This window comes from Arthrobacter sp. T572 (genome assembly GCF_056780115.1).
The window spans coordinates 1,644,572-2,567,317 of sequence record NZ_JBRAZQ010000002.1 but is presented as its reverse complement, the minus strand read 5'-3'; the positions used below and the strand labels follow the sequence as shown (position 1 = coordinate 2,567,317).

At 64.0% G+C, this 922,746-nt stretch carries 819 protein-coding genes, 22 tRNA genes, 3 rRNA genes, 1 other RNA gene, 7 pseudogenes and 4 riboswitches (2 of these 856 only partly in view); of the genes and pseudogenes, 415 read left to right on the top strand and 437 right to left on the bottom strand.

The genetic code is table 11. The annotated features are described in order from the left end of the window. Positions 1-534 carry the 3' portion of a transglutaminase-like domain-containing protein gene (locus ACUYMZ_RS13070; protein WP_442423608.1) on the top strand. 273 nt of this gene lie to the left of the window's left edge, so only the last 534 of its 807 coding nucleotides appear in the window; its start codon lies beyond the left edge, outside the window; the stop codon is at positions 532-534. Positions 535-549: 15 nt separating this feature from the next. Here ACUYMZ_RS13070 and ACUYMZ_RS13065 read toward each other — a convergent pair whose 3' ends face one another. The 7 genes from ACUYMZ_RS13065 to bcp form a co-directional block, all read right to left on the bottom strand. Beyond that, complete coding sequence (locus tag ACUYMZ_RS13065) at positions 550-1,011, bottom strand: MarR family winged helix-turn-helix transcriptional regulator (RefSeq protein WP_426003117.1); 462 nt, start codon at positions 1,009-1,011, stop codon at positions 550-552. Then, the gene (locus ACUYMZ_RS13060; RefSeq protein WP_426003115.1) at positions 1,011-2,135 is read right to left on the bottom strand and encodes an LLM class flavin-dependent oxidoreductase; all 1,125 of its coding nucleotides are present in this window, start codon (positions 2,133-2,135) and stop codon (positions 1,011-1,013) included. Before ACUYMZ_RS13060 ends, ACUYMZ_RS13065 begins: the two co-directional genes overlap by 1 nt. Positions 2,136-2,280: 145 nt before the next feature. Then, complete coding sequence (locus ACUYMZ_RS13055) at positions 2,281-5,502, bottom strand: efflux RND transporter permease subunit (protein WP_481605887.1); 3,222 nt, start codon at positions 5,500-5,502, stop codon at positions 2,281-2,283. 69 nt (positions 5,503-5,571) lie between these two features. Continuing rightward, positions 5,572-7,077: a malate:quinone oxidoreductase gene (locus ACUYMZ_RS13050; RefSeq protein WP_426003114.1), complete on the bottom strand. Its 1,506-nt coding sequence runs from the start codon at positions 7,075-7,077 to the stop codon at positions 5,572-5,574. Between the two features lie 79 nt (positions 7,078-7,156). Further along, positions 7,157-8,821, bottom strand: a complete 1,665-nt coding sequence (locus ACUYMZ_RS13045; RefSeq protein ID WP_481603734.1) for an ABC transporter substrate-binding protein — start codon at positions 8,819-8,821, stop codon at positions 7,157-7,159. A gap of 182 nt (positions 8,822-9,003) precedes the next feature. After that, a tRNA-Leu gene (locus tag ACUYMZ_RS13040) sits at positions 9,004-9,085 on the bottom strand. A 58-nt stretch (positions 9,086-9,143) separates the two neighbouring features. After that, complete coding sequence (gene bcp, locus ACUYMZ_RS13035) at positions 9,144-9,617, bottom strand: thioredoxin-dependent thiol peroxidase (RefSeq protein WP_442423611.1); 474 nt, start codon at positions 9,615-9,617, stop codon at positions 9,144-9,146. Positions 9,618-9,702: 85 nt separating this feature from the next. Between bcp and ACUYMZ_RS13030 the strand changes: the two genes are divergently transcribed. Beyond that, positions 9,703-10,179, top strand: a complete 477-nt coding sequence (locus ACUYMZ_RS13030) for a MarR family winged helix-turn-helix transcriptional regulator (RefSeq protein ID WP_426003110.1) — start codon at positions 9,703-9,705, stop codon at positions 10,177-10,179. Between the two features lie 105 nt (positions 10,180-10,284). Here the strand turns inward: ACUYMZ_RS13030 and ACUYMZ_RS13025 are convergent. From ACUYMZ_RS13025 to ACUYMZ_RS13010, 4 genes are all read right to left on the bottom strand, one after another. After that, positions 10,285-10,360, bottom strand: a tRNA-Lys gene (locus ACUYMZ_RS13025). Between the two features lie 200 nt (positions 10,361-10,560). Then, positions 10,561-10,636: transfer RNA gene (locus ACUYMZ_RS13020), tRNA-Lys, on the bottom strand. 104 nt (positions 10,637-10,740) lie between these two features. Then, complete coding sequence (locus ACUYMZ_RS13015) at positions 10,741-11,853, bottom strand: PQQ-dependent sugar dehydrogenase (RefSeq protein ID WP_481605885.1); 1,113 nt, start codon at positions 11,851-11,853, stop codon at positions 10,741-10,743. 108 nt (positions 11,854-11,961) lie between these two features. After that, positions 11,962-12,840 carry a sunset domain-containing protein gene (locus tag ACUYMZ_RS13010; protein ID WP_481603732.1) on the bottom strand — a complete coding sequence of 293 codons (879 nt, stop codon included), beginning with the start codon at positions 12,838-12,840 and terminating at the stop codon, positions 11,962-11,964. Positions 12,841-13,074: 234 nt separating this feature from the next. Here ACUYMZ_RS13010 and ilvD point away from each other — a divergent pair, with 234 nt between their 5' ends. The 8 genes from ilvD to metG all read left to right on the top strand — a co-directional run bounded on the left by ilvD (position 13,075) and on the right by metG (position 25,881). Then, a complete protein-coding gene (ilvD, locus tag ACUYMZ_RS13005) occupies positions 13,075-14,796 on the top strand; it encodes a dihydroxy-acid dehydratase (protein WP_481603730.1) in 1,722 nt (573 codons plus the stop codon). Between the two features lie 287 nt (positions 14,797-15,083). Beyond that, complete coding sequence (locus ACUYMZ_RS13000; protein ID WP_442424420.1) at positions 15,084-16,988, top strand: acetolactate synthase large subunit; 1,905 nt, start codon at positions 15,084-15,086, stop codon at positions 16,986-16,988. A gap of 3 nt (positions 16,989-16,991) precedes the next feature. Next, the gene (ilvN, locus tag ACUYMZ_RS12995) at positions 16,992-17,504 is read left to right on the top strand and encodes an acetolactate synthase small subunit (RefSeq protein ID WP_011775174.1); all 513 of its coding nucleotides are present in this window, start codon (positions 16,992-16,994) and stop codon (positions 17,502-17,504) included. Positions 17,505-17,572: 68 nt separating this feature from the next. Next, a complete protein-coding gene (gene ilvC, locus ACUYMZ_RS12990) occupies positions 17,573-18,598 on the top strand; it encodes a ketol-acid reductoisomerase (protein WP_426003105.1) in 1,026 nt (341 codons plus the stop codon). A 253-nt stretch (positions 18,599-18,851) separates the two neighbouring features. Further along, positions 18,852-20,447 carry a phosphoglycerate dehydrogenase gene (serA, locus tag ACUYMZ_RS12985; RefSeq protein WP_426003103.1) on the top strand — a complete coding sequence of 532 codons (1,596 nt, stop codon included), beginning with the start codon at positions 18,852-18,854 and terminating at the stop codon, positions 20,445-20,447. A gap of 209 nt (positions 20,448-20,656) precedes the next feature. After that, a complete protein-coding gene (locus ACUYMZ_RS12980; protein ID WP_481603726.1) occupies positions 20,657-23,467 on the top strand; it encodes an FtsX-like permease family protein in 2,811 nt (936 codons plus the stop codon). After that, positions 23,464-24,219: an ABC transporter ATP-binding protein gene (locus tag ACUYMZ_RS12975; protein WP_426003100.1), complete on the top strand. Its 756-nt coding sequence runs from the start codon at positions 23,464-23,466 to the stop codon at positions 24,217-24,219. The genes ACUYMZ_RS12980 and ACUYMZ_RS12975 overlap by 4 nt, the downstream gene beginning before the upstream one ends. 102 nt (positions 24,220-24,321) lie before the next feature. Further along, complete coding sequence (metG, locus tag ACUYMZ_RS12970; RefSeq protein WP_481603724.1) at positions 24,322-25,881, top strand: methionine--tRNA ligase; 1,560 nt, start codon at positions 24,322-24,324, stop codon at positions 25,879-25,881. A gap of 114 nt (positions 25,882-25,995) precedes the next feature. Here the strand turns inward: metG and ACUYMZ_RS12965 are convergent, their stop codons facing one another. From ACUYMZ_RS12965 to ACUYMZ_RS12950, 4 genes are all read right to left on the bottom strand, one after another. After that, positions 25,996-28,455, bottom strand: coding sequence for an ABC transporter permease (locus ACUYMZ_RS12965; RefSeq protein ID WP_481603722.1), 2,460 nt, complete (start codon positions 28,453-28,455; stop codon positions 25,996-25,998). Positions 28,456-28,458: 3 nt separating this feature from the next. Beyond that, positions 28,459-29,253, bottom strand: coding sequence for an ABC transporter ATP-binding protein (locus ACUYMZ_RS12960; protein WP_481603721.1), 795 nt, complete (start codon positions 29,251-29,253; stop codon positions 28,459-28,461). Positions 29,254-29,340: 87 nt separating this feature from the next. Continuing rightward, complete coding sequence (locus ACUYMZ_RS12955) at positions 29,341-30,054, bottom strand: response regulator (RefSeq protein WP_481603719.1); 714 nt, start codon at positions 30,052-30,054, stop codon at positions 29,341-29,343. Positions 30,055-30,058: 4 nt separating this feature from the next. Then, the gene (locus tag ACUYMZ_RS12950) at positions 30,059-31,243 is read right to left on the bottom strand and encodes a sensor histidine kinase (protein ID WP_481603717.1); all 1,185 of its coding nucleotides are present in this window, start codon (positions 31,241-31,243) and stop codon (positions 30,059-30,061) included. 120 nt (positions 31,244-31,363) lie between these two features. Between ACUYMZ_RS12950 and ACUYMZ_RS12945 the strand changes: the two genes are divergently transcribed. The 10 genes from ACUYMZ_RS12945 (at position 31,364) to ACUYMZ_RS12900 (ending at position 41,823) form a co-directional block, all read left to right on the top strand. Next, entirely contained in the window at positions 31,364-32,416 is a 1,053-nt protein-coding gene (locus ACUYMZ_RS12945; RefSeq protein WP_481603715.1) for a 3-isopropylmalate dehydrogenase, read from the top strand. Between the two features lie 123 nt (positions 32,417-32,539). After that, on the top strand, positions 32,540-33,652 hold the full coding sequence (locus ACUYMZ_RS12940) for a branched-chain amino acid aminotransferase (RefSeq protein ID WP_426003088.1): 1,113 nt from the start codon (positions 32,540-32,542) through the stop codon (positions 33,650-33,652). A gap of 288 nt (positions 33,653-33,940) precedes the next feature. Next, entirely contained in the window at positions 33,941-34,750 is an 810-nt protein-coding gene (locus ACUYMZ_RS12935) for an MBL fold metallo-hydrolase (protein ID WP_481603713.1), read from the top strand. 31 nt (positions 34,751-34,781) lie between these two features. Beyond that, positions 34,782-35,558 carry a fumarylacetoacetate hydrolase family protein gene (locus ACUYMZ_RS12930; protein WP_426003084.1) on the top strand — a complete coding sequence of 259 codons (777 nt, stop codon included), beginning with the start codon at positions 34,782-34,784 and terminating at the stop codon, positions 35,556-35,558. Between the two features lie 120 nt (positions 35,559-35,678). Further along, the gene (gene gltX, locus ACUYMZ_RS12925) at positions 35,679-37,199 is read left to right on the top strand and encodes a glutamate--tRNA ligase (protein WP_481603711.1); all 1,521 of its coding nucleotides are present in this window, start codon (positions 35,679-35,681) and stop codon (positions 37,197-37,199) included. Positions 37,200-37,210: 11 nt separating this feature from the next. Next, entirely contained in the window at positions 37,211-37,951 is a 741-nt protein-coding gene (locus ACUYMZ_RS12920) for an HAD family hydrolase (RefSeq protein ID WP_481603709.1), read from the top strand. Between the two features lie 126 nt (positions 37,952-38,077). Next, positions 38,078-38,149 (top strand) — tRNA-Gln (locus ACUYMZ_RS12915). A 126-nt stretch (positions 38,150-38,275) separates the two neighbouring features. Further along, a tRNA-Glu gene (locus tag ACUYMZ_RS12910) sits at positions 38,276-38,351 on the top strand. Positions 38,352-38,437: 86 nt separating this feature from the next. Further along, positions 38,438-40,210, top strand: coding sequence for a dynamin family protein (locus ACUYMZ_RS12905; protein WP_481605883.1), 1,773 nt, complete (start codon positions 38,438-38,440; stop codon positions 40,208-40,210). Beyond that, complete coding sequence (locus ACUYMZ_RS12900) at positions 40,207-41,823, top strand: GTPase (protein WP_481603707.1); 1,617 nt, start codon at positions 40,207-40,209, stop codon at positions 41,821-41,823. Before ACUYMZ_RS12905 ends, ACUYMZ_RS12900 begins: the two co-directional genes overlap by 4 nt. A gap of 42 nt (positions 41,824-41,865) precedes the next feature. On the opposite strand, the gene ACUYMZ_RS12895 is transcribed toward ACUYMZ_RS12900, so the two are convergent. Both ACUYMZ_RS12895 and ACUYMZ_RS12890 read right to left on the bottom strand, forming a co-directional pair. Beyond that, the gene (locus ACUYMZ_RS12895) at positions 41,866-42,402 is read right to left on the bottom strand and encodes a DUF1697 domain-containing protein (protein WP_426003079.1); all 537 of its coding nucleotides are present in this window, start codon (positions 42,400-42,402) and stop codon (positions 41,866-41,868) included. A 13-nt stretch (positions 42,403-42,415) separates the two neighbouring features. Continuing rightward, on the bottom strand, positions 42,416-43,135 hold the full coding sequence (locus ACUYMZ_RS12890) for an IclR family transcriptional regulator (RefSeq protein ID WP_014922101.1): 720 nt from the start codon (positions 43,133-43,135) through the stop codon (positions 42,416-42,418). A gap of 132 nt (positions 43,136-43,267) precedes the next feature. Between ACUYMZ_RS12890 and leuC the strand changes: the two genes are divergently transcribed. The 6 genes from leuC (at position 43,268) to ACUYMZ_RS12860 (ending at position 49,850) form a co-directional block, all read left to right on the top strand. Next, positions 43,268-44,719 (top strand): 3-isopropylmalate dehydratase large subunit, encoded by a 1,452-nt coding sequence (gene leuC, locus ACUYMZ_RS12885; protein WP_426003076.1) that lies wholly within the window; start codon positions 43,268-43,270, stop codon positions 44,717-44,719. Between the two features lie 10 nt (positions 44,720-44,729). Further along, positions 44,730-45,329, top strand: a complete 600-nt coding sequence (gene leuD / locus ACUYMZ_RS12880; protein WP_426003075.1) for a 3-isopropylmalate dehydratase small subunit — start codon at positions 44,730-44,732, stop codon at positions 45,327-45,329. A gap of 205 nt (positions 45,330-45,534) precedes the next feature. Beyond that, positions 45,535-46,857 (top strand): UDP-N-acetylglucosamine 1-carboxyvinyltransferase, encoded by a 1,323-nt coding sequence (murA, locus tag ACUYMZ_RS12875; protein WP_426003073.1) that lies wholly within the window; start codon positions 45,535-45,537, stop codon positions 46,855-46,857. A gap of 12 nt (positions 46,858-46,869) precedes the next feature. Further along, entirely contained in the window at positions 46,870-47,664 is a 795-nt protein-coding gene (locus ACUYMZ_RS12870) for a lysophospholipid acyltransferase family protein (RefSeq protein ID WP_442424429.1), read from the top strand. Further along, positions 47,661-48,713 carry an NAD(P)H-dependent glycerol-3-phosphate dehydrogenase gene (locus ACUYMZ_RS12865; RefSeq protein WP_481603703.1) on the top strand — a complete coding sequence of 351 codons (1,053 nt, stop codon included), beginning with the start codon at positions 47,661-47,663 and terminating at the stop codon, positions 48,711-48,713. Before ACUYMZ_RS12870 ends, ACUYMZ_RS12865 begins: the two co-directional genes overlap by 4 nt. After that, positions 48,714-49,850 carry a D-alanine--D-alanine ligase family protein gene (locus tag ACUYMZ_RS12860; RefSeq protein WP_481603701.1) on the top strand — a complete coding sequence of 379 codons (1,137 nt, stop codon included), beginning with the start codon at positions 48,714-48,716 and terminating at the stop codon, positions 49,848-49,850. A gap of 48 nt (positions 49,851-49,898) precedes the next feature. Here ACUYMZ_RS12860 and ACUYMZ_RS12855 read toward each other — a convergent pair whose 3' ends face one another. Beyond that, the gene (locus ACUYMZ_RS12855) at positions 49,899-50,408 is read right to left on the bottom strand and encodes a DUF3515 family protein (RefSeq protein ID WP_426003067.1); all 510 of its coding nucleotides are present in this window, start codon (positions 50,406-50,408) and stop codon (positions 49,899-49,901) included. Between the two features lie 134 nt (positions 50,409-50,542). On the opposite strand from ACUYMZ_RS12855, the gene thiL reads away from it, so the two are divergent. Genes thiL through rsmD form a run of 4 tightly spaced genes read left to right on the top strand, consistent with a single transcriptional unit; the run spans position 50,543 to position 55,434 of the window. Continuing rightward, a complete protein-coding gene (thiL, locus tag ACUYMZ_RS12850) occupies positions 50,543-51,556 on the top strand; it encodes a thiamine-phosphate kinase (RefSeq protein ID WP_481603699.1) in 1,014 nt (337 codons plus the stop codon). Positions 51,557-51,578: 22 nt separating this feature from the next. Next, entirely contained in the window at positions 51,579-52,610 is a 1,032-nt protein-coding gene (locus tag ACUYMZ_RS12845; protein WP_442424433.1) for a DAK2 domain-containing protein, read from the top strand. After that, positions 52,600-54,855: an ATP-dependent DNA helicase RecG gene (locus ACUYMZ_RS12840; RefSeq protein ID WP_481603697.1), complete on the top strand. Its 2,256-nt coding sequence runs from the start codon at positions 52,600-52,602 to the stop codon at positions 54,853-54,855. The genes ACUYMZ_RS12845 and ACUYMZ_RS12840 overlap by 11 nt, the downstream gene beginning before the upstream one ends. Positions 54,856-54,867: 12 nt before the next feature. After that, positions 54,868-55,434, top strand: coding sequence for a 16S rRNA (guanine(966)-N(2))-methyltransferase RsmD (gene rsmD / locus ACUYMZ_RS12835; RefSeq protein ID WP_426003060.1), 567 nt, complete (start codon positions 54,868-54,870; stop codon positions 55,432-55,434). Here the strand turns inward: rsmD and ACUYMZ_RS12830 are convergent. Together ACUYMZ_RS12830 and ACUYMZ_RS12825 are read right to left on the bottom strand one after the other, a co-directional pair. Then, positions 55,431-56,223 (bottom strand): annotated as a pseudogene (locus ACUYMZ_RS12830) (spermidine synthase). The gene rsmD and the pseudogene ACUYMZ_RS12830 sit on opposite strands and share 4 nt — an antisense overlap. Continuing rightward, positions 56,220-57,470, bottom strand: coding sequence for an aminotransferase class I/II-fold pyridoxal phosphate-dependent enzyme (locus ACUYMZ_RS12825; RefSeq protein WP_481603695.1), 1,251 nt, complete (start codon positions 57,468-57,470; stop codon positions 56,220-56,222). Before ACUYMZ_RS12825 ends, ACUYMZ_RS12830 begins: the two are co-directional and overlap by 4 nt. 35 nt (positions 57,471-57,505) lie before the next feature. On the opposite strand from ACUYMZ_RS12825, the gene coaD reads away from it, so the two are divergent. From coaD to ACUYMZ_RS12790, 7 genes are all read left to right on the top strand, one after another. Next, positions 57,506-58,006, top strand: a complete 501-nt coding sequence (gene coaD, locus ACUYMZ_RS12820) for a pantetheine-phosphate adenylyltransferase (RefSeq protein WP_426003056.1) — start codon at positions 57,506-57,508, stop codon at positions 58,004-58,006. A gap of 167 nt (positions 58,007-58,173) precedes the next feature. Continuing rightward, the gene (locus ACUYMZ_RS12815; RefSeq protein ID WP_426003054.1) at positions 58,174-58,701 is read left to right on the top strand and encodes a YceD family protein; all 528 of its coding nucleotides are present in this window, start codon (positions 58,174-58,176) and stop codon (positions 58,699-58,701) included. A gap of 33 nt (positions 58,702-58,734) precedes the next feature. After that, a complete protein-coding gene (gene rpmF, locus ACUYMZ_RS12810) occupies positions 58,735-58,938 on the top strand; it encodes a 50S ribosomal protein L32 (RefSeq protein WP_426003053.1) in 204 nt (67 codons plus the stop codon). Positions 58,939-58,962: 24 nt separating this feature from the next. Continuing rightward, entirely contained in the window at positions 58,963-59,673 is a 711-nt protein-coding gene (rnc, locus tag ACUYMZ_RS12805) for a ribonuclease III (protein WP_426003051.1), read from the top strand. Positions 59,674-59,676: 3 nt separating this feature from the next. Beyond that, the gene (gene mutM, locus ACUYMZ_RS12800; protein WP_426003050.1) at positions 59,677-60,633 is read left to right on the top strand and encodes a bifunctional DNA-formamidopyrimidine glycosylase/DNA-(apurinic or apyrimidinic site) lyase; all 957 of its coding nucleotides are present in this window, start codon (positions 59,677-59,679) and stop codon (positions 60,631-60,633) included. A 132-nt stretch (positions 60,634-60,765) separates the two neighbouring features. Next, the gene (locus ACUYMZ_RS12795) at positions 60,766-61,446 is read left to right on the top strand and encodes a hypothetical protein (RefSeq protein WP_481603692.1); all 681 of its coding nucleotides are present in this window, start codon (positions 60,766-60,768) and stop codon (positions 61,444-61,446) included. Positions 61,447-61,454: 8 nt separating this feature from the next. Then, a complete protein-coding gene (locus ACUYMZ_RS12790; protein ID WP_481603690.1) occupies positions 61,455-62,771 on the top strand; it encodes an MFS transporter in 1,317 nt (438 codons plus the stop codon). 1,099 nt (positions 62,772-63,870) lie between these two features. Here the strand turns inward: ACUYMZ_RS12790 and ACUYMZ_RS12785 are convergent. After that, positions 63,871-68,745 carry a DUF4082 domain-containing protein gene (locus tag ACUYMZ_RS12785; protein WP_481603688.1) on the bottom strand — a complete coding sequence of 1,625 codons (4,875 nt, stop codon included), beginning with the start codon at positions 68,743-68,745 and terminating at the stop codon, positions 63,871-63,873. A gap of 336 nt (positions 68,746-69,081) precedes the next feature. Between ACUYMZ_RS12785 and smc the strand changes: the two genes are divergently transcribed. After that, positions 69,082-72,660 carry a chromosome segregation protein SMC gene (gene smc / locus ACUYMZ_RS12780; RefSeq protein ID WP_481603686.1) on the top strand — a complete coding sequence of 1,193 codons (3,579 nt, stop codon included), beginning with the start codon at positions 69,082-69,084 and terminating at the stop codon, positions 72,658-72,660. Positions 72,661-72,680: 20 nt separating this feature from the next. Further along, complete coding sequence (gene ftsY / locus ACUYMZ_RS12775; RefSeq protein ID WP_426003041.1) at positions 72,681-73,883, top strand: signal recognition particle-docking protein FtsY; 1,203 nt, start codon at positions 72,681-72,683, stop codon at positions 73,881-73,883. Here ftsY and ACUYMZ_RS12770 read toward each other — a convergent pair. Continuing rightward, positions 73,880-75,259 (bottom strand): MFS transporter, encoded by a 1,380-nt coding sequence (locus ACUYMZ_RS12770; protein ID WP_481603684.1) that lies wholly within the window; start codon positions 75,257-75,259, stop codon positions 73,880-73,882. The two genes, ftsY and ACUYMZ_RS12770, sit on opposite strands and share 4 nt — an antisense overlap. A 77-nt stretch (positions 75,260-75,336) precedes the next feature. Between ACUYMZ_RS12770 and ACUYMZ_RS12765 the strand changes: the two genes are divergently transcribed. Continuing rightward, positions 75,337-76,686: an ammonium transporter gene (locus ACUYMZ_RS12765; protein WP_426003037.1), complete on the top strand. Its 1,350-nt coding sequence runs from the start codon at positions 75,337-75,339 to the stop codon at positions 76,684-76,686. Beyond that, positions 76,683-77,021 carry a P-II family nitrogen regulator gene (locus ACUYMZ_RS12760; protein ID WP_426003035.1) on the top strand — a complete coding sequence of 113 codons (339 nt, stop codon included), beginning with the start codon at positions 76,683-76,685 and terminating at the stop codon, positions 77,019-77,021. The genes ACUYMZ_RS12765 and ACUYMZ_RS12760 overlap by 4 nt, the downstream gene beginning before the upstream one ends. A 105-nt stretch (positions 77,022-77,126) precedes the next feature. On the opposite strand, the gene ACUYMZ_RS12755 is transcribed toward ACUYMZ_RS12760, so the two are convergent. After that, positions 77,127-78,527, bottom strand: a complete 1,401-nt coding sequence (locus ACUYMZ_RS12755; RefSeq protein ID WP_481603681.1) for a glucose-6-phosphate dehydrogenase — start codon at positions 78,525-78,527, stop codon at positions 77,127-77,129. 110 nt (positions 78,528-78,637) lie between these two features. Between ACUYMZ_RS12755 and ffh the strand changes: the two genes are divergently transcribed. Together ffh and ACUYMZ_RS12745 are read left to right on the top strand one after the other, a co-directional pair. Beyond that, complete coding sequence (gene ffh, locus ACUYMZ_RS12750) at positions 78,638-80,215, top strand: signal recognition particle protein (RefSeq protein ID WP_481603679.1); 1,578 nt, start codon at positions 78,638-78,640, stop codon at positions 80,213-80,215. Positions 80,216-80,264: 49 nt separating this feature from the next. Further along, positions 80,265-80,987, top strand: coding sequence for an alpha/beta fold hydrolase (locus ACUYMZ_RS12745; protein WP_481603677.1), 723 nt, complete (start codon positions 80,265-80,267; stop codon positions 80,985-80,987). Here the strand turns inward: ACUYMZ_RS12745 and thiC are convergent. After that, positions 80,970-82,793 (bottom strand): phosphomethylpyrimidine synthase ThiC, encoded by a 1,824-nt coding sequence (gene thiC / locus ACUYMZ_RS12740; protein WP_481603675.1) that lies wholly within the window; start codon positions 82,791-82,793, stop codon positions 80,970-80,972. The two genes, ACUYMZ_RS12745 and thiC, sit on opposite strands and share 18 nt — an antisense overlap. Beyond that, a riboswitch (TPP riboswitch) is annotated at positions 82,788-82,895 on the bottom strand. Its footprint overlaps the gene before it by 6 nt. An 86-nt stretch (positions 82,896-82,981) precedes the next feature. Here thiC and ACUYMZ_RS12735 point away from each other — a divergent pair. The 17 genes from ACUYMZ_RS12735 (at position 82,982) to ACUYMZ_RS12655 (ending at position 96,254) form a co-directional block, all read left to right on the top strand. After that, the gene (locus tag ACUYMZ_RS12735; protein WP_481603673.1) at positions 82,982-84,070 is read left to right on the top strand and encodes an amidohydrolase family protein; all 1,089 of its coding nucleotides are present in this window, start codon (positions 82,982-82,984) and stop codon (positions 84,068-84,070) included. A 72-nt stretch (positions 84,071-84,142) separates the two neighbouring features. Then, complete coding sequence (locus tag ACUYMZ_RS12730; protein WP_481603671.1) at positions 84,143-85,030, top strand: VOC family protein; 888 nt, start codon at positions 84,143-84,145, stop codon at positions 85,028-85,030. Between the two features lie 77 nt (positions 85,031-85,107). Continuing rightward, entirely contained in the window at positions 85,108-85,548 is a 441-nt protein-coding gene (locus ACUYMZ_RS12725; RefSeq protein ID WP_426003025.1) for a hypothetical protein, read from the top strand. 215 nt (positions 85,549-85,763) lie between these two features. Continuing rightward, positions 85,764-86,180 (top strand): 30S ribosomal protein S16, encoded by a 417-nt coding sequence (gene rpsP, locus ACUYMZ_RS12720; protein ID WP_426003024.1) that lies wholly within the window; start codon positions 85,764-85,766, stop codon positions 86,178-86,180. A 1-nt stretch (position 86,181) separates the two neighbouring features. Beyond that, entirely contained in the window at positions 86,182-86,424 is a 243-nt protein-coding gene (locus ACUYMZ_RS12715; protein ID WP_207614856.1) for an RNA-binding protein, read from the top strand. A gap of 151 nt (positions 86,425-86,575) precedes the next feature. Next, positions 86,576-87,118 (top strand): ribosome maturation factor RimM, encoded by a 543-nt coding sequence (gene rimM / locus ACUYMZ_RS12710; RefSeq protein WP_426003023.1) that lies wholly within the window; start codon positions 86,576-86,578, stop codon positions 87,116-87,118. Continuing rightward, entirely contained in the window at positions 87,119-87,916 is a 798-nt protein-coding gene (gene trmD, locus ACUYMZ_RS12705; RefSeq protein ID WP_481603668.1) for a tRNA (guanosine(37)-N1)-methyltransferase TrmD, read from the top strand. Positions 87,917-88,196: 280 nt separating this feature from the next. After that, positions 88,197-88,550, top strand: coding sequence for a 50S ribosomal protein L19 (gene rplS, locus ACUYMZ_RS12700; RefSeq protein WP_426003020.1), 354 nt, complete (start codon positions 88,197-88,199; stop codon positions 88,548-88,550). An 80-nt stretch (positions 88,551-88,630) separates the two neighbouring features. After that, positions 88,631-89,305: a signal peptidase I gene (gene lepB, locus ACUYMZ_RS12695; RefSeq protein WP_481603666.1), complete on the top strand. Its 675-nt coding sequence runs from the start codon at positions 88,631-88,633 to the stop codon at positions 89,303-89,305. Continuing rightward, complete coding sequence (gene lepB, locus ACUYMZ_RS12690) at positions 89,306-90,127, top strand: signal peptidase I (protein WP_426003017.1); 822 nt, start codon at positions 89,306-89,308, stop codon at positions 90,125-90,127. A 56-nt stretch (positions 90,128-90,183) separates the two neighbouring features. After that, positions 90,184-90,897 (top strand): ribonuclease HII, encoded by a 714-nt coding sequence (locus ACUYMZ_RS12685; RefSeq protein WP_481605881.1) that lies wholly within the window; start codon positions 90,184-90,186, stop codon positions 90,895-90,897. A gap of 41 nt (positions 90,898-90,938) precedes the next feature. Beyond that, on the top strand, positions 90,939-91,274 hold the full coding sequence (locus tag ACUYMZ_RS12680; RefSeq protein WP_021470793.1) for a DUF2469 domain-containing protein: 336 nt from the start codon (positions 90,939-90,941) through the stop codon (positions 91,272-91,274). 100 nt (positions 91,275-91,374) lie between these two features. Beyond that, complete coding sequence (locus ACUYMZ_RS12675) at positions 91,375-91,740, top strand: YraN family protein (RefSeq protein ID WP_426003015.1); 366 nt, start codon at positions 91,375-91,377, stop codon at positions 91,738-91,740. Then, entirely contained in the window at positions 91,740-93,281 is a 1,542-nt protein-coding gene (locus ACUYMZ_RS12670; protein WP_426007555.1) for a YifB family Mg chelatase-like AAA ATPase, read from the top strand. Before ACUYMZ_RS12675 ends, ACUYMZ_RS12670 begins: the two co-directional genes overlap by 1 nt. Positions 93,282-93,334: 53 nt before the next feature. Further along, positions 93,335-94,507: a DNA-processing protein DprA gene (gene dprA, locus ACUYMZ_RS12665; RefSeq protein ID WP_481603663.1), complete on the top strand. Its 1,173-nt coding sequence runs from the start codon at positions 93,335-93,337 to the stop codon at positions 94,505-94,507. A gap of 65 nt (positions 94,508-94,572) precedes the next feature. Then, positions 94,573-95,499 (top strand): tyrosine recombinase XerC, encoded by a 927-nt coding sequence (locus tag ACUYMZ_RS12660; protein WP_481603661.1) that lies wholly within the window; start codon positions 94,573-94,575, stop codon positions 95,497-95,499. Between the two features lie 251 nt (positions 95,500-95,750). Next, on the top strand, positions 95,751-96,254 hold the full coding sequence (locus tag ACUYMZ_RS12655) for a DUF3145 domain-containing protein (RefSeq protein WP_426003010.1): 504 nt from the start codon (positions 95,751-95,753) through the stop codon (positions 96,252-96,254). 87 nt (positions 96,255-96,341) lie between these two features. On the opposite strand, the gene ACUYMZ_RS12650 is transcribed toward ACUYMZ_RS12655, so the two are convergent. From ACUYMZ_RS12650 to aceE, 6 genes are all read right to left on the bottom strand, one after another. After that, positions 96,342-97,577 carry a beta-ketoacyl-[acyl-carrier-protein] synthase family protein gene (locus ACUYMZ_RS12650; RefSeq protein WP_426003009.1) on the bottom strand — a complete coding sequence of 412 codons (1,236 nt, stop codon included), beginning with the start codon at positions 97,575-97,577 and terminating at the stop codon, positions 96,342-96,344. Positions 97,578-97,709: 132 nt separating this feature from the next. Continuing rightward, positions 97,710-97,955, bottom strand: coding sequence for an acyl carrier protein (locus tag ACUYMZ_RS12645; protein WP_011692310.1), 246 nt, complete (start codon positions 97,953-97,955; stop codon positions 97,710-97,712). Between the two features lie 135 nt (positions 97,956-98,090). After that, the gene (locus ACUYMZ_RS12640; RefSeq protein ID WP_442424453.1) at positions 98,091-99,152 is read right to left on the bottom strand and encodes a beta-ketoacyl-ACP synthase III; all 1,062 of its coding nucleotides are present in this window, start codon (positions 99,150-99,152) and stop codon (positions 98,091-98,093) included. Beyond that, positions 99,149-100,078 carry an ACP S-malonyltransferase gene (locus ACUYMZ_RS12635; protein WP_426007554.1) on the bottom strand — a complete coding sequence of 310 codons (930 nt, stop codon included), beginning with the start codon at positions 100,076-100,078 and terminating at the stop codon, positions 99,149-99,151. Before ACUYMZ_RS12635 ends, ACUYMZ_RS12640 begins: the two co-directional genes overlap by 4 nt. Before the next feature lie 88 nt (positions 100,079-100,166). Next, the gene (locus ACUYMZ_RS12630) at positions 100,167-101,411 is read right to left on the bottom strand and encodes a PucR family transcriptional regulator (RefSeq protein WP_426003004.1); all 1,245 of its coding nucleotides are present in this window, start codon (positions 101,409-101,411) and stop codon (positions 100,167-100,169) included. 158 nt (positions 101,412-101,569) lie between these two features. After that, complete coding sequence (gene aceE / locus ACUYMZ_RS12625) at positions 101,570-104,368, bottom strand: pyruvate dehydrogenase (acetyl-transferring), homodimeric type (protein ID WP_481603657.1); 2,799 nt, start codon at positions 104,366-104,368, stop codon at positions 101,570-101,572. Positions 104,369-104,748: 380 nt separating this feature from the next. Here aceE and ACUYMZ_RS12620 point away from each other — a divergent pair, with 380 nt between their 5' ends. The 7 genes from ACUYMZ_RS12620 to ACUYMZ_RS12590 all read left to right on the top strand — a co-directional run bounded on the left by ACUYMZ_RS12620 (position 104,749) and on the right by ACUYMZ_RS12590 (position 109,718). After that, entirely contained in the window at positions 104,749-105,168 is a 420-nt protein-coding gene (locus ACUYMZ_RS12620; RefSeq protein WP_364157971.1) for a DUF3052 domain-containing protein, read from the top strand. Next, complete coding sequence (locus ACUYMZ_RS12615; protein ID WP_426003001.1) at positions 105,165-105,668, top strand: peroxiredoxin; 504 nt, start codon at positions 105,165-105,167, stop codon at positions 105,666-105,668. Before ACUYMZ_RS12620 ends, ACUYMZ_RS12615 begins: the two co-directional genes overlap by 4 nt. Then, entirely contained in the window at positions 105,665-106,627 is a 963-nt protein-coding gene (locus ACUYMZ_RS12610; RefSeq protein WP_481603656.1) for an NAD-dependent protein deacetylase, read from the top strand. The genes ACUYMZ_RS12615 and ACUYMZ_RS12610 overlap by 4 nt, the downstream gene beginning before the upstream one ends. A 77-nt stretch (positions 106,628-106,704) precedes the next feature. Beyond that, a tRNA-Val gene (locus tag ACUYMZ_RS12605) sits at positions 106,705-106,780 on the top strand. Between the two features lie 113 nt (positions 106,781-106,893). Continuing rightward, positions 106,894-107,184, top strand: a complete 291-nt coding sequence (locus ACUYMZ_RS12600; RefSeq protein ID WP_481603655.1) for a hypothetical protein — start codon at positions 106,894-106,896, stop codon at positions 107,182-107,184. 245 nt (positions 107,185-107,429) lie between these two features. Next, positions 107,430-108,224, top strand: a complete 795-nt coding sequence (locus tag ACUYMZ_RS12595) for an IclR family transcriptional regulator (RefSeq protein ID WP_426002998.1) — start codon at positions 107,430-107,432, stop codon at positions 108,222-108,224. 135 nt (positions 108,225-108,359) lie between these two features. Then, a complete protein-coding gene (locus tag ACUYMZ_RS12590; RefSeq protein WP_481603654.1) occupies positions 108,360-109,718 on the top strand; it encodes an MFS transporter in 1,359 nt (452 codons plus the stop codon). Positions 109,719-109,787: 69 nt separating this feature from the next. Here the strand turns inward: ACUYMZ_RS12590 and ACUYMZ_RS12585 are convergent, their stop codons facing one another. Next, complete coding sequence (locus ACUYMZ_RS12585; protein WP_426002995.1) at positions 109,788-110,855, bottom strand: D-2-hydroxyacid dehydrogenase; 1,068 nt, start codon at positions 110,853-110,855, stop codon at positions 109,788-109,790. A gap of 71 nt (positions 110,856-110,926) precedes the next feature. On the opposite strand from ACUYMZ_RS12585, the gene ACUYMZ_RS12580 reads away from it, so the two are divergent. Genes ACUYMZ_RS12580 through ACUYMZ_RS12570 form a run of 3 tightly spaced genes read left to right on the top strand, consistent with a single transcriptional unit; the run spans position 110,927 to position 113,687 of the window. Next, on the top strand, positions 110,927-111,832 hold the full coding sequence (locus tag ACUYMZ_RS12580; RefSeq protein ID WP_481603652.1) for an NAD(P)-dependent oxidoreductase: 906 nt from the start codon (positions 110,927-110,929) through the stop codon (positions 111,830-111,832). 35 nt (positions 111,833-111,867) lie between these two features. Beyond that, positions 111,868-112,638, top strand: coding sequence for an SDR family oxidoreductase (locus tag ACUYMZ_RS12575; RefSeq protein WP_426002993.1), 771 nt, complete (start codon positions 111,868-111,870; stop codon positions 112,636-112,638). Beyond that, the gene (locus ACUYMZ_RS12570) at positions 112,638-113,687 is read left to right on the top strand and encodes an L-idonate 5-dehydrogenase (RefSeq protein ID WP_442423619.1); all 1,050 of its coding nucleotides are present in this window, start codon (positions 112,638-112,640) and stop codon (positions 113,685-113,687) included. Before ACUYMZ_RS12575 ends, ACUYMZ_RS12570 begins: the two co-directional genes overlap by 1 nt. On the opposite strand, the gene ACUYMZ_RS12565 is transcribed toward ACUYMZ_RS12570, so the two are convergent. Then, a complete protein-coding gene (locus ACUYMZ_RS12565; RefSeq protein WP_481603650.1) occupies positions 113,684-114,412 on the bottom strand; it encodes a FadR/GntR family transcriptional regulator in 729 nt (242 codons plus the stop codon). The genes ACUYMZ_RS12570 and ACUYMZ_RS12565 overlap by 4 nt on opposite strands. A gap of 228 nt (positions 114,413-114,640) precedes the next feature. On the opposite strand from ACUYMZ_RS12565, the gene gndA reads away from it, so the two are divergent. Together gndA and ACUYMZ_RS12555 are read left to right on the top strand one after the other, a co-directional pair. Beyond that, positions 114,641-116,077: an NADP-dependent phosphogluconate dehydrogenase gene (gndA, locus tag ACUYMZ_RS12560; RefSeq protein WP_481603648.1), complete on the top strand. Its 1,437-nt coding sequence runs from the start codon at positions 114,641-114,643 to the stop codon at positions 116,075-116,077. 77 nt (positions 116,078-116,154) lie between these two features. Further along, entirely contained in the window at positions 116,155-116,988 is an 834-nt protein-coding gene (locus tag ACUYMZ_RS12555; RefSeq protein ID WP_481603646.1) for an oxidoreductase, read from the top strand. Here the strand turns inward: ACUYMZ_RS12555 and epsC are convergent. From epsC to msrA, 3 genes are all read right to left on the bottom strand, one after another. Further along, on the bottom strand, positions 116,985-117,569 hold the full coding sequence (gene epsC, locus ACUYMZ_RS12550; protein ID WP_426002986.1) for a serine O-acetyltransferase EpsC: 585 nt from the start codon (positions 117,567-117,569) through the stop codon (positions 116,985-116,987). The two genes, ACUYMZ_RS12555 and epsC, sit on opposite strands and share 4 nt — an antisense overlap. A 41-nt stretch (positions 117,570-117,610) precedes the next feature. Next, positions 117,611-118,546, bottom strand: a complete 936-nt coding sequence (gene cysK, locus ACUYMZ_RS12545) for a cysteine synthase A (protein ID WP_442423623.1) — start codon at positions 118,544-118,546, stop codon at positions 117,611-117,613. A gap of 65 nt (positions 118,547-118,611) precedes the next feature. Next, a complete protein-coding gene (msrA, locus tag ACUYMZ_RS12540) occupies positions 118,612-119,136 on the bottom strand; it encodes a peptide-methionine (S)-S-oxide reductase MsrA (protein ID WP_481603644.1) in 525 nt (174 codons plus the stop codon). Positions 119,137-119,271: 135 nt separating this feature from the next. On the opposite strand from msrA, the gene ACUYMZ_RS12535 reads away from it, so the two are divergent. Continuing rightward, positions 119,272-120,183 carry a Nif3-like dinuclear metal center hexameric protein gene (locus ACUYMZ_RS12535; protein WP_426002982.1) on the top strand — a complete coding sequence of 304 codons (912 nt, stop codon included), beginning with the start codon at positions 119,272-119,274 and terminating at the stop codon, positions 120,181-120,183. Positions 120,184-120,255: 72 nt separating this feature from the next. Continuing rightward, a complete protein-coding gene (locus ACUYMZ_RS12530; protein WP_426002980.1) occupies positions 120,256-120,993 on the top strand; it encodes a zinc ribbon domain-containing protein in 738 nt (245 codons plus the stop codon). On the opposite strand, the gene ACUYMZ_RS12525 is transcribed toward ACUYMZ_RS12530, so the two are convergent. Continuing rightward, the gene (locus tag ACUYMZ_RS12525; RefSeq protein WP_481603641.1) at positions 120,990-121,754 is read right to left on the bottom strand and encodes a YaaA family protein; all 765 of its coding nucleotides are present in this window, start codon (positions 121,752-121,754) and stop codon (positions 120,990-120,992) included. The genes ACUYMZ_RS12530 and ACUYMZ_RS12525 overlap by 4 nt on opposite strands. 57 nt (positions 121,755-121,811) lie before the next feature. Here ACUYMZ_RS12525 and rnpB point away from each other — a divergent pair. The 4 genes from rnpB (at position 121,812) to ACUYMZ_RS12505 (ending at position 125,593) form a co-directional block, all read left to right on the top strand. After that, an RNA gene (rnpB, locus tag ACUYMZ_RS12520) (RNase P RNA component class A) lies at positions 121,812-122,201 on the top strand. Between the two features lie 702 nt (positions 122,202-122,903). After that, a complete protein-coding gene (locus ACUYMZ_RS12515) occupies positions 122,904-124,391 on the top strand; it encodes a glyceraldehyde-3-phosphate dehydrogenase (RefSeq protein WP_442423626.1) in 1,488 nt (495 codons plus the stop codon). 72 nt (positions 124,392-124,463) lie between these two features. Further along, entirely contained in the window at positions 124,464-124,673 is a 210-nt protein-coding gene (locus ACUYMZ_RS12510; RefSeq protein WP_426002977.1) for a hypothetical protein, read from the top strand. 119 nt (positions 124,674-124,792) lie between these two features. Then, positions 124,793-125,593: an HNH endonuclease family protein gene (locus ACUYMZ_RS12505; RefSeq protein ID WP_481603639.1), complete on the top strand. Its 801-nt coding sequence runs from the start codon at positions 124,793-124,795 to the stop codon at positions 125,591-125,593. On the opposite strand, the gene ACUYMZ_RS12500 is transcribed toward ACUYMZ_RS12505, so the two are convergent. The 4 genes from ACUYMZ_RS12500 to orn form a co-directional block, all read right to left on the bottom strand. After that, entirely contained in the window at positions 125,578-126,399 is an 822-nt protein-coding gene (locus ACUYMZ_RS12500) for an acyltransferase domain-containing protein (RefSeq protein WP_481603637.1), read from the bottom strand. The genes ACUYMZ_RS12505 and ACUYMZ_RS12500 overlap by 16 nt on opposite strands. Positions 126,400-126,434: 35 nt before the next feature. Next, complete coding sequence (def, locus tag ACUYMZ_RS12495) at positions 126,435-127,007, bottom strand: peptide deformylase (protein ID WP_426002972.1); 573 nt, start codon at positions 127,005-127,007, stop codon at positions 126,435-126,437. A gap of 103 nt (positions 127,008-127,110) precedes the next feature. Next, positions 127,111-127,186: transfer RNA gene (locus ACUYMZ_RS12490), tRNA-His, on the bottom strand. 132 nt (positions 127,187-127,318) lie between these two features. Then, positions 127,319-127,954, bottom strand: coding sequence for an oligoribonuclease (orn, locus tag ACUYMZ_RS12485; RefSeq protein WP_442423628.1), 636 nt, complete (start codon positions 127,952-127,954; stop codon positions 127,319-127,321). Between the two features lie 148 nt (positions 127,955-128,102). Between orn and mptB the strand changes: the two genes are divergently transcribed. Continuing rightward, positions 128,103-129,659: a polyprenol phosphomannose-dependent alpha 1,6 mannosyltransferase MptB gene (gene mptB, locus ACUYMZ_RS12480; protein WP_481603631.1), complete on the top strand. Its 1,557-nt coding sequence runs from the start codon at positions 128,103-128,105 to the stop codon at positions 129,657-129,659. Here mptB and ACUYMZ_RS12475 read toward each other — a convergent pair. Both ACUYMZ_RS12475 and ssb read right to left on the bottom strand, forming a co-directional pair. Further along, on the bottom strand, positions 129,652-130,365 hold the full coding sequence (locus ACUYMZ_RS12475; protein ID WP_481603629.1) for a DNA alkylation repair protein: 714 nt from the start codon (positions 130,363-130,365) through the stop codon (positions 129,652-129,654). The two genes, mptB and ACUYMZ_RS12475, sit on opposite strands and share 8 nt — an antisense overlap. Positions 130,366-130,422: 57 nt before the next feature. Next, positions 130,423-131,022: a single-stranded DNA-binding protein gene (gene ssb, locus ACUYMZ_RS12470; protein ID WP_426002968.1), complete on the bottom strand. Its 600-nt coding sequence runs from the start codon at positions 131,020-131,022 to the stop codon at positions 130,423-130,425. Positions 131,023-131,218: 196 nt separating this feature from the next. On the opposite strand from ssb, the gene ACUYMZ_RS12465 reads away from it, so the two are divergent. The 3 genes from ACUYMZ_RS12465 to ettA all read left to right on the top strand — a co-directional run bounded on the left by ACUYMZ_RS12465 (position 131,219) and on the right by ettA (position 133,646). Beyond that, positions 131,219-131,291: transfer RNA gene (locus ACUYMZ_RS12465), tRNA-Arg, on the top strand. Between the two features lie 94 nt (positions 131,292-131,385). Continuing rightward, positions 131,386-131,877: a DUF6993 domain-containing protein gene (locus ACUYMZ_RS12460; protein WP_481603627.1), complete on the top strand. Its 492-nt coding sequence runs from the start codon at positions 131,386-131,388 to the stop codon at positions 131,875-131,877. 86 nt (positions 131,878-131,963) lie between these two features. Next, complete coding sequence (ettA, locus tag ACUYMZ_RS12455) at positions 131,964-133,646, top strand: energy-dependent translational throttle protein EttA (RefSeq protein WP_426002964.1); 1,683 nt, start codon at positions 131,964-131,966, stop codon at positions 133,644-133,646. A gap of 67 nt (positions 133,647-133,713) precedes the next feature. Here the strand turns inward: ettA and ACUYMZ_RS12450 are convergent, their stop codons facing one another. Continuing rightward, positions 133,714-134,619 carry an acyl-CoA thioesterase gene (locus tag ACUYMZ_RS12450; protein ID WP_426002962.1) on the bottom strand — a complete coding sequence of 302 codons (906 nt, stop codon included), beginning with the start codon at positions 134,617-134,619 and terminating at the stop codon, positions 133,714-133,716. Between the two features lie 63 nt (positions 134,620-134,682). Between ACUYMZ_RS12450 and ACUYMZ_RS12445 the strand changes: the two genes are divergently transcribed. Then, on the top strand, positions 134,683-135,369 hold the full coding sequence (locus tag ACUYMZ_RS12445; protein WP_481603624.1) for a DUF8185 domain-containing protein: 687 nt from the start codon (positions 134,683-134,685) through the stop codon (positions 135,367-135,369). Here the strand turns inward: ACUYMZ_RS12445 and ACUYMZ_RS12440 are convergent. Both ACUYMZ_RS12440 and ACUYMZ_RS12435 read right to left on the bottom strand, forming a co-directional pair. Continuing rightward, positions 135,358-135,831: a globin gene (locus ACUYMZ_RS12440; protein WP_426007551.1), complete on the bottom strand. Its 474-nt coding sequence runs from the start codon at positions 135,829-135,831 to the stop codon at positions 135,358-135,360. The two genes, ACUYMZ_RS12445 and ACUYMZ_RS12440, sit on opposite strands and share 12 nt — an antisense overlap. 1 nt (position 135,832) lies before the next feature. Then, positions 135,833-136,519, bottom strand: coding sequence for a mechanosensitive ion channel family protein (locus ACUYMZ_RS12435; protein ID WP_426007550.1), 687 nt, complete (start codon positions 136,517-136,519; stop codon positions 135,833-135,835). 105 nt (positions 136,520-136,624) lie between these two features. On the opposite strand from ACUYMZ_RS12435, the gene ACUYMZ_RS12430 reads away from it, so the two are divergent. Continuing rightward, positions 136,625-137,617 (top strand): Rossmann-fold NAD(P)-binding domain-containing protein, encoded by a 993-nt coding sequence (locus ACUYMZ_RS12430; RefSeq protein WP_442423632.1) that lies wholly within the window; start codon positions 136,625-136,627, stop codon positions 137,615-137,617. A gap of 5 nt (positions 137,618-137,622) precedes the next feature. On the opposite strand, the gene ACUYMZ_RS12425 is transcribed toward ACUYMZ_RS12430, so the two are convergent. Next, positions 137,623-138,102 carry an OsmC family protein gene (locus ACUYMZ_RS12425; protein ID WP_481603622.1) on the bottom strand — a complete coding sequence of 160 codons (480 nt, stop codon included), beginning with the start codon at positions 138,100-138,102 and terminating at the stop codon, positions 137,623-137,625. Positions 138,103-138,150: 48 nt separating this feature from the next. After that, positions 138,151-140,712 carry an aminopeptidase N gene (pepN, locus tag ACUYMZ_RS12420; RefSeq protein WP_481603620.1) on the bottom strand — a complete coding sequence of 854 codons (2,562 nt, stop codon included), beginning with the start codon at positions 140,710-140,712 and terminating at the stop codon, positions 138,151-138,153. A gap of 130 nt (positions 140,713-140,842) precedes the next feature. Between pepN (ACUYMZ_RS12420) and ACUYMZ_RS12415 the strand changes: the two genes are divergently transcribed. The 3 genes from ACUYMZ_RS12415 (at position 140,843) to ACUYMZ_RS12405 (ending at position 143,298) form a co-directional block, all read left to right on the top strand. Further along, complete coding sequence (locus ACUYMZ_RS12415) at positions 140,843-141,853, top strand: hypothetical protein (protein WP_426002956.1); 1,011 nt, start codon at positions 140,843-140,845, stop codon at positions 141,851-141,853. Positions 141,854-141,928: 75 nt separating this feature from the next. Further along, a complete protein-coding gene (locus ACUYMZ_RS12410) occupies positions 141,929-142,411 on the top strand; it encodes a ribose-5-phosphate isomerase (RefSeq protein ID WP_442423636.1) in 483 nt (160 codons plus the stop codon). Continuing rightward, positions 142,411-143,298, top strand: coding sequence for an Fpg/Nei family DNA glycosylase (locus tag ACUYMZ_RS12405; RefSeq protein WP_481603618.1), 888 nt, complete (start codon positions 142,411-142,413; stop codon positions 143,296-143,298). The genes ACUYMZ_RS12410 and ACUYMZ_RS12405 overlap by 1 nt, the downstream gene beginning before the upstream one ends. 67 nt (positions 143,299-143,365) lie before the next feature. Here ACUYMZ_RS12405 and ACUYMZ_RS12400 read toward each other — a convergent pair. Then, positions 143,366-143,439 (bottom strand) — tRNA-Gly (locus ACUYMZ_RS12400). A 127-nt stretch (positions 143,440-143,566) separates the two neighbouring features. Here ACUYMZ_RS12400 and ACUYMZ_RS12395 point away from each other — a divergent pair. From ACUYMZ_RS12395 to ACUYMZ_RS12370, 6 genes are all read left to right on the top strand, one after another. Then, positions 143,567-143,641, top strand: a tRNA-Pro gene (locus ACUYMZ_RS12395). A gap of 70 nt (positions 143,642-143,711) precedes the next feature. After that, positions 143,712-145,091 (top strand): trigger factor, encoded by a 1,380-nt coding sequence (tig, locus tag ACUYMZ_RS12390; RefSeq protein ID WP_481603615.1) that lies wholly within the window; start codon positions 143,712-143,714, stop codon positions 145,089-145,091. 245 nt (positions 145,092-145,336) lie between these two features. Further along, entirely contained in the window at positions 145,337-145,951 is a 615-nt protein-coding gene (locus tag ACUYMZ_RS12385; RefSeq protein ID WP_426007548.1) for an ATP-dependent Clp protease proteolytic subunit, read from the top strand. A gap of 38 nt (positions 145,952-145,989) precedes the next feature. Next, entirely contained in the window at positions 145,990-146,649 is a 660-nt protein-coding gene (locus ACUYMZ_RS12380) for an ATP-dependent Clp protease proteolytic subunit (protein ID WP_426002951.1), read from the top strand. 182 nt (positions 146,650-146,831) lie between these two features. Beyond that, positions 146,832-148,121 (top strand): ATP-dependent Clp protease ATP-binding subunit ClpX, encoded by a 1,290-nt coding sequence (gene clpX / locus ACUYMZ_RS12375; protein ID WP_481603613.1) that lies wholly within the window; start codon positions 146,832-146,834, stop codon positions 148,119-148,121. An 81-nt stretch (positions 148,122-148,202) separates the two neighbouring features. After that, on the top strand, positions 148,203-148,832 hold the full coding sequence (locus ACUYMZ_RS12370; RefSeq protein WP_426002948.1) for a mycothiol-dependent nitroreductase Rv2466c family protein: 630 nt from the start codon (positions 148,203-148,205) through the stop codon (positions 148,830-148,832). Between the two features lie 3 nt (positions 148,833-148,835). Here the strand turns inward: ACUYMZ_RS12370 and ACUYMZ_RS12365 are convergent, their stop codons facing one another. Together ACUYMZ_RS12365 and valS are read right to left on the bottom strand one after the other, a co-directional pair. Next, positions 148,836-149,711 (bottom strand): Fpg/Nei family DNA glycosylase, encoded by an 876-nt coding sequence (locus ACUYMZ_RS12365; RefSeq protein ID WP_481603610.1) that lies wholly within the window; start codon positions 149,709-149,711, stop codon positions 148,836-148,838. 331 nt (positions 149,712-150,042) lie between these two features. Further along, entirely contained in the window at positions 150,043-152,664 is a 2,622-nt protein-coding gene (gene valS / locus ACUYMZ_RS12360; RefSeq protein WP_481603608.1) for a valine--tRNA ligase, read from the bottom strand. Between the two features lie 73 nt (positions 152,665-152,737). Here valS and ACUYMZ_RS12355 point away from each other — a divergent pair, with 73 nt between their 5' ends. Next, positions 152,738-153,505: an SDR family oxidoreductase gene (locus tag ACUYMZ_RS12355; protein WP_481603606.1), complete on the top strand. Its 768-nt coding sequence runs from the start codon at positions 152,738-152,740 to the stop codon at positions 153,503-153,505. A gap of 25 nt (positions 153,506-153,530) precedes the next feature. Here the strand turns inward: ACUYMZ_RS12355 and ACUYMZ_RS12350 are convergent, their stop codons facing one another. Then, on the bottom strand, positions 153,531-154,577 hold the full coding sequence (locus ACUYMZ_RS12350) for an endonuclease/exonuclease/phosphatase family protein (protein WP_481603604.1): 1,047 nt from the start codon (positions 154,575-154,577) through the stop codon (positions 153,531-153,533). A 324-nt stretch (positions 154,578-154,901) separates the two neighbouring features. Between ACUYMZ_RS12350 and ileS the strand changes: the two genes are divergently transcribed. Genes ileS through ndk form a run of 4 tightly spaced genes read left to right on the top strand, consistent with a single transcriptional unit; the run spans position 154,902 to position 160,470 of the window. Next, on the top strand, positions 154,902-158,189 hold the full coding sequence (ileS, locus tag ACUYMZ_RS12345) for an isoleucine--tRNA ligase (protein ID WP_481603602.1): 3,288 nt from the start codon (positions 154,902-154,904) through the stop codon (positions 158,187-158,189). Between the two features lie 3 nt (positions 158,190-158,192). Beyond that, positions 158,193-159,554, top strand: coding sequence for a bifunctional folylpolyglutamate synthase/dihydrofolate synthase (locus ACUYMZ_RS12340; RefSeq protein WP_481603600.1), 1,362 nt, complete (start codon positions 158,193-158,195; stop codon positions 159,552-159,554). 2 nt (positions 159,555-159,556) lie between these two features. After that, the gene (locus tag ACUYMZ_RS12335) at positions 159,557-160,009 is read left to right on the top strand and encodes a DUF4233 domain-containing protein (protein WP_481603597.1); all 453 of its coding nucleotides are present in this window, start codon (positions 159,557-159,559) and stop codon (positions 160,007-160,009) included. Between the two features lie 41 nt (positions 160,010-160,050). Then, the gene (gene ndk / locus ACUYMZ_RS12330) at positions 160,051-160,470 is read left to right on the top strand and encodes a nucleoside-diphosphate kinase (protein ID WP_426002934.1); all 420 of its coding nucleotides are present in this window, start codon (positions 160,051-160,053) and stop codon (positions 160,468-160,470) included. Positions 160,471-160,555: 85 nt separating this feature from the next. Here ndk and ACUYMZ_RS12325 read toward each other — a convergent pair whose 3' ends face one another. Continuing rightward, the gene (locus ACUYMZ_RS12325; protein WP_426002933.1) at positions 160,556-161,227 is read right to left on the bottom strand and encodes a vitamin K epoxide reductase family protein; all 672 of its coding nucleotides are present in this window, start codon (positions 161,225-161,227) and stop codon (positions 160,556-160,558) included. Positions 161,228-161,699: 472 nt separating this feature from the next. Here ACUYMZ_RS12325 and ACUYMZ_RS12320 point away from each other — a divergent pair, with 472 nt between their 5' ends. The 15 genes from ACUYMZ_RS12320 to ACUYMZ_RS12250 all read left to right on the top strand — a co-directional run bounded on the left by ACUYMZ_RS12320 (position 161,700) and on the right by ACUYMZ_RS12250 (position 177,799). After that, a complete protein-coding gene (locus tag ACUYMZ_RS12320) occupies positions 161,700-165,050 on the top strand; it encodes an Rne/Rng family ribonuclease (RefSeq protein ID WP_481603595.1) in 3,351 nt (1,116 codons plus the stop codon). Between the two features lie 159 nt (positions 165,051-165,209). Further along, positions 165,210-165,308, top strand: a riboswitch (TPP riboswitch). Continuing rightward, complete coding sequence (gene thiD, locus ACUYMZ_RS12315) at positions 165,299-166,837, top strand: bifunctional hydroxymethylpyrimidine kinase/phosphomethylpyrimidine kinase (RefSeq protein WP_481603593.1); 1,539 nt, start codon at positions 165,299-165,301, stop codon at positions 166,835-166,837. Its footprint overlaps the riboswitch before it by 10 nt. Before the next feature lie 332 nt (positions 166,838-167,169). After that, entirely contained in the window at positions 167,170-167,478 is a 309-nt protein-coding gene (gene rplU / locus ACUYMZ_RS12310; protein WP_021470684.1) for a 50S ribosomal protein L21, read from the top strand. Between the two features lie 58 nt (positions 167,479-167,536). Then, positions 167,537-167,800 (top strand): 50S ribosomal protein L27, encoded by a 264-nt coding sequence (gene rpmA / locus ACUYMZ_RS12305; protein ID WP_070347479.1) that lies wholly within the window; start codon positions 167,537-167,539, stop codon positions 167,798-167,800. Positions 167,801-167,936: 136 nt separating this feature from the next. After that, positions 167,937-169,523 (top strand): GTPase ObgE, encoded by a 1,587-nt coding sequence (gene obgE, locus ACUYMZ_RS12300; RefSeq protein WP_442423645.1) that lies wholly within the window; start codon positions 167,937-167,939, stop codon positions 169,521-169,523. Beyond that, positions 169,513-170,691: a glutamate 5-kinase gene (gene proB / locus ACUYMZ_RS12295; RefSeq protein ID WP_426002927.1), complete on the top strand. Its 1,179-nt coding sequence runs from the start codon at positions 169,513-169,515 to the stop codon at positions 170,689-170,691. The genes obgE and proB overlap by 11 nt, the downstream gene beginning before the upstream one ends. Continuing rightward, positions 170,688-172,052, top strand: coding sequence for a glutamate-5-semialdehyde dehydrogenase (locus tag ACUYMZ_RS12290; RefSeq protein ID WP_442423647.1), 1,365 nt, complete (start codon positions 170,688-170,690; stop codon positions 172,050-172,052). Before proB ends, ACUYMZ_RS12290 begins: the two co-directional genes overlap by 4 nt. Positions 172,053-172,135: 83 nt before the next feature. Continuing rightward, entirely contained in the window at positions 172,136-172,372 is a 237-nt protein-coding gene (locus tag ACUYMZ_RS12285) for a hypothetical protein (RefSeq protein WP_426002923.1), read from the top strand. 4 nt (positions 172,373-172,376) lie between these two features. Next, complete coding sequence (gene nadD, locus ACUYMZ_RS12280; RefSeq protein WP_481605878.1) at positions 172,377-173,051, top strand: nicotinate-nucleotide adenylyltransferase; 675 nt, start codon at positions 172,377-172,379, stop codon at positions 173,049-173,051. Positions 173,052-173,058: 7 nt separating this feature from the next. Next, positions 173,059-174,306, top strand: a complete 1,248-nt coding sequence (locus ACUYMZ_RS12275; RefSeq protein WP_481603590.1) for a hypothetical protein — start codon at positions 173,059-173,061, stop codon at positions 174,304-174,306. A 52-nt stretch (positions 174,307-174,358) separates the two neighbouring features. After that, positions 174,359-174,763, top strand: coding sequence for a ribosome silencing factor (gene rsfS, locus ACUYMZ_RS12270; RefSeq protein WP_426002920.1), 405 nt, complete (start codon positions 174,359-174,361; stop codon positions 174,761-174,763). A 110-nt stretch (positions 174,764-174,873) separates the two neighbouring features. Further along, positions 174,874-174,949: transfer RNA gene (locus tag ACUYMZ_RS12265), tRNA-Ala, on the top strand. Between the two features lie 181 nt (positions 174,950-175,130). Next, positions 175,131-175,203, top strand: a tRNA-Ala gene (locus ACUYMZ_RS12260). Positions 175,204-175,301: 98 nt separating this feature from the next. Next, positions 175,302-176,441, top strand: a complete 1,140-nt coding sequence (locus tag ACUYMZ_RS12255; RefSeq protein WP_481603588.1) for a class I SAM-dependent methyltransferase — start codon at positions 175,302-175,304, stop codon at positions 176,439-176,441. Between the two features lie 107 nt (positions 176,442-176,548). Then, a complete protein-coding gene (locus tag ACUYMZ_RS12250) occupies positions 176,549-177,799 on the top strand; it encodes an ROK family transcriptional regulator (protein ID WP_481603586.1) in 1,251 nt (416 codons plus the stop codon). A 31-nt stretch (positions 177,800-177,830) separates the two neighbouring features. Here ACUYMZ_RS12250 and ACUYMZ_RS12245 read toward each other — a convergent pair whose 3' ends face one another. After that, entirely contained in the window at positions 177,831-178,034 is a 204-nt protein-coding gene (locus ACUYMZ_RS12245) for a hypothetical protein (RefSeq protein ID WP_426002916.1), read from the bottom strand. A 129-nt stretch (positions 178,035-178,163) separates the two neighbouring features. On the opposite strand from ACUYMZ_RS12245, the gene ACUYMZ_RS12240 reads away from it, so the two are divergent. From ACUYMZ_RS12240 to ACUYMZ_RS12215, 6 genes are read left to right on the top strand one after another with little or no spacing between them, the layout of a single operon-like run. Continuing rightward, complete coding sequence (locus ACUYMZ_RS12240; protein WP_442423651.1) at positions 178,164-179,171, top strand: AAA family ATPase; 1,008 nt, start codon at positions 178,164-178,166, stop codon at positions 179,169-179,171. A gap of 10 nt (positions 179,172-179,181) precedes the next feature. Then, the gene (locus ACUYMZ_RS12235; RefSeq protein WP_442423652.1) at positions 179,182-180,090 is read left to right on the top strand and encodes a DUF58 domain-containing protein; all 909 of its coding nucleotides are present in this window, start codon (positions 179,182-179,184) and stop codon (positions 180,088-180,090) included. Next, positions 180,083-180,553: a hypothetical protein gene (locus ACUYMZ_RS12230; protein WP_481603583.1), complete on the top strand. Its 471-nt coding sequence runs from the start codon at positions 180,083-180,085 to the stop codon at positions 180,551-180,553. The genes ACUYMZ_RS12235 and ACUYMZ_RS12230 overlap by 8 nt, the downstream gene beginning before the upstream one ends. Then, complete coding sequence (locus ACUYMZ_RS12225) at positions 180,544-181,524, top strand: vWA domain-containing protein (protein ID WP_426002912.1); 981 nt, start codon at positions 180,544-180,546, stop codon at positions 181,522-181,524. The genes ACUYMZ_RS12230 and ACUYMZ_RS12225 overlap by 10 nt, the downstream gene beginning before the upstream one ends. Continuing rightward, positions 181,521-182,543, top strand: coding sequence for a vWA domain-containing protein (locus ACUYMZ_RS12220; protein WP_481603581.1), 1,023 nt, complete (start codon positions 181,521-181,523; stop codon positions 182,541-182,543). The genes ACUYMZ_RS12225 and ACUYMZ_RS12220 overlap by 4 nt, the downstream gene beginning before the upstream one ends. Further along, positions 182,543-183,253: a hypothetical protein gene (locus ACUYMZ_RS12215; protein WP_481605876.1), complete on the top strand. Its 711-nt coding sequence runs from the start codon at positions 182,543-182,545 to the stop codon at positions 183,251-183,253. Before ACUYMZ_RS12220 ends, ACUYMZ_RS12215 begins: the two co-directional genes overlap by 1 nt. A gap of 48 nt (positions 183,254-183,301) precedes the next feature. On the opposite strand, the gene ACUYMZ_RS12210 is transcribed toward ACUYMZ_RS12215, so the two are convergent. Together ACUYMZ_RS12210 and ACUYMZ_RS12205 are read right to left on the bottom strand one after the other, a co-directional pair. Continuing rightward, complete coding sequence (locus tag ACUYMZ_RS12210) at positions 183,302-183,805, bottom strand: DUF2004 domain-containing protein (protein WP_426002909.1); 504 nt, start codon at positions 183,803-183,805, stop codon at positions 183,302-183,304. A 51-nt stretch (positions 183,806-183,856) separates the two neighbouring features. Beyond that, a complete protein-coding gene (locus tag ACUYMZ_RS12205) occupies positions 183,857-184,822 on the bottom strand; it encodes a LysR family transcriptional regulator (RefSeq protein ID WP_426002908.1) in 966 nt (321 codons plus the stop codon). Between the two features lie 390 nt (positions 184,823-185,212). On the opposite strand from ACUYMZ_RS12205, the gene nrdH reads away from it, so the two are divergent. From nrdH to ACUYMZ_RS12175, 6 genes are all read left to right on the top strand, one after another. Continuing rightward, positions 185,213-185,458, top strand: coding sequence for a glutaredoxin-like protein NrdH (nrdH, locus tag ACUYMZ_RS12200; protein WP_387437143.1), 246 nt, complete (start codon positions 185,213-185,215; stop codon positions 185,456-185,458). 57 nt (positions 185,459-185,515) lie between these two features. Next, positions 185,516-185,986, top strand: a complete 471-nt coding sequence (gene nrdI, locus ACUYMZ_RS12195; protein ID WP_481603578.1) for a class Ib ribonucleoside-diphosphate reductase assembly flavoprotein NrdI — start codon at positions 185,516-185,518, stop codon at positions 185,984-185,986. A gap of 11 nt (positions 185,987-185,997) precedes the next feature. Beyond that, the gene (nrdE, locus tag ACUYMZ_RS12190) at positions 185,998-188,139 is read left to right on the top strand and encodes a class 1b ribonucleoside-diphosphate reductase subunit alpha (protein WP_481605874.1); all 2,142 of its coding nucleotides are present in this window, start codon (positions 185,998-186,000) and stop codon (positions 188,137-188,139) included. Positions 188,140-188,383: 244 nt separating this feature from the next. Further along, positions 188,384-188,593, top strand: a complete 210-nt coding sequence (locus ACUYMZ_RS12185; RefSeq protein ID WP_481603576.1) for an ABC transporter ATP-binding protein — start codon at positions 188,384-188,386, stop codon at positions 188,591-188,593. Between the two features lie 110 nt (positions 188,594-188,703). Next, entirely contained in the window at positions 188,704-189,678 is a 975-nt protein-coding gene (gene nrdF / locus ACUYMZ_RS12180) for a class 1b ribonucleoside-diphosphate reductase subunit beta (protein WP_397321585.1), read from the top strand. Between the two features lie 79 nt (positions 189,679-189,757). Beyond that, a complete protein-coding gene (locus ACUYMZ_RS12175; RefSeq protein WP_481603574.1) occupies positions 189,758-190,099 on the top strand; it encodes a YciI family protein in 342 nt (113 codons plus the stop codon). Here ACUYMZ_RS12175 and ACUYMZ_RS12170 read toward each other — a convergent pair. Beyond that, positions 190,096-191,403: an HNH endonuclease gene (locus tag ACUYMZ_RS12170; RefSeq protein WP_481603572.1), complete on the bottom strand. Its 1,308-nt coding sequence runs from the start codon at positions 191,401-191,403 to the stop codon at positions 190,096-190,098. The genes ACUYMZ_RS12175 and ACUYMZ_RS12170 overlap by 4 nt on opposite strands. Before the next feature lie 145 nt (positions 191,404-191,548). Between ACUYMZ_RS12170 and ACUYMZ_RS12165 the strand changes: the two genes are divergently transcribed. Genes ACUYMZ_RS12165 through ACUYMZ_RS12155 form a run of 3 tightly spaced genes read left to right on the top strand, consistent with a single transcriptional unit; the run spans position 191,549 to position 192,519 of the window. Then, on the top strand, positions 191,549-192,037 hold the full coding sequence (locus tag ACUYMZ_RS12165) for a hypothetical protein (protein WP_481603571.1): 489 nt from the start codon (positions 191,549-191,551) through the stop codon (positions 192,035-192,037). Next, positions 191,967-192,284: a dienelactone hydrolase family protein gene (locus ACUYMZ_RS12160; protein ID WP_481605872.1), complete on the top strand. Its 318-nt coding sequence runs from the start codon at positions 191,967-191,969 to the stop codon at positions 192,282-192,284. The genes ACUYMZ_RS12165 and ACUYMZ_RS12160 overlap by 71 nt, the downstream gene beginning before the upstream one ends. Next, complete coding sequence (locus ACUYMZ_RS12155; protein ID WP_481605871.1) at positions 192,178-192,519, top strand: dienelactone hydrolase family protein; 342 nt, start codon at positions 192,178-192,180, stop codon at positions 192,517-192,519. Before ACUYMZ_RS12160 ends, ACUYMZ_RS12155 begins: the two co-directional genes overlap by 107 nt. A gap of 2 nt (positions 192,520-192,521) precedes the next feature. On the opposite strand, the gene ACUYMZ_RS12150 is transcribed toward ACUYMZ_RS12155, so the two are convergent. Continuing rightward, entirely contained in the window at positions 192,522-193,619 is a 1,098-nt protein-coding gene (locus ACUYMZ_RS12150) for a PDDEXK nuclease domain-containing protein (protein WP_481603569.1), read from the bottom strand. 61 nt (positions 193,620-193,680) lie between these two features. Here ACUYMZ_RS12150 and ACUYMZ_RS12145 point away from each other — a divergent pair, with 61 nt between their 5' ends. Beyond that, a complete protein-coding gene (locus tag ACUYMZ_RS12145; protein ID WP_426002897.1) occupies positions 193,681-194,172 on the top strand; it encodes a DNA alkylation repair protein in 492 nt (163 codons plus the stop codon). An 80-nt stretch (positions 194,173-194,252) separates the two neighbouring features. Beyond that, on the top strand, positions 194,253-195,761 hold the full coding sequence (locus ACUYMZ_RS12140) for an FAD-dependent oxidoreductase (RefSeq protein WP_481603567.1): 1,509 nt from the start codon (positions 194,253-194,255) through the stop codon (positions 195,759-195,761). Here ACUYMZ_RS12140 and ACUYMZ_RS12135 read toward each other — a convergent pair. Then, positions 195,758-196,717, bottom strand: coding sequence for a hypothetical protein (locus tag ACUYMZ_RS12135; RefSeq protein WP_481603565.1), 960 nt, complete (start codon positions 196,715-196,717; stop codon positions 195,758-195,760). The two genes, ACUYMZ_RS12140 and ACUYMZ_RS12135, sit on opposite strands and share 4 nt — an antisense overlap. A 70-nt stretch (positions 196,718-196,787) precedes the next feature. On the opposite strand from ACUYMZ_RS12135, the gene ACUYMZ_RS12130 reads away from it, so the two are divergent. Genes ACUYMZ_RS12130 through ACUYMZ_RS12120 form a run of 3 tightly spaced genes read left to right on the top strand, consistent with a single transcriptional unit; the run spans position 196,788 to position 198,869 of the window. Continuing rightward, a complete protein-coding gene (locus tag ACUYMZ_RS12130) occupies positions 196,788-197,276 on the top strand; it encodes a DedA family protein (protein ID WP_481603563.1) in 489 nt (162 codons plus the stop codon). Positions 197,277-197,307: 31 nt separating this feature from the next. After that, positions 197,308-198,111, top strand: a complete 804-nt coding sequence (locus tag ACUYMZ_RS12125) for a thioesterase family protein (RefSeq protein ID WP_426002890.1) — start codon at positions 197,308-197,310, stop codon at positions 198,109-198,111. Then, on the top strand, positions 198,111-198,869 hold the full coding sequence (locus tag ACUYMZ_RS12120) for a lipoate--protein ligase family protein (protein WP_481603561.1): 759 nt from the start codon (positions 198,111-198,113) through the stop codon (positions 198,867-198,869). The genes ACUYMZ_RS12125 and ACUYMZ_RS12120 overlap by 1 nt, the downstream gene beginning before the upstream one ends. Positions 198,870-198,880: 11 nt before the next feature. On the opposite strand, the gene ACUYMZ_RS12115 is transcribed toward ACUYMZ_RS12120, so the two are convergent. The 3 genes from ACUYMZ_RS12115 to ACUYMZ_RS12105 all read right to left on the bottom strand — a co-directional run bounded on the left by ACUYMZ_RS12115 (position 198,881) and on the right by ACUYMZ_RS12105 (position 200,975). Further along, positions 198,881-199,519, bottom strand: a complete 639-nt coding sequence (locus ACUYMZ_RS12115; protein ID WP_481603559.1) for an MBL fold metallo-hydrolase — start codon at positions 199,517-199,519, stop codon at positions 198,881-198,883. Next, positions 199,516-200,601, bottom strand: coding sequence for an S-(hydroxymethyl)mycothiol dehydrogenase (locus ACUYMZ_RS12110; RefSeq protein ID WP_426002885.1), 1,086 nt, complete (start codon positions 200,599-200,601; stop codon positions 199,516-199,518). Before ACUYMZ_RS12110 ends, ACUYMZ_RS12115 begins: the two co-directional genes overlap by 4 nt. Before the next feature lie 116 nt (positions 200,602-200,717). Continuing rightward, the gene (locus ACUYMZ_RS12105; protein ID WP_426002883.1) at positions 200,718-200,975 is read right to left on the bottom strand and encodes a mycoredoxin; all 258 of its coding nucleotides are present in this window, start codon (positions 200,973-200,975) and stop codon (positions 200,718-200,720) included. A gap of 150 nt (positions 200,976-201,125) precedes the next feature. Here ACUYMZ_RS12105 and ACUYMZ_RS12100 point away from each other — a divergent pair, with 150 nt between their 5' ends. Beyond that, positions 201,126-201,872 carry an SOS response-associated peptidase gene (locus tag ACUYMZ_RS12100; RefSeq protein ID WP_481605869.1) on the top strand — a complete coding sequence of 249 codons (747 nt, stop codon included), beginning with the start codon at positions 201,126-201,128 and terminating at the stop codon, positions 201,870-201,872. Between the two features lie 4 nt (positions 201,873-201,876). Here the strand turns inward: ACUYMZ_RS12100 and ACUYMZ_RS12095 are convergent, their stop codons facing one another. Then, positions 201,877-202,266 carry a hypothetical protein gene (locus ACUYMZ_RS12095; protein ID WP_426002882.1) on the bottom strand — a complete coding sequence of 130 codons (390 nt, stop codon included), beginning with the start codon at positions 202,264-202,266 and terminating at the stop codon, positions 201,877-201,879. 60 nt (positions 202,267-202,326) lie between these two features. Next, complete coding sequence (locus tag ACUYMZ_RS12090) at positions 202,327-202,680, bottom strand: hypothetical protein (RefSeq protein WP_481603556.1); 354 nt, start codon at positions 202,678-202,680, stop codon at positions 202,327-202,329. On the opposite strand from ACUYMZ_RS12090, the gene ACUYMZ_RS12085 reads away from it, so the two are divergent. The 8 genes from ACUYMZ_RS12085 (at position 202,663) to ACUYMZ_RS12050 (ending at position 213,708) form a co-directional block, all read left to right on the top strand. Then, complete coding sequence (locus ACUYMZ_RS12085; protein ID WP_481603554.1) at positions 202,663-203,799, top strand: FAD-dependent monooxygenase; 1,137 nt, start codon at positions 202,663-202,665, stop codon at positions 203,797-203,799. The genes ACUYMZ_RS12090 and ACUYMZ_RS12085 overlap by 18 nt on opposite strands. Positions 203,800-203,878: 79 nt before the next feature. Then, the gene (locus ACUYMZ_RS12080) at positions 203,879-204,211 is read left to right on the top strand and encodes a DUF6504 family protein (RefSeq protein ID WP_481603552.1); all 333 of its coding nucleotides are present in this window, start codon (positions 203,879-203,881) and stop codon (positions 204,209-204,211) included. An 11-nt stretch (positions 204,212-204,222) separates the two neighbouring features. Continuing rightward, a complete protein-coding gene (locus ACUYMZ_RS12075; RefSeq protein ID WP_481603550.1) occupies positions 204,223-207,774 on the top strand; it encodes a DNA polymerase III subunit alpha in 3,552 nt (1,183 codons plus the stop codon). 120 nt (positions 207,775-207,894) lie between these two features. Then, positions 207,895-209,904, top strand: a complete 2,010-nt coding sequence (gene thrS / locus ACUYMZ_RS12070) for a threonine--tRNA ligase (RefSeq protein WP_481603548.1) — start codon at positions 207,895-207,897, stop codon at positions 209,902-209,904. A gap of 19 nt (positions 209,905-209,923) precedes the next feature. Then, the gene (locus ACUYMZ_RS12065; RefSeq protein ID WP_426002874.1) at positions 209,924-210,514 is read left to right on the top strand and encodes an HIT family protein; all 591 of its coding nucleotides are present in this window, start codon (positions 209,924-209,926) and stop codon (positions 210,512-210,514) included. Then, positions 210,504-211,142 carry a phosphatidylinositol phosphate synthase gene (pgsA, locus tag ACUYMZ_RS12060; RefSeq protein ID WP_481603546.1) on the top strand — a complete coding sequence of 213 codons (639 nt, stop codon included), beginning with the start codon at positions 210,504-210,506 and terminating at the stop codon, positions 211,140-211,142. The genes ACUYMZ_RS12065 and pgsA (ACUYMZ_RS12060) overlap by 11 nt, the downstream gene beginning before the upstream one ends. 246 nt (positions 211,143-211,388) lie before the next feature. Further along, positions 211,389-212,315, top strand: a complete 927-nt coding sequence (gene pdxS / locus ACUYMZ_RS12055) for a pyridoxal 5'-phosphate synthase lyase subunit PdxS (protein WP_481603544.1) — start codon at positions 211,389-211,391, stop codon at positions 212,313-212,315. Positions 212,316-212,454: 139 nt separating this feature from the next. Continuing rightward, on the top strand, positions 212,455-213,708 hold the full coding sequence (locus ACUYMZ_RS12050; RefSeq protein WP_481603542.1) for a CapA family protein: 1,254 nt from the start codon (positions 212,455-212,457) through the stop codon (positions 213,706-213,708). A gap of 8 nt (positions 213,709-213,716) precedes the next feature. Here the strand turns inward: ACUYMZ_RS12050 and ACUYMZ_RS12045 are convergent, their stop codons facing one another. Together ACUYMZ_RS12045 and ACUYMZ_RS12040 are read right to left on the bottom strand one after the other, a co-directional pair. Then, positions 213,717-214,457 carry a type 1 glutamine amidotransferase gene (locus ACUYMZ_RS12045; RefSeq protein ID WP_481603540.1) on the bottom strand — a complete coding sequence of 247 codons (741 nt, stop codon included), beginning with the start codon at positions 214,455-214,457 and terminating at the stop codon, positions 213,717-213,719. Next, positions 214,454-215,782 carry a MurT ligase domain-containing protein gene (locus ACUYMZ_RS12040; protein WP_481603538.1) on the bottom strand — a complete coding sequence of 443 codons (1,329 nt, stop codon included), beginning with the start codon at positions 215,780-215,782 and terminating at the stop codon, positions 214,454-214,456. Before ACUYMZ_RS12040 ends, ACUYMZ_RS12045 begins: the two co-directional genes overlap by 4 nt. Positions 215,783-215,870: 88 nt before the next feature. On the opposite strand from ACUYMZ_RS12040, the gene pdxT reads away from it, so the two are divergent. The 10 genes from pdxT to ACUYMZ_RS11990 all read left to right on the top strand — a co-directional run bounded on the left by pdxT (position 215,871) and on the right by ACUYMZ_RS11990 (position 225,694). Then, positions 215,871-216,575: a pyridoxal 5'-phosphate synthase glutaminase subunit PdxT gene (gene pdxT / locus ACUYMZ_RS12035; RefSeq protein ID WP_426002867.1), complete on the top strand. Its 705-nt coding sequence runs from the start codon at positions 215,871-215,873 to the stop codon at positions 216,573-216,575. Between the two features lie 3 nt (positions 216,576-216,578). Further along, on the top strand, positions 216,579-217,334 hold the full coding sequence (locus ACUYMZ_RS12030; protein ID WP_426002865.1) for a YebC/PmpR family DNA-binding transcriptional regulator: 756 nt from the start codon (positions 216,579-216,581) through the stop codon (positions 217,332-217,334). A gap of 39 nt (positions 217,335-217,373) precedes the next feature. Further along, positions 217,374-217,946, top strand: a complete 573-nt coding sequence (ruvC, locus tag ACUYMZ_RS12025) for a crossover junction endodeoxyribonuclease RuvC (protein WP_426002864.1) — start codon at positions 217,374-217,376, stop codon at positions 217,944-217,946. Positions 217,947-218,042: 96 nt separating this feature from the next. Next, positions 218,043-218,687: a Holliday junction branch migration protein RuvA gene (gene ruvA, locus ACUYMZ_RS12020; RefSeq protein ID WP_481603535.1), complete on the top strand. Its 645-nt coding sequence runs from the start codon at positions 218,043-218,045 to the stop codon at positions 218,685-218,687. Next, positions 218,680-219,741, top strand: coding sequence for a Holliday junction branch migration DNA helicase RuvB (gene ruvB, locus ACUYMZ_RS12015; protein ID WP_481603533.1), 1,062 nt, complete (start codon positions 218,680-218,682; stop codon positions 219,739-219,741). Before ruvA ends, ruvB begins: the two co-directional genes overlap by 8 nt. Positions 219,742-219,897: 156 nt before the next feature. Continuing rightward, positions 219,898-220,281, top strand: a complete 384-nt coding sequence (yajC, locus tag ACUYMZ_RS12010; RefSeq protein WP_442423668.1) for a preprotein translocase subunit YajC — start codon at positions 219,898-219,900, stop codon at positions 220,279-220,281. A gap of 114 nt (positions 220,282-220,395) precedes the next feature. Then, complete coding sequence (gene secD / locus ACUYMZ_RS12005) at positions 220,396-222,147, top strand: protein translocase subunit SecD (protein WP_481603531.1); 1,752 nt, start codon at positions 220,396-220,398, stop codon at positions 222,145-222,147. Next, a complete protein-coding gene (gene secF, locus ACUYMZ_RS12000; protein ID WP_426002856.1) occupies positions 222,147-223,136 on the top strand; it encodes a protein translocase subunit SecF in 990 nt (329 codons plus the stop codon). The genes secD and secF overlap by 1 nt, the downstream gene beginning before the upstream one ends. A gap of 147 nt (positions 223,137-223,283) precedes the next feature. Continuing rightward, positions 223,284-223,481 (top strand): hypothetical protein, encoded by a 198-nt coding sequence (locus ACUYMZ_RS11995; protein WP_481603528.1) that lies wholly within the window; start codon positions 223,284-223,286, stop codon positions 223,479-223,481. A 44-nt stretch (positions 223,482-223,525) separates the two neighbouring features. Beyond that, the gene (locus ACUYMZ_RS11990) at positions 223,526-225,694 is read left to right on the top strand and encodes a RelA/SpoT family protein (protein ID WP_481605867.1); all 2,169 of its coding nucleotides are present in this window, start codon (positions 223,526-223,528) and stop codon (positions 225,692-225,694) included. 17 nt (positions 225,695-225,711) lie between these two features. On the opposite strand, the gene ACUYMZ_RS11985 is transcribed toward ACUYMZ_RS11990, so the two are convergent. The 3 genes from ACUYMZ_RS11985 to ACUYMZ_RS11975 all read right to left on the bottom strand — a co-directional run bounded on the left by ACUYMZ_RS11985 (position 225,712) and on the right by ACUYMZ_RS11975 (position 228,793). Beyond that, positions 225,712-226,368, bottom strand: a complete 657-nt coding sequence (locus ACUYMZ_RS11985) for a hypothetical protein (RefSeq protein WP_481603525.1) — start codon at positions 226,366-226,368, stop codon at positions 225,712-225,714. Positions 226,369-226,468: 100 nt separating this feature from the next. Further along, positions 226,469-227,932, bottom strand: coding sequence for a DUF349 domain-containing protein (locus ACUYMZ_RS11980; protein ID WP_481603523.1), 1,464 nt, complete (start codon positions 227,930-227,932; stop codon positions 226,469-226,471). Positions 227,933-227,998: 66 nt separating this feature from the next. Next, entirely contained in the window at positions 227,999-228,793 is a 795-nt protein-coding gene (locus tag ACUYMZ_RS11975) for a peptidylprolyl isomerase (RefSeq protein ID WP_481603521.1), read from the bottom strand. A gap of 200 nt (positions 228,794-228,993) precedes the next feature. Between ACUYMZ_RS11975 and hisS the strand changes: the two genes are divergently transcribed. The 3 genes from hisS (at position 228,994) to ACUYMZ_RS11960 (ending at position 233,055) form a co-directional block, all read left to right on the top strand. Further along, a complete protein-coding gene (gene hisS, locus ACUYMZ_RS11970; protein ID WP_481603520.1) occupies positions 228,994-230,337 on the top strand; it encodes a histidine--tRNA ligase in 1,344 nt (447 codons plus the stop codon). A gap of 93 nt (positions 230,338-230,430) precedes the next feature. Then, positions 230,431-232,218 carry an aspartate--tRNA ligase gene (gene aspS / locus ACUYMZ_RS11965; protein ID WP_426002848.1) on the top strand — a complete coding sequence of 596 codons (1,788 nt, stop codon included), beginning with the start codon at positions 230,431-230,433 and terminating at the stop codon, positions 232,216-232,218. Positions 232,219-232,311: 93 nt separating this feature from the next. Continuing rightward, positions 232,312-233,055 carry a GNAT family N-acetyltransferase gene (locus ACUYMZ_RS11960; protein ID WP_481605865.1) on the top strand — a complete coding sequence of 248 codons (744 nt, stop codon included), beginning with the start codon at positions 232,312-232,314 and terminating at the stop codon, positions 233,053-233,055. Between the two features lie 14 nt (positions 233,056-233,069). Here the strand turns inward: ACUYMZ_RS11960 and ACUYMZ_RS11955 are convergent, their stop codons facing one another. Further along, positions 233,070-233,756, bottom strand: coding sequence for an acVLRF1 family peptidyl-tRNA hydrolase (locus tag ACUYMZ_RS11955; RefSeq protein ID WP_442423672.1), 687 nt, complete (start codon positions 233,754-233,756; stop codon positions 233,070-233,072). A 41-nt stretch (positions 233,757-233,797) separates the two neighbouring features. Here ACUYMZ_RS11955 and ACUYMZ_RS11950 point away from each other — a divergent pair, with 41 nt between their 5' ends. The 14 genes from ACUYMZ_RS11950 (at position 233,798) to nusB (ending at position 247,318) form a co-directional block, all read left to right on the top strand. Further along, on the top strand, positions 233,798-235,264 hold the full coding sequence (locus tag ACUYMZ_RS11950; protein WP_481603518.1) for a replication-associated recombination protein A: 1,467 nt from the start codon (positions 233,798-233,800) through the stop codon (positions 235,262-235,264). Between the two features lie 204 nt (positions 235,265-235,468). Beyond that, positions 235,469-236,089 carry a 30S ribosomal protein S4 gene (gene rpsD / locus ACUYMZ_RS11945; RefSeq protein WP_426002844.1) on the top strand — a complete coding sequence of 207 codons (621 nt, stop codon included), beginning with the start codon at positions 235,469-235,471 and terminating at the stop codon, positions 236,087-236,089. Positions 236,090-236,228: 139 nt separating this feature from the next. Continuing rightward, the gene (locus tag ACUYMZ_RS11940; RefSeq protein ID WP_426007542.1) at positions 236,229-236,603 is read left to right on the top strand and encodes a DUF948 domain-containing protein; all 375 of its coding nucleotides are present in this window, start codon (positions 236,229-236,231) and stop codon (positions 236,601-236,603) included. 19 nt (positions 236,604-236,622) lie between these two features. Continuing rightward, positions 236,623-236,853, top strand: coding sequence for a DUF6167 family protein (locus tag ACUYMZ_RS11935; protein ID WP_426002842.1), 231 nt, complete (start codon positions 236,623-236,625; stop codon positions 236,851-236,853). A 114-nt stretch (positions 236,854-236,967) separates the two neighbouring features. Then, a complete protein-coding gene (gene alaS, locus ACUYMZ_RS11930; protein ID WP_426002841.1) occupies positions 236,968-239,646 on the top strand; it encodes an alanine--tRNA ligase in 2,679 nt (892 codons plus the stop codon). A 2-nt stretch (positions 239,647-239,648) separates the two neighbouring features. After that, positions 239,649-240,239 (top strand): Holliday junction resolvase RuvX, encoded by a 591-nt coding sequence (gene ruvX, locus ACUYMZ_RS11925; RefSeq protein WP_426002840.1) that lies wholly within the window; start codon positions 239,649-239,651, stop codon positions 240,237-240,239. Then, the gene (gene mltG, locus ACUYMZ_RS11920) at positions 240,236-241,939 is read left to right on the top strand and encodes an endolytic transglycosylase MltG (RefSeq protein WP_481603514.1); all 1,704 of its coding nucleotides are present in this window, start codon (positions 240,236-240,238) and stop codon (positions 241,937-241,939) included. Before ruvX ends, mltG begins: the two co-directional genes overlap by 4 nt. After that, positions 241,936-242,793 carry a shikimate dehydrogenase family protein gene (locus ACUYMZ_RS11915; protein ID WP_426002837.1) on the top strand — a complete coding sequence of 286 codons (858 nt, stop codon included), beginning with the start codon at positions 241,936-241,938 and terminating at the stop codon, positions 242,791-242,793. The genes mltG and ACUYMZ_RS11915 overlap by 4 nt, the downstream gene beginning before the upstream one ends. A gap of 26 nt (positions 242,794-242,819) precedes the next feature. Then, positions 242,820-244,019 (top strand): chorismate synthase, encoded by a 1,200-nt coding sequence (gene aroC, locus ACUYMZ_RS11910; protein WP_426002835.1) that lies wholly within the window; start codon positions 242,820-242,822, stop codon positions 244,017-244,019. Between the two features lie 14 nt (positions 244,020-244,033). Continuing rightward, complete coding sequence (locus tag ACUYMZ_RS11905; RefSeq protein WP_426007541.1) at positions 244,034-244,585, top strand: shikimate kinase; 552 nt, start codon at positions 244,034-244,036, stop codon at positions 244,583-244,585. Then, positions 244,582-245,673 (top strand): 3-dehydroquinate synthase, encoded by a 1,092-nt coding sequence (aroB, locus tag ACUYMZ_RS11900; protein WP_426002833.1) that lies wholly within the window; start codon positions 244,582-244,584, stop codon positions 245,671-245,673. Before ACUYMZ_RS11905 ends, aroB begins: the two co-directional genes overlap by 4 nt. Continuing rightward, positions 245,670-246,191: a tetratricopeptide repeat protein gene (locus ACUYMZ_RS11895; RefSeq protein WP_442423677.1), complete on the top strand. Its 522-nt coding sequence runs from the start codon at positions 245,670-245,672 to the stop codon at positions 246,189-246,191. Before aroB ends, ACUYMZ_RS11895 begins: the two co-directional genes overlap by 4 nt. A 153-nt stretch (positions 246,192-246,344) precedes the next feature. Further along, positions 246,345-246,908, top strand: a complete 564-nt coding sequence (gene efp, locus ACUYMZ_RS11890) for an elongation factor P (protein ID WP_364157627.1) — start codon at positions 246,345-246,347, stop codon at positions 246,906-246,908. Continuing rightward, positions 246,908-247,318 (top strand): transcription antitermination factor NusB, encoded by a 411-nt coding sequence (nusB, locus tag ACUYMZ_RS11885; protein WP_426002830.1) that lies wholly within the window; start codon positions 246,908-246,910, stop codon positions 247,316-247,318. The genes efp and nusB overlap by 1 nt, the downstream gene beginning before the upstream one ends. Before the next feature lie 73 nt (positions 247,319-247,391). Here nusB and ACUYMZ_RS11880 read toward each other — a convergent pair whose 3' ends face one another. Then, the gene (locus ACUYMZ_RS11880) at positions 247,392-248,645 is read right to left on the bottom strand and encodes a PrsW family intramembrane metalloprotease (RefSeq protein ID WP_481603510.1); all 1,254 of its coding nucleotides are present in this window, start codon (positions 248,643-248,645) and stop codon (positions 247,392-247,394) included. A 156-nt stretch (positions 248,646-248,801) separates the two neighbouring features. Here ACUYMZ_RS11880 and pyrR point away from each other — a divergent pair, with 156 nt between their 5' ends. The 13 genes and pseudogenes from pyrR (at position 248,802) to ACUYMZ_RS11815 (ending at position 263,810) form a co-directional block, all read left to right on the top strand. Continuing rightward, entirely contained in the window at positions 248,802-249,386 is a 585-nt protein-coding gene (gene pyrR, locus ACUYMZ_RS11875; protein ID WP_426002827.1) for a bifunctional pyr operon transcriptional regulator/uracil phosphoribosyltransferase PyrR, read from the top strand. Beyond that, positions 249,383-250,393 carry an aspartate carbamoyltransferase catalytic subunit gene (locus tag ACUYMZ_RS11870; RefSeq protein ID WP_426002826.1) on the top strand — a complete coding sequence of 337 codons (1,011 nt, stop codon included), beginning with the start codon at positions 249,383-249,385 and terminating at the stop codon, positions 250,391-250,393. Before pyrR ends, ACUYMZ_RS11870 begins: the two co-directional genes overlap by 4 nt. Further along, positions 250,393-251,742: a dihydroorotase gene (locus ACUYMZ_RS11865; protein WP_481603507.1), complete on the top strand. Its 1,350-nt coding sequence runs from the start codon at positions 250,393-250,395 to the stop codon at positions 251,740-251,742. The genes ACUYMZ_RS11870 and ACUYMZ_RS11865 overlap by 1 nt, the downstream gene beginning before the upstream one ends. Beyond that, positions 251,742-252,269 carry a PH-like domain-containing protein gene (locus ACUYMZ_RS11860; protein WP_426002824.1) on the top strand — a complete coding sequence of 176 codons (528 nt, stop codon included), beginning with the start codon at positions 251,742-251,744 and terminating at the stop codon, positions 252,267-252,269. Before ACUYMZ_RS11865 ends, ACUYMZ_RS11860 begins: the two co-directional genes overlap by 1 nt. Continuing rightward, positions 252,247-253,488, top strand: coding sequence for a glutamine-hydrolyzing carbamoyl-phosphate synthase small subunit (carA, locus tag ACUYMZ_RS11855; protein ID WP_426002822.1), 1,242 nt, complete (start codon positions 252,247-252,249; stop codon positions 253,486-253,488). Before ACUYMZ_RS11860 ends, carA begins: the two co-directional genes overlap by 23 nt. Next, a pseudogene (gene carB / locus ACUYMZ_RS11850) lies at positions 253,488-256,797 on the top strand (carbamoyl-phosphate synthase large subunit). Before carA ends, carB begins: the two are co-directional and overlap by 1 nt. Beyond that, positions 256,790-257,656, top strand: coding sequence for an orotidine-5'-phosphate decarboxylase (pyrF, locus tag ACUYMZ_RS11845; RefSeq protein ID WP_481603504.1), 867 nt, complete (start codon positions 256,790-256,792; stop codon positions 257,654-257,656). Before carB ends, pyrF begins: the two are co-directional and overlap by 8 nt. A 98-nt stretch (positions 257,657-257,754) precedes the next feature. Then, positions 257,755-258,081, top strand: coding sequence for an integration host factor, actinobacterial type (gene mihF / locus ACUYMZ_RS11840; protein WP_426002819.1), 327 nt, complete (start codon positions 257,755-257,757; stop codon positions 258,079-258,081). Positions 258,082-258,103: 22 nt separating this feature from the next. Further along, positions 258,104-258,676 (top strand): guanylate kinase, encoded by a 573-nt coding sequence (gmk, locus tag ACUYMZ_RS11835; RefSeq protein ID WP_426002817.1) that lies wholly within the window; start codon positions 258,104-258,106, stop codon positions 258,674-258,676. A 38-nt stretch (positions 258,677-258,714) separates the two neighbouring features. Further along, a complete protein-coding gene (gene rpoZ / locus ACUYMZ_RS11830; protein WP_017197559.1) occupies positions 258,715-258,975 on the top strand; it encodes a DNA-directed RNA polymerase subunit omega in 261 nt (86 codons plus the stop codon). 28 nt (positions 258,976-259,003) lie between these two features. After that, positions 259,004-260,233 (top strand): bifunctional phosphopantothenoylcysteine decarboxylase/phosphopantothenate--cysteine ligase CoaBC, encoded by a 1,230-nt coding sequence (coaBC, locus tag ACUYMZ_RS11825; RefSeq protein ID WP_481603500.1) that lies wholly within the window; start codon positions 259,004-259,006, stop codon positions 260,231-260,233. A 76-nt stretch (positions 260,234-260,309) separates the two neighbouring features. Beyond that, the gene (metK, locus tag ACUYMZ_RS11820) at positions 260,310-261,539 is read left to right on the top strand and encodes a methionine adenosyltransferase (RefSeq protein WP_481603498.1); all 1,230 of its coding nucleotides are present in this window, start codon (positions 260,310-260,312) and stop codon (positions 261,537-261,539) included. Between the two features lie 153 nt (positions 261,540-261,692). Then, entirely contained in the window at positions 261,693-263,810 is a 2,118-nt protein-coding gene (locus ACUYMZ_RS11815; RefSeq protein ID WP_481603494.1) for a primosomal protein N', read from the top strand. On the opposite strand, the gene ACUYMZ_RS11810 is transcribed toward ACUYMZ_RS11815, so the two are convergent. From ACUYMZ_RS11810 to ACUYMZ_RS11795, 4 genes are read right to left on the bottom strand one after another with little or no spacing between them, the layout of a single operon-like run. Further along, the gene (locus tag ACUYMZ_RS11810; RefSeq protein ID WP_481603492.1) at positions 263,807-264,889 is read right to left on the bottom strand and encodes a glycosyltransferase family 4 protein; all 1,083 of its coding nucleotides are present in this window, start codon (positions 264,887-264,889) and stop codon (positions 263,807-263,809) included. The genes ACUYMZ_RS11815 and ACUYMZ_RS11810 overlap by 4 nt on opposite strands. Beyond that, positions 264,886-265,827, bottom strand: a complete 942-nt coding sequence (locus ACUYMZ_RS11805; RefSeq protein WP_481603490.1) for an alpha/beta fold hydrolase — start codon at positions 265,825-265,827, stop codon at positions 264,886-264,888. The genes ACUYMZ_RS11810 and ACUYMZ_RS11805 overlap by 4 nt, the downstream gene beginning before the upstream one ends. 9 nt (positions 265,828-265,836) lie before the next feature. After that, positions 265,837-266,718 (bottom strand): aldo/keto reductase, encoded by an 882-nt coding sequence (locus ACUYMZ_RS11800; protein WP_426002807.1) that lies wholly within the window; start codon positions 266,716-266,718, stop codon positions 265,837-265,839. A gap of 34 nt (positions 266,719-266,752) precedes the next feature. Continuing rightward, positions 266,753-267,715: a sugar-binding transcriptional regulator gene (locus tag ACUYMZ_RS11795; RefSeq protein WP_481603488.1), complete on the bottom strand. Its 963-nt coding sequence runs from the start codon at positions 267,713-267,715 to the stop codon at positions 266,753-266,755. A 123-nt stretch (positions 267,716-267,838) separates the two neighbouring features. Between ACUYMZ_RS11795 and ACUYMZ_RS11790 the strand changes: the two genes are divergently transcribed. The 8 genes from ACUYMZ_RS11790 to holA all read left to right on the top strand — a co-directional run bounded on the left by ACUYMZ_RS11790 (position 267,839) and on the right by holA (position 279,558). Further along, positions 267,839-269,623, top strand: coding sequence for a glycerol-3-phosphate dehydrogenase/oxidase (locus ACUYMZ_RS11790; protein ID WP_481603486.1), 1,785 nt, complete (start codon positions 267,839-267,841; stop codon positions 269,621-269,623). Positions 269,624-269,780: 157 nt separating this feature from the next. Further along, positions 269,781-270,533 (top strand): MIP/aquaporin family protein, encoded by a 753-nt coding sequence (locus ACUYMZ_RS11785; protein WP_426002802.1) that lies wholly within the window; start codon positions 269,781-269,783, stop codon positions 270,531-270,533. 69 nt (positions 270,534-270,602) lie between these two features. After that, entirely contained in the window at positions 270,603-272,117 is a 1,515-nt protein-coding gene (gene glpK, locus ACUYMZ_RS11780; RefSeq protein ID WP_426002801.1) for a glycerol kinase GlpK, read from the top strand. A 305-nt stretch (positions 272,118-272,422) separates the two neighbouring features. Beyond that, positions 272,423-274,951: a leucine--tRNA ligase gene (gene leuS / locus ACUYMZ_RS11775; protein WP_426002799.1), complete on the top strand. Its 2,529-nt coding sequence runs from the start codon at positions 272,423-272,425 to the stop codon at positions 274,949-274,951. Positions 274,952-275,010: 59 nt separating this feature from the next. Continuing rightward, positions 275,011-275,997, top strand: coding sequence for a DegV family protein (locus ACUYMZ_RS11770; RefSeq protein WP_481603483.1), 987 nt, complete (start codon positions 275,011-275,013; stop codon positions 275,995-275,997). 66 nt (positions 275,998-276,063) lie between these two features. After that, positions 276,064-276,867, top strand: a complete 804-nt coding sequence (locus ACUYMZ_RS11765; protein WP_481603481.1) for a helix-hairpin-helix domain-containing protein — start codon at positions 276,064-276,066, stop codon at positions 276,865-276,867. A gap of 4 nt (positions 276,868-276,871) precedes the next feature. Beyond that, complete coding sequence (locus tag ACUYMZ_RS11760; RefSeq protein ID WP_481603479.1) at positions 276,872-278,623, top strand: ComEC/Rec2 family competence protein; 1,752 nt, start codon at positions 276,872-276,874, stop codon at positions 278,621-278,623. Further along, positions 278,545-279,558: a DNA polymerase III subunit delta gene (gene holA / locus ACUYMZ_RS11755; RefSeq protein ID WP_426002792.1), complete on the top strand. Its 1,014-nt coding sequence runs from the start codon at positions 278,545-278,547 to the stop codon at positions 279,556-279,558. Before ACUYMZ_RS11760 ends, holA begins: the two co-directional genes overlap by 79 nt. Positions 279,559-279,672: 114 nt before the next feature. On the opposite strand, the gene rpsT is transcribed toward holA, so the two are convergent. Together rpsT and ACUYMZ_RS11745 are read right to left on the bottom strand one after the other, a co-directional pair. After that, positions 279,673-279,933 carry a 30S ribosomal protein S20 gene (rpsT, locus tag ACUYMZ_RS11750; RefSeq protein WP_021470575.1) on the bottom strand — a complete coding sequence of 87 codons (261 nt, stop codon included), beginning with the start codon at positions 279,931-279,933 and terminating at the stop codon, positions 279,673-279,675. A 167-nt stretch (positions 279,934-280,100) separates the two neighbouring features. Then, positions 280,101-280,634 carry a type II toxin-antitoxin system PemK/MazF family toxin gene (locus ACUYMZ_RS11745; RefSeq protein ID WP_481603476.1) on the bottom strand — a complete coding sequence of 178 codons (534 nt, stop codon included), beginning with the start codon at positions 280,632-280,634 and terminating at the stop codon, positions 280,101-280,103. A 156-nt stretch (positions 280,635-280,790) separates the two neighbouring features. Between ACUYMZ_RS11745 and lepA the strand changes: the two genes are divergently transcribed. Beyond that, positions 280,791-282,644 carry a translation elongation factor 4 gene (gene lepA / locus ACUYMZ_RS11740; protein WP_426002788.1) on the top strand — a complete coding sequence of 618 codons (1,854 nt, stop codon included), beginning with the start codon at positions 280,791-280,793 and terminating at the stop codon, positions 282,642-282,644. 2 nt (positions 282,645-282,646) lie between these two features. After that, complete coding sequence (hemW, locus tag ACUYMZ_RS11735) at positions 282,647-283,876, top strand: radical SAM family heme chaperone HemW (RefSeq protein WP_426002786.1); 1,230 nt, start codon at positions 282,647-282,649, stop codon at positions 283,874-283,876. Position 283,877: 1 nt separating this feature from the next. Here hemW and ACUYMZ_RS11730 read toward each other — a convergent pair whose 3' ends face one another. Together ACUYMZ_RS11730 and ACUYMZ_RS11725 are read right to left on the bottom strand one after the other, a co-directional pair. After that, positions 283,878-284,291, bottom strand: a complete 414-nt coding sequence (locus ACUYMZ_RS11730; RefSeq protein WP_426002785.1) for a DUF4870 domain-containing protein — start codon at positions 284,289-284,291, stop codon at positions 283,878-283,880. Positions 284,292-284,397: 106 nt separating this feature from the next. After that, entirely contained in the window at positions 284,398-285,246 is an 849-nt protein-coding gene (locus ACUYMZ_RS11725) for a DUF3097 domain-containing protein (protein ID WP_426002783.1), read from the bottom strand. 213 nt (positions 285,247-285,459) lie between these two features. On the opposite strand from ACUYMZ_RS11725, the gene hrcA reads away from it, so the two are divergent. From hrcA to ACUYMZ_RS11710, 3 genes are read left to right on the top strand one after another with little or no spacing between them, the layout of a single operon-like run. Beyond that, positions 285,460-286,467: a heat-inducible transcriptional repressor HrcA gene (gene hrcA, locus ACUYMZ_RS11720; protein WP_426002781.1), complete on the top strand. Its 1,008-nt coding sequence runs from the start codon at positions 285,460-285,462 to the stop codon at positions 286,465-286,467. A 50-nt stretch (positions 286,468-286,517) separates the two neighbouring features. Beyond that, entirely contained in the window at positions 286,518-287,648 is a 1,131-nt protein-coding gene (gene dnaJ / locus ACUYMZ_RS11715; RefSeq protein WP_426002779.1) for a molecular chaperone DnaJ, read from the top strand. 2 nt (positions 287,649-287,650) lie between these two features. Further along, positions 287,651-288,421: a 16S rRNA (uracil(1498)-N(3))-methyltransferase gene (locus tag ACUYMZ_RS11710; RefSeq protein ID WP_426002778.1), complete on the top strand. Its 771-nt coding sequence runs from the start codon at positions 287,651-287,653 to the stop codon at positions 288,419-288,421. A gap of 39 nt (positions 288,422-288,460) precedes the next feature. Here the strand turns inward: ACUYMZ_RS11710 and ACUYMZ_RS11705 are convergent, their stop codons facing one another. Continuing rightward, positions 288,461-289,333, bottom strand: a complete 873-nt coding sequence (locus tag ACUYMZ_RS11705) for a GerMN domain-containing protein (RefSeq protein ID WP_442423716.1) — start codon at positions 289,331-289,333, stop codon at positions 288,461-288,463. Positions 289,334-289,695: 362 nt separating this feature from the next. Between ACUYMZ_RS11705 and ACUYMZ_RS11700 the strand changes: the two genes are divergently transcribed. The 5 genes from ACUYMZ_RS11700 (at position 289,696) to ACUYMZ_RS11680 (ending at position 295,192) form a co-directional block, all read left to right on the top strand. After that, positions 289,696-290,772, top strand: coding sequence for a PhoH family protein (locus tag ACUYMZ_RS11700; protein ID WP_426002776.1), 1,077 nt, complete (start codon positions 289,696-289,698; stop codon positions 290,770-290,772). Further along, positions 290,769-291,242, top strand: coding sequence for an rRNA maturation RNase YbeY (ybeY, locus tag ACUYMZ_RS11695; RefSeq protein WP_426002774.1), 474 nt, complete (start codon positions 290,769-290,771; stop codon positions 291,240-291,242). The genes ACUYMZ_RS11700 and ybeY overlap by 4 nt, the downstream gene beginning before the upstream one ends. Then, entirely contained in the window at positions 291,239-292,570 is a 1,332-nt protein-coding gene (locus ACUYMZ_RS11690) for a hemolysin family protein (protein ID WP_426002773.1), read from the top strand. Before ybeY ends, ACUYMZ_RS11690 begins: the two co-directional genes overlap by 4 nt. Next, positions 292,554-293,516, top strand: coding sequence for a GTPase Era (gene era / locus ACUYMZ_RS11685; protein ID WP_442423697.1), 963 nt, complete (start codon positions 292,554-292,556; stop codon positions 293,514-293,516). The genes ACUYMZ_RS11690 and era overlap by 17 nt, the downstream gene beginning before the upstream one ends. 104 nt (positions 293,517-293,620) lie before the next feature. Continuing rightward, positions 293,621-295,192, top strand: coding sequence for an LCP family protein (locus ACUYMZ_RS11680; protein WP_481603471.1), 1,572 nt, complete (start codon positions 293,621-293,623; stop codon positions 295,190-295,192). An 88-nt stretch (positions 295,193-295,280) separates the two neighbouring features. Here ACUYMZ_RS11680 and ACUYMZ_RS11675 read toward each other — a convergent pair whose 3' ends face one another. Next, positions 295,281-297,233 (bottom strand): M13 family metallopeptidase, encoded by a 1,953-nt coding sequence (locus tag ACUYMZ_RS11675; protein ID WP_481603469.1) that lies wholly within the window; start codon positions 297,231-297,233, stop codon positions 295,281-295,283. A 249-nt stretch (positions 297,234-297,482) separates the two neighbouring features. On the opposite strand from ACUYMZ_RS11675, the gene leuA reads away from it, so the two are divergent. The 3 genes from leuA (at position 297,483) to ACUYMZ_RS11660 (ending at position 300,891) form a co-directional block, all read left to right on the top strand. Next, on the top strand, positions 297,483-299,222 hold the full coding sequence (gene leuA / locus ACUYMZ_RS11670) for a 2-isopropylmalate synthase (RefSeq protein ID WP_426002767.1): 1,740 nt from the start codon (positions 297,483-297,485) through the stop codon (positions 299,220-299,222). Between the two features lie 71 nt (positions 299,223-299,293). Beyond that, positions 299,294-300,064, top strand: a complete 771-nt coding sequence (recO, locus tag ACUYMZ_RS11665; RefSeq protein WP_481603466.1) for a DNA repair protein RecO — start codon at positions 299,294-299,296, stop codon at positions 300,062-300,064. 2 nt (positions 300,065-300,066) lie between these two features. Beyond that, positions 300,067-300,891, top strand: a complete 825-nt coding sequence (locus tag ACUYMZ_RS11660) for an isoprenyl transferase (protein WP_426002765.1) — start codon at positions 300,067-300,069, stop codon at positions 300,889-300,891. Positions 300,892-300,905: 14 nt separating this feature from the next. On the opposite strand, the gene ACUYMZ_RS11655 is transcribed toward ACUYMZ_RS11660, so the two are convergent. Both ACUYMZ_RS11655 and ACUYMZ_RS11650 read right to left on the bottom strand, forming a co-directional pair. After that, complete coding sequence (locus tag ACUYMZ_RS11655; protein ID WP_481603464.1) at positions 300,906-301,976, bottom strand: alpha/beta hydrolase; 1,071 nt, start codon at positions 301,974-301,976, stop codon at positions 300,906-300,908. After that, positions 301,960-303,003: an alpha/beta hydrolase gene (locus ACUYMZ_RS11650; protein WP_481603462.1), complete on the bottom strand. Its 1,044-nt coding sequence runs from the start codon at positions 303,001-303,003 to the stop codon at positions 301,960-301,962. Before ACUYMZ_RS11650 ends, ACUYMZ_RS11655 begins: the two co-directional genes overlap by 17 nt. A gap of 131 nt (positions 303,004-303,134) precedes the next feature. Here ACUYMZ_RS11650 and ACUYMZ_RS11645 point away from each other — a divergent pair, with 131 nt between their 5' ends. Continuing rightward, positions 303,135-304,214, top strand: a complete 1,080-nt coding sequence (locus ACUYMZ_RS11645; protein WP_481603460.1) for a quinone-dependent dihydroorotate dehydrogenase — start codon at positions 303,135-303,137, stop codon at positions 304,212-304,214. Between the two features lie 77 nt (positions 304,215-304,291). Here ACUYMZ_RS11645 and ACUYMZ_RS11640 read toward each other — a convergent pair. Both ACUYMZ_RS11640 and ACUYMZ_RS11635 read right to left on the bottom strand, forming a co-directional pair. Then, a pseudogene (locus ACUYMZ_RS11640) lies at positions 304,292-304,878 on the bottom strand (DUF3043 domain-containing protein). Positions 304,879-304,921: 43 nt separating this feature from the next. Then, positions 304,922-305,206, bottom strand: coding sequence for a helix-turn-helix domain-containing protein (locus tag ACUYMZ_RS11635; RefSeq protein ID WP_426002756.1), 285 nt, complete (start codon positions 305,204-305,206; stop codon positions 304,922-304,924). A 67-nt stretch (positions 305,207-305,273) separates the two neighbouring features. Here ACUYMZ_RS11635 and map (ACUYMZ_RS11630) point away from each other — a divergent pair, with 67 nt between their 5' ends. From map (ACUYMZ_RS11630) to ACUYMZ_RS11605, 6 genes are all read left to right on the top strand, one after another. Further along, on the top strand, positions 305,274-306,044 hold the full coding sequence (map, locus tag ACUYMZ_RS11630) for a type I methionyl aminopeptidase (RefSeq protein WP_426002755.1): 771 nt from the start codon (positions 305,274-305,276) through the stop codon (positions 306,042-306,044). A gap of 67 nt (positions 306,045-306,111) precedes the next feature. Continuing rightward, on the top strand, positions 306,112-307,572 hold the full coding sequence (locus ACUYMZ_RS11625; protein ID WP_481603458.1) for a M20/M25/M40 family metallo-hydrolase: 1,461 nt from the start codon (positions 306,112-306,114) through the stop codon (positions 307,570-307,572). A gap of 195 nt (positions 307,573-307,767) precedes the next feature. Continuing rightward, positions 307,768-308,157, top strand: a complete 390-nt coding sequence (locus ACUYMZ_RS11620; RefSeq protein ID WP_347107546.1) for a HesB/IscA family protein — start codon at positions 307,768-307,770, stop codon at positions 308,155-308,157. Between the two features lie 184 nt (positions 308,158-308,341). Further along, positions 308,342-309,214 carry an aa3-type cytochrome oxidase subunit II gene (ctaC, locus tag ACUYMZ_RS11615; RefSeq protein ID WP_426002753.1) on the top strand — a complete coding sequence of 291 codons (873 nt, stop codon included), beginning with the start codon at positions 308,342-308,344 and terminating at the stop codon, positions 309,212-309,214. 10 nt (positions 309,215-309,224) lie between these two features. Next, positions 309,225-310,946: an aa3-type cytochrome oxidase subunit I gene (ctaD, locus tag ACUYMZ_RS11610; RefSeq protein ID WP_426002752.1), complete on the top strand. Its 1,722-nt coding sequence runs from the start codon at positions 309,225-309,227 to the stop codon at positions 310,944-310,946. Beyond that, complete coding sequence (locus tag ACUYMZ_RS11605; protein ID WP_426002751.1) at positions 310,943-311,344, top strand: cytochrome c oxidase subunit 4; 402 nt, start codon at positions 310,943-310,945, stop codon at positions 311,342-311,344. Before ctaD ends, ACUYMZ_RS11605 begins: the two co-directional genes overlap by 4 nt. Before the next feature lie 76 nt (positions 311,345-311,420). Here the strand turns inward: ACUYMZ_RS11605 and ACUYMZ_RS11600 are convergent, their stop codons facing one another. Next, positions 311,421-311,714: an HPr family phosphocarrier protein gene (locus ACUYMZ_RS11600; RefSeq protein WP_426002750.1), complete on the bottom strand. Its 294-nt coding sequence runs from the start codon at positions 311,712-311,714 to the stop codon at positions 311,421-311,423. 163 nt (positions 311,715-311,877) lie between these two features. Here ACUYMZ_RS11600 and ACUYMZ_RS11595 point away from each other — a divergent pair, with 163 nt between their 5' ends. Further along, the gene (locus tag ACUYMZ_RS11595; protein WP_426002748.1) at positions 311,878-312,666 is read left to right on the top strand and encodes a GntR family transcriptional regulator; all 789 of its coding nucleotides are present in this window, start codon (positions 311,878-311,880) and stop codon (positions 312,664-312,666) included. A gap of 110 nt (positions 312,667-312,776) precedes the next feature. Here ACUYMZ_RS11595 and qcrB read toward each other — a convergent pair whose 3' ends face one another. The 4 genes from qcrB to ctaE all read right to left on the bottom strand — a co-directional run bounded on the left by qcrB (position 312,777) and on the right by ctaE (position 317,116). Beyond that, the gene (qcrB, locus tag ACUYMZ_RS11590) at positions 312,777-314,456 is read right to left on the bottom strand and encodes a cytochrome bc1 complex cytochrome b subunit (protein WP_426002747.1); all 1,680 of its coding nucleotides are present in this window, start codon (positions 314,454-314,456) and stop codon (positions 312,777-312,779) included. After that, positions 314,434-315,504, bottom strand: coding sequence for a cytochrome bc1 complex Rieske iron-sulfur subunit (gene qcrA, locus ACUYMZ_RS11585; RefSeq protein ID WP_426002746.1), 1,071 nt, complete (start codon positions 315,502-315,504; stop codon positions 314,434-314,436). The genes qcrB and qcrA overlap by 23 nt, the downstream gene beginning before the upstream one ends. A 97-nt stretch (positions 315,505-315,601) precedes the next feature. Continuing rightward, positions 315,602-316,390, bottom strand: a complete 789-nt coding sequence (qcrC, locus tag ACUYMZ_RS11580; RefSeq protein ID WP_426002745.1) for a cytochrome bc1 complex diheme cytochrome c subunit — start codon at positions 316,388-316,390, stop codon at positions 315,602-315,604. An 87-nt stretch (positions 316,391-316,477) separates the two neighbouring features. After that, entirely contained in the window at positions 316,478-317,116 is a 639-nt protein-coding gene (gene ctaE / locus ACUYMZ_RS11575; RefSeq protein WP_442423705.1) for an aa3-type cytochrome oxidase subunit III, read from the bottom strand. Between the two features lie 148 nt (positions 317,117-317,264). On the opposite strand from ctaE, the gene trpD reads away from it, so the two are divergent. Next, positions 317,265-318,323, top strand: coding sequence for an anthranilate phosphoribosyltransferase (gene trpD, locus ACUYMZ_RS11570; protein WP_481603452.1), 1,059 nt, complete (start codon positions 317,265-317,267; stop codon positions 318,321-318,323). A gap of 78 nt (positions 318,324-318,401) precedes the next feature. Here the strand turns inward: trpD and ACUYMZ_RS11565 are convergent, their stop codons facing one another. Both ACUYMZ_RS11565 and ACUYMZ_RS11560 read right to left on the bottom strand, forming a co-directional pair. Next, positions 318,402-318,680 carry an Lrp/AsnC family transcriptional regulator gene (locus ACUYMZ_RS11565; protein ID WP_426007537.1) on the bottom strand — a complete coding sequence of 93 codons (279 nt, stop codon included), beginning with the start codon at positions 318,678-318,680 and terminating at the stop codon, positions 318,402-318,404. A gap of 73 nt (positions 318,681-318,753) precedes the next feature. After that, a complete protein-coding gene (locus ACUYMZ_RS11560) occupies positions 318,754-319,143 on the bottom strand; it encodes a DUF3054 domain-containing protein (protein ID WP_481603450.1) in 390 nt (129 codons plus the stop codon). 150 nt (positions 319,144-319,293) lie between these two features. Between ACUYMZ_RS11560 and ACUYMZ_RS11555 the strand changes: the two genes are divergently transcribed. Both ACUYMZ_RS11555 and ACUYMZ_RS11550 read left to right on the top strand, forming a co-directional pair. Then, positions 319,294-319,752, top strand: a complete 459-nt coding sequence (locus ACUYMZ_RS11555; RefSeq protein ID WP_426002741.1) for a VOC family protein — start codon at positions 319,294-319,296, stop codon at positions 319,750-319,752. Positions 319,753-319,831: 79 nt separating this feature from the next. After that, positions 319,832-320,263, top strand: coding sequence for a VOC family protein (locus tag ACUYMZ_RS11550; protein WP_481603446.1), 432 nt, complete (start codon positions 319,832-319,834; stop codon positions 320,261-320,263). A 53-nt stretch (positions 320,264-320,316) separates the two neighbouring features. On the opposite strand, the gene ACUYMZ_RS11545 is transcribed toward ACUYMZ_RS11550, so the two are convergent. The 4 genes from ACUYMZ_RS11545 to ACUYMZ_RS11530 all read right to left on the bottom strand — a co-directional run bounded on the left by ACUYMZ_RS11545 (position 320,317) and on the right by ACUYMZ_RS11530 (position 324,582). Next, complete coding sequence (locus ACUYMZ_RS11545) at positions 320,317-321,153, bottom strand: hypothetical protein (RefSeq protein WP_481603444.1); 837 nt, start codon at positions 321,151-321,153, stop codon at positions 320,317-320,319. Positions 321,154-321,643: 490 nt separating this feature from the next. Next, complete coding sequence (locus ACUYMZ_RS11540) at positions 321,644-323,158, bottom strand: hypothetical protein (protein ID WP_481603442.1); 1,515 nt, start codon at positions 323,156-323,158, stop codon at positions 321,644-321,646. Then, the gene (locus ACUYMZ_RS11535; protein WP_481603440.1) at positions 323,148-323,480 is read right to left on the bottom strand and encodes a helix-turn-helix domain-containing protein; all 333 of its coding nucleotides are present in this window, start codon (positions 323,478-323,480) and stop codon (positions 323,148-323,150) included. The genes ACUYMZ_RS11540 and ACUYMZ_RS11535 overlap by 11 nt, the downstream gene beginning before the upstream one ends. Before the next feature lie 4 nt (positions 323,481-323,484). Beyond that, positions 323,485-324,582: a tyrosine-type recombinase/integrase gene (locus ACUYMZ_RS11530; protein WP_481603438.1), complete on the bottom strand. Its 1,098-nt coding sequence runs from the start codon at positions 324,580-324,582 to the stop codon at positions 323,485-323,487. Between the two features lie 475 nt (positions 324,583-325,057). Here ACUYMZ_RS11530 and ACUYMZ_RS11525 point away from each other — a divergent pair, with 475 nt between their 5' ends. The 3 genes from ACUYMZ_RS11525 (at position 325,058) to ACUYMZ_RS11515 (ending at position 328,032) form a co-directional block, all read left to right on the top strand. Continuing rightward, entirely contained in the window at positions 325,058-326,191 is a 1,134-nt protein-coding gene (locus ACUYMZ_RS11525) for a tyrosine-type recombinase/integrase (protein WP_481601664.1), read from the top strand. Continuing rightward, on the top strand, positions 326,184-326,537 hold the full coding sequence (locus ACUYMZ_RS11520; RefSeq protein WP_144648897.1) for a helix-turn-helix domain-containing protein: 354 nt from the start codon (positions 326,184-326,186) through the stop codon (positions 326,535-326,537). The genes ACUYMZ_RS11525 and ACUYMZ_RS11520 overlap by 8 nt, the downstream gene beginning before the upstream one ends. A gap of 379 nt (positions 326,538-326,916) precedes the next feature. After that, entirely contained in the window at positions 326,917-328,032 is a 1,116-nt protein-coding gene (locus ACUYMZ_RS11515) for a Fis family transcriptional regulator (RefSeq protein WP_481601663.1), read from the top strand. 750 nt (positions 328,033-328,782) lie between these two features. Here ACUYMZ_RS11515 and ACUYMZ_RS11510 read toward each other — a convergent pair. Continuing rightward, on the bottom strand, positions 328,783-331,176 hold the full coding sequence (locus ACUYMZ_RS11510) for an ATP-binding cassette domain-containing protein (RefSeq protein ID WP_481603435.1): 2,394 nt from the start codon (positions 331,174-331,176) through the stop codon (positions 328,783-328,785). Positions 331,177-331,405: 229 nt separating this feature from the next. Here ACUYMZ_RS11510 and ACUYMZ_RS11505 point away from each other — a divergent pair, with 229 nt between their 5' ends. The 3 genes from ACUYMZ_RS11505 to ACUYMZ_RS11495 are packed head-to-tail and all read left to right on the top strand — an operon-like array spanning position 331,406 to position 334,429. Continuing rightward, positions 331,406-332,542, top strand: a complete 1,137-nt coding sequence (locus tag ACUYMZ_RS11505; protein ID WP_481603433.1) for a type III polyketide synthase — start codon at positions 331,406-331,408, stop codon at positions 332,540-332,542. Next, on the top strand, positions 332,539-333,261 hold the full coding sequence (locus ACUYMZ_RS11500; protein ID WP_481603431.1) for a class I SAM-dependent methyltransferase: 723 nt from the start codon (positions 332,539-332,541) through the stop codon (positions 333,259-333,261). Before ACUYMZ_RS11505 ends, ACUYMZ_RS11500 begins: the two co-directional genes overlap by 4 nt. Continuing rightward, on the top strand, positions 333,248-334,429 hold the full coding sequence (locus ACUYMZ_RS11495; RefSeq protein ID WP_481603429.1) for an FAD-dependent oxidoreductase: 1,182 nt from the start codon (positions 333,248-333,250) through the stop codon (positions 334,427-334,429). Before ACUYMZ_RS11500 ends, ACUYMZ_RS11495 begins: the two co-directional genes overlap by 14 nt. On the opposite strand, the gene ACUYMZ_RS11490 is transcribed toward ACUYMZ_RS11495, so the two are convergent. Further along, entirely contained in the window at positions 334,411-334,815 is a 405-nt protein-coding gene (locus tag ACUYMZ_RS11490; protein ID WP_481603427.1) for a nuclear transport factor 2 family protein, read from the bottom strand. The two genes, ACUYMZ_RS11495 and ACUYMZ_RS11490, sit on opposite strands and share 19 nt — an antisense overlap. 72 nt (positions 334,816-334,887) lie before the next feature. Between ACUYMZ_RS11490 and ACUYMZ_RS11485 the strand changes: the two genes are divergently transcribed. Next, a complete protein-coding gene (locus ACUYMZ_RS11485) occupies positions 334,888-335,565 on the top strand; it encodes a peptide deformylase (protein WP_481603425.1) in 678 nt (225 codons plus the stop codon). On the opposite strand, the gene ACUYMZ_RS11480 is transcribed toward ACUYMZ_RS11485, so the two are convergent. Then, complete coding sequence (locus tag ACUYMZ_RS11480; protein WP_481603423.1) at positions 335,562-337,595, bottom strand: S9 family peptidase; 2,034 nt, start codon at positions 337,593-337,595, stop codon at positions 335,562-335,564. The genes ACUYMZ_RS11485 and ACUYMZ_RS11480 overlap by 4 nt on opposite strands. Before the next feature lie 69 nt (positions 337,596-337,664). On the opposite strand from ACUYMZ_RS11480, the gene ACUYMZ_RS11475 reads away from it, so the two are divergent. From ACUYMZ_RS11475 to ACUYMZ_RS11460, 4 genes are all read left to right on the top strand, one after another. Continuing rightward, entirely contained in the window at positions 337,665-338,522 is an 858-nt protein-coding gene (locus tag ACUYMZ_RS11475; protein WP_481603421.1) for a methyltransferase domain-containing protein, read from the top strand. Positions 338,523-338,603: 81 nt separating this feature from the next. Continuing rightward, a complete protein-coding gene (locus ACUYMZ_RS11470) occupies positions 338,604-339,068 on the top strand; it encodes an NfeD family protein (protein WP_481605862.1) in 465 nt (154 codons plus the stop codon). A gap of 86 nt (positions 339,069-339,154) precedes the next feature. Further along, entirely contained in the window at positions 339,155-340,123 is a 969-nt protein-coding gene (locus ACUYMZ_RS11465) for an SPFH domain-containing protein (RefSeq protein WP_426002720.1), read from the top strand. A 252-nt stretch (positions 340,124-340,375) separates the two neighbouring features. After that, complete coding sequence (locus tag ACUYMZ_RS11460) at positions 340,376-340,723, top strand: RNA polymerase-binding protein RbpA (RefSeq protein ID WP_397321881.1); 348 nt, start codon at positions 340,376-340,378, stop codon at positions 340,721-340,723. Positions 340,724-340,797: 74 nt separating this feature from the next. On the opposite strand, the gene ACUYMZ_RS11455 is transcribed toward ACUYMZ_RS11460, so the two are convergent. The 18 genes from ACUYMZ_RS11455 to ACUYMZ_RS11370 all read right to left on the bottom strand — a co-directional run bounded on the left by ACUYMZ_RS11455 (position 340,798) and on the right by ACUYMZ_RS11370 (position 361,501). Further along, the gene (locus ACUYMZ_RS11455; RefSeq protein ID WP_481603418.1) at positions 340,798-341,541 is read right to left on the bottom strand and encodes a polyprenol monophosphomannose synthase; all 744 of its coding nucleotides are present in this window, start codon (positions 341,539-341,541) and stop codon (positions 340,798-340,800) included. A gap of 213 nt (positions 341,542-341,754) precedes the next feature. Then, positions 341,755-343,404, bottom strand: coding sequence for an amidohydrolase (locus tag ACUYMZ_RS11450; RefSeq protein WP_481603416.1), 1,650 nt, complete (start codon positions 343,402-343,404; stop codon positions 341,755-341,757). 42 nt (positions 343,405-343,446) lie between these two features. Next, positions 343,447-346,416 carry a DEAD/DEAH box helicase gene (locus ACUYMZ_RS11445; protein ID WP_481603414.1) on the bottom strand — a complete coding sequence of 990 codons (2,970 nt, stop codon included), beginning with the start codon at positions 346,414-346,416 and terminating at the stop codon, positions 343,447-343,449. Between the two features lie 24 nt (positions 346,417-346,440). Further along, on the bottom strand, positions 346,441-347,277 hold the full coding sequence (gene tatC, locus ACUYMZ_RS11440) for a twin-arginine translocase subunit TatC (protein WP_481603412.1): 837 nt from the start codon (positions 347,275-347,277) through the stop codon (positions 346,441-346,443). A gap of 6 nt (positions 347,278-347,283) precedes the next feature. Then, positions 347,284-347,553, bottom strand: coding sequence for a Sec-independent protein translocase subunit TatA (tatA, locus tag ACUYMZ_RS11435; protein ID WP_442422652.1), 270 nt, complete (start codon positions 347,551-347,553; stop codon positions 347,284-347,286). A gap of 36 nt (positions 347,554-347,589) precedes the next feature. Continuing rightward, complete coding sequence (locus ACUYMZ_RS11430; protein ID WP_442422653.1) at positions 347,590-347,940, bottom strand: hypothetical protein; 351 nt, start codon at positions 347,938-347,940, stop codon at positions 347,590-347,592. Positions 347,941-347,949: 9 nt separating this feature from the next. Beyond that, entirely contained in the window at positions 347,950-349,971 is a 2,022-nt protein-coding gene (locus tag ACUYMZ_RS11425; RefSeq protein WP_481603409.1) for a helix-turn-helix transcriptional regulator, read from the bottom strand. Positions 349,972-350,065: 94 nt separating this feature from the next. Next, complete coding sequence (locus ACUYMZ_RS11420; RefSeq protein WP_426002709.1) at positions 350,066-350,461, bottom strand: FKBP-type peptidyl-prolyl cis-trans isomerase; 396 nt, start codon at positions 350,459-350,461, stop codon at positions 350,066-350,068. A gap of 61 nt (positions 350,462-350,522) precedes the next feature. Next, positions 350,523-351,449, bottom strand: a complete 927-nt coding sequence (locus ACUYMZ_RS11415) for an FKBP-type peptidyl-prolyl cis-trans isomerase (RefSeq protein WP_426002707.1) — start codon at positions 351,447-351,449, stop codon at positions 350,523-350,525. A gap of 111 nt (positions 351,450-351,560) precedes the next feature. Next, positions 351,561-352,925 carry a Pup--protein ligase gene (pafA, locus tag ACUYMZ_RS11410; RefSeq protein WP_426002706.1) on the bottom strand — a complete coding sequence of 455 codons (1,365 nt, stop codon included), beginning with the start codon at positions 352,923-352,925 and terminating at the stop codon, positions 351,561-351,563. Between the two features lies 1 nt (position 352,926). Further along, entirely contained in the window at positions 352,927-353,634 is a 708-nt protein-coding gene (prcA, locus tag ACUYMZ_RS11405) for a proteasome subunit alpha (RefSeq protein WP_426002705.1), read from the bottom strand. A 1-nt stretch (position 353,635) separates the two neighbouring features. After that, on the bottom strand, positions 353,636-354,445 hold the full coding sequence (prcB, locus tag ACUYMZ_RS11400) for a proteasome subunit beta (protein ID WP_426002704.1): 810 nt from the start codon (positions 354,443-354,445) through the stop codon (positions 353,636-353,638). Positions 354,446-354,521: 76 nt separating this feature from the next. Continuing rightward, a complete protein-coding gene (locus ACUYMZ_RS11395; RefSeq protein WP_426002702.1) occupies positions 354,522-354,722 on the bottom strand; it encodes a ubiquitin-like protein Pup in 201 nt (66 codons plus the stop codon). Positions 354,723-354,831: 109 nt separating this feature from the next. Continuing rightward, complete coding sequence (dop, locus tag ACUYMZ_RS11390; protein WP_481605860.1) at positions 354,832-356,457, bottom strand: depupylase/deamidase Dop; 1,626 nt, start codon at positions 356,455-356,457, stop codon at positions 354,832-354,834. Between the two features lie 50 nt (positions 356,458-356,507). After that, positions 356,508-358,313, bottom strand: coding sequence for a proteasome ATPase (gene arc, locus ACUYMZ_RS11385; RefSeq protein WP_426002701.1), 1,806 nt, complete (start codon positions 358,311-358,313; stop codon positions 356,508-356,510). Between the two features lie 97 nt (positions 358,314-358,410). Then, positions 358,411-359,475 (bottom strand): tRNA (adenine-N1)-methyltransferase, encoded by a 1,065-nt coding sequence (locus ACUYMZ_RS11380; protein ID WP_481603404.1) that lies wholly within the window; start codon positions 359,473-359,475, stop codon positions 358,411-358,413. A gap of 115 nt (positions 359,476-359,590) precedes the next feature. Beyond that, a complete protein-coding gene (locus ACUYMZ_RS11375; RefSeq protein WP_442422656.1) occupies positions 359,591-360,754 on the bottom strand; it encodes a site-2 protease family protein in 1,164 nt (387 codons plus the stop codon). Beyond that, complete coding sequence (locus ACUYMZ_RS11370; RefSeq protein ID WP_442422657.1) at positions 360,755-361,501, bottom strand: HAD family hydrolase; 747 nt, start codon at positions 361,499-361,501, stop codon at positions 360,755-360,757. A 121-nt stretch (positions 361,502-361,622) separates the two neighbouring features. Here ACUYMZ_RS11370 and ACUYMZ_RS11365 point away from each other — a divergent pair, with 121 nt between their 5' ends. Then, entirely contained in the window at positions 361,623-362,528 is a 906-nt protein-coding gene (locus ACUYMZ_RS11365) for a PAC2 family protein (protein WP_481603401.1), read from the top strand. 91 nt (positions 362,529-362,619) lie between these two features. On the opposite strand, the gene mshC is transcribed toward ACUYMZ_RS11365, so the two are convergent. Continuing rightward, on the bottom strand, positions 362,620-363,897 hold the full coding sequence (mshC, locus tag ACUYMZ_RS11360) for a cysteine--1-D-myo-inosityl 2-amino-2-deoxy-alpha-D-glucopyranoside ligase (protein ID WP_481603399.1): 1,278 nt from the start codon (positions 363,895-363,897) through the stop codon (positions 362,620-362,622). A 15-nt stretch (positions 363,898-363,912) separates the two neighbouring features. Continuing rightward, positions 363,913-364,746, bottom strand: a complete 834-nt coding sequence (locus ACUYMZ_RS11355; RefSeq protein WP_426002692.1) for an undecaprenyl-diphosphate phosphatase — start codon at positions 364,744-364,746, stop codon at positions 363,913-363,915. Positions 364,747-364,797: 51 nt separating this feature from the next. On the opposite strand from ACUYMZ_RS11355, the gene ACUYMZ_RS11350 reads away from it, so the two are divergent. Further along, on the top strand, positions 364,798-365,727 hold the full coding sequence (locus ACUYMZ_RS11350) for an aldo/keto reductase (RefSeq protein WP_426002691.1): 930 nt from the start codon (positions 364,798-364,800) through the stop codon (positions 365,725-365,727). A 10-nt stretch (positions 365,728-365,737) separates the two neighbouring features. Here ACUYMZ_RS11350 and rfbA read toward each other — a convergent pair whose 3' ends face one another. Beyond that, positions 365,738-366,604 carry a glucose-1-phosphate thymidylyltransferase RfbA gene (gene rfbA, locus ACUYMZ_RS11345; protein WP_481603396.1) on the bottom strand — a complete coding sequence of 289 codons (867 nt, stop codon included), beginning with the start codon at positions 366,602-366,604 and terminating at the stop codon, positions 365,738-365,740. A gap of 55 nt (positions 366,605-366,659) precedes the next feature. On the opposite strand from rfbA, the gene rfbB reads away from it, so the two are divergent. The 3 genes from rfbB (at position 366,660) to ACUYMZ_RS11330 (ending at position 371,980) form a co-directional block, all read left to right on the top strand. Beyond that, entirely contained in the window at positions 366,660-367,658 is a 999-nt protein-coding gene (gene rfbB, locus ACUYMZ_RS11340) for a dTDP-glucose 4,6-dehydratase (RefSeq protein ID WP_481603394.1), read from the top strand. Between the two features lie 5 nt (positions 367,659-367,663). After that, entirely contained in the window at positions 367,664-369,085 is a 1,422-nt protein-coding gene (locus ACUYMZ_RS11335) for a sugar nucleotide-binding protein (protein ID WP_481603392.1), read from the top strand. Positions 369,086-369,256: 171 nt separating this feature from the next. After that, positions 369,257-371,980 carry a WecB/TagA/CpsF family glycosyltransferase gene (locus ACUYMZ_RS11330; protein ID WP_481603390.1) on the top strand — a complete coding sequence of 908 codons (2,724 nt, stop codon included), beginning with the start codon at positions 369,257-369,259 and terminating at the stop codon, positions 371,978-371,980. Here ACUYMZ_RS11330 and ACUYMZ_RS11325 read toward each other — a convergent pair whose 3' ends face one another. The 14 genes from ACUYMZ_RS11325 to ACUYMZ_RS11260 form a co-directional block, all read right to left on the bottom strand. Beyond that, complete coding sequence (locus ACUYMZ_RS11325; RefSeq protein WP_481603388.1) at positions 371,981-373,321, bottom strand: hypothetical protein; 1,341 nt, start codon at positions 373,319-373,321, stop codon at positions 371,981-371,983. Positions 373,322-373,340: 19 nt separating this feature from the next. Further along, positions 373,341-374,561 (bottom strand): exopolysaccharide biosynthesis GT4 family glycosyltransferase EpsE, encoded by a 1,221-nt coding sequence (gene epsE / locus ACUYMZ_RS11320; RefSeq protein WP_481603385.1) that lies wholly within the window; start codon positions 374,559-374,561, stop codon positions 373,341-373,343. A gap of 22 nt (positions 374,562-374,583) precedes the next feature. Continuing rightward, a complete protein-coding gene (locus ACUYMZ_RS11315; protein ID WP_442422661.1) occupies positions 374,584-375,414 on the bottom strand; it encodes a YveK family protein in 831 nt (276 codons plus the stop codon). Continuing rightward, on the bottom strand, positions 375,402-376,844 hold the full coding sequence (locus ACUYMZ_RS11310; protein ID WP_481603383.1) for an O-antigen ligase family protein: 1,443 nt from the start codon (positions 376,842-376,844) through the stop codon (positions 375,402-375,404). Before ACUYMZ_RS11310 ends, ACUYMZ_RS11315 begins: the two co-directional genes overlap by 13 nt. Continuing rightward, positions 376,841-378,079 (bottom strand): glycosyltransferase family protein, encoded by a 1,239-nt coding sequence (locus tag ACUYMZ_RS11305; protein WP_481603381.1) that lies wholly within the window; start codon positions 378,077-378,079, stop codon positions 376,841-376,843. Before ACUYMZ_RS11305 ends, ACUYMZ_RS11310 begins: the two co-directional genes overlap by 4 nt. Next, positions 378,076-379,014, bottom strand: coding sequence for a DUF6492 family protein (locus ACUYMZ_RS11300; RefSeq protein WP_481603380.1), 939 nt, complete (start codon positions 379,012-379,014; stop codon positions 378,076-378,078). The genes ACUYMZ_RS11305 and ACUYMZ_RS11300 overlap by 4 nt, the downstream gene beginning before the upstream one ends. Further along, complete coding sequence (locus tag ACUYMZ_RS11295) at positions 379,011-380,498, bottom strand: oligosaccharide flippase family protein (RefSeq protein WP_481603378.1); 1,488 nt, start codon at positions 380,496-380,498, stop codon at positions 379,011-379,013. Before ACUYMZ_RS11295 ends, ACUYMZ_RS11300 begins: the two co-directional genes overlap by 4 nt. After that, positions 380,495-381,559 (bottom strand): glycosyltransferase family 2 protein, encoded by a 1,065-nt coding sequence (locus ACUYMZ_RS11290; RefSeq protein WP_481605858.1) that lies wholly within the window; start codon positions 381,557-381,559, stop codon positions 380,495-380,497. The genes ACUYMZ_RS11295 and ACUYMZ_RS11290 overlap by 4 nt, the downstream gene beginning before the upstream one ends. 5 nt (positions 381,560-381,564) lie before the next feature. Further along, a complete protein-coding gene (locus ACUYMZ_RS11285; RefSeq protein ID WP_426002674.1) occupies positions 381,565-382,227 on the bottom strand; it encodes an acetyltransferase in 663 nt (220 codons plus the stop codon). Then, positions 382,224-383,384, bottom strand: a complete 1,161-nt coding sequence (locus ACUYMZ_RS11280; RefSeq protein ID WP_481603375.1) for a DegT/DnrJ/EryC1/StrS family aminotransferase — start codon at positions 383,382-383,384, stop codon at positions 382,224-382,226. The genes ACUYMZ_RS11285 and ACUYMZ_RS11280 overlap by 4 nt, the downstream gene beginning before the upstream one ends. Then, positions 383,381-384,400, bottom strand: coding sequence for an NAD-dependent epimerase/dehydratase family protein (locus ACUYMZ_RS11275; RefSeq protein ID WP_481603373.1), 1,020 nt, complete (start codon positions 384,398-384,400; stop codon positions 383,381-383,383). Before ACUYMZ_RS11275 ends, ACUYMZ_RS11280 begins: the two co-directional genes overlap by 4 nt. Beyond that, positions 384,397-385,506 carry a Gfo/Idh/MocA family protein gene (locus ACUYMZ_RS11270; RefSeq protein WP_426002671.1) on the bottom strand — a complete coding sequence of 370 codons (1,110 nt, stop codon included), beginning with the start codon at positions 385,504-385,506 and terminating at the stop codon, positions 384,397-384,399. Before ACUYMZ_RS11270 ends, ACUYMZ_RS11275 begins: the two co-directional genes overlap by 4 nt. Positions 385,507-385,564: 58 nt before the next feature. Next, on the bottom strand, positions 385,565-387,256 hold the full coding sequence (locus tag ACUYMZ_RS11265; protein ID WP_481603371.1) for a sugar transferase: 1,692 nt from the start codon (positions 387,254-387,256) through the stop codon (positions 385,565-385,567). Positions 387,257-387,499: 243 nt separating this feature from the next. Continuing rightward, entirely contained in the window at positions 387,500-387,757 is a 258-nt protein-coding gene (locus ACUYMZ_RS11260) for a hypothetical protein (protein WP_426002668.1), read from the bottom strand. A 39-nt stretch (positions 387,758-387,796) separates the two neighbouring features. Here ACUYMZ_RS11260 and ACUYMZ_RS11255 point away from each other — a divergent pair, with 39 nt between their 5' ends. Next, complete coding sequence (locus tag ACUYMZ_RS11255) at positions 387,797-388,030, top strand: DUF5703 family protein (RefSeq protein ID WP_426002667.1); 234 nt, start codon at positions 387,797-387,799, stop codon at positions 388,028-388,030. Here the strand turns inward: ACUYMZ_RS11255 and ACUYMZ_RS11250 are convergent. Beyond that, on the bottom strand, positions 388,027-389,199 hold the full coding sequence (locus ACUYMZ_RS11250; protein ID WP_481603370.1) for an acyl-CoA dehydrogenase family protein: 1,173 nt from the start codon (positions 389,197-389,199) through the stop codon (positions 388,027-388,029). The genes ACUYMZ_RS11255 and ACUYMZ_RS11250 overlap by 4 nt on opposite strands. A 23-nt stretch (positions 389,200-389,222) precedes the next feature. Continuing rightward, positions 389,223-390,527, bottom strand: a complete 1,305-nt coding sequence (locus tag ACUYMZ_RS11245; RefSeq protein WP_481603369.1) for a M20/M25/M40 family metallo-hydrolase — start codon at positions 390,525-390,527, stop codon at positions 389,223-389,225. Positions 390,528-390,794: 267 nt separating this feature from the next. On the opposite strand from ACUYMZ_RS11245, the gene ACUYMZ_RS11240 reads away from it, so the two are divergent. Beyond that, a tRNA-Leu gene (locus tag ACUYMZ_RS11240) sits at positions 390,795-390,880 on the top strand. A 73-nt stretch (positions 390,881-390,953) separates the two neighbouring features. Here the strand turns inward: ACUYMZ_RS11240 and ACUYMZ_RS11235 are convergent. Genes ACUYMZ_RS11235 through ACUYMZ_RS11225 form a run of 3 tightly spaced genes read right to left on the bottom strand, consistent with a single transcriptional unit; the run spans position 390,954 to position 394,575 of the window. Continuing rightward, the gene (locus ACUYMZ_RS11235; RefSeq protein ID WP_426002663.1) at positions 390,954-391,880 is read right to left on the bottom strand and encodes a MaoC/PaaZ C-terminal domain-containing protein; all 927 of its coding nucleotides are present in this window, start codon (positions 391,878-391,880) and stop codon (positions 390,954-390,956) included. Next, a complete protein-coding gene (locus tag ACUYMZ_RS11230; RefSeq protein ID WP_481603368.1) occupies positions 391,877-393,217 on the bottom strand; it encodes a 3-oxoacyl-ACP reductase in 1,341 nt (446 codons plus the stop codon). The genes ACUYMZ_RS11235 and ACUYMZ_RS11230 overlap by 4 nt, the downstream gene beginning before the upstream one ends. Before the next feature lie 8 nt (positions 393,218-393,225). Further along, positions 393,226-394,575 carry an acetyl-CoA C-acetyltransferase gene (locus ACUYMZ_RS11225; protein WP_481603366.1) on the bottom strand — a complete coding sequence of 450 codons (1,350 nt, stop codon included), beginning with the start codon at positions 394,573-394,575 and terminating at the stop codon, positions 393,226-393,228. A gap of 99 nt (positions 394,576-394,674) precedes the next feature. Between ACUYMZ_RS11225 and ACUYMZ_RS11220 the strand changes: the two genes are divergently transcribed. Then, positions 394,675-395,418, top strand: a complete 744-nt coding sequence (locus tag ACUYMZ_RS11220; RefSeq protein ID WP_481605856.1) for a TetR family transcriptional regulator — start codon at positions 394,675-394,677, stop codon at positions 395,416-395,418. After that, on the top strand, positions 395,415-397,523 hold the full coding sequence (locus ACUYMZ_RS11215) for an acyl-CoA dehydrogenase family protein (RefSeq protein WP_481603364.1): 2,109 nt from the start codon (positions 395,415-395,417) through the stop codon (positions 397,521-397,523). Before ACUYMZ_RS11220 ends, ACUYMZ_RS11215 begins: the two co-directional genes overlap by 4 nt. A gap of 128 nt (positions 397,524-397,651) precedes the next feature. Here ACUYMZ_RS11215 and glgA read toward each other — a convergent pair whose 3' ends face one another. After that, the gene (gene glgA / locus ACUYMZ_RS11210; RefSeq protein WP_481603362.1) at positions 397,652-398,866 is read right to left on the bottom strand and encodes a glycogen synthase; all 1,215 of its coding nucleotides are present in this window, start codon (positions 398,864-398,866) and stop codon (positions 397,652-397,654) included. 92 nt (positions 398,867-398,958) lie between these two features. On the opposite strand from glgA, the gene glgC reads away from it, so the two are divergent. Both glgC and ACUYMZ_RS11200 read left to right on the top strand, forming a co-directional pair. Further along, the gene (gene glgC / locus ACUYMZ_RS11205) at positions 398,959-400,371 is read left to right on the top strand and encodes a glucose-1-phosphate adenylyltransferase (protein ID WP_481603360.1); all 1,413 of its coding nucleotides are present in this window, start codon (positions 398,959-398,961) and stop codon (positions 400,369-400,371) included. Between the two features lie 49 nt (positions 400,372-400,420). Beyond that, a complete protein-coding gene (locus ACUYMZ_RS11200) occupies positions 400,421-401,872 on the top strand; it encodes an SDR family NAD(P)-dependent oxidoreductase (protein ID WP_426002655.1) in 1,452 nt (483 codons plus the stop codon). A gap of 68 nt (positions 401,873-401,940) precedes the next feature. Here the strand turns inward: ACUYMZ_RS11200 and ACUYMZ_RS11195 are convergent, their stop codons facing one another. The 3 genes from ACUYMZ_RS11195 to ACUYMZ_RS11185 form a co-directional block, all read right to left on the bottom strand. After that, complete coding sequence (locus ACUYMZ_RS11195; RefSeq protein WP_426002654.1) at positions 401,941-402,792, bottom strand: transglutaminase family protein; 852 nt, start codon at positions 402,790-402,792, stop codon at positions 401,941-401,943. Next, positions 402,789-403,715, bottom strand: a complete 927-nt coding sequence (locus ACUYMZ_RS11190) for an alpha-E domain-containing protein (RefSeq protein ID WP_481603357.1) — start codon at positions 403,713-403,715, stop codon at positions 402,789-402,791. The genes ACUYMZ_RS11195 and ACUYMZ_RS11190 overlap by 4 nt, the downstream gene beginning before the upstream one ends. Before the next feature lie 82 nt (positions 403,716-403,797). Next, the gene (locus ACUYMZ_RS11185; RefSeq protein ID WP_426002652.1) at positions 403,798-405,354 is read right to left on the bottom strand and encodes a circularly permuted type 2 ATP-grasp protein; all 1,557 of its coding nucleotides are present in this window, start codon (positions 405,352-405,354) and stop codon (positions 403,798-403,800) included. 115 nt (positions 405,355-405,469) lie between these two features. Here ACUYMZ_RS11185 and pepN (ACUYMZ_RS11180) point away from each other — a divergent pair, with 115 nt between their 5' ends. After that, complete coding sequence (gene pepN, locus ACUYMZ_RS11180) at positions 405,470-408,073, top strand: aminopeptidase N (RefSeq protein WP_481603355.1); 2,604 nt, start codon at positions 405,470-405,472, stop codon at positions 408,071-408,073. A gap of 24 nt (positions 408,074-408,097) precedes the next feature. On the opposite strand, the gene lplAB is transcribed toward pepN (ACUYMZ_RS11180), so the two are convergent. Together lplAB and ACUYMZ_RS11170 are read right to left on the bottom strand one after the other, a co-directional pair. Continuing rightward, positions 408,098-409,192: a lipoate-protein ligase LplAB gene (gene lplAB, locus ACUYMZ_RS11175; protein WP_481603353.1), complete on the bottom strand. Its 1,095-nt coding sequence runs from the start codon at positions 409,190-409,192 to the stop codon at positions 408,098-408,100. An 86-nt stretch (positions 409,193-409,278) separates the two neighbouring features. After that, a complete protein-coding gene (locus ACUYMZ_RS11170; protein WP_009358283.1) occupies positions 409,279-409,536 on the bottom strand; it encodes a type B 50S ribosomal protein L31 in 258 nt (85 codons plus the stop codon). Between the two features lie 230 nt (positions 409,537-409,766). On the opposite strand from ACUYMZ_RS11170, the gene ACUYMZ_RS11165 reads away from it, so the two are divergent. Together ACUYMZ_RS11165 and ACUYMZ_RS11160 are read left to right on the top strand one after the other, a co-directional pair. Beyond that, positions 409,767-411,152, top strand: coding sequence for an NAD(P)-binding protein (locus tag ACUYMZ_RS11165; RefSeq protein ID WP_481603349.1), 1,386 nt, complete (start codon positions 409,767-409,769; stop codon positions 411,150-411,152). Between the two features lie 166 nt (positions 411,153-411,318). After that, positions 411,319-411,603, top strand: a complete 285-nt coding sequence (locus ACUYMZ_RS11160) for a hypothetical protein (protein WP_481603347.1) — start codon at positions 411,319-411,321, stop codon at positions 411,601-411,603. Between the two features lie 50 nt (positions 411,604-411,653). On the opposite strand, the gene ACUYMZ_RS11155 is transcribed toward ACUYMZ_RS11160, so the two are convergent. Genes ACUYMZ_RS11155 through ACUYMZ_RS11145 form a run of 3 tightly spaced genes read right to left on the bottom strand, consistent with a single transcriptional unit; the run spans position 411,654 to position 414,150 of the window. Next, positions 411,654-412,547, bottom strand: coding sequence for a TrmH family RNA methyltransferase (locus ACUYMZ_RS11155; protein ID WP_481603345.1), 894 nt, complete (start codon positions 412,545-412,547; stop codon positions 411,654-411,656). Positions 412,548-412,557: 10 nt separating this feature from the next. Further along, on the bottom strand, positions 412,558-413,343 hold the full coding sequence (locus ACUYMZ_RS11150; RefSeq protein ID WP_442422676.1) for a sulfite exporter TauE/SafE family protein: 786 nt from the start codon (positions 413,341-413,343) through the stop codon (positions 412,558-412,560). 21 nt (positions 413,344-413,364) lie between these two features. Next, a complete protein-coding gene (locus ACUYMZ_RS11145) occupies positions 413,365-414,150 on the bottom strand; it encodes an ABC transporter ATP-binding protein (RefSeq protein ID WP_426002641.1) in 786 nt (261 codons plus the stop codon). Between the two features lie 110 nt (positions 414,151-414,260). Between ACUYMZ_RS11145 and serB the strand changes: the two genes are divergently transcribed. Together serB and ACUYMZ_RS11135 are read left to right on the top strand one after the other, a co-directional pair. Further along, positions 414,261-415,154: a phosphoserine phosphatase SerB gene (gene serB / locus ACUYMZ_RS11140; RefSeq protein ID WP_426002640.1), complete on the top strand. Its 894-nt coding sequence runs from the start codon at positions 414,261-414,263 to the stop codon at positions 415,152-415,154. Between the two features lie 151 nt (positions 415,155-415,305). Beyond that, positions 415,306-415,893, top strand: a complete 588-nt coding sequence (locus tag ACUYMZ_RS11135; RefSeq protein ID WP_442422678.1) for a roadblock/LC7 domain-containing protein — start codon at positions 415,306-415,308, stop codon at positions 415,891-415,893. A gap of 66 nt (positions 415,894-415,959) precedes the next feature. Here ACUYMZ_RS11135 and ACUYMZ_RS11130 read toward each other — a convergent pair whose 3' ends face one another. The 3 genes from ACUYMZ_RS11130 to ACUYMZ_RS11120 all read right to left on the bottom strand — a co-directional run bounded on the left by ACUYMZ_RS11130 (position 415,960) and on the right by ACUYMZ_RS11120 (position 419,342). Next, positions 415,960-417,525 (bottom strand): sugar ABC transporter ATP-binding protein, encoded by a 1,566-nt coding sequence (locus ACUYMZ_RS11130; RefSeq protein WP_481603343.1) that lies wholly within the window; start codon positions 417,523-417,525, stop codon positions 415,960-415,962. A gap of 216 nt (positions 417,526-417,741) precedes the next feature. Continuing rightward, positions 417,742-418,494, bottom strand: a complete 753-nt coding sequence (locus tag ACUYMZ_RS11125; protein WP_481603342.1) for an SDR family oxidoreductase — start codon at positions 418,492-418,494, stop codon at positions 417,742-417,744. A 122-nt stretch (positions 418,495-418,616) separates the two neighbouring features. Next, entirely contained in the window at positions 418,617-419,342 is a 726-nt protein-coding gene (locus ACUYMZ_RS11120; protein ID WP_426002634.1) for a beta-ketoacyl-ACP reductase, read from the bottom strand. 155 nt (positions 419,343-419,497) lie between these two features. Between ACUYMZ_RS11120 and ACUYMZ_RS11115 the strand changes: the two genes are divergently transcribed. Genes ACUYMZ_RS11115 through ACUYMZ_RS11100 form a run of 4 tightly spaced genes read left to right on the top strand, consistent with a single transcriptional unit; the run spans position 419,498 to position 421,603 of the window. Then, on the top strand, positions 419,498-419,998 hold the full coding sequence (locus tag ACUYMZ_RS11115; RefSeq protein WP_481603341.1) for a DUF3099 domain-containing protein: 501 nt from the start codon (positions 419,498-419,500) through the stop codon (positions 419,996-419,998). Beyond that, positions 419,995-420,270 (top strand): hypothetical protein, encoded by a 276-nt coding sequence (locus ACUYMZ_RS11110; protein ID WP_426002631.1) that lies wholly within the window; start codon positions 419,995-419,997, stop codon positions 420,268-420,270. Before ACUYMZ_RS11115 ends, ACUYMZ_RS11110 begins: the two co-directional genes overlap by 4 nt. Beyond that, entirely contained in the window at positions 420,271-421,137 is an 867-nt protein-coding gene (locus tag ACUYMZ_RS11105; protein WP_481603339.1) for an SURF1 family cytochrome oxidase biogenesis protein, read from the top strand. Next, positions 421,121-421,603, top strand: a complete 483-nt coding sequence (locus ACUYMZ_RS11100; RefSeq protein ID WP_481603338.1) for a YbaK/EbsC family protein — start codon at positions 421,121-421,123, stop codon at positions 421,601-421,603. Before ACUYMZ_RS11105 ends, ACUYMZ_RS11100 begins: the two co-directional genes overlap by 17 nt. Before the next feature lie 5 nt (positions 421,604-421,608). Here ACUYMZ_RS11100 and ACUYMZ_RS11095 read toward each other — a convergent pair whose 3' ends face one another. Further along, on the bottom strand, positions 421,609-423,207 hold the full coding sequence (locus tag ACUYMZ_RS11095; RefSeq protein WP_481603337.1) for an ABC-F family ATP-binding cassette domain-containing protein: 1,599 nt from the start codon (positions 423,205-423,207) through the stop codon (positions 421,609-421,611). Between the two features lie 272 nt (positions 423,208-423,479). Between ACUYMZ_RS11095 and ACUYMZ_RS11090 the strand changes: the two genes are divergently transcribed. From ACUYMZ_RS11090 to ACUYMZ_RS11080, 3 genes are read left to right on the top strand one after another with little or no spacing between them, the layout of a single operon-like run. Then, positions 423,480-424,094 (top strand): biotin transporter BioY, encoded by a 615-nt coding sequence (locus tag ACUYMZ_RS11090; protein ID WP_481603336.1) that lies wholly within the window; start codon positions 423,480-423,482, stop codon positions 424,092-424,094. A gap of 11 nt (positions 424,095-424,105) precedes the next feature. After that, on the top strand, positions 424,106-424,819 hold the full coding sequence (locus ACUYMZ_RS11085; RefSeq protein WP_426002624.1) for an energy-coupling factor ABC transporter ATP-binding protein: 714 nt from the start codon (positions 424,106-424,108) through the stop codon (positions 424,817-424,819). Then, complete coding sequence (locus tag ACUYMZ_RS11080) at positions 424,816-425,448, top strand: energy-coupling factor transporter transmembrane component T family protein (RefSeq protein WP_426002623.1); 633 nt, start codon at positions 424,816-424,818, stop codon at positions 425,446-425,448. The genes ACUYMZ_RS11085 and ACUYMZ_RS11080 overlap by 4 nt, the downstream gene beginning before the upstream one ends. Before the next feature lies 1 nt (position 425,449). Here the strand turns inward: ACUYMZ_RS11080 and ACUYMZ_RS11075 are convergent, their stop codons facing one another. Further along, positions 425,450-426,652 (bottom strand): thiolase family protein, encoded by a 1,203-nt coding sequence (locus tag ACUYMZ_RS11075; RefSeq protein WP_481603332.1) that lies wholly within the window; start codon positions 426,650-426,652, stop codon positions 425,450-425,452. Beyond that, positions 426,645-428,036, bottom strand: coding sequence for a class I adenylate-forming enzyme family protein (locus ACUYMZ_RS11070; protein ID WP_481603330.1), 1,392 nt, complete (start codon positions 428,034-428,036; stop codon positions 426,645-426,647). The genes ACUYMZ_RS11075 and ACUYMZ_RS11070 overlap by 8 nt, the downstream gene beginning before the upstream one ends. 61 nt (positions 428,037-428,097) lie before the next feature. Here ACUYMZ_RS11070 and ypfJ point away from each other — a divergent pair, with 61 nt between their 5' ends. Further along, positions 428,098-429,000 carry a KPN_02809 family neutral zinc metallopeptidase gene (ypfJ, locus tag ACUYMZ_RS11065; RefSeq protein WP_481603328.1) on the top strand — a complete coding sequence of 301 codons (903 nt, stop codon included), beginning with the start codon at positions 428,098-428,100 and terminating at the stop codon, positions 428,998-429,000. A gap of 62 nt (positions 429,001-429,062) precedes the next feature. Here the strand turns inward: ypfJ and ACUYMZ_RS11060 are convergent, their stop codons facing one another. The 7 genes from ACUYMZ_RS11060 to ACUYMZ_RS11030 form a co-directional block, all read right to left on the bottom strand. Then, entirely contained in the window at positions 429,063-429,944 is an 882-nt protein-coding gene (locus tag ACUYMZ_RS11060) for a hypothetical protein (protein ID WP_481603326.1), read from the bottom strand. A gap of 259 nt (positions 429,945-430,203) precedes the next feature. After that, on the bottom strand, positions 430,204-430,536 hold the full coding sequence (locus ACUYMZ_RS11055) for a metal-sulfur cluster assembly factor (RefSeq protein ID WP_021470428.1): 333 nt from the start codon (positions 430,534-430,536) through the stop codon (positions 430,204-430,206). A 13-nt stretch (positions 430,537-430,549) separates the two neighbouring features. Further along, entirely contained in the window at positions 430,550-431,335 is a 786-nt protein-coding gene (sufC, locus tag ACUYMZ_RS11050) for a Fe-S cluster assembly ATPase SufC (RefSeq protein ID WP_426002616.1), read from the bottom strand. Positions 431,336-431,377: 42 nt separating this feature from the next. After that, entirely contained in the window at positions 431,378-431,734 is a 357-nt protein-coding gene (locus tag ACUYMZ_RS11045; RefSeq protein WP_426002614.1) for a non-heme iron oxygenase ferredoxin subunit, read from the bottom strand. Between the two features lie 21 nt (positions 431,735-431,755). Next, the gene (gene sufD / locus ACUYMZ_RS11040; RefSeq protein ID WP_481603323.1) at positions 431,756-433,060 is read right to left on the bottom strand and encodes a Fe-S cluster assembly protein SufD; all 1,305 of its coding nucleotides are present in this window, start codon (positions 433,058-433,060) and stop codon (positions 431,756-431,758) included. Positions 433,061-433,062: 2 nt separating this feature from the next. Continuing rightward, the gene (sufB, locus tag ACUYMZ_RS11035) at positions 433,063-434,538 is read right to left on the bottom strand and encodes a Fe-S cluster assembly protein SufB (protein ID WP_426002611.1); all 1,476 of its coding nucleotides are present in this window, start codon (positions 434,536-434,538) and stop codon (positions 433,063-433,065) included. Beyond that, the gene (locus ACUYMZ_RS11030; protein ID WP_426002609.1) at positions 434,538-435,359 is read right to left on the bottom strand and encodes a helix-turn-helix transcriptional regulator; all 822 of its coding nucleotides are present in this window, start codon (positions 435,357-435,359) and stop codon (positions 434,538-434,540) included. Before ACUYMZ_RS11030 ends, sufB begins: the two co-directional genes overlap by 1 nt. Before the next feature lie 109 nt (positions 435,360-435,468). On the opposite strand from ACUYMZ_RS11030, the gene ACUYMZ_RS11025 reads away from it, so the two are divergent. From ACUYMZ_RS11025 to ACUYMZ_RS11015, 3 genes are read left to right on the top strand one after another with little or no spacing between them, the layout of a single operon-like run. Beyond that, a complete protein-coding gene (locus tag ACUYMZ_RS11025) occupies positions 435,469-436,428 on the top strand; it encodes an ABC transporter ATP-binding protein (RefSeq protein WP_426002608.1) in 960 nt (319 codons plus the stop codon). Next, the gene (locus tag ACUYMZ_RS11020) at positions 436,425-437,189 is read left to right on the top strand and encodes an ABC transporter permease (protein WP_442422690.1); all 765 of its coding nucleotides are present in this window, start codon (positions 436,425-436,427) and stop codon (positions 437,187-437,189) included. Before ACUYMZ_RS11025 ends, ACUYMZ_RS11020 begins: the two co-directional genes overlap by 4 nt. A 31-nt stretch (positions 437,190-437,220) precedes the next feature. Continuing rightward, a complete protein-coding gene (locus ACUYMZ_RS11015) occupies positions 437,221-438,165 on the top strand; it encodes a COX15/CtaA family protein (protein WP_481603320.1) in 945 nt (314 codons plus the stop codon). A gap of 177 nt (positions 438,166-438,342) precedes the next feature. On the opposite strand, the gene ACUYMZ_RS11010 is transcribed toward ACUYMZ_RS11015, so the two are convergent. Beyond that, positions 438,343-439,305 (bottom strand): heme o synthase, encoded by a 963-nt coding sequence (locus ACUYMZ_RS11010; RefSeq protein ID WP_426002603.1) that lies wholly within the window; start codon positions 439,303-439,305, stop codon positions 438,343-438,345. 437 nt (positions 439,306-439,742) lie between these two features. On the opposite strand from ACUYMZ_RS11010, the gene tkt reads away from it, so the two are divergent. From tkt to pgl, 6 genes are read left to right on the top strand one after another with little or no spacing between them, the layout of a single operon-like run. After that, positions 439,743-441,860, top strand: coding sequence for a transketolase (gene tkt, locus ACUYMZ_RS11005; RefSeq protein WP_481605854.1), 2,118 nt, complete (start codon positions 439,743-439,745; stop codon positions 441,858-441,860). 31 nt (positions 441,861-441,891) lie between these two features. Next, complete coding sequence (gene tal, locus ACUYMZ_RS11000; protein WP_481603318.1) at positions 441,892-443,007, top strand: transaldolase; 1,116 nt, start codon at positions 441,892-441,894, stop codon at positions 443,005-443,007. Between the two features lie 6 nt (positions 443,008-443,013). After that, a complete protein-coding gene (locus ACUYMZ_RS10995) occupies positions 443,014-444,645 on the top strand; it encodes a glucose-6-phosphate isomerase (protein WP_426002601.1) in 1,632 nt (543 codons plus the stop codon). Positions 444,646-444,660: 15 nt separating this feature from the next. Beyond that, entirely contained in the window at positions 444,661-446,217 is a 1,557-nt protein-coding gene (gene zwf / locus ACUYMZ_RS10990) for a glucose-6-phosphate dehydrogenase (RefSeq protein WP_481603316.1), read from the top strand. Continuing rightward, positions 446,214-447,155, top strand: coding sequence for a glucose-6-phosphate dehydrogenase assembly protein OpcA (locus ACUYMZ_RS10985; RefSeq protein ID WP_481603314.1), 942 nt, complete (start codon positions 446,214-446,216; stop codon positions 447,153-447,155). The genes zwf and ACUYMZ_RS10985 overlap by 4 nt, the downstream gene beginning before the upstream one ends. After that, the gene (gene pgl, locus ACUYMZ_RS10980; protein WP_442422693.1) at positions 447,145-447,963 is read left to right on the top strand and encodes a 6-phosphogluconolactonase; all 819 of its coding nucleotides are present in this window, start codon (positions 447,145-447,147) and stop codon (positions 447,961-447,963) included. Before ACUYMZ_RS10985 ends, pgl begins: the two co-directional genes overlap by 11 nt. Here pgl and ACUYMZ_RS10975 read toward each other — a convergent pair. From ACUYMZ_RS10975 to ACUYMZ_RS10905, 15 genes are all read right to left on the bottom strand, one after another. After that, positions 447,916-448,311 carry an RNA polymerase-binding protein RbpA gene (locus ACUYMZ_RS10975; protein WP_426002596.1) on the bottom strand — a complete coding sequence of 132 codons (396 nt, stop codon included), beginning with the start codon at positions 448,309-448,311 and terminating at the stop codon, positions 447,916-447,918. The genes pgl and ACUYMZ_RS10975 overlap by 48 nt on opposite strands. A 149-nt stretch (positions 448,312-448,460) precedes the next feature. Then, positions 448,461-448,718 (bottom strand): preprotein translocase subunit SecG, encoded by a 258-nt coding sequence (secG, locus tag ACUYMZ_RS10970; RefSeq protein WP_426002595.1) that lies wholly within the window; start codon positions 448,716-448,718, stop codon positions 448,461-448,463. A 36-nt stretch (positions 448,719-448,754) separates the two neighbouring features. Beyond that, entirely contained in the window at positions 448,755-449,570 is an 816-nt protein-coding gene (gene tpiA / locus ACUYMZ_RS10965; protein WP_481603311.1) for a triose-phosphate isomerase, read from the bottom strand. Positions 449,571-449,648: 78 nt separating this feature from the next. Continuing rightward, positions 449,649-450,875 (bottom strand): phosphoglycerate kinase, encoded by a 1,227-nt coding sequence (locus tag ACUYMZ_RS10960; protein ID WP_481603309.1) that lies wholly within the window; start codon positions 450,873-450,875, stop codon positions 449,649-449,651. Positions 450,876-450,884: 9 nt separating this feature from the next. Beyond that, positions 450,885-451,895 carry a type I glyceraldehyde-3-phosphate dehydrogenase gene (gene gap, locus ACUYMZ_RS10955; RefSeq protein WP_426002591.1) on the bottom strand — a complete coding sequence of 337 codons (1,011 nt, stop codon included), beginning with the start codon at positions 451,893-451,895 and terminating at the stop codon, positions 450,885-450,887. Between the two features lie 269 nt (positions 451,896-452,164). Beyond that, on the bottom strand, positions 452,165-452,788 hold the full coding sequence (locus tag ACUYMZ_RS10950; RefSeq protein WP_426002590.1) for a superoxide dismutase: 624 nt from the start codon (positions 452,786-452,788) through the stop codon (positions 452,165-452,167). Between the two features lie 175 nt (positions 452,789-452,963). After that, entirely contained in the window at positions 452,964-453,944 is a 981-nt protein-coding gene (gene whiA, locus ACUYMZ_RS10945; RefSeq protein WP_018777554.1) for a DNA-binding protein WhiA, read from the bottom strand. Positions 453,945-453,957: 13 nt separating this feature from the next. Then, positions 453,958-454,974 carry a gluconeogenesis factor YvcK family protein gene (locus ACUYMZ_RS10940; protein ID WP_481603305.1) on the bottom strand — a complete coding sequence of 339 codons (1,017 nt, stop codon included), beginning with the start codon at positions 454,972-454,974 and terminating at the stop codon, positions 453,958-453,960. Continuing rightward, entirely contained in the window at positions 454,974-455,897 is a 924-nt protein-coding gene (gene rapZ, locus ACUYMZ_RS10935) for an RNase adapter RapZ (protein ID WP_426002587.1), read from the bottom strand. Before rapZ ends, ACUYMZ_RS10940 begins: the two co-directional genes overlap by 1 nt. 110 nt (positions 455,898-456,007) lie before the next feature. Further along, on the bottom strand, positions 456,008-458,020 hold the full coding sequence (gene uvrC / locus ACUYMZ_RS10930; protein ID WP_481603303.1) for an excinuclease ABC subunit UvrC: 2,013 nt from the start codon (positions 458,018-458,020) through the stop codon (positions 456,008-456,010). A gap of 54 nt (positions 458,021-458,074) precedes the next feature. Continuing rightward, positions 458,075-458,743 carry a lysophospholipid acyltransferase family protein gene (locus ACUYMZ_RS10925; protein WP_426002584.1) on the bottom strand — a complete coding sequence of 223 codons (669 nt, stop codon included), beginning with the start codon at positions 458,741-458,743 and terminating at the stop codon, positions 458,075-458,077. Continuing rightward, positions 458,730-459,446, bottom strand: a complete 717-nt coding sequence (locus tag ACUYMZ_RS10920) for an HAD hydrolase-like protein (protein WP_481603301.1) — start codon at positions 459,444-459,446, stop codon at positions 458,730-458,732. Before ACUYMZ_RS10920 ends, ACUYMZ_RS10925 begins: the two co-directional genes overlap by 14 nt. Before the next feature lie 81 nt (positions 459,447-459,527). Beyond that, positions 459,528-462,485, bottom strand: a complete 2,958-nt coding sequence (uvrA, locus tag ACUYMZ_RS10915) for an excinuclease ABC subunit UvrA (RefSeq protein ID WP_481603299.1) — start codon at positions 462,483-462,485, stop codon at positions 459,528-459,530. Between the two features lie 66 nt (positions 462,486-462,551). Further along, complete coding sequence (locus ACUYMZ_RS10910; protein WP_442422701.1) at positions 462,552-462,932, bottom strand: GntR family transcriptional regulator; 381 nt, start codon at positions 462,930-462,932, stop codon at positions 462,552-462,554. Positions 462,933-463,068: 136 nt separating this feature from the next. Continuing rightward, positions 463,069-463,848, bottom strand: a complete 780-nt coding sequence (locus ACUYMZ_RS10905; protein ID WP_481603297.1) for a trans-aconitate 2-methyltransferase — start codon at positions 463,846-463,848, stop codon at positions 463,069-463,071. Between the two features lie 68 nt (positions 463,849-463,916). Between ACUYMZ_RS10905 and ACUYMZ_RS10900 the strand changes: the two genes are divergently transcribed. The 4 genes from ACUYMZ_RS10900 to ACUYMZ_RS10885 are packed head-to-tail and all read left to right on the top strand — an operon-like array spanning position 463,917 to position 469,683. Beyond that, complete coding sequence (locus ACUYMZ_RS10900; RefSeq protein WP_481603295.1) at positions 463,917-466,451, top strand: DEAD/DEAH box helicase; 2,535 nt, start codon at positions 463,917-463,919, stop codon at positions 466,449-466,451. 11 nt (positions 466,452-466,462) lie between these two features. Then, positions 466,463-467,839 (top strand): CoA transferase, encoded by a 1,377-nt coding sequence (locus ACUYMZ_RS10895; protein WP_481603293.1) that lies wholly within the window; start codon positions 466,463-466,465, stop codon positions 467,837-467,839. A 13-nt stretch (positions 467,840-467,852) separates the two neighbouring features. Next, the gene (locus tag ACUYMZ_RS10890; RefSeq protein WP_426002571.1) at positions 467,853-468,362 is read left to right on the top strand and encodes a GNAT family N-acetyltransferase; all 510 of its coding nucleotides are present in this window, start codon (positions 467,853-467,855) and stop codon (positions 468,360-468,362) included. Next, complete coding sequence (locus ACUYMZ_RS10885) at positions 468,355-469,683, top strand: alpha/beta fold hydrolase (protein WP_426002570.1); 1,329 nt, start codon at positions 468,355-468,357, stop codon at positions 469,681-469,683. Before ACUYMZ_RS10890 ends, ACUYMZ_RS10885 begins: the two co-directional genes overlap by 8 nt. A gap of 18 nt (positions 469,684-469,701) precedes the next feature. Here the strand turns inward: ACUYMZ_RS10885 and ACUYMZ_RS10880 are convergent, their stop codons facing one another. The 4 genes from ACUYMZ_RS10880 to coaE all read right to left on the bottom strand — a co-directional run bounded on the left by ACUYMZ_RS10880 (position 469,702) and on the right by coaE (position 475,644). Continuing rightward, entirely contained in the window at positions 469,702-471,054 is a 1,353-nt protein-coding gene (locus ACUYMZ_RS10880) for an MFS transporter (protein ID WP_481603291.1), read from the bottom strand. A 29-nt stretch (positions 471,055-471,083) separates the two neighbouring features. Further along, a complete protein-coding gene (locus ACUYMZ_RS10875; protein ID WP_442422705.1) occupies positions 471,084-472,109 on the bottom strand; it encodes a TerC family protein in 1,026 nt (341 codons plus the stop codon). Between the two features lie 164 nt (positions 472,110-472,273). Beyond that, the gene (gene uvrB, locus ACUYMZ_RS10870; RefSeq protein WP_426002565.1) at positions 472,274-474,373 is read right to left on the bottom strand and encodes an excinuclease ABC subunit UvrB; all 2,100 of its coding nucleotides are present in this window, start codon (positions 474,371-474,373) and stop codon (positions 472,274-472,276) included. A gap of 29 nt (positions 474,374-474,402) precedes the next feature. Further along, the gene (coaE, locus tag ACUYMZ_RS10865; RefSeq protein ID WP_481603289.1) at positions 474,403-475,644 is read right to left on the bottom strand and encodes a dephospho-CoA kinase; all 1,242 of its coding nucleotides are present in this window, start codon (positions 475,642-475,644) and stop codon (positions 474,403-474,405) included. Positions 475,645-475,666: 22 nt separating this feature from the next. Here coaE and ACUYMZ_RS10860 point away from each other — a divergent pair, with 22 nt between their 5' ends. Beyond that, entirely contained in the window at positions 475,667-476,356 is a 690-nt protein-coding gene (locus tag ACUYMZ_RS10860; protein ID WP_481603287.1) for an IMPACT family protein, read from the top strand. Between the two features lie 165 nt (positions 476,357-476,521). On the opposite strand, the gene rpsA is transcribed toward ACUYMZ_RS10860, so the two are convergent. From rpsA to polA, 3 genes are all read right to left on the bottom strand, one after another. Beyond that, entirely contained in the window at positions 476,522-477,997 is a 1,476-nt protein-coding gene (gene rpsA, locus ACUYMZ_RS10855; protein ID WP_021470388.1) for a 30S ribosomal protein S1, read from the bottom strand. 245 nt (positions 477,998-478,242) lie between these two features. Then, positions 478,243-479,553: a GNAT family N-acetyltransferase gene (locus ACUYMZ_RS10850; protein ID WP_481603284.1), complete on the bottom strand. Its 1,311-nt coding sequence runs from the start codon at positions 479,551-479,553 to the stop codon at positions 478,243-478,245. Between the two features lie 75 nt (positions 479,554-479,628). Then, on the bottom strand, positions 479,629-482,271 hold the full coding sequence (polA, locus tag ACUYMZ_RS10845) for a DNA polymerase I (RefSeq protein WP_426007530.1): 2,643 nt from the start codon (positions 482,269-482,271) through the stop codon (positions 479,629-479,631). A gap of 160 nt (positions 482,272-482,431) precedes the next feature. Here polA and ACUYMZ_RS10840 point away from each other — a divergent pair, with 160 nt between their 5' ends. Next, entirely contained in the window at positions 482,432-482,896 is a 465-nt protein-coding gene (locus tag ACUYMZ_RS10840) for a hotdog fold thioesterase (protein WP_426002559.1), read from the top strand. 25 nt (positions 482,897-482,921) lie between these two features. On the opposite strand, the gene ACUYMZ_RS10835 is transcribed toward ACUYMZ_RS10840, so the two are convergent. From ACUYMZ_RS10835 to ACUYMZ_RS10810, 6 genes are all read right to left on the bottom strand, one after another. Beyond that, positions 482,922-483,473, bottom strand: coding sequence for a dihydrofolate reductase family protein (locus ACUYMZ_RS10835; protein ID WP_481603282.1), 552 nt, complete (start codon positions 483,471-483,473; stop codon positions 482,922-482,924). A gap of 13 nt (positions 483,474-483,486) precedes the next feature. Further along, complete coding sequence (locus tag ACUYMZ_RS10830) at positions 483,487-484,365, bottom strand: hypothetical protein (RefSeq protein ID WP_481603280.1); 879 nt, start codon at positions 484,363-484,365, stop codon at positions 483,487-483,489. Next, a complete protein-coding gene (locus tag ACUYMZ_RS10825; protein WP_426002555.1) occupies positions 484,362-485,348 on the bottom strand; it encodes a hypothetical protein in 987 nt (328 codons plus the stop codon). Before ACUYMZ_RS10825 ends, ACUYMZ_RS10830 begins: the two co-directional genes overlap by 4 nt. Positions 485,349-485,456: 108 nt before the next feature. After that, the gene (locus tag ACUYMZ_RS10820) at positions 485,457-485,678 is read right to left on the bottom strand and encodes a hypothetical protein (RefSeq protein WP_426002554.1); all 222 of its coding nucleotides are present in this window, start codon (positions 485,676-485,678) and stop codon (positions 485,457-485,459) included. Beyond that, entirely contained in the window at positions 485,675-486,880 is a 1,206-nt protein-coding gene (locus ACUYMZ_RS10815) for an inorganic phosphate transporter (RefSeq protein WP_426002552.1), read from the bottom strand. The genes ACUYMZ_RS10820 and ACUYMZ_RS10815 overlap by 4 nt, the downstream gene beginning before the upstream one ends. Before the next feature lie 177 nt (positions 486,881-487,057). Next, complete coding sequence (locus ACUYMZ_RS10810) at positions 487,058-487,564, bottom strand: HAD domain-containing protein (RefSeq protein WP_481603277.1); 507 nt, start codon at positions 487,562-487,564, stop codon at positions 487,058-487,060. Between the two features lie 106 nt (positions 487,565-487,670). On the opposite strand from ACUYMZ_RS10810, the gene kynA reads away from it, so the two are divergent. From kynA to ACUYMZ_RS10795, 3 genes are read left to right on the top strand one after another with little or no spacing between them, the layout of a single operon-like run. Next, positions 487,671-488,543 (top strand): tryptophan 2,3-dioxygenase, encoded by an 873-nt coding sequence (gene kynA, locus ACUYMZ_RS10805; protein WP_481603275.1) that lies wholly within the window; start codon positions 487,671-487,673, stop codon positions 488,541-488,543. A 32-nt stretch (positions 488,544-488,575) separates the two neighbouring features. Beyond that, positions 488,576-489,814: a kynureninase gene (gene kynU / locus ACUYMZ_RS10800; RefSeq protein WP_481603273.1), complete on the top strand. Its 1,239-nt coding sequence runs from the start codon at positions 488,576-488,578 to the stop codon at positions 489,812-489,814. Continuing rightward, entirely contained in the window at positions 489,811-490,668 is an 858-nt protein-coding gene (locus ACUYMZ_RS10795) for a PaaX family transcriptional regulator (protein WP_481603271.1), read from the top strand. The genes kynU and ACUYMZ_RS10795 overlap by 4 nt, the downstream gene beginning before the upstream one ends. On the opposite strand, the gene ACUYMZ_RS10790 is transcribed toward ACUYMZ_RS10795, so the two are convergent. Continuing rightward, the gene (locus ACUYMZ_RS10790; protein ID WP_481605852.1) at positions 490,665-491,324 is read right to left on the bottom strand and encodes a GntR family transcriptional regulator; all 660 of its coding nucleotides are present in this window, start codon (positions 491,322-491,324) and stop codon (positions 490,665-490,667) included. The two genes, ACUYMZ_RS10795 and ACUYMZ_RS10790, sit on opposite strands and share 4 nt — an antisense overlap. 185 nt (positions 491,325-491,509) lie before the next feature. Here ACUYMZ_RS10790 and ACUYMZ_RS10785 point away from each other — a divergent pair, with 185 nt between their 5' ends. The 5 genes from ACUYMZ_RS10785 to ACUYMZ_RS10765 all read left to right on the top strand — a co-directional run bounded on the left by ACUYMZ_RS10785 (position 491,510) and on the right by ACUYMZ_RS10765 (position 496,125). Then, on the top strand, positions 491,510-492,421 hold the full coding sequence (locus tag ACUYMZ_RS10785; RefSeq protein WP_481603270.1) for an N-acetylglucosamine kinase: 912 nt from the start codon (positions 491,510-491,512) through the stop codon (positions 492,419-492,421). 87 nt (positions 492,422-492,508) lie between these two features. Further along, entirely contained in the window at positions 492,509-493,651 is a 1,143-nt protein-coding gene (locus ACUYMZ_RS10780) for a LolA family protein (protein ID WP_481603268.1), read from the top strand. 10 nt (positions 493,652-493,661) lie between these two features. Then, positions 493,662-494,642: an ABC transporter ATP-binding protein gene (locus ACUYMZ_RS10775; RefSeq protein ID WP_481603266.1), complete on the top strand. Its 981-nt coding sequence runs from the start codon at positions 493,662-493,664 to the stop codon at positions 494,640-494,642. Further along, positions 494,626-495,483, top strand: coding sequence for an ABC transporter permease (locus ACUYMZ_RS10770; RefSeq protein WP_481603264.1), 858 nt, complete (start codon positions 494,626-494,628; stop codon positions 495,481-495,483). The genes ACUYMZ_RS10775 and ACUYMZ_RS10770 overlap by 17 nt, the downstream gene beginning before the upstream one ends. A gap of 21 nt (positions 495,484-495,504) precedes the next feature. Further along, positions 495,505-496,125: an L-threonylcarbamoyladenylate synthase gene (locus ACUYMZ_RS10765; RefSeq protein ID WP_426002537.1), complete on the top strand. Its 621-nt coding sequence runs from the start codon at positions 495,505-495,507 to the stop codon at positions 496,123-496,125. Positions 496,126-496,158: 33 nt separating this feature from the next. Here ACUYMZ_RS10765 and ACUYMZ_RS10760 read toward each other — a convergent pair whose 3' ends face one another. After that, complete coding sequence (locus ACUYMZ_RS10760) at positions 496,159-497,166, bottom strand: serine hydrolase (RefSeq protein WP_481603262.1); 1,008 nt, start codon at positions 497,164-497,166, stop codon at positions 496,159-496,161. Between the two features lie 160 nt (positions 497,167-497,326). After that, complete coding sequence (gene ligD, locus ACUYMZ_RS10755) at positions 497,327-498,361, bottom strand: non-homologous end-joining DNA ligase (protein ID WP_426002534.1); 1,035 nt, start codon at positions 498,359-498,361, stop codon at positions 497,327-497,329. A gap of 97 nt (positions 498,362-498,458) precedes the next feature. On the opposite strand from ligD (ACUYMZ_RS10755), the gene ACUYMZ_RS10750 reads away from it, so the two are divergent. Beyond that, positions 498,459-499,124, top strand: coding sequence for an alpha/beta hydrolase family protein (locus ACUYMZ_RS10750; RefSeq protein WP_481603260.1), 666 nt, complete (start codon positions 498,459-498,461; stop codon positions 499,122-499,124). Positions 499,125-499,151: 27 nt separating this feature from the next. Here ACUYMZ_RS10750 and ACUYMZ_RS10745 read toward each other — a convergent pair whose 3' ends face one another. The 3 genes from ACUYMZ_RS10745 to ACUYMZ_RS10735 form a co-directional block, all read right to left on the bottom strand. After that, entirely contained in the window at positions 499,152-501,245 is a 2,094-nt protein-coding gene (locus ACUYMZ_RS10745) for an elongation factor G-like protein EF-G2 (RefSeq protein ID WP_426002532.1), read from the bottom strand. A 163-nt stretch (positions 501,246-501,408) separates the two neighbouring features. Continuing rightward, positions 501,409-502,182, bottom strand: a complete 774-nt coding sequence (locus ACUYMZ_RS10740) for a M50 family metallopeptidase (RefSeq protein WP_481603258.1) — start codon at positions 502,180-502,182, stop codon at positions 501,409-501,411. Positions 502,183-502,211: 29 nt separating this feature from the next. Further along, a complete protein-coding gene (locus tag ACUYMZ_RS10735) occupies positions 502,212-502,829 on the bottom strand; it encodes a TetR/AcrR family transcriptional regulator C-terminal domain-containing protein (RefSeq protein ID WP_426002529.1) in 618 nt (205 codons plus the stop codon). Between the two features lie 150 nt (positions 502,830-502,979). On the opposite strand from ACUYMZ_RS10735, the gene ACUYMZ_RS10730 reads away from it, so the two are divergent. Then, positions 502,980-504,437 carry an APC family permease gene (locus ACUYMZ_RS10730; RefSeq protein WP_481603256.1) on the top strand — a complete coding sequence of 486 codons (1,458 nt, stop codon included), beginning with the start codon at positions 502,980-502,982 and terminating at the stop codon, positions 504,435-504,437. Next, the gene (locus ACUYMZ_RS10725) at positions 504,427-506,046 is read left to right on the top strand and encodes an amidohydrolase (RefSeq protein ID WP_481603254.1); all 1,620 of its coding nucleotides are present in this window, start codon (positions 504,427-504,429) and stop codon (positions 506,044-506,046) included. The genes ACUYMZ_RS10730 and ACUYMZ_RS10725 overlap by 11 nt, the downstream gene beginning before the upstream one ends. Positions 506,047-506,050: 4 nt before the next feature. On the opposite strand, the gene hrpB is transcribed toward ACUYMZ_RS10725, so the two are convergent. The 4 genes from hrpB to ACUYMZ_RS10705 all read right to left on the bottom strand — a co-directional run bounded on the left by hrpB (position 506,051) and on the right by ACUYMZ_RS10705 (position 511,585). Further along, entirely contained in the window at positions 506,051-508,681 is a 2,631-nt protein-coding gene (gene hrpB / locus ACUYMZ_RS10720; protein ID WP_481603252.1) for an ATP-dependent helicase HrpB, read from the bottom strand. A gap of 35 nt (positions 508,682-508,716) precedes the next feature. After that, the gene (locus ACUYMZ_RS10715) at positions 508,717-509,760 is read right to left on the bottom strand and encodes an NAD(P)-dependent alcohol dehydrogenase (RefSeq protein WP_481603250.1); all 1,044 of its coding nucleotides are present in this window, start codon (positions 509,758-509,760) and stop codon (positions 508,717-508,719) included. A gap of 191 nt (positions 509,761-509,951) precedes the next feature. Next, complete coding sequence (locus ACUYMZ_RS10710) at positions 509,952-510,497, bottom strand: Clp protease N-terminal domain-containing protein (protein WP_426002522.1); 546 nt, start codon at positions 510,495-510,497, stop codon at positions 509,952-509,954. Positions 510,498-510,649: 152 nt separating this feature from the next. Further along, positions 510,650-511,585 (bottom strand): 5'-3' exonuclease, encoded by a 936-nt coding sequence (locus ACUYMZ_RS10705; protein WP_481603248.1) that lies wholly within the window; start codon positions 511,583-511,585, stop codon positions 510,650-510,652. Between the two features lie 182 nt (positions 511,586-511,767). On the opposite strand from ACUYMZ_RS10705, the gene ACUYMZ_RS10700 reads away from it, so the two are divergent. The 3 genes from ACUYMZ_RS10700 to ACUYMZ_RS10690 all read left to right on the top strand — a co-directional run bounded on the left by ACUYMZ_RS10700 (position 511,768) and on the right by ACUYMZ_RS10690 (position 516,414). Continuing rightward, positions 511,768-513,696, top strand: a complete 1,929-nt coding sequence (locus ACUYMZ_RS10700) for an FAD-binding monooxygenase (protein WP_481603246.1) — start codon at positions 511,768-511,770, stop codon at positions 513,694-513,696. A gap of 98 nt (positions 513,697-513,794) precedes the next feature. Then, positions 513,795-515,018, top strand: a complete 1,224-nt coding sequence (locus ACUYMZ_RS10695; protein ID WP_481603244.1) for a glycoside hydrolase family 26 protein — start codon at positions 513,795-513,797, stop codon at positions 515,016-515,018. Positions 515,019-515,142: 124 nt separating this feature from the next. Further along, the gene (locus tag ACUYMZ_RS10690; protein ID WP_481605850.1) at positions 515,143-516,414 is read left to right on the top strand and encodes an MFS transporter; all 1,272 of its coding nucleotides are present in this window, start codon (positions 515,143-515,145) and stop codon (positions 516,412-516,414) included. Between the two features lie 10 nt (positions 516,415-516,424). On the opposite strand, the gene ACUYMZ_RS10685 is transcribed toward ACUYMZ_RS10690, so the two are convergent. The 6 genes from ACUYMZ_RS10685 to ACUYMZ_RS10660 all read right to left on the bottom strand — a co-directional run bounded on the left by ACUYMZ_RS10685 (position 516,425) and on the right by ACUYMZ_RS10660 (position 519,898). Further along, entirely contained in the window at positions 516,425-516,778 is a 354-nt protein-coding gene (locus ACUYMZ_RS10685) for a TraR/DksA family transcriptional regulator (RefSeq protein WP_481603242.1), read from the bottom strand. A 50-nt stretch (positions 516,779-516,828) separates the two neighbouring features. Further along, on the bottom strand, positions 516,829-517,455 hold the full coding sequence (locus ACUYMZ_RS10680; RefSeq protein WP_426002516.1) for a dihydrofolate reductase family protein: 627 nt from the start codon (positions 517,453-517,455) through the stop codon (positions 516,829-516,831). Between the two features lie 37 nt (positions 517,456-517,492). After that, positions 517,493-517,714, bottom strand: coding sequence for a nuclear transport factor 2 family protein (locus tag ACUYMZ_RS10675; RefSeq protein ID WP_481605848.1), 222 nt, complete (start codon positions 517,712-517,714; stop codon positions 517,493-517,495). Further along, the gene (locus tag ACUYMZ_RS10670; RefSeq protein WP_481603240.1) at positions 517,659-517,940 is read right to left on the bottom strand and encodes a hypothetical protein; all 282 of its coding nucleotides are present in this window, start codon (positions 517,938-517,940) and stop codon (positions 517,659-517,661) included. Before ACUYMZ_RS10670 ends, ACUYMZ_RS10675 begins: the two co-directional genes overlap by 56 nt. 99 nt (positions 517,941-518,039) lie before the next feature. After that, positions 518,040-519,509: an MFS transporter gene (locus ACUYMZ_RS10665; RefSeq protein WP_426002513.1), complete on the bottom strand. Its 1,470-nt coding sequence runs from the start codon at positions 519,507-519,509 to the stop codon at positions 518,040-518,042. A 53-nt stretch (positions 519,510-519,562) separates the two neighbouring features. After that, a complete protein-coding gene (locus tag ACUYMZ_RS10660; RefSeq protein ID WP_426002512.1) occupies positions 519,563-519,898 on the bottom strand; it encodes a hypothetical protein in 336 nt (111 codons plus the stop codon). A gap of 149 nt (positions 519,899-520,047) precedes the next feature. On the opposite strand from ACUYMZ_RS10660, the gene ACUYMZ_RS10655 reads away from it, so the two are divergent. Then, complete coding sequence (locus tag ACUYMZ_RS10655) at positions 520,048-520,824, top strand: histidine phosphatase family protein (RefSeq protein ID WP_442422726.1); 777 nt, start codon at positions 520,048-520,050, stop codon at positions 520,822-520,824. After that, positions 520,808-521,731: an NAD(P)H-hydrate dehydratase gene (locus ACUYMZ_RS10650; protein WP_481603237.1), complete on the top strand. Its 924-nt coding sequence runs from the start codon at positions 520,808-520,810 to the stop codon at positions 521,729-521,731. The genes ACUYMZ_RS10655 and ACUYMZ_RS10650 overlap by 17 nt, the downstream gene beginning before the upstream one ends. A 26-nt stretch (positions 521,732-521,757) precedes the next feature. Here the strand turns inward: ACUYMZ_RS10650 and ACUYMZ_RS10645 are convergent, their stop codons facing one another. Continuing rightward, positions 521,758-522,900, bottom strand: a complete 1,143-nt coding sequence (locus tag ACUYMZ_RS10645) for an App1 family protein (RefSeq protein WP_481603235.1) — start codon at positions 522,898-522,900, stop codon at positions 521,758-521,760. Between the two features lie 106 nt (positions 522,901-523,006). On the opposite strand from ACUYMZ_RS10645, the gene ligD (ACUYMZ_RS10640) reads away from it, so the two are divergent. From ligD (ACUYMZ_RS10640) to ACUYMZ_RS10630, 3 genes are all read left to right on the top strand, one after another. Next, a complete protein-coding gene (ligD, locus tag ACUYMZ_RS10640) occupies positions 523,007-524,242 on the top strand; it encodes a non-homologous end-joining DNA ligase (RefSeq protein ID WP_481603233.1) in 1,236 nt (411 codons plus the stop codon). A 99-nt stretch (positions 524,243-524,341) separates the two neighbouring features. Continuing rightward, positions 524,342-524,809, top strand: coding sequence for a transporter substrate-binding domain-containing protein (locus ACUYMZ_RS10635; RefSeq protein WP_481603231.1), 468 nt, complete (start codon positions 524,342-524,344; stop codon positions 524,807-524,809). Then, a complete protein-coding gene (locus tag ACUYMZ_RS10630) occupies positions 524,806-525,822 on the top strand; it encodes a cation efflux transmembrane domain-containing protein (RefSeq protein ID WP_481603229.1) in 1,017 nt (338 codons plus the stop codon). Before ACUYMZ_RS10635 ends, ACUYMZ_RS10630 begins: the two co-directional genes overlap by 4 nt. A gap of 31 nt (positions 525,823-525,853) precedes the next feature. Here ACUYMZ_RS10630 and ACUYMZ_RS10625 read toward each other — a convergent pair whose 3' ends face one another. Together ACUYMZ_RS10625 and ACUYMZ_RS10620 are read right to left on the bottom strand one after the other, a co-directional pair. Further along, positions 525,854-527,050: an NAD(P)/FAD-dependent oxidoreductase gene (locus ACUYMZ_RS10625; protein ID WP_481603227.1), complete on the bottom strand. Its 1,197-nt coding sequence runs from the start codon at positions 527,048-527,050 to the stop codon at positions 525,854-525,856. A 3-nt stretch (positions 527,051-527,053) separates the two neighbouring features. Continuing rightward, entirely contained in the window at positions 527,054-527,260 is a 207-nt protein-coding gene (locus ACUYMZ_RS10620) for a hypervirulence associated TUDOR domain-containing protein (protein ID WP_481603225.1), read from the bottom strand. Between the two features lie 133 nt (positions 527,261-527,393). On the opposite strand from ACUYMZ_RS10620, the gene ACUYMZ_RS10615 reads away from it, so the two are divergent. The 8 genes from ACUYMZ_RS10615 to ACUYMZ_RS10580 all read left to right on the top strand — a co-directional run bounded on the left by ACUYMZ_RS10615 (position 527,394) and on the right by ACUYMZ_RS10580 (position 535,392). Next, positions 527,394-528,047, top strand: coding sequence for a DedA family protein (locus ACUYMZ_RS10615; protein ID WP_426002497.1), 654 nt, complete (start codon positions 527,394-527,396; stop codon positions 528,045-528,047). A 200-nt stretch (positions 528,048-528,247) separates the two neighbouring features. Continuing rightward, complete coding sequence (locus ACUYMZ_RS10610) at positions 528,248-529,732, top strand: NAD-dependent succinate-semialdehyde dehydrogenase (protein ID WP_481603222.1); 1,485 nt, start codon at positions 528,248-528,250, stop codon at positions 529,730-529,732. Between the two features lie 268 nt (positions 529,733-530,000). Beyond that, a complete protein-coding gene (locus ACUYMZ_RS10605; RefSeq protein WP_481603220.1) occupies positions 530,001-530,687 on the top strand; it encodes a haloacid dehalogenase type II in 687 nt (228 codons plus the stop codon). A 43-nt stretch (positions 530,688-530,730) separates the two neighbouring features. Further along, entirely contained in the window at positions 530,731-531,219 is a 489-nt protein-coding gene (locus ACUYMZ_RS10600; RefSeq protein ID WP_481603218.1) for a RidA family protein, read from the top strand. A 110-nt stretch (positions 531,220-531,329) separates the two neighbouring features. Continuing rightward, positions 531,330-532,433: an alanine racemase gene (locus ACUYMZ_RS10595; protein ID WP_481603216.1), complete on the top strand. Its 1,104-nt coding sequence runs from the start codon at positions 531,330-531,332 to the stop codon at positions 532,431-532,433. A gap of 61 nt (positions 532,434-532,494) precedes the next feature. Beyond that, entirely contained in the window at positions 532,495-533,229 is a 735-nt protein-coding gene (locus ACUYMZ_RS10590) for an SDR family NAD(P)-dependent oxidoreductase (RefSeq protein ID WP_481603214.1), read from the top strand. A 29-nt stretch (positions 533,230-533,258) separates the two neighbouring features. Then, positions 533,259-534,665: an NAD(P)/FAD-dependent oxidoreductase gene (locus tag ACUYMZ_RS10585; protein WP_426007461.1), complete on the top strand. Its 1,407-nt coding sequence runs from the start codon at positions 533,259-533,261 to the stop codon at positions 534,663-534,665. A gap of 61 nt (positions 534,666-534,726) precedes the next feature. Continuing rightward, complete coding sequence (locus ACUYMZ_RS10580) at positions 534,727-535,392, top strand: GntR family transcriptional regulator (RefSeq protein ID WP_426007459.1); 666 nt, start codon at positions 534,727-534,729, stop codon at positions 535,390-535,392. 295 nt (positions 535,393-535,687) lie between these two features. Here ACUYMZ_RS10580 and ACUYMZ_RS10575 read toward each other — a convergent pair whose 3' ends face one another. The 6 genes from ACUYMZ_RS10575 to ACUYMZ_RS10550 are packed head-to-tail and all read right to left on the bottom strand — an operon-like array spanning position 535,688 to position 542,903. Beyond that, complete coding sequence (locus tag ACUYMZ_RS10575; protein ID WP_481603211.1) at positions 535,688-537,196, bottom strand: CoA-acylating methylmalonate-semialdehyde dehydrogenase; 1,509 nt, start codon at positions 537,194-537,196, stop codon at positions 535,688-535,690. Between the two features lie 34 nt (positions 537,197-537,230). After that, entirely contained in the window at positions 537,231-538,211 is a 981-nt protein-coding gene (locus ACUYMZ_RS10570) for a D-2-hydroxyacid dehydrogenase (protein ID WP_481603209.1), read from the bottom strand. Next, complete coding sequence (locus ACUYMZ_RS10565; protein ID WP_481603207.1) at positions 538,208-539,332, bottom strand: tartrate dehydrogenase; 1,125 nt, start codon at positions 539,330-539,332, stop codon at positions 538,208-538,210. Before ACUYMZ_RS10565 ends, ACUYMZ_RS10570 begins: the two co-directional genes overlap by 4 nt. Further along, complete coding sequence (locus tag ACUYMZ_RS10560; protein WP_426007455.1) at positions 539,329-540,876, bottom strand: aldehyde dehydrogenase family protein; 1,548 nt, start codon at positions 540,874-540,876, stop codon at positions 539,329-539,331. Before ACUYMZ_RS10560 ends, ACUYMZ_RS10565 begins: the two co-directional genes overlap by 4 nt. 44 nt (positions 540,877-540,920) lie before the next feature. Further along, entirely contained in the window at positions 540,921-542,198 is a 1,278-nt protein-coding gene (locus ACUYMZ_RS10555; RefSeq protein ID WP_481603204.1) for an NAD(P)/FAD-dependent oxidoreductase, read from the bottom strand. Between the two features lie 30 nt (positions 542,199-542,228). Beyond that, on the bottom strand, positions 542,229-542,903 hold the full coding sequence (locus ACUYMZ_RS10550) for a haloacid dehalogenase type II (protein WP_426007453.1): 675 nt from the start codon (positions 542,901-542,903) through the stop codon (positions 542,229-542,231). 363 nt (positions 542,904-543,266) lie between these two features. On the opposite strand from ACUYMZ_RS10550, the gene ACUYMZ_RS10545 reads away from it, so the two are divergent. The 9 genes from ACUYMZ_RS10545 (at position 543,267) to ACUYMZ_RS10505 (ending at position 552,573) form a co-directional block, all read left to right on the top strand. Further along, on the top strand, positions 543,267-544,187 hold the full coding sequence (locus tag ACUYMZ_RS10545; RefSeq protein WP_426007452.1) for an ABC transporter substrate-binding protein: 921 nt from the start codon (positions 543,267-543,269) through the stop codon (positions 544,185-544,187). Between the two features lie 55 nt (positions 544,188-544,242). After that, complete coding sequence (locus ACUYMZ_RS10540; protein WP_426007451.1) at positions 544,243-545,130, top strand: amino acid ABC transporter permease; 888 nt, start codon at positions 544,243-544,245, stop codon at positions 545,128-545,130. After that, entirely contained in the window at positions 545,127-545,894 is a 768-nt protein-coding gene (locus ACUYMZ_RS10535; protein WP_426007450.1) for an amino acid ABC transporter ATP-binding protein, read from the top strand. Before ACUYMZ_RS10540 ends, ACUYMZ_RS10535 begins: the two co-directional genes overlap by 4 nt. Positions 545,895-545,896: 2 nt before the next feature. Further along, positions 545,897-547,033 (top strand): N-methyl-L-tryptophan oxidase, encoded by a 1,137-nt coding sequence (gene solA, locus ACUYMZ_RS10530; RefSeq protein WP_481603198.1) that lies wholly within the window; start codon positions 545,897-545,899, stop codon positions 547,031-547,033. A 79-nt stretch (positions 547,034-547,112) separates the two neighbouring features. Next, complete coding sequence (locus tag ACUYMZ_RS10525; RefSeq protein WP_481603196.1) at positions 547,113-548,366, top strand: aspartate aminotransferase family protein; 1,254 nt, start codon at positions 547,113-547,115, stop codon at positions 548,364-548,366. A 25-nt stretch (positions 548,367-548,391) separates the two neighbouring features. Then, positions 548,392-549,846: an NAD-dependent succinate-semialdehyde dehydrogenase gene (locus ACUYMZ_RS10520; protein ID WP_481603194.1), complete on the top strand. Its 1,455-nt coding sequence runs from the start codon at positions 548,392-548,394 to the stop codon at positions 549,844-549,846. 38 nt (positions 549,847-549,884) lie between these two features. Continuing rightward, a complete protein-coding gene (locus ACUYMZ_RS10515; RefSeq protein ID WP_426007445.1) occupies positions 549,885-550,577 on the top strand; it encodes a GntR family transcriptional regulator in 693 nt (230 codons plus the stop codon). A 332-nt stretch (positions 550,578-550,909) separates the two neighbouring features. Then, entirely contained in the window at positions 550,910-551,836 is a 927-nt protein-coding gene (locus ACUYMZ_RS10510) for an ABC transporter substrate-binding protein (protein ID WP_426007444.1), read from the top strand. A 62-nt stretch (positions 551,837-551,898) separates the two neighbouring features. Then, positions 551,899-552,573 (top strand): GntR family transcriptional regulator, encoded by a 675-nt coding sequence (locus ACUYMZ_RS10505; protein ID WP_426007443.1) that lies wholly within the window; start codon positions 551,899-551,901, stop codon positions 552,571-552,573. A gap of 80 nt (positions 552,574-552,653) precedes the next feature. Here the strand turns inward: ACUYMZ_RS10505 and ACUYMZ_RS10500 are convergent, their stop codons facing one another. Continuing rightward, a complete protein-coding gene (locus tag ACUYMZ_RS10500) occupies positions 552,654-553,328 on the bottom strand; it encodes a haloacid dehalogenase type II (protein WP_426007442.1) in 675 nt (224 codons plus the stop codon). Positions 553,329-553,639: 311 nt separating this feature from the next. On the opposite strand from ACUYMZ_RS10500, the gene ACUYMZ_RS10495 reads away from it, so the two are divergent. Together ACUYMZ_RS10495 and ACUYMZ_RS10490 are read left to right on the top strand one after the other, a co-directional pair. Next, positions 553,640-554,632 carry a phosphotransferase gene (locus ACUYMZ_RS10495; RefSeq protein WP_481603191.1) on the top strand — a complete coding sequence of 331 codons (993 nt, stop codon included), beginning with the start codon at positions 553,640-553,642 and terminating at the stop codon, positions 554,630-554,632. A gap of 32 nt (positions 554,633-554,664) precedes the next feature. Then, positions 554,665-556,026 carry an aspartate aminotransferase family protein gene (locus tag ACUYMZ_RS10490; protein WP_481603189.1) on the top strand — a complete coding sequence of 454 codons (1,362 nt, stop codon included), beginning with the start codon at positions 554,665-554,667 and terminating at the stop codon, positions 556,024-556,026. A gap of 98 nt (positions 556,027-556,124) precedes the next feature. Here the strand turns inward: ACUYMZ_RS10490 and ACUYMZ_RS10485 are convergent, their stop codons facing one another. After that, positions 556,125-556,478 carry a cupin domain-containing protein gene (locus ACUYMZ_RS10485; RefSeq protein WP_426007439.1) on the bottom strand — a complete coding sequence of 118 codons (354 nt, stop codon included), beginning with the start codon at positions 556,476-556,478 and terminating at the stop codon, positions 556,125-556,127. A gap of 446 nt (positions 556,479-556,924) precedes the next feature. Here ACUYMZ_RS10485 and ACUYMZ_RS10480 point away from each other — a divergent pair, with 446 nt between their 5' ends. Next, positions 556,925-559,099 (top strand): amylo-alpha-1,6-glucosidase, encoded by a 2,175-nt coding sequence (locus ACUYMZ_RS10480; protein ID WP_481603187.1) that lies wholly within the window; start codon positions 556,925-556,927, stop codon positions 559,097-559,099. Between the two features lie 371 nt (positions 559,100-559,470). On the opposite strand, the gene ACUYMZ_RS10475 is transcribed toward ACUYMZ_RS10480, so the two are convergent. The 6 genes from ACUYMZ_RS10475 to ACUYMZ_RS10450 form a co-directional block, all read right to left on the bottom strand. Beyond that, a complete protein-coding gene (locus ACUYMZ_RS10475) occupies positions 559,471-561,186 on the bottom strand; it encodes a thiamine pyrophosphate-binding protein (RefSeq protein WP_481603185.1) in 1,716 nt (571 codons plus the stop codon). Between the two features lie 112 nt (positions 561,187-561,298). After that, positions 561,299-562,261 carry a LysR family transcriptional regulator gene (locus ACUYMZ_RS10470; RefSeq protein WP_481603183.1) on the bottom strand — a complete coding sequence of 321 codons (963 nt, stop codon included), beginning with the start codon at positions 562,259-562,261 and terminating at the stop codon, positions 561,299-561,301. A 9-nt stretch (positions 562,262-562,270) separates the two neighbouring features. Next, a complete protein-coding gene (locus ACUYMZ_RS10465; protein ID WP_481603180.1) occupies positions 562,271-563,869 on the bottom strand; it encodes an ATP-dependent acyl-CoA ligase in 1,599 nt (532 codons plus the stop codon). Further along, a complete protein-coding gene (locus tag ACUYMZ_RS10460) occupies positions 563,866-564,183 on the bottom strand; it encodes a Zn-ribbon domain-containing OB-fold protein (protein WP_426007431.1) in 318 nt (105 codons plus the stop codon). Before ACUYMZ_RS10460 ends, ACUYMZ_RS10465 begins: the two co-directional genes overlap by 4 nt. Continuing rightward, positions 564,180-565,319 (bottom strand): thiolase family protein, encoded by a 1,140-nt coding sequence (locus ACUYMZ_RS10455; protein WP_481603178.1) that lies wholly within the window; start codon positions 565,317-565,319, stop codon positions 564,180-564,182. The genes ACUYMZ_RS10460 and ACUYMZ_RS10455 overlap by 4 nt, the downstream gene beginning before the upstream one ends. A gap of 43 nt (positions 565,320-565,362) precedes the next feature. Further along, positions 565,363-566,697 (bottom strand): MFS transporter, encoded by a 1,335-nt coding sequence (locus ACUYMZ_RS10450; protein WP_481603176.1) that lies wholly within the window; start codon positions 566,695-566,697, stop codon positions 565,363-565,365. 336 nt (positions 566,698-567,033) lie between these two features. Between ACUYMZ_RS10450 and ACUYMZ_RS10445 the strand changes: the two genes are divergently transcribed. Together ACUYMZ_RS10445 and ACUYMZ_RS10440 are read left to right on the top strand one after the other, a co-directional pair. Next, positions 567,034-567,849, top strand: coding sequence for a cyclase family protein (locus ACUYMZ_RS10445; protein WP_481603174.1), 816 nt, complete (start codon positions 567,034-567,036; stop codon positions 567,847-567,849). A 28-nt stretch (positions 567,850-567,877) separates the two neighbouring features. Beyond that, positions 567,878-568,690 (top strand): MBL fold metallo-hydrolase, encoded by an 813-nt coding sequence (locus tag ACUYMZ_RS10440; protein WP_442422749.1) that lies wholly within the window; start codon positions 567,878-567,880, stop codon positions 568,688-568,690. 109 nt (positions 568,691-568,799) lie between these two features. Here ACUYMZ_RS10440 and ACUYMZ_RS10435 read toward each other — a convergent pair whose 3' ends face one another. Next, the gene (locus ACUYMZ_RS10435; RefSeq protein WP_426007427.1) at positions 568,800-569,642 is read right to left on the bottom strand and encodes a pyruvate, water dikinase regulatory protein; all 843 of its coding nucleotides are present in this window, start codon (positions 569,640-569,642) and stop codon (positions 568,800-568,802) included. Continuing rightward, positions 569,643-572,045 carry a phosphoenolpyruvate synthase gene (gene ppsA, locus ACUYMZ_RS10430; RefSeq protein WP_426007426.1) on the bottom strand — a complete coding sequence of 801 codons (2,403 nt, stop codon included), beginning with the start codon at positions 572,043-572,045 and terminating at the stop codon, positions 569,643-569,645. A gap of 232 nt (positions 572,046-572,277) precedes the next feature. Here ppsA and ACUYMZ_RS10425 point away from each other — a divergent pair, with 232 nt between their 5' ends. The 3 genes from ACUYMZ_RS10425 (at position 572,278) to ACUYMZ_RS10415 (ending at position 575,739) form a co-directional block, all read left to right on the top strand. Beyond that, the gene (locus ACUYMZ_RS10425) at positions 572,278-573,318 is read left to right on the top strand and encodes a TIGR03885 family FMN-dependent LLM class oxidoreductase (RefSeq protein ID WP_481603171.1); all 1,041 of its coding nucleotides are present in this window, start codon (positions 572,278-572,280) and stop codon (positions 573,316-573,318) included. Then, positions 573,315-575,009 carry an alpha-amylase family protein gene (locus ACUYMZ_RS10420; protein WP_481603169.1) on the top strand — a complete coding sequence of 565 codons (1,695 nt, stop codon included), beginning with the start codon at positions 573,315-573,317 and terminating at the stop codon, positions 575,007-575,009. The genes ACUYMZ_RS10425 and ACUYMZ_RS10420 overlap by 4 nt, the downstream gene beginning before the upstream one ends. A gap of 97 nt (positions 575,010-575,106) precedes the next feature. Next, positions 575,107-575,739: a nucleoside/nucleotide kinase family protein gene (locus ACUYMZ_RS10415; RefSeq protein ID WP_481603167.1), complete on the top strand. Its 633-nt coding sequence runs from the start codon at positions 575,107-575,109 to the stop codon at positions 575,737-575,739. 38 nt (positions 575,740-575,777) lie between these two features. On the opposite strand, the gene ACUYMZ_RS10410 is transcribed toward ACUYMZ_RS10415, so the two are convergent. Both ACUYMZ_RS10410 and ACUYMZ_RS10405 read right to left on the bottom strand, forming a co-directional pair. Next, positions 575,778-576,812, bottom strand: a complete 1,035-nt coding sequence (locus ACUYMZ_RS10410) for an AAA family ATPase (RefSeq protein WP_481603165.1) — start codon at positions 576,810-576,812, stop codon at positions 575,778-575,780. Between the two features lie 57 nt (positions 576,813-576,869). Next, a complete protein-coding gene (locus ACUYMZ_RS10405) occupies positions 576,870-577,031 on the bottom strand; it encodes a hypothetical protein (RefSeq protein WP_481603163.1) in 162 nt (53 codons plus the stop codon). A gap of 64 nt (positions 577,032-577,095) precedes the next feature. Between ACUYMZ_RS10405 and mtr the strand changes: the two genes are divergently transcribed. The 4 genes from mtr to ACUYMZ_RS10385 all read left to right on the top strand — a co-directional run bounded on the left by mtr (position 577,096) and on the right by ACUYMZ_RS10385 (position 580,665). Continuing rightward, a complete protein-coding gene (mtr, locus tag ACUYMZ_RS10400; RefSeq protein WP_481603161.1) occupies positions 577,096-578,547 on the top strand; it encodes a mycothione reductase in 1,452 nt (483 codons plus the stop codon). A 100-nt stretch (positions 578,548-578,647) separates the two neighbouring features. Beyond that, positions 578,648-579,340: a histidine phosphatase family protein gene (locus tag ACUYMZ_RS10395; RefSeq protein ID WP_426007418.1), complete on the top strand. Its 693-nt coding sequence runs from the start codon at positions 578,648-578,650 to the stop codon at positions 579,338-579,340. A 24-nt stretch (positions 579,341-579,364) separates the two neighbouring features. Then, positions 579,365-579,898, top strand: coding sequence for a DUF3090 domain-containing protein (locus ACUYMZ_RS10390; protein ID WP_481603159.1), 534 nt, complete (start codon positions 579,365-579,367; stop codon positions 579,896-579,898). Beyond that, on the top strand, positions 579,898-580,665 hold the full coding sequence (locus tag ACUYMZ_RS10385; protein ID WP_481603157.1) for an SCO1664 family protein: 768 nt from the start codon (positions 579,898-579,900) through the stop codon (positions 580,663-580,665). Before ACUYMZ_RS10390 ends, ACUYMZ_RS10385 begins: the two co-directional genes overlap by 1 nt. Positions 580,666-580,747: 82 nt before the next feature. Here the strand turns inward: ACUYMZ_RS10385 and ACUYMZ_RS10380 are convergent, their stop codons facing one another. The 8 genes from ACUYMZ_RS10380 to ACUYMZ_RS10345 all read right to left on the bottom strand — a co-directional run bounded on the left by ACUYMZ_RS10380 (position 580,748) and on the right by ACUYMZ_RS10345 (position 589,741). Next, the gene (locus tag ACUYMZ_RS10380) at positions 580,748-581,011 is read right to left on the bottom strand and encodes a hypothetical protein (RefSeq protein WP_481603155.1); all 264 of its coding nucleotides are present in this window, start codon (positions 581,009-581,011) and stop codon (positions 580,748-580,750) included. Positions 581,012-581,253: 242 nt separating this feature from the next. After that, positions 581,254-581,883 carry a DUF1345 domain-containing protein gene (locus ACUYMZ_RS10375; protein WP_481603154.1) on the bottom strand — a complete coding sequence of 210 codons (630 nt, stop codon included), beginning with the start codon at positions 581,881-581,883 and terminating at the stop codon, positions 581,254-581,256. A gap of 75 nt (positions 581,884-581,958) precedes the next feature. Then, complete coding sequence (locus ACUYMZ_RS10370) at positions 581,959-583,632, bottom strand: dipeptide ABC transporter ATP-binding protein (protein WP_481603152.1); 1,674 nt, start codon at positions 583,630-583,632, stop codon at positions 581,959-581,961. Further along, complete coding sequence (locus ACUYMZ_RS10365; RefSeq protein WP_481603150.1) at positions 583,629-584,603, bottom strand: ABC transporter permease; 975 nt, start codon at positions 584,601-584,603, stop codon at positions 583,629-583,631. Before ACUYMZ_RS10365 ends, ACUYMZ_RS10370 begins: the two co-directional genes overlap by 4 nt. Positions 584,604-584,612: 9 nt before the next feature. Next, positions 584,613-585,560, bottom strand: coding sequence for an ABC transporter permease (locus tag ACUYMZ_RS10360; RefSeq protein ID WP_481603148.1), 948 nt, complete (start codon positions 585,558-585,560; stop codon positions 584,613-584,615). A gap of 7 nt (positions 585,561-585,567) precedes the next feature. Beyond that, the gene (locus ACUYMZ_RS10355; RefSeq protein WP_481603146.1) at positions 585,568-587,205 is read right to left on the bottom strand and encodes an ABC transporter substrate-binding protein; all 1,638 of its coding nucleotides are present in this window, start codon (positions 587,203-587,205) and stop codon (positions 585,568-585,570) included. Continuing rightward, positions 587,202-588,617: an NtaA/DmoA family FMN-dependent monooxygenase gene (locus ACUYMZ_RS10350; protein WP_481603144.1), complete on the bottom strand. Its 1,416-nt coding sequence runs from the start codon at positions 588,615-588,617 to the stop codon at positions 587,202-587,204. The genes ACUYMZ_RS10355 and ACUYMZ_RS10350 overlap by 4 nt, the downstream gene beginning before the upstream one ends. A gap of 32 nt (positions 588,618-588,649) precedes the next feature. After that, positions 588,650-589,741: an LLM class flavin-dependent oxidoreductase gene (locus ACUYMZ_RS10345; RefSeq protein ID WP_481603142.1), complete on the bottom strand. Its 1,092-nt coding sequence runs from the start codon at positions 589,739-589,741 to the stop codon at positions 588,650-588,652. 36 nt (positions 589,742-589,777) lie between these two features. Continuing rightward, positions 589,778-589,887, bottom strand: a riboswitch (SAM riboswitch). Positions 589,888-590,196: 309 nt separating this feature from the next. Between ACUYMZ_RS10345 and ACUYMZ_RS10340 the strand changes: the two genes are divergently transcribed. The 6 genes from ACUYMZ_RS10340 (at position 590,197) to ACUYMZ_RS10315 (ending at position 597,203) form a co-directional block, all read left to right on the top strand. Next, a complete protein-coding gene (locus ACUYMZ_RS10340) occupies positions 590,197-591,552 on the top strand; it encodes a PLP-dependent cysteine synthase family protein (protein ID WP_481603140.1) in 1,356 nt (451 codons plus the stop codon). Beyond that, positions 591,549-592,655 carry an NADH:flavin oxidoreductase/NADH oxidase gene (locus ACUYMZ_RS10335; RefSeq protein ID WP_481603138.1) on the top strand — a complete coding sequence of 369 codons (1,107 nt, stop codon included), beginning with the start codon at positions 591,549-591,551 and terminating at the stop codon, positions 592,653-592,655. Before ACUYMZ_RS10340 ends, ACUYMZ_RS10335 begins: the two co-directional genes overlap by 4 nt. Before the next feature lie 9 nt (positions 592,656-592,664). Beyond that, the gene (locus ACUYMZ_RS10330; RefSeq protein WP_481603136.1) at positions 592,665-593,756 is read left to right on the top strand and encodes an LLM class flavin-dependent oxidoreductase; all 1,092 of its coding nucleotides are present in this window, start codon (positions 592,665-592,667) and stop codon (positions 593,754-593,756) included. Further along, positions 593,753-595,150 (top strand): NtaA/DmoA family FMN-dependent monooxygenase, encoded by a 1,398-nt coding sequence (locus ACUYMZ_RS10325; protein WP_481603134.1) that lies wholly within the window; start codon positions 593,753-593,755, stop codon positions 595,148-595,150. The genes ACUYMZ_RS10330 and ACUYMZ_RS10325 overlap by 4 nt, the downstream gene beginning before the upstream one ends. Beyond that, the gene (locus ACUYMZ_RS10320; RefSeq protein WP_481603132.1) at positions 595,147-596,187 is read left to right on the top strand and encodes an LLM class flavin-dependent oxidoreductase; all 1,041 of its coding nucleotides are present in this window, start codon (positions 595,147-595,149) and stop codon (positions 596,185-596,187) included. Before ACUYMZ_RS10325 ends, ACUYMZ_RS10320 begins: the two co-directional genes overlap by 4 nt. A gap of 140 nt (positions 596,188-596,327) precedes the next feature. Next, positions 596,328-597,203: an NmrA/HSCARG family protein gene (locus ACUYMZ_RS10315; protein ID WP_481603130.1), complete on the top strand. Its 876-nt coding sequence runs from the start codon at positions 596,328-596,330 to the stop codon at positions 597,201-597,203. A gap of 56 nt (positions 597,204-597,259) precedes the next feature. On the opposite strand, the gene ACUYMZ_RS10310 is transcribed toward ACUYMZ_RS10315, so the two are convergent. Beyond that, positions 597,260-598,201, bottom strand: a complete 942-nt coding sequence (locus tag ACUYMZ_RS10310; RefSeq protein ID WP_481603128.1) for a LysR family transcriptional regulator — start codon at positions 598,199-598,201, stop codon at positions 597,260-597,262. 123 nt (positions 598,202-598,324) lie between these two features. On the opposite strand from ACUYMZ_RS10310, the gene ACUYMZ_RS10305 reads away from it, so the two are divergent. The 7 genes from ACUYMZ_RS10305 to ACUYMZ_RS10275 all read left to right on the top strand — a co-directional run bounded on the left by ACUYMZ_RS10305 (position 598,325) and on the right by ACUYMZ_RS10275 (position 604,149). Further along, positions 598,325-599,317 (top strand): DUF1852 domain-containing protein, encoded by a 993-nt coding sequence (locus tag ACUYMZ_RS10305; RefSeq protein ID WP_426007398.1) that lies wholly within the window; start codon positions 598,325-598,327, stop codon positions 599,315-599,317. A gap of 20 nt (positions 599,318-599,337) precedes the next feature. Continuing rightward, a complete protein-coding gene (locus ACUYMZ_RS10300) occupies positions 599,338-600,384 on the top strand; it encodes a methionine synthase (RefSeq protein ID WP_481603126.1) in 1,047 nt (348 codons plus the stop codon). Positions 600,385-600,386: 2 nt separating this feature from the next. Beyond that, the gene (locus tag ACUYMZ_RS10295; RefSeq protein WP_481603123.1) at positions 600,387-600,959 is read left to right on the top strand and encodes a flavin reductase family protein; all 573 of its coding nucleotides are present in this window, start codon (positions 600,387-600,389) and stop codon (positions 600,957-600,959) included. Between the two features lie 199 nt (positions 600,960-601,158). Further along, positions 601,159-601,779: a helix-turn-helix domain-containing protein gene (locus ACUYMZ_RS10290; protein ID WP_442422766.1), complete on the top strand. Its 621-nt coding sequence runs from the start codon at positions 601,159-601,161 to the stop codon at positions 601,777-601,779. Continuing rightward, positions 601,776-602,336 carry a DUF6036 family nucleotidyltransferase gene (locus ACUYMZ_RS10285; RefSeq protein WP_481603121.1) on the top strand — a complete coding sequence of 187 codons (561 nt, stop codon included), beginning with the start codon at positions 601,776-601,778 and terminating at the stop codon, positions 602,334-602,336. Before ACUYMZ_RS10290 ends, ACUYMZ_RS10285 begins: the two co-directional genes overlap by 4 nt. A gap of 137 nt (positions 602,337-602,473) precedes the next feature. Further along, positions 602,474-602,815 carry a DUF3375 family protein gene (locus ACUYMZ_RS10280; RefSeq protein ID WP_442422768.1) on the top strand — a complete coding sequence of 114 codons (342 nt, stop codon included), beginning with the start codon at positions 602,474-602,476 and terminating at the stop codon, positions 602,813-602,815. A 797-nt stretch (positions 602,816-603,612) separates the two neighbouring features. Beyond that, positions 603,613-604,149, top strand: coding sequence for a DUF4192 family protein (locus ACUYMZ_RS10275; protein ID WP_426007390.1), 537 nt, complete (start codon positions 603,613-603,615; stop codon positions 604,147-604,149). 379 nt (positions 604,150-604,528) lie between these two features. Here the strand turns inward: ACUYMZ_RS10275 and ACUYMZ_RS10270 are convergent, their stop codons facing one another. The 6 genes from ACUYMZ_RS10270 to ACUYMZ_RS10245 all read right to left on the bottom strand — a co-directional run bounded on the left by ACUYMZ_RS10270 (position 604,529) and on the right by ACUYMZ_RS10245 (position 609,215). Next, on the bottom strand, positions 604,529-605,248 hold the full coding sequence (locus ACUYMZ_RS10270; RefSeq protein WP_442422773.1) for an ABC transporter ATP-binding protein: 720 nt from the start codon (positions 605,246-605,248) through the stop codon (positions 604,529-604,531). Continuing rightward, positions 605,200-607,164, bottom strand: a complete 1,965-nt coding sequence (locus tag ACUYMZ_RS10265; protein ID WP_481603118.1) for a hypothetical protein — start codon at positions 607,162-607,164, stop codon at positions 605,200-605,202. The genes ACUYMZ_RS10270 and ACUYMZ_RS10265 overlap by 49 nt, the downstream gene beginning before the upstream one ends. A 57-nt stretch (positions 607,165-607,221) precedes the next feature. Further along, complete coding sequence (locus ACUYMZ_RS10260; RefSeq protein WP_481603116.1) at positions 607,222-607,527, bottom strand: lactococcin 972 family bacteriocin; 306 nt, start codon at positions 607,525-607,527, stop codon at positions 607,222-607,224. 646 nt (positions 607,528-608,173) lie between these two features. Then, positions 608,174-608,314 carry a hypothetical protein gene (locus tag ACUYMZ_RS10255; protein WP_426007384.1) on the bottom strand — a complete coding sequence of 47 codons (141 nt, stop codon included), beginning with the start codon at positions 608,312-608,314 and terminating at the stop codon, positions 608,174-608,176. A 344-nt stretch (positions 608,315-608,658) separates the two neighbouring features. After that, positions 608,659-609,048, bottom strand: coding sequence for a hypothetical protein (locus ACUYMZ_RS10250; RefSeq protein ID WP_481603114.1), 390 nt, complete (start codon positions 609,046-609,048; stop codon positions 608,659-608,661). A gap of 85 nt (positions 609,049-609,133) precedes the next feature. Then, a tRNA-Leu gene (locus ACUYMZ_RS10245) sits at positions 609,134-609,215 on the bottom strand. Between the two features lie 187 nt (positions 609,216-609,402). Between ACUYMZ_RS10245 and ACUYMZ_RS10240 the strand changes: the two genes are divergently transcribed. Next, a complete protein-coding gene (locus ACUYMZ_RS10240; RefSeq protein ID WP_426007187.1) occupies positions 609,403-610,008 on the top strand; it encodes an ANTAR domain-containing response regulator in 606 nt (201 codons plus the stop codon). 171 nt (positions 610,009-610,179) lie between these two features. On the opposite strand, the gene pyk is transcribed toward ACUYMZ_RS10240, so the two are convergent. From pyk to hisI, 11 genes are all read right to left on the bottom strand, one after another. Continuing rightward, positions 610,180-611,673: a pyruvate kinase gene (gene pyk / locus ACUYMZ_RS10235; RefSeq protein ID WP_426007186.1), complete on the bottom strand. Its 1,494-nt coding sequence runs from the start codon at positions 611,671-611,673 to the stop codon at positions 610,180-610,182. Positions 611,674-611,728: 55 nt separating this feature from the next. Beyond that, a complete protein-coding gene (locus tag ACUYMZ_RS10230) occupies positions 611,729-613,186 on the bottom strand; it encodes a glutamate synthase subunit beta (protein ID WP_481603112.1) in 1,458 nt (485 codons plus the stop codon). Further along, the gene (gene gltB / locus ACUYMZ_RS10225; protein WP_481603110.1) at positions 613,179-617,792 is read right to left on the bottom strand and encodes a glutamate synthase large subunit; all 4,614 of its coding nucleotides are present in this window, start codon (positions 617,790-617,792) and stop codon (positions 613,179-613,181) included. Before gltB ends, ACUYMZ_RS10230 begins: the two co-directional genes overlap by 8 nt. A gap of 261 nt (positions 617,793-618,053) precedes the next feature. Continuing rightward, positions 618,054-619,208, bottom strand: coding sequence for a prolipoprotein diacylglyceryl transferase (lgt, locus tag ACUYMZ_RS10220; RefSeq protein WP_481603108.1), 1,155 nt, complete (start codon positions 619,206-619,208; stop codon positions 618,054-618,056). Between the two features lie 21 nt (positions 619,209-619,229). Then, positions 619,230-620,042 carry a tryptophan synthase subunit alpha gene (trpA, locus tag ACUYMZ_RS10215; protein WP_481603106.1) on the bottom strand — a complete coding sequence of 271 codons (813 nt, stop codon included), beginning with the start codon at positions 620,040-620,042 and terminating at the stop codon, positions 619,230-619,232. Next, positions 620,042-621,418, bottom strand: a complete 1,377-nt coding sequence (gene trpB / locus ACUYMZ_RS10210) for a tryptophan synthase subunit beta (protein ID WP_442422816.1) — start codon at positions 621,416-621,418, stop codon at positions 620,042-620,044. The genes trpA and trpB overlap by 1 nt, the downstream gene beginning before the upstream one ends. A gap of 116 nt (positions 621,419-621,534) precedes the next feature. After that, positions 621,535-622,353, bottom strand: a complete 819-nt coding sequence (trpC, locus tag ACUYMZ_RS10205; protein WP_481603104.1) for an indole-3-glycerol phosphate synthase TrpC — start codon at positions 622,351-622,353, stop codon at positions 621,535-621,537. A 2-nt stretch (positions 622,354-622,355) separates the two neighbouring features. After that, positions 622,356-622,628: an HGxxPAAW family protein gene (locus tag ACUYMZ_RS10200; protein ID WP_426007179.1), complete on the bottom strand. Its 273-nt coding sequence runs from the start codon at positions 622,626-622,628 to the stop codon at positions 622,356-622,358. 131 nt (positions 622,629-622,759) lie between these two features. Continuing rightward, a complete protein-coding gene (locus tag ACUYMZ_RS10195) occupies positions 622,760-623,362 on the bottom strand; it encodes a Trp biosynthesis-associated membrane protein (RefSeq protein ID WP_481603102.1) in 603 nt (200 codons plus the stop codon). Further along, complete coding sequence (locus ACUYMZ_RS10190; RefSeq protein WP_481603100.1) at positions 623,362-624,942, bottom strand: anthranilate synthase component I; 1,581 nt, start codon at positions 624,940-624,942, stop codon at positions 623,362-623,364. Before ACUYMZ_RS10190 ends, ACUYMZ_RS10195 begins: the two co-directional genes overlap by 1 nt. 38 nt (positions 624,943-624,980) lie before the next feature. After that, positions 624,981-625,418: a phosphoribosyl-AMP cyclohydrolase gene (hisI, locus tag ACUYMZ_RS10185; RefSeq protein WP_442422819.1), complete on the bottom strand. Its 438-nt coding sequence runs from the start codon at positions 625,416-625,418 to the stop codon at positions 624,981-624,983. A gap of 89 nt (positions 625,419-625,507) precedes the next feature. Between hisI and ACUYMZ_RS10180 the strand changes: the two genes are divergently transcribed. Further along, entirely contained in the window at positions 625,508-626,152 is a 645-nt protein-coding gene (locus tag ACUYMZ_RS10180) for a TIGR03085 family metal-binding protein (protein ID WP_442422902.1), read from the top strand. Between the two features lie 63 nt (positions 626,153-626,215). On the opposite strand, the gene hisF is transcribed toward ACUYMZ_RS10180, so the two are convergent. From hisF to ACUYMZ_RS10100, 16 genes are all read right to left on the bottom strand, one after another. Continuing rightward, on the bottom strand, positions 626,216-626,992 hold the full coding sequence (gene hisF, locus ACUYMZ_RS10175) for an imidazole glycerol phosphate synthase subunit HisF (RefSeq protein ID WP_426007173.1): 777 nt from the start codon (positions 626,990-626,992) through the stop codon (positions 626,216-626,218). A 42-nt stretch (positions 626,993-627,034) separates the two neighbouring features. Next, positions 627,035-627,895 (bottom strand): ATP phosphoribosyltransferase, encoded by an 861-nt coding sequence (hisG, locus tag ACUYMZ_RS10170; RefSeq protein ID WP_426007172.1) that lies wholly within the window; start codon positions 627,893-627,895, stop codon positions 627,035-627,037. A 126-nt stretch (positions 627,896-628,021) separates the two neighbouring features. After that, on the bottom strand, positions 628,022-628,285 hold the full coding sequence (locus tag ACUYMZ_RS10165; RefSeq protein ID WP_018778638.1) for a phosphoribosyl-ATP diphosphatase: 264 nt from the start codon (positions 628,283-628,285) through the stop codon (positions 628,022-628,024). A gap of 109 nt (positions 628,286-628,394) precedes the next feature. After that, positions 628,395-628,880 carry a 6,7-dimethyl-8-ribityllumazine synthase gene (gene ribH, locus ACUYMZ_RS10160; RefSeq protein ID WP_426007170.1) on the bottom strand — a complete coding sequence of 162 codons (486 nt, stop codon included), beginning with the start codon at positions 628,878-628,880 and terminating at the stop codon, positions 628,395-628,397. A 20-nt stretch (positions 628,881-628,900) separates the two neighbouring features. After that, entirely contained in the window at positions 628,901-629,602 is a 702-nt protein-coding gene (ribA, locus tag ACUYMZ_RS10155) for a GTP cyclohydrolase II (protein ID WP_426007168.1), read from the bottom strand. Then, complete coding sequence (gene ribB / locus ACUYMZ_RS10150) at positions 629,599-630,294, bottom strand: 3,4-dihydroxy-2-butanone-4-phosphate synthase (protein ID WP_481603094.1); 696 nt, start codon at positions 630,292-630,294, stop codon at positions 629,599-629,601. The genes ribA and ribB overlap by 4 nt, the downstream gene beginning before the upstream one ends. Then, on the bottom strand, positions 630,291-630,947 hold the full coding sequence (locus ACUYMZ_RS10145; RefSeq protein ID WP_481603090.1) for a riboflavin synthase: 657 nt from the start codon (positions 630,945-630,947) through the stop codon (positions 630,291-630,293). Before ACUYMZ_RS10145 ends, ribB begins: the two co-directional genes overlap by 4 nt. After that, positions 630,947-632,023: a bifunctional diaminohydroxyphosphoribosylaminopyrimidine deaminase/5-amino-6-(5-phosphoribosylamino)uracil reductase RibD gene (gene ribD / locus ACUYMZ_RS10140; protein ID WP_481605846.1), complete on the bottom strand. Its 1,077-nt coding sequence runs from the start codon at positions 632,021-632,023 to the stop codon at positions 630,947-630,949. The genes ACUYMZ_RS10145 and ribD overlap by 1 nt, the downstream gene beginning before the upstream one ends. Positions 632,024-632,073: 50 nt before the next feature. Further along, positions 632,074-632,766, bottom strand: a complete 693-nt coding sequence (pnuC, locus tag ACUYMZ_RS10135) for a nicotinamide riboside transporter PnuC (protein WP_481603088.1) — start codon at positions 632,764-632,766, stop codon at positions 632,074-632,076. 88 nt (positions 632,767-632,854) lie between these two features. Next, positions 632,855-633,005: riboswitch (FMN riboswitch) on the bottom strand. Between the two features lie 91 nt (positions 633,006-633,096). Then, a complete protein-coding gene (gene rpe / locus ACUYMZ_RS10130) occupies positions 633,097-633,780 on the bottom strand; it encodes a ribulose-phosphate 3-epimerase (RefSeq protein WP_481603085.1) in 684 nt (227 codons plus the stop codon). 63 nt (positions 633,781-633,843) lie between these two features. After that, positions 633,844-635,397 (bottom strand): RsmB/NOP family class I SAM-dependent RNA methyltransferase, encoded by a 1,554-nt coding sequence (locus ACUYMZ_RS10125; protein WP_481603083.1) that lies wholly within the window; start codon positions 635,395-635,397, stop codon positions 633,844-633,846. Continuing rightward, entirely contained in the window at positions 635,394-636,314 is a 921-nt protein-coding gene (gene fmt / locus ACUYMZ_RS10120; RefSeq protein WP_481603081.1) for a methionyl-tRNA formyltransferase, read from the bottom strand. The genes ACUYMZ_RS10125 and fmt overlap by 4 nt, the downstream gene beginning before the upstream one ends. Continuing rightward, on the bottom strand, positions 636,311-636,883 hold the full coding sequence (gene def / locus ACUYMZ_RS10115; protein WP_442422824.1) for a peptide deformylase: 573 nt from the start codon (positions 636,881-636,883) through the stop codon (positions 636,311-636,313). Before def (ACUYMZ_RS10115) ends, fmt begins: the two co-directional genes overlap by 4 nt. A 50-nt stretch (positions 636,884-636,933) precedes the next feature. Continuing rightward, positions 636,934-637,836 (bottom strand): cytochrome, encoded by a 903-nt coding sequence (locus ACUYMZ_RS10110; protein WP_481603079.1) that lies wholly within the window; start codon positions 637,834-637,836, stop codon positions 636,934-636,936. 48 nt (positions 637,837-637,884) lie between these two features. After that, positions 637,885-638,037, bottom strand: a complete 153-nt coding sequence (locus ACUYMZ_RS10105) for a hypothetical protein (protein WP_481603077.1) — start codon at positions 638,035-638,037, stop codon at positions 637,885-637,887. Between the two features lie 197 nt (positions 638,038-638,234). Continuing rightward, positions 638,235-638,306, bottom strand: a tRNA-Val gene (locus ACUYMZ_RS10100). Between the two features lie 259 nt (positions 638,307-638,565). Here ACUYMZ_RS10100 and ACUYMZ_RS10095 point away from each other — a divergent pair. From ACUYMZ_RS10095 to ACUYMZ_RS10055, 9 genes are all read left to right on the top strand, one after another. Beyond that, positions 638,566-638,638: transfer RNA gene (locus tag ACUYMZ_RS10095), tRNA-Gly, on the top strand. Positions 638,639-638,684: 46 nt separating this feature from the next. Beyond that, positions 638,685-638,755: transfer RNA gene (locus ACUYMZ_RS10090), tRNA-Cys, on the top strand. A 38-nt stretch (positions 638,756-638,793) separates the two neighbouring features. Next, positions 638,794-638,868, top strand: a tRNA-Val gene (locus ACUYMZ_RS10085). 56 nt (positions 638,869-638,924) lie between these two features. Continuing rightward, positions 638,925-638,997 (top strand) — tRNA-Gly (locus tag ACUYMZ_RS10080). An 18-nt stretch (positions 638,998-639,015) separates the two neighbouring features. Next, a tRNA-Val gene (locus ACUYMZ_RS10075) sits at positions 639,016-639,090 on the top strand. A 56-nt stretch (positions 639,091-639,146) separates the two neighbouring features. Further along, positions 639,147-639,222: transfer RNA gene (locus tag ACUYMZ_RS10070), tRNA-Gly, on the top strand. Positions 639,223-639,406: 184 nt separating this feature from the next. Next, positions 639,407-640,861, top strand: coding sequence for an amino acid permease (locus tag ACUYMZ_RS10065; RefSeq protein WP_481603075.1), 1,455 nt, complete (start codon positions 639,407-639,409; stop codon positions 640,859-640,861). Between the two features lie 84 nt (positions 640,862-640,945). After that, positions 640,946-641,179: an antitoxin gene (locus ACUYMZ_RS10060; RefSeq protein ID WP_426007146.1), complete on the top strand. Its 234-nt coding sequence runs from the start codon at positions 640,946-640,948 to the stop codon at positions 641,177-641,179. Positions 641,180-641,309: 130 nt separating this feature from the next. Next, a complete protein-coding gene (locus ACUYMZ_RS10055; RefSeq protein WP_481603073.1) occupies positions 641,310-642,533 on the top strand; it encodes a benzoate/H(+) symporter BenE family transporter in 1,224 nt (407 codons plus the stop codon). A 15-nt stretch (positions 642,534-642,548) separates the two neighbouring features. Here ACUYMZ_RS10055 and zapE read toward each other — a convergent pair whose 3' ends face one another. After that, positions 642,549-643,586, bottom strand: coding sequence for a cell division protein ZapE (gene zapE / locus ACUYMZ_RS10050; RefSeq protein WP_426007142.1), 1,038 nt, complete (start codon positions 643,584-643,586; stop codon positions 642,549-642,551). A 209-nt stretch (positions 643,587-643,795) separates the two neighbouring features. On the opposite strand from zapE, the gene ACUYMZ_RS10045 reads away from it, so the two are divergent. The 3 genes from ACUYMZ_RS10045 to ybaK are packed head-to-tail and all read left to right on the top strand — an operon-like array spanning position 643,796 to position 645,772. Further along, positions 643,796-644,722 (top strand): sulfurtransferase, encoded by a 927-nt coding sequence (locus ACUYMZ_RS10045; RefSeq protein ID WP_426007140.1) that lies wholly within the window; start codon positions 643,796-643,798, stop codon positions 644,720-644,722. Positions 644,723-644,758: 36 nt separating this feature from the next. Next, positions 644,759-645,226 carry a SufE family protein gene (locus tag ACUYMZ_RS10040; RefSeq protein WP_426007138.1) on the top strand — a complete coding sequence of 156 codons (468 nt, stop codon included), beginning with the start codon at positions 644,759-644,761 and terminating at the stop codon, positions 645,224-645,226. A 48-nt stretch (positions 645,227-645,274) separates the two neighbouring features. Then, a complete protein-coding gene (ybaK, locus tag ACUYMZ_RS10035) occupies positions 645,275-645,772 on the top strand; it encodes a Cys-tRNA(Pro) deacylase (RefSeq protein ID WP_426007136.1) in 498 nt (165 codons plus the stop codon). A gap of 3 nt (positions 645,773-645,775) precedes the next feature. Here ybaK and ACUYMZ_RS10030 read toward each other — a convergent pair whose 3' ends face one another. Next, entirely contained in the window at positions 645,776-647,035 is a 1,260-nt protein-coding gene (locus ACUYMZ_RS10030; RefSeq protein ID WP_481603069.1) for an alpha/beta hydrolase family protein, read from the bottom strand. A gap of 122 nt (positions 647,036-647,157) precedes the next feature. Here ACUYMZ_RS10030 and ACUYMZ_RS10025 point away from each other — a divergent pair, with 122 nt between their 5' ends. From ACUYMZ_RS10025 to ACUYMZ_RS09985, 9 genes and pseudogenes are all read left to right on the top strand, one after another. Beyond that, a complete protein-coding gene (locus tag ACUYMZ_RS10025; protein WP_426007132.1) occupies positions 647,158-647,649 on the top strand; it encodes a hypothetical protein in 492 nt (163 codons plus the stop codon). Positions 647,650-647,663: 14 nt separating this feature from the next. Continuing rightward, positions 647,664-648,104 carry a peptide-methionine (R)-S-oxide reductase MsrB gene (gene msrB, locus ACUYMZ_RS10020; protein WP_426007130.1) on the top strand — a complete coding sequence of 147 codons (441 nt, stop codon included), beginning with the start codon at positions 647,664-647,666 and terminating at the stop codon, positions 648,102-648,104. Between the two features lie 182 nt (positions 648,105-648,286). Beyond that, positions 648,287-649,654, top strand: coding sequence for a DUF6421 family protein (locus ACUYMZ_RS10015; protein WP_481603066.1), 1,368 nt, complete (start codon positions 648,287-648,289; stop codon positions 649,652-649,654). Further along, positions 649,654-650,384, top strand: a pseudogene (locus ACUYMZ_RS10010) (SDR family oxidoreductase). The gene ACUYMZ_RS10015 and the pseudogene ACUYMZ_RS10010 overlap by 1 nt, the downstream one beginning before the upstream one ends. 22 nt (positions 650,385-650,406) lie before the next feature. Next, positions 650,407-651,507: a threonine aldolase family protein gene (locus tag ACUYMZ_RS10005; protein WP_481603064.1), complete on the top strand. Its 1,101-nt coding sequence runs from the start codon at positions 650,407-650,409 to the stop codon at positions 651,505-651,507. A 60-nt stretch (positions 651,508-651,567) separates the two neighbouring features. After that, positions 651,568-652,230, top strand: a complete 663-nt coding sequence (locus ACUYMZ_RS10000; protein ID WP_426007122.1) for a DUF3000 domain-containing protein — start codon at positions 651,568-651,570, stop codon at positions 652,228-652,230. A 59-nt stretch (positions 652,231-652,289) separates the two neighbouring features. Continuing rightward, positions 652,290-653,633: an HRDC domain-containing protein gene (locus tag ACUYMZ_RS09995; RefSeq protein ID WP_481603062.1), complete on the top strand. Its 1,344-nt coding sequence runs from the start codon at positions 652,290-652,292 to the stop codon at positions 653,631-653,633. A gap of 182 nt (positions 653,634-653,815) precedes the next feature. Continuing rightward, positions 653,816-655,081, top strand: coding sequence for a thiolase family protein (locus ACUYMZ_RS09990; protein WP_481603060.1), 1,266 nt, complete (start codon positions 653,816-653,818; stop codon positions 655,079-655,081). Then, on the top strand, positions 655,078-657,222 hold the full coding sequence (locus ACUYMZ_RS09985) for a 3-hydroxyacyl-CoA dehydrogenase NAD-binding domain-containing protein (RefSeq protein WP_481603058.1): 2,145 nt from the start codon (positions 655,078-655,080) through the stop codon (positions 657,220-657,222). The genes ACUYMZ_RS09990 and ACUYMZ_RS09985 overlap by 4 nt, the downstream gene beginning before the upstream one ends. A gap of 83 nt (positions 657,223-657,305) precedes the next feature. On the opposite strand, the gene ACUYMZ_RS09980 is transcribed toward ACUYMZ_RS09985, so the two are convergent. From ACUYMZ_RS09980 to ACUYMZ_RS09945, 8 genes are all read right to left on the bottom strand, one after another. Next, positions 657,306-658,283 (bottom strand): aldo/keto reductase, encoded by a 978-nt coding sequence (locus tag ACUYMZ_RS09980; protein WP_481603055.1) that lies wholly within the window; start codon positions 658,281-658,283, stop codon positions 657,306-657,308. Between the two features lie 59 nt (positions 658,284-658,342). Further along, on the bottom strand, positions 658,343-658,561 hold the full coding sequence (locus ACUYMZ_RS09975) for a helix-hairpin-helix domain-containing protein (protein WP_426007112.1): 219 nt from the start codon (positions 658,559-658,561) through the stop codon (positions 658,343-658,345). A 32-nt stretch (positions 658,562-658,593) separates the two neighbouring features. After that, entirely contained in the window at positions 658,594-659,154 is a 561-nt protein-coding gene (locus ACUYMZ_RS09970) for a hypothetical protein (protein ID WP_481603052.1), read from the bottom strand. Then, positions 659,151-659,717: a DUF402 domain-containing protein gene (locus ACUYMZ_RS09965; RefSeq protein ID WP_481603050.1), complete on the bottom strand. Its 567-nt coding sequence runs from the start codon at positions 659,715-659,717 to the stop codon at positions 659,151-659,153. Before ACUYMZ_RS09965 ends, ACUYMZ_RS09970 begins: the two co-directional genes overlap by 4 nt. Further along, positions 659,714-661,687: a 1-deoxy-D-xylulose-5-phosphate synthase gene (dxs, locus tag ACUYMZ_RS09960; protein WP_481603048.1), complete on the bottom strand. Its 1,974-nt coding sequence runs from the start codon at positions 661,685-661,687 to the stop codon at positions 659,714-659,716. The genes ACUYMZ_RS09965 and dxs overlap by 4 nt, the downstream gene beginning before the upstream one ends. A gap of 172 nt (positions 661,688-661,859) precedes the next feature. Continuing rightward, positions 661,860-664,667, bottom strand: coding sequence for an aconitate hydratase (locus tag ACUYMZ_RS09955; RefSeq protein ID WP_481603045.1), 2,808 nt, complete (start codon positions 664,665-664,667; stop codon positions 661,860-661,862). A gap of 220 nt (positions 664,668-664,887) precedes the next feature. Beyond that, a complete protein-coding gene (locus tag ACUYMZ_RS09950; RefSeq protein WP_481603043.1) occupies positions 664,888-666,249 on the bottom strand; it encodes a class I SAM-dependent RNA methyltransferase in 1,362 nt (453 codons plus the stop codon). Further along, entirely contained in the window at positions 666,246-668,222 is a 1,977-nt protein-coding gene (locus tag ACUYMZ_RS09945; RefSeq protein ID WP_481603041.1) for an APC family permease, read from the bottom strand. Before ACUYMZ_RS09945 ends, ACUYMZ_RS09950 begins: the two co-directional genes overlap by 4 nt. Before the next feature lie 114 nt (positions 668,223-668,336). Here ACUYMZ_RS09945 and ACUYMZ_RS09940 point away from each other — a divergent pair, with 114 nt between their 5' ends. Both ACUYMZ_RS09940 and ACUYMZ_RS09935 read left to right on the top strand, forming a co-directional pair. Beyond that, positions 668,337-669,008 carry a potassium channel family protein gene (locus tag ACUYMZ_RS09940; protein ID WP_426007105.1) on the top strand — a complete coding sequence of 224 codons (672 nt, stop codon included), beginning with the start codon at positions 668,337-668,339 and terminating at the stop codon, positions 669,006-669,008. Next, entirely contained in the window at positions 669,008-669,745 is a 738-nt protein-coding gene (locus tag ACUYMZ_RS09935; RefSeq protein WP_426007104.1) for a potassium channel family protein, read from the top strand. The genes ACUYMZ_RS09940 and ACUYMZ_RS09935 overlap by 1 nt, the downstream gene beginning before the upstream one ends. Here ACUYMZ_RS09935 and ACUYMZ_RS09930 read toward each other — a convergent pair. The 4 genes from ACUYMZ_RS09930 to dut form a co-directional block, all read right to left on the bottom strand. Continuing rightward, positions 669,712-670,497: a DUF3159 domain-containing protein gene (locus ACUYMZ_RS09930; RefSeq protein ID WP_481603039.1), complete on the bottom strand. Its 786-nt coding sequence runs from the start codon at positions 670,495-670,497 to the stop codon at positions 669,712-669,714. The genes ACUYMZ_RS09935 and ACUYMZ_RS09930 overlap by 34 nt on opposite strands. Next, positions 670,494-670,868: a hypothetical protein gene (locus ACUYMZ_RS09925; protein WP_481603037.1), complete on the bottom strand. Its 375-nt coding sequence runs from the start codon at positions 670,866-670,868 to the stop codon at positions 670,494-670,496. Before ACUYMZ_RS09925 ends, ACUYMZ_RS09930 begins: the two co-directional genes overlap by 4 nt. Continuing rightward, positions 670,861-671,628 (bottom strand): DUF3710 domain-containing protein, encoded by a 768-nt coding sequence (locus tag ACUYMZ_RS09920; protein ID WP_426007100.1) that lies wholly within the window; start codon positions 671,626-671,628, stop codon positions 670,861-670,863. The genes ACUYMZ_RS09925 and ACUYMZ_RS09920 overlap by 8 nt, the downstream gene beginning before the upstream one ends. 108 nt (positions 671,629-671,736) lie before the next feature. Continuing rightward, a complete protein-coding gene (dut, locus tag ACUYMZ_RS09915) occupies positions 671,737-672,261 on the bottom strand; it encodes a dUTP diphosphatase (protein WP_426007099.1) in 525 nt (174 codons plus the stop codon). Between the two features lie 73 nt (positions 672,262-672,334). On the opposite strand from dut, the gene ACUYMZ_RS09910 reads away from it, so the two are divergent. Continuing rightward, on the top strand, positions 672,335-672,832 hold the full coding sequence (locus tag ACUYMZ_RS09910) for a DUF3093 domain-containing protein (RefSeq protein WP_481603034.1): 498 nt from the start codon (positions 672,335-672,337) through the stop codon (positions 672,830-672,832). On the opposite strand, the gene ACUYMZ_RS09905 is transcribed toward ACUYMZ_RS09910, so the two are convergent. Further along, complete coding sequence (locus tag ACUYMZ_RS09905; protein WP_426007097.1) at positions 672,829-673,128, bottom strand: DUF4193 domain-containing protein; 300 nt, start codon at positions 673,126-673,128, stop codon at positions 672,829-672,831. The genes ACUYMZ_RS09910 and ACUYMZ_RS09905 overlap by 4 nt on opposite strands. 289 nt (positions 673,129-673,417) lie before the next feature. Here ACUYMZ_RS09905 and sepH point away from each other — a divergent pair, with 289 nt between their 5' ends. Further along, on the top strand, positions 673,418-674,791 hold the full coding sequence (sepH, locus tag ACUYMZ_RS09900; protein WP_481603031.1) for a septation protein SepH: 1,374 nt from the start codon (positions 673,418-673,420) through the stop codon (positions 674,789-674,791). Here the strand turns inward: sepH and ACUYMZ_RS09895 are convergent. The 4 genes from ACUYMZ_RS09895 to ACUYMZ_RS09880 all read right to left on the bottom strand — a co-directional run bounded on the left by ACUYMZ_RS09895 (position 674,788) and on the right by ACUYMZ_RS09880 (position 680,205). Continuing rightward, a complete protein-coding gene (locus ACUYMZ_RS09895; protein WP_442422838.1) occupies positions 674,788-675,519 on the bottom strand; it encodes a thymidine kinase in 732 nt (243 codons plus the stop codon). The genes sepH and ACUYMZ_RS09895 overlap by 4 nt on opposite strands. After that, entirely contained in the window at positions 675,512-676,726 is a 1,215-nt protein-coding gene (locus tag ACUYMZ_RS09890) for an alkaline phosphatase family protein (protein ID WP_481603028.1), read from the bottom strand. Before ACUYMZ_RS09890 ends, ACUYMZ_RS09895 begins: the two co-directional genes overlap by 8 nt. Further along, positions 676,723-677,448 carry a DUF5998 family protein gene (locus ACUYMZ_RS09885; protein WP_426007091.1) on the bottom strand — a complete coding sequence of 242 codons (726 nt, stop codon included), beginning with the start codon at positions 677,446-677,448 and terminating at the stop codon, positions 676,723-676,725. Before ACUYMZ_RS09885 ends, ACUYMZ_RS09890 begins: the two co-directional genes overlap by 4 nt. Before the next feature lie 69 nt (positions 677,449-677,517). Beyond that, a complete protein-coding gene (locus tag ACUYMZ_RS09880; RefSeq protein WP_481603025.1) occupies positions 677,518-680,205 on the bottom strand; it encodes a bifunctional acetate--CoA ligase family protein/GNAT family N-acetyltransferase in 2,688 nt (895 codons plus the stop codon). A 54-nt stretch (positions 680,206-680,259) separates the two neighbouring features. Between ACUYMZ_RS09880 and ACUYMZ_RS09875 the strand changes: the two genes are divergently transcribed. Then, positions 680,260-682,776, top strand: coding sequence for a DNA gyrase/topoisomerase IV subunit A (locus ACUYMZ_RS09875; RefSeq protein ID WP_481603023.1), 2,517 nt, complete (start codon positions 680,260-680,262; stop codon positions 682,774-682,776). Positions 682,777-682,853: 77 nt separating this feature from the next. Here ACUYMZ_RS09875 and ACUYMZ_RS09870 read toward each other — a convergent pair whose 3' ends face one another. Continuing rightward, the gene (locus ACUYMZ_RS09870) at positions 682,854-683,237 is read right to left on the bottom strand and encodes a VOC family protein (protein ID WP_426007087.1); all 384 of its coding nucleotides are present in this window, start codon (positions 683,235-683,237) and stop codon (positions 682,854-682,856) included. A gap of 128 nt (positions 683,238-683,365) precedes the next feature. Between ACUYMZ_RS09870 and ACUYMZ_RS09865 the strand changes: the two genes are divergently transcribed. Continuing rightward, positions 683,366-683,884, top strand: coding sequence for a DinB family protein (locus tag ACUYMZ_RS09865; RefSeq protein ID WP_426007085.1), 519 nt, complete (start codon positions 683,366-683,368; stop codon positions 683,882-683,884). On the opposite strand, the gene ACUYMZ_RS09860 is transcribed toward ACUYMZ_RS09865, so the two are convergent. The 4 genes from ACUYMZ_RS09860 to ACUYMZ_RS09845 are packed head-to-tail and all read right to left on the bottom strand — an operon-like array spanning position 683,881 to position 691,024. Then, positions 683,881-684,891 carry a GNAT family N-acetyltransferase gene (locus ACUYMZ_RS09860; RefSeq protein ID WP_481603020.1) on the bottom strand — a complete coding sequence of 337 codons (1,011 nt, stop codon included), beginning with the start codon at positions 684,889-684,891 and terminating at the stop codon, positions 683,881-683,883. The two genes, ACUYMZ_RS09865 and ACUYMZ_RS09860, sit on opposite strands and share 4 nt — an antisense overlap. A gap of 9 nt (positions 684,892-684,900) precedes the next feature. Next, complete coding sequence (cydD, locus tag ACUYMZ_RS09855) at positions 684,901-688,320, bottom strand: thiol reductant ABC exporter subunit CydD (protein ID WP_481603018.1); 3,420 nt, start codon at positions 688,318-688,320, stop codon at positions 684,901-684,903. A gap of 7 nt (positions 688,321-688,327) precedes the next feature. Next, positions 688,328-689,413 carry a cytochrome d ubiquinol oxidase subunit II gene (cydB, locus tag ACUYMZ_RS09850; protein WP_481603017.1) on the bottom strand — a complete coding sequence of 362 codons (1,086 nt, stop codon included), beginning with the start codon at positions 689,411-689,413 and terminating at the stop codon, positions 688,328-688,330. A gap of 18 nt (positions 689,414-689,431) precedes the next feature. Beyond that, complete coding sequence (locus ACUYMZ_RS09845) at positions 689,432-691,024, bottom strand: cytochrome ubiquinol oxidase subunit I (protein ID WP_481603015.1); 1,593 nt, start codon at positions 691,022-691,024, stop codon at positions 689,432-689,434. A gap of 279 nt (positions 691,025-691,303) precedes the next feature. On the opposite strand from ACUYMZ_RS09845, the gene ACUYMZ_RS09840 reads away from it, so the two are divergent. Both ACUYMZ_RS09840 and ACUYMZ_RS09835 read left to right on the top strand, forming a co-directional pair. Beyond that, complete coding sequence (locus ACUYMZ_RS09840; RefSeq protein WP_426007073.1) at positions 691,304-691,690, top strand: BlaI/MecI/CopY family transcriptional regulator; 387 nt, start codon at positions 691,304-691,306, stop codon at positions 691,688-691,690. A gap of 5 nt (positions 691,691-691,695) precedes the next feature. Then, positions 691,696-692,721, top strand: a complete 1,026-nt coding sequence (locus ACUYMZ_RS09835; protein ID WP_426007071.1) for a M56 family metallopeptidase — start codon at positions 691,696-691,698, stop codon at positions 692,719-692,721. A 1-nt stretch (position 692,722) separates the two neighbouring features. Here ACUYMZ_RS09835 and ACUYMZ_RS09830 read toward each other — a convergent pair whose 3' ends face one another. Continuing rightward, positions 692,723-693,259, bottom strand: a complete 537-nt coding sequence (locus tag ACUYMZ_RS09830) for a Chromate resistance protein ChrB (protein WP_426007070.1) — start codon at positions 693,257-693,259, stop codon at positions 692,723-692,725. A 34-nt stretch (positions 693,260-693,293) separates the two neighbouring features. Here ACUYMZ_RS09830 and ACUYMZ_RS09825 point away from each other — a divergent pair, with 34 nt between their 5' ends. After that, positions 693,294-694,493, top strand: a complete 1,200-nt coding sequence (locus ACUYMZ_RS09825) for an MFS transporter (RefSeq protein WP_481603012.1) — start codon at positions 693,294-693,296, stop codon at positions 694,491-694,493. Between the two features lie 9 nt (positions 694,494-694,502). Here the strand turns inward: ACUYMZ_RS09825 and ACUYMZ_RS09820 are convergent, their stop codons facing one another. After that, complete coding sequence (locus tag ACUYMZ_RS09820) at positions 694,503-696,611, bottom strand: DNA gyrase/topoisomerase IV subunit B (RefSeq protein ID WP_481603010.1); 2,109 nt, start codon at positions 696,609-696,611, stop codon at positions 694,503-694,505. A gap of 265 nt (positions 696,612-696,876) precedes the next feature. Here ACUYMZ_RS09820 and ACUYMZ_RS09815 point away from each other — a divergent pair, with 265 nt between their 5' ends. After that, positions 696,877-697,098 carry a DUF7455 domain-containing protein gene (locus ACUYMZ_RS09815; RefSeq protein ID WP_426007065.1) on the top strand — a complete coding sequence of 74 codons (222 nt, stop codon included), beginning with the start codon at positions 696,877-696,879 and terminating at the stop codon, positions 697,096-697,098. Positions 697,099-697,328: 230 nt separating this feature from the next. Here ACUYMZ_RS09815 and ACUYMZ_RS09810 read toward each other — a convergent pair whose 3' ends face one another. The 4 genes from ACUYMZ_RS09810 to ACUYMZ_RS09795 all read right to left on the bottom strand — a co-directional run bounded on the left by ACUYMZ_RS09810 (position 697,329) and on the right by ACUYMZ_RS09795 (position 702,593). Further along, positions 697,329-698,648, bottom strand: a complete 1,320-nt coding sequence (locus ACUYMZ_RS09810; RefSeq protein WP_426007063.1) for an RNA polymerase sigma factor — start codon at positions 698,646-698,648, stop codon at positions 697,329-697,331. A gap of 256 nt (positions 698,649-698,904) precedes the next feature. Beyond that, entirely contained in the window at positions 698,905-700,188 is a 1,284-nt protein-coding gene (locus ACUYMZ_RS09805) for a DUF4192 domain-containing protein (RefSeq protein ID WP_481603008.1), read from the bottom strand. Between the two features lie 69 nt (positions 700,189-700,257). Next, the gene (locus ACUYMZ_RS09800) at positions 700,258-701,619 is read right to left on the bottom strand and encodes an MFS transporter (protein WP_481603005.1); all 1,362 of its coding nucleotides are present in this window, start codon (positions 701,617-701,619) and stop codon (positions 700,258-700,260) included. 35 nt (positions 701,620-701,654) lie between these two features. Then, positions 701,655-702,593 carry a proteasome assembly chaperone family protein gene (locus ACUYMZ_RS09795; protein WP_426007057.1) on the bottom strand — a complete coding sequence of 313 codons (939 nt, stop codon included), beginning with the start codon at positions 702,591-702,593 and terminating at the stop codon, positions 701,655-701,657. A gap of 313 nt (positions 702,594-702,906) precedes the next feature. Between ACUYMZ_RS09795 and ACUYMZ_RS09790 the strand changes: the two genes are divergently transcribed. From ACUYMZ_RS09790 to ACUYMZ_RS09770, 5 genes are all read left to right on the top strand, one after another. Continuing rightward, positions 702,907-704,427, top strand: coding sequence for a leucyl aminopeptidase (locus tag ACUYMZ_RS09790; protein WP_481603003.1), 1,521 nt, complete (start codon positions 702,907-702,909; stop codon positions 704,425-704,427). 286 nt (positions 704,428-704,713) lie between these two features. Further along, entirely contained in the window at positions 704,714-706,096 is a 1,383-nt protein-coding gene (lpdA, locus tag ACUYMZ_RS09785; RefSeq protein WP_426007053.1) for a dihydrolipoyl dehydrogenase, read from the top strand. Positions 706,097-706,210: 114 nt separating this feature from the next. Further along, positions 706,211-707,980, top strand: coding sequence for a 2-oxoglutarate dehydrogenase, E2 component, dihydrolipoamide succinyltransferase (sucB, locus tag ACUYMZ_RS09780; RefSeq protein WP_481602999.1), 1,770 nt, complete (start codon positions 706,211-706,213; stop codon positions 707,978-707,980). Positions 707,981-708,102: 122 nt separating this feature from the next. Continuing rightward, on the top strand, positions 708,103-708,456 hold the full coding sequence (locus ACUYMZ_RS09775; RefSeq protein ID WP_426007049.1) for a hypothetical protein: 354 nt from the start codon (positions 708,103-708,105) through the stop codon (positions 708,454-708,456). A 141-nt stretch (positions 708,457-708,597) separates the two neighbouring features. After that, on the top strand, positions 708,598-709,026 hold the full coding sequence (locus ACUYMZ_RS09770; protein ID WP_442422848.1) for an OsmC family protein: 429 nt from the start codon (positions 708,598-708,600) through the stop codon (positions 709,024-709,026). A 72-nt stretch (positions 709,027-709,098) separates the two neighbouring features. On the opposite strand, the gene ACUYMZ_RS09765 is transcribed toward ACUYMZ_RS09770, so the two are convergent. After that, positions 709,099-712,608, bottom strand: coding sequence for a S41 family peptidase (locus ACUYMZ_RS09765; RefSeq protein WP_481602996.1), 3,510 nt, complete (start codon positions 712,606-712,608; stop codon positions 709,099-709,101). Between the two features lie 86 nt (positions 712,609-712,694). Between ACUYMZ_RS09765 and ACUYMZ_RS09760 the strand changes: the two genes are divergently transcribed. Then, positions 712,695-713,582 carry a TIGR01777 family oxidoreductase gene (locus ACUYMZ_RS09760; protein WP_481602994.1) on the top strand — a complete coding sequence of 296 codons (888 nt, stop codon included), beginning with the start codon at positions 712,695-712,697 and terminating at the stop codon, positions 713,580-713,582. Here ACUYMZ_RS09760 and ACUYMZ_RS09755 read toward each other — a convergent pair. Beyond that, the gene (locus ACUYMZ_RS09755; protein ID WP_481602992.1) at positions 713,579-715,216 is read right to left on the bottom strand and encodes a serine/threonine protein kinase; all 1,638 of its coding nucleotides are present in this window, start codon (positions 715,214-715,216) and stop codon (positions 713,579-713,581) included. The genes ACUYMZ_RS09760 and ACUYMZ_RS09755 overlap by 4 nt on opposite strands. Before the next feature lie 150 nt (positions 715,217-715,366). Here ACUYMZ_RS09755 and lipB point away from each other — a divergent pair, with 150 nt between their 5' ends. The 3 genes from lipB (at position 715,367) to ACUYMZ_RS09740 (ending at position 717,891) form a co-directional block, all read left to right on the top strand. Further along, the gene (lipB, locus tag ACUYMZ_RS09750; RefSeq protein ID WP_426007039.1) at positions 715,367-716,035 is read left to right on the top strand and encodes a lipoyl(octanoyl) transferase LipB; all 669 of its coding nucleotides are present in this window, start codon (positions 715,367-715,369) and stop codon (positions 716,033-716,035) included. Next, positions 716,032-717,039: a lipoyl synthase gene (gene lipA, locus ACUYMZ_RS09745; protein ID WP_426007037.1), complete on the top strand. Its 1,008-nt coding sequence runs from the start codon at positions 716,032-716,034 to the stop codon at positions 717,037-717,039. The genes lipB and lipA overlap by 4 nt, the downstream gene beginning before the upstream one ends. 90 nt (positions 717,040-717,129) lie before the next feature. Then, positions 717,130-717,891 (top strand): DUF4191 domain-containing protein, encoded by a 762-nt coding sequence (locus tag ACUYMZ_RS09740; protein ID WP_426007035.1) that lies wholly within the window; start codon positions 717,130-717,132, stop codon positions 717,889-717,891. A 106-nt stretch (positions 717,892-717,997) separates the two neighbouring features. Here the strand turns inward: ACUYMZ_RS09740 and ACUYMZ_RS09735 are convergent, their stop codons facing one another. Further along, positions 717,998-718,435: an RDD family protein gene (locus ACUYMZ_RS09735; protein WP_426007033.1), complete on the bottom strand. Its 438-nt coding sequence runs from the start codon at positions 718,433-718,435 to the stop codon at positions 717,998-718,000. 302 nt (positions 718,436-718,737) lie between these two features. Here ACUYMZ_RS09735 and glnA (ACUYMZ_RS09730) point away from each other — a divergent pair, with 302 nt between their 5' ends. After that, complete coding sequence (glnA, locus tag ACUYMZ_RS09730) at positions 718,738-720,162, top strand: type I glutamate--ammonia ligase (protein ID WP_426007031.1); 1,425 nt, start codon at positions 718,738-718,740, stop codon at positions 720,160-720,162. Positions 720,163-720,299: 137 nt separating this feature from the next. Here glnA (ACUYMZ_RS09730) and ACUYMZ_RS09725 read toward each other — a convergent pair whose 3' ends face one another. From ACUYMZ_RS09725 to ACUYMZ_RS09715, 3 genes are all read right to left on the bottom strand, one after another. After that, positions 720,300-720,653, bottom strand: coding sequence for a hypothetical protein (locus ACUYMZ_RS09725; RefSeq protein WP_426007030.1), 354 nt, complete (start codon positions 720,651-720,653; stop codon positions 720,300-720,302). A gap of 566 nt (positions 720,654-721,219) precedes the next feature. After that, complete coding sequence (locus tag ACUYMZ_RS09720) at positions 721,220-721,435, bottom strand: AsnC family protein (protein WP_442422854.1); 216 nt, start codon at positions 721,433-721,435, stop codon at positions 721,220-721,222. Between the two features lie 32 nt (positions 721,436-721,467). Then, on the bottom strand, positions 721,468-722,004 hold the full coding sequence (locus ACUYMZ_RS09715; RefSeq protein WP_442422855.1) for a GNAT family N-acetyltransferase: 537 nt from the start codon (positions 722,002-722,004) through the stop codon (positions 721,468-721,470). Positions 722,005-722,119: 115 nt separating this feature from the next. On the opposite strand from ACUYMZ_RS09715, the gene ACUYMZ_RS09710 reads away from it, so the two are divergent. Then, on the top strand, positions 722,120-723,616 hold the full coding sequence (locus tag ACUYMZ_RS09710; RefSeq protein ID WP_481602986.1) for an arylsulfatase: 1,497 nt from the start codon (positions 722,120-722,122) through the stop codon (positions 723,614-723,616). Positions 723,617-723,626: 10 nt separating this feature from the next. Here ACUYMZ_RS09710 and ACUYMZ_RS09705 read toward each other — a convergent pair whose 3' ends face one another. Both ACUYMZ_RS09705 and glnA (ACUYMZ_RS09700) read right to left on the bottom strand, forming a co-directional pair. After that, positions 723,627-726,638 carry a bifunctional [glutamine synthetase] adenylyltransferase/[glutamine synthetase]-adenylyl-L-tyrosine phosphorylase gene (locus ACUYMZ_RS09705; protein WP_481602984.1) on the bottom strand — a complete coding sequence of 1,004 codons (3,012 nt, stop codon included), beginning with the start codon at positions 726,636-726,638 and terminating at the stop codon, positions 723,627-723,629. Positions 726,639-726,646: 8 nt separating this feature from the next. Further along, positions 726,647-727,987 carry a type I glutamate--ammonia ligase gene (gene glnA / locus ACUYMZ_RS09700; protein WP_426007021.1) on the bottom strand — a complete coding sequence of 447 codons (1,341 nt, stop codon included), beginning with the start codon at positions 727,985-727,987 and terminating at the stop codon, positions 726,647-726,649. A 188-nt stretch (positions 727,988-728,175) separates the two neighbouring features. On the opposite strand from glnA (ACUYMZ_RS09700), the gene panB reads away from it, so the two are divergent. Then, complete coding sequence (gene panB, locus ACUYMZ_RS09695; RefSeq protein WP_481602981.1) at positions 728,176-729,081, top strand: 3-methyl-2-oxobutanoate hydroxymethyltransferase; 906 nt, start codon at positions 728,176-728,178, stop codon at positions 729,079-729,081. On the opposite strand, the gene ACUYMZ_RS09690 is transcribed toward panB, so the two are convergent. Continuing rightward, positions 729,078-729,242: an SPOR domain-containing protein gene (locus tag ACUYMZ_RS09690; protein WP_426007017.1), complete on the bottom strand. Its 165-nt coding sequence runs from the start codon at positions 729,240-729,242 to the stop codon at positions 729,078-729,080. The genes panB and ACUYMZ_RS09690 overlap by 4 nt on opposite strands. A 106-nt stretch (positions 729,243-729,348) precedes the next feature. Here ACUYMZ_RS09690 and map (ACUYMZ_RS09685) point away from each other — a divergent pair, with 106 nt between their 5' ends. Both map (ACUYMZ_RS09685) and ppgK read left to right on the top strand, forming a co-directional pair. Beyond that, complete coding sequence (gene map / locus ACUYMZ_RS09685; RefSeq protein ID WP_426007015.1) at positions 729,349-730,227, top strand: type I methionyl aminopeptidase; 879 nt, start codon at positions 729,349-729,351, stop codon at positions 730,225-730,227. 73 nt (positions 730,228-730,300) lie between these two features. After that, positions 730,301-731,104: a polyphosphate--glucose phosphotransferase gene (gene ppgK, locus ACUYMZ_RS09680; protein WP_442422859.1), complete on the top strand. Its 804-nt coding sequence runs from the start codon at positions 730,301-730,303 to the stop codon at positions 731,102-731,104. A 61-nt stretch (positions 731,105-731,165) separates the two neighbouring features. Here the strand turns inward: ppgK and nrdR are convergent, their stop codons facing one another. From nrdR to ACUYMZ_RS09665, 3 genes are all read right to left on the bottom strand, one after another. Then, positions 731,166-731,669, bottom strand: coding sequence for a transcriptional regulator NrdR (gene nrdR / locus ACUYMZ_RS09675; RefSeq protein WP_481602977.1), 504 nt, complete (start codon positions 731,667-731,669; stop codon positions 731,166-731,168). Positions 731,670-731,849: 180 nt separating this feature from the next. Further along, on the bottom strand, positions 731,850-733,214 hold the full coding sequence (gene hisD, locus ACUYMZ_RS09670) for a histidinol dehydrogenase (RefSeq protein ID WP_481602975.1): 1,365 nt from the start codon (positions 733,212-733,214) through the stop codon (positions 731,850-731,852). A gap of 4 nt (positions 733,215-733,218) precedes the next feature. Then, positions 733,219-733,752, bottom strand: a complete 534-nt coding sequence (locus ACUYMZ_RS09665; protein WP_481602973.1) for a hypothetical protein — start codon at positions 733,750-733,752, stop codon at positions 733,219-733,221. Positions 733,753-733,867: 115 nt separating this feature from the next. On the opposite strand from ACUYMZ_RS09665, the gene ACUYMZ_RS09660 reads away from it, so the two are divergent. Continuing rightward, on the top strand, positions 733,868-734,368 hold the full coding sequence (locus ACUYMZ_RS09660; RefSeq protein WP_426007008.1) for a flavin reductase family protein: 501 nt from the start codon (positions 733,868-733,870) through the stop codon (positions 734,366-734,368). A 34-nt stretch (positions 734,369-734,402) separates the two neighbouring features. Here the strand turns inward: ACUYMZ_RS09660 and dnaE are convergent, their stop codons facing one another. From dnaE to dinB, 23 genes and pseudogenes are all read right to left on the bottom strand, one after another. After that, positions 734,403-737,960: a DNA polymerase III subunit alpha gene (dnaE, locus tag ACUYMZ_RS09655; RefSeq protein ID WP_426007007.1), complete on the bottom strand. Its 3,558-nt coding sequence runs from the start codon at positions 737,958-737,960 to the stop codon at positions 734,403-734,405. 58 nt (positions 737,961-738,018) lie between these two features. Next, positions 738,019-738,944 (bottom strand): annotated as a pseudogene (locus ACUYMZ_RS09650) (RluA family pseudouridine synthase). Next, positions 738,937-739,527 carry a signal peptidase II gene (lspA, locus tag ACUYMZ_RS09645; protein ID WP_481602970.1) on the bottom strand — a complete coding sequence of 197 codons (591 nt, stop codon included), beginning with the start codon at positions 739,525-739,527 and terminating at the stop codon, positions 738,937-738,939. Before lspA ends, ACUYMZ_RS09650 begins: the two are co-directional and overlap by 8 nt. 98 nt (positions 739,528-739,625) lie before the next feature. After that, the gene (locus ACUYMZ_RS09640; protein WP_426007004.1) at positions 739,626-740,324 is read right to left on the bottom strand and encodes a DivIVA domain-containing protein; all 699 of its coding nucleotides are present in this window, start codon (positions 740,322-740,324) and stop codon (positions 739,626-739,628) included. Between the two features lie 158 nt (positions 740,325-740,482). Beyond that, entirely contained in the window at positions 740,483-740,770 is a 288-nt protein-coding gene (locus ACUYMZ_RS09635) for a YggT family protein (RefSeq protein WP_481602967.1), read from the bottom strand. Between the two features lie 105 nt (positions 740,771-740,875). Next, a complete protein-coding gene (locus ACUYMZ_RS09630; RefSeq protein ID WP_481602965.1) occupies positions 740,876-741,409 on the bottom strand; it encodes a cell division protein SepF in 534 nt (177 codons plus the stop codon). Between the two features lie 85 nt (positions 741,410-741,494). Next, a complete protein-coding gene (locus ACUYMZ_RS09625; RefSeq protein WP_481602962.1) occupies positions 741,495-742,256 on the bottom strand; it encodes a YggS family pyridoxal phosphate-dependent enzyme in 762 nt (253 codons plus the stop codon). Next, positions 742,240-742,962, bottom strand: coding sequence for a purine nucleoside phosphorylase YfiH/LACC1 family protein (locus ACUYMZ_RS09620; RefSeq protein ID WP_481602960.1), 723 nt, complete (start codon positions 742,960-742,962; stop codon positions 742,240-742,242). The genes ACUYMZ_RS09625 and ACUYMZ_RS09620 overlap by 17 nt, the downstream gene beginning before the upstream one ends. A gap of 26 nt (positions 742,963-742,988) precedes the next feature. Next, the gene (gene ftsZ / locus ACUYMZ_RS09615) at positions 742,989-744,212 is read right to left on the bottom strand and encodes a cell division protein FtsZ (RefSeq protein WP_426006997.1); all 1,224 of its coding nucleotides are present in this window, start codon (positions 744,210-744,212) and stop codon (positions 742,989-742,991) included. A gap of 214 nt (positions 744,213-744,426) precedes the next feature. Beyond that, positions 744,427-745,395 carry a cell division protein FtsQ/DivIB gene (locus ACUYMZ_RS09610; protein ID WP_481602958.1) on the bottom strand — a complete coding sequence of 323 codons (969 nt, stop codon included), beginning with the start codon at positions 745,393-745,395 and terminating at the stop codon, positions 744,427-744,429. Then, on the bottom strand, positions 745,388-746,761 hold the full coding sequence (murC, locus tag ACUYMZ_RS09605) for a UDP-N-acetylmuramate--L-alanine ligase (RefSeq protein ID WP_442422866.1): 1,374 nt from the start codon (positions 746,759-746,761) through the stop codon (positions 745,388-745,390). The genes ACUYMZ_RS09610 and murC overlap by 8 nt, the downstream gene beginning before the upstream one ends. Continuing rightward, positions 746,758-747,876, bottom strand: a complete 1,119-nt coding sequence (gene murG, locus ACUYMZ_RS09600; RefSeq protein ID WP_481602955.1) for an undecaprenyldiphospho-muramoylpentapeptide beta-N-acetylglucosaminyltransferase — start codon at positions 747,874-747,876, stop codon at positions 746,758-746,760. The genes murC and murG overlap by 4 nt, the downstream gene beginning before the upstream one ends. Before the next feature lie 9 nt (positions 747,877-747,885). Further along, positions 747,886-749,184, bottom strand: coding sequence for a putative lipid II flippase FtsW (gene ftsW / locus ACUYMZ_RS09595; RefSeq protein WP_481602953.1), 1,299 nt, complete (start codon positions 749,182-749,184; stop codon positions 747,886-747,888). A 2-nt stretch (positions 749,185-749,186) separates the two neighbouring features. Further along, complete coding sequence (murD, locus tag ACUYMZ_RS09590) at positions 749,187-750,776, bottom strand: UDP-N-acetylmuramoyl-L-alanine--D-glutamate ligase (RefSeq protein WP_481602951.1); 1,590 nt, start codon at positions 750,774-750,776, stop codon at positions 749,187-749,189. Then, on the bottom strand, positions 750,758-751,867 hold the full coding sequence (mraY, locus tag ACUYMZ_RS09585; protein ID WP_426006991.1) for a phospho-N-acetylmuramoyl-pentapeptide-transferase: 1,110 nt from the start codon (positions 751,865-751,867) through the stop codon (positions 750,758-750,760). Before mraY ends, murD begins: the two co-directional genes overlap by 19 nt. After that, positions 751,864-753,354, bottom strand: coding sequence for a UDP-N-acetylmuramoyl-tripeptide--D-alanyl-D-alanine ligase (locus ACUYMZ_RS09580; protein ID WP_481602949.1), 1,491 nt, complete (start codon positions 753,352-753,354; stop codon positions 751,864-751,866). The genes mraY and ACUYMZ_RS09580 overlap by 4 nt, the downstream gene beginning before the upstream one ends. Positions 753,355-753,360: 6 nt before the next feature. Further along, entirely contained in the window at positions 753,361-754,995 is a 1,635-nt protein-coding gene (locus ACUYMZ_RS09575; protein ID WP_481602947.1) for a UDP-N-acetylmuramoyl-L-alanyl-D-glutamate--2,6-diaminopimelate ligase, read from the bottom strand. Positions 754,996-755,097: 102 nt separating this feature from the next. After that, a complete protein-coding gene (locus ACUYMZ_RS09570) occupies positions 755,098-756,894 on the bottom strand; it encodes a peptidoglycan D,D-transpeptidase FtsI family protein (protein ID WP_481602945.1) in 1,797 nt (598 codons plus the stop codon). A gap of 42 nt (positions 756,895-756,936) precedes the next feature. Further along, positions 756,937-757,587, bottom strand: coding sequence for a cell division protein FtsL (ftsL, locus tag ACUYMZ_RS09565; protein ID WP_426006987.1), 651 nt, complete (start codon positions 757,585-757,587; stop codon positions 756,937-756,939). Then, the gene (gene rsmH, locus ACUYMZ_RS09560) at positions 757,584-758,612 is read right to left on the bottom strand and encodes a 16S rRNA (cytosine(1402)-N(4))-methyltransferase RsmH (RefSeq protein WP_481605845.1); all 1,029 of its coding nucleotides are present in this window, start codon (positions 758,610-758,612) and stop codon (positions 757,584-757,586) included. Before rsmH ends, ftsL begins: the two co-directional genes overlap by 4 nt. Before the next feature lie 134 nt (positions 758,613-758,746). Then, the gene (gene mraZ / locus ACUYMZ_RS09555; RefSeq protein WP_481602943.1) at positions 758,747-759,178 is read right to left on the bottom strand and encodes a division/cell wall cluster transcriptional repressor MraZ; all 432 of its coding nucleotides are present in this window, start codon (positions 759,176-759,178) and stop codon (positions 758,747-758,749) included. A gap of 785 nt (positions 759,179-759,963) precedes the next feature. Further along, positions 759,964-760,335 carry a DUF3040 domain-containing protein gene (locus ACUYMZ_RS09550; RefSeq protein ID WP_426006984.1) on the bottom strand — a complete coding sequence of 124 codons (372 nt, stop codon included), beginning with the start codon at positions 760,333-760,335 and terminating at the stop codon, positions 759,964-759,966. Between the two features lie 240 nt (positions 760,336-760,575). Continuing rightward, positions 760,576-761,793 carry a DNA polymerase IV gene (gene dinB, locus ACUYMZ_RS09545; RefSeq protein WP_481605843.1) on the bottom strand — a complete coding sequence of 406 codons (1,218 nt, stop codon included), beginning with the start codon at positions 761,791-761,793 and terminating at the stop codon, positions 760,576-760,578. 119 nt (positions 761,794-761,912) lie between these two features. Here dinB and ACUYMZ_RS09540 point away from each other — a divergent pair, with 119 nt between their 5' ends. Both ACUYMZ_RS09540 and ACUYMZ_RS09535 read left to right on the top strand, forming a co-directional pair. Beyond that, positions 761,913-762,479 (top strand): hypothetical protein, encoded by a 567-nt coding sequence (locus tag ACUYMZ_RS09540; RefSeq protein ID WP_481602941.1) that lies wholly within the window; start codon positions 761,913-761,915, stop codon positions 762,477-762,479. Next, positions 762,476-763,570, top strand: a complete 1,095-nt coding sequence (locus ACUYMZ_RS09535; RefSeq protein ID WP_426006982.1) for a polyprenyl synthetase family protein — start codon at positions 762,476-762,478, stop codon at positions 763,568-763,570. Before ACUYMZ_RS09540 ends, ACUYMZ_RS09535 begins: the two co-directional genes overlap by 4 nt. A 79-nt stretch (positions 763,571-763,649) precedes the next feature. On the opposite strand, the gene ACUYMZ_RS09530 is transcribed toward ACUYMZ_RS09535, so the two are convergent. After that, the gene (locus tag ACUYMZ_RS09530) at positions 763,650-764,003 is read right to left on the bottom strand and encodes an Rv2175c family DNA-binding protein (protein ID WP_426006980.1); all 354 of its coding nucleotides are present in this window, start codon (positions 764,001-764,003) and stop codon (positions 763,650-763,652) included. A gap of 262 nt (positions 764,004-764,265) precedes the next feature. Between ACUYMZ_RS09530 and ACUYMZ_RS09525 the strand changes: the two genes are divergently transcribed. Together ACUYMZ_RS09525 and pknB are read left to right on the top strand one after the other, a co-directional pair. Next, positions 764,266-765,609, top strand: a complete 1,344-nt coding sequence (locus ACUYMZ_RS09525; RefSeq protein WP_481602938.1) for a lytic transglycosylase — start codon at positions 764,266-764,268, stop codon at positions 765,607-765,609. A 79-nt stretch (positions 765,610-765,688) separates the two neighbouring features. Continuing rightward, complete coding sequence (pknB, locus tag ACUYMZ_RS09520) at positions 765,689-767,785, top strand: Stk1 family PASTA domain-containing Ser/Thr kinase (RefSeq protein WP_481602936.1); 2,097 nt, start codon at positions 765,689-765,691, stop codon at positions 767,783-767,785. Between the two features lie 56 nt (positions 767,786-767,841). Here the strand turns inward: pknB and ACUYMZ_RS09515 are convergent, their stop codons facing one another. Together ACUYMZ_RS09515 and ACUYMZ_RS09510 are read right to left on the bottom strand one after the other, a co-directional pair. Continuing rightward, positions 767,842-769,245 (bottom strand): class II 3-deoxy-7-phosphoheptulonate synthase, encoded by a 1,404-nt coding sequence (locus tag ACUYMZ_RS09515; protein WP_442422875.1) that lies wholly within the window; start codon positions 769,243-769,245, stop codon positions 767,842-767,844. Positions 769,246-769,317: 72 nt separating this feature from the next. Further along, entirely contained in the window at positions 769,318-770,100 is a 783-nt protein-coding gene (locus ACUYMZ_RS09510) for a lysophospholipid acyltransferase family protein (RefSeq protein WP_442422876.1), read from the bottom strand. A gap of 106 nt (positions 770,101-770,206) precedes the next feature. Between ACUYMZ_RS09510 and ACUYMZ_RS09505 the strand changes: the two are divergent. The 3 genes and pseudogenes from ACUYMZ_RS09505 to ACUYMZ_RS09495 all read left to right on the top strand — a co-directional run bounded on the left by ACUYMZ_RS09505 (position 770,207) and on the right by ACUYMZ_RS09495 (position 772,358). After that, positions 770,207-770,996, top strand: a pseudogene (locus ACUYMZ_RS09505) (alpha/beta hydrolase). Further along, the gene (locus ACUYMZ_RS09500) at positions 770,993-771,796 is read left to right on the top strand and encodes an alpha/beta hydrolase (protein WP_426006972.1); all 804 of its coding nucleotides are present in this window, start codon (positions 770,993-770,995) and stop codon (positions 771,794-771,796) included. The pseudogene ACUYMZ_RS09505 and the gene ACUYMZ_RS09500 overlap by 4 nt, the downstream one beginning before the upstream one ends. Continuing rightward, positions 771,783-772,358 (top strand): hypothetical protein, encoded by a 576-nt coding sequence (locus ACUYMZ_RS09495; RefSeq protein WP_481602933.1) that lies wholly within the window; start codon positions 771,783-771,785, stop codon positions 772,356-772,358. The genes ACUYMZ_RS09500 and ACUYMZ_RS09495 overlap by 14 nt, the downstream gene beginning before the upstream one ends. Before the next feature lie 105 nt (positions 772,359-772,463). Here the strand turns inward: ACUYMZ_RS09495 and ACUYMZ_RS09490 are convergent, their stop codons facing one another. Further along, entirely contained in the window at positions 772,464-773,522 is a 1,059-nt protein-coding gene (locus ACUYMZ_RS09490; RefSeq protein WP_426006969.1) for an ROK family protein, read from the bottom strand. A gap of 187 nt (positions 773,523-773,709) precedes the next feature. On the opposite strand from ACUYMZ_RS09490, the gene ACUYMZ_RS09485 reads away from it, so the two are divergent. Further along, the gene (locus ACUYMZ_RS09485) at positions 773,710-775,521 is read left to right on the top strand and encodes an AMP-dependent synthetase/ligase (RefSeq protein ID WP_442422877.1); all 1,812 of its coding nucleotides are present in this window, start codon (positions 773,710-773,712) and stop codon (positions 775,519-775,521) included. A gap of 78 nt (positions 775,522-775,599) precedes the next feature. Here ACUYMZ_RS09485 and ACUYMZ_RS09480 read toward each other — a convergent pair whose 3' ends face one another. Then, positions 775,600-778,995: a pyruvate carboxylase gene (locus tag ACUYMZ_RS09480; RefSeq protein WP_481602930.1), complete on the bottom strand. Its 3,396-nt coding sequence runs from the start codon at positions 778,993-778,995 to the stop codon at positions 775,600-775,602. Positions 778,996-779,298: 303 nt separating this feature from the next. Here ACUYMZ_RS09480 and ACUYMZ_RS09475 point away from each other — a divergent pair, with 303 nt between their 5' ends. Then, a complete protein-coding gene (locus ACUYMZ_RS09475; RefSeq protein WP_442422878.1) occupies positions 779,299-780,108 on the top strand; it encodes a ParA family protein in 810 nt (269 codons plus the stop codon). Between the two features lie 94 nt (positions 780,109-780,202). On the opposite strand, the gene ACUYMZ_RS09470 is transcribed toward ACUYMZ_RS09475, so the two are convergent. The 6 genes from ACUYMZ_RS09470 to ACUYMZ_RS09445 form a co-directional block, all read right to left on the bottom strand. Continuing rightward, positions 780,203-780,796, bottom strand: coding sequence for a MerR family transcriptional regulator (locus ACUYMZ_RS09470; protein ID WP_426006965.1), 594 nt, complete (start codon positions 780,794-780,796; stop codon positions 780,203-780,205). 238 nt (positions 780,797-781,034) lie between these two features. Continuing rightward, positions 781,035-781,538: a bifunctional nuclease family protein gene (locus ACUYMZ_RS09465; protein ID WP_442422879.1), complete on the bottom strand. Its 504-nt coding sequence runs from the start codon at positions 781,536-781,538 to the stop codon at positions 781,035-781,037. After that, the gene (gene ftsR / locus ACUYMZ_RS09460) at positions 781,538-782,254 is read right to left on the bottom strand and encodes a transcriptional regulator FtsR (RefSeq protein WP_481602927.1); all 717 of its coding nucleotides are present in this window, start codon (positions 782,252-782,254) and stop codon (positions 781,538-781,540) included. The genes ACUYMZ_RS09465 and ftsR overlap by 1 nt, the downstream gene beginning before the upstream one ends. A gap of 23 nt (positions 782,255-782,277) precedes the next feature. After that, positions 782,278-782,754 (bottom strand): FHA domain-containing protein, encoded by a 477-nt coding sequence (locus ACUYMZ_RS09455; protein ID WP_426006960.1) that lies wholly within the window; start codon positions 782,752-782,754, stop codon positions 782,278-782,280. Between the two features lie 141 nt (positions 782,755-782,895). Continuing rightward, positions 782,896-783,282: a glycine cleavage system protein GcvH gene (gcvH, locus tag ACUYMZ_RS09450; RefSeq protein ID WP_426006959.1), complete on the bottom strand. Its 387-nt coding sequence runs from the start codon at positions 783,280-783,282 to the stop codon at positions 782,896-782,898. 294 nt (positions 783,283-783,576) lie between these two features. Further along, positions 783,577-784,776 (bottom strand): MFS transporter, encoded by a 1,200-nt coding sequence (locus tag ACUYMZ_RS09445; RefSeq protein ID WP_481602925.1) that lies wholly within the window; start codon positions 784,774-784,776, stop codon positions 783,577-783,579. A gap of 170 nt (positions 784,777-784,946) precedes the next feature. On the opposite strand from ACUYMZ_RS09445, the gene ACUYMZ_RS09440 reads away from it, so the two are divergent. Beyond that, positions 784,947-785,393, top strand: coding sequence for a MarR family winged helix-turn-helix transcriptional regulator (locus ACUYMZ_RS09440; protein WP_426006955.1), 447 nt, complete (start codon positions 784,947-784,949; stop codon positions 785,391-785,393). Between the two features lie 64 nt (positions 785,394-785,457). Here the strand turns inward: ACUYMZ_RS09440 and ACUYMZ_RS09435 are convergent. From ACUYMZ_RS09435 to ACUYMZ_RS09390, 10 genes are all read right to left on the bottom strand, one after another. Beyond that, a tRNA-Pro gene (locus ACUYMZ_RS09435) sits at positions 785,458-785,534 on the bottom strand. A 129-nt stretch (positions 785,535-785,663) separates the two neighbouring features. Continuing rightward, complete coding sequence (gene der / locus ACUYMZ_RS09430; protein WP_426006954.1) at positions 785,664-787,214, bottom strand: ribosome biogenesis GTPase Der; 1,551 nt, start codon at positions 787,212-787,214, stop codon at positions 785,664-785,666. A gap of 10 nt (positions 787,215-787,224) precedes the next feature. Further along, positions 787,225-787,986 carry a lysophospholipid acyltransferase family protein gene (locus ACUYMZ_RS09425; RefSeq protein ID WP_442422881.1) on the bottom strand — a complete coding sequence of 254 codons (762 nt, stop codon included), beginning with the start codon at positions 787,984-787,986 and terminating at the stop codon, positions 787,225-787,227. Beyond that, positions 787,976-788,689, bottom strand: a complete 714-nt coding sequence (cmk, locus tag ACUYMZ_RS09420) for a (d)CMP kinase (RefSeq protein ID WP_481602922.1) — start codon at positions 788,687-788,689, stop codon at positions 787,976-787,978. Before cmk ends, ACUYMZ_RS09425 begins: the two co-directional genes overlap by 11 nt. Then, positions 788,689-789,795, bottom strand: a complete 1,107-nt coding sequence (locus tag ACUYMZ_RS09415) for a prephenate dehydrogenase (RefSeq protein ID WP_426006951.1) — start codon at positions 789,793-789,795, stop codon at positions 788,689-788,691. The genes cmk and ACUYMZ_RS09415 overlap by 1 nt, the downstream gene beginning before the upstream one ends. Positions 789,796-789,798: 3 nt before the next feature. Continuing rightward, on the bottom strand, positions 789,799-791,010 hold the full coding sequence (locus tag ACUYMZ_RS09410) for a pseudouridine synthase (protein ID WP_481602921.1): 1,212 nt from the start codon (positions 791,008-791,010) through the stop codon (positions 789,799-789,801). A 159-nt stretch (positions 791,011-791,169) separates the two neighbouring features. Next, positions 791,170-791,826: an SMC-Scp complex subunit ScpB gene (gene scpB / locus ACUYMZ_RS09405; RefSeq protein ID WP_481602919.1), complete on the bottom strand. Its 657-nt coding sequence runs from the start codon at positions 791,824-791,826 to the stop codon at positions 791,170-791,172. Next, entirely contained in the window at positions 791,819-792,730 is a 912-nt protein-coding gene (locus tag ACUYMZ_RS09400) for a segregation and condensation protein A (RefSeq protein ID WP_481602916.1), read from the bottom strand. Before ACUYMZ_RS09400 ends, scpB begins: the two co-directional genes overlap by 8 nt. Positions 792,731-792,739: 9 nt before the next feature. Continuing rightward, positions 792,740-793,639 carry a ParA family protein gene (locus tag ACUYMZ_RS09395; RefSeq protein ID WP_481602914.1) on the bottom strand — a complete coding sequence of 300 codons (900 nt, stop codon included), beginning with the start codon at positions 793,637-793,639 and terminating at the stop codon, positions 792,740-792,742. Positions 793,640-793,889: 250 nt separating this feature from the next. Next, positions 793,890-795,233, bottom strand: a complete 1,344-nt coding sequence (locus ACUYMZ_RS09390) for a cation:dicarboxylate symporter family transporter (protein WP_426006946.1) — start codon at positions 795,231-795,233, stop codon at positions 793,890-793,892. 137 nt (positions 795,234-795,370) lie between these two features. On the opposite strand from ACUYMZ_RS09390, the gene ACUYMZ_RS09385 reads away from it, so the two are divergent. The 8 genes from ACUYMZ_RS09385 (at position 795,371) to ACUYMZ_RS09350 (ending at position 805,132) form a co-directional block, all read left to right on the top strand. Next, the gene (locus ACUYMZ_RS09385; RefSeq protein ID WP_481605841.1) at positions 795,371-797,086 is read left to right on the top strand and encodes a sensor histidine kinase; all 1,716 of its coding nucleotides are present in this window, start codon (positions 795,371-795,373) and stop codon (positions 797,084-797,086) included. Next, a complete protein-coding gene (locus ACUYMZ_RS09380; RefSeq protein WP_426006945.1) occupies positions 797,083-797,796 on the top strand; it encodes a response regulator in 714 nt (237 codons plus the stop codon). The genes ACUYMZ_RS09385 and ACUYMZ_RS09380 overlap by 4 nt, the downstream gene beginning before the upstream one ends. 88 nt (positions 797,797-797,884) lie before the next feature. Beyond that, positions 797,885-799,528, top strand: coding sequence for a LuxR C-terminal-related transcriptional regulator (locus ACUYMZ_RS09375; RefSeq protein WP_481602910.1), 1,644 nt, complete (start codon positions 797,885-797,887; stop codon positions 799,526-799,528). 124 nt (positions 799,529-799,652) lie between these two features. Next, positions 799,653-800,765, top strand: a complete 1,113-nt coding sequence (locus tag ACUYMZ_RS09370) for a class I SAM-dependent methyltransferase (RefSeq protein ID WP_481602908.1) — start codon at positions 799,653-799,655, stop codon at positions 800,763-800,765. A 71-nt stretch (positions 800,766-800,836) separates the two neighbouring features. Continuing rightward, entirely contained in the window at positions 800,837-801,490 is a 654-nt protein-coding gene (locus ACUYMZ_RS09365; RefSeq protein WP_442422887.1) for a GntR family transcriptional regulator, read from the top strand. 10 nt (positions 801,491-801,500) lie between these two features. Continuing rightward, complete coding sequence (locus tag ACUYMZ_RS09360; protein ID WP_481602906.1) at positions 801,501-803,021, top strand: MmgE/PrpD family protein; 1,521 nt, start codon at positions 801,501-801,503, stop codon at positions 803,019-803,021. Further along, positions 803,022-803,930, top strand: a complete 909-nt coding sequence (gene prpB, locus ACUYMZ_RS09355; protein WP_481602903.1) for a methylisocitrate lyase — start codon at positions 803,022-803,024, stop codon at positions 803,928-803,930. It begins immediately after the preceding gene. A 62-nt stretch (positions 803,931-803,992) separates the two neighbouring features. Continuing rightward, entirely contained in the window at positions 803,993-805,132 is a 1,140-nt protein-coding gene (locus ACUYMZ_RS09350) for a bifunctional 2-methylcitrate synthase/citrate synthase (RefSeq protein ID WP_481602901.1), read from the top strand. Positions 805,133-805,229: 97 nt separating this feature from the next. On the opposite strand, the gene ACUYMZ_RS09345 is transcribed toward ACUYMZ_RS09350, so the two are convergent. Beyond that, a complete protein-coding gene (locus ACUYMZ_RS09345) occupies positions 805,230-805,724 on the bottom strand; it encodes an 8-oxo-dGTP diphosphatase (RefSeq protein WP_426006936.1) in 495 nt (164 codons plus the stop codon). Between the two features lie 56 nt (positions 805,725-805,780). Between ACUYMZ_RS09345 and ACUYMZ_RS09340 the strand changes: the two genes are divergently transcribed. Next, entirely contained in the window at positions 805,781-806,494 is a 714-nt protein-coding gene (locus ACUYMZ_RS09340) for a hypothetical protein (protein ID WP_481602899.1), read from the top strand. Positions 806,495-806,518: 24 nt separating this feature from the next. Here ACUYMZ_RS09340 and xerD read toward each other — a convergent pair whose 3' ends face one another. The 9 genes from xerD to ACUYMZ_RS09295 form a co-directional block, all read right to left on the bottom strand. Continuing rightward, the gene (gene xerD, locus ACUYMZ_RS09335; RefSeq protein ID WP_426006933.1) at positions 806,519-807,478 is read right to left on the bottom strand and encodes a site-specific tyrosine recombinase XerD; all 960 of its coding nucleotides are present in this window, start codon (positions 807,476-807,478) and stop codon (positions 806,519-806,521) included. A 2-nt stretch (positions 807,479-807,480) separates the two neighbouring features. Then, positions 807,481-808,143 (bottom strand): NUDIX domain-containing protein, encoded by a 663-nt coding sequence (locus ACUYMZ_RS09330; RefSeq protein ID WP_426006932.1) that lies wholly within the window; start codon positions 808,141-808,143, stop codon positions 807,481-807,483. Positions 808,144-808,171: 28 nt separating this feature from the next. Beyond that, positions 808,172-809,917 carry a CTP synthase gene (locus tag ACUYMZ_RS09325; RefSeq protein WP_481602897.1) on the bottom strand — a complete coding sequence of 582 codons (1,746 nt, stop codon included), beginning with the start codon at positions 809,915-809,917 and terminating at the stop codon, positions 808,172-808,174. Positions 809,918-810,058: 141 nt separating this feature from the next. Then, on the bottom strand, positions 810,059-811,798 hold the full coding sequence (recN, locus tag ACUYMZ_RS09320) for a DNA repair protein RecN (protein ID WP_481602895.1): 1,740 nt from the start codon (positions 811,796-811,798) through the stop codon (positions 810,059-810,061). Between the two features lie 3 nt (positions 811,799-811,801). Continuing rightward, complete coding sequence (locus ACUYMZ_RS09315; protein WP_426006929.1) at positions 811,802-812,872, bottom strand: NAD kinase; 1,071 nt, start codon at positions 812,870-812,872, stop codon at positions 811,802-811,804. 13 nt (positions 812,873-812,885) lie between these two features. After that, entirely contained in the window at positions 812,886-813,698 is an 813-nt protein-coding gene (locus ACUYMZ_RS09310; RefSeq protein ID WP_481602893.1) for a TlyA family RNA methyltransferase, read from the bottom strand. Positions 813,699-813,701: 3 nt separating this feature from the next. Continuing rightward, positions 813,702-813,962: a hypothetical protein gene (locus ACUYMZ_RS09305; protein ID WP_426006927.1), complete on the bottom strand. Its 261-nt coding sequence runs from the start codon at positions 813,960-813,962 to the stop codon at positions 813,702-813,704. Between the two features lie 9 nt (positions 813,963-813,971). Then, a complete protein-coding gene (locus ACUYMZ_RS09300) occupies positions 813,972-814,958 on the bottom strand; it encodes an HAD-IIA family hydrolase (RefSeq protein WP_481602891.1) in 987 nt (328 codons plus the stop codon). After that, the gene (locus ACUYMZ_RS09295) at positions 814,951-815,574 is read right to left on the bottom strand and encodes a hypothetical protein (RefSeq protein ID WP_481602889.1); all 624 of its coding nucleotides are present in this window, start codon (positions 815,572-815,574) and stop codon (positions 814,951-814,953) included. Before ACUYMZ_RS09295 ends, ACUYMZ_RS09300 begins: the two co-directional genes overlap by 8 nt. Positions 815,575-815,583: 9 nt before the next feature. Here ACUYMZ_RS09295 and ACUYMZ_RS09290 point away from each other — a divergent pair, with 9 nt between their 5' ends. Next, positions 815,584-816,876 (top strand): hypothetical protein, encoded by a 1,293-nt coding sequence (locus ACUYMZ_RS09290; protein ID WP_481602887.1) that lies wholly within the window; start codon positions 815,584-815,586, stop codon positions 816,874-816,876. A 211-nt stretch (positions 816,877-817,087) separates the two neighbouring features. Here the strand turns inward: ACUYMZ_RS09290 and rrf are convergent. From rrf to ACUYMZ_RS09260, 6 genes are all read right to left on the bottom strand, one after another. Beyond that, a 5S ribosomal RNA gene (gene rrf / locus ACUYMZ_RS09285) occupies positions 817,088-817,204 on the bottom strand. Between the two features lie 142 nt (positions 817,205-817,346). Then, a 23S ribosomal RNA gene (locus ACUYMZ_RS09280) occupies positions 817,347-820,494 on the bottom strand. 586 nt (positions 820,495-821,080) lie between these two features. Then, a 16S ribosomal RNA gene (locus ACUYMZ_RS09275) occupies positions 821,081-822,606 on the bottom strand. Together the 16S, 23S and 5S rRNA genes form the textbook arrangement of a ribosomal RNA operon. Positions 822,607-823,340: 734 nt before the next feature. Continuing rightward, positions 823,341-824,651, bottom strand: a complete 1,311-nt coding sequence (tyrS, locus tag ACUYMZ_RS09270) for a tyrosine--tRNA ligase (RefSeq protein ID WP_442425136.1) — start codon at positions 824,649-824,651, stop codon at positions 823,341-823,343. Between the two features lie 37 nt (positions 824,652-824,688). Then, complete coding sequence (locus tag ACUYMZ_RS09265) at positions 824,689-826,917, bottom strand: HelD family protein (protein ID WP_481602885.1); 2,229 nt, start codon at positions 826,915-826,917, stop codon at positions 824,689-824,691. 114 nt (positions 826,918-827,031) lie between these two features. After that, positions 827,032-827,691, bottom strand: a complete 660-nt coding sequence (locus ACUYMZ_RS09260) for a DNA-3-methyladenine glycosylase (RefSeq protein WP_481602883.1) — start codon at positions 827,689-827,691, stop codon at positions 827,032-827,034. 80 nt (positions 827,692-827,771) lie between these two features. Here ACUYMZ_RS09260 and ACUYMZ_RS09255 point away from each other — a divergent pair, with 80 nt between their 5' ends. After that, positions 827,772-829,247 carry a DNA-3-methyladenine glycosylase 2 family protein gene (locus ACUYMZ_RS09255; protein WP_481602881.1) on the top strand — a complete coding sequence of 492 codons (1,476 nt, stop codon included), beginning with the start codon at positions 827,772-827,774 and terminating at the stop codon, positions 829,245-829,247. Positions 829,248-829,583: 336 nt separating this feature from the next. Here ACUYMZ_RS09255 and ACUYMZ_RS09250 read toward each other — a convergent pair whose 3' ends face one another. The 9 genes from ACUYMZ_RS09250 to argC form a co-directional block, all read right to left on the bottom strand. Further along, positions 829,584-830,327, bottom strand: coding sequence for a maleylpyruvate isomerase family mycothiol-dependent enzyme (locus tag ACUYMZ_RS09250; RefSeq protein WP_481602879.1), 744 nt, complete (start codon positions 830,325-830,327; stop codon positions 829,584-829,586). An 80-nt stretch (positions 830,328-830,407) separates the two neighbouring features. Further along, positions 830,408-831,823 (bottom strand): argininosuccinate lyase, encoded by a 1,416-nt coding sequence (argH, locus tag ACUYMZ_RS09245; RefSeq protein WP_481602877.1) that lies wholly within the window; start codon positions 831,821-831,823, stop codon positions 830,408-830,410. Then, positions 831,823-833,028 (bottom strand): argininosuccinate synthase, encoded by a 1,206-nt coding sequence (locus ACUYMZ_RS09240; RefSeq protein ID WP_144663087.1) that lies wholly within the window; start codon positions 833,026-833,028, stop codon positions 831,823-831,825. The genes argH and ACUYMZ_RS09240 overlap by 1 nt, the downstream gene beginning before the upstream one ends. A gap of 51 nt (positions 833,029-833,079) precedes the next feature. Next, positions 833,080-833,619: an arginine repressor gene (locus ACUYMZ_RS09235; protein WP_426006913.1), complete on the bottom strand. Its 540-nt coding sequence runs from the start codon at positions 833,617-833,619 to the stop codon at positions 833,080-833,082. Beyond that, positions 833,619-834,620 (bottom strand): ornithine carbamoyltransferase, encoded by a 1,002-nt coding sequence (gene argF / locus ACUYMZ_RS09230; RefSeq protein ID WP_481602875.1) that lies wholly within the window; start codon positions 834,618-834,620, stop codon positions 833,619-833,621. Before argF ends, ACUYMZ_RS09235 begins: the two co-directional genes overlap by 1 nt. Then, on the bottom strand, positions 834,617-835,885 hold the full coding sequence (locus tag ACUYMZ_RS09225; RefSeq protein WP_481602873.1) for an acetylornithine transaminase: 1,269 nt from the start codon (positions 835,883-835,885) through the stop codon (positions 834,617-834,619). Before ACUYMZ_RS09225 ends, argF begins: the two co-directional genes overlap by 4 nt. Further along, positions 835,882-836,823, bottom strand: coding sequence for an acetylglutamate kinase (gene argB, locus ACUYMZ_RS09220; protein WP_481602869.1), 942 nt, complete (start codon positions 836,821-836,823; stop codon positions 835,882-835,884). Before argB ends, ACUYMZ_RS09225 begins: the two co-directional genes overlap by 4 nt. Positions 836,824-836,834: 11 nt before the next feature. Then, positions 836,835-838,001, bottom strand: coding sequence for a bifunctional glutamate N-acetyltransferase/amino-acid acetyltransferase ArgJ (gene argJ, locus ACUYMZ_RS09215; RefSeq protein WP_481602866.1), 1,167 nt, complete (start codon positions 837,999-838,001; stop codon positions 836,835-836,837). After that, on the bottom strand, positions 837,998-839,029 hold the full coding sequence (gene argC / locus ACUYMZ_RS09210) for an N-acetyl-gamma-glutamyl-phosphate reductase (protein ID WP_481602864.1): 1,032 nt from the start codon (positions 839,027-839,029) through the stop codon (positions 837,998-838,000). The genes argJ and argC overlap by 4 nt, the downstream gene beginning before the upstream one ends. A gap of 164 nt (positions 839,030-839,193) precedes the next feature. On the opposite strand from argC, the gene ACUYMZ_RS09205 reads away from it, so the two are divergent. The 4 genes from ACUYMZ_RS09205 (at position 839,194) to ACUYMZ_RS09190 (ending at position 846,826) form a co-directional block, all read left to right on the top strand. Further along, positions 839,194-840,282, top strand: coding sequence for a fatty acid desaturase family protein (locus tag ACUYMZ_RS09205; protein ID WP_426006907.1), 1,089 nt, complete (start codon positions 839,194-839,196; stop codon positions 840,280-840,282). Positions 840,283-840,367: 85 nt separating this feature from the next. Then, a complete protein-coding gene (locus ACUYMZ_RS09200; RefSeq protein WP_481602861.1) occupies positions 840,368-841,333 on the top strand; it encodes a quinone oxidoreductase family protein in 966 nt (321 codons plus the stop codon). A gap of 131 nt (positions 841,334-841,464) precedes the next feature. Beyond that, positions 841,465-845,430: a Pls/PosA family non-ribosomal peptide synthetase gene (locus ACUYMZ_RS09195; protein WP_481602859.1), complete on the top strand. Its 3,966-nt coding sequence runs from the start codon at positions 841,465-841,467 to the stop codon at positions 845,428-845,430. A 64-nt stretch (positions 845,431-845,494) separates the two neighbouring features. Further along, positions 845,495-846,826 carry a M1 family metallopeptidase gene (locus tag ACUYMZ_RS09190; RefSeq protein WP_481602857.1) on the top strand — a complete coding sequence of 444 codons (1,332 nt, stop codon included), beginning with the start codon at positions 845,495-845,497 and terminating at the stop codon, positions 846,824-846,826. On the opposite strand, the gene ACUYMZ_RS09185 is transcribed toward ACUYMZ_RS09190, so the two are convergent. Continuing rightward, entirely contained in the window at positions 846,765-847,496 is a 732-nt protein-coding gene (locus ACUYMZ_RS09185) for a 4'-phosphopantetheinyl transferase family protein (protein WP_481602855.1), read from the bottom strand. The two genes, ACUYMZ_RS09190 and ACUYMZ_RS09185, sit on opposite strands and share 62 nt — an antisense overlap. Positions 847,497-847,710: 214 nt before the next feature. Between ACUYMZ_RS09185 and ACUYMZ_RS09180 the strand changes: the two genes are divergently transcribed. The 3 genes from ACUYMZ_RS09180 to ACUYMZ_RS09170 all read left to right on the top strand — a co-directional run bounded on the left by ACUYMZ_RS09180 (position 847,711) and on the right by ACUYMZ_RS09170 (position 852,252). Then, entirely contained in the window at positions 847,711-849,735 is a 2,025-nt protein-coding gene (locus ACUYMZ_RS09180; protein WP_481602853.1) for a CDP-glycerol glycerophosphotransferase family protein, read from the top strand. Between the two features lie 143 nt (positions 849,736-849,878). Then, complete coding sequence (locus ACUYMZ_RS09175; protein ID WP_481602851.1) at positions 849,879-851,630, top strand: hypothetical protein; 1,752 nt, start codon at positions 849,879-849,881, stop codon at positions 851,628-851,630. Beyond that, positions 851,620-852,252 carry an LbetaH domain-containing protein gene (locus tag ACUYMZ_RS09170; protein WP_481602848.1) on the top strand — a complete coding sequence of 211 codons (633 nt, stop codon included), beginning with the start codon at positions 851,620-851,622 and terminating at the stop codon, positions 852,250-852,252. Before ACUYMZ_RS09175 ends, ACUYMZ_RS09170 begins: the two co-directional genes overlap by 11 nt. 292 nt (positions 852,253-852,544) lie before the next feature. Here ACUYMZ_RS09170 and pheT read toward each other — a convergent pair whose 3' ends face one another. Then, positions 852,545-855,088, bottom strand: a complete 2,544-nt coding sequence (pheT, locus tag ACUYMZ_RS09165) for a phenylalanine--tRNA ligase subunit beta (protein WP_426006896.1) — start codon at positions 855,086-855,088, stop codon at positions 852,545-852,547. Positions 855,089-855,090: 2 nt separating this feature from the next. Continuing rightward, positions 855,091-856,152, bottom strand: a complete 1,062-nt coding sequence (gene pheS / locus ACUYMZ_RS09160; protein WP_481602846.1) for a phenylalanine--tRNA ligase subunit alpha — start codon at positions 856,150-856,152, stop codon at positions 855,091-855,093. A 185-nt stretch (positions 856,153-856,337) separates the two neighbouring features. Here pheS and ACUYMZ_RS09155 point away from each other — a divergent pair, with 185 nt between their 5' ends. Together ACUYMZ_RS09155 and ACUYMZ_RS09150 are read left to right on the top strand one after the other, a co-directional pair. Next, a complete protein-coding gene (locus ACUYMZ_RS09155; protein WP_426006894.1) occupies positions 856,338-856,781 on the top strand; it encodes a hypothetical protein in 444 nt (147 codons plus the stop codon). Beyond that, positions 856,778-857,410 carry an SIMPL domain-containing protein gene (locus ACUYMZ_RS09150; RefSeq protein WP_481602844.1) on the top strand — a complete coding sequence of 211 codons (633 nt, stop codon included), beginning with the start codon at positions 856,778-856,780 and terminating at the stop codon, positions 857,408-857,410. The genes ACUYMZ_RS09155 and ACUYMZ_RS09150 overlap by 4 nt, the downstream gene beginning before the upstream one ends. Positions 857,411-857,440: 30 nt before the next feature. Here ACUYMZ_RS09150 and pcp read toward each other — a convergent pair whose 3' ends face one another. Further along, complete coding sequence (pcp, locus tag ACUYMZ_RS09145; protein ID WP_481602842.1) at positions 857,441-858,079, bottom strand: pyroglutamyl-peptidase I; 639 nt, start codon at positions 858,077-858,079, stop codon at positions 857,441-857,443. A 78-nt stretch (positions 858,080-858,157) separates the two neighbouring features. Here pcp and ACUYMZ_RS09140 point away from each other — a divergent pair, with 78 nt between their 5' ends. After that, entirely contained in the window at positions 858,158-859,261 is a 1,104-nt protein-coding gene (locus ACUYMZ_RS09140) for an Rv2578c family radical SAM protein (protein WP_481602838.1), read from the top strand. Here the strand turns inward: ACUYMZ_RS09140 and ACUYMZ_RS09135 are convergent. Further along, complete coding sequence (locus tag ACUYMZ_RS09135) at positions 859,232-859,705, bottom strand: (deoxy)nucleoside triphosphate pyrophosphohydrolase (RefSeq protein WP_481602834.1); 474 nt, start codon at positions 859,703-859,705, stop codon at positions 859,232-859,234. The two genes, ACUYMZ_RS09140 and ACUYMZ_RS09135, sit on opposite strands and share 30 nt — an antisense overlap. Before the next feature lie 129 nt (positions 859,706-859,834). Between ACUYMZ_RS09135 and ACUYMZ_RS09130 the strand changes: the two genes are divergently transcribed. Next, the gene (locus ACUYMZ_RS09130; RefSeq protein ID WP_481602831.1) at positions 859,835-861,043 is read left to right on the top strand and encodes an MFS transporter; all 1,209 of its coding nucleotides are present in this window, start codon (positions 859,835-859,837) and stop codon (positions 861,041-861,043) included. A gap of 122 nt (positions 861,044-861,165) precedes the next feature. Here the strand turns inward: ACUYMZ_RS09130 and ACUYMZ_RS09125 are convergent, their stop codons facing one another. From ACUYMZ_RS09125 to infC, 5 genes are all read right to left on the bottom strand, one after another. Further along, on the bottom strand, positions 861,166-862,083 hold the full coding sequence (locus ACUYMZ_RS09125; RefSeq protein WP_426006885.1) for a cation diffusion facilitator family transporter: 918 nt from the start codon (positions 862,081-862,083) through the stop codon (positions 861,166-861,168). 100 nt (positions 862,084-862,183) lie between these two features. Then, entirely contained in the window at positions 862,184-863,095 is a 912-nt protein-coding gene (locus ACUYMZ_RS09120; protein WP_481602828.1) for a TrmH family RNA methyltransferase, read from the bottom strand. 26 nt (positions 863,096-863,121) lie between these two features. Then, complete coding sequence (rplT, locus tag ACUYMZ_RS09115) at positions 863,122-863,802, bottom strand: 50S ribosomal protein L20, sunset domain variant (RefSeq protein ID WP_481602826.1); 681 nt, start codon at positions 863,800-863,802, stop codon at positions 863,122-863,124. A 119-nt stretch (positions 863,803-863,921) separates the two neighbouring features. Further along, the gene (rpmI, locus tag ACUYMZ_RS09110; protein WP_347110628.1) at positions 863,922-864,116 is read right to left on the bottom strand and encodes a 50S ribosomal protein L35; all 195 of its coding nucleotides are present in this window, start codon (positions 864,114-864,116) and stop codon (positions 863,922-863,924) included. 117 nt (positions 864,117-864,233) lie between these two features. Then, on the bottom strand, positions 864,234-865,259 hold the full coding sequence (gene infC, locus ACUYMZ_RS09105; protein ID WP_481602823.1) for a translation initiation factor IF-3: 1,026 nt from the start codon (positions 865,257-865,259) through the stop codon (positions 864,234-864,236). Between the two features lie 384 nt (positions 865,260-865,643). On the opposite strand from infC, the gene ACUYMZ_RS09100 reads away from it, so the two are divergent. Continuing rightward, positions 865,644-866,036: a DUF1844 domain-containing protein gene (locus ACUYMZ_RS09100; protein ID WP_426006877.1), complete on the top strand. Its 393-nt coding sequence runs from the start codon at positions 865,644-865,646 to the stop codon at positions 866,034-866,036. A gap of 143 nt (positions 866,037-866,179) precedes the next feature. Here the strand turns inward: ACUYMZ_RS09100 and ACUYMZ_RS09095 are convergent, their stop codons facing one another. The 8 genes from ACUYMZ_RS09095 to ACUYMZ_RS09060 form a co-directional block, all read right to left on the bottom strand. Further along, the gene (locus tag ACUYMZ_RS09095) at positions 866,180-867,484 is read right to left on the bottom strand and encodes an MFS transporter (RefSeq protein WP_442424150.1); all 1,305 of its coding nucleotides are present in this window, start codon (positions 867,482-867,484) and stop codon (positions 866,180-866,182) included. Positions 867,485-867,538: 54 nt separating this feature from the next. Further along, positions 867,539-868,435 (bottom strand): SseB family protein, encoded by an 897-nt coding sequence (locus ACUYMZ_RS09090; protein ID WP_481602819.1) that lies wholly within the window; start codon positions 868,433-868,435, stop codon positions 867,539-867,541. After that, positions 868,435-869,178, bottom strand: coding sequence for a bifunctional 1-(5-phosphoribosyl)-5-((5-phosphoribosylamino)methylideneamino)imidazole-4-carboxamide isomerase/phosphoribosylanthranilate isomerase PriA (gene priA, locus ACUYMZ_RS09085; RefSeq protein ID WP_426006873.1), 744 nt, complete (start codon positions 869,176-869,178; stop codon positions 868,435-868,437). Before priA ends, ACUYMZ_RS09090 begins: the two co-directional genes overlap by 1 nt. A 34-nt stretch (positions 869,179-869,212) precedes the next feature. Next, positions 869,213-869,353 (bottom strand): hypothetical protein, encoded by a 141-nt coding sequence (locus ACUYMZ_RS09080; protein WP_426007642.1) that lies wholly within the window; start codon positions 869,351-869,353, stop codon positions 869,213-869,215. Between the two features lie 19 nt (positions 869,354-869,372). After that, positions 869,373-870,125 (bottom strand): imidazole glycerol phosphate synthase subunit HisH, encoded by a 753-nt coding sequence (gene hisH, locus ACUYMZ_RS09075; protein WP_481602817.1) that lies wholly within the window; start codon positions 870,123-870,125, stop codon positions 869,373-869,375. Then, positions 870,122-870,748, bottom strand: a complete 627-nt coding sequence (hisB, locus tag ACUYMZ_RS09070; RefSeq protein ID WP_089594411.1) for an imidazoleglycerol-phosphate dehydratase HisB — start codon at positions 870,746-870,748, stop codon at positions 870,122-870,124. Before hisB ends, hisH begins: the two co-directional genes overlap by 4 nt. A 68-nt stretch (positions 870,749-870,816) precedes the next feature. After that, positions 870,817-871,914 (bottom strand): histidinol-phosphate transaminase, encoded by a 1,098-nt coding sequence (locus ACUYMZ_RS09065; RefSeq protein ID WP_481602816.1) that lies wholly within the window; start codon positions 871,912-871,914, stop codon positions 870,817-870,819. Positions 871,915-871,971: 57 nt separating this feature from the next. After that, positions 871,972-872,331 (bottom strand): LysM peptidoglycan-binding domain-containing protein, encoded by a 360-nt coding sequence (locus ACUYMZ_RS09060; protein WP_481602815.1) that lies wholly within the window; start codon positions 872,329-872,331, stop codon positions 871,972-871,974. Positions 872,332-872,681: 350 nt separating this feature from the next. Between ACUYMZ_RS09060 and lexA the strand changes: the two genes are divergently transcribed. Beyond that, a complete protein-coding gene (lexA, locus tag ACUYMZ_RS09055) occupies positions 872,682-873,428 on the top strand; it encodes a transcriptional repressor LexA (RefSeq protein ID WP_426007512.1) in 747 nt (248 codons plus the stop codon). Positions 873,429-873,479: 51 nt separating this feature from the next. Here the strand turns inward: lexA and ACUYMZ_RS09050 are convergent, their stop codons facing one another. Both ACUYMZ_RS09050 and hflX read right to left on the bottom strand, forming a co-directional pair. Beyond that, positions 873,480-875,543: an ATP-dependent DNA helicase gene (locus ACUYMZ_RS09050; protein WP_481602814.1), complete on the bottom strand. Its 2,064-nt coding sequence runs from the start codon at positions 875,541-875,543 to the stop codon at positions 873,480-873,482. Continuing rightward, positions 875,536-877,098, bottom strand: a complete 1,563-nt coding sequence (gene hflX, locus ACUYMZ_RS09045; RefSeq protein ID WP_426006864.1) for a GTPase HflX — start codon at positions 877,096-877,098, stop codon at positions 875,536-875,538. Before hflX ends, ACUYMZ_RS09050 begins: the two co-directional genes overlap by 8 nt. 566 nt (positions 877,099-877,664) lie before the next feature. Between hflX and ACUYMZ_RS09040 the strand changes: the two genes are divergently transcribed. Then, positions 877,665-878,279, top strand: coding sequence for a class I SAM-dependent methyltransferase (locus ACUYMZ_RS09040; RefSeq protein WP_481602813.1), 615 nt, complete (start codon positions 877,665-877,667; stop codon positions 878,277-878,279). Here ACUYMZ_RS09040 and dapF read toward each other — a convergent pair. The 6 genes from dapF to ACUYMZ_RS09010 form a co-directional block, all read right to left on the bottom strand. After that, positions 878,260-879,228: a diaminopimelate epimerase gene (gene dapF, locus ACUYMZ_RS09035; RefSeq protein WP_481602812.1), complete on the bottom strand. Its 969-nt coding sequence runs from the start codon at positions 879,226-879,228 to the stop codon at positions 878,260-878,262. The genes ACUYMZ_RS09040 and dapF overlap by 20 nt on opposite strands. 37 nt (positions 879,229-879,265) lie before the next feature. Continuing rightward, the gene (gene miaA / locus ACUYMZ_RS09030) at positions 879,266-880,189 is read right to left on the bottom strand and encodes a tRNA (adenosine(37)-N6)-dimethylallyltransferase MiaA (RefSeq protein WP_481602811.1); all 924 of its coding nucleotides are present in this window, start codon (positions 880,187-880,189) and stop codon (positions 879,266-879,268) included. 19 nt (positions 880,190-880,208) lie between these two features. Further along, complete coding sequence (miaB, locus tag ACUYMZ_RS09025; protein ID WP_481602810.1) at positions 880,209-881,744, bottom strand: tRNA (N6-isopentenyl adenosine(37)-C2)-methylthiotransferase MiaB; 1,536 nt, start codon at positions 881,742-881,744, stop codon at positions 880,209-880,211. Continuing rightward, positions 881,744-882,286: a regulatory protein RecX gene (locus ACUYMZ_RS09020; protein WP_481602809.1), complete on the bottom strand. Its 543-nt coding sequence runs from the start codon at positions 882,284-882,286 to the stop codon at positions 881,744-881,746. The genes miaB and ACUYMZ_RS09020 overlap by 1 nt, the downstream gene beginning before the upstream one ends. Further along, positions 882,276-883,316, bottom strand: a complete 1,041-nt coding sequence (recA, locus tag ACUYMZ_RS09015; protein ID WP_426006852.1) for a recombinase RecA — start codon at positions 883,314-883,316, stop codon at positions 882,276-882,278. Before recA ends, ACUYMZ_RS09020 begins: the two co-directional genes overlap by 11 nt. Positions 883,317-883,621: 305 nt before the next feature. Beyond that, positions 883,622-883,846, bottom strand: coding sequence for a DUF3046 domain-containing protein (locus tag ACUYMZ_RS09010; protein WP_426006850.1), 225 nt, complete (start codon positions 883,844-883,846; stop codon positions 883,622-883,624). Between the two features lie 42 nt (positions 883,847-883,888). Here ACUYMZ_RS09010 and ACUYMZ_RS09005 point away from each other — a divergent pair, with 42 nt between their 5' ends. Continuing rightward, a complete protein-coding gene (locus tag ACUYMZ_RS09005) occupies positions 883,889-884,434 on the top strand; it encodes a MarR family winged helix-turn-helix transcriptional regulator (protein ID WP_481602808.1) in 546 nt (181 codons plus the stop codon). A 131-nt stretch (positions 884,435-884,565) separates the two neighbouring features. Here ACUYMZ_RS09005 and ACUYMZ_RS09000 read toward each other — a convergent pair whose 3' ends face one another. The 7 genes and pseudogenes from ACUYMZ_RS09000 to ACUYMZ_RS08970 all read right to left on the bottom strand — a co-directional run bounded on the left by ACUYMZ_RS09000 (position 884,566) and on the right by ACUYMZ_RS08970 (position 892,243). Next, the gene (locus tag ACUYMZ_RS09000; RefSeq protein ID WP_223936578.1) at positions 884,566-885,000 is read right to left on the bottom strand and encodes a helix-turn-helix domain-containing protein; all 435 of its coding nucleotides are present in this window, start codon (positions 884,998-885,000) and stop codon (positions 884,566-884,568) included. 139 nt (positions 885,001-885,139) lie between these two features. Then, complete coding sequence (locus ACUYMZ_RS08995; RefSeq protein WP_426006848.1) at positions 885,140-885,655, bottom strand: CinA family protein; 516 nt, start codon at positions 885,653-885,655, stop codon at positions 885,140-885,142. After that, a complete protein-coding gene (gene pgsA / locus ACUYMZ_RS08990; RefSeq protein ID WP_426006846.1) occupies positions 885,652-886,254 on the bottom strand; it encodes a CDP-diacylglycerol--glycerol-3-phosphate 3-phosphatidyltransferase in 603 nt (200 codons plus the stop codon). Before pgsA (ACUYMZ_RS08990) ends, ACUYMZ_RS08995 begins: the two co-directional genes overlap by 4 nt. 38 nt (positions 886,255-886,292) lie before the next feature. After that, positions 886,293-889,140, bottom strand: a pseudogene (locus ACUYMZ_RS08985) (FtsK/SpoIIIE family DNA translocase). A gap of 76 nt (positions 889,141-889,216) precedes the next feature. Then, positions 889,217-890,908, bottom strand: a complete 1,692-nt coding sequence (locus tag ACUYMZ_RS08980; RefSeq protein ID WP_426006842.1) for a ribonuclease J — start codon at positions 890,906-890,908, stop codon at positions 889,217-889,219. A gap of 26 nt (positions 890,909-890,934) precedes the next feature. Next, entirely contained in the window at positions 890,935-891,846 is a 912-nt protein-coding gene (dapA, locus tag ACUYMZ_RS08975) for a 4-hydroxy-tetrahydrodipicolinate synthase (RefSeq protein ID WP_442424161.1), read from the bottom strand. A gap of 61 nt (positions 891,847-891,907) precedes the next feature. Continuing rightward, positions 891,908-892,243, bottom strand: coding sequence for a hypothetical protein (locus ACUYMZ_RS08970; RefSeq protein ID WP_426006838.1), 336 nt, complete (start codon positions 892,241-892,243; stop codon positions 891,908-891,910). Positions 892,244-892,359: 116 nt separating this feature from the next. On the opposite strand from ACUYMZ_RS08970, the gene ACUYMZ_RS08965 reads away from it, so the two are divergent. Continuing rightward, positions 892,360-893,595, top strand: coding sequence for a heparan-alpha-glucosaminide N-acetyltransferase domain-containing protein (locus ACUYMZ_RS08965; protein WP_481602807.1), 1,236 nt, complete (start codon positions 892,360-892,362; stop codon positions 893,593-893,595). Here ACUYMZ_RS08965 and ACUYMZ_RS08960 read toward each other — a convergent pair. From ACUYMZ_RS08960 to ACUYMZ_RS08920, 9 genes are read right to left on the bottom strand one after another with little or no spacing between them, the layout of a single operon-like run. Further along, complete coding sequence (locus tag ACUYMZ_RS08960) at positions 893,574-894,059, bottom strand: hypothetical protein (RefSeq protein ID WP_426006835.1); 486 nt, start codon at positions 894,057-894,059, stop codon at positions 893,574-893,576. The two genes, ACUYMZ_RS08965 and ACUYMZ_RS08960, sit on opposite strands and share 22 nt — an antisense overlap. Position 894,060: 1 nt before the next feature. Beyond that, on the bottom strand, positions 894,061-894,819 hold the full coding sequence (dapB, locus tag ACUYMZ_RS08955) for a 4-hydroxy-tetrahydrodipicolinate reductase (protein ID WP_426006833.1): 759 nt from the start codon (positions 894,817-894,819) through the stop codon (positions 894,061-894,063). A gap of 41 nt (positions 894,820-894,860) precedes the next feature. Continuing rightward, the gene (locus tag ACUYMZ_RS08950; protein WP_426006832.1) at positions 894,861-895,316 is read right to left on the bottom strand and encodes a molybdenum cofactor biosynthesis protein MoaE; all 456 of its coding nucleotides are present in this window, start codon (positions 895,314-895,316) and stop codon (positions 894,861-894,863) included. Further along, positions 895,306-895,809 (bottom strand): MogA/MoaB family molybdenum cofactor biosynthesis protein, encoded by a 504-nt coding sequence (locus ACUYMZ_RS08945; protein ID WP_426006830.1) that lies wholly within the window; start codon positions 895,807-895,809, stop codon positions 895,306-895,308. Before ACUYMZ_RS08945 ends, ACUYMZ_RS08950 begins: the two co-directional genes overlap by 11 nt. Further along, complete coding sequence (gene moaC, locus ACUYMZ_RS08940; RefSeq protein WP_481602806.1) at positions 895,806-896,333, bottom strand: cyclic pyranopterin monophosphate synthase MoaC; 528 nt, start codon at positions 896,331-896,333, stop codon at positions 895,806-895,808. Before moaC ends, ACUYMZ_RS08945 begins: the two co-directional genes overlap by 4 nt. Further along, on the bottom strand, positions 896,321-897,535 hold the full coding sequence (locus tag ACUYMZ_RS08935; RefSeq protein ID WP_426006826.1) for a molybdopterin molybdotransferase MoeA: 1,215 nt from the start codon (positions 897,533-897,535) through the stop codon (positions 896,321-896,323). The genes moaC and ACUYMZ_RS08935 overlap by 13 nt, the downstream gene beginning before the upstream one ends. Before the next feature lie 56 nt (positions 897,536-897,591). Further along, positions 897,592-899,154 (bottom strand): molybdopterin-dependent oxidoreductase, encoded by a 1,563-nt coding sequence (locus tag ACUYMZ_RS08930; protein WP_481602805.1) that lies wholly within the window; start codon positions 899,152-899,154, stop codon positions 897,592-897,594. Continuing rightward, on the bottom strand, positions 899,151-900,410 hold the full coding sequence (locus tag ACUYMZ_RS08925; RefSeq protein WP_481602804.1) for a sensor histidine kinase: 1,260 nt from the start codon (positions 900,408-900,410) through the stop codon (positions 899,151-899,153). The genes ACUYMZ_RS08930 and ACUYMZ_RS08925 overlap by 4 nt, the downstream gene beginning before the upstream one ends. Beyond that, positions 900,397-901,134, bottom strand: coding sequence for a response regulator transcription factor (locus ACUYMZ_RS08920; RefSeq protein WP_481602803.1), 738 nt, complete (start codon positions 901,132-901,134; stop codon positions 900,397-900,399). The genes ACUYMZ_RS08925 and ACUYMZ_RS08920 overlap by 14 nt, the downstream gene beginning before the upstream one ends. 152 nt (positions 901,135-901,286) lie before the next feature. On the opposite strand from ACUYMZ_RS08920, the gene moaA reads away from it, so the two are divergent. After that, a complete protein-coding gene (moaA, locus tag ACUYMZ_RS08915; RefSeq protein WP_481602802.1) occupies positions 901,287-902,426 on the top strand; it encodes a GTP 3',8-cyclase MoaA in 1,140 nt (379 codons plus the stop codon). Between the two features lie 4 nt (positions 902,427-902,430). Further along, complete coding sequence (locus ACUYMZ_RS08910; RefSeq protein ID WP_481602801.1) at positions 902,431-902,697, top strand: MoaD/ThiS family protein; 267 nt, start codon at positions 902,431-902,433, stop codon at positions 902,695-902,697. 3 nt (positions 902,698-902,700) lie between these two features. Here ACUYMZ_RS08910 and ACUYMZ_RS08905 read toward each other — a convergent pair whose 3' ends face one another. The 8 genes from ACUYMZ_RS08905 to truB all read right to left on the bottom strand — a co-directional run bounded on the left by ACUYMZ_RS08905 (position 902,701) and on the right by truB (position 910,458). Then, positions 902,701-903,162: a DUF1579 domain-containing protein gene (locus tag ACUYMZ_RS08905; RefSeq protein ID WP_481602800.1), complete on the bottom strand. Its 462-nt coding sequence runs from the start codon at positions 903,160-903,162 to the stop codon at positions 902,701-902,703. A 99-nt stretch (positions 903,163-903,261) separates the two neighbouring features. Further along, on the bottom strand, positions 903,262-904,605 hold the full coding sequence (locus ACUYMZ_RS08900) for a M16 family metallopeptidase (protein ID WP_481602799.1): 1,344 nt from the start codon (positions 904,603-904,605) through the stop codon (positions 903,262-903,264). A 76-nt stretch (positions 904,606-904,681) separates the two neighbouring features. Further along, positions 904,682-906,931, bottom strand: coding sequence for a polyribonucleotide nucleotidyltransferase (locus ACUYMZ_RS08895; RefSeq protein WP_426006815.1), 2,250 nt, complete (start codon positions 906,929-906,931; stop codon positions 904,682-904,684). A 236-nt stretch (positions 906,932-907,167) separates the two neighbouring features. Continuing rightward, complete coding sequence (gene rpsO, locus ACUYMZ_RS08890) at positions 907,168-907,437, bottom strand: 30S ribosomal protein S15 (protein ID WP_021472634.1); 270 nt, start codon at positions 907,435-907,437, stop codon at positions 907,168-907,170. 212 nt (positions 907,438-907,649) lie between these two features. Continuing rightward, positions 907,650-908,636, bottom strand: coding sequence for a bifunctional riboflavin kinase/FAD synthetase (locus tag ACUYMZ_RS08885; RefSeq protein WP_426006814.1), 987 nt, complete (start codon positions 908,634-908,636; stop codon positions 907,650-907,652). Between the two features lie 88 nt (positions 908,637-908,724). Further along, positions 908,725-909,165 carry a hypothetical protein gene (locus ACUYMZ_RS08880; protein WP_426006812.1) on the bottom strand — a complete coding sequence of 147 codons (441 nt, stop codon included), beginning with the start codon at positions 909,163-909,165 and terminating at the stop codon, positions 908,725-908,727. A 19-nt stretch (positions 909,166-909,184) separates the two neighbouring features. Then, positions 909,185-909,538 carry a hypothetical protein gene (locus tag ACUYMZ_RS08875; RefSeq protein ID WP_481602798.1) on the bottom strand — a complete coding sequence of 118 codons (354 nt, stop codon included), beginning with the start codon at positions 909,536-909,538 and terminating at the stop codon, positions 909,185-909,187. Between the two features lie 2 nt (positions 909,539-909,540). Then, a complete protein-coding gene (truB, locus tag ACUYMZ_RS08870) occupies positions 909,541-910,458 on the bottom strand; it encodes a tRNA pseudouridine(55) synthase TruB (RefSeq protein WP_481602797.1) in 918 nt (305 codons plus the stop codon). A gap of 34 nt (positions 910,459-910,492) precedes the next feature. Between truB and ACUYMZ_RS08865 the strand changes: the two genes are divergently transcribed. Continuing rightward, positions 910,493-911,647: a pyridoxal phosphate-dependent aminotransferase gene (locus ACUYMZ_RS08865; protein ID WP_481602796.1), complete on the top strand. Its 1,155-nt coding sequence runs from the start codon at positions 910,493-910,495 to the stop codon at positions 911,645-911,647. Positions 911,648-911,687: 40 nt separating this feature from the next. On the opposite strand, the gene ACUYMZ_RS08860 is transcribed toward ACUYMZ_RS08865, so the two are convergent. From ACUYMZ_RS08860 to ACUYMZ_RS08835, 6 genes are all read right to left on the bottom strand, one after another. Beyond that, entirely contained in the window at positions 911,688-912,170 is a 483-nt protein-coding gene (locus ACUYMZ_RS08860; protein WP_481602795.1) for a nucleoside deaminase, read from the bottom strand. 84 nt (positions 912,171-912,254) lie between these two features. Continuing rightward, the gene (rbfA, locus tag ACUYMZ_RS08855; RefSeq protein WP_426006807.1) at positions 912,255-912,761 is read right to left on the bottom strand and encodes a 30S ribosome-binding factor RbfA; all 507 of its coding nucleotides are present in this window, start codon (positions 912,759-912,761) and stop codon (positions 912,255-912,257) included. Positions 912,762-912,838: 77 nt separating this feature from the next. Continuing rightward, on the bottom strand, positions 912,839-915,700 hold the full coding sequence (gene infB, locus ACUYMZ_RS08850) for a translation initiation factor IF-2 (RefSeq protein WP_426006806.1): 2,862 nt from the start codon (positions 915,698-915,700) through the stop codon (positions 912,839-912,841). Positions 915,701-915,852: 152 nt separating this feature from the next. Then, a complete protein-coding gene (locus ACUYMZ_RS08845) occupies positions 915,853-916,194 on the bottom strand; it encodes a YlxR family protein (protein WP_426006805.1) in 342 nt (113 codons plus the stop codon). A gap of 189 nt (positions 916,195-916,383) precedes the next feature. Further along, entirely contained in the window at positions 916,384-917,370 is a 987-nt protein-coding gene (nusA, locus tag ACUYMZ_RS08840) for a transcription termination factor NusA (RefSeq protein WP_481602794.1), read from the bottom strand. Then, positions 917,370-917,981, bottom strand: a complete 612-nt coding sequence (locus ACUYMZ_RS08835; RefSeq protein WP_426006803.1) for a ribosome maturation factor RimP — start codon at positions 917,979-917,981, stop codon at positions 917,370-917,372. Before ACUYMZ_RS08835 ends, nusA begins: the two co-directional genes overlap by 1 nt. A gap of 105 nt (positions 917,982-918,086) precedes the next feature. On the opposite strand from ACUYMZ_RS08835, the gene ACUYMZ_RS08830 reads away from it, so the two are divergent. Both ACUYMZ_RS08830 and ACUYMZ_RS08825 read left to right on the top strand, forming a co-directional pair. Beyond that, positions 918,087-919,136: a DUF4439 domain-containing protein gene (locus ACUYMZ_RS08830; protein WP_481602793.1), complete on the top strand. Its 1,050-nt coding sequence runs from the start codon at positions 918,087-918,089 to the stop codon at positions 919,134-919,136. A gap of 93 nt (positions 919,137-919,229) precedes the next feature. After that, entirely contained in the window at positions 919,230-920,252 is a 1,023-nt protein-coding gene (locus ACUYMZ_RS08825; RefSeq protein ID WP_481602792.1) for an aminoglycoside phosphotransferase family protein, read from the top strand. Positions 920,253-920,282: 30 nt separating this feature from the next. Here ACUYMZ_RS08825 and ACUYMZ_RS08820 read toward each other — a convergent pair whose 3' ends face one another. Together ACUYMZ_RS08820 and ACUYMZ_RS08815 are read right to left on the bottom strand one after the other, a co-directional pair. Further along, on the bottom strand, positions 920,283-921,077 hold the full coding sequence (locus tag ACUYMZ_RS08820; RefSeq protein WP_481602791.1) for a sulfite exporter TauE/SafE family protein: 795 nt from the start codon (positions 921,075-921,077) through the stop codon (positions 920,283-920,285). Further along, a protein-coding gene (locus tag ACUYMZ_RS08815) for a proline--tRNA ligase (protein ID WP_481602790.1) crosses the window boundary here: on the bottom strand, positions 921,074-922,746 show its 3' portion. Its footprint extends 139 nt past the window's final position; the window shows 1,673 of its 1,812 coding nt (coding positions 140-1,812); its start codon lies off the right edge, out of view — the gene reads right to left on this strand; its stop codon occupies positions 921,074-921,076. The genes ACUYMZ_RS08820 and ACUYMZ_RS08815 overlap by 4 nt, the downstream gene beginning before the upstream one ends.

Genomic DNA, 922,746 nt, shown 5'->3' with positions numbered 1-922,746 from the left:
GAACTCATCCGTTACGTCCGGCCCAGCCGGTATGCCGAGTCGGACAGGCTGCTTCCCACGTCCTACGCCGAGTTCGGGAACCTGCAGGGAGCCGAACTCCTGGCAGCAGTGCGGAACTGGGTCCATGGCGAGCTCCGCTACGTCAGCGGATCCTCCAGGGGGACGGACGGTGCCGTGGAGACCCTCCTTCACCGGCGGGGTGTATGCCGTGACTTCGCGCATCTTGCCATCGCCCTGCTGCGGTCCAAGGACGTCCCCGCCCGCTTGGCTGCGGTGTATGCCCCTGGCCTGAGCCCCATGGATTTCCACGCCGTGGCCGAGGCCTACATCGATGGTGGCTGGCATGTCATCGATCCCACGGGCCTGGCCCCGCGCCGGTCCATGCTCCGGATCACTGCCGGCAGGGATTCCTCCGACACCGCGTTCCTCTCCACCGTAGGGGGAAGCCTCACGCTGAAAACCCTGAAGGTCAACGCCGGCGTTAACGGCGAGTTGCCCGGGGAAGACCCCGGGCAACTCATCACCTTGCGCTAGGCGCAGTGCAGCCGGCTAGTGGCCCGCGACGGACGCGCGGAGCTTCTCCGTCAGGCGAAGCAACTCGCGCTGTTCGTCGGCGGTCAAGGCCGGAGCGACCAGGTGCGCGATGTCACGGACGTGCTCGCGTCCAATCGTCTTCTGCAACTCATGTCCGGCTTCGGTGAGGGACAGCAGGACTCCACGGCCGTCGTCGGGAGCTGTTGTCCGCTCCACCAGGCCGCGCTTCTCCAGCCGGTCAACCAACCGGCTCAAACTTGACTGGCTCAGCAGGACTTTGTCGTTGATTTCGTTCAAGCGCAGCTGGCCGGAAGGGCAGCGGGAGAGCGTAAACAGGACGTCGTACTCCTTGACCGGAAGGGTCTTGAAGGCAGGGCCGGACTGCAGTTTCCGCATCACCGCCACCTGGGAGCGGAAAAGCGACTCCCAGGTTTCAGCGGCGAGACGGACGGCGGATGAGGCCGACGGGCTGGACATCAGGACTCCTGACCTGCAGTCCCCGCCGGAGCCGACTCGCCGACGCTGGCCTCCAGGGCGGTGGCAACACGTGAAGCGTGGGTCGGGGCGTCAGGAACGTGGGCGGGCTTCCGGGCCGCGTACTCCTTGCGCAGGACCGGCAGGACTTCCTCGCCGAAGAGGTCCAACTGCTCCAGGACGGTCTTCAGCGGGAGTCCGGCGTGGTCGATCAGGAACAGCTGACGCTGGTAGTCGCCGAAGAACTCACGGAAGGTCAGGGTCTTCTCGATGACCTCCTGGGGGCTGCCCACTGTCAGCGGCGTCTGCGACGTGAAGTCCTCCAGGGACGGTCCGTGGCCGTACACGGGTGCGTTGTCGAAGTACGGACGGAACTCCTTGACGGCGTCCTGGGAGTTCTTGCGCATGAAGAACTGACCGCCCAGGCCAACGATTGCCTGGTCTGCCTTACCGTGTCCGTAGTGCTCGAAGCGCTCCCGGTAGAGGCCGATGAGCTGCTGGTAGTGTTCCTTCGGCCAGAAGATGTTGTTGGCAAAGAACCCGTCACCGTAGTACGCAGCAACCTCGGCGATCTGCGGGGTGCGGATGGAACCGTGCCACACAAAGGGGGCCACGCCGTCGAGCGGCCGCGGGGTGGAGGTGAAGTTCTGCAGCGGGGTGCGGAACTTGCCCGACCAATTGACGGTGTCTTCATCCCAGAGCTTGCGGAGCAGGCTGTAGTTCTCGATGGCAAGCTCAATGCCGTCCTGGATGTTCTTGCCGAACCAAGGGTAGACGGGGGCGGTGTTGCCGCGGCCCAGAACCAGATCCACGCGTCCGTCGGAGAGGTGCTGCAGCATCGCAAAGTCCTCGGCGATCTTCACCGGATCATTGGTGGTGATCAACGTGGTGGCCGTTGAGAGCGTGATGCGCTCAGTCTGTGCCGCGATGTAGGCCAGCGTGGTGGTGGGGGACGAGGAGAAGAACGGGCGGTTGTGGTGCTCACCGAGGGCGTAGACATCCATGCCGATTTCTTCGACCTTCTTGGCAATGGCTACCGACGCCTTGATGCGCTCGTGCTCGGTGGGAGTACGTCCGGTAGTGGGGTCCGTGGTGATGTCGCTGACGCTGAAGACGCCGATCTGCATGATGTGCCTTTCTCCCTGCCCGTGGTTCCGGGCGATGAATCCAGTGTACCTGAAAATAGATGCATTTGCATGTATCAGTTCCTGCAACAGGGAAGGGCCGGGAATCATTCCCGGCCCTTCTGGTACTGCAAGTGGCGCCGTGCGGCTATTCCGCAGGGTTGGCTGCGGCGCGACGTCCGCTGACCCGGGGCACCATCCCGGTGGTCCAGTCGAGGAATTCGTCAGAGCCGTTGCCGTTGCCGTTGCCCTGGCGGACGGCGGGTCGGTTCTGCAGATCCTTCAGGAGCTGCTTCTTCTCGCGGCGGCCTTCAACCAGCTTGTAGAGCACGGGAACAAGCACCAGGGTCAGGGCGGTCGAGGACACCAGGCCGCCGATCACGACGATCGCCAACGGCTGGGAAATGAAACCCCCGCCGCCGGTCAGTCCCAAAGCCATGGGAGTCAGTGCGAAGACGGTGGCCAGGGCGGTCATGAGGATGGGCCGAAGGCGTTGCCGTGCACCATGCGTAATGGCGTCCGCTACGCTCATGCCCGCGCTGCCGTCGTGCGGCTTGCGGTACTGGTTGATAAGGTCGATCAGCACAATGGCATTGGTCACCACAATGCCCACCAACATCAACATCCCGATCAGGGACGGCAGGCCAAGTGGTACGCCGGTCAGCAGGAGGAGGCCCACCGCTCCGGTGGCGGCAAAGGGCACGGACACCAGCAGGATGAGCGGTTGGATGAGCGACTTGAAAGCGGCCACCATGATGACGTAGACGATCGCGATCGCTGCCAACAGGGCCAGGCCCAGCTGCTGGAACGACTCTGCCTGCTGCGTGGTGGCACCGCCGACAGTTGCCGTGACGCCCGCCGGCAGCTGGACGTCCGCGAGCCGCTCCTGGACAGCGGCGCTGACGCTGCCAAGGTTGGAGCCCGACGGCGTGACGCTCACCCTTGCGGTGCGCTGGCCGTTGCTGCTGGTAATTGAAACCGGCGTTTCCACCTGCTCCACCGAGGCAATCGACTCCAGGGTGATGCTGCCGCGGGGTGTGGGCAGCGGGAGGGCGCGGACGGCGGCGATGCTGGTGAAACGCGTACCCTTTCCGATCAGTACCGGGTAATCGTTCGTCCCGATCCGGACCGTACCCGCCGGGATGGGGCTGACCGTGGTGGCCAGGACCGCTCCCACCTGCTGCTCCGTCAGTCCCGCCGCCACGGCTTTCGCCCTGTCGACCCGGACCTGGACAACGGCCTGGCTGGCGGCCAGGTTGGTGGCAACTTCCGTGCTGCCCGGTACCCCTTCCATGGCCTTCACCATGGTGTCGCTGGCGCTTTGCAGGTCCGCGGAATTGGAGGCCCGGATGGTGATGTCCACCGTGGACGAGGTTCCGAATCCGCCCTGCTGGGATCCCACGGTGATCTTTCCGGGCAGGCCTTCGAGTTTTGCCCTGACATCGTCCTGCAGCTGTTTCTGATTTACTTTCTCATCCGTCACGATCGTGAAGGTCGAGTTCGAGGCGCCGGTGGAGGTCAGGGCAGCGAAGCCGGTCTGCGCATTCCCGGAGGTCACCTGGATATCCTTGATGCCTTCCAGGTCCCGCAGGGCTTCTTCGACCTTGGCGGCCTCGTTGCTGGTCGCTTCCAGGCTGGTGCCGGCAGGGAGTACCTGGCGGACTGTCATGCTGTTCTCACCGGACCGGCCCAGCAGGTCCGTCGCCAGGAGGGGAGTGGCGGCCACCGTCGCCACCAGGATGAGCGCAGCTGCCGAAAGGGTGGCCACAGGATGTTTCTGCGTTGAGGCAAGGATGGGCAAGTACCCTCGCTGCAGGCGGGACTTCTGCTCAGCTTCCCGGGCCCTGTCCGCGACGGTCCTGGCGTCCTCGGGGCCGGCCGCAGCCTGCCCGCCCCGGCGCGGTGAGGCGAGGAACCAGTAGGCAAGGACCGGGACGATCGTCAGGGATACCAGCAGCGACGACAGGAGGGCGATGGTCACGGTCAAGGCGAACGGACGGAACAGCTCACCTGCCAGGTCGCCCACGAATGCGATGGGGAGGAAGACCGCGACTGTCGTCAAGGTGGAGGCCGTGATGGCCCCCGCTACCTCACGGATGGAGGTCAGGATCGCCGTGAGTTTGTCTTCCCCGTAGCTGAGGTGGCGCTTGATGTTCTCGATCACCACGATCGAGTCATCCACCACACGCCCGATCGCGATGGTCAGGGCTCCGAGGGTGAGGATATTCAGCGAGTACCCCGTGGCGGAGATCCCGATGAACGTGATCAACAAGGAAAGCGGAATGGACACCGCAGTCACCAGCGTGGACCGTACGGACATCAGGAACACGAGGATGACGGCGACGGCGAAGCCCAGGCCCAGCAGGCCCTCGGTGGTGAGGTCCTTGATGGACTTTTCGATGAAGGGTGCCTGGTCGAACACGGGCGTGAACGAGGCATTGTTGCCCAACTCGGCTTCCATCGGGCCGATTGCGTCACGCACGGCATGGGAAATCGCCACCGTGTCGCCTTCCGGCTTCTTGGTCACTGACAGGGCCAGCGTGGGTTTGCCGTTGGTGCGGGTGATCGAGGTTGGCGCATCATCCTCGATGCTGACGTCGGCCACGGAGCCGATCGTTGCGGAGCTCCCGCCGCCCGCCAAGGGAAGGCCCTTGATGACGTCCACGGAATCCACCGGGCTGCCGAGTTGCAGGGACAGGGTTTTGCCCTGGTCCTCGATGGTGCCCACCGGAACCAGTGCCCCGTTGTTTTTCAGGGCGTCGCTGATGGCCTGGACGGAGGCGCCGGCTGCCGCGAGCTCCGCGGGGCGGGGCTGGACCAGGATGTGCTGGCTGGCGCCGCCCGTCACCTCGGCTCCGCGGACGCCGTCGAGTTTCTGCAAGCGGGGGACACTCAGGCGTTGCAGGTCCGCGTTGAGCTCACTGAGCGGCTTGTCGGATGATACCGCGAGGAAAACGATCGGGAAGTCGCTGATGTTGCCCGCAATGGACTGCGGTTCCACATCTGCAGGCAGGACCCGCTTGGCATTCGAGATGGCGCGGTCGATCTGGTTCCGCGCGCGGTCGAGGTTGGAACCATAGGCGAACACCATGGTGATCTGCGAAACGCCGTTGCGGGACGTGGAGGTGGTGGACTCCAGGCCCTCCACACTGTTCAGCGCCGTTTCCAGCGGCTGGCTCAACTGCTTGTCCACGACTTCCGGAGAAGCCCCCGGCATGGACGTCACCACGGTGATCTGGGGGAACTCGATCGACGGGATGAGTTCCTGCTTCAACGACCCCATGGTGATCACGCCGAACACCGCCGCAAAGACGGTGATCAGCGCGATCAATGCACGGTTACCCAGGGACAATCTGGCCAAGCGGAACATGTCAGTCATCGTCTCCTGGAGTACGGATTCCTTCGGCTGACGGGAACCGGCCGCAGCCTCTTCAGTTGCCTAGCTCTTGAGGGCGTTGGCCCCGTCGAGTTGCAGGGAGCGCGCCGTGCTCGCCTCGAGCTCGGCAGCGAGCTCGGGGTTCTCGTTGAGCTTGACGCCGTAGCCGGGCATCATGTCCTTGAGCTTGGACTGCCAGCCCTTGAAGTTCTTGGGGAAGGACTTCTGGAGCAGCTCGATCATGATGGGAACGGCTGTGGACGCTCCAGGGGAGGCGCCGAGCAAGGCACCGATGGAACCGTCGCGCGATGCGATGACCTCGGTGCCGAACTGCAGGACACCACCCTTCTGCGGGTGTTTCTTGATGATCTGTACACGCTGCCCGGCGGTGATGAGTTCCCAGTCTCCGCCTTTTGCTTCCGGGTAGTACTCCCGGAGCGACTCCACCTTTGCCTCGTGGCGCTTGGCCACTTCCTTGATGAGGTAGGCCGTGAGGTCCATGTTGTCCTTGGCGACCGCCAGCATGGGAATGATGTTTCCCGGGCGGATCGACAGGGGCAGGTCCCAGTAGCTGGAGGATTTGAGGAAGTTGGTGGAGAAACCGGCGTACGGTCCAAAGAGCAGCGAACGCTTGCCGTTGACGAAGCGGGTGTCCAGGTGGGGCACGGACATCGGAGGCGCGCCTACCGAAGCCTGGCCGTACACCTTGGCGCTGTGCTGGGAAGTGATCGAATCATCCGTGCAGCGGAAGAACTGGCCGGATACCGGGAACCCGCCGTAGCCCTTGCTTTCCGGAATGCCCGATGCCTGCAGGAGGTGCAGCGCGCCGCCGCCAGCTCCGACAAAGACGAACTTGGCGTGGATCCGGCCGTGCTCACCGGACTTGCGGTGCTTGATGGAGAGGTTCCAGCCGCCTCCGGACGCCCGCTCGACGTCGGTGACGTCGTGGCCGTAGTTGACCTCCGCGCCGCTGCTTTGCAGATAGGTGGTCAACTCACGCGTCAAGGCGCCGAAGTCGACGTCGGTGCCTTCCGCCGCGCGGGTAGCGGCAACGCGCTGCTTGGCGTCGCGGCCCTTGACGATCAGGGGAGCCCACTGGGCGATACGGGCCTGGTCTTCGGAGTACTCCATGCTGCGGAAGAGCGTGTTCGGCTTGAGGGCCTCGTAACGTGTCTTCAGGAAGTTCGCGTGGTCGTCGCCAATGACGAAACTCATGTGCGGAACGGTGTTGATGAAACCTTTGGGGGAGCCGATGACCTTGGTGTCCACCAGGTGGGACCAAAATTGCCGGGAGAGCTGGAATTGCTCGTTGATGTGGATTGCCTTTGACGGATCCACTGAACCGTCCTTGGCAGCAGGTGAGTAGTTGAGCTCACACAGCGCAGCGTGTCCCGTGCCGGCATTGTTCCAGGGGCCGGAGCTTTCGAGTCCCGCTTCGTCGAGGCGTTCGAACAGGGAGATGGTCCAGGTGGGTTCAAGCTGCTTGATGAACGCACCCAGGGTGGCACTCATGATTCCGCCGCCTATGAGGACGACGTCGGCATGTTGAGTCTTGGAAATGAAGGTCACAATCAATCTCCGATAGGGGCGGCACTGGCTGTCACAGAATATCCCCGCGCGGACCCAATACTGAAATTGCCGGGAATCGTCAAGGCTTTAGGCGGACGTTTGTGAAAACTTCGTTGAGGACAGGGGATGCGGGGTAGCTTTCCACCTTGTCGGACAGTGCCAGGGCAGAGATCGGGAAGGCGATGGGAACAGCCGGGACGGAGGCCGCAATCTCGGCGTTGATGGCCTGGTACTGGGTGTTCCGGTCGTCGCCGTTGGGAAGGGCCCGCGCCCTCTCGATCTTGTGGAAGACCTCGGAATCCGTGTAGCCGAATTCGCCGCGGGACTCGCCGAACAGGGGTCCCAGGAAGTTGTCGGCATCTGCGTAGGAACCGTTCCATCCCAGCAGGTGCAGAGCGTGGTCACCCGGGGACTGGACCTTCTGCAGGTAGCCCGACTCCCAGGGCACCGGAACCGGTTTGATGTTCAGGCCCACGGCCACCAGCTGCCTGCTGATTTCGGCGTAAATCTTTTCCGGCGTGGGCAGGTAGGCGCGGGTGGCGTTCTGCGGGTAGTAGAACTTCAGTTCCTCGCCCTTGTAGCCGGCCTTTGCCAGGAGTTCCTTGGCCTTGTCCGGGTTGTATCCCAGCGACGGGGCGTTGTTGTTGAAGCCACTGAGCTTGGGCGGCACAAACTGCGATGCCTGCGCGGTGTTGTCGATAAAGAACCTGCGGATCAGGGTTTCCTTATCGATGGCCATCTCGATCGCCTGGCGCACTTCCAGCTTTTCCAGCGGTGCCACGGCCTGGTTCATGCCCAGGTACATCACGGAGAAGGGGTCGCGCTGGATGATCTGGACGCCCCGTTTGACCAGCTCATCGAAGGTCCCCGGGGTGACGAGGTCGTAGGCATCGATCTTGCCGTCCAGCAATGCCTGCTGGCGGGTTTCGGCACGGTCGTAGGGGATGAAATTGATGGTGGCAATCTGGCCCTTGTTGCCCCAATAGCCCTTGTTCGTGGCCAGCGTGATCTTCTGCTCATCCCAGGTGCTGAACTGGTAGGGGCCGGTTCCTACGGGATGGCCGGAATATGCCGATACGGCCTGCCCGTTGCGGGTCTGGTCCAGCACGTTGGCGGTCCCGGTCTCCAATGCCTTGGGCGAGGAGATCGCAAATGCCGGGAGTGTCAGGGCCTGCAGGAAACCGGTGAAGGGCCGCGTGAGGTTGATTTGCACGTTGCCCGGTGAAACAACTTCGCAGTCCTTGAAGATCGAGAACACCGGCTCATCCGAGTAGGCCTTGAAAACCCCTTGGAAGGAGATGCCTGGAACCTGCTTCCGCAGTTCGGCGGGGAACGTGAACCACCGGTTGAAGTTGGCGCAGACTGCGGCCGCGTCAAAGACGGTGCCGTCGTGGAACGTGACGTTGGGCCGCAGGGTGAAGTCGTAGGTGAGGCCGTTGTTGCTGTCTTTCCATTCGGTGGCCAGCAGTGCGGTGGTCTGTCCGGTCCCGCCGTCCACTCCCACCAGTCCTTCGAGGACCTGGCGGGTCACGCGGTAGGACTCCGAGTCTGCCGTCATCGCCGGGTCCAATCCCAGGGGCATGGAGGCTGTCCCGAAATTGAAGGTGGCGGTTGGTTCGGCTGCCGGGCTGCTGGTGGAGGAAGAAGGGGAGGGCCCCGGTGTTCCCGTGCAAGCCGCAAGGGCCAGTGCCATGGAAATGGCCCCAAGCTGTTTCGTCAGCCGCCGCATTGTGCTGCTTGCCACTCTTGTCCCCTCAAGCCGGTCGGAAGTGCTGTGGCCGGCTTCGGCCAGACCGCATTCCAGTCTAGATGAACCTCATGGTTGCGCTGCGTGGCTTGGTGCTGCACGCACCGCGTCAGGGCAGTCCCCGTCTGCTTGAGGAAAAAACACCCCCGGCCCGTGGGCCAGGGGTGCCTCGACAACTGTGCGCAAGGGGGGACTTGAACCCCCACGCCCGAAGGCACAGGAACCTAAATCCTGCGTGTCTGCCAATTTCACCACTCGCGCGGATGGTGGCCGGCTGTCCGGGGGACAGTCGGGCTTCCACCGGCCTCCAGTGTACCCGTTAGCTGTCCAGTTTCAGGTCCCGCCGGAGCTTGGCAACATGCCCGGTGGCGCGGACGTTGTACTGGGCCAGTTGGATGTGCCCCGCGGGATCAACCACCACGGTCGAACGGATAAGCCCCATGTAGGTCTTGCCGTAGTTCTTCTTCTCGCCCCAGGCGCCGTAGGCCTCGGCTACTGCGTGATCCTCGTCGGACAACAGGGGGAAGGTCAGGCTTTCGGCTTCGGCAAAGGCGGCCAGGGACTTGACGGGATCAGGGGAAATCCCCACCACTTGGTAGCCGGCTGCCTGCAGGGAAGCCAGGGAGTCGCGGAAATCGCAGGCTTGTTTGGTGCAGCCCGGCGTGGATGCGGCCGGGTAGAAATAGACAATCGTTTTCCTGCCCCGGAAATCCGAAAGGCTGACTGAATTGCCTGCCGCGTCCGGGAGGGTGAACTCCGGGGCAGTGGTGCCTGGGGTGAGTCGTTCGGCCAAAATTTACTCCTTGCATACGTGGGCGACTCCCCAGCTTAGTGGGGAGAAGCCACGGCTTCACCCTCTCCGCGCATATACTGTCGGCATGCCGGATATGGAGAGATGGCCCACTACGCGATTGCTTTCGACGGCGGCGCGGCTTGTGGAAATCTCGTGGAATGAAAAATTGAAGAACATCGGATTGACCCACGCCGGGGTGATTGCCATGCAGGTCCTTGCGGCGAAAGGGCCCATTACACAGGCTGCCTTGGCTGAAGTCGCGCGGGTCAAGGCGCAGACAATGGGCACTACGCTCGCCAGGCTGGAGTTGCACGGGCACGTCAGCCGCCAGCGCAGCGACTCGGACAGACGCAGCCATGTGGTGACACTCACAGAGGCGGGTTCGGCGGCGTTGGCCGAGGCGGTCAGGCTTGAGCAGGACGTTCTGGCTCCGGTGGCTGTGGACACATCCCGCCTCCGCGAGGAACTGAGGCTCGTGGTGCGGGGCCTTGCGGGCGCGCCGGTCCTCGACCGTCCAGCCGGAGAGCCGTTCCCCGGGGCGCCCCAGGACGGCAGTTTGTAGGAATTGCAGGAGGGCCGGCCCCCGGGCCGGCCCTCCTGCGCATCACGTACCAGGACGAAAACAAAAAGGCTCCGGACCGCATCAGTGGTCCGGAGCCTTTTCTCGTGGTGCACCCCCCGGGACTCGAACCCGGAACCCATTGATTAAGAGTCAATTGCTCTGCCAGTTGAGCTAGAGGTGCAGCTGTTGTGTTGGTGTCCAGGGCTTTTTCTTTCCCTGTTGACCTCCGCAACGACAGATAACACTACACCACCTTGTGGGTGGTTATGACCAAAAACGGCTCAGAGTGACGCATCACACTTTCGATGCCTGGGGTGGCCGCATTAAGAAGGTTCTGGAACGAAAAAAGGCTCCGGAGTGAATCACTCCGGAGCCTTGTTGTGGTGCACCCCCCGGGACTCGAACCCGGAACCCATTGATTAAGAGTCAATTGCTCTGCCAGTTGAGCTAGAGGTGCAGCTGTTTATTGGTAATCCCCGGGCAGTTTCTGCCTCAGCGATCTCCGCAACGACAAGTAACTCTACACGAGAACGCCGGATGTGTGAAATCGGCTGGAAGGCGTTAGCGGGACGACCGCAATACCAGCGCGAAATCGGGATTTCTGTTGTTACTCAGCACCCACAGAGCACCCCCCGGCGCGGCAGCGACGTCCCTGAGCCGGCCGTACTCACCCGTGAACCAAGCCACCGGGGCGCCGGCTGTCTCCCCATCAAGCGGCACAGCCCAGAGGCGTTGACCACGCAGGGCGCCGGTGTAGGCGACTCCGTCCACGATTTCCAGTCCGCTGGGCGATGCTTCCGAGGTGGACGGCCAGACGACCTTGGCGTCCAGGAAGCCGCTGCGGCCCGGGGCGCCGGTAACAGCAGGCCAGCCATAATTGCCGCCGGGAATGATGAGGTTGAGCTCGTCATCAACGTCAGGACCGAATTCACTGGCCCAGAGGCGGCCCTCACTGTCCCAGGCCAGGCCTTGCACGTTCCGGTGCCCGTAGCTGTAGACGGGGTTGTCGCCGAACGGGTTGCCCGGAGCGGCCTTTCCTTCCGCGGTCAGCCGGAGGATCTTGCCGCCCAGGGCGTTCGTGTCCTGGGGTTGTTCCCGGCGCTGTGAGTCGCCCGTTCCCACGTACAGATAACCATCGGGACCGAACCGGATCCGTCCGCCGTTATGGGTGGAAGCTTTGGACATGCCGGAGAAAATGACGTCGGGAGTGCCCAGTGCCAGGTTCCCGGAGGCATCTTCTGTCAGTTTCATCCGGGCTATCCGGTTATCGCTCGCAGCCGTGAAATACGCGTAGAGCCAGCGGTCGCTGGCAAAGGTAGGGGACAGGGCCAGTCCCAGCAGGCCCCCTTCGCCGCCAGGGTCGACGCCGGGAACCTCGCCGACCGTGGTGGTGCGGCCGTCCCGGATGCTCTTGACCAGCGCCGAGTCGCGCTCGGAGACTACCGCCGTGGCGTCCGGCAGGAAGACGACGGACCATGGCAGCTGCAGGCCGGCGTCGAGCTTTTGCTCCACCACCAGGGTGGGCGGTGTGGCAGCGGCTGGCGGTGCTGAGGTCCTGCCCGCCGTCGGGGCGGTTGCACCGGGCGACCCGGATCCGGGCGTGGCTCCGGAGCCCGGGGTCGCGGCGGTGCCCGGCTGGGAGGGGGTGCCTGTGCATCCGGCGATCAGCAGCATCCCCGCCGCCAGTGCGACGGCGGACCGTGCACGCAGAGCTTTAGCCCTGCCGCGGTGATGTTTGACGCCGGTCACGCTGGTCCCTCCGGTTCCCTTGCCGCAGTCTCCTCAATAACGGGTGCGGCGCGGTGGCCGGAAGCCGGCAGCCTCGGCATGGGCCGGCGATTCGAACCACACATCAGCTCCGGCCTCTGCGTACCCGGTTGAATCTTCGTCGTAGTAGGTCATGGAAGCGGCTTCTGCCTTGACGGGGTATCCCTCCGGGCCTGAACCGTCCTGGGCCGGCGCGGCCGAACCGACACCATAGGGGTGGTCCGCGGCGAGATGCCCTGATGCTGCGGCGGTGTCGGGCGCCACCGTACCTTCTTCTTCTGCGGCGGCCGTTTCCGCGCCCGGAAGGGTAGGGGCGTGTGGATCGGTGTATTCGTGGTGGTGGACGGGGGTTCCCTGGGCGTCAGTCCACGACGATTCCCACTCCGCCCGGTCGGCAGAGGTGTTTGCGGACGCGTCTGCAGGGGAGTCCTCCCAGTCATCCACGTCGCCGCCCGTGGCGGCCCCGGCGGGGGAAGCTGGATCCGCGGCCGGTGAATCGACAGCGGCCGTATCCACCACGGGCTCGTCCAACGCAGGTTCGGCCACTTCAGGCTTGTCGAGCACTGGCTCCTGGACGGCCGGCGAATCAGCAGGTGGATGTACTCCGGTGGGTTCTTCATCGACGGGGCCGCTGCCCTCCGAAGCGGCCTTGCCCAGGTTGGTAACGCCTGCCAGTCCTGCCACGCCTGCGGCTGCGGCAGCTGTCTCGGGGACGGAACGCGTATTGGCCGGTTCCGTAGCGGCCGGCGAACTGTTACCGGGCCGGCCCGGTGCGCCCGCGCGGGCTTCTCCCGAGGACGCCGCTACCTGGTTTTTGCCGGTGTTGCGGCTCATCAGCCACCAGACGACGGCTACCACGACAACAATGACGATGACCCAGATCAACCAATCCATGGTGTAGCCCTTCTGCTCACAGGGTGCAGTTAGTGGTGTTCCCGACGTTACGTCGCCGGAATTGGGCTGTCCAGCATCCCGCCGCCGGAGAGGCGGTATGGTTGTGCGCCGGGATTCCTTCAGTGCGCGGCGCATTCAGGGGCCGCTCAGGCAGCGCCTGAAATATTCGCAGGTTTCCCACTTAATCCGGGTTTCCCGTCGCCGGGGGAGGGCCGGACACATAGACTTTGGCTCATGAGTGACGCCACCCCTACTCCCACAGCCACCAAGCCGGACATCAAGCCCCGGAGCCGGGCAGTCACGGACGGCATCCATGCCGCGCCCGCCCGCGGCATGTTCCGTGCCGTCGGAATGGGCGACGACGACTTCGCCAAGCCCCAAATCGGTGTGGCGAGCTCCTGGAACGAGATCACGCCCTGCAACCTTTCCCTCAACCGACTCGCCCAGGGCGCCAAGGAAGGCGTCCATGCAGGCGGCGGGTTCCCGATGCAGTTCGGGACGATCTCCGTATCGGACGGCATCTCCATGGGCCACGAGGGCATGCACTTCTCGCTGGTTTCCCGCGAGGTCATCGCCGACTCGGTGGAAACCGTCATGCAGGCGGAGCGTATTGACGGCTCGGTTCTCCTGGCAGGGTGCGACAAATCCCTGCCAGGCATGCTCATGGCGGCCGCGCGACTGGACCTTGCCAGCGTCTTCCTTTATGCCGGGTCGATCATGCCCGGCTGGGTCAAGCTTGAGGACGGTTCGGAGAAGGAAGTCACCCTGATCGATGCCTTCGAAGCCGTGGGGGCCTGCGCAGCGGGGAAAATGAGCCGCGAAGACCTGGATCGGATTGAGAAAGCCATTTGCCCGGGCGAAGGTGCGTGCGGCGGCATGTACACGGCGAACACCATGGCCTGCATCGGAGAGGCGCTGGGCATGTCGCTGCCGGGGTCCGCGGCGCCTCCTTCGGCAGACCGCCGTCGTGACGAATTTGCCCGCAAGTCGGGCGAGGCTGTCGTCAACCTGCTGCGCCTGGGAATCACCGCGCGCGACATCATGACCAAGAAGGCCTTTGAAAACGCCATCGCCGTCACCATGGCGTTCGGCGGTTCCACCAATGCGGTCCTGCACCTGCTGGCGATCGCCCGCGAGGCCCAGGTGGAGCTGTCGTTGGATGACTTCAACAGGATCGGCGACAAGATCCCGCACCTGGGCGACCTCAAGCCTTTTGGGCGCTATGTCATGACGGACGTGGACAGGATCGGTGGCGTGCCGGTCATCATGAAGGCACTGCTCGACGCCGGTCTGCTGCACGGCGACTGCCTCACCGTCACGGGCAAGACGCTCGCGGAGAACCTCGCCTCCATCAATCCGCCGGACCTGGACGGGAAGATCCTGCGCGCCCTGGACAACCCCATCCACAAGACCGGTGGCATCACCATCCTCCACGGCTCCATGGCTCCTGAAGGGGCCGTCGTGAAGACCGCCGGCTTCGACGCCGACATTTTCGAGGGCACCGCGCGTGTCTTCGAGCGGGAACAGGGTGCCCTGGATGCCTTGGACCATGGCGAAATCCACAAGGGCGACGTCGTGGTGATCCGCTATGAAGGCCCCAAGGGTGGTCCCGGCATGCGTGAAATGCTTGCCATTACCGGTGCCATCAAGGGGGCTGGTTTGGGCAAGGATGTCCTGCTGCTCACGGACGGCCGCTTCTCCGGCGGCACCACCGGTTTGTGCATCGGGCACGTTGCGCCGGAAGCCGTCGACGGCGGTCCGATCGCCTTCGTGCGGGACGGCGACCGAATCCGGGTGGATATCGCGGCCCGTTCCTTCGACCTGCTCGTCGATGCCGCGGAGCTCGAAGCCCGCAGGGCCGGCTGGGAACCCTTGCCGGCGAAGTTCACCAAGGGTGTCCTGGCGAAGTACGCCAAGCTCGTCCACAGCGCCTCCACCGGCGCCTACTGCGGCTGAATACCTGGCCTGGGCTCCGCCTTCTCCACGGGGCGGAGTCCGGCACTTGGACACCGTTGTCCAAATAGTGGGATACGATGGTGCTCGATTGACACGTATCTCACTTAGAGGGAACACTGAACGCATGATCTCATTCGTTACCGTCGGCGTCGTCGTCCTTACCAAGCGCGTGGCATAGCCCGACTGGTAACGAACTGTCACGCGCAAACCCCTCGAAGAGCCGCAAGGCTGAGGGGTTTTTTTATTTGCAAGACCCATTCAACAGAAGATCCACAAGGAAGAGTCCGATGAGCAAAGGATCGCCGATCAGCCCCTCGCTGATGGCTGCAAAGTCCGCTGGAGCCACTAAAGCTCCGGAAAAGTTCGACCGTTCGGCCGAGGCCGTCGTCGTCGACGCTGCTGCACCTCTCTCTCCTGTCCTTGGGCCGAACAACGTTGTACCCCCAACGGTGATGACCGGCTCGCAAGCAATTGTCCGTTCGCTCGAAGAACTCGGCGTGGACGATATTTTCGGTTTGCCCGGTGGCGCGATCCTGCCCACCTACGACCCCTTGATGGCCTCCCGGATGAATCACATCCTGGTCCGTCACGAACAGGGAGCCGGCCACGCCGCGCAAGGCTACGCCATGGTTACCGGACGGGTTGGCGTTTGCATCGCCACCTCGGGCCCCGGTGCCACCAACCTCGTTACCGCCATCATGGATGCCCACATGGACTCCGTGCCGATGGTGGCCATCACCGGCCAGGTCTCCAGTGGCGTCATTGGTACGGACGCCTTCCAGGAAGCCGACATCGTGGGCATCACCATGCCCATCACCAAGCATTCGTTCCTGGTGACGGACCCCAACGACATCCCGCATGTCATGGCCGAGGCCTTCCATCTGGCCTCCACCGGCCGTCCGGGCCCCGTCCTCGTGGACATTGCCAAGGATGCCCAGGTGGGCCAGATGACCTTCTCCTGGCCCCCCAAGGTGGACCTGCCCGGCTACCGGCCTGTGGTCCGCGGCCACAACAAGCAGGTCCGCGAGGCGGCCAAGCTCATTGCCGCCGCCAGCAAGCCGGTCCTGTACGTGGGCGGCGGCGTCGTCAAGGGCCACGCCTCCGCTGAACTCATGGAGTTGGCCCAAGCCACCGGTGCGCCCGTGGTCACCACGCTGATGGCCCGCGGTTCATTCCCCGATTCCCACCCGCAGCATGTGGGCATGCCGGGCATGCACGGAGCGGTATCCGCTGTGACGGCGCTCCAGCAGGCCGACCTCCTCATCACCCTCGGTGCGAGGTTCGATGACCGGGTCACGGGCGTGCTGAAGACCTTCGCCCCCTTTGCCAAGGTCATCCACGCGGACATCGACCCCGCCGAAATCTCGAAGAACCGTACGGCCGATGTGCCGATCGTGGGCTCGGTCAAGGAAATCATTCCGGAACTGACTGAGGCCGTGAAGGCACAGTTCGAGCAGACCGGCACCCCGGACCTCGACACGTGGTGGGCGTTCCTGAACAACCTGCGGGACACCTATCCGCTCGGCTGGACCGAACCGGAAGATGGCCTGAGCGCCCCGCAGCGGGTCATCAAGCGCATTGGTGAGCTGACCGGCCCCGAAGGCGTCTACGTCGCGGGCGTGGGGCAGCACCAGATGTGGGCTGCCCAGTTCATCAACTACGAGCGTCCGCACGCCTGGCTGAACTCCGGGGGAGCGGGCACCATGGGCTACTCGGTCCCTGCCGCCATGGGTGCCAAAGTGGGTGAACCCGACCGCGTGGTCTGGGCCATTGACGGTGACGGCTGTTTCCAGATGACCAACCAGGAACTGGCAACCTGTGCCATCAACAACATCCCGATCAAGGTCGCGATCATCAATAACTCCTCGCTGGGAATGGTCCGCCAGTGGCAGACCCTCTTCTATGAGGGCCGATACTCGAACACCGACCTCAACACCGGGCACGACACCATCCGCATCCCGGACTTCGTCAAGCTGGCAGAGGCCTACGGCTGCGCCGCCCTGCGTTGCGAGCGGGACGAGGACATCGACGCCACCATCCGGAAGGCCCTTGAAATCAACGACCGCCCCGTGGTGGTCGACTTCGTGGTGAGCCCCAACTCGATGGTGTGGCCGATGGTCCCCGCCGGCGTCAGCAATGACCAGATCCAGGTTGCCCGCAACATGACCCCGGAATGGGAAGAAGAGGACTAAACCATGAGCCGCCACACATTGTCCGTCCTGGTTGAAGACAAGCCGGGTGTGTTGACGCGCGTTGCCAGCCTCTTCGCCCGCCGCGCCTTCAATATCAACTCCCTGGCAGTGGGACCCACCGAAGTTCCAGGCATGTCCCGCATGACGGTTGTCGTCGATGCCGACGGCGACCTCATCGAACAGGTCACCAAGCAGCTCAACAAACTGGTCAACGTGATCAAGATTGTGGAACTGACTTCCGAATCTTCCGTACAACGCGACCACATCCTGGTCAAGGTACGTGCGGATGCCGCAACACGTCTGCAGGTCACCCAGGCTGCAGACCTGTTCCGTGCCGCTGTCGTCGACGTCTCTACAGACTCGTTGGTGATCGAGGCCACCGGTACTCCGGAGAAGCTCGCAGCATTGCTTTCAGTGCTGGAGCCCTTCGGCATCCGCGAAATTGTGCAGTCCGGCACCTTGGCCGTTGGACGGGGATCCCGCTCCATGAGTGACAGGGCGCTTCGCTCCGCCTAGCGGACCGTCGTGTCCCGAACCGCAGCACCACATCAATATCCAGAAAACACTCAAGAGGAGTTACGCAAGTGACTGAAATGTTCTACGACGACGACGCCGACCTGTCGATCATCCAGGGTCGCAAGGTTGCCATCGTCGGCTATGGCTCGCAGGGCCACGCCCACGCGCTCAACCTGCGCGATTCCGGCGTCGAGGTTGTCATTGCGCTCAAGGACGGTTCCAAGTCCGCACCCAAGGCACAGGATGCCGGCTTTACCGTCAAGAACGTTGCCGACGCCGCCGAGTGGGCCGATGTCATCATGATCCTCGCGCCGGACCAGCACCAGCGCTCGATCTACAACGACTCCATCAAGGACAAGCTGACTGAAGGCAAGGCCCTCGCCTTCGCCCACGGCTTCAACATCCGCTTCGGATACATCGAGGCTCCGGCCGGCGTCGACGTGATCCTGGTTGCCCCGAAGGCTCCGGGCCACACCGTGCGCCGCGAATTCGAAGCCGGTCGTGGCATCCCGGACATCATCGCCGTCGAGCAGGACGCTTCCGGTTCCGCCTGGGACCTCGCCAAGTCCTACGCGAAGGCCATCGGCGGCACCCGCGCCGGCGTCATCAAGACCACCTTCACCGAAGAGACCGAAACCGACCTGTTCGGCGAGCAGTCCGTCCTCTGCGGTGGCGTTTCCCAGCTGGTCCAGTACGGCTTCGAAACCCTGACCGAAGCCGGCTACCAGCCGCAGATCGCCTACTTCGAGGTGCTCCACGAGCTCAAGCTCATTGTCGACCTCATGTGGGAGGGTGGCATCGCCAAGCAGCGTTGGAGCGTCTCCGACACCGCTGAGTACGGCGACTACGTCTCCGGCCCGCGCGTCATCACCCCCGAGGTGAAGGAAAACATGAAGGCCGTCCTGGCCGACATCCAGTCCGGTGCGTTTGCCAAGCGTTTCATCGACGACCAGGACAACGGTGCCGTCGAGTTCAAGGAACTGCGCGCCAAGGCAGAGCAGCACCCGATCGAAGGCGTTGGCCGCGAGCTGCGTTCCCTCTTCTCATGGCAGCAGCAGGACGAGGACTACGTTGAAGGCTCGGCTGCACGCTGATCCGTTCACCAGCAATGCCCGTCCGGCGTTCCACAGCCGGACGGGCATTGCTGTTTTCACGGTGGTCCGTCTCCCAGCGGAGGACTGTGAACTTCTTCACAACACAGCCTGCCCAGGCCGTAACATCACCCCCCGGCAGCGGATTCACAGCGCCGATTCGATATTCTGGGCTGGTCCCGGCGTCGTGCCCGGGCCACGCATCCGCTCCTTGTCCAGTACTGTTCCCAAGTTGTCCAAAGTAAGGTGCCACCCCGTGTCAGCCACCAAACCCGTCGTCCTCCTTGCCGAGGAACTTTCGCCCGCCACCATCGAGGCATTGGGCCCGGATTTCGAGATCCGCCAGACCGACGGCGCCGACCGCTCCCAGTTGCTGTCCGCCATTGCCGACGTCGACGCTATCCTGGTCCGTTCGGCCACCCAGGTTGATGCCGAAGCCATCGCCGCCGCGAAGAACCTCAAGGTCATCGCCCGTGCAGGCGTGGGGCTGGACAACGTGGACATCAAGTCCGCTACCCAGGCCGGCGTCATGGTGGTCAACGCGCCCACCTCCAATATCGTCTCCGCGGCCGAACTCACGGTGGGCCACATCCTGAGTCTCGCGCGCCACATTCCCCAGGCCAGCAGCGCCCTCAAGAACGGCGAGTGGAAGCGCTCCAAGTACACCGGCATCGAGCTGTTCGAAAAGAAGATCGGCATTATCGGACTTGGCCGCATCGGCGCGCTCGTGGCTGCCCGCCTGCAGGGTTTCGACACGGAAATCCTGGCCTACGATCCCTACATCACGGCTGCCCGCGCTGCCCAGCTTGGCGTCAAGCTCGTCACCCTTGATGAACTTTTGGAAAACTCCGACTTCATCACCATCCACATGCCCAAGACGCCTGAGACCGTCGGCATGCTGGGCGCAGACGCCTTCCGCAAGATGAAGGAAACGGCCTACGTGATCAACGTTGCCCGTGGCGGTCTGGTGGACGAGGAAGCACTTTACATTGCCCTCAAGGAAGGCCAGATTGCCGGTGCTGGCGTCGATGTCTTCGTCAAGGAGCCCAGCACGGACCTGCCCTTCTTCGAGCTGGACAACGTCGTGGTCACCCCGCACCTGGGTGCATCCACGGACGAGGCCCAGGAAAAGGCCGGCGTATCGGTAGCCAAGTCCGTCCGGCTGGCCCTGGCCGGGGAACTCGTTCCGGATGCAGTCAACGTCGCCGGCGGCGTGATCGCACCGGACATCCGTCCAGGCATCCCGCTGATCGAAAAGCTTGGACGCATCTTCACCGCACTGACCCACGCCTCCCTGACCCAGATCGACGTCGAGGTCGCCGGCGAAATCGCTGCCCTGGATGTCAAGGTCCTCGAGCTGGCCGCCCTGAAAGGCGTCTTCGCGGACGTCGTAACGGAGCAGGTTTCCTACGTCAACGCTCCGGTGATTGCGGAGCAGCGCGGCATCAACACCCGCCTGATCACCACCCCGGATGCCGAGGACTACCGCAACGTCCTGACCATCCGCGGTGCCCTCAGCGATGGCTCCCAGATCTCCGTGGCGGGCACCCTGACCGGTCCCAAGCAGGTGGAGAAGCTGGTGGGCGTCAACGGCTACGACGTTGAAATCCCCATCAGCGAGCACCTCGTCGTGGTGGCCTACGCCGACCGTCCGGGTGTCATCGGAACCATCGGCCACATCCTTGGCATGAACAACATCAACATCGGTGGCATGCAGGTGGCGCGCCAGACCGAAGGTGGGCAGGTTCTGGCCCTCCTGACCATCGACAGCTCCGTTCCCCAGCAGGTTCTGGAAGCCATTAAGGCCGGTATTGGGGCAGAAATGGTCCGCGAAGTGGACCTCGAAGACTAAGCCTGCTTACTACCGCCAGGTTGACGTGCCGGGGACACACCCCTGACACGTAAGGGTGGCCGGTCTGCTTACAATGGCTGGGTCCGGGATTCGGACCCGGCAGCAGGCCGGCCACTACTTTTTGCACACCAGGCCCGGGATACCTTTGTGTTTTTCGAGGAATCACGGACTACGTGTGCGCGCCCGCAATCAAGGTCACAGGGAGCCCAATGAACGCCGTCCAAAGGTTCATCAGAAGCCGTGTGCTGCTGCTGACCGCGGCCATTCTGATCGTCGCGATGTGCTTGTCCGTCCTCGTCCAGAGCCAGTCGCAGGCAGCACTGAACAGGACCGTGGACGAGAACTCGCGGGGTCTGTACGACATCCTGGTCCAGGCCAAGCCGGACCAGTCCAAGGACGGCGACGGTGGTTCCCTCATCCAGCCGGAGATCGCCAATGGCCAGGGCGGCATCAGCTTCGAACAACTTGATGCCATCCGTGAAATGGGCCAGACCGCGGTGGCGGCGCCCATCAGCCTCGTCTCCCGCGTCTCACAAAACCTTGAAGCGCCCCGGCTCAACGCCATGGACTACCTCGGCTACAACGCGGCCCTCGCCGGGGCCGTCACGGCGGGCGATCCGTCCGCCCTGGACTCCAGCAAGTGGCCTGCTGCCGAGTCCGTGTTGTCCGATACCGCGAAGAAGTACCGCCTGACCGCCTCGGCCACCAGCTCTGACGGCGTCAACGAACAGACTCTGTTCAAGACCAGCGCCGAAGGCAGCCTTGGCAAGGGCAGGCTGGTCCAGGAGAAGACTGCCGGTGGCTCCAACGTCCGCATCGCTGGTCCGGAAGGCGAGACGGGCATCAAGTTCCCGGCCCCCGCACTGGGCTCGGAGCACAACCTCTTCAATCTCTCGGTTGCCCTTCCCCTGGCGCCCGAGGTGACCGAGTCCGTCGTCGCCGTCGACCCTGCCGCCGAGCGCGCCCTGCTGGGGTCTGCAGGCGACTTCCTGTCACCGCTGGAGAAGGCCCCTCCGGCCGACGCCCGCAATGCCGGAGCCATCGGCCGCCACTTCGAAAGCCTCTTCACCACAGGCCTCAGCATGGAGCAGTTGGAAGAGGGCCCGGATTTCCTGGGCGTGAAACTGAAGTACTGGGCTCCGCTGATGACGCAGTACCAGCAGGCCAAGCGTGATGGCCTGCTGACAGACGACTCCCAGGCCATCCCGCTGATCGTCCGCACCGGGACCTCGCTGGACCTTAAGTACTCGGTCAAGATCGAGGAAATCGACGACTCAGGCAAGGTGGTCAACGAGGTCGGCACCGTGACCAAGTCCCTGGACAAGGATTACCTGCCCTTCGTATCCAAGGCGCCGTTCGACCTTGAATGGCCCGGTTCCAAGGACCACAGCGAACTCCTGGGCAGCACGGCCTCCTTCAGCCAGGGCCTGTACAACCCGGCAACGTGGAGCACCGACTTTGCCGCGGCCCCCACGTACCAGGATGGCGACGAGGCTTCCAACGGTGCCTCCGACAAGACGGCCACCCCTGGAGAATGGGTAACCGTCAACCGCCTCCCGGAGAAATCGTCCTTCGGCGCGGCCGTGGACCAGACCCAGCGCAAGCCGGTGGACGAGCGTTCCTACCGCGAGGACCTGGAAACCGGCAAGAAGCCGGCGGCCCCCATGCCCATGGTGTACGGAACTTTCGATCCCGCCGCCGTGCAGGAAGCCGCGGGCGACGTCAACAAGCTGCCCTTGGGCGGCTACGATCCCGCTCCCATGACCCTCACCAAGGATGCCGAAGGCAAGGACGTCACGGAAACCGGCCTCAAGCCCTCCCTGAGCGCTACGGGCCTGGTCAGCCAGTCCGCCGGAGCCATTACCGACTACTACGGTCTGGCGGCAGCCCGCGGATACGATTCCAACGCCAACGTCATCGATGCCGTGCGGGTTCGTGCCACGGCAACCGGCAACTGGAAGCAAGCCCAGCCCGAGGTCGAGAAGCTCGCTGCCCAGATCCGCGACATGGGCCTGGAAGCCACTGTCGTGGCAGGTTCCGCCCGTGAAGACGCCAACATCTTCGTCCCCGGTTACAGCAAGGACGACGCCGGCAAGGAATCCGCGCTGGGCACCGTCCAGCAGTCGTGGGTGCGGCAGGACGCCGCCGATGCCGTCTCCGGCTCCCTGACGGGCACCAACATCACACTGCTCTTCCTGACGCTGCTCGGTGCCACGCTCCTCACTGCCGCGTCAACGGTCAGCTACATCCGCCAACGGCGGAGCGAGGCCGGGATCCTCCGGGCCATGGGCTGGACCCAGAAGCGCATCAGGACCTGGGTGCTGGAAGAGTTCGCCGTGGGCGCTGCTGCCCTCGCGGCTGCAGGCATCATCCTGAGCCTGCTCAGCTGGAACCTCGCCACGGTGATCGTCTCGGTGACCATGCTGCTGATCTACAGCGGTGCAGCCTTGCTTGCCTCCCAGCAGTTGCGGCACCGCGTGGTGGTGGACCAGGAACCGCAGCATGACGACCGTCTGGTGACCGTAGATTCGCCGTTGACCTTTGCCAACAGGCAGCTCACCACCAACCGCTTCAACTCTGTGTCACTGGCCGTCGCTGTGGGTGTCTTCGGCGCGGCCGTCGGTGCGCTCATCGCGCTGCTGATTGATATTCCCCGTGCCGCCGGCGCCAGTGCCCTCAGCGGTCTGGCTGCTGCGAGCATCGCGCTGCCCAGCGTGATCCTTGCTGTGTTCGGTGTGGTGGTGGGCCTGCTGCTGACCCTGGTGACCGGTCGCTTCGAGCTTCACGCAAAGCGCGAGTACCTTGGCACGCTGCGTGCCATGGGATGGAATCCGGACATGCTGGGGCAGGTCCGGTTCTTCGAAAACGCACTGGTGGGCACGGTAGCCCTTCCCCTGGGCGTTCTGGGCGCCCTGGGGCTGGGCCTGCTCCTTGCTCCATATGCGGCGCTGTGGGCTGGCCTGGCTGGCCTGCTCGCCGTGATCTGCTGGATTCCGATTGCAACGAAAGTAGTCAAATGACGGACAATCACAACCCCGAACTGGCGGCGACCCCGGAATCCACGGAAGAGTCGCTGCAGACCAGGGCCAACACGATCGTGAAGGCCGCCGACCACGCAACGCCTCTGGAGCTGAGCCGCGTCACCATCCACTACGGCGGGGACAAGGGCGGCGCAGAGGAAGTTGACGTCGTCGACGACTTCAACCTGACGCTCCACGCAGGCGAAATGCACTGCATCGCCGGTCGAAGCGGTTCCGGCAAGACGAGTATCCTGACCGTCAGCGCGGGCCTGACCCTGCCGACGTCGGGCAAGGTGTTTTGGGAAGGCCAGTCCCTGGAGGCCATGGGCGATGACGAAATTGCCGACCGCCGCCGGGCGCTGATCGGCTACGTGGATCAGGGCGGGGCCCTCATTGACGGCATGAGCGCACTGGAAAACGTGCTGCTCCCGGCGGTTCCCGACGGCGAAGTCGAGCAGCGCACGGAGATGGCCAAGGACCTCCTGGACCTGGTGGGCCTGGGTCGTCGCATGCGGCACCGTCCCGCCCAGTTGTCCGGTGGTGAGCGCCAGCGCGTGGCCATCGCCCGTGCCCTCATCCTGGGCACGCGTGTCCTGGTTGTTGACGAGCCAACGGCCAGCCTCGACCGGGCAGCGGCCAACCGCATCATCGGTATCCTGAAGGACACCACCAGCGACGGCATCGCCGTGTTGGTGGCGTCCCACGACCACGAGTTGGTCCGCTTGAGCGATACGCTCACCGAACTGAACTAGTCCAGGCAGGCATATGTCGCCGGGTGCGCCGGCACCAGCCGGACCGGCCGTCATATGCGGCCGGTCCGGCCATTCCATTCGAAAAAAAGGTAACTTCTTAGAGTGACGTCTGCAGAGAAACCCCCGTTTTACATCACCACGGCCATCAGCTACCCCAACGGTGTGCCCCACATCGGCCACGCCTACGAGGTCATCGCCACTGATGCCATGGCGCGTTTCAAGCGCCTGGACGGTCATGAAGTGTTCTTCATGACCGGAACGGACGAGCACGGACTCAAGATGCAGCAGTCGGCTGAAAAGGAAGGCCTGACCGCCAAGGAGTTGGCCGATCGGAACTCCGCCGCGTTCAAGCAGATGAGCAAGGATCTGGGGATCTCCCACGACCGCTTCATCCGCACCACGGACCCCGACCACTACACCGCGTCCCAGGCCATCTGGAAGAAGATGGAAGCCAACGGGGACATCTACCTGTCCAAGTACGAGGGCTGGTACTCGGTGCGCGACGAGGCCTACTACGTCGAGGACGACACCGTGGTCAAGGAGGACGGCCTCCGCTACTCCAAGGAGACGGATACCTTGGTCACCTGGACGGCGGAGGAGAGCTACTTCTTCCGGCTGTCCGCCTACCAGGAGCGGTTGCTCGCCCTGTACGAAGAGCAGCCCGATTTCGGTGCGCCGCAGTCGCGCTTCAACGAAGTCATCAGCTTCGTCAAGCGTGGCCTTGAAGACCTGTCCATCAGCCGCACCACTTTCGACTGGGGCGTTCCGGTCCCGGGCGATGAAAAGCATGTCATGTATGTTTGGGTGGACGCCCTGACCAACTACCTGACCGGCGCCGGATACCCGGACATCGAATCGGAGTCCTTCAGGAAGTTCTGGCCTGCCGACGTTCACGTTATTGGCAAGGACATCTCCCGCTTCCATGCCATCTACTGGCCGGCGTTCCTCATGAGTGCCGGGCTGGACTTGCCCAAGCGCGTGATGATCCACGGCTTCCTGACCAACAACGGCGTGAAGATGTCCAAGTCCCTGGGCAACGTAGTGGCACCGCAGGACTTCGTGAACCAGTATGGCCTGGACCAGTGCCGGTTCTTCTTCCTGCGCGAAGTGCCCTTCGGCGCGGACGGCAGCTACAACCACGAGGCCATCGTGGGCCGCATGAACTCCGACCTCGCCAACAACTTCGGCAACCTGGCCCAGCGTTCGCTGTCCATGGTGGCCAAGAACTGCGAGGGCAAGGTCCCCGTCCCCGGCGAATTCACGTCCGAGGACAAAGCGTTGCTGGCAAAGGCGGGAGAACTGCTGGAAACAGCCCGAGGGGCTTTCGACAAGCAGGAGTTCAGCCGCGCGTTGGAGGCCATTTGGTCCGTGCTCGGGGATACCAACGCCTACTTCGCCGAGCAAGCACCATGGGTCCTGCGCAAGACCGACGTCGAACGAATGAACACGGTTCTCTACGTCACCCTCGAAGTGGTGCGCATTGTGGCGATCCTTGCCCAACCCGTCATGCCGTCGTCGTCCGCGAAGCTCCTTGAGGTGCTCGGCCAGCCTGAGGGCGAAGCCCGACAGTTCTCCGCGATCGCCACCCCCATCGTGGCCGGGACACAACTGCCCGCCCCGGCACCGGTCTTCCCCCGCTACGAGGAACCGGCCGAAGCCTAGCCAACGCTCTCTCACCTATTACCCCTTTCACACCAACGCTCTCTCACTTCCCGCCCGTCAGGCTGACGGAAGTGAGAGAGCGTTTGGCGTTGGGGCCGTTTTGGTGAGAGAGCGTCAGGCGGTAGCGAGGCCCTCAACCGGTGACAAGCGGGCTGCCCGCCGCGCGGGAAGCACCGATGCCAGGAGGCCGGCTACCACTGCCACTCCGAAGACGGCCGCCAGTTGCAGCCACGGCACTGACGGGACGACGTCGGCCACCCCGCCCAGCGTTGACTGGGCGCCCAGCCAGCCGTACACGATGCCCAGGGCTGCGCCCAGCACGGCAGCTACGCCGGCCACGAGCACGGCCTCGAGGGCCAGCATCCCCCTCAACTGTCCCTTGGTCAGGCCGAGGGCGCGGAGCAGGGAGTTCTCCCGCGTCCGCTCCAGGACCGATAGGGAGAGGGTATTGGCCACACCGATCAGGGCGATAACCACGGCCACGCCCAGCAACCCGGTGACCACCAGCAGCAGGACATCGATGATGCTGTTGAACGTTGCGCGTTCAATCGCGGCACCACTGACGCTCCGCTCGGGGACTCCCAAGGCTGCGGCGATGTCCTTCTGGATGGCCAGGACCTGGTCGGCGCCTACCGTGTCGGCCACTTTCACCCACACCATCCCGGCAGTACCCGGAAGGGGCGCGGACTTGATCGTGGAACTGTCCACGAAAGCAGGGACATGCCGGGTCCGGAGCACGGTGGCGTCCAAAGCGACAGGCCCCGCCCCGGTTGACACCGTGGCCTTGCCCGCGGGCGAGTCCTCCGGAAGGTAAATGACGCCCGGACGCAGTTGCTGCAAGGTGATGTCCCGCATGACGGAAGCGGCATCGGCGGCGTCAAGGGCATGGACGGGAGAGTCAGCCAGGGTTCCGACGGCGGGCAACAGGACTGCTTTTTCCACGCCCTCCAGGGCAGAGATGCGGGTAAGGGCCTGGTCCGTATCCAACGGCCCGGTCTTGCCGTCCACGGCGGTCTGTGCAGCCAGATCCACGGGGTAGTTCTCCGCCAGCGTCGAATTGAACGCCTGCCGTGCCGTGGCCGCACCGGTCATCATCAGCGACACGAGGGTCACTCCGATCAGCAGGGCAGCAGCCGTGGCCGATGTCCGGGCCGGGTTCCTGATGGCGTTGAGTGCGGCGAGCCGTCCAGGAACACCTGCCGGCGATGCCAGCCGTCCGGCGAGGGCAACCACGGGAGGAATGAAGAGCGATGCGCAGAGCAGGATGCCGATGAACGACGCCGCTCCGCCGAGCAGGGCCATGGGCAGCGAAACATTCATGCTTCCCCATGCCAGCAGCGACGCACCGCCGGCTGCGCTGAGCAACCCCAGTGCCAACCGGAGCCGTCCGCGCCGGTTGCTCACCGAAGCTTCGTCCGCAGGCCTCAGGGCTGCCAGGGGTGCGACGGCGGTTGCGGCCTTGGCCGGAACCAGTGCGGCCAGGATGGTCAACACGGTTCCTGCGGCGAGCCCCGCGATGACGGCCGAGGGCGGTACGGCCAGTGTCGCGAAGGACTGCTCCGGCTGCGTTCGTGCCCAGGCGATCAGGCCGGACATCAGGCCCACAGCAGCCGCCACTCCCAGCACCGAGGACAGGAAGCCGACCACCAGGGCCTCAAGTATCACGGAGTTCCGGATCTGCGACCGGCCCGCACCGAGGCACCTCAGCAAGGCCAGTTCCCTGGTCCGTTGGGCAATAAGTACCGAGAAGGTATTCGCGACCACCAGCGTGGATACCAGGATGGCCACCCCGGCAAAGGCCAGCAGGACCAGAGTCAATTGGTCCTGCCCCGCGCTCAGCATGGCGACGGTCGATGTGACCTTTTCCTGGGCCGTTTCCACGGTGGTGTCCCCGGCTCCTGCGGCTTTCATCCGATGGGTGATGTAGTCCTTGGCGGCCGCCGTGTCTTCCCCGGGCTTAATGGTGAACTGCAGCCCCGAGTAGCCGGTACCGGCGTCCTGCACTGCGTTCAGCACAGGTGCAGAGGCTACAAGCTGGGCAGCGGAGGATGAAAACGGGTCGTTCGTCGGCTGGATCAAGCCGGAAACGGTCACTTTGGCGTTCTTGACCGGTCCTGGGCCGTGCAGCTCGAGGGTGCTGCCGGTCTCGAGGCCCAGATGCCGGGCTGTCTTGGAGTCGATAACGACGTCGAAGGGGCCGGACGGCATGGACCCGGAGGTCAGGACGGCTGGTTCCAACGCGGGCGGCGCGGCAGTCCGCACCTTGCCGTACTGTTCGCCGTCGCCGGCCTGGAAGGTCACGTAGGCCGAACGTTCGGCGTAGCTTTCCTCCACGGCAGGGGAGGACGCGGCAGCATCAACGGCGGCCTGTGTGAAGGGAACGCCTTCAGCGGACGTGGCCACGAGGTCTGCCTTCCGGTAGGCCTCGCCGATGCTGGCGCCAAGGGAAGCGGTAGTGCTTGCCCCCACCATGAGGGTGGCAGCGAGGAACATGACGGACAGCATCACCGCCAGGCCGATGGCGATGAACCGCCGGAAGTGAGTCGTCACTTGGGACATGGCAACACGAAGCACGGCTCATGCCCCCAGTTTGCCGAGGGCTGCCAGGACCGAGTCGGCTGATGGCTGGTGGATCTCGCCCACCAGTCCGCCGTCGCTCATCAGCACCACCCGGTCTGCGTAACTGGCGGCCACGGGGTCGTGCGTGACCATGATGATGGTCTGGCCCATCTCAATGCTGCTGCGGCGCAGCAGCGACAGGACCTCGCCGCCGGACTTGGAATCCAGGTTTCCCGTGGGCTCGTCACCGAACACGACGTCCGGACGTGTCAGCAGTGCCCTGGCCACGGCGACCCTCTGCTGCTGGCCTCCAGATAGTTCGTGCGGCCGGTGCTTTAACCTGTCCCTCAAGCCCAGGGTACTGACAACGGTATCCAGCCACCCGGCGTCGGCTGTTGTGCCCGCCAGCGCCAGCGGCAGGGTGATGTTCTGCTCGGCGGTGAGCGTGGGCACCAGGTTGAAGGCCTGGAACACAAACCCGATCCGCTCCCGACGAAGGGCTGTCAGTTGGCGGTCGTCGAGTCCGGTGATGTCTGTTCCACCCAGGACGATGCGGCCCGAGTCTGCGGTGTCCAGCCCGGCCAGGCAATGCATCAGGGTGGACTTGCCGGAGCCCGAAGGGCCCATGATGGCGGTGAACTTTCCGGCCTCGAAGCTCACCGAGACCTCGTTGAGGGCCATGACCCGGGTGGCGCTGCGGCCATAGCTTTTGGTCAACGCGAAAGCTTCGACGGCGGGCCGTGCGGTGGGCTGGCCGGTGGCGGGTTCGCGGTCCGGACCGGACGGGTGGGGTATGGACGTGAAAGTTGTCATGGTTTCACGCTATTTTCCGGACCCGCCCTGCCGGATCGGGCAGAAGTACCATCCTTCCGGCGGTCCACTCATACCCAGGTCTGAGGGCTACGTTCCCGGCGACACGACTCCGGTCTCATAGGCAACGACCACAACCTGCACGCGGTCGCGGGCGCCCAGCTTGGCCAGGATGTGCCCCACGTGGGTCTTGACGGTGGCCTCGGAGAGGAAGAGCCCGGCTGCAATCTCCGGATTGGACCGGCCTTGTGCGATGAGCTTGAACACTTCGTGCTCGCGGGCGGTGAGGCTTTCCACGGCGGCAGCGTGCTTGCTTCGTTCCGGTGTCTGCGCCTGCAGCAAGGGGGCGACGTGGTCCAGCAGCCGGCGGGTCGTGGACGGCGCGATGACAGCATCCCCGCGGTAAACCGTACGGATGGCATCAAGGAGTTCCTCCGGGGGAGCATCCTTGAGGAGGAATCCGCTGGCCCCCGCCTGGATGGCCGCGAGGGCATATTCGTCAAGGTCGAAGGTGGTGAGCACCACGATCTTTACGTCGGCACGCCGGGAACCTGCAGGCTGGGCGGCGGCCTGCTCCAGCAGGCGTCGGGTGGCTTCGATGCCGTCCATGCCCGGCATCCTCACATCCATCAGTACGACGTCGGCCGCAGTAGCATTCAAAGCGTGCACGGCTTCGATTCCGTTGCCGGCCTCGGCAACAACCTCCAGGTCCGGCTGCGAGTTGATCAGCATGCCGAAACCCGAGCGGACCAGGTGCTGGTCGTCAACGAGTGCCACCCTGATGGGCGGGAGAACATCCGGCATGGGGTCAAGCCTCCGAGTAGGGAATGAATGCGGACACACGGAAACCGCCGCCCTGTTCCGGGCCTGCGGTCAAGGAACCATCGTAAAGGGAGATCCGCTCGCCCATGCCACGCAGTCCGTTGCCGCCCCCGGGGGGCGGCGGATCAGCAGCGGCTCCGCGGCCGTCGTCGAGGATGTCCAGCTGCAGGCCGCGGCCCTGCCACGCGAGCGAGACCTTTGCGGTCGCCGTCGGACCGGCGTGCTTCATAACGTTGGTGAGGGCTTCCTGGATGATCCGGTAGGCGGTCAGTTCAGCACCGGCCGGAAGGTTGCGGCGGGGGAGGCCGCTCTGTTCGAAGGTGACCTGGAGGGTGGCCGCGCGGAAGCCCAGGAGGAGTTCGTCCAGGTCGGCCAGCCGCGGCTGCGGCCTGGTGGGGGAGTCGTCGTCGGAGCGCAGGACCCCCAAAAGGCGGCGCATCTCGGCCAGGGAGTCCCGTCCTGTGGCAGCGATGGTCGCCAAGGCGTCGGTGGCGAGTTCGGGCTTCGCCGCGGCAGCATAACGTGCGCCGTCGGCCTGGGTGATGATCACGGACAGGGAATGGGCCACGATATCGTGCATTTCACGGGCGATGTGGGAGCGTTCATCGGCGGCAGCCAACTGGCGTTCCTGCTGCTGCTCGACTTCCATCCGCCGCGTCCTGTCCTCGAGGGCCTGCAGTTGCAGCCGCCGGACCCGGGTGAGGTCGCCCAGCGTCCAACTGACCAGTACCAGCATCCAGATCAGTACGGTGTAGAGGGCACCGATGGTGAGACCCATGATGCCGGACTCGGCCGAACCGGAGTATTCCCGCGTGGTAAGCATGACGCCACCCAGCAGTCCCAGCAGCAGGACAGTGCGGCTGGCCCATGCGGGACCATAGGCGGCTGTCGCATAGATGATGAGCGGGACGGCGATTTGGCCGGCTACCGGTTCTGCGCCCACCGCCCATTGGACGAGGCACACAAGGACCACGACGCCGGCCGCCACCACCGGGCGGGTGCGTCGCCAGGCGAGCGGCAACAGGAGGCCGCAGGAGAAGAGGAACAGGAGGGGGCGGTCGGCCAGCAGGTAGACAGGGCCAAACAACAGAAGCAGGAGGATGGTGGCCGTCAGGTCCACCGTAAAGCGGTTTAAGCGGAACCATTCATATAACGCGTGCCTTCTGTCCACCCCACGACTCTATGTGCCGGGACCGCTCCGGGCATCATGCCAGGGTCTGAGGTTCAGGGCGGCTGTTCACAGGATGAGACGATTTTGACCAGCATGTGGATGACACGGCTAGATGGAGTCATGAGTGCATCGTCCATCAATCTTGCTGTCATCCCCGGCGACGGCATTGGCCCCGAGGTCATTGCAGAAGCCGTGAAGGTCCTGGAAAAGGCTGTGGCCGCCGAAGGCGTCACCCTTGAGCAGACCCACTACAAGCTCGGTGCCCAGCACTGGCTTGAGACCGGCGAGACACTTCCGGACGAGGTACTCGAGGACCTCCGCACGCGCGATGCCATCCTTTTCGGCGCGGTGGGGGCAGCCCCGGGTGACACCCGGATTCCCTCCGGGATCATCGAACGCGAGATGCTGCTCAAGCTCCGCTTCAGCCTGGACCACTACGTCAACCTGCGCCCCTCACGGCTGTACGGCACGGTGGGAAGTCCGCTGGCAAACCCGGGCGAGATCGACTTCATCGTGGTCCGCGAAGGCACCGAAGGACCCTACGTTGGAAACGGCGGCACCCTCCGCGGCGGAACTCCGCATGAAGTTGCCACCGAAGTCTCCCTGAACACGGCGCACGGTGTGGAGCGGGTGGTCCGCGATGCCTTCCGCCGCGCCAACGAGCGTCCGCGCAGGCACGTCACCCTCGTGCACAAACACAACGTCCTCGTCTTTGCCGGACACCTGTGGAAGCGCACCGTCGAGGCCGTGGCCAAGGATTTCCCCGAGGTCACCCATGACTACCTGCACATCGATGCCGCCACCATCTTCCTGGTGACCGACCCCGCCCGATTCGATGTCATCGTCACCGACAACCTCTTCGGCGACATCCTGACCGACCTTGCAGCTGCCGTCACCGGGGGCATCGGACTCGCCGCGTCAGGCAACATCAACATGGACCGCACCGCACCGTCCATGTTCGAACCCGTCCATGGCTCCGCCCCGGACATCGCAGGCCAGCAGAAGGCAGACCCCACTGCTGCGATCCTGTCAGCAGTGCTGTTGCTGGACCACCTTGGCTACACCTCGGCGGCCCGCAAGATCGAAGCGGCAGTCATTGCCGACGTCGAAAGCCGCACCGGCGAGCCGCGCAGCACCGCTGCGATCGGCGACGCCATTGCGGCCGCACTTTAGGCCCATTACCCAGGCGTAAGCTTGTCTTGAATTATTTACCTGCTTCCTTGGTCCATCGCTGAACCACACCCTCTTTAAGGGGGCCGCGGTTCGCACTGCCAGGTAGCTGACTGTGGAGGAAACATGACTCAGACTGCCCATGGCGTCGAATTCAGCCAGCAGCTTTCGGCCAACCCGAAGTCTGTTGAGGAGCGTGCAGCCGTCCTGGCGAACCCGGGGTTCGGCGACTACTTCACCGACCACACCGCCGTCGTCGACTACAAGGTCGACGCCGAAGGCAAGGGAGGTTGGCACAATGCCCGCATCGAACCCTACGGACCGATCGCCCTGGATCCTTCGGCTGCGGTTCTGCACTACGGCCAGGAAATCTTCGAAGGCCTCAAGGCCTACCGCCACGCCGACGGTTCGGTCTGGACGTTCCGTCCAGAGGCCAACGCGGCGCGCCTGAACAAATCCGCCCGTCGCCTGGCGCTGCCGGAACTGCCCGAGGAGTATTTCCTGGGTGCTATCCGTGAGCTGGTCCAAGCCGACAGGGAATGGGTACCCTCCGGTGACGGCGAGGCCCTGTACCTGCGTCCGTTCATGATCGCCACCGAGGCGTTCCTTGGCGTCCGGGCAGCCCGTGAAGTTTCCTTCCGCGTCATCGCCTCGCCGGCGGGCAACTACTTTGGCGGTGAGCTCAAGCCCGTTTCCATCTGGATTTCCCGCGAGTACGCCCGCGCAGGCCGCGGTGGCACGGGTGCGGCGAAGTGCGGCGGCAACTACGCCGCGTCCCTGATCGCCCAGCAGGAAGCCGAAGCCAACGGCTGCAAGCAGGTGCTTTTCCTTGACCACTTCAACGATGACGCCGTGGAAGAGCTCGGCGGCATGAACGTGTTCTTCGTGTTCAAGGACGGCTCGCTCGCCACTCCGGCGCTGAGCGGCACCATCCTCGAAGGTGTCACCCGGTCCTCCGTCATCCAGGTGGCCAAGGACATGGGCCGTGAAGTTTCCGAGCGCAAGATCACTCTGGACGAATGGCGTGAGGGCGTAGCGTCCGGCGAGATCACCGAGGTCTTTGCCTGCGGTACCGCCGCGGTTATCACACCGATCGGGGTGCTCAAGGACGCCACCGAGTTCATCGGCTCCGAGGACGCCAAGGCCGGCGAGACCACCATGGCCATCCGTGAACAGCTTCTCGGCATCCAGACCGGAACGGTCGAGGACCGCCACGGTTGGCTGACCCGCCTGGTCTAGCAGCAGAATCCACGACGGCGGCCGGTTACCTTGGGCTTTCAAGGTGACCGGCCGCCGTCGTACTCCCCGACCCTCTCTCACCGAAGTCCCACTTCCCGCGGACCCTCTCTCACCAAAGTCCCACTTCCCGCGGACCCTCTCTCACCGATGCCAGTCGGGTGAGAGAGGGCTGGCTGTAAGGGGGCCTTCGGTGAGAGAGCGTCCAGTGGAGGGGGTGATTAGGTGATAGAGGGATGGCAGGAAGGTGGCGATAGGTGAGAGAGGGTCGAAGGGTGCCAAGATAGGACGGTGACTTCCAGCGACGCATTCCATCAGCCCGAGAGCCGGCCCGACAGCTCGCTCCAGCAAAGCAGCGGGCTGACCCGCTTCCGGCTGGCCCCCAATCCCGGGCCCATGAGCCTGGATGGCACCAACTCCTACGTCATCGGTGCGCCGGGATCGGACCACGTGGCCATCGTCGATCCTGGGCCGGAGGACGGGCCGCACCTGGCCGCACTGGCTGCGGCCGGAAAGGTCGACGTCGTCCTGATTACGCATCGCCACGCCGACCACACCGAGGCCTCCGCCCGGTTCCATGAGTTGACCGGAGCGCCTGTCCGGGCCGCCCTCGCAGAACATTGCCATGGTGGGGAGCCACTCACTGATGGCGAGGTGATCCATGCAGCCGGCGTCGAAATCCGCGTTCTTGCAACCCCTGGCCATACCTCGGATTCTGTTTGCTTCCACCTGCCTGCTGACGGTCCCACGGGGTCGGTGCTGACCGGCGACACTATCCTCGGCCGCGGCACAACGGTCCTTGACTACCCGGACGGACGCCTGGGTGACTACCTGTCCAGCCTCGACCGGCTCGAAGCACTCGGACCTGCGACCCTGCTCCCGGCCCATGGCCCCGTGCTGCCGGCTCTTGACGCCAAATGCAGGGAATACCGTGCGCACCGCGAGCAACGGCTGGACCAGATCCGTGCCGCACTCGCCCAGGTGGGGGAGGACGCTTCCATCGCGCAGGTCACCGACGTTGTCTATGCCGACGTCGATCCTTCCGTCCGCTGGGCAGCTGAAACGTCGGTGGCGGCCCAGTTGGACTACCTGCGCAGCTGAACGCCTCCAGCCTGACGGTAGGCTTGAGCCCATGCGTATCGCCCGGTTTGTAGTTGATTCTGATCCCCTTTACGGCATTGTCGAAGGCGAGCCCGGCAGTGAGGACATCACTGTCATCAACGGCGACCCTTTCTTCAACGGTGTTGAGCGAACCCACACCAAGCACAAGCTTGAGGACGTCAGGCTGCTGGCTCCGATCATCCCGCGCAGCAAGGTCATCGGCGTGGGCCGGAACTTTGCCGAGCACGCCGCCGAACTTGGCAACGAAGTTCCCCAGCAGCCGCTGTTGTTCCTCAAGCCCAATACGGCCGTGATCGGTCCCAACGATCCAATCGTGTTGCCGGAGTTCTCCGAGGAGATCTCGTTCGAGGCAGAGCTGTGCGTGGTGATTGGCCGGATCTGCAAGGACGTTCCCGAGGACCGCGTTGATGACGTCATCTTTGGCTACACGTGCGGCAACGACCTCACTGCCCGCGATGTCCAGAAAACCGACCTGCAGTGGGCCCGCGCCAAGGGATTCGACACCTCCGCGCCGTTGGGGCCCTGGATCGAGACTGAACTCGACCCCGATGACCTGGACATCCGTGCGCGCCTCAACGGCGACCTCCGCCAGGACGGTAACACCACGCAGATGATCCGCGGTGTCCGCGAACTGGTCTCGATCGTCTCCCACGCCTTTACCCTTCTCCCGGGCGATGTGATCATGACAGGCACGCCGGCCGGGGTAGGCCTGATCTCCGAAGGCGACCGCATCGAGGTGGAGATCGAAGGCATCGGCCGCCTTTCCAACCCGGCCGTCCGCCGCTGACGCACCCGGCCCCGCCCAAAGCACGACGGCGGCACCCGCCTTCCGTACGGAAGGCGAGTGCCGCCGTCGTGCGGTTAAGCGGGAAAACGAAAGGAAGCCAAGCGGTAAAGTTGAAGCACTATGACTACTGCTTCTGCGTCGAACGCTGCCTGCAGCGACATCCCTGCCGTCAACGCCGAGACTCCGGTCCGCGTCCGCTTCTGCCCGTCTCCCACAGGTACGCCGCACGTTGGACTGATCCGCACCGCCCTGTTCAACTGGGCCTACGCCCGCCACACCGGCGGCAAGCTGATCTTCCGGATCGAAGATACGGACTCCGCCCGGGACAGCGAGGAGAGCTACCACCAGTTGCTGGACGCGCTCAAGTGGCTTGGCATCAACTGGGACGAGGGCGTGGAGGTCGGCGGGCCGCATGAGCCCTACCGCCAGTCGCAGCGGGGCGACATCTACCAGGACGTCATCGCGAAGCTGAAGGCCGGCGGACACGTCTACGAGTCGTACTCCACTCCGGACGAAATCGAAGCACGGCACAAGGCTGCAGGCCGCGACCCCAAGCTCGGCTACGACGGCTTCGACCGCCACCTGACCGAGGAGCAGCTCGCGCAGTTCAAGGCCGAAGGCCGTGAAGCAGTCCTTCGCCTGCGGATGCCGGATGAAGACATTACCTTTAATGACCTTGTCCGCGGTGAGATCACCTTCAAAGCAGGTTCCGTTCCGGACTTCGCGGTGGTCCGGGCCAACGGCGCACCCCTGTACACGCTGGTCAACCCCGTGGATGACGCCCTCATGGGCATCACCCATGTCCTCCGCGGCGAGGACCTGCTAAGCTCCACGCCCCGCCAGATCGCTTTGTACCGCGCGCTGTACGCCATCGGTGTGGCCGAGTACATGCCGGAGTTCGGCCACCTGCCCTATGTCATGGGCCAGGGGAACAAGAAGCTCTCCAAGCGCGACCCCGAGTCCAGCCTGTTCCTGCACCGCGAGCGTGGCTTCATTCCTGAGGGCCTGCTGAACTACCTTTCCCTTCTGGGCTGGTCGCTCAGCGCGGACGAGGACATCTTCACGGTGGAGCAGCTGGTGGCCAACTTCGACATCCACGATGTCCTCGGCAATCCTGCACGGTTCGACCTGAAAAAGGCCGAAGCCATCAATGGTACCCACGTCCGCATGCTCTCGCCCGAGGTATTCGAGGAACGGCTCGTTCCCTACCTTCGTGCTGCAGGTTTCGTGGGGGAGATCCTCACGCCGCGCCAGGAGGAGATTCTGCGGGAGGCAGCTCCACTGGTCCAGGAGCGCATCGCCCTGCTCGGCGAAGCACCGGAAATGCTGGCCTTCCTGTTCAAGGCAGACGACGCGATCGACGTTGCCGACGACGCCCGCAAGGGACTCCCGGCGAATCTCGATGAAGTCCTTGATGCGGCCCTCGCAGCGCTTGAGCCGATCGGGGAGTGGACCGCGGAGAACATCCAGGCCGCGCTGAAGCAGGCCCTGGTGGAAGACCTGGGCATCAAGCCCCGAGCGGCCTTTGGCCCCGTTCGCACGGCAATTTCCGGCCGCCGGATCTCGCCGCCGCTCTTTGAATCCATGGTCATTCTGGGCAAGGAGTCTTCCTTGGCCCGAGTCCGCGCCTTCCGCGGCTAGGAGGAACCGGCATGGCGATCGCAAGTTCCTTTGGCACCATCAGCGGTGTGCTTTTCGACATCGACGACACCTTGGTAGACCTTGAGTACGCCATGACCACTGCGTTGCGGGACGTCAGCGAACATCTCCTGCCCGGCCTGGACCAGGCCGGGTGGGTGAAGTTCGGACGCATCTTCACCCATGAAACGACGCACTTCTACGACCGTTACCTTGCGGGCGAACTGACCTTCAATGAGCAGCGGCTGCTGCGTGGCCGGGCGGCGCTGGGTCACTTCGGTGTGGAACTTGCCGATGGTGAAGAGTCCCAGGCCTGGGTAGCCGACTACCACGAGCGGCAGACGGCGTATGTCCGCGCCTTCGAAGATGTTGCCGGGGTGCTCGACGCCCTGGACGCAGCCCGTGTCCCTTACGGGGCCGTCAGCAACAATGTCCATGATTACCAGCGGGCCAAGCTGGATGGCGCCGGACTCTCCAGGATCCGGACCTTGGTCGGTACGGATACCGTGGGTGTCCCCAAACCTGATCCGGCGATCTACCTGGAGGGCGTCCGCCTGTTGGGCACTGCCCCCGGGGAGACCCTCTACGTGGGGGACAACAGACTGCTGGATGCGGACGGCGCCACCGCGGCGGGGCTGGTGGGAGTGTGGCTGAACCGAACCGGAGAGTTCGTGGAGGGATTCAGCGGGCGGCAGGTCAGCACCCTGTCTGAACTGCTGGCCAGTGGAGTCCTGACGGGCCCCGCGTCGGTGTGATGCAGGTAACGGCCTGACGATTTGTGCAGGTCAAAAGTGTCGGGTAGAGTAATTACTCGTGCTGAGGGGCACGGAGGGAAAAACCAAGGGAAACCGCGGTAAGGAACTCCGGTCCAAAAAGTGCTTTGGGATATGGTGTAATTGGCAACACTACGGTTTCTGGTACCGTCATTCTAGGTTCGAGTCCTGGTATCCCAGCTCTGAATATCACCGTTTGGAACGGTGAAATTCGGAAATTCAAATCGCTGAGTCGATTTGGATGAGAGCTGAAAGTGTGAAATACTCGTTCAGCTTGATCAGCGGAAACGATGATCAAAAGTGCAAGGCCCCATCGTATAGCGGCCTAGTACGCCGCCCTCTCACGGCGGTAACGCGGGTTCGAATCCCGCTGGGGTCACCAGCAAATCCCCCGGAACATCACGTTCCGGGGGATTTCTTGTTTGCTGCTTGTGCGAATGCAAAGCACCGGGGCCAGTGGCTGGCATGATGATCCTTGTGACACATCACGAACCGGATCCGAACCGCGAGGACTTGACCCCTGCTGTCCGGACCCTGGAGGACGCACGCGAAGCACTTGCCGCCACCACCCTTCCGCTGGAACTGCCGGGAGCCGACGCCGACCGGCGCCGGATCAAGGAGACGTTGGCCCAACTCGACGACTACATTCTTCCCCGGTACCGCAGCCTCGACGCTCCGCTGCTGGCCGTCGTCGGAGGTTCCACTGGGGCCGGCAAATCGACGCTGGTCAACGCGCTGGTGGGGTGGCCTGTCACCCGCGCCGGTGCAATCCGCCCCACAACCCGCCAGCCGATCCTCCTGCACCATCCTGAAGATGCCGAGTGGTTCCGCGGGCAGCGGATCCTCCCCGGCCTGGGCAGGATCCACGCGACTGTTTCCCAGGAACGCATGCCCGCCAGCCGGGCCGGTGCCGCGCCTGATGCCCAGGCCGTATCGTCCTTGGTGTTGGTGGGCCACCCCAACGTTCCCCGGGGGATTGCCTTGCTGGATGCCCCGGACGTTGACTCCATATCCGACGACAACCGCAGGCTCGCAGGCCAACTGCTTGCCGCCGCCGATCTTTGGGTCTTCGTGACCACTGCCAACCGGTACGCCGACGCCGTCCCATGGCGCCTTTTGCTCGACGCAGCTTCCCGGGACATTACGGTTGCCGTAGTGCTGGACAGGGTGCCCGCCGAGGCGGAAGAGGAGGTCCGGACGGACCTGCAGGCAATGCTGCACCGGCAGGGACTCGGAGCGGCACAACTCTTCGTGGTCCGCGAAACCACTTTGGACGCCATGGGCATGCTGCCCGCCGACGCCGCTTCGGAGCTGCAGGCCTGGCTGTCGGAGCTGGCAGCCGACGCGGCCGCCAGGTCCGGCGTCGCGCGGCGGACGCTCAATGGTGCGGTGAAGGCGATCAGCAGCCGCTTCGAGGAGATCGCAGCCGCAGCCGCAGAACAAGAGGCTGCTGACCGGCAACTTCGCACCGCCTGCACGGACGAATACGGGGCGGCACTCTCGCGGATTCTCGAGGCGACCAAGGATGGTGCCCTGCTGCGGGGTGAGGTGCTCGCCCGGTGGCAGGACTTTGTAGGAACCGGCGAGTTCTTCCGGGCCGTTGAACAGAACATCGGTCGCTTCCGGGACAGGGTCAGCGCCTTCTTTCGAGGTGAGCCGGCGCCCGCGATCAAGGTGGAAACCGCCATCGAAACCGGTCTTCAGGCCGTCATCATGGACGAGGCCGCCAACGCGGCAGAAAATGTTGACCGGCGGTGGCGGGCCGATCCTGCGGGACGGCAGTTGTTGGGCACGGACGATCTGGCGGGAACAAGTCCGGGATTCGATGCCCGTGCTGCGGCGGCCATCCGGGCCTGGCAAGAAGGCCTGATGGACCTTATCCGGACGCAGGGCCAGGGAAAGAGAACCCAGGCGCGGTGGCTTTCGTTCGGCGTGAACGGCCTGGGAGCCGCGCTCATGGTGGTGGTGTTCTCCATGACCGCGGGCCTCACCGGACTGGAGATCGGCATCGCAGGAGGCACCGCCGTGGTAGGGCAGCGGTTGCTGGAAGCCGTTTTTGGTGAGGACGCCGTCCGCCGGCTGGCGCATCAGGCGAGGGAGGACCTGCACACCACTTGCCAGCGGCTGCTGGACGGGGAGCGCGGGCGCTTCCTGGACAAGTTGGATGGCATGCAGTCCGGAGACGGCGTGGACCTCCACCCGCACGCAACTTCCCTCCGGCGCCTGGCAGGAGCCGCATGAGCCGACACAGCCAGGTCAGGCAAGCGTCCCGCCTCCAGCAACGGTTGGAGGCATTGAACACTGCGCGGGAACTCGCGGAGGGCATTCTTCCCGGGCCGGAGCTTCAGGCAGTCTACGAGGTATTGGAACGAGCCTCCTCGCGCCGTTCCCTGTCCGCAGGCCACACGGTAGTGGGTTTCTTCGGTGCCACCGGTAGTGGCAAATCGTCCCTCTTCAACGCTGTAAGCAACACTTCGCTGGCAACCGCGGCTGCCCGCCGTCCCACGACGTCGGCTCCGCTGGCCGGCATTTGGGGCGAACAGGACAGCGGACCCCTGCTCGACTGGCTCGATGTCCAGGAGCGCCACGTGCTTCCGGCTGTGCCCGGGCTGGCGTCGGAGGACTCAGGCCTGATTTTGCTGGACCTGCCGGACTTTGATTCCACCGCGGTGGCAAACCGGGAAATCGTCCAGCGGCTCGCGGGAATGGTGGACGTGTTGGTATGGGTCCTTGACCCGCAAAAGTACGCCGACGCAGCAGTTCATCACGGGTTCCTCCGCCCCATGGCCTCGCACGGGGCAGTCACCCTTGTGGTACTCAACCAGATCGACAAGCTCAATGATGTGGACGCTGCTGCGGTCATGGCATCCCTTGAAGGCATCCTGGACCGCGACGGGCTCGGCGGTGTCACCGTGCTGGGCGCCTCAGCGGTGACCGGGGCCGGCGTCGGGGAGGTCAGGGGCGCCATAGAGCGGGTGGTGACGCAGCGGGACGCTGTCACCAGAAGGCTGTCCGCCGATGTCGACCGGGTTGCCGCCGGTCTCACCGCAGCCTCCGGTACCGGGGAAGCCCGGGGCGTCAAGGGCAGTGCCACGGCAAGACTGGCCGCGGAATTGGCGACGGCGGCGAATGTTCCCGTGGTGGTCGATGCGGTGGCGCGCTCCTACCGGCTCGAGTCAGCCCGGCGGACCGGATGGCCCGCTGTCCGCTGGCTGCTTCGGTTCCGTGCAGACCCCCTCCGAAGGCTGAACCTTGGCAGGAAGGACGTACGGCCGGACCTCAACCGGACTTCCCTTCCGGCAGCGGGAGCGCCTGAGCGGGCCCGGACGGATGCTGCTGTCCGGGAATTTGCAGACACGGCATCGGAAGGGGCTCCGGGCCCTTGGCGGGCCAGCATCCGCATCGCCGCCAGGGAAGGGCGGGAGCAACTGCCGGACGCCTTGGACCAGGCCATCGCCGGCACGGACCTGAAGGCGTCCAGGCGCCCGGCTTGGTGGATGCTGTTCAATGTCCTGCAATGGACTGCCCTGCTGCTTGCCGCGGGAGGCTTGGGCTGGCTGGGTATCCTTGCCCTGCTTGCCTACTTCCAGATGCCGGTGCCGGACGTTCCCAGGACTGAGGGCTGGCCGTGGCCGACTCTCATGGTGGCAGGAGGGGTCGGGCTGGGCATCGCCCTGGGCCTTCTGGGCAGGATCATCTCAGGATGGGCCGCCAGGGTCAGGGCAAGGGGAGCCGGAAGGCGACTGCGGGCGGCCGTGGCTGCGGTGGCAGACCAGCGGATCGTTGCGCCCGTGGACGCCGGTATCAAGCGGCTGAGGGACTTCAACGCGGCGCTGAAGGACGCCCGCAGCTGAGAGTCCCCGCCCCAAGGGACAGGCGCCCCCGCTCATTTAGCCCTACAGTGCAGCGGCTGCGTCCCGGACCTTGACCAGGGTCCGCAGGTTCCGTGTGGTGGTTGATGCCTTGTAGCGGGCTTTGGCGGACAGTTTGCTGAAGGGGCTGTCCAAGGTTCCGCCTGCCGGCGCCAACCAGGCAGAGGCCTCCGGACCCAGCCGTACCTGTTCCACTCCGCCAAGCTCCTGGCCTGCCTGGAAGAGTTCATCGAGCATCGAAGTGTCCGAGGCGAGCGTGATGTAGCTATGGGTTGCCTTGTCGTCCGCCGGGTAGGGGCAAGCGTCCACCAGTTCAGCAACGCGGGCAGCGGTCAGGACGACCACCCATGCGTCGTATCCGAAAGCCTTCCGCAGGCAAGCCTCGAATTCCGCCTTCACGTCCTTGGCGGCGAGGTCGCTTTGCAGGACCACATTGCCGCTGGCCAGGAGCGTTTTGACCTTGCTGAAGGGGTAGTCCGCCAGCGCGGCCTTGAGGTCGGCCATCTTGATGTTGATGCCGCCAACGTTGATGCCCCGGAGGAAAACCGCGTAGCTTTCCATGCCACTCCTGGAGTTAGTCGTTGTTCTTGCGCAGTGCTTCGGTGAGGACCCGTGCGGCGTTGCAGACAACTTCCGCGTGCAGGCGACCGGGCTGGCGGGTGAGGCGCTCGATCGGACCCGAAATCGAAACGGCGGCGATGACGCGGCCGGACGGTCCACGGACCGGAGCCGACACCGAGGCGACCCCGGGCTCGCGTTCGCCAAGGCTCTGACCCCAGCCCCGCCGTCGTACTCCTGCCAGGACAGTGGGGGTGAATCGCGCGTTTTGCAGTCCTTCCAAGAGGCGGTCGTGATCTTCCCAGGCGAGCAGGACTTGGGCAGCTGAGCCGGCCTTCATGGACAATTGGGTTCCGACGGGAATGGTGTCCCGAAGGCCGATAGGCCGTTCGGCGGATGCGACGCAAACCCGCCAGTCGCCCTGGCGCCGGAAGATCTGCGCGCTCTCGCCGGTGGCGTCGCGCAATTGGATGAGGACCGGTCCTGCCGAAGCGATGAGCCGGTCTTCGCCGGCCGCGGAGGCGAGCTCCACGAGGCGGCTGCCCAGGACGAAGCGGCCCTGGATGTCACGGCTGACCAGGCGATGGTGCACCAAGGCCAGCGCCAGGCGGTGGACGGTGGGGCGGGCCAATCCCGTGGCGGCTACAAGCTGGGCAAGAGTCGTTGGTCCGGCCTCAAGTGCATCGAGTACCTGGGCCGCTTTATCAATGACACCGACTCCACTAGAATTGTCCATGTAATGATATTGCCGTCTCAATATCTGAGATGCAAGTTGTTTCGCTGGCTTGTTCGCCGGAGGTGCTGCTTCAGTGGATGAAGAACATTCCGGTGAACTGGAACAACCAACCGCAGTGAAGGGAGCAAGGCCGTGGGAAAGACACTGGCCGAGAAAGTCTGGGACGCGCACGTGGTGCGCAAGGGTGAAGGCGAAGGAGCCAATGCCCAGCCCGACCTTCTTTTCATCGACCTTCACCTGGTCCACGAGGTAACCTCCCCGCAGGCGTTCGAGGGCCTGCGGCTGGCCGGCCGCAAGCTGCGCCGCGTGGACCTCACCATTGCCACCGAAGACCACAACACGCCGACGCTGGACATCGACAAGCCGATCGCCGACCTGACCAGCCGGACGCAGATCGAAACCCTGCGCGCCAACTGCAAGGAGTTTGGCGTCCGCCTGCACTCCCTGGGCGACAAGGAACAGGGCATCGTGCATGTGGTCGGTCCCCAGCTGGGACTGACGCAGCCGGGCATGACAGTTGTCTGTGGTGACTCGCACACCTCCACCCACGGAGCGTTCGGAGCCCTGGCCATGGGCATTGGCACGTCCGAGGTGGAGCACGTCATGGCCACCCAGACGCTGTCCCTGAAGCCGTTCAAGACCATGGCCATCAACGTCGAGGGTACCTTGCGTCCCGGCGTGACGGCCAAGGACATCATCCTGGCGGTCATCGCCAAGATCGGCACCGGCGGGGGGCAGGGTTACGTGCTGGAATACCGTGGCTCGGCGATCCGCTCGCTGTCCATGGACGCCCGCATGACCATCTGCAACATGTCCATCGAAGCCGGCGCCCGCGCAGGCATGGTCGCTCCGGACCAGACGACGTACGACTACATGAAGGGCCGCCCGCATGCGCCCGAAGGCGCGGACTGGGATGCCGCCGTCGAGTACTGGAACACGCTGCACACCGACGAAGACGCGACGTTCGACGTCGAGGTTGACCTGGACGCCAACACGCTGGAGCCGTTCGTGACCTGGGGAACCAACCCGGGCCAGGGCGTCTCCCTCTCTGCCAAGGTGCCTTCGCCGGAAGACTTCGGTGATGAGAACGCCAAGCTCGCGGCAGAGCGTGCCCTGCACTATATGGGCCTGGAAGCGGGAACCCCCATGAAGGACATCCGCGTGGACACCGTCTTCCTGGGCTCCTGCACCAACTCCCGCATTGAGGACCTGAGCGCCGCCGCGGACATCATCCGTGGCCGGGAGAAGGACCCGAACGTGCGCATGCTGGTGGTTCCCGGTTCTGCCCGCGTCAGGCTGGAAGCCGAAGCAATGGGGCTGGACAAGGTGTTCAAGGACTTCGGCGCCGAATGGCGTTTTGCCGGCTGCTCCATGTGCCTGGGCATGAACCCGGACCAGCTCGAACCGGGTGAGCGCTGCGCATCAACGTCCAACCGTAACTTCGAAGGCCGCCAGGGCAAGGGTGGACGGACCCACCTGGTCTCACCCGTGGTCGCTGCAGCCACTGCCATCCGGGGGACGCTGAGCTCGCCGTCGGACCTTGAGCCCGCAACGGCCGGAACGCTGACCGGAACCGCAGTCTAGGAGGATCCCCATGGAAAAGTTCACCACCCACACCGGTATCGGGGTCCCACTGCGCCAGAGCAATGTGGACACGGACCAGATCATCCCCGCTGTCTACCTTAAGCGGATCACCCGCACGGGCTTCGAAGACGCCCTGTTCGCAGCGTGGCGCAAGGACGAGTCGTTCATCCTCAACCAGGCTCCGTTCAACGCCGGCTCCGTGCTGGTGGCCGGACCGGACTTCGGTACCGGCTCCTCGCGTGAACACGCGGTCTGGGCCCTGAAGGACTACGGCTTCAAGGCCGTCCTCTCCTCCCGTTTTGCCGACATCTTCCGGGGCAACTCCGGCAAGCAGGGCCTCCTGGCGGCGCAAGTGGCCCAGGACGACATCGAGCTCATCTGGAAGGTCCTGGAGAACAACCCGGGCGCCGAAGTCAAAGTGGATCTGGTCTCCAAGACTGTCGAATGCGGCAACGTCGTGGCTCCGTTCGATATCGACGACTACACCCGCTGGCGCCTCCTGGAAGGCCTCGACGACATTGGCCTGACCCTGCAGCACGAGGAAGACATTACGGCGTACGAGGCCACCCGGCCTGCCTTCAAACCGACCACGCTGCCGGCGAAAAGCTGATAAACAACGGCACTGAATTGCTGCCGGCCATGGGCCGGCGGGCTCCTTTCCTGGAGCCCGCCGGCCCATTTCCGTTTCCGCTGCCGGGGCTGGAGATCTGCCCGGCACGGCGCGGATGCATTTCGGTTCGGTAACGCGAGCTTCTATGCTTAGCTGGAGCCTTTGTTAGTTTGGGGGGCGAGTAGTCGTGAGGAAACCGGTATAGATGAGTAGTGTTCTGACAATCCGCGGTGGCGTGCCTTTGACTGGGCGAGTGACCGTTCGCGGTGCCAAGAACCTCGTACCCAAGGCCATGGTTGCGGCCTTGCTGGGCAATGAACCATCAGTGCTGAGGAACGTCCCGGAGATCAAGGACGTCGAGGTCGTCACCAGCCTTCTGCAGCTCCACGGGGTCACTGTGGCAAAGGACCCGGCCACGGGGGACCTGACCCTTGACCCCAAAGAGGCCAAGACGGCTTCCAGTACCGCCATCGACGCCCATGCGGGCGACTCCCGGATCCCGATCCTGTTGTGTGGTCCCCTGATTCACGCGATCGGTGAAGCCTTCATCCCCGATCTCGGCGGATGCAAAATCGGCGACCGTCCCATCGACTACCACCTGAATGTGCTGCGCCAGTTCGGTGCGGTGGTGGAGAAGCGCCCCGGCGGCATCCACATCTCCGCCCCGAACGGCCTCCACGGGGCCAAGATTTCCCTGCCGTATCCGTCGGTGGGGGCCACGGAACAGGTCCTGCTCAGTGCCACCCGGGCAGAGGGCATCACTGAACTCAGCGGTGCCGCCACCGAGCCGGAAGTCATTGACCTGATCGCCGTGCTCCAGAAGATGGGCGCCATCATCAGCGTCCAAACGGACCGCACCATCAGGATCGAAGGCGTCAAGGACCTTGGCGGCTACAACCACCGTGCCCTTCCGGACCGCAACGAGACCGCGTCCTGGGCCTCGGCCGCCCTGGTGACCCGTGGAGATATCTTCGTCGAGGGCGCCTCTCAGCGCGACATGATGACGTTCCTGAACACCTACCGCAAGGTCGGCGGAGGCATGGACATCGGGGATGACGGCATCCGCTTCTACCACCCCGGCGGCAAGCTCACGCCGCTGGTGCTTGAGACAGACGTCCACCCCGGGTTCATGACGGACTGGCAGCAGCCGCTGGTGGTTGCCCTGAGCCAGGCCGAAGGGGTGTCCATTGTCCACGAGACGGTCTATGAGAACCGATTCGGCTTCACGGACGCCCTGGCCCGGATGGGAGCCAACATCCAGGTGCACCGTGAGTGCCTTGGCAGTGTCCCGTGCCGGTTCGGCCAGCGCAATTTCCTGCATTCGGCCGTCATTTCCGGGCCCACGCCGCTCAGGGGTACCGAGATCGATATCCCGGACCTCCGCGGCGGGTTCAGCCACCTCATCGCTGCGCTGGCCGCAACCGGCACCTCCCGGGTGACGGGCATTGACATCATCAACCGTGGCTACGAACGGTTCACGGAAAAGCTCGCCGCCTTGGGCGCCGATTTCGACCTCACCACCAACTAGCGGGGGACTCCTTTGAAGGAATCGGCCAAGAGCCGTGCCACGTTCGTGTTCCTGGCGGGCATTGCCCGTCCGCTCATGAATATCCTGATGGCCAAGAAGTGGGAGGGAACGGAGAAGCTTCCCGCCGGAGGTTTCATCGCTGCACCCAACCACTGCACGGAGATCGACCCCATCGTGGTCGGCCACATGCTGTACAACCAAAACCGCCCGCCGCACTTCCTGGCCAAGTCCGGGCTGTTCAAGGCTCCCGTGCTTGGTTCCTTGTTGCGGGCAACCCGCCAGATCCCCGTTGAACGTTCGACGGCGGGTGCCAACCGCTCGCTGCAAGTGGCCCGTGAGGTGGTGGACGCCGGAGGCGCCATCATCATCTACCCCGAAGGGACACTGACCCGCGATCCCGACATGTGGCCCATGAAGGGGCACACCGGAGCTGCGCGGCTGGCGTTGAAGACCGGGGCGCCTGTGGTACCGATCGCCCATTGGGGCGCCCAGGAAGTTTTTCCGCGCTACGCGAAGCGGTTCCATATCTTCCCCAGGAAGACCGTCCGGGTCCTGGTGGGTGATCCCGTTGATTTGAGCGCTTTCGCCGACCGGCCGCTTGACCGCACGACGCTGCAGGAAGCGACCGACGTGATCATGGACGCCATCACCGCGCTCCTGGCCGAACTCAGGGGCAGCCAGCCGCCCGCCGAGAGGTGGGACCCGGCCAGCAACAACCAGTCCAAGCACGGCAGGTTCGTGGAGCGGGGTACCGAACCGGCCCGCGACCAAGCTGAACCCGGCGCCCCGGAAGGGGACACGAAATGACGATTGCCCCGGGCAGCACGGGAACACCGGAGACAATCGCGGTCCTGGGTGCAGGCTCGTGGGGAACCACGTTTGCCAAAGTCCTTGCAGACTCTGCTGCCGCTACGGGCGCCGTGCGCGACATCCGCATTTGGGGACGCCGCGCTGAAGTCGTTGAGCAGATCAACAAGGAACACCGCAACGGGCAATACCTCAAGGACATCGAGCTGCCCGGCGGTATCACGGCGTCCACGGATGTCGCCGAAGTCCTGAAGGATGCGCAGCTGGTGGTGCTCGCAGTGCCGGCCCAATCCCTCAGGCCACAGCTGGGCGAGTGGAAGCCGCTGATCGCGCAGGACGCCATTGTCGTTTCGCTGATGAAGGGCCTGGAACTCACTACGGATGCCCGTATGAGCGAGGTCATCGCGCAGGAGCTGGGCATTCCCGCGTCGCGCGTTGTGGTGGTTTCAGGTCCCAACCTGGCGATGGAAATCGCCAGGGAACAGCCAACGGCGTCCGTGGTCGCCTGCAGTGATGCCGAAACCGCTGCTTCTGTGGCGTTGTGCTGCACGGCGCCATACTTCCGCCCATACACGAGCACTGATGTCGTGGGCGTGGAAATCGGGGGCATCGTGAAGAATGTGATTGCCCTTGCCGTAGGTATCTGCGAAGGACGCCAGATGGGTGACAACACCAAGGCGTCGGTGATCACCAAGGGCCTGGCCGAAACCTCGCGGCTGGCCTTGGCCCTCGGCGGAGAAGCCCACACCATGGCCGGCCTGGCGGGCCTTGGGGACCTCGTGGCTACCTGCTCTTCTGCGCTGTCGCGGAATCACACGGCCGGCCGGTTGCTGGGTGAAGGCCTCAGCCTGGAGCAGGTGGGTGAACGCATGACGCAGACCGCCGAAGGCATCAAATCAGGGCCTGCAGTGCACGAACTCGCAGGCAAGCTTGACGTGGAAATGCCGATCACTGCAGCAGTGGTGGCCGTCCTTGAAGGCAAAATGTCCGTTGACGACCTGGGGCCACGATTGCTGGCCCGGGCGCTGAAGTCCGAAGGCGACTACTGAATGGTGACTGAACAAAATCTTCCCGCTGGACGCCGCCCCCGCGTGGCGGTCCTCTTTGGCGGACGTTCGAGTGAGCATGCCGTCAGCTGTGTCACAGCGGCAGGCGTCATGGGCGCCATGGACAAGAGCAAGTACGATGTCGTCCCGATCGGCATCGCCAAGTCGGGACAATGGGTCCTGGCGGCGGGCGACACCAGCCAGTGGTCCCTGAGCGCCGCAGCGCTGCCGGAAGTCCCGCCGTCGGACAAGACTGTCACCCTGGCCGAGATCGGAGGCGAGCACCAGCTGATCGTCAACGCCCCCAACGCTGTTCCGCAGGAGCTCGGCTCCGTGGATGTGGTTTTCCCTTTGCTGCACGGCCCCTTTGGCGAGGACGGAACCATCCAGGGACTGCTGGAACTGTCCGACACGCGGTATGTGGGAGCCGGTGTCCTGGCTTCCGCAGTGGGCATGGACAAGCACTACATGAAGGTGGTCTTCGAAGCCGCGGGATTGACGGTGGGACCATACATCGCGGTGACGGACCGCGAATGGCTGACCGATGCCGACGGTGTCCGGAAACGGGTGGACAAGCTTGGTTTCCCTGTTTTCGTCAAGCCCGCCCGGGCAGGCTCCTCCATGGGCATTTCCAAGGTGGACTCCCTGGACGGCCTGGATTCGGCCATTGAAGAGGCACGCCGCCACGACCTCAAGCTGGTCATTGAAGCCGGTATCAGCGGCCGGGAAATTGAATGCGCCGTGCTCCAGGGACGCGGCACCGATGCTCCGCGGACGTCCATGCCAGGGGAAATCGCCGTCTCTGCCGGCGAGCACCAGTTCTACGATTTTGCCGCCAAGTATGTCGAGGACGGCGCAGCGGCGTTGAGCTGCCCGGCAGACATGCCGGAGGAGGCCATTGCCAGGGTCCGTGAGCTGGCCGCTGTGGCCTTCGATGCCGTGGGCGCCGAGGGACTCAGCAGGGTGGACTTCTTCTACACGCCGTCCGGTGAGCTGATCATCAATGAGATCAACACCATGCCCGGGTTCACTCCCAAGAGCATGTACCCGCAGATGTGGGCTGCGTCCGGGCTTTCCTACAGCGAACTCATCGACGAACTGATCCACTTGGCGCTGACCCGGAAGACCGGCCTGCGCTAGAACCGGACAACAATCAGCGGGCAGGCAGTGCCGCTCGGCCGGGGCCGGCTACTGGCTCGAGGGCAGGTCCTGCAGTTCTTCCTGGCCAACACAGCCCTTGGTTGCCTTGATCTTGCCGGCGGCGTTGGCCAGTTCGGTCAGGACGGTCGCAGAGCTGATATTGGCCGATTCGAGCTTGGCGGGGTCGATCAGGATTTCAGTGGCGGGCTCGCGGCCGAACGTGGTCAGCGTCCACACGGGGTTGCCTTCCTTGATGACCCAGTCGACGTCGTTAACGCTGACGCAGCGGTCGGTGGTGGGTCCGGGTACGTTGACCCCGCACCGGAGGATCACCTGGGAAGGGTCACCCCAGGCTGCCGTTGCCTGGCTGTTGGTTTTCCGGAGCGTTGCATCGCCGATTGAATCCGGCAGCGCGACCATCATGGGGGCGCAGGCGGGGTTGGCCGCGTCGGCAGCGGCCGGGACGTCCACAGCGGGGGCGCACGCCGACAAAGCCAGCGCGGAAGCCGCACCCAGCGAAAGGACAAGGCTGGTACGGCGAACGAAATCCTGGTGCATCAGTCCAGACTATCCCGGCCCGCCGGACCCGCCGGCTTTACGTTGCGCTGGTCACATAGCCTCCGGGAAGGCGGTATTCCGGCGCTGGCAATGGCCACGGCTATTCTGTCGGCCGGTCGCGATAGCGTAGATGCGTGCACGAAGATCACCTCACCGTCGGCCAGTTGTCGGAGCCACAGCTCCTTGCCCGGATTTTTCCGCGGCTTCATCAGGGCCCCGCGGTCCTCCTGGGCCCGGGCGATGATGCTGCGCTGGTGGCTGCACCGGACGGCAGGACACTCATCTCCATTGATACCCAGACCCAGGACCAGGATTTCCGTGTCGAGTGGAACAACGGGTACCGGACCACGGGCTTCGACGTCGGTTGGAAGTCCGCCGCACAAAACCTGAGCGACATCAATGCCATGGGCGGAACCGCCACGTCCCTCGTCGTGAGCCTCAGCATGCCGCCGGCCACTCCCGTCTCATGGGTGGAGGAGTTTGCCGACGGGCTCACAGCGGGCATCTCAGGTTTAGGGGCAGCGGAATGTTCCGTGGCGGGGGGCGATTTGGGCCGGGGGCGTGAACTGTCCGTGACCGTGGCCGTCATGGGCACGTTGGCGGGCAAGCCGCCGGTGCTCCGCTCAGGTGCCCGGCCCGGGGATTCCGTGGCCGTGGCCGGAACCGTGGGTCGCGCTGCCGCCGGCCTGGCCCTGCTGGAAAGCGGCATGGCGGTCACTGGCCTCACGCCTGAACAGCGGGACCTCATGGACAGCCAGTGCAGGCCCTGGCCACCTCTGGCCGCGGGCCCCCTGGCGGCGGCCTCCGGAGTGTCCGCCATGATGGACATTTCCGACGGGCTCATCCGTGACGCCGCCCGGCTCGCCGCAGCCAGCAACGTGCTGATCGACCTCGACCCTGGCGTCCTCAAAAGCTATGCCACGCCGCTCGAACCTGCCGCTGCCCTGCTGGTCGCCGATGCCATGGAGTGGGTGTTGGGCGGGGGAGAGGACCACGGGTTGCTGGCCACTTTCCCAGCCGGAATTCAGCTGCCGGAGGGGTTCACTGCGATAGGCTCAGTGCATGCCGTTGCACCGCAGGGAGACAACGGGGTCCGGATTGCCGGGCAAGCTGCCGACACCGTGGGATGGGATCATTTTGCAGACTAAGATCGCCGCGAATGCGCACGCCATGAGACGTTGGCTAGGCAAAACGGAGGTGGTCCTGGGCAACCACAGCGACCGCCTCAACGCGATCAACATTTTTCCCGTCGCTGATGGCGACACCGGTACGAACCTCTATCTGACGGCCCGTGCAGCCTTTGGCGCCCTCGACGACTCTCCGGCCGGGAATACCGAAGCCGGTGCCGACGTCGGAGCGGTCCTTGCACACGCCGGCCAGGCTGCCATCGAACAAGCCCGTGGCAACTCCGGGACGTTGCTGGCCGTCTTCCTGTGCGCGGCCGCCGAACCGCTGGCCGGAAAAACCCGGCTGAGTGCCCCTTTGCTTGCCGCCGCGCTGCACCGGGCCCAAATCAGGGCCTGGTCCGCACTGAGCGAGCCCGTTTCCGGAACCATGCTCTCCGTCCTGGAAGCAGCAGCCCACGCTGCCCAGGCGGTAGACGCCACCCAGAACGGAGACGACTCCAACCATGCGCTCGGCCTTGCGCTGGATGCCGTGGTGGAGGCAGCGTTCCAGGCTGTGGTGCGCACCGAAGACCAACTGGCACCGCTCCACGATGCCCATGTAGTGGATGCCGGCGGGGTGGGCATGCTGTTGGTTCTCGATTGCCTCCGGTCCGCAGTGCTGGGAGAGGAGCTGCAGGACGAGCTCCTGGACGGCCTGCACGGTTACCAGCTGCAGGACCCGCACATCCACCAGCACATGCCGGCAGATGACGGCGTTGAAGTGATGTGCACCATCGACCTCCTGCCCCTGGATGCGGCGATCCTCCGCCAGCGGCTTGATGAGATGGGGGATTCGGTGATCATGAGCCAGGTGGGCAGCTCGGCAAACCATCACCAAGACGACGACTCCGCGGCGGAGGTGCGGTACCGCTGGCGCGTCCATGTCCACGTCCCCGACCCTGAGCCCGCAGTGGCCTTGATCCGCTCCCTGGGGGAGCCCACGGACCTTGCCGTGAGCCAACTTGCAGTTCCCCGGGAGCCCGCGGCAGTGCAGGATGCCGGGCCCGCAGCGCACCCTTCGCCGCATGAACACTGAGCTCGAACTGCCCCTGGAACGCCGGATCGGCAAACGCTCGGCAGGGGTGCTGGAGAAACACCTGGGCATTAAAACCACGGGTGCGTTGCTCAACTACTTTCCCAGGCGCTACCTCAGCCGCGGCGAGCTGACTCATATCTCCAAGCTGCCGCTGGACGAAGAAGTAACCCTGATCGCACGCGTCATCTCCAACAGCACGCGTCAGATGCGTGCCCGCCGCGGTTCGATTACCGACGTCGTGGTCACGGACGAAGCCGGCGGCAGCACCGTGGCCGGGACGCTGAAAGTGAGCTTCTTCAACGGATTCCGGGCCAAGGCTGAACTCCTGCCGGGCCGGCGTGCGATGTTCTCCGGCAAAGTGACCCGTTACGGAGGGGCACTTGGCTTGACCAATCCCGACTTCCTGCTGCTGGACGAGGACCCGGATGTCGAAGGCGCCATGGATCCGGAGAAGCTGGCAGCCATGCCCATTCCCGTGTATCCGGCCACTGCCAAGCTGACCAGTTGGTCGATCCACAAGGTCATCACCACCCTGCTGCAGACGCTGGACCTGCAGTCACTCCCTGACCCCTTGCCGCAGCCGGTGGTCCACCGGGACAAGCTCCTGGGCGTGGCTGAGGCCTACCGCCTGATCCACACGCCGGAAACAGCCAGGGACTGGCAACGTGCCCAGGAACGCTTCCGGTACCAGGAGGCGTTGGTCCTCCAGGCCGCGCTTGCCCGGCGCCGTGCACAGCTTGCGGCGGAGGAAGCCACCGCACGCCGTCCCGTGGCCGGGGGCATCCTGGGTGTGTTCGACCGAAACCTTCCCTTCACCCTCACAGCGGGGCAGGCGGCCGTGGGAAAGACCCTGTCCGAAGAACTCGCACGGGACACACCCATGAACCGCCTCCTGCAAGGGGAAGTGGGGTCCGGCAAGACGATTGTGGCGCTCCGGGCCATGCTGCAGGTGGTGGATGCCGGCGGCCAGGCCGCCCTCCTTGCCCCGACGGAAGTACTCGCGGCCCAGCACTACGATTCCATCCGCCGGACCCTCGGCCCCTTGGCCCGCGATACGCTGTTCGGCGGTTCCGGGATGCTGGGCGGTGATGCCGCAGAGGAAGGCGTCCAGGTGGTGCTCCTGACCGGATCCATGCCCACGGCCGCCCGCAAGCAGGCCATGCTCGATGCCGCGTCGGGCAATGCGGGCATCGTGATCGGCACCCATGCCCTGTTGAGCGACAAGACCAGTTTCCAGGACCTTGGCTTGATCGTGGTGGATGAACAGCACCGCTTTGGGGTGGAGCAGCGTGATGCGCTGCGGGCCAAAGCGCAGCGGCCGCCGCACCTGCTGGTCATGACCGCCACCCCCATTCCCCGTACGGTAGCCATGACGGTGTTCGGTGATCTGGAGACCTCCGTCCTGGATGAACTGCCGGCAGGCCGGGCGCCGATCTCCACCCACGTGGTAGGCCTGGCGGAAAACCCGGGCTGGGTGGACCGGATCTGGAAGCGCTCCCGTGAGGAAATTGACGCCGGGCACCAGGTGTACGTGGTCTGCCCCAAGATCGGAACGGACGACGACGGCGATTTCAGTCCGGGGGAGGCTGAACCGGGCGATACCGAACTGTCGGCTGAAGGACCGTCCCGCGAGCTCGCGTCCGTCACGGCCGTGGTCGAAAGCCTCCTCCAGGAGCCTTCGCTGGCGGGAGTTCCCTTGGCCCCGCTTCACGGGCGGCAGGACCCGGTGGTCAAGTCAGAGACCATGGCGTCGTTCGCCGGGAACCAGACCAAGCTGTTGGTTTCCACCACCGTCATCGAGGTCGGTGTGGATGTCCACAACGCCACGCTCATGGTGATTTTGGATGCGGACAGGTTCGGCATTTCGCAGCTCCATCAGCTGCGTGGCCGGGTGGGCCGTGGCGGACTGCCCGGAACCTGCCTCCTGGTCACCACGCTGGAACCTGGCCATCCGAGCCGGCGCAGGCTTGATGCGGTCGCTTCGACCACGGACGGTTTCGAACTGTCCCAGGAGGACTTGAAGCTCCGCCGCGAAGGCGACATCCTGGGTGCCTCACAGTCAGGTGGGCGGTCAACGTTGAAGCTTCTGCGGGTCCTTGAGCACGAAGACCTCATTGCGCGCGCGCGATCGGACGCCCAGGACCTGGTGGCCGTCGATCCCACCCTGCGGGGCCAGCCTTCGCTGGCTGCTGCCATTGATGAGTACCTGAACCCTGAGAAGGAGGCGTTCCTTGAACGCGGTTAAAGGAGCACGTGCATGAGCCGCGTTATCGCCGGCGTTGCAGGCGGGAACCCGCTGACGAGCGTTCCGGGAACGGCCACCAGGCCCACCACCGACAGGGTCAAGGAGGCTTTGTTTTCCCGTCTGGAATCACTGGACGTTGTGGACGACGCCCGTGTCCTGGATTTATACGCCGGGTCCGGTTCCCTGGGCATAGAGAGCGCCAGCCGCGGTGCACGCAGCGTTGACCTGGTGGAATTCGATGCCCGCGCCAGCGATGTGTGCCAGCGCAACGCAGACATGGTCAACCAGGTCCTTGGCGGCAGGAAAGTTTCGGTCCACCGTTCCAAAGTGGAGTCGTATCTGGACCGGACAGGGCCGGGCGACTTGTGGGATCTGGTGTTCCTGGACCCGCCCTACCCGCTGGCCGAACCGGCACTGGGTGCGGTGCTCGGCAAGCTTGCGCCGCACCTGGACGAAGGCGCCGTTGTGGTGGTGGAAAGATCCGCCCGCAGTGCGGAGCCCCAGTGGCCGGAAAGCCTGGAGTGCTTTGCGGAGAAGAAGTACGGCGAAACCAGGTTGTGGTTTGCTGAACCGGCCTAGCCGGTGATCTCGTCGAGGTCCACGCCCGTCAGCACGGCGGCGGGGTGCGGGCCGCGGGCCAGCAGTTGCGTCGTCCAGTCCTGTGGCCAGGGCGCCAGTGTGCCGGCCAGCACGATGTTTCCCGGGTAGCGGCCGTCAAACATGCCGCTTTCGGCGAACGCAGCAACGTCCGCCATGCTTTCCCTGAGCGCGGCCACCTGGCTTCGGACCAAGGTCAAAGCTGCTTCATCGCCGACGTTGACGATCAGGACTCCGGAGGGCTGCAAACGGGCCGCCGCTTCCTCGTAGAATTCCCGGCACGCAATATGCGCCGGGGCTTCGGGACCGGAAAAGATATCGAGAATGACGACGTCGAAGCGCAGCTTGGCGGGAAGCTCTGCCAGTGCGTCGCGGGCGTCGCCGATGTGCGTGTGAAGGCGGGTGCCCTCCGGCATGGGCAGGTGATGCAGGACGAAGTCCAGCAGTTCGCGTTCCAGTTCCACGGCGTACTGTTCCGAGCCTGGCCTGGTCGCCTGGATGTACCGGGCCAGCGTCAGGGCGCCGGCGCCGAGGTGCAGCGCGGTGACGGGGACGCCTGGGCGGGCGGCCAGGTCGTACAAGATGTCCGATCCTGCGGAGGTATTCGTAGAAGATGTCCTCGGGGTGGGCCAGGTTGACGTGGGACTGCTCAGCCCCGCCGATGCTGAGGATGCAGGCGCCCTCCACCAAGGTGTCGGCCTCGATGGTGGCATGTTGTCCCGTGGCACGCAGGAAGCGGCTTGCAGCGTGGGGACCTCCGGTGCCTTTCAGAGCCGGTCCCTCAGGGTTGCGAGCCGTTCGGCAGCAGCTTCCAGGACTTCGCGTTTCTTGCAGAATGCGAACCGCAGGAGGGTCCGCGTCCGTTCAGCACCTTCGGCATGGCAAAACACCGGAACTGGTATGGCCGCCACTCCTGCCAGTTCCGGCAGGCGCCGGGCCAGGTCCACGGAATCCGCTATTCCCAGCGGGGCAGTATCTACGTTAACGAAGTATGTCCCGCTGGGGGTGTAGACGCCGAACCCCGCCGCGCGGAGTCCCTCGGAAAGGATGTCCCGTTTCTGCTCAAGTTCCCTGGCGATGCCGGTGTAGAAGTCGTCGGGAAGGGCAAGGCCCACGGCAATGGCGCTTTGGAACGGTGTCCCGGAACTGTAGGTCAGGAACTGCTTGACCGTACGGATCGCCGCCACGAGGTCTGCCGGCCCCGTGAGCCAGCCGACCTTCCAACCGGTGAAGGAGAAGGTTTTGCCCGCCGAGGAAATCGTGATGGTCCGTCCGGCGGCGCCGGGCACCGTAGCTACCGGTATGTGCGGCACGCCGAAGGTCAGGTGCTCGTAGACCTCGTCGCTGACAATGATGGCGTCGTGCTTGACGGCCAGCTCCACGATTTTGGACAGGACTTCCCGGGGGAAGACGGCGCCTGTGGGATTGTGCGGGTTGTTGAGGAGAACCACCTTGGTGCGGTCGGTGAAGGCGGTCTCGAGGGCCTGGAGATCGGGGAGGAAATCCGGGGCCTGCAGGGGAGCGGTCACGTGGCGGGCGCCGGCCATCCCGATGATGGCCCCATAGGAGTCGTAGAAAGGCTCGAAGGTGAGAACGTCGTCTCCGGGCTGTACAAAAGCCAGCAGCGATGCAGCAATGGCTTCCGTGGCTCCGGTGGTGACCACGACTTCAGCTTGCGGGTCAACATCCAGCCCGTAGAAGCGGTGCTGGTGGGCGGCTACGGCCTCACGGAGTTCGAGGACGCCCTTGCCGGGCGCATATTGGTTGGCGCCGGCGGCGATAGCCGCCTGCGCCGCTGCCTTGATGTCGGCCGGTCCGTCCTCGTCGGGGAAACCCTGGCCGAGGTTGATGGCACCTGTGGAGTTGGCCAGCGTGGTCATCTCTTCGAAGATCGTCATGCCCAGCGTTCCGTCCGCGGACAACAGGTTGGCTCCGCTGGCTGCGCGTTGCCACGGGCTGGCGGAACTGCCGGGAGCGGCCAAGGGGACGGTGCTGCCTGCGGATGACATGTCAGCCATGGTATCCCGGCGAAGCTTTGGGGTAGGTTCGTCTCATGAGACGCGCGGTATGCCCCGGATCCTTTGACCCCATCCACAACGGCCATCTCGAGGTCATTGCCCGCGCGGCCGGCTTGTTCGACGAAGTCATCGTGGCTGTGTCCACCAACTACGCCAAGAAGTACCGTTTCAGTCTGGAGGACCGGATGGAAATGGCGCGGGAGACCCTGGCCTCGCTGCGTGGCATCATCGTAGAGCCCATGGGGGAGGGGCTTCTGGCGGAGTATTGCCGTCACCGTGGAGTGTCGGCGATCGTCAAGGGTCTGCGCTCGTCTTCCGACTTCGACTACGAACTGCCCATGGCCACGATGAACAGGCAATTGTCCGGTGTCGAAACCGTGTTCCTTCCGGCGGAAGCGCATTATGTCCATCTGTCCTCCACACTGATCAAAGAGGTCAACGTCCTCGGTGGTGACATCTCGGACTTCGTGCCCAAATCGGTGCTCAAGCGCCTCCTGGCTGGCGAGCCTCCGTCGGACAGTCCGCGCAAGGGGTAGGCTTGTCAGGTGCCTCGATGGCTTGATGCCCCGGGGATCCAAACGGAAACCGCCGTGCTTTTGCGCGCCCCGGCGCCGGTTTGAGTCCTCACTCGCGATCAGGCTAAGATGGTACGTCGGTCATATGTTCTACAGGAGTTCTCATTAAGAGCGATGCAAGTTCGCCCTTGGCGCTGTCAGTCAAGGACCTCGGGCGCAGCCCGGGCACAATGCGGACACTCAACGAGCATGTACCTGCACCAAGTGACCTTGGTGTGGCACTCATTGGCGTGGAGGAAGGCTCGGATGTCGAGCTGGACCTTCGTCTGGAGGCCGTACACGAAGGAATTCTGGTATCCGGATCCGCGATCGTCGAAGTTACCGGCGAATGCGGGCGATGCCTGGATCCCCTTGCGTATGACCTTGAGGTCAATGTGCAAGAACTTTTCTTCTATGAAGGTGTTGAGCTTTCAGAAGGAGAAGACGATGAAGAGCAACGTCGAGTCGAGCACGATCTGATCGATCTTGAGCCGGTGTTGCGGGACGCAGTGGTAACCACGCTGCCGTTCCAGCCGGTGTGCCGGGAAGACTGCCAGGGCCTTTGTTCCGAATGTGGAATACGCCTGGAAGACGAGCCGGGGCACCACCACGAGGTCATTGACCCTCGCTGGGCTGCCCTAGCTGATCTGGCTAAGAATGACCGGCAAACTGATTAGTAAGTGTTGGACTAAGAGAGAAATGAGATAGCCGTGGCTGTTCCCAAGCGGAAAATGTCTCGCGCAAACACGCGCGCACGCCGTGCCCAGTGGAAGGCAACTGCCCCCAACCTGGTCAAGACCGTCGAAAACGGTCGCGTTACCTACAGCCTGCCGCACCAGGCAAAGGTCGTCACCGACTCCGCCGGTACCGCGCTGTTCCTTGAATACAAGGGCCGCAAGGTCGCAGACGCCTGATCTGCCGTCAAAGGCTGACCAAGGATGTCTTCAACTGAAGAGCTTCTGAAGCGTCTCGGTGTCTCCATTGACACCGAGACGCTTCGTCTTGCTCTGACACACCGCTCCTACGCGTACGAGAACGGCGGGATCCCCACCAACGAGCGCCTTGAGTTCCTCGGCGACTCCATTTTGGGTTTCTCTGTCACAGATTCCCTGTACCGGGAGAACCCCGAGCTGCCCGAAGGCGAGCTCGCAAAGCGGCGCTCCGCCGTCGTGAGTACGCGGGCCTTGGCCGGTATCGGCCGTCAGCTTGGCCTTGGGGAGTTCATCTATCTCGGCCAGGGCGAAAAACTGACCGATGGCAAGAACAAGGCCTCAATCCTCGCGGACACCATGGAGGCGCTGATCGGCGCAACCTACCTGTCCAATGACATTGAGACCGCCCGCCAGCTGGTCATGCGCCTGGTGGGGCCGCTGCTGAAGGACGCCGGTGCCTTGGGCGCGGGAACCGACTGGAAAACCAGCATCCAGGAGCTGACCGCCAGCCGACAGCTTGGCACTATCCACTACGCCGTGGAAGGCTCCGGCCCCGACCACGCACGCACCTTCGAGGCCGTACTGAACATCGGCGGTACGCCCTACGGCCGCGGGTCCGGACACTCGAAGAAGGAAGCCGAGCAGGAAGCCGCAGCCGATGCCTGGCGTGCCCTGACGGCGATGGACCAGGCGCCCGCCGGACCGGCTTCCGCCTGAACCATGCCTGAACTTCCCGAAGTCGAGGTTGTCCGCCGCGGACTGGCCCGCTGGGTCAGGGGCCGCACGATCACCGCCGTGGAGGTCCTGGACCCACGTTCCATCCGCAGGCATGCCCTGGGTGTGGAAGACTTCGTCGGCAACCTGGAACACACGAGGGTGGTGGACGTGGTCCGCCGTGGCAAGTTCCTGTGGATGCCCCTGGCCATGGACGACGGCCCGGCAATGACAGCGCCGATGCCCAAGGTGGCCTTGATGGCGCATCTTGGCATGAGCGGGCAACTGCTCATGCAGGACCCGGATGTTCCGGATGAAAAACACCTCAAGGTCAGGATCCGGCTCAGCGAGTCGGCCGGCATGCCGGAGCAACTGCGGTTCGTCGACCAGCGCATCTTTGGCGGATTGTTCGTGACGTCCATGGTGCCCACCCCGGACCACGGCCCCGGCGGTCTCGGTGAGACCCCGCTGCCGGAGATTGCCGAAGAAGCCTCGCACATTGCCAGGGACCCCCTGGATCCCCTGTTCTCCCTGGATGCGTTCCACCGCAGGCTCAAGGCCAGGAAAACAGGCTTGAAGCGCGCGCTCCTGGACCAGTCCCTCATTTCCGGGATCGGCAACATCTACGCCGATGAGGCCCTATGGCGGGCACGGCTCCACTATGCACGGCCCACGGACAGGCTGCGGCGCGCGGACACGGAACGGCTCCTGCAGGCGGTCAAGGACGTCATGGATGAAGCTCTCGCTGCCGGGGGAACGAGCTTCGATTCGCTGTACGTCAACGTCAACGGCGACTCCGGGTACTTCGCGCGGTCCCTCAATGCCTACGGGCGGGAAGGCCAGGCCTGCAGCCGGTGTGAAGCCGCCGGGCTGCACAGCATCATAAAGCGGGAACAGTTCATGAACCGTTCCTCCTACACGTGCCCTGTCTGCCAGCCGCGTCCCAGGAACGGGCGCTGGTAAAAGCCTGCCGGCAAGCGCGCGGACCGCTCAATTTTCCGCACCGTTCAAACTGTTCCGCATCAGGGGTGGCAACTGGCAGACTGTCCCCATGAAAAGCTTGGCGCAGGGTGATGCGACAGGGCTGGACCGGCCATGACGGCGCGGCGGCTGGTGATCGTGGGGCTGTGTCTTGCCTTGGTGATTGCCGTGGCTGCCGTGGTTTTCGATCAGCTGGCCCGGCAGGGGAGTACCGCCTCCCCGGCCCCCTCCACCAGTACAAGCAGTGCTTCCGGTGCAGACCCTTCCGCCAGTGCCGCGGCACCCGGCTCCGGCAGCCCGACGTCGAACGCTTCCGAACCCAATCCGACCTACGGCGCCGCAGAGCAACCTTCCGGCACCAAGCCCCTGGAGGTCCTTCCGCCGGTCACGGCCACGCCGACGGGACTTCCTGCTCCGTCAGAGCCCGCCCCGCTGCTCACAGGAGCGCCACCGGCGCCGGGCACGGCCCAGGGAGAAGTGGTGGACGGCTGGCCGGCAGACATCCTCACCCTGCCCAAAGGGACCACCGTAGGCTCCACCAGCATTTCGACGTCGGGGGATATCCTGCAGCTGACCGCAGACGGGATCGTCGGCGCCTCCCAGTCTGACGTCCTGGCCAACTTCCGGCAGACCCTTGTGGGCCGGGGTTTCTGGTTCGAGGACGCGCCCGCCCCCGACGGTTCCCTGGCGCAGAGGTTTGTCCGGGGCGGGGACACGGTCACGGTATCGGTTTCGACGACAGGAACAGGGAGCTCACGCTTCCAGTTGCTGGGCAGCATCCGTACGGCAGGGTAGGGGCATGGATGTATATTTCTCTTTCTGACCGCAGCGGAGGTAAGCGGGACAAGCCGAAGGGCGCCGGTCCGGCGCCGGTGGACGGAATGTCAGCGGTCGACGTTCCGTTTCGTTTGTCTCCGGTCATTCTGTGGTTGGGCATCGTCAGCATGGTCACGGATGTTTCCTCCGAATCCGTGGCCGCTGTCCTGCCGCTGTACATCACCGGGTTCCTGGGACTTGGGACGATCGCCTTCGGATTTATCGATGCGATCAACCAGGGTGCCAGCGCGATCGTGCGGATTGCAGCGGGTTGGGCCGCCGACCGCACGGGCCATCCCAAACGCGTGGCCTTGGCCGGATACGGGCTTTCCATGCTGGCCCGCATCGGTTTCCTGTTTGCCGGCGGTTTCTGGGCCATAGCGGCGATCGTCACGGGCGACCGGATCGGCAAGGGCATCCGCACCGCCCCCCGGGACGCACTCATTACGGTTTCTGCCCAACCGGAACACCTGGCGAGGTCTTTTGGTGTCCACAGGATGCTGGACAACATCGGTGCCGCTGCCGGACCCATGATTGCCTTCCTTGTCCTGCTGATGATCCCCAACGGCTTCAGCACGGTTTTCGTCGTCTCGCTTGCGTTTGCCGTCATCGGCGTGGCCGTGCTGGCCCTGGTGGTGCCGGACCTCAAGGCGCCCGGACTGCGGGACGCGCAGAGCGCCAAAACAGGGCCGGGCACCGAACGCCGCCTCTTCGCTCTCTCGTGGGGGCATTTCAAAGAACCGGGACTTGGCAGGTTGCTCATCGCAGCCGGACTCCTGGGCATCCTCACGATCGGCGATGCGTTCATCTACCTTGTCCTGCAGGCGCGCGATTCCTTTGCGGTCCAGTGGTTCCCCCTGCTGTTCGTGGGGACGAACGTGGTCTTCCTGGCATTCGCGATTCCCTTGGGACGGTTGGCTGACAGGGTTGGCAGGGTTCCCGTGTTCATCGGCGGCCACGTCGCTCTGCTCGCCTGCTACTTCCTGGCTGCGTTGCCATGGGGCGGCTTGTGGAGTACCGCGGGCTGCCTCATCCTCCTCGGCGCTTTCTATGCGGCCACCGACGGCGTGCTGGCCGCCCTGGCGGCCCAACTGACGCCGCACGGCAAGCTGGCCATGGGCATTGCGTCGGCGCAGACCGTGGTGGCGCTGAGCAGAATGGCCGCTTCAGCAGGATTCGGTGTGCTGTGGTTCGCCGTGGGTGCGACCACTGCCATGGTCATTGCCGGCGCTTTGCTGGCATGCGCCGTGGTGGCTGTGCTCTTCATCCTGCCCGGCGCCAAAGGCGCGAAGGCAAGTGCGTGAGCGGGACGATCGTCACGGGGCGGCTGCGCTGGGGCATCCTGCTGGCCGTGACGGCAGTGGTGCTGGCGGCGGCGGGAATCTATGCTGCCAGTGCCTATCAGCGCTTCCAGGAGAGCCTCACGGCGGCCCCTTCCGTTGGCGTGACTGCAGGCGGTCAGCTTCCTTCGGTTCCCTTTGTCCTGTTCAGGAACACGGCTGCGGGCCAAGGCTACGGCAACGCCGCAACAGTTCCCTTGTCCGAGCCTGACGGCACCCGGGCCGTCAGCGGCCAAGCCTGTGACAGGGTGTACGGGACCAGGTCGAGCGTGGTCTGCCTGAAGACAAACCGCGGACTCGTCACAGCTTTCCAAGCCGAGGTGCTGGACAAGGACTGGAACCGCGAACGCACGTGGCCTTTGCCTGGAATTCCCAGCCGGACCCGGACCAGTCCCGACGGCTCCATGATTGCCACCACCGTCTTCGTCACAGGACACTCGTACGCCACGGCCGGATTCTCCACGGCCACCGAAATCGCCCTGCCATCGGGCACCACCGGCAATCTTGAGGACTTTGCCCTGATGGTCAACGGCCAGCAACTGACGGCGGCGGACAGGAATATCTGGGGAGTCACCTTCGTGCCCGGTCAGGAGGATGCTTTTTATGCAACGGCAGCATCGTCCGGCCGCATCTGGCTGGTTCGGGGAAGCCTGTCGGCTAAGACCCTGACCGCCGTCCACGACAACGTCGAGTGCCCGTCCATCTCTCCGGACGGCACCAGGATTGCCTATAAGAAGAACGACGGCGGGACGCTGACCGCCCACTGGAACGTCGCAGTTCTTGACCTCGCTTCAGGACGGGAAACAGCCTGGCTGAGAAGCGCAGCGTGGATGACCAGATTGAGTGGCTGGACAACGACAACCTGCTCTATGGCCTCGCGGACGAGTCGCTGGAGGGCGACAGCAATATCTGGAAGCTGGGTACCGATCCGGCGTCCCAACCGTCCGTCTTCATCAAGCACGCGTGGTCGCCCAGCGTGGTTCGGTAATCTTCCACAACGATGCCGGCGTCCGCTCCTGGAGTTCGGGGGAACGGGCGCCGGCAGCTTAGGGGCGGTTGGGTTTCAGCAGGTCCGCAACAGCGTGCAGAGCAGTCCCCCGGATTGCGTTGTGGTGGGTGAGGGTGTTGGCGTGGGGCTCGGGGAAGCCGTTGCCGTACTGGTGGCTGTTGGGGTTGCCGTAGCCGTCTGTGTCTGGGCTGGTGCTGCTTGGGAGGTTCCGGTGGTCGCGAAGACAACGTCAACAAAGTAGTTTGTTGCATTCCACGAGTTGCCCGGCATCACACTGCCCGAGCCGTACCGGTAGAGGCCGTTGTTGGGTCCGGACGCCGTGAAGACTCCACTGGTCCAGGTTTGGTTGAAGAAGCCCGAGGTGTAGGAGTAGCGGCCGTTGGGTGCGCGGTAGGAAACCACGTACCGCTGGCCCGCCGTGAGCGCTACCGGCGTGGACAAGGTGGCTGTCTGCCAGCCCGTCGCCGTCTCGTTGGTGAACGTCACCTGGGCTATCCGTGTTCCCGCGGAATTCCAGAGCGAGCCCACATGCGTTCCGGAATTGCCCGTCCCCTTGTAGAAGCGGATCGCTGTTAAGTTGCCGGGCTGGGACACAGTGAAGGCCGTTCCCAGTTCAACGGGCTGCGGATCGGACGCTGCTGCCACCTGGGGAGCCAGAGACCCGAACATCGAGGACTGCTGGATAGTGGCAGCAGCAGTAGTGAACTGCCACGTGGTGGTGGGCAGGGTCTGGCCCTGTTGGGACACCACATTTGAAACAGTCGCCGTGACTGTTGCGCTCGCGGGGAGGGCCGTGGCGGGGGTGAAGACCAGCGTACGGGCGTCGGCCGACAATGCCGCGGTTCCGGCGATGGAGGACCCGTTGGTGCCCAGCGTGAACGTGGCGCCGGGACGGATTGCGCTGGAGAAGGTGATGGACGGCTTCACGTCGCCGGGTATGCCCGTGGCACCGGGTGCCGGAACCTGCTCACTGATGGTGAACGGAGGCGGGGTTACCGCGAACACCAGATCCACCAGGTAGCTCGAACTGGAGGAGGCGTTGGGGAAGTCGCTGCCGTAGGCGAAAGCGCCGGAGTCGGACGCGGTCCGGAGGGGTCCGCTGGTGAAACCCGGGCCGAAACCATTGGCCGTGTAGGAGTAGTTGCCCGTGGGTGACTTGTACGCCACCACGTACTCGACATCCGCCTGGATGGTGACGGGCTGGTTGAGCATTGCCGTTTGCCAGCCCATGGTCGATTCGTTGGCGAAAGCAACGCTGGCCAGCAGTTGGCCCGTTGCCGTGTACAGGAAGCCGGTGTGGGCTCCGGTGTTTCCGGACGACTTGTAGAACCGGATGCCGGTGACCTGGCCTTCGGTGTCGCTGGCGAACCTGACGCCGAGGGTCAGGGGAACGCCATCGTTGGCGTCCGGCGTTGCCGGTGTCACCGTGTCCTGATAGAGCGTGCAGGGGCAGGCGCCGGGTGTCCGCGGCGCAGGAACCGTGGTGAACGTCCACGTGGCATCGCTCAGTACCTGCCGCGACACAGCTGTTGCCGTGACGGTGGCCGTGTAGCTGGTAGCCGCGGCCAGTGGTGCGCTCGGCGTAAAGGTCACTTTCCTGGTGTCCGTGTTGTAGGTCGAAGTGCCGGCCACCGTGGCGCCGGCCGCCGTCTTGACGGAGAGGCTGACTCCCGTGGCTGCCTCGGACAGCACCGCGCTGACGGCGGTGTCCAACGGAACACTGGATGATCCTGGCAACGGTGTCTTGTTGGTCGGCGTGAAGGCGGGCGGCGGCACGTTGACGATCACATCCACCAGGTAGCTCGTAGAGGACCGTGAACCGGGGAAGTCGCCGCTGTAGGTGTAGGCCCCGGCGTCGGAGCCCGTCCGCAGTGGTCCTACGCTCATGCCTTGGCCGAATCCGTTGGGCGTGGCCGAATAGGTCCCGGTCAGTGACTTGTAGGACACGATGTACTCGGTGTTGGCTGCCATCTGGACCGGTTGGCTGAACATGGCGGACTGCCATCCGGAGGCAGATTCGTTGGTGAAGCTCACCGTGGCAAGCTGCTGCCCGGATGCTGTGTAAAGGGCGCCGTTGTGCGTGCCGGTGTTGCCCGCCGACTTATAGAAGCGCATACCCAGCACTTCACCGGCAGAAACGCTTGAGAACCGTACGCCGAGGGTCAGCGGAACACCTTCCCTCAGTTCCTCGATCCCGGGGGTGACGGAGTCGTTGAACAGGCTGCACGGGCACGAACCGGGAACGGGGATCGTGGCACCGGTGGTGAAGGACCACGTGCCGCCGGCCGTCACCCCGCCACCGCTGGTGTCGGTCCCGGACAGCGTTGCCGTGTACTGGGTGCTGAAGGCGAGCGCTGCTGACGGTGTGAAGGTTGCCCTGCGGGTGGCGGAGTCGTATGAGGTGGTTCCCGCCACTGGTCCGGAGCTGGAGGCGAGGTTGAGCTTCACGGACGCAGCTGCGACGGGCTTGGAGAATACCGCGCTGACGGAGGTGTTGACCGAGACACTGGAGGATGACGGCAGCGGGTTGTGCCCGGAGACGGTCATGGGACTGGTGTCCACTGTGCTGAACACCGCGTCAACGAAGTAGTTGCCGCCGTTGAAGCTGGAGGTGGGGAAGCCCTGCCCGCCTGCATAGACACCGGCGGGTTCGGCGCCGAAGCCTCCGGCCACCGTGAGGGGCGCGGCGGTGGAGCCGAAACTTGCCCATTGGAATTCCTTGACGGCGTAGTGGCCGTTGGGTGCGGTGTAGGAGACGGTGTACTTTTGTCCGGCTGCTACGGCCACGGCCTGGCTGAAGAGGACGGTTTGCCAGCCGGTGGATGTCTCGTTGGTGAAGGTGGCGGTGGCCAGGCGGCTTCCGCTGGAGTTCCACAGGGAGCCGGTGTGGGTTCCTGTGTTGGCTGCACTCTTGTAGAAACGGACTCCTGTGATGAATCCGTCCACTGTCGGGGTGAACCGCAGTCCCATCTCGTAGGATCCACCGTCGCCGGAATCCGGTTTGGCAGGAATCGTTTGTCCGAAGACGCTGTAGGGACCGTTCACTGTGAGGCTTCGGGATGTTGCGGCACCGATGTTTGCGCTGTCGTCGATCGCGCGGGCCTGGATGGCGGCGGTTGCAAATCCCTGCTGAACGTAGCTGTAGGTCCAGTTCTGTTTGCCTTGGGCTGGATGCCAGGTGGCACCGTTGTCGGTGGAAACCTCGACGCCGGCCACCACGCCGCCGGTGTCCGCTGCGGTTCCCGTGACGGTCACCTTGGCGCCATGGGCGATCGCAGTGCCGTTGGCAGGGGCCGTTATTGCGGCGGTCGGCGCAGTTTTGTCGCTGCTCGCGGTGGCTGCGACCAGGCCTGCGGCCCGGGTGGCGGGTTGTGCACCCATGTCGGCCAGGAGGTTCACCTGGGCCTGCCGCATCCGGATGTCGGCGGCCGCGCCGTCTCCGTCATGCTCCTGGTCCAGGCCCCAGGTCCATTGGACGCTGCCGGCGGAGAAGACCAGTGCGCCACTGGCCGCCCTGTAGAGGGTCACGTTGTGGGTGGTCGTGCCGGGCGCCACGGTGTTGCCGAAGTCCTGCAAATACTGGGGTACGTTGCCCGTGGTGGTGGAGAGCCGGATCAACCCGGCGGGCCTGAAGCCGTTGTCCAGGTCCTCGTTGGATTCGTACCCCACCGTATGGGGTGCCAGCGCTGCGGATGTTCCCGCCGGAAGGGACGCGAGTGAAGTGTTGCGCCACAGCCGGGTCTTGCCTTCTTCCGCGGAGACCGTTACCGGCAGGTCGGAGAAGTTGGACATGTAGAGCGTGCCGGTCAAACCGTTTTCGGGAAGTCCGCCTCCATTGCTCTGGGAGGCGAACCGTGGATCGCGCCAGGTGCCCGTCCACTGCGCCGTTGGGTCGATCTTTTCATTGGCCCAGGTTTCCTTGTAGCAGGTCAACGTCCGGCCCGCCGCGCCGTCCACGCTGGAGGGCTCGAACCGGGTCCGCCAGTACATCTCATTTCCGGAGAGGAACTGCAGGTTGACGCCGGCGTCGCGTGCCGCCGTGACATTGGCGCGCTGGGGGCCTGACCAATACTCATCGTGGCCCACAGACAGGAACACCTTGTGGTTCAGCAGTTCGGCGCCGTTGCGGTCCGCGTCCAGCCCGCTGATGTAGCTGACGTTGTAACCGTTCTGTTCCAGGAAGCGGACCATGGGGTACTCATTGGCAAAGTAGAAATCACGGCCGCCAGGGCCGCCGCGCGTTGCCATGGGCCGGTTGTAGCTGACCTTGTAGGCCCGCCCGTTGGCCCCTTGGTAGTAATCGGCGCCGCCGTAGGAGTTGTAGGCCTGCCAGGTCTGGTCCGCCGTTTGGAAGACGATGTCCGAGCGGTTGCCGTCATTGCGGACAATGAACGTGATGTGGCTCTGGCCCCCGGTGTCGGGACGCGTCAGCAAGGCAATGTAGATGCCGGAGACGGCCGTGGACGGCACCTGCCAGGTGGCTGAGACGGCCCATGTGCCGCAGTCGTACAGCTCGGTGGTGAGGTCATGGCGGCACGCCGGCTGGTTCTGCCGGAAAGCAGACGGAGTCACATCGGCAATCTTGCGGGCACCGTTGCCCCCGTACCAGCCGGTGCGGTAGATCGCGATCGTGTACGTGGAAGCGTTGGTATCGACCTTGAACTGGATGGGCTGGCCCGCGTTGACACTGATGGCCGTGGAGAAGCCCTGGATGGAGTCGTCACCGGCCCCTGAAATGTCCCATTCCGACGGCGGGCTGCCGGGTTTCGAGTTCTCGCACACCACGGGATTCACCACGGGGTCGCAGGGCCCGGCCGCCATGGCCGCAGGTGCCGTCAGGGGGAGCAAAGCGGCAACCATCGCAAGGACAAGGGGCACGAGGAAGCCCTTGAAGAGTGGTTGGGGCCGGGTGGCTGAAAGTCCGGGCATCGGAACTCCTGGGGGTATGCCATTGCAGTACGGGTCCGCGCAAACCGCCCGGTCCCTGCTTGCCGCTCCCCAGCCAGGGTCAAACCAAGATCTTCAGTTATCGCAACACGAGGGCCACAACGCCTGCGGTGCTCCAAAACCACCCCGCTTGCCCTGAAGACCATGCAAGCGAAGGCGGGATCACCGGAGTAAACCGACAAGTAACCCTTGGCAGGAGTGTAGGGGCGGGGGAAGCCACCCGCAAGGCTTTTTCGGCTCCGGATCCAAGGTTTCATTCCAAACCGCAGTAGATTTAGGGGATACAGCACCCGGGCCACCCAGGAGAACCGAAGCGCCTTGCATTTGAAAAGTTTGACCGTCCGCGGATTCAAGTCGTTTGCGTCTGCCACGACGTTCGACTTCGAACCCGGCGTCACCGCAGTGGTGGGTCCCAACGGTTCGGGCAAGTCCAACGTGGTGGACGCGCTCGCCTGGGTCATGGGGGAGCAGGGCGCCAAGACGCTCCGTGGCGGCAAAATGGAGGACGTCATCTTCGCCGGCACTTCAGGCCGGCCACCCCTGGGACGGGCCCATGTCTCGCTGACCATCGACAACACGGACAACGCCCTCCCCATCGAGTACAGCGAAGTCACCATCTCGCGGACACTGTTCCGCACAGGTGGTTCCGAGTATGCCATCAACGGCGCCCCCTGCCGGTTGCTGGACATCCAGGAGCTCCTGTCGGATTCGGGACTGGGGCGCGAGATGCACGTCATCGTCGGCCAAGGCCAGCTTGACCGCGTCCTGCATGCCACCCCGGAAGACCGCCGTGGCTTCATCGAAGAAGCTGCGGGCATCCTCAAACACCGCCGCCGCAAGGAAAAGACGGTGCGGAAGCTCGAGGCCATGCAAGCAAACCTTGCACGGCTGGGGGACCTCACGGCCGAGATCCGGAGGCAGTTGACGCCGTTGGGCAAGCAGGCCGAAATTGCCCGCCGCGCCCAGACCGTCCAGTTCGACGTCAGGGACGCCCGTGCCCGTCTCCTTGCCGATGACCTCGTCCAACTGACCACCGCCCTGGAACAGGACGTCGCAGACGAAGAGGCCCTCAGGGAACGCCGGCAGATCGTTGAGGCGGAACTGGGCAACGGGCGCAGGCGACAGGCGGAACTGGAACAGCGTGCAGCCCACGCCACGCCCCGGCTCAATGCCGCACGCGACAACTGGTACCAACTCTCCGCAGCCAGGGAACGCTTCCGCTCCCTGGGATCACTGGCCGCCGAACGGCGCCGGCTCCTTGGCTCCTCGGAGCTCCCACCGGATACCGGCCGCGACCCTGACCAGCTGGAGCGCCAGGCCGCCAGGGTCCGGGACGAGGAAGCTGCTTTGGAACACGACATCCTGGCCAAGCAGGCTGCCTTGCTTGAAGCCACGGTGGCCAAGGATTCAGCCGAAGCCCTCGCAGCGGCGGAAGACAAACGGCTTACGGCCATGCTCCGGGCGGCAGCGGACCGTCGCGAGGGGTTGGCCCGCCTGGCAGGGCAGGTCGCGGCCGCCCGGTCACGGGCAGAGGCCGCAGAAGCCGAACGTGGGCGCCTCCGCGAATCACTCACCGCCGGCAACGAACGGCGTCGCCAGGCCCAGAGTGAATTCACCGCCCTGGAAACACAGGTAGCGGGTGTTGAAGACGGCGAAGAAGGCCTGGATGCAGAATACGAGTCAGCCATGGAAGCCCTTGAAGCAGTCGTCGCGGAGATCGAAGAACTCACCGCGGCCGAACGCGATGCCCTGCGCGAGCGGGATGCCCTGACCGCCCGGAAGGATGCGCTGCAACTGGGCCTCAACCGCAAGGACGGATCCGGACGCCTGTTGTCAGCCGGCATCGACGGCCTTGTCGGTCCGCTTGCCGGCATGCTGGCCATCGAACCCGGTTTCGAGGCTGCCGTCGCAGCCGCCCTTGGCCAGGCCTCGGATGCCCTTGTCGTCTCGGACACAGCCGGCGCAGTGACAGCCCTGAACCTCCTGAAAGATGAAGACGCCGGGCGGGCAGCCTTGTTGCTCGCCCCGGAGACGGACCACCCCCGCCCGCAGGACCTGAACTTGCCTGGCGGCTGCCGCTGGACATCCGACGTCGTCAAAGTCACCGAACCGTCGGCCCAAGCCGCATTGGCGCTCCTGGCCGCCACCGCCGTCGTCGATGACCTGCAGGCCGCCGCGGCTCTGGTGGCTGAACGGCCCGAGCTCACGGCGGTCACCCGCGGCGGTGACGTCCTGACCTCCCTCACCGCCCACGGCGGGTCCGCCACCGCGCCGTCGCTGTTGGAGATCCAGGCGGAAGTTGACGACGCCGCTGCCCGTCTTCAAGAGGTAACCGGAGCACTGGAACGCGGACGTTTTGCGCTCGCAGGTGCGCGGGCACGTCGTGTGGAAGCGCAGGAGCGTGCCGATGCTGCCCTGGACCGGCTCCACGAATCGGATGCCCGGCTTGCCGCCGTCGCGGAACGGCTGGGCCACCTGAACTCGCTCCTGCGCAGCGCCGTGGGCGAAAGTGAGCGCCTTGAAGCCTCGCTCGCCCGGGCCGAAGCCAACATCGCCGAGGCGCAACTGGATCTGGAAGTAGCTGCCGAGCGCTTGGCTGCCGCCCAGGAAGCACCGGACGATGAGCCCTCCACGGACATCCGGGATGAACTGGCCGCAGAAGCGAGGTCGGCCCGGGCTGCCGAGATGGAGGCCCGCCTGGCCCTGCGGACCGCCGAGGAGCAGTTGGGGGCTGTCAGCAACAGGGCGGCCTCCCTGGAACGGGCAGCTGCCACCGAACGCCGGGCACGCGAAGAAGCTGCACGGCGGGCGCGGCGGCGGCAGGCCCAGGCGCAACGGGCGGCTGCGGTGGCAGCAGTTGTTGAACAGGCCCTGCAGTTCATCGATGTTTCGGTGGACCTGGCCGGGAGGGAGCGCGACCTCGCCGAACAGGTCCGTGAACAATTGGAGCGGGACCTGTCCGAAGTACGCTCCGGCAACGACGCGTTCGCCCGGGAGCTGGCCGATCTTACCGATTCAGTCCACAAGGATGAGTTGGCGCGGGCACAGCAGAGGCTCCGGATCGAAGCACTCGAACAGCGCGCTGTGGAAGAGCTCGGGCTTTCTGCGGAGCAACTGGTGGCCGGGTATGGACCTGACCAGCCGGTGCCCGTACCGGCGGGGCCGGGTGCGGACAAGTGGGCCGAGCTGCGCGCACCCGTGGACGAGGACGGGAACCCCATCGTCGAGGGCATCCCGTTCGTCCGTGCGGAGCAGGAGAAACGGCTGAAGAAAGCCGAACGGGAACTTGCAGCGCTGGGCAAGGTGAACCCGCTGGCTTTGGAAGAGTTCGCTGCCCTCGAGGAACGCCACCAGTTCCTCAACACCCAACTGGAAGACCTGAAGGCCAGCCGGAAGGACTTGCTGGACATCATCAAGGAAGTGGACAACCGGGTCCAGCAAGTATTCACGGAGGCCTTCGCGGACACCTCCAGGCAGTTCGACCACGTCTTTGCGCGGCTCTTCCCGGGCGGCGAAGGCAGGCTGGTCCTGACCGACCCCGAGGACATGCTGACCACAGGCATCGAGGTCGAAGCACGTCCGGCCGGAAAGAAGATCAAGCGGCTTTCGCTGCTTTCCGGCGGAGAACGTTCGCTGACGGCGGTGGCGTTGCTGGTGGCGATCTTCAAAGCCAGGCCTTCGCCCTTCTATGTCATGGACGAGGTCGAAGCCGCACTGGACGACACCAACCTGGGCCGCCTCATCACCATCTTCGAGGAGCTCCGGGAGTCCAGCCAGCTCATCGTTATTACGCACCAGAAGCGCACCATGGAAGTGGCGGATGCCCTGTACGGCGTGACGATGCGGGGAGACGGGGTGTCCACGGTCATCAGCCAACGGCTCGGTGACGGGGCATAGCTTTGTGAGAAGGTAGGGGAGTGAATGATTTCCTACCCATAATTCTGTCCATTGTGGCTGCGCTCGTCGTGGTCGGCGGGCTGGTACCGGTGCTGATGAAAGCCCGGAAAACCGGGTCACGGTACACGGGAACCCGCGATGCCAACGACCCCGTCCAGACCCCGGCGGCAGGCGGCGGAACCTTGGTGGAGGACCGGCCGGCTCCCACGCCGCCGGCCCCTCCCTTCGATGGAACTGTAGAAGAGACCGACGTCCCGGACGACGCCGCCGGCCTGGAAACCATCTCCGTTGAGACTCCCGCGCCGGTGGAAGGCCGCCTGAACCGGCTTCGCGCACGCCTGGTGAAGTCGAACAACATCCTGGGCAAGGGGCTGCTGGCCCTGCTGTCCGGCGACAAAATCGACGAAAACGTGTGGGACGAGGTCGAGGAAACCTTGCTCCTGGCGGACCTCGGCACCGAACCCACCATGCAGTTGGTCGAGTCGCTGCGTGAACGGGTCAAGGTCCTGGGGACCCGTGATCCGGAGCATGTCAAGGCCATGCTCCGTGAAGAACTCATCAAGCTCGTGGACCCCTCCATGGACCGCTCCCTGAACGTCGCCCGCCAAGGTGACCGGCCCGCCGTCGTGCTTGTTGTCGGCGTCAACGGCGTGGGCAAGACCACCACGGTGGGCAAGCTGGCGCGCGTGCTGGTGGCTGAAGACAAGGACGTGCTGCTGGGGGCGGCCGACACGTTCCGCGCCGCCGCCGCCGAGCAGTTGGCCACGTGGGGCCAGCGTGTCGGGGTCCCCACGGTCAAGTCGGACATTGACGGCGCCGACCCCGCTTCGGTGGCGTATGAAGCCGTCAAGGCGGGCATCGACCAGGAAGTGGATGTGGTCATGGTGGACACCGCCGGCCGCCTCCAGAACAAGACGGGCCTCATGGACGAGCTCGGCAAGGTCAAGCGCGTCATCGAGAAACTGGCGGAAGTGGACGAGGTCCTGCTGGTCCTGGATGCCACCACGGGGCAGAACGGCCTGAACCAGGCCCGGGTCTTCGCAGAGGTGGTCAACATCAGCGGCATCGTGCTGACCAAACTGGACGGCACCGCCAAGGGTGGCATCGTGGTGGCCATCCAGAAGAGCCTGGGCGTCCCCGTGAAGCTCATCGGTTTGGGCGAAGGTCCGGATGACCTTGCGCCGTTCGACGCCGAAGGATTCGTGGACGCCCTGCTGAACTAGCGCCGTCCGCCCGTGGACCCCAGGGGTTCACGGGCGGGCAGCCAGGCAGCTGCCGCCAGCAGGAGGATCCCGCCGGTGGCTGCGAAGGCCGGACCGTACCCCCAAAGGTCGGCAATGAGCCCGGCTACCACGGGACCAACAATGGCCCCGGTGTCGGCAGCCATCTGGAAGACAGCCAGGACCTTGCCGCCGGAGCGGCCCCTGCCGATCACATCGGCGACGGCCGCCTGCTGGGCAGGGCCCAGGAGGCCCGACCCGAAGCCCGCCACGGCGGAGGCTGCCAGCAAGGCCACGAGGTCCGTGGTGAACCCGATGAATCCGGTGGCCAGACCCGTCACCACCAGGCCAGGCAGCAGCAGCGGTTTGCGGCCCCACGCGTCGGCCAGCCGCCCGGAGAACGTCAAGGCGGCTGCGTTCCCTACAGCGAAGACGGCCAGTGCCCACGCTGCGGTTTCCGGCCGGGACTGCAGGACAGCCACCGCGAACAGTGGAATGGTGGCCATGCGGACGCCGAAGGTGGCCCAGCCATTGCTGAAGCTGGAGAAGACGGCCGCGCGGTAAGCCGAATCGGCCAGGGCCTCCTTGAGCGGCATGGGAGGGGCTGCGGCATCGTCCTGGCGTGTCACGCCCGAGCCGCTGAGCATGGTCCGCACCACCAGGGCTGCCAGCAACAGGGCAGCAGCATAGACAAGGAACGGAATCCTGAGCCCGAAGCCCGCCAACAGCCCGCCCACCACAGGACCCAGGACGCTGCCGATCAGGAACGCCGAAGCGTAGGCGCCGGACACCCTGCCGCGCCGTTCCGGCGGAGCCAGCCTGATCAGCAGGCCCATGGCAGCAACTGTAAACATCACCGAACCCGCCCCGCCCAGGCCGCGGAAGACCAACAGTTGCCAGTAATCCTGCGCAAAGGCGCACGCAGCGGTGGAGACGGCCACGATCAACAGGCCGGAGACGTAGACGTTCCGCTCCCCGAAGCGTCCGATCAATGATCCGCCGGCTGGGGCGAAGACCAACCGCATGAAAGCGAAGATGCTCACGATCACGGCAGCGGCGGTGGCGCCGACATCGAAGGTCGCGGCAAACTGCGGCAACACGGGTGCCACCAGGCCGAAGCCCAGGGCGATCAGGAAGGCAGCGGCCAACATCACCTTGATGTCGCGGGGAAGTGGTTCCTTTTCCGGCTCCACCCTCGTCGATTCAAGGGATCCGGGGGACTTGGCCATGCAGTGCTTGTCCTTCTTTTTCTGGTGGCTCGGGGCATATGTAACGCCTGAAACATACCCGTAACAACCACGATATCCACCATTTACGTTGGGGAGGTTGTTGTAACGGGCCCGCAATGTAAAACCTGCGCAGGTGAAACACAGCGGCACAAAACTCTTTAAGCAGGACGCACAAAGCGTCAGGTCAGCGGACGAACCGCAGAACTAGCAAGAGAGGAACGTGCACCATGGAACTTACCGCAGGTCACGTATGGGTCATGGTGGCGGCGGCGCTCGTGCTGTTGATGACTCCCGGTTTGGCATTCTTCTACGGCGGCATGACACGCGCCAAGGCAGCCCTGAACATGATGATGATGAGCTTCATCTCCATTGGCATCGTGGGCGTCGTCTGGGTGCTGTGGGGCGCTTCCATGAGCTCGGGCGAGGGCTTCCTGCAGATTGTCGGCAACCCCTTCGCCACGTTCGGACTTGAGGGCATTACCACCCCGGACGGCCTGATCAAGGTCGGCTACGCCGCAACGTTCGCCATCATCACCGTGGCGCTGATCAGCGGTGCCATTGCAGACCGCGCCAAGTTCGGCGCCTGGAGCCTCTTCGTGCCGGTGTGGGTCACCCTGGTGTACTGCCCCTTGGCCTACATGGTCTGGGGTGGCGGCCTGTTTGGTCCCGAAGGCGCCATCGGCCAGGCACTCGGCCCGGCCATCGACTTTGCCGGCGGAACCGTCGTGCACATCAACGCCGGCGTAGCGGCCCTCGTCCTGGTGCTCATCATCGGCAACCGCCGCGGCTTCGGCAAGGACCCCAACCACCGTCCGCACAACATTCCGTTCGTCATGCTGGGTGCAGCAGTGCTGTGGTTCGGCTGGTTCGGCTTCAACGGCGGCGCAGCAACTACTGCTGAGCAGGGCGGCCTGATCTGGATCAACACCCTCGCAGCACCGGCTGCAGCAATGCTCGGCTGGCTCATCACCGAACGTATCCGCGACGGACACCCGACCTCCCTGGGTGCCGCATCCGGTGTCGTCGCCGGCCTCGTGGCCATCACTCCGGCCTGTGCCAACGTCAGCCCTGTCGGTGCGTTGGGACTCGGCCTGGTGGCAGGCGTGGCTTCCGCCCTGGCGGTCGGCCTGAAGTTCCGCTGGGGCTTCGATGACTCCCTGGATGTTGTGGGCGTTCACCTGGTCTCCGGCGTCATCGGCACGGTGGCCCTGGGCTTCATCGCCCTTCCCACGGACGGCGTTGGTGGCGGCCTCTTCTACGGCGGCGGCTGGGCCCAGATGTGGGCACAGCTTGCAGCAGCAGGCATCGCGATCGCTTTCTCGGCCATCCTGACCGCCATCATCGCGTTCGCCATCCACAAGACCATGGGCTTCCGGGTCTCCACCGAACAGGAGAACGTGGGTGTTGACCTCAGCCTCCACGCGGAGACTGCTTACGAGTTCGGTGTGGGTGGCCACGGTGGAAGCTTCCAGCCGCTGCATGACGCGGTGACCGGCAAGGGCGACGCCCCGGCAGAAGGCAAGGCTCCGGCACAGGCCAAGGTTCCCGCAGAAGGCAAGGAGAGTGTCCAGGCATGAAACTCATCACAGCGATCGTCCGTCCCGAGAAGCTTGACGCAGTCCGGGAGGGCCTGGAGGCCTACGGAGTCCAGGGACTGACGGTCAGCGCAGCAAGCGGCTACGGCAGGCAGCGCGGCTACACCGAGGTGTACCGCGGCGCCGAGTACAACGTGGACCTGCTGCCCAAGATCCGGATCGAGGTTCTCGCTACGGACGAACAGGCCGACGACATCCTGGATGTCTTGATCGCCAGTTCCAACACCGGCCGCGCCGGTGACGGGAAAGTCTGGACCGTGGACGTATACGAGGCCGTCCGGGTCAGGACGGGGGAGCGCGGCGCAGCCGCCATCTGATCCCGGGCACGATGAACGGGCCGGGTACCGCACAGGTACCCGGCCCGTTCTGTCTTTTGGCTTACGCCCCGGGCAGGACGACGGCGGCAGGCGGCAGCGGCTTGCCTAACCCCCGAAGGCGGTCGGCCAGGACGCCGGACCCGCGCTGCCGGCGTCGTACTCCTCCAACGGGACGGCGCCCCGGGACCAGGCGTGCAGCACCGGTTCGATGATCCGCCAGCAGTCTTCCGCGGTGTCGCCGCGGACAGACAGCAGGGGGTCCCCGCCAAGGATGCCCTCCAGCACTTCGCCGTAGGGAAGCATGCCCGGGGCGTTCAGTTCGGCAAGGAGGCTCGCGCGGTCCAAGGTGAAGATGTCGCCCGGGCCGTTGACGTCCACATCCAGCTGCAGCACATCCGGCCCGAATCCAATCCGGAGCTGGTTGGGCGAATCCACGCCGGAGAACCCGACCGGCAGGTGCGGCACCGGCCGGAACGTGACGATTGCCTCCTTGCGTTTGCGGCCCATCGCCTTGCCCGAGCGCAGGATGAAAGGCACCCCTTTCCAGCGCCAGTTGTCGATGTCCACGCGGACTTCGGCGAGCGTCTCGGTCTCCTTGGCCGGATCCACGCCGGCCTCGTCGGTGTAATCGGGAACATGCCGCTCGCCAAGGGTGCCGGCCGTATAACGGGCCCGGCGGGTGGAGTCGCGGTAGGGCGCTTTGATGCTGCTGGCCCTCAGTACGGTGGCGACGGCATCCCGGAGGTCGCGTTCGTCGATGCTGGCGGGAGCGTCAATGGCCAGGAAAGCCATGATGTGCAGCAGGTGGCTCTGGATCATGTCGCGCAGGGCGCCGGCGTTGTCGTAATAGCGCGCCCGGCCTTCCAGGGCGAGATCTTCATCGAAGATGATCTCGACCTTTTCAATGTGTTCGCGGTCCCACACCGGCTCCAGGAAGCGGTTGGCGAAGCGCAGGCCCAGGATGTTCAGCACCGTCGCCTTGCCCAGGAAATGATCCACGCGGTGGATATGGTCCTCCGGCACCAATTTCACCAGTGTCCGGTTCAGGTCGCTGGCCGACGCCGTGCCCGAACCGAAGGGCTTCTCCAGGACCAGCCGGGTTCCGGGTGGAACCTGCTCCGGCCGGAGGATCTCGCACGCTTTCTGGCTGACCTGCGGGGGCAGTGCGAAGTAGACGGCCACGGGACCTTCCAACGAGGCCAGCAGTCCGGCCAGGGGGCCGTCGGCGGTCACGTCCACCTGATGGTAGACCGTGGTCGCGGCGACCGCGGCAAGGTCCCGTATTCCCTCCGGCCCCGCGGACTTCAGGGCAGCTGCGAAGGCTCCGTCAACCCGTTCCTTCCACTGGCCCGGGGTCCAGGGGTCGGACCCGGCGCCGACCAGTTTCAGGCCTGACGCCCTGCCTGTCGCCAGCAGCCCGGCCAGCCCCGGCAGCAGCAACCGTCCCGTCAGGTCTCCCGAAGCACCGAGGATGAGCAAGGTTTTCGCAGTTGTTTTGCTGGTCACTGTGCCAGCATGCCATCTTGTAGGCTCGACTTGGTACCCTAGATAGTCGTCAAGACTCCGGCGGGCCGCAGTGGCCCCATTCGCAGACCATCGAAAGAAGTGCACGGCGCGTGTTCAATTCACTCTCTGACCGCTTGACAGCAACCTTCAAGAACCTCCGCGGCAAGGGCCGCCTCACGGAGGCCGATGTCGACGCCACAGTCCGGGAGATCCGTCGTGCCCTTTTGGACGCCGACGTTGCCGTGCCGGTGGTCCGCGGGTTCACGTCCCGGATCCGCGAACGTGCCCTCGGTGCGGAAGTATCCGCTGCGCTGAACCCCAGCCAGCAGATCGTCAAGATCGTCAACGAGGAACTCGTGGAGATTCTTGGCGGCGAAACGCGGCGCATCCGCCTGGCCAAGAACGGCCCCACCATCATCATGCTGGCCGGCCTCCAGGGTGCGGGCAAGACCACCCTCGCCGGCAAGCTGTCCAAGTGGCTCAAGGCCCAGGGCCACAGCCCCCTGCTGGTCGCCTGTGACCTCCAGCGCCCCAACGCCGTAACGCAGCTCCAGGTCGTGGGCCAGCGTGCCGGCGTTCCCGTCTTCGCGCCTCATCCCGGTGCCACGTCCGAGGTGGAACACCCTGCAGGCGACCCCGTCGCCGTTGCGCAGGCCGGTGTTGCCGAGGCCCGTCAGAAGCTCCACGACGTTGTGATCGTGGACACCGCAGGACGTCTTGGCGTGGATGCCGAGATGATGGACCAGGCCCGACGCATCCGCCAGGCGATCATCCCCAACGAGGTCCTGTTCGTCATTGACGCCATGATCGGCCAGGATGCCGTGAACACGGCCATGGCTTTCGATGAGGGCGTCAACTTCACGGGTATTGTCCTGTCCAAGCTCGACGGCGATGCCCGCGGCGGTGCCGCGCTGTCTGTTGCGTCGGTTACCGGCAAGCCTGTCATGTTTGCCTCCACCGGTGAAGGGCTCGACGACTTCGAGCTGTTCCACCCGGACCGCATGGCTTCCCGCATCCTGGACATGGGCGATGTCCTCACCTTGATCGAGCAGGCGGAGAAGGCCTGGGACAAGGAAGAAGCCGCCCGGATGGCAAAGAAATTTGCCGACCAGGAAGACTTCACCCTGGACGACTTCCTGGCCCAGATGCAGCAGATCCGCAACATGGGCTCCATGAAGAAGATGCTCATGATGATGCCGGGAGCCCAGAACATCCGGCAGCAACTGGAGAACTTTGACGAGCGGGAGATCGACCGCGTCGAGGCAATCGTGCGTTCCATGACACCGCATGAGCGCGTGGCTCCCAAGATCATCAATGGTTCCCGGCGTGCCCGTATCGCCAAGGGCTCGGGCGTTCATGTTTCTGAAGTCAACGGCCTCCTGGAGCGGTTCGCCCAGGCACAGAAGATGATGAAGAAGCTCGCCCAGGGCGGCGGCATGCCGGGGATGCCGGGAATGCCTGGCCTGGGTGGCCCTGGTGGCGGGCGCAAGGGCGGCAAGAGCGCGCCGAAGAAGAAGGCGCGTTCGGGCAACCCTGCCAAAGCCGCCCAGGAACTGCGCGAGGCCGAGGCCAAGCGGGCTGCGGCCGCATCGGCGCCCACGGGGGCTGCGTTCGGCCAGGGTGCCCAGGACTTCGATCCGTCCATGCTTAACCTCCCCAAGGGCTTCGACAAGTTCCTGGGCAAGTAGGCAGCCAACCCCCGGTTGGGATGTCAGTGCCGTGGAATACGCTTGGTCAATGCAGAAGCAGCGCGTTGTTTTTGTCCACGGCCTGGGCAGCTTCGGCGCTGCGGCCTGGCCCAAGCAACATGGCATGGCTTTGGACTATGACGCCTTGTTCCTCCGGCGCCATGGTTTCCATCCGGTGGAGGAGCCGTTGTCATCGGATGTGGCAGCGGACGTTGAAATCCTCGTCGGTGCGCTGGCAGACGTCGGCGGAGGCCATGTCGTAGCCCATGAACAAGGGGCGATCGCTGCCATGTTGGCAGCCCTGGACCGGCCGGAACTGGTATTTTCCCTCTCCCTGGTGGAGCCGGCGTGCCTGTCCCTGACCGCTGAACTGCCCGCGACGGCAGCGCACCGGGCGCTGATGGAACCGCTTTTTGACGTGCGGAACCAGCTCAACGACGCCGACTATGAACGCGAGTTCTACCGCCGTGCGTTTTCATCCGTGGCAGGCGTGCCCGATACACCCCAGGCCAGGCGCTCTGCCCGGCGGCTCAGGTTGCAGGCTCCGCCCTGGGAAGCCCCCTTGCACATCGTTCCGGGGGTCCCCACGCTGGTGCTGACCGGCGGTTGGGAGCCCCTTTACGAAGAGATCGCCGCGTACCTCCAGGAAACCGGTGCCCTCCGGCGCGTGGCCGCGGGAGGGCACCGGCCCCAGGACTCGGTGGAAGGTGACCGGATCATCCGATCGTTCATCGCCGAGGTCGGGCGGACTATGTCAGTTCGCGCGTCCTGAGGCTGCCGGTACCTGGAGTTCCGGCAGGTAGACCTTGCCTCCAGCTGCGAGGAATTCCTCGCTTTTCTCCCGCATGCCGCTGTACATGTCGGCGATCGCGGCCTGCGCTTCGGCCGAACCGTATTCGTCGCGGATGTCCTGGCTGATGCGCATGGAGCAGAACTTGGGGCCACACATGGAGCAGAAGTGCGCCGTCTTGGCCGGTTCGGCCGGAAGCGTCTCGTCGTGGAACGACTCCGCGGTCACCGGATCCAGGGACAGGGCGAACTGGTCCCGCCACCGGAATTCGAAACGCGCCTTGGAGAGGGCATCGTCACGTTCGTTCGCCCCAGGGTGTCCCTTGGCCAGGTCCGCGGCGTGGGCGGCGATCTTGTAGGTGATGACGCCGGTCTTGACGTCGTCCTTGTTCGGCAGGCCAAGGTGCTCCTTGGGTGTCACGTAGCAGAGCATGGCCGTGCCGTAGCGGGCGATCTCCGTGGCACCGATGGCGGAGGTGATGTGGTCATAACCCGGGGCAACGTCTGTCACGAGCGGCCCGAGGGTGTAGAACGGAGCCCCCTTGCACAGTTCCTGCTGGCGTTCCACATTCTCCCGCACCAGGTGGAAAGGGATGTGGCCCGGTCCTTCGACCATGACCTGGACGTCGTATTCCCAGGCTCGCTGGGTCAGCTCGGCAAGGGTGTCCAGTTCGGCGAACTGCGCGGCATCGTTGGCGTCGGCTGTGGCTCCGGGGCGGAGGCCGTCACCGAGTGAGAAGGCAACGTCGTACTTTGCGAAGATTTCGCACAGCTCATCGAAGTGCGTGTAAAGGAAGTTCTCCTTGTGGTGGGCCAGGCACCAGCCGGCCATGATGGAGCCACCGCGGGACACGATGCCCGTGACCCGGTTGGCGGTGAGGGGCACGTACCGCAGGAGGACGCCGGCATGGATGGTCATGTAGTCCACACCTTGCTCGCACTGTTCGATCACCGTGTCACGGAAGATTTCCCACGTGAGGTTATTGGCCTCACCATTGACCTTTTCCAAAGCCTGGTAGATCGGAACCGTGCCGATGGGCACGGGTGAGTTCCGGATGATCCATTCGCGGGTCGTGTGGATGTCATCTCCCGTGGACAAATCCATGACGGTGTCTGCGCCCCACTGCGTGGCCCACTGCAGTTTGTCGACTTCCTCGGCAATGGAGCTGGTGACAGCCGAGTTGCCGATGTTGGCGTTGATCTTCACCAGGAAGGCCTTGCCGATGATCATCGGTTCCGATTCCGGGTGGTTGATATTGTTCGGGATGATGGCCCGCCCTGCAGCGACTTCGCTGCGGACCAGCTCCACGTCGCAGTTCTCCCGCAGGGCCACGAACCGCATTTCCGGGGTGACGATGCCCTGCCTGGCGTAATGCATCTGGGTGACGGTCTTGCCTTCGACGGCGCGGCGGGGCACCGGTTGTGCACCCTTCCACTCCGCAGACGCTGCTCCGCGCCGCACGGCCGACTTGCCGTCGTCGAGCAGGTTGCGTTCCCGGCCCGTGTAGCTTTCCGTATCGCCGCGTTCCTCGATCCAGGCCTTCCTGAACGGTTCCAGACCGACTACCGGATCACTTCCCGGGCCGGCCGTGCGGTACACCCGCAAAGGATCGTTGGCCTGCCCGTTGGGGGAGGGTTCCAGGGCGATCTCGGTCACCGGTACGCGGATGCCGTGGCCCGGATCCTCCACCCAAGCCAGCGAATGGGACTTCAGCGACTGCGTGACGGCTTCCCCGGCTGGCGCAGTCTGGTTCCGGGCAGGGCTGTGCTGTGTTTCTGTGGTGCTCAAGGATTACTCACTTCCTTCGCCGGCATTACCCGGACAGGTTCGACGGTCGCAGACTGCTTCAGCCCGATCTCAGCCCCTGCAAGGGCTCCCGTGTGGTCAGGGAAGAAGCTACCACAGGGGCAGCGGGTGCTCCCAGTCACAAGCTTTCGAAAGGGGCGGGGCGGGGTTCGTCGCACTAGGCTTCTGCCATGGCCAACATCATTGAATTCAGCGGTCCGGTGCTGGTTGCAGCCGATGACGAACGCCGGGGATTGTGGTCAGTTGACGGAAAGCTGACTTTTGAACGTCCCGCAACGCCGCCGGACAGAGTGCTTGCCGGATGGGTGCTGCCGGGCTTCGTCGACGCGCATTGCCACATCGGGCTGGGGCCCGGTGGTGCGGTGGATGAGGAGACCACGCTCGCCCAGGCCATGGCGGACCGGAACGCCGGAACGCTGCTGATCCGCGACGCCGGTTCGCCCGGCAATACCCGCTGGGTCCAGCAAAGGGAGGACCTTCCGCGCCTCATCCGGGCCGGCCGGCACATTGCCCGCAGCAAGCGGTACCTGCGGGGTCTGGGCCACGAAGTGGAGCCGGATGAACTGGTGGAGACCGTCCGGAAAGAAGCGCGCGACGGCGATGGCTGGGTCAAGCTGGTGGGCGACTGGATTGACAGGGGAGTGGGGGACTTGACCGCGTCATTTCCGGCCGGGGTCGTCAAGGAAGCCATAGCTGCCGCGCATGACGAAGGCGCCCGGGTTACCGCGCATTGCTTCGCGGAACAGACCATCGACCACATGCTGGACGGCGGAATCGACTGCATAGAGCATGCCACCGGGTTGCTGCCGCGGCACATCCCGCGCCTCGTGGAACAGGATGTTCCGATCGTTCCCACCCTGGTCAACATTGCCACCTTTCCCGACATCGCGGCGCAGGCCAAGCCAAAGTTTCCCGACTACGCGCAGCACATGACCAGCCTGTGGGAACGCCGGCGCGAGCGGGTTTTTGAAGCCTATGAGGCCGGCGTTTCCATTTATGCCGGCACTGACGCCGGCAGCGTCATCAAGCATGGCCGGATCGCCGACGAGATGCAGGAACTGCACGACGCCGGCCTGCCGCCTGCCGCGGTGCTGAATGCCGCCACGTGGGGTGCCAGGGCATGGTTGGGGACGGAAGGAATCAGCGAGGGGGCACCTGCCGATGTGGTGGTGTGCCGCGCGGATCCCCGTCAGGAGCTTGCCACCGTCCACCGGTTGAGCCACGTGGTCCTAAGGGGCAACGTCCTCCGCTGGGAATAAATTGAAGCTTCAAGTAATTTAGAGAGGTAGAACGAGCCGAAAAGCGGCCAGCTTGATCACCGGGAGCTTCACATGACCACTTCATCCAGCCAGGACCTGCTGCCTGCCGATCTCTCCATGGGCACTGTCATGCTCAAAGTGGGCGACATGAAGCTCATGAGCGACTACTACCAGCGCGCCTTGGGGTTGGAGGTGGTCGCGGAACAGGACGGCGGGCTGTACCTGGGCCGCCTCGGCAAGCCCGTAGTCCACCTGGCTCCGGCCGCAGGCCTGCAGATTCCCGGCAGGGGCGAGGCCGGCCTCTTCCATACTGCGATCCTGTTCGAAGACCAGCCCGCCCTGGCCGCGACCATTGCCACTGCCGCGCAATACGAGCCCCGTGCCTTCGTCGGCAGTGCCGACCACCTGGTCAGCGAGGCGTTCTACTTCACCGATCCCGAAGGCAATGGCATCGAGTTGTACTACGACAAGCCCCGGAGCGTGTGGCAGTGGGACGGAAAGAACGTGGTCATGGACAACGTTGCCCTGCCGCCGCAGGCCTACCTTCAGCAGTACCTGAGCGAAGAGGCGGTGACGGGCCAGGCCCGGGCCGGTGCCGGCGTCGGGCATGTCCACCTTCAGGTAGGCGACGTTGCGACGGCGCAAAAGTTCTACGTGGACACCCTGGGGTTCGAGCGGACCGCCGGCTGGCACGGCCAGGCCTTGTTCGTCTCGGCGGGTGGCTACCACCACCACATGGCCATGAATGTCTGGAACAGCCGCGGTGCCGGGCCGCGCCGGGACACGCTGGGCCTGGGTGAAGTCCTGATTGAAGTCCCTGGCGACGACCACGTCCTGGCGTTGGCGGACCGGCTGAAGGTTGCGGGCCTGTCCAGCCACCACACAGGCAGGGAGCTTCGTTTTGAGGACCCGTGGCGCAACCAGTTGCGGGTGGCGGTCGCGGGGCCCGGCCTGCACTAGGCTGGGCAATGTTGGAGCAGGGGCCGGCATGTCCTGCGCCCCTGCCGTGTCAGCACGACGGAATGGGATGACTTTCCATGGGCTTTGCCGAAATTTTTGTAGCCACCCACGATGAAGCACTCAAACGGGCCGCCGCCCTCGACGGCGGAGCCGGCGTTGCCGGATCTGCTGTCCGGATTGACGGCATCAGTGACTTTGAGGTTGAACAACTCGGCGACCTCGCCGGGCAGGCGGTCCACGCAGCCGGAGCCGACTATGAGCTGGCCCTGGTGGATGTCACCAGCGATGCCCTGCTTGGGGTCCCCGAAGCGATGGTTCGCGCGTTGGCTGAATTGCTGACGTATGAAAGCGAAGGTGACGGCAATGTCCTTGATGACGTCGCCGAGGCCTGGGCAGGGCAGGAAGACATGCCTTTCGGGGCGGCCGAGTCCAAAGGGTACGTCCAGCAACTGGCAGCCCTTGCCTCCGATGTGGAGAAAGCGGACCGCGCCGGGCTTTACGTCTGGTCGGTGTCCTGACCCTCGCATGAAGGTGGACGTGACCAAGTCCACAGGGGTGGAGTCCGGCCAAGTCGTAATTGTGCGGCCCATCTGGCACAATGGACAGGTACTCGATCGGTGCGGCCCCTCTCTCCGTGCTCGTATCTTGTCCTTCGAACCCCCAAGTATGGCCCGCCCCACGGGTGCAGAACGTCGGGTTCAACCCCGTTTCAGAAACAGGAGTGACCACAAAAGTGGCCGTAAAGATTCGCCTTAAGCGCCTCGGTAAGATGCGCGCACCGTACTACCGCATTGTTGTCATGGACTCCCGCGCCAAGCGCGACGGCCGTGCCATCGAGGAAATCGGCAAGTACCACCCGACCGAGGAGCCCTCGTACATCGAGGTCGCTTCCGAGCGTGCCCAGTACTGGCTGTCCGTTGGCGCCCAGCCCACCGAGCAGGTTGCTGCGATCCTCAAGATCACCGGTGACTGGCAGAAGTTCAAGGGCCTGCCTGGCCAGGAAGGCACCCTGAAGACCAAGGCTCCGAAGGAAGCTTTCGTGGCTCCGGAGAAGGGTTCCGTCATCATTCCGGAAGCCATCACCAAGAAGGCCAAGAAGGACGACGCCGAGGCCGAAGCTGCTGAAGCAGAGACCACCGAGGCTGAGTAAGTTGCTGGCAGAAGCGCTCGAGCATCTGGTCCGTGGGATCGTTGACAGCCCTGAGGATGTCAAGGTCAGTGCCAAGAACAACCGCCGTGGGGAATCCCTCGAAGTGCGGGTTCACCAGGACGACCTCGGCCGGGTAATCGGCCGCCAGGGACGCACCGCCCGTGCCTTGCGCACTGTGGTTGCAGCCTTGGCTGGAGGCGAGCAGGTCAGGGTCGACGTCGTCGACACCGACCGTCGCCGGTAACGCGCTCAGCAACATTTGCCTTAGGTCCGGCCCCTTCACCGAATATGGTGGAGGGGCCGGACTGCTTTCCCGACAATCAGTTCCAGTAAGAATCCCATCAGCGCCCACCCGCCGGCACGGCACGGGGCACAACAAGAATCCAGAGGAATCCATGCAGCTCCAGGTGGCCCGGGTCGGCAAACCACACGGTATCCGCGGCGAGGTGACAGTCCAGGTGCTCACCGATGCTCCGTCCGAGCGGTTCGTTGCCGGGACAGAGTTTTTGGTGGAGCCGGCCACGGCAGGTCCCCTGACCATCCGCAGCGCCCGGTGGAACAAGGACATCCTCCTGCTGGGCTTCGAGGAAGTGCCGGACCGCAATGGCGCCGAACTGATCCGCGGGGCCAAGCTGTTCATCGAAACCGACGACCTCGACGAGGTGGACGACGAAGGCTGGTATGAGCACGAGCTGGTCGGCCTTGAGGCGCGGGTAGGAAACCAGGCGGTAGGCAGGATTGCCGCCCTGAACACCATGCCGGCCCAGGACCTGCTGGTAGTCGAAACCCCCGGCGGCAAGGAGATCCTGATCCCGTTCGTGGACGAAATCGTCCCCGAGGTCAATGTGGACGGCGGCTACGTCCTCATTACTCCCCCCGCGGGGCTCTTCGAGCTTAACGATGACGACGCCGGCACGTCCGATGGAGACGATGCCTGAATGAGGATCGACGTCATCAGCATCTTCCCGGAGTACCTGGCTCCGCTGGAGCTCTCACTTATCGGCAAGGCACGCCAGGACGGAATCCTGGACCTGAAGGTGCACGATCTCCGCACTTTCACCACTGACAGGCACCGGACCGTGGACGACACTCCTTATGGCGGCGGCGCGGGCATGGTCATGAAACCTGAGCCATGGGCGCAGGCGCTGGAGTCCGTGATGAGGGATACCGATGCCAAGCCCGTCCTCATTGTTCCCTCGCCGGCGGGGGAGCGGTTCAACCAGGCGCTGGCCTATGAGCTCGCAGAGGAGGAGCAGTTGGTGTTCGCCTGCGGGCGCTACGAAGGCATTGACGAACGAGTCATTGATTGGGCCCACGAACATTTCACCGTCCGCCCCGTGAGTCTGGGAGATTATGTGCTCAACGGCGGGGAAGTGGCGGTGCTCGCTATGGTTGAAGCGATCGGACGTCTTCTCCCGGGGGTTGTTGGAAATCCCGAGTCGCTCATCGAAGAGTCCCACTCCGACGGGCTGCTTGAGTATCCGGTCTACACCAAACCGTCCTCCTGGCGGGACCACGAGGTTCCGCCGGTCCTGCTCAGTGGCAACCACGGGAAAATCGCCCAGTGGCGCCGCCACGAACAGTTCCGCAGGACCGCCGAGCGCCGGCCGGACCTGCTCACCGGCTTCGATGCCACCGGCTTGAGCCGCGCCGACCGCAACGCTTTCGCGGACCTGGGGTACGACGTCGTTGATGGCCGCCTTCGCGCCCGTCCCGGCGGCGACGGAAAGCAGTAGCTGAGCACCGCCGTCGTACTGGTGCGGCTGACTGGTGCGGCTGAGCGGGAAATTGGCCTGAAGGCAGGGGCCTGTGGCAGAATTAACCCTTGTGTCTGCTGGGCTGGCACCTGCCACAGGGGGAGTTCAGCCAACAGCCAGGCAACCCGGCCACGCCAACCACGGCGGCGCCGGTCACCTTGAATCTTCGGCGGAGATTTCCGGTCGGCCTTCATGGCCGGCGGGCTTGTCCGCCGTAACCCAAAGTGAATGACCTGTGGCGTTCACCAGGAGTGGATTAATGCATATCCTCGATAGCGTAGATGCAGCTTCGCTGCGCACCGATGTTCCTGAGTTCCGCGCGGGTGACACCCTCAAGGTCCACGTGAACATCATCGAAGGCAAGAACTCCCGCGTCCAGGTATTCCAGGGCTTCGTCCTGGGCCGCCAGGGTGACGGCGTTCGCGAAACCTTCACCGTGCGCAAGGTTTCCTTCGGTGTCGGCGTTGAGCGTACCTTCCCGGTGCACTCCCCGATCATCGACAAGATCGAGGTCGTTACCAAGGGTGACGTCCGCCGCGCCAAGCTTTACTACATGCGTGCACTGCGCGGTAAGGCTGCGAAGATCAAGGAAAAGCGCGACTTCGGCAACTAAGCGCCAGCTTTAGCAACGGGTCCAGGATTCGTGCCCGGCCAGTTCCGGAGCAATCCGCAACGCAACACAGGATACGAACCATGGACACTGCAGAACGCCAGCCCCGGAAACAGGGCTGGCGTTTTGTTGTACTGGCGCTTGTCCTGGCCATAGCCATCAGCGGGCTGGTGAGATCGCTCTGGGTTGACGTGTACTACATCCCCTCGGAGTCCATGGAGCCCCTGCTCGGCACGGGCGACCGTATCCTCGTCTCGCGCACCGCTTTCAGCAGTGAACCCATCCGCCGCGGCGATGTTGTGGTGTTTGACGGTCGCGGCTCCTTTGCATCACTCAACAGTGGCAAAGGACCGTTCGTTGATGCAGTCTCGGCAGCAGGACAGTGGTTCGGGCTGACAGGCAGCGATACGACCTATGTCAAAAGAGTCATCGGGGTGGCCGGCGACCACGTGGCGTGCTGCGAACCATCGGGGCACCTTACAGTCAACGGCCAGGTGTTGGTGGAAGCCTATATCTACCCGGGGGACGAGCCGAGCAAGCAGAAGTTCGACGTCGTGGTTCCGGCAGGCCGGTTGTGGCTGATGGGCGACCACCGCTCCCGATCCGCGGATTCCCGTGGCCTGCTGGGTGCGCCCGGCGGGGGCATGGTCCCGGTTGAGCGTGTCATCGGAAGACCGGTCCAGATCATCTGGCCGCTTGATAGATTTGCAGAGATGCCTCACGCAGTGCAGGCCGAACCATCAAAGAACGGACACTAAATGCCGGACAGAGCTCCCGGGAATCCCGAGCGGCGCGATGACGACGCCCTGCTCTCGGACGGAACGGACAGCGCGGCCGATGGCAACGGAGCCAAGGGCCACGACGCCGGTTCCGAAGCCACCGGGACGGACGGCAAACCGCGCCAGAACCTGGCGCTCGTTTGGCTGAAGGAGATTGCCACCGTGGTGGCGATTGCGCTGGTGCTGTCATTCCTGCTGAAGACCTTTCTCTTCCGCGCCTTCTACATCCCGTCCGAATCCATGGAAAACACCCTGGACGTATACGACCGGATTTTCATCAACCTGCTGGTACCGGGACCCTTCGAACTGCAACGCGGCGACGTGGTGGTCTTCAAGGACAGCCAGGGTTGGCTTGAACCGGTGGAGAAGAAGCCCGCCGGGCCCATGGACTGGGTTGGCGACACGTTGGAATTCGTCGGACTCATGGCTGACGACAATGAGCAGCATTTGGTCAAGCGCATCATCGGGCTGCCCGGCGACAGGGTGTCCTGCTGCGATGCCGGCGGCAGGGTCAGCATCAACGGTGTGCCTTTGAACGAGACTTATATCAACCCTGCGGAAGTACCGCAGCCCAGCCCTTTCGACATCGTGGTCCCTGAAGGGAAGGTCTGGGTGATGGGCGACAACCGGAACCACTCCGCCGATTCCCGCGCGCACCAAGAGGTCAACGGTGGTTTCATTAACATTGAAGACGTCGAAGGCAAAGCCACCGTCATCGCCTGGCCCATCAACCGTTGGACGGTCCTGGACAACTACCCGGATGTCTTCAAGGACGTCCCCGCTGGTACATCAGGAAAATAATGGCCCGCGCATCCGGCATCACCAAAACACCAGCAGCCACGGCTGCTGAAACGGGCATGTCCCGCGGCAAGGGGAAAACCAAGGCCAAGCCCCAGGCGAAGACTGGTCCGGCTTTCCCGACCTTGGACGTTGAACGCTCCTTCCTGTCCTCCGGCGTCCGGCTGCTCGCCGGTGTGGATGAGGTGGGCAGGGGAGCCCTCGCCGGACCGGTAACGGTGGGAATTACAGTAGTGGACCTCGCGGACCACGGCCTGCTGGCCGACGTCCGCGACAGCAAGCTGCTCAAACCCGAGGACCGCGACAGGCTGGAACCTTTGGTCCGGGACTGGGCAATAGCCAGCGCCGTCGGTCACGCCTCGTCCCAGGAAATCGACCGGATCGGCATCATTGCCGCGCTGCGCCTGGCAGGTACCCGGGCGTGGGTGGACATTCTGGCGGGCGGCGTAACGCCGGACGCCGTGTTGCTGGACGGAAGCCATAACTGGCTCTCACCCGAGGTCCAGGCATCGCTCTTTGATACTGCTTCCGGCGAGCCTGCCTGCGACGCTCCGGTGCACACCCGGGTCAAGGCGGACATGAGCTGCCTGAGTGTCGCTGCAGCCAGCGTACTGGCAAAAGTAGCGCGGGACAGGATCATGGTGGAGCTCCATGCGGAGGCTCCGCACTACGGATGGAACGAGAACAAAGGCTACGCCACCGCGGCCCATCGTGAGGTCCTCCGGCTGCAGGGGCCAAGCCCGTATCACCGCACCAGCTGGCATCTCATGTAGTCCTGCCCACGGGGCGGGTCCCGATGGTGCAAGATGGAACCATGAGCGCCGAGGACCTTGAGAACTATGAAACCGACATGGAGCTGCAGCTCTACCGCGAATACCGGGACGTCGTTGGTCTCTTCAGCTACGTGGTGGAAACCGAGAGGCGTTTCTATCTTGCCAACCACGTTGATCTCCAGGCCCGCAGTGCCGACGGAGAGGTGTATTTCGACCTCACGCTCCAGGATGCCTGGGTTTGGGATGTCTACCGTTCCGCGCGGTTCGTGAAAAACGTCCGGGTCATCACCTTCAAGGACGTCAACGTGGAGGAACTGCCCCGTAACGAGGACCTTGCCCTCCCCAAGGACGGCGATCTCGGGGACCTGGGCAACTAGCCCTCCTTAGGGTTGACTCCTCCTCCACAAACAGGGTTGCCCACATAGCCCACCTGCTCCCTGCCGGTTCCAGCCTCCACCGTGAAGGCTGGAACCGGAGGTGGTGCTCATGCGAGCCAAAGACATTCTGGGCCGTGCCGGGGAGGCAGCGGCGGCCGGATTCCTTGAAGACCAGGGAATGCTCATCGTGGACCGTAACTGGCGGTGCCCTGACGGTGAGATAGACATCGTTGCACTTGATGGCGGAACCGTGGTCATCGTGGAGGTGAAGACCCGCCGCACCCTTGACTACGGTCATCCTTTCGAAGCCGTGGGGCCGGACAAACTGGCCCGGTTGCTGAGGCTGGCCTTCGCCTGGTGCAGGGACCACGGCCCCATCGATCCGGCCATCAGGGTAGATGTCGTTAGTGTCGTCCACGATGGCGTTGGTGAACCCCGGCTTGAACACCTGCGGGCGGTGGCGTGATGGCCGTCGGACGGAGCTACTGTGTGGCGCTGGTGGGCCTCAACGGCTACATCGTCGAAGTCGAAGCAGACATCGGGCAAACCCTGCCCGCCTTCGTCATCCTGGGCCTGCCGGATGCTGCCTTGAACGAAGCCAAGGAACGGATCCGGTCGGCCGCCCTGAACTCGGGCATACCGCTGAGCCGCCGGAAGATCACGGCCAACCTCATACCTGCGTCGCTGCCCAAACGAGGGTCGGGCTTTGACCTGGCCATCACCATGGCGGTCCTCCGGGCCGCCGGGGATATCCGCTCCATCAGCGGCACGGTGTTCATCGCCGAACTGGGCCTGGACGGAAGGCTGCGGCCGGTCCGGGGCATCCTTCCAGCGGTGATGGCTGCCGTCCAGGCCGGCCACGAGGACATCGTCGTCGCCGAGGCAAACGTTGCCGAGGCGGCCCTCGTCCCGGGGGCCAACGTTCGGGGCTACAAGACTCTTGCCCGGCTTGTCTTTGAGTTTGGCGCCGATCCCAGGGATCTTGCACTGGACTACAACCCGGGACCCGAGCCGGTTCCCGGGGATGACGGCCCCTCCACGGGTACTGCACCGGACCTGTGCGATGTTGCCGGCCAAGCTGAGGCCAGGCGTGCCCTGGAGGTCGCCGCTGCCGGCGGCCACCACATGTTGTTGACGGGTCCTCCCGGAGCCGGCAAAACGATGCTTGCCGAACGTCTGCCTGGCCTGCTTCCGGACCTGGGGGACAAGGCATCCATGGAAGTGACAGCCATCCATTCCCTGGCGTCGGTCCGGGGTTCTGCCGCACAGCTGATCCGCCGGCCACCCTTTGAGAGTCCCCACCACAGTGCCACGGCTGCGGCCATCATCGGAGGCGGCTCAGGTCTGCCCCGTCCTGGTGCGGCGTCCAGGGCACACCGCGGTGTCCTCTTCCTGGACGAGGCTCCGGAGTACGAGCGCCGGGTCCTGGATGCCCTGCGGCAGCCATTGGAAAGCGGGGAGTTGGTCATCCACCGCTCCGCCGGCACCGCTGCCTACCCGGCGCGCTTTCAGCTGGTTCTTGCCGCCAACCCGTGTCCGTGCGGGAAGGCTGCCGGCAAGGGAATGGACTGCACTTGTACGCCCGTCATGCGGAGGCGCTACTTTGGCAGGATGTCCGGGCCCTTGCTGGACCGGGTGGATATCCAGCTCCAGGTCCACCGCGTGGCCCTGGCCGGCTTCGGGCAGGCAGGGGACGGGGAAGACACTGCCACGGTCGCCGCCAGGGTGCGGGTAGCCAGGGGCAGGCAAAGGGAGCGGTTGCAGGACTTGGGGCTGGAGGCCAACAGCCAGATCCCCGGGCGCATCCTTCGCGGCACGTTGAGGCTTCCCCCTGCCACAACCCGCATCCTTGACACTGCCCTGGAACGGGGCATCCTCACGGCCAGGGGTTACGACCGCGTCCTCCGGCTCGCGTGGACGCTTGCGGACCTTGAAAAGTGCGACACCCCCTCTCCCGATCACATCGGACAAGCACTTGGCCTCCGGCAAGCCACGGCTGCGGCATGACAGGCATGATGAAAGGAGCACCGGCATTGGGATCGTTGGGAACACAGGAAAAGATGAGGCTTGCCAGAGCGGCGTTGGCGCGGCTGATGGAACCCCAGGACATGGCGGGACTGGCTCTCGTCCGTGCCGTGGGTCCTGTTGATGCCCTGGGGGTTGCCTCGGGGGAGTTGGATGCCGGAGCTGCCCTGGAACAGGAGATCAGTACCCTGCTTGCGGAGGAGGGTGGCGTGGTGTCGTGGCCCGGGCTGGCAGCGAGCAAGCGCCGCTGGTCCCCGCGCGTCCCTGATCTTGCACCGGAACGTGACCTGGACACGATGAAGCGCCTTGGCGGTCGGGTGGTGGTGCCGGGAGATGAGCTATGGCCCAAGCAACTGCAGGATCTCGGGCTCCAGGAACCGCTGTGTCTTTGGTGGCGCGGCCATGCCGAGCCCCTTCCGGTACTCCGGAACTGCGTGTCCCTGGTCGGCTCCAGGGACAGCACAAGCTACGGTGCAGCCGTGACCGGTGACCTCGCCTACGGCCTGGCGCAGCGGGGGTTCACCGTGGTGTCCGGTGGGGCATACGGCATAGATGCGCACGCCCACCGCGGGGCACTCAGCGGCGCTGCGACCGCCACCCCCACCATTGCTGTCATGGCGGGGGGAGTGGATCGCTTCTATCCCTCCGGGAACGAAGACCTCCTGCGCGCCGTTGCCCAGCAGGGCGCAGTGATCTCGGAGGTGCCGCCCGGGTCGGCGCCAACGCGTTACCGGTTCCTGCAACGGAACCGGATCATCGCGGCAATGGCGTCCGTGACGGTGGTGGTGGAAGCCCGATGGAGGTCCGGCGCCCTCAACACCGCCCACCATGCTGAAACCATCGGGCGGATCGTGGGCGCAGTCCCTGGATCCGTGCACAGTGCCAACTCGGCAGGATGCCACAGGTTGTTGCGGGATGGCGGTGCCGTTTGCGTCACGGACGTTGGCGAGATCGCTGAACTTGCCGGTCGCAACGGGGAGGCCCCTGCCGCGGACCGGGCGGCCAGTGCGCAGGAACACGACGGCCTGTCCCTGGAGGACCTGATCCTGCTGGATGCGCTCCCACTCCGTTCCGCCAGCTCTGTGGAGAAGCTGGCAGCGGTGGCCGGATTAAGCCCCGATGCCGTTCGTGCCGGCTTGGGCCGCATGGGACTCCTGGGCTTGGCGGCCTCGGAGCGGGGTGCCTGGAAAAGAACCAGGAAGGCCTAGGCAACTGACCTCGCCATGCATGTTGATTCAGCACAGGGGGAGCCATTGCTGGCACAGTTGGGAGTATGGACGGAGAATCCACCCAAGACCCATTCGAGGCAAACCTGGACGGGTTCCGACGCTACCTTGCCGGGGAACGTGCCCGGTCGGAACACACCATCCGGGCCTACCTCGCGGACGTCCGGAGCCTGCTTGAATTCGCTGCCCTGGAGGGCGCCAAGGAGTTGCCGGACCTTGAACTTGGCACGCTCCGCCGGTGGTTGGGTGCACAAAGCGAAGCGGGGGTGTCGCGGTCCACGTTGGCGCGGCGCGCAGCTACGGCACGCTCGTTCACCAAGTGGGCCCTGAGGGAGGAACTGATCTCCGTGGACCCCGCAATCCGCTTACAGGCCCCCAAGCGGGATAAAGCGCTGCCTGGCGTGCTGCAGCAGCAACAGGTCAACCGGGCCGTCAGCAGTCTCGAGGACGCCGCCGAGGACGGGAACCCGCTCGCCGTGCGGAACCGGGCCATGGTGGAACTGTTGTATGCCACGGGCATCCGTGTTGGAGAGTTGGCCGGACTGGACATCGATGACCTTGATCCCGACCGGCGCACCCTCCGCGTCATCGGCAAAGGCAACAAGGAACGAACCGTGCCTTTCGGCGTCCCGGCCGCGGTCGCCGTCGACGACTGGCTTAGGAGGGGACGCCCCGCGGTGGTGACAGCCGGCAGCGGTCCTGCATTGTTCCTCGGAGCCCGTGGCAAGAGGGTGGATCAGCGCCAGGTGCGCAGTGTGGTGGAAGAGGTCCTCCACGCGCTCGGTGACACTGCTGCGACGGGGCCGCACGCCCTGCGGCACAGTGCCGCCACGCACTTGTTGGACGGTGGCGCGGACCTGCGTGCCGTGCAGGAGATTCTGGGGCACAGCAGTCTTGCCACCACGCAGATCTACACCCATGTCTCCGTGGAGCGGCTACGGAAGAGCTACCAGCAGGCCCATCCAAGGGCGTGAACATGACGTCCGGTGGCCCGCACTGGCGGAAAGGTTACTGGTACGGCACAATGTAAGCACCAAGGCCGAACCTTCAATGTATGGTTGAGGGTTCGTTCTGTGTAACAATCAAAGCACCATGCTTCGCGTGCGGAGCAGCCGGTGTCCATAACTTCATAGTTTGCAGGAGCCACGTCGCATGGCAGGGGGCAGCAAACAACCATCCAGTGGAGGTCGTTGGGGAAGACGTACCTACAGCTATGGAGGATGGAATGTCTGTTGCAACAACCCGCGGTGTCCTGTTCGTGCACTCGGCCCCAACGGCCCTGTGCCCCCACGTGGAGTGGGCCATTGGATCGGTCGTTGACAAGCGGACCGATCTTGAGTGGACCCCGCAACCTGCCGCGCCGGGAATGTTCCGCGCCGAGTTGTCCTGGACCGGCGCCCCAGGCACCGGCGCCCTTTTGGCGTCTGCTCTGCGTGGGTGGGCCCATTTGCGCTATGAGGTAACTGAAGAACCAAGCCAGGGCGTGGACGGTGCCCGGTGGTCACACACCCCGGAGCTCGGAATCTTCCACGCGGTCACGGATGTCCACGGGAACATCATGGTCAGTGAAGACCGGATCCGTTACGCCTACGAGTCAGGAGCGGGCGATCCTTCGGCTGTCTACCACGAATTGTCCCTTGCCTTGGGCGAAGCCTGGGATGAAGAGCTGGAGCCTTTCCGCCACGCTGCAGAGGGCGCCCCGGTCCGGTGGCTGCATCAGGTCGGGTAACCGGCGAACCTTTCCCTTTCCATAGCAAAAAAGCAGGGCCCCACCCGTGAACAGCGGTGGGGCCCTGCTTTGCGTGAGCTGGTGTTTCTAGATGCTGCGGACAGCGATGACCGCGTTGTGGCCACCGAAGCCGAAGGAGTTGCTCAACGCCACAATGTCGCCGGCCGGGAGGTCGCGGACCGACGTAACGACGTCGAGGGGGATCTCCGGGTCCTGGTTCTCCAGGTTGATGGTGACCGGTGCCTTCCGCTCGTGAACTGCAAGCACCGTCAGCACTGCTTCCACAGCCCCGGAGGCACCAAGCAGGTGGCCCATCTGCGACTTGGTGGCAGACACGGCCACGTTGTCCACGTGCGAGCCGAGGGCAGCACGGAGGGCCGTGTACTCGGGTTTGTCGCCCACGGGGGTGGACGTGGCGTGCGCGTTGACGTGGACCACGTCGGCTGCCTGGATGCGGCCGTCGAACATCGCCGCCTTAAGGGCGCGGGTAGCGCCGAGGCCTTCGGGATCCGGTGCCGTGATGTGGTAGGCGTCGGCCGTGACCGAAGTACCTGCAAGCTCGGCATAGATGCGGGCACCGCGGGCAATGGCGTGTTCCTCGGCCTCGAGTACCAGCGCACCCGCACCTTCGCCCATCACGAAGCCGTCACGATCGGTGTCGTACGGACGGGAAGCGCGCTCGGGTTCGTCGTTGCGGCGCGAGAGTGCCTGCATGGAGGAGAACGCTGCCAGGGGCATCGGGTGGATGGCTGCCTCTGCACCGCCGCACATGACAACGTCTGCCTTACCGGAACGAATCAGGTCCAGGCCTAGGTGCATGGCTTCGGTGCCGGATGCACAGGCGGAAACAGGGGTGTGCGCGCCGGCGCGGGCGCCGAGGTCGAGGCTGACTGCGGCCGCCACGCCGTTGGGCATGAGCATGGGCACGGTCATGGGAAGGACCCGTCGGGGACCTTTTTCCTTGAGCGTGTCCCAGGCGTCCAGGAGGGTCCAGACGCCGCCGATGCCGGTGGCGAAAGCTACGGCAAGGCGGTCGTGGTCGATGTTGTCGATGCCGGCGTCGGCCCAGGCTTCGCGGGCAGCGATAACGCCAAACTGCGTGGAAGGGTCCATGCGCTTGGCTTCAACACGGCTCAGGACATCAAGAGCCGGCGTCGAGCACCGTGCAGCAAAGTGGACGGGGAGGTCGTACTTGGTTACCCACTCGTCGTGGAGTGTGTGGGCACCTGAGACCCCTTTCAGCGCGTTCTGCCACATGGTGGGTACGTCGCCGCCGATGGGAGTGGTGGCCCCCAGACCGGTTATGACTACTTTGCGTGCCATTCGATCACTCTCTGTCGGATCAGCCGTCCATCCTGCGGGTAAAGCCAGGACGCGGCCGGAAAATCTTTGGGCTGTGGTGCGGCTGTGCCGGGCGCAGGGTCAGTACCCTGGCCCGGCACAGGAAATCAGGCCTTAGGCCTGGGCGTTGGCGATGAAGCTCACTGCGTCACCGACGGTCTTGAGGTTCTTGACCTCTTCGTCCGGGATGCGCACGCCGAACTTCTCTTCGGCGTTGACCACGATGGTCATCATCGAGATGGAGTCGATGTCCAGGTCCTCGGTGAAAGACTTGTCCAGCTCGACGGCTTCGGTGGCCAGGCCGGTCTCTTCGTTGACGATTTCAGCCAGGCCGGCCAGGATCTCTTCGTTGCTAGCCATGATCGGCTCCTTTTCTTGTTGGACCGGCTGCTGCCGGAAAGGGGGACAAACCGTGGATTACGGCTTGGGTTTGTAAGTCATATTCAGTTGACTGGTGGCCCGCCAGGGTCTACCAGGTCTGTTGCGGTGCCGATCCTAGGGAAGGACGACTACCTGGGCGCCGAAGACCAGTCCGGCGCCGAAACCGATTTGCAGGGCGAGTCCACCGCTGAGCCCGGGGTTCTCCTGGAGCAGCCGGTGGGTTGCCAGCGGAATGGATGCTGCCGAGGTATTTCCCGCCTGGGCGATGTCGCGGCCGATCACCACGGACTCGGGAAGCTGGAGCTTCTTGACCATCTCATCGATGATGCGCATGTTCGCCTGATGGGGAACGAAGGCTGCCAGGTCCGTGGGCTGGATGCCTGCTGCGTCCAGTGCCTGCTGGGCAACCTTTGCCATTTCCCAGACCGCCCACCGGAACACGGTCTGGCCGTCTTGCCGCAGGGTAGGCCAGACGTCCTGGGCGGCGGAAAGGATGGCGGGGTCGTCGGTTTCGTCCGAGTGGCGGGCGGACTCTCCGAGGTTCTTCACGTCCACCAGGGAGTGGGTCATGCCGATGGCGTCCCACTTGCTGCCGTCGGATCCCCACACGGACGGGCCGATGCCTGGAGTATCGGAAGGCCCGACCACCACTGCGCCGGCGCCGTCTCCCAGGAGGAAGGAGATGGTGCGTTCGTGGTTGTCGATGACATCGGAGAGTTTCTCCGCGCCGACAACAAGGACGTATTCAGCAGCACCTGAGCGCACCAGGGCATCTGCCTGGGCAACTCCGTAGCAGTACCCGGCGCAGGCGGCCGAGATGTCAAAGGCCGGAGCCGGCGTCGCACCCAGACGATCGGTAAGCGCCGCGGCAGCGGACGGTGTTGCGTACGGGTGGGTCACCGTGGAGACGATGACGCCGCCCAGTTGCGACGGCTCGATGCCGGCCTGCTGGAGGGCTTCGCGCGCTGCGCCCTCGGCCATGTCGATCACGCTGACGTCGGCGGCAGCACGGTGCCGCGTGATGATGCCGGTGCGCTGGCGGATCCATTCATCGGAGGAGTCGATCCACTGGCAGACGTCCTCGTTCGTTACGGTGATGTCCGGACGGTAGGCACCGATGCCGTGGATCCGCGAGTACGCGTTGACGGGGGCCTGCTTCAGAACCGGGGTGCTCATGCCTGTCCCTCCAGTTCGGCAAACAGTGCCAGTGCGGCGGTGAGGTCTTCGGGTGTCTTGACGGCAACCGTCTTGACTCCAGGCATCCCCCGTTTGGCCAGTCCCGCGAGGGTTCCTGCGGGAGCGAGTTCAATGACACCGGTCACGCCGCGGGCAACCAGGGTCTCCATGCACTGGTCCCAGCGGACCGGGCGTGAGACCTGGGCGATCAGGCTGTCGACGGCGGCCGTTCCCGTGGTTACTTCCTTGCCGTCGAAGTTGGACAGCAGCGGAACGGTGGGGTCCTGCGGGGAAAGTGAGGGCTTGAGGGCCTCGAGCGCGCTGACGGCCGGTGCCATGTGTTCGGTGTGGAAGGCGCCCGCAACTTTCAGGGGAATGACCCGTGCCTTGGCCGGCGGGTTTTCCGCGAGGCTCTTGAGCTGTTCGAACGTCCCGGCGGCAACGGTCTGTCCTGCGCCGTTAACGTTTGCCGGGGTGGCGCCGGAGGCCTTGATGGCGTCCAGGACCTCAGTGGGGTCCCCGCCTACCACGGCGCTCATACCGGTGGGAGTGACGGCGGCTGCTTTGGCCATGCTGTTGGCGCGTTCACGCACGAACGTCATGGCTTCCTTGTCCGTCAGCACACCGGCCAGGGCCGAGGCCGTGATCTCGCCAACGGAATGGCCGGCAAGGACCACCGGAAGCGTGTTGAGTTCGACGTCGAACAGCGACGAGGCGGCCACGAGGCCTGCGGCAACGATCAGTGGTTGGGCCACTGCGGTGTCCTTGATGGTTTCCTCGTCGGAGGTGGTGCCGTGGGCCTTGAGGTCGATGCCTGCGATCTCGCTCAAGCCAGCCAATTGTTCTTCGACGGAGGGGAGTTCCAGCCATGGGGCCAAAAATCCAGGGGTCTGGGAGCCCTGTCCAGGGCAGACGATTGCAAGCACGTATCCAGCTTTCCAAATTGCCACGTGATCCTCTGGTGTTTTGGTGCACCAAGCTCACTGGGTCAGTTTGTAGGAAGTCTACAACGGTTCAGTTCTGTGAACGCGATCCGTGACGCTCCGGAGAGGTCTTCGGAGGAGCCGACAAGCGACCCACCACAAGGGCTGTCTGGAGGACGAAAGCTTCCCGCGGAAGCAGGGGATCCCACCCTGTCACGTCGCAAACACGCTTCAAACGGTAGCGCACGGTGTTGGCGTGGACGAATAATTCACGTGCCGTGGCTTCAAGTGAATGCCCTAGTTCCAAGTAGGTTCCCAAGGTTTCCACCAGCCCGTTGGAGGCTGCGAGAAGGGGCCGGTAGATGTTCTTGATGAGTGACCTGCGGGCCGCGTCGTCGCCGGATACGACACGCTCGGGCAGCAGATCGTCGGCAGCGACCGGCCGGGGAGCAGACGGCCATGCCCGCGCGGCGGTGAGCCCGGCAAAAGCGGCCTGGGCGGAACTGCTGGCCTCAAGAAGCGATCCGGCCTCCGGCCCGTAGACAACGGCTCCCGGTGCGAAAAGTTCGCTGAGTTTGACGTAGGCCGTGTCACGGTCCTGGACGCCGCCGAGGATCAGGATGAGCCGGTCGCCCTGGATGCCCACGAGGGCGTCTTCGGCGAACCGTCCTGCGGTCCGGCGGAGTTCGCTGACGTAGCTGGCGCTTGGCTCCGACGGGGAGTTGCCCACCATGACGGTGAACCGTTCCTGTGCCTTCCACCCGAGCGCGGCAATCCTCGACCGGAGGGCATCGGTATTTTCCCCGCGCAGGATGGCGTCGACGATCAGGGCCTCCAGGCGGGTATCCCACGACCCCCGGGATTCGGCAGCGCGGGCGTACACGTCAGCGGCGGCGAAGGCGACTTCCCGCGAGTACCGGAGAACTGCTTCCCGCAGCGACGGCTGGTCTGGTTCCGGGGCAATCACCGGCACCTGGTCTTCGACCACTTCCACCACGATCCGGATCAGCTGGAGGGCCTTTTGCAGGCTGATGGACCGGGTCAGCTCCGTGGGTGCGTTGCCAAAGACGTCGGTGAGGATCCACGACGGTGAGCTGGGGCGCTCGTACCAGGTGACGAAGGCTGCGATGCCGTTCTGGGCGACCAGCCCCAGGGCAGACCTTTCATCGGAGCTCAACCGGCTGTACCAGGGGAGGGATTTTTCCAATTGCCGCATGGTGGTGGTGGACAGCTGGCCGACGTTGGCGCGGAGCTGGCGCAGGGTTTCGGCTTTCTCGGGAGACAATGCCGGGGTTGCTGTCTTGCGCTTGACGGGGGTCTTGGTCGACTCAGCCATGAGACGAGCATACGGCGCTTCGTTGGCAAGCTCCATTTGTGCGAAGGCTACAACTGGTGATGTCGCCGGACACCCCCTGGCGGCAGGCTTCCAGACCCCTTTAAAGCCCGACGGCGGCCCCCACCTTCCGGTGGAAGCCGCCGCTGGGTCGGGGGAGGCTAGGCGTCGCCGCCTGCTCCGCCGGTGGTGCCGGCATTCACGTCCAGGAGCCGGTACTTGTCGATGGCCTTTTCCACCGCATCTGCGTCAACTTCGCCCTTCGCGGCGAGCAGTTGCAGGGTTTTGGTGACGATGGAGTGGGTGTCGTTTTTGAAGTAGCGGCGGGCGGCGGCGCGGGTGTCGGAGAAGCCGAAGCCGTCGGCGCCGAGGGTGGCGAAGTCGTTGGGGATGAATTGGCGGATTTGGTCGGGGATGGCTTTCATGTAGTCGGTGACGGCGATGACGGGTCCGGTGTGGCCGGCGAGTTGTTCGGTGATGAATGGTGTGGGTGCTGGTTGGCCGGGGTTGAGGAAGGCGTGTTCTTCGGCGGCGAGTCCGTCGCGTCGGAGTTCGTTCCAGGAGGTCACGGACCAGATGGTGGCGGCGACGTTCCAGTCTTCGGCGAGGATCCGTTGGGCTTCGAGGGCCCAGGGGACGGAGACGCCGGAGGCGAGGATGTTCGCGGTGGGCCGGTTGGGGTCGCCTTCGGGGGCGTCGGCGAGTTTGTAGATGCCTTTGAGGAGCCCGTTGATGTCGAGGTTGTCGGGTTCGGCGGGTTGGGTGATGGGTTCGTTGTAGACGGTGAGGTAGAACATCACGTTTTTATCCGACGCTGTTCTTGTTCCTTGCGCGTCAGCGTCGCCGTACATGGTTTCGAGGCCGTGGCGGATGATGTGGCCGATTTCGTAGCCGTAGGCGGGGTCGTAGGTGCGCACGGCGGGGTTGGTGGAGGCGAGCAGGGGTGAGTGTCCGTCGGCGTGTTGGAGGCCTTCGCCGGTGAGGGTGGTTCGTCCTGCGGTGGCGCCGATGATGAAGCCGCGGGTCATTTGGTCGGCTGCGGCCCAGAAGGAATCGCCGGTGCGTTGGAAGCCGAACATGGAGTAGAACACGTAGATCGGGACCAGGGGTTCGCCGTGGGTGGCGTAGGAGGTTCCGGCGGCGGTGAACGCTGCGACGGCTCCGGCTTCGTTGATGCCGGGGTGGATCAGTTGCCCGGCGGGGGATTCTTTGTAGGCCAGGACGAGGTCGCGGTCCACGGAGAGGTAGTTCTGGCCTTTGGGGTTGTAGATTTTCGCGGTCGGGAAGAACGCGTCCATGCCGAAGGTGCGGGATTCGTCCGGGACGACCGGGACGAGGCGGTGGCCGAAGTTCTTGTCCCGCATGAGGTCCTTGAGCAAACGCACGAAGGCCATGGTGGTCGCGGCTTGTTGTTTCCCGGACCCGCGTTTGGCGACGTCGTAGGACTTGGCCTCTGGCAGGGTGACGGGGGTGTGGGTGCTGCGGCGTTCGGGTACGAACCCGCCCAGGGCGGCGCGGCGTTCCATGAGGTACTGGATTTCCGGGGCGTCCATGCCGGGGTGGTAGTACGGGGGCCGGTAGAGGTCCGCGTCGAGTTGTTCGTCCGTGATGGGGATGCGCAGGTGGTCACGGAAGGCTTTGAGGTCTTCCATGGTGAGTTTTTTCATCTGGTGGGTGGCGTTGCGGCCCTCGAAGTGCGGGCCCAGGCCGTAGCCCTTGACGGTTTTGGCCAGGATGACGGTGGGTTTGCCCTTGAACTCGGTGGCTGCCTTGTACGCGGCGTAGACCTTGCGGTAGTCATGGCCGCCGCGTTTGAGGTTCCAGATCTGCTCATCGCTCAGGTCCGCGACCATGTCCTTGGTCTGCGGGGACTTGCCGAAGAAGTGTTCCCGGACGAACCCGCCGGATTCGGCCTTGTAGGTCTGGTAATCGCCATCGGGGGTTTCGTTCATGATTTTCACCAACGCCCCGTCCTGGTCCGCTTCGAGCAGCGAGTCCCATTCCCGGCCCCAGACGACCTTGATCACGTTCCAGCCCGCGCCGCGGAAGAACGCCTCGAGTTCCTGCATGATCTTGCCGTTGCCCCGCACCGGCCCGTCCAGGCGCTGGAGGTTGCAGTTGATCACGAAGTTCAGGTTGTCCAGGTTCTCGTTCGCGGCCAGCTGCAACAGGCCACGGGACTCGGGCTCGTCCATTTCTCCGTCACCGAGGAACGCCCAGACCTGCTGGTCGGAGGTGTCCTTGATCCCGCGGTGGTGCAGGTACCGGTTGGACTGGGCCTGGTAGATCGCGTTCATCGGGCCGATACCCATCGACACGGTCGGGAACTCCCAGAACCCCGGCATCAGGCGCGGATGCGGGTAGGACGAGAGGGCATGGCCTTCCCGGGACTTCTCCTGCCGGAACCCGTCCAAATCCTCCTCGGACAGGCGCCCTTCCATGAACGCCCGCGCGTACATGCCCGGAGACGCGTGGCCCTGGAAGAACACCTGGTCCCCGCCCGAAGGATGGTCCTTGCCACGGAAGAAATGATTGAACCCGACCTCGTACAACGTCGCCGCACCGGCATAGGTGGAAATATGCCCGCCCACCCCAATATCGGACCGCTGCGCACGATGAACCATCACCGCAGCGTTCCACCGCATATACGCCCGGTACCGGCGCTCGAACTCCTCGTTCCCCGGGAACTCCGCTTCCTGGTCCACCGGGATCGTGTTCACATAATCAGTGGTCGTCACCATCGGAACACCCACGCTCCGGGCACCGGCACGCTGCAACAACGAACGCATAATGAACTGCGCCCGCTCCGTACCCTGCTCCGCGATCAACGCATCCAGGGACTCAATCCACTCCGCCGTCTCTTCCGGATCACGATCAGGCAACTGGGCAGTCAACCCACTAAGGATGTGTGAGGTCTCTTCTCCTGCAGCCACGTCCAACCTTCCTTTTGGCGCATCCATCGGCGCCTCAGGTCCGGCAGGGTAACTGCCCGGCATGAACGCGTCGTGTGCGACATCTCAGTTCAACAGCCCGGTCGGATGCGCCGGGCGGGTCATGTGAGCGCATGGCTGCCCAGTAGAATTCCTCGGGGCGATCGCCCTGCAGCCATTGCGCTCATGGCCACTCTAGCTTTGACGGCCCTGCGATGCGTAGCCGCGGCGCCTCAAGGGCGTTGTATGTCACACCCCGGCAGGCTGCATGACGCCGGACACCGGATTGTCACAGCTTTGAAACCACGCAGGTGATGCGGATTATGGCGGATCGCGGGGACAATGGCTTGAAGCACAAGCCCAAAGGGTGTTGGCTGTTAGTAATGGAAGTCACTTCAAAAGGAGGAAACGTGAGCGAGGCCGACGCCGCCACATCGGTAAATGTGGCGGAAAGATTGGGTTTCAAGGATGGGGATCTGATTCAGGAACGCGGCTACGACGACGACGTCGATTTCGACTTGCGTGATGACATTGAAGATGTCACGGGCTCCGAGCTGCTTGATGAAGACGACCACGATGTTGTCGACGCGGTGATTTTCTGGTGGCGCGACGGCGACGGCGACCTGGTCGATGCCTTGATGGATTCGCTCACTACCCTGAAAGAAGGCGGAGTGGTCTGGGTGCTGACACCCAAGTCGGGCCGCGACAACTATGTTTCCCCCGCTGACATCCAGGACGCAGCCCCGACATCCGGCCTGCACCTGACGACGTCTGCCGGTGTCTCCAAAGACTGGAGTGCCACGCGGCTGGTGGCAAAGAAAAACAAGTGACTGACGGAGACCAATCGCGGGAAGATCCGCAGGTTCCCCGTCCGGGGCAGCAGGCGCCCGACTTTGAGCTGTCCAACCAGTACGGAGAGCCGGTCCGGCTGTCGGCTTTCCGCGGACGCAACGTGGTGATGATCTTTTACCCCTTTGCGTTCTCCGGTATCTGCACCAGCGAATTGCAGGCGGTCAGGGACCATCTCCCGGCATTCGAGGAACTGGACGCCGTGGTGCTGGCGTTGTCAGTCGACAGCAAGTTCGCCCTGCGGGCTTTTGCCGCGCAGGAGATTTTCGACTTCGATCTCTTGGCCGATTTCTGGCCGCACGGAGCCGTAGCCCGGGAGTATGGCGTTTTCGATGAGGCCACTGGGATGGCCCGCCGGGGATCCTTCGTCATCGATGCCCACGGCATCGTCCGGTTTGCCGTGGTGAATCCCCGTGGCCAGGCGCGGGAGCATACAGACTACTTGCGTGCCCTCTCCAATCTGGCGGGAATCCAGGCATGAGCGGCCAGCGGCCCGGCGTCGGTATGACTGGTTTCGCCAGTATGGCACCGGCCGGGCTTTTGCCCGCCTTGGGGCCTGCAGAGCAAAAGGCCATGGACCAGGCAGTGGAGATTCTCCGCGGCAAGCCCTTGGCCGTCCTCACGGGTGCCGGACTCAGTACGGATTCCGGGATTCCGGATTACCGGGGTCCCGGGTCGGCACCGAGGAATCCGATGACATACCAGGAGTTCATCAGCAGTGCGGCGAACCGTCGCCGGTACTGGGCCCGCAACCACCTGGGTTGGTCGCATTTGCGGCATGCGGATCCAAATGCCGGTCACGCGGCCATTGCCGCGATGGAGCAACGGGGCCTCCTGACGGGGCTTATCACCCAGAATGTGGACCGCCTGCATGAGGACGCCGGGAGTAGGAACGTCGTGGACCTCCATGGCCGTTTCGACCAGGTGATCTGCCTGGAGAACGGGCACGTCATGTCGCGCAAGCTGCTGGCCGCAATCCTGGAGGAGTTCAACCCCGGCTTCGTTGATGCCGCGTTGGAGGCCGGCATTGTGGAGATGGCTCCGGATGCTGACGCGACCGTCGAGGATCCCGCTCTGATCAAGTCCTTTGTTGTTGCGGTATGTCCTGCCTGCGGAGGCACGCTTAAACCGGACTTCGTGTACTTCGGGGAAAACGTACCCAAGCCGCGGGTGGAGCGGTCCTATGCCATGGTGGACCAAGCCGGAGCACTCCTGGTGGCCGGTTCATCCCTGACCGTCATGAGTGGTCTCCGGTTCGTCCGCCATGCAGCCAAGGCCCGCAAACCGGTGGTCATCATCAACAGAGGGACAACGCGCGGGGACGGTTTGGCCGACTTGAAACTCGAGCTGGGCGTCAGTGCTGCCCTCGATTACCTGGCGCGGCATTTGCCCGATCTTCAAGGCGTCGTGAACCCGATTGGTGTTTCAGCCGACGCATGATGTAAAGTCATTGTTCGTTGGTTGAGCCGCCAAGGTAAACAACCCCGGTAGCACCAACGCCCTGCACTGCAGGAATTGGGTCTTTAGCTCAGCTGGTAGAGCGCCACGTTTACACCGTGGATGTCATCGGTTCGATCCCGGTAGGACCCACCAACCAAGCCCCGCCCTTCCGCTCCTGTTGCGGAAAGGCGGGGCTTTTTGTGTGGGGAAGCGGGCCCTGCCGGCCGCCGGCATCAATGTCGGTGCCACCGCCTACCGTTCCATGCATGGAACACGTATTTCTCCGCAACGGACCTGGGAACGTGCCGGCGGCTGTTGTCAGGGGCGGCAGGGAATGGCAGATTGCAGTGACTCCGGTCCGTTGGTTCGAGCGGATTCCGTGGTGGGAACAGTCGAGGCGCATGCCGGCTGGCCAGGGCCGGGTGGATGTTGAGGTTCTGCAAGTGCAGGTGCGGCTGGGAAATAACCAGCGCTCCACCCTGGCCACCTGGGAGCTGGTGGGGGATGGCATGGGTGGCGGCTGGCAACTGCGGGCAGAGGAAGCCGTGGCCGCCTGACCGTCGCCGGTTCGATGCCGGTCGGAAACTGGATGAGCTCTCCACCACGACTATTGGGGGATGCCGCGGTGGAGAGCTCGAAAATGAATATACAGCGAACTTTTGGATTTTGAAAAGCGCGGCGCCTGATGCGCTGCAGTGTGTCGTGCGGGAGACGCAGCAGCGCTGACTGGCCCGGTGAAATGCCACTATGATGGTTTGTGTTCAGCTGAATGAACAGCCGGTTTCAATGACGAAGGAGAATCATGGCAGATTCCCGAACAACCCGGGCCGAAGGGCTTGGGACATCATCGCCGGCTCCGGCTGTGACCCGGGCCGCCGCGGTCCTCGAAGCATTGGCGGAGTCGCCAACAGGCCGCTTGACGCTCAGCGACTTGTCGCGGGAGCTCGGAATTCCCAAGTCGTCCACCTCCAATCTTTTGCTCGCCCTCGAGGAAGCGCGCCTGATTACACGGCAGGGTGCGGACTTTGCCCTGGGCCGAAAGCTTGTGGAACTCGGTGCGGCCTACCTGAGCAGGCTGGACGAGGTCCAGGAGTTCTATAAATACTGTGAACAAGCTCCGACCCTCTCCGGGGAAACAGTCCGGATCGCGATGCTCGACGGCGACCACGTCATTTATCTGGCCCGCTATGAGGGTCACCCGGCTGTTCGCCTGACCTCCAATATCGGCGACAAAATGCCGGTATCTCTCTGCAGTGTCGGCAAGGCCTTGGTCGCGCAGCTCCATGACCACGACATCGAGGCGATGTTCCCGGACGGCATGCAGCTGCCGGTCATGACAGCCAACTCGCTGAGAACCGCAGAAGAGCTGAAAGCCCAGATCACTGCCATCCGCAAGCAGGGCTTCGCTTTCGAAGATGAAGAGTCCACGGTGGGCGTGGTCTGCCTTGCGGTGCCTGTCCCTACGCACGGTGCGCACGGTCCGAGTCTTGGCCTGTCGGTCACAGCGCTCAAGGCTACGTACTCCGAGGAGCAAGGGGCGCTCATGGTCAAGGAACTCAAGGAGCTCGCCAGATCTCTCGGCAACCCCATGGGTTAATTACTGAAGGCAATAAATCTGATTACAACCTTGGCAGTGCGTTCATCAGACTGTACGCTGTTCACCATAGTGATTGTGCAGTAATGCCGTCGCTATCTCGCCGGGCCAACGGGGGCCTGTCGTGATTTTGAGGGAGTGCCAGTGACAACTCGAACCAATACCCAGCCTGCAGCGGAGGCGGATGACGCAGTCGTCGAGCCGGACCAGCTGAGAAGGGCAACCCTTGCCAGTTCCGTAGGTTCCGCCCTGGAGTACTACGACTTCTACATCTACGGACTGGCCTCGGCCCTGATCTTCGGGCCGTTGTTTTTCGCTCCATTGGGTCCGGACGGTGCCTTGATCGCTTCGTTCGCCACGTACGGAGTGGGCTTTGCGGCCAGGCCCTTCGGCGGCCTGCTCTTTGGCTACATAGGGGACCGCTTCGGGCGGAAGATGGTCCTGATCCTGACCATTGCGCTCATGGGAACCGCAAGCTTCGCGATTGGGCTTTTGCCCACGTTTGACCAGGCAGGAATGCTCGGCGCCATCCTGTTGGTCACTTTGCGCATCGTCCAGGGCCTCGGTGCCGGAGCCGAGCAGGCAGGAGCTACGACCCTGATCTCGGAAGTGGCCCCGCGCCGCCGTCGTGGTTTCTTCGCTTCACTGCCGTTCGTCGGCATTCAGCTGGGCACGCTGCTGGGCGCCGGTACCTTCGCCCTCATCGCCTTGGCGGACAAGTCCGTCCTCCAGGGCTGGCTGTGGCGCGTTCCGTTCCTCGCCAGCTTCGTCCTGATCGTGGTGGCAGTGTTCATCCGGCTCAAGCTGAAGGAAACGCCGGCTTTCCAGGAGCTGGAGAAGCACAAGAACGTGGTCAAGAATCCGATCGGCGCTCTCTGGAAGCACTCCAGGAAGAACGTGCTGGTGGGCATCGGCCTGCGCATGGGCGAGAACGGCAACTCCTCCATCTACTCCGCCCTGCTCGTGTCGTTCATGAGCATGCCGGCGGGCGTCTTTGCCGGCAACAACTCCATTGGTCCGGTAGGCCTGCTCATCGCTGCGGGCTTCGCCGCAGTGCTGGTGGTCACGTTCGGTGCCTTGTCCGACAAGTTCGGCCGCGTACCCGTCTACCGTTACGGTGCCTTGTTCCAGGCGCTCATCGCCATTCCTGCTTTCTATCTGGTGACGCTGGGCAACGTGACCCTCGTGTGGGTTGTCATGGCGGTCGGCATCGCGATTGGTGTCCAGTCAATGCTTGGCCCGCAGTGCCCGCTCCTGCCGGAGCTCTTCGGCTCCCAGTACCGTTTCACCGGTGTTGCCATGAGCCGCGAAATCTCGGCCGTCATTGCCGGTGGCGTGGCGCCGCTCCTGGGTGCCGTGCTGCTCGCAGCCACCAACCACTCGTGGTGGGTCCTGGCCATCTACTCGCTGGTGCTTGCCTTGATCTCCTTCGTGACCACGTTCTTCACTCCGGAGACCGTGGGCCGCGACCTTGTCAGTACCGAAGACGCCAAGTAGCCGGCACGGAACAAGCAGAAAAGGCTCCGACCCCCGCGGGGGTCGGAGCCTTTCGGTGGCCCGGAGAACTCAGTAGAAGTGGACCGGATCAACCAGGTGCGGAAGTTCGCCGCCGTCCAGGAAGGTGCGGAGATTGGAACAGAACCGCTCCGCAATAAGCCGGTTCTCCGCCGAGCTCAGCGCGGAAGTATGCGGGGAAACAAGCACCTTGGGGTGGCTCCAGAGCGGGCTGTCCTGCGGAAGGGGTTCCACCGCGAAGACGTCCAGGCAGGCATAGGAGACCTGACCGCTGTTCAGGGCGTCCAGGAGGGCTTCCTCGTCAACCACCGTGCCGCGTCCGACGTTGACGAAGACGGCGCCGGGCTTCATGGCGGAGAAGATATCCGCGTTGAACAGCTTTTCCGTGTACGGCGTCCCGGGGAGGGTGTTGACCACGGCGTCGGCGGTTGCCACAAGATCCGCAAGCCCGTCGTTGGTGGTGACCTGCTCAATTCCGTCGATGTCCCCGACGTTGCGTTTGGTTCCGCTGACCTTCATTCCCAGGGCACGGGCAATCCGGGCGGTTTCGAGTCCAATTTCGCCCAGTCCGGCGATCACCAGGCGGGACCCGTTGACCAGCTTGGTGGGCGTGCGCAGTTCGGGCCACACTTTGTTGGCCTGGTCCTGCGCCATCTCGGCGCTGCGCTTGAAACCGTTGAGGATGCCGAACGCGGAGAATTCGGCCAGCGGCAGGGCGTGCACACCAGCGGACGTGGTGACGTGGAACTTTTGGAGGGTTTCGGTATCCAGGCCGGAGGCCTTGACCGCTCCGCCGGCACCGGCGGCCATGGCGTGGATCCACTGGAGGTGCGGGTTGCTGCCGGCGATGCGCGCCAGACCCGCCGGGCTTTCATTGGGGAACCCGTAGAGGATGCTGGCGCGGTTGAGCATGGCCCAGTAGCGCTCTTCCTGTTCCGGGGTGCGTTTGAACGCAGGATCGCCTGCGTGGTCCGCGGGGAACCGTTCCGGCGGCAGGAGGTCCGGTTCGTACAGGACGGTTACGGCGGGGTCTACGGCGCGGATGCGCTCCACATGCTCGGCTTCGAGTGGGACGGCGATCGCGACGATAAGTTCATTAGTCGTCATAGTGTTCATCATACTGAATGGAGGCTAGGATATTGAACAGATTTCCTTCCTGTGACCACGACGAAGTGAGGTGCCACCCCCAAATGAACGACAAGCGAGTGGGTTTCGCCGGGCTCGGCCTCATGGGTGCTCCCATGGCCGCAAACATCGCCCGGGCAGGATGGGATGTCAGCGCCTGGAACCGTTCGGACGCAGCCTTCCATAGCCTTCCCGCGGTCCAGCGGGCACCGGACCTGGCATCCCTGCGGGACGAACCCGTCATCATCTTCATGCTGCCGGACCTTCCCGTGATCGAGGACGTTGCTGCCGGCCTGCTCGAATCCTGGGTGGTCCGGCCACCACAGCCGGGTACCGCCGTCGTCGTCATGAGCAGTGTCTCCCCGGCGGGAGTGAAGGCGTTCGGCGAGAAGGTGCGCCAAGCCAGCCACGGCAATGCCGTGGTGGTGGACGCCCCTGTCAGCGGTGGCACAGTGGGAGCCCGGCAGGGCACACTCGCCATTATGGTCGGTGCCTCCGGGCCCGACTTCGATCGCTTGCAGCCACTGTTGGCCACCATGGGTACCACGGTGCGCCGGATGGGACCGCTCGGGTCAGGCTCGCTTGCCAAGGCGTGCAACCAACTGATCGTAGGAACCACGACGGCGGCACTCGCCGAGGCGGCCGAAGTCGCCGAACGCGCGGGCATGGACGTTCAGGCGCTCTACGAAGTCCTTGCCGGAGGGCTGGCCGCCAGCCGGGTCCTCGAGGTGGTGGGACCCCGCCTTGCAGCCAAGGAATACGCTCCCACGGGACCGGCCAAGTTCATGCACAAAGACCTGGGCTTCGTGCTGGACGCCGCCGGCGAGGTGGGATCGGCAACGCCCATGGCGGCGGCAGCCATCGACCTGTACGCGGAACTCAAACGCCAAGGCCTGGGAGACCTCGACCTCGCCGTGGTCCGCCAGGCGATCGCCAACCTTCCCGCCGGCGCCACCGGTTCCGGCAACTGACCACATCACCAACCACAAGGAAAGCAAACAACGACATGAGTGGACTCTTCGACCTGTCCGGGCGCGTTGCCCTGGTCACCGGCTCCAGCCGGGGGATCGGCAATGCCCTGGCCCGAGGCCTGGCCGATGCCGGGGCAACGGTGGTGCTCAACGGCATCAGCACCGAGCGGCTGGAAGCCGCCCAGCATGCCATGGCCGCCGACTATCCCGAAGGGCGCGTCCACAGCCGTGCGTTCGACGTGACTGATGCCGCCTCAGCCGCAGCGGGGGTGGAGTGGATTGAAAAGAACGTCGGTCCACTGGACATCCTGGTCAACAATGCCGGCATCCAGCACCGCGTCCCCATGCTGGAGTTGGACGTCAAGGACTGGGAGCGGGTCATCACCACGGATCTCACCAGTGCGTTCCTGGTAGGACGCGAAGCAGCGCGGCATATGATCCCCCGGGGGCACGGCAAAATCATCAACATCTGTTCGGTCCAAACGGACCTTGCCCGCCCCACCATCGCTCCGTACGTTGCTGCGAAGGGTGGCCTGCGCAACCTGACGCGGGCCATGACCGCGGAATGGGCGTCCTCGGGTCTGCAGATCAACGGGGTCGCTCCGGGCTACATCCACACCGAGATGACGCAGAACCTGGTGGACGACCCGGACTTCAACTCCTGGATCCTTGGCCGCACGCCGGCCAACCGCTGGGGCACCGTGGCCGACCTCGCAGGACCCACGGTATGGCTGGCGTCCCAGGCATCCAACTTTGTCAACGGCCAGACAATTTTTGTCGATGGCGGAATGACGGTGGTGGTCTGATGGGTATCACGCTTCCTGCATCCGGATCCGCGGTTGTGGCCCACGGCAAGGGCGATCTGCGCATTGAGGACATCCCGCTGAAGCCACCCGCAGCGGATGAGTCGGTGGTGGAGATCGCCTACGGCGGCATCTGCGGCTCGGACCTCCACTATTGGCTTCATGGGGCGGCCGGAGAATCAATCCTCAAGGCTCCCATGGTCCTTGGCCACGAGATCGTGGGCGTCGTGGTCCAGCAGGCCGCGGACGGCAGCGGTCCCGGCGTCGGAACACCCGTCGCCGTGCATCCAGCCACTCCCGCTCCTGGAGACGTCCGTTATCCCGAAGACCGCCCCAACCTGTCTCCGGGTTGCACGTACCTGGGCAGCGCCGCGCGGTACCCCCACACCGATGGTGCTTTCAGCCGCTACGCGAACCTGCCGGCCAGGATGCTGCGCGAACTCCCGGCGTCCTTGGAACTTCGGACGGCAGCGCTTGTGGAACCTGCGAGTGTTGCCTGGCACGCGGTGGCCCGTGCCGGCGACGTCGCGGGCAAGAGCGCACTGGTCATCGGCAGCGGACCCATCGGCGCCTTGACTGTCGCCGTCCTGAAACGGGCCGGGGCGTCCCGGATCACCGCCGTCGACATGCATGACAAGCCACTGGAAATTGCCCGCGCCGTGGGTGCCGATGCGGTCCTGAAGGGCGACGATGCCGAGGCGATCGCGGCAGTGGACGCGGACGTCGTCATTGAGTCCTCGGGCAGCCATTTCGGTCTCGCTTCAGCCATCAAGGGCGCCACCCGGGGTGGCAAAGTGGTGATGGTGGGGCTGCTTCCCTCCGGACCACAGCCGGTGTTCATTTCGCTGGCCATCACCAGGGAGCTGGAGCTGCTCGGGTCGTTCCGCTTCAATGACGAAATCGACGAGGTCATCGCTGCGCTGGCTGACGGTTCACTCCAGGTGGATCCCGTGGTGACGCACGAGTTCGACCTCGCCCATGGCCTTGAAGCGTTCGAAGTGGCCAGGAACTCAGCCGAATCCGGGAAGGTCCTGCTGAACTTCCAGGGCTAGGACTTGGCGACGGGCACGAAAACGCGGGGCTGGTCGTCCCAGCTGGGGGCCAGCTCCGCGATGGTCTGGCGCATGATCTGCGCAGACGCGTCCCGCGCCTTCCGGCCGTCGCCCGAACCGATCGCCGCCGCTACGTCGATATGCCACTGCAAGGCCTGCGGCTGCGGGTGCTCGGGCATCAGGCCGTGCACTGTACGGCCGGTCAGGGTCTCGGTGACCTGGCCGATCAGGTTGGCGAACATCTCGTTCCCCGAACCGGAAAGGACCAGTGCATGGAAGCGGATGTCCAGGTCAAGGAACCGGGACATGTCGCCGGCGTCGCCGGCTTCCTTCATGGCCAGGGAGATCCCCGCCAGTTCCTTGCGGAGTTCTTCCGGTGCGTTTGCGGCCGCCAGTTCAGCGGCCACGGGTTCGACGGCGGAACGCAGCTCGGCGAGCGACCTCAATTGGGCGCCCCGGCCTTCGCCCGCCAGCCTCCACCGTATGACCAGGGGATCGAAGGGATTCCAGCGGTGTGCGGGAAGGACGCGGATGCCGACGCGTTTGATCGTCTCCACGAGTCCCAGCGACTGCAACACACGGACGGCTTCGCGGACTACGGACCGGGAGACCTTGAGTTCGTCTTCCAGATGCTCGGCCAGCATGACATGTCCGGTGGGAAGGGAACCACCCACGATCCGGCTTCCGAGGTGCTCAACGGCGCGGTGGTGGAGGCTGGTCGACATAGTGGTAAGCATAGTGGCGCGGGCTCCGGAGGTGCGCAACGCCCGCATCACGGCCGCAGGAAGAACGTGGCCGCATCATAGACTGTTTGTGACGCGGCACCGTTCCACAAAGTGGGCGTGGCTTTCCCGCCCGCCGCTTAAATACGTATGGTTTATTACAGCCCCTGGTTATGAAATCGCTTCCTGCGTGCCCGCAGGATTTTTTCACACGATCGAATTGGAGTTTTGATGTCAGCACACATCGGTGTCACCGGCCTTGCGGTGATGGGCGCCAACCTGGCCCGCAACCTTGCCCGCAACGGCTTCACGGTGGCACTCCACAACCGCTCCGTGGAAAAGACTGACGCCCTGCTGGAAAAGCACGGCTCCGAGGGTGATTTCATCCGCACCGAGACCCTGCAGGAACTGGTGGACTCCCTGGAGAAGCCCCGCCGTGTCCTGATCATGGTGAAGGCCGGCGCTCCGGTGGACAACGTCATCGAGCAGCTCGAGCCGCTGCTTGAAGCCGGCGACATCATCATCGACGCCGGCAACTCCCACTACGAAGACACCCGCCGCCGGGAAGCGGCCCTGGCCAAGAAGGACCTCCACTTCGTGGGTGTCGGCGTATCCGGCGGCGAAGAGGGTGCCCTCAACGGCCCGTCCATCATGCCCGGTGGTTCCCGTGAGTCCTACGACGCCCTCGGCCCGCTGCTGGAGAAGATCTCCGCCAAGGTCGACGGCGAGCCCTGCTGCGCGTGGATCGGTACGGACGGTGCGGGCCATTTCGTGAAGATGGTCCACAACGGCATCGAATACGCCGACATGCAGGTCATCGGTGAAGCTTTCGACCTGCTCCGCTCCGGTGCAGGCATTGAGCCGGCCGAGCAGGCCAAGATCTTCGCTGAATGGAACAAGGGTGACCTGTCCTCCTTCCTGATCGAAATTTCTGCCGAGGTCCTGGGCCACGTCGATGCAAAGACAGGCAAGCCGTTCGTGGACGTCGTGGTAGACGCTGCAGGCCAGAAGGGTACCGGCCGTTGGACGGTTATTTCCGCCCTGGAACTCGGTTCCCCGGTCTCCGGTATCGCCGAGTCCGTCTTCGCACGCGCCCTGTCTTCCCAGACAGAGCAGCGCAAGCTGGGCCAGGAACTGCTCGCCGGTGAGGAAGCCGCCGTCGAAATTCCCGAAACCTTCGTCGAGGACGTCCGCCAGGCGCTGTACGCCTCCAAGCTGGTTTCCTACGCCCAGGGCCTGGACATGCTGACCTCTGCCGCCAAGGAATACGGCTGGGACCTCAAGCTGGACGAGATCGCATCCCTGTGGCGGGCCGGTTGCATCATCCGCGCGGAACTGCTCAAGGACATCACCAAGGCCTACGCCGCGGATGAAAAGCCTGCCAACCTGCTGTTCGCACCGGCCTTCACCAAGGCGATCGCCGAGGCACTGCCGGCCTGGCGCCGCGTGGTGGCCACCGCTGTCCAGCTGGGCATCCCCGTTCCGGTGTTCTCTTCTTCGCTGGCCTACTACGATGGCCTGCGCCGCAAGCGCGTAGCCGCCGCCCTGATCCAGGGCCAGCGCGACCTCTTCGGTGCACACACCTACGGCCGCGTTGACGCCGAAGGCACCTTCCACACCCTCTGGGGCGAAGACAAGTCGGAGATCTCCGCCGTCGACACCCACTAGGCGCCAGGATGCAAGGCCGGTTCCTCCCGTAGGCTGGGAGGGACCGGCCTTTGCCGTCCCATCGAAGGAGTATGTCCATGCCTGACCGCGTCGCTCTGGTAACCGGGGCATCCTCCGGCATTGGCTTTGAAACTGCACGTGACCTAGCTGCGCAAGGCTTCGTGGTCTATGCAGGGGCCCGTCGCGTGGAGCGGATGGAGCCGCTTAAAGGGATCGGGGTCAACGTGATGTCCCTGGACGTCACGGTTGATGAATCCATGACGGCTGCCGTGGCTGCTGTCGAGGCGGCCCATGGCCACGTGGATGTCCTCATCAATAATGCAGGCTACGGGTCCTACGGTTCCCTGGAGGACGTTCCGTTGGAGGAGGGCCGGAGGCAGTTCGAGGTCAACGTGATGGGCCTGGCGAGGATGTGCCAGCTCGTCATTCCCGGGATGCGGCGGGCGGGGTCCGGCCGGATCATCAACGTGTCGTCCATTGGCGGGAAAATGTATGAGCCATTGGGTGCCTGGTACCACGGAACCAAGTTCGCGGTGGAAGGCATGAGCGATTCGTTGCGCTTGGAGCTCGGGCCACATGGCATCGACGTTGTGATCATCGAACCCGCCGGAACTGATACCGAGTGGGGGACCATAGCGGGGGAGTCATTGCTCTCACGGTCCGGGGACGGCCCCTACGGCGCCCAGGCGCATACGGTAGCTGCTGCTCTGGCATCGACGTCCGGTCACGTGCTGGCCACCCCACCCGGTGCGGTGTCGCGCTCCATTGTCCGCGCGGCAACAGCACGACGCCCCAGGACCCGCTACCCGGTGGGCAGGGGTGCCTGGAGCATCCTGGCGTTGCGGCGGGCGCTGCCCGACCGCGTATTCGATATCTTCCTTGAGAACCTCTACAAGAGGCTGGGCAGCTAAATCCGGTACTCGATGTAGTACTCGGCCGGATCCACCGCCGGTTTTGTTTCCAACCTGGCGTCGCGATGCCGCCAGGTGGCCGGGATGCCCGTGATGATCGATTCGGGCGGTGCGTTCTTGACCACGACGGCGTTGGCGCCGATCGCGCTGTCGTCACCGATCGTGATGGGGCCAAGGACTTTGGCTCCGGCGCCGATGGTCACGCGGTTCCCGATGGTGGGGTGCCGTTTGACCTTGGCCAGGGACCGTCCGCCCAGGGTCACCCCGTGGTAGATCATCACGTCGTCGCCGATCTCGGAAGTCTCGCCGATGACGACGCCCATTCCATGATCGATGAAGAAGCGGCGCCCGATGGTTGCGCCCGGGTGGATTTCAATGCCGGTCATGAAGCGCGCCAGCTGGGAAATCAGCCGTGCCGGAAAGCGGAGGGCCGGGTTCTGCCACAGCTTATGGGTCAGGCGGTGCGCCCAAATGGCATGAAGGCCCGAGTAGGCGAAAAAGTTCTCAAAAGAACCTCGAGCCGCCGGGTCGTGGGACCGGGCGGCATCGAGGTCTTCCTTAAGCCTTGCGAAGAAGCTCACAAAGACCTTTCTACAGGAAACGGATGACTGCGGGCCAAGTGTTAGCCGCGGATGTCATCAAAGAGGACAGTGGAGATGTAACGTTCACCGAAGTCACACACCACAGCCACAATCAGCTTGCCCTTGTTCTCGGGACGCTTGGCCAGCTCCAGGGCGCCCCAGACGATCGCACCGGAGGAGATGCCGCCCAGGATGCCTTCGCGCGCACCGAGGTCGCGGGCCACGCGGACGGAGTCCTCGAGGGTTGCGTCCAGGACTTCGTCGTAGACGTTGGTGTCCAGGATTTCGGGCACGAAGTTGGCGCCGATGCCCTGGATCTTGTGGGGGCCGGGGGCGCCGCCGTTGAGGATCGGGGAGTCCTTCGGTTCGACGGCCACGATCTGGACGCCGGGCTTGCGTTCCTTGAGGACCTGGCCCACGCCGGTGACTGTTCCACCAGTGCCGACGCCGGCCACGAAGATGTCTACCTCGCCGTCGGTGTCTTCCCAGATTTCTTCTGCCGTGGTTGCACGGTGGATTGCCGGGTTGGCCTCGTTGGCGAACTGCTGTGCCCAGATCGAGTTCTCCGTGTTGGCGACGATTTCCTGTGCCTTCTCCACGGCACCGCGCATGCCTTCGGAACCGGGGGTCAGGACGATCTCCGCGCCGAAAGCACGCAGCATGACGCGGCGTTCAGTGGACATGGTCTCGGGCATGGTCAGGATGACCTTGTAGCCGCGGGCAGCGCCCACGAGGGCAAGGGCGATTCCGGTGTTGCCGGACGTACCTTCAACGATGGTTCCGCCCGGTTTCAGGGCACCGGACTTTTCTGCAGCATCAACGATTGCCACGCCAATGCGGTCCTTGACGCTGTTGGCCGGGTTGTAGAACTCAAGCTTCACCGCGACGGTGGCCTCAAGCCCCTCGGAGAGCCGGTTCAAGCGGACCAGCGGGGTGCGGCCGATCAGCTGTGTGACGTCGTCGTAGATCCTTGCCATGAAATATTTGCCTATCTCTCAAGAGGAATGCTGAGGTCAGCCTAACCAGCGGCGGCGAAACCCTGCTAAGCACTAAGCCATGCAGAGTAATATTTCCTGGCCTTGGCAAGCTTCGGGTTAATAATCACCTGGCAGTAGCCCTGGTAGGGGAACTTTGCGTAGTAATTCTGGTGGACTTCCTCTGCTTCATAAAAGTCGGGCAGCCGCGTCACCTCAGTGACGATCGGATCGGACCACAGGGACTGGGCACGCTCAATGGCGTCCTCGAACAGGATCTTCTCTTCCGTGGTCGAGTAGAACATGGACGAGCGGTACTGGGTGCCCACGTCATAGCCCTGTCGATTCAAGGTGGTGGGATCGTGCAGGGCGAAGAACATGTCGAGGATGACTTCTTCCGGAACCACTGTTTCGTCGAAGGTCACGGCAACCACCTCGGCGTGCCCGGTGGTACCGGAGCACACCTCGTAGTAGTCGGGATTTGGAAGATGGCCACCTGTGTAGCCGGATACAACCGAGCTGACGCCACGGGTCTTCTGGTAAACGGCATCGAGGCACCAGAAGCAGCCGCCGCCAAGTACGAAAGTTTTCATGATCTCTTCAATGGCTCGGAGGGGGTGATGATTCCCGCAACACCTTACGGGACCATGACGGACTCATCAGCCCGCGCCGTGCTTTGCCCGTAGTCGGACCCTGACCGAATCGGTCCAGTAGGTAAGAATAAAGGTATGGAAGCAGTAGACACCGCCCTTTCCAACGGGGACTCCGGCGATGAGGCCGGGACGATCGAAGCGAATGCCGAACCGACCCTGGGCCAGGTCCTGCTGGCAGTGGAGGAACTCTGGCCCGAATCCCTCGCAGAGGACTGGGACGAAGTAGGCCTTGTTGTGGGGCGTCCGAACACTCCCGTCACCAAGGTCATGTTCGCCGTCGACCCCACACTGGCCGTGATCGATGAAGCGTTGGAATGGGGTGCAGAACTGCTCATTACCCACCACCCGCTGCTGTTGAGGGGTGTGAACTCCGTGGCTGCCACGTCGGCCAAGGGCCTTGCGGTTCACCGGCTCATCGAGGGCGGAACGGGCCTCCTCACCGTCCACACCAACGGCGACTCCGCCGTGGGCGGCGTCTCGGATGTGTTGGCGGACGCGTTCGGGCTGGAAAACGTCACCCCGTTGACGGTCGCTGCGAACGGACTTCCGGAAGAAGGAATCGGCAGGGTGGGCGACCTCCCGGAACTGCAGACGCTCGGTGACTTCGCGGCCCGGGTCTTCGAGATGTTGCCCGCTGTTGCAGGAGGAGTCCGGGTGGCCGGGGACAAGGACGCCCTGGTGCGGAGGGTGGCTGTCTGCGGCGGTGCCGGAGACAGCCTCTTCGATGCTGTGCGGACCCATAACGCGGACGTCTACGTGACCGCGGACATGCGTCACCACCCGGCGTCGGAGGCCCGGGAGGGGGCGGTCAATGGCCGCCCCTACCTGATTGACGTTTCGCACTTTGCCAGCGAATGGCTGTGGCTCCCCGTGGCGGCCGAAGCGCTCGGCAACGTGCTCACGGACCAGGGCTACGACGTCGAGATCCGCGTCAGCACCACCAACAGCGACCCTTGGGACTTCATCCTTACTCCCGGCGGCGACTAGCATCTACAGGACAGGGGCCGGAAGGCCCGCCGGCCTGATCCCCAGTGTCGGCGACTACAGGCGGAGGTAAGCGTGGCGAAAGCAGCACCGGCAGAACAACTGAAATTGCTTGACCTGCAGGGACTGGACGCCAAGCTCAAATCCTTGGCCGGCCGGCGGAAGGTGCTGGAAAACGATCCCCGGATCGTGGACCTCGAAGATGCCCTGCGGGTGGCCCAGGGCGAACTGGGTGCCGCAAAACTTGCCGTGCACGACGCCGAGGCGGAACTTCGACGGTCCGAGGCGGACGTGGAGCAGGTTGCCACGCGCATTGAACGCGACGAGGCAAGGCTGAACAGCGGGACCGGCCTGTCCAAGGACCTGGTGGCCCTGCAGAACGACATCGCTTCACTGACCAAAAGGCGGTCGGATCTTGAGGATATTGAACTCGAAATCCTGGAACGCCTGGACACCCTGCGGGAACGGGAAGCAGCCCAGCAGGCAATCGTGGACGACATCCGGAACTCGTTTGGAAGCATCCGCGCCGAACTCGACCAGGCCATAGCGGAGATTGCGGCAGAGGAAACCACAGTCCGCGGGCAACGGGCGGCCTTCGCCGGATCGCTGGACCAGTCAATGCTGGCCGTCTACGAAAAAACCCTTGCCAAGCGCGGAGTTGGGGCGGCCCGGCTGTTCCATGGCAAGTCCGAGGGTTCCGGGATGACGCTCAGTCCCGGCGACCTCGCGGAAGTGAAGGCTGCTGCCGAAGATGACATCGTCTTCTGCCCGGATTCAGGATGCATCCTGGTCCGTTCCGCGGAGTGGAACTAGCCCTTCAGAATGATGTTGAGGGCATGCGGCTTCCTGGCCGTACCGTCAACAAGCTCTGACGGCCACACTTCACGGGCGGCTTTGAGGAGCTGACCCGGCGTCGCAGGTGCCTTGCCCCTGCGCGTCAGAAGGTGACGGGCGAGCTCGCCCCGCGTGTGCTTGGCGAAGTGGCTCACCACCGTGCGCTTGCCGTTTGATTCGCTGAAGACGTTGACGGCAACCGTCTGCTGAGCCGGCGGCATCCACGCGGCCGCGTAGGTGCTCGAACGGCAGTCAACCACGAGCTCACCTTCCGCCCTCCCGGCGAGGGCGGCACCCAGTTGGGGCTTCCAGTAAGAGGCGAGGCGTCCGACGTCGGGCAGTGCCGTTCCCATGGACAGCCGATAGGCAGGCACGTGGTCGCCAAAGCCGATGGCACCCCAGAGGGCGGAGACGACCAGGATCGTTTCGGTCGCCTTGCGGCGCTGCGTCGGAGTCATTGAGTCATAGCCCAGAGCGTCATAGAGCACGCCGGAGTAGACCTGGTGCGCCGGTGCGGCCGGTTCCGCATGCAGCCGTGTATTGCGCTCGACGTCCTCACGCAGCGAAGCGCCGACGCCGAGGAGGGCGAGTGCGTCCTCATGCGCACTGACCGTACCCAGCGCCTCCAGGACTTTGGCCCGGGAAGGGTTCAATTCCGGAAAGCTCAGGCTTTCCCATTCGACGGCGGGGCCTGGGGCGGCGGGCGTCTTGCCTTCGGAAGGCGGGAGGAGAATCAGCACCCGTCGATATTACCGGTGACAGGACGGCCGGCTGACGCCGGTAGACTGTAGGGCGGATGGGTTGACCAGGCGGTCGCGCGCCACGCAAGTGGCTCGAGGAACGTCCGGGCTCCGCAGAGCAGGGTGGTGGGTAACGCCCACTCGGGGCAACCCGCAGGCCAGTGCCACAGAAAACAGACCGCCTGCGCGGTCCGATGCCAGCATCGGCGCAGCAGGTAAGGGTGAAACGGCGGTGTAAGAGACCACCAGCTCCCCGGGTGACCGGGGAGGCTAGGTAAACCCCACCCGGAGCAAGGCCAGACAGGACACGTTCGAGGGCTGCTCGCCCGAGTGTCCGGGTAGGCCGCTGGAGGGCGTCGGCAACGGCGTTCGTAGATGGATGGCCGCCACTCCCGTGCCGGTAACGGCACGGGATGACAGAACCCGGCGTATCGGTCAACCCATCCACTACAAGGGGTCGTTTCTCCCGCGAATCCGGGGGTTTGAGTATTTGTCATACTGCGTTAGCCTTTGTCGGGCGTCGGGCCCTATACGACAGAAGCTGTCACGTTACAAGTCAAGTTAATCGAAACGATTGAGTTGCAGATAGCCTGCACCTCATGGGGCCATTTGGTACAGCTGCAGACAGCGACGAAACATCTCAATCCACCCACGACGGCGCGCAGGAACTCCCTGCCACGTGCCCCGTGTGCGGCGCAATGCGCTGGCTGTGTGAATGCACGGGTTTTGAAGAACCGGACATGGAGAACATCCTGATCCGGGGACGCGTGTCCTGCGTAACGTGCGGAAGGAACACCACAGAACAGCCGTGCGTGGACCACCAGCCGCGCGCGTGGGTGGCTTACCTGGCGGAAAACCATCCGGGCGCCGGGTAGCCGTTCTTGTGCCGGGAGTGTCCGCCTGAAGGGCCGTGTGAGTGACTTCACGCTTCGCGACGGCCCATCTACCTTCCGCCCAGCCTAGAATGGTTACTGAACGTAGATGTTCTGCCGCCTGGCCTGCGTTCGCAGCCGGCGGTTTTTCTCTGCAATCGTTCACAGCGTTCCGGGCAGACCGAAGCCCGTGATGCTTGTGCCGCAGGATTACTCCCGGCGGCCATCGCCATCTGCATACGAGGACGTATGTGGTTGACCCAAGGAAGGTAGTTCTGTGAGCCAGACGTCAGATTCTTGTCTTGATAAGTGGATGGGCCGGGAGGCTCTCGCTGAGGCGATGATTCCGGTTATCGGCCGGCTGTACCGGGAAAACAACGTGGTCACCAGCATCCACGGCCGGAGCCTGATCAACAAGTCGACCATGAACATCCTCAAGGCCCACCGCTTTGCGCGCCGGATGAGCAACACCGAGCTTCAGTTGGAGGAGACAGCTCCCTTGCTCAATGCCCTTGCCGGGCTTGACCTTGGCGCGGCAGCGATCGATATTGCACGGCTCACGGAGAAGTTCCGTGCAGAAGGCGAAGGCACCTCGCTGGATGCCTTCCTTCGCGCCGAACTCGCGGAAATCGTCGGCAAACGCGGCGCCGACGACCGCACGAGCACCGATGTCGTCCTCTACGGTTTCGGCCGTATCGGCCGCCTCCTTGCCCGGCTGCTGATCGAAAAGGCCGGTGGCGGTCATGGTCTCCGTCTTCGGGCAATCGTGGTCCGCAAGGGCGCGGACAATGACCTCGTCAAGCGTGCAAGCCTGCTGCGCCGCGACTCGGTACACGGATCCTTCGAAGGAACCATCCGAGTGGATGAAGAAGCCAACACGATCACGGCCAACGGTGTACAGATCCAGGTCATCTACTCGGACAACCCCGCCACGGTCGATTACACTGCATACGGCATCAAGGACGCCCTGGTGGTGGACAACACCGGACGTTGGCGTGACGCTGCCGGCCTGTCCCAGCACCTGCAGAGCAAGGGCGTCGCCCGCGTTCTCCTGACAGCGCCGGGCAAGGGCGAGCTGAAGAACATCGTTCACGGCATCAACCAGGGTGACATCACCAATGACGACAAGATCGTGACCGCTGCCTCGTGCACGACCAATGCGATCACTCCGGTCCTGAAGGCGATCAACGACAAGTTCGGCATCATCCACGGCCACGTCGAGACCGTCCACTCCTTCACCAACGACCAAAACCTGATCGACAACTTCCACAAGGGTGACCGACGGGGCCGTTCCGCGGCGCTGAACATGGTGATCACCGAGACCGGTGCTGCCAAGGCCGTGGCCAAGGCGCTGCCGGAACTCCAGGGCAAGCTGACCGGCAATGCCATCCGCGTCCCCACGCCCGACGTTTCCATGGCTATCCTCAACCTCAATCTTGAGAACGGCACCACCCGCGAGGAAGTCAATGACTACCTCCGTGAGATGTCGTTGCACTCATCGCTGCGCAAGCAGATCGATTACATCGACTCCCCGGATGTCGTCTCCACCGACTTTGTGGGCTCCCGTCGGGCGGGCATCGTCGACGGCCTGGCCACCATTTCCAACGACAAGAACCTGGTTCTCTACGTTTGGTACGACAACGAGTTCGGTTACTCCTGCCAGGTTGTCCGGGTCATGGAAGAGATGGCTGGCGTGAACCCGCCGTCCTTCCCGGCCCGCGACGTCGTGGCACCCATCGCCGTGCTCGAAGGCGTCAACGCTTAGACACGCAAGTCCATGATCGGTTTCCCGGCTGGGTCTCTGGCCTCAGCCGGGAAACCTGATCACAATTGGTTCATGGAAAATGAATCAACACTCGAGCACGAAACCACCCTGGAGCACGCCCTCGACGTCGCCAAGGCCAACCAGAAGCAAGCGCAGAAGCTTCTTGACCAGGCCATCAAGGCTAACGCCAGCGGGGACGTCACGGACGAACGCGTGGAACAACTTCGAGGCTTGCTTGCCGTAGCCAACGAAGACCTCCAGCGGGTCATGCGCGAGCAATAACCCGAGGTGTGCCCCGATCTGCAGGGTGACTTCTCCTGCACACTGTGGATACCGGCTCCGGCTGTCAGTGCCTTGTCCTAGTCTCAAAGGACATCGCCACACTGACAGGACGGAGCCCTTTGAGTATCACCTGGTCTGCCTATCGCCGGGCACGCCGCCGCTCGCGGCAAGCATGGACCATCCTCGTACTGCTCGCCGGCGGCATGGTCGGGAGCCTTGGCTGGTTCTTCACAACGGGCCAGTTCACTGTTGCGGACCCATGGGTAAGCGGACCCCGGGAGGCTCCGGTCTTCAACCCGGAATGGATGAAACCGTTGCCGGGTGCAGCAACCATCCCTCCTGGCAGTGCCATGGCCGCGTTGGACAGCCTTGAAGTAAAGGGTCGCGCACAGGGCAATGATTATGACCGCGCGGCTTTTGGGCAGGCCTGGTTCGATGCCGACCGGAATGGCTGCGATACCAGGAACGACATCCTGCGCAGGGACCTGACCGGTGTGGAGTTCGCCGCTGATTCCTCCTGCCTGGTAGCTGGTGGTGCGTTCCAGGAGCCGTATACGGGAGAACATGTGACGTTTCGCCGCGGTCAAAACACCAGTGCTGCGGTCCAGATTGACCACATTGTGGCGTTGGCTGACGCCTGGCAGAAGGGCGCCCGGCGGTTGAGCGTCCAAGAGCGGCAACAGCTTGCCAACGACCCCCTTAACCTTGTGGCTGCCGACGGCCCGGAGAATGTCAAAAAGGGTGCCGGCGATGCCGCCACATGGCTGCCGCCCAACAAGAACTTCCGTTGCCACTACGTTGCCCGGCAGATATCTGTAAAGGCGGCCTACAAATTGTGGGTTACGCAGGCCGAAAAAGACGCCATGAAGCGTGTGCTGGCCAGTTGCCCGGAGCAGCAGACACTTCACAGGCAGAGGTGACCGTGCCCCAGTTGCCAGGTGCCGCCGTCGTCGATCCGCTCCAGCACTACGCGCTGAAGGGACGTGTCCCGGGGGAGTTGTTCGAGGTTGTCGAGGCCCCGTTGCCTGAACGTGAAGTACACCGCATCCGTCGGGGCATCAGTGCAACGATCCACGGTGAAGCGGCGTGCGAAGGAGGCGATATTGCTTCCCGGCAGGTGCCCGGCCAGATAGGGATCGAGCATCCAGGAATCACAGGTTGCAACCGGAGCGGGCTTGTCGGGAAAGTAGCGGGGAAAGAAAGCCCGCGCCTCGGCAAAGCTGGCATCCACCAAGGCGGGGGAGAGGCTGCCGTCTTCGGGAATGTGCACGCCCAACTCCCAGCCGGAGGCTCCGACAGCCGTGTCACGTTGCAGGGGCACCAGATGGAACTGCAGCCGGCCAAGCCGGAACAGGTTGCCCGCCATGTGAAGGGTCATCCAGCCCCACGTATCCAGCCCAAACCGGCCATGGACCCTGCGGTTGATACGAAGCTGGAGTCCCAGGTCCGCCAGGGTGGCAGCTGAGATGTCAGGGGGGATTCCCAAGCTGCTGTGATACCTGTGCACCTCCGGGGCGAACCGCAGGAGCGCTTCGATCCACTCCGTCTCGTCCGCCCCGCTGCCGGGCGCATCGCCTTGGGGAAAGGTTCCCAAGCGTTCACGCAGGGTTGTGAGTGCGCACAGAACGCCGGTGCTTGGTTCCCCGGACAGGAGTTTGCTGCACTCCGTGGCATCAGGCCCGACGATATCCAGGAGATCGAAGAGCTCTTTCTGCGAATCGGTCATGCTTGCCCCGGCCTTCCCATCCTCGTCGCCATGGATCAGTGACCGAACGGATCCGGATCCACCCCGGGCATCCACGTCAGGCCCGGAACGCCCCATCCGTTTCTCTTGGCCTGCTTCAGCGCCTTCCTGGCGTAGCGGTCCACCAGCCGGTTGATGTAGAGCTTGCCGTCAAGGTGGTCGTATTCATGCTGCATGACACGGGCGAACCAGCCCGTGGCTTCGAAGTCCACGGGATTGCCGTGGCCGTCAAAACCCTGTACCCGGGCCCACTCGGCGCGTTGCACTGGATAGTGCTCGCCGGGAAAGGACAGGCAGCCTTCCACGTGGTCGTCCGGATCGGGCATCGCGCCGGATACTTTGGACAGGGTCAGCACGGGATTGACCAGCACCCCCTGCTCGGGAGCGTTGTCGTCGTTGGCGTACTTGTAAACAAAGATGCGCTTGCCGACGCCCACCTGGGGCGCTGCCAAGCCGACGCCGTTGGCTGCGTCGTTGGTTTCGAACATGTCATTGATGAAGCTGCGCAGCTCATCATCGAAGACTTCGACTTCGCTCGCCCGACGGTGCAGTACGGGTTCTCCCCAAATGGTGACCGGCAGGACTGTCATGTCAGTACATCCTCATTCGTTCGAAAGTAGCCCAAACAACACAAAGGCCGCACCGGATTACCGGTGCGGCCTTTGGGGAAACCGGCTTATCAGCCAATTCCGGTGGGGTGAGCGACGGGGGTTGAACCCGCGACCTCCTGGACCACAACCAGGCGCTCTGCCAACTGAGCTACGCCCACCATGTGCCTGTGACGGCTAGTCCGTTTGACTGGCTCTCCGTGAAGGCAACGACAAATAGCTTACCTGCTGTTTTGGGGTGCAATGTCCACTTTTGCCCGTTTCGACGAAAAAAACTTCGAAAATGGTGCAGATCACATCTGTTTCGGAGCCCCGAGGGTTGCCGCGGTGGCAGTGATGCCCTGCGAAATGCGCTGCGCGGTAGCCGTGTCCGGTCCGGGGGCCGGGACAAAAACGGCTTCCCGGTAATAACGGAGCTCATCGATCGAGTCCTTGATGTCCCCGAGTGCGCGATGGCCGCCGTGTTTGGCCGGTGATTGGAAGTAGGCGCGGGGGAACCAGCGGCGGGACAGTTCCTTGATGGTGCTGACATCAATGACGCGGTAGTGCAGGTGCTCCACGACGTTCGGCATGTCCCGGGCCAGGAACATACGGTCCGTGCCGACGGAGTTACCGCCCAGGGGTGCCTTGCGGGGATCCGGAACCCACTTCTCGATGTACTCCAGCACGAGCGCCTCGGCCTCCGCCATCGTCTTGCCCTGGGGAAGCTCATCGAGGAGCTTTGACCGGGTGTGCATATCCCGGACGAAGTCGTTCATCTGCTCAAGGGCTGCGTCATCGGGCTTGATGACCACGTCCACACCATCGCCGAGGATGTTGAGTTCTGAATCCGTGACGAGGGCTGCGACCTCGATGAGGGCGTCATTCTTAAGGTCAAGGCCGGTCATTTCGCAGTCGATCCACACGATGCGTTCATTAGTAATAGGCACGCGCCTAGCCTATCGTTCGGCAGGTTCCAAGTGCTCCGATGGTACGATTTTTGAGCGCGGCAGTGTCGTTTCTACCTGCTGTAAAAAAGCCCCCAGCCCTTCAGATTCCTGTCCCGAAGCATTCGGGCCAACGATTGGATAAAACCACATGACGGTGCCTGTACCCGCCGACCACAAGGCAGGGTTGGAAGCGCCGCCCGCGGAAGCAGCAGCGGCCGAGGTGGACAACGCCCGGTCCCCGCTGATTGCCGGATTCGTTGGTTCCATGTTCCTGGTGTTCGGGTCGCTGGGTGTGGGCTGGCTTGCGCCGGTGTCGGAACTGCGCCGCCTGCCGCTGTTTATCTGGATGCGGACAGAGGGCGTCGGGGTAGGCCTCTCCATCGTCCTGCTTGCCGTTGGCGGCATGCTGTTGGTCCGGGCCTGGTTGCGCTTGGGCCAGCGTGTTCGGGTCTGGGGCCTGGAAGCCCGCAAAGCGACGCTCCAGGCCGTGGTCGCGTGGGGTCTGCCCATGATGTTCACGGTTCCGCTGTTCAGTCGTGACGTCTACGCCTACATCGGCCAGGGCCGGCTGATGGTGGAAGGCATGAATCCCTACGAGAACGGGATTTCTGCCCTGCCCAACTACTTCCAACTGGGTGCAGACAAGATGTGGACCGAAGCGCCGGTTCCCTACGGGCAGTTCTTCCTGTGGATCGAGCAATTCGTGGTCTGGGTGACCAATGTGCACCCCGAGGCTTCCATCATGCTGTTTCGTCTGGTGGCCCTGGCGGGCGTGGTGCTGTGCATCATCTACGTACCCAAACTGGCTGAGCTCCACGGGGTGAACCCGCACCGGGCGCTGTGGCTCACTGCAGCGAATCCGCTCTTCCTGACGAACTTCATCGCCAGTGTCCATAATGATGCCCTGATGATCGGGCTGGCCTTGGCCGGCCTGTACTACTGCGCCACCCGCAGGGTCATCCTCGGCATTGTCCTGGTGACACTTTCCATCTCGGTGAAGCCGATTACTGTGGTCTTCCTGCCCTTCATCGGACTCTTGTGGGCAGGCAAAGGAGCATCCTGGCCCCGCAAGTTCCTGTACTGGTTCCTCACTGCTGCCCTCACATTCGGCCTCCTCTACGCCATGAGCCTGGTCAACGGCTTCGGCTTTGGCTGGATCAAGGGCCTCTCGGCTCCGGGCAGCGTTTGGATCTGGTATGCGCCTGTCGGGTTGATCGGCCTGATTGTGGCGTCCATTTTCAATGTCTTCGGCCTGGACGGCTGGGGCATGGCCAAGTGGGTCTACGATGCCGGCAAGCTGCTGATGGTGGCGGCCATCGCCTGGCAGGTCTTCAGGGGCGACCACGACAGGCTGATGCGCCGCCTCACACTTGCTTTCGCCGCGATCGTGCTGCTCGCACCCATGATCCAGTCCTGGTATGTGGTCTGGCTGATACCCCTGTTCGCCGTGACGGGGATTCGAAACGACTGGCAGGTCAAGGCGGTGTACTTCGTGGTCTCCTTCTTTATGGTCTATGCCATCTCGGACCAGCTGGACGTCTTCCCGTACCTCCAAAGCGAAGACCTTGGGTTGGCCCTCACGCTGGCGCGCAATGCAGCCGCCATCATCGCGCTCCTCTTCGCTGTCTACTTGATCTTTGTGGATCCCAAGACGAAGAGCCTGTTCCGCAAACGGGACGAGCCCGGACTGCGCCCCATTATCTGAGCCTGGTGGCCGAAACCGCGGTCCCTGAGGAAAGCAGGCGGAGGGCTTCCCGGCGGGACAGGGGGCTGAGGGCTGCCATGTGGGTGTCGGCAAATGCCCGCACCCAGCCGGGATCCGTCTTACTGTATTCGCGCAGCGCCCAACCAATGGCCTTGCGGATGAAGAACTCCTTGTCCTGGAGGTTTGGCTCAATGACTGCAGACAGCAAGCGCGTATCCGTAGCAGATTTGGCAGCCAGCTGGGACGTGATGGAGGACCTCCGGATCCACATGTCCGGGTCTTTGGACCACTGAAGCAACAGGGGAGTCATGGTCTCCTTGTTGGCCTGGAGCAGGGCACAGATCCTGGGTGCCACACCGTCCACCAAGTCCCACCATGCACCGGTCCTGATGATCTCCTCATACACCGGCACCATTCCCGGATCCCCGCTGACCAGCCGCGCTCCGGTGAGGTCGATGGCCGCATAGCGTTCTTCCCTTGCTTCGGCTGTGCGCCACAACTCGAGGACTGCCTGGCGAAGGTCGTCAGGAGTCTTCACCGGATGATGTTTGAGGGCTGCCTTGGTGATTCTTCTAACGTCAGGTACGCGGACGCCCCAAGAGGGCATTTCCGACTTCATGTACGCTTGCGCACCCCTTGCGCGCTCTGCATCCCCGGCGGCCTTCAAGGTGGTTCGGATGTCCTCGACCAATCTTCCGGTGTCCATGGCTACACTCTAGGACCCGTTCCGCAGGGGACCTGCCACGTGGCCACAGCATCCACCTCAACCCATGGCGTCCACCAGTTCACCTGTGGTTGTGTCCAGTATGAGGCCGGCCGGTACGTCGTCGGGGTCCGTGTTCCCGGTGGATTCGTCTTCAAGCGGGAGGCTGCTTCCTCCAGTGTGCTGATCGTCCGGAGCTGCGCCGTCCGGGTTTTCCGCATCCCATGGCACGTCTTCCCTGGGTTGGTCAGACGCCGCTCCACTGGGAGTTTCCGACGGTGTGCCTTGTGCGGGTCCTGCAGCGCCGTTCATCCGCGTGAAGTTTGCCGAACCCCACATGAGGTCATGGCCCACGGATTCGGCGTCTACCTCCGCCACGTGGTAGATGCGGCCCTCATGCTCCCACTGCCGCAACCGGAGCCTGCCTGTGACCATGACGCGTTGTCCCTTCTTGATGCTGCACCCCACGTGTCCGGCCAGGTACCGGAACGCCTGGATCGTGTACCAGTTGGTGTGTCCGTCCACCCAGGAATTGCTCGCCCGGTCATACCTCCGTTCAGTTGTTCCGAGCCGAAAGGAGGCAGTGGATGTTCCGTGGGTGGTCGTGGAGCTCCTGACGTCAGAGGCAACAAATCCCCGGAGTGTAATGGTGTCGTTCATGATGGTCCTTCCTTTTGTAGGCGAGTGCCGGCTGGCTATTTCAGCTTCCGGCACGCCGGATAGTCCGGGCAGGGGCCAGATGGTGTATGTGTAAAAAGCGCGTTGTGGAGGACGGGTGGCGGTGGCCCGGCACGGAGCGATTGCACTGTAAACTCTTTGTGGCGCCAGCGGCCGCGACACCGTTGCGGCACCGGATGCCCCAGTAGCTCAGGGGATAGAGCAGCGGCCTTCTAATCCGCCGGTCGGGGGTTCGATTCCCTCCTGGGGCGCCGAGTCCCCCGGATCCACCTGGATCCGGGGGATCACTTTTCAGGAGTCATTGCCGAGTGACATTGGGGGAAGCGCGTGTGGCATAAGCACAGCATGGGCGGCAGGGCCAAGAAGCCGGCCCTGATTTCCATCCTTCTTGCCGGTGCGGTGACGCTGGCAGCGTGCTCCGGCACGGTGCAAAGCAGCGCGTCCACAGGCCCGGACGGCGTGCCTGCGGTGCAGCCACCGGCTTCCGCGGAGGTCCCGGTGACCGCCGAGGTCCCGGCACGCTCCCTGGAAAGCACCTCGACGGACGTGGCAGCAACCGCCACGGCGATGGAAAGAACCCTCAAGGACCTGGTGTCCGCCAACCCGAAACCGGACCGGCAGGCCGTTCGCACCGCGTTGGCGGCCGCAGGCGTGCCCAATGATGCCATCGAGGTATCTGCAAGCCGGACCCCTACAGGGCTTGATGTTGACGCCATGGAAGCCGCCGCCTTGTCCGGTGAAGAGTGCGTCGTTGGCCAGATCCGCGATGGAGCCGTGACCGTCACGGTCCTGCCGGTCCTTTCCACAGGGAAGTGCTTCATCGGCGACTCGCGGTAGCCGCTGGCAACCCGGAGCGCACGACGACCGTCCCGCCGCAGTGGCCGAATGTGAGTTCCAGCCGCCTAGCCACTAGATTTAAGGGCATGGCGGAATTCATTTACACGATGACCAAGGCCCGAAAGGCCGTTGGCGACAAACTTATTCTGGACGATGTCAGCATGTCGTTCTATCCAGGCGCGAAGATCGGCGTCGTTGGCCCGAACGGTGCCGGCAAGTCCACCATCCTGAAGATCATGGCAGGACTGGACACCCCTTCAAACGGCGAGGCCCGCCTGAGCCCCGGTTACACCGTGGGCATCCTCTTGCAGGAACCGCCGCTCAATGAGGAAAAGACGGTCCTCGGCAACGTCCAGGAGGGCGTCGGCGAGATCTACGGCAAGATCCAGCGGTTTAACGAAATCTCCGAGGAGATGGCCAACCCGGATGCCGATTACGACACCCTGCTCGAAGAAATGGGCAAGTTGCAGGAAGCCATCGACGCGGCCGACGCCTGGGACATCGACTCCCAGCTCGAGCAGGCCATGGACGCACTGCGCTGCCCGCCGGCCGACGCCGATGTCACTGTGCTCTCCGGTGGTGAACGCCGCCGTGTGGCACTGTGCAAGCTGCTCCTGCAGAAGCCGGATCTCCTCCTCCTGGACGAGCCGACCAACCACCTGGATGCCGAAAGCGTGCTCTGGCTTGAGCAGCACCTCTCCAAGTACCCGGGCGCCGTCCTTGCCGTGACCCACGACCGCTACTTCCTGGACCACGTTGCCGAGTGGATCGCGGAGGTCGACCGTGGCCACCTCTACCCGTACGAGGGCAACTACTCCACGTACCTGGAGAAGAAGAAGGCCCGCCTGGAGGTCCAGGGCAAGAAGGACGCCAAGCTTGCCAAGCGCCTCACCGAGGAACTCGAGTGGGTGCGTTCCAACGCCAAGGGCCGCCAGACCAAGTCCAAGGCCCGTCTGGCACGGTACGAGGAAATGGCCGCAGAAGCAGAGCGGACCCGCAAGCTGGACTTCGAGGAGATCCAGATCCCGCCGGGACCCCGCCTGGGCAACCTGGTCATCGAGGCAAAGGATCTCAAGAAGGGCTTTGACGACCGTGTCCTCATCGAGGATCTGTCCTTCTCTTTGCCCCGCAACGGCATCGTTGGCGTGATCGGTCCCAACGGTGTGGGCAAGTCCACGCTGTTCAAGACGATCGTCGGGATGGAACCGCTCGACGGCGGCGACCTCAAGATCGGTGACTCGGTCAAGATCTCCTACGTCGACCAGTCCCGCGGCGGCATCGACCCGAACAAGACGCTGTGGGAGGTCGTGTCCGACGGACTTGACCACATCCAGGTCGGCCAGGTGGAAATGCCCTCCCGCGCCTACGTCTCTGCCTTCGGGTTCAAGGGCCCGGACCAGCAGAAGAAGGCCGGAGTGCTGTCCGGTGGTGAACGCAACCGCCTCAACCTGGCCCTGACCCTTAAACAGGGCGGAAACCTCCTGCTCCTTGACGAACCAACCAACGACCTCGATGTCGAAACCCTGAGCAGCCTCGAGAACGCACTTCTTGACTTCCCCGGCTGTGCAGTTGTGGTCTCGCACGACCGGTGGTTCCTGGACCGGGTGGCAACCCACATCCTGGCTTACGAGGGCGATGACGAGAACCCCTCCAAGTGGTACTGGTTCGAGGGCAACTTCGAATCGTACGAGGAAAACAAGGTGGAGCGCCTCGGCCCGGATGCGGCCAAGCCGCACCGCGTCACGCACCGCCGCCTGACCCGCGACTAAGCACCAAAAGCGATGAAAATGGCCGCCCCGCAAGGGGCGGCCATTTTCGGGTTTCAAGCGAACTGCGTCAGGGAATCCTGACCATGCCTTCCTGCGCCACGGTTGCCACGTGGTGGCCCTCCCGGTCGAAGATCCGGCCGGTGGCCAGCCCCCGGGCGCCCTGTGCGCTGGGTGACTCCTGGACATAGAGCATCCATTCATCCACCCGAACGGGCCGGTGCCACCACATGGCATGGTCCAAGCTGGCCACGCTCATTCCGGGGGTCATCCAGGACAGCCCGTGTTTGCGGAGGATGGGTTCCAACAGGGTGTAGTCGCTGGCAAAGGCCAGTGCTGCGCGGTGAAGGTTGGGGTCATCCGGCAGGGGTCCCATGGTCTTCATCCACACTGCGTTGGTCGCAACGTGTTCGCGCGGCGGGTTGACGTAGAGGGCGGGGTCCACGTGCCGGACATCGAACGGACGCTCCGAGGACATATGCCGGGCCATGGGATGGTCAAAATGGGACAGCAACTCGGCGGTGCTGGGCAGGGACTCGGGGTCCGGGATGCCTTGGGGCATGGCCGCCTGATGGTCGAGGCCTTCGTCCTCCACCTGGAACGAGGCAATCATGGAGAGGATCGGGACCCCGTCCTGGTACGCGTGGACGCGGCGTGCAGAGAACGACCTGCCGTCACGGAGCCTTTCGACGCCAAAGGTGATGGGCTTGTTGGCATCGCCCGGCCGGAGAAAGTAGCCGTGCATGGAATGCGCCACGCGGTCATTGTCCACGGTACGCATGCCGGCCATCATGGACTGCGCCAGGACCTGCCCGCCGAAGACCCTGTGGCGGGGTTGTTTCTGTGAGGGCCCAAGGAAGATGTCCTCGTTGGTCCGGGCTCCATCGAAGTCGCCCAGGTCCAGCAATCCAATCAGTATCTCCATGGGATCGCCGGTGGAGGTGTCCACCTCGACGCCGGCGTTTGTGTCAGTCATGGTTCGACTCTAGACGGCGCCCTGAGCCCTCTCAACCGAGGACATGCCGGTAGAGTCGATGATGTGACCGACGTTTTGACCCAGTCTTTCCGCTTTACCGATCCACGCGACCTGACCGATCTCCGGACGTATATCATGCGGGCCAAGAGCATCGATGACGGCGCGATCCGGCTTCAGGCATCCGGACAGGTGCTGGCAGCCTACGTCTGCGTTTTGCGGCCGCGGATTCTCGGTGAGTCCACGCCCACCATCCTCGGCCTGCGCACCATGGCCTTGGCCGAGCCCGCGCAGGCCGACGCCACCGTCAGCCTCGCCTCGGTGATGGACCGGTTGGCCCGGTCCGGTGAGGGAGACGTTGAGTTGCCGGTTCCACCTGCAACGGTCTCCGAATCGTGGGCGGGCGTCAGTGCCCCGCGCAGCGGCTGGGAGGCACTCGGCACGCTCTCCGACGATTTCCTCCGGACCGCTGCCGAGTCGGGGATGGCCGAAGTGGCAGGCGTGGTGCCCGCCATGGCGGGGGCCGCCGTCGTGAATACTGCCCGTGCCGCGGTTTGGGGGCGGGAACTCGAGGGGCAGCCCGGGCTGCCGGCCGGCGCCGCTTTCGCGGCGTTCGCCTTGGGCTTCCTGGGCGGGGGCAGCCATCAGGTGTTCCGGAACGGCCGCTGGTTCCGCCTCAGCGGATCCCGCGGGCACGTCCTGGTCCGCACCGGCACCGGCCTTGGCTTGACGGGCCGGGAGTCAGCCCGCTGAGGGACTGTTCACCATGGTCAGCGCTGCGCGTTCCATGTAATCCCACAGGGTGCCCTCGTGCAGGGGCGAGAGCCCCAGGGAATCCACGGCGGTCCTCATGTGGAAGAGCCAGCGGTCTTTGGCCTCGGGGGTGACCCGGAACGGCATGTGCCGCATGCGCAGGCGCGGGTGCCCGCGTTCCTCGCCATAGGTGGTGGGGCCACCCCAGTACTGTTCCAGGAACATGAGGAATCGCCGCTTGGCCGGTTCGAGGTCTTCTTCCGGGTACATGGGCCGCAGCAGCGGGTCCTGCGCAACGCCGTCGTAGAAGACATCGATCAGTTTCACGAACGTGTCGTGGCCACCGACGGCTGCGTAGAAACTGTCCGTGTAGGCCGGTTGGCTGAAGGGGTCGTTCTGCATCAACTGGCGTCGGGGTCCCGCCGCCGGTCCTGCCGCTGCCGGTTGCCGGCCCGCAGTCATGTCACTCATTTGCCTTCTCCTCGGGCTTCTTGGCGGATCCGGTGGCTGCCCCGGCTCCGGCGGGAACAGCGGTTGCGTGGCCGTCGTCGCCGGATTCCGGTGTTTCCAGGGGAACGTAGTCGCCTTGGGACCTGTTGCCGACGCGGAGGATTTCGCCGTTCCGGAGGTACCAGATGGCGCCGTCCTCGGCCCGGACACGCGTAATCCGCAGGCCTACGGATTCAACGGTACCAATGACTTCGCTGGTGACGATCACGTCGCCGATTCCGTATTGGTCTTCGATGGTGATGAAGATTCCGGCGAGGAAGTCGCGGATCAGCTGTTGCGCGCCGAAACCGATGGCTACACCGAGGATGCCGACGCTGGTGAGCAGGGGAGCGACGTCCACGTTCATGAATTTGAGGACGTAGATGATCACGATGACCACCACGATCACGCTGACCAGGCTGGTCAGCAGCGAACCGATGGTTTGCGCCCGCTGCGACCGGCGTTCATGGTCCAGTGCCCTGATGGCGGGCTGCACCCATTTGAAATGCGGTTTCTTGAAGAACGAGCTGCCGGAGGCAACCCTCCGTGTGATGCGCAGGATGATGAAGCGTGCCACGGTCCACACCAGCAGGCCAACGCCCACTGTGATGAGGATCGAGACTACATCGATCTTTTCCGGTTCAATCGTGAGGGTTTCCATGGGAGGGAAGAAGGTCAAGGTGTGCAAGCTCCTTGTCGTCGGCCCGTGTTCGCCTGGCGCGGAACACTCTGTCCACCATTAACCCTATCGCCGTAGCGTAGCCGCATGCGCATCCTCGTCCTGGGCGGTACCGCCTTCCTGTCCGCCGAAATCGCCCGGCAGGCCGTGGCCGCCGGGCACGAGGTCACCTGCCTGGCCCGGGGTACTTCGGCACAAGCGCCCGACGGCGTAGCCTGGGTCCGCGCGGACCGCGCCTTGGGTTCCGCCGTCTTTGACGGGCTCGCAGGCCGCCGTTGGGACGAAGTGGTGGAGGTGTCACGGGACCCTGTTCAGGCAAGGGTGGCCCTTCAGGCCCTGGGCGCGGATGCCGGCCACTGGACCTTCGTCTCCAGTTGCTCTGTTTATGCTGACCATTCGGTTCCGGGCGCTGCCGAAGACTCGGCGCTGCTCAAGCCCCTGCCGGAGGATCAGGCCGGGACGCCGGAGACCTATGGCGAATCAAAGTCCGCGATTGAGCGAATGACCCGGGACCTGGTGGGGGAGAAGGCCCACATTGTCCGGTCAGGGTTGATCGGGGGACCGGGTGACGCTTCCGACCGCTACGGCTACTGGCCTGCACGGTGCGCCCAGGGTGCGGAACGTCCTGTGCTGGTGCCCGACATTGCCGGTGATCCCACCCAGATCATCGATGTGCGCGACCTCGCCTTCTGGGTCATTGACGCTGCCGTGCGCGGGCTGGCGGGCTCCTTTAACGCCCTTGGGGACGTGGTGCCTTTTGGCGACTACCTGGAGGCTTGCCTGCGTTTGGCCGAGGACCGGCCCCACGTGGTGACGGCGCCGGAAGAATGGCTTGCTGACCAGGGTGTCGGGTACTGGTCGGGTCACGATTCGTTGCCGCTGTGGCTGCCGCCGGGGCATGAGGGATTCCAGGCCCGCAGCAACGACGCTGCGCGGGAACAGGGCATGGTGTTGCGGCCCTGGCGGGAAACCCTGCGGGACACCCTCGCCGATGAGCGGCTGCGGGGACTCGGCCGGGACAGGAAAGCCGGGCTGTCACCGGGTACGGAAAAAAGGCTCGTGGCACTGATGCCCGCCTGACAGCGTCAGGCAACTGCCGCCGTCGTCACGGGCTCGTGGCGGACCGGGAAGTTGACGCTGCGCGCTATGAAGCAGACCTGGTTGGCTTCGTGGTGCAACTGCGCCATGAGCTCGGCATGGGCGGGATCCACGACTGCCACGTGCGGCTTCAGCGTGACGCTTTCGAACTGGCCGCTGCCGTCGCGGTTGAGTTTCATGAGCCCTTCGGCGTGGTCCTCATAGGCCGTGACCACAACGCCGTGCTTGACCGCCACATGAAGGAAGGACAGCATGTGGCACTGCGACAACGCCGCCAACAGGAGTTGCTCCGGGTTGTAGCGTGACCGGTCGCCATGGAAGGTGGGGTCCGAAGAACCCTGCAACGTGGGCAATCCCGGGATTTCGACGTCGTGGTCGCGTGAGTACCCGCGATAGCTGGACGTTCCCCCGCCGAGGTTTCCGGTCCAGCGGACGGTCAGCGCGTAGTGGTGTTCGTTCAGGCCCATGCGGACAGTCTGCCACTTATTGGAGACTGTCCGCAGGACCTCAACGTCTCAGGCGTCGGCAGCCCTGGCCCGCAGGGCGCGTGCCACCGCATCGCGGTTCTCCAACATCATGCGGCGCAGTGCCGCACTCTCCTCCGGCAGGCCGGCAAGGAACCGGTCGGTACGGTCCACGGTGGCCTGCGTGGTGAGCTGCGCCGGGTAGAGCCCCACCACGATCTGCTGTGCCAGCGCATGGGTACGTTCCTTGACGATTCCCGGCACGGCGTCGAAATACTTCCCGGCATACGGCTCCAGCAGCGCGGTATCGGCAACCCTCATGAAACCTGCGACGGCGGATGCCTGGAACGCGTTGGACAGCTCGCCCTTGACCACGATCGAGTCCCAGGCTGCGGCTTTGGCTTCCGGGGTGGGGATGGCTGCCTTGGCCTGGGCTGCAGCGTTCTGTCCGTTGGAGGTGTTGTCCCGGGCCAGTTCCTCGTCGATGCGCTCCTGTCCTTGCCGTCCGCCGGCAACCAGGGCAGTCAGGAGCTCCCAGCGCATGTCCTGGTCCACGGTCAGCCCGGCCAGGGTATCGGTGCCGTCAAGGAGTTCCTGGATCCGGTCGAGCTGGTCCCCGCTGCGGGCCAGTTGCGCAAAGGACTTGGCAAACTGTAGCTGGGCATCCGAGCCCGGTTCAACCTGCGACGCCAGGTCCCAAAGCTTTCCGGCCGCCTCCGTGGTGGAGTGGAGCTTATGCTCTTCGGCGACGAAGTATGTCAGTGCCGTGGCCAGTTGGCGCAGCTGGACCAGGATCACGGAGGAGTCCGTTTCGTGCGCAATGTTGGCCAGGATCAGGTCAACGTACCCACGGGCCGGTGTTTCGCCGTCGCGCGCGGCGTCCCACGCCGAGCCCCATACGAGTGTGCGGGGAAGGCTGGCGGCGAAGTCCTTCAGGTGTTCCTTGGCCGTGGCCCACGAGTCCGGGTCCAGCCGCACCTTGGCATAGGCGAGGTCGTCGTCATTAAGCAGCACCAGGTCCGGACGCTTGAGGCCCACCAGTTCCGGCACCTCGGTCCGGGGACCGTCAACGTCGAGTTCTTCACGGTGGGTGCGTTCGAGTTTTCCTTCAGGAGTCCTGCTGTAGAACCCCACTGCGAGGCGGTGGGGGCGCAGGGTGGGGTGCTCGTCGATGGCGGTCTGGTTGATCGCGAAGCCGGTAATGGTGCCCTCAGCATCTGCATCGATGGCGGGAGAGAGCGTGTTCACCCCCGCTGTTTCCAGCCATAGCCTGCCCCACCGGTCAAGGTCGCGGCCGCTGGCTGCTTCCAGTTCCACCATGAGGTCTGCCAGTTCGGTGTTGCTCCACGCGTGCTTGCCGAAGTAGGCCCGCACTCCGGACATGAACTGTTCAGGACCAACCCAGGCCACCAGTTGGCGCAGGACGGATGCTCCCTTGGCATAGGTGATGCCGTCGAAGTTGACCTCAACGTCCTGGAGGTCGTTGATCTCGGCAAAGATCGGGTGGGTGGTGGGAAGCTGGTCCTGCCGGTACGCCCAGGACTTCTCCACCGAGGCGAACGTCGTCCAGGCCCGGTCGAATTCGGTGTTCTCCACGGCTGCCAGGTGCGACATGTACTCGGCGAAGGATTCGTTCAACCAGAGATCGTTCCACCAGCGCATGGTCACCAGGTCACCGAACCACATGTGGGCCAGTTCGTGCAGGACCGTGATGGCGCGGCGTTCAACCTGTGCCTCCGTGACTTTCCCGCGGAAGACATAGCCCTCAAGGATGGTGACGGCGCCGGCGTTCTCCATGGCTCCGGCGTTGAATTCGGGGACGAAGAGCTGGTCGTACTTCTCGAACGGGTACGGACACCCGAACTGCGCTTCGAAGAACTCGAAACCCTGACGCGTCAGTTCGAAAATGTTGTCGGCATCCAGGTACTGCATCAGGGACTTGCGTGCGAAGACGCCCAACGGGACAGTGCGGCCGTCGCTGCTGGTCACTTCGGAGCGGACGGACTGGTAGGGCCCGGCGATGAGCGCGGTGACATAGGACGACAGCCGCGGTGTCGGAGCGAACTTCCACACGGAACGGGCTGATCCGTCTTCCCCCGCGTCTGCGGGTTCCGGTGCAGGTGTCGGGGAATTTGAGATGACATCCCAGTGGGCCGGTGCAGTGATGGTGAAGGTGAAGGAGGCCTTCAGGTCCGGCTGCTCGAAGACGGCGAACATGCGCCGGGAGTCGGGAACCTCGAACTGCGTGTAGAGGTATACCTCGTTGTCCACCGGGTCGACGAACCGGTGGAGTCCTTCGCCGGTGTTCATATACGGGGCATCGCTGACAATCGTCAGTTCATTGTCCGCCTCCAGGGCGGGCAGGCTGATCCGGACGCCATCGGATACCTCGGCAGGGTCCAGTTGCCGGCCGTTGAGCGTCACGCTGTGGACAGTTTCGGTAATGGCATCAATAAACGTTGAGGATCCCGCGGTGGCGGAGAACCGCACCACGGTTGTCGATCCGAAGACGGTGGCACCTTTGGTGAGGTCCAAAGTGACGTTGTAGGACTCGACGTTGAGTATCGCAGCGCGCTGCGCAGCTTCTTCGCGCGTCAAATTCAGGCCTGGCAAGATGCCTCCAGAGTGGTCGGGGTGGCAGGCCGGGCTGTTCCGGCCTCAGTGTGAAGCCATTCTTTCACTCCACGCGGTGATGGCAAGGAGGCGGCGTCCCGGTGTCGCTGGTTCGGAGTAGCGTTGGATCATGGGAACGTTCCGCGATTCATTGGATATCCGGGCCCTGCGGTTTGCAGTGGTCTTTCCGTTGTTGCTGGCCGGCGGCTTTGTTGTCTGCGCCCAACTGCTGCGGAACAGCTTGCCGGAGCCCGTTGCGGTCATGTGGAATTCCGACGGCGGAAGCTCGTTTGCGCCTTTCGGCGCCTACGTTTCAGGAGGCGCAGCCCTGATCACCCTCGTCGGCTGGATCGCGTTTTTCCAGGCTGTTCCCGTTTCCCGTCCGGTCATCATGCGGCGGGTCATGATGGGGATGGGCCTGCTGGTGAGCTTGTTCGTGACAGCTGTCCTTGCCGCCGGGCTGGTGGGGCAGTCGGGTGCCGTCGACGCCCGGTCCACGCACGTTGACCCCGTCATCCTTGCCATGGGCAGTGGTGCCGCCGTGGCACTCAGCGTCGTCATGATGATGGCCTTCAAGCCCGACCCGCGATGGACGAGGGAGGACGACCAGGCGCTGGAAACTGCAGCCTTGCTGGCTGCCGACCCGGACCTTGCACGGGACAGCCTGAGGATGTGGGTCCATGCCCGGAGCTCGGTCTTCATCATGATCATCGTTGCAGCGGTCTTTCCTGCCGTCCTCATTGCGGTTGCCCTTCCCTGGCTGGGTGCCCTCCTGGTGGTTGCCGCGCTGGTCGGGGCCGGCTTCCTCTTTGCCCGGGTACGGGCGGACAGGGGAGGCCTGCAGGTCTTCGCCGGGGGAGTCGTACGCGTCCTGACCGTTCCCGCCGTCGACATCGCTGCTGCCGCCCCTACCGACGTGAAGGCTGCGGACTACGGCGGTTGGGGCTGGCGCCACCATGACGATGCCACTGCCATGCTGGTCAGCAGCGGGCCCGCTGTGGTGGTGCGGAAGCTGAACGGGCGGCGGGTCGCGCTCAGTGCCGGCACGGCGGCAGCGGCCGACAACATCGCCGGAATACTCAACCGGGCCGCGGAGAGGGCCCACCGCGGAGGAGAACCCGGGCAGCCGGGGTCGCGGTAACCTAGGTAGCGCATCCCTCCCCACCGCGCCCCGGCAAGGATCCGGACCAGCGCACTCGAAAGAAACGGACTTCCTGTGACTAAACCCCGCGTCCACATCGCCACGGACCACGCAGGCATGGAACTCAGCGCCCACCTGGTCAGCCACCTCACCGCCCAGGGCTACGACGTGGTGGACCACGGTCCCAAGGAATACGACGCGCTGGATGACTACCCCTCGTTCTGCATCAATGCAGGTGAGGCAGTGGTAGCGGACCAGCAGCAGGGGATCCACGCGCTCGGAATCGTCCTGGGCGGCTCCGGCAACGGCGAACAGATCGCCGCCAACAAGGTCAAGGGCGTACGCGCTGCCTTGGCGTGGAACCTCTCCACGGCAAAGCTGGCCCGCGAACACAACGACGCCAACGTCATCGCCGTCGGCGGCCGTCAGCACAGTGTCGAGGAAGCCACCGGGCTTATTGAGGCGTTCCTCCAGGAACCGTTCAGCAATGACGAGCGCCACGTCCGCCGCATCGGCAAGATTGCCGTCTACGAAACCACCGGCGAGATCGTCCAGTAGTGCCCGAAGGTCATTCCGTCCACCGGCTGGCCCGGCAGTTCCAGGACGTGTTCGCCGGAGAGCGCCTCCAGGTCAGCAGCCCCCAGGGGCGGTTTGCCGAAGGCGCTGCCCTCCTGGACGGGCACGTCCTTGAGGAAGCCATGGCGCACGGCAAGCAGTTGTTTCTGCAGTTCGGGAACGGCCTGTCCCTGCACGTGCATCTGGGGCTTTACGGTGCATGGAGCTTCGGCGGCGACAGTTCGTTCACGGGCGCCTCAAGCATCGGTGCGCCCCGCCGGATCGGAGAACGCGAGACCGGTCCGGCGGGGTACGAGCCTGTCTACACGGGGCCGCCGCCACCGGTTGGTGCCGTGCGTGTCCGGCTGGTATCCGGCCATGGATGGGCGGACCTTCGAGGAGCCACCACGTGCGCTGCCATCACGGCGGACGACGTCCGGTCTGTCCTTGACCGCCTGGGGCCGGATCCGCTGCGGAATCTGCCAGGTGACCGGGAGGAGTTCGTCCGCAGGCTCCGACGGCGCAAAACGGCGGTCGGCCTGCTGATGATGGACCAGTCGGTGCTGGCCGGCGTCGGCAACATCTACCGTGCGGAAGTGCTGTTCCGGCAGGCTGTTGATCCCTGGACCCCGGGCACGGCGATCGACGCCGAAACGGCCGGCAGGCTGTGGGATGACACTGTCTCCACCATGTCCGACGGTGTCCGTGACGGCAGGATCGTCACCACGCCTCCGAGGCTCTGGACCGGGGGCCACGGCAGCGCGCCCGACGCCGATGCCCACTTTGTCTACAAGCGGCAGGGTCTGCCCTGCCGGGCATGCGGAACGCTGGTGGGCATGACTGAGATTGGTGCGCGGAAACTCTATTGGTGTCCCGGCTGCCAGGTTTGAGCCGCAACGGGTGGTAGTTAACGCAGAAGGAGCCCCGATCCTGGTGGATCGGGGCTCCTTCTTGTCCTGGAGGGGACGACGGGAATCGAACCCGCGTAATCAGTTTGGAAGACTGAGGCTTTACCATTAAGCTACGTCCCCGGGTAAAGATCTCCATTCCGGACATCTTCCCGGTGGCTGTTCGAGCCGGGTACAACTAAACCTAATTACGGCGGCGGTGTCAAATGTGCATTCCCGGCCCGCTTGCCCGTAGACTGTCCTGTGCATTCGGGGTGTAGCTCAGCTTGGCTAGAGCGCCTGCTTTGGGAGCAGGAAGTCGCAGGTTCAAATCCTGTCACCCCGACTCTGTGTTTGTGCCCGCTCCGAGGGGCGCGGCAGAACCCCATACCCACAAAACCAGGAGTACTTAGACTGTGAAGAGCGCTGTCGAGAACCTCACCGCCACGCGGGTCAAGCTCAATGTTGAGGTTCCGTTTGAAGAACTGAAGCCGAGCATCGATGCCGCTTACAAGACCGTTGCTTCGCAGATCCAGGTACCGGGATTCCGCAAGGGCAAGGTTCCCTCCCGGATCATTGACCAGCGCGTCGGTCGCGGTTACGTCCTGGAGACGGCCATCAACGACGGCCTCAATGGCTGGTACCAGGCTGCAGTCCAGGAAACCGGTGTGCGTCCGCTGAGCCGTCCTGAGGTCGAGATCACCGAGGTTCCGGACCCGTCCGCTACCGAGGGTGAGCTCAAGTTCCAGGTAGAGGTCGATGTCCGACCGGAGATCGAACTTCCCGACTACGCCGGCATCAAGGTTGAGGTTGCCGCCGCAGAGTCCTCCGAAGCCGACGTCGACAAGGCCCTGGACGAGCTCCGTGGCCGTTTCGGCACGCTGAGGTCCGTTGACCGTCCTGCGCAGAACGACGACTTCCTCACCATCGACATCACTGCCACGATCGACGGCGAAGACATCGATTCCGCAGCCGGTCTGTCCTACCAGGTTGGCGCCGGGACCATGCTCGAAGGCCTTGATGAGGCCGTCACCGGTCTTTCCGTTGACGAGGAAGCAATCTTCGACACCACCCTCGTTGGCGGTGACCACGCCGGCGAAGCCGCCCAGGTGAAGGTCGTCGTCAAGGCCGTCAAGGAGCGCGAGCTTCCCGAGGCCAATGACGATTTCGCCCAGCTCGCTTCCGAATTCGACACCCTTGCTGAGCTCCGCCAGGACCTCGCCAAGCAGGCGGCCGACTCCAAGGTCGTCGGACAGGGCGTCGAAGCCCGCGACAAGGTACTCGACAAGCTCGTTGAACTTGTTGAGGTTCCCGTCCCCGCTTCAGTTGTTGACGAGCAGGTTGAGGCCCACTTCAACCCGGAGAACTCGCACGGCGAAGGTGACCACGACACCGAAGAACACCGCGCCGAGGTTAAGGCCAACACCGAGCGCGCCTTCCAGAACGAGGTCATCCTCGACGCCATTGCGGACAAGGAAGAAGTCGAAGTCAGCCAGAACGAGCTGATCGACTACATCGTCACCACGGCCAGCCAGTACGGCATGGACCCGAACCAGTTCGCCCAGATCATTGATCAGAGCGGCCAGGTTCCCATGATGGTTTCCGAGGTTCGCCGCCGCAAGGCCCTGGCTGTCGTGCTGGGCCAGGCCGAGGTTGTTGACTCCGAGGGCAACAAGGTCGACCTCACCGACTTCGTGCGCCCCGCCGGGGAAGTTGAGGCCGGCGAGGCCGCTGCCGAGGCCTCCGAAGAAGCCGAAGTTGCTGCAAGCGACGACCCCGCAGCAGTGAAGTTCTAACCAGCTGTAAAGGACGGCCCTGGATTCCAGTAATCCAGGGCCGTCCTGTTTAACCCCTCCGCACCATCGCCCCGGCGCCGGAAGACGTCACCCGCCGGCCAATGGTGCGCCGTCAGCGAACAGCGCGATTCCGGCGAACAAAACGCCTGTCAAAACGGTTAGTGTCCAAGTAGTGAAGTTCAGTGAGGTCACTGGCACAGAGCGAGAGGTAAGCACTTATGTCACAGCAATCAGCGGCTCCCCGGATGGCAACTGTCGATCCCGCAGCCCAGGACAACTACATCTACAACCGCCTGCTGAAAGAGCGCATCATCTGGCTCGGCTCTGAAGTCCGTGACGAGAACGCGAACGCGATCTGCTCACAGCTGCTGCTGCTCTCGGCTGAGGACCCCGAGAAAGACATCTACCTCTACATCAACTCGCCCGGCGGTTCCGTCACGGCAGGCATGGCCATCTACGACACCATGCAGTTCATCCCGAACGATGTTGTCACCGTCGCCACCGGCCTTGCCGCTTCAATGGGCCAGTTCCTGTTGTCCTCCGGCACGAAGGGCAAGCGCTATGCCACCCCGAACGCCCGTATCCTGATGCACCAGCCGTCCGGCGGCATCGGCGGCACGGCCTCGGACATCAAGATCCAGGCCGAACTGATCCTCCACATGAAGAAGGTCATGGCCGAACTGACGGCGGAGCAGACGGGCCAGACCGTCGAAACCATCCTCAAGGACAACGACCGCGACAAGTGGTTCACTGCCACCGAGGCACTGGAATACGGCTTCTTCGACAAGATCTCGGCGCATGCCGGCTCCGTGGCCGGTGGCGGCGGAACGGCCAACCAGTCGGATGCCAACAACAACTAGCCGGCATAGAGAACCACTGAAAACCAGGAGCAATTGACATGAACTACAACTTCGGATGGTCCGCCGGCAACCTCCCCACCAGCCGCTACGTCCTGCCCCAGTTCGAAGAGCGCACGCCCTACGGCTTCAAGCGCCAGGACCCGTACACCAAGCTGTTTGAGGACCGCATCATCTTCCTCGGTGTGCAGGTGGACGACGCCTCGGCGGACGACATCATGGCCCAGCTGCTGGTCCTGGAATCCACCGACCCGGACCGCGACATCACCCTGTACATCAACTCGCCGGGTGGATCCTTCACGGCCATGACAGCCATCTACGACACCATGCAGTACATCCGGCCCGAGATCCAGACGGTTTGCCTGGGCCAGGCTGCCAGCGCTGCGGCAGTACTCCTGGCGGCAGGCACGCCGGGCAAGCGCCTCGCCCTTCCGAACGCCCGCGTGCTGATCCATCAGCCCGCGCTGTCCGGAGGCCAGGGCGGGCAAGCCTCGGACCTGGAAATCCAGGCGGCTGAAGTCATGCGCATGCGGACCTGGCTCGAAGACACGCTGGCCCAGCACTCCGGCCGGACGTCCGATCAAGTCAACAACGACATTGAGCGCGACAAGATCCTCACCGCGGAAGAGGCCCGGGCTTACGGTCTGATCGACCAGGTCCTGGACTCCCGCAAGATCAAGCCCCAGGCAATCGCCCGGTAGCACTCGGAAATTCACGCCGGTGCGGTTCGCGAAACATGGACCGCACCGGCGTTCTGTTTCCACCCAAGCAGCCCATTGTGACCTAGAGTGGATGTTGTCACGGTGGTGCCAACCGCGGCGAAGCCGCACACTTGAGTACGGCGCGGAGCCGCATCACCCGCATGCAACGAAGGGATTCCCACATGGCTCGGATTGGCGAGAGCACGGACCTGTTGAAGTGTTCTTTTTGCGGAAAGAGCCAGAAGCAGGTACGCAAGCTAATAGCCGGTCCCGGTGTGTACATCTGCGATGAGTGCATCGAGTTGTGCAACGAGATCATCGAGGAAGAGCTCGCCGAAGTTTCCGATCTCGGCAGTTTTGAGTTGCCCAAACCGCGGGAGATCTTCGACTTCCTGCAGGAGTACGTGATCGGGCAGGAGCCCGCCAAACGATCCCTCGCCGTTGCCGTCTACAACCATTACAAGCGCATCCAGGCCGGCCACGCGCCCAAGAGCGGAAGCCTCGGAGAGGGCGGCCACCACGAGGACGTGGAGATCGCCAAATCCAATATCCTGCTGATCGGTCCTACCGGCTGCGGAAAGACCTACTTGGCCCAGACCCTGGCCCGGCGCCTCAATGTTCCGTTTGCCGTGGCAGATGCCACGGCCCTCACGGAGGCAGGCTACGTCGGTGAGGACGTGGAGAACATCCTGCTCAAGCTGATCCAGGCCGCGGATTATGACGTCAAGAAGGCCGAACAGGGCATTATCTACATCGACGAGATCGACAAAATCTCCCGCAAGAGCGAGAACCCGTCCATCACCAGGGATGTTTCCGGTGAGGGCGTCCAGCAGGCCTTGCTCAAGATCCTCGAAGGGACGGTTGCCTCCGTTCCGCCGCAAGGCGGACGCAAGCACCCGCACCAGGAATTCATCCAGATTGATACCACCAACGTGCTGTTCATCGTTGCCGGTGCTTTTGCAGGGCTCGAAGACATCATTGGTTCGCGTTCGGGCCGCAAGGGGATCGGCTTCGGTGCCCAGCTCAACGAAGTCCGGGACAACGTGGACACTTACGGTGAAGTCATGCCGGAGGACCTGCTCAAGTTCGGGCTTATTCCCGAATTCATCGGCCGCCTCCCGGTCATTACGACGGTATCCAACCTGGACCGGCCCGCCTTGATCCAGATCCTGTCCACGCCCAAGAACGCGCTCGTCAAGCAGTACCAAAAAATGTTCCAGCTGGACGGCGTGGAGCTTCAGTTCGACGACGACGCGCTCAATGCCATCGCCGACCAGGCCCTGGAGCGCGGAACGGGAGCCCGTGGACTGCGCGCCATCATGGAGGAAATCCTGCTTCCCGTCATGTTCGACCTTCCCAGCCGGGACGATATTGCTACGGTTGTGATTACGGCCGATGTGGTGGCCAAGAAGGCCCAACCGACCATGATCGCCCACGACGTCGTCGCCAAGCGGCGGAATAAGTCCGCCTGACGCCCGGTTGCAGCAAAGAGCGGGGCTTGCCGCTTTACCACGCCCCTAGCGTCCTATTCCGTCCTTCAGAGGAGTTTTGCTGTGCCTGAACAGAACACGCCCGATCAGACCGTCACCAAGGCCGATTTCTGGTTCGACCCCGCGTGCCCGTTCGCGTGGATTACCTCGCGCTGGATCGGTGAGGTGGAGCAAGTGCGCGGCATCGAAACGGAATGGCACGTGATGAGCCTCTCCGTGCTTAACGAGGGCCGTGACCTTCCGGAAGAGTACCGGGCCCTGATGGACCAGAGCTGGGGGCCGGTGCGCGTCATCATCGCAGCCCAGGAGTTGCACGGCAGCCAGTACGTCAAGCCGCTGTATGACGCCATGGGCGAGGAGATCCACCACGAGGGCAACAAGGACCGCCCGTCGGTCATCCGCAAGGCCCTGGCTGAGGTGGGACTTCCCGCGGAACTGGCGCGCTTTGCCGAGTCGGAAGAATATGATGCCCAGTTGCGTGCCAGCCACGAGGCGGGCATTTCCCTGGTCGGCCAGGATGTGGGGACGCCCGTGGTGGCATTCAACGGCACTGCCTTCTTTGGCCCCGTGCTGACCCGTATCCCGCGCGGCGAGGACGCAGGCAGGATCTGGGACGCCAGCGTTGCGTTGGCCGGCTACCCGCACTTCTTCGAACTCAAGCGCAGCCGCACCGAGAGCCCTGAATTCAACTGACCCCTACTTCAGGAAACGGGACGTCCGTCTGTCCGCCAGGATCTTTCCGTCGGTCTGGCAGGTAGCACAGTATTGCAGGGAGGTGTCCGCAAAGGACACCTCCCTCACAGTGTCACCGCACACAGGGCAGGGTTGTCCCGTCCTGGCGTGAACCCTGAAATTGCTCCGCTTGGTGTCCTTCAATTCGCTGGAAGGCTTACCGGAAGCCGCATTCACGGCGCCTACCAGGATCTCCTGCATTGCGGCGTACAACTGTTCAATGGTTTCCCTGTCCAGTGATTTGGCGATGGCGAAGGGTGAGATCCGGGCAGCATGCAGGATCTCGTCGCTGTAGGCGTTGCCGATTCCGGCGATCACGCCCTGGCTCCGCAGCAGCCCCTTGATCTGCTGCGGGCTGTTCCCGACGATCGCCGCGAGGGCCTCGACGTCGAAATCCGGGCTGAGTGGTTCCTGCCCCAGGCCCGCGATGCCGGGGACGTCCTGGGGATCCCGAACCACGTAGATGGCCAGGCTCTTCTTGGTTCCGGCTTCGGTCAGGTCCAGGCCCAGGTGGGCTTCGTCACTGGAGCGGTGCAACAGCAGACGCGCTGCTATGTTGCTTTTGCCCATGCGGAGGCCGGCAGAGGACGGATGCTCGGTGTACCGGACCCAGCCTGCCTTGGCCAGATGGAACACGAAGAACACACCGTCAGTATCGACGCAGATGAATTTGCCGTAGCGCCGCACGCCACTGATGGTCCGTCCCTCCAATGCGGTGTAGGGCGGATCTGCCGTCTTGAGCGCGGCGATGGAGTTGATACGGACACTCGTCAGCACCGCTCCGTTGAGTTGCGTGTCCAGGTAGGTGCACAGGCCGTGCACTTCGGGCAGTTCCGGCATGGAATTACTCTGCCACAAGCTGCCCCAAAAGACTCCGGAAACTACAGGATTGTAGTTTTCCCGGAGGCCTTGTGGAACGCTCCGGGCAGGACAACAATGGTTCTTACCCACTTCGAAAGAAGAGGGACACGGAAACCGAAGATTCAGTGATATGCAGTCAACGCAGCCTTTGGCAAAGTTGGCAGCAAGCTACCAGTGACGAGGTAGGAAGACCTGAAATTCCAAGGATTCCGCCAGACTGTCAAGCCGTCACCGGACAGCCGAAAAAGTCGAAGCCCCACCAACGGCAAAACGCTGATGGGGCTTCCCCTTTGCCCAAAAACCGGGCCGGCTAGGAGGCGGGTGTCTCCTCTGCCGGAGCCAGGACCACATCGCTGACGGTCAGGTCGCCTTCCCCGGAGAGCAGGGTGATGTCCTTGGCGTTGGCGGCGGCCTTCAGGTCGGACAGACCTGCCTTGAGCTGCGCAACCAGGACCTCCGTAGCGGTGATGGTGGCTGACAGGACCTCGGTGCGCTGCTTCACCTTCGCTTCGGACTTGGCCTTGCGGATGCCGCTGAGGGCAATGCCCACGGTTCCCAGCATGGTGGTATCCCCGTCTGCGACTTCCAGGGTGGAGGGCCACTCTGCACGGTGGACGGATCCGGCGCGCCACCAGCTCCAGACCTCTTCGGTGGCGAAGGGCAGGAACGGTGCGAACAAGCGCAGCAAGGAGTCAAGGGTCGTGGCCAGGGCGGCAAGGACCGAAGCCTGCTCGGCTTCTCCGGCGGCACCGTAGGCACGGTCCTTGATGAGCTCTACGTAGTCGTCCGTGAACTGCCAGAAGAAGGATTCGGTGATCTGGAGCGCACGGGCGTAGTCGTAGTTGTCGAACGCCTTGGTGGCTTGGGCAACGACGTCGGAGAGCTGGGCCAGGAGCGCACGATCCAACGGGTTGGTCAGCACCGAGAGGTCATGTGAAACCACGGAGTTCTCGGTCGCACCCAGGTTCAGGACGAACTTGGAGGCATTGAGCAGCTTGATGGCCAGGCGCCGGCCGATCTTCATCTGCGCGATCTCGTAGGCAGTGTCCGCTCCGAGCTTGGCCGAGGCTGCCCAGTACCGTACAGCGTCCGAGCCGTACTCGTTCAGGACATCCGTGGGGACAACCACGTTGCCCTTGGACTTTGACATCTTCTTACGGTCCGGGTCGAGGATCCAACCGGAGATGGCAGCGTGCTTCCAGGGCGCACTGTTCTGCAGGGCGTCGGCGCGGACGGCGGAGGAGAACAGCCAGGTGCGGATGATGTCGTGGCCTTGGGGGCGGAGATCGAACGGGAAGACCTTGGCGAACAGGTCCTCGTCGCGGCTCCACCCGCCCACAATCTGCGGGGTCAGCGAGGACGTTGCCCAGGTGTCCAGGACATCCGCATCACCGGTGAAGCCATTGGCCTGGTCGCGCTGTGACTCCTCGAAGCCCGGTGCGGCGTCGGCGGCGGGGTCCACCGGAAGCATCTCGTCGGACGGCAGGATCGGGTGGTCGTAGTCCGGGTTGCCCTGGGCATCCAACGGATACCACACAGGGATCGGGACGCCGAAGAAGCGCTGGCGGGAGACGAGCCAGTCACCGTTCAGGCCAGCGATCCAGTTCTCATAGCGGGAACGCATGAAGGACGGGTGGAAGGTGATTTCGTGGCCACGTCCGATCAGCCGCTCACGCCGGTCTTCGTCCCGGCCGCCGTTGCGGATGTACCACTGGCGCGATGTCACGACCTCGAGGGGCTTGTCACCCTTTTCGAAGAAGTTCACCGGGTGGGTGATCTTCTTGGGCTCCCCATCCAAGAGGCCGGCCGCGGTGAGCAACTCCACCACGGCTTCCTTGGCGGAGAAGGCGGTTTTGCCTGCGATGGCTGCGTAGGCTTCCTTGCCGGCTTCGGTGGTGATCCACTCCGGGGTTTCGGCGATGATCCTGCCGTCGCGGCCCATGATGGCACGCGTAGGCAACTGCAGTTCTCGCCACCAGGTGACGTCGGTAAGGTCGCCGAAGGTACAGACCATGGCGATACCGGACCCCTTGTCGGCCTTGGCCAACGGGTGTGCCTTGACCTCAAGTTCGACATCGAACAGGGGCGATTTCACGGTCTTGCCGAAGTACGGCTGGTAGCGCTCGTCGTCGGGGTTTGCCACCAGGGCGGCGCAAGCGGCCAGCAGTTCGGGGCGGGTGGTTTCGATGAAGAGCTTCTGGCCGTCTTCCGTGAAGAACGGGTAGCGGTAGTACGCGCCTGGAACTTCGCGGTCCTCAAGCTCAGCCTGTGCCACGGCGGTGCGGAACGTGACATCCCAGAGCGTGGGGGCTTCTGCCATGTAAGCGTCGCCGGCAGCGAGGTTGGCGAGGAACGCACGCTGGGAAACCGCACGGGAGGTGTCGTCAATCGTGCGGTACGTCAGGTTCCAGTCCACGGACAGGCCGAGCGTCTGGAAGAGGTTCTCGAAGACCTTTTCGTCCTCAACGGCGAGTTCCTCGCACAGTTCGATGAAGTTCTGGCGCGAAACGACGTCGAAATCGCGCTGGTTCTTGGCCGGCTGTGCAGGCGGACGGTAGTCGGCGTTGTACGGGATGGCGGGATCGCAACGCACACCGTAGTAGTTCTGGACCCGGCGCTCTGTGGGCAGGCCGTTATCGTCCCAGCCCATGGGGTAGAAGACGTTCTTGCCGGTCATGCGCATGTAACGGGCCTGGACGTCGGTCTGCGTGAAGGAGAACATGTGTCCCACGTGCAGCGAGCCGGAGGCAGTCGGCGGGGGAGTGTCGATCGAGTAGACCTGCTCCCGGGTGGTGTCCGGGTTGAACTTGTAGGTTCCTTCCTGCAGCCAGCGCTGCGTCAGGGCAGCCTCAAGGCCTTCAAGGGCCGGCTTGTCGGGAACGTTAATGGGGGCGGTGGCGGGCGTGTCTGTACCCTGCGTTGATTCAGCCATGGATCAATTGTTTCATGGCCTGCCGTTACAGCCTGCCTTCGGCAGCAGCCCGGGCCGTCGATAGGCTGGTGCCATGACTTTGGCAGCGCAAACACAGAACAAAACGGCGGTCGTGACAGGTGCAAGCACCGGCATCGGCGAAGCAACGGTCCGGACCTTGACGGCGGGTGGCTGGAAGGTCTTCGCAGTGGCCCGCCGTGCGGAGCGGCTGGAAGCCCTCGCCGGGGAAACCGGCGCCACGGCTTTTCCGGCGGATATCACCAACGACGACGACGTCGCGGCCCTGCTGGGGGCCGTCACCGCGGCCGGGGGAGCCGATACGCTCATCAACATTGCCGGCGGCGCCCGCGGCGCCGATACGATCGCCAACGCCGACACGGACGACTGGGACTGGATGTACCAGGTCAACGTGCTGGGAACCATGAAGATCACCCGCGCCTTCCTGCCCATGTTGCGGGCCAATGGGGAAGGTACCGTCCTGAACCTGACGTCGACCGCAGGCCTGGCGGCGTATGAAGGCGGAGCCGGCTACAACGCCGCGAAATTCGCCCAGCATGCCATGACAAATGCCCTCCGGTTGGAGGAAGTCGGCAACAACCTGCGCGTCATCGAGGTAGCGCCCGGCCTGGTCCACACAGAGGAATTCGCCCTCAACCGGCTCGGTGATCAGGAAGCGGCTGCCAAGGTCTACGCCGGAGTGGAAAAGCCGTTGACGGCCGCGGACGTCGCCGACGTCGTGGGCTACGCCGTCTCCCTGCCACACCACATCAACCTGGACCACATCACCGTCCGGCCCGTCGCTCAGGCAGCAAACCATAAGCTCATCCGCAAGGAAGAGTGACTGTGGGGTCGCCCTGGAGGAAAGGTCAGGACGCCGGAACCTCCAGCGCGGCCAGCACGGCTGCGTGGTCCGTGCCCGGGACCCGGTGGACCGAGTAACCGCTGTGCCGGATGTCGGATGAGGTCACCACGTGGTCAATGACGATGCCCGGCAGCGCCAGGTTCTCCATCGGCCACGTGGGCGTGAACCGACCGCCGGATGCCATGCCGATATCCACCAGCCTTGAGCCGTCCGCGCCCTTCTCCTGCAGGGGTCCGTCCAGGAACTGCCGGAATTCCAGGTGGTCGTACGTGGCGTTGAAGTCGCCCAGGAGCACCTGGCGCCCAGGGCGTGATGCCTGCCGGGACAGGGCCATGAGGTCGCTCCGCCACTGGCCGATGCGTTCATCAACAGGCGGCAGGGTGTGGACGCTGGTCATCGTCACCACAGCCGTGGCCTCCCCGGACACTGCCGTGACCCGCACCACCGGCATCTGGAACGGTGTGTCCGGAAGCTGGCCCACGGCCTCCAGCGGGAACCGTGAATACACGGCACTGCCGGAAGCATCATCGGTCGGGCTGCTCAAGAGGTGGGGAAGAACTTCCCGCAGGCGTGCCGCATCCAGGCGGTCTTCCAACGCCTGGGTATGTTCCTGCACCGTGAGGACATCCACATGCTTGTCGCGAACCAGCTGCGCGATCGCCCCGGCATCGGCTTGGCCGAATTCCGAATTGATGGTCATCACCGTCAAACTGACCGGCGCCGGGGCACCGGCCTGAGGGGGAACGGGCCGGCCAATGTCAAACGGAAAGAGCCAGAAGAGCTGGGCGGCGAGCAAAACCGCCGTCGTCATCACTACCCAGGTACGACGGCCCGCAAGGGCCAGCCCCAATGCCAGGCCGGCCGGGACCGCCAGCCAGGGCGTAAAGGACAACAGTTGGATTACCGGCAGCGGCCATTCCGCCGGTACCGCGCGGAACAACGAAACACCGGCGACAGGGAGAGCGACAACGGCGGCAAACACGGACCAGGCGAGGGATGCCGGGCGCCGGCCACGATGGACAACCGGGAGGGTGGCGGCAGGTTCACTCATGCGTCGAGTCTATGCAGCCATGCCGGGCAGACCTGTCCACCTGCGGGATGATCCGGGTGGAAGGGTGCGCTGATCAGCCGCTAGACTGGGGAGAGCAGCTTTGACCCGGCCATCACCGGCGAGCTTCCGGAAGAACGGCACTGAGAGCCCAGCAGTAATCAGAGCCAAGTAGAACCGGACGGGTAAGCCCGTCACAGCAGTAATGAGCGGCCGGGAAATCAATTCCGGTAAGTGAGGTGGTACCGCGGTACCTGCGTTGTTGAAAAGCAGCATGGGAGCCGTCCTCGCATCCTGACAGTCAACCAGCTATCACCAGGATTCGAGATGACCCACTACCCCAAGGCCTCAGCATCGCCTTCCGGCACGCAGGGCGTGTCCGCTTCCGTGAAGTTCCCGGAAATCGAAGAGCGCATCCTCAAGTACTGGGATGAAGACGGAACGTTCCAGGCAAGCATCGACCAGCGCGAGGCCGGACAAGACGGCAGCAATGAGTTCGTCTTCTACGACGGTCCTCCCTTTGCCAACGGCCTTCCGCACTACGGTCACCTCCTCACCGGCTACGCCAAGGACCTGGTGGGCCGCTACCAGACCCAGCGCGGCAAGCGAGTGGAGCGCCGCTTCGGCTGGGACACGCACGGCCTCCCCGCAGAGCTCGAAGCCATGAAGCAGCTGGGCATGACGGACAAAACCCAGATCGAAGCCATGGGCATCGACAAATTCAACGACGCCTGCCGTGCCTCGGTCATGAAGTACGCCAACGAATGGAAGGCCTACGTCACCCGCCAGGCCCGCTGGGTGGACTTCGACAACGACTACAAGACGCTCAACGTCGAATATATGGAGTCCGTGCTCTGGGCCTTCAAGCAGCTGCACGAAAAAGGCCTGACCTACAACGGTTACCGGGTCCTCCCGTATTGCTGGAAGGACGAGACGCCGCTCTCCAACCACGAGCTGCGCATGGACGACGACGTCTACAAGAACCGCCAGGACCAGACCGTCACGGTCACTTTCCCCATCAAGGCAGGGGAGTCCGAGGTGTCCAAGGCGCTTGCAGGTGTCCAGGCGCTCGCCTGGACCACCACCCCCTGGACGCTTCCCACCAACCTGGCGCTCGCCGTCGGGCCTGACATCTCCTACGCCGTCCTGCCCGCTGGCCCCAACGGCGTCAAGGCCGCCTCTCCTGAAGCTCCGATAACGGGGAGCTTCCTCCTGGCAACTGACCTCCTTGGTGCCTATGCGAAGGATCTCGGTTACGACGACGCCGCTGCCGCAACGGCCGCCGTCACCGCAACGTATACGGGCTCCCAGTTGGAGGGCCTCGAATACGAACCGCTGTGGAACGACTTCGCCGACACCGAGAAGTACGGCACGCAGAACGCCTGGCGCATCCTCGTGGCTGAGTACGTCACCACCACAGACGGTACGGGAATCGTGCACCAGGCCCCGGCCTACGGTGAGGATGACCAGAAGGTCTGTGAAGAAGCCGGCATCCCGGTGGTTCTGTCCGTGGACGAAGGCGCCAAGTTCCTGCCCCTGTTTGCGCACGGAGAACTCGCCGGCATTGTTGGGCTCCAGGTCTTTGAAGCCAACAAGCCCATCACCCAGGTCCTGCGCGCCGATGGCCGACTGGTCCGCCAGGCCAGCTATGAGCACAGCTACCCGCACTGCTGGCGTTGCCGGAACCCGCTGATCTACCGCGCCGTGTCCTCCTGGTACGTGGAGGTCACCAAGTTCAAGGACCGTATGTCCGAGTTGAACCAGGAGATCAACTGGATCCCGGGCAACGTCAAGGACGGCCAGTTCGGCAAGTGGCTCGAGAACGCCCGTGACTGGTCCATCAGCCGCAACCGCTACTGGGGTTCGCCCATCCCCGTGTGGCAGTCCGACGATCCCGAGTACCCCCGGACGGACGTCTACGGGTCCCTGGCCGACCTTGAGGCCGATTTCGGCCGCCTTCCTGTCAACAAGGAAGGCCAAGTCGACCTGCACCGCCCGTTCATCGATGAACTGACCCGCCCCAACCCGGACGATCCCACGGGCAAATCCACTATGCGCCGTGTGGAAGATGTCCTGGATGTCTGGTTCGACTCCGGGTCGATGCCCTACGGCCAGGTGCACTACCCCTTCCAGAACGAGGAGTGGTTCGACACCCACAACCCCGCCGACTTCATCGTGGAGTACATCGGCCAGACCCGTGGCTGGTTCTACATGCTCCACATCCTGTCCACGGCGCTGTTCGACCGTCCCGCGTTCCGCAATGTGATCAGCCACGGCATCGTGTTGGGTTCGGACGGGCAGAAGATGTCCAAGAGCCTGCGCAACTACCCGGACGTCTCCGAGGTCCTGGACCGCGACGGCTCCGACGCCATGCGCTGGTTCCTCATGTCCAGCCCCATCCTCCGCGGTGGCAACCTGATCGTCACCGAGCAGGGCATCCGCGACGGCGTCCGCCAGGTCATCCTGCCGCTGTGGAACGTGTACAGCTTCTTCACGCTGTACACCAACGCTGCCAACGGGGGCGACGGTTACGATGCCAAGCTGCGATACGACGGCTACGCGGACATCCTGGACCAGTACCTCATGGCCAACACCGGCGACCTCGTCCGGAAGGTTACGGAAAGCCTGGACAGCTACGACATCTCGGGTGCCTGCGATGAACTCCGCGGCTACCTGGACATGCTGACCAACTGGTACGTCCGCCGCAGCCGCCAGCGCTTCTTCGACGAGAACGTGGACGCTTTCGATGCCCTGTACACGGCATTGGAGGCCGTGTGCCGGGTGTCCGCATCCTTGCTGCCGCTGGTTAGCGAGGAGATCTGGCGTGGCTTGACCGGCGGCCGTTCGGTACATCTGGCCGATTGGCCGGAGGCCTCGCTGTTCCCGGCCAACCCGGAACTCGTGGAAGCCATGGACCGCGTCCAGCAAATCTGTTCCACCGGTTCCAGCCTGCGCAAGGCAGCGAATCTGCGGGTGCGCCTGCCCCTGCAGGAACTGGCTGTGGTGGCTCCTGGCGCGGATGCGCTGGAAGGGTTCGCCGCCGTCGTCGCTGATGAACTCAACCTGCGGTCCGTGCGGCTGCTGGACGCCGCGACGGCTTCGCCTGAGGAATTCGGCATCGAGCAGAAGCTGGTGGTCAACGCCCGCGCCGCCGGGCCGCGCTTGGGCAAGAACGTCCAGCAAGCCATCAAGGGCTCCAAATCCGGCGACTGGTCCATCAATGACGCCGGTGTGGTGGTGGCCGGCGGCCTGGAACTTGAGCCGCAGGAGTACACGCTGGAGACGGTCGTGGCCGAAACGCCCGACGGCGGAGCTGCCGCGGCTGCCGTACTGCCAGGTGGCGGATTCGTGGTCCTCAACACCGAAGTCACGCCTGAGCTTGCCGCCGAAGGCCTGGCCCGTGACATGGTCCGTGCCATCCAGCAGGCACGCAAGGACGCAGGATTGAACGTGAGCGACCGGATCACCACCACGGTAGAGGCACAGCAGGACGTTGCAGACGCCCTCAAGGCCAACGCGGACCTCGTCAAGACCGAAACCTTGACCCTGGAACTCGAGGTGCTGCTGTCCAGCGCCGACGAACCGCAGATCACCGTAGCGAAGGCAGGGGCCTGATCCATGACTGATGAATTCTCGGTCGAAAGCGTTTATGCCGAACTCCTCGGCAGGGCACCGGAGAACAAGATGGAACCGCGCCTTGCTCCGCTGTTCCGTGCCATGGATGTCCTTGGCGAGCCCAACAAGGCCTTCCCGATCATCCACATCACTGGAACCAACGGCAAGACATCCACGGCCCGGATGATCGAGGCCGGGCTGCGTGCCCACGGACTCAGCACTGGCCGCTACACCAGCCCGCACCTGTCCAAGGTCACCGAACGGATCAGCATCAACGGCGAACCCGTATCGGATGAGACCTTCGTCCGGATTTGGGACGAGATCCGGCCCTACCTGGAGATCGTGGACAACGAACTCCTCGCCGACGGCCAGCCGCGCCTGACCTACTTTGAGTGCGTCACCATCCTGGGCTTCGCGATCTTCGCCGATGAGCCGGTGGACGTAGCAGTGTTCGAAGTGGGACTTGGCGGCATCACCGATGCCACCAACGTGGGCGACGGCCAGGTATCGGTCATCACGCCCATCTCGCTGGACCACACAGACCTCCTGGGTGACACCACCGAGGACATCGCCTACGAGAAAGCCGGCATCATCAAGCCCGGCGGATTCCTGGTCAGCGCCGCCCAGCCCGTGGATGCGGCACAGGTCCTGTTGGACAAAGCCCGCGAGGTAGACGTGCCGTTCCGCTTTGAGGGCGTTGAATTCGGCGTGGAGTCGCGCAGCGTGGCTGTCGGCGGGCAGGCCCTGACAATCCAGGGCCTCGCCGGCCGCTACGAGGACCTCTTGCTTCCTTTGCACGGAGCCCACCAAGCGGAGAACGCAGCGGTCGCGGTCGCCGCGCTTGAGGCTTTCTTCGGCGGCGGAGAGAAAGAGCTCGACGCCGATGTCCTCCGTGAGGCGTTCGGAAACGTCACCTCCCCGGGCCGCCTGGAAGTAGTGCGTACCGCTCCGACAATCGTGGTGGATGCGGCCCACAACCCGGATGGCATCCGGGTTTCTGCCGAGGCCATCCACGAGGCCTTCAGCTTCAGCAAGCTCGTGGTGGTGGTCGGAATCCTCCAGGAAAAGGACGCAGAGGAAATCCTCAAGACCCTCAAGGAGCAGTTGGGAGACCTGGCCGAGGAATTCTGCTTCACCCAGTCCAATTCGCCGCGGGCCATCCCTGCCGCGGAACTGGCGGAGCTTGCTGTTGACCTGGGCTTCGGCGAGGAGAACGTGCATATTGCCGAGAAGCTGGACGATGCCCTGGAATGGGCAGTGGAGCGTTCGGAATCCAATGACGACCTCGCAGGAGGGGTCCTTGTGACCGGCTCGATCACGCTGGTGGCCGAGGCACGCATCCTGCTCGGAAAGGCCGGTGCCTGAGCATGGCAAAGCTGACCAAAGCGCAGCGGGAATGGCGTCCGGGCATGCCCAGGAAGCGCCGGTCAACCAAGGTGATGTTTGGATCCACCGTCCTCCTGTTGGAGGCATTTGTGGCCTTTTTCGGCACGCTGGTGGTCTTCGGCCTGAAGCGGGGAGAGGTTCCGCCCGCCATCATCCTTAGTGTTGGGATCGGACTGAGCATTGTGCTGGTCCTGACCTGCGCAGTGCTCTCCAAGCCGTGGGGCGTCGGGCTTGGCTGGGCCCTCCAGGTAGTGCTGATCCTTACCGGCCTGGCAGAGCCCACCATGTTCATTGTCGGCATCTTGTTCGCGGTCTGTTGGTGGTACGGAATCCGGACCGGCATGCGGATCGACCGTGAAGTAGCCCAGCGCGACCGCGAGCAGGCCGAATGGGACGCAGCCCACGGTGACGAGGCAGGCTCCCAGACCCCGTAAACTGGCTGGGAAACCCACAAAGCAACCCCATTGGAGCAACTGTGAGCATTGAACGGACCCTTGTCCTGATCAAGCCCGACGGCGTCGCACGCAACCTCAGCGGCAGCATCCTCGCCAGGATCGAAGCCAAGGGCTACACCCTGTCCGAACTGAAGAAGGTCAACGCGACGCGCGAACTGCTGGAACAGCACTACGAGGAACACGTCGGGAAGCCGTTTTACGAGCCGCTGGTGGAATTCATGCTCAGCGGCCCGGTCATCGCTGCTGTCTTCGAAGGCCACCGCGTGATCGAGGGCTTCCGTTCGCTCGCAGGAACCACCGATCCCACCACGGCAGCACCCGGAACGATCCGCGGTGACTTTGGCCGGGACTGGGGCCTGGCAGTGCAGCAGAACCTTGTTCACGGCTCGGATTCTGTTGACTCCGCCGAGCGTGAGATCAAGATCTGGTTCGCCGCATAGCGCACCTTCACCGAAATGACAGTTAAGGCCAATGTTCATCACGAACATTGGCCTTAACTGTCATCTCGCGGTGTCTGTGGAAGTGCTAGTAGCCCGACGTCCCGGCAAAGACGTGGATGAAGGCGAAGAAGATAGTCGCGATGACCGCTACGTACAGCAGCGCCACGATCGCCCAGCCGGAACCGGCCAGCAGCCTGGTCAGCGCTGGTGGAGCCTTGATGACCCCGTGGGTGATGTTCCGGATGGTCACGAACACGAACATGGGGATCATGGCCGCCCACACCACCATGCAGAAGGGGCAGAGGACGTGGATGACATACAGGGCCTGCGACCACAGCCAGACCACAAAGGCGAAGCCAAGGGTCACGCCGGCCTGGAGACCCAGCCAATAGCCGCGCGAGTATTTGGCTCCGGCGAGGATGCCCATGGCCGTGGTGATGATGACAGCGAATGCGACGATCCCAATGAACATGTTGGGAAACCCGAAGACCGAACTCTGGGGCGTCTGCATGACCGTGCCGCAGGAAACCCACGGGTTAACATCGCACACGGTCACGTGGTTCGGGTCCTTGAGGACCTCCAGCTTTTCGAGCACCAATGCACCTGATGCCAACCAGCCAATGATGCCCGTGACCAGGAGCAACCATGCGAAGGGCTTGTCCCGCAGGATTTTCGGCAGCAGGGACTGGTCGACAGTGGCGTCGTCCCCGGAAATGGTGGATGGGTTGGCCAGGTTTCCCCTGGCGGTGCTTGTCATCGCGGATGTGATCCTTTTCGACAGGTGGCCCGGCTGCACCGGGAAAGGCTCTTGGGAGGATTGTAACTCCGGAGGCTGGAGGTGGCGCCCAGACTCTTCCACCTGCCGTACGACACACGCTCCCTCCCCTCGAAATGGCAAGCGTATGAGAGAATGAACATGGCCGGACGCCGATCCACATTCGGAATCCGGTCCGGTGACTTGTTCCCAAGACCGCCAGCATGAGCAGGGCATGCCCCGGATCAGAGGATCCTCGGTAGGCCCGCCATGACAATGGACGGCACCTGGTTGTGGCAGCAGAACAACGGGTTCCAGAACCAAGCCACTGGCCTTCCCGGGCTGCCGCACCCCAAGGATGGTGCGAACCGGAAGGAACACTGACGACTTCTGTCAACGCCTGAGGGTTTTGACAATAAATGCCCCACTGGGCGCCGGATGTGGCGGCGTCGCTGGGGCAGGAGTGTTGCCACATATGGATAATGACCAGGTTGTAGCCGTTAATGATGAGGCCGCTGCCGCGGAGACTGCGGAAGCGCCCAAGAAGACCACCCGGGCCAGAACCACCCGGACGCCACGGAAGGCCGCAGCCAAAACTGCTGAGCCCGCCGCGGAAGACAGCGCCGCGGCCGTTGCTGAAGTAGACAGCGCCGCGGCCGACGCTGAAGTGGACGGTGCTGCGGCCGGCGCCGACGTCCCCACACAGCCGGAAGAAGAGCCGGCCAAGACCCCCGCCCGCCGCAGCAGGGCACGCAAGAAGGCAGAGCCTGCCGAGCCCCTGCCCGGATTTGACCACGCCGCCGCAGAGTCACCTGCCGCCGCCGGAGAGCCGCAAACTGACGCCGTGGCTGAACCCCTTCCCGAAGCCGTTGCCGAACCGGCCCCCGAAAAGCCGGTCCGCCGTCGTCGTACCGCGAAGCCCGTGACCGTGGAAGCTGCGGAGGCTGCTGAGCCGCCGGCCGCTGAAGCAGCGGTGGAATCCACGACGCCGGTCCCGGCCTCACAGCCTGAAGGTGCAGTTGCCGCAGCCGGCTCAGATGCTCCGGCCGGATCGGTCGAGGCCGGGACGGCCGAGGTGGAGAAGGCTGAGGTGGAGAAGGCTGAGCCGGAGACGGCTGAGGACGGAACCGAGGAGGAAGCCGCCGCGCCGGGCTCCTCGGCGCTGTTCCTGGAGCCGGTTTCCATCACCTCCATGATTTTCCAGGCACCGGACCTCAGCACCGTGTCGCGTCCCGCTGCGGAGGCGGCCGACGAAGCAGAGGGCGAAGACTCCGACGGTACAGGCGACGGGGAACTGGAGGAAGCGGGTGGCCGGCGCCGTCGCCGGAGCCGTGGCCGCCGCGGACGCCGTGGCACCGAGCGTGAAGACAACGACGCCGAGGACACCGCGGGCGATGACGACGAAACCCAGGCCGCCGAGGCCCCTGAAGAGGGGGTTACCTCACGCCGCCGTCGGCGCCGGCGTCGTGGGGACCAGGACCTTGAACTGACTGGTGGTTCGGACGACGATCCGCCCAACACCGTGACCCGGGTGCGCGCTCCCCGCGCCCTGTCGGAGTCCACCAGTTCCAACCGTGTGGCCAGCGTCAAGGGTTCCACGCGGCTTGAAGCCAAGAAACAGCGCCGCCGCGAATCGCGGGAGACAGGCCGCCGCCGTCAGGTGATTACCGAGGCGGAGTTCCTGGCGCGCCGTGAATCCGTGGACCGCCAGATGATCGTGCGCCAGCGCGATGACAGAATCCAGATCGGCGTCCTGGAGGACGGCGTGCTGGCCGAGCACTTTGTTTCCAAGACCCAGCAGGATTCGCTGATCGGCAACGTCTACCTGGGCAAGGTCCAGAACGTCCTGCCGTCCATGGAAGCGGCGTTCGTGGACATTGGGCGGGGACGTAACGCAGTCCTGTACGCCGGTGAGGTCAACTGGGACGCCGTCAACCTCGAAGGCCAGCCGCGCAGGATCGAGAACGCGCTCAAGTCCGGCGACTCGGTACTCGTGCAGGTCACCAAGGATCCCGTGGGCCACAAGGGCGCCCGGCTGACCAGCCAGATATCCCTGCCCGGACGTTACCTGGTGTACGTCCCCGGTGGTTCCATGACCGGTATCTCCCGCAAGCTGCCCGACGTCGAACGCAACCGCCTCAAGCGGATCCTCAAGGACCGCTTGCCGGAGAACGCAGGCGTCATTGTGCGCACGGCCGCCGAGGGTGCGTCCGAGGAAGAGCTGACCCACGACATCAACCGGCTGCGGGCACAGTGGGAAGGCATCGAGGGACAAGCATCGTCCACCAAGGTTCTGGCACCCGAGCTGCTGTACGGCGAACCTGACCTCACCATCAAGGTGGTCCGCGACGTCTTCAATGAGGACTTCTCCAAGCTGATCGTCTCCGGCGACGACGCGTGGGACACCATCGAGGCCTACGTGACCTACGTGGCCCCGGACCTGGTGGGCCGCCTGGAAAAGTGGAGCAAGGACCAAGACATCTTCGCCGCGTGGCGCATTGACGAGCAGATCCACAAGGCCCTGGAACGCAAGGTCTTCCTGCCCTCCGGCGGCTCGCTGGTGATTGACCGGACAGAAGCCATGACCGTGGTTGACGTCAATACCGGCAAGTTCACCGGCAGCGGTGGAAACCTTGAGGAGACCGTCACCAAGAACAACCTCGAGGCCGCTGAGGAAGTCGTCCGCCAACTTCGCCTCCGGGACATTGGTGGCATCATCGTCATCGACTTCATCGACATGGTCCTCGAATCCAACCGCGACCTCGTGCTACGTCGCCTGGTGGAGTGCCTTGGCCGCGACCGGACCAAGCATCAGGTAGCTGAAGTGACATCGCTGGGCCTGGTCCAGATGACGCGCAAGCGCATGGGTACCGGACTGCTTGAAGTCTTCGGCGAGCAGTGTGAACACTGCGCCGGACGCGGTGTTGTCACGCATGACGAACCCGTGGAGCACCGCCGAGCCAATGCGGTTGCCGTCGAGCAGCACCGCCCCCACTCCGAGCCGCAGCAGCCGGCGCCCCGCACGGAGCGCAAGCGCCGCCGTGGCAAGGGTGGTGGACAGGGGAACGGTGAAGCGTCCGTTGCCCACGCCCCGTCCCCGGCAGCGCCGGCACCAGCCGCCGCCACCGAAGCCATGGACCCGGTTCGCCAGGCCAAGGCCGAGGCGACCCGCGCCGCCCTGGCCACGATCGCTGCCGCCGCCCATGCCGCACACCTGCACGACGACGAGGTCCACCGTGCCGAGGAAGCGGCCCGCGCAGCGGCGCAGGCCGGAGATGCAGCTGAAGCCAAGGAAGCACCTGCCGGGCAGGCTCCCACGGAGGATTCGTCCGCCAGGGAATCGGCCTCTGCGTCCAAGGAAGGCCGGACCGCGCCTGTCCTGCGGTTCGGCGGCGAGGAAGTTGCACTGCCGTTCGTTGAACACCAGGAGGAACCGCAGCCGGCCAAGCCGACCATGAGCCTGGATCTGTTGGCGGAAGCGTTCTCGCACCTGGGCGCCGCTCCAGAGCCCGAACCCCAGGCACCCGCTTCCGGTGGCGGTTCCGCCGAGGCCACGGACGCAGTGGCAACCGGCCAGGATTCGGATACCGGACATGCCGTGGCGGAGGCCGGGGCACGGGCCCGCGGCCGCCGCGGACGCCGGAACCGCAGCGCAAGCAGGGCCCAGGGTGCTGCCAACGAGACCAACATCGAGCAGCATGAGACGGGTACTTCGGCGGGCGGTGGTTCCTCGCACGAAGCCAAGGCCCCGGCAAAACCTGCCGAAAAGACCGCAGGCGAAGAGCCCATCATCCTCGGTGTCGGTGTCCCGGCCTCCGAGCTGTAGCTCTTCGGCGCTGATTGGCGCTCCAACCCGATAGGGATTGACGCGGCCCGCGGATTTTCCTGCACAGGCACACTGCAGCAGGATTCCGGGGGCCGTAGTCATATCCGTGGAGCAACTGCGCGTGGGTTTCGGAGGGCCGGTGTTTCCCGGCTAGTCTTGGGGATTGACACGGGGTGCCGGGCGTCGGGCCCGGCTGAGATCCAGACCCGTTGAACCTGTCCGGTTAGCACCGGCGAAGGGATGTCCCCATGACTTCTTTGTCGTCTTCTTCCGCCTACCCTGATTCTGCCGTCTACCCGGCAGTCCCCGGCTCTGCCAGGCCACCGCGTGTTCTGAGCATTGCAGGCTCGGATCCGTCCGGGGGAGCGGGAATCCAGGCAGACCTGAAGGCAATTTCTGCCCTCGGGGGTTACGGCATGGCCGCCGTCACCGCCCTCACCGCCCAAAATACCCTTGGCGTCAGCAGTGTCCATGTGCCGCCGGTGGAATTCCTGCGCCAGCAGTTGGAAGCGGTCGGCAGCGACATCACGATCGATGCCGTCAAGATCGGGATGTTGGGCGACGCGGAGGTCATTGACGAGGTCCGCAGCTGGCTCGGAACGGTGCGTCCCGCCGTCGTGGTCCTTGATCCCGTGATGGTAGCCACCAGCGGCGACCGCCTCCTGAGGGAAACCGCTGAGGAAGCATTGCGTCATCTTCTGCCCCTGGCGGACCTGGTCACCCCCAACCTCCCCGAACTTGCCATGCTGCTCGGAGAACCTGAGGCCGCGGACTGGGCATCGGCACTCGACCAGGGAAAGCGCCTGGCCGCGGCTTGCGGAAATACCGTGCTGGTCAAAGGCGGGCACCTTGCCGGTGACGATTGCCCCGACGCCTTGGTCAACACGGGCGGTTTGCTGCGCCAGGACATCATCGAGGTTGGCGGACCGCGTGTCTACACCGGCAACAGCCACGGAACGGGTTGCTCGCTTTCATCGGCATTGGCCACCGTGCAGGCCCGGACCGGTGATTGGGAAGCTTCCCTTCGGGAAGTGAAGCCGTGGTTGCTGCAGGCACTCCGGGACGCTGACAGGCTGGAGGTCGGCCAGGGCAGCGGCCCCATCCATCATTTCCACCACCTTGAGGCCTCCGCGGCGCCAGGTACCTTCGCGGCGCGGTTATGGGCAGTCGCGTCCAAGGAGCTCGGGGCCATCAACGCGTTGCCGTTTATCGAGGGGCTGGAATCGGGTGCGCTGCCAGAGTCCTGGTTCAACTACTACCTCGCCCAGGACGCGCTTTACCTCAACGGATACTCGCGGGTCCTGGCCAGGGCGGGGGCACTGGCTCCCAGCGAGGAAGAGCAGCTGTTCTGGGCCAAAGCCTCGCAGGTGTGCCTGGAGGTGGAATCGGAGTTGCACCGGAACTGGCTGGCCGCGCGCCGCACCAGCCAGGCGACCGGGCCGGTTACCAAGTCCTATGTGGACCATCTCCTGGCGGCCTCGGCATCAGGCAGCTATGGTGTGCTGCTCGCGGCGATCCTGCCCTGCTACTGGCTTTACGCCGAGGTGGGACACCGCCTGCATGCTTCCTATGTCCGGAACGGCGAACCGGGCAGCCACCCTTATGCGGACTGGCTCCGGACCTACGCAGACGAAGAATTCGCCGAAGCGACCAGGACCGCCATCAGGTTCACCGACCTGGCAGCGGCTTCTGCCTCAGGGCAAGAGCGGGCGGCGATGGTGGAAGCCTTTGCCCACTCCTGCCGCTACGAGACAGCCTTCTTCGACGCTCCACGCTTGTTCGCGTAATGGCCTTCCAGCGCGTCGAACCAGCAAAGCCGCCCGTCCGCGGTAGGCTGTATGGGCACGGTGCCGGGCGAGTCCGTTCCAGTGGTGACAAGCGTCACCTCCAGGGCTCCGGGCCCGGCCTCATTTGCGACTGAAGGTCAAACTAGCGTAATCTTGATCTTCGGTGCTTACGCCAACACTTGGGTTATGCCCCTTGGAATTGTTCATGGGATGACTCGCGGGCTTCGATCTGAAGTCCACGGCGTTGAGGCACAGCGCGAACCGGGCCCTGCGTTGGATCAAGGTTCCGCACGCAAATTTAGTAAGAAACGTCGAGAGAAGTGAGTACCCAAGTGGTGTACGCGATTGTCCGCGCAGGCGGCCGCCAAGAAAAGGTTTCCGTTGGAGACTACGTAACGCTGAACCGCGTCCCCGGTGGAGCCGGCAGCACGCTTGAGCTGCCCGCCTTGCTCCTGGTTGACGGCGACAAGGTCACCTCCGCAGCTGCGGACCTGGCCAAGGTCAAGGTTACGGCTGAGATCCTTGAAGACCTCCGCGGTCCCAAGATCGTCATCCAGAAGTTCAAGAACAAGACCGGCTACAAGAAGCGCCAGGGTCACCGTCAGGAACTGACCAAGATCAAGATCACGAGCATCGCGTAACTTCCGTTACCGGTTCACGTTTTTCAGTTTCCCAGAATTTTAGAGGCAGGCATTTCACATGGCACACAAAAAAGGCGCGAGCTCCACTCGCAACGGTCGTGACTCCAACGCACAGCGCCTCGGCGTCAAGCGCTTCGGTGGTCAGGTAGTTTCCGCAGGCGAGATCATCGTCCGCCAGCGTGGCACCCACTTCCACCCCGGTGCAGGCGTCGGCCGCGGTGGCGACGACACCCTGTTCGCACTGCAGGCAGGTGCGGTTGAGTTCGGCACCCGCCGCGGTCGCCGCGTAGTGAACATCGTTGCTGCTGCAGCTGCAGAGTAACACCACGTTCTGAACCGGTGGAGCGGGCCAACAGGCCCGCTCCACCGTTCTTTTAACCGCATTACAATCGACTGGGACGCCCTGGGCGTGCCGGTTCCGGCAATCATGCCGGCAACAGCAACAAGAGGAGATTCACGTGGCGAGCTTTGTTGACCGGGTAGTCCTGCACGTATCCGGCGGAACCGGCGGCCACGGCTGTGTCTCTGTCAAACGGGAAAAATTCAAGCCCCTTGGCGGCCCGGACGGCGGCAACGGCGGCAACGGGGGAGATGTCATCCTTCGGGTGTCGTCACAAACAACCACGCTGCTGGACTACCACCACGCACCGCACCGCCACGCCACCAACGGTGGCCCGGGCATGGGTGACTGGCGTGGCGGCAAGAATGGCGAAACCCTGATCCTGCCCGTTCCGGACGGCACCGTGGTAAAAACCAAGGACGGCGAAGTCCTTGCCGACCTCGTGGGCGAGGGTACCGAGTACGTCGCCGCGGCCGGTGGCCAGGGCGGCCTCGGCAATGCCGCGCTTTCGTCGCAGAAGCGCCGCGCTCCCGGTTTCGCCCTGTTGGGAATCGAGGGTGAGTCCGCGGACATCGTCCTCGAACTGAAATCCATCGCTGACATCGCACTGGTTGGCTTTCCGTCAGCCGGCAAGTCGAGCCTGATCGCTGCCATGTCCGCCGCCCGTCCCAAGATTGCCGACTACCCCTTCACCACCCTTGTTCCCAACCTGGGCGTTGTGCAGGCCGGAGACGTCCGCTTCACCATTGCCGACGTTCCGGGCCTGATCGAAGGCGCCAGCGAGGGCCGCGGCCTGGGCCACAACTTCCTCCGCCACGTGGAGCGCTGCGCCGCCCTGGTGCACGTTCTGGACTGCGGAACCCTTGAATCGGACCGCGACCCCCTCTCCGACCTGGCCATCATCGAGGCGGAGCTGGAAAAGTACGCGGTGGACATGAGCTACGCCGGCACGGACGGCGAGGTTGTACCACTGAATGAGCGGCCCAAACTGGTGGTGCTGAACAAGGTGGACCTTCCGGACGGCCGGGACATGGCGGAATTTGTCCGGCCGGACCTTGAGGCACGTGGATACCGGGTCTTTGAGGTATCCGCCACCAGCCACGAGGGGCTTCGCCCGCTCAGCTTCGCCATGGCGGAGATCGTGAAGTCCGCCCGTGACGCGGTCGAGGCGGCCCCGCCCAAGGTGGCGCCCCAGATCCTCCGTCCGCGCGCCGTCAATGAGACCGGCTTCCGGATCCGCCGTGAGGAGAAGAACCTCGAGCCGCTGTTCCGCGTCCTGGGCGAAAAGCCCGAGCGTTGGGTCAAGCAGACCGATTTCACCAACGAGGAAGCCATTGGCTACCTCGCCGACCGCCTGGCCAAGCTGGGCGTGGAGACCGAACTCTTCAAGGTCGGTGCCAAGCCGGGCGACACCGTGGTGATCGGCGGGGACGACGGTGTGGTCTTTGACTGGGAACCCACCATGATGGCAGGTGCCGAACTGCTCGCCACGCCGCGAGGCACGGATATCCGGGTTGCGGATATCGGAGATCGACCTACCCGTTCCCAGAAGCGCGAGGAACAGATCGAGCGCCGCGAGGCCAAGGCCGCCGCACGTGCCGAATTGGAAGCCGAGCGCAAGGCGGGCATCTGGACGGAGTCCGTCAGCCGCCGTCGTTCGCAGCCTGTCAAGGAAAGCAACCTGGACGCCGGTGATGACGACTAAGACCCTCGACGTCCCCGGAACGGAAGCGGCCGAACGCCAGGCGCTGGCCGGCGCCAAGAGGATAGTAGTCAAAGTTGGTTCGTCCTCGCTGACCAGCATCAAGGGCGGCATCTCCGAGAAGTCGCTCACCGCGCTGGTCAACGCGCTGGCAGAGAAGCGCAACGCCGGGACGGAAATAATCCTCGTATCGTCAGGCGCCATTGCCGCGGGGCTTGCTCCGCTGGGCCTGGCCAAGCGGCCGAAGGACCTTGCTACCCAGCAAGCGGCGGCGAGTGTGGGGCAGGGGCTGCTCATGGCCCGCTACACCCAGGCCTTCAACGCCCACGGTGTCACGGTCAGCCAGGTGCTCCTGACGGCAGACGACCTCATGCGCCGTACCCAGCACACCAACGCCTTCCGTGCTTTGGACCGCCTGCTGAACCTCGGGGTTGTTCCCGTGGTCAATGAGAACGACACCGTCGCCACGCACGAGATCCGGTTCGGTGACAACGACCGCCTCGCAGCCTTGGTAGCCCACCTGGTGCGCGCCGACGCGCTGGTTCTCCTGTCCGACGTCGACGCCCTCTACGATGGCCCGCCATCACAGGGAGCCAAGCGCATTCCACTGGTCCGGGGTCCGCAGGACCTGGACGGCGTGACCATCGGAAAGGCCGGAAAGGCCGGTGTAGGCACCGGCGGAATGATGACCAAGGTCGAGGCCGCCTCCATTGCGGCAGGATCCGGCATCCATGCCCTGGTGACATCCACCGCGAACGCGGCCGCAGCCCTGGACGGCGGGGACGTCGGCACATGGTTCGCCGTTAACGGCAACCGGAAGCCGGTGCGGCTTTTGTGGCTTGCGCACCTGGCCACGGTCCACGGCCGTTTGGTGCTCGACGACGGCGCAGTGAAAGCCGTGCGGGACCGGCACAGGTCACTCCTGCCTGCGGGGATTTCCCGCATTACGGGTGATTTCGAGGCCGGTGACGCAATCGAAATGGTCTCCCTTGACGGAACGGTGGTTGCCAGGGGGTTGGTGAACTACTCCTCCGACGAACTCCCGCGCATGCTCGGCCGCTCCACGCAGGAACTGGGACAGGCGATGGGCCGCGGCTACGACCGCGAAGTTGTTCATGTTGACGACCTCGTACTCCTTCGGGCTCCCCGCTCATCTAAACTTGGAGCATGACTGAAGCGCTGACTCCCGACGCCCCTGTGATTTCCGACGCTCCCGGTACTGCCGGGCAGGCGCCGGAGCGTCCCGTGGCCGGTAGCGTTCCACTCTCGCAGGAGGATCTCCAAGCCGCCGTGTACGCAATTGCCGACCGCTCACGGAAGGCCGCCCGCCGCATGGGCCAGGCCAATCGTGCCTGGAAGGACCGCGCCCTGCGAACCATCGGTACATCACTCCTCGACAACCGTGACCACATCCTCGCGGCGAACGCCAAGGACGTTGCCGAAGGCCGTGCCAACGGGACATCAGCTGCCCTGCTGGACCGCCTGACCCTCACGCCTGCCCGCATCGATGGTTTGGTTGCGGCCCTTGAGAACCTGGCCGGCCTCCCTGATCCCGTGGGCAATGTGGTCCGCGGGCAGACCTTGCCGAACGGGTTGCGTCTTCGGCAGGTCAACGTGCCCATGGGCGTCGTGGCTGCCATTTACGAGGCCCGCCCCAACGTCACGGTAGATATTGCCGGGCTGGCCCTTAAGAGTGGCAACGCCGTCATCCTGCGCGGTGGGTCAGCTGCTGCGAAGACGAACGAGGCCCTGGTCAGGATTCTTCGCGAAGCGCTCGACTCCGTGGGGCTGCCGGCTGACGCCGTGCAGACCGTAGACCAGTACGGCCGCGAAGGCGCCAATGTTCTGATGCGCGCACGCGGACGCGTGGATGTCCTGATTCCGAGGGGTGGGCGGGACCTGATCCAGACAGTGGTCAACAACTCGTCGGTGCCCGTTATCGAAACCGGCGAAGGCAACGTCCACATCTTCATTGACGAGTCCGCCAGCGAAGAAATGGCAGTGGAGATCCTGCTGAATGCCAAGACCCAACGCCCGAGTGTCTGCAACACCGTGGAGACCCTCCTGGTTCATTCGGGGTCCACGGTGCTCCCCGCGGTAGCGTCCGCGCTCCGCTCTGCCGGTGTCACCCTCCATGTTGACGAAAGGATCGCTTCGGCCCTGGGCCCGGCGGTGGAAACCGTCCCCGCGGACGACGACGATTGGGCGACCGAATACATGGACCTGGACCTCGCCGTGGCCATGGTGGACAGCCTGGATGACGCCGTCAAGCACATCCGCACCTGGACCACTGGCCACACCGAGGCAATCCTGACCAACAACCTGGCCAACGCCGAGAAGTTCATCGCCGAGATCGACTCCGCGGCCGTGATCGTGAACGCGTCCACGCGGTTCACCGACGGCGGGGAACTCGGGTTGGGAGCGGAAGTGGGCATCTCCACCCAGAAGCTCCATGCCCGTGGCCCCATGGGTTTGACCGAGCTCACCACCACCAAGTGGATCGTCCAGGGCGAGGGCCAGGTCCGCAGCTAGCAACGCTGTAACATAGAACAGAAGTCCGGGACGGCGGGGAGGCCCGCCGTCAAGAATCCTTTGAAAACCAACTAGGGGAGAAGATGCTGTTTCAGCAGATCGCCACGTCCATTGCCGCGCAAACCGAAGGCGGTCACGAAGCTGCTCCGCTGTGGGCTGAGCCGTGGGTCTTCGGCATTGTGATGTTCGCCATCCTGCTGGTCCTCATGTTTGTCACCCTCTCCTACACCAACCTTGGCAACCGCCACGAGGCCGTCGAAGAGCACGCGGATCCGCACCGCCAGCACCCGAACAAGCACCAGCACCACGAGGGCCACTAAGATCATCGCCGCAACACCGCGCGGGGAGTCGGAGCGCAGGCTCCGCCTGGGCGTCATGGGTGGTACGTTCGACCCCATCCATCACGGCCACCTTGTGGCTGCCAGCGAGGTAGCTGCCAAGTTCGATCTCGATGAGGTCGTGTTCGTGCCCACGGGCCAGCCTTGGCAGAAATCCAGCAAAAAGGTCAGCAGGGCCGAGCACCGTTACTTGATGACGGTGATCGCTACGGCCTCCAACCCGAGGTTTACCGTGAGCCGGGTCGACGTTGACCGGCCCGGCCCCACGTACACCATAGACACCCTGCGTGACCTGCGCGCGCAGCGGCCCGATGCGGATCTTTTCTTCATCACGGGCGCCGACGCCTTGGCCCAGATCCTGTCCTGGAAGGACGTGGACGAGCTCTGGTCGCTGGCGCACTTCGTGGGCGTTACGCGACCGGGGCACGAGCTGAACGACCTCGGTCGGACGGATGATGTGAGCCTGTTGGAAGTTCCTGCGATGGCCATCTCCTCCACCGATTGCCGCAACCGCGTCAACGAGGGCAATCCTGTCTGGTACTTGGTTCCGGACGGGGTGGTCCAGTACATCGCCAAGTACGGCCTGTACGCGCCGCGGCCCCCAGCGGGGGAGTTGGCCCCCGCATTGTCCGGATCAGACGAGCCAGCACGTACTGAATGAGTTTTGAATGAGCAGCCAGGAACAGCGTCCCATCCGCAGCAGGCGGGAACTTCGCCGCGCCCGGGAAGAGCAGCAGCTCGCTGAGCAGCAGTCTTCCGCGGCTGGTTCCGGCGCGGCAGCACCTGGTCCTGAAGGCGCGGCAGCACCTGGCCCGGAACGCGCCGCAGCATCTGGTCCGGAACCCGTGGCCCCCGCAGGTAAGGCCGACTCCGTTCCGGCGCAAAAGGCCGCCGCTGCGGCGCCACGCAACCGCCGCGCGGCGGATGTTCCCGTCGACGCCGTGGGGGAGCGATCCTCCCAGATCCGCGCGCGGGACCGTGCGGCTTTGCGCACCATTAAGGAACTGGCAGACAAGGAAGAACAGCTGTCCGGCGGTGGCCCGCCCACGCGCCGCCAGTTGCGTTTGCAGCAGTTGCAGGCCGAGATGGCCACGTCCGCCAACCCCATTGTTCCGGCGCCGGCCGATAAGACCGCGGCTGCAGATGAGGGGACTGCGCAGGAGCCGGCCGGCGGGAAACCAAAGCCCCCGGCTTCGCCCACAGCAGGTGAAGCTCCGGGTCCGGCCGGAGCCGGGATGTCGGTGGAGCAAGCACTTGCAGTCCGTGAGTTGATTGCGGCGCAGGTCCAGAACCAGACGGCCAAACTCGAGCATATTGCGGACCAGGATCCGCTGGCAGTGGATCCCGAGGTCCTCGCCCAGCAGATCGCTTTGGCAGAACGTGCAGCGGTGCTGAACAAGCGCGCCGCTGCCAAGCAGAAGCTTGCGGAGCAGGCCCAAGGGGATTCCAAGCAAGGGGGCAGCGGGAAGGCCCCGACGCCCGCGTCCGGACCGTCCACAGCGAACAACCTGGCCATGGTCACTCCATTGGAGTTCGTCAAGGTCCCCGGTGTCGAGCGGCCTGTGATGAAGAGGCCAAGCACCACCTTCGTACCCGTGGTCACCTCGCCGGGACCTGCGCTGGATGCTGCGGCCAAGCCTTCCACCGGGAAGGCCGCCCGAGGCCGGGCGGGGGTGCTTGCCCGTGCGGAGGCTGTGGCAAGGAACGCCCGCAAGCGGGCTGCCACCGCTGACCTGCCGGCAGAACAGGAGCAGCGTCCACCGGTGTCTGCAAGCACCGCCTATGGCCTTGACCCGCTCGATGCCAGTACGGCGGGCCTGGCGCGCGCCCAGCGCAACCGGATTCTCCAGATCGCGGTGCTCGCGCTGGGGCTGGTTGCACTCATCGTCGGCATCATCATGATGACCAGCGGATAAGTCCGCACAAGAAGTCTTATATCCCGGCCTTTGGCCACAACAAGGAGTCCCCGTGTCTGCACATGAACAATCCATCACTCTCGCCCGCCATGCTGCGCGGGCGGCGGCCGACAAGCTTGCCGAGGACGTCGTCGCGCTCGATGTCAGCGAGCGGCTGGCGTTGACTGACGTTTTCCTGATCGCATCGGCGCCCACTGAACGCCAGGTGAATGCCATTGTTGACGCCATTGAGGAAGAACTGCTGAAGCAGGACCTGCGTCCGGTGCGCCGCGAGGGCCGCTCGGAGGGACGTTGGGTCCTGCTCGATTACGCCGATGTGGTGATCCATGTCCAGCATGCCGAGGACCGGGTGTTCTACGCTTTGGAGCGCCTGTGGAAGGACTGCCCGGTGGTGGACCTGGAGCTTGGTGATGACGCATCGGCCAAGGCGATCGCTGCCGAGGATGCCGAGCAGTAGCTGGAATCCCGAATATGCCCGATTTGGAATTTTCCTGAAGGCTGTTCTAAGATATTTGAGTTGCTTCGGCGGGAATGGAAGATAAACGTTCCGCTGGGCAGCACGAATATGGGGCTGTGGCGCAGCTGGTAGCGCACCTGCATGGCATGCAGGGGGTCAGGGGTTCGAGTCCCCTCAGCTCCACCATCACAAATCCCGTCCTTAGCGGAACACCGCGAAAGGGCGGGATTTTTTGTTGATTGATTGGCTGTCCTGGACGTGATGCAGCTCATACTCCGCGGATTTCGCTTCTCAGGCGATTGTGGTTAGTATTGACGAGTTGCTTCGGCAGGAAGGGAAATCTTCCTCCGGGAATCAGCAAAAATCCGGGGCTGTGGCGCAGCTGGTAGCGCACCTGCATGGCATGCAGGGGGTCAGGGGTTCGAGTCCCCTCAGCTCCACTTCGGATTGGGACCCCGCTCTCTCGAGCGGGGTCCTTTTTGTTGGCGATGGCACCCTTGGCGGGTTCCAGCGACTCTAAGAAAGCGGGGCAGCTGCCGTGCCAGTCCAGGATCTGGAAACCCTGTTCAGCCAGTTGAGCCGGCACCCCGACGTCGACGCTGAAAACCTGCAGGCGTATGACGCAACGGATCGGCTGTTGCTCGACGAAGTCCGGCACCGTGCCGGTGCCGAGCCCAATATCACCGTCATCGGTGACCGGTACGGCGCCTTGACCCTCGGCGCGTTGGCCGTCACCGCCGTCGAGCATGTCCGCGTTCACCAGGACCTGTACACCGGAAGGCTCGCGTTGGCGCGCAACGCCGCTGCCGCAGGCTTGGACCGGCGCTATAGGGCGCATGACCTCGGCCCGGGGCTCTTGCAGGATGCCGGCCTTGTGGTGCTGCAGTTGCCTAAGTCTCTTGCCGAGTTGGAGGAAATCGCCGACGCCGTTGCGCGCTTTGCTGCGCCCGGTGCCATCCTGCTTGCCGGTGGGCGTGTAAAACACATGTCCCTGGGCATGAACGATGTCCTGCGAAAATACTTCGGATCTGTACAGCCCCAACTGGCGAGGCAAAAATCACGGACACTGGTGGCCCGGGACGCGAGGCATGTCCCGGTGGAGCCCCCCTTTCCCGTGCTGGAGGACATTGCCGAACTCGGCATCAAGGTGGCAGCCCGCGGAGCAGTGTTTTCCGGAGCCCGGCTGGACATCGGCACCCGTTTCCTGCTCGGGTTCCTGGACCGGATGCCTGAAGTCCCGCGGGCGGTCGACCTCGGATGTGGGACCGGCATTCTGGCCACCATGTACGCGAAGCTGCATCCAGGTGCTGCGGTTCTGGCGACGGACCAATCGGCAGCCGCTGTTGCCTCCGCCAAAGGTACGGCTGAGGCAAACGGGCTGGCGGACCGGATTTCCGTGCTTCACGACGACGCCATGTCCACGCTGCCGGGGGACAGTGCCGAACTGATCCTGCTGAATCCGCCGTTCCATGTGGGAGCAACCGTTCACGCGGGCGCGGCTCTGAAGATGTTCCAGGCTGCTGCCCGCGTGCTGGCTCCGGGCGGAGAGCTCTGGACCGTGTACAACAGCCACCTGCAGTACAAACCCGCGCTGGAACGCTTGGTTGGTCCAACAGAGATCGAGGGGCGCAACCCCAAATTCACGGTAGCGCGGACCCGGAGAGCAGCCCGGACGTGATCCGGAGCCTCGCCCGATGTGTCACGCCGTCCGTGGGGCGGGCTTGTCGCATACAATTCAGGGGCATGACCGTTCCACCATGCTCCAGCGAATGACGAGGGGATTCAGTGACTGAGATCCGGCAGCCGACACCGAGGCGCGGAACCAACCTGCCACGCATGGGGGACTTCAACCTGACGGTTATCCTGGAGGCCATCCGGCGTTCGTCGGGTGGGCTCAGCCGGGTTGAGCTTGCCCAGTTCGTGGGACTTTCTCCCCAGACCATCTCCAACATCTCGCGGCGGCTGCTCGACCAGCAGTTGATTGTGGAGGCCGGAAAAGAAGGCACCGGTCCCGGCAAGCCGCGGACCATCCTGCGGCTCAATCCTTCGGGGATGTACGCCGTGGGTGTCCATCTGGATCCGGCCGTGATGACTTTCGTGATCCTCGATCTTGTGGGGGATGTGGTCCTGCACTCGCGCATGGCGACGCCCAGCGGTGATCCGGCCGATGTGATCACCAGCATCGCCGACCAGATCCAGGTCCTGATTGCGGATTCGGGCGTTGATGCCTCCAAGATTGCCGGCTTGGGCGTTGCGGTGCCTGGTCCCATCGACCTCGATGAAGGTTCGGTAGTGGAACCGCCGTTGCTGACGCGATGGAACCGGGTGCGCATCCGCGAGGCTCTCACCGAAGCGACGGGCCTGGAGACTCTGGTGGACAAGGACGTTACCAGCGCGGCCGTGGCTGAAACCTGGGTTGGCGGGGCCAGCGGCGCGGGCAGCTTCGTTTTCATGTATATGGGCACCGGCATCGGGTGCGGGATCGTGCTCAACGACGAAGTGGTCCGTGGTACGTCCGGAAATGCAGGCGAGATCGGGCACATCATCGTCGACCCTGATGGTCCGCCGTGTGACTGCGGGCTCCGAGGCTGCGTCAAGTCATCCTGCATTCCCCAGGTCCTGGTGGCGGAGGCCGAGGCAGCCGGCGTCCTTGACGGCCACGGCAACGATGCCGACGGGCCGGAAGTCCAGGAACGCTATGCCATGTTGTGCGACAAAGCCGATGCCGGCGATCCGAAAGCAATCGCAATCCTGGACAAGTCCGCGACCCTGGTAGCCCGGGCAGTGTCCGTGGTTACCAACACACTGGACGTGGAGCGCGTAGTGTTCGGAGGTCCGTTCTGGGGTCGGATGTCCAGGTATTTCCTGGACCGCGTCCCTGCCCAAATAGCAGCCAACAGCGCCGCAGGCATGATCCATGGAATCGACGTCGTAGGCTCAGGCGTTGGCGAGGACGTGGGAGCGATCGGCGCTGCGTGCCTCGTGCTGGAGCACACGCTTGCTCCCCGGGCCCAGCGGCTGCTGCTGGAAGGCTGACCAGGACACCATCCGGGGCGGTGGCGATCGATCAGTCGATGTCTTCCACGATTTCGCCGTAGGGAACCGACTCGTCCAAGTGGGCCTGGTGCCCCGTGGGACCGGGGTTGTAGGTGATCCGGACGCCGTGCCGCTGTTCGGCGGCGGACTGCAGCAAAACGGGCCGGACGGCCAAGGCAACGTGTTCCGTCTGGCCGGCGAGATACTCCTGGTAGCGGGCTGGTAGCTGATGCATGGGAAAAGGATAGACCCCGGGCGTCTTCATGGGGAGAGCTCCCCATTGCACAGTTAATTGGCTGCCGCTTGGATAGAGTGGCCGTTGCAGGACCGCAACGACCAACTGATGCCATCGAGGGGACAACGAGTGCTTCAAAACACCGCCACGGCCGGAATCGACGCGCCGGACATGGCCCGTGCGCAGCAGTTGGTGGCCAGCATCATGCGGAGTTTTGAAGCCAAGGTCGTGGGACAATCCCGGCTTCGTGAAACCTTGGTGATCGGGTTGCTGACGGGCGGGCACGTCCTGCTGGAGAGTGTTCCGGGGCTGGCCAAGACCACCGCGGCCCACGCGCTTGCTGAATCAGTCAGTGCCGATTTCCGGAGGATCCAGTGCACTCCAGACCTGCTTCCCAGTGACATAGCAGGCACCCAGATTTTCGACGCGGCCAAAGGCACGTTCATTACCCAGCTTGGGCCGGTCCACGCGAATATTGTCCTGCTCGACGAGATCAACCGGTCCAGCGCCAAAACCCAGAGCGCCATGCTGGAGGCCATGCAGGAGCGCCAGACATCCATCGGGGGAGAGTCGTATCCGTTGCCGGCGCCTTTTTTGGTGCTCGCCACGCAGAACCCGATCGAGCAGGAGGGAACCTACCGGCTTCCCGAGGCACAGATGGACCGCTTCATGCTCAAGGATGTCCTGGATTACCCCACTCCGGCCGAAGAAGCCGAGATCATCCGCAGGTTCGACGCCGGTGTTTTCGACCCGGCCTCCAAGCCACCGGCGGCAGCGTCGCTTGACGCCGTGGTCCAGGCACAGGAACTGGTCCGTCGCGTCTACATCGATCCAGCCATTGTCCGGTACATCGTGGGCCTGGCGTACGTCACCCGCAATGCAGCGCAATACCTGGAACCTCACCTCGCTGCCCTGGTGGAATTCGGTGCGAGTCCCCGGGCGGGCATCGCTTTCAGCCAGGCAGCCCGCGCCCTTGCCCTGATCAACGGCCGGGACCACGTCATCCCCGAGGACGTCAAGAATCTGGCCCATCGCATTCTCAGGCATCGGATCGTTCTGGGCTTCGATGCCGTGGTTGAAGGCATCGCCGTGGAAACCGTGATCGACGCCGTGCTTGCGTCGGTCCAAACGCCGTAGCCGGGGCGTCATGCCAAGCCTCCTCCGACGCGTCAAGTCGAAGATGTTCATTTTCGCGCACCGTAAGACCCTGACGTTGCTGGACGGTGAATATGGCTCGGTCTTCAAGGGCCGCAGCCTGGACTTCGACGAGCTCCGGGCCTATGTTCCCGGCGACGAAGTCCGGGATATTGACTGGAAAGCGACGGCACGGCATGGTTCGCCGTTGGTCAAACGATACGTGGCCGTACGCCGCCATTCGGTGCTCCTGGTGGTCGATACCGGCCGCGGCATGGCAGCTGATGCCGCTTCGGGGGAGCCAAAGAAAGCCATCGCCGTGGATGCCGCCGGGGTCCTGGGGTACTTGGCTGCCCGCCATGGAGACGACGTGGGCCTCCTGCATGGCTCTGCTGCTGCGTCCTATTACCTGCCGCCACGCAGCGGCGAGGACCACCTTGAGCGGTTGCTCCGCGAGGTCGATTCCCGTACTTCCCTGGACGGGCCTGCGAGCGCCCTGGCGGAACAGTTGGATTATGCGCTGCGGTACCTGAAAGGGCGACTGCTGATGGTAGTCATTGCCGATGAGGTGGTTCCTGACGAGCGGACGGTGGGCCTGTTGCGCCGTTTGCGGTCCCGTCACGAGATTCTGTGGCTGACGGTCCGCGACGCCGACCTCGCCACCGGCCAAACCAGCACCGAGGTGCGGGACGGGTCGATGCTTCCGTCCGCCGTCGCAGGTAACCACCGGGTACGGAAGGCCTATGAGGTTGCCCAAAGGCGGCGCGAGGAGGCACGCCGGACCGTCTTCAGGCAGCTGGATATCGCCGAGGAGCAAGCAGCAGGCAGCGCCGACGTGGTCCAGTCGGTGTTTGCTCTTCTGGAGAAGCATCGATCCCGCGCTGGGACAACCAGGGTGGCCAAAGGCGGATACCGTGCCTGACGGTTCGAGCTTTTATGGGCCGCTTTCCTACCAGCCGCTGTGGTTGTGGTTGGGCCTGCTGCTGGCAGTGACGGTCGCAGCTTGGTACGAATGGCTGCTGTGGCCGGCAAAGCCGCGGCGGTTGGGTGGGCACGAAACGGTTGTTTCTCCGGCCCGGGATGTGGAAGCCCTGCGGGCAGCTTGCCTTGCGGGGATTGCCGCTGTTGAAAAGGACGCCGACGACGGCACGTTGCCCATGCGCGAAGCCCACCAGCGGCTGAGCTTCCTGGTGCGGGAGTTCGCCGCTGCCGCTACCGGGGTGCCGGCAACGTCGATGACCCTCCAGGAACTGCGCGGGAACGGGCTTGGACACTTCGCGGCCGGTATCGCTGCCATCTATCCGGGGGAGTTTGCACCGGCAGCAGGGAGCCCGGTCAGCGCGGCCGCTGACACTGCACGGAGGGCGGTCCTCGGATGGAACTGACCTATTGGTGGCTTCTTCCCTTGGCTGCAGCCGCCGTGGCAGCCGCATGGCTGGTCCTCCGGAGGGCACCGCGACCGTACCGGCCCGTGGCACATTCCGATCGGATGACCCACCTTCCTGAGTACAAGAAGGCCCTGGCCAGGTACAGGTTCACGTTGGTCCTTGGTGCACTGCTGGGTGCGGTCTTTCTTGCTGCCAGCGTGACAGCCGCGGCCAGGCCGGTGCAGCGTTCCACCCACCAGCCGGAAGTGCGTAACCGGGACATCGTGTTGTGCCTGGATGTCTCCGGCTCCATGGCCGGCACTGACGCTGCGATTGCCGGGGTTTTCAAGGAATTGGCGAAGGAGTTCGACGGCGAGCGCATCGGCATGGTCATCTTCGACAGCAGCAGCGTGCAGTTGTTTCCCCTGACCGATGATTATGACTATGTTGCCGGCCAATTGAGCGAAGCGCAGGAAGCTTTCGAAAGCGGGGCCGGTTCGTTCTTTGACGGCACGTGGCAGCGGGGCGGGTCGTCCTTGATCGGTGATGGACTGGCGTCCTGTGTACAGAGTTTCCCGGAGGACCACACCGAAGGCGGAGGAACCAGGCGAACACGGTCGGTGGTTCTGGCAACGGACAACTTCCTCTCCGGGAACCCCGTATTCACCCTTGAAGAGGCAGCGGCACTGGCCAGGAGCAGGGATGTTGCCGTCCATGCCCTGAATCCGGGGGACCTGGACTACGGCGACGATCCCGTGCAACCGGGCGCGCAACTGCGGGCCGCCGTTGAAGGCACCGGTGGCAGCTATCACGCCCTGGACAGTCCGGGTGCCGTGCCCGGCATCGTGCAGCAGGTACAGGACAGCGAAGCCTCGGCGTACCTGGCCGCACCCCAGGCAGTGGTCTCCGATGATCCCGCGTGGCCTTTGGGTATCGCCGTGGTATCCGGGATGGGCCTTCTCGTGGTGGGATGGCGGCTGCAGGCATGACCTTCGCTCCCATCAGCGCCTGGCCGTTCATCGCCGTATCCGTCGTTGCCACACTGCTCTTTACCGTGTGGGTTCTTGCCCGGGGCGGGCAACCCCGCCAGGCGGTGAGGTCCACGGCGGTCCGCTGCGCCGCCGTCGTGCTTTTGCTTTTGGCTGCACTTCGTCCCGGCTGGCCCGGCGGTGAAGCGACCACGGCGTCGACGGATCTTGATGTTTTCTTCGTGGTTGACACGAGCACCAGCATGGCCGCCGAGGACTTCAACGGCTCAGCGACGCGCCTGAGCGGCGTCAGCGCAGACGTCATGGCCATTGCGAAAGAACTGGCCGGGGCCAAATTCTCTTTGATCACGTTCGACAGCAAAGCATCGGTCAGGATGCCCTTGACCCGGGACACCACAGCCCTGCAGACCGCCATGGCTACCCTCCAACCCCCGAGCCCCCGCTATGCGAGCGGCAGCAGTGTCACCGGAGCGGGGCCGCTGCTGAAGGAACGGCTCCACAAGGCCCGGGAGCAGCATCCGGGGCGTCCTGCCCTGGTGTTCTACGCCGGCGATGGTGAGAACACCAGTGCGGGCCCGCCCGATGCGCTGCCGCTCGGTCCGTCGGAAACCGCCGGGGGAGCGGTCCTGGGGTACGGCACCGACCAAGGCGGACGGATGAGGGATCCCAGCGGGTCCGGCGCAGGTTACCTGCAGGACCGCAGCGGTGACGGTCCCCGCGACGCAGTGTCCCGGATCGACGAAACACAACTGCAGGACATAGCCGGGCAGTTGAACGTACCCTACGTACACCGCGACGGAACGGGACCGGCCAGCGACCTGTTCACCAAAGCGGAGCCCGGAACGCTGGTGCCCGGAGGAGAGGACCGTTCTCCCGGCCGGACCGAACTCTACTGGCTGCTCGCGCTGGCGGCCTTCCTGCTGGCCATGCAGGAGCCACTGCGCCATGTCGCCGGACTGCGTCAATTGAGCCGGCCTGGTTCCGCTGCACCGCAGCCCGGGGACAGGGAGGCACTGTGATGAAGGCCCGACGGCGGCAACTCGCCTTGTGGTCGCTGCTGCCGGCATTGCTGGCGCTGGCGTGGGCGGCCAAACTCCTCAGCGTCGGCTGGCTGGGAGGCTACGCTTCGGAGGCCTTCTCGTCCAGCGACCGGGAGGCGCTCGCGGTGGCTGCACGGTGGCTGGGAGTGGCCAACGTCGTGGAACCTTACAAGGCATCCTTTGCTGCCGGTGACGCGAAGGTGCTGGCCGGCGACTTTGCGGCGGCGAGGCGGGACTTCGAAGAGGCACTGGAGGCAGGAGCGGGCGATGACGAATGCAAGGTCCGGGTCAACCTGGTGCTGACCCTCGAGCGGCTGGGCGACGCCGCCTCCGCGGCCAGTGTCCAGGCAGGCGGGAGCCGGAGCGGGGCTGAGCAGTTCTTCCGCGACGCGTTGGAGGTGGCAGCCGGGGCACCGGCAACGTGCCACCAGGACGGGCCGGGCAATTCCGCAGGCGAGGGAGGCCGTCTGGATTCGGCGAAGGACCGGATTGACGGCAAGCTCCTGGCCAGTGAGATGCCCCCGGATGCCGGCGGAGACAACCAGGAGTCGTCGGCTCCGCAGGACGAACAGTTGAAGCAGCTTCAGGACAGCGCCCGAAAAGCGCAGCAGGAGCGCGCCGAGGGGCAACAACGCGAGGAGTACCTGCGCGGACCGGATCAGGGTCCGGGCGTGGACAAGCCATGGTGAGGTCCGCGTCCACCGGAAGGTGGGCGGCCGGGGTCGTGCTTTAAGGTCCTATTCCCAGAGGATCTCGTCGTCCACCACGCCGTCCTCGTCCGCCGCCACCACCAGTGTCTCGTCGGTGAAGTGCGAGCCCAGGGTGAAATCAAGCACAAAGTAGCGTTCCGGCTGGCCCGGGTAGATGGCTACATGTCCAAGCTTCAGCGCCTTGAGGAAAACGTCGTTGGTGAGTTGGGACTTGTCCCGTACGCCAAACACCGATTCCAGTTGCTCTTCCTTGAGCTGGGAACTGTGGAAGTGGAGGAACTGTTGCGGGTTGGTGCCGTCCTGGTCCAGTTCATCAGCGATCATCTCCCTGACCTGGTCAACAAGCTCAGGGAGGAAGCGCAAACGATAGTCCACCTTGTGCATGGCTGCCTCGTCAAAGTGGTCATGCGCTGCGACGTTGAGGTCCAATTCAAGCTGGTTGCCGCCGAGTTCGTGTTTGGCCACAAAACAGTGTTCACGCCCGTGGTTGAGCTCAATCTCCCCAAAATGTTTGCTCGCTACCTTGCCCATGTGATCAATCTAACGCCATCACCGGGCGGGTTCCAGCACATGGTGCCAATTTCAGCGGCGCCGTTGCTGCACCTTGGCAGGGGTGGGCTTCAACGGGTGCAGGCCGCTCTTTTGGTGGATGCCGCGGAGCGTGTCTGCCAGCAACTGCGTGAACAGCTGGACCTGCGCGGTGCGCTTCTCATTGATCTGCAGGGCGAAGATGTTCCGGGCCAGCCGGATGTCCGGAACGTCAAGGACCACGACGCCGGGTGGCCGGTTCCGCAGGGCAAGTTCCGGTACCAGCGAGGCCCCCAGTCCGGCGGCGGTCATCTCAAGGCTCGCGTGGAAGTCGTCGCTGTAGGCGACCACCCGCGGATGCAGATTGCAGCTGGCAAAGAGCCGTTCGATCACCAGGGCGTCGCTGGTGCCGGGGTGGTGGATGATCCAGGGCATGTCGGAGAGGTGTGCGGCTTCGATCTCGGCGTCCTCACGGATCTTCCACGACGCCGGCAGCACAACGCGGAAGTCGTCATCGCCGATCCATTGCCGTTCCAGGGAATGGGGCCAGGCCAGGCCCGACTGTCCTACCTGGTAGACGAGGGCAAGGTCCAGTTCGCCGCCGGTGCGCAGCCCCTGGATGGTCTGCGCCGGTTCGGCCACGGACACGCGCAGTTCGATGCCCAGTCCATTCCACCGCTCGTTCTTCAGGATGTCGGGGAGGACGTAGGTAGCCAGGCTGGGGAAGATGCCAAGTCTGAGTTCCTGCGCCGGAGAGTCGTTGGTCCGTGACGCGGCTGCCATGAGGGCCTCAACGTCGGTCAGCACCTTGGATGCATGCCGTGTCATGGTGACCGCAGCCTCGGTGGGAACCACGCTCCTGGCCGAACGCTGGAAGAGCTCCACTCCGGTGTCGCGTTCAAGGGCCGCCATCTGCTGTGACACAGCCGACGCCGTGTAACCGAGTTGTGCCGCGGCTGCTGCGAAGGAACCCAACCGGGTGACCTCAAGGAGGGTCCGAAGGTGGAGGAGATTGACCATCAGCTGTCCTTTTGCTCGGTTGATGGCGTGATGCCGGGGTTGCGGGACGCCGGAAAGCGTCTAGGACACCGTACTCCGGGCTGCACCAACAGCAAATCTTGTGTTCGCCACGCCACACTTTCAAACTGTCACGACACGCCGGTTTCAGGCGACACGCGGAAGATTAAATGTGGCTAAGTAGTCCACAGGGTGTGGATTTCATCTCTCACTTCGGCGTATTTACGGACATTTTGAGGCCCCCCTCCTGTGGACGGCCGGTGGATTGAATGACATACTTGTAATACATCATCTTGGGGTCCCGGCGGGGCGCTTGCACTACATGTAGTATCGATTACGGATTGAGCGGGACGCCCGCCCCATCCAGCAGACTTCAACTAAGGGGACAGGGATATGACCGTAACGGTTTACACGAAGCCGGCCTGTGTTCAGTGCAACGCTACCTACCGGGCACTCGACAAGAAGGGCATTGCCTACCAGAGTGTCGACATCTCCCAGGACGCAGAGGCACTCGAGCGCCTCAAGGCGCTGGGCTACATGCAGGCTCCCGTGGTTGTCACCGAGCAGGACCACTGGTCAGGATTCCGCCCGGACAAGATCGAGGAACTGGCGCAGACGGTTTCCTCCTCCGTGGCCTAGCCCAGGGCTATTACCACCACACCAAGCAAGAATTCCTATGTAGTCGAGGTGACTCCCATGGCACCGCTGGCAGCGGCGACCGCACGCAATGCGACGGAAGCTGTCACCACCAGGAGTCACCTCATCTACTTTTCCTCGACATCAGAGAACACCAAGCGTTTCATCCAGAAGCTGGGCAGGGACGCTGCACGCATTCCGCTTTATGCACAGGATGCCCCTCTCCAGGCGCTGGAACCTTTCGTCCTTGTGCTGCCCACCTACGGCGGGACCAATGGGGAAGGTTCCGTGCCCAAGCAGGTCATCAGGTTTCTCAACAATCCCGGGAACAGGTCACTGATCCGGGGAGTCATCGGTGCAGGGAACACCAACTTCGCGGACAACTACTGCGCAGCCGGCGACATCATCGCCGCCAAGTGCAAGGTGCCGCATCTCTACAGGTTTGAACTCATGGGGACGCCGGAAGACGTCGATCGGGTCAATCAAGGATTGGAAAAGTTTTGGACACTACTGTCGCAGAAACAGAAGTAACCGGGGGCGCTGTGGATACGGCCAAGAAGCCACTGCCGGAGGCCTATAAGGGCTTGGGTTACCACGAGCTCAACGCCATGCTGAACCTGTATGGCGCCAACGGCGAGATCCAGTTCGAGGCCGACCGCGAAGCCGCCCACCAGTACTTCCTGCAGCACGTGAACAACAACACGGTGTTCTTCCATGACCTGGAAGAGAAGCTGGACTACCTGGTGAAGAACCAGTACTACGAGCGCGAAACGCTCGACCAGTACACCATGAACTTCATCCGGGACCTCTTCAACCGCGCGTACAAGAAGAAGTTCCGCTTCGAGACCTTCCTCGGTGCCTTCAAGTTCTACACGTCCTACACGCTGAAGACTTTCGACGGCAAGCGTTTCCTGGAGCGTTACGAAGACCGCGTCTGCATGGTCGCCCTGCACCTGGGCCGCGGCAACGAAGAGCTCGCCACCCGCCTGGTGGACGAGATCATCGACGGCCGGTTCCAGCCCGCCACCCCCACGTTCCTCAACGCCGGCAAGGCCCAGCGCGGCGAGCTCGTCTCCTGCTTCCTCCTGCGCATCGAGGACAACATGGAGTCGATCGCCCGCGGCATCAACTCCGCGCTGCAGCTCTCCAAGCGTGGCGGCGGCGTAGCGCTGTCCCTGACCAACATCCGTGAACACGGTGCTCCGATCAAGCAGATCGAGAACCAGTCCTCCGGCGTCATCCCGGTGATGAAGCTCCTCGAAGACAGCTTCTCCTACGCCAACCAGCTTGGGGCCCGCCAAGGCGCCGGTGCCGTGTACCTGCACGCCCATCACCCGGACATCTACCGCTTCCTGGACACCAAGCGCGAGAACGCTGACGAGAAAATCCGCATCAAGACCCTCTCCCTGGGTGTTGTTATTCCGGACATCACGTTCGAGCTCGCCAAGAAGAACGAGGACATGTACCTCTTCTCGCCGTACGACGTCGAGCGCGTTTATGGTGTGCCCTTCTCCGACATCTCCGTTACCGAGAAGTACTACGAGATGGTGGACGATTCCCGGATCAAGAAGTCCAAGATCAACGCCCGCGAGTTCTTCCAGACCCTCGCCGAGATCCAGTTCGAGTCCGGTTACCCGTACATCATGTTCGAGGACACCGTGAACCGGGCCAACCCGATCGAGGGCAAGATCACCATGAGCAACCTCTGCTCGGAGATCCTGCAGGTTTCCACCCCGTCCATCTACGGCGAAGACCTGAGCTACGAAACAGTGGGCAAGGACATCTCCTGCAACCTCGGTTCCATGAACATTGCCAAGACCATGGACTCGCCGAGCTTCGGTGACTCGATCGAGACCGCCATCCGTGCCCTGAGCGCCGTGTCGGACATGTCCTACATCAACTCGGTGCCGTCCATCGCGCAGGGTAACGCCCAGAGCCACGCGATCGGCCTTGGCCAGATGAACCTCCACGGCTACCTTGCCCGCGAACGGGTCCACTACGGTTCCGAAGAAGGCCTGGACTTCACCAACATCTACTTCTACACGGTGCTTTTCCACGCTCTGCGTGCTTCCAACAAGCTGGCCATCGAAACCGGCCAGACGTTCGGTGGCTTCGAAAACTCCAAGTACGCTTCGGGTGAGTTCTTCGACAAGTACACCGAGCAGGAATGGGCTCCGGAGACCGGGCGTGTCCGTGAACTCTTCGCCGGCCATCACATTCCTACCCAGGACGACTGGCGCGAACTGAAGGCCTCCGTGATGGAGCACGGCATCTACAACCAGAACCTCCAGGCCGTGCCGCCCACTGGTTCCATCAGCTACATCAATAACTCCACCTCATCCATTCACCCGGTGGCCGCCAAGATCGAAATCCGCAAGGAAGGCAAGATCGGCCGCGTCTACTACCCGGCTCCCTACCTGACCAACGACAACCTGGACTACTACCAGGACGCGTACGAAATCGGCTACGAAAAGATCATCGACACCTACGCTGCTGCCACGCAGCACGTGGACCAGGGCTTGTCCCTGACGCTGTTCTTCAAGGACACCGCCACCACGCGTGACATCAACAAGGCGCAGATCTACGCCTGGCGCAAGGGCATCAAGACCCTCTACTACATCCGTCTCCGCCAGCTCGCGCTGGAAGGGACCGAGGTTGAAGGTTGCGTTTCGTGCATGCTTTAGTTGAAGTTTCAAGTCAGCGACGGATGATTGCTGCCGTCGGGCGCAGGGCTTAAAAGGTTTGAGGGGCTGCGCTCTAACGCAGCCCCTCAAAATGTCCCGCTAACGAGACGCTCCAAATGGTTACTCTGGAACGTCGAATGTATCAGGCACCTTGGATGCACGTCCAATGCTTGGAGCGGGATGTCAACGGTCGGGACCACCGACTGTCACATAACCGCCTATCTTTCGGCAGAAAGGAGCCATAGTGGCTCAGAAAATTGCTCGCGATGCAAAGTCGGGGGAGTTCGTGTCCATGTCGGTTGCTTCGCGGCGACCGGCCACTACGACCGTGGAGTTCGTAGGCTCGGGTACCAGCAACTCACGCACGGTCAATCGCTCTGCGGACACGGGCCGTTTCGTCACGGGCGCGGCGGCCAAGCGGAATCCCGGCGGGACCATCAAGCAGAGGGTCTAGCCGTCTGTGATGGCTGGTGCGGTCAAGTGAAGTCTTGACCGCACCAGCCGCTAGTATTTATCGAAGTTCAGTGGGCGGATCCCGTAACAGCCGTCAGGTGGAGGAAGAAAATGACCGAGAAGGTTAAGTTGCTGAGCCACGTCGAGGCGATCAACTGGAACAAGATCCAGGACGACAAGGACGTGGAAGTCTGGAACCGGTTGGTCAACAACTTCTGGCTGCCCGAGAAGGTGCCGCTGTCCAACGACGTCCAGTCGTGGCACACACTGACGCCGCAGGAGCAGCAGCTGACCATGCGTGTCTTCACGGGTCTGACCCTGCTGGACACCATCCAGGGCACTGTTGGCGCTGTCTCGCTGATTCCTGATGCGCTGACCCCGCACGAGGAAGCCGTGTACACCAACATTGCGTTCATGGAATCGGTGCACGCGAAGTCGTACTCGTCCATCTTCTCCACGCTGTGCTCCACCAAGGAGATTGACGACGCCTTCCGCTGGTCGCTCGAGAACGAGAACCTGCAGAAGAAGGCCCAGATCGTCATGGACTACTACCAGGGCGACGATCCCCTGAAGCGAAAGGTCGCCTCCACGTTGCTGGAGAGCTTCCTGTTCTACTCGGGCTTCTACCTGCCCATGTACTGGTCTTCGCGCGCCAAACTTACGAACACGGCCGACCTCATCCGCCTCATCATCCGCGACGAGGCCGTACACGGGTACTACATCGGCTACAAGTTCCAGAAGGGCCTTGAAAAGGTTTCCGAGGCACGCAAGCAGGAGATCAAGGATTACACGTTCGAGCTCCTGTTCGAGCTCTACGAAAACGAAGTGCAGTACACCCACGACCTCTACGACGGCGTCGGCCTGGCCGAGGACGTCAAGAAGTTCCTCCACTACAACGCCAACAAGGCACTCATGAACCTCGGCTATGAGGCCATGTTCCCGGCGTCGGTCACCGACGTGAACCCGGCCATCCTCTCCGCCCTGTCCCCGAACGCCGACGAGAACCACGACTTCTTCTCCGGTTCGGGCTCTTCCTACGTGATCGGCAAGGCCGTGAACACGGAGGACGAGGACTGGGAGTTCTAAGTCCAATGTTGTTTTGGTAGGTTCAAGGCCCTTCGCACCGCTGTGCGAGGGGCCTTGCCGTTAACGATGGAGACCATGCATGACCAAGTACCTGATCTCGTTTCCCGGCGAAGCCATGGAAATCCCCGAAGGAGAATTCCAGACAGTAGTGGAGGAGTCCCACGCAGTCATTGAGGAAGCCAAGGCTGCCGGCGTGTACGTGTTCGGCGGCGGGATCAACGAGGACGTCGCACCGGTCCGTGTTGCCGGGGATGGCACCGTGACCCCGGGCACCTATCCCGGGCACATTGTACCCAACGGCGGCTATACGGTACTTGAACTGCCTTCGCGGGAAGCCGCGCTTGAGTGGGCAGCCAAGATCGCCGTGGCGTGCCGGTGTCCGCAGGAGTTGCGGGAGTTCCAGTACGATCCCGCGAGCTAAGGAAGCAGCCTGGTACTGACATGGCCGGGCATCGGGGGCGCCAGTGAACGATAGCTGTGTCCGGTGGGTGTGGAAACTTTGAGCGCATGGCGCTTTCCCGGTTCCGGTTCCACCCTCCATCCAGGCTTTTCTTTTGTGTAATTGCATTGCTCGCAGAGACCCGCGGCGTTGTCCAGGCTTGTGCTGCCGCCTGAGGCCCAAGGGATGATGTGGTCGTGGTGGCGGATGGGCGCGTCGCAGTAGGGTGTGCGGCAGGTGTGGTCGCGGGTTTCGATGAAGCGGCGCAAGGCGGCGGGGAAGCGTCGGGCACGTGAGTCCGTTGCAAGGAGTTCTCCGGTCCCCGGAGCGGTAAAGAGGCGTCGGAGCCAAACATGGAGTTCTGCGGGTTGGTTGTTCTGTTGGCTGGTCCAGCCAGGCCCCGTGGAGAGCAGCTTCCTTGCCCAGTCCGCAGGTACCACGCCGTATCCTGCAAGCCGGGCTGGCTCACTGTCGCCCTGCAAGAGTGTCCGGTCGGTCATGACCAACTGGAGGTCGATTCCGGAGAACCCTGCGGGGGTTCCGGTGATTCGCTCGACGAGGGTGTCGGCCATGACTTGGCCCTTGGAGCGCTGATCACCTTCCGACCGTGCCGTTCCGGCATCGCTTGTCAGTGCAGCGAACACCGCCACTCCTTGGCCCACCGGCAGGAGGGCCGTCAGATAGGCCATGGTGTCAGGTGCCGGTCGAAGGCTGACGTGGCGATCGTTGACCGCCTTGGCTGCGCGCCGCGCTACCGACCCCGGGTCGCGGCGGTAAGCAGCCGCTTTGGCAGCAGCAACGATCGCTTTGTCTCCTGAGCCATCAAAGGTACCGGTGTCGGCAGCCAGCTCATCATCCACGGAGCATCGATCCTCCGCGGACAGGCAGGCTGTTTCCTTCACCAGAAGGGTGGCCCGCCACTCATTCAACCGGCCGCTTTCCAGAGCTGCGAGGGTGCGCGGCATCTCAGTGACGAGTGCTTTGGCCAGGCCCAGAAGCCGGGAACCTCTGTTGGGCGATTCACGGCGTGCCAAAGCGACCTGCGCGGCGCTGCCACTTCCCTGCTCCGCCGCCGGCACACCGGCAGCGGCCTGCTCCTGCCGTTGGGCAAGATCGAAAGCCACGGCAATCTTGGCTTGCAGCGCCGATATTGCCGACTTCATGTCCTCAAGAACACGAAGCTGATCCACGAGGTCCTTGCTGATACTGCCGTCGTCCACAGGGGCGTGAACACCGGGCAGCCCAGCGGCCGGTGCTGTGGTTACCAACTCCCGGACGTTGCTCATGGTTTTACGATGTCACGGGGCACTGACATTTTTAGCCGGCGCTTCGTTCCTCATCACCCAGACTTCCCGCCCGTTGAACCAGCCCGCCCTTGCCTGCGTCCTTACATGAGGGGAGGATATTCGGCATCCAAGGGGAGGACCAACCATGACCCGGCAGCTGGAGAAGTTCGAGAAGTACCTGATCGAAGAGTTCTACGACGACTACCGCGCCGGTGAAATGTCGCACAAGACGTTCACGCGGCGGGTCGCATTCATCATGGGGAGCATGACGGCGGCCGCCGCTGCGATGACGCTGGTAGGCTGCACGCCGGATGAGGTTCCCAGGAGCGGGGACCCCATGCCCACCCCAAACGCAAGCGGCCCGGCAAACGGGGCCACCACCGCTGTCCCCAACGCCAAGAGCCCGTTGTCAGTGCCGGAGGGCGCAGCGGGACTGACGGCCTCAACGGTTAAGTTTGACGCCCAGGGAACGGAGATCAGCGGCTACCTTGCCCGTCCGGACGGCGGCAACCCCGGCCGGGCAGTCCTGATCTGCCACGAGAACCGGGGTCTCACCCCCCCATATCCAGGACGTTGCACGCCGCTTTGCCAAAGAGGGCTATGCGGCCTTGGCTTTGGACCTGCTCAGCCGTGAGGGCGGCACGGCAAACATGGACCCGGACGCGGTACCTGGCGCGCTGACGCAGGCCGGGGCGCAGCGTCACGTTGCAGATTTCAAAGCCGCTTTCGACTGCCTCAACGGCCAGGGCTTCGTCAGACCAGGGCCGTATCGCCATGGTGGGCTTCTGCTTTGGTGGCGGGATCACGTGGCAGGCCAGTACCGAAATCCCCGGGTTGAAGGCAACGAGTGCGTTCTACGGACCGGCTCCGGACCTGGCTAAGGTGGCCACCATCAAGCCGGCGGTGTTAGGCGTTTATGCAGAGCGCGATGCACGGATCACCGGGGCCATGCCCCAGCTCCAGAATGCCTTGGACGACACCAGCGTGAAACACCAGCTCAAGGTATATCCGGGCGTGGACCACGCCTTCCATAACGACACCAGCGACAGGTACAACGAAGCCCAGGCAACGGCAGCCTGGAACGACACCTTGGCCTGGTTCAAGGACAACGTATAGAGCTACCGCTGCAGACGGTCGGCCTCGCTGGCAAGTTCGGCTTCCAGGATCTCGATGCTGGGCAGGCTGGAGGCGATCTCGTCCGGCAAGGAATCAGCGAGCGAGGTGCGCCATTCGGCAATACCGATTGGAGTGTTGAAACCGCGCAGCGCATACTCAGCCACAACGCTGTTTTTCTCCTTGCACAGGAGCAAACCGATGGTTGGCTTGTCATCAGGATGGGCCATGAGGTCATCAACGGCGGCCATGTACATTCCCAGCTGCCCCAGGAAGCCCGGCTCGAACTTCACAGCCTTCAGCTCGATCACCATGTAGCAGCGAAGCTTGAGGTGATAGAAGAGGAGGTCCGCGAAGAACTCATCCCCGTTGATCTCCAGCCGCACCTGCTCGCCAACAAAGGCGAACCCCTGCCCGAGCTCCAGGAGAAACTTCTCCACGTGCTTGACCAACTGCAGCTCCAATTCCCGTTCCGTGTGCTTGTCCGTCATGGCCAGGAAATCGAAAACGTAGGGATCCTTGGTTGCCTGCTGCGCCAGATCCGAGTCGACAGGCACCATGGTGGACTTGAAATTGGTGATGGCCTGGCCCGACCGTTCATGCAAGCGCGTCTGGATCTGGTGGACCAGGACGTTGCGGGACCAGCCGTGCTCGGCTGCCGCCGCTGCGTACCAAAGCCGTGTGGCGGCGTCGTCGAGCTTTTCCAGCAACGCGATCTGGTGGTACCAAGGCAATGTTGCAAGCGGCGCTTGCAACTGGGGAAATTCAGGCCAGGCCTGGGCGAAGCTCTTCATGTACCGAAGGTTCCGCGGGGAAAAGCCCTTGGCTTCCGGGAAGCGGTCCCGGATATCGGCGGACAAGCGCGTCACGACTTTGGCGCCCCATCCCTGCTGCGACTCGCGCTCCGCAAGGTGGCGGCCAATGCTCCAGTATGAGGCAAGAAGCTCGCTGTTGGCCGCAGCCAGCACACGGCTGCGTCCAGCACGGACTTCCAGCGCGACGGAGCGCAAAAGCGTGGGGTACCACTCCGGCAAGGAGGATGCGGCCGGCACCTCCGGGAAGGACGCGGCAGGACTGCCGGTGGTGAGTTCTTGCGACGCCATGTGTCTCCTGTCCAGCGGTTGGTGGAAACAAGCTATGGGAAGGCACTGACAAAATAGACGGGTGAGTGCGGCCGGGGACTTCATCGATTACACCCTTCAACGCGAATCCTCCTGGGAGAAGGAGCATGAGGCGCGGGAGCGGCTGGGGAACCTCATGGATGTCTACGGCGCTTCCATGGGCGCCGTGCGGGGCACGGTCAGGGACGCCCTCAAACGGCACAAAGACCTGGACCATGACCAGGTAACCGCCTTGGGCTCCGAACTCTGGTCCGTACCCGTCTTTGAACGCCGGCTGGCGGCAATAGTCCTGCTGCAAAGCAAAGCAGGGCTCCTGCTGAACACCGACCTGACCCGCCTGGAAGGATTCCTCCGCCAGTCAGGGACTCCCGAACTGGTGGACCCGCTGGCAACAGACGTCATCAGGCCACTGCTTGACAGGCTCGACGGGCAGGCAAAAGAACGTGCCCAGCGCGTGGTGGAGCGGTGGTCACAAGACTCCGACCCCTGGTTGAACCGAGCCGCCGCGCTCGCAGTGGGCAGCCCTGCCCCTTGATTAGCGCCGCGGACCCGCCTAGCGTTTCCTGCAACGCATGCCAGACGCCAATTCCGTGAATTGAGAGGCAGGTTGTTCGAATGAAATCGCTGTGGCTGGACCGGGAGTCCACCTTTACGTCCGATGCGATCCCTGACCGCAAACATTTCGACACCATAGTGGTGGGTGCAGGGCTGACGGGCATGGTGGCTGCACTGCTGTTGTCCCGCGCCGGCCAGAGGGTGGTGGTATTCGAAGCCAGGACCCTGGGGGCCGTGACCACCGGCCACACGACCGGCAAGCTGAGCCTCCTCCAGGGCGGTGCGTTGTCATCATTGCGCAGCCAGTACTCCCTCAAGGTGGTGCAGGCATATGTTGAAGCCAACCGGACGGGCCAGGCATGGCTGATGCAGTACATGGAGCAGCAAGGCATCCCGTTCCAGCGCCGGACGGCGGTGACGTTCGCAACCAGCGACGACGGCGCGCGGCAGCTGCGCAAGGAAGCTGCGGTTTCGCGCGACGTAGGACTCGATGTGCACTTCAGCCGTGACGCTGCCCTTCCGTTCCCCGTGGTGGAAGCGTTGGAGCTCGAAGGCCAGGCACAAATCCATCCGATGGAGGTCCTCGATACGCTGGCGGGCGACATACGCGGGCACGGCGGCCTGATCGTCGAGGACATCCAGGTCCAGAACGTCGGAGCCGGGGATCCCTTGGAAGTGACCACCCGGAAAGGGGCCTTTACGGCCGATACCGTGGTGGTCGCCACGGGGACCCCGATCCTGGACCGCGGCCTCTACTTTGCCAAGCTTGAACCCAACCGTTCCTATGCCGCGGCGCTCCGGCTGCCCGAAGGGATGCCGCTGCCACAGGCCATGTACCTCTCGATCGATTCCCCCACCCGGTCCCAGCGGACCCAGCCCGTGGCTGAAGGTGAGCTTCTTCTGGTGGGCGGATATGGGCACACCGGAGGCAGGGCGGCGTCACCCAAGGCCCATCTGGACGAGCTGCTGGGGTGGGCGCAACAGCACTATCCGGGAGCGCAGGCCACGCACACCTGGTCTGCGCAGGATTACAGGGCCACCAACCTCATGCCGTTTTTCGGCAAACTGCCCCGCGGTCACGGCAGGATCTTTTTCGGCACAGGCTACAACAAGTGGGGCATGAGCAACGGAGTCGCCGCTGCGCTGTCCATCACCTCCGACATTCTGGGCGGCCAGTCGGACTGGGCGCGGGTGATCCACCACCGGACCACGTCCCCCAAGGGAGCTGCGGAAGCGATCCGGTTGAACGCCGGCGTGGCCAAGCGCCTGGTGGAGGACCAGGCGAGGATCCACAGCAACCCGGAAATCACGGACCAGACGCGCCCTTCGGAGGGAACCGGCGTCGTGGGCCTTTACAAGGGTGAACCGGCAGCTGTGTCGACTGTCGATGGAAAGGTGTGCAAGGTTTCGGCCGTGTGTTCCCACCTGGGCGGGATCCTCAGCTGGAACGACGCCGAAAAATCGTGGGACTGCCCGCTGCATGGCTCGAGGTTCACGCCGGAAGGCAAGTACCTGGAAGGTCCCGCAACGCACCATCTGAAGACGTCGCCGGGCAAGAACAAGGACTAGGACAACCGATCGACGCGCCGCTGGACCTGATCGGCGGCCCTCCGTTGCTGCGTGGCTGTCCTGACGGCTTGCTTCCTGGCTGATTCCGCGGCTTCGGCGTCCCGTGTGGTACCGATCAGTTCCGCTTCGAGGGCTGCAAGGATTTTCCGGGCATCGGCGATCTCCGATTCCAGGGCTTTCCTGCGTTCCTCCAGATCCTTGACCGTGTCCCAGGCTTTCGAGGCGGCGTCTTCGACCTCACGCGCTTGTTTGTCTGCTGCCTCGAATTCGCTGCGGGCCTCCCCAAGTTGCTCCCGCTTTTTCGCGGCCCTGCGCTCTGCAAGGGACGTGGCCTGCTCCCCGGTTTCCTTCTTGCGTGCAGGGGGCAGGGATGCCTTCTTTTCCTTCCGTGCCGCGGCGGGTTTGGCAGGCGGTGCCACCACGGGGGATTCTGCCGCAGTCGCCTCACCCGGGCCGGCTGCGGCCACGGCATCAGTGAGGTCCACTGCCTCGAAACCGCTGCTGCTCAGTCCGCGGACCAGCCTGCCCGTGGCTACGGCCGAGGCCGCGCCGGCATCTGCCATGGCCGCCCGGAGGGTTTGTTCAGCATCGGCGGCCGCGGCGGCGCTCAGCGGAGTTCCCAGCAGGGAGGCCAGGTCCTTTGCCTCGTGCACGGCGGCACCCAGCCTGCCCTGGCGCTGCTGGCCCAGTTCGCGGAACGCCTCCGCATCGCCCCCGGCTTGCGCTTCCCGCAGGGATGCGCCGAAACGCACGACGCCGTCAATCACCTCGGGCCGGTGTTGGGCCAGCATGTTGATGGCCCAGGCGCCGGCGGCAGGCTTGGGGAGACCCGTGATGTCCTTGGCGAGGTCTTTGTCCCCTTGGTCCTTCGCTTTGCGGGCCAGTGCGGTCCGCTCCGCGGTGAATTCACGCGGCATGACCGCATAGAGCCGGTGGGCAGCTTCGCGGAGGTCCATGCCTTCATCCTAGGAGCATCAACCCGTGACCGCGGCCGCGACACCCAGCGTCTTAGGGTAGCCTAAGTCCGTGGACCAGATCATGAGCTTGCCCTTCGGCGTGGCACTTGCCGCGCTTTTCGCAATCGTCATGATCCGCGTCAACGCCACCTATTGGCTGGGGCGGGGTGCGGCCGCCGGCTTGTCCCATACGCGGTTCGGTTCTTCGCTGCAGCGCCCCAAAGCAGCCCGGGCCCAGGCGCTGATCCAGCGGTGGGGACCATACGCCGTCGTGGTTTCCTTCCTGACCGTAGGCCTCCAGACGGCCGTCAACCTCGCCGCCGGTGCTGCCCGGATGCCGTTGCGGCGTTATCTTCCGGCAGCCATTGCGGGGTCGGTCCTGTGGGCACTGTTGTACGCCACGATCGGGCTGGCCGCCATCGAGGCATGGCTTGCTGTTGCGGCGGCTTCTCCCGTGGGCGCGGCGGTGGCAGCGGCAGGACTAGCCGTCCTGGTGGCGGGGGTGGTCGTATCCCGACGGCGTCGGTCGGCTGCCAAGTCAGCGGATACAGTGGTCTGAGTTCCACTGCTGGATCGGCGAAAGGCTCGGGTTGACTACTGCATTACCGGAACTCGCGGAAGGCAACTTCTACTACCAGACATTGGGTGGCGGGCGTTACCGTTCCACCCTCCACGCACAGGGTGCCTGGAATCCGCACGAACAGCACATGGCCCCCGCTTCCGGCATTGTGGCCGACGCTCTGCTCCGCCACGAGCCGCGGGAAGATGTCCGGCTGGCCCGCATCAGCTTCGAGATCCTCGGCCTGATCCCCGGCGGTGAATTCGAGGTCACCACCTCCACGCTCCGCCCGGGCAGGACCATTGAGCTCATCGGGGCCGAGTTGTCGGCCGGCGGCCGGGTAGCTATCCGGGCCTCGGCCTGGCGCATGATCACCAGCGACACCAGTGCCGTTGCCGCGGTGGAGGACGAGGCCATGCCCGCTCCCGACGAATGCAAGCCATGGGATGGCGCCAGCGTCTGGCCCGGCGGGTATATCCGGTCCCTGGAGATGAGGATCGCCGAAGGGCACCGCCCTGGTTCCGGCAAGGTATGGATCCGGACCCACCATCCGCTGACCGACCGGGCAGACAGCAGCGATGTGGCCCGGCTCATGGGCCTGGTTGATACCGCCAACGGGATCGCCGCCCGCGTCCCGCCGGGCGGGGACAGCTACATCTTCCCGAACGTGGACCTGCAGATCCACATGTACCGTGCACCGTCAGGCGAATGGCTGGGGCTGGACAACAAAGTGTCGTTTGGCGCTGACGGCATCGGCCTGACGTCCACGGTCCTCCACGACGTGGACGGTCCCTTCGGCCGGGCCGAGCAGATCCTCACCTTGAGGAAAAGCTGATGACTGAAGGAAACCCGGTGGTTTCGGAGAAACCGCAACTCACCCTGTACCGCCAGCTGGAATCGCTGGGAGCGGCAGAAGATCTGGACTTCGCGCTTGAGTTGCTGCAGCGGGCCCGCAGCGGCCGGCTCGGGCCATGCCTGCGGTTGTACCGGCCGCAACCTACCGTGGCGTTCGGACAGCGGGATGCCAAGCTGCCGGGTTTTGCGGCCGCCGAGGAAGCATGCCGGGTGCGTGGCTTTGAGCCGCTGGTACGGAAAGCCGGCGGGCGGGCGGCTGCGTACCATCAAGGGACGTTGGTGATCGACCACGTGGAGCCCCACCCGGACGCGATTGTCCGGGCAAAAGCACGGTTCTCCCAGTTCGGTGAGTTGCTGGCAGGAGCGCTTCGCGGCGTGGGCGTGCATGCTGCCGTTGGGGAAATCCCGGGCGAGTATTGCCCCGGCGAGTTCAGCGTGCACGGTGAGGATCCGGACTTTCCTGCCCACCGCATCAAGCTGATCGGTACCGCCCAGCGCGTGGTGTCAGGCGGCTGGCTCTTCAGTTCCGTGATTGTGGTGGAGGACTCCGGTCCGATTCGGGATGTCCTCACCGCCACTTATGACGCTTTGGGCCTGGAGTGGGACCCTGCCACGGCGGGGGCTGCCAACGATTTGCTGCCGCACGTGGACGTCACGGCGGTGGAAGCCGCCGTGGTGGATGCCTACCGTGCCTACGGTGACATCCACGACGGCGACTTCCGGACTCTCCTGCCGTAGGAACCCGGGGGTCAGTGACCCCTGGCGATCCACTCGTCCAGGTGCGGTGCCTCGTCGGCGATCGTGGTGGAGTCCCCGTGCCCGGTCCGGACGACTGTTTCGCCGGGGAGGGTCAGCAGCCGTGTGCGGATGGACTCGATGATCGTGGGGAAGTCGCTGTAGGAGCGTCCCGTGGCCCCAGGCCCGCCGTTGAAGAGGGTGTCACCGCTGAACAGTGTGCCTTCGTCCGGGAGGTGGAAGGACACTGACCCGGGGGAGTGGCCCGGGGTGTGAATGGCCCGCAGGGTGGTGCCGGCTACGGCGAATTCCTGTCCGTCGTCGATCGCGTAGTCAGGGTCGGTGTCCGGGAACACGGCCTGCCACAGCATCCAGTCTTCGCGGTGGAGGTGGATGGGTGCCTTGACGAGGTCCCGGAATTCGCCGGCGAAGCGGATGTGGTCGTCGTGCCCGTGAGTCAGCAGGATGGCTTTGACGGTGCGGCCGTTGACGGTTTGGGCAATCGCGGCAGGGTCGTGCGCCGGGTCAATAACGACGCACTCGGTGTCGTCGCCGATGATCCAGACGTTGTTGTCCACGTCCCAGGTTCCGCCGTCCAGCGAGAACGTTCCCGAGGTGATGACGCGGTCTATGCTCACGCTGTCCTTGCTCACAGTTCCACCACCGATCGCAGGACATCACCGTGGTGCATCTTGTCGAAGGCTTCTTCCACCTGGTCGATGGTGATGCGTTCGGTGACGAAAGCGTCCAGGTCGAGTTTCCCTTGCTTGTAGAGGTCCACGAGCAGGGGGAAGTCGCGGGAGGGCAGGCAGTCGCCGTACCACGAGGACTTGAGGGCGCCACCGCGTCCGAATACATCCAGCAGGGGCAGTTCAAGGGTCATGTCCGGGGTGGGCACACCCACCAGGACCACGCGTCCGGCGAGGTCACGGGCATAGAACGCCTGCTTGTAGGTTTCCGGCCGGCCCACGGCGTCGATGACGACGTCGGCGCCGAAGCCCCCGGTCAGGGCGCGGATCTGCTCGACAGGGTCGGTGGACGACGAATCGACCGTGTGGGTAGCCCCGAGGTCCTTGGCCCGTTCGAGCTTCTTGGGATCGATATCGACGGCAATGATCGTGGTGGCGCCGGCCAGGGCAGCACCCGCAATCGCGGCGACGCCTACGCCGCCGCAGCCGATCACGGCCACGGACTCGCCCCGCTTGACCTCTCCGGTGTTAATGGCTGCTCCGATGCCTGCCATGACGCCGCAGCCGAGCAAACCGACAGCGGCGGCATCGGCGTCGGGGTCGACTTTGGTGCACTGGCCGGCGGCCACGAGGGTTTTTTCGATAAAAGCACCGATACCGAGGGCGGGCGAGAGTTCAGTGCCGTCCTCGAGGGTCATCTTCTGCGTGGCGTTGTGCGTGTTGAAGCAGTATTGCGGCTGCCCCTTGGCGCACGCCCGGCAGGTCCCGCAGACGGCACGCCAGTTCAGGACCACCCGGTCACCAGGGGCAATGTCAGTGACGTCCGGACCCACGGCGCTGACCACGCCCGTGGCCTCATGGCCCAGCAGGAACGGGAAGTCGTCACTGATGCCGCCGAGCTTGTAGTGCAGGTCGGTGTGGCAGACTCCGCTGGTGAGGATGTCAACCAATGCCTCGCCCGGTCCCGGGTCCGGGACGAGGACGGTTTCAAGTGTTGCTGGTGCGCCTTTGGAGCGTACGACGACGCCTTGGACAGAGTGGACCATCAAGGGTTCCCTTCGGACTCGCGGATAGCGGGGAGTGCTGCCGGGACGTGCGGTCCCAACAGCTTCCCTCCCTGTCTATCACGCTTGCCCGCCTGCCCATCAAACAGGTCTGGTGCCTAGGCGGCGAGGCGGGATTCCACGTCCGATGCAGACGGGTTGGTTGCCGCGGTGCCGTCCGGGAAAAGAACGGTGGGTACGGTGCGGTTGCCGCCGTTGAGCTGCTCCACCAGTTCGGCAGTGCCTTCCACTTCCTCGATGTTGATCTCTGTGTAGCCGATGCCCTTGGCGTCAAGCTGCTTCTTGAGGCGGTTGCAGTAACCGCACCAGGTGGTCGAGAACATGGTGATGGTGCCGGACTCGGGGGTGAAATCCACGGAGCTCTCCTCTGTGTCGTCTTCAAGGTGGTTCGTCGGTAACAACGGTAACCCGGTGGCGGATAATTCCCGTCGGCCGGTTACGTCACATGCTTGCTGGTGTGCCGGCCGGGGACAGGGCAGACTGTTCGCATGTGTGGACGTTATGTGATGGCGCGTGCCGTGGGTGACCTGCTGGCTGAATTCGACGCCGAACTCGAGAACGAAATCGCCTTGGAAAAGTCCTGGAACGTGGCCCCGACGGACACCGTTCCCATTGTCCTGGAACGGGATATGGCAGAAGGGGTGAAGCGCCAACTTCACCTGGCGAAGTGGGGTTTGGTACCTTCCTGGGCCAAGGATGCCAAGGGCGGGGCCCGGCTCATCAACGCCCGCAGCGAAACCCTCCTGGAGAAACCCTCGTTCCGGAAGGCTGCTGCCGCCCGGCGTTGCGCCGTCCCGGCCGATGGCTACTACGAGTGGAAAAAGGGCGAAGGCAAGAACAAGCAGCCCTACTATGTGCATCCAGGAAACGGTGAAGGGGTTGTTTTCGCCGGCCTTTACGAATGGTGGAAGGACCAGTCCCTGCCGGAAGACGATCCCGCGCGGTGGCTGCTCTCCATGTCGATCATCACTGCTGACACGCCAACCGCTGAATCTGCCCGCACCCGGCGCAGCGCTTCAGTCTTCGATGAATTGACGGCTTTGCATGACCGGGTCCCGCTGCCCATGGGTGCTGAAACGATGGAAGCCTGGCTTGACCCCCGGCAGGAAGACGCAGCGGCTTTGGTGGACATGGTCCGCTCGCGGGCGCATGACGCGGCCGCCGACTGGACGCTGGATGCGGTGGGGGCCGCCGTCGGAAATGTCCGGAACAACTCTCCCGAGCTGATCCGGCCGGTCGAGGCGCTCTTCTAGGCGGTCAGAGCTTTTCGGTGACCGGCACGCCGGACTGGAAGTCGCGGCCGTCGGCTTCACTGAACGCTGTGAGCACGTGGTCATCACTGAGCCCGCCGATGGCTGCCTTGGGGAAGTTGCCGGTGATGACACTGCCGCTGTGCTCTACGCCCTTGATGTCGTAGTTTTCCTCAGCGCTCTGTGAGTGGTTGAAGGAATAGAACGAAATTGCTTCACCATTCATGAACTCGATGCCCAGCCGTCGTTGCGACGAGTAATCCTCGCTGGCAGCTACCAGGCCCACGACGTAAGCGCCTGAGCCTGGTATATCGCCTTCGATTTCGAACCTGGCCACGAGGTTGTCTTCCGTGGCGGTGATGCTGACCTGCTTCAGGAGTGCGTCATGGTTGCTCATGCCACAATCCTGCTCTGCCGACCCGCCTCCGTCCACCCCTTGGGTCCCTCCGGGGCGCCATCATCCTTCCAGGAGCCGACGTATATTGGCGGCAACGGTTGCGTGGTCAGGGTGCTGTCCGCGCCGGGCTGTCAGCAGGTGCATGGCCAGGCCGTCGCTGTAGTCGGCCACAGCCTCGGCCCGCAACCTCGCCCTGGGCAGGCCCATGGACTCCAGCAGCATTTCCATTCCACCCAGCATCCGTTCATGGCCGGCCGTGACGACCCCGGGCTGGTCCAAGGCGAAGGCGAACCGGGCGCGGGTCAGGTCCGCATGGTCGGTGGCCAGTGTCAACACCGCGGTGGCGAGCTGCTCCGCCAAGGCAGCGACCGTCGTCGGGGGTTCTTCCGTGCCGAAATGCCGCAGAAGGTGCATGTCCTGCTGCTCTACGCGATCGACGGCGGCTGCCACCAAAGCGGCCCGGTTACGGAAGTAATTGGAGGAGCACGTGGACATCATCGGCGGGGTATAGCCGGACTGGCATTAGCGGGAATCCTTGATCCGGAGCGGTTCGCCGTCACCCTCCATGAGCAACGGCCGGAACTGCCCGGCGTCGGAACAACTCTCGCCATGTGGGCCGGCGCCCAGGCCGCAATCGCCAGGCTTGGGCTCCTGGATCAACTCCGTGACGCAGGAACAAAGCTGGCTTCAGGGGCCCTCCGCGACCCCTCAGGGCAAGCGATGCTGTCCATGGAAGGAGATACCCTCCTCGGAATACCGCGCCCAGCCCTCCTCAAGTTGCTCGATTCCGCCGTCCCCACCACAGTGCACCGCGTTACCGGGCGGGTTGAGCGGCTTCCTCGGGATTCCTGGCTGACCGTAGGTGCAGACGGGGTCCACAGTGTTGTCCGCCGCACGCACTGGGGTTCGCGGGCGGTAGCCAGGCCCACACCCGTCCTGGCGGTCCGGGGAGTGATCCCGGGCAATCCTTCACCCGAAGACGTGGGGGAGTACTGGGGGCGGGGAAACCTCTTCGGGCTTGCCCCGGCGGGGGAGGGCACCAACTGGTACGCATCATTCCGATCCGGCCTGGGACCTGACCAAGTCGATGTTCCTGAGGCGCTCGATACCACCCGCCGGTTGTTTTCCGGCCACGCCACAGCAGTGCAACATGTCCTTGCCCAAGCCACAGCTGAAACCACCCTGGCACAAAGAATCTGGATTGCACCGCCGCTGGCCCGGTATACACGGCGCAACGTGGTACTGATCGGAGACGCGGCCCATGCCATGACCCCCAACCTGGGCCGCGGAGCCTGCGAATCCCTGATTGACGCAGTTACCCTGGGAAGCTTCCTTAACGCACTACCGCTCAAAGATGCCTTGGCCGATTACAACAAGAAGCGCGTGCTGCCCACCCAGCAACTACGCCTGGCATCCTCTGCCATGGGCCGGACAGCACTTGCCCGGACCATGCAACCGGCGCGTGATGCACTGCTTAGGCAGGTGGGAAAGCGGATTGCCAACAAGGCAGCACCGGTAAAAACCGTGGAGTAGGTTTTGTCGGTCGAGCGTCGTAAACTGGCTGTATTCGAACATACTTTCGAATACAGCCGGCGGTGTAAGGAGCGCTCACATGGGACTGTTCAGCGAGTCCGTTGACGTCATCTGCACAGAAACAGGGCAACCAAGCCACGTCCACTGGAAAGGACAACGCCGCCAGGTCATCAACCAACCGGACCGATGGTACGAACGCCGCCAATGGTGGGCCGAAGAAACCCGCGCACCCCTGGGAAGCGGTACCGGACTCGTAGACCACGAAATCTGGCGGGTCCAACTCACAACAGCCCAGGACCCCGACCCCATCACCCTTGACCTCGTCCGCCACCTCGGCAGCGGAAGATGGCGGGTCCTCCGCATCCACGACGCCGCGCCCGCACACGCCGTTGAACCCGACGAAGCCGCCTGACCTCCTGAACCATGAGCTTCACCCACCTCCACGTATCCACAGCCTTCAGCGCCCACTACGGAGTTTCCTGGCCGGACGACCTCGCCCAGGCAGCCGCTGCCGACGGAGCTACAGCGCTCGCCTGCACAGACCGGGACGGTCTCTACGGCACCGTGAAACACCTCAAAGCCTGCATGGACGCAGGACTGGACCCCATTGTTGGTGCAGACCTCGCTGTCTTTGACCCCGACGGTGACCACCGGACACAGATAGGCGGACGCGTCATCGTCCTCGCCCATGGCCACAACAACGGGGCAGGCTACCGCGCCCTGTGCCGACTGGTCTCCGACGCCCACGCCCGGACCTCCGGAAAAGCCGGCGGAACCATCCCCGCGGCAGTCACCCGGGAAGAATTGGCCTCCCGTACCCTGGACCCCCAAACCCTCAAGCCCGTACTAACCGTCCTTATCGGGCCCGACTCCGACGTCGGCCGGGCCATGGGTGGCAGGAAATACCTCAGGCCCAGGACCCTCTTCAAACAGTGGATTGACGCCATGCCCCCGGGAACCGTCGTTGCAGAAACCGTCTCCCATCTCAGTGCACCCGGGGAATCCCTCAGCACCGCCCACGCGATCCGCATGCTCAAACTGGCCATGGAATTCAACATCCCCGCCGTCCTCACCAACGCCGTACGCTACTGCGCCCAGGACGGCGCGCCCACCGCGGATGTCCTGGACGCCGCACGAACCCTCAAATCACTCCCCGAACTCTCAGCAGAACCCCAACTGTTCCCTGCCGGCCAAGTCCAAGCTCCAGGCCAACTCCAACCCACAGGCCAAGGATGGCTCAAAAATGCGGGGCAAATGCACCAGCTGGGCAAGGAAATCATGTCCGCAGCGGGCTACGGAGCACCGGAACTCACCAAACTCCTCTCAAACACCGAGGCGCTCGCCGATAAATGCCGAATGGACCCCGTCAGGGACATGGGCTGGAAAAAGCCCGTGGTACCCGAGGCCGCCATCATCGGCATCGACCAAGACCCCATGGTTGAACTCACCCAACGCTGCGAAGCCGGCATCAACCGACGATTCCCCGGGATCAAGGAAAAGTCCTATCAGCAGGTGCGCTCGCGGTTGGACCATGAACTGGAAATCATTGGCAAACTCGGCTTTGCCTCGTACTTCCTCACCGTCGCTGAGGTTTCGCGCATGATCATCGACATGGGCGTCAGGGTGGCGGCGCGGGGGTCCGGCGCCTCAAGCCTGGTCAATTATTTGATTGACATCAGCCAGGTGGATCCCATCAGGCACGACCTCATTTTCGAAAGATTCCTGTCAGGACACCGCTCAACGCTTCCTGACATCGACATCGATGTCGAGAGTGCCGAGCGGCACAACGTCTACAGGCGCATTTTCGATCGGTTTGGCGCTGAGCGGGTCACCCTGATGAGCATGCAGAACGGTTACAGGGCACGCGGTGCGGTAAGGGATGCCGGCCTGGCCCTTGGCATGGCCGATGAAGAGATCGGGGAGATCGCCAAGCAGCTGTGGCGGTTCTCCGCCCGGAAGTTCCGTGAAGCCCTGGAGGAAAAGCCCGAACTGCGTGAGTTTGCAGACAGGGTAGAGGCTTCCAGGTCAAGGCGCACATCCATGGAGGAAAATCAGCAGCTGGATCTCCTGGTGGATCTGACCGAGAGGCTCGACCGGCTGCCACGGCATATCTCCATGCATCCCTGCGGAGTCATCCTGGGAGACGCAACCCTCCTTGACCGCACCCCGGTGCAACCCAGTGGTATCGGCTTGCCCATGAGCCAGTTCGATAAACACGACATGGACCCCATGGGCATGCTGAAGCTTGATGTCCTGGGAGTGCGGATGCAAAGTGCCATGGCCTTCGCAGTGCGTGAAATCATCCGCCTGCACCCCTCCAAAGCGGAGGTAACTGCAGCCGGAAACCATCCCACCGGCACCAGTGGCGAAGGCCCCTCCTATATCGGCCCGGATGGGAGAATCGACCTCAATGCAGTTCCCCTGGACGACGAGGCCACCTATGACCTGATCCGGAGCACCCATACGTTGGGCTGCTTCCAGATCGAATCCCCGGGGCAGCGTGAACTCATTGGAAAGATGGCTCCACGGGAGTTCAACGACCTCATCATCGACATATCCCTGTTCAGGCCAGGGCCCATGAAATCCGACATGGTTCGTCCCTTCCTGGAACACAGGCACGGATTTGCGCCGGAGAACTATCCGCATCCCGACCTCAAGCCTGTCCTGGAAGAAACCCACGGGGTCACCGTTTTCCACGAACAGATCCTGAAGACCTTCGATGTCATGACGGGCTGTGGCCTGGCCAAAGCCGATGAATTCAGGCGTGCCTTGGGCGACGAAGTCCACGAACCCGGGGTAGAACAATACTTCCGCCTCCACGCCATCAAAAAATATCCACCCGAAGTGGTGGACAAGGTCTGGGGAACCTTGAAGGCGTTCGGGAGCTTTGGTTTTTGCAAGGCGCACGGGGCAGCCTTCGCCGTGCCAACCTTTCAGTCAGCATGGTTGAAGACCCATCATCCCGAGGCCTTTCTGGCCGGGTTGTGGGAGCACGATCCCGGGATGTACCCCAAGCGGCTTCTTGTGGCCGAGGCAAGAAGGCTTGGCATTCCGATCCTGCCCCTGGACATCAACCGCAGCAAGGCCGAATACCGGGTGGAAAAACTGGAGGACGGTCCTGACCGTGGCAAGCTGGGTATCCGCTTGAGCCTTACCGGTATCTACGGCCTGTCCAAAACCGAGCTGGGACGGATTGTTGCAGGACAGCCATTCGATTCGTTGGCGGATCTCCGGACCAGGGCCAAGGTCAGTAAGCCGAACATCAAGAGGCTTGCCCAGCTGGGGGCTTTCGATGCCCTGCACAAGGACGCAGGGGGGACTGCAACCAGGGCAGACGTTGTCCAGCATCTGCAATCACTGCAGACAAGAGCTGCCAGGAAAGCTCCTGAGGTGGTTACTGGCCAGCTGTCTTTCAATCTGGGAGACGTGGAATTGAGGAACATCACTCCCGAACTGCCGGAACCTACACGGGTTGAAACCGTACGCGCGGAGTTGGACCTGATGGCTGTGGATGTGAGTGAGCACCTGATGGAAAGCCACCGGCCGTTGCTGGACAGGCTGGGGGTCACCACGGCGGACAAGCTCCTTGGGCTAAGGAACGGTACTGAGGTGCTGGTGGCCGGTGTCCGGGTTGCAACGCAGACCCCTCCCATGCGGGGCGGACGCCGGGTGGTATTCATCAGCATCGACGACGGCACTGGCTGTGTGGACAGCGTCTTTTTCCATGAAGCGCAGGAGGAATCGGGTTCCCTGCTGTTCGGCACCCGCTTGCTCCTGATCCGGGGAACCACCCGAAGGACAGGTCCCCGGGGCATCAGTATCAGCGCAAGCAAGGCCTGGGACCTGGGGCGCCCGGAAACTTTGCCATATCCGGGAACCCTGCCCTCCGGCGTCGACATTCCACTCGAATTCAGCGAGCCGGGACCGCTTGCAGGCGTCTCAAGGAACCTCGCCATCACCGGACTTGGGAGCTGATCCAAGGCACCGGCACGTTGCTTTGGACCCCTCCGCCGGAGCAGATACGATTGACGATGGCTGGCTGTGGTCCCCGTACGCCACAAGCTATGAAGCCTCAACAATGAATAGGAGACACCCGTGTCAGATGCCCAACAGATCACCCTCATCGTCGATGGCGAAGAGACCAAGGTGACGGAGGGGACTACCGGCGCGGAACTCTTCTTCGAGCGCCGCGATGTGGTTGTTGCCCGTGTCGATGGCGTGCTCAAGGATCTTGACCAGCCCCTTTCCGACGGTGCAACGGTGGAGGGCGTCACCATTGAATCGCCGGACGGACTCAACGTTCTCCGCCACTCCACGGCCCACGTCATGGCCCAGGCAGTGCAGCAGTTGCGTCCGGATGCCAAGCTGGGCATCGGTCCGTACATCACCGACGGCTTCTACTTCGACTTCGACGTCGCTGAACCGTTCACTCCGGAAGATCTGCGCCAGCTGGAAAAGATGATGCAGAAGATCATCAACCAGAACCAGAAGTTCGTCCGCCGCGTCGTTACAGAAGAAGAAGCCCGCGAAGCCATGGCCAACGAGCCCTATAAGCTCGAACTGCTGGGCAAGAAGAACGACGCCGCAGACTCCGCCGAAGGGGTCAACGTTGAAGTCGGCGCCGGCGACATCACCATTTACGACAACGTTGACCGCAAGAGCGGCGACAGCGTTTGGTGCGACCTTTGCCGAGGCCCCCACCTGCCCAATACCAAGATCATCTCGAACGCCTTCGCGCTGACCCGGTCCTCGTCCGCCTACTGGCTGGGCAACCAGAACAACCAGCAGCTGCAGCGGATTTACGGAACGGCGTGGCCCACCAAGGAAGCCCTCAAGGCCTACCAGGAACGCATCGCCGAGGCAGAACGCCGCGATCACCGGAAGCTTGGTGTCGAACTGGACCTGTTCTCCTTCCCGGATGAACTCGGTTCCGGCCTCCCCGTGTTCCACCCCAAGGGTGGCATCATCCGCAAGGCCATGGAGGACTACTCCCGCCAGCGCCATGTCGACGCAGGTTACGAGTTCGTCTACACCCCGCACATCACCAAGGGACACCTGTACGAGGTCTCCGGCCACCTTGACTGGTACAAGGACGGAATGTTCCCTGCGATGCAGGTCGACGCTGAACTGAATGAAGACGGCACTGTGCGCAAGCCGGCCCAGGACTACTACCTGAAGCCGATGAACTGCCCCATGCACAACCTCATCTTCCGGTCCCGTGGACGTTCCTACCGTGAACTGCCGCTGCGGCTCTTCGAATTCGGCTCTGTCTACCGCTACGAGAAATCCGGTGTTGTCCATGGCCTCACCCGGGTCCGGGGCATGACACAGGACGACGCCCACATCTACTGCACCCGCGAGCAGATGAAGGACGAGCTCACCACCACGTTGAACTTCGTCCTCGGTCTCCTCAAGGATTACGGCCTGGATGATTTCTACCTGGAACTCTCCACCAAGAACGAGGAAAAGTTCGTGGGGGATGACGCCACCTGGGAAGAAGCCACCCGGACGCTGGCTGAAGTAGCAGAGGCGTCCGGCCTCGAACTCGTTCCGGATCCGGGCGGAGCGGCGTTCTACGGACCGAAGATTTCAGTGCAGGCCAAGGATGCCCTGGGCCGTACCTGGCAGATGTCCACCATCCAGTTGGACTTCAACCTGCCGGAACGTTTCGAGCTTGAATACCAGGCAGCGGATGGAACCCGCCAGCGTCCCGTGATGATCCACCGAGCGCTGTTTGGTTCCGTGGAGCGCTTCATGGGTGTCCTGACCGAGCACTATGCCGGCGCATTCCCGGCCTGGCTGGCTCCGGTCCAGGTCGTCGGGATCCCGGTTGCTGAGGCTTTCAACGACTACATGTTCGATGTCGTGGACCAGTTGAAGGCAGCGGGGATCCGCGCCGAGGTGGATATTTCCTCGGACCGTTTCCCCAAGAAGATCCGCACCGCCAGCAAGGACAAGATCCCGTTCGTCCTGATTGCCGGTGGTGAGGACGCCGAGGCCGGCGCAGTATCCTTCCGGTTCCGCGACGGAAGCCAGGACAACGGCGTGCCAGTGGAAGAAGCGGTCCGCCGGATCGTCGACGCCGTAAAGAACCGCGAGAGCTGACGGAACGGACTGGATGACGGTGGAGGAGAACACAGGCGCGGGCAACCTGCCGGACGACGCCGGGGTAACCGATGATTTCGGGTTGGCGGGCGTTCCGGACGCGTTCCAGCGACTGTGGACTCCTCACCGCATGGCCTACATCAAGGGCGGGCAGGACCAATTCAAGAACAAGGATGACTGCCCGTTCTGCGTCGGTCCCACCCGCAGCGATGAGGAATCCCTCATCGTTCACAGGGGCAGGACCTGCTATGTGGTGCTCAACCTCTTCCCCTACAACCCCGGGCACCTGCTCATCTGTCCCTACCGCCATGTGCCGGACTATACGGACATCACCGTGGAGGAAACTGCAGAGTTCGCCGATCTTACGCAGACTGCCATGCGGGTGCTGCGGAAGGTCTCGAACCCCAGCGGCTTCAATCTGGGGATGAACCAAGGGGTGACCGGCGGCGCCGGAATTGCCGCCCATCTGCACCAGCATGTTGTTCCGCGCTGGGGTGGAGACGGCAACTTCTTCCCGATCATCGCCCAGACCAAGGCCATCACCCAGACCCTTGACGAGGTCCGTAAGGCAGTGGCCGAGGCCTGGCCGGGGGAATCGAATGCTCAATAGGCATGCGCGCGGCTTCTTTACCTCCCTTTTCACGCCCATAGCCCGTTGGCTCCTGAAGATGGGCGTGTCTCCCGACGCCGTCACCATTGCGGGAACAGCCGGCGTCATCTTTGGCGGCCTGGTGCTCTATCCCATGGGGCATCTGTGGTGGGGTTCGGTGATGATCGCCGTGTTTGCTTTCTCCGACGTCGTGGACGGAATCATGGCCAGGCTCCAGCAGCGCAGGGGAGGCTGGGGAAACTTCCTCGACTCCAGCCTGGACCGCCTCGCAGACGGTGCCATCTTCGCCGGCCTGGGCATCTGGTTTTTCACCCAGGGCGGTGATGCTGCCATTGGCGCCGCATCGGTCATCTGCCTCGTCCTGGGCATGGTGGTTTCCTACGTGCGGGCCAAAGCGGAGTCCTTGGGCTACCACGCATCGGTAGGGATCGCCGAAAGGGCCGAGCGGTTGGCGTCCGTGCTCCTGGTCGCCGGGTTGACGGGGCTGGGACTTCCGCCGGTAGTCCTCTTCGCCACGATGATCCTTTTGGCACTCGCCAGCGTGGTCACGATCGTCCAGCGCATGGCCACAGTCCGCAAGCAGGCCATGGCCGAAGCCAACGGCATGGGAAGCGGCGCCCAGGCCTAAACGCAGCAGCGCTTCCAGGGAAGTGGCATCTGACCAGAGTCCCTCAACTGCCGTTGTGCAGCTGTCCTACCAGTTGCGGTTCACACCCGCTGACGGCAGTAATGAAAGTACTGCCGGACCCCGTCCTGCGACTACTATTACTAGTACTTGGTCACCTTGACCTGAAAACCCGGTGCGCGTTGAAAGCGGCCCTTGGCTGCCCGTGTCCCCGGCAAGAAGGTCGTTTATCTACCCATAGGGGTTTTTGTGTCTACACAAGATGTAAGCAACGAAGCCGGTTCGTCCGCGAACAGCGTCACGGGCAGCAGCCGCGTTAAGCGGGGCATGGCTGAGATGCTCAAGGGCGGCGTCATCATGGACGTCGTTAACGTCGAGCAGGCCCGCATCGCCGAGGATGCCGGCGCCGTGGCTGTCATGGCGCTCGAGCGTGTTCCGGCTGATATCCGCGCCCAGGGTGGCGTGTCCCGCATGTCCGATCCTGACATGATCGAGTCGATCATTGCTGCGGTGTCCATCCCGGTGATGGCCAAGGCCCGCATCGGCCACTTCGTCGAGGCCCAGGTCCTGCAGTCCCTCGGTGTGGATTACATCGACGAGTCCGAGGTGTTGACCCCGGCGGACTACATCAACCACATCGACAAGTGGAACTTCACCGTGCCTTTCGTTTGTGGTGCCACCAACCTCGGAGAGGCGCTGCGCCGCATCAATGAAGGTGCGGCGATGATCCGCTCCAAGGGCGAAGCCGGCACCGGCGATGTCTCCAACGCCACCGGTCACATGCGCAAGATCCGCACCGAGATCGCCCAGCTCGCCGCCCTTCCCGAGGACGAGCTGTACGTTGCGGCCAAGGAACTGCAGGCTCCGTACGAACTCGTCAAGGAAGTCGCCGCCACGGGCAAGCTTCCGGTGGTGCTGTTCACCGCTGGTGGCATCGCGACCCCGGCTGATGCTGCGATGATGATGCAGCTCGGCGCCGACGGTGTGTTCGTCGGTTCCGGTATCTTCAAGTCCGGCAACCCGGCCCAGCGCGCGGCCGCCGTCGTCAAGGCCACCACGTTCCACGACGACCCTGACGTGATCGCCAAGGTCTCCCGCGGCCTGGGCGAAGCCATGGTCGGCATCAACGTCGACGAGATCCCGCAACCGCACCGCCTCGCCGAACGCGGCTGGTAGTAAGCGGCTGGTAGTAAGCAGCACAACGACGCCGGAGGGCCGCCCGCGAAGGGCAGCCACCCGGCGTCGTTCGTTAAAACCGTAAGATTCGCGTCCTCAACGGTGGCGCGCCAAGTACTTCCGGCTCCGCGATCGTAGGATGGCGGTTATGGGCAAGATCACACGTATGGGCGCCGTACTGAAGCGGACAGCGATCGTATTCCCTGCGGCCACGCTCTTGCTGATCATGGGTGCATGCGGCGTCATCGCCGAAAATGATGCGCGGGAGCAGAGCGGTTCCCCCGCACCGACCGAAACCCAGGCGCCGACCCCCAGTCCAACGCCGACCCCAACGCCGGGCAAGGGGCCGGCCTGCCCCACGCTCCGCTGTACGTCCATCACCGTGACCGGGGACATGCTGGTGCATACCCAACTCTGGCAGCAGGCCCGCGCGGATGCTGCCGCGGCGGGCCAGCCCGGGTACACCTTCGTGCCGCTCCTGGAAGGGCAGCGGCCCTACATCCGCAACAGCGACCTGGCCATCTGTCACCAGGAAACCCCGGTGGCCACCCCGGACGGGCCGTTCTCCGCCTACCCCTCCTTCAACGTTCCGCCGCAGATCGTCACAGCCGCCAAGGACGTTGGCTACCAGGCCTGCACCACGGCCAGCAACCACACCATAGACCGCGGGACGGAAGGATTGCTCCGCACCCTCGATGCACTGGATGCCGCCGGTCTGAAGCACACGGGCTCCTACCGTACGGAAGCAGCAGCGCAGGAGATCCTGATGCTCAAAACGGAAGCCGCCACGGTCGCCGTGATCATCGGCACCTACGGCCTTAACGGGCAAATCCCGGAATACCCCTGGTTGGTCGATGCCCTGGATCCGGCGGCCATGATCGCGAAGGCGGCCAAGGCGCGAAGCCTGGGCGCAGATATTGTCCTGGGTGTTATGCACGCCGGCGACGAATACGCCAGCGAGCCCAACCTGCAGCAACACGAGGTAGCCCACGCCCTGGTGGACAGTGGCCAGTTCACGATGATCTATGGCCACCACACCCACTCTGTCCTGCCGATCGAGAACTACAAAGGCACCTGGATCGTCTATGGCCTGGGCAACGGGGTCACTGAACTCTCGCCCTGGTACGTCGTCAATAACGAGGGCCTGCTGGTCCGCGCACAGTTCAGCCAGAATGAAGCCGGCCAGTGGACCACCTCCGACCTCGCGTGGGCGCCGTCGGTCATTGTCCGTGATCCTTACCGCTGGTGCTCTGTGGCCAGTGACGCCCCGCAGGGTGTCTGCGCCTCCCCGGCGGCGGACGCCGCCACCCACCAGCGCACCAAGGCGGTGGTGGAGTCGATGGGCGCTGCCACAGCAGGAGCCCACGAACTGCTCATCACCAAGGAGAAATAGATAGGCCCCTACCGCGGACGGCGGGCTGCATGCTCGCGCGCGAGGCGGGCGTAGTCGTCGTCGGGCGTTCCCGGAACGAAGTTTCCGAACCTGCGTTCGGCGGCTGTCCTGATCAGGAAGTCGGCAATCGCCGGGTTCTTCGGCAGCAGGGATCCGTGGAGGTAGCTGGCCACCACGTTGCGGTACCTGGCGCCTTCGTGGCCGTCCTTGCTGTTGTTGCCGGCGCCCTTGGTGACGGTTCCAAGAGGCTCGACGCCGGAACCCAGGGTGGTCTGTCCGCTGTGGTTTTCGTATCCCAGGACATCGCCGAACTCGGGAGACTTGAGGATGACGTTGCCGATCAGGCGCTCGTCCGTTCCATGGGTTTCGACGTCGAGGATGCCGATACCAGGGATGACCGGGCCGGCACTGGTCTTGAAGAACTTGCCGAAAAGCTGGTACAGCCCACAGATCACCAACATGGGTGCGCCGTCGTCGGCCATGCCGCGGAGCAGCTCAGCGCGGGACTGGAGGTCCTCCTGGATAACCACCTGGCCGCTGTCCTGGCCGCCGCCGCCGACAATAATGTCGATGTCATCCGGAAAGTCGTCACCTACGTTGTATTCAAGCAGTTCCGGCTTGTAGCCGTGCCACGTGATGCGCTGCTTCAGCACCAGGGCATTGCCCCAATCCCCGTAGATGTTCATGTCCTTGGGGTAGAGCTGCAGGACGCGAAGGGTTCCCTTGCCGGGCTGGGCTTCCGAGGTCATGAGACCACCTCAACTATGGTGATTTTGGACAGTTCGCGCCGGATGGCGAGCATGGCTGTGTAGGTGCAGAAAATCCGCTTGGGTTTGCCCCTGGAGCCGTCAATGAAGGCGTGCAGGGCCTCATTGATGTCAGGTTCCACGCCACCGAAACGCACGTCGTCGTATTGCAGCCGAAGGGCCATGTCGTACGCGCGGACTCCGGTCAGCAGGTCCACCCCGTTGGTGCGCAAGGAGTCGAACTCCACGTCCCACAGCCAGGACATGTCCCGGCCATCGGCGTAGTTGTCGTTGATCGCGATCATCGTGGCATAGCCGCCTGCAGGGAAGGATTTCAGGCCCAGGCGGAAACCGCTCGGGTTCTTCACGAGCACCAGTTCCAGCGGTTGGCCGTCCACAGTAAGGCTTTCACCACGGCCGAAGGCCGGAGCCACGTTACCCAGCGCCTTGACCAGTTTGGGTGTGTCCACAGCCCCGGTATGGAGGATCGCTCGGGCCAGGGAAAGGGCGGCCGCAGCGTTGAAGATGTTGTAGACGCCCCGCAGCTTCATGGTGGTGGTGACAGTTTCGCCGTCGAACTCAAAGTCTGCGTCCTGGGCACCAACACGGCGGAGTACGACGTCGGCAGCAGGGCCGGCGGGAACGTCGCCGTCGGTGCCGTCCACCGTGGTACCGGGGGAGGCAGTACCTGTCGCCGTACGCATGTCGTCGTCGTTGGGGAAGGTGCTGCGGAGCGACTCGTCGAGGCCGAAGTACCGCACAGACGCGGTTCCGGGGGCCGAAGGCCCGGCCAGGACATCCGCGATCCGCGCTACCCGAGGGTCTTCACGGTTAAGGACCACGGTTTCGGTGGTCTTGACGGCGATGTGTTCCAGCAGCCTGGCGGTCTTGTCGATTTCGCCGAACCGGTCCAGTTGGTCACGCAGGACATTGAGCAACAGGCTGAAGCGCGGCTGGACCTTGTTGACGAAATGAACGGCATGGGCCTCATCCAGTTCCAGGACGGCAACATCGGCGTCCAGGGTGCCTTTCCAGTCCACATCACCGAGCAGCGAGGCTGCGACGCCGCGGGTGAAGTTGCTGCCGGTGCGGTTGGTGAAGACCTTCAAGCCCTGGCTTTCGAGCAGCTCCACCACCATTTTCGTGGTGGTTGTCTTGCCGTTGGTACCGCTCACCACAGCCACGCCGTGGGGGAGTGAGGCCAGCGTCCGCTGCATGAAGCCGGGATCGATTTTCTCCACTACCAGCCCGGGAAAAGCCGACCCTCCACCACGGAGCCGGGACAGGGAACGGACCAGCTTGCCGAGGGGAACGCTGAAGGAAAACATGCTCTGTAATATATCCCAGACGCGGCATGAAGCCGGGGTGGAAGCCGGCCGGGACGGTGTTTGAGGCCCGGGCCACTATGATGGTCGAATGACCCATTCCCTTTCCGACGCTTCATCGCGCCCGGGTGCAGGGCTCCGGATCGGTGTGTTGGCTCTCCAGGGCGATTTCCGTGAACACATCCATGCCGTGGAAGCCGCCGGCGCCCAGGGCATTGGTGTGCGGCGCCCTGCTGAACTGGACGACGTCGATGGCCTGATCATCCCGGGCGGCGAGTCGACCACCATCGATAAACTTTCCCGGATCTTCGAGATCGCGGAGCCTCTTCGGAAACGGATTGCCGACGGCCTTCCGGTGTACGGATCCTGCGCAGGCATGATCCTGCTGGCGGACCAGATTGCCGATCCCGCCACCGACCTCGAGGGCAATCCCCAGCAGACCTTCGGTGGCCTGGACATCACGGTCCGCCGCAACGCCTTTGGACGCCAGCGCGAATCCTTCGAAACCGACCTCGACTTCAAAGGACTGGAATTCAGCGCGGCGGAGGGCGGAACCGTGGATCCTGTCCACGCCGTCTTCATCCGCGGTCCGTGGGTAGAGCGGGTGGGACCTGGCGTTGAAGTACTCGCCCAGGTCGATCCGGACCATGCCACCCACACGGCCACTTTGCACGGATTGGCTAGAATTGTTGCAGTGCGCTCCGGCCACCTGCTGGCCACCTCCTTCCATCCGGAAGTGACGGGCGAGAAGCGCGTGCATGAACTCTTTATTCGAATGATCAGAGGAGAAGCGTAAAGCATGTCAGGCCACTCCAAATGGGCGACCACCAAGCACAAGAAAGCCGTCATTGACGCCCGCCGTGCAAAGTCGTTCGCCAAGCTGATCAAGAACATCGAAGTTGCCGCCCGTATGGGTGGTCCCGACCTTTCGGGCAACCCCGGCCTCGAGCTTGCCGTTACCAAGGCCAAGAAGACCTCGGTCCCCAACGACAACATCGACCGTGCCATCAAGCGTGGCGCCGGGCTGACCGGCGAAGTGGTCGACTACACCGAAATCATGTACGAAGCCCGCGGCCCGCAGGGTTCGGCGCTGCTGATCGAATGCCTCACGGACAACAAGAACCGCGCGGCCTCCGAAGTCCGCCTCGCCATTTCACGCAACGGTGGAACCATTGCCGACCCCGGGTCGGTCAGCTACCTCTTCACCCGCAAGGGCGTGGTGGTCCTTCCCAAGAACGGGCTCAGCGAGGACGACATCCTGATGGCGGTCCTGGAAGCAGGAGCCGAGGAAGTCAAGGACAGTGGCGACAACTGGGAGATCCACTCCGAACCGTCGGACATCCAGGCCATCCGCGACGCCCTGAAGGACGCCGGCATCGAGTACGACTCCGATGAAGTCGAGTTCGTCCCCTCCATGCAGGTGGACCTGGACCTGGACGGCGCCAAGAAGTTCATGAAGCTCGTGGACGCCCTGGAAGACCTCGATGACGTGCAGAATGTCTACAGCAACGCGGACTTCAGCGACGACGTCCAGGCCGCGCTCGACGCCGAGTAGGCACCAAGGAATCTTTACCGCTGACAGGAAGGCCCGGAATTGACTCTTCGTGTATTGGGAGTCGATCCGGGCCTTACCCGTTGCGGCATCGGTGTGGTTGATATTGAACGGAACCGCCGCGCCACCATGGTTGCTGTCGGTGTCGTGGGAACGTCCGCGGATCTTTCCCTGGACAAGCGGCTGCTCGCCATTGCGCAGGCGATCGACGAATGGCTCGACCTTCACAAGCCGGACGTTGTGGCGGTGGAGCGGGTCTTCTCGCAGATGAACGTGAGCACCGTGATGGGAGTCGCCCAGGCCTCGGGTGTGGTGATCGCAGCCGCGGCGCGCAGGAATATCCCCGTAGCCCTGCATACCCCCTCCGAGGTCAAGGCGGCTGTGACGGGAAGCGGCGGTGCCAACAAGGAGGCCGTGACCAAGCTCGTGACCAAGATTCTTCGGTTGGATGCGCCGCCAAAACCGGCCGATGCCGCCGACGCCCTGGCCTTGGCCCTGACGCACGCGTGGCGGGCAGGCAGTGTGGCTGCACCGGGAACGGGCGGCCAAGGGACGCTCACCCCCGCCCAACGTGCCTGGGCGGAGGCTGAGGCAAAGGCGCGGCGGTCGCGGTGATTGTCCGGCGCCCTTGCTAGGGTATTCGTAGATATGTTCGGATAATGTGGCGGTCCAGTCCCACGGGCCGGCGCAATAAATGTCAGGAGCCGGGTTTTGATCAGTTTTCTCCGCGGGACAGTAGCCCATGTTGGTCTGTCCACCGCCGTGATCGACCTCAACGGTGCGGGGATGAGCGTGTATGCCACGCCGCAGACCTTGAGCCACCTCAAAGTCGGCTCCGAAGCAAAGCTCTTCACGTCGATGATCGTGCGTGAAGATTCCCTGACCCTGTTTGGTTTCGCCGACGACGACGAACGCGAAGTGTTCGAGGTCCTGCTGAGCGTCAGTGGCGTCGGACCTCGACTGGCCTTGGCCGTCCTGGCCGTCCATGAGCCTGAGGCCATCCGCCTGGCAGCGCACACTGGTGACAACAAGGCGTTCACCAAAGTGCCGGGAATCGGGCCCAAGGTCGCGGGCAGGATCGTCCTCGAACTTGCCGGAAAGCTGGTCCCACACGGCACCGGTGCCGTTGCGTCTCCCGCCGTGGCGGCGGGACCGGACTGGAAGCCCCAGGTAGTGGCCGCCATGACCAGCCTTGGCTGGTCGGAAAAAGACGCCACGGGAAGTATCGACAAAGCCATGGCGGATTCCCCGGAGTTGGTGGACTCCGGAAACGTCGCCCAGATCCTCCGCGCAACATTGCGCTGGCTTGGGCAGGATGGCGCGCGTGCGGGCAACCGCGTAGGCAGCCGTGGCTGAGCAGTCACTCGTCGCGGGAGGCGAGGAGCCGGAAGAGCGGGTCATCGAGGCGGCCCTCCGACCCAAGAATCTTCATGATTTCGTGGGGCAGCACCGGGTCAGGAAGCAACTCTCCCTGGTTCTGGAGGCCTCCCGCTTGCGTGGGCGGAGCGCCGACCATGTGCTCCTGTCCGGTCCGCCGGGCCTGGGCAAGACCACACTGGCCATGATCATCGCGGCGGAAATGAACGCACCGCTGCGGATCAGCAGCGGGCCGGCCATCCAGCACGCCGGAGACCTTGCGGCCATTCTGTCCTCATTGTCCGAGGGCGAAGTGCTTTTCCTGGACGAGATCCACCGTATGTCACGGCCTGCGGAAGAAATGCTGTACATGGCCATGGAAGATTTCCGGGTGGACATCGTGGTCGGCAAGGGTGCCGGGGCCACAGCCATTCCACTGGAACTTCCGCCGTTCACCCTTGTGGGTGCCACCACCAGGGCAGGGTTGCTCCCCGGGCCGCTGCGGGACCGTTTCGGATTCACGGGCCACCTCGAGTTCTATGCCGTGGAGGAACTGGAACTGGTTCTTCGGCGCTCAGCCGGACTTTTGGACCTGAAGGTGAACTCGGCAGGTTTTACGGAGATCGCCGGGCGTTCCCGGGGGACGCCGCGTATTGCCAACCGGCTGCTTCGGCGGGTGAGGGACTGGGCACTGGTTCACGGCATCGACCAGATCGACGCCCGTTCCGCATCGGCGGCACTGGATATGTACGAAGTCGACGAACGCGGCCTGGACCGTTTGGACCGTTCTGTGCTGGAAGCTCTCATCACCAAATTCAATGGTGGACCGGTCGGCCTTTCCACCCTGGCGATTGCGGTGGGGGAGGAGCCCGAGACCGTGGAGACTGTGGCAGAGCCCTTTTTGGTCAGGGAGGGCCTGCTGGGGAGGACTCCAAGGGGCCGCATTGCCATGGCTTCTGCCTGGACCCACTTGGGCTACGCTGTGCCGGCCGGGGTCTTCGGACAGGAAACCCTCAGCCTTTTTGACGAGGACCAGACCACGCCGATCGTTTGAATCGCTCCGGTTGACATGATGCGTTCAGCTTTACCCTCTAGACTGGTATGACGCTCGGCACGTTCGAGTCCTTGATCCATGCGTGCTTGCTGGATCGTCGGGGACGTTGCCGTGGACCAGAACGTAAGTACAGAACGGAACTTCCCTGTGGATCCAATGACCATATTGCTGTTCGTCATGCTTGGACTCTTTGTCTTCATGATGTTCCGCAAAAACAAGAAGACCCAGCAGCAGCAGGCTGAGATGCAGTCGAAGTTTGCTCCTGGTGTCGACGTCATGACCAGCTTCGGTCTCTTCGGCCGCATCGTGTCCATCGATGACGCCGAGAACAAGGTTGTTCTTGAGCTTTCTCCCGGCAACGAGGCCACGGTTCACCGCCAGGCCGTCACCAAGATCCTTGACAAGGTCGAAGAAGAAGCCCCGGTGGTTCCGAACGATGCTTCTTCCCTCACGGCCGCGGATGCCGACGCTCCTGCAGCGAACGAGACGCCGGAGGAAACCATCGCGCGCCTCAACAAAGAGGACAAGAAGGACAACTAGCACCGTCAGTCGCGGCAACACCGCGCAAGAAAACTTCTACGGCAGCGGAGAGCCGCCGGCAGGCGCTTACAGGCGTCCGCCGGCGGCTGTCCGGCGATAACAGGAAGATCGAACATGGCACGGACCGGCCCTAAGAACTCAGCCCGCAGGGTGCTGACCTGGCTAGGCGCAATATTCGTTGTACTCACCGCCGTCCTCGGTGGCGGCGTCCTGACCGGCAACGCCAGCTGGGCGCCAAAGCTTGCACTGGACCTCGAAGGCGGTACCCAGATGATCCTGGCGCCCCGGGTTGAGGGCTCCAGCGAAATCAATGAGGAGCAGCTGAACCAGGCTGTTGCCATCATCCGCCAGCGCGTGGACGGCTCCGGTGTTGCCGAAGCCGAGATCAGCACCCAGTCCGGACGCAACGTGGTGGTCAGCCTTCCCGGAACTCCGTCCAAGGAGACCCGGGACCTGATCCAGGCCTCTGCCGACATGAACTTCCGTCCTGTCATTGCCGCGGCGGACCCCTCGGCGATTCCTGAGGAATCCCGCACGCCGGATGACCAGCTGCCCAAGCCAACGGCTGAGCCGGCCAACGCCAGCGACACCAACTGGGTAACACCGGAGGTCTATAAGGAATTCGAGGCGCTGGACTGCGTCAACCCGTCCACGGAAAGGCGGGAACGGTCCGACCCCGCCAAGCCCCTGGTGACGTGCGAGGCTGCCACTGCCCAGACACCGGCCATCAAGTACATTCTTGGCCCGGTGGAAGTCAAAGGCCAGGACATCGCCGACTCCGACTTCACGCAGGTCCAGGGTGCCCAGGGTTCCGTCACGAACTCCTGGGGCGTGAACATCGTCTTCAACGGCAATGCCACCGAGAAGTTCAAGCAGGTCACCGAACGCCTCAACCAGTACTATGTAGCGGCCCAGGCACAGGGCACCGAGGATCCCAAGGCGCAGTTCGCAATTGTCCTTGACGACCAGGTGATTTCAGCTCCCCGCTCCCTGGCAGTGATCACGGACGGACGTCCCCAGATCACCGGCAACTTCACGCAGGCATCTGCCAAGGCATTGTCCGACCAGCTCCGCTACGGCGCCCTGCCGATTTCCTTCGAGATCCAGTCGCAGGAGCAAATCTCGGCAACGCTCGGCAGCGACCAGCTCCGGCTGGGCCTCCTTGCCGGCGTGATCGGCCTCCTGCTGGTAGTGGTGTACTCGTTGTTCCAGTACCGTGCCCTGGGGCTGGTCACCATCGCCTCCCTGGTGGTGGCAGGTGTTTTGACGTACTTGGCAATCGCCATTCTGGGCTGGACCGAGAACTACCGCCTGTCCCTGGCAGGTGTGGCCGGCTTGATCGTGGCCATCGGCCAGACCGCCGACTCCTTCATTGTCTACTTCGAACGCATCCGCGATGAGCTTCGCGAAGGACGTGGACTGGTCTCGGCCGTGGAGAATGGCTGGAAGCGCGCCAAGCGGACGGTCCTTGCGTCCAAGGCCGTGAACCTCCTGGCTGCGTTGGTGTTGTACTTCGTGGCAGTGGGCAACGTGCGTGGCTTCGCCTTCACCTTGGGCCTGACGGCCGTGGCGGACCTGATCGTCGTCTTCATGTTCACGCACCCCACGCTCCAGCTCCTTGCCCGGACCAAGTTCTTTGGCGAAGGCCACAGGTTCTCTGGTCTTTCACCTGACCGGCTCGGCGCCGTTCCGCTCTACCGCGGGGCAGGTCGGCTGCGTACTCCTGACGAAAAGCCCGTTCCCATGCGGACACGAAATGCCGGTGCCTCTGCCGAGGCCGAGCGGCGTATGACCATTGCCGAACGGCGCCTTGCTGCGAAGGGCCAACTGACCGGTACTTCCCAGGGCACCAAGGAGGAGAAGTAATGACCACGAGCTTTGCCACCTTCGGTTACGAGCTTTACACAGGCAAGCGGTCCTACAACTTTGTCGGCGCCAAGAAGATCTGGTTTGTCGTCGCCGCTGTGGCCGTGGCGCTGTCCATCCTGATTCCCCTGCTCAAGGGTGGATTCAATCTGGGCATCGAGTTCCGCGGCGGTTCCGAATTCACCGTCTCCAATGTCAAGACCACGGACGCCTCGCTGGGGGAGAAGGCAGTCCATGATGTGGTTGCCGGCGCGGTACCCCGTGTGGCGAATGTAGCCGGTAACACCATGCGCATCCAGACCGACCAACTCACTGACGAGGAAACCCTCCGGATCAAAGAGGGCTTGACCAGTGCGTACGGTGTCTCCGACAACGAGGTGACGTCCACCTTTGTTGGCCCCACGTGGGGCCAGGACGTAACCCGCCAGGCGCTGATCGGCCTGGCTGTGTTCGTGGGCCTTGCGGCAGTACTGATGGCCTTGTACTTCCGGACCTGGAAAATGTCGCTGTCAGCCCTGGTGGGAATGGTGGTCACCATGTTCACCACGGCGGGTGTCTACGCCCTGAGCGATTTTGAAGTGACGCCGTCGGCCATCATCGGCTTCCTGACGGTCCTCAGCTATTCCCTGTACGACACTGTGGTGGTGTTCGACAAGATCAGGGAAAACACCTCGGACATCGCTACGTCCACCCGCCGCACGTTCGGCGAGGAAGTGAATCTGGCAGTGAACCAAACCCTGGTCCGCTCCATCAACACCATGATGGTTGCCGTGCTGCCGGTGGCCGCGATTCTCTTCATCGGTGCCGGGCTCCTCGGTGCCGGAACACTCCGCGACCTTTCCCTGGCGCTGTTCGTCGGCATCCTCATCGGTACGGCCGCCACGATCTTTATTGCTGCGCCGCTGTATGCCTGGCTGCGGCAAGGAGAACCGGAACTGGTCAAGCAGGCCAAGAGGGTCCACCACCGTCGTTCCGCGGCCGCTGTCTAAAGCGGTTCCGCAGCATTCAGCGTCCCTTGGGCCGGCCTCCGTCATCACGCGGAGGCCGGCTCTTTGACTTGCCCGGTTGCCGCTGGTGTGCTCCCCGGTTGGAGAAGCATTCGGTGACAGGAATAGACTGGGATAATTAAATCGGTCGTGAGGGGTACTTCTGTGGAAGAACGTGCGACGTCGGCACCACCGGCGGGCGGGGAAGACGGTCACGGCAGCGTGACGGTTCCGGCAACCAGCGTTGCCGGGCGGGCTCTTGGTGCTGTCCCCGTGGACGCTGCGGGCTCGCGGCCCACCTTCCCGGGGCGGCGCGAGCGGACCAGGGTCCCCGCCTGGCCCGCCTGACAGGACGCGGTGTCGCACCGTACTCGCCCATTCTTGAACCCTTGCTGCGCACCGTCCGAGCCAATAATCCCAAAGAGGACTTCGACCTCATCCAGCGGGCGTTTACCGTCGCCGAGCGCAGCCACCAGGGACAGAAGCGCAAGAGCGGTGACCCATACATCACCCATCCGGTAGCCGTTGCCACGATTCTTGCCGAACTCGGCATGACCGGCACCACGCTGGCTGCCGCTTTGCTCCATGACACGGTGGAGGATACGCCGTACACCTTGGCTGACCTCACCCGGGATTTCGGCCCCGAAGTGGCCATGCTGGTGGACGGTGTCACCAAGCTGGACAAGGTGAGCTTCGGCGAGGCCGCCCAGTCCGAGACCGTGCGCAAGATGGTCGTGGCCATGGCCAAGGACATCCGGGTCCTCATGATCAAGCTCGCGGACCGGCTCCACAACGCCCGGACCTGGCGTTTTGTCTCGGCAGAGTCGTCCTCGCGGAAAGCGCGGGAGACGCTGGAGATTTTCGCGCCCCTCGCCCACAGGCTGGGCATGAACACCATCAAGTGGGAACTGGAAGACCTGTCCTTCGCTGCGCTCTATCCCAAGGTCTACGAGGAAATCGTGCGGATGGTGGGGGACCGCACCCCGGAGCGCGAGAAGAGCCTCAGCGTCATCCGCAACCAGATCGCGGACGACCTCCGGACCGCGCGGATCAAGGCCACCATTACGGGCCGGCCCAAGCACTACTACTCCATCTACCAGAAGATGATCGTCCGGGACAAAGACTTCGACGACATCAACGACCTCATGGGTGTCCGCGTCCTGGTTGATTCGGTCAGGGACTGTTACGCGGCGCTCGGTACCCTCCATTCGCGATGGAACCCGCTGCCAGGGCGGTTCAAGGATTACATCGCCATGCCCAAGTTCAACATGTACCAATCGCTGCACACGACAGTGATTGGCCCTGGCGGTAAACCGGTGGAAATCCAGATCCGCACCCACGAGATGCATCGCCGTGCCGAGTACGGCGTGGCTGCGCACTGGAAGTACAAGGACCAGCCCAACCGTACGGCCGTGGGTCCGGGCAGTCCCCGCGACGGCGACATGGGCTGGCTGCGGTCGCTGGTGGACTGGCAGCAGGAGACCTCCGATCCCGGCGAGTTCCTCGATTCCCTCCGCTACGAGATCAACGCCCGGGAAGTCTTCGTCTTCACGCCCAAGGGGGAGGTCATGGCCCTCCCGGCGGGTTCCACCCCGGTGGACTTTGCCTATGCCGTGCACACGGAAGTGGGGCACCGGACCATTGGCGCCCGCGTCAACGGCAAGCTCGTCCCGCTCAACAGCGAGCTGAACCACGGCGACTGGGTGGAGATTTTCACGTCCAAGGCCGAAGGTGCAGGTCCCAGCCAGGACTGGCAGCATTTCGTTAAGTCCGCCCGGGCCAGGAACAAGATCCGCCAGTGGTTCTCCAAGGAACGCCGCGAGGAAGCGATCGACCGCGGCAAGGACATGCTGACCCGCGCCATGCGGAAGCAGAACCTGCCCCTTCAGCGGCTCATGACCCACGACGCCTTGTCGACAGTGGCCGAGGACTTCCACTACGTCGACATCTCCGGACTGTATGCCGGCGTGGGCGATGGCCATACCTCGGCCCAGTCGGTCATGGAAAAGCTCATGGAGCAATTGAGCGGCCATGAGACGCCTGATGAGGAGCTCGATGAGGTCAGCATTCCTACCCAGGTGGCCAAGACCAAGTTCTCCGACTCCGGTGTCATTGTGCGCGGTGTAGGTGATGTGTGGGTCAAGCTCGCCCGATGCTGTACGCCCGTGCCACCGGATCCGATCCTTGGCTTCGTCACCCGGGGCTCCGGTGTGTCGATCCACCGGACTGACTGCACCAACGTTTCCGGGCTTCGCGACCAGCCTGACAGGATCGTGGAGGTTGAGTGGGCTCCTACGCAATCCAGTGTGTTCCTGGTGGAAATCCAGGTCGAGGCACTGGACCGCAAGTCACTGCTCTCCGACGTTACCCGCGTTTTGTCCGACAACCACGTGAACATCCTCGCCGCCTCGGTGCACACGTCCAGCGACCGCGTGGCTATCTCGAAGTTCGCGTTTGAGATGGGCGACCCCAAGTATCTGCACCATGTCCTGAACGCGGTTCGCCGGATCGATGGTGTCTTTGACGTGTACCGCACTACAGGCAACCGGCGGCGCAACTAGCAACTCGCAACCAGCAACTAGGGGGACGGCCGGCCCGCCCCGGAGGAGGCAAGCCTGCCAAGGGTATCCAGGGCGCGCTTTTTGTGCGGAACCCGTGGCGCGGACTCGACGGCAAGGAGGAGCAGCCTCAGCCGGACCCCAAGCTCCGGGTCCTGCAGCAGGCCCCTCAAGGCCGGAATCGCCTCCCGCTGGTCCACGTGCAGGGCTATGTCCGCAGCTGTCCTCAACGGGCTGCTGACCAGCATCCCCCCGATGCTGACGACGTCCATCTGACCCAGCCGGACTTCATGGAGATTGCATCCCTTGGCGCCCCGGAGGCTGGAGATGCGGTGTTTGGCATCGACAAGCAGCGACAGGTCCTTTGGGGGGCTGGCGCAGCCATAGATCCATGCGGCCGTGAGTCTCCCGGCGACCACCTTGGTACGTATTTTCCCGGGGACAGTCAGCGACGCTGCGCGGGCGCGCAGCCGGGCTGTTACGTCAACGCCGGGGGCGGCATAGCTTTTGCCGTAGACCGGCCGGAGGACACCGTCCACCGACATGCCCTGGAGCTCATGCCACGTAAAGATGCGGCCGGGCGAATAGAGCTCCTGAAGAGTCGGTTCCTGCAGGATTTGCACCGTGGCCGAAGCGGGGTACGCCGGAGGAGACGGGGAGATGCGGGGAAGAGCCATTCAATGATCATTCCCTGAGCGCGCAGAACGGGTACAGGCCCCGCAGCGGCTATGTGGAAAACCGTTACGGGGCCTGCGGGTGTTGCTGGATCGGCGGGGATCAGGCGAGGTCGCTGGCTGAGCGCTGGATCTGGTCCAGCCAAGCCTCGCGTGCCTCCAGTGCCTCGCGTGCTGCCTTGATGCGTCGCTGGTCGCCGGCCTTCTCAGCCTTGGCGAGATCGTCCTTGAGTCCCGCGATGGCAGACTCAAGCTGGGACAAGGCGCTGTTGGTCCGGGCCTTGGTTTCCGGGTTGCTGCGGCGCCACTGATCGTCTTCGGCCTCGCGGACAGCATCCTCGACCTTGCGGAGGCCGGCTTCGATGCGGCCCATGTCGGCGCGGGGAACCTTGCCTGCGTCCTCCCAGCGGTCGCGGATGGACTGCAGGGCCTTCTTGGCGGCGTTGAGATCCGTGACAGGCAGGAGCGCCTGTGCCTCGGCGACCAATTGCTCCTTCACCGTCAGGTTCGCAGCGTACTCCTGGTCAATTTGCTCGTTGGCGGCCTGGCGGTTGGTGAAGAAGACATCCTGGGCGGCGCGGAAGCGTGCCCACAGCGCGTCGTCGTCCTTGCGGCTGGCGCGCGGGGTGGCCTTCCACTGGTCCATGAGCCGGCGGTATTCTCCGGCTGCGTAGCCCCACTCCCTGGACGAGGACAGGGCCTCGGCTTCGGCGATCAGGGCTTCCTTGGCGGCCTTCGCAGCGGAGTTGTTGCTGTCCAGCTGGGAGAAGTAGGCGCGGCGGTGGCGATCAAAGACCGTACGCGCGGAACGGAACCGCTTCCAGAGGGCATCCTCGTTGCTGCGACCCAAACGGACGCCGCTCTTCTGCGCGGCTTTCCAGCTCTCGAAGAGCTCGTTCATCCGGGCGCTGGAAGTCTTCCACTGGATCTGGGCAGGATCCTGGCCGGCGATGGACTCGGCTTCAGCCACGATTGCTTCCCGGGCCGCAAGCTCGTTCGCCCGGATCGCGTCATGGGCGGCCTTCTCCGACTTCTCGAGTTCAACGATCTGCCCGGAGAGGGTGTCCAGCCGGGCTTCGGCGGAACGGATGTCTCCCACCATGTTCCGCTCTGCCAGTTGCTCGCGCAGGTGGTTGACGGTCTTCTGCATGTCGGTGGCAGGCGCCTTGGATTCCACGCGGTGCTCCAACAAGACAACCTGGGCGATGACGTCGTCGAACTTGCGCGCGAAGTAGCCCAGGGCCTCGTCAGGCGTTACGCCGGGGTATTGGCCCACGGCAATCTCTTCCCCGTCCAAGGTGAGGAAAACGTGTCCATCACCCTCGGCGCGGCCCCACTTTGCGGCTTCCGCGAGTGAGGAAGCAGACACTGCCGGCGCTGCCGGCACGACGGCGGCAGGAGTTTTGGGACGGGCAGCGAAAGCTGCGGGGGAAGGAGCCGGGCGGGGCGCGGAGGGCTTGCCGGACCCGGCAGCGGTTGCTGCCTCGGTGCCGGCGCTGCCGTTTGCCGAGGCAGCTTCCTCGTTGGCCACTACTGCTGATTCGTCGGATTTCTGACTGTCTGTCACCGCTAAAAGTCTTTCGCTTGGAGGGACTGCTAAGGTAATACGCCCCGGGCCGGGGCCCTGAGCTGGTTACTTCAGAGAAAACGAGTCTATCGTGACAGGTGCCACAGGGGCGCCGTCCGTGGTGTTTTCGCCCGGCGTGAGCCCTGCGGCAGCAATCGCTGTGACCACGTCAAGGCCGCTGGTGACCTTGCCGACCACGGTATAGCCGCCGGCGTTGTCAGCCGAGATCGTGGTGTCTTTGTAGACAATAAAGAACTGGTGCCCGTTACCGTATGCGTCGTTGCCGGTGCGGGCTACGGCAATGGTCCCCGCGGGGTAGAGATTGTCTGCAGGGGTGTTCTCGAGGGGGCCCCAACGATAGCCGGGGTCGTCGGCGCCGCTGGCATCTTTTGCCCCGCATTGCAGAAGCCCAAAGGTCTCTGCCGTGGTCAGCCGGTGGCACAACGCCCCGCTGTAGTAGTTGCTGTCTGCCAATGACTTGAAGACTGCGGCGGCCTGGGGAGCTGCGGTGCCGTTCAGCTCTACTCCCACTGCGCCACCGTTCAGGGAGAGTTCTCCCGTGAAGGTCTTGCCGGCTGCTGTTTCCGGCCCGGGAATTCCGGCGCTGTTGGACGCTGAAGGGGACGCGGATGTGGTGTTCAGGCCGGCTTCGGCGGCGGCAAACTCAGCCTCCGTGGGGTTGGAACTGAAAACGGTCAGTTGCAGCACCACCGCGAGAACCACTGCCACGCCGGCTGCACTGGCTGCAAGGACGTTGTCGCGCTTCCGGCGCTTGCCTTGCTCCTGCCGGAGTGCACGCTTGGCTTCCATCTGCCGGATACGCCGTCTTGCTTCGCGGTCATCCCGCGACCTTGTTGCCAAGAGTCCTCCTGAAAGTGTCCACGTCCACGGCTGCCTGCAGGGCCGGCGTGCTGTATTAGATGTGCACGCGCGGAAAGCATAAACTGGCTGCCGCACATAGTTTATGCATGACCTGTTGGACGCCCGCTCCCCAAACGCCGCATGGCCGGTTTGAGTCTGGTGCCGTTTCCGGTCTGCTTTCTTCAAGGAGTTCATCCACCATGGCACGTACCGCCTCCCTGTCCGGATTCCCCGAGTGGCTTCCCCAGGAACGGTTGGTGGAGCTCCATGTCCTGGACACCCTGCGGAAGACCTTCGAGCTCCACGGGTTCTCTTCCATTGAGACGCGCGCCGTGGAGACCGTCGGGCAGCTCCTCCGCAAGGGTGAAATCGACAAGGAAGTCTATGGCCTGAGCAGGCTCCAGGAAGATGACAACGACTCAGCTTCCGGCAAGTCGGATACGAACGCCCTTGCCCTGCACTTCGACCTCACTGTGCCGTTTGCCCGTTACGTCGTCGAGAACGCCGGGTATCTTTCCTTCCCCTTCAGGCGCTACCAGATCCAGAAGGTGTGGCGCGGTGAACGCCCGCAGGAGGGACGCGCCCGGGAATTCACCCAGGCTGACATCGACGTGGTGGGCGACGGTGAATTGCCGTTCCGCTATGACGTGGAAATCGCGCTGGTGATCGCCGAGGCCCTCAGTGCCCTTCCCATTCCTGACTTCCGGCTGAGGGTCAACAACCGCAAGCTCGCCGAGGGCTTCTACCGCGGTATCGGGCTGGATGACACGGCGGGCGTCCTTCGCAGCATCGACAAGCTCGAGAAGATCGGACCTGAAAAGGTCGCCGGGCTCTTGAAGAGCGAACTCGGGGCAAGCGATGCTCAGGCGGACCTGGCGCTGCGGCTGGCTACGATCCGGACCGAGGACACATCGTTCGTGGAAAAGGTCCGGGAGCTGGGCGTCACCCATGAGCTTCTGGAAGAGGGGCTTGATGAGCTGCGGCAGGTCATCAAGGCCGCAGTCCAGCGGGCTCCGGGCAAGGTCATCGCCGACCTCAGCATCGCCCGGGGGCTGGATTACTACACCGGGACCGTCGTGGAAACGGTGCTTGTTGGCCATGAGCAGCTTGGATCCATTTGCTCGGGCGGCCGTTACGACGCACTGGCCAGCAAGGGCAACCGGAAGTTCCCGGGCGTGGGACTTTCCATCGGCGTCACCCGCCTCGTTTCCCGCATCCTCAGCCAGGAACTCGCCACGGCAACACGCTCCGTTCCCACGGCTGTCCTCGTGGCCCTGAACCACGACGACAGCTGGTCGGCAGCCCAGGACATAGCGACCCGGCTGCGCGGTCGCGGAATTGCCACGGAAGTGGCCGCCAAGGCCGAGAAATTCGGCAAGCAGATCAAGTTCGCGGACCGTCGCGGAATTCCGTTTGTCTGGTTCACGGACGAGGACGGCAAGCACCAGGTCAAGGACATCAGGTCGGGCGTCCAGGTGGATGCTGATCCGGAAACCTGGACTCCGGCAGAAGAAGACCTCCACGTGCGGGTCGTCACTGCCTGACCTCCCGTCATGGGAGCCGCGACCGGGGCGGGTAAACTCGGACGGGATCGTCTTTGCAGAGATCCCTCGAAAATTCATGCTGAAAGGAATGCTGTGCTGCGCACACATGACCTCGGATCACTTCGCTCCGAGCACATTGGACAGACCGTTACCCTGGCCGGCTGGGTGGGCCGCCGCCGTGATCACGGTGGCGTGGCATTCGTCGACCTGCGTGACGCGTCCGGTGTCGCACAGGTGGTCGTCCGTGAGGAAGAGGTCTTCCACGGCCTGCGGAACGAATACGTCCTGCAGGTAACGGGAACTGTCAACAAGCGCCCCGAAGGCAATGAGAATCCTGCGCTGGCCACGGGCGACATCGAGGTCATCGCGGACAAGGTGGTCATTCTCAACACGTCCGATCCGCTGCCGTTCCAGATCGACGAGCACGTGGAGGTGGGGGAGGAAGCGCGCCTCAAGCACCGTTACCTTGACCTGCGACGCCCGGGCCCGGCCCGTAACATCCGCCTTCGCTCCGAGGCCAACCGCGTGGCCCGCGACCTGCTGCACCAGCGTGGCTACGTTGAGATCGAAACACCCACGCTGACGCGGTCCACACCGGAAGGCGCCCGTGACTTCCTGGTCCCGGCACGCCTGGCCCCCGGTTCCTGGTACGCGCTGCCGCAGTCGCCGCAGCTCTTCAAGCAGCTTCTCCAGGTCGGCGGCTTCGAGAAGTACTACCAGATTGCCCGCTGTTACCGCGATGAAGACTTCCGCGCAGACCGCCAGCCCGAGTTCACGCAGTTGGATATTGAAGCCAGCTTCGTGGACCAGGACGACATCATTGAACTGGGTGAAGCGATCGTCAAGGCTCTGTGGCAGCTGATTGACGTCGAGGTTCCGACGCCGATCCGCCGCATGACCTACCTGGACGCCATGGCCAAGTACGGTTCGGACAAGCCGGACCTGCGGTTCGGCCTGGAGCTGACGGAGCTGACGGAGTTCTTCAAGGACACCAACTTCGGCGTTTTCAAGGCCCCCTACGTTGGCGCGGTTGTCATGCCCGGCGGTGCTTCCCAGGCCCGCCGCGCCCTTGACGCCTGGCAGGAATGGGCCAAGCAGCGTGGCGCCAAGGGGCTGGCGTACGTCCTGTACAAGGAGGACGGCGAACTTGCAGGCCCTGTCGCCAAGAACCTCACGGAACAGGAACGTGCCGGACTGGCCGACGCTGTCGGTGCCAAGCCCGGTGACTGCATCTTCTTCGCCGCCGGCGAGAAGAACGCCTCCCGTTCGCTGCTGGGTGCTGCCCGTGTAGAGATCGGTCACCGCACTGGCCTGATCGATCCCAAGGACTGGGCTTTCGTCTGGATTGTCGACGCTCCAATGTTCGAGCCCGCCGCCGCTGCCGTGGCGTCCGGCGATGTAGCGGTTGGTTCGGGCCAGTGGACTGCCGTGCACCACGCCTTCACCTCGCCCAAGCCTGAATTCCTGGACACGTTCGACCAGGATCCGGAGTCTGCGTTGTCCTATGCCTATGACATCGTGTGCAACGGCAATGAAATCGGTGGTGGTTCAATCCGTATCCACCAGCGTGACGTGCAGGAGCGCGTCTTCCAGCTCATGGGCCTGGACAAGGAAGATGCCCGGACCAAGTTCGGCTTCCTGCTTGAAGGCTTCAAGTACGGCGCACCTCCACATGGCGGCATCGCGCTTGGCTGGGACCGCGTGGTCTCGTTGCTTGCGGGCGTGGACTCCATCCGGGATGTCATCGCCTTCCCGAAGTCCGGCGGTGGTTTCGATCCCCTGACGGCTGCGCCGGCTCCCATTACTCCGCAGCAGCGCAAGGAAGCCGGTGTCGACTTCAAGCCGGAAGCCAAGCCGGCCGTCAAGCCAGAGTCCGAGTAAGTGCGTTACCGAAGGCCCTCCGCGTCAAGCGGAGGGCCTTCGGTCTTTGGGAAAGGAGGGGTCCGGGTGGACCGGCAGTTGTTGGAGGGCCTGATGGACCGGGCCTGGCCTGCATGTGACCGGGAGGACACGGGAACCTGGGTCCTGCGGGCTTCCCATGGTGTCACCCAACGGGCAAATTCGGTGTGGCCCAGGGATCCTTCCGGAGCTGATGGGGATGTTTCCGCGGCCGTCAGGGCAGCCTCTGAGTGGTACCGGCGCCGGCGGTTGCCCCTGATCTTCCAAGTGTTCGACGACGTCCGGAGCGCGGACTTGAACGCCGTGCTGGACCGCGCGCGGTTCACGCGCCAGTCCGAGACCCTGATCATGGTCCGGGGGACCCGGGACCTGCAAGGGGCGCCACCGGTCACGCCAGTGGAACTGGCGCCGGAACCGTCCAAGGAGTGGCTTCACCTGTGGTGGTCAATCGACGGCCGCGGCGGCGACCGTGAGCTTGAAACCGCACGGGCGATCCTTTCCGGCTGTCCGTCCGTGTACGCGCTGGTGAGGGACGACGACGGGCAACCGGCCGCCGTCGGGCGTCTTGCCTTGGCAGCTGGCTGGGGTGGCATCTACAGCATGGCGACGTCGGCCGCGCACCGGAGACGGGGATATGCTTCCCGGGTGTTGGCGGCCTTGCTCACTGAAGGCCGTCGCTTGGACCTTCAGGGCTTCTGGCTGCTTGTCACGGCCGCAAACCACGGTGCGCAGGGGCTGTACCGGAGGGCCGGTTTCACCGATTCCGGCAGCTACGTCTACCGTCAGGCACCGCTGCAAAGGGCGCTGTCGGGTTGTTAGTGGTTACGTAGCCGCTACGCAGGTGCGTCGGTGACGGTGATGCGGACAGCGCAGGCGTCGGCGGCGGCCTTGGCCAGGACGGCAGTTTTGGGCTCCTGAACGTCAAGCAACGCAAGCCGGGGCCGCCTGGCCATGGAACGCATCGCCGGATGGTCCAAAACCTGCTCCACCAAGGCGCGGTCACCGCCTGGCACGATGTATTCGACGGTGTGGGCCGCGAAGATCCTGGCAGCATGTTCGGCCGCAGTGTCCACCAGGGCATCGGCCTGGTGTGTGCGCCTCCTGGCGAAACGTTGCTGGGATTGGCCTCCCGCCGCGGACCGGGACTGGACGTAGCGGTTGCCGCTCTTGGATTCCAGCACCGTCGATCCTGTGGCTGCTGCCACTGCATACCCGCCGCGGCGGACCAGGAGGATCCCCAGCCCACGCTCCTGCCTGGCCGCGGAGGCCAGGCGGTCAAGGCTGGTCTTGCCGCGGCCGGGCCTGCCATCCTCGGGCCACGGTGCCCGCAGCGCGGCAGTCGCGCCGTCGTTGGCGCAGAGAAGCAGCGCGCCGTCCCCTGTCCACTGCTCTTCGGACAGCCCCCCGTGACTTGTCGCAAAGCGTTCCACCCAGCCATGCAGGCGGGAGGCCGCAACCAGGGCGTTGCGGCTGCCCGGTTTGGCGGCCCTCCGCTGCGGATTGGTGGTGGGGCGGTCCACGGCAATGCCTCCTTTGTTGAATCTATGAGTAGCCTATCCATGTGGAAGATCTCTTTGGTGCCGGGGCAGTCGACGACGAGTCGGAGGAGGTAAATGCTCCGGATGCCGGTGCGGACGCTGCGTGGCTGGCGTCCCAGCGCAGTCCCTTGGCAGTACGCATGCGTCCGCGCACCCTCGACGACGTGGTGGGCCAGCAGCATCTGCTCGGTCACGGGTCTCCGTTGCGCCAACTGGCTGCGGGGGTCGAGGCCGCGGGGCCTGCCGGGCCGAGTTCGGTCATTCTGTGGGGCCCTCCGGGGACCGGCAAGACGACGCTCGCGCACGTGATTGCCCGCGGGCCGGGGCGGAAGTTCGTTGAGTTGTCCGCCATTACTGCAGGCGTGAAGGACGTCCGCCGCGTGATGGACGAGGCCCTGACCGCGAGGGACCTCTACAAGAAGACCACCGTGCTGTTCCTCGACGAGATCCACCGGTTCAACAAAGCACAGCAGGATGCTTTGTTGCCCGGGGTGGAGAACCGTTGGGTCGTCCTTGTTGCAGCGACCACGGAAAACCCCTCCTTTTCGGTGGTTTCGCCCTTGCTGTCGCGGTCCTTGCTCTTGACGCTGAAGCCGCTGACAGACGACGACATCGCCGGTCTGCTGCAGCGTGCCGTTGCCGATACCCGGGGGCTCGCCGGGAGGGTGGAACTCGCCCCGGAGGCCTTGGACCACCTGGTGCGGCTCTCCGGCGGCGATGCCCGCCGGGCGCTGACGGCACTGGAAGCGGCCGCGGGTGTCGCTTTCGGCGACAGCACCGCCGTCGAAACCGAAGGCAACGTTACCGACGACGGCGAACCCGGCCTTGCGGACGACGGCGCACCGGACGCTCCGGTACTGGTGGAACTGCGGCACACCGAAAGGGCCCTTGACGCTGCCGCGGTCCGGTACGACCGCGCCGGCGACCAGCATTACGACGTGGCCAGCGCCTTCATCAAATCCATCAGGGGCTCGGACGTGGACGCGTCCCTGCATTACCTGGCGCGGATGCTGGAGGCGGGGGAGGACCCGCGGTTCGTGGCCCGGCGGATTGTCATCTCGGCAGCCGAAGACATCGGAATGGCCGACCCTACGGCCTTGCAGACAGCCGTGGCGGCAGCACAGGCAGTGCAGTTGATCGGCATGCCGGAAGGGCGGATCATCCTGGCCGAGGCTGTGGTCCATCTGGCTACAGCCCCCAAGTCGAACGCGGCCTACATGGGCATCAACAGCGCCATCGCCGACGTGCGGGCAGGGTACGGCGAGAGCATTCCGATGCATTTGCGTGACTCCCACTATCCGGGGGCCAAGCAGTTGGGCCACGGAAAGAGCTACAAATACGCCCACGACGAGCCGCACGGTGTGGCCACGCAGCAGTACCCGCCGGATGACCTGGTCGGCAAGGACTACTACCTGCCCACGGGCAACGGCGCGGAGCGTGACATCGCCCCCCGGTTGGAACGCCTCCGCAGGATTGTGCGGGGGCAGTAGGGTACCGGCTTGCTCCAGCACGCCAGTGCGGCATGGTCCCGTGCTAAGATGGTTCCTTGTCTGGCATGACCCGACGCACCCTCCCTTAAAGGTTTTCCTTCATGGGCCATGCGCCGGGCCAGTAGCAAGTGGCAGCGGTTGGCCGATGCTCTCCCTGATGGAGGCCAGTAAAACTGACACACCGCAGTAATTGGAAGGACACAAGTGGCTAACAACACTCGTGCTCGCCGCACCGCACGCCTGTCGCGTGCGCTCGGCATCGCTCTGACCCCCAAGGCCGCCAAGTACATGGAGCGCCGCCCGTACGGCCCCGGTGAGCACGGCCGTGCACGCAAGAAGCAGGACTCCGACTACGCCGTTCGTCTGCGCGAAAAGCAGCGTCTGCGCGCCCAGTACGGCATCCGTGAAGCCCAGATGACCCGTGCCTTCGAAGAAGCACGCCGCACCAAGGGCCTGACCGGTGAAAACCTGGTTGAACTGCTCGAAATGCGTCTGGACGCCCTGGTTCTCCGTGCAGGCTTTGCCCGCACCATCGCCCAGGCCCGCCAGCTGGTTGTGCACCGCCACATCCTGGTTGACGGTGTCCGCGTGGACCGCCCGTCCTTCCGCGTCGGCGAAGGCCAGCTCATCCACGTCCACAGCCGTTCCGAGGTCATGGCACCGTTCCAGGCAGCAGCTGCCGGTGCACACGTCCTCGCCACCACCCCGCCGTACCTGGACGTCAAGATCGACGCCCTGCAGGCAAAGCTGGTTCGCCGCCCGAAGCGCTCCGAGGTCCCCGTGATCTGCGAAGAGCAGCTCGTCGTCGAATTCTACGCACGCTAAATCTCAGCAGCGTTACAAGAAGCCCGTGGCACCTGCCACGGGCTTCTTTGTTTCCCGATAAGGTACTTGGGGAGGCCTTGGCCGCTGCCGGAAAAGCAGTGCGTGCAAGGCGCCGAATCAACCCTAGGAGATGAGTCTTATGTCCGGTGGCGACATCGCAGGCCTGATCGCAGCAGGAGTGTTCGCACTTCTGGTCCTGCTGCTGGCCGTGCCGATCCTGAAGCTTGGCGGGGTGTTCGATGAAGTGCGGACCACCATCAAGTCCCTCAGCGACGGCGCCACGCCCCTCATGGACGAGGTCACGGCAACGGTCTCCACCACCAACCAGCAATTGAAGAAGGTGGACGGCATCGCGTCCAACGTCTCAGACGCGTCGGCCAACATTTCGGCTTTGTCTTCCCTGGTGGCCGCGACGGTGGGATCTCCGCTGATCAAGGTGGCGGCCTTCAGCTATGGCGTGCGTTCGGCCTTCGCAGGCCGCCGCGCCCCCTCATCCGGCCGCCGCAGCCGCTGACTTACTGGAGAAGCCCGTTATGAAGAGAATTGTATGGATGGGAATCGGCGTGGCCATCGGGGTCATCGCGTTCCGCAAATTCACCGAGGCGCAGGCGAACATCGGACCTGACGGCCTGAACCGTGCTGTAGGGCGCCTCGCTGACGGCCTCTTCGATTTTGCCGATGCCGTCCGTGCCGGGATGCACGAGCGCGAGGCCGACCTGCGCTCCGCGCTGGGCGTCGAGGCTCCCGATGCCGGTCGGAAATAGCGGACCAGGTTCGCCCCCGTGCCCGTGACAGGGCAGAATAGAAAGCTGCGGAACAGCATCAGCAGGTTCCGTGCACACCGTGTGCAGTGAATTGGAAGGGTAAGTAATCAGCTAATGAAGTCGCAGGAGATCACCAAGCGCTGGGTGGACTTTTTTGTCAGCAAGGGCCACACCGCCGTCCCCTCCGCGTCGCTCGTTTCCAGCGACCCGTCGCTCCTTTTCACTGTGGCCGGCATGGTGCCGTTCATTCCGTACCTGACCGCGCGCGAAGAGCCGCCGTACAGCCGCGCCACGAGCGTCCAGAAGTGCATCCGCACAGGGGATATCGAGGAAGTCGGCAAGACCGCACGGCACGGCACCTTCTTCCAGATGTGCGGCAACTTCTCCTTTGGGGACTACTTCAAGGAAGATGCCATCAAGTTCGCCTTCGAACTGCTGACCCGCAGCGTGGACGACGGCGGTTACGGACTTCCAGCCGAACGCCTCTGGGTGACGGTCTATGAGGAAGACGACGAAGCCAAGGAACTCTGGCTCAAGAACACCGGCATCCCCGAAGAGCGCATCCAGCGCATGGGCAAGTCGGACAACTACTGGCACACCGGCCAGCCGGGTCCGGCCGGCCCTTGCTCGGAGATCTACTATGACCGCGGTCCGGCGTACGGTATCGAGGGCGGTCCCCTTGCCGACGAAACCCGCTACATCGAGATCTGGAACCTTGTGTTCATGCAGTACCAGATCGAGAACGTCCGGTCCAAGGTGGACTTCGACATCGTGGGTGAGCTGCCCAACAAGAACATCGACACCGGCCTCGGCATGGAGCGCCTGGCGATGATCCTCCAGGGTGTGGAAAACATGTACGAGACCGACCAGGTCCGTCCAGTGATCGACAAAGCCGCGGAGCTGTCCGGCAAGGAATACACGTCCGCGGAGTCCGACGACGACCCCCACCACACGGACGACGTGCGGATGCGCGTGGTGGCCGACCACATCCGTTCCGCACTCATGCTGATTGCCGACGGCGTGGCCCCCTCCAACGAAGGCCGGGGTTACGTCCTTCGCCGCCTGATTCGCCGCGCTGTCAGAGCGATGCGGCTGCTTGGCGTGGAAAAGGCCTGCCTGCCTGATCTGCTGCCCGTGTCCCGTGACGCCATGAAGGGTGTCTACCCGGTGGTGGAGACAGACTTCGCCCGGATCAGCCGGATCGCCTATGCCGAAGAGAAGGCATTCCTCCGGACCATCGCCTCCGGCACTGCCCGCCTGGAGGACGCTGTGGCGGAATCCAAGGCAGCCGGTGTTCCGCTGTCCGGCGCGGATGCCTTCACTCTTCACGACACCTACGGCTTCCCCATCGACCTCACGCTGGAGATGGCCGAAGAGGCCGGCCTGAAGGTTGACGAGGCAGGTTTCCGTGCCCTCATGCAGGAACAGCGCCAGCGCGCCCAGGCAGACGCCAAAGGCAAGAAGGGTGGCCATGCGGATGTCACGGCCTACCAGGAACTGCTGGGCGACGGGGAGACTGTGTTCACCGGCTACGACGAGCTCGAAGGCGAGTCCCGGGTCCGCGGGATCGTCAGCGGCGGCCACCGGGTTGCCCACGCCTCTACAGGTGACGAAATCGAAATCGTCCTGAACGAAACCCCCTTCTACGCCGAAGCCGGTGGCCAGTCCGCCGACACCGGGCTCATCACCGGTGACGGATTCGTCGTCGAGGTCCTGGACGTTCAGCGTCCCCTCAAGGGACTGAGCGTGCATAAGGCGATCGTCCGTGAAGGCGAAATTGCTTCCGACGCTTTGGTGCGCGCCGCCGTCGACCGTGAACGGCGCCATGCTGCCGAGCAGGCGCATACCGGCACGCATATCGTGCACGCCGCACTGCACCAGATCCTCGGACCGGAGGCAACGCAGAGGGGCTCCTTCAACAAGGCCGGCTACCTGCGCTTCGACTTCGCCTGGGGTGAGGGGTTGAGCTCCGCCACCCGTTCGGAGATCGAGGAAGTCTCCAACATCGCCATCCGCAACAACTTCCGGGTAGACACCAAGGTCATGGGACTCGCCGAAGCGAAGGCCCTGGGCGCCATGGCACTGTTCGGCGAGAACTACGGCAGCGAAGTGCGCGTCGTGGAGATCGACGGCGCGTGGTCCCGTGAACTGTGCGGCGGAACCCACGTGGCCAATACCTCGCTGATTGGCAGCCTGTCGCTGCTCGGCGAGCAGTCCGTTGGCTCGGGCAACCGGCGCGTGGAAGCCTTTGTCGGCCTCGACGCATTCCGGCACCTGGCCGCCGAACGGGCGCTCGTGACCGAGTTGACCGAGATGCTGAAGGTCCCCTCGGGCCAGCTGGCCGACCGCATTTCCAGCACCTTGAACAAGCTCAAGGCTGCTGAGAAGGAACTCGACCGCCTCCGCAAGGAACAGCTCGCCGCCGCAGCAGCGAACCTGGTGGGCACGGCCCGCGATGCTGGAGGCGTGCGCGTCATAGCCCACGACGCCGGCCAGGTGGGTGGCGCAGACGACCTCCGCAACCTTGCCCTGGACCTGCGCAACCGCCTCGGCTCGGAAGCTGCCACAGTCGCCGTGGCAGGTGTCAGCAATGAGCGGCCGATCATCCTCATCGCCACCAACGACGCTGCACGCGGTATGGGCGTCAAGGCAGGCGCCCTCGTCCGCCTGGCTGCCGGCATCCTCGGCGGTGGTGGCGGCGGGAAGGACGACGTCGCCCAGGGTGGCGGTACGGACGCTGGGAAGGTCGCCGAGGCCCTCACAGCGGTAGTGGACGCGATTGCCAAGCGCTGACGGTGGCTTCGGAAACAAACAGCGGCGTCTACCCCCAGGGAATTAAACTGGGGGTAGACGTTGGCACGGTCCGCGTGGGCCTGGCCGTCTGCGACCCGGACGGCATCCTTGCCACGCCACTGAAAACGCTCGGCAGGAACCCCAAAAAGAACTCCGATGTCCGCGCCTTGGCGAAACTGGTCCAGGAGCTCGGGGTTGTGCAGGTCTTCGTGGGCTTGCCACGCACCATGAAGGGTGAAGAGCGCGCCTCCGCGCAGATGGCAGGAGAGTACGCCCGGCTCCTGGCGGCGGAGCTGGCCGCCAAGGGCGTGGACGTTCCCGTCAACCTCGTGGACGAGCGGCTTTCCACCGTTTCGGCGCACCGCAACCTCCGCGAAGCTGGCATGAGCAGCAAGAACCACCGTAAAGTGGTTGATCAGGTTGCTGCTGCTGGAATACTGCAGCAAGCGATCGACATGCAAAAAGCCAGAGGAACGGACGCAGGCCGCCGCGTGCAGGCACCGGCGCCGTCCGGGATGCCAAGCAGTGCCCCAACGCTGCAGGACGCCTCTGGCAGTGAACCAGATTCTTCTACGAGGGGACTGCAACTGTGAGCCCGGTCAACAACGACCCCTCCGGTGGAACCGCTGGAGGCGGTATGCCGCTGACCCGCAAAGAGCTGCGGGCGCGCGAGCGGTTCCTCGCCACACAGAACCAGAACGTCGTACCCGTTCCTGAGGCCACCCCCGGTGAGACGCCTCCCGCGCCCGACGCCGGGCCGGCGCTGCCCCGTCCTGTGCCGGCCGTGCCCGCGGCGCCTGTCCAGGCACCGTCAGTGCCTGTCCCGCCTGTTCCCGCAGCGGCCCCCTCCGTGGTGCCGGACGCCGGTTCGACGACGCAAAAGCAGGAGCATGCTCCAGCAGACTCAGGCAATCCCGCCACGCCCGAACCGGCAGAGGCTGCGGAAACAGCAAAAGCCAGGGAAGATGCAGCAACACCGGATGAGCCGATCGCTCCTGCCACTGCTGCCGTCCCCGTCCTTGCCGGGCATGGCCACGCAGACCACGGACACCACCAATCCTTCGCTGATGCCGGTGATTCCCACGCAGGCCTGGTGCAGCACCACGATGACCACCATGACGACCACCTTGGTTATGACGGGCATCCCCACCACGAGGACGACCACACGGAATTCCATGACGGGCCCCACCCGCTGCTGGCCGGGCCTGAATCGAAGGCCGCCAAGGCGGCCGCGCGGAAGGCGAGGCGCCGCCGTCGTGTGCTTGCATTGCTGATCACGCTGGGTGTTTTTGTTGCCGCGGTAGCGGTGGGTGCGCAATTCCTCAAACCGTTGCTGGGCATGGATAAAGTCAGCGATTACCCGGGCCCGGGCAGCGGTTCGGTGAGTATCACGGTTCCCGAAGGTACCGGTCCCAAGGCTGTGGCAACGGCGCTGGTGGACAACAAGGTCGTCGCCGATGCCGATTCCTTCGTCAAGGAGTTCCTCAGCCAGGGCGGTGAACTGTCGCCCGGCGAGTTCACCTTCAAGAAGGAAATGAAGAATTCGGATGCGGTGGCCGTCCTGGTCAATAAGGATGCATCCAAGGTCATTTATTTCGCCCTGAGCGCAGGGCTGCGCATCAACGAATCACTGGATGCGATTTCCAAGGGCTCAGGCATCCCGATGGCCCAGTTGAACAGCTTCAACCAGAACCCGGCCCAATTCGGGGTTCCCTCCAAGGCCAGGAACCTTGAAGGCTTCCTGGCGCCCGGTGAGTACCGCTTCCCCTTGGGTACCTCCGGCCAGGACATTATCCAGAAGCTGGTGACCACCACCCTGGATGAACTCAAGGCCCAAGGCATCACTGATCCTGCAAAACAGTACGACACCGTCACCATTGCCAGCATCGTTCAGGCAGAGGGCGGCCAGGCGGACTACGGCAACGTGGCCGGTGCCATCTACAACCGGCTCAAGCCCAACAACACCGAAACCAACGGGCTGATCCAGTCCGATGCCACGGTGACGTACGGGTTGGGGAAGAAGTCCTTCCACCTCACGGAGGAAGAGAAGGCCGACAAGTCCAACACCTACAACACCTACGCCAACGTCGGCCTCCCTGCCGGACCCATTGGCTCACCGGGCAAGACAGCCATCGACGCCGCAGCCAAGCCGACGCAAAACGACTATCTGTACTGGGTCACCATCAACCTGGACACCAAGGAGACCAAGTTCTCCAAGACGCTGGCCGAGCACAGCACCTACGTGGAGCAGTACAACGCCTGGTGCCAGGCCAATGCAGGGCGGTGCGTGTGAGCCGCCGCGCGGCGGTCCTGGGGCATCCCATCTCGCACTCGAAGTCTCCTGCGATGCACACCGCCGCGTATGCCAAGCTCGGCGTGGACATCCAGTACACAGCGATCGATGTCACGGTTGGCACGCTGCCGGCCTTCATGGAGGCCGTGCGCGCCGATGGCAGCTGGTGCGGCCTGTCCGTCACCATGCCCCTGAAGTCCGCCATGGTGGCTGAGGTTGACGAAGTCCGTGGCGCCGCCGAACCACTGGGTGTCATCAATACCGTGGCCTTTGAAGGGCAGCAGGGCGCTGTGCGCCGGGTGGGTTACAACACCGATGTGGCCGGCATCGTCGAAGCCGTCCGGTACGCCGGCCTTGATTCCACTCCTGCGGCAGCGATTCTTGGTGGCGGAGGTACGTCGGCTGCTGCACTGGCTGCCGCGGCCGCCCTCGGTGCGCGCCGCGCTGACGTTTTCGTCCGGGATACGGCCCGTGCCGCTGAAGCCACAGCTGCCGCTGCCGCCGTCGGGATTGACCTGCAGGTTCGCCCGCTGGGGGAGGCGGCCCGGACGATTGCCGGTTCCGACCTCGTGATCTCCACTTTCCCGCCCCGTGCCGCCGATGCCCTGGCCGATGAACTGGAGTCGATCCCCGTTTCCGGCACCGGTGGCGTCCTCTTGGATGTTGCGTACGATCCTTGGCCAAGCCGGATTGCCGATGTCTGGGCAGGACGCGGTGGGGCGGTGGTTCCCGGCCTTGAAATGCTGATGTACCAGGCTGCCGAACAGATCCGCCTCTTTACTGGCTGTGACGTGGATGCCGCCGTCATAGATGTGATGTGCGACTCAGTCGGGCTTCCCCGACGGGTCTTCTAGAAGCCTTACATGGCAGGATTGGTTATATGTTGCGTTGGTTGACAGCCGGTGAATCCCACGGTCCGGCACTGGTTGGAATACTTGAAGGCGTGCCCGCCGGTGTTGAACTCACCACCGGGCAGATCCGCGACGCCCTGGCGCGCCGGCGCCTGGGCTATGGCCGTGGAGCCCGCATGAAGTTCGAGCAGGACCAGGTCACCATCCTTGGGGGTGTGCGCCACGGAATCACCCAGGGTGGACCCGTTGCCATCCAGGTGGGCAATACCGAATGGCCCAAGTGGGAGCAGATCATGGCCGCCGATCCGGTGGACGAGGAGCTGCTGGCTGACCAGGCCCGCAATGCCCCGCTCACCCGGCCGCGTCCCGGCCATGCTGACTTCACCGGCATGCAGAAATACGGCTTTGATGAGGCGCGCCCCGTTCTCGAGCGGGCCAGCGCGCGTGAAACGGCCACCCGCGTTGCCCTTGGCACCGTTGCCGCGCAGCTCCTTAGGCACTTGGGTGTGGAACTCGTGAGCCACACCGTTTCCATTGCCAGCGTGTCCGTGCCGGAGGGTCGTCCGCTGCCGGGTCCCGCCGATGTAATCGCCCTCGATGCAGACCCGCTGCGTTGCTTTGACCGCGAAACATCCGATGCCATGGTGGCCGAAGTTGACGCGGCCCACAAAGAAGGTGAAACCCTGGGCGGGGTCGTCGAGGTGCTCGCGTACGGGCTTCCTCCCGGCCTTGGCAGCTACGTCCATTGGGACCGCCGCCTTGACTCACGGCTTGCCGCGGCACTCATGGGCATCCAGGCCATCAAGGGCGTGGAGGTCGGCGACGGATTCCTGACCGCGGCACGCCGCGGGTCGGCTGCCCATGACGAGATCGTCAAGGACGAAGACGGCCGGATCATCCGCAGGACCAACCGCGCCGGTGGTATCGAAGGCGGCATGAGCATTGGTGAGGTGCTCCGCGTCCGTGCCGCCATGAAGCCCATCGCCACGGTGCCGCGGGCCCTGCAGACGATCGACGTCAGCACGGGCGAACCTGCCAAAGCCCACCACCAGCGTTCTGATGTCTGTGCCGTTCCGGCAGCGGGCGTTGTTGCAGAAGCCATGGTTGCCTTGGTCCTGGCCGAAGCGATCACCGAAAAATTTGGCGGGGACTCCGTCCAGGAAACTGCACGGAACCTGCAAACCTATCTGGACAACATCCCGGCTGCTTTGGACACGGTCGGCCGGTAGTGGCCCGCGCAGACATGGGCGGCCTGCCGGGCCGTCCCGTTGTGCTTGTTGGGCCGATGGCAGTGGGCAAGTCCGCCATTGGCCAGCAGCTGTCGCAGCAACTCGGCCTGGCATTCGTTGATACGGATGCCATGGTCGTGGCAGCGCACGGCAGTATCGCCGATATCTTCGCCGGCAGGGGAGAGCATGCTTTCCGGGAAATCGAAGCGAGGGCAGTGGCCCAGGCCATTGAGGCAGCAAGGACCCAGGCCAGCGTGATCTCGCTGGGCGGGGGCGCCGTACTGGACTCCGGCACCCAGCAGTTGCTGGGGGAGTGCACCGTGGTTTACCTCGAATGTGATGCCGGGACCGTGGCTGAACGCATTGCCCGGAACACCGGCAGGCCGTTGCTGCAGGGCGACGCAATGTCCCGCTGGGAGACCTTGTTCGCCGCCAGGCGACCCATCTACGAACGTCTGGCTGACATTGTCCTGGACGTGCGGTCCGGGTCTGTGGCAGAAATCGGGCTCCTCCTGGAGGAGCGGCTGCGCGAGCATGCAGCCCTGAAAGAGGAAGTTGAAAAGTGAGCACCGAAGCAACTGTCATCAAGGTGACCGGGCAGTCCGCTGCTGAAAACTACGACGTCGTGGTGGGACGGGGTCTTCTCGAGAGCCTCCCGGCCCGGCTGGGTGAGCGGGTCCGCCGGGTCCTGGTGATCCATCCCCGTGCCCTGCGGTTGACCGGCGACACCGTCCGGGATGAGCTCGAAACGGCCGGTTTCACGGCCCTGACGGCGGAAATTCCCGACGCCGAAGAAGGCAAGCACATCCAGGTCGCCGCCTTCTGTTGGCAGGTCCTGGGCCAGAACGACTTCACCCGGTCCGACGCCATCGTGGCCGTTGGCGGTGGTGCCGTGACGGACCTCGCCGGATTCGTCGCCGCCACCTGGCTCCGGGGAGTCAAGGTCATCCATATGCCCACCAGCCTCCTGGGCATGGTTGATGCGTCAGTGGGTGGCAAGACAGGCATCAACACTGCCGAGGGCAAGAACCTCGTGGGCGCCTTCCACCCGCCGGCAGCGGTGCTCGCGGACCTGGATACCTTGCAGACCCTGCCCCGGAACGAACTCGTCTCCGGCATGGCCGAAGTCATCAAGTGCGGATTCATCGCCGATCCGGCCATCCTGGACCTGATCGAGAAGAACACCGACGCTGTTACGGATCCCGGTTCCGCTGTGGTGCGGGAACTCATCGAACGCGCCATCAGCGTCAAAGCCAACGTAGTCTCCCAGGACCTCAAGGAATCCGGGCTCAGGGAGATCCTGAACTACGGTCACACGCTGGGCCACGCGATCGAGTTGGTGGAGCGATACTCCTGGCGCCATGGCGCGGCAATCTCGGTGGGCATGATGTTTGCGGCAGAGCTCTCACGCAGCGTTGGACGCCTCGCGGACGCCGACGCCGACCGGCACCGGGCAATCCTTGAAAGCCTTGGACTTCCCACTACCTACCGCAATGACCGTTGGCAGGGGTTGCTTGACGGCATGCGCAGGGACAAGAAATCCAGGGGCGACCTGCTGCGCTTCGTCGTCCTGGACGGAATTGCCAAACCGGGCATCCTCGATGTGCCGGATACCTCATTGCTGTTCGCCGCTTACCAGGAGATCGCATCATGACGGCCACCATGACCGAAGGCATCAGCGACTGGCCAACTGCGGGTTTCCCGGGCGTGCGCATGAACCCGGACACCCTCCTTCCGGTCATCGTCAACGAAGACGCCATGGAGAACGCCCTGGAGGCATCGGAGGACCCCGCCGACCGCATCATGGCCCTTCTCCTGGACAACCAGCCCAAGGAGGCCGCGGAGCTCCTGGCCGAGGCACGCTATAAGGATCCGGAGTCGTTCCGGCTCAGGATCTTTGAGGCAGAGGTCCACAGGGCCACCAACCGTACTGACCGGGCGGTGCAGTTGTTCCGCCAGCTCCTGCAGGAGGTGCAGGGAAGCTCCAAGGAAGCAGTGGTCCACCAATACCTGGGTCGCGCCTACTTCGTCAGCGGGAACGCCCTGGCCGCCTCGGAAGAGTTCGCCAAGGCGCTCGACCTCCGGGTGGCCATGGCCGCCGATGCCGCTTTGATCTACTCCTCGGCAGTGGCTCTCCAGCGTGCCCGGAACGTCCTGGAACTGGCTTCCTGATCCCGGCTCCGGGACCGGGGACGGGCCACTGCCGGTTTGCCGGTAGAATGGTTGTTGGATTTTTGATAAAGACAGCCGGCCCGCCGGCTCGGCATACACGGCTGGACGCTGCACACCGCAGCCGGACCCAGTGAGAGAAACCAGAGGATACAAGTGGCAACCACAAACGACATCAAGAACGGCACCGTACTGAAGCTCGAAGGCCAGCTCTGGAACGTCCTTGAGTTCCAGCACGTCAAGCCGGGCAAGGGCGGAGCATTCGTTCGCACCAAGATGCGCAACGTCATGTCCGGCAAGGTTGTCGACAAGACCTTCAACGCCGGCCTGAAGATCGAAACCGCCACGGTGGACCGCCGCGACTACCAGTACCTGTACCAGGACGGCGAGGATTTCGTCTTCATGGACACCACGGACTACGACCAGATCCACGTCTCCGGTGCCACTGTTGGCGACGCAACCAACTTCATGCTTGAGAACCAGATGGTCAACATCGCGATCCACGAGGGCACTCCGCTCTACATCGAACTGCCGCCGAGCGTTGTCCTCGAAATCACCTACACTGAGCCGGGCCTGCAGGGCGACCGCTCTTCTGCCGGCACCAAGCCTGCAACCGTGGAGACCGGTTACGAAATCCAGGTGCCGCTCTTTGTCGAGCAGGGCACGAAGGTCAAGGTCGACACCCGCGACGGCAGCTACCTGGGCCGGGTCAACGACTAGTGAGTGCCCGCGGTAAGGCCCGTAACAGGGCCCTTGAAGTTCTTTTCGAAGCTGAACAGCGTTCGGTTTCGGCTTTCGATGCCCTGTCAGCCCGTCGTGAGAAGACGGACCTGGTCGTCAACCCCTACACGGTGGAAATCGTTGAGGGCGTAGTTTCGATGCAGCCCACCATCGATGAATTCCTGCAGACGTACGCCCAAGGGTGGACCCTGGAACGGATGCCGGCCGTGGACCGGATTATCCTGCGGATCGGGGCGTGGGAACTGCTGTACAACGACGACGTCCCGGATGGTGTTGCGGTGAGCGAGGCTGTGGCCCTGGCCAAGACGATGTCCACTGACGAATCACCCGCCTTCGTCAACGGACTGTTGGGCAGGTTGCAGAAGCTGAAGCCGTCGCTTCTGGCCTAGCGCGCAGATCGTGGAAAATGCCCCCGGGAGCTTGACGTGTTCAAGTTCCCGGGGGCATTTTCTGTCTCCGGGCCTACTGCAGTACTGCTGCTCGAAGGGCAGGTATGGTCCTGAGGTGTTCCAGCTCGTCATGCTGGTGCTGCCGGACGTCCCGCCCGCTGAGGATCCGTTGGCGCGAAAAGGCCAGTGCCGTTGCCTCCTTGATGAGAGCACGCATCTGGGCAGCCCTGCCACGGGAACCCGCCCACCGGATAGCCTGACGGCGGCCCGCGGACGTGGCCAGCATGTCGACCTCGGCGGGGGTGAACCACCCCGCGCGGGCATATTCCATGAGCCGCTGGCGCGTGAGCTTCCCTTCCGCGACGCGTAGGAGGATGATTCCGACCGCGGCCAGGATGAAGATGGGCACCTGGACAACGAAGTACTCCACCAGGAAGTCCTGTCCCATGCTGTTCCAGCGGTTGTGGAGGAACATCGCGGGGAGCAACCCAATGATGAAAGCAAGGACTGCGTAGCCCGCGTGCCACTTGCGTGCCGCGAATCCCATGACCAAGCCTGTGGTGCCCGTGAAGATGGCATGGGCGAACGGCGACATGAGGCCGCGAAGGATGAAGATCCGCACGAAGTCCGCCCCCGGATCCGTGGAAGAGGCAATCTCGCGGCCGAAGTACAGGATGTTTTCCGTGAATGCGAAGCCCGCAGCGATGGTGAAGGCGAAAACCACGCCATCCACCGGTCCGTCAAAGTACTTTCGTGCGGCCAGCAGCAGCACCAGGAGGCCCAGCGATTTGGTGAATTCCTCAACTATCGGGGCTTGGACCGTGGCCATGAAATAGGTGAAGGCCTCCTCGCTGGTGGTCGGTGCGGCCACGGCGAACAGCGGTTGGATCAGCAGTGTGCCGGCGATGGAGACGGCGGCACCCCAGGTAAAGGCGAACCACAGCAGGCGTGGCGGTTCCGGTTCCCAGCGGTCTATGAGGCGGACCGTCAACAGGACCACACCCAGGGGGATCAAGGACGCGATGAATCCCACCACGAAGCCGGTGACACCGGTGTTCCCCAGCAGGAAAGGCACCACCAGCAACAGGCTGCCCATGACCAGTACGGCTCCTGTGAGCAGGAGGGGCAGCAGGCCCGGGGAGCGTCGTGGGCGGGACGCCGGCGGGAGCATCCAGTCCTGCTGCGGGTGCCGGCCGGGGTTCCCCGGGGCGGGCTGGTAGTTCACTGGCTGGACGCGCCCGATCCACGTGGGATTCGTCGCCGGGTCCAAGGAGGGGCGATGGTAGGGGTTGTGGCCGCCGGGACTGCCAGGATGGTTGCTGCTCATGGATAAGACCCTATTCCACCGGCCGGAATGTGAGCTTAAACTCACCGGTGTCCTGCCTGGCCGGTGAGGCCGGGGCGAGGGCCTGTGGTAGTTTTGAAGCGCAAATATTCCTTTTTTAATTCCGTCCTGTGAGGCGGGGAAAGGGGAGACGAGCGAATGTCTGATATTGCTTCAGCACAGGTTCCTCCGCGGGTTGTCCTCAACCAGGCGGACATTGACCGTGCGCTCACTCGTATCGCCCACGAGATCCTCGAGGCCAACAAGGGCTCCCAGGACCTGGTTCTGCTGGGCATCCCCAGTCGCGGCTATCCTCTGGCAGTGCGCCTCGCCAACAAGATCGCTGCCGCCGATCCCGCAGTCAACGCCGAGACCATAGTCGGCCAGCTGGACGTCACCATGTTCCGTGACGATCTTTCCCACCAGCCCACGCGCCCTCCCCACCACACACGCCTTCCGTTGTCCGGCATCGACAACAAAGTGGTCGTCCTGATTGACGATGTCCTTTACTCCGGCCGCACCATCCGCGCCGCCCTCGATGCCTTGGTGGACCTGGGCCGTCCCCGCATCGTCCGGCTGGCGGTCCTGGTGGACAGGGGCCACCGTGAGCTCCCCATCCGTGCAGACCACGTAGGAAAGAACCTGCCCACGTCCTCGGCCGAAAAAGTCCGCGTGCGCCTTGAAGAGACAGATGCAGTGAACGGTGAACCCATCAACGAAGTAGTGATCGAGGCGGGTAAGTGAAGCACCTACTTTCCACCGAAAACCTCAGCGCCGCGGACGCTATCCGCATCCTTGATACCGCCGAGGAAATGTCAGCGGTGGGGGACCGCGAGGTCAAGAAGCTGCCGGCCCTCCGCGGCCGCACCGTGGTGAACCTCTTCTTCGAGGACTCCACGAGGACCCGCATCTCCTTCGAAGCCGCGGCCAAGCGCTTGTCGGCCGATGTCATCAACTTTGCCGCCAAGGGCTCCTCGGTGTCCAAGGGTGAGTCGCTCAAAGACACTGCCCAGACGCTGGCCGCCATGGGCGCCGACGCTGTGGTGATCCGGCACTGGGCTTCGGGGGCTCCCCATCGGTTGGCGGCCACGGACTGGATCGATGCCGCAGTGGTCAACGCCGGAGACGGAACCCATGAGCACCCCACCCAGGCCCTGCTGGACGCCTTCACCATGCGCCGGCACTGGTCCCGGGTCAACGGAACCGCCTCCACCGGCGCCAACCTGGGTGGCATGCGGGTGGCGATCGCAGGGGACGTCCTGCACTCCCGCGTGGCCCGTTCCAATGTGTGGCTTCTCCGGACCCTCGGGGCGGAAGTCACCCTGGTGGCGCCTCCCACCTTGCTGCCGATCGGCGTCGAACACTGGCCCTGCAAGGTCAGCTACAACCTGGACGAGACCCTCGAATCGGGAGTTGACGCCATGATGATGCTGCGCGTCCAGGGTGAGCGCATGAACGCTTCCTTCTTCCCGTCCACCCGGGAGTATTCCCGCCGCTGGGGCTTTGACGATGCCCGCCTGCGGACACTGGACGACCTCGGCATGAAGGACACGATCATCATGCACCCGGGCCCCATGAACCGCGGCCTGGAAATTTCGTCTGCTGCCGCCGATTCACCGCGGTCCACCGTCCTGGCACAGGTCCGGAACGGTGTCTCCGTGCGGATGGCGGCCCTCTACCTGCTGCTGTCCGGCGACACCCGCGACACCGCATCCACCGCTTCGCACCAGTCCACCAAGGAGAGCAACTGATGGCCGAAAACACGTACCTGATCCGTGGCGCCGCCATTCTTGGTGGCGACTCCGAGGACCTGCTGATCCGTGACGGCATCATCGCCGCGCGGGGAAAGGACCTTAGGGACGATGACGCCACCGTTATCGACGCTGCCGGTCTGGTTGCCCTTCCGGGCATGGTTGATGTGCACACCCACCTGCGTGAACCGGGTCGCGAAGACGCAGAAACGGTGGAGACCGGAACCCGTGCCGCCGCCTTGGGCGGATTCACTGCCGTCCACGCCATGGCCAACAGCAACCCGGTGGCGGACACCGCCGGCGTTGTGGAGCAGGTCCACAGCCTGGGTCGTGCTTCCGGGTGGGTGGATGTCCGGCCGGTTGGGGCAGTGACCGTGGGGCTCGCAGGCGAGCAGCTCGCCGAGCTGGGCGCCATGGCTGATTCACGCGCCCAGGTCCGGATGTTCTCCGACGACGGTATCTGCGTCCACGACCCGGTCCTCATGCGCCGTGCCTTGGAATACGTCAAAGCGTTCGACGGCGTGGTGGCCCAGCACGCGCAGGAACCGCGCCTGACTGCCGGGGCACAGATGAACGAAGGCGCTGTCTCCGCGGTATTGGGCCTCGCCGGTTGGCCGGCGGTCGCCGAAGAAAGCATCATTGCCCGGGACGTGTTGCTGGCACAGCATGTCGGCTCCCGCCTGCACGTCTGCCACGTCTCCACGGCAGGTTCGGTGGAGATCATCCGCTGGGCCAAGGCCAGGGGCATCAACGTCACGGCAGAGGTGACCCCGCACCACCTGATCCTGACCGACGAACTGGTCCGCAGCTACGACCCCGTCTACAAAGTCAACCCGCCCCTGCGCACCAACCACGATGTCCAGGCACTCCGCGAAGGGCTTGCCGACGGCACGATCGACGTCGTTGGAACGGACCATGCGCCGCACCCGAGCGAGCACAAGGAATGCGAGTGGGCACAGGCGGCCATGGGCATGACCGGCCTTGAGACCGCCTTGTCCGTGGTCCAGGAGACCATGATCGAGACGGGCCTCATGACGTGGGCCGACTTCGCAAGGGTCACGTCCTTCAGCCCGGCAACGATCGGCCGGCTGGCCGACCAGGGACGTCCCCTCCAAACAGGAGAGCCCGCCAACGTCATCCTGGTCGACCCGGCTGCGCGCTGGACCGTGGACCCCCATAAGATGGCCACCATGGGCCGCAATTCACCGTTCAAGGGCAAAGAGCTGCCCGGATCAGTGGTGGCTACCTTCTTCAAGGGACACCCCACAGTGCTCAACGGCCAGCTGAACACCCCATACCGGTACACCGACGACGCAACCCCGGCCGCCGGGGCAGTCAGCGGTACGTGATGGACAGCACCCAAACATTGACGGCTGTCATCACGGCCGTGCTGGTCATCGCCGTCCTGGCGATGATCTGGTTTGGTTGGCGCAGCAGGCTGAGGCGGCAGGCCGGCGTCGAACGCCTTCCGCAGGTGCCGGGCGAACTGACTCCGGCCTCACTGGTGGCCGACGGCCAGTATGTCGCCACCACAACCGCCGGTGACTGGCTGGACCGCATCGCCGTGCAGGGACTGGGCATCAGGACCACCGCGGAGCTGAGCGTCCACGCCGAAGGCATCCTGTTCGACAGGGCAGGTGTTGCGCCGGTGTTCATCCCCCGGGAAGCCTTGGTGGAAACCCGGGAAACCAGCGGCATGGCAGGAAAGTTCGTCGAAAAGGACGGCCTTTTGGTCATCAGCTGGAAGCTGGGCCAACAGGAACTCGACACCGGCTTCCGGTCCAGGCACAGCGCCGACAGACAGCCCTTGCTCCAAGCCATCCAGGAATTGATCTCCGCAGCCCCCCAGGCAGATGCCGATAGTGGAAAGAAATAAAGTGACGGACAGTAACGCAGCCACCGCAACCTCATCCTCAGCAGCAGTACTGGTGCTCGAAGACGGCCGCATGTTCCGCGGCCGCAGCTACGGCGCCCAGGGAACTGCCCTTGGTGAGGCCGTCTTCGCTACCGGCATGACCGGTTACCAGGAGACCATCACCGACCCCTCCTACGCCCGCCAGCTCGTGGTTCAGACCGCTCCGCACATCGGCAACACGGGCGTCAACAGCGAAGACGCTGAGTCCCGCCGCATCTGGGTGGCAGGCTACATCGTCCGCGACGCCGCACGCCGCCCCTCCAACTGGCGCTCGGAACGAAGCCTCGACGACGAACTGGTCGAACAGGGCATCGTGGGCATCCAGGGCGTGGACACCCGCGCCATTACCCGGCACCTGCGTGAACACAAGACCATGCGCGCCGGGATCTTCTCCGGCGAGGCTGCACAGGCATCCGATAAGGAACTTTTGGACATCGTCCTGGCCAGCGCACCAATGGAAGGCGCAGCACTGGCCGAAGAGGTCAGCATCGACGAAGCCTATGTCGTGGATCCCAAGGACCACGGTTGGGAGGGCGAACCGCGGTTCTCCATCGCCGCCGTAGACCTCGGCATCAAGGCCATGACGCCTGTCCGTTTCGCCGAGCGCGGCGTTCGGGTCCACGTCCTTCCGGCTACCTCCACGGTCGAGGACGTCAACGCCGTGAAGCCGGACGGGTTCTTCATGTCCAACGGACCGGGCGACCCTGCCACGGCTGACCACCAGGTGACGCTGCTGCGCTCCGTGCTGGACGAGAAGCTGCCGTACTTCGGTATCTGCTTCGGCAACCAGATCCTGGGCCGTGCCCTCGGCTTCGGCACGTACAAGCTGCGCTACGGCCACCGCGGCATCAACCAGCCGGTCATGGACCGCCGCACCGGCAAGGTGGAAATCACCTCCCAGAACCACGGCTTCGCCGTCGACGCGCCGCTGAACGGTGCCACTGTGGCGCCGGAGGAACGTTACGGACGCGTCGAGGTCAGCCACGTTTCGTTGAACGACGACGTCGTCGAAGGCCTTGCGTGCCTCGACATCCCTGCCTTCTCGGTCCAGTACCACCCGGAGGCTGCCGCGGGCCCGCACGACGCTGCCTACCTCTTCGACCGCTTCATCGACCTCATGGCCGATGCCAAGGCAGCCAACCACAACTCCACCGAATCCAAGACTGAGGACAAGAAGTAATGCCCAAGCGTACAGATCTCAAGAGCGTCCTTGTCATCGGTTCGGGTCCGATCGTCATTGGCCAGGCGGCCGAGTTCGACTACTCCGGGACCCAGGCGCTGCGCGTCCTCAAGGACGAAGGCCTGCGCGTCATCCTGGTGAACTCCAACCCGGCCACCATCATGACGGATCCCGAATTCGCCGATGCCACTTACGTCGAACCCATCACGCCGGAAGTGGTCGAAAAGATCATCGCCAAGGAGCGTCCTGACGCCGTGCTGCCCACCCTGGGCGGACAGACGGCGCTGAACACGGCGATCGCCCTGGACAAGAACGGTGTGCTGGAGAAGTACAACGTCGAGCTCATCGGCGCCAACATCGCTGCGATCGAACTTGGTGAAGACCGGGAGAAGTTCAAGGGCGTGGTGGAACGCTGCGGTGCGGAGTCGGCACGCAGCCACATCATCCACACCATGGACGAGGCCTTCAAGGCTGCCGAGGACCTGGGCTACCCCATGGTGGTCCGTCCGTCCTTCACCATGGGTGGCCTGGGCTCCGGCCTGGCGTACAACGAGGACGACCTGCGCCGTATTGTCGGCCAGGGCCTGCAATACAGCCCCACCACCGAGGTCCTTCTCGAGGAAAGCATCCTCGGTTGGAAGGAATACGAACTCGAGATGATGCGCGACAAGAACGACAACGTCGTTGTTGTCTGCTCCATCGAGAACTTCGACCCCGTGGGTGTGCACACCGGCGACTCCATCACCGTTGCGCCGGCCCTGACCCTGACGGACCGCGAATACCAGAAGCTGCGTGACGTCGCCATCGCCGTCATCCGCGAAGTCGGTGTGGACACGGGCGGTTGCAACATCCAGTTCGCCATCAACCCGGACACCGGACGCGTGGTGGTCATCGAGATGAACCCGCGCGTCTCCCGGTCATCGGCATTGGCATCCAAGGCCACCGGCTTCGCGATCGCCAAGATCGCCACCAAGCTGTCCCTGGGCTATACGCTGGACGAAATCCCCAACGACATCACGCAGAAGACGCCGGCATCCTTCGAGCCGACCCTCGACTACGTGGTGGTCAAGGTCCCGCGCTTCGCCTTCGAGAAGTTCCCCGCAGCCGACAACACCCTGACCACCACCATGAAGTCGGTGGGCGAGGCCATGGCGATGGGCCGCAACTTCACCGAAGCCCTGCAGAAAGCCCTGCGCTCCCTGGAACAGAAGGGTTCGCAGCTGGACTTCACGCCGGTGCCGGAATACGACGTTGCCGACCTCATCGAAAAGGCCAAGCGTCCCACCACGGAACGCCTGTACCAGGTGCAGCGCGCCCTCCTCGGAGGTGCCACCGTGGAGGACCTCTACGAAGCCACCAAGATCGATCCGTGGTTCCTGGACCAGCTCCAGCTGCTGAACGAAACCGCCCAGGAAATCCGCAAGGCCGGCGTCCTGAGCGAGGACATGCTGCGCAACGCCAAGCGCCATGGCTTCTCGGATGAGCAGATCGGTGCCCTGACCCATAATTCCGAAGCCGTGGTACGCGGTGTCCGCCAGGCACTGGGCATCCGCCCCGTGTACAAGACCGTGGACACCTGCGCTGCCGAGTTCGCGGCCTACACGCCGTACCACTACTCGGCCTACGACGAGGAAGACGAAGTGGGCCTGCACGCCAAGCCGTCGGTCATCATCCTCGGATCCGGCCCCAACCGCATCGGCCAGGGCATCGAGTTCGACTACTCGTGCGTCCACGCCTCCATGGCGCTCCGCAAGGCCGGCTACGAGACCGTCATGGTCAACTGCAACCCGGAGACGGTTTCCACCGACTACGACATCTCCACGCGCCTCTACTTCGAGCCGCTGACCCTCGAAGACGTCCTGGAAGTCATCGCTGCCGAAGAGCGCACCGGTGGCGTGATGGGTGTCTTCGTACAGCTGGGCGGCCAGACTCCGCTCAAGCTCGCCCAGCAGCTGGCCGATGCCGGTGTTCCGATCCTCGGTACCTCGCCGGAAGCCATCGACCTCGCCGAACACCGTGGTGCGTTCGCCCGCGTGCTGGATGAAGCCGGCCTGACCTCGCCCAAGAACGGTACGGCCGTTTCCTTCGAGGACGCCAAGAAGATTGCCGACGAGATCGGTTACCCGGTCCTGGTCCGCCCGTCCTACGTGCTGGGCGGTCGCGGCATGGAGATCGTCTATGACGAGGCCAACCTTTCCCGGTACATCGCCAACGCGACGGAAATCACGCCGGACCACCCGGTGCTGATCGACCGCTTCCTCGAAGATGCGGTGGAGATCGATGTTGACGCGCTGTTCGACGGCAACGACATGTACCCTGGGCGGCATCATGGAGCACATCGAGGAGGCCGGTATCCACTCCGGTGACTCGGCCTGTGTCCTGCCGCCGATCACGCTGGGCAACAACGTGATCGAACGGGTGCGCACGGCTACCCGTGCCATCGCCGAGGGCGTAGGCGTTCGCGGGCTCATCAACATCCAGTTCGCCTTGGCCTCCGACGTCCTGTACGTCCTGGAAGCCAACCCGCGTGCCTCCCGCACCGTCCCGTTCGTCTCCAAGGCAACGGGCGTTCAGATGGCCAAGGCTGCTGCGCTGATCGGCACTGGCGTGACCATCAACCAGCTCCGCACTGCCTACAAGATGCTGCCCGAAACCGGTGACGGCTCCACTCTTCCGCTGGATGCTCCTGTGGCCGTGAAGGAAGCAGTCCTGCCGTTCAGCCGGTTCCGCACTCCGGAAGGCAAGGTGGTGGACTCGCTGCTCGGCCCGGAGATGCGCTCCACGGGTGAGGTCATGGGCATCGACAAGCACTTCGATACCGCGTTCGCCAAGAGCCAGTCCGGGGCCAACAACGCGCTGCCCACCGGTGGCAAAATCTTCGTCTCGGTAGCTAACCGGGACAAGCGTTCTGTCATCATGGGCGTCAAGCGCCTGTCCGACCTCGGCTTCGAGATTGTCTCCACCGGCGGCACGGCGGATGTCCTGCGCCGCAACGGCATCCAGGCAACTCCCGTTCGGAAGGTTGCCGAGGGCAGCAGCGCCGAAGGCGAAGGCACCATTGCCGACCTCGTGGTCGCGGGTGAAATCGACATGGTGTTCAACACCCCGTCCGGTGGCGAGGCCCGCAGCGACGGCTACGAACTGCGCGCTGCCGCGACATCGATCGGCATCCCCTGCATCACCACCGTGGCCGAGTTCAATGCCGCAGTGCAGGCCATCGAGGCCCTGCGGACCTACGAATGGTCGGTCACCAGCCTGCAGGAGCACTCAGCAAACCTGACTGCATCGCTGGAAGCAGCGAATGCCTGAGGCACAGGAAGTCCAGCAGCCGGTCCGGGAGTCTTTCGGCTCCCGGCTGGCTGCGGCCATGGCTGACAGGGGTCCGCTGTGCGTTGGGATCGACCCGCACCCGCAGTTGTTTGCGGACTGGGGACTGAACGACGACGCCGCCGGGTTGGAGCGCTTTTCCCTCACCGTGGTCCAGGCGGTGGCTTCCCTCGCTGCCGCCGTCAAGCCGCAGGTGGCCCTCTACGAGCGTCACGGGTCTGCCGGCATGGCTGTCCTGGAGCGCACTTTGGCTGCTGCTGCGGATGCAGGCGTGCTGAGCATCGCAGACGCCAAGCGCGGAGACATTGGTTCAACGATGGCCGCCTACGCAGATGCATGGCTCAGGGACGGTTCGGCGTTGGCGGCCGATTCGGTGACACTGAGCCCCTATCTCGGTTTTGAGTCCCTGCGTCCTGCCCTGGACCTTGCCGCGGAGTATGGCAGGGGAGTATTTGTCCTCGCGCTGACATCCAACCCCGAGGGCAAAAGCGTCCAACACGTTGGCGGCGACGATTCAGTGGCCCGGCAGATTGTCGCGGCAACCGCCAGGGAAAACGAGCGGTATTCCGGTGCTTTGGGATCGGTGGGCCTGGTTGTTGGGGCCACCATCGGTTCGGCACTGGAGGACCTGGCCATTGACCTCGCCCCGGTGCGGGGTGCGATCCTGGCGCCGGGCCTGGGCGCCCAGGGCGCTACTCCGGGCGACCTTCGGGCTACTTTTGGTGCTGCTTATCCGACTGTCCTGGCGACCTCCAGCCGTGGAATCCTGGCCGCAGGTCCCACTGTGGCAGGTCTGCGTGAGGCAACGCGCCAAACGCTGGACGGACTGCTGGCTGACTGATTGCGCAAGCGCATTGCGCTCCGCAGTGGCTGCAGGTAGGTTCAGGAACAGTTCTCTCATGATCTGGATCACACATCGGAGCTGACAGGGGTTTGGCAGTGGGCCTTAAAGAGCTGACACCGAAGGAGCGGTCCGACGCCTTGGAGAAGGCCGCCAAGGCGCGTGCGGTCAGGGCCGCGGCCAAGGAAAAGCTGAAGCGTGGCGAGGTCAGCGTCGCCGAACTCATAGCCAGTGGCGGCTCGGATGATGCGATAGCCCGCATGCGCGTCGTCGAGTTGCTGGAAGCGCTTCCGGGCATTGGTCCGGTGCGTGCTGCCGGGATCATGGCGGAAATCGGCATCGCCGGTTCCCGCCGTATCCGCGGCCTGGGCGTACACCAGGCCAAGGCGCTGGTAGATTTTATGGGAAACCAGCCAAGCGCTTAAAAGCAACTCCCCTAAGGAATCCGTGAGCAAGAAACCTGGACTGACTGTCCTTGCAGGCCCTACTGCTGTAGGCAAGGGAACCGTATCCACCTACATCAGGGACAACTATCCGGAGGTTTGGCTTTCAGTTTCCGCCACCACCCGTGCCGCCCGGCCAGGGGAGAAGGACGGCGTCCACTACTTCTTCAAGTCCGCGGAGGAATTCGATTCCCTGGTTGAGGACGGCGAACTTCTGGAATGGGCTGTTGTCCACGGCCACAACCGTTACGGGACACTCCGCAGTACGGTCAATGCCGCGATTGCCGAGGGAAAGTCCGTCCTGCTGGAAATCGACCTGCAGGGAGCCCGCCAGGTCAAGGCAGCCGTTCCGGATGCCCAGTTCGTCTTCCTCGCCCCGCCGAGCTGGGACGAAATGGTGCGGAGGCTGGTGGGCCGCGGCACGGAAACTGCCGAGGAACAGCAGCGGAGGCTGGAAACCGCTAAACTTGAACTTGCTGCTGAACCGGAGTTTGACCACACCGTCATCAATGACGACGTTCGCCGGGCAGCGGACGAGCTTGTTTCACTCATGGGGCTTACCCCGCACGGGCGCTAAGCGCTTGCATTGTCGGCCCGCTAGAATTTGGAGAATTCGTGTCCACCAACCTTGAAGGCATCATCAACCCGCCGATCGATTCGCTGCTTGAGGCTGCCGATTCCAAGTACGGCCTGGTGATCTTCGGCGCCAAGCGTGCCCGGCAGATCAACGCGTACTACGCCCAGCTGCACGAGGGCCTTTTCGAATATGTCGGACCGCTCGTCGACACCAAGCTGAACGAGAAGTCCCTTTCCATCGCCCTGCGCGAGATCAACGAAGGCCTGCTCGTTTCCACGCCGATCGAGCCTGCAGAATAAAACACGACTGCCTGTTGACGGAGGTCACGTGCGCATAGTCCTCGGAGTCGGGGGAGGGATCGCAGCCTACAAGGTTGCATCGCTCCTCCGGCTTTTTACTGAAGCCGGACACAAGGTCACGGTCATTCCCACGGAGGCCGCCACCCGTTTTGTCGGTGTAGCCACGTGGGAAGCCCTGTCCGGGAACCCCGTGAGCAACAGCGTTTTCGATGACGTTGAGAAGGTCAACCATGTCCGTCTGGGGCACGAGGCCGACCTCATTGTCGTAGCTCCGGCCACTGCGGACCTCCTGGCCAAAGCGGCTACGGGACAGGCCGGGGATTTGCTCACGAACACCCTCCTGATGGCTCACGGGCCGGTGCTGTTCGCACCTGCCATGCACACGGAGATGTGGCAGCACGCCGCCACGCGGGCCAACGTGGCCACCCTTCGCGAGCGGGGAGTGGCAGTGCTGGAACCGGCTTCGGGCCGCCTCACCGGCGCCGACTCAGGCCCCGGCCGCCTTCCCGACCCCGAGGAGATCTTTGAGGCCGCCATGGCTCTGGTAACCGGAGCCGGCCGGGAACGCCCTTTGGCCGGCCGTACCGTCACGATTTCAGCGGGCGGTACGCGCGAAGCCCTGGATCCAGTGAGGTTCCTCGGAAACCGCTCCTCCGGCAAGCAAGGCGCCGCCCTGGCTGCTGCCGCGTTGGCGGCGGGTGCCGAGGTCCGTTTCCTGGCAGCCCATATGGACGTCGAGCCGCCGGCCGGCGTCGAACTCGTCCGTGTCGAATCTGCGCTGGAACTGCGGGAAGCTGCGCTGAAAGCGGCAGTGGACTCCGACGTCGTGATTATGGCCGCCGCCGTTGCCGATTTCCGTCCGGCGGAGGTTTCCGACACCAAAATCAAGAAGGTCGACGGCGAAGACGCTCCCGTCGTGCACCTGGTCCGCAACCCGGACATCCTGCGGGAGTTGGTTGAACAGCGCGATGCCGGTGGGGCCCAACAGTTGATTGTGGGATTCGCTGCCGAAACAGGCGATGAGCAGGGAGACGTCCTGGAGCACGCGGCCGCCAAGCTGAAGCGCAAAGGCTGCGACCTGCTGGTGGTCAACCATGTGGGTGTCGGCAGGGTCTTCGGCCAGGACGAAAATTCCGTGGTGATCCTGTCCGGGCGCGGGGCTGAACCTGAGCAGGCTTCGGGATCAAAGGCGGAGGTTGCCGCTGCGGTGATCGTTCGGGTGGCCAGCGAACTGCCGTTGGTTTCCCCGGCCCCGTAGCCGCGTGGCGGTTGGAATTCTTAGCAATCGGACACACGGCGAAAGCCGCCGTCCCGCAACACAGTAAGGTGGTCTAGTGACTTTACCGCTGCACCATGAACACCACGGCACCCCGTCCAAGCTCCGGCTCTTCACCTCCGAGTCGGTGACTGAGGGGCATCCGGACAAGATCTGCGACCAAATCAGCGATGCCATCCTTGATGCCCTGCTGGCTGCCGACCCCGAATCCCGGGTCGCGGTCGAAACCATGGCCACCACGGGTCTGGTGCACGTGGCCGGTGAAGTCACCACGGACGCCTACGTTGAAATCCCGCAGATTGTGCGCGAAACGATCCTGGGTATCGGCTATGACTCGTCGGCCAACGGATTCGATGGCGCCCGCTGTGGCGTTTCCGTGTCCATCGGCCAGCAGTCGAATGACATCGCCGGGGGCGTCTTCAATTCCCTGGAAGCCCGTGAAGGCCGCCAGGAGGACGATTACGACCTCCAGGGCGCCGGTGACCAGGGCATCATGTTCGGCTATGCCAGTGATGAGACCCCGTCTTACATGCCCACGCCCATCTGGTTGGCCCACCGCTTGTCGGAGCGGCTCACCGAGGTGCGGAAGAACGGCGAGCTTGCGTACCTGCGTCCGGACGGCAAGACCCAGGTCACGGTCGGGTACGACGGCGATCGTCCGGTTTCCGTCCAGACGGTCGTCATTTCCAGCCAGCACGCAGAAGAAACCGGCTTGGACCAGTTGCGGGCGGATCTTGCCAGCCACGTGATCGATCCGGTCCTCGCGGCTTCCAACCTGGATACTTCCAGGGTTTCCAACATCCTCAACCCTGCCGGTGCCTTCGTGATCGGTGGTCCGGTAGGTGACGCCGGACTCACCGGCCGCAAGATTATTGTCGACACCTACGGTGGTTTCTCCCGCCACGGCGGGGGTGCGTTCTCCGGCAAGGATCCGTCCAAGGTGGACCGTTCGGCGGCCTACGCCATGCGCTGGGTGGCCAAGAACGTGGTAGCAGCAGGGCTTGCCAAGCGTGCTGAAATCCAGATCGCCTACGCCATCGGACAGGCCCGCCCCGTGGGCACGTACGTGGAGACTTTCGGTACGGAAACCGTGGATCCAGCCCGCATCAGCGAGGCCATCAACGAGATCTTCGACCTCCGCCCCCGTGCCATCATCGATGCCCTGGACCTGAAGCGCCCGATCTACGCCAAGACCGCAGCCCACGGGCACTTTGGCCGGGACGAGCCCGACTTCACCTGGGAACGGCTTGACCGGGTCGCGGACCTGAAGGAATTCTTCAACGCCTGACCGCCGGCGACCGGCAATATTGTCAGTGGCGCACGGTCTACTTGTTCCGGAGGTGCCCGCAGCGGTTTGGTGCCGCTGCGGGCACCTTTCGTTTGTTGGCGCCTGCCGGCCGGTGAGGCGCCGGGACCATCAGTACGAGTCGGAGGTGGAGCAGTGGCAGCACACGAGACGCAGCCTGCGTTGCTTCAGCCCTCCCTGCTTCAGGGATTTCCGGCCAAGCCGGCTACCGGCGGGCCGCCGCTTGCGGCTTCCGACCCCGTAGCAAGGGTGGTGCTGGACTCTCCCTTGCCGCATCTGGACAGGCCGTTTGACTACAGCGTGCCCCGGGACCTGGAAGACCTCGCCGTGCCGGGCGTCCGGGTCAAGGTGAAGTTCAACGGCCAGGACCTCAACGGTTTTGTGATCGGCCGGCAGGCAGACTCCGATGCCGGACATCCACTGATCCCCCTGCATAAGGTCGTTTCCCCTGTTCCGGTCTTGACGCCCTCGGTGTTGGAACTTGCTGGTGCCGTGGCCGCACGGTACGCAGGAACACTCAGCGATGTCCTCAGGACAGCCGTTCCGCCCCGGGTGGCCAAAGTGGAGAAGGAGTTCGCTTCCAGCGAGGCCACCGGCCTGGCCAGCCGTCCGGGCACAACGGACGGAGCCTTGGACCCCACGGCATGGTCGTCCTATGTCAACGGTCCGGCATTCCTGCAGCACGTGGCAGGGGGAGGAGCACCCAAGGCAGTCCTGACCGCCTTGCAGGGCTTTGGGCCGGAGGGCTGGCCCGCGGTCGTCGCCGCTGCGGTTGCCGCAGTACGGGCATCAGGCCGCGGAGCCGTGGTGGTGGTTCCCGACTACCGCGACCTTGCACGCCTGGAGGCGGCGCTTTGCAAACTCCTGCCCGCCAGTGAGATCGCCCGGCTGACAGCAGACGACGGCCAGACACCGCGGTACCGGAGCTTCATGCGGTTGCTCACGGGCGAAGCGTCGGTGGCCATCGGAACCCGCTCCGCAGCGTTCGCACCCGTCAGGAACCTGGGGTTGGTGGTTTGCTGGGACGACGGCGATGACCTGCATCTGGACCAACGTGCACCCTATGCCCACTCCCGGGAGGTTCTGCTGCTGCGCGCATCGCAGGAGAATGCTGCCTGCCTTTTGGCATCGCACAGCCGCAGCACCGAGCTGCAGCGGCTCGTGGAGGTGCAGTGGGCCGTGCCGATCGAAGCGCCGCGGCAAGTGATCCGATCCACCATGCCCCGGGTGGTGAACTCAGCGGACAGCTATGAGCAGGAACGTGATCCCCTGGCCGGCATCGCCCGCTTGCCCGGCGTAGCCTGGCGGGCAGCCAAAGAGGGGCTGGAGCGTGGCCCGGTCCTCGTACAGGTGGCACGAGCCGGATACGCCCCGTCCCTGGTGTGCGGGACGTGCAGGGAACCGGCCCGGTGCAATGCCTGCCAAGGGCCCCTGGCGTTGGCAGCCAGCTCTGCGATTCCTGCCTGCCGGTGGTGTTCCACACCGGCGCCGCAGTGGCAGTGCCGGAACTGCCGTGGCACACGTCTCGGCCGGGGAACAGCGGGGGCGGTACGTACCGCTGAAGAGCTTGGGCGTGCGTTTCCCGGTACCGCGGTGATCACGTCATCCGGGGACAACATCAAAGCGTCGGTCACCGATGCCCCGGCCCTGGTGGTGGCCACCGTAGGTGCTGAGCCGGTGGCCGACGGCGGTTACGCTGCGGCGCTGCTGCTGGATGGGAATTCACTGCTGCGGCGGGAAAACCTGCGGGCGGGGGAGGACACCCTCAGACGCTGGTTCAATGCAGCCGCACTGGTACGCCCTGCCGGCCAGGGAGGGCTGGTGGTCGTCACCGCGGACGACACCACGGCCACTGGAGCCCTTGTACGCTGGGATGCGCCAGGCTACGCATCCCGCGAACTGGCGCTTCGCAAAGAGTTGCAGCTGCCACCCGCGGTCCGGGTAGCTTCGGTCACAGGTCCGCGGGCCGACGTCGTGGCCTTCACGGCGGCCTTGGAGGCGGCAGTCCCCTCCGATCGGAGGCTGCGCAGCGTGGGCCCGGCTCCGCTGCAGTTGGCTGCCGTGCCGAGCGCTGCCGCACCCGCCTCCGCCGCTTCTCCCGAAGCTGACACCGAGGCCCGCACGCTCTTCTTCCTCCCGTATGCAGAAGCTGCGGACGCTACCAGGACCATGCGTGCGGTCAAGGCAGCCCAAGCAGCCAAGCGGTTGTCCGGTCCCGTGCAACTGCGGCTGGACGGCGTGGACGTCCTCTAGCGCTGCCTGCTGTGGAGCGCCACGGCTTCTTCGGCTGCGGCAAGGAGTTGCCGGGCAGATTCATTCCAATCGAAGCCTGAGGCCCGTTCCACCGAACGGCGGCTCCGTTCCTGCCACAGCGCCTCGTCGCTCAGTTCCATGACGGCTGCGGCGAACGCTTCCGGCGAGCCGGGATCGACGTAACTCACGGCATCACCGCCGACCTCCCGGAAGATGGGGATGTCGCTGGCAATGACGGGGGTTCCGAGTGCCATGGCTTCCACCAGCGGAAGACCGTAGCCTTCGGCCCGGGAGAGACTGATCAGCGCGGTGGCGCGGTTGAGGAGCTTTTCGTACTCCTCATCGGTGACGCCGTTGTGGAACTCCACCCTGGCGCCGGGGGGCACCAGTGCTTCGAGTTCAGCCCGGCGCTCCGGCGTAATCCTGCTCAGCAGGTGCAGCGTGTGGTCCGGCAAACCGTCCATGCCCCGGATCATGGTTTCCACATTCTTGTAGGGCATGAAGGATCCCATGTACAACAGCGTCTTGTCGGTACCGCTTGCAGGATCGCGCGGAGTTTGACCCGGCTGTGGTGCATTGCCCACAATCCGCACCGGGCGGCGGGTCAGTCGGTACTTGGCCATGAGCGCTTCAGTGGTCCGGCTGATGGTGGCCACCACGTCCGCACGGTTCAGGAGCACCCTTTGCGGCCAGAAAGCCTTGTGGTACAGGCGCCAGAGCAACCGCACCGGAGCCGGCAAAAAGCCCGGGGGAGTGGGGTGTTCGTAGTAGATGAGGTCATGGAGGGTCAGGATCAAGCCGTACTTGCGTCCGATGGTTCCCATGGTCTGCATGGGGCAAACCACCACGTCGGCACCCAATGAGTTGACCTTCCGGGCCACAAAGAGTTCCAGCGGGGACAAGGGACTGTTGACCATCACCCAAGGGACATCGGGGAGCAGGGCGAGCTGCCTCTTGTCGTTGATGAGCATGGTGACGTCGGCAATCTTTGCCGTCGCAGCAATGAGGCTCGAACCATAGCGGCTGATGCCATCGTGGTGGTCCGTTCGGGTAAAGCGGGCATCGATGACAATTTTCACGCCGGGTGGTCCTCCAGGAAGGTGCGGATGGCGGCAGCGGCCGGTGTCGGTGTCTCGTAATGGATGAGGTGTCCGACGCCGGAAATCACTTCCAGCCTCGCGTCCGGCAGGCGCTGCATGAGTTTGTATTGGTTGGGAAGGGTCGCGATTTCGTCCTTTTCACCGGCCACCAGAAGCACAGGCAGCCGGAGTTCCCCGGCAACGTCGGCCACGGTCCCTGAAACGGAGGCTTTGAAGGATTCCAGGAGGCTGTTCCTGTTGGCGAAGGCGCTGAAGTAGGCATCGTGCTGGCCGTGGATGAAGCGGCGCAGCTCCCTGTCCTTGGTCTTTGCCATGGTGACGCTCATGACCCGGACGATCAGCCGGTTCCTGAGGATGGCCAGCCCCAGTGCCCTGGGCAACCGGGCAGATGCCTGGTAGTAGAAGACGGCCAGTTTGGTCATGATGCCCTTGGGGCCCTCCAACGCCGGTGCCGCGATGGGGTTGATGAGGATCAGAGGGAAGACCTTCCCCGGGTTCGCGGCGGCAAAGTGGCTCGCCACGATGGATCCGAAGGAATGACCCAACAGGACCGTGCTTGGGCCGAGGTCCAGGGCTTCCATGAACCCGGAGATGAACCGGCCGTAACCGGCAACGGAGTGCTCGTGGTCCGTGAAAGGTTCCGAGCTCCCGAACCCGGGCAGGTCCGGCATGATGATGCGCATGTCCGGGAGCTGGTCCGCAACGCGCAGCAACCCGTGGTGGTCACCACGGAACCCGTGGATGACCAGGATGGTCCGCGTGTCCGCGGTTGCTTTGACGGGTTCGTAGGTCCAGTACGCAACTGCGCCGCCGTTGATTTCCACGGTGGACGCAGAGGTTCTTGCGGCAAGGCCCGGGCTGAAGAATCGTCCGCCGGACTCTGCGCCGGGATTGTGCGTGGTGTCCACGGTTTCCATCCACAACTCCTAATTCACGTTGTCAGGGTGCGAACCCGTACGGTGGTGGCGTTCCAGGGCGGCCAGGCCGTCCATGTCTTCCGGGGTGAGCTGGAAGCCTGAGACGCCGAAGTTTTCCTTGATGCGCCCGGGTGAGCTGGCCTTGGGAATGACCAGGTTGCCCAGCTGGAGGTGCCAACGCAGGATGACCTGGGCAGGTGTGCGCCCATGCTTTTCCGCGATCAGGGCTATCGCAGGGTCCGCCAGAACCTGTCCGCGCCCCAGGGGGCTCCATGCCTCGGTGCGGATACCGAGCTGGTCGTGCAAGGTCCGCAGCCTGGTCTGCTGCAGCCAGGGGTGCAGTTCGATCTGGTTGACGGCAGGGACAACCTCGGCTTTCTCCATGAGCTGCTCCAAGTGGCCGGGCTGGAAGTTGGACACGCCGATCGCACGCACCTTGCCCTCCCGGTAGAGGGTTTCCATGGCTTTGTACGTTTCCAGGAAGAGGCCCCGCCCGGCGCAAGGCCAGTGGATGAGGTAGAGGTCCAGATAATCCAGGCCGAGGTTGGCCATGGACGAGTCGAACGCGCGGAGGGTGGCATCGTAGCCGTGGTCGTCATTCCAGACCTTGGTGGTGACAAAGACGTCTTCGCGGGTCAGTACATGCGAGGATTCACCGGATCCGCCGGTACCCGCATTGGCCTCGCTGGCGTCCCCGATTGCTCCTCCGATGGCCCGCCCCACGCCGGTCTCGTTGCCGTACATGGCTGCGGTGTCAAACCGCCGGTAGCCTTCGCCCAGCGCTGTGCGGACCAGGGCCTCTGCGTCCCGGGGCGGCACCTTATAGAGTCCAAACCCCAGTTGGTCCATTAATACGCCGTTGTTCAGGGTCAGCCGGGCTGGGAAAGTCATAGCAACGACTCTACCCATTCCCCGGCAGAATCCTTCAGGGTTGGCTGGTGAAACTCACCAGGCGGCGTGCCGAAGCCTCGTCGAGGATGAGATCGGTGGCCAACCCCGCGGCCAAGGCACCCTGGAGTCCATTGATTTTGGAGGCGCCGGAGACCACGCAGATCCGCCGGCGTACCTGGCGCAGCTGCTCGTGGCTGGGACCGGTGGACCTTTCGTTCAGGGTGATGCCGTCGGAGGAACCGTCGCTGCGGAAGAAGACTGTCGCAACGTCGCCCACCACATCGTCGGCTGCCAGCAGGCTGAGGTCGTGCTCATCGAGGTACCCGCCTGCATAGACGTGGCTGGGATAGTCCGAGTCGACCGACCCGACGCCGAAGATGGCGATGCTCATCCTGGCCTGCAGGTCCAGAATGCGTTGCACACTGCGTTCCTTCCACATGGCCGTCTTGGTGGAGGCATGGTCGAAGAACGCCGGCACGGGAAACTGTTCAACCCTCGCCCCGTAGGCATTGCCGAAACGCCGCATGATGTCGCTGGCATAGGTGATGCCGGTGGTCTGCATGTTCCCTGCTCCGTTGAGCTGGACAACGACGCTGTCGTGCGTCAGTTTCCGGGTGAGGTGCCGGCTTACGGCGCTGAGCGTGGCGCCCCATGCGACCCCGATAATGGCATTCGAGTCGACCAGCGGGGCGATGGTCCGGGCCGCCTGCATGGCCACACGGTCCAGCGTTTCGGCTTCGTTGAGGGTATCCAGCACGGGAACCACATGGACGTCGACGCCGAACTTGTCCCGGATCTGTCCCTCCAGCTCCGGAGCTGTATCCAGTGGACTTCGGATTTGTACCTGGACCAGTCCGGTCTCCCTTGCAGAGGACAGGAGACGCGAAACCGTGGAGCGCGAGGTCCTGAGTTCGCGGGCGATGGCGTCCATGGTCAGGTCCTGCAAGTAATACATTTGTGCGGCCCTGAGCGCGTCTGAGTGACGTGAGCGTCCCATCTCACTTCCTTCCTGCACGTTTGTGCAAATAGCTTGACTCCATTTTCCACCTTCGCCAGATTAGGTGGTGAAAGGTGCACCGGCGGCCAGCGCCGCGCACAAACCAAGCCCAAAGGAGCAGTTTTGGGACACAACAGGCATTCCGTTAATCCAGGTGCTGCACAGCCGCGTGAATCCGCGGCTGCTTTGCGCAACCGGCCTTCAGCGCAGGTGCTGATCATCGGGGGCGGGATCAACGGTGTCGGGACCTTCCGCGACCTCGCACTGCAGGGCATCGACGTCGCCCTCGTGGAGCGTGGAGATTACTGCCAAGGTGCCAGCGGCGCTTCCTCCCACATGATCCACGGCGGTATCCGCTATTTGGAAAATGGAGAATTCCGGCTGGTCCAGGAGTCGGTGGTTGAACGCAACCGCCTCCTGCGCATAGCCCCGCACTACGTCAAGCCCCTGCAGACCACGATTCCGATTTTCAGCACGTTCTCCGGGATCCTGTCCGCACCGATGCGTTTCCTGACCCACAAGCAGGGCAAGCCCAAGGAACGCGGCGCCTTCCTCATCAAGGCCGGCCTGACCATGTACGACTTCTTCTCGCGTGACGGCGGCACCGTGCCACGGCACCAATTCCGCAGGCGTGACAAGGCCCTGGCCGAACTTCCGCGCCTGCATCCCGGAATCAAGTACGCCGCAACCTACTTCGACGCCTCGGTCCACAATCCGGAGCGGCTGACCCTTGACGTACTCCAGGACGGTGAAAAGGCCGGACGCAGCGGCAGCCTTCCGGGCGGCAGTGCCCGTGCCGGCAACTACGTCTCCCTGGTCTCCATGGGGCCCAACGGTGCGCGCCTCCGGGATGAACTGACGGGTGAAGAATTCGATTTTGCCGCCGATGTCATCGTCAACACCACCGGTGCATGGGTCGACCTCACCAACCAGGCCATGGGCTCCGCCAGCCGCTTCATGGGCGGCACCAAGGGTTCCCACATCGTCCTCGACCACCCCGAACTCCTGGCCGCCTGCAATGGACGCGAAATCTTTTTTGAGCACACGGACGGCCGGATCGTGCTGATCTACCCGATGGGCGACAGGGTCCTGGTAGGCACCACGGATGTGGATGTCGACATGGCAGAAGATGCAGTCTGCACCGAGGCTGAGATCGATTACTTCTTCGACCTGGTTGGACATGTCTTTCCCACGGTCAGCGTGAACCGGGACCACATCGTCTACACCTTCTCCGGTGTCCGTCCGCTGCCGCGCCACGACGCTACCCAACCTGGCTTTGTATCCAGGGACTACCGGATCGAACGCAGTGTCCGCACCGGTGAAGGTGCGGTTGCGACCCCCGGCGGCAAGGCCGCCGTCGTGCTCAGCCTGGTGGGCGGCAAGTGGACCACGTTCCGGGCGCTGGCTGAACACATGACCAACGACGTCCTGCGCGAGCTCGGCAAGGAACGCAAGGTCTCGACGGCGAAGCTCGCGATCGGGGGCGGCGCCGGCTTCCCTGCTACCCCGCACGGTGAACAGGAATGGATCAAGAAGCACATGGGTCCCGGCCTGGATGCTGACCGCGTCGCTGGTCTCCTGACCCGATATGGGACAAGGGCTGGTGCCGTTATCGAGTACCTCAACGCAGGAACGGACAGTCCGCTGCGTTCCACCCGTGAACTCAGCGTCAGGGAACTTCAGTTCATGGCCGCACATGAGCAGGTTGGACACCTGGTGGACGTCCTGATCCGCCGCACGTCACTGGCGTTCCGGGGACTGGTGACCGGTGAACTGCTCAATGAGGCCGCAGCCGTTCTGGCCGGCCCAATGGGCTGGGACGCCGCGGCAACGGAAGCCGAGATCCGTCACGCCCAGGAGGTGCTGAAGCGGTTCCACAAGGTTGAGGTCCATAGCCTCGTCGCCTGACCCGGCGACCCTGATCCCGTTCGTCCCGGCAACGGGAGGACAAGGGATGGCCGGTCCCCATCGGACCGGCCACCAGGAACGGCACCGGCGCCCGGTGCCGTTCCGACGGTTCCTTCACGCAGGAGGGAACTGACAACAGAACAATGAGGAGTCAAAGATGTCTCTTGGAATAGTTTTCCTTTCCGAAGTATTCGGAACCGCGATGCTGACCCTTTTGGGCTGCGGCGTCGTGGCCAACGTTGCGCTCAAAGGCACCAAGGGCAACAACGGTGGGTTCCTGATGGTGACGTGGGGCTGGGGCGTTGCAGTTTTCGCGGGCGTTTTCGTGGCTGCCAAGTCAGGCGCACACCTCAACCCGGCCGTGACGCTGGGCCTGCTCGTCAACGGGAAGCCTGAATACGCACCCGGAGTAGCTGTGGACTTCGCTTCCACCCTGGTCTATTTCGGCGGCGAACTCCTCGGTGCATTCCTTGGCGCCGTTGCCTGCTGGCTCGCTTACAAGCAGCACTTCGATGCCGAGCCCCTGGCAGCCAACAAACTGGGTACCTTCTCCACCGGTCCCGCCATCCGGTCCACCCCCTGGAACCTGGTCACCGAAGTCATCGGCACCTTCGTCCTGGTTTTCGTGATCCTGACCTTCGGCGGCACCCCTTCCGGTCTGGGGCCGTTGGCTGTAGCCCTTCTGGTGGTCGGCATCGGCGTTTCGCTCGGTGGTCCCACCGGTTACGCCATCAACCCTGCCCGAGACCTCGGGCCGCGGATCGCCCACGCAGTCCTGCCCATCAAGGGCAAGGGCTCCAGCGACTGGGCATACTCGTGGATTCCTGTCGTCGGGCCCCTGGTGGGCGGCGCCCTCGCCGGTCTCATCGCCCTGTGGGTCCCGGACATCATGCCCGCCATTGCGGGCTGACACGCACCACCCTTTCCAGCACAACAAACTCAACAGCAAAACATCCAGGACAAAGACAAGGACGTCACCGTGAACCAATACGTCATCGCCATCGACCAAGGCACCACCAGCACGCGCGCCATCGTGTTCGACCACTCCGGGAGCATTGTCTCCTCGGGCCAGATGGAACATGAGCAGATCTTCCCGCAGGCCGGCTGGGTGGAACACAACGCCGTCGAAATTTGGGACAACACCCGCGAGGTCATCGCCTCCGCCCTGTCCAAGGCGAACCTGACGCGCCACGATATTGCCGCCGTCGGCATCACCAACCAGCGTGAAACGGCCGTGGTGTGGGACAAGAACACCGGCGAGCCGGTCTACAACGCGATCGTCTGGCAGGACACCCGTACCCAGCCCATCGTCGATGAACTCGCCAGGGACGGCGGGGGAGACCGGTTCAAACAAAAAGTCGGGCTCCCCCTGGCCACCTATTTCTCCGGCACCAAGATCAAGTGGATCTTGGACAACGTGGACGGGGCCCGCGAACGTGCCGAGGCAGGTGACCTCCTGTTCGGCAACACCGACGCCTGGGTTCTCTGGAACCTCACCGGCGGTACCGACGGCGGTGTCCACGCCACGGACGTCACCAATGCCTCCCGCACGCTGTTCATGGACCTCGAAACCCTGCAGTGGGACCAGGAAATCCTTGACATCTTTGGCGTTCCTGCGTCCATGATGCCCGCCATCAAGTCCTCCTCGGAGGTTTATGGAAACGTGCATACGTCGCAGTTGCTGCGTGAGACTCCCGTGGCCGGCATCCTGGGTGACCAGCAGGCAGCAACCTTCGGCCAGGCTGCCTTCCAGCCGGGTGAGGCGAAGAACACCTACGGCACCGGCTGCTTCCTGATCTTCAACACCGGCGAAGAAATCGTCCACTCGAAGAACGGGCTGCTGACCACCCTCGGGTACAAGCTGGGCGACGACAAGCCGCACTACGCACTGGAGGGTTCCATCGCCGTCACCGGCTCGCTGATCCAGTGGCTGCGTGACAACCTGGGAATGATCAGCTCCGCGCCCCAGGTGGAGGAACTTGCCGCCGGTGTGGAGGACAACGGCGGCGTGTACATCGTTCCGGCCTTCTCCGGCCTCTTTGCACCGTACTGGCGTGCCGATGCCCGCGGTGCGATCGTTGGCCTCACCCGGTATGCCAACAAGGGCCACATTGCCCGTGCCGCGCTCGAGGCAACGGCGTTCCAGACCCGCGAGGTGCTGGACGCCGTCAACGCCGACTCCGGCGTCCCGCTCACCGAGTTGAAGGTCGACGGCGGCATGGTCGCCAACGATGCACTCATGCAGTTCCAGGCTGACATCCTCGGCGTACCCGTGGTCCGGCCCAAGGTCATCGAAACGACGGCGCTGGGTGCCGCCTATGCGGCCGGCCTCGCCGTGGGATTCTGGAACGACCTCGGCGAGCTCAGCGCCAACTGGGGCGAGGACAAGCGCTGGGAACCGCAATTGCCTGCAGAAGAGCAGGACCGGCAGCTCCGGCTCTGGAAGAAGGCCGTGACCAAGTCCATGGACTGGGTGGACGAGGACGTTAAGTAGTCCAGGGTAACCATGCCTTAGCCGATAAGGGGGCCCCGCCCGCTTCGCGGACGCCCGCAGCCGCTCCCGGGCCCCCTTATCGGCACGGCATCTCTGTTTGCCGGCCTGCTCAAGCCGCTCGTGGCGACTGGAGAGTTAGTAAGGTGCGCTATTGTAGATCTATGCGTGCGATCCTTCTGCTTAGCTAGCCGCCCGGCGCCTACAGCCGTGCGGCCGCCCCTCCATTGTCGAGGGGCTTTTGTGTGTCCGGGGTGTACCGGGCCATAGCAGGAGCAACCGCCATCAGAGAACAGAAGAGGGCAGCAGTGAGCGTTCAGCCGGAGACAGAGACCGGAACAGCACAGGCAGCCGCAGCTGGAGCGCCTGAAGAAGGCGTCTACAGTTTTGCTGCGTTGGAAGCGAAGTGGCCGCAGGTCTGGGAAGACCTCAAGGTCTTCACCCCTGCGGATGACGGCTCCCGGGAGCGCCGCTACGTGCTGGACATGTTTCCCTACCCTTCCGGCGACCTTCACATGGGCCACGCCGAGGCCTTCGCCATGGGCGATGTTGTTGCGCGGTATCTCCGCCAGAAGGGCTTTGATGTCCTGCACCCCATCGGCTGGGACTCGTTTGGCCTGCCCGCAGAAAACGCGGCCATCAAGCGCAACGCCCACCCCAGTGAGTGGACTTACGCAAACATCGACACCCAGGCCGCATCCTTCAAGCGCTATGCCATCTCCGCCGACTGGTCGCGCCGGCTCCACACCTCCGACCCGGAGTATTACCGCTGGACACAGTGGCTGTTCAAGCGCTTCTACGAGCGCGGCCTGGCCTACCGCAAGGACTCGCCCGTCAACTGGTGCCCCAAGGACCTCACCGTCCTGGCCAACGAGCAGGTAGTCAACGGCGCCTGTGAACGCTGTGGCACCGCTGTGACCAAGAAGTCCCTGAACCAGTGGTACTTCAAGATCACCGACTACGCGGATCGCCTGCTGGATGACATGGACCAGTTGCAGGGACACTGGCCGGAACGTGTCCTGGCCATGCAACGGAACTGGATCGGTCGCTCCGAAGGTGCCCACGTCAGGTTCGTCATCGAGGCAACGGAAGACCGCCCCGAGCGCGAAGTCACCGTCTTCACCACCCGCCCCGACACCCTGTACGGTGCAACGTTCTTCGTGGTGGCCGCCGACGCACACCTGGCCCTTGACCTGGTGACGCCCGAACAGCATGACCAACTCATGGCATACCGGGAAAAGGTCAAGGCGCTCTCCGAGATCGAGCGCCAGTCCACGGAACGTGAAAAGACCGGTGTCTTCACCGGTCGCTACGCCATCAACCCGCTCAATGGCGAAAAACTGCCGGTGTGGGCTGCTGACTATGTCCTGGCCGACTACGGGACGGGCGCCATCATGGCCGTTCCGGCCCATGACCAGCGCGACCTCGACTTTGCGAAGGCATTCGGGCTTCCCGTGCGTGCCGTACTCGAAACCGGCGACGACGACCCGGCAGAAAGCGGCACCGCCACCGCAGGCGAGGGCATCCTCAAGAACTCCGGCGAACTGGATGGCCTCAGCAAGGCCGAGGCAATTCCCGCAGCCATCAGCATCCTGGAGAAGCTGGGCACGGGCGAAAAGTTCGTCAATTTCCGGCTCCGCGACTGGCTGCTGAGCCGCCAGAGGTTCTGGGGCACGCCCATCCCCATCATCCACTGCGCCGAATGCGGTGAAGTTCCGGTTCCTGATGAGCAACTGCCTGTCCGGCTCCCGGACGACCTGCGGGGCGAAGCCCTGGCTCCCAAGGGCACCTCACCGCTGGCGGCGGCCGTCGAGTGGGTCAACGTCGAGTGCCCCAACTGCGGGCGCGCTGCACAGCGCGACACCGACACCATGGACACCTTCGTCGACTCATCGTGGTATTTCCTGCGCTTCGTTTCCCCGGACTACACGGAGGGACCGTTCGATCCGGAGAAGATCAACGACTGGATGCCCGTCGGCCAGTATGTTGGCGGCGTGGAACACGCCATCCTGCACCTGCTCTACGCCCGCTTCTTTACCAAGGTCATCAAGGACCTCGGCCTGATCGAGGCCAACGAGCCGTTCAGCGCGCTCCTCAACCAAGGCCAGGTCCTCAATGGCGGCAAGGCCATGAGCAAGTCCCTCGGCAACGGTGTGGACCTCGGCGAGCAGCTGGACAAGTTCGGCGTCGACGCCGTCCGCCTCACCATGGTCTTTGCCTCCCCGCCGGAAGACGACGTCGACTGGGCGGATGTATCGCCGTCCGGCTCCGCCAAGTTCCTGGCGCGGGCGTGGCGCCTGGGCCAGGACGTCACCAGCGAACCCGGTATTGATCCGGCCACCGGTGACCGGGCGCTGCGGACGGTCACGCACAAGACCATCGCCGACTCTGCCGAACTGCTGGACAACAACAAGTTCAACGTCGTTGTGGCCAGACTGATGGAACTCGTCAACGCCACGCGCAAGGCCATCGACTCCGGTGCGGGGGCAGCCGACCCCGCTGTGCGCGAGGCCGTCGAAGCCGTGGCAGTGATCCTGAGCCTCTTCGCGCCGTACACGGCAGAGGACCTTTGGAGCGCCCTGGGCCATCCCGCATCGGTGGCCAACGCAGGATGGCCGTCGCACGACGAAGCGCTCCTGGTCCAGGAGACGGTGACCGCCGTTGTCCAGGTCCAGGGCAAGGTCCGTGATCGCTTGGAGGTGTCCCCGGACATCGCCGAAGACGAGCTCCGCGAACTCGCTTTGGCTTCGGAGAACGTCCAGCGCGCCCTGGACGGCCGTGGCATCCGCACCGTGATCGTGCGGGCACCTAAACTGGTGAACATCGTCCCTGCCTAGCAGGGATTGCACGGCCGCCGGCACTGTGCCGGCGGCCGGCCATCGTCTTTGGAGGTTGCGTGCCTGAGCGAGAACCACCCGCCTGGATGTGGCTCAAGGAAAGGGTGGCGCGCCTTCGGCAACCAGCGGCGCCGGTTCCTGTCGCTGACGAGCCGCTTGCCGCCGTCGTCAAGACTGCTGTGGTCACCGATTCGGCCGCGGCACTGCCCGCTGAGTGGGTATCCGCTTTTACAGCCGACGGTCGTTTGGCCGTTGTTCCCATGCCCGTGATGGTGGGGAACGAGATCTATGGCGAAGGTGAAGACGACATCACCCGGACGTTGTCGCTGGCACTCGCTTCCGGCGCCTCGGTGAAGACATCGCGTCCCTCACCCGGGCAATTTGAACAGGCGTACCTGGCCGCCCAACGCCGTGGATTTGAGGCCGTCGTCTCCATCCATATCTCGTCTGAACTTTCCGGAACCGCCGACGCCGCCCGCCTCGCTGCTGCCCGCGTGACGATTCCCGTGGAAGTCGTTGATTCCCGCACCGTGGGGATGGCGCAGGGGATGGGTGTCCAAGGGGCCGTGGTCGCCGCGGCGGCCGGACAGGCTGCGCCTGAAGTCCGTGACTATGCGCAGCAGCAAATGGACAAGACCAAGGTCTACTTCTACGTGCCGAGCCTCGAACAGCTCCGGCGCGGTGGCCGGATCGGCGCCGCCGCGTCGCTTTTGGGGACCGTCCTGTCCATCAAACCGATCCTGGCGGTCGACGGCGGCAGGATCGTGCCGCTGGAAAAGGTCCGGTCCGCGGTACGGGCAGTCGCGCGGCTCGAGGAAATCGTCGCTGCTGAGGTCCGTTCCCGGCCGGACGGCCGGGCCCGGCTCGCGGTGCATCATTTTGGAAACCCGGGGGAAGCGGAAACCCTGGTGGCAAGGTTGCAGGAGGCTTTGCCTGGTTGTCCTGCTCCGCAAATCAGCGCATTGCCGGCCGTTCTGGCAGCCCACGCAGGGCTGGGTGTCCTGGCTGTCATCGTGGGGGAAGGCAGCACGGCGCAGGAACCCTGATCCTGCTTTTCCACATAGGCAAATACGGCCGCACGGCGCGCCGTCGATCCCGCATAGGCTCGATCCATGCCCCGCTGGAATCCGGATGCGTCCCAGGACGCCGCAGCCCAGGCTGTCCGGCAGCGCTTTGCCTCCCGACTGGCCCCTGAAGGGAGTCCACCGCTTCTGGACCTTCCGGAAGAGGACCGCATGGCAGGGGATCATGCCGCCTCGCCTCCCCGGTTGCGCTGGCGGACTCCATGGCGGGCCGTCGTGGTGGTCCTGCTGGGTGGAGTACTGCTTCTGGTTTGGTTCTTCTGGCAGGCGCGTGCCGGGCAGATGGTCACAGAGCCAGTCAGCCAACCGCCCGCTGCAACGGAAGTCTCCGGGCCGGAAGGGGAGAGGCCCGGCACCACCACGCCCGGCACCACCACGCCCACCGCCCAGCTGCTGGTCCATGTTTCAGGTGCAGTGCCGAAGCCGGGAGTCGTGTCCCTGCCCCAGGGCAGCAGGGTATTCCAGGCCATTGAGGCCGCGGGAGGACCGGCGCCCGGTGCCCGGTTGGACCAGCTCAACCTCGCGGCAACCGTGGCGGACGGTGCCAAAATCCACGTTCCGGTGGCCGGGGAAGCTCCTCCTGCTGGTGTACAGGACGGATCAACGGGTCCGACGCCTGCAGACGGTCCGGGAAACGGCATCAATCTCAATTCCGCATCAGCTGAGGAGTTGGGAACCCTGCCCGGAGTGGGGCCTGTCATGGCCCAGAGGATCGTTGACTGGCGCAAGGAACACGGCCCGTTCTCTTCCGTGGACGAGCTGGATGCCATCAGCGGGGTCGGTCCCAAACTCATGGAGCAGTTGCGGGACCTGGTGACGGTGCAGGGTGGGTGAAGCCGTGCAGTCCGCAGATTCTCCGCGCCGCCTTGATCTGCGCTTGCTGCCTGCCGTTACCACCACGTGGCTTTCAGTACTTGTGGCCATTGCCGTTCCCGCCATGCAGGCATTTGTGATGTGTACTGCCCTGTTGGTGCTGGCGCTTGTTCTCTGGGGTACGGCGGGTCTGCGGCGCAGGGGCGGACACCGCCGCCGGACCATGTGGGCCACGATGGCGTTGGCCTGTGCCGTGTCAGCTGCAGCTACCGGGCACGCTGCCGCGGATGCTGTCCAGCGGCAGGACGGACCACTGGCAGCTGCACCGCAGGATGGCGGCGCAGTCGTGGCCGAGGTGGAGATCTCGGGCGTACCCACGGCCCTGCCGTTTCCGGGGCGGGGAGACGGAGGACTATGGCGGGTGCCGGCAACCATGGTCAGGATGACCGCCAAGGGGCAGGTGGTTCAAGGAGCCGCGCAGCTGGTGGTGCTGGGGACCGGGGAGTGGAGCAGTGTCCGGCCCGGCACACGCGTCCGCACCATAGGCAGGCTCAAAGAGCCGGGGCCGGGCAGCGCCGGGGCCATGGTCCTGTCTGCTTCCACCAAGCCGCAACTTGTGGGACAGGAGTGGAGCCTTGTGAACGCAGCTGCCCGGCTCAGGGCGCAGTTCCGCACGTCGGCGGCGTGGCTGCCCCCCGATGCCGCCGGGTTGCTGCCGGGAATGGTCACGGGAGACACCACGTCCTTGCCGGCACCTCTGGAACTGGACATGCAAACCACAGGCATGACGCATCTGACGGCCGTTTCCGGCGCTAATTGTTCGTTGGTTCTTGGCGGTTTCATCGTTCTGGCCAGGACCCTTCACCTCCCCAGGCCACCGGCCGCCGCTTTCGCTGCCGGCGGGCTGGCGGCGTTCGTCGTGCTGGTGGGGACGGAACCCAGTGTCCTTCGGGCCGCCGTTATGGGCTGTGCGGGGCTGGTGCCGCTCATGGGTGGACACCGGGGAAGGTCACTGTCTTTTCTCTTCGCGGCCATCATTGTCCTCCTCACTGCAGATCCTGCCCTGGCCGGCAGCCCAGGCTTCCTCTTATCGGTCCTCGCCACCCTGGGTATCGTGCTCCTCGCCACCCGGATCGGTTCGTGGCTCCCGGGACGCTTGCCTGCATGGCTGGCCACAGGGTTCGCTGTTCCGCTGTCCGCACAGGTTCTGTGCGGACCGGTCATCGTCATGCTCCAGCCCCAGTTGTCTCCCTACGCGCTGCCTGCGAATCTTCTTGCCGGTCTTTTCGTAGCTCCCATAACCATCCTTGGAACCTTTGCCGTTCCCCTGAGCGCCGTCCATCCCGGACTGGCGGTTGTGCCGCTGGCTGTCGCGGGAGCGTGCGCCGCTGTGGTGGCCGGGATCGCCAGGTTCTTTGCAGCGCTTCCTGGGGCCGCGCTGCCCTGGGCTGAAGGGCCGGTGGGTGTCCTGGCGATGTGTACGTTGTCCGTAATGACCGTCATGGTGGTGTGGGCCGTGCTGCATCCGCGTGGTGTCCGGACCGGAGTTCTTGCCCTTCATCACCGGCTGGTGGTTGCCCTGGAGAGGGCCGGAGGCAACCGGCCCTCACGCAGAGCCGCCCCCGCGAACCGGCGCGATGCGCGCCCTGGGCATGGCAAACTTGGTATCTGCACCAAACCGTCCGGAAGGAAGTACCAGTGGCTGCCCAAAACACGCGGGCCAGGAGCGCAGCAGCGAACCAGATCACCTGGCGGGACGCATCGCCGGCTCCGGTAGTGCTGGTTAGCGGCCCGGAAGAGTACCTCGGGATCCGTGCCATGGACAGTATCCGGGCGCAGGTACGATCCTCGTCTCCCGATGTTGAGCTCACCAGGCTGTCCGCGGGCTCCTACGAGGCCGGATCGTTGGCCATGGCTGTAGCCCCTTCGCTCTTCGGCGAAGGGAAGCTCATCGAGGTGGACGGCCTGGAAGCCATGAACGATGCTTTCCTGGCCGACGGACTCGCATACCTTTCCAACCCTGAAGAGGACGTCGTCCTGGTGCTGAGGCACGCGGGCGGAACCCGGGGAAAGAAGCTGCTGGACGCGGTCAAATCAGCGGGTTGGCCCCTCGTCGATTGTCAGCCACTGAAGAAGGACTCGGACAAGACGGCCTTCGTCGTCTCGGAATTCAAGGCCGGAGGCCGCCGGATAGAGGGAGAAGCCGTCCAGGCGCTGGTCAATGCCGTGGGGGCCAACCTTTCCGAACTGGCGGCCGCATGCAACCAGCTCATTGCTGACGCCACCACTACGGTGGACGCGGCGACAGTGGAGCGGTACTACGGCGGCAGGGTGGAGGCGACCGCTTTCAAGGTGGCGGACGCTGCAATGGCCGGCAACGGGCCGCTGGCCCTGTCGACGCTGCGCCACGCCTTGTCCACGGGCGTCGACCCTGTCCCGCTTGTTGCAGCGCTGGCCGCAAAGCTGAGGACCTTGGCCAAGGTAGCGGGCGCACAGGGTTCTGCTGCTTCCATCGCCAGGAACCTCGGCATGCAGCCGTGGCTTGTTGAACAGGCCCAGCGCGATGTGCGTCGATGGACCCCCGAGGGGCTCATCCGGTCAATCCAGGTTGTTGCCGAGGCTGATGCCCAGGTGAAGGGGCTGTCCAGGGACCCTGTCTATGCAGTGGAACATGCGGTCACAGTGATTGCCACGTCCGCGCAGCGCCGTTGACCCGTGAGGCAGCGCCGTTGACCCGCGAGGCAGCGCCGTTGACCCGCCAGACGGCGAGAGGCCGGTACCCCGCGGGGTACCGGCCTCTCATCAGCTCAGTCGAACTGGAAAACCTTAGAGTGCGTTGACCTTCTTGGAGATCGCCGACTTGCGGTTTGCAGCGTTGTTCTTGTGAATAACGCCCTTGCTGACAGCCTTGTCCAGCTTACGGCTGGCAGCAACAAGTGCAGTTGCAGCAGCATCCTTGTCAGCAGACGCAACGGCGGTGTTGACGGCGCGGATGGCAGTCTTCAGCTCGGACTTGACGGCGTTGTTACGCAGGCGAGCCTTCTCGTTGGTGAGGATGCGCTTCTTCTGGGACTTGATATTAGCCACGTATGAACTCTCTTTTTAATGCGGAAATGGTCTAGAGGGTTATCAGGTTGGCCATCGACTGAGCGGCGTGGGGATGCCTATGGCAGCCAACCATGCGTGACCGTCGACCTGCACGGACACACAGCTACAAATACTAGCAGAAAGACCGGCGGCGTTGCGAGCCGTGGTCAGTTCCACTGATGCCGTTCCTTCATGGCCCTGGACACGGCATTGAACCGCGACTGGCCCAGGACCGCACCCTCACGCCGGACAGCCTGTGGATCCAGGCGGATAACCCTGTCCAGTTTCACCTCGCTGGGTCGTCCCTGGCGGTCCCATGGTCCGCTTCCAATATCAACGTAGTCGCCCGCACGGTATCCGTTGTCGTGGTCCTTGGACGTCAGCATGAGGCCCAGCAGCCAGCCTCCGTCGCGTCCCACCACCAGGACCGGGCGGTCCTTGCCCCGCGAGTGGTCCTCTTCGTAAGGGACCCAGCTCCAGACAATCTCCCCGGGATCCGGTTGCCCGTCCGGCTTTGGCGCATAGTTCATGCGGGCCGTGCCGGTGAAGTCGCCCGGATAGGCGATGGATTGTTTTCCGGAGCCGGGCACCCGGCCATGCCTTTGGGCGGAAGGTCCGGGGGTGCCCGGCTTTGACCCGGCACCCAGTGCTTTGAGGGAACGCAATACCAGTCTGCCAAGAGGGCGCAAGTCTAAAGCCATGCACCAAAGCTACCTTGCATACCACCTGTCCGGTCCCGGATGTACGGCGGAGCACTGGTTCATGGGAGACTAGAGGATCAGAGATACGGCGCGTCCCGGCCAGCCATAGCAAAGCCGGTGGAAAAGCCGTGTGAGTGTCGACAGTAAGGATCCTGCGTGTCTCCCATGGCCCGCACCGCACCGGTGCCCGCCGCAACAGATCCGGCCATCATCCGGAACTTCTGCATCATTGCCCACATCGACCACGGCAAGTCGACCCTGGCCGACCGCATGCTGCAGTTCACCGGCGTCGTACAACAGCGTGACATGAAGGCCCAGTACCTGGACCGCATGGACATCGAGCGGGAGCGCGGAATCACCATCAAGTCCCAGGCAGTCCGCATGCCATGGGAGGTTGAAGGCACGCCCTACGCCCTCAACATGATCGACACTCCCGGGCACGTCGACTTCACCTACGAGGTCTCCCGGTCACTGGCTGCGTGCGAGGGTGCCGTGCTGCTGGTGGACGCCGCGCAGGGCATCGAGGCCCAGACCCTGGCCAACCTGTACCTGGCCATGGAGAACGACCTCACGATTATCCCGGTCCTGAACAAGATCGACCTTCCGGCAGCACAGCCCGAAAAATACGCGGAGGAGCTTGCCAACCTCATTGGCGGCGACCCGGAGGAAGTCCTGAAGGTCTCCGGCAAGACCGGTGTGGGGGTCGAGGCCCTGCTGGACAGGATTGTCCGTGACATTCCCGCCCCGGTGGGCAACGCCGATGCTCCTGCGCGTGCCATGATCTTCGACTCCGTCTACGACACCTACCGCGGTGTCGTCACCTATGTGCGTGTCGTGGATGGCCAGCTCTCGCCGAGGGAGCGGATCCAGATGATGTCCACCAAGGCGAGCCATGAGCTGCTGGAGATCGGCGTCAGCTCGCCGGAACCGGTCCCGTCCAAAGGGCTGGGCGTTGGCGAGGTCGGCTACCTGATCACCGGCGTGAAGGACGTGCGCCAGTCCAAGGTAGGCGACACCGTCACCAACCACGCCAAGCCTGCGCAGGAGATCCTTGGGGGCTACCAGGATCCCAAGCCCATGGTCTTCTCGGGCCTCTACCCGTTGGACGGCACGGACTACCCCAACCTCCGCGAGGCCTTGGACAAGCTGAAGCTCAATGACGCTGCGCTGGTCTACGAGCCGGAAACCTCCGCGGCCCTCGGCTTCGGCTTCCGTGTCGGCTTCCTCGGCCTCCTCCACTTGGAAATCGTCCGCGAACGGCTGGAACGCGAATTCAACCTGGACCTCATTTCCACCGCTCCCAACGTGGTGTACGAGGTCACCCTTGAGGACAAGTCGATCGCCACCGTGACCAATCCGTCCGAGTTCCCCACGGGCAAGGTGAACGAAGTCCGCGAACCCATGGTGGCGGCGACCATCCTTGCGCCGAACGAGTTCGTGGGCGCGATCATGGAACTCTGCCAGAACCGGCGGGGTCAAATGCGGGGCATGGACTACCTGTCCGAGGACCGCGTCGAGATGCGCTACTGGATTCCGCTGGCGGAAATCGTGTTCGACTTCTTTGACCAGCTCAAATCCAAGACCCGGGGCTACGCCTCGCTGGACTGGAAGGCCGACGGCGAGCAGGTGGCCGACCTTGTCAAGGTGGACATCCTTCTCCAGGGCGAACAGGTGGACGCCTTCAGCGCCATTACGCACCGCGACAAGGCATACGCCTACGGTGTGATGATGACGTCCAAGCTGCGCGAGCTGATCCCGCGCCAGCAGTTCGAAGTTCCCATCCAGGCTGCGATCGGTTCCCGCATCATCGCCCGTGAGAACATCCGGGCCATCCGCAAGGATGTTCTTGCCAAGTGCTACGGCGGCGACATCACCCGTAAGCGCAAGCTGCTGGAAAAGCAGAAGGAAGGCAAGAAGCGCATGAAGATGGTTGGACGCGTGGAGGTGCCGCAGGAGGCCTTCATCGCGGCGCTGACCACCGACGAGTCCAAGGACAAGGCCAAGAAGTAGTCATGCCCAGCGTCCTTCCTTTGGGCGACCCGGCACCTGCGGACGGCCTGCTGCCCCCGCAGGTGCAGTCCGGCGTCGAACACCGCAGGTTCGGGCTGTATGTCCACATCCCGTTCTGCGCCGTCAGGTGCGGGTACTGCGATTTCAACACGTACACGGCCACGGAACTGGGTGGAGGCGCGTCTCAGGATGCGTACGCCGGCACCGCGGTGGCCGAAGTTGCTTTCGCGGCATCGGCACTGGACGCTTCCGGAGTGCCGCGCCGCCCGCTGAGCACTGTGTTCTTCGGCGGCGGAACGCCCACGCTGCTGCCTGCCGGGGACCTCGCCCAAATACTGCGTGCCGCAGTCGCGGAGTGGGGCCTTGCGCCCGGTGCCGAAGTCACCACTGAGGCCAACCCGGATTCCGTTACTCCTGAGTCCCTGCAGGTGCTCGCCGACGCGGGGTTCACCAGGGTTTCTTTCGGGATGCAGTCGGCCGTGCCGCATGTGCTCAAGGTCCTCGACCGCACACATACTCCCAGTAAAGTCCCCCAGGTGGTGCAATGGGCCAGGGAAGCAGGCCTGGCGGTCAGCCTTGACCTCATTTACGGCACACCGGGGGAATCGATGGAGGACTGGCAGACCTCGTTGGAAACTGCCCTCTCCTACGAACCCGACCACATCAGTGCCTACGCGCTGATTGTTGAAGACGGCACCAAGCTTGCCGCCCAAATCCGCCGCGGTGAGGTGCCGGGTATTGACGACGACGATCACGCGGCCAAGTACGAACTCGCCGACGCCCTGATCTCCCAGGCCGGCCTGGAGTGGTACGAGGTCAGTAACTGGGCGCGGACCCCGGACCAGGCTTGCCGCCATAACCTCGCCTACTGGCGGGGCGACGACTGGTGGGGAATCGGCCCCGGCGCCCACTCACATGTGGGCGGCGTCCGTTGGTGGAACGTCAAGCACCCTGTGGCCTACGCCTCGCGGCTGGCCGCTGGGAGCTCACCGGCCGCCGGGCGCGAAACGCTCGACGCCGGAACCCGGGAAGTGGAGCGCATCATGCTGGAGGCGAGGCTCGCCTCGGGTCTGCTCGTTGATGCCCTGGGTGGCTCCGGCCGGCACGCCATGGCCGGGCTGATCGCCGATGGTTTGGTGGACCCGGCGGCTGCCTTCCGGGGCAGTCTGCAGCTCACCCTGAAGGGGCGGCTGCTTGCCGATGCTGTTGTCCGCAGGATCTTGCCGGAGTGAGCTACTTGATCCAGCGGAGGTTGAACCGGTAGCGGTGCGGCTGCCCGTGGTTGACGCGGATACCGGCTGAGACGGAAAAGCAGGTCAGGGCCACCCAGATGGCTGTGGCAATGACCGCGAAGATGTTGCCCACCACCGGCAGGAGCACCAGGATGTTCGCCACTGCGGCGGCAATGGTGGGAGGAAGCGTGAAATTCAGTGCTTCCTTGGATTCCTGGGCCGTGAAGGGCCCGCGGTCCTTGAAGATCAGGTAGATCAGCAGGGAGGGAATGCAGCCCAGGATGCCGCCGAAGTGCGCCAAGGTGGCCCACTGGCGGTCTTCGCCTGCGGTCAGGGGGAGTGCGTTCGCAGGTGCGCCATGGTACTGGGGCTGACCAGCGGCCCGGCCCGGCTCATCAGGTGCGTTGTCTGCCACGGTGTGTTCCCTTTGCTTCGAGGTGCTGCGGTCTTGCTGTCCCAGAATACTGTGTCCCGGCCGGGTTCCGGGACCACGGTGCCGTGACCCGCGCCGGGAATTTCCGCTAAGGGGCCGTGAGGAAGTCGATGACTTCTTCCACCCGCCCCAACAGCGAGGCCTCGAGATCGGCGTAGGTACGTACCGCCCCCAGGAGCCGCTGCCAGCCCAGGCCGATGTCCTCGGCGGTGGTGTGCGGCCACCCAAAAGCCTTCAGGATTCCCGTTTTCCAGTCCATGCCCCTGGGAACTGAGGGCCACTGCTCGATGCCGAGGACTTTGGGCCTGATCGCCTGCCATACGTCCACATAAGGGTGTCCGACAATCAGTACGTTTCCCGTGGCGCCGGGAAACGTCATCGCCTCCGCAGCGATCCGGGATTCCTTGGAGCCGGCCACAAGGTGGTCCACCAGGATGCCAAGCCGACGCCCGGGACCAGGCTTGAAGGCGGCAATCGCGGCCTTGAGGTCATCCACGCCGTGCAGTGGTTCCACCACGATCCCCTCGGCCCGCAAGTCGTCACCCCAGACTTTTTCCACGAGTTCGGCATCGTGCTTGCCCTCAACCCAGATGCGGCTCGCCTTGGCTACCTGGGCCCGCTGGCCCTCCACCCGCACCGAGCCGGATGCTGTACGGCCACCTGCCGGCGAGGCGGGCGCTTTCGCCGCGGGCGGCATGAGCCGGATGGCTTGGCCTTCCAGAAGGAAGCCATAACCGAGCTGAAAGGATTTGGTCTTGCCCCGGCGGTCCTCCAGCGACACGATATGCATTCCGCCGGATTTCTCCACGCGCGTAACTTCTCCCACCCAGCCGGACTGCACGTCCTCCAGGACCATGCCCCGCTGGACGGCGACTTCAGGGAGCCCGGTTTTGGCCGGGGCGGAGAGATCGGTGGGACCCCACGTGTCAAAGGCCAAGGGCCTGCCTCTCGTAGCTGGGCGGGATTAGCAGGACGGCAAGGGTGCGCGGCCCGCGCCCGACATCCCGGCGGGCGGTTTCCATGCTAACAACGCCGGGGCGCATACTAGACTATTAGCACTTGGGCATGTTGAGTGCTAAAAACGGTGTGAGCCGTCTGTCCCGCGATCAGTGGTCGGCGGGACCGGGGAAAGTCGTCAGGAGGTGTTGCAATGAGTGAGCCACGCAAGCTTGAAGTGCTCCGTGCCATCGTTGAGGACTACGTACACTCCCGGGAGCCCGTGGGGTCAAAGGCGTTGGTGGAAAGGCACCATCTTGGCGTGTCCAGTGCCACCATCAGGAACGACATGGCGGTCCTGGAAGAGGAAGGCCTCATCGCAGCGCCGCACACGAGTGCGGGGCGCATTCCCACGGACAAGGGCTATCGCCTGTTCGTGGACCGGATCTCACAGGTCAAGCCTCTGTCTGCTGCGGAACGGCGCGCCATCCATTCCCTGCTTGAAGGACCGGATGATCTTGATGACATCCTGGAGCGGACCGTACGGCTGCTGTCCCAGCTGACCAACCAGGTGGCCGTGGTGCAGTATCCCCACTCCAAGCAAGCCCTGGTACGCCACGTGGAATTCGTCCTCCTGGGCCCAACCCAGGTACTGGCAGTCCTCATCGCCGACACCGGCAGCGTGGGCCAGAAAGTCATCGAGACCGGATCTGAGGTCTCCAACGACGCCCTGATGGCTCTGCGCTCCAAGTTCCTTGGCAGCATTGCCGGCACGCAGTTGTCCCTCCTGCCCCAGGTTCTTCCCTCGGTGGTCGCGCTGTGCCGTCCCGAGCTCCGGGGCCTGGCGCAGAGACTTGCCCACGGACTCGAAACTTTGAGCGATACCAGCAGGGAGGAGCGGATTCTGCTGGCCGGAACTGCCAACCTGGCCCGCTCCAACGTCGACTTTCCCCTCAGCATCGGCCCGGTTCTTGAAGCCCTTGAGGAACAAGTGGTCATGCTCCGGTTGTTGTCGGATATGGGCGACGACCCACGGGGTGTAACGGTCAGCATCGGGCGCGAGAACCCCTACGACGGGCTGGCGGAAGCATCGGTGGTGGCTACCGGCTACGGCTCGGGAGCCAAAGTCGGAATCCTTGGTCCCACCAGGATGGACTATCCCACCACCATGGCCGCGGTACGCGCCGTGGCCAGATACCTGTCACGAATTCTCGGTGGCTGAAGCAGCCCCGGGGTAAAGAACTGCAGTACAACAAGGAAGAGATACCGACTTTGAGCAGCCACTATGACGTTTTGGGAGTCTCCCCGGAAGCGACCGGAGAAGAGATCAAAAAGGCGTACCGAAAGTTGGCACGAAAGCTTCACCCGGACGTCAACCCGGGCGAGGACGTCGCGGAACAGTTCAAAGCAGTGACCCATGCTTACGAAGTCCTGTCCGACCCCCAGAAGCGGCGGGTCTACGATGCAACCGGCAACGAGAACGGTACCGACAACGGGTTCGGTGGCGGCTACTCCGGCCAGGGTTTCGCGTTCCAGGACATCTTCGATACTTTCTTCGGCGGTGGCGCAGGTGGCCACGCAGGCCCGGCTTCCCGTGTACGCCGCGGACAGGACGCCCTCATCAGCGTCAGGATCGACCTCAAGGATGCCGTCTTCGGTGTCAATAAGAAGCTTGAAGTAGATACCGCCGTCGTATGCCCCACCTGTGACGGCAGTTGCTGCCGCCCGGGCACGCATCCGGAGCGGTGCGACATCTGTGGCGGAAGCGGCCAGGTGCAGCGCGCGGTCCGGTCCATCCTCGGCCAGGTGATGACCACGGCACCCTGCGGTTCCTGTGAGGGCTTCGGCACCATCATCAAGGATCCGTGCAACGAGTGCAGCGGCCAGGGACGTATCCGCAGCCGCCGTTCGCTCACCATCAAGGTCCCCGCCGGTGTAGCCACAGGAACCCGTATCCAGCTCTCCGGCCAGGGCGAGGCCGGTCCTGCGGGTGGTCCGGCCGGCGACCTGTACGTGGAGATCCGGGTCAACAACGATCCCACGTACGTCAGGGAAGGCGACGACCTCCACGCAACGTTGAGCGTGCCGATGACTGCAGCCGCGCTCGGCACCGAATTGAACCTTGAAACCTTTGACGGCCCGCAGGAAATCGACGTCAAGTCCGGAACCCAATCCGGTGAAATCATCACCCTGCGTGGTCTCGGTGTGACACACCTGCGTGGGTATGGCCGCGGCGACCTCAAAGTGCACCTCCATGTTGAGACGCCCAGCAAGCTGGATGCGGCGCAGGAAGACCTGCTAAGGCAGCTCGCCAAGTTGCGCGGGGAACAGTTCACGGAGGGCAAGCTGGTGGCCAGCGGCGGCATGTTCGCCAAGCTCCGGGACAAGCTCGGTAACCTGTAGCGGTGAGCAATCCCGTTTTCTTCGCCTCGCCGGGTGCGCTGGATGGCGTCGGGCCGGGCTCGGTGTTCGTCCTGGACGGACAGGAAGCCCGGCACGCTGTCACGGTAAAGCGGATCGTGGCCGGTGAATCCGTGGACATCACCGACGGCGCCGGGACCCGCCTCACCGGGACGGTGGTTGAAGCCGGGCAGGGGTCGTTGTCCGTTGAGGCCGGTGAGGTTTCCTTCGAGCAGCGCCCTGCGGTCCGTCTGGTGCTTGTCCAGGCTTTGGCCAAGGGCGACCGCGACGAGCTGGCCATTGAGACGGCTACCGAGCTTGGAATTGATGCGGTGGTGCCGTGGCAGGCTGAACGTTCCATTGTCCGGTGGAAGGGCGACCGGGCAGCCAAGGCCCATGCCAAGTGGCAGTCCGTGGTGGCAGCTGCGGCCAAGCAGGCCCGCAGGTCCTGGATACCCGAGGTTCGTCCTGTTGCGGACTCGGCCGGCCTGTCCAAGGCGGTCGCGGCAGCAGACATGGCCATCATCCTGCATGAGGACGCCAGGAACTCCCTGCGGTCTGTCCTGGAAGCGGCAAGCCTGGTGGCTGACGGGACAGAAGCACCCCTTGAAGTGCTTTTGATCGTGGGACCGGAAGGCGGCATCTCACCGCGGGAAGTTACCCGGCTCAGTGACGCGGGGGCCGTTACGGCGCTCTTGGGTCACCACGTGTTGCGGTCGTCGACGGCGGGGCCTGCCGCCGTCGTTCTTGCCAGCGATGTCCTGGGACGCTGGTAGGCGCTGCCGACAGCCCCTCCCGGCTACCGCCCGGCAGGGTTATTGGACGCGGAACAGCCGGGTATCGGTGGTGCTTTCATCGGTTTGGCCGGATGCGTCCACCTGCGAAACACGAACCTCGTACTTCCCGGGCTTCAGCGTGGCGCTGAAGGAGAAGACGCCGAGTTGCCCGGCCTCGCCGGAAGCTTTCGTCTGGCCGGTCAGCAGGTTGGCCCGGTCCCCGTTGCCATTGTCCTGCAGAATCTGCCAGGCCACGGGCAGTGAGCTGTTGGTGGTGCGTCCATTGAATTTGACGGCTCCGGGCGGAAGGGCGTTGTCTTCCTGGGGATCGATAATCCACAGGGGGGCCACCAAGGAGGCATCCCGGGACATGGGCTGGCCGAGGCGGACCTGGCCGAAGGCCATGAAATCCGTATGTCCGTCCACCAGGATGACTACCTGGATCTGCTGCCCGGAATTGATCAGTCCCGACGACGAAGCAGCCGCGGTAGCTGTATAGACGAGCTGCTGGATTGCCCGCTGCGCCATGCCGGCGTCGAGGTTGGAGTTGAAGGCATCACGGGAAACGTCGACCGTGATGACGTTCTTGCCGGAAATTGAGGTGGCCAAACTGCCGGGCTCCTGCCACGGCGTGAAGAAGTCGTGGTCCAGCGGCTTGTCGGCCATCATGATCCGCAGGGCTGTGGTCACGGGGTTCCCATCACCCGAAATGTCCCGGAACTCGCGGTAGAGGTACACCTCGTCCTTGCTGCGACCGATCCAGTACACGGGAATCTTGGTGGAAGCCTGGGTTGTTTCCAGTGGTGCATTGCTGGCCGGGGCCTCCTGGAGACTGGCCGCCGGGGGGCTGGTGGACTCCGGAGTGGAACCACCGTTGGCGATGCAGCCCGTCAACAGGAGGACAGCAAGCATTGCCGGCGCGGCCACCACGGATTTCCTCCGTTGTGGTGCGCCATGCTGGGTGTGTGCCGGCTGCTTGATGGGGGGTCCTTGCCTTGGTTTCGGCGGTGTCCGCCGGAAGTTTTCACGTGGCGTTGTTTCTGCCCGCCATGCCAGCTTGGCATATCGGCGGCGGCGGTCGCCGGGGATTTCCGGGCATGCGCCGCAACTGAAACAGTATTGATACCCGCCCGATGCCGAGTTGAGACAAAATGTCGCAGGGCGCCTGCCTGCCCGGCCGGGGCGACAGAAGGCGTCCGCCGAAGGGCGGGCTGGCGTAGGATTGAAGGCAACTGAGAACCAACCCGAGGAGAACAGGCCACACGGCCACCACTATGAGTGAATCCCTGAATGGGCGGCAGCGGACCGGCAACGGGAACCCGGCCTCCACAGAGTTCCCGCACACCTTACCGGGTACGCGCACGGAAATCGTCACGTTCGACAACTCCGATCAGATGGTTCACTCGCTGGGCAGCCACGACGAGGCCTTGCGATACATCGAGGAGCAGTTCCCGGATGTCAGCTTCCACGTCCGCGGCAATGAGCTGTCCATGACGGGCCCTACGACCGTTATCCCCAGGATCATGCGGCTTCTGGAGGAAGTCCGCGGACTGGTCGCGAAAGGCACCGTAGTCACCCCTGACGTCTTGCAGCAGCTCGTGTCCCTGCTGCGGTCGCAGTCGGCCCAGAACCCCGTGGATGTTCTGACCCACAACATCCTCTCCAGCAGGGGCCGGACCATCCGCCCCAAGACGTTGAACCAGAAGAACTACGTCGATGCCATCGATGACAACACGGTGATTTTCGGAATCGGTCCGGCCGGTACCGGCAAGACCTACCTGGCCATGGCCAAAGCGGTGCAGGCCCTGCAATTGAAGGAAGTCAACCGCATCATCCTCACCCGTCCCGCTGTTGAGGCAGGGGAGCGGCTGGGCTTCCTGCCCGGAACCCTCAGCGACAAAATCGATCCGTACCTGCGTCCCCTGTACGACGCATTGCACGACATGATGGACCCTGAGTCCATACCGCGCCTCATGGCCGCCGGAACAATCGAAGTGGCACCGCTGGCGTACATGCGCGGACGCACGTTGAACGACGCCTTCATCATCCTCGACGAGGCCCAGAACACCACCCCGGAACAGATGAAGATGTTCCTGACCCGCCTGGGATTCGGTTCCAAGATGGTGGTCACCGGGGACGTCACGCAGGTAGACCTGCCTTTCGGCGCGACCTCGGGCCTCCGGATCGTCCGTGAAATCCTCAAGGGCATCGACGGCATCAACTTCTCGATCCTCGAAGCTTCGGACGTTGTCCGCCACCGGCTCGTGGCAGACATCGTGTCCGCCTACAGCACGTGGGACGACGCCCACCGTTCGGGGGACGCCCATCACAAACGTGGAGAACGAAAATGAGCATTGAGGTCAACAACGAGTCCGGTGTGGCAGTCGATGAAGAGCAGCTTGTGACGCTGTCCCGCTACATCTTCGAACGCCTCTACATCCATCCCCAGGCGGAGCTGTCGATTCTCCTGGTGGATGAGCCGGCCATGGAGAAGCTGCACATCGAACTCATGGATGAACCCGGCGCCACGGATGTCCTCTCCGTGCCCATGGATGAGCTGACCCCCGGAACGCCGGACAAGCCTGCCCCGCAGGGCATGCTCGGAGACATCGCCATCTGCCCCCAGGTGGCAGAGGTCCAGGCCCGCAATGCCGGTCATCCCACCCAGGAGGAGATGCTCCTGCTGACGACGCACGGCATCCTCCACCTGCTGGGGTTTGACCATGCCGAGCCCGAAGAAAAGGAAGAGATGTTCGGGCTGCAGCGCGAGCTTCTCTCCGGGTTCCTCGGCAAGGACGCCCCCATGGAGACCATGCAGTGACCTTATTGATCCTGGTCGGCATGGCTCTGGTTTTCCTCAGCTTTGTCGCCCTGCTGACTGCCGCCGAGGCGGCCTTCAACTTCCTGCCGCGGCACGAGGCCGAGCAATCCGTCCTCCGCAGCAAGGGAAGGGCCCTTGCAAGCATCCTGAAGGACCCTGTAGCGCATACGCGGGCGCTGCGGTTTTGGCGGGTGTGGTTCGAGATGGCTGCCGCCGTTGCTGTGGCGCTGGTCCTTCACAGCCTGCTGGACAATGTGTGGCTCACGGGGCTCGCAGCCACAGGCATCATGGCAGTCATTGGCTTCGTCCTCGTCGGTGTTTCGCCCCGGCAACTGGGCAGGACGCACTCCGGTCCGGTGGTGAGGTTCACCGCTCCTTTGATCAGGTTCCTCTGCTGGGTTCTGGGTCCCATTCCCGGCTGGCTGGTTGCCCTGGGAACTGCGGTGGCACCGGGTGCCCCGGCCGGTGACGATGCGTTCGTCAGCGAAGAGGAATTCCGCGAGTTCGTCGACCGTGCCGCGGAATCAGACATGATCGAAGACAACGAAGCCGAGCTTATCCAGTCCGTCTTTGACTTTGGCGACACGCTGGTCCGCTCCGTCATGGTTCCCCGCACGGACATCGTCAGCATTTCCACGGGCTCGGACCTGGAAGCCGCGATGGCACTTTTCCTGCGCTCAGGGTACTCACGTATCCCGGTCATCGGAGAGAACACTGACCAGATCCGCGGCATCCTCTACCTCAAGGATGTAGCTGCGGCCATGCACCGCACCGAACCCGGGCTCCCGCCACACGACGTCGATTCGCTGGCAAGGGAAGTACGCTACGTTCCCGAGTCCAAGCCTGTCAGCGATCTTCTGAAGGAGCTCCAGCAGGAGTCCACCCATGTGGCCATCGTTATCGACGAATATGGCGGAACTGCCGGCCTGGTAACCCTGGAGGACCTCATTGAGGAAATCGTGGGTGAGATTGTCGATGAATACGACGCCGCCGCCGAAGAGGCTGTTGACCTGGGCGACGGAAGCTTCCGCGTCAGTGCCCGGATGAGCATCGACGACCTCGGGGAACTCTTTGACATGGACCTTGATGACGACGAGGTCGACTCGGTAGGTGGCCTGCTGGCGAAGGCCCTGGGGCAGGTCCCCATCGTTGGCAGCGCCGTCGAGGTGCACGGCATCAGCCTTCGGGCCGACCGCCTGGAAGGCCGGCGCAACAGGGTCAGCCACATCATTGCGGCGGCCATGCCAAAGGAAGACACTGACTTTGAGGACCTCTTCGATGAGGCCGATACAACGCAACAGGGAGTTCCACGTGAGCAAGCAAAATAAGACGCACGGCGCCGAAGAGCCTTACGGTGGCTTCCACGCCGGATTCTCGGTTTTGGTGGGGCGTCCCAATGCGGGCAAGTCGACTTTGACCAACGCGTTGGTTGGACAAAAAGTTGCCATCACCTCCGCAAAGCCGCAGACCACGCGCCACACCATCCGCGGGATAGTCCACCGCGAGGACGCGCAGTTGATCCTGGTTGACACTCCGGGGCTGCACCGGCCGAGGACCCTGCTGGGCAAGAGGCTTAACGAGTTGGTGGCTGACACCCTCGCCGAGGTTGACGCCATCGGGTTCTGTCTACCGGCCAACGAGAAAATTGGTCCGGGCGACAAGTACATCGCAGCCCAGCTCGCCGCCGTCGGGAAGAAGCCGATCGTGGCAATCGTCACCAAGACAGACCTGGTGGACCGGCAGGCCCTGACCGAACAACTGCTGGCCGTTGCAGAACTGGGCCGCGAGGTCCTCGGCGGCCAGGGGTGGGCCGACATTGTCCCGGTTTCGGCGGCAGATGGCTTCCAGGTGGGCACGGTGGCCGATGTCCTCATTAAGCACATGCCGCCGTCGCCACCTTTGTACCCCGACGGCGAGCTGACGGATGAACCCGAGGCGGTGATGATCGCCGAACTGATCCGGGAGGCGGCACTGGAAGGCGTCCGCGATGAGCTGCCCCACTCATTGGCCGTTGTGGTTGAGGAAATCGTGCCCAGGGAAGGGCGCACGGAGGACAATCCGCTGCTCGATGTCCGGGTCAATCTCTATGTTGAGCGTCCCTCGCAAAAAGCAATCATCATCGGCAAGGGCGGCAGCCGGCTCAGGGAAGTCGGCACGAATGCCCGCAAGGGCATCGAGACCCTGCTGGGAACGCGGATCTACCTTGATCTGCACGTCAAGGTGGCCAAGGACTGGCAACGGGATCCCAAACAGCTGGTCAAGCTCGGCTTCTGACCGGCATCTCCACAACGGCGTGGCTGGGGGGTCGATAAGGAACTTCCCAGAATCGGCCACTATGATTGCGGAGATCCACGTGTTTGAGGAAAGGTAACCGAATAGTGCGACGTCGTGACGCCCGCCCAGAGGGCCCCGGCACCGCTTCCGATGCGGCGCGCCATGGCGGGGTGGCTCTGAACACCCCACGCCATATGAATGCGCCCAAGGGACTTCCCCTGTGGTTGAAGATCGTGACCGGTGTCGTGTCGGTGGCCTTGGTCGCAGGTGTCGCGTTTGCTGCGTTTTGGTACATCAGGCTCCAAAGCAACATCACCAAGGCACCCCTGAGCGCCGGTGAAACCAGGGATACCGGCGATGCCGTGGTTAACGACAAGTCCGACCGCCTCCAGATCCTCATCCTCGGTTCGGATACCCGCGACGGCAAGAATGCCCAGTACGGCAGCGTCGAAGACTCAACGGGATACGGACACTCGGATGTCATGATGCTCCTGGACATCTCAGCGGACAACAAGCGCGTGAGCGTTATGAGTTTCCCCCGGGACCTTCTGGTGGACGTGCCCGAGTGCACCGACCACACCAACAACCAGTCGTTTCCCGCCAGGAGCGGTGTGATGATCAACGCAGCCATGGCCGAAGCCGGCATCGGCTGCGCTGTTGACACTGTCAACAAGCTGACGGGGTTGGAAATCGACCACTTCATGATGGCTGATTTCAATGCGGTCAAGGAATTGTCCATGGCCGTGGGCGGCGTGGACGTCTGCGTCAGCGACCCGGTGTTCGACCCCGACTCGGGACTGCGTTTGGCGAAAGGCAACTCGCAGGTCGAAGGCGAGCAAGCTTTGGCGTTCCTGCGGACGCGACACGCCTTCGGGGATGGCGGCGACCTCGGCCGCATTAAGGGCCAGCAGGCGTTCCTGTCCTCCCTCACGCGCAAACTTAAGTCCGAGGGCACCCTGGGTAATCCGCAACGCCTGCTGCAGATCGCGGACGTCATTACCCAGAACCTTACTGTCGACGAAGGCCTCGCATCCGTCCCCACGTTGTTGACCATCGGCGGTCGACTCAAGGACATCGATGTGTCCAAGGTTGCGTTTGTTTCTGTTCCCACGCAGGCAGCCGCCCTGGACCCCAACCGCCTGGAACTGGTGGAACCGCAGGCATCGCAGTTGTTTGCAGCCTTGCGGGCCGACCTCGACCTGACGAATCCAGGTGCGACGTCCAGCCCTACCGCGTCCGAACCCGCTCCGGGTGCCGGGACCGAAGCGCCGGCCACCCCTGCGGCCCCCGCAGCTCCCGCCTACAACAAGGCCATCCAGCCCGTAGCCGTTGCCGACGGCAGCGGAGTGGGCACCCGGGCGCAGGAGATCCTGTCCGTACTGACGGGCAACGGCTTCTCGCAGGCCGTTTCCTACCTCGCCAATCCCGTGGAACAAACAGCCGTCTACTACGGGCCAGGGTTTGCCGACGTAGCTACAGACGTAGCCACCCTGTTCGGGATTCCGGCAGCCCAGGTTCAGCAGGCGGCCGGGGTCTCGGGTGTGCAGCTCTATGTAGGTACGGATTTTGCTTCCGGCACGGCCTACGGAGCTACCTCGGTTCCCCCGGATGTCGTCAACCAGACCGCCAACGACGCCGTGTGTCAACAGGTGAATCCGTTGTACATCACGCAGTAGCGAGTCCGGTTCCATACCTGTAGAAACCACAAAGGGCCGGGAACCTGTGAACACTTCACAGGCTCCCGGCCCTTTTTGCTGCCCAGGGTTACCAGATGCTGACCCGTTCGCCGTGGTCCATCCACATGCCGTCTCCCTCGCGCACGTCAAAAGCCTGGTGGAAGGCGTCCAGGTTCCTCGCTATTGCGTTGGTCCGGAATTCATTGGGGGAGTGGGGGTCCGTGGCCAAACGGCGGATGGCTTCCTCCGTCCGGATCACCTGGCGCCAGCCAGCGGCCCAGGACATGAAGAAACGCTGCTCCCCGGTGAAACCATCGATCACTTCCGGTTCTTTGCCGTCCAGGCTGAGCTGGTACGCCTTGTACGCAATGGTCAGGCCGCCGAGGTCGCCGATGTTCTCACCGAGGGTGAGCTTGCCGTTGACCTTGTGGTCCGGCGCAGCGTACGGAGACAACGCGTCGTACTGTTCCACCAGCTTTGCAGTGCGTGCTTCGAAGGCAGTGCGGTCTTCCTCGGTCCACCAGTTCCGAAGCGCTCCACTGCCGTCGAACTGTGAGCCCTGGTCATCAAAACCGTGGCCGATCTCATGGCCAATCACAGCACCGATGCCGCCGTAGTTGACGGCGTCGTCGGCGTCGGCAGTGAAGAACGGTGGCTGCAGGATGGCAGCCGGGAAAACGATCTCATTGAGCATCGGATGGTAGTAGGCGTTGACCGTCTGGGGCGTCATGAGCCACTTGTCGAGATCGACCGGCTTGCCCACTTCATCCAAATGCCGTTCAACGTCGGCATCGTGGGCCCGTTCGACGTTGCCCAGGAGATCCTGGGGATCGATCTTCACGCCCGAGTAGTCGATCCACTTTTCCGGGAAACCGATCTTGGGGCGGAATGCTTCAAGCTTCTTGAGGGCTTCGGCCTTTGTTTCTTCCCCCATCCACTCAAGGGAGGTGATGCTTTGGCGGTAAGCCTCGATCAGATTGGCCACCAGTGTCTGCATCCGTGCCTTGTGGCCGGCCGGGAAGTGGCGTTCCACGTAGATCTGCCCAAGGGCCTCGCCCAAGGCGGCTTCGACGACGGCGACGCCACGCTTCCAGCGTTCCTTGTTACGGGGCGTGCCGCTTAGGGTGGTTCCGTAGAATTCGAAGTTGGTGTCCACGAAGTCAGAGGACAGGTAGGGCGCAGCCGAGTTCAGGACGCGGAGCGTAAGCCACTCTTTCCAGGTTTCCAGGCTTTCCGATTCGAGCAGGGCTGTGGCGCCGGTAAAGAAATCCGGAGTGCTGACTACGAGTTCGCTTCGCTTGGATGCTTCGACCCGCGCTGCTGCAAACCACGTTTCCAGGAGCGGGAAGAGTGCCTTTGCTTCTTCCGCGCTCTTAAGGTTGTACGTCTTCTGCGGGTCGCGGAGCGTGACCTTGTCCCAGTGGTGGGAAGCCAGTGCGGTCTCCAAGGCGACGATACGCCGGGAGGCGACATCGGCGTCGGGAATTCCGGCCAGGTCGAAGAGCTTGGTGATGTATCCGCCGTAGGCTGCCACAATGGGGGCGAACTTTTCTTCACGGTAGTACGACTCGTCGGGAAGCCCCAGCCCGCCCTGGCCAATGTAGAGGAGGACCCGTTCCGGGTTGCCTGCATCAGGGGCAGGGTAGATGGAGAACAAGCCGGACACGTCCGAGCGGAACAGCCGCCCCATGAGTGAGGCGAACTCCGTCACGGACGAGGCGGCTTTGATCTCCTCCAGGCGGCCACGGATCGGATCCAGGCCCTTGGTTTCGGCAGCGGCTTCGTCCATGAAGCTGGCGTACAGCCCGCCCACCTGCTGTTCGACGCCGGAGGCGTCCGGTCCCTTGGCAGCGGCTTCCTCAATGATGGCCCTGACCGCAAGTTCGGCCTCGTCGCGCAATGCGGTGAAGGTACCTTCCAGCGGCCGGTCGTCAGGGATGGTGGTGCTGTTCAGCCAGGCCCCGTTGACGTGCTGGTAGAGGTCGTCCTGCGGCCTGACGCTGTGATCGATGTTGGAAAGTGTGATCCCCGACTCTGGCAATGTGGCTCCTTGGATGGACGCTGCCGCCGGCGTTGCCACCGTCGCGGCGTCTGCATAGTGGACGTTGCATATGGTGTTGCACTGTCATCATACGCACCGTGCTAGGGTGAATCTGTGCGTGCGGGAATGCTTCTTCTTAGCTGCCGCGGCGAGGCCTGAAAGCTATCTGACGCTGGGCCATCCTCGCCGCGGAGTTTCGTTGTGCCCGGCTAAGCTTTCACTGATTACTTAGAGAAAAGGCCACACGACATGCGCAATGCACAAAAGCCCTCCGGTATGCCGATCCACCGGTACCTGCCTTTCCAGGACCAGATCACCGTTGAGGTCCCGGACCGGACTTGGCCGGACAAAGTCATCACCAAGGCTCCCCGCTGGTGCGCGGTGGACCTGCGCGACGGCAACCAGGCGCTCATCGATCCCATGAGCCCGGCCCGCAAGCTGAAGATGTTCCAGCTGCTCGTGAAAATGGGCTTTAAGGAAATTGAAGTCGGGTTCCCCTCGGCCTCGCAGACCGACTTCGATTTTGTCCGCCAACTGATTGAAGGCGGGCATATTCCGGACGACGTCACCATCCAGGTGCTGACGCAGGCGCGCGAGCACCTCATCGAGCGGACGTACGAGTCCCTGGTTGGTGCCAAGCAGGCGATCGTGCATCTATACAACTCCACTTCCGTGTTGCAGCGCCGGGTGGTCTTTAACCAGGACGAGGACGGAATCCTGGATATTGCCCTGCAGGGTGCACGGTTGTGCAAGAAGTACGAAGAGACCCTGACGGACACGCACATCACGTACGAATACTCGCCGGAATCCTTCACGGGAACCGAGCTCGAGTACGCAGCCCGTGTCTGCAATGCAATTGCGGACGTTTTCGAAGCATCCGCGGACAAGCAGGTCATCATCAACCTGCCGGCGACCGTGGAGATGGCAACGCCGAATGTATACGCGGACTCCATTGAGTGGATGCACAGGAACCTGCACCCACGTGAAGGCATCATCATCTCCCTGCACCCCCACAATGACCGTGGCACGGGTGTTGCGGCAGCTGAACTGGGCTACCTGGCAGGGGCGGACCGCATCGAGGGCTGCCTGTTCGGCAACGGTGAGCGGACGGGCAACGTGGACCTGGTCACGCTGGGCCTGAACATGTTTGTCCAGGGCATCGACCCGATGATCGACTTCTCGGACATCGACGAAGTACGCCGCACGGTCGAATACTGCAACCAGCTGCCAGTCCCCGAGCGCGCTCCCTATGGTGGGGATCTCGTTTTCACGGCTTTCTCCGGTTCGCACCAGGATGCCATCAAGAAGGGCTTCGAGGCACTGGAGAAGGATGCCGCCGCTGCCGGGGTTCCCGTCCAGGACTTCACGTGGCAGGTTCCCTATCTGCCCATCGACCCGAAGGACCTCGGCCGCAGCTACGAGGCTGTCATCCGTGTGAATTCCCAGTCGGGCAAGGGCGGCGTCGCGTATCTGCTGAAGAACGAGCACAACCTGGATCTGCCGCGCCGCGCGCAGATCGAGTTCTCCGGGGTCATCCAGCGCAGGACAGATGCGGTGGGCGGCGAGGTCAGCGGTTCCCAGCTGTGGCAGATCTTCCAGGACGAATACCTGCCCTCGGACGAGGAACAGGCCCAGTGGGGCCGGTATTCGCTGGGCAGCGTCAGCACGGAGACCGATGAAACCGGTGCCATGACCATGAACGCGAACCTTCGCATTGACGGCACCGAGGTGCGCCGGACCGGGCATGGCAACGGACCCATTGCGGCCCTGCTGGACATCCTGCACCACGACGGTGTGGACGTCCGTGTCCTGGACTACAGCGAACACGCTCTCTCTGAAGGCGGCAGCGCCAGTGCAGCCGCCTACGTGGAGTGCGCCGTGGGCGAACGTGTCCTCTGGGGCGTCGGAATAGACCCCAGCACCACCACTGCCTCGCTCAAGGCACTGATCTCGGCAGTCAACCGCGCCGTTCGGGACGCCCAGGCGTAACTGCTGTTCCGTGTGGTGGCCCCGGGTGGGCCACCACACGCAACGCGCTGTCCATGCATGGCGTCAACTTGATGCGAAGATTAGGTGTGGCCAACCCATCGTCTTTTGCAGCCCGCTCCTACCGGGATGACGCCGTGGTGCTCCGTACCCACAAGCTGGGTGAAGCTGACCGGATCATTACGCTGTTGACCAAGCACCATGGCCAGGTGCGGGCCGTAGCCAAGGGTGTACGGCGTACAAGCAGCCGCTTTGGAGCCCGGCTGGAACCGTTCATGGTTGCGGACCTGCAGTTGGTGTCAGGCCGCACGCTGGACATCGTGACGCAGGCCGTCGCCAAAGGTGCATACGGCAGCAGCATCGCTTCCGATTACGGACGGTTCACCGTGGCAGCTGCCATGACGGAAACCGCGGAGAAACTCACCGACGCCGACGCCGAATCGGGGACAGCCCAGTACAACCTGCTCGTTGGCGCTTTGGCTGCGCTCAGCAGGTCGGAGCATCCATCTGAACTTATTCTCGATTCCTACCTGCTGAGGGCGTTGGCCACAGGAGGATGGGCGCCGAGCTTCACGGACTGTGCCAGGTGCGGCACACCCGGACCGCACACCGCATTTGCTGCTCCCCTCGGAGGGATGGTGTGTGGTGACTGCCGGCCCCCGGGGTCGCCGGCGCCTGCGGCGGAGACGGTCGTGCTGCTGGCCGCGCTCCTCACGGGAAACTGGGCCGTTGCGGATGTGTCCGATTCCCGGCATCGCCGGGAGGCTGCAGGTTTGGTGGCCAGCTACCTGCAATGGCATCTTGAACGGGCCTTGAAATCACTCAAACACGTGGAGCGAAGCTGACTGTGGCACTAGGAAAGAAGAGCAAGACACCCCCGGCAAGGACAGCGCCGGTACAGGCACCTTATCCCCATTCGTCCGGAGCAGTGCCCCCCAGCATCCCCAGTGAATTGATTCCCCGCCACGTGGCGATCGTGATGGACGGCAATGGCCGTTGGGCAAACCAGCGGGGATTGCCGCGCATTGAAGGACACAAGGCCGGAGAACCCGCGCTCCTTGACGTCATGGCCGGTGCCATTGAGCTGGGGATCAAGTACGTGAGCGTTTATGCGTTCTCCACGGAGAACTGGCGGCGGTCTCCCGAGGAAGTCCGTTTCCTCATGGGATTTAACAAAGATGTGCTGCGTCGCCAGCGGAACCAGCTTGACGAATGGGGTGTCCGCATCCGCTGGGCAGGGCGCCGACCCCGCCTCTGGGGGTCGGTAATCAAAGAGCTGGAAGAAGCCGAAGACTACACACGCGCCAATGACACCTGCACGTTGACCATGTGTGTTAATTACGGTGGTCGGGCCGAGCTGGCCGACGCTGTGTCGGCCATTGCGCAAGACGTCGCTGCCGGCCGGCTGAAGCCCGGCTCTGTCACGGAAAAGACCATCCAGAAGTATCTGGACGAGCCCGATTTGCCGGACGTGGATCTCTTCCTCCGGAGCTCCGGCGAACAACGGCTCTCCAACTTCCTCCTGTGGCAGTCAGCGTATGCGGAGTTCGTTTTCATGGACACCCTGTGGCCGGATGTCGACCGCCGCACCCTCTGGGAGGCTGTGGAAATCTATGCCAAGCGGGACAGACGCTACGGTGGAGCCGTGGACGCCGCGCCTGCAGGGACGTAGCACGCCTGTGCCATTCAATCGGGATAGGCAGCCAACCACGCAGCAACGTCCCGGTATGCCTGCTGCCTGATCGTCCGCCGGGACAGAAAAATATCGTGCAGGGCACCCGGATAGCGGAAGACTGCCGTCCGCCGGCCCAAGCCCAAGGCGCGTCTGGCCGTTTCTTCGACATCGATCACGGCGTCCGCCCGCATGAGATCTTCCGTCCATTCGGCCTGAATCCGGGTGCGGCCGGACAACAGGACCAGGACGGGCGCGTCGATGGTGAGCTTGCGCTCCACTGAAGCATGCCCGGCCAGCACGGCTTTGGTCCAGCCTGCGCGGACAGGGAAAGAGGCGCGCGGCCGCCACGACGGGTCCAGGAACCATTCCCCGTGCGCTTCACTACTGACGCTTTCCCAGTAAGCGGGCATCTCCGGGAACCGGAAAGGCCGCTTCGGGTCAGTGCGGGCAAAAGGCTCTACCAGGTGCATGGCGATGCTGCGGACCAGGCTGCTTCCCTGAAGTTCCAGCCAAGGGGAGTTGAGAACGAGCGTCCCGATGCGACCGGGATGGCGGTCTGCCCAAAGCGAGGCAATAAGACCCCCGAGGGAATGGGCCACGATATGCACACGGGCTGGTGCACTGTTACCGGTCCTGGCCGCGACGTCCTTGCCTGTTTCGGCCAGGGCCGCGGCGATGTCTTGGTCGTAGATTGATAGGTCGGAGGTGTATCCGGGTGTCTGGCCGGGCCTGAGGCTCCGCCCGAATTTCCGCAGGTCCAGAGCATAAAAGTGGAATCCTGATGACGTGAGGTACTCGGCCAGTTCTGTCTGCAGGAAGTAGTCCGCCCAGCCGTGCAGGTAGAGGACTACACGTGGGGGTCCTGCCGGAGCCGCCGCTGAACCGCGGTTCCGGCGTCGGAAGATTGTGGAAAGAAAGCCCGGCCCGGTAGCTGAAGCGGGAGGAACGGGCGGGGGAGCGTGGCGGATCAGGGTTGCCCTGACGTCCCCCTCGTCGTCCGGTGGCAGCGGCAGGTCCCTGCATTCAAACCCTGGTCCCAGGATGTCCGGCCGCCAGCTGACTGATTCATCCGTTGTGGTCATGCGTCCCTTTCTCCCCTTGCGCCGGCGCATCCATGTATCCCCGGATCCAGCGAGAAAGGCGTGCATAGGCCTCCGCCCGAACGTCCGGCGCGGACAGGAACACATCATGCAGTGCCCCCTCGATGCGTTCCAGCGTCACGCTGTGTCCAAGGGCCATCGCCCGAAGTGCAATGACATCCACGTCCAGGACGGCATCGGAGCGACGCATGGCTTCCTGCCACACCATGCCGTTGGCGCTGGTGGAAGAGGTCAGGACGAGCACGGGGATTTCCAGGCGCAGTCCGCGGGCGACCTGGGTGTGACCGGCCAACACAGCGCTCAGCCAGCCTGCCCTGACAGGAAACGCGAAAGGGGGACGGTATCGTTCATCCAGCGGCCACTCACCCTCGGCGGTGTTACTGATGGAACGGAAGTAGAAGCCGCGCTCAGGCAGGCGCAGGACCGCCTCGGGGCGCACCCGTGCCAGAGGTCCCACCATGGCCTGGGCGGCGCGGCGGACCAAGGAACTGCCGTGCATCTCCAGCCAGGGACTGTTCAGGATCAGGTGCTTCACGCGGCCTGGATGCCGGCTGGTCCACAGCGCGGCGACCAGCCCGCCTGTCGAATGCCCCATCAGGGCTGTACCTGTTCCTGCACCTGCCGGCCGGTCCACCTCCATGGCCTCAAGCGCGCAGCTGATTTCCGCGTCGTAGTCATCCAGGTTTGCCACATAGCCCCCGGGATGCCCGTCGGTGAGGCTGCGTCCGTGGTTGTGCATGTCCAGCGCATAAAAGCCGTACCCTCGGGCAGTCCAAAACCTGGCCAGGTCCACGTTGAAGAAGTAGTCGCTCCAGCCGTGGAGGAACAGCACTGAGCCTCGTGAGCTCTCTTTTCCGGCCGGGAAGTCACCTGGCGGGCTTGCTGGCGGATCGGTGTCGGCCGGACGGTGGCGGACCAGGGTTGCGCGGCGCACAGTACCGTCCCGCCCCGCTGCTTCGATACTGCAGGACTGGAAGTCGGGTCCCAGGATGTCAGTAGACCACTCCATGCCATCAGCTTAGGCATAATCGGCCACAGCCCACCTGATCCTTGTCATCATGGTGTTCCCCGTTGCCTACACATAGCCGCACGCCAGGTCGCCGGTTTGGCGAGCAGTGGCAGAACCGGAAAACTAGGACCATGCGTGTTTACCCCACCTTTTTCAAACTGGCTTTCTCGTGGATGGATGCCGAGCAAGCACACAAGATAGGCTTCCAGGCGATCCGGGCCGCCAACCGTACCGGTGCCGGGCGGCTGCTGGCGAGGTTGACGGCGCCGAGCCCCGTGCTGCGGACCGAAGCATTGGGCCTGACCTTCCCATCGCCGTTTGGCCTGGCTGCCGGTTTCGACAAGGAAGGCCACGGCATCGAAGCCCTTACAGAATTGGGGTTCGGGCATGTTGAGGTGGGCACCATTACGGGTCAGGCCCAGCCGGGCAACGAAAAGCCACGCCTGTTCCGCCTGATCGAGGACCGCGCGGTCATCAACCGGATGGGCTTCAATAACGACGGCGCAGTTGCGGTTTCTCCCCGCCTGAAGTCGGCGAAGGCCGCTTTGCAGCGGCGGCACGCGGGAGTGCGGCCGGTCATCGGAGTGAATATCGGCAAGACCAAGGTGGTCGAGCTGGAGGACGCTGTGGAGGACTATCTGGTGAGCGCACGCAATCTCGCTCCCGCGGCGGATTACCTGGTGGTCAACGTCAGTTCTCCCAACACTCCCGGTCTGCGGCTGCTCCAGAACGTTGAAACGCTTCGGCCGCTCCTGCGGGCCGTCGGGGACGCTGCAGACGAAGCAGCCGGGCGGCACGTGCCCCTCCTGGTCAAGATAGCGCCCGACCTCAGCGATGAGGACATCGACGACGTCGCGCGCCTTGCGTTGGACCTGAAGCTTGACGGCATCATCGCCACCAATACAACCATCAGCAGGGACGGCTTGCTCTCCGACCAGGGGAAAGTTGAATCGCTGGGCGCTGGAGGCCTTTCGGGAGCACCCCTGAAGCGACGCTCGCTGGAGGTCCTGAAGCGGCTCAAGGCAGCAGTCGGCGACCAGCTGGTCCTGATTGCCGTAGGTGGTGTTGAAACTGCCCGCGATGTCCAGGACCGGTTGGATGCCGGCGCCACGCTCGTCCAGGGGTACACGGCCTTCCTTTACGAGGGACCTTTTTGGGCCTCCCGCATCAACAAGGGCCTGGTGAAGCTTCGTCGCAACCGGGCCGCGTGACCTAAGGCTCAAGAAGAAAGCCCCGGACCGCCAGGTCCGGGGCTTTCGCAGTGGTCTTGGGAACCTGCGGTTGGAGGCTACGAAGGGTACTGGCCGCGCTTGACCTGGGGCTTGGGCAGGCGGAGCTTGCGGAACTGCAGAGCGCGCATGCAGCCGTACCAGACCGTACCGCGCTCCACTTCTCCGAACTTTTCCCCAGGCGCTTCTTAAGCTTGCGGGAGAGAATGAAAACGTCCACGAACACTGCCAGGAACATGATCCAGAAGCCCACCAGCACGTAGGTGATCTGTTCGCTGGTGGAGGGAACAACGAGGGAGATGATGACGAAGAGCAAGGCGCCGAACATCAGGTATTCGCCGAGGCTGAAGCGGGCGTCAACGTAGTCCCGGGTGAACCTCTTCTGCGGCCCTTTGTCCCTGAGCGGCAGGTACTTCTCGTCGCCGGTATCCAGGGCCTGGCGCATTTTTTGCCGCTGGTCCTGGATGGCAATGCGTTCGGCTTCCTTGGAAGCTTTCCGGTCTGTCGGAACGAGGGGCCGCTTGCGGGCGGCTTCCTGGTCCTTCCGCCTGGGCGTGGGAGTGCCCTTGCCGACAACCGGCTGCGTGGCCTGGGGCTGGTCTACTGCTGATTGAGCGCTGGGCTCTTCCTTTTTGCGTCCGAACACCACAACAGAATACCCGCAAGGGGGTGGCGCAGGTTACGCGGGGTCAGGAAGCGAGACGGGCATGCGTTGCGTGCGGCCCGGCGGGACCTGGGCTGATCTCTGTCCATACGGCGTCCAGTGAAAGGCCCAGGACGTCGGCGATGGCCGCGACCGTGGGAAACGACGGTGTTGCTACCCGGCCCGATTCGATTTTGCGGAGCGTCTCCGGTGAGACGTTCGCTTCGAGTGCGACTTCGAGCATGGAGCGCCCTGCCCTGGCATTGCGGAGGAGGGCTCCGAGCCGTTGTCCGCGTTCAACTTCATCCGGTGTCAAAGGCAACCTGACCATGGCCCCAATTATAGTACCGGGATAATATGGCCGGGATAGTTATTGGCCAGCGAGGAAGAAGCCATCCATGATTGAAATACTGTCGGCTGCCGAAATTTCCCGGGCCAGGCGGACGGGAGCCCTGGTTGCCGCCATCCTGCAGGCCTTGAAGCAGCAGAGCACTCCGGGTACAAATCTGCTGGACCTTGACCGCGCGGCGGCGGTCATGATCAAAGAGGCCGGTGCCGTGTCCTGCTATGTGGACTATGCGCCGTCTTTTGGGCGGGGGCCCTTTGGGCACTACATCTGCACGTCCGTCAACGACGCAGTGCTGCATGGGCTGCCCCACGACTACACCCTTGCCGCTGGTGACCTCGTGTCGCTGGACCTGGCGGTCTCCCTGGCAGGAGTCGCCGCAGACTCGGCCATCAGCTTCGTGGTGGGGGACCCGGCGTCCCCGGGCGGCGATCCCCTGATCGCCGCCACGGAAGAGGCGCTGCGCGCAGGCATAGCTGCTGCTGGACCCGGGGCACGCATTGGCGACATTTCCTACGCCATCGGCTCGGTCCTTACCCAGGCGGGCTATTCGGTCAATACCCAATACGGCGGCCACGGCATTGGTTCCACCATGCACCAGGACCCGCACGTACCCAACCTTGGGCGGCCGGGCCGTGGTTACAAGCTCCGCCCCGGGCTGCTGCTGGCCCTGGAGCCGTGGGTGATGGCGGACACCGACCAGTTGGTGACCGATCCCGACGGTTGGACGCTGCGCAGTGCGAGCGGCTGCCGGACGGCGCACAGCGAGCACACCGTGGCCATTACATCCGACGGGGTGGAAGTCCTGACGCTCCCGGAGTAGCGGGCTGCACGTGGCCGCAGGCCATCACGGCATACCGCACCGCAGCGCCGGTTGTAGAGTTTTGGGCATGACTCCAGAGCATGCGGATACCCCGCATACACAGCAACAGAATCCAGGCGATACCCCGGCCGGTTCCTTGCACGACACAGTGCGTGCAGGGGAACTTGCCCGCGCGGTGGACAGCGCCTTCGACTCAACGCTTGCCACCCTGAAGGACCTGGTGGCCATACCGGGCATTGCCTGGTCGAGTTTCGATCCCGCGCACCTGGACCGTAGTGCCGAGGCCGTGGCTGCCCTGGCCCGCAAGAGCGGTATGGAAGACGTCAGGATCCTGCGGTGCAACAAAGTGGACGGTACCCCCGGTGGACCTGCCGTCGTCGCGCGCCGTCCCGCCAGGGAAGGGCAGCCGACCATCCTGCTGTACGCCCACCACGACGTCCAGCCCCCGGGAGATGCTTCCCTGTGGCATTCGGAGCCGTTCGTTGCGGAAGAACGGGAGGGGCGTCTCTATGGCAGGGGGGCTGCCGACGACAAAGCCGGCATCATGGCCCACCTGGCTGCGTTTGGCGCAGTGTCTGAAGTCTTCGGTGATGCGTTCGGAACCGGGGTGACGTTCTTCTTCGAGGGTGAAGAGGAAGCCGGGTCGCCGACGTTCCGTGCTTTCCTCGAGGAGCACCGGGAGCTGCTTCGATCCGACGTCATCGTGGTGGCCGACTCCAGCAACTGGAAAGTCGGCGTACCGGCGCTGACAACCAGCCTGCGTGGCTTGGTGGACGGAACGTTTGAGGTCCGGGTCCTCGAGCACGCCGTGCATTCAGGCATGTTCGGCGGTCCCGTGCTGGACGCGCCAACCGTGCTGGCACGCCTGATTGCCACCCTGCACGACGACGACGGCAACGTTGCAGTCGCAGGGCTGGTTGCCAGGGATGACGTAGCGGTCGACCTCACCGAGGCGGAATACCGCGCCGATGCATCAGTGCTCGACGGCGTGAAGCTCGCCGGAAGCGGTTCCATCGCCTCCAGGCTCTGGACCAAACCCGCACTCTCGATCATTGGCATCGATGTTCCTGCGGTGGCGGTTGCCTCGAACACCTTGATTCCTGCTGCCAAGGCCAAATTCAGCATGCGCCTTGCGCCCGGCCAGGACCCTGACGCTGCCATGGAGGCCCTGCGGCTGCATGTCGAGTCCAACGTGCCCTTCGGTGCCGCTGTAACGTTCACGCCGGGGGAGCGGGGCGACGCTTTCTCCACCGATACATCGTCCGCGGCCGCCAAGGTGGCCTTGTGGGCGCTGGAAGAGGCATGGGGCGTGAAACCCGTGGAAATGGGAATCGGTGGGTCCATCCCCTTTATCGCGGACCTGACCGAGGTTTACCCGCACGTCAGTATTTTGGTCACCGGGGTGGAAGACCCGGACTCACGGGCCCACAGCGCCAACGAATCCCTGCACATCGGCGATTTCCGGAATGCGGTTCTCGCCGAGGCGCTGATGCTGGCCCGGCTCAACGCCGACGGACTGGAAGCCTGAGGCACTTCGCTCCGTGGGTAGGGTCCTGCCGCGCAAGCCGGCCACGGGGAACAATCAAAAGCCGGGGCTGGTTACGTCTGGAGTTATAGCTGGGCGTCTGCGCGACGTAGCATGGAGCTATAACCCGTACGTTATTGGGTCAGGGTAAGCGGCGTTCCGGCGCTGCTGCCGAAAGCGTCATAAGAAGGTAGGCCAATGAGCACTGCAACCAACGAAAACAGCACCGGAGCCCAGCTCGCCCCCAGCGACGAGCTTCCCACGCACGAGGTCAACCTGACCGACGTCGCAGCAGGCAAGGTCCGCAGCCTCCTGGAACAGGAAGGCCGCACCGACCTGCGGTTGCGCGTTGCAGTCCAGCCGGGCGGCTGCTCGGGTTTGATCTACCAGCTCTACTTTGACGAGCGCCTGCTGGACGGAGATGCCGTGCGTGACTACGACGGCGTCGAGGTGGTTGTCGACAAGATGAGCGTCCCGTACCTCAGTGGCGCAAGCATTGACTTCGAGGACACCATTTCGAAGCAGGGCTTCACCATCGACAACCCGAACGCCGGCGGGTCCTGCGCCTGTGGCGATTCGTTCCACTGACGGGAGCCTCCGCCTCATGTCGGCGCCTGGCACGGTGCGTCCCCGCGCATTCCGAGCCACGGCGCCGACATGTGCGCGAAAACCGCTTCATAGCGGTAAGCTCTACATCGGGTAGTAAAACTTTTTAGTGTGCCCGGTGGGCCTTTGGCCTGCCGGGAGACAGCAACAAGAGGAAGGGCCGTCTGTGAGTTCGCAGAACCGAACCGGCAGCCGACGCAAAAAGATCACCTCGATCACTGGCTTGGCACTAGCCGGCGCGTTGGTTTTGACCGGATGTTCACCAGAGGTAGAGAAGGGTTGGCTGCCTACAGAGCGCGGCACCACCAACCACACTGACCGGATCATGGACCTCTGGGTCAACTCATGGATCGCCGCCTTGGCAGTCGGTATCATCACGTGGGGCCTGCTGGTCTGGTGCATCATTGCCTACCGCCGCCGCAAGGGCACCACGGGTTTCCCCAAGCAGCTCAGCTACAACCTGCCGCTTGAAGTCTTTTACCTGACCATTCCGCTCTTCATGGTCCTGGTGTTCTTCTACTTCACGGACCAGGACCAGCGCGCGATCGATGACCGATCGCAGCCTGCCGACGTCGTTGTTGACGTCCGCGGCAAGCAGTGGGCCTGGGACTTCAACTACAAGAAGGGCGACGTCATCACGGAGGACGTCCACGAGGCCGGCGTCCAGGCGCACCTGACGGGTGCCGAAGTCGACCTTGAGCAGCTCCCCACCCTTTACCTGCCTGTCGGCAAGTCGGTTGACCTTGAGCTCAACTCCCGCGATGTCATCCACTCTTTCTGGGTTCCGGCGTTCCTCCAGAAGCGCGACATGATCCCCGGCAAGACGAACTACATCAGGTTCACGCCCACCAAGGAAGGCACCTTCGATGGCAAGTGTGCTGAACTCTGCGGTGAATACCACTCCGAAATGCTTTTCCGCGTAAAGGTTGTCTCCGAGTCTGAATTCCAGGCCCACATGGACAAGCTGCGCCAGGAAGGCAACACGGGCCTGCTCGGTGCGGAATATGACCGCAACCCGAACCTGAACGAAAACAAGTAAGGGAAGCGACGTGGCTACGTACACTCAAACCGCCGGAGTCCTCGAGACTCCCGTAGTTCCTAAATCCAAGGGGCGCATCGTCGTCAACTGGATTACCTCGACCGACCACAAAACGATCGGGTACATGTACCTGATTGCGTCGTTCGTGTTCTTCTGCCTTGGCGGCGTCATGGCGCTGCTGATCCGTGCTGAACTGTTCGAACCGGGCATGCAGATCCTGCAGACCAAGGAACAGTACAACCAGATGTTCACGATGCACGGCACCGTGATGCTGCTGATGTTCGCAACGCCGTTGTTTGCCGGCTTTGCGAACGTCATCATGCCGCTGCAGATCGGCGCCCCTGACGTTGCGTTCCCGCGCTTGAACGCACTGGCATTCTGGTTCTTCCTGTTTGGTTCCACCATCGCCGTTTCCGGCTTCATCACCCCGCAGGGTGCTGCTTCGTTCGGTTGGTTCGCCTACGCACCGCTGTCAAACACCACGTTCAGCCCCGGCGTTGGCGGTGACCTCTGGGTCTTCGGCCTGGCTCTGTCCGGCTTTGGTACCATCCTTGGCGCGGTGAACTTCATCACCACGATCATCTGCATGCGTGCCCCGGGCATGACCATGTGGCGCATGCCCATCTTCACCTGGAACACGCTGGTCACGGCCATCCTGGTTTTGATGGCCTTCCCGCCGCTGGCAGCAGCCCTGTTCGCCCTCGGTGCGGACCGCCGCTTTGGTGCCCACATCTTCGATCCCGAAAATGGCGGAGCCGTCCTCTGGCAGCACCTCTTCTGGTTCTTCGGCCACCCCGAGGTCTACATCATCGCGCTGCCGTTCTTCGGTATTGTCTCGGAGATCTTCCCGGTCTTCAGCCGCAAGCCGATCTTCGGTTACAAGGGCCTGGTCTACGCAACGATCGCCATCGCCGCTCTGTCCGTCACGGTATGGGCACACCACATGTACGTCACGGGCTCTGTCCTGCTGCCGTTCTTCGCCTTCATGACCATGCTGATCGCTGTTCCGACCGGCGTGAAGTTCTTCAACTGGATCGGCACCATGTGGCAGGGTTCGATCACCTTCGAAACCCCCATGCTGTGGAGCATCGGCTTCCTGGTGACCTTCCTCTTCGGTGGCCTCACGGGCATCATCCTTGCATCCCCGCCGCTTGACTTCCACGTCTCCGATTCCTACTTCGTTGTGGCCCACTTCCACTACGTGGTGTTCGGTACGGTCGTCTTCGCCATGTTCGCCGGCTTCTACTTCTGGTGGCCCAAGTGGACCGGAAAGATGCTGAACGAGCGCTTGGGCAAGATCCACTTCTGGCTCCTGTTCCTGGGTTTCCACGGCACGTTCCTTATCCAGCACTGGCTGGGCGTTGAAGGTATGCCCCGCCGTTACGCGGACTACATGCCGCAGGACAACTTCACGTGGATGAACCAGTTCTCCACCATCTCCTCCTTCGTTTTGGGTGCTTCGCTCCTGCCGTTCTTCTGGAACGTGTACATCACGTGGCGCAGCAACAAGAAGGTGGAAGTGGATGACCCGTGGGGCTTCGGTGCCTCGCTGGAGTGGGCTACGTCCTGCCCGCCGCCGCGCCACAACTTCACCTCCTTGCCCCGTATCCGCTCTGAGCGGCCGGCCCTGGACCTCCACCACCCGGAGCTGGCCCAGGTTCACACCGCCCAGTCCCCGGACCCGGCAGCAGTGCTGCTCGGTAACGCTGACCAGAAGGACGTCCGCAAGTGAAAATCGAATCGTGGCTCTTCGGAGCCGGAGTCTTCTTCTTCGTCCCCGTCGCCATCGCCTATGGGTTCCTGACCGAATGGGCTGAATGGGTCGGCATCCTGGGCATCCTGCTGGTCGGTGGACTCGCAGGCATGATCGGTGCCTACCTTGGCTTCACCGGGAAGCGCGTAGGCATGCGCCCGGAAGACCGCCCCGACGCTGAGATTCACGAAGGCGCCGGCGAGCAGGGGCACTTCAGCCCCTGGAGCTGGTGGCCGCTGGTTCTCGGCCTTGCCTGCGCCGGTGGCTTCCTGGGCCTGGCAGTAGGTTTCTGGGTAACCTACGTTGCCGGTGGCCTGGCCCTGGTTGCACTCGTTGGCTGGGTTTTCGAATACAGCCGCGGCGACCACGCCCACTAGCAGCAGCGTCAAATCAAAAGGGATGGGCCCCACCTTTCGGTGGGGCCCATCCCTTTTGTTGATTCCGCTTGCTGCTTCAGCGCCCCTGAGGGGCTTCCAGAACGGCTGAAAGCTGCTGGAGTACCCTCTGGGCCTCTTCGATGGTTTGATGCTCTTCAAGGGCCTCCAAAGGGACTTCCAGCAGGACTCCGCAGCCGTGGCCGAAGTCTTCGGTCATGACCTCCAGCAGAGATCCTGCATCGACCGCGTCACCGTCCACTTTCCGGATCGTTACGGCGAACCCTGCTTCATTGACTGCGCGGACGAAGGCTGCCGCAGCTCGGGCATGCAGTCCGATGTCTGCGGCAACAAAGGATTTCAACTCCGGCAAACCGGCTCCTCTAGTACGACGGTCGAGCCGTCCTTGATTTAATCCCTTCAAGCGTAGCGGCCTGCAAGCTTCCGTCGTAATAGCAGCTCCTACTGGTCTAGACCTCGGTCGGCTCTGTCCTAATCTTGATGTATGACCACCACGCCGCATGACGGGTCCTGCCATGGCTGAAGCAACAAGCATCGTGGGGGACATCGATCGTTCCAGCAACGTTCCGATCTACATCCAGCTCCGCGAGATCCTGCGGGCCTTCATCGCTGAGTCCTGCCCTCCGGGTTCGTCACTTCCCTCGGAGCGCGACCTGTCGCTCCGCTTTGGCCTCGCCCGAATGACCGTCCGCCAGGCCATTGATGCCCTGGTCGGCGAAGAAGTCATCGAGCGGGTCGTCGGGCTTGGGACCTTCGTCCGTAAGCCCAAGCTGGACCTTCAGGTAAAACTGACCTCCTACAGCGAGGAAATGCAACGCCGCGGAATGGTGCCTGCGGCCAAGGTACTGAGCTTCGAGCAAATCGCTGCGAGTGCCTTCCTGGCGCGCGAACTGCAGTTGGATGAGGGGACGCCATTGGTCCGCTTCCGGAGGCTTCTGCTGGCCGACAATGAACCCATGAGCGTGGATGAGAATTTCATTCCTGCGCACCGCGTTCCGGGGCTTCTGGACGAAGCCCCGCCGACGTCGCTGTACAACGTCCTCAGCGAACGGTTCGGGCTTGTCATGGAGTGGGGCGAAGACATGATCGAGGCCACCGCCGCCTCGCCTTCGACGGCACGGCTGCTGAACGTTGACGTTGGCTCGCCCTTGCTCAAGATCCAGCGGCACGCGTTTGTTGCCCGTGCCATGGTCGACTACTCGGTGTCCTACTATCGGGCCGACCGGTACAAGTTGTGGGTACCGCTGCAGCGTCCAGGAGTGAGGCCAACACGCAACTACTCATCGGGTTACCGGAGCCAGTAGGACCTCAGGGGCAGCGCTCCAGGCTCACTTGCCCTTGGCCGGGTTAAACGGGAAAGGCCCGGTGTTTGGATGAGATCCAAACACCGGGCCCTTCTTCTGCCTGGCGGTGCCTAGTGGCTGAGGGTCTTCTGGCTTTCGCCAGCCTCAACGGCCTCGTGGTGGCCGTGTCCGTGGGCGTGTGCCGCTTCCAGCTCCGCCGGGGTGGCGGGAGCGACGCGGTCCTCGAAGAACCACTTGGACAGTGCGGCCCGACGCTTCTCCTTGCGGGTGACGACGCCGTGCTCGTTCGGCTGTGCCGGGATCGGAGCCGGGGACTCGAAGCCAACAAGCTTGTAGCGCTTGTACTCGTCCAGCGGAGCGTGGACCTCGATGAACTCACCGTGGGGGAGCCGGACAATGCGACCGGTCTCACGGCCGTGGAGTGCGATCTCACGGTCCTTGCGCTGGAGAGCCAGGGCAATGCGCTTGGTGACAACGAACGCGATGACCGGGCCAATGAAGAACAAAGCCCGCAGCCAGTAAGTGACGTCGTTCAGGGACACATGGAAGTGCGTCGCGATGAGGTCGGAACCTGCAGCAGCCCACATCACGCAGTACCAGGTGAAACCTGCTACGCCAATCGCAGTACGCGTAGGAGCGTTGCGCGGACGGTCAAGCACGTGGTGCTCACGGTCATCCTTGGTTACCCAGCGCTCGATCCACGGGTACATGAACAGGACGGTGAAGATAATGCCTGCGGGAACCAGTGCCGGCAGGAGGACGTTCAGCGTCAGCGTGTAGCCGAAGATCACGTACTCGAAGTGGAAGTCGTTGATGACACCGGGCATGAGTCGCAAGGCGCCGTCGACGAAACCGATGTACCAGTCAGGCTGGGTACCTGCAGACACCGGGGAGGGGTCGTACGGTCCGTAGTTCCAGATCGGGTTGATGGTGAAGGCTGCAGCCATGAGGGCAACCACACCGAACACGATGAAGAAGAAGCCGCCGGCCTTCGCCGCGTAGACCGGGCCAAGGGGGTAGCCGACGACGTTGCCGTCATTGCGTCCCGGGCCGGGGTACTGGGTGTGCTTGTGAACAACAACCATGAAGAGGTGGATGACAATCATCAGCAGGATGAGGGCAGGCACCAGAAGGATGTGCAGCACGTAGAGGCGTCCAATGATGGCCGTACCCGGGAACTCGCCGCCAAAGAGGAAGAACGAGATGTAGGTGCCGATCACCGGGATGGACTTGATGACGCCGTCGATGATGCGCAGGCCGTTGCCGGACAGCAGGTCATCGGGGAGGGAGTAGCCGGTAAAGCCTGCTGCCATCGCCAGGATCAGCAGGACACCGCCCACAACCCAGTTCATTTCGCGCGGCTTGCGGAATGCGCCCGTGAAGAACACGCGCAGCATGTGCACACCGAGGGAAGCAACAAACAGGAGGGCTGCCCAGTGGTGGACCTGGCGCATGAAGAGGCCGCCGCGGACATCGAAGGAGATGTTCAGCGAAGAGCTGTAGGCCACGGACATTTCGACGTTGTACAACGGCGTGTAGGAACCCTGGTAGTGGGTTTCCGCCATCGACGGATCGAAGAAGAACGTCAGGAATGTACCCGACAGCAGCAGGATGACGAAGGAGTACAGCGCCACCTCACCGAACATGAATGACCAGTGGTCGGGAAAGACTTTGCGGCCGAACTCACGCAGGATGCCGGAGCCACCCACGCGCTGGTCAACAAAGTCAGTGAAACGTCCTACCTTGGTCTTCGCTACGAAGGGGGCTTCAGCTGTTGATGAGGCGCTCATGCTCGTCACGCTCCCAGTAACTCGGTCCTACAGGTTCTTTGAAGTCGCTGGTGGCGACCAGGTAGCCCTCTGCGTCAACTGCGATGGGCAGCTGGGGGAGCGGACGGCTTGCCGGTCCAAAGATGACCTTGCATTCCTGCGTGAGGTCGAACGTGGACTGGTGGCACGGGCACAGCAGGTGGTGCGTCTGCTGCTCGTACAGAGCGACAGGGCAACCAACGTGGGTGCAGATTTTGGAGTAGGCAACGATGCCGTTGTAACCCCAGTTTTCACGGCCCGGTGAAGGGTTCAGCGAGTTGGGGTCAAGGCGCATCAACAACACGACTGCCTTGGCTTTCTCGTTGAGCTTGCCTTCATGGAGCTCGTTCAGGCCTTCCGGAATGACGTGGAAGGCCGAACCGATGGTGACGTCCGAGGCCTTGATGGGGGTGCCATCAGGATCGCGGGTCAGGCGCTTGAGCTTGCCGCCCTCGGGTGCCCACATGGTGTGGGCAAGCTTGTCGTCCGGGCGGGGACCCAGGTCACCGAAGATGGCCAGCGCCGGCAGGGGGGCCAGGGCAACTGCGCCGAGAAGGGTGTTGCGGATCAGCGGACGGCGCTTGATACCGGTTTCCTCGACGATGTCGTCCACGATCCGGACTGCAGCCTGGCGGTCGTCCTCGGTACGGATTGCGTGGCGCTCTTCCGAGACCTCGTGATCGGGCATCAGGGCCTTGGCCCAGTGCACGATGCCGGTACCAATGCCCAGCATGGCGAAGGCCGTTCCCAGACCCAGAAGCAGGTTCTGCGTGCGGATGGTGGCGATGCTCGAGTCATCGCCAAGATCGATGGCGAAGTACGCCACCAGGAAGACCAGCGTTCCGATAACGGAAGTGCCAAACAGAATGGCTACCTGACGCTCGGCACGCTTTGCGGCTACCGGGTCCGTGTCAGCCAGGCGCAAACGATGCGGAGGAAGACCAGGATCCTGGAACTTCTCCACCTCATTCTGACCAGCCGTAGCTACGGTGCCCGAGTGGTTCGGACTGCCGTCACTATGGTTGCCCATAATTCGCCTCATCCTTCTCTCGTTGTCTCGGCCTTCGCCGAGTTAATGTTCAGTTCCAAACTGCTGACCGTGCAGCAGAAAATTTTGTCCGTCCGGACTAGGACGTACGGGACGTCAGCCAGATGGTGAAGGCGATGATGACACCGAGGCCGGCGACCCAGACAAACAGGCCTTCAGCAACAGGGCCCAGGGAGCCGAGGTCGGCACCGCCCGGAGAGCCGTTCGCTTCAATCGTTTTCAGGAAGGTGATGATGTCGCGCTTGTCTTCCGGGGTGACGTTGGAGTCGCTGAACACGGGCATGTTCTGCGGACCCGTGGCCATGGCTTCGTAGATGTGCTTGCCGGTGACATCGGCAAGGGCGGGAGCAAACTTGCCGCGGGTCAGTGCACCGCCGGCTGCTGCTGCGTTGTGGCACATGGCGCAGTTGACCCGGAAGAGCTCGCCACCGTTGGCTGCATCTCCCTTTTCGTCCAGGAGGTGCTCTTCCGGAATGGCCGGACCCGCGCCGAGGGATGCAACATAGGCGGACAGTTGCGTGGTCTGCTCTTCGTTGAACTGGAGGGGCTTCTTCTGGGCCTGCGGGCCATTCATCTGCATGGGCATACGGCCGGTGCCAACCTGGAAGTCAACAGCAGCGGCACCAACGCCGACCAGCGAGGGCCCGTCCTGGGTTCCGCTGGCACCCATGCCGTGGCAAGTGGCGCAGTTGGCGGCAAAGAGCTTGCCGCCTTCTTCTACGTCGCTGGCGCTGTAGCTGGTGGTGTCGGCCTTGGCCTGGTTGACAGATGTGGCAACGGCGTAAAGCCCACCAGTGAGGAGGAGGCCCATCAGCAGCAGCGCTATGGCTGCCAGTGGGTGACGTCGCTTCTGCGAGAGTGCCTTCACGTGGTGGTTCCTTTATTCGATCCTGCGTCGGCTCCGTGAGCCGCTTCTTGAAATTCTGCCTCTTGTAGAAAAAGAGTCAAAGCCGGGCTACTTGAGGACGTAGATGACCAGGAAGAGGCCGATCCACACGACGTCGACGAAGTGCCAGTAGTACGAGGTGACGATCGCGGAGGTGGCTTCAAAGTGCCCGAACTTCTTGGCAGCAAAGGCGCGGCCGATGATGAAGAGGAATGCGATCAGGCCGCCGAGGACGTGGAGGCCGTGGAAGCCCGTGGTCATGTAGAAGGCAGAACCGTACGCATTGGACGACAGGGAAACGTGCTCGGAGACGAGCATCGCGTATTCGGTGGTCTGGCCGGCTACGAAGAAAGCGCCCATGATGAACGTAAGGATGAACCATTCGTTCATGCCCCAGCGGCTGATCTGCAGCGGACCGCCCGTGCGGCGCGGTTCAAGCCTCTCGGCGGCGAAGACGCCCATCTGGCAAGTGAATGAACTTGCCACGAGGACGATCGTGTTGACGAGCGCAAACGGGAAGTTGAGCTTGGCCGTCTCCTCGGCCCACATCACTCCGGAGGTGGAGCGCAGGGTGAAGTACATGGCAAAGAGGCCGGCGAAGAACATCAACTCACTGGACAGCCAAACTACGGTTCCAACAGAAACCAGATTAGGGCGGTTCAGCGTCGGGTGCGCCGGGGTACTGGGGGCATGGGTCGCAGATGTCACAAGGACATTATGTCTGTAAAAGTCCAGAGTTCCCAATGCAAACCACCGATTCGGGAGACTTTTTCTACAAAGACGCGAAATCGCGCGGAAAAGTTCCCGGTCCGGTTCACATTGGTCAGGGGCGCGGCTCGGTCGATAGCATCAGGAGGTGACTTCTCCGGCATCGGCACCTGTGGCCAGCAATACCTGGCCTGGCCTCATCTCTGCACTCATCGACGGCGACGATCTCACGGCCGCCAATACGGAGTGGGCCATGAATACCATCATGGCCGGCGATGCGACGCCTGCCCAGATCGCAGGTTTCCTTGTCGCGCTCCGGGCCAAGGGCGAAACCGTGGAGGAACTTGCCGGGCTGGTGGCTGCCATGCTTCAGAACGCCAATGAGATTTCCATCACGGGCGAGAAGCTGGACATCGTGGGAACGGGTGGGGACCGCCTCAATACGGTCAACATCTCCACCATGGCGTCGCTGGTTGCTGCCGGAGCCGGTGCCAAGGTGGTCAAGCACGGCAACAGGGCCGCCTCGTCCACTTCCGGATCGGCCGATGTGCTGGAAGCACTTGGCGTCCGCCTGGACCTGACCATTGAGCAGGTCGCGCGGAACGCCGAAGAGGCCGGAATCACGTTCTGCTTTGCCCAGGTATTCCACCCGTCGTTCCGCCATACGGCCGTGCCTCGGCGGGAGCTTGCTGTTCCCACCGCCTTCAACTTCCTGGGTCCCATGACCAATCCCGCGCATGTCCAGGCGTCAGCCGTGGGTGTGGCCAATGCACGCATGGCTCCCTTGGTGGCCGGTGTCCTCGCACGCCGCGGCAGCCGGGGCCTGGTGTTCCGTGGTGATGACGGTTTGGACGAGTTGACGCCTACCGGACCTTCCACTGTCTGGGAAATCCGCGACGGCGCTGTGACCGAGCAGGTGTTCTCGCCCGCGGAACTCGGAATCGCGCCCTCAACGGTGGCTGACCTGCGGGGAGGAGATGCTGCTGCCAACGCCGCAGTCGTCAGGGAAATCCTCGACGGGAAGACCGGACCGGTGCGGGACGCCGTGCTCCTGAATGCGGCCGCAGGCCTCGTGGCCGCTGACCTCACGGCGGAAGGCCCGTTGCTGGGGAGGATGCAGGCGGCGTATGCCAAGGCTGCCGACGCCGTCGACTCCGGGAAGGCGGCTGCCGTCCTTCAAAAGTGGACGGCCCTGAGTCGTAGCTAGTGCCCGCAGCCTACGGGCCGTAGGCCGCCGTTCGCAGGCCGGGCCGTCGCCATGGGGCGGCGTCGTGGGGGTGCCGGCTTATTCGAAGCCCAGGGCGAAGGCGGCGTCCAGGTCATGCTGCGAGTAAGCCCGGAAGGCGATATGCGTGGTGGTGTGAACCACTGAAGGTACTTTTGAGAGACGGTCGGCGATGACGTCTGCCAGGTCTTCGTGCTGCGTGACCCTGGCCACCGCGATGAGGTCCCATTCCCCCGTGACGGAGTAGACCTCGCTGATGCCCTGGATCGCCGAGATCTGCTCGGCCGTTTCCGGTATGCGCGACGCATCGGTCTTGATCAGGACGAAAGCAGTGATCAACGTGGGGCCTTTCGTGAAAAGCGTCATTGCGGACGCTCTTTAGCCTAGTGCATGGGGGTGGCGGCAGGCCCTTTCACGCCCGGCGCTGCCGTTGCCGGCGGCCCCGTCTGATCAGGGCAGCCACGGCCCGGAAGCCCAGGAGGAAGACGCCGAGGGTCAGGAGGGCCACGATGACGAACGGCACCACTACTGTCTGTCCGGTGATCGCCCGCAGCGCCATTCCCACAGCGACAGTGACGAGCCATACGCCCACGCCGGATGGCCACAGAGCCAACGGCTGCCGCCAGACGCGAAGGAGCAGCCACGCCGCTGCCGCGCCGGCCAGGAAAGGCCAAGCTGTGGCGAAAGCGCCCGTGATGATGTCACCCCGCGCGTGGGCGTCGCGGCCTATGGCTGCGAAGACGAGAATCAGGACGAGGTCGCCGATGGCAGCCGGGACCCAGGTGCGTGGTGTGGATTGCATGGTTTCGAGGTTATCCTCCCTCGCCCCGCGCAGGCGAAGCGTCGATCGGAACCGGGCGTACCGCCGTCGGGCGTTGTGTGCGGGAACCCACGCGACTAGCCTCGGACGGGGGACGTCTGGTTCCCTCCATCAAACTGTGGAAGGTGGCTCGTGCAGAAGATTTCTACCTGTTTGTGGTTCGACGGCCAGGCCGCTGAAGCGGCCGGCTTCTATACATCGATTTTCGACAACTCGGCCATCCTCGGTTCCATGCCAGGGCCGGACGGATCTCCCATGACCGTTGAATTTGAAGTCGAAGGCCGGCAGTTCATGGCCCTCAACGGCGGGCCTGCCTTCTCCTTCACGGAAGCGGTGTCGCTGGTAGTGAATTGCGCATCGCAGGACGAGGTTGACCGTTATTGGGATGCGCTGCTTGAGGGCGGGGGAGAGGAGAGCCAGTGCGGATGGCTGAAGGACAAATACGGATTGTCCTGGCAGATTGTTCCCACGGCCCTCCCGCAGCTGTTGAACGGTCCGGACCCCGAAGGCTCAAGGCGGGCCATGGAAGCCATGCTGACGATGCGGAAACTGGACGTGAACGTTTTGCAAAAGGCTTACGACGGCGGCTAACGGCTTCGCGGGGCATGGCACCTCGACGTGCTGGCACGACAGCGGCGGTACAACAACGAAACAACCCTAAGGAGAAGTCATGACAACCAGGCTCAACCCCTACATTTCCTTCCGGGACAATGCCAGGGACGCCATCAACTTTTACGAATCGGTGTTCGGCGGGGAACTCACGCTGAGCACGTTCGGCGACTTCCAGGTCAGCGACGATCCCGCCGAAGCGGACAAGGTCATGCATTCCATGCTCGTGGCTCCAAGCGGACTGACCATTATGGCTGCCGATACGCCAAACGGCATGGATTACAACCCTGGCAACAACATGTCGGTCTCACTCAGCGGTGAGTCGGCTGACGAAGCCGAACTGCGCGGCTACTGGGACAAGCTTTCCGACGGCGGGACGGTCACCATGCCGCTGGAGCAGGCGCCGTGGGGCGACAGCTTTGGCATGTGCGTCGACAAATTCGGCATCGCATGGATGGTCAATATCGCGGGGGAGCACCAGGCCCAGCAGTAGGGTCAACGCCGGGATGCCCCGCCCTCCAGTGGCGGGGCATTCCCTTGGCGTTCCTAGGCCTGGCGGGGGAGCACCAGCAGATAGCCCGCCTGGAGTCCGCTGCTCCATCGGCGTGGCTCGCGGACCACAAACTGGGTGGACAGCTGTTCCGGCGTCAAAAGACTGTTTGGGGCGGGGGATGGGCCCCACTGGCCACTGCCGTGGGGGTACAGCGGATCCAGGACGCGGATGCCGGTCACGGAAAAGTCGGTGAAAAGGGCCGGGTCGCCCACGGATTCGAACCCGCTCATCACCCATGCGTGGCGGCCGCTCCACATCACCAGGCCCACGGGACGCCCGGTTTCGGTGATGGCGCGCGATGCCGTCCGCAATGCGTCCTGGTAGTCCGGGATGCTGACAACTTCGTAGGGACCCAGCCCCACCTCTGTCAGCACCTGTGCCCAGCCCAGCGGGTTGGCGCCATTGAACGAGTTGGATGACCGCGCCCGCGCCATGTCCCACAGTTCGTTCTGCTGGGCTCGACCGGCCCACTGTGCACCGCCGGTGTCGTCCATCAGGTTGTGTGCCATTTGAATGCTTGCAGCGACACACCAGTCGAAGGTGTACTGCGGTACGAAGTCGCCCTCTTGGTAAAGGTTGAGAGCAAACGGCCCCGGGAGAGGGGGAGGGGCAGGTGCCGGCTGTGTCGGCGGAGGTGGCGCCGGGGTACTTTCGCCTGTGGGCAGCGCAGATGGGGTCGGCAGCGGTTGATCAATCTGCCCCGCTGCCGGCAGGGTCATGGTGCTTGATGGCGTTGGCTGTGTTTCTGCGCCGGGCGCGGCAGTGCACCCTGCAAGCAGGCTCGACAGAACGACGAACCATGCAAGGAGACGGGTTGGGCTGCCTGTCATGACCGGTTCATTCTAGCGCGACGGGGAAATGGCGCCCAGAACTTCCTCGCCGGAGTCAGGGGACCGGTGAAGTGATTCAGCTGCCGGGATTCAGTGTTCTACTGGCAACGATGATTATTCGTTTTGTGACTATTCGGCTGCGCGACCTCGGTAAATCTGATGCGAGCTGACCCGTTGCTGTGGCAAGGTGTGCTCAACGGTCTCGCCCTGAGCGATGGGAGCAAGAGTGTTCTTGCAGGGAGCAGTTCTCGCATTATTTGGCATGCTGTTCCTTCTGATGGGGCTGGCCGTAGCCTTCCTCAGGTCGGCCGTTTCGAAGGGGCATCGCAAATGGATGAGCATGATGGGTGGTTGGCTAGGGCGCCCATCAGATGAAGCGATGGCTCCAGGAACCTGGTTGACGATAGGCGTCTTGACTGCGCTCATGGGCGCCGGGCTTCTTTTTGTTGGTTTGAACTTGCTCCTTCGCCATTGACCATCCGAAGCGCGGCTAGTTCACTCCGACAGGAGCAACTGATGCATAGCGGGACCAGGGTTGTGCGGTGGCGATGGCGTGCTTTTGCGTGACTTGGTAGCTGTAGCCGAGCATTTCTGCCACGAGCGGGGCCGGAACTTCGTTCACGAGGGCGCGTAACGATGCGTTGCGTGCGCCGCGGAGGTTGATGCCGATTTCCCGCAACTGTTCCATGAGGGTGTTGGGGTGGAGGTGCTGCCCTGCCCGGTAGCCGGGGAAGAGCCAAGGGCTGCCGGAGCTGCTGCCGGTGCGCAGGTTGGGGCGGGAGGCCAAGTGTTCGGTGAGGAGTCCTGCGAAGGGCTCGGGTACTGGTGCTGGATCTCCATGGCCGAGCGATAGTCGGAGACCGTCAGGAGTGATTATGACATCGGTGCTTTTCATCGCGGCGATCTTCACAACTGGTTGGGCGTAGAGCAGCAGGAGAGTGGCAGCGACCCGATAGGACAAGGTGTCAATGTTGTCCGTGAGGCAGGCTTTGAGCATCGCGAGCCGGTCTCCCTGGGTGAGCAAGGGAATGGTTCTGGCTTGGCGATGACCGATAGCGATGTTGGTGCAAGTCCGGTTTTTAACTGCCCAGACGAAGAAGGTTCTGATGCGGTGTCTGGTGGTCGGCCCGTCGGCCAGCCAGGCATCGACATCAGCTTGAACGCATAAGGCGGCGGTCCGTCCGTGAGTGATTTTGAGCCAAGTGAGGAACTTGATGGTTTCCGTGATTTCCTGCTTCGCGCTGTGCACCGGGCCTTGGGTGGGCTTCCCATCTGCGGATATGGTCCTGATGCGTCGCAGGTGGTGCCAGCGGGCGAAGGACTCGATGGGTCGTCGAATCTCGGGGTCATCAATCCCATCGAGCTTGCTGGCGAGCCATCGCTCAAAGAGCGCGAGGTAATGGTCCCGGACCGGCAGTAGGTTGTGGTGGACGAGCAGGCTACGTAGGTGCTCAACCCGTAGGCTGCTGGGTTCCCTGTCCAGCGCCTCGTGACTGAGATGGATGTCTTCTGTGGCGAGTCGTTCGAGCAGTTCGCGGACGCCAGTCTGGCGGAGCCAGGTGAGGATGCTTTCGGGTCGCTGGGCTGTGCAGAGCGCGGCGAGCAGTTTCGTTGCTGTCGTTTCCTTGGACTGGGGCTCGTTGACGTGCATCAGCGCGGTGAGGTCGTTCCGGAGTGCGCAGCGGGCGCAGGCGTTTTGGCGGTAGTGCTCGGTTTCCGTCCCGCAACCGGAACAGTGGTAGTCCTGGGTGATGCCGGCGCAATCAACGCAGACTGGCTTGTCACCGTGGGAAGCAGACCTGCCGGGGAGCATGCGCTCTGTCCCGCAGCCGGGGCAGGTGCCGTGGGTGCGCATGGCGACCGTGAAGCAGGTCCCGCAGATCCTGCCTTCCGGCCAGCTGGCACGGTGCTTTCCGGCCGCCCGTGAGCACCTGTCGCAGGTGAACGCCCCGGTGGTGCGGGGCCGACCCCTCGCAGCCAGCCGAGGGCTGATCTCAGCCGTCATCGCGGATTACCCGGGCGCGTTTGGGCCGGATGGTCTTGTTCAGGTCCACGACATTGGCGTCGGAGGCTACTTTGCGGACCTTGGCGTCCGTTGCCGTGACGGTGACCAGGTCTTCGGGTCCGCAGGAGAAGATGTCGCAGAGCGCGGCGATCATCATGAGTGAGACGCGCTCCGGGCGTTGGGTGACGAGCCGATAGACCTGGGAGGCGGAGAGTTCGATGCCGCGTTCCTTGAGCAAGGGAGTGAGGTCGGTGCTGTTGTGCATTCCCCGGGCTGCCATGAGTTCTGCAAGCCGCCAGCGGTAGTCGATCTCTCGTTTCATGCGTTCAGTCTTCCATTCCGGCCAGCGCATCCCGGATCGTGGAGTCCAGGGCGCGGCGCAGTGTTTTGACCCTGTAGTCGCTGGAGACGGAGGTGTAGAGGGCCGTCGTTGAGGCGTGCTCATGGCCGGCCTGGTGCTGGACGAACAAAGCGTCCATGCCTGATTCGATCAGGTGGGTGACGTAGGAGCGGCGCAGCGAGTGGATGTCCAGGCCGGGGGAGAGGCCCAGGTCCTCGCAGTACCGGTTGAACCTGCGGTTCAGCGCCGTCTCCGAAACCAGGGTGCCCCGTTCGGAAGGGAAAAGGTCCAGGCCGTCGGTCATGTGCGGGTGGCCGCGTTCCAGCCAGTCGGCAACGATTTCCGTGGACCAGTCGAAGACGGTCAGGACGCTGCGGCGCTTGGGTGGTGAACCCTTCATGGCTTTCCCGTGCCGGACCTGCAGGACCCCGTACTTGCCGAACTCCGGTGCGTGCGGGTTCCTGGAGAAATCCACCGTTTGCAGGTGCCTGACCTCGTTGCGGCGCAGACCCCAGCAGTAGGCCACCTTGAACAGGACAGCGTCCCGGTATGCCGGCAGCCAGCCCTTGCGGCCCAGCGCCGCGATCCTGTCGACCTCTTCATCGGCGCGGTCAAAGAAGGCCTGCAACTCCTGCCGGGTGAACGGCCGTCGCTTGGGATCCGATTCGTTGGTTTGGGCGTGGATCGCGGTATTCCAGTCGAAACAGACTTGCGAAGGGTGCGTTCCGAAATACTGCTCGCAGACCCGGTCCCAGCCGTAGTCAGGTGAGGCGACGTACGAGCAGAACGCCCGAAGCGCCGCCTGATAACTCCGGATCGTGGACTGGGCCGCGTGCTTCACGCTGCGCAGATCCCCAAAGAACTCATCCACATGTGCTGGCGTCCACTGCCACGGATACTCATTCGTGGCCTCCTGGAACCGTGTCACCAGGCGCTCCCGGCCTTCGATAGTGCCAAAGGACAGGTTCCTGCTCAGCTGCTGATTCCGCCACCCGGTGAGCATCTGGGTGAACACGACATCCTCGGGATGAAGGAAACGCACTGCGCCGAAATCCAGCACCCGGCCCGCTGAATCGACAGCCATGAACCCTCCTGAAGCATTGCATTGGATGCAAGAATCATGCAATTAATGCAGAAACCCTGCAAATCCGCTGCTTAACAGGGTATCCAAGGCCAAGGCCACGCTGCTTTGCGCGCCCCGTCGATGCCTTTGGGAGGGCCGTACGCCGACCGCGTCCAAAGTGTTTCCGCAGGTCACAGGCACTTTTCAAAGACGAATGACTGTTTGGCGGCAAGCCCCGGGCGGAGGAGGGTCGATCATGCATCAGATGCAATAATCACTATTCTACTTTACATAATGTAGATTATCGGCGTTAAAGTAGGACGAGTAGAAGTAGATGAGAGAACCCGTCCCATCCCGCTTTCTCGTGTTTTCGCAGGTCAGGTAGGCGTTGCAGTACTGAAGCGCCATGGGCTTGTCGCGAGTGAATGCGCGAGGCCGTGCGGCTCGGCGACGTAATCTCTCATTAGATGAGAGAATTTTGCGTACAGTTAGGTCGGTGAGCATCGAACCTGGGCGGATTCCGTCCTTTCTAACCAACGTGAATGTCGGGCTGCTGCGTGCCGAGGACCGCGTCTTTGAAGCGATGCTAGATGGCTGGCGGGCGCAGATGCTGGCACGCGGGCTGTCGACGTCGTATATCAAGAGCTCGTGCGGGACGGTCCAGCGGTTTCAGGAGCATGCGAATGAGTACCCGTGGACGTGGTCGGCGCATCACGTGGATGAGTTCCTGGCGGACCGGCGGAGCTCCGAGAAAGGTTTGGCGTTATCGACGCTGCGGGCTAATTCCGGGTCTATCAGGGCGTTCTGCTCATACCTGACTGATGGGCGCTACGGTTGGGCGGCGTTCTGCGAACGGGTTTTCTCGGACATCCCGGTGCAGGTCGTATTCGAGTGGAACTCGCCCCGGCATACAACGGATGATGCGATGCCGGCACGCCGCCGGGCGTTTACCAGGGCCGAGCTGCAGGCGTTCTTCGACGCCGCCGACGACTTGGTGGACACTGAGTTTGCCAAGGGATCCAAGCGCTGGCTTCCAGCCTTGAGGGACTCGACGGCGTTCAAGGTCGCTTACGCTTACGGGCTGCGGCGGCGTGAGCTGGCGATGCTCGAATATGTCGACTTCGGGCCCAACCCGCACGTTGAGTCTTTCGGCCGGTTCGGGGCGCTCCAGGTGCGCTGGGCCAAGGGAACCAGGGGCTCAGGCCCCCGCCGACGCACGGTTCTGACTGTCCCCGAATTCGATTGGGTCGTCGGGCTCCTTGAGTATTGGCTCTCCCCTGACGGCCGGAAACGTTTCCCCACCGCCGACCGGTCAGCCAGCCTGTGGCCCTCGGAACGCTCCGGCTCCACTGTTTTCCGCAATTTTGACCGCTCTTTCCAGCGGGTGAGGAAAATCGCCGGGCTCCCGGAGGAACTTTCCCTGCACACGTTGAGGCATTCGTACGTGACGCACCTGATCGAGGCCGGCTACGACCCGTTGTTTATCCAGCAGCAGGTCGGGCACAGCTACTCCTCGACCACGGCCCTCTATACTTCCGTGTCGGCGGACTTCAAACAGAAGACCATCCAGAGAATGATCGCCCAGCGGCTGCGCAGCGGCGGCACAAATGAGGGGAACGGCCATGGCTGAACAGCGACGGATTGGCTACCGCTGGAATCTTCGGCAGCTGATGGCCCAACGGAACCTCTGGAAGACCACCGAGCTTCTCCCCCTGCTGAAATCCCGGGGTATCAATCTTTCCAACGCCCAGGTCCACCGGCTCGTCACCGGAACGCCGGAACGCATTCCAGCCCAGACCTTCGCGGCGCTCTGCGACATCCTGGAATGCACGCCCAACGACCTCTTCGAACCCTACGTGCAGATGCGCGCCGCGAAGACCGCCAACGCCCCGAAGAAGCCAGAGGACCTTGGCATCGCCCCCGGTGCGCCGATCGCTCGACGGATCCGCGTGCTGCCACCGGATGAAGATGCCTAGGCCACGAAAAGCCGGAGACCCCGTCAGATGGCCTGAACCATGCGGACGCTGCGGTGAACACCATCAAATCGCGGTCCGCTGGCCGGACGGCGGAATCTGCGGTTACTGCTACCAGCAGGCCAAAAGAACCCGAGGCACCTGCGCCTGCGGTCACGAGGGTGTCCTGCCCGGCCGCGTCGACACGCTGCCGGCATGCCGAAGCTGCTCCGGAGTCCAGCTCAACATCGACTGCATCGGATGCGGGAACGAGGATGAACTCCACTCAGGGAACCGATGCTGGTCATGCATCCTCGCGGCCACCGTCGACAGGCTCCTCAGTCCACCGGATAACCAACCACCCTCCCCGGCGCTCCGGGCAGTCGCCACCGCCTTGAAATCCATGAAGCGGGCCAACAGTGGCATGACCTGGATCCAGCAACCGCACGTCACCGCTTTCCTCCAGCAACTGGCGGCCACGCCTGTGATCACCCACACCCACCTCGACGAACTACCGGCATCCCGCACGCGCGAATACGTCCGAGGACTACTCGTCGAACACCAGGCGCTGCCGCGCCGCGATGAACTCAGCGCAAGGTTTGCTGAATGGGCCGAGCAGGCACTCGAGCGGATCACCAGCCAGAACCATCGGGACATCATCCGGCGCTACATCCGCTGGCACCACCAGCGCCGGATGAACCAGATGGACGAGGTCACCCAAGGCACCTTCCTGCGGGCCAAACAATCAGTCACCGTCGGCATCGAACTGCTGAACTGGCTCACCGAACGAGACACTGAACTCGCAGCACTGACCCAAGCCCACCTGGACCGATGGCAGGCAGAAGGCCCAACGACACGGGGCATTGCCTCACGCTTCCTCGACTGGGCCACCAGAACCAGCCTTATCGATCCCTCATTGAAGCTGCAGCCCCACCGTCGCGGCACCAGCCCAAGACTCGATGCAGCCGCTCAAGCAGAGCTCGTCCGCGGCCTCAGCCACACGACCGACATGAGCCCGCGGGACCGAGCAGCGGCCATCCTCGTTCTGGTCTTTGGCCAACAGGTTTCCGACATCATCCAGCTGACGTGGCACGACGTCAAGGTGACAGAGGATCTGGTCACGGTCACCTTCGGAGCCGTCGAGATCGCACTCACCTCGCCGCTCGATGAGCCCTGGAGAGAACTCGCAGCCACCCCGACCCACGATCAAACAGCAGCGCACCCCAACAGCAACTGGGTGTTCCGCGGCGGCGCCCCCGGCCGGCATCTTCGCGCTTCAACCCTCACCCAGCGCCTCAGCGCCGCGTTCAGCAGCCGGGCCGCCAGACTCGGAACCCTACACGAGCTTACGAAAATCGCTCCGGTGGCCATCATCGCCGAAGCTCTCGGCTACGCCCCGGCCACGATCGATCGCCACGCACTGGCCTCTTCGGCCAACTACATGGAATACATCTCGTCGCTCCACGCACCAAGTTCAAGTCACGACAAACCATCGCTGCCTCTTCGCAGGGGCTACTAGGCCACGCATTGCGCCTATTCCGGCGAAGCGATCCATATCTCGCCATTAGAGAGAACGCGGGCGAGGCATTCGGCGATACGTACCGCATCCTCTTCTGTCGAACCAGGCACGAGCCTGATCCCAAGATGCGAGGCCGGAAGATCTGCACTTACCACTGCTCTTTCGACACTTGGGTCTTCATCGCAGGGGACTCAGCGAGTCATATCTGGGATGAATCGCACCTACATTCCAAGAGTCGTCCTCGCTGATGGAACGTTGAAACGACCCCGCTTGCGATCCAGCACAGCCCGCCAGAAGCAGGGCTAAAACTGGAGACAAGGACTTAGGAAGCGTGCTCATGACTCATGATATGGACAACTCGTGCTGGCCTCATGGTTGTTATTCCGCCTCAAGCGCCTCTTCCTCATACCGGCTGACCAACTAGCCACCGTAATCCAGGCTGCCCTGCAGCATCGACTTCTCGCAAAGCGACGGAAACCTTGACGCTAGGAGGCGCGTTCTCACCGGCCCATGCTGAAGCCTCAGCAAGGCTCACGGAATCAAGATTAAAAGCCGACACAGAATGACCGTCCACCAGGAAGACCCGAAAATCAGAGGTGGTCGATTCCCATACTGTGTCTCGCTCATCAACAAGCCGTGCCTTCATGCACTCAACCTACGACGCGGACTTCATGCGCCCGGAGCAGACGCCAACTCGTCCCACACCAACACGTCCCGCTGCCAGTTTGGCGAGATCCGGAAGGGGCTGCGTCAGGCGCCTACATAAGCCCTAAGGTGCTTGCCCGTCAGCGTTGAACCGTCGGCGATGAGTTTCTCGGGCGTTCCTGTGAAAACGATCCTTCCGCCGTCGTGTCCTGCGCCCGGTCCAAGGTCGATGATCCAGTCGGCGTGGGCCATGACAGCTTGGTGATGCTCGATCACGATTACTGACTTGCCGGATTCGACCAACCGGTCCAGCATGCCCAACAGATTTTGCACATCAGCCAAATGCAACCCGGTGGTCGGCTCATCGAGTATGTAGATGTCGCCTTTCTCGGACATCTGCGTGGCGAGCTTCAGCCTCTGGCGTTCACCGCCGGACAAGGTGGTCAGTGGCTGGCCAAGCGTCAGGTACCCGAGTCCGACGTCGGCAAGCCTGTCCAGGATCTTGTGGGCAGCAGGCGTACGGGCGTCACCGCCACCAAAAAACTCTTCAGCTTCATTGACCGACATTGCAAGCACGTCTGCAATATTCCTGCCGCCGAGCCGGTACTCCAGCACCGAGGCCTGAAAGCGTTTTCCCTCGCATTCCTCGCAGTTCGACTCGACGGTGGCCATGACGCCGAGATCTGTATAGATCACGCCGGCGCCGTTGCAGGTGGGACACGCGCCTTCGGAGTTGGAGCTGAACAGTGCGGGCTTGACGCCGTTGGCCTTCGCGAATGCCTTGCGAATGGGTTCCAGCAGTCCGGTGTAGGTTGCCGGATTGCTGCGCCGGGACCCACGGATGGCTCCTTGGTCGATCACCAGCACGCCATCCCGCTTTGCCACCGAACCGTGGATCAATGAGCTCTTGCCGGAACCCGCAACGCCGGTCAGCACGCACAGGACACCGAGCGGGATGTCCACATCCACGTTTTTCAGGTTGTTGGTGGATGCGCCGCGGATCTCAAGACGGCCCTTCGGCGTCCGGACCGAATCCTTGATACCGGCACGGTCGTCCAGATGCCGGCCGGTGATGGTGTTACTCCCCCGCAGCCCGTCCAGGTCCCCTTCGAAGCACACAGTGCCGCCGCCCGTACCTGCACCCGGGCCGAGATCGACCACATGGTCAGCGATGGCAATGGTTTCAGGCTTGTGCTCAACCACCAGCACTGTGTTGCCTTTGTCCCTGAGCTGGACCAACAGTTGGTTCATCCGCTCGATGTCGTGGGGATGAAGGCCGATGGTGGGCTCGTCGAACACATAGGTCACATCGGTCAAGGACGATCCGAGGTGGCGGATCATCTTGGTCCTCTGGGCCTCTCCCCCGGACAGTGTTCCGGCTGGGCGGTCCAGGGACAGATACCCGAGCCCGATCCCGGTGAACGAATCAAGAAGGTGCTGGAGCCCCTTGAGAAGGGGTGCCACCGACGGCTCGTCCAGCACACGGATCCAACCGGCCAGGTCGCTGATCTGCATCTTGCAGACATCGGCGATGCTCTTGCCGTTGATCTTGGATGACCGGGCCTCGGGGCTCAGCCTGGTGCCCTCGCACTCCGGGCAGGTGGTGAACGTGATGGCCCGCTCCACGAAGGCCCGGATATGTGGCTGGAGGGCATCGACGTCCTTGGACAGCATCGACTTCTGGATCTTGGGGATGATCCCCTCGTACGTGAGGTTGATGCCTTCCACCTTGATTTTGGTGGGTTCACGGTACAGGAGATCGTGGAGTTCCTTCTTGGTGAACCTGGCAATCGGCTTGTCCATGTTGAAGTAGCCGGAGCCGCTGAAAATCCGCCCGTACCAGCCATCCATTGTGTAACCGGGCACGCTGAGTGCGCCCTCGTTCAGGGACTTGGTCTCATCGTAGAGGGCAGTGAGGTCGAAGTCGCTGACGGATCCCATGCCTTCACATCGCGAACACATCCCGCCCAGCCGGTTGAAGGACGCTTTCTCGGTCTTCGTCTTGCCCTCGCCGCGGTCCACCGTAATGGCGCCGCTGGCTTTGACGGTGGGGACGTTGAAGGAATAGGCGTTGGGCGAGCCGATGTGCGGCTGGCCCAGGCGGCTGAACAGGATCCGCAGCATCGCGTTGGCGTCCGTGGCGGTGCCGACCGTGGAGCGCGGGTTCGATCCCATTCGTTCCTGGTCGACGATGATGGCCGTGGTCAGTCCTTCCAGCCGGTCTACATCGGGCCGCGACAAAGAAGGCATGAAACCCTGGACGAATGCGCTGTAGGTCTCGTTGATCATGCGTTGGGATTCGGCAGCGATGGTGCCGAATACCAGGGAGCTCTTCCCCGAGCCGGACACGCCTGTAAACACCGTAAGCCGGCGCTTTGGGATGTCGATGCTGACGTCCTTGAGGTTGTTCTCGCGCGCACCCTGCACCCGGATGAGGTCGTGGGTGTCCGCAACGTGGGTGGCAGAGGCCTGGGTGTCGGTCCTCGCGTCAATGCTCATCGTCTCTCCATCTGCTGGGCGGCGCTGCCCAACAGTCCCCCGTCGGCGCCGCGTTCTTGGAACTGGCCGGCCACGGCCAGTAGCTTCGATTCTCGTTGGTTGCCACGCCTGCGGCAACGCCAGTGTCCACCCTAAACCCACGGTCCGCCGGGCCGTGGAATGGCGCGACCCGGCCGGCGGATGGCGGGCAGGGCATTGTCTTCCACACCATACTCACTAAGAATGAAGCATGCCGGTATACGTGAGGTCCCTTGAAACCGCAGTTCCGCCGACCATCCTCGTCCAGTCCCAGGCGCGTGACGTGTTTGCCGCGCAGCCCGGGCTGACCCGCCTGGGTTCACGACTCGTTTCCACCTGCTTCGATTCAGCCGCCATCGATACCCGCTACACCGCCGTCGAGGAACTGAGCCTGGATGCACATCCGGAGAATCCCAAGTTCTTTGATCCGGGCCTGAATCAGGTGTTGAGCCCCAGCACCAAAGTCCGCAATGAAATTTTCGCCACGGAAGCCACCAAGCTCTTCATTGAATCAGCGAAGGCCGCCATCGCAGGCGTCCCGGATCTTGACCTGGACGACATCACCCATGTTGTCACCGTCTCCTGCACGGGATTCTTCAACCCCGGACCTGATTACAAGGTGGTGCGTGCTCTGGGCCTTAATCCGGCCGTACAGCGCTATCACCTGGGCTTCATGGGTTGCTATGCAGCCTTCCCCGCGCTAAGGGCCGCCAGGCAGTTCTGCACGGCAGATCCGTCAGCTGTGGTGCTGGTCATCTGTGCGGAATTGTGTTCGTTGCATGTCAGGACGTCGAACGACCCTGACACGATCATGGGCTCAGCCATTTTTGGCGACGGCGCCGCCGCAGCGATCGTCACGGCGCGCGAACCCCAGGGTCCCGAACCTGTGCTCAGGTTGGATCATTTCGAAACTGTCCTGACGCCGGTGGGTGAAGAAGCCATGGCATGGAACATTGGGGACGAAGGCTTCGAGATGGTGCTGGGCTCGTACGTGCCGCACATCATCGAAGAGCACATCACGGGGGCCCTTGAGCCGCTGCTTGCCAAGGAACCGGAGTTGGCCGCCCGGCCGTACAAGGACATCACGCACTGGGCCATCCATCCTGGCGGGAGAAGTATTTTGGACAAGGTTGAGTCCAGGCTGGAGCTCACCCGGGAGCAGCTGGTTCCTGCCCGCGAAACGCTTCGGGAATACGGCAACATGAGCAGCGCGACGGTGCTGTTCGTGCTTAAGTACCTGTTGGACAGGCCGGCCCAGGACCGCGAGGAGCGGATATGTTCCATGGCATTTGGTCCTGGACTCACGGTTGAGACAGCCCTCCTGACGCTGGTCTCCCCTGCCCTGTGACTCCCTGGGGCGCCCTGCGGGAGAGGGACCTTGCCGCCGTCGAGGAGATGGACAAACCGGACTGCGACCTTCGACGCCTGGAGCGCAGCTACGCCAGGTTCCCGGTGGTCAACAGGCTTCTGTCGGAATGGCCGCGGACCTACCGCAGCAGGATCAGGCCCCTGCTTGCCTCCCGGGGTTCGCTGTCCTTGCTGGACATCGGCAGTGGCGGTGGGGACGTTGCCCGGAGCCTGGCCAGGTGGGCCCGGAAGGACGGCTTCGACTTGCAGGTGACGGCGATCGACCCTGATGAGCGGGCGTTCGCCTTTGCGATGAGGGCAGCCGCAGTGCCGGGGGTGACTTACCGGCAGGCGCACAGCGCTGACCTCGTGGCAGAGGGCCGTTCATTCGACGTCGTCCTGTCCAACCACTTGCTCCATCACCTCCACAGGGAAGAACTGATGGGGGTCCTGGCGGATTCGGAGCGGTTGGCCGCGCATCTGGCCCTCCACAATGACCTCACCCGAAGCAACATCTCTTACTGGCTGTTCCTGGCGGGATTCTGGCCACTCGGGCTTGGTTCCTTCATCTGCGGCGATGGACTTACCTCGATCCGCCGCAGCTATACCCCCGGCGAACTGGCGGCGATCGCACCGCCCGGGTGGCGGGTGGAACCAAACGGACCCTGGCACCATCTGCTGGTGCATGGCGACGGGAGCGGCCCCGATGGGCAGGATTGACGTCGGCATCGTGGGTGCCGGGCCGGTCGGGCTGTTCCTCGGTGTGCTCTTGCTGCAGCAGGGACTGAAGGTCCGGATCCTGGAGCGCCGGGAGGGCCGCAGCGGCCGTTCACGGGCCATCGGAATACATCCTCCTGCGCTGGCGGTGCTGGAACGGGCAGGGCTGGCGGGCCCCCTGGTTTCGGGCGGGATCCGCATCCCCAAGGGCGTCGCTTACAGCCGGGGAAGGAAGGTCGCAGAACTGCCCTTCCAAGGCGACCCTGGCTTCCCCTACATCCTCGCCGTCCCGCAGCCGGTCACCGAGCAGATTCTTGAACAGGCCGTGGTGGCTTTGGACCCGGAAGCGGTCATCCGGGGAGCTGACGTCCGGAGCTTTATCGACGACGGCGGTGCGGTCACCATCCGTGCTGCAGGGCCCGACGGCGATGCCACCTTTGAATGCCGGTTCCTGGCAGCCGCCGACGGTGCCCACTCCCTGGTCCGTCGCCGGCTCATGCCGCGCCTTGGAGTGCGGCGCTATCCGGACAGTTACCTCATGGGCGATTTTGCCGACGGAACCGGGCACGGCAACCAGGCGGTCCTGTACCTCGAACCCGATGGGATAGTCGAGTCGTTTCCCTTGCCCGGCGGGATCCGCAGGTGGGTCGCCCGCCTTGGCGCCCCGGACAGGGGCTCGACGGCGGGTGCCCTGGCAGCGTTGATTACCGCCAGGACCGGCGTCCCGGTAGACCCGTCCACCACCACAATGCTGAGTGCGTTCGAGGTGCAGTCCCGGATTGCACCGCGGATGGTCCACGGGCGTGTAATGCTCCTGGGCGACGCAGCCCACGAGATCAGTCCCATCGGCGGGCAAGGGATGAACCTGGGGTGGCTGGACGCCGCGTCCCTGGCGCCGGTCATAGGTGCAGCACACCGTGGGGAACGGGTCGACCATGACCTGCCGGCGTGGGAGAAGGAGCGGATCCGGGCCGCCTCCCGCGCCTCATTCCAAGCGGGGTTGAACATGTTTCTGGGAAGGCCCATGCAGCCCGCGTTGCTCTCGGCCAGGAACCGCCTTTTTGCATCCGCCCTGAAGTCCACGGCCGTTGCCGGGCTCGTTGAAAGCCGGTTCACCATGCGTGGCCGGCCATCACCGCCGGCTGCGCGCGACTATCCAGCGGCGGTGTAGTAACAGTCGTAGGTATCCTGGCTGACGATCAGTCCATCCCTCAGTTCAAAGACTGCGGTGCTTCGCGCACGGATGGTCTCCCCCGCATCCCAATGTGGAAGGTCAAGCAGTATCCTGGCTGACCAGTTCATTTCCAGCACCACCCGGTTGCCCTCGCAGGTGGTGCGGACGATCTCGAACTTCTGGTCCGCCACGATGCTCTTGCTGTCGTCGGCACCGGTCAGGGTTTGCTCCAGGTTCCTGGTGGACCCCATCTTGGAGAGGGCGTGCGGCCACTCCGTCAGCGTGAATTCCGGATCCAGGTACGGCCTGATGTCCTCTGCGCCGCCGCCGGCCTCGACTGTTCTAACGAAACCGATGACGTGGTCGAGGGTGCTGTTGCTCATTCGAAGAGCCTAACCCACAGCCCGGTTGTGCCAGGACTGAGGGCCGCCGGCGCTTGGCGTTAGGCTCGGAGCATGACGCACCAACCGATGACGGCCGTACAAGGTCCGGCCACTGACTACACGCGGCATCAGATCAAGGACGCCGTCCGGCGTTTGCTCGATGCAGAGGGGATGCCCCCGATTGTGCAGGCCGGACATCCCGTTCTCCGGCAACTGGCAGCACCCTTCGACGGCCAGGTCGACGATGCCGAGTTGGAAGCATTCATCAACCTCATGCGTGAGGTCATGCACGCGGCGCCGGGGGTGGGACTTGCTGCGCCACAGCTGGGCGTACCCCTCCAAGTGGCTGTTTTGGAGGACAAATACGAACTTGATCCGGCAGCGGCCGCTGTCCGCCACAGGGACCCGCTGGAATTCATGGCGGTCATCAACCCGGCCTACCATCCACTGGGAACGGAAACCGCGTCCTTCTACGAAGGCTGCCTGTCCGTCAACGGATACCAGGCGGTCGTAACCAGGCATCGGAACGTGGAACTGAAGTATGCAACTCCTGCGGGAACTCCTGTGGAGGAATGGTTCTCCGGCTGGCAGGCGAGGATCGTGCAGCACGAAACCGACCATCTTCGTGGAACCCTCTACCTTGATAGGGCCGAACTTCGGTCGTTGTCCAGCAATGCCGAGCACTCGGCCCGCTGGTCACAGCCGGACATCGATGAAGCACGCCGGGGCCTTGGTTTCCTGTGCCCTTAGGCCGAAATCGCAGGATTCAGCGGGGTGGGCAGATGCACCGCCCACCAAGCAAGGATGTGCTCAAACCGCTGCCGCCGGTGGTGCGGCGTTCCCGAGCGTGAAAGCTCATGGTCCTCACCGGGAAACACCAAAAAGGCAGTGTCCACCCCGCTCGCCTTCAGGGTTGCGTAGTAGCGCTGGCCCTGCTCCAGGGGGCAGCGAAGATCGTTCTCGCTGTGGATGACCAGCGTGGGCGTCTTCACCGCGGACGCCACGGCCATGGGACTCTGAGCCAGGAGTTGTTCCGGTGTTCCGCCGGTGTATTCGCCCCCAAAGAACCACCCGATGTCCGAAGAGCCGGCGAAACTGACCGGGTCCAGGAAACCACGTTCCACGACAGCCGCCTCGAACCGGTGGTCGTGGGCGATGATCCAGGCGCTGAGATAGCCGCCATAGGAGCCACCCATGATTCCCGCGCGGGCGGCGTCGATGACCGGGTGGGCTGCCACTGCCGCGTCAAAGAATGCCAGCACATCCTGCATGTCCAGGGTTCCCATCTGACCCTTGATGGCGCGGCCGTGGGCCTGCCCATAACCTGAGGAACCACGCGGATTGCACATCACCACCGCGTAACCAGCAGCGGCGTACACCTGGGCTTCGTCGAAGAACGCCCCGGTGTACTGCGCAAATGGTCCCCCATGGATGGTGAGCAGCGCTGGGTGTGGCCCCGGTCCGTCAGGCAGGACAACCCAGCCGTGCACGGGGTGGCCGTCACCGGATTCCACCTCGAACGCGACGGGCTCCACAATCCGCGAATAATTCCTGAGGGCTGCAGAGAAATCCGTTAGCAGCCGGAGTTCTCCGCCTTCCAGCGAAGCCACATCTCCCGCCGTCGAGCCGTCCTGGAAGCTCACCGCGATTTCACCGTTGGCGGCGACCGTCGCCCCGGTGACCACTTTCGGTCCGAACACCAGCGGTGTGATGTCGCCCGCTGACGAGACGGTGAGCAGTTCCACCGTTCCGGCAACCGTGTTCAGCACCAGGACGCTGTCGGGTCCGTTCTGTTCCAAGGGGCCGGAGACATCCAGGTGCTCGGCGTCGGTCAGCGCCACCGGTTCTGCCGGGCCTTCCCCGGGCTGGCCGAGGGACACGGCAAACAGCACGGAATTGCGGGCAACGAAATCCGTGCCCGACTCCCCCAAGTCCTGCGCGGTGAAGAAAAGCGACCGCCCGTTGGCGGACTCGCGGACGGCTGTGACGTTTTGCGGGCCGGAGTGGCCGGCATGGACAACGGAGGCGTCGCCGCCTGCTGCCGCCACCTTGTACATGGAGGTGACGAGGTCGTTGTCGTTGCCCTCATGCGCAGCAGCAAGGAAGTAGATATGCCGGCCGTCTGAGGAAAAGGTCGCTCCGTCGTGGTCGGCATCGTCGAAAGTGAGCTGACGCGCTGCCGGTACGTCCGCAAATTCCGCGGCGGGCATTTCATGCGCGGCGCGTCCCCGTGGCTTGACCACCGGCTCGCCGCCCAGTTCCGGAAGATTAAGGACGAACACCTGCAGGCGCTGGTCGCTGACGTACCCCACCCCGTTCATGCGGTACTTGTTCACAGCGATCAGCCGGGCATCCTCCCTACCGGGAGTGACGCCGTCGACCGTTCCGTAGCGGCCGGGCTCCGGCACCCGGGCGGTAAAGACGATCCTGTGGGAGTCCGGTGCCCAGGAGAAACCACTGACACCGCAGCGCTGGTTGGTAACGCGTTGCGGCTCACCACCGGCGGACTCCACCACGAACAACTGCGGCTTGCCGTCGGCATCCGGCCGAAGAAAAGCCAGGACCAGGCCATCCGGCGAGAACGCAGGCGCCGTGTCGCGGAAACCGCGGGTGATCCTCCTGGGATACTTGGTGGGATCCAACGGAACACTCCACAACTGGCCAACGTAATCATCGGCGTTGAAATCGGGTCTCGTCACGGAGACCACGGCCCGGCTGCCATCGGGATGGATGGCGGGAGCGGACAATGTATTGACCAAGGGCAATTGCTCGGGTTTCACGTGGGTGAGCCTAGCCGCATGGGCCCGGCGCCCCGCATCGGACACTCCGACCACCGTAGGATTGAAGCCATGTCCTCCCCTGCTGTCCAAGCCCTGCGTTGTCCCGTGTGCCAAGGGACGCTCCGGCTCCTGGATAGCCGGCCGCCGACCCTGGCGTGCCAGGCCGGACACCGGTTCGACGCTGCAAAACAAGGCTATTTCAACCTGCTGACGGGCAAGGGCACCGTCTTCGAAGCCGATAGCCCAGGCATGGTGGAAGCACGCCGGCGCTTCCTGGACGGCGGCCATTACGCCCCATTGTCGTCCGCACTTGCCGGGCACGTTGCCGGGCGGCTGTCCCGCCCTGGCGCCGTAGTCCTCGACGCCGGAACCGGGACCGGAAACTACCTCCACGCCGTCCTGGACCGCGTGCCTTCCGCGTCGGCTGTTGGTCTGGACATCTCCAAGTACGCGCTGCGACGGGCCGCGCGTACTAATCCACAAGCGGTGAACCTCGTGTGGGACATCTGGCGGCCGCTCCCGCTGGCCGACCACTCCGTGGACGTGGTGATGGTGGTCTTCGCGCCACGGAATCCGGAGGAATTCGTGCGCGTCCTCCGTCCAGGCGGCACCTTGGTGGTGGTGACACCCCGACCCGGCCACCTTGCCGGGGTTGCTGCACAGGCGGGCCTGCTGGCCATCGAGGAAGGCAAAGCCGACCGCTTGCGTGCCTCCCTTAACCCATACTTTGAACCCGGGGACGACCAGGAACTGGACGTCCGGCTGACCCTCACCGGACCGGACCTGGCCGACCTCGCCTTCATGGGGCCCGCAGGACATCACCTGAGCCCGGCGGCGGTTGCGGAACTTGCCGGCCTGGAGGGTGTTTTCAGCCCCACGGCCAAGTTCCGGATCAGCACATTTATCCCCCGCCCGGCAGCTTCCTGACGCTACCGGATCCACGGGCTAGGATGGAGGAACAGTGACTGTGTCCCCTGCTCAAAGGGGGTCCGGGATCAAGGGGGAATGATGTTTGAATGGCTTGGTGAGAACTGGTGGGCCCTGTGGCTTACTGTTTTCCTCGCGTTCGCAGTGGTGGAGATGCTCACCCTCGACCTCTTTTTCATCATGCTGGGCGGTGGAGCCCTGGCGGGCCTGATCGCAGACTTCGCAGGAGCGGACCTTTGGCTCCAGATCGTCATTTTCAGCGTGGTTTCCCTCCTCATGATTGCTTTCGTCCGGCCGGTTGCGCTCAAGCACCTTCACAAGGGACCAGCCGAGCAACGGACCAACATCGACCGCCTGATCGGACAATCCGCTGTGGTCCTCGAAGCCGTCACCGGAACCAGCGGCCTGGTCAAGATCGGCGGCGACGTCTGGAGCGCGCGCAGCACCAACGGCATTCTCGACGCCGGGGCCACGGTCCGGGTCACCAGGATTGACGGTGCGACGGCGGTAGTCGCCTCCACCGCCGGCGACACCACGCCTGGCTGAACCACCAACGTATTACTGCGGGAGCCGGGCGTTTCCGCCGGCGGAAGGCCGCATCAGACCACGCAATTGGGGAACGAAGGAGATGTATGGACGGCCTGGGAGGAACAGCAGCGGCAATTGTGCTGATTGTTCTGGTCATTTTTGTCATAATCGTGTTGGTCCGGTCGGTGAGGATCATCCCGCAGGCTCGTGCCGGCGTCGTGGAACGCCTCGGCAAGTACCAGCGCACGCTCAACCCTGGACTCACCATCCTGATACCGTTCGTGGATCGGCTGTTGCCCCTCCTGGACCTTCGCGAACAGGTAGTGTCCTTCCCGCCGCAGCCGGTGATTACCGAGGACAACCTCGTGGTGTCAATCGATACGGTGGTCTACTTCCAAGTGACGGACCCCCGGGCCGCTACCTATGAGATCGCCAACTACATCCAGGCTGTGGAACAGCTGACCACCACTACGCTCCGCAACGTTGTGGGCGGCCTGAACCTCGAAGAAGCGCTGACCTCACGCGACCAGATCAACGGCCAGCTCCGGGGTGTCCTCGACGAGGCCACAGGCCGGTGGGGCATCCGCGTTTCCCGGGTGGAACTGAAGGCCATTGATCCGCCCCACTCCATCCAGGACTCCATGGAAAAGCAGATGCGGGCCGAACGTGACCGCCGTGCAGCCATCCTTACGGCCGAAGGCACCAAGCAATCGCAGATCCTCACCGCCGAGGGCCAGCGCCAGGCCGCCATCCTGGCTGCAGAAGGCGATGCGAAGGCGGCGATTCTTCGTGCTGACGGTGAAGCCCAAGCCATCCAGAAGGTCTTTGATGCCATTCACAAGGGCAATCCGGACCAGAAACTCCTCGCCTACCAGTACCTGCAGACGCTGCCCAAGCTGGCCGAGGGCAGCTCCAACAAGCTGTGGATCATTCCCAGCGAGGTCGGTGAGGCTCTCAAGGGCATCGGCGGGGCGCTGGGTGGGGCCAACGGCGACTCACCCGTGGCGGGACTGTTTGGTCCCAAGGACGGCGCACCGGCAACGGCCACGGAGCCTCCAAGGCCTTCCGCTTAGGCGAAGTACCTGACAAGAGCGGTCGGCCACAGGGCCGGCCGCTCCTTCAGTTAACAGCGGTTTTGAGGCAGGTGGCCTACCTGCGTATAATGGGATATTTGTCCGGCTGGTACAGCGTGGATGGAACATTTAAGCTTCGCCGAGCGTTGCAATGTGTGATGCAAGGTGTGCAGAAGTAGTCCGCGAGGACCGTGCAAACGACTTGCGGCAAGCGCGGGGCTCCGGCCCCGCGGACAGACAGAGGGAGTAATCATGAGCGATCGCAGCCTGCGGGGTATGCGTCTTGGCGCCCAAAGCATGGAAACCGAATCCGGTGTCGAGCCGGCGCCGCGCCAGCGGGTCGAATACCGGTGCGAGGACGGCGAGCAGGTCTTCGTGACTTTTGCCGCCGAAGCCGAGATCCCTCCCGTTTGGGTTTCCAAGACCGGCAAGGAAGCGCTGCTGGTTGACGGTGAGCGTCCTGTTGACGCCAATGAAAAGGCGGTCCGTACTCACTGGGACATGCTCCTTGAGCGCCGTACGCTTCCTGAGCTGGAGCAGATCCTTGAAGACCGCCTCAACATCCTGCGTGAGCGCCGCGGAGAGCGTCGCTCCGCCTGATAAACGCTGATTGAACGAAAGCCGGGCCGGCTCCCCCTCGGGGAGCCGGCCCGGCTTTCTTAATGCAGAGGAGCCTACTTGGCCAGTGCCGGCCGCTTGCCGGTAAGTTTCGCCCAACGGGAGGACAGGCCCCACTTGGTGACATTGATCATGGCCTCGACCACGATGTTGCCGCTCATCTTCGAGGCACCAAGCTCACGCTCCACGAACGTGATGGGGCGTTCCTCGATGCGAAGGCCAAGCTTGGCCACGCGCCAGGCCAAGTCCACTTGGAATCCGTAGCCCACCGACTCGACTTCGTCGAGTTTGAGGGCCTCAAGGGTGGAGCGGCGGAACGCGCGGTAACCGCCCGTGACGTCCTTGATCTTGACGCCCAACATGATTCGCGCGTAGGTGCTGCCAATCCTGGAGATTGCCTGGCGGTAAAGCGGCCAGTTGACCACGCTGCCGCCGGGAACCCAGCGCGACCCCATGGCGAGGTCGGCGCCGTCCTTGACTGCGTCGAGCAGGAGCGGCAACTGCTCCGGTTGGTGGGAACCGTCAGCGTCCATCTCCACCAGGATGTCGTAACCTGCTGCGAGGCCCCACTTGAAACCTGCGATGTAGGCAGCTCCCAGGCCTTCCTTGCCCTTGCGGTGCAGCACGTGCACCTGGCTGTCATCCGCCGCGATGCCGTCGGCAAGCTGTCCCGTTCCGTCCGGGCTGTTGTCGTCGACTACCAGGACATCCGACTCGGGGACTGCAGTGCGCAGTCGACCCAGTGTCTTGGGAAGCGATTCCAGCTCGTTGTAGGTAGGGATGATCGTCAGGACACGCAAGAAGAGGCCTTTCCTTGATGGAGCGGTCAGTGTGTGCCGGGCCGGCCCCGACGGGCCGGCGTCCTGGCGCAACTCTCCATTATAGGACGAGGAAGGAGCCCCGGACTGCGGCTGTAATGCGGAACACAGTGCAGGTTCGGGCGCAGGAGGTGCTGCGGGCCGGTCCACAGGGCGAGGTCAGGCGGCGCTTTGTGGCCAACCAACAAATTCGCCCTAGACCCGGAGGGATTCGTGGGCGAACAACTCACTGCCTTCCCGGACCGTCTGCAGGCAGAGAGGGTCGCTGCCGGTATCAAGCGCCGGAAGCAGTGGCGTCCTGGCCCGGGGATCGGTGCTCCATGACTGCACGCGGCTGTCCGCGACCTGCACCATCAGTTCCTCGACTTCCCACACGGCAAAGCTGGCGGGAGCGCCGGGAACCAGTTGCCCCATAAGGGGGTTCCGGTGTTTGCTGGCGCGCCAGCCGGCACGGGTGTGCCCAAGGAACGCCGCCCTGGCGGAAATACGCTCTGCGTGGTTGCTGTGTTCCAGGCAGGCTCTGATGCTGGACCAGGGGCTGAGGGGTGTCACCGGGCTGTCGCTGCCGAACGCAACCGGCACCCCTTTGGAGTAGAAGGAAGCGAAGGGATTCATGGTTCGGCTTCGCTCTCCCAAACGTTGCTCGTAGAGGCCGCCGGGTGCTCCCCAGGCTGCATCGAACCCGGGTTGCACGCTTACTGTGACCGAGTATTCGGCGAGTTTCTCCACCGCGGCCTGGTCAGCCAGTTCCACATGCTCGAACCGGTGTCCCGCCGCCCGGACACGCTGGGCGCCGACTTCCGCGGCTGCAGCGTCCAAGGCTTCCAGGGCAGCAGCCAGGCCCGCGTCGCCGATGACATGGAAACCGCCCTGGATGCCCAGCAATGAACAGGCAGCAAGGTGTTTGGCTGCATCGTCCGCGGACAGGTACAGGCTGCCCCGTTGTCCCGGTGCGTCCGAGTAATCGTCTTTCAGCGCAGCCGTCCGGGAACCGATGGAGCCATCGATGTTGAGGTCTCCTGCCAGTCCCAGCACGTGGACGCCCAGGTCATCGAGAATCTGCCGGGCGTGATCCTGGGAGCCGGCCAGTTCGCCCCAGTACGGCAGGATCTGCGGCACATTGCCATTGTCGTTCCACGAAGCCGCAGACCGAAGGTCCTCCGGGCCACCGATATGGGGAGCCGACATCTCGGCCAGGGCAACGTAGCCGTGCGCTGCCGCCTGCCGAAGTGCAAGCTCCTGGTAAGTGCGTCGGTCATTTTCGTTGAACTGCCGCGTGAAGAGGCGTGCGGTGGTGTGGGCCTGACGCACCACCTGCGCGCTGCCGCTGAAGCCGTCCTGGCCCGGCAGCCCGGCTTCAGCCGCCAGTGACGCAGAGACGAGGGCCGAGTGGACATCGATCCGGGACAGGTACACGGGGCGTCCGCCGGAAGCCCGGTCAAGTTCTTCAAGCGTGGGAAGGCTGCGGTCGCGCCATGTGGTGTCGTCCCAGCCGTGCCCGATGACCGTCCCGGTTCCGGGGGCGGCGGCAACGGCGTCGAGCAGTTCACGGGCGGATGCGACGCCTGACAGCTGAAGCCCGGCAAGGGCGAGTCCCGTTTCGGTGAGGTGGGCGTGCGAGTCAACAAAACCGGGCGCCAGCAGCGCTCCGCGGAGATCGATGATGTCCATGGAATCGTCCGCGATGGAAGTGGCCGCCTGCTCGGAGCCGACCCAGGCTACGGTGTCCCCGTCAACCACCATCGCCGTGGCAAAGGGATCGGCGGCCGTATAGATCGACCCGTTGCGGTACAGGGTGACCTTGCGGTCGCGGGAGGTGCCGGCTGCCTGGCCTGGCTGGTTCATGCGGTGTGCTCCTAGAACGTTCTTAAGATGAATAGACCGGAATCAGGCGACAGTGGAGTACGCCACCACACCCCGTCGGACGAGATCGATGGCGTCGCGGCAGATCCGGGCAATCCGGGGGTCGAGTTGCGGAATTTTGGCCAGCTGGTCCAACAGGTCCACTACTTGCTTGGCCCAGCGGACAAAGTCTCCGGCGGCGAGGTCGGTGCCGTTGAGGACATCCTGAAGATGCCGTCCTTTAGCCCACTTGTACATTGGCCAGACCAGTCCAAGTTCCGGTTCGCCGGTCAGTGGGAGGCGGTTCTGCTCTTCGGTGTCCTCCAGCTGCGACCATTCCCGGACCACAATGTCCACGGCAGTTTCCAAGGAGACGGATGGCATCCGGGGCCGCAGGCCGCGGTCCTCCCGCTTCGCCTGGTACACCAGCGCGCTGGCAAGGGAGGCGAGCTCGGCAGCGTCGAGGTCATTGAGGGCGCCCTGCCTGATCGCCTGCGATATCAAAAGGTCCTTTTCGCCATAGATCCTGCGCAACCGCTGGCCGTCTGCACTGATGGCGACCCTGCCGCCGTCGTGGGTTTCCAGGTAGCCGTACGCGGAGAGGACATCGCACACGCGGTCGAAGGTCTTGGCAATGGTATTGGTGCGGCCCTGGATCTGGCGGACCAATCCGTCGGTTTCCTTGCGGAGCTTCCACCAACGCTCTGACCAGCGGGCGTGGTCCTCCCTCTCGCTGCAGCCATGGCAGGGGTGGGCCCGCAGCGCCCTGCGCAATTCGGTGATCTTCCGCTCCTGGTCCGGCATGCGCGCTCCGAGGCCGAAGTCTTCATGCCTGCTGTTGCGCCTGCGCTGGGGGGCTTCCTCGCTCACGGCATGGCGCACAGAAGAGGCGAGGTCCCTGCGGGACTTGGGAACCTTTGCGTTGAAGGACTTGGGAATGCGGATCCGGGTCACCGGCACAACAGGCGCCTCGACGTCGTGGACGCTGATGCGCCGCAGCTGGCTGTCCGAGGTCAGCACCGAGGGCCTCGGCTCGCGGGCGTTGGGATCGGAATCAAGCACGACGGCGTAACCCGCCAGCCTGCCGCTGTCCACGCTGATGACGTCCCCGGGCAAGAGGCGCGTCAAGGAATCGGCCACCCTCGATTTCCGCGCCCTCTGGTGGTCGCGCGCGGCGAACTTTTCGGCATCGCCCAGCTCCCGGCGGAGCCTGGCGTATTCGGTGAAGTCGCCCAGGTGGCACTGCATGGATTTGGCATAGCCGGCCAAGGACTCTTCGCGGCCACGAACCTGCCGGGCGAGACCCACCACGGAACGGTCCGCCTGGAATTGGGCAAACGACGATTCAAGGATCTCGCGCGCACGGACGCGGCCGAACTGCGCGATCAGGTTGATGCTCATGTTGTAGGTCGGCCTGAAACTGGAGTTCAAGGGGTAGGTCCGGCGGGATGCGAGGCCGGCAACCGCCGCCGGATCGGTTCCTGGCTGCCACAGCACCACGGCATGGCCTTCGACATCGATGCCGCGGCGTCCGGCGCGCCCGGTCAACTGGGTGTACTCCCCTGCTGTGATGTTCACGTGGGCTTCGCCGTTGAATTTCTCCAGCTTTTCCAGGACCACGCAGCGGGCAGGCATGTTGACCCCCAAGGCAAGGGTCTCGGTGGCGAAGACCGCTTTGACCAGGCCATCGGCGAAGAGCTTCTCCACCACCTCCTTGAAGGTGGGCAGCATGCCGGCGTGGTGCGCCGCGAAACCCCGGACCAGGCCGTCCCGCCAGGCCCAGAAACCCAGGACATCAAGATCGTCGGCGGGGATGTCGTGGCTGGCTTCATCAACCCGCTGGGCAATAATCAGCTGTTCGCGTTCCGTGGTAAGCCAGAGTCCGGAGGCAGCACACTGCGCTACCGCGGCGTCGCACCCGGCGCGGGAGAAGATGAAGGTGATTGCGGGAAGGAGCCCCTGGCGGTTGAGGCTGTCAATGACCTGCGGGCGGCTGGCCTTGCGCACAGGGCTGCGCTGCTCTGCCGTGTGCCGGTCATCGCGGTTCCTGTCCTGGCGGCGCCTGCTGCGGCCGCCATGGCCGAACCTGCCGTTGAAGTTCATCCGGCTCTCAGAACGGGCCATGGCCAGCAATTCAGGGTTCACTTCGAATTCCGGACCGGTGACCGGCTGCCGGGCCGACGGGCGGCCGGCCCGCGTGGCCACGGATTTACGGGCCGCTGCCGGCAGGGCTGCCTCGTCCGGCGCGTCCTCGGCATCGCTGAGGTCCGGTACTTCATCGTCCGGCAGCGACACCGCGATTTGGTCGAAGGTGGTGTCGCCGGCGAAAAGATCCACGATCTCCCGGCCCACCATCACGTGCTGCCATAAGGGCACCGGGCGGTGCTCGGACACGATGACGTCCGTGTGGCCGCGTACCGTGTCCAGCCAGGCGCCGAATTCCTCGGCGTTGGAGACCGTGGCGCTGAGCGAGGCGACCTGTACTTCGCTGGGCAGGTGGATGATGACTTCTTCCCAGACGGCGCCGCGGAAGCGGTCCGCGAGGTAGTGGACCTCGTCCATGACCACGAAGCCGAGGTCACCCAGGGTCTCTGAGTCTGCATAGAGCATGTTGCGGAGGACCTCAGTGGTCATGACCACCACGGGAGCGTCTCCATTGATGGTGGTATCACCGGTCAGCAGGCCCACATTGCCGGAGCCGTACTTTTCCGCCAGTTCCGAAAACTTCTGGTTGCTCAGCGCCTTGATGGGCGTGGTGTAGAAGGCTTTCAGCCCGCGCTGGAGTGCCAGATAGATTGCGAATTCACCGACGATCGTCTTGCCCGCACCCGTAGGGGCAGCAACCAGGACTCCCCTGCCTTCCTGCAGGGAACGGCAGGCTTCCCTTTGGAAATCGTCCATCTCGAAGTCCAGGGAGCGGGCAAACGCTCCCAGGTAGCTCTTGGCCTCAGCGGCCCGTTGGGCTGCTGCCTGATAGCGGTCCGAGGGAGATGGAGAGGCTGACGTAAAGGACATGCATCAAGCCTAGTGGGCTTGGGTCTACAGATTCTCCAGATCGGACGCCGGGGTGGCGATATCGGCCGTGGCTTCTGTCTCAGCAGCCCGCTTTACTGCGCGGCGCTCCCGGCGGCGGTCGTTCAGGACGCACACTCCGATCGCGGCAAAGAACAGGAGCAGCATGGGCGCTGCCAGGTAGAACATGCTCATCGCGTCGGCACCGGGAGCGGCCATGGCCGCGAACAGGCACACCAGGAAGATCGTGATGCGCCAGCTCTTGATGAGTTGCCGGCCCTTCACGATTCCCGCAAGGTTCAGTCCGACCAGGACCACCGGCACGAGGAAGGCAATGCCGAATGCCAGCAGCAGGCGCAAGACAAAGGCGAGGTATACCTGGGCGGTGATGAAGTTCGACGCGCCGCTGGGAGTGAAGTCAGTGAGCACCCGGACGGCATTGGGCAGAACCAGCCATGCGAGCAGGACACCGCCGATGAAGAGTGGAACGGCGGCTGCAACGAACGACAGCGCCAGGCGCCGTTCCTTCTTATGCAGGCCGGGAACGATGAACGCCCACAGTTGGTAGATCCAGACTGGGCTGGAGACGAGCAGTCCGAGGAACACGGAAACCTGGACCATGAGGTCAAAGGAGCTGGCAACGCCGTCGAAGTTCAGTGTTGCGGCACGGCCCTCCTTTTCATTGAGGTCCTTGATCGGTTTGATCAAGGCCTCCAGGAGCGGCTGGTACACGATGAAGCCCACCACGGTACCCAGGATGACACCAATGGCAGCCTTGAAGAGCCGGTTCTTGAGCTCCTTCAGATGGTCAAGGAGCGCCATCCTGGCTTCGGGGTTGGCTTTGCGCCCCTTCGTCTGTACCACTTCTTCTTAGACGCGGTTGGAGGGCGGAACGTCGGTTTCGCCGTTGTTCCTGGCCTTGGCGTCCGGGTGGTCCACGACCTTGCCCTCGACGGCGTCGGAGGCTGCAGGCGTGTCCTTGGTGTCGGAGGCGCCGTCCTTCTTCATTTCGCGGACTTCCGACTTGAAGATCCGCATGGACTGGCCGATGCTGCGCGCCATGGACGGCAGCTTGGGTGCGGCAAACAGCACCAAAGCCAGGACGATGATGATAATGAGATGCCAGCCTTCAAGCCTCATGTGGGGAGGTCCTTTCCTTGTGGATTCATCCTACGTCTAACTGAATTCTATGTCGTGCAGGGATTGGGGTTGACCCCGTCCGGCTTTGCGCTCAACGCGTTTCCGGCGACGAACTTCCTGGCGGAAGGCTTTGGCCGTCACGTAATCATGACGCATCTGTTCCGGCGAGGCAAAAATCGCCAGGCCGGGTGCGGGCGTGTTGCCGGCGCGTTCAACATCGGAGGTTTCCTGCGGCTGCGGAAGGTTGCCGAAACGTTGACCCGCGTCGCCCAACTCATGAACAGTTGCCATGAATTTGCGGAACAAACGATAGCCGAGGGTCAGGTGCAGGAGCAGGGACAGGGCAACGAGCGCGATCCACAAAAGGATCCAAAACCACCAAGGCATCTGTGTAGTCTAGCCAGCCGGGGCGTCCTGCGGGGAACGGCCACCGTATTGCGACAGGGCGGCTTCAAGCCACCGGGTAGCAGCTGTCCTGAGCTCAGGCGGTTCCACGATCCTGGCCGCTCCGCCCTGCTGGGAAATAAACATGGGAAGCAGGTCGGCATTGCCAAAACGGATCTCGGCCACCAGTCCGCCGTCGGGCAGGGCAGCCGTACGCTCGGCATAGTAGTCCTCGGCGATCCCCGCGCCTTGCCTGGTCAACTCGAGGACCACGTACACGTCGTCCTCCCCGGGGGTGAACAGCCGCGCTGGAAAGTCCTGTCCCGCAGTCACTTCCCCGGACACTGGACGGCCGTTCTGCTCCACGTCCACCATGCGGTCAAGCCGGAAGTTCCGCAGGCCCTTCCTGCTGTGGCAATAGGCCTCCAGGTACCAGACACTGTCCAGTGAGAAGAGGCGGAGGGGGTCCACATCCCGCTCCGTTACCGTGTCACGTTGCGGCGACAGGTAACTCAGGTGCAACTGGCGGCCGTCCTTGATGGCCTGGGTCACCGTGGCGAAGGCTTGAGACTGCCGGGGTGCCACGGACTGCCCGGAAACCGTGCCGGCCATACGGGCGGCTTCCCCGGCCGCTCCTGTGAGTTTGATGATGACGGACTCCAGCGGATTCTGTTCCGGGTCCTCCCCCAGTCCGGCCAGCTCAGGCAGGTCCCCCAGCATCGCCAGCCCGGTCAACAGGGCGGCGGCCTCGTCCCCGCTGAAACGGACAGGACGGTTCAGGTCAAGATGTTCGGTGATGTAGACGTGGTCGTTTTCCCACTGGATGTCCAGGAGGTCGTCCGGGTAGCCCTCCGGCAGGCCCGAGCAGATCAAAATCTTGAGGTCCTCGATCAGCGCCTTGCGGCTGATCCCGAAATGGTCCGCCACTTCCTGGATGTGGAGCCCCTGGTGGTGCACCAGGAACGGTACGAGTTGAAGCATCCGGGCCAGTTGGTCCTCGGACGTTCGCTTCCTTGCCCGGGGTGCGGGACCCGCTTCGGGAAAGACAACAGGAAGGGGCGGGGCGGCGTTGAAAGCGGCAGCGGCCTCGAGCCTGCGTACGACGGCGGTCCGCAAGTCGGCCGGCTCCGTCACCTTGACGTGGGGACCGTAGGAGGAAAGCTCCTCCGCAAGTTGGTCGGGGTCCCGGAAGTCGACGGTGAGCCGGTCCCGGGTGCCGGGTCCTGCAGCTTCCTCCACCGAGATGGCCCGTTTACGGAGCGCCAGCAGGCGGCCCGGGTCCACGTCAAGTACTGCCTGCTGCAGCGGCAGCTCATTCAGGGCATCCAACTCTGCCCGCGCGTTGAAGCCGCTGGGAGGTTCGAAGGAACTGTTCGATACCACTGACACCGCCGTGGTCATGCGCGACAGCCTGAAGATCCGTTTGGCGCCCCGGCCCCGGTCGAAGCCCACCAGGTACCACTGGCCGAAGCGGCTCCCCAGGCCCCATGGTTCGACTTCGCGCTCTTCCTCGCGTTCCGTGCTGCCGGCAAGGTAGCCGAAACGGACGGCATGCCGGGAGTGCATGGCGGCTACGACGTCGTCGAATGCCTGGCCAGCCGGCTTAATCCGCGGCTGGACGCCTGCGGGCAGGTCCACATCGCTGAAGCCGCCGGAGGCTTGAAGCTTCCGGACGGCGCTGGCGGCAGCGTTGCCGAGGGCGGCCCGCTCCCATAATTGCGCAGCCAGGAGAAGGACCGTGGACTCCGCGGGAGTGAGGCTCACATCCGGTAGGCGGTTGGAGTCCTTGCCGATGCGGTACCGTGTGGTGGCCGGATCCTCGCCGCCAAAACCAGGCTCGGTCAGCGTCTCAATCTCGAAGCCGAATTGTTTCAACTCCACCTTGTCCCGCTCGAACATGCGGCCAAAGGCCACATCATTCTCCGCCGAGCCATGGTAGACCTTCTCGCGCAGCACAGCGCGCGTCAGTCCGACCCGGGTGTTGAGCAAGGCCAGGAGCAAGTTAAGGAGTCGTTCAGTGCGGGATGCGGACACGGTTGCTACGTTACTAAAGTCCCGGAGAAAAGCAGCAAAGCGCGGCACCCGCCGGGAAGAATCCGGTAGATGCCGCGCTTTGCGTTGCCAGTCTTTAGCGGACCGCCACGAGGTCGACGACGAAGATCAAAGCCTCGTTCGGCTTGATGGCTCCACCGGCGCCGCGGGATCCGTAAGCGAGCTCCGAGGGAATCTCAAGGCGGCGACGGCCGCCGACCTTCATGCCCAGGAGGCCCTGGTCCCAGCCCTGGATGACCTGGCCGACGCCGACGCGGAAGTCCAGCGGTGCCCCGCGGCCCCACGACGCGTCGAATTCTTCACCGGTGGACCAGGCCACGCCCACATAGTGGGTGGAAACAGTGTCGCCGGCCTTGGCCTCCTGGCCAGTGCCCTCGATGAGATCGACGATCCGCAGTTCTGTGGGGACGTCGCCTTCCGGGAAGTCGATCTCCGGCTTGGTGCGATCGTAATCACGCTGGCCAAATGACATGGTTGCTCCTTTAGTGGGGTGCTGATGGTGCCAGGAACCAGCTTAGCCAGTCCCCGGGAGGCTACTTGACGCCGAGGATGTCAACGACGAAGACGAGGTCGCCCTTCGCTTCGCCCTGGCCGGCCTCACCGTAAGCGAGGTCCTGCGGAATGACCAGGAGGACGCGCGAACCGACAGTCTTGCCTGCCAGGCCCTGGGTCCAGCCCTTGATGACGCCGGTCAGCGGGAAGCTGGTGGGCTCGTTGCGGTCAAAGCTTGAGTCGAACTTGGTTCCACCCTTGAGCGTGACGCCAACATAGTTGACCGTCAGCGTGTCCGATTCCTTCACGACAGCACCGTTGCCCTTGATCAGGTCCTGGGAAACCAGTTCGGTGGGAGCGGCAACGCCCTCCACGGAGATCTCCGGTACGCCCTGGTCATTTTCCTTGACGGTGGGCAATCCGGCCGGCGGCGTCACCGTTTCACCCTCGGGCTTCTCAAGGACAGGCGCAGGGTCCTTGGCCGCAATCAGCTTGAAAACCACCAGCTGGGTTGAACCTGTCCCGGAACCGGTGGCCGAACCCGGGGCAGCGAAAGCGACGTGCGAGCCAACCTTGGCGCCGACGATTGCGTTGTAGATGAGTTCGTTCCCTGATTTGAGCTGATCGTTCAGCTCCAGCGGCTGGGGGCCGTTCTGGTAAGCGTCCTCGACGGTCTTGCCGTCGTTGCCGTCCACGGCAACATAGGCCAGTTCCGCGACCTGTCCGGCCTTGACGCGGTCACCGTCGCCCTCGCTGACAACCTTGATGGTCGGTTCGGAAACAGTCAGCGGCTTGCTGAATTCGAGTCCGGGGGCTTTGTCGTTTCCGTTGTCGGATACCTTCACGGAGTCGAGCTTGGAGATGTCGCCCGAGGACTGGCTGGTGGGCTCTGCGGACGGGGTGCTCCCTCCCCCGCATGCCGTGATGAGCAGCAGGAGGGGGAAAAGAAGTGCTAGGAGTCGGCGCACAAAAAGACTCTTTCGTCGGGGCAATGGACACTCGGAAAGGCGCTCTGCGCATCCAAGGAAGCGGCCTCGCGAAAGCGGGCCACTATCCAGAATAGCCCGTGAAGCTGGGAGTCAGCTCATAGAGTCAAGGAGCGCATCCACCCTGTCATCCACACTGCGGAAGGGATCCTTGCACAGGATGGTCTGGTGCGCACGGTCATTCAGCTTCAGATGGACCCAGTCCACGGTGTAGTCGCGGCCCAGTTCCTGTGCCCGCCTCACAAAGTCACCGCGGAGCTTGGCCCGGGTGGACTGCGGCGGCGCATCAACGGCGTCTTTGACGTCCGTTTCGGTCACCAGCCGCTTTGCGGCACCACGGGACTGCAGCAGGTAGAACAAGCCGCGTTGCCGCGAGATGTCGTGGTAGGTGAGGTCAAGCTGGGCAATGCGCGGCGAATCAAGCCCAAGGTCATGCTTGCGCATGTAACCATCCATCAGCTTCTTCTTGATGGCCCAGTCGACTTCCGTGTCGATGCTGCTGGAGTCGCCGCTTTCGATGGCATCCAGGGTACGGGACCAGAGATCAAGGATCAGGGGTACATGGGGGTTGTGCGCACCGTTGGCCGCAACGAACTCCGTCACCTTGGCCAGGTACTCCCGTTGGATATCCAAGGCGGACAACTGGCGGCCGTTGGCCAGGCGGACCAAGGCACGGCCCGTGAGGTCGTGCGAAATTTCCCGGATGCTTCGGATGGGATTCTCCATGCGCATGTCACGCATGATCACCCCCGCCTCGATCATGCGCAGGATCAGGTCCACAGTGCCGACTTTGAGCAGGGCCGTGGTCTCCGACATGTTGGAGTCGCCCACAATGACATGCAAGCGCCGGTAGAACTCGGCGTCGGCATGTGGTTCGTCGCGGGTGTTGATGATGGGCCGTGAACGGGTGGTGGCCGAGGAGACACCTTCCCAGATGTGGTCTGCGCGCTGGGAGAAAGCGAAGGTAGCCCCGTGGGGTGTCTTGAGGACTTTTCCGGCCCCGGCAATGAGTTGCCGTGTGACCAGGAACGGAATGAGGATCTCGGCCAGACGTGAGAACTCCCCGCGCCGCGGGATCAGGTAGTTTTCATGGCTGCCGTAGGAATTGCCGGCCGAGTCGGTGTTGTTCTTGAACAGGTAGACGGTGCCGTTGAAGCCTTCTGCGGCCAAGCGGGTCTGGGCCTCGTCAACGAGGTCGTCCAGGATCAGTTCGCCGGCCCTGTCGTGGGCTATGAGCTGTGCGAGGTCGTCGCATTCGGCGGTTGCGTATTCGGGGTGGGAGCCCACGTCCAAGTACAAGCGCGATCCGTTGGTCAGGAATACGTTCGATGATCGCCCCCAGCTGACCACTTTGCGGAACAGGTAGCGGGCTACTTCTTCGGGCGCCAGGGGGCGGGAATCGGGGCTTGAGTAGGAGATCCCGAATTCCGTCTCTATGCCGAATATGCGCTTGTCCATCTCAAGCCTCCTCTGAGAGCAGCTGTTCAACGTCCGCCGGGAGCAGGCGCCGGAAGGCCCGCCGCGAGCCGCGGTGGCTTTCGGATGCCCTGTCCAGGACCGCGGCTTCCACTGCGGTGGGCGGCAGCGAGTCGGCTTCCTTATCCACCGCGAGGGCCCGCAGGGCCAGGCGCAACGCCCCCGGGAAGGTCAGGCCGGCATCCCAGGCGTCCTTGACGACGTCGGAGATCTGGTCTGCAAGTCCGCCCATCACCACGAAGCCGTTTTCATCCGCGATGGAACCATCGAAGGTCAGCCGGTAAAGGTGGTCACGTTCCTGGGTGGGTGCGACTTCGACCACAGCCAGTTCGACTTCGAAGGGCTTCTGCTCCGCCGTGAAAACGGCACCGAGGCTTTGGGCGTAGACGCTGGCCAGGCCCCGGGCTGTGACGTCTTCACGGTCGTAGGAGTACCCTCGGACGTCGGCGTACCGGACGCCGGCCTGCCGGAGGCTCTCGAATTCGTTGTACTTGCCTACGGCGGCAAAACCGATCTTGTCGTAGATCTCACCGATTTTATGCAGGGAGGGTGAAGGGTTTTCGGCAATCAGGGCGATGCCGTCAGCACAACTGATCACAATGACCGAGCGTCCGCGGGCAATACCCTTCCGCGCGAAGTCCGCACGGTCCTTCATCAACTGTTCGGGTGAAACATAGAACTGCTGCGTCATGCTAGGCCTCCCGTCCCGCGATGGCGCGCGACTCAACAATCGCGCCCGCTATCGCACCCAATTCGCGTTCCGACACCCTGCGGTTGCCGGCACGGTTGACGGTATAGACCACCGGCCACAATTGACGTACGGGATCCGGTCCACCGGTGGCCGAGTCATCGTCCGCAGCGTCGTAGAGGGCCTCGACGGCCACGGCAACCGCTTCTTCCTCGGACAAATTGGGCCGCCACAACTTTTTGAGGGCGCCGCGGGCAAAGACCGAACCCGAGCCAACAGAGTGGTGCTCCTGCTCTTCGTAGCGGCCGCCGGTGACATCGTAGGAGAAGACCCGTCCCGTGGCTGATACGTGGTCGAAGCCGGCGAAAAGCGGAATGACCGCAAGGCCCTGCATGGCCATCGGGAGGTTGCCGCGGACCATTGCACCGAGGCGGTTCGCCTTACCAACCAGGCTGAGCAGCGTCCCCTCGATCTTCTCGTAGTGCTCCAGTTCAACCTGGAAGAGCCGCGTGATGTCGATCGCAAGGCCCGCGGTGCCCGCAATGCCCAGCACGGAGTACTGGTCGGCAGGGAAAACCTTCTCGATATGGCGGCTTGCAATGACGTTGCCCATGGTTGCCCGCCGGTCCCCCGCCATCAGCACGCCACCGGCGTACGTCAGCGAGACGATGGTGGTGGCGTGGGGAGACGGAGGAACGTTTCCGGCCGGCAATGTTTGGTTGAATGGCAGAAGTTCGGGACGCGAACGTTGAAGATGCTCCGTGAAAGAAGACGTTGCCTGGGTGGCCAGGGGGCCGGTTGATGGGTCCTGCATTGCTGCACTCCTTCGACTCTGCGTTCCGATGCCCCCGGCCTCGCGCCGGCGGGCAGTACCTCCTGCGGGCGTCCGCTTACTGGCCGCCCTTTTGGACAAAGGCCCTGACGAATTCCTCGGCGTTGGATTCCAGGACGCCGTCGATCTCGTCGAGGAGATCGTCCACACCCTGGGTCGCTTCGGAAGCCTGGGCCTCCGGTGCCGCCGGCGGGGCCTCGGGGACGTCTACTTCCTCTGTCTCGCGGGACTGCGGTTGCTGTTGCTCCTGACCTGCCATTTCCTTCTCCCTACTGTCAGCCCCCGTCAGTGGGGACTTCCTACTGCCATATTGCCACGCAATACGGCGGTGCGTACGGCTTTACGGACCTCACGCTCCGTGTGCCGTACTACTGCCTGTCCTTGGTCGGTGACGGCTCCCGGCCGAGCAGCTCCGCCAGGAAGTTTCCGGCCTCCCGGTGTCTCTCGAAGAGCGCGCCGGTGAGGGCTTCGGTGCCGCGCAAAGGTTCCCTCGTGGGCACCCGCTGCAGCTTTCCCAAGCCGGGAACATCGAAAATCACCGAGTCCCAGCTGGCACCGACCACGTCCTTGCCGAACGTCGAGACGCACCGGCCCCGGAAGTACGCCCGCGTGTCCGACGGCGGTTGGGTCACCGCGGCGGCGATGTCGCCGTCGTCCACCAGCCGGGTCATCCGGTCACGCGCCAGCAGCCTGTAGTAGAGCCCCTTTTCGGGGCGGATATCGGACCACTGCAGGTCGACCAGGCCAAGTCGGGCGTCATTCCATTCGAGGGAGTCCCGGTTGCGGTATCCCTCCAGGATTGCTTTCTTGGCCACCCATTCAACAGAGGCCGCCGCGGAGGCCGGATCGCTTCCGAGGGCTAAGAGGGTGGACTCCCAGCGTTCAAGGACCCCGTGGGTGTGCCCGTCTCCTGTCACTGCGTCCGCGACGCCGGTCTCCTGGGCGAGTTTTGCCGCGGCCTCGAAGTACATCCACTGGATGTCCAGCGCAGTGACCCTCCGGCCGTCGAGCAAGCGCACGGTGGTGGTCAGTGAGGTGTCATGGCTGATGGACTGCAGGGCCTGCACCGGCTCATGGACCTCGATCCGCGGTGCCTGGCCGGCTTCGATGAGGCTGAGGACCATGGCCGTGGTACCGAACTTGAGGTAGTTGGATACCTGGCTCAGGTTGGCGTCACCGATGATCACGTGAAGTCGCCGGTAGCGGTCAGCCGTTGCATGCGGCTCGTCACGGGTGTTGATGATGGGGCGGCGGATGGTGGTTTCCAGGCCGACTTCGGCCTCGAAGAAATCAGCCCTCTGGCTGATCTGGTATCCAGGCGTCGAGCTGTCCTGCCCTATCCCCACGCGTCCTGCGCCGCACATTACTTGGCGGGAAACGAAGAACGGAGTCAGCCCCTTGATGATGTCCCCGAACGGAACCGAGCGGGGCATCAAGTAGTTTTCGTGCGATCCGTAGGAGACCGATTTGTTGTCCGTGTTGTTCTTGTAGAGGTTGATCGGAGGGAGGCTGGTATCGGCAGCCACTTTCCGGACCGTGGCCAATGCCACCTGGTCTCCTGCAGCGTCCCACTTCACGGCGTCGCGTGGATTGGTGACCTCCGGGCTGGAGTATTCGGGGTGGGCGTGGTCCACGTACAGGCGGGCACCGTTGCCAAGGACCATGTTCATGAGCAGGGAACCGGATTCGTCCGCGCCGTCGAGTTCCAACTCCTGCCGGCCGTAGGCCAAGGCGACGGCCTCGGCGTCGAGCACCGGCGGTTGGTCGGTGAGCTGGCTGGGATCGGCGCTGGCCCTGTCCACTGTCCACCCGCGGGCGTCATGGAGGGGTTCCTCGTCGGTGTAATCCCACCGGGTCTCGGCGCCACCGGCGGCCCGCTGCCGCGTCACCGTGGCGTAGGCCTGGATGATCCTGGCCGACATCATGGTGGCATTGGCCCCGGGTGCCGACGGAGCGTGGATGCCGTATTCGGTCTCCGAGCCCATGACGCGCATGGCGCCACCCGCGGGCAACTTTTCGGTGGGAACTCCCTGTGCTCCGGCTGTCACAGGTACTGGCCTGTGTTGGCAGTGGTTTCGATGGACTTGCCGGGTTCCTGGCCCGCCTTGCCCTGGACGATGGTGCGGATGTACGTGATGCGCTCGCCCTTCTTGCCCGAAATCCGGGCCCAATCGTCCGGATTGGTGGTGTTGGGCATGTCCTCGTGTTCGCGGAACTCATCGACCACGGCCTTGAGCAGGTGGTCGATCCGAAGACCCTTTTGGTGGTTGGTCAAGAGGTCCTTGATAGCGTATTTCTTGGCCCGGTCCACTACGTTCTGCACCACTGCGCCGGAGTTGAAGTCCTTGAAGTACAGCATTTCAGTGTCACCGTTGGCGTAGGTGACTTCGAGGTACTCGTTGGACTTCTCCGTGGAGTACATGGCCTCCACGGTGCGTTGGATCATGGCGTCAACGGTTGCCTGGACGTCGCCGCCGTACTCGGCGAGGTCCTGGGCGTGGAAGGGCAGGTCCGTGGTGATGTACTTGCCAAAGATGTCCGCTGCGGCCTCGGCGTCCGGGCGCTGGATTTTGACCTTGACGTCCAGGCGGCCGGGACGCAGGATCGCCGGGTCGATCATGTCCTCGCGGTTGGAAGCGCCGATGACGATGACGTTGTCCAGGCGTTCCACGCCGTCGATCTCACTGAGCAGCTGCGGAACGATCGTGGTTTCCACGTCCGAGGACACGCCGGTGCCGCGGGTGCGGAACAGCGAATCCATCTCGTCGAAGAACACCACCACCGGGCTGCCGTCCGATGCCTTTTCGCGGGCACGCGAGAAGATCAACCGGATGTGCCGTTCGGTTTCGCCGACGTACTTGTCCAGCAGCTCAGGGCCCTTGATGTTGAGGAAGTAGCTCTTGAGGTCGGTATTGCCGGCACGCTCGGCGGCACGGGCAGCCAGGGAGTTCGCCACAGCCTTGGCAATGAGGGTCTTGCCGCAGCCCGGAGGGCCGTACAGGAGGATGCCCTTGGGTGCCTTCAGGCCGTGCTCGCGGTAGAGGTCCGGGTGCAGGAAGGGCAGTTCCACGGCATCGCGGATCTGTTCGATCTGGGGGCCGAGTCCGCCGATGTCCTGGTAGGTGATGTCCGGAACTTCCTCCAGGACCAGGTTTTCCACCTCGGCCCGGGGAACCTTTTCCAAGGCGTAGCCGGTCCGTGAGTCCAGGGACAGGGCATCCCCAACCTTCAAGTGCACGTTCTGCAGGGCCCCGGAGAGCCGGACCACCCGCTCTTCATCAGCCCGGCCCACCACCAGGGCGCGGTCCTTGCCCAGCAATTCCTTGAGCGTCACCAGCTCGCCGGCCCGTTCGTAGCCCAAACCGGCCACGACAAGAAGGGCCTCGTTGAGGAGGACTTCCTGGCCTACGGCCAACTGGTTGACGTTGACCAGGGGGCTGATGCCAACCCGCATCTTCCGGCCGGCATTAAAGATGTCCACGGATTCTTCCGTGGCCGCCTGCCCCGAGTTGCCCGGCGCAGGTTGCCGCCGCGGATTGATCTGCAGCACCGTTCCAAAGCTGTACGGCGGCTGGCCCTCCTGCTCCAGGGCTCCCTTGAGACGCAGGATCTCAGCCTTCGCTGTTTCCAGCATGGAAACGAGCTTGCTGTTGTTCTGGGTGGCGGCAGCAAGCTGGCGGTCGATGTGGCGGAGCTTGTCCCTGAGGATGTTGATTTGCCGCTCGGCAACAGTCAGTTCGCTCGAAGGGTCCGGCGGCTGGATGCCAAGCCTGCGGTTCGCTGCCTCTCCCGCTGCAGCGTTTGGTTCCTCCGGCGTCGGCCGTCCAATGTCGTTGTTCGACGTATCCACGATTCATCAGCCCCTTCCTGCGCTTAACAAGACCTTAGTCCCGAAAAGCTCAGGGTGCTTGGTGACATCCGGAATGCGGACCCGATTGTGATCTTTGTCAGTTTGTGACTGACGGGCCATCCTGGACATTGGTCCCGGCGATGGCGTCGCGGGCAGCCCGCCGCAGTTTCTTGTCGGAGACGGCGCGCTCCCCTACTGCTCCAGGGGTCCAGGCGTTGAGATCTTCTTCGCTGAATTCTGTCTTGGAGGGGCGTCGTTTGGTGGAGATACCGGTGACTCCTTCTGCCAGCCGCCGGGTGACCAGCAGGAATCCCGTGTGTGCCACCATGCGGTGGTCGGGGCGCACAGCCAGGCCTTCCAGGTGCCAACCGCGCACCATGGACTCCCAGGCGTCGGGCTCGGTGAAGCGGCCGTCGGCGCGGATGGCTTCGGCCGTTCGGGAAAGCTGTGTCACGGTGGCGACATAGTTGATCCAGACGCCGCCGGGTGCCAGGACGGTTGCAACCGCATCAAGGCATTCCCAAGGCGCCAGCATGTCCAGGACCACGCGGTCAACGGAGCCGGGCTCCTCGGCCTTGACCACTTCTTCCTGGAAGTCGCCCAGCGAGATCTGCCAGGCCGGATGGGGGCCGCCGAAGATGGTCTCAACGTTTCCGCGGGCAATGTCCGCGAATTCTTCGCGTCGTTCGAAGGAGTGGAGGTATCCGCCGTCGCCGACCGCCCTCAGGAGGGAAATCGACAAGGCGCCGGATCCCACGCCGGCTTCCACGACGCGGGCGCCCGGGAAGATGTCGGCCATGGTGACGATCTGCCCGGCGTCCTTCGGGTAAACCACCGCGGCACCGCGGGGCATGGAAAGAACGAAGTCCGACAGCAGCGGCCGGAGTGTCTGGTACTGCTGTCCGATGTTGTTGCTGACCACCGAGCCGTCCACCTTGCCGATGATCTCGTCGTGGTTCAGGAAGCCGCGGTGGGTGTGGAAGGCGCCCCCGACTTCCAGCGTGATGGTGTTCATGCGCCCGCGCTCGTCAGTGAGCTGGACGCGTTCGCCAACCCGGAAGGGTCCGCGCCGGCGTGCCGCGCCGGTAGGCTGGACGGCGGCTCCGGCAGCTGGCTGGCCGGTGGTTGCGCCGGCTTCGGGGGCGGCGGTTTCGCTGCTCATCTGGTGTTCCTCGCTCCTGTGCGGCGGATGGACCGCCCTTGTGTTGCTGCGTGCTGGCGCCGAAAATCGGTGGTTTTGTTTTAGGGGCCGGCAGGTAACTCTACCGGCAACAGCGTCAGGCCCGCCCGGTACCCCGGACTTCCTTGCCTGTAATGGCTGTCACGACGGCCTGTTGGCGGAGCAGGCCAGTGACGGTTCCATTGTGGTCAACGACTGCGTATTCGCCACCTTCGAGCCGCGCCAGGTACTGGATCAGCTCCTGGCCCTTGGACCATTCCGGAACATAGGCACCGGCAGCCAAAGCGTGCGCCACCGCGGTGACCGGCGTCGTGGAGACTGCCTGCGGCGGCACAGCGGCAGCGGCAGCGGGGTTGACAACACCCTGCGGCCTGCCGTCAGGTCCACAGATAACGACGGCGGGACTCCCCGCCGGGGACATCGCCAGGACGTCTGCCACAGTGGCTGAGTTCGGAACGCCGACCGCGGGGTCGGCCAGGGCCGCCGCGCTGACAAGGTAGAGGCGGCTGCGCAGGCGGCCATGGTGGATGGACGCCGACGCCCCCATCCACAGGAAACCGCAGACGAGGACGGTGATCAGCATGAGGCTGATGTCCAGGGGTGCGCCGCTGATGAGCGGCAGGCCGATGAACCAGATGACCAGCGCGGCAACGATCGCGCGCCCTGACCAGCCCGCAGCGATGGTTCCTTTGTCCTGGCTGCCGGTGACCTTCCAGACAGCCGACTCGACCAGGCGCCCGCCGTCCAGGGGAAGCCCTGGCAGCACGTTGAAAATGCCGATCAGGAGGTTGGCCCACATCAGGATGTTCGCCAGGATGTCGGCCACACCGGTGAGGGCACCGGTGGACAGCACGAGCCACATGCCGCCTGCCAGAACAAAGTTGGACACGGGACCGGCCATGGCAACGATCACTGAACGGCCGGGAGAAGCGGTAAAGCTCTCAAACTGGGTGTGGCCGCCCCACAAGTTCAGGACGATCTTCTCCGTGGGCCAGTTGAAGGCCTTGGCACTGAGTGCGTGGGCGAGTTCGTGCACCAGCACGGACAGGGCCAGCAGCAAGGCATAGCCAAGGGCCACAAAGTATGCCCCGGCGCCGAGTTCCGGCATCCTGACCAGGAGTGCAGGTCCGTAGACGATGACCGTGAATCCGGCAATCACGAACCACGAGTACGCCAGATACACAGGGATTCCCGCGATTTTTCCGAGGGGTATTCCGTCCTTCTTGCTGGCCGCGTGGTGTGGCGCGGAGGGACTGCTCACTTAGTTGGCCCTTTCCAGCAGGCCTGCGTCCGGCGTCTCCGTTGCCGCCTGGGCGGATGCCGCGCGACCATGGACGAGTTGTGCGACATCGTCGGTCGCTTTGCCGGCCAGAGTGTCCCACAGGATCATGTCCGGGAGTTCAGGAAGGGGGACCTGGTGCGGTATGCCTACAGTGACGACGCCGGAGGCCAGTGCCGCAGTGGCACCGGGAATGGAGTCCTCCAAGGCGACGCAGTGGTTGATGGTGAGGGCAGGATCGTCGAGCTGCAGACGGTCGACAGCCGTGAGGTAGGCCTCCGGGTGGGGCTTGCCGTTAGTCACGGTGTCACCAGTGACCAGGAACTCGAAGTATGGCTTGGGGAGGCTTTCGACCACCACTCCGGCCAAAGGCCCCTCGGACATCGTGACCAGGGCACAGCGGATGCCGGATTCGTGGAGGTCGTTCAGCAGTTCCCGGGCGCCTGGACGCCACGGGACCTCACGCCGGACCTGTTGGATGACTTCGGCGCTGAGGTGGTCCACGATGTCCCGGGCCTCCATCCGGACGCCCGCAGCCTGCAGGATGGCGGCCGAATGCATCAATGACTGCCCTACCAGCTGCATGGCCTGCTGGTGTGACCATGTTCCGCCGTGCGCTTCAACGAGTGCGCGTTCAGCGGCAATCCAGTAGGGCTCGGTGTCCACCAAGGTGCCATCCATGTCCCAGAGCACGGCTTTGAGGTGGGGCTGACCGGGAGATGAATGCATGGCTTCAAGTCTACGTGGAATGCGGCGGTGGCCACGCCGGGGTTGCGCTGTGGGCGATACAGGACACGCTTCGGTGTGAAATGCCATGCATCCGCATCGGACTTGGACGTAGGGTGAGTGGATGAACAGTGTCGACGGGACCCCCGAAGGACAGGACATCACAGCGAAGCCCGAGCGTTTCCTCAAGGAACCTGCGGACGGCGAACGCGTCACCGTCATGATCGCCGCTTTTGAAGGATGGAATGACGCCGGTGAAGCTGCCAGCGATGCCCTGCATTACGTGAACAAGCTCTGGGACGGCAAGAAGGTCGCCACAGTGGACGCCGAGGAATACTACGACTTCCAGTTCACCCGGCCGACGGTGCGGCGGACCTCCTCCGGCGCGCGGAAAGTGAAGTGGCCCTCTACGCGGATCTACAAGGCAGCCGTACCGGAGAGCAACGTGGACGTCGTGATCGTGCTCGGCACCGAACCTTCCTACCGCTGGCGCGCCTACACCACGGAACTGCTGGTTCATGCTGAAGCCCTCAAGGTGGACTCCGTGATCCTGGTGGGCGCCCTGCTGGCCGATGTGCCCCACAGCCGGCCCATTCCCGTCAGCACCACCACAGAGGACAACTCCCTGCGGGAACGCTTGAATCTGGAGGCTTCACAGTACGAGGGCCCCGTGGGGATCGTGGGAGTGCTGGCCGAATTCGCCATGCTCGCCGGGCTGCCCACCGTTTCCCTGTGGGCAGCGGTGCCCCACTACGTTGCCCAGCCGCCCTCCCCCAAGGCCCAGCTCGCCATCCTCCACAGGATCGAAGACCTCCTGCAGGTCCCCTTGGACAGCCGTGCGCTGGCAGAAGAATCCGAGGCCTGGGAACGCGGTGTGGATGAACTGGCCACGGAAGACCCGGAAATTGCCGCCTACGTCAGGCAACTCGAGGAAGCGAAGGACACGGCGGACCTCCCCGAGGCCTCGGGAGAATCGATTGCCAGGGAGTTTGAGCGCTACCTCAAGCGGCGCGGCAAGGAACGTCCCTGATCGTGAAATGTGCACGGCCAACCAAGCGGAAGGGCCCCGGCAGCGACCACGTCTCTGCCGGGGCCCTTCCCTGTTCCCGGGAACAGCGGGACTAAAGTTCGACGCCGAGGAGGGCGTTAACCGCGTCCGCCACCAGTGCGGAATCTGACGGGGAGTGCGGCGCCGCGTTGCGAAGTGCTGCTTCTGCCCAGGAATCGACGGCGGCCAGCGCACCCGGCGCGTCGAGGTCATTGGCCAGCTCCTTCCGCATGGCCTCGACCAAAGGTGCTGCCGATCCGGCCGGAGCTTGCGCCAAAGCACGCCGCCAGGTTGCCAGGCGGTCCTTGGCGGCCTCGAATTCTTGGGCGGTCCAGGACCAGTCTGAGCGGTAGTGGTGGGCCAGGATGGCCAACCGGATGGCGGCGGGTTCTTCTCCGGCAGCGCGAAGCTTGGAGACGAGCACCAGGTTGCCTTTGGATTTGCTCATCTTCTCGCCATCCAGGCCCACCATCCCCGCGTGTGAGTAGTGGTGCGCCAAGGGGACGCCGGACAGTGAGTAGGCGTGTCCCGCGCCCATTTCGTGGTGCGGGAAGATCAGGTCCGATCCGCCGCCCTGGACCGTGAACGGCGCAGGGAGGTACTTCTGCGCGATGACCGTACACTCGATGTGCCACCCGGGCCGACCGTCGCCCAGCGATGCCCCGGGCCAGCTGGGCTCCCCCTCGCGCGCAACCCGCCAAAGCAGAGGATCGAGCGCCTGGCGCTTGCCGGGCCTGGCCGGGTCGCCGCCACGCTCGGCGAACAAGGCGAGCATTTCGGCTTCGTTGAGGCCTGAGACAGCGCCGAGGGACCAGGCGTCCGTAGCGTCTGAGCGCTTCCCGGCCGTCTCGACGTCGTAATACACATCCCCGTCCGGTTCGCCGTCGATGCCGTTCACGCGGTAGGCGACACCGTCGGCGATGAGCCGTTCGATGGCGGGCACGATGTCCGGGATGGCTTCCACGGCGCCGATGTAGTGGTCCGGGGAAACGACGTTGAGGGCGTCCATGTCAGTGTGGAACAGTTCGATCTGGCTTTGGGCCAGTTCACGCCAGTCCACGTTGGTGGCGTTGGCCCGTTCGAGCAGGGGATCGTCGATGTCGGTGACGTTCTGGACGTACGACACCCGGGCCCCGGCGTCACGCCATGCCCGGTTCAGGAGATCGAAGGCGACATAACTGGCCGCATGCCCCATGTGGGTGGCGTCGTACGGCGTAATACCGCATACGTACATGGACTGTTCCGGCCCGGGTTCAAGAGCCACCACACGGCCCAGGGACGTGTCGAAGAGGCGAAGGTCGGACAAGCTGCCGGGCAGCTCAGGAACAGGGCGGGAGGTCCACGATTTCACGAGTCAACCTTAGTGCTAGGCGCTGATCACACCGAAACCGAGCAGGACATACAGGGCCAGGCCCAGCAGGATCCGGTACCAGACGAAGAGCCTGTAGCTGCGGGTGGAGACGAACTTGAGGAACCAACCAATGATGATATAGCCCACCACGAATGCAATAACCGTGGCCAGGGCGGTCTCGCCCAGGCCGTAAGGGCCGGCTATTCCTTCGTTGGAAACCGTTTTATACAACTGGTAGAGGCCGCTGCCGAAAACAGCAGGGATGGCCAGGAGGAATGAATAACGCGCTGCTGCTTCACGGGTGTAACCCATCAGGAGGCCGGCGGTGATGGTGCCGCCGGACCGGGAGACTCCGGGGATCAGGGCCATGGCCTGGGCGAAACCGTAAAGGATGCCGTGCTTGTAGCTGAGCTGGGTGAGGTCCCGCTCCTGTCGGCCCACTGCGTCTGCGACGGCCAGGATCATGCCGAAGACGATCAGCATGGTGGCCACAATCCACATGCTCCGGAGGACCGACTCGATCTGGTCCTGGAAGAGCAGCCCGAGGACGATGATCGGCAGGCTGCCGAGGATCACCAGCCATCCCATCCTCGCGTCGGGATTGTTCCGTTCAACCTTGCCGGTCAGCGATCCGAACCAGGCTCCGATGATCCGGACGATGTCACGCCAGAAGTACACGATGACGGCGGTCTCCGTGCCCAGCTGGGTGATGGCCGTGAAGGCGGCGCCCGGGTCGGCTGCATTCGGAAGGAACGAACCAACAATCCGCAGGTGCGCGCTTGAGGAGATCGGGAGGAATTCGGTGAGGCCCTGCACAAGGCCCAGGAGGGCTGCTTCTATCCAGTTCACGTGAATAGACCCTACGTCATGAAGTCCTGCAACTGCCCGTAAGCTAGCAGCATGCAGCAGCGTTATGTCGGCAACAGCGGCTTCCGTGTGTCCTCGCTTTCCCTGGGGACCATGTCCTGGGCACAAGAGACGGATGAACAGGATGCCGCGGCGTTGCTTCACGACTTCGTGGACGCCGGCGGCACGGTGATAGACACCGCTGCTTCCTACGCCCAGGGCCAGGCCGAAGCCATGCTGGGTTCCATGTTGGGCGACGTGGTGGCCCGTTCGGAAGTGGTCATTTCCACCAAAGCCGGAGTGTCGTCGTCGGATGGCCGGCGCAGCGTCGATGCCTCCCGCGGTGCCATGCTGGCGGCGCTGGACGCCAGCCTCGCCCGGTTGCGCACCGATTACCTCGACATCTGGTTTGTCCACGACTGGGACGGCAACGTTCCCTTGGACGAGACGCTGTCAGCTTTGGAACTCGCCCAGCGCAGCGGCCGGGCACGCTATGTGGGAATCTCCAACTACAACGGCTGGCAGACGGCGAAAGCGGCCGCAGTGGCCGGGTTCACGCTGGTGGCCAACCAGTCCGAGTACTCCCTGGTCCAGCGAAAGGCCGAAGAGGAACTGATTCCCGCGGTGGAAGATGCGGGACTGGGGCTGATGGCTTGGGCTCCCCTGGGGCGTGGCGTGCTTAGCGGCAAGTACCGGGGCCAGGTGCCCACTGATTCGCGCGCGGCGCAGGGCAGGCTTGCCGGCTATGTGGAGCAGTATCTGGAACCGCGTGCGTCACGGGTGGTTGAAGCCGTGACCATGGCCGCGCGGGGGCTGGGCCGCTCGCCACTGGATGTTTCCCTGAGCTGGCTGCTGTCCAGGCCGGGAGTAGCCACCGCAGTGGTGGGAGCAAGGACACCGGTCCAGCTGAAGGAACTGCTGGATGCCCAGCTGACTGCGCTGCCCGCCGAGATTTCCCGTGCCCTGGAGGACGTTTCGGGGTGATGACGGACGGTCACTGCCTCTCGAGGATATCCATGAGGTAGCTGCCGTACCCGCTCTTGGCCAGCTTGCTTGCCTGCCTGCGAAGCTCGTCGTCGCTCAGGTAGCCCATGCGCCACGCGACTTCCTCCGGGGCTCCGATCTTCAGGCCCTGCCTGTTTTCTGTGGTGCGGACATAGTTGGAGGCATCATTCAGGTCGGCGAAAGTACCTGTATCCAGCCAGGCGGTGCCCCTGGGGAACTTCTGCACATGGAGTTTGCCCAGTTCCAAGTACTGCCGGTTGATGTCAGTGATTTCAAGCTCGCCGCGGGCTGAAGGCTTCAGATCCTTCGCCATGGCTACTACGTCGTTGTCGTAGAAATAGAGGCCAGGCACGGCATAGTTGCTCCTGGGAGCGGACGGTTTTTCCTCGATCGAGATGGCGAGGCCGTGGTCGTCGAATTCCACCACACCGTACGCTGCGGGATCCTTGACCCAGTAACCGAAGATGGCGCCGCCGTCCACGTCGCTGTATTTCCTCAGCTGGGCTCCCATGCCGGGGCCGTTGAAAATATTGTCGCCGAGGATGAGGGCAACTTTTCCGCCGCCGATGTGCTCTTCGCCCAGGATGAAGGCCTGGGCCAGGCCGTCAGGGGTGGGTTGCTCGGCGTAGGTGAGGCTAATGCCGAATTGGGAACCGTCGCCCAAAAGGCCATGGAACTGCACTGCGTCTTTTGGCGTGGTGATCACCAGAATGTCCCGGATCCCGGCCAGCATCAAAGTGCACAGCGGGTAATAGATCATGGGCTTATCGAAAACAGGCACCAGTTGTTTGCTGATTCCCAGCGTAATTGGATGGAGCCGTGACCCGGTTCCGCCGGCCAAAATAATTCCTCGCATAATTTGCTGTCCCCTCCCCTGCCGGTGTGCCCGTATGGGCGGCTACGCTATCGCCATGCAGAGAATCCTTGTCACCGGCGGGGCCGGATTCATCGGATGCAACTTTGTCCACTACATCATGGAGCACAGCAGCCTCCATGTCACTGTTCTGGACAAACTGACCTACGCCGGAAACCTTGCGTCACTGGACGGGCTTCCGGACAGCAGGTTCGACTTTGTCAAGGGCGATATCTGCGATGCAGGGTTGGTTGATACATTGACGGCCTCCGTAAATGCCGTGGTGCATTTCGCCGCTGAATCGCATAATGACAATTCCCTGCAGGATCCCCGGCCATTCGTGGACACCAATCTGGTGGGCACCTACACCCTGATCGAAGCCGCAAGGAAGCACGGAACCCGGTTCCACCACGTCTCAACGGACGAGGTGTACGGCGACCTTGCCCTGGACGATCCGGAACGCTTCACAGAGGAATCCGTTTACCGGCCGACAAGTCCCTATTCGGCAACCAAAGCGGGGTCCGACCTGCTTGTACGGGCATGGGTCCGCTCCTTCGGACTCCGGGCCACCATCAGCAACTGCTCCAACAACTACGGGCCATTCCAGCACGTGGAAAAGTTCATTCCCCGGCAGGTCACCAACGTCCTGGACGGTATCCGCCCACGCCTCTACGGCGAGGGGCGCAATGTCCGGGACTGGATCCATGTGGAAGACCATTCCTCCGCTGTGGCCGCGATCCTGGAGCGGGGACGGCTCGGAGAGACTTATTTGATCGGGGCCGACGGTGAACTGTCCAACCGTGCCGTGGTGGAGAAGCTCCTGCTGGTCATGGGCCAGCCGCCCGGCGCGTTCGACCTCGTGACGGACCGCCCGGGGCACGACCTGCGGTATGCGATCGACTCCGCCAAGCTGCGCCGCGAACTGGGCTGGACCCCCCGGTTCGGGAATTTCGACGACGGCCTGGCAGCCACCGTCCGCTGGTACACGGACAACGAACCGTGGTGGCGGCCGCAAAAGGCTGAAACGGAACTCAAATACGCCGGACAGGGACACTGACGCCAATGGCTTCCGCGCAGGAAATAACGGCCAGGACCACTCCCATCCCCGGCCTGCTGCTCTTTGACCTGCCCGTCCATGGCGATGCCCGGGGGTGGTTCAAGGAGAACTGGCACCGCGGCAGGATGGTCGCGTTGGGGCTGCCGGACTTCGGGCCGGTACAAAACAACATCTCCTTCAATGCCCGCCGGGGCACCACGCGCGGGATTCACGCCGAACCGTGGGACAAGTTCATTTCGCTGGCGTCGGGAAGGATCTTCGGCGCCTGGGTGGACCTGCGGGAAGGGCCGACCTTCGGGACTGTCTTCCATGCAGGGATGACTGAGGGACAAGCAGTCTTTGTGCCCCGCGGAGTCGGAAACGCGTTCCAGACCCTGGAAGACAACACCGCGTACACCTACCTGGTCAACGACCATTGGAGTGCCGGTGCGCAGTCCGGATACACCTTCCTCAATGTGGCCGATGAGGACACTGCTGTCCCGTGGCCTGTTCCGCTGGACCAGGCCATCCTGTCCGAGCAGGACCAGCAGCACCCCCGTCTCCGGTCGGTGGTTCCCATGAAGCCGCGGAGGATCCTGGTGCTGGGTGCCAACGGCCAGCTGGGCAGGGCGCTGAGGCAGGCCTTCGATGACGCCGCCCACGTCGACTTTGTCGGAAAGGACGGCTTCGACATCACACATGAAGCCGCGTACAGCACCTTGGAGTGGAAGAAATATTCGACCATCATCAACGCCGCAGCCTTCACGGGCGTGGATGCGGCGGAAACCACGCAGGGGCGTTCGGCTGCCTGGAGGGTCAACTCCGGTGCGGTCTCCCGCTTGGCGCGGACCGCCGTCGAGCATTCCCTCACGCTGGTCCATGTATCCAGCGACTACGTCTTCGACGGAACTGCTCCGGTCCATACGGAGGACGAACCTGTGAGTCCCCTGGGCGTGTATGGCCAGAGCAAGGCCGCCGGTGATGCCGCCGCGGCGGTGGCGGCCCGGCATTACATCGTGCGGTGCAGCTGGGTGGTGGGAGACGGCCGGAACTTTGTCCGCACCATGGCGGGCCTGGCTGCCAAAGGGGCGGCTCCCACGGTGGTGGATGACCAGGTGGGGAGGCTGACCTTCGCGCAGGACATCGCAGAGGCCATTCGCCATCTCCTGGACTCGCAGGCGCCCTTTGGTACCTACAACCTCAGCAGCGATGGCGAACCGCAGTCCTGGGCAGACATTGCCAGGGAGGTCTACCGTCTGTGTGGAGCCGATCCCGGCCAGGTGACTCCCGTCAGCACCAAAGAGTATTTCAAGCCGGGGACAGCTCCGCGTCCGCCCAGCAGCGTTCTGGACCTCGGGAAAATCCGGAGCGCCGGATTCGAACCGCCCCTAGCGTCCAAGCGCCTGGCCGCGTACCTCGAGGATCCGAACCTCTGGCGCGGTCCCTGAAACAGGCCTACAGTTGGCCGTACGGCAGCCGTTGGCGCGGCCGGGAGACAACTCAAAGAACACAGGGCGGCAGGTGCTGCCCGCGGCGATCCGGGCAGTGCAGCAGCCCCGGGTCGTCGCGCAATGTTGTGCCATGAGTCAAGACCCGGACCTGAGCCTGGAGAGCCGAGAATGCTGCAGCCCAAGACACCCTTCGGCAGGAACGCCACCGCCGCGCGCGATGCACTCCACGCCGCCACCGTCCTGCTCCGCGGTACCCGCGCCGGCACCCGGCCCGGCAGGGGCGCGGGCGGACCGGGAAGCCCGCAGCCGGGCATGCTCGAACTCGGCGGCGTGCCGGTGCGGCTCATGGACTTTGATGATGCCGTTTCCGGCATCATTGCGCGCGCAGAATGCAGTACCGGACGTCCACTGGGTGTCTGCTCCGCCAACCTCGACCACATCCTGCACTTTGGCGCCGGGGGCCGGTGGGCGGGCGTCCTCGGGCAGGCCTCCTCCGTGGAGTGGTTGACCCTCATGGACGGGGCTCCGTTGGTCTCGGCGGCCCGCCGCATGACCTCGACATCCTGGCCAAGGCTTGCGGGAAGTGACCTGATTGGTCCCTTGCTGGACGAGGCTGGGCGTCGAGGGCTGCGGGTGGGGTTCCTGGGCGGATCGGACGAAGCGCAGGCGATGATCAAACGGAAGCTTGCCGCGGAACGCCCGGATGTGGCCGTTGCCGGTTGGTGGGCACCGTCGCGGGAAGTGCTGGGCAATCGGGAAGAGTCCCGGGCGTTGGCTGCCCGGATCAAGGAAACAGCCCCACACATCCTGGTGGTTGGCCTCGGAAAACCTCGGCAGGAGTTGTGGATCGACGAGTACGGTCCACAAACCGGAGCCAGGGTGTTGCTGGCCTTTGGAGCCGTGGTGGACTTCCTGGCCGGAAGGGTACGCCGGGCACCGGCCTGGATCAGTTCCCATGGACTTGAGTGGGGCTGGCGGTTGATGCTTGAACCCCGCAGGCTCGCCCGCCGGTATCTGGTGGACGGCCCCGAGGCCTACTTCAGGCTGCTGCGGACAAGTGGCCCTTGGCTGCCGGCGGCAGAGCCGGCACCATCCCGGCCGACGCCGGTGCAGGCCGCCGGCCACACGGCCGGATCGTTCGTTCCCGCGGAGGTGGCTGCCGACGTCGCGGTTCTTGCCGTGACCTACAACAATGCCGACGACGTGGATGCGCTGATCGCGGGCCTCCGGCAGGAAACAGCCGCCCAGTCACTGAAGGTCGTGGTGGCGGACAATTCACCCACCGGTGAAACCCTGCAGGCTCTTGCCCGTCACCCGGATGTTGTTGCGGTACCCACCGGGGGCAACCTCGGATACGCCGGCGGAATCAACGCCGCCATGAGGCAGGCCGGAGAGGCCGGGGCATATCTGGTGCTGAACCCGGACCTGCGGGTTGAACCAGGTGCGGTCGCAGCCATGCGCCACAGGATGGAGGCAACGGGAGCCGGGATGGTGGTGCCCGTCCTCCTGGACGATGACGGCAGCGTGTATCCGTCCCTTCGGCGCGAACCCGGCGTCCTGCGGGCGCTGGGAGACGCGGCACTGGGCAGCCGCCTGCCGCGCCGGCCGGGCTGGCTGGCAGAGATGGATTTTGAGCCGGAGAGCTACCGGCACGCCCACAGGGTGGACTGGGCCACCGGCGCGGCGATGCTGATCCATGCCGACGTAGCCCGCGCGGTGGGCTGGTGGGATGAGCGCTTCTTCCTCTACTCGGAGGAGACGGACTACTGCCGGCGGGTCAGGGCGGCCGGTGCCTCGATCTGGTTTGAGCCGGAGGCACGGATGTGGCACGAGCGGGGAGGCTCGGGGACCTCCCCGCAGTTGACGGCGCTGATGTCCGTCAACCGCGTGCGCTACGCGGAGAAGTACTTCGGCCCGGGCCACCTGGCGGCATTCCGCGTGGCAGCTGTCCTGGCCGAGGTCCTGCGATCAGGTAAGCCGGGACATCGGGAAGCTTTGGAAGCACTGCTCAGCTCCCGGCGGCGGGAAGCTCTGCCCGGGGCGACCCTGCAGCACGGCAGCGCCGCTGCTCCCCCGTCCGGGACCATTGTCATTCCGGCGCATAACGAGGCGGCGGTGATCGGGCGCACGCTCACCGCGCTCGCGGACGTGATCGGCTGGGGAACGGTGGAGGTCATCGTGGCCTGCAACGGTTGTACGGACGGGACAGAGGAGATCGCATCCGCCTTTGACGGTGTGCGGGTGCTCCACGTTGCGGAAGCGTCGAAGACCGCTGCCTTGAATGCTGCCGACCAGGTGGCCAAGGCCTGGCCCCGCCTCTATCTGGATGCGGATATCGAGGTAAGCGCCGAGGCTGTGGGGCAAGTTCTGAGGCGCTTGGCTGAAGGCACGTCGCTGGCTGCACGGCCAGCCTTCGTCTACGACACGCAGGGGGCGTCGCCACTGGTGCGGAGCTATTACCGGGCGCGCATGCGGATCCCGTCCAACTCGCAGGCACTGTGGGGTGCCGGCGTCTTCGGGTTGAGCCGCAAAGGCCACGCTCGCCTGGGCTCGTTTCCGGCGGTCACCGGGGATGACTACTACGTCGACCGGCTGTTCGGGCAGCACGAAAAGGCCGTCCTGGAGACGGAGCCCGTGGTGGTGAGGACGCCGCGTTCAGCCTCTGCCCTGCTCGGTATCCTGGGGCGGAACTACAGGGGAAATGCACAGCAGGATACGGCCGGCGGAACCACGGCGCGCGGCACCGTGCGGCAGTTGCTGTCGTCCGTCCGGGGTCCGCTGACTGCCGTTGACGCCGCCGTGTACGTGGCCTTCGCCGGTGCGGGCCGCCGTCGTGCGGTGTTGTCACGCAGGACAGCTTCCGGATGGGAGCGGGACAACAGCAGCCGGTGATCAGAAACCGCAGGTACCTCCCCCTTCGATGCGGTAGAGGTGCACAGCGTTGCCATCCGCGAAGCTGTCGGTGAAGGTGCCGTCATTGATGGCCAGTGTGCGGTTTTCATCGATGACGACGGCGGAGCTGCCGCCGCACTTGAGCGTGAACGTGGCGGGACCGCCGGCCTTCTGGTTGGCTCCGGCGAGGATGTAGATCGTGCCGTCGTGGAGCTTGGTGGCATGGTCCACCGGGCCACTGATGCTGACGGCGCCGTCCAGGAAGGGGGCGTTGAGGACGGGGGCAAGATTCCTGATCTGTTGGTTGACTGCGGTGAGGGCGGGCACGATGTCCTTTCCGCAGTCCCTGATCACGTGTTGGGTCACGCAGTCGCCACCAAAATTGTGGTTGAAATAGATGATGCCCCTGGCTCCATGAATGAGGCTGCTCCACACCGCCCCCCTGAGCTCAGGACCGGTGATGGTGGCGGTGTTGGGAACATCACCTGAGGGATGGCCGTTTTCGACGAAAGCCCACACGGGGATCCTCGCTGCGGGGTCCTGGAGGTTTCGCAGCCTGTCGACGGTCCAGCCATAATTGGCCGCCAGCCGGCATTCCTCCTGTGTGAGGTCACGGGCGTATCCCACGATCGCGCCACCTTCCCCGCGACCGCAGATATTGGGATCCGTAAACCAATAGTTGTCTGCTGAGACGAGGTCCTGCACACCACGGAGGAACCCTCGTGCTTCTTCGTCCGACTCCCAGAAAGTAACGCCTTTGCCGTAGTTGGAGTAGAGCAACACACCTTGGGGCGCAACGGCCCGCCTCTCCTTCTGGATTGTGTATCCGCACGGCGATCCTGCCGGGACGCAGGGTTCTCCTTCACCGGGGTACCTTCCTGACCACTGTGCGGCACCAGGCCCGGCCCACATGTCCACTTCGTCACTCAGGGCGAAGCCTGCGGCGGCCGTGTGTGGGAAAGCCGGGATCGCGAACATGCCGGAGTCCCTGACCAGCTGGACATCGGAGTTTGCCGTCAGTTCCACATAGGTGTTCAAACCAGCAGCCGAGTCCATGGCAACGTTGCCCTTGTCCAGGACGCTTTCCAGCCACACTCCGATGGGAAAAAAGGCGGGGTCGGTGGGCAGGCTGCCCTTGAACCGCGCGTAGTAGTCCGGGCCGCCATCCACTTCACGCAGAGTGATGGCGGTGGTCCCCGCGGACGTCGGGTCTGCGGCCTTTCCCGTGGCGGAGGGAGTGGCATCCCGGGAACCCGGCCCGGATGCCACGGCAGCAACAATGCCCACCGCGGCGACTGCGAGCGCACTTCCGGCCCACAGGCCCATGGTCTTGCCCCTCAAGGTTTCCTCCCGGTTTGCTTCAGATCAATGCTGCGAGGGCGCGGGCGCTTGCCCGGACGTCGTAGGACTCTTCAAGGCGCAGGCGGGCCCGCTGCCCCATGGCTGTGGCTTGCGAGGGACTGTGGAGGGTGTTGAGGATTGCTGCTGCTAGTTGGTTGGAGTTCCCGGGTTCAACCAAGGTGCCGGTGTGTCCGCTGGCCACCAGGTCCGGAACTCCCCCGGCCGATGTTGCGACGATCGGCACTTGCATGGCCATGGCTTCCATGATGGCTACTCCCAGTGGTTCCTCGTGGCTGGCCAAAGCGAAGAGGTGTGCGTTTTCGAGTTCAGCTTTGATGCGGCTTTCGGGCACGGCGCCCAGCAGTGTTACCCGGGGGGTGAGCCCGCGCTCCGTTACGGCACGTTCCACTGCTGCCCGGTAGCCTTTCCCGCCGTGGTCGTCCTCTCCGGCGATGGTCAGGACGGCTTCCACGCCTGTGTCAACCACGGAGCGAAGGGCGGAGAGGAGTTCGATGTGGCCTTTGCTGGGGTTGAGCCTCCCGCAGCTGAAGATGCGGGCCGGGCCGGTGCCCTGCCAGGGGATGTATGGTGCTGCGCGGCTGAAGGCAGCCAACTCCACGCCCATGGGGGCGACTTCGACGTTCGCCGGCATGAATCCATCCAGTTGCTTTCGGGTTTCGTTCAGGAGTTTCTCGGTGATGACGATCGAGAACTTGGCGTTCCGCCATTTCTGCTGCTGGTTGGGTCCATAGTCACTGAGGGGTCCGTGGAGGGTGAGGCTGTAGGGAATGCCCGTGAGGAGGTGCGCGAACAGGGCTACCTGGGCTGAGTCGGCGCAGGAGTGCACGTGGATGTGCGACCACCCCCGTGTGTGTGCATGATGTGCCAGTTCGGCTCCGGCCCAGAAGAGTCCTGCGGTTCGCAGGACATCACGGGCCATGGCCTTCGGGTTTGAGTGTCGGCGCAGGCCCGAAGCTTCTGCCAAGAGGGCAGGATGGTGCAGCCCGGGCAGGGCGGATTTGGCTGATCCGCTGACGCTCTTAGGACTTGGGGGCATCAGGAACTTGGTCTCCGGCAAGCCGTCCTGTGCCCATGGTGGCGTGATCCCTGTTTGCCTGGGTCTGCGGGTGGACACTGGTTCGGGATGTTGCCCGAGGTCCATGAGGGCTTTCAGCTCCCGCCAGAAGAAGGCATGGGTTTGACCGGGGAACTCCGGTACGAGATATCCGAATCTGGTCATCGCCGGTGCTCTATTCGGGCGTTCAGCGCGTGTTTGCCGTTTTGAGGGGGTCTTTCGGTGCGGTCTGCCGGCGGGCTTCGGACCGTGGACGTGCGTCGCTTGCCACAAGGGTTTCCAAGTGGGCGAGTGCCGCCGCCTCCTCCGGCGCAGGTGGCACCGGTCCCGGCACGAGTGGCTTTGATTGCCGGCGTGTCCGGTTCCTGGGTTCACCGTTGCTGTTGTTCCGGGTCCTGGAGGCTTCCACGGCACGGGCGAGGGAGACTGTTCCAAGCGTGAGGACGATCCCGGCCACCACGACAACGATCACCGACCTGAGCCTGCTGGAGAACTGTTCTGTGGCTTTGTCGGGTGGGGCAACCGCCAAGGCCGTAAACAGGTACCTGTCGGAGGCTCCGTTGATGGTTTGAATGGTGCGCAGGTCTTGCTCCAGCCGTTCGCCGAGGGCCTTCGCGGTGGCGATGGCCTGCTCCTTGTCGTCGGAGATCCCCGAGATATCGATGAGGAAGGCGTCAGAGGGCCGCTCCACTTTGTAGTCCGTGCTCAGTCCGCGCGAGGCAAGGAAATCGCCTGTGGCGACATCGTTCAGCCGCGTGACCGCCACTTGCGCTACCAGGGACGTGTCCGCGGACCGAAGATAGGGATTGTCAGTGTTCAACAATCCGAGGGACGGGTCCTTTTCGATGTCCTCGGACGTGGGAGTCTTTGGATTGACAATCGCGTACGTCGTCCGCGCTTCGTAGGTCCGTGGGGCGTACGAAAACATGTAGACCGCGGCCACGGCTGTCAGAAGGAGGACCGGCAGCACGAAGATCTTGTAACGCCACAGTGTCTTGAATACGGCTACGGGGTCCATGATCCCTCCTTGGGGAGTGGTTGCGTGGTAGTTGGGCGTTCCGGGGGCTCGTGATGCGGGGCTTCGCCTGGTTCCTTGAGCTGGATTTCGCGGCGGACCATGTTCCAGGCTCCACCTGCCAATCCGACGATGAAGGGGTAGGTGAGGGCGAAGACCGGGAAGGACATGGAGTCGAAGGTGAAGGAGCAGACGGCGGCGACGATGCCTGCGGCCGCAACGGCGCCGGCGAGGCATCGGAGGGCCGGGATGCGGGATGCGCGGGCTGCAAGGAGTGTCGAGAGGCCCGGCAGGGTCAGGTAGGCGATCAAGCCCACGAGCCCCACCAGGCCGATGGTCACCGTGGCGTTGAGGTACTGGTTGTCGAGGATGTGGATGGCGTTGCTGGGCATGTAGTTCCCGGGCCCCACGCCGAAGAAGGGCCGCTCTTCCACCATGGCTGCTACCCGTGGATAGTTGTTGGTTCGCGTCGTGATGGAAGGATCGTTGTCGCCGGCGGTCAGTGACGCTGTCAGAGTGCCCACGAGCCCGGGCACACCGAGGAAGAGGGCCGCCACAATGGCGGGGGCGGCGATGAATGCCCAACGGCGCGCCATCCTGGGCAGGAAGGGAATGAAAACGGCCATACCGGCCAACAGTCCCAGGATTCCGGAGCGCGAGACTGTGGACGCAATGGCGAATACCAGCAGCGCCGTGATGGTCCAATGCACCCATTTCCTGCCCTTTACGTCGTACAGGCTCCTCCAGATGGAGAGGGGAAGGAGCATGGAGCAGATGACGGCCAACTCGATGGAATGGAAGGTGCTTCCCGAGACGCGCATCATGGCGCCCCGTATTTGGAAGGCTGTGTTCCCGCCGTTGTTGGTGAAGCCCGGCATGGCCATTTGCAGCCACTGCATGGGGTCCACCCTGAAGAAGAACTGGACGACGGCGACGAGGCAGCAAAAGGCGGCACCGGCCAGCAAAGCCCTGGTTAGTGCCATGGCCGCGTTGAGTGTTCGTACAGCTTCGGCGGTTACGAGGATGATGCCGGCACTGGCCAACAGGAGTATCAGCCATCGATCGGCGGCGGCGCGCGCCGGGCTTTCGCTTCCGCCTGTGTAGCCCGAGTACATGGCCGCGTACGAGGCGCAGGTGCCCACCCACAGCAGAACGAAGCCCATGCGCCCCGGATGCCGGTTCTCGAGGGGGTTGGTCAGTCCGAAGAGCACGGAACATACCCATACGGCCAGCAGGAGCAGCGCAATGATCAGGGGCAGGGTGCCGACTGCCCCCAGGGGCTTGAGCACCATGTTGGAGGGGAAAAAGAAGATCCCGAACGCTGCGAATTTCAGGAGCAACGGCACGTGCGACGTGCCTTTGCCGGGTTCGAGGCCGTCGATTCCGGCAAAAGCGCTGGGCCGCATTGCCGGCCTGAACCTGGTGCTGCTCATGGCGATCCCGGAAGTATGGTGTTGCCTGAGCACGCTGACTCCAGCACCTCGGCAAAGGCGTCTGTAGATACTCTCCAGTCCAGCCGCCTCCGTGCGGCAATCCTTGAGGCCCGGTCCTGGATGTCGTTGGCCTCCACGGCGCGTGCCAGGGCTCCGGCCAAACCGCTGGGGGTGGCCGGTGCCCAGATAACCTCCGGATCCTTCAAAACCTGCGCGGCGAACGCTGATTCGTTCAGGACCGGGACGTTGCCCGCGGCCAACAGTTCCTCCGGAACAAGGGAGATGTTGGTGAATGACAGGGCAAGGCCTGCGATGGTGCTGTTGTACAGCCTGTTGAGATCTCCGGGGGGCAGGTTCCCATGATTGTTCACAGGAATGGACCACCCGGTGATGCTGTCCCCGTAGATGTGGATTTCCTGGTCGGGGTGCATGGCATGGAACTGTTCCAGAGCCAGTTTCGCCAGGAGATAGCCGCGCCGGTCTACAGCCCGCTTGGCGTAATACACCACCCCGTGGCGGGTCGGTGCCCCCTCCGGCCCTTCAAGCAGCCTGTAAGTCGTGGTGTCGCACGCGAAGGGCACGGAAGCCGCTGGCTCCATACCCAGTTCGGACTTCATGACGGCGCCGATCATTCCCCCAAGGGCGATGTTGGTGAACCCGAGCCGGTAACTGTTTTCTGCGAGCGCATACAGGGTGCCCCTCGGGTAGAAGTAGGGTTCGTAGTCCTGGATGAAGTAGAAACTGTGGAGGTGTCGGCTGCCGTGGGCTGCGGCCGCATAAGCCGTAGGCCAGGAGCTGGCGACGATGGCGTCCATGCCGTGGAAACCTTCGGCGACGCTGCGGATCTCCGCTTCCATGAGTGGCCAGTGCTTTCTGATGACAGCGGCGTGGCGGGATACGTCGTCGCTGTTCCTGTCGTACAGGAAGAGGGCGCAGCGGTGTCCGCGTTCTTCCATGCCCTGCACCATGCGGAAGAAGGTGGTGTGGCCGCCTGAGCCTGGACCGGGCGGTGTGCAGACCCAGCCAACATTCATGGCGCCGGATACCGGGTGGGGCTGACGGTGTGGTGCGTTATTGGCGGACGCCTGAAGATCTTCCGTGCGGACGGGCAGGTCGGGTTCGTTGACGGACAGCCGTTCGAGGGCCTTGCCTGCTGCCTTGTGGATGATCTTCCTGGTGACTGCGGGCCAGCCGTCTCGTTGTGCGTGTGCCATGACGCGGTGGAGTACGTTCATGGGCGGACTCCCCGATGGTTGGATCCTTGGCGTGCCTGCCTGAAGGCCTCCAGTGCCTGCCTTCGGTCCTGCAGGGGGATCCCGGCCTTGGCGGAGAGCATCACCACGTTCTTGTCCGGCGGTGCTCCGCGCAGAAGGCGTTCAATGTCCGCTTGGGTGAGCCTTTTTTCTTCCGAGTGCACGATCCCTTGCATTTCGCTGACGTGGGCACCGGGGCCCGCGGCGACTTCATCCACGTACAGCCCGTACAGCATCATCTCGGAGAAATGCAGTTCGGCCCCGACGGCCGTGGACCAAAGGCGTCCTTTCACCTCCTGGATATGGCGGAGCATGTCCCGCACCAGCCGCGGTTCCCAAAGGCACGGCCAGCAGATGTAGTCGTCCAGGTCTCCGTCCGGTGGCGCTTCAAGGCCCAGCAGCCTTCGGGCCGACGCGTGCCAGAGCCTGTGGCCGGGCAGTGTTTTGTCAACACCTCCGGGTTTGCGGTACAGGGCGATGGAGCCATTGTGCCTGAACGTGTCGAGGTTGGTCTCGCGGATCAGCACGCTGTCGGAGTCCAGCAGCAGGGCTCCATCGACGTGCAGCACGGATACCGCCGACAGTTTCAGGATCTGCTGGGTAATCCAGCCTCGGACCGGTGGCCAGGGGCGGGCGCCATTGACCCAGACGTTGACTCCGGGAGCCTTGATGAAGGACCGGGGAAGGAACTCGCGGGCGTCGTGGACTTCCGTCCTGGGTCCTTGGAGTTTCCTGAAGGCCGGAAGGTCCTGGGCCGGCACAATAATGTGGTGCACCACGCCGGCGGCCGTCAGTTCAAGGACGGAACGGTTGAGGTCAACGCAGAGTTCAAGGTCAGGCAGGTAGCTTGGCGTGACCACTGAGAGGTTGCTGCCGGGCATGGACGCCGGACTGGCAGGTATTGGAGGCGGCATCATGCGGCACCCTCTTTCGCGGTTTCGGGCAAGGTAGTGTTCAGCCGGCCCCGCAAAAGGTTCCTCAGGGTCAGAAGGAGCACCCTCCCCTGCCGATAGGTCAGCGTGCCGTAGACAGCGACACCCGCCAGGCCACCCAGCAGCAGCGGGACAACGGATCCCTGCACGGTTCCTGCGACCAGCCAAGCCGCGCTTCCTGCCGCTGCTGCGGCCAGCAGCGGCACGATGCTCCCCCGCATCAGGTCCAACGCCCGGATGCCCAAAACCAAGGTCAGGACCCTGACATACATCGGAATGACCACCAGGCAGGCCACGACCGCATGTGCAGCGCCCGCGCCGGCAATCCCCCACTGGCTGATGCCGAAGAACAGGGCAGGCACCAGGGCGGCCAGCCACACTACCTGAACCCAGAAGAGCCACATGGTCCGGCCGGCGCCAACCGACAAGTCGGCGAAGAGTTCCACCAGGATGCGTGTGGCACCGAACACTCCCAAGGTAGCCAAAGCCACTGAGGCCGGGGCCCAGGTGGATCCGTAGGCTACGACGATCAAGGGGTGCGCCAGGCCCACCACCATCGCTGAAACCGGGAAGGCGAAGTATGCGATACCTGCAACAAAACGCCCGGCCAGCGTCCCCAGGGTGCCGTCGGCGTACAACCGTCCGAAGGTTGGGACTGCGGTCGCCCTGATCACCGACGTAATGACGGCGCTGGGGAGCCCGGCCAGATTGAATGCCAGCAGGTACAGACCCAAAGCTGTGGGGTCCAGCAGCCTGCCGATCAGGAAGTAGTCAACATTCAGGGTGATGAAGACCACCAGGTTCGCCATCGCCAGGGGCATCCCAAGCTTCACCACCTCCAGCGCCACGGAGCGGTCGTAACCCGGCAGGTAGCGGCGCGGGGTGATGATCCAATACCCCACCAGGGCCACCAGCTGGCCACCAACCCGGGACCACGCCAGCGCCATCGCACCCCAGCCCTCGGCAGCCATGGGAACCACCAGCACGAGCACGGTCAGCACGCTGCCGACATCCACGAAGACCCGGGCCTTTTGCAGGTACTCCCGCCACACCATGGTGGACGGGACCGCACCGAGGCCTTGGAGCAGGATTGTCAGCGACAACACCTGGATGACGGGGGTCGCTGCGGGGTCGTCGAAAGCCGCTGCGAGCGCGGGTGCGGTGATGATAGCCGCTGCTGTCATTACGGAACTCGTCACCAGGGCGATCGTGAACACGGTAGGGGCTACCCGGTCGGGATCCCCGGTGCCCCGTGCAAGGGACGCCGTGGCACCGAGTTCTGCCATGTTCGTGGCTATGGTTTGGACAACGATCGCAACTGCGAGAGCACCAAAGTGTTCGGGCGCGAGCATCCTCGCCACGATGATGGTGGTGGCGAACTGCACAATGCGCCCCAGGGCCATGTTCACGCCACCCCAGAGGGTGGCGCCTACGGCCCTTTTTCCCAGTGCTCCCCTGGTTTCCGTCATGAGATGCCCGTCATGGCCCACAACCGCCAGCGCACCCGGTCAAGCTGGCCCCGGACAAAGGCAAGCGATGATGCGGTGCCACCAGGCCCGCGTCCCCGCGTTGCCCGGGCGATCCTCGCCTGGAGCAGGTTTGCCCTGCGCACATTGCCGGGGACATCGTGCAGTGACTCGACGAATTTCCTGAGTTCGGTGGCCGTTTCCACGGACACCGGCCCCGCCAATTCGCTGCAACCAAGGCGGGTTGCTTCCCGGCACAGGGCTTTCTTGGCGCGCAGCAGTTGCTTTGTCCGTACGGCGACAGGGGCCGGGAAACGCGGATCTTCCAGCACACGGAAGGCATCCAGGCGGTGCTGGATGTCGACAGCGGCGGAGGCAAACCGGGTCTGGTGCATGTTGCTGCCGTGCACGCGGTAGTACGCCTGGACCGGACCGTTGATCCGGCCCACATCCCAGGACGCTGCTGCCCTCAGCCAGTACTCAAGGTCCCCGGAGTGTGGCAACAAGGGGCTGTACGCCCCGATGCCGAGAACGGCTTCGGTCCGCATCACGACTTCCGGGGACAGGATAAAGTTCCGCCCCCGGGCGCAGGCCAGTGACATCCACGTCCGGCCATCCCACACTGTCCACGTTTCGCGTTCCGGCGGGCCGGCGGGCGGCGGCTGTTCCGTGAAATCCCTGGGGAGGCCGTACACAAGCCCCACACGCGGATTGGCTTCCATCAGGGCAGCGGCCCGGGCCAGCGCACCGGGTGCCACCAGGTCATCGGCCGAGACGAGAGTGACGTACTTGCCGGCAGCCCGGGACAGGCCGTCGTTGTAGGTAGCGATGTGTCCTTGGTTGCTGCTGTGGGCCACTACCGTGATGCGGGGATCTGCCGAGGCCAACTGCCGGGCAACGGCCAGGCTGTCGTCGGTGGAGGCGTCATCGACGACGATCACTTCAACATCCACCCCGTCCTGCGACAGGGCGCTCGCGGCCGCCTCCGGCAGGAAGCGCCCGTAGTTGTAGCAGGGAACCACCACCGAGACCACGGGACGGCGCGGCAGGGGGCGGGGGCGCATGATCTTCACAGGATGCCCTCCAATGCCGGGAAGTTCCCGCGTTGTATCACCTTGGCCGGCACGCCGGCCCAGGTTTCGTCCTGGGGGACGTCGTGGAGGACCGCAGCACCCATCCCGATCGTGGCGCCGGCACCGACGGAGCGGCGCTCGCGGACACTGGCGTTCATGCCGATGTAGGCTGCCCGGCCGATGACCACGTTGCCGCCCAGCGATACGCCGGCTGCGAAGGTGCTGAAGTCGCCGGCCACGTCATCGTGGGTGAAGGTGACGCCGGGCATGGCAACCACGTGGTTGCCCAGGGTCACCGACGCCGTCATGGTCACGTGGGCCAGGATGATGCTCCCGTAGCCGATATGGCAGCCTTCCGGGACATGGACGGACGGGTCGACGGCGGTGGCGTACCGGTCTTCTGCCAGGCCCAGTGTTCGCAGCCGCATGGCCACGCTTTCCCTTCCGCTTCCGGAACCGATGCACAGCAGCAGCCTGGCGTGCGGAAAGAGGAGCGCGTCCCGGATGGGTCCCAGGACATGGGCTCCGTCAACCACCCGACCCAGTTTGTCCTCGTCGTCATCCAGGATCCCTATGACGTCGTACTGCCCGCTGTTGCGCACCATGGCCAGGACTTCCCGGGCCAGTCCGCTGGCGGCGATCAACAGGAGCTCGGTCATCGTCCCTGCCCCGCCGCCCGCAGTACGGAATCGATCACCCGGAGTTGGTCCCCCAAGGTGAGCTGGTGATACAGGGGCAGGATGAGCGTGTGGTCGGTGAGCCATTCGGTGGCCGGAAGGGACACCGGGCCCGCGGCCGCGTAGGCCGGCTGCCGGTGCGCGGCCATGATGCCGCGCCGGGCCGAAATTCCGTCCTCCGCCAGCTTCTCCATCAGGGCATCCCGGCCGAGCCTGAAGCCCGGCCCCACTTCGATCCAGCACGACTGGAAGTTGGTTGTACCGTAGCCGGGGTCGGCAACCAGGCGCAGGCCTTCAATGTCCGCGAAGGCATGGGCGTACTCCGCGGCCAGTTCCCGCCGTCGCCGGACCGCCTCCTGGAGGCGGCCTAGTTGGACAAGCCCGACGGCGGCCTGAAGGTCGGTCATGCGGTAGTTGTAGCCGACTTCGAGGTACTCTTCGGCAGGGGCCAGGATGCTGGCGTGGCGATCGGCTGCCGAGACGCTCATGGCGTGTTCGCGCAGGCGGCGGGCCCTGTCCGCGAAATCCTTGCGTTGGGTGGAGAGCATGCCGCCCTCACCGGTGGTCAGGATCTTGCGGGGATGGAAAGACCAGGCAGCGAGTTCCGCTCCTGCCCCGGCAGGGCGTCCGCGGTACAACGAGCCGATGGCACATGCGGCATCCTCCACCACCGTGATGCCCAAGGGGTCGCACAGGCCCCGGATGGGGTCCAGGTCCACGGGGACGCCGCCTTGGTCCACGACGATGACTGCCGTGGTGCGGGGAGTCAGGGCGGCCCCGATGGTTTGCCCCGTCACGCATCCCGTTGCCGGGTCCACATCGGCAAAGACCGGCCTTGCGCCCAGATATGTCGGGGCGTTGGCCGTGGCTATGAAGGAGAACGAGGGAACCACCACGTCGTCACCGGCTTGGACGCCCGCCGCAGCCAAGGCCAGGTGCAGGGCTGACGTGCAGCTCGAGACTGCAACTGCAAAAGCGGCTTCCTGCCGGGCAGCGAAGGCGTCCTCGAACTGGCGTACCTTGGGACCTTGCGCCACCCAGCCGCTGGCAATGACGTCAGCCACGGCCTGGGCTTCTTCGGTGCCGAGCCAGGGTTTCATCACGTCAATGCGCGCCACGGATGTCCCGTAGGTAGTCATCGGGCACCTGCCACGGGCGACTCCCGGCGTGTCACTTCACGGGCTGCCGCAATCTCCTCGCGCAACGGGCGCCACCAGGCAACCAGCGAGCGCAACCCGTCTTCCAGGCCAATGGCGGCTTCGAACCCCAGGTCGCTGCGCGCCGCCGTCGTATCCGCCAAGCGGCGCACCACGCCGTTGACGGCGCGTTCGGGTCCGTGCTCCAGGTGCAGTGGGGAGCCCATGACGGCCAGGAGCGTTTCGGCCAGTTCCGCCAGGCTGGTTTCCGTGCCGCTGGCGATGTTGTAGATGCCCTCCCTGACGTTGCTGGCGGCAGCGAGGGCATTTGCCCTTGCCACGTCGGCGGTGTGGATGAAGTCCATGGTTTGTTCGCCGGTACCGAAAATCAGTGGCGGCAGGCCGTCGGCAATCCGCTCCATCCACCGGACGAGCACCTCGGTGTAGAGCCCGTGCACATCCATGCGGGGCCCGTAAACGTTGAAGTAGCGGAGGAGGACATAATCCAGGCCGGACATGGCCCGGAAACTCCTGGCCATGCCTTCGTTGAAGGATTTTGCTGCACCGTAGAACGTGTCGTTGTTGTGATGGTGGTGGTTTTCCTTGGTGGGAAACGTCTCCGCCATGCCGTAGACCGACGCGCTGGAAGCGGCGATGAGCTTGTCGATGCGGTGCTCCACGGCCGCTTCGAAGACGTTGAAGGTCCCGTCCACCAGCACTTCCAGGGCCAGCCGGGGTTCTTCGGCGCACTGGGTGATCCTGATGGCTGCCTGGTGGAACACCAGGTCCTTCCCGGTCGTCAGGTCGTGGACCAGGTCGCGGTTCCGGAGATCCCCTTCCACCAGGTGCACGCGTTCGGTGGCCAGGGCGTCATCAAGGTTGGCCCGGCGTCCGCGGACGAGATTGTCCAGCACGTCGATGTGTGCGGCTCCGGCGTCAAGCAGTTGGTCGACGAGCGTGGAACCGATGGTGCCGGCCCCTCCCGTGACCAGGACGTTGGCGCCCAGGAGCGCTTTCACTGTGCAACCTGGAGCGTGACCTCATTGCCCTGAACCAGTGCCGACTGGCCGTCGGTGCCCAGGCTGCGCGAGACGGCCTCCAACACGGAGAGAACCCGCAGCCCCGATTCTCCGCTGGTGCGCGGAGTGGTGTGGTTCCGGATGGAGGCGGCAAGTTCACCGACTACCTGGCCCAGCGGTTCGCGTTCCTGCAGCGCCGGCGACCACGTGTCTCCGAGCCGGTAGGAGATCGCTGAGTTCTTCTTATCCGCTGCCGAGCGGGGTTGGTGTTCCAGGCTGACTCCGCGGTCGTAGACGCTGATTCTTTGCTGGGGGTTCAGGTCGTCCCACACGAGGGTGCGTTTGGATCCGCCAATGATCATTTGCCGGATTTTGGTGGGGCTGAGCCAGTTCACATGGATGTGGACCATGGCGTCGTTGGGGAGGCCGAAGGTCAGGTGGCCCACACAGTCGCGGCCTGTGCCCAGGGGGTCGGCGCCGTGGGCGGAGATTTCGGTGGGATGCAGTCCGCCGGGGAGGATGAAGTCAAGGATGGACAGGTCGTGCGGTGCCAGGTCCCAGAACACGTTGACGTCCGGTTGCACGAGTCCGAGGTTGATGCGTACCGAGTCCACGTACAGGATGTCCCCCAGGGCCCCGCTGGACACCAATTCCTGGATTTTCAGGACGGCCGGTGTGAAGCAGTAGGTGTGGTCTGCCATGAGGACCAGTCCACGGTTCTTTGCTTCCTGAACCATTTCCAGGCCTTTGGCCCGGCTGTCGGCCAGGGGCTTCTCCACCAGGACGTGCTTCCCCGCGCGAAGGGCCGTCATGACCACCCCGTGGTGGGTATGGGCGGGCGTCGCCACGGCGACTGCGTCCAGGTTGTAGGTGTCCAGCAGTTCATCCAAGGATTCGACGACGGGCACGGAGCCGACGGTTTCGGCCAGCCGCAGTCCGCGTTCGACGTCGAGGTCGCAGATGGCCACAAGCTCCCAGTCGGGGCTCGCTTTGAGGTTCCGTGCCAGGTTCGGCCCCCAGTAGCCGGCCCCTACGACGGCGATGCGGAGTTTGGGGGTCAGCCCGTGGCCGTTGAGGTGGCTGGTGGGTATCGGTCCTATGCTCATGTTCCACTCCAGGTTTCTGTGGATGGCTTGAATTTTTTTCTGCTGGTTGTTGCCCGGGTCAATAGGCGCCGGACGGGGCTGTCATGGCCTTGAAAGTGCGCCACATGATCATCACGTCCCCGGCGATGGACCAGTTCTCCACGTAGTAGAGGTCCAGGCGGACGGCTTCGTCCCATGGAAGGTCGGATCGGCCGTTGATTTGCCACAGTCCTGTGATGCCGGGCTTGATCAGCAGGCGGCGACGGGTATGACGTTCGTAACTGTTCACTTCCCGCAGCAACGGCGGACGCGGCCCCACGAGGCTCATGTCGCCGGTCAGCACATTCCAGAACTGCGGCAGTTCATCCAGTGAGTACTTCCTCATCCAGCGGCCGCATCGCGTGATCCTGGGATCACCGCGGATCTTGAAGAGGACGCCGGCCCCTTCATCCTGGGATTGCAACCCGGCCAGCCGCGCTTCGGCGTCCACCACCATGGATCGGAACTTGAGCATCTGGAAGGTGGAGCCTTGCTTCCCGATCCTTTCCTGGCGGAACAGCACGGGGCCGGGGCTGTCGAGTCGGACAATGAGCGCCAGGATCAGCAGCAGCGGTGACAGTACCAGCAATGCTGCAGTCGATACCGTGATGTCCATCAGCCTCTTGAGGGTGTGTTTTCCTCCGCTATAGTGCGGAATGTCCACGTGCATCAGCGGCAGGCCATCCACGGGTCGCCAATGGATGCGGGGACCTGCGACGTTGGTGAGGGTGGCTGCCAGCACGAGCTCGGCCATGTCGTCCTCCAGCCGCCATCCGAGTTCCTGGATGAACTGGTTCCCGCCGGGAACAGGGCCGGCCACGATCACTGCGTTCGCGCCCGTCTGCCGGACGGTGTGGGAGATTCCGTACAGGGAAGACAGCACCGGTACACGGACGCCGTCCACCACGAGAGCGGCTCCCTTGCGGGCTCCTGGCAGGCACGCACCCACGATGTCGTAGGGGGCCCCGCTGCGGCGGTTGATCTGCTTAATGACGTATCTGGCGTCCTGCGGTTCGCCCACGACTATCGCCTTGGACAGGCAGTACCCCTGTGCCTTTTGCCGGGACAGCCAGCGACGGAAACACCACCTGCTTCCCGTGAGTACCAGCAGGCCAACGGGCAGGGACACCAACACGAAGGAGCTGACGGATTCCAGGTGGAACACCACGGCGAGGATTCCGAGGAATCCGAAGACCCGCAGACTGGCCGACAGCACGCGCTTGTATTCTTCCGGGCCCACACCCAGGACTTTCGGGTCCCGGGTCCTGTAGACCTCAAGTGCTGCCATCCATGCCGCGGCAAGGAGCACGCCGAGGAGGGCTTGTTGACCATGCCCCGCTCCGTCGGCCCAGGGAGCCTGTCCCTCTGCGATCGGCAGGAACCCCGCAATAACGGCGCCCATGACCAGCAGGCTGTCGGAGAGGAGGAGGCTTACGGTGAGGAAAAGCTTCCAGTTGTTCCGGCTTCCGTCGGCCCTGCTTCGCATATCGGCCGGGGGAAGTCCGGGCAGGGTGACTGGCGGCGTGGTCATCGGGGTGACATCCGGACCCAGCGCCGCCAGTCCCGCCTTTTCAGTCCGCTGTGCAGCAACGGACTTGTCAATCCAGGGAGACACCGGCAGATTGACATCGGCCGTGGCAGGGACGCCGGTGAAGGCAGCCTTGGTGGAAAGCCGGTGCGCACCGCCAGGTGCCGCTGCCCTGCCCATTCGCAAGACCGGAACTTTTACCATGTCAGCCTTCTTCGCAGACCCGCCATTGCCTACAACCCAGTGAAGCGGCGGCGCTGAAGAGGCGCACCAGTAGTCTGTACTCAAGTTTGCTCAGGATTACCCATACGTCATACTCGCGAGTACCTAGCTGGCAATCGCGGGACTACGTGGTCGGGTTCACGTCCAATGCGTGGCCAAGTGCCGGGCGACGGGGTTGACGGCACAAAAACCGGCCGCCCTGGGGCGGCCGGTTTTTGTGAAAATTTACTCCTCCAAGGACTCCAGGTCCTCGTCCAGGATGTCGTCCTCTTCCTCATCCTCATCGTCGAAAACCTGGAGAGGGGTGACCTCGGAGTACGTGTCATAGAGAGCATCCTCGTAGACTTCGAAGGCATCCGCCACCGCGAAAAATGCTGCCTCGACAGCGGGATCGCCTTCACCCCGGCGCGCGGAGGCCGCGGCCAGGTGCTCCTCGAGTGCTGCGGTCAACGATTGAAGTGCGACACGCGGATCGATGCTCATGACTTCACGTTAGCCGGAAAAAGACGAAAATGGAGAGGGATGAAGGAACAATTTAGCGGCGGCTCCGTAGAGCGCCAACGAGACTACGCACGCCAGTACGAATACCTCGTGCTGACGGTTGGACCTGAGGATTCCCTGCATGAGGCCCGCCGGCGGCTCGCGGAACATTCCGAATACGGCAAGTGGGAACTGGAGCGCAGCCGCATGTACATGGGTGGAGGACGCCGGTTCTGGCTGCGGCGCAAGGTCTACTCCATACAGCGCACCGTCTAGCGGCTTTCCTGGCTCTCCAAAGGCCCCAGCCATGCGTTGGCGACGGTGTTGTGGGCGGATTCGTCGTTGGAGGGATGGAAAATACCCGCCAGCACATCGCGGTAGAGCCGTTCCATCTCGGAACCCCGGAAGTAGCTTGACCCGCCCGTCACACGGATGGCGAGGTCCACAACATGGCGTGCATTCTCGGTCGCCCTGGATTTGAGTCCCACGAGCTTGGGGAACCATTGCGGACCGTGGTCCACCAGATTGTCGACGTCGCGGGCAAGCAGTGTCAGCTGCGGCTGGATGCCGTCCATGGCCATGGCGGCATCAGCGACCTTCCACCGGATATCAGGGTCCTGGGCATAGCTTCGTCCGCCGTGTTTGGCCGAGACCCGGCGCTTGACGTTCTCCACGGCCAGGGTGAGGGCACGCTCAGCCAAGCCCGTGTAGACAGCAGCCAGCAGTGTTTCGAAACAGGCAAAGATCGCAAAGATCAGCAAGTCCTGGTTGGGACCTACCGGCAGCTTCCGGAAGATCCGTTCCGGGGGTACCACGGCGCCGTGCAACAGTGTTGTATTGGAGGCGCTGGCACGCATCCCCAAGGTGTCCCAGTCGCTCAGGGTTTCGTGCCCGGGCTCGTCCCGCCGGATGAAACCGAACACGAGCTCCCCCGCGCCGTCCCGGGCCTCCGGATCCTTGCCGAACGTCCCCAGCCGGGTCCAGCCGCGCGACAGGCTGGTGAAGATCTTGCGGCCCGTGAACCGGTAGCTGCCGTCCGGCAAGGGTTCTGCAACGGTTCCGGAGTCGAACAGCATGGAATCGTTGCCGGCTTCGGAGATGCCGAACGCGAAGATTTCGCCTTGTCCGGCCTCTTTCAGCAGGAAGCCCAGTGCGTTGTCTCCCCTGGCCGCCATGACAGCCGCGACGCCGGTCCACACCAAGTGCATATTGATGGCCAGCGCCGTGGCCGGCGCTGCCGTGGCGAGGCGCTGCTGAAGCGCCGCGACCGCTTCAAGGCCAAGTCCCGGTCCGCCGTCGGCCTCGGGTACGAACAACTTCAGGTAGCCTGCCTCTGCCAGATCATCCAGGTCCTCCTGGATGAACCGGTTGTTTTGGTCGTAACCGGCCGCGCGTCCGCGCAGCCGGTCCAGGAGAGCCTCGGGCAGGATGTCTTCGGGTGCCAAGCGGATCCCTTCCTCTGTGTCCGTCAGTAGGTGGTGAGGAGCCTGTTGAGGACGCGTGTGCCAAACTGCAGGGATTCGGCAGGGACGCGTTCGTCCACGCCGTGGAACATGCCCGTAAAGTCGAGTTCGTCCGGCAGCATCAGGGGCGCGAAGCCGTAACCGGTAATGCCGATCTTGCTCAGCGACTTGTTGTCCGTACCACCGGACAGGGTGTAGGGCAGCACCTTGGCCCCCGGGTCTTCTGCATGCAGGGCATCAATCATGGAATCAACCAGGTTGCCGGCAAACGGAACTTCCAGCGAAACGTCCTTATTGACGTAGCTGATCTCGATGCCTTCTCCTGCCAGTTCCTTGATGGTGTCGAAAACCAGTTCCTGCTGACCGGGAAGCGTCCGGCAGTCCACATAGGCTTCGGCTGATTCGGGGATAACGTTGTGCTTGTAACCGGAGCGCAGGAACGTCGGGTTGGAGGTGTTCTGCAGCGTCGCGCCGACGAACCTGGCAACAGTTCCGAGCTCCTTCAGAACGATGTCCGGATTGTCGGGATCGAATTCGACGCCGGTCAGTTCCGTTACGCCGTCCAGGAACTGCCGGGTGGTGGGCGTCAGCTCCACGGGCCACTTGTACTCGCCGATACGGGTGACAGCCGCGGCCAGCCTGGTGACTGCATTGTCCGTGTTGATCTGGGACCCGTGCCCTGCCCTGCCATGGGCTACCAGGCGCAACCAGGAAAGACCTTTCTCAGCGGTCTGGAGCATGTATGTCCGCTGGCCGCCGATGGTGGTGGAAAAGCCGCCTACCTCGGAGATGGCCTCAGTGGCACCGTCAAAGAGTTCGCGCCGGTGTTCCACAGCGTAGCGGGCTCCATATGTGCCACCTGCTTCCTCGTCAGCGAAGAAGGCAAAGATGATGTCCCGCTTCGGCTTCCTGCCGGTCCGGGCAAAGTCCCGCATCACGGACAGGATCATGGCGTCCATGTCCTTCATGTCCACGGCGCCCCGGCCCCAGATCAGTCCGTCCTTGAGTTCGCCGCTGAAAGGATCGACGCTCCATTGGTCCTTCAGGGCGGGCACCACGTCCAAGTGTCCGTGCACCACCAGTGCGCCGGCCGATGGATCCTCACCGGCGATGCGCGTGACCACGTTGGCCCTGCCCGGCGCGGATTCAAAGATCTCCGCATCCAGTCCGACCTCGGTGATCAGGCCGGCCGTGTACTCGGCTGCCGCGCGTTCGCCCGGACCTGTTCCATCGCCGAAGTTGGAGGAGTCGATCCGGATGAGCTCCTGGCAGATCCGGACAACTTCATCCTCGGGGCGGATGTCAGACATGAAATCTCTCCTTGCGTGGCTGGCTGCAGGTTTCCGGTGGCCCGGCGCGGACGATGCGCCGCTGCTGTCCCTTTACCCCCAGCCTACTCATCACAACCGCGACATGTCCGGTGCCCCGTCATCCGCAGGACCTCAGGCCACAGGGGCAGGGTTTCGGGGTGATGGCCGATTTTTCAGTTGCCTTGTCCCCGTGTTAGAGTTTTTCTCGCTGCTTCGGAGGAAAGCGGGATGCTGCAAGGTGTCCACGGGGCCTCTGAATACCACTCTGCGCGGGTGGCGGAATGGCAGACGCGCTAGCTTGAGGTGCTAGTCCTCGAAAGGGGGTGGGGGTTCAAGTCCCCCTCCGCGCACCAAGAACAGGGCCTGGAATGAAGATTCCAGGCCCTGTTTCTTTTTTTGACCAGGGTCATGTTTGTTCATGATGGGTCAGCCCATGGAGCGCACACTGCCGCTGAAATGCCTGCGCCCGCTGCGCGGGTTCCACGCAACGTAGTCGGAGCGTTCCCAGGCTCCCGCATCGGTCTGGGTGGTGGCGATGTCCAGTGCCACCTTGGCCGGCAGGAAGACCGGAGCGTCGAAGGCAACCTCCCAGACGAAGGCATCGGACTTGGCAGAACCAACATCAGCCAGTGCGCGGGCAGCAAGATACATGCCGTGCGCAATAGACCCCCGCAAACCCAGTGCCTTGGCGGACAGGGTGCTGAGGTGGATGGGGTTGAAGTCACCGGAGACCGTGGCGTAGCTCCTGCCTGTCTCCAGGCCCAGTTGCCACACGGCGGTAGGGTCCGGCGGTGAAAAATCGCCTCCACCTGAAGATCCGTTCGAGTGGCCCGGCTTATCAACACCTGGCAGGAACACGCCCTTGGCCAGGTACGTGGACACCCCGCGCCAAACGAGCGCATCCGAACCGCCGGAACGCACCTCGGCCACCACATCGAGTTGGGTACCGGACCGGTGGCCGGCCAGGTTCTCCGACCAGGCCCGGACATCCAGGGCCTCGGTGAACAGGATCGGCGCCCGCTGTTCCACAACGTTCCGCAGGTGGATCATGCCCAGCAATGGCAAGGGAAAGTCGTCACGGTTCATCACGCTCATGGCGACGGGAAAGGCCAGCGCATGGACGTAACCGGCGGGAAGGACGTCGCTGGCGGTCTCGCCCACCAGGTGCTGGTACGCGGTCAGGTTCTCCACGTCCGCCAGCACGCCCCTGACCTCATGGACTGCTGAAGGCAGCCTTTTCCTGCCGGGAGCCGAGCCCAGGACCCGCCGCCTGGCCGCATTTGCCGCGGCGTTGACGTAGAGCTTGGACAGTGAGGGAACCTCACCAAGAATCACGGGCTGGGTCCGGCTCATGCCCCCACCAGTTGCTGTCCACAGACCCGCAGTACGCCACCGTTGATTCCACCGGCCGGTTCCGTTGCCAGGAAAGCAATGGCCTCTGCAACGTCCACCGGCAGGCCTCCCTGCTTCAGGGAATTGAGCCGCCTGGCGGCCTCACGGATGGCAAAGGGCATTTTGGCCGTCATTTCCGTCTCGATGAAGCCCGGCGCCACGGCATTGATGGTTCCGCCGAAGGATTCCATGAGTGGCGCCGTGGCCCGGACCATGCCGATCACGCCGCCTTTGGACGCCCCGTAATTCGTCTGGCCCCGGTTTCCTGCGATGCCGCTGGTCGAAGCGACGGAAATGATGCGCGGTGCGTCCTTGAAATGTTCCGATGCCAAAAGAACCTCATTGATGCGCAGCTGCGCTGCGATGTTCACGGCGACCACCGACTGCCACCTGCCCTCGTCCATGTTGGCCAGCAACCTGTCCCTGGTGATGCCGGCGTTGTGGACCACGATATCGAGGCGGCCGTGCCTTTCCACAGCGTGCTCGATGATCCGCGCCCCGGCATCGTCACGGGTGATATCCAATTGCAGGGCAGTGCCGTGGACCTGGTTGGCCACGGCCGCAAGGTGGTCGCCGGCAGCAGGGATGTCCACCACCACGACCTTGGCGCCGTCCCGGTACAAAGTCCTGGCGATGGCGGCGCCGATGCCCCTGGCGGCGCCGGTCACTACGGCGACCTTGCCCTGAAGGGGCTTATCGACATCAGCAGGCATGCTCCCCGAAGCAGAGGTTACCGTCAGGAATTGGCCGTCAACGTATGCAGAGCGGCCCGAGAGGAAGAAGCGGACAGCCCCCAGGGCAGATGGGGCCGTGGTGGCGATGTCTTCTGCCAGCAACACTCCGTTGGCCGTGGCACCGGAGCGCAACTCCTTGGCCAGCGAACGCAGCATCCCGTCAACACCTTGCCGGGCCGCGGCCGACGCCGGCGTCGACGCCGAGTGCGGAGTCCTGGAAACCGTGATGATGCGGCCATTCGGGGACAGGTCGCGCAATGACGCTGCGACTGTCAGAATCTGCTTGCCCAGGTCGTCGGGATGCTGCACTGCGTCAAGCACCAGGATGACGGCTCCAAGCTTCTCCTTGGGCAAAGCATTGCGCCGCACGTCCAGGCCCCAGCCCAGCAGCGCCCTGGCGAGGTCGTCGGCACCGAGGCTGTCGCCGTTCACCAGCACCGGCCCGTTCACCAACGGAGCACCGGGCGCATGGCGCCTCAGCTCTACCGGCTGTGGCAGTCCCAGCCTCCTGGCTACGTCTTTTCCGAGTCCCTGGCTGACGATCCGCGTGTATGTATCTGTCACGTCGCTCCCTAAGCTGCTTCGAGAATGGCTACGACACCTTGTCCGCCCGCCGCGCAGACCGAGATCAGCCCCCGGGCCGGCCTTCCTGCCACGGTCCCCTGCTCGTGAAGCATCTTCGCCAGCGAGGCCACGATCCGTCCGCCTGTGGCGGCGAACGGGTGGCCGGCGGCGAGGGACGATCCGTTGACATTGAGTTTGGCGCGGTCCACCTTGCCCAGTGCGCCGTCGAGCCCCAGCCGGATCCGTCCGAAGTCTTCGTCTTCCCAGGCAGCCAGCGTGCTCAGCACCGTTCCGGCGAAGGCCTCGTGGATTTCAAAGAAGTCGATGTCCTCGAAAGTCAAGCCGTGGCGTGCGAGCAGCCGGGGAACGGCGAAGACCGGGGCCATGAGCAGTCCGTCCTTGCCGTGGACGAAGTCGACGGCGGCTGCCTCTCCGTCCAGGACCGTTGCCAGCTTGGGGAGGCCGCGGCCATCAGCCCATTCCTCCGTGGCGAGGAGAACGGCAGATGCGCCGTCGGTCAGTGGCGTGGAGTTGCCCGCCGTCATGGTGGCCTGCGAGCCAAGGTTCTTGCCGAATACCGGCTTCAGCCCCGCCAGCTTCTCCAGGGAGGTGTCAGCGCGGAGGTTCGAATCCCGGCTCAATCCGCGGTACGGCGTGATGAGGTCATCGAAGAATCCCCGGTCGTAGGCGGCGGCGAGATTCCTGTGGCTGGCGAACGCAAGCTCATCCTGCGCTTCGCGGGTGATATTCCATTGCGCGGTTGTCAGGGCCTGGTGTTCGCCCATGGACAGGCCTGTCCGGGGCTCGCCGGTAGAGGGAGCCTCCGGGGCGAGGTCCTTGGGCCTGATGCGCGACAGGATGCGAAGACGCTGCGTGGGCGTCTTGGCCCTGTTGAGGTCGAGCAGGATCGTCCGGAGTCCTTCGCTGACTGCAATGGGGGCGTCGGAGGCGGAATCCACGCCACCGGCGATGCCGGACTCGATTTGCCCCAGCTTGATCTTGTTGGACAGCCCCAGGACTGTTTCGAGGCCCGTGGCGCAGGCCTGCTGGAGGTCGTAGGCGGGTGTTTCGGGTGACAGGGCAGAACCGAGGACGGCTTCCCGGGTGAGGTTGAAGTCGCGCGAGTGCTTGAGGACGGCTCCCGCTGCGACTTCGCCGATCCGTTCATCCTGCAGCCCGAACCGCGCGATGAGCCCGTCCAGGGCGGCGGTCAGCATGTCCTGGTTGGAGGACTTGGCATAGGCCCCGCCCGTGCGGGCAAAGGGGATGCGGTTGCCGCCAACAATCACGGCCCGGCGTGTGGTTTGTCCTGCCGGCGGGTTGGTACCGCCGGCGTTGTTGCCTTCTGCAGCAGCCATGGGGTCTCCTTCGATGGTGGCCTGTTACTGATACCCAGCGTACCTGATACGCTGGGTATCGTGAACAACCGGCGAACAGATTTCCCGTCCGGCGGCTACATACCGGCGGACGCCTCCGCAACCCAGGCGGGATCCGCCGTCGACGGGCGCGCATCCCGGTGGCAAAACCATCGTGAGGAACGGCGGCGGGAGCTCATCAGGGCCGCCCGCAAGGCCGTCCACGCGCTGGGCAGCGAGGCCTCCATGGAAGACATCGCAAGCGCTGCAGGGACGTCCAAGTCCGTGTACTACCGCTATTTCGGGGACAAGGCCGGCCTCCAGCAGGCTATGGGCGAGGTAGTCCTGGCCCAGATGCAGCGGCGCCTCAAGGAAGCGGCCCAGCTTGCACAAACACCCCGGGAGGGGCTGTACGCCATGGTCTCGGCGTACCTGCAAATGGCCGGGTCCAGTCCCAACGTCTATGCCTTTATTACCCGGGTGTCCCCCGGCGAGGCGTCCGCGCAGGATGCCATCGCCGCCTCCGGTGCGCTCGGCAACTTCTTCGAGCAGATCACCGGGATGATTGCGACCCCCATGCGCCAGTACCTCGGTACCGGCAAAGAGGCACTGATCCGGTACTGGCCCACCGCCGCAATCGGCCTGGTCAGGAACGCCGGTGAAATGTGGCTGGGCAGTCCTCCGGGCGAGGCCAAACCGGACCAGGCAACCATGGCCGGCCAGATCACCGATTGGCTGTGCCTTGGCATCGCGCCGGAACTTACCGGGAAATCCGGCACCGCACTTTCCAATGACCATCAGCCCAATGACCCATCAGTTGTAGAACCAAAGAAGGAATCACAATGACGGATGTAGTTGATCGCACCCCAGCCAGGCAACCAGGCCGCGATGAAGCAGCAGCGATGCAATCTTCCCGCCAGGACGGCCCGGTGGTTGATGTGGCCGGACTCGGCGAGCAGCTCCTGGGCGCGTGGGCGGATGTACGCCGTGAGGCCCGCGCACTTGCCGGTAAGCCGGAAGTGCAGAAAATCGAAGGCCGGACGCACACTGAACACCGTGCCCGGGTCTTCGGGCAGCTCAAGTACCTGGTGGACAACAACGCCGTCCACCGTGCTTTTCCGGTCCGCCTGGGAGGTTCCGACGACCACGGCGGCAACATCGCCGGCTTCGAGGAACTGGTGACCGCAGACCCGTCCCTGCAGATCAAGGCAGGAGTTCAGTGGGGCCTGTTTGGCTCGGCGGTCATGCATCTGGGCACCAGGGAACACCAGGACAAGTGGCTCCCCGGAATCATGAGCCTGGAGATCCCTGGTTGTTTCGCCATGACCGAAACGGGCCATGGCTCGGACGTGGCCAGCATTGCGACCACGGCCACGTATGACCAAGCGACCCAGGAATTCGTTATCAACACGCCCTTCAGGGCGGCGTGGAAGGACTACATCGGCAACGCCGCCAACGATGGCCTGGCCGCCGTCGTCTTCGCCCAATTGGTAACCAAAAAGGTCAACCACGGCGTCCACGCGTTCTATGTGGAGCTCCGCGACCCGGCTACCAAGGAATTCCTGCCCGGTGTGGGCGGTGAAGATGACGGTATCAAGGGCGGGCTTAACGGAATCGACAACGGCAGACTCCACTTCAGCAACGTCCGGATTCCCCGCACCAACCTGCTGAACCGCTATGGAGACGTGGCACCGGATGGCACCTACTCCTCCCCCATCGAGAGTCCCGGCCGCCGCTTCTTCACGATGCTGGGCACGTTGGTGCAGGGTCGTGTCTCCTTGGACGGTGCCGCCGTGGCCGCCAGCAAAGTGGCGCTGAAGACGGCCATTCAGTACGCCACTGAACGTCGCCAGTTCAACGCTTCCTCCACCACTGACGAGGAAGTCCTGCTGGATTATCAGCGGCACCAACGCCGGCTCTTCACAAGGCTCGCCACAACCTACGCTGCCGGGTTTGCCCACGAGCAATTGCTCCGCAAGTTCGATGACGTCTTCTCCGGAGCCCACGACACCGACGCCGACCGCCAGGACCTGGAAACGCTGGCCGCTGCCCTCAAACCGCTGAGCACCTGGCATGCCCTGGACACCTTGCAGGAATGCCGTGAGGCCTGCGGTGGCGCAGGCTTCCTGATCGAGAACCGTTTCGCTTCCCTGCGCGCGGACCTGGATGTCTATGTGACGTTCGAAGGCGACAACACGGTACTCCTGCAACTCGTGGCCAAGCGGCTCCTGGCCGACTACGCCAAGGAATTCCGCAGCGCCGACTTCGGTGTCCTGGCCCGCTACGTGGTGGACCAGGCGGCTGGCGTCGCCTTGCACCGGACCGGCTTGCGGCAGGTTGCGCAGTTCGTGGCTGATTCGGGCTCTGTCCAGAAGGCTGCCCTGGCCCTGCGCGATGAGGAAGGGCAGCGCACGCTGCTTGCCGACCGCGTGCAATCCATGGTGGCCGAGGTGGGCGCGGCCCTGAAGGGGGCCAACAAGTTGCCGCAGCACCAGGCTGCAGCCCTCTTCAACCAGCACCAGCACGAACTCATTGAAGCGGCCCAGGCGCACGCAGAACTGCTGCAATGGGAGGCATTTACGGAGGCACTGGCCGACGTACGGGACGACGGCACCAAGCAGGTCCTGACGTGGCTGCGTGATCTCTTTGGACTGTCGCTCATCGAGAAGCACCTTGCCTGGTACCTGATGAACGGCCGGCTTTCCATGCAGCGCGGCCGTACCGTTGGTACCTACATTAACCGGCTGCTGGTGAAGATCCGTCCGCATGCCGTGGATCTGGTGGACGCCTTCGGGTACGGTCCGGAGCACCTTCGCGCCGCAGTAGCCACCGGCGCCGAGGGAGCCCGGCAGGACGAGGCCCGCGCCTGGTTCCGCGAGCAGCGGGCCAGCGGATCTGCACCTGCGGACGAGAAATCACTGCTGGCCTTGAAGGCACGCGCGCCACGGTAGCAGCCCCGCGTGACGTGCCGGTGAATACTTTCGGAACGTGCAGCGTCCCCTTGCCGGGAACGCACGACGGCGCCGTCCCCACCTTGGGGGCGGCGCCGTCGTCGTTGTTGGGCTGCTGCGCGGAACGCTCAGGCGTTGGTGCCGGCCTCTCTGAGGACTGAGCGGTACACCTCAAGGGTGGTTTCGGTGATGGACTCCCAGGAGAAATGCTCTTCTGCGCGACGGCGGCCTGCCGCGCCCATGGTGCGGGCACGGGCCGGGTCCGAAACAACCTCGTTCAGCGCTGCGGCGAAGTCGCTGACGAACTTGTCCGGATCGAGCGGGGTGCCGGTGCCGTCCGTCACCTGCTCCAGGGGGACCAACAACCCTGTTTCACCGTGCTGGACGACTTCCGGGATACCGCCGGTGGCGCTGGCCACGACCGCTGCGCCGCAGGCCATGGCCTCAAGGTTCACGATGCCCAGGGGTTCGTAGATGGAAGGGCAGGCGAAAGCGGTTGCATGGCTGAGGACCTGGATCAGTTCACGCCGCGGGAGCATCCGCTCAATCACGATCACGCCCTCGCGGGTCTGCTGCAGATCCCCGATCAGCCGCGCGGTCTCGGCAGCGAGTTCCGGGGTGTCCGCAGCCCCGAGGCACAGGACGAGCTGCACGTCTGCCGGGAGGCTGGAGGCCGCGCGGAGAAGGTACGGAACGCCCTTTTGGCGGGTGTTGCGGCCTACGAACACCACGCTGGGTTTGGCCGGATCGATGCCCAGGGCGCGGATTGCGTCGTCGTCTTCGTCCCTTTGCCACAGAGAAACGTCGATGCCGTTGTGGACCACCCTGACCTTGTCCGGGTCGACGTCGGGGTAGCTGCGCAGGATGTCCTGCCGCATACCGTCCGACACGGCAATGATCGCCGCGGCGGCTTCATAGGCCGTCTTTTCCACCCAAGACGACAATGCGTAGCCGCCCCCGAGCTGCTCGGCTTTCCATGGCCGCAGCGGTTCCAGGCTGTGGGCGCTGAGCACATGCGGGATTCCGTGGAGCAGCGAGGCCAAATGGCCTGCCATGTTGGCGTACCAGGTGTGCGAGTGGACCAGATCGGCTCCCGCGATGTCAGGAACGATCCTGAGGTCGACGCCCAGCGTCTGCACTGCGGCGTTGGCATCGCCAAGGTCCGCCGGCGTGGCATAGGAGTCCACGGTGGCGCCGTGGTAGTCGGCATCCCGGGGCGCACCGAAGGCCCGGACATGGAGGTCGACGTGCTTTGCCAGCACCCGGCTGAGCTCGGCAACGTGGACACCGGCACCGCCATAAATTTCCGGAGGGAATTCTTTAGTCACAATGTCTATACGCACGCTACCCAACGTAGTCGTTCCGGCTTATGTGTTCTAGTGTGAAAGAGTCCGGAAAATCGGACTTTTGGGGGCTACGAAGACGTACGGGAGCTATGACCATGGCGTTGAAGAAAGTATTGGCAATCGTGCTGGCAGGTGGCGAGGGAAACCGCCTTATGCCGCTGACGGCTGACCGGGCCAAACCTGCGGTTCCGTTTGCCGGGGGCTACAGGCTTATTGACTTTGCACTATCGAATCTGGTCAATTCGGGATATTTGAAAATTGTGGTCCTGACGCAGTACAAATCGCACAGCCTGGACCGCCACATCTCCGAGACCTGGCGCATGTCCACCCAGTTGGGCCGCTACGTTGCTTCGGTGCCTGCACAGCAGCGTGTGGGAAAGAGCTGGTTCCTCGGCAGCGCCAATGCCATCTACCAGTCCCTCAACCTGATCCATGATGACGCCCCGGACATCGTGGTGGTGGTCGGTGCCGACCACGTCTACCGCATGGACTTCTCCCAGATGGTGGAACAGCACATCGCCAGCGGCGCGAAGGCTACGGTCGCGGCGGTCCGCCAGCCGCTGAACATGGCCAACCAGTTCGGTGTCATCGAAGTCGACCAGAACGATCCCCAGAAGATCGCGGCCTTCGTGGAAAAGCCGGCCAGCACCCCGGGTCTTGCCGCCGATCCCAACCAGTTCCTGGCCTCCATGGGCAATTACGTCTTCAACGCCGACGCCCTGGTGGAAGCCCTTCACGTGGATGCCGAGCGGCTCGATACCAAACACGACATGGGCGGCGACATCATTCCCTATTTCGTGGACAAGGGCGAGGCCGGAGTTTATGACTTCACGCTCAATGACATTCCCGGAGCCACTGAACGCGACCGCACCTACTGGCGCGACGTAGGCACCATCGACTCCTTCTTTGACGCGCACATGGACCTGATTTCCCCGGTTCCGGTCTTCAACCTCTACAACTCTGAGTGGCCCATCTACACCCGCCAGAGCATTTCCCCGCCGGCCAAGTTCGTCCGCGGCGAGAACAGCACTGTCGGTACGGCGCTGGATTCCATCGTTGCCAGTGGAGTGGTCATCTCCGGTGGAATAGTGGAGGGCTCGGTCCTGTCCAACGACGTCTTTGTCTCTGCGGGCAGCCGCGTGCAGGACTCAGTACTCATGGACAAGGTCCGTATTGGCGAAGGAGCGGTCATCAAACGCGCAATCGTCGACAAGAACGTCAAGGTTCCTGCCGGTGCGGCCATCGGGCTGGACCCGGCACTGGACAAGGCGCGGGGCTACAAGGTCACCGAATCCGGCATCACCGTGCTGGCCAAGGGCCAGGTTGTTCCGGAACCGGGCGAGGCAGAGCTGGCCCTGTCTGCCGAGTACCGCCGAAGCCTTCCGGAAGCACTCAAGGCGGCCACACACGGCGATCCGGACATCCGGGATTCGGCTGAAAAAGTCGCCGCCGGGATCCAGGCACGGGTAGCGGACGCCGGCTCCCAAACCGTCGTCCGCTAAGAACGTCCCGAGGCAGGTCCGGGTCTTCCAAGGCTGTAAAATTGGGTCAATGAGCTCCACCGACCTGACGCCTGAAGAGATCCAGGCCTGCCTCAAGGTTCTGAACACGATCCACGTCTACGACGAAGAGCACCCGGACTACGTTTCGGTCCGGCGCGCCACAGGCAAGATGTTCAAGGCGGTGAAGCGGCACCGCAGGAACACCAAGCGTGACCAGATCGCCGAGGCCGACCGCGCCGTCATGGCACTGACTGCCACCGCGGCTCCCGATCGTATCGATGACGAGACGCGCGGCAACAAGCTGGCTCCGTCGGCCACCGGCCAGATTGCCGGCCACCTGATCCGCTCACGTCCGTGCTACATCTGCAAGCAGCACTACACGCAGGTGGATGCGTTCTACCACCAGTTGTGTCCCGAGTGCGCTGCATTCAGCCACAGCAAGCGCGACGCCCGGACCGACCTGACCGGCCGCAGGGCCCTGCTGACCGGGGGACGGGCCAAAATTGGAATGTACATCGCGCTGCGGCTCCTTCGCGACGGAGCTCACACGACCATCACCACCCGCTTCCCCAAGGACGCGGCACGCCGCTTTGCCGCGATGGAAGACAGCGCCGATTGGCTGCACAGGCTGCGGATCGTGGGTATTGACCTCAGGGATCCCGCCCAGGTCATGTCATTGACGGACTCCCTCAATGAGGCCGGTCCCTTGGACATCATCATCAACAACGCAGCCCAAACCGTACGCCGCTCAGGAAACGCGTACAAACCACTCGTGGATGCCGAGGACGAGCCGCTGCCCGCGGCCCTTGAGGCAGCCAACGGAGGGCCGGAGCTCGTGACCTTCGGCCACGCCCACGATAAACATCCGCTGGCCCTGGCGACGAGTGTGACCGAGCATCCGGTCCTCGCCGGCGACGCCATTACCTCCCTGGCGCTTTCCACCGGCTCCGCTTCGCTGGAACGCATCGAATCCGGAACGGCCATTGACGCCGGGGGCCTGGTTCCGGACCTGGCCACCATCAACAGCTGGACACAGGTCGTGGACGAAGTCGACCCGTTGGAGATGTTGGAGGTCCAACTCTGCAACGTCACCGCGCCGTTCCTGCTGGTCAGCCGGTTGCGTGGTGCCATGAAACGGTCCAGCGCCCGCCGGAAGTACATCGTGAACGTCTCGGCCATGGAGGGTCAGTTCTCCCGTGTCTACAAGGGCCCGGGACATCCGCACACCAACATGGCAAAGGCCGCGTTGAACATGATGACCCGCACCAGTGCTCAGGAAATGCTGGAGGCCGACGGCATCCTGATGACGGCAGTGGACACCGGATGGATCACCGACGAGCGCCCGCATTACACCAAGGTGCGTCTCATGGAAGAGGGTTTCCATGCGCCGCTGGATCTGGTGGACGGGGCAGCCCGCGTGTATGACCCCATCGTCATGGGCGAACAGGGCGAGGACCAGTACGGCGTCTTCCTCAAGGACTACAAGCCGTCGCCTTGGTAGATTATGCGGTACAAAAGGGAGCGCCCTGCGGAACAGCATTCCGCAGGGCGCTCCCTTTTGTCCGGGCACTAGGCGAGCCGGGTGATCTCCACGGAGACCGACAGCGCTGAGCCGCCTCCTCCGGACAGGATGCCCTTGAGCGGGGGAACGTCGCGGTAATCCCGTCCCCGGGCAACGGTGACGTGATAGTCGCCCGCAGGCTTGTGGTTGGTGGGGTCCCAGCTGCGCCATTCCCCGTCCCACCACTCGAGCCATGCGTGGGATTGGCCCGCTACGGTTTCCCCGATATCCGCCGACGACCGGGGATGAATATAGCCCGAAACGTACCGGGCCGGGATGCCGCAGCTCCGGAGCGAGCCGATGGCCAGATGGGCCAGGTCCTGGCACACACCCTGCTTCTGTGTCCACGCCTGCTCGGCATTGGTGGTTACGCCGGTCATACCTTTCATGTAGGTCATCTCCCCCGCCATCCACGAGAAGACGGCAAGTGCCGCCTCGTGGGGGTTGGTGCCTTGGACCACGCCCGGGATAATTCCGAGGACTTCCTCCCCCGGACCGCTCAGCCGCGATTGGGGCAACCAGTCGCTGAACTCATCCTGGACCTTGTCCGAAGCAAGGACATCCCAACCGACGATCGTGTCGTCGCTGGCCACCCGCTCCGTGCGGTGGACTTCCACCGTGGCGGTTGCCAGGACTTCCAGGTTCTCGTGGGGCATCTGCATGTCGAAGGCCGTCACGCGCGTTCCCCAGTAGTCCCGGTAGGTGCTGACTGACGCCTGGTTGGGCGTGACTTTGAGGGACGACTCCAGGACAACCTGCTGGCCGTCGGTCAACGGGGTCATGCGGGCCTCGTTGTAGGACAGCGTCACGCGCCGGTTGTACTTGTATGCGGTCTTGTGGACGATGCTCAGCCGGGTCATGAAACTTCTCCCACCCAGGCGTGTTCGTCAGCCTGATTGAAGTACTTACGGGAAATGGCGTCCGATGCCTGTGCCACGGCCTTCTGCACACGTTCCATGTGTTCGGGCAGTTCGGACATCAGGTCGTCGGTGCGGTGGAACTCGAGGAAGGTCCTTGCCTGGCCCACGATGCGCCGGGCATCGTTGATGAAGCCTACGCGCTGGGCGGAAGGGTCAAGCTTGGCCAGGCTCTCGTCGGCATCGCGCAGGGCATAGACGATCGACCGCGGGAAGAGCCGGTCCAGCAGCAGGAATTCAGCCGCGTGCTGGTCCCCGAAGGCTGCCCGGCGGGTGCGGATGAAGGACTCGTAGGCTCCCGCGCACCGGAGCATATTGACCCAGGACATACCTGCGGACTGAACATCCCGGGTGGACAGCATGCGGGCTGTCATGTCGGCCCGTTCCAGGGAGCGGCCCAGGACCATGAACAACCAGCTCTCATCATGGCTCACGGTGGTGTCGGCCAGTCCACGCACCATGGCGGTGCGTTCGAGGACCCAGTTGCAGAATCGGTACGTGCCCACCACGTCCTTGCGGTGCTGGTTAAGGCCGTAGTAGGTGGTGTTCAGGCTCTCCCACAGCGACTGCGAGACGGTTTCCCTGGCACGCCGGGCGTTCTCGCGGGCTGCTCCGAGGGAGCCTGCGATCGAGGATGCGCTCTGTTTGTCATAGGCCAGGGCATTGAGCAGTTCCGGGAGCCCGAAGTCCTCGCTGTGGGGCCGGGCACCCATGACCGCGAGGAGTTCCCGCGCGACGCTGCGCTGTTCGTCAATGGGCAGGTGGTTCAACCGTTCCAGGTGGACATCCAGGATCCGGGCAGTACCGTCTGCCCTCTCCACGTAGCGTCCGATCCAGAAAAGTGACTCGGCAATACGGCTCAGCATGCGGCTGTGCCTCCTTCGCGTGGTGCGTGTCGACGGTCCAGTGACGGTGGGGTGGGCATGGGGCAGTTCCAGCAGGACGGGTTCACTGCTGCTGCTCCGACTGGCGGTCGCGCCAGTTGCTTTCCACGGGCCACACGGAAACCTGTTCCCGGACCGTGAGGGACGGGCGGGGAATGATCTCTGCAGGGAGTTGGGGCGAGTCGGCCAGGACCCAGGTGTCCTTGGAGCCGCCGCCCTGGCTCGAATTCACGATGAGGGACCCTTCCTTGAGTGCCACCCGGGTGAGTCCCCCCGGAAGGACCCACACGTCGTCGCCGTCGTTGACAGCGAAGGGCCGCAGGTCCACGTGGCGGGGACCGAATTTGTCCCCGGACAGGGTGGGAACGGTGGACAGCTGCAGGACGGGCTGCGCGATCCATCCGCGCGGGTCCTGGATGACCCGTTTGCGCAGGGCCTCGAGTTCTTCCTTGGAAGCGTCCGGTCCGATGACCAGGCCCTTGCCGCCGGAACCGTCCACGGGCTTGACCACGAGTTCCTCCAGGCGGTCGAGGACGTGTTCCCGGGCCTCCTTCTCTTCAAGCCGGAAGGTGTCAACGTTGGCGATGATGGGCTCTTCGTGGAGGTAGTACCGGATCAGGTCAGGCACGTAACTGTACACGAGCTTGTCATCGGCCACGCCATTGCCCACGGCGTTGGCAATGGTCACGCCGCCGGCACGTGCGGCGTTTACCAGGCCCGGGCAGCCGAGCATGGAGTCTGAGCGGAACTGCAGGGGGTCGAGGAAGTCATCATCGATGCGCTTGTAGATCACGTCCACGCGCTGCTCGCCGGCAGTGGTTCGCATGTACACGCGGTTGCCGCGGCAGATGAGGTCACGGCCTTCCACGAGTTCGACGCCCATGAGGCCGGCCAGCAGCGTGTGTTCGAAGTAGGCGCTGTTGAAGACGCCGGGCGTCAGGACCACCACGGTGGGATCGTCGACGCCGGCCGGTGCGGTCTTGCGCAGAGCGGACAGCAACCTGCGTGGATACTCTTCAACGGGCCGGATGTGCTGTTGGCCGAATGCTTCGGGCAAACCTTTGGCCATGGCCTGCCGGTTTTCCAGCACGTAGCTGACGCCTGACGGAACGCGGACGTTGTCTTCGAGCACGCGGAAAGTTCCGGCAGCATCCCGCACGACATCAATGCCGGAGACATGCACGCGCACACCGCCGGACGGTTCGAATCCATGGACAGCCCGGTGGAAGTGCGCGCTGGTGGTGACCAGTTGGCGGGGAATGACGCCGTCGGCGATCACGGCCATGCGTCCGTAGACGTCGTTCAGGAACGCCTCCAGGGCCTTGACGCGCTGGGCCACACCACGCTCCAGCACATCCCATTCGTCCGCGGGAATGACCCGTGGAACGATGTCCAGCGGAAAGGGACGCTCCTCCCCTGCGTAGTCGAAGGTCACCCCGCGGTCCAGGAAGCTGCGTGCCATGGAATCGGCACGTGCGGTGACATCCGCCAAGGAAAGCTCGCGCAGCGCACCGGCAACCTGACCGTAGGATCTTCTGGCAACATGGCCCGGGGCAAACATTTCATCGTAGGCACCGCTGCGGGCAGCGGCCTCGGAGTAGTCGAGGAAGAGGTCAGACATGGGAATTAGACAATCACCTTTTTGGGTCGAGCGCATTTCGGGCTGATTGTGTCGCTGTTGCCAACCTGTTGCCGCCGCAGCGTGGCCGTGACCACGATCATGATTAGATAGCTGTGTGTCGAATCACAATCTGTCACGCGACGAAGCCGCAACCCGCTCAGCCCTCATCAGCACCCACAGCTACGACGTCACCCTCGATGTCCGCGACGCGGCAGATCCCGACGTCGCGGGCTTCCCCAGCAGCAGCACCATAGTGTTTTCAGCCGAGCCCGGCTCCGCCACCTTCCTCGACTTCATCGGCGGAGATGTCCATTCGGTGGTGCTCAACGGCGCCCCGCTCGACCCAGCCACCGTGGTGGACCGGAACAGGATCCTGCTGGCAGGCCTTGCCGCCGAGAACACCGTCACCGTCCAGGCGACCGCTCTGTACAGCCGCTCCGGCGAGGGCATGCACAGGTTCGTCGACCCGGCAGACGGGCAGTGCTACCTCTATACCCAATACGAACCGGCGGACAGCCGACGCGTCTTTGCCAACTTCGAACAGCCGGACCTCAAAGCCGGATTCACCTTCCATGTCATCGCCCCCTCCGGCTGGGAAGTGGCCTCCAACGGTGCGGAAACCGCGCGGACACAGGTTCCGGACGACGCTGCTGCGACCCGCTGGGACTTCGCCACGACCCAGCGCATGTCCACTTACATCACCAGCATCCTGGCCGGCCCCTACTTCAAAGCCACGGACCACTGGGGAACAACCTTCGACGACGGAACGCACCTGGACGTCCCGCTGGCCCTTTACTGCCGCGCGTCCCTGGCGGAGGCCTTCGATGCCCGTGAGCTCTTCAAGCTCACCAAGAACGGGTTGGAGTTCTTCAATGAACTCTTCGACTACCCCTATCCGTGGGGCAAATACGACCAGGCATTTGTCCCCGAATACAATCTGGGTGCCATGGAAAATCCGGGCCTGGTCACCTTCACCGAGAAATATGTCTTCGCGTCGCGGGCCACGGACGCGCAGTACCAGGCCCGCGCCAACACCTTGATGCACGAAATGGCGCACATGTGGTTCGGCGACCTCGTGACCATGACGTGGTGGGACGACCTGTGGCTGAAGGAATCGTTTGCCGACTTCATGGGTACCTTGGGCGTTGACCGCGCCACGGACTGGGACTCCGCGTGGGTCACCTTCGCCGGCAAACGCAAAGCCTGGGCATATGTCCAGGACCAACTGCCCACCACCCATCCGATCGTGGCTGACATCCCCGATCTCGAGGCCGCCAAGCAGAACTTCGACGGAATCACCTACGCCAAGGGCGCTTCTGTCCTGAAACAACTGGTGGCTTACGTTGGGTTCGACGCCTTCATCGCCGGGTCACGGCAATACTTCCGGCAGCACGCCTATGGCAACACCTCCCTCCAGGATCTCCTGCACGCCCTGGGTGACGCGTCCGGCCGGGACCTGGGCCGCTGGGCGCGGCAATGGCTGCAGACCGCCGGAATCCCCACGCTGGCCGCAGCGATCGTGGACGACGGCGGCACCATGGGCACGGTGACGATCAGCCAGGACGCGGTGGATCCACTGAGCGGCAAGCAGGAACTTCGCCCTCACCGCTTGCGCCTTGGCCTCTATGAACCAGATGCTTCCGGCAACCTGGTGCGCGCTGACAGCGTCGAGCTCGACATCACCGGGCCCTACACCGTGGTTGAGGAACTCAGCGGCCGCCCCCGGCCTGCCTTGATGCTGCTCAACGATGAAGACCTTACGTACGCCAAGGTCAGGCTCGACGCCGTCTCGGAGGAGACCGTGCGCAGCTCGTTGGACAGGATCCAGGACCCCATGGCCCGGGCACTGTGCTGGACCGCACTGTGGGATTCGGCCCGCGATGGCGTGACCCCGGCAGCGCGCTACGTGGCCGCCGTCGAGCGTTTTGCTCCGGCGGAGACCGGCATCGGGGCGCTGCAGACAATACTTGCCAATGCGGCCATGGCCATTGAGCGCTACGTGCCGGCGCCTGGTCGCGACGGTGTCCGCAAGGACTTCCTTGCCGTGGCGGCCGCGCAACTGCGGTCCGCTGTCCCCGGGTCTGACCAGCAACTGGCCTGGGCGCGGGTCCTCGCGGAGGTGTCCCGGCATGGCGACAGCCAGTTGCCCCTGCTCCGCGGCATCCTGGCTGGAGGGGATGTAGTGGACGGCCTTGTGGTGGACGCCGAGCTGCGCTGGAGCTTCTGGCAGGCGCTGGCTGCCCACGGACTTGCCGGCCTCGCGGAGCTGGATGCGGAACTCGCCCGGGACAAGACCGCTTCGGGACGGGAAGGGCACGCACTCGCGGCATCGGCCAGACCGGATCCGGCGGTAAAAGCGGCGGCGTGGGATGCCTCAGTCAACGCATCCGGGCTGTCCAACGAACTCCTCAGCGCCACGATCACGGGCTTCGGACTGGCCCCTGCGGCCATGCTGGACCGCTATGTGGAGCCGTATTTCGACTCGCTGAAACGCGTGTGGGCGGAAAGGAGTATTGAGATCGCAGGCAGGATCGTCCGCGGTCTCTTCCCGGGCGCCCAGGATCCGGGCCCCGGGCAGGAACCAGGCACACATCCGGTGGTGGCCAGGACGGACCGGTGGCTCCAGGAGCACGAGCATGCTCCGCGTGCGTTGCGCCGCATCATCATCGAGCAGCGGAGCCACCTCCTCCGAGCCCTCACGGCCCAGGCGGCTGGCTGAAACCTTCAGGTGCACGTTCCGTAGCTAGGGAACGCGGTTGAGCCATTCTTCGGTGCCGAACTTGGCATCAACCCGTTTCCTGGCTTCGGCAAGTTCAGCATCCGACAACCGTGACTCCACCGCGCCGTACCGCTCGGTGAAGACGTCCTGCATGGCGCTGATGATCGCCGCACGCGCCAGTCCCGTTTGCCGTCGCAGCGGATCGACACGCTTCTTGGCGCTCCGTGTCCCCTTGTCCGAGAGCTTTTCCTTGCCGATGCGCAGGACCTCGACCATCTTGTCTGCATCGATGTCATAGCTCATGGTCACGTGGTGCAGCATGCCGCCGTTGGCCAGCCGCTTTTGCGCTGCTCCCCCGATCTTCCCCTGATCAGTGGCGATGTCGTTCAGCGGCACATAGAACGCCGTGATGCCCAGCTTTTCCAATGCCGCCAGGACCCACGAGTCCAGGAATGCGTAGGAATCGGCAAAGCTGATGCCGTCCACGAGGGTCTGTGGCACGTACAAGGAGTAGGTAATGCAGTTGCCGGCTTCCATGAACATGGCACCGCCCCCGCTGATGCGGCGGACAACGGTCACGCCGTGCTTTTCCACTCCTGCAGGATCCACCTCGTTGCGGACGGACTGGAAGCTCCCGATCACGACGGATGGTTCTTCCCAGTCCCAGAAACGCAGCGTGGGATTGCGGCGGCCGGCGCCAACCGCCTCTGTCAGCACTTCATCGAGGGCCACATTGACAGGTGTGGGCAGGACGGAGGGGGGTATGACTTCCCACTGATGATCCGCCCACCCGGTGGCTTTCGACAGCGCACGCCGGACAGTGACGGCGACTGCCTCGGCCGAGAAACCGAACAGCACCGCGTCCTGGGGCAGGCCGGCAGAAACTGCTGCGGCAATGTCGGCAGCGGATGAAGACACCGGCAGGCCAGTCAGCGCAGCGTTGATGTCCAGCAAGGCTTCATCGGGTTCCAGGAAGAAATCACCGCTGACAGAGACGTCGGCGAAGGCTCCGTCGTTGACCTCCAGGTCAACCACTACAAGTTTGCCGCCCGGAACTTTGTATTCCCCGTGAAGGTGCGTGCCGTCGTCGTGCGTTTCTTGGGCCGGGTGGGAAGTCATGGGTTCCATCTTGCCCGAAAACGCAAAGGCCCGCATCGCCGTAAAACGGTGATGCGGGCCTTCCAAAAGACTTGGGGTGAAGTGGGTTACTTCTTGCCGCCGAAGCCCTTGAAGCGAGCGTTGAAGCGCTCGACGCGGCCAGCGGAGTCCATGATGCGCTGCTTGCCCGTGTAGAACGGGTGGGACTCCGAGGAGATTTCGACGTCGATGACCGGGTAGGTGTTGCCGTCTTCCCACTCGATGGTCTTGGAAGAAGACACGGTGGACTTGGTCAGGAACTTGACGCCGGAAGCCAGGTCGTTGAAAACAACAGCTTCGTACTTCGGGTGGATATCAGACTTCATAATTGGACCTTTGTTCGCGCAACTGGATTTTGCCAGCTGCCAGGTATGAATGGAGGTGGTCCGGCTTGCTGTCATCCAAGGATTCCAGCGGGCGGACCAACAAGCAATCATACCGGATACCGGGCGCAGGCACGAACCAGGCACGCACCAGCCTCAGGCTTCGCGGCGGCCGACCCTACCGGCGAACCGGAGGATTCCCCTGCGCAGACGGCCGGGTCTACTGTGAGTGCATGCGCGGGAGCATCGAGGCCGACTACCTGGTGGTCGGCGCCGGGACAGCGGGGATGGCCTTCACCGACCGGATCCTCGCGCACTCCGATGCCACGGTGGCGATCGTCGATCGCCGGCACGCGCCCGGGGGACATTGGCAGGATGCATATCCGTTCGTTCGGCTGCACCAGCCCGCGAACCTCTACGGCGTCGAATCGGTGCCCTTCGGATCCGACAGGCGCGACGTCACCGGCACGAACGCAGGCATGTACGAGTTGGCTGGCCCCAGCGAGATCTGCGCGCATTTCGAAGAGGCGATGCGGAGGGTTTTCCTGCCGACCGGTCGTGTGACCTACCTGCCCGGGAGCGAGTTCCTTGACGAAGGGCTGGTGGTCTCCCGCCTGAACGGCCGCACCGTGCCCGTCACCGTGCGCCGCCGCGTGGTGGATGCCAGGTATCTTGAGGGCCGCATTCCCGCTACCTCCGCACCGCCGTTCGCCGTGGCCGAGGGAGTCCGCTGCATCCCCACCGGTGGGCTCGCCCGACTCGCCCATCCGGCCGGACGCTTCACCGTCATCGGATCGGGAAAGACCGCTCTCGACACGTGTGTGTGGCTTCTCGAGCGGGGTGTGGATCCCGCAGACATCACGTGGATCAAACCGCGCGAGGGCTGGTGGCCGAATCGACGCTACCTGCAGCCGCACGACCAGGTAGTGGAGCAGTACGTCGCAAACGCCGCACAGATCGAGGCCATGGCCCAGGCGACCACGGTTGAGGATCTCTTTGCACGGCTCGACGAACAGGGAATCCTGCTGCGGGTTGATCCCTCCGTGCCACCCACGATGTTCCACGGAGCGATTGTCTCAGAAGCCGAGATCGCTCTCCTCCGGCGAATCGAGGATGTCGTCCGCCTCGGCCACGTGCGCAGTGTGGAGCGTGACCGCATCATCCTCGACGACGGTGTCATCCCCACGACACCCGACACACTGCACCTCCACTGCGCTGCGTCGGGACTCGTCCGGCCGCCGCTTCGTCCGATCTTCGAACCTGGCCGCATCACGCTTCAGCCGATGTTCTGGGGCACCGTCTCGTTCCAGTACGCGATGCTTGGCGTCGTCGAAGCCGAACTCCACGACGACGACCAGAAGAACAAGCTGTGCCCCCCGCTGCACCTCTGGGATCGGAATGTCGACTTCCTCATCGCTTACGCCGCGCTGATGGCGAACGCCCGGGCACGCGCCCAGCATCCGGCCGTGTCCTCCTGGTCGCGCACGAGCCGGCTGTATCCTTTCGCCGAGCTGGAGCGTTATGCCGGGGACCCTCGCATCCCCGGGGCCCGCGAACGCAGCCGGGCCCATGCGGCCGCAGCGCTCTCCAATCTCCCCCGGCTCATCGCCTCGGCGTGACCAGGCCATCGTCAGCCAGCGATCGCCACGGGCGATGAGACTCGCGCAGCGGGTTCCGGACGAGAACGCGGCTCACAATCAAAGAATGTCCATGTGGTCTGCACAGTCCGGGGAATCGCCCGGTGGCTTGCGGCTTTCCCGCACGCCCAGGATGCAGAATATAGTTATGGACGATAACGAATTGAACGCGGCGCTGAGAGCCTACAGCGAGGCTCAAGATCGGTACACATCCCTTCCTGCACCGAAAGGCGCGGAACCAGCGCTCCCTGCACAGGCACAAGCAGCAATCACCAAGTTGCAGAACGAAGCGTACGTGGTGCCCATCCCGGGCGGCCCGATCCAGAACTATGACTACGCGTTGCGCGCATGGGCGGCGGTCAACCATCCTGACATCGACGCGGAGGAAATATACCGACATGTACTCAGCAGGCTGAGCTTCGAAATGCGGTAACACGAAGCAGGGCTGAGGGCAGTCAGGCGCTCCTTATAGCGCGCTTCCGGCTACCGCGTCGCGTAGAAAGCCACAGCGGAGGACGCCGCGACATTAAGCGAATCCACGCCGTTCATCATCGGAATCGTCACACGCGCGTCGAGCACCTGATCGGTCTCGGGGTCCAACCCGTCACCCTCGGTGCCGAAGACCAGCGCGAGGTTCTGATGGTCCTGGGCGACCAACTCGTCAAGCGTGATGGCACCTTCGCCGAGCGACATGCCGGCCACGAAGTAGCCTGCTTCCTTAAGGACCGCGAGGTCGTCAGGCCACGATTCGATCCGGGTCCACGGCACCTGGAACACGGTGCCCATCGATACGCGGATCGAGCGCCGGTACAGCGGGTCGGCGCACTGGGGCGAGACCAGTACAGCGTCGACGCCGATGGCTGCGGCGCTGCGGAAAACCGCGCCGACGTTCGTGTGATCGGTAAGGTTCTCAAGGACCGCGATCCTCGATCGTCCCGGTGGCCGGGTGTTGCCCGCCCCCTGCATTTTCAGACCACTCACCCTGCTGTGGTCCACGATGTCTTCCGGGACTGCAACGCGCTGCGCCCCGGCGAGCAACTCCGTCAGCGGGACCGGGGTGGGCCGGTGCATGGCAGCCATGGCTCCCCGGTGGAGGTGGAAGCCGGTGATCTCCTCCAGCAGTGACGCCTTGCCGATGAAAACCGGAACGTCGGGCCAGGCCTCGAAGACATCCTTGAGATCCTCGAGCCATTTCTCTGCGAGGAAGAAGGACCGGGGCTTGTGGCCTGCCGCAAGGGCCCTGCGCAGTACGCGCGAGGACTCGGCGATGTACATGCCTTCCTCCGGCTCGCGCAGCTTGCGCAGGTGCACATCAGTCAGTTTGGTGTAGTCCGAAACCCGGGGGTCGTCGGCAGATTCAAGGTAGTGGAGGGTCATTGCCGACCCGTCACTTCAGGAGGTTGGCGATCATGAAGCCCAAGGCCACGATGCCCAGCGTGAAAATGACACCGCGGAGTACCTTGGGTGAGAGCTTGCGGCCCACTTTGGAGCCAACCAGTCCGCCAATCGTGGAGCTGACGGCGATGAGCAGAACCACGAGCCAGTTGATCCGGTCGAAGGCGAAGATCAGGTAGGAGACTGCGGCAACCATGTTCACCGTCAACGTCAGGATGTTCTTCATGGCGTTGGCGTTCTGCATGGTTCCTGACAGGAACACCCCGAGGATACCTACCAGCAGGATTCCCTGGGCAGCCACGAAGTAGCCGCCGTAGATGCCGGCGAGGAAAATGAGGACCACCAGGAGGATTCCGTGGCTCTTGTCTTTGAGTGCATGTTCCGGATTCTGTTCGCGGTTCCGGATCCAGGCTTGAAGCTTTGGCTGGAAGAGGACCATCAGAAGCGCTGCAACCAACAGCACGGGTGCAACGTACGCGAAGACCCGCTCCGGCAGGTGCAGGAGCAGCCAGGCACCCGTGATGCCGCCCAACAAGGACGCGGGCATCAACTTCATGAGCTGCCTGCCCCGGCCCGCAAGTTCACGCCGGTAGCCCCAGGCGCCGGCGGCCGTGCCGGCAACCAGCCCCATCGCATTGCTCATGGAGGCCACCACAGGTGCGACGCCCAGGGCGATGAGGACCGGGAAAGTGACCAGGGTGCCGGAACCGACGACGGCATTGATGGTGCCTGCCCAGAGGCCAGCGAAAAAGACCAGGATGCTGCTAAGAATCTCCACAGTTAATACGCTCGACCGTACCTAGCGGCGGGCAGTGGCCGTGTAACGGCCACCGTTCTCGGTGACATCGAGGGCAAGTCCGAAGGTGGTGCTGAGGTGTTCGTCCGTGAGCACTTCCTTGATGGGCCCTGCGGCCACCACTTCGCCTTCCCGAAGCAGCATGGCGTGCGTGAATCCCGGTGGCACCTCTTCAAGGTGGTGCGTCACCAATACCATGGCCGGTGCTGCTTCATCACTGGCGAGTTCACCCAGTTTGTGCACCAGTTCCTCGCGCCCTCCGAGGTCCAAACCGGCAGCCGGTTCGTCCAGGAGAAGGAGCTCGGGGTCCGTCATGAGGGCGCGGGCAATCTGTACCCGCTTGCGCTCACCTTCGGACAGTGTGGCGAAGGTCCGGTTGAGAAGTGGACCCATCCCCCATTCGTTCAGCAGACCAAAAGCCCGGCGTTCGTCGTCGCGCTCGTAGCCCTCGCGCCAACGGCCGGTGACGCCGTAAGCAGCTGTGACAACCACATTGAGGACGTTCTCGTGTTCGGGGATCTGGTTGGCCAGGGCTGCCGAAGACAGACCGATGCGCGGACGAAGTTCGAAGACATCCACCCTGCCAAGGACCTCGTCGAGGATTCCTGCTGTGCCGCTGGAGGGGTGCAGCCGTGCGGCAGCGATCTGGAGAAGTGTGGTCTTGCCTGCGCCGTTAGGGCCAAGAATCACCCAGCGTTCGCCTTCATTGACCTGCCAGTCAACCTTGTCCAGCAGGGTCTTCTTGCCTCGGACAACGCTGACGGAAGCCAATTCCAGAACATCACTCATAGCAGTAGACACTAGGACAAAACTGAACGTGACTGATAACCGGCGCCGCGGCCTGTCGACACAGCGAAACAGATTCGGGTGCAGGTAACCGCCTCGATAGGATTGACGCCATGACTTCGAATGTGGCTGCGGTCAGCTATGGCGTGAATTTGTCCCCTGGATCCCTTGAAGATCTGCGCAAGGTACTGGCCGGCTCCGGCGTATCAGTGTCATCGGAATCACACTCCGGAGATGACCGTTTTGGAGTCCACACCGCGCAGCTCGCCGCCGCTGCCCTGACGGCGGAGGACCTGGCTTCCCTGCGCCGCACCATCGCTGCTGCCGGCCTTCCCGGTGTTGATACCGCGATCGTCCCCGAAGCCCTGCGGCAGGCTCCCCGCAAACTCCTCATCATGGACGTCGATTCAACGCTCATCCAACAGGAAGTCATTGAGCTGCTGGCCGCCTATGCGGGCAAACGGGAAGAAGTCGCAGCCGTCACCGAGGCAGCAATGCGAGGGGAACTGGACTTCGCCCAAAGCCTCCACGCGCGGGTCGCCGTCCTCGCAGGCCTCCCGGCCGCCGTCGTCGACTCCGTACGCCAGGAAGTGCGCCTCAGCCTGGGCGCGGCAGAACTCGTGGCCGCGTTCAAGGCCGCAGGTCACGTAGTGGCGGTCGTATCCGGCGGGTTCAACCAGATCCTGGGGCCGATCGCCGAAGAGCTGGGCCTGGACTACTGGATTGCCAACGAACTGGAAATCGTCGACGGCGCGCTGACAGGCAAGGTGCTCGGTGCGGTCATCGACCGGGCGGCCAAGGAAAAGTACCTCAGGGAATGGGCAGCGGCCGAAGGAATCGACCTCGACCACACGATCGCAGTCGGCGACGGCGCCAATGACCTCGACATGCTGGGTGCGGCCGGAATCGGAGTAGCGTTCAACGCGAAACCAGCAGTGCGTGAAGTTGCTGACGCCGCCATCAACATGCCGTACCTGGACGCAGTGCGCCATATCGCGAACGTCTGAGCCTGAATAGGTCGATCAAGCTCCGTCATGAATTGGGTTTGCAGCCACTTAACTATGTAACTGGCCGATGATCCTGCGTGTCCTGCAGTGATTCCCCCAACGGTTCGTTCTTTGGTACGTGGCAGTCGACTGTAAAGGTGCAAGGTCAAAAGTGAGCATTTCCGAGCGTTCGTGGAAATGGTGGAAACGATCCGAGGTTCCTGCGCCGGATGAAAACCCGTCGGAATACCAGGATGCGCTACCCAGCTCACTCCAGCAATTACTCAGTGTTGACCACGGAGCAGTGTCCGAACCGGGGGTGGATACCACCATCGGCCGCGAATCAATGACTATTACCGTCACTGACCATCATGAAAAGGAAGAAGACATCATGAGTTCTCTTGATGAAGCGGTCAAACAGCTCCTGTCCATCGAAGGCGCTACCGGCGCAGCCATCGTGGACTACACGAGTGGCATGGCCCTGGCCCAGGGAGGAAGTCCGGGCTTCGACCTGGGCGTAGCGGCTGCCGGCAACTCGAATGTTGTCAGCGCCAAGCTCCGGACTATGGCAGAGCTGGGATTGAACAGTGATATCGAGGACGTGCTGATCACCCTGGATACGCAGTACCACCTCATTAACGTGCTGAACTCGGCAGGTTCAAAGGGCCTCTTTGTCTACCTTGTCCTGGACAGGACCTACGCCAACCTGGCACTGGCCCGGCACAAGCTCAAGAACCTCGCCAAGGGGATCACCATCTGACACCAGCCGAACAGCCAAAGGGGGTGCCCGCATGAAGCGGGCACCCCCTTTTCAGTTGGGCAGGTTTTACGTTGGTTGCCCCTTGAGCCGGCGGGCCTCCCCGCGTGGTTCCTGAAATTTGTCGCCGAGCATGTGATGCACCAGGACGTCTTCATTGGTATTGGCATTCGCTTCGATGGAAACCAGCTCACCGTCGCGCATGACACCGATACGGTGGCACCAACCGACGAGCTCGGACAGGTCCGATGACAAGAGGATGACCGCAACACCGGTCTGGGTGAGTTCATGGAGCATCCTGTAGACGATTTCCTTGGCCCCGATGTCGATTCCACGGCTGGGGTGGCTCAGCACCAGGATGTCGCAATCAGTGGTCATCCATTTGGCCAACTGGACCTTCTGCCGGTCGCCCCCGGACAACGTGGCCATGGTGCCGTGGATATTGGTGGTGTTGATCCGCATCCGCCGAACAAGCTCGATCACGCCCCGCAGTTGCATCACTTCATCCTGCAAGCTGACGGCCGCCGGATCTGCTGCGTGATGCAGTCCGTCGACGATGCTGCTGGTCTCCGGTGCGAAGTTGTCCGTGGTGTCGGAGAGGAAGCCGATCCCGAGATCGCGGGCATCCTGATGATTGCGGATCGCGGCTTCCACGCCACGTACGAAGATGCGTCCGGAAGTGCTGGGGTGCAGGCCGACAAGAGCCTCCACCAGGGCGTAGATTCCGGACCGATGGGTACCCACCAACCCGAAGATCTCGCCTTTTGCAACGCTGAACGTCACATCCCGTACCCGGTCACCCACTCGAAGATTGGCCACCCTGAGCGCCTCGTCCCCCGCTGCCGGTTCTCCAGGGCGTGAATTGCCCTCGGGCTTTTCCTGCAGCAGCAGGAAGGCCAGTTCGTCTTCATTCGTCTGGCTCGCGTCCAGGACCCTGTGGACCCTGCCGTCACGCAGGACGGCGATGCGGTGGGCTATTGACCGTACCTCGTCCAGCCGGTGCGTGATGTAAATAATGGCCCGGCCTTGGCTGATGAGCATGCGAAGGACCTTATGCAGCACGGCAACGTCGTGGTCCGGCAGCGAGGCAGCGACCTCGTCCATGATCACCAGCTGTGCCTCTTCGGCGACCATTCTCAGTACTTCCACGAGCGTCTGTTCAGCTCGTATCAGTCCGCCGACTTTTGTGTCGGGATCCAGGTCTACGCCAACGTCCGCCAGGAGGGCACTGGCTTGCCCGCGAAGGTCGGCATGAGGCTTGGCACCCTGGAAAGTTCCGCGGAAAATAGCTTCCGCGACAGTGAGTTCCGGATTGAGCCTGAAGTTCTGCGGTATGAGGCCAACGCCGCAGGCTTGGGCTTCATCGATGGTATCGGGACCATAGACCTCCCCTGCCAGGGTCATCCGTCCGCTGCTGTGTTGATGGGAACCGGCGAGTACGCCCATCAGCGTGCTTTTGCCGGCTCCATTGGTCCCGATAAGTCCCAGGATTTCACCTCTATGCAGCGAAAAACCGACTCCTTTGAGAATCCGGCGTTGATCGTAGGATGCGTGAATGTCATCAGCGTGCAATAGCAGGTCCAAAGAAGCTCCTGGTTCACAGTAATGCTTTCCCGCATTGGGTCCGCAACTCATGAATTACCGCCGAACCATCCATTTCAAGGGGTGGCATGGGCGACTTCCTGAGTCAACCAGAAAAAGAAGGATCTTGCCAAATCGCTTTCTTCAAAACAACTTTCGATATTTTATGACGTGAAAAAGAATAACTTTATGGAAATGTCATCCAACTACGAAGGGATACAAAAACGGCCCGGGACCCAAGTCCCGGACCGTTGTGAGTTTGGTGGTGGGCTACTGCCCGGCCTTGCCGAAGTAGTCGGCGCCACCTACGTATTTGGTGTGACCGGACTCAACGTCCGCAGTGACCATCTTGGCCACCTCGGCGGCGAACTCCTCTACCGAGTACAACTTGCCCGCTTCAGCCCGGCGGGCTTCGATGGCCCCGGGGTTGGACCGGTCAAGCAGGGTTGCGGTGACCGTGCCCTCGATCATGTCGCCGGACACCACCACCAGCGAAATACCCTTATCCGCGAGGTTGGGAAGGAGGGCACGGAGTGCGTCCTCGCCTGCGCGCTTGCTCCTGGCCACAGGCTCGTACTCAGGCATGGTGGCCACGGAGTCAATGAAGTGCGCCTGGTGGCTGGTCACGAAAACGACGCGGGAGCCTTCCTGCATCACCGGCACGGCTGCGTTGAGCATGTTGATCTGGGCGTCGCGGTTGAGCTTGAGGGCGTACCCCTCTTCCATGCCGGACTCCATGCCACCCGAGGCATTCAGCACCAGAACGTCGAGGGATCCGAATTCCTCCATCGCAGTGCTGGCGAGGGTGTGGACACCCTCCTCGGTGGTCAAATCGGCGCCCACGGCTACTGCGCGTCCGCCAGCAGCCTGGATTTCGGAAACAACCTTGTTGGCCCGGGGGGCCTTCTGGCGGTAATTAACGACGACGGCGGCACCCTCACCTGCCAGGATCTTGGCGACCTCGGCACCGATCCCGCGTGACGACCCCGTGACGATCGCCGTCTTGTTATCCAGCGTTCCCATTCTGCTCCTCTTGTTTAAATCATCCAAAAAACTGAAGGCCTGGCTTCCATCATGCCAGCGCATCCGACGAAAGCGGTTGTTGCCCGTCTACAAAATGTGACGGGTCAAGCAAGAACCAGGGCCTAGTGGCCCATTCCCAGGCCGCCGTCCACAGGGATCACGGCACCGGAGATGTACGCAGCTTCATCGCTGGCCACCCACCGCACGACATTGGCAACTTCAGAAGCCTCGGCAAAGCGTCCGGCCGGAACATTGGCCAGGTAGGACTTCTGGGTTTCCTCCGGCAGCTCGGCTGTCATGTCCGTGTTGATGAAACCTGGAGCGACCACATTGGCCGTAATTCCGCGGCTGCCGAGTTCGCGGGTCAGAGACCGGGCGATGCCCACCATGCCGGCCTTGGAAGCGGAGTAGTTGATCTGGCCCGGAGCACCGTACAGGCCGGAAACGGAGGAGATGAGGACTACGCGGCCCTTCCGGAGGCGGATCATGCCCTTGGAGGCGCGCTTGATGACGCGGAACGCGCCCGTCAGGTTCGTGTCCAGCACGGACGTGAAGTCGTCTTCGCTCATCCGGAGCAGGAGCGTGTCCTTGGTGATGCCGGCGTTGGCCACCAGGACTTCCACGGGACCGTGCGCTTCCTCGACCACTTTGAAGGCCGCGTCAATGGAGGCTTCGTCGGTGACATCGGCCTTGACGCCGAGGACACCCTCCGGCAGCGTCGACTCGCTCCGGTAGGTCACAGCCACCTTGTCGCCGTTGGCGAGAAAGGACTCCGCGATGGCGAGGCCGATGCCGCGGTTTCCGCCGGTGATCAGGACGCTGCGGCCGGTGGGTGCTGTTTCAGACATGCTTACGCTCCAGGTTCTGCGGCATGGCTGTGCCGCTGGGACGAGAAAGGGATTTTCCTGCCTTGATCTTAGCGGTGTTGCCGGCCGACCCGCGGGTAGCCGGCTCCGGCCGGTTTTGGCGGCTACTACCTTGGTGAGAGAATTGGAAGAAGCCTTTGGAGCGTGATGATTCAGCTGTGACACGAAAGAACAGTCCCTTGCAGCAGGTGCCCGGGGATCCGGACGCCGTTTCCGGCAATGCGGAAATCCATAGCATCACCGATGCTGCGGCCGCCCACTCGGAGGACATGCGGGAGCGCATGATCAAGTATGCGGTGGCCATGGGCATCCGCATGGTGTGCATTGTCCTGATCTTCGTCGTTGACGGCTGGTTCAAGATCATCGCTGTGGCCGGGGCCGTCTTCCTCCCCTGGGTAGCGGTGGTCATAGCCAACGGCAGTGATAAAGCGGAGGACCACAGTGAGTCACTGCTGGACTACGTCCCGGTCGCCGAAATCGAAGGCTCCGGCCGCGAGGCGGAAGAGCCTCCGGCCGAGGAAGAGGTCACGGTCCTCCAAGGAGAATTGGTGGACGACGAGCCCGCCACCCCTCAGGCAGACACCCACCAACCACCACCGAAGGCCGGGGAACCCGGCGACGAACGGGCGGCTTCATGAACATCTTCACCTTGGGCAGCTCCGGACCGGGCGGCCAGGCAGAACAGGCCCCGGGGCCGGACATCTGCTCCCGGAAAGGCTGCCGCGAAGCCGCCCGCTGGCAACTGCTGTGGAACAACCCCAGGATCCACACTCCGGATCGGCGAAAGGTGTGGTTGTCGTGCGCAGAACACCGGGAATGGCTCGAAGAATACCTGCAAACCCGCGGCCTGTGGAAGGAAACCCTGCCGTTTGAGGCAAGTGACGCCACCACCGTAGGCGGGGCGCACTGAATGTACCGTTTCCTGTTCTCCAGCAAGTGGCTGGGTTATTTCGTGCTGGCCGTCATCTTTGCCACGGCCTGTGTCTTCCTGGGGCGTTGGCAAATGGACCGCAGGGCTGAAACGCTGGCCGAGATCAACCGTGTGGTCAGTAATTACTCCGCCACGCCGGTGCCGTTCCCGCAGGTCAAGGACCAGTTCACCCACTTGGATCCCGAACGCGAGTGGACGCAGGTTGAAATGCGGGGCACGTACGATCCCGATGGGCAGCGCGTGGTCCGAAACCGTCCATTGAACGGCCAGCCGGGTTACGACGTGGTGGTTCCCTTCCGCCTGACCACCGGGGAAGCTGTGGTGATCGACCGTGGCTGGCTCCCGATTGGCAACAACACCCCGGGAAGGCCCGACGTCGTGCCGTCGCCGCCTGCTGGAGAGGTCACCATCGTGGCCCGCCTCAAGCCGTCGGAACCCCGGCTCGACCGTGGCGCAGTGGAGGGGCAGTTGGCGTCCATCGACCTTCCCGGATTTGCGGAAGAACTGCCATATCCGGTTGCCACCGGGGCTTACGGACAGCTGGCCAGCGAAACACCTGCCGTCCAGCCGATGCCTGCTCCGTTCCCGAAACCGGCCACGGAGGAAGGCACCCACTTGTCGTACTCGCTGCAGTGGTTCGCTTTCGGCGTGCTGATGTTTGTTGGTTTTGGGTATGCCGCCCGACAACAGGCGCGCAACGCAGCCATCGATGCCGAGGACGAGGAAGACGACACAACCATAGCGGCAGCGGGTTCAACCAAGCGCCGTGCACCTGCGCCACGCAAGAGTAAGCGCCGCACATCCGAAGAAGAGGAAGACGCAATCCTGGATGCCCAAGGCTACTGAAACCATGCCCGCAGTCCTCTCTGTCAAAGCGGCGCTGACAGCCTCCGGTGCCGGCGATACCGTCCGCATCTTCCAGGAGAAAGTACCGACAGCAGCGGCTGCCGCGGCAGTCCTCGGATGCGACGTCGCCGCCATCACCAACAGCCTGGTTTTTGAGGTGGGCGGTGCTCCGCTGCTGATTCTGGCCAGTGGTGCTGCAAAGGTGGACACCGGCCTTGTCTCACGGCAGCTCGGCCTGGGCAAGGTCCGCCGAGCCACACCTGAGTTCGTTGTGGAGCACACAGGCCAGGAAGTAGGGGGCGTAGCGCCGGTCGGCCACCCCCACAAAATCCGCACCATCCTGGACGATTCCTTGAAACGGCACCCCTTGCTGTGGGCCGGAGCCGGCGACCACAATTCGATGTTCTCCATCACCTATGGGGAACTGCTCCGCATCACGGCAGCTGAAGAACTCCGCGTACGGTAGCTTCATCACGCGAGGGTGATCAGGTCCAGGTAGTCCTCGTTCCAAAGGTCCTCCACGCCATCCGGAAGCAGCACCACGCGCTCCGGGTTCAGCGCTGCGACCGCGCCTTCGTCGTGGCTGACCATGACCACGGCGCCCGCGTAATTCTTCAGGGCGCCGAGGATCTCCGCGCGGCTGGCGGGATCGAGGTTGTTGGTGGGCTCATCGAGGAGAAGCACGTTGGCGCTTGAAGCGACGATCGTGGCCAAAGCGAGCCTGGTCTTCTCGCCACCGGAGAGGACGCCTGCGGGTTTGTCGACGTCGTCGCCGGAGAAGAGGAACGAACCGAGGATGCCCCGTACCTCCGCGTCCTTCATGTCGGGTGCGGAAGAGCGCATGTTTTCCAGGACGGTCCGGTCGTGGTCCAGCGTCTCGTGCTCCTGGGCGTAGTAGCCCACTTTGAGGCCGTGTCCGGGCACAATCTCCCCGGTGTCCGGGGCGTCGACGCCGGCAAGCATTCGCAAGAGGGTGGTCTTGCCTGCGCCGTTGAGGCCGAGGATGACCACCCGGGAACCACGGTCGATGGCCAAGTCGACGTCGGTGAAGATTTCCAGCGAACCGTATGACTTGCTCAGTCCTTCTGCGGTCAAGGGAGTCTTGCCGCAGGGTGAGGGCTCGGGGAACCGCAAAGCGGCCACGCGGTCATTCTCGCGGACAGCCTCAAGTCCGCCCAGCAGCCTCTCGGCACGCTTGGCCATGTTCTGGGCGGCCACGGCCTTGGTGGCCTTGGCCCGCATCTTGTTGGCCTGGTCCATGAGGACCTGCGCCTTCTTCTCTGCATTGGCACGCTCGCGCCGGCGTGCACGCTCATCAGTTTCGCGCTGCAGCAGGTAGCGCTTCCACCCCATGTTGTAGTAGTCGATCTGCGCACGGTTGGCATCGAGGTGGTACACCTTGTTGACTGTCGCTTCGAGCAGTTCGACGTCGTGGCTGATGACGATCAGGCCGCCCTGGTGGTTCTTGAGGAAGTCCCTCAGCCAGGCGATCGAGTCGGCATCGAGGTGGTTGGTGGGCTCGTCAAGCAGGAGTGTTTCAGCTGACGAGTACAGGATGCGGGCCAGTTCCACGCGGCGACGCTGGCCGCCCGAGAGCGTCTTCAGTGGCTGGTTAAGGATGCGTTCCGGCAGGGCCAGATTGGAGGAGATGGCTGCTGCCTCTGCCTCGGCAGCGTAGCCACCACCGGCAAGGAACTCGGCCTCAAGCCGGTCGTATCGGTTCATGGCCTTGCGCTGCACGGACTCGTCACCACTGGACATCTCGGCCTGAGCCTTCTTCAGCTTGCCGACCACAACGTCCAGGCCGCGGGCTGACAGGATACGGTCCCGGGCCAGCTGCTCCATGTCCGGCGTGCGGGGATCCTGGGGAAGGTAGCCGATCTGTCCGCTGCGGGTTACCTTTCCGCCCGCGGGAAGCCCTTCTCCGGCGAGGACCCGTGTCAGAGTGGTCTTTCCAGCGCCGTTGCGGCCTACCAGCCCAATTTTGTCGCCCTTGTCCACCCGGAAGTTAACCTGATCCATCAGCAGGCGGGCGCCGGCACGGAGTTCGAGGTCCTGGACGGTAATCAATTCGGGTGATGCCTTTCGAAGGAAGAGCCGGCAACGTCCGGAATATATTGGGGGCGCTGCGGAGAAGCCGTGGGAACGGCCTGTCCAAGTCTACCGGCAGCCCGGGGAGCCGCCGAACCGGTGCACGCGGGCGCGCTCGTGGGCCACCCACCAAGGAACCCGCGATCCGTTTGTGGAGAGGCTCCAAAAACGGCGTACCGGGGCCTGCGTATTCTCGAATTCCAGGGGGAACACCGCATCACAGCACCCAGCTTTTCCTGAGAGGACTTCCCGTGAGCCAGACCACTTCCGCTTCGGCACAGCGCACTGCACCCCGCAAACGCTGGACCGCCACCGACCTCGGCCTGATCGCCGTTTTTGCGGCGCTCGTCGCCGCATCTTCCATTGTTCCGGGCATTCCGGTGGGGGCCCTGGGCGTGCCGATCACGCTGGTGACCCTCACCGTGATGCTCAGCGGCTTGGTGCTCGGTCCCGGAAGGGGGTTCGCCGCCGTCGGACTCTATGTACTCCTGGGCCTGGCAGGTCTGCCGATCTTCAGTGGCGGGCGCAGCGGGCTGGGGATCCTCGCCACACCGTCCGCCGGTTACATCATCGCGTTCCCCATTGCGGCTGCAGCTACCGGTTTTCTTGCCGCATGGATCATCCGGAAATCCCGGAAGAACCGGGCTCTCCTGCTTTTTGCGGCGACCATGGCCAGCAGCATCGTCGTTATCCACGGGCTGGGTGTCCTGGGCATGATGGTGAACGCCAAACTTCACCTCACCAAAGCATTCCTTGCCGATTTGCCCTTCTACCCGGGTGACATCCTCAAGAACATCCTGGCTGTAGTCATCGCGATCGCCCTTCACAAGGCGTTCCCGGACCTGCTGGTCCGGCGGGTCAAGTAGGCTGCCACCTTATGGATTCCATCAGCTTCGACGCTGTCACGGTGCGGGTAACCGTTGATGGCACGGATGCCCCCAAGACGCTCCTGCAGGATGTCTCCCTCGACCTGACCGAGCAACGCATCGGGGTCATAGGCGCCAACGGCTCGGGGAAGTCGACCTTGCTGCGGCTCATCAACGGGCTGGTGGAGCCTACCGAGGGCAAAGTGCTGGTCCACGGTGAAGACACCGTTACAGCGGTCCGGAAGGTTCGCAGCAACGTTGGCTTTGTCTTTACGGACCCTCTGTCCCAACTGGTCATGCCGACCGGGCGCGAGGACGTTGAATTGTCCCTGCGGCGCTCCGTGAAGAACGGCCGCGAACGTGCAGTGCGGGCCGAGTCTGTACTCGACAGGTTCGGTCTGCTGCGGCTTGCGGACCAGAGCATCTACGAGCTTTCCGGGGGCGAGCGCCAATTGTTGGCGTTGGCGGCGGTGCTCGCCGTCGATCCGAAAGTGCTGGTCCTTGACGAACCGTCCACACTGTTGGATCTCCGCAACCGCGAGCTGCTCAGGCGCTCAGTGGCGGGGTTGGATCAGCAGGTCATCATGTCGACCCACGACCTTGAACTCGCAGCCGACATGGACCGGGTCCTGGTGGTGGACGCCGGCCGGATCCTGTTCGACGGGGCCGCCCGCGACGGTATTGCCTGCTACCGGGAGCTGTGCGCAGCGGAAGTGCAGTCATGAGGGGCAAGGCCGTACTTATCGCGGACTATGTCAGGGGCGATTCCTTCGTCCACCGTACCCCGCTGTGGGCGAAGTTCCTGCTGGTGGCTGCCTGCGGCACCGCGTCATTCCTGATTGTTGACTGGGTGGTGTCCCTGGTTGTCTTCTGCCTGATGTGCGCTTTGTTCCTGCTGACAGGCGCCGGCCTCAGCCGCCTGTGGCGGGTCATCCGGACGGTGGCACCAATTCTGGCAGCGATAGGGCTGTTCCAGTGGTGGCAGCTGGGCGGTCCCATTGCTGCGCGAATCGTTGTGAACGTCCTTGTTTGTGTGGTCGCAGCATCGGTCCTGACAGCAACGACTCCCGTTCAGAAGCTCCTGGACGGGGTTGTGTCACTGGCCAGGCCTTTCCGTCGCTGGGGCGCCGACCCCGAGCGTTTCGCGTTGACGATCGCGATCATGCTCCGGAGCATTCCCTTCATTGCAGGCGCCTTCTCGGATGTCCGTGATGCCGCCCGCGCTCGGGGGCTGGAACGCAATCCCCGCGCACTGGTTCTTCCGGTCTTCATCACTACGGTGGCCTACGCCCGGCAAACCGGTGACGCGCTGGCGGCCAGGGGCCTGGGCGAGGCCGGGGACAGCGACGAGTAGTCTAGAGCCTCACATACTGCAGGAGGGCGGCGGTACCCATGCCCCCGGCAATGCTGATCATGGCAAGCGACAGCGGCGTGGCTCCGGCTTCCTCGTAGCGGACCCGCGACTGGGCCAGCAGCCTCGTGACCAGCACGGCACCGGAAGCGCCATAGGCGTGTCCAAGAGCAAGGGCCCCGCCGTCACGGTTGGCGAGCGAAGGGTCGATCCCAAGATGTTCCAGGCAGGCGATGGTCTGGGAGGCGAACGCCTCGTTGAATTCGACCAGGTCCACCAGTGCGGGCTCCAGGCCATGCTCTGTGAGCAACCGGGCGGCGGCGTAGGCCGCCCCGATCCCCAAAAGTTCCGGGTCAACACCTGCGGTGTCGCAACCCCGCACCAACAGGCCGTCCTTGGCCCCCAGTGAGCGGGCGCGCGCCAGGGAGGTAATAACGACGGCGGAAGCTGCGTCCGCGTCGAAGCACGAGTTTCCTGCGGTGACAGTTCCCCCGGTGACGAAAGCGGGAGGAAACCGCTCCATGAGTGCAGCTTTGAGCGACGGACGCGGACCATCGTCCCCGGACACGATTCCGCTCCCGGTATCCAGGGGGACGATCTCCGCGGAGAACGTCCCGGCAGCGGCAGCCGCCAGGGCCCGCTGGTGGCTGCGCAGGGCAAACGCATCCTGGCGTTCCCTGCCGACACCGCAAGAGCGCGCCACGTTCTCGGCGGCCACACCCATGTCCGGGTCGCCAAAGCCGGGCGGCACGAAGGTCGCCCGACTGTAGAAGTCCAGCCCGCCGTCGTCGTTCCTGTGGGCCCTGGCCGGGGCGGTACTGATGCTTTCCACGCCGCCAGCCAGGTACACAGGATCGCCACCGGCCCCGACCATTCGCGAAGCCAGTGCTATGGCGTCCAAGCCCGATCCGCACTGTCGGTCCACGGTGACTCCCGGGACCGATACTGGCATCCCCGCCTGGAGCGCGGTATAGCGGGCCACGTTGCCTCCCCCGCCCACGGCGTTGCCCATGATGACATCGTCCACTTCCTCCGGATGGAGGTGCGCTTCACGCAGCAGGGCAGCCAAGACCGGAGCCAGAAGGTCATGGGCACCAAGGTGCTTCACTTGTCCGTTGGCGCGGCAGATCGGCGACCGGAGTGCTGCGATGATGACCGGTTGCCGGGACTCGTCCACCCCTGAGGCGTCGCCAGGAAGGCTACCCAAGGATTTGTGCCCGTGGGTCGTGGTTCTTGATCCAGTCCAACATCACCTTGCGGCTGATCTTGCCCCGGTCGGTCATGGGGATCTCGGACAGGACGAAGTACTGCAAAGGCCACTTGTCCCTCGCGAGCAGGCCGTCGAGGCCCGTGCGGAGTTGGGTCGCGGTCACGGCACCATAGGCGGGAAGGACGCCTGCAACGACCCTCTGGCCGCGGATGTCATCAGGGGCGCCGGCAGCGACGGCAGTCTCCACGCCCGGAACAGATCCAAGGGCCAGCTCAACCTCGTGAGGGTAGACGTTCTTCCCCGACGTCACGATCATGTCCGACTTGCGGCCCAGGATGTGCAGGACGCCGTCGTCCACGTACCCTTGGTCGCCCACGGTGTACCAGCCGTCCAGGCAGCGCAGCGCGTGACCGTCGTCGCCCCACAGATAGCCATCGCTCACCATGCCGCTCCGAACGCTGATGTTGCCGTGGTCACCCTCCGGAACATGTCTCCCTTGATCATCCAGGATGCTGAGCTCGACGCCGGGGAAAGGGCGTCCGATTCCTGTGCCACCAGGATCCAGGGGCTCGCCTGCCGCCAAACGGGTGCCGGAGACGAAGCTCAACTCCGAGGCACCGTAATACTCGAAGATCGCGGCGTTGGGTGCCCAGCGCCGCGCCGCCTCCAAAGTCCGGCCATCGAGTTTGGAGCCTGCACAGATGATGCTGCGGATACCGGAGGCATCCACATCGCCGGCCAGGCCCCGTTCGCTCAACAGGCGAAGCATGGTGGGCGCCACGACCAGCCGCGTGATGCCGTCATGGCTGATGGCTGCATGGGCATCGCCCACATCGAAGCTCTCCAGGGTATGGAAGGACGCCCCGGCGAAAAGGCATTCGGACAAGGCGTAGAGGTTCAGCGAGGCCGACAATGGACCCGGCGCCAGGGTGCGGTCATCCTGCATCAGCCCAAAGAACTCAATGGACGCTTCGAAGGAAATCTGCCACGAGCGGCGTGAGCGCGTGAAAGCCTTGGGGACGGACGTGGTTCCGGAGGTAAGGCCAACCAGGAACGTTGTGGCCGGATCGCCGTCCCTTAATACATCAACGGCAGCAATCTCCGGCTGCGTGATCCGCGACGACACCTCGTCGATCATGGCCGAAGGCCAGTGCGGATCCAGGACGGCGCAGCGGCGCTCCCCCGCCACTGCGGCAGCATAGCGTGCGATGAAACCTGTTGAATTCGGCTCCGCGAGGATCGTGGTTGCGGCAGCATCATGGAGCCGGGCCGTTGCAGCGTGGTGGAGCTGTGCCCAGGTGAGGCGCCGGCGTCCCACGACGACGGCGGTGTCGTGCGGGTGCTCAGCGGCCCAGAGGTGAAGTTTGTCCAGGAAAGGCATCCACCCGATTTTACGGCAGTGTCCCGCACCGGTCACCAAAAGTGACGTCTATTCTGACTGTATGAGTTTCAACGACGGCGCACAGCTCGACCCATCCCAGGTACAGGACAGGCGTGGCGGCGGCCTGGGCCGCGGAACCAAGATCGGCGGCGGAATCGGTGGTGGCATCGTGGCACTGCTGCTGGTACTGCTGGGCGTCAATCCGAACATCCTCGGCGACCTGACCGGCGGCGGGCAACCACCCGCCGTCGAGGGTGGAGCAGGCACTGGTGGCGTGCAGGAATGCAAGACAGGCGCTGACGCCGACAAGCGGCTCGACTGCCGCATCCTCGGCACGGTGAACAGCCTCAACGCCTTCTGGCCCGACTACCTTGCCGACTACAACGTGCAGTACCCCCGCCCGGAGACCGTCATCTTCAGCCAGGCGACCAATACCGGATGCGGCTCTGCCACCAGTGCCGTCGGCCCGTTCTATTGCCCGGCAGACACCACCGCCTACTTTGACCCCGGCTTCTTCGACGAACTGGTGAGCCGCTTCGGGTCCTCAGGCGGGCCCCTCGCCCAGGAATATGTGGTGGCCCACGAATTCGGCCACCATGTGCAGAACATCCTGGGGACACTCGGCCAGGCACAGCAGGATCCACAAGGGCCGCAGTCCGGTGCGGTCCGTGTGGAACTCCAGGCCGATTGCTATGCCGGCCTGTGGGTCCGCCATGCGACAACCCAGCCCGATCCTGCCACCGGGAAACCGTTCCTTGATCCCCTGACGGAGCAGGACTTGCAGGACGCGTTGTCGGCAGCCTCCGCGGTCGGCGACGACCGAATCCAGGAAGCAGCCACCGGAAGGGTCTCCCCCGAGTCCTGGACACACGGCTCCAGTGAACAGCGGCAAAAGTGGTTCTACCAGGGCTACTCCACAGGTGACATCAACAAATGCGACACGTTCGGGGTGGCTGCCCCCTAGGTTTTTGGTCCGTTGCACGCCAGCGGCCCGACGGTTGAACCCGCCGGGCCGCTGGTGGGCGATTACTTGCAGGTGACGTCCACGCGGTACGTGTAGTCGCCTTCATTGTGGTCCGCAACGGTCACGGACACCGTGGCGCTGCTGCCTTTGATCTTCGCCAGCGCGCCGTCCGGGCCCACCACGGCTCCGAGGCCACAGCCAGGCTGACCGGAAACCTTGATGGAGTGGGTTCCCTGTTCGGTCGCCTCGAAGTGTGCCTCGTGGTAGGCAAGAACATCAGGGTTCCATTCGGAGAACTTGATGTTGTGCGCACCGTTGGTGTCGGTCCATTCGGCCGCATAGCCGTCCAAGGCCACGCCGTTCTTGAAGAACCGGACGTCGATTTCAACAATCAACGGATTCCGGACCTTGAAGTTGTCGACTTTGCTGTAGCGCGGAACGAAGCAGTACTTGTTGCCTGGTGCCGAACAGTCATAGCGTTCCACCGGTGTCACCCACACCTTGTAGACGCCGCCGTTGTTGGGTGTATCGGCGTAGGGGAACAACTGGACCGTCGCCCCGCCGTCCTCACCGTCTGCACCGGTGGCGTGTTCACAGCCTCCTGCCGCTACGACATCTTCAATGACTCCGGAAGCATTCACCGTAAAACGCCGGCACTCGATGCCGTCAGAGGACAACAGCGTCTTTCCTGATGGGTCCGTGACCTGGAAGTAGTAGTCACCGGCTGGAAGGCCCGCCGCGTTATCGGGGGCGTTGATGCCCGGGCCGCCGTTGAGGTACACGTCTTCCTTGGCCTCATAGATGTTGAGGTTCACAGGTACTCCGGATCCGTCGGTGGTGAAGATCGCTCCGGATAGCTGGCTGCCGGCGGGCGGTGCCGAGGATGCCGGCGGTGCCAGGAGTCCCACTGCAACGATGGCTATTGCACTGGGAATAACGGCCATTCTTCTTCTCATGGGGGTGCCTCTGATCTGCGTGTAGTGATATACCTGCACTGTTGCGCAGTAAGCGGCCACTCCCCAGCCAGCAGGCACCGCCACTCCCCGGATCAGGGGGCCGGAGGAGTCAGGACCGCGCCTCAGATGGCGGCATACTACTCCCTCATGGATTCCGTGAAAAGAGCCTGCGAACGGGTAAAGGAAAGGGTCCCGGGCGTATTGCCCGGGACCCTTTCAATCCGCTGAAGCGGAGCGTGATTCCTGCTCAGATGTTGAAGCCGAGGGCCCTCATCTGGTCCTTGCCATCGTCAGTGATCCGCTCCGGACCCCATGGCGGCATCCAGACCCAGTTGAGGCGCCAGTCGTCCACGATGCCGTCCAAGGACTTCCCGACCTGTTCTTCCAGGACGTCCGTCAGCGGACAAGCCGCAGTGGTCAGCGTCATGTCGATCAGCAGGGCACCGTCCTCGTCCGAGTACTTCAGGCCGTACAGCAGGCCAAGGTCCACCACGTTGACACCGAGTTCGGGGTCGATGACGTCCTTGAGCGCTTCCTCGACGTCCTCAAGGCTGGTACGCGCCGCGTTGATTTCGGTCATGGAACGATCCTAACTAGGCCTGGGCGGCAGGAGCAACGGCGACGCCGGCACCGGCGGCGTAGCGGTCGTAGCCCTCTTCTTCAAGGCGGTCGGCGAGCTCAGGGCCGCCTTCTTCCACGACCTTGCCGTCGACGAACACGTGAACGAAGTCCGGCTTGATGTAGCGGAGGATCCGGGTGTAGTGCGTGATAAGCAGTGTGCCCATGTTGCCCTGGGCGTGCGCCCGGTTGACGCCTTCGGAAACAACCTTGAGGGCGTCGACGTCCAGGCCGGAGTCGGTCTCGTCCAGGACGGCAAACTTCGGCTTGAAGAGTTCCAGCTGCAGGATCTCCACGCGCTTCTTCTCACCACCGGAGAAGCCCTCGTTGACGTTGCGCTGTGCAAAGTCGGCGTCGATGCGCAGCTGCTGCATGGCTGCCTTGACGTCCTTCGTCCAGGTACGGAGGGCCGGAGCCTCGCCATCGATGGCGGTCTTGGCAGTCCGCAGGAAGTTGGTCATGGTCACGCCCGGAACCTCTACCGGGTACTGCATGGCCAGGAAGACGCCTGCACGGGCGCGCTCGTCGACGCTCATCTCCAGGACGTCTTCGCCGTCAAGGGTGATGCTGCCGCTGGTCACCGTGTAGCGGGGGTGTCCGGCGATGGTGGAGGCAAGAGTGGATTTGCCGGAGCCGTTCGGGCCCATGATCGCGTGGGTTTCACCGGTCTTGATCGTCAGGCTGACGCCCTTCAGGATCTCCTTGGTGCCCTGCTCCGTCTCGATGCTGACGTGCAGGTCCTTGATCTCAAGAGTAGACATGCTGTTCTTTCTTTCCGTTCGTAAGTCTGGAGGACTCGGCGCTCAGTAGTTGTTAACCGGGGCGCCGTTCACAACGTTGGTCACGTCCACGTAGACGTCGTCGCCATCCACGGCGACAGCGAAAACGGGGACGGGGTCATAGGCAGGCAACTGGAGCGGCTGGCCGCTGCGCAGATCGAACTGGGAACCGTGGCCCCAGCACTCAATGGCGCAACCTTCAACTTCGCCCTCGGACAGGGAGATATCCGCATGGGAACAGGTGTCCCCAATCGCATGGATTTCACCCATTGAGTCCCTCACGATGGCTACCGGGTAGTCATCGATGAGGATGCGCAGCGCCTGCTTCACTTTGATGTCGTTGGCGCTGCACACCAGCTCACCCTTGGGTTGTTCACTCATGGTTGTCCTGACCGCCTGTGGCTAGTTGTCCGTTGCTTCGAGTTCGCGCTCGACGGCTTCGGTCAGGCGCTCCTCAATGGCGGGAACCTTGATCTTCTGGATGATCTCGTTGAGGAAGCCCCGGACGACGAGCCTGCGGGCTACGTCTTCGGGGATGCCGCGGGCCATGAGGTAGAACAGGTGCTCGTCATCAAAGCGTCCGGTGGCGCTTGCGTGGCCTGCACCCTCGATGAGGCCTGTCTCGATTTCCAGGTTGGGGACGGAGTCAGCGCGGCAGCCGTCGGTCAGCACCAGGTTCTGGTTCTTCTCGTAGCTGTCGGTTCCTTCGGCCTGCTTCTGGATCAGGACATCGCCAACCCACACTGTGTGCGCGCCCTTACCCTGAAGGGCACCCTTGTAGAGGACGTTGGATACGCAGTTGGGCTGTGCGTGGTCAACGAAAGTGCGGTGCTCAAGGTGCTGGCCGGCGTCGGCGAAGTACAGGCCGAAGAGCTCGGCTTCACCGCCGGGAGCCGCAAACCGGGCAGTGGGGGTTACTCGTACGAGGTCCCCGCCCAGGCTCACGGTGATGTGCTTGAATTTGGCGTCGCGTCCGATCCTGGCCTGCTGGGAGGAAGCGTGGACGGAGTCGTCGTTCCATTCCTGCAGGGAGACGACGGTCAGTTCCGCACCGTCCTCAAGTACGATCTCCACGTTCTCGGAGACCACGGCGGTACCCTCGTGGGAAAGAACCAGGACGGCCTTGGAGAACTTCTGTGCCACGACAACCACATGCTGGGCCGAAGCTTCAGCGCCGGTACCTGCGAGCGTGACCGTGATCTCCGACTCCACGGACGTTTCCGCGGGCACAGTGATGACGGTGGCTTCCTTGAAGTTGGCCCAGGCGTTGGCCGAGACACGGTCTTCCGGAATGCCGGCTGAACCGATCCTGACATCGTCACGGCCCACGGTCTCCACAGCTACGCCTTCCGGCGCGGCAACGGAAACAGCCGGAGCGGCGCCGTCGAGGATATCGGTGTGCAGGCCGCGGAGGCGGCGCAGCGGCGTAAAGCGCCAGTCTTCTTCCAGGCCGGTGATGGCTTTGAAGTCCTCGAGCTCGTACGAGGTGAGGCGGCCGGCCCGCGAGCTGTCCGGAACGCCTACGCCGCCACCGTGCGAATGGCCCTTGGCCGAAGCGCCCGCGAGCGGGCCCGCGGACGGCTGCTCCGCCGTCGTGCCTGTTGCGTTGATGGGCGAGAGGTTCTCGCCTTCTTCCGTGAAGCCGTCGATAAAGGGCTGTGCCGAAGGCGCGCCGATGCGTGCCTTCTCAGTAGTGATATCAGTCATTGTTAACCGACGGATCCTTCCATCTGAAGTTCAATCAAGCGGTTCAGCTCAAGGGCGTATTCCATGGGAAGCTCGCGGGCAATCGGCTCGATGAAGCCGCGCACGATCATGGCCATGGCCTCGTCCTCCGGCATGCCGCGGGACATCAGATAGAAGAGCTGCTCTTCGCTGACGCGGGAAACGGTCGCCTCGTGTCCCAGTACGACGTCGTCCTCGCGGATGTCGATGTACGGGTAGGTATCCGAGCGGGAAATCGTGTCCACCAGCAGGGCATCACAACGGACCGTGTTGGCCGAATGCTTGGCCCCTTCACGGACCTGGACCAAACCGCGGTAGGCGGCGCGGCCGCCGCCACGGGCCACGGACTTGGAGATGATGGAGCTCTTGGTGTTGGGAGCAATGTGCACCATCTTGGAACCGGTGTCCTGGTGCTGGCCCTCGCCGGCAAAAGCGATGGAGAGCGTTTCACCCTTGGCGTGCTCGCCCACGAGGTAGACGGCCGGGTATTTCATGGTCACCTTGGAGCCGATGTTGCCATCGATCCATTCCATGGTGGCGCCTTCTTCGCAGATCGCGCGCTTGGTCACCAGGTTGTAGACGTTGTTGGACCAGTTCTGGATGGTGGTGTAGCGGACGCGGGCGCCCTTCTTGACCACGATCTCGACGACGGCCGAGTGGAGGGAGTCCGAGGTGTAGATCGGAGCCGTGCAGCCTTCGATGTAGTGAACATACGAGTCTTCATCGGCGATGATCAGCGTGCGCTCGAACTGGCCCATGTTTTCCGTGTTGATGCGGAAGTAGGCCTGGAGGGGAATCTCGACGTGGACGCCCTTGGGCACGTAGACGAACGAACCACCCGACCACACTGCCGTGTTCAGCGACGCGAACTTGTTGTCACCCACCGGGATGACCGTGCCGAAGTACTCCTGGAAGATCTCCGGGTGCTCACGCAGCGCGGTATCGGTGTCGAGGAAGACAACGCCCTGGGCTTCGAGGTCCTCGCGGATCTGGTGGTAGACGACCTCGGACTCGTACTGCGCGGCCACACCGGCAACCAGGCGGTTGCGCTCGGCTTCCGGAATGCCCAGCTTTTCATAGGTGTTGCGGATGTCCTCGGGCAGGTCCTCCCACGTGGCGGCCTGCTTCTCGGTGGAGCGGACGAAGTACTTGATGTTGTCGAAGTCGATGCCCGAGAGGTCTGCACCCCAGGTAGGCATGGGCTTGCGGTCGAAGTACTTCAGGCCCTTGAGGCGGAGGTCGAGCATCCATTCGGGCTCGTTCTTCTTCTGGGAGATGTCGCGGACAACTTCTTCGTCCAGGCCACGACGGGCGTTCGCTCCAACGTCGTTTTTGTCGGCCCAGCCGTACTCGTAGTTGCCGATACCGTGGAGCTCGGGATTCTTCTCCAGAATCTCCGAGATCACAGTGCCGTCAGCGACTGCCTTCTCTGCTGTTCCTTCAGCTAATTGACCCGTCATCACGGCCTTTCTTGCTGGTTGTTTGATTCCTGGTACGGGTTGCCGGCCGGTGCTGCGGCGCCTGGGGGCACCGTTGCGGCCAGCCGCCCGGTAGGTATGTGGGTGGTGCAGACGTGACCGCCTTGCGCCAAGGTGGAAAGACGCCGGACATCGACGCCCACCAGTCGGGAAAAGACTTTGGTTTCGGTTTCACAGAACACCGGGAACTCTGCTGCCAGCTGCTGGATGGGACAGTGCCCCTGGCAGAGCTGGACGCTGGAGAACTCGGCCGGGAGAGGGGCCTTGGCCTCAATGGATTGGGCAGAGGAGACGTAGCCGTCGCGGTTGAGGGCCTTGGACAGTGCCATGGCGCGCGCGGTGATGTCCTCTCCGGCCGCCTCCACCTCCGGGGCATAGCGCCGTTCCAGTTCGGTGAACCGCTCTTCCGCGTACTGGCGGACCGACTCTTCTCCGGCAATATCCTGGAGGCGGCGCAGTGCGGACCGGGCTATGTTGAAGTAGTCATCCCCCAGCTTGGACTGGCCCTGTGAACTCAGGACGTACCGGCGCGCGGGCCGCCCCGCACCTCCGCCGGCTTTTGCCACGCGTTTGACCTCGATGACTCCGGTTCTCTCGAGGTGGTCCAAGTGGCGGCGTACGGCGGCCGGGGTGAAACCCAGGAGGTCACCGAGTTCAGCCGCGCTGACGGGACCGTTTTCGAGGACGGCTCCAAGGACGCGGTCCCGCGTGCGGTCCTCGGCGTCCGGCAGGGCAGGCGAGGCCACCAGGGCCTCCGCCGCTGCAGCATGCCGCTTGGAAGGCATGGGAAGTGGACTGCTCATGGAATACACAACACAATCATGTCGTAATTTGTTTCATGCCTCCAGTAAGGCAAGACTGACCTCACCTGCCCGCACAGTGTGACCGTACTACTTCCCGTAGAATACTGTGGTGCGATCCCCCGATTCCCCGGTCCTCACCATTGAAGGCCTCATAAAGGACGTAGGTCCCCTGGCCTCCCTCGACGGTAAAATGCTCAGGGTTGTCAGCGGCCTTTCCCTGATTGCGGAACGTGGACAGATCACCGCGCTGCTCGGTGCCAACGGCGCCGGCAAGACCACCACGTTGGAGTGCGCACAAGGGCTGCAGAAGCGAACCGGCGGATCCATCTCCCTCCTCGGCGAGGACCCCGATTCGGCGGGTGCGGAACTGAGGTCCCGCGTCGGCGTGATGCTCCAGGACGGCGGCCTCCCGCCGTCGGCCCGTCCTGTTCCACTCCTTCGGCACGTAGCGGGCATGTACCGCAACCCCATGGATGTCGACGTCCTCATGGACCGGCTGGGCATCAACCAGTTCAGCAGGACCTCGGTGCGCCGCCTGTCCGGTGGGCAGAAACAGCGGCTCGCCCTGGCAGCGGCACTGGTCGGCAATCCCGAGATCCTGTTCCTCGACGAACCCAGTGCAGGCCTGGATCCTCAATCCCGCCAGATGGTTTTCGACCTGATCGCCGAACTCCGCGATGCCGGCATGGGAATCGTGCTCACCACCCATCTCATGGATGACGCCGAGCGCCTGGCCGACTACGTTTACATCATCGACGGCGGCCATAACGTCGCCGAGGGCACAGTGGCCGAGCTCCTGCGCCACGACCATTCAACAGACATTACGGACAGGACCCTGGTGTTTGATGCCCCGCCGGGACTCGATTTTTCCGCTGTGCTCACGCCCGGCGTGCAGGTCAGCGAAACCCGGGCGGGCAGCTATTCCGTGTCCGGACCCATCACTCCCAAGGACCTGGCAGCCCTGACGGCATGGTGGGCCGAAAGGGACATCCTGCCGGCATCTTTGCGCCTTGAGGCCAGGAGTCTTGAGGATGTCTTCCTGGATATCTCCGGAAGGGACCTCCGATGAGCAAACTCTTGACGGCGAACGCCGGTCCGGCTTCCCTGGCGAAGCGGATCGTGCAGCAGGGACGCTACGAGACCATCACCATGCTGAGGAACGGCGAACAGTTGATCCTGGCGGTGGTCCTTCCCCTTCTTGCGCTCGTCGGCCTGACTGTTACCCCACTGTTGGATGGTCTGGGAGGTTCAAGGGTGGACGTGGCGACGCCCGGCATCCTTGCCCTTTGCGCGATGTCAACGGCGTTCACGGGCCAGGGCATTGCCACCGGATTCGACCGCCGCTACGGCGTTCTCCGGTTCCTTTCCACCACGCCCCTGGGACGGGGCGGCCTTATTGCCGGAAAGATCCTGGCAGTGCTTGCCGTCCTGTTGCTTCAGGTAGTGGTGGTGGCAGTGGTCGCAGCCATGCTCGGGTGGCAGCCCAAGCCGGAAGCCTGGCTCCCGGGTTTGGCACTCCTGATCCTCGGAGCCGCAGCTTTCACCGCGCTCGGCCTCCTGGTGGCCGGCACGGTCCGGCCCGAGGCCACCCTTGCCATCACCAATCTCCTGTGGATTTTGCTGGGGGCCCTGGGCGGAATCGTGGTGCCTGCCGAAAGACTGCCGGGTGCGGTCCAAGGCCTTGTGCATTTCCTCCCCTCAGGCGCGCTTGGGCAGGCATTGCGCGACGTATTCCTGACAGGCACCGTACCGTTGGCCGGTGTCCTGGTACTTCTGCTCTGGACGCTGCTTGCAGGGGCTGCGGCCATCCGCTGGTTCAAGTGGAACTGATCGATTAAGACGAACTGAGGACTGAGAAATTGTGAGCACGGCGTCCCGCCTTCCGAAAACCGTCCAGCGGCTGGCATCCAAGTTGCCGACGGAGATCAACCGCGCCATCAGGCGACTGGCCGTTCTTTCCCTGATTGGGCAGACAGTCCTCGTGGTCACCGGTGGGGCCGTTCGCCTCACAGCATCCGGCCTGGGTTGCCCCACCTGGCCACGCTGCACCGACGACTCCCTGGTCAACACTCCGGAGATGGGCATCCATGGTTTCATCGAGTTCGGCAACCGGCTCCTGACCTTTGCCTTGGCAGCGGTGGCAGCCCTCATGCTGGTGTACTTGTGGAACTTGCGCAAGGAACGCCGTGATCTGTTCCTGCTTGCCCTGGGTCTGCTGGCCAGCATCCCGGCACAGGCAGTGATCGGCGGGATCACCGTACTCTCCGGCCTCAACCCGTGGGTGGTGGGGCTCCACTTCCTGGTCTCCATGGCCCTGGTGGTCTTTGCGACGCTTTTGGTCAACCGCGCGTTCGGGCGCACGGGGCGTTTCATGAACCGCTCCCTGCCGTCCCTTCCGGGTGCAGCCCGCCCGGTCATGATGGCCGTTGCTGTGTTTTCCGCCATTGCCGTGATGCTGGGGGTGGTGGTGACCGGTGCGGGTCCCCACGCCGGTGACGCGGACGCGCCCCGGAACAACCTTGACTGGGACCTCTTCTCGCACATTCACGCCATCCCCGCCTACCTCATCACCGCAGGTTCGTTCTTTGCGGTCTACCTGGTCTTCCGGCACAAAATCGGCGGCCCCTTCCGCACGGCCGCCTACCTGATGCTGGCAGTTACGGTGCTTCAGGCGATCATCGGCTTCACTCAGTACTACAACGGAATTCCGGCGCTGCTGGTGGGAGCACACATGCTGGGTGCGGCACTGCTTATGAGCGCGGCCACCAATGCGGCAGACCTGGCAAAGGCGAGCCCGGCCACGTAGGCAGGGCCACGCCGCCCAGCGCATCCGCGTCACCTTAGGATCCCCGGGCCGGGACGCCGCGTATCGGCCAACCTCGGACTCACCGCTGCGGGAGCCTTGGGCAGGTGATGAAAAAGCCCGACGCCGGCACCCAGGTGGGTGCCGGCGTCGGGCTTTAACTCCTGGAGGCTGTGCTCCTTAGCCGCCGATCAGCGGCGAACCGACGAACGGATCCACGGCCAGGGCAATAAAGAGAAGCGTCAGGTAGCTGATGGAACCGTGGAAGACCTTCATGGCTCCCTTGTTGGAGACGTCACCGCCCTGTGCCCGCTTATACAGTGCGTGGCTCTCGTAGAGGAACCAGGCGCCGGCGGCAACGGCAGCCACCGTATAAACCCAGCCGGCACCGCCGACCGGAATCATCAGGAGGGAACACGCGACCATGGCCCACGCGTAGAGGACGACCTGGACGGAAACGACCTTTGCGCCGGCGATCGCCCCCAGCATGGGCACGTTGGCGTTGCGGTAGTCTTCGCCGTACCGCATGGACAGGGGCCAGTAATGCGGTGGTGTCCAGAGGAAGATGACCATGAAGAGGACGATGGCCGGCCACTCCACGGTATTGGTAACGGCGGCCCAGGCGATCAGGACAGGAAAGCAGCCCGCAGCGCCTCCCCAGACAATGTTCTGGGCCGTACGGCGCTTAAGGATCATGGTGTAAATGACCACGTAGAACACGATCGCACCCAGGCCCAGCCATGCAGAGAGCGGGTTGGCCCCGAACCAAAGAATGGCAATCGAAGCAGCGCCAAGCACCCACGCGAAGACCAGGGCCTCACGGGGGGTCACCTCTCCTGTAACAAGGGGGCGCTTTTCCGTCCGGTGCATCAGTTTGTCGATGTCACGGTCGATGTAGCAGTTGAAGACACCGGCGCTGCCGGCGGCGAACGCGCCGCCCACCAGCGTGGCCAGGATGAGTCCCAGGGAGGGGAAGCCGCGCTGCGCGAAAATCATGGTGGGCAGCGTGCTGACCAGGAGCAGTTCGATGACGCGGGGTTTGGTGAGTGCGAGATACGCCTTGAACTTACGGGAGAATCCGATGCTTCCCCGGGCCGGGGACGCGTTGAGGTGCGTATCAGTTGTGCTCACGGCGGCAGTCACTCTGTTCTATGCTCTGGGGTTCTCGCAGCAGTTGCCGTCCGGGACTCCGACGTGGGACCGCGGGCGCGCGAACTGCTGGTGGCCTCCAAATATCATACCGTGGCCGGGCACGGGCCAATGTCCGCAAAAAACGCCAATGTTTCCGAATCTTCACGCCTCCGCGGCGCCTTGGTGATTCATATAAGCGAATTTCTGTCCAGTTAGTGGGATTCCCTGAGTCCCACGACACGTTTCGGGCTAAGCTGTGAGCAGATCAGCACACGTCGACTTTCCGGGAAACCGTATTCTCGGATCTCCGTGCGTCTGGATGAGAGATCAACGTTTCAATGGTGAACGGCTGGGAGACACATTGCAGCGGGCCGCCATCCTGAGCTTCTGCGTGCCGTCTCCATAAACTTGCCGTCAGCACAGAGAGGGGCTCGGTTTTCGTGCCACATTTGGAAGAGCAACAACTGTCCTGGACCGATCTGGACAAGAAGGCCGTGGACACCGTTCGGGTGTTGGCTGCGGACGCTGTGGAGAAGGTGGGCAACGGACACCCCGGTACCGCGATGAGTTTGGCTCCCGCGGCGTACCTGCTGTTCCAGAAGCTCATGCGCCACGATCCGAAGAACCCTGACTGGATTGGCCGTGACCGTTTCATCCTGTCTCCGGGCCACACTTCTTTGACTCTTTACATCCAGTTGTTCCTCTCCGGTTACGGCCTGGAATTGAAGGACCTCGAGGCGCTGCGTACCTGGGGTTCGCTGACTCCGGGCCACCCGGAGTACAAGCACACCGCCGGTGTTGAAATCACTACCGGACCGCTGGGCCAGGGTCTGGCGTCGTCGGTCGGTTTCGCGTACTCCCAGCGCCGCCAGCGCGGCCTGTTCGACGCCGATGCTCCCGCCGGCCAGTCGCCGTTCGACCACACCATCTGGGTCATCGCTTCCGACGGCGATCTCCAGGAAGGTGTCACCTCGGAGGCTTCCTCCCTGGCCGGGCACCAGGAACTGGGCAACCTCGTGGTGATCTACGACGAGAACCACATCTCCATCGAAGACGACACCGACATCGCGTTCACCGAGGATGTCCTGAAGCGCTACGAGGCCTATGGCTGGCACACCCAGCGCGTGGACTGGACCAAGACCGGCGAATATGTCGAGGATGTCCAGGAACTGTACTCGGCGCTGCTGGCGGCCAAGGCCGAAACGACCAAGCCCTCCATCATTTCGCTGCGCACCATCATCGGCTACCCGGCTCCGAAGAAGCAGAACACCGGCAAGATCCACGGTTCGGCCCTGGGCGCCGAGGAAGTTGCCGCGCTGAAGACGGTCCTGGGTTTCGACCCGGAAAAGTCCTTCGACATTGACGAAGAGGTTCTGGCCCACGCCCGCAAGGTTGTTGAGCGTGGTTCCGAGGAACGCGCAGCCTGGCAGGCCAGGTTCGAGGCATGGCAGCAGGGCAACCCGGACGGCGCCGCTTTGCTCGAGCGCATTGAGGCCAAGAAGCTTCCGGTGGGCATCGACGCTGCCCTTCCGGTGTTCGAGGCCGGCAAGGACGTTTCCACCCGTGCCGCTTCGGGCAAGGTCCTGAACGCGATTGGACCTGTCCTGCCCGAACTCTGGGGCGGGTCCGCTGACCTGGCGGAGTCGAACAACACCACGATCGAGGGCTCGCCCTCGTTCATCCCGGCATCGCGCTCCACGGACGCCTGGAAGGGCAACCCGTACGGCCGCGTGCTGCACTTCGGTATCCGTGAGCACGCCGCTGCCTCGATCGTGAACGGCATCTCCCTGCACGGCCGCACGCGTGCGTTCTCTGGCACGTTCCTGATCTTCTCGGACTACCAGCGTCCGGCCATCCGTCTTGGCGCTCTGATGGGTGTTCCGTCCCTGTACGTGTGGACGCACGACTCCATCGGCCTGGGCGAAGACGGCCCCACCCACCAGCCGGTGGAACAGCTCGCCTCCCTGCGCGCCATCCCGGGCCTGGACGTGGTCCGCCCCGGTGACGCGAACGAAGTCTCCGCTGCCTGGAAGGCCATGCTGGAGAACCACGAGAACCCGGCAGGGATCGTGCTGACCCGCCAGAACATCCCCACCTACGCCCGCGGTGAAGGCGAGGCCACCGGTGATACCTTCGCATCCACCGCAGGTGTGGCCAAGGGCGGCTACGTCCTGGCCGAGGCCTCCAAGGACGGTGAAACGGTGGACGCCCAGGTGATCCTGATCGGCACCGGCTCCGAGGTCCAGCTCGCCGTGCAGGCCCGCGAAGCACTCCAGGCAGAAGGCATCGCCACCCGCGTCGTCTCCATGCCGTGTGTCGAGTGGTTCAACAAGCAGGACGAGGCCTACCGCGAATCCGTCTTGCCCGCAGCAGTCAAGGCCCGCGTCTCCGTCGAAGCCGGACTCTCCCAGGGCTGGCGCGAATTCGTCGGTGACGCCGGCCGCTCCATCTCGCTGGAACACTTCGGCGCCTCGGCTGACTACAAGCGGCTCTTCCAGGAGTTCGGCATCACCGCCGAGGCTGTCGCCGCAGCCGCCAAGGACTCCCTCGCAGACGCCGCAGCATAACCGTCTGACCCCCTAAGACAGGAGAAATTCAATGACTACTCCAACACAGCAGCTTTCCGATGCCGGCGTTTCCATCTGGCTCGACGACCTCTCCCGCGGACGCCTTGAAACCGGTACCCTGCAGAAGCTCATCGATGAAAAGAACGTCGTTGGCGTGACCACGAACCCGTCGATCTTCCACGCCGCCATCACCTCGGGCACGGACTACGACGCCACGATCGCCAAGCAGGCAGCAGCAGGCGCCAGCGTCGAGGAGACCATCTTCGAGATCACCACTACCGACGTCGCCGACGCCTGCGACCTCTTCGCTCCGATCGCCGCAGCGACCAACGGTGTTGACGGCCGTGTCTCCATTGAGGTCGATCCCCGCCTCGCCTGGGACACCGCCGGTACCATCGCGGAAGCCAAGCACCTGCACGCCAAGGTGAACAAGGACAACGTCCACATCAAGATCCCGGCAACCCTGGAAGGCCTCGAAGCCATCACGGCAACCCTGGCCGAAGGCATCAGCGTCAACGTCACGCTGATCTTCTCCCTGGAGCGCTACCGCGCAGTCATCAACGCCTTCCAGTCCGGTTTGGAGCAGGCGAAGGAGAACGGTCACGACCTCTCCAGGATCCACTCGGTCGCATCATTCTTCGTCTCCCGCGTGGACACCGAGATCGACAAGCGGCTCGATGCCATCGGAACCGACGAGGCCAAGGCTCTCAAGGGCAAGGCAGGCGTTGCCAACGCGCGCCTCGCCTACCAGGTCTACGAAGAGCTGTTCTCCACCGAACGCTGGGCACTCCTGGCCGAAGCCGGCGCCCGTCCCCAGCGTCCGCTGTGGGCATCCACCGGCGTCAAGGACCCGGCATACCCGGACACCCTGTATGTTACGGAGCTCGTAGCTCCGGGTGTCGTCAACACCATGCCCGAGAAGACGCTTGATGCTACTTTCGACCACGGCGTCGTCACCGGGGACACCGTCTCCGGAACCTACGAGGACGCCAATGCAACCCTGAACGCCCTTGAAGGCCTTGGCGTCGCTTACAACGACGTCGTGGCGCTCCTTGAGTCCGAGGGGCTTGAGAAGTTCGTAGCCAGCTGGAAAGAACTGCTGGCCGACGTCGAAGGCGCTCTCGCAACTGCACGGAAGGCTTCCTAACCAACAATGAGCACAATCAGCTACGACGCCAGCGGTGCTGCACAGCAGGCTATCGCCCAGCACATCGACGCCCTGGTCGAGGACAAAATCGCAACAAGGATTTTCGCCAAGGACCATACTCTGTGGGGTCCTGACGCCGAATCCGAGTCCGCCATCAGGCTGGGCTGGGTAGAGGCTCCAGCCGTCTCCCAGCCTCTGGTTGCGGAGATTCTGGAATTGCGTGACGCCTTGCGCGCAGAGGGCGTCTCCCATATCGTCCTGTGCGGCATGGGTGGATCCTCGCTGGCCCCCGAGGTCATCGCCGGTACCGCCGGCGTCGAGCTGACTGTGCTGGACAGCACCGACCCCGAACAGGTCAGTGCTGCCCTTGCCGACCGCCTGGAGGAAACAGCCATTGTGGTTTCCTCCAAGTCAGGTTCCACTGTGGAGACCGACTCGCAGCGCCGCGTCTTCGAGAAGGCCTTCAACGAGGCCGGAATCGAAGCGGCCAGCCGGATCATCATCGTGACGGATCCTGGCTCTCCCTTGGACAAGGCATCCCGTGAGGCCGGCTACCGTGCTGTCTTCAACGCTGACCCCAACGTCGGCGGACGGTTCTCGGCCTTGACCGCGTTCGGCCTGGTCCCGTGCGGCCTGGCCGGCGTCGACATCCAGGCCTTCCTCGATGAGGCTGAAGAGGCTGCGGAGGTCCTCAACGAGGACTCCAACGACAACATCGGCCTTGCTCTCGGCATCGCCCTGGGGGGAACCACCCCCCTGCGCAACAAGATCGTCATCGCCGAGGACGGCTCCGGGATTGTCGGTTTCGCCGACTGGGCCGAACAGCTGATCGCCGAATCCACCGGCAAGTCGGGCACGGGTGTCCTGCCGGTCGTTGCCGGCCCGGACTCCCCCGAAGCCGTTGCGGGCGCGGACGACGTCCTGGTGGTGCGCCTGGTGGATGCCGACGCGGACGTTGATCTTCGCGACAACGAGGTGGCCATCGCAGGCGGACTCGCATCCCAGATGTTCGTCTGGGAATTTGCCACCGCAGTTGCCGGCCGGTTGCTCGGCATCAATCCCTTCGACCAGCCGGATGTCGAGGCCGCCAAGGTTGCTGCCCGCGGTCTGTTGGACGCACGTCCCGAGCCCACACCTGCGGCTTTCACGGACGGCTCCGTGGAAGTTCGGGGCGGCGACTGGCTCGGCTCCGCAGCGACAGTCACCGACGCGGTCCAGGCTCTGCTGGATCAGCTGGGCGCTGACGGCTACCTGAGCGTCCAGGCGTACCTTGACCGGATCGCCCACGCTCCCCTGGAAGGAATCCGTGACGAACTGGCCGCTGTGTCCGGGCGCCCGGTCACCTTCGGTTGGGGACCGCGCTTCCTGCACTCCACGGGGCAGTTCCACAAGGGTGGACCCGCCATTGGAGTGTTCCTCCAGGTCACGGCAGCCGCCTCCACGGACCTGGAGATTCCGGACCGCCCGTTCACCTTCGGTGAGCTTATTGCGGCCCAGGCCTCGGGCGACGCCCAGGTCCTTGAAGGACACGGCCGTCCCGTGCTTCGCCTGCATCTCACTGACCGTGCAGCAGGCGTAGCCCAGCTCCAGGAAGTCGTCGCTGCGTTGGCCGGGCAGGCCAGCGCACTCGAAAGCTAAGGCACAAAACCAAACATGCCAGAAACTGAAAACGGCAGGAAGAACGCCGGGCTGCGGAACCCCTTGCGGGACCCGCGGGACCGCCGTCTGAACCGTATTGCAGGGCCGTCGTCGTTGGTCTTCTTCGGAGTCACCGGCGACCTCGCCCGAAAGAAACTCATGCCCGCGGTCTACGACCTCGCCAACCGGGGCCTCCTTCCGCCGAGCTTTGCCTTGGTGGGCTTCGGCCGCCGCGACTGGGACGACGCCGACTTCGCGGCCGAGGTCAAGGAAAACGTCAAGGCCCACGCCCGCACCAGGTTCGATGAAGCCGTGTGGGAGCAGTTGGCGTCCGGCGTCCGCTTCGTCAAGGGCGAGTTCGACGACGACGACGCCTTCGAGCGCTTGGGCGACGTCCTCGAAGAACTCGACGAGAACCGTGGCACCCGGGGAAACCACGGCTTCTACCTGTCAATCCCGCCCAAGGCGTTCGAACAGGTCTGCCGGCAGCTGTCCAAGCACGGCCTGGCCCAGGCCAAGCCGGGCCAGTGGCGGCGCGTGGTCATCGAGAAGCCGTTCGGCCACGACCTCGAGTCGGCACGGCAGCTGAACGACATTGTGGAATCGGTGTTCCCGCCGGACGCTGTGTTCCGTATCGACCACTACCTGGGCAAGGAAACAGTCCAGAACATCCTGGCCCTGCGCTTTGCCAACCAGTTGTTCGAGCCGCTGTGGAACGCCAACTATGTTGACCACGTGCAGATCACGATGGCCGAGGACATCGGTACCGGCGGCCGCGCCGGCTACTACGACGGCGTGGGCGCAGCCCGCGATGTCATCCAGAACCACCTGCTGCAATTGCTGGCGCTGACGGCCATGGAGGAGCCCATCTCCTTCAACGCCGACGACCTCCGTGCGGAAAAGGAGAAGGTCCTGGCTGCCGTGAAGCTGCCTGAGGACCTTTCAACCCACTCCGCCCGGGGACAGTTCACCGGTGGCTGGCAGGGGGGCGAGGAAGTCCAGGGCTACCTGGACGAAGACGGCATTCCTGCGGACTCGAAGACCGAAACCTACGCCGCCATCCGGGTGGACATCAATACCCGCCGCTGGCATGGGGTTCCGTTCTACCTTCGCGCCGGAAAGCGCCTGGGCCGTCGGGTGACCGAGATTGCCGTGGTGTTCAAGCGTGCACCCAACTTGCTCTTCCGCGACCACGGTGAAGACGACTTCGGGCAAAACGCAGTGGTCATCCGCGTACAACCGGATGAGGGCGCAACCATCCGCTTCGGTTCCAAGGTCCCGGGCACGCAGATGGAAGTCCGCGACGTCACCATGGACTTCGGTTACGGCCACTCCTTCACGGAGTCCAGTCCCGAAGCCTATGAGCGGCTGATCCTGGACGTCCTCCTGGGCGAGCCGCCGCTGTTCCCGCGGCACCAGGAAGTGGAGCTGTCCTGGAAGATCCTCGACCCGTTCGAGGAATACTGGGCTGGTCTGGACGAACAACCTCAACCCTACGCACCGGGCAGCTGGGGGCCGGCATCCGCCGACGAACTCCTGGCCCGTGACGGACGAACCTGGAGAAGGCCATGATCGTAGATCTTCCCGACACAACCACGTCCAAGATCTCGAAGAAGATCATGTCGCTGCGTGAACAGGGCGGTGTCATCGCGCTGGGTCGAGTGCTCACGCTGGTGGTGGTTACCAAGTCCGGGCAGGAGGAGGAAGCCATCGAGGCCGCCAACGAGGCGAGCCGGGAACACCCCTGCCGGATCATCGTGCTTGCCGACGCCGGGGTCGAAGCGCCCGACCGCCTCGATGCGCAGATCCGCGTGGGAGGCGACGCCGGAGCCTCCGAGGTCATCGTGCTGCGCGGCTACGGCCAGATGGCCCACGAGAGCGAGTCGCTGGTGGCTGCGTTGCTGCTGCCGGACGCTCCGATTGTGGCATGGTGGCCCCACGGAGCGCCGGAGAGCGCCTGCGACACATCCATCGGCAGGATTGCCCACCGGCGTATCACGGACTCGGCCAATGAGGCGGATCCCGCCCAGGCATTGGAGAACATCCGCCGCACGTACAAGGCCGGTGACACCGACCTTGCCTGGACGCGGTTGACCAATTGGCGCATCCAGCTTGCGGCGGTTCTCGACCAGGTGGACAGCGATCCTGTCTCTGCCATCGCGGTCGAAGGGGCGTCGGACTCCCCCAGCACCCTCCTGCTTGCCGCCTGGCTGACGTTGGCTTTGCAGGCCCCGGTCACGATCGTGGCGGACCCGGCCGGCACCGGGATCCGGCGTGTACGCCTGACCCGTGCCAGCGGTGATGTCCAACTGTTCCGCCCGGGCTTGTCCGTGGCTGAACTGACGCAGCCCGGACAGCCGGCCCAGCGCATCACCCTCCCCCGCCGCAGCCTTCGGGACTGCCTGGCAGAAGAACTCCGCCGTCTGGATCCTGACGAAGTCTTCGGAGAAGTGATTACCATGGGACTGCCACTTACCAGCCAGAGGAGAGTCCAGACCAGTGCACGCTGAGCCAAGAGTTAGCATCCATCCCGACTCCAAGGTGTTGATGGCTGCCATTGCGGCACGCCTGATCACCAAGCTTGTCGACGTACAGGACAAGCACGGCGAAGCCACGGTTGTCCTGACGGGCGGCACCGTGGGCATCGGGACGCTCAAGGCTGTGGCGGACTCTGCCGCAGCTCCTGCAGTTGACTGGTCCAGGGTGAACTTTTGGTGGGGGGACGAGCGCTTCGTCGCTGCCGACAGCGACGAGCGGAACACCCGTCAGGCTCACCAGGCACTGCTGTCGCAGTTGCCTGTCGATCCTGCCCGTGTCCACGAGCCCGGCTCCTCAGACGATTTCGCCACGGCGCAGGAGGCGGCCGATGACTACGCGGCGCGACTCAAGGCGGCAGCAGAAGCCGAACACGCAGCCGACATGTCTGACGACCGGCCGGAAAGTCCGTCAGACCTGCCACGGTTCGATGTGCTGCTTCTTGGCGTAGGACCTGATGCACACGTGGCGTCGCTCTTCCCCGAACAAGCCGGTATCCGCGAAAAGGGCCGGACTGTGGTGGGCGTCGAAAATTCACCCAAGCCGCCGCCGTCGCGCGTGTCCCTTACCCTGCCGGCGATCAACACCGCCCAGGAAATTTGGATGGTCGTGGCAGGCGAGGACAAAGCAGGTGCGGTAGGCCTGGCACTTGCCGGGGCGAACCCGGTTCAGGTACCGGCTGCCGGTCCTGTGGGTCGGTCCCGGACCCTCTGGCTTATCGACGAGAACGCTGCTTCACGCGTCCCCCAGCAACTGGTCCGGAAGGACCCGGCCGGCGCGTAACCGCTCCAGCGCTCCAGCCAGGACCGTTTCGGCGTCCTGGCTGGAGCGTCTTTCTTTAACGTAGTCCAGGTGGGATTTATACAGTTCGTCGTCCGGCCGGGTTGGGGAGGCAGTTCCCGGCTCCCTGGCCGCGGTCAGCCCGCACTTGGGACAATCCCAGGTCTTGGGGATCTGATCGTCGGGCAGCTTAAGGAAAATAAGCCGCGTTTCATGTCCCTTGGCGCACCAATAGGGGACACGAATACGCGGCAATTGCTCAGCTTCGCCTGGATCGCTGTGATTCCTTGCTCCGGAACCAAGCGCAACTCCTGCGCGGGTACCCCGGTAGCCGGGCGTGCCATGAACCATTGTTTGAACCCCCTGGGCGGCGAGGTGGTGGGCCGTGGCGGCCAGTCGGCCCTGCGGCCGACACGCCCATTGTAATGCGGGGTGTACGACGGCGGCACCCGTCTTCCGGGTGCCGCCGTCGTGAATACATGGAAAGCCTCAGGCTTTGGCTACGAATCTCCGCCGGAGGTGAAGCGCATGATGAGGCCCAACCCGATGATGACAAGGCCCCAGGTGACACCAAGGATGATGGTAAAGCGGTTGAGGTTCCGCTCAGCAACACCGGAGGAGCTCAGTCCGGAGCTCATACCGCCACCGAACATGTCGGACAGCCCGCCGCCCCTTCCCTTGTGAAGCAGGATGAGCAGCGTCAGCAGCAGGCTGGTTACACCCAGCAGAATCTGCAGGATGACTTGGAGAACGTCCACAACGGCCTTTCGAAGAAGCGGAAAACGGGAGCCGGACTAGTCCGTCACGAGGTGGCTCTCGAACCTGACAATGTTAGCAAACTCGGCGGGGTCCAGGCTGGCGCCACCCACAAGGAGCCCGTCAACGTCAGCTTCAGCCATGATGGCAGCCGCGTTGTTGGCCTTGACCGAGCCTCCATAGAGCAGGCGCGTCTTGAGGGCAACCGACTCATCAAAGAGCCTGGCCAACTCATCCCGGATGGCGGCGCACATTTCCTGGGCGTCGCCGGGACCTGCGACTTCACCGGTACCAATGGCCCAGACGGGCTCGTAAGCCACCACGAGTTCGGCCGCTTGCTCGCCGGTCAGCCCTTCGACGCCTGCGCGCAGCTGTGCAAGCGTGTGCTCCACGTGCGTGCCCGCCTGCCGGACCTCGAGGCCTTCCCCGACACAAAGGACGGGGGTGACTTGGTGACGGAACGCTGCCTTGACCTTGGCGTTCAGGACTTCGTCGGACTCATGGTGGATGGTGCGCCGTTCGCTGTGGCCTACCAGGACGTAGGAGCAACCCAGCTTGTTCAGGAACTGGCCGGAGATGTCACCCGTGTACGCGCCGGAATCGAACTGGGAGAGGTCCTGAGCACCGTAGACAACATCGAGGTCGTCCCCCTGTACCAGGGTCTGCACGCCGCGGAGATCGGTGAACGGCGGGAAGACAGCAACTTCGACCCGCTTGTAGTCGTGCTTGGCGTCGGAGAGGGTCCACGCCAGCTTCTGCAGCAGGGTGATGCCCTGGACATGGTCCATGTTCATCTTCCAGTTGCCTGCGATGAAGGGCTTGCGGACAAAGTTGCCGTTGGCAGAGGTAGTCACATGAACTCCAAAAGATTTCAGGGGATTAAGGAAACAGCCGGCAGGGCGCTGTGATGCACCCTGCCGGCCGGTTGCTGGTCAGCGGTCCAGGACGCTCAGGCCCGGAAGTTCCTTGCCTTCAAGGTACTCCAGGCTTGCCCCGCCACCGGTGGAGATATGCCCGAACTGTGAGTCCTCGAAGCCCAGGGTGCGGACGGCGGCGGCAGAGTCTCCACCACCAACCACCGTGAAGGCGACAGTGTCCGTCAGCGCCTGGGCGATTGCCCTGGTTCCGCCGGCGAAAGCCGCGAACTCGAACACGCCCATCGGGCCGTTCCAGAACACGGTCTTGGCGCCTTCGATCTGTGCGGCAAAGGCAGTGGCGGTCGCGGGTCCGATGTCCAGGCCGATGCCGGAGGCGCCGAAGGAGCTCTCCTCGATGGCGTCGGCTGCTACGACTTCGTGCTCGGCGTCCGCGGCAAAGCGGTTCGCAACCACGACGTCGGTCGGAATGACGAACGACGTCCCGGCGTCGGCTGCCCTCTTGAGGTAGTCCTGGACAACAGGAATCTGGTCCTCTTCAAGCAGGCTGCCGCCAACCTTGCAGCCGTTGGCCGCCAGGAAGGTGAAGAGCATGCCGCCGCCGACGAGGATGGTGTCAGCCTTGCCGATGAGGTTGTCGATGACGGCGAGCTTGTCGGATACCTTGGAGCCGCCGAGGACCACCACGTAGGGGCGCTGGGTGTCGGTGGTCAGCTTGCGCAGGACCTCGACCTCGGTGTGGACGAGGTCGCCCAGGTAGGACGGAAGCCGCGTGGCGACGTCGAAGACACTGGCGTGCTTGCGGTGCACTGCACCGAAAGCATCGTCCACGAATGCCCCGTTCCCGCCGGTGAGGGCCACGAGTTCGTCCGCGAATGCGCCGCGGTCGGCGTCGTCCTTGCTGGTCTCGCGGGCGTCGAAGCGGACGTTCTCCAGGATCAGGACTTCGCCGTCCTGGAGCGCCGCTGCGCGGGCTTTGGCGGACTCGCCAACGGTGTCGTCGGCCAATGCCACCGTGAAGTCCGCCAGTTCCGCGAGGCGGGCTGCTGCAGGCTTCAGGGAGTACTTTTCCTCGGGTGCACCCTTGGGGCGGCCGAGGTGGGCGGTTACGAGCACACGGGCACCGGCGTCCGAGAGCTTCTTGAGGACCGGGAGGGATGCCTTGATACGGCCGTCATCGGTCACTGTAGAGCCGTCGAGCGGCACATTGAGGTCACTTCTGACCAGAATGTACCGCCCGCGGACACCTTCAGCGATGAGTTCGTTGAGGGTGTGAGATGTCATGTGTCTACCCTAGCCCAGCTTGGATGCGACAAGCTCCGTGAGGTCTACGAGGCGGTTGGAGTAGCCCCACTCGTTGTCATACCAGGACACAACCTTGACCTGGTTGCCGATCACCTTGGTCAGCCCGGAGTCGAAGATCGACGATGCCGGGTCGCCGACGATGTCGGAAGAAACGATCGGCGCGTCGGTGTAGGTGAGGATTCCTGCCCACTGCTCCGACTCAGCCGCCGCCTTGACTGCAGCGTTGACTTCGTCCACGGTGACTTCGCGGGAAACGGTGACGGTGAGGTCCGTGGCGGAACCCGTCGGCACGGGAACGCGGATGGCGTAGCCGTCCAGCTTGCCCTTGAGCTCAGGGAGGACCAGTCCGATTGCCTTGGCGGCGCCGGTGGACGTGGGAACCATGTTGACGGCGGCGGCACGGGCACGTCGGAGGTCCTTGTGGGGGCCGTCCTGCAGGTTCTGGTCCGCCGTGTAGGCGTGCACGGTGGTCATCAGGCCGCGTTCGATGCCAAAGGCATCGTTGACTACCTTGGCCAGCGGGCCGAGGCAGTTGGTGGTGCAGGAGGCGTTGGAGATGATGTTGTGCTGGGCGGGATCGTAGAGGTTGTCGTTGACGCCCATGACGATCGTGATGTCTTCGTCGCTTGCCGGAGCGGAAATAAGGACCTTCTTGGCACCAGCATCGATGTGCTTCTGTGCGGCCGCGGCCTGGGTGAAGAAACCGGTGGACTCGATCACGATGTCGACGCCGAGGTCGGCCCAGGGAAGGTTTGCGGGGTCACGCTCGGCGAGAACCTTGATGGCCTTGCCGTCCACGACGATATTGCCATCCACGACTTCAACGGACTGGGTCAGACGGCCGCCGACAGAGTCGTACTTCAGGAGATGGGCGAGGGTTTCGGGGCTGGTGAGGTCGTTGACGGCGACAATCTCAAGGTCTGCGCCCTGGGCCAGCGCTGCGCGGAAGTAGTTGCGGCCGATGCGGCCGAAGCCGTTGATACCAATACGGGTGGTCACTGTTTGTCAATCTCCTTGGTGCTCTTGCAAGCACGCCTCGTGAGTTGGATTAGAGGTCCAACCAACAGACCCCGCACGTCATTGGGCAGAGGTGATTATCAGATCGGAGGGCGACCAGCCACGTTGCTGAAGGCTAACCGCCTTCCGTGATCCATCTTACGTTTAACTAAGCCTGCCCCCGCAACTGCGGGGGCAGGCTTTTCAGCATTTGGCCCTAATTCACTATAAAAGTGACTTTTGTTACACCCGTGTCAACGAGGGCTCACCAACTACAGGACGATGAGGCCCGTGGCGTTGGCGCGGGCAGCTTCGAAGCGCTTGGCGACATCTGCCCAGTTCACGATGTTCCAGAAAGCCTTGACGTAGTCAGCCTTGACGTTGACGTAGTCCAGGTAGAAGGCGTGCTCCCACATGTCGAGCATGAGCAGCGGGGTGGTGCCGACGGCAACGTTGCCCTGCTGGTCGTAGAGCTGTTCGATCAGCAGGTTGCCGGCAATGGGCTCGTAGGCCAGGAAGGCCCAGCCGGAGCCCTGCAGGCCCAAAGCTGCTGCCGTGAACTGCGCGCGGAAGGCGTCGAAGGATCCGAAAGCGTCGTCGATCGCGGCCGCGAGCTCACCCTCGGGCTTGTCGCCGCCGTCCGGGGAGATGTTGTTCCAGAACACGGAGTGGTTGATGTGGCCACCGGTGTGGAACGCGAGGTCCTTGGAGAGGCGGTTGATGTTGGCGTAGTCACCCTTGTCGCGGGCGTCAGCCAACTGCGCGAGGGCGTTGTTCGCGCCGGCAACATAGGCAGCGTGGTGCTTGCTGTGGTGCAGCTCCATGATCTTCGCCGAAATGTGCGGCTCGAGTGCTGCGTAGTCGTAGCCGAGCTCGGGCAGAACGTACTCTGTCACGAAATCCTCCAATGTCGTGGACCGTAGTCCGGTTTGGTCATTCTCGTACTATCCATCCGGCTGGCTGACCAACCGGAAATCCTTGGGGAGGAAGACTGTGCCGGCCCCTGAGGGAAACAACCCGCAGCAGCCTTGCAGTATTTCCTCCGCACTTTCCCGATTCTATGGGTGCGGACTACTCGTCCATCATTTCGGGAGTCACATTTGCTTCTGTGCCCGGTATACCCAGATCCAGGGCGCGCTTGTCGGCCATGGCCAGCAGTCGCCGGATCCGGCCGGCTATGGCGTCCTTGGTCATGGGCGGATCTGCCAGGCGGCCGAGTTCGTCAAGACTGGCCTGTTTGTGGGCCACACGAAGCTCACCTGCGTACTTGAGATGGTCCGGCACATCGTCGCCAAGAATCTCCAGTGCCCGGTCAACCCGGGCGCCGGCAGCCACGGCAGCCTGTGCGGAACGGCGCAGGTTGGCGTCGTCGAAATTGGCCAGCCTGTTGGCGGTTGCCCTGACTTCCTTCCGCATCCTCCGCTCTTCCCAGACCATGAGGGCATCGTGCGCTCCCATCCGGGTCAGCAGGGCGGCAATCGTGTCACCGTCCCGGATGACCACCCTGTCCACGCCGCGGACTTCCCGGGCCTTGGCCTGGATGCCCAGCCGGCGGGCAGCCCCCACCAATGCGAGGGCTGACTCCGGCCCTGGGCACGTCACTTCCAAGGATGACGACCTGCCCGGTTCCGTCAATGATCCGTGGGCCAGGAAGGCTCCCCGCCAGACGGCCTCTGCGTCGGCTGCGGAACCATTGACAACCACGGAGGGCAGGCCACGGACGGGACGGCCGCGCCCATCCAGCAGGCCGGTCTGCCGGGCCAGGGCTTCTCCGTCCCGGACAACGCGGACAACATAACGGCTGCCGCGCCTCAGTCCCCCACCGGAGACCACGATGATCTCGCTCTGGTGTCCGTAGACCTCGGCGATGGCCGCCCGCAGCCGGCGGGCGGTGGAGGCAAGATCGACCTCTGCCTCTATGACGATCCGTCCGGAGATGATGTGCAGGCCGCCGGCAAAGCGGAGCATAGCCGAAACTTCGGCTTTGCGAACGGACGATTTCTTGATGTCCAGCCGGGACAGCTCGTCCTTGACCGACGCGGTTAATGCCATCGCGTGTGTGTTCCTAACTGTTCCCGAAAATGTCGTGGTACGCCGCGGCCAGCCTCAGTGGATCATGGACGGGGCGGCGCCTCGAAGCCCCTACTTTACCCAACACAACTTCCGCGCCAATCATCCCCGCAGCTTTCTCGAAAGCTTTAAGGTCCGCTATGGCATCCGGGTCCGCCAGGACCACGTCCACGCTGAATTCGGGCGCGTAGCGGCGCAGGACATCCAGATGGTCAGCGGCCGTCATACCCGATGTCTCCTTGGTTTCCATGTCAAGGTTCATGGTCAGGCAGCGCTTGGCAGCAGTGCTCCCCAGGGCCTGGCGGAGTTCCGGGAGGAGTAAATGCGGCAGGACCGAGGTGTACCAGGAACCCGGGCCCAGGATCACCCAGTCGGCCAGCTCAATGGCTGTCAGGGCCTCGGTGCATGCCGGAGCTTCCTCGGGCAACAGCCTTACGTCCTCCAGCTTGCCCGCCACGGCGCATTTGGCCTGGCCCCGTACCGTCTGGAGCTCGTGGCCTCCATCCGGCAACTCCACCCGGGCCTGGCCCTCAATGGTCAAAGGCACGCTGGACATCGGCAGCACCTGGCCGCGTGCACCCAGCAGGGCACCTGCCCATTTGAGGCCCGCCACCGTGTCCCCCAGGAGTTCCCACAGCGTAACGATCAGCAGATTGCCCATGGCGTGGTGGTCCAGGGAGCCACCCTTTGCCGTACCGGCATTGAAACGGTGCTGCATGACATCGCGCCACGTCCTGCCCCAGTCGGTGTCATCGCAGAGCGCGCTGAGCGCCATCCGCAGGTCCCCGGGCGGGAGGACGCCGTACTCCTCCCGCAGACGCCCGGACGAACCGCCGTCGTCAGCTACCGTCACGACCGCCGTCAACTCGGACGTGAGCAGCCGCAGTGCGGACAGGGACGCGGCAAGGCCGTGGCCCCCGCCCAGTGCTACAACGGTGGGGCTCTTATGCTGCTGGCTGCCGGGTACGCCCTTGGGCGGGATCAGCGGCAGCGGGCCCGTCAGGACGCCCATTACTCCCGGCCCAGATCGCGGTGGGTGGTGGTGACGGTGACGCGCGGATATTGCGCCAACCGCTTGGACAGCTCGACGGCGACTGCCACCGAACGGTGCTTGCCTCCGGTACAGCCCACCGCCAAGGTGGCGTAGTGCTTGTTTTCCTGGCGATAGCCGTCCAGGACAGGTTCCAGGGCGCGGACGTAACGGTCCACGAACTCGTGGACGCCGTTGGCCGCCAGTACGTAGTCGCTGACGTCCTGGTCCAGTCCCGTATGCGGCCTGAGCTGCGGGACCCAATGGGGGTTGGGAATGAACCTGGCGTCAGCCACGAAGTTGGCATCCACCGGGAGGCCGTACTTGAAACCGAAGCTCATGACGTTCAAGCGCAGCGTGACCGGACCGGTGTCGCTGAAAAGTTCCGTGATGGCCGTTGCCAGGCCATGGACGTTGAAGTCGGAGGTGTCCAGCACAATGTCCGCGTGCTCGCGGAGCTCGCGCAGGACCTCCCGCTCTATGCCGATACCGTCCAGGATGCGCCCGCCCTCCTGCAGCGGATGGGGCCTGCGGCCTTGCTCGAACCTGCGGACAAGGACGTCGTCGCTGGCATCCAGGAACAGCACCCGGAACGTGATCCCGCTGGCGCTCAAGGCTCCCAACGCGGTCTGGATGTCCGTAAACAAATCCTTGCTGCGGACATCCACCACCACTGCCAGCTTGGGAATGGACTTGGGCGCGTGCGATACGATCTCGGCCAGCGTGCCCAGCATCTGTGGGGGAAGGTTGTCCACCACGTACCAGCCGTGGTCTTCAAGGGCGTCCGAGGCGGTGCTTCGGCCTGCCCCGGACATGCCGGTGACCACCAGCAGTTCCGCCTCCGGGGGCTTGACGGGCGTGAGTCCGTCCTGCTCCGTGCCGGATCCTGCCGTCGAGTCGTCCATGCGTCGTCCCCGTTTCACTGAAGTGGCTGATGCAGCATGCCGCCGCCGGAGCGAAGCACGCAGGACCGGCGGCATCGAGCCTGAGGCCACCGGTCAAGTTCTTACCCTAGCTAAGATTCGATGATTTCGCCGGTGGTCATGTTCACGGCGGGAGCTGCTTCGGCCTCCCCGGCTTGTGAGCCCAGGTGCTGGACGACTGCGGCGGCCAGTGCAGGGCCGATGCCCTTGGCGGACGTCAGTTCCTCCACGCTCGCTGCCTTGATCTTCTTCAACGAGCCAAAATGGGACACCAAGGCCTTCCGTTTGGCCTCCCCCAGGCCTGGAACGCCGTCCAGCGCGGACACTGTCATGGCCTTGCCGCGCTTCTGCCGGTGGAAGGTGATGGCGAAGCGGTGGGCTTCATCCCGGATCCGCTGCAGGAGGTAAAGGCCCTGTGAGGTTCTGGGGAGAATCACCGGGAAGTCGCTGTCAGGCAGCCACACTTCTTCCAGCCGCTTGGCCAGGCCAACCACGTAGACGTCGTCGATCCCAAGATCAGCCAAGGCACGCGCTGCCGCATTCACCTGCGGCTGGCCGCCGTCCACCACCACCAGGTTGGGCGGGTAAGCGAACTTCGCTTTGGGTGCCGGAGTGGTGGTGTCCGACGCCGGCGCACCGGATGCGTCGCCGGCACCAGTACCGGCGGGGCCGGCGATCTCTCCGGAGACAGGCACCTGGGCAACTTTGTCGTTGAGGTAGTGGCGGAACCGGCGCGTGAGGACGTCATGCATGGCCGCGGTGTCATCTGCTGCAGCCGGCCCTGTGATGGAGAACTTCCGGTAGTCGGACTTCTTGGGAAGGCCGTCCTCCACGACCACCATGGACGCCACCACGTTGGTCCCCTGCACGTGCGAAATGTCGAAGCACTCGATGCGCAGCAACGGCACGGGCAGTTCCAGGGCCTCCTGGAGTTCCTGAAGGGCCAGGGAACGGACCGTGATGTCACCGGCACGGCGGGTCTTATGGAGCTTCAGGGCCTGTTCGGCGTTCTCCCTGACCGTGGACATGAGGGCGGCCTTGTCACCGCGCTGCGGTACCCGGATGTCTACCTTCGCCCCGCGCAATCCACTGAGCCACTCGGTCAGTTCGGCCTGGTTGGCGGGTGTCTCGGGGACCAGGACTTCACGTGGCAGCCTGCCCTGGACTTCACTGTCCTCCCCGTAGACCTGCAGCAGGAGATGTTCGATGAGCTCCGGCGTCGTGGCGTCCTCGACCTTCTCCACCACCCAGCCACGCTGGCCGCGGACCCGGCCACCGCGGACGTGGAAGACCTGCACCGACGCTTCCAGCTCGTCGTCATGGAGGGCGAAGATGTCCGCGTCCGTATCCTCGGCCAGGACCACGGCATTGCGCTCGAAGACCTTCCTCAGCGCAATGATGTCATCCCGGAGTCCGGCTGCCCGCTCATAATCGAGCTCGGCAACGGCAGCGGCCATGTCTTTTTCCAGGCGGTTGATGAAGCGCTTGGCTTCGCCGCCCATGAACGCACAGAAGTCCTCGGCAAGCACGCGGTGTTCCTCTGGCGTCACGCGGCCCACGCACGGCGCCGAGCATTTATCGATGTAACCCAGCAGGCAAGGGCGGCCGCTGGCCTGCGCGCGCTTGAAGACGCCGGCACTGCAGCTGCGGACCGGGAAGACCCGCAGGAGGGTGTCCATGGTTTCGCGGATTGCACCGGCCGTGTAGGGACCGAAATAACGGGTGCCCTTCTTGCGCTCCCCCCGCATGACCTGCACCCTGGGGATCTTCTCGCCCATGGTGACGGCAAGGTACGGATACGACTTGTCGTCCCGGAACATGACATTGAACCGGGGCTTGAATTCCTTGATCCATGTGTATTCCAGCTGCAGCGATTCCAGCTCACTGCCCACCACAGTCCATTCCACGCTGCTGGCGGCGTGGACCATGGCGTGGGTCTTGGGCAGCAGTCCCGCCGGATTGGCGAAGTACGAGTTCAGCCTGGAGCGGAGGTTCTTTGCCTTGCCGACGTAAATGACCCTGCCGTGGGGGTCGCGGAACCGGTATACACCCGGGTTGGTGGGAATTTCACCCGTTTTGGGTCGGTAACTTGCTGGATGTGCCACGACTCCAGTCTAGTGAAGGGGGCAGGCCTCCCCCGCCAGCGAGACCAGCCGCCGCTAGTCGAGCGACTTGCTCTGGTTGTAGCTTGTGGACCGCTCCTGTCCGCTCAATGCGGCGATGGCATCCATGATCCTGTCCGTCACTTCCCGGCGCGCAGGAAGGGAGTGGTCAGGGCCGGTCTTGTCGAAGTACAGCGGTTCGCCGACCTTCATGGTGAAGTGCTGGGGCCGCACGGCGTTCTTGTCGGCAGGCTGCAGTTTCTCGGTTCCGATCAGGCCCACGGGAATGACCGGGGCACCGGTGGTCAGCGCCAGCCACCCGACTCCGGTCCGTCCCCGATACAGGATGCCGTCCCGCGAACGCGTGCCCTCGGGATAAATGCCGATGCCCTTGCCGGCTTCAAGGATGTCCAGGAGGGTCTTCAGCGCCTGGACGCTGGCCGCCTGTTCACCACGCTCCACGGGGATGGAGCCGACAGCTTCGAAAAAGGACTTCATGACGGCGCCTTTGACACCCTTGGTGGTGAAGTACTCCGCCTTGGCGAAGAAGGCCACGGGCCGTGGCATCAAGGCCTGGACGATGACACTGTCCAGAAACGAGAGATGGTTCGGTGCAACGATGAACGGGCCGTCCGTGGGAACGTTCTCCAATCCCACGACGGTCGGCCTGCACGTGGTGGAAATCAGGCCCCGCGTCGTCCACCGGATCGCATCAAAGACTGCCATCGTTTTGTACCTCGCTCAGTGCCGCCGCACGGACAGCGTCAAGTTCTTCAATTTTGTTTCTCAGTTCCGCCGTCGAGTTGACGACGGCGACGGCGCCGGCTTCCTCCAGCTCGCCGTCGGGGGCAAAGCCCCACCCCACGCCTATGCAGTCGAGCCCGTTGGCCATGGCCCCGGCCACGTCCTGATGCCGGTCACCCACCATCACGGCCGGCTGGGAGTGGAGATCAGCCAGGGCCGCGCCAACTATCTCGATTTTTCCCGGCGCGGTATTGGCCGAGAGCGATTCGTCGTCGGCGGCACCCCGGATGGAGACAAAGAAGTCCGCAATGTTGTGGTGCTCCAGTACCAGCCGGGCGATGCCTTGGGGCTTTTGTGTAGCCACGGCTACCGGCCGTCCGGATTCGGCGAAAAACTCCAGGAGATCGTAGATGCCCGGGTACAGCTTGCTCTGGGCTATCCCCGTTTCCCGGTAATGGCGCCGGTAACGGGCAATGGTTTGGTCCACCAGTTCAGCAGGCACCTCTGCAAGGTTCAGGAGCGAATCACTGAGTTTCGGGCCCACCATGGCGTTGAGGACAGCCTGATCCGGGACAGGAAGGTCCATTTCGCGAAGGGCAGCTGAGATGCCGCCTGTGATTCCGCCTGCAGGATCGACAAGGGTGCCGTCCAGATCGAAGATTACGGGCACCTTTGTTTGAGTCACCGGGTTAGTTTCCCACAAGTAGCGGCATGCCTGAAACTCGCATGCCGCTACCGGAATACTTCCAGGGCGTGACGATGTTGCCTACCGGCCAGCTGGCTCTGCTGTGAGGCCTGAGCCGAGAATCTCGGCCAGGAACGTTCCCGTGTGGCTGTCCGGGGACTTCGCTACGTCCTCGGGCGTGCCCGTGGCTACGATCCTGCCGCCTCCCGAACCACCGTTGGGTCCGAGGTCCACGATCCAGTCAGCGGACTTGATGACGTCAAGGTTGTGCTCGATGGTAATGACCGTGTTGCCCTTGTCCACCAGCCCCTGAAGTACCATGAGCAGCTTGCGGATGTCTTCGAAGTGAAGCCCGGTGGTGGGTTCATCCAGAACGTAGATGCTGCGGCCGTTGGACCGTTTCTGGAGTTCCGCCGCGAGCTTCACGCGCTGGGCTTCACCACCCGAGAGGGTGGTGGCGGGCTGACCCAGGCGCACATAGCCCAAACCAACATCCACCAGGGTTTTCAGGTGCCGGGCAATCGGAGTGAACGCCGCGAAGAACTCCGCAGCCTCCTCGATGGGCATGTTCAGGACATCCGCGATGGTCTTGCCCTTGTAATGGACTTCCAGGGTTTCCCGGTTGTACCGGGCACCATGGCAGACCTCGCAGGGCACGTAGACGTCCGGCAGGAAGTTCATCTCGATCTTCAGCGTGCCATCGCCGGAGCAGGCTTCGCACCGCCCACCCTTGACGTTGAAGGAGAAGCGCCCGGGCAGGTAGCCGCGGACCTTGGCCTCGGTGGTTTCGGCGAAGAGCTTGCGGATGTTGTCGAAAACGCCGGTGTACGTTGCCGGGTTGGACCGCGGCGTACGCCCGATGGGGCTCTGGTCAACGTGCACCACCTTGTCCAGGTGCTCCAGCCCCTGGACGCTGCGGTGACGGCCCGCCACCTGCTTGGCGCCATTGAGCTTGTTGGCAAGGACCTTGTAGAGAATCTCGTTCACCAGCGTGGACTTGCCGGACCCGCTGACACCAGTGACGGCCGTGAAAAGGCCCAGGGGGAACGCGGCGTCAACGTTGTTGAGGTTGTTCTCCCGCGCGCCGACGACTTTGAGCTCCCGCTTTTTGTCGTACTTGCGGCGCTTGGCCGGGACCTCGATCCTGCGGCGGCCGGACAGGTAGTCGCCGGTCAGCGATTCCGTGTTCTGCAGCAGTTCCTTGTAGGGGCCCGAGTGCACCACCTGGCCACCGTGCTCCCCGGCGCCTGGTCCGATGTCCACCACCCAGTCGGCCTCGTGGATGGTGTCTTCGTCGTGCTCCACCACAATCAGGGTGTTGCCGAGGTCCCGCAACCGGGTCAGGGTCTCAATGAGCCGCCGGTTGTCACGCTGGTGCAGGCCGATGGAGGGCTCATCGAGCACGTACAGCACGCCCACCAGGCCGGAACCGATCTGGGTGGCCAGCCGGATGCGTTGCGCCTCGCCACCGGACAGCGTGCCCGATGCCCGCTCCAGGTTCAGGTATTCAAGCCCAACGTCCAACAGGAACGTCAGCCGGGCCTGGATCTCCTTCAGAACCTGGTGGGCGATCTGCGCTTCCCTGCCGGTCAGGGTCAGGTTGCCAAGGAAGGCTGCGCATTCCCGCATGGGAAGTGCGGCTACCTCTGCGATGGACTTTCCGTTGATCAGCACGGACAACGACGCGGGATTCAGCCTGGCACCGTTGCACTCCGGGCACGGAATCTGGCGCATGTACTCTTCATAGCGGTCGCGGGCCCAGTCGGAGTCGGTTTCACCGTGCTTGCGGTGGACGTACTGGATGGCGCCCTCGAAGCCGGTGCTGTATTTCCGTTCCCGGCCGAACCTGTTGCGGTACTGGACAACTACCTTGTGGTCCTTGCCGTGAAGGACGGTGTTGCGGACATCCTTGGGAAGCTTCTCCCAGGCCGTGTCCATGGAAAAGCCAAGTTCCAGGGCGAGGCCTTCAAGGAGACGGTTCCAGTACTCCGTGGTGGCGGTGCCCAGGGACCAGGGAGCGATGGCGCCTTCCCCGAGGGAAAGCTCGGGATTGGGAACAATAAGTTCCTCGTCCACTTCCAGCTTGGTGCCGATGCCGCTGCACGCGGAGCAGGCACCGAAGGGGTTGTTGAAGGAGAACGACCGGGGCTCGATCTCGTCGATGGCCAGCGGGTGCTCGTTGGGGCAGGCGAGGTTCTCCGAGAAGGCCCGGATCCTTGCCGGATCATCGGCATCCAAGTCCACGAACTCCACCAGGACGCGTCCCTCCGCCAGGCCAAGGGCGGTCTCCACCGAGTCCGTCAGACGCTGGCTGATGCCTTCCTTGACCACCAGGCGGTCAACCACCACCTCGATGGTGTGCTTGAACTGTTTGCCCAGCTTGGGAGCCTCGTTGAGCTGGACCAGTTCACCGTCAACGCGGGCGCGTGAGTATCCCTTGGCTGTCAGTTCCTTGAAGAGGTCGACAAATTCGCCCTTGCGTCCGCGGACCACGGGAGCCAGGACCTGGAACCGCGTGCCGTTTTGGAGCTCCAGCAACTGGTCGACAATCTGCTGCGGGGTCTGGCGGGCAATGGGCTCGCCACATACCGGGCAATGGGGACGTCCCACCCGGGCCCACAGAAGACGCATGTAGTCATAGATTTCCGTGATGGTGCCCACCGTGGAGCGGGGGTTCTTGCTGGTGGACTTCTGGTCAATGGAAACCGCGGGTGACAGGCCTTCAATGAAGTCCACATCCGGCTTGTCCACCTGCCCCAGGAACTGCCGGGCATAAGCGGAAAGGGATTCGACGTAGCGCCGCTGCCCTTCAGCGAAGATGGTGTCGAAAGCCAGGGAGGACTTGCCGGAACCGGAAAGGCCCGTGAAGACGATCATTGCATCGCGCGGAAGATCGAGGTCCACGTTGCGCAGGTTGTGTTCGCGGGCGCCCTTGACGACCAGCCGGGACAGGTCCGGCCGGGTGGGCTTGTCATCGGGAACGACAGAGACGCTTTTCAGGGATTCGATGGCAGTATCTTCAGCTAAGGCTTTGGGCACGCACCCAATGCTAATCGAAAACTTCTTCGAACCGCCATGTCGTTCCTCACACCCTGCCGTCGGATTTCAGTCGGCGTCGTAGGCTGCGGCGAAAAGTTGCACCGCCTCAGCGAAGGAAGCCCCCTGGGCCTTCGCTGCAGCGGCATACTGGGCCGCGACGGCCGCCAAAGCGCCCCATCTGTCGTCCCTTGGACACACCACGGTTCCGTTGCGACCGCGGGTGGCTACCACCCCTGCCGCTTCCAGCTCCTTGTAGGCACGGGCAACAGTATGCGGGGCCACATCCAGCACGCCGGCCAGGTTGCGGACGGGCGGAAGCTTCGAACCGACCGGGAGTTTACCGGAGTCCGCGAGTTCAATGATCCGGAGCCGCAGTTGTTCAAAAAGCGCAACCCCACTGTTGGTATTGGGGCGCCACGAACCGGGGAAGCCGTCTGCCGGCGTCACCGTGAACACCGGCCTGCAACCGGCGCCATGCCCACCGCGTATTGCTCAACGAAGCGTCCTTGGTCCATGCCGAGAATTAGACCAGCGTCGCCCTGCGGGTACAAGCCGTTAAGAGCCGGTGCGTTGCGTCCGCCGCTCACGGGTTCTTCCGGCCGACAGCAAAAATCCGGCGGAACGGATACACGGTGCCGTGATGGGTCGGGGGATAAGCCTCCCGCAGCAACGCGGAATACTCAGTCTCGAACGCTGCGGCATCTTCCGGGGACAGAACATCAAGGATCGGACGCAGTCCCGTCCCCCGAACCCATTCGAGCACCGGATCCTTGCCCTGAAGTACCTGCTGGTAGGTGGTTTCCCAAGCGTCAGCCTGGCATCCGGCGTCGAGCATGATACCCAGGTAGTCCGACGGTGCGGCGACGGCGCCGTCGTGCCGGAGAACGTCCCCTGCGCGTTCCGCCCACTGCGGCGAACCGGCAAGGGACCGCATCAGGGTATGGGACGGTGACGTGAAATTTCCCGGAACCTGCAGGGCGAACCAAGCCCCTGGCTTCAGTGCCCTGAGCCACGTTGCGAGCATGTCCTGGTGTCCCGGAACCCATTGGAGCGCCGCATTCGTGATGACGACGTCGGTGTCGTCATCCGGCATCCAGTCAGCAATATCGCCGTGGACAAAGGACAGGTTGGGTGATCCCCCGGCAACAATGGCAGCTTTGGCCAGCATCTCGGGCGAGGAGTCGAGGCCCACGATGCTTGCGTCCGGCCAGCGCTCCGCGAGGGTGGCCGTCAAATTCCCGGGGCCGCACCCGAGGTCGACCACCTTCCGTGGAGCCTCAGCCTGTACCCGGGCGACGAGGTCGTGGAACGGGCGGTTGCGATGGTCGCCGAACTCCACGTATTTTGACGGATCCCACTTCATACGGCCTCCTCGCGCCTGCTCCACTGCTGGGGCGAGCCTAGTCCTTCCGGGCACTAAGCTGGAAACCAATGAAACTTCTTGAGCAGCTTCCCGGTTCCGCCGCCGATGGTCCACTGGACCCGGACGAAATCTACACGCGGTTCGTTGAATGGACCGGGAGCCGCGGACTGCAGCTCTACCCGGCCCAGGATGAAGCGATCATGGAGCTCGCATCCGGCTCCAATGTGATTCTGGCCACTCCCACGGGATCGGGAAAGTCGCTGGTTGCCATTGCCGCGCATTTCGAAGCGATGGCCCGCGGCCGGCGCAGCTATTACACGGCGCCCATCAAGGCACTGGTGTCCGAGAAATTCTTCGCGCTCTGCGAGATCTTCGGCGCCGAAAACGTGGGCATGATTACCGGCGATTCCGGGGTCAACCAGGACGCGCCGATCATCTGCTGCACGGCAGAGATCCTCGCGAACACCGCTTTGCGCGAGGGTGCGGCCGCGGAGCTTGGCGCTGTCATCATGGACGAGTTCCACTTCTACTCGGACCCGCAGCGGGGCTGGGCGTGGCAGGTGCCGCTGCTGGAACTCCCCCAGGCACAGTTCCTGCTGATGTCAGCCACCCTGGGCGACGTCACGCGGTTCGAAAAGGGACTCAGCGACCTGACAGGCCGCCCCACCACCACGGTCAGCTCCGCCGAACGCCCGATTCCGTTGCACTACTACTACCAGGAGACGCCTGTCCACGAGACCCTCGAGGAACTGCTCTCCACCAAACAGGTTCCGGTCTATGTGGTGCACTTCAGCCAGGCCGAGGCGATTGAGCGTGCCCAGAACCTGATGAGCATCAATATGTGCAGCCGGGAAGAAAAGGACCGCATCGCTGAGCTCATTGCCGGTTTCCGCTTCGCTGCCGGGTTCGGGAAGACCCTCAACAGGCTCGTACGCCACGGCATCGGAGTCCACCACGCAGGTATGCTGCCCAAGTACCGCCGGCTTGTTGAGCAGCTCGCCCAAGCAGGGCTCTTGAAGGTCATCTGCGGAACCGACACCTTGGGGGTGGGCATCAATGTGCCCATCCGCACCGTCCTGCTGACGGCGCTGAGCAAATACGACGGCGTACGCACCAGGGTGCTTAACTCCCGTGAGTTCCACCAAATTGCCGGCCGCGCAGGACGGGCCGGATACGACACTGCCGGTACGGTGGTGGTCCAGGCGCCGGAGCATGTGGTGGAGAATGCGAAGGCCATGGCCAAGGCAGTGGCCAAGTTCGGCGACGACCAGAAGAAACTCCGGCAAGTCGTCAGGAAGAAGCCACCGGAGGGTTTCGTCAGCTGGGGTGAGTCCACGTTCAAGCGGCTGGTCGAATCCGTACCCGACCCGCTGTCTTCGAGCTTCACGGTCAGCCATGCCATGCTGCTGAACCTCATGGAACGCCCGGGCGATCCCTTTGAAGCAACACGCCGCCTCCTCACCGGAAACCACGAATCCAGGGCGTCCCAGTTGAAGCTGATCAAAAAGGCCCTGGGAATCTACAGGGAACTGCTGGCGGCGGGCGTGGTTGAACGAATCCCGGAAGCAGACCAGGATGCGGAGGGGCGCGGGGTCAGGCTGACTGTCCATCTGCAGCCAAACTTCGCGCTCAACCAGCCGTTGTCGCCCTTCGCGCTGGCAGCCTTGGAACTCTTGGACCCGGAATCGCCTTCCTACGCGCTGGATGTCGTCTCCGTCATCGAGTCCACCTTGGAAAAACCACGGCAGATCCTTTCGGCGCAGCAAAAGAAGGCCCGCGGCGAGGCAGTCGCCGCCATGAAGGCGGACGGCATCGATTACGACCAGCGGATGGCGATGCTCGATGAGGTCACCTATCCCATGCCGCTGGCGGACATCCTGGGTGAGGCGTTCGAGGTCTACCGCAAGGCGGCCCCGTGGGTGGGCGACTTCGAACTTGCTCCCAAGTCGATCATCCGGGACATGTACGAGCGGGCCATGAACTTCGGCGAGTTCGTCCAGTTCTACGGCCTCGCGCGGTCCGAGGGGATCGTGCTGAGGTACCTCGCTGATGGTTTCAGGGCCCTGCGCCAGACCGTTCCCCAGGACCTGCTGCGCGAGGACCTGGAAGACCTGATTGCCTGGCTTGGGGAACTGGTGCGCCAGGTTGACTCCAGCCTGCTGGACGAATGGGAAGAGCTCACCTCAGGGCTTGCCCCCACTCCCCACGACGCTCCCCCGCCGCCACCCCCGTCGCTCACCTCGAACATCCGGGCTTTCCGGGTCATGGTGCGCAACGAGATGTTCCGGCGCGTGGAACTGTTCGCGGATGAAGACTCCGCAGCCTTAGGCGCGCTGGACTCCGATTCCGGCTGGGATACCGAGCGTTGGGAAGACGTCCTGGATGACTACTTCGACGAACACGATGACATCGGAACGGGCCCCGACGCCCGGGGCCCCGGTCTGTTGATCATCAACGAGGAACAGGGGACGTGGCGGGTCCGCCAGATTTTTGACGACCCTGCCGGAAACCATGACTGGGGTATCTCAGCGGACGTTGATCTTGCAGAGTCGGACCGGACCGGAACGGCCGTGGTGCGCGTGACCAACGTTAATAGGTTGTAGGCGGCGCGGGCATGGAGGCGGTGGTCCGGCTGGTGTCCTGCTTACGGACCCTTGACGCCCTCCGCCACGAGCGTCCTGCCTCTGTCACCGGCCCACGGCGTTGGTGGGCTGCTCCGCCCGGGGGCCTGGATGTCGAAGGCCTCGCCCTGGGCTCCGTAGCCACGGCCGCCACCGCGCTGAATGCCCTGACCGGCAGGCAACGGAGCTCCGTGGAGGCCGGACGCGTCGCCGCTGCCTTCGACTCGCTGGGGCACCTGCGGGTAGACGGACGGAAACCGGAGGGGTTCGCACCCATGTCCGGCTTCCGGAGGACAGCGGACGGGTGGATCCGGTTGCACGCCAATTACCCCCACCATGCTGCCCGACTCATGGAAGCGCTGTCCGCGGCAGGTCCGGGAGACGTCGACCGTGCCCTGCTGGACATGACGGCCTTGGACGCCGAGGCCGTGATCGCGGCTCATGGAGGTGCTGCGGCGGCTGTTCGCTCGCGGGAGCAATGGCGGTCCTCGCCCCTGAGTGCGGCCACCCAAGGGCCCTGGATATCCTTCACCCCGGCAGGCCATTCCGGTGCGCGGAACGGCTGGGTTCCGGACAGGAACGCCGGCCGTCCGCTCGACGGACTCAGGGTGCTGGACCTGACGCGCGTGGTGGCAGGCCCCACCGCAACCCGGCTCCTGGGAGCCCTTGGTGCTGATGTCCTACGTGTCGACCCTTCAGGCATGCCCGAGCTCGAGGACGCTTTCGTGGATTCCGGATTCGACAAGCGCAGCGTCAAACTGGACCTTGCCCGGCAACAGGACCTCCAGCGCGTGCGCGCCTTGTTGGACGGCGCCGACGCAGTCATCACCGGGTATCGTGGCGGCAGTCTGGACCGCTATGGACTGGACGCGTCCGCGCTGCTGCACGACAGGCCAGGGCTGGTGGTGGCCACATTGACCGCGTGGGGATACGACGGGCCGTGGACAGCACGCAGGGGCTTCGACAGTCTGGTCCAGGCCGCCTGCGGTATCGCTGAACGTTATGGACAGGACAAAGCCGGCTGGCAGCCGGGTGCGCTTCCGGTCCAGGCCCTGGACCACGCGACCGGATACGGCATTGCAGCGGCCGTGCTTGCCCTGCTGGCGGAGCGGCGCGACAAGGGCACAGGAGGCGCGGCCCGGCTCTCGTTGGCAAGGACGGCAGAGGAACTCTTCGTGCTCCGCCCTGCCGCGGGGACCCCGGACACACTTCCCGCTCCCGGCTACCGGTTCTCCGACAGCGCCTACGGCAGGCTTCGGTTCGTGGATCCGCCGTTGATGCTCGACGGCGGTCCGCTCACCTACCGCTCCGCCCCGGTCCCCTATGGTTCCTCGGAACCCCGATGGCAGGATCCAGCGGGACTGCCCTAGTAAGCTCGGATCCATGAGTGTAATCCGCCCTGCCACCGTTGAAGACGTCCCTGCAATCCTCCGTATGATCCACGACCTCGCGATCTACGAGAAGGAACCGGACGCCGTCAAGAACACCCCGGAGAAACTGGCCGATGTCCTGTTCGGTGAGAACCCGCGGGTGTATGCAACCATTGCCGCGAACGCCGCCGGAGCGGTGCAGGGCTTCGCGTTGTGGTTCCTTAATTACTCCACGTGGGAGGGTGTCCACGGCATCTACCTGGAAGACCTCTACGTGGTTCCGGAAGCACGCGGAGAAGGTCACGGGAAGGCTCTCCTGCAGCACCTGGCAGCGACCGCCGTCGAACGTGGCTACGCCCGGGTGGAGTGGAGCGTTCTGGACTGGAACGAACCCTCCATCAACTTCTACAAGGGCCTGGGTGCAGTCCCCATGGAGGAATGGTCAACCTTCCGGCTGACGGGCAGTGCCCTTGAGTCCTTCGGGAGCAGGGACGGCGCCGGCAAGGCACTCGCTCATGGTTGATCTCCGCAGCACCCCGGCGGCCGTGCACACCATCAAGGCCCGGCACGAGTTCCGTGGCCTGAGAACGGCTGAGCATTTTTTCACGGTCCCGCTGGTGCATGGTCCGGACAGTGCCGGCGAAACCATCACCGTGTTCGCCAGGGAGTACTCCTCCCTTGAACACAGTGCAGCGGAGGCCGCCGACCTCCCCTGGCTGCTCTTCCTGCAAGGCGGTCCAGGCGGCCGGGGCAACCGCGTCACTTCCCTGTCCGGATGGATGAAAGCCGCGGCGCGTGACTTCCGTATCCTGATGCTGGACCAACGTGGAACGGGGCTGTCGACGCCTGTTGAGCAGCAATCACTGGCGCTCAGGGGCGATGTCAGCGCCCAGGCCGAATACCTGACCCACTTCCGCGCAGACTCGATCGTGGCGGACGCCGAATTCATCCGCGGTGTCCTTGGCTCGGAACCGTGGACGGTCCTGGGACAAAGTTTTGGTGGCTTCTGCGCCTTGACTTACCTGTCCTTCGCACCGGAAGGGCTGCGGGAAGTCCTCATCACCGGTGGGCTGGCTCCCCTGCATGGCCCGGCGGACCGGGTCTACCGTGCTACGTTCCGCCGCGTTGCGGCCCGCAACGAGGAGTACTTCCACTGGTATCCGGGAGACCGCGGCATCGTCACCCGGATCGCCCGGCATCTCGAGGTTCAGCCGGAGTTCCTGCCCAGTGGCGAGAGGTTGACGCCGGAGCGTTTCCAGATGGTGGGATCGTTCCTGGGCGGCAACACGCGTGTCCATGCACTGCACTACCTGCTCGAGGACGCCTTCATCCCCACCCCGGCGGGAGACAGGCTGTCCCAGGTATTCCTGGAGCAGGTGCACAGCCAGGTCAGCCGCGCAGCCAACCCCTTGTACGCCGTGCTCCATGAGTCGATTTACGGACAGGGCGAGGCTACGGACTGGGCGGCCTGGCGCGTGCTGGAAGACTTCCCGGAGTTCCTGCCGGGGGCAGAGCATCCACTGCTGACGGGCGAAATGGTCTATCCCTGGTACTTCGAGCAGGACCCGGCACTGGTGCCGCTGGGACCAGTGGCCGAAAAGCTGGCTGCGATCAAGGACTGGGCACCCCTTTACGACCTCCAGCAGCTTGCCGTCAACACTGTTCCAGTGGCAGCCGCAGTGTACCGGGACGACATCTACGTTGACCACGATCTGTCGCTCGAGACCGCGTCGTCGGTCCGTGGCCTCCAGCCGTGGGTCACCGATGAATTCCATCATGACGGTATCGGTGAGGACGGAGAGGGCATTTTCCGGCGGCTCTTGGGCATGGTCCGGGCAGGCTGACCGTCGCGGGCAGCCGGATTATGCCGCCTGCTCCGTGGCAGGTCCGTCAAGCGGGCCCTGCGGGGGCACCTGCGAACCACTCCGTGCCGCGGTGGTGAGGGTAATCGCCAGCACCGCCGCGGCCAGTGCACCGGAAACGATGTTGAGGCCCTGGTAGCCGATCCATGCAAGGATGACGCCCGAGGTGGCCCCGCCCAAGGCTCCCGCAGCACCCATGAGGGTATCCGATACGCCTTGTACCGTCACCCGCTGGTCATCGGCAACACTCTCGGCCAGCAGCGTTGACCCGGCGATCGTGGCGGCCGACCACCCGAGGCCCAGGCTGATCAGGCCAAGGGTGACGAGTACCGGCTCGTGCTGCCCGAATCCTGCAACCACGACGGCCACGAGCAGCAGGCCGTAGCCCATGGCGATTGTCTGGAGCCGTCCTGCCTTGTCCGTGAGCCATCCCCACACCGGTGACAACGCGAACATGCCGGCGATGTGCAGGGAGATGGTCAGGCCGATGACCACCAGCGCATCGGTGCTGTCCGTGGCTGCATGGTGGCCTGAGTGGGAGCCGGCCAGCATCTGCTGAAGGTGCAAAGGCGTCATGGACATGACGGCAACCATGATGCCATGGGCGCCAATGACGGCCGCGAGGGCAAGCCCTGCCCGTGGGGATGACCGGATGGCCGCGAGTCCTGAACGGATGCTGCCCCTGGCCGCGGATGCGGCCGGGCCGGCGGCTTCGGACGCGAGCCGGCGCGCCAGCAGGAGCGGGTCCGGGCGCAGCCCGAAGAAGAGCACTGCCGCGGCCAGGAACAGGCCGACCGCCGAGAAGACAAAGGGTCCTGCGATGGGCGGCAGCCCCAGGGCTTCGCCTACCACAGCTCCTGGCTGGATCAGGTTGGGCCCGGCTACTGCTCCGATGGTGATAGCCCAGACAACGATGGAGAGCGACCGTCCGCGGTGTTCCGCATCAGCGAGGTCGACGGCGGCAAACCGCGCCTGGAGATTGGCTGCGGTACCAAGCCCCAGCAGCGCTGCCCCCAGCAGCAGGAGCAGGAAGGACGCCGCCACCACCGACCACATGATCAGCAAAGCGCCAACCAGTGCGGACACCAGGCCCGTCACCAGTCCAACCCTTCTGCCCCGCCGTTCTGCGAGCCGTGCCAACGGCAAGGCAGTGAGGGCCGCGGCGAGCGTCAGCACCGTGGTGATCGATCCCGCCCAGGCTTCCGATCCTGACAGGTCCACAGCAAGCAAGGAGCCAATGGACAGCGTGGCACCATTGCCAATACCGCTGAGGAGCTGGGCAGACCCCAGCAGGAAAACAGTACGGCGCTGGACCCCTTGGGGGTCCAGCGCCGTAGGAGAAATGGTAGTCACCTCATGAGACTACAACTTCCCGTGGCCGGTTACTCGGCTTCGCTCATGCTCTTGCGGGCATCTTCTTCGAGACGCTCGTCGATCTTGGCCTGGCGTGCTGCCGGGCTCAGCAGGCTCGCCACCACGGCGATGACGATCGTGCCCACGATCACACCCAGGGAAACGAAGGTGGGGATCTCCGGAGCCCATTCGATGTGCTGGCCGCCGTTGATGAACGGCAACTCGTTGACATGCATGGCGTGCAGGACCAGCTTCACACCGATGAACGCGAGGATCACGGACAGGGCGTGCTTGAGGTAGATCAGGCGGTTCATCAGGCCACCCAGCAGGAAGTACAGCTGGCGAAGTCCCATGAGCGCGAAGATATTGGCGGTGAACACAATGAAGGCGCTTTGGGTGAGGCCGAAGATCGCCGGGATGGAGTCCACGGCAAAAAGGAGGTCCGTCATGCCGATCGTGATGAACACGATGAGCATGGGGGTGAAGACCTTCTTGCCATTGACCGTGGTGCGGATCTTGCCGCCGTCGAAAGTCTCCGACATGGGCAGAACCTTGCGCAGGCGGGTGATCAGCGCGTTTTCGGTGTTTTCCTCATCCTCGCCGGAATCCTTGGCCTGCTTCCAGGCGGTCCAGAGCAGGAACGCACCGAAGATGTAGAACACCCAGCTGAACTGCTCGATGACCACGGCACCGAGGGCAATGAAAATGCCGCGCAGGATCAGGGCAATGATGATGCCCACCATCAGCACTTCCTGCTGGTACTTCCTGGGCACAGAGAACCGGGCCATGATGATGATGAAGACGAAGAGGTTGTCGATACTGAGGCTGTACTCAGTGACCCAGCCTGCGATGAATTGTCCACCGTATTCGTGGCCGGCGAAGAAGAACATCGCAACAGCGAAGATCAGTGCCAGTGTCACGTAGAAGGCGACCCAGAGGCCGGCTTCCTTCATGGACGGTTCGTGGGGACGCTTGACGACCAGCAGGAGGTCGATCAGCAGGATGATTCCGAGGACGACAAAGGAGCCGACCTCAAACCAAACGGGAAGCTGCATGAAAATGCCTTTCGCAGGGTACGGGAAAGCGGTGTAAGTCTCTCCGGCCTGCCGGGTGCGGTGATGGCGATGCGGCGGCCCGCTACGTCCGGCGAGGCATCTGTGCCTTGCGTGCTGACGATCGTAGCGCTTGGGATACTCCCCTACGTGACCTAAACCTTACCTTAGGCGTGCCCTGCGGATTGCATCTGGCGTAATTCGCGCTTCAACTCCTTGACTTCGTCGCGGATCCTTGCCGCAACTTCGAACTGCAGTTCGGCGGCCGCGCCGTGCATCTGTTCCGTCAGTTGTTCGATCAGCCCGACGAGGTCCTCGGCCGGCGCCGCCGCGAGGCCGTCCTGCCGGACAGCCGCAGCAGCCTTGGCTGTGGACTTGCTGCGCTTGCCACCCTTGGCCAGGCGGTTGTTGTTCAGCAGTTCCTGGGTATCGGCGTCTTCCTTCGCCAACTGGTCGGTGATGTCCGCGATCTTCTTCCGCAGGGGCTGCGGATCGATGCCGTTGTCCTTGTTGTACTTCACCTGGATGGCGCGGCGCCGGTTGGTCTCGTCGATGGCCTGGGCCATGGAGTCGGTGATCTTGTCCGCGTACATGTGCACCTGCCCCGAGACGTTTCGGGCGGCACGGCCAATGGTCTGGATGAGCGACGTGGACGAGCGGAGGAATCCTTCCTTGTCAGCGTCGAGGATACTGACGAGGGACACTTCCGGAAGGTCAAGGCCCTCACGCAGCAGGTTGATGCCCACCAGGACGTCAAAGACCCCCATCCTGAGCTCACGGAGCAGTTCAACCCTTCGCAGGGTGTCTACGTCCGAGTGCAGGTATTCCACCTTTACGCCGTGGCCTACAAGGTAGTCTGTGAGGTCTTCGGCCATCCTCTTGGTCAGGGTGGTCACCAGTACGCGTTCGTCCTTGGCGGTGCGGATCCTGATTTCGTCCAGGAGGTCGTCGATCTGCCCCTTGGTGGGCTTGACTACTACCTCCGGGTCCACCAGGCCTGTGGGGCGGATGATCTGCTGGACGAAGCCGTCCGCCTTGCCGAGCTCGTATTTGCCGGGAGTTGCCGAGAGGTAGACGGTCTGGCCAATCCGTTCCAGGAACTCATCCCATTTGAGCGGGCGGTTGTCCATCGCTGACGGGAGCCGGAAGCCGAAGTCCACCAGGTTCCGCTTGCGGGACATGTCCCCCTCGTACATGGCACCGATCTGGGGGATGGTCACGTGGGATTCATCAACCACCAGCAGGAAGTCGTCCGGGAAGTAGTCCAGCAGGCAATGGGGAGCCGTGCCCGGTGCGCGGCCGTCAATGTGCGCCGAGTAGTTTTCGATGCCGTTGCAGAAACCCATCTGCTGCATCATCTCGAGGTCATACGTGGTGCGCATGCGCAGCCTTTGGGCCTCCACCAGCTTGTTCTGGCTTTCCAGGACCTTCAGGCGGTCGGCCAGCTCATCTTCAATCCTCTTGATGGCACGGGACATCCGTTCCGGACCGGCTACGTAGTGGGATGCGGGGAAGACGTACATCTCGTCCTCGTCCCGGAGGACCTCGCCAGTGAGCGGGTGGAGCGTCTGGATATTCTCGATCTCGTCGCCAAAGAATTCGATCCGGATCGCCAGTTCCTCATACATCGGGATGATCTCCACGGTGTCTCCACGGACGCGGAAGGTGCCGCGATGGAAGTCCATGTCGTTCCGGGTGTACTGCATGGAGACGAACTTGCGCAGGAGGTGGTCACGGTTGAGCTCCATCCCCCGCCGCAGCGTCACCATCCCGGCGATGTACTCTTCCGGCGTACCCAGGCCGTAGATGCAGGAGACGGTAGCGACCACCACGACGTCGCGCCGAGTAAGCAATGCATTGGTTGCCGAGTGCCGGAGCCGTTCCACTTCTTCGTTGATGGAGGAGTCCTTCTCAATGAAGGTGTCAGTCTGCGCCACGTAGGCTTCCGGCTGGTAGTAGTCGTAATAGGAGACGAAGTACTCCACGGCGTTGTTGGGCAGCAGCTCACGGAATTCGTTGGCGAGCTGCGCCGCAAGCGTCTTGTTCTGGACCAGCACGAGGGTGGGCCGCTGCACCTGTTCGATGAGCCAGGCGGTGGTGGCGCTCTTGCCGGTACCGGTGGCGCCCAGCAGGACGACGTCCTTCTCGCCATTCCTGATTCGCTCCGTCAGTTCGGCAATGGCTGCCGGCTGGTCGCCCGCCGGGCTGTATTCGCTGATGACCTCAAACGGCGCGACGACACGGTTGATCTCCTGGGCAAGGCTCATGATGTTAATCTACCCCTGCCCACGGACAGCTACTGTCCGGGATTGCCGCTGGAGTGATGAGGAGCATACGACGGCGGCGCCCACCCCGTGCGGGCGGCCCACTCTTCCATGGCCGGCCAGGCGATGTCGGTGAACCAAGGCTCCTTGGCCTCCGCATAGGCAGCGGTGCCTTGGACATCCGCGAATTCTGCCGCAAGGCCGCGCTTGTGCGATGCGTACAGCGCACGGGCCGCTGCGTCGGATCGGAGCCAGTCCCTGAACATCAGGGCATACCTCCACCCCGGGGAACCTGCTGCGCGAACATGAAGGTTTACCGGACGCCCGGGATCGGCGTTGGCGTGGAACCGTTTCTCCCACAGCGACGGGTCCGAGAGGGAAGGTTTGGGAGTGTCCCGGTTGGCGTGCGGCACTGCGGGAAAACCAGCCGCAGCAAGCAGTGGAGCGATCCTGTCGGCTGTTCCCATATCTGCCACGGCGACCTGGAGGTCGATGACATCCTTGGCCGCAAGCCCCGGTACAGAAGTTGAACCCACGTGGTCCACCGCCTGGATGTCCTCCCCTGCCGCCAGTCGTATCCGGGCCGCGAGCCGCGCTGCTGCCCGTTCCCAGACGGGGTCGGCCTCCACCAGGACAGCTCCCTCCGTTCTCGGGGCACGCACACCGGCTGCCAGGTTCCCCGCGAACGGGACCAGCCGGTGAAACCACAGGGAATCCACGCTGCGAAGGAGTTCTTCACGGCTCCCCGAGTTGTCCAAGACCACGTCGGCTGCAGAGATCCGGTCATCCCGGGACGCCTGCGCCGCCATGCGCGCATACGCGTCGGCTTCCTGCATGCCACGCAAATCCACCATCCGCCGCAAGCGGACATCGTCAGGGGCATCCACCACCACCACCAGGTGGAAGCTGCTCCCCTGCCCTGTTTCGACCAGCAGCGGAATGTCCTGCACCACGATGTCGCCCTGCGCCGCCCCCTCCAGGATTTGTGCAGCCGACGCGCGGACCAATGGATGGATGATGCTGTTGAGCACCTCCCGCCTGGCTGGGTCGCGGAAGACGATGGCGCCCAGTTCCGCACGGTTCAGCCGTCCGCTGACATCCAGGATCTGGTCACCGAAGGCCTCCACTACCCGGCCGAGGCCGGGGGTTCCTGGTTCCACCACCTGCCGCGCCAGGAGGTCCGCGTCAATGAGGGTGGCGCCCAACTCCTGCAGCCTCGCAGCCACCAACGACTTTCCCGAGGCGATGCCGCCCGTCAGCCCTATTTTCAGCACCCCTCCACACTAGACTGAAGCGGTGGATTTTTCGGAAGACAGCCTTGCGACGAGCTACACCACCCTGGCGGCCGGGCCGGACTTCCGCCACGAGCTTGAGGTCCGCCGCTCACGGTTCATCACCGTCCTGCGGCGGTCTCCGGATGAGGAAACGGCGCGGTCGCTGGTGTCCGAACTGCGCAGGGAATTCCACGACGCCAGGCATCATTGCTCCGCTTTCGTGATCGGTCCGGACCGGATGACGCAGCGGTCGTCCGACGACGGCGAACCGTCCGGGACGGCAGGCATCCCGATGTTGGAAGCACTGGTCAAACGTGAGACGGCAGTCGGAGTGGCCGACCTCAGCGACATCGGTGCCGTCGTCGTGCGCTATTTTGGCGGCATCCTGCTGGGTGCCGGTGGGCTGGTGCGGGCGTATTCGGAGTCCGTCTCCGCCGCACTGGAGACGGCGCCGCTGGTACGGCGGAAGCGATTGCGGCTGTGCGATGTGGGGGTGCGGCACGCCGATGCCGGGCGGCTCGAAAACGAATTGCGCAGCAGCGGCTTCGTGATGGCGGAGACAGAGTACCAGGCGGGGCAGGCCGTTCTTCGGGTGGCGCTTCCGGATGAAGCGGAGGCGATCGGGGAAGCACAGGCACGCGTTGCAGCCTTCACTGCCGGCAGCTCTGTCCTGGAGCCCCGGAGCACTGAGTGGATCGACGTACCCCGCTGACCAACGGCCGCGCCACGCACACTAATGCACCACGCACACTAATGCACCACGCAGACACATTCGCCTCGCAGACAAACGCACCTCGCAGACAAAGCAGAAGGACCCCTGCCGTGCGGCAGGGGTCCTTCTTTGGCTATTCAGCCCAACCCGTGAGGGTGGCCGAAATCAGTTGCCGGTGAGCTTCTCGCGCAGAGCAGCGAGGGCTTCGTCGGAAGCCAGCGTACCCGCGTTGGACTCGGCAGCAGCCGGCTCCGAGGAGTAGCTGGTAGCGCCGGAGTCGCCTTCGCCGGACGTTGCAGCAGCAGCGTCGTCAGCAGCGTGCTGGGCAACCTGCTTCTTGTGGGCTTCCCAACGGGTCTGGGCGTCAGCGTACTGCTGCTCCCAAGCGGCACGCTGTGCCTCGTAGCCCTCGAGCCATTCGTTCGACTCGGGGTCGAAGCCCTCGGGGTACTTGTAGTTGCCCTCTTCGTCGTACTCAGCGGCCATGCCGTACAGAGCGGGATCGAACTCGGTGCTGTCAGCGTCAACGCCCTCGTTTGCCTGCTTGAGGGAGAGGGAGATGCGGCGGCGCTCGAGGTCGATGTCGATGACCTTGACGAACAGTTCGTCACCAACGGAGACAACCTGCTCGGCGAGTTCCACGTGGCGGACAGCCAGCTCGGAGATGTGGACCAGGCCTTCGATGCCGTCTTCGACGCGAACGAACGCACCGAACGGAACGAGCTTGGTGACCTTACCCGGAACAACCTGGCCGAGGGCGTGGGTGCGGGCGAAGGTCTGCCACGGATCTTCCTGCGTAGCCTTGAGCGACAGGGAAACACGCTCGCGGTCCAGGTCGACCTCGAGAACCTCGACGGTGACTTCCTGGCCAACTTCGACAACCTCGGACGGGTGGTCGATGTGCTTCCAGGAGAGCTCGGAAACGTGGACGAGGCCGTCTACGCCGCCAAGGTCCACGAAGGCACCGAAGTTGACGATGGAGGAAACGACGCCCGGACGGACCTGGCCCTTTTCCAGCTTGTTGAGGAACGTGGAGCGGACCTCGGACTGGGTCTGCTCGAGCCATGCACGGCGGGACAGCACAACGTTGTTGCGGTTCTTGTCCAGCTCGATGATCTTGGCTTCGATCTGCTGACCGATGTACGGAGCGAGGTCGCGGACGCGACGCATTTCGACGAGGGATGCCGGCAGGAAGCCGCGCAGTCCGATGTCCAGGATGAGGCCACCCTTGACAACCTCGATGACGGTACCGGTAACGACGCCGTCTTCTTCCTTGACCTTCTCGATGTCGCCCCAGGCGCGCTCGTACTGTGCGCGCTTCTTGGAGAGGATCAGACGGCCTTCTTTGTCTTCCTTGGTGAGAACCAGGGCTTCGACCTGGTCGCCAACGGCAACGACTTCGCCGGGGTCGACGTCGTGCTTGATGGAAAGCTCACGGGAAGGGATGACACCTTCGGTCTTGTAACCGATGTCGAGCAGGACTTCGTCGCGGTCGACCTTGACGACGGTACCTTCGACGAGGTCTCCGTCGTTGAAGTACTTGATGGTGGCGTCGACGGCTGCGAGGAAGTCCTCAGCGGTGCCGATGTCGTTGATTGCGACGACGGGGGCACCGGGCTTCTCGGTGGAGGTGATGGTCATGTAGTAGGGGCTCCGTTGTGGATAGTATGTCGGTCAGGCAAACCGCTGCCGCCCGGCTCCGGACGGCAGAACACGGCACAGTGCCGGGTCATCCTGATTTGTGGATTGTTACAAAATGGCTGCGCGCACGTAGTACACGCCCGTTTATTGTAGTGGATTCCGCAAAGCATGGTCAAAAAGGGCGGTGCCGCCGCGACCCCGCCTGCCGTGGTCCTGGCCGGCGGTGGATGCCCACCACGGTGGAGCTAGAAGTGCGTAAGGCAGTGGGCCGGCCGTTCGACGGCAAACAACTGCCGGGCCTCCAGCGCTGCCCCGCTCCGGTGTTCCCTGATCCGCCCCGCGGCGGCAAGGGTTACCGGTGACACCGCGCCAAGGTAGATCGACCCAAGATCAGCGATGTCAAGACTGACATCAGGCTGCCCGTCCTGGACTTCCCGCACGCTGGCGGAAGCACCGCCGTCGGCCTTCACCTCCCAGGTGCCGCCAGCCAGGCCAAGGGGGTCCGCGACCTGCAGGACAAGCCGTCCCGCCACCGGATAGTGCCGGGACGACAATGCGGCCGGTACGTCGAGGATGCGCAGCCACAACATGTCGCGGATATCCGATGCGTCGATGCAGCGCGGGTCCTCCAGCGCCCATGCCAAAGGATCGTCGACCGGTGCCTCTGCCCAGGTGACCTGGTCAATGAGGTCGATGCTCCCCAGGAACCGCCAGAGATCCAGGTAGGCAGCGTCCGTGCCTGCCACGATGTCAACGATGTCCATGGTGTAGGGCTTTGAATCCCAGCCCTTGAAGCGGTAGGAAACATAGCCATCGAGGCCGCCATCGGCGTCGTAGTGCAGGGCGCAGCGGACCGAGGTGTCGGGCTTGCCGTCCTGCCCCAGGGATCCGGACGCAAGAAGCCGGTAATACTCCTGGCGCCCCACCGACCCGGGCGTTGAGCGCTGGACGCGGTCAAAGAGCGCAGGGGCGATCTCCAGGAGGACTGCCGGATCTGCCACCTCGACCGAACCCGAAGCCTCTCCCCTGGGACGGAACCGGGGCCCCGTATCCACGGTGATGCTCCGTTCGAAGGTTGCGACTCCAAACCCGAACCGGCCGTAGATGGTGCCCTCGGAGGCCGTGAGCGCGGCAATCGCCAAGCCGTCGTCCTTGGCCGCCTCAAGGTCGGCCGTGATCATGCCGCGCAGGATGCCGTTGCGGCGGTGGGTGCCGCGAACCGTTACGGAGGTCACCAGGTTTGCCTCCACCTGATTCCCGAAACCAACGTTCAGCTGCTTGCGCATGGTGGCATAGGTGGCCACCGGAACGCCGGAGTCCAGGGAATGATCGGGCACGGTGCCCGTGACGTAGACGCCGGTCAGCTCGCGTTCATCGGTGCGGTAGGCAGCCAGGGTCCTGGCCACATACTCCTCATCACGGCGCTGCTGGTGGAACCCGTGGGAAACGGCCTGCACCCATGCGGTGCTGCGGCCGTAGTCGGCGGCATCCGGGTGGGCGGCCGGGAATCGTTGGACGGTGTATTTGGCGGGAGTCGTTACTTTGGGATCAGCCACTCCCCGAGCCTAACCAGACGCGCAAGGGCGCGCCACCACAGCGGCGGCGCGCCCTTGCGGCGTGGAACCTGCCTGCTAGTGCCCGGCCTCGTGCCAGCTGGATCCGACACCGATCTGGACCTCCAGCGGCACGGAAAGCTCTGCGGCGGCGCCCATTTGTTCCGCCACGAGCTTCTCCACGGCTTCCCGCTCACCGGGAGCGACTTCGAGGACGAGTTCGTCATGGACCTGGAGGAGCATCCTCGACTTAAGTCCCTGTCCCTCCAGCTCTGCCGCCACGCCCAGCATGGCGCGCTTGATGATGTCCGCGGCCGAACCCTGGATCGGTGAGTTCAGCGCAATGCGTTCCGCGGCTTCGCGTGCCTGGCGGTTGGTGCTGGTCAGGTCCGGCAGGTAGCGCCGGCGGCCTTCGATGGTGGCGGTGTAGCCGTCTACGCGGGCCTGGTCCACCACGCCGCGCAGGTAGTCGCGGACGCCGCCGAAGCGGTCGAAGTAGTCCTTCATGAGGGTACGGGCCTCGTCCACGGAAATTTCCAGTTGCTTGGAAAGGCCGAAGGACGTCAGTCCGTACGCCAGGCCATAGGACATCGCCTTGACCTTGGAGCGCATGGCGCTGGTTACCTCGGCCGGGGCCACGTTGAAGATCCGGGAACCGACAAAGCGGTGCAGGTCCTCGCCGTCACGGTACGCCTGGATGAGGGCTTCATCCCCGGACAGATGTGCCATGATGCGCATCTCGATCTGCGAATAGTCTGCGGACAGCAGGCACTCGTAGCCTTCGCTGACCATGAACACGCCCCTGACCCGGCGTCCTTCCTCGCTGCGCACCGGGATGTTCTGCAGGTTGGGGTTGTTGGAGGAGATGCGGCCGGTGGCTGCGATGTTCTGGGCATAGGTGGTGTGGATGCGGGCGTCGTCGGCGACCGACTTCTTGAGGGTTTCCACCATCTGGGCCAGCTTGGAGGACTCGCGGTGCGCCATGAGCTGGACCAGGAACTCATGCCCGGTCTTTTCCAGCAGCGCCTTGAGGGAGGCGGCATCCGTGGTGTAGCCGGACTTGATCTTCTTGGTCTTGGGCAGGCCAAGTTCCTCGAACAATACGGTCTGCAGCTGCTTGGGCGAGCCCAGGTTGACCTCGTGCCCGATCGCGGCGAACGCCTGTTCCTGGGCGCTCTCAATGACTTTGCCGAGGTCGGCCAATTGCTCGTTCATGCGTTCCATGGACACGTAGATGCCCGTGAGTTCCATCTGCGCCAGTACCCGCGCCACCGGGAGTTCGAGCGTGGTGAGCAGCGCGTCCGCCTTGCGCTCGGCAAGTTCCTTTTCGAAGTGCTTGCTGAGGGCGTGCACGACGGCGGCCTGCTGGATAAGTGCCGCGGCGGCGGCCTGGTCCGTGCCGCCTGCGAGGTCCAGTTCCAGCTGGCCCGATGGCGCAGTTGCCGGGGCGAGGGTGATCTTGAGGTGCACCTGGGCCAGTTCCGCGAGGTCGTAGCTGCGCCGGTCAGGCTGGATCAAGTAGCCGGAGATGGAGGTGTCGTCCACCACGCCTTCCAAGCTGAGGCCACGGTTGTGCAGCGCCTTCAGGGCAGCCTTGAACTCATGCAGGACCTTGGCTTCCTCGGGGTCCTTCAGCCAGGCGGCGAGTACGGACTCCGCCGCAGCGTCCAGCCCGGTGAGGTCGATGTAGGCTGCGGCGTTGTTCCGGACGACCGCGATGGCCACGGCGTCCTCACCAACGCGGCCCGGGACAGGCTGTACCGCGAGGGCGGAGCGGACTCCCGAACCGGCCGCGAAGAAAGCCTCCAATTCCGCGGCGCCGGCCAACGAGGCGAAGTCCGGGGTATCGATGCTGTCAGGAGCGGACCCGGCGGTGTCGTCCCCGTACAGATCAAAGAGCCTGGTGCGCAGCGTCCTGAATTCCAGCTCCTCGAAAAGGTCTTCGATGGCCTGGCGGTCCGGCCTTGGCTCGTGGAGGTCGGCCAGGGAAACAGGCAGGTCCAGGTCCGTCAGGAGCTGGTTCAACCGGCGGTTGCGCTTGACGTTCTCAACGTTTTCCTTGAGGGCGCCGCCCACCTTGCCGCCGATGGCGTCGAGGTTTTCCAGGATGCCTTCAAGTCCACCGTAAAGGTTGATCCATTTGGCTGCAGTCTTGGGTCCCACACCGGGAACGCCCGGGAGGTTGTCCGCGGACTCGCCCACGAGCGCCGCCAGGTCCGAGTAAAACGCAGGCTTGACGAAGTACTTCTCCTCGATGGCGGCGGCATCGAGCTTGGGAATGTTGCTGACCCCCTGCTTGGGGTAGAGCACGAACACGTTGTCGTTGATCAGCTGGAAGGAGTCGCGGTCTCCGGAGACCAGAAGGACCTCAAAGCCTTCGGCATCAGCCTTGGACGCGAGGGTGGCCAGGATGTCATCCGCCTCATAGCCAGGGAGTGCGATGGTTTTGATGCCCCAGGCCTCCATGACCCTGGCGATCAGCCCGATCTGGCCCTGGAACTCAGCCGGAGTAGCGTTGCGGCCGCCTTTGTACTCGCTGTACTCCGCTTTGCGGAACGTGGTGTCATCCGAGACATCGAAAGCAACGGCGACATGGGTTGGTTTCTGGTCCTTGATGAGGTTGATCAGCATGGACGTGAAGCCGTGGACAGCGTTGGTGTGCTGTCCACGCGCCGTGGAAAAGTTCTCGGCCGGCAAAGCGTAAAAAGCGCGGAAAGCCATGGAGTGGCCATCCAGGACCAGCAACCTGGGCCGCCCCTCCCCCGCCGTGGCAAGGGAATCCGATGTTGAGGGATTGGGGGCTGTTGCAATGGCGGCAGCCTGGGCCGATGGAACCTGGTCCGGTTTGGTTGTTTCACTCACAGGTGCCAGCCTAGTTGGCATGATGGACAATTTCACGCCGAACCGGTTTCTGGACGAGCTCAACCAGGCAGGTATTCCGGAAGAGTTCCACGAGTGGCTTTCCGGCCATGGTGTGGGCGCCCTGGTGGTCAAGATGGGCATCCGCTTCACGGAACTCAGCGCCGGACGTACGGTGGCCACGATGCCTGTTGAGGGCAATACGCAGGTGGCCGGAATCCTCCATGGCGGCGCCCACGTGGTACTGGCAGAGACGCTGGGTTCGTTTGCGGCCTCCCTCCACGCTGGAAAGGGCCGGCACGCTGTGGGCATCGAGGTCGGCGCCACCCATCACCGTTCCATCGCCAGCGGAACCGTCACGGGTACGTGCACCGCGATCCACCTCGGCGGCACCCTGGCCACCCACGAGATCGTCATCACCGACGAAAAGGGCCGCAGGCTTTCCACCGCCCGGATCACCAACATGATCCGGGACAACCGTCCCTGACCGCCGGCGTCACCGTGCCGGGCCGCTATGTCCTGCTGCCCGGCATCCGGTAGTGCAGTTCGGCTGCTGCCCCGCCAAGGATCCGTGACGAGACCAACTCCAGGGGCGCCGTCGGGCCTTTGAGCGGCAGCAGCCGCTTCCCGGAGCCCAGGACCACGGGAATGATGGTGACAATGATCTCGTGGAGCAGCCCTGCGTCGGCGAACTGCGCCACCAGGTCTCCGCCACCCACCAGCCAGACGTTTTTGTCACCGGCATCGGCCACCAGGTCCGGCGCAAACTCGCGGACATCGCCGCGGACGAACGTGACGTTGGATCCGGCAGGGGCCGCGTATTCATGGTGCGTGAAGACCCAGCACGGCATGTCCGGATACGGCCACTTTCCGGCTTCGTGCTCCACGAGCCACCGGTACGTGTCCCCACCCATGACAATGCACCCCACACCGGCAAAAAAGGATTCGTAACTGCCGCTGACGCCCTCCACCTGGTCGAACTGGAGGAGCCAGCCAAGGTCGTCCTCGGGGGATGCAATGAACCCGTCAATGGTGGACGCAACGTAGTACTGGAAGTTGGGCATGGCCCCAGACTAGTCAGTCGGCCCCCGGGTTCCCATACTCCACGCGGACGCTGCCGTTATCCGGCAGGACCACCACCCGGCCGGAGGTCAGCGTCCACCCTTCATTGAGCAGGAAGATGCGGCCACCACTCACCACCAGGAGCCGCAGCCCGGTGTAGCGGTAGAGCGGACCGGCTTCGTTGCCTACGGAATCCTCGCGGACGTTCGGCACGGTGACAGCCAGCCGCTCCTTGCTGTACACCACGGCGGTGGGCAGTTGTCCGGACCTCTGCTGGTAGTCCACGGCCGCGCCCCGCCCCAGTGCCTGGGCATAATCCGAGGTACCCCAGAACAGCAGGAGCGTGACCAGGACGAAGACCAGAGACCGTTCAAGCCCGTGCGGCCCCCGCGCAGGGGTGTCGTGCACGGGGGCCGCACGGTGGCGGACGTTCAGGCCCCACGCGCCGACCACCAAGGCCGCGGCGATGAGGAAGGGAACATACAACAGGATGCGTCCGGGCTGGGTGACCACAAGGATCCAGAGGACTGCTGCCGCCGCAAAGCCGACGACCGTCACGGCCAACGCGATGGACCTGACCAGCGTCCTGTGTTTTCCGGCCTGCAGGACCCGTACCACCGCCCGGTCCAGCATCAGGCACAACAGACCGATCACCACCAGCCAGGCCAACGGCTGGAACAGCGACTGAATGCTCCGCAGGATGAAGTCCTGCACCGTGTAGCCGAACAAGCTGACATCCAGTCCCATGGATTTCGCCTGGGCATCGGTGCGGGCCCACCCGAAGTAGACCAGGAGCGCAGTGGCCACCGTGAGGGGCGGACCGATGACCGAGAGGACTTCAAGGGTCCGTTTCCAGCGCAGGTTCCCTGCCTCTGCCTCCTCAGGGGTGCTCACGGTGTTGCCGTGGCGGTTGCGGAAGCGGACGGCGCCACAGCAGGGCTGGAGGACGTTGATGGCTGGGGAGCCGGCGTGCCGGTGGGCCCGGCAGATGCACTTGGCCCGGGAGCGTCCTCATAGTAGAAGGTCACGGTGCCCGCAACATCCACGGTGTCGGTGATGGAGATCCTGACGGAACTCCGGCCTTCTGCCGGCGGCATCCGCAGGTACAGGGTCTCGTAGTCGCCGAACCCGGCCACTTTCTCCGGGAAAGCCGGCGCCCCATCGAACAGGATGTCTTCCACACGCACGTAGTAACCGTCCAGCCTGACGATCGTTCCACCCTCACGTGGTCCCGATGCCCGGGTCAATCCCGCAACGGGCCGCAGGTTTTCGTCCACCACCGTGAGTCCGCTGAGGATTCTGGGGCACGCCTGGCCGGGTGCGGTGACAGCCCTTAGCGGCACTCCCGGATTGCTGCGGTGCTGGGCAAGGAGCGAGGCCGATGCGGCGGCCACCGTGTATTCGAGGCACTGTGTCTGGGGTACGCGGGGCGTCGCGGCAACCGCGGCCGCGGCCCGTTGCCAGTCGTCCTGGCTCCCTGTTCGGAGGGCTTTGCAGACGGCGGCACCCGCCACCCAGACCTGGACGCCTTCCTGGCCCTGGAGGCTTTGGGCCAGCTCATCGCACTGGAACTGCTGCAGTTGCAGGTACCGCTGGCCCGATGTGGGATCGCTGGGACCTACCGGACCCAGCGGAACCCACTGCACCACAGGCGCTTCCACGGGCGGCGCGCCGGGCCCGGCCGGTCCCGGCGGCTGGACAGCTGTAGGCACGACGGCGGGCGGCTGGGTTGTGGGGGCGGCGGTGGTTGCTGCCGGCGCAGGATCGGGCGAGGGTACGTCCGGAGCGGACGTTGGGGGCAGGCAGGCAGTCAGAAGCACCATCAGGACCGGCGCGAGCGCAGTCCCGATGATGTGGCCCCTGGATCGGCTCGCCATGAAAGCCCCACATCCGCCGGAATCATGAGCAGCGTTACAGCTACTGCTGATTATTCTCCCGAATGGACCGTGCTGCCAGAGAAAGTGGCCGGGCTGCTGCGGAAGGTGCTACTTCCCGAAGTACGGCACGATCAAATAGATGCCGAAAAGCACTGCCAGGCCGCAGAAGCCAAAGCAGACGTAGGCCAGCGAGCGGAAGAGTGCGGGGGACTTCTGTCCGGTGTCTCCGGCGATGGCGGTCAACCGGACCCCCAGGGAGTACAGGGTCACGAGTGTCACGGCGGCCACCAGGGTTACGCCTGCCACCTGCAGCAGTTCCAACCACTTCATTGCTGCGCTCCCTCGCTCTTGGTGGATTTGCGTGATTTCTTCTTCTTCCGGAACCGCACGGCATGGCCCGCTTCTTCGACTTCCACCGCATTGTGGTGGCCAACGTGTGACTTGCGGGATGCGAAGAACATCAGCAGGATCGCCGCAGTCCCCACCACCGCGGCGATGACGACCCCTACCACGCCGACGTTGACCAGCAGGGCCGTCAGCGCCCCGACGATGCCTGCAGCCGGCAGGGTGAACAACCAGCCAAGGGCGATCTTGCCCGCGGTCCCCCACCGGACGGAGGTGCCTTTGCGGCCCAGGCCGGAGCCGATGACCGAACCGGACGCTACCTGCGTGGTGGACAGGGCGAAGCCAAGGTGGGAGGAGGCCAGGATGGCGGTGGCGGTACTGGTCTCGGCGGAGAAGCCCTGGGCGGGCTTCACCTCGGTCAGGCCCGACCCCATGGTCCGGATGATGCGCCAGCCGCCGGCGTAGGTTCCGATGGCGATGGCGAAAGCACAGGCTGCGACGACCCAGAACACCGGGCCGGAGCCGGGAGGCTGCGTACCACCGGCAATGAGGACCAACGTAATGATGCCCATTGTTTTCTGGGCATCATTGGTGCCGTGGGCCAACGCCACAAGGCTGGACGTGAAGATCTGTCCGGTGCGGAAGCCCCCACGCTTCTGGGTGAGCTTGTCACCGGTTTCGGGGTCGTGCCGGGAGGTCAGTGCGTAGGCCAGGCGCGTGCAGAGGTAGGCAACCAGGCCTGCGATCAGCGGCGCGAAGATCGCGGGCAGGATGACCTTTTGGAGGACTGTCTCAAAGTTGATCGAGTGAAGGCCGATGCCCACCACGGCCGCCCCGATCAATCCTCCGAACAAGGCGTGGGACGAACTCGACGGCAGTCCCTTCAGCCACGTCACCATGTTCCACAGGACAGCGCCCATCAACCCCGCGAAGATGATGTCCGGCGTGATGTGGATGCCGTCGGACCCCTCGCGGATCAAACCGCCGGAGATCGTCTTGGCAACCTCCGTGGACAGGAACGCGCCGATGAGGTTGAGCACTGCTGCCAGTGCTACCGCCGTCTTGGGCTTGATGGCCCCTGTTGCGATGGGCGTGGCCATCGCATTGGCAGTGTCGTGAAACCCGTTGGTGAAGTCAAAGAAGAGGGCCAACGCTATGACAAGCGCGACCATGAAGGTGATGTCCACCTGTTGCCCAATCTGCAGAGTCGACGTTCAGCAGTTCCACTTTCCCCTTGCCTGCCAATCAGCATAGTTCAGCAATTGTTCAACAGGCTGGACTTGCAGAATTCACTCTGGCGGGCTTGAAACCTTAAGAATCCTACGTGCCAGCGGCCGGGCGGACAAACATGCCCCGGGCGCCCTTCATCCCAAAAAGGCGCCCAAGGCCGTGAGGTCGCGGCGGGTGAGGCCCTTGCGCGGATCAGGTGAGATGCAAAGCACACGGTCCTGCCGGAACTCTGCCCAGGAGCGGGCGTCGGATTCGCGGTCCAATTGGTCGTCCACCCAGGCAAAGCGTTCTGCTCCTGCCTCTTCCACATCCTTCTGCAGCGCAACGAGCTTCCACCATTCGGGCCGCTCGTCCCATCCTTGACTGGAAAGCACAGGCCAGTCCTGCCCCTTGAGCCCGATGGCCGGGCACAGGTACTCGGGAGCCAGCCGTTCCCACGTGGTGAGCCACACGAAGCGGGCTGCGGGATGTTCCGCCAGTTCGTTAAGCCCGGCGACAGCCTCGGGGGCATAGGCAACGTTCAGTATTCCGGCGTCAGCGGTTATCCAATCGCTTCCCCAGTCAGTGGTGCCCTGGGGGCCGAAGGGGTTCACCACGCCGTCGACATCCAAATAGATGGACACCGGCACAATGGCGGCCATTGGTACATCCCCTTCCCCTTGAGGTCCATGTTTAGCGTACGGCAAGGCCGACCGACGCTTGAGATCATACTCTTGACGTTCGTCATGGAAGTGATAATCTCGGAGTATGGAACAGCCCGCCGCACCCCGTTCGCCACGCAATGTCCGGGACATCGAGGACACCGTCCGCACCGACTTCCGCCACGCCATGTCCTATGGCGGCTACCTGGACCTGGACAGGCTGTTGAGCTCCCAGCACCCGCTCAGCCAACCCGAACACCACGACGAGCTGCTGTTCATCATCCAGCACCAGACCAGCGAACTCTGGCTCAAGCTGGTCCTGCACGAACTCCTCGAGGCCCGCAGGCTCATGGATTCCGACAGCCTCGGCCAGGCGTTGAAGTGCATTGCACGCGTCAAGGCCATCCAGCGCACCATGATCGAGCAGTGGTCCGTCCTGGGAACACTGACTCCCCGTGAGTACTCGCAGTTCCGCAACTTCCTGGGCAGTTCCTCCGGATTCCAGTCCTACCAATACCGCGCCGTGGAATTCCTGCTGGGCAACAAGAACCGCGGCATGCTCCGGGTCTTTGAGAGCGATCCCGCAGCGCATGCCCTGCTCAACCGGCTCCTGGAGGAGCCCACCCTGTATGACGCCTTCCTCGCCGTGCTGGCCCGGGCCGGGTACGACATCCCCGTCGACGTCCTGCAACGCGACACCAGCGAACCCTGGACGTTCCGCCCGGATATGGTGCCCGTCTTCCAAAAGATCTATGAGGCCGACGACACACCATGGGGGCTTTACGAGGCATGTGAAGACCTGGTGGACATCGAGGACAACTTCCAGGCCTGGCGGTTCAGGCACCTGCGCACCGTCCAGCGGACCATCGGCTTCAAGGTCGGCACGGGTGGCTCCTCCGGGGTCGACTTTTTGAGGCGGGCCCTCGATCTCACGTTCTTTCCCGAGCTCTACGCAGTCCGCACGGAAATCGGCAACTGACAGCATCCCTACAGCTCCTTCCAGGAGGACCCATGACCACCGACCAGCAAACGCATTGGCCTCAAGCCGCTGAGCTCGACGCGGCAGACCCGCTTGCCACCCAGCGTGAGGCCTTCTACACGCCCGACGCCGGCCAGCTCACCTCATACCTGGACGGCAACTCCCTTGGACGCCCGCTTAAGGCAACGGCAGCGAACCTGCAGAACTTCGTCCATGACGCCTGGGGCAGCCGGTTGATCCGCGGCTGGGATGAACAGTGGATGGACGAACCAACCCGGGTCGGCGACCGGATCGGGGAGGTGACCCTCGGTGCAGCAGCCGGCCAGGTCACCGTAGGAGATTCGACATCCGTCATGCTGTACAAGCTGATCCGGGCTGCCGTGGATGCGCAGCCGGGACGTGACGAGATCATCATCGACCGGGACAACTTCCCCACCGACCGCTTCATCATCGAGGGCATCGCGGCCGAGCGGGGCGCCACCATCAAGTGGATCGCACCCAATCCGGCCAGCGGCGTCCGTGCCGCGGACCTTGACGGCATCCTGGGTGAGCGCACCGCCGTCGTGGTCCTGAGCCATGTTGCCTACCGTTCGGGGTTCCTGGCGGATGCCCCGGGCATCACCAACGCCGTCCACCGCGCGGGAGCCCTTATGCTGTGGGATCTTTGCCATTCAGTGGGCTCCGTGCCAATGGAGCTGGATGCATGGGGCGTTGACCTGGCTGTTGGCTGCACCTACAAGTACCTCAACGGGGGCCCGGGTTCGCCGGCCTTCGCCTACGTCAACGCCGCGCGACAGAACCGGTTGCAGCAGCCCATTTGGGGCTGGATGGGTGCGGACAACCCGTTCGGCATGACTGAGGCCTACCGGCCGGCAGAAGGCATCCGCCGGTTCATCACCGGAACCCCGCCGGTCCTGGCGATGCAGCCCATCAAGGACATGGTGGAACTGATCGCTTCCGTAGGAATGGACGCGGTGCGGGAGAAGTCGATTAATCTCACCGAATATGCCATCCGGCTGGCAGACAAGCTCCTGGTGCCCATGGGGGCGGCGATCGTCAGCCCGCGCAACGCTGCCGAGAGGGGTTCCCACATCACGGTGGACCACCCGATGTTCAGGGACGTCACCGCGAAGCTCTGGGAGCGCGGCGTCATCCCCGACTTCCGCCCGCCGCACGGCCTGCGGATCGGACTGTCTCCCCTGAGCACCAGCTATGCCGAGGTGGAACTCGGGGTGACCGCCATCCGCGACGCCCTGGCAGAGCTGCAATGAGTGCAGTCCTCGATGACATGGACTCCCGTCCCGGGAGTACCACGTCACTGCTGCGGACGGTTATCGGCCTGTATCTGCGGGACGCCGGCGGATGGATGGCCGGGCGCGACATGGTTTCCCTGATGGAAGCCCTGGGTACCTCGGCCACCGTCACCCGGACCGCGTTGGGCCGCCTGAGGAAAAAGGACGTGGTCCGGCAGGAAAACCGGGACGGCGTCGCCGGCTTCACCCTCACCGCGGGCGCAGCCGCCATGCTTGCACGGGGAGACCGCCGGATCTTCACGCCCCGCAGTATGTCCGACTCCGATCCGTGGTGCCTGGTCTCCTTTTCCATCCCGGAAACGGAGAGGGAAAAGCGCCACCAGTTACGGCGCCGGCTGCACTGGATCGGCTGCGGCACCGTGGCTGCCGGGCTGTGGATCTGCCCCGACACACTGCGCGGTGAGGTGGAGGAAATCCTGGTGGACCTGGATCTCCGGGACATGGCCACTGTCTTTGTGACCCGGACACCCATGGTGGGCGGCAGCCTCCGGGACGCCGCCGCGAAGTGGTGGGACCTGGATGTTGTCGCCGGCCTGCACCGGGATTTCATCGGTTTCATCCACGGGCAGGGCGCGGCTGTTCCTGTTCCCGGCGACGGCGTGGAGGCATCGGCCTCCTCATTCGCCACCTATGTACAGTGCATTGACCGGTGGCGGGTTATCCCCTATCTGGACCCTGGGCTACCCGGTTCCTTCCTTCCCGACGACTGGCCGGGCGCTGAAGGGACAGCCTTGTTCAGCCGGATCGTGGACGCCTACGCAGGCCCCGCCGCAGAATACGTCCGCAGCACGCTCGGCGTGGCAGTGCCCTAGGAGCCCTTCTTCACCCGTGACACGAACCGGAACCTGTCTCCCCTGAAGGTGCTGCGGGTCCATTCGACCGGTGTTCCGGAACTGTCACGGGCCATACGGTGGACAACCATGAGTGGAGCGCCCATTTCAATACCAAGCAGGCGGACCTCCACCGGCCCGGCCAGTGCAGTCTCCACCGTGTCCTCGACCTCGGCCACCTGCCGCCCATAGACGCCTGCCAGGACGGCGTAAAGCGACCCCGTCCGGGCCAGATGTCCACCGAGCTCCGGCAACGGCCCGGGGAGGAAGGCGACTTCATGGGCCAGCGGCTCGCCCTCGATCAGCCGGATGCGCTCCAGCCGGGTTACCGGATCGCCCGGCCGCAGGCCGAGGGAGTCTGCCGCGTCCTTTTCTGCCGGAATGACATCGAGTGCCACGACGCGGGAGTCTGGCCGCAGCCCCTGGCTTTTCGCATCGTCCGAGAAAGACGTCAGCTGCCGGACATGCGTCATCTTCGGTGGCGCCACGAAGGTGCCATGGCCCTGGATCCTGCCGAGCTTTCCTTCGGCCACCAGCTCGCTGATGGCTTGGCGGACCGTGGTCCGGGACGTCCGGTGCTCCTCCGCCAAGGAGCGCTCGGTGGGAATCAGCGTGCCCGGCTGCAGGCCGGAAATCATGGCCAGGAGTTCTGTCTTCAGGAGGTAGTACTTGGGAGTCGCCGGGCCTGGAGGGAATGACACCCGGACATCCTACTTGTAGACACGGGGATTGGTCTATGCCAATCTGGTCGGAGTTGCCCCGTAGCGGAAGGATGCCCCATGCCCAGAGCAATGCACCGCCATGCCACCCAGGTGGTCGTCTTATGAGTCCGGCCGTCCTTGGACTGCACATCGGCGGATCCAAGACCCACGCCGTCAGGGCCGGGCTTGACACCTCCGGTAACCATGACGGCGAGGACGGCGGCGCCGTGGAAATCACCGAAGCCCGAGCCAATCTGTCCTCGGTGGGCCACCAGGGCGCCGACGCCGTCCTCCGGCGGATCGCTGCCGCTGTCGGTCCGGGCATCAGTGCCGTCTGCATGGGCGCCGCCGGTGCGGACACGCCTGCCAGCCGGGCTGTGTTGACTGCACTGCTCACGGAGCACTTTCCCGGGGCCGTGATCGACGTCGTCCATGACACCCGCATAGTCCTCGCCGCCGCGGACCTCGACGCCGGCGCCGTAGTTGTGGCTGGAACCGGTTCCGTGGCGTGGGGAAGAAGCCGGGACGGCCGCGAAGCCCGGGCCGGTGGCTACGGATACCTGCTCGGCGACGAAGGCGGCGGCTACTCCGTGGTCCGGGACTCGGTCCGTGAGGCCCTGCGCGAGTACTACGCCGGGCTCGAACCAGGCCCACTGGTCAAGGCGATCATGGCAGCTACGGCAAGCGCCGACGCCTTGCAACTGATGGACTTTTTCTATGCACGGCCGGAGCCTGACCACTGGGCCGGACTTGCGCCTTTGGTGCTGGACCTCGCGGCAGAGGGTGATCCCGCCGCAGTCCGCATCCAGGCCGAGGCTGCACATTCGCTCGCGACACTGGCCAGGCAGGTCCTGGGGGAACTTGGGCTGGACCTGCCGCTCGTGATGGCCGGAGCGTTGCTGGTTAACCAGCCCCAGCTGGCTGGAGCAGTGGCACGGAAGGTTGCGCTGGAGGATCCTTCGGGCATCAGGATCCTGGATGAGGCTCCCGTGCACGGCGCCGTGAAGCTTGCCCGCCGGTTGATCCAAAGCTGAAGATCGCTGCACTTCCCGGGATGCCGTGACGCGGGAAGCCGGTGACCCTTGCCGGGCACCGGAGTACTCTGGATTTATGCCTGAAACATGCGGTGGCCGGTAGCGATGACGCGGGCGCGGCGGCGATGGTTGCCTGCCTTCCTTGTCCCCCTTGCTGTGGCGATAACGGTGCTCGCCGGATCGCTCACGGCCGGAGCCACGGTGTCCCTTCCGCCCAAGTCGGCCAGTGACATCCTGGCCATGGTCGCCCGGACCGAGGTGCGGGCCCTCTCCGGCACCGTGGTACAGGAAGCTGCGCTGGGGCTTCCGGAGATTCCGGCGACCGGCCCCGGGGCTGCTACCGGTGCGGCCGGAGCCCTTGACCTGCTGACGGGTTCGCATGAGTTCCGCGTTTTTGTTGACGCGCCGGGCAAGGCACGGTTCCAGGTCATGGAGCGTATGGCCGAACGGGACGTGGTGGTCAACGGCCGCGACATCTGGTTCTATGATTCGGGCGACAACAGCGCGACCCACCTGACCCTCCCCCAAGCCGGAGACCACGCTTCCCATGATCCCGGCGACACCGTCATGGAAACCCCGGAATCCATGGCGGACCGTTTCCTGGCAGCGATCGATCCTTCCACTGAAGTCAGGGTCGCCGACGACGTGGCGGTGGCCGGACGCAGCGCCTACCAGGTGACACTGATCCCGCGCAGTGCGGGAACCTTGGTGGAGTCCGTATCCATTGCTGTCGACTCTGAAACCGGACTCCCGTTGCGTGTCGAGGTGCGTGCCAAAGGCCAGACCGAACCTGCGTATTCCTTGGCCTACACTGCCCTTGACCTCGCCGTCCCCGACCCGGGCTTGTTCCTCTTCACTCCCCCGCCCGGGGCCGCAGTGACGGAGCAGGCGGTGCCCGCCAAACCCCTGCCCGACAAGCTCCTGCCCGCCAAACCCCTGCCCGACCAACCCGTACCCGCCCTGCCCTCGCCTGGCCCGGATGAGCCGGCGCCGGCACAGCACGGTCCCAGCGTGACCGGCAGGGGCTGGGACGCGATAGCGGTCTTCCCGGCAGGCGTTGTCCCGCCTGAGGTGGCGGCCTCGCCGCAGCTTGCGCAGGCCCTGCAACCGGTGGCCGGTGGCCGGGCCCTCACCACCGCCCTCGTGAACGTCCTGTTCCTGGACGATGGGCGTATCTATGCGGGCATGGTTCCCTTGGAGCGGCTGGAGACAGCCGCAGCAGCTGAATGACCCCGGGCCCATGACGGCCCTTTCCCCCGAAGCCGGAGCCGGCCTGGCCATTGAAACCCACGGGCTGGCCAAGAGATTCCGGCACCGGGCAGCCGTGGACGGCATGGATTTGGCGGTCCCGTATGGTGCTGTCTTTGGATTCCTTGGGCCCAACGGTTCGGGCAAAACCACCACGATCCGGATGTTGCTGGGGTTGGCCGGCGCCAGCCAGGGAAGCATCAGGGTTCTGGGCCGGGACATGCCCGGCGACCTGGCCACGGTGCTGCCACGGGTGGGCGCCTTGGTGGAGGGACCGGGCTTCTATCCGTTCCTTACCGGTGCCGGCAACCTCGTCCGGCTCGACTCGGCCGACAGGCACGCGTCAGCGTCCACGCGGCGCAAGCGGGTGGCAGAGGCACTGGACCGGGTGGGCCTGACCCACGCCGCAGGCAAGAAGGTCCGCGCCTACTCCCTGGGCATGAAGCAGCGGCTGGGCCTGGCCAACGCCTTGCTGAGGCCCCGTGAACTGCTGGTGCTGGACGAGCCCACCAATGGACTTGATCCCCAAGGTACCCGTGAAGTCCGCAGCCTGGTACGCTCCCTCGCCGCAGGCGGGACCACGGTCTTTGTCTCCAGCCACCTGCTGGCCGAAGTCGAACAAATGTGCACCCATGCAGGGGTCATGCGCGGGGGCAGGCTGGTAGCCCAGGGCCGCTTGGATGAGCTCCGGGCGGCAGGCCAGCCACATGTTGTGGTTAAGACTCCCGACGCCGACCGGGCCGCTGGTGTCCTGGCCCGCCTGGGGCTGGTACCCGGCCCAGGCCATGGAGCGGGTGGAGGCCAGGACGCCGGTGCCGTTGTGGGCACGGGCCTGGACGGCATGGAACCCGAGAGGATCGTTGCGGCGCTGGTAGAGGACGGGGTCCGGGTCAGGGGATTCGCCGTTGAGACCCCCAGCCTCGAGGAACGTTACGTATCCCTGACCGGAGAGGGGTTTGACGTTGTCGGTTGACGCTTCTCCGCGGACCAGTCCGGGCGCCGGGTGGGCATTGCTGGCGTCCGAGCTCTCCGTCTTGTTCCGCAGGGTCCGTACGTGGGCCATCCTCCTGGCGCTGGCAGCCGTTCCGGTTTTGATCGCCGTGGCCGTCAAGCTGTCGGCGCGGCCGGCAGCGCCCGGGCGGGGACCGCTGTTCCTGGACCGCATCACGCAGAACGGGCTGTTCGTGGCCATCACGGCGTTGGTGGTGTGCGTGCCACTGTTCCTGCCCCTGACGGTGGGAGTGGTGGCAGGTGACACGCTCGCGGGGGAAGCGAACCTGGGCACCCTGAGGTACCTGCTGCTGGCCCCCGCGGGGCGGATCCGGCTGTTGGCCGTGAAGTACGCCGGGGCTGTCGCCTTCTGCATTGCCGCAACGGTGACGGTTGTCGCAGCAGGTGCCCTGGCCGGCGTCGTGCTTTTCCCGGTGGGGCCGGTGACCCTGCTGTCCGGCGACACCATTGGCGAGGTCGAATCCTTGCTGCGGTCCTTGCTGGTGGCCGCCTACATCACCGTTTCACTGCTGGGCCTGTCCGCGATCGGGCTGCTCATCTCGACCTTCACGGACGTACCGGTGGGAGCCATGGCCGCCACCGTGGTGCTCTCGGTCGTGTCGCAGGTCCTCGACAACCTTCCGCAGCTTGAGTGGTTGCACCCGTGGCTGTTCAGCCACCATTGGCTGGGCTTCGCCGACCTGCTGCGCCAACCGGTCTCCTGGGATTCGTTCCTCGACAATGCCGTGCTCCAGGCGGGCTACGTCGCGGTCTGCGGCGCGCTGGCGTATGGCCGTTTCGGGGGAAAGGACATCTTGTCCTAGGCGTTGCCGTAGGCTCTTTCCATGGCCAGATTCTTTGACGTCCACCCGCAGGATCCACAACCCCGTGCGATCGGGCAAGTAGTCAATATGCTGCAGAACGGCGGACTGATCGCCTATCCCACCGACTCCTGCTACGCGCTGGGGGCACAAGTAGGCAACCGGGAAGCGTTGGACAGGATCCGGACCATCCGGCACCTGGACGACAAACACCACTTCACCCTCGTCTGCAAGGATTTCGCCCAGATGGGCCAGTTCGTCATGCTGGACAACGATGTTTTCAGGAGCATCAAGGCCGTCACTCCCGGCAGCTACACGTTCATCCTGCCCGCAACGCGTGAAGTCCCCAAACGGCTGCTGCACCCCAAGAAGAAGACGGTCGGGGTAAGGATCCCGGATCACAAGGTGGTGCAGGCACTCTTGGCGGAACTCGGTGAACCGCTGCTCTCGAGCACGCTCCTCCTCCCCGACCAGGACGAACCGCTCACCCAGGGCTGGGAGATCAAGGAGCGCCTGGACCATGAGGTTGATGCAGTCATCGACTCCGGCGACACCGGCTCTGAGCCCACCACCGTGATTGACTTCTCCAGTGGAGTCGCCGAGGTAGTGCGCCGGGGAACCGGAGACCCCTCCCGGTTCGAGTGACCCACGGGCGGTTCCGGCCCGCGGCATAAAGAGTCATCGGAACTGGAAGCGGCACCCGCTGTTCAGCGCCACCTGCGCCAACCCCATCAATTCCAGGGTGAGCGCGGATGGCTGCGTGCCCTGCGCCGCCGGTGGATAGCTCACGGCAAGCGTGAGTTGCCTGTTGCCATCGGCACTGCTCATGGACACCACTCCTCCGCCCGGAAGGTCGGCGGCATGGCCGAAGTAGGAGCCGTTGGTGCACCGGTCATCCCACTGGTCGAGTCCCAGCCCGTAGCCGCCGGGAAGCGGGCCCTTCATCTCCACCAGGCTCGCCGGTTCCAGGAGCCTGCCTTCCAGCAGCCCTGCGTAGAAGGAGTTCAGGTCCGCCACCCCGGCAGCAATCCGTGGTTCCCCTTCGCCTGGACCGGCAAGCGCCGTCACATCCGAGGCGTCGCCGTCCACCAGGACGTACCGGTGGACCAGGGTGTCCGGATTGGCCCCCGCAGACACCGGGAAGGAACGCAGGCCCAGGGGTTCCCCGATGTCCCGTGCCAGCACGGTGGCCAGGCCCGCACCCCGAAGCCGCTCCACCAGCACGCCGAGGATCCGGTACCCCTGGTCCGACGGATCCAAGGAGCTCGGTTTCCGCCCCAGCACCTCCCGGACGGAACGGCCGCCCGCCACCGTCCCTGACAGCTCCGGCAGGTAGGTTGCCACGGGAAGGTCCAGCACCACCAGCCCCTCCTCCACAAGGGCCAGCACCAGGACCGCCAGCATGCTGCGGCCCACGGCGCCGATGAAGACGGGATCACCCGGCGCCGCGGCAGCGCCGCCCAACGTCCGTGTTCCGGCGGTGTGCGACCAGGCCTGCCCGCCAACCTTCGCCTCGATCAGGACGGCACTTGCCCCCTGGCCGACCATTTCGCGGCTGTACAGTTCCATCGCGGCCTGGAGCTCCCGGAAAGCGGGCGGTACGGTGGCCGGGTCAGGGGACGGTACGCCGAACGTGGACGGGGTGGGCGCCGCCAGCGAGGACTCCGTTCCTGGAAGGGTAGGCACAGCAGAAGCCGGCGTCGACACCATGGAGGTGGGAGGCGGCGGGGCCGGTCCAGGAGCAGGAATGCATGCTGTGAGCAGGCTGCCGGCGGCAAGCACCAGGCATCCGGTGAGGCCGGATGGTAGGCCGTGCTGTTCCCGCCGTGGCATGCCGCCTCCCGTGCTACCCCGCCGGTTCCTCCGGCTTGCGCGCCCGGCTGGGCTGGACCCGCATGGGTTCACCGGGCATCTTGGGGAATTCCGGCGGGAACGGCATTTCCCCCTGCCCGCTCTGCACGTCCCTTTCCCACCACCGCAGCAGGACGTCGATATCACCTGGACTGCGGTGCATCTCAGCCCACGGATCGCCAACGGTCCGCAGCCGCTCGGGAACGGTCATGATGGTGTATTTGGCGGGATCGGCGTTCTCCAGCTCGTCCCAGGCCAGCGGGCAGGACACCTGTGCCTGTGGAACTGCCCGCGGACTGTAGGCCCCGGCGATCGTCCTGTCGCGGTTGGCCTGGTTAAAGTCCACGAAGATCCTGCTGCCGCGTTCCTCCTTCCACCATGCCGTGGTGACCTTGTCCGGCATCCGCCGTTCCAGCTCGCGGCCGGCGGCAATAACGGCGTGGCGGACCTCCAGAAATTCATGCTTGGGGTGGATCGGGGCATAGACGTGGATTCCGCGGTTGCCGGATGTCTTGATGAACGGCGTCAGGCCCGCTTCCTCCAGGACGGAGCGCAGTTCGAGGGCGGCCGGGATCGCGTCGTCGAAGTCGGTCCCCGGTTGCGGGTCAAGGTCGATGCGCAGTTGATCCGGGTTGTCCGAATTGCCGGCCCGTGAGGCCCACGGATGGAAAACAACCGTGTTCATTTGTGCAGCCCATACCGCTGCCGCCGGCTCGTCAATCACCAGTTGGGGATGGGAACGGGCACTCGGATACACCACGCTTACCGAGCGCACGTAGTCGGGCGCGCCCTTGGGAGGGTTCTTGGAGAAGAACATGTCCCCTTCGATGGTTCCGGAATACCGCTGAAGGCTGACGGGCCGGTCTCCGTTGGCCGCGACAAAAGCCTCGCCCACGTCCACCAGGTATTGCGCCAGGTCCAGCTTGGTCACTCCGGCCTCAGGCCACACCACGCGGCCGGGACTGGAAATCCGTACCTCCCTGGGGCCATGGGGTCCGGGCACGGAAATGGTGGTTGATTCGCTCGCCATGGGCACAAGCTACCGCGAACCGCACCCGCGCGTCAGCACCCCAGCCCCATTTGCGTCCGTGGCGCACGGGTGCCTCTCGCTGCAGCATGATGGATACATGCCTGTCACCGAATCTGCCCTGACCATCGCCACGGGAGACACCAGTGTTTCCGCCCTGCACCTGCAGCCGGACCAGTCCACAGCCATGCTCGTGGTGGCCCACGGGGCCGGAGCAGGCATGGAGCATCCGTTCCTCCAGGGCTTCGCGGAAGCCATGGCCCGGGAAGGCGTCAGCACCCTGCGTTTCAATTTCCCCTACCGGGAAGCCGGACGCCGGTTCCCGGACAGGCCACCGGCCGCCATTGCGGCGTGGCAGGACGTCATGCGGACGGCAGCGGGGTTCGCTGGAGATCAACCGGTGTGGGCCGCGGGTAAATCCTTCGGCGGGCGGATGGCCTCCATGGCCGTTGCCGAGGGCATGCCCGCCCGGGGCCTGGTGTATCTGGGCTATCCGCTGCATGCTCCCGGAAAACCGGAGAAACTGCGCGATGAACACCTGTACGGCGTCACCGTTCCGATGCTGTTCCTGCAGGGCACCCGCGACACTTTCGCAACGCCGGAACTGCTGGAAGCGGTGGTCAGCCGAATCGGCCCGACGGCGGAACTGCAGTGGCGTGAAGATGCGGACCATTCGTTCGCGGTCAAGGGTGTCAAACGCAGCGCTGCTGAGACCGGGGCTTCGCTGGCCCCCGCTGTGGCAGCGTTCCTTGGGACCAGCCGCTAACGCGGGGAACGGGCAGGCACCGGACCACTACCGGGGCGCAGGCTCATGCCGCAGATAGCTGCGGCGGAACCTTCCCGTACCGGCAGTCAGCGCCCGGAGTTCGATGGCGTACCGCAGCAACTCCTGGTCGGGGACCTCCGCGGTGACGTCCGTGCCGTCGCCGGCTTCGGCTGCAGACGTGCCTGTCACCCGGCCCCGGCGGCCCGAGAGATCGCTCATGACCGTGCCGACGTACTCGTCCGGGACACTGACCACCACGGCGGACACCGGCTCCAGCAGTTGAATGGTTGCTGCTGCGGCGGCTTCCCGGAGGGCGAGGGCACCGGCTGCCTGGAAGGCTGCGTCCGATGAGTCAACGCTGTGGGTCTTACCGCCCACCAGCGTCACTTTGATGTCCACCACCGGGAAACCAGCGGAGACTCCTTTGAGCATCTGCGCGCGCACGCCTTTTTCGACAGATGCCACGAACGTGGCAGGGATGACGCCTCCGACGATCCTGTCCGCGAACTCGAACCCCGCGCCGCGCGGCAGTGGTTCCACCTCAATGTCGCAAATGGCAAACTGGCCGTGGCCGCCGGACTGCTTGACGTGCCGCCCGTGCCCTGTTGCCTTGCCGGCAAAGGTTTCCCTGAGTGGAGTGACCACGTCCACGGTTTGCAGCTTGATACCCTGGCCGCGCAATCGGTCCAGCACCACCTCGGCGTGCGCTTCACCCATGCACCACAGGATCAGCTGGTGCGTGTCCTGGTTGCGTTCCACCCGCAGGGTCGGATCCGCCGCCGCGATTTTTCCGATGCTTTTGGCCAGGGCGTCCTCATCGCTGCGTGATGCTCCCTCAATGGCCACCGGCATGAGGGGTTCGGGCATGTTCCAGGTTTCCAGCAGAAGCGGAGCGTCCCGGTCCGACACGGTGTCGCCCGTTTCGGCCGCCGCCAGCTTGCTGATGGCACAGATGTCGCCGGCAATGCTGAATGGTACGGCTTTGAGGCTGGATCCCACGGGCGAGTAAAGGTGGGTGACCCGTTCATCGCTGTCGTGGTCCTCGTGCCCCCTGTCCGCGAGGCCGCGACCGCCGATGTGGATTGGCGAGTCCTCGCGAAGGGTCCCGGAGAAGACCCTGACCAGGCACACCCGCCCCAGGAACGGATCCACCGTAGTCCTGACCACTTCTGCGGCCAGCGGCCCTGCCGGGTCGCAGTCCAGGTTCTTCAGCGATGATCCGTCCAGCGCCATGGCTGGTGGCGGGACCCGTTCCAGCGGAGATGGCAGGGCATCGGTAAAGAGCGACATGAGTTCCGGCAGTCCCAGTCCCGTTTCAGCGGAGGTGGGGATGACCGGAAAGAACGCGCCCCGGGATACGGCCGTTTCGAGGTCGCTGACGAGGTCCGCCAGGGGCAGTTCTTCGCCACCGAGGTAGCGGTCCATCAGTGTTTCGTCTTCGCTTTCGGCGATGATCCCCTCGATCAGCGGTCCGCGGGCTTCAGCGATGGCGGCATCGTTGTCCGTGCCGTGGAGGACGCCTGCAAGCTGTTCGCCCGGGGCGCCCGGGTCGGGCAGGTACAGCGGCAGGACCGCTTCGCCGAAAGCTTCCTGGCAACGCACGACGGCGGCACGGAAGTCCGCGCGTGGATGGTCCAGTTTGCTGAGCACCACCGCACGCGGCATGCGGATCTTTTCGCACTCGCCCCAGAGGGCAACGGTGGCACCGTCGATGCCGTCCACGGCCGAAACAACGAAGAGGGCCGCATCAGCGGCCCTCAACCCTGCGCGCAGTTCGCCGGTGAAGTCTGTGTACCCGGGGGTGTCGATGAGGTTGACCTTGGTGTCGCCTGCAATGATCGGCGCGACCGACAGGGAGACTGAGCGTTGCTGGTGGATCGCCGAGGGGTCCGAGTCGCTGACGGTGGTGCCTTCAGTGATCGAGCCCATCCGGGTGATCGCGCCCGTGGCTGCCAGGAGTGCCTCCACCAGCATGGATTTACCCGCCCCGGAGTGCCCTACAAGAGCTACGTTGCGGATGGTGGCGGGGTCCGTGGAGGCCAACGCCGTACCGTTATCGCTCTTCCGCGTGTCGGGCGACCCCGGCGTCCTGGCTGATTCCCGCGTGCCCTTCGAGGACATGGCTAACCTCCTGGGGGTCGTTTCCTGCTCGTAGCTTCCACAACGTGGGGTTCGAACGTGTACAAGGATTGGACACCCTCAGGCGACCACAGGGCAAGGGCAGGTGCGTGCCCAATCCGGCAGGCCGCCGTCGCCCCTGGCTTCCGGCGGCAGTTGGTCAGGTTCAGGCCGCGAGCGCCTGCCACAGGAAGAGCGCCGACATGACCGCGCAGGCGAGGACCACAGCTGTCATGCCCGCAAGCCAGATGAACGCCGGAACTCCGGTGGTCCGGCCGAGGATAAAGGCGTCGGATGCCTGCAGCCGGTGCCGGTGCCGGGTATGGACGCCTGCCAGTTTCAGGAGGTCGCGGACCGATCCGACGGTCAGGGCTATGCCGAGGACCATGATGGCGTAGCTGATGACCTCGGGAGTGCCGAAAAGGAGCAAGGCCTGGGCGGCGGCTGCGCTGACGACAGCCACGAGGATACCCGTGGCGTTCCGGAGGAAGACCAGGGAGACCAGCAGGACGATGGCGCCGATGGACATGGCCGCGCCGGACCTGCCGGCGGTAAACGCCCATATGAGTGCAAGACCGGCGACAGCAGGCGCCGGATATCCCCAGAAGCCGGACCAGGCCGCACCGAAGGCGCCCCGGCCGCTGCTGACCAGGCGGCCGGAGTGGTCCAGGCCGATGCGGAGACTGTGGACGAAGCGTCCGGTCATGAGGGCGGCATAGGCATGGCCGAGTTCGTGGACAAAGGTCACATACAGCCCGAACCACCGCCAGGTGGCGCGTGGAACGCTGAGGGCAACGGCGCAGCCGATGATGCCAAGGAGGGCTGTAGCCGGCACCGCGGTGGTGTGCGTTTCGGTAAAGCTTCGGATGACCGCCTCCCACCAGGCTGCCGGGAGGCCGGTGGGATCGGTCAGGGTGCCGGGTGTTGCGGTGACTGTCACCGTGGCATCCTACGGAACAAGTCTGGGAGTCAGGAGACAGCGGAGCGCGGCCGGGCACGAAGCCCTGCCACCAGGATCTCGAGGCCGAAGTCGAAGGCGGCTTCCCCACGCGCATCCGGCGGGCCGGCATGGTTCAGGGCCGTGGTGAGGCTTGGGTAGCCCTGGGCAGGCGGCGCCCAAACGACATCCGGGGCGGCAAGATCCAGGGCGAAGCCCAGTGCGAAGCTGTCGATGGTGGAAATGGCAGAGACGACGTCCTGCCCTTGGAACCCCGCCCTTTCCAGGGCGACAGCGAGGTTCTCGTAGAGTGCCAGCACCTGGGGATCCTGGACTGTTTGGAGCACGAGCAGCGGCGCCAGCCGTGGGTGCCGGGCGAACGCGTCGCGATAGCTGCGGACGATGGCACGCAGCGCACTTTCCCAGTCGGGTGCGACGGAAAGGTCATAGGGGGTTTCGGAGATGATGCGGCCCCGCATCAGTTCGAGGATCTCTTCCCTGCCGCTGACGTGGTTGTAGATGGACGACTGGCTGACGCCGATCCGCTTGGCAAGCTTCGGCAGGCTGAAATCGCCGGCCTCGTCCACCAGTTCCAGCGCCGCAGTGACCAGGGCGTCGATGGAAATGAGCGGCACAGGGGGGCGGGGCATGGGTTCTCCAATCAGGGTGTTGTTACGACTCTAGCCATTTCTTCCGGCGGGGGTATTGTGCCCGGCATCACAAACCCCTACGATAAAACGAAAGGCTTTCGCTAAACGCTGCGGAACTTCACACATCTCCCCCCATCCCTTGAGGACATCATGTCTGACACTGAAACCCGTCCCCCGGCAGCCGACGCCGACAACGGCTTGAAAAGAAATGCCATCGGCACAGGAGGCATCGCCTTCCTGGTGATCTCCGCCGCGGCCCCCCTGACCGTCATGGCCGGTGTGGCACCGGTAGCCATCGGCATCGGGGGCATTGGCGCCCCCATGGGCTACCTCACCGCAGGCGCCGTACTGTTGGTCTTCGCCATTGCCTTCATGGCCATGACCAAGCACGTCAAAGCAGCCGGCGGCTTCTACACCTACATCACCCTGGCCTTGGGCAAGACGGTCGGACTGGCTTCGGCGATCCTGGCCATTGTTTCCTACAACTGCCTGCAGATCGGCGTGTACGGCCTGTTCGCCGTCCAAACCCAGGCGATGCTGAAGACACTCTTCGGCCTGGACGTCCCGTGGCCGGCTGTAGCCCTTGGCGCCATCGCGCTGGTCTGGCTGCTGGGCTATCGCGGCATCGATGTCGGGGCGAAGGTCCTGGGGGTCCTGCTCGTGGCGGAGACCGCGATCCTCGCGGTCATGGGAGCGGCCATCCTCGCGCGCGGCGGGGCGTCGGGAATCAGTTTCTCTTCGTTCTCCCCCGACCACGCCTTCACCCCGGGCGTGCTGGCGATCCTCGCCATTTGCTTTGCTGCTTTCATGGGCTTTGAATCCACGGTCCTCTACCGCCGCGAAGCCCGCAACCCGGACAGGTCAGTGCCCCGGGCCACGTATGTCGCCGTCGGATTCATGTCAGTGTTCTACGCGTTCATCGTCTGGACCGTTATCCAGGCCTACGGCGACGGGGACGTCGTGGCCGCCGCGGGTGAACTCGCTGATGGCATGTTCTTCGCCACGATCAACCGCTACGTTGGCCCGTGGGCCGAAACAGTGATGTACGTCCTGATCGTCACCAGTGTCTACGCCTCACAGCTGGCCTTCCACAATGCCATCAACCGCTACGTCTACATGCTCGCCAAGGACGGCGTCCTCCCGGCCTTCCTGGGAAAGACGCACCCCAAGTACCAGTCGCCGCACCGTGCCGGCCAGGTCCAGACTATCCTTGCCGCGGCAGTCATCAGCGTCTGCGCGATACTCGGCGCGGACCCCTACCAACAGTTGCTCATATGGGTGAACACCCCGGGCATTGTCGGCATCGTGGCGTTGCAAGGCCTGGTTTCCGTCGCCGCTTTCATCTACCTGCGCCGGAACCCTGCGGCGGTCACCAACCGGCTGATGATCCCGCTGAGCATCGCCTCCGCAGTCCTGCTGTTCGGAGTCGTGGCGCTGATCGCCATCAATATCGAACTGCTGACCTTTGCCGATGCCCTGACCAACTCGATCCTCCTGCTGATCACCCCCGTTGTTTTCCTCACAGGCCTGCTGGTCGCCCGCAGCCTTCGAAAAAACCGCCCCCACGTCTTCACCCGGATTGGAAGCTTTGAAACGCATGACTCCTGACCTCATCGTCCTCGCTGACACCGTCCACACGCTCGACCATGACGCCACGTCCCCGGTGCAGGCCGTAGCTGTCAGTGCCGGTGTCATTACCGCAGTCGGTGACCGGGACGACGCCGCCGCATGGCGCAGCCACGGCACGAGGGTCCTTGACCTCGGCGGTGCCACGCTTTCCCCTGGCCTGGTCGACTGCCACATCCATCCTGTGTTCGGGTTGGACCTCACTGTGGGGTGCGACCTCAGCGCGGCGGACTCCCTGGAAGAAGTGCGCTCACTGCTCCGCGCGGAAGCGTCCACTGACAGTGGCTGGCTGCGCGCCTGGGGCCTGAACCCGAACGCGTTTGGCCCCACGCCCCTGCACCGGGATGCGCTGGATGATGTCTCCAACGGCAAACCCGCCTTGATACGGCTCTTTGACGGTCACTCCGCACTTGCCAACTCCAAGGCCCTGGAGATCGCCGGGGTCCACGGCAGGCGGGAGTTCGACCAGACCGCGGAGGTGGTGTGCGATGCGCAGGGCACACCCACCGGAATGCTCCTTGAGGCCGCAGCCATGGAACTGGTCCAGCGCCACATACCGCAGGAGTCCTTTGACCAGCGGAAATCCCGGTTGGCCGCACTGCTCAACGGTTTCGCCCGCTCGGGGCTCACCGGCGGACACATCATGGACCACAGCATGGACTCGGCAGAACTGTTTGCGGCGTTGGAAGTCGACGGCGACCTGCCGCTGAGGCTGCGTTCCGCCCCTTGGTGCATGCCTGGCACCGGGGAAGCCGACTGGGAGCTGCTGGCACGCACAGTCGGCACCGGGGGGCGGCGGTGGTCCGTGGAAGCGATCAAGCTGTTTGTCGACGGAACCGTGGACAATGGCACCGCCTGGCTCCATGAACCCGACCTGTACGGCGAATCCACTGCTCCGTTCTGGCCGCGCCCGGAAGAGTACACGGCGGCCGTGCACTTCTTCGCATCCCGGGGCATCCCGACTGCCACCCACGCCATTGGCGACGCCGGAGTGAAACACGTCCTGGACGCTTTCGGCTCCCTCCCCTCCGACACCTTGCGGCGTGCCGTGCACAGGATCGAGCACATCGAAACCGTTCCCGATGACCTGGTGGAGAGGTTCAGGACCGCGGGGGTGGTCGCCAGCATGCAGCCCACTCACTGCACCCACTTTTCCCTGGCCGACCACAGCGATAACTGGTCCACGCGATTGGGGCCGGTCCGTGCCGACCGCGCCTGGCGATGCCGCGACCTCCGCGATGCCGGAGTCACGCTGGGCATCGGGTCCGACTGGCCGATTGCGCCCTACGAGCCGCTGCCGATCATGGCTGATGCCCGGTTGCGGCGCCGCTCGGGCCACCCCGACCAGGCCCCCATCGCGCCGAAACAGGCACTGACTGCCCTCCAGGTGCTGGAAGGCTACACCTCGCATGCGGCCAGGGCGGCCGGACTGTGGGACGTGTCAGGCTCCATTTCCGTAGGCAAGCGGGCCGACTTTACCGCCTTCGAGCTGGATCCCCTCACGGCAGAGCCGGATGCACTCGGCGCCAGCAGCGTGGTGGCCACGATTGTGGACGGAGAAATCCAGGCCATCATGGACCGTCTGGGATAGGGCGCTACATCCTGTTCCTGGTCCGAGCGGTCGCCGGCGCGGTCCACGGGTCTTCGGGCCAGGGGTGCTTGGGGTAACGCCCACGCATCTCTGCCCGGACCTGTGCGTAGGGGCCGGACCAGAAGGAAGCAAGATCATCGGTGATGGCCAAAGGCCTTCCGGCGGGCGACAGAAGGTGGAAAAGAACGGGAACCCGTCCGTCGGCAAGACGGGGCGTCCTGTCCCAGCCGAAGCATTCCTGGAGCTTGACCGCAACAACAGGCCGGCCGGCGTCGTGATTTCCTGCACCGGTACCCGAAACGGGAGGATAGTCGATCCGGATCCGGGAGCCGCTGGGAACTTCCAGGCGCTCTGGCGCCAGACTGTCCAACCGCGACGCCTCCGGCCAGGGCAGCAGCCGACGAAGCGGATCCGCCAGGTCAATTCCCCGTGCAGGCTTCCCGGCGGCGAGTGCCTCAAGTTCCGGGCCAAGCCATTCGTCCACGCGGACCAGGAGCGCGTCCTCACTGACGTCCGGCCACGGCTCCCCTACTGTCCGGTGCAGCAACGCAAGCCGGCGACGCAAGGTCTCAGCAGCTTCCGACCAGCCGATCAGAGACAAGCCCGCCGAGGACAGCGACCGTGCCACGGCCTCCCGGGCCGACTCCGCGCTGGCCCGGACGGGCGTTGACGACAAGACGATGGCCCCGAGTCTGCGTTCCTGGCGTGCTGTGACCTTTCCGCCGGCAAAAGCAGCTGTGGTTTGTTCCACCAGCAACTCCGGTGCTGCCGCGATGGCGAGGTCGAGGGACAGCGGGGCAGCTGCCCTGATCACCGCACCTGTTCCTGCTGCGTCGCGGCCCTGCGCACGCGCTACCTCCGACACCGCCAGCCATTCCTGCCCCGCGAGGGGGCTCGCTGCCGACAGCCCTGCCCTGGTACCGGAGGTCAGCAGGTAGCTGGGGGAACCGGTTCCGGGCACACGGCGGGCAATCCTGTCGGGAAAGGCCAGGGCGACCACGAAGCCAAGGGCCTGCCGTGGAGTTACTGCCGGTTTCGGCCGGTGGTGCCCGACGGCAGCAGCATCCTGGCGTACCATCCCCGCCATGCGCTTGACATCGTCGCTGAAGCGCCGGGCGGCGGCGTCCTTGCCATCGCGAAGTGCCGCAAGCAGCCGGGTGAGATCGGAGTCAGGGGCCCGGTAGTCTCCAGCGACCAACGCCACAGTTTCTGCCGCGGCCTGATGGTCCACCATCGCTGAACCGTCAATCAGTGCCCGCGCCAAGCGCGGATCGGCCGGAATCCTGGCCAGGGTTTGTCCAAGCGGGGTGGCAGCGCCGGCGGAGTCAACAGCACCCAGCTCCCGCAGGACTTCCACCGCGTCATCCATGGCGCCGCGCGGGGGCGCGTCGGGGAGGGCCAGCCCCTTGCCCTCCGGCGTGCCCCAGCAGGCCATGACCAAGGCGGCAGCGGCCAGGTCGCTCACGACGATCTCCGGTGTCTGGTGGTCCGGCGCGGCAGCAAATGCCTGCTGGTCATAGCAACGCACCACCTTGCCCGGTCCTTGTCGGGCAGCACGCCCGGCACGTTGGTCCGCTGACGCCTTGGAGCACGAGACTGTGACGAGCCCTGTCATGCCCCGCGAGGAATCCCTGCGCGGTTCACGGGACAGCCCGGAATCGATGACCAGCCGGACGCCCGGAACCGTCAGCGAGGATTCGGCCAGCGCCGTGGACACGATGATCCGGGGCAGGCCGCCGGGAAGACGCCCGGAAACTGCCTTGTCCTGCTCCCCGGGGCGGACCTGGCCGTGCAACTCCAGGACATCGACCGAAGAGCCGAGAGTGTGGCGCAGGGCCGTTGCAACTCCTGATACCTCGCGGACACCGGGGACAAACACCAGGGCATCGGCAGCCGGCTCGTCAACCAGCAGCGCGCTGTGGGCCGAGGCGGCCACCCCGGCCACATGGTCAAGGAAAGCCCGGGTCACGCCGCGTTCGTCCAGCCGTGGCGCGCTGGCCGGGGCCCAGCTGACCTCGAGGAGGTGCAGTGCAGAGGGCGAGTCAACCACCGGAACTGGCGCGCCGCCGTCGTGCCTTGACTGTCCCAGCAGCGCAGCGAACCGTGGCGCATCGAGCGTTGCGGACATGGCCACCACGGTGAGGTCGCCGCGAAGTTGGTTGACATCGGCCACCATTCCCAGCAGGAGGTCGGTCTCAAGGCCGCGTTCGTGGACCTCGTCCAGCACCACGGCGTGGATGTCCTCAAGACCCGGATCGGCCAGCAGCCGGCGGAGCAGGATTCCCGGCGTCACGAACTCCACCACCGTATCCTTGCCCGCTTTGCTCTCACCGCGGACCGTGTAGCCAACACGTCCGCCGAGCCGGCTTCCGTCCAAGGCGGCGAGGCGCCGGGCGGCCGAACGCGCGGCCACCCGGCGGGGCTGGGTGACCACCACACGCGGGCCCCGCCCCGGCCTCATGCCCGCCGCCAGGTTGGCGACCAGGGGCGGGACGAGGGTGGTCTTCCCGCTGCCCGGAGGTGCTTGCACCACTGCCATGCCTCCGTCGCCCTGCTGCTGCAAAGCCTCACTCAAGGTATCCACAGCGGCGCCGAAGGCCAGGCCCTCTCCGATGGTGTCCAGTCCGAATATCACCCCACCATTGTCCCCGGCCTGCGCCGGGTGGGGGGTCAGCCGATGGTGGAGGTGTCGATGACAAACCTGTAGCGGACATCGGAGGCGAGGACGCGTTCGTAGGCGTCGTTGATCCTGCTTGCCGGAATGACCTCGATCTCGGCCCCGAAGCCGTGTTCGGCGCAGAAGTCGAGCATCTCCTGCGTCTCACGGATGCCACCGATCATGGAACCGGCGAACCGGCGGCGGCCACCGATGAGGGCAAACGCGTTCACCGGCAGCGGCTCCGCCGGGGCGCCGACGTTCACCAGCGTCCCGTCAAGGGTCAGCAGCTGGAGGTAGGCGCTGATGTCGAGGGAGGCACTCACGGTATTGATGATCAGGTCGAAGGTGCCTGCAAGCTGTTCGAACGTGGCCGGATCGCTGGTGGCGTAGTAGTGGTCGGCGCCAAGTTTGAGGCCGTCTTCCATCTTCTTGAGCGACTGGGACAGGACGGTCACCTCGGCACCCATGGCGTGGGCGATCCTGACCCCCATGTGGCCCCGGCCGCCGAGGCCCACAATGGCCACCTTCTTTCCGGGGCCCGCTCCCCAATGGTTGAGCGGGGAGAACGTGGTGATGCCGGCGCAGAGCAGCGGGGCCGCCACGTCCAGGTCGAGGCCGTCCGGGATGGTGACGACGAAGTCCTCGTCCACCACAACGTGCGTGGAGTAGCCGCCCTGGGTGATGGTTCCGTCACGGTCGACAGCCCCATACGTCCCGATGTTGCCCTGCAGGCAGTACTGCTCTTCGCCTGCCACGCAGTTGGCGCACTCCTTGCAGGAGTTGACCATGCAGCCAACGCCAACACGGTCGCCGGCTTTGTGCCTGGTCACGGCCGATCCGACGTCAGTGACGATGCCGGCAATTTCGTGTCCGGGAACGAGGGGATACTGCTGCGGCCCCCAGTCACCGCGGACGGTATGGATATCCGAGTGGCAGATCCCGGCGAATTTGATGTCGATCCGGACATCGTGCGGGCCCACTTCCCGGCGCTCAATGGTGGTGGGGATCAGGTCGCCTGTTGACGAAGGGGCAGCATACGCGTGGGCGGTAGGCATGTTTCTCCTGCTGGAAGGTCAATGATGGATGGTTCCATTCTTGCCTCATCATTCCGGCGGTAGGGAGTCCCTGCTGTAACTGGTACTGGGAGGACCACCCACCAGGACTGTCGGGAAAGGATCCCCTGGATGCCATGCGCTCCGGGGGATCCTTCCTGCGGCGTACTCAGCCGCCTGGTGCAGCAGCCGTCCTAGCGGCCACCACCGCCGATGACCCCGGCCTCGACTGCCTTGGTCACTGCATCCGCCTCAGCCTGCGTGAGCTTGCCGTCCGTAACGGCCTGGTCCAGCCTGGTCTTGAGCGCCGCCGAACGCTCGGCCTTGGCCTCGGAACGGATCTCCTCCAACGCCGTGGTCACCTTCGATTCCTCCACGCCCAGTGCCTCGGCCAGTGACTTGGCCAAGGCCGCGTCCTGCGCCGTGCGGTCAGGCTTGGTACCCTCAGCGGGAGGCGTGGTCGGCTTGTTTGCCTCGCGGAACGCCTGGAGCGCCTCAGTGACCTTTGCTTCGTCCACACCCAGCTTGTCTGCGAGGTCGGCAGCAATCCGGCCACGGTCATGCCCGTGACCTCCTCCGGGCCTGCCCTGGCCGTCGGTGGGGGCCGTGGCATCCGTGGACGACGAAGCCGTTGGCGTCGGGGTGGTGGTTGCCGAGGCAACACTGGTGACGCCCATTGCGGCCCCCAGGGCCAATGCGCCGGACGCGATGCCCAACGCGATTCTCTTGGTGGTTGACATGTATCTCTCCTCGATGGACGGTAGGGGCGATCCTGCGCCGCCCTGTACCTACCTTCCAGCGGCCAACCAAGGCACTGCTGTTTCCAGGCTGTCATTTTGCTGTGAAGGCCGGCCGCTCCCGTGAGAGCCGCTGTCCACCGGGAATGTGAGGGTCACGTCCTGGCGTCGAGGGCTTCCAGGAGCCGTTTGACCGCGCCTCCCAGGTTCCAGTCCACGGCCAGCTCCGTGAGTTCCTCCCGGGCCCGGCCCGTGACCGGCCGCAATTGCGCTCCTGCTTCAGTAAGGGTGGGAACGTCAAGGTCACGCACAACACCCACGACGGCGGGTGCTGCTTTCAGGTAATCGGCTGCGGCTTCGAGCTTGGCCCGCACGGCAGCGGACAAACCGCCGTCGGGATCGTTTGCCGCCTCGAGCAAGCCTGCAAGTGACCCGTGTCCGGCGAGCAAGGAAGCAGCGGTCTTCTCTCCGATGCCCGCCACTCCGGGCAGTCCGTCCGACGCATCTCCCCGCAAGGTGGCGAAGTCCGCGTACTGCTGAGGGAGCACACGGTACTTGCCGACCACCACAACGTCAGTGACTACCTCAAGGTTCTTCATGCCGCGTGCTGTGTAGATGACGCGGACATCCCGTTCATCGTCCACCAGCTGGAAGAGGTCGCGGTCTCCTGTCACCACGTCCACGGGCATGTCCGCTTGGCTCGCGTAGGTCCCCACGACGTCGTCGGCTTCGTGGTCGTCCACGCCCACGGTGGCGATCCCCGCGAGGTCCAGGACGTGGCGGATCAGGGGAATCTGGGCTTCGAGGGGGTCGGGAACGGTTTCAAGGTCCGGTGCACCCGTGACAATCTCTGCCACGCGGTGGGCCTTATAGCCGGGTATCAGGTCCACCCGCCACTGGGGGCGCCAATCGTTGTCCCAGCAGGCCACCAGATGAGTGGCTTCGTAGTCGGTGACGAGCCTGGCAATCATGTCCATCAGCCCGCGGACGGCATTAACGGACGTTCCGTCCTGCCGGCGGATGGAATCGGGCACGCCGTAGAAGGCGCGGAAGTACAACGAGGCAGTATCCAGAAGCATCAGGCGAGGCATAACTGATCCTGACACGTCCGGCCGGCATGCGGGGGTAGGCAGCGGGTGCCGCGTCGCAGGAAGAGGAGAAGACTTGAACGGCGTTGTGACGGGCATTACGATTGTTTGAGCGATAATAGAACTGATCGTTCTATTATCGAACACATCCACGATAAGTGCCCACAAAGAAGTGAGGAAAGCCCGTGCAGTTCCACCACCACGGTTATGTATCCGGTGACCCGCGAGTTGAGCCGGCGGCCGGTGTCGGCGTTGACCGCCCTGCCGACCTTCCGGACGAGGTTGACGTCCTCATCGTGGGCACCGGCCCGGCGGGTATGCTGACCGCGGCCCAGTTGGCCCAGTTCCCTGACATCACCACCCGGATCATTGAACGCAGGCCCGGCCGTTTGGCAATCGGGCAGGCCGACGGTATCCAGGCGCGGAGCGTGGAGACGTTCCAGGCCTTTGGTTTTGCCGAGCGGATCATCGCCGAGGCGTACCGGATCACTGAGATGGCGTTCTGGAAGCCGGACCCGGCGGACCACACCAAGATCGTGCGCAGCGCCCGGGCCGTGGATGATCCTGCGGGCATCAGCGAGTTCCCACACCTGATCGTCAATCAGGCCCGCGTGCTGGACTATTTCGCCGAGTTCGCGGCCAACTCCCCCGCCCGGCTGAAGCCCGACTACGGGTACGAGTTCAAAGGCTTGCAGGTCACTGGCGAGGGCGAGTACCCGGTCACGGTGACGCTGCTCCACACTGCCGGGCCGAACGAGGGACAAGAGCGCGTGGTCCGGGCCAAGTACGTCGTCGGTGCTGATGGTGCAAGGAGCAAAGTCCGTGAATCCATTGGCTGCCACCTCGCCGGCGACCAGGCCAACCATGCCTGGGGCGTCATGGACGTGCTCGCGGTCACGGATTTCCCGGACATCCGGACCAAGTGCGCCATCCAGTCCGGAACCGGTGGCAGCATCCTGCTGATCCCCCGTGAGGGCGGGCACCTGTTCCGCATGTACGTGGACTTGGGGGAAGTCGCCGCCGACGATCACGGTGCGGTCCGTAAGACGACGATTGAGCAGATCATCGCCAAGGCCAATGACATCCTCCACCCCTACACCCTGGATGTCCGCAACGTGGCATGGCACAGCGTGTACGAGGTCGGCCACCGCCTCACGGACAGGTTCGACGACGTCCTGCCGGCCGAGCGCGGCACGCGCACCCCGCGGGTGTTCATCACCGGCGACGCCTGCCACACGCACTCGGCGAAGGCCGGGCAGGGTATGAACGTCTCCATGCAGGACGGGTTCAACATCGGGTGGAAGCTCGGCCATGTTCTGGAGGGCCGCAGCCCCGAATCGCTGCTGGATACCTACTCCGCTGAACGCCAGGTGGTGGCCAAGAACCTGATCGACTTCGACAAGGAATGGTCCACCCTCATGGCCAAGAAGCCCGAGGAATTCAAGGACCCCACCGAACTGGAGACCTTCTACACCAGCACCGCGGAGTTCCCTGCCGGTTTCATGACCCAGTACGCACCCTCCATGCTGGTCGCCGAGGCCACGTACCAGGACCTCGCCACCGGATTCCCCGTGGGCAAGCGCTTCAAGTCCGCGCACGTGCAACGGGTCTGCGACACCAACCCCATGCACCTGGGTCACCACGCCAAAGCCGATGGCCGCTGGCGGATCTACGTCTTCGCCGACACCAACCCCGCAGGTACCCCCGGTGCCGTGGCGGACCTGGCCCAGTGGCTCGAAACCGCACCCGAGTCCCCGCTGGCCTCCACGCCGTCGAACCTTGACCGCGACGCCTGGTTCGATATCAAAGTGATCTACCAGCAGGACCACACCGGCGTGGACATCAACGCCGTCCCCGCGGTGTTCAAACCCACCGTCGGACCCTTCAAACTCACCTACCTGGAAAAGGTCTTCGGCACCGACCCCGGCAACGACATCTTCGAGGCCCGCGGCCTCAGCCGCGACGGCGCCATCGTCGTCGTCCGCCCCGACCAGTACGTCGCCAACGTCCTGCCCCTGACCGCGACGGCCGAGCTCGCCGAATTCTTCTCGGCACTCAGCCCGGCCCACAGGCCTGCCGCGGACATCTCCACGGACCAGCTGAGCCACGCTTAGGCGCAGGAAACGCAACGGGAACCCGGCCGGTCCCTTCACGGGGCCGGCCGGGCGTTTGTGACAAGACCCCGGCACACCACATTGCTACATTGGGGGGCATGCGATCTGCCGGGGGAAGTTCAGGAAAAACGTACGGACGGGCTGTGCAAGGCGTGGCTCTTGCCCACACCCTGCTGCTGGCAGGGACAGTGCTCACCGGCTGCAGTTCACCCCAAAGCCCTGAGGCAGTCCCTACGGGTCCCCCCTGTGTTGTTGCAACGGATCTTGTCCCGGCGACGGGCGTGCTCTCCGGTGTGAACCTCGACTGGCAAAACGGCACCGTTGCCGAGTACGCCTCCAGGCTTGGACGACGCCCCGCCGTCGTGGTCTACTCAACAGCCTTCCCGCTGCCGGAGGACGGCAAACAGAACGTTGATGCCGCCGTCGGGCAGATCAAAGCCAACGGCGGCATCCTGCTGCTGACGCTCGAACCGCATGACGGCCTGGACGCCGTCACCCCCGGCAAGGCCGAAGAACTGGCGCGGCAACTGGCTGGTTACAACAACGCCGGGGTCCCCGTAGTGGTGCGGTTTGGCCAGGAAATGAACGGTGGCTGGTTCCCATGGGGCCAGCAACCCGCCGCCTACATTGCGGCCTTCCGGACTGTCGCCGATGCCGTGCACAGGATCGCACCCGGAAGCGACATGATGTGGGCACCCAACTATGGCGGCGGCTATCCGTTCGACGGCGGCCAGTACCGGGCCAAAGCCGGCACGGTCGACGCGGGTTCCCTCGATACCGACGGCGACGGCGCAGTGACCGCGGCGGACGATCCGTACCGGCCCTATTACCCGGGAGACGACGCCGTGGACTGGGTGGGCATGTCTCTTTACCACTGGGGAACCACGTACCTTTCCGGCACCAACGTCGTCCCTGAAGAGGGCAAATTCCTGCAGCAACTCACCGGCACCTACAACGGCGTCGGCGGCGACGAACGGAATGTTCCCGACTTCTACGCCGACTACGGCACGGCACGCAACAAGCCGGTGGCCATTCCGGAAACCGCGGCACTCAGCATCCCATCGCGAGGTGGCGACGACGAACTCGCCATCAAGCAGGCGTGGTGGCGGCAACTCTTCGATCCCGCCATCCCCCGCGACTACCCTGCCCTGAAGATGGTCAACTGGTTCGAGTGGGAAAAACTCGAGGTCGACCTGGACGTCAAGGCCGAAGTCAACTGGACGGTAGCCAAGGAAGACACGGTACGCGACACATATATCGCCGACCTTCCCGAATGGTTCACTTCCGCTGCGGAGCCACAGGCCTGCACGCCGGTCGGCTGAAGCCCACAGGCTGCCGGCGGCAGGGCCAACCGTAAGGGAATGGCTATGTGTCCCTATGGAAAAGGCGCCCCGCCAGCGCGAGAATGACTGGGTGGACCGTCCTTCCGCAGGTGCCGGTGACACCCTGAATGATGCCGCCAAAAAGATCCAGCGCGTGTACCTCACGTTGACTCTGGGGAACACCCTGGCGGCGTCCTTCATCTGGGGAATCAACACCCTGTTCCTTCTGGACGCGGGGCTGAGCAACCTTGAAGCATTCGCTGCGAACGCATTTTTCACGGCAGGCATGGTGCTGTTCGAAGTTCCCACCGGAGTTATCGCCGACGGCTGGGGACGGCGCACTTCGTTCCTCCTGGGCACCATTACCCTGGCCGTATCCACTTATCTCTATTACGTGCTCTGGCAGATATCGGCGCCATTTTGGATGTGGGCCGTTGTTTCCGTGCTGTTGGGATTGGGCTTCACGTTCTTCTCCGGAGCTGTCGAGGCCTGGCTGGTGGACGCCCTGCGGTATTCGGGCTATGAGGGAGGCCTGGAGGGCGTCCTCGGCCGCGGCCAAATGGTCCAGGGGGTGGCCATGCTCTTCGGTTCCGTGGCGGGCGGCGTGATCGCGCAGGCCACCGACTTGGGCCTGCCCTTCCTGGTGCGGGTTGCGGTTCTGGGCGCCATGTTCGCGGTCGCCTTTGCCTTAATGCACGACGTCGGGTTCTCGCCTGAGCGCTCCACGCATCCATTACGGGCCACACGGGCCGTCCTGTCGGCGTCGATCGACAACGGCTTGAGGAATCCGCCGGTACGGTACGTCATGCTCGCCGCTCCGTTCAGTGCCGGCGTCGGCTTCTATGTCTTCTACGCCCTGCAGCCGTACCTCCTGGACTTGTTTGGCGACCCAAAAGCGTATTCCGTCGCAGGACTCGCCGCCGCCATCGTGGCCGGTTCCCAGATTGTCGGGGGTTGGCTGGCGCCGCACGTGCGGAAGCTGTTCCACCGCCGAACCTCGGTACTGCTCGTGGCCGGAGGGCTCGGCGGCGCCATCCTGCTGGTCCTCGGTTTCACCCGTATCTTCTGGGTCGCCCTCGCCCTCCTGGCCGTATGGGCGATCGTGGGGGCCGCGGCCATGCCCGTCCGGCAGGCTTACGTGAACGACATGATTCCCTCAAAACAGCGCGCGACTGTTCTCAGCTTTGACTCGCTGATCGGATCCACCGGCGGCGTTGTGGTCCAACCCGCACTGGGCCGGGGTGCGGATCTCTACGGATACCCGGCGTCGCTGGCCATGGCGGGAGTGATCGAAATGATGGCGTTGCCCTTCCTTGTTGCCAGCCGGCGCCAAGGAGCCGCCGCCGATCAGGCCAGCACGGAATCAGCGGCGTCGGGGGAAGAATCGCTGGCCTGACTGCGTTCCATCAGGGCATCCCGGATGCATGGTTCACGCAGTACGGAGTCCACGGCCTGGCCTCCAGCCGGCTTTCGGGTATCTCCGCCCCGCAGACCGCGCATACGCCGTAGGTTCCCGCCACGATGCGGTCCAGTGCGGCTTCGATCTGCGCCAATCCTGCACGGCTCTGTTCGCGGAGCGTCCGTGCCTGGGACAGCTCAAAGGCGATGGTGCTGCCTTCGGGGTCGTGTTCGTCGTCCACATTGGAGCCCTGCCGGGCAAGGTTCACCGAGGTGATGTCCTTGCCCAGCGCGCGGATCAAGGCTTCCTTGCGGTCCCGCTCCTCCGCCAGAAGGGAACGGAACTTCCCGATATCACGCATGCTCACGGCTCCTGGTCAGGCTTTCGGCGCCATCATATGGCCGGTTCTGCCTATCTTCCACTCCGCTGCATGTCTTCGGGACCGCGGATGACCCGCGGGACGTACTCCAGAAGCTGGGACCGACCATCAAAGGTCCGGCTTTCCACCAGGTCGAGGGCAACGTCCGGGTACCCGTCGAAAATCCGTTCGCTGCCGGTCCGGCCCGTAATCACAGGGAAGATCACCAGGCGATACCTGTCCACCAGCCCGGCGGTCAGAAGCGAGCGGCACAGTCTGAGGCTGCCCAGGGTGCCCAGTGTGCCCGTCCTGGTCTCCTTCAGCTTCCGCACCGCCTCCACGGCATCGCCCCTGACGAGTTCAGTGTTGGGCCAGGCCAACGGTTCCGTGAGCGTTGACGAGAAGACGATCTTGGGCATGTCCTCCAATCCTCCCAGGCTGGCGCCTTCTTCATCGGAGAACCCGGAGCCCTCCGCGGAGGCCTGCCGGGACAGGCTGGACATCACCCGGTAGGTGTTGGCGCCCATGAGGGTGGTGAGGTCCTTCTTGCCTTCCTCCTCCAGCCAGGCCAGGTACTCCGGACCTTCCAATCCCCACCATCCGGGCCATCCCTCACCGGATGCATAGCCATCCAGGGAAATAATCAAGTCGATCATCAACTGCGCGGGTGAGCCCATCATTCACTCCTTCTGTGACGCTGGATTGGCCTGCTTCCCGTCATGCCTTTTCCACCCAAGAAGCACGCCAGTCGGGAGCTTCGAAAGGTTCGCTCCAGTAGGCCGTTTCCCGGGCGATCCGGCCATCCCGGAACTCGAAAATAAACACCGTCTCGTACCGTGGGCCGCCGTAGTCCAGCGTCGCCTCGGCCACCACCAGGTCCCCGTCACCGAGCATTCGGCGTGGAGTGATGTCCGGCAGTTGGGGAAAGGCGCTGTAGATGGCCCGCCGGTTCGCAGCCCCGTGGACTGTCTCCGGACTGGGGCCAGTGCATCACGGCATCGTCATGGAACAGCTCGTCCATGACCTCGATGCGGCGTTCATTGATGCATTGGATCAGCCGGTTCACGACGTCCTGGTTCTCCGACACTTCAGCCATGGCCTGGACCTGTTCCGCAGAGGTGGATTGGTACCTGGCATTGTCCTCCACGGCACGCGAAACTTCCACGCCTGCCGGGCGGCATATTCCTGCCGCACCCGGTCCACACGGGAGCGCCACAACAGACGGGCAAAGTACCGGCTTCACATGCCCGCTCCGGGGCGATACTCAGGCCTGGTTTTCCCCGCCTTTTTCGGCATAGGAGGCCGAGACCCGCCGGTAGACCGGCGTCAGGAACGCCAACAAGGCTGCGACGATCAGGATGACGCCGGCTATCAGGAAGACCAGGGCAATTCCCCGTGACGTCCCTTCGCCCAGCAGCGGTTCCAGTTGGGCGGCCCCTTCACTGGACCGCGCATAGGGAATGATCCAAACCTGGGCTATGGGGGCAATCAGGAAGGCGGTGATCGGAGCCGCCGCCGACTCGAAGGCCATGGCGAAGCCGAACACCCTTCCCTGCCTGTTCAGCGGAACCACCTGCTGGATGACTGTCTGTTCAGCGGCCTCCACTACAGGCACCAGGCACAGGTAGAGCCAGATCCCCAGGACGTAAAGCCACGCCCATTCCCGCAGTGTGAAGACCGCCCCCAGCAAGCCCATCAGGACCACAGCGATCAACATGGTCCTGAGCGGGTTGGAGCCGAGGCCGAACTTGCCAATAAGCGCCCCGCCCACAATGAACCCGGTAGCGCCCACGGCAAAGAAGGTTCCCCACAGTTCGACGGGGAACATTTCCAAACCGTAGGGGTCCATCAGTGCCATGTAGACACCGCCGACAAAGTTGTTGAACGTCGAAAACAGGATCAACGCGAAGAGCCCGGAGATGGCCAGCACCGCAGCGAAGGACCCACGAAGGTCGAAAGCTCCATGGGCGTCGCCGGCAGCCGCACGGACTTCCTCCGGCATGCGGAGCGTGAGCAGGTGGAGGAAGGCGGCAGCGGTCAGCACGAGGGAAACAACAATCGTCCAGCCCATCCCCAGCAGCCCTACGGACAGTCCGGACAGCACCGAGGTCACCACGAACATCAGGCCCTGCACCATCCCGACCATGCCGTTGGCATTCGCTCGCCGCTCGGGTTCGATGAGGATCGTCACCGTGGTGGACAGTGCGATGTTCCGCATGTTTTCCACCACGGCACCCACCAGGATGATCACGGTGAACAGCCAGAACCACGGCTGGGTGAGGTCCAGGAGCGAAGCAACAGGCGTCACCAGGAACATCACGCCGGAGATGACGAACATGACCAGCGTGAAGCAGGCGGCGAACCGCATCACGGCGAGTTTCCGGTAGCGGTCAACAAAGGTGCCGAAGCTGATGCTGGACAGGGCGATCAGCAGCATATACGCGCCGCCCACTACACCCGTGGCAATCACGTTCCTGGTTTCCAGGTACACCCAAAAAGTCAGTGCGAACCAGAGGAAGCTGGTGGTGATGTTGGCGGCCGCCGTGTTGACCAGAATGGCTGCGAACGTACGGGACCTTTGCTGCGGGGTACGTAGGGAAGTATCGACGGCGGCAGGATCGGCCAGGTGGACACCATCACCTTCCGGGGCAGTCGCTGAAGCGACGCCCCCGTCCTCGTCGGACAGAGCATTATCCGTGGAGGCGCCGGAGTGGGCCGGTTCCTGCTGGGTCATGGGTCCCAGTGTAATGACAGGCCAGGGAACGGTCACTGCCCCACAGCAAAACGCTAGGCCGGGCAGGCATCCTTCAGGGCCTGGACCGATTCCGCCGGAACCTCGTCGCCGGCCTTGGCAATATTGTCCAAGGCAGTGGTGATGTCGCTGGGAACCCCCGCGGTCCGGGCGGCCTCCACAAGGCCTCCCAGGATCCTCTTGTCTTCCACACTTACCAAGCCATCCTGCACTACGGCACAGATCTGGCGGGTCACCTCATCCGCTGCCGCGGTGGCCACCTTCGAGGCGGCCTCACTGGCAGCGTTTCCGGCGGCTTCCTCCACGGCACCGCAACCGGTCATCAAGATCAACAGCGGGACGGCGGACAGGGCTGCAAGACGGCGCTTCATGGTTCAAAGCCTAGCAATCCCACGCCTCCGACGTTTATCCACCGGCCGCCATGGGTATGCAGTTGATAGTGTGCCCCCATCCGGTGCCCGCCGTGGGGCCCTGGCCGGGCCGCCACCGGACCCGGAAGCCACAGGACAGGAGGACTCTTTTGAACACCGACGGACTTAAAGCCGCTGCCCAGGAAGCTGGCGCCGTGGATCTTCTGCTGATCCGGCACGGCGAGAGTGAGGGCAACGTCGCCGCGACCCAGGCCCGGCTGGCCGGGGCGGAAGTCATTCAGGTACCCGCCCGCGACGCCGACGTGAACCTCTCCGGAACCGGCGAAGAACAGGCCCGGGCCCTGGGGTCGGCCCTTGCCCGGATCGCGGAAGAGTTCCGTCCGGACGCCGTAGTCTCCTCGCCCTACGCCCGGGCGAGGCAAACAGCGGAGATCGCCGTGGGCGAGGCAGGTTGGCCCGTGAAGGTCCGGACGGATGAGCGGCTGCGCGACCGCGAACTCGGCATCCTTGACCGGTTGACCCGGCTGGGCGTGGAAAAGCGCTACCCCGACGAAGCCGAACGGCGGCTGTGGCTCGGCAAACTCTACTACCGCCCGCCGGGCGGTGAATCGTGGGCGGACGTTGCCCTCAGGCTGCGCTCCGTCCTGGCCGAACTCAACAACCTGGGGTCGGGCCACCGCGTGATGGTGGTATGCCACGACGCTGTGATCCTCCTCTTCCGGTACATCCTCGAAGGCATGACCGAGAAGGAGGTCCTCGACCTCGCCGCCGGAACGTCGGTCCTGAACGCTTCCATCACCCGCTATGTCAGGCCCTCCGGAGCCGGCCCCTGGACCCTGGAAAGCTTCAACGTGGCCGATCACCTGGCCGAACAGGGCGTGGCCATCACCGAACACGCAGGAGATGCCAGTGTCCACCCCCAGTAGGCGTCCCGACCCCACTCCCGTGACCCCATCGCTCCTGCGCGACTGGCCCCTGCCCGCGCCGGGCGAAGACAAGTACTCCCGCGGCGCCGTCCTGGTGATCGGCGGGGCACGCGCCACACCAGGTGCCGCCATCCTGGCCGGAACCGCCGCCCTCCGGGCCGGGGCAGGCAAGATCACCCTCGCTGTGGCCGACTCCGTTGCGCCGCACGTAGGCGTGGCCCTGCCCGAATGCGGCGCACCGGGGCTGCCCGAAAATGCCAACGGTTCGGTGACCGGGGAGGGCCTTGACCGGATTGCCTCCTACCTCGAACGTTCCGATGCGGTCCTGATCGGACCTGGACTCGACGATCCGGCGCTCGCCGCAACCCTGCTGCGCCGGCTGCTGGAACGGGAGGATGCGTCCGGGCGTGGTGGCCCCGAGGCGGGGCCCGCCGTCGTCATCGACGCCTACGCACTAGGCGCCCTGCTGGAGCTGGAAAACCTTCTTGAGCCCTGGCGTGGGCGCATGATCCTCACGCCCAATCCGGCGGAAGCAGGGATCCTGCTGGGCCGTGACGTGCAGGAACTGGAAAGGGACGTCGCCGACATTGCCAGGCGCTTCGACGCCGTGGTCAGTTGCCAGGGCGTCATGGCCCGGCCTTCAGGCCAAGGTGGCGAAGAAGCCGGACTGTGGAAAATCACCACGGGCTACGGCGGCTTGGGAACATCAGGCAGCGGTGATGTGCTGGCAGGAGCCATCGCCGGCCTCCGGGCCCGCGGCACAACCGCTGCGCAGGCGGTCTGCTGGGGGACGCATCTGCATGCCGCGGCCGCGGACAGGCTGGCAAGCACCATGGGCCCCCTGGGCTTCCTGGCCCGTGAAATCGCGGACCAACTGCCCGCGCTCATGGTCGAACTCAACACCTGAACCACCCGGATCACCCGAGTCGGTGATCAGTTGGGCTCCTCCGGTGCCTCAGCCACGCGCTGGTCATTGTGGATGATGCCCAACTGTTCCAGGCGGGCTGACATGCCTGCGCCGTCCGGAGCATAGATCCACGGAATGCCGGGCAGGGGCTGGCCCTCGGACTTGGAGCGGCCACCGGCCAGGACGGCCTCCCCCACCGACAATTGGCGGATGGCGATCGCCCGCACTTTGTCCGGATGGTGCTGGGCGAACTCGGAATAGATGGCCTCGTCGTGCTGGCCGTCGTCTCCCACCAGCAACCATTTGATCCCCGGGAAGTCCTCAGCCAGGCGTTCCAAGGACGAACGCTTGTGCTCCCGGCCGCTGCGGAACCAGCGATCCGGGGTCGGCCCCCAATCAGTCAGCAGTTTGGGGCCCGCCGGATACAGGTTGCGGGACAGGAAACGTGCCAGCGTCGGCGCTACATTCCAGGCGCCTGTGGACAGGTACAGCACCGGCGCGGACGGCACAGTGCGCACGATCCGCTCGTACAGGACTGCCATGCCAGGTGTCGGGGTACGGGCATGCTCATTCAGGACGAACGTGTTCCACGCCGCCAGGAACGGCCGGGGCAATGCCGTGACCATCACCGTGTCATCAATGTCGGACACGACCCCGAAATCCGTATCATCGGCCACGATCTGGACCGGTGCCTCCACCACGGAATCGCCCGAACCCAGGGTGATCATGTGCCAACCCGGTTCCAGCGCCGCAGGAATCCGGGCGTCCACCACTCCGCCACGGTCGGCGCGGACCTCAAAATCCGTGCCCGCAACCGTAACCCGCACCAAAGCGTGGGGAACCGGCGCATTCGTGAAATTCCGCCACCCACGCATGCCCTCATGAAGCGGCTTCAACGGCCCCTCGTTGGTGGGGCCGGACGTTTCAGCGACATCGCGGGGGTCACCCAGCACGATCCGCGCCAACACCCGCACCCAGGACGTACTGCCGTAGCCGGTGTAGGGGATCACCGTCTGCACCCGGCCACGCCTCAACGCTAGCCTGGTCTGGAGACCCAGCCACGCGTCGTCGAGCCTTAACGCCAGATGCCGGCGCTTGGCGGCAGACGCCTCGCGCTGGCCGGTGGGGTCGCTGCCGGATTGGTCACGGGGGTTCAGTTCGGGACACATGCGTCCAGTCTGGCACGCCAGGGCCGGCTCAGCGTGTTCATCCTCCAGCCCGGGCGAGGCAGTGGCCGGTCTGGAAGCGACGGGGGTTCGTTGCTAGCGTGTGCGCATGAGCCCGTCGAAGACTCCCCCAGAGATCCTTGACATCGAGGGAACCGAAGTCAGCATCTCGAGCCCGGACAAAATCGTGTTTCCCGACGCCGGCATCACCAAACTCGACCTCGTCAGGTACTACCTCGCCATATCCGACGGTGCCCTCCGCGGCGCAGGGGGCCGCCCCATGGTCCTGAAACGCTTCCCCAAGGGAATCGACGCCGAACCCTTTTTCCAGAAACGCGTGCCCGAAAACCATCCCCCGTACATTGAAACAGCCACGCTGCGGTACGCCTCCGGAACCTCCGCCGAAGAAGCCGTGATCCGCGACGCGGCCGGCCTGGCCTGGGTGGTCAACCTGGGGTGCCTCGACCTCAACCCGCATCCTGTCCGCGCAGAAGACCTCGACCATCCCGACGAACTGCGCATCGACCTCGACCCCATGCCCGGCGTGGACTGGGCCCAGATCATCGATGTCGCCTACGTGGCGCGCGAAGTGCTGGACGACATGGGGCTGGTGGGCTGGCCGAAGACCAGCGGATCCCGCGGACTCCACATCCTGGTGCGGATCGCCCCCCGGTGGAGTTACCGCGAGCTCAGGCTGGCAGCGGAGACCTTGGCGCGGGAAGTGGAAAACCGGGCACCCGGCCTGGCAACGGCCAAGTGGTGGAAGGAAGAGCGCGGCGAAAGCGTGTTCGTGGACTTCAACCAAAACGCCAAGGACCGGACCGTGGCCTCCTCCTACTCCGTACGCCCCCGGCCTGATGCCCGCGTATCCACTCCCCTGGCCTGGAGCGAAGTCGCCACCGCCCGTCCCGAACGGTTCACTGTCGCCACCGTACCCCTGCGCTTCGCAGAACAGGGCGATCCCCACCAGGCCATTGACGACCACCCCGGCTCACTCGACAACCTCCTCGCCCTGGCAGCCGATATGGGACCGGCAGAGAAGGCGCCGCGTGCCGGTGACGGTTCCGGCCGCCGTCGATCCGTCATGCCCCTCATAGAAGTGGCACGGACCAAAACCAAACCCGAAGCGCTCGCAGCCCTTGAGGAATGGAAGGACATGCACTCCGGTGTGGTTTCCCACCTTCACCCGGCGGACGTCCTGGTGGACGGCATGCGCGGGTCGAGTTCCCTCTGGTACCGGGTGCGAGTGAACCTGCAGCACGTCCCGGAAGATGTGCGCCCGCCGCAGGAAGAACTGCTGGCCACCTACGATCCATGGGCCGGCAAGGAGTGGCCCGGCCGTTGACCTGAGAGTTCCAGCAGCCACCCCGCCACAAATGATAAGCAACCTGTCTATAGTGGGGACAGGAGCATCACGTGGAGGAAGGCGGAGACTATGCGTCGTATGGGAGCAGCATCGGCAGCGCTGGCTGCCCTTGTACTGTCGGGATGCGCCGGGACGTTTCCGGCTGACCCTGACGGCACGCTGGACCGGGTGGAGAACGGCATCCTGCGGGTAGGCGCGAGCCCCAACGGGGAATGGGTCACGCTGTCCCCCTCCGGCCAGCCCCAAGGACGGGATGTGCAGCTGATCAGTGACTTCGCCGCACGCCTTGGCGCCCGCGTGGAGTGGAGCACAGGGACTGAACATATCCTGGCCGAACGGGTCGAAGAGGGAGAGTTGGATGTCATGATCGGCGGTCTCCGCAAGGACACCCCTTGGGAAAAGAACACAGGGTTGACCCGACCTTACGCCGAGTCCCTGGACACTCAAGGCAAGAAGCACCAGCACGTCATGCTGGTTCCCAAGGGCGAAAACGCGTTCCTGCTGAAACTGGACACGTTCCTGAAGGACGCAGGTGGTGCCCGGTGAAGGCCACCGACATCCGCGCCCGGCAGGCGTCACTGCGTTTCGGACACACCGAACTGCCTGCCGAGCAGCAGGCTGCGCTCCGCAGGGCCGTCCGGTTCGAGTGGATCACCATAGCCTTCCTTGCCGTGTCCACCGGGATGATCTACCTGCTCCTGGGAAATTCACAGGCCATGAAGGCGGCATGGGTGGAAGACGTGCTCTCCTTCCTGCCTCCCTTGGCTTTCCTGGTGGCCGTGCGCGTGATCCGCAGACGTCCAAGCGCCGAACATCCTTACGGATACCACCGCGCCGTCGGCGTTGCCCACCTCGTGGCAGCCGTGGCGCTGGCTGTCATGGGCACCTTCCTGGTGGTGGACTCGGGCATCAGCCTGCTGACCGCCGAGCATCCGACCATCGGCGGGTTCGACTTCTTCGGGCAGACCATCTGGCTGGGCTGGGTCATGATCGTTGCCATGCTCCTCACTGCCGGACCACCGGTGTATCTGGGGCACGTGAAGATGAAACTGGCCAAAGCCCTCCACGACAAGGTCCTCTACGCCGATGCCGACATGAACAAGGCAGACTGGCAGACTGCCGTTGCCGCAGCAGCCGGCGTTGCCGGCATCGGCATCGGCTGGTGGTGGGCGGACGCAGTGGCCGCCTTGATCATCTCAGCCAGCATCCTGCGGGACGGCGTCCGCAACACGAAAGCCGCCATCACGGCCCTGATGGACAAAAGGGCGCGGACCTACGACGACACAGAACCGCACCCGCTGGGCGCCCTGGTGGACGGATACCTTGCGGGCCTGGACTGGGTGGAAGAGGCCAGGTCGCGCGTGCGGGACCAGGGGCATGTCTTCCATGTGGAGGCTTTTGTGGTCCCGGCCCACCGCATGCCCACCCTGGACATGCTGGAGGCTGCCCGTAAGGAGTGTTCCAGCCTGGACTGGAAGCTGAAGGACCTGGTGATCATCCCGGTACCTGACCTTCCCGCAGAGGCGTTACCCGGTGTTGGCAGCGAAAGAAGGGCCTGATACATGAGCCTGCGCGTGGCCCAGCCGGCGCTTACAAACGCCCCTTGAGGATCATCTTCCAATAGAGCCGTGGAAACAGGTCACGGTCTATCCACCAGGAAAGCCGGCTCTCCTTCCAGGTGGGCACCTTCGGAATGGTGGGCATGGGCCGCAAACGGTCGTCGAACTCGGCGAAAACCACAGTATTGCGCGACACCGTGAAAGGGCAGACAGAGTATCCGTTGTACTTCCGGCCGGGCTCACGGCCCTTCAGCACGGCCGACAGATTCCTTGCCAGCACGCTGGTTTGTTTCCGCAACGCGCCGCCGGCCTTGGAGTTGGTGGTGGCTGCTGCGTCCCCGAGTGCCCAGACGTCGGGATACCGCTGGTGGCGGAGCGTCCGCGTGTCCACCTCCACGAAGCCGCCGGCATCCCCGACCGCGGACAAGCCGGTTCCCCTGAGCCACCCGGGCGCCGATTGCGGAGGGACGGCATTGAGGACGTCATAGCCGAGGTCCTCTGTGGCGCCGGTGACAGTGTCCCGGATCGTCGCAGTTCGTCCAGCAGAATCGACCGCTACGAGTTCACTGTTGGTGCGAAGCTCGATGCCGTACTCCGCAATCTTCCGCTCCAGCTCCCGGTCCACCGCGGGTACCCCAAAGACTGTGGGGTAGGGCTGTACCATCACCACCCTTATTTCACTGAGCACCCCTTGTTGCTTCCAGTAGTCGCAGGCCAGGTACATAGGTTTCTGGCTCGCGCCGGCGCACTTGACCGGCCCTGCGGGCATCGTGAACACGGCGGTCCCGGACCTCAGCGCGCTCAGGAGCGTCCAGGCTTTGTGTGCCAGCTCGAAGTCATAGTGGGAGGAGCCGTGGGGTGAGTGCACGGCCTCAGCAAGGCCGGGTACGGCGTCCCAACGGTATTCCAACCCAGGACAGACCACCAGGTGCCCATAGTCAACGGCGGACCCGGAACCGAGCGCCACGGAGCGCGATTCCGGATCAACGCCCGAAGCCCGGTCCCTGATCCACGTCACTCCCCGGGGGATCACGGACTGCTGGCTGCGGATGGCTTCCTGCGCCCGGGCGCGACCTCCGGCTATGTGGGAAAACAGAGGCTGGTAGAGATGGTGGTCCTTGGGCTCAATGAGGGCGATGTCCTTGACCCCGTACCGAGCCAGCCTGGCCGCCAGCGACACTCCGGCGTTGCCGCCGCCGATGATGACCACCTCATGACGGCGCGCCATGCGCTACTTCTTCTCCGTGAGCGCAGAGGCCTTGTGAGCCGCCCTGGCGCCCGTCTTCTCCGACTCCACTACGTACTGCGGCTCGTCCTCGCTGGCCCGGTGCCTGTTGCCGTCCAATTCAAAGTCGGTGGTCTTCTTCTCCACAATTTTTCCGTGGGTCTTGCCCTGAGAGGTGTTCCATTCGACCTCGGTGCCCTTGCTGAGTGCCATGACTGTCCTTCGTGTGGTGTCCGCTCACGTGCCACTCAATACTAAGCATGGTGATGAATTGGCGGTAGGCTCGTGGAACGCGGAGAGGTGGCTGCGGCACCCTCCCACAGCCGCACACGGAAGCAGGAAGCATTTGACCGCCATCGTCAGTACTGCCAGTCCAGCCGACGACCTCACGGGGCTGCTCGGCATTGCAGCCCAGGTGATCGAGGCCATGGGCGAATGGGGCGTGGGTTTCCTGACCTTCCTGGAAACGGTGTTTCCGCCGGTTCCAAGCGAGGCGATCCTTCCGTTGGCAGGCTTTCTGGCAAGCCAGGGAAGCCTGACCATGATTCTTGTCTTTGTCACCAGCACCCTGGGCGCCTACGCAGGTGCCTTGCTGCTGTACTGGCTAGGGTTCAAAGCAGGACTGGAGCGATCCATCCGGTTGCTCTCCAAGCTGCCACTGGTTGACCGCGAAGACTTCGAGAAGGCCGCGGACTGGTTCGAACGCCACGGCAAGTCAGCGATCTTCTTTGGGCGGCTTCTGCCTGGCGTCCGTAGCCTCATCTCCTTGCCTGCGGGCGCAGAGCGAATGAACCTGATGACATTCAGCCTGTTTACCCTGGCCGGAACCAGCATTTGGAACGGCCTGTTAATCGGGCTGGGAGCACTGCTTGGCAAGCAGTACCACCTTGTTGACCAGTACTCGCGCTTCCTCAACTACGCAATCTACGCAGGCCTTGCCGGGTTCGTCGTGTGGCTGTTCGTACGGAGCCGCCGGAAGCGGAAGGAGCGCGCCGGGTAACGCAGAGCGGCCCGGCGGGACGCGTCCCGCTGGCGAAAGATGCACGACGGCGGGTTCCCGCAGCGACGGACAACCCCTGACATTGACATGTTCCCAAGGCGCGCCTATTGTCAACAATCGTCAATCTAATCGTCGACAATCGACGTGGTTTCCTTCCCTTTACGTCAGCGTCGACGCTATTGAGCACGAAGGAGATTCAGATGAGCACCACCCACGTGGCAGCCACTCCCATTGCCCCGGACCCCCGGAGCACGCGACAGGCAGACGCAGTTATCCAGTCCATCAGCCTGCCCGGCACCGGCCTGCCTGTCCTGGACCCCGCCACAGCCGAGACTATTGCCTACGTCGAAGACTGTGGCGTCCAGAATGCACTTCACGCTGTTGGAGTTGCCGACACCGCGGGGGCAAGCTGGGCCAGGAGCAGCCTTCGCCAGCGGGCAGACATACTGCACGCCTGGTACGAGATCCTTGTCTCGCGCACCGAGGATCTCGCGCACCTTATTTCACGCGAAATGGGCAAGCCGCTGGCCGAGGCTCGGGGCGAGGTCAGGTACGGCACCGACTTCGTCCGCTGGTACGCAGAAGAAGCGGTACGGCCGGCCGGGAACTTTCGGGACACCCCCGACGGCGGGGCAAGCCTGCTGACGCGGCGCTCTCCCGTTGGACTGGCGGTACTGATCACGCCATGGAATTTCCCCCTGGCCATGGCCACCCGGAAAATCGCGCCGGCATTGGCGGCAGGATGCCCTGTCGTCATCAAGCCTGCAGCCCTCACTCCCCTGACGACGCACTTTGCCGTCCAACTCGCCATTGAAGCAGGTGTGCCCGAAGGCTTGATCCAAGTCATCACGACATCCAATTCCAGGGCCTTCAGTGAAGCCGTCCTGCTCGATCCCAGAGTCCGGAAGGTTTCCTTTACAGGATCAACGCCCGTCGGCCGTCAACTCCTGCAGCTTGCTGCCCGGAACGTACTCCGCAGTTCCATGGAACTCGGCGGCAACGCACCCCTCATCGTTTTCAACGACGCAGACCTTGACCGCGCCCTGGAAGGCACTTTCGCCGCTAAGTTGCGCAACGGTGGACAGTCCTGCATAGGGGCAAACCGCATCTATGTCCAGGACGCCATAGCCGATGACTTTGCGGAAGCCCTGACCGAACGCTTTGCACAAGTCGCCGTAGGAAGCGGGCTTGGACAACAGACCGGCCTCGGCGCACTGATCGACAACCGGGCGGTAGCCCAGATGCAAGCCTACTCCGACAATGCGGTGAATCTGGGCGCCAGCCTGCTGACCGGCGGGCACGGCTACGACTCCCCTGGAAATTTCTTCGCCCCGACAGTCCTGGACCACGTGACCGAAGACTCCGAGGTTGCCCGGTCAGAAATTTTTGGTCCCATCGCCGCAATTCAGCGCTTCAGCACGGAGGATGAAGTGGTGACCCGTGCCAACGCTACGGAATTTGGCTTGGCCGGTTATGTCTTCACAGAGAACCTCGACCGGGCGTTAAACGTCGCGGACCGCCTTGAGACCGGAATTGTGGGAATCAACCAAGGGGTCCCGTCCAACGCCGGCGCCCCCTTCGGCGGCATCAAGCAGTCCGGCCTTGGCCGCGAGGGAAGTGCTGAAGGCCTCGAAGAGTATGAAAACATCCGCTTCTATAACGTAGCGCGGCGCGCCACATCCTAGCGTCTCTGACGCAATGAGACCGGTGCCCTTGGTGGCGCCGGTCTCCACTGTGCCCCGCCAGGGGCAGCGAATCCGCTGGACTCCACTGCAGGTTCCAGGATAGCAACCCGACGTGGAAGAGCGAACGCCGCCGCAAGATGTCGAAGAATCGTTGACAATCTACGACTAGGCGCGTATTGTCGACAATCGACGGGGCGCGGTGAACAGAAATCCTAGCCCACGAGAAAATTCTCGTCGACAATCGACTAGCTCTGCAATTGGAGGAATTGTGGTATTCGAAAACAAGCCAAAATTCGTTACGTTCGACATGAACGGAACGCTCATAAAATTTGCGATCAACGATGCTACGCGCGACGTCTTGGGCGATCGACTGCCCGCAGAGGCAGCGGACGAGTACTTGCGGCTTTGCAAGGCGTACCGGATCGATGAGTGCACCGGCGAGTACAAGCCATTCCACCAGATAGTCGCCGACTCCATGGCGCGCGCATCACGCAAGGTGGGCATTGAGTTCCGCGTCGAGGACGCCCACGAGGTCTACGACCGGATTCCCACGTGGGGTCCTTACCCCGGCGTCACCGACGCGCTGAACCGCTTGGCAGAAGCCGTGCCCCTGGTCATCATCACCAACAGCGACACGGCGGTGACCGAGCGCCTCGCCGCCAACCTCGAGGCCCCGTTCGAGGTCATCATTACCGCCGAGCAAATGGGCATGTACAAACCGCGGCTCGGTGCCTTCGAGTACATGTTCGACAAGCTTGGCGTCACCCCCGATGAGATCGTGCATGTCTCGGCCAGCCCCATGTACGACCACCGATCGGCAGCAATCTTGGGCATCGGGAAGAAGGTGTACGTCGACCGTGGCTTCGAGCACGACGAGCACTGGCTCGGCTATGAGCGGATCACCGATATCGCCGACCTTCCCGCCCTCTTTGGTCTACCACGTTCCGTTTCCTGAGCGACGGAAGCGAACAGGTGACTTACGGCAGGGCGGCGGGATCATGAGCCTTCCATTGCCTCAAACAGTCCGGGGCGGGACTGCTTCGGAAAGGTTGGCGGACCTGGGATTGGAGCTCCCAGTGCTGGCTGCCAATGCCTACTACGTAGACCACAACCAGGTGGGGGAAAGCATTCACATTTCGGGTCAGCTGCCATTTCGGGATGGTGAGCTGCTGTGCCAAGGCGTCGTCGGCCGGGATGTTGACCTGGAGACAGCCAAGGAGCTGGCCCGTCACGCCGCGTTGAATTGCCTCGCCGCTGCTGTCCAGGCCGTCGGCGACCTTGACAGGGTCCGCGTGGTGCAGATGCTGGTGTTCGTAGCCAGTCCGCCGGACTTTGGTTTGCAGTCCAAGGTTGCCGAAGGGGCGAGTGAATTGCTCATCGAGGTTCTCGGCGAAAAGGGACGCCACTCCCGCACCGCCATCGGAGTCGCCGGCCTGCCACTGAATACTCCTGTTGAGATCCAGATGGTCTGCACCGCCGCCTCTTAGGCGGGACCGGTTGTTCGGGACCCGCCGTCGCGGGCCCCGAACAACATCATTTCGAAGACCACAGAACGATCGGCTTCGAACCTTCACCAAAAGAATCATGAGGAGTAAGCGTGAACCGGCTTCAACGGGCACTGGCCGCACTGGCTGCCAGCATTGACACCCCCGCGCCCATCATTTTGGTCGACGTGATGCAGGACAATATTGACCGCATGCAGGCTTTCGCCAACAAGCGCAACCTCGAAGTGCGTCCGCACGTCAAGACACATAAGTGCGTCGAGATCGGCCGGCGCCAGGTCAAGGCAGGCGCCGTTGGCATTACCGCCGGCAATGTGGGCGAGGCAGAAGTCTTCGCAGCGGCAGGGTTTGAAGACATCTTCATTGCCTACCCGATCTGGCCTTCAGGGACCAAGGGAGCACGGCTCCGGAAGCTTGCCGTCACTACGCGGCTACGGGTCGGGGTCGACAACTTTTCGGCAATCAATGCCATCGCTGAGGCTATGGGTTCTGATGCCGGACGGCTGGAGGTCGTGGTTGAGGTTGATTGCGGTGCCCAACGTTCCGGTGCGCCCCCGGAGTCCGCCGGCGACCTCGCCGTCGCCGCCCGCGAGAGAGGCTTGGTACCAGTGGGCGTCTTCACCTACCCCGGCCATGGAAGCTCCGGCCCTGACGCCCGCAAGCGCGCCGCAATGGACCAGGAAGCAGCGCTGACCGCCGCCGTGCGCAGCTTCAGAGCCGTAGGCATCACTGCCACTGTGGTCAGCGCAGGCTCCACACCCACCATCGAATATGCCACTAGCAGCATCATTACCGAAATCCGGCCCGGTGAGTACGTTTTCAACGATTTGAACAACACCAGGCTTGGCGCCTGCGCCGAGGACCAAATAGCACTGTTCGTTGCCGGCACGGTCGTCAGTGATTGGGTTCCCGATCAAGTCATCCTCGATGTGGGCACCAAGGCATTGAGCCGGGAAGGCAACGCAGAAATCGGCTTCGGTGCAGTGCCCGGCACTCAGGCAATCCTGTCCAAACTCAACGAATATCACGGCTTCCTGCCGTTGCCCTCGGGTTTCCAACCCCCGATAGGCACAGTGCTGCCGGTCATCCCTAACCACGTTTGCCCCGTTGTGGTCAACTTCGAGGAATACATCATCACCGACAGTACGGGTTCCACCTGCGAACGCTGGGCCGTCGACGCCCGCGGCTTCCTCAACTAGGCACGGCGGACAGGAACGACTCGACGGCCTGCCCACAAATTCCCAACCAGGAGAATCAGACATGAGACTAAGCAAAGTTACGGCCCTGGTCACCGGCGCCAACAGCGGAATCGGGCAAGCGGTATGCTCACACTTCCGTCGCGAAGGAGCCCGCCTCATATTGACCGGCCGCAAGGCCCGGATTGACAGCGCACAACCAGACGACCTGTATGTCCCGGGAGACCTTAACGACGAAGACTTCGTCAAATGTCTCGCCCGCGAGGCTGCTGAAACGTACGGCACCGTCGACGTCGTCGTACTGAACCACGGCCTGCAGGTCAGCGGACCCCTGACAGGGATGTCCTACGAAGACGCCAGGAATGTGCTGCACAGCAACCTGTTGAGTTCATTCCTGGTGATGAAGCACTTTGCGCCGTTGATGCCGGCCACCGGAGGATCATTTGTCCTGGTCAGTTCGCGGCTCGGGATGGTGGGCAAGCCGGACGAAGTTCTGTACTCCGCAGCCAAGGGCGGCCTGATCATGCTCGCAAAGGGCGCAGCCATCGAGTGGGCTGAGCGAAACATCCGGGTGAACGTCGTCGCCCCCGGCCTCACGGCTACTCCCGTCATCGAAGCGTCATTCCAGCGAAGGGAGGATCCCGAGGCCTATCGACGCCACCGTGAAGGGCAGATTCCCCTCCAACGTCTGGCTGCTCCCAAGGAAGTGGCCGATGCGGTCCTCTTCCTCGCCTCTTCGGAATCCTCCTACGTTACCGGTGCCACGTTGCCCGTCGATGGCGGATATACCGCGTTCTAATGATCTTCCCCACACAACAAGGACCAAAAATGACAACCGTCGCGGCAAAACCCCGCAATGGGGACCTCGGCTTCTGGATGGCCGGACTCGAAAAGAACAGGCGCCCCTACCCCCGGTTTGCTGGGGAACAGTCTGTTGATCTGGCAATCGTGGGTGCCGGTTACACGGGGTTGTGGGCGGCATACTTCGCCAAGAAGCTCGACCCCTCCCTATCGGTTGCGGTTTTCGAAGCAGAGCAAATCGGATATGGAGCCTCCGGCCGGAACGGCGGGTGGCTGTCAGCGATGCCCGCAGGAAACAGGGCCCGGTTTGCCCGCGCGTCAAAGGGCGGTATCGAGGCGAGCCGGGCATTGCAACGGGAGTTCGTTGCCGGCGTCGACGCCGTCCTGGAGATCCTGCGGGCGGAAGGCATCGACGCCGATCAACGCAAGAGCGGCGCGCTGGTTGCTGCCCACACGAAAGCCGGGCTTGGCAGGCTCGTGGCCAGACGGGACGCCGACTGGAAATACGGACTGACCGACGACGATGTCTACCTGATCGACCGTGAAGAGTTCCAGGAACAAATCAACATCTCCACTGTCTACGGGGGCCTCGTCTACAAGCACTGTGCCCGGCTTAACCCGGCAAAGCTGGTCCACGGATTAGCAGAAACCCTCACGTCCATGGGGGTCAGGATCTTCGAGGGCAGCCGGGTCGGCAGCATCAACGGAAATACACTGACACTGGACAACGGACGGGTGACCGCTGAAAAGACCTTTATCTGCACTGAAGGATACTCCGGACCACTCCTCGGCAGCAGGAGCCTGATACCCATCAACTCCTCAATGATTGTGACCAAGCCCCTCCCGGACGAAGCATGGCGACACATCGGCTGGAATGGACCGCAGTGCCTCAGCGACTCCGCGCACACGTTCATCTACTCCCAGAGAACAGCCGATGGCCGCATTGCCATCGGAGGCCGAGGCAAACCCTACCGGTATAACTCCGGGACGGGCGGTGCAGGTTCAACGGCCGGGTCCACCGTTGACCTGCTGTCCACCAAGCTTCGTACCTTCTTCCCCGGCATCGACTTCCAAGTCGACCACGCGTGGTCCGGGGTTCTCGGCGTAACCCGTGACTGGAACGGGGGCGTTCAATGGGACCAAGCATCAGGGATCGGTTCGTCAACCGGTTACGCCGGGCACGGCGTCACCGCGGCATACCTCGGCGGCAGGACACTGGTGGAGCTGGCATTCGAACAGAAAACGGAGCGAACATCACTTCCCTGGGTGGGATATCGCGCACCCAAATGGGAGCCCGAGCCCATTCGCTGGTTGGGAGTTCACGGTATGTACAGCCTCTTCGGTTTTGCCGACAAGTGGGAAGAACATCGGGGTTCAACCACAACGTCGCTCCTGGCAAAGTTCGGCAGCAGGCTGGCGGGCCTCCACGAATAACCGCGCCCAGGTATGAGGAACGTTGGACGATATAATCGACAATCGACAGAGAGGTGGCCTGATGGACAACAAATTCGCGTGGCACGAACAGCGCACCACCACGCCTGACGGCGTCTACCGTGTCCTGCGCACTGCCATCCTGGACGGGACGGTGCCTCCGGGGGAACAGTTGCGTGAGACCCACATCGCCGCCGACCTGGGTATCAGCCGCTCTCCGCTCCGTGAGGCATTGACACGCCTTGAAGAGGAGGGGCTGGTGGTGAAGGTTCCGTTCAAGGGATCGTTCGTTGTGGAGGTGAGCGCCCGTGACATCGCCGAAATCGCGTCGATTCGAATGCTCGTGGAGCCTTACGCCGCCGAACTCTCCGCCACAGAACTACGCGGGCCTGGGCGACTGAGGCTAAAGCAGACTATCGAGGAGCTTTATCGCGCCACCGATACCAACGATATTCCTGCGAGCATTGACGCCCACCTCCGTTTCCACAGGCTGTTTTATGAGTTCTCAGGGAACAAGACATTGCAAGCCCTGTGGAACGGCTGGGAGAACAAGCTGCGGCTCTATTTCGCAGCCGACCATCCAACTTACAACGACCTCCATGAACTCGCCGTTGAGCACGAAAGGCTCGCTGAGCATGCCCTCGAAGGAGACGTGGCAGCCTTTCGCCGGGAGATGGAGAAACAGTTCCATAACGCACTCCAAGGCGAAGAAAATACGGACCGCAGCTGAGTGGCTGCGGCCCGGGCCCTCCATGCGTATCAGCTAAGCGGCTCGGATTGAACGTGTGCCTTGGCATGTGAAGGCATGCGGTTTCCTCTCAATCAGAGGGTCGTCGTGGCGCCTTCCATGCCGGCTTTTCGCCAGCATGCGTGGTCCAAGCCGCTGACAGCCCTCCCCCGCCGACCGTCAGGAGCAACAGCCCGCCCACCAGGTTGAACGCACCGTTCGCGAAGACGCAAGTAGCGATACCTGTCATGGCAAGAAATACCATCACGGTCGTGAAGGCACGCACGTCACGCCAGCCTTAGTTGGAGGGGAAGTTGTAGGAGGCGCCGGAGGCGTGGTGGGTTTCGGGCCAGCGGGAGGTGATGACTTTGCCGCGGGTGTAGAAGGAGACGCCTTCGGGGCCGTAGATGTGTTTGTCGCCGAAGAGGGAGGCTTTCCAACCGCCGAAGGAGTGGTAGGCCACCGGGACGGGCAGGGGCACGTTGATGCCGATCATGCCCACGGTGACTGAGCGCTGGAACTTCCGTGCCGCGGCGCCGGAGGAGGTGAAGATCGCGGTGCCGTTGCCGTAGGGGTTGGAGTTGATCAGCGCGATGCCCTCTTCCAGGGTGTCTACGCGGACCACCACCAGGACGGGGCCGAAGATCTCCTCGGTGTAGGCGGTCATTTCGGTTTTGACGTGGTCGATCACGGTGGGGCCGACCCAGAAGCCTTCTTCGTGGCCCGGGACCACCAGGTCGCGGCCGTCCACCACCATGGCAGCACCAGTGGCTTCGGCTTCGGTAACGATCTTCACGATGCGTTCCTTGGAGGCCGGGGTGATGACCGGGCCCATTTCGGCGCCGGGTTCGGTGCCGTTGTTGACCTTCACGGCCAGGGCACGCTCTTGAACCTTCTTCACCAACAGATCGGCAGCGTCCCCGACGGCGACGGCGACGGAGATTGCCATGCACCGCTCCCCTGCCGAGCCGAAAGCGGCGGCGGCGAGGTGGTCCGCGGCGTTGTCCAGGTCAGCGTCCGGGAGCACGATCGCGTGGTTCTTCGCCCCACCCAGGGCCTGGACCCTTTTGCCGTGCTTGGTGGCGGTTTCGTGGACGTACTGGGCGATCGGGGTGGACCCGACAAAGCTGATGCCGTCCACGTCCGGGTGGGTCAGGAGGCCGTCGACGGTTTCCTTGCCGCCGTGCAGGACCTGGAAGACACCATCGGGCAGGCCGGCTTCCTGCCAGAGCTTGGCCAGCAGCAGCGACGGGGACGGGTCCCGCTCGGAGGGCTTGAGGATGAACGCGTTACCGGTGGCGATCGCCATCGGGGCCATCCACAACGGCACCATCACGGGGAAGTTGAACGGGGTAATACCGGCCACCACACCGAGCGGTTCGCGGAAGGAGAACACGTCGATGCCGGTGGAAACCTGGTCCGAGTAATCACCCTTCAACAAGGAAGGAATACCGCAGGCGAATTCGATCACTTCCAGGCCGCGGCCGATCTCGCCCTTGGCATCGGAGAGGACCTTGCCGTGCTCGGCCGTGATCAGCTCAGCGAGTTCGTCCACGTGCGCTGCGACCAGTTCACGGAACTTGAACAACACCGCGGTGCGCTTGGCCAGGGAAATGTCGCCCCAGGAATCAGCGGCTTTGCGGGCAGCGGCAACAACCGTGTTCAGGTCGGCCTCGTTCGCCAGGCGCAGCTGCGCGGTGACCTGCCCGGTCGCAGGGTTATAGACCGGCTGGGTCCGGTCACCCTCACCGGAGGACTCGGCACCGTTGATGAAATGGTTGATAGTGGTCAAAGTGGTCGTCGACATCGACAGTCTTTCGTGATGGCAGGCAGGGTGGGCGTCAGGCCGGCACAAAGCCGAGTTCCTTGTCCACTTGGTTAAGTAGCGGCTTACCGAGGCTGAACCGCTTGAGGTTCTCAACGAAGAGCTTTCCCAGGTCGTCCAGGTAGTTCTCCGTGTCACCGCTCATGTGTGGCGTGATGATGACGTTCTCAAAACTCCAGAGCGGGTGCCCGCCGGGAAGCGGTTCCGGGTGGACGACGTCCAGGGCGGCACCGGCAATGTCTCCGGCGGCCAGGGCACGGACCAGGGCATCTGTGTCCACCAACTCTCCGCGCCCTACGTTAATCAGGTGCGCACTTGGTTTCATGGCCGACAGCACCTCGGCAGAAATCAAGTGTTTGGTAGCCATAGTCAGCGGCGCGGAAAGAACCACGTAATCGAATGCGGGGACCACATCAGCCAGGTCAGCAGAGGAAAAGACGACGTCGAAGGCATCGTCTCCAGCGCGGTTGGTACGGGCTGCGCCGCTGACTTCCATGCCAACAGCACGCAAGAGTCTACCGATCTCCCGTCCGATGGACCCCGTTCCTACAACGAGCACGGACTGGCCCTCGATTTTCCTGGACGTCCGGTGCCGCCACCGCTCCCCCTGCTGGAGCCGGTAGGACCCGTGGGAGTCCTTGGCCAGATCCAGGACGAAACCCAGTGCAAACTCAGCGATGGCCCGGCTGAGGACGCCCCGGGAGTTTGTATAGACGACGTCGCTGGTCACCAGTTCGTCGAACATCAGTTGGCTCACCCCGGCAGCGGATACATGGACCCACTTAAGCGAGGACGCTGCGTGCCAGTTCTCCCGCAGCGCCGGCGAGAACGAATGCCACTGGTAAAGGACATCCGCCCCAACCATCGCTTCGGCCAGTCTCTCAGCGGTGGTGGGGCGCACGTCAGCCAGCTCGCGGACTTCATCCAGGCGGGGTGGCATTGCTTCCCGGTACAGAACAGCAACAACTGGTCGCTTGGGTGCCGGATCCCTGCTCATGATGATGACGACGCCGGTACTGCCGCGGGCGCGCTGGCGATTGCAGGGTCGAAGGACGGAACGGCATCAATGACGTCGATGGCTGCCAGGACCGCAGCCGTGAACTCGGAGGTGGAAGAGGTGCCACCAACATCCCGGGTTCCCAGCCCTTCACGGAGGACCGACTCGAACGCCGCCTGCAGGTGCCTGCCTGCTTCCGGGTGGCCGAGGTGTTCCAGCATCATCGTTCCGGACCACATCTGGCCGACAGGATTCGCAAGTCCCATGCCCGCAATGTCCGGCGCTGAACCATGAACCGGCTCAAAGAGCGAAGGGAAGTCGCCTTCCGGATTGAGGTTGGCGCTCGGAGCTACGCCTATGGACCCTGTCACGGCGCTGCCCAGGTCCGACAGGATGTCCCCGAGGAGGTTGGATGCCACGATTACGTCGTAGGTCCACGGCTTCAACACCAAGTGGGCGGCCAATGCGTCCACCAGTTCGCTGGTAAGGGTAACTTCCGGAAAGAGCCGTGCCGTCTCTTCAACAATCTCGTCCCAGAACGGCATGGTGTGGATGATGCCGTTGCTCTTGGTGGCGGAAGTCAGTCGTCGGCCCCGTGCGGAAGCCTGGGATGCCGCGTAGTGTGCTGCCCGGGAGACTCCCAGGCGGGTGAAAATCGTCTCCTGTACGGCGCTTTCGTGCGGCTGCCCGCGGTAGATGCGTCCGCCGATTTCCGAGTACTCCCCCTCATTGTTCTCACGCACAATGAGGATATCGATCGGTTCCTTCGACGCCAGCGGCGACTTCACGCCGTCGAGCGTTTTCACCGGACGCACGTTGATGTACTGCTGGAATTCACGGCGTATGGGGATCAACAGCCCCCACAGCGATTCCGCGTCGGAGACCTGCGGTGAGCCGACTGCGCCCAGGAAAATGGCCTCATGTTGTGCAAGCTGCTCAAGGCCATCCTCAGGCATCATCCGGCCGTGGCGCAGGTAGTAGTCCGAACCCCAGTCGAAGTGCGTGAATTGCAGGTCCAGGGAATGAAGCCGGGCGATTCGTTCCAGGCACTCCAGCGCGGCGGGAACAACTTCCTTGCCAATCCCGTCACCGGCAATAACGGCAATTTTGTGGGTGGTCATACTGCTCCGATCGTGGTTGCAGCGAACTGCTGCCAGCCTGACGATGATTCAGGCAATTGGATGATGGTGTTCTTTGGTTCGGTCATTTCACGAACCGTATGCTTGACGCCTTCCCTTCCTACGCCGCTGCGCTTGAAGCCGCCGAAGGGCATCGAGTCGATCCGCACATCACTGGTCTCGTTAATAACCACTGATCCCACGTGGAGCTTTTCCGCTATCGCCAGGGCTTCGCTGAACGATTCTGTGAAAACCCCGGCTTGAAGCCCGAACTCGGTGTCGTTGGCCGCACGAACAGCATCCTGGACCTCGATGAATGGGAGAACGCTGACCACCGGGCCGAAGACTTCTTCCCGGATCACACGGCACGCGGACGGTACGTCCGTGAGGACAGTTGGCGCATAGTGCGCACCATGCCGGCGTCCGCCGACGTGGACGGTGGCACCAGCGGCCTTCGCCTCCTCCACCCAATCCTCGACGCGCCGCGCTTCTGCTTCGCTGATGAGGGGTCCGATATCTGTTGTACGTTCCAGCTTCGGGCCGGACCGCAGCGCTTTGGTTCCGCGCACAACGTCATCAAGGACCCGGTCGAAGAGCGAAATGTGCACGTACACCCGCTGGACGGACAGGCAGTTCTGGCCAGCCACGCCGAAAGCCCCCGCCACGATCGCCTGCGCAGCTTCTCCTGCGTTCGCATCCGCGCAGACGATCGTGGCATTGTTGCCGCCAAGTTCCGAGAGGATTTTCTTGGCGCCGGCGGATGAAGCAATCCTGTCCGCCGTTTTTGGCCCCCCGGTGAAAGAGATCAAGTCCACCTGGGGGTCAGTCACAAGGGCCTCGGAAACGCCCGGGCCCGAAACGATTGCAGCCACCCGCCCGGCGGGTACTCCAGCGTCCAATAACAACTGAATGAAGGCCAGCCCTGTCAGGGGCGTCCGTCCGGAAGGTTTAAGCACGACGCCGTTGCCTCCGATGAGCGCCGGCCCCAGCTTATGCGCCACCAGGTTCAGCGGATCGTTGAACGGCGTGATGGCTGCAACGATTCCCACAGGCTTGCGGTTGTACCAACCAAGCTTTCCCGTGCCTGCCAAGCTGTCTTCGAAAGCCAGGGTCTCGCCCTGGAGCTCTACGGATGCAGCAGCGGAAAGCCGGAGCGTCTCGATGCAACGGAGGACCTCGCGTTCGGCTTCGTTGATGGTCTTGCTGCTTTCTGCAGCAATGATGGTGGCGAAGCGCACCGCCTGTCCGCGAAGCAATTCAGCCGCCTTTTCCAAAGACTCACGTCGCTGGCGCAGGGGCCAATCAACCTCCAGTAAGTGCCGGTGGATGTGGGCAACGGCACGCCGCACGTCCTCCGGGGTGGACGAACATACGGTTCCCAGCAGGAGCCCGTCTTCAGGGTCCCGGACTTCGACGGTCATGTCCGTCGTTTGCCAGGTTCCTTCATGGAAGGCGCCTCCCTGCAGGTCTGCGACCTGTGTCCGCTGATAGGCGGTCTCTCCTGCGGATTTTGGCCGCAGCCCACCCACGGTTGTCTTTGTCGTCATCCGAAGCCTTACTGGTTGATACTTGCTGTGTTGCCTGAAGGGGGTTACTTCACGCGGTCGATGATCTTGGCTGCCGCGCCGATGAAGGGCAGGAACCACGGCGGGCCGAAGTGGCCCGGCACCGGGGGGTTCTTCAGGTCGCCCCAGACGTTCGCGGATTTGTCCCCTCCCATGTAATGCGCCATGCGCTTGCCCATGTGGGCCGCCATTTGGACACCGTGCCCGCTGTAGTTGAGCGAGTAGAACAGTCCATCGTGCTCCCCGGCGTGGACCATCTGGTCCATGGAAAGGTCCACCAGGCCGCCCCAGATGTAATCCACCTTTGCGTTGGACAGGTACGGGAAGAGTTCGAGCATGGCCTTGCGGAGAATTGTGGCACTCTTGACATCCGAGTCCGGGCTGGAAAGCGCGAACCTGGCACGGCCCCCGAAAAGAAGCCTGTTGTCCGGGGTGATCCGGAAGTAGTAGGTCAGCATCTTGCTGTCGGAAGCCATCCGGCGGTTCGGCAGGATCCGGTTGACCACGTCTTCGGGCAGCGGTTCGGTACAGATGATGAAGCTGCCAACAGGAATCACCCGGCGCTGCAGCCACGGGGTGACGTTGCCCGTGTAACCGCTGGTAGCAACGAGGACCTGCTTCGCCCGTGCGATGCCGCGCGTCGTATGCACGTCATGGACCGTGCCGTTGACCCGCTTGAGTTCGGTCACGCCCGCGTTCTCGCAGATCTGCGCGCCGGCGTTGGCTGCCGCGCCGGCCAGGCCGTGGGCGAACTTGCCCACGTGGAGTCCGGCTCCCAGGGGGTCCATCATGGCGCCCTGGTAGAAGTCGGTTCCGATCTCGCTGTGGATATCCGACTTCGGAATCAGCGTGACATGGTGGTCCACGAGCTTGGCCAGCAACTCCTGGGACTTCTTGAAGCCGTCGTTGTGCGACTCGTGGTAGGCCAGAGAGAGCTTGCCGAAGCGGTTGAAGTCGCAATCGATCGCGTAGTCATGGACCAGCTTCTCGATGCTGTCGATCGCGTCGTTGTACTCGCGGAAGTACTCCACGGCACGGGCCTCGCCGTACCGCTTGACCGCGGAGCTGAAACCGATGGCGAGCCCGGTCGTGGCCATTCCGCCGTTGCGGCCGGATGCCCCCCAGCCCACGGTGTGGCGTTCGAAGACCGCGACGCTCGCGCCCTGCCGGGCGAACTCAAGCGCAGCGGACAAGCCTGTAAAGCCGGCACCGATAACCGCGACGTCGACGTTATCCGGCACGGGCGTGCTGCGGTAGTCACCGGAAGGCTCGGCTGTGTCCAGCCAGTAAGGGATGAGTTTCACGGGATGGCCTTTCGCCTCAGGGAATCAGGGTCAGAGACCGAGGTGCTTGTTGATCTCGTCGAGGGACTTCACGCTGAACATGTCGTAGCCCGTAGTGACAGGGTCATAGCCACGGTCGAGCAACACAAGGTTCCGGAAGCCCAGGTCGTGCATCGGATGCACGTCATACCGGGTGTGCGAAGAAATGTGGAGGAAGTCCTCAGGCTTGGCGTTCAAGGTGTCCAGCATGTACTCGAAGGCCTGGTAGCGCGGCTTGTAGGCCTGTGCCTGCTCCGCGGTCAGCACTGCGTGGAATTCGGCGCCGAGCTTGGGGATGCTGATGTCCAGGAAGCTGTCATCCGCGTTGGAGAGAGCCACCAGCTTGTAGTTGTCGCCCATCAGCTTCAGCGGTGCCGGCACGTCATCGTGAGCAACCCAACCGCGCACGGCATCTGCAAACGCCGCCCCTGCACCTTCAGTGGGTCCGATTCCCCAACGCTTGCACACCCTGTCGAAGGAGTCCTGCAGGATCTGCTCGTACGGCTTGTAGTCACCAAGGACCTCGTCAAACCGGTAGCCACGGAACTGCCTCTTGAACTCCGGCCACTGCTCCTCGGAAATGCGACCATCCAGCAGTCGACGTGTAGTTGGATCGATGTCGAAGTTGATGAGCGTGCCGTAGACATCGAAGGAGATGTACTTCGGGCGGAAGTTGGTCTCTGCCATGGGAATTTCCGTTCATTCGGGAGGCGGGGCGGGTCTGCCCTGGATATGGACATGTTCAACGGGAGCGAACCAGACCGGGCTGGAGCGGCCACGGGGTTGCTGCCGGATATCTCGACTGTAGGAGCCCGAATTGTAAATTGTCAACAGTTTTAGGTGATCCCCGCGGATAGGTATCCCTTTGGGAGAATCGAAGAAAATCTCAGTGTGAATTGTTGACAATCTACCGTTTTGGAGGTTGCATTGCTCTTAGACGCAGGAGAGATCCGCATCACATTCACGCTCCGCCGAACATCGACGGGACCACATAATCCTCCTGGTGACTGTCAAATCCTCCCCCAGCTGAAACCCTCGAAGGGAAGCATCATGAAGACCATATTCAAAGCGCAGACTACGGCTGCAGGCATTGCCCTGCTGCTTGCTTTGAGCGCATGCGGAGGTGCCGCGAGCAGCGACTCGGCGGACACCAGCCAGACCAACAACACCAGTGACATCTCCGAGGGTGTCCAGCCTGACCAAGCCGCGGTGGCATTGTTGCCGCAGTCATACAGGGACAAGGGTGAGCTGACGGTCGCCATGGACCTTCACTACCCACCCACGACGTTCCTGGCCGAGGACAACAGCACGCCGATCGGCTTGAACCCGGACATCGCCAGGCTCATCGCCAAGAAGCTGGACTTGAAACTGAAGTTCGTGGACACGAAGTTCGACACGATTGTTCCCGGCCTGGACGGCGGACGTTTCGACTTCACCGCCACCACGATGTCCAAGACGGAAGAACGACTGAAGGTCCTGGACATGATCGACTACTTCAAGGCCGGCACGTCCGTTGTGGCAGCTTCGGGGAACCCGCTCAACCTCACCGTTGAGACGCTATGCGGAAAGAACGTTGCAGTGACGCAGGGCTCCACCGGACAGCTCAAGCGCCTTCCGGCACTGAGCGAGCAGACCTGCACTTCCAAGGGTCAGCCGGCAATCAACGCCGTGACGCTTCCCAACGTCCAGGAAGCGCTCACACAGCTGCACTCCAAGCGCATCGACGGCATTCTCTACGACACAACCGCCCTCGGCTGGGCAGCCAAGCAGCAACCGGACGCCTTCACCATGATTGGTCGAGTCAACGTGGGCTCCAGCGACCTCACCGCCGTAGGCCTGAAAAAGGATTCCCCACTGACGCCCGCCCTTCAGGCAGCGATCCAGTCCGTCCTTGAAACCCAGGAATACAAGGAAGCTCTTGCAAACTGGGGCCTGGAATCAGGCGCCATCACCGACGCCAAACTGAACTAGCAGGTTCATCATGAAGCAAGCAACCCTTGACCGAAGCAAACAGACAATGAACGGAATGGATTCCGCCCTGAAACCGCGACTGAAGCGGCGCAGCACGTTCGAGTACGTGGCCTGGGCAGTTTCGATCCTCGTGGGCGCCGGCATGCTCTACTCCGTAGCCACCAACCCGAACTTCAAATGGGGAACGGTAGCGAAGTATTTCACGGCGGAATCCATCCTGCGCGGACTGATGCTTACGATCTTCCTTACGGTGGCCAGCATGGCCCTCGGTACCCTGCTGGGACTGCTCCTTGCCATCATGAGGGCATCAAGCATCAAACCCATCGCCATCGCCGCGGGCGCCTACATCACACTGTTCCGTGGAACGCCTGTGCTGGTGCAGCTCATCTTCTGGTTCAACATCTCTGCCCTTTACCCGAATCTGTCAATCGGTATCCCCTTTACCGACATCGGCACCGCCATTGATACGAACGCCTTGATGGGTCCGATCACCGCAGCGCTGGTGGGTCTGACCCTGAATGAAGCCGCCTACATGGCAGAAATCATCCGTGGCGGATTCTCCGCCGTGGGCAAGGGACAGATCGAAGCCGCAGACTCCTTGGGGATGAGCGGTGCCATGAAGATGCGCAAGGTCATCATCCCCCAGGCAATGCCCTCCATCATCCCCGCCACCGGCAACCAGGTGATCGGCATGTTCAAGGAAACCTCCCTGGTCTCCGTCCTGGGCGTGGCCGAACTGCTCCAGAGCGCCCAGCTGATCTACGCCCGCACCTACGAGACCATTCCGCTGCTGATTGTGGCCAGCCTCTGGTACCTCGTCATGACCCTGGTGTTGAGCTACCCGCAGTCCAAGCTCGAACAGAAGTACTCACACACCTCCGTCCGGATCCCCCGCAAATCCAAAAAAGTCACTTTGACCGCACCGGAAGGAATCGCACGATGAGCACCGCCGGTACCATCCAAGCCAGCCGCATCCGAAAGTCATTCGGACCCAAAACGGTTCTCAAAGACGTGGACCTCGAGGTCGCCAGCGGTGAGATCTGCTGCATTATCGGCCCTTCGGGCTCGGGCAAGTCCACTCTCCTGCGCTGCATCAACGGCCTTGAAACTGTCGATTCCGGCGTCCTGAAGGTCAATGGTGAAGACTTCGGGTACTACGAAACCGATCACGCCTACCACGCACTGCCACCAAAGAAGCTGGCACAGCAGCGCACGCGAGTAGGCATGGTCTTCCAACAGTTCAACCTCTTCCCCAACATGACCGCCGCTGAAAATGTCATGTCCGGGCCTGTGCTGGTCAAGCGGGCGGACAAGAAGGAATCGGCCAAACGCGCACAGGAACTGCTCACCAGCGTTGGACTCGGTCAGTTCGGGGACCGCTACCCGGCAGAGCTTTCCGGTGGCCAGCAGCAACGCGTCGCCATCGCACGGTCACTTGCAATGGACCCCGACATCATCCTGTTCGATGAACCCACCTCGGCGCTGGACCCTGAAAAGGTAGGGGAAGTCCTCAGCGTCATGCAGGATCTGGCCAAGAAGGGCATGACCATGGTGGTGGTCACCCACGAGATGGGCTTCGCCCGCGAAGTCTCCGATTCCCTCATCTTCATGGACGACGGCATCGTGGTCGAACGAGGCGACGCCCGCGAGATCCTCAGCAACCCCAAAGAAGCCCGCACCCAAGCTTTCCTGAAGCAGGTCCTCTAACCATGACAGATGGAAAACTCGCCGTCATCGGCCTCGGCAGCATCGGGAGTATGGCCCTCTGGCAGGCCTCCCGCCTCACGGACTCCGTTACCGGATTCGAAGCGCAACATCCCGCCCATGGACGCAGCGCCGTGGGTGGTGATACGCGCCTGTTCCGCATGATCTACAAGGGGCATCCAGGCTACTACCCCATCATGCAGCGCTCCAAGGAACTCTGGGCTGAACTCGAGGCTGAAACCGGCCAGGACATCCTCATCCGCTGCGGAGGGCTCTCCATCGGAGCAGCCAACGGGGGGTACCTCGCCAGCGTCCTCGAAACCACCGGGATAACGGGAGCAGAGCATCATCTGCTGTCCCACCGGGAATTGGCCGAACGCTACCCCCAGCACAACCTGCGGCCCGACGACGTCGCGGTCTTCGACCCGAATTCCGGCGCCCTGCGAACCGATCGGGCCGTCACCGCAGCCATTGCCGCGGCCCAGGCCAATGGCGCAACGGTCCGCACCAATACGGCAATTGACAGCATCACCGAAACGGAGAACGGCGTCGCCATCACCGCCGGTGAAGAGTCGTGGACATTTGAGCAGGTTATTGTCGCCTCGGGGGGTTGGTCCCGGCAGCTGCTGCCGGCGTACGCAAAGGAACACGTCGAACCACGACGGGTCTTCCTTTCCTGGCTCGTTGCCCGGGAGCCCAAGGAGTTCGCGCCCGAACGCTTCCCTGTTTTCAGCCGCATCTATGAAGACCGCTCCATGTATGGGGCGCCGGCCGTGGATGGGGCCACCGTCAAGGCCACCCTTGACGGGCGCGGCAGGCCGGCCCTGGACCCCGCCGCCATAAACCGCGAACTGTCCGAGGAAGAAATCGCCGAAACCATGGAAACCGTGGCCGAGTTCTTCCCCGGCCTGGTACCCACAGTCGTTCGCTCGGATGCCTTCCCGGAACTGTTCACCAGTGACCGGAATCCGCTTCTGGGATACGTGGGAGACACCGGCAGGGTCTATGCCGCTACAGGCTTCTCCGGGGCAGGATTCAAAATGGCCTCCGGCTACGGCGAAATAGCTGCGACCGAGGCACTCGGCAAGCAGATCTTCAACGGGTTGGAGTTCCTCCGGCCCCAGCGCTTCAACCCCCGCTGAACAAACCCCGCCAAGCAATAGGCTGTGACCTGCATCGCCTATTGTTGACAATCTACAGTTACTAAGAAAGTATGACGACATGGCAACTCTCAGCCCCATCCTGAAGCAGGCGACACCCGTAGTGGTCGACCATGCGGCGGGCAGCTGGATCCACGCTACTGATGGCAAGAAGTACCTCGATTTCACCACCGGAATTGGTGTCACCAGCACCGGTCACTGCCACCCCGATGTGGTCGCCGCAGCCCGCGAACAGGTCGGTAAAATTGTGCACGCCCAGTACACCACCGTGATGCACAAGCCCCTTTTGGAGCTCACGGAACTCCTTGGCGATGTCCTGCCGGAAGGGCTGGACAGCGTGTTCTACGCCACGTCCGGTTCCGAAGCCGTGGAAGCCTCCATTCGCTTGGCGCGCATGGCCACGGGCCGGCCGAACATCATCTCCTTTCAGGGCGGCTTCCACGGCCGGACGGTAGCTGCGGCATCGCTGACCACAGCCGGAACCAAGTTCCGCTCGGGGTTCTCTCCCCTTATGAGCGGCGTCCATATAGCCCCGTTCCCCCACTGGTACCGGCACGGCTGGGACGAGGCAACCGCCGTCGAATTCGCACTGAAGGAACTTGACTACCTGCTGATGACCATCAGCAACCCCAGCGACACGGCCGGGTTCATCATTGAACCTGTGCTTGGTGACGGCGGTTACATCCCCACACCGCCGGCTTTCCTGCAGGGCCTCCGGGAAAGGGCCGACCGCCACGGCATTGTGCTCATCATCGACGAGGTGCAGGCCGGTGTCGGCCGCACCGGCAGGTTCTGGGGACATGACTGGGCCGGAATTCGCCCCGACGTCGTCATTACGGCCAAGGGCCTGGCAAGCGGCTTCCCTATTTCGGCCATTGCCGCGTCATCCGAACTCATGGGCAAGGCCTGGCCTGGATCCCAGGGTGGCACCTACGGAGGAAACGCAGTCGCAGCTGCAGCCGGGGTGGCAACCCTGGGCGTCATTCGGCGCGAGAACCTCGTGGACAACGCCCTGCTCCGAGGCAACGAGCTGCGGGCGGGGCTGGACAAGCTGCAGACCGAGTTCGCCGTCATCGGCAACGTCCGAGGGCGCGGCCTGATGCAGGGCATCGAGTTCACCGCCCCGGACAATACACCCGACGCAGCCACTGCACTTGCCGTGCAGCAGGCGGCCGTCGCCGAGGAGCTCCTGCTTCTTACCTGCGGTCCCCACGGCAACGTCATCCGGGTCATACCGGCACTCAATGTCACCGCTGACGAAATCCAGACCGGCCTCGCCAGGTTTACCCAGGCGATCAAAACTGCCACGTCCTGACCACCTGCTCACTGAAAGAATTAGCATGAACCCCTCCTTTGATCCCAGCAGCTTGCGAACAGACCTGTTCATTGACGGGGCCTGGCACAAGGCTGCCTCCGGCGCCACGTTTGCGGTGGAGAACCCAGCCACCAACGAGGTCATTGCCCACGTTGCCGACGGAGGCCCGGAAGACGCCGCCCGTGCTATCGAAGCGGCCGGACGGGCCCAGGCAGAGTGGGCCAGGTCCACCCCGCGTGAGCGTGCTGACATCCTGCGCCGGGCGTTCGAACTGGTCATCGCCAACACCGAAAGGCTTGCGGCGATCATGACTGCCGAGATGGGCAAACCCTTGGCCGAAGCCCGCGGCGAGGTGGCCTACGGCGCCGACATGCTCCGCTGGTTCTCCGAGGAAGCAGTACGCGTCGGCGGCGACGCTACCGGTTCGGTGGACGGCAACACCCGGATCCTGGTCACGAAAGAACCCGTTGGCCCTTCGGTCCTGGTCACGCCCTGGAACTTCCCGCTGGCGATGGGGGCCCGCAAGATCGCCCCGGCGGTCGCGGCCGGCTGCACCATGGTCTTCAAACCGGCAGAACTGACGCCCCTGACTTCCCTGGCCCTGGTGGAACTCTTCAAGGAGGCCGGATTGCCCGACGGCGTACTCAACGTGGTCACTACCTCGTCCGCTTCCGCTGTGGTCAGGACGTGGACGGACAGCGGAATTGCCCGGAAGATCAGCTTCACGGGCTCCACTGAAGTGGGTAAGGTACTGCTGCGGCAGGCGGCAGATAATGTGATGCGGTCCTCCATGGAACTGGGTGGAAACGCACCCTTCATTGTCCTGGCCGATGCTGACATCGAGAAGGCTGTGGACGGGGCCATGAAAGCCAAGATGCGGAACATGGGCGAGGCGTGCACCGCCGCGAACCGGTTCTTCGTCCACCGCTCCGTCCTGACCGAGTTCAGTGAAAAGTTTGCCAAGAAGATCTCTGAACTTCGCGTCGGAAACGGGGCACAGCAAGGCACAGACGTGGGACCGCTCATCGAACAGAAGGGGTTGGACAAAGTCCAAAGCCTCGTCGATGACGCAGTATCCAAGGGCGCACGCGTACTTACCGGCGGCGCCCGCCCGGAGGGACCAGGCTACTTCTACTCCCCCACGGTTTTGGTGGACGTACCTGCCAACGCTGAGTTGATGAGCACCGAAATCTTCGGCCCCGTTGCTGCGATCTCCGCTTTCGACAGCGAAGAGGAAGTCCTGCAGAAGGCCAACGACACCGAATGGGGCCTGGTGGGCTACGTCTTCACCGAAAGCATGGACAAAGCCTTGAAGTTCTCCACCGGTCTGGAAGTGGGCATGGTGGGAATCAACACCGGCCTTGTTTCCAACCCTGCAGCACCCTTCGGCGGAGTCAAGCAGTCCGGCCTCGGACGCGAAGGTGGAAAGGTGGGCATCGATGAATTCCTGGAGTACAAGTACACGGCCATAGCGGTCTAGTAAATTCAGTGTGTCAACGTAAGAGATAAGGGGATGTCATGGCGGCACCGGAGACGATGTTCGTATTGGAGGGCCGGCCTACTGCACAGTTGATCGCCGATCAATTAAGGGAGCTCATAGTCCAGGGAGCGTTCAGCCCGGGACAACAGGTCAATGAATCTGCGCTGGCCAGCCAGCTCAGCACCTCCCGGGGCCCTCTTCGGGAGGCTTTGCAGCGGTTGTGCCAGGAAGGAATTCTGGTCAGCAAACGGAACCGCGGGGTGTTCGTTGCCGAACTTTCCGAAGACGACATCCGCGAAATCTATGCGGTGAGGGAAGCTGTTGAGCTGGCTGCCGCCACTACGCTCCTGGACTCGGGACAAGACAAAATTTCCGACACCTGCCGTGTGCTTAAAGGAATCATCAAGAACATGGCAAAGCAGGTTGCCGCTTCCGACTGGCAGGCGCTGGCCCGGCTGGACATGGAATTCCACACTGCCTTTGTCTCCGGCACGGGGAACACGCGGCTCATCAGGATCTATCAGACCCTGGCAGCGGAGACGCGGATGTGCATCCTCAGCCTTGAGGTTGCCTACCCCCGGATAGACGCGCTCGTCCAGGAGCACCAGCTGATACTTGACCATTTGGAGGCCGCGGATCGCCAGGGCCTGCAAAAGGCCATCAAACGGCACATGCAGAAAGCTGTAGAGGACCTCACCTCAAAGCCCGAGATCACGGAAATTACCGCTTAACAACTCCCACCGCGGAACACTGAGGTGTCAGCATCCAAACTGAGCCTTGAAATGGGCCTCTGCCTGGTATTGACCGGACAGGGGCCCTTTCTCGTCAGGTCCTTGGCGTTCAACTCTAGAACTGTAGAACTGTTGACAATAATGAGCCTCCACGCTTGAATTGATCAGGACGAGAGCTGCATCACAATCAGCTGTCCAAAGCGGGCTTCACCTCCCATGCCCCGACGACGCGGCTTGGGGCGCACTTGAGAAACCCACCTCACGCAGCACGGGAAGCACCTTGAGAAACCACCTCGGGCGGCACCGCCCCTGGTCCCACGAAGGGAAGCAATATGAAGGTCATCACTGGATTCCAAACGGCGGCTGCCGGACTGGCTGTCCTGCTCGCATTGACCGCTTGTGGCGGCACGGCTACCGGCTCCCAGGCCGCAGACATCCCCAAAACACAGAACACCCGCGACATCTCAGAAGGCGTCCAGCCCGATGAAGCTGCCGTGGCGCTACTACCCCAGTCGATGAAGGACAAAGGTGAACTCACTGTCGCCATGGATTTGAGTTCCCCGCCGATGACATTCCTTGCCGAAGACAACAGCACCCCGATCGGCGTGAACCCCGACCTGGCCCGTTTGGTAGCCAAGAAGCTGGGGCTGAAACTGAGGTTCGAAAACACAGCCTTCGACACCATCATCCCCGGCATTGATGGTGGTCGGTACGACTTCACGGCAACCACAATGTCCGCCACCGAGGAACGCCTCAAAGTCCTGGACATGATCAACTACCTCAAAGGCGGGTCGGCCATTGCTGTACCCAAAGGCAACCCGCAGAACCTGAGCAACGGCGCCCTCTGCGGCAAGAGCATCGGCGTAACCAAGGGCTCCACGCAGCAGCTCAAGCACCTCCCCAACGTCTCCAAGTGGACTTGCGAAGAGAAGGGCAAACCTGCCATCAACCCAGTCACACTGCCCAATGTCCAGGAAGCCTTGACCCAGCTCGACTCCAAGCGCATTGACGGTGTTTTCTATGACGCCAGCGGGCTGGCTTGGGCACAGGTCCAGCAACCCGAGCACTTTGTCGTTCTTGAGCCCAGGATGGACACACGCACAGACACGAACGTCGCCATGGGGTTGAAGAAGGGCTCACCGTTGACGCCGGCCTTCCAGAGGGCCATACAGTCCATGTTGGAGTCGCCTCAATACAAGGAATCCCTTGAGTATTGGGGGCTCGGCGACTCTGCCATCACTGAGGCAGCAATTCGCTGATCCGACAAAACCTCTCGAATGGTCTACAGTCCTACAGTTGAGAACCACTGTACGATGTAGCAATGATCGAGCAGATAAAAATTGTCCACTCATCCACGGTGCAACAGGTCGCAGACGGCCTCACCGCGATGATTCTCAGCGGAGGGCTTAAGCCCGGTGAACGCTTGAGGGAGAGTCTGCTCGCCGAGAAACTGGGCCTTTCCAGAAATACTGTCCGCGAGGCCGTCCGCATTGTCCAAGCGGGCGGCCTCATTCGGCATCGCGCCAACCTGGGTTCAATCGTGTGGGATCCCACTGACGCCGAGATCATGGACGTCTACAACGCGAGGTACCACCTCGAGACCACTGCAGCCCGGAGTATTACCGAAGCCACATCGATGGATGAGGTACATGCGGCCATGGAAGAATTCCGCGGGGCGTTGAAAACGGAAGACCCTTTCAAGATCGTTGAGAAGGATCTTGCGGTCCACAGCGCGATCGTGGGACTTCTCGGCAGCCAAAAGTTGAACATCTTCTATCAGCAACTGGTGACCGAGCTGAGGTACTTCATGTTCGTGCTCTCGGTTGAAAACCACGAATACGAGGATCCCGATTCCCTGGAAGCCGAACACCAGAACATCGTTGACGCCCTGGACTCCCGCAACCCCATTCTGGCAGAGAAGGTTCTCTCGGACACGATCATCCAGTACCGGGAATCCATACGTCAGGTGGTTGCCCAACGGCACTCCACCAGTTAGACAGCACAATGCCCGGACGGGGAACACCCCCGTCCGGGCATTTTTGGGTTCGCAGGGTACGGATTACCTGGCCGACACCATCAGAGTCCGAGGTGCTTGTTGACCTCATCCAGGGACTTGACGGTGTTGTAGTCGTAACCTCCGGTAATGGGATCGTAGCCACGGTCCAGCACCCAAAGATTGCGGAAGCCCATGTCATGCATGGGGTGCATGTCATAGCGCGTGTGTGATGCGATGTGGAGGAAGTCCTCCGGCTTGGCATTCAGGGTGTCGAGCATGTACTCGAAGGCCTGGTAGCGCGGCTTGTAGGCCTGTGCCTGCTCCGCGGTCAGCACTGCGTGGAATTCGGCGCCGAGCTTGGGGATGCTGATGTCCAGGAAGCTGTCATCTGCGTTGGAGAGAGCCACCAGCTTGTAGTTGTCGCCCATCAGCTTCAGCGGTGCCGGCACGTCATCGTGGGCACCAAAGCCGCGAACCGCATCGGCCAACTCTGCACCGGCACCGGGGGTGGGCCCGATGCCGAAAAACCTGCAAACCCTGTCGAAGGAATCCTGCAGGATCTGCTCGTAAGGCTTGTAGTCACCAAGGACTTCATCAAACCGGTAGCCACGGAACACCTTCTTGAACGCAGGCCACTGCTCCTCGGGCAGGCGGCCGGCCAGAAGGCGGCGTGTGGTGCTGTCCGTGTCCCAGTTGATGAGTGTGCCGTAGATATCGAAAGAGATGTACTTAGGCCGGGAATTGCTGTCTGCCATGAGACTTCCGTTCTTGATAGGGAGGGGGCTACTGACTCGCAGGGCCTCTCGAGGAAACTGCAGGCGTTAGGGCTACGTGGTTCGTGTTCCCCCACGCCGTTGATTTGATACTAGGGATCAGAACTGCAAACTGTCAACAGTTCTACAGTTGACCTATCGGCAGAAATTGGCCTAATCTTTGTAAAACTGTTGAACAGCAGGACACTTTTTCTTGCTCAGTCCTCCAAGTCTCAGGAGCCAAGTACATGGAAACAAGCGCAGACTCCGCCTTCTTTGATGCCGTGGCATTCGAGAGCGGACTCTTGACAGCGATGCCCCAACTCGCAGAGCCGATCGTCCTGGACTTGCTCCACAGGCACTACGGGCTGAAGGGCAGTCTGATACGCATTCCCACCGAGAAGGATGAAACTTTTCGCTTTCAGGATGACGACGACACCTACTTGATCAAGGTGTCATCGGCGGACGAAAACCCGGACATAGTCCAGTTCCAGACCGCCTGCATGGCGCACTTGGAAAAGGTCGCCCCGCAACTTCCGGTTCAGCGCATCGTGCCCGACTGCAACGGGGGCCTGCAAGTGCTCCTCGAGACCACCGATGGCTCCTTTGATCGCGTACTGAGGGTAATGCGATTCATGCCCGGAGACCTGCTGGCGAACCACGCCGCTACTGTTGGCCAATTGCACTTGCTAGGTTCGCGGCTTGCCGATCTGGGCTTCGCACTCCAGGACTTTGACCACCCCCGTGCTGACCGGCTGCTCCTCTGGGACCTCAAGCATTTCCATAGGATGCGCCCCCTGCTTGAGTACGTCGAGGACGAACCGAAACGCGCCCTTGCCGAGCGAATTTTCAATCAATTCGACACAAGGGTCGTACCATTCCTGGACAGCTTCGCCACGCAGGTTATCCACGGAGATTTCAGCCCCTTCAATGTTCTCGTCGACCCGCTGCATCCCGGATACGTGACGGGCATCATCGACTTCGGGGACGCTGTGCGCACCCCTGTGATCTTTGATGTCAGCGTCACCATGGCAAATCTTCTTGGGACGGATGCTGACAGTCCGTGGGATCAGGCGCTGCATCTCTTGAACGGATTCCTCAGGGTCCGCCCGCTTTCGACGCGGGAATTGGACGCCCTTCTTGTCGCCGCCCAAGCACGACTCCTTCTGCGTGCCCTGATCACCCAGTGGCGGGCGAACCAGCTACCCCAACGACGCGAGTACCTTCTCTCCCATTCAAAATCGGACTGGGACCGCCTCTTTTCCACTGCCGCTGCCCCAGCGCCCACACTCAGCACCAAGCCCTGAACCCCAACACCACGTTCATTCAAGGAGACACCATGAGCACCGCCGCAAAAGCCATTCGTCAACCATCGCAATCCATGGTCAATGGCTTCGATCCCGCCCGGCTCAATGAACTTCCCGAACCGTTGCAGAAGAACATTCGACGCCGCGACCGCAGCCTGGGTCCCGGCTACCGGCTCTTCTACGACGAACCACTGGAGATCGTGCGCGGAAAAGGCGTGACTTTGTTCGACAGGGACGGCAATGAGTACCTCGACGTTTACAACAACGTCCCGTCCGTCGGCCACTCCCACCCCCGTGTCATCGAAGCCGTGCACCAGCAGATGCAGACCTTGAACACCAATACCCGCTACATCCAGGAGCCCATCCTCGAGTACTCCGAACAGCTCCTCTCTACGTTCCCTGCCGAACTTGGCCATGTCATGTTCACCTGCACGGGATCCGAAGCCAACGATTTGGCCATGCGGGTGGCAAAATATGTGACCGGCAACCAGGGCATCATCGTCACCGCCGGCGCGTACCACGGGCTCACCGCGGAGGTGTCGTCATTTTCACCATCGTTGGGTGTCGGCGTTCCCCTGGGCCCAAACGTCCGGGTCATTGATGCGCCGGACGCCCTGCGATACTCCTCCGACACAGTCTCCCTGGAGGATCACCTGCGCGAGCAGGTCCGCAGTGCCATTGCGGACCTCCACCGGCATGGCATTGGTGTAGCAGCTTTCATCGCAGACAGCATCTTCTCTTCGGACGGCGTTTACGCCGGCCCGACCGGCTTCCTCCGTCCGATAGTGGAGGAAATCCACGCGGCGGGCGGGTTGTACATCGCCGACGAAGTGCAGCCGGGTTTTGGCCGCACCGGTGAGGAATGGTGGGGCTTCCAACGCCACGGAATCATCCCGGACATCGTCACCATCGGCAAGCCGATGGGTAACGGCATCCCGGTAGCGGCTGCGATCTTCAAGCCCGAACTCCTCGTGGACTTTGGCAAGAACATCCGCTACTTCAATACTTTCGGTGGAAACTCAGTAGCCATCGCCGCGGCTCAGGCAGTCCTGGACGTCATTCGCGAGGAATCACTCCTCCCGAACGCCCTTGAGGTCGGCAACAAGATCGTCTCTGAACTAAAGGCATTCTCCCAGGACGTGGAACAAGTCGCGGAAGTCCGCGGAAGCGGCCTCTTCATCGGAGTTGATCTGGTCACCGACCGGTCAACGCTCTCCCCCAACGGGACTGCAGCAACGGAAATTGTGAATTCCCTGCGACGGGATCGGATCCTCATCTCCGCGTGCGGCGCCCAGGGGAACGTCCTGAAACTCCGCCCGCCGATGCCGTTCTCCAGCAATGACGCCGATCGGCTCCTGGAAGGTATGGAGAAGGCTTTCACGACTTTGAGGTAGGCCTCCGCCACTGATGATCCCCTCCAGCGCCAGAACCCACGGATACAGACACAACGGCCCGGCTCCTTTGCGGAGCCGGGCCGTTGTGTTTGGCGCAGTCAGGCGGGAAGATCCGCCACAACCCACATCTTGCGAAGAGTCTCGTGGATGGTCCAAGTACCGGTCCATCCAGCCGGCGTCACAAACAGCGACCCCGGACCCACGTCGAAACTCGTGCCGTCTTCCTCGGTGATGGTGGCCGTGCCACTCAGAATCTGGCAAATCTCGTCATAGCCAGGCCGGGTGCTGGTTGATACACCTGGAGTGGCCTCCCAGATTCCTGTTTTGAGGCCTTCGCGAGCCCAAAGCCGCAGCGAGACTTCGGTCTGTCCGGGCGTAATCGAGGTGGGCTTGGGAGTGTGTTCTCCCGGGTTGACGGTGTTTGCGTTGCTCATGACGGTGGCCTTGACCATGCCGCTCCTTCCGGGCGCTTTGCCCTGATAAACCGTGCCCGCCGTCGTTGGAAAGGCACTATCCCATCCTAGCAATTGTCAACAATTGACGATAGCCTTGAGCATGGCTTTTTTCGATTCTCCCAGCGCCCGAAGCCGGCGAACCGCGCTTTGGACCTCGCTGGAACCGGGCGACAACGTACTGCTCCGCATGCACGGCTTTGTTCATCTTCGAGGCACTGTGGATGACCGCACCGAGGACGGATCCACTATTTGGGTTGTGGACGGGCTCGGGGATCGGCGCTTGTTCCACATTGAGGATGATTTTGAGCTTGACCTGGCCCCCGCGCCAGGTCCTTTCCGGCCCTAGCGGAGGGATCCGCGCAGGAGTAGCGTCTGGATGAGATACCGCACCCCACCGCGGACATCTCCCTGATGTTTGCGGCACTCCCCGGGAGGTAAGACCAATGGCGGGATGGAACGCTGACACTGCAGCGGGACCGCTTGGGCCGGGAACCGTCACCTTGGTGGAAGGTACGTCTTTCTGCATCTCCTTGCCCAATGGCGACATCCAGGCTGATCATCCGCACGGCCTCTTCTTTCAGGACACCCGCGTCCTCTCCGAATGGCGTCTCACCGTCAATGGGCAGCGACTTGAGCCGCTCACAGCGCAGGTCCCGGAGCCTCACCGGGCGGTGTTCGCTGCCCGGGTTACCCGCGCAGAAGGATACGCCGACAGTCCCCTCGTGGTGGAGCGCATCCGCGAGCTCGGTTTTGGTATCGCGGAGCACATCACGGTGCACAACCACTCGACCGAGCCTGTGGAATGCCGGGTGATGGTGGAGGCCTCCGCCGACTTCGCTGATGTCTTTGAAGTCAAAGAAGCGCGCGTTCAGAGGCAGTGGTCCGGGAGCCGGCATGTTCAAGCAACAGGACTCAGCATCAGCGCCGAGTGGCAGCAAGTACGGAAGTCCGTCGTCGTGAGCTCAGACGCCGCCACGGCGGCGCCCGAAGGCTTGCACGCCACCGTGACTATTCCGCCAAGAGGGTGTTGGAGCGCCACCTTGGAGGTAAGGCCGGAGGACAGCAACAGGCCCGGGGAACCTCGCCCGGACCAGGGCGGTCTGTCCCCCAGCGACCGGCGCAGGCAGGAATGGGTAGCGAGAATCCCCATCCTTCGCATGGGAAACCACGGCATCGAGCGGACGCTTCGGCGCAGCTATGACGATTTGGGTGCCCTGCGCATTGAAGACCCGGCCCACCCGGAACGGGTGGTGGTGGCCGCCGGCGCGCCGTGGTTCATGACCCTCTTCGGCAGGGACTCATTGTGGGCTTCGGAGATGGCGATGCCGGTTGACCCCTCCCTGGCACTGGGCACGCTCAAGACATTGGCGGGCCGCCAAGGAACCCGGGTCGATCCCGTGACGGAGGAAGAACCCGGGAAGATTCTCCATGAAGTCAGACTGGATGTTTCCAGCAACCTCGCGCTTGGCGGAAAGTCCACGTATTACGGGAGCGTCGATGCAACTCCATTGTTCGTCGTGGTGCTGGGATCTGTCAGCCGTTGGGGATTCGCCAAGGAGACGATTGCCGAGCTCCTGCCGCACGCCGACCGGGCCCTCGAATGGATCCGTGATTACGGGGACAGGGACGGAGACGGTTTTGTGGAGTACCAGCGCCTGAATCCGGAGGGGTTGATCAACCAGGGATGGAAGGATTCATGGGACGGGATCAACTTCGCGGACGGAACCCCGGCCGAACCGCCCATCGCGCTTTGTGAAGTTCAGGCTTATGTCTACGACGCGTATATGGCGCGGGCCTGGATGGCGTACGACGCCGGCGACGCACCTTTGGCTTCGGACCTCGCCCGGCGCGCCGCTGACCTGAAAGCCAGGTTCAACGAGCAGTTCTGGATGCCCGACCGCGGCTATTACGCCATTGCACTGGATGGCAAGAAGCGTCAGGTGGATGCATGTGCATCCAACATGGGCCACTGCCTTTGGGTGGGTTTGGTGGACGACGACAAGGCACCAAAAGTCGTCGAACGGCTGATGTCGCCCGAGATGTTCAGCGGCTGGGGCGTTCGGACGCTGGCGACGGACATGGGTGCCTACAATCCCGCCAGCTACCACAACGGCTCGGTATGGCCCCACGACAACGCCGTCATCGCTGCAGGGTTAATGCGATATGGCTTCATCGACGAGGCACAGCGCATCGCTACTTCCCTGTTTGAGGCAGCCGACTATTCAGGCGGACGCCTACCTGAACTTTTCTGCGGCTTCAGCCGGGACAGGTACGGCGAACCGGTTCCCTACCCGACCGCCTGCTCGCCGCAGGCCTGGGCTGCAACCACCCCCATCCAACTGATCACCAGTCTCATGCGCTACGACGCGCATGTCTCGCGCGGCGGATTCTGGATGGATCCGCACCTCCCACCTTCCTTCGGCGATCTGCACATCACCAACGCCCCTCTGGCCGGGGGACGAATGACGATCGACATCACCGAGTCCGTTCCCGAAGTACGGGGGCTGCCCGAAGGCATGATGTTCCACCAAGGACACCGCCCGTGGCTGGCTGAGCTAGTGGAGCAGGCAGGTCGCATGAACAACGGGACGGCCGGAATCCTTAGAGCGCGGAAATGACGGCACCAGCAGTGCCTCCACTGGGCGCACCGGAGCGAAGAATCCACAGAACGGGCGCTCCGCCGCGGGCAGGCATTACCTCGCCCTTGGCGATCAACCGGGTGCCCAAAGGATCCCCTGCTATCGACCACCAACCCGACACGGGGCAATAATGCCCCGTACGTGAGGTCTCCGCACGTACAAGATGCGTCCCCGCCGCAGGCCTTTTCTTCATGACTTACCCTTCTTCTCCGGACTCAGGGAGCCCTGCTTACTGATGTCAGTTCAGCATAGCAATTGTCAACAATTGACGATAGACATGAAAGGAAAGAAGAAGCACGACGGCGGGTTCCCGGCACGCAGGCCGGGAACCCGCCGTCGTGCAAACGGCGCTAGTGCCCCTTGAACGCCTCAGCCAGCCACCAGGAACCGCCGTCCGAGGCAATCCGCGCATCGATGACCAGCGGCACATCCCGCGATCCGGCCAACCAGGCCTCCACCGCTCCAAGGTCTGCCACATTCTTCACCGTCACTGCAGCGGCTCCGTAGCCCCGTGCAATGGCGGCGATATCGGTGGCGGGAAAGCGGACGATCTCCAGTTCCTCGTCGCTGACGTCGAAGTGGTGCACCTCCGCGCCGTAGCTGGAATCGTTGTACACGATTGCGACGAGCGGGATCCGTTCACGCACCAGCGTTTCGAGCTCAGCAATTGACATAAGGAATCCACCGTCGCCGGCACCAAGGACCGGAAGCCGGTCCGGCCTGGCTTTGGCGGCACCGATGGCCGTGTACAAGCCCAGGCCAATCGACTGGAATGCCTGCGTGAAGCAAAAACCGAACTCATCCGGAACGGAAAGATAGGCGCTGGGGTACCCCATGAAGTTTCCCGAGTCGATGGAAACAATACGTTCCGCGGGCAAAATGCGGTCGAGTTCGCGGCTCAGCACCCTCGGATCGATGGCTTGGGCGGTGGAAAGGTCCTCAGTTTGCTCACTGTTCCAGCGGGCATGCTTTGCGATCTCGGCTGCGAATCCTGGCGTGCGGAGTCCAGTGGCCCCGTGCCCCCATTCCTGCAGGAGCGCCTGAACGGCTTTGGCGGTTTCAGCACTGTCACCGAGGACCCCAAGGTCGATCGGCCGGTTGGCCCCCAGGGCTGCGTCCTCCACATCCACCTGGACCACCTTGGCGTCGGTGCCGATCAAAGATCCATGGCGCATGGTCCACATGTTCAGCGCGCAGCCCCAACCGACGATCAAATCTGCCTCGGAGATCGTTTTGGCCGTGAAGGGGGACGAAAAGCCTCCGGAGATTCCGAGGCTGAACGGATCACCTTGGAACAGCCCGTGCGCGACGGCGGAGGTCGCCACCAAGGCGCCCGCCGTCCCGGCCAAGGCGGCAATCTCCGCTCCGGCGCCCCTGCCGCCGCGGCCTGCAACAAAAACCGGCCGTTCGGCGTTGCGGATGAGATCGGCCAACGCTGCCACTGCCGTCGGCGCGGGAGCAAACCTCTGGGAACCGGCAAGTGACGCGGGTGGAACTGCACTGCCGGCGACCGGCGCGGCCTGGATGTCGGTGGGCAATGAAAGCACCACGGTCCGGCGCTCGTTGACGGCCTTGCGGTACGCCCGCACGGTATCGGCGACGGCACTTGCGGACGAATGGATTCGTTCAGCCACCGCCCCTACGCTGCGGGCCAGCGCATCCTGGTCAATCTTGAAGTTTGACCCAACAGCGGCGGCGGCCGTATCCGCTGTCACCACGATCATGGGCGTCCGGCTTTTGGCGGCTTCGCCGATTCCCGTGATGGCATTGGTCAGCCCACAGCCCTGGTGTGTGGACACAACCCCTACCGTGCCCGACATCCGGCCAAAGGCGTCGGCCATGGTGGCAGCTCCTCCCTCATGGCGGGCGGCGGTATAGGGAACGCCCGCTTTGCGGAGCGCATTGGTCACGGCGAAGTTCCCACTGCCGACCACCCCGAAAACGTGTCCTACGCCAAGGCGCGCGAGGGTGAATCCCACAAGTTCACTGACGTTGCGGGGCTCCAGTGCGGAGAGGTCCCCCGCCGGCTGGCCGGAGGCCGTAAGCCTGTTGGTGGTCACGGTCATGGGTTTTCTCCTTCTAACAGGCTGGGAAAGGCAGGGACGCACGGGCGCCGTACGTCTGTGCCGTTGCTGAATGATATTGACTTCTTTTTGCGATCGTCAATGGATCGAGATATTAAGACGGCGGGCGGCCTTGCCCGGAATCGACAAGATCCTGCTTGATCTCAGCCCCTACTTCCTGCAGCTTTTGGGCCAGCAGTTGGGCACTGAGGGCGATGGGCCGGTCCGCATGGAACATCAGTCCTACCTGTTGTGCCAGCCCTGGCAGCCGGAGGTCCAGCATCCGCAGGCCCTCCTCGGCTGCGGCCATGGACTCCGGCATCAGGGCGAGGAAACCCGCTTCCGCCACGAGCGTCCGCAGGGTGGCCGGTGTGGATGATTCCACTCGCTGGTAGGGAGTATCGAGCCCGGCATTCCGGAAGTTCTCCTCCAACTCGTCCCTCAAGGGCGTATTGGCAAGTGGCAGGACCCAGGGGTAGCCCACCAGGTCCTGCAAGGCAGGGTCCTGCAGCGCATGCGCCGGATGGGAGGGTGCAGCCACCACCCGGAAGTCCTCCCGGTAGAGGGGCACAAGCCGCAGCCGCGAAGTACTGGGGTGGTCAGTCACACGACCCACCAACAGGTCCAGGTCCCCGTTGCCGATTTCCTGGATGAGGGTCTCGGGCGGTGCTTCCCGCAACCGGACCTCCACCTTCGGCCTTTCCACGGTGAACCGGGCTATGGCCCGGGGAATCAGGAGGTTCGCCCCGGTGACATGTGCCCCTATCCGCACCAGGCCGACATTGGGATCGGTGAGTTCATCCACCCTGCGGCGAAGCGTCTCAAGGTGGCCCACCACGGCTTGCGCGTGGTCAAGGTAGGCCAGACCGGCGGGCGTCGGCACCATCCGCCGCCCGGTCCGCTCGAACAAGGCAGCCCCAATAGCCCGCTCAGCTTCCCCGAGTGCGCGGCTTAGTGCCGGCTGGGTGAGGAACAGCTCTTCGGCGGCCCGCACCAGGCTGCCGTGTTCGGCGATGGCAAGCACGATCACCAGATGGCGCAACTTCACGTGTGTGGTCAACAGCCCCCGAAGGTCCATCCACTCATCCTAGGTGCGGGCTCCTGCTGCGGTCTTGTGGCGCGGAAGGGCGGCGTCGCGGTCCCAGTCGGCGGCTTCCCGACCTGCTGCTTTGAGGACGTGTTTGCGTACCTTGCCATTCTCTGTTTGCGGAAGCTCCTGCACTACCCGCACGAAGCGGGGTATCGCAAAGGACGCCAGACGCGGACGGCAAAACTCGGTCAGCTCGGCAAAATCCAGCGGCGAGCGCAGGATAAGGGCCGCCATCACTTCATCTTCACCCAACTCCGAATCCACGGCGTAGACGGCTGCTTCCTGAACGGCTGGATGTTGGCGCAGGACGTGCTCCACTTCCATGGAAGAGATATTCTCGCCGCGGCGGCGGATGACGTCCTTGATCCGGTCCACGAACCGCACCCATCCGTCATCGTCGATCACTACCCGGTCCCCGCTGTGGAACCAGAGGTCCTGCCATGCCTTGGTGGTGGCGTCGGGCATCGCATGATAGCCCGTCGCTACAGCATGGGGCTGGTCGCTCCTTATAAGCAGTTCCCCCGCCACGCCAGGCGGAACCGGAACTCCGTCCGTGTCGACCACCCGGATTGTGAAACCCGGGCGGACCTTGCCCATGTACCCCGCACGCCACTGGTCTGGTGTCGATCCAATGACGGAGTTTGTCTCGGTCGACCCATAACCATCCAGGAGCTGGACACCAAACCTGGTGTTGAAGGGCTCCACGAGCCGGGCGGGGGTGGCCGGGGACAGCGCCAAGCGGATCCTGTGACCACGGTCCCCGGGCGAGGGCTCCTTGCCTGCAAGAATTCCCACCATGGCACCCAGGAGATAGGTGACCGTCGCCCCGGCGGAGGCTGCATCCGTCCAGAACCGGGAGGCTGAAAAGCGCGGACCAAGGACGTACTCCCCGCCACATTCGACGGCTTGCATGAAGGCATTCAGGGCGTTGGTGTGGAACAGCGGCAAGCACGTATAGAGGACGTCGTCCGGGCGCAAACCAAGTTGGTCAGTCATGTTGGCCGCCCACCAATAGAACTGCCCCTGCGGGCACAGGACACCCTTGGAAACCCCCGTAGTTCCAGAGGTGTAGAGAATGGCGGCGGTAGCCGCTGGAGCGGCATCCACCGGCTCCACGGGCTTCCCCGGCGCGGGAAGGGGTTGCACCTTGAAGGAGGCCCCGCGATCGGTGCCGGGGCCATCAATGACCCAGGCCGCTTCCAAGGCTCCCGGAGCAACGGCAGCCAGGTGCGGCAGATACCCGGACTCCGTCACTACCAACCGGGCTTGCGAATTCTCCAGCACGTGCCGCAACTGTTCCCCTCGGCTTGCCGTGTTGACCGGAACGGCGACGGCACCGATCCACGCGCATCCGAGGATCAGGTCAAGGAGTTCCGGCCTGTTGGAGGACATCAGCGCCACCGCCTGCCCCCGCTCGATGCCCGCATCGACCAGCATGCCGGCGGCTTCGGCGACAGCCTGCACCATCGTCTGGCTGTCGCGGGCCACGTCGCCGCATCGGAAAAGGGGGGCGTCCGGGGCATTCCGGGCCCGTTCCAGGAGCATCTCCGGGATGGTCAGCGGACGTTGCCGCCGCGTGGACATGGTGAAGGTCATCGGTGTTCCTCGTTAGCGTCAATGGTTGGTGGAATATACGCGTGGACGCCCGGTGTGGCATCACTGCTGTTGGTGAGCGGCACGGTCTGTCCAGGTGATGCGCCGGAACCGGTGAGCCTGGCAATCAGCCGCGGGCCGCCGTCGGGACTTACTGTGGCAATCACGACGCCGTTGGACAGTGTGGTGGTTGTCTCCACCGTTGCTTTGGCTACTGCGACGTCGGAGAAGCTGTCGCCCCCGCATTCGGGACAGAACAACCGGTTCGGGAAGAGGCGGGCGGCACAACTGAGGCATTCCTGGATCACGGCGCTCATAGGGCACGCTCCAGGACGGACATGGTGGCGCAGGCGCCGTGGCGGTAGAGAACCATGCCGTAACCGCTGACCACCGCGTGGCGTGCTTGGACCTGACGGCGGCCTGCGGTGCCTCTGAGTTGCCTTGCCGCCTCCACGAGCCCGTGCATCCCGCCTGAAGCTCCGGCCTGCCCGGCAGAGAGCTGGCCACCGGAGGTATTGAGCGGGAGTTCGCGGGTAGCGATGCGGCGCTTGATGAAAGTGGAGGGGTCTTCATCCGCAGGAAGCACTCCGAGATCGGCCAATTGGGCGACTACCATCGCGGGGTAATCGTCGTAGACACTGACAAGGCCCACGTCCTCCGGCCCGATCCCCGACTCTTCCCAGCCCGGGGCAGCAATGCCCCGAAGTCCGGTGGACAGCCCGTCACCGGCTTGTTGATCGGAGTTGTAGGAAGCGCGCGCAGAGATGACTTTTGCGCGGGGCGTGCCGCCACCTGGATCGGCAACGAGGACCACTGCGTCGGCTCCCGTCACGGGCGGCACACAGTCGTAGCGTCCCAGCGGCTCAGCGACGAGCGGTGCGTTGAGGTAGTCGTCCATGGAGAGGACGCCCCTGTAAACGGCGCCCGGGTTGAGTCCGGCCCACTCGCGCTGGGCCACGGCGATGCGGCCATAGTCTTCCCGGGTGAGACCCAGGGCCTCCATCTGCCGTGTGGTGAGCATGGCGAACAGGGCATTCGGACCGCTCATGGGCAGCGGCGACAAATGATCCCGCGTCGCGCTGTTGTAGTTGGCAACCAGTTTGGAGAACGCCGGCCCGTCCATGAGGTCGCCGGCAGCGAGGACAATGACCCTGGCATCCCCTGCTTCGATCGCACGCACTGCGTGCTGGAGCAGTCCACCGGCGCTCGCGCCGCCGTTCGTATCCTGCATCAGCCAGGTCAGCCTGAGGCCCATCCTCCACGCCAGATCGACGGCGTGATCAGGACCGAGCGTGAAGCTGGCAACGCCAAAACCGTCAACGTCCGCCGGGGTGAGGCCCGCTTCCGCCAGGGCTTCCCGGACTGCGTTTGCGATGACCCGGGACGTCGTCGTCCCTGGTTGCGGATGGCGGGTATATGTGGATTGACCCGTTCCGATGATGGAGACCGTCATATCGGTCCTTTCAAAGTGGATGGAAAGCCGAAGCCGGCTGCCTCTAGGAGACGCGCTCGGGCGTCGTACGGTCACTGTGGTTCCGGCCGACGGTTCCCCGCCGCGGCCCGCAGGCCAGGACCGCAACAAGGGTTACCGCCACCAGCCCGATGACATACAGGGAAACCGGGACGGACGAACCGAAGTTCAGCAACAGCGCCGTTGCGATCAGGGGCGCGAGTCCGCCGGCGAAGACGGCTGCGACTTCATGCGCGATCGCCATCCCCGAGTAGCGGACTTCGGCGGAGAACAGTTCATGGAAGAACGCCGGCTGGGTACCAATCATGGCGCCATGGCAGACACCGTTGGCAAGGAGGAAGGCAAGGATCACCACAGCAGGAGTGTTGGCGTCGATCATGGCGAAGAACGGGAATGCCATCAGCCCCATTCCCACGGCGCCCATGGCGTACACGACGCGGCGTCCAATGAGGTCGGAGAGGAAGCCGAAGAAAATGTACGTTCCGAAGGAAGCCAGCATTGACACCGCAACGGCCAGCAGCAGGAGTCCCTTGTCCACTCCCACATGAACGCCGTAGACGATGGAGAAGGACAGGAAAATGTAGGACCCGCCGTTCTCGGCGACGCGTAGGCCCATGGCAATGAGGATCTCGCGGGGATGGGCACGCAAGGCCTGGATGGCTGCCAGCTTGTGCTGCGGATGGCTTTCGCGGGCTTCATTGAACTCCTGGGACTCCGGCAGTTTGAAGCGGATGTACGCACCAACGCCAAGCAGCAGGACACTGACCAGGAACGGCAGGCGCCAGCCCCACGCCAGGAACTCCGCTTCCGGCATCAGTTGGACCAGGAAGAAGGCCAGGGAGGACAGGACGAACCCCAAAGAGATCCCGCCTTGGCTGAAGGCCGAGAGCATGCCGCGCCGTGAGTCGTTGGAATTCTCGCTGATCAACAGGACACCACCGCCCCATTCACCGCCCGCTGCTATGCCCTGCATGATCCGCAGGAGGATCAGGAGCGCCGGAGCGAGCAGCCCTACCTGGGCGTACGTGGGAAGCAAACCCATGAGCGCGGTGCTGACGCCCATGATCGACAAGGTCAGGACAAGGGAACGCCTGCGTCCGAGCCGGTCACCTATATGGCCAAAGATGACGCCACCCAGTGGCCGGGCGGCAAACCCCACGGCGAAGCCGGCGAACGCTGCCATGGTGCCCACCAGCGGGTCGGTGTCCGCCGGGAAGAACAGCCGCCCGAACACCACGGCCGACGCCGTGGCATACAGGAAAAAGTCGTACCACTCGAGTGCGTTCCCCACCAGGGAGGCAACAACGTAGCGGTGGACCCTGGGGCGCAATCCCTGGGGAGGGACGTGAAGATCGGACATTGTCTGCTCCTTGATGGCTGAAAACTGAAAGGGGTCCCGGGAAGGACCTGTGGCCGCGGACCGGACTGCTGTAAAAAGCGACGGTGCATTTCACGGTTGGCCGCCCGCTGTGATGCGGATTACGTCTTGTTCCTTCAGTCTCCCCCGCCTGGTCCAACGCCGTCGAATGCCTATACCGGCAGGGCCTATGCAGGTTCCGGTAAGGCTGTCACTTCTTCGGCGGAGACCGTTCCAGAGCGTGCGGCGCAGTGCTAACGTCGCGTCCATTGGTTTCGGCGCAGTTTCTCCGGGCACCAACCGGGCCACCCACTGCACCACCTATTTGGAGGAACTTCCATGAAATCCAGCAATGCCAGCACCACAGCTACGGGCGCCGCGGCCCGGTTTATCGATGACCTCGGCGCGGGCCGCATCTCGGTCATCGACCTCACGACCCCTCTGTCCGCAGATACCCCGACCCTGGAACTGCCCTCCCCTTTTGCCAACCTCATTGACTTCTCCCTGGAGGAAGTGTCCGCCTACAACGAGCCGGGCCCGTATTGGAAGCACCACAACATCCATACCGGTGAGCACATCGGTACGCACTTGGATGCACCCATCCACTGGGCAACAGGACGGGAAGGCAAAGATGTGTCCAGGATCGAACCGACCCGGCTGGTGGGTCCTGCCGCGGTATTGGACATCACTGCTGAAGCCGGGGACGACAGCGATTTCCTGGTGGACATCAATCACCTTCACGCCTGGGAAGCCGAACACGGCGCACTGCCCCATGGGGGCTGGCTCCTGATCCGCAGCGGGTGGGAACACCGCTCGGGCACGCGGCAGGAATTCCTGAACAACGACGCCCAAGGACTGCCCCACTCCCCCGGGCTGACCGGGGAATGTGCCCGATGGATTGCTGAAGAGAGCGGCCTTTCCGGAATCGGGGTGGAGACCGTGGGCATTGACGCCGGCATCGCTGCGGGACAGCAGCCCCCGTTTCCCGCCCACCATTTCCTGCTGGGCAACGACAAGTACGGCATCACGTCCCTGCGGAACCTGGGAAAGCTTCCGCCCGTGGGCGCCGCTTTGATCGTGGCACCGTTACCGATTGTCGGCGGCACGGGAAGTCCCGCCCGCGTATTCGCAGTGCTTGACGTTCCCGCCCAGTAGCATGGGTCCCACCAACGGAAGGGGCCCCATGCTGATCTGTGCAACCTGTGCCGTGGAGCGGGACGAACCTCTGCCGGATCTTTGTCCGATCTGCACGGATGAACGCCAGTACGTTCCAGAGGATGGACAGCGGTGGCTCACCCTGGACGGGTTATCCGGCGAAGGCCACAAAGTCACCACGACAGAGAACGAGCCCGGGCTGTTCGGCCTCAGTACCGGGCCCAAAGTGGGGATCGGGCAAACCGCCCAACTGGTGGTAACGCCGGCCGGGTCGCTGCTCTGGGATCCGGTGGGGTTCGTTGACGATGCCGCCGTGGAAGCTGTTCTTGCGCAGGGGCCCGTGCTGGCGATCGCTGCCAGCCATCCCCACATGTTCGGTGTGCAGGTGGAGTGGTCACACCGCCTGGGGAACGTCCCCGTCCTCGTCTCCGAGGCAGACCGGCAGTGGTTGGGACGGCACGATCCTGCCATCCAGACCTGGTCCGGCAGCAAGACCATCACCGAAGGGCTCACCCTGCACCAAACCGGTGGCCACTTTCCCGGCAGCGCCGTGGCGCACTGGGCAGCCGGCGCAGAAGGCGAAGGGGTGCTGCTGACCGGCGACAGCGTGTTTCCGAACCCGGACCGCACTTCTGTTGCGTTCATGCGCAGCTATCCCAACCGTTTGCCGCTGTCCGGTGCCGTGGCGCTGCGGATCGCAGCCCAGCTTGGTACGTTGCAGTTCAACCGCATCTACGGCAACTTCAACAATGTCATCGCTGACAGAGCCAGGGACGTGCTGCAGGCCTCTGCTGAACGGCACGCCGCATGGTGCCGTGGAGACTTTGACCACTTGACGTAAGTCCCTGTGGGGCTGGCCGAAACCGGAGGTCTTATCCTGCCCCAAGCTGACGGAAGGGTACGACGGCGGGCGGCCACCCGCCGTCGTACCCTTCCGTTATGCGGGCCCGTCAGTGGTGCAGTTGCATGCGTTGCAGGACTGTGGCGGAAATTTCCTCCACGGACATGGAGGCGGAGTTTACGTACGGGATGTTGTTGGCCCGGTACATGTCCTCGGCATTGCGAAGCTCGAAGGTGCACTGGGCCATGGAGGCGTAGGCGCTTCCGGGACGGCGCTCCTGGCGGATCTGGCTCAGCCGTACCGGCTGGGAGGTGAGGCCGAAGCACTTTTTCGCGAACGGCAGCAACGGCTTGGGAAGCGTCATGCTCTCGAAATCTTCCTCGACCAAGGGAAAGTTCGCAGCCAGGATGCCGTGCTGGAGGGCCAGGTACATGGTGGTCGGGGTCTTGCCGCAGCGTGAGGGTGCGATCAGGATCAACTCGGCGCGTTCCAGCGCCCGGAGGGACTGGCCGTCATCGTGTTCGATCGCGTATTCGACCGCTGCCATGCGCGACTGGTACCGCACCTGGTCCCCCACACCGTGCGCTTGGCCCGGCAGGCCGTTGGCCGGGGAGCCGAGCGCCTGCTCCAGCTGGCCGATGTGGGCACCGAACAGGTCGAAGAAGTGCCCGGAGCTCTGGGCAAGAACGGCACGCACGTCCGGGCTGACGGTGGTGGAGAAGACCAGCGGCCGGGGCCCCGTGGCAGCCACCCGGTTGATGGCAGCCACAACATCGCGTGCCTGGTCGACCGTGGTGATGAACGGAATACTCCGGCGCTCCAGCCGGTGGGACGGGAACTGCGTCAGCAGGGTGTTGCCGAGGGTCTCAGCGGTGATGCCCGTGCTGTCGGAAAGGAAGAACACCGTGGGGGCCGGCTGGGCGCCCGCCCCCACGGCATGCCGGTCTGCCATTTAGACAGCCGCGCGGCTGCCGGACCGGGCCAACCGCAGCCAGGTTTCGGTCACGGCATCGGGATTCAGCGATATAGAGCTGATTCCCTGTGCCAGGAGCCATTCGGCAAAGTCCGGGTGGTCGCTGGGTCCCTGGCCGCAGATCCCGACGTACCGGCCCTTGGCCCGGCATGCGGAGATGGCCATCTCGAGCAGCTTGGTCACAGCGGGGTTCCGCTCGTCGAAACCGTCTGCAACCAGTGCGGAGTCGCGGTCCAGTCCCAGGGTCAGCTGCGTCAGGTCGTTGGAACCGATCGAGAAACCGTCAAAGTACTCCAGGAACTCGTCAGCGAGCAACGCATTGGCCGGGAGCTCGCACATCATCACAATTTCCAACCCGTTGTCGCCGCGACGCAGCCCATTCTCCGTCAGCAGGTCAATGACACCGCGTGCCTCGTCCAGGGTCCGCACAAACGGAACCATGAGCTTGATATTGGTCAGGCCCATCTCGTTGCGCACGTACTTCAGGGCTTCACATTCGAGTTCGAAGGCCTTCCGGAAGGACCCGGACAGGTACCTGGACGCACCCCGGTAGCCGATCATCGGGTTCTCTTCTTCAGGTTCGAACGCCGGGCCGCCGATCAGGTTGGCGTACTCGTTGGACTTGAAGTCGGACAACCGGATGATGACCGGCTCCGGCGCGAACGCGGCAGCGATCGTTGAGATGCCCTCAGCCAGCCGGCGGATGTAGTAATCGCGGGGACCGTCGTAGGCGGCGGTCTTCTCCCTGATCTGGCGCACCGTGAAGTCGTCCAGGCCGGCCGGACGCTCCACTTCACCGTTGACGGCCAGCAGCGCATTCGGGTGGATACCGATCTGGCGGTTGATGATGAACTCAAGCCGCGCCAGGCCCACACCATGGTGCGGGAGGCGGGCGAAGCTGAAAGCCTGCTCCGGAGTGCCGACGTTCATCATGATCTTTACCGGCGCTTCCGGCATGGTCTCGAGGCTGGTCTCCTGCAGCGTGTACTCCAGCAGTCCCTCGTACACGAGTCCGGCTTCACCCTCCGCGCAGGAGACCGTCACCGGGGTGCCGTCCTTGAGGATCTGAGACGCGTAGCCAGTGCCAACGACCGCAGGGATCCCCAGTTCCCGGGCAATGATCGCGGCGTGGCAGGTCCGTCCGCCACGGTCAGTGACGATCGCAGCGGCCTTCTTCATGATCGGTTCCCAGTCCGGGTCCGTCATGTTCGCCACCAGGACATCGCCCTCCTGGAAGGACGCCATCTGGTCAATCGAGGACAACACCCTCACCTGGCCGGCGCCGATCCGCTGGCCGATGGCACGGCCCTCAACCAGCACCGTGGACCGCTCGGCGAGCTTGTAGCGCGAAACTGAACCGGCAGCCTTCCGGGACTCGACCGTTTCGGGGCGGGCCTGCAGGATGTACAGCTCCCCGTCCACGCCGTCCTTGCCCCATTCAATGTCCATGGGACGGCCATAGTGCGCCTCAATGGCCAGCGCATGCCGGGCCAACTGCTCCACTTCGGCATCGGACAAGCTGAAACGCTGCCGCAGTTCGGGGGCCACCGGGACGAAATCCACGGTCCGGCCCACTTCCTGGGAGTCGGTGTAAACCATCTGGATAGCCTTCTCGCCAAGGCCCCTCTTCAAGATGGCGGGACGCCCGGCGGCCAGGCCGGGCTTGTGGACATAGAACTCATCCGGGTTGACTGCCCCCTGGACCACGGCCTCGCCCAGTCCATAGGAAGAGGTAATGAACACAGCGTCCTGGAACCCGGTTTCAGTGTCCATCGTAAACATCACGCCTGAGGCGCCGATGTCCGAACGCACCATCCGCTGCACGCCAGCGGACAGGGCCACCTCGGAATGCGTGAAGCCGTGGTGCACGCGGTAGGCAATGGCACGGTCGTTGTAAAGCGAAGCAAAAACATCCTTGATCGCCACCAGGATGTTCTCGATTCCACGGATATTCAGGAACGTCTCCTGCTGCCCGGCGAACGAAGCGTCCGGCAGATCCTCGGCCGTGGCGCTGGAACGCACGGCCCACGAAACCTCCCCGCCATGTTCCTGCGTCAAGCGGGTGTACGCGGCGCGGATTTCTTCTTCGAAGCCGGCCGGGAACGGAGTTTCACGGATCGCGTCACGGATCTGCTGGCCAACCCGGGCCAAAGCGGCCACGTCGCCGCTGTCCAGGCCTTCCAGCATGGATTCGATCCGGCCGTCCAGACCGGACTCGCTCAGGAACCGCCGATACGCATCGGCCGTCGTCGCAAAACCGTCCGGAACCTTCACGCCCGCCGAGGCGAGGCTGCGGACCATTTCGCCGAGGGAAGCATTCTTGCCGCCAACCTGGTCAAGGTCGGACAGGCCAAGATCAGAAAACCAGAGAACGTCAGTCATAAATGGTGTCCTTCGTTGGGCACGCGCTGACAAGCGCTGAAAAATAGGGTGATGCAAGACTGGTCGTATCGGCCGGAAAGAAGCAAACAGATGTGACCAGCGCAACTTAACGCAGCCGTCATGTTGCGCCATGACTTGTTGAATGCCCCTGCGCCCCGTAAAAGCACCCGGGAACAATCGCGCAACCGGCAAACCCTCGACACAGCGCGGTGGGTGACGATAGAGATTAACGATGGTAACCGTCGGCTTTCACGCATCGCATGAACAGATCAGCCCCGGCCAATTGCTCAAGGACGTCCAGCACGCCGAACGTGCCGGTTTCGACGCCGCCATGTGCTCGGACCACATCGAGCCGTGGTCCTCACGCCAAGGACACTCCGGTTTTGCCTGGTCGTGGCTGGGGGCGGCACTGGCTTCCACGGGCCTGCGGTTCGGGGTGGTAACCGCGCCCGGGCAGAGGTACCACCCCGCCATCATCGCGCACGCTTCCGCAACTCTGGCCAGCATGTTCCCCGGCCGCTTCTGGTTCGCACCCGGCAGCGGTGAAAATATGAACGAACACATTACGGGTGACCCATGGCCCCCCAAGGACATCCGGCAAGCCAGGCTGGAAGAGTGCGTGGAGGTCATCCGCCGGCTCCACCGCGGAGAGGAAGTCACCCACCGGGGGCTGGTGTCCGTGGAGCAGGCAAGGATCTGGGATGTTCCCGACTCCCCGCCGCCGTTGATCGCACCCGCCATCAGCGTGGACACGGCCCGTAGGGCCGCCGCATGGGCGGACGGCCTGATCACCGTGAACCAGCCCGCTTCCAAGCTGCGGGAGATGCTGGCGGCGTACCGGGACAGCGGCGGCCAGGGGAAAGCGGTGCTGCAGGTGCACCTGTCCTGGGCTCCAAAAGAGACGGAAGCAGCCGCACTCGCCCTCGACCAGTGGCGAACCAACACGTTCGCGCCGCCCATTCCGTGGGACCTCCCCACAGCGGCGCACTTCGACGGCACGGCAGAGCACGTGGGTGAAGAGCAGGTCCGCAGCGCGGTCAACATCTCCGCGAGCCCAGGACAACACGCGGAGTGGCTGGCCCGATACGTGGAGTTGGGCTTCGACGAACTGTACCTGCATTTCGTAGGCCAGGAGCAGGCGCCCTTCATCGAGGCGTTCGGCTCCGATGTCCTGCCGCAGTTGCGCGGCCGCGGAAGCGATACCGGCGCAACCGCCTCTGAACCGCAGCAGGCCACGGCAGCTGCCCAGCCGTCGTCGGGCATTAAGCCATGAAGACCGCCCAAACGTCCGATCTGTGGTGGAAGAACGCCGTCATCTACTGCCTGGACGTGGAGACCTTCCATGACGACGACGGCGACGGCACCGGAGACTTCGCCGGTCTGGCGCAGCGGGTGGACTACCTCGCCGCGCTCGGTGTGACCTGCATCTGGCTGATGCCGTTCTACCCGTCCCCGGACCGCGACGACGGCTACGACGTCACCGATTTTTTCGGCGTCGACCCCCGGCTGGGCACGCTCGGGGACCTCGTGGAGTTCATCCGCGCGGCCAAGGACCGGGGCATGCGGGTCATTGCGGACTTTGTAGTGAACCACACCTCGGACCAACACCCCTGGTTCGTCGAGGCACGGAAGTCGGTTGACAACCCATACCGCGACTTCTATGTGTGGCGGCAGGACACTCCCCCGGACACGTCGTCGGAGGTCGTGTTCCCAGGGGAAGAGAACTCGCTGTGGACGCAGGATGAGGGCACCGGTGAGTGGTACCTCCACATGTTTGCCAAGCACCAGCCGGACCTTAACGTCACCAATCCGCGGGTCCGGGAGCAGATCGCGAAGGCGATGGGGCTGTGGCTGGAACTGGGCCTGGACGGTTTCCGGCTCGATGCCGTGCCCTTCTTCCTGGAGACACGGGGACAGCCCAAGGACGAAGCAGCGACCATCGATCCACATGGTTACCTGTCGGCACTCCGAAGCTTCGTCAGCAGGCGCAACGGCAGCGCCGTGCTGTTGGGAGAAGTGAACCTGCCCTACAAGGAACAACTTGAATACTTCGGCGGACCGGAGGGCAACGAGCTGAACATGCAGTTCGACTTCATGTCCATGCAGCACCTCTACCTGTCATTGGCCCGGCAGGATGCCCGTCCGCTGGCGGAGAACCTCAAGAGCCGGCCGGCCATCCATCCGGACAACCAGTGGGCCATGTTCGTCCGCAATCATGACGAACTCACCCTCGACAAACTCACTGAGGGTGAGCGGCAGGAAGTCTTCCAGGCATTCGGGCCTCGGAAAAACATGCAGATCTACGGCCGGGGACTGCGCCGCCGGCTTCCGCCAATGCTCGGCGGTGACCGGGATCGGCTGCGGATGGTGTATTCGCTGATGTTCTCATTGCCCGGGACGCCCGTGCTTTTCTACGGCGAAGAGATCGGCATGGGAGAAGACCTGCGGCAAAGAAGCCGCGCCGCGGTGCGCACGCCGATGCAATGGAACAGCGAAAAGAACGGCGGATTCTCCACTGCCAAAAGCTCGGAGCTGGTGGCTCCGCCGGTGCGCGGCGAGTACGGACCGGACCGTGTCAATGCGGCCGCCGGCAAACGTGACCCTGATTCTCTATTCACATTCATGGCCACGCTGATTGCACGTTACCGGGAGTCACCCGAACTGGGTTGGGGCCAGTTCGCAGTGATCGAACAAGACGAACCTTCCGTGCTCGCCCACTCGCTGACCGCCGACGGCGGAATGCTGGTTCTGCTGCACAACTTCGGTGAGGCTCCGATGAAGGTACGTGGACGGATTGGGCCGGAAGACGGTCCGCGGCAGGCCTACCGGGGAGCTGTGCTGCTTGACCTGCTCGACGGCGGCAACGCGCCTTTGGATCCGGACGGCAGCTTCTCAGTTGACGTGGGAAGATACGGCTATGGCTGGTTCCGGGTCCACCGCAGGGGCGACCGACTGGCGCCGTAGGGCTGCCGCTGGTCTGAGGACGAGCTTGGCGATGATGCGATGACCGGAGGGCTCAGGTTCCCGGCAACAGCCGGCCCGCCGGGCAGGAAAGGAAACAGTGCAACCCGAACTTCCAGGCGACGCCGCGGCGCTGGCACAGCGGCTGCGCGAAGGAACCGCCTCCGGACATCGCCGGATCATTGGACTGGTGGGCCCTCCCGGCGCAGGAAAGTCCACCCTTGCCGGGCTTCTGAGCAAGGAGCTCGGTGATACGAGTGCGGTGGTGCCCATGGATGGTTTCCACTTGGCGAATGCCATTATTGACGGCACACCGCTCCGGGAGAGGAAAGGGGCCATTGACACCTTTGATGCCGGAGGATACCTGTCGCTGCTGGATCGGCTCCGCCGCAACGACGAAGACGTCGTGTACGCACCGGCGTACCGGCGGGGCCTCGAAGAGCCGGTAGCAGCCTCCATCCCGGTGTTTCGGAGCGTGACCCATGTCCTCACCGAAGGCAACTACCTCCTCGCCCGGGAAGGCCGGTGGAGCAGGATCCGGGGCTTGCTGGACGAAGTCTGGTTTGTTGAAACTCCCCCGGCCCTCCGCATCCCCCGCCTCATCCAGCACCACATGGCCTCAGGGATGGAACAGGCCGCAGCCGAAGCCTGGGCACACGGTCCCGACGAAGCCAACGCCCACTACGTCGAAGGCACCAAGGCCTTGGCGGACGTGGTCATCAAATGGTCATGAACAGACCGGGGCACTGCCCCATCCCGTGACACGACACGTCACGCCAGCCAGCGCCACCAGCGTGGCCGTTCCGGTTCCGGGGTCATGTCCGGCTTCGGCTCCTCACCCAGGGCAAGTGCGGCCTCGACGAGGTCAGTGGCCGTGAGGGTGGTGAGGGGCTCACGCTCAAGGGAATCGAGGCTTTGATCTTCATCCCGCGACAACCGCAAAGCCTGGCGGTTGAGCGCCTGTTCGAACAGCGTCCGGGCGAATCGTGCGTTGCCGGAGTCTTCGCCTGCGTGGAGCCCTGCAAGGATGCGGCGCAGCATATGGTCAGCATCGGCATCCAGCGTGTACTCATGCTGGGCAAGCATCTGGTGGAAGATCGTTTGGAGTTCATCCACCGAGTAATCGGGGAAAGTGATCTCGCGGGAGAAACGCGAGCGCAGTCCAGGGTTGGAAAGCAGGAAGGCTTCCATCAGGCGCGGGTACCCCGCCACGATCACGACAAGCCGGTGCCGGTGGTCCTCCATCCGTTTGAGCAGGACTTCGATCGCCTCGGGACCGAAGTCCATCCTTCCGTCCTCCGGGGCCAATGCATAGGCCTCGTCGATAAACAGCACCCCGTCCAGCGCACGCCGGATGACCCTGTCTGTCTTGATGGCGGTCGCTCCGACGTACTGCCCCACCAGGCCTGAACGGTCGACCTCCACCAAGTGGCCCTTTTGCAGCAAACCGACTGCGCGGTACATCTCGGCCAGGAGCCGCGCTACGGTGGTCTTGCCTGTTCCCGGGTTTCCGAGGAACACCAGATGCTGGGATGTGGCTACTTCCGGGAGGCCATGTGCCTTGCGACGGGCCTGGACCTGGAGCAAAGCGACGAGCGCCCGCACCTGTTCCTTCACGGTCTCCAGGCCCACCAAGGCATCAAGCTCGGTCTGGACCTCGGACAACGGCCTGGCCGGCTGGGGCCGGGCACCAACGAGTTCACCGACCAGGTCGTCAACGCGTTCCGAACCTGGCAGCTTCAACTGGTTAGCCAGATGGCCGATGGTTTCACGCAGCTCATCAATCGGATTGCGGCCGGCAGCCATGTATCAACTGTAGTACCCGCATCCCGCCAATGACCGGAAACCGCCAGACGCCCATGGTTAAGGCTGCGTGCGGCCTGGCCCGGGTTGGCGGGTTACCTCTGTTTCGTCGGGATCGTCCCCCGGCAACGCGGCCGCCTCTGGCGCATCGTGAACTTTCTTCGGGATCTTGCCCTCAACGTCCGCGGGAACCGGAGGGTCTTTTTCTTCGTCAGTCGACATGGACCAAGCCTAAACGCCGCAGGGGTTCACTAGTGTTGAGGAAACCCTGGAGGAGGGACCACTCATGCACAATGCCGCCAGCAGCGCCGCCGCGGACCGGCACTACGACCTGATCATCATCGGTGCCGGATCCGGGAACTCCCTTCCCGGGCCGGAGTTCGAAGACCGGTCGATAGCGATCATTGAAAAAGGCCCCTTCGGCGGCACGTGCCTCAATGCCGGCTGCATCCCGTCGAAAATGTACGTACACACTGCCGACACCGCACTCCAGACCCTTCGATCCGGGCGGCTGGGAATTCACGCAGAGGTCAAGTCCGTGGACTGGCCGGCACTGGTGGACCGCATCTTTGGCAACCGCATCGACCCGATCGCTGCTTCCGGGGAAGAATATCGCCGCGGGCCGCGGACTCCTAACATCGACGTCTACGACCAGCACGCGGTCTTCGTTGGTGAACGTACCCTCAGCACCGGGCAGGGTTCCCACCGGACAACCATCTCCGCCGACCAGATCGTCATTGCCGCCGGCTCGCGGCCCTATATCCCGGCGGCCATCTGCTCATCCGGCGTGCGCTACCACACCAATGAGGACATCATGCGCCTGCCGCAGCTGCCACGGTCCATGGTGATCATCGGCGGAGGCTATATCGCCATGGAGTTCGCCCACGTTTTCGACGCCCTCGGCACCAAGGTCACGATCATCGCACGCTCAACGCTCCTGCGGAACCTGGACCAGGACCTGCACGACCGGTTCAACGAACTGGCCGCCGAACGCTTCACTGTCCGGTTCGGCCGCACCGTTGTTGGCGCCGACGCTACAGACACCGGCATAACTGTCCGGTTGGACGACGGCTCCTCCGCGAGCGGGGAAGTACTTCTGGTAGCCACCGGGCGTGTCCCGAACGGGGACCTGCTGGACCTGCCTTCCGGGGGAATCGAGATAACGGACTCCGGGCGGATCAAGGTCGACCAGTACGGCCGTTCGATTTCCGCCGCCGGCGTCTGGGCACTCGGCGATGTCTCCTCGCCTTACATGCTCAAACACGTCGCCAACGCCGAGATGCGCGCCGTCCGCCACAACCTGTTGAACCCGGAGAACCTCAAGAGCATGCCACACGACCATGTTCCTGCCGCCACCTTCACGCACCCCCAGATTGCAACTGTCGGAATGACCGAAGCCCAGGCCCGGGAGCAAGGACACAATGTGACCATCAAAGTCCAGGAGTACGGGGACGTCGCCTACGGATGGGCCCTGGAGGACACCACTGGAATCTGCAAGCTCATCGCCGACCGGGACAGCGGCAAACTTCTCGGCGCCCACTACATGGGCCCCCAGGCATCAACCCTGATCCAACAGATGATTACCGCCCTGGCCTTCGACCTCGATCTGCGCCACTTCGCCGCCAAGCAATACTGGATCCACCCCGCCCTGCCCGAAGTCACCGAAAACGCACTGTTGGGTCTCGAATTCAACGAGCCGGACCACGCCGCCATGGGTTCCGTACAGGCCGCTTCGTGAAAGACATCCTGCACCGCGCCGGCCGATCACTGCCCGTTCGTCCAGGTTGAGCGCGCTATCGGGTCAAGCGCGCCCTCCAGCGGGTGGATAGGCTGGGTGCATGGCGACAGTTATTCTCGTACGGCACGGCCGCACCACAGCCAATGCCACCGGACTGCTGGCCGGGCGGGCCCTTGGCGTCAGCCTGGACGATACCGGTCGTGAACAAGCGGCCCGCACCGGAGAACGGCTCTCGGCTGTGCCTGTCGCGGGAGTGGTATCGAGCCCACTGGAGCGTTGCCTGCAAACCGCCCGGTTCATCCTTGACCGGCAGCCTGGCTCACCCTATGCACCCGTCGACCCCGACCTCACCGAGTGCGACTACGGCCAATGGCAGGGTCGCCCGCTCAGCGACCTCGCGGCCCAGGAATTGTGGCCCCTTGTACAGTCGCACCCGTCCGCCGTCGTTTTTCCCGGCGGTGAATCCATGGCCGGTATGCAGGCCCGGGCAGTGGCAGCGGTCCGCCGGCATGACGCAGCCTTCGAAGCGGAATTCGGACCGGGGGCGGTGTGGGTGGCCGTGAGCCACGGTGACGTCATCAAGTCGATCCTCGCCGACGCCCTCGGGATGCACCTTGACCTGTTCCAGCGAATTAATGTTGGCCCCGCGTCCGTATCGATCGTCCATTACGGCGCTCAGCGGCCGAGCGTATATGCGACCAACACCGAGGCCGGCGACCTGTCGTGGCTGGCGAACGGCCTGCAATCCGGCGATGCTCCCGTTGGCGGCGGCGCAGGCCGGAAGACGCCGTAAACCGCATGTGCCTAGAATACTCACATGCCTACGCGTGTTCATGAGTTTGCCTGGCCTGACCGGGTGGTCATTGGCACCATCGGCCGTCCAGGAGAGCGAACGTTCTACCTGCAGGTCCGCGCAGGGAAGCAGATCGTGAGTGTTGGCCTCGAGAAGCAGCAGTCGGCACAGCTCGGTGAGAAGATCGACGAACTGCTCGACCAGCTCATAACCCTTGAGGACAACCCCTTCAGTGTTCCTACGGGCACTCCCGTGGAACTCGTCGACGATGACCCGCTCGAGGCTCCCCAGGAGCAGTTCCGCGCCGGCACAATGAGCCTTGGCTGGGACCCAACCACTGCCCAGATTGTGGTTGAGGCCTATCCCCTTCATGACGCCGACGATGATGACGAAGCCGCTGAAGAGACAGAAATGCTGCTGGTGCGGATGCCTGTCGGTACAGCCCGGGCATTTGCCAAGCGTACGCGCGAGATCGTAGCCGCAGGGCGTCCAACGTGTCCGCTTTGCGGTTACCCCATGGACGCCGACGGGCACACCTGCGCCGTTCCAGAGGCCTGATGCCGCCACCGGACCTGGTTAACGACGAGCTGTCGCTCACCGGTCGCATCACGACAGCCTCGAACGCTACTTTCCTGGGCAGCATCGGCGACCTGCCTGTCGTTTACAAGCCGATAGCAGGCGAAAGCCCGCTGTGGGATTTTCCCCACGGCACCCTGGCGGGCCGGGAAGTCGCCGCTTACCTGGTCTCGGAGGTTTTCGGTTGGGACATCGTGCCGCACACATGGCTGCGCGATGGTCCTTTGGGCCGGGGAATGGTGCAGCTCTGGAAGGACCAGGATCCCGGCCACAGCGCCGTGGACCTGGTGGACAGGGAGCATGTCCCCGCGACGGGCTGGAAACAAGTCCTCGAAGGCCAGGACGAGACCGGTCGAATGGTCGCCCTGGTTCACGAAGACACACCGGCCCTCCGGCGCATGGCGGTCTTCGACGTGATCGTCAACAACGCCGACCGCAAAGGCAATCATGTTCTCGCCATGTCTGATGGGCACCGGCACGGGGTGGATCATGGGCTCACCTTTCACAGCGATCACAAGCTTCGCACGGTCCTGTGGGGGTGGCTGGGTGACGCCCTGACCGCCGATGAACACGAAGGCGTTGAACGTGTCAGCGAAGGGCTGCGCGGTGGGCTGGGCCAGGATCTGGAGGGTTTGCTCAGCGCCGGCGAAATCGCTGCGCTCACGGCCCGCTGTGCGGTCTTGCGCTCATCCGGGCGGTTTCCGGCTCCGCACGGGCAGATGCCGGCGGTACCGTGGCCCTTGTTCTAGTGCTTTGCCTTTAAAGGCCGACGACGACACAGTGCGTGTCGTCGTCGGCGGTTCCGGCGTTCCCCCAGAACATTCCGGGGTTTTAAGCTGCCGTCGAAAGCGTTACGTAGTTGCCGCCGACGGGTCCGGCGGTTACAGCGGGAGCGCCGGCTACCGTGACATAGCTGGCTGGGATGACAGGCGGGATGTTCCGGTTGCCAGGGACTGTGACATAGGAACCTTCAGAGCGGTCCTGCGACGTTCCGGCGGGGAGAGTTACGTAGCTGCCCTTGCGCAGTGCAGGGGTAACGGCCGCGGTTTCGGTAGCGGAATGGGTTGTTACGGGGCGTTCAGCCAATACGGTCATGGGGGTCTCCTTGGGTTCAGGAACAGGGCGGTTCTGGTTCCGGTGCCGCACAAGCAGGAGGGCTTTGGGGTGTGTGCCGTTGCCCTGCCCGCCCGGGAATGTTCACCGGCGCGGTATTCGCGAGGGCTGCTCTGGCCTATACACAAGTCTAGATCCTTATTTTGAGCTACTCAAAATAAAGTGGGGAGATTCACGATTCACCAGGGTCGGGGGTATCCCGGACTCCCGCAGATTGGCCGTGGTCAACCCGACTGGCCAAGGCTGACCATCAGGTTGATCGCCACCGCGACCACGAAGGTGCCGAAGAAATATGAGAGCAAAGCGTGCCCCAAAGCAATCCTGCGCGAGGGAGTGGATGACTCGCTGACATTGCTAGCGTTATACGACATGCCGATGGAAAATGCCGCATAGGCAAAGTCGCTGTACGACGGGTCCTCGTCCTGGTTGAAGCTGAAGCGGTGCTCGTCGTCGTGGTAGTACATCCTGGCGTACTTGAACGCATAGACAGTGTTGACGAGCGCCCACGCGAGTATCACGCCCAGAGCCGCCAGAACCGCCGCGGCTATGCCTATAAGGTCCTTCTGCTGGCTGCGGATCAACGCGAAGACGACCGCCACCAGGCTGACGAACGTCGCTGCCGTGATGAGGGAATCGACGAGGCGTCGGGAACGGCCTTCCTGGCGGGCGAGTTCACCCGTGGCCTCAGGCCCCGCGGGCCAGGCCTTGGACCACGCCCAGACCAGGAAGACGCCGCCGGCTACAGCCCATCCAATCAGGGGCGCGAGTTCGGGGGCACCGAGCAACGCTGGAACAATCGCTATGACCAGTCCAATGACAGCCGAAACCAGAGCCTTGCGATCAATGTGCGACATGACAGATATTGCCCTCCAGAGCCCCGGGGGTTCAGTGCCCCCATTCTACGCGGACACGCGCAGGTCCTTCATGGCTCATTTCAAGGGGACCGGATCAAGCCTTTCGAACGTCTCAGCCGGGAGCTGACGGCCCGGGATGGCCGAGATCAGAGCCCTCGTGTATTCCTCCACAGGGTTCACAAGGACGTCCGAGGCGTCGCCGATCTCCACGAGCCTGCCCGCTTTCATTACTGCCACGCGGTCAGAGATCTGCTGCACCACGGCGAGATCGTGCGAGATGAACAGATAGCTCAGCGACTCGTGTTCCTGCAGTTCCACCAGCAGGGACAGGATTTGGGCTTGAACCGACACGTCCAGCGCAGAAACTGCCTCATCGAGCACCACGAGCTCCGGTTTCAAAGCGAGTGCCCGGGCAATGGCCACGCGCTGTCGCTGACCACCGGAGAGCTCCGACGGCTTCCGGGAACCATAGTCGGAGGGCAGATGAACTTCCTCCAACAAGGAACGTACCCGGTCACGACGCTCAGCAGACGAACCTTCAGAGAACGCCCGGAGCGGTTCGGCGATGATGTCCTCCACGGAAAACCGCGGATCCACTGAGGCGTAAGGGCTCTGGAACACCACCTGGAAGCGCCTCCGCAACTGGCGCAACCGCTCACCCCTGACCGAGGCGAGGTCGACGCCGTCGAACACCACCGAACCGGAGGTCGGCTTCTCCAACCGCAGCAGCAAGCGGGCCACAGTGCTCTTTCCGGAACCGGACTCGCCCACCAAAGCCAGCGTCTCGCCACGGCGGATGTCCAGGGAAACGTCATCCACAGCGGTCAGTAAACGCGCGCCACCGACAGTCCTTGGCAGGGAAAAGACCTTGCGCAGCACGTTCGCTTGCAGCAACACCTGGCCAGCCGCCGTCGGGCCTTTCCCCGAAGCGCGCACGGGTGCGGCAGGTCGGAGCCGCCGCGGACTTAGCCCCGGAGCTGCGTCAATGAGCTGGCGTGTGTACTCGTGGCGTGGATTGCCCAGGACCTCGGCGGCCGGCCCCTCCTCCACTATGGCGCCCTGCTTCATGACAATGATCCGGTCCGCCCGGTCGGCAGCAACACCGAGGTCGTGCGTGATCAGGAGGACGGCCGTGCCCCGTTCGGCGGTCAGGGCCGCGATGTTGTCCAGAATCTGGCGCTGCACCGTGACGTCCAAGGCGCTGGTGGGTTCGTCGGCGATCACGAGTTTTGGCTGGGCAGCCAAGGCTGTGGCGATCAGCACGCGCTGCCGCATGCCGCCCGAGAACTGGTGCGGGTATTGCCGTGCGCGGGTGGCGGCATCGCGGATGCCACTCTCCTGCAATAGCTCAACCGCCCGGCGTCGAGCCTCTTTCCGGGGTTGCAGGCGGTGAATGGTCAGGGCCTCCGCTACCTGCTCGCCCACCTTCTGCAGCGGGTCGAGCGATGCCGTCGGGTCCTGCGGAATCAGCCCGATTTCCCTGCCCCGGACGCCCTGCCACTCCTTGCGGGTCAGCGCGGTGAGGTCCGCGCCGTCGAAGCTAATGCTGCCGGAAGCGAACCGCGCATTTCCGGGAAGCAGGTTGATGATGGAGTGCGCGGTGGTGGTTTTGCCCGATCCCGACTCCCCCACGATCGCCACAACCTCGCCGGCATAGACCTCGAACGACACACCGGACACGGCGGTTTTCGCTTCGCCGTTGACCAGGTAATCGACACGTAACCCCTCGACCTTCAGCAACGGACTCATTTCCGGTTCCTTTCAGCGTCCTGGAACGCGTGCGAAATGCGGTTGGTGGACAGCACGACGACGGCAATCACCCCGCCGGGCAAGGTCACCAGCCACCACGCAGCCACCAGGTAATCGCGGCCTCCGGCCACGAGCGAACCCCATTCAGCTGCGGGCGGTGGAGCACCGAAGCCGAGGAAGCTCAGCGACGAAATGGACAGGACAGCCATCCCGAACTCCAAGGCTGAAAGCGCCAGGACCGGGCCGGCCGCGTTCGGGAGGATGTGACGGAGCAGGATGTTGTGCCAGCGGACACCGGCAGAGCGAGCCGCCTCCACGTACACGGCGGTGCTCACGCGCAAGGTCTCGGCGCGCATGATCCGGGCGAAGTTCGCCACGCTGGCAACACCCACCGCCACGGCGATGTTGATGGTGCCAAAGCCCAGGACCGTGATCAGGGCCAGCGAGAGCAGCAGGCTTGGGATGGCCAGGAGGACGTCCATGACGCGCATGATCGCATCGTCCACCCAGCCCCGCAGCGAGCCGGCGAGCAGCCCCAGCGCGGATCCGGCAACGAGTCCCACCGCAACGGCCACGGCAGTTGCAGCGAGGGACGTCGCCGAACCATGCACCACGCGGGAAAACAGGTCCCGGCCCAGACTGTCCGTGCCGAACCAGTGCTCGGCGGACGGCGGTTTGAGCCGGGACGAGGGAACACCCGCGTCCGGTGGCCACGGCGTGAACGCTGTCGGGATCAAGGCCCACAGGATCACGGTGGCCAGGACCAGCACGGACAGCACGAGCCCCGGCCGGGCGGCGGCCCGGCGGGCCAAGGATCGCCAAGCCAGGGCCTTCCGAACCCCCCGGAACAGGCCCGACGCCGGGCTGTCGGCTTCCGTGGTGGCCTCCGGGAAGGTGGCCTGTTGCGGGAGCACACTGACGGATGGGGAATCCGGGGCAGTCTCCACCCGGCTATCAAGTTGCTGCGACATGCCGGCCTCCTAGGCTTTGGCCCCGCGCGCCGTATTGATGCGTGGGTCCACGAGTGGGTAGATGAGGTCAACGATCAGGCTGGTGATCACAAAGATCGCTGCTGCCAGGACTACGAGTGTCTGCACTACGGGGATGTCCCGGCTGTTCACTGCGGTGACGGTCAGCCGGCCGATCCCTGCCCTTGAGAACACGGTCTCGCTCACCACGGCGCCGGCCAGCAGGTTTCCCACGAGTATGCCCAGCATGGTCAGGGTTGGGATGGCCGCGTTCCTCAGCGCATGTCCAAAGTTGATCAGCGCTTCGCTGGCACCTTTGGCCCGGATCTGTTCGATGTACGGCTCCCCGAGAGTCTGGTGCAGGCTCCGGGTGAGCAACTGGGCGATCACGGCTGAGGTGGGTATTGCCAAAGTCAACGCCGGCAACACGAGGCTTTCGCCGCCGTCGTTCCCTATGGCCGGGAACAAACGCAACCGGAAGGAGAAGAACTGAAGCAACAGCAGACCGATCCAGAACGTGGGCACCGCGATCCCCAGCGGGGGCAGCGAGGAGAACGCCGTGCGGATCCAGCGGTTGCGGCTAAACGCCGCAACCACCGCCAACACGCTCCCCAGGACTACGGCCAGGGCGAACCCGGCAACGGCCAGTTTGATGGTTTCCGGCAGGACCTCGGCCACGGTTGCGGTGGCAGGAACTCCATTCTTGATGGAGACGCCAAAGTCCAGTTGGAGGGCCTTGACCAGCGCAATGAAGTACTGCTCGTGGAGGGGCCTGTCCAGCCCGTACTCGCTGCGCAGCTTGGCCACGAGCGCGGGGTCCACGGCGTTCTGTTCGTCGCCGCTGGCCATAATGCTCACGGCGTCGCCGGGCAGCAAGTACAGGATCAGGAAGGACACGGTGTAGGCGGCCCAGAGGACAAACGCTCCCTGCAGCAACCGCCGGCCGATGTAGCGGATCATGGGGTGCCTACTTGCTCAGCCAGGCGTCGTAGAAGTCCAGGCGGCTGGAAGCTTCGAACTTGAGGTCGTGGACCTTCTCGCTGGCCGAAATCGTGGTGGACAGTTCGTACAGCGGGATGGAATGGGCGTCCTTGATCAGGGCTTCCTGGGCCTGGTCCACCAGCTTCTGGCGGGCGTCCTTGTCCAAAGCCGCCGCCTGCTCGCCCAAAGTGTCGTCGACGGGAAGTTTCTCGCGGAGGTTGCTGCCACCGCGGGCCGTGTTCGAGGCAAAGACGGTGCGCAGAACGTCCGGATCGCTTCGGGTCAGGTTGCCGTAGGAGAAGTCATAGGTCTTGTCCGCCTGGGCCGCGGTGACATCGGCAATCGTGGTGAACTTCAACTGCAGGTCCACGCCAATGGCTTTGAGCTGCTGCTGGACAAGCTCCAGGACTTCCTTGGGTGACTGCCAGTACGTGACCTTGAAGGAGAGCTTCTCCCCGTTCTTCTCGCGGATGCCATCGGCGCCAGCCTTCCACCCGGCGTCGTCCAGGAGTTTCCTGGCGCCATCGGGATCATGGGCCAGCAGCGAACTGTAGTCCTTGAAGTACGGGGTGGTGTGCGAGAGCACGCCCTTGGCTGGCTGGTCCGCTTCGGTCAGCAGGGTCTTGGTGATTTCCTCGCGGTTGATGGCCTTGGAAATCGCCTGGCGGACAGCCGTTTCCTTGAGCTTCGGGTTGGACTCGTTGGAGTACAGGTTGTAGACCACACCGGGGTTGGCGCGGGTTTCGTTCCAGAACCCGTTGCCGTTGAACAGTTGGATATCTGCCGCGGAGATCGCCGCGGTGGCATCGATCTGGCCCGACTGCAGGCTTCCCGTTCGGTTGCCGGCCTCGGGGATGATCTTGAACGTGACCGTGTCCAGGTATGCCTCGCCCTTGTTGCTGTTGGTGGAGGATGGCCAGCTGTAACCGGTACGGCGTTCCAGGACAGCTTCCTTGTCCACGGTGTAGCTCTTGACGTTGAAGGGGCCGGAACCCGAGAACTTCCCGGCGCAGCGGTCCGCTTCGGAGAGCTTGGCCGACGCCGGAGACAACAGGCCCAGCGTGAACGTGGAGGTGGCCTGCAGGAACTGGGCGTTGGGCTTGGAGAAGTCCACCACCACGGTTTGCGGATCCTTCACGGTAATGGCGCTGACGTCGCTCAAATAAGTGGAGCCCAGTGTTGCCTTCGCACCAAGGGCCTTGATGGCTTCGAAGTTGGTTTTGACTGAAGCGGCATCAATCGCGGTTCCGTCCGCATAGCTCGCTCCCGTGCGCAGGGTGAACGTGAAGCTCGTGCCGTCCGCGTTGTTCTCGAACTTCTCTGCAAGCCAAGGAACGATTTCGCCGGTCTTCGGGTCCTGCGAGGTCAACGAGGCCACGGTCTGGCGGGCAATCGCGATCGCGTCGTTGTTGCCCACCTGCTGCGGGTCGATGCAGCCACGGTCCACGGAGACCGCGAAGTTCAGGTTCCCACCCGGCACGGGTGAGGCTGCGGCGCTTTGCTGAGCTCCGGCGTCGGCCCCTCCACCGCAGGCGGAGGCCAGGAGCGCTACGGCTCCAAGGACACCGACGACGGCGGCAGGCTTCTTTGTGCCGCGGGCTGCGGACGGTTTGGGGATTCTCATGCGACGTTTTCGCTTTCAGTGAGTTGGGGGCTGGTGAGTGAACCGCGACGGGTGAGGGGCTCACGGAGCCCGAGGTTTTCGCGGAGGGTGGAGCCTTCATATTCGGTGCGGTAGACGCCGCGGTCCTGGAGCCTGGGGACGAGTTCGTTGACGATCTCGTCCAAGCCGGTCGGGACAATCCAGGGCGTGATGTTGAAACCGTCCACGGCTCCCGTGTGGGCGTATTCGGCGAGCTTGTCAGCGATGTCGTCGTAGGAGCCCACCAGTCCACGGCCGTTCAGGCGGGAACGGGCAGCCACGAACTGCCGGATGGACTGGCCTTTGTCCTTGGCCTCGTCACGCCACTGGGCTGCGAGCTCCTTGGCGCTCTTGCCGTGGAAGGCGTTGCCGCGCGTGGGGTTGGTGACGTCCACCACCGGGTCGATGTCCGGGAGCGGCCCGTCCGGGTCGTACTCCGTCAGGGTCCGGCCCCAGAACTGCTCAAGGTACGCGATCGCGGTTTCCGGTCCAACCTGTTGTGAACGGACCCACTGGTGCTTCTCCTCGGCTTCGGCGGCTGTGGCGCCGAGGATGAATTCCTGGCCGGGGAAGATCTTCACGTCATCGGCGGGCCGGCCGGCTTTGAGGGTCCTGGCCACGATGTCCTCGCGGAACTTCTTCGCGTCCTCCAGCTCGGGGTGGGCCGAGAAGATGACGTCGACGTTCCTGACCGCGAAGTCGCGGCCGTCCGGTGAATCGCCTGCCTGGAACAACACGGGGTGGTGCTGGCTGGAGCGCGGGAGGCGTCCGGTGATCTCGACGTCGAAGCTTTGATCCTTGCGCTGTACCGGGCTGATGCTGCCCTCAGCGAGCCAGCGGGCCTCGTTCCGGGACCCGGCGATTGCGCCGTCAGCCCAGGAATCCCAGATGGCCTTGGCCGTCTGGACGAACGCTTCGGCCCGGACATAGCGGTCCTCGTGCTTGAGGAACCCGCCGCGCCTGAAGTTGGCACCGGTCCATGCATTGTCCGTCGTGACGATGTTCCACGCAGCCCGGCCACCCGACAACAGATCGAGGCTGGCGAGGCGGTGGGCAAGGTCCGCAGGGTCGTTGTACGTGGTGTTCTGCGTGGCCACCAATCCGATGTTGGTGGTGATGGCTGCCAGGGCGGCCAGGGCGGTCTGCGCGTCCGGCCGCCCTGCGACGTCCAGGTCGTGGATCCTGCCCAGGTGTTCGCGGAGGCGGAGGCCCTCGCCGAGGAAGAAGGCTGTAAAAAGGCCTCGTTCGGCTGTCTGGGCCACGCGGCGGAAGGATTCGAAGTCGGTCTGCGAGCCGCTGGCCGGGTCCTTCCACACCGTGGTGTGGTTGACGCCCTGGAAAAAGACACCGAACTGGATCCGGCCGTTGCCTGCGATGCGGTGATGCTTGGTCATGGTTCTGCTCTCTGCCTTGTTCTTGGCCTTGTTCAGGCTGCGGCGTAGCGGTTGGCGGGGCGTGGAAGGCGGAAAATTTCGCGCAGCGTCGTGCCTGGCTTTGGCGGCGTTACGAGCCCGGACTTGTGCAGTTCAGGCAGCACCTTGCGGGCAAGCTCCGGCAGGTCGATGTCCAGCACTGCGGGCTTGAGGCGCACGCCGTCTGCGGCTGCAAAGAGCGCCGTGAGGAGTTCCACGAGCCCATCGGGATCGCCCACGTAGCGCGCCCCGCCCTGCCACTTTTCGTGGGCATCAAGCTCCGCAAGCCGGCTGGCTGCGGTTTGCCCCCGGGCGTCCAGGATCACATCCAGTTCAACGACCGTCCGCTGCGCACCTGCCGCCGCTGCCTCTTGTGCTGCCTGGGCCAGGTCGTCGGCCGTGCCGGCGGAGACCAGGGCCACGTCAGCTTCGACGGCGGGAAGCAGGCTTGCGGGGGCGAACACCACCAGCTGGCCCTGGAGTGGACGCGGAATGATGGACGGGCCCTTCACGGCGAACCGCCCGCCTTCAAAATCGGCATAGTGCAGCTTTCCGCGGTCCAGGTAGCGGCCCGTGGCAACGTCGCGGATGACAGCGTCATCTTCCCAGGAGTCCCAGAGCCTGCGGTTGGCCTGGACAACATCGGCTGCCTCGCTGATCACGTCGTCCCCGGGAAGCGGCGTGCGGCCCACGGACCGGGCTTCCCCGGCAAAGTTGTCCGCGTTGACCAGCCAGCCGGCCCGGCCGTGCGAGGAGTAGTCGAGGCTGGCCAGCTGCGTGGCAAGGTGGAACGGCTCGGTGAAGAGCGTCCCTGCTTCCGGGACCAGCCCCAGGGAGCGGGTGACCGGCGCGGCAAAGGCTGCCCGCTGGATGGCATCGAGGCGCACGGGTATCCCGGTGGTTCCTTTGTCCACCACCCGGCTGTCCTTGAAGGTAGCCAAGTGGAAGCCGGCAATATCGGCGGCCTGGACAGTCTCCCGGATCCGCTGGCCCCCCAACAGTGCCTGCGGATCATGGAGGGCCTTGCGCCACGCAGCCGGGTGGGCCCCATCGCCGTCGAGCTCCAAAGCAACTACACGCGAACGGAAATCAGGATTGGAAGGCATGGTTCTCTCTTTTCAGAGGCCGCGGTGCGGCCGGTTGACATTCGCTTGCCGCTGTTGCGGCCAGGTCTGTTTCCGGAGCACCCCGCCACACAATGCCTGAGGGTTGCCGCAGCGCGAGCCGGTCCTTGGCGCGCTGACTCTTGACCTGGGATTGAATCTAGGAGCGTGTCCAAGGAATGTACAAACCGGCCCGACGCGGGAAGTCAACCCGGGAAACACCGCGTCAAAGGGCTGCCAAGTTCGTCATTTTTGACCGATCCGGGAGTCCTGTGTGACTTCCCGTTGCGTGGGATTGAGCCGGGTTGAGTCCCGTTGAGCGCGGTGACAGAACAGCTTTGGCCCGGCCTTGAGGCTCCGTAGTGTCGTGCCATGCCAAAGCCTCCCGGGACCCTTGTGCAGGTCCACGATCCCAGCATGATGTCCGCCACCCAGAGCTCCATCCGCCCGTTGGTCCCATGACCGTCCACGAATCAGTCCTGGATGCCATTGGCGCCACTCCCCTGCTCCGCCTGAACAAGCTCGGCGGCGGGGTGCGTCCACGCATCTACGCCAAGCTCGAGTTCCAGAACATAGGCGGCAGCGTCAAGGACCGCGCCGCGTTGTCGATGATCCGTGCGGCTGAAGAGGCCGGACTCCTGGAGCCCGGCGGCACGGTCGTTGAGGGTACCAGCGGCAACACAGGTATCGGGTTGAGCCTTGTGGCCGCGCAGCTGGGCTACCGCTCGGTGATCTTCGCACCCGCCGCCACCGCCGCCGAGAAGATCAGTTTGCTCCGTGCCTACGGTTCGGAGGTGCACTTGGTGGCTGATTTCGTGCCACGCTCGGACCCGGCCCACCTCGCCAACCGGGCGGCGGCGTTCGCAGCCTCTACCCCGGGCGCATGGCTCGCACTGCAGTACGACAATCCCGCCAACCCCGCCGCCCATTTTGCGGGGACGGGACCCGAGATCTGGGCCGACACCGAAGGGGCCGTGACCCACTTCGTCGCAAGCGTCGGAACCGGCGGGACCATCAGCGGCACGGGGCGGTACTTGAAGCAGGCCAGCGAGGGGGCGGTCCAGGTCATCGCCGCCGACCCGGAGCACTCCCGCTACGGCGGAGGCAACGGATCCCTCAAATACACCGAAGGTGCCGGGCATCCCCTGCACCCGGACTCCGTTGAAGACCTCTGGCCCGAGGCCTTCGACACCGCCTTGGTGGACAAATACTTCAGCATCAGCGACCGGGACGCCATCTTCACTGCCCGCCGCGCTGCCCGCGAGGAAGGCTTGTTGATCGGCGCCACCGGCGGCACAGCCCTGGCTGCAGCACTGCAACTCGCCGAAACCCTGGACGGACACCACACGATCGTGGTGGTGGTGCCGGACTCCGGCCGGAACTACCTCTCCACCTATTTCGACGACGCCTGGCTCACCTCGCTCGGTTTCCTGGAACCCACGACGCCGGAAGGAACCGTTCGCTCGCTGCTCGCCACCGCGCCTGCCGGAGTCCAGCTCCTGGCGAGTACCCTGACAGCGGCGGAGGCCGCCGTCGTACTTCATGCCCGCCAGGTGGCTCCCGCCGAACCGGCATTCCTGGTTCTGGACCGCGGCGACACCTTCGGAACCGTCCACCCGCGCGAGGTAGCGGCGGTGGTGACGCTGGAGTCGTTGAGTGCTGTGGACGATGCTTCCCCGGCCGTTACCGCGGGACTCGGGTACCGCACACTGGCAGCGGGTCTGCCCGCCCGGGAAGCGGCAGGTTCCGGGGTCGTTGCAGTGCTGGTCGATGGCCGGATATCCGCTGCGTTTCGCGGGCAGGCACGCGCGTGAACGCGCCTCCTGTAGCCAAGCGAACCACCGTCAGCCTCTTTCAGCCCATCACCCTGGGACGGCGGACGTTCGCCAACCGGCTGTGGCTTTCCCCGATGTGCCAGTACTCCGCTGCGGACGGCGTTCCGGGACGCTGGCACCTGGTCCATCTCGGGGCACGGGCGTCGGGCGGCTTCGGCCTGATCTTCGCCGAAGCCACGGCCGTTTCTCCGGAGGCACGGATCTCCCTGGGGGACACAGGGCTGTGGAACGACCAGCAGGAGCAGGCCTGGCAGGACATCGTCGATTTCGTCCACGAACGCGGGGCCAGGATCGGCATCCAGCTTTCCCACGCAGGCCGGAAAGCGTCCCTGCGCTTGCCTTGGGAGGCGGCACCGGGCGCCCTGCCCCTTGAAGACGGCGGTTGGACTCCGCTCTCTGCCTCCCCCTTGGCCTTCCCGGGATCACCCGAACCAACGCAGGCCACTGAAGCGCAACTGCAAAGGATCGTGGACGACTTCGCCTCCAGCGCCGTCCGTGCCCGCGGTGCCGGGTTCGACGTCGTCGAAATCCAGGCCGGGCATGGTTTCCTTCTGCACTCCTTCCTCTCGCCGCTCTCCAATGAACGCACGGACCAGTATGGCGGCCCGCTCCGAAACCGGGCGCGGTTGTTGCTGGCAGTTGTGGATGCTGTCCGGGATGTCCTGGGCAGCACGGGCCCCTCGCTCTTCGTCAGGCTTTCGGCAACGGACTGGCTTGAGGACGGCTTCACTGTCCACGACACCGCTGAGGTATCAGGTTGGTTGCGGGAACATGGCGTGGATTTGGTGGATGTTTCCAGCGGCGGCCTCCTCCCGGCCGACATTCCGCTCGGTCCGGGATATCAAGTGCCCCTCGCCCAGCACATCGGTGCCAAAGCGGAAGTGCCGGTTGCCGCCGTCGGACTTATCACGTCGCCGCAGGAAGCGGAAGACATGGTGGCCTCGGGTACTGCCGACGCGGTTTTCGTCGGGCGGGCGGGGCTGGCAGACCCGGCGTTCGGGCTGCGGGCCGCGCACGAACTCGGGCACCAGCCGGTGGAAGAGCTATGGCAGAAGCAATACGTACGCGCGATCTGGAAGTAGGGGATTTCCATGAGCAAGTTTGCACTGGGTATTGAATTGGACGGCGACGGAGCCCACCCGGCTGCCTGGCGCCACGCCAACCACCCGCCGACGGAACTGTTAACGCCAAAGCGCATCGCCGCCGTCGCGTCGAAGACAGAAGCCGCCGGTTTCACGTTCGCCACGTTCCGTGAAGGCACACTGCACGGCAGCCCCAACGTCTCGGGACGCCTGGACACCACGGGAGTTGCGGCGTTCGCAGCTGCCGCGACGGACCGGCTGGGTCTGGTTCCGGCCATCAACACGATCCACGCGGAACCCTTCCACCTGGCCAACCAGCTTGCCAGCCTGGACTGGGCAGCGCACGGCCGCTCAGGCTGGCTGGCCGAGGCGTTGGAGTCGCCAGCGATCGCCGCGGGCTATGGTTTGGAACCGGTCCATGACCGGAACGCGGTCCAGCGCGAGGCCGCGGAGGTAGTCGCGGCTGCACGTCGGCTATGGGACATCTGGGAGGACGGCGTCTTTATCGCCGACACCGCCAACAACCGCTTCCTGGACCTCGACAAGTTCCACTACGCGGACTTCGCAGGCGAATTTTTCTCCATCAAGGGACCGTCCATCACCCCCCGGCCGCCGCAAGGCCGTCCGGTGGTGTTCGGTCGTCCCGGGCAGTTGGCTGCTGAGCTGCCGGACGTCGTAGTGGTCAGTGCCGCCACTGTCGCCGGTGTCGCCACTGCAGCGGCGGAACAACGACGGCGGGGCGTCCTTCGCGTTGTGGCTGACCTCGAGATAGTGCTCGCCGCCGGCACTTTCCTGGCCGACGAACGTCTCCGCGCGCTGGACGCGGCTTCCCCGTGGCCGGCAGCGCCGGATGTATTGCGCTTTGTGGGGGACGCGGGAGGGTTACGCGTCCTGCTGACTGAGCTGTCCGGCGTCGTGGATGGCGTCAGGCTGCTGCCCGGCGTCCTGGACATCGAACTGGAAGTGCTCGCCGCCGAGGTAGTCCCGGGCCTCATCTCCAACGGGGTCTTTGTTCCACTGGCCGCAGGGAGCACGCTCCGTGAATCCCTGGGCCTGCCCGAGGCCGTGAACTCGTTCGCCACCAGCAAGGAGCCAGCATGAGCATCGATTATGTCCGTCCGAAGGCCCGTATCCATTTGGCGCTGTTCCAGCCCTTCAGCCCCAACTACGACTGGAGCAAAGCCGGGCGCCTGGAGGACTACTACGACTTCGACAAGTACGCCGAACTGGTCCAAAGCGCTGAGCGCGGATTGTTCTCCACCGTGTTCCTTGGGGAAAGCCTTCGGCTCCGGGAGCACCTCGGGAAACTGAACGACATCGCCATTACGGGCCGGCCTGATGCCCTGGTGTTATACGCATACCTGGCAGCGAAGACCAGCAATATCGGGCTCGTTGCCACACTCAACACCACCTATTCGGACCCGGTGGACCTGGCCCGCCGCCTGGCCACAGTGGACGTACTCACGGCCGGGCGGGCGGGCTGGAACATCGTCACCACGGACAACGCCTGGACCGGCGGGAATTTCCGTCGTGGCGGTTTCCTGCCCAATTCGGAGCGCTACACCCACGCCGAGGATTACGTCGCCGCGGTGCAGGAACTCCGGGACGGCTTCCCGGCCGGCTCGATCGCGTCATCGCGGGACGCAACTGCGTGGTCGTCCGAACCCAGGCACGTCAGGCGGGCAGGAAAGTTCAGCAGCATCGACGCCACACCGCAGGTTCCGGGAAGCCCGCAAGGCCAGCCGGTGTACTTCCAGGCCGGGGATTCCGCCGAGGGCCGGGACTTCGCCGCACGTCGGGCCGAAGGAATCTTCACCCACCACATCGAATTCGACGACGCCGTGGCCTTCACCGCCGATATCCGGCGTCGCGCCCGCTCCTACGGCAGGCCTGGCGACGACATCAAGATTTTCCCCGGAGCCAACCTGGTGGTCGCCGAAACCGACGCCGAAGCCATCGAAAAGGCCGCCTACTATAAGGAATTCGCCCTCAACGACCGCGCCGTCCTTCAAGCGATCGAGAGCGTGTGGGGCACGGACCTTTCTGCGCTTGACCTGGATGGTCCCCTGCCCTCCTTCGACCCCGTGGCCTCCCGTCAAAGCCACACCCACGGCATTGTCCACACCGGACACGAACCCACCGTGAAATCACGGCAATGGCGGGCGCTGGCCGAAGAGCGCAGTTTCAGCATCCGGCAGTTGGTCCATCACCTGTCCGAGCGGCGGGGGTTCGTTGGCTCGGCCTCCACGGTCGCGGACCAGTTGGCGCACTACGTCCGCTCGGATGCCCTTGACGGCCTCAACGTCACCCCGCATGCCTTCCCCGACGGGCTGGGCGACGTCGTGGATCTGCTGGTTCCCGCGTTGCAAGAGCGAGGCGTCTACCCCTCCGCGTATCCGGGAAGCACCCTGCGGGAAAACCTCGGCCTTCCCGAAACTGTCGCCCACCGTGTTCCCGAACTCTCCCGACCCGACCTGGAAGAAGCAGCCTCATGAGCAACCTCACGTCCATCAGCTTCCTTACGCCCGGAAACTATCCGGACAACGATCCCAGCCGCGGCCTTGAAGAAACCCTCCAACTCTTCGAACTCGGTGAGCGGCTCGGGTACAACGGCGGCTGGGTCCGTCAGCGGCACCTGGAACACGGCATCTCCTCGGCCACGGTCTTCCTTGCGGCAGCCTCGCAACGCACTTCACGCTTGGAACTGGGCACCGGCGTCATCCCGATTGGCTACGAGAGCCCGTTCCGGCTGGCTGAGGACATCTCCACAGCCGATGTCCTGTCCGGCGGTCGCCTCCAGATCGGCCTGAGTGCCGGCACGCCGCCCCACGCGGAACTGCTGGGGGACAAAGTGTTCGACGGCGACTGGCGCACTTTCGACGTCTCGCACCGCCGGATCGAGCGCTTGTTGGAGAACCTCGAAGGCACTTTCCTGGGCGGTGTGGACACCGTCATCCATTCGCCGGGAAACGTCCAGCGACCCCGGCTTCAGCCCTACAGCCCCGGGTTGCGGAACAGGATCTGGTATGGCTCGGGCTCGGCGAAATCCACGGAGTGGGCCGCCGCGCAGGGGGTGAACCTGTTGGTGGGAAACATTGTTTCCGGGGAGTCCAGTGATGTGTTCGCCGAGGCGCAGGGCGCGAATATATCCCGCTACCTGGCCGGCTACCGCGGCACCCAGGCGCCGCGCGTCGTCGTCGGGCGGGTGGTGGTCCCGCTTGACGGCGCCAGCGTAGAAACCCGCTTACGCTACCGCGCCTATGGCGAGAGCCGGTGCGAACGAACCCTGCAACCCCACGGCGAGCGCCGCACACTGTTTGCGCCTGACCTTGTGGGCACCAGCGAGCAGATCGTCGAGGCGCTCCTGGCCGACCCGGTGGTCGCCGAAGCCACGGAGCTCCAAATCAACCTGCCCTACGAGTTCTCTGTTGAGGATTACGTGCAAATCCTGACGGACTTCGCCAACAGGATCGCCCCTGAACTGGGGTGGCTGCCGCAGGTCACGGCCCCGGCGGTGGAGGTCACGGCCTGAGGCTGGCCGCACCGCCGGCGACAACAGGAGGCCGACGGCAAGGGGTCGCCGTCGGGCGTGAGCACGACAATCCGTCCGGACGGGGTGGGTTGTTCCTTCCGTCCCGGGTCAAACTTTCTACCCGAATGGGATACTAAGCCATGGCCTATTCCTCGGGCAGTGAGACTCCTGGTGTGGTGGCAGTGGTGGGTGCGACCGGCCGGCAGGGCTCGGCCGTGGTCCGTCACCTCCTCAAGGACGGGTGGCACGTCCGCGCCCTGACCCGAAACCCATCCAGCGACGCTGCACACGCCCTACGCGCGCTCGGCGCTGAGGTCCAGCAGGCCAACACCGAGGACCCCGCCTCTCTCAGGACGCCATTCGAAGGTGCCCACGGGCTTTTCAACGTCCAGAACCCCATGACCAGTGGAATCGACAGCGAAATCCGGCAAGGCAACAACGTGGCGGCGGCCGCAGCTGAAGCGGGCATACGCCACGTGGTGTACGGGGCTGCAGGAGTCAGCGATCAGCCGACAGGCGTCGGCTCCTGGGACTCGAAGCTTGTCATCGCCCGGCGTTTTCGCGGATTGGGACTGCCACTCACCGTGCTCCGACCAATGGCATTCATGGAACTGATGACGGACAGAGGTTTTTACCCACAGTTTTCCACTTGGCACCTGATGCCAAAGCTGATGGGCCCTGCCCGGCCCGTGGGCTGGCTGTGCGTTGACGATTTGGGCGCCATCGCCGCCAGGATGTTCGCCGACCCTGAACGGTCGAGGGGCGCGGTGCTGGGACTGGCATCGGACGTGCGGTCAATAGATGAGTGCCGCACCCTATGGCAGGAACAGACCGGGCGAAAGCCCCGCGGGCTGCCGATGCCGGAGAAACTGTTTGAACGGTTCGTCGGGAAAGACCTCACCACCATGTGGCGATGGCTGCACACCGGGCAGTTCGATATGAGTACGCGGGCAACACGCGAGGTCCTGCCGGAAGCCCGGACCATTAAGGAATGGCTGATACAGCGACCACAGTGAGCGGTGCTGAGCAGGGCCGGACCCCGAAGGTTTGGGGGCCGCCACTGGGCCTGCAATCAGTCGAGCAGTGCTACGCCGAACTCAGCGACGACGGCACGCAATTCCTGGAGGTAGCGCTGGGCTTGGTCGGTGAGCGGAATCGAGGCGTGGCCGATCCAACCGATCTCGATGCGTTCATCAACGTCAAGCGGGATGGCGACGATCTCCGGGTCGAGTTGGCCGCTGATAATACCCGTGGAGATCGTGTAGCCGTGGAGCCCGATCATGAGGTTGAAGATCGTGGCACGGTCAGAGACCCGGATCTCCTGCTTGCTGGACAGGGTGGAGAGAATTTCCTCGGCGAAGTAGAAAGAGTTATTCGCACCTTGATCAAAAGTCAGCCGCGGCAAGCCGGCGAGATCGGCGAGGGTCGCACGCTCTTTTGAGGCGAGCGGGTTGTTCCGTGAAATGAAAATGTGAGGATCGGCGAGGAAAAGCGGTGTGAACGCGAGCCCGGAATCCCGGAGCAGCTTGTCGATGACCTTCCGGTTGAAATCGTTCCGGTAGAGGATGCCTATCTCGCTGCGGAGCGTCCGGACATCCTCGATGATGTCCCAGGTGCGGGACTCACGCAGCGAGAACTCGTATTCGGCTACCTCCGCGGCCTTGACCATCCTGACGAAGGCATCCACCGCGAACGAGTAGTGCTGCGTAGACACCCCGAGCAGACGTCGCGTTGGTGGCCTGCCAAGGTAGCGCTGCTCGAGGAGGGCGAACTGCTCGACGACCTGCCTCGCATAGCCGAGGAACTCCACCCCGTCGGCGGTGAGGGTAACCCCGCGGGCGGAGCGAACCAGGAGCGCACGGCCTACCCTGGCCTCAAGGTCCTTCATCGCTGCGGACATTGTGGGCTGCGCTACGTAGAGAAGATCGGCAGCAGCGGAGATGGATCCCTCCGCTGCAACTTCTATGAAATAACGGAGCTGCTGCAGGGTCAGTCCGCTCGAAAGCTGTGCCATAGGAAAACTCTATATCAACTCATAGTGACGCCTAGTTACCCGATACCTCCGGAAGGGTTGCACCATGGATACATCCCCTTTTGAAAGGCCGTCTCCGGCCGATCATCGATAGATTGGCAGCACATGGCAGACGACTTCACCTTCAGCATCACCACGACCCGCTTCGACGAGGACTACACCCCGTCGGCAGACTCCCGGATTACGACGAACTTCGCCAACCTCGCTCGGGGCGAGCACCGCCAGGAGAATCTCCGCAACGCCTTGACCATGATGCGCCGCCGCTTCAACGATCTCGCAGACTGGGACAACCCTGACCGGGACCGCTACACCGTCGAGCTTGAGATCGTCTCCGTGCAGATAGAATTCACTGCGGAAGGCACGGATCAGCGGTTCCCGCTGTTCGAGGTTCTCGACATCCAGATCGTCGACCTGCACAACGGGGTCCGCCACCAGGGGATCGTAGGGAACAACTTCTCCTCCTACGTCCGCGACTTCGACTTCAGCGTAGTACTTCCAGCGGCAGCAGCGGACTCGGGCAAGCCCACCGTTCCCGAGGACTTCGGCGATCTTCACGGCAAACTGTTCCAGCACTTCCTCAACTCCCCGGAAGGCCAGGAACGCTTCCCGCAGCCGCCCGTGGTCTGCATCAGCGTCTCCACGAGCAAGACTTACCGGCGAACCGGGAACCATCACCCGGTCCTGGGCGTCGAGTACCAGCAGGACGAGTTCTCGCTGACGGACGCGTACTTCGCAAAGATGGGGCTGCAGGTCCGCTACTTCATGCCCCGCGGCAGCGTTGCGCCGCTCGCCTTCTATTTCCGCGGCGACCTGCTCAACGACTACTCCAACCTGCAGCTCATCGGCACGATCAGCACCATGGAGACGTTCCAGAAGATCTACCGCCCGGAGGTCTATAACGCGAACTCCGCCGCCGCGGCCGTCTACCAGCCGAGCCTTGGAGAGCAGGATTACTCGCGGACCCAGATCGCTTACGACCGCGCCGAACGTAGTCAGCTCGCGGTCACGCAGGCGAAGTACACGGAGGAGCACTTCATCACGCCCCACAAGGACCTGTTGGACCAGTGGAACGCCCAATACCCCGCTCTCGTCAACTGACCCACGGAGAATCGTCAATCATGAACACACTTTTGCCCACCACCGTTGTCGGAAGCCTGCCGAAACCATCGTGGCTCGCGCAGCCGGAGACGCTTTGGTCCCCTTGGAAGCTGGAGGGAGATACGCTGCTCGAGGGCAAGCAGGATGCGTTGCGCATAGCCATCCACGAGCAGACCCGGCGCGGCATCGACATCGTCAGCGACGGCGAGCAAACCCGCCAGCACTTCGTCACGACCTTCATTGAGCATCTCAGCGGGGTCGACTTTGAACAGCGCAAGACCGTGCGTATCCGCGATCGCTACGATGCCAGCGTGCCGACCGTCGTCGGACCGGTTCGCCGCGAGCAACCGGTATTCGTCGAAGACGCAAAGTTCCTCCGCGCAACCACCGACCGGCCGATCAAATGGACTCTTCCGGGTCCCATGACGATGGTGGACACGCTCTACGATGACCACTACAAGAGCCGCGAGAAGCTGGCCTGGGAGTTCGCCGCGATCCTGAACGAGGAGGCCAAAGAACTGGAAGCGGCCGGCGTGGACATCATCCAGTTCGACGAGCCCGCGTTCAATGTCTTCCTCGATGAGGTCAAGGACTGGGGCGTGGCTGCGCTTGAGAGGGCAGCAGAAGGACTTCGCACCGAGACCGCCGTGCATATCTGCTACGGCTACGGGATCAAGGCGAATAATGACTGGAAGGCGACGCTCGGCTCACAGTGGCGCCAGTACGAGGAATCATTCCCGCTGCTGCAGAGCTCCAGCATCGACATCATCTCGCTGGAATGCCAGAACTCGCACGTGCCCATGGACCTCATCGAACTCCTCCGCGGCAAGAAAGTCATGCTTGGGGCCATCGACGTCGCAAGCGAGACCATCGAGACCCCGGAAGAGGTTGCCGACACCCTCCGCAAGGCCCTGCAGTTCGTCGATGCGGACAAGCTCATCCCCAGCTCCAACTGCGGCATGGCACCGTTCCCCCGGGACGTCGCACTGGCCAAGTTGAGTGCTCTCAGCGCAGGGACGAACATCATCCGTGAGGAACTCGCCGGCTCCTCCCCCAGGGTGTCCTAAGGATGTTTCACGCCTACCCCACTGACACGTGGCTCAACGGCCCACAGCAAAGCTTCCCGTCTTCCCTCTCGGCAGAAAACTTCAAAGCACTGTTCCGTGGCCACCCGGGCGGTGTCGCCGTCATCACGGCGGATGCCGGTGAAGGACCGGTGGCACTGACGGTATCGTCGGTGGTCTCGGTGAGTGCGGAACCTCCGTTGCTGATTTTCTCGGTCTCGGCATTGTCCTCTGCGTCCGAGGTGCTGTCGCGCGCGGAAACCGTCGTCGTGCACCTGCTGGACGCGCACGACGTCGACCTGGCGAAGTTCGGAGCGACGCCCGGCGCCGACCGCTTTGACCAGACGCACCGCTGGTCGTCTCTCCCAACCGGCGAAGCGGTGTATGACGATGTCCGCGCTTGGGTGCGCTGCGCCGTCGTCGATCGCATGGAGGTGGGAACGTCCACGATCATCGCCGTTCACGCCCTGGAGTCCCGCGTGATGCGTGACGTCCAAGTCGGCGAACCCGGCGATGCCTTGGTCTACCACAACCGTTCATGGCACCGCTTGGGCGAGCATTCCAAGCTTGCGGGCTGAGCGCCTGGGCTTAGTCCGGGGCCGAAAGCCTATCGGTTCACGACGGCGGGAGGATACCTCCCGCCGTCGTCCTCGTTAACGTCGGAGCGGCCATCGACTTCCTGAATGGCCAGGAAGCAACTCTGACTGGCTTCAACGCTGGTCGCTGGCATCCAATTGTCACCACTCGGTGACACAATGATCGGGAAGGGAGTGCACCATGACATCCAGGACCAGCATCAGCTCACCGGCCTCAGCCGGAGCGATCATCCGTACCCGCCGCCAGGAACGCGGGTTCTCCCAAAAGGCCCTCGCCGACAAGGCAGGGGTGTCCCGAAAGTTCCTTATAGATCTCGAAGCCGGTCATGAACGCGCCGAACTCGGCAAAACACTCGCCGTCATGGCGGCCCTTGGCCTGTCACTGGAAGCCACCGACCCCATCCCCCGCGGCAGCGACCATGACCCCGCCCGCCGCGACTATGCCCAAACCTTCAACGAACTGATTGCAAGGCGCGACTTCGAATTCGCCATCAAGATGCTCGCCGACTACGCAACCGGCTCTCTCAGGGCCGGCAGACCGCTTCTTCAACGAAGCCCCCGGCTCAGGGACCCGCATTGGTCCGCCGCCCTCGCCGGCATCACCAACTACACTGCCCACCGGCTCGGCCAGACTGCACCGTCCTGGACCAAACGCATCAAACCCCTCGACGCGGCATGGATGCCAGCAGAGTCCTACCGGCACGTCCGCGAACCCATGAAGCAACTCACCATGTCCGAAACACCGGAAGAACTCGCCGCCATGAACGTCTTCATCCGCGAACGTAGCCTGGCCGCCGCATGAGCGCCGGAGAAATCAACGCAGCACAAATCCTCGCCCTCCTCCAAGAACTCGGCCACCGCCTGCAACAGCGCGACATCCACGGCGACATCAAACTCGTCGGCGGCGCAGCCCTCATCCTCCAAGGAATCGACAACCGCCCCACCGCCGACATCGACGCCAGTTACGCCGACAAGACCGCTGTCGACGCCGTCGTCGCGGACATGGCCGCGGATTACGACCTCGCGCCCGGCTGGCTCAACTCCAACGCTACGGCTTTCCTCCCGGAGAACGCCGGCTGGGTCAAATTCGAACACCTCGACGGACTTGCCATCCAAGCAGCAGACCCTGAAACACTTCTGGCCATGAAGATCGCCGCCGAACGGGACAAGGACATCCTCGACATAGCCCGGCTCCTCCGCCGGCTCAACATCACCAACGCCAGCGACGCTGTCGACCTCGCCTACAACAAATACGGCGAGCACTCCATTCCCCTGTCCGCAGGCCGGGACAACGACCTCATCGTCGTCGACGACGCCCTCGATGCCGCCACCACCCTCGAGCCCGAAGCCGAGGAATGAATCATCGACCATGCAAGATCGGCGCTTGATGAATACGGAATGCCGTTTAGCTCAATAATGGGCGGAAATGGCGCACCTACGACCCTGGAGAGTGATGCATCCCTTCCTGACGGAGTGATAGCCATTAGGATAAACCGGTGAGCATTCTGCGCGCCGCTCTTGAGGCCCGCCGCCTCCAGGCGTCGGATCCCGCTTGGGCCATGCTCCGCGCGCGTAACGCTCCGGTCGCGATCGCGATCCTCGAAAAGCAACTCGGCGGTGACGTCTGGCGAGTCCCTGCTCCGGTCCTCTTCGAACGGATCGAGGACGACCTTGAAGAGCTTCGCTCCCACAGCTTCGAGCTGCCCCAAACAGCCCAGCAGTATTGCGCCGAATGGCGCTCGGCAGGGATCCTCATCCGTCGCGCGGCCGAGGACGCGCGAGAGGAGACGCTTGAGCTCTCCCAGGTGCGCTCAACGGGCGACCATCTTGGTCGTTGACATCGGTAGCGAAGCAGACCAACAGTTTGCCGCACTCGCAGCACTAAAGCGTGAAACTCCAAACGTACTCCTCATCAAAGGCACGTCCGATGCTGTTCCAAGACTGCCGCGATTCCCCGATCCAACCCCAATGCAGTGCTCGTTGGTGCCGTCGAAGCACGGCTAATCGACAGCGCCAAATATGGTGAGCTTGCCAATGCGCTCAGAGCACGCAACGAGGCTGTACACCGGAAAGCGTCGGTCCACATAAAAGAAGCAACCCGCTATGTCACTCTGATACTCGACGTAGTTAAATCGTTGCCAATGGCTGAGGACTCGGCTCAACGCGACTAGAACTCGGTCTCACCCTGCCATTCACTGGCATGTTCAAGCTGCTTATGGACAAGACAAAACATCTCAACTCCACCTCAACATCATTACGGATCTATGGTTCAGGGTTGATATGGCAAAGAAGTGTCGACTCTGTCAATATCCATTAGGGCATTGTGAATGCCGCGGGGCCCGACTCCCATAAACCGTCCGATGTGCCGCAGCCATCTTATGAGTGATAACGAATCTGAACCAGCAAGCTAGGCATTGCGGCCCGTAGTTCTAAGGCAGGTGCCTGGAACGCGCAACGGGGATCATGCCGCTTCGCAGCTTGACACATGCTTCCCACCAGCGCGCCAGGATCTTCCGGGTGCGCCTGTCGTTCGGTCTCATGCAACGGTTGCGATTTTCGACGCCGGGATGAAGCGGCCCTGCAGCTCAAATATCCGCGCCACGCATCATGGTCCCGGACGCATGTCCGCCCATGAATGAGCACACCTAGATCGTCAGACGAAGTCGGTCATGAATACGCTCACCACAAAGACCCCGCCGACCTGCTCAGCTTCATCGGCCACACCCTCGGGTTCTGGCCACCAGAAAGCCTCGTCTGCATCACCCTCGACAAAAGCAAAGTCGGCGCCACGCTACGCATCGACCTCCCCAAACAACCAGGCCAGGAGATCCACTTCGCCCGCATCGTCACCGCCTACCTCGAGCAAATCCTCTTCGCCCAAACGGACTCAACACCGAACTGGTCACGCATCGAATGGGCCAAGGACTTGCTCCTTCACGTGTACACCAGGACCAGCCCGGAACACGCGGCACCCATCCTCACCACTATCAGCTACATCAACTGGTGGGAAGGCAGAGGATCCAAAGCCCACCAACACCTCCAACTCGCCCTCGACACCGACCTCGGCGACCGATTCGCACGCCTCACCGACCACACGCTCGGAGCCGGCATCATGGCAGACTGGAACACCAACAAAAACACCGCCGAAAGTATCCACCTTGAGATGCCCTGACCTGGAGGTGTCTGGCTAACGCGGAGCCGTCGGCTTGCGCCTGATTACTGGGGCACAAACGAGTGACGTTACAGCTCGACGGAAATGCCTATATCGGTGCTGAGCTCGTCGATGCCGTGACCGCGAGAGAGCTCGGCTTGTCCAGACTCGTCTGAACAGATGGAGCCATTCGCCTCAGGACTGAAAGCGCCACGACTGCGAACGACACGACAAGTTGTGGGAACGACAATGCAGAAAATGTGCCCGCAACGCATCGGCTGCTGACCGGACCTGATGAAGATTGCCAACGACAGCGGCGGACGACCTTCCTTCAGCCACGTCTTGCTCTTCCGCGTCAAAGGCCCAGATGCTGGCAAAGCCAGCTTTCCAAAGTCTCCGGTCAGTCCGGCTTCGCTGACCCCGATTCCGGTTCGCCCAGCCGCAGAAGGTCATCACCGGCAGCCATCAGATCTTCATCGTGTGTGGCTACAACTACCGTGGCACCGCGCCGGGCCTCTTCCTTGAGGAAATTGATCACAAGCTCACGATTTCTGCGATCCAACGACGCTGTCGGTTCATCGGCAAGGACGATATCAGCCGCGCGAAACATTGCCCGCGCCAGTCCAACACGTTGCTTCTCGCCCCCGCTCAACCGCGCCGTTTGCTCCTTGCCACGACCGGACAAGAGAACATGCTTGAGGACATGTTCCAGTCGTTCACGGTCGGACTGAGGTAACCCGAATACACCCCGGCGCCCAACTGTCACGTTGTAGCCGACACTGGCTTCTTCAATGAGCCCATAATCCTGGAAAACGAAGGCAACGTGATTTCTCCAGAACCGGCGCCGTTTGGAATCATTCCATTTCTTGGTCTCTTGGTCGCCGACGACCACGCGACCACTCTCGGCCCGGCTCAATAGCCCGAGAACGTTCAACAGCGTTGTCTTGCCACTGCCGCTGCTGCCGGCAAGAACAAGCATGCGCCCTGGTTTGGCTTCCACAGAAACCGAGTTCAAAACGGACTTCCCATCAATGACCACAGAAACACTGTCAGCCAGCAATTGCATCTGTTCTATCCCCTTCGTGCGAGCGTCGTACGGAAAGTAGTCGTAGCCGCCCACTGATGCATGGACCAGGCAACAGCGAAGTAGGCCAGCGGCGCAAACGCGGAAATCCACATGCTGGAGGGATCCTGCATGTCGAATGACAAGGCCATGACAACTCCGAACAACGTCGCTGCGATCGACTCCCATAGAAGCCTTGGCAGGAGTATGGAGCTCCACGAGTTCCCGGCCACGCGTTGGACGAACCAACGGCGCCGCCGTAGGAGTGCGAAGATCCAGGCAGTTACTGCCACACACATCACGAGCGCCAGCGCGGCCGAGGCTACCGCCGATGCTCCCAATTGGGCGTTCCTTTGCTTGGATTGCGCATCGTAAAGGCCCAAGTCGGCTATTCGATCAATCGAGAGGATGGCTGCCGTCATGTGCCGTTCCTTCACGAGCTGAGAAACTCGTTCAGGATCCGTGAACACCACATTGCCACGGCTCACCGCCGACGCCAGGAAAAAGTTGTCGAACTGGGCCACGTCTCTAACCGCCAGAATAAGCGGGTGCTTACCTACCGCGAGCGTCCCTGCCATGCTTCCTGACACCACAATGTCCACGTCGCTGGTGTTTTCGTAGATTTGAACGTCCGGTCCCTGGCGGTTCAGAGTCCAGAGCCTCAGAGTTGGGGCCAATTTGCCCTTGACGGATTCCGGCAGGTCTTCGAGTGATTGCACAGCGGTGACGGGACCCCACGATGCACCTCTGGCCCCATTGACGGTGTCAAGGTACCGAAGATCGGTGAGGATAAGACTGTCGTATCCCATAGTCTTCAAATCCCCGAGGGCAGCCTCATCGACAAGATTGACTGTATTGGAACTCAGGGACATCGAAAACAGGGCGGCACCGTTGCCTACCATGTCCCTTGTCAATCCTGCGAACGCTACCTCTTCGGCTTCGCTTGGACGGTTCGCGATGCGGAGGGTCACGCCATCCCCCATGGATCCCCATGTCGCTCCTAGCGAACTGGCTGCTGATGCATTTGTCACAATGCCGGATACAGTGGGCAAAATCGCAGCCACGATCATCACGGCCACTACTTTCAGCAACTCGCTGAAAGCCCATGAACCCCTCTCAGACGGCCGACGCGCCGCGATGTCACGGACAGCGGGAAGAGTGAGCAGTCCCAGGAGCAGAGCCACAATCGCTGTGAACGCCGCCAGAACACCCGTAAACAGCGCCAAGGTGGAGATGAAGTACGCGAGCCGCCCAAAGCCTGCCGCCAACACCACGACCACAGCAATCAAATAGGCGCCTAAAGCCGGCAGTGCCAACGCCCCAAACAACGAACGTAGGTCTGCGAATACAACATGCGATAACCGCATGCCAGCCATGATGCGCAGCTCCCGACCTCGGGCTCGCAGCACGTACCACGACAATATCGTCGCCCCCAACAACAAAATGGCCGCAGACATCGGGACCCATGCCCCGACAGTGAGCAGCGCGTAGGCCAGCAACCCAACAGATGTCTTCTCGGTAAGTACAACATCGGCTTTCAATTCGTTGCTCATCCAAGTCCGGAATGACGCAGCCTGTATAGGGCTTGCGGAAAGACCGTAGACGCCATTAAGTGACGTGATGCCGAGATCGCTGGATTTGCTCATCGAACCACTCATCGTTGGTGAGAACCAGTCAATGTTGGTGTTCTGGATCTTCTCTGACCCGAAGGAAAAAGCGACGCGCTTGTTGAGGAAATCATCTGGCGCACTTGCCACACGTACGATGCCTACTCCAGTTGCATCGGCGTAGGAGTCCAGCTTGGTAACTATTTGATCTCTGGACAGCGGGCTTCCGTCGTAACGAACTGAAGCAACAAAATCAGAATCCGGCAGTCCATCAAGATCCGCTGCAGCTGTATAGACACCAGCGATCAGCGCAATCAGCGCCGCGATCGCCGCAGCCGCAAACCGGACCAAAATCTTCAACATCATTGCACCCTACGGCCGGTGCTGCAACGCACCTGCCTGCGCTGCAGCACCAACCCCTCTTCAGCAGCCGTTGATACCGTAGTAGGCGCGATTGTTCTGGAAAATCGTCGTCGGCTGGGAGTTGTTTGACCACGTACCTGCAAGGGCGTTCGGCGATGACGAATAGCCCCAATCGTTCTGGGTCGACGAACTATGGCACAGGTTTTGCTGGAAGTAGTCTGAATACAGATGCACGCCGCTGGTGACGCCGTAATTCCAAACTCCTCCTTCGGCCGGATAGAAGGTGGAAGCTAGCGCAGCCCCACCTCCGGCTACTGAAAGACCAAGTGCCAATACACTACCTGCAATGCTTCGACGAATATTCATGATGAATCACCCTCGTTAATATTTCTCGCATGTCCCAACACAGCCCGAATTCTGCGCCGGCATCCATCGTTAGATCACCAAAGAGTCCCTCCAGCGCCCGTCCCTCGAGGCGTTACGCGACATCCCCAATGCCTGAAGGAACCGTAAATGCAGGTGAATGGAAAGATCAAGCCATACGAATCACATTTTTCTAATTGGCTGGAAAATACTTCAACTTGTGCATTTCCCGGCAAATTCGCATAAGTGGTGCAAGGACTGATTTCGTGACGGGATGCCCCAAAAGTTTCTTTATATTACCCAAAAGCCCGCCATCCACGCCCACGCCCGCCCCCATTAGCTGCACATACCAGACGCCCCATCCTGATCGCATGACCAGCCACGAGCGGCACCCATCGCCTTCACTGCGTCCGCGACTTGACGTGGTGCTGGCCACAGCCGTGCCCGCGCTGCCGGGCGAACGCTCTCCCGGGCGGCAGCTGGTATGCCCAGAAGTTTGATGGCGACCGCTGGCTGATGGTCGCCGATGAAACTGTGACTCTTTGGCAAGGAACCTCACGATGACCTTTCCAGATCTGATGACCGCCAATGCGCACCAGTTGCCTGAAAGCTGCATCGTCGACGGCGAGCCCGTCACCGGGAACAACGACTAGCTGGACTTCGACGCCCTCCAACGAAGAATGGTCACAGCCAAAGCTGCCTTGGCCGCGCTGATGTCCACGTGGCCTGCATCCTTCGCGGCCGCGGACGTGCTCGCTGTGGGCGGAAGGACACGGGGTCTGACCGTCATCGCCGCAATTTTGATCCAGAATGAGATCTCTGCTAATTGCCATCAAGGGCCAAGGACAAAGCTGCGCGCCGTTAAGCGGTCAACTTCCCCGCGGAGCGGAGCAAAGCGCGCAGTTCATCTATGGCGATCGGCATTATTGCGACCAACCCTGGGTCTGCCCCCAAAAAGTATGGGTATCTCTTTGCACTCTTCAACTGCAGAGTCCCAGTCAGATTCGACAGGTGAAGTTCCCGATGGTCGGCAACTGCACGGCCCCGACACGGATTACGGGTGACATAGCCCAGCATCTCTGCCGTGTTCATCGAAGCTGAATTGAGGCCGCGCACATTCTTGATCGTCTTGGGCTACTGTCCCTTGGCCATCATCGACTTCACCCAGTACGCAATCATCCGGTAGTCCAGCTTGTCGACAGGCACGTGGCCGATGACCTTCTGCACATGAAGGTCCAACATGGTCTGGTACGTCTTCACGGTCCCTCTCGACGGTCGGACCAGCAGGTCGTTGTGCTCTTGGATCACTTCGCCGACAGTCGGAATTACCGCCCTGTTATCCAGGAGTGCTTGCTGCGCGATTTCGAAGGATTGGCCAATCGCATCAAGCAACCGTTTCAGAGTTTCGGCCTCGGACTCGGACTCGACGGTGATGCCCTGTTGCTTCCGGACCTTGGAGTCGCGCCAGACCACCATGAAGGACGAAGAGCCGTCCTTTTTGACGCGTTTCCGGATACTAGCCACAAAAAAATGCTAGTTCGGTAACAACAGATTTTGAGGTTTTGTCAGCAGTCAGGGGCTGAAAAGCCCCTGACCTGCGACAACATCGTGCCCGAGGTGGGACTCGAACCCACACACCTTTCGATACCGCATTTTGAGTGCGGCGCGTCTGCCAATTCCGCCACTCGGGCGCGGATTACCGGGAGATCAGGGGCTACATTTCTGTGACCAACGCGATCCGTTCCCAGCACGCGAAACTACTCTACATGCAGATAGGCTGATTCGAAGAACCGGGCGCGCCGGGTGCAACAAAACCTGCGCAGGAGGCGTCCGCACTAAGATGGACATGAACCCGCCGAACCTTTTCAAGGAGATCCCGTGACCGAACAGACGGAGTCCACCCCCGCAGCCCAGCCGGCCCGACGCGTCGTCGTTGCCGAGGATGAAACCCTCATCCGCCTGGACATTATCGAGATCCTGAAGGGCGAAGGGTATGACGTCGTCGGCGAGGCCGACAACGGCGAGAAGGCAGTGGAACTGGCTGAGGAGCTCAAGCCGGACCTCGTGCTCATGGACGTGAAGATGCCCGTCATGGACGGCATCTCGGCAGCCGAGAAGATCGTCAAGGCCCGCATCGCCCCTGTTGTCCTGCTGACGGCCTTCAGCCAGAAGGAACTCGTGGAGCGTGCCCGCGACGCCGGCGCCATGGCGTACGTCGTCAAGCCCTTCACCCCGGCCGACCTCGTGCCGGCGATCGAGATCGCACTGTCCCGCCACGAGGAAATCAAGGCCCTCGAGAACGAGGTCTCGGACCTGCAGGAGCAGTTCGCCACCCGCAAGCTGGTGGAGCGTGCCAAGAGCCTCCTGACCACCAAGATGGGCCTCACCGAACCCGAGGCTTTCCGCTGGATCCAGAAGACCTCCATGGACCGCCGCCTCAGCATGCGCGAGGTCGCAGAGACCATCATCAACCAGGTCAACTAGCAGCAGCCAAAGGGCGGCAGTCCTCCCCCAGGAGAACTGCCGCCCTTTGGCGTCCCCACAACAACCACGACGCCGGTCCTCGCCGTCATCTCCGCCGGCACCATCCGCCGTCGTGCTTTAACGCCGAAGCGGGCCCCGCCAACCGGCAGGGCCCGCTTCAGTGAACAGGAATCAGTTCTTGTTCTTGGACTTCTTCTTCTCGGGCCAGGGGCCAACCTTTTCCTTGCGGGTGCTGCTGACCTTGGAGGTGTCGGCGAGGTCGCCCACCTTGTGGACCTTGAGCGAGTTCGTCGAACCCGCCTGTCCGGGAGGGGAACCGGCAGCGATGACCACGAGGTCACCTTCATCAACGAGCTTCATGTCCAGCAGGCTGCGGTCAACCTGTGCGGTCATCTCGTCGGTGTGGCCCACCATGGAGACCAGTACGGGACGGATGCCCCACGTGAGGGCTAGCTGGTTCCAGACGTGTTCCACCGGCGTGAAAGCGAAGACGGGCTTCACCGGACGGAGGCGGGACAGGCGCCGGGCAGAGTCACCGGACTGCGTGAACGTACAGATGTACTTGGCGTCCAGCTGGTCGGCGATCTCGACGGCGGCACGCGTGATGGCGCCACCGCGGGTCTTGGGCTTGGTCCCCAGCGGGGGGACGCGCTCCAGGCCGTGTTCCTCGGTGGATTCGATGATCCGTGCCATGGTCTTGACCGTCTCGATCGGGTACTGACCCACCGACGTTTCACCGGAAAGCATGACCGCGTCGGCACCGTCCAGTACTGCGTTGGCGCAGTCGGAAGCCTCGGCACGCGTCGGGCGCGGGTTGTCGATCATGGATTCCAGGACCTGCGTGGCCACGATGACCGGCTTGGCCCAACGGCGGGCCAGTTCGATGGCACGCTTCTGGACGATCGGCACCTCTTCGAGCGGCAGTTCAACACCGAGGTCGCCACGGGCAACCATGATCGCGTCGAACGCGTCAATGATCTCGTGGAGCTGGTCCACGGCCTGGGGCTTTTCGATCTTGGCGATCACCGGAACCCGGCGGCCTTCTTCGTCCATGATTTCGTGGACGCGCTTGATGTCGGAGGCGTCACGTACGAACGACAGCGCAACCAGGTCAACACCGCGCTTGAGGGCCCAACGGAGGTCGTCTTCATCCTTTTCGCTCAAGGCGGGGACGTTGACGGCAACACCGGGAAGGTTGATGCCCTTGTTGTTGGACACCTTGCCGCCAACGGTAACCGTTGCGACAACCTTGACGTCGTCAACCTCAGTGGCACGCATGGCCACCTTGCCGTCGTCGATCAGGAGTGTGTCGCCAACACGGACGTCCTCGGTGAGGCTCTTCAGTGTGGTGGAGCAGATGTCCTTGGTACCCGGAACGTCCTCGGTGGTGATGGTAAACGTGTCACCAACGGCAAGCTCGTGCGGACCATCCACAAAGCGGCCCAAGCGGATCTTGGGTCCCTGGAGGTCGGCCATGATGGCCACGGGCTTGCGAAGCTGGGCGGAAGCCTTGCGGACGTTTTCGTAGGTGTTGTCATGCACGGAGTAGTCACCGTGACTCATGTTCATGCGCGCAACATCGACGCCGGCTTCCAGCACCGCGAGGGTGTTGTCGAAGCTGGAAATAGCCGGGCCGAACGTTGCCACAATTTTCGCGCGTCTCATATACCTACCCTAAGTAGTGTGCTGGTGTTTGAGTAAAGAAAAGGTCCTGCCCGCGCTATAAGACCGCGATTGCCCGGTCTGTGGGGGCGACCGGTGCCGGGAGGATTGTGCTTCCCATGAGGAACTTGTCCACCGCGGCCGCGCAGGCGCGGCCTTCCGCGATGGCCCACACAATCAGGGACTGGCCACGACCGGCGTCACCGGCGACGAACACACCCTCTGTGTTCGTCATGTAGTAGCCGTCGCGGGCCACGTTGCCCCGACCGTCAAACTCTGCACTTACTTGTTCCGTGATCCCGGCCGGCTCGGCTCCGGTGAAGCCCAGGCTGAGGAAGACGAGATCCGCAGGGATGACCCGCTCGGTTCCGGCCTTCGGCAGGCGCCTGCCGTCCACGAATTCCGTTTCAGCCACCTTGACGCCGGTGAGCTTGCCGTTCTCGCCGACGAACTCAACGGTGGATGCCAGGTAGGTGCGCTCTCCGCCTTCTTCGTGGGCGCTGGCGACCTCGAAAAGGGTGGGGAACGTCGGCCACGGCTGGTGTGCGGCGCGCTCCAGCGGAGGCTGCTTGCCGATCGCCAAAGTGGTCACGGATGCGGCCTGCTGGCGGTGCGCGGTACCGATGCAGTCCGCACCGGTGTCGCCGCCGCCGAGGATGACCACGTGCTTGCCACGGGCATCGATGTGGTTTTCGGGGCTCTCCCCTGCCACCACACGGTTCGACGGAACCAGGTAGTCCATGGCGAAGTGGACGCCGTCCAGGTCGCGGCCAGGGATGGGCAGGTCGCGCGGCAGCGTAGCACCGGTGGCCACTACGACGGCGTCGTAACGGCGGCGCAGTTGCTCCCACGTGACGTCGGTACCCACTGCGACGCCGGTGCGGAAGCGCGTGCCTTCAGCCTTCATCTGCTCCAGGCGGCGGTCGACCTGTTCCTTCTCCATTTTGAAGTCGGGGATGCCGTAGCGGAGCAGTCCGCCGATTTTATCGTCGCGCTCGTACACGGCAACCGTATGGCCAACGCGGGTCAACTGCTGGGCAGCAGCAAGGCCGGCGGGACCGGAACCAACCACGGCCACCGTCTTGCCTGTCAGGCGGGTCGGGGGCAGAGGCTGGACCCAGTTGTTGTCGAACGCTTCGTCAATGATGGAAACCTCAACCTGCTTGATGGTCACAGCAGGCTGGTTGATGCCCAGAACACAGGACGCTTCACAGGGAGCCGGGCACAGGCGGCCGGTCCACTCCGGGAAGTTGTTGGTGGCGTGGAGGCGCTCAATGGCCTCTTCACCCTTGTCCCGCCACATGAGGTCGTTCCACTCGGGAATGAGGTTGCCCAGCGGGCAGCCCTGGTGGCAGAACGGGATGCCGCAGTCCATGCAGCGGCCCGCCTGGCTCCTCAGGACACCCTTCTCCTGGGCTTCGTACACTTCCTTCCAGTCCATGATGCGGACCGGGACAGGACGGCGTGGCTGCGTCTCGCGCTGCCGGACTTTCAGAAATCCGCGTGGATCAGCCACCGGTTACCTCCAGGATTCGAGACCATACTTCTTCGCCATCGGGGTCGAGTCCCTCTTCGATGGCGTCGAGACGGGTTTGCAGGACTGCGGCGTAGTCGCGCGGCAGTACTTTGGTGATGCGGGCGGCAGTGTCGTCGAAGTTTTCGAGCAGACGGCCGGCCAGGACGGATTCTGTTTCCTCCACGTGCTTGGTGAGCAGGCCGTGAACGATGTCGCGGTCTTCGGCATCCAGTTCCAGGAGCTGGAGTTCGCCGGAGTCGAGGGCCTGCTTGTTGACGCGCTCAGGCTGCAGGTCAAGCACGTAGGCGGTTCCACCGGACATGCCGGCACCGAAGTTGCGGCCGGTGCGGCCGATGATCAGCGTCTGGCCACCGGTCATGTACTCGCAACCGTGGTCGCCGATACCTTCGACGACGGCCGTGGCACCGGAGTTGCGGACCAGGAAGCGTTCGCCGACCTGCCCGCGAAGGAACATTTCACCGCTGGTGGCACCGTAGCCAATCACGTTGCCGGCAATGACGTTACGCTCCGCCTGGAAGACGTTGGTGCGGTCCGGGCGGACGATGATGCGTCCACCTGAGAGACCCTTGCCGACGTAGTCGTTGGAGTCGCCGAACATGCGCAGGGTGATGCCTGCGGGCAGGAAGGCGCCCAGGGACTGGCCGGCGGTGCCGTTGAGGGTGACATCGATCGTGTCGGTTGCCAGTACATCCGTGCCGAACGTCTTGGTCACCACATGGCCCAGCATCGTGCCCACGGAACGGTCGGTGTTGATGACGTCCAGGGTGATCTTGACCGGCATGCGGTCGCTGAGGGCTTCCTGGGCCATGGTGATCAGGCGCTGGTCGAAGTGCTTGTCCAGCTCATGGTTCTGGCCCACCATGTTGCGCAGCGGAACGTCGTCGTCGAACTCAAGGCCGTGGAGGATCGGATCGAGGTCCAGTCCTTCTGCCTTCCAGTGATCGATAGCCTCACGGGTATCCAGCACCTCTGAGTGTCCGATTGCCTCTTCAAGGCTGCGGAAACCGAGCTCGGCCAGGATTTCGCGGACTTCCTCGGCAAGGAATTCGAAGAAGTTGACCACGAACTCGGGCTTGCCGGTGAACCGGGCACGAAGCTCCGGGTTCTGCGTGGCAACGCCCACCGGGCAGGTGTCCAAGTGGCACACGCGCATCATGATGCAGCCTTCAACCACAAGCGGAGCAGTGGCGAAGCCGTATTCCTCGCCACCCAGCAGGGCAGCGATGACAACATCGCGTCCAGTCTTGAGCTGGCCGTCCACCTGAACCACAACACGGTCGCGGAGGCCGTTGAGCATCAGGGTCTGCTGGGTCTCGGCCAGGCCAAGCTCCCAGGGCACACCCGCGTGCTTCAGCGAGTTCAGCGGCGAGGCGCCGGTACCGCCGTCGTGACCTGAGACAAGCACGACGTCGGCCTTCGCCTTGGTGACGCCGGACGCCACCGTGCCGATCCCGACTTCCGAAACGAGCTTCACATGTACCCGGGCCGAAGGGTTGGCGCGCTTGGCATCGTAGATGAGCTGCGCCAGGTCCTCGATCGAGTAGATGTCGTGGTGCGGGGGCGGGGAAATGAGCCCGACGCCAGGGGTTGAGTGGCGGGTGCGGGCTACCCAGGGGTAGACCTTCTGGGCCATGAGCTGGCCGCCTTCACCGGGCTTGGCGCCCTGTGCCATCTTGATCTGGATGTCGTCGGCGTTGGTCAGGTACAGGCTGGTGACACCAAAGCGGCCGGATGCGATCTGCTTGATGGCGGACCGGCGCTCGGGGTCAAGGAGACGCTCCACGTCTTCGCCGCCTTCGCCGGTGTTGGACTTGGCGCCCAGGCGGTTCATGGCGATGGCGAGGGTTTCGTGGGCTTCCTTGGAAATGGAGCCGTAACTCATGGCACCCGTGGAGAAACGCTTGACGATGCTGGATACCGGCTCGACTTCCTCCAGCGGAACTGCCGGGCGGATGCCGTCCTTGAACTTGAGCAAACCACGAAGGGTCATCAGGTTCTGGGATTGGTCGTCAACGCCCTTGGTGTAGGACTTGAAGATGTCGTAGCGGCGTTCCCGGGTGGCGTGCTGCAGGCGGAACACCGTCTCCGGGTTGAAGAGGTGCGGTTCGCCGTCGCGGCGCCACTGGTACTCGCCGCCGCCAAGCAGCGGGCGGTGCGGGTGCTCGATGCCACCTTCCGGGTACGCCATCTGGTGGCGGGCGGAAACTTCGGCGGCGATAACGTCCAGGCCCACGCCACCCAGCTGGGAATGCGTGCCCGAGAAGAATTCGTCAACGAGTTCCTGGGAAAGGCCCAGTGCCTCGAACGTCTGGGCACCCGTGTAGGAAGCCACCGTGGAGATGCCCATCTTGGACATGATCTTCAGGACGCCCTTGCCCAGGCCCTTGATGAGGTTGTAGACACCGTCTTCAGGGGTGACACCTGCGACGTCACCCTCTGCGATCAGCTGTTCCACCGATTCCATGGCAAGGTACGGGTTCACGGCCGAGGCGCCATAACCGATGAGTACGGCCACGTGGTGCGTCTCGCGGACATCGCCGGCCTCGACCACCAGCGCGGTCTTGGTGCGGTTGGCGCTGCGGAGCAGGTGGTGATGGACGGCGCTGACCAGCAGGAGCGACGGAATGGGTGCCCACTGGGCGTTGGAGTCGCGGTCGGACAGCACGATGTACTGCACGCCACGGTTGATGGCGCCGGAAACCTGCTCACAGATTTCCGTGAGGCGGGCACGCAGTGCTGCTTCGCCGCCCTCGGGGCGGTAAAGGCCGCGCACCTTCATGGCGATGCGGTCGCCGTCGGCGTTCTCGATGTTGGCGATCTTGGCGAGCTGGTCGTTGTTGATCACAGGGAAAGGCAACGAGATCTGCGGCTGGCGGACCTGCTTGCCGTCAAGGAGGTTGCCGTTGGGCCCGATGGCGCACTTCAGTGACGTGACCAGTTCCTCGCGGATGGCATCCAACGGCGGGTTGGTGACCTGCGCAAACGACTGCACGAAGTAGTCGAACAGCAGGCGGGGACGCTTGGAGAGCACGGCGACCGGAGTATCCGAGCCCATGGCACCCAGCGGTTCTGCACCGGTACGGGCCATCGGTCCGATCAGGATCTTCAGTTCCTCCGTGGTGTAGCCGAAGGTCCGCTGCCGGATGTTCACCGAGGCAGCGGTGTGGACCACGTGCTCACGCTCGGGAAGCTCGTTGATGTCGATCAGGTTGTCCTTGAGCCATTCGGCCCACGGGTTGGCCGCTGCGACCTCGGCCTTGACCTCGGCGTCGTCGATGATGCGCCCGGCCTCGGTGTCCACCAGGAACATCTTGCCGGGGGCCACACGACCCTTTTTGACCACGTTGGACGGCTCGACTTCGATCACGCCAACTTCGGACGCGAAGACGATCAAGCCGTCTTCGGTGATCCAGTAGCGTCCGGGGCGCAGGCCGTTGCGGTCCAGGGTGGCACCTACGAGGTTGCCGTCGGTGAAGGACACGGCGGCAGGACCATCCCACGGTTCCATGAGCAGCGAGTGGTACTCATAGAACGCACGGCGTGCCGGATCCATGGTGGCATGGTTTTCCCAGGCCTCCGGGATCATCATCATGATGGAGTGCGTGATGGGGCGGCCGGAGAGCCACAGGAGCTCGGCAACTTCATCGAAGGACGCCGAGTCGGAAGCACCGGGGGTGCAGATCGGGTACAGCTCTTCCGGGGTGTCTCCCAGCAGCGGGCTCGCAAGCTGGGATTGGCGTGCGCGCATCCAGTTGCGGTTGCCTTTGACCGTGTTGATTTCACCGTTGTGCGCGATCGTGCGGAAAGGCTGGGCCAACGGCCAGGAGGGGAACGTGTTGGTGGAGAAACGCGAGTGGACGATCGCAAGCTTTGTCTTGAAGCGCTTGTCCGAAAGGTCCGGGTAGAACGGCTCCAGCTGGGCCGTGGTCAGCATGCCCTTGTACACGATGGTGCGGGAGGACAGGGAGGGGAAGTAGACGCCGAACTTGTTCTGCGCGCGCTTGCGGATGCGCCAGGCGCGGGAATCGAGTTCGTTGCGCTCCAACTGCTCACCGGTGGCGGAGGCAAGGAACGGCTGGGAGAAGTACGGCATGCACGCACGGGCCATCGCGCCCACGAGGTCCGCAACCACGGGAACTTCGCGCCAGCCAAGGACCGTCAGGCCCTCATCCGCGGCGAGTGCCTCGATTCCTGCCTTGGCCGTGGCAGCCTCACGCGGCTCGGCGGGGAGGAAGGCGGTGCCTGCCACGTACTGTCCGGGAGCCGGCAGTTCAAATTCAGTGACTGCGCGGAAGAACTCATCCGGAATCTGCATCAGGAGGCCTGCGCCGTCCCCAGTGCCCTCGTCGGCGCCAACTGCGCCGCGGTGTTCCAGGTTGCGGAGGGCGGTCAGCGCCGCTTCCACGATGTCGTATCCCGGTTCGCCGCGAAGCGTGGCAATGATAGCCAGGCCGCAGGCGTCCTTCTCCTTGTCCGGGGAGTAGAGTCCCTGTGCCTCCGGCAGCGCGGCGAAGCGCTTGAACGGAGACGTGGCGCCCTGAGGTTCGATGTTTTCGGACCAACCGGGGTTATGAAGATGGGTCATGGGAGACGTCCTTCCTCGTGATCGTGCGTATGGAAGGGACAACGTTGGCCCCACCTTGCCTGCCCTTGTGATGGGCACAACAAAGCGCTAGTTAGTGGAAATTGTAGGCCAGCCGATCATGCGCAACGAACAGTTACGCAGACCTCTGGCCCCGGCAAGACCGGTGAACATCGGTATGCTGCGATCCGGTTTCCGGGGTGCCACGACGCTGTGGACTGGGCCCTCCGAGCGGTGACTCTGTTGCCCCTTTACCTGCGGTGACTACTTGGTGTCGTCAACCACCGGCGAGGATCCGGGGGCCTTCCTTGCGGCAGCCGCAGCAGAGTCAGATCCGGAGCTGGCCTGGGTGCCTTTGGCCGGATCCCCTGCTGCATCCTGCGGCTCGTCAACGTGGCCCGGATCGCTTTGGTTATCTGGGAGATTACCACGGGAACCACTATCCGAGACAGATGGGTCCGCATCATGACTGGTGACGCTGGTCACGGGAGAGGTTTCACCCGCGGCTGCAGCTTTGGGCTCGCGTCCTGGCAGATACGCGCTCTCCCGCTCATTTTTGCCGCCCCGGCCCAGCGCGATGAAGAGGGCCAACGCAAGGAGGAACACGAGGATACTCGTCCAAACGTTAAGCCGCGTGGTGATGCCGAAGAGGCTGATCTGCTCTGCGTCGTCTATCCTGAGCGCCTCGATCCAGACCCGGCCCAGGGTGTAGTACATCGCGTACAGCCAGAACAGCCGGCCACGGCGGAACGAGAACCTGCGGTCCAGCAGGAGGAGGATCGCCACGCCCAACAGGTTCCACAGGAACTCATAGAGGAATGTGGGGTGGAACAGCGTGTCTGCGGGCATGCCGGCCGGGAAATTGGCATTGGCCGGATCGATCTGCAAGCCCCACGGCAGAGTGGTGGGAGCGCCGAACAGCTCCTGGTTGAACCAGTTCCCCCACCGGCCGATCGCCTGGGCAAGGAGCAGCCCCGGGGCGGCGGCGTCCAGGAACGCAGTGAGCTTGACGCCTGCCCTGCGGCAGCCTATCCATGCGCCCACGGCACCCAGGAGCACCGCACCCCAGATGCCCAGGCCGCCACGCTGGATCTGGGGTATCAGCGACAGATCCCCCGTGCCGTCAAAACCCGGACCGAAGTATGCGTCCGGCGAGGAGAACACGTGGTAGAGACGGCCGCCGATGATGCCAAAGGGGATCGCCCAGATGGCGATGTCCCAGAGGCTGCCTTCGGGGGTCCCACGGCGCTTCCAGCGGGCGGACGTCAGCCACAGGCCGACCACGATGCCCGCCAGGATGCAGAGGGCGTATGCGTGGATACGCAACGTCCCCCACGGCAGTGGAATGTCGAAACCGGACCAGGTGGGGCTCGGAATGCTCAGGGGAACCATTGCCGCTGCGTGGAGGACGGTCTGCATGGGGCTTCGTTGCTTCCTTCTTTAGGCGTCTGCAGCGGCCCGGCCAAGACCGGCGCTGAGGTTCTTGGTGAGTTGCCCGACGGCGTCCACGCCACCGTCGCGCAGTGCCGCGACGAGTGCTGAACCCACAATGACTCCGTCAGCGTACGCAGCGATTTCGCGGACGTGGTCAGGACTGGAAACACCCAGGCCGACACACACGCGCTCGGCGCCGGCAGCGTGGGCGCGGGCCACGACGTCTTCGGCGCTGCTGCTCACGGACTGGCGGGCTCCTGTGACACCCATGATGGATACCCCGTACACAAAGCCACGGCTGGCCTTCACGGTCATGTCCAGCCGTTCAGGCGTGGAGGAGGGAGCCACCAGGAACACGCGGTCAAGTCCGTACTTGTCCGAGGCCTCGAACCATTCCGCGGCCTCGTCCGGGATCAGGTCCGGGGTGATGAGCCCTGCTCCCCCGGCTTCAGCCAGGCGGCGGGAGAACTCGTCCACGCCCAGCCGCATCACCGGGTTCCAGTACGTCATCACCAGCACGGCAGCTTCCGTGACGGCCGTGATACCGGCGACGACGTCGAAGACGTCCGCTACGCGGAATCCGTTGGCAATCGCCTCCGTGGTGGCCGCCTGGATCACGGGGCCATCCATGACGGGGTCGGAATACGGGATGCCGATCTCGATCAGGTCGGCACCATTGCGCGCCAGGGCAATGCCGGCGTCGATGCTCGCCTGCACGGTGGGGTAACCCGCGGGGAGGTATCCCACGAGGGCTGCCCGCCCCTCGGCCTTGGCGCGGTCGATGGCGGCTGCGGACTTGCTGGCGAAGTGTTCAGTCATCAGTTCTGGTCCTCATCTACGTCCACGGCGGGCCCGGCAACGCGCTCGGCAGGCCCTTTCGGCTTGCGGGTGGACAGGGTGGTTCCCTTCACGTGGCCTTCCTCGTCCAGCATGTTGAACCAGGCCGCCGCTGTCTCAACGTCCTTGTCTCCACGGCCGGAGAGGTTGACGATGATCGTGACGTCGGCGGGATTGTCCTTGCCTTCGGTGAGGCGCCGGCCCACCTTGATGGCGCCGGCCAGGGCGTGCGAGGACTCGATGGCCGGGATGATGCCCTCGGTACGGCACAGGAGGCTGAACGCATCCATGGCTTCGGTGTCCGTGATCGGCTCGTACGTAACGCGTCCGATGTCGGCAAGGTAGGAGTGCTCGGGACCGACGCTGGGGTAGTCCAGCCCCGCGGAGATCGAGTGCGATTCAATGGTCTGTCCGTCTTCGTCCTGCATGAGGTACGAGCGGGCACCGTGGAGGACGCCGGGGCGGCCCAGGGAGATGGCAGCCGCGTGGCGGCCGGTCTCAAGCCCCTCGCCACCGGCTTCGAATCCGTAGATCTTGACCGAAGCGTCGTCCAGGAAGCTGTGGAACAAGCCAATGGCGTTGGAGCCGCCGCCAATGCAGGCGCAGACGGCGTCGGGCAGCTTGCCTGTCTGCTCCAGGATCTGGGCGCGGGCTTCCTCCCCGATCACCTCATGGAAGAAGCGGACCATGGCCGGGAACGGGTGCGCACCAGCAGCAGTGCCCAGGAGGTAGTGGGTGGTGTCAACGTTGGATACCCAGTCGCGCAAAGCATCATTGATGGCGTCCTTGAGCGTTTGCGAACCGTTGGTCACCGGCACGACGGTGGCGCCGAGCAGCTGCATCCGTGCAACGTTGAGTGCCTGGCGCCGGCAGTCCTCGGCACCCATGTACACCACGCACTCAAGGCCGAGCAGTGCTGCCGCCGTGGCACTTGCAACGCCGTGCTGGCCTGCACCGGTTTCGGCGATGACGCGGGTCTTGCCCATGCGCTTGGCGAGCAGTGCTTGGCCGAGGACGTTGTTGATCTTGTGCGAACCTGTGTGGTTCAGGTCCTCGCGCTTGAGGAAGATCCGTGCCCCGCCGGCATGCTCCGAGAAACGCTGGGCTTCAGTCAGGAGAGAGGGACGGCCGGAGTAGTTCTTGTTGAGATCCTTCAGCTGTGCCAGGAACTCCGGATCGGCCTTTGCCTTCTCGAACGTGTCCTGGACTTCGTCCAAGGCAGCGATCAGGGACTCGGGCATCCAGCGTCCGCCGTATTTGCCGAAGTAAGGCCCGGTAGCGTTGCGCAGCGAGGCTCCCCCTTGCAGGAATGCATCAGCGGCATTCTCATTCGAGCTTGCTGTTGGCGCGTCCACCATCAGTCTCACCGTCCTGTTCGAGTTGGTTCAATGTGTAGTTCCACGTGCCACAAGGCAGCCGCAGGCGCACTGCGCCTGGGCTGCCTCGTGACGGTCGCCTTGCTGCAGGTCCTGTCTCAGTTCCTGGCGGCGATGGCGGCAGCTCCGGCTGCCTTGAATTCAGTAATCCGTTCACGCGGCGTGGAGTCGCTGACCAGCGCCTCCCCCACCAGGATGGCGTCGGCGCCGCTGGCTGCGTACTGGAAGACGTCGTCCGCGGTCCGCACGCCGGACTCGGCGACAACGACTGCCCCGGCCGGAATCAAACCGGCCAGCGAACCGAAAACGGAACGGTCGACGTCGAGCGTCTTCAGGTTGCGGACGTTGACACCGATAATCCTGGCGTTCGCGGCCGCAGCGCGCTCAACTTCCTCTTCCGTGTGCGTTTCCACCAGGACGCTCATGCCCAGGTCATGGCTGAGCGCACTGTAGTCCGCAAGTTGCGCATCGGAGAGTGCCGCGACGATCAGGAGGATCAGGTCGGCGCCGTGGGCACGGGCTTCCCATATCTGGTACTCGTCAACGGTGAAATCCTTGCGGAGCAAGGGAACGTCGACGGCGGCGCGTACGGCGTCGAGATCAGCCAGCGAACCGCCGAAACGGCGCTGCTCGGTGAGCACGCTGATGACGGAGGCTCCACCATCGGCGTACTGGGCTGCGAGGGAAGCGGGATCGGCGATCGGTGCCAGGTCTCCCTTTGACGGGCTGCGGCGTTTGATTTCCGCGATGACCTTCAATTCCCCGCGGTCAGCCGAAGGACCACCCAGGGCAGTCCAGGCATCCCTGGCCGGGGATGCCCCGGCAACGAGGTCCTTGAGCTCGGCGATGGACACGAGCCGGCGTCGGGAGTCCATCTCCTCCTTGACGCCGACGATGATGTCATCAAGAACGGTCACGGTTAGTGGCCGTTGTTCTGCAGCTTGCTGCCACCCACTCCGTAGCCGGCCTTGCGCATGGCCCAACCGACAATGAGGCCGATCACCATGACCACAGCACCGCCGATGAAGATCGGGGTGTTGGCGATGACGAACGCGATGGAGCAAATCAGCGCGCCAACGAGCATCACAATGACGCAGGTCCAGGCAGCCGGGCTGTTGCCGTGGCCGATGGCGTCGGCGTGGCTGGCCATCTTGGACTCTGCTTGGTTTGCGGACACAGTGGTTTTGCTCATGTGGAATCTCCTCAGGGTGAATACTGCTTACATTCTGCCATTTATTGACAGCGGCCGGGGACAACGCGCCTCTGACCTGCCCTGGGGGCGGCTATGTTGCGAAGCGGGTGCGTCCGGCCCTTCCGGATGGCTTAGGTGGGGTCCTCGCCGCGGGACAACCTGTCCCAGCTGTCGATCTCATCGACGGGCTCCGAAGTAGGCGCCGCACCGCGGCTTGACGCGTCGTATTTGGTCCGGGCTTTCCAGTAGCGGCCCGCAATCGGCAACAGCAGTCCGCACACGGCCAGCAGTGCTGCCGCCACGATCGCGAGCACCGGGAACGCCGTGGCGGCAACCTCCGCCTGTCCCCCGGAAACGCCGGTAGCAGCGGCGATCGAACCCTGTGCAGCCCCCAGTGGGCCGGCCAGTACCGTGACCGCAGCAAGAATGATCCCCGCACCGGAAAGCACCACGATAGCGGCAATGATCCAGCGGGCAATCTTTCCGGCAATGGATGCTGCCAACCCACCTGCCAAGGCAACGATCGCCAGCGCGGTCACGGCCGTGGCCGCTTTGTTGCCGGGAACATCCAAAGTGCTCGAGGCAGTGGATGCGGGGTCTAAATGGACTTCGATCCAGGTTTGCGTTGTGGCCCCGAACACTGCGAAGGCCAGGATTGCCGTGGCCAGGACCAGGGTGGACTTGCGCGCCCACCCCGGTGTCGCCGTGGCGGTGCTCCGTGCTTCAGCGGGCATCAGGCGGGGGTCCCGCCGTCGACGGTTCCTGCATCCGGAACCGTTTCAGCGGAAATGTTCCGGAGCGAACCTGCCGTATGGACAGCCCGCAGCGGGGCAGCGGCCTTGTTTACGGTCTCCAAGGCTTCCGACGGTTTGTGCGAGTCCGCCACGATGCCGCCACCGGCCTGGACGTAGGCGCGGCCTTCACGCAGCAGGGCGGAACGGATGGCGATGGCCATGTCCATGTCCCCCGCGAAATCCAGGTATCCCACGACGCCGCCGTAGATGCCCCGGCGGTGGGGTTCGAGCTCGTCCAGCAAGCGCAACGCCCGCGGCTTCGGAGCGCCGGACAAGGTGCCGGCGGGGAAGGTGGCCTTGAGGACATCGTAGGCTTTCGCATCCGGGGCGAGTTCCCCCACCACGGTGGACACCAGGTGCATGATGTGGCTGAAACGCTCAACCTCCATGAACTGGGTGACATCCACGGTTCCGGCGACGCAGACCTTGGAGAGGTCGTTGCGGGACAGGTCCACCAGCATGAGGTGCTCAGCACGTTCCTTCTGGTCGGCCAGCAGCTCAGCGGCCAAGGCCTTGTCCGCTTCAACGGTCTTGCCGCGGGGGCGCGAGCCGGCGATCGGATGGGTGATGACCTCGCCACCGGTGACCGTTACCAGGGCCTCGGGCGACGAACCCACAATCGAGTACTCGCGGCCGTCGGCATCCTCCAGGCTGAAGATGTACATGTAGGGGCTGGGGTTGGTGTTCCGCAGAACGCGGTACACATCCAGCGGATCGGCGGCGCACTCCATCTCGAAGCGGCGGGAAATCACCACCTGGAAGACTTCGCCGTCAACGATCGCTTCCTTGCCGCGGTCGATGGCAGCCAGGTACTTGTCCTCGTCCCAACGTTCCTGGACGCTGGAGGCGAAATCGAGCGCGGCGGTTTCCAGCACGGACACCGGCTGGGCCACCGGCGTGCTGATTTGCTCCAGGAGGTTCTTGACCCGGGCCACGGCATCGTGCCAGGCCTCGTCCACGCGCTCGGAACTGTTGTCGAAGTTAATGGCATTCGCGATCAGCAGGACCGTACCGTCCACGTTGTCATGGACGGCCATGTCGGTGACCAGGTTCAGCGCCATTTCGGGGAGCTGGAGATCATCTTCGGGCGGCGTGGTCAGCCGTTCCCAGTGGCGGACTGCTTCCCAGCCGAGGAAGCCGACCAGGCCGGACGTGAATGGCGGCAGGCCCTCAAAGCGCTTCGTTTCCAGCGCCGCGATGGTGTCACGGACGGCGTCCACGGGGTTGCCCTCCACGGGCACGCCCACGGGCGGCTGGCCGATCCAGTGTGCCTGGCCGTCCTTGGTGGTCAGCGTGGCGCGGGACTTCGCGCCGATAAAGGAATAGCGCGACCATGACCCGCCCACTGCCGCGGACTCCATGAGGAACGTTCCGGGCTGGCCCTGTGCCAGCTTGCGGTACAACCCGATAGGGGTCTCGGCGTCGGCCAGGACTTTGAGTCGGACTGGGATGACACGGCTGTGGACGGCGAGTTCGCGGAACTCTTCCAGGCCCGGGCTGATGATTCCAAGGTCCTGCATGGCTATTCTTTTCCGCCTTTGGTTTTGGTGGTGCGTCTTTACAGAGACTGTGTGGTTTCCTGGTCCGGGCTGCCGGTGACGACCGTGAAGCCGCGTCCGTCAAAGCATGTCCGGGTGCCGGTGTGGCAGGCCGCACCCACCTGGTCAACACGGACCAGCAGGGCGTCGCCGTCGCAATCGAGGGCAACGGACTTCACGAACTGAACGTGTCCTGAAGTGTCGCCCTTGCGCCAGTATTCCTGCCGGGACCGGGAATAGAACGTGACGCGTCCGGTTGTCATGGTGCGGTGCAGGGCCTCGTCATCCATCCAGCCGAGCATGAGGACCTCGTGGGTGTCATGCTGCTGGATGATGGCAGCCACGAGCCCGGCAGCATCACGCTTGAGGGCGCCGGCGATCTCCTGCGGCAAGGGACCCGAGGGGTCGATGGATGGCTCCACGGCAGGAGTTGGGCTGGGGGCTGACTGCTCAGACATCAGATCAAGTCTAGTGCCTCCGCAGGGACCGATTTTCTGCGGCGGTTCCTCTGCGCAACAACGCTGCGATCGTGCTAGTTTCACAAGTGATGCATTTCGTCGATCCTTCCCGAGAAGTACTGGCCGAAACTTTGCTTGCGGCCGGACCTGACTCCCCCACGCTCTGTGAAGGGTGGCTGACCCGGGACCTCGCAGCGCATCTGTACCTGCGCGAGAGAAAAGCCGCGGTAGGCATCGGACTGCTGATCCCCAGCCTTGGCAAAGCCTCGGACAAGGCGACGGCCAAGCTTGCGGCAAAGTTGAAGACGGGCGACGACTACGCCAACCTCGTGAAGACCTTCCGCGCAGGCCCCCCGGCCTTCTCGCCTTTGAAGATCAAGGCACTGGACGAAACGTCGAACCTCATCGAGTACTTCGTGCACACAGAAGACATCCGTCGCGCAGGCGACCGTTGGGCGCCACGGGCTTTGGACGAGGCCTATTCGGATGCCCTTTGGGACGACCTCATCAAGCGCGCCGCCTTCCTGTACCGCGGCGTGGATCTCGGGATCGTCCTCGTCCGGCCCACCGGTCCGCGCCATGTGGCCAAGCGGGCGCCTGTGTCGGTGGCGATCGTGGGCGAGCCAGGCGAACTCGTCATGCACGCCCACGGCCGGACCAGCCAGGCCCTGGTCACCTTCGAAGGCCAACCGGACGCCGTTGCCCTGCTCCAGTCGGCGGACATCGGCCTCTGACACCCTGCGGCTTAACAGGAAAGGGCCACCCCGCGGGGTGGCCCTTTCCTGTTAAGTGCTTCCTTACCGGACTTCGAAGCCGGCCGTGCGGATCGCCGTTTTAACCTGGGCAATCATGTCGTCCGGCCCGAAATGGAAAACGGAGGCGGCCAGGACGGCATCGGCGCCGGCCTCGATGGCGGGCGGGAAGTGTGCCGGTTCCCCTGCGCCACCGGAAGCGATGATGGGAATCGTGACGGCGGAGCGGACCAGCCGGATCAATTCAAGGTCGAAGCCGTCCTTGGTGCCGTCGGCGTCGATGGAGTTCAGGAGGATTTCCCCCACTCCCCTGTCGGCGGCTTCTTTCGCCCAGGCCACGGCGTCGATGCCGGTTCCCTTGCGGCCGCCGTGGGTGGTCACTTCAAAGCCCGACGGCGTCGGCGCGTCACCTTCACGGATGCGCCGCGCATCTACGGACAGCACCAGGACCTGTGAACCGAAATGGCGGGTGATCTCATCGATGACCCCGGGCCGGGCCACGGCCGCAGTGTTGATGGACGCTTTGTCCGCACCGAAGCGAAGCAGCTTGTCCACCTCCGCGACTCCCCGCACACCCCCACCGACCGTCAACGGAATGAAGACTTCCTCGGCGGTCCGGCGAACGACGTCGAACGTGGTCTCCCGGTTGCCCGACGACGCCGTGACGTCCAGGAACGTCAGTTCGTCCGCGCCGCCGTTGTCATAGCGGTGGGCAAGTTCGACCGGGTCGCCCGCATCCCGGAGGCCTTCAAAATTCACGCCTTTGACCACGCGTCCGGCGTCAACATCCAGGCAGGGGATGACGCGTACGGCTACAGCCATGTGTTGCTCCTCAGTTGTGCTGTGCTCTGGTGCTTTGCCGGGTCAGATACGGCAGGCGTGGATGCTGCTGACCAGGATCGCACGTGCGCCGAGGTCGTAGAGTTCATCCATGATCCGGTTGGTTTCCTTCTTGGGAACCATGGACCGCACGGCAACCCATTCGGAGTCGCGCAGCGGCGAGACCGTGGGAGATTCGAGTCCGGGCGTGAGCGCCGCGGCATCCTCCACCAGGTCCTTCCGGATGTCGTAGTCCATGAGGACGTACTGGCGTGCCACCAGGACGCCCTGCAGGCGGCGGATCAGCACCTCGATTTCCTTCGCGGTGCCATTCGCGGCCCCGCCCTCCCCACTGCGGCGGATGAGTACGGCCTCGGACTTCAGGATCGGATCCCCGAAGATCTCCATGCCGGCTGCCTTGAGGGTGTTGCCGGTTTCCACGACGTCGGCGATCGCATCGGCAACGCCAAGCCGGACCGACGACTCTACGGCGCCGTCCAGGCGGACCACTTTGGCGTTGACGCCCCGGTCTGCAAGGTAGTCGCGGAGGAGCCCGTCATAGCTGGTGGCGAGCCGCTTGCCTTCCAGCTGCTCGACGCCGGTGAAGTCGCCCACCGGACCGGCGAAACGGAACGTGGAGGCCGCGAAACCGAGGGGCAGGAGCTCTTCGGCTTCCACTTGCGCGTCAAGCAGGAGGTCGCGGCCGGTAATGCCGACGTCCAAGGTTCCCTGACCTACGTAGACGGCAATGTCACGGGGCCGCAGGAAGAAGAATTCGATGTCGTTGTCCGGATCGACCATGACCAGTTCGCGGGAGTCACGACGCTGGCGGTAGCCGGCCTCGGAGAGCATGGCCGAGGCGGCTTCGGAGAGGGATCCCTTGTTGGGAACTGCTACACGGAGCATGGGAAGGCTTTCTGTTGGGTGTGGAAGAGGAACAGGCACTGGGCCACGCAGCTGCCCGGCGCGGATCCAGGATCGGGACATCCCTGGCATGGGAGCCATCTCCTTGGAGAGCGCGGAGCGGCGTGGCTAGAGATGCTTGTAAACGTCTTCCAGGCTGAGGCCCTTGGCGAGCATCAGGACCTGCAGGTGGTACAGCAGCTGGGAGATTTCCTCGGCTGCGGCCTCGTCGGATTCGTATTCCGCTGCCATCCAGACCTCGGCGGCTTCTTCAACGACTTTCTTGCCGATGCCATGGATTCCGGAGTCCAGTTCGGCAACCGTACGCGAACCTGCCGGGCGGGTCGCTGCTTTCTCACTCAGTTCTGCGAACAGCGTCTCGAAATTCTTCACGCCCTCCAGAGTACTTGCTTCGGGGCTGCCCCCGCGTTCCGGTCCGTTGCATGACAAAGGGGATGTGAGTGAACACACACCCACATCCCCTTCCAGCCGGCGATCCGGCCTAGCTGAACTGCTTGAGGGTCAGGGCTGTCGCAAGGGCAGCCGTGACGGCCTCATGGCCCTTGTCCTCGGTGGAACCGGGAAGACCGGCGCGGTCCAGGCCTTGCTGCTCGGTGTCGCAGGTCAGCACGCCAAAGCCCACCGGAACTCCGGTGCTGACACTGACATCGGTGAGTCCCGACGTCGCAGCCTGGCACACGTAATCGAAGTGCGGCGTGCCGCCGCGGATGACCACGCCCAAAGCCACGACGGCGTCAAAGTGCGGTGCGAGCCTGGCGGCGGCTACCGGGAGCTCAAAGCTGCCGGGTACCCGGATCACCGATGGTTCGGCAATGCCGGCTTCCTTGGCTGCCCGCAGGGCACCGTCAAGAAGTCCGTCCATGATTTGTGTGTGCCAGCTGGCCGCGACGATCGCGAGCTTCAGCTGGGACGTTTCCTCGGGGTTGAGGGTGGTGAGGTCGATGGTAGGGGCGCCGTGTCCGCTCATGGTGTACTGGGGGTTTCCGATCAGTCGTGGTCGTTGTCAAAAGTTGTTGCCGGCTTCTTGCCGTTGCTGACCGGCTCAACAGTGAGTGCCAGCAAGTGGTCCATCCGGTCCTTCTTGGTTTGCAGGTAGCGGAGGTTCTGTTCGCGGGAGGGAACCTCGGTGGGAACCATCTCCACCACGGTGACGCCTGCCTGGGCAAGGCGGTTCTGCTTGTCGGGGTTGTTGCTCAGCAACCTGACTTCGCTCAGGCCCATCTCCGCCAGGATCTGGCCGGCGGCTTTGTAGGACCGCGCGTCCACCGGCAGTCCCAGCTGTTCGTTGGCCTCCACGGTGTCAAAGCCCGCTTCCTGGAGCGCATAGGCCTTGATCTTGTTCGCCAGACCGATCCCCCTCCCCTCCTGCCCCCGCAGGTACAGCAGCGTGCCGCCTTCGGCCTGAATGAGCTCGAGGGCGTAGGCAAGCTGTTCCCCGCAGTCGCAGCGGTAGGACCCGAAGACGTCACCGGTCAGGCACTCCGAATGCAGGCGCACCAGTGGTGCCTGCCCGTTCCTGGGCGGGTTCGGGGAACTGACTGCCAGGTGTTCGTGCCCGGTTTCATGATCCGTCCATGCCTGAGCCACGAAGTCGCCAAAGGCCGTGGGCAATTGCACGATAGGCCCACCGCTCACAGGATGCGGCGCAGCTCCCATGGCGTCGCTGCTGCGTGTTGTCGATGTGGTCATCGCTTCTCCTCGTCTGCCAGTGAAACATGTGCCGCTCCGGACTCTACCGCCTCGACGTAGGACACGAGGTCCTCGATCGAGATGAGGGGACATCCGTGTCCAGCGGCAAAGTCACGCAGGCTGTCCAGCCGCATCATTTCACCGTCGTCATGGACCAACTCGGCGATCACGCCCACCGGGGCAAGCCCGGCCAGGCGGCAGAGGTCCACGGCTGCTTCCGTGTGGCCCGGGCGCTCACGCACTCCTCCCTTAACGGCCCGCAAGGGAAAAGTATGCCCCGGGCGGGTCAATTCTTCCGGCGTGCTTCGCGGATCGGCCAGGATCCTTGCCGTCAGGGCCCGGTCCGTGGCCGAGATCCCGGTGCTGACACCGTGTGCGGCATCGCAGGAGACCGTATACGCGGTCCCCTTGGCGTCCTGGTTCACCTCCACCATGGGCGGCAGGTCAAGTGCGTCCGCGCGTTCGCCGTCGAGGGGGACGCAGATGACGCCCGAAGAATACCGGATGGTCCAGCCCATGAGCGCGGGAGTGGCATGTTCAGCCGCGAAAATGATGTCGCCCTCGTTCTCGCGGTCCTCGTTGTCCACCACGATGACGGCCTGCCCTGCAGCCATCGCCGCGATGGCGGTTTCCACCGGGTCCAGCCCGTGGCGGCGAACCGTTGCCGGCGTTGTGGTTACCGGGGTGTTCATCGGGCGGCCCCCGGTCCTGCCGGAGCCGTACCTGATGCTGGCTGCGGGGCGAAGGCCAGCAGTCGCTCGGTGTACTTCGCGAGCACGTCGACTTCCAGGTTCACCCGGCCACCCACCGGCTTGGCACCAAGCCCGGTCTCTTCGAGGGTGGTGGGGATAAGTCCAACCTCGAACCACGGTGCCGATTCCGAGGCTGGACTGACAGCGGTGACCGTGAGGGACACGCCGTCGACGGCGATCGAGCCCTTCTCGGCGATGTACCGGGCCAGCGTGGCGGGAACTCCGAACCGGAGGCGGTCCCAGTTTCCCTGGGCCTCCCGCTCCAGCAACTCGCCGACACCATCAACGTGGCCCTGTACAACGTGCCCATCGAGGCGCCCGCCGGCCGGCACACACCGTTCAAGGTTGACGGTGTCCCCGGGAGCAAGTTCCCCGATCGTTGTCCGGACCAGGGTCTCCCCCATGACATCGACGCTGAAATCCTGCCCGTCGATCTGCGTCGCCGTCAGGCACACGCCGTTGACGGCTATCGATCCACCCAGGGGCAGCCCTTCGGTGGTGGTGGGCGCCTTGAGCCGGAGCGTGGCGCTGGCGTCGCCGTCGTGCTCGATACCCAGAACAGTGCCCTGTTCGGCAACAATTCCCGTAAACATCAGTGTCCTCCTGTGGCGAATTCCGCGGCTTCACTGCGCGGAACCAAAGTCGTGGTTTTTGTGGCGGCTGTGCGTGTGGGGCGAAGATGCAGCCGGAGGTCATTGCCCAACGTCCGTACGGCCCCGCCGCCGGCGTCGTCCCAGGACCAGTGCTGCGCGTCGGCCAGCGTGGTGATGCCAAGGTCGTTCAGGGCCGGTGTTCCCGACCCGAGCAACGTGGGCGCCTGGTAGACGATCAGTTCGTCCACCAGCCCGGCGGCCAGGAAGGTACTCAGGATGCTGGATCCGCCTTCCACCATCACATGCCGCACGCCACGGTCGAAGAGTTCCCCCAACGCCTCCCGCGGATCCCGTGTTGTCAGTTGGACAAACCGGCCATCCGTGCCACGGACCGCTGCATCCTTCGGCACTTCACGCAAGCCCATGACGGCGCGGAGCGGCTGCCGCCCGGCAAGCTTCCCGTCAGGAGCCCGGGCAGTGAGGCGCGGATTATCGACCAGTACCGTACCGGTACCCACCAAAATGGCGTCGATGAGTCCACGCAGTCCGTGGTTGTCCGCCAGGGACTCAGGGCTGGAAATCCACTGGCTGGTGCCGTCCACGGCCGCAATCCGGCTGTCCAGCGTCTGGGCGATATGCAAGGTGACGAAGGGACGCTTGGCAGCTACGGCGTCGAACCAGTCCCGGTTCAGATCCAGCGCTCGCTCCACAGCCAATCCGGCAAGTACCTCAACGCCCGCCGCCTGCAGCGTCCGGGCTCCGCCCGCGGCCGGGTCATGGGGATCGTCGATTGCATAAACCACCCGGGCGATGCCGGCATCAATGATTGCCTGCGCACAGGGGCCGGTCCGGCCCACATGGTTGCACGGTTCCAGGGTCACCACCATGGTGGTTCCCTCCAGCTTCACACCGCGGCGGCGGGCCTCAAGGATGGCATCCGCTTCCGCATGGGCGGTACCGGCGCCACGGTGGTATCCGACGGCGAGCTGCTCACCGTCGGGGCCCAGGACAACCGCCCCCACCAGCGGGTTGGCACCTCGGGGTCCGGCCAACGCCGCAGCCAGGGCCGCCTCCATGGCATCGGACTCTGCACGTGTGTATTCCGGGATCACCGGCGCCCCGCCGGTCACGGAGCCGCTCCCACGGCCGAAGCGCCAACCGGCGCGGGCTGGCGCTCGCGCCGCTGCGCACGCATCCAGACGAAGAAGCCGGCAAGGGTAAAGACACCATAGAAGAGGTACATGAACGCGCTGGCGTAGTAGCCGGCGCTGAACAACAACGGCACGCCTACGATGTCCACCGCAACCCAAATGAGCCAGAACTCCGTCCAGCCACGGGCCATGCCGTAAGTCGCCAGCAGGGAACCCATGAAAGTCCATGCATCTGCCCACACCGGCGGATAGGAGCCGAGGGCATCGAAGAGCGGTGTCAGTGCCGCAGTGCCTGCAATCATGGCACCCGCCAGGACCAGCCGGGTGCTCTTCCCAGCCCAGGTGGGAACGACGGCAGGACCTTGGGTGCCTGCCTGGCGGCCCTGCTTCCAGCGGTACCAGCCGTAGACGGCGACCGCGATGAACATGATCTGCCGGGCGGCCTGTCCCCAAAGGGTTGCGGGAGCGGCCGCGCCGAACACGTTGCCCAGGAACACCGTGAGCAACAGAACATTGCCAAGGATGCCTACCGGCCAAGCCCAGACTTTGCGGCGCATTCCGCCGAGGGCGCTGGCGAGCCCAAAAATGTTGCCAAGCACTTCGCGTAGAACAAGCGCAGATCCACCTACGGGAATCTGTGCTTCGAAGAGCCATCGCAGAAAATCCATGCCGTTCCTTCCCAGTCAGCCGCGATGGCTCCGGGGGTGTACGACAGTTCGCTGCCGTGCGTCGCACAAGGACGCACACAGCATGACTGTACGTGCTTCTCCCATCCAGACTTTAACTGTCGGTACCGGAATTCCACCGGTTCAACCGCTCGCCTTCTGCATCCGGATGGACGCTGAGGGCTTGCGGGTCGCGGACTATGACCGCCGGTTCGGACTTACACCGACCCCGGAGCACGTATGTGTGATTGCTATTGTGCCACAACCGCACGGAGCGGCCGGCTATTCCCGGCCATCTTCGTAACATGCAGTGGCACCGGCTCCTACGCGCACTTACGCCGCCGGGCCGCCACCGGCCAGGGCCCGTGTACCGGCCGCGCGCAGCCGGTCGATGGCCTGTGCAGGATCGTCGTGTCCGTACACGGCGGAACCGGCAACGAAAACGTTGGCCCCGGCTTCGGCGGCGCGCAGGATCGTGTCCTCGGTGATGCCTCCGTCCACTTGGAGCGCCACCTTCAGGCCGGAGCCCTCAATGGCGGCGCGTGCACGGCGGATTTTCGGCAGGGTGATATCCAGGAACGACTGCCCTCCGAATCCGGGTTCCACGGTCATGATGAGCAGCATGTCCAACTCCGGCAGCATGTCCAGGTATGGTTCCACCGCCGTGGCCGGTCGCAATGCCATGCCGGCCTTTGCCCCGCGGGCCCGCAGTTCCCTGGCGAGCTTCACGGGGGCGATCGCGGCCTCGGCGTGGAAGGTAACGGACGCGACGCCCGCGTCGGCGTAGGCCGGGGCCCATCGGTCGGCGTCGGAAATCATCAAGTGGGCATCCAGCGGAACCGGGCTGACCGCCTGGATCCTCTGCACCACCGGCAGGCCAAGGGTCAGGTTGGGCACAAAGTGGTTGTCCATGACGTCCACATGCACGGCGTCAGCGTTGCTGATCCTCTTCAGCTCGGCTTCGAGGTTGACGAAGTCTGCTGAGAGGATGCTCGGATTGATACAGCACTGGGACAAGGCAGGTCCTTCAGGTCGGTGGCAGCAGGATGGATTGCGGAAATTCAGCCGCGGAATGCTTGGCTAAGGCTTCTTGCGGATCAACGCCATGAACATGGCATCAGTGTGGTGGATGTGGGGCCACAGCTGAGCGGTCTGCCCGTGCCACGCGCCAAGGCCGGAGGCAAGGCTGACGTCATCCAATGCCTTGCCGGCGTCAAGGAGCTCAAGGTCCCCGCGTTTACCCACAACATCTGCAACCACAGCGGTGGTTTCAGCCGGGTGCGGCGAACACGTCACGTAGGCCACCACGCCACCGGGCTTCACTGCATCGATGGCGGAGACCAGCAGTTCCCGCTGCAGCGGACCGAGATCAGCGATGTCCTTGGGGGCGCGCCGCCACCGCGATTCCGGACGACGCCGCAGCGCCCCCAAACCACTGCATGGCACGTCTACCAGGACGCGGTCGAAGGTTTCCCTGCGTTCGGAACCCACCTCACGGCCGTCACCGGTACGCACGCTCCAAGCGTCCCCGGGCACGGCCGACAATGCCTGCTGCACCAGCTTCGCCCGATGCGGTGCGGGCTCGTTGGCCAGGAGCGTGGCTCCGTCGCGGTGTGCAAGTGCCGCCAGCAGGGCCGCTTTCCCGCCAGGACCGGCGCAGAGGTCCAGCCACTTTTCCCCCTCTGGCGAAGCAGTTTCCACTGCCACGGCTGCCACCGCACGGGCGACCAACTGGGAACCCACGTCCTGGATGCGCGTGGTGCCCTTGCGGACAGATTCCAGACGGCCAAGGTCGCCGCCTACGGACAAGGCAGAGTCCTCCACCAGCTCCCCTGCCGCAGCACCGTGCTCCAGGGCTTCTTCCAGGCTTCCCAGCCCGGGCAAGGCCACAAGGTTCACTACCGGCGCCGCGTTGTCGGCTTCCAGGAGCTCTTCAATTTCCGAGGCGGGCCTGCCGTGGTTGACCAACGACTGGCGCAGGGCCCGGACGATCCACTCCGGGTGTGCGTGGCGGAGCGAGGCGATCCGGGTTGCATCGGTTTCCTGGTCCAGGAGGACGTCCAGCCACTCGTCCATGCTGTGTGCCGTGACCTTCCTCAGGACGGCATTGATCAACGACGACGGGCCGGCGCCGATGACTGCCCGGGCCAGGCCGACAGTCTGGTCCAGCGCGGCGTGGGCCGGAACACGCATGGACAGCAATTGGTGGGCGCCTATCCGCAGGGCGTCCAGGATGGCCGGGTCCAACTGTTCCAAGGGACGGTCAACACAGCGGGAAAGGATGGCGTCGTATGTGCCCTGTCCGCGCAGCGCACCGTAGCTGAGCTCGGTGGCGAACCCTGCATCCCGGCGATCAAGCCGGTGCTCCCTGATCCGTGCCGGCAGGACCAGGTTGGCGTAAGCGTCCTCGGACGCCACGGCGCGGAGGACTTCGTAAGCTACGAGCCGGGCAGGATCGGCCTTGCGGGTACGTTGGCCGGGGGTCGTGCTGGAATACCCCTTCTGGGGTCCACGGTTCCGCTCCCTGCCCTGCGCGTTGCGCCGGCTTTCCCCACGGGGACCGCGGTTGCTGCCCCGCCCGCCACCGTCCCGGTTCCCGTTGGAGTTGGGGCCGCGCCGGCCGGAGTCGCTCATTCGAATACCACGCTTTCGGGTGTTGCCAAACCGCGGGCCCAATCGGCCGACGGCATCATTTTCTTGCCTGCGGGCTGGATCCTGCCCAGTCGCACGGCATGGGAACCGGTGCCCACCAGGACAGCTTTGCCTTGCACCGTGACGTGGCCGGGCTCGAGGTCGGTGACGTCCGGGTGGAGTTCCACGGGTTCAAGCTTCACCCGTTGACCATCCAAGGTGGTCCAGGCGCCGGGTTCGGGAGTGACACCCCGGGAGCGCCGGGCCAGGGCCAGGGCGGGCTGCTTCCAGTCCAGGCGCCCGTCCTCGAGCGTCAGCTTTGGAGCCAGGGAGACATCGCCCTGCTGCGGTTGCGGTGCTGCACGCCCGGCCTCGATGGCCGAAAGTGTTTGGCTCAGGAGGACGGACCCGCTGAGGGAGAGCCGCTTGAGCAGGTCGCCCGCGGTATCGGAACCGCGGACCGTTTCAGTCACTGTCCCAAAGACAGGACCGGTATCCAGGCCTTCCTCGAGCTGGAAGGTGGCGGCCCCGGTGACATCGTCCCCGGCAATGATCGCCCGTTGGACAGGAGCCGCACCCCGCCATGCGGGCAGCAGGGAAAAGTGGAGGTTGACCCAGCCATGGCGGGGAACATCAAGGGCGGCCCTCGGGACAATTCCGCCGTACGCGACAATGGCAGCGACGTCCGGGGCGACCGCCTCAATCGCAGCGGTTGCTGCAGCGTCCACCCTGGCAGCCTTGATGGTGGGGATACCCAGTTCCGCCGCGCGGGCAGCAACTGGCGACGGCGTCAGGACACGCTTGCGCCCAAGGGGGGCATCCGGTCTGGTGAGGACGGACGCAACGTCAAAACCGGCTTCCACCAGCGCGTTGAGTGACGGCACGGCCACGGCCGGTGTGCCGGCAAAAAGCACCTTCACGCGGTTGCCCCGAAGCTGCCGCCACCAAAGCTCGAGCCGACTGTCCCGGCACGCTTGGACGTGGTCTGTTCGGTCACCGCATGGTAGTTGGCGTTCCGGATCGCACGCAGGGCCGCCTTGCGGTCTTCGCCCTCCAACCGGTCAGTGAAAAGGATGCCGTCCAGGTGGTCCGTCTCGTGCTGGAAAACCCGTGCAAGCATGCCCTCCGCGTCGACTGACACGGGGTTGCCTTCCACGTCCACCCCCGTAACCCGCGTTGCACGATGCCGGCGGACAGGGAATCCAAGCCCGGGAATGGAAAGGCAACCTTCAACCTCGTCGTCCTGGAAGTCATCACTGTTTTCCAGGACCGGGTTGATGATGTGTCCGTCCACGCCACCGATCCGATAGGTAAAGATGCGCTTGCTGATGCCCACCTGGGGGGCAGCAAGGCCGGCGCCCTCGACGTCCTCCATGGTTTCCATCATGTCGGCAACCAGCTTGGCGAGCTCCGGACCGAATTCGGTCACGGGATCCGCGACGGTGCGCAACACCGGATCCCCGATGATTCGGATACTCAAAATTGCCATCTGGTCTCAGTCCTCACGATCGTCAAAGCCGGCCCGGGCCATGAAGGGGCCTACGCCAGTTTAGTGGAGGCAAAAGACCCGGCGCCCTGAAGGGCAATGGCAGGCTCGGGTGTGTACATGGGCGGCGCCACCGGCAGCAGCGCCTGACCCGCCGCCGTGACATCGGCAGACAACTCCCAGACGCGCCGGAGCGCACAAAACTTCCACCAGTGGTGTTTCAGGACATCAGGATTGGCCCGGTGGGGACGGACTTCGGTTTCGCCGATGGCCACTGCCAGCAGCATGGGGTCCTCCCCGTACTTCCAGGACTCCCATTCCCCGGCGACGGGGTCCACCAGGCTTTCTTCGGCCTTCATGCCAGCCACCAACTGCATGACTACTTTGTTGTCCAGCGCCTTGACCGTGCCATCACGGGTGGTCCCCTTGGTCTTGTAATCGATCAAGCAGATGCGGCCGTTGATGCGGGCCACCAGATCAAGGGTGCCCGCGTAACCCACCGAGGTGTTCCACACCGTGATTTCCGGTGCGAGGGGTTCCACCCTGTAGGTGTCCCACCATTCATCAAAGCGTGCAGCGAACGCTTGCTCGCCGTGGGACGCCAGGTCATCCCGGCATTCCTGCATGCGGTGCGGCCTGCCCAGGGCACGAAGTGCTACCTGTTCGCAGTAGTTGTGGACGCGGTCTCCGCGGGCCGCCGCCTCGTCCCGGTATTGCTCAGCGGCTTTGGAAGCTTTGTTGACTGCCTGGCGGATCCTGGCCGGGCTGCCGAGAAGGGCCGGAAGCTCAGGATCGGCGGCCAGGCTGCTTGCACCCATGTACGAAAACCAACCATCGAGCGCATGTGCCTGCTGCCCGATGACTGTTGTGATGGATGGTACGGAGAACTGGTCCGAGGTGGACCGGGCATACATCCGGCCGTACTCGGTGGCGTGGGCAAGCAGTGGAGCAGTCATATAAAAACTTTGGCACAGAGGACCGACAGAATTCGCCCCGGCGTTCCGTCAGGCCCCGCCGGAACCCCCTGGCGGATCATGGAGCGCGGGTTCCTCGGCGGGAGGATTAAGCAAGCGGGCGAGTTGGTCCTGCGTCATCCGTGCGAGTTTTCCCGCCAGGACGGGCACCGTCCGGGCCAGTTCCTGCAGGGACTCAGGCAACGCCTGCTCCCCACCCCCGTTGGTACCGGCACGAGCCGCGGGCAAAGGGGGCAGGAGCGGTAACGGCCTCGTATCGGGTAGTTCTTCCACGTCAGCCCTGTGCCCTGGAGTGGAAGTTCGTGACGAAAAAACGCCGTACCGCCAAACAGAAAAAACCCCGCCGGGACTGTGTAACCAGTTCCGGCGGGGTTTTACGGTGGGCGATACTGGGTTCGAACCAGTGACCTCTTCGGTGTGAACGAAGCGCGCTACCACTGCGCCAATCGCCCGTGTCATCCCGCGCTGTGCGCCGTCTGCATAAAGAAGACTAGCCCACGCCGTCGTGAATGCAAAACGGGCAGCCGTGCCCGAATAACAAGAATGGAATTACACGGTTGTCAGAAGCCGGAACCCGCGTCATTGCTGGGATCCGGACTCATACGCCCTCCGGGGAATCTCACCGATTTGGAGTTTCCCGGAACCTCCTATAGAGTTTTTACTCGTCGGAAAGCGACGGAATGCCTGAATGGCGCTCCGGAGCACGGCACTGCGGACGTAGCTCAGCTGGTAGAGCACCACCTTGCCAAGGTGGATGTCGCGAGTTCGAATCTCGTCGTCCGCTCGCAAGGCACTGTCACAGCATGAATTCCCCGGAATCCTGCTAACACGGTGGGTTGGCCGAGAGGCGAGGCAGCGGCCTGCAAAGCCGTATACACGGGTTCGAATCCCGTACCCACCTCGGTGAAAACCATGCTTTCCGGTTTCGATTGGATGCATGGGCGATTGGCGCAGCGGTAGCGCGCTTCCCTGACACGGAAGAGGTCACTGGTTCGATCCCAGTATCGCCCACCAAAACAAGGAAACTTGTTTGTTGTTGAAGGCCCGGCCCAGCCAGGCAAACAACATGTGCGGACGTAGCTCAGCTGGTAGAGCACCACCTTGCCAAGGTGGATGTCGCGAGTTCGAATCTCGTCGTCCGCTCTCCTCCACGAGGACCCCGGGCGATTGGCGCAGCGGTAGCGCGCTTCCCTGACACGGAAGAGGTCACTGGTTCGATCCCAGTATCGCCCACCAGAACAAGGAAACTTGTTTGTTGTTGAAGGCCCGGCCCAGCCAGGCAAACAACATGTGCGGACGTAGCTCAGCTGGTAGAGCACCACCTTGCCAAGGTGGATGTCGCGAGTTCGAATCTCGTCGTCCGCTCCAACTAAGAAAGCAGCTCTTCGGAGCTGCTTTTTTTATGCCCGTTTGCCAACTGAACCAACCGCGGTTCGATTCATTATGGGATGTGACCAATAACCGTTGGAAGAAGTCGCTTTATCTAATGTGATTCGACTCGCATAATGTACTGCGAGCTCATCACCGTTCCACGCCAATGGCAGGAGTACCCATGAATCAACAGACTGCTTCCCAGTCGGTCATGAGGCGGAAGCCCATCGACGACATTGAGGAAGAAAACAAGCACAGTGGCCTTTTCAAAAGCCTTGGCCTCTGGCAACTCACCGCCATCGGCGTCGGCGGAATCATCGGCGTCGGAATCTTTTCGCTCGCCGGCCTGGTAGCTCACGGCGACGAAACCAACCCCGGTGTTGGACCGGCGGTCCTGGTGTCGTTCCTGATCGCCGGCCTGGCCTCGGGCGCGGCCGCGCTTTCCTACGCTGAATTCGCCGGAATGATCCCGCGGGCAGGCTCGGCCTACACCTACGGCTATGTGGCCCTGGGGGAAATCATCGGCTGGTTCATAGGCTGGGACCTGCTGCTGGAGTACATTGCGATCGTAGCTGTGGTGGCGATTGGTATTTCCGGATACTTCGACGCCTTCCTGTCCGGCATCGGCATCAACATGCCCACGTGGATGACCTCCACGGCCGACGAGGGCAAGGGCGGCATCATCAACCTTCCTGCCATTTTGGTCTGTCTCCTGGTGACCTGGATCCTGAGCCGTGGAACCAAAGCGTTCGGGCGGTTCGAGCTCGTGGCAGTAGCCATCAAGGTAATCCTGATTCTGTTCATCATCGGCCTGGGCGTTTTCTACATCAATGCCGAGAACTTCAATCCGTTCATGCCCAGTGGCTTCGGTCCGGTCCTCGCAGGTGCGGCCACGGTCTTCTTCGCAGTCTTTGGATACGACGCCATGAGCACAGCGGCGGAGGAAGCCAAGGACGGCAAGAAGCACATGCCCAAGGCGATCATCCTGTCGCTCATCATCGCCATGCTGCTGTACGTGGCAGCAACCTTGGTCCTGACGGGCATGCAGAACTACAAGGACATCGATCCCGCGGCCGGCTTTGCCTCGGCCTTCACCGGGGTTGGCTTGCCTGTGATCGCAACCATCATTTCCGTCTTTGCCGTGCTGTCCATCCTGACCGTCATGCTCACCTTCCTCCTCGGCGTAACCCGCGTATGGTTCTCCATGAGCCGTGACGGCCTCCTTCCCGGCTGGTTTGCCAAGACCGACCGCCACGGAACACCGCAGCGCGTCACCTGGATCGCCGGTGTCGCCTCGGCCTTCCTGGCCGGTGTCTTCCCGATCAAGGAAGTGGCTGACCTCACCAACATCGGTATCCTTGCCGCTTTCGTCGTGGTGTGCATCTCGGTCATCATCTTCCGTTACACCAAGCCCGACGCACCCCGCACTTTCCGCCTGCCGCTGATGCCCGTGGTTCCGGCCTTTGGTGTCCTGGCCTCGGCGTTCCTCATGGCGCAGCTGCACTGGGAAACCTGGGCGCGCTTTGGCGTTTGGCTGGTCATCGGCCTGGCCATCTACTTCTTCTATGGGCGCAAGCACTCCTTGATGAATCCGAACAGCCCACGCCATCTGGAATCCGCTAAGCCCTTGGCGTAGTGAACTTTAATTCCTTGGCTGGCCACCCTTCCGGTGCTAGGGTCGAACGCGGAGGAGCGAACTGGCTCCGCGAAGGGAAGGGAGGTGCCCGTGGGATTAATTGACGACCTGAAGGGCAAGGCTCAGGGTCTCATTCAGGGCAACGAAGACGCCATCAGGAATGGCATCGAGAAGGCCGGAAACTTCGTCGACGAGAAGACCGGCGGCAAGTTCGCCGGACAGGTTGACGCAGTACAGAATGCCGCTTCCAACTTCGTGTCCAAGAACGACGGCGAAGCCGGACAGGCTCCCGCCGCGGATGAGCCAAAGCAGCCGTAGCTGCCTGGGCCGCCGTACCAGATACGTCAAGGGGGCACCGGTCCCGCCGAGAGGCGACACCGGTGCCCTTGGCGTTTAACGGGCCGGCCGGTGCCAACGGGACGCTGCCCTGTCAGGTACGTTGGAGGTTATGCCTTCCGCCTCGTCGACTGAACAGAACCAGGCCAACCAGAGGACGCCGGGCCCACCGATCGCCGCCGGGATCGTCACTGCACTGGTCGGCTTCACCTCATCCTTTGCCGTGGTGCTGGCAGGCTTGCAGGCTGTTGGGGCCAACCAGGCACAGGCGTCCAGCGGTCTGCTTGCCCTGACGCTGACGTTCGGCCTGGGCATCCTGTGGCTGGCATGGCGGTCGCGGATGCCGGTAACTCTTGCGTGGTCAACACCCGGCGCTGCGCTCCTCGCCTCAGCGGGAACCGTCGACGGCGGGTGGCCGGCTGCGGTCGGTGCTTTCGTGGTGGTGGGCCTCCTCATTGTCCTGACGGGTTTGCTGCCGGCCCTTGGACGGCTCATGGCCTTGATTCCCACGTCGCTGGCCCAGGCGATGCTGGCCGGCGTCCTGCTCCCCCTCTGCCTGGCACCCTTCGAATCCCTCGGCACAGCGCCACTGCTGGTGGGCCCGGTAGTCGTGTGTTGGCTGGTCCTGATGAAATGCGCACCGCGTTGGGCCGTTCCCGGCGCACTGGTGGTGGCATTGGCCGTGATCGGGATCCACATCGCGGCCAACGGCACCCGCCTCACCGGAGACAGCCTGCTGCCCCGCCTGGAATGGACCAGTCCTGTGTTCACGGTGGAGGCCACCGTGGGAATCGCGCTCCCGCTGTTCATCGTGACCATGGCTTCGCAGAACATCCCCGGGGTAGCGGTCCTCAAATCCTTCGGGTACACCACGCCCTGGCGTTCTTCGATGCTCGTCACGGGCGCGGGAACCCTCGCCGGGGCGCCTTTCGGAGGCCACGCCATCAACCTGGCGGCACTGAGTGCTGCCCTGGCCGCGGGCGAAGAAGCCGGCAAAGACCACGGGCGCCGCTGGATTGCCGCGTTCGTTTCCGGTCTTGCCTATCTGGTCCTCGCGGCGTTTTCAGCCGCCTTGGTCACCTTGGTGGCGGCAGCACCACCGGGCTTGCTCGAAGCTGTTGCAGGACTCGCCCTGCTGGGAACCCTGGCATCCTCGATCTCCTCGGCACTGGCTGTTGCCGAAGACCGGATTCCGGCCTGCATGACGTTTCTGCTCGCGGCTTCAGGGGTGACCTTCGCTGGCATCGGCGCAGCGTTCTGGGCCCTGGCCGGTGGGATCCTGGTCCGCTGGATCTTCAAGGACAGGGAACCACTGACCCGATCCGCGGCCCGCTGAACCCGCCCGCGGTTTTCAGGACGGTTCGTGGTTCTGGCCCTCGCGAGCCAGGGCAGTCAACCTGGAAACGGCCCGGAAGTACTTCTTCATGTAGCCGCCGGCCATCATCTCATCGGTAAAAAGCTTGTCGAAGGGTACGCCGCTGGCCAGGATCGGCACGTCCTTGTCATAAAGCCGGTCGGCCAGGACCACGAACCGCAGGGCAACAGCCTGTTCCGTGATGGTCTCCACATCCCGCCACACAACGGCTTCGATTCCTGAGATGAGCTGGCGGTAGCGGCTGGGGTGCACCCCGGCCAGGTGGTCCACCAAGGTGCGGAAGTCATCCACGGCCACCGTCTTGCCCGCAAATTCCGTGTTCATGCGGTGCTTGAGGTCTGCGGTCTTCAGCGGCGCAGGTGCCGCGGGCAGGCCGCGGTGCCGGAAGTCCTCGCCATCGATGCGGACAACATCGAACTGGTCCGCGAGCACCTGGATTTCCCGCTGGAAGTCAACGGCCGCGAAGCGGCCCTCCCCCAAGGAACCCGGCAGGGTGTTGGACGTGGCAGCCAACTTGACGCCGGCGTCGGCGAGTTCCCGCATGAGCCGGGACATCAGCACGGTATCGCCTGGATCGTCGAGTTCGAACTCGTCGATGCAGACCAGTTTGTAGCCGCTGAGCGCCTCGACTGTCTTGCGGAAAGACAGGGCCCCCACCAGGTTGGTGTACTCGACGAAGGTGCCGAAAGCCTTGGGGCCCGGGGATCGGTGCCACAGCGAAGCCAGGAGGTGGGTCTTGCCGACGCCGAAGCCGCCATCCAGGTAGATACCGGCCCTGGTGGCGGGCTTCTTTGCGAAGAATTTCCTGAACAGTCCCCCGCCATCGTCAGCACCCACGGAGTCGGCGAATCCGGACAGGAGCTTCACGGCGTTGGCCTGGCTTGGCTGGGCGGGATCGGGCCGGTAGCTGTCGAACGACACCTCGCCGAAGCGTGGTGACGGATAGAACCCCTTGAGGAGTTCCTCGACGGAGACTGCCGGCGTGCGGGCAGCCAGTTGTTCGATCTGTACCACGGTGGTCCATTCTTCCGGTAGTGGGTCCCCAGCAAGAATACCGGCATCACGTGGCCGGGAAGCGGCCACGTGACCAAGGCCATGTTTCACCATATGACCGGCCGGGAAGCATCGGATGCTGCCCATGGTTACTGTTGGAAACACGCCGGCCCGCCGAGTGGAAGCTTCCGGGGTCTGGCTCCGTCCGTTGTCAGTGAAAGGCCATCACCATGTCCTACCCCGTTGAACAAAACGAAAAGTTCGCGTCCTACGCGCACCCCGAACGACTTGTGTCCACCGAATGGCTTGCCGCAGCACTTGCAGACGGCGCTCTTGCCGACGGCAAGCTGGTGGTCGTCGAGTCCGACGAGGACGTCCTCCTCTACGAGACCGGGCATATCCCGGGTGCCGTGAAGATCGACTGGCACACGGACCTGAACGATGAAGTCACGCGCGACTACGTCGACGGTGCCGGTTTCGCCGCACTCGCCGCCGCCAAGGGAATTTCCCGCGACAGCACCGTGGTCATCTACGGCGACAAGTCCAACTGGTGGGCCGCCTACGCCCTGTGGGTCTTCACCCTCTTCGGCCACGAGGACGTCCGGCTGCTGGACGGTGGCCGCGACAAGTGGATTGCCGAGGGCCGCGAACTCACCACCGACGTTCCCCAGCCGGCTGTGGGCAACTACCCCGAGGTAGAGCGCAACGACGCCCCCATCCGCGCCTTCAAGGAAGATGTGCTGGCCCACCTGGGCAACCCGCTCATCGACGTCCGCTCGCCGGAGGAATACACGGGCCAGCGCACGCACATGCCTGCCTACCCGGAGGAAGGGGCCCTGCGTGGCGGCCACATCCCCACCGCAGCGTCGGTTCCGTGGGCACGTGCTGCCGCCGAAGACGGTACCTACCGCTCCCGCGAAGAGCTCGAAGCCCTTTACCTGGGCGAGGCAGGACTGACGGAAGGCGACGACGTGGTGGCCTACTGCCGTATCGGCGAGCGTTCCAGCCACACCTGGTTCGCCCTCAAGTACCTGCTGGGCTTCGACTCGGTCCGCAACTACGACGGTTCCTGGACTGAATGGGGCAACGCCGTCCGCGTCCCCATCGTCAAGGGTGCCGAGCGGGGTTCCGTGCCGGCTGAGCTGGTTCGTAACTAGCGTGAATTCTGCGCCGTTGTGCGTAAGCTGGAAGTGATGAGTACGAATACCTTGCCCGCCGCACTGGCGGAAATAGTGGATGACTTCCAGGCACTGACGGAGCCGGAGCGCCTGCAGTTGCTGCTCGAGTTTTCCCGGGGACTGCCGGAACTTCCCGAACGACTCCAGGATCACCCTGAGCTGCTGGAGCAGGTCGTCGAATGCCAGTCGCCCTTGTTCCTGACGATCGAGTCCGAGAAGAACACAGCAAACCCGGACGCCGGGCGCGCCTACCGTTTGTTCTTCAAGGCGCCGCCGGAAGCTCCCACCACCCGTGGATTCGCAGGGGTGCTGCATGAGGGCCTTGACGGCTTGACGGCGCAGGAAATCCTGTCTGTTCCGGACGACATGCCTGAGCTCCTGGGCTTGACCCGGGCCATCACCCCGTTGCGCATGCGCGGGATGACGGCAATGCTTGGACGGATCAAACGGAAAGTAGCGGCTGCCAGCCGCTTGGAAAACTAAAGCCCCGGCCCCCGGGCAGGGCGGTGAAGGCAGGACAGCTTCGGCACCATGGCGAAGAAAACAGCGTCACAGGGAACGCCGGCTACAGCAGCACTGACTGCAGCCGGCGTTCCTTTCGTGCTGCACCCCTATGTTCACGATCCTTCGGCAGCCAGTTACGGCATGGAGGCAGCTGATGCCCTGGGCGTGGACCCCTCCAGGGTCTTCAAGACCCTGATGGTGGAGGTCGAGGGCCGCCTGGCCGTGGGGATCGTTCCCGTTGCCGGCACGCTGGACCTGAAGGCGGTAGCCGCTGCCCTCGGTTCGAAGAAGGCCTCGATGGCGGATCCGAAGGCAGCCGAACGCAGGACCGGCTATGTGCTGGGCGGAATCTCCCCCTTGGGCCAACGACAATCCTCCCCCACGGTTTTGGATGCCACGGCACTGGAGTTCGACACCATCCTGGTCTCCGGCGGCCGGCGCGGGCTCGACATCGAACTCGCACCCGCGGACCTGGTCAGGCTGACCAGCGCCGTGACGGCACCGATCGGCAGTGCCAGGAACTAGGCATCAGGCAGGCTGGCCGGCGCTTCCGGGATTGTTTCGCGGCGCCAACATCCGCTGCAGCCAGGACCGGACCAAACGTTCCCACTTCTCCGGGTCCACGTTCCATTCCTTCGTGTGGCGCGCTCCATGGAAGGGTTCGAAAGTCACCATCTCCGGGTTCTTCCCGGCCAGGCTCGCAGACGGTTCAAAGGGCACGTAGTCGTCGTCCACACTATGGATGACCAGGGTGGGGGTGCGGAGTTCGACTGCCCTGGCTTCCCAGTCCATCGCCTTCAGGTCCACCGGTGCCGATAGTCCCGTCAGCCTGCGCCCCAGCGGATGGGTCAGCATGAGTTGTCCGTACCGGCCCACGTTATAGGGAATCCGGTTCATTTGGGCGTGGTGCGCCATCACATTGACCCAGTTGATCACCGGCGCGTCCAGCACCATGGCCCGGATGAGGTGCCGGTACTTGGAAAGGTCGGCGGTCTGCAGCGCGATCGCGCCGCCCATCGACCAGCCGAAGAGCACTATCTCGCGGGCACCGTGCGCCACCGCGTACTCCATGGCGGCCTCTACGTCCCGCCATTCGGTGGAGCCCAGTCCGTAGCGGCCGTCGAGGGCCGATGGTGCCAGCCCGTCATTGCGATAGGAAATCAGCAGGCTGTCCATGCCCAGTTCCTTGGCCGTCCGGACTGCCCGCAGCCCTTCCAGCCGCGTAGCTCCACGGCCGTGCACCATGATGGCCCATACCGCTGCGGATGCGGCAGCGTCCGCCCGCACCAGCCAGGCAGGTGCGGTACCGCCGTCGACCTTGATTTCGACGTCGTCAGCGGCCACTCCCAGCGCGGCAGGGTCCGGGTAGGTGGCACCGCTCCACCAACCTCGGCGGGCGTCGGCCAGGTTGCCGCTGTACACCTCTTCCACTTCGCGAAGCACGGTCTGCTCTGCCGGGGAATAGGACACAATCCGGCCGATCCGGGCATGTCCCGCACCACCGGCAAAGAACAGGCTGAAGACCCCGTCCACGGTGGTATCAGGGGTTGCCGCGAGGATGACCTGCCGGCCGGTGTCCGACTGGATCACGGCCAGGACTTCCTGGTCCGCGGGCCGCGCCGCGGGCGTAATGACCCGCCGGGCGAAGTAGACGGCGAGCGCGGACGAACCTGCTCCAACGAGACCCGCCAGGGTACCACCGGTCACCATGCCTGCAAGGGCCCATTTGGTTCGTACGGACAGTTTGCCTGTTGCAGCTTCACCGGCTGCCGTGGAGTTGGTTGCCATGGTTCCATTCTGTCCGCTCCTGCTCCATGGATCCTGAACGTGGCCACCGCGTGCCGGAACGGACCCGGAAATCACCCGGCGAAAGCCTGTGTGGCCGTGTGGTGCGGGACTACGCTGTAGCCATGAGTGATCCGATCGTCATCCTGACCGAAGAGCCCTTGGGGCCTGAAGACCGAGTCAACATCGCCAAACTGGTGGATGGGGGTGACGCCCCCTTGGTGGTCCTGGTTCCAGCCAACACCGAGCGGCATTTACTGGTCGATTTCCTGGAGAACCTGTCGTTGCTGGATGTCGCCAAGGCGTTCAGGGAACTTGGTGCGCATTCGCCGGATCCGGAGGTGGAACGGGCGGAGGCTGCCGAGGCTTTGGCTGCCTCCCTGGCAGCGTTGGAGGGGCTGGGTGGCGGGGTCACCGGTGAAATCGTCGACGGCGGTGCTGTCGCGGGTTTGGTGGCGAAGGTACGGGCGGTGGATGCGGCCCAGGCGGTGGTGGTGACGCGTCCGCACGCGATTGCCGACACGTTCCACACGGACTGGGCCAACAAGGCCCAGGACCAGCTGGGTCTTCCCGTCCTGCACTTGTATGCGGGGTCGGGATTTATCGGCGACTCCTGAGCGTTGCAGTAGTCATGAGCATTCCTGACAACACCAGCAGCACGTCCAGCCTTTCCGTCGTGAAGTCCGATGCCCAGTGGCGCGAGGAGCTGACGCCCGACGAGTACCGGGTTTTGCGCCAGGCCGGTACCGAACGGCCGTACACGGGCGAGTACTGGGACACCCATACCGAGGGCGTCTACCAGTGCCGTGCCTGTGGCAGCGAATTGTTCACCAGCCAGGAAAAGTTTGATTCGCACTGCGGGTGGCCTTCATTCTGGGCTCCCCTTGCCGAGGGCAAGGTGCGTTACCTGCACGACCGCACGCTGGGCATGGACCGTGTGGAGGTGCGCTGCGGCAACTGCGACTCCCATCTGGGGCATGTCTTTGAAGGCGAGGGGTATGACACGCCCACGGACCAGCGCTATTGCATCAACTCCATCTCCCTCCGCTTGGTGGATAAGAGCGCGGACTGATCCAGTGGTGGGCAGCCTTGACGGGTTGCCCACCCGGATCGTGCCGGGTGCTGGAGCTTGAGGTGGTACTACGAGCACTTTCCCCAAGAGTTGCTTATGCTCACCTAGGTTTTGAATTAGCGATGCTTCTTCCGTTGCTACGCTCACCTCAGAGGTGAAAGACCTTCTGAAAGGACGAGCACATGACCATCACCACCACCGCTGCCTTCCCGCGTGTCACCGCAGACAACGCCGACTGGTCAGCACTCAAAGCAGCAGCCACCGCCCTCCAGGCGCACCAGGAGCAGGACGGCTCCGTGGCCGACCACGCTCTGCACACTGAAGCTTCCGCACTGGTGGCCACCATCTGTGATTCCATCACGGCGCTGGCACCCTCCTTCCCGCACGATGCCCGTTACCTGGAACTTTTGGTGGCGGACTTCGCACGCTGGGAGCAGAATGGCTTTGGCGTCCCCGACTTCCTCGACTCCCTCCAGGCTTTCCAGCCCCAGGAGCAGCGCGTGGATGGCCTCCAGCACCTGGTGGTCTTCCCCATGTACACCCAGAACGGCAGCAGCAAGCGTCTGGTCGAAGCTGTCCTGATCGAGGTCATCTGGCCTGAGTTCATCGGCGGCCTGGAAGCCGGGGCCTACTCCAACAAGCTGTTTGTGCCCATCCGTTTCGTGGATTTCACCCCGGGCTACGACACCAACTCCGCTGTGCTGTTCCCGGAAACCGTCGCCGTGCGCGAAACCCCGTCCTTCACCTGGGGCGCCATTTTCGCCGACCGTGAAGCCGCACGGTTCCGCCGCGTGCTGGACGCTGCCGCATCCACCACCTCCCTTGAACTGCCGGCTGATGCTGCCGAGCTCCTCCAGGACCAGGAACTGACGCAGCGTACGTTTGTCATGTGGGACCTGATCCACGACCGCACGCACATGCGCGGCGACCTGCCGTTCGATCCCTTCATGATCAAGCAGCGCATGCCCTACTTCCTTTACTCCCTGGAAGAGCTGCGGTGCGACCTCACCGCCTTCCGCGAATCCGTGCGGATCGAGAAGGACGAAGAGGCCGATCCCGATGCCCGCAAGCATGCAAAGCTGGTCCAGTACGCAGTGATCTTCGACCGCATCTTCCGCTTTGCCATCACCGGCAGCCGGGTCCGGAACTACGATGGCCTGGGCGGGCAGCTGCTGTTCGCCTGGATGCACCAGCACCATGTCCTGCACTGGACGGACAGCAAGCTCAGCATCGACTGGGATGAGGCCGCAGACGTCGTAGTGGAACTCGGTGCCCGCATCGAAGAGCTCTACTGGCGCTCCATTGACCGCCCCAAGACAGCCCACTGGCTTGCGGCCTATGAACTCATCTCCGGCACCGTGACTCCCCACCCTGCCTCTGTATGGGCCAAGGGCCCGGACGCTCTGCCGCTCGACGGTGCTCCGCGCGGGCTCACGGACCAGGTTCTCGACGACGAATTCCCCCTGTCCATGTTCTACGAAGCCCTGGAGAAGAAAATGCGTCCCGTGATTGAATCCACCACCGGCATTACGGGAGCGACGGCCGCCTGATGATGCCTTTGAATGTCCTTGTGACCGGCGGCAGCAGCGCCTCGGGTATCGCCACGGCGCGGGCTTTGGGGGCCGCCGGTCACAGGGTGTTCACGGTTGGTTCCGATGACGTGAGGATCAAGGCGGCAGCGGACGAGGCCGGATACGGTGTTACGCCACTGGTTTGCGACCTCGCGGATCCGGACGCCGTCCGGGAACTTGCCGGGACCGTCCGTGGCCTGGGGGTGGAACGGGTGGACGGAGTCATCCACCTCGTCGGCGGCTGGCGGGGAGCTCCGGGAATCGAGGAACAGTCCGACGACGACTGGGACGCGCTGGTTCAGGGCGCGGTGACGACACTGCGCAACGTTTCCCGGGTGTTCTACCGCCAACTTGCCGATTCACCGCGGGGTCGCCTCGCCGTCGTATCCTCCACGAGCGTTGAGGCTCCCGCGGCCGACTCAGCGAACTACGCTGCCGCCAAAGCGGCGGCGGAAAAGCCTGGACAATGGCCGTCGCCGACGGCTTCCGGCGGGAACAGGCCGGCAACAAGGAAAGCCCAACTCCCCAGCACAGCGCGGCCGTCGTCTTCGTAGTCTCCTCGCTGGTTGACGCCGGCATGCGCCGGAGGCAGCCTGAACGCCGGTTCCCCGGCTCTACCGACGTCGAGGAACTGGCCGCGGCCGCCGTCGGGCTTTTCGACCAACCGGCCGCAAACCTCAACGGCCGCCGCATCCTGCTGGCCAAATAGACTTGAAAGCGTGAATGAACGAGTGACCACAACAACCGAGGCCATCCACACTGCCGATACCGCCCAGGGCCGGGGCCCGCTCCACGATCCAGCGGTCCGCGGCTTCGCATCGGACAACTACTCGGGCGTACATCCCGAGATCCTGTCCGCCCTGGCCACCGCAAACGGCGGTCACCAGGTTTCCTACGGGGAGGACGTGTATACGGCCCGCCTCCAGGAGATCCTGGAGCAGCAGTTCGGTTCCGGCATAGAGTGCTTCCCCGTCTTCAACGGCACCGGTGCCAACGTGCTGTCCCTGCAGGCCCTCCTCCCCCGCTGGGGTGCGGTCATCTGCGCGTCGACGGCCCACATCAACATGGACGAAAACGGCGCACCGGAACGCGTCGGCGGCATCAAGCTCCTCCAGGTTCCCACTGAAGACGGCAAGCTGACGCCCGGGCTCATCGACCGTGAAGCCTGGGGATGGGGAGATGAACACCGCGCCCAACCGCTGGTGGTCTCCATTACCCAGACCACGGAACTGGGAACCTGCTACACCCCTTCAGAGGTGCGCGCCATCGCCGACCACGCCCACGCCAAGGGCATGAAGCTGCACATGGACGGCGCCCGCCTGGCCAATGCCGCCGCCCACCTCGGTGTTCCCCTCAGGGCCTTCACCCGGGACGCCGGCGTGGACATCCTGTCCTTCGGCGGGACCAAGAACGGACTGCTCTTCGGCGAGGTGGTGGTCGCCCTCAACCCGGAAGCCGCCGACGGACTGAAGTACCTCCGTAAAATGAACATGCAGCTGGCATCGAAGATGCGCTTCATTTCGGCCCAGTTCATCGCGCTGCTGGAGGACGGACTGTGGCTCCGGTCCGCCACCCATGCCAATGCCATGGCGACGCGCCTCCGCCGCGCCGTGGAGCAGATCGACGGCGTCCAGCCCACCCAGGAAACGCAGTCCAACGGTGTCTTCGCCATCCTTCCGGCCGGCGTGGCTGACCGGCTCCGGTCCAGCTTCGCGTTCTATGACTGGGACGCCGCCCGCGGCGAAGTGCGGTGGATGTGTTCCTTCGACACCACCGAAGAGGACATTGACGCTTTCGTTTCCGCCATCAAGCGGGAGCTTGCCACCACATAACGGGTGGCTTCCGGGGCGGCGAGCCTGCACACAATCGCCGCCCCGGAAGAATAATCTGCGATGGTGAACGACCTCGCCCAGGTCCCCGCGGATTTCCTGTACGCCTTGGGGACACTACGAAAAGCACAATGCCGCAGTGAACTGCGGCTCGACGAAATACCCGCCCCGGCCCGGCTCGCACCCTATGCAGTGGCCCTCGGCGCCGAAGTCTTCCGCCCCACGGCTTCAACACGCCAGGTACCGGTACACGGCCCCGCTGCGAAGGCCTTCGCCAAGAGCCACGCCCCGGCTCCCGGCGACCAGGACGACGACGACGAACTCGCCACCGGGCGCTTCATCCTGCTCCATGACCCGGAAGGATCCGCAGTCTGGGAAGGGGAATTCAGGATCGTCACCTACATCCGCGCCCAAATGGACGCCGAGATGGGCAACGATGAAATGCTCGGTTCCGTAGCCTGGACCTGGCTCGTGGAGGCGCTGGAGAACCACGCGGCCGTCTATCGCGCCGCCGGCGGAACCGCCACCAGGGTCCTTTCTGAAAGCTTCGGCACCCTGTCCGAACGCCCCGACACCATCGACATCGAACTGCGCGCGTCATGGACCCCTGCCACTGCCGATATCCAGGCCCACCTCGAAGCGTGGTCGGACATGGTCTGCACGTTCGCCGGGCTGCCACCCCTGCCGCCGGGAGTTACGGGACTGCCGAACAGGAGGCTCACGTGAAGTCATCCAATACGCCCCGCTCCAACCCCTTCTGCGGACCTCGGTAAGCTTAAGCCACCATGACCCCTGAAAACCTGGAAAAAACCACAGCCGGCGGTCCGGTTGCTGATCCCGATCAACACATCAAGGTGGAGGGCTTCGACAGCCCCGTCCCTGCCGTCATTGATCTCGATACGCCCCGCGAGGGCGTGCCCTTGGTGATCGATACCCTCACTGGCCTTGAACGCTGCGCCGCAGCCATCGCCGCGGGCACAGGCCCGGCCGGCGTGGATGCGGAGCGGGCATCCGGCTTCCGCTACGGACAGCGCGCGTTCCTGGTGCAGATCCGCCGCGAAGGCGCCGGCACTTGGCTGATCGACCCCGAACCCTTCGAAAACCTGAACATCATCCAGGATGCCCTTCGCGGTGTTGAATGGATCCTCCACGCCGCAACTCAGGACCTGCCCTGCTTGTCCGAGCTTGGTATGTGGCCTGACAAGCTGTTCGACACCGAACTCGCGGCCCGCCTCGCCGGCCTCCCCCGGGTGGGCCTTGCCGCCGTCATCGAACAGCTCCTTGGCTTTGGACTGGCCAAGGAACACTCGGCCGCGGACTGGTCAACCAGGCCCTTGCCGGAACCATGGCTGCGCTACGCCGCGCTCGACGTCGAGGTTCTCGCCGAACTCCGTGAAGAGCTGATTGAGTTGCTTGAAGCGGACGGCAAGCTCGAATTCGCCGAGCAGGAGTTCGCCGGAATCCTTGCTGCCGGAATAGCACCTCCCCGGGTGGATCCCTGGCGCAAGACCTCCGGCCTGCACCAGATCCGCGACCGCCGCCAATTGGCCGCAGTCCGGGAGCTGTGGCTTGAACGGGACCAGCTCGCCCGGAAGCGGGACGTCGCGCCCGGGCGCCTGATTCCTGACTCGGCACTCGTAGCTGCAGCCAAGGCCCTTCCCACGACCGTTCCACAGCTCCTGGCCACCAAGGGCTTCCATGGCCGCTCCGCCCAGAGGGAAGCGCCCAGGTGGGTACGGTGCATCACCGCAGCACGGACCCTGACGGAGCTTCCGCCCCTCCACCTGCCTACCAACGCACCTCCCCCACCGCGGGTCTGGGTGGACCGCGATCCCGAGGCCGCTGCCCGGTTGGCTACCGCACGCCCTGCGTTGCAGGAGAAAGCCGACGAGCTCAAACTCCCGGTCGAAAACCTTCTGACGCCCGACTATCTTCGCCGGGTCATGTGGCGCCCACCCTCGGAGATCTCGCTGGAGTCCATCTCCGCCGAACTCAGGGAGCTCGGCGCCAGGGAATGGCAAATTGCCTTTGCCGCTCCACTCCTGGTGGAAGCCTGCCTCAACCCGCAGCCCCTTCCACCCAAGGAATCCAAAGCCAAAGAGGACCAGCGGTCCGCGGAAGGCAAATAAATGCCAGGCCCGCCACCCGAAGCAATGCTTCAGGTGGCGGGCTTTTGCGTCAGGAGGACATCCGCCGGCGCCGCGGACGATCCGGGCGCTTGCAACTCAAAGTTACCCGTGAGTAACATAGCAGCAATGCCAGCCGGTGTTCCCCTGGGACACCGGCACCATGTCTCAACGAGGAGTAGCACATGAGTCCCTCACGCAGCGCCCAGCGGACCATCCGCGACGTCGTGTTCGTCGATGGCGTCCGTACCCCCTTCGGCAAAGCCGGTGAAAAGGGCATCTACGCCGGAACCCGGGCCGACGACCTCGTGGTCAAGTGCATCCGGGAACTGATGCGGCGCAACCCGTCGCTCCCCGCCGACCGCATCGACGACGTCGCCATAGCCGCCACCACCCAGACCGGCGACCAGGGCCTCACTATCGGGCGTACCGCAGCACTTCTGGCCGGGCTCCCCCGCTCGGTGCCCGGCTTCGCGATCGACCGCATGTGCGCCGGCGCCATGACAGCAGTAACGACGACGGCGAGCGGCATTGGCTTCGGCGCCTACGATGTGGTTATCGCCGGGGGCGTGGAACACATGGGCAACCATCCCATGGGCGAAGGCGCCGACCCCAACCCCCGCTTCATGTCCGAACGGCTGGTGGATCCGGCCGCCCTGAATATGGGGAACACGGCCGAAAACCTCCATGACCGCTTCCCCGCCATCACCAAGGACCGCGCCGACGCCTACGCAGCTTCGTCGCAGGCCAAGCTCGCGGCAGCCTATTCGCGTGGACAAATCCAACAGGACCTGGTGCCCGTGGCCGCACGCAAGCCTGGCCAGGGATGGACAGTGCACAGCGTCGACGAGCCTCCCCGCCCCGGCACCACCGTTGAAGATCTGGCCGGCCTCCGCACGCCCTTCAGGGCCCACGGCCGGGTCACCGCCGGAAACGCCGCAGGCCTGAACGACGGCGCCACCGCTGCCGTCCTGGCATCGGCCGATGCAGCGGCCGAGTTGGGCCTGCCGGTCCGGATGCGCCTGGTGTCCTACGCTTTTGCCGGCGTGGAACCTGCGGTCATGGGCATCGGCCCGGTGCCCGCCACCGAAAAGGCCCTCAAGCACGCCGGGCTGACCATCGACGACATCGATCTCTTTGAAATCAACGAGGCCTTCGCCGTCCAGGTACTTGGCTTCCTGGACCACTTCGGCATTCGGGACGACGATCCCCGCGTCAACCGCTATGGCGGGGCGATCGCCGTCGGACATCCTCTTGCCTCCTCCGGCGTCAGGCTGATGACGCAACTGGCCCGCCAGTTCCAAGAAGACCCAACCGCCAGGTACGGCATCACCACCATGTGTATCGGGCTGGGCATGGGCGCCACCGTGGTCTGGGAAAACCCCCACCACCCGGACTATGGGGCTGCAGATGCCTCCGCCGACCAAAGCACTGAAGGAGCCGCAGCATGAGCGCCAACGACTTCCACCACCTGGCCTCCCTCTTTCCGGACGAAGTGGTGACCCACTCGCTCGTGCAGGACGTCGAGCTCCCGGGCGGCGCCGGAACCTTCGCCTTGATAACCCTCGACAACGGGCTTGACCACACCAAACCCACCACGCTGGGACCCAACACCCTGGTGGAACTGGGTACTGTCCTTGACGGACTGAAGGAAAGGGCGGCACGCGGAGAGATCGTCGGTGTCGGTGTCACCGGCAAGCCGTACTTCCTCGTGGCAGGCGCCGACCTGTCCGCAGTCAAGACGCTGAAGGAACGCACGCATGGACTGTGGATGGCCCAACTGGGCCATTCCGTCTACGCCACGCTGGCCAACCTCGGTGTCCCGAGTTTCGCGTTCATCAACGGACTCGCGCTGGGAGGGGGCCTGGAGATCGCATTGCAGTCCACCTACCGGACAGTCTCCACAGGTGCCGGTGCCCTGGCCCTGCCTGAGGCGTTCCTGGGGCTCATTCCGGGCTGGGGCGGCGTCTATATCCTTCCCCGCCTGATCGGTCCCGCGAACGCCGTGAAGGTGATGATCGAGAACCCCCTCAGCAACAACCGCACCCTCACCGGTACCCAGGCGTTTGAGCTCGGCATGGCAGACGCCCTGTTTGAACCGGCCGACTTCCTGGAACAGTCGCTGGCCTGGGCGGCGGACGTCATCACGGGCAAGACCCGCCCTGAACGCAGGAACGCCGTTGACCCGTTGGACGACACCGTGGCGGTCGAATGGGCCTCAGCCGTTTCCGCGGGCCGTGCCTTCGTGGAAAGCAAAACCGCCAACGCCGCACCAGCGCCCGGAAAGGTCCTGGACGTCATGGAAGCCAACCGCACCATGGGTCAGGCCGAAGCCGCAGCCCTCGAATGCGAAACACTCGCAGTGCTGATGCAGACGGACGAGTTCCGGTCGACGGTCTATGCGTTCCTGGACCTTGTCCAAAAACGTTCAAAGCGCCCGGCCGGCGCGCCTGACCGCACGTTGGCCAGGCCCGTCACCAAGGTGGGCGTCGTTGGCGCGGGACTGATGGCCAGCCAACTCGCACTCTTGTTTGCCCGCCAGCTCAAGGTGCCTGTGGTCATGACGGACATCGACCAAACCAGGGTGGACAAGGGTGTTGGCTACGTTCACGCCGAGGTGGATAAGCTGCTGGCCAAAAAGCGCATCACTCCCGACGCCGCCAACAGGACCAAGGCCCTGGTGACCGGCTCGGTCAGCAAGGAGCCCTTCTCGGATGCCGACTTTGTCATTGAGGCGGTCTTCGAAGAACTCAACGTCAAAAAGCAGGTCTTCGCGGAACTGGAAGCCGTAGTCTCTGCCGAATGCATCCTCGCCACCAATACCTCGTCCCTCTCCGTGACTGCCATGGCCGAAGACCTGCGCCATCCGGAACGACTCGTGGGCTTCCACTTCTTCAACCCTGTGGCAGTCATGCCCCTGCTGGAAATCGTCCGTGCCCCCGGAACCGACGATGCCGTGCTGGCCACGGCCTTTGAGCTCGCCAGGAGCCTCAAGAAAACCGCGGTCCTGGTCAAAGATGCTGCCGCGTTCGTGGTCAACAGGATCCTGCTGCGACTCATGGGCGAAGTCATTGCGGCCTTCGACGAAGGGACCCCCGCTGAGGTGGCGGACAATGCCCTGCGTCCCATGGGCCTGCCGATGTCGCCCTTCACCTTGAGTGCGATGGTCGGCCTGCCGGTGGCCCAGCATGTCCAGGAATCCCTGCACCAAGCCTTCGGCGACCGGTTCCCGGTGTCCAGCAACCTGCAAAAATTGATCGACAACGGTGTGCAGTCACTCTGGGCTCCCGGTCCTGACGGGCAGCAGACCATCCCTGCGGGGACCTTGTCCATCATGTCCTTTGGCGACACCCCGTCCACCGCGGAGGAAGTCCTGCGACGCACGCAGGATGCTTTGGCCGAGGAAATCGGGCTGATGCTCAGCGAGGGTGTTGTAGCCGGCCCTGAAGACATCGACCTGTGCATGATCATGGGCGCCGGCTGGCCCATGTTCCTGGGCGGCATCACGCCGTACCTGGACCGGGCAGGCGCCTCCGAGCGCGTCAACGGCAAGCGCTTCCTGGCCCCGGGTGTTGCTTCGGCACCACAGTAAGCGAGAGGCCCGTGCGCGGAGGAAGTCCGCGCACGGGCCGTCGTGCCCTGTGGCTGGTGGCTGGTGCCTGGTGGAGAAGGAAACTAGAACAGGGCGACCTTGGCCGCCTTCGGGAAGATCCCGTCCAGTTCATCGCGGTCGGCCTTGGTGGGAACCCAGCACACAGCTTCTGCGTTCTCCCGGATCTGTCCGGGACTCGTTGCCCCGGCAATGACACTGCTGACGCCTGGCTGGGCGGCAAGCCAGGAGAACGCCAACTGCAGTTCCGTGATGCCGCGTTCCTTGGCGAACTGTCCGAACTTGCCCAACTGCGCCCAGTCGGCATCATCCACCAGATGGGTGCGTGTATGGCTCAACCGGGTGCCTTCCGGAGCATGGCCGGCGGAATACTTGCCCGTGAGGAGGCCATTGGCCAGGGGGAAGTACGGTAGCACGCCCAGGGAGAACGCCCCGGCAGCCGGAATCACTTCGAGTTCGGCCCGGCGGTCCAGCAGGTTGTAGTGGTTCTGGGTCGAGACGAACCGCGCACCACCCAACTGCCTGGCAACGTACTCCGCTTCCGCGATCTGCCATCCTGCAAAATTCGAGTGTCCGATGTACCGGACTTTTCCGCTGCGCACCAGGTCGTCGAGGGCCGCCAGGGTCTCATCGATCGGCGTCAGGGGGTCCGGGGTGTGGAACTGGTAGAGATCAATCCATTCGGTGTCCAGGCGGCGCAGCGACGCTTCCACGGATTGGATGATGTAACGGCGGGAGCCGCGCGCCCCAAAATCCTTGCCGTTGGCACCATGCATATCCATACCGAACTTCGTACCGATCACCACGTCATCGCGCCTGCCATGAAGCGCCTTGCCCAGCATGATCTCGCTCAGCCCAGGCTCACGGCCATAGACATCGGCGACATCGAAGAAGGTCACACCGGCATCGATCGCGGCATGGACCACGGCATCGGTTGCCTCCTGGGTTTCGGTCGGCGTGTTGGCCCGGCCAAGGTTGTTGCAGCCCAGCCCGACAGCTGAGACCGTGAGGCCTGAGTGTCCAAGGCGTCGATATTCAGTCATGCAGCCAGCCTACAGCGCACTCAGCGGTCGATAGTCACCCAGGGCAACGAACTGCGGCCTCACCGGGGCAGGTAGGAAATCCCGGATTCTTCCATGGCGTCCTCCAGTTGCGCTATGGCCACCGGCCCCAGTCCGTGAAGCCTGGATGCCTTGAGCTCACCGAACTCGGCCAACTGCTCCAGAGTCTCTATTCCTTCGTGTGCGAGGGCGCGTCTGGCCGGCGCGGCGAGTCCCTTGGGAAGCGGTGTGTGCCCGGGCCAATTGCTCTTGGAAGACATGGCAGTTCCCTCCTGGCTGCGTAAGGTGGTACTTAGAGAGTAAAGCCCCCACCCTGCCGGGGCGAGTGTTTGACCTTGAAGGCGTCCGGATCGGACGCCGGGGCAGCAGCGATCGTGAGCTTGGTAAAGTCCAGGTCCTCAGCGCGCGCACAGACCTTGATCGCGTTGACGGCCTTGTTCACGTCCGGGCACAGACAGAAGATATTCAAGCGTGAATTCCCCATGCCGGAACCCTCCACGACACCCAGTCCGCGCCACGCAAGCTCCGCTGTGATGACCTCCTTGGCCTTCTGTTCCAAGTGCCGGTCCCGTTCCGTGCCGTCCTTGCTCTTCAGCGCGAACTGGGCGACCACCCTGAACTGTTCGGAGTCTGGAATGACCGTGTAGCCGTCTTCCTCGCACTGGGCTTCGAAGGCAGCAAGGAGGCCCTCGGCAGAGGTGCCTTCCTCCACGGCAGCGGCGTCAGTGGTGCTTTGGTGCCCCACCACACCGTAATTGATGACGAAATGCTGGTCTGCGTCGTCGAACCAGGCTTCCCGGAAGTGGAGGACCCCCTCCCCATCCCGTTTGTACATACGGATGATCCCGCTCATGTCCGTCCTTTCCTCAGCCATTCGGCGCTGGTGCTGGTCCCGGAAACGTCAAAGGGCGCCGCCTTGGCCTGGACAGCGTCCAGGAGGCCGGCACACTCTGCCCGCATGCTGCGCACCATATCGTCCGGATACGCCATGGTGCGGGAGTGCTCTTCAAATTCGTCTTCGTCGTCAACAAATACGCCGTGGGTTGTGGAACGGATGACGTCCAGGTCCATGTCAATCATGTGGAACTCCGTGACTCCTGGACGGACGCTGTTCCAGCCATGTGCCGTGGCGAGGTCTACGTAGATCCGGTAGTCGCCCGGGTAGGAGTCATCGTAGAACGTGGCCACGAACTCCCCCTGCCGGGGTACCAGCAGGACGCAGTCCGACGCCGTATAAAAAGCGGCACCCGGACGGGAACAGAACTCTCCTGCGCCCTGGAAGATCCACCAACCGTGGATATCCTCACCAAGGTAGCGCCCGGGGACTACCCAGTGCGCCCTGCCATCCCACTTACGGTTCCGGGCCACCACAAGGTCGCCGGGCTGCAGAATGCCCGGTGCGCGGTCGGCCGTCACAACGTGGGCAGACTGCCGGTGGTGGGATGCTCCTGCCCGGGGAGGGGCCTGGCAAAGGGCACCTTCGTTCCCAAAACCTGGGCTACGACGTCGTGTGCAATCTTCTGGGCTGTCAGCCCCACGCGCTCCAGAACCTGGCTCCGGGAGCCATGGACGAGGAACTCAACCGGCAAACCGACTTCGTTGAGGGCGGTGTCCACACCTGCGGCCCGCATTTCCTGGCGGATCCGGGACCCGACGCCGCCGGCCCGGACGCCATCCTCGATGCAGATCACCAGGCGATGCCGTGCGGCCAGCGCAACAATGGATTTCCTGACGGGCAGGACCCAGCGCGGATCCACCACGGTGGAACTGATCCCCTGGGCGCCGAGCCTGTCCGCGACGTCCAGCGCCAGCTCGGACATGGCGCCCACGCTGACGATCAGGACATCATTCTCGGTGGACCCTTCCGGACGGCGCGCCAGGACATCCACGCCGTCGTGGAGGCGTTCGAGGGCTTCAATCTCGGTACCGACACTGCCCTTGGAGAACCGGACCACGGTGGGGGCATCGTTGATGGCGACAGCCTCCCGCAGTTCCTCCCGCAGGCGCGTGGCGTCACGGGGCGCAGCCAGGTGCAGGCCGGGAACGATCTGGACCATGGCCATGTCCCACATGCCATGGTGGCTGGGACCGTCCGGACCCGTAACACCGGCCCGGTCGAGAACAATGGTGACGCCCGCCTTGTGCAGGGCAACGTCCATGAGGAGCTGGTCGAAGGCGCGGTTGAGGAAGGTCGCATAGACCGCGACCACCGGATGCAGGCCGCCGTAGGCCATGCCCGCTGCCGAGGTGAGCGCATGCTGCTCGGCGATGCCGACGTCAATAACCCGTTCGGGGTGGCGTTCGGCGAATTTGTGGAGGCCGACAGGAATCAACATGGCGCCGGTGATCCCCACGATGTCGGTCCGTTCATCGGCGATGTCGGCGATTTCCTCGGCAAAGACAGACGTCCAGGAGCGGGCTCCGGGCATTTCCGTGGGCTCGCCGGTTTCCGGATCGATGATTCCCACGGCATGGAACTGGTCGGCTTCGTTGGCCAGCGCGGGTGCGTAACCGTGACCCTTCTCCGTCATGGCATGCACGATCACGGGGCCGCCGTAGGCCTTGGCGGTACTCAGGGCGTGTTCCATGGCCTGCAGGTTATGCCCGTCCACGGGGCCGATGTACTTCATGCCCAGGTCTTCGAACATGCCTTGGGGCGCCCACCAGTCCTTGATGCCCTTCTTCATGGCGTGAAGGCTCTTGTACGTGAACTGGCCCGCGGGACCGCCGTTCTGGAGCTTCTTCTTCCACCAGTCGAGCATGCCCTCATACGCTGGTGCGGTCCGGAGGGAATCAATGGTGGGACGCAGGGACGCAAGATAGTCTGCAAGGCCTCCCACGGTAGGGGCGTAGGAACGGCCGTTGTCGTTGACCACGATCACCACACGGCGCTTCTTGTCCGCTGCGATGTTGTTGATCGCTTCCCAGGTCATGCCGCCGGTGAGGGCGCCGTCGCCGACAACCGCGACGACGAAGCGGTCGCCTTCGCCGGTGAGCTGCCTGGCCCGGGAGATCCCGTCAGCCCACGACAGTGACGACGATGCGTGGGAACTCTCCACGATGTCGTGGACGGACTCGCCACGGTCAGGGTAACCGGAGAGGCCGCCCTGCTGGCGCAGCGTCGCGAAGTCCTGGCGCCCGGTCAGGAGCTTGTGAACGTAGGACTGGTGCCCGGTATCGAAGACGACACTGTCGCGGGGCGAGTCAAAGCTCCTGTGCACGGCAAGGGTAAGTTCCACGACGCCGAGGTTGGGCCCAAGGTGTCCACCCGTGGCGGCCACGTTGGTGATCAGGAAGTTCCTGATTTCCCCGGCCAGTGTTTCCAACTGTTCGTCAGTCAGTGTGGCCAGGTCCTGTGGATCCTTGATGGTTTCCAAGAGTCCCAACGGCGCTCCTTACGGTGGTGGACGTGCTTGTTAACTTTAGCGCGTTGGCCGGGCGCGCGTTTCCGGGGCGACGTGGCCGTGAAAGCGTGCAGCCCCGGCCGGTCGTGTGACCAGCCGGGGCTGCAGGGGTGGTCTCAGGCCACCTTCAGCTCATCCAGGGAGCCAGGTCCCCTTAGGCGGAGATCTGACGCAGGACGTACTGCAGGATGCCACCGTTGCGGTAGTAGTCCGCTTCACCCGGGGTATCGATGCGCAGAACGGCGTCGAAGGACTTGGCCGTTCCGTCCTCGGCAGTTGCCGTGACCTTCAGGGTCTTGGGCGTGGTGCCGTTGTTCAGCTCGGTGACGCCCTCCACGGAGAAGGTCTCCGTGCCGGTCAGGCCGAGGGTGGCTGCCGATTCGCCCGCCGGGAACTGCAGCGGAAGGACGCCCATGCCGATCAGGTTGGAGCGGTGGATGCGCTCGTAGCTTTCGGCGATGACGGCCTTGACGCCCAGGAGTGCGGTGCCCTTGGCAGCCCAGTCACGCGAAGAACCGGAGCCGTATTCCTTGCCCGCCAGGACGACCAGCGGGGTTCCTGCAGCCTGGTAGTTCTGGGCTGCGTCGTAAACGTAGGCCTGGGGTCCGCCTTCCTGGGTAAAGTCGCGGGTGAAGCCACCCTCAACGCCGTCCAGGAGCTGGTTCTTGATACGGATGTTGGCGAACGTACCGCGGATCATGACTTCGTGGTTGCCACGGCGCGAGCCGTAGGAGTTGAAGTCCTTGCGCTCCACGCCGTTGGCCAGCAGGTACTGGCCGGCCGGGGTGTCCGACTTGAAGGAGCCTGCCGGTGAGATGTGGTCCGTGGTCACGGAATCGCCCAGCTTGAGGAGCACGCGTGCGCCCTGGATGTCCTTGACGGGATCCGGCTGGGCCTTCATGCCCTCGAAGTATGGGGGCTTCCGGACGTAGGTTGAGTCCTGGTCCCAGGCGAAGGTGTCGCCGGCCGGGGTGTCCAGTGCCTGCCAGCGCTCGTCGCCGTCAAAGACGCCTTCGTAGCCCTTGGCGAACATTCCTTCGTCAATCGAGGAGTCGATGACTTCCTGGACCTCGGTGGGGTTGGGCCAGATGTCCTTAAGGAAGACCTCGTTGCCCTCGGAGTCGGTGCCCAGGGCATCGGTGTCGAAGTTGAAGTCCATGGAACCGGCCAGGGCGTAGGCGATGACCAACGGCGGGGATGCCAGGTAGTTCATCTTGACGTCCGGGTTGATGCGGCCTTCAAAGTTGCGGTTGCCCGAAAGCACGGCGGTGACGGAGAGGTCGTTGGCCTGGATGGCCTCGGAGATCTCCTGCTCCAGCGGACCGGAGTTGCCGATACACGTTGCACAGCCATAGCCGACGATGTAGAAGCCGAGCTTCTCCAGGTACGGGGTCAGGCCGGACTTTTCGTAGTAGTCGGTGACGACCTTGGAGCCCGGGGCAACGGAGGTCTTGACCCACGGCTTGGACGTCAGGCCCTTGTTGACGGCGTTGCGTGCCAGCAGGGCTGCGGCCAGCATTACCGAGGGGTTGGACGTGTTGGTGCACGAGGTGATCGACGCAATGGACACCGCGCCGTGATCGAGTTCGAACTCGCGGCCATCGGCGGTCTTGACGTGGACCGGCGCGGACGGACGTCCGTGCGAACCGTTGGCTGCCGACGCAACACGGGCGGTTTCCGTGATGTGCGAATCCGCGTGCGTGAAGGACGGGGCGTCGGAGGCCGGGAAGGACTCGTCGAGGGCCTCGTCCACGCTGCCGTCTTCGATGGCGACGTAGTTGTGGATGTCCTTGCGGAACTGCTCCTTGGCGTCGGTGAGCTCGATGCGGTCCTGGGGACGCTTCGGACCGGAAATGGACGGCACCACCGTGGAGAGGTCCAGTTCCAGGAACTCGGAGAAGCGCAGTTCACGGGAAGGATCGTGCCAGAGACCCTGCTCCTTGGAGTAGGCCTCGACCAGGGCAAGGTTCTCTTCGGAACGGCCGGTCAGGCGCAGGTAGTCAAGGGTGACGTCGTCGATCGGGAACATGGCGGCCGTGGAGCCGAACTCGGGGCTCATGTTGCCGATGGTGGCGCGGTTGGCCAGCGGCACAGCCGCTACGCCCTCGCCGTAGAATTCCACGAACTTGCCCACGACACCGTGCTTGCGCAGCATTTCAGTGATGGTCAGCACGACGTCCGTTGCGGTGGCACCGGCAGGGATGCTGCCGCTGAGCTTGAAGCCCACGACGCGCGGAATCAGCATGGAGACCGGCTGGCCGAGCATGGCGGCCTCGGCTTCGATGCCGCCGACGCCCCAGCCGAGCACGCCCAGGCCGTTGACCATGGTGGTGTGGGAGTCGGTACCAACACAGGTGTCCGGGTAGGCGCGCAGCACACCGTCAACCTCGCGGGTCATGACGGTGCGGGCCAGGTATTCGATGTTGACCTGGTGGACGATGCCGGTTCCCGGGGGAACTACCTTGAAGTCGTCGAATGCGGTCTGGCCCCAGCGCAGGAACTGGTAACGCTCACCGTTGCGCTGGTATTCGATCTCCATGTTGCGTTCCAGGGCGCCGGCGTTGCCGAAGGCGTCGATCTGGACGGAGTGGTCGATGACCATTTCGGCAGGTGCCAGCGGATTGACGCGCTTGGGGTCGCCGCCGAGTTCCTTGACGGCCTCGCGCATGGTGGCAAGGTCCACGACGCAGGGCACACCGGTGAAGTCCTGCATGATGACGCGTGCCGGGGTGAACTGGATTTCGGTATCGGGCTCCGCATTGGGGTCCCAACCGGCCAGGGCGCGGACGTGGTCAGCCGTAATATTGGCACCATCTTCGGTCCGCAGGAGGTTTTCAAGCAATACCTTGAGGCTGAACGGAAGGCTGTCTGCGCCTTCAACGGAGTTCAACCGGAAAATTTCATAATCGGTGCCGGCTACATTCAGTACGCCTTTGGAACCGAAGCTGTCCACAGTGCTCATGGCAGGACTCCTCTCGCAACAGTTTCATCTTTGTCGCGTGGTTGGCCGCTAGCCAGTTAGGCGCACCTTACTTAGCCGGGCGGCACTCTTTGTTGGTCATCCCGGCACACAGCAACATGATCGCGGAGCGGGACTACTACGCCCATCGTAGTGGCATCGGTCACTTTTCGGCCTCCTGCCCCGCAGTCCGCGGCGTGCAGGGCAGGTGGGGCACTCTCCCCTAACGTCCGGGAACCAGCAGACCTACGGTTTCCAGGTGGTGGGTATGCGGGTAGAGATCAAAGGCCCGCAGGGACTCCAGGCGCCAGCCCCCGTTGTGGAAGTAGCCCAGATCACGTGCAAAAGATGCCGGGTCGCACGACACATACGCGATCGCGCGGGGACCGGAAGCCATCAGCTGCTTCACCACGGCCTTGCCCGCACCGGCTCGCGGCGGATCCAGCACCAGGGAATCGAAGGCACGCGGGCGCTGGTGCAACACGCGCTCCACCCGCCCCTGCACGATCTCCACGTGGGCTTGCCCGTGGAGGTTTTTCCGCGCGTCGCGGCTGGTGCCGGGAGCACCCTCCACCGACAGCACCGAGCCGGTGACTCCCACGGCATCCGCCAGCGGAGCGGTGAACAGCCCGGCACCGGCGTAGAGGTCGGCCACCGAGGAGCCCGGATGCAGGTAGCCACCGCCGGCCAGATACCCGGTCACCGCCCCGACCAGGGTGTCCGGTGCATCCTTGTGGATCTGCCAGAACCCTTCACCAGTGACCCTGTAGTCATGCCCTGCGGCGGTCTCCTGCACCCAGGTCCGCCCCCGCAGCTGCAGCACCTGGCCAGTGCCGGGATCGAAGCTCGCCACTGACACATCGTGGGGAAGGTGCGAGAGGATACTGTGCAGCCTCTTGGGCGTGGTCCCTTCTTCCGGTGCAAGCAGGACCAACGGCCGCGAACCATTGGCGGGGACTGCTACTTCCACGCGGGCAATTCCGCTCAGATTGACGTCCCAGAGGGCCAAGTGGTTGATACCTGCAAGGGCAAGCGGCATCTCCTTGATGGGAACCACCACATCGGAGCGGTGGGCATGCATCCCGAGCCGCCCGCCCGGCGCCACCGCAAAGCCCGCGCGCGTACGCCAACCGAGCCCGCCGTCGTCGTCGGATCCCACCGGTTCCACGACGGTGGCGAGGTCGAGGCCGGCCAGGCGTTTCAGCTGTTCGGCAAGGACTTCGGCCTTCAGGGCCCGCTGCCGGTCCAGCGTGATGTGTCCGAGTTCCGCGCCGCCCACCGGAGGTGTGCCCCGGCGCCATGATGCGGGAGAATCGGCGGGCTTCCAAAAGTGCGGTACGCGGTCGGGCGAGGCTTCCAGGACCTCGACGACGTCGGCACGCCAGAAGCGCGACGACTCACCGGCGTCCGTCAGACGGACGCGGACCTTCTCCCCCGGGATGCCGTGCCGGACGAAGATGACGCGGCCTTCGTGGCGCGCCACGAAGTGGCCGCCGTGGGCGACGGGCCCGACGTCCACCACGAGTTCGCTGCCCGTAGCGTCAGGAGCCACGGGCCCGGTGGCGGAAATGCTGTTGGAAGTCATTGTGTATCCTGCAGTGCCTTTGCTTCTTCGGACGATTTGAGCTGCCACGGAACGCTGGCAACCATCACGCCTGGCTCAAAGTGGAGCCTCGTTTTAATGCGGAGTGCTGTCTGGTTGTGGACCAACTGCTCCCACCACTTGCCCACGACGTATTCGGGGATGTACACCACGATCAGGTCGCGGGGTGAGTCGCGCCGCATGTTCTTGATGTATTCCATGATGGGCGTCACGGTCTCACGGTAAGGGCTGGCCAGAACCGTCAACGGTACAGGAATTTCCAGCTTCTCCCAGTCCCGGACCGTGTGCTCCGTCTCCTCCGGGTTGATGTCCACGGTGATGGCATCCAGGCGTGATGGACGGGAAGCCCGCGCATAGGCCAGTGCCCGGAGCACGGGTTTGCGGACGTGTGAGACCAGGAGGACTGCGTGGACCCGGGTGGGAAGGGCCCGGGGCGAGGAGTCCTCATCCACGGCGAGCTCCTTGGCCACGTTGTCGTAATGCGCGCGGATGCTCCACATGATCAGGAAGAGCACCAACATGGCCAGGAGGGCGATCCAGGCGCCCTGTTCGAACTTGGTGATGAGCACGATCACCAGCACCAGCGCGGTCATGCCGAAGCCCACCATGTTGATGGTGCGGGACTTGATGATCCGGCGGCGTGCAGCCTTTTCCCGGGCGAGTTTCAGTTCCCTTCCCCAGTGCCGGATCATCCCGAGCTGGCTTGCCGTAAAGGAGATGAAGACGCCGACGATGTAGAGCTGGATCAGCTTGGTGACATCCGCGTCGAAGGACAGGATGAGGACCAGGGCTCCAGCTGCCAGTGCCAGCACACCGTTGCTGAAGGCCAGCCGGTCACCCCTGGTCCGCAACTGGCGGGGAAGGTACCCGTCCTGCGCCAGGATGGACCCCAGGACCGGGAAGCCGTTGAAAGCGGTGTTGGACGCGAAGACGAGGATGGTGCCCGTCGCCGCCACCACAATGTAGAACGGAATGGAACCGGCGCCGAAGATGGTGTCCGCAATCTGGCTGATGGCAGGGTTCTGGATGTAGTCCTCCGGCAACGGCTTTCCGTCCACCAGGAATTCGGTGGCGGGATCAAGCACAATGTGGACTTTGGTGGCATTTGCAAGGTAAAGGATGCCGGCCAGCATGGACGCGGCAATGACACCCAGCAGGAGCAAGGTGGTGGCAGCGTTCTTACTCTTGGGCTTGCGGAAGTTCGGCACGCCGTTGCTGATGGCTTCGACACCCGTCAACGCGGCGGCGCCCGACGAGAACGCGCGGAGCAGGAGGAACGCGCCGGCCAGGCCCACCAGCCCTTCGCCAAAGCCTTCCTCCGGCACGATGGTGAAGTTCGCTGACGCCGCCTCACCCAGTTGCCCGGTGGCCGCCTGGTAGATGCCCACCGCGGTCATGCCCAGGATGGAGGCCATGAAAATGTAGGTGGGGACAGCGAAGAGCGTGCCTGCTTCCTTGACCCCGCGCAGGTTGACAAGTGCCAGGATGACCACGCCGATTGTGGCAATGAGTGCCTGCTGCCCGTGGAGGGACGGAACAGCGGTGGTGAGATAGGTGGCTGCGGAAGACATGGACACGGCGACCGTCAGCACGTAGTCCACCAGGAGGGCCGAAGCCACCGTCAGGCCGGCGTACTTTCCGAGGTTGACGCTGGCGATCTCATAGTCCCCGCCGCCCGAAGGGTACGCGTGGACGTTCTGGCGGTAAGAGGCCACCACTGTGAGCAAGACCACCATGACGGCAATACCGACCCACGGCGAGAAGGCCACGGCGCTGACCCCGGCCAGCGCGAGCGTCAGGAGGATTTCATCCGGAGCATAGGCGACGGACGACAACGCGTCGGAGGCGAAGATCGGCAGTGCGATGCGCTTGGGCAGGAGGGTATGGGACAGCCGGTCGTTCCGGAACGGCCGGCCCACCAAAACCCGCTTGGCGGCATTCAGAATTGTCAGCACTCCGCAAAGCTACTCTGAATCCCCGGGGATGTCATGACGGCAGTCCGCGCGCTCACCACCGGCCACAGGTAAAGTCTTACGCAGCGGGATCGACAACATACATAAGGAGACACGGTGGCCCACTTCGTGATCATGGGTTGCGGCCGTGTTGGCGCAACCCTTGCACACACCCTGGAAGACGCCGGCCACTCCGTGGCCATTATCGACCAGGATGAACGGGCCTTCCGCCGGTTGCGCCACACCTTCACGGGACGCAAAGTCACGGGCATCGGCTTCGACCGGGAGACCCTGAAGCAGGCGGGCGTCGAGGAAGCCTACGCTTTCGCCGCGGTGTCCAGCGGTGACAACTCCAACATCCTGGCCACCCGAGTGGCCCGCGAGACCTTCCATGTGGCCCACGTCGTTGCCCGCATCTACGACCCCGGACGGGCGGAGATCTACCAGCGGCTGGGGATCCCCACGGTTGCCGCCGTTCGGTGGAGCGCGGATCAAGTGCTGCGCCGCATCCTTCCCGAGCAGCATCTGGCCGGCGACTACCGGGAACCCTCCGGCCGGTTGGTCCTGGCCGAAGTGGAACTCCACGAAGGATGGATCGGCCACCTCCTCAGCTCCGTTGAGGCAGCTGCCGGCATCAGGATCGCGTTCCTGACGCGCTTCGGTGAAGGGGTCCTCCCCCACCCCGGAACCGCGTACCAGGAAGGCGACACGGTCCACGCCATGCTGAGCCTGGACCGGACGTCCGAAATCAGCCGTATCCTCGCCAAAGCACCCGCCAAGGAGATGTAGTGAAAGTCGTCATTGTTGGCGCGGGCAGCGTTGGCTCGTCCATTGCCAGGGAACTCCTGGCCCATAACCACCAGATCCTGCTCATTGACTTGAAACCGGAAGTCATTGGCCGCAGCGGCCTCCGTGGCGCCCGGTGGCTGGTGGGCGATGCCTGCGAACTCAGCACCCTGCAGGACGCCAACCTGGAGGATGCCGACGTCGTGGTTTCCGCCACGGGTGACGACAAAGTCAACCTGGTGGTCTCGCTCCTGGCCAAGACGGAATTCGGTGTGGGACGCACGGTGGGCCGGGTCAACAACCCCAAGAACGACTGGATGTTCAACGACTCATGGGGCGTCGACGTCGCGGTGAACACCCCGCAGTTGATGACGGCACTCGTGGAGGAAGCCGTCGAAATCGGCGATATCGTGCGCCTGTTGACGCTCCAGACCGGTGTAGCGTCGATCGTCGAATTCACCGTGCCCCATGATTCGCACGTGATTGGTCAGGTGGTGGGCGACATCGACTGGCCCGAGGACGCGACGCTGGTGGCCATCCTCCGCGACCAGGCGCCCATCACTCCCAGCCGGGATGACGTGCTCGACGGCGGCGACGAACTGTTCTTCGTCACGACCATTGCGGCCGAAGACGGCCTGCGTGCACTGCTCTCACCGGCTTCCATGGAGGGCCATGGACCGCGCGAGAGCGCGGGTGACCTGAGTGATCAGGGCGTCGACGACGACGGTTTCGATGGCTGAGGCGCAGGCTTGGTGACAAGCCAGGCAACCCAGAGGCCCAGGATATAGAGCGGCGCGCCCATCAGGAGGCGGGTGGTGGCAAGCGCCGTCAATCCGGCTTCCCCCATGAAGTAAAGCGGCACCTGCACCAGAAGGCGCAAGGCAAGGACGCCGACAACGATCCAGGTGCCCAGCTTGTAGGCACGCAGCCGCTCAGGGTCTTTGCGCCACTCCAGCCCCTCGTTGCGCACGAATCCGAAGAGGAGGCCGGCCAGCGGCCACTTCAAGGCAATGGACAGAACCATGCCCGCGATGTAGGCGATGTTGGTGAAGAACCCCAGGACGTAGAAATCCTCGGCTTTGCCCGTGGTGTTGGCCAGCCACGCGGAGATGCCCACTCCAACCACACCGGCCAGCGCCTGGGTCAGGGGCCGCTTCTGTATGAGTCGCACCACGGTGAAAATGGCGGCTGCCACGAGGGCAGCCACAAGCGATACTGTGAGGTCCCTGCCGATGGTGAATGCCACCAGGAATACCAGGCCGGGAAGAATGCTTTCCGCAATGCCCTGGACGCCGCCGGCGGTCTTGAGCATGTCCACATGCCCGGCGCTGTTGCGGTGCAGGCCCGCTTTTTCGGCATAGCCGGCCGCAAGGTCTACCAGGGCCGGACCGTTGTCCGCCCGCGGAACGCCCCGGTTGGCGTTCTCCTGGTTAGTGTCTTCCGGTGCAGGCTGACCTGCGTCCTTGGGGTTGGGTCCACCGGACACTGTCATGAATGCTCCTGACGGGAAAGAATTTCGTAACGGGGATTGAACATGGCCGGCAGTCCCTCCAAGCGTGTGACCATGCCGTTGAGGCTCAACCGGACCCCCGCTTCAATGCCGGGAACGCGGTTCCGGCCCAGCCAGATGACCCGCAACCGGGCGGGGTGCCCTTTGGCTGCCGTACCGGCAGGTGCCGGCCTGACGTTGTGCTGCAGATCATCGACGACAATCGCCGAAAAGAAGGGTTGGCCGCTGGGTGGCTGGTGGGTCACCGACTCGATGAATCCGGTGCATGACGCGCGTCCACGGGCGGGAAGATCGGACACCCGCGTGTTATGGGCACCGCCGCCGGGCCGGCGACCCAAGGGACTGTCAGCCAATCTGGGTAATCTCCGGGCCACGCTCCGGCTGCTTCAAGGGGACCTCATCCTGCGGCGGGGCGGACTGCTGCGCCCCGCCCTGCCCTGGAACCGCTGCATCCTTGGGCAGCCGCAACTGCAGGAGTTCGCGCGGAGGCATGGGGTTGTCGCCCCGTACCACCACCACCCTGCGGAAGAGCTCCTCCAGACCGGCTGCTGCCTCCCGGTCCAGGGCCGCTTGTCCCCCAAGGACGCCGCGGAGGAACCACCGGGGACCGTCGACTCCCATGAAGCGCGCCGCCCGGAAACCACGGCTGCCGTCGGATGCTTCAGCGGGGAGCTTGGCCACCAGTTCCGTTCCGAAAGGACCGGAGATTTCCTCGGTTTCGCCGCCCTGGCTGGCCACCGACTGGCCGATCTGCTCCCTGATTTCCTCCCAGAGCCCTTCGGAGCGCGGTGCCGCGAACGCCTGGAGCTGCAGGCTGGAGCCGGCAAGGTCCAAGGTGACGGCAACAACCCGTTGGGTGGCTTCTTCAACTTCGAGCCTCAACTGCAGGCCTTCCGCGGGTGCAATCAGCAGGGCGCCGAGGTCCACGTAGCCGTCACGGTCTTCGATTTCGTCGATGTCCCAAGGACCCTTGGCCAGCCGGAGGTCGCCCTTGGCGGGAGACCCGTCCTCGCCGGAGGGGATTGCGTCCGAGGCTTCAACAACGTCCTGCCCGGAAGCAGCAGACGATTCCGCTTGCCCGGCCTTGGACTTTTTACCGCGCCCAAAAAACATTGGGTTGTCTCCTTAGTAGTGGTCTATCCCCAAGTAAACCGCAACCACGGCGTAGTGCTGCAATGCACCGGACGGGGGCGACCCTGCAGTTCCGTGGTCCGTGGATTGTCAGGCGACCGGTGGGTTGAATCCTCCGGTGGAGCCGAAGCCGCCCGAGCCGCGCACGGAGTCGGACAGTTGGTCAACAGCGACGAAGCGCGCATACTCCACGCGCTGAATCACCATTTGGGCAATTCTATCGCCGCGCTTGAGCTCGATGGGGTGCTTTTGGTCCGTATTCAGCAGGGTCACAGCGATCTCGCCCCGGTATCCCGCGTCCACGGTGCCGGGGGCGTTGACCACCGTCAGGCCGAACTTGGTTGCCAGCCCGGAACGGGGGTGGATCAGGGCAACGAATCCATCCGGCAGCGCTACTGAAACGCCGGTGGGCACGAGCTTCCTCTCGCCGGGGGCCAGGTAAACATCCTCCCTGGCACGCAGGTCCGCACCGGCGTCTCCGGGGTGGGCATACGAGGGTGCTTCCAACCCGGGGTCAAGCATCTTCAGTTGGACCTCCAGGGTGGGGCTCCCGTAGGCGGCGGCGCCGCCGGCTGCGCCGGCGTCCTGACTGAATACTGCGGTCTCGTTAGTCACAGTTGTCCATTCTACGGGGCGCCTCCCGGGTGGCCGGAAGGCTTGGGCCTCCGCGTACGGATAAGCTGGATCCATGCCTTCGCCAGACCAGTCCCCATCCCTGCCTGCCCGGAACAACCCCTCCGCCAACGAGGTACTGTTCACGGAAAAACTGTGGCCGACCCCATGGGTCTGGATCGTGGTGGTGGGACTTTCGGGTGCCGGGATCCTGATGTTCTCCCCGATCAGTCCGGCAGCGGGAATCATTGCAGCGCTGGTCCTCCTGGCTATCATGGCCACCCTGCTGGTGCTTTCAACGCCGACCATCACGGTCACCCGGGATACCCTGCGGGTGGGGCGGGCCACCATCGACCGCAGGTTCGTGGGTTCCGTTGAGGCGTTCAGGAAGGACGAGGCAACAGCGGAGCGTGGTCCCCGCCTCAACGGGTTGGCGTACATGTGCTTCCGCGGCTGGATCGACGCGGTCGTGAAGATCGAGATCACTGACCCGGCGGACAAAACACCGTATTGGCTGACGTCGTCCCGCAAACCCGACGAACTCGTGGCCGCATTGGCTTCCGGCTGCGCCTAGCCCTCACATTCCGTGCAGTACAGGTGGCCGTCCCGTTCCGTGGCTATCTGTGAGCGGTGCTTTACCAGGAAGCAGTTGAAACAGGTGAACTCGTCAGCCTGGGGCGGCATGACCTGGATCAACAGTTCTTCTCCGGAAAGGTCCGCTCCGGGCAGCTCAAAGCCGTCGGCCAGGTCGGTCTCATCCACATCCACCGCCGAAGACTGCTTCCCCGACTGGCGCGTCTTGAGCTCCTCGATGGAGTCCTCGCTGACGTCCTCCTCGGTCTTTCGAGGGGCATCGTAATCCGTGGCCATGGTCCTTCTTCGTCCTCTGCGCTTGCTCCGGATGGGGCTCCGGCTTCTGCGTGATCGTGCAGAAGCCGGTGTATGGGTGTAACGCCGGGCGCCGGAAATTTGTGCCCGGTACCGGCCAGATTGTCCTCTCTTGAACCAGTGATGTCCATAGCCGCAACAGCGGCCGCTCCCAGGTGCTTTCCCGGCATTTTCAGCGGAATATCACGGCACGCCCTTTCTCCTAGTAGGAAAAGGGCAGCGCGGGTGGCAGAGTTTCGAATGTCAGTTGTGCCATGTGGTGGAGGGTGTTATGCAGGATCTACGGCTGGTTGGCGTCCACGACGACGGCGGGCATCTGCTCTTGAGCGGGCCTGGCGGTGCGATGTTCCAGCTACCGATCGACGAAGCCCTGCGTGCTGCTGCCAGCCGGACGCCCGCCCAGGTGGCCGCCCGTGCCCGGATCACCCCCGTGGCCATGTCCCCCCGGGATATCCAGGCAAGGATCCGCAGCGGTGCCACGGCAGCGGAGGTAGCCGAACTTTCCGGCATCCCCCTGTCCAATGTGCAGCGCTACGAAGGTCCGGTCCTGGCCGAGCGTGAATACGTCGCGCAACAGGCACGCAATGTGGAAGTGGCAGCACCTGCTCCCGGCCAGGACGCCTATCGCTCCGCTTTCGGCGACAACCCTGCGACGCTTGGCGATATGGTCGCCCACCGGCTCTCCGCCCATGGCGTTGACCCGTCCACCGTGGAGTGGGATTCGTGGCGCCGTTCGGACGGTTCCTGGACCGTCGTCGCGCGTTTTGAGGTGGCGGCTGCCGCTCACGGCAGCATCGGCGAGGAACCGCCGGCCATGTGGACTTTCAGTCCCCAGCGGAAGTCGCTGCAGAATGCCAACCGATGGGCGCAGCAACTCAGTGAGCTTGAACCCCTGGACGGTCCTGTGCCGGCCCGTCGTCTGGCTGCGGTATCGGACAGGCCTTTCGACTTCGAAACGGACGCTGAGACGGCCGCGCGGACTTCCAGGGAATCGGACAACCTGTTGGAAATGCTGCGGTCGCGCCGCGGCCAGCGCCTCGGCGTGGACGAAGAAGGTGACGACGCCCTGGCGGTGCTGCTCAGCAACGTCCCGGCAGCCCACCCGCGCCCGGGCGACGACGACCAGCACGCAGCCGGCATCCCGGACGGCGAGGAAGCGGCCAACACTGCTCCCCCTGAGCCGGAGGCACCGCGCAAGGACGCCCGGCCGTCCATGCTGTCCCGCCTCACCTTGGCGCCGCGGCACGTCGAGCAGGATGACGACGGCGACGACGCCCTCAGGCTGCACGAGGGCGTCAGCACCGAAACCCGCGAGATAACCGTTGTTGCAAGCCCCCTGCGGCCGGTTACGACGCTTGCCGGGCGGAAGCCCGAAGATGCTGTGGCAACACCGAACGAGGACAAGGCCGCTGGCCCGGTCCAACGTCCCGGCCTGGATGAATTGCTGGGCGGGTCGGTGACGCCGGCGCCACGCGGTGAGGGTGACGGCGCAACAACAGGCCCGGCCGGACAAGACCAGTCCGACGCCAGGATGGATTCTCCGGCGAAGGACCATGACACCCCGGTGGAGCGGCAGCCCTCAAGGCCCAAGCGCTCAAGCATTCCCAGCTGGGACGAGATCGTGTTCGGGGCCCGCGGAGACTAAGAGCGCCGTGCGTCTCCGGCGCCAGGCCAGAGGCAGGCGTCGATATCGAACGGCAGCGTCTGGTCGGCGCCCGCCATCAGGTTGGCACCGTGGGCAGTGACCCTGCGCATGTAATGCCGGCGGCACAGGGTTTCGTAGCCGACGACCCGCGGCGGCTGTGCTTCCCGCCCTGCCTCGCCCTCGGTTTCAGGGGCTGCCGAAGACACATCCCCCACCATGACCTGCTCGCCTTCGACGACCATGATGCCGTCAAGGGTTCGTGCATTCTGCGTGGCCCGCCGGCCGCACCAGCACAGGGCTTCGACCTGGAGTACCTGTACCCGGTCCGCCAGCTCGATCAGGCGCTGCGATCCGGGAAACAGCCGGGTCCGGAAGTCCGAGGTGATGCCGAAGGCAAAGACATCCACCTCCATCTCGTCCACCAGCCGGGCCAGTTGTTCCACCTGGTCAGCCGAATAGAACTGGGCTTCATCGCAAATGAGATAGTCCACCCGCAGACCGCTGGTACGGCGGACCACCACTTCGTCCCAAAAGTCGGTATGTGCCTCCACCTCGACAGCATCCGTCTTGAGGCCAAGCCTGCTGGAGATCGTCGATTCGCCGGCGCGGTCGTTGCAGCTGAACCTGACTCCGCCCCGGCCCCTGGCCCGGTGGTTATGGTCCATTTGGAGCGCCAGGGTGGACTTGCCGCAGTCCATGGTCCCCGAGAAGAAGACGAGTTCAGCCACGCTTGCCCTTTTTGCCGCCGGCCGTCAAGCACAGCAGGGGAACTTCCCGCTCCGCTTTGGTCAGCGAACCGTGCTGGCCGACAACCTCCAGGGACGCCGGCCTGGCCCGCCGCGTGTCGAACAGTGCCAGGGTGTCCCTGGCGGCAACCATGACATCACCGATGCGCGGTCCTACGTGCGGGTGGACGTCACCGAACAATCCCGCCCGGACGGCCTGCTCGCGAGTGAAGACCCAGATCCGTTCCCCGAACCGGCGCCGCCAGGCCGAGACCAAGGCGTTCCGGTGTTCTTCGGTGGCGTCGGGTTCCAGATACAGGTGGACCATGCGGGGCTCTCCAGCTGTATGCCGGACGCCGGCCACGAGGCTTTCGTCGGCCGAGTAATCGATCCGCTGCGATGCCGGAACATCCAGCATGCCGTGGTCCCCGGTCAGCAGGATGGTGGTTCCGGCCGGCAGCGTGGCCGAAAGCCGCTTGACGGTGGCATCAAGTTCCTCGAGCTGATGCTCCCACCGCTCCGACTGGCAACCGTAACGGTGCCCCGCCTTGTCGAGCTCGTTGGCGTAAAAGTACATGAGCGAGCGGCCTCCACCGGCCATGGCGTCAGCTGCGGCAGTGGTCCGGGCATGCAGGGAGTTGCCGCCCGTGAACCTGCTGCCCCGCAACGCGGCCTGGGTCATGGGCGAGTTGCCGAACTGGGGCAGGCTCACCGTGACGACGTCAATTTCTTCGGCCAACTGTTCAAAGACGGTGGCGTGCGGCTGCCACGCCGCCGGATCAACCGAGGAATCCCAGTTGCCCAGGAGATTGACAACCTTGTCCTGGGCCGGGTCAAGGACGTCGTAGCCCACCATGCCGTGCTGGCCGGCCGGCAGGCCGGTGCCCAGGCTCGCCAGGGAAGCGGCCGTGGTACTCGGAAAAGCTGAATCAATCCACGAGGGGACATTCCCCTGGCCGGCAGCCATCACTGAGCGCAGGAACGGCGTGTGGGGGGCTTTTTGCTTCAGCAGATTCCTGCCCAGGCCATCGGCCAACACCACGCAGACGCGCTGGGCCGGAGGAAGGTTGAGATGGTTCGTGAAGCCGGAAATTCCCATGCTGGCCGCAGCACTCGTGAAAACCTCGGCTATCGACTTGCTGCCGAACAGCGGAGGCGCCGGGAGGTCCTGGACTGTGTCCGGGGCGTCTGCTCCCGCAGCCCCGCTCAACGCTGGTGTCCGCGGCTCAGGCGGTTGCTGAAGACCCCTGACCGGGGACGGGGAGCCGGAATGCTGGCGTGGGGAACCGGCGTGGGACTTGCCGTATTGACGGCGCGGAGGGCGCGGGCGAAGACCTTGGCGTCCTGGACGGCCTGGAGACCGTCGGCCTCGGCGCTGATCCGCAGGACGATGTCTTCCTGGGCGATGGTTCCCGTGTAACCGTGATCCGCCTCGCACTGGGGATCCCCGCAGCTTGCGGGCCCCATGTCCAGACGCTGTCCACCGGACCAGGCAATGGACAGCGTCAGTTCGCGCACGGGATCCGATGGCTTGTAGTCCTGGGGCTGCGCGTACATGTAGCTGAGCACGACGGAACGGATCTGGGCCACCGGCACCGACTCCGTGGAGATCTGCGCCACGATTTGCTCGCCGGCCTCGTCCAGCTGCTGGTCGTCCACGTGCGTGATCACCAGCATGTCCTCGGTCAGGACCAGGACGGTGATGTGGCGGCGGACCTCGGCGCGGTCGAAGTGGGTTTCCAGATGCACCAGGTGTGACAGGCAGTCCCGGCCATCCAGGGCGTCATTGACCACATCCGCCACCAGCCGGGGGTAGAAACCGGCCTGCTGAAGGGCCTGGTCGAGGCTCTGTCCCTGCGAGCTGTGGTTGTGGGCTGCGTGGTGCCCTGAAGAAGACGGGCGGGACTGAGGCGTCGGGGACTGGGTGCTCATTCCCCCATTTTCACAGATCGGCGTTCGACTTTCCTAACCGCAGGAATGCCCGCGGCGGCGTTCGGCGGGCTACCCGCGCATGGCCCGGCGTGCGCTGTCCGTCCGCTGGGCGGCGTTGCCGATCCAGACCTCCGCGCCCAGGATGGTTGCGCCGGCCGGGCCGGCCAGGACGGGATTGAACTCCACGAGCGCGATGCCGGGGTGGTCGTCCTTGAGCTTGGCGAGACGGGCGGCAATATCTTCCAGGGCCGCGACATCAACGGCCGGCAGCCCTTGGTAGCCGAACAATTTACGGGAAGCGCGGGGCGAGCGGATGACGTCGTGGAGGTCCGCCGCAAACAGCGGAGGAACCCGGTGCGACCAATCGTCCAGGAGATTGACGGCATCGCCGGCAAGGCCGAAGGACAATACCGGACCCAACAGCGGATCTTCCATGGCCCGGAAAGTGCAGGCCTGGCCCACGGGTGCCATGGCCTGCACTTCCAGCGACGGCGATCCGTAGGGTTCCAAAGCACGGCGCATCCGGGCGATGTTTTGGCGCAGGGATCCGGCGTCCTGGATGTCCAGGCGCACGCCTCCCAGATCCAGCCGGTGCCGCAGGGCTGGGTCCGTGGCCTTGAGCACCACGGGCCACCCCACTTTGTCGGCCGCAGCCACGGCTTCGTCGGCTGTGGCGAAACCAATGCTGGGTACCACGGAAATGCCGTAGCCGGCCAGCAGGGCGGCGGCAGCACCGGCGTCGAGCTTTCGCAGTTTCTCGCCAGTGACGCCGGCAAGCATGGCGGCGAGCGCCTGGCGGGTTCCCTCAACGTCGCATCCTTCGGGTTCCACCACCAGTCCCTGGTCCCGGTCACGCCATTGGGCGTAGCGGACGATGGCCGCGAGGGCATTGATCGCCGCTCCGGCGTTGGAGAAGCACGGCAGGAGCGGGCTGCCGGGTTGCCCCACCATCCCCTCCACCTGGACCGAGGGGTCGAGGATCCCGGTGAACGCCGCGACGACCGGTTTGCCGGCCTGGGCGGCGCATTCTGCCAGGACGCCCGCAAGGGCCTCCACCGTCAACCCCCTGGCAGGCAGCAGGGCTGCCACCACCGCATTGACCGAGTCGTCCGCGAGGCTTTCCTGCAGGCTTGCGCGCAGTGCGGGAAGAGCCAAGGACATCCCGGCGTCGAGGTCGACTCCGGTCACGAGCCTGGTGACGTCCAGGCCCAGGGGGCCGGCGCTGTCGGCGACCACTTTCCCGAGGGCGACGGAGTTCGAGTACACCGCCACGCCGGGGCCGGTGGGCAGGGCCTGGGACGATACGACCTGGGCGATGTCCATCAGCTGCTCGATGGTGTCGACGCGGATGACGCCGGCCTGGCGCATCATGGCGTCGACGGCTGCCGCCGGGGCCTGCGTGGTCCGCACTTCGTGCCCTGGCGGCAGCCGTAGGCCGGTGACGTCGGATTTTGCCACGATGACCGGTTTGCTGCGCGACAGCCGGCGGGCCAGCCGGGAGAATTTGCGCGGGTTCCCGATCGATTCGAGGTAGAGCCCCACGGCGGAGGTGTCGGCGTCGTCTTCCCAGTACTGCATGGCGTCGTTGCCGGAGACATCGGCCCGGTTTCCGGCGGACAGGAAGGACGATAAGCCGAGGCGGCGACGGCTGGCGGCGGCGTAGACCGCCACACCTACCGCGGCGGACTGGCTGAACAGGCCAAGACCGCCGCGGGGCGGCATGGACGGTGCCATGGAAGCGTTCAGGGAGACATCCGGGTGGGTGTTCAGGATGCCCAGCGATTCGGGACCGATGACCCTCATGCCGTTGGCGCGCGCCTGGCGAACCAGTTCATGCTGTCGCGACAGGCCCCGCTCGCCGTCGTCCGCGAACCCGGCGGTGGCCACGACGATTCCCTTGACTCCCGCGGCGGCGCAGTCCTCAACCACCTTGGCGACTTCGTCGTAGGGCACCGCGATGATGGCCAGCTGCACGGGTCCGGGGATCTCAGACAACTTCGCGAAGGAGATCATGCCGGCCAGTTCGAAGGCTTCCGGGTTCACGGCGTACACGGGCCCGTTGAATCCGCCTTCGATGATGTGCTCCAGCAGTTGGTAGCCGACTGTTCCCCACTTGCGGCTGGCACCGATGACGGCGATCGACGACGGCGCCAGCAAGTCGCGCACGCTGCGCGCCTCAGCGCGGTGCTCGCGGGATTCCATGACCGCGCGGGACTTTTCCGTGGGATCGATGTTGAACTCGACGCTCACCACACCGTCGTCGAACTGCCGTTTGAGGTCGTAGCCGGCGTCGGCGAACACCATGAGCATCTTGCGGTTCTCGGGCAGGACCTCTGCCGTGAAGCGCCGGATGCCGTTCTCGCGGGCGGCGACGGCCAGGTGTTCGAGCAGGATCGAGCCGATGCCGCGGCCCTGGTGGGCGTCGGCGATGTTGAAGGCAACCTCGGCCTCGGCAGGGTCGTCCAGACGGTCATAGCGGCCAACACCCATGATTTCGCCGCCGATGGTGATGACAAAGGCCACGCGGTTAACGTGGTCTACTTCGGTGAAGCGCCTGACTTCCTTGCCGGACAGCTTGGGCTTGAAAGAGAAGAACCGCATGTAGATGGAGGCTTGCGATTGTCCGGCATGGAAGGTTTGCAGGGCATCGGCATCCTGGGGGCGGATGGGCCTCAGGTGGGCAGTTCCGCCGTCGCGCAGGACGACATCGGCCTCCCAATATTCCGGATAAATGCCGACGCCGGGCTGTTCCACCATAGGCTTAGCCTAGCCAAAACATCCGCAGTACAGCTTTAAGGATTCACCGACCCCATGGCCCGCAGCCAAACTTCCGCACGCAAAGGCGAGCCGCTCGGCGATTTCACCGAGACGATCGTCGACATTGATGTCACCTCCGAAATGGAAGGCTCCTTCCTGGAGTACGCCTATTCGGTGATTTATTCGCGTGCCTTGCCAGATGCCCGTGACGGCCTCAAACCTGTTCAACGCCGCATCCTCTACATGATGGCGGACATGGGCCTGCGCCCGGACCGCGGCCACGTCAAGAGCGCCCGTGTAGTGGGCGAGGTCATGGGCAAGCTGCACCCGCACGGTGACGCCGCCATTTACGACGCCATGGTGCGTATGGCGCAGGACTTCTCCCTGCGGCTGCCTTTGATTGACGGCCACGGCAACTTCGGCTCGCTCGACGACGGCCCGGCAGCTCCGCGGTACACCGAAGCCCGCCTTGCGGCGGCCGCCCTCACCATGACCGACCACCTCGATGAAGACGTGGTGGATTTCGTCCCCAATTACGACAACCAGCTGACCCAGCCGGATGTCCTCCCGGCCGCGTTTCCCAACCTGTTGGTCAACGGCACCACGGGGATCGCGGTGGGTATGGCCACCAACATGGCGCCGCACAACCTGGTGGAGGTCATCGCCGCCGCGCGCCACCTGATCGCCAATCCCGAGGCAACCCTGGACGACATCATGAAGTTCGTCCCCGGCCCGGACCTCCCCACGGGTGGCCGCATCGTCGGCCTGGACGGCATCCGGGACGCCTACGCCACTGGCCGTGGCTCTTTCAAGACCAGGGCCAAGGTTGAGGTGGAACAGCTTTCGGCGCGCCGTACCGGGCTGGTGGTGACGGAACTGCCCTACATGGTGGGACCGGAAAAGGTCATCGAAAAGATCAAGGACGCCGTCAACGCCAAGAAGCTGACCGGTATCAGCGATGTCGTTGACCTGACGGACCGGAACCATGGCCTGCGCCTTGTGATCGAACTCAAGAACGGCTTCAACCCGAACGCAGTCCTCCAGCAGCTCTACCGCTACTCGCCGATGGAGGACTCCTTCGGCATCAACAATGTCACCCTGGTGGACGGCCAGCCCCAGACCCTTGGGCTGTTGCAGCTGCTGCAGGTCTACGTGGACCACCGCCTGAACGTGGTCCGCCGCCGTACCTCGTTCCGGCTCGGGAAGAAGAAGGACCGCCTCCACCTCGTGGAGGGCCTGCTGATCGCGATTGTGGACATTGACGAGGTCATCCAGATCATCCGGTCCTCGGATGAAGCCTCGGCTGCCCGTGAGCGATTGATGTCGATTTACGATCTCACGGAGATCCAGGCCAATTACATCCTGGAGCTGCGCCTGCGGCAGTTGACCAAGTATTCGCGCCTGGAGCTGGAGAAGGAGCAGGACGAGCTGCGCCGCGAGATCGAGGCGCTGGAGGCGATCCTCGGGTCCGACCAGTTGCTGCGGGAACTGGTCTCCGGTGAGCTGGCCGAAATCGCCGAAAAGTACGGCACTCCCCGTCGGACCGTGCTGCTTGAGTCCGAAGCCGTGTCCCCCACCGTGGCTGCTTCCCTCGCCGCGCCGGGCCCCAAGGGCAAGGCGGCGCCGCTTCCGCTGGAGATCCCGGACGACCCCTGCTGGGCCTTGCTCAGCGTGTCCGGACAGATCGCCAGGACATCCAACCAGGAACCGCTGGCTGAAGCGGGACCGCGGGCCAAGCACGATGTCTTCCGGTCCGTCGTCAAGACCACTGCACGCGGTGAGATCGGAGCCGTGACATCGCTGGGCCGCATGCTTCGCCTGCAGGTGATGGACATGCCGGTGCTCCCGCCCGTCAGCGGACTGCCCAACCTCGCCGGCGGGGTTCCTGCCAAGGAGTTCATCACCCTGCTGAAGGGAGAGTCCCTGGTGGCCTTCGTCCCGTTGGATGCCGTGCTGGCACTGGGAACGGCCCAGGGCGTGGTGAAGCGGGTCCAGCCGGATTACCCGCTCAACCGTGAGGACTGGGAGATCATCTCGTTGAAGGACAAGGATTCGGTCCTGGCGGTGGAGCCCGCGCAGGATGACGACGTCGATCTCGTCTTTGTGACCAAGCAGGCCCAGCTGCTTCGGTTCAGTGCCGCCAGCGTCCGTCCCCAAGGCCGGACTGCGGGCGGAATGGCGGGGATCAAACTGGCCGCCGGCGATGAAGTCATCCACTTCGGTGCCGTCCGCGCTGACGATCCTGCCGCCGTCGTGGTCACCATTGCCGGTACCCAGGGGGCTTTGCCGGGAACGGCGCCCGGTACGGCGAAAGTGACCGCCTTCGGTGAGTATCCGTCAAAGGGCCGGGCCACCGGCGGCGTGCGCGTGCACCGCTTCCTGAAGGGTGAGGACACGCTGCTGCTGGCCTGGGCGGGCCATGGGCCTGCCAAAGCGTCATCGGCAGCCGGCGTGGCCAGGGCGTTGCCCCACGAACACGGCCGCAGGGACGGTTCGGGGGTGCCGCTGTCGCAACCAGTGGAAGCCATCGGGCCAAGCATGGCGTGGCCCGGGGAGCCTGCTGAAGCCTGAGGATCACGCAGGAGGGCCGGCGACGCAGTTGTCGCCGGCCCTCCTGGTGCGGCAGCCTCTGCCGGCTGCCTGCCGGGCTAGCCGGCCTGGTTGATGCTCAGTATGTTCCCTTCCGTGTCCAGGAACCACGCTGCGGCACTTCCGTCGGGCATCCGGGCGATGCCGTTGTCCGTTTTCAGTCCCGGCTGGTCGTAGTCCTCGAACGTGACACCCTTTTCCCGCAGCTCCGCGACACTGGCAGCGACGTCGTCCACCATCCATCCCATCTGGGTATTTTTGGCGCTGCCCGCGTTCGGCGTTTGGTAGATGAAGAAGCCCGTACCGTTTCCGCATCTGTACTGAAGGTTGTCGTCGGCGTCCGGGTTTTCGGGTTCCAGACCGAGTTTCTCGCTGTAGAACGCGCGGGCCCGGCCAAGATCCAGTGCTGGTAAGACAGCACCCACTTGCTGATCCTTGAGCATGATTTTCTCTTTCCGGCTCTCCCCCCCGGGACGAACTCTACTCCGCGGCGGGTGCTCCGTCATGGGAAAAAGCCACCCGATTCAGTACTTCCGTCCGCCCCTTGCGGCGATTCGCCTAGACTGGCCGCATGCCGATCATTCCCGACCAAAAAGACTGGACCTGGGTCCTCTCGAAGCCCTGCCCCGAGTGCGGTTTCGACCCCTCCACGGTGACTCCTGCGACGGTCCCCGGCAGCGTGCTCAGCATGCTCCCCAGGTGGCGCGCGGTCCTGCGCCGGGAGGACGCTTCCGTCCGGCCCAATGACCACACGTGGTCACCCCTGGAGTACGCGTGCCATGTCCGCGACGTTTTCAGCATTTTCGACCAACGGCTGAACCTCATGCTCACCCGGGACGATGCCGCCTTCGATAACTGGGACCAGGACAAGGCCGCCGTGGAGGGCGACTACGGGTCTTCCGACCCGGAGGCCGTTTCCGGGGAACTTACCGTTGAGGGTGAGCAGGTCGCAGCGTCCTTTGCCCGCGTGGTGGAGGACGAATGGAACCGCACGGGAACCCGGAGCAACGGATCGGTCTTTACAGTGCTGACGTTTTCCCGCTACTTCCTTCACGATGTAGTCCACCATCTCCATGATGTGGACGGCTAAAGCATCTTCTCCCACGTCATGCTGCGGTTCACTGCCTGGTACCCCATCCCCACGTACAGCTTGAGCGCTCCGGTGGGGTTGGCCGAATCCACGTCAAGCGAAGCCACATCCATGCCGGCGCCGCTGAAGCGACGGAAGGCATCCGCCAGCAGCGCTTGGGCGATGCCACGGCCACGGTAGCCGCGGCGGACACCCAGCAACTCGGTGTAGCCCTCTTTGAAGCCCCTGTCCGCGGCGGCGTCGGGATCAAAGCTTGCGAGCTGGTACCCGGCCACCTCACCCGTTGCGGCGTCCAGGACCACGGCGCTCAGATCCGGGCGGGCGGTGGGTTCCTCCAGCGTAAACCGCCATGATTCCTCGTCGCGGGGTTCGCTCCCCCAGTGGTCCCTGAACGCGTCGTTGTGGGCCAGGCGCGCGAGCTCGTGGAAGGCCGGTTCGAAGGTCCGCAGCTCAAGTCCAGTATCGAGCCGGGCCTCCGGTGCGGGACCGGACAGGGGCCGGTGCATTTCGTTGAACCAGCGGACAATCCCGTAGCCCCGGGCCGTGAACAAGGCCGACTGATGGCCGTGCTGCTCTTCGGTCCTGATCCGCAGGCGGGGCGGGGCGGCCACGTATCCGGCAGCGGCGTCGGCCGCGAACCTGAGCCGGGTCAGTGCTTCCTGCCAGGCCAGGACGGCCGAGCCAATGCCCCGGTGCTGCCAGTCCGGATCAACGCATGCCATGGCATTGGCTTTGTCGCCGTCGGGGTTCTTGGTGATCCGGCCGTAGGCACGGGCTGTCCCGCCCTCGTCCAGGCCAAGCAGTGTGTGGGTGCGCGGATCGTTTTTGCCCGACTCCAGCACGTGGACCAGGTCGCCATGCTTCTCGTACCAGACAGGATGCTCGACGGCGGCAGTCCGGGCGATCAGGTCCGCCCAGTTCCGCAGGTCCCCGGCGGTGGCGGCCCGCCATCGAAGTCCTGTGGCGTCAGTGTCAGGAAGGATCGGTTCGTGGCCGTCTAAGAGCATGCCAACAGGCTACTGAGCGGCCGTCCGCCCGGCCAGTTCCGCCGCGCCGGGCGCCGCTGTGCTGATGGGGCCTGCGAGGTCCAGCCTGGCATCGGCAGGATCGATGTCCTGGGGATTGTGCGTCACCAGCACCACCGTCACCTCCCGCAAACCGCGCCGCAAGGCTGACATCATCTCCCGGGCCGAGTCCGCGTCAAGGTGGGCTGTCGGTTCGTCGAGCAGGAGGACGCGGGCACCTGTCAGCAGGGTCCGGGCCATGGCCAGCCGCTGCCGCTCACCGCCGCTCAGCCGCGAGCCTTCGGGTCCTATGCGCGCATCCAGTCCCCCGGGAAGCTTTGCCACCAGGTCGTCCAGGCCAACGTCGGCCAGTGCCTGATGCATCTCATCATCACCGGGCTTACTGCCCGCCGGTCTGGCCAGCAACAGGTTTCCACGGATGGTGGAATCAAAAAGGTGCGCTTCCTGGGGGCACCAGGCAGCAGTTCCCGTCAGTTTTACGCTCCCTTCGCTGACGGGGAGGAACCCCAGCAGCACGGACAACAGGGTGGACTTCCCCGCGCCGGACGGCCCTGTCACCGCGAGCCATTGTCCGGGCTGCGCCGTTGCCGAGACGCCCGTGAAGACCAACGGTCCGCCAGGCCAACGTGCACCAAGCCCGCTTAACTCAAGTCCCTCCCGACCATCACGGTCCGGTAAAACCTGCAACCCGGCGTCGTACTCTTCAGAGGCTTCAGCATGTCCGGCGTCCAGGGCACCGGACCCCGCCACACGTCGCAGGACGGCGGTCAGTGCCGGCGCCTGGCGGAGTGCCGGCACGATTCCGGCGTACGGTTCAACGAGGGCAAGCTGCATCAGCACGATGACAGCCACCAGCTCGGGTGCCATAGAGCCGTTGCGCACATCCGGCGCGGCCAGGACGCCCGCCCAAAGCGCGGCCAGGGAACAGGCAAGGACCGTCACCGCCTGCCCGAGCCCTTCGGCCCACGCCGAGCGTTGGGCCGCGGCGGTGGCAGCCCGGTCCTTCCTTCCCAGGGCAGCCAGCACCGGGGCAGCGACGCCATTGGCGGCCAGCCCCGCGCGGGAATCCAGCACGGACGCGACATCACCCAGGACCTCCTGGTGAAGCTGCTGCGCTGACCGGGCCGCGTTGCGGTCTGCCACGACCGCCGCCAGCGGAGCCACCACAAGGCCTGCGGCGGCGGCCACGGCAACGGCGGGCACAGCGGCCGGAAGAACCAGTGCGGTACTGATCAGGGCCGCAACCGCCACCCCCACGGCGGTCAACGGAGGCAGCACCACCCGGGGCAGGAGGTCCCGCAGGGTATCCACGTCGTCAATGATCGCGCCCAGGACGTTGCCGCCCCGCAGGAGCCGCCGCAGGGATAATGCCCGGCGGCTGAGCGATGCCCAAAGCGTCCCGCGCAGTGTGGTCATGGCGGCAAATACGGCGTCGTGGGTAAGCAGCCGCTCGCAATACCGCAGGACGGCGCGGCCGATTCCAAAGAACCTCACCCCGACGATTGCTCCCAGGAGGTACAGGATAGGGGGCTGCTCACTGGCGCGGATAATGAGCCAACCGGACAAACCGGACAGGGCCACCGCGAACAGCGCTGCCAGGATTCCCACGGAGCAAGCGGCTGCAAACTTCCACCGGACGGGGCGCAGGACAGCCCGAAGGCTGTCCAGGCTCCAGGCCGCGGATGCCACCGGTGCAGCCGCTGCTCCCGGCGCGGTTGGCTTGGTAGTGCCGGGACCCGCCGTTTCCAGCCCGGCGGCGGCTCCCCCGGGAGCCGAAGCCGCCGCGGGCACGTCAGGCGAAGAACTCCCGCCGAGGTGGACCACGTGGTCTGCGAGCGCACGGGTTGCCGCGTCATGGGCCACCAGGACCACGGTTGCTGTTCCGCGGACTGACTCAATGGCGCGCCGGACCGCTCCGGCAGTCTGCGGGTCAAGGTGTGCCGTAGGTTCATCGAGGAGCAGGACGGTAGTGCCTGCCTCGATGCGGGCAAGGCCACAGGCCACCGCGACCCTGCGCAGCTCTCCCGGGCTGAGTTCGGCGGGATGCTTTCCGGCGAGGTGGCCGGCGGAGGTCTTGTGCAGCACCCTGTCAGCGGCTGCTGCCTTGTCCGGCGCGGCGAGCCCCTCAAGGTACAGCTCGACTTCTTCCCTGACCGTGGTCGCCACCATGGCGGGATGTTGCGGCACCCAGGCCACGGCGGTACCGGGTCCCGGGAGCTCTACAGAGCCGGTCACGGCAGTTCCGCCGCCGTCGCCGATCAGTCCGGCCAGGACCCCCAGCACGGTGCTCTTGCCGACGCCGCTTGCGCCGGCCAGGGCGGTGACCTGGCCCAGCGGGGCGGTGAAGTCCAAGGGCCCGACGGCGGGAGCTGACCGACCGGCGTATGTCACCGCCAGGCCGCGCACCAGGATTCCGCTGGCGGAGGAGCCGGTTGGGCGTGCCGGGCCGTTACTGGAGGGAAGGGGGCGGGCCGGTGGTGTATCCAGCACGGTGTTGGTTGTTTCGAGCGCGGCCCTGCCGTCGTCGCTGGCGTGGTGCGCTGTGCCCAGCTCCCGCAGGGGCAGGTAGCAGTCCGGGGCAAGGATCAAGGCCAGGAGCCCGGCTTCAAGGGGCATGCTTCCGTCAACAAGCCGAACGCCGATGAAGACCGCCACCACTGCCACCGAGATGGTTGCGATCAGTTCCAGGGCGAGGGCCGAGAGGAACGCAACGCGGAGTGTCCCCATCGTTTTTACGCGGTACTGTTCGGAAATTTCCTCCAGCGCGGCGCGCTGTTCGACGGCGCGGCCCAGGCCCACCAGCACCGGAAGCCCCTTGGACAGCTCAAGGATGTGCCCTGACAATTTCCGCAGTGTCGATTGGGCGTCTTTGACGCTGTCTTCGGTGTGCCGGCCGATGATCACCATGAACAGTGGCACCAGGGGCACCGTCAGGACGATCACCACGGCACTGACCCAGTCGGCGAAGAGGATCCTGGCTCCGATGAGCAGCGGGACGGTGGCGCAGTTGACCAGTGCCGGGAGAAACTGGGTGTAGTAGTCGTCCAGGGCGTCCAGTCCGCGCGTGGCGAGGATGGCCAGGCCGCCGTCGTTGATTCCTCCCACGGGTGCCGGTCCGCCGTTGTCCAGTGCACGTTCCAGGAGCCGTGACCGCAGTTCCTCCTTGACCCCGAGCGCCGCCCGCCGGGCCGCGATCCCCTGCCCCCAGACCGTCAAGGAGCGCAGCAGGGCCCCGCCGGCTCCCCACAACAGGAGGCTGTTCCAGTCGCCGGAACCCTCCGTCAGGCCGGCCAGCATCCCGGCGACGGCCTGCGCCATGAGCACCAAAGACAAGGCTTTCAGAGCGGAGAGCAGCCCGATCACATACAGGGCAGTCCTGGTGGCCGGACCGGACGGGAAGGCGGGTTTCATGGGTCGCTCAGGCTTCCGGCGTGGAAGGGGTGCCGGGGGTGGTCCCGTCCTTGGAGACCAGTACCTTGGCCGCGATGGCCGGAAGGAAGCCGTGCGCCTCCGGGATGTGGGAGGCACTGACCCTGCGGCGGAACACCCAATAGGTCCAGGCCTGGTAGGCGATGACCAGGGGCAGTCCTACCGCGGCGACGATGCTCATGAGCCCCAGGGTGTAGTCCGAGGATGAGGCGTTGGCGATGGTCAGGTTGAAGGCGGGGTCGATGGTGGACGGAATGACCACCGGGAAGGAAGCACCGAAGATCGATGCCGTGGCGCAGACCACGAAAACACCGGTGGCGGCAAAGGCGCGTCCCTCAAATCCGCTGCGGGCGAGTTGCCAGGCAAGGGCCACGGCCACCACACCCGCCCCGGCAACGATCCAGGTCCAGGACTCACCGCTGATGAGCTGAACTGCGGCCATCCATCCCAGCATGGGAAGGACCGCCACCGGAAGCAGCCGTACGAACCAGCGCCGGGCGCGGTACCGCACGTCGCCGTCGGTCTTCAGCGCCAGGAAAGCCAGTGCGTGGACCAGGGCGAAGGCCACAACGCCCAGGCCGCCGAGCAGTGCGTAGCCGCTGAACCAGTCCAGGGGGCCGCCATCGCGGTCTCCGTTGGCGTTGATCGGCAGGCCCGTGGTGGTCAAGGCCAGGGCAGCGCCGATGCCGAACGCAGCCACAAAGGATCCGAGCGCGATCGCCCAGTCCCAGCCGTTGCGCCAGCGGACCGTGTCCACCTTGCCGCGGTATTCGAAGGCCACCGCACGGAAGATGAGTGCCACAAGGACGCACAGGAGCGGCAGGTACAGGGTGGAGAACAGCGACGCGTACCACAGCGGGAAGGCGGCGAAGGTGGCACCGGCCGCCGTCAGGAGCCACACCTCGTTGCCGTCCCACACCGGGCCGATGGTGTTGAGCAGGACCCTGCGGTCGGTGTTGTTGCGGGCAAAAAGCTTCATGAGCATGCCGACACCGAGGTCGAATCCTTCAAGGAAGAGGTAGCCGGTCCACAACACGGCGATCGCGATGAACCAAAGGGTGGGCAACAGTTCCATGGTGGTTTTCCTTAGCTCCTAGTAGGCAAAGGCCAGGACATCGTCGGCCGCGCCGGCGCCGGGAGTGCCGTCGTCGTTCTTGTCGCGTTGCTTGTTTGGGGTGTGGGCGAGTTCCGGCATGGCGGATGCCACGCCTCCCCGCACGTACTTGACCAGCAGCTTTACTTCCACCACAAGGAGGACGGCGTAGATTGCCGTCAGCACCACCAAGGAGCCCAGGAGCTCCCCCGCCGTGACGCCGGGCGAGACTGCTGCGGCGGTGAACATGAAGACCTGGTCGATCCCGTTCATGTCCGGGTTGGGTGCCACCACGAATGGTTGGCGGCCCATCTCGGTAAAGATCCAACCTGCGGCGTTGGCGCCAAAAGGAGCAAGGATGCCAAAGACGGCCAGCCGCATGAGCCACCTGGACGCGGGCACCACTCCCTTGCGAGTCACCCAGAGGGCCAGCAGGGCCGCGAAGGCAGCGATGCCGCCGAACCCGATCATCATGCGGAAGCCCCAGTAGGTGACTTCCATGACGGGAACATACTGGATCTCCTGGCCGGCACGGTCACCGTAGAGGGGGTTGTCGGGCAGGTGCGTGCCGTATTTCTCCTGGTATTCACCCAGCAGGCTGTTGACGCCTTTGACCTCGGTGGTGAAGTCGCCTTTCGCCAGGAAGGAGAGGATGCCCGGAACTTCGATGACGGCCACGATGTCGTCGCAGTTGGTGGCACCAAGGTTGCCCACGCTGAGCACGGAAAACCCGGTGCCGTCATGGCAGGCAGCTTCGGCGGCTGCCATTTTCATGGGCTGCTGTTCGAACATGAGCTTGCCCTGCAGGTCCCCGGTGATGGCGGTGCCGGCGAAGGAAATCATCGCCACGACGGCGCCCAGGCGGAGGGATCGCATCCACACCGAGTAGTCGGCTTTGTCGCGGCCGGGGATCTCAGCTTCCCCGGGGACCATCTTGCCGTCGGCGCCGACGGTGTCGATGCCGTCATGGCGGCGGCGCCACAGGTGGTACCAGGCGATGCCGAGCAGGAAGGCCCCTGCCACGCCCAGGGCGCCGAAGAGCGTGTGCGGCACGGCCACCATGGCCGTGTTGTTGGTGAACACAGCCCAGGCATCGGTCATGACAGGCCTGCCATCCACCATCTCCACGCCCACCGGGTGCTGCATCCAGGAGTTGGCCACGATGATGAAGTACGCGGAAAAGACTGACCCGAGCACGGCTATCCAGAGGCACGCAAGGTGCACCCCCCGCTTGAGCTGCTTCCAGCCGAAGATCCAGAGTCCCAGGAACGTGGACTCCACAAAGAAGGCCAGGAGCGCCTCAAGGGCCAGCGGGGCCCCGAAGACATCACCTACGAACCTGCTGTACTCGCTCCAGGCCATGCCGAACTGGAATTCCTGCACGATGCCCGTGGCAACTCCCATGATGAAGTTGATGAGGAACAGCTTGCCCCAGAACTTGGTCATGCGGAGATATTCGGGCTTTCCCGTCCGGTACCAGATCGTCTGGATGACAGCCACCACCAGCCCAAGGCCGATTGTGAGCGGCACCATCATGAAGTGGTAAACGGTGGTGATCCCGAATTGCCAGCGTGCGATTTCCAAAGCGTCCATGGCTGTCCTTAGTCCGGCGGCCGAAGTGCACCTGCACTTAGTTCTACGTTCTGTAGAAAACTCTCTTCTACACAGTGTAGAACATCAGCAGGGGGCACATGCCCATTCTTCACGTGGCGTTACACACCCGCCAGAGCCACCCTCCCTGCCGCGGCACGCCGATCGTTCTACCTCGCGTAGAATGGAAGGCTGAAACGCGGTAGATTTATCGTGGAATGTTGAATCATCGCCTCCCGCCTGCGGTTCTGCGGCGGGAAGCGGAAGGTAGGGACGGAACAGATGGCAAGTCTTGGGGAACTGGAACGGGCAGTCATGGATCTGCTCTGGGCAAGCCAGGAGGCTGCAACCGCCAACACGCTGCGCGACCTCCTGGCGCAGGATTCCGCTGCCGGTGACGGCTCGGAAGGACACCAGGGCAAGGACCTGGCAGTCACCACCGTGCTCACCGTCCTTTCGCGGCTCGAAAAGAAGGGCCTTGTGGAACGCGAGCGCGGCACCAGGCCGCACCGCTACCAGGCAGTCTCCAGCCGCGCGGACCACACGGCAGAACTCATGCACGAAGTCCTGGGCTCCGCCCCTGACCGGGAGGCAGTCCTGGCCCGCTTCATTGGTTCCGTCTCCGAAAGCGAAGCCGCTACCCTGCGCAAACTGCTCGGCTACAATTAGCCACTATGTTCTGGACCTCATACTTCCTGGCGGTCCTGGCAATCATCCTGGCGTGGCCGGTACCTGTCCTGCTCTCGCGCGCGCAGTGGCCGGCACGCTCCCCCTTCACCGCCATGGTCCTCTGGCAGGCCATAGCACTTGCCGGCGGGCTGTCCATGATCGGCGCCATGCTGGTGTACGGACTGGAGCCCATCGGCGATAACCTGATCGCCGGCCTGAAGAGCCTGGCAGGCATGGTCTTCAACAATGAGCCCACCACGGCGTTGGGTTTCTGGCACTTGTTTGCCCTCTCCGCCGCAGCTCTCCTGACAGCGCACCTGGTGTTCACCCTCCTTCTGACGTATTACAAGATCGAGCGCCAGCGCCGGCGGCACCGGGAACTCCTCACCCTCCTGGCCTCTCCGTCCGACGACGGACCTGGAACCGTGGTCATCAACCACGATTCGCCCGTCGCGTACTGCCTGCCTGGCGGTGCCCGCTCCGTCACCGTCCTGTCCGATGGCCTGATGGCCGCACTGGAACCGGCAGAGCTGCGGGCTGTGCTCATTCACGAAAACGCCCACCTCACCCAGCGTCACGATCTCCTGCTCTGGGCGTTCGCAGCATGGCGCCAGGCCCTGCCCTGGTTTCCCACCACCCGCCTTGCCCAGACGGCCGTCAACTCGCTCATCGAGATGCTGGCAGACGATGTCGCCCTGAGGACGGAAAGCAAGGGTACGCTCATCAAGGCGATCGCCATTGTGTCCAGCGGCAACGCCGCTCCCGCCCCGGACGGCCGGTCAGCCGCCGCGGGCCATGCAGCCTTCAGCGGCCAGGCGGCACTCAGCGGAACCGGCGCCGTCGTGGAGGCTACTTCGGTCAGCGCCACCGGCGGGGCCGATTCACCACGGACGACGGCGTCACGCGTCAGCCGCCTCCTCTCCCCCAAGCCGCCACTCGCCACGGGGCTCCGGGCACTGGTCCTGGCAGTTTCAGCCTTGCTGCTCGCCGTGCCAACGGCCCTGCTGATCGTGCCCGGACTGCTGGGCTGAGCTAGGTGAGGGTAGCTTCGTAGACCTGTTCCGCAAACGTCTCCAGGACATCGCTGCATCCGGCCAGTTGCTGTGCGGCGGCACGCGCTTCCGGAAGGGCAAGAACATCGCGTGCCTTCAAGTCCCGGTACCAGCGACGCAGGCGCTCGAGGCTTTGTTCTTCTTCTTCGAGTTCGGCCAGCGTGAACTTGCCAAGCATGGTCTCCTTGGCGATCTCCTCCATGAACTTCCCGCAGTCCTTGGAAAATTCCGCCCATTCTTCGGTGCGGGCGGCAGCAAACGCATCACGAAAGTCCACTCCACCGGTACCACGCGGCCGGGCCTCCACGACTGTCATGGACCCGTTACCCTTCAGCAGTTGATGGATGCGCTCAATCCCGGCCTCGAATGCGGGGTGGGCAGGAAGAATCCACGTGCCCGGAGAGATGGGTACAGCTCCGGATTTCCGCAACCCCCGCCAGACGGCCACCCGGTGCCGGGAGGGCTTTGCCGGAACATGCACCAACAGCAGCAGCCACTGCAATTCGACATCAACCACAACAGTCAATGTAGCAGCTGTTACATTCAGTGGTGTGACTTCCTCTTCCGGCAGCCAGTTACTGCCCTCCATCGGCGACCACCATCGCTGGCCGCTCTATGCTGCCGGCTTTACCACCGCGTTCGGCGCCCATGCAGTAGCTGCCGGGCTGGGGGCCGAAAGCGCGGACATCGGGTTGAGCCTCCTGGGGCTGGGACTCCTCCTGGCCCTCTATGACGTTGCTGAAGTTTTCCTGAAGCCCCTCTTCGGCGCCCTGAGCGACCGCATCGGTCCCAAACCAGTGATCGTCGGAGGCCTCCTTGCCTTCTCGGCAGCATCACTGGTTGGCCTGTGGGCCGACCAGCCGCTCATGCTGGCCGCGGCCCGGCTCGGACAGGGCATGGCAGCATCAGCCTTCTCACCTGCCTCGTCGGCGAGTGTGGCCCGACTCGCCGAGGGCAGGACCGGGCGATACTTCGGCCGCTACGGCTCATGGAAGGGCCTCGGCTATGCGATCGGGCCACTCCTGGGAGCATTGGCCATCATCCTGGGCGGTTTCAGCCTGCTCTTTGCCGTACTCTCCGGACTTGCACTGGCGGTGTCGGTTTGGGCGGTGGTGGCTGTGCCTAAACTGGCTCCGCTTCCGCGCCCCCGCTACACCCTTTTGGACCTCTGGCAGCAAAGCACGCAATGGTCCTTCCTTGGGCCGACCATCGTCCTGGCAGCCGGCACGGGAGCACTCGGTGCCGCTGTCGGATTCCTGCCGGCCCTGGCTGCCAGGGAAGGCCTGGGAACCGTCGGCAGCGTAGCCGCCGTGACTGTCCTGGCTGTTGCTTCGTCACTGATCCAGCCCTACGTCGGCAAGCTCAGGGACCGCGCAGTGATCGGCGACCGGGCAGGCATTGTGGCAGGCCTGCTGGCCATTGCGCTGGGCACGGCACTGGCAGGCATCCTGCCGGGAGGGCCGGGCATCTACACAGCAGCAGTCCTCATTGGAGCAGGCATCGGTGTCGCCACGCCGCTGGCCTTTGCCCACCTGGCGGATGCGACACCACCGGAACGACTGGGCAGGACCATGGGATCGGCGGAGTTGGGCCGTGAGCTCGGTGACGCGGGCGGACCTCTGCTGGTAGGCGGGGTCGCCGTTGCCGTGGGACTGCCGTGGGGGTTGGGTGCCCTGGCGCTGACCGTGGGGGCTGCAGCACTGGCCGCTCCCGGACATGCCGGGCCGGCGGACCAAAGGACGGGCCCCTAGAAAGTCTTCTCAGGCGTCGATGCGTTCACGATCCAGGGTGGAGGCACCGGCAATGATGAATTCCTTCCGCGGCGCCACATCAGAGCCCATGAGGAGATCGAACACCTCTTCGGCCCGCTGCGCGCTCTCGATTCCCACCTTGCGGAGGGTCCGGTGGCGCGGGTCCATGGTGGTCTCAGCCAGTTGCTGGGCGTCCATCTCGCCCAACCCCTTGTAGCGCTGGATGGGCTCCTTGTAGCGCTTGCCTTCCTTGGCCAGGTTGGACAGCAGGACGTGCAGTTCCGCTTCCGAATAGGTGTAGATCATCTCATTGGCCTTTTGGCCGGGGTTGATCACTTCCACGCGGTGGAGCGGCGGAACGGCAGCGAAAACCCGGCCTGCCTCCACCATCGGGCGCATGTAGCGGAAGAACAGGGTCAGCAACAAGGTGCGGATATGGGCGCCATCGACGTCGGCATCGGTCATCAGGATGACTTTGCCGTACCGGGCGGCATCGATGTCGAAGCTCCTGCCCGAACCGGCACCCACCACCTGGATGAGGGCTGCGCATTCGGCGTTGGAGAGCATGTCCCCGACGGATGCCTTCTGCACGTTCAGGATCTTGCCGCGGATGGGCAGCAGGGCCTGGAAATCGGAAGAGCGGGCCAGTTTGGCTGTTCCCAGCGCAGAGTCGCCCTCCACGATGAACAGTTCCGAACGCGCTACATCGTCGGTGCGGCAGTCGGCGAGCTTGGTGGGCATCGAAGACGTCTCCAGGGCGTTCTTCCGACGCTGGGTCTCCTTGTGGACACGGGCCGAGATGCGTGACTTCATCTCGCTGACAACCTTTTCCAACAACAGCGCCGACTGGGCTTTGTCGTTACGGTTGGCTGAATTGAGCCGGCTGGTGATTTCCTTCTCCACGACCCGGGCAACAATGGCGCGGACCGCGGAGGTTCCCAGGATCTCCTTGGTCTGGCCCTCGAACTGTGGTTCGGCTAGCCGCACCGTCAGCACGGCGGTGAGCCCTGCCAGGACATCGTCCTTTTCAATTTTGTCGTTGCCCGCCTTGAGCTTGCGCGCGTTGGCTTCGATGACCTTGCGGAACGTCTTGAGCAGTGCCGCCTCGAAGCCCGCCTGGTGGGTGCCGCCCTTGGGTGTGGCGATGATGTTAACGAAGCTGCGGACCGTCGTGTCGTAGCCGATTCCCCAGCGGAGGGCTATGTCCACTTCGCAGTCCCGTTCAACGTCAGCGATCTTGCTGTGCCCGTTCTCGTCCAGGACGGGTACGGTCTCCTTGAACTTGCCCGAGCCATGCAGGCGCCAAACATCCGTGACACCGGAATCGGAGGCCAGGAACTCCACGAACTCCGAAATGCCGCCGTCGTGATGAAAAACTTCTTCATGGATCCCGTTCTCACCCGGGGTACCGGCGAGCCTGCGCTCGTCACGCACGGTGATTTTCAGTCCCGGAACCAGGAAGGATGTCTGCCTTGCCCTGGCCACAAGATCGTCGTACGAGAAGCGGGCATCAGGGGTGAAGATCTGCCGATCGGCCCAGTAGCGGACCCGGGTGCCGGTGACACCCCGTTTGGCTTTCCCGACAACATCCAGGACGGAATTCTCAATGAAGGGTTCGAAGGGGGAATTGGGACCGGGCTTGGCCCCGGAATCATTGAAACGGCCGGGCTCGCCGCGGCGGAACGACATCTGGTACGTCTTGCTGCCACGGTCCACCTGGACATCCAGACGGCTGGAGAGCGCATTGACCACGGAGGCGCCAACGCCGTGCAGACCGCCCGAGGCCGTGTAGGAACCACCGCCGAACTTGCCGCCGGCATGCAGTTTGGTGAACACGACCTCGACGCCGGACAGGCCCGTCTTCGGTTCGACGTCCACCGGGATGCCCCGTCCGTCGTCGTGGATTTCCACCGAGTTGTCCGCATGGAGGATCACCTTGATGTCGTGCCCGAACCCTGCCAGGGCTTCATCCACGGCGTTGTCGATGATTTCCCAGAGACAATGCATCAAGCCGCGCGAGTCAGTGGAGCCGATGTACATGCCAGGGCGCTTGCGGACAGCTTCCAGCCCTTCCAGAACGGAAAGGTGCCGGGCGTTGTATTCAGAACTAGGTGCCACTCGCAGTGCGCTCCTTCGGGGTCTATCTCAAAGTGATGCCGGGGTGTTTGGCCGTCCGGCACGCCAGTGTTTTCAAGGCAAACACAGCCCATACTAGGGTAGCCGCAGGCCCGGCCCGCGCCCGTGTGCCACTCCAGGGCAGACGCGGGGTGCGTCGTTACGTTACCCACATGTGATACGCGGACAGCGAAAGTGACCCATCCTTGCCATGGTTCACCAACGAATGCTGGTTATATGGATGTACAGAACTACCAAGGAGGCCGACATGACAACAGCAGTTGCAGACCGCACGCTCAACGCAGCCGACAGGTGCGACCGTTGCGGAGCCCAGGCATACGTCCGCGTTGTACTCGAGTCCTCCGGCGGTGAGCTGCTCTTCTGCGCTCACCACGCACGTGCAGTCGAGGCTACGCTTCGGCCCCTGACCTCGGACTGGCACGACGAGACCGAGCGCCTCAACGAGAAGGCCCCGGTCCCCGTTGACTAACTGAGGCCAGCAGGACCGGATCCATCCGGCTGCAGGGTCACGACGTCGAGGGATCGACTACGCGAGCGACCAACGCTTGACCATGAACGAGGCTCCTCCCACAAAGGGAGGAGCCTCGTTTGCTTGTTTGACCAAACAGTCCGCAGGGCACTGGCCGCTGAGTGGGCTTTAAGTGCCATGGCCCGGCCGGAAGATTCCAGCCGGGCCATGGCACTGACGTGCTCGTATTCCTAGTCCAGGTAGTCCCGCAGAACCTGCGACCGCGAAGGGTGCCGGAGCTTGGACATGGTCTTGGATTCGATCTGGCGGATGCGTTCGCGCGTCACTCCGTAGACCTTGCCGATTTCGTCTAAAGTCTTCGGCTGTCCATCGGTCAACCCGAAGCGCATGGCAACGACCCCTGCTTCCCGCTCGGAAAGGGTGTCCAGGACGGAATGAAGCTGTTCCTGGAGCAGCGTAAAGCTGACGGCGTCAGCCGGAACAACGGCTTCCGAGTCTTCGATGAGGTCGCCGAATTCGGAGTCGCCGTCCTCACCCAAGGGGGTGTGCAGGGAGATCGGCTCACGGCCGTACTTCTGGACCTCCACGACTTTCTCGGGAGTCATGTCCAGTTCCAGTGCCAGTTCTTCCGGCGTAGGTTCACGGCCGAGGTCCTGGAGCATCTGGCGCTGGACGCGCGCCAGCTTGTTGATGACTTCCACCATGTGTACTGGAATACGGATGGTGCGTGCCTGGTCGGCCATGGCACGGGTAATGGCCTGGCGGATCCACCATGTGGCATAGGTGGAGAACTTGAAGCCCTTGGTGTAGTCGAACTTCTCCACGGCCCGGATGAGGCCGAGGTTGCCTTCCTGGATCAAATCGAGGAACAGCATGCCGCGACCGGTGTAGCGCTTGGCCAGCGACACCACCAGGCGAAGGTTGGCTTCAAGCAGGTGGTTCTTTGCACGCTTGCCGTCGTGGATCACGAACTCGAGTTCACGGCGCAGCTTCGGATCCATGGAGCCGTCGTCGTTGTTGATCTTCTCTTCGGCGAACAAGCCGGCCTCGATGCGGAGCGCGAGGTCGACTTCCTGCTCGGCGTTCAGCAGCGCAACCTTGCCGATCTGCTTCAGGTAGTCCTTGACGGGGTCAGCGGTAGCGCCGGCTGACATAACCTGCTGGACGGGGGCGTCGTCGTCGTCCGCGTCCGAGTAGACGAATCCGGACCCGGTGGGAGCGGGCTTGTCCTTGGGGGCATCGGAGGTGTCATCGGCGTCGTCGTCGCTTACTTCCACTTCTTCAGCGGCAGCAGGGTCGAAGTCCTCATCCTCGACAGTGACGTCGTCGGTGTCTTCATCGACGTCGCCAGGAGCAGCAGCGGATTCTGCTGCGGCCTTGGCGCCCGGCTTGGGTCCACGCTTCTTAGGAGCCGGCTTGTCGGAATTGCCCTCTCCGGGCTTGTTGGCGGCACGGGTTGCCGCCCGCTTTGCCGAAGTGGCCGCCTTCTTTTCCTCAGCGGACAGTTCGGCCTGGGCGGCAAGTTCCTTCTCGACGGAAGACGGGGTCACAGAAAACCTTTCTAGCGGCGGTCTGTGGAATCACCATGTGGGCAACACCACTATGACCCTGTCAAGTCCGCGATCAATTTCAAATGCGATCGCCACCTGCAGAGTCACTCTGTACAACTGCCGGCGTCACTGAAATGTTCCCGCTCACGGAGCCATTCAACGCATTCAAACGCGGACCCAACCGGGTCTCGGCATCCATTGTCTCACGATTTTGTGAGGAGTACGCCTGTTGAAGAAGTCCGGCCTGTAAGCGGTGTCAGATCCCGCAGCTTTTGTGGGTGCCCCAGGCGGACTCCTGGCGCATCGCCCACGGACAGATCGTTCCCTGGCCCATGATCCCGTTCAGGAGTTCGGCCAGGCGGTAGCCAGGCTCCGCGGCGTCCGCTTTGACGAGGCAGGCATGCGCGTGTGAGCCGCTGCCCTTGCACCACGCAATCCAACCTTGCATGGTCAACGCGGCAGCAGCCACGACCCCCTGTTCTTCATCGGCAATGATGCGGGACAGGAGTTGCTGCAGCGCATCCAAACGAGCCCAGTCTGGAAGGCCGGGCTCGATGCCCAGCAGGACTTCACCGTAGGAGTACACCGTTCCATGCTCCTGTTCAGTGCCGCACGGCGCACCCGACGGGACCAACGCGCGTGCGTCCAAGCCGAAATCCGCCGGATCGACCGGCAGGTCAGCGGAGTCGTCCCCGGGAAACAAACCGAAGGCGACGGCGCCCGCCTCGGCAGTCTCCATTCCGGCCGCGGCCATGACCACTACAGCATCCCGCCATGCCGGGCGCCTGAGCGTCGCGCGAAGGAAGCCGGCGAGTTTGACGCCTTCCGCAGTCCCGGCGGCGTCATCCAGTAGGCAGCTTGCCGGAAACGCATCCAGCACCTGCGCCCATATGGAGGTGACGGTCCGGAGGCATTCCAGGCTTTTCCAGGCCTCCTCCAGGCAGCCGGCATAGTACTCTTCGGCAGCGAGAATGGCAGGATCCATGGGTGCGCCGCCGGCCATCGGCATGTCTGCGCCCCCTGTGCCCCGGCGGGACCCCGGCCGCGGGCCCACGGCACTGCCCCGGTAGACCATCTCGGCGCCGAGTTGGCTGCTGCGGATCCGGTCCACAGGCAGACCCGGGAAGGGACAGCAGTCTTCGTCCCCGCAGAAGGCGCCGCGCCAATACTCGCTGCCAACGAGCCAGGCATCCCGCACTTCCAGGCCGGCACGTTCCAGGCAGCCTTGGAGTTCGGACAGCAGTGGAAGCGTGCTGGCCAGCACTGTACCGTCCCCCCAGCCGTCATCCGTATACACGGCCAGGACAACCCCTGTGGCAGCCTTATCAGCCCGCAGGCAACTCCGGACATGTGCCGCAAAACCGGCCAAGGCTGCGTCCGACCGGACAGTGGGGAGGTCTACCCTGAGGGTGGCCCCGAGGATTTTTCCCTGCATGGTGATGGCAACAAGGCTGTCTTCAGGCCAATAACCCAGCAGGTGCGGAATGTAGGCGAGGATGTCTTCAGGCTGGCGGATGCTCAGGATCTCTGTGGTGGTCATGTCCCAAGCTTGGGCAACCGCTGTGCTGACCGGCAGGGACCACTTGCCCTATGTGGATAAAGGCGCGCATCAGCGCTCCCGCGTGGCATCAGGTCTTGAACGTGCGGACCTTCTGCGTTCCACACGATCCCGGCGCTGTCGTGCCAGCGCCATCATGAGGGGCGCAACATGGACGCCCTGCGCGGCCATCTGCTGCCGGACCTTCCGCCGGGACCGGAGGATCAGGACCGTCCCGATGCCCAACAGCACGAACTGAACACTCAGGGCGATCCGGAAGGGTGCCAGTCCGTACAACTGCCCCTGGGAAAATCCCGTGGAATGGAGGATATCCAGCACGAGGCCAATCAGGTAAATGGCCACCAGGGCGGCAATGAATCCACCGACATTGACGATTCCGGTGGCGGTTCCGATGCGGTGTGAGGGGTTGAAGGTGCGGGCGAAGTCGAAGCCGATCATGGAGCCCGGGCCGCCGACAGCCAGCACCACTACCAGAATGACCAGCAACCACAGTGGCGCCCGGCCCGGGAGCAGGAGAACAGCCGCCCAGGCCAGGGCCGTTGCCATGGTGATCAGCAGCACCATGGCTGAGCGACGCATGGGATGCCGCGACACAAACCTCCCGAAGCCCGGCCCGGAGAGGATCGCCGTGGCGACAAAGACCGCCATCAGGGCAGAAACCGTACCGGCGTCCAGGCCCTGCGCGGAGAGCAGGAACGGGTAGCCCCAGGACATGGCGAACAGGTTGCCGCTGAACTGCACGGTGAAATGGCTCCACAGCCCAAGGCGGGTACCCGGCTGCTTCCACGCCCGGGCTACCGATACACCGGTTGCCCGCAGGCCTTGCGCAGTCTGGCGCGGTGGGTGTCCCGGAGGCGCGTCCCGCAGCAGGACCGCCACCAGCACCACAGCCAGCACCGACATGGCGGCCAGGGACAGAAACGCGGGTGTCCATCCTGCCGCGTGCAGGAGAAGCGCGAAGGGCACCACGCTGAACAGCTGCCCCAGCTGCCCGCACATGCCCGTCAACTGCGTGACCAGCGGGGCCCGGGCGGGAGCGAACCACAGCGGCACGAGCCTGATGACGGAGATAAAGGTCATGGCGTCACCGGCCCCGACCAGCACCCGCCCCAGCACGCCGCCAGGGACGCTGTCCGCAAAGGCCAGCTGCAATTGGCCCAGGCCCATGAGCGCAGCTCCGCCAGCCACCATGGCCCGGGAGCCGAACCTGTCCACGAGGATCCCTACGGGAATCTGCAGGCCGGCATAAACCAGCAGTTGGAGCACGGTGAAGAAGGAGATGGCTGCCGCGGTTGCATTGAACCGCTCGGTTGCCTCAAGTCCGGCAACACCAAACGACGTGCGCTGGGCCACTGCCACCAGGTACGCGAAGACGCCGATCGTCCAGATGAGCCAGGCGCGGGGTGCGGTCACCCCACAATTATGCCAGCCCCCGCCTCAAATCAGATTTATTGAGTCGAATCCTTGCGGGCCAAATACGCCTCGACCGCCGCGCCGATGTCCTCCGCGTCCGGCAGCTCGTGGTTCTCGTAGGCAAGGAGGGACCTGCGCACGACGCCCTCTGATTTTTCGTCATAACGCGCCTCAAGATTGGACACCACCGCCTGCACTTCCTCCGACGCCTCGATCTGCTCCGCGATCTGGCGCCCCACCTCGCGGCCGGCTTCCCGGAGCCGGTCCGTCGGCAGCATCAACGACGTTGCTGCTCCCAGGTACTCCAGCCCGGCAACAGCGGCCGTCGGGTATTCGGCTTCAGCAAGGTAGTGCGGTACGTGGATCACATAGCCGGCCACGTTGTGGCCCGCTTCAGTGAGCCGCAACTCAAGGATGTGTCCGATCGCAGCAGGAACGTCCACCGTGGGTTTCCAGCTTGAAATACCGTCGATGAGCTCGGGGCGGTTTCCATGGACGGTCACCCCGATCGGGCGCGTGTGCGGTACGGGCATGGGGATGGAATGGATCCAGGTCACCAGGTTGACGTCAAGCTTCTCGACGATCCCGACGACGGCCCGCGAGAAACGCTCCCACTGCAGGTCGGGTTCGAAACCGGCCAGCAGCAGGAAAGGCTGGCCCAGCCCATCCGTGAGCTTATAGAGGGCAAGCCGGGGGGCGTGGTAATCCTGCAGGTGGTCCTGCACGAAGCTGATATGGGGCCTCCGCGATCGGTAATCGATCAACTGGTCGGCATCGAACACGGCCACGACTTCGGAGTCGAGCTGGTCCAGCAACTCGGCATTGATCTGCTTGACCACGTGGCCGGCATCGGCAAACCCGGTAAATCCCATGACCATGTTCAATCCCCGCAACCCGGGACTGTGGAAGGTCTCGATGTTGCTGGCGTAAAGCGCCTCGGGGTCCAGGAGGGAGCCGGAGATCCGTTCAAACACGGCATGATCCTTTCACTGTGGCAAAGTTCGTCGCATTCCTGACATGGAGCGGCAGGCCCTCCATGGTGTTGCGTACTGGGTATAACGCGGCGCGGCCAACCGACATTCCTGTCTGTCGTGTGCCGCAGATCTCATTTAATTGCTGTCCGCAGCCTTCAAGAGACTACGATCGAATCGGGCCGACGTCCTCTTGCGACGCTGGGCCTGCAGACCAAGGCCGCCGTCGCAAGAGGACGTCGGGCGCGTACCGGGGCTGGTCCGCCAAACATGCGGTTCCGCCATGCAATGCAGAGAGAAGTGAGGAAACATCCTCGTGGTCAAGACTACTGACATCATCCTCGGCCTTATCGCCAAGGACCTGAAAAAGTCCCCCAGCGACGCCTTGGTGCTTGGCGTTGCCCAGGGCACGAACGGGCCGGAACTCCTTCCCAACCCGCTGAGCGCCAAGGCCGCCGAATCGCTGGCCGCCTCGCTCAAGCTCCTGGGAATCACCGGCGCCCCGGACCAGGTCCACCGCCTTCCCGGCCTGCCCGAGACCGGCTCAGGAGTGCTGGTGCTGGCCGGAACGGGCAAGCTGCAGGACGGAAGCCTGACCGGCGAGGCCCTGCGCCGCGCGGCCGGCTCGGCAGTGCGGCAGCTCGCCGGCATCCCGTCAGTAACTCTTGCGCTCCCGACGGCGACCGTCGCCGAGGTCGCCGCTGTCGCCGAGGGTGCCGCCCTGGGGGCCTATTCCTACACGGAACACCGCTCAAGCAAGGACGGCCTGAAGGCACCTGTCGGCAAGGTCCTGATCTCCACGGACGTCGATCCCAAGGCTGCCCAGCCGGGCCTGGACCGGGCCATCGTCCTGGCCCGCGCGGTGAACGCCACCCGGACACTCGTCAACCAGCCTCCGAGCCACCTTTTCCCGGAGTCCTTTGCAGAGTCCGCCAAGGAACTCTCCAAGGGCCTGCCCGTCAAGATCACGGTGTGGGACGAAAAGCGACTGGAAAAGGAAGGCTTCGGCGGCATCCTCGGGGTTGGCAAGGGTTCCACGCGGCAGCCGCGGCTGGTCAAGGTGGAATATGCGCCCGCAAAGGCAACGCAGAAGATCGCCTTGGTGGGCAAGGGGATCACGTTCGACACCGGTGGCATTTCCATCAAACCGGCCCTTGGCATGGGTGACATGAAGAGCGATATGGCCGGCGCCGCCGTCGTTCTTAACACTGTCCTGGCCATCGCCTCACTGAACCTGCCCATCAAGGCAACCGCCTGGCTGTGCATTGCAGAAAACATGCCTTCAGGTGCCGCCCAGCGGCCCGCCGATGTCCTGACCATATATGGGGGCAAAACCGTGGAAGTCCTCAACACCGACGCTGAGGGCCGCCTGGTCATGGCCGACGGCATCGTGGCCGCCAGCCTGGAAAAGCCTGACGCCATCATCGACGTGGCGACTCTGACCGGGGCGCAGCTTATCGCCCTGGGCCTGCGCACAGCCGGTGTCATGGGCTCGGACTCCGTCACTGCCGCCCTGAAAACCGCCGCGGACCGGGCCGGTGAACTTCTCTGGCCCATGCCCCTTCCGGAAGAACTGCGCCCAAGCCTGGACTCGCAGGTGGCGGACATCGCCAACATCGGCGAACGCAATGGCGGCATGATGACGGCCGCCGTCTTCCTGCGCGAGTTCGTAGGCAAGGATGGCACCGGGGAACAAATTCCCTGGGCTCACATCGACATTGCGGGTCCGTCGTTCAACAACGGCAGCCCCTACGGCTACACCCCCAAGCAGGGCACCGGCTGCACTGTGCGGACCCTGGTGGCGTACGCGGAGGACCTGTTGGCCGCTGCTTCGTAGTGCGGTCATCCCATGCTGCGGGGGCCTTCGGGCAACCTGGCCAAAGGCCCCCGCAACCCCGGAATTATGCGGAAGGTAGCCCTGTGTCACAAGTGAACGTGAGTCTCGACACAAGCGCTCCACAAACGCCGCGCGAGGGTGGAGCATGGGTAGGTGGTTCGCTAAGGTGAACTCGATAGTCACAAATGCAAGAGAACTTACCGGCTGGCATAATCACGGCAGAGCAAGTTCCAAAGACCCGATGACACGCAGGATCGTGTCATCATTCACGCGAGGGAGCGTTTAAGTGGCCGATCAGGCAACTGCGCAAGAATTCGACATCCTGGTACTCGGTGGCGGCAGCGGCGGCTACGCCACGGCCTTGCGGGCCGTACAGCTTGGGTTCACCGTTGGCCTTGTTGAGAAGGCCAAGCTCGGCGGAACCTGCCTGCACAACGGCTGTATCCCCACCAAGGCCCTCCTGCACTCGGCGGAGCTGGCGGACCACGCCCGCGATTCCGCCAAGTACGGCGTTAACGTCACGCTGGACAGCATCGACATGTCGGCTGTGAACGCGTACAAGGACGGCATCATTGCCGGTAAGTTCAAGGGCCTGCAGGGACTCATCAAGTCCAAGGGCATCACCGTGATCGAAGGCGAAGGCAAGCTCCAGGGCACCAACACGGTCGTCGTCAACGGAACCGCCTACACGGGCAAGAACATCGTCCTCGCCACCGGTTCCTACTCGCGTTCGCTCCCTGGCCTGGAAATCGGCGGCAAGGTCATCACCTCGGACCAGGCCCTGACCATGGACTACATCCCCAAGAGCGCCATTGTCCTGGGCGGCGGCGTCATCGGTGTCGAATTCGCCTCCGTCTGGAAGTCCTTCGGTGTGGACGTGACCATCATCGAAGGCCTCCCGTCCCTCGTTCCCAACGAGGACGCCTCCATCGTCAAGAACCTTGAGCGCGCCTTCAAGAAGCGCGGCATCAAGTTCAGCACCGGCATCTTCTTCCAGGGTGTGGAGCAGGACGACAACGGCGTCAAGGTCACCCTCGTTGACGGCCAGACCTTTGAAGCCGACCTCCTGCTCGTCGCAGTGGGCCGTGGCCCCGTCACGGCAAACCTCGGCTACGAAGAAGCCGGGCTCACCATCGACCGCGGCTTCGTCATCACCAACGAACGCCTCCACACGGGCGTCGGCAACATCTACGCCGTAGGCGACATCGTCCCGGGCGTGCAGCTTGCACACCGCGGCTACCAGCAGGGCATCTTCGTCGCCGAGGAAATCGCCGGCCTGAACCCGGCCATTGTCGAGGACATCAACATCCCCAAGGTCACCTACTGCGAGCCTGAGATCGCCACGGTCGGGTACACGGAGAAGGCCGCCAAGGAAAAGTTCGGCGACGACCAGGTCCAGACGCAGGAATACAACCTGGCCGGAAACGGCAAGAGCTCCATCCTGGGCACCGGCGGCATCGTCAAGCTGGTGCGCCAGAAGGACGGCCCGGTCGTCGGCATCCACATGATCGGCTCCCGCATGGGTGAGCAGATCGGCGAAGCCCAGCTGATCGTGAACTGGGAAGCCTACCCGGAGGACGTGGCCCAGCTGGTCCACGCACACCCCACCCAGAACGAATCCCTGGGCGAAGCCCACCTCGCCCTCGCGGGCAAGCCGCTCCACGGCTAAGTCTTCACCCAAGACACACGGGTCGGGTGCATGCGGCGGAATCTGCCGGCTGCACCCGGCCCGGACCAGCAGAATTCATCCGCATCAAAGATCAATAAGGAGAACGGGGACGACATGTCTGAATCCGTTAACTTGCCCGCCCTCGGTGAGAGTGTCACCGAAGGAACTGTCACCCGCTGGCTCAAGCAGGTTGGTGACCGGGTGGAGATCGACGAGCCGTTGCTCGAGGTTTCAACCGACAAAGTAGACACTGAAATCCCCTCTCCGGTCGCAGGCGTCATCGAAGAAATCCTCGTCGCTGAGGACGAGACGGCCGAGGTTGGCGCTCCCCTGGTACGCATCGGTGATGGCTCCGGCTCAGCCGGCGCTGCCGAAGAAGCACCCGCACCTGCTGCCGAAGCTCCCGCACAGGAAGCAGCTCCTGCCCAGGAAGCTCCTGCCGAGGCACCGGCTCCCCAGGCCGAAGCACCTGCTGCCTCCAGTGGAGAGACCGCTTCGGGCGGAGAAGGCCACGAGGTCACCCTTCCGGCCCTTGGCGAAAGCGTCACCGAAGGCACCGTGACCCGCTGGCTGAAGGCAGTGGGGGACACCGTAGAGGTAGACGAGCCGCTGCTTGAGGTCTCCACCGACAAGGTCGACACCGAAATCCCCTCCCCCGTAGCCGGAACCCTGCAGGAAATCCGCGTCAACGAGGACGAGACAGCTGAGGTCGGCTCCGTTCTGGCCATCATCGGTTCCGGAGCCGCTGCGCCTGCTGCAGCTCCGGCGCAGGCCGCGCCTGCCGAGGAGGCTCCCGCAGCCGAGGCACCCGCCGCCGAAGCACCGGCACCCGCCGCAGCTCCTGCCGCTGCCCCCGCACCCGCGGCTGCGCCCGCAGCAGCACCCGCACCCGCAGCAGCACCCGCACCCGCAGCAGCACCCGCTCCGGCCGCTGAGGCCGGCGGTTCTGCCGAGTCCGGCTATGTCACTCCCCTGGTCCGCAAGCTGGCCAACCAGCATGGTGTTGACATCGCATCCGTTTCCGGCACCGGCGTTGGCGGCCGCATCCGCAAGCAGGACGTCCTGGCCGCTGCCGAGGCCAAGCAGGCAGCCGCAGCTCCGGCAGCAGCACCTGACGCTGCCGCGGCTCCGAAGGCTGCAGCTCCGGTTGTTGCTTCGTCGCTCCGCGGAACTACGGAAAAGGCGCCGCGCATCCGTCAGGTCATTGCCCGCCGCATGCGCGAGTCGCTTGAGGTCTCCACGCAGCTCACGCAGGTGCACGAAGTGGACATGACCAAGATTGCCAAGCTTCGCCTCAAGGCCAAGAACAACTTCCAGGCACAGAACGGCGTCAAGCTGACGTTCCTGCCGTTCATCGCCAAGGCCGTTGCTGAAGCCCTCAAGCAGCACCCCAAGCTGAACGCCGCCTACGACGAGTCCAAGCAGGAAATCACGTACCACAACGCTGAGCACCTGGCGATTGCCGTGGACACCGACAAGGGCCTCCTGGTTCCGGTCATCTCCGACGCCGGCAACTTGAACCTCGCCGGTCTCGCCAGCAAGATCGCCGACGTCGCAGGCCGTACCCGTGACGGCAAGATCGGTCCGGACGAACTCTCCGGCGGTACGTTCAGCATCACCAACATCGGCTCCGTTGGTGCCCTGTTCGACACTCCGATCATCAACCAGCCGCAGGTGGGCATCCTGGGAACCGGTGCAATCGTCAAGCGCGCCGTTGTGGTAGCTGACGAAAACGGTGACGATTCGATCGCCATCCGCTCCATGATGTACCTGTCCCTCACGTACGATCACCGCTTGGTGGACGGCGCAGACGCAGGCCGCTTCCTGCAGACCCTCAAGGCCCGCCTTGAGGAGGGTGCCTTCGAAGCCGACCTCGGCCTCTAAGGATTACCAGCAGTCCTTCGAAGGGCAGGCGAACCGGGAATTCCGGTCGCCTGCCCTTTGTCTTGCCCGCCAGGCGCGTGGCTTTGCTACAGGACGTAGAACCAACTGGATAAGCTGGGGCCATGAGTATTCTCTTCAGCATCCTGGTGTTCCTGCACATCGTCGGCGCGGCCATGATTGTCGGCTACTGGATCGCCACCCTCAAGGAGCCCACGATCCACCCGCGGCAACGTGACGGCGCCTTCCTCCAACTCCTGACGGGCATCGCCATGATGGGTGTCATTCCCATGCTTCCCGACGCAGACCCCAACTACTTCAAGCTCGGCATCAAGTTCGCCATCGGTGTTGCCGTGGCCGTCCTGGCCGTCATCGGTTCACGCAAGGTGAAGAACGGCGAGCCCGTTTCCACCGGGCTGGCCCACGGTGTGGGTGGCCTCGCGTTGATCAACATCGCCATCGCGACGATCTGGAACTAGGGCCTCAACAGCCGCTGATCCGGGGTCATAATCCACCGACAGCGGAATGGCCGTGCGGTGCGGGAGGCAACTCCCTAGGATGGAACCCGGTGGCACCTGCCGGTGGCAGGTGCCGACAAATGACGACCCAAAGGAGTGGACATGGCAGCAACACGTACCGCACACACGGTTTGGAACGGGAACCTCATGGAAGGTTCCGGCAACACCACGCTGGACAGCTCAGGCCTTGGCACCTTCGATGTCACCTGGAAGGCCCGCACGGAGCAGGCCGGCGGAAAGACGAGCCCGGAAGAGCTCATTGCCGCAGCCCATTCAGCATGCTTCTCCATGGCATTCAGCCACGCCCTGGCGCAGGCCGGCTACACGCCTGAAGAGGTCCAGACCAAGGCAGACGTGACGTTCGTGCCCGGCACCGGCATCACCGGCAGCCACCTGACCATGTCCGCGACGATCCCGGGCATCTCCGAGGACGAATTCCGCCGCATCTCCGAAGAAGCCAAGACCGGCTGCCCCGTCTCCGGCGCCTTGGCCAGCATCGAGATCACCCTGGACGCCACGCTTAACGCGTAGCGGACAGTCGCGAAAGGCCCCTCGTTCTCCCCCAATGCCGGGGAGAACGAGGGGCCTTTTCCATGCCTGGGATCAGCTTTGCGGCCTGGCGGGAAGCGCAGACGGCCGGACTTTCCTGTAGCCCTCACGCAGCGGCGGCCGGTCTGTAGGAAGTTCCTGGATCATTTCCTTCAGCGCTCCAATGCCGTATTCCAACTGGGGGTCGGTACCGGCAGCGTAAGCATGCGGCGGAAAGAGGACCTCGATGTCAGGTTCCACGCCCCTGTTTTCCACGTCCCAACCGATACCTCCGCTGAACCATGTTGCATACCGCGGCTGCGTCACTCCCGTACCGTCGGCCAGGGCAAACCGATTGTCGATGCCGACCACGCCGCCCCACGTCCGGGTGCCAATGACCGGACCGATACCCCGCAATTTGGACACCTGCGTAATGATGTCGCCATCGGAACCGGCGAATTCATCGGCCAGGATAACCACCGGTCCACGCGGTGCGTGATGCGGATAGGTGCGCGGTTTCTCCCCGCGCGGCATGCTCCATCCGGTCACCTTCCGGCCGATGAGTTCAGCGACCAGCTGGGAGGTATGGCCCCCACGGTTGCGGCGGACATCGACGATCAGTCCGTCCAGGGCTGTCTCGGTATCGAGGTCGCGATGCAGTTGCGCCCAGCCGTTGGCCATCATGTCGGGAATGTGGAGGTAGCCAAAGCTGCCGCCGGAAGCTTCCCGGACGGTCCGCCGGTTGCCCCGCACCCAGTCCTGGTAGCGCAACCTCTCCTCGTCCCGGATCGGAATCACCGCCACCCGCCGCTGGACGCCGGCAGAGCTGCCGTGGGCTTCGCCGTTCAGGAGCGTCAATTCAACGGTCCGGCCCGCGGCATCCACCAGCTGCATGGCCGGCGTGAGTTCCGCGGAAAGTTCGACGCCGTCAATCGCCAACAGGACATCGCCCACCTTTGCGTCCGCACCCGGACGGGTCAGGGGCGACGTTGCCTGCGGATCCGAGGATTCGCCGGCGAGGATCCGGGTGATCTTCCACCCCTGGCCACCCCACTGGAGTTCGGCACCAAGCCGGCCCTGACCATTCCGTCCGGGTTCCTTGTCCGGTGCGGGCCGTACATAGGCATGCGAGGTCCCCAGTTCACCGTGGAGCTCCCACAACAGATCCACCAGGTCATCATGCGAGCCCAGCCGGTCCACCACGGGGCGGTAGCGCTTATGGATGGAATCCCAGTCCAGGCCCGCCATGTCCGAGGCCCAGAAGAAGTCCCGCTGCAGGCGCCACGCCTCATCAAAGGCCTGGCCCCAGGTCGACACGGGGTCGAGCATGACCCGGACCCGGTTCAGATCCACCGTGACCAAGTCGCCGGATTCCTCGTCCACCTTGCTGTCCGATGGCACCGACGTGACCTGCTTATCCAGGACATAGACAACCCGTTTGCCGTCACCGGACAGCCGGTAGCTTTCGGCTGCCTTGACCAGCGTCGACTCTTTGCGCTTGGCGAGGTCGTACCGCATCAGTGCGGGGGCCGTCTTTTTGTCCTGCAGGCTTCCTTTACCCTCTCCGGTGACACCGGAGAGTTCAGTGTCAAGCCACAGGAGCGCACCGTCCACCGCCGTCAGGTCGGAGTAGTTGCCCTGCGGAACGGGAACGCTGATGACCCTGTGGGCCAGGCCGTCCGCGTCCACCCGCACCACCGGAGCATCGCTGTCGTCGGTCGACTCCCCTGCCGCCGAAGCGCCCTCGAGGCTGTCCACGGCCGGGCCGAACGGAGACGGAGTATCCGCGGCCAGGGCAACGAGATAGGGCTTGATGGGGCTGGGAAAGGAAAGATCGAAGGAGTGTCCGTCATAGACGGGATCGAAGCTCCGGTTGGACAGGAACGCCAGGAATTTTCCGTCGGGGGTGAACCGGGGCGACTCGTCGCAGAAACGTCCGTCCGTGACATCAACGATGCCGTCCGCGGGATCCGCCGGCCGGGCGAGGCGGAGCTTGCTGCGGGAACCAAAGGACGTCGCCGGCTCGGACCAGACCAGCCACTGGGAGTCACCCGACCACGACAGCTGGTCGACGCTGCCCTCACCGATGCTGACCAGCCGGGTCAACTCTCCGGAGGCTGTGTCCGCCACGAACACGTCGCCAAACGTGGTTCCTACGGCGAGCCAACGCCCATCCGGGCTGGCTTCCAGCGCGCTGGTGCGGGTAGGAGCAGGGAACCCGATGCGGAGCTCTGCAGTGTCCTGGTCGGGGGCGGCAGGCATGGCCACAGCAACGCCTGCCCCCGCGGTGTCCGGAGACGGCTGCTCCCCGGCCGCTTGGTCACCGGCTGCGTCCGACGAAGCGGCGGGAACAGCTTGGTGTGCCGCGGCACCGGGTCCCACCACGTTGGACACGGACACGGGTTTGGGCAGGACTGCACTGTCCTCGTCAGAACCCGGTGCATCGGCGGTTTGTGGCGCATCGACCGCGGGCAGCGGAGCCGGAGCCAGCCTGGCAGCAATCCGTTTGATGTAGAGGGCTTCCGCTCCCCCGTGGTCCGCCACATAGGCGATCCGGCCGTCCCCCACCGGGCGGGGAAGCCGCGCACGGACCCCGGGAGTCGCCTCCACGATCCGGGATGGCCCGTCTTTATGGCGGAGCCAGTGGACCGTCCCATGCGATTCGATGGCACTGGCTGTGCCGGCCAGGTTCGGAACGACGTCGCCCAGGTGGGCGGAAACCTTCAGCGGTGCGGGGCGGCGGGCGGGCGACGCCGAGCCCAGCGTAATGTCCAGCTTGGTGGGCTGCGCATCGGCATCGAGGGAAGGCAGGAGCCACAGCTCACCCGCCGACTCGAACACGACCCGCTTACCGTCGGTGCTTGCGTGCCGGACGTAGAAGTCCTCATGATCGGTGTGGCGCCGCAACCCGGTTCCGTCGGGAAGTACCGAGTACAGGTTGCCGTAGCCTTCGTGGTCCGAAAGGAAAGCGATCCTGCCTTGGATCCATAGGGGGTCTGTCAGGTTACCGTCGATTTCCGGCACGAGGCGCTCGAACTCGCCGTTGCCGTCCGAGTCGATCCACAACTTGCCGGCGGTTCCTCCCCTGTACCGCTTCCACCACGCGGGTTCCCGGGAGAGGACGCTCGCCAGGACAACAGGCCGCTCATCGCCGACTTCGGGGCCGAAAGCCACGGCCTCTACGGGGCCGAAAGGAAGTTCGACGGCTGAGCCACCGTCGAGGGGGAGGCTGTAGGCGTGCGTGTGGCGGCTCTCCGCCTGCTGGAAAGCACTGGTGACCAGGACGTTTCCGGCGGGTGTAAACCCCTTGACACGTGTGGTGCTGTGGCCAAAGTAGCTCAGCTGCCTGTAGCCGCCACCTTCGATCCCTGCCGTCACGACCTCCGGGGAGGTACCACAGACAACCGTCCATACAAGCCGTTGGCCGTCCGGCGTGAAACGCGGATTCCTGGACGGGAGCTGCTGGGAGGAGACCCGCCAGGCGCGCCCGCCTGAAACGGGTGCAATCCAGACGTCGTCTTCGGCCACGAACGTGACCAGTTCACCGTGCACATGCGGGAAGCGGAGGTAGCTGGAGGAGGTCATTGTTCGATCATAGTCAAGACCCCCCGGCGGGAACCTGCGCCGGCATGGTGTTTCCGCCACCTGCGCCGGACATGGTGAGATGGGTCATGCGAATAGTGATGGCCGGAGCTTCAGGAATGATCGGGACCGCCCTGGCTGATGTACTGGCCCGGCGTGGAGACGAGGTGGTCAGGCTGGTCCGACGGCCTGCCAGGAACACCTCCGAACACAGCTGGGATCCGGCTGAAGGCAGGCTGGACGAAGCCGTACTGGCCACCGCGGACGCCGTGGTTAACCTTTCCGGCGCAGGCATCGGGGACCGGCCCTGGACCAAGCACCGGCTCAGCGTCCTGCGGGATTCCCGGCTTCAAGCCACGCGGACGCTCACTTCCGCAATGCACCGGCTTGGGTCGCCGGAACTCACGTTCGTCAGCCAGTCCGCGTCGGGCTACTACGGCGCCTCCCGGAACGGTGTCCTCCGCGAAGACTCGGGTCCCGGAACAGGAGTCCTTGCCAGGCTGTGCATCGAGTGGGAAAACGCGGCCCGCTCAGCCCCTTCGAGCGTCAGGGTGCTGAACCCCCGGACCGGAGTGGTACTGAGCACCTCGGGCGGGGCACTTGGCCCGATTCTTCCCCTGCTCAAACTGGGACTGGGCGGCCCTTTTGGACATGGACGCCAGATCTGGCCCTGGATTACGCTGCCCGACCAAGCTTCCGCACTGGCCTTCCTCATCAACTCCCGGCTCGAAGGGCCAGTCAACTTGTGCGCTCCTGAACGGGCCGACGTCAATGCGATCGTCGCCCGGCTGGCCACGGCATTCCACCGGCCGGCTTTCCTCCGGGTCCCGCGACCGGCCCTGCGCCTGATCCTCGGCGGGCTCGCAGATGAGCTGGTCCTCGCCGACCAACCGATGGAACCGGCCAGGCTCACAGCGGCAGGCTTCAACTGGCAGCATCCCCGACTTGAGGATGCAATGGACTGGCTGGTTTCCTAGGCCGGGCCAAGGACCTGGAAGATCTTCCACCGTTCCGCATCCTTCACCAGGACGAGCCGCAGGTCCTGGGGTGATCCTTGAGGCCTCTCCTGCACCACGCTGTTCCCGCCGGCCTGCTCCCCATAAGCCGAGACCGTTGCCCTCAGGCCCACCACCATCCGGCCGTTGCCGACCGCCTCCACCAGCCTTACCTCCCCAAGTTCCGTCCTCAGGCCGGTGAGCCGAAGATCCTCCGCCGCCAACTGTGCGGACAGGACGCCGTCTGCGGCTTCTGCCGGAGAGCCCTGGGCGTTCACTATCGAGAGCAACCCGTGATTCTGCTCGCGCAGGGCTGTGTCGCGCACCGCCGACAGCGCCCGGACCGCCACCAAGGGGTCGTTGGAAGCGAGGGCCTCCAACACGTCCGGCGGCACCGCACCCGGGCTTCCGCCGTCGTGGTGGATCCCGTGAGTTGATGCCTGCACAGCTCGCGGCCTCTCCTGACCGACTGCCCAGATGGCCACGGAGACGCTGGTCAGGGCCGCCACCAGCAACGCGCCCACCACCAGCGCCAAGCCCAAACCGGCCGGACGCACCCCTCGTCTTCGGTCCGCCCTGCGACCAGCGGGGCCACGGGAAGCACGGGCCGGCATGGACTTTGGCTTGCTGCGCCCAACCGGATCGGCATAGGAGGGGCGGCGCCACCGATTCACGCGACGCAGGGCCAGGATGACCCGGGCAGGCCGGCGCACACGGCCCTCCGGGTTCCGCTGCGTCAACAATTCCGGGATGACGGACGGATGGACCGAGCCAACCAGGTCCACCGGCTCGGCAGCGGCACTGCGGTAGACCGCCGTCGTGAATTCACGGGCGCTGGGACGGACCGCCGGGTCCGGGTCCAGGCCCGCCTCAAGGACGGTCACCAGACCGCGCGGAACTTCCGGAACCAGCAGGGACAGCGGCGGCCGGACCTCCGGTCCTTCCGGAGGTGAACCTGTGAGGCAAAACCAGCCCACGGCTGCCAGTGCATGAATATCCCGCGAAGGACGCAGGAAGCCCTGCTCTTCCGGTTCGGTAACGGTGGAGTCCGCAAAGCCAGGCGTTCCCACGGCCTGCGACGTTGGAGCGTCGCCCACCATGGCCGCAATTCCGAGGTCGCCAAGAAGCGGCTTGCCCTCGGCAGTGAACAGGATATTTCCGGGTGAGACATCCCCATGTACCGTTCCCTGGCCATGGAGGTACTCAAGAACCTGGGCCATGGGCGTCAGGATCGTGACAGTTTCACCGACCCGAAGGCTTCCGCGGGACTGCACCAGCCCAGCCACGGAACCTCCCGCGGCATAGTCCATGAGGAGGACGGGCTTTTCCGTTCCATCCACCTCCTGCTGCACCAGGCCGTGGACTTTGAGCAGATGGTCGTGCTGCACCAGCGACATGATCCCGAACTCACGCAGGGCCGCCGCCTTGGCCCGGTACCCCGCATCCGGCGGCACCGTGGAGCGCTCTTCCAGCAGGCACTTGACGGCGAAGCGTGCTTGGTCGGAGTCCCGGACGGCAAGCCACACCGCCGATGATCCCCCTTGGCCGAGTTTTCGCGACAGGGAGAAACCAGGGATGCACGGAACCGGTTCACGGGAATTGTCCTGACTTGCCATATCCAAGGTCTACCGGATGCCGTGGAATCCTGCAGAAGTTATCCACAGGCCATGCTGACCCGCCCCACCGCGCACGTACGGAGCGGGATGCGACTGAGAGGTTCACCACAAAAGCATGGGACCTGTCCAGCGGGGTCTAAGCTTGAACCCATGACTCTTGAGTTTTCACAAGTGGGTCTCGCCCCGGAGTTCGTTGATTATGTGCAGGGCTGGGACCTGCAGCGCGAAATACACAACGAGGTTGTTGCAGGCGCAAGGAACAGCACCGTACTCCTTCTCGAACACTCCCCGGTGTACACAGCAGGCAAGTTGACGGAAGACCACGAGCGCCCCTTCGACGGCACACCGGTAGTGCCGGTTGACCGCGGCGGCAAGCTGACCTGGCACGGACCAGGCCAATTGATCGCGTACCCGATCCTGAAACTCAAAAACCGTGCAGGAATCCGCGACTACGTCGAGCGCCTCGAAGCGACCATGATCGCCGTCATGGCCGACTACGGAATCAAGGCCGTCAGCGTCAAGGGCCGGGCCGGCGTCTGGGTGCTTGCTGACGACAAAGGACCGGACCGGAAGATCGCCGCCATCGGCATCCGGGTCCTGGACGGCGTCACCATGCATGGTGTCGCCATCAACTGCAGCAATGACCTTGCACCCTACGCCCAGATCATTGCCTGCGGCATCACAGATGCCAGTGTCACCACCATGACACTGGAGACCGGCCGGACCATCAATCCCGCCGACATTGTTGACCGCTTCGTGGAAGAGTTCCGCAAGCACGAAGAAGCACTTGTTTCCGCCCCGGAAGGAGCACTCCAGTGACCCTGGCACCTGAAGGTCGTAAGTTGCTGCGTATCGAGCAGCGTAACGCTGCGGTCCCTGTTGAGCGTAAGCCGGAGTGGATCAAGGCGAAGGTCCAGATGGGGCCGGAGTTTGTCGGGTTGAAGAACCTGGTGAAGAAGGAAGGCCTGCACACGGTGTGTGAGGAGGCCGGGTGCCCGAACATTTTCGAGTGCTGGGAAGACAAGGAAGCGACGTTCCTGATCGGCGGGTCCGAGTGCACCCGGCGGTGTGATTTCTGCCAGATCGATACCGGCAAGCCCTCCCCGCTGGACCGGTTCGAACCCACCAAGGTGGCCCGGTCCGTGCAGGCCATGCAGCTGCGCTACGCGACCGTGACCGGGGTGGCCCGTGACGACCTCGAGGACGAGGGCGTGTGGCTGTATGCCGAAACGGTCCGCAAGATCCATGAACTGAACCCCGGCACCGGGGTGGAGTTGCTGATCCCGGACTTCTCCGGCAAACCCGAACACATCGCCGCGATCTGCGACTCCAAGCCCGAGGTATTCGCCCACAACGTGGAAACCGTGCCCCGTATTTTCAAGCGCATCCGGCCCGCGTTCCGCTACGAACGCTCCTTGGATGTCATCACCCAGGGCCGGGACCTGGGCATGGTGACCAAGTCCAACCTGATCCTGGGCATGGGCGAGACCCGCGAGGAAATCTCCGAAGCCCTGCGGGACCTGCACGCCGCCGGGTGTGACCTGATCACGATCACTCAGTACCTGCGCCCGTCCGAACGGCACCTGCCCGTGGACCGGTGGGTCAAGCCCCAGGAATTCGTGGACCTCCAGCACGAGGCCGAGGAGATCGGCTTCCTCGGCGTCATGTCCGGTCCGCTGGTGCGTTCCTCCTACCGCGCCGGCCGGCTCTGGGCCACCGCGATGCGCAAGAAGGGATGGGCCATCCCCGAAGCCCTGGCCCACATCGAGTCCTCCGGAACCACCCGCCAGGAAGCCTCCACCATCCTCGCCGCCCACAGCTAGGCCACAGAACAAACCAGCAGCGCAGAAGGACCGGATGCCGCCGTCATGGCGTCCGGTCCTTCGACATACATCACGTAGAATTAAGGCACTATGGCGAAATCCCCTGATTCCAGCAATTCGACACCTTCTGCCGACGCTCCCAAGCGTGGGCTGTTCCAACGCAAGCCCAAGGAAGCCAAGGCCAAGAAGCCGAGCCAGCTGAAGCAGATCGCTGAAGTCTTCAAGATGACGCGGCGGAATGATCCCCAGGTTGTGTGGATCATGGTGCTGGCATTCCTGGCCGTGGTCGCTGTGGCGTTCCTGATCGGTTTCCTGCTGGAAAACTGGGTCACCGGCTTGATCATCGGTATTCCGCTGGGCCTCCTGGCCGCCGTCTTCATCCTGTCCCGCCGGGCAGAGAAAGCGGCCTTCGCCCAAATCGAAAACCAACCCGGCGCCTCCGGCGCTGCTTTGGGCACGCTCCGCCGCGGTTGGATCACGCAGGACCAGCCGGTGGCAGTCAACCCGCGCACCCAGGATGCAGTCTTCATGGCCATCGGCCGTCCCGGCGTCGTCCTGGTTACCGAAGGTCCGTCCCACCGCGTCAAGGGCCTGGTTGACGGCGAGCGGAAGCGTTTGGCACGCATCCTCCCCAACGTCACGGTCCACGTCCTGCAGTCCGGCCGCGGTGAGGGCCAGATTCCCCTGAACCAACTGGCAAGGACCATGGGCAAGCTCAAGAAGGAGCTCACCAAGGTGGAGGTCAACGCCGTTTCCAAGCGCATCAACTCGCTGGGGAACCGCCTCCCGATCCCCAAGGGCATCGATCCCTACAAGGCACGTCCGGACCGCAAGGCGGCACGCGGACGCTGACCACGGGCTTCCTGTACCAAAGGAAAATGCCTCCTTTGCTCTTCGTCAGAGCATAGGAGGCATTTTTGCGTGCCGCGCGTTCCTGCTGCACGCTCTTGGGCGGGTTTCAGAGACGGATCAGGATGGTGTTCATGGCTTTGTCGTGGAGGCCCCTCTGGTCGGGATCGAAGACGACGGCCGGTATGACCAGGCATAACAGCAACGTGCGGACGACCGCGGCCAACGGACCCGCCGGGCCGCCGCCGAGACGCACCACGTGGATGCCCGCAATCCTGTGGCCGATACTGTAACCGAGGGTCCCGATAAGCAGGATCTGTTCCGCGGCGAAAACCGCGAGGGTGGCCCATTGGTTGCCGCCGAACGCGAAATTGCTGATGACCAGGGCAATGGTCCAGTCGATGACGATGCCCAGGATCCGCCGCCCTGCCCGCGCCATGGACCCCGGCCCGGACTCGGGCAGGCCAAGGCGTTCGCCGGGATACTTGGAAATACCGGACGTGTCCGGCCCGCTCAACCAGGAGCCTATGTCTTTGCGATCAACCACCCATTAAGCCTAGCGGTTGTTGCCCCGCCTGCCCTCGTCCGGCGGATGGGACGTGTCCAGCGTTGATCGGCCTGTGGACCCACATGGACCTGACACCAACAAGCCAACTACCGTTTACACAACAGATGATTCTGTAACCTGCCCGAAACAATACTGACACTCCCGGGAAATGCCGTCTCCCTAAGGTGGTAGGAGTTGCCAGCCACTGCGGCAAGGGGAGATTTTTTGCGTCTCCGGGCCTTGGCTTGGGCTGACCCATGCGGCCTACCGGGCCTGTTACTTGATATGCATAAGGAGCATAGATGTTCAAGACTGCGGACGAAGTCCTCCAGTTCATCAAAGACGAAGACGTCAAATTCGTCGATATCCGCTTCACCGACCTTCCGGGCGTCCAGCAGCACTTCAACGTGCCGGCCAAGAGCGTGGACCTCGACTTCTTCGTGCACGGTCAGCTCTTCGACGGCTCTTCCATCCGCGGTTTCCAGGGCATCGCCGAATCCGACATGCAGCTCATCCCGGATGTCACCTCCGCCTTCATCGACACCTTCCGCATCGAGAAGACGCTGGCCCTGAACTTCTCCATCGTGAACCCGCGCACGGGCGACCCGTACCACCGCGACCCCCGCGGCGTAGCCGAGAAGGCAGAGGCCTACCTGGCCTCCACGGGCATCGCAGACACCGCGTTCTTCGCTCCCGAAGCCGAGTTCTTCGTCTTCGACAACATCCAGTACGAGTCCTCCCCGCAGGGCAGCTTCTACAAGATCGACTCCGAAGAAGCACACTGGAACACCGGCCGCAAGGAAGAGGGCGGCAACCTCGGCTACAAGACCCCGGTCAAGGGTGGCTACTTCCCGGTGTCCCCCACGGACAAGCAGGCCGACCTCCGTGACGCCATGTGTGTCGAGCTGGACAAGGCCGGCCTTGAGGTTGAGCGCTCCCACCACGAAGTCGGTTCCGCCGGCCAGGCTGAAATCAACTACAAGTTCACCACGCTGACCGCAGCTGCCGACGACCTCCAGAAGTTCAAGTACGTCATCAAGAACACCGCTGACGCCTGGGGCAAGTCGGTCACCTTCATGCCCAAGCCCGTCTTCGGCGACAACGGCTCCGGCATGCACTGCCACCAGTCGCTCTGGAACAACGGCGACCCCCTGTTCTACGACGAGAAGGGCTACGCAGGCCTTTCCGACACCGCCCGCTGGTACATCGGTGGCCTGCTGAAGCACGCTTCGGCAGTCCTGGCCTTCACCAACCCGACGGTCAACTCGTACCGCCGCCTGGTCAAGGGTTTTGAAGCTCCGGTCAACATGGTCTACTCGCAGGGTAACCGCTCCGCCGGTATCCGTATCCCGATCACCGGTTCCAACCCGAAGGCCAAGCGCATCGAGTTCCGCGCACCGGACCCCTCGTCCAACCCCTACCTCGCCTTCGCAGCCCAGCTGATGGCCGGTATCGACGGCATCCGCAACCGCATTGAACCGCCGGCTCCGATCGACAAGGACCTCTACGAGCTCCCGGCCGAGGAAGCCAAGGACATCCCCAAGGCTCCGGGTTCGCTGGAAGAAGCACTCGAAGCCCTGCGTGAGGACAACGAGTTCCTGCAGGCCGGCGGCGTCTTCACCCAGGACCTGATCGACACCTGGATCGAGTACAAGTACGAGAACGAGATCCTGCCGCTGTCGCTGCGTCCGAACCCCTACGAGTTCGAGCTCTACTACGGCGTCTAGCATCCGCGGGTCGGGTGCCCGTCTGACGGGGACCTGCAAACGCTGAACGGCACAGACAAGGGCCGGGTTCCAGGTGTTACCTGGAACCCGGCCCTTTCGTTCATGCTGTGGTGGACTCCCGCAGGACTGCGAACCCGCTACTCCTGGTCCTTGGCCTGATCGCGGTCCCGGATATTCCTGCCAAACTCGTCCAGCTTCTCCCGGACAGCCTTGGCCGCGTCCGCCAGGCCCTTTTCCGCGCTGCTGAGCGGATCGAGTTGCAGGTATACGTCGTGGTCGACCGTCAGGTCGTACTCATCCTTCAGATGGGTACCGCCGGAAACCCCGTCCAACGACAGGTACACCAGCGCCTCGGTCCGCGCGATACCCGCGATCGTACCGAAGACCACGGTGAAGTCGTTGGGCTGAAAGCTCACCGTCTGGCCTACATGGCGCCGGTCCAACTCACCGGCCGGAATGGCTTTTTCGGACGGACTTCCGTTGTATTCCATGAACTTCCCCTTCTCATCGAGAACAACTACACAATGAGTCTATAAGGAGACTTATGGATTCGTTGAGCGGGTCAGTGTTCCGTGACGGGGACTGCTTCCTGCCGGCCAGGGGAAGAGCAGTCGGCGCAGAACACCTGCTCCGTTTCCTCCCCACAGCACTGGCAGCGATGGATCAGTGCGGCTGGTTCAACTACATAGGCTGTCATACCGACCATGGTGCCCAGTGGTCCATATCACACACACGAGTAATGTGTACTCGTTTTTCGCTGGGGCCGGCCGCGGGACTACTTGGTTTCCCCCAAGGGAACGGTCGTCTCAAGAGGCACGAACGGCGACGCGGGAGCTGCGCCGGAGGGATCGGCAACGGTGTCAGGGAATGTCGCGAAGCAGCGGCGGCACGCAAAAATGTCACCCCGTCCATGACGGGAACTCCAGTGCGGCCCGGCCTGGGCACAGCGAAAGCAGCCTGCGTCTGAGAAGGCCGCGCCTTCCGGGTCGAGCCTGATTGTCACGGGAGAATAGTAAGCCCGCGGGCACCCGGGGGAACAGACCCGGCCGGCGTCGCCCTACTGCTTCCCGTATTTCTTATGCACCGCCTGCTTGCTTACGCCCAGACACACTGCGATGGCTTCCCAGGAGAGTCCTGCCTGCCTCGCTGCGCGAACCAGCGAAGCTTCCGCCCGGCCTACCTCCTTTTGCAGTTCCGCTACGGCGTACAACGCCTCAGCCGGCCCCATTCCGTCCATTGACCCTACGAGCGTCTTCATACGTTCCACCTCCATGGGGTCAACGCTAGTTGACCCTTTTTCGAGGGTCAACCATTGTTGACGCTTCGTGCCGGAAGCCCCTCAAATGCCTTGAACATGGTCCGCTGCGGACCTGCTTTCCCTCCCAGATACCGACCCGTGTCCACAAATCCAGCCTTCCGGTAAGCGGCCTGGGCGGCAGGATTGCGCTCGTTGACGGAAAGTACGACGCCGGCCTGGCCGCCACCCTGCCGCGCCGTCAGCTTTCGCGCTTCCTCAACTGCCGCCACGGCTGCGAGCGTTCCTATCCCCTTGCCTTGCAGCCGGGAGTCGATGAGGAAGCCGCGGAGCAGCCAGGCGGAATCATCGTCATCCCAGCCGGCCAGTGATGCGGCACCGGCCTGGAGGGTCATCACTCCTGCCCCTTTCCCGTTGGCCTCAATGACGTAGGGGTACCGGCTGGCATCCTCCAGCCCGGCCATCATCATCCGCAGCGGCTCTCCGACGAATTCCTGCTGTGCCGCAGCTATCGCCAAGCCTGCGACAGTTCCCAACTGCACCGCCCGGGCGTCGTCATCAAGGAGCTTCAGGGGAATCAGCCACACATGAGTATGATCCTGAACGCGCGAAACACCACTGTTTGCGTCATAATCACGCACTCCGAGCTCTCCTGACAGTAGGGTATGGACCAAAGTTCCCTACAACCCGAGGAACCACCCGATGCCCCAGCCTAACGTTATTTTGATCTGCGTCGACGAGTGGCGGGGTGACTGCCTTTCGGCTGCCGGCCACCCCTCTGTGGAGACTCCGCATTTGGACGACCTGGCCAGGAACGGCGTCCGCTTTACGAAGGGCTACTCGGCCACGCCCTCCTGCGTACCTGCCAGGGCAGCCCTCTTCACCGGCCAGTCCCAGGAGCGGCATGGCAGGGTCGGGTACCAGGACGGCGTTCCCTTCCACGTTGCCCATCCCGTCACCATCCAGGGCGAGTTCAGGAAAGCCGGGTACCACACCCAGGCCATCGGCAAGATGCACGTATGGCCTGAACGGTCCCGGCTCGGATTCGACGACGTCATCCTCCACGACGGCTACCTGCACCATGCCAGGCAAACGCACAGACAACATTTCGCCATGTTCGATGACTACGTTCCGTGGCTGAGGCGCCAACCTGGCACGGGTCCGGACGCCGAATACTTCGACCACGGCATCAACTGCAATTCCCTGGTGGCCAGGCCATGGGACAAGCCCGAGCACCTGCACCCGAGCCATTGGATCGGGACGCAGGCCATCGAATGGATGCAGCGCCGGGACCCCGTGAAGCCCTTCTTCCTCTACCTCTCCTTCCACCGACCGCACCCACCCTACGATCCACCGTCGTGGGCTTTCGACCAGTACCTCGGCATCCCGGACTACAAACCGGTGGAAGGCAATTGGGAACATCATTGGAATGAATTCCGGCAGGATGGCGATTACCAGGCGAGCCACGGAATGATACCGGACAGGGTGGTCCACCGCGCCCGGGCCGGATACTACGGTCTGATGGCCCAGATAGACCTGCAGGTCAACAGGATCAAGGAGGCACTGGCCGACTACGGGCTTCATGAGGACACGGTGTTCGCCTTCACCAGCGACCACGGGGAGATGATGGGCGACCACCACATGTTCCGGAAAGCAGTTCCGTATGAAGGTTCGGCCAGGGTGCCGTTCATCATTGCCGATGCAGCGTCCAGGCGCGGTTCAGTCCGCGGTGCCGTGGTGGACCACGTGGCTGAGTTGCGCGACATCATGCCCACGCTCCTCGATCTGGCCGGCCTGCCCATCCCGGAAACCGTGGACGGTAAGTCACTCGCCCCGATCGTCCGGGGCACCAGCACCGGGCCGGTCCGCGAATACCTCCACGGCGAGCACGTGTACTGGGGCCAGAACCTCCACTGGCTGACCGATGGGCGCCATAAATATATCTGGGGTTCCGGCCGTGGCACGGAAGAACTGTTCAACCTCGACGACGACCCCCGGGAATGCAATAACCTCGCCGGGCAAGCATCCCACGCCGTTGACATGGACCGCTGGAGGCAGCGCATGGTGGAGGTCCTCCGGGACAGGGAGGAGGGCTTCGTGGTGGACGGCAGGCTCACCGCAGGCAGGCCGGTGGTGACCATGCTGCGGCATACGCGCGCCGCCCTCAAGGCCAACGCCAGTGCAGCCGCCGACGCATGAGCGCCGCGGCTCAGGCGTCGTAGAACCGACGCTCGAAGACGGCGCGGGCATGGCGGCTTAGGCGCAGGTAGTCCTCCTCGAACCGGCCCGCCGCCCCGGGCGGGTAACCGCACCAGCGCGCTACCGCCTCGAGGTCCTTCCGCGAGGACGGCAGGACGTCCGATGCGCGCCCCGTCGCAATGACGTTGGCCGACCGGACGCGGCTGGCGAGCCGCCACGCCTGACGCAGCAGGCCGGCGTCGTTCCTGTCCAGAAAGCCAAGCTCTTCGGCAGCCGCCAGCGCCTCCAGCGTGGACGTTGTCCGCAGTTCCGGGTGCTTGTCCGCATGCTGCAGCTGCAGCAACTGGACGAGCCATTCGACATCGCTCAAGCCACCACGACCAAGCTTTACGTGCCTGGCGGGGTCCGCACCCCGCGGCAACCGCTCGGATTCAACGCGCGCCTTGATGCGCCGGATTTCCCGGACATCCTGTGGTGACAGGTCCCGGGGATAGCGGATCGGGTCAATCAGTTCCAGGAAGCCGGCCGCCAGTTCATCCGAGCCCGCCATGGGCCGGGCCCGAAGCAGGGCCTGGGCTTCCCAGATCAAGGACCACCGGCGGTAGTACTCAGCGTAGGACTCCAGGGAACGGACCATGGCACCGTTCTTGCCCTCAGGCCGCAGGTCTGCGTCCACCATGAGCACCCGCTCGGCCATGATGGCCGGCTTCAGGGGCTGGGTCAGGAGGCTGGATACCTTGGCGACGATGGCCGCAGCCTGTTCCTGGGCCTCCGCGTCGCTGAAGCCCTCCCTGGCCTGGTGCACGTACATGACATCGGCGTCCGATCCGTACCCGATCTCCCGGCCACCCTGGCGGCCCATGGCCACCACCAGGACGTCCGTTTTCAAGGGACCGGACTGCGCGGCGATCCCCTCAGCCACATGGAGGGCACCGAGAACAGCCGCACGATCGGCCTCCGCCAGCGCCAGGCCAACAGCTTCCTGGTCGAGCAGTCCGGCGCTGTCCGCAATGGCTGTCCTGAGGATCTCGCGCCGCCGGATCAGACGGATGAGCCGCATGGCGCTTTCCGGATCCGGGTGACGCGACAGCTTGGACTGGATTTCCTGCCACTGGGCCGTAAAACCGATGGGCACCAGGTCCTTGTCGCTGCCCAGCCAGGCCACCGATTCGGGGGAAACCTCCAGCAGGTCCGAGATCAGCCTGGAATTGGATAACACCTGGCACAACCGTTCAGCGGCAGCCTGCGAATCCCGGAGCATGCCCAGATACCAGTGCGTCGTGCCCAGGGCTTCGCTGACCCGGCGGAAGGCGAGCAGTCCGGCGTCGGGATCAACACCCTCAGCCAGCCAGCCAAGGAGGATCGGCAGCAACTGCCGTTGGAGCGCAGCACGCCTGCTCACGCCGGCCGTCAACGCCTCGATGTGCCGCATGGCGCCCTGGGGGTCGAGGTAGCCCAGCGCCGCAAGGCGGCCCTGGGCGGCCTCGGGGCTCAACCTCGCGTCCTCGCTGCTCAGCTTGGCGGCAGTGTTCAGCAGCGGCCGGTAGAAGATGCGCTCATGGAGCTCCCGCACGGACCGCTTGGTTTTCTGCCAGGTGCCGATCAGTTGGTCCGGCGTTGGACGCTCCAGCGAAAAAGGCCCCAGGACTGCTTTGGCCAGGAACCGCTGGGCATCTTCCGACTCCGGCATGAGGTGGGTCCTGCGCAGCTGGAACAACTGGATGCGGTGCTCCAGCAACCTGAGGTACCGGTAGGCGCCGTCGAAAGCTGCCGCGTCGGTGCGCCCGATGTAACCCCCGGCTGACAGCGCAGCGATCGCGGATGTCGTGTCGCGGCACCGCAGCGACTCGTCGGACTTGCCGTGGACCAACTGCAGCAACTGGACGGTGAATTCGACGTCCCGCAGGCCGCCCCTGCCAAGTTTGATCTGCCGCTGCTCCTCGGCCGCGGGAATATGTTCGGTGACCCGGCGGCGCATTGCCTGGACCGATTCGACAAAACCGTCACGTCCGGCCGAGGCCCACACCAACGGCTCCACCGCTTTCCCGTACCGGGAGCCCAGCTCCCGATCCCCCGCAATGGTCCGCGCTTTGAGGAGCGCCTGGAACTCCCAGCTGTCAGCCCAGCGGTCGTAGTAGCTCAAGTGCGAGGCGAGGGTCCGAACCAAGGGTCCCGACTTGCCTTCCGGGCGGAGGTTCGCGTCGACTTCCCACAGCCCCGGCTCCGGCGCCGGGGATGAGATGGCCCTCGAGATGCCCGAGGCCAGCGCGGTGCCGATGGTTGCTGCGCGTGCATCGTCGAGGTCTTCGGCTTCAATCACGTAAATGACATCGACGTCGGAAATATAGTTCAGCTCACGGGCGCCGCACTTGCCCATGCCAATGACGGCAAGCCCGACGGCGGCAACCTCCGATGCTTCGAACTGCGCTGCCGCTTCAGCCCGGGATACGGCCAGGGCAGCCTCGATCGCTGCACCGGCGAGGTCCGCGAGTTCCGCGCCCACGGACGGCATGAAATCCTGCGGCGATGCGGCACAGAGGTCCTTGATGGCCAGTTGCGCCAGGCCCCGCCTGTACGCTGTCCGGAGTGCGGCATAGGCCGGAGCTCCGGTCAGCCCGGCCACTGGACGCTGAGCCCCGGGTTCGGCCTTCACCGAACGCAGCAAGGACGCGCGGAGTTCCTCGCTGGAGGCCGGCAACGGCTCCGGACTGACCTTGGCATCGAATACATCCAGATGTTCGGGACGGCGGATGAGGAACTCCCCCAGCGCCTCTGATGCACCGAGGAGCCGGTACAGCGGCTCACTGGAATCCAGGTCGGCACCAGCCAGCGCCGCGAGCCCGGGTTTTTTCTCGATCAGCCGGACCAGCGACTGCAGGGCGGTGTCGGGACTGGCGGCCAGTGACAGGCCCGCGAAAAGCGCCTCCTGGTCCATGCCGTCCAGTTCGCGGGCAGCGAGGAAGCGTTCGGCCTTTTCAAGGTCGCTGAAACCGGCCGCGATGAGCCGACGTGCCAGGCTCACGGATGCCCCTACAGGATGCCGAGGTTGCGCTGCAGCTCGTAAGGCGTGACCTGGAGGCGGTAATCCTGCCACTCCGCACGCTTGTTGCGCAGGAAGTGCTCGAAGACCTGCTCACCCAGGATCTCCGCCACGAGGTCGGACTCCTCCATGGCACGGATGGCGTCGTGCAGGCTCGCAGGCAGCGGGGCGTGGCCCATGGCCTTGCGCTCCGCGGTGGTCAGCGACCAGACGTCGTCCTCCGCAGCCGCCGGGAGATCGTAGCCTTCCTCGATGCCCTTCAAGCCGGCGCCCAGGAGGACGGCATAGGCCAGGTACGGGTTGGTGGCGGAGTCGATGCCCCGGTATTCGATCCTCGCCGACTGGCCCTTGCCGGGCTTGTACAGCGGCACCCGCACCAGGGCAGAGCGGTTGTTGTGCCCCCAGCTCAGGTAGCTCGGAGCCTCGCCGCCGCCCCACAGCCGCTTGTACGAGTTCACGAACTGGTTGGTCACGGCCGTGAATTCCGGGGCGTGCCGGAGGATGCCGGCAATGAACTGGCGGGCGGTCTTGGACAGCTGGAATTCAGCACCGGCTTCGAAGAAGGCATTGGTGTCGCCTTCGAAAAGGGAAAAGTGCGTGTGCATGCCCGAGCCCGGGTGGTCCGTAAACGGCTTGGGCATGAAGGTGGCGTACGTCCCCTGCTGCAGGGCGACTTCCTTGATAACGGTGCGGAACGTCATGATGTTGTCCGCCGTCTGCAGGGCATCGGCGTAACGGAGGTCGATCTCGTTCTGGCCCGGTCCACCCTCATGGTGGCTGAACTCCACGGAGATGCCCACGGATTCGAGCATGGTAACGGCCGTACGGCGGAAGTCCTGGGCCACGCCGCCAGGAACGTGGTCGAAGTACCCACCCTCGTCCACCGGAACGGGAGCACCGTCGGGGCCCAGATCCTTGGACTTGAGCAGGTAGAACTCGATCTCAGGGTGGGTGTAGCAGGTAAATCCCATGTCTGCGGCCTTGGCAAGGGTCCTCTTGAGGACATTGCGCGGGTCGGCAGCAGACGGTTCACCGTCAGGAGTCAGCACATCGCAGAACATCCGTGAGGTCTGCTCCGTTTCACCGCGCCACGGCAGGATCTGGAAGGTGGACGGATCCGGCTGCGCAAGCATATCGGACTCGAAGACACGGGCCAGGCCCTCGATCGCGGAACCGTCAAAGCCCAGGCCTTCCTCAAAGGCCCCTTCGACTTCGGCCGGCGCCAGTGCCACGGACTTCAGCGACCCCACGACATCGGTGAACCACAAGCGCACGAAGCGCACGTCGCGCTCTTCGATCGTCCGCAGAACGAACTCTTGCTGGCGGTCCATGGGGCCTCATTTCCGGTTGGTGTCCACGCCGCAGGTCCCTTCTCCGAAAGCCACGGCAGCTCAGCCTTCACTCTACTAAGCATTCCCGTGGAATGCCGCCGCAGGAGGGCCGCGTAACACAGCGTTTACAAACAGTGACGCCTGGCACACTGCTGGCAGCGGTCCGCGGCACGGCTTAGGCTCTATCCATGGCCCCGAGCAACTTTCCTGAGTCCAGCACGCCCGCCGAGGTTTCCGCACCGTACGGCACGGGCCCTTCTCCTGCCACGCCGGCACCTGCGGCCGGGGGCGTCAAGCCGGGCGGTCGGGTCCGTATCCACCACCTCCAGCAGGCCAAAGACAACGGAACACGCTTTGCCATGCTCACCGCCTACGAACAGTACACGGCCGAAATCTTCGACCAGGCAGGAATAGAAGTCCTCCTGGTGGGCGACTCCGCCTCCAACAACGTCTTTGGCAATGAGACAAGCCTTCCTGTCACCGTGGACGAACTCCTCCCGCTGTGCCGCGCGGTCAGCCGGTCAGCCAAAAGATCACTGATCGTGGCCGACCTGCCGTTCGGCAGTTATGAAGTCTCGCCCCAGCAGGCGGTCGCCAGCGGCGTGCGGTTCCTCAAGGAAGGCCTTGCCCATGCCGTGAAAATCGAAGGCAGCGCCTACTACGCCGGGACTGTCAAGGCGATGGTCCAGGCCGGCATCCCTGTCATGGCGCACATCGGCTTCACCCCGCAAAGCGAACACTCCCTGGGCGGCTACCGTGTCCAGGGCCGTGGTGACGACGCGCAGCGGCTCATCGATGATGCCCTCGCCCTCCAGGAAGCCGGCGCTTTCAGCGTGTTGATGGAAATGGTCCCGGCGGAGACGGCGGCGGCCGTTGACGCAGCGCTCCGCGTCCCGACCGTGGGCATCGGGGCCGGCAGGGGGACAACGGGCCAGGTGCTGGTATGGCAGGACATGGCGGGATTGCGCGGCGGAAAGATGGCCAGGTTCGTCAAGCAGTACGCCGATCTCCGGACCACGTTGACCGACGCTGCCGCAGCCTACCGTGAAGATGTGCGCTCCGGGCAGTTCCCTGGTCCGGAGCACTCCTTCTAGTCGTCGTCCTGGGCTTCCCAGGCCTCATTGCGCTGCCGGACCTTCTCCAGGGCATGCTCGGCTTCCTCCCTGGTCTTGTACGGGCCAATCAACTGGGACCAGTCCGACATCGCGTCCTCTTCGATCTCGTGCGTCCTGACGTTGTACCAGTACTCCGTCACGTCTCCTCCTCGGTCTTCGGGGGCCGGCCCGTAACGTTCGCGGAGCCACGCAACGGCCGGCCCGCATTGTTACTTGCGTCTCTTGAGTGCCTTATATGATCAATCTATGCCTTCTCTTGCTTCAACTGCACCCATCGGCACGCTCACGCCCGGAACCATCAGCCCGCAGCGGCCGGTACCGGCGTCGATCCCCCGCCCTGAGTACGTGGGCAAGAAGGCGCCTGCCAAATTCACCGGCTCCGAGGTCAAGTCGCCGGAGACCATCGAGAAGATCCGTGTGGCCTCCCGTATTGCTGCCCAGGCCATCGTGGAGGTCGGACAACACATCCAACCCGGTGTTACCACGGACCATCTGGACCGGATCGGCCACGAGTTCCTCCTGGACCACAACGCCTATCCCTCCACCCTCGGCTACAGGGGTTTCCCCAAATCCCTGTGCTCGTCCTTGAACGAGGTCATTTGCCACGGCATCCCCGACTCCACGGTGATCCAGGACGGCGACATCCTGAACATCGACATCACCGCCTTCATCGGCGGGGTGCATGGAGACACCAACTACACTTTCCTGGTGGGCGACGTGGATGAAGAGTCCCGTCTTCTGGTTGAGCGTACGCAGGAGTCGCTCAACCGGGCCATCAAGGCCGTGGCCCCGGGCCGCGAGATCAACGTCATCGGCCGTGCCATCCAGTCCTACGCCAAACGCTTCGGCTACGGCGTGGTACGGGATTTCACGGGACACGGTGTCGGCGAGGCCTTCCATACCGGCCTCATCATTCCGCATTACGACGCAGCCCCGGCGTACAACACCGTGATCGAGGCAGGCATGGTCTTCACCATCGAACCCATGCTGACCCTTGGCACCATCGAATGGGACATGTGGGAGGACGACTGGACGGTCGTCACCAGGGACCACAAACGAACGGCCCAATTCGAACACACCTTGCTGGTCACCGAGACCGGCGCGGAAATCCTGACCCTTCCCTGAACTCTCCGGAAGGTCCACCGCAGCTGCAAAGCTGCGCCATGTTCACCCCTCCTGCCATGAACGGAAAACTGCATTGTCCAAAAAGGATGAGAAGACCCACAAGAACGCCCCGCTGATCGGCATCGACATCGGCGGCACCGGCATCAAGGGCGGCATTGTCGACCTGAAAAAGGGCAAGCTGATCGGCGACCGGTTCCGCGTCCCCACGCCCCAGCCGGCCACTCCGGAAGCTGTAGCGGACGTGGTGGCCCAGATCGTGGAGGAACTCTCCCTACGCCCTGAGGCCCCGGCCGCCGACTCGCCCGTGGGTGTGACGTTCCCGGGTATCATCCAGCACGGCGTGGTCAACTCTGCAGCCAATGTCGACAAATCATGGCTGGCAACGAACATCGACAAGAAGTTCACCGAGCGGCTGGGCCGGCCCGTCGAGGTCATCAACGACGCCGATGCCGCCGGCCTCGCCGAGGCCCGCTACGGCGCCGGGGAAGGCGTCGACGGCACCGTGCTGGTCATCACGCTGGGAACCGGCATCGGTTCTGCCTTCATCTTCAATGGCCAGCTGGTTCCCAACGCCGAACTCGGCCACCTGGAGATTGACGGATTCGATGCCGAGACCAAGGCCTCAGCAGTGGCCCGTGAACGTGATGGCCTGAGCTGGGATGAGTACGGCGTCCTCCTCAACCGCTACCTGCAGCACGTTGAGTTCCTGTTTTCCCCCGAGCTGTTCATCATCGGAGGGGGAATCTCCAAGCGCTCCGACGAGTATTTCCCGCACTTGCAGCTGCGGACACCCATTGTCACCGCCAAGCTCAAGAACGACGCGGGCATTGTGGGCGCCGCACTGGAAGTGGCGCTGCATCACAACCTCGCCAAGTAAGGGACACAGCCGCTGATATGACGGTGGCGGCCGCGGCTTCCCCTCCGCTGCCGCCACCAGGCTAGAGCTGGCTTCTCTCGGAGCCCTTGGCTTCCTCGGCCCCGGCTGTGGCCTGCGCGCCGGATTCCTGGCGCAGCAGCGCAATGGCCGACTCGAAGTCCTCCAGTGACTCAAAGGCCTGATAGACACTGGCGAAACGCAGGTAGGCAACCTCGTCCAACTTGCGCAGCGGGCCAAGGATCGCGAGTCCTACCTCATGGGCGTCGATTTCGGCTGCCCCGGAGGAGCGGATATTCTCCTCGACTTCCTGCGCCAGCATGGCGAGATCGTCCTCGGTGACCGGGCGCCCCTGGCATGCCTTCCGGACTCCGCTGATGACTTTGATGCGGCTGAAGGGCTCCCCCACCCCTGAGCGTTTGATCACGGAGAGGCTGGTGGTTTCCACGGTGGTGAAGCGGCGACCACATTCGGGACATTGGCGGCGGCGCCTGATGGAAGAACCGTCGTCGGCCATCCGGCTGTCCACCACGCGAGAGTCAGGATTCCGGCAAAACGGACAATACACGCTGGGCCTCCCTGAAACTGTTCCGGTGTGTCCGCACCCGCTGGGGTCCACGAACGCAAAAGGTGCCGGATTTTTACTTCCGGCACCAGTTTACGGTTGGTATCCAGCTAATGACAAGCGTGTAACTACTACATGTAGTGGTGGCTACCCGCATATGTAGTGGTTACACCAGGTGATCTCCTAGGCGAAGCGGATCCTCACGGCATCACCGTGTCCCGGCAGATCCTCAGCCCCGGCCAAACTCACGATGTGGCCGCTGACCTCCTCCAGCGCAGCGCGGTCGTAGTTGATGACCTGTACCGCCCGCAGGAAGGTGGTGACGTTGAGGCCGGAAGAAAAAGCGGCCGTGCCACTCGTGGGCAGCACATGGTTGGAACCGGCGCAGTAGTCGCCCAGGCTCACCGGGCTGTAGTCGCCGACAAAAATGGCGCCGGCATTGCGGATGCGTGCGGCCACCGCCGCGGCGTCCGCGGTCATGATCTCCAGGTGTTCTGCCGCGTAGGCATTGCACACGGCGATTCCCTGTTCCAGGTCATCAACCAGGACAACACCCGATTGCGGACCCGACAGCGCTTCGAAGACGCGCGCGCTGTGCCTGGTGGCCGCTGCCTGCCGCCGGAGTTCATCCACGACGGCGTCCGCCAGGTCCCCGGAGTCCGTCACCAGGACGGAGGCCGCCTTGGGATCGTGCTCCGCCTGGCTGATCAGGTCTGCCGCCACCAGAGCGGGCTTGGCTGTGGAATCGGCAAGAATGGCGATTTCGGTGGTCCCGGCCTCCGAGTCGATGCCCACCACGCCCTTGACCAATCGCTTGGCCGTTGCCACAAAGATGTTCCCCGGGCCGGTGACCACATCAACCGGCTCGATGGGAAGCCCGTCCTGTGACCCGGGAACGCCGTAGGCGAACGAGACAATCGCCTGGGCACCGCCAATAGCGTAAACCTCGTCGATTCCCAGCAGGGCTGCAGCGGCCAGGATCGTCGGGTGCGGCAGGCCACCCCATTCCTTCTGCGGCGGGGACGCCAGCGCAATCGACTCAACGCCGGCAGCCACGGCCGGAACGACGTTCATGATGACCGAGGATGCCAGCGGCGCCAAACCGCCAGGGACGTACAGGCCGACCCGGCCCACGGGAATCCAATTCTGGCTGACGGAGGCCCCGTCTGCCAGCGGCACCTCAACATTCGCAGGGCGCTGGCGTTCAGCAAACTGCCGGGCACGCTTGATGGACTCCTCCAACGCTGCCCGCACCTCCGGATCGATCCCGGCCAGGGCTTCGGCGAGTGCCTCTGCGGGGACCCGCGGGTGCGACTGGTCAACGCCGTCGAACTTCCTGGCGAGGTCGGTGAGGGCTGCGAAGCCGCGGTTGCGGACATCGGCGATGATGTCCAGGACCTTGCTTTCGGCATCCGCCATCGTTTGATGCTTCGCCCGGGGAACTGCGGCGCGCAGTTCGGCCAGCGAAAGGTGGCGTCCACGGAAATCGATGCTGCGGAAATCCAGGGACGATGCGGCAGGAACGGAAGTGTCCGAAGAAAGAGTCACGCCGCTATTTTACGGGTTTACCCGTAAGAACCCCGAACAACGCCAGGACGAACGTCACGAAGGCCACGGCACCGGGCCACAAGGGAAGAACGGCGTACGACCTGAGCGTGAACCCGTACTCGGCTCCGAGGGCAGGGTCTGGAGCGACGCCCCACACCACGGCGGCCAGCAGCCCCGTCAACCATGCAAGCACCGCACCGGCGGCACCACCGGCCACCGCAAATCCGAACCGTCGTCCTGCGCCTTGGGCCTCCAGCTTTCCATCCAGGGTGAGTCCGGCTGCACACCCGGCCACCAACATGAGGCCGGCCAGGACCAGATCCCGGGGCAGCCAGGAGTCGGGATTCGATGGGTTGCCCAGGTCAGGGTTTCCGGACACCAGATTCAGTCCACCCGGGGCAAGAACCCACCACAGCAAGCCTGCCATGACTCCTGCCGCGGCTTGGACCACGAGCCACAACATGTCCTTGGAGCGAAGCCTTCCCCACCGCTGTTTGGAATCGAAGGTGTGGGCAGCGGGGGCTACGGACTCGGTCATCACCCCACATTAACAAAGGTTTACGTGCCCACGGGAAAATGCGCAGCGACGTCCCTTCGAGGCATACGCTGGTTGAAAGACGCGCGATTGCCGCCCCACGCCCAGGAGGTCACCCGTGGACAGCGAAACACCCGGTTTCCAGCAGACGTTCAGGGAAATGTTCCGCCGCCATGCTGCCGGGGTGGCCATCATCACGGCCAACCATGACGGCCACCCCTTCGGCTTCACCGCCACATCCGTCGCGTCGCTCTCCGCGGAACCGCCACGCTTCACTTTCAACATGGCGCGAAGCTCCAGCTCCTGGCCCGCAGTGGCCAATGCCCAGTACATCGGGGTCCACATGCTGGGGTCGGAGAACCAGGCCCTGGCCGACCGGTTCGCCCGCACGCGGGACCGCTTCGACGGCGACCACTGGGAGCCAGGGCCGCACGGCGTCCCCATCCTGAAGGATGTGGCCGGGTGGCTGGTGGGCAAAATCCAGATGCGGCTATCGTTCGAGAACAACGCCGTGGTGGTGGTTGAAGTGGTGGGTGGCCAGGTTGGAGGCGTTGCCGCTCCCCTGCTGTACCACAGCGGCGCCTACAGCCAGCCCGCGCCCCTGGACTACGAGATCTGACCACACGGGGGCGGGCCGGTGTACCGCCCGGTCGCTAGTGGTCCAGGCAGGCCGGGCCCAGCAGGACCTTCAGGTCGCCAAAGAGTGAGGGGCTGGGGTTGACGCGCATATGCACGGGCAGAGCCATGATCTCCATCTTCGTGTCACCCATGAGCTTGAGCCGGACCTCGGAGTTCCCGCGGTGGGTCCGGAGCACATCACGCAGATCCGTGACCACGGCTTCGGTGGCCTTGAACGTCGGAATGGTGATCACCACAGGTCCGTTGACGCTTTCGCTCAGGTCGGGAACGGACAGCTCCATGCAGTTCAGCGTCACGGCGCCGTCATCCCTGCGCTGCAGACGGCCCTTGACCACCACGATGAGGTCCTCGGCCAGGACCGAGGCTATGGGTCCGTAGACCTGTCCGAAGAACATGACCTCCATCGAGCCGCCCAGATCCTCGATCTCGGCCCGCGCATAGGCGTTGCCGCTTGCCTTGGCGATCCTCCGGCTCAACGAGGTGATCATGCCCGCAATGGTGACGATCGCGCCGTCGTGCGGTCCATCCTCGGCGATGATCGAGGTAATGGACTGTTCCGCATGCTGGCTCAGGACGCCCTCGAGTCCTTGCAGCGGGTGGTCGGACACATACAAACCCAGCATGTCGCGTTCAAACGAGAGTTTGTCCTTCTTCTCCCACTCGGGGAGGTCCGGGATCTCGGTGCTCAGCGAGGCCTCGGGCTCCTGGTCCTCAAACCCGGCGAAGAGGTCGAACTGGCCGATGGCCTCGTTCCGCTTCAGCGTGATGACGGAGTCGATGGCTTCTTCATGGATCATGGCCAGTGCACGGCGGTGGTGGCCCAGCGAATCGAAGGCTCCGGCCTTGATGAGGGATTCAATGGTGCGTTTGTTGCACACGATCGCCGGAACCTTCATCAGGAAGTCCTTGAATGAGGTGTACGCGCCTTCGGTCTGCCGGGCGGAGACCATGGCCTCCACGACGTTAACGCCCACGTTCCGGATGGCACCCATGCCGAAGCGGATGTCGTCGCCCACAGGAGTGAAGTTCAGCGAAGATTCGTTGACGTCCGGCGGCAGCACGGTGATGCCCATGCGCCGGCACTCATTGAGGTAGATGGCCGACTTGTCCTTGTCGTCGCCCACCGACGTCAGCAGCGCGGCCATGTACTCGGGCGCATAGTGCGCCTTCAAATAGGCCGTCCAATAGGAGATCACGCCGTAGGCTGCCGAGTGCGCCTTGTTGAAGGCGTAATCGGAGAACGGCAGCAGGATGTCCCACAGCGTTTTGACGGCTTCCATGGAGTAGCCGTTGTCCTGCATGCCCTGGGAGAAGCCGGCGAACTGCTTGTCCAGCTCGGATTTCTTCTTCTTGCCCATGGCACGGCGGAGAATATCTGCCTGGCCCAGCGAGTAGCCCGCAAGCTTCTGGGCCACGGCCATAACCTGTTCCTGGTACACGATCAGGCCGAACGTCCCGCCGAGGATGTCTTCCAGCGGCTCGGCAAGCTCGGGATGGATCGGGACCACGTCCTGGATCCCGTTCTTGCGCAGCGCATAGTCCGTGTGCGCGTTGGCGCCCATCGGGCCGGGACGGTACAGCGCCAGCACGGCGGAGATGTCTTCGAAGTTGTCCGGCTTCATCAGTTTGAGCAGCGACCGCATGGGTCCGCCGTCCAGCTGGAACACGCCGAGGGTGTCTCCGCGGGCGAGGAGTTCGTAGGACGCCGCGTCATCCAGGGCAAGGTTTTCAAGGTCGATGTCGATACCGCGGTTCATTTTGACGTTTTCCAGGGCGTCGGAAATGATCGTCAGGTTCCGCAGCCCCAGGAAGTCCATCTTGATCAGGCCCAGGCCCTCGGACGTGGGGTAATCGAACTGCGTGATGACCTGGCCGTCCTGGAACCGGCGCATGATCGGAATGACGTCGATGATGGGGTCGGAGGACATGATGACGCCGGCCGCGTGGACACCCCACTGCCGCTTCAGCCCCTCGATGCCAAGCGCGGTTTCGAAGACTTTGGCAGCCTCCGGGTCCGTGGCGATCAGTTGCCGGAAGTCGCCGGCCTCGCTGTACCGCTTGGCCTCCGGGTTCTGGATGTCCGCCAACGGAATGTCCTTGGCCATCACCGCAGGCGGCAGCGCCTTGGTGAGCTGCTCCCCCATGCTGAAGGGGTAGCCCAGCACCCTGGAAGAGTCTTTCAGCGCCTGTTTGGTCTTGATGGTGCCGTACGTCACGATCATGGCCACGCGCTCATCACCATATTTCCTGGTGACGTAGTCAATGACTTCCGAGCGCCTGCGATCATCGAAGTCGACGTCGAAGTCAGGCATGGACACACGGTCCGGGTTGAGGAAGCGCTCGAAGATCAGGCCGTGCTGCAGCGGATCAAGATCCGTGATGCGCATGGCGTAGGCAACCATTGAACCGGCACCGGAGCCTCGGCCGGGCCCTACCCGGATGCCGTTGTTCTTTGCCCAGTTGATGAAGTCGGCGACGACCAGGAAGTAGCCCGGGAAGCCCATGGAGGTAATGACCTCGAGCTCGTAGTCCGCCTGCTTGCGGACAGTGTCCGGGACGCCCTGGGGATACCGGTAGGCCAGCCCCTTGTCCACTTCCTTGACCAGCCAGGATGTCTCGTCCTCACCGGGCGGGCAGGGGAAACGGGGCATGTAGTTGGCGTCAGTATTGAAGGACACATCGCAGCGCTCGGCAATGAGCAATGTGTTGTCACAGGCTTCCGGGTGGTCCCTGAAGAGCTCCCGCATTTCCTGCGGCGACTTCAGATAGTAGCCGCTGCCGGAGAAGGCGAACCGCGAACCGCCTTGGTCGTAGGTGGGCTCCAGGAGGGTCGACCCGGACTGGATGGCCAACAGTGCCTCGTGGGCTTTGGCATCGTGCTCGTGGGTGTAATGGAGGTCGTTCGTGGCCACGAGGGGAAGGTTGAGATCCTTGGCGAGCCTCAGGAGGTCGCCGGTGACGCGCCGCTCGATGTCCAGCCCATGGTCCATCAGCTCGCAAAAGTAGTTCTCCGCGCCGAATATGTCCCGGAACTCGGCTGCGGCTTCCAGCGCTTCGCGGTATTGGCCCAGGCGAAGCCGGGTCTGGACCTCTCCTGATGGGCAGCCGGTCGTAGCGATAAGACCCTCGGAGTAGGTGTTGAGGAGTTCCCGGTCCAGCCGCGGCCATTTACCGAAGACCGAGTCGAGCGAGGCAATGGAGGATGCCCGGAACAGGTTCCGCATGCCTACGTTGTTGTAACTGAGCAGGGTCATGTGGGTGTACGAACCACCGCCGGAGACATCGTCCTTGCGCTGGCTTTCATCACCCCAGCGCACACGCTCCTTGTCACCGCGTGCCGTCCCCGGCGTAACGTACGCCTCTACGCCGATGATGGGTTTGATGCCTTTGTCAGTTGCCTTCCGCCAGAAGTCGAAGGCGCCGAAAAGGTAGCCGTGGTCCGTCGTGGCCAAAGCGGGCATGCCCAGGCGCTCGGTCTCATCGAAGAGTTCACCCAGGCGGGCCGCTCCATCCAGCATGGAGTATTCGGTATGGGTGTGCAGGTGGACGAACGAATCATTGCTGGAACTCACCACGACAGTCTACCGTCCGGGCAGGACGACGCCGTGGACCGGCAAGCCGCGAGCCAGCTTAGGCGGTACCGCTTGCCAGCAGGTCAAGAGCGTACTGGAGGTCGGCTGGATACCCGCTTGTGACTTCCACCCAATCACCGGTCCGCGGGTGGTTGAAGCCCAACTGCCGGGCATGGAGCCATTGGCGGGTGAGCCCCAGGTTGGCAGCGAGGCGGGGATCCGCGCCATACGTGAGATCGCCGGCACAGGGATGCCTGAGCGCCGAGAAATGAACCCGGATCTGGTGCGTGCGGCCTGTCTCCAGATGGACCTCCACCAGGGTGGCTTTTCCGAACGCCTCCAGGACCTCGTAGTGGGTCACAGAGGGCCGCCCGTCCTCGATGACGGCAAACTTCCAGTCATGCCCGGGGTGGCGGCCGATCGGAGCATCGATGGTTCCAACAGGGGGTCCGGGAGCCCCTGGACCACCGCATGGTAGACCTTGTCCACCGTACGTTCCTTGAAAGCCCGCTTGAGGACCGTGTACGCATCCTCGGTCTTGGCCACCACCATGACCCCGGACGTCCCGACGTCGAGCCGGTGCACGATGCCTGCGCGCTCCGGTGCGCCGGAGGTGGAAATGCGGTAACCGGCACCGGCAAGGCCGCCCACCACCGTGGGACCAACCCAACCTGGCGAAGGGTGTGCAGCCACTCCCACCGGTTTGTCGATGACCACGAAATCGTCATCGTCCAGCAGGATTTTAAGGCCTTCCACAACTTCCTCCACGACTTCCAGGGGATCCGGCCGCTCGGGAACCGTGACATCCAGCACGGAGCCGGAAACGAGCTTTGCTGACTTGCCCAGGGGAACTCCAGCGCTGGTGACATGTCCCCCGGCAATCAGCAGGGCCGCCGCCGAACGGGAAATATCCAGCAGCTTGGCGAGCCCCGCATCCGCCCGGGAACCGGCGAGGTCCTCCGGCACCACTACCCGGTTACTCACCGGAACGCTCCTCCGTTGCGCCTTTCGCGGTCTTTGGTTCGGCAACATGCCGGGTGCCGTCCATCCCGATCCCGCGCAACGTCAGGAGGCAGATGATCACCACACCGGACACGACTGCGGAGTCGGCGATATTGAAGATCGCGAAGTTGGGCAACTGGATGAAGTCCACCACATGGCCCATGGCGAAGGAGGGTTCACGGAACAGGCGGTCGGTCAGGTTGCCCAGCGCGCCACCCAACAGCAGACCAAGGGACAGCGCCCACCAGGCGGAGCCGAGCTTCCGCAGCTGGAAAAGGATCGCTATGGACACCGTGGCCATGACGATCGTGAAGATCCACGTCACGTCCTCGCCGATGGAGAAGGCGGCACCGGAGTTACGGATGAAGTACCAGTGCAGCAGCGGTGGCAGAACCGGGATCCGTTCACCCTCCGTCATGGTGCTCGTCACCCACAGCTTGGTCACTTGGTCGAACGTGTACGCAAAGACAGCAAAGGCAGCAAAAAGCCAGAGCATGGCCGGGCGCCATTTTCGTTGGGCTGGAGGGACGGGCCGTGGCTCGTGGCCGGAAAGTTCGTCGGTCATGGCGCTTTCATTCGTGGAACCTGGAAGACTGCTGCTGGGCATTAACAACAAAAGCCGGTGGCCGAGGAGTCCTCAGCCACCGGCTTTCAGAATACTTGCTAAACGTCCGCGGTTGCTTCGCCCACCTCGGGAGCGGCAACGGAACCACGGGCGTCAAGATCGCGCAGCTGGCCTTCGATGTAGGCCTTGAGGCGGGAGCGGTAGTCACGCTCGAAGCCGCGGAGCTGCTCGACCTTGCGTTCCAGGACGGAGCGCTGCTGCTCCAGGGCGCCGAGGATCTTGCGGGACTTCTCCTGGGCGTCGTTCACCAGGCTGGATGCCTCGATCTGCGCCTCGGCGATGATCTTTTCCTTCTGCTGGGCACCATCGGCCACGTGCTTGTCGTGCATCTGCTGCGCCATGGCCAGCAGACCGGCAGCGGACTCTGCAGAAGCGGTATGGCCGTTGTTGGCGGCCGGTGCCTTGGCAGCAGCGGCGGCAGCCGCAGCCTGCTCGGCTTCCTTCTTCTTGGCAGCCTCAGCAGCCTTGGCCTCGGCTTCAGCCTTGGCCTCTGCTTCCTTGTCCACCTTGACGGGCGCGGGAACCTTCTCGACGACCGGAGCCGCAGCCGTTGCCGCAGGCACTGCCGAACCGGCTTCGCCGAGCTTCTTGCGAAGTTCGTCGTTCTCCTGGTTCAGGCGGCGCAGTTCAACCACGATCTCATCGAGGAAGTCGTCTACCTCGTCCTGGTCGTAGCCTTCGCGGAACTTGGTCGGCTGAAAGCGCTTGTTGACAACGTCTTCTGGCGTCAAAGCCATCTGGTCACCTCGTTGGTCTAGTTAGTCAGGAGGCCTTCCGGCCGTTCAAAACTACGGTACCTAAATATCATCTGGTTCCTCCAATTCAACACCATCGTGTTGATTTGGAGAATTTGCGGGCAGGGGACCCGTGGATGGTCCCGTTTCCGACGGTGGAGCTAGGCCAGGCTGTTGGTCACAGCCATGGCAATGCTGACGGCAATGATGAGGATCAGGAAGCCCAGATCCAACGAAATCCCACCCAGTTGCAGGGGCGTAATCAGACGCCTTAGCCGCCGAAGCGGCGGATCTGTGACCGAGTAGACCACGTGGGCTGTTACCAAGGCCACACCACGGGGACGCCACTGACGGGCAAACATCTGCACCCATTCAAAGATCAGCCTGATGATCAGAGCAATGAAAAACAGCAACAACACAATATAGATAAGGCCGAAAACAATGCCCACGAGTTAGCTCAGATCTCCCACTTGTTCCGGAATGCCGATCGGTCCCTACTATTGCAACACAGATGCCAGGCGGGTTGGCCCGCCTGGCATCCGTGAAAGATCTTTTCAGCTCTGGTTGAAGAAGCTGGCCTGCGACTCGCTGGCCTTCTTGTCGTCCCCGATGACCTCCACATAGGAGGGAGACAGGAGGAAGACTTTGTTGGTAACGCGCTCGATGCTGCCGTGGAGACCAAACACCAGGCCGGCGGAGAAGTCCACCAGTCGCTTGGCGTCGGCCTCGCCCATGTCCGTGACATTCATGATGACCGGGATTCCGTCGCGGAAGCTCTCGCCGATCAGCTTGGCGTCATTGTAGGACCGGGGGTGAACGGTGGTGATCTGCCTCAGGCCGGAGGCGTCTTCGCGGCTTGACGCCGCACGCTTGATGGGTGTCACGGGAGCGCGGTATTCCTGTTCGGCGTCTACTGTGGGCATTTCACGGACAACTTCCCGGACGGGTGCCGGCGCACGGCGCTCTTCCCGTTCCTGCGTCTGGGGGCGTTCTTCGTCTTGGTGGGCGACAGCCTGCTCAGATTCGTAGTGATCATCGCCATCGGCGAGCCCAAGATAGATCATTGTCTTGCGCAGAGCGCCAGCCATGGTGCACTCCTATCGTTTCTGCAGTAGGCGGGCCGCCATGACTTGACGTGTTGGAACCCCGGCCCGTCATTCCAATACTTTGACGCTACCCCACCGCAGGACGCGAACCGAGAATATCGGAGCCAATTCTCAGGTGTGTCGCTCCGGACCCGATGGCGGCTTCCAGGTCCTGGCTCATGCCGGCGGAGACAGCGTCAGCGGACGGGTACTCAGCTCGCAAATCCGCAGAAATACCGGCCAGTTTCCCGAAGGCCGCCTCGGGATCGCCTCCCAGGGGCGCGACCGCCATCAGGCCGGCAAGCACCAGCCCGTCGGCCGCCGTAATCTTTTCCGCCAGGGCCAAGACCTCGGAAGGCTGCGCCCCGCCCCGATGCGCTCCGGCGGAGTCGTCCAGATTCACCTGGATGAAGCAGCGGAGGTCAGCGCGGCCGGTCTCTTCCTTCTCCCGACGCACCGCTTTGGCCAAGGCGTCAACGAGCTGTGGGCGGTCTATGGACTGGACGGAATATGCATACTTGGCGACGGTTTTTGCCTTGTTGGTTTGCAACTGCCCGATAAAGTGCCACCGCACGTCCAGGTCAGCCAGCTCCACGGATTTCGCCGAGGCCTCCTGATCGCGGTTTTCGCCGACGTCACGGACGCCCAATGCAGCCAGCCTGCGGATATCGGTGGCCGGATGGAACTTGGTGACCACAATGAGGGCGGGGACATCGGAACGTCCCGCTGCGGCGGTGGCAGCGGTGATCCGTTGCCGGACAGCCTCAAGCCGCCCGGCGAGTTCGGCCGTGCGGCCATCGTCCGCCGGGCCGTCCGCAAGGGCCCGCGTTGCCTTATCCTTGCCGGTCATGTGTCCATACCAATCCTGCGAACCGACCGGTCCGGGAGTCCCGACGGTAAGAAAAAAGACCCTCGTGTTCCAGGGTGCACTCCCCTGAGTAAAGAACGTCCACGCCCGAGGCTGCCAGTTGCGCACGCACGCCCGCGGGAAGATCCAACGCAGGGGTTCCCCACGATGTCTCCGCCCAGGATTCAGCCACGGCTGCAGACACCTGCTCCCGCAGGACTGCAGGAACTTCATAGCACCGCCCGCAAATGGACGGGCCCAGCCAGGCTGTGATGTCCCGCGCTCCGAGGTCCCGCATCCTGTCGACAGTGGCAGTCACCACCGCAGAGGCAACCCCGGGACGTCCGGCATGGGCGACCGCAACAGCCGGGGCATCGGTTTCCGTGGACCCCACAAGCACCACGGGCACGCAGTCCGCAACCATCACCGACAAGGGCTGGACCGACCCGCCCGCCACATCCGCAACGGACACCATGGCGTCGGCAGTAGGACCGGCACCCCAATGGTTGATCACGGCCACGCTGTTGCCGTGGACCTGGTTCATGTACTGGAAGGTGCGGCCTCCCAGGCCCGCGGCCTGTTCCACCTGCGCCCTGCGCGATGCTACGTCGTCCGGGTTGTCCCCCACGTGAAGGGCCAGGTTCCCGGCGCGTGCGTCCGTGAAGGCAACAGACACGCCGGGACGAACTTCATTGCGCCACCAAAACACCAGGTACTGACTTTCCGGTTGCTTGCTTACTTGAGGAAGTCGGGAACATCGAGGTCGTCAGAGCGGTTGCCCGTCAGGTCCGGCTCCACGACTGCCGGAAGGTCTACATCGAACCCCGAATCAGCGGGCAAGGCGGCCGGGCGCTGCTGGCCCCAGTTGCTCAGGCCGGCTGCACCGATGCCCGCGGTGGCGTGCTGGGGAGCTGCGGCATTCGACGGAGCCGACGCCGGCGCTGCGGGACGCTCAGCGGCCGGTACCGGGTTCTGGGCAGGACGCGACTGGTCCATGGACGGTGACGTTGCCTTGACGTCGTCGAATCCGGCCGCGATGACCGTGACCCGGGCTTCATCACCCAGGGCGTCGTCAATGACGGCACCGAAGATGATGTTGGCTTCGGGGTGGGCGACTTCCTGGACCAGGCGGGCGGCTTCGTTGATCTCGAAGAGGCCAAGGTCCGAGCCGCCCTGGATGGACAGCAGCACACCGTGGGCGCCGTCAATGGATGCTTCAAGCAGCGGCGAAGCGATGGCAAGTTCCGCAGCCTTGACGGCACGGTCTTCGCCCCGGGCAGAGCCGATACCCATGAGGGCAGAACCCGCCCCCTGCATGACGGACTTGACGTCGGCAAAGTCAAGGTTGATGAGGCCGGGGGTGGTGATCAGGTCGGTGATGCCCTGCACACCGGAGAGCAGGACCTGGTCAGCGGAGCGGAAGGCGTCCAGGACGGAGACGTTGCGGTCGCTGATGGAAAGGAGCCGGTCGTTGGGGATGACGATCAGGGTGTCGACTTCGTCGCGGAGGGCATCGATGCCGGCTTCTGCGGATCCTGCGCGGCGGCGGCCTTCGAAGGTGAAGGGACGGGTGACGACGCCGATGGTCAGGGCACCGAGCGAGCGGGCAATGCGCGCCACGACAGGCGCGCCACCGGTGCCGGTGCCACCACCTTCGCCTGCGGTAACAAAGACCATGTCTGCGCCGCGGAGAACTTCCTCGATCTCATCGGCGTGGTCTTCGGCTGCCTGCTTTCCGACCTCGGGGTTGGCGCCGGCTCCAAGGCCGCGGGTGAGCTCCCGGCCGACGTCGAGCTTGACGTCAGCGTCACTCATGAGCAGCGCCTGCGCGTCGGTGTTGATGGCGATGAACTCGACGCCCCGGAGGCCGACTTCGATCATTCGGTTGACTGCGTTCACGCCACCGCCGCCGATGCCGACGACCTTGATGACGGCCAAGTAATTCTGCGGTGCTGCCACGTTTCGTGCCCCTTGCTTGTGTCCTATTGCGAAACTGATCGAGTCCAACTTGAATCCTTGGACCTTAACCCTCTAGTTGAAGGTTATAGTTATGTCAAGTAACTCTAAAGCGACGGTATTTCCTCTGCTTCGCACATGCAATGACCGCTTGCGCGTGTCGCTGGAATCCGCGAAATAAGGCGTCCGCCGCACTGAAGCCACCCTCCACAACCACCTATTTGGTGAACGGATGCCGTGGCACGCTCACGTCGTAAATACTGACGGGAACCTTGGGATCCTGCGGCATCTTCAACAATGCCTCCAAGGCTTTTGCCTTGGTTTCCCTGTCGTCGGCATTGCCCCACACTACCGTCTTTCCATCCACAAGTTTCAGCTCCACGGCATCCGGTGACGCCGCCGAAGCCGTGGACATCCTCGCCAGGACGTCCGCAGGCAAGGTGTCCAGGACGGCGGCAATGGCTTTGAACAGCTCCGTATTGGTTGCTGCCGCGCCATCGTCGATCAGGGGCAGGGCCACCGACGCCTGGTCCTGTGTCACTCCGAGCTGGACGCCGTCGACGTCCACCAGCACAAAGGAGCCGCCCTGCTTGAGCAGCGCCACGGGCACCCGCTCGTGGACATGAACCAGCAACTCCGACGGCGGCCTGGCCTCCATGGTTGCCGACCTCACCTGGACCAGCGGCTTCAGCAGGGTATTGATTTCCTCCTCGGTGACCTGCGGAAGGGGCTTGCCTTCCAGATCGCCGAGCGCTTCCTGGACCGTGTCGGGTGTCAGGAGCTTTGTCCCGTCCACCGTCACCGTCCGGACAGCAAGGACAGGAGAATAGACGGCACCGGTGATCAGCAGGGCAACCAAAGCAGTTACGACCGCGGCCGTCCATACCACCAGCCGCCGCTGCCTGCGCGCCTTCGGCTCGGGAAAGGCTATGACGTTGCCGGCCGGCGGAACCGCAGCTTTGGCGGGTTGTTTCGCCCCGGGACGTGGAAAGGACCTCACGGCCTTCGCTTTTGCCTTGGGCGGAGCCTTCCGTTCCGGTTCAACGGAGCGCTCGGCGCTGATCACCCCCTCCTCGGGGGATCCACCCCCGGGCACGGAACTCCGGGAGGCCTGGCCGGGGGTGCCGGTCTTTCCGCCGCCTGCCGCGGCCCGCGGCTTGAACGTCGGCTTGCGGGTACTAGCCACGAAGGGCCTCCACAATCACCGGCCCGTAGGCGGTCACATCGCCCGCCCCGACAGTCAGGACAACATCGCCATCCCGGGCCGCAGCCACGACGCCGGCTACGGCATCATCGGCAGCCACGAGCCTTCCGTTGGAAAGCCGGTTTGCGATCAGGTCGCTGGTGACCCCCGGGATGGGGTCCTCACGGGCGGGATAAATGTCCAGGACAAGGGCCGTGTCCGCCAGGTCCAAGGCAGATGCGAACTCGGCCGCGAACTCACGCGTCCGGGAAAACAGGTGGGGCTGGAAGAGGACATGGACCTTGTTGCCGCCCGCCACCGACCGCGCTGCCGACAGTGCCGCGCGGACTTCGGTTGGATGGTGCGCATAGTCGTCGTACACGCGCACTCCCCCGGCCTGGCCCTTCAGTTCAAACCGCCGGGATGCCCCGGTGAAGTGGCCGAGCGCGGCCGCAGCCTGGTCCGGGGCCACCCCCAGCTCCAAGGCCACGGCGAAAGCAGCCGCCGCATTCAGCGCATTGTGGCGGCCGGGGACCTTCAAGTCCAGTGCGTACCGGCCACCGGCGGCCTCTACCGAGACGGAACCCGGGCCGTCGTCCTTAAGCCGCACGCCGGCGTCGTCCGCTGTCCCATACGTGAGCACGCGAGTGGTTCCCTTGGCCGCTGTGCGCTCCGCCAGGGCCCGCGCCCCGGGATCATCGGCGCAGGCAAACAGAACACCGTCGGGCGGCAGGAGCGCTGCGAAGTCATCAAACGAGGCGAACACGGCATCCGCCGTACCGTAGTGGTCGAGGTGGTCCGCTTCGACATTGGTGACCACCGCGATGGACGGTTGGTAATTGAGGAAGGAGCCGTCTGATTCATCGGCTTCAGCCACGAAGATGTCCGAGGCGCCATGGGCGGCGTTGACGCCGAGGGCCGGGACGTTGGCACCGATGGCGAAGGACGGATCAAGCCCCGCTTGCTTGAGGAGGACCGCAACCATGGACGTGGTGGTGGATTTGCCGTGGGTGCCGGCGATGGTCACTACCCTGTGCCCGGCCATGGTGGCAGCCAGCGCCTCTGAGCGGTGCAGGACGGGCAGGCCCGCTGCGCGCGCAGCGGACAGTTCCGGATTGTCATCACGGATGGCCGAACCCGCCACCACGGTTTGGGCGTCCTGCAGGTTGCCGGCGTCGTACCCCACGGCGATCCTTGCACCGGCCGCGGCAAGGTCCTGCATGACAGGAAGGTCCTTGCCGTCCGAACCGCTGACGGGCACGCCGCGGGCCACCATGATCCGGGCAACGGCAGACATGCCCACACCGCCGATACCGATGAAATGGACCCGCCCCAGCGAGCCGAGGGATGCAGTGTTGTGGTGCGTCATGCTGATACCGCTTCCAGTACAAGATCAGCCATCCGCTGATCGGCGTTTCTGATGCCCAGGGCCTCGGACTTCCGGGCCATGTCCTCGAGTCTGCCCGAGTCCGACAACAGGGGGACCACGTGGGACAGGATCCACCCGGGTCCAAGGTCCTTGTCGTCCACCAGCAGCGCTCCCCCGGCGGCGACGAGGGATGCGGCATTGAGCGCCTGCTCGCCATTGCCGACCGGCAGTGGAACGAAGACTGCCGGTACTCCCACAGCCGCGACCTCGCTGACTGTTGCGGCTCCGGCGCGGGCCAGGAGGACATCCGCAGCGGCGTAGACGGTTTCCATGGCGTCCACGTATTCCACCTGCCGGTAGCCTTCCGCGGCCAGGAGGCCACCTTCGGCGTCGCGGACGGCTTTGCCTGTTCCGGTGATGTGCAGCGTCTGGATGCCTGCTTCGGCCAGCGCGGGGAGCGCTGCAGCTATGGACTTGTTGATGCTCAGGGCACCCGACGATCCGCCCGTGACGATCAACGCAGGACGGTCCGTGCGAAGTCCCAGGGACTCCTTGGCAGCTGCTGCCGCCGTGCGGCGGTCAAGGCCGGATACGGCGCGGCGCATGGGCATGCCGACGTGCCGGGCGCCTTTGAGCCTGGTCTCCTTAAACGCCACGGCCACGTGGCTGCTGAACCTTGCACCGACGCGGTTGGCAAGGCCCGGGCGGATATTGGCCTCGTGGATGACGATCGGGATCCTTCGCTGGCGGGCGGCCAGGTACATGGGTGTGCAAACGTAACCCCCCACGCCCACCAGGACATCCGCGGCGGCATCGTCCAGGATGCGTCCCGACTGCTTGATGGCACCCGCCAGGCGGCCGGGGAGCCGGAGCAGGTCAGCTGAGGGCCGTCGGGGAAAGGGCACCCGGTCGATGGTCGCCAGCTCGTAGCCGGCGGCCGGGACCAAGCGGGCCTCAAGACCCGACGGCGTGCCCACGGCCAGGAGGGCAGCATCCGGGCGCTTGGTCTTGATGGCCTCGGCAATGGCCAGCAGCGGACTGACGTGGCCCGCGGTGCCGCCGCCGGCGAGGACAACCGACAGGGGTGCGGATGGCTGGTGCGGAGTTGAAGTCATGAAGTGCTTTTACGCTTTCGTGGCGGTCTTGGAGGAACGGCGCGGAAGGAAGCGCGGCCGTTGTTGGGGAGGAAGCTGGGCCCGGGCCAAAGACAACACTACGCCCACGCCGCACAATGACATCACCAGGGCGGACCCGCCCGAAGATATGAAGGGCAGCGGTACCCCGATGACCGGGAGGAGCTGTGTGACCACAGCCATGTTCATGCTGGCCTGGCCGAGCAACCACACCATGATGCCACCGGCAAGTGTCCGCTGGAACGGATCAGTTTGGCGGACCACCACACGGAAAATGGCGATCCCAAGAATCGCGAAGAGGGCCAGCACGACGATCGTGCCCACCAGGCCCAGTTCTTCGCCGATGATCGCGAATATGAAGTCGTTGTGGGCTTCCGGCAGCCAGTTGTACTTCTGCCTGCTCTGCCCCAGCCCCAACCCTGTCCAGCTGCCCTGGGCCAGTCCGTACATGCCGTTGGTCGACTGGTAGCTGAAGTCCGAATCCGCAGTACACGCATCGTTGTCCATGCCCAACCACGCGGTGACACGGCAAATGCGGTTGGGACTGATCGCTGTCATGGCGGCCGCGCCAACAGCACCCAGCAAACCTGCGACGGCCAGCATTTTGGTGGGAACGCCGGCAAAGTAGAGCGTTGCGGCAACGATGGCGGCGATGACGATGACTGTTCCGAGGTCGTTGCCTGCCATCACCAACCCCATGACCAGTCCCGCGCCGGGTATAACGGGGACGATCACATGCATCCACCGGTGCAGGTAGTTCACTTTCCGGGCCAGGACGGCAGCGATCCAGATACACAGCACCAGCTTGGCGATCTCGGAGGGCTGCAAGGTGATGCCGCCGAAGTCGATCCAGTTCTTGTTGCCGTTGACGCGGCGGCCAAACACCTGGACCATCACCAGCAGCACAATGGTTGCTCCAAGGGCCCACCACGACAACTTCTTCATCCAGTTCACGTTGGTGCGCGAGATGACGTACATGCCCACGAGGCCCACCACACCGAACACCGCCTGCTTGAGGGCATCGGCGTACGGCGACTTGCCTTCGGAAATGGCTTCAACGCTCGATGCCGACAGCACCATCATGACGCCAATGGCAGTCAGGGCCAGCGCACAGCCAAGGATGAGGTAGTACGTGGAGTTGTTGGGGGCCTTGCTCTTGCCCTCAAGGCTCTCCCAAAAGCTCCGGACGTGTCCGCGGAGCCCGCTGCGCTGCGTTCGGGCAGCCGGCGAAGCCTTGGCTTTCCCTCCCCCGGGGTTCTTTCCGCGGGTGCGGGTGGGCGTGCTGACCATTGTTACTCCTCGGTGGTCTGTGCCTGCCCTTCCACGAGCTCGCGAACTGCCTGGATGAAAGCATCGCCACGGTGAGCGTAGGAAGAGAACTGATCCATGGATGCAGCCGCCGGAGCCATAAGCACCGTGTCTCCCGGCGCTGCGACGCTGGCTGCCGCCGCCACGGCCTGGGCCATGACGGTCTCGCCATAAATCGGCGAGGACGCGTCACCGGCTGCGGTCTGCACCTTTTCAGTGTCGCCCTTGGGCTGGGCTATCACGGGGACATCCGGCGCGTGTCGCTGGAGGGCTCCTTCCAGGGCCCCTGTGTCCGTACCAATCAGCACCACGGCTTTGAGCCTTGGGGCGTGTTCCTTGACGAGGTCGTCGTAGTTGACGCCCTTGGACAGGCCGCCGGCTATCCACACCACATTGGTGAAAGCCGAGAGTGCTGCCGAGGCCGCATGCGGATTTGTCGCCTTGGAATCGTTGATCCACAGTACGCCGCGGTGCTTTGCCACGAGCTGGATGCGGTGGGCACCAGGCAGGTAGTTGAGCAGGCCCTGCTTGACGGCGGCCGGCTCCACTCCGTAGGCGCGGACAAGGGCAGCCGCGGCCAAGGCGTTGGCCACCATGTGCCGCGGAGCCACCGGTCCGAGGTCGGACATGGCAGCAAGCTCAGCGGCGGAATCTTTGCGCTCGGCAATGAACGCGCGGTCCACCAGCAGACCTTCCACGACGCCAACCATGCTGATGGCGGGCGTATTGGTGGTGAAGGCGACGGCACGGCAGCCTTCCACGACGTCCGCGTTCTCCACCATCCGTTCGGTTTCGATCTGCTCGGCGTTGTAGATGGCAGCCTTCTGCGTGTTCTCGTAAACCTTGGCCTTGTCCGCCAAGTACGATCCGTAGGAACCATGCCAGTCAACGTGGTCCTCGGCAACGTTAAGGCAGACGCTGGCCACCGGCGACAGGGAATGGCTCCAGTGAAGCTGGAAGCTGGAGAGCTCCACGGCAAAAGCGTCATACTCCACGGGGTCCCGCAAGGCATCCAGGATCGGCGTTCCCACATTCCCCACGGCGATGGCCTTCAGCCCCGCCGCCTGCAGCATGGACTCGGTCATGCCAACCGTGGTTGTTTTGCCATTGGTTCCGGTAATGGCAAGCCAGTCCGCCGTCTTGCGGCCGGCCCGCTGCCGCAACCGCCAGGCCAACTCCACATCTCCCCACACTGCGATGTGCTTTCGCTTCGCCGCGGCGAGCAATGCCTGGTCAGGGCGCCACCCTGGAGAGGTGACCACAAGCTCCGGCAATTCGCCGTCGATGAGCGGCAAACGGCTAACGGCTGCCTCGCCGAGGAGCACGTCCACCGCACCCACAATTTTCAAGGTGTCGGCCTGGGCTTCAGCCTTGGCCGTGGTGGCGGCATCCACCACCACCACCCTGGCCCCGAGTTCGATCAGGGTGTCGGCAGCGGCGAATCCCGAGACTCCGATGCCCGTCACCACCACCCGGAGACCCCTCCAGTCAGCATCCCAGCTGGTGAGGTCCTTGAGGCGGTCAGTTGAAGGAGACGTCGATTCCGGGCCCTGGTTCACAGCAGCACCACCCATTCAGCGTAGAAGATTCCGAGACCTGCGGCGACGAACAGTCCGGCAAGGATCCAGAAACGGACAACGACCGTGACTTCCGCCCAGCCTTTCAACTCAAAGTGATGCTGGAGGGGAGCCATTTTGAAGACCCGCTTGCCCCCGCTGAGCCTGAAGAAACCTACCTGGATGATCACGGACAGGGTGATCAGGACGAAGAGGCCGCCGATGAAGGCGAGCAGGAGTTCGGTGCGGGACAGAATCGCGAAGGCGGCAACGGCGCCGCCGATGGCCAGCGATCCGGTGTCGCCCATGAAGATCTTTGCCGGTGAAGTGTTCCACCACAGGAAGCCCACCAGGGCCGCGCTAAGGATGGCTGCCAGCAGTGCCAGGTCCATGGGGTCGCGCACCAGGTAGCAGCCGCTGCCCGCCTCACGGGGTGAGCCACAGGCCTGGTTGTTCTGCCAGATGCCCATGATCGTGTACGCGCCGAACACCATGATGGAGGCACCGGCGGCCAAACCGTCCAGGCCGTCGGTGAGGTTCACGCCGTTGGTGGTTGCCGTAATGATCAGGTTGGACCAGATGACAAACAGGATGGCGCCCAACACGGTCCCGCCGAAGGCGAGGTCAAGCCATGGGATGTCCCGGACCAGGGAGATCTGGGTGGAAGCGGGCCGCAGGCCGTCCTCGTTGGGGAACTGCAGGACCAGCACCGCGAAGATGATGCCCACGGCTGCCTGCAGGATGAGCTTGGCCCTGGCGTTCAGGCCCAGGCTGCGTTTGTTGGAGATTTTGATGTAGTCGTCCAGGAACCCTACGAAGCCCATTCCCACCATGAGGAAAAGCAGCAACAGGCCGGAGGCCGACGGCCCCGGAGAGCGCGGGTTCATCATCCACATGATCAGGTGCGTGACGAAGTAGGCCACCAGCACCGCGGCGACCACCACCGTTCCGCCCATGGTGGGCGTGCCGCGTTTGGTGTGGTGGGACGTAGGTCCGTCGTCCCGGATGAACTGCCCGTAGCTCTTGGCCACCAGGAAACGGATGAACAATGGCGTGCCGATCAAGGCCACCAACAGGGCGACGCCCGCGCCGATCAAAAGTGCAATCACAGGAGCTCGTTCCCTTCGCCTGCGGCATCTCCAGCCGCGTTTTCCCCGGCGGACTGAGCCCGTGGAGCCAATGCTATCCGATCCCCCAAATGCCTCAGGCCTACGCCGTTGGACGATTTGAAGAGGACAAGGTCACCGGGTTGAAGCTCGCGCTGCAGGAGCTCGTAGGCTTCGTCCGCGGTCTCAGTGAACGAGCATTCATCTCCCCAGGAGCCTTCCTGGACAGCGGAAACGTAAAGTGCCCGTGCCTCGCGTCCCACCACCACGAGCCTGGAGATGTTCAGGCGTACTACCTGCGTCCCCACGGCCGTGTGCTCGCGGATGGAGTCCTCCCCCAGCTCAAGCATGGCGCCAAGGACCGCCCAGGTTCGCCGGCCCTGTCCGAGGTCGGCCAGCGTACGAAGGGCTGCCCGCATCGATTCGGGGTTGGCGTTGTAGGCATCGTTGATGACGGTGACTCCGTCAGGACGTTCCGTACGTTCCATGCGCCACCTGCTGGCGGCCGACTGGGTGTTCAGCGACGCTGCAATATCGGACACGGGGATCCCCGCCGCGAAGGCGGCTGCCGCCGCAGCCAGCAGGTTCGTCACATGGTGTCCCCCGATCAGGCGGCTCCGCACCGGAACAGCCGGGCCGCCGTCGGGAAGTACGAGGTCGAAGTCAGGGTGCCCTTGGGAGTTGACCACCACATTGCGGGCTTCAACGTCCTCGTTGGTTCCCGGTGAGGCGGTGAAGCCCAGCACCCGGGCCTTGGTCCGGGACTGCATGGCTGCCACCCGCGGGTCGTCCATGTTGATGACTGCCGTACCGGTTTCGCTCAACGCTTCCACCAGTTCACCCTTGGCCTTGGCAATGTTCCCGATGCCGCCGAATTCACCGGCATGCGCAGAGCCAACCACCAGCACTACACCGATGTCCGGCTTCACCATGTCGGCCAGGTACTTGATGTGGCCGATTCCGGTGGCGCCCATCTCGATCACCAGGAAACGGGTGTCGGCGTCGGCGGCAAATACGGTGAGGGGAACTCCCACTTCGCCGTTGTAGGAGCCCTGTGGTGCCACGGTGGCGCCAGCAGTGGACAACACCCCGGCCAGGAGATCCTTGGTAGTGGTCTTGCCTGCGGAACCGGTGATCCCCACGACAGTGAATTCTTCACCGCGCCGGGCGCGGTCGGCACGGATCCGACGGACGGCCTCTGCCGCGATGGCTCCCATGGCCAGCACAGCGTCATCGACAATAACGGCCGGATACGGTTGGCCTTCGGCGTCGGTCGCCTCACGCTCGGCCAGGACCAGGACGGCGCCCCGGTCGAAGGCTGCGTCGATGAAGTCGTGGCCGTCGGCGTGTTCGCCGGGCTTGGCCACGTACAGGGACCCGGGAACCGCCTCCCGCGAGTCAGTGACGACGGACGTGGGAACAATATCGCCGGCTCCCGTAAGGCGGCCATGGGTGATGTCGGCGATTTCCGCCGCTGTAAGTGCAATCATCTCGGTTCAGGACTCTATCCGCTGGTCCGGGGAAACGCTGAATCCCTTGGATGTCAAGGCGGCCCGGAGTTCCACCCTGTCGTCGAGGGCCAGGTTGACGCCCTTCACCTCTTGCCACACTTCATGGCCCCTCCCGGCAACAAGAATCGTGTCCTTCCCGGTCGCAAGGTCCACTGCCAACCGAATGGCCGTTTCGCGGGGATATGACTCGATGATGTCGGTGCTGAGGCCGTCGGCCTCACGCGCTGCGTGCGCGCCTTGCAGAACCTCCGCACGGATGGACGCGGCGTCCTCGTCGTGGGGATCGTCATCGCTGACGATGACGACGTCGGCCAGGCGCGCCGCGATCGCCCCCATCGTCGGCCGCTTGCCTTGGTCACGCTGCCCGGTGGCACCAAACACGACAATCACGCGGGACCCTTGTTCGGGTGACCTCACTGCCTCCAGTGCCCGGGCCAGGGCATCGGGATTGTGGGCGAAATCAACCACGGCGGCCGGAGCGGTCGACACAAGCTGCATCCGTCCAGGCACGGCCACAGTGAAGGGATCATGGGCATCGAGGGCGGTCTGCAACTCCTCCACGCCGACACCTGAAGCCAGCACCATGATGGTTGCCAGGGCTGCATTGGCCACGTTGAAGTCGCCGGGAAGACCGGTGTGTACCCGGAGCACAGCGCCGTCGCGGTGCCGAAGCTCAAAATCAGTGCCAAGGCCGTTCGGGGTTGGCACTGCCACCTCCCAGTCCGCGTCGCTGCCCGGCACCGAAGCAAGGGTAGTCAGGGGAATGGTGGCCTCGCCGGCCAGGCGGCGACCCCACTCGTCGTCCACGGTAACCACCGCGTGGCGGGCCCGGGCGGAGGTAAAAAGTTCGGCCTTGGTCCGGAAGTATTCCTCCATGCTGCCGTGCAGGTCCAGGTGGTCCTGGGTCAGGTTGGTGAACCCGGCGACGTCGAACTTCACGCCGTCAACCCTGTGGAAGGAGATCGCGTGGGAGGACACCTCCATGGACGCCGCGTCCAGGCCCCGCTCCCTCATCAAAGCCAGAAGGGCGTGCACCTCCGTGGACTCCGGCGTGGTGAGCAGGCTCGGGATCGGCGCCCCGCCGGCCATTATCTCGATGGTTCCGATCAGCCCCGGCGTCTTGCCCAGCGCCCGCAGCAAGGAATTGATGAAGTAGGTGGTGGTGGTCTTGCCGTTGGTTCCGGTCACACCAAAAAGCGTGGGGGCTCCGCCGCCCTTGGGCTGGCTCCTGTAGATCAAGGCTGCCAGATGCCCGACGGCGGCACGCGGCTTGTCGACGATCAGCACCGGTACGGGCTGGTCACCTGCCAAAGCAAGCTGGCGCGCACCGTCGTCGTCCGTCACCACCGCGACAGCACCGGCGTCGACGGCCTGTGCCACGAAGTCCGCGCCGTGGCGCGATGCACCCGGAAGGGCCATGTAGAGGTCACCGGGCTCCACTGTTCTGGAGTTGAGGGAGATGCCCGTCACTGCAGTGCCGCCATCGGAATCCGGCAGCACGACGCCAAGGCTCGCGGCAATGTCCGCCAGGGGCACGGCAGCCACGGATTCCGGGCGGAAGCCCGCTCCCTCCGCTTCCGGCTGCATGGAGTTGGAAGCGGCCTCATTGTGCTCTGACACGTGGTTCTCCGTTGATGCTCGGTGGAACGACCGGCCTTGGCCAGCAGCGCCAAGTCGGTAGTAATGGTTCTAAAGATCGGCCGAAACAGACGCCCAAAAAGCTTACTTGACGAACTGCGGCAAGCGCGCGGGCGTCCCCGTGGACGGTGCCACGTTGTAGGTGCGCAGCACTTGGGCCATGACCGAACGGAAAACCGGCCCGTTGGTGATGCCGTAGATGCTCCCCTTGGGCCGCTGCAGCACGACCTCAACGATGAACCGGGGGTCGTCCATGGGAGCCATACCCACCATGGACGCTGTGTAGCCGTCGAATCCCGGCAGGCCATCCTCACGGGGAGCCTGGGATGTTCCCGTCTTGGCCCCCACACGGTATCCCTCGATCGCGGCGTCCTTGATCTGGCCCTCCGTCACCGCGCTCTCCAGGATGTCGCGTACTTGCTGTGCCGTTTCCTGGGAGACCACCTGCCGGCTGTCCTTGGCGGGAACCTTCTGTTCCTCACCCTCGGGCGTGATGTAACTGTCGATCAGCCGCGGTTGGAGCATGACGCCGTCGTTGGCGATGCTTTGGTACGCACGGACCGTCTGCAGGGTGGACTGGGAGACGCCTTGTCCGAACAGCACCGTGTACTGCTGGCGGTCGTCCCATTGATCCGGTTTGGCGAGGATGCCGGTGGCTTCGGCGGGCAGTCCGATGTCGGTCTGCTCGCCGATTCCGAACTTCTTTAACCAGTCGTAGCGCTGCTGCTTGGTGAGCCTGCTGCCTGCCATGACGGTGCCGGTGTTCATGGACCACCCGAGAATGCCCGCGAGGGTCCGTTCCTCCGTGCCGTGCTCAAAGGCGTCCGTGAACGTTTGACCGTCGATGGTGTAGGAAGACGGGATGGTGAAGTGGTCCAGGGGGCTGGACTTGCCTTCTTCGATCACGGCGGCGGCAGTAATCATCTTCTCCACGGAACCGGGCTCGTAGGCAGCAGTCACTGCCCTGACACCGCGGTCCTTGGCATCCACTTTTCCGGGGTCGTTTGGATCCGGTGCATTCGTGTCCGCCAAGGCGATCAAATTGCCGGTCTTGGCGTCCATCACCACAATGACGCCCCACTCGGCGTTCAACTTGTTGACTTGGCTTTGGATTGCCTGCTGGGCGAAATACTGGATGTCCGTGTTGATGGTCAGCTTGACATCCGTGCCGTCCACGGCGGGTGTCAGTTCGTCAGTGGCCACCGGGATGCGGAGGCCGTCGGCTCCGATCTCAAAAACGCGCTTGCCGTCGACGCCCCGCAGGCGTTCATCCTGTGTCTGTTCTATTCCGGCCTGTCCTGTGGTGCCGTCCTGGAGGAAGCCCACTACACCGCCGGCCACGCTGCCGTTGGGATAAACGCGCTTGCTCACCCCCTCTGCCGAGACGCCCGGAACGTGCAGCTTGGAGATCCGGTCTTCCAGTTCGGGCTTCACGTCCTTGGCAACCACGAAGTACTTCTTGTCGCCGGTCAGTGACTGCCTGATCTGAGCAGTGTCGGCTCCCAGGAGCGCCGCCAGCTCCGTGATGCCTTGGTCCCGGGAAATGGTGTCCACTTCCTCAGTGGCCTCGTTGTAGCGTTTGAACTCCGTTGTAGCTGTGTTGAGGACCTGGTCAACCACAATGTTGTAGCGGATCACGCTGCTGGCAAGCACCGTTCCGTTGGCGTCGACGATCTCTCCGCGCTCTGCCGGAAGGCTCTGGGGCCGCAGGCGGCTTTCGAGCGCAGCTTCAGCCATGCCCCCGACATCCAGCCCCTGGACCATGAAGAGCTTGCCGCCGACCACCAGAAGCAACGTCAGCATGATGCCAAGGCCAACCCGGAGCCGTTTCCTCGCCGCCGGCACCTTCGTTTTCTTCGATTTGCCGGGATTCTGCGCCACAGTGATTCCTTGCTGCTGACCTTGCTTCGGTGGATTGATGAACTACTGCCCCGGCTCCTTCTGGGCGGGCGCCGGAACCGATCCGCCGTGCAGTTCCACCGTGGGAGCTGCCGCCGGAGCCGGAGGTGTTGCCGCGGGAACGGACGGAGCCGACGGTTGGGCCGGTTTAAGGTTTTCCAACGGATCCTTGGTAGTTACCGAGGGAACGACGTCAAGCTGGCCTGCCACGGCCGGCGGGGCAATCAAGGCTGAGGGGTTGTCGCCCTTAACAGCAGGGGTTGCCTTGCCGGTCACCGTCATGGTCTCCAGATCAATCTGGCCCTTGACGGTTGACTGGACCATTCCCAATTCTGCAGCCTTGGCGGCAAGATTCTGGGGAGCCTCAAAGTTCTGCTTTTTCTGTGTCAGGTCCTGGTTCTCCTTGTTGAGCGTTGCTGCCTCGGCTTTCAACTGCACCAATTGGTACTGGGCCGTGGAGACCGAAATATTCAGGACGAGGACTGTCAGCAGGGCAAGCGCCAGCACGGAAAAGCACAACACCACGAACGGTGTGCGCTTGCGTCCGGGAGCCGACCTGACGATCGAGAGCGGGGTGCGCGCCTTCTCCGCGGCCGGCTTGGCCACGGGCGACGGCAAGGCCCTTGCGGTGTTTCCTGCCACGGAGGGCAATGTCTTGGCTGCGGCGGTGCTCATGCGACTCTCCTTGGCTTGATGCGCTCTACGGCCCTGAGTCGGGCAGATGCCGCACGGGGGTTTTCGGCTATTTCTGCTGCCGTAGGCACTTCAGTGCCCTTGGTCAGTGTCTTCAGTTCGGGTTTGTGCTCTTCCAGTTCCACCGGGAATCCCAGGGGAGCCGAGGATTTGGACCCGGCCTGGAAGACGGACTTGACGATCTTGTCCTCCAGCGAGTGGTAGGACATCACCACCACCCGCCCACCGAGTGCTGTGGACGCAACTGCTGCAGGAACCGCGCGCTCCAGCACGTCCAGTTCCTCGTTGACCTCGATCCGCAGGGCCTGGAAGGTGCGCTTTGCCGGATGTCCGCCACTCTTGGCCGCACCGGCGGGCACGACGCTGCGGATTTGTTCCACCAACTCACCCGTGGTGGCGAAGGGCTTCAGGTCTCTGGCGGCAACGATCCTGGCGGCGATCCGGCCCGCGAACTTCTCTTCGCCCCACTTGCGGATGATCCGGACCAGTTCTTCCTCGCTGTAGGTGTTAACGACGTCAGCGGCCGTCTGGCCCCGGCTCGTATCCATCCTCATGTCCAGCGGCGCGTCGTAGGAGTAGGCGAAACCACGCTCCCGTTCGTCCAGTTGCAGGGAGGAGACGCCCAGATCCATGAGGATCCCGTGGACTGCCCTGATGCCGAGGTCGGCCAGGACGTCCTCGATCTCGTCGTAGACGGCGTGGACAAGGTCAGTCCGGTCGGAAAACGGCTCCAGCCGGGCCCCGGCCAGCGCCAGCGCCTCCTCGTCGCGGTCTATGCCCACCAGATGGAGGTCCGGAAATCTCTGAAGCATGGCCTCGGAGTGCCCGCCCATGCCCAGGGTGGCATCGATCGCCACGGGCGTTTCGCCGCGACTGCGTGCAGCTTCGAAGCCGGGTGCGAGGAGATTGATGCAGCGGTCTTTCAGGACGGGCACGTGGCGCTCAGATGTGGGCTTTGCCGGATCCTGCTCTTCCACGCTGCCTCCTCTTTCCTCAATCGCTTGCATGGCGTTCTTGAATCGGATCCCCATCCGCGCCTGTCGTCCTGCCGCCTGGCTCCGGGGAAGGTGAGCCAGGGTGGCAGTCCGATGGGCGGCTGGAGGTCCCATCCAAGAACCGGGGCAGCGCCCCCTCTGTCCGGTTATAGGAACCCGGGCAGATTGTCGTCATCGGTTTCCGAGAAGGCTGCTTCCTTCTCGGCGAGGTACTCGTTCCAGGCCTGGGCGTCCCAGATCTCAGCGCGGGTACCGGCACCAATGACCGCCAATTCCCTGTCAAGACCTGCGTAAGCCCGGAGCGCGGGAGGAATGGTCACGCGCCCCTGCTTGTCAGGTACCTCGTCAGAGGCTCCGGACAGGAAAACCCGGATGTAGTCACGAGCCTGCTTGGAGGACAAAGGAGCCTCCCGCATGGATTCGTGGATACGCTCGAATTCCCGCTGGCTGAAGACGTAGATGCAACGCTCCTGGCCCTTGGTGAGGACCAGCCCCTCGGCAAGCTCCTCGCGGAACTTGGCTGGAAGGATGATGCGGCCCTTCTCATCGAGACGCGGGGAATGGGTGCCAAGAAACACCTGCCCACCGCCCCTCAATCAAGGTGCCCGCACATACCCAACGATGCCACTACCCTCTTATGTGCTCCACTTTACTCCACATTGCCCCACAGTCAACGCAGGATCGGGTGTTTCGCCCCCACTCTTGGTGGCATCAGGCCCGGAATCACGCGGATTGCGGCTGCGGGGAGGAAAGTGGGGCACGGGGAGGGCCGCGGGTGGCGAAAAGCTCCACACTGCGGCCCCGGGGAAGGCCGGCGAGGACGGAGGGCGCAGCCAAGGGAGGGAAGTGGAGCACATGGAGGGAAGTGGAGCAGGTGGAGGGAGGATGAGCAGGTGGAGGGAAGTGGCAGGCTCTGGGGGTGGCGTGGTCAAGGACACTGGAGGCCGGGAACGGCCGACCGGTCACGCCCCGTTCAAGTGCTGCTGCGTGTTAAACAAAAAAAGACCCGCCTTAAACACAAAAGACCCGGCGCGGGTCTCCAGGGGCAATCAGATCCGAGCAGGCCAAGCTGAGTGGATGCGGGGAGGCATCTTTACCGACGGTACTTAACCTGCGCACGGAAGAAGTGCCTTCCAGCAATGCATCGGCAGGGCGCCCGGGATGGGCGTTGGAATGGGAGCAGGGGCGCTGGACCTTTTCCAGCTTGGGCATCACCACGTTCTGGCTTGGGCGTCACCACGGAACCGTCACCTCGGAACGGTCACCAGGAACAGAGGCTTCGGGCACGGATGAGGAACCGGGGGCACCGGCATCCTGTCAGCAGTGGGAGTCCGCGCGCAGGCCTGCACGCCGGCTCCGGAGCTTAGGTGTCGTCCCGGCGGCGTTCGTCCCAGCGTTCTTCAAGGTTGCTCATGAAGGAACTCTTGGTCCGCGCCTTGCCTGGCTTTCCGCCGCCGCGGGACTTGCCAAAGGCCGCGCCGCGGAGAGTGGCGAAGTAGACGCCCGCCCCCATGACAACGAAGCCAAGCACGCCCACGAAGATCTGCTGGATCGAGACTCCGACCAGCAAAAGCAGGATGCCGGCAATAGCGCCCAGCACACCGATGATGACATGCCTGGTGGACCAGCTGCGGATGGGATCCGAACCCATGGTGTTGGCAAACTTCGGATCGTCCTCGTGAAGCTGCTTTTCAAGTTGCTCAAGCAGCTTCTGTTCGTGCTCCGAGAGGGGCATCGCGACCTCCTTTAGTCAGCCAGCGTCTGGACGGAACGCGGCCTGTGCGTCTCTTTCCCAAACGATCGGGCGTTGCCAGACGTTCCCGGAAAATCATGACCTTGTGGCAATCATTTTCCGGGCCGACTGTTCAGGAAACAGCTGTCCAGACGATCTAAATATCTGTACTAATTAGGATAGTTTGTCGCGGGCGGTTCTGAAAGACAGCCGGAAGGCCCCGAAGGGGTGTTATGGGACACGTCACGGACCCTCCTGTGGCTTGCCCGGCTCCAGCAGCCTGGCCGGAAGGAGCGTTTTGGAGCCAAACCGTTCAGCCACCCGGTCCAGAGCCTGTTCAGCGGCCCTCCAGTTGTCGTCCCTGCGGTCGAGGCTGAGTTGCAGGGATGTCTGTCCTGCGTGCTCCAACTGCTCGGCGCGGACACCCACCAGGCGAACAGCCATGGGCCGCGAACCCAACGACTCCAATAACTGGACAGCAACCTGGTAGATCAGCTGCGCACTGTCCATGGGCGTCTGCACGGTCTTGCTGCGTGTCACGGTGGAGAAATCGGCAAAGCGGAGCTTGAGGGCAACAGTCCTGGCAAGCATTCCGGAGCTCCGCAGCCGTGCGGCCGTCCTGTGCGACAACCTGAGCAACTCCCGGTGCAGCAAAGCGTCGTCTGCGGTGTCCGTGGAGAAGGTCTCTTCCGCACCGATGCTCTTTTCGAGCCGGACGGGGGTGACCGGCCTGGGGTCTATCCCCAAGGAGAGCCGGTGGACATGCTCGCCGCCCGCACCCAGGACTTTCCGCAGGGAAGCTACCGGCGTGGCGGCGACGTCCGCCACGGTGCGGATGCCCAAACGGGCGAGGACCTCCGCGGTCTTTCCACCCACCCCCCAGAGCGCGTTCACCGGCAGGCTGTGCAGGTAGGGAACGGTGTGGTCGGCGTCGATCATGAGGATCCCGTCCGGCTTGCACCTCGTGGAGGCGATCTTCGCCACGAACTTGGTGGCGGCGACGCCGACGGATGCCGTGATGCCAAGCTCCTTCCACACCGTTCGTCTGATCAGGTGGCCTATGTCCAGGGGCGGTCCAAGCCGACGGATGGCTCCGCCCACATCAAGGAAGGCCTCGTCCACGCTCAGGGGTTCCACGAGGTCGGTGATCGAGGAGAAGATCTCCATGATCTGCGCGGAGACCTCGTAGTACAGCTTGTGCCGCGGATTGATGATCACTGCCGAGGGGCACCGCCGCATGGCGATCGACATGGGCATGGCCGACTTGACCCCCGTGGCCCTGGCTTCATAGGAGGCAGACAGGACTACGGAGCGTTCGGCCGGGAAGCCCACGATCACCGGCTTGCCGCGCAGATCCGGGCGGTTCCGGAGCTCGACCGAGACGAAGAAAGCGTCCATGTCCACGTGCAGGATGCTTGTTCGGCGGAGCTTCCGGAGGGCGTCTCCGGAGACGGGTGGCACTCCCTGCGCTCCGCCCGACGCGCCACCTGATGCTTCCTGACTCACAACGGCAATACTATGCCCGGTCACTGACTAAACTGGAGGCACAGTCCGGCGTCAGCCAGAGGAAGGATACCCCTGTGAAGCCCTTTCGAACTCCTCCATCCCGAGGTTTCGCCCTGCTCGCAGTGAGCATCGCGGTCGCAGTTTCCGCATGCACACCCTCGCCGGGCGGTTCGGCTGCGCCCAGCCCGTCAGGGACCACCAGCACCAACTCTTCCGTGTCCCCTTCCCCGTCCGGCACTGCCGCAACGGCTCAAACCACGCCGCCGGAAGGCTCGGCCTCCCCGGTTCCGGGCGCCACCGCAACCGTGGGCGCCTTGGTGCCGGGATTTCCGGAACAACTGATTCCGGTGATGCCCAAAACGTCGGTCCGCTCCAGCAGCGTGGACAAGAACGCTTCCCCCGCCACCGTTGCCCTCGTGGGTACGGTCAAAGCTCCCCCGGAAGGAGTGGTGGACTACTACAGGGCATCCCTCGAAGCTCAGGGGTTCAAGGTTGTTCCGGGCCAGGAAGCTGTGGGAAACGTCACGTCGATCGATTTCATCAGGGGTGACGGTGAGACCGTCAATCTGTCAGTGCGGCAGAAGGAAGGCGTTTCCACGTTCACCATCGGAGCCAATGTGGCTGCCGGGTCCGTCAAGTGACCCGGAACGAACAACTCCACTCGGAGCAGGGCCGGTTTATTGCCGGCGTCTCGGAGGAACTCACAGGATTCCTTGAGGCGCAGCGGGAGCTCATGGCGACGGTGTCCCCCGACGTCGACCCCCTGGTTACCTCCATTTCCACCTTGGTCACCGGCGGGAAACGGTTGCGCGCCCAGCTTTGCTACTGGGGTTGGAGGGGCGCAGGAGGCGCGGCAGGCGATCCCCGCATCTTCACCGCCGGGTGTGCCCTCGAACTCTTCCAGGCCGCAGCCCTGATCCACGACGACATCATCGACCGCTCCGATACACGCCGTGGCGGACCCAGTGTCCACCGTCGCTTCAGCCAGCTTCACGAGGCCAGCGGCTGGGCACTGGACAATGAGCGTTTTGGCCACGCGGCAGCCATCCTCACCGGCGATCTCTGCCTCTCCTTCAGCGAAGAGGCCTTCACCCGCATTGGCAGCCGTGCCGCCGCAGGAACAGACGCCCGCCGCATCTTCAACCTGATGAGGGCAGAGGTCATGGCAGGGCAGTACCTCGACATCCTGGAGGAAGTGGCCGGACCGGTCCGGGATTCCAAAGGCTCGGTCGACCGGGCCAGATCCATCATCAGGTACAAGTCGGCCAAGTACTCCACCGAACACCCGCTGGGGCTGGGTGGTGCCCTTGCCGGAGCCCCGCACGACCTGCTGGACGCCTACTCGCGGTTCTCCCTTCCCCTGGGCGAGGCATTCCAGATGCGGGACGACGTCCTGGGTGTCTTTGGCGATCCTGAAACCACTGGAAAGCCGGCCGGGGACGACCTCCGCGAGGGCAAGCGCACCGTCTTGGTGGGGTTCGCACTGAACATGGCCTCCAACGACCAGGCCGCCTACCTCGATGCTGCCCTGGGCAAGCCGGACCTCAGCGAAGAAGAAGTGGGCGACATCCGGCGCATCATGGTGGACTCGGGAGCACTCGACGCCACCGAGTCGCTCATCGCCGATTTGAGCAACGAGGCCTTTGCGGGACTGGAACAGCTTCCCCTTGAGGAATTGCCTCTGACGGCTTTGCGCCACCTGGCGGAGGCCGCGGTGAGCCGCGCGGCCTAAGCAGGCCAACACTGGAAACATGACGACGGCGGTCAAGAACCGCCGTCGTGCTTGTTAATTTCGGTGGGAGGAAGACCTGTCACCAGGCCAGGGACTGGGCCCGGCGACGGATTTCTGTCTTACGCCCTTCACGCAGCGCATCAATCGGACGTCCGCGGAGTGATTCATCGGCCGTAAACAGCCAGGTGATGAGTTCTTCGTCGTTATAACCGGCGTCGCTGAGGACGGCGATGGTTCCCTTGAGGCTGTCCACCACGTGCCCGTCCTGCAAAAACAACGCGGGGATCGAGCGGATATTGCGCTCTCCGCGGCGGATGGCCACCAGGGCCCGCTCGTCCAGCAATCCATGGACTTTGGTGACGGTGACGCCCAGCAGTTCGGCGACATCCGGCAACGGCATCCAGTCAGAAACAAGGCTTTCTACATTACTCACGGATCAAGGTTGCCACGCCTGCCTGCCACTCGCCTAGCCGGACGACGACGGCGGTTTGGGCCCCGGCGCCGAAAAGTGCCTTTTGCATTCGCATAATTACCGCCCGGATTTACGAACATGGCGAATTGTTGTGCCGATGGGATAAGTGTGAGAGATTCACATTGATCACTCTTGCACCATTGATAACATCTGTAACATTGGCAACACTGGTAACAGCGGTATCAACCCAACTCCCCCGCTGCCGAGATGAGGACACAATTCCATGACCACGCCCCCCTCGACGAAACGAACCATGAGCATGCCGGTCATAGCGGCAACCACGGCTGCGCTTCCTGCTGTGGTCCTGTCCTCGCTTGCCTTGGCCCAGCCCGCAACAGCCGCGCCGGCGCCACAGCCGCGGAAGATCCCGGCAACCCTGGCAGCCGCCATCCAGGCGCAGGCAACGCAGGCCGGAACCGTTATTCCGGCCCAGGCAGTTGCCTCCACCCTTCCCGCCGCCCTGCGACCCATGGCCCCCGCGGTGCCGGATACGTACACGATCGTCCGCGGCGACACGGTCAGCGCCATCGCCAAGCGTTTCAACCTGGATACCGGCGAGGTCCTCCAGCTGAACAAGCTGACGCCCACCACCTTGATCTACCCCGGTCAAACCCTGAAGCTCAAGGGCTCCGCTCCGGCCGCCCCGCAGCAGCCCGCCGCTCCCGCGCCTGCTCCGACTACCGGTGCCGCCACCTACACTGTGGTCTCCGGGGACACCCTGGGAGCGATCGCTGCACGCCACGGCGTCCCCCTGTCCAGCATCTTCAGCTGGAATGGACTCAACGGCAGCTCCATCATCTATCCCGGACAAAAGATCAAGGTCAGCGGCGGCTCCTCAACTCCGGCAGCGCCGGCACCTGCACCCGCTCCGGCGCCCGCACCCGCACAGCAGGCCGGCTCCAGGACGTACACCATCAAGGCAGGCGACACCCTGAGCTCCATCGCTTCCCGGCATGGGGTCACTTTGTCCGCCCTGATGGCTGCGAACAACAACGTGACTGCCACGACCGTCATCTACCCGGGCCAAAAACTCACCATTCCGGGGACTTCCTCCATCCAGCCGGCCGGTGAGACCAAGCCACTTGTTCCCAGCTCATTCCTCGGCTTCACCTACCCGCCCGCTGTTGTCAGCTCCGCCAATGAGAACAAGGCCCTGCTGAACGCCTCGCCCGTACCCAGCCGCGCTGAAATGAAGACCATCGTGGCGGACACGGCCCGGCGCATGGGGGTCAGCCCGTCCCTGGCACTGGCCTTTGCCGAACAAGAGTCCGGCTTCGACCAGCGTGCAGTCTCTCCCGCGAACGCCATCGGCACCATGCAGGTCATTCCGTCGTCCGGCCAATGGGCCTCCGATCTGGTGGGCCGCAAGCTCAATCTCCTGGACCCCTATGACAACGTGACTGCGGGGGTGGCCATCATCCGTGCCCTCATCGCCACCAGCAAGGACCTGGATACCGCGATCGCCGGTTACTACCAAGGCCAGTACTCGGTCAGCAAGTACGGCATGTATGACGACACCAAGCGCTACGTCGAATCGATCAAGGCCCGCCAGCGCACCTTTGGCTAAGCCGTTAACCTACCCGTGGACGAGGCCCGGATCCCCCTGTGGATTCGGGCCTCTTCCCTGCCTCGATTAGGATCGTAGGGTGCAAGAACCACTGCAGGACCACCTGATCGGGACCACCGTGGACGGCCGCTACGGTGTCCGTTCCCGTCTCGCGCGGGGTGGCATGTCCACCGTCTACCTGGCGACCGACCAGCGCCTTGAGCGGGACGTTGCGCTCAAGGTCCTGCATCCACACCTTGCCAATGACCACACCTTCCTGGAACGCCTCAGCAGGGAGGCGAAAGCCGCCGCGAGCCTCTCCCACCCCCATGTCGTGGGTGTGCTGGACCAGGGGGAAGACGGCCACATCGCATATCTGGTCATGGAGTACGTCAAAGGCCGGACCCTCCGCGATGTCCTGGATGAGCAGGGTGCGCTCCCCCCGCGCCTGGCGCTGGCGCTGATCGATCCCGTCGTGGAAGGCCTGGCGGCTGCGCATTCGGCCGGACTGATCCACCGGGACGTGAAACCGGAGAACGTCCTCATCGCCGATGACGGCCGTATCAAAGTGGGCGATTTCGGGCTGGCACGTGCCGTCACCGCAACCACCAGCACCGGAGCTCTGATAGGGACCGTGGCGTACCTGGCCCCCGAACTGGTCCTCGGCAAGGCAGCAGATGCCCGCAGCGACATTTACTCCGCCGGCATCATGCTCTTTGAAATGCTGACCGGAAAGCAACCCTATGCCGGCGAAACCCCCATCCAGGTCGCCTACCAGCACGTGAACTCAATGGTGCCCCGCCCGTCGGAGGTGGCGCCCGGCCTGGCGCAGGACCTGGACGAACTGGTCCAGTGGTGCACGGCTTCGGATGCCGAAAACCGGCCCGTGGACGGAGCAGCCCTTCTGTCGGAGCTGCGCCATATCCGGACCACGCTCAGTGACGCCCAGTTGGACCTCCGTCAGCCGTCCTACAAGCCGCTCTCCCCCGCCGGTGCCGGCCCCGTAGCGTTTGCTGCCGCCACTCACACTGGCCATGGCGCCCGGCAGACGCAGGAGCACCCTACCGAGGCAATTGCCACCACCGCGTCACCCACGGAGTTCATTTCCCATCAAAGCAACCCCACCACCGTGATGGGCACGGCCGGCGGGACGGGCTACCGGGAGCCCGGCAACCGCATCGCGCTCCCACCCGCCGCTTATGACGAACGCCAGCCAGGCAAGCGCGAACTCAAAAAACTTGAGCGTCAACGCGCCAAGGACCAGGCCCGCGCCGCGGCGACACCTGTCAGGCCCCTGCGTGAAGGCAACCCCCGCCGGCGGGGCCTTATCTGGACCTTGGTCATCGTCATCCTGGCGCTCCTGGCCGGCTCGGCCGGATGGTTCTTCGGCATGGGGCCGGGATCGCCGGGCACCGTCCCCGAGGTCAAGAACAAGACCGTGGCCGAAGCCCAGCAGTTGCTCCGGACAGCAGGGTTCCAGTCCGAGCCACAGGATGTGTTCGACGACGACGTCGAGGCTGGTCTGACGGTCGGAACCCAGCCGGAAGCAGGATCGGTGGTCAGGAAGTTCCAGCCCATCACCCTGTACGTTTCCAAAGGGGCGCAGCTGTTCCCGTTGCCGGACCTCGCCGGGGTGACCCTCGACCAGGCAAAATCTGCGTTGAACGCCGCCGAAATGGCCTTGGGAAACGTCACTGAGGCGTACGACGACAAAGTACCGGCCGGCGTCGTCCTGTCTCAGGACCCGGCCAAAGGCACGGAGGTACGGCACGGCACCCCGGTGGCGCTGGCGGTGTCCAAGGGACCACAGCCCCTTCCCGTCCCGGACGTGCGGGGCTTGCCGCAGGACGCCGCCGTCAAGGCGATCCAGGATGCCGGGCTCAAGGCTGTCATAGCTCCTGAGACCGTCAACGACAAGTCGGTCCCCAAGGGGTCCGTAGTGTCCCAGACGCCTGCCAATGGAACCTTGGTGCGCGGCGAATCCGTCACCCTGACCCTCTCCAAGGGACCCAGGATGGTGAAGGTGCCCAGCTTCATCGGCAAGCAAGCGGACGACGCCGAAAAGGAACTGAAGAAGCTGGGCTTCGAGGTCAGGCTGAACGAGATCCTGGGCGGATTCTTCGGTACCGTCCGCGACCAAAACCCGGTGGACAAGGAAGTTCCAGAAGGTTCCGTCATCACCCTGACGGTGGTCTAGAACGAGCAAAGAGGCGGCCCGGATATCACCGGGCCGCCTCTTTTTTGCGTGGGCGTTTACCGCTTGGCAAGCGCTCCTGCCACGAGGAACGCCATCTCCAGTGACTGCATGTGGTTCAACCGCGGATCACAGACCGACTCGTAGCGGTCCAGGAACGCGTCCTGGTCGATGGGGTCTGCGCCACCCAGGCACTCGGCGACGTCGTCGCCGGTCATCTCGACGTGCAAGCCGCCCGGAACGGTTCCCAGGGAGTGGTGCACCTCGAAGAAGCCGCGGACTTCGTCAATGACGTCGTCGAAGTTCCTCGTCTTGTAGCCGTTGGGCGAGGTGACCGTGTTGCCGTGCATGGGATCGGTGACCCAGAGGACCTGCGCACCGGAGTCCGTGACGCGTTCGACGACGGCGGGCAGCTTCTCGCGGATGTTCCGGGCGCCCATCCGGGTGATGAACGTGAGGCGTCCGGGTTCGCGGTTGGGGTCCAGCTTGTCGATCAGGCGCAGGGCGTCATCGCCCGTGGTGGTGGGGCCGAGCTTGACGCCGATCGGGTTGCGCACGCGGGACAGGAAGTCCACGTGGGCGTGGTCGAGTTCGCGGGTGCGCTCCCCGATCCACAGGAAGTGCGCGGAGGTGTCATAAGGCAGGCCAGTACGGGAGTCGATGCGGGTCAGCGCCCGCTCGTAGTCCAGCAGGAGGGCTTCGTGGCTCGCGAAGAACTCGACGCGCTTGAGGGCTTCGAAGTCCGCCCCGCACGAATCCATGAACGAGATAGCGCGGTCAATATCGCGGGCCAGCGACTCGTAGCGCGCATGGGCCGGGTTCTCAGTGAAGCCCTTGTTCCACTGGTGGACCAGGCGAAGGTCCGCGAAGCCACCCTGCGTGAAGGCGCGGATGAGGTTCAGCGTGGAGGCGGAGGTGTGGTAAGCCTGCAGCATCCGGCCGGCATCGTGCGCCCGTGATTCGGGGGTGAAATCGTAGCCGTTGACGATGTCTCCGCGGTAGGCAGGAAGCGTGACGCCGTTGCGGGTTTCATCGTTGGAGGAGCGGGGCTTGGCGAACTGGCCTGCCATGCGTCCCATCTTGATGACGGGCATGGCTGCACCGTAGGTGAGGACGACCGCCATCTGCAGGATGGTTTTGACCCTCGCACTGATTTTGTCGGCCGTGGCGGCCTCAAAGGTTTCCGCGCAGTCGCCTCCCTGGAGCAGGAAGGCCTTTCCCTGTGCTGCAGCGGCCAGGCGCTCACGAAGGACATCCACTTCTCCGGCGAAGACCAGGGGCGGGACCACGGAGAGTTCCTTCACCGAGGCCTTGAAAACTTCGGCGTCAGACCACGTGGGCTGCTGGGAGATCGGCAGGTCGCGCCAGGCATCCAGGCCGGGATAGTTCGCAGCGCCGCTCTGGGCAGTGCTGGCGAGGGGGTCTGCTACGGATGGTGCGGTGTTCGCGGTTAGCTCAGTCACCCTACAAGAGTAGTAGCCCCGGCGCCGGTTGGGGCACTGCGGGCGTAACTGATCCGGCCGCAGGCGTCACAGTCACCCGGCTTTGGTTCCGTTGTCCCTGGGCTCGTCCCTGTCATCGGCGATGTCCGTGGCGGCTTCCTGGGCGGCTTCGATTTTCTCTACCGGTTCCGGGCCCTTGCCGGCCAACCTGGCCTTGACCACCGCGGCGTATTCGTCCACGTATTCCTGGCCGGACAACCGCATCAGCTCGTACATGATTTCGTCGGTGACGGCACGCTGGATGTGCCTGTCTTCCTCCATCCCATAGTAGCGGCTGAAGTCCAAAGGCTGCCCGAAGATCAGGCCGATGCGCCGGATGTTTGGGAGTCGCTTTCCGATGGGCTGGACTTTTTCGGTTCCGATCATCGCCACGGGAACAACCGGCACCCGCGTCTGGAGGGCAAGCTTGGCCACTCCGACCTTGCCGCGGTAGAGCCGGGCGTCCGGGCTGCGGGTCCCCTCCGGGTAGATCCCCAGGAGCCCCCCGGAGTGCAGGACGTCCTTGCCTGCCTGCAGTGACATCTCGGAGGCCGCGCCGCCGGAACGGTCCATCGGGAGCTGGTTGCTCAGCCTGAAAAAGAGCGCTGTGAGCCTGCCCTTGATGCCCTTGCCGGTGAAGTACTCGGACTTCGCCAGGAAAATCACGGGCCGGTCCACCATCAGGGGCAGGAAGATCGAGTCCGAGAAGGACAAATGGTTGGAGGCGAGGATGGCCGGCCCCTGCCCAGGGACATTGTCCAGTCCCTTGACCCATGGCCGGAACAGCAGTTTGACGATGGGACCAAGGAAGATCCTCTTCATGACCCAATAGAACACGGTGGTCCTCCCACGGCGGAGTGCTGGCATATTCCGGGCTACCGGACAGTATTCACTGCAACCCTACTTCAGTGTGAAATGTCGGGAACAGTGACACGATGGTGCCATGACGGAAAGCACTCCTCCCGCAGCGCCGCTCGCCTTCCACCATCCCGGACACGGCAGCAATGCCTCCACCGGCATCGCCATCTGCCACGGATTCACCGGCAGTCCGTTGAGCGTGCTGCCGTGGGCTGAGCATTTGGCTGCGCAGGGTTTTGCCGTCTCCGTCCCCTTGCTCCCCGGACACGGCACCAGCTGGCACGCACCTGGCGACAACGCGCTGGCAGGACTGGTACCGGACGTTCGAGCGCAGCTACCTTGAGCTGGCCGGACAGACAGAGCACTGCTTTGTGGCCGGGCTTTCCATGGGCGGCGCGGTAGCACTGCGCACGGCGTCCCTGCACGAGGTTTCCGGCCTGGTCCTGGTCAATCCCGGGCTCAGTTTCTATGACCGCCGGGTCCGGTACGTTGGTGCCCTGAAGTACATCATGCGCACCACAACTCCCATCGAGGAGGAGAAACCGACCGCTGCCCCCACCGAGGACGGGGACTACTCCAAGACACCGTTATCGTCCGTGCACGAACTCAAGAAGCTGTTCCGGCACGCTGCCCGTGCCCTGCCAAAGGTCCAGGCGCCGGCGTTGGTCTTCAAGTCGGCCGTGGACGGCGTTATTCCCCCCACCTCCCTGGCCTTGATCAAAAAGCACCTGGACCCCTCCCGCCTGGAGGTGGTCACTCTTCCGGAGAGCGGCCATGTTGCCACGCTGGACGTGGACGCGCCCACGATCTTTACAGAATCCACCCACTTCTTCCGCCGTCACGCCGCAGACAGAGTAGCCTCGGAGTCATCATGAAAACACGTCCTGACCCGTCACCCTTCCTCAGCGCCTGGTCCGGTTCGGGGGCCCGCGTGGGTGTGGTGATGTCGCATGGGTTCACGGGGAGCCCGCACAGCGTGCGGCCCTGGGCCGAACATCTGGCGGCAGCAGGCTATGCGGTCCGGCTTCCGCTGCTGCCGGGGCACGGAACCACGTGGCAGGACATGTCCCGTCGTTCCTGGCGGGAATGGCATCACGCGGTGGATGCTGCCTACCGGGAGCTTGCAGCGGAGTGCGACTACGTCTTCGCCGCCGGCCTGTCCATGGGTGGCACCCTCGCCCTGAGGATCGCCGCGACGCGCCCTGTGGCCGGCACGATCGTGGTGAATCCGGGCCTTGTCCTGGACGATCCCCGTGCCGTGATCGTGGCTGCCCTGAAGTACGTCGTGAAGACCACGCCGGCAATCGCCAACGACATCCTCAAACCGGACCAGGACGAGGGCGCCTATGCACGGACCCCAGTGGCAGCAGCGCACCAGTTGAAGCTGATGTACAAGGACACAGCCGCCATCCTCCCCCGCATCAGCTCTCCGGTCCGCGTCTTCAAGTCCACGGTGGACAACGTCATCTCGCAGGCGAGCCTTGATTTTCTCCGCGCGAAGGTCAACGCGCCGGTTGACATCTCCTACCTGAAGAACAGCCATCACGTGGCAACGCTGGACAACGATGCTCCGGAGATCTTTGCGGGCACCGTCCAGTTCATCCACAAGACCATGGCCGCGCTGACCGGCGTCGAGACCTCCCCCGCAAAGGAAACAGCCAGTGAACAGGCCTGACTCCAACTCACCGGACCAGAGCGCCAACAACGACGACGACGACGCGGTCTGGCTGGACCTGGTGGCACGACTGGAAGCTACGGATTCCGGTCCCGGTCCGGGCTCCACTCCAGATGAGGCCACGGCGTCAGATGCGGACGGCACTCCCTCTGCCCCGACGCCGGCACCGGGTGCCGGTGACCGGCCCAAAGCCTTTCGGGACTTTGACCCGCTGGGCCTGGCTGCCCCGGCAACCACGCCCGCCTCAGCGGAAGCTGCTGCCGTCCCCGCGGAGGAGCAGGGCCGCCCATCCGGGCCACGGGATTTCGAGGTGGACGACGACGATGACGGGTTCGTCCCGGAAGAGCCCCCGAGCCTGGCCGGCACCGAGCCGCTCACCATGCTCGCCTGGCTGGGCGCTGTGGGGGGTCCGCTTGCTTTGCTGTTCACGGCCATGTTCTGGCGTTCGGCGCCTCTGGCTGCCATCCTCGGGATCGTGGCGGCATTCGTGGCCTCGGTGATCTACCTGATCATGCGCCTCCCGCACGAAAAGGACGAGGACGACGACGGCGCCCGCATCTGAGGCGCGGATCCGCACCCCGGCATACCCTTCCGTAGCAGGACCTCCCGGGGTGCTGCCGGCGGCGCGCTGAGGTGCCAGGCGGCGGGGCGTCAGGCGACGCAGGCGTCAGTTGTGGGCCCGGCCGCTGACGCGCGAGAGGTCGGCGGCACCGATCATGCCCGCCCGGGGACCCAGGGCGGCCAGCTCGATCCTGGCCATGGGACGGAAGCCCCGTCCGGTCAGGTTCTTGGCGAAGGCTTCCCTGGCGGGGCCGGCCAGCAGTTCGCCGGCGTCGCACAGCCCTCCCCCGATCACGAACATGCCGGGGTCCAGGGAGGCTGCGAGATTGGCCAGGCCCAGCCCGAGCCATTCGCCTTGGTCGGCCAGGAGTTCCCGGGAGGTGGCATCTCCCGCCAGGGCTAGTGCCGTCACGGCAGCGCCGGTGATGTTGTCGGCCGTGCCACCGGCCTTGGCAAGTAGTGCCCGGCCTTCAGGGGAGTTGGTCCGTACCAGTTGGCGGGCTTCGCGCCCCAGGGCATTGCCGGAGGCATACTGCTCCCAGCACCCGCGGTTACCGCATTCACAGCGGTGGCCGCCGGGAAAAATGATCTGGTGCCCGAACTCGCCGGCAACCCCGTACCGGCCACGTTCCACGCGACCGTCCAGAACCATCGCCCCGCCAATGCCGGTGCCCAGCGTGATGCAGACCAGCCGGCTCTCCCCTTGCCCGGCGCCGAAACGCCACTCCGCCCAGGCGGCGGCGTCGGCATCATTGGTCAGGAGGACCGGGCGCCGGAGGAGGTTCTGCAGGTTTTCCCGCAGGGGCTCGTTGCGCCAGGCGAGATGCGGACTGAAAAGCACCGTGCCGCCGTCGAGGTCCATCCACCCGGCGGCACCGATGCCGACCGAAGCGATCCTGTGCACGCTGCTGAGCTCTGCGACAAGTTCCACGATGGTTTGCTCCACGGCGCGGGGATCCGAACCCGGAGTCGAACGCCGGGCCTCGGCCAGGACCCTGCCGTCGGCGTCGACGACGCCGGCCGCTACCTTGGTGCCGCCGATGTCGATTCCAATGGCCAGGCCCCTCCGACCGAGATGGCTCCTCCTGGCAGCCCAGGGAACGTCCTTCCGGGCGGCGACGGGAGGCTTGGGCCGGGCGCGGAAAGTGGACCGAAGTGGGGGCATCCCAACATCCTATTCGGACCGCCCGCTCCATACTTCATCCTCCGGCGAAGATGGCGCCAAGTTGCCCGGAACGCCCGCCAATCCGTAAAGTTACCCGCCAGTAGGTGAAATAGGACACACCTCCGCGAGTGGGCATACTAGAGTGGAAGCAGCCCCCTCGTGGCCCGTGGATATCAAAGGAGCTACCGTGCGTGAAATCAGTGTTCCTCCCCTCGTCAATGTCGCCCCTGAAACCAACATCACGGACCTCCTGGTCCGGGAAGCTGCCAAGCCATCCAACCCGGCGCTCTTTGCCAAACTGGACGCCAACGGCCAGTGGCAGGACATCCGTGCCAGCGATTTCCTGGCCGATGTCACCGCACTCGCCAAGGGCCTGATGGCCCATGGCGTAGGAGCCGGCGATCGGGTGGGCATCATGTCCCGGACCCGCTACGAGTGGTCGTTGGTGGACTTCGCGATCTGGCATGCCGGTGCGGTTTCCGTGCCGATCTATGAAACCTCGTCACCGTCGCAGGTCGCCTGGAACCTCGGCGACTCCGGCGCCGTTGCCGCTTTCGGCGAGGCAGCCCATCACGAGGACATCATCAGGCAGGCCGTGGCCGCCGAAGACATTTCTTCCGTGACCAACGTGTGGCAGTTGGAGGGCGCAGGCCTTGACGCCCTGCGTGCCGCCGGAGCCGGCGTCACGGATGAGGAACTCGAAGCCCGCAGGTCCGCCGCCGGTCTCTCCGACCTGGCCACCATCATCTACACTTCGGGAACCACCGGCCGCCCCAAGGGCTGTGAACTGACGCACGGCAACTTTGTGGAATTGTCAGAGAACGCCAGGGCCGCGCTGGGCGAGATCATCAACGAGTCCGCCAAGACCATCATGTTCCTCCCCCTGGCCCACGTATTCGCACGCTTTATCTCGGTGCTGGCCGTGGCCGGCGGTGTCAAGGTGGCGCACACTCCGGACATCAAGAACCTCCTCGCGGACCTCCAAAGCTTCCAGCCCACGTTCATCCTCGCCGTTCCACGCGTCTTCGAGAAGGTCTACAACTCGGCGTTGACCAAGGCCGAAGACGGCGGCAAGGGTGCAATTTTCCACCGGGCCGTGGACACTGCCATCGCGTATTCCAAGGCACGCCAGGCCGGATCGGTGGGCCTGGGCCTCAAGGTCAAGCATGCACTGTTCGACAAACTGGTCTACGGCAAGCTGCGGGCAGCCATGGGCGGCCATGTAGCCCACGCCGTCTCCGGAGGCGGTCCCCTGGGTGAGCGGCTGGGCCATTTCTTCCAGGGCATCGGTCTCCAGATCCTGGAAGGCTACGGCCTGACCGAAACCACGGCGCCGGTGTCGGTCAACACGCCGTCGATGATCCGGATCGGAACGGTAGGCGCACCGCTTCCGGGCAACGCCGTGAAGATCGCCGACGACGGCGAGATCCTGGCCAAGGGCGTGTGCGTCATGCGCGGCTACTACAAGAGGGAAGACCTTACGGACGAGACATTCATCGATGGTTGGTTCCGCACGGGAGACATCGGCGAACTGGACAGCAACGGCTTCCTGAAGATCACCGGACGCAAGAAGGAAATCATCGTGACTGCCGGCGGCAAGAACGTGGTTCCCGCGCAACTCGAAGACCAGATCCGCGCCGACGCGCTCGTTTCCCAGGTCCTGGTGGTCGGAGACAACCGTCCGTTCATCGGCGCCCTGGTCACCCTCGACGAAGAAGCGCTTCCGGGATGGCTGGAACGGCACGGGTTGCCCGCCGGCACGCCCCTGACGGAAGCCACGGGCCACCCCGTGGTCAAGGCCGCGGTCCAGGACCTCATTACCAAGGCCAACCAGTCAGTGTCACAGGCCGAGGCCATCAAGTCCTTCCGGATCGTGCCGTCGGACTTTACCGAGGCCTCCGGCCACCTCACGCCGTCCCTCAAGGTCAAGCGCGCCCAGGTCATGAAGGATTTCGACACCGTGATCGAGGAAATGTACTCCGCTCCCCGGGCTTCCTAGGCTCCTGCAGCCGGGTACCCGCAGCAACAAAAGAACCCCGCCGGGAAACTTCCCGGCGGGGTTCTTTGAGTTCGATCGCTAGCCGATCACCAGCAGCAAGTCGCCACCTTGGACCTGCTCCACGGCGGAGATAGCCAGGCGCGAAACCGTGCCTGCCACCGGAGTGGTGATGGAGGCTTCCATCTTCATGGCCTCGATCGTGGCGACGGTGTCGCCGGCCTTGACCTCGTCGCCAACCTTCACGGTGACCGTGACGGCTCCGGCGAACGGCGCGGCAACCTGCCCCGGCTGCGCGGGATCGGCCTTCTCTGCCGCCTTGACGTTGCTCACCACGGAGCGGTCGCGGACCACCACCGGGCGGGACTGGCCGTTGAGCGTACACATCACGGTGCGCATGCCCTTTTCATCAGCTTCGGAGACGGCTTCCAGCTGCGCGATGAGCCGGACGCCCTTCTCGAGTTCGATGATGTGCTCGGCACCGCGCTGCAGGCCGTACAGGTAGTCACGGGTGTCCAGCACGGAGATGTTTCCGTAGGTCTCGACACTCTTCTGGTAGTCCTTGGTGGGGCCGGCGAAGAGCAGCCGGTTCAACGTCTGCTGGCGGGTCTTGGAGTCCGCCTTCAGCGCTGCACTGTCCTCGGCACTGATTTCGACGTCGCGCACCTTGATGCTGCGGCCTTGGAGGGCCTTGGTACGGAACGGCTCGGGCCAGCCTCCGGGAGGATCACCCAGCTCGCCGGACAGGAATCCGATCACGGAATCGGGGATGTCGTAGTTCTGCGGATTCTCGTTGAAGTCGGCCGGATCGGCATTGAGGCCCACCAAGTGCAGGGCGAGGTCGCCCACCACCTTGGACGACGGCGTCACCTTGACCAGTCGGCCCAGGATGCGGTCAGCCGCCGTGTACATGTCCTCGATCGCTTCGAACTGCTCCCCCAGGCCGAGGGCAATGGCTTGCTGGCGGAGGTTGGACAGCTGTCCACCGGGAATCTCGTGCTTGTAGACACGGCCTGTCGGGCCCGGAAGACCTGACTCGAACGGCGCGTAGACGCGGCGGACGGCTTCCCAGTACGGCTCAAGGGCGCCTACGTTCTCCAGGCTGAGGCCTGTGTCGCGCGGGGTGTTGGCCAGAGCGGCAACGAGTGCGGAAGCTGCCGGCTGGCTCGTGGTGCCGGCCAGCGACGCTGCGGCGACGTCGACAGCGTCGACCCCCGCCTCAACTGCTGCGAGCAGCGTGGCGAGCTGGCCGCCGGCGGTGTCATGGGTGTGCAGGTGGACAGGCAGGTCGAAGCGCTCACGAAGAGCAGAAACAAGCTTGGCCGCGGCAGCCGGACGCAGGAGGCCTGCCATGTCCTTGATGGCAAGGATGTGGGCTCCGGCGTCCACGATCTTCTGCGCGAGGTCCAGGTAGTAGTCAAGCGTGTACAGCTTCTCTTCCGGGTCAAGCAAGTTGCCCGTGTAGCACAGGGCGACCTCTGCAACAGCAGTCCCCGTAGCACGGACGGCGCGGATGGCCGGGGCCATCTGGTTGACGTCGTTGAGGGCGTCGAAGATACGGAAGATATCGATGCCGGTGGCCGCGGCTTCGTTGACGAAGGCTTCCGTGACCTCTTCCGGGTACGGCGTGTAGCCCACCGTATTGCGGCCGCGGAGAAGCATCTGGATGCAAGTGTTGGGCAGGGCCTGGCGCAAAGCAGCCAAGCGGTCCCAGGGATCCTCGCCCAGGAAGCGGAGCGCGACGTCGTACGTTGCACCACCCCAGGCCTCCACGGACAGCAAATCGGGCAACAAAGCCGTCACGGCCGGGCCGGCGGCCACGAGGTCGCGGGTGCGGACGCGCGTTGCCAGGAGCGACTGGTGCGCATCGCGGAACGTGGTGTCCGTAACAGCCAGGGCATCCTGCTCACGCAGGGCCTTGGCGAATCCCTCCGGACCAAGCTGCTGAAGACGCTGGCGTGAACCCGAGGCGGGCACGGGCCCGTCGATGACGGGCAGCTTGCTGGCGGGGTCCGACTGGACCGTCAGTTCACCGTTGGGCTTGTTCACCGTGACATCGGCAAGCCATGTCAGGAGCTTGGTGCCACGGTCAGCCGAGATGTGGGACTTGAGCAGTTCCGGGCGCTTGTCGATGAAGTCCGTTGCCACGTTCCCGGCATTGAAGTCCGGATCCGCCAGCACAGCCTGGAGGAAGGGGATGTTCGTGGAGACACCACGGATACGGAACTCCGCGAGGCCACGCCGTGCACGGGCGACCGCGGCCGGGTAATCGCGGCCGCGGCAGGTCAGCTTGACCAGCATGGAGTCGAAGTGCGGGCTGATCTCGGCACCGGAATAGACGGTACCGCCGTCGAGCCGTACACCGGCGCCACCAGCGGAACGGTAACCGGTGATTTTTCCAACGTCGGGACGGAAGCCATTGGCGGGGTCTTCCGTGGTGATACGGCACTGGAGAGCGGCGCCCTTGATCGAGACGGTCTCCTGGCTCAGGCCAAGGTCGGCCAGGGTCTCGCCGGAAGCGATGCGCATCTGCGCCTGGACCAGGTCCACATCCGTGATTTCCTCCGTCACGGTGTGCTCGACCTGGATGCGGGGGTTCATTTCGATAAAGACATGCTGTCCGGCACGGGCGCCCTCGGTGTCCACGAGGAACTCGACGGTCCCGGCGTTGACGTAGTTCAGTGCCTTGGCAAATGCCACCGCGTCCCGGTAGAGGGCTTGGCGGATGTTGTCGTCAAGGTTGGGAGCCGGGGCAATCTCAACCACCTTCTGGTGGCGGCGCTGCAGCGAACAGTCGCGTTCAAACAGATGCATGACGTTGCCTTCGGCGTCGGCCAGGATCTGTACCTCGATGTGGCGTGGACGCAGTACGGCCTGCTCGAGGAACATCGTGGGGTCACCAAAGGCCGCATCAGCCTCGCGCATTGCGGACTGCAGGGCCTCCGGGAGCGCCTCGCGGGTTTCAACGCGGCGCATGCCACGGCCGCCGCCGCCCGCGACGGCCTTGGCGAAAATGGGGAAACCGATCTCGTCCGCGGCAGCGATCAGTTCGTCCAGGTCCTTGGACGGCTTGCTCGACTTCAACACGGGGACGCCGGCCTTGCGGGCCGCCTCCAGGGCAGCAACCTTATTGCCGGCCAGCTCCAGCACCTCAGCCGGCGGACCGACGAAGGTGATGCCTTCGGCATTGGCGGCACGTGCCAGGTCTGGATTCTCCGAGAGGAACCCGTAGCCGGGGTAAATGGCGTCGGCGCCGGCTTCCTTGGCGACGCGGACTACCTCCTCAACGTCCAGGTAAGCGCGGACGGGGTGGCCCACCTCGCCGATCAGGTAAGCCTCGTCGGCCTTCTGCCGGTGGATCGAGTTACGATCCTCGTGCGGAAAGACAGCAACGGTCTTGGCGCCCAGTTCATAACCAGCGCGAAACGCCCTGATCGCGATTTCTCCGCGATTGGCCACCAGAATTTTCGAAAACATACTTCTCCTGCATCATTGCGGGTGGATCGGTCGGTGGTCACAGTGTGTAGTCTCGCCAGCATCAAACACAAATCTTTGTGGCAACCATCACAAAGTAATCGTCATGTGCCTTGTATATGCGTGCGCGCGACCCCTCAGCCGTGCTAATACGCAGCATCTTCCCATCTGACCGTGGCGCGTAGAAAGCGGGAAACCGGGGTGGGGCCACTTATGATGTTGAAGGGGCTTCGGCAAGCCCCTGGCTCCGATCCGGGGCGGAAAACAGCGCGATACGGCAACCGGCGTTAGGTTTTGGGTTTTCAAGTGCAAGTAGTCAGCATCAGCAGCCTCAAAGGTGGAGTGGGAAAGACCTCCGTGACAACGGGTCTGGCGTCCGCGGCCCTCGCAGCCGGAATTCCCACCCTGGTGGTGGATCTCGATCCCCACGCTGATGCAACCACCGCGCTGGGGGTACAGCCCGGCAGCCAGTTGGACATAGGCCGCATGCTCAAGAGCCCCCGCAAGGCCAGGCTGCCGGAGAATGTGGCCGGCAGCAGCTGGGTCTCCAACGGCTCCAGCGACGGCAAGCTCGACGTCGCAGTCGGGTCTGCATTCACCGGCATCTACGACCGCCCGGACCTGGGTCGGAGGGACTTACGGCGCCTTTCCGCCGTCCTGGCAGGCACCACCAGCTACGAGCTCGTCCTGGTGGACTGCCCACCCTCCCTCAATGGCCTGACGCGCATGGCCTGGAGTGCCAGCGACCGCGTGGTCCTGGTAGCAGAGCCCGGGCTGTTCTCCGTGGCGGGAACAGAACGGACCATGCGTGCGATCCAGCTGTTCCGCCAGGAGTTTGCCCCCAACCTCGCCCCGGCAGGCATTGTTGCCAACCGCGTGCGCACCGGTTCATCGGAACATGCTTTCCGGCTTGCCGAGATGGAATCGATGTTCGGTGAGCTGCTGCTGTCCCCCCACATTCCCGAGCAAGCAAACTGGCAGCAGATCCAGGGGGCAGCCCACTCTGTCCACCACTGGCCCGGGGACTCGGCCAAGAACTCGGCAAAGCTCTTTGACGACCTTCTGCAGAATCTGCTGGGGGGCAAGTCCGCCGTACGGGACCGCCGCCAGCGCTGACATACTGCTCCACCAACAAGGAAGCCGCCTCGGCAAGGAGGCGGCTTCTTCGTTTTATGGGTGACCTTCTACGTTTCCAAGCATCAGGCAGTACCTAGCTGATGCGGCGAGCCACCCGTCGCTTGCTCAGTTCGTCGTCGGGAAAGGATTGTTCGGCCGCGTGTTCACTGGGGAGCTCGGCAAGGCTTCCTTCAACTTCCCGCCATACCCGGCCCACCGCGATGCCGAACACACCCTGGCCGCCCTGGACGAGGTCGATGACCTCATCTGCGGAAGTACATTCATAGACGCTGGCGCCGTCGCTCATGAGGGTGATCTGTGCCAGGTCCTCCACTCCCCGCTCGCGAAGGTGCTCAACAGCGGTGCGGATCTGCTGGAGGGAGACGCCGGTGTCCAGGAGCCGCTTGACCACCTTGAGGACGAGGATGTCCCGGAACCCGTACAGGCGCTGCGAACCGGATCCTGCAGCTCCACGGACGGCCGGCTCCACCAGGCCGGTCCGGGCCCAGTAGTCCAGTTGGCGGTACGTAATGCCGGCGGCTTTGCATGCAGTAGGACCGCGGTAACCCGCGTCCTCGTCCAGCACAGGAAGGTCCTCAGTGAAGAGGAGACCTTGGGCGCCGGTAACGGGCGCAGCAATGCCGGTCGAGGCCTGCTTCAGCTCGCCTGCTTCGCCTTTCGGACTCACGTGACCTCCTTGTTGTCAGTTCCCTTGGGGACGGTGCGTGACCACTGCTTACAACGCCGAAATTCAGGCATGTAATTCCCACAAGTCCGCTTTTCCAGTGTGACTTGCGTGGGCAGTGTATGCAACGGGAACTCGATATGTTCGACGTTAGGCCCGCACGGCCCCGAGGTCAAAGACGTTGGCGCTGAAAAAGTGGCGTGTCGAAAGTTTCACCCTCAACTTTAGGCTTAGGGTGCGCTCAGCCCTCGAAATCTTCCGGTTCCACGTCGTCCAGGAACTCGCGGAACCGCCGCATTTCGCGCTCTTCGTCCACGCTGGCAGCAGGCTCCGAGTCCTCACCTTCATCGTGCTCGGTGATCCGGACCCCGGCCTCTTCCATCACGGCATCGGCGCACCAGATCCGGCACTTGGCCCGCAAGGCCAGGGCCAGCGCATCCGAAGCCCGGGAACTGACCACCGTGCCGTCGTCGAACTGCAGCTGCCCGTAAAAGATGTTGTCTTCCACGGCCACTATGTTCACACTGATGATCGAGTGGCCCAACGACTCGACCACGTCTACCAGGAGATCATGGGTCATGGGACGCGGCGGTACGACCCCCTGCTGGGCCAGGGCGATCGCACTGGCCTCCGGTGTGCCGATCCATATGGGCACATGCCGCTCCCCCTTCAGTTCCCTGAGCAGGACCAAAGGCTGATTGGAGGGCAGTTCTATCCGGACACCCACAATTTCGACTTCAATCATCAGCTGTCCATCCGGGAGATACGGTCGTGGACGAGCGCCCTGTGCAGCGTGAGGCAGAGGTCGCTGATTTCCCGGGCGGCCTCGGCTGCGCGGGCTTGTGACGCGGCATCCTTGCGGGACATCAGTGGTGCCACCGCCCGTTCCACCAGGCCGAACTCGCGGTCCGCCGCCGCCTGGAACGGACGAAGGTGCCGGGGTTCCAGCCCGTGTCCCTCCAACTGGACACAGGCGCGGGCTACCTGGAGGGCATGCTCATCGAACTTGCCACCGACGTGGCTGATCAATCCAAAACTCAGCAGCGACTCCAGCAGCGGGACGCTGGCGCCGGATTCGGCCCGCAGCTGCTCCTCGCTCAGGGCCCGTGCGCGCCCTTGGATCTCGGCCGCCATTTCGGCGGACACAATCCGCGGTGAAACCGTTACGCCGGGCGGAAGGTTGTCCGGACGCTCCCCCCGGTCAATGGCATCCAGATAGTCCTTGATGACCTTCAACGGCAGGTACTGGTCCCGTTGGAGTGCCAGGACAAAGCGCAGGCGTTCCACATCGCTGTCGACGTACTGCCGGTACCCTGCAGGGGTCCGCTTGGGATTGATCAGGCCTTTTTCTTCCAGAAAGCGGATTTTGGACGCAGTCATTCCGGGGAAGTCATCGCTCAGCTGAGCCAGGACTTCCCCGATATTCAGGACCTGCGGTCCGCGACGGTCGGGCTGGGCCATTGCCACAGGCAAGTACCCCGGGGTCAGGCTTGGCCCGCAGGGCGGCGGGAGCTCAGGTAGTAGGTCAACCGGAACTTGCCGATCTGGACCTCGTTCCCACTCTTCAGCAGCACGCGGTCGACGCGGTCGTGGTTGACATAGGTGCCGTTGAGGCTGCCCATGTCCACGAGCTCAAAACCCGCCGGAGTACGGTGGAACTGCACATGCTTGCGTGAGACAGTGACGTCGTCCAGGAAGATGTCCGCGTCCGGATGCCTGCCCGCCGTGGTGGTATCCGCGTCCAGCAGGAAACGGGCTCCCGCGTTGGGTCCGCTGTGGGCGATAAGCAACGCCGACTCAGGGGGCAGCGCATCCACGGAGGCCCGCTCTTCGGGTGCCAGCCGGGGCGCAATGCTGGGCTCGTCCCACGTTGGCGTGATGCTGATCGAGGTGGTCTCCGACGTAGGCTGTTCTTCCGCGCCGTTCCCGATATTGGCTTGGTTCTGTTCGCCGCCAACCATGGAATTTCCTCCTCATCCGCCGGCGGTTCCAAACTCCGCCGGCCACTTCCGCCTCCCGGTACCGCCGGGCAAATCGGTAGCTGGCCCGCCTTTCTGCGCTTCCCGCTCGAGGAATTGCCAGGCCGGGCGGGCCAGATAACTTTAGCCTACCTGCTGTTCGTACTCCGATGCACTGAGCAGGGAATCCACTGCTTCACCATCTGCAAGCTTTACTTCAAAAAGCCAGCCGTCGCCGTACGGGTCGGAGTTGATAAGCGCCGGATCCTGGTCCAATGAGTCATTCCGGTTAATAACCTCGCCCGAAAGGGGCGCATAAATGTCACTGACGCTCTTAGTGGATTCAACCTCGCCCACCACCTCATTGCCGGTGATCCTGGTACCAGGCTCAGGCATTTGCGCGTAAACGACGTCTCCCAGTGCATCCTGCGCGAAATCAGTGATGCCTACGCGGACAACACCGTCGGCATCGGGAGCGGAAACCCATTCGTGCTCTGCGGTGTAGGAAAGATCGGCTGGAATATTGCTCATGGGTGGCCTTTCATCGGAACATTTACGGACCTCGACGGCGGCCCGGGCATCCGGCCACCGCTGAAAGTATAGGCATAATTCCCCACCGTGCCGCAGGGTGTGCCGGCTTATCGCACAACACCGGCAACCGCGCCCCAAAGCCGGCAATTCCCTGGCCGGAATTGCCCCGCCGCATGAAGCTTCCGCTGAAAGTGCCCTGCGCTGGCGGCGCCGCCAGCTCCGCAGATAAAAAGGGGCACTGCCCGCCATGGATGCTTCCACAGCGGGCAGTGCCCTCTTGCCGGCGTGGCGTCGTCAGGCGACGAATGCCTCCCGGGGTTCGCTGTCGGCGTCGGCCGGTACTGCGGAAGACCGACGCCGGGCTGCGGCAGCTGCGGCCGCCATCACCAGGAGCGCGGCGACCGTAATGCCGGCGCCCGCCCAAATGGGCGAGGTGTAGCCCAGCCCTGCCGTGATGGTTACCCCACCCAGCCACGCACCCAGGGCATTACCCAGGTTGAAAGCACCAATGTTGGCACCGGAAGCCAGCGTGGGCGCCGTGGAAGCGAAGTGCATGACACGCATCTGCAGGCCGGGCACGGTGGCGAAACCGAAGCCGCCCATCAGGGCCAGTGAGAACAAGGTGGCAATGCTGCTTGAAGCGGTCAGGGCGAAGAAGACCAGCACAGCAACCAGACCGGCGAGGATGACCACCAGTGAAGTATCGAGGGCCTTGTCCGCCGCCTTGCCACCCAGGACGTTGCCCACGAAGAGTCCACCGCCGAACAGCACCAACAACCACGGAACAGCGCCTGCGTCAAAGCCCGATACCTCGGTCAAGGTGAATGCGATGTACGTAAAGGCCCCGAACATTCCGCCGAAACCGAGGATCGTCACCAGGATGGACAGCCACACCTGCCCCGAACGGAAGGCACCAAGCTCGCTGCGCAGGCCCTGTGTGGGAGCAGGCCCCGTCGCGGGAACCATGAGGGCAATCCCCAGCAGGGCTATCACGCCGATCACCGTAATGGCCCAAAAAGTGGAACGCCAACCAAAGTGCTGCCCCAGGAGTGTTCCGAACGGAACCCCCAGGACGTTGGCGGCAGTGAGCCCGGTGAACATGATGGCAATGGCTCCAGCCTTCTTATGGGCGGGGACCATCCCTGCGGCCACGACCGACCCGATGCCGAAGAAGGCGCCGTGGCACAGGGCGGCGATGATACGGCCGATCAGCATGGCTGAGTAGGTATCGGCAACAGCCGAGAGGAAGTTGCCGGCAATGAACAGGACCAGCAGGCCGATCAGGACGGGCTTCCGGGGAAGCCGGGTCACGGCAGCTGTCACCAGAAGGGCACCGACGGTCACGCTCAAGGCGTAGCCGGAGATGAACCAACCGGCCGAGGCTTCGGATACGCGGAAGTCGGCGGCGACCTCGGGCAACAGGCCCATGATCACGAACTCGGTAAGTCCGATGCCGAATCCGCCGAGGGCAAGGGCAATCAACCCTGCAGGCATGGTGAAACTCCTTGGGATACGGGTTCCTCGAAAACTGGAAGTGCGCCCGCCGGAACCGTAGAATAATAGTTGCAGACGCTGCATATATAGTTGCACACGCGTGGTATTTGCGCAAGCAACTACTTTGCGGTCTGCTGACACCACCCACTGAAGGCAGGAGCACAGCACACATGGGCATCAAGGATGACGCCGTGGAAGTACGGGCACAGGGATGGCGCACCCTCGCTGCCCTGCACGGGAGCATCGAAGCGGAACTGGAGAAGGCCCTCCAGGCGTCCAGTGAGCTCTCGGTTGTTGAGTACACCGTGCTGGACGCACTGAGCCGGCAGGACGGCTGGCACATGCGCATGCAGCAACTGGCCCGAGCCACCGCACTCTCCAGTAGCGCGACCACGCGGCTGGTCAACCGCCTGGAAGACCGCGGACTCCTGACCCGCATCCTGTGCGCCGACGACAGGCGCGGCATCTATACGGAGCTCACCGCGGCAGGACAGAAGCTTCTCCTCGACACCAGGCCCGTCCACGACGAGACCCTGGCGGGCGCCCTTGCGGCCGCGGAGCAGGTTCCCGAACTGGAGCCACTGGTCCGGGCCCTGGGTGCACTGCAGCATGCCTAGGCGCACCGCTGGGGCTTAAACGACCAAAGGCCGGAATTCCGTTTCCACGGAATTCCGGCCTTTATGGTCGGGCTGACAGGATTTGAACCTGCGACCCCTTGACCCCCAGTCAAGTGCGCTACCAAGCTGCGCTACAGCCCGCTGGTTCCGCCGTTCTCCGCCCGGGATTTCCTCCCTAAGCAGTCCGGCCGAACCACCTCCAAAAGCTTACACGACGTTGGAGGGTGCTTGTGCCATCAGAGCAAAAGTCTGCTGTGATGCCCGTCTCACTTAGCGTTTGCGGCCCCGCTTTTCGCGGACACGCATGCTGACCTCGATTGGAGTTCCTTCAAACCCGAAGGTCTCGCGGAGGCGGCGGGTGATGAAACGGCGGTATCCGGGATCGAGGAAGCCAGTGGTGAACAGCACAAACTTCGGCGGACGGCTGGAAGCCTGGGTGCCGAACAGGATACGGGGCTGCTTGCCACCACGGACCGGGTGCGGGTGTGCTGCCACCAGTTCGCCCAGGAACGCATTGAGGCGGCCGGTGGGAATCCGGCGGTCCCAGCTTTCCAGCGCCCTGTCCAGGGCGGGAACCAGCCGGTCCTTGTGCCAACCGGTCTTGGCCGAGATGTTGACGCGCGGAGCCCAGTCAACGTGCGCCAGGTCCTGCTCGATCTCGCGCTCCAGGTAGCGGCGACGTTCATCGTCCAGGAGGTCCCACTTGTTGAACGCCAGAACCAGCGCGCGGCCGGACTCGATGGCCAGTTGCAGGATGCGGACATCCTGCTCGCTGAGGACCTCGTCGACGGCCAGGAGAACGACGGCGACCTCCGCCTTTTCGAGGGCAGCCTGGGTCCGCAGGGAGGCATAGAAGTCCGCGCCTTGTGCCATGTGCTGGCGGCGGCGGATCCCGGCTGTATCCACGAACCGCCAGGTGCGGCCACCGAGTTCGATGAATTCGTCCACGGGGTCGCGGGTGGTGCCCGCCAAGGGATCCACCACCACGCGCTCAGATCCGGCCAGCTTGTTCAGCAGCGAGGACTTGCCAACGTTGGGGCGGCCGATCAGCGCAATGCGACGCGGGCCGCCGGAACGCTCCACGCCCTCGACCTGGGAAAACTCGGGCAGGGTGTCCATCACCTTGTCCAGAAGGTCCGCCACACCACGCCCATGGAGCGCCGAGACGGGATAGGGCTGGCCGAACCCAAGGCCCCACAGGGTTGCCGAGTCGGCCTCCTGTGCAAAGTCATCGACCTTGTTCGCCACCAGGATGACCGGCTTCTTGCTGCGCCGGAGCATCTTCATGACGGCCTCGTCGGTTGCCGTTGCACCGACCGCGGAATCCACTACGAACAACACCGCATCAGCAAGTTCCACGGCCATCTCGGCCTGGTCAGCCACGCGGGCGTGGATGCCCTTGGCATCGTGTTCCCACCCGCCGGTGTCCACGAGCGTGAAGTTGCGCCCGTTCCACCGCGCCGAATACATGACGCGGTCGCGGGTTACGCCCGGGGTATCCTCCACGACGGCCTCGCGGCGGCCCAGGATGCGGTTGACCAGGGTGGACTTGCCGACGTTGGGCCGGCCGATGATGGCCAGCACGGGATCGAGTTTGAGGGGACCTTCTTCCCCTTCGTCCTCATAGTCACCGCTGAGCAGCGCTGCGTCGTCTTCGTCAAGTTCGTAGTCGTCCAGGCCCGCCCGGAGGGTGGCAGCGCGGAGTTCGGCTTCTTCGTCGTCCAGGGCAGCCAGGTTTTCAGCCACCTGGTCGGTGCCTGCGGGCGTGTATTCGTCGTCGCCGGCTCCGTGGAAGCCGGACTTTTGAGTCGTATCGCTCATTGCACTTTCCTTAGTGGTGGTCTGCCGGCAACCCGGCTACTGCTGGTGGGCGCTGTTGTTGCGCGGCCTCCGCGGGCGCACCCGTGGAAGGAAGGTTTTGGCCGGTGGCCAGGACGGCGTCCCGGACGTGTCCGGCCAGGGCGTCCCGGATCGCCGCGGACGCCCTGTCCATTGAAGCACGGCCCGGTTCGCCCTTCCGGCGCTGGACGCTGAGGGGTTCACCGAAGCTGACGTACAGCTTCCGGCGGGGCCTGGGAACATGGTCACGGTGCTCGGCGCCCTGGCGGGTACCCAGGATGGCAACAGGGATGACGGTCGCCCCGGAGTTGAGGGCAAGCCACGCGACCCCCGGGCTGATGCTTTCCGCTGAGCCGCTCCCCCGGGTACCTTCGGGCAGGATCCCGACGCAACGGCCGGCGTCGAGCAGTTTCTTGCCGGTATGCAGTGCGGCCCGGTCACCGGAGCGGTCCACCGGGATCTGGCCCGACCCACGCAGCACTTTCCCGAGGAATCCCCTGAACATCTCTTTCTTGACCAGGATGTGCATGGGCCGGGGCGACGCTCCGAACATCACGGGACCGTCCAGGAAGCTGATGTGGTTGCCGGCGAAGATGACGGGGCCTGCTGCGGGGATATTGGCCTTGCCCGTGACCACGGTGCGGTACACCACATGGTCAAGGAACCAGCCGACCGGCCGGCTCCAGACGCGGGTCCATGCCGCGGGCACGGCAGGTGGTGAAACAGCGCCCGCCGGCGTTGTCCTAGTCGCCATAGATGACCTTGCTGACGATCGCGAGGGCCGTTTCCACCGTCTCGTCGAAGGTGAGGTCGGAAGAATCCAGTGTCACTACACCGTCGGCAGCCTGCGTGAAGTTAACGACGGTGGAGTCCTTGGCATCGCGGTGGATGACTTGGGCGGTGAGCTGTTCCTTGCTTTGGGTGCCGCCCAACTGGATACCACGACGGCGGAGCCTGGCTTCCTCGCTGGCGGTCAGCAGGATCCGGACTTCGGCATGCGGGGCGACGACGGTGGTGATGTCCCGTCCCTCCACCACCATGCGGTGGTGGTGCTGATCGATGAACTGCCGCTGGCGGCGGATCAGTTCCGTCCTGGCACCCAGCGTTGTGGCTACGGCGCTCACGGACGCAGAAATCAACGGATCCCTGATTTCTTCGGTGATATCCGTGCCGTCCACGGACACGTACTCCACCGCCGTACTGGTGCTGATTTCCAGGGGCATGGTTTTGGAAGCCTGTTCAACAGCGGCACCGTCGTGAAGGTCCACACCAGTCTTGAGGCAGTACCACGTCAGGGCACGGTACATGGCACCGGTATCCAGGTAGGCAAGCTTCAGGCGCCGGGCAACTTCCTTGCTGACACTGGACTTGCCGGATCCGGAAGGACCATCGATCGCGATGACCAACGGCTTACCGGGCCGGGCAACTGTTTCCGGACCAAAAAATTCACGTGTCATTACTGCAGTACCCGCCATCCGCGATCGGTCAAGGCTTCAACAAGGAGGTCGTGCTTGCTGGGCAGCACGGAAAGCTCCACCATGCCCACGTTACGGCCTGAGGAGTGGTCCAGGCGGAGGTCTTCCACATTCACGCCGATTTCACCGATCTCCGTCAACAGCCGCGCAATCTGGCCGGGGCGGTCGTCCACCAGGATCGTGAGCCACGAGTACGCCTGCGGGGGTCCGCCATGCTTGCCGGGAATGCGCGCCTGGCCTGCGTTGCCTTCGCTGATCAGCTGGGCAAGGTCAAGGCGCGCCCCTGGGGCAAGCGGTGCTTCGAGGGTCCCGATCAACCGGTTCAGGTCCTCCCGTACGCCATGCAGGATGGTGACCACCTTCTCCGCGTTGCCGCCCAGGATCTGGACCCAGAGGGTAGGGTCGCTGGCGGCGATGCGGGTGGTGTCACGCAGCCCGTTACCGGCCAACGACAACGCATGCAGCGGCGTCCCCTGCAGCCGGCTGGCCAGGAGGGACGACATGATCTGCGGCAGGTGCGATACCAGGGCCACGGCTTCGTCGTGTTCGTCGGCCGTGAACTGGGAGACAATGGCACCCAGGTCTCCCGCGAGCGACCTGGCAAGCTGCAGGGCATCTGCTCCGGTTTCTTCGGAGGGACAGACCACCCACGGCATGGACGTGAAGAGCTCTCCGCGGGCTGCCACTGGCCCCGACTTTTCGCGGCCGGCCATGGGGTGGGTACCAACGTAGCGGGCAAGGTCCACTCCGCGTTCGCGGAGCTGGCCTTGGATGGCCGCCTTGACACTGGCGATATCCACCACCACCGACGCCGGGTAGTCCGCAAGGGCCTTCTCCACGACGTCGGCTGTAACATCCGGCGGAGCCGCTACGACGACAAGCTGCGGCTCCGCGTCCAGCTCAGCCAACGGACGGCCTGCTCCGATATCCACGGCCACGGCCTGGTTGGTGGGCGAAGGGTCGTAAAGGTATACGGGAACGCCGCGCCCGCGCAGGCCAAGGCCAATGCTGGCACCCAGCAAACCCGTACCGAGAACCACCACCGGGCCATCAAGATGGCCGCGGCCGTGGGTGCGGAATGCCGACATGCCCTAGAGCCCCACAGCTGCCATGAGGTGGCCGATCTCCTGGCGGCCGAGGTTGCGGATGCTGCCCTGGCGCTGGTCGCCCAGGCCGATCGGGCCAACCTTGACGCGGACGAGCCGCTCCACCGGGAAGCCCACGGCGTCGAACATACGGCGTACGATCCGGTTCTTGCCGGAGTGCAGCACGACTTCGATCAGGACGTGGCCGGGCGTGGAATCCACCAACCGGAACGAGTCCACGGCGGCGATTCCGTCGTCAAGCTCGACGCCGGACTTCAGCTTGGCTCCGACCCCGTGCGGGAAGGGTCCACGCACCTGGACGAGGTAAGTCTTGGGCACCTCATACGAGGGATGCGTCAAACGGTTGGCGAGCTCGCCGTCGTTGGTCAGCAGCAGCAGGCCCTCGGTGGCGACGTCGAGACGGCCGACGTGGAACAGCCGCTCGCCCTTGTTCTTGTTGTTCTTGAGGAAGTCGCTGATGCACGGACGGCCCTCGGGGTCCTCCATGGTGGAAACAACGCCCTTGGGCTTGTTGAACACCATGTAGACCAGTGTTTCATCGAGTTGGATACGGATGCCGTCCACGTGGATGACCGCCGTTTTGGGATCCACGCGCATACCGAGTTCCGTGGTGACCTGGCCGTCGACTTCCACCCGGCCTTCAAGGATCATTTCCTCGCAGACGCGCCGCGATGCCACACCCGCCTGGGCCATGACCTTCTGCAGGCGCACGCCGTCGGCGTCGTGGAGGTCCGACTGTGGAACGTCCGGACGGGGGCCGCGGTTGCGGGCCGGCTTGCGTACGGGACCAAGGTTCTGGCCGAACCGCTCGCTGCCGAAGGCACGGGAACCGTTTTGCTTGGTGGGCTTTGGCTTGGGCTTCAAGGCTCCCGGAGTACCGGGGGCCTTCCCGAATCCAGGCTTGTTGGAGCCGGGCTTGCGGAACGGCTTGGCACTCTGGCCACGGCCCTGGTCACCGGACCGTGTGGGGTTGTCGGGATCGAAAGGACGCTCCTCCCGCGGCTTGGCAGAGCGGAAAGACCGGTGTTCCCCCTGATCGAAAGAGCGCTTGCCGGCACCGGTGCGTCCGCTGCCTCCGCCCTTGGAGCCGCCGAAGCCGCCTCCGGTGGAGCGTCCGCCGCCCCTTGCATCATTGCGCCCGGAGCTGTTGCGTCCCGAACCGTTACGTGGTGAACCCTGGCGTCCCGCCTGTGTCATGACCCGTCCTTGTTAAGTGGTGGCCGGCCCTAAGTGCTGCTGTCAACACCAGCCAGCCGGGCAGACATCGTCTGCCCTTTGTTGCTGCGGCACCACGTCGGTGCCCTGTACCTGTCTTTAATTGTCCGTGGTGCCGGGTGGCTTCCTGATGGCCAGGAGTTACATCCGGCTGGCGTCGTAGTACTCGTCGATCCCTTCCAGGCCTGGAAGGTGCGGTGAGAGCCGCGGCAATTCACCAACTGACCCGATTCCCATGCGTTCGAGGAAGTACGAGGTTGTCCTGTACAGAACCGCCCCCGACTCGGGATCGTTTCCCGAATCCTCGATCAAACCGCGCTGGGTCAGGGTCCGGACCACCGAATCCACATTGACGCCACGAATCGCGGAAACCCGCGCCCTGGAGACGGGCTGCCGGTAGGCAATGACCGCAAGGGTCTCCAGCGCCGCCTGGGTGAGCCTGGTGGTCTGACCCTCCAGCACGAACCTTCCCACGACGTCCGCAAACTCCGGACGTGAGTAGATCCGCCACCCTCCGGCGACGTTCCGCAATTCAAAACCCCGGGGTGCTGTGCTGTCAGCGGCTAAGCCGTCAGCGTCCACGTCCGGGGCTTTAACAGTATAGCCGCTATACTCCCGCTGCAGTTCCCCCAGCAAATCCTCGACGACGGCGACCGTAACCTCCAGCCCTGCAGCCAGCTCCTCAGTGGTGGCAGGCTGGTCAATGACCATGAGCACCGCTTCCAGTGCCGCCCGCGCACCACCGGGCAGCACCTCCAAGGCAGCCAAACCGTCTGCTGCACCTTCCGGCTCAGTCATCGGATGCCCTTTCATCAGTGTCCTCGTACTCTTCACTCAGGTGGGAACTGTCCCAGTGGGCATCGTTCCCCGTCCACCGTACCGTCAGCTCCCCCAGGGCGGCGGGCTGCTCGAAAGCAACCACGCGGTCGCGGAACATTTCAAGGAGCGCCAGGAACCGGGCGACCACCACGAGCGTGGTTTCGGCGTCGGCGACCAGTGCACGGAACGACAGCGGCGCGCCGAGCTGCAAGCGGTAGCCGATGATTTCCGCCTGTTCCTTGACACTCACCGGCGGCGCGTGGAGGTGGTCCAGGCCGACTTCCGGTGGAGCCGTGTTTTTGGGCTTGAGCGCTGTGGCCGCGAGCTCCGCGAATTGCTCCGGACTGTGCCGCCAGACCAGTTCCGGAAGGAGCGCTGCGAAGTGGGGCTCCAGGGACACCTGCCGCGGATACCTCCGGGATTCCTCTTCCAGGGTTGTCCCCAGCAGGCCGGCGACCTCCTTGAAGGCCTTGTACTGCAGCAGGCGCGCAAACAGGAGGTCCCTGGCCTCCAGCAAGGCGATGTCCTCGGCGTCCTCGACCTCGCCGGCCGGCAACAGGCGGGCCGCTTTGAGGTCCAACAGGGTGGCCGCGATGACCAGGAATTCGCTGGCCTCATCCAGCGCCCATTCCTCGCCCACTTCCTGCAGGCGCCGGATGTACTTGATGAACTCGTCCGTGACCGTGGCCAGGGCAACTTCGGTAATGTCCAGCTTGTGCTTGGAAATCAGGCCCAGCAGAAGATCGAAGGGCCCGGTGAAGTTGGCCAGCCGTACCTCAAAGCCTGGCTTCCGGGGATCGGAGGCACCGCCGTCGGACTCGTCAGCGGACACGGCAGCACCAGGTTCCTGAACCGCGGCAGGCGCGGTGCTTGACCCCGCCATGTTCGTCCGCTAAGGTGCGCCGCCGCGCGAAATGAGTTCCTTGGCGAGGCGGCGGTAGGCGTCAGCACCGACGTGGTTGCCGGCGTAGCTGGTGATGGGTTCGGCGGCGACGGTCGCATCCGCAAACTTGATGGAGCGTTTGATGACGGTCTCGAAAACCTTGTCGCCAAAGGCTTCCACCAGCCGCGTGATGACTTCGCGGCTGTGCAAGGTGCGGGCGTCGTACATGGTGGCCAGCACGCCGTCGACCTGCAGTCGCGGGTTCAGGCGGTCCTGGACCTTCTCGATGGTTTCCACCAGCAACGCCACCGCCCTGAGCGCAAAGAACTCACAGATCAGGGGGATGATGACGCCGTGGGCTGCGGTCAAGGCGTTGACGGTCAGCAGGCCCAACGATGGCTGGCAGTCGATCAGGACGACATCGTATTCGTCCTCGACACTCCTGAGGGCACGGTCCAGGACCTGCTCCCGCGCGACTTCGTTGACGAGCTGCACCTCGGCGGCAGAGAGGTCAATGTTGGCCGGAAGAAGGTCAACGCCGTCCACTCCTGTTTGGTGGATGGCGTCGCGGATGCTGACTTTCCGGTCCATCAGCACGTTGTAGACAGTCAGGTCCAGTTCATGCGGGTTCACGCCCAGTCCCGCCGACAGCGCACCCTGGGGATCAAAATCCACCAGAAGGACGCGGCGGCCGTATTCAGCCAACGCGGCCGCGAGATTGATGGTGGAGGTGGTTTTGCCGACGCCACCCTTCTGGTTCACCATGGCGATGACCCGGGCGGGCCCATGGGAGTCCAGTGGCGCAGGCTCAGGGAAGTCCCGGTGGGGTCGGCCCGTGGGCCCCATGACGGCGTCTTCCAGATCGAGCCCGGTTCCTGCCAAGATAGCTGTTCCCCGTTCGCTGCTCACGTATCCAACCACTCTTTCGACGACGATCTTTCCCTGCCGCTGCTTCCCCAGCCACAGCGTTGCTACCCGACTAGGCTACAGCGCCCGACACGGTAAACCGGGGAACTTGACTTTGTCCCGGATTTGAGCCTTGACCCTCTAGTTGAACTCGAAGGTTGCTTCCGGTGGACGGCAGGCGGAAGGCCAGCGTCCACACGGGACGCTGGCCTTCTACTGCTGCTTTGGCGGATTCTGTTCCGGGCAGGAGACCTTACACGGTGGCCTTTTCCCGCGTGTCCGCTTCCGGAGCCGGAGTTTCCGCGCCATGGGCGATCATGGTCTGCTCGTCGAAGGGCTCCTCGCCGGACAGGACCCGGTTGACCTGGGTGGAGTCGATCTCCTTGACCCAGGTGCCGATCAGGACCGTGGCTACGGCGTTTCCGGTGAAGTTGGTCAGAGCGCGGGCCTCCGACATGAAACGGTCGATGCCGACGATCATGCCCACGCCACCCAGCAGTTCGGGCTTGTGCGCCTGGAGGCCTGCCGCCAGGGTCGCCAGGCCGGCACCGGTCACGCCAGCCGCACCCTTGGAAGCGATGATCATGAAGACCAGCAGGGAGATCTGGGCACCGAGGTCCAGTGGCGTACCCATGGCGTTGGCAACGAACAGCGACGCCATGGTCAGGTAGATGGCAGTTCCATCCAGGTTGAAGGAATAGCCGGTGGGAACCGTCACGCCAACCACGGGCTTGGAGACACCCAGGTGTTCCATCTTGGCAATGAGGCGCGGCAGCGCAGCTTCCGAGGAGGACGTCGAGAAGATCAACAGGTATTCACGGGCCAGGTACTTCATGAGCTTGAAGATGTTGACGCCGGACACTGCACGGAGCAGCGTGCCAAGGATGACAACGATGAACAAGGCGCAGGTGATGTAGAAGGCGGCCATCAGGGTGAACATGCTGAGGATGGCCTGGGCGCCGGTAGCACCAACGACGGCGGCAATCGCACCAAAGGCGCCGACCGGAGCGAGCCACATGATCATGATGAGGATACGGAACACCAGGCGCTGGCCGTGTCCGATCGCGTTCAGGATAGGGGCACCCTGGGCCCCCATCTTCTGCAGGGCGAAGCCAACCAGGATAGCTGCCAGGAGCGTGGGCAGGACCGGGATGTCACCGGGGATGATGCCCAGCAGGAAGTCGACCGTGCTGTCAGTGGCGGCCTTCTTGGAGGGATCGTAGGGAGTCAGCTTCAGGCCTTCGCCCGGGTGGATCAGGTTGCCCACCACCAGGCCGATGGCCAGGGCGAAAGTGGACATGGCCACGAAGTACCCCAGGGCCAGACCGCCGACCTTGCCAACCGTGGCGGCCTTGGCGATGGAACCGATGCCCAGGACGATGGTGCAGAAAATAACGGGCGCGATCATCATCTTGATCAGCTTGATGAAGCCATCACCGAGCGGCTTCAGCGACTTTCCGGCTTCGGGGAACATGAGGCCCACCAAGGCACCCAGTACGACGGCCAGGATGACCGCGATGTACAGATAGTGCGACTTGTCGAGACCCTTGCGTCCGCCGGCGGCAACCGTTGCCGACTCTCCTCGTTGAGAGGTCATGGGATTCTCCTTCTGGATACTGTGTAAGGCGCTGCGGTCCTGCACATGTGTCCATGCCGCTGCCCTGTGTGATATCCATCATTGAGCCGTTGGTGACACGCATCACCCTTGCGGTCATATTGGTCATGGGAGGCCCCGTGTTTCACAGCTGGAGTATCGCCCGGCGATTGTTTGCAGCCAATCTGCTCTTCGTCGTGGTGCTCACTGCCGCCTTCGGGACATTCTCGGTAGTCGAAGCCCGCGACCGCGCGTACGACGAAGCCGGCGAGCGCATGCTGGCCGTTGCCATGTCCATCGCCGACAACCCCCTGGTGGCCGAAGCAGCCTCCAGCACTGATCCTTCGGGGGCGCTGCAGCCGTATGCCGTGGAGGTCATGCGGGACGCGGACCTGGACTTCATTACCATCATGTCGCCGGACCGGACACGGTGGACCCATCCCCGGGAAGACGAACTGGGCAGACCGTACATCGGTACCATCGAGCCTGCCCTCCGGGGCGGGACTTTCACGGAAGTGACGGCCGGAACCCTGGGACCGTCGGTGCGCACCATCGCCCCGGTCACGGATGCGAACGGGTCCGTGATAGCCCTCGTTGCAGCCGGCGTGACAGTGCGGACGGTGGATACGGACGTGGCTGAGCGGCTGGCCGTGATCGGCGGCATCGCCGTGATCGTCCTGTTCTTCGGCTCCATCGCGTCATGGTTCCTGGGCCGGTACCTGCGGTCGGTGACGCGGGGCTGGGGGCCCGAACAACTTGCACAGCTGTTTGCCTACTACGAATCGGTCCTGCACTCCGTTCGTGAGGGCGTCATCCTCATCGACACCCAGGGCAAGGCCGTCATGTACAACGACCAGGCCGCTGAGCTGCTGGGCCTGGAGCCCTCCGAGGCGGACCGCTCCCCCGACGCCGCCCCCAAGCTCTCCGACCTGCCGTTCGACGGGAGCCTCAGGGCGCTGTTTGAATCGGGCAGGCCGGCACATGACGAAATCCATCTCACCGGTGAACGGATCCTGGTGGTGAACCAGGCACCGGCCATTGGCCCGGCCGCCCCCCGCAACCGGCAGAAGCCCGCTGTGTACGGGACAGTGGCCACCCTGCGTGACCGGACGGAAATCGAGTCCCTGGGCACGGAGCTGGAGACCATGAAGACACTGTCGGACGCGCTCCGCGCCCAAACCCATGAACACGCCAATCGCCTTCACATGATCGTTTCGCTCCTTGAACTGGGCAGGACGCCCCAGGCCCTGGAGTTTGCCACCAAGGACCTGGAGCTGAGCCAACAACTCACCGACGACATGCTCGCTTCCGTGGATGAACCGGTCCTCAGCGCCCTGATCATGGGAAAGGCCGCGGAAGCCCACGAGCGTGGCGTTGAACTCGTGGTGCGGACTACGGGAACCTCCGGCGTCAGCGGCCTGGAAATCCAGGACCTCGTGACGATCCTCGGCAACCTGCTGGACAACGCCATCGACGCCGCCGCCGCGGGCGAACCTCCGCGCAAAGTGGAGCTCGCCGTGGGAACGGGAGCGTCCGCCGTCGAATTCACCGTCCGTGATTCAGGACCCGGCATCGATCCCGACGCCATCGACGACGTCCTGCAGTATGGTTTCAGCACCAAGTCCGGAGGGCATGGGCATCGGGGCGACCACGGCCGGGGGGTGGGGCTGGCGTTGGTCCGCCAAGCCGTCCAGCGCCTGGACGGTACGATGTCAGTCAGCAATGAGAGCCCGGACAGCGAGGCCCCGGCCTTTGGCGGGGAGTCCTCCGGTACCGGGGAGGCCCCGGCAGTCCTGCACGGCGCACGGTTCCATGTTGTCCTCCCAACACCGGTCCCCCAGGAAGGGAAAGCATGACCGACATCCGCGTCCTGGTGGTCGAAGACGAGCCCATCGCTTCCGACGCGCACTCTGTTTACGTGGGCAGGCTGGATGGATTTACCTTGGCAGGCACAGCACCCGACGGGCAGTCCGCGCTGCGCCTGCTGGGTGAGTTTGCGGCATCCGGCTCCCCGGTGGACCTGGTGCTGCTCGACATGAACCTCCCTGACCTCCATGGCCTTGATGTAGCACGCCGCATGAGATCGGCCGGCCTCCTGGCGGACATTATCGCCATCACGGCAGTGCGGGAGTTGGGCATCGTCCGCAGCGCCGTCTCCATCGGCGTCGTACAGTACCTGATCAAGCCCTTCACGTATGCCACGTTCGCGGACAAACTCACCAGCTACCGTTCCTTCCGCAGCCGGCTCGCTGGCGCCGGATCGGGTACCTCCAAGGCCGGGGCGTCGCAGAGCGACGTTGACCAGGCCTTCGCGAGCCTTAGGGCACCGACTGAGCTGCCCCTGCCCAAAGGCCTGTCGCCGTCGTCGCTGGAGATGGTGAAGGACCTTGTCCGCGGCAGGCAGGACCCGGTGTCGGCCAGTGAAGTCATGGATCTGTTGGGGATGTCCCGTGTCACCGCGCGGCGCTACCTTGAGTACCTCGCCGACGCCGGCACCGTCACCCGGGCACCACGCTACGGCACCCCGGGCCGCCCGGAGAACGAGTACGGCTGGAACCGCGGCTAGCTGGCGCTGATGTCCATCCGCTGTCGCGTCTGCTCCCCTGCCTGACCCGGGCCCTCGGCAGTAAGCTGGTTCAGAACGGTGGGATGCCATGCCGGACGTGCCCGAGCTGCTGACTGAAGCCCGCGAAGCCTTCGCCCGCGGGGAGTGGGATGCTGCGCGCCGCCGCTTGGAAGAGGCGGCCGGGTCCCATCTCCTGGACCTGGTCGACCGCTCGTTGCTGGCACGGGCAAGGTGGTGGCAAGGTGATGTTCAGGGCTCGATGTCGCTCGCAGAGGGAATCTTCCAGGAACTGGCAGGACAAGGATTGCCGGCGGAAGCGGCACGTTCTGCGCTGTTGCTTTCCATGCAGTGGGGCTTGCGGGGAAACATCGCTGTCTCGTCGGCCTGGTTGGCCCGCGCCCGGCGGCTCCTGGAACCCCTGCCCTTATCCGTCGACCACGGTTATCTGCTCTACCTGGAAGGCAGCGACGCACTCTACCTTGACGGAATGCCCGCAGCGGCACAGTCAGCTGCTGCCCGGCTGAAGGATATGGCCGGACAGTTCCAGGCACCTGAGCTGGGAAGCTTCGCCTCGTTGCTGTCCGGCTTGAGCCACGTCCGGAACGGCAACACCGCCCAGGGCTTCGTTGATCTGGATGAGGCCCTCCTCCCCGTACTGGCCGGACAGGTACCTGTGGAATGGGCCGGGGACATCTATTGCTCAGTCATCCACCTTTGTTACGAGATGGAAGACTTTGCGAGGATGAGGGCGTGGACTGACGCCTTGGCTGATTGGTGCGCAGCCCTCTCCACCACCTTCATGTACGCCGGGATTGCCAGTGTCCACCAACTGCAGCTTGCCGCTGCCGAAGGCCACTGGAAGCAGGCGGAAGACGGACTGCTGGCGCTCGGCGGGCGCCTGCGCCACGCCCACGGCTGGATCGCAGCTGAGTGCTTCAGCGAGGCTGGTGAGATCCGCCGGCGCCGGGGAGACGCGGAAGGCGCCCGGGCCGCGTTCGATTCCGCCCGCGGCCTGGGGCATGACGGGCAACCGGGCTCCGCACTTCTTTGGTGGGACGCCGGAAGGACGGACCTGGCGCTGGGCGAACTCCGTGCGGCTTTGGCCGAGCGGGAGACGTTGGGGCGGACGTGTCTGCTGCTTCCGTTGGTGGAGCTGCTTGCACCCCTGGACACCGCGTCTGCTGCCTTGTACTGCCTGGAACTGGAAGAAGCCGCTGCCACTTTCGGCACTCCCGGGTTCGTGGCACGTGCAAGGCGCGCCCGGGGTGCTGTGCTGATGGCCCAGCTGCGCTGGGCCCAGGCCTGCGCGGAATTGGACGCAGCTGCGGAGGCCTACCGTAAGCAGCGCCGACGGTATGAGCTTGCCGAAGTGCATGAACACCTGGCCTTGGCCCGTAGGGGTCTTCGGGACGATGACCTTGCCCGGGCGGAAGAGGCCACGGCAGCGGCGATACGTGCGCAGCTTGGCGCGGCCCCGCCTTCCCGCCTGGGTCTTGACCCTGATGTGGGCGGGTTGACACCCCGGGAACTGGAAGTGCTTGCCTGCGTGCTCTCCGGCGCCAGCAACAGGGACATCGCGCACGCGCTGACCATCAGCGAGAAGACGGCGGGCAGGCACCTGGCCAATATCTTCACTAAGATCGGCGTGACATCCAGGACTGCCGCCGCCGCATGGGCGCGCCACCACGGAATCCGGGAACGGCACGCGCCTGAAAGCCCCCGCCCTGCATGATTTTCCCCATGCCGGCCAACCTGCCGTACACAATGCGCCCGATGCGGCCCGGCCCCTCTCCGCCCTACGGTGAAACCAAGGGTTCCGGACGGAAAGGCCGTCCCCCGCCAGCGGAGAACCAGCCATGGGAAGTACCCAGCCTTTTGAAGCCACCCCCGATGCCCGGCCCCGGCCACAGGAGGAGTCCCCAAAGCCTCCATCAGGACCGGAGGAAGCCGCCGGGAGACTCCTGGACATCCTCAACGATTCATCAGCGGCGCTCCTGGTGGTCCTTGGACACCAGACCGGCTTGTTTGAGGTCATGGCGGCGTTGCCCGCGGCTCCCAGCAAGCTTGTGGCGGACGCGGCCGGGCTCGAGGAGCGGTACGTCAGGGAATGGCTGGGCGGCATGGTGTCGGCCGGCTTCATCGACTACCGGCCCGCAGAAGCCACGTATCATCTTCGCCCTGAGTACATTCCACTGGTGACAGGGACAAGAACGGACAACCTGGCCCGCACGCTCCAGTACGTCCCGCTCCTGGGCGCGGTGGGACCCCAAATCGTGCAGGCGTTCCGTCATGGCGGCGGAACGCTCTACAGCGACTATCCACAGTTCCACCAGGTCATGGCTGCCGAGAGTGCCGCGGTGAACGACGCGGCCCTCCTGGACCGGATCATGCCACTGACCGGCCGGGAGGCTGCACTGCGAACGGGAATCTCCGTGGCGGATATTGGTTGCGGCGAGGGTCATGCCATGAACCTGCTGGCAGCGGCATTCCCTTTGAGTTCGTTCACCGGGTTCGACTTTTCCCATGCTGCTTTGGAAGCGGCCGCTGCAGAAGCCACAACGCTCGGACTCACCAACGTACGCTTCGAATACTGCGATGTCGCACGACTCGGGCGGGATCAGGAGTTCGATCTGATAACAGCCTTTGACGCGATCCACGACCAGGCCCAGCCAGGCACGGTCCTGCAGCAGGTGCGGGCCGCCCTGAAACCCGGAGGGACATTCCTCATGGTGGACATCAATGCTTCGAGCAACCTTGAAGAGAACACTTCCCTGCCGTGGGCCACGTTCCTCTACGCCGTCTCGACCTTCCATTGCATGGCGGTTTCGCTGGGGCAGGGCGGAGTCGGGCTGGGCACCGTATGGGGTCGGGAACTGGCTGCGACCATGCTGGCTGAGGCAGGCTTCGCGAACGTTGCCGCCATGTATCTGGACGAGGATCCCTTCAACGTTTACTTCATCGCCGAGTAGCGTTGTATACATAGAGCCCAATAGAAACGGCATGCTGGCCATAATTGGCACCGTGTGTATACACTGATGGCATGCGCGCCAGTGACCGGGCTTACAACGCCCTCAGGGAGGACATCCTCGAATGGCGCCTCCGCCCGGGTACGGTCCTTGCAGAAGTGGAGCAATCGGCCCGGCTCGGCGTCTCACGCACCCCGGTCAGGGAAGCACTGGGCCGTCTCACCGCCGAAGGATTGACGACGGCGGCAGGTGGCCGGGGCGTTGTGGTCACCGATATATCGCTTGAGAGCATCGATGAACTCTTCGAGTTGCGCGAGACGCTGGAGGTGCGGGCTGCCGCCCTTGCAGCGGAGCGTGGCGAGCCTGGCGTCTTCTCCGAACTTCATGCCCAACTGATCCTGGCTCCCGGGCTGCTCAGCGACAACGACCCTGCACGGCACGACTACTACGCCTTGGTGGGCAAGCTTGATGAGGCAATCGACACTGCCGTGGCCAACACCTACCTCGCCCAGGCCATGCGCAGCCTCCGCGTACATTTGACCCGGGTCCGGCGCCTGGCTGCCGACGACTCCGCACGGCTGTCGGCAGCAGCTGCCGAGCACGCAGCCATTGCCGAGGCGATAGCGGCCGGCAATCCACGGCTTGCCGAAGCCGCCACAACAGTCCACTTGCACCGCAGCCTTACCCATGTCAAGACTGCCCACTTGGCCACAAGAACGTCCCACTAGAAGGAGAACCATGGTCCGGAACCATCATGTCCGTGTTTACAAATCCGAGGAGAACCTGCCCCGCGAGGAGCAGCTGGCCCATAAGATCGCGGTGGTTGCCGCGGATCCCGTGGACGTCACGCCGGAGGTGACGGACATGGTGATCAACCGGATCATCGACAACGCCTCCGTGGCGGTGGCGTCCTTGAACCGGGCACCGATCGTTGCTGCCCGCGCCCAGGCCCTGACCCACGCTCCGAGCACAGGGGGCAAGGGCGCCTCGGTGTTCGGCATTGAGGAACGGGTCTCTCCGGAGTGGGCTGCCTGGGCCAACGGTGTGGCGGTCCGCGAACTGGACTACCACGACACGTTCCTGGCCGCGGACTACTCGCACCCGGGCGACAACATCCCCCCGATCCTGGCCGTGGCCCAGCACGTGGGCTCCAACGGTGCCGACCTCGTCAGGGCGATCGCCACCGGCTACGAAATCCAGGTGAACCTGGTCAAGGCGATCTGCCTGCACAAACACAAGATCGACCACGTGGCCCACCTTGGCCCGTCCGCCGCTGCGGGTATCGGCACGCTTCTTGGCCTGGATGTGGAGACCATCTTCCAGTCCGTGGGCCAGGCCTTGCACACCACCACCGCCACCCGCCAGTCCCGCAAGGGCGAGATCTCCACCTGGAAGGCCCACGCCCCGGCCTTTGCAGGCAAGATGGCCGTGGAGGCCGCCGACCGGGCCATGCGTGGCCAGACCTCCCCGGTGCCGATCTATGAAGGCGAAGACGGCGTCATCGCGTGGATGCTGGACGGCCCCGAGGCCTCCTACGAAGTTCCGTTGCCGGAGAAGGGCGAGGCCAAGCGGGCGATCCTGGACACCTACACCAAGGAACACTCCGCCGAGTACCAGGCACAGGCCTGGATCGACCTCGCCCGCAAGCTCCACCGCGAGCACCCCGAAACCACCGACCCTGCCAACGTGGCCTCCGTGCTGATCAAGACCAGCCACCACACCCACTACGTGATTGGCTCCGGTGCGAACGACCCGCAGAAGTACTCCCCCACCGCATCCCGGGAAACCCTGGACCACTCCATCCCGTACATCTTCACCGTCGCATTGCAGGACGGCGCCTGGCACCACGTGGACTCCTACGCCCCCGAACGGGCCGGCCGTCCGGACACGGTTGAACTCTGGCACAAAGTCACCACGGTCGAAGACCCGGAGTGGACCCGCCGGTACCACTCGCTGGACATCGCGGAGAAGGCCTTCGGCGGTTCCGTGGAAATCACCCTGACCGACGGCACGGTCATCACCGACGAGATCGCCGTAGCTGACGCGCACCCCCTCGGTGCCCGGCCGTTCGCCCGCGAGCAGTACGTGAACAAGTTCCGCACCCTCGCTGCCGGGCTCGTGGAGGAGGCCGAGATCGAAAGGTTCCTCGCCGCCGTCGAACGCGTCACCGAACTCGGACCCGGGGAACTGGACCAGCTCAACATCACCGCCGCCCCCGGCGTGATCGACCTCATCAGCGCTCCCCAGGGACTGTTCTAGATGCTGTACTCCAAAAGCACACCCGAACAGAAGCGGGTCAAACTACGGGAACTGCTCAGCTCCGGGACTGTGCAGCAGTTCCCCGGCGCGTTCAACCCGCTCTCGGCACGACTCATCGAGGAAAAGGGCTTCGCCGGGGTCTACATCTCCGGCGCCGTCCTGGCCAACGACCTCGGCCTGCCCGACATCGGCCTGACAACCCTCACCGAAGTCGCCACAAGGGCAGGGCAGATCGCCCGCATGACGGACCTGCCCTCGATCGTGGACGCCGACACGGGCTTCGGCGAGCCCATGAACGTGGCCCGCACCATCCAGGAACTCGAAAACGCAGGCCTCGCCGGCTGCCACATTGAGGACCAGTTCAACCCCAAACGCTGCGGCCACCTGGACGGCAAGAACGTCGTGGACCTCGACACCGCCACCAAGCGCATCCGCGCCGCCGCCGACGCCCGCCGGGACCCGAACTTCCTCATCATGGCCCGCACCGACATCCGTGCAGTGGAAGGACTGAAGGCCGCGCAGGATCGCGCCAAAGCCCTGGTGGACGCCGGAGCCGACGCGATCTTCCCCGAAGCCATGGCAACCCTGGAGGAGTTCCAGGCCATCCGTGACGCCGTGGACGTGCCCATCCTGGCCAACATGACCGAGTTCGGAAAGAGCGACCTCTTCACGGTGGATCAGCTCCAAAACGTCGGCGTGAACATGGTCATCTACCCGGTCACCCTCCTGCGCATTGCCATGGGCGCTGCAGAGCGTACTCTGGAAACGATCAAGGCTGCGGGGACCCAGGAGACACACGTGCAGGACATGCTCACGCGCGCACGTCTCTATGAGCTCGTGGATTACGAGGCGTATAACCAGTTCGATGCCGGCGTTTTCAACTTCCAGGTTCCTGGCGCCCGCCAGTAACCCAACCAGGGGACGCAGGCAACGGCGCTCCCGTAGCCTGCACAAGAACGAAGGAGTTCAGCATGGCAGCTGAAGACATCAAGAAAGGCCTCGCCGGAGTCGTGGTGGACTACACCGCGGTATCCAAGGTCAACCCGGAGACGAACTCCCTGCTGTACCGCGGCTATCCGGTCCAGGAACTGGCCGCCAAGTGCAGTTTCGAAGAAGTGGCGTACCTGTTGTGGAACGGGGAATTGCCCCATGAGGCACAGTTGGCGGAGTTCACCGCCCGCGAGCGCGCCGGACGTGCGCTGGATCCCGTGGTCAAGTCAGTGATCGATACCCTCCCCAACTCTGCACACCCCATGGACGTGTGCCGGACCGCTGCCTCAGTGTTGGGTGCGAGGCACGAGCTCGCCGAGGACTCATCCGTTGAGGCAAACATGAAGAAGGCCGTGGATCTGTGGGCGGCAATGCCTGCGGTAGTGGCCTACGACCAGCGGCGCCGGCGTGGGCAGGAACCGATCGAACCCCGCGATGACCTTGACTACTCCGCGAACTTCCTCTGGATGACCTTCGGCGAAGATCCCGTGGATGAGGTGGTTGAGGCATTCAACGTCTCGATGATCCTGTACGCAGAGCATTCCTTCAACGCCTCCACTTTCACGGCACGGGTGGTGACGTCCACGTTGTCCGACCTGCACTCGGCAGTGACCGCTGCCATCGGTGCGCTCAAAGGCCCACTGCATGGCGGCGCCAACGAAGCCGTCATGCACACCTTCGACGAGATCGGCATCCGCAGCGAAGAAACGCTTGAGGAAGCCGCTGCGCGGGCACGCACCTGGATGGACAACGCCCTGGCGCAGAAGAAAAAGATCATGGGCTTCGGACACCGGGTCTACAAGCACGGCGACTCCCGTGTTCCCACCATGAAGGCCGCCCTGGACAAGATGATCGCCCACTACGGGCGACCTGAACTCCTGGGGCTGTACAACGGGCTGGAACAGGCCATGGACGAGGCCAAGGCCATCAAGCCGAACCTCGACTACCCGGCCGGGCCCACGTACCACCTCATGGGCTTTGACACCCAAACGTTCACGCCTCTCTTCGTGGCCAGCCGCATCACTGGCTGGACGGCCCACATCATGGAACAACTCGGCGCGAACTCGCTGATTCGTCCACTGAGCGAGTACAACGGGCCGGAGGAACGCCACGTACCGTAGCGCGTCCCTGCCGCACGGCAGTACCCACGACGGCGGGCTGGTCACTTCAGGCGACCAACCCGCCGTCGTGATTTAACCCGGACAGGTCGAAGGACGATCAGGCGTGCTCCACCCACGCCGTTGTCCGGACCCCGGCCACGTTCTGGTTGTCCTCAGCCAGGTCAACCGTGACGGCAATCCTTTGTCCCGAAATCATTGCCGGCAGCCAGTGCTCCGCGTCGGCCCACATACGGTCCACGGGGAGGCTGGACACCGGGTGCCACTCCGGTGCGATCTCGTCGCTCTCGGACGGCTCCCCCTGCCACGCACGCGTCAGAAAGACAGTGGTTGCCATGTTCCACTCCGGCCTGGCCGGGAACATGAAATCGACCGTACCGGCGGGAACCAGGTCCCGCGGCTCGACCACCACATGGATCTCCTCCAGCACTTCCCGGCAAGCGGCCTCGATCGCGGTCTCCCCCACCTCCACGTGGCCGCCGACGCCGACTACCTTGCCCCGGCCGAAGCCCGTCTTCTTGGTACCAAGGAGGACGTGTTCGCCGTCCGCACCGTCGCGGAGGAGGAAACAGAGTGTCACATGGGCTGCAGTCATGCTGCCTACCTTAACCCCAACTCCTCCACCTGGTGCGCCATTGCTACAGTGAGCGCATGACTGAAGTTGGGGGCGAAGCGGGCGCCATGGACGCGGCACCGGCCCAGGCTGCACCTACGCGGGACCGGGACGACGCCTGGCTGCCGGACCGGGTGGTGGCACACCCGCTCTACGCCGGGTGGGCGTGGACGCTGGCCTGGTCAGGGCTGATCGTCCTGGACGAAGTCGTCGACCTGGCCGGATGGACGTGGTATCTGCTGGTCTTCGTTGCGGCATTGCCCACGTTGGTTGCCACCGTGGCAGTGCTTCACGCGACTCCACGAAGCCACCTGAAAGCCGTGGACGCCACCGTGTTCGGCCACTTCTTCGTCCGGTTCCTGGCCTTGGTGGCGGCCTTCATGGTGTGGGCAGCATCCGTGGTGATGAGCGCCTCCATCTCCACCACGGTCCAGTCCGTCATAGGCGACTCCGAGAAGGAAGTCACCGCACTCGGCTTCAACCTCATGCTGGCCGCCGTCCCGCTGGTCCTGTCTGTCCTCTGGATGGCGTTCATCATCCGCTGTGCATGGTTCCTGCGCAGGCTCCGCGGATGGCGGCAGGTCCCGGTGCGAACCCGGGTACCCAGGAAATTCCTCAAGCGCCGGCCCCGGCTCAAGCGGGTCGTCGTGGGACTCGCCCACCCCGGGCTGCTGCTGGTCGCGGGGCTGGGAACATCCCTCCTGGCCGTGTTCGTCGATGCCGTCGAGTTGACCTTCAGCGTGCTGGCCTGACACCGGGCGTGGCTTAGGCGCCACTCACCCCAAGGCGCGCGGGTGAGCCGCAGCATAGACCTCGCGAAGGGTGTCGGCCGTCACCAGTGTGTAGACCTGCGTGGTGGTGACCGAAGCATGGCCCAGCAACTCCTGGACCACACGCACGTCAGCGCCGCCTTCCAAAAGGTGGGTGGCAAATGAGTGGCGCAGCGTGTGGGGTGACACATCCTTGGTGATCCTGGCTTTCTCCGCCGCTGCCTTCAAGATGGTCCACGCGCTTTGCCTGCTGATCCGCCCTCCCCGGGCGTTCAGGAAGAGGGCAGGGGTGCCCTTGCCCTTGGCAGCCAGCAACGGACGTCCGCGGACCACATAGGCAGCCACCGCACGCGCTCCATAGGAGCCCAGCGGCACCAGCCGCTCCTTGGATCCCTTGCCAAACAGCCGGACGATCGCAGGGCCGTCTTCTGTCCCCTCCAGGGTGACGTCGTCCACGTCGAGTCCCACGGCCTCGCTGATACGGGCACCTGTGGAGTAAAGGAACTCCAGCAATGCCCTGTCACGCAGTCCCGTTGCGGAATCAGTGCCCGCTGCCTCGAGGATGCGGGTCACCTCATCGACACTGATGGCCTTCGGAAGCCGTCTGCCCGGCATCGGCGGGTGGACATCGGTGGCGGGGTCCGCCGTCGTGGTTCCCTCCAAAGCCCAGAACTTGTGAAGGCCGCGGACGGCCACCACGGTGCGCGCAGCGGAACGGACTCCCAGTGCAGCCGCCCCGTCCGAGCCGTCCGAAAGCGCCTGCACGAATCCTGTGACGTGGTGCCGCGTCACATCCCCGGGCCTGACCACGCCGTGGGACGCCAGATAATTGGCGTACCGCGCCAGGTCCCGCTTGTACGCTGCGAGGGTATTGGCGGCCAGGCCACGCTCCACACCGACGTGCTGGAGGTAGTCGGTGATCCCGCGGTCAATGGCCGTGGTTGCGCGGGTGGCGGCCTCGGCCATGCTCAGCGCTGGCTCGGGTGCGCGGGCCAGGGCGCGTTGGCGGGCCTGAGTCCGGCGAATCCGTCCGCCTTCGCCGCCGCGGCAGCCAGAATGCCCAGCACGGCCGAGGGGTTGTGGAGCCGGCCTTCCAGCACCGCCCGGACGGCGTCATCCAGCGGCACCCAGCGAAGTTCAATCTCGGCTTCCTCATCAGTCCGGACATGCCGGTCCGCCTCAGGAACATCGGAGAGCCCGCGGGCCAGGTAAATGCGGACCGCCTCGCTGGAAGAACCCGGGGAATTGAAGAAATCGGCCAGCACGTTCCAGGTGGAGGCCACGAGGTCGGCTTCTTCGGCAAGCTCACGGGCCGCGCCGGCCACGAAGTCCTCGCCCTCGACATCCAGCAGGCCTGCCGGGATCTCCCACAAGTCCATTCCCACGGGGTGGCGGTACTGCTTCAGCAGCAGGATGTCTCCGTCCACGTTCATGGGCAGGACAGCCACGGCGCCCGGATGGTCGATGTAGTCGCGGACCAGCGTGCCTGTGTCCTCACTTAATTGGAAAGCATCACTGACCACATCCCAGATGCGGCCTTCGTAGACCTTGTTGGAAGACACAAGACGGCGCGGGCTCGGTACGTCCGAAACCTGCCGTGCCGTGCTGGAAGTTTCAGAAATACCGGGCATCGCGCCGTCCTTTTCTCTGGTGGTGTATTTACTTGGCAGCTACCGCGCGGGCACCGGTGTCCGTTGCCACGGCTGCACCCTCACGACGCTCAAGCGCAGCCTTCACGAGGCCTGCAAACAGCGGGTGGGGACGCGTGGGACGGGAGCTGAGCTCCGGGTGTGCCTGCGTAGCGACGTAGTACGGGTGCACCTCGCGGGGAAGTTCCACGTACTCCACCAGCTTGCCGTCAGGAGACGTGCCGGAGAAGACAAGGCCTTCTGCTGCGATCTGGTCACGGTACTTGTTGTTGACCTCGTAGCGGTGGCGGTGGCGTTCGCTGACCGTCGTGGTTCCGTAGGTCTCCGCCACTACCGAGCCCTCATCGAGCTTGGCTTCGTAGAGGCCCAGGCGCATGGTGCCGCCCAGGTCTCCCTTGCCTTCCACGATGTCCAGCTGCTCTTCCATGGTGGCAATGACCGGGAACTTGGAGTCCGGCTCGAATTCGCTGGAGGAGGCACCCTCCAGGCCAACCACATTGCGGGCATATTCGATCACCATGCACTGCAGTCCGAGGCACAGCCCCAGGACCGGAAGCTTGGTTTCGCGGGCGAACTTCAACGCACCCAGCTTGCCCTCAAGACCGCGGATACCGAAGCCGCCGGGCACGCAGATCGCGTCCACGCCGGCCAGGGACTTGGTGGCGCCGGCCAGGGTTTCGCATTCATCCGAGGGGACCCAGCGGATCTTGACCTTGGCCTCGTTGGCGAAACCGCCGGCACGCAGGGCCTCGGTCACGGAGAGGTACGCATCCGGAAGGTCAATGTACTTGCCCACCAGGGCAATCTCGACCTGGTGCTTGGGGTTGTGCACCGCTTCAAGCAGCTTGTCCCACTTGCTCCAGTCGACGTCCTTGAACGGCAGGTCAAGGGCCCGGACGATGTAGGAGTCCAATTGCTGCGAGTGCAGGGTCTTGGGGATGTCGTAAATGCTGGGAGCATCGGCTGCGTTGACCACGGCGTCGATATCGACGTCGCACATGCGTCCGATCTTCTCGCGCATGGCTTCGGGAACCTCGCGGTCCGAACGGATCACGATCGCTTCCGGTTGTATGCCGATGGACCGCAATGCAGCCACGGAGTGCTGCGTTGGTTTGGTCTTCAGCTCCTGCGACGGGCCGATGTACGGTACCAGCGAAACGTGCAGGAAGAACACGTTGCTGCGTCCGATGTCCTGGCGTACCTGGCGGGCCGATTCCAGGAAGGGCTGCGACTCGATGTCGCCCACCGTACCGCCGATTTCAGTGATGATGACGTCAGGAGCGTTCTTGCCCTCGGCAGGAAGACGCATACGGCGCTTGATCTCATCCGTGATGTGCGGGATGACCTGGACGGTGTCTCCGAGGTACTCGCCACGGCGTTCCTTGGCGATCACCGAGGAGTAGATCTGGCCAGTTGTCACGTTGGCCGAACCCTCAAGGTTCTCATCGAGGAAGCGCTCGTAGTGTCCGATGTCGAGATCGGTCTCGGCGCCGTCGTCCGTCACGAAAACTTCGCCGTGCTGGAAGGGATTCATCGTGCCCGGATCCACATTCAGGTAGGGATCGAGCTTCTGCATAGTTACAGACAAACCGCGTGCCCGCAGCAGGTGGCCGAGGCTGGAAGCCGTCAGACCCTTACCGAGCGAGGACGCCACACCACCGGTGACGAAGATGTGTTTGGTCGTCTTGGACGAACCCGGGAACCGGGAATTTACACGGGAATTTGATCGCTGCACCACGGAATTCGAGCTTATCATCAATTACGCCTTCCAAGCGTCCTGTCCGGATTCCCCAAATGGTCCATAGTGGCCCGTAAGTGCGCATTCAATCAAGAGCGGCAAGGGACCGGCACGCTGGTTGTGATTGTGGTCGCAGCCCGCCGGCCCGCATCAGCGGCATCAGGCACCCTGCGGCAACAGCTTCGCATCGTCCAGGAGCTCCTGGGCATGCGCCCGGGCTGATTCCGAATCCTCCTGGCCCGCGAGCATGCGGGCCAGTTCCCTGACGCGTTCCTCCTCATCGAGCAGCTGGACATCGCTGGACGTGAAGCCCGTGGATGTCTTCCCGTCCTTGCCACGCACCGAGGTCTTGGTTACGCGGATGTGCTGGTCGGCGAAGGCGGCAACCTGCGGCAGGTGCGTGACCACCAGGACCTGGACGTGGCGGGCCAGCATGGCAAGCCTGCGGCCGATTTCGACGGCGGCGCGGCCACCAACACCGGCGTCCACCTCATCGAAAACGAAGGTCGGGACCGGGTCCACAGCAGCCAGGACAACCTCGATGGCAAGCATCACCCGCGAAAGCTCACCACCGGAAGCACCCTTGCCCAGCGGCCTCGCAGGAGCGCCGGAGTGGGGCTGCAGGAGGAAGGCGATGTCGTCGGAACCCCACGGACCCAAGGAGCCGGTGTCCTCGATGGTGATGACCAAGGTGGCGTCGGCCATTGCCAATGCCTTCAGTTCGGCACTGACCCGTGCCGAAAGATCCTTGGCGGCCTTGGTCCTTGCCTTGGTGATGGCCGCAGCTTGCTTGGCAAGCCTCGCTTCCGTCGATGCCACCTCGGCGTCAAGGGCCTCAATCCGGCTGGAGTCGTCCTGCAACTCGTCCATCCGGACCCTGGCGGCGGCCGCCCACTCCAGGACCTCATCAATGCTGGGGGCATACTTCCTGATCAGCTTGGCAAGGGCGGCACGCCGCTCCTCAATCTCCGACAGCCGTTCCGGACCTTCCGTGTCCAGCGAAGCCTGGTAGCTGGACAGTTCTCCGGCGATGTCGTTGAGAAGGAAGCCGACTTCCGCCAGACGCGCTGCCGCTGCACCAAGGGCTTCATCATGTTCGGCCACATGCTCCAGCGTCCGCTTGGCGGCGTCCACCAGTGAGGTGGCATCACCGCTCTCGCCAAATTCTTCGGCGATCAGGGACTCATGCGCTGCTGCCGCCGCCAGCCGAAGCTCCTCGACGTTGGCGAGCTTGACGGCCTCGGCCTTGAGGCTTTCATCCTCACCGGACTGGGGATCGACCGCATCGATTTCGGTCAACGCGGCATCCAGCGATTCAGCCTCGCGAAGCCTCTCCCGCGCTTCACTCCGGAGAGTGTCCAGTTCAGACTGGATGGCCTTCCAGTGGGCGTAAAGTTCCTGGTACTCCCCCAACGACTTCGCCAACGAAGCCCCGGCGAACCTGTCCAAGGCCTGGCGCTGCGCGGCGGCGCCCTTCAACCGGATCTGGTCGGTTTGCCCGTGCACCACTACCAGGCTCTCACCCAATTCGCCCAGGACGCCCACAGGTGCGGCCCGGCCACCAACGTAAGCACGGCTGCGCCCGTCGGCACCCACGGTACGGGCCAGCAGGAGTTCGGCGACGCCGTCGAACTCTTCCGCTTCGCCGCCGGCCTCCCTGGTGCGCTCCACGGCACTGTGGTGGGGGTCAAGCTTCAGGACGGCCTCCGCGGAGGCAGACTTGGCACCGCTTCGAACGGCACCGGCGTCCGACCGGGCACCCAGGAGAAGCCCGACGGCGGTCACCACCATGGTCTTGCCGGCGCCGGTCTCACCGGTCACGACGCTGAGGCCGGGGCCCAGTGGCAGGGAGGCATCGGTAATGACGCCCAGATCACGGATTCGGAGTTCTTCAAGCATGCTTCACTTCGCATTCGTGGGGTCGGAGGATTCACCGTGCCCAGGGTCTCCGGACACGCCGGTATCCACGGTGTTGCCGACCGGCCGGTGGGGTTCCGGCGGACTCGGCAAAGGGGCAGGCGAGGGGGTTCTGATGACCGGAATGGGACCGGTGTGGACTTCGCCGCTGCGGGGCGCCGGCCCGCGCCAGCCATGGATGGGCAACTGGAACTTGCGGACCAAGCGGGCGGAGAAGGGTGTGTTGTGGGTGCGGGCCAGACGGACCGGACGGGCCGAACGGGTCACTTCCACGCGGGCGCCCGGAGGGAGGTCAACGGAGCGCCTCCCGTCGCACCACAGCACGCCCAGTGCATCCGTTCGGTTCATGATCTCCACGGCCAGCTTGGACCGCGGCGACACTACCAAGGGCTTGGCGAACAGGGCGTGGGCGCTGATCGGCACGATCACCAACGCTTCAACTTCCGGCCAGACCACGGGCCCGCCCGAAGAGAACGCGTAGGCGGTTGACCCCGTGGGCGTCGCCAGCACCACGCCGTCGCAGCCGAAGGATGTCAGGGGGCGCTCGTCCACTTCCGTGACGACCTCCAGCATGCGCTCACGGTTGGCTTTCTCGATGGCCGCCTCATTGAGTGCCCACGTGTGCCAGATCTTCCGTCCCTTGATCCACACCTGGACATCGATGGTCATGCGTTCTTCCACGGTGTACTGCCGGCTGGCAATCCACTCCACCGTCTGGGCAAGATCTGCCCGCTCGCTTTCGGCCAGGAAACCGACATGGCCCAGGTTGACGCCCAGCAAGGGAACATCAACCTCGCGGACCAGCTCCGCGGCCCTCAGGATGGTGCCATCGCCACCGAGGACCATGACCAGTTCGACATCTTCAAGGCTGACGTCGTCATGCAGGATCTCAATGGGGGTGTCCAAGGCCCCGAAGAAGCGCTCCACATCAACGAGTTCGGATTTCTGGAGCACCGGCACCAGCCCGGACGTATGCAGCTGCGTACAGGCATCCCACGCCGCGCGGAGCGAATCCTCCCGCCCTGTGTGGGCAAGGACAAGTACATGCCTGCTCATCGGGTTCTGCTTTCTAGTCGTTTGGCCAGAGGTTCTTCATCAGCGCAGCAACGTCCTCGTCCCGCTCTTCGATCTTAGGCAACTCCGCCGACATCCTCCGTGTCATCCACAGGAAGTATTCAACATTTCCGTCCTGCCCCGGCAACGGACTGGCCGCCAGGCCCCGAAGTTCCAGCCCCGCGTCAACCGCGGCCCGGGCCACCTGGGCGACCGCCCGGCGTCGTTCAACCTCCGAGGTAACCACCCCTGTACGGCTCAACCGCTCCCTGCCCACCTCGAACTGCGGCTTGACCATCAGCACCAGGTCACCGCCGCGCTCCGTGCAGGCGGCCAACGGTTCCAGGACGAGGGTCAGGGAGATGAAGGACAGGTCCGCGACTGTCAGGGAGACCTCCCTGCCGATCTGTCCAGGTGCCATGTACCGGACGTTCAGGCCCTCATGGACCTCAACCCGGGCGTCATCGCGCAGGGCGGGCACCAGCTGGCCGTGTCCGACGTCCACCGCCACCACCTGGGCCGCCCCCTGGCGCAGAAGCACGTCCGTGAAACCGCCGGTGGAGGCGCCCGCGTCCAGGCAACGGCGGTCCGCCACCTTAACAGCGGGAAAGGCCGCCAGGGCCCCGGCCAGTTTGTGGCCTGCCCGACTGGCATAGACATCCTCGAGGTGCGACTCAACGTCAAGCCGGACCCCGGCATCGACCTGCAACGCCGCCTTTGCCAGGACCACGCCCTCCGAGCTGACCTTGCCGTCACCGATCAGCTTCGCAGCATGGGTCCGGGACCTCGCCAACCCGCGGGAGACGAGTTCCTGATCAAGTCTTGCCATGCTTCAGCTGTCGCCTTCCAAAGCTCTTTCAGGGTTCATGTGACCGGTCGGCGGCATGCCCGGCTCAGCATCCAGGGCCTCCATCAGGGCATCATGGACAGCCCCGTAAAGACCGGCATGGTCCGCGACCTCCGCAGCAGGTACGGCCCCCAGCAGGCCCAGAACCTGGTCCACGGCAGCGTCACCTGTGGGTTCGGCTCCACCGGGCCACCGCGCCCCATGATCTTCGCCGGCAGAATCCGGGTGGGTGCTGGGCTCGGTCATTGCACCAGTCTAATGACTCCGCCACTCCAGGCGCGGAGCCTTGGCAACAGCAGAGTCCGGTACAGTTGCCCACCAGGCTGCGCAGGCAGCCCGCCATGCATCAAGGTCGCTGTCAGTGCCCGACACCGTCACGGTGCCGTCCGACGCTACAGCCGATGCGTCCCCGCAACGGAACCTGCCGCCGTCGTTGATGACCTCCGGATAGGGCACGTAGAGGTCGCCCAGTCCGGCAATCACGTAATCCGGACGCTCTTCCGTACGGGCGGCCAGGATGCTCTCCCTGGTATCGACGCCGGTGAGGACTGCCGCCGTCGCAAATCCAGCCCGGTTTCCCCCCAGGATGTCCGTGTCCAGGCGGTCACCGACCACCAGGGGGCAGCTGGCTTTAAGGCGCTTGGCGGCAGAGTGGAACATGGGCGCCTCCGGCTTGCCGGCCACCAGCGGCCGCTTGCCTGTCGCCGCGGCAACGGCTGCCACCAGGGTGCCGTTACCGGGCGCCATGCCACGTGCCTGCGGGATGGACATATCGGTGTTGGTGGCAAACCATTCAGCCCCGCCGGCAACCACATAAGACGCCTCAGCCAGGTCTTTCCAGCCGATATCCGGGTTGAAACCCTGCACCACGGCGACCGGATTTTCGGCGGCGCTGTGCACGGGCTTGAGCCCCACCAGTTCGATTTCGTGGGCCAAGGCGGCACTGCCCGTGATCAGGACGTGCGCTCCGGCAGGCAGCCTGGAAGCCAGGAGCTCACCAGCCGCCTGCGAGGAACTGACCACCTGGTGGTCCTCGGCAGGAGCGCCGAGCTCACGCAAATGGGCAGCTACCTGCGCCGGTGTGCGCGAGGCATTGTTGGTGACATACCCCAGCCCCACGCCCACGCTCTCCAGCCGCTTCAGCGACTCAACAGCACCCGGGATGGCGTGTGGCCCTGCATACACCACCCCGTCAAGGTCGGACAGGACGGCGTCAAAGGACGCGATCAGTGCATCAGCCATGCCTGGAATCGGTGTCCTCTGCTTCTTCAGCGTCCTCGTCCTCGTCCTCGGCGGAATCGACGTCCGACTCGGGATCGTCGGATTCGAAGTAATCGGACTCGGCGTCGTCGATATTGGCGTCGTCGATATTGGCGTCATCGTGCTCGACGTCAGCTGCCGCGGCCTCCGCAATCACGGTTGCACTGTCAGGCTGTTCGACGACGGCGTCCCCCGAGTCCTTGTTGAAACGCGGCTTGCGCTGGGCTTCCTCTTCTTCCTCGTCCCAGCCGAGGTCCACGATTTCGGGCTCTTCGAACTCCCCGATACCCAGCGCGTTCTCGGCCACGACCGCTTGCCGCTCCCACTTCACGGCTTCGTCGGCACGGCCGGCGGCGATGAGGGCCTCGGCATAAGCACGGAACAGGCGGGGGCTGTAGGAGAAGGCCCGGTTGATGTCCAACTGCGGGATCTCCAGCTCAGCGACTGCGGCTTCAACCTGGTTGAGGTCAGAGCGTGCACCCGACGCTACAATGGCCAGTTCCACCTTGCCGGGAGCATCAAGATCCTGCGCTTCCGGGGAACGGACCATGTCCAGGGCGCGGTCAGGCCGCCCCAACCCACGTTCGCAGTCGGCCATGATGGGCAGGTGGACATTGGAACCGCTGATACGGCGATAGGTACGGAATTCACGAAGAGCTTCGCCGTAGTGACCGGCCGCGTAGGCCGTGAGGCCAACAGCTTCACGGACTGCCGACAACCTTCCGCCGCGTCGGCTGGCAGCAAGCGCGTGCTGGAACGCAAGCTCCGGTTCTACATCCACAAGCCGCCCGGCCATGACAAGGTGCTTGGAAACCCACCCTGCACTCTGGTCCTCAAGGGTCTTGACCTGGTGCATGGTGGCGCGATCGAGCTCGCGGCCGGTAACGTCCTCGTCGATTTCGGGGGAACGCTCACGATCCGGGCGGTTCGAGCTCCGGATGTCCTTGGCGTTGTGGATGCGCGCCGGACGTTCCTCCTGGCCCTCCGGACCTTCTCCCCGACCGGCAAACGAGCGTCGGTCTCCACCGCGGCTGAAACGCTCGTCGTCGCGACCGCGGTCCTCATCCCGGGGCCGGTCACGGAACGGCTTGCGGTCACCAAAGGAACGGCGGTCATCGCCGTCACGGCGGGGACGGTCGAAGTTCCGGGGGCCGCGGCCTTCGTTGAACGGCTTGCGGTCACGGTCGCGGTCACCAAACTGACGGCGCTCACCATCGCGGGCAGGACGCTCACCACGGTCTCCCCGATCACCGAAGGAACGACGGTCATCGTCGCGGCGCGGGCCAAACGAACGGCGGTCATCGCCGTCACGGCGGGGACGGTCGAAGTTCCGGGGGCCGCGGCCTTCGTTGAACGGCTTGCGGTCACGGTCGCGGTCACCAAACTGACGGCGCTCACCATCGCGGGCAGGACGCTCACCACGGTCTCCCCGATCACCGAAGGAACGACGGTCATCGTCGCGGCGGGGGCCAAAGGAACGGCGGTCATCGCCGTCACGGCGGGGACCAAAGGAACGGCGGTCATCGCCGTCACGGCGGGGACGGTCGAAGTTCCGGGGGCCGCGGCCTTCGTTGAACGGCTTGCGGTCACGGTCGCGATCACCAAACTGACGGCGCTCACCATCGCGGGCAGGACGCTCACCGCGATCTCCCCGATCACCGAAGGAACGACGGTCGCGGTCACCGAAAGAACGGCCTTGGTCGTTGCCCTCACGCTTGTCCCTGGAGCGGAAGCCCCGGGGATCTCCGCCGGAGTTGTTGTTGGCGCGGAAAGATCCTCGATCCCCGCGGTTGCCACCGAAATCGCCGCGATTACCGCCGCGGTTGCCGCCATTGTGCTCAGCCATGCTGGATTCCTCCTGTTGCGAGCCGACCACTGGCGCGTGCGTAGTCGCTCATAACCCGTATTTCGTTGTTACGCCGCCGGCAGCGCGAAGGACCGGCCCGTTATCTGTATCAATTCTAAGTGAAGGCCCCATGGGACACCGAACGTGGAGGGCCAGAAGGCCGGTGCCCGTGGCAAGTCTCACAGCGGAAGTGCTGCCACGGGATCGGCCGCTTAATGTGGGAGACCCCCCAACGTGGTTGGGGGGTCTCGACCTGTGAATGGTTGTCCGGCGGTGTCCTACTCTCCCACACCCTCCCGGGTGCAGTACCATCGGCGCTGTGGGTCTTAGCTTCCGGGTTCGGAATGGGACCGGGCGTTTCCCCCACGCTATGACCGCCGTAACCTTGTTACCCGTCCCCCGTGTTGGTGGGGGTGGGAAGTTTGTGTGGTTACAACTGTGGTGTTGTTATTTGGTTGTGGTTGGTTTTCCTGAACGGGTTGTTGTTCGGGAACCACATAGTGGACGCGTGCATGCAAGTGTGTGTGGTGTTAGTTGTTGGCCTATTAGTACCGGTCAGCTTCACGAGTCTTTGGTCCTCGCTTCCACGTCCGGCCTATCAACCCAGTGGTCTGGCTGGGGGCCTCTCACACGCTAGGTGTGTGGAAATCTCATCTTGAAGCGAGCTTCCCGCTTAGATGCTTTCAGCGGTTATCCCATCCGAACGTAGCTAATCAGCGGTGCACTTGGCAGTACAACTGACACACCAGAGGTTCGTCCGTCCCGGTCCTCTCGTACTAAGGACAGCCCTTCTCAAATTTCCTGCGCGCGCAGCGGATAGGGACCGAACTGTCTCACGACGTTCTAAACCCAGCTCGCGTACCGCTTTAATGGGCGAACAGCCCAACCCTTGGGACCTACTCCAGCCCCAGGATGCGACGAGCCGACATCGAGGTGCCAAACCATGCCGTCGATATGGACTCTTGGGCAAGATCAGCCTGTTATCCCCGAGGTACCTTTTATCCGTTGAGCGACGGCCATTCCACAATGTACCGCCGGATCACTAGTCCCGACTTTCGTCCCTGCTTGAGATGTCTCTCTCACAGTCAAGCTCCCTTGTGCACTTACACTCGACACCTGATTGCCAACCAGGCTGAGGGAACCTTTGGGCGCCTCCGTTACTCTTTAGGAGGCAACCGCCCCAGTTAAACTACCCATCAGGCACTGTCCCTGACCCGGATCACGGGCCGAAGTTAGATGTCCAAAGTGACCAGAGTGGTATTTCAACGATGACTCCACCCGAACTGGCGTCCGGGCTTCAACGTCTCCCACCTATCCTACACAAGCCACTCCGAACACCAATACCAAACTATAGTAAAGGTCTCGGGGTCTTTCCGTCCTGCTGCGCGTAACGAGCATCTTTACTCGTACTGCAATTTCGCCGAGTTTATGGTTGAGACAGCGGGGAAGTCGTTACTCCATTCGTGCAGGTCGGAACTTACCCGACAAGGAATTTCGCTACCTTAGGATGGTTATAGTTACCACCGCCGTTTACTGGGGCTTAAATTCTCAGCTTCGCCACGCGAGGTGGCTAACCGGTCCTCTTAACCTTCCAGCACCGGGCAGGAGTCAGTCCGTATACATCGTCTTGCGACTTCGCACGGACCTGTGTTTTTAGTAAACAGTCGCTTCCCCCTGGTCTCTGCGGCCCACACCCGCTCCACAACGCAAGGTCGTTTCACGGGGCAGGCCCCCCTTCTCCCGAAGTTACGGGGGCATTTTGCCGAGTTCCTTAACCATAATTCTCTCGATCGCCTTGGTATTCTCTACCTGATCACCTGTGTCGGTTTGGGGTACGGGCAGCTAAAACCTCGCGTCGATGCTTTTCTAGGCAGCATAGGATCACCGGATCCCCCCGAACGGGGGTCCCATCAGATCTCAGGAGCGTGCTCGAAGCACACAGGAACGGATTTGCCTATCCCTGACCCTACATCCTTGGACCGGGGCTACCATCGCCCGGCCCGGCTACCTTCCTGCGTCACACCTGTTAATACGCTTACCTCCCGGGATCAGGTCCCAGCCACCACCACAACCATCACACCACAAGTGGTGATCCGGCCAGGTGGGGGGTGGTTAGTATCCCCCGCTCAGTATTGGCGGTTTTTCGCCGGTACGGGAATATCAACCCGTTGTCCATCGACTACGCCTGTCGGCCTCGCCTTAGGTCCCGACTTACCCAGGGCAGATTAGCTTGACCCTGGAACCCTTGATCATTCGGCGGACGGGTTTCCCACCCGTCTTTCGCTACTCATGCCTGCATTCTCACTCGTGTAGGCTCCACCGCTGGTTTCCACCGCGACTTCACCGCCCACACGACGCTCCCCTACCCATCCACACCCCTGAACCACAAAGGGCTGAGGTATATGTGTGAATGCCACAACTTCGGCGGTGTACTTGAGCCCCGCTACATTGTCGGCGCGGAATCACTTGACCAGTGAGCTATTACGCACTCTTTCAAGGATGGCTGCTTCTAAGCCAACCTCCTGGTTGTCTAAGCAACTCCACATCCTTTCCCACTTAGCACACGCTTAGGGGCCTTAGTTGGTGGTCTGGGCTGTTTCCCTCTCGACTATGAAGCTTATCCCCCACAGTCTCACTGCTGCGCTCTGACTTACCGGCATTCGGAGTTTGGCTGACGTCAGTAACCTTGTAGGGCCCATCGGCCATCCAGTAGCTCTACCTCCGGCAAGAAACACGCAACGCTGCACCTAAATGCATTTCGGGGAGAACCAGCTATCACGGAGTTTGATTGGCCTTTCACCCCTACCCACAGCTCATCCCCTCCATTTTCAACTGAAGTGGGTTCGGTCCTCCACGACGTCTTACCGTCGCTTCAACCTGGCCATGGGTAGATCACTCCGCTTCGGGTCTAGATCACGCCACTCAAACGCCCTGTTCAGACTCGCTTTCGCTACGGCTGCCCCACACGGGTTAACCTCGCGACGTAACACTAACTCGCAGGCTCATTCTTCAAAAGGCACGCCATCACAACAACAAGGCTGCTCTGACGGATTGTAAGCACACGGTTTCAGGTACTGTTTCACTCCCCTCCCGGGGTACTTTTCACCTTTCCCTCACGGTACTGGTCCGCTATCGGTCATCAGGAAGTATTTAGGCTTATCAGGTGGTCCTGACAGATTCACACGGGATTTCTCGGGCCCCGTGCTACTTGGGATCCTCACCAAAGGCGGTGCACAACATTACGGTTACGGGACTCACACCCTCTCTGGCCGGCCTTTCAAGACCGTTCACCTATACCTGCACTCTCACCCCACCGGTCCGGCAGAACCAGTACAGCAAGTCCCACAACCCCGCCCACGCAACGCCCGCCGGCTATCACACATGGGTCGGTTTAGCCTCATCCGCGTTCGCTCGCCACTACTAACGGAATCACTCTTGTTTTCTCTTCCTACGGGTACTGAGATGTTTCACTTCCCCGCGTTCCCCCCACGCACCCTATGAGTTCAGGTACGGGTCACACAATCACCTTGCAGCGTTATGCGGGGTTTCCCCATTCGGACATCCTGGGATCACCGCTCGGTTATCAACTCCCCCAGGCTTATCGCAGATTCCTACGTCCTTCTTCGGCTCCTGATGCCAAGGCATCCACCGTGCGCCCTTAAAAACTAGACCACACACACCAAACCCCACCAAGGGGCCTGGCTGATGCTTGAATCCATTCGAGAGAACCACAGGAAAACCACCACCCACCCAACAGGCAGGCAGCAGTCCCAGGTTCTAAATCAAAGAAATTGCTACGAACACACACACCCAACAGGTGCATGCGTCCAGATGCTCGCGTCCACTATGTAGTTCTCAAACAACAACCCCAACAACCACCCCCACCACACAACCCCACAAAAAAGAGGGGCACCCGTGTGACAAGGAAACGGCCGCAGGAAAACAAAGAAACACCAGAAACGTGTCTCCCCGCAAAAAGCTGCGTGAAGGTCCTGTTGCCTCAGGACCCAACAGTGCGCCAAACACAACCCCCACCACCAACACCCCGGCACCTTCCAAACAACCCCACCACAAAAGGGCAGGACCGCCGTACTAACACCAGAACACCAGCAGCAAAAACCATGCCACCACAAAAAATGATTCGTTGATATTCCACCCATGAGCACCCACCGCAGAACATCCGCCTGCGCAATGGGCAACACTGACAACCACCAACACCCCCTACAGGGGCACCGGCAAGTTGTTAGCAGCTCCTTAGAAAGGAGGTGATCCAGCCGCACCTTCCGGTACGGCTACCTTGTTACGACTTAGTCCCAATCGCCGGTCCCACCTTCGACGGCTCCCCCCACAAGGGTTAGGCCACCGGCTTCGGGTGTTACCAACTTTCGTGACTTGACGGGCGGTGTGTACAAGGCCCGGGAACGTATTCACCGCAGCGTTGCTGATCTGCGATTACTAGCGACTCCGACTTCATGGGGTCGAGTTGCAGACCCCAATCCGAACTGAGACCGGCTTTTTGGGATTAGCTCCACCTCACAGTATCGCAACCCTTTGTACCGGCCATTGTAGCATGCGTGAAGCCCAAGACATAAGGGGCATGATGATTTGACGTCGTCCCCACCTTCCTCCGAGTTGACCCCGGCAGTCTCCTATGAGTCCCCGGCCGAACCGCTGGCAACATAGAACGAGGGTTGCGCTCGTTGCGGGACTTAACCCAACATCTCACGACACGAGCTGACGACAACCATGCACCACCTGTAAACCGGCCGCAAGCGGGGCACCTGTCTCCAGGTCTTTCCGGTCCATGTCAAGCCTTGGTAAGGTTCTTCGCGTTGCATCGAATTAATCCGCATGCTCCGCCGCTTGTGCGGGCCCCCGTCAATTCCTTTGAGTTTTAGCCTTGCGGCCGTACTCCCCAGGCGGGGCACTTAATGCGTTAGCTACGGCGCGGAAAACGTGGAATGTCCCCCACACCTAGTGCCCAACGTTTACGGCATGGACTACCAGGGTATCTAATCCTGTTCGCTCCCCATGCTTTCGCTCCTCAGCGTCAGTTACAGCCCAGAGACCTGCCTTCGCCATCGGTGTTCCTCCTGATATCTGCGCATTTCACCGCTACACCAGGAATTCCAGTCTCCCCTACTGCACTCTAGTCTGCCCGTACCCACTGCAGAACCGGAGTTGAGCCCCGGTCTTTCACAGCAGACGCGACAAACCGCCTACGAGCTCTTTACGCCCAATAATTCCGGATAACGCTTGCGCCCTACGTATTACCGCGGCTGCTGGCACGTAGTTAGCCGGCGCTTCTTCTGCAAGTACCGTCACCCCGAAAGGCTTCTTCCCTACTGAAAGAGGTTTACAACCCGAAGGCCGTCATCCCTCACGCGGCGTCGCTGCATCAGGCTTTCGCCCATTGTGCAATATTCCCCACTGCTGCCTCCCGTAGGAGTCTGGGCCGTGTCTCAGTCCCAGTGTGGCCGGTCACCCTCTCAGGCCGGCTACCCGTCGTCGCCTTGGTAGGCCATTACCCCACCAACAAGCTGATAGGCCGCGAGTCCATCCAAAACCACAAAAGCTTTCCACCACCATGACATGCGCCAGATGGTCATATCCGGTATTAGACCCAGTTTCCCAGGCTTATCCCAGAGTCAAGGGCAGGTTACTCACGTGTTACTCACCCGTTCGCCACTAATCCCCCCAGCAAGCTGGAGATCATCGTTCGACTTGCATGTGTTAAGCACGCCGCCAGCGTTCATCCTGAGCCAGGATCAAACTCTCCGTCAAAGTAAAACAAAAACGAAAACACAACAACCCCCACCGGAAAAAGACAGGAGAAGCCATGCAAAAATCTGAAACCAGCTGAAAACCAAACCACCACACACAGGGGTGCACGGCGGCCCGGCAAAATCCAACCAATCAAAAAACAATCGGTATCAACAAACTTGGCACACTATTGAGTTCTCAAACAACAGGTCACAAACCAGCACCACCACCAACCACACAGGCCAGCAGATCGCTCCGGAGCAACTTTTCAAACTTACCCGAACCAGCCCCACAAAGCAAACCAGCCCAAGCCCCCACCAACCCCGACAGCACACCAAAGCACCACCGGAAACCGGCCATTCAAGAGGGAGATCGTCGCCTTCAAACCCGCATCAGCGGCGGCAACTCGAATAACTTTACACACCCCCCACACCACAAACAAATCCACAACCCGTGAACCCCATCACACCCCAAAACACCCCACAACCACGCGCCGGGAAGTGAGAGAGCGACGGCCCAAAACGGGCGATAGATGAGAGAGGGACGGCCCAAAACGGGCAATAGATGAGAGAGCGTCGACCCAAAACGAGCGATAGGTGAGAGAGCGACGGCCCAACACGGGCGATAGGTGAGAGAGCGTCCGCTGGGGTGGCTTAAACGCCGAAAAGGCCGGCAACCACGCGGGCTGCCGGCCTACCCGGACACAGAACAACACAGGCACCCGGACCTACCCAGGCACTGGGACTACCTGAGAATCAGGCGGAAACCTCCACCGTCGCCAGGTTTTTCTTACCCCGGCGCAGCAGGAGGTACCGTCCATGAAGGAGTTGGTCCTGGCCGATGACGGCGTCGGGATCTGCGACCTTGGTGTTGTTGACGTACGCACCACCTTCGCCCACAGTGCGGCGGGCGGCCGACTTGCTGTCGGAGAGGCCGGAAGCGACCAGGAGGTCGATGATTCCCAGGCCGTCTGCGTCGATCTTCGCGGACGGAAGCTCGGCGGTCGCCGCAGCAAGGGTCTGCTCGTCAAGCACCGTGAGGTCTCCATTGCCGAAGACGGCGGCGGAGGCAGCGATGACCTTTTCCGTGGCTTCGACACCGTGCACCAGGGAGGTGACCTCGAAGGCGAGCTTTTTCTGCCCTTCCCGTGCGAACGGACGTTCCGCCACCGCCTGTCCAAGTGCCTCGATCTCCGCACGGCTGAGGAACGTGAAGACCTTGAGCCGGTCCACCACGTCCGCATCGGCGGTGTTGAGCCAGAACTGGTAGAAGGTGTACGGGCTGCACATCTCGCCGTCCAACCAGACCGCGTTGCCTTCGGACTTGCCGAACTTGGTGCCGTCGGAGTTGGTGATCAACGGAGTACCAAGGGCGTGCACGCTCTTGCCTTCAACTTTGCGGATCAGTTCCGTGCCGCTGGTCAGGTTTCCCCACTGGTCCGAACCGCCGGTCTGCAGGACGCAGCCGTAATCGCGGTACAGCTCCAGGTAATCCATGCCCTGCAGGATCTGGTAGCTGAATTCCGTGTAGCTGATGCCTTCGTCCGAGTTCAGGCGCGAGGCCACGGCATCCTTGCGCAGCATGGTGCCAACACGGAAGTGCTTGCCGATTTCGCGCAGGAAGTCGATCGCGCTTAGCGGCGCCGTCCAGTCCAGGTTGTTGACCATCCGCGCGGCGTTGTCACCGTCGAAACTCAGGAAACGGCGCACCTGGCCTTGCAGCCTGCCCACCCACTCCGCAACGGTGTCCTTGGTGTTCAAGGTGCGTTCCGCCGTCGGACGCGGGTCACCGATCAGGCCAGTGGACCCGCCAACCAGACCGAGCGGCTTGTGGCCGGCCAACTGCAGGCGGCGCATCACCAGCAGCTGCACCAGGTTGCCCAGGTGCAGGGACGGCGCCGTCGGGTCGAAGCCACAGTAATAGGTGATCGGGTCCCCGGCGAGCAGCTTTTCCAGTTCGGTTTCCTCGGTGGAAACGTGGACCAGGCCGCGCCATTTGAGCTCCTGCCAGATGTTGGCGAAAGCAGGATCGTTCTGTTGGGACTCGAAGTTAATTACGTGTGACACGGGTTCTAAGGTAGCAGGATTGTGGGTGCGGCTTTTCCTACCGTTCAATACCGGCAGGCAATGGCGCCGCAGTGATCAGGCGGAGCCTCTGCGTGGGCCTTGTCATGGCGACGTAAAGATCGCCCACTTTGCCGTGCTCGTGGTTGAGCATGGCTGCCGGTTCCAGAACCACTACGCCGTCGAACTCCAGCCCCTTTGCCTCCTTGGGACCGATCACCACGATGTCCTGCTCGTAACTGCCGGCACCTGTGCCGATCCGGCGGCCATAAATGCCGCGCAGCGCCGCGGCGGCTTCCGGCAGGAGTGGGCCGTCGGCAATCACAGCCAGCAGACCGCCGTCGATCGCTTCCAGTTCCTCCGGCAGGACCTCCACCAGGCGGGACACGATCCCGTCGGCCTCGACCCGGTCGACGATCGGTGACCATTTGCCCTCACGGACGGCCTTCGGTGCAGAGACCACCAGCCCGGCACGGTTGGCCATGCGGACAGCAGCTTCGGCGATCTGGGACGGTGTGCGGTAGTTGACGGTGAGTTCTTCCAGCGTCCAGCGGTCACCGAACGACGGCGCCAAGGCACTTTGCCACGAATTGGCACCTGCCGCGGCGCTCGTCTGGGCGATGTCGCCAACGATAGTGAAGGACTTCAGCGGGCAGCGGCGAACCAAAAGCCGCCACTGCATGGGCGAGAGTTCCTGGGCCTCGTCAACCACAATGTGCCCGAAGGCCCAGGTGCGGTCGCTCGTGGCACGCTCGGCTGCGGTCAGCCGGTTCTCGCGTTCCTGGTTCTGCTCGGCCAGTTCTTCTGCGGTCATGAGGACATCGACGCCCATGGCCTCCATGTTGGCGAGCGTCTGCTTTGCATTGGCCAGGTCACGCGCGCGGTCAGCTTCCTGCTGGGCCAGTCCGCGCCCGGCAGCGGGGTCAAGCTCACCCAGCAGCTCGGCAGCCTCGTCCAGCAGGGGCACGTCGGCTTCGGTCCAAGGCGCGTCAGCCGGGCGTTGAAGCAGCGCACGCTGTTCAGGGGTCAGGTGCGGAGTACAGGCCTCAAGAATGGCGGGCTTGCTGAAAAGCTCGGAGATGAGCTTTTCAGGCGTCATCGGCATCCAGCACAGGTTCAGCATGACGCGTACGTCCCGCGCGGTGCGGACGTCCTCTGCCAGATAGGCGCGGTCGGCGTTGTTGCCGATGTTGGCGGCCTCCACCTGTTCCGTCAGTTGTTCCGTGAGTTCACGGAGGAGGATCTTGATGAACGTCAGGCGCGCTTCATTGTGCGGCTTGCCAGTGGCGCGCGCTTTGTCGCGGGCGCGGCGGACCTGGCGCTCCGACAGCCTCAGCTTTCGTGAATCGACTTCAAGGATCCGGTCCTTGCCGGGAGTCCGCTGCCGGTTGGCAACGGCATTGGCCACAACCGCGGCCATGTCCAGCCTGCCCTTCAGTGCGGCAATATCCGCATTCTCTTCCGGGACCGCCTGGATGCCCGGCATCAGCCGTCCGAGGCTCGCCATGACCACGCCTGTTTCACCGAGGGACGGCAGGACCCGCTCGATGTAGTGCATGAACGACGACGACGGACCCACCAGGAGTACACCGGCGCTCTTGAGCCGATCGCGGTGTGTGTACAGAAGATACGCGGCGCGGTGCAGGGCCACTGCCGTCTTTCCGGTACCCGGCCCACCCTGTACCACCAAGGCACCCGAAATGGACGAACGGATGATCCTGTCCTGCTCCGACTGGATGGTGCCCACGATGTCCGACATACGGCCGGTCCGTTTGGAGTTCAGGGCAGCGAGCAATGCACCCTCGCCCTGGAGGGACTCGTTGTCCGCGAGCATACCGGCGTCGAGGACGTCGTCTTCGATCGCCTTGACGTCCCGGCCCTGCAGGATCAGGTGCCGGCGGCGGCGCACACCCTGGCGGTCGAAAGCCGTTGCCTGGTAGAAGTGGCCTGCCTCGGGGGCGCGCCAGTCAACCATGAGCCGCTGCAGGTCCGCGGTGGACAGGCCGATGCGGCCGATGTACTGCGCCTCACCTGAGTCCAGGTCGAGCCGGCCAAAGACCAGCCGGTCGTCGACGGCGTCGAGCTGGGCCAGGCGGTCCTCGTACAGCGCCGCGAACGCGTCCCGTTCCGAAACGTTCTGCATGGTACCCACAGCACCTGCCTTGCGAACCTGCGCCAGCTGGGTGCGCTTTTCCTCGCGCAGCTCGTCGAGCCGGGCATACAGCCCGGCAACGTATTCCTGCTCGTGGACCAAATCAGCGTCGTGCATTCGAACCGTAACCCCTATCGGAAAAGACAGACCGTCCATTCTACAGCGATTTTGGTAAACGTGTGGGGGCATGGGCCGCATCGCGGACGCGGGGGACGCGGCAGGCCCTCCGCGCTACGTGCCCGTGCTGCGGTTCCGGGGTCTTGCCGCCTTGTAACGGGACACCGTGGGGTCGTCCTCAATCCAAAAGCGCCAGGGATATTCCGTAGTGCCACCCGGCCCGGCGACGCCTACCCGGGGTCCGCTCGCCACGGCCGCCGCCGGTGTCCCGGGCAACCACAAGCTGAACGGTTCCACGAGGGCGTCACGGCCAGTGTCCGCCGTCGTGAGCCCCAACGCTGAAGCGAGACGGGCCGGTCCGCTCGCCAGGTCCTTGTGTGTCTTGGACGCCGGTCGCCGCGCGGCGGCCAGCTCCCCGCCGGCCACCACTTCACCGGCGCGCAGCAGCAACGCGGAGGGAGCGCCGTCGGGACCGCAGACAATGTTGGCGCAGTAGTGCATGCCATACGTGAAGTAGACGTAGAGGTAGCCGGCGGGGCCGAACATGGGTGCGTTGCGGGCAGTGCGGCCGCCGTACGTGTGGGATCCGGGATCCGGATGCTCTGAGTCGCGGGGACCCATGTAAGCCTCCACCTCCGTCAGGCGGACCGACACGGGACCCGCCTCCGATTGACGGGTCAGGACCGCCCCGAGGAAAAGGGGCGCTATGGAGCGAGGATCGCCGGTCAGGAAATCGCGGACAGCATCCGGTGCTGTGACGAGGTTTGCGGTCATGACCAGACCTTAGCAACGGCGTAGACGGCCATGTCCGATTTCCGCTGGCAGCGATGACACCCCGGTGAAAGGATGAAGCCATGGACTTCTGGCAGCGCTACAGGGCGATCGACGCACGGGATCCCCGGTTCGACGGCCAGTTCTTCACCGCTGTGCGCTCCACTGGCATCTATTGCCGCCCATCGTGCCCCGCCAGGACCCCCAAAGCCGAGAACGTGACGTTCTACGAGACCTCGGCCGCCGCGCACGAGGCCGGTTACCGGGCCTGCAAGCGCTGCCTGCCCGAAGCCGTGCCCGGGACCCCCGCCTGGAACCTCCGCTCGGACGTCGCCGGCAGGGCGATGCGTCTGATCAACGATGGTGTGATCAGCAGGGAAGGCGTGGAAGGGCTGGCGCGGCGCCTCGGATATTCCTCCCGCCAGCTGAACAGGATCCTGAGCCAGGAACTGGGCGCCGGTCCCCTGGCGTTGGCGCGGGCAAGCCGGGCCCAGACTGCCCGCACCCTGCTGGTTTCCACGGACATGCTGCTTGCCGACGTCGCTTTCGCGTCCGGCTTCAACAGCGTGCGGCAGTTCAACGACACCATCGGTGAAGTTTTCGCCATGACCCCGACGGCGGTCCGCGCCACTGCGCCGACCTCCCGGCAGCGCCGGAATACCGAAGGAGCCCCGGCCAACCTGACGTTGAACCTTCCCTATCGGGAACCGTTCGATCCGGGCATTTTCGACTTCCTGGCGGTCCGCGCCGTACCCGGCGTTGAAGCGTCAGCCGGCGAACCGGGCGGGCGCCGAACGTACGCCAGGACACTGCTGCTCCCCCGCGGCCAGGCGGCCTTCTCCGTTTCGTTTGATCCTGCCGCCCCCGGAAGCCGGCTGCAGCTAACGGCCACCGTCGCAAATCTCCACGACCTTCCGACCTTGCTAGCCCGGGTCCGCAGGTTGTTCGACCTGGACGCGGACCCCTTGGCGATCGATGAAGCACTGGGTGCGGACGTCCGCCTGCGGGACGCCGTCCGGGCCGTCCCCGGAATCCGGCTGCCAGGAGCCGTGGACCCGCAGGAACTGCTGATCCGCGCCATGATTGGTCAGCAGATCACCGTTGCCGCAGCCCGCACTGCGCTGACACAGCTCTCCGTTCTCGGAACCCCGTCAGCCATCACCGACGGCTCACTTGAGCGGATGTTCCCGACGGCGGTCCAGCTCGCCGAGGGCGGCAGGGCGCTCCTCCGGGGACCACAGCGCCGCATCGACTCTGTACTTTCCGCGGCAGCAGCGATGGCGGAGGGGTCCCTCGATATTGGCTATGGCGACGACCACGGGAGCCTTTCCCGGAAGCTGCTCCCACTCCCCGGGGTGGGACCGTGGACGGTCGGATACGTAGCCATGCGGGTTCCGGGGGCGCCCGATATCTTCCTGGGCAACGACGCTGCCGTACGCAACGGACTCAAGGCCGTGCGGGATGGGTCGGGATTGAGCGCCGATTTCCGGGAAGTGAGCCCGTGGCGCTCGTATGCGGTCATGCACCTGTGGCGGGCGGCAGCAGCCTCCAAACGCTGAAGCCCGCTGCCGGCGCTCTCTCACCAATCACCACCTTTCCACCGACGCTCTCTCACCAATCACCACCTTTCCACCGACGCTCTCTCACCAATCACCACCTTTCCACCGACGCTCTCTCACCAATCACCACCTCTTCATCGACGCTCTCTCACCGCTTTGAAGCAAGTGAGAGAGCGTCCGCGGGAAAAGGCCTATCGGTGAGAGAGCGTCCGCGGGAAAAGGCCTATCGGGGAGAGAGCGTCCGCGGGAAAAGGCCTATCGGTGAGAGAGCGTCCGCGGGAAAAGGCCTATCGGTGAGAGAGCGTCCAGCAGAAAGGGTGTATCGGTGAGAGAGCGTCAGTGGGTTGGCTGGGCGGGGACGCCGGCCGGCCAGGGCAGGAGTTCGGGCAGGTCCACTCCGTCCGCCGCTGCCGTAGCGCGGAGCGAACCGAGGCTCGGCTCACGGCCTGCGAGCCAGGCAGCAATGTCCGTCAGCATGCCGGTGATGGCAATGGACGTGCCGCCGGAGCCCAAGGTCAGCGGAGGGAGTCCGGTGGGTTGGAGGACGAACCTGTACTCCCCCGGCACACGTGCCTCCAGGAAGCCGAAGAGGTGCTCGCAAAACGGACGGCTCCAGGTCTCCGGTCCAAAGCCCAATCCGAGGTCCGCGGCATGGATGGTGAGTTCCCGCCACAACGCCAGGCCGCCGTCGAGCACGGTTCCGTCCCGGTAGCTGATCCGCGCCTGCCAGTCGCCAGGCTCCAACGCGTCGAAGGCTGCAACAGCCGATTCCACAGCCGTGGTGACAGAGGCAGTATGTTCAGCAAGGCTGTGGCCCGCCGCGAGGTTGATGGCCTTCGTGCGGCCTTCCATGCCGCCGTCGTACAGTTCGATCTGTTCGCCGCGCCGCGCATACTCCAACTGCCGCGCCATGGCATTGGCGATGCCCGTGAGGTGCGCCAGCACGTGGCCGCGCGTCCAGTCCGGAAGTTCGGAGGGCTCGGTGACGGAGGAATCGTCCATTTTGGCCAAAAGGCGGGTGACGGTGCCGGCGGCTTTGTGAAGCTCTGCGGGCAGCATCTCAGCTGTGATCGGGGTCATAGCGCCATGCTAACGCAGACAATAAAAAGCAGGACGGGATGGCACCCGTTGGCACCATCCCGCCCAGCTTTCGAACTCCGTTACGCCGCGTACGTGCGCGCAGCCTCCAGTTCCGCTTCAAGCGCCTCGAGCTGGCGTTCGACGGCGGCCGGTGCCGTTCCGCCCTGCGAGTTGCGGCTGTTGAGCGAACCTTCGGTACTGAGGACACTGCGGACTTCGGGAGTCAGGTGCTCCGAAATCGTTGCATACTCTTCGTCCGTCAGGTCCCACAACTCCACGCCGCGGCTCTCGGCCTGCTTGACGGCAGCACCGGAGAGCTCGTGTGCTTCTCGGAACGGCACGCCCTGGCGGACAAGCCATTCGGCAATGTCGGTGGCCAGGGCGAAGCCCTGCGGTGCCAAGGATTCCAGACGTTCACGGTTGAACGTCAGCGTGGCGATCATGCCGGACACAGCCGGAAGCAGCAGCTCCAGGGTGTCGGCGGCGTCGAACACCGGTTCCTTGTCCTCCTGCAGGTCGCGGTTGTACGCGAGCGGCAGCCCCTTGAGCGTTGCCAGCAGGCCGGTCAGGTTGCCGATCAGGCGTCCCGCCTTGCCGCGTGCGAGTTCGGCGACGTCCGGGTTCTTCTTCTGCGGCATGATCGAGGAGCCCGTTGAGTACGAGTCATGCAGCGTGACGAAGGAGAACTCCTTGGTCGCCCAGAAAATGACTTCCTCCGAGATCCGGGACAGATCAACGCCGATCATGGAGCACACCCAGGCGAACTCAGCGAAGACATCGCGGGAGGCGGTGCCATCGATCGAGTTGTGCACGGCTGAGTAGAAACCGAGGTCGGCAGCTACCGCCTCAGGATCCAGTCCCAGCGAGGAACCCGCCAGGGCGCCCGAGCCGTACGGCGAAACTCCGGCACGCTTGTCCCAGTCCTGGAGACGCTGGACGTCGCGCAGCAGAGCCCACGCGTGGGCAAGCAGGTGGTGGCTCAGCAGGACCGGCTGCGCATGCTGCAGATGCGTGCGGCCCGGCATGGCCACGCCCTGGTGGGCCTTGGCCTGCTCCACCAGCGCATCGATGGTCGCGAGGACACCCTGGGCGATGATCCGGGCGTGGTCACGCAGGAACATCCGGCCCAGCGTAACCACCTGGTCGTTGCGGGAACGGCCTGCACGGAGCTTGCCGCCCAGTTGGGCGCCTGCCCGCTCGATCAGGCCACGTTCCAGCGAGCCGTGTACATCCTCGTCGCTCTCAGCAGGAAGGTAGGCGCCGCTCGCGACGTCCTCGTCCAGTTGCGTGAGCGCCGCCAACATGCCTTCGAGCTCGGCGTCATCCAACAAGCCGGCCTTGGCCAGCACACGGGCGTGCGCCTTGGAACCGGCGATGTCGTAGCGGGCCAGCCGCCAATCGAAATGCGTGGACTTGCTCAGTGCGGCCAGCGCGTCCGCAGGGCCACCGGCGAACCGGCCGCCCCAGAGTGCGCCTTCGTTAGTTGCCGACGTCATTATTCGCCAGCAACCCGCAGGTCGCGGCCCGAGGCGACCTTGGACGACATGCCCCACAGCTCGATGAAGCCGCGGGCCATGGACTGGTCGAAGGTGTCGCCGGTGTCGTAGGTGGCGAGGTCGAAGTCGTACAGCGAGGTGTCGGAACGGCGGCCGTTAACGATGGCCTGGCCACCGTGGAGGACCATGCGGATGTCGCCGGAGACGTACTTCTGGGTGTCCTCGATGAAGGCGTCCAGGGAACGCTTCAGCGGGGAGAACCACTGTCCGTCGTAGACAAGCTCGGCCCAGCGCTGGCCGACCGTTGCCTTGAAGCGGGCCTGCTCTCGCTCGATCGTGACATCTTCGAGGTGCTTGTGCGCGGTGATCAGGGCCATGGCACCGGGAGCTTCGTAGATCTCGCGGGACTTGATGCCCACCAGGCGGTCCTCGACGACGTCGATGCGGCCCACGCCCTGGGCGCCGGCACGGCGGTTCAGTTCCTGGATGGCCTGCAGCGGGGTGACCTTCACGCCGTCGATCGCTACCGGGATACCGGCCTGGAAGGAGATGGTGACTTCATCCGGTGCCGGCGGGAATTCCGGGGTGGCGGTGTAGTCGTAGATGTCCTTGGTGGGTGCGTTCCAGATGTCCTCGAGGTAGCCGGTCTCGACGGCGCGTCCCCAGACGTTCTGGTCGATCGAGTACGGGTTCTTCTTGGTGGTCTCGATCGGCAGTCCCTTTTCCTCGGCGAAGGCGATCGCTTTGTCGCGGGTCAGGGCGAGGTCGCGGACAGGTGCGATGCACTTCAGGTCCGGGCCGAGGGTCTGGATGCCCACTTCGAAGCGGACCTGGTCGTTGCCCTTGCCCGTGCAGCCGTGTGCGACGGTGGTGGCACCGAATTCGCGGGCAGCCTTGACCAGGTGCTTGACGATGACGGGGCGGGAGATGGCCGAGACCAGCGGGTAGTGACCCTGGTAGAGGGCATTCGCCTTGAGGGTGGGCATGGCGTACTCGTTGGCGAACTCATCGCGGGCATCGGCAACGTAGGCTTCGACGGCGCCACAGCCGAGGGCCCGCTGGCGGATGGTCTCCAGGGACTCGCCGCCCTGTCCAACGTCGACGGCCACAGCGATGACCTCGGCGCCGGTGGCTTCACCGATCCAGCCGATGGCTACGGACGTATCGAGGCCACCGGAGTAGGCCAGAACAATGCGCTCAGTCACGAGAGTGCTCCTTTGGTTGTTGCGTGTTGCGTATCTAATGCTTGAAGAAAATCAGTTGGCTGCGGGGCCGGCTTCCTCGGCCAATTGCAGGAAGCGGGCCGCGAGTTCCGCGCCGCCGCCGGGATCCCGGGAAACCAACATCACGGTGTCGTCGCCTGCGATCGTACCCAATACCGACGGCATCACGGAGTGGTCGATCGCAAGCGCCAGGAAGTTTGCAGCCCCCGGCGGTGTCCGGAGCACCACAATGTTGCCCGAGGCCTCCGCCGTCACCAGCAGTTCCCCGCACAGCCTGGTGAGCCGGGCATCGAGGATTTCCTGGGTCACACCGCTCTTGGCGTTGCGGTCTCCCCCTTCGCCGGGAACCGCGTAGACGAGCGCGCCGTCCTTGCCACGGACCCTGACGGCGCCAAGTTCCACGAGGTCACGCGACAGCGTGGCCTGGGTGACCTGGACGCCGTCGTCCGCCAGCAGGGCTGCAAGCTCTGCCTGGGAACGGACGGACTCCCCCGTCAGGATCGCGGTGATGCGCGCCTGACGGGCCGTCTTGGTGGCCGGGCTTACACCCGGAACCGAAGGGTTGGTGGACACTAGAACGTGCTCTCGCCGGTTCCCTCGACGGGTGCAAGGCCGTCGACGAAAGCCAGGCCGGACCTGTGCATGAGCCAGGCCATCAGTGCTTTCTGGGCATGCAGGCGGTTCTCGGCCTCGTCCCAGACGATGGACTGCGGGCCGTCGATAACGCCTGCCGAAATCTCATAACCGCGGTAGGCCGGGAGGCAGTGGAGGACGACGGCGTCCGGTGCGGCCTGCGCCATGGCGGCCTCGTCCACGGAGTAGTCGCGGAACAGCTGAAGGCGGGCTTCTTTCTCCGCTTCCTGGCCCATGGACACCCACGTGTCGGTGGCCACGACGTCGGCACCCTTGAGGGCCTCGGCAGCGTCGCTCGTGATCAGCACGGACCCACCGGTTTCGGCAGCCCGTTCTTCCGCCGCGGCCACGATGTCAGCGGCCGGAAGGTAGCCCTCCGGACCGGAAATCCGGACGTGCATTCCCGCCGTGACGCCGGCCAGCAGGTACGAGTTCGCCATGTTGTTGGCGGCATCGCCCAGGTAGGCCATGGTCAGTCCGGCGAGTTCGCCCTTGTGCTCCTTGACGGTCAGGAGGTCGGCCAGGAGCTGGCAAGGGTGGTAGTCGTCGCAGAGCGCGTTGATGACGGGAACCTTGGAGTTCTCCGCCATGGCCACCAGGCCCGAGTGGGCGCCGGTGCGCCACACGATGGTGGAGACCATGCGCTCCAGGACCTTTGCGGTGTCCTCCACGGACTCCTTGTGGCCGATCTGGGCTTCACCGGGGTTGATGATCAGGGCGTTGCCACCCATGTCGGCGATCCCCGTAGCAAATGACACGCGGGTCCGGGTGGAGGTCTTGTCGAAGATGACGGCTACCGTTTGACGCCCTGCGCCCTCCCCAGCGAAAGGCTGGACGCTATACGGTGCTGCTTTCATGCGGGCGGCCAACTCAAGCACTTCGGCCTGTTCGGCCGGGCTGAGATCAGTGTCCTTGAGGAAGTGACGGGTGGAAATGCTCACTGTGCGTCCTTAGCGGTGTTGGCGGTAGCCGTAGCGATCAAGGTTGGCAGGGCAGCCAGGAAACGGTCAGCCTGTTCGGTGGTCAGGATGAGCGGCGGCGCCAAGCGGATGGTGCGGGGGCCGGGACTGTTGATGATGAAGCCTGCGTCCAGGCCGGCGGTGACCATGGCAGGGGCAATCTCCCCATCAACGTCGAAACCAATCAACAAACCTTCACCGCGGACCTCGGTAACGCCCTCGACGGCGGCGATACCGGCACGCAGGTACTCGCCCACGGCTTGCACATGGTGCAGCACGCCCTGGCTTTCGATCGCGTGCAGGGTGGCCAGCGCGGCCGCCGTGGCAACCGGGTTCCCGCCGAAAGTGGTGCCGTGCTGCCCGGCGGTGAGCAGGGCCGACGTCGTACTTCCGAACGTGAGCAGCGCACCGATCGGGAAGCCGCCGCCCAGGCCCTTGGCGAGAGTGATGGCGTCGGGAACGATGCCGGCGTCCTCGCTGGCGAGCCACTTTCCGGTCCGGCCGATGCCCGTCTGGACCTCGTCGAGGATCAGGAGCGCGCCGGCGGCAGTGGTGGCTTCGCGGGCTGCCTTCAGGTATTGGGTGCTGAGCGGCCGCACGCCCGCTTCGCCCTGGATGGGCTCGAGGAAGACCGCCGCAGTGGAATCGTCGACGGCGGCACGCAGGGCCTCGATGTCGCCAAACGGGATGTGGACCACGCCGCCGGGAAGCGGCTCGAACGGTGCTCGGTACGCCTCCTTGGCGGTCAACGCCAATGCTCCCATGGTCCGGCCGTGGAAGGCCCCCTCAAGGGCGATGATCTTGGTCCGCGTGCCGTCGCCGTTGTTCCGCCGGGCCAGCTTGAAGGCGGCTTCGTTGGCTTCGGTGCCGGAGTTGGCGAAGAAGACCTTCGAACCTGCCGGGGCGTTGCTGATGGCCAGCAGTTTCTCTGCGAGCGCCACCTGTGTGGGGCTCGTGAAGAAGTTGGAGACGTGGCCCAGCGTGGCCAGTTGGCTCGCGATCACCGAGGTGACGAAAGGATGCGCATGGCCCAGGGCGTTCACTGCGATGCCGCCGAGGAGGTCCAGGTACTCCTTGCCGTCAGCGTCCCACACCAGGCAGCCTGCGCCGCGGACCAGAACCCGCTGCGGGGTGCCGAAGACGCCCATGAGGGACGACGAGTAGCGGGCCAGCCAATCGGCACCACTGCTGTGGCCGGTGATGGCATCGGCCGGAGTTTCGACCACTGCTGCTTCGTTGGTGCTCATGCGTTCACGTCCTCGTCGGGTACTACCTGGGTGCCGATGCCCGCCGTCGTAAAGGTTTCCAACAGCATGGAGTGCGGCAGGCGGCCGTCCACGATGTGTGCGCGTTCCACGCCTTCGTCGATGGCCTTCAGGCAGGCAGCCATCTTGGGGATCATGCCCGACTCAAGGCCGGGGAGCATGTCCCGCAACTCACTGGCCGTCAGGGAGGAGATCAGCGATGACTTGTCCGGCCAGTTGGCATAGAGGCCCTCCACATCGGTGAGGATGACCAGCTTGGAGGCACCCAGCGCCGATGCCACGGCCGCCGCGGCGGTGTCCGCGTTGACGTTGAGGACCTGCCCGGTGGTCTGGAAACCGTTGCCCTCCTCAGTGATTTCGGGTGCCACCGTCGAAATCACTGGGATGCGGCCGGCGTCGAGGATGTCCTTGATCCCGGCAGGATCAACGCCAACTACTTCGCCCACCAGGCCGAGGTCCACCTCCTCCCCGTCCACCACGGTGCCGGTACGGACCGCGCGCAGCAGCCCACCGTCTTCGCCGGACATGCCGACGGCATACGGGCCGTGGGAGTTGATCAAGCCCACCAGTTCGCGGCCGACCTGGCCCGTGAGGACCATGCGCACCACGTCCATCGCTTCGGGAGTGGTGACGCGCAGGCCTCCTTTGAACTGGGACTCGATGCCGAGACGGCCAAGCATGGAGTTGATCTGCGGTCCACCACCGTGGACCACCACGGGGTGGATACCCACGTGGTGGAGGAACACGATGTCCTCGGCGAAGGCACGGCGAAGGTCGTCGTTCACCATCGCGTTGCCGCCGTACTTGACCACCATGGTGGTTCCGGCAAAGCGCTGGATCCATGGCAGCGCCTCGATCAGGGTTGCGGCTTTGTCCTGGGCTGCACTCATGGACGTGGTCTCACGGGTGTGTGCTGTCATGGTCATTCCGCTCAGCTCGAATACGCGCTGTTCTCATGCACGTAGTCGTGCGTGAGGTCGTTGGTCCAGATGGTCGCCTCCGCGTCGCCGGCCTGGAGGTCGATCTCCACGAGGACTTCGCGCGGCTCCAGGTCAACAAGGTTGCGGTCGTCGCCGATGCTTCCGTTGCGGCAGATCTGCACGCCGTTCATTGAAACGTTGAGCTGGTCCGCTTCGAAGACGGCGTCGGTGGTGCCCACGGCTGAGAGCACCCGGCCCCAGTTGGGGTCCTTGCCGAAGATGGCGGCCTTGAAAAGGTTGGAGCGGGCCACGGAGCGGCCCACCGTTTCAGCGTCGCGTTCGCTCGCGGCATTGAAGGTCCGGATGGCAATGTCGTGGCTGGCACCCTCTGCGTCGCCGATCAGCTTGCGCGCCAGTTCGGCACAAACGGAAGTCACGGCCTCGCTCAACTGTGCGGCGGAGGGCAGCGCTTCGGACGCCCCCGAGGCGAGCAGCACTACGGTGTCGTTGGTGGACATGCAGCCGTCCGAGTCTGCACGATCGAAGGTGACGCGCGTTGCGTCACGCAGGACGACGTCGAGCTCGTTTGCCGGCACCTCGGCGTCGGTGGTGAGGACCACCAGCATGGTTGCCAGGCCGGGTGCCAGCATGCCGGCACCCTTGGCGATGCCGCCTACCGTGAACGTCTTCCCTTCGGCGTCCGTCCCCGTAAAAACCGCTTCCTTGGAGACGCTGTCGGTGGTCATGATCGCAGTGGCTGCGGCGCTGCCGCCGTCCTCACTGAGCTCCTTGGCGGCCGCCTCGACGCCCGGGAGGATCTTGTCCATGGGCAACTGCTCGCCGATCAGGCCGGTAGAGCAAACCACGACGTCGGAAGCTGAGACTCCCAGCGCTTCTGCCACTTTCTCGGCCGTGGCATGGGTGTTCTGGAAACCCTGCGGACCGGTGCAGGCGTTGGCGCCACCGGAGTTCAGCACGACGGCATCAACGCGGCCATCGGTGACCACCTGGCGGGACCAGTGCACAGGGGCTGCGGCCACCCGGTTGGACGTGAAGACCGCGGCAGCGGCCTTCAGCGGACCGTCATTGACGACGAGGGCGAGGTCAGGGTTGCCGGAAGCCTTGATCCCGGCCTTGATGCCGGCGGCCCTGAATCCCTTGGGGGCGGTAATGGTCACGGTGCAACTCCCTGCAGGTTCAGGCCGGCGGTTTCATCCAGGCCGAGGGCAATGTTCATGGACTGCACGGCACCGCCGGCAGTTCCCTTGGTGAGGTTGTCGATGGCGCACGTAACGATGACGCGACCTGTGTGGCCGTCGAAGGCCAACTGCATCACTGCGTGGTTGGACCCCTGGACCGACTTGGTGGTGGGCCACTGGCCCTCCGGCAGCAGGTGCACGAACGGTTCGTCGTCGTAGGCGTCGGCCCAGGCCTGGCGGAGCTCGGAGGCGGTGACGCCGTGCCCAACCTTGGCAGTGGCCGTCGTAAGGATTCCGCGGCTCATGGGCGCGAGGGTCGGAGTGAAAGACACCGTCACCGGTTCCCCCGCGGCGTTGGACAAACCCTGCTCGATTTCGGGCGTGTGGCGATGCCCGCCACCCACGCCGTACGGGCTCATGGATCCCATGACTTCGGAACCGATCAGGTTCACTTTGGCAGCCTTGCCCGCGCCGGAGGTCCCGGACGCCGAAACGATGACGACGTCGTCGGTCAGCAAAAGGTTGTTGGCGAACCCGGGCGTCAAGGCCAGCAGGGCCGACGTCGGGTAGCAGCCGGGTACGGCGATGCGCTTGGCGCCTTTCAAGGCGTCGCGCTGGCCCGGGAGCTCGGGCAGGCCATAGGGCCAGGTGCCCGCATGGGCGGAGCCGTAGAACTTTTCCCACGCCGCGGCGTCCTGCAGGCGGTGGTCTGCGCCGGCGTCGATGACTACTGTTCCTTCCGGCAACTGCGCGGCGATGTCAGCAGAGGCTCCATGCGGCAAGGCAAGGAAAACGACGTCGTGACCGGACAGGTTCTCAACGGTGGTGTCTTCCAGAATCCGGCTGGCCAAGCCATGGAGATGCGGCTGCAACTCCCCTAGTCTGGAACCGGCGTTGCTGTGCGCGGTGATCGCGCCGATGGTGACGTTGGGATGGTTCGCCAGCAGGCGCAGCACTTCTCCCCCGGCGTAGCCGCTGGCACCGGAGACGGCAACAGAAATAGTCATGCCTCCACCATACAGCAAAACTATTCATGGTTGCTGATATTTATGCATTCAGTCATTCGGGCCTACCGCGCCCGTGGGGCGTATGCTGGATACAGGGTGATCCAGACCGTGCAGTCCGAACGTCGGCTGCAACGTTGCCCGTGAGCGATACGGGGCACACCTTCATGGCACCCACATCCATTTCCGATCGCCCCAAGGCGCGCATCATCCAACCCAATCCGGTAGTCCACAGTTATTCAGAACTTCTGAAGAGCGTGAAAGCGGCCGGGCTCCTTGAGCGGCGGACCGGGTTCTATATCTGGCTTTTTGTCGCCCTCATGCTCCTCATGGCCGGCACGTGGCTCGGTTTCGCGCTGATCGGCGACTCCTGGTACCAACTCCTGATCGCTGCTGCGCTGGGGATCTTCTGCACCCAGTTGAGCTTCCTGGCGCACGAGGCGGGCCATAAGCAAATCTTCGCCTCACGCCGCGCCAACGACTGGTCCGCGCGGCTGCTCGCCACAGGCGTTGCCGGCATCAGCTACTCCTGGTGGGAACAGAAGCATGGCGCCCACCATAACCACCCCAATGTCATTTCCAAAGACCCGGACATCCGGAACAACGCCCTGGTCTTCTATCAAGAGGCTGCGGCGGAGCGTAAAGGACGCCTGGCGTTCCTCACCCGCAAGCAGGGTTGGTTCTTCTTCCCCCTCCTTACGCTCCTGGGTCTCAGCCTGCAGTTCGATTCACTGCGCTTTATCTTCGGCAAGCACAAGGTTCGCCACCGCTGGGTGGAAACCCCCATCCTCGTCACCCGCCTCGCCGCATTGCCGGTCCTCGCCTTCACGTTCCTGCCCATCGGCATGGCTTTTGCTTTCCTCGGCGTGCAGATCATGGTGTACGGGTTCTACATGGGCGCCTCCTTCGCCCCCAACCACAAGGGCATGCCGGTTCTGCCGTCAGACAGCCGCGCGGACTTCCTCAGCCGCCAGGTCCTGACATCCCGCAACATCTCCGGCGGACGGTTCATGGACTTCCTGTTGGGCGGCCTCAACCGCCAGGTGGAACACCACCTCTTCCCTGACATGGCCCGGCCGCAGCTTCACCGTGCTGCCGGAATCGTCCGCGCTTTCTGTGGCAAGCACTCGATTCCCTACACGGAGACCACTTTGCCGCAGTCGTACGGAATCGTGGTCAGGTACCTCAATGAGGTGGGCCTCGCCGCCGGGCGCGGCTTCGATTGTCCGGTCGCTGCGACGCACGGACGGCGCTGAGGGTTTCACACTGACGGCTGCCTCCTCCCTAGGATGGAATCTGGAACCGGGCATTGGAAGGACCGTCCCGGAGTGAGGAGCCACCATGACGCACGCCATCGTTGCCCGGCAGCCCGGAGGACCGGAAGTCCTCGAATACGCCTCCGTTGAGCCGCCGAAACCCGGCCCGGGACAATTGCTGGTCAAAGTCGCAGCCGCCGGTGTCAACTTCATCGAGACCTACCAGCGCAGCGGCATCTACAAGGTGGAGTATCCCTTCACTCCGGGAGCAGAAGCCGCGGGAACGGTGGAGGCCCTTGGTGAGGGTGTGGAAGAGTTCGCCGCGGGCGACCGGGTTGCTACCGCCGAGGCCGCCGCGACCTATGCCGACTACATCCTGGTGGACGCGCCCAAGGCACTCCCCGTTCCGGACGGCGTGGACGACCACACCGCCGCAGCCCTGCCCCTGCAGGGAATCACGGCCCACTACCTCATGAACTCCTCATTCCGCGTGGAACCAGGACACTCGGTCCTCCTGCATGCCGGTGCCGGTGGCGTGGGATTGCTGCTGACACAGTTGCTCAAAGCCAGGGGCGCGCGGGTCTTCACCACGGTTTCCTCGGATGAAAAGGCCGCCCTTTCCAAGGAGGCCGGGGCGGATGAAGTCCTCCGTTACGACCGCTTTGCGGACAAAGTCCGCGAACTCACCGACGGAGAAGGTGTCAATGTGGTCTACGACGGCGTGGGCAGGGATACGTTCGACGACTCCCTGAAGAGCCTGAGGATCCGCGGGGCCATGGTCCTGTTCGGGGCAGCCTCGGGCCCCGTTCCGCCCTTCGACCCACAGCGGCTGAATGCCGGCGGCTCCCTGACACTGACCCGGCCCACCATGGGGCACTTCGTGCAGAACACCCATGAGCGGCGTTGGCGTTCCACCGAAATCTTCGAGGCAGCAGCCAACGGCACGCTGTCCGTACGGGTCGGTGCCACGTACCCGCTGGCCGAGGCCGCTCAAGCCCACCGCGATCTCGAGGGCCGCCGCACCACGGGCAAAGTCCTGTTGGTTCCCTGACCGGCCAGGAGCCGAACAATTCGGTCCGGCAGAACACGCGGCAACGCGCCGGTGAACTCAGAAACAACGCAGTATGAAGCGCGGGAAACGTCCGACACCTTTTGTTTACCTTTCGCGGTAAAGCTGTAGTCGTGAGAGTCGAAGAACCTGCCGGGCACGGGTCCGCCCCTGCCCTGGCCACGTACCGGCCCCAGCTTCCCGGTTTGGCCGCAGCCCCGCCCGCGCGCACCCTGGTGGACATCCTTGAGGCAACCGCTGCGTCCTTCCCTGAGGCTTCGGCCCTGGACGATGGCCATGCATCACTGAGTTATGAGCAATTGCTGGCAGCAGTCCGCTCCTTCGCCGGAAAGCTCAACGCCGCAGGGTTGGGCCGGGGCGACAAGGTGGGGGTCCGGATACCCTCCGGCACCAATGAACTCTATATCGCGATCCTTGGAATCCTGATGGCGGGGGCGGCGTACGTGCCGGTCGACGCCGATGACCCGGACGAACGGGCGCGGTTGGTGTTCGGCGAAGCCAAGGCAGGTGCAGTAGCGGGCCCCGGACTGTCCCTGCAGATGGCCGGCGTTCCGCAGGGAGGTTCACGTCCGCCCATCACCGCAGCTGCAAAGCCGGGGCTGGATGACGACTCCTGGATCATCTTCACATCAGGTTCCACCGGTACACCCAAGGGCGTGGCCGTGACACACCGCTCGTCCGCGGCTTTCGTCGACGCGGAAGCACGAATCTTCCTACAATCAGAACCCATCGGCCCCCAGGACAGGGTGCTGGCCGGACTTTCCGTCGCCTTCGACGCATCCTGCGAGGAAATGTGGCTGGCATGGCGTCACGGCGCCTGCCTGGTGCCTGCTCCGCGGGCCTTGGTCCGCACGGGAATGGACTTGGGACCATGGCTGATCAACCACGGCATCACAATAGTGTCCACGGTGCCTACCCTGGCGGCCCTGTGGCCTGCTGAAGCCCTGGAAAACGTCCGGCTGTTGATTTTCGGCGGGGAGGCGTGCCCTCCCGAACTTGCCGAGCGGCTGGCCGTCGATGGCCGCGAGGTATGGAACACTTACGGCCCCACGGAGGCAACCGTGGTGGCCTGCGCCGCGCCCTTGGGCGGCTCCGGCCCCGTCAGGATCGGCCTGCCCCTGGACGGCTGGGACCTCGCGGTAGTGGATTCAGCCGGGATGCCCGTGCCAGAAGGCGGGATCGGCGAACTCATCATCGGTGGCGTGGGCCTCGCCCGCTACCTGGACCCGGCCAAAGACGCCGAAAAGTACGCCCCGATGCCCACCCTGGGGTGGAATCGCGCGTACCGTTCCGGCGACCTTGTCCGTTATGAAGCGGAGGGCCTGGTTTTCATGGGCCGCGCTGATGAACAAGTGAAGCTTGGCGGACGACGCATTGAACTCGGCGAGGTGGATGCCGCCTTGCAGTCGCTGCCGGGCATTGCCGGTGCTGCGGCAGCCGTCCAAACGACGGCGGCGGGAAACCAGATCCTGGTCGGTTACCTCGCGCCCTCCGATGGAACGGCGGTGGATCTGGGCGCAGCCCGCGAACTCCTTGCCGACAGCCTTCCGGCCGCACTGATTCCGCTCCTGACGGTGGTGGACAACCTGCCCACCAAGACCAGCGGCAAAGTTGACCGGAACGCCTTGCCATGGCCACTGGCGGATGCGGCTCCCGACGCCGGGAGCAAGCCCCTGGACCTGCCGGGGGACGCCCGCTGGGTAGTGGAACAGTGGGAGGCGGTCCTGGGGAGCGCCGTCGGATCCCTCGACGCCGACTTCTTTGCCTATGGCGGCGGCTCCCTGGCAGCTGCCCAACTGGTGTCCGCACTGCGTGTCCGGTACCCCACCATCACGGTGGCCGATATCTACGCCACCCCGCGTGTGGGTGCTCTTATCGATGCTGCCCGGCAGTCAGTCCCGGAGGGACAGGTGCCTGGACCCGCAGCCGAACGCTCCGTCCGGCCCACCGCCCGCAAGTCCCAGGTCTTCCAGGTCCTCATGGGCGCACCCCTGCACATTCTGGTGGGCATGCGGTGGCTGACCTACCTCATGGCGGCCAACAGGCTGTTGGCCGACTTCGCAGGATTCATCCTGGCGCCGGCCGTGTCCTGGTGGTGGATCGCGGCGTCCTGGCTGGTGTTCGTCAGCCCGTGGGGCCGGATGGCCATCTCCGTGGCGGCCGCGCGCCTCCTGCTCGGCAAGGTCCGGCCCGGGACGTACCCGCGCTCGGGCAAAACGCATCTGCGCCTCTGGCTGGCGGAGCAGATACAGGACCTTTCGGGCGCCATTGGCCTGGCCAGCGCTCCCTTCGTCCCCTATTACGCCAGGGCACTCGGTGCCAAGGTGGGCAAAGACGTCCACCTGCACTCCCTGCCGCCGGTTACCGGCTTGCTGTCACTGGGCAGCGGGGCCAACATCGAGCCCGAGGTCGACCTGAGCGGCTGGTGGGTGGATGGCGATTCGGTGCATATCGGCCAGATCCATGTCGGCGCAGGCGCCGTGGTCGGTTCGCGCAGCACCCTCATGCCCGGAGCCACCATTGGCGCCGGAGCCCACGTGGAGGCAGGCTCGGCCGTGCTGGGCAAGGTCAAGGCCGGCCACCTCGTGGCTGGTTCTCCCGCCGGGCGCCGGGGCAAAGCCAAGCAGGAATGGCCGTACTCTTCCGCGCGCAGCCCGTTCGTGGACAAGTTGTGGTTGTCGGCCTTTGCAGGCGCCTCGGCGTTGCTCGCCCTGATCCCGTACGTCTCAGCCGGCGTTGCCGCCGCTGTGGTGCTCGCTTTCATTCGCGGACGTGCTTCCCTGGGCGATGCGTTGCCCCAGCTTGCCGCGGCACTGCCGTTGGCCGCACTCGTGTGGTTCTTTTCCAACCTCGTCCTCATCCTTGTTTTTGCCCGGCTCCTGGGCCTGGGGCTCAAGGAAGGGTATTACCGTGTCCGTAGCCGGACCGGCTGGCAGGTCTGGGCAACAGAGCGGTTGCTGGACATGGCCCGCGACCTCCTGTTCCCCATCTACGCCAGTCTTTTCACCCCGGTCTGGCTCCGGCTCCTGGGAGCCAAGGTGGGCAAGAACGTCGAGGCCTCCACGGTGCTGCTGGTCCCACGCATGACCACGATCGGCGACGGCGCTTTCCTGGCCGACGACACCATGGTGGCATCCTACGAACTGGGCGGTGGCTGGATGAAGATCGCGCCCGCCAAGATCGGCAAACGGTCCTTCCTGGGAAATTCCGGCATGACGGCCGCCGGCCGAAACGTGCCCAAGAACTCCCTGGTGGCCGTGCTGTCGGCCACGCCTGCCAAGGCCAAGTCCGGGACATCCTGGCTGGGCAGCCCGCCGGTCAGGTTGCGGCGCACCGCCGTCGACGCTGACCAGTCACGCACCTTCCAGCCGCCACTAAGGCTCAAAGCCGCCAGGGCCCTCTGGGAATTGTGCCGATTGGTGCCGGTGATCCTCACAGTCGCCATCGCCGCCGGTGTGATGCTTGCCCTCGACTGGCTGGCCCGCGGTTGGGGTTACTGGGTGGCTGCCATCCTGGGTGGTGTGGTGCTGCTGGCAGCCGGGGCTGTGGCGGCGCTCAGTTCCGTCGTGGCCAAATGGGTCCTGGTGGGAACAATCCGCGCCGGCGAACATCCGCTGTGGAGCTCATTCATCTGGCGCAATGAGGTAGTGGACACCTTCGTTGAAATGGTCAGCGCGCCGTGGTTTGCCCGGTCGGCCGCGGGAACCCCTGCCCTGGTGTGGTGGCTGCGCGCACTCGGTGCCAAAATAGGCCGCGGAACGTGGTGCGAGAGCTACTGGCTTCCGGAAGCGGACCTGGTGAGCCTCGGCGAAAATTCCACGGTCAACCGGGGCTGCGTGGTCCAGACGCACCTGTTCCACGACCGCGTCATGAGCATCGACTCAGTGACCCTCGGTGCCGGTGCCACCATGGGCCCGCACGGGGTCATCCTGCCCGCAGCGAGCATCGGCGATGGCGGAACCGTAGGCCCGGCGTCGTTGGTGATGCGCGGGGAGACCGTTCCCGCCGGAACGTATTGGATGGGAAATCCCGTGAGCCCGTGGGTGGGTCCTTCGGCTCCGGCCGGCCGGCTGAAGTAGATTGAACGGACCGGAACCCGGCACCGGTCATACGAGCCAGACAGGATTGAGGTCCCCGAATTCCATGACCGCACCCAGTACGACGCCAAGCACAGCCGACCAATACGCCCTGGGTCACGGCAGCACAGGGTACCGCGTGGACCGGTACGAACTGGACCTGGACGTCAGGTTGGCAAGCAACAGGCTGATGGGCCGGGCACTGCTTCACTGCACTGCGCTGGAACCCGGCACTACCCTGCTGGTGGACCTCGTGGGACTGCGGGCTTCCAAGGTGTCGCTTAACGGCCGGAAGGTCCAAAAGTTCTCCCACAGGGCAGAACACCTCGTGGTGACCGCCGGCGCGCCGCTGAAACCGGGACAGACCTTCCTGCTGGACATCAAGTACGACGGCATCCCCCGGCCACGCAAAGGGCTTTGGGGCGAAGTCGGCTGGGAGGAACTCAACGACGGCGTGCTGGTTGCGGGCCAGCCCAATGGTGCCGCATCCTGGTTCCCCTGCAACGACCATCCATGGAGCAAGTCCACGTTCCTCATTTCTGTCACCACGGACGAAAACTACCGGCCCGTCTGCAACGGACAGCTCATCTCCAGGACCCGCAAGTCCAGCCGGGAAACCTGGGTCTACGAACACAACGTTCCCATGGCCACATACCTCGCCACCCTCCAGATCGGCCGCTATGTGATGGTCCCCCTCAACCCGGACGACACCCACCACCGCGTGCCCCAGTTCGCCGCGGTCACGGCCGCCAGGTCGGAAGAAGCACGCCACGGTCTTCGACGCCAGCCTGACATGATGCGGACCTTCGAGGATTGCTTTGGGCCGTATCCGTTCACGGAGTACACGTCAGTTGTCACGGAGGACGAACTCGACATCCCCCTGGAAGCCCAAACCCTGTCCATCTTCGGACGCAACCACATGCGCGATACGTGGGAGGCCCAGCGCCTGATTGCCCACGAGCTGTCCCATCAATGGTTTGGAAACTCCCTGACCGCGGGCACGTGGAAGGACATCTGGCTGCACGAAGGTTTCGCCTGCTACGCCGAGTGGCTCTGGTCCGAAGAGTCCGGAACCATGCCCGTGGCAGAGCGCGCCGCGGCGGCATGGAAGAGGCTGCAAATGTCCGCGCAGGACCTCCTGGTGGGTGACCCGGGACCGGAACTCATGTTCGACGACCGGGTCTACAAGCGGGGTGCCCTTGCCGTGCACGCCCTGCGGGTTGCTGCAGGGGACGAAGCCTTTTTCGGGTTCCTTCAGCACTGGACTGCCACCAATCGCCATGGCTCAGTTTCCACGGAGGCGTTCGTCACAGCGGCCGGTTCCTTCATCCCGGGAATCAATCCGGAAGCCCTCCTGCAGCCATGGCTCTACGAGGCAGCGCTTCCGCCCCTTCCCTGACTCCTTCCGGGGAATGACTGAGGGCCAGCGCTGCTACGAGCCCTTCCATCCCTGCAGGAAGCACCAGGTCACTCAGGCCGTTCCGGTCCAGCACGTCGAGTCCGGCCGGGTCGCGGCGGAGCCCTTCACCGGTCATCTTCAGCCAGGCTTCCTTCCGTGCCCAGAGCCGTGCCCGGCCGGTATTGCGTTCGGCTGCGGGCAACCGGATCACAGCGTCCCTTTCCAGGGGCGTCAGGGCGACGTCGTCAAAGCCCTTGTAAGCGGCAGCGGAGACGCTCTCAAGGTCCACTCCCAGCAGGGTTCCGCAGGGCGGACGTACGACGGCGGCCAGCAGCACCCAGCCCGACGCCCGGGAGGCGCTAAGCACCAAAGGCGCCGGAGCGCCGTCGAGCATGAACCCTGGGCGGCCGTGATCCTGCCCGGGTCCGCACTGCGGGCAAACGTATGCGGGCGTGAGCCGGGTCGGGTCCACCTCGAGGAGCGACGCGGCGTAGCGCTGCGCGGCGATCCGCCCGGCAATGAACTCTTCACGGTCCTTGGATCCGGCGAACCTGAGGGCACGGCGCCGGGCCGGGGCCCCCAGCCGCTGGAGGCTGTCGCCGGGAACGGACACGTCGCCCAGCCTCTGCAGTTCCAGGACCGGGCTCCCCTTCGTCACCTCGCTGCCCACGCGACCTCCACATTTTCCAGATGGTTCCCACACCAAGGCTATCGGGATCATCCGCGGGGGCTGGTGGCCCATGATGCTTCGCGGAGTGAAGATTCTGCCGAAAATCGCGTCACGATTCCGGATGTCAACCCACTCAGCTTCATATGACCAATAACAAGGGTGACGTTCCGCAGGTTGTGGAACCGCCGCCCAGGTACTTTCGCTGAGGACTCACATGCCAGTTACGGAACCCCTGCTCACCATCGTTTTGGAGGCTGAGGAGGGCCTCGATCGCGAATCGGTTCTCTACAGGCGCATCGTTGCCGCAAGGCTCAGGTATGAGAACCTGTTCGTACTTCACCACGTCCGGGAGCCGCTGACCACAGGCAGCGTGGCACGTATCTGCGAATCCATCGAGACGAGGTACGTCGTGTTCCTTAAGGCCTCACACCAGGTCTCGGCGTCGTACGTCACCACCATGGTCGAGTATCTCCGTACACGTTCGGTGTATCTTGCTGAGCCCGTGATCTACACCGGAGCCCTGCCAAACAATGTTGAGACAACGAAGATCGACGACGCCTACCAGTACGCCCGCGACACAGACATCTTCGGTATCGCTTTCAACGTCCGCCGCCTCCAGGACGCCTTGGAGGCCGTTGGCGATGTCGACAGGTCGGCACTTTATCTGGCCTACCGGCTGTACTGGTCCATCGCGGAGGTCAAACCTCAAAAAACCGGCTTCTCGGTCGCTTCAGATACCAAGGCTGCGATTGGCCTGCAGGTGGCTCCGGAAACCAGCCGCCTGGTTCCGTTGATTCCTCTTGCTTCCAAGCAAATGCGCCTTCACCTGACCCGCTACCTTGCGCTCTACCTTCGGGGCATGCGCACCCAAAAAGCCGGAAACGTCAGTTTGGCGCACCTCCGGGACCTCATCCACACGTACCGGCTGGCAGAGCAGCTCACCTGGGTTGAACCCCTGCAGCCCGTCGAAGCCTTATGGATTCAGTGGCTGGTGACGCCGGAGGCCACCTCCTTCCTCTACAAGCAGCTCAGCGAGTGCGACGCCTACCTGGATTTCGCGGAAGGCCGCACCCCACCGGGACCCCGGATCCCCCTGTACAGTTTGCAGTTCGGAGGCGACACCGTAACCATCCACAAGTCCTATAGGCCCAGGGAATCCCGCCCCGGCTATTCCCAGGCAGACAGCTACGACTTCTACAGCCGGCCCATTACGCCGTCGTCCACCATCATCTTCTTCGACCGACCGCTTCAGGCCGACGACAACGCCGAGCACCTTTACGAATACTTCACCACGAAGCACCCGGAATTCACCGAAGCCTGCTTTGCGTTGAATCCGAAATCACCGGATTGGGAACGGCTGAGCAGGAAAGGCTTCAAGCTCATCCCGATTTTCACAGCAGAGTTCTACGAGAAGTTCCTGATCTCCGACCTCGTCGTCTCATCGCAAATCTACAACATCAGGTACAAGGGCAAGTCCTTTGCCAATTCACGGTTCATGTATTTGCAGCACGGCATTCAACTCAATGACATGACGGACTGGGTTATTTCCAAATACTTTGATGTCTTTGTGACCACGGGCCAACTCGAGGCCGACTACATGCGCGGGATAGCGCCGACCGAAACCCTCAATTCGGGTCTTCCCCGGTTCGAAGCCCTGGCCCGGGAAGGAACGGCGCCCCAACATTTGCTCTTCATGCCGACCTGGCGTTTCAACCTCCACCAGGCATCCACTGAACTTTTCGCCCGCTCCGCGTACTTCCGTGCCATCGATGCTGTCCTGACAGATCCAGTGCTTCTCGAATTCCTTGAGGACACGGGCCGGACCCTGCAGGTGAAACTCCACCCCAACGTGGAAAAGAGGTCCAGCCAGTTCAGCTTCTCGAAGAACGTCATCAGGTCCGGCTTGAGCTACCGGGAAGCGATTGCCTCGGCGGAGATGGTCTTCACTGATTACAGTTCGGCCGTGCTGGATGCAGCCTTCATGGGCACACCCATTGCCTACTATCACTGGGACGCCCCGGAATTTTTCCGCGACCAGCCCTACGAGGGCCGCGTCGATTACCTGCAGGATGGCCTGGGGCCCGTAGTGACGGAGCACGACCAATTGATCACGCATATCGTGCAGGAGCAATACCTCCGCCCGGACAAGCACTTTGAAAAACGCCGTGAGCGCTTTTTCCAGGGAGTCGACCCCACAAGAATCAATGCGACGATCGTAGAGAGGATGCTGAGTCTCTGATGAAGGAAATTCGACGCATTAAGCGGACCATCCGCGGATTAGTGGTGAAGGCGGCATATTCACCCTCCGGCACGCACATTGCCCGGAAAGTCCTGGCCTCATCAGAAAACGCACCTGTGCGGCGATTGATGGAGGCAAAGAATATGGAAGGCAGCATCCGACGACTTGCCTCGGAAAGCCTTCCACCGGGGACGTACTTCGCCAAGCTGACACTCCCCCAGTGGCAAGAGCACCAGGGCAAGGCCTTCCGGCTGCTCCAGGACCGGGAGGTTGTCTACGGAAACCTCATTGAGCCCCCGGCCCGTGGCTTTCCGCTGGAGTATCGGAACATCATTGTCACGTCAAAGGATCCAGCCCGGTTTTCCCTTGACATCGATACCCCGTACCACCTGGCGATCGGGCGGGGAGCCTTCACCACTCCCCAGCAGCTGAAGTACGACCAGCAATACGGAGTGGAACAGCACGGGGACATCTACTACTCGTTGCGTGGAAACAAGGTCAATCCGAAGAAAATACTGATCACCTTCCCCGGTTTCGGTCCCTCCACATCACGGATCTCCTACGCTGTCAGCTATCTCAAGGACCTTACGGCGCACGACCTCAAGGACACCCTTATGGTCTGTTTCCAGGACCGCTACTTGCCGGCCGGGTCCTACATGATGACGGACAATGCCGGCCGCCCGCTCTTCGACCGCATCAACCGAGCCATCGAGGAACTGCGGACGCGCTTCGACATCGACCCTGCGGAGATGCTGTTCTTCGGCGCTTCAAAGGGCGGCAGTATCGCCATCCAGTATGCGCAACACTTTCCGGCGGCCCGCCTGCTGATCGCGGTCCCACAAATGAACCTGCCGTACTACTTCAACAAGCCGTTTTTCCGTAACAACCTTTTCCTCAGCGACCCCCTTCGCCGCATGGTCCAGCCTGAAGAGAACCTGCGTCAGTACTTCAGGGAGGGCCGGACCATCGACTACTTCTATACCAACTCCGACGAACTGAGCAATCACTCACTCATCGAACTCGTCAAGGATGTCCCGCACCTCACCAAGTACCGGATTGACGGAGGGCACTCGGAGGTTGCCCGGGCAGCCCTCCCTGCGATGCTCGGCCTCATCCGTGAGTTCCTTCATGGTCCACAACACCGCTCCTTCTCGTGTGAAAACGTGCGGGTCCTTCCCCAAGAGCATGGGGTCCAACTGCAGGCCCGACTGGACCAGACCGGATCGACAATCGGTACGGCGAACTGGTTCATCGAGGGATGGCTGGGAAAGACACGCTTCCGGCAATTGATGACTGACCACTCCTACAATTTCGTGAAGTACACGAACCACAACCAGCGGCTTTTCCCAGCCTATGATCCCCTCGATGCACTCTCTGCGGTCGTAGCAATTGAACCCACACGAACCACCTGGACGGGTCGCCTTCCGCAAGGTGTCGTGGCTGCAGGGCACGATGACCGCTTGGATCCCTCCTCGACGCCATTGGACCTCGAAGCGAAGCAGACCAGGTCGTATGCGCTCCTGGACGGTGACAAACTCAGCCGCTCCTTGTATCGGAGCACCAAGGCGAACGCGGATGGTGACACCATGGAGCTCCATTTTGTCGCTGACATCGACTCCGACGTCTCCATGATCCCGATCGATAGGGGAACACACAGGGCATCACACATTGCTGTGGTGGAGCTCTTGGATGGGTGGGATTTGGCGGAGCTCCTGGCTTTGAGGTTCGTCATCGCCTCGGGTGCACAGCGGTTGCTCATGGTGCTCCACGACGTTGAGCCCCTCACCGAGGCCGCAGAAGCCCTCCAGCGCGTCGACTGGCCGAAAAGCACCGTCATGGTGACCACTGCGGACGACGCGTCGGCCATCGGGGAAATGGCAGCACATGTCTACTAGGGGCGAGGCACCCACCCAAACCACCAGCCAAGGCAGCCAAGTGATCCGCTCCTATGCGGATGTCCCTGGAATCCGACACAACACGGTGCACCTCAACCCGGCGGCCGGATCAGAGTTCCAGGCATCGCTGGTGGAGTTTGTGGGCACGGGAAATACCCTGTATATCGAAGACGGCGTCAAACTGCGCAATTCCAGGCTGAGGTTCCTGGGCAATGACTCCGTCATCCACCTTCGCCGTTTTCCGCGGCACCTGCGAGTGGTGGTGACCGTCTTCGAGGATTCGGTGCTTTACCTCGGCCCGGGAGCCTCGTTCACGTCCGAGGCGCGCTTCCTGCCTACCGAACGTAAACACGTCATCATTGGCAGCGATGCCATGTTTTCATCCCGTGTCGTCTTCCGGACTGCCGACCCACACCTCATCTATTCCGTCCACGATCGTCAACGGCTGAATCCCAGCGAATCCATTTGGGTGGGAGACCACGTATGGCTCGGCGAGGATGTGCTGCTGCTCAAAGGTGCCCGGGTCGGGTCGGGTCGGGCAGCATCCTGGCGGCGCGGGCGCTGGTCACCAAAAGCATGCCATCGAACTCGACCTTGGCCGGCGTCCCCGCCAAGGTCGTAGGCTCCGGCATCTTTTGGACGAGGCCTTCGGTTCACGGGTTCAGCCAGGCGCAAACGGATCGAAGTTCCGTTTTTCCGGACGACCGGTTTGTCTACAGCCACGATCCGGAGGTCCTGGACCCGGACGTCCTCCTGAGCCAATTGGACTCAGCGGCATCAGGAGCCGAACGCTCGGAATGGTGCCATCGGCTCGACAGCATGACTGCCAAAAACCGCTTCTTCATCTAAAGGGGGAAAGAAAATATCCCCGGAACCAAGAGGTTCCGGGGATATTTTCCACACACAGCGTTTGATCAGCGCTGGACGGCTCCGAACCTTTCGGCAGCGACAGCCACAGCCGCCGCCCGGGCTTCGGAGGCTTCGTCCGCCGTCAGGGTGCGGTCCCCTGCCCGGAACCGGAGTCCGAACGCGAGCGACTTCCTGCCCTCTTCAATCCCTGCACCCTGGTAGACATCGAACAAGGCCACGTCTTCCAGCAGTTCCCCCGCACCTTCCCGGAGGGCTGCCAGGACATCGTCTGCCGGCACCTCCTGCGGAACCACCAGGGCGACATCCTGGGTTGCCACGGGGAACCCGGAGATGTGCTTGGCCACAATCACGTCTGCGGCAGCCTGGAAAAGGACGTCGACGTCGACCTCTACGGCAACGGACCGGGCCGGCATGTCCTGCGCGGCCAGCAGCTTCGGGTGCAGTTCACCGGCGTATCCCACCAGTTCCCCACTGCGCAGCGCGAGCTTGGCGGCGCGCCCGGGGTGGAAGGCCTGGTGGCTTCCCTGGCTCACCACGAGCTCCACGCCGAGGACATCGCCAATCAGCCGTGCAATGTCCAGGCCATCTGCCCAATCCCAGGCGCGGGGTGTGTGCGTCGCGGCAGCGGGAGAATCATGGCCCGTCAGGACCGCGGCGATGTGCAGCGGCTGGTGCGGAACGCCGTCGAACAGTCCCTCAAGAACATCATCGGCGGGTTTGACGCCCAACGGCGGGATGGAATCGGTGCCCAGCTTTTCACCGGGCAGGAACACCGAACCGGCTTCATACAGCGCCAGGTCGCGGAAGCCCCGCGAATGGTTACGGCGGGCCACCTCAATCAAGCCCGGGAGGATGGAGGTCCGGAGGTAGCCGTGTTCCTCGCTGATCGGGTTGGCGAGCTTCAGCGCCGGACGCCCGGCGCCTTCCACGGCCACACCAAAGGTGTCGTTTGCTGCCTTGGTAACGAAGGGGTAGGACAGTACCTCGGTCAACCCGGCATCGGCAAGGGCCTGGACGACGCGCCGCTTTTGCTGCTGGGTGCGGCTGAGGCCACGCCCCGGAGGCGCCACCGGCAGGGTGGCAGGGATGTTGTCGTAGCCCACCAGGCGGGCGATTTCCTCGGAGAGGTCCTCCTTGGTTTCGAGGTCGTTGCGCCAGCTCGGTGCCGTGACGATGTAGCCGGCTCCGGACTTCTCTACGACAGCACCGAGGTCCACCAGGGACGTGGTGATCTGTTCTTCGGTGAAGTCGATGCCAATGCGCTTGGAGGCGAAGTCGGCCGGCAACTCGATGGTGACGGCATCGGGCGCGGTACCGACGTCGGTCCCGGTCTCGTCAGCGGTGCCGCCGGCCAGTTCGACCAGCAGGTCGACGACGCGCTGCGCGGCAATGTTCGCCACATGCCAGTCGACGCCACGCTCAAAGCGCTTGGACGCCTCGGACGGCAGCTTGTGGCGGCGGCGCGAGCGGGCAATCGACACCTCGTCGAAGTGGGCAGCCTCCACCAGGATGTTGGTGGTGGAGTCCGACACTTCGGTGTGGGCGCCGCCCATGACGCCGGCAATGCCAATGGCACCGGAGTCGTCGGTGATCAACAGGTCCTCGACGTCGAGAGTGCGCTCTTTGTCGTCCAGGGTAGTGATCTTCTCCCCCGCCACGGCGCGGCGCACCACGATGTCGCCGGAGAGCTTATCGAGGTCGTAGCAGTGGTTGGGCTGGCCGAGCTCCAGCATGACGTAGTTGGAAATATCCACCGGAAGCGAGATGCTCCGGATGCCCGCAAGGCGCAGGCGGGAGGACATCCAGGGCGGCGTGGGGCGCGACGGATCAACGTCACGGACCGTGCGCGCTACGAAGCGGTCGCATCCGGGCTTGCCGTAGATGGGAGCGTCGTCGTTGAGCTTGACGCCGTAACCACCCTGCAGGCTGGCCGGTGCAGTGACCTTGGACGCGGGATCAGTGAAGGTGGTGCCGGTGGCATGCGCGTATTCCCGGGCCACACCACGGATGGAGAACGCGTAGCCGCGGTCCGGAGTGACGTTGATTTCCGCGGCCTGGTCGTAGAGGCCCAGCAGTTCCATGGCGTCCGTGCCGATCTCCGGGTCGAGGCCGATGCTGGACAGCACCAGGATGCCGTCGTGGTCCTCGCCGATGCCGAGCTCACGCACGGAAGCGATCATGCCGGCGGAAAGGTGTCCGTAAGTCTTGCGTGCGGAGATGTGGAAGTCTCCGGGCAGCACGGCGCCGGGCAGTGTCACCACTACCTTGTCGCCTTCCACGAAGTTGTGGGCACCGCAAATGATGCCCTGCACACCGGAAGGATCGATGCCCTTGCCGGTCAGCGTCTGTTCCTGTCCTTCCGGAACCACCCGGACCTGGCACCAGTTGATGGTCTTGCCGTTGGTCTGCGGTTCCTTGACCAGGCTCAGCACCTGGCCAACCACGATCGGACCCTGCAGGGTATCGGTGGGCCGGTGGACGGCTTCTTCTTCAAAGCCGACCTTGACCAGGTCCGCCATGACGTCTTCGGCCGTGGCATCGGCCGGTACCTGCGCGAACTCACGCAGCCAGGAAAGTGGGATACGCACTGTTAGATCTCCATCCCGAAGTGCTCGCTGAAACGTACATCGCCCTCGATCATGTCGCGCATGTCGCCGACCTCGTTGCGGAACATGAGCGTGCGCTCGATGCCCATGCCGAAGGCAAAACCTGAATAGACGTCCGGATCGATGCCGGCCGCCCGCAGGACGTTGGGGTTGACCATGCCGCAGCCACCCCATTCGATCCAGCGCGGGCCGCCCTTGGCTCCCGGGTGCCAGATGTCCAGTTCGGCGGACGGCTCCGTGAACGGGAAGTAGTTGGGACGCAGCCGGATCGAAGCTTCCTCGCCGAACATCTGGCGCGCAAAATGTTCCAGCGTGCCACGCAGGTCGGCCATGCTCAGGTTCTTGTCGATGGCGAGGCCCTCGAACTGGTGGAACACAGGCGTGTGGGTGGCATCGAGTTCGTCCGTGCGGAACACCTTGCCCGGGCACAGCACGTAGATGGGCACCTCACGCTCCAGCATCGAACGGACCTGCACTGGAGAAGTGTGGGTGCGCATGAGCAGGTGTGCTTCAGGAGGCTCCACGAAGAACGTGTCCTGCATTTCGCGGGCCGGGTGGTCCGGTTTGAAGTTCAGGGCATCGAAGTTGAACCATTCGGACTCGACTTCGGGTCCCTCGGCGATCTCCCAGCCCATGCCGACGAAGATGTCCGATACGCGGTCCTGAAGGGTGGACAGCGGGTGGCGGGCACCGGCCCGTCGGCGCCGGGGCGCGGCAGTCACATCGACCGTTTCCTCCACGAGGATGCGGGCGTCGTTCTCCGCCTCAAGAACAGCGGTCCGCGCTGCGAGCGCCTGGTTGACCCGGCCCCGGGAGGAACCCATGAGCTTTCCCGCTGCAGCCTTGTGCTCCTTGGCGAGGCCACCGATTTCACGGTTGGCAAGGCTGAGCGGAGACTTCTCGCCGGTGTGGGCGAGGCGTACGGCCTTGAGTTCATCGAGGGTGGACGCAGCTGCAATGGCAGCGAGCGCGTGCTCTACGGCAGCGGTGATGGCAGCTTCATCCAACGGATTCGGGATGGCAGCGCCTGGCAAAGTGTCAGTCATCTACTGTTCTTAGCTACGAGTCGGGAGCGGCCCTGGCAACGGGCCTTCGATACGAATGGCAGTGTTCGCGCCGAAGCTCACCCCGGACTGCGGACACTCCCTTCAGTCTAATTGAACGTGGTGGGCCGGTTTTAACCGGTTCGGGCGGTGGCGTCGAAGACTGGCGTGGGGTTTAGCATGGCCTCATGACTCCCGGACAGCGCCTGCGCCAGGTCGCCAACGTCCTGAACCTGAGCACGCCCTTGGGCCTCCTGGTTGCGGCCGCGTCCCGGTCGCGCGTGGCCCCCGGCCCCCGCGGGCTGCTGATCGCTTCCGGTTACAGGTGGAGGCTCCCCCACGCCGGTGCATTCACCGTAGGCAATGTCATTCTCTACCGGGCACCCGCAGGCGAGGCAGGACGCAGCGCGCTCCTCCTGGGTCACGAGGAGCGGCACAGCACCCAATATGCCTACTGCCTGGGTCTGCCGTTCCTGCTCGCCTATGGTGTGGCGGCGGCTTGGTCCCTGGCCAGCGCCGGCGATCCGGCGTCGAAGAACTTCTTTGAGCGCCAGGCGGGCCTGGCGGCGGGAGGCTATGTCAGGACAGACATCACCAGGACTGCAGGCACAAAGAACGGGGTTGAGTCATGAAACGCACCATTACCGTCACGGGTACGGCCAGCGCCACAGCGGTTCCGGACCTGGTTACCTTGACCTTGGGGGTGGAGACCCGCAGGGATTCGGCGGCAGCTGCCTATGACGACGCCGGGAGGGCGGCTGCCGCGGTCGGCGACAGCCTGCGCGCGGCCGGCATCCGGGACGCCGACCTCCGTACCAGCGGCCTGAATCTGCGGGCGGATCTCGTGTGGGTGGAAGGGCAAGGCCAAAAGGTCACCGCGTACGTCGCGTCCACCACCCTGCAGGTGGGAATCCGGTCCCACGCCGAGGCCCCGGCCGCCATTGCCGCGGCTGTTGCAGCCGGCGGAAACGATATCCGGATCAACGGGGTTGAACAGGGCTTTGCCGATGCCGCCGAGGTGGAGGCCCGGGCCCGGGAGGCGGCGTGGAAGGACGCTCGAGGGAGCGCGGAACAGTACGCGGCTCTGGCCTCCGCAACCTTGGGCCGGGTGGTTGCCATCTCCCAGCAGCCCTCTCATGCTGCGCCCGTCCCCATGGGGGGAATGGTGCGGGCGTACGCTGCAGAGGCATTGCCCCTGGAGGCCGGGGAAACGTCGGTGACTGCGGGCGTGGTGGTGGAGTGGGAACTCCTGGACGGGTAATCGGCGGACGCGGGTCCGGAAGGGCCGTCTTCAGTGGAGGGCGCCGCCGGCGAGGCGCGCATCCACGGGTGTTGCCAGTGCGGTCTTCGCGATAACCGCCAACCCGCGGGCCATCTGGTCCAGTTCCATGGACGGCCCTTGGGTTCCGGCCTGCCCGGGGAGCCACGGGACGTGGACGAAGCCGCCACGCGCCTGTCGGCCCGAGGTGGCCAGGTGGTGCATCAGTCCGTAGAAAACATGGTTGCAAACGTAGGTACCGGCCGATTGTGAAATGTCGGCTTTGATTCCTTCAATCTGAAGATCGCGAAGGGCGGCCTTGATGGGCAGTGTGGTGAAGTAGGCCGCAGGGCCGCCCTCCACGACCGCTTGGTCCACGGGCCGCCTCCCCTTGTTGTCAGGGATGCGCGCGTCATCACAGTTGATCGCCACCCGCTCCAGGGAGATCCGGGCCCGGCCCCCTGCAAGTCCGGCGCTGATGACCAGTTCCGGATCCAGCAGGCCCATGGCTTCGGCGAGGGCCTCCCGGGACTCATTGAAGACGCAGGGCAACTGGACCGCTTCCACCTCATGCCCTTCCCCGGCGAGGATGCCCCTTGCTCCCAGCACAGCCTGCCATGACGGATTGAGGGTGTCGCCTCCAAAGGGCTCAAAACCCGTCAGCAGAATCATGAAGCCACCTTAGCAATGGCCGGTCGCAAGCCGCGCCAATCCTTGACTTAACTTAGAACATATATTCGAATAGACTTCATGAGATGGGACGCGCAAGCACTTTCACCGACGCGTGAACCGGATTCCGGGATTGACCGCAATCCTGCTCCTGGCCCTGCCCCGGCCATGGACGCACTGATCCCGCTGGCCGGGCTTGTGCGTTCCATCTCTACACCCGAATTCTCCGGAGTCACCTTCCATGAGGTCACCGCCAAGTCAGTGCTCAACAAGGTGCCACCGGGTTCGAACATGCCTTTCGAATGGACCGTGAATCCCTACCGGGGCTGCAGCCACGCGTGCGTCTACTGTTTTGCCCGGAAGACCCACACCTATCTTGAGTTCGACGCCGGACGGGACTTCGACTCGCAGGTGGTAGTGAAGATCAACGCAGCAGAGGTCCTCCGGAAGGAACTGTCAAAGCCCTCATGGGGCAGGCACCAGGTGGCCTTGGGAACCAACACGGATCCCTACCAACGGGCCGAAGGCCGCTACGCCCTCATGCCGGGCATCATCCGTGCACTGGCAGAGTCAGGGACGCCCTTCTCCATTCTCACCAAGGGCACGTTGCTGGCCCGGGATATCCCGTTGCTCAAGCACGCCGCCACGATGGTCCCCGTAGACCTTGGCATCTCCCTGGCCATGACCAACCAGGACCTGGCCGATGTCATCGAGCCTGGAACGCCCTCCCCCAAAGCACGGCTGAAGCTCATATCCCGCTTGCGGGACGCAGGTCTGGGCTGCGGTGTCATGGCCATGCCCATCCTCCCTTGGCTGACTGATTCGGATGAAGCCCTGGATGCCCTCTTCGGCGAATTGGCCAAGGCAGGTGCCACCGGCGTCACGGCCGGGGCTCTGTATCTCAAGCCCGGTACCCGCGAGTGGTATATGGACTGGCTCGCTTCGCACCACCCGGAACTCGTGGGCCGCTACCGGAGGCTTTACGGCAAGGGTTCCTACGCGTCCACCGAATACAGGAGCTGGCTGGCCGGACGCATCAACTACTTCAAGGGCAAGCATGGTTTCTCAGGTTCTCATGGCTTCAGCCACCGGAACGCGCGCTCTCCGGGGGCGGGTCCGGATGTATCGGCGGATGACCCCCGCGGCACCAGTCCGTCACTGTCCGGGCAGCAACCCCTGTTCTGAGCCGCCAAGAGGCACAGCGGCCCCGGCGTGATCCAGGAGCGCGCGCACTATCGGAAAGTCGGCGGGAATCCAGTCAAGTTCCAAGGCACCGCCGGTCTGGTCCAGCGGCATCCACCGCAGTTCGTCGTGGTCTTCCAAGGGCCGTGGCTCGCCCTCAAGCACCTCGGCGAACCATACCCGCATCACAGCACGCTCATTCAGCGGCCATCCGCGGGGCTCCCCGGACGGCAATTCGACCCCCAACCGGACCTCTACGCCAAGCTCTTCGCTCAGTTCGCGGTGCAAGGCCGCTTCGGGCTGTTCGCCATCCTCAATTTTTCCGCCCGGGAATTCCCACATCCCCGCCAGGTGCGGTGGCGAAGTGCGCCGGGCGGCCAGCAGCATGCGGGGGTTCTCCAGGGAATCGACGATTGCGGCGCCCACGACGTTGATCAATCCAGTCACGGAAACAGTCTAGGTGCCCTGGAGCATGGGCCTCGTCACAAGAGACCCTTCCGGCAGCGTCATCACGACTAAGCTTGTTATCGGATTTCTCCGACTCTCCCAGCCGCCAGGCAACCCAGAAGCAGGCTTATGACTACCACCGTGTCCCCGACCGCCCCAACCGTCCGAAAGAAGCCCCACCTCGGCCTCGCCATCCTGGCCCTGGCCATGGGCGGTTTTGCGATCGGCACCACCGAGTTCGCCATGATGGGCCTGCTCAAGGAAGTGGAGCAGGGTCTGCAGATCAGCACGCCGGAGGCCGGCAACCTGATCTCCGCCTATGCGCTGGGAGTGGTCATCGGAGCACCGGTGTTCGCCGCATTTGGTGCCAAGCTGCCCAGAAAACACCTCGCCCTCGGCCTGATGCTGTTCCTGGCCATCGCCAACCTCACGTCGTTCATCGCGCCTGACTATGGCTTGATGCTGCTCTCACGGTTCGCCTCGGGCCTGCCCCACGGCGCTTTCTTTGGTGTGGCCGCGGTCATCGCCGCAGGGCTGGTGGCCCCCACCAAGCGAGGCTGGGCCATCTCCATGGTCATGGCCGGGCTCACGGTATCCAATGTCATCGGCGTGCCCTTGGCTACGTGGGTGGGCCAAACCTTCGGCTGGCGGCTGCTGTTCGTCATCGTGGGCGCCATCGGGCTGGCAACTGTAGCCATGGTATGGAAATTCGTGCCGTTCGAAGCCGCCCACCCGGAGGCCAGTATCCGCCGGGAGCTTGGCGCACTCAAACGGCTCCAGGTGTGGTTGGCACTCCTGATCGGCATCATCGGCTTTGGCGGTTTCTTCGCCGTCTACACCTACATTGCCCACACCATGACCGGCGTGGCGGGTATCCCCGAAAGCCTCATCCCGGCCGTGGTGGCGCTGTACGGCCTGGGCATGGTGGTGGGCAACATCATCGGTGGACGCCTCGCGGACCGTTCGGTGATGGGCACCATCTACTGGATCATGCCGGGCATCGCACTTGCCCTGGTCGTTTACGCGGTGGCCGCCCACTGGGCGTGGTCAGCGTTCGCCATGGCCTTCGTCGTAGGTGGCATCGGATCCATGCTGACTCCGGCGCTGCAGACCCGCCTCCTGGATGCGGCACCCGGGGCAGCGTCGCTGGCCTCATCCCTCAACCACTCGGCCTTGAACATCGCCAACGCCCTGGGTGCCTTCCTCGGCGGCACAGTCATCGCCTGGGGCTGGGGGTACGTGGCCCCCGCCCTGGTGGGCGCCGTCCTGGCCGTCCTCGGCCTGGGGGTCGCCGTGGTCAGTGGCCTGCTGGAACGCAGGAGACCGCTCGCGTCCTGAAGGCAGCCCGGTCCAGTCGCGGCACAAGGCTGCGAATCCTGGCCCCCTGCAAAGACAAAAAGCCATGGGCTCCGCACCTGCGGAGCCCATGGCTTTTCCGGTTTCTTCCTGAACGGACCTGACTACGCCTTCACGCGTTCCAGGTCCGGTTCCAGATAGATGACCCGGGCAATCGGAACCGCCGCACGGATGCGCTGCTCGGCGTCGTCAATTACCTTGGCGATCGACTGGCCGGTATCAGCGGCACCCATGGTGATCTTGGCAGCAACCAGCAACTCGTCCGGTCCCAGGTGCAGGGTCTTGAGGTGGATGATGCGTGTTCCGTCAGCCTCAAGGGCTCCCGTGATCCGGGCGACGTCGTCCTTGGTGGCGGACTCCCCCAGCAGCAGCGACTTGGTTTCCAGCGCCAGGACCACGGCGATCGCCACCAGCAGGAGGCCGATCATGGCGGTACCCAGGGCATCCCACACGCCATCGCCGGTAATCAGCGTCAGGCCGACGCCGAACAAGGCGAATATGAGGCCCAGGAGTGCACCGAGATCCTCCAGCAGGATGACCGGCAGCTCCGGCTGCTTGGCGTTGCGAACGAACGACACCCAGCCCTGCTTGCCACGGACGTGGTTGGATTCGATGATGGCCGTCCGGAACGAGAACGACTCCGCGATGATGGCACCCACCAGGACAGCCAACGGAACCCACCAGAAGTCACCCTCGATGCCGTGCGGGTGCTGGAACTTCTCCCATGCCTCGTACAACGCAAAAAGGCCACCGACGCTGAAGAGCACAATGGACACGATGAAAGCGTAGATATACCGTTCGCGGCCGTAGCCGAAGGGATGCTCGGCGCTTGCAGCACGCTTGGCGCGCTTGCCGCCCACCAGGAGAAGCACCTGGTTGCCTGAGTCGGCCACCGAGTGGATGGCCTCGGCGAGCATGGACGATGACATCGTCAGGATGAACGCGATGAATTTGAGTACGGCGATGGTCAGGTTCGCGGCAAGGGCCGCCACGATTGCTTTGGTACCGCCACTAGCAGCCACGAAAGCTTCACCTCTTCGGTTTCGGGAAAGTATTGTCTGTGCCAAGAAGAGTCGTCATCGTCTGATCTTGCAAGCAATACCGTACCCGTGTCCGGGGATTTTAAGCATTCACGACCCGGGCGCCCTGCTGCGACCGGGCACTGGCGTAGAGGCATACGGTGGCCGCGGTACCCAGATTGAGGCTTTCGGCCGCCCCGTATACAGGCACAGCAACCCGATGGTCGGCCAACGCCAATTCGGCGTCGGACAGCCCCTGGGCCTCATTCCCGAAGAGCCAGGCCGTGGGATCTTCAAGGGCGTACTCTGAGGGTGCACTGCCCACGCCCATCCGGCGGGCGGCGTTCTGATCCTGCAACTGGTCCAGGTTCACGGATCCGTACCCGTCGGCCGCAAGGACACCAATCCCGCGCTCCTTGCACCGGGCCACCAGGTCAGCCACCTCCACACCGAGCACTACGGGCAGGTGGAACAACGAACCCGCAGTGGAACGGACCGCCTTCGGGTTGTAAATATCCACGCTGGAACCGGTGAGGATGACGGCGTCCGCCCCGGCGGCGTCCGCCGCGCGCAGGACCGTCCCCGCATTACCCGGGTCACGGACCTGGCACATCACGGCAAGAAGTTGCGGGCCGGCGTCGAGGACGTCTTCAAGCCCGACGTCAACGAAGGAGCAGACCGCCACGATGCCTTGCGGGTTCACGGTATCCGCCATGGCGGACAGGACGTCGTCTGTAGCCAGGCGCAGCCGGGTACCCCGGGCGAGGTCGTCCAGTTCCGGGAGCCGGTCGAGGCACGCCTGGCTCGCGTACACTTCATGCACGACGGCGGATCCTCCCGCCGCTGTCCGTTCACGGTGAAGGACCAACGCCTCACGTACCGCCTGCGGACCTTCGGCCAGGAAGCGACCACGCTTTAAACGCGCCGGACGCCCGGCAAGCTTTGCGACATCCTTCACCCGATCTGCTCGGGGGTTGGTCATCGGAAAGTCTTGCGGGCGTCCGGTGTTGTTCATATAAAGAACTTTAGCCGCAGGTGCGACTAGTTCTTGATCTGCTGGCGGGCTTCGCCACCTGCGGGCTCGTAGCCTGCAGCCTTGGCAGCCTCAACGGTGGAGAACCAGTACTCAGCAGCGGTGTTCTCGTACCAGGTGGAACCCGGAACGTGGTACTTCTTGGACTCGGCGTTGCCCTTGATGGCAAAGCCCTCCGGAGCACCCTCGCCGTCAACGGCTGCAACAGCGCCATCGATGGCCGGCTTCTCGGAAACAACAGCCTTGACAGCGGTAGCCGTGGCGGCAGCCGGAGCAACCTTGGCAGCCTTGGGAGCTGCAACGTCGGCCTTGGCCGCCGGAGCGGAGGTGTCGGACGGCAGGGCAGCCTTGGCAACGTTCACCAGGGCAGCGAATGCGTTGGCGTCCGAGACAGCCAGCTCAGCAAGCATGCGGCGGTCAACCTCAACCTCAGCAGCCTTCAGGCCCTGGATCAGGCGGTTGTAGGTGAGGCCGTTGGCGCGGGATGCGGCGTTGATGCGCTGGATCCAGAGGCGGCGGAAGTCGCCCTTGCGCTTGCGGCGGTCGCCGTAGCTGTAAACAAACGAGTGCAGCAGCTGCTCTTTTGCCTTGCGGTAAAGGCGCGAACGCTGACCGCGGTAACCCTTGGCGCGTTCGAGGACAACCCGGCGCTTCTTGTGGGCGTTGACCGCCCGCTTCACACGTGCCACGTGCGTACTCCTTCAGAAATCTTTATCCCAAGCTGCTACTGCCGGGAAACCCGGCGGCCTGAGAAGGCTTTTGGTGTAGTCGGTGTCCGCCGGACGGCGGCAACCAAAGTGCTTGGAACTTAGACGCCCAGCATCTTCTTGATGACCTTGGCATCGCCCTTGAAGACGATCTTGTCGCCGGCGAGGCGGCGGGTCAGGGTGGTGGGCTTGTGCTCCAGGTAGTGGCGGCGGTTGGCCTGCTGGCGCTTCAGCTTGCCGGTGCCGGTCAGCTTGAAGCGCTTCTTAGCACCGCTGTGGGTCTTCATCTTCGGCATGGGAACCGATCTCCTTACGTATCCGCGGACAGTGTCCGCAGTTCTTTCGTGCAGCCGGCCTGCTGGGGCCGGCGTGCTGGTTGCTTGCCGTGGAGGCAGGGCCTCCGAGGCGTCGAACTAGTTGGTCTTGCGTGAAGCAGGCTTCGGCGTGGCCTTGGGCGCTGCCGGCCGTGCACCCGGCTTGGGTGCTGCAGGCTTTGCCACTGGCTTCGGAGCCGAAGGAACAGCCGGCTTCGGTACGGCAGGAACTGCGGGCTTGGGAGCCTGCGCTGCCGGAGCTGCCTCCGCGGCTGCCGGCGCCACAGCTTCAGCCTTGGATTCCTCGGCCACGGCCCTGGTTTCCTCAACCGGAGCCGGTGCGGCCTCGGCCTGGGTTTCCTCAACCGGAGCCGGTGCGGCTGCGGCCACAGGAGCCTCTGCCTCAGGAGCCTGGGCTTCCTGGGCCGGCGCTTCAACGGCGACGGATGCCTGGGCGTCCTCGGCCACGGGGGCAGCGGTGTCCTGGTCAGGCTCCCCGGCGGAACCCACCAGCCCTGCCGGAAGAAGGTCGCCAAGGGTCTGCGTCATCGGTCCCTGGTCGCCCGAGGTGTCCACCCGCGCGGCGGCCTTGGCCTCGTTCTGTGCCTTGGCTTCGGCGCGCTGTGCTGCGCGGCGGGCCTCAGCCTTGGCTTCGGCCTTGTTCTTGAGCGGACCAATCACCATGACCATGTTGCGGCCATCGATACGCGGGCTCGACTCGACAACGCCAACCTCGGCAACATCTTCGGCGAAGCGCTGCAACAGGCGGATGCCCATTTCGGGGCGCTGCTGCTCACGGCCACGGAACTGGATCATGGCCTTGACCTTGTCACCGGCGCCGAGGAAGCGCAGTGCGTGCCCCCGCTTGGTTTCGTAGTCGTGCTTGTCGATCTTCAGGCGGAAACGGATTTCCTTGAGAACCGTGTTGGTCTGGTTCTTCCGGGCTTCCCGGGCCTTGACCGCTGCCTCGTACTTGTACTTGCCAAAGTCCATCAACTTGCACACAGGGGGCTTGGCCTGCGGGGCAACTTCAACGAGATCGAGATCGGATTCGGCAGCAAGACGCAGGGCGTCTTCGATGCGGACAATTCCTACCTGTTCGCCGGCAGGGCCGACCAGCCGCACCTCGGGGACGCGGATACGCTCATTGATTCTTGGCTCGCTAATGTTAAAGCTCCTGTGGTTGTGGTGAGTTCACCGGCAAATAGAGAAGGCCTCCAATTGCAGGTGCAATCGAAGGCCTCAAAGATCGGTTCAGCGGGCCCTGAAACCAGGGCCTGCCCACACCCGCACGGCAACCGCCCTGCTTGTGTCCGACCAAGTACCCGGCAACCTCTTGTCCCGGTTGGGATCTGTCCCGGAGGGAGCGGCTGACGCGGGTGGGAGAGAACTCCGCTTGCAAACTGAAAATCAATTCTACAGAAATAACCCGCCCAGTGCACATTGCACGCGGCGGGACCATTCATGCTGAATAACGACTTCCAGTCGGTCTGTGTCAAGCTTACCAGTATGAGCACTGAAGACAGCAATTCCCGCAACTCCTACAGCGATGACGCTCCCGCCGGTTCCGGAGTTTCCCAGCAGATCCGCGACATCGCAGAAGTCCCCGCCGTAGAGGTCATCACCACCGGCGCCGTGCACCTCATGAGCGCTGCGGCAGTGAAGGTGGGACTTGCCGACGACCCCAACGCGGACGATCTGAAGGATCTCGACGAAGCCCGCAAGCTCATCACCGCCCTGGCTGGACTGGTCACGGCTGCCGCTCCGGAAATCGGCTCGCAGCACGCCGGTCCCTTGCGGGACGGGCTGCGGTCCCTCCAGTTGGCCTTCCGCGAAGCTTCCCTGATTCCGGACGCTCCCGGGAAGGGCCCGGGCGAAAAGTTCACCGGGCCGGTCAACTGACCTCCCCCACGAGCCTGCAATAGCCAAACGGCGGGCCGAACCCACAAGGTTCGGCCCGCCGTCGTGGTTTATCGCCTGGTTGTGGCCACCAGCCGGCTGAAGCCCCAACGGTGCGGCCATACCGCCGCCCGGGGATGCCGCGATCAGACCCGGGCGGACCGACGCCGCAGCGACATCAGGACCAGTCCCGCACAGCAGAGCACAACCCCGGCCGAGCCCACGGCAGCGAAACCGCCCCAAGGACCCACGGAGTCGATGAAGACACCGGCCAGGGGCGAACCCAAGGCCACTCCGGCAGTCAGTGCGGAGCCATACCAGCCCATGGCCTCGCCACGGCGTTCCTCATCCACGAGGTCCGCGACCTTCTCCGATGACGCCGACAGGACCGGAGCGCACAATAAACCGGGCAGGATGGACAGCAGTGCGAGCGACCAGGTGTCCTGGGCAAAACCCATGGGAATGGTCAGGGCGGCCATGCCGAGGAGGAGCAGCATGGGCGAAACCTGCCGCTTCATGCCGCCATAGATCAAACCGCCCACCACCGATGCCGCGCACCAGAAGAAGAACACAATGCCGATCTGGTTCTCGTGGCCACCGCGTTCAAGCAGCCCCACAATGCTCACATCCGAGCCGCTCAGCACCATGCCCGCACCGGCAGCCACGGCGAACAGCGCAGCTACGGAGACCGTGAACCACGTGAAGTTCCGTGCGACCCTGTGGCGCAGGGCCGCCGTCCGCGAGGCGGCGGGAGCCATCTCCGACGCCGCCTCCTGCACGTGGCCAGGCGCCGAGGCCACCATCGCGGCTTCAGCTGCGGCGAGGTCGTCCGCGGCACGTTCCGCGGACTCCTCCGGCGTGCAGGCGTCCTCGCTCCTGGTCGGCGGGTTGAACCACATCAGGAACAAGCCGGCCACCGACACGGAGATTCCCACAGCGGTCAGGCCGAGCGCCGAAAAGCCGCTGGTGGCCACCACCGCGCCAATCGCCGGGCCAATCATGAAGACGAGTTCGGTGGCGATGGAATCGAGTGCGTACGCGGACCGGCGCTGCTCGCCATCCACCATGACGCCAAGCGACTGCCGGACGACGCTGAAAATGGGCAAGGTGAACAGCCCGCCCACAAAGACCAGGGGCAGCAGCCAGGAATATGACACATGCGGAACGATGGACCAGATGACCGTCTCCGACACGACGGAAGGTATCAACGCTTTCCTGAGGCCCACCGTATCGACCCGCCGGCCACGCCACGGGGCACCAACGGCAATGCCGATGGTCATGACCGCGGCGGCGGCGCCGGCGGCAGCGTAGCCTTCTCCCAGCGTCATGACGATATGCAGCGTCAGCAGGACACCGGCCGCCGAGTGCGGAATCCGCGCCACCATGCCCACAAGCAGCAACCGCCTCACCGGACGGATGGCCAGCATCTCTTTGTAGAGAGCGAAGTTCACAGCTTCTTTCCTCTTGTTCCCCCGGGGCAGCCCCGGGATGAACGGGTGCTGCCGTTAGTGCAGCCCGGGCTCCTGCGCCGCACGCTGCAGTTTTACTTCAATGGAGTCCACGCCCTCAGCGAAGGCCTCCATGTTTGCCCAGGCCTCGTTGAGGCCGGACACGAGCTGCTGGACGGCGCCGGCGTCCAGCCCGTCTTCGAGGTAGAGCACCACCTGGAGTTCCGGACCCGCACCACCACCGGACACCACCTGTCCATCCGCGGCCCGTGCAGCCACGCCGGCGCCCGGACGCGTTTCCACCCGTCGCACTGCCGGGAAGGCCGTGGCTGCCGAAGCGAGAGCAGACTCCAGTTGATCATCAAGGTATGACGGCGTCCAGTCCCGCTGCTTGGCAAGGGCCCACATCGCCGGGCGCCTTACAACAAACGTGAAGTCCGAGCCCGGATCCAGCACCAGAAGCTGGGCCCCCTCCGAGACCGCTGACAGTGCGGCGCGGGCCGCATAAACAGCCACGGGACGCGCCTCAGCGTGCCAGGCTTCCAGAGCGGCAGCGGAGGTAAACACCGGCATCGCCGTGCGGCCATCGGGCGCCTTCAGTGTGACCAATGCCATATCAGCTTGCTTGTCTGCGTGCAGCCCGTCGACGCCTTCGGCTTCCTGGGCAAGCTGGGCTACCACCGGAACAAAGACCCTGGCGGTGGCCAGCGAAGCAACTACCCCCGCTTCACCGCCGGTACCGTCCAGCAGGGCGCAAACTGCGGCGAGGTAACCCGGATCGGCTGTGCCGTCGTCGTCCTCGAAATTGTGGATCCTGGCGTCCTCGCCCTGCAAGCTGCGACCGGCCCATGGTTGGCCTGCAGAGTCCGTGGCTCCCCCGGCGCCTGCCAAGGCAGCGGCGATGTGTCCAGGCAGCTCCCGCCGGCCCTGGCCTTGGTGCTGTTCGTGCGGCATCAGCGTCGGCCGGCTACATCCAGGGCTTCCGGCAGCGTGAACGCACCGGCGTAAAGGGCTTTGCCCACAATCGCGCCCTCGACACCCAGGGGCACCAGTTCACGGAGGACCCGCAGGTCCTCCAGACTGGAAATTCCACCGGACGCCACAACCGGCTTGCCGGTCCTTTCCACCATCCGGCGCAACAGGTCCACGTTGGGACCTTGCAACGTGCCGTCCTTGGTCACATCCGTCACCACATAGCGTGCACATCCGGCGTCCTCCAGGCGCGCCAGCACCTCCCAGAGGTCGCCGCCCTCCTTGGTCCAGCCGCGGCCCGCAAGGGTGGTTCCCCGGACATCCAGCCCGACGGCGATCTTGTCACCAAAGCGCTCAATGGCGCGCCGGGTCCACTCCGGGTTCTCCAGTGCCGCAGTACCGAGGTTGACGCGCTCAACGCCCAGCTCCAGGGCGCGTTCCAACGACTCGTCATCACGCAGGCCGCCGGACAACTCCACCTTGACGTTGAGCCGGGACACGACCTCGCTGATCAGCCCGGCGTTGTTTCCACGGCCGAACGCAGCATCGAGATCCACCATATGGACCCACTCGGCACCGGCGTTCTGCCAGTTAAGCGCTGCGTCAAGCGGCGTGCCGTAGCTGGTTTCCGATCCGGCCTCGCCCTGGAGGAGCCGGACTGCCTGGCCATCGACGATATCGACGGCGGGCAGGAGTTCCAAGACGTTTTGCTGCGACGTGGTCATGTGTGTCCTAGGAGTCGTTGGGACGCCGGGCCGGTTACTTGCCTGGCAGGGTGAGGAGATAGGCAGCCAGCAGCGACATGGCCGCCAGCACATAGAAGGAGAGGGATACCCACAACGGCTTCTTCTGCTGGTGGAAGGAAATTCCGCCGCCCACCAAAAGGCCTGCAAGACCCATCAAAACAATGGACCACATGTCAGGCAGCGCCGCCCGCGGGAACCGTGGCGGCATCGGAGCCGGGCCTGCGCAGACTGTCGACCCAGTTCCGCAGCAGGCGCGCCCCGGCATCGCCGGATTTTTCCGGGTGGAACTGCGTTGCGCAGAGCGGGCCGTTTTCCACCGCAGCGATAAAGCGTGCACCGTGCTCGGACCACGTCACCTGGGGCGGAGTCATCCGCGGCTGGACGACATCGAAGTTCCAGTCCTGGACGCCGTAGGAGTGGACGAAGTAGAAGCGTTCATTCTCCACGCCGGCAAAGAGCTTGGAGCCTTCCGGGACATCCACGGTGTTCCACCCCATGTGCGGCACCACGGGCGCGGGCAACAACTCGACCTTGCCAGGCCACTCTGCCATGCCCTCCGATTCGGTGCCGTGTTCCACACCGGCTTCGAAGAGCACCTGCAGGCCCACGCAGATCGCCAGGACAGGACGTCCACCAGCCACCCTGCGGCCGATCATCCGGATCCCGTCTACCGCCTTGAGTTCCCGCATGACCGTCTCAAAGGCGCCCACGCCGGGAACCAGGAGTCCGTCCGCGTTCAACACATCTTCAGGCTTGGCGCTAAGGATGACCTCGGCGCCTGCCCGTTCCAGGGCGCGTACGGCTGACCTGACGTTGCCGGAACCGTAGTCCAGCACCGTCACGGTCGGCTTGCCTTCCGGCGACGCCGGCCTCACGGCGGCGGAAGCGTCCGCTACCGCCCCGTCCTTCAGGATCTGGCCGCTCATAATGCCCCCTTGGTGGATGGAATGCCTTCGACGCGCGGATCGGACTCGACAGCCGCCCGGAGCGCCCTGGCGAAGGCCTTGAACTGTGCCTCCACGATGTGGTGCGGGTCCCGGCCGGCAAGGACGTTCATGTGCAGGCAGATGCCGGCGTGCAGGGTAATGGCTTCAAAAACGTGCCGGGTCAGGGAACCCGTGAAGTGTCCACCAATCAAGTGGTACTCCTGGCCTGCGGGCTCACCTCCGTGAACCAGGTAGGGACGGCCGGACACATCCACCACTGCGTGGGCCAAGGCCTCGTCCAAGGGCACAGTCGCCTCACCGAACCTGCGAATGCCGGCCTTGTTGCCCAGCGCAGTGCGAAGCACTTCACCGAACGTGATGGCGACGTCCTCCACCGTGTGGTGCGCGTCGATGTGGGTGTCCCCTGTTGCCTTGACGGTCATGTCGATCAGCGAATGCTTGCACAGAGCCGTGAGCATGTGGTCATAGAAGGGAACCGAGGTGCTGATGTCCGAGACACCCGAACCATCCAGGTTGATTTCGACCAGGACGGAGGACTCACTGGTGGTGCGCTCCATGCGTGCAGTGCGGGCAGCGGACGGCGTAGCGCCGGTTTCGCTCATTGGGACGTCCTTCTACAACAAGTTTCGGGTGGGTTCTGGTAACAAGTTTAGTTGGCCGGCGGGCCGGCTCAGGCCAGCAGTGCTTCCAGCGCTTCCAGGAAGGCTGTGGTTTCCTTCTCGGTTCCCGCCGTAACGCGCAGGTGCCCCGGGATGCCGACATCACGAATGAGCACACCGGCATCCAGCAAGCCCTGCCAGATGGCATGCGGGTTTTCCAGGCCGCCGAAGAAGACATAGTTGGAGTCCGACGCGGCCGGCTTCAAGCCCAGGCGAAGGAGTTCCGTGACAATCCGGTCGCGCTGGACTTTGATGTCCTCCACATCAGCCATGAGGGCTTCCCGGTGGTGCAGAGCGGCCAGGGCCGTGGCCTGGGTGACAGCCGACAGGTGGTACGGCAGGCGTACCAGTCGAATGGCATCCGTTACCTCGGGAGCGGCTGCCATGTAGCCGATGCGGGCACCGGCCAGGGCGAAAGCCTTGCTCATGGTCCTGGAGACAATGAGGCGCTCCCGGCCCGGCAGCAGCGTCAGTGCGCTGGGCGTGTTGTCATGGGCGAACTCGTGATAGGCCTCGTCCACGATCACGATTGCCTGGCTGGCCTCACCGGCCTCGTAAACCGCCTCCACGACATCCAGGCCAAGGCCGGTGCCCGTGGGATTGTTCGGGGAACACAGGAACACGATGTTGGCTTCGGTCTCGAGCACCTGGCGGGCCGCAGAAGCGGCATCCAACCCATAGTTCTCTCCCCGGACACCGCTGACGTACTCGGTGTCCGTGCCGCTGGCCAGGAGGGGGTACATGGAATAGGTGGGCGGGAAGCTCAGTGCTTTGCGTCCCGGGCCGCCGAAAGCCTGCAGGATCTGCTGAAGGACCTCATTGGATCCGTTGGCCGCCCAGATGTTGTCAGCAGACAGGCCGTGCCCGAGGTACTCGGCCAAGGCTACCCGAAGCTCGGTGAACTCACGGTCCGGGTATCGGTTGAGGCTGGTCGCAGCCGCGGCGACGGCCTCGGTGATGGCTGCCTGCACGTCGGCTGGGACGCCATGGGTGTTCTCGTTGACGTTGAGCAGGACGGGGACGTCAAGCTGCGGTGCGCCGTAGGGGCTCAGTCCACGCAGGTTGGTCCGGAGGGGAAGGCGGTCAAGTCGCTCAAGCTGGTCACTCACCACCACAGTTTAAGGGGCCGCGGCGACCCGCCGGTAACTGTGACAGCTGGAAGCACCTCAGCCGGCGGGAACGAAGAGCTGCTGGCCCGGCTGGATGCGGCCGCCCGGGAGGTCGTTGAGCTGGATGATCTCTGCGATGACATCCCGCGGATCGCGGTCCGGGGCGGCGGCCCCGGCAATACCCCAGAGGGATTGGCCGGGCTGGACTGTCACGGAGACAGCCACGGGCGGCTGGAGCTGGGATGGGGAATCCGATGCCTTGGCCGGAGAGGTAATGAAACCGGCCAGGCTCAGGAGGGCTGCTGCCAACAGCATGGCCGGGATTCCGAAGAAGACAATCCTGCCGCGCCGGGTCAGCCGGATACGGGCCGGAACGGGGGTACTGCGGAAATCACTGAACGCGGTGACTGCGTACATGAGCTGAGCCCTTCTAAGCGATTGCCTGGGCCGGAAACCGGACAGGCTGCCAATTCTTGTGCCCCCCCCCGGCCCGAACCGATGTTCGAACGCAGTGTCCGGACATTCCATGCGAGCCAAGGATTTATAGAACACATATTCGAACCTTGCTATGACATTTTTAGCACTTATCAACGAACGATGTCGAGACTCGCTAGAACAAATGTTTGATAAACGCATGCGCCTGACCTACGTTTGACTGAAGGAACAAGCACTGTTCCAGTGGAACAGGAGGGTCTGACATTTTTCGGACCCCCATCCCCGGACACCTCCTTGTGGAGGCCGGGCGGAGCGGAAGGGCAATGGCGTACATGGCATCCAAGGCCAACGGCGGCGGGGCACCCCTGCGGAGCCAACAGCCCCAGAAAAGTCCCAAAAGCCTGACCGTCCGTCAGAAGAAGATCCTGGAAACCATCCAGCGGTCAGTCAATGACAACGGGTACCCGCCCAGCATGCGTGAGATCGGCGACACTGTCGGCCTGGCAAGCCTGTCCAGCGTCACGCACCAACTGTCCCAGCTGGAGAAACTCGGGTACCTTCGCCGGGACCCCAAGCGTCCAAGGGCAATGGAAGTCCTGATGCCCCTGACGCTTGACAGTGGCGCCGCGATCCCGGGCGTGGAAGCACCCGCAACCCTCCGCACCACCGGCGGGCTGGCCGTCACGGAACTCGCCAGCGCGAGCGACACCGCCATGGTTCCGTTGGTGGGCCGGATTGCTGCCGGCGGTCCGATCCTCGCTGACCAGACCGTAGAGGACGTCCTCGCACTTCCCCGGCAGCTGGTAGGCCACGGCGAGCTGTTCATGCTCAAGGTCGCCGGCGACTCCATGATCGATGCCGCGATCTGCGACGGCGACTGGGTAGTGGTGCGGCGCCAGAACGACGCCGTCAACGGAGACATCGTGGCGGCGCTGCTGGACGACGAAGCTACCGTGAAGACCTTCAGGCAACGCGACGGCCACACATGGCTGCTGCCGCAAAACACCCAGTACGAACCCATCCTTGGTGACCAGGCCACCATCATGGGCAAGGTCGTTTCAGTTCTCCGCTCGCTCTAGCTTCGGCGCTGCGCCCGCTGTGGCTTCCAGGCTGTTCCCGCTCCTGGAGCGTCAGCCCGTGGAGGCACTAAGCCTGCGCAGAACGCCCTGGACCACCTTGCTGTCCGTCGTCGCCCAGAACGGCGGGAGGGCAGCACGCAGGAACGCCCCATAGCGCTCCGTGGAAAGCCGCGGGTCCAGGACCGCGACGACCCCCTTGTCCCCTGTGGAACGGATCAGCCGACCGGCGCCCTGCGCCAAACGAACCGCGGCATGCGTGGCCGAGACGGCCATGAAGCCATTGCCGCCGGACTGTGCCACAGCCCGCGACCTTGCCGTCATCAGAGGATCGTCCGGACGGGGGAAAGGTATCCGGTCAATGACCACGAGCCGGCACGAGCCGCCGGGCACGTCTACCCCTTGCCACAGGGACATGGTCCCAAAAAGGCAGGTATCCGGTTCGTCGGCGAACTGCTTCACCAGCGCGGCCATGGTGGATTCACCCTGGCAGAGAATGGTGTCATCGAGTCGCAGGCGCATGGCGTCAGCTGCTTCCTCTGCCGCCCGCCGTGAAGAGAACAGGCACAGTGCTCCGCCGCCGGATGCCCGGATCAGGTCTTCCAGCTCATCGAGCGCTTCCGGGGACGTTCCGCGCCCGGGCTTGGGCAGGTGCTGCGCGACGTAGAGCACACCCTGCTTTGGATAGTCGAAAGGCGATCCGACATCCAGGCCTGTCCAGCTTGGCGCCCCGTCGCCCACAAGTCCCAGTCCCCCGGCAGCCGGCTCAAATGCGGATCCGATGGCCAAGGTGGCGGAGGTAAGCACCACGGTGTGGCCTGCGAAAAGCCCTTCCCTAAGCCTTCCTGCCACACTGAGGGGAGCGATGTTGATCAGGGCGGGGGCGGTTTCATCCGGCTGGGAGTAACCCTGCTGCGGATCGAATGTACTGTTCCTGGAGAACCAGACGACTTCGCGGTTTTCCTTCGCAGCGAGCAGCCGCTCTGACAGTTCCAGGATGAGAAGAAGCCGTGACCGCGCGAGCTGCCTGCCGCCGTCGACCGCGTTCTGGCCCGACGAATCCGGCTTGGAGTCCGAGAGCGCGGCACGCGCAGCATCACGCAACTGGTCGATGCAGTCCAGTAGTTCATCGTTCAGGCCGTTCGGCAGCAAGCCGTTGGGAACTCCTGCAATTGCCAGGTCCAGCCTATCGGCCGCGGCGTTGAGGGCATCCACGGTAATCGCCGTGTGCTTCCGGGCACTGGATGCTGCGGCGTGCACCATGGCCACCGACAATTGGCCCGACACAGCACCGGTCACGCGGTCCTGGAGCTCATGGGCTTCATCCACCACCACGACGTCGTACTCGGGAAGGACAGCAAGCCCTTCAAAAGCGCTGACAGCAAGCATCGCATGGTTGGTTACCACGACGTCGGCTTCTGCAGCCCTGGCCCTGGCCTGTTCGCTGAAGCATTCTTCTGCCAGGGGGCATTTCTGCGCTCCCAGGCACTCCATGGACGTGACGGACACCTGCCTCCAGGCCCGGTCCGTGACGCCCGGCATCAATTCGTCCCTGTCACCGGTGGACGTGGTCTCCGCCCACTCCCTCAGACGCACCACTTCCTTGCCCAACTGCGACGACGGCCCACCCACAGACGCTGCGAAGTGCGGGACACTGGTGTCCTCGCCCAGCGAAAAGAGCTGGCCTTCGGAGGGTTCCTCGCTGGGAAAACCACCCTCGAGTTTCTGGAGGCAGACGTAGTTGGCCCTGCCCTTGACCAGCGCCACGTTCACGGGACGGTCCAGGGCAGGGCCAATGGTCTCCAGGAGCCGGGGAAGATCCCGGCCAACAATCTGTGTCTGCAGGGCCAAGGTGGCGGTGGACACGAGCGTGGGTTTGTTGCTGTCCATGGAATGCGCGATCAACGGAATCAGGTACGCCAGTGACTTGCCCGTACCCGTCCCCGCCTGCACCAACAGATGTTCCCCGGACTCGATGGCACGGGTCACGTGCTTGGCCATTTCATGCTGCCCGGTACGGCTTTGGCCGCCCATCCCGGCAACAGCCTTTTCCAGCAACCCGAGGGTGAACTTCTCCCCCGGCGACTCGACGGCGTCCGCCGCCACCTTTTCAACCATTGGTGACGAATGACTCCAGTTCAGCGGCCAACCCTTCACGGACCATGGCCACCACGCGCGTGCCGTCTTCCTGGTGCTCAAGGCTCAGGATTTCCGCGTCCGAAGAGTGGAGCTTGCTGATCAGCTCGCCGCGGTTGTAGGGAATGAGCACGTCCAGCCGGACACCGGGCCGCGGGATGGCCTGGCTGATCGTTTCCAGCAGTTCCGCGATGCCCTGCCCTGTGCGGGTGGACACCACGGCATGACGGGGCTCTTTCTGCTTCAGACGCTCCACGACGAAGGGATCGGCGACATCCACCTTGTTAAGGACAATGATCTCCGGCACCTTGCGGGCGTCGACTTCCGTGAACACCGCCCGGACAGCAGCGATCTGCCCTTCCGGGTCCGGATGGGAAGCGTCCACCACATGGAGGATCAGGTCAGCATCGGCAACTTCCTCCAGCGTGGAGCGGAATGCCTCCACCAACTGGGTAGGCAGCGACCGGACGAAGCCCACAGTATCGGCCAGCGTGTAGCCGATTCCGTCGGGCGTCTGCGCCCTGCGGACCGTGGGGTCAAGGGTAGCGAACAGGGCGTTCTCCACCAGGACTCCCGCGTCAGTCAGCCGGTTCAGCAGGGACGACTTACCGGCATTGGTGTAGCCGGCAATCGCAACGGACGGAATGGCATGACGACGGCGGTTGGCCCGCTTGGTCTCGCGCGCCGGCTTCATCGCGGCAATCTCCCGACGCAACTTGGCCATCCGCGTACGGATGCGGCGGCGGTCGAGTTCGATCTTGGTTTCACCCGGACCACGTGAACCCATGCCGGCGCCGGCGCCGCCCACCTGGCCACCGGCCTGCCTGGACATCGACTCACCCCAGCCGCGAAGCCGCGGAAGCAGGTATTCCAGCTGTGCCAGTTCCACTTGGGCCTTGCCCTCGCGGCTCTTGGCATGCTGGGCGAAGATATCAAGGATCAGGGTGGTTCGGTCCACGACCTTGACTTTGACGATGTCTTCGAGGCCACGGCGCTGGGACGGGGACAACTCAGTGTCCACCACCACGGTGTCAGCGCCGGTGGCGGCAACAATGTCCTTGAGCTCCTGCGCCTTGCCGGAACCAAGGAACGTACCGGGATCCGGCTTCATACGCCGCTGGACAAGCCCGTCCAGGACCTCGGACCCGGCCGTCTCCGCCAGGGCCGCGAGTTCACGGAGCGAGTTCTCCGCATCGGCCAGCGTTCCTTCGGTCCAGAGACCGGCGAGGACCACCCGTTCCAGGCGGAGTTGGCGGTATTCGACTTCGGTGACGTCTTCGAGTTCCGTGGAAAGGCCGGCAACACGGCGCAGTGCGCGACGTTCGGCCAGGTCTTCCTGCTCTCCGTCGTAGACGCTGTGCTCTTCATCAAGGGTGGAGATGGCCTGGGCCTTGCCGAACACGCCTTTGTCCTGGTTGTCCCCGGATGCCTGCGCGGGGACATCCTTGGAAAGAATCCGGTCGATGACGGCCTGGATCTGTTCAGGACTCATGTCCTGGGCGTCGGAATCGGATCCGGAATGGTTCTGGGTGGTCATGGTCTCCTTAGACTGTTCGGCTATTCCAGAATAATGCTGATTGCGTGCGCGTGGGGCAGTATTCGCGCTGGGCTGACGGGATTGGGCCAAAAGGGCCTCCTGTGATCTGAACAGGCAGCCGGGTTTCCCCGTGCGTGCTGTAACAAGCGGGTGCTTTTCATCAAGCGGGAGTCCGCTGCGGAGGACCATCCCGGCGCCGGGAAAATGCCAACTCTTGGCAGCCTGCCGACGCGGCGACCGATTCCTGAATGGAGCGGTATCCGGGCGATGGCAAGTGCGGAAGAGGTGATCTTTTACTGAGCCCGCGGCACCGTATCCTTGATGGGAAGCGGTGGGCGGATGAGCCGGATGGATCCTGCCTGGCGGAATCGCCGGTGGCTGATGCTGTTCAACGCAGGTGCGGTTGAAGCCAGATCAGCGACGGCGTGCGTCGCGGGCGGTGCCGGTGGGACGGCCGGTTACTCAAAGATCAAGAACATGCATCCAACACTATCATCCGGTGTCAAATTGGCCTTCTGTGCTTGCAGTTTCCCAAGCGGCCCCACGGGCAACTACGCTGGCAAATTATGGAGTCTGCACACTATTTCAGCGCCCAACCGGCCGGTCCCTTTATCCGGAAGCCGCTCACGGTGGAACTGGCCGGAGCGACCCGCCACGTGCACACTTCATCCGGGATCTTCAGCCCAGACGGGATCGACAAAGGAACTGCAATACTGCTCGCAGAGGTTCCCCCGCCCTCCCCGCAGGGCAACCTGCTGGACATTGGGTGCGGGTGGGGCCCGATTGCCCTCACCATGGGGCTGATGGCGCCCTCTGCGCAGGTCCATGCCGTGGACGTCAACGAGAGATGCATCGTTCTGACCAACGAGAATGCGCAGTCGCTGGGCCTGCCGAATGTCAAGGCAAGCCTGCCGCATGAGGTGGATCCCGCCGTCGAGTTCGACACTATCTGGTCCAATCCGCCCATCCGCATCGGGAAAGCCGAACTCCACACCTTGCTGCTCACCTGGCTCCCCCGCCTGGCGCCAGGCGGCAGTGCATGGCTGGTGGTTCAGAAGAACCTTGGCTCAGACTCGCTGCATCGGTGGTTGGCCACGGAACTGGACAACACCTTCAGCGTCAGCCGGGAAAGCACGTCCAAGTCGTTCAGGATCCTCCGGGTCAGGAAAGCGTCCCGGTAGCAACGATCACAGCGGGGCCACTCAGTTCGACGTGTTCCCTGCCGTCTTCACCCGGGAAGAACTTGACTCCCACCACTCCCCCCGGAACGTTCACGTTCCAGGCGTTGGGTGCGGTGCTGCCCGCCCAATGCCGGATGGCGACGGCCGCAGCGCATGCACCTGTTCCACAGGACTGCGTCTCGCCCACGCCACGTTCGTGGACCCGCATGGTGATGGTTCCCACGCCATCGTGGACCAGTGGTTCTGCGGGGACAACGAACTCCACATTGGTCCCGTTGACGGGCTTGGGATCCACCACCGGCGCCTTGTACAGCTGGGTGGAGGTCAACTCGGCCATTTCCGCCAGCGCCACCACCGTGTGCGGATTACCCATGCTCACCGACAGTCCTGGCCTGGCAACCTCAAGTCCCTCGGCGCTGACCAAGGCATCCATGGCTTTGCTGGTGGCTTCGGCAGGGAAGATGAACTCCCAAGGGCCCATGTCCACGGCATAACCGTGGTCGGTCCGTACAATCTTCTTGATGCCTCCGCGGGTTCCTATGGTGAGGACCTGGCCGGGTGCCAGTTCCACCAGGCCCTCCTCAATCAGGAAATGAACGAAGACCCGGACGCCGTTGCCGCACATCTCCGACAGTGACCCGTCTCCGTTGCGGTAGTCCATGAACCACTCGGCGGCAGGATCCTGTGCCAAGAGTTCCCTGCCCTCCGGCAGGAACCTGGACGGAACGGCACGGATGAGCCCGTCGCCACCAATTCCCCGGTGCCTGTCGCACAACTGAGCGACTTGTTCCGGGGTGATCGTGTGGTTGTCAGCGGGATCTGCGATCAGGACGAAATCGTTGCCGGTTCCATGCCCCTTGGAGAATCGCAGGCCGGAGAGCTTGGCTGCGGGCTGGGAAGCAGTTGCAACCGTGGGCTGCTGGGCGGAAACTGCGGCAGATTGATCCATGAACCTAGGCTACCTGCACGGTGTGTACGGCCAGAAATCAGCCGTTCCCTGCCACTGCTGCAGCCTGGACGGCGAGGTCCGGCAGGTTCCAGTCCAACCAGGTAATCCGCGGATCCGCACGGAACCACGTCAGCTGCCGTTTGGCGAACTGCCTCGTAGCCACGATCGTTTCCTCTGCTGCCTGGTCAACGCCGAATGTGCCGTCCAGGACTTTCAGGAACTGCGAATACCCCAACGCGCGCGACGCCGTCTTGCCCTTGCGGAGTCCCGCCCGGTCCAGTCGCTCGACTTCTGCCTGCAATCCGGCATCCACCATGCGATGCACGCGGGTGGCCAACCGGCTGCGAAGCTCGTCCCGTTCCACGGACAGCCCAATCTGGACCGCCGGCTGGAAGTACTCCCGCTGGGGCATGAACGAACTGAACGGCCGGCCGGTGAGTTCGTGGACTTCCAACGCGCGGATGACACGCCGGGCGTCGGTGAGACGTGCAGCAGACACCGGGTCAACGCCCGCCAGCCGGGCCTGGAGGAACGCAAGGCCGTGGATGGTGAGCTGGTCCTCCAATTGCTTCCTCAGCACCGGGTCCGTTCCCGGAAATTCCAGCACGTCAAGGGCAGCGCGGATGTAGAGCCCTGAGCCGCCCACCAAAATCGCCCGTTTTCCCCTGGAATGGATGTCCCGGATGGCCGCGCGGCACTGACCCTGAAAGGCAGCCACGCTGGCTTCCTCCGTGACATCCATGATGTCCAGAAGGTGGTGCGGCACGCCTTCCCGCTCGGCCTCGGTGATCTTGGCCGTGCCGATGTCCATGCCGCGGTAGAACTGAAGCGCATCACCGTTGATGACCTCCCCGCCAAGAGCACGTGCAAGCTGGACTCCCAGGTCTGACTTGCCTGAACCCGTGGGACCAACAATGGCGATTACGGGCGGATGGAGCGGCCGTGGCGTCGGTGGAGTCATGGAGTTTCCCCGCCGCCGCTCAGGCGCGGCGGGCAGGCAGCGACGGCATCCCGAGGGATACGCCCGTCTTCCCGGCACCGGCACCTGGGGCGGGCACCCCACACGTCTCCGCCTGGGCACGGTCCCACGCGTCTCCGGCGCGGGACCTCCGCAGGTGATACTCCGCCGAGCCTGCAGGGTCGGCAATGAGGTGGAAAGCTGCGGCTTCAGTGATGGTCACCGTCACGAAATCACCCGGACGGGGTGTCTCGGCTCCTTCCGGCACCGAAAAATGCACCAGGCGCTGGTCCTTGGACCGGCCCGACAGCCTGTGGGTCTCCCCAGCTTTCCGGCCGGACTGGGCAGTCACCAGAATCTCCACCTCCTGGCCGAGCTGCCTGGCGTTCTCCTCAGCAGCGATGCGGTCCTGAAGGGCCGTCAAGCGTTCGAAACGCTCCTGCACCACGGCCTTGGGCAGCTGGTCCGGAAGGTCGGCTGCCGGGGTTCCGGGACGCTTTGAGTACTGGAAGGTAAACGCCGAGGAGAACCGTGATTTCCCGACGACGTCCAGGGTCGCCTGGAAGTCTTCTTCGGTCTCTCCCGGGAACCCGACGATGATGTCGGTGGTAATGGCAGCGTTGGGGATGCGTTCCCGCACTTTGTCCAGGATGCCGAGGAACCGGCTGGACCGGTACGAGCGGCGCATGTCCTTGAGGACCTTGTCCGAGCCGGACTGCAGCGGCATGTGCAGTTGCGGCATCACGTTGTGCGTTTCCGCCATGGCGTCGATGACGTCGTCCGTGAAGGCAGCAGGGTGGGGGCTGGTGAAGCGAACGCGTTCCAGGCCTTGGATGTCGCCGCAGGCGCGGAGCAGTTTGGAGAATGCCTGGCGGTCGCCGAACTCCACCCCGTAGGAGTTGACGTTCTGGCCCAGGAGCGTGACTTCCACGGCGCCGTCGTCAACGAGGGCCTGGATTTCGGCCAGGATCTCGCCCGGTCGCCTGTCCTTCTCCTTGCCGCGGAGCGAGGGGACGATGCAGAACGTGCAGGTGTTGTTGCATCCCACGGAGATCGAAACCCAACCCGAGTAGACGGAGTCTCGCTTGGTGGGGAGTGTGGAAGGAAAGACATCCAGCGACTCCAGGATTTCCAGCTGGGCCTCGTTGTTGTGCCTCGCGCGGTTAAGCAGCGCCGGGAGGGCACCAACATTGTGCGTGCCAAACACTGCATCGACCCAGGGCGCCTTGCGGACGATCGTGTCCCGGTCCTTCTGTGCCAGGCAACCGCCTACCGCAATCTGCATGCCCGGGTTGGCAGCCTTCACCTGCCTCAGCTGGCCCAGGTTGCCGTAAAGCTTATTGTCCGCGTTTTCACGGACGGCGCAGGTATTGAAGACAACGACGTCGGCCAGCTCACCTTCAGCAGGGATGTAACCGGCTTCTTCCAGCAATCCGGCCATGCGCTCGGAATCGTGGACGTTCATCTGGCAACCGAACGTCCGGACCTGATAGGTACGCGGCCCGGATGAAGGCTGAACGGGTTCTGCTGCTGAAGGGGAAGGAATGGTCAAACTCACTACTCAAGGGTACCGGCTTCCGCCAGCACCTCTCCTACGATCCTGAACGCCATGGAGGGCGCGTATCCCTTGCGGGCCAGCATGGACGCCAACCTGCGCGTTTGCTTGTCCCGTTCTGCCCGGTCAGACAGATCCAGCCCGGGCCGCAGCTTGCGCTCCACCAGGTCCCTGGCGGCCGCTTCCTCGTCCTGGTCGGACACCTGGGCCAATGCGTCTTCTGCGTCCTCCGGCTCAATGCCTTTGTCTGCAAGCTCACGACGGAGTGCCCCTTTGGCCAACTTTTTGGTCTGGGAGCGGCTTCGGACCCACATCCGGGCAAACTCTGCATCATCAATGAGCTGGACTTCTTCGAAGCGGTCAAGGACTGCTTCCGCCACGTGCTCCGGGACATGACGTTCAGCCAGCTTCCGGGACAGCTGCAGCCGGCTGCGCGGCGCCATCGTCAACTGTCTCAGGACGATGGCGCGCGCGATGGACTCCGGGTCGGGCTCAGGATCACCGGCAACGGAGGAGTCCGGGTCCGGCCCACGCCTAGCCGTCAACGGCCTTCAGCTTGGGTGAATCTTCCTCAGGCTTGACGCCGACACCGAGCTTCTCCTTGATGAGGCGCTCAAGTTCCTGGGCGAGCTCCGGGTTATCCCGCAGGAAGCGACGGGAGTTCTCCATGCCCTGGCCCAGTTGATCGCCATCATAGGTGAACCAGGAACCGGACTTCTTGATGATGCCGTGCTCCACACCCATGTCAATGATGCCGCCCTCGCGGGAGATGCCCTGCCCGTAGATGATGTCGAACTCGGCCAGCTTGAAGGGAGGGGCCATCTTGTTCTTGACGATCTTGGCCTTGGTCCGGTTGCCGACGGAGTCAGCACCTTCCTTCAGCGTTTGGATGCGCCGGACGTCGATACGCACTGACGCGTAGAACTTCAAGGCCTTGCCACCGGTAGTTGTTTCCGGTGAACCGAAGAAGACACCGATCTTCTCGCGCAGCTGGTTGATGAAGATGGCCGTGGTCTTGGTTTGGCTCAGCCGGCCGGTGATCTTTCGCAGGGCCTGGCTCATGAGTCGCGCCTGGAGACCGACGTGGGAGTCGCCCATTTCGCCTTCGATTTCGGCGCGTGGGACCAGGGCTGCCACGGAGTCGATGACGATGATATCCAGGGAGCCGGAGCCGACCAGCATGTCCATGATCTCCAGCGCCTGTTCACCCGTATCCGGCTGGGACACCAGGAGCGCGTCCGTGTCCACCCCGAGCTTGGCGGCGTAGTCCGGGTCAAGCGCGTGTTCGGCGTCGATGAAGGCTGCGATGCCTCCATTGCGCTGTGCGTTAGCCACTGCGTGCAGGGCCACCGTGGTTTTACCTGAGGATTCAGGGCCGTAGATTTCCACGACGCGGCCGCGGGGAAGTCCGCCGATGCCCAGGGCGACATCCAAGGCGATGGATCCTGTGGGGATGACCTCGATCGGTGCGCGGGTGTCATCACCCAGCCGCATGATGGAGCCTTTACCGAACTGCTTGTCGATCTGGGCCAGCGCTGCCTCGAGCGCCTTCTCACGATCCGGGGTTGCCGCCATGGTTCACACCTCTGATGCTTTCTCGCTGTGGAGTGGCCTGAACGGCCGCTTTCCTGTCACCTCAGACGCTATTACTGCGCCCTGACATTTTTAGGAGCCGGTGTTGGCTATGTGGATAACAGCGGCCGCCGGATGCCTTGGAATGCGTCGTCCAGGATCAATTTTCCTCTGTGAGGAGCATATCCCCATCCGAACAGATATTCGAACAACGTCACGGCGTGTCACGAAACCGCCGTGCCACGGAACCACCCTGTCCGCAATCCACGATCCCTTTGCCGGAACCAGTGCCGATGTGCCGGCCGTCGCTAGCTGGCGGAGGGCTTGATGTCCCTCCCGAGCCGACGCTCCGGAGGAACGTCCTGGACATCACAAAGTGCCAGCCAAACATCCCTGGGATCGAAACCGGCGGCGAGGGCATCCACCGCGGTCCGGCCGCCAACGCCCGCCAGCACCAGGGACGATGCAAGGACACGCGAGTATCCGGCACCGAATTCATCGTCCATCAAACGCCAAAAGTCACTTGCCCTCACGGATAGAGTCTCTCATGCCCTGCGGACTCTAGAATGGTTGCCATGAGCAATCCCCACCAGAGCACGCAGGCGCCCGGCGTGCCGGGCGACGACGTTGATGACGCCCTCCAGCAGGTGGAACACCAGCTGAGCCTGCTCTGGCGCCGCGCGCGCTCGATCTCCCACCAGCTGTCCCGGCAGGTACACCCGGACATGGAACCGGCCGCCTATGGACTGCTGACCATCATCCGCAGGGAAGGTCCCATCCGCCTGACCGACCTTGCCTCTTGTATCGGTGTCGGCAAGCCTTCCGTCAGCCGCCAGATCGCTTTCCTCGAGAGCATCGGACTGGTCTACAAGGAGGCAGACCCCCAGGACGGGAGGGCACAGTCGATCCGCCTGACGGAAAAGGGCGAGGAAAAGATGCATCAGGTCCAGGACGCACGCCGACAGGTTTTCAGGGAACGGCTGGGCGAGTGGCCGCTGGAAGACGTCCAGGCCCTGGCGGAGTACATGGGGCGCCTGAACGCCGTCTATGGTGACGGCCTGATGAAGGACGCACCCTTCAAGGAGAACGAGGCTGCCAATCCCGGGGACACTGCAGCCTGACCCGGGATACACCTGGAAGACCATCTGCCCAGCCCCGCCACGCCCCGGGTGGGTCAGCCCCGAAACCACACACAAAAAGGTCCCTGGCCTTGCGGCCAGGGACCTTTTGCATTGGTCTGGTGCGTGGACTCCTAGCGGGCTCCGGAGAGCATGCCCTGCGGGAAGTCGTCAGTGAGGTCAAGATCACGACCGTAGCGCTGCGAGAACTCCTGCGGCACGGTGTCCGGAACAGCAACACCTTCAGCAACTGCAACGCGGTCGCTGACCTCGCGCAGCATGCTGGACAGCGGGACGTCCAAGGCGGTGCAGATTGACGAAAGAAGCTCGGAGGAAGCTTCCTTCTGGCCGCGTTCAACCTCACTCAAGTATCCGAGCGAGACACGGGCGCTGTGCGATACCTCGCGAAGCGTGCGGCCCTGACGCTGGCGGACATCGCGCAGTACATCACCGATTTCGTGGCGTAGTACGACCATTTTGCGCTCCTTCTGTTCGCTCTGTGCCTGATCAGCCAAGCCCACATCCTTCCAGCGGACCACGCCGTTTACGGATACGGGCTGCTTTACCATCTGTATCGCCTTGCTCCCTCATTAGTTCCGGTCCGCTGGCTGGCGGGACCGGGTCGGTTTCTACATCCTAGGCGCCCCGGCCTTTCCGAAGCGACACAATGACACAACTATTGGCAATGAGTTTTTGTTCCCGGTTGCTTTACGCACGGTAACCAAGGCCCTCCAACGTATCGAGCAGCCGCGCCAGTGCGCTGCTGCAGGCTTGTTCCCTGATACTTTGCCTGTCCCCCGAAAATGCGTATTCAAACGCTTCCGCTCCTTCCGGTGCAGCCACTCCGATGAAGACCGTGCCCACCTTCTTGCCGTCGTGGGGTTCGGGTCCTGCCACGCCGGTCGTGGAAATTCCTATGTCAGCCCCGCAGGCCCGCCGGGCGCCCTCCGCCATGGCTGCCGCCACTCCTCCGTCCACCGACCCGACGGCATCGAGCAGCGTGCGGGACACTCCAAGGACATCGGCCTTGACGGAGTTCTGGTAGGCCACCACTCCGCCCTGCAGCATCCCGGATGCCCCTGGCGTGCCGGCCAGGGCCGCCGCGACCATGCCGGCTGTCAGCGACTCGGCCGTGGCAACCGTCAGGTGCTTTCCCAGAGCCAAGGCGACGGCCGCCGTCGCTGTTTGGGCAGCAGGCGGTTCCGCTCCCGGGAGGCCGCTCATGCGCGGCGTCCGGCAGCCCGGAGCTTGAGCGCCTGGACCACGTACTCCACTCCGGTCCACAACGTGATCGCCAACGCCAGCATCATGACGCAGAAGGCAACGATAACCAGCCATGGAGCCATGGCTTCCAAAGGCATGATGTAAAGGAAGATGGCAACGGTCTGGACCACGGTCTTCAGCTTCCCGCCGCGGGACGCCGGCATGACGCCGTAACGGATCACGAAGAAGCGCAGGGCGGTAATGCCCCACTCACGGGCAAGGATGAGGATGGTGACCCACCACGGGAGCTCGCCCAGGAAGGACAGCAGGACGAGTGCCGAGCCAATAAGCAGCTTGTCGGCGATGGGATCGGCGATCTTCCCGAAATTGGTGATGAGGCCACGCGCCCGGGCGATGTCGCCGTCGAGCTTGTCCGTGTAGATCGCCACCGCGAAGGCAACCACTGCCGCCCAGCGCCAGAGACCGTCCTGGCCGTTGTCGGCCAGCAGGAACCATACGAAAAACGGAACAAGGACGATGCGGAGCATCGTGAGGATGTTCGGCAGGTTCCAGACGTCGGAGCTGCTGGAAGTGGCGTTGTCACCCTCGGCTGTAGTCACTCCTCTAGGCTACCGTCTGACGGTGTCCCTCCTGAAAGTCACCTGCCGGTGAGCGACCAGGGCATCCTCACCGTCGTCATCGTCCTTGCGTCCGTCAGCGTCGTCGTAGTAGTCGATGGCTTGGGTCCGGTTGTCGAGGTCTGCGGCGACGACGTCCTCGGCATAACCGCCGACGCCGATGTTCGAGTTTGCGTTATCGCTGAGCGCCGCGGTGTGGGCATCCGGCGCGGCCGGCGCTTCCTGTCCCTTCATGGCGGCCAGGACCGCGGCAAGATCATCCGGCTTCACCAGAACGTCGCGGGCCTTGGAACCCTCGGAGGGTCCCACCACCCCGCGGGACTCCAGCAGGTCCATCAGGCGGCCTGCCTTCGCAAAACCGACGCGGAGCTTGCGCTGCAGCATGGAGGTTGAGCCGAACTGCGTAGTGACCACCAGCTCAGTGGCCTGGAGCAGGACCTCGAGGTCGTCACCAATGTCGTCGTCGATCTGCTTCTTGGGCGCGTCCGCAGCGACGTCGTCGCGGTAGACCGCCTGCAGCTGGCCTTTGACGTGCTCCACGACCTTATGGATTTCCGACTCGGAAACCCAGGCGCCCTGGACGCGCATGGCCTTGGAAGCGCCCATCGGCAGGAAGAGGGCGTCACCCTGGCCGATAAGCTTCTCGGCTCCCGGCTGGTCCAGCACAACCCGTGAGTCCGTGACGGACGAGGTGGCGAAGGCCATGCGGGAGGGCACGTTGGCCTTGATCAAACCCGTCACGACGTCCACGGACGGACGCTGGGTTGCCAGCACCAGGTGGATGCCGGCGGCGCGGGCCAGCTGCGTGATGCGGACGATGGAATCTTCGACGTCGCGCGGGGCCACCATCATGAGGTCGGCGAGTTCGTCCACGATCACCAGGAGATATGGATAGGGCTTGATGACCCGCTTGGAGTCGACCGGTGGCGTGACCTTGCCGGCCCGGACGGCCTTGTTGAAGTCGTCAATGTGCTTGTAGCCGTAGTTGGCGAGGTCGTCGTAGCGGGCATCCATCTCCCGAACCACCCATTGGAGCGCCTCGGCGGCTTTCTTGGGGTTGGTGATGATGGGAGTGATGAGGTGCGGAACGCCCTCGTACGCCGTGAGTTCAACCCGCTTGGGGTCCACCATGACCATGCGGACTTCGTCAGGCGTGGCCCGCATCAGCAGGGAGGTGATCATCGAGTTCACGAAACTCGACTTACCGGCGCCCGTGGCACCTGCCACCAGGAGGTGGGGCATCTTGGCGAGGTTGGCCACCACGTAGCCGCCCTCGACGTCCTTGCCCACGCCCATGACCATCGGATGGTCCGTACGGCGGGCGTTCTGGCTCCGGAGGACGTCGCCCAGCGAGACGGTTTCGCGGTCCGTGTTGGGGATCTCGATGCCGATCGCAGACTTGCCCGGGATGGGGCTCAGGATGCGGACATCGCTTGAAGCGACGGCGTAGGAGATGTTCTTGGACAGTGCCGTGACACGTTCGACCTTGGTGCCGGGCGACAACTCGATCTCGTAGCGCGTGACCGTAGGACCTCGGCTGAAGCCCGTCACGGTGGCGTCGACGTTGAACTGCGTCAAGGTGTCCGTCAGCGCGGCCACGACGGCGTCGTTGGCCTCGGTGCGCTCCTTGGGAATGGACCCGGGTGTCAGGAAGTCGGAGGCGGGCAGGGTGTACGTGACATCGCCGGCCAACGACAGCTGTTCTGTCCGCTGCGGGATCGGGGTGGGCGGAGGCGGCGGCGTGGCAGGCCTGGCAGGCACCTGGGCTGCCGGCTGGGCCACAGTGTCCGGCGTGAGCACCGGAATCGCTTCCGTGGGATTGTCCAGGCCGGGAGCGGCTGCAAGGCCCTGGGCGGCCTTGATCTTCCCGACGGCGATCTCGGCCTGCGTAGGCCGGCGCACGCCGGGCGGGACGCGGGGCGCGGACGCGGCAGAGGACTCGTCGTCGTCCACCAAGGCATGCTCAAAGGCTTCGTCGCCAACATAGCCTTCCAGCCCTGCTTCGGTCTCCCCGTCCTTGCCGAAGAGCCGCATGCGCTTCTTTTTGCGGGACTTGGCCGCCGGTTCATCCCCGTACAGATAGCTGCGGTCATGGGCGTCGGCACGGGCTTCCTCGAGATCCACTCCCATGAGGTGCTCGTAGGCGGCGCGGATGCGGGACGGGATGGCACCGAACGGGGTCGCCGTCACGATCAGCAGGGACACGAAAGCCAAAAGGCTGTACAGCAGAACCGGAACGGCCGCGTGGATGGCTGCAAGGGGCGAGGCGGCCAGGAAACCGAGCATGCCACCTGCGCGGCGCAAGCCATCGAAGCCTTCAGACACCGTGGGCTGTCCACCAATGATGTGAGCCAGTCCCGATCCGGCGAGGGTCATGATCATGAAGCCAATGCCAACGCGGTTGTTGCCGCGCCCATCCTGCGGCTTTCGGAAGAGGCGGAAGGCGCAGACAAAGAGCATGAGCGGCAGCAGCAGCGTCATCCAGCCGAAGGTGCCGTTGACCACGCTGTAGACGATGTCGGGAAGCCATCCGGTCAGGCCCCACCAGGCGAAGGTGGCAATGGCGATGCCCAGCACAAGGTTGAAGAGGGCGGCGCCGTCCCTGCGGTCCGCTGGGTCGAGGTCGCTGACATCATGGCCGATCCGGCGGACGCCGGCTCCGACGACGTGGCCCACGCCCTGCCAGGCACCGGACACCATGCGCAACGGCAGCGGAGCCTGGACATCGGCTGTTTGCCTGGCGCGGGGAGAGCTGCCCCTGCCGCCCTTTGCTGCCGACGCACTTTTGGATGCAGCGGTGCCCCGGCCCGAGGTGCCGGATTTACTGCTTGAGCTGCCTCGTGGCGTGGATGAAGTACGGGTCGCCATATCTGCCACGCTACCCCAAGGGGGCCTGAAACCAGCGGATTTCAGGCCCCCTTGGGGTATGCATGTTGCCGGAGCGCTAAGCCTCCAGCACGACGGGGATGATCATGGGCCGCCGGCGGAGTTTCCGGTTCACCCAGGTTCCGATGACCCTCCGCACCACTTGTTGCAACTGGTGGTTGGTGTGGTCCGTGTGGTTGAGGACGGCTTCTTCCAACGCCGCGTTGATCTTGGGGATGATTTCGTCGAAGACGGCGTCATCCTCCGCTACGCCCCGGGCATGGATTTCCGGGCCGGAAACAATCTTCCCGGTAGTGCGGTTGATCACCGTGATCACCGAGATAAAGCCCTCGTCGCCCAGGATGCGCCGGTCCTTGAGGTCCGCGTCGGTGATTTCGCCCACGCTGGAGCCATCCACATAGACAAAGCCAACTTCCACTTGGCCAACGATCCTGGCCTTGTGGTCCTTGAGGTCGATCACGCTGCCGTTGTCGCTAAGGATGATTCCTTCAGAAGCCACTCCCGATTCCCGGGCGATATTGCCGTTGGCTATCAGGTGACGCGTTTCACCGTGAACCGGCATGGCATTGAGCGGCTTCAGGATGTTGTAGCAGTACAGCAGCTCACCGGCCGCTGCGTGGCCGGAAACGTGGACCTTGGCCGTGCCTTTGTGGATGACCTCGGCGCCGAGCTTGAGAAGGCCGTTTATGATGCGGAAGACGGCGTTCTCGTTGCCCGGGATGAGGCTGGACGCCAGGATGACGGTGTCACCCGGGCCCACCACCACCCGGTGGTCTCCGTTGGCCATCCGGGACAGGGCAGCCATGGGTTCGCCCTGCGAGCCTGTGGACATCAGGACAACACGGTCGTCGGGCAGGTCATCGATGTTCTTGATGTCCACCAGGATGCCGTCGGGAACGTCCAGGTAGCCAAGCTTCGCGGCGATGGCCATGTTGCGCACCATGGAACGGCCCACGAAAGCCACGTAACGGCCGTGCTTGGACGCTGCGTCGAGGACCTGCTGGACCCGGTGGACGTGAGAGGAGAAGGAAGCGACGATCAGGCGCTTTTTGGCCGTGGCGAACAACCGGTCCAGTGTGGGACCGATTTCCTTTTCGGCCGTGGTGAAACCCGGGACATCGGCGTTGGTGGAGTCCGCCATGAAGAGGTCCACGCCCTCTTCTCCGAGGCGGGCAAAATGCCGGAGGTCGGTGATGCGGCCGTCCAGTGGCAACTGGTCCATCTTGAAGTCGCCGGTGTGGAGGACTGTCCCGCCCTCCGTCCGGATGAAGACAGCCAGGGCATCCGGTATGGAGTGGTTGACGGCCACGAATTCACATTCGAACGGACCGAACTGTTCCACCTGGCCCTCGGTGACGGTCAGCGTGTAGGGCTTGATCCGGTGTTCCTGCAGCTTGGCTTCGACAAGCGCCAGGGTCAGCTGGGAGCCGATCAGGGGAATGTCCTGCTTGAGGCGCAGCAAATACGGTACTGCGCCGATGTGGTCTTCGTGGCCGTGGGTCAGAACGACACCGACCACATCGTCCAGGCGGTCCTCGATATAGGAGAAATCGGGCAGGATGAGGTCGACGCCCGGCTGCGTTTCCTCAGGGAAAAGCACGCCGCAGTCAACAACCAGCAGCTTGCCGCCGATCTCGAAGACCGCCATGTTGCGGCCGATCTCCCCCAGCCCGCCGAGCGGAACGATCCGCAGGGTTCCGTTCGGCAGTTTTGGGGGCGTAACCAGGCCGGGAAGGGCGGTTTGGGTCATATTATGCTTCTTTCCGGCAGGCTGTCCTAGACGTTGAAGTCCATCCCAGCTTCTGCCAAATCCCCGCGGATCATGGTGATCTCGGCCTCGTCCGGCTCCACGAGGGGCAAACGGACAACCGAGTTGGGCAGGACTCCCTGCCACTTGAGAATCTGCTTGGCGGCTACGGCGCCCTGGACCCGGGTCATGGTTGCACGCACCACGGGCTCCAGCTCAAAGTTGATGGTCCTCGCCGTGGCGAGGTCGCTGGCGTTCACGGCGTCGATGAGCTCGCGGAAGCGCCTGGTGGCCACATGGGTGGTGACGCCAACCAGGCCAACGGCACCGAGTGCCATCCACTGGAGGGTCAGTCCGTCGTCTCCCGAGTAGAACAGCAGGTCCGTTTCGGCCATGACCCGGGTGGCGGCGGCAAAGTCCGCCTTGGCGTCCTTCACGGCCACGATGTTCTGGTGCCTGGCCAGCCGGATCATGGTTTCGGGCGCAATCTGGATGGACGAACGGCCCGGAATGTCATACAGCATCACCGGCAGGTCCGTGGCTGACGCCACTGTTTCGAAGTGCGCCTGAACGCCCGCCTGGCTCGGCTTGTTGTAGTACGGGGTGACGATCAGGAGACCGTCGACGCCGACCTCCGCCGCACGCTGCGAAAGGTGCACCGAGTGCGCGGTGTCGTTGGTGCCGGTTCCGGCGATGATGGCGGCCTTTCCGCCGACGGCTTCCTTGACCGCGCGGAACATGCCGACGTTTTCCTCGTCAGTGAGGGTGGACGTCTCTCCCGTGGTTCCGGTGACCACGAGGCCGTCGCAGCCATCTGCCACAAGCTTTTCCGCCAATGCCGCGGCCTGGTCGTAGTCGACCTTGCCGTCCTCGCTGAACGGGGTGACCATTGCGGTCAGCAGGGTACCAAGTGCAGGAACAGAGGCGCGGGAGTCAGACATAAGAAAAACGTTACCTTGTGACGGGCGTGTTACGGGAATGGGACTCCCGTGATGGTCATCATCAGGCCGGGCGCCGGAACCTTGAGGGTGCCTCCCCACAGTAGTGCGCCACGGCCCGCTCCTTCAGCTGCTCCGCCCATGCAACAAGCTTCTGCGACGCCCGGACGTACTCGAACAGCTCCAGCGGCGTCAGGGCATCGAGGTCTGTTTCGGCAAGGCGGCGGGCCAGTTCAGCCCCGGGCGCCTGCTCTGAAAGCACTGCGCCTTCCCTGCGCCACTGGACGTCTTCCGGCGGTTCTCCCGCAACCAACTGCCGGAAGAGGAAGTCGACCACGCCGGGACTCATGGCCTTCATGGGCCCGCTGAGACCTTCCAGCGCCTTCGGGTCATCGTTCATGCAGCCATGGTATTCGAACATATATTCGAAGACAAGGAGGAGGGCGGAAGGGGGGCACAGGCTTGCCAGGCTATGCCGCACAGCCGCCACCCAGCACTGCATGAGAACATCTGAGCATGACTTCACAAGAGACTGCGCCGCCGAACCGGAGGGTCTCTGGAGGTGGGGGTGCCGCACCCCGCCTCACGGGCATTGACGCGGCCCGGGGCGTTGCCTTGCTGGGCATGATGGCCACGCACCTGATGCCGACGTTCGGCCCCTCGCCCGGATGGGAGCCCACCTGGATCGGCCTGACGTTCTCCGGGAGATCGGCGGCCCTGTTTGCTGTGCTGGCAGGCGTGGGACTGGCCCTGGGCACGGGAAAGCAGGACCCCCGGCACGGAAGCAGCCTCCGGGCCGCCCGCGGAGGCGTCGCGATGCGCGCGCTGGTGATTGCCGTCGTCGGGCTTTCCCTGGGCGGGCTCGAAGTGAACATCGCTATCATCCTGGTCCACTACGCGCTGTTGTTCCTGTGCATCCTTCCGTTCCTGGGGTTGCGCGCCAAGGCACTTTGGTTGTGGGCGCTCGGCTGGATCCTGGTGGCACCTTTCCTTGCCTATCTGGTCCGGCCCCTCCTGCTGGACGCGACCCCGCCCCTGCAACTGGGCCACAACCCCATGGGCGAAGACCTTCAGACCCCTGGCCGCCTGCTGGCCGACCTGTTCTTTACCGGGTACTACCCTGTCTTCCAGTGGATTGGCTACCTGCTGCTCGGCCTGGCTGCAGGACGCATGGCCCTGGCCACGGCAAGGGCACGGTGGCTGCTGCTGGGAGGTGGCGTTGCCGTGGCAGTCGTGGCAAAAACGGCAGGATTCCTGGCCATGGAGCAGTGGGGCGGCAGGCCGGCGCTCGAGGCGATCCCTGGAACCCGCGGGTATCCGCTGGAGAGCATGCTGCAGGTCAACCTGACCGGGCTGAGGCAGGTGGACTCATGGTGGTGGCTCGCCACGGCGGCTCCCCATGCAGGCACCACCCTGGACTTGCTGCACACCGGCGGGGTGGCAGCGGCAGTCATCGGGTTGTTCCTGATCCTTGGTTCCCTGGCAGAGCGCCTCAACGTCAACTTCCTGCTGGTGCTGAGCGGTCCGGGGGCGATGACGCTGACGCTGTACTCCCTGCACGTGTGGATCGTGTCCGGCTTCCATGAGCAGCCCCTGCCGGCAGGATGGACTGCCGAGGGCATGTACTGGGCCCAGGCCTTGGGAGCGGTGGCCATCGGCATGACCTTTGCGCTGCTCAGGCGGCGCGGGCCCCTTGAATGGCTCGCCCACCAGGCCGCAAGCCTGGGCAGTTACCGCCCGGCGGTCGGCTGAGCCCGGAAGAGCTTGACGGCGTCGCGCATGGAGGCCCGTGCCCTCTTGCGGTCCCCGGAAGCGTCATAGGCACAGCTGAGCCGGAACCACGAGCGCCAGTCTTCAGGGGCGGCTTCGGCTTCTGCCCGGTACTTTTCGAATTCCGCGTCGGCTGCAGCCCTGACGATGCGGCCACCGGGCGTGCGTGGCAGGTTGTCCACCGGCAGGCCTCCCTCCGACTCCAGCACCTTCGCCATTTGTTCGGTGCGGGCACCGAACAGCAACTCGCGGATGAGCGCCCACGCGCCGATGATGGGCAGGACCAGGTAGGCAGCACCGATGCCCTTGGCCATCAGGTTGGGGTCGCCCAGCAACAGCAGCGACCGCTGCAGCGACACCACCAGGTACAGCACCAGCAGCAAGGTGATGGCGCCGACCCAGATCTTGGTCCGGTTGCGCTTCAGGGTCTCCCAGGCCGTGGCCATGCTAGAGCCCCAGGTCCAGGTAGCCGTCCAAACCGACCGTCAGGCCAGGGTGGGACGCGACCTTGCGCAGGCCAAGCAGGACGCCGGGCATGAAGGACGCCCGGTCGAAGGAGTCGTGGCGCAGGGTGAACTGCTCACCGGGTCCCCCGAGCAGCACTTCCTGGTGTGCCACCAGTCCGCGGAGCCGGACACTGTGGACGCGGACGCCGTCAACATCGCAGCCCCGGGCTCCGTCCAGGGCGGTCTCCGTGGCGTCGGGGCTGGCGGGGACTCCTGCGTCCTTCCGGGCCTCTGCGATCAGCTGCGCCGTGCGCACTGCGGTTCCCGACGGCGCATCCACCTTGTTGGGGTGGTGCAGCTCAATGATTTCCACGGATTCGAAATATTGGGAGGCCTTGGCGGCGAAGGCAGAAGCAAGGACCGATCCAAGCGCGAAGTTGGGTGCAATCAGGACGCCGGTGTCCGGCTTCTGCTCCAGGAGGCCGGCCAGGGAGGCAAGCTTCCGGGCGTCCCAGCCAGTGGTTCCCACCACGGCGTGAATGCCGTGCTCCACGGCGAACCGGACGTTGGTCTCCGTGGTGTCCGGAACGGTGAGGTCGACAATGTACCGCGCACCTGCATCGAGCAGCGTTTCCAGGGAATCGCCCCGGCCCAGGGAGGCCACGAGCTTCATGTCTTCGGCCGCTTCCACGGCTTTGACGGCTTCGATCCCCATGCGCCCGTGGGCGCCCAGCACTGCTACGGCAAGTTGTTCGGTCATGCCGTTAACCCTACCGCCGGGCCGGGTTCGGGACGGAACCGTTACTCCCCTGCGCCCACCCATTCGACGGTGCCGTCGCTGAAGAACTGTTCCTTCCAGATCGGGACCCGGGCCTTGATCCGGTCCACCAGTTCCGAGCAGACGGCGAACGCCTGTCCGCGGTGTGCAGCAGCCACGGCGCACACCAGCGCAGGATCGCCGATCTCCAGCATGCCGATCCTGTGGGCGGCCCAGATCCGGACCGGCCGTTCTGCTTCGCCCGAGTGCTCGGCGACCAGTTCGGCCACGACCTCGGACATCACAGCGTGCGCTGTGGGGTGCGCGCTGTAGCTCAGCCGGTCCACTGCCTTGCCGGAGTCGTGGTTGCGGACCACGCCGCTGAAGCTGACCACGGCCCCCGACGTATCCGACTCGACGGCGGCAATCGCCTGGTCCACGGAGATGGGCTCAGCGCTGAGGACGGCGCTGACCACTTCAAAATTAGTTTCAGTGCCCATGGCTTCCTTCCAATTGGTCACAAAGATGTCCGATCACGGGATCCAGGACGGCCAGCCCATCCATGACGCCTTTGGGCGACCCCGGAAGATTGATGATAAAAGTCCTGCCGGCCGCACCTGCGTGGCCACGGCTCAACATCGCCATGGGAGTTTTGGCCGCTCCGGCACGGCGGATGCCTTCCATGATGCCCGGAATTTCCCGGTCCAGTAGCGGCAGCGTCATTTCCGGCGTGCGGTCGTCAGGGCTGAGGCCGGTGCCTCCGCTGGTGATCACGACGGCGGGCCGCTGGGTCAGGAGCGCACGCAGCGCGGCTCCGACGGGCTCGCCATCGGGCACCACCATGGCAGGAAACGTCTCGAAGCCGTGCTCCCTCAGCCAGTCCACGATGACCGGCCCGGTGTCGTCGGCATAAATGCCCGCGGCGGCACGCGTCGAGGCAATGACCACCCCTGCCGTGCGGGGGCTGTGTCCCTGGGGTTCACACGCGCTCATTGCCCGGTACCTTCAGACCCGGCGTGTGCGTCCTTGGCTTGGCGGGTCCAGTCCCCGCTCTTGCCGCCGCTCTTGGCCAGCACCTGGATGTCCGTCAGGACAGCGTGCTTGTCCACGGCCTTGATCATGTCGTACACGCTCAGCGCCGCGACCGAAGCAGCCGTCAGCGCCTCCATCTCGACGCCGGTGACTCCCCTGGTCTTGACAGTCGCCAGAATGCCCACTGAATCGGTCCCCAGTTCGAAGTCGATGGTCACTTTGGACAGAGGCAGCGGGTGGCAGAGCGGGATAAGCTCCGGGGTCTTTTTGGCCGCCATGATCCCGGCTACACGGGCGACGGCGAGCGCGTCGCCTTTGGGCAGTTCGCCCGCTCCGAGGAGGGCCAGGACGTCGGGGGTGCTGTGGACTGTGGCGGTGGCGGTGGCTTCACGCATGGTGACGGCTTTGTCTGAGACATCCACCATCTGCGCGGTGCCGTCGTGCCGGAGGTGGGTGAGGCTGGGGTTGTGGTTCACAGCATCCATACTTCCACTTCCGCGCCTTCCGGCAGTTCCGTGACGTGGGCAGGGATGTGCACCAGTGCATTGGAAGTGGCCAACGCATGGACCAGGTGCGAACCCGGTCCGCCGATCAACCGGACCGTGCCGCCGCCGTCCAGGTATCCCCTGCGCACCTGGTGTTTGCCGGCGGGCGACGTGAGTGGTTCGGCAAGGCAAGCGCGCAGTACGGGCCGCGCCGCCGGCGAGCCATGGACGCTGCCAAGGGCGGGGCGGAGGAACATCTCGAAGGACACGAGGCAGCTGACGGGGTTTCCGGGAAAACCAAGGAAAGGTGTCCCGTGGAAACGGCCGATTCCCTGTGGGCCGCCGGGCTGCATGGCCACGGGGACAAACTCCACGGCGTGGCCGTCCATGGCCTGGCGCACTACCTCGTAGGCCCCTTTGCTGACACCGCCGGTGGTGACGATCAGGTCCACCTGTGCTGCATGTTCTTCCAGGACGGCCAGCAGTTTCCGGGGATCGTCGTCGGCGATCCCCGTGCGCAGGACATGGAGTCCGGCCTGGCGCATGGATGCTTCCAGCAGCGTGCTGTTGGAGTCGTAGATCTTTCCCACGGCGAGGGCCCGGCCCGGTTCCACCACTTCGTCGCCGGTAGTGAGCAGGAGGACGCGCAGGGGCCGGCGGACTTCTACGGTGGCCAGGCCCAGCGCAGCCAGGAGCCCCAGTTGGCCGGGGCCCAGCCGCGTACCTGCGGGAAGGGCCAGCGCGCCGGCAGGGATGTCGCTTCCCGCCTGCCTGATGTAGGTGCCGGGCGCGGTGGCGGGCAGGGCGACCATCGCGTCATCCTGGCCGGGCGGCGGGAAGGAATCGGGCTCGGCGGCCTCGATGGGGACCACGGCGTCAGCACCTTCGGGGATCATGGCCCCGGTCATGATCGGGGCCGCACTTCCGCGTTCCAGGGGTGCCGGCGCCGCCCCGGCGGGGACCGGGTCCGCCACCCTGAGCTCCGCGCCGCCGTCGGGCAGGTCTGATGAGTTGACGGCAAAGCCGTCCATTTGCGAGTTGGCAAAAGGCGGCAGGTCAAGGGGTGCGTAGAGGTCGACGGCGAGTACCCGGCCCAGTGCGTCCAGCAACGGAAGGTGCTCCCCGGCCGGGTGCCCGGCCCCTGTAGTCAGCAGTTCCGCCACTGCTGCCTGGTGGGCAGCAACAGATCTGGGCACGGGCATCCTCCTGTGGTGACTGTCGGTTCCCGGAGTCTACCCGGACGTGGGAGCGGAGAGCCTCATGTGACCTTGATAGTGACGGTGTGGTACCCCGTTGCGCCGTCGGGGGCGACGCGGGCACGCTCTTCCACCTGCGGCCGGCCTGACGCGTCCGTCGCGCGGACCTGCACCTCGTAGTCGCCGGGTGTGAGGTCAACGGCGTGCTGCCACTGGTACCACGTATCCGCGGAGATTCCCGGCGCCAGTGCCGCTTCCTGCCAAGGCCCCCTGTTGACGCGCATTTCCACACGCTCGATGCCCCGGTGCTGCGCCCAGGCCACGCCACCAAACTGCACCGTGCCGGCCCTGACGGAACGGCCGCTGCGGGGAACGTCGATGCGCGACTGCGTCTTGACAGGGCCACGCTCACTCCAGCCGCGTGTGCTCCAGTAAGCCTTCTCATCCGCGAAACGGGTGACCTTGAGCTCCGTCAACCACTTGGTCGCGGACACAAAACCGTAGAGTCCCGGAACGACCATCCGAACGGGAAAGCCGTGTTCGAGCGGCAAGGGTTCGCCATTCATGCCAACCGCCAGGAGCGCATCCCGGCCGTCCGTGAGGGCCTCCAGCGGAGTGCTGGCCGTCCAGCCGTCGTTGCTGGTGGACAGGACCATATCCGAAGCGGACGTGGGACGCGCCATGGCCAGCAGTTCGCGGACCGGCCAGCCCAACCACAGCGCGTTGCCGATCAGGTCGCCGCCCACTTCGTTGGAAACGCAGGCGATGGTGATGTGGCGCTCTGTCATGGGCTTGGACAGCAGGGCCGCAAAGTCGAGTTCGAGGTCCTGCTCCACCAGGCCGGTGACTTTGAGCTTCCAGGTCGACGGATCAATGGCCGGCACCGCAAGGGCAGTGTCAATACGGTAGAAATCCCGGTTCGGGGTAACAAGGGGGCTGATTCCGTCGATGGGCAGGGCGGCCCCGTCCGGAACGGCCTGGGGTGGCGTAGACGGCTGTGGCAGGACCATGGAACCCCGGAAGCCGGATGCCACTGAGGCGGCGCGCGTTACCACGGCGGTGGCGGCACCGCCCACGGCCGCTCCCAGCGAGGTGAGGGCTACGGCATTGAGGAACCGCCGTCGGGCCAGCGGAGCAGGCTCCTGGTCCGTGGGCTGCCTGTCCTCCCTTGACCCCGGCGGACGGGCCGGCACCCATTCGGCGAGTTTCCGCACCAGCATCCGCAGGACAACCATGGTGGTGACAGCGGCAATCACCGGGGCCACAGCGGCCTGGGGAACAGCCTGGGCGCGCGTGAGGACGGCAGCAAGGCCTGCAGCGCCCGCCACTGCCGAAAGTGCCAGTCCCAGCCCTGCCCTGCGCCACTCCATGAGTCCGGCGAGTGCAGCAAGCCCTGCCGCGACCAGGACGATGCACACCACCAGCACCAGCTTGTCGGCGGTCCCGAACCACTGGATGGCCAGATCCTTTGCCCAGGGCGGGACAGCGTCGATGACCACACCACCCAGCGCCGTCACGGGTGAAACGAGCGGGCTGAGCAGTCCTGCCACCAACTCGCCTGCGGCAATACCTATGGCGCCCGCGGCGACACCCGCGGCTGCCGCCCAGCGTCCGGGCATCCTCATCTCTTGTCTCCTTGGTCCGCCTTGGCTGCCGGATCCTGCGGGTAGGCATGCCCCGCTGCCGGGCTGCCGTTGGCCCCGCCCGCCGGAAGGGACAGCGCAAACCGGCATCCGCCGTCGATGTTTTCCACCTGAACTGTGCCCCCGTGGGCGTGGACGATTCCTGCCACCATGCTCAGGCCGATTCCAGCGCCACTGTACGAACCTCCCCGATCCCCGGGGTTTCCCCTGGCGGGGTCCTTTTGCCAGCCGGTCTCAAACAAATGGGGCAGGTCTTCCCCGGCGATGCCACCGCAGTGGTCCTCCACGGCGACCACCGCGTTACCGCCTTCCGGTCCCACCGTGACGCGCACCTTTGCGGGCGGCCTGCTGTAGAGGACGGCGTTGAGGATGATGTTCCGTACGGCCCGGGCGATGCTCGGGCCGTCGGCCACGGCCATGCACTGCCGGTCTCCCCCGCCCACCAAGGTGATGCCGCGCTGGTCGGCCAGGGGTGCAAGATCGGAAAGCGCATCACTCACCACGTCGTAGAGATCCAGCGGTTCGGTGCGGAGCCTCAGGCTACCGGCCTGGATTTTGGACAATTCCAGCAGGTCGTTCACCATCACGGTCATCTGTTCGGTTTGTCCGATGATCTTCCGGTAGCCGACGGCGACGTCGGGGACCATGCCGTCCTCCAGCGCCTCAGCCATGGCCCTGATGCTTGCCAGTGGTGTCCGCAGATCGTGCGAGATCCACGAGACGAGTTCGCGGCGTGCCGTTTCCATGGCGGCTTCGCGTTCGCGGGACTCGGCAAGGCTGCGGCTGCTCGCTTCCAGTTCCTTGGCGAGTTCGGCAAGCTCCGACGTCATGGCCGGACCGGCGTTCCTGCCGTGGGATGCACCGTCTGCTGCACTGCCACCGGTATGGACATTCCCCAGGGTCTCACCGCGGCCCAGCCTGCGGGCGGCGTCCACCAGCCGGGCGGCATTCCGTGACACCCCGGCGCCCAGCATGAGTGCCAGCACCACCGCCACCGCGGAGGCAATGGCGAGGATGTACCACATGACTTCGAGGTCGCGGGCGGAAATGAACATGGCGTTGAAGGCACTCACCATGCCGGTGACCAGCACGGCGACGGTGGCCACCACCACCAGGCAGATCTGGGCGAGTACCGAAGCCCCGCGCAAGACCCGAAGCAACAGCAGCGTCAGGACACCGATCAGGATGGCCCAAAAGAGGATCCACGCCAGGATGGTGGCCAGGTCAGTGCCCTCCATGCCCGGCTCCCTCCGTGTCGAACCGGTAGCCCACACCCCATACCGTTTTCAAAAGGACCGGTTTGGTGGGGTTGTCTTCGATCTTCTCCCGAAGCCTGCGGACGTGGACGGTCACCGTGGACAAGTCGCCGAAATCCCAGCCCCATACAGCCTTGATGAGCTGCTCCCGGCTGAAGACCTGGTTGGGCCGCCGCAACAGGAATGCCAGCAGGTCGAACTCGCGCACCGTCAGCGACAACTGCTTTCCATGGTGGGTCACGGTCCGCGACGCCGGGTTGAGATCGAACCCGGCCAGTTCCACGCGCGGTTCAGGGCTGAACTCCCTGATGCTGCGGCGCAGGACCGATTTGACCCGCAGCACGAGTTCACGCGGCGAGAAAGGCTTGGTGAGGTAGTCGTCGGCGCCTACCTCGAGGCCCAGGATCCTGTCGTCCTCCGTCCCGAGGGCAGTGACCATGATGACGGGGACGCTCATCGCGGCGCGCAACCGGCGGCAAACTTCCACACCGTCAAGGCCCGGCAGCATCCGGTCGAGGATCACCAGGTCCGGTTCCCTCTCTGCCGCCAGCTTCAGGGCCGTAAATCCGTCGCCGGCCATATCCACTTGGAAGCCGGCGCCCACCAGGTAGTCCCGGACGACGTCCGCGATCACCTGTTCGTCCTCGACGAGCAGGATCCGGCGGTTCCCGGGTTCGGTGGCAGCAGCGGTGGCTTGGGTGGTCACGCTTTCAGCATAGGTTTGCCGGACGGTGCGGGCACCTGCATCGGCAGCCCAGGAGGCAAGCGTATGGATTCCGTAAGAAGTGGCACGTCCGCTGAGTGGACCGCAGTGTTGCCGATATCACTACCACGGCGTACGTGCCGTAGCCTTAATCCATGAACGTTCAGCTTGGAATGCCCACGATCCCCGCTGTGGGCGATGCGGGCAGCGGGCCGGTTCCGCCGCCTCGTCCGGCTGGTACGCCGGCAGGACTTTGGGACCGGCACGGCCGCCGCGCCACGGACATGCGCCTGTCACTCACGGACAAATGCAACCTGCGCTGCACGTACTGCATGCCCGCCGAGGGGCTTGAGTGGCTCTCGAAGCAGGCCGTGATGACCAAGGACGAGATCATCCGGATCGTGCGCATCGGCGTCAACTCCCTGGGGGTACGCGAACTCCGCCTTACCGGAGGCGAACCCCTGGTCCGCGCCGACCTGGTGGACATCATCGCCGGCATCCGCCGGGAGCATCCTGACCTTCCCATGTCCATGACCACCAACGGTGTGGGACTGGACAAGAAGGCGGCCGCCCTCAAGGCCGCCGGACTCAACAGGATCAACGTCTCCTTGGATTCACTGCACGAGGAAACCTTCACCCAGCTCACCCGGAGGCCGTTCCTGGACCGGGTCCTCGCCGGAGTGGACGCTGCCTGGGCCGCCGGGCTGGGTCCCGTAAAACTGAATGCCGTCCTGATGCGCGGCATCAACGACGCCGAGGCACCGTCCCTGCTGGCATGGGCCTTGGATCGTGGTTACGAGCTACGCTTCATCGAGCAAATGCCCCTGGACGCCGATCACGGCTGGACCCGGCGGAACATGATTACCGCTGCCGAAATCCGGGACCTGCTGTCGGCGGACTTCGACCTCGCACCGGATCCCCGCGAACGCGATGGCGCGCCGGCTGAACGCTTCGAAGTACGACACCGCAGCGACCGCCCGGAAGGCAACGCACGCCCGGCGCCCGGCCCGGTCCTGGGCACGGTGGGCATTATCGCTTCGGTCACCGAGCCGTTCTGCTCCGACTGCCGCCGAACCCGCATCACCGCGGAGGGCAAAATCATGAGCTGCCTTTTCTCCAGGGAAGAATTCGACCTCCTGGGACTCCTGCGCAACGGCGCTTCGGACCAGCAGCTCGCCGGTCGCTGGCAGGATGCGATGTGGGTCAAGCCGAAGGCCCACGGGATGGACCACACCGGTCTTGGCGCTGCCGACTTCGTGCAGCCGGACCGCAGCATGAGCGCAATCGGAGGCTGAACCAATGCTTGTCCGTTACTTCGCTGCCGCGCGCGCAGCGGCCGGAGTCGAAGAGGAAACCTACCATCTCCCGGCAGGCAGCAGCCTGGAGGCTTTGCTGGAAGCGGCCCTCGCCGTCGAGCGTCCCAGTCCGCCGGAAGGCACTCCTGAGCTGTCGAGGATCGTGGCCCGCAGCAGCTTCCTTCGCAATGAAGTGGCTGTCCGAGACCGCTCAGTGCCGCTGGATGCCGGGGATGTCATCGATGTCCTGCCACCCTTTGCCGGCGGCTGATCTTCAAGCCTTCCTGAGCACACTCTTCAGCAGAGGAGCAAAACCTGCCCGGCCTTGCAGGCGCAGCTCAACTGTGTGCACCAGGACATCGTCCTCCACCCTGAAGGAGTGCCGGGCCACCCCGTCTGCCGTACGGCGGTCAAAGGTCAGTGTTCCGGAGGTCCACAGCCCCCGGACCGGCGCGGTTGGCGGGTGGCCCAGGCTGTCAACGTAATACCAGAGGGCACCTCCGTGTAAAGCATCCACGGTGAACATCCCGTGCCCCTCCAGGTGCGTGCCGTCGGGTTCACGGTGCCTGTAGCTCTGGACCACGGCATGACCGCCGGCGGCCGGCGTGAAGGCGACTTCGGCGTCAGTCGTATGGGCGGGCCCCCAGGGGGACTGTGCGATCTCTGTGACGCCCCGCCAGCGCCCCAGGAAGGGTTGGAGCAGACCGGCCGCGCGGCCGGTATGTGGCTGGTCCATGGCGACTCCAAGGCAACTGGGCAAACACATCAGGGCAGCATGATCGTGTGATCATGCTGCCCTGATGATGTCCGGGAGTCCAGAGTCCCGGACGGAGTTTCAGAGTCCGAACGTCTCGTTTTCCTCGAACGGGCCCACCACTGTGATGGTGCGCGGAGCCGAAGCCAGCTCCCGGGCAAGCTCCTGCACGTCCTCTACCGTGACGGCCTTGATGCGGGCCAGGGTCTCGTCAATGTCCTGGAACTCTCCGGAGACAAGTTCGGCCCGGCCCAGGCGCGACATACGTGAGCCGGTGTCCTCCAGGGACAGGACGATGCCACCGCTGAGCTGCCCCACGGCTTTGCGCAGTTCCTCCCCCGTGATGCCGTCGCGGGCCAGCTTGTCCAACTCGACGCCCAGGAGGTCAAGCACCTGGCGGACCTTGGACGGCGTGCACCCCGCGTACATGCCAAAGTATCCGGCGTCCGCATAGGCTGCCGTGAAGGAGTAGGTGGAGTACACCAGCCCACGCTTTTCCCGGATTTCCTGGAACAGCCTGGACGACATGCCGCCGCCCAGCACGGCATTGAGCACGCTCATGACGAAGCGGCGCTCATCCGTTGCCACGATCGTGGGACAACCCATGATGATGTTCGCCTGCTCCACCGGCCGCTTGACCACGTGGAGGCCCGCGGTGCCTGTGATCACGGCGCGGTCCGTGGCCCGGCGCTGTACCGGAGCAGCATCAGGATCGAGATTCCATCCCGCTGCTTCCAGTGATTCCTGCACCAGTCGGCAGACGACATCGTGGTCCAGGCCGCCGGCCGCAGTAATGACAAGCTCCTCGGGCCGGTAGTAGCGCTGGTAGTGTGCCCACACGGAATCCCGGGGCACGGCCTTGATGGCGGCGGGTGTCCCGCCGATCGGACGCGCCAGGGGGTGGCGGCCAAGGACGGCTTCCACGAACTTCTCATGCGCCACATCCGTGGGGTCGTCGCTGTCCATGGCGATTTCCTCGAGGATGACGTCGCGTTCCTGTTCCAGTTCGGCCGGGTCCAACACGGCTCCGGTGATCATGTCCGCTATGACATCGATCGCCATCGGCAGGTCGGTGTCGAGGACACGCGCGAAATAGCAGGTGCTCTCCTTGGCGGTCGCGGCGTTGGACTCCCCGCCGACTTCATCGAACGCCGAAGCTATCTCCAAGGCGGTCCGCCGCTTGGTTCCCTTAAAGAGCAGATGTTCCAGGAAATGCGTGGAACCGTGCTGTCCTTCGACTTCGTCGCGGGACCCTACTGCCACCCAGAATCCGATGGTGGCAGAACGCTGGCCCGGCATGGCCTCGGTCAGGACACGCACACCTCCCGGCAACACGGAACGGCGCACAATGGAACCGCCGTCGGCGCCATGGATCAGGTCACCGCCGGGAAGGGTCTGCTCCAAGGGCAAGGGTACGACAGTCATCTAGTCCTTTCGGGTTAAGGGCGGCGGGGCCGGTGGACTTTCACATCCACCAGCCCCGCCGGGTACTTCTGACAGACTACTCTGCCGAAGCCTCTGCGGCTTCTGCCGGAGCTTCCTCGGAAGCGCCCTCTTCCTCGGCCACAACCGGAGAGAGGGACAGCTTGCCGCGGTCGTCAATCTTGGTGATCTCGACCTGGACCTTCTGGCCCACGGAGACGACGTCATCCACATTGTCCACGCGCTTGCCGTTGGCCAGCTTGCGGAGTTCGGAGATATGCAGCAGGCCGTCCTTGCCCGGGGTGAGGGACACGAAGGCGCCGAAGGTGGTGGTCTTGACGACCGTACCCAGGTAGCGCTCACCGACTTCCGGCACCTGCGGGTTCGCGATGGCGTTGATGGCGGACCGTGCGGCATCGGCGGACGGGCCGTCGGTGGCACCGATGTAGACCGTGCCGTCGTCCTCGATCGAGATGTCCGCGCCCGTGTCTTCCTGGATCTGGTTGATCATCTTGCCCTTGGGGCCAATGACCTCGCCGATCTTGTCCACGGGGATCTTCACGGCGATGACGCGCGGAGCGAACTCGGAGAGCTCGTCCGGGGTGTCAATCGCTGCGTTGATGACCTCGAGGATGTGGAGGCGGGCCTCGCGGGCCTGCTTCAGGGCAGCGGCCAGGACCGAAGCCGGAATGCCGTCAAGCTTGGTGTCCAGCTGGATGGCAGTGACGAACTCGGAGGTACCGGCAACCTTGAAGTCCATGTCGCCGAAGGCGTCTTCGGCACCAAGGATGTCAGTCAGGGCCGCGTAGCGGGTCTGGCCGTCGACCTGGTCGGATACCAGGCCCATGGCGATACCGGCAACGGCAGCCTTCAGCGGAACACCGGCGTTGAGCATGGACAGCGTGGAAGCACAGACCGAGCCCATGGAGGTGGAGCCGTTGGAGCCGAGGGCTTCGGATACCTGGCGGATGGCGTACGGGAATTCCTCGCGGCTCGGCAGGACCGGAACCAGGGCACGCTCAGCGAGGGCACCGTGGCCGATTTCGCGGCGCTTCGGGGAACCGACACGGCCGGTCTCACCGGTGGAGTACGGCGGGAAGTTGTAGTTGTGCATGTAACGCTTGCGCGTGACCGGCGACAGGGAATCGATCTGCTGCTCCATCTTGAGCATGTTCAGCGTGGTGACGCCCATGATCTGGGTTTCACCGCGCTCGAAGATGGCAGAACCGTGAACGCGCGGGAGAACTTCGACCTCGGCGGTCAGCTGGCGGATGTCCGTCAGGCCACGGCCGTCGATGCGGATCTGGTCCTTGAGGATGCGCTGGCGGACAACATGCTTGGTGACGGAGCGGAACGCTGCGGAGAGTTCCTTCTCGCGGCCTTCGAAGTCTCCGGCGAGGGCGCCAAGGACCTCGTCCTTGAGTGCGTCGGAAGCGTTGTCGCGCTCCTGCTTGTCGGCGATCTGGAAGACAGCAGCAAGCTTGTCTGCAGCAGCAGCCTCGACAGCGGCGTAAGCGTCGTCCTGGTAGTCAAGGAAGACCGGGAACTCGACGGTGGGCTTTGCAGCGCGGGAGGCCAGGTCCGACTGTGCCTCGCAGAGGGCGCGGATGAACGGCTTGGCGGCCTCGAGCCCCTCGGACACAACCTCTTCGGTGGGGGCGGTGGCGCCCTGTTCCTTGATGAGGTTCCAGGAGTTGTCCGTGGCTTCGGCTTCGACCATCATGATCGCGACGTCATCGCCTGCGACACGGCCGGCAACCACCATGTTGAACACGGCGTTCTCCAGCTGGGAATGCTTGGGGAACGCAACCCACTGGGAGCCCTGCTCGTCGGCGATGAGGGCGACGCGGACGCCACCGATCGGGCCGGAGAACGGGAGGCCGGAGAGCTGGGTGGACATGGACGAGGCGTTGATCGCAACGACGTCGTACAGTTCGTCCGGGTTGATGGCCAGGACCGTGACGACGATCTGGACTTCGTTGCGCAGGCCCTTGACGAAGGCCGGACGCAGCGGGCGGTCCATGAGGCGGCAGGCCAGGATGGCTTCCGTGGAAGGACGGCCTTCACGGCGGAAGAACGAGCCCGGGATACGGCCGGCAGCGTACATGCGCTCCTCGACGTCCACGGTCAGGGGGAAGAAATCGAAGCCTTCGCGCGGCTGCTTGCCGGCAGTGGTGGCGGAAAGAAGAGCGGTGTCGTCGTCGATGTAGACCATCGAGGCACCGGCGGCCTGCTTGGCAAGGCGGCCGGTTTCAAAGCGGATCACGCGCTTACCAAAGCGGCCGTTGTCGATGATGGCTTCGGAGAACTGGATTTCGGGACCCTCCATGAGAGTCACCTCCGTTTCTGTTGAGCGGAAGTCCGCCGCATCAACCCAGGCCCCTTCTTCATTACTGGCCTGTACTACACCCGGTCATCGATCGAGATCCACGGGCGCGCCGTCCGTTGACGGCCTTCCCGGGAACCACTACCGAGGACCGCGAATGCGCGATGCGGTTGATTCCTGTTTTTAGTTGTTGTGAAGAAAGCGGCCCGCTCCGTGAAGGACCGGGCCGCCCAGGCAGACTAGCGGCGCAGGCCGAGACGCTCGATGAGCGAACGGTAGCGGGCGATGTCAGTGTCCTTCAGGTAGGAAAGCATGCGCTTGCGGCGACCAACCAGGGCGAGCAGGCCGCGCTGGGTGTGGAAGTCGTGCTTGTGCTGCTTCATGTGCTCAGTCAGATCCTTGATCCGCTGGGTCAGGACGGCAACCTGGACCTCGGGCGAACCGGTGTCGCCTTCGGACGTTGCGTATTCCTTGATGATGGACTGCTTTACAGCGGCGTCAAGTGCCACGTGAACTCCTAGAGTTGTGCCGTGCTTCCCGGATCAGCGCTTCACTGCCGGGTTGCTTCCGGTGCGTCACCGCACACAAAAACAGGTCCAGCTGCCACGGACTGCGGCCGGAACCACTGATCAGTTTACCGGGAGGCCGGCATTGTTGTCGAAAAGGCACCTGCTGCGATCCTGCCGCGGGTGAGGGGACAAGCACGACGGCGGCCTGCCGCCTACCGTCCGGACAGCAGTTCGTGCGCCTGGGCTACGTCCAGGCACATCTGCTCCACCAAGGCTTCCGGGCCCCGATAGGCCACCATTCCCCGCAGTCGTTGGGTGAATTCCACGGCCACAGTCTGGCCGTACAGGTTGAAGTCGTCCACGACCTCCCCTTCCGGGCGGTCGATCACATGCGCCTCCACTTGGCGGCTCACGCCATCGAAGGTGGGATTGGATCCGACGGAGATGGCAGCAGGCCAACGCGTTCCGGCCTGGTCGACAAGCCAGCCCGCATAGATTCCATCAGCCGGCACATATCCTGTGGAGTCGTGCGACAAGTTGGCCGTGGGAAACCCGAGGTCGCGTCCCCGGGCTGCGCCATGGACCACTTCACCGCGCATCCGGTGCGGACGGCCGAGGATCGCGGCAGCGGTCACGACGTCGCCCTCGGACAACGCTTCCCTGACCCAGGTGGACGAACAGCGGCGGTCTTCATCGCCGTCGTGGTGGACGGGGAAGCCGCCCGCGCCGTATTCGTTGACGACCTGGACACCGAAGCCCAATTGGTCACCGAGCTCCTGCATCGTGGCAACGTCACCCGAGTTGCCCGCGCCGAACCGGAGATCGTGGCCAACCACCACGTGGCCTGCCTGCAGGGCATCAAGCAGGATCTGCTGGACGAATTCCAACGGGGTCATGGCGGCCAGGTCCAGGGTGTACTTCATGACAAGGACTGCATCCACGCCGGCGTGTCCCAAGGCGTCGATCTTGTCCTGCAGGCCCATGATCAACTCCGGTGCCGATTCGGGCCGGTGGACCTGGGCAGGGTGTGGATCAAAGGTCACAGCGACGGACGGAATGCCTTGGCGCCTGGCCGTATCCGTCAGGAGGGCAAGCACATGCTGGTGGCCACGATGGACGCCGTCGAAGTTTCCGATGGTGACCGCTGTGGGACCAAAGTCCCGCGGGACCTCGGTGGGATCGTTCCAGATGTGGACCATCAACCTCGCCTTTTTACTGCAGATAAGTGTTCTGCCCGGCAGCCTCCGGGCCCCGGAACATTCTAAGGTTACCCGCTCCGCAGGACGCTCAGGACGGCCTGCGGCGGTTCAGCCACAGGAGCCCCAGGACGGGAAGCACCAGCGGAACAAACCCGTAACCGCGTCCGAAAAGGGACCACACCGTGTCATGCGGGAAGGCAACAGGGTCGAAAAGGCTGACGGCACCCACCACCAGCACGCCAACCAGTTCCACCAGGACAGCCGCCAGGGAGATCCTGAACCACGTGCGTCCCGGCTTGGCCAGGGAAACGGTAGCCACAATGTAGACCACGGCGGCGAATGCCGACAGGACATGGGCCAGCGGGGCCTCGTTGAATTTGGTGGCGATCTGGTACCCGGCCCTGGCCGTAGCCGACAAGGCAAACACCGCATAAACGGCAATCAGCAGCCGTCCCGGCCCGGTGTTGCGGGTGTCCTTGGCAGCCACCTGCTTCCCGCTGCCGGTGCGGTCTGTCTCGGTTCCAGTCACGTCGTTTTCTTCCTTCACGTCAGTACCAGATCTGGTTCATGCGGGCGGCCATGACAACGGCGGTGACGCCCACCGCTGCCAGGACGAAGTTGCTCCACCGTGTTTTCTCCAGGATGGACCAGTACACGGCGCCCAGGGGAATCATGAGTGCCGTCACCAGGTAGCCCCAGAATTCCCACGGCTCGCCGGCCATCTGTTCGCCCAGGGCAACGCGGACGATCGAGCCCACCAGGTACACCAGCAGTGCGGCTTCCACCGCAAGGACGGACAGGATGGTGATGTCGTTCGGCGCCTTCTTCAGCACACCTGCCACGATGCACACGATCGAGGAAACCAATCCGATGATGAGGATTGAGTAGAAGTATCCGTCCATGCCTAGTTTTCCTGCCCTGCTGCCGGGGCGAAGACCAAAACCGGTTTGGCGAAGCTTCCGGCGTCGGCAAGCAGCGCAACCAGCTCGCCCGACGGCGCAAAGGCTGCGGCCGGATTCTCCGCGGTGGCTGCTCCGGGAGTACCGGACGCGGGCCCGGCAGCGATCCGTCGGCCGAAAGAAATTTCCGTGGCCTCATGGTCGGTCAACTCGCGGTTGGGCATCAGGGAACGCGCTGCAGCAGACATCTCCAGGACATGGAGCTCGCGGGCGAGTTCATCCAGGGTTCTGGCCTGGTCGATCGAGTACGGGCCTACCTGGGTGCGCCGCAGGGCGGTCAAGTGGCCGCCCACGCCCAAGGCAGCCCCCAGGTCCCTGGCGAGGGCCCTGATATACGTGCCCGAGGAGCATTCAACGGTGACGTCCACGTCCACTGTCCTGCCGCCGTCGTTCCTGGCAACACCATGCATATCGAAACGGTGGATGGTTACGGGACGGGCCGCGAGCTTGACCTCTTCTCCCGAGCGGACGCGCGCATAGGACCGTTCGCCGTTGACTTTGATGGCGCTGACACTGCTGGGAACCTGCTGGATGGGGCCTTTCAGGGCCTCGATCCCGAGTGCGATATCGGCGTCGCTGACGCCCGCGGCGCTGCGCGCTTCCGTCACGTCGCCCTCGGCGTCGTCCGTAATGGTGCTTTCGCCAAGCCGAATGGTGGCCGTGTAGGTCTTGGAGGTGCCGACGATGTAGGTCAGCAACCTGGTGGCCTTATTGATGCCCAGCACCAGAACACCGGTTGCCATGGGGTCGAGCGTCCCCGCATGGCCGACTTTCCGGGTGCCGGCCAGCCGCCGCATCCGGCCAACCACATCGTGGCTGGTCCATCCCTGCGGTTTGTCAACGATCACCAGTCCAGAAAGCACGCTTATCAGTATATCGGTGGCTAGGATGGCTCCCATGCCCCACCTTGCCGAGCACGTCCGCGACGTCCCCGTGAACCAGATCCGCGAGATCACCGAGGCCGCCTGGAATACCCCGGACGCGATCGTCCTGAGCATCGGCGAACCGGGGTTCCCGCTTCCCCGGCACGTCCTGGACGCAGGGATGGCCTGCCTTGACCGGGACGAAACCAACTACACTCCCAACGCCGGCCTCCCGGCCCTGCGCGAGGCTTTTGCGGCCAGGTTCCGTGAGCAACAGCACCTGGACATCGGACCTGAGCGCGTCTACGTGGTGGACGGAGCGCAGCAGGGCCTCCACTTCGCCATGAGCCTGCTCCTCTCCCCCGGCGATGAAATCCTGATACCCGATCCCGGCTACCCCACTTTCGCGATGACGGGCAGGCTGCTGCACGCTGTACCGGTCCGTTATCCCCTCTACCCCCACCATGGCTTCCAGCCGCACATCGAGGACATCGAGGCCCTCATCACGCCTGCAACCAAGGTGCTGGTGGTGAACTCGCCGTCCAACCCACTCGGGGCCGTCATCCAGGAGGACACCGTGCGGCAGTTGGTGGAACTCGCGGTGCGGCATGATCTCTGGATCATCTCCGACGAATGCTATGAGGCTTTCACCTTCGATGTGCCCCATGTCAGCCCCGCCCGCTTCGACAGCGACGTGCCGGGCAAGGCCCGCGTCTTCACATCCCTGACGCTGTCCAAGACCTACGGGCTGACCGGGCTGAGGATCGGAGCCCTGGTTTGCCCGCCGGGACTGGAAAAGACCATGAACAATGTCATGGAGGCGATCGTTTCCTGCGTCGCATCACCCTCGCAGTACGCCGCTCTGGCGGCACTGACAGGCCCCCAGGATTACGTGGCCACCGCGCGCGGCCACTACCGAGGCAATCGTGATGCGGCCTCCCGCGTTTTGGAAGCGAAAGGGATTCCGTTCCTTGGCGCACAGGGTGCGTTCTACCTTTGGGCGGATCTGTCCCACGTCAGCCAGGGCAACATCCGGGCCTGGGTCCGGTCCTTCCTGGCGGATTCAGGCGTCGCTTTCGCTCCCGGCACGGCGTTCGGCCCGATCGGCGAGGGCTGGATACGGATTGCCCTCTGCGGGGAGCAAAAAGACCTGCTCGACGGCGTCAGCCGGCTGCCTGCCCGGGTTTAGGCCCCGTTGGGCGCACGGGAGCGGCAGTCGTCGTCGTGCGTCAGTACCGGGTGCGGGCGGCGTTGTTCCGCCACGTCTCAAACGGCGTGTCGGCCATGGGCAGCGGCGCATGGTCCACCGGAAGCAGCCCGGGCCGTTGCCCGGCGAAGTACTCGTAGAAGACAGCATCGTCAAAACCTGCACGGGCGGCACCGTGCCTGTCCGCCGCGTACCAGACCCTTCCGATGCGTGCCCACAGGGTGGCCGCAAGGCACAAGGGGCATGGCTCGCAACTGGTGTACAGCACCGAACCACTGAGGTCGAAGCTGCGCGTGCCGGCTGCGGCGCGCCGGATGGCGACCACCTCGGCGTGGGCGGTGGGATCGTTGTCCCGGGTGACCCGGTTGACGCCTTCATGGACCGTGCCGTCCGGGGTGACCACTACTGCACCAAACGGGCCGCCGCCGTCGGAAACGTTGTCCACGGCCAGCCTGATGGCGTGCTTGAGGTACTCGTCGCGTTGCTGCTCGTTGTGCTCGGACATGCCACGATCCTAACGGGTCCGTAAACGGCAAAGATGCCCCCGGGACGGCATCCCGGGGGCATCTTTTGAACCAACGCCGAACGGCTAGGAACGGTGGGCGTCCTCGTCGAGGTCGTCATCGTCAGAGAGGTCGATGTCCTCTTCGTCGAAGTCGTCTTCGTCGATGTCCTGGGACGAATCACTCTTGTACGGGTCGGCCTCGCCCGCGTGCTTGGCGCCGGCTGCCAAGGCGGCGACCTCGGCATCGCGGCGCTTTGCCTCGCGCAACAGTTCTTCGAGGTTCGAGGCGTTGACCGGAATCTGGTCTGCCACGAACTCAAGGGTGGGCGTCAGGCGGACGGTGATGTTCCGGCCCACCTCCTGGCGCAGGACACCCTTGGCCTTCTCCAAGGCCTTGGCGGCGTCAGCGTGGGCGGTGTCGTCGCCGAATACGGTGTAGTAGACGGTGGCGTGCTGAAGGTCGTTGGTGACGCGGGCGTCAGTGATGGTGATGGACTCGACGCGCGGGTCCTTGACCCTCCGCCCGAGGGCTTCGGCCACCACTACCTTGATCCGCTGTGCCAGCTTGGCAGCGCGTGCCGGATCAGCCATGGTTTCCTCCTGGAATGGGATTGGGGGTGCGGAACGGGTCCGCCGGAATTTCCCGACGGACCCGTTCCAAACGGAGCCTAGACGCGCGGCTTCTCGCGCATCTCGAAGGTTTCGATGATGTCACCTTCGGCGATGTCGTTGTACGAACCAAGACCGATACCACATTCGAAGTCGGTGCGGACTTCGGTGGCGTCGTCCTTGAACCGCTTGAGGGTCTCGACGGTGAGGTTGTCACCGATGACCTTGCCGTCGCGGCTGACACGGGCCTTGGTGTTACGGCGGATGATGCCGGTACGGACGATCGAGCCGGCGATGTTGCCGAACTTGGACGAACGGAAGACTTCGCGGACCTCGGCGGTACCAAGCTGGACTTCCTCGTACTCCGGCTTGAGCATGCCCTTGAGGGCCATCTCAATGTCATCGATTGCTGCGTAGATGACGGAGTAGAAGCGCATGTCCACGCCTTCGCGGTCGGCCAGTTCGGCCACGCGCTCGGCCGGCTTGACGTTGAAGCCGATGATGATGGCGTTGTCCACCGTTGCCAGGTTGACGTCGTTCTGCGTGATGGCACCCACACCGCGGTGGATGACACGGAGCTGAACGTCGTCGTCTCCGACGTCGATCTTGAGCAAGGCGTCCTCGAGGGCTTCGACGGCACCGGACACGTCACCCTTGAGGATGAGGTTGAGGGTGTCGATCTTGCCTTCGGCAACGGCCTGGTCGAAGTCTTCCAGGCTGATCCGCTTGCGGCGCTTGGCCAGGGCGGCGTTGCGGTCTGCTGCTTCACGCTTCTCAGCGATCTGGCGGGCCGTACGCTCGTCCGGCGTCACCAGGAAGGTGTCACCTGCACGGGGCACGTTGGACAGGCCGAGGACCTGGACCGGACGGGACGGCAGGGCGACATCCAGTGCCTCACCGTTCTCGTCGAACATGGCACGGACACGGCCGTGGGCCGTACCGGCAACGATCGTGTCGCCGACAGCGAGAGTACCGGACTGCACCAGGACCGTTGCGACCGCACCGCGGCCCTTGTCCAGGTTCGCTTCGATGGCGATGCCTCGAGCGTCCTTGTCCGGGTTGGCGCGCAGGTCCAGTGCCGCATCCGCGGTCAGGAGGACTGCCTCGATGAGCTCGTCGATGTTCAGGTTCTGGCGGGCAGAAACCTCGACGAACATGGTGTCGCCACCGTATTCCTCGGGAACCAGGCCGTACTCGGTCAGCTGGCCCTTGACCTTGTCAGGGTTGGCGCCTTCCTTATCGATCTTGTTCACGGCGACCACGATCGGCACATCGGCCGCCTGGGCGTGGTTGAGCGCTTCAACGGTTTGCGGCATGACGCCGTCGTCGGCTGCAACCACCAGGATCGCGATGTCCGTGACCTTTGCACCACGGGCACGCATGGCGGTGAACGCCTCGTGGCCCGGGGTGTCGATGAAGGTGATGTCGCGGGGCGAACCCTCGTGGATGTGGCTGATCTGGTAAGCACCGATGTGCTGCGTGATGCCGCCGTGCTCGCCTGCCACAACGTTGGAGTTGCGGATGGCGTCAAGCAGGCGGGTCTTACCGTGGTCGACGTGGCCCATGACCGTGACAACCGGTGCACGCGGCTCCAGGACGTCGTCGCCTTCGGCATCCAGTTCGCCCTGGAGGTCGATGTCGAACGAATCGAGCAGTTCGCGCTCTTCGTCTTCGGGGGAAACGACCTGCAGCTTGTAGCCCAGTTCGGCGCCAAGCAGGGCAAAGGTGTCCTCATCGAGGGACTGCGTTGCCGTTGCCATCTCACCGAGGTGGAACAGGACGGTAACGAGCGAGGCGGGGTTCGCATCGATCTTCTCGGCGAAGTCCGTGATGGAGGAGCCACGACGGAGACGGATGATGGTCTCGCCGTCGCCGCGGGGTACGGTTACGCCGCCCAGCGACGGAGCACTCATCTGCTCCAATTCCTGGCGCTTTGCGCGCTTGGACTTGCGCTGCTTGCCACGGCCGGCGCCGCCCTTGCCGAACGCACCCTGGGTGCCACCGCGACCGCGGCCACCCTTGCCGAAGCCACCGCCGGCGGGAGCTCCGCCACCAGTGCCACCACCGGGTGCGCCACCGGGACGACCGGGACCTCCCGGACGACCCGGACCACCGGGACGGCCTGCGCCGGCAGGTGCCGGGCGCTCAGTACGGTTGGGCATCATGCCCGGAGTAGGACGGGGACCACCGGGGCGCGGTGCACCCGGACGCGGGGCACCGGGGCGCGGTGCACCCGGACGGGGACCACCGGAACCTGCTGCGGGGCGGGGACCACCGGAACCTGCTGCAGGACGCGGGCCACCGGCACCGGCTGCAGGACGCGGACCACCCGGACGTTCACCTTCGTTGCGGCCACCCGGACGGGGCATGCCCTGCGACGTGGCGAACGGGTTGTTGCCCGGACGCGGCGGACGTTCGTTGTCTCCGCCACGACCCCGGGGCATGCCCTGGGAGGTAGCGAAGGGGTTGTTGCCCGGACGCGGACCGCCCGGACGGGGAGCCTGTCCACCGGGACGGGCCGAAGAAGGAGCATCGGCCTTGGGACCGGGGCGGGCGCCGGGCTTGGCCGGGGCCGGAGTCGACGCCGCCGGTGCAGCGGGAGCCGGAGCCGACGGAGCTGCCTGTGCTGCGGGAGCAGCAGGAGCCGGCGCTGCCGGTGCCTTGGGGGCAGCCGGACCGGGTGCAGGTGCTGCCGGGCGTGATGCTGAGGGGGCGGACGGAGCCTTGGGGGCTGCCGCAGGAGCAGCAGACTTGGCAGCGCCTGCCGACGGGTAGGCGTCGCGAAGCTTCTTCACGACGGGGGCCTCAATGGTGGAAGAGGCGGAGCGAACGAATTCGCCCAATTCCTGCAGTTTGGTGACTGCATCTTTGGAAGTAATACCGAGCTCTTTGGCGAGCTCATGTACGCGGACCTTGGCCACTTTTCTCCTGTCTCGGTCCGCACCGAGCCAGGCACGAACCGTCTACTTCTTACTGCGGACCCCTGCCGTACGCACGGCGGAAAGGCCCTTTGCAGAGCGCAACAAAGTTGTCATCGTTACGCACTCATCGCTGGGAACTCATCGGGTTTCCATCAGATTTCTGACCCGCTTTCAGGTTTGGACGGTTTTCCCGCGGAAGCCGGAACCTCCGCAAGTGGCACACCCGGCATCAGGTAGCGTTCCACGGCGCCCGTTTCGGATGCGCCCGCGAGGGCCCTTCCGAAAGCTCGCCGCTTGACCGCCAATGCCAAGCACTTTTCGCTGGGGTGCAGCCACGCACCCCTGCCGGCCATCCGGCGTCGAACATCGACGAGGACTGCGGAAGATCCGCCGCCCTGGGCGACCAGCCGGACAAGCTCGGACCGGAATCCTTGCTTCCGGCATCCGATGCAGGTGCGGACAGGCCCTTGGCCACGTTCAAGCTGTTCAGCCACGACGTGTCCTACCTGCCTCACACTGTTGGCACCCGACAGCCCCGGCCCTGCAGAAGCAGTAGGGGCACGCCCGGGCGCGCGGATACCGGACGAAAGCCCGGTTCCATCCATTCTAGCCCCCCGCTCCCGGACTCCCGAAACCGCCGCTGTGCCAGCGCGGCGCGCAGCACCGCACCAGGACGCCGGCTGCTACTCCTGGCTGCCCTTTCCTGCTGCAGTGTCGGAGACGATATCGATGCGCCAACCGGTCAGCTTTGCCGCCAGCCGGGCATTCTGCCCTTCCTTGCCAATGGCCAGGGACAGTTGGTAGTCGGGAACCACGACACGCGCGGACCTGGTGGCCTCGTCGGTGATGGTGACCGAATTCACCCTCGACGGCGACAGTGAGTTGGCGATGAACGTCGCCGGGTCCTCGCTGAAGTCGACGATGTCGATCTTTTCGTCGTTGAGCTCGTTCATGACAGCACGCACGCGCGAGCCCATTTCACCGATGCAGGCGCCTTTGGCGTTGACGCCGGGAGCGTTGGCCTTGACGGCGATCTTGGTGCGGTGGCCTGCTTCACGGGCCAGCGCAACGATCTCCACGGAACGGTCCGCGATTTCCGGAACTTCCATTTCGAACAGCTTGCGGACCAGGCCGGGGTGCGAACGGGACAACGTGATGGAAGGTCCCTTGGCGCCACGGTGGACATCCACTACGAAGGCGCGGAGCCTGCTGCCGTGGAGGTACTTCTCGCCGGGGACCTGCTCGGGCGGCGGGAGAAGCGCCTCAACGGCGCCCAGGTTGACCTGGATCATGTGCGGGTTGTTGCCCTGCTGGATCATGCCGGCCACGAGTTCGCCTTCGCGTCCCTTGAATTCTCCCAGGACGTTGTCGTCCTCCACGTCCCGCAGGCGTTGCAGGATGATCTGGCGCGCGGTGCTGGCGGCGATCCGGCCGAAACCGGCCGGAGTGTCCTCGAACTCGCCCACGGCCTCGCCGTCGTCGTCAAGTTCAGTGGCCCAGATGGTCACGTGTCCGCTCTTGCGGTCGAGTTCGGCACGGGCCTTCTCGAAGGCGCCGGGCGTCTTGTGGTAGGCCACCAGGAGGGCTTGCTCGATGGTGGGGATCAAGAGGTCCAGCGGGATTTCACGCTCGCGCTCCAGGAGCCTCAGTGCGCTCATGTCAATATCCATTAGGCCTCCTCGGAAGGTCCATTGTTGTCGTCTGCCAGCACTGCCTCATCGAGGTGGCTGAATTCAATCTCGACTTTTCCGTGGCGGATCCTGTCGAAAGGAATGGTCATGGGGTCGCCCTGCTTGGGCTTCATGCCCTTCTTGACCTCGTGTTCGGGAATGATCGTCACGGCGTCGTCCTGCACCGAGGCGATCCGCCCCATGACGTTCTCGCCCTGGATAACGTTCACCTTGACCATCCGACCGCGGGCACGGTGCCAATGGCGTGGCTCCGTCAGGGGCCGGCCCACGCCGGGAGATGACACCTCGAGGTCGTAGGGACGGCCGTCGTCGTGGGGATCGTTGTCCAGAATATCGGAAAGGGATCGAGAGACGTCGGCGATGGCGTCCAGGCTTACCCCGCCGGTTTCCTCCTGGGGCAGGTCCACGACGACGTGGACGGTGCGGTGGGAGCCGGCGACGTGGATGGAAACATCCTCGAGGTAGAGCCTGTTGGCGAGGACGGCCGGTTCGAGCAGCGCCTTGAGCCTGCTCTCTTCCGGGTTGTGGATGGTGGCCGTTGAGTTGGATCCAGTACGGTCTGTTGAAGTCGTGGCTTCCGAGTCACTCACGCTGCCCGCCGCCTCCCGATAGATGTTGTTGTGACTACTAGCCTAGCGATTTTCGGGACCACATGGTGCACGCAGTTCCAGCCGCGCATGACACCATGGTGTGTTGTGAACGGGCAGACAAAGGAAAAACGGCAGGCACCGGCGTGGGGACGGCTCCTGCTTGTTGGCCTGGTGGCCCTGCTCGTTGCCGGCACCGGAATAGTGCTTATTCCGCGCGATTCCGGCGTTCCCGACGACGTTTCCTTCACGGAGGCCGCGCGCCGGGGCGCACTGGACAGCACACTGGAACTGCGCAGCTCGTCCCTTGCCCTGCAGGACGCAGGCTCCCTCCCCGCCCCGGCGGCCGGCAGCCAAGGGATTGTGACATTACTGACAACCCATGCCCGTGCCCTGCAGGTGCCGGCTACTTCCCGGCCCAGTGGCACCGTATCCACCGGTGCGGTTGCTCCTTCCAAGGCCGCTTTCGTCGCCGGACTGTCGGCAAGCGGGCACCAACGGCTGCGGGACGCCCGCGAAGCTGACGGCGGCATCGCACGGCTGCTGGCCGCCGTGGGAACGTCGCAACTGCTGGCCGCAGAGGAACTGGCGACAGCCTGGCAACTTCCCGCGCCTGGTCCGGTACCGGACCAGGGCGGAAGCACGACGGCGGCCGGCCCGGTTTCGTGCCCTTCGGTCAGTCCCACGAGCGAACCCGGTTCGGCCACCACCGATGCAGCCTTGGCAGCTGCAGTACGGTCCGGGCAGGAGGCCGTGTACGTGTACCAGGTTGCGCTCAAGCGGATCGAGGCCGGTTCCGCGGACTCCGCGGCCGCGGCCCTGGCGGCCCATGAAGAGCTCCTGCACCAGGCAGAAACACTGACCCGTGCCAATTGCGGGGACGTCCCGGCACCGGAAGCCGGCTACCGCCTCCCCGCGCAATTTGCGCAGTCCCCGGCTGCAGCCCTTGGCGCCCTCGAAGCCGCCAGCCTGCCCCGGTTCGGCGACCTGGTCGCCCTGTCCACCGGCGGAACCCGCGATTGGGCCATCAGCGGCCTGCTGGCAACCGGCCGCCGAAGCGCCCTCTGGGGCGCTCCGTTACCTCCCCTCCCCGGTTTGACGCTCGACGCCGGTGACTTGCCTCCGCTGCCGACGCCAAGCGACAGCAACGCCGGCTGATTCCTGCCGGCCAACCCGCGGTCTCCTGCTGGACCAGCGGGTTCACTGCCGTTAATACGTCGCCGCCGGGGCACGCAGGGATACGCTGATCGCGTGAGCCTTCCTGCCATGATTCCGATTCCGGGCGACCTGCACGCCCGGTACAACCGCCACTCCGCGGGCCGGGACTGGCTGGCCAGCCTGCCCGGGCTTCTTCGGGACGCCCTGGACCTTTGGAATCTCTCCGTGGACCTTGCCCCGGGTGCGGAGCCGTGGAACGGCCATGGCGCTTTGGTGGTTCCCGTCGTACAGGAGGGACGGAGGGCTGCCCTCAAGATCGCCTATCCCCATGATGAGGCGGTGGTCGAGCGGCATGCCCTGACCCTCTGGGACGGGAACGGCGCCGTACGGCTCCTGGCCGCCCACGGTCCCAGCTGCTCCATGCTGCTGGAACGCCTTGATGCCGCACGGTGGCTCCAGGACATTCCCTTGGACGAAGCCGCGGAGATCTGGGGCGGCATCATGCGCCGTCTCTCCATCCGTCCGGACGAGCGGCCGGAATGGCGTGAGTTGGAGCACGTGGCGGCCACCGCCGAACGCTGGAGCGACGAACTTCCGGCAGAGTGGGAACGCCTGGACCGGCCATTCCCGAGGTGGCTGTTGGAAGCGGCATTGGAGGTGTGCCAGACCCGCGGAGCAGTCGGCCGCCGATCCGGAACCGACGTCCTGGTGCACACTGACCTTCACTTCATGAACATCCTGGCCATAGATGGCCCGGACGCCGGCCAGCGGGGCGGGTACCTCGCCATCGATCCGCAACCACAGATCGGTGAAGCGGAATTCGCGGTCGCTCCCGTCCTGTGGAACCGGATCAGGGATCTGCCCGCGGGCGATCCGGCCGCCGGGCTCCAGGAACGGTGCGTGGCCTTCAGCCGGGCTGCAGGCCTGGACGCCGAAGCCGCCCGCGAATGGAGCCTGTTGCGGGAGACAGCCAACGCACTCTGGTATGCGGCGAAGCCCGCACATTCCGGCCACCTTGCCCGCTCGCTGTGGGTAGCCAGCACCCTGGCCGGGAAGACCCTCGACGGGCTGCCGGCGGTCCGCGACCTTCCTGACCCTGGTGACGGCGTCAGTTGATCCAACGCGCGGCCTGCGCCGCGGAGCAGGTCACTGGAACGAGTCGTTCCAGACATCGACGCCGAGCTTGATGATCAGCGCAGCCACCACGATCAGGAACACGATCCGCACAAACCCGCTTCCCCGGGCAACCGCCGTCCGCGCACCAAGGTAACCACCGGCCATGTTGGCCAGGCCCAGGACCAGGCCAACACCCCAGAGCAGGCTCCCGTGTGGCAGGAAGAACAGCAGGGCACCTGCGTTGGTGGCCATGTTGACGATCTTGGCCTTGGCGCTGGCCTCCAGGAAGGCGTAGCCCATGGCAGAGACCAGGGCGATGACCAGGAACGACCCCGTGCCAGGGCCGATCAACCCGTCATAGAAGCCGATGACCGCTCCGATGAGGCAGGCCACGACGTAATGCTTGTGGCCATCATGCCGGAGTGCGGTCAGCTCTCCCGCACTGGGGCGGAGCGTAGTAAAAACTGCGACGGCGACGAGGGCGACCACGATGATCGGCTTGAAAACGCTCGCGGGCAACGACGCTGCCAGGATGGCTCCCCCGAAGCTGCCGGCCAAGGCTATCACCGCCATGGGGACAGCAGTTTTCAAGTCGGGCCCCACCCGGCGGTAATAGGTGGCGGCACTCGTGGCCGTGCCGAAGATGGAGCCCATCTTGTTGGTGGCCAAAGCCTGGACGGGCGTGATCCCCGGCACCAGCAACAAAGCGGGGAGCTGGATCAGTCCCCCGCCTCCCACCACGGCATCCACCCATCCGGCAGCAAATCCAGCCACCACGATCAGGATGATGGTGGTGAGCTGGATCGACTCGAAGCCGGAGATCAACGGCTGCGGACAGCGTTGACCACGTAGTCGACTGCCTTGTCCACTGCAACGTTCTCGGCGTCGCCGCTGCGGCGGTCCTTGATCTCCACGACGCCGTCAACCAGGCCTCGGCCCACGGCGAGGATAGTGGGTACGCCCACCAGCTCGGCGTCGCCGAATTTTACGCCAGGGGAAACCTTGGGCCGGTCGTCGTAGATGACATCCAGGCCGGCTGCTTCGAGTTCGGCGGAGAGCTTCCCGGCAGCTTCGAAGATTTCGTCACCGCGGCCGACCGCCACTACATGGACGTCAGCCGGTGCGACGGAGCGCGGCCAGACCAGGCCACGGTCATCGTGGTTGGCTTCAGCCAAGGCGGCAACAGCACGCGTCACGCCCACACCGTAGGACCCCATGGTGACCACTACCTGCTTGCCGTTCTGGTCCAGGACCTTGAGGTCGAGGGCTTCGGCATACTTGCGGCCCAACTGGAAGATGTGGCCCATTTCGATGCCCCGTGCGGTTTCCAGCGGACCCGACCCGTCCGGAGAGGGATCCCCGGCACGGACCTCGGTGCACTCAATGACACCGTCCCACGTGAAGTCGCGGCCTGCCACGAGTCCAAAGACGTGCTTGCCATCGATGTTGGCGCCGGTGACCCAGGCGGTGCCGGACACCACGCGCGGATCCACCAGGAACAGCAGTTTGGAAGAACCTTCAAGGCCCAGGACGGCCTGGTCCAGGGACAGGCCGGGGCCGATGTATCCCTTGACGAGCCAGGGCAGCTTCCTGAGGTCTTCCTCGTTGGCGGCTTCCAGGCCGACTTCGCCGCCGATCGGCAGGAAGGCCCCGATGTTCGCCTCGACGCGCTTGAGGTCCACCGCCCGGTCACCGGGAACGCCGATCACCACGATCTGGCGCTCACCCGTGGGCAGCGTCACGGCGAGGACGACGTTCTTGAGGGTGTCCGCGGCCGTCCAGGCGCCGCCGTCGGCTTCGCTGCGTGGCGCCAGCTGGTTGGCAGCGTCCACCAGCGTCTCGATGGTGGGCGTGTTCGGTGTATCCAGGACCTCGGCCGCCGGTGCGGTGGTGAAGTCGATGTCCTCGGGAACCACCGTGGTCACTGCCTCGACGTTGGCTGCGTAACCGCCGGCAGAGCGCACAAACGTGTCCTCCCCGATTTCCGTGGGGAACAGGAATTCCTCGCTCTTGGAACCGCCCATGGCGCCTGCGGTTGCCGTGACGGGCACCACTTCCAGGCCGAGCCGTTCGAAGATCTTGAGGTAGGCGGCGCGGTGGGCGGCGTAGCTTGCGTCCAGGCCGGCGTCGTCGACGTCGAACGAGTAGGAATCCTTCATGATGAATTCACGGCCGCGGAGCAGGCCTGCGCGGGGACGGGCTTCATCGCGGTACTTGTTCTGGATCTGGTACAGACTCAGAGGAAGGTCCTTGTAGGACGAGTAGAGGTCCTTGACCAACAGGGTGAACATTTCCTCGTGGGTCGGAGCAAGCAGGTAGTCGGCACCCTTGCGGTCCTGCAGGCGGAAGAGGCCTTCGCCGTATTCGGTCCAGCGGTTGGTTGCCTCGTACGGTTCGCGCGGAAGGAGTGCCGGGAAGTGGACTTCCTGGGCCCCGATGGCCGACATCTCCTGTCGGATGATCTCTTCGACCTTCCGGAGCACGCTCAGGCCCA

Bases quoted from the DNA above. Each gene is read 5' to 3' on its own strand.
- ACUYMZ_RS13000 (WP_442424420.1), top strand. From the start codon at position 15,084: ATGAGCAAAGGATCGCCGATCAGCCCCTCGCTGATGGCTGCAAAGTCC.
- ACUYMZ_RS10045 (WP_426007140.1), top strand. From the start codon at position 643,796: ATGTCCTACCCCGTTGAACAAAACGAAAAGTTCGCGTCCTACGCGCAC.
- ACUYMZ_RS10470 (WP_481603183.1), bottom strand. From the start codon at position 562,261: ATGGACCTTCGGGGGCTGTTGACCACACACGTGAAGTTGCGCCATCTG.
- ACUYMZ_RS10305 (WP_426007398.1), top strand. From the start codon at position 598,325: ATGGCAGACGACTTCACCTTCAGCATCACCACGACCCGCTTCGACGAG.
- ACUYMZ_RS11625 (WP_481603458.1), top strand. From the start codon at position 306,112: ATGACTCCAGAGCATGCGGATACCCCGCATACACAGCAACAGAATCCA.
- ACUYMZ_RS13055 (WP_481605887.1), bottom strand. From the start codon at position 5,502: ATGTTCCGCTTGGCCAGATTGTCCCTGGGTAACCGTGCATTGATCGCG.
- recO (WP_481603466.1), top strand. From the start codon at position 299,294: ATGCGAAGATTAGGTGTGGCCAACCCATCGTCTTTTGCAGCCCGCTCC.
- ACUYMZ_RS08965 (WP_481602807.1), top strand. From the start codon at position 892,360: ATGACTTCACAAGAGACTGCGCCGCCGAACCGGAGGGTCTCTGGAGGT.
- ACUYMZ_RS10325 (WP_481603134.1), top strand. From the start codon at position 593,753: ATGAGCATCGATTATGTCCGTCCGAAGGCCCGTATCCATTTGGCGCTG.
- ACUYMZ_RS12895 (WP_426003079.1), bottom strand. From the start codon at position 42,402: ATGGAAAGCTACGCGGTTTTCCTCCGGGGCATCAACGTTGGCGGCATC.
- ACUYMZ_RS11705 (WP_442423716.1), bottom strand. From the start codon at position 289,333: ATGCTTGCTGTCCTCCTGTTGACGGGCTGCATCGCCAACGGTGGTTCC.
- xerD (WP_426006933.1), bottom strand. From the start codon at position 807,478: ATGGCCGAGGCCGCCACCCGCGCAACCACGGCCATTGACCGCGGGATC.
- ACUYMZ_RS10310 (WP_481603128.1), bottom strand. From the start codon at position 598,201: ATGGCACAGCTTTCGAGCGGACTGACCCTGCAGCAGCTCCGTTATTTC.
- ACUYMZ_RS12440 (WP_426007551.1), bottom strand. From the start codon at position 135,831: ATGACTGCGGGCCGGCAACCGGCAGCGGCAGGACCGGCGGCGGGACCC.
- ACUYMZ_RS12905 (WP_481605883.1), top strand. From the start codon at position 38,438: ATGATCCTTGTGACACATCACGAACCGGATCCGAACCGCGAGGACTTG.
- ACUYMZ_RS09500 (WP_426006972.1), top strand. From the start codon at position 770,993: ATGAAAACACGTCCTGACCCGTCACCCTTCCTCAGCGCCTGGTCCGGT.
- ACUYMZ_RS10340 (WP_481603140.1), top strand. From the start codon at position 590,197: ATGACCGTCCACGAATCAGTCCTGGATGCCATTGGCGCCACTCCCCTG.
- ACUYMZ_RS10900 (WP_481603295.1), top strand. From the start codon at position 463,917: ATGAAACTTCTTGAGCAGCTTCCCGGTTCCGCCGCCGATGGTCCACTG.
- ACUYMZ_RS09205 (WP_426006907.1), top strand. From the start codon at position 839,194: ATGGCACCCACATCCATTTCCGATCGCCCCAAGGCGCGCATCATCCAA.
- nrdF (WP_397321585.1), top strand. From the start codon at position 188,704: ATGACCGAGAAGGTTAAGTTGCTGAGCCACGTCGAGGCGATCAACTGG.
- ACUYMZ_RS09875 (WP_481603023.1), top strand. From the start codon at position 680,260: ATGGCCCGCAGCCAAACTTCCGCACGCAAAGGCGAGCCGCTCGGCGAT.
- ACUYMZ_RS08930 (WP_481602805.1), bottom strand. From the start codon at position 899,154: ATGAGGATGCCCGGACGCTGGGCGGCAGCCGCGGGTGTCGCCGCGGGC.
- ACUYMZ_RS12415 (WP_426002956.1), top strand. From the start codon at position 140,843: ATGGGAACGTTCCGCGATTCATTGGATATCCGGGCCCTGCGGTTTGCA.
- ACUYMZ_RS09100 (WP_426006877.1), top strand. From the start codon at position 865,644: ATGAGCACTGAAGACAGCAATTCCCGCAACTCCTACAGCGATGACGCT.
- ACUYMZ_RS09330 (WP_426006932.1), bottom strand. From the start codon at position 808,143: ATGCCCGGTATTTCTGAAACTTCCAGCACGGCACGGCAGGTTTCGGAC.
- ACUYMZ_RS09340 (WP_481602899.1), top strand. From the start codon at position 805,781: ATGACTGAAGTTGGGGGCGAAGCGGGCGCCATGGACGCGGCACCGGCC.
- ACUYMZ_RS11310 (WP_481603383.1), bottom strand. From the start codon at position 376,844: ATGAGCAGCACCAGGTTCAGGCCGGCAATGCGGCCCAGCGCTTTTGCC.
- ACUYMZ_RS13015 (WP_481605885.1), bottom strand. From the start codon at position 11,853: ATGCTGCTGATCGCCGGATGCACAGGCACCCCCTCCCAGCCGGGCACC.
- ACUYMZ_RS10885 (WP_426002570.1), top strand. From the start codon at position 468,355: ATGGTTGATCTCCGCAGCACCCCGGCGGCCGTGCACACCATCAAGGCC.
- ACUYMZ_RS10810 (WP_481603277.1), bottom strand. From the start codon at position 487,564: ATGGCCGCCATTGTGCCGGTGTCCATCTATTTGGATGTCGACGGCGTG.
- ACUYMZ_RS10580 (WP_426007459.1), top strand. From the start codon at position 534,727: ATGGACAACAAATTCGCGTGGCACGAACAGCGCACCACCACGCCTGAC.
- ACUYMZ_RS09950 (WP_481603043.1), bottom strand. From the start codon at position 666,249: ATGACTTCCAACAGCATTTCCGCCACCGGGCCCGTGGCTCCTGACGCT.
- ACUYMZ_RS09445 (WP_481602925.1), bottom strand. From the start codon at position 784,776: ATGCCTGCAGGGTTGATTGCCCTTGCCCTCGGCGGATTCGGCATCGGA.
- ACUYMZ_RS09375 (WP_481602910.1), top strand. From the start codon at position 797,885: ATGCCGGACGTGCCCGAGCTGCTGACTGAAGCCCGCGAAGCCTTCGCC.
- ACUYMZ_RS11470 (WP_481605862.1), top strand. From the start codon at position 338,604: ATGTTTGAATGGCTTGGTGAGAACTGGTGGGCCCTGTGGCTTACTGTT.
- ACUYMZ_RS10790 (WP_481605852.1), bottom strand. From the start codon at position 491,324: ATGATTTCCGGCCTGCAGCCGGGCACGCTGATTCCCACCGAGCGCTCC.
- ACUYMZ_RS09380 (WP_426006945.1), top strand. From the start codon at position 797,083: ATGACCGACATCCGCGTCCTGGTGGTCGAAGACGAGCCCATCGCTTCC.
- ACUYMZ_RS12975 (WP_426003100.1), top strand. From the start codon at position 23,464: ATGACGGACAATCACAACCCCGAACTGGCGGCGACCCCGGAATCCACG.
- pafA (WP_426002706.1), bottom strand. From the start codon at position 352,925: ATGGACAAGCGCATATTCGGCATAGAGACGGAATTCGGGATCTCCTAC.
- ACUYMZ_RS09040 (WP_481602813.1), top strand. From the start codon at position 877,665: ATGGAGTCTGCACACTATTTCAGCGCCCAACCGGCCGGTCCCTTTATC.
- ACUYMZ_RS11420 (WP_426002709.1), bottom strand. From the start codon at position 350,461: ATGTCATTTGGCCAGCGTGATTACGATCGCACCAAGCCGGAGATCGAC.
- ilvD (WP_481603730.1), top strand. From the start codon at position 13,075: ATGAGTGACGCCACCCCTACTCCCACAGCCACCAAGCCGGACATCAAG.
- ACUYMZ_RS12450 (WP_426002962.1), bottom strand. From the start codon at position 134,619: ATGACTGACACAAACGCCGGCGTCGAGGTGGACACCTCCACCGGCGAT.
- ACUYMZ_RS10940 (WP_481603305.1), bottom strand. From the start codon at position 454,974: ATGGGCGTCCTGACGGGCCCGCTGCCGCTGATCCCGCCCAAGGGCGTA.
- argC (WP_481602864.1), bottom strand. From the start codon at position 839,029: ATGACTATTTCTGTTGCCGTCTCCGGTGCCAGCGGCTACGCCGGGGGA.
- ACUYMZ_RS10025 (WP_426007132.1), top strand. From the start codon at position 647,158: ATGAGTGATCCGATCGTCATCCTGACCGAAGAGCCCTTGGGGCCTGAA.
- ACUYMZ_RS11700 (WP_426002776.1), top strand. From the start codon at position 289,696: ATGAGTGAATCCCTGAATGGGCGGCAGCGGACCGGCAACGGGAACCCG.
- ACUYMZ_RS10715 (WP_481603250.1), bottom strand. From the start codon at position 509,760: ATGCCTACCGCCCACGCGTATGCTGCCCCTTCGTCAACAGGCGACCTG.
- panB (WP_481602981.1), top strand. From the start codon at position 728,176: ATGGCCCCGAGCAACTTTCCTGAGTCCAGCACGCCCGCCGAGGTTTCC.
- gltX (WP_481603711.1), top strand. From the start codon at position 35,679: ATGACTACTGCTTCTGCGTCGAACGCTGCCTGCAGCGACATCCCTGCC.
- ACUYMZ_RS09155 (WP_426006894.1), top strand. From the start codon at position 856,338: ATGACTCCCGGACAGCGCCTGCGCCAGGTCGCCAACGTCCTGAACCTG.
- ACUYMZ_RS09815 (WP_426007065.1), top strand. From the start codon at position 696,877: ATGACAACAGCAGTTGCAGACCGCACGCTCAACGCAGCCGACAGGTGC.
- ACUYMZ_RS12500 (WP_481603637.1), bottom strand. From the start codon at position 126,399: ATGACCGATTCGCAGAAAGAGCTCTTCGATCTCCTGGATATCGTCGGG.
- ACUYMZ_RS11745 (WP_481603476.1), bottom strand. From the start codon at position 280,634: ATGGCTTTAGACTTGCGCCCTCTTGGCAGACTGGTATTGCGTTCCCTC.
- ACUYMZ_RS12030 (WP_426002865.1), top strand. From the start codon at position 216,579: ATGTCAGGCCACTCCAAATGGGCGACCACCAAGCACAAGAAAGCCGTC.
- ACUYMZ_RS10540 (WP_426007451.1), top strand. From the start codon at position 544,243: ATGGATTCCGCCCTGAAACCGCGACTGAAGCGGCGCAGCACGTTCGAG.
- whiA (WP_018777554.1), bottom strand. From the start codon at position 453,944: ATGGCATTAACCGCGTCGGTCAAGGACGAGCTGTCCCGGCTGGACATC.
- ACUYMZ_RS09525 (WP_481602938.1), top strand. From the start codon at position 764,266: ATGACCACGCCCCCCTCGACGAAACGAACCATGAGCATGCCGGTCATA.
- ACUYMZ_RS10395 (WP_426007418.1), top strand. From the start codon at position 578,648: ATGGCGACAGTTATTCTCGTACGGCACGGCCGCACCACAGCCAATGCC.
- ACUYMZ_RS08970 (WP_426006838.1), bottom strand. From the start codon at position 892,243: ATGAACGATGACCCGAAGGCGCTGGAAGGTCTCAGCGGGCCCATGAAG.
- ACUYMZ_RS12120 (WP_481603561.1), top strand. From the start codon at position 198,111: ATGACTGAAGGAAACCCGGTGGTTTCGGAGAAACCGCAACTCACCCTG.
- cysK (WP_442423623.1), bottom strand. From the start codon at position 118,546: ATGGCAAGGATCTACGACGACGTCACACAGCTGATCGGCCGCACCCCG.
- murC (WP_442422866.1), bottom strand. From the start codon at position 746,761: ATGACGCACCACAACACTGCATCCCTCGGCTCGCTGGGGCGGGTCCAT.
- ACUYMZ_RS09840 (WP_426007073.1), top strand. From the start codon at position 691,304: ATGGCAAGTCTTGGGGAACTGGAACGGGCAGTCATGGATCTGCTCTGG.
- ACUYMZ_RS11560 (WP_481603450.1), bottom strand. From the start codon at position 319,143: ATGCAATCCACACCACGCACCTGGGTCCCGGCTGCCATCGGCGACCTC.
- ACUYMZ_RS12090 (WP_481603556.1), bottom strand. From the start codon at position 202,680: ATGCACCTTCTGCGGCATTTCGGCACGGAAGAACCCCCGACGACGGTC.
- coaD (WP_426003056.1), top strand. From the start codon at position 57,506: ATGAGACGCGCGGTATGCCCCGGATCCTTTGACCCCATCCACAACGGC.
- ybaK (WP_426007136.1), top strand. From the start codon at position 645,275: ATGGCGAAGAAAACAGCGTCACAGGGAACGCCGGCTACAGCAGCACTG.
- hisG (WP_426007172.1), bottom strand. From the start codon at position 627,895: ATGCTCCGTGTAGCAGTTCCCAACAAGGGATCCCTCTCCGAAGCCGCC.
- ACUYMZ_RS12565 (WP_481603650.1), bottom strand. From the start codon at position 114,412: ATGTCGACCAGCCTCCACCACCGCGCCGTTGAGCACCTCGGAAGCCGG.
- ACUYMZ_RS11860 (WP_426002824.1), top strand. From the start codon at position 251,742: ATGGACAGCACCCAAACATTGACGGCTGTCATCACGGCCGTGCTGGTC.
- ACUYMZ_RS09005 (WP_481602808.1), top strand. From the start codon at position 883,889: ATGAGCAATCCCCACCAGAGCACGCAGGCGCCCGGCGTGCCGGGCGAC.
- ACUYMZ_RS09415 (WP_426006951.1), bottom strand. From the start codon at position 789,795: ATGTCGGCATTCCGCACCCACGGCCGCGGCCATCTTGATGGCCCGGTG.
- der (WP_426006954.1), bottom strand. From the start codon at position 787,214: ATGAGCGATACGACTCAAAAGTCCGGCTTCCACGGAGCCGGCGACGAC.
- ACUYMZ_RS12205 (WP_426002908.1), bottom strand. From the start codon at position 184,822: ATGGTCAATCTCCTCCACCTTCGGACCCTCCTTGAGGTCACCCGGTTG.
- ACUYMZ_RS09975 (WP_426007112.1), bottom strand. From the start codon at position 658,561: ATGTCTTCCAAGAGCAATTGGCCCGGGCACACACCGCTTCCCAAGGGA.
- ACUYMZ_RS12660 (WP_481603661.1), top strand. From the start codon at position 94,573: ATGGACGGAGAATCCACCCAAGACCCATTCGAGGCAAACCTGGACGGG.
- prcA (WP_426002705.1), bottom strand. From the start codon at position 353,634: ATGACGCAGCAGTTCTATGTTTCACCCGAACAGTTGATGAAGGACCGT.
- ACUYMZ_RS12795 (WP_481603692.1), top strand. From the start codon at position 60,766: ATGACGGCGCGGCGGCTGGTGATCGTGGGGCTGTGTCTTGCCTTGGTG.
- lipB (WP_426007039.1), top strand. From the start codon at position 715,367: ATGACTCTTGAGTTTTCACAAGTGGGTCTCGCCCCGGAGTTCGTTGAT.
- ACUYMZ_RS10275 (WP_426007390.1), top strand. From the start codon at position 603,613: ATGAGCACACCTAGATCGTCAGACGAAGTCGGTCATGAATACGCTCAC.
- nusA (WP_481602794.1), bottom strand. From the start codon at position 917,370: ATGGATATTGACATGAGCGCACTGAGGCTCCTGGAGCGCGAGCGTGAA.
- ybeY (WP_426002774.1), top strand. From the start codon at position 290,769: ATGAGCATTGAGGTCAACAACGAGTCCGGTGTGGCAGTCGATGAAGAG.
- rapZ (WP_426002587.1), bottom strand. From the start codon at position 455,897: ATGGACGACTCGACGGCAGGATCCGGCACGGAGCAGGACGGACTCACG.
- qcrB (WP_426002747.1), bottom strand. From the start codon at position 314,456: ATGAGCGCCTCATCAACAGCTGAAGCCCCCTTCGTAGCGAAGACCAAG.
- ACUYMZ_RS10610 (WP_481603222.1), top strand. From the start codon at position 528,248: ATGAGCACCACCCACGTGGCAGCCACTCCCATTGCCCCGGACCCCCGG.
- ACUYMZ_RS10125 (WP_481603083.1), bottom strand. From the start codon at position 635,397: ATGAGCGACTCCGGCCGGCGCGGCCCCAACTCCAACGGGAACCGGGAC.
- hisF (WP_426007173.1), bottom strand. From the start codon at position 626,992: ATGGCTGTAGCCGTACGCGTCATCCCCTGCCTGGATGTTGACGCCGGA.
- secF (WP_426002856.1), top strand. From the start codon at position 222,147: ATGACCACGAGCTTTGCCACCTTCGGTTACGAGCTTTACACAGGCAAG.
- thiD (WP_481603593.1), top strand. From the start codon at position 165,299: ATGACTTCTTTGTCGTCTTCTTCCGCCTACCCTGATTCTGCCGTCTAC.
- ACUYMZ_RS12745 (WP_481603677.1), top strand. From the start codon at position 80,265: ATGCAGAAGCAGCGCGTTGTTTTTGTCCACGGCCTGGGCAGCTTCGGC.
- hisS (WP_481603520.1), top strand. From the start codon at position 228,994: ATGGCACGTACCGCCTCCCTGTCCGGATTCCCCGAGTGGCTTCCCCAG.
- ACUYMZ_RS12650 (WP_426003009.1), bottom strand. From the start codon at position 97,577: ATGGCACGCAAAGTAGTCATAACCGGTCTGGGGGCCACCACTCCCATC.
- rpmA (WP_070347479.1), top strand. From the start codon at position 167,537: ATGGCACACAAAAAAGGCGCGAGCTCCACTCGCAACGGTCGTGACTCC.
- lexA (WP_426007512.1), top strand. From the start codon at position 872,682: ATGGCATCCAAGGCCAACGGCGGCGGGGCACCCCTGCGGAGCCAACAG.
- ACUYMZ_RS12920 (WP_481603709.1), top strand. From the start codon at position 37,211: ATGGCGATCGCAAGTTCCTTTGGCACCATCAGCGGTGTGCTTTTCGAC.
- ACUYMZ_RS11485 (WP_481603425.1), top strand. From the start codon at position 334,888: ATGACGCACCAACCGATGACGGCCGTACAAGGTCCGGCCACTGACTAC.
- gndA (WP_481603648.1), top strand. From the start codon at position 114,641: ATGTCAGCACACATCGGTGTCACCGGCCTTGCGGTGATGGGCGCCAAC.
- ACUYMZ_RS12685 (WP_481605881.1), top strand. From the start codon at position 90,184: ATGTCCCGCGGCAAGGGGAAAACCAAGGCCAAGCCCCAGGCGAAGACT.
- ACUYMZ_RS11260 (WP_426002668.1), bottom strand. From the start codon at position 387,757: ATGAGCATCGATCCGCGTGTCGCACTTCAATCGTTGACCGCAGCACTC.
- ACUYMZ_RS10445 (WP_481603174.1), top strand. From the start codon at position 567,034: ATGAAATCCAGCAATGCCAGCACCACAGCTACGGGCGCCGCGGCCCGG.
- ACUYMZ_RS10695 (WP_481603244.1), top strand. From the start codon at position 513,795: ATGCGATCTGCCGGGGGAAGTTCAGGAAAAACGTACGGACGGGCTGTG.
- ACUYMZ_RS09350 (WP_481602901.1), top strand. From the start codon at position 803,993: ATGGCAGCTGAAGACATCAAGAAAGGCCTCGCCGGAGTCGTGGTGGAC.
- ACUYMZ_RS10350 (WP_481603144.1), bottom strand. From the start codon at position 588,617: ATGACCAAGCATCACCGCATCGCAGGCAACGGCCGGATCCAGTTCGGT.
- map (WP_426002755.1), top strand. From the start codon at position 305,274: ATGATTGAAATACTGTCGGCTGCCGAAATTTCCCGGGCCAGGCGGACG.
- hemW (WP_426002786.1), top strand. From the start codon at position 282,647: ATGCCCAGCGTCCTTCCTTTGGGCGACCCGGCACCTGCGGACGGCCTG.
- ACUYMZ_RS12960 (WP_481603721.1), bottom strand. From the start codon at position 29,253: ATGACAACTTTCACGTCCATACCCCACCCGTCCGGTCCGGACCGCGAA.
- ACUYMZ_RS11235 (WP_426002663.1), bottom strand. From the start codon at position 391,880: ATGAGCCGGACCCAGCCCGTGATTCTTGGTGAGGTTCCCTCACTGTCC.
- ACUYMZ_RS10840 (WP_426002559.1), top strand. From the start codon at position 482,432: ATGATGGACAATTTCACGCCGAACCGGTTTCTGGACGAGCTCAACCAG.
- serB (WP_426002640.1), top strand. From the start codon at position 414,261: ATGACTTCGAATGTGGCTGCGGTCAGCTATGGCGTGAATTTGTCCCCT.
- ACUYMZ_RS10985 (WP_481603314.1), top strand. From the start codon at position 446,214: ATGATCGTAGATCTTCCCGACACAACCACGTCCAAGATCTCGAAGAAG.
- ACUYMZ_RS11155 (WP_481603345.1), bottom strand. From the start codon at position 412,547: ATGACCCTCCACTACCTTGAATCTGCCGACGACCCCCGGGTTTCGGAC.
- ACUYMZ_RS10295 (WP_481603123.1), top strand. From the start codon at position 600,387: ATGTTTCACGCCTACCCCACTGACACGTGGCTCAACGGCCCACAGCAA.
- ribA (WP_426007168.1), bottom strand. From the start codon at position 629,602: ATGACCACATCGACAACACGCAGCAGCGACGCCATGGGAGCTGCGCCG.
- ACUYMZ_RS09805 (WP_481603008.1), bottom strand. From the start codon at position 700,188: ATGACCACCACAGAGATCCTGAGCATCCGCCAGCCTGAAGACATCCTC.
- ACUYMZ_RS08950 (WP_426006832.1), bottom strand. From the start codon at position 895,316: ATGGGCACTGAAACTAATTTTGAAGTGGTCAGCGCCGTCCTCAGCGCT.
- glgC (WP_481603360.1), top strand. From the start codon at position 398,959: ATGACCATGGCGTTGAAGAAAGTATTGGCAATCGTGCTGGCAGGTGGC.
- alaS (WP_426002841.1), top strand. From the start codon at position 236,968: ATGAAGTCGCAGGAGATCACCAAGCGCTGGGTGGACTTTTTTGTCAGC.
- ACUYMZ_RS12050 (WP_481603542.1), top strand. From the start codon at position 212,455: ATGGCGGTTATGGGCAAGATCACACGTATGGGCGCCGTACTGAAGCGG.
- polA (WP_426007530.1), bottom strand. From the start codon at position 482,271: ATGGCTTTCCGCGCTTTTTACGCTTTGCCGGCCGAGAACTTTTCCACG.
- ACUYMZ_RS12095 (WP_426002882.1), bottom strand. From the start codon at position 202,266: ATGAGCAACCATGACGCACTCCTGAAGCAGGTCAGCATCACCGCCACG.
- ACUYMZ_RS10775 (WP_481603266.1), top strand. From the start codon at position 493,662: ATGACGGCCCTTTCCCCCGAAGCCGGAGCCGGCCTGGCCATTGAAACC.
- ACUYMZ_RS11255 (WP_426002667.1), top strand. From the start codon at position 387,797: ATGAAGGAACAATTTAGCGGCGGCTCCGTAGAGCGCCAACGAGACTAC.
- ACUYMZ_RS10330 (WP_481603136.1), top strand. From the start codon at position 592,665: ATGAGCAAGTTTGCACTGGGTATTGAATTGGACGGCGACGGAGCCCAC.
- ACUYMZ_RS10905 (WP_481603297.1), bottom strand. From the start codon at position 463,848: ATGAAGTGGGATCCGTCAAAATACGTGGAGTTCGGCGACCATCGCAAC.
- ACUYMZ_RS10410 (WP_481603165.1), bottom strand. From the start codon at position 576,812: ATGGCTGCCGGCCGCAATCCGATTGATGAGCTGCGTGAAACCATCGGC.
- ACUYMZ_RS11985 (WP_481603525.1), bottom strand. From the start codon at position 226,368: ATGGCTCTTCCCCGCATCTCCCCGTCTCCTCCGGCGTACCCCGCTTCG.
- ACUYMZ_RS09000 (WP_223936578.1), bottom strand. From the start codon at position 885,000: ATGGTAAAGCAGCCCGTATCCGTAAACGGCGTGGTCCGCTGGAAGGAT.
- ACUYMZ_RS12325 (WP_426002933.1), bottom strand. From the start codon at position 161,227: ATGACAAGCACCGCCAGGGGAAACCTGGCCAACCCATCCACCATTTCC.
- ACUYMZ_RS09990 (WP_481603060.1), top strand. From the start codon at position 653,816: ATGAGTCCCTCACGCAGCGCCCAGCGGACCATCCGCGACGTCGTGTTC.
- ACUYMZ_RS09170 (WP_481602848.1), top strand. From the start codon at position 851,620: ATGTCTACTAGGGGCGAGGCACCCACCCAAACCACCAGCCAAGGCAGC.
- ACUYMZ_RS10190 (WP_481603100.1), bottom strand. From the start codon at position 624,942: ATGCAGGACCTTGGAATCATCAGCCCGGGCCTGGAAGAGTTCCGCGAA.
- def (WP_426002972.1), bottom strand. From the start codon at position 127,007: ATGACAGTCCTGCCGGTCACCATTTGGGGAGAACCCGTACTGCACCGT.
- ACUYMZ_RS10110 (WP_481603079.1), bottom strand. From the start codon at position 637,836: ATGACTGCTCCACTGCTTGCCCACGCCACCGAGTACGGCCGGATGTAT.
- ACUYMZ_RS10535 (WP_426007450.1), top strand. From the start codon at position 545,127: ATGAGCACCGCCGGTACCATCCAAGCCAGCCGCATCCGAAAGTCATTC.
- ACUYMZ_RS11620 (WP_347107546.1), top strand. From the start codon at position 307,768: ATGAGCACTGCAACCAACGAAAACAGCACCGGAGCCCAGCTCGCCCCC.
- ACUYMZ_RS12425 (WP_481603622.1), bottom strand. From the start codon at position 138,102: ATGGGCCTGAACGAACACCACTACGCGCTGACCGTCCGCTGGACCGGA.
- ACUYMZ_RS12135 (WP_481603565.1), bottom strand. From the start codon at position 196,717: ATGGACCTCCGCGAAGCTGCCCACCGGCTCTATGCGGTCATGCCGCGT.
- ACUYMZ_RS10255 (WP_426007384.1), bottom strand. From the start codon at position 608,314: ATGACGGTCAGACCCCGTGTCCTTCCGCCCACAGCGAGCACGTCCGCG.
- ACUYMZ_RS10725 (WP_481603254.1), top strand. From the start codon at position 504,427: ATGACTCCTGACCTCATCGTCCTCGCTGACACCGTCCACACGCTCGAC.
- ACUYMZ_RS09980 (WP_481603055.1), bottom strand. From the start codon at position 658,283: ATGACTGAATATCGACGCCTTGGACACTCAGGCCTCACGGTCTCAGCT.
- ACUYMZ_RS10835 (WP_481603282.1), bottom strand. From the start codon at position 483,473: ATGCCCAACTTCCAGTACTACGTTGCGTCCACCATTGACGGGTTCATT.
- ACUYMZ_RS10380 (WP_481603155.1), bottom strand. From the start codon at position 581,011: ATGACCGTATTGGCTGAACGCCCCGTAACAACCCATTCCGCTACCGAA.
- ACUYMZ_RS10300 (WP_481603126.1), top strand. From the start codon at position 599,338: ATGAACACACTTTTGCCCACCACCGTTGTCGGAAGCCTGCCGAAACCA.
- zwf (WP_481603316.1), top strand. From the start codon at position 444,661: ATGCCAGAAACTGAAAACGGCAGGAAGAACGCCGGGCTGCGGAACCCC.
- ACUYMZ_RS12630 (WP_426003004.1), bottom strand. From the start codon at position 101,411: ATGGCTGAGTCGACCAAGACCCCCGTCAAGCGCAAGACAGCAACCCCG.
- tal (WP_481603318.1), top strand. From the start codon at position 441,892: ATGACTACTCCAACACAGCAGCTTTCCGATGCCGGCGTTTCCATCTGG.
- ACUYMZ_RS09080 (WP_426007642.1), bottom strand. From the start codon at position 869,353: ATGGGTCTTGCAGGCCTTTTGGTGGGCGGCGGAATTTCCTTCCACCAG.
- ACUYMZ_RS12045 (WP_481603540.1), bottom strand. From the start codon at position 214,457: ATGACCTCGGAAGCCCAGCCCGGCAAGGGAACCCTTCGCGTCCTGCAG.
- ACUYMZ_RS10485 (WP_426007439.1), bottom strand. From the start codon at position 556,478: ATGGTCAAGGCCACCGTCATGAGCAACGCAAACACCGTCAACCCGGGA.
- ACUYMZ_RS12585 (WP_426002995.1), bottom strand. From the start codon at position 110,855: ATGATGAACACTATGACGACTAATGAACTTATCGTCGCGATCGCCGTC.
- ACUYMZ_RS09345 (WP_426006936.1), bottom strand. From the start codon at position 805,724: ATGACTGCAGCCCATGTGACACTCTGTTTCCTCCTCCGCGACGGTGCG.
- ACUYMZ_RS08995 (WP_426006848.1), bottom strand. From the start codon at position 885,655: ATGAGCGGCCTCCCGGGAGCGGAACCGCCTGCTGCCCAAACAGCGACG.
- ACUYMZ_RS11030 (WP_426002609.1), bottom strand. From the start codon at position 435,359: ATGAGCAGTCCACTTCCCATGCCTTCCAAGCGGCATGCTGCAGCGGCG.
- ACUYMZ_RS08860 (WP_481602795.1), bottom strand. From the start codon at position 912,170: ATGTCCGAGCACAACGAGCAGCAACGCGACGAGTACCTCAAGCACGCC.
- ACUYMZ_RS12670 (WP_426007555.1), top strand. From the start codon at position 91,740: ATGGCCGTCGGACGGAGCTACTGTGTGGCGCTGGTGGGCCTCAACGGC.
- hrcA (WP_426002781.1), top strand. From the start codon at position 285,460: ATGAGTGAGCCACGCAAGCTTGAAGTGCTCCGTGCCATCGTTGAGGAC.
- ACUYMZ_RS11785 (WP_426002802.1), top strand. From the start codon at position 269,781: ATGTCTCTTGGAATAGTTTTCCTTTCCGAAGTATTCGGAACCGCGATG.
- ACUYMZ_RS11060 (WP_481603326.1), bottom strand. From the start codon at position 429,944: ATGGCCGTTATTCCCAGTGCAATAGCCATCGTTGCAGTGGGACTCCTG.
- carA (WP_426002822.1), top strand. From the start codon at position 252,247: ATGCCGATAGTGGAAAGAAATAAAGTGACGGACAGTAACGCAGCCACC.
- ACUYMZ_RS12170 (WP_481603572.1), bottom strand. From the start codon at position 191,403: ATGAGCAACGTCCGGGAGTTGGTAACCACAGCACCGGCCGCTGGGCTG.
- ACUYMZ_RS11940 (WP_426007542.1), top strand. From the start codon at position 236,229: ATGTCCGGTGGCGACATCGCAGGCCTGATCGCAGCAGGAGTGTTCGCA.
- rpmI (WP_347110628.1), bottom strand. From the start codon at position 864,116: ATGCCGAAGATGAAGACCCACAGCGGTGCTAAGAAGCGCTTCAAGCTG.
- ACUYMZ_RS10040 (WP_426007138.1), top strand. From the start codon at position 644,759: ATGAGTACGAATACCTTGCCCGCCGCACTGGCGGAAATAGTGGATGAC.
- glnA (WP_426007021.1), bottom strand. From the start codon at position 727,987: ATGGACCGCCAGCAAGAGTTCGTTCTGCGGACGATCGAAGAGCGCGAC.
- ACUYMZ_RS11200 (WP_426002655.1), top strand. From the start codon at position 400,421: ATGAGCTCCACCGACCTGACGCCTGAAGAGATCCAGGCCTGCCTCAAG.
- ACUYMZ_RS11800 (WP_426002807.1), bottom strand. From the start codon at position 266,718: ATGACTTTCCCAGCCCGGCTGACCCTGAACAACGGCGTATTAATGGAC.
- ACUYMZ_RS09250 (WP_481602879.1), bottom strand. From the start codon at position 830,327: ATGACCCCGATCACAGCTGAGATGCTGCCCGCAGAGCTTCACAAAGCC.
- ACUYMZ_RS09955 (WP_481603045.1), bottom strand. From the start codon at position 664,667: ATGAGCACTGTGGACAGCTTCGGTTCCAAAGGCGTACTGAATGTAGCC.
- proB (WP_426002927.1), top strand. From the start codon at position 169,513: ATGACGACTAAGACCCTCGACGTCCCCGGAACGGAAGCGGCCGAACGC.
- ACUYMZ_RS11865 (WP_481603507.1), top strand. From the start codon at position 250,393: ATGGCCGAAAACACGTACCTGATCCGTGGCGCCGCCATTCTTGGTGGC.
- ACUYMZ_RS12080 (WP_481603552.1), top strand. From the start codon at position 203,879: ATGGGACTGTTCAGCGAGTCCGTTGACGTCATCTGCACAGAAACAGGG.
- ACUYMZ_RS10995 (WP_426002601.1), top strand. From the start codon at position 443,014: ATGAGCACAATCAGCTACGACGCCAGCGGTGCTGCACAGCAGGCTATC.
- pcp (WP_481602842.1), bottom strand. From the start codon at position 858,079: ATGATTCTGCTGACGGGTTTTGAGCCCTTTGGAGGCGACACCCTCAAT.
- dop (WP_481605860.1), bottom strand. From the start codon at position 356,457: ATGCGCGTCATGGGCTCGGAGACCGAATACGGCATCCACGCTCCGTCG.
- nrdH (WP_387437143.1), top strand. From the start codon at position 185,213: ATGACCGTAACGGTTTACACGAAGCCGGCCTGTGTTCAGTGCAACGCT.
- ACUYMZ_RS11020 (WP_442422690.1), top strand. From the start codon at position 436,425: ATGAGCAAACTCTTGACGGCGAACGCCGGTCCGGCTTCCCTGGCGAAG.
- ACUYMZ_RS11120 (WP_426002634.1), bottom strand. From the start codon at position 419,342: ATGTCTGAAACAGCACCCACCGGCCGCAGCGTCCTGATCACCGGCGGA.
- ssb (WP_426002968.1), bottom strand. From the start codon at position 131,022: ATGAACGACACCATTACACTCCGGGGATTTGTTGCCTCTGACGTCAGG.
- ACUYMZ_RS09970 (WP_481603052.1), bottom strand. From the start codon at position 659,154: ATGAGCGGGATCATCCGTATGTACAAACGGGATGGGGAGGGGGTCCTC.
- ACUYMZ_RS09905 (WP_426007097.1), bottom strand. From the start codon at position 673,128: ATGGCCACGGATTACGATGCCCCTCGAAAGACCGAGGAGGACGTCAGC.
- ACUYMZ_RS08925 (WP_481602804.1), bottom strand. From the start codon at position 900,410: ATGGAGGGCACTGACCTGGCCACCATCCTGGCGTGGATCCTCTTTTGG.
- ACUYMZ_RS12210 (WP_426002909.1), bottom strand. From the start codon at position 183,805: ATGGGCAAGGTAGCGAGCAAACATTTTGGGGAGATTGAGCTCAACCAC.
- ACUYMZ_RS12765 (WP_426003037.1), top strand. From the start codon at position 75,337: ATGGAACTTACCGCAGGTCACGTATGGGTCATGGTGGCGGCGGCGCTC.
- ACUYMZ_RS11450 (WP_481603416.1), bottom strand. From the start codon at position 343,404: ATGAACCAGCCAGGCCAGGCAGCCGGCACCTCCCGCGACCGCAAGGTC.
- ACUYMZ_RS10195 (WP_481603102.1), bottom strand. From the start codon at position 623,362: ATGCCCGCTGAAGCACGGAGCACCGCCACGGCGACACCGGGGTGGGCG.
- ACUYMZ_RS11430 (WP_442422653.1), bottom strand. From the start codon at position 347,940: ATGCCTTGGTGGTTTTGGATCCTTTTGTGGATCGCGCTCGTTGCCCTG.
- ACUYMZ_RS10665 (WP_426002513.1), bottom strand. From the start codon at position 519,509: ATGACCCAGCAGGAACCGGCCCACTCCGGCGCCTCCACGGATAATGCT.
- ACUYMZ_RS09880 (WP_481603025.1), bottom strand. From the start codon at position 680,205: ATGGTGGAACAGCCCGGCGTCGGCATTTATCCGGAATATTGGGAGGCC.
- aceE (WP_481603657.1), bottom strand. From the start codon at position 104,368: ATGGATGCGCCAAAAGGAAGGTTGGACGTGGCTGCAGGAGAAGAGACC.
- ACUYMZ_RS09725 (WP_426007030.1), bottom strand. From the start codon at position 720,653: ATGGAATACAACGGAAGTCCGTCCGAAAAAGCCATTCCGGCCGGTGAG.
- ACUYMZ_RS12110 (WP_426002885.1), bottom strand. From the start codon at position 200,601: ATGGTCCACTCTGTCCAAGGCGTCGTCGTACGCTCCAAAGGCGCACCA.
- ACUYMZ_RS09765 (WP_481602996.1), bottom strand. From the start codon at position 712,608: ATGACCTCCTCCAGCTACCTCCGCTTCCCGCATGTGCACGGTGAACTG.
- uvrB (WP_426002565.1), bottom strand. From the start codon at position 474,373: ATGAGCCTTGCCCAGGAGATCAACCGTGTCGTCGCGCCGTTTGAGGTC.
- ACUYMZ_RS09775 (WP_426007049.1), top strand. From the start codon at position 708,103: ATGAGTATTCTCTTCAGCATCCTGGTGTTCCTGCACATCGTCGGCGCG.
- murD (WP_481602951.1), bottom strand. From the start codon at position 750,776: ATGGGTGGTGCTGCTGTGAACCAGGGCCCGGAATCGACGTCTCCTTCA.
- ACUYMZ_RS10495 (WP_481603191.1), top strand. From the start codon at position 553,640: ATGCCCCAACTCGCAGAGCCGATCGTCCTGGACTTGCTCCACAGGCAC.
- ACUYMZ_RS12785 (WP_481603688.1), bottom strand. From the start codon at position 68,745: ATGCCCGGACTTTCAGCCACCCGGCCCCAACCACTCTTCAAGGGCTTC.
- ACUYMZ_RS09720 (WP_442422854.1), bottom strand. From the start codon at position 721,435: ATGGAGGTGGAACGTATGAAGACGCTCGTAGGGTCAATGGACGGAATG.
- ACUYMZ_RS12435 (WP_426007550.1), bottom strand. From the start codon at position 136,519: ATGGAAACCCTCACGATTGAACCGGAAAAGATCGATGTAGTCTCGATC.
- ACUYMZ_RS12980 (WP_481603726.1), top strand. From the start codon at position 20,657: ATGAACGCCGTCCAAAGGTTCATCAGAAGCCGTGTGCTGCTGCTGACC.
- ACUYMZ_RS09640 (WP_426007004.1), bottom strand. From the start codon at position 740,324: ATGGCTTTGACGCCAGAAGACGTTGTCAACAAGCGCTTTCAGCCGACC.
- ACUYMZ_RS12430 (WP_442423632.1), top strand. From the start codon at position 136,625: ATGCGCATCCTCGTCCTGGGCGGTACCGCCTTCCTGTCCGCCGAAATC.
- ACUYMZ_RS10145 (WP_481603090.1), bottom strand. From the start codon at position 630,947: ATGTTTACGGGAATTGTTGCCGAACAGGGCACTGTTCTGGGTATCGAG.
- pyk (WP_426007186.1), bottom strand. From the start codon at position 611,673: ATGAGACGCGCGAAAATTGTGGCAACGTTCGGCCCGGCTATTTCCAGC.
- ACUYMZ_RS09265 (WP_481602885.1), bottom strand. From the start codon at position 826,917: ATGCACGACGCTGATTTGGTCCACGAGCAGGAATACGTTGCCGGGCTG.
- sufC (WP_426002616.1), bottom strand. From the start codon at position 431,335: ATGTCTACTCTTGAGATCAAGGACCTGCACGTCAGCATCGAGACGGAG.
- ACUYMZ_RS08960 (WP_426006835.1), bottom strand. From the start codon at position 894,059: ATGGCCACGGCCTGGGAGACCCTGAAGCGCAACCGGACCAAGATCTGG.
- ACUYMZ_RS12575 (WP_426002993.1), top strand. From the start codon at position 111,868: ATGAGTGGACTCTTCGACCTGTCCGGGCGCGTTGCCCTGGTCACCGGC.
- ACUYMZ_RS10265 (WP_481603118.1), bottom strand. From the start codon at position 607,164: ATGATGTTGAAGATTTTGGTCCGGTTTGCGGCTGCGGCGATCGCGGCG.
- ACUYMZ_RS12235 (WP_442423652.1), top strand. From the start codon at position 179,182: ATGCCAAGCCTCCTCCGACGCGTCAAGTCGAAGATGTTCATTTTCGCG.
- ACUYMZ_RS09580 (WP_481602949.1), bottom strand. From the start codon at position 753,354: ATGATTGCACTTACAGCGGCGGAAATCGCCGACATCACCCATGGCCGC.
- msrA (WP_481603644.1), bottom strand. From the start codon at position 119,136: ATGAAAACTTTCGTACTTGGCGGCGGCTGCTTCTGGTGCCTCGATGCC.
- glnA (WP_426007031.1), top strand. From the start codon at position 718,738: ATGTTCAAGACTGCGGACGAAGTCCTCCAGTTCATCAAAGACGAAGAC.
- solA (WP_481603198.1), top strand. From the start codon at position 545,897: ATGACAGATGGAAAACTCGCCGTCATCGGCCTCGGCAGCATCGGGAGT.
- ACUYMZ_RS10405 (WP_481603163.1), bottom strand. From the start codon at position 577,031: ATGTCGACTGACGAAGAAAAAGACCCTCCGGTTCCCGCGGACGTTGAG.
- ACUYMZ_RS09860 (WP_481603020.1), bottom strand. From the start codon at position 684,891: ATGCTCTTAGACGGCCACGAACCGATCCTTCCTGACACTGACGCCACA.
- ribD (WP_481605846.1), bottom strand. From the start codon at position 632,023: ATGGAGGCGGCCCTGGCTGCGGCGTTGGCCGGACCCCGAGGTGCCAAC.
- ACUYMZ_RS09295 (WP_481602889.1), bottom strand. From the start codon at position 815,574: ATGGCCGACTGCGAACGTGGGTTGGGGCGGCCTGACCGCGCCCTGGAC.
- ACUYMZ_RS08900 (WP_481602799.1), bottom strand. From the start codon at position 904,605: ATGACTGTCGTACCCTTGCCCTTGGAGCAGACCCTTCCCGGCGGTGAC.
- ACUYMZ_RS10890 (WP_426002571.1), top strand. From the start codon at position 467,853: ATGAGTGTAATCCGCCCTGCCACCGTTGAAGACGTCCCTGCAATCCTC.
- ilvN (WP_011775174.1), top strand. From the start codon at position 16,992: ATGAGCCGCCACACATTGTCCGTCCTGGTTGAAGACAAGCCGGGTGTG.
- ACUYMZ_RS12510 (WP_426002977.1), top strand. From the start codon at position 124,464: ATGGAAAATGAATCAACACTCGAGCACGAAACCACCCTGGAGCACGCC.
- ACUYMZ_RS09755 (WP_481602992.1), bottom strand. From the start codon at position 715,216: ATGGCAAGTCAGGACAATTCCCGTGAACCGGTTCCGTGCATCCCTGGT.
- ACUYMZ_RS11190 (WP_481603357.1), bottom strand. From the start codon at position 403,715: ATGCTGAGCCGTATTGCCGAGTCACTTTTCTGGATCGGACGCTACGTG.
- ACUYMZ_RS11365 (WP_481603401.1), top strand. From the start codon at position 361,623: ATGAACAGTGTCGACGGGACCCCCGAAGGACAGGACATCACAGCGAAG.
- ACUYMZ_RS09300 (WP_481602891.1), bottom strand. From the start codon at position 814,958: ATGGCTGATGCACTGATCGCGTCCTTTGACGCCGTCCTGTCCGACCTT.
- ACUYMZ_RS09390 (WP_426006946.1), bottom strand. From the start codon at position 795,233: ATGACCTCTCAACGAGGAGAGTCGGCAACGGTTGCCGCCGGCGGACGC.
- gltB (WP_481603110.1), bottom strand. From the start codon at position 617,792: ATGACCCATCTTCATAACCCCGGTTGGTCCGAAAACATCGAACCTCAG.
- ACUYMZ_RS09180 (WP_481602853.1), top strand. From the start codon at position 847,711: ATGCCAGTTACGGAACCCCTGCTCACCATCGTTTTGGAGGCTGAGGAG.
- ACUYMZ_RS10645 (WP_481603235.1), bottom strand. From the start codon at position 522,900: ATGTGTCCCGAACTGAACCCCCGTGACCAATCCGGCAGCGACCCCACC.
- ACUYMZ_RS10285 (WP_481603121.1), top strand. From the start codon at position 601,776: ATGAGCGCCGGAGAAATCAACGCAGCACAAATCCTCGCCCTCCTCCAA.
- ACUYMZ_RS10425 (WP_481603171.1), top strand. From the start codon at position 572,278: ATGGTAACCGTCGGCTTTCACGCATCGCATGAACAGATCAGCCCCGGC.
- dapA (WP_442424161.1), bottom strand. From the start codon at position 891,846: ATGTCTGACTCCCGCGCCTCTGTTCCTGCACTTGGTACCCTGCTGACC.
- ACUYMZ_RS10345 (WP_481603142.1), bottom strand. From the start codon at position 589,741: ATGCCTTCCAATCCTGATTTCCGTTCGCGTGTAGTTGCTTTGGAGCTC.
- ACUYMZ_RS09845 (WP_481603015.1), bottom strand. From the start codon at position 691,024: ATGGACGCTTTGGAAATCGCACGCTGGCAATTCGGGATCACCACCGTT.
- ACUYMZ_RS11285 (WP_426002674.1), bottom strand. From the start codon at position 382,227: ATGACCGAGCTCCTGTTGATCGCCGCCAGCGGACTGGCCCGGGAAGTC.
- ACUYMZ_RS11515 (WP_481601663.1), top strand. From the start codon at position 326,917: ATGAAGCGGGCCAACAGTGGCATGACCTGGATCCAGCAACCGCACGTC.
- ACUYMZ_RS12840 (WP_481603697.1), top strand. From the start codon at position 52,600: ATGAACACTGAGCTCGAACTGCCCCTGGAACGCCGGATCGGCAAACGC.
- dapF (WP_481602812.1), bottom strand. From the start codon at position 879,228: ATGGATCAATCTGCCGCAGTTTCCGCCCAGCAGCCCACGGTTGCAACT.
- ACUYMZ_RS10015 (WP_481603066.1), top strand. From the start codon at position 648,287: ATGACCATCACCACCACCGCTGCCTTCCCGCGTGTCACCGCAGACAAC.
- ACUYMZ_RS11335 (WP_481603392.1), top strand. From the start codon at position 367,664: ATGGCTTCCGCGCAGGAAATAACGGCCAGGACCACTCCCATCCCCGGC.
- murG (WP_481602955.1), bottom strand. From the start codon at position 747,876: ATGACTTCAACTCCGCACCAGCCATCCGCACCCCTGTCGGTTGTCCTC.
- prcB (WP_426002704.1), bottom strand. From the start codon at position 354,445: ATGCAGGACCCATCAACCGGCCCCCTGGCCACCCAGGCAACGTCTTCT.
- ACUYMZ_RS09425 (WP_442422881.1), bottom strand. From the start codon at position 787,986: ATGGCGACTAGGACAACGCCGGCGGGCGCTGTTTCACCACCTGCCGTG.
- ACUYMZ_RS10180 (WP_442422902.1), top strand. From the start codon at position 625,508: ATGCATTTCGTCGATCCTTCCCGAGAAGTACTGGCCGAAACTTTGCTT.
- ACUYMZ_RS10545 (WP_426007452.1), top strand. From the start codon at position 543,267: ATGAAGACCATATTCAAAGCGCAGACTACGGCTGCAGGCATTGCCCTG.
- ACUYMZ_RS09490 (WP_426006969.1), bottom strand. From the start codon at position 773,522: ATGCCCCCACTTCGGTCCACTTTCCGCGCCCGGCCCAAGCCTCCCGTC.
- ACUYMZ_RS12890 (WP_014922101.1), bottom strand. From the start codon at position 43,135: ATGGACAATTCTAGTGGAGTCGGTGTCATTGATAAAGCGGCCCAGGTA.
- ACUYMZ_RS11130 (WP_481603343.1), bottom strand. From the start codon at position 417,525: ATGAGTTGCGGACCCAATGCGGGAAAGCATTACTGTGAACCAGGAGCT.
- ACUYMZ_RS11895 (WP_442423677.1), top strand. From the start codon at position 245,670: ATGACGGCCACCATGACCGAAGGCATCAGCGACTGGCCAACTGCGGGT.
- ACUYMZ_RS10735 (WP_426002529.1), bottom strand. From the start codon at position 502,829: ATGCCCCGCCCCCCTGTGCCGCTCATTTCCATCGACGCCCTGGTCACT.
- ACUYMZ_RS12860 (WP_481603701.1), top strand. From the start codon at position 48,714: ATGGTGACTGAACAAAATCTTCCCGCTGGACGCCGCCCCCGCGTGGCG.
- ACUYMZ_RS10505 (WP_426007443.1), top strand. From the start codon at position 551,899: ATGATCGAGCAGATAAAAATTGTCCACTCATCCACGGTGCAACAGGTC.
- ACUYMZ_RS09865 (WP_426007085.1), top strand. From the start codon at position 683,366: ATGCCGATCATTCCCGACCAAAAAGACTGGACCTGGGTCCTCTCGAAG.
- ACUYMZ_RS09455 (WP_426006960.1), bottom strand. From the start codon at position 782,754: ATGGTTGGCGGCGAACAGAACCAAGCCAATATCGGGAACGGCGCGGAA.
- ypfJ (WP_481603328.1), top strand. From the start codon at position 428,098: ATGAGTTTCAACGACGGCGCACAGCTCGACCCATCCCAGGTACAGGAC.
- ACUYMZ_RS12610 (WP_481603656.1), top strand. From the start codon at position 105,665: ATGAGCGGCCAGCGGCCCGGCGTCGGTATGACTGGTTTCGCCAGTATG.
- ACUYMZ_RS12245 (WP_426002916.1), bottom strand. From the start codon at position 178,034: ATGCATCAGCTACCAGCCCGCTACCAGGAGTATCTCGCCGGCCAGACG.
- ACUYMZ_RS10875 (WP_442422705.1), bottom strand. From the start codon at position 472,109: ATGCAGCTTCCCGTTTGGTTTGAGGTCGGCTCCTTTGTCGTCCTCGGA.
- ACUYMZ_RS12825 (WP_481603695.1), bottom strand. From the start codon at position 57,470: ATGGCTGACATGTCATCCGCAGGCAGCACCGTCCCCTTGGCCGCTCCC.
- ACUYMZ_RS11905 (WP_426007541.1), top strand. From the start codon at position 244,034: ATGGGCGGCCTGCCGGGCCGTCCCGTTGTGCTTGTTGGGCCGATGGCA.
- ACUYMZ_RS09260 (WP_481602883.1), bottom strand. From the start codon at position 827,691: ATGACCGCAAACCTCGTCACAGCACCGGATGCTGTCCGCGATTTCCTG.
- pgsA (WP_481603546.1), top strand. From the start codon at position 210,504: ATGCTCAATAGGCATGCGCGCGGCTTCTTTACCTCCCTTTTCACGCCC.
- ACUYMZ_RS12380 (WP_426002951.1), top strand. From the start codon at position 145,990: ATGAACTACAACTTCGGATGGTCCGCCGGCAACCTCCCCACCAGCCGC.
- ACUYMZ_RS12340 (WP_481603600.1), top strand. From the start codon at position 158,193: ATGACTGATGAATTCTCGGTCGAAAGCGTTTATGCCGAACTCCTCGGC.
- ACUYMZ_RS13065 (WP_426003117.1), bottom strand. From the start codon at position 1,011: ATGTCCAGCCCGTCGGCCTCATCCGCCGTCCGTCTCGCCGCTGAAACC.
- ACUYMZ_RS11880 (WP_481603510.1), bottom strand. From the start codon at position 248,645: ATGAGCAGCAACCATCCTGGCAGTCCCGGCGGCCACAACCCCTACCAT.
- ACUYMZ_RS09930 (WP_481603039.1), bottom strand. From the start codon at position 670,497: ATGACAGTGTCCGGTGGACCCAACCCCAAGGACGCAGGTCAGCCTGCA.
- ACUYMZ_RS12855 (WP_426003067.1), bottom strand. From the start codon at position 50,408: ATGCACCAGGATTTCGTTCGCCGTACCAGCCTTGTCCTTTCGCTGGGT.
- ACUYMZ_RS11650 (WP_481603462.1), bottom strand. From the start codon at position 303,003: ATGGAGTGGTCTACTGACATCCTGGGACCCGACTTCCAGTCCTGCAGT.
- ACUYMZ_RS11490 (WP_481603427.1), bottom strand. From the start codon at position 334,815: ATGAGCAACAGCACCCTCGACCACGTCATCGGTTTCGTTAGAACAGTC.
- ACUYMZ_RS11045 (WP_426002614.1), bottom strand. From the start codon at position 431,734: ATGAGTGAACAACCCAAGGGTGAGCTGGTGTGCAGCGCCAACGACATC.
- ACUYMZ_RS13010 (WP_481603732.1), bottom strand. From the start codon at position 12,840: ATGGATTGGTTGATCTGGGTCATCGTCATTGTTGTCGTGGTAGCCGTC.
- ACUYMZ_RS10795 (WP_481603271.1), top strand. From the start codon at position 489,811: ATGAGTGCAGTCCTCGATGACATGGACTCCCGTCCCGGGAGTACCACG.
- ACUYMZ_RS08885 (WP_426006814.1), bottom strand. From the start codon at position 908,636: ATGGTCCACATCTGGAACGATCCCACCGAGGTCCCGCGGGACTTTGGT.
- ACUYMZ_RS09920 (WP_426007100.1), bottom strand. From the start codon at position 671,628: ATGTTTTTTGGGCGCGGTAAAAAGTCCAAGGCCGGGCAAGCGGAATCG.
- ACUYMZ_RS11085 (WP_426002624.1), top strand. From the start codon at position 424,106: ATGGATTCCATCAGCTTCGACGCTGTCACGGTGCGGGTAACCGTTGAT.
- hflX (WP_426006864.1), bottom strand. From the start codon at position 877,098: ATGACCACCCAGAACCATTCCGGATCCGATTCCGACGCCCAGGACATG.
- ACUYMZ_RS13060 (WP_426003115.1), bottom strand. From the start codon at position 2,135: ATGCAGATCGGCGTCTTCAGCGTCAGCGACATCACCACGGACCCCACT.
- ACUYMZ_RS11545 (WP_481603444.1), bottom strand. From the start codon at position 321,153: ATGACAGGCAGCCCAACCCGTCTCCTTGCATGGTTCGTCGTTCTGTCG.
- ACUYMZ_RS10520 (WP_481603194.1), top strand. From the start codon at position 548,392: ATGAACCCCTCCTTTGATCCCAGCAGCTTGCGAACAGACCTGTTCATT.
- qcrA (WP_426002746.1), bottom strand. From the start codon at position 315,504: ATGGGCAACCATAGTGACGGCAGTCCGAACCACTCGGGCACCGTAGCT.
- lplAB (WP_481603353.1), bottom strand. From the start codon at position 409,192: ATGACTTCCCACCCGGCCCAAGAAACGCACGACGACGGCACGCACCTT.
- epsE (WP_481603385.1), bottom strand. From the start codon at position 374,561: ATGACCAGATTCGGATATCTCGTACCGGAGTTCCCCGGTCAAACCCAT.
- tatA (WP_442422652.1), bottom strand. From the start codon at position 347,553: ATGAGGCTTGAAGGCTGGCATCTCATTATCATCATCGTCCTGGCTTTG.
- ACUYMZ_RS11530 (WP_481603438.1), bottom strand. From the start codon at position 324,582: ATGGCTGTCGATTCAGCGGGCCGGGTGCTGGATTTCGGCGCAGTGCGT.
- ACUYMZ_RS12735 (WP_481603673.1), top strand. From the start codon at position 82,982: ATGGCCAACATCATTGAATTCAGCGGTCCGGTGCTGGTTGCAGCCGAT.
- ACUYMZ_RS08945 (WP_426006830.1), bottom strand. From the start codon at position 895,809: ATGAGCGCGTGTGAACCCCAGGGACACAGCCCCCGCACGGCAGGGGTG.
- valS (WP_481603608.1), bottom strand. From the start codon at position 152,664: ATGGCTGAATCAACGCAGGGTACAGACACGCCCGCCACCGCCCCCATT.
- ACUYMZ_RS09985 (WP_481603058.1), top strand. From the start codon at position 655,078: ATGAGCGCCAACGACTTCCACCACCTGGCCTCCCTCTTTCCGGACGAA.
- recN (WP_481602895.1), bottom strand. From the start codon at position 811,798: ATGCTTGAAGAACTCCGAATCCGTGATCTGGGCGTCATTACCGATGCC.
- ACUYMZ_RS08895 (WP_426006815.1), bottom strand. From the start codon at position 906,931: ATGGAGGGTCCCGAAATCCAGTTCTCCGAAGCCATCATCGACAACGGC.
- ACUYMZ_RS10055 (WP_481603073.1), top strand. From the start codon at position 641,310: ATGCCTTCCGCCTCGTCGACTGAACAGAACCAGGCCAACCAGAGGACG.
- ACUYMZ_RS12940 (WP_426003088.1), top strand. From the start codon at position 32,540: ATGACTCAGACTGCCCATGGCGTCGAATTCAGCCAGCAGCTTTCGGCC.
- ACUYMZ_RS11510 (WP_481603435.1), bottom strand. From the start codon at position 331,176: ATGAGCATTGACGCGAGGACCGACACCCAGGCCTCTGCCACCCACGTT.
- argB (WP_481602869.1), bottom strand. From the start codon at position 836,823: ATGACAGCACACACCCGTGAGACCACGTCCATGAGTGCAGCCCAGGAC.
- prpB (WP_481602903.1), top strand. From the start codon at position 803,022: ATGCTGTACTCCAAAAGCACACCCGAACAGAAGCGGGTCAAACTACGG.
- ACUYMZ_RS12275 (WP_481603590.1), top strand. From the start codon at position 173,059: ATGAGCAGCCAGGAACAGCGTCCCATCCGCAGCAGGCGGGAACTTCGC.
- ACUYMZ_RS11540 (WP_481603442.1), bottom strand. From the start codon at position 323,158: ATGACGGCTGAGATCAGCCCTCGGCTGGCTGCGAGGGGTCGGCCCCGC.
- ACUYMZ_RS09770 (WP_442422848.1), top strand. From the start codon at position 708,598: ATGGCAGCAACACGTACCGCACACACGGTTTGGAACGGGAACCTCATG.
- ACUYMZ_RS12385 (WP_426007548.1), top strand. From the start codon at position 145,337: ATGGCAACTGTCGATCCCGCAGCCCAGGACAACTACATCTACAACCGC.
- ACUYMZ_RS12165 (WP_481603571.1), top strand. From the start codon at position 191,549: ATGACCCGGCAGCTGGAGAAGTTCGAGAAGTACCTGATCGAAGAGTTC.
- lspA (WP_481602970.1), bottom strand. From the start codon at position 739,527: ATGACCGACGAACTTTCCGGCCACGAGCCACGGCCCGTCCCTCCAGCC.
- ACUYMZ_RS10575 (WP_481603211.1), bottom strand. From the start codon at position 537,196: ATGTCGACGACCACTTTGACCACTATCAACCATTTCATCAACGGTGCC.
- ACUYMZ_RS12355 (WP_481603606.1), top strand. From the start codon at position 152,738: ATGACTTTGGCAGCGCAAACACAGAACAAAACGGCGGTCGTGACAGGT.
- secD (WP_481603531.1), top strand. From the start codon at position 220,396: ATGGCACGGACCGGCCCTAAGAACTCAGCCCGCAGGGTGCTGACCTGG.
- ACUYMZ_RS09440 (WP_426006955.1), top strand. From the start codon at position 784,947: ATGGGCATCAAGGATGACGCCGTGGAAGTACGGGCACAGGGATGGCGC.
- ACUYMZ_RS09710 (WP_481602986.1), top strand. From the start codon at position 722,120: ATGCCCCAGCCTAACGTTATTTTGATCTGCGTCGACGAGTGGCGGGGT.
- ACUYMZ_RS09255 (WP_481602881.1), top strand. From the start codon at position 827,772: ATGGACTTCTGGCAGCGCTACAGGGCGATCGACGCACGGGATCCCCGG.
- ribB (WP_481603094.1), bottom strand. From the start codon at position 630,294: ATGAACACCCCGGTAACCACAACGCCGGCAACGGTTCGCCGCCACGGG.
- ACUYMZ_RS10730 (WP_481603256.1), top strand. From the start codon at position 502,980: ATGTCTGACACTGAAACCCGTCCCCCGGCAGCCGACGCCGACAACGGC.
- rimM (WP_426003023.1), top strand. From the start codon at position 86,576: ATGCAGCTCCAGGTGGCCCGGGTCGGCAAACCACACGGTATCCGCGGC.
- ACUYMZ_RS10515 (WP_426007445.1), top strand. From the start codon at position 549,885: ATGGCGGCACCGGAGACGATGTTCGTATTGGAGGGCCGGCCTACTGCA.
- ACUYMZ_RS09885 (WP_426007091.1), bottom strand. From the start codon at position 677,448: ATGAGCACCCAGTCCCCGACGCCTCAGTCCCGCCCGTCTTCTTCAGGG.
- sucB (WP_481602999.1), top strand. From the start codon at position 706,211: ATGTCTGAATCCGTTAACTTGCCCGCCCTCGGTGAGAGTGTCACCGAA.
- ACUYMZ_RS11300 (WP_481603380.1), bottom strand. From the start codon at position 379,014: ATGATGCCGCCTCCAATACCTGCCAGTCCGGCGTCCATGCCCGGCAGC.
- ACUYMZ_RS11055 (WP_021470428.1), bottom strand. From the start codon at position 430,536: ATGACCGAAATCAACGCGGCGCGTACCAGCCTTGAGGACGTCGAGGAA.
- ACUYMZ_RS10565 (WP_481603207.1), bottom strand. From the start codon at position 539,332: ATGACCACCCACAAAATTGCCGTTATTGCCGGTGACGGGATTGGCAAG.
- ACUYMZ_RS11380 (WP_481603404.1), bottom strand. From the start codon at position 359,475: ATGAGCAGCGAAACCGCCGCCCCCGAAGCCGGCGCAACCACCGGCCAG.
- ACUYMZ_RS12220 (WP_481603581.1), top strand. From the start codon at position 181,521: ATGACCTTCGCTCCCATCAGCGCCTGGCCGTTCATCGCCGTATCCGTC.
- ACUYMZ_RS10500 (WP_426007442.1), bottom strand. From the start codon at position 553,328: ATGGCAGACAGCAATTCCCGGCCTAAGTACATCTCTTTCGATATCTAC.
- ACUYMZ_RS10315 (WP_481603130.1), top strand. From the start codon at position 596,328: ATGGCCTATTCCTCGGGCAGTGAGACTCCTGGTGTGGTGGCAGTGGTG.
- ACUYMZ_RS10765 (WP_426002537.1), top strand. From the start codon at position 495,505: ATGGCCAGATTCTTTGACGTCCACCCGCAGGATCCACAACCCCGTGCG.
- rfbA (WP_481603396.1), bottom strand. From the start codon at position 366,604: ATGCGAGGAATTATTTTGGCCGGCGGAACCGGGTCACGGCTCCATCCA.
- ACUYMZ_RS11395 (WP_426002702.1), bottom strand. From the start codon at position 354,722: ATGGCAGGTCAGGAGCAACAGCAACCGCAGTCCCGCGAGACAGAGGAA.
- ACUYMZ_RS10625 (WP_481603227.1), bottom strand. From the start codon at position 527,050: ATGGCGCGCCGTCATGAGGTGGTCATCATCGGCGGCGGCAACGCCGGA.
- ACUYMZ_RS11080 (WP_426002623.1), top strand. From the start codon at position 424,816: ATGAGGGGCAAGGCCGTACTTATCGCGGACTATGTCAGGGGCGATTCC.
- ACUYMZ_RS10030 (WP_481603069.1), bottom strand. From the start codon at position 647,035: ATGGCAACCAACTCCACGGCAGCCGGTGAAGCTGCAACAGGCAAACTG.
- ACUYMZ_RS11225 (WP_481603366.1), bottom strand. From the start codon at position 394,575: ATGGCTGCTGCAGAAGGCAACAACGCCGGCGGTACCAACCCGCCGGCA.
- ACUYMZ_RS10750 (WP_481603260.1), top strand. From the start codon at position 498,459: ATGCCTGTCACCGAATCTGCCCTGACCATCGCCACGGGAGACACCAGT.
- mptB (WP_481603631.1), top strand. From the start codon at position 128,103: ATGACGGTGCCTGTACCCGCCGACCACAAGGCAGGGTTGGAAGCGCCG.
- pdxT (WP_426002867.1), top strand. From the start codon at position 215,871: ATGACCCATTCCCTTTCCGACGCTTCATCGCGCCCGGGTGCAGGGCTC.
- ACUYMZ_RS10525 (WP_481603196.1), top strand. From the start codon at position 547,113: ATGGCAACTCTCAGCCCCATCCTGAAGCAGGCGACACCCGTAGTGGTC.
- cydB (WP_481603017.1), bottom strand. From the start codon at position 689,413: ATGGAACTGTTGCCCACCCTTTGGTTCATCGCGATCGCCGTGTTGTGG.
- ACUYMZ_RS10475 (WP_481603185.1), bottom strand. From the start codon at position 561,186: ATGACCGTGACCACCAACAGGCTTACGGCCTCCGGCCAGCCGGCGGGG.
- ACUYMZ_RS09150 (WP_481602844.1), top strand. From the start codon at position 856,778: ATGAAACGCACCATTACCGTCACGGGTACGGCCAGCGCCACAGCGGTT.
- ACUYMZ_RS12865 (WP_481603703.1), top strand. From the start codon at position 47,661: ATGACGATTGCCCCGGGCAGCACGGGAACACCGGAGACAATCGCGGTC.
- ACUYMZ_RS12680 (WP_021470793.1), top strand. From the start codon at position 90,939: ATGAGCGCCGAGGACCTTGAGAACTATGAAACCGACATGGAGCTGCAG.
- ACUYMZ_RS10260 (WP_481603116.1), bottom strand. From the start codon at position 607,527: ATGAATATTCGTCGAAGCATTGCAGGTAGTGTATTGGCACTTGGTCTT.
- ACUYMZ_RS10660 (WP_426002512.1), bottom strand. From the start codon at position 519,898: ATGAAGCGCCGTCTTGCAGCCCTGTCCGCCGTCCCGCTGTTGATCTTG.
- recA (WP_426006852.1), bottom strand. From the start codon at position 883,316: ATGGCGGCAACCCCGGATCGTGAGAAGGCGCTCGAGGCAGCGCTGGCC.
- ribH (WP_426007170.1), bottom strand. From the start codon at position 628,880: ATGAGCGGACACGGCGCCCCTACCATCGACCTCACCACCCTCAACCCC.
- ACUYMZ_RS12555 (WP_481603646.1), top strand. From the start codon at position 116,155: ATGCCTGACCGCGTCGCTCTGGTAACCGGGGCATCCTCCGGCATTGGC.
- ACUYMZ_RS12580 (WP_481603652.1), top strand. From the start codon at position 110,927: ATGAACGACAAGCGAGTGGGTTTCGCCGGGCTCGGCCTCATGGGTGCT.
- ACUYMZ_RS12725 (WP_426003025.1), top strand. From the start codon at position 85,108: ATGGGCTTTGCCGAAATTTTTGTAGCCACCCACGATGAAGCACTCAAA.
- ACUYMZ_RS12215 (WP_481605876.1), top strand. From the start codon at position 182,543: ATGAAGGCCCGACGGCGGCAACTCGCCTTGTGGTCGCTGCTGCCGGCA.
- ppsA (WP_426007426.1), bottom strand. From the start codon at position 572,045: ATGACTGACGTTCTCTGGTTTTCTGATCTTGGCCTGTCCGACCTTGAC.
- dprA (WP_481603663.1), top strand. From the start codon at position 93,335: ATGAGGCTTGCCAGAGCGGCGTTGGCGCGGCTGATGGAACCCCAGGAC.
- ACUYMZ_RS10435 (WP_426007427.1), bottom strand. From the start codon at position 569,642: ATGGCAGACCGGCATGCCGTGGGGGCGGGCGCCCAGCCGGCCCCCACG.
- ACUYMZ_RS09050 (WP_481602814.1), bottom strand. From the start codon at position 875,543: ATGGTTGAAAAGGTGGCGGCGGACGCCGTCGAGTCGCCGGGGGAGAAG.
- hisI (WP_442422819.1), bottom strand. From the start codon at position 625,418: ATGTCTGAGCAGTCAGCCCCCAGCCCAACTCCTGCCGTGGAGCCATCC.
- ACUYMZ_RS13030 (WP_426003110.1), top strand. From the start codon at position 9,703: ATGCCGGATATGGAGAGATGGCCCACTACGCGATTGCTTTCGACGGCG.
- ACUYMZ_RS10320 (WP_481603132.1), top strand. From the start codon at position 595,147: ATGAGCAACCTCACGTCCATCAGCTTCCTTACGCCCGGAAACTATCCG.
- ACUYMZ_RS11495 (WP_481603429.1), top strand. From the start codon at position 333,248: ATGGGCAGGATTGACGTCGGCATCGTGGGTGCCGGGCCGGTCGGGCTG.
- msrB (WP_426007130.1), top strand. From the start codon at position 647,664: ATGAGCATTCCTGACAACACCAGCAGCACGTCCAGCCTTTCCGTCGTG.
- trpB (WP_442422816.1), bottom strand. From the start codon at position 621,418: ATGGTGGACGCGCCAACAGCAAGCTCGAATGAGAATGCCGCTGATGCA.
- ACUYMZ_RS11245 (WP_481603369.1), bottom strand. From the start codon at position 390,527: ATGTCTGACATCCGCCCCGAGGATGAAGTTGTCCGGATCTGCCAGGAG.
- ftsL (WP_426006987.1), bottom strand. From the start codon at position 757,587: ATGAGCACCGCCGCAGCCAAGACATTGCCCTCCGTGGCAGGAAACACC.
- ACUYMZ_RS10590 (WP_481603214.1), top strand. From the start codon at position 532,495: ATGAGACTAAGCAAAGTTACGGCCCTGGTCACCGGCGCCAACAGCGGA.
- ACUYMZ_RS12475 (WP_481603629.1), bottom strand. From the start codon at position 130,365: ATGGACACCGGAAGATTGGTCGAGGACATCCGAACCACCTTGAAGGCC.
- ACUYMZ_RS11170 (WP_009358283.1), bottom strand. From the start codon at position 409,536: ATGAAGTCTGATATCCACCCGAAGTACGAAGCTGTTGTTTTCAACGAC.
- ACUYMZ_RS12900 (WP_481603707.1), top strand. From the start codon at position 40,207: ATGAGCCGACACAGCCAGGTCAGGCAAGCGTCCCGCCTCCAGCAACGG.
- priA (WP_426006873.1), bottom strand. From the start codon at position 869,178: ATGACCACGTCGCAGCAAAACGTCTTGGAACTCCTGCCCGCCGTCGAT.
- ACUYMZ_RS12290 (WP_442423647.1), top strand. From the start codon at position 170,688: ATGACTGAAGCGCTGACTCCCGACGCCCCTGTGATTTCCGACGCTCCC.
- ACUYMZ_RS12175 (WP_481603574.1), top strand. From the start codon at position 189,758: ATGACCAAGTACCTGATCTCGTTTCCCGGCGAAGCCATGGAAATCCCC.
- ACUYMZ_RS11805 (WP_481603490.1), bottom strand. From the start codon at position 265,827: ATGGAAACCGTGGACACCACGCACAATCCCGGCGCAGAGTCCGGCGGA.
- ACUYMZ_RS12930 (WP_426003084.1), top strand. From the start codon at position 34,782: ATGCGTATCGCCCGGTTTGTAGTTGATTCTGATCCCCTTTACGGCATT.
- ACUYMZ_RS10925 (WP_426002584.1), bottom strand. From the start codon at position 458,743: ATGGCAGTCTTTGATGCGATCCGGTGGACGACGCGGGGCCTGATTTCC.
- ACUYMZ_RS09760 (WP_481602994.1), top strand. From the start codon at position 712,695: ATGCGAATAGTGATGGCCGGAGCTTCAGGAATGATCGGGACCGCCCTG.
- def (WP_442422824.1), bottom strand. From the start codon at position 636,883: ATGGCAATTTTGAGTATCCGAATCATCGGGGATCCGGTGTTGCGCACC.
- ACUYMZ_RS09835 (WP_426007071.1), top strand. From the start codon at position 691,696: ATGTTCTGGACCTCATACTTCCTGGCGGTCCTGGCAATCATCCTGGCG.
- ACUYMZ_RS11960 (WP_481605865.1), top strand. From the start codon at position 232,312: ATGGACCGGGCCTGGCCTGCATGTGACCGGGAGGACACGGGAACCTGG.
- ACUYMZ_RS11315 (WP_442422661.1), bottom strand. From the start codon at position 375,414: ATGGACCCCGTAGCCGTATTCAAGACACTGTGGCGTTACAAGATCTTC.
- ACUYMZ_RS11265 (WP_481603371.1), bottom strand. From the start codon at position 387,256: ATGGTAAAAGTTCCGGTCTTGCGAATGGGCAGGGCAGCGGCACCTGGC.
- ACUYMZ_RS10960 (WP_481603309.1), bottom strand. From the start codon at position 450,875: ATGACATCTCACACCCTCAACGAACTCATCGCTGAAGGTGTCCGCGGG.
- ACUYMZ_RS10450 (WP_481603176.1), bottom strand. From the start codon at position 566,697: ATGTCCGATCTTCACGTCCCTCCCCAGGGATTGCGCCCCAGGGTCCAC.
- ACUYMZ_RS09665 (WP_481602973.1), bottom strand. From the start codon at position 733,752: ATGACCGAGTCCGTAGCCCCCGCTGCCCACACCTTCGATTCCAAACAG.
- pyrR (WP_426002827.1), top strand. From the start codon at position 248,802: ATGTCTGATATTGCTTCAGCACAGGTTCCTCCGCGGGTTGTCCTCAAC.
- scpB (WP_481602919.1), bottom strand. From the start codon at position 791,826: ATGACTGAGCCGGAAGGTGCAGCAGACGGTTTGGCTGCCTTGGAGGTG.
- ACUYMZ_RS10600 (WP_481603218.1), top strand. From the start codon at position 530,731: ATGAGCCTTCCATTGCCTCAAACAGTCCGGGGCGGGACTGCTTCGGAA.
- ACUYMZ_RS10975 (WP_426002596.1), bottom strand. From the start codon at position 448,311: ATGGTTCATGGCACGCCCGGCTACCGGGGTACCCGCGCAGGAGTTGCG.
- ACUYMZ_RS11445 (WP_481603414.1), bottom strand. From the start codon at position 346,416: ATGTCCTTTACGTCAGCCTCTCCATCTCCCTCGGACCGCTATCAGGCA.
- ACUYMZ_RS09370 (WP_481602908.1), top strand. From the start codon at position 799,653: ATGGGAAGTACCCAGCCTTTTGAAGCCACCCCCGATGCCCGGCCCCGG.
- ACUYMZ_RS10820 (WP_426002554.1), bottom strand. From the start codon at position 485,678: ATGAAGTGGTTGGAACTGCTGCAGGTGGCAGGCGTAACCCTGGTGGCC.
- ACUYMZ_RS11635 (WP_426002756.1), bottom strand. From the start codon at position 305,206: ATGGTCAGGTTGCCTTTGACACCGGATGAAGTTGAACGCGGACAACGG.
- ACUYMZ_RS12155 (WP_481605871.1), top strand. From the start codon at position 192,178: ATGGTGGGCTTCTGCTTTGGTGGCGGGATCACGTGGCAGGCCAGTACC.
- mtr (WP_481603161.1), top strand. From the start codon at position 577,096: ATGCACAATGCCGCCAGCAGCGCCGCCGCGGACCGGCACTACGACCTG.
- ACUYMZ_RS08875 (WP_481602798.1), bottom strand. From the start codon at position 909,538: ATGGACGGATACTTCTACTCAATCCTCATCATCGGATTGGTTTCCTCG.
- ACUYMZ_RS08935 (WP_426006826.1), bottom strand. From the start codon at position 897,535: ATGCCCGTGCCCAGATCTGTTGCTGCCCACCAGGCAGCAGTGGCGGAA.
- clpX (WP_481603613.1), top strand. From the start codon at position 146,832: ATGGCTCGGATTGGCGAGAGCACGGACCTGTTGAAGTGTTCTTTTTGC.
- ACUYMZ_RS09410 (WP_481602921.1), bottom strand. From the start codon at position 791,010: ATGACACAGGCGGGACGCCAGGGTTCACCACGTAACGGTTCGGGACGC.
- ACUYMZ_RS09465 (WP_442422879.1), bottom strand. From the start codon at position 781,538: ATGATTGAAGTCGAAATTGTGGGTGTCCGGATAGAACTGCCCTCCAAT.
- ACUYMZ_RS11350 (WP_426002691.1), top strand. From the start codon at position 364,798: ATGCAGCAGCGTTATGTCGGCAACAGCGGCTTCCGTGTGTCCTCGCTT.
- ACUYMZ_RS12955 (WP_481603719.1), bottom strand. From the start codon at position 30,054: ATGCCGGATGTTCTCCCGCCCATCAGGGTGGCACTCGTTGACGACCAG.
- yajC (WP_442423668.1), top strand. From the start codon at position 219,898: ATGACCATATTGCTGTTCGTCATGCTTGGACTCTTTGTCTTCATGATG.
- pnuC (WP_481603088.1), bottom strand. From the start codon at position 632,766: ATGGATTTTCTGCGATGGCTCTTCGAAGCACAGATTCCCGTAGGTGGA.
- ACUYMZ_RS11535 (WP_481603440.1), bottom strand. From the start codon at position 323,480: ATGAAACGAGAGATCGACTACCGCTGGCGGCTTGCAGAACTCATGGCA.
- ACUYMZ_RS12845 (WP_442424433.1), top strand. From the start codon at position 51,579: ATGAGACGTTGGCTAGGCAAAACGGAGGTGGTCCTGGGCAACCACAGC.
- ACUYMZ_RS09315 (WP_426006929.1), bottom strand. From the start codon at position 812,872: ATGAGCAGGCATGTACTTGTCCTTGCCCACACAGGGCGGGAGGATTCG.
- ACUYMZ_RS10635 (WP_481603231.1), top strand. From the start codon at position 524,342: ATGGGAGCAGCATCGGCAGCGCTGGCTGCCCTTGTACTGTCGGGATGC.
- ACUYMZ_RS10620 (WP_481603225.1), bottom strand. From the start codon at position 527,260: ATGGCACTCAGCAAGGGCACCGAGGTCGAATGGAACACCTCTCAGGGC.
- moaC (WP_481602806.1), bottom strand. From the start codon at position 896,333: ATGGATGCTGTGAACCACAACCCCAGCCTCACCCACCTCCGGCACGAC.
- ACUYMZ_RS12600 (WP_481603655.1), top strand. From the start codon at position 106,894: ATGGAACACGTATTTCTCCGCAACGGACCTGGGAACGTGCCGGCGGCT.
- ACUYMZ_RS08865 (WP_481602796.1), top strand. From the start codon at position 910,493: ATGCCCCACCTTGCCGAGCACGTCCGCGACGTCCCCGTGAACCAGATC.
- ACUYMZ_RS11215 (WP_481603364.1), top strand. From the start codon at position 395,415: ATGACGGATGTAGTTGATCGCACCCCAGCCAGGCAACCAGGCCGCGAT.
- ACUYMZ_RS10780 (WP_481603268.1), top strand. From the start codon at position 492,509: ATGCGGTGGCCGGTAGCGATGACGCGGGCGCGGCGGCGATGGTTGCCT.
- ileS (WP_481603602.1), top strand. From the start codon at position 154,902: ATGACCCACTACCCCAAGGCCTCAGCATCGCCTTCCGGCACGCAGGGC.
- ACUYMZ_RS12535 (WP_426002982.1), top strand. From the start codon at position 119,272: ATGGAAGCAGTAGACACCGCCCTTTCCAACGGGGACTCCGGCGATGAG.
- ACUYMZ_RS09630 (WP_481602965.1), bottom strand. From the start codon at position 741,409: ATGGCTGGCGCTCTGCGCAAGACAATGATCTATCTTGGGCTCGCCGAT.
- ACUYMZ_RS08905 (WP_481602800.1), bottom strand. From the start codon at position 903,162: ATGGACCAGCCACATACCGGCCGCGCGGCCGGTCTGCTCCAACCCTTC.
- trpA (WP_481603106.1), bottom strand. From the start codon at position 620,042: ATGACTGAACACTTCGCCAGCAAGTCCGCAGCCGCCATCGACCGCGCC.
- pyrF (WP_481603504.1), top strand. From the start codon at position 256,790: ATGCCTGAGGCACAGGAAGTCCAGCAGCCGGTCCGGGAGTCTTTCGGC.
- ACUYMZ_RS11195 (WP_426002654.1), bottom strand. From the start codon at position 402,792: ATGACCCGGCTGAGCATCGTCCACAAGACCGCATACAAGTACAACCGG.
- kynA (WP_481603275.1), top strand. From the start codon at position 487,671: ATGGAACAGCCCGCCGCACCCCGTTCGCCACGCAATGTCCGGGACATC.
- ACUYMZ_RS10455 (WP_481603178.1), bottom strand. From the start codon at position 565,319: ATGACGGTCTCCATCATCGGAACGGGTCAATCCACATATACCCGCCAT.
- ACUYMZ_RS09140 (WP_481602838.1), top strand. From the start codon at position 858,158: ATGAGATGGGACGCGCAAGCACTTTCACCGACGCGTGAACCGGATTCC.
- ACUYMZ_RS09310 (WP_481602893.1), bottom strand. From the start codon at position 813,698: ATGGCAAGACTTGATCAGGAACTCGTCTCCCGCGGGTTGGCGAGGTCC.
- ACUYMZ_RS09400 (WP_481602916.1), bottom strand. From the start codon at position 792,730: ATGGCGGGGTCAAGCACCGCGCCTGCCGCGGTTCAGGAACCTGGTGCT.
- ACUYMZ_RS10375 (WP_481603154.1), bottom strand. From the start codon at position 581,883: ATGTCGCACATTGATCGCAAGGCTCTGGTTTCGGCTGTCATTGGACTG.
- argH (WP_481602877.1), bottom strand. From the start codon at position 831,823: ATGACGTCGGCAACTAACGAAGGCGCACTCTGGGGCGGCCGGTTCGCC.
- ACUYMZ_RS09225 (WP_481602873.1), bottom strand. From the start codon at position 835,885: ATGAGCACCAACGAAGCAGCAGTGGTCGAAACTCCGGCCGATGCCATC.
- ACUYMZ_RS11370 (WP_442422657.1), bottom strand. From the start codon at position 361,501: ATGCATTCATCTCCCGGTCAGCCCCACCTCAAAGCCGTGCTCTGGGAC.
- ACUYMZ_RS10680 (WP_426002516.1), bottom strand. From the start codon at position 517,455: ATGATGGGCTCACCCGCGCAGTTGATGATCGACTTGATTATTTCCCTG.
- trmD (WP_481603668.1), top strand. From the start codon at position 87,119: ATGAGGATCGACGTCATCAGCATCTTCCCGGAGTACCTGGCTCCGCTG.
- ACUYMZ_RS12460 (WP_481603627.1), top strand. From the start codon at position 131,386: ATGGGCGGCAGGGCCAAGAAGCCGGCCCTGATTTCCATCCTTCTTGCC.
- ACUYMZ_RS12140 (WP_481603567.1), top strand. From the start codon at position 194,253: ATGAAATCGCTGTGGCTGGACCGGGAGTCCACCTTTACGTCCGATGCG.
- ACUYMZ_RS10570 (WP_481603209.1), bottom strand. From the start codon at position 538,211: ATGAGCAGGGATCCGGCACCCAAGCGACCAGTTGTTGCTGTTCTGTAC.
- ACUYMZ_RS12085 (WP_481603554.1), top strand. From the start codon at position 202,663: ATGCCGCAGAAGGTGCATGTCCTGCTGCTCTACGCGATCGACGGCGGC.
- ACUYMZ_RS12100 (WP_481605869.1), top strand. From the start codon at position 201,126: ATGGCGCGTGCCGTGGGTGACCTGCTGGCTGAATTCGACGCCGAACTC.
- ACUYMZ_RS09910 (WP_481603034.1), top strand. From the start codon at position 672,335: ATGCCTTCGCCAGACCAGTCCCCATCCCTGCCTGCCCGGAACAACCCC.
- ACUYMZ_RS12040 (WP_481603538.1), bottom strand. From the start codon at position 215,782: ATGTTTTCCTTCAGCGTTCCCCTCGGCAAGCTGGTCCGTTCCCTGTCC.
- ACUYMZ_RS11330 (WP_481603390.1), top strand. From the start codon at position 369,257: ATGCTGCAGCCCAAGACACCCTTCGGCAGGAACGCCACCGCCGCGCGC.
- sufB (WP_426002611.1), bottom strand. From the start codon at position 434,538: ATGACGGGTCAATTAGCTGAAGGAACAGCAGAGAAGGCAGTCGCTGAC.
- ACUYMZ_RS11185 (WP_426002652.1), bottom strand. From the start codon at position 405,354: ATGTCTGACCTCTTCCTCGACTACTCCGAGGCCGCTGCCCGCAGCGGT.
- ftsR (WP_481602927.1), bottom strand. From the start codon at position 782,254: ATGGCCCAGCCCGACCGTCGCGGACCGCAGGTCCTGAATATCGGGGAA.
- cydD (WP_481603018.1), bottom strand. From the start codon at position 688,320: ATGAAACCCGCCTTCCCGTCCGGTCCGGCCACCAGGACTGCCCTGTAT.
- ACUYMZ_RS12285 (WP_426002923.1), top strand. From the start codon at position 172,136: ATGCTGTTTCAGCAGATCGCCACGTCCATTGCCGCGCAAACCGAAGGC.
- ACUYMZ_RS10465 (WP_481603180.1), bottom strand. From the start codon at position 563,869: ATGACCTTCACCATGTCCACGCGGCGGCAACGTCCGCTGACCATCCCG.
- ACUYMZ_RS12150 (WP_481603569.1), bottom strand. From the start codon at position 193,619: ATGGCGTCGCAAGAACTCACCACCGGCAGTCCTGCCGCGTCCTTCCCG.
- ACUYMZ_RS11145 (WP_426002641.1), bottom strand. From the start codon at position 414,150: ATGAGTGATGTTCTGGAATTGGCTTCCGTCAGCGTTGTCCGAGGCAAG.
- mutM (WP_426003050.1), top strand. From the start codon at position 59,677: ATGCCTGAACTTCCCGAAGTCGAGGTTGTCCGCCGCGGACTGGCCCGC.
- ACUYMZ_RS10460 (WP_426007431.1), bottom strand. From the start codon at position 564,183: ATGAGCGCCGTGATCCAGGAATGCCTCAGTTGTGCCGCCCGCCTCTTC.
- ACUYMZ_RS10480 (WP_481603187.1), top strand. From the start codon at position 556,925: ATGGCGGGATGGAACGCTGACACTGCAGCGGGACCGCTTGGGCCGGGA.
- ACUYMZ_RS11270 (WP_426002671.1), bottom strand. From the start codon at position 385,506: ATGAGCATAGGACCGATACCCACCAGCCACCTCAACGGCCACGGGCTG.
- ACUYMZ_RS09740 (WP_426007035.1), top strand. From the start codon at position 717,130: ATGGCGAAATCCCCTGATTCCAGCAATTCGACACCTTCTGCCGACGCT.
- ACUYMZ_RS10000 (WP_426007122.1), top strand. From the start codon at position 651,568: ATGGTGAACGACCTCGCCCAGGTCCCCGCGGATTTCCTGTACGCCTTG.
- rsmH (WP_481605845.1), bottom strand. From the start codon at position 758,612: ATGCAAGCGATTGAGGAAAGAGGAGGCAGCGTGGAAGAGCAGGATCCG.
- rnc (WP_426003051.1), top strand. From the start codon at position 58,963: ATGTCTTCAACTGAAGAGCTTCTGAAGCGTCTCGGTGTCTCCATTGAC.
- ACUYMZ_RS11100 (WP_481603338.1), top strand. From the start codon at position 421,121: ATGCCCAAGGCTACTGAAACCATGCCCGCAGTCCTCTCTGTCAAAGCG.
- ACUYMZ_RS12365 (WP_481603610.1), bottom strand. From the start codon at position 149,711: ATGCCGGAACTGCCCGAAGTGCACGGCCTGTGCACCTACCTGGACACG.
- ACUYMZ_RS10785 (WP_481603270.1), top strand. From the start codon at position 491,510: ATGAGTCCGGCCGTCCTTGGACTGCACATCGGCGGATCCAAGACCCAC.
- ACUYMZ_RS10685 (WP_481603242.1), bottom strand. From the start codon at position 516,778: ATGCGTGATATCGGGAAGTTCCGTTCCCTTCTGGCGGAGGAGCGGGAC.
- ACUYMZ_RS09365 (WP_442422887.1), top strand. From the start codon at position 800,837: ATGCGCGCCAGTGACCGGGCTTACAACGCCCTCAGGGAGGACATCCTC.
- ACUYMZ_RS10440 (WP_442422749.1), top strand. From the start codon at position 567,878: ATGCTGATCTGTGCAACCTGTGCCGTGGAGCGGGACGAACCTCTGCCG.
- ACUYMZ_RS09480 (WP_481602930.1), bottom strand. From the start codon at position 778,995: ATGTTTTCGAAAATTCTGGTGGCCAATCGCGGAGAAATCGCGATCAGG.
- ACUYMZ_RS10390 (WP_481603159.1), top strand. From the start codon at position 579,365: ATGCCTACGCGTGTTCATGAGTTTGCCTGGCCTGACCGGGTGGTCATT.
- ACUYMZ_RS11550 (WP_481603446.1), top strand. From the start codon at position 319,832: ATGACAACCAGGCTCAACCCCTACATTTCCTTCCGGGACAATGCCAGG.
- gcvH (WP_426006959.1), bottom strand. From the start codon at position 783,282: ATGAGCAATATTCCAGCCGATCTTTCCTACACCGCAGAGCACGAATGG.
- ACUYMZ_RS10385 (WP_481603157.1), top strand. From the start codon at position 579,898: ATGCCGCCACCGGACCTGGTTAACGACGAGCTGTCGCTCACCGGTCGC.
- ACUYMZ_RS09130 (WP_481602831.1), top strand. From the start codon at position 859,835: ATGACTACCACCGTGTCCCCGACCGCCCCAACCGTCCGAAAGAAGCCC.
- ACUYMZ_RS10895 (WP_481603293.1), top strand. From the start codon at position 466,463: ATGGAGGCGGTGGTCCGGCTGGTGTCCTGCTTACGGACCCTTGACGCC.
- ACUYMZ_RS09175 (WP_481602851.1), top strand. From the start codon at position 849,879: ATGGAAGGCAGCATCCGACGACTTGCCTCGGAAAGCCTTCCACCGGGG.
- ACUYMZ_RS11645 (WP_481603460.1), top strand. From the start codon at position 303,135: ATGCGTGTTTACCCCACCTTTTTCAAACTGGCTTTCTCGTGGATGGAT.
- dapB (WP_426006833.1), bottom strand. From the start codon at position 894,819: ATGACCGAACAACTTGCCGTAGCAGTGCTGGGCGCCCACGGGCGCATG.
- ACUYMZ_RS10290 (WP_442422766.1), top strand. From the start codon at position 601,159: ATGACATCCAGGACCAGCATCAGCTCACCGGCCTCAGCCGGAGCGATC.
- cmk (WP_481602922.1), bottom strand. From the start codon at position 788,689: ATGACACGTGAATTTTTTGGTCCGGAAACAGTTGCCCGGCCCGGTAAG.
- ACUYMZ_RS11280 (WP_481603375.1), bottom strand. From the start codon at position 383,384: ATGACTACCTACGGGACATCCGTGGCGCGCATTGACGTGATGAAACCC.
- rbfA (WP_426006807.1), bottom strand. From the start codon at position 912,761: ATGGCTGATCCGGCACGCGCTGCCAAGCTGGCACAGCGGATCAAGGTA.
- ACUYMZ_RS11160 (WP_481603347.1), top strand. From the start codon at position 411,319: ATGGACGATAACGAATTGAACGCGGCGCTGAGAGCCTACAGCGAGGCT.
- kynU (WP_481603273.1), top strand. From the start codon at position 488,576: ATGACCACCGACCAGCAAACGCATTGGCCTCAAGCCGCTGAGCTCGAC.
- ACUYMZ_RS10420 (WP_481603169.1), top strand. From the start codon at position 573,315: ATGAAGACCGCCCAAACGTCCGATCTGTGGTGGAAGAACGCCGTCATC.
- ACUYMZ_RS11795 (WP_481603488.1), bottom strand. From the start codon at position 267,715: ATGGGACGCTCACGTCACTCAGACGCGCTCAGGGCCGCACAAATGTAT.
- ACUYMZ_RS12655 (WP_426003010.1), top strand. From the start codon at position 95,751: ATGTCTGTTGCAACAACCCGCGGTGTCCTGTTCGTGCACTCGGCCCCA.
- ACUYMZ_RS11305 (WP_481603381.1), bottom strand. From the start codon at position 378,079: ATGAACGTACTCCACCGCGTCATGGCACACGCACAACGAGACGGCTGG.
- ACUYMZ_RS09305 (WP_426006927.1), bottom strand. From the start codon at position 813,962: ATGACCGAGCCCAGCACCCACCCGGATTCTGCCGGCGAAGATCATGGG.
- ACUYMZ_RS09120 (WP_481602828.1), bottom strand. From the start codon at position 863,095: ATGAACAACACCGGACGCCCGCAAGACTTTCCGATGACCAACCCCCGA.
- murA (WP_426003073.1), top strand. From the start codon at position 45,535: ATGAGTAGTGTTCTGACAATCCGCGGTGGCGTGCCTTTGACTGGGCGA.
- ACUYMZ_RS12225 (WP_426002912.1), top strand. From the start codon at position 180,544: ATGGAACTGACCTATTGGTGGCTTCTTCCCTTGGCTGCAGCCGCCGTG.
- ACUYMZ_RS10710 (WP_426002522.1), bottom strand. From the start codon at position 510,497: ATGTCAACCACCAAGAGAATCGCGTTGGGCATCGCGTCCGGCGCATTG.
- leuD (WP_426003075.1), top strand. From the start codon at position 44,730: ATGGAAAAGTTCACCACCCACACCGGTATCGGGGTCCCACTGCGCCAG.
- ACUYMZ_RS11110 (WP_426002631.1), top strand. From the start codon at position 419,995: ATGAACATCTTCACCTTGGGCAGCTCCGGACCGGGCGGCCAGGCAGAA.
- ACUYMZ_RS11070 (WP_481603330.1), bottom strand. From the start codon at position 428,036: ATGCCTTTCCTGGACAAACTTCACCTCTGGGCCGCTGAGCACCCGCAC.
- ACUYMZ_RS12595 (WP_426002998.1), top strand. From the start codon at position 107,430: ATGGCAGATTCCCGAACAACCCGGGCCGAAGGGCTTGGGACATCATCG.
- ACUYMZ_RS10200 (WP_426007179.1), bottom strand. From the start codon at position 622,628: ATGAGCAAAACCACTGTGTCCGCAAACCAAGCAGAGTCCAAGATGGCC.
- ACUYMZ_RS12760 (WP_426003035.1), top strand. From the start codon at position 76,683: ATGAAACTCATCACAGCGATCGTCCGTCCCGAGAAGCTTGACGCAGTC.
- ACUYMZ_RS12570 (WP_442423619.1), top strand. From the start codon at position 112,638: ATGGGTATCACGCTTCCTGCATCCGGATCCGCGGTTGTGGCCCACGGC.
- ACUYMZ_RS12730 (WP_481603671.1), top strand. From the start codon at position 84,143: ATGACCACTTCATCCAGCCAGGACCTGCTGCCTGCCGATCTCTCCATG.
- ACUYMZ_RS11505 (WP_481603433.1), top strand. From the start codon at position 331,406: ATGCCGGTATACGTGAGGTCCCTTGAAACCGCAGTTCCGCCGACCATC.
- ACUYMZ_RS11595 (WP_426002748.1), top strand. From the start codon at position 311,878: ATGGCTGAAGCAACAAGCATCGTGGGGGACATCGATCGTTCCAGCAAC.
- ACUYMZ_RS11295 (WP_481603378.1), bottom strand. From the start codon at position 380,498: ATGACGGAAACCAGGGGAGCACTGGGAAAAAGGGCCGTAGGCGCCACC.
- moaA (WP_481602802.1), top strand. From the start codon at position 901,287: ATGAACGTTCAGCTTGGAATGCCCACGATCCCCGCTGTGGGCGATGCG.
- ACUYMZ_RS08980 (WP_426006842.1), bottom strand. From the start codon at position 890,908: ATGACCCAAACCGCCCTTCCCGGCCTGGTTACGCCCCCAAAACTGCCG.
- ligD (WP_426002534.1), bottom strand. From the start codon at position 498,361: ATGGCGAGCGAATCAACCACCATTTCCGTGCCCGGACCCCATGGCCCC.
- sepH (WP_481603031.1), top strand. From the start codon at position 673,418: ATGCAGGATCTACGGCTGGTTGGCGTCCACGACGACGGCGGGCATCTG.
- ettA (WP_426002964.1), top strand. From the start codon at position 131,964: ATGGCGGAATTCATTTACACGATGACCAAGGCCCGAAAGGCCGTTGGC.
- rpsA (WP_021470388.1), bottom strand. From the start codon at position 477,997: ATGACCATCACCTCCACCGAGAAGCCCGGTGCCCCCGTCGTCGCAATC.
- ACUYMZ_RS10825 (WP_426002555.1), bottom strand. From the start codon at position 485,348: ATGGCGAGCCGATCCAGGGGCCACATCATCGGGACTGCGCTCGCGCCG.
- ACUYMZ_RS11655 (WP_481603464.1), bottom strand. From the start codon at position 301,976: ATGACCACAACGGATGAATCAGTCAGCTGGCGGCCGGACATCCTGGGA.
- rsmD (WP_426003060.1), top strand. From the start codon at position 54,868: ATGAGCCGCGTTATCGCCGGCGTTGCAGGCGGGAACCCGCTGACGAGC.
- ACUYMZ_RS11125 (WP_481603342.1), bottom strand. From the start codon at position 418,494: ATGGGAACGCTGGATAACAAGACGGCGATCGTCACGGGGTCGTCACGC.
- rplS (WP_426003020.1), top strand. From the start codon at position 88,197: ATGCATATCCTCGATAGCGTAGATGCAGCTTCGCTGCGCACCGATGTT.
- aroC (WP_426002835.1), top strand. From the start codon at position 242,820: ATGTTGCGTTGGTTGACAGCCGGTGAATCCCACGGTCCGGCACTGGTT.
- ACUYMZ_RS10490 (WP_481603189.1), top strand. From the start codon at position 554,665: ATGAGCACCGCCGCAAAAGCCATTCGTCAACCATCGCAATCCATGGTC.
- ACUYMZ_RS10585 (WP_426007461.1), top strand. From the start codon at position 533,259: ATGACAACCGTCGCGGCAAAACCCCGCAATGGGGACCTCGGCTTCTGG.
- rfbB (WP_481603394.1), top strand. From the start codon at position 366,660: ATGCAGAGAATCCTTGTCACCGGCGGGGCCGGATTCATCGGATGCAAC.
- ACUYMZ_RS11475 (WP_481603421.1), top strand. From the start codon at position 337,665: ATGTCCTCCCCTGCTGTCCAAGCCCTGCGTTGTCCCGTGTGCCAAGGG.
- ACUYMZ_RS12645 (WP_011692310.1), bottom strand. From the start codon at position 97,955: ATGGCTAGCAACGAAGAGATCCTGGCCGGCCTGGCTGAAATCGTCAAC.
- ftsW (WP_481602953.1), bottom strand. From the start codon at position 749,184: ATGGTCAGCACGCCCACCCGCACCCGCGGAAAGAACCCCGGGGGAGGG.
- ACUYMZ_RS11165 (WP_481603349.1), top strand. From the start codon at position 409,767: ATGCGCGGGAGCATCGAGGCCGACTACCTGGTGGTCGGCGCCGGGACA.
- ACUYMZ_RS09550 (WP_426006984.1), bottom strand. From the start codon at position 760,335: ATGCCCCTCTCGGAGCACGAACAGAAGCTGCTTGAGCAACTTGAAAAG.
- map (WP_426007015.1), top strand. From the start codon at position 729,349: ATGCCTTCTCTTGCTTCAACTGCACCCATCGGCACGCTCACGCCCGGA.
- ACUYMZ_RS09060 (WP_481602815.1), bottom strand. From the start codon at position 872,331: ATGTACGCAGTCACCGCGTTCAGTGATTTCCGCAGTACCCCCGTTCCG.
- ACUYMZ_RS12350 (WP_481603604.1), bottom strand. From the start codon at position 154,577: ATGAGTGAACCTGCCGCCACCCTCCCGGTTGTCCATCGTGGCCGGCGC.
- miaA (WP_481602811.1), bottom strand. From the start codon at position 880,189: ATGACTCCACCGACGCCACGGCCGCTCCATCCGCCCGTAATCGCCATT.
- ACUYMZ_RS10705 (WP_481603248.1), bottom strand. From the start codon at position 511,585: ATGCCTCGCCTGATGCTTCTGGATACTGCCTCGTTGTACTTCCGCGCC.
- ACUYMZ_RS10360 (WP_481603148.1), bottom strand. From the start codon at position 585,560: ATGATCCGCTACATCGGCCGGCGGTTGCTGCAGGGAGCGTTTGTCCTC.
- lepB (WP_426003017.1), top strand. From the start codon at position 89,306: ATGCCGGACAGAGCTCCCGGGAATCCCGAGCGGCGCGATGACGACGCC.
- nrdI (WP_481603578.1), top strand. From the start codon at position 185,516: ATGGCACCGCTGGCAGCGGCGACCGCACGCAATGCGACGGAAGCTGTC.
- ACUYMZ_RS11765 (WP_481603481.1), top strand. From the start codon at position 276,064: ATGCCCCGCTGGAATCCGGATGCGTCCCAGGACGCCGCAGCCCAGGCT.
- leuA (WP_426002767.1), top strand. From the start codon at position 297,483: ATGCGCAATGCACAAAAGCCCTCCGGTATGCCGATCCACCGGTACCTG.
- ACUYMZ_RS09190 (WP_481602857.1), top strand. From the start codon at position 845,495: ATGACCGCACCCAGTACGACGCCAAGCACAGCCGACCAATACGCCCTG.
- ACUYMZ_RS11105 (WP_481603339.1), top strand. From the start codon at position 420,271: ATGTACCGTTTCCTGTTCTCCAGCAAGTGGCTGGGTTATTTCGTGCTG.
- ligD (WP_481603233.1), top strand. From the start codon at position 523,007: ATGAGCCCGTCGAAGACTCCCCCAGAGATCCTTGACATCGAGGGAACC.
- ACUYMZ_RS12335 (WP_481603597.1), top strand. From the start codon at position 159,557: ATGGCAAAGCTGACCAAAGCGCAGCGGGAATGGCGTCCGGGCATGCCC.
- ACUYMZ_RS10370 (WP_481603152.1), bottom strand. From the start codon at position 583,632: ATGAGTCCGTTGCTGAAGGTCGAGGGGTTACGTGTCGATTACCTGGTC.
- ACUYMZ_RS11935 (WP_426002842.1), top strand. From the start codon at position 236,623: ATGAAGAGAATTGTATGGATGGGAATCGGCGTGGCCATCGGGGTCATC.
- ACUYMZ_RS09200 (WP_481602861.1), top strand. From the start codon at position 840,368: ATGACGCACGCCATCGTTGCCCGGCAGCCCGGAGGACCGGAAGTCCTC.
- ACUYMZ_RS10065 (WP_481603075.1), top strand. From the start codon at position 639,407: ATGAATCAACAGACTGCTTCCCAGTCGGTCATGAGGCGGAAGCCCATC.
- ACUYMZ_RS12075 (WP_481603550.1), top strand. From the start codon at position 204,223: ATGAGCTTCACCCACCTCCACGTATCCACAGCCTTCAGCGCCCACTAC.
- lepB (WP_481603666.1), top strand. From the start codon at position 88,631: ATGGACACTGCAGAACGCCAGCCCCGGAAACAGGGCTGGCGTTTTGTT.
- ACUYMZ_RS12640 (WP_442424453.1), bottom strand. From the start codon at position 99,152: ATGAGCACCCCGGTTCTGAAGCAGGCCCCCGTCAACGCGTACTCGCGG.
- ACUYMZ_RS10355 (WP_481603146.1), bottom strand. From the start codon at position 587,205: ATGAGAATCCCCAAACCGTCCGCAGCCCGCGGCACAAAGAAGCCTGCC.
- ACUYMZ_RS09870 (WP_426007087.1), bottom strand. From the start codon at position 683,237: ATGCTCAAGGATCAGCAAGTGGGTGCTGTCTTACCAGCACTGGATCTT.
- ACUYMZ_RS11460 (WP_397321881.1), top strand. From the start codon at position 340,376: ATGAGCGATCGCAGCCTGCGGGGTATGCGTCTTGGCGCCCAAAGCATG.
- ACUYMZ_RS12790 (WP_481603690.1), top strand. From the start codon at position 61,455: ATGTATATTTCTCTTTCTGACCGCAGCGGAGGTAAGCGGGACAAGCCG.
- ACUYMZ_RS10510 (WP_426007444.1), top strand. From the start codon at position 550,910: ATGAAGGTCATCACTGGATTCCAAACGGCGGCTGCCGGACTGGCTGTC.
- lgt (WP_481603108.1), bottom strand. From the start codon at position 619,208: ATGCAGACCGTCCTCCACGCAGCGGCAATGGTTCCCCTGAGCATTCCG.
- ACUYMZ_RS09325 (WP_481602897.1), bottom strand. From the start codon at position 809,917: ATGATAAGCTCGAATTCCGTGGTGCAGCGATCAAATTCCCGTGTAAAT.
- ACUYMZ_RS09090 (WP_481602819.1), bottom strand. From the start codon at position 868,435: ATGCCGCACGAACAGCACCAAGGCCAGGGCCGGCGGGAGCTGCCTGGA.
- hisB (WP_089594411.1), bottom strand. From the start codon at position 870,748: ATGAGCGAAACCGGCGCTACGCCGTCCGCTGCCCGCACTGCACGCATG.
- ACUYMZ_RS12945 (WP_481603715.1), top strand. From the start codon at position 31,364: ATGAGTGCATCGTCCATCAATCTTGCTGTCATCCCCGGCGACGGCATT.
- ACUYMZ_RS10560 (WP_426007455.1), bottom strand. From the start codon at position 540,876: ATGACGACAAAGACAACCGTGGGTGGGCTGCGGCCAAAATCCGCAGGA.
- ACUYMZ_RS08910 (WP_481602801.1), top strand. From the start codon at position 902,431: ATGCTTGTCCGTTACTTCGCTGCCGCGCGCGCAGCGGCCGGAGTCGAA.
- ACUYMZ_RS11290 (WP_481605858.1), bottom strand. From the start codon at position 381,559: ATGCGCCCCCGCCCCCTGCCGCGCCGTCCCGTGGTCTCGGTGGTGGTT.
- ACUYMZ_RS09360 (WP_481602906.1), top strand. From the start codon at position 801,501: ATGGTCCGGAACCATCATGTCCGTGTTTACAAATCCGAGGAGAACCTG.
- ACUYMZ_RS10550 (WP_426007453.1), bottom strand. From the start codon at position 542,903: ATGGCAGAGACCAACTTCCGCCCGAAGTACATCTCCTTCGATGTCTAC.
- pheS (WP_481602846.1), bottom strand. From the start codon at position 856,152: ATGACTGACACTTTGCCAGGCGCTGCCATCCCGAATCCGTTGGATGAA.
- ACUYMZ_RS10365 (WP_481603150.1), bottom strand. From the start codon at position 584,603: ATGTCGCAGCAACTTGATAGCCGGGTGGAGACTGCCCCGGATTCCCCA.
- ACUYMZ_RS10745 (WP_426002532.1), bottom strand. From the start codon at position 501,245: ATGTCCTCGAAGGGCACGCGGGAATCAGCCAGGACGCCGGGGTCGCCC.
- ACUYMZ_RS09625 (WP_481602962.1), bottom strand. From the start codon at position 742,256: ATGACCGGCAAGGATAAGGCAACGCGGGCCCTTGCGGACGGCCCGGCG.
- ACUYMZ_RS09995 (WP_481603062.1), top strand. From the start codon at position 652,290: ATGACCCCTGAAAACCTGGAAAAAACCACAGCCGGCGGTCCGGTTGCT.
- ACUYMZ_RS12320 (WP_481603595.1), top strand. From the start codon at position 161,700: ATGGATAATGACCAGGTTGTAGCCGTTAATGATGAGGCCGCTGCCGCG.
- ACUYMZ_RS11520 (WP_144648897.1), top strand. From the start codon at position 326,184: ATGGCTGAACAGCGACGGATTGGCTACCGCTGGAATCTTCGGCAGCTG.
- hisH (WP_481602817.1), bottom strand. From the start codon at position 870,125: ATGAGCGGCCAGATCCTGAAGGACGGGGCGGTAGCGGACGCTTCCGCC.
- sufD (WP_481603323.1), bottom strand. From the start codon at position 433,060: ATGACTGATATCACTACTGAGAAGGCACGCATCGGCGCGCCTTCGGCA.
- ACUYMZ_RS11465 (WP_426002720.1), top strand. From the start codon at position 339,155: ATGGACGGCCTGGGAGGAACAGCAGCGGCAATTGTGCTGATTGTTCTG.